Here is a 922,746-nt window from a genome sequence, read left to right on the forward strand (position 1 = left end):
AAAACCGACCTTCCGCATAGTTCAAGAAAAAGCAAGAATACTACAAAAAAAGTGATAAAAAAGATGAAGTGGAATAGAGTAAATTAGTTTTAATAGAGTAATGATAAGTCTAGGAAAATGTATGAATCAATAAACATTGAAATAGAAAATATTGATCATTTAGGTATAATAGCTGGAATAGTAGACGAGGTAGGCATTGTAGAGATTGTAAACCAAAAACTACCATCCTATGCTACAGAAAAAATTAGTAAAGGATTAGTAGTCAAGGCAATGATTCTCAATGCCTTGGGTTTTGTGTCTCAGCCATTGTACCTATTTTCAGAGTTTTTTAACGACAAAGCAATAGAAAAATTACTAGGAAAAGAAGTAAAAAAAGAATACTTAAATGATGACAAATTAGGGAGAAGTTTAGATGAACTATACGAATATGGACTAAGTAATTTGTTCATAGAAATAGTCATAGAAGTAATAAAAAAATATCAAATAAAAAGTAATTATCACCACTTAGACTCCACATCATTTCATGTGGATGGTAAATATGAAAATGAGGAAGAAGAAAATAGAAAAACCATCAAAATATGTCATGGGTATTCAAAAGATAATCGTCCAGATTTAAAACAATGTGTATTAAATTTAATAGTATCAGGGGACGGAGAAATACCATTATGGATGAAATCAGGACAGGGAAATCAAAGTGATAAAAAAGAATTTGTCAAGATAGTAAAAGAGTATAAGAAAAGTATAGAAACAGAGAGTATAACAGTATGTGATAGTGCCTTATATAGTCAAGAGAATATCCAATTACTAGGGGAAATGAAATGGATAACAAGAGTGCCATTAACAGTAAAAAAAGGGAGAGAATTAGTAGAAAACGAAGAAATATTATGGACAGAGATAGAAAATGAGCAAGAACAAGAATTGAAAGAAAGAGGTTATGAATGGAACTGTAGTTTAGACTAAGAAAAAATTGTAAGAGAATAAGTAAGCTAACAAAGATTAGCTCAAAAACGCTATAAATGAATTTAATAATGGCTTAAAAGTTATTTTTTTGGTCTTTTTTTAGTCTTAGATAAACGCTTTTTAACCGTAGGATAAACTTTAGCTTTGTTTCTTTTTCGACCTTTAGGCCAGCCATGGGATTTTCCTCGACTTTTAGGAGAAAGGGTAGGACTTCCAATGTCCATCAATAATGAAGTCATAGACAGAGCCACTCTTCCGGGGGTTAAATTCTGTTGAGGTTTTTGCCATGGCAGATGATATTCTTTGACTAAATCCTTGGATAACCATAACTGCCAAGTAATATTGACAATTAAATTGCTCCACCTTTGACAACTCTCAGGGGTGCGAAAATGGGGTAACGTCCAATGTAATCTTTGCTTGGCGAAACGATACCAGTGGTCCACACCAAATCGTCGGCTGTATTGAATCCAAATATTGGAAGAAGATAAAAATTGCTCTCCCACCCAGATTAACCACAGTGGGCGATGTAAAGCACCAGTTTTTTTCTGCTTCAATCGTTCAATTTTAAACAGGGTTAGCTTTTGTGAAGGGGCATTGTAGAAATGAAGTTCTTTCCATTTACTCATCCGTATTGTTCCTAGGGATGAGTCTTCCATTTCTAATATTTCATGGGCATGGGGAAAATGGTCACATTGATTTAATTTCAACTTTGCCCCATGTTTTTTCGGTCTGCCTCTACCGCTATAGGCTGGAGGATTACCATAAAGACATAGATTAGAACGTACTCTAATCAACTTACTGATTTCAATATCTGCGGTTTGCTTAATAAATTTGCCATTGCCATACTCACAATCCAACACCACCAATTTCGGTTTATTTTCTGGCAATTTTCTACACACTTGCCTTAGTTGCCATGTTGCTTTACCCAGAGGATTTTCAAAGGATGTGATTCTTTCATGTCTTAAAGGTAATGCCCAACTTCCTTTCTCATTCAATGGTGGTAACCAAGCGATGGTGCTATATCCTTGTCCTATGACCGATGAATTGATGGATGACGAAGAATATTGATAACCTCTATCTTTCATGGTGGGACTATCTTCAAACTTCCACTGAGTATGATCTATACCTAGTAATGTATATTCTAAGGTGTCTATTTCTTGAATATATCGTTTCATCAATTTGTTGCTGTTCGGACGACAATCTTTTATGGCTTCATAGGTACTACACCATTGCCGATGGAAAAAAGGTGATAAAGAAAAATCTGCCAAACTACGAGCATTTTCCGTGGTCATAACACTATCCATCAATTGAAAAGTGGCATCTTTACCTTTGACTAACATTTCATAGGTGTCATGACGGAAATTTTCCAGTCTGCTATATTTGTTCATAGAGAGAAGATTTTATTTGTGCTTATTTATATTTTCTCTCTATTTTTCTTTTATGTCTTGTCCTTCCTTGCTCCACTTTCCATTTAGTCTAAACTACAGATGGAAAGTAATCAAGGAAAACTATGGGGGAATAAACCAGAGATGGTTAGTAGTAGAAAATAAAAAAAGAAAAGAAAGCGATCTTAAAAAAATAAGAAAAGCAATTCCCCTAGAAAAAGAGGAAGTAGAAAAAGAGAAAAAGAGAATATCTAGAAAATTGTGGTGCGATAAAAAAGAATGTGAACGAGAAATAAAGAAAAAGAATAAAAGGTTGAAATATTATGAGTTAGAGATAGAAGAAATTAGAAAACAAGAGAAAGGAAAATATGAAGTAAGCATAGTGGTAAAAGAGAAGGAAGAAGAAATAGAAAAAAAGAAAAATCAAGCAGGAAGATTTATCTTAGCAACCAATGTAATGGAGGAAGAAAGATTAAAACCATGGGAAATACTATGGGAATATAAACAACAACAAAAAGTAGAAAGAGGATTTAGATTTTTAAAGAATCCCTTATTTTTTACCGAGAGTTTTTATGTAAAAAAGGTGGAGAGGTTGGAAGGGATATTATGGTTAATGTCCTTGAGCTTATTGATATATAACCTAGCTCAAAGAGAAATGAGAAAAGAATTAAAAAGAAGAAAAGTAGGATTGAGAAACCAATTAGGAAAAAGAACAGAAAAAGTAACAATGAGATGGATATTCCAATGCTTTCAAGGAATCTATCTGGCAAAAATAAATGAAGAAGAAAGAATCGTGAATATGAATAAAGATAGAGAAGAAATATTAGAATATTTACCAGCAAAATGTCGTGAATATTATCAATAAAAAACCTTGATAGTTAGGAAAACATCAACAAAAATAAGAGCCATTACAACATAAAATAAAAAAATTGATGGCATAGGTTTGTGGTGGGAAAATATAGAAATAGTCCAAGAGTAAAATAGCAGAGAAAAAGACATTAAAGATAATTTTTACTCAAACCATTACAAATAGCTCATCTTCTTTATGTCGCTTTATTTGTGACAAAATGAAGTGCGGAAAGTCGGAAAAAGTAAACTATCTTGGCTAAAAACGTTTCTCGAACTCCCCAATGGTATTCCTTCTCATGATACGATTTCTATATTATTTGCTCGTCTATGTCCAAAGCAATTACAATCAGCTTTCTTGGATTGGATTAATCATATTGCTCAAGTGACACAAGGAGAGATAATAGCCATCGATGGTAAAACATTACGACAGTCTTATGATTCGAGTCAAAATCAAAGTGCCATTCACATGGTAAGTGCTTGGGCTAGCAATAATAACTTGGTTTTGGGACAGTTAAAAGTGGAAGATAAATCCAATGAAATTACGGCAATTCCGAAATTATTGGCAGTTTTAGAACTTAATGGTTGTATTGTGACCATTGATGCAATGGGGTGTCAAAAGGATATAGCTAAAAGGATTATAGAAAAAGGGGGAGACTATATTCTGAGCCTCAAAGGCAATCAAGGTAATTTATTTGAGGATGTAAAACAATTATCTGATTGGGCATGGAAAAATAATTATCAAGAAATCCTTGGCGGAAAAATATGAAACCATAGAAAAGAATCATGGTCGAATTGAAAAACGTCGTTACTGGTTGATGAATTCGGTGGCAGATTTCATCGATAGTGAAAAATGGGTGGGGTTAAAAACTATTGGAATAGTGGAATCAGAAAGAAAAATTTTAGGGCAAAAAGCCACATTGGAAAGAAGGTACTACTTAACGAGTTTAGATCATGGAGTAGAAACTTTCGCCCGAGGAATAAGAAGTCATTGGGGAATAGAGAATAAATTACATTGGTGTTTAGATGTGGGGTTTAGGGAGGATGAAAGTAGAATCAGAAAAGGAAACAGTAGTGAAAATATGGCAGTAATCAGACATATCGCCTTAAATTTGTTAAATCAGGAAAAAAGTTGTTCTCGAGGTAAAAAAGCAAAACGACTTAAGGCAGGATGGGACAATGATTATTTACTTAAGATTTTGTCTGGTTGAGTATGCGTTTGCCCTGGATAGTAAGGGAACAAAGTGTGATTTTCGATTAACTGTTCTACTGTTAAACTAGAAGCAAAAGGAAGTTGTTTACTTAAATGACCCAATTTGCTAGGTAAAATGTGGCTATAACTATTTCCATTATTTAGGAATGATAAATCTGATCGTGTCTGTTGTACCGTTATATTTCCGCTCCTAACATGATAACGACATACTACGCTATACAAAAGTTCGTCGGGATACGCGGTGGGAAATAAATGTAACAATGAGATGGATATTCCAATGCTTTCAAGGAATCTATCTGGCAAAAATAAATGAAGAAGAAAGAATCGTAAATATGAATAAAGATAGAGAAGAAATATTAGAATATTTACCAGCAAAATGTCGTGAATATTATCAATAAAAAACCTTGATAGTTAGGAAAACATCAACAAAAATAAGAGCCATTACAACATAAAATAAAAAAATTGATGGCATAGGTTTGTGGTGGGAAAATATAGAAATAGTCCAAGAGTAAAATAGCAGAGAAAAAGACATTAAAGATAATTTTTACTCAAACCATTACAAATAGCTCATCTTCTTTATGTCGCTTTATTTGTGACAAAATGAAGTGCGGAAAGTCGGAACTAGGATAGGCTGTGGATGATTATTTTCATCTATTTGATAATTTTCCGTGTAATATTCCTTAACCATTAATTTATATACTTTTGGTAAGGAGTTTTTCTTGGAATCTCGATAATATTTATTAATTGCGATTCTAAATATCTGTCTATCTTGTTCTGTCACATTTATTCCTTCGCCTATTTCTTGGACGTTTTTGAATTTTCTAGGTCTTCCTCGTTTTTTTATTCCCAATTGTCTTGTTTTCCCTTTACCACCTGAATTGGCATAGTCTGGAAGAAGAGCATCTTTTATTTTTCCCCTCTGCCAAAATCTTCTTAAATATTTATGAACACTTCTTATTGTTAACTTATTTTTATCTCGTCCTTGATTATATTTTTCTATTATTTGTGTAACTAAATTCCCTCGCTTACTCCTATCATATATATCTGGTTCTTGTGTAATTATTGGCTCTATAATATTCCAAGCATGATCCCGAATTTCTTTTTCTTTATCTGACAAATTTTCTTCCACAATAATCTTGAACCAAGGATCTTTTTTTAATTTTTTTGCCTCTGCTCGTTTTAAAGCCTCTCTTAAGCCTGATACGGAAAAAGTACGAGGAAATCCTTTGGTTGACTCGATATTCAACATAAATGCGATCGTATACCCTTCATCAATCCATAAAACTCTTTCTACAACTCCGGCAAAATCATTGTTAGTTGATTCCCATTTAATCAAATCGTTAACGAAAATCTCGTGGTTCATAACTTTGATAAATATTTATTTTATTTGGATGAAACTTGTTGAGAATTTTGTAGAAATTTTCCTCGAACTCATATCACAATAAATTTCCTTTCTGGCTAATAAATGTTTAAAAACAGAAAGCGAAGTTCCTAGCTCCAAATTCATTACATTATCAAGATCCGAGGTAATTTCTTGTATGCTTTTGTTTTTGCAATAGAGTTCTTGTTTAAGAATTGTTTTTAAAGTCTTAATATTTTGTTGTGTATCATCTAAGTTGTAACTAGAGTGAACCCACTCTATATTTTGAGCAAGTATTTTTGATATACCTTTTTCCGTCACTACTCCCCAGTTAATATTAAAATTTTGGTAATACCTTCTTTCTAGCTCCAAAAGCTCAACTTTCCTTTTTTTCATAAGTTCAGATGAACTTACAACAGTTCTTGCGACATCAGTTATTCCCTCATCAGTCTTAATAGAAATCATAAAATCTGTTGTGAGAATATGAGGAGTGCTTGACTGAGAATCAATAGGATACTTTATTCCCATTTGATCTGCAATCTTCATTGCTAGTTCTAAATCTTGGAGAGGATAATGTTCTCTAATGTCGAAAACAATGTCCGACCAATCTAGGAAGAAAAACATTTTCTTCTCTTGATCTGAAAAGAAGTGATGAATTCTATTTGTTTTCCAACCAGATATTCTGGAAGAACGGCCACAAGAAGGAAAATCTTGAATTTTTTTCCAAGGAACATAATTTTTTCCCTCTCCTTTTCCTCTACCTTCTTGTAGGTATCGACTCAGTTTATTTTGTGACCAATCACTTTTTTTTCGAGCCATGGCAATTTGTGAGTAAAATCCTTCTTTTAATAAAGTCGAACAAAGTTATACAACTCTATTTAAAATTATACAACTTTATTTTTTAATATACGACTTTATTAAAAGTTATACAACTTTATTTCCATATTACACTATACAGTAAAGCCCACCCTAAAACTATTCCACCGTAACACTTTTAGCCAAGTTGCGAGGTTGATCCACATCCAAACCACGTAAAGAAGCGATGTAATAGGAAAGCAACTGTAAAGGAATCACCGCCAAAATAGGGGACAATAACTCTTCCACCTCTGGCACATGCAAAACATCGTGGAATACCTCATCATCATAACTTTGGGGTACAACTCCGATAAGACGAGCATCCCTTGCCTTGGCTTCTTGGGCATTGGAAATGACTTTTTCATAAACACTCCCTGCCATGGCGATCGCCACTACGGGTACATGGGCATCTAAAAGAGCAATGGGGCCATGTTTCATCTCCCCAGCAGGATAACCCTCCGCATGGATATAACTAATCTCCTTGAGTTTCAGCGCCCCTTCTAAAGCGATGGGGAAATTGATACCCCTACCGAGAAAAACAAAATCTCTAGTTTCAGGAAAATTATGCGCCAACTCCTCAATCTTGGACTCCTCCGTTTGTAAAATCTTCTCAATTTGGGTAGGAAGTTGTAATAAACCAGCCAAAATTTGGTCAATTCTTTCGGGGTTGATAGTTTTTCTTTGCCAAGCCAAATCTAGCGCCAACACATAAAAAGCCATCACCTGTGCCACAAAAGTTTTGGTTGCTGCCACCCCAATTTCAATCCCTGCATAGGTGTTAATTAATTGATCTACCATACCACCAAGGGTACTTTCAGGACGATTACTAATGCCTACAATACGAGGTTGATAGGGCTTCTCTAACCCTGCCCGTCTTTGTCTTTCCATACCCAGCGCCGCTAAAGTGTCCGCCGTTTCCCCCGATTGAGTAACCCCAATAGTCATAGTATTAGCCATAATCGGACTAGGAGAATAGCGATATTCCGAGGCATATTGCACAAAAGTAGGTATCTCTGCCATTTGTTCTAACAAATATTTACCCACCAAACTAGCGTGCCAAGAAGTACCACAGGCAACGATTTGGATATTTTCTAAATTATCACTTAATTCAGGAGTTAAATTGAGGTTAACAGGCTTTGTTGCCTTTATCTGCCAATCAGGATTAAAATAGACCTCCAAACAAGTGCGCACCACCGAAGGTTGCTCGTGGATTTCCTTGAGCATAAAATGACGGAAACCTTGTTTTTCTACCGTCACAGGATTCCAGTCTAGTACCCTAGGACTACGACGCAATCTTTTACCCCCAAAATCATACAATTCCACTCCTAAGGGTGTTAAACGTCCAATTTCGCCATTTTCAAGGGCTAATACAGCATTAGTATGGTTTACCAAGGCGGTTACATCCGAAGCACAGAAAAATTCTCCCTGCCCGAAACCGATAATCAAAGGGGCGTTTTGACGGGCAACAATTAATTCTTCGGGGTAATCAGCACACAAAAGGGCGATCGCAAAAGCTCCCTCCAAACGATGTACTGTCTTCATCACAGCATCCATAAAAGGATCATCCCCTTGAGGATTATAATATTCTGCTAATAGATGAGGAATTACCTCCGTATCAGTATCCGAAACAAAATTATGTCCTTTCTCCTTCAACTCCTTCCGTAAATCTTGGTAATTTTCTATGATGCCATTTTGCACCACCGCAAACTTTCCCTTATTATCTCCGTGGGGATGAGCGTTATATTCCTCTGGTTTTCCGTGGGTAGCCCAGCGAGTATGCCCAATACCGATTTGAGCATAATCAACATTATTTTCTAACTTAGTGCGGAGATTGTGCAGTTTGCCCTTCGCCTTAATAGCCGTCAACTGCCCATCGTATAAAGTAGCGATACCAGCAGAATCATAACCCCGATATTCTAGTTTTTCCAACCCACCAATGAGAATACCAACTGCTTTTTGAGTTCCAATGTAACCTACAATTCCGCACATAAATTTAATCGTTAATGATTAGTCAATGATTATAGACCATAACAAAAAAATCGGAAATAATCATGCCCTGATGAACAAAATTTATAAAATATTTTTTCTAAAATTTACCAGTGTCATTGGGATTAACCGTACCAGGGCGATTGAAAAATAAATTACCGGCCGAATCATTTTGATAAATACATTCAATCTGGGGTGATGCTTCCAAAGGCCCTGTAAAACCAAAGGTATTCATTCTATTTTTACACTGTTTCACCTGTTCATTACTTACCAAATTTTGCTTCTCAAGAATTGACCAATTATTGCGTCTCAATACGCAACCTGGTTGCATGGTGGGCTGAGTAACATAGACATTAAAAGGGTTGAGGGTGATAAATACCCGTAAATCTGATACCATCGCACTAGCGCCAAATTGTACGCAAACTTCAGGATTAGGCGCTGCCCTATCAATCACCTCCCGAGAGGCAACATTGGGGCTATTACTGGCTTGTCCCGAACTTAGGGCAATACCCAAACCAATACCCAGCATAAATATCCCTGCACATATAGCAGCAATGGTATAGTTTAACCCTTCTATAAAAGAAGATTTTTTGGGAGAATTATTACCATATTTACTTTTGCGAGAAGGGGGTTCAGAATAGGAATAGGGAGGTTTTGATCTGCGTGGCATAGGAGTAATTTTATTGATTATGGAATAATCATCATCAATATTATAGCGTTAGGGGAATTAACACTTATCTAAAGGCAGAATTAGATCCTTGATTGATGACATTTAAATTAACGAAATCTTCAATGTGTTTTAAGCTCATATCCCCCACCAAATAACCAATACCTCGATGGAGATGGAGCAAAAATTGTTCCTTGAGGGTGCCATCATCTAACTCCAAGCCGTCTTGATGACATCTTTGTTTGAGGACGAGTAATAGTATATCTCCCATGTCACCCCCAAATACTTGCCATGTCATTTCGAGGTTACTGTCGTTAGGGATGGGGTAAGGAGTTGGTTTATTTTCTTCGGCAATGGAGCGACAAAAAGCCCAACGACAAAGGACATTCCAGTTTTCGATTTTGGTGATCCTTTTTAGCCGAATTAGTTGATCTTTTCCTTTTTTTGATATTTTTATTCGTTCTATGGGCGATCGCACTTTATTCCTTAATACGGTGAGAATAGGATTCTATTATATCTCCCAAACAACCCAACGGAATATTGATATTTAAGGGCGATCGCACAAACAATGCAACCATAACCTTTAAATTTATTGTATTAAAATAAAAAATTATTACCACTGGCAACCTTCAAACATAAAAGCCATGACTCAAGCCATATCTAAACCCATTACCCTAGAAGAATTTTTACAACAACCAGAAACACAACCCGCCCAAGAATACATAGAGGAAAAAATTTACACGAAACCGATGCCCCAAGGACAACATAGCACAATTCAGGGCGAACTCGTTACCATCATTAACAGTGTTACCAAAAAATCAAAAAGTGCATGGGCTTTTCCTGAATTAAGATGCACCTTTACCGATAAGTCTATTGTGCCAGATGTGGCAGTATTTGAATGGAAAAATTTACCCGTCAATGATGATGCTACAATTTCTAATCAATTTTTGTTACCTCCTGATTGGATAATCGAGATATTAAGCCCCAATCAATCCCAGAGTTTAGTTACAAAAAAAATTGTTCATTGTCTCACTAATGGTACTCAAATGGGATGGTTAATTGATCCTAATCAAAAGTTAATTTTTACCTATACTAGCAATAGTCATCCCCTTTATTTTGAGTTAGAAAGCGAAGTAATCCCCGTGCCAGATTTCGCCACAGATGTAAAACTCACTTTAGGGGATATTTTTGGATGGTTAAAAGTAAAACCATGATTCCTTAAAACCTCAGATATAGGACTATAAACGATTCAAACTAAAAAAATACTCCCCCTTGCCGAGCCTGAGGACATCACTTTTATCCATCGCCTAAGCTATTTATTATCCATTATCAATTCTCCATTCTCCATTAATTTGTACTCCACAATGGATTATCATATATAGAAGTATTACATATAATTAAGACATAAATTAAAGTGAGCCAAACTAATCTAAACTATTTAGCCGATACGGATCCAGCCATAGCGGAAATTATTTCTAACGAGTTACAACGCCAAAGAACTCACCTAGAATTAATCGCCAGTGAAAACTTTACCTCTCCTGCAGTAATGGCTGCGCAAGGTTCTGTTTTAACCAATAAATATGCAGAGGGTTTACCCGGGAAACGCTACTATGGCGGTTGTCATTTTGTTGACCAAGCGGAAGATTTAGCCATCGAAAGAGCTAAAAAATTATTTGGTGCGGAAATGGCGAATGTTCAACCCCACTCTGGCGCACAAGCCAACTTTGCAGTATTTTTAACCCTTCTCAATCCAGGGGACAAAATTATGGGCATGGACTTATCCCACGGTGGACACCTTACCCATGGTTCCCCTGTAAACGTTTCTGGGAAATGGTTTGAAGTTTGTCAGTATGGAGTCAGCAAAGAAACCGAGCGCCTAGACTATGATGAAATCAGAGCGTTAGCGCTCAAAGAGCGTCCTAAGTTAATCATTTGTGGTTATTCCGCTTATCCTCGTATTATTGATTTTGCCAAATTCCGTGAAATTGCTGACGAAGTAGGGGCATATTTACTTGCAGACATCGCCCATATCGCTGGTTTGGTAGCCAGTGGACATCACCCCAACCCCGTGCCTTATTGTGATGTAGTTACCACCACCACCCATAAAACCCTCAGAGGCCCCCGTGGTGGCTTGATTTTAACCCGTGATGCCGAATTAGGTAAAAAACTTAATAAATCTGTATTCCCCGGTACCCAAGGCGGTCCTTTGGAACACGTAATCGCAGGGAAAGCAGTGGCTTTTGGAGAGGCGTTAAAACCTGAGTTCAAAACCTATTGTAGACAAGTCATTGCGAACTCTCAGGCTTTGGGTTCTCAGTTGGTAAACAGAGGCTTTAAACTGGTATCTGGGGGCAGTGACAATCATTTAAACTTGGTTGATTTACGCTCTATTGGTATGACTGGTAAAGTGGCTGATAAGTTGTTGGGAGAAACCAGCATCACAGCGAACAAAAATACTGTACCTTTTGATCCAGAATCTCCTTTTGTTACTAGCGGTTTACGTTTAGGTTCTCCTGCTGAAACCACTAGAGGCTTGAAAGAGGCTGAGTTTACCGAGGTTGCTAACATTATTGCCGATCGCCTCTTAAACCCCGATGATGAGGCTGTTAGAACCGATTGTGTGCGCCGTGTAGAGGCTTTGTGCGATCGTTTCCCCCTCTATCCTCATATTACCATCCCTGTTCCTGCCTTAGCTTAATCTAAAAACTTAAAGGCAACCGAATATTATTCAAGGCAACAGGATATTATTATTCAAGGCACAGGATATTATTCAAGGCAAGGGGCTTAAGCCCCTTGTTTCTTAAAAGAGTGAACTAAGATTGTCAACCAAAAATTCTGATCATGCTATTACAACCCCACCAAAGAGTAAAATTAGACGACACCGAAGATACATTATTTTACGCCTATCCTCGTTTTGTTACCCACGTTGACAATAACTTTATCAGTCAGTTAACCAACCTCTATCGCCAAGAATTAAAACCTAATACAAAAATACTAGATTTAATGAGTAGTTGGGTTTCTCATCTGCCCCCAGAAATGAAATTTAGCCACATAGAAGGCCATGGCATGAATGAGGAGGAGTTAAAAAAGAATGAGAGATTAGACCATTATTTTCTCCAAAATCTCAATAGTAATATGCAATTACCCCTCGAAAATGAAGATTTTGATGCAGTTTTATGCACAGTATCTATTCAATATCTGCAGTATCCCGAAGCCATATTTATGGAAATTGCCCGTATCCTTAAACCCCAAGGAGTGGCTATCTTTACCTTTTCCAATCGAATGTTTTATCAAAAAGCTATCACCGCTTGGCGTGATGCCACCGATAGACAAAGAATATTTTTAACAAAGTCTTATTTCCAGTCTGTGCCAGAGTTTGACACCCCCGAAGTAATTGTGCAACAACCCGAAACGCCAAATTTCTTACAAATGCTTGGTATGGGTGCAAAAGATCCTTTTTATGCAGTTTATGCAAGGAAAAAATCCATAGACTTGTAATAAAATAATTCTGTTTTTTGTGTACCGAAGGTGAGAGATTTTTAATACACTAATTTTATTTTTATCCCAAAATCTTTGATTTTTTCATTACCATATCTATTAAGTCTTTTTCTTCCATTTATCTTTCTGCTTTTTTGTGGCCTTCCCATCGATTAAAGATTAGCCCGTAGAGATACGGGGACTTCTAAACAATTTTCTTCCATCAAAGCCCGATCGCCCATAATTGTGATAGGGTCACCATCAGCAACAATTTTTCCTTGGTTTAATACTATAGTGCGATCGCACACTTCCCTTATCAACTCCAAATCATGGGAAGCAATTATCATCGTCTGTTCAGAAGATTTCAGGAAATTAATTAATCGGCGTCTCGCTCTCAAATCGAGATTGGCACTAGGTTCGTCATATAATATTAGCTTAGGTTCCATAATAAGTACAGAGGCGATCGCCACCATACACTTTTCTCCCCCTGACAACTCATGGGAAAAACGATTTAATAAATGTTCAACTCCAGTGGCACTCAATACATCCTTTAAACGCTCTTCTATTTCTTCCAAAGATAAGCTCAAATTTTCTGCCCCAAAAATAATATCATCCCTTACCTGTAAGCAAAACAATTGATCATCAGGATTTTGAAAAATTAAACCAATCTCAGGATAAAACATGCCCTTTTCTATTCTCTTGTTAAATAAAAAAATATCGCCCTTATTAATAGCTAGTAAACCACAAATCAACAAAAATAGAGTAGTTTTTCCAGAACCATTAGACCCCAATAATCCTATTTTATTACCTTCATAAACATCGAAATATAAATTTTTAAAAAGATTTTTATTATTATATTGAAAATATAAATCTGCTATTGATAAAATTGCCATATAAAAAAAGTTGTAATAAGCTAAAATCAATCGTCAAAGAAACAACATAAAAAAATTAACTAACTAGAAGACTTCTAAATGATTAAAGACAATTTTTAATTAAATTTTGTCCTTGTTAAGAGAAGTAGTACTTCCATAACCCAGATAAGATTGGTATATGCTATGATAACCGCAATTATTATTACTCCATAAAGACTATCCATAAATTATCACAATGAGGAGAATCAACGATTATCAATGGGAGCAAATTAGAGAAGAGATAATTCTCCTATGTATTCAATGGTACTTATTCTACTCATTAACCTATGAAGAAGTGCAAGAAGTCATGGCACAAAGAGGATTTGCCATTGATAATGATACCATCAATCAACTGATAGAAGAATATTCTGTCATGGCGAAAAAAAGATGGGAAAAAATAGAAAGAAAAAGAAAAAGAGGATGGAGAGTAGTTGAAATACCCTTTAAAATTAAGAGTCGTCGTAAATATCTATATAGAGCATTAGATGCCCAAGGAAATACCCTAGATTTCATAATTTCGGCTAACAATAATAAACGAAAAGCTCACCAATTTTTTCAAAAAACTATCTCTCAGAATTTAGAAAGCACCAATAAAATTATCTTACAAACAAAATCAAAACAACCAATAAAAAAGAAAATTGTATCATCTTTTATTTTTATTTCTATACTAATATTAGTAGGATATATTATCCTTGATAATATTCCTTTTAACACAGAAAATATACAAAATAAGACAGAAGAAAATCAAAACAATTAATTAACACTTAACTTATTAATGCTAAAAAAAATAATTTATCCTTTAAGTTTGCTAAATACTGCTTATAAAAAATATCTTTTTGCTATTTTTAACCTAACCTTTATTTATAACTTAGGGGTTATATATATAATCATTTTTTTGATTCAACAGTGGAAAAGTCAATATAAAAATATTATTAAACAATTTGAAACTAAATTACTCTTAGTTATTACTATTTCATTTATTATATCCAGTATATTTGCTCACAATTCTCTGGACTCGTGGTTAGGATTGCCCAATTTTTTACCTTTTTTTGCTCTTTTTTTAGCCGTCAAAACCATCATTACTAAAGCAGAAGATTTAATTGTTTCAGCCTTTTTTGTTAGTTGTACATCAATATTTGTCGTAATTGTTGGACTAGGACAGTTATTTTTCAATTGGCAAATAGCAGGAGTTTTTCGCTCTATCATTGGATGGCGAGTTATCCTCAATGGGTATCCGCCTGACAGGATGTCCGCAATTTTTACCCATGCTAATTCACTAACACTTTTTTTATGTACCAGTTTAACTTTTTGTATGGGCTTATTATTAACTTCTCAACCTAAATTTAAAATTAAAATATCTTCTAAACAAAAATTTTACCCCATAAAACAAAGAGTCGTAAATGTATTTAACAACCCTAAAAATATTCGTTATTTTCTTATTTTAACTATAATTTTTGACCTAATTGGGATTTATTTTACTAACTCTCGTATGGGTTGGATGATCACTGTTTTTATTCTTGTCACTTTTTCTATTTATTGTCATTGGTACAAAATATTACAACTAATAACCATAGCGGGAATAATCGTTGGTTGGGCATCCTTTGGTAACTTGCCTGGACAATCAATTATGCGTCAAATTGTCCCTGCTTCTCTATGGTTAAGACTATCTGATCAAATGTTTCCAAATCGACCTGTAGAAACCCTTCGAATCACTCAATGGCAGTTTGCTTGGGAGATGATGGGCGATCGCCCTTTATTCGGTTGGGGATTGAGAAACTTCGATTATTTATACCGTCAAACCTACGACATATATATAGGACATCCGCACAATTTATTTCTGATGTTGGGGTCAGAAACTGGGTTAATAGGTTTAACATTAATGTGTATTTTCGTAGGAATTACTTTGTATAAATCTATTATATATTTAAGTCTTTTAAAAAATAATAAAAAAGAATCAATTATGATATTTACCTATCTAATAAGTTTTGGAAATTGCATCCTTTATAACTTATCAGATAGTAGTATTTTTGACCTCAGATTAAATCTTATTGGTTGGATAATTTTAGGCAGTATTGCAGGAATAAGTAACCCAATTAACCACGAGAATTATAATCTGCGATCGCAAGGCGAATTTGTTCAAGACGACGACGATTAACCCCCAAATCAGACTCCCCAAGACGAGCAGCCGAACGCACCTCAATCACAGATTTATCAGAAGGAAAATAATACTCTCCATCGTCCACAAAACCCATAAGTTTACTACGAGACTCAGTGCGGATATAATTATCAGTCTCCTCCACCACTACCATATTAGGCACTACCGACAACACCTTCAAAAGAGTATCTTTCGCCGTAGCCACATCAGAATTATAACTAAAAGGCTCGATATAATGGATTTCGTCAGCAGATTCATTACTAACCACACAGTTAGGAGTCTGGGGGCAAGAGGTTAAATGTTCTTGATAAACCCCTAAATTGTCAGGCAATGCACCCTCAAAATGAAAAATTGATGCCAAGGGACTATATATAGAAAAAAGTACGATTAAAGAACTAAAAAAACCAGTTAAGGCAACCATTATTCATCAGTAAGTAGTTTACACCTCAAATTTTAGCAACGAGCATCATAATTCACAATAAAAATTTTAAAAACTCATTGAGTAAAACATTAGTTTTTTGTTTCAAGTATTATTACTCAAAAAAATATTTTATTAATCAAAAATAGAAAATATTGATTAATTTCATCAAGGATTTTAACCCAAAACTTCGCAACTTTTTAATAATTTACCATAGGTCACAATTCTCTCGCAAACTGAAATGATCGCCATTACCGATAATTAAATGGTCTAAGATTGGAATACCGATAATATTTGCCGACTCCAATAACTTTTGTGTTAATGACATATCTTCCGCCGAAGGCTCTAAATTACCAGAAGGGTGGTTGTGGGCAATGATAATATTGGTGGCGGATTGACGAATAGCCTCCCGAAAAACCTCTCGAGGATGGGCAAGGGTTTCGTTAGCGATACCTACAGTAATTACATGGGTACCTATCAGACTATTTTTACTATCTAACAATAAAACTGCAAAACGTTCTTGAGATTGCCACATCAATTCATGGCTAAAAGCCGAAGCAGCTGCCTGGGGACTATCAATAATTGCTCTGGCATTGGGACGAAATTGAAAAGTTCTTTTCCCTAACTCTACCCCTGCTAAAATTGTGGTAGCTTTGGCAGGGCCTATGCCTGGAATAGTCATTAATTCTACAGGGGAAATATCTCTTAAAACATCGAGGGGATCTCTTTGGTTTAAACTAAGTTGATTGAGGATATACTGCCCCAATCCCACCGCCGATAATTTACCTTTACCTTGTCCTGTACCCAATAAAATAGCTATTAATTCTGCGGTAGAGAGGTTTTTTGCTCCACTTTCCATTAATCTTTCCCTGGGGCGCTCGCTCAGGGGTAAGTCAGCTATCCTTAGATGGTAAACCATTGCGATGATCTTATTAACTAAAATATTTATTTTTGCTAATAATCTTATTATTTAGTCAATGATTTTTTTATCGTTTAGTATCAATTTTTAACATATTATCTATTTTCTTCAAGTCATGGATAATAGTTGAGAAAATTTAATTTAGAGTCATCATCTATTATCCATTTTTAATTATCAATTACTATCCCCCTTGTCAAGGGATAACTTATACAGTTAGAATAGATAGTCTGAATATGTAGGTAAGAATCCTAAGTTAAACTATATAAAGTAAATAATCATAAGTATAAGATAGTGGCTAATTCTAAATCAGCAATCAAAAGAATACAAATCAACGAACGTAACCGTATGCGCAATAAGACTTACAAGTCTGCGGTTAGAACTTTGATGAAAAAATATCTCCAAGCAGTAGAAGTTTATTCTTCTAATCCTAGCGACGATCAAAAGAAAGCGGTAGATGCGACTATGTCTGCTGCCTATAGCAAAATTGACAAAGCTGTTAAAAAAGGTGTATTCCATAAAAATAATGGAGCTAGAAAAAAAGCTAGATTAGCTAAAGCTCTTAAAAGTGCAGCATCTCAATCAGCTTAAGTCTATTACAACTATTTCCTAAAGCGAGTGGGGTGGTCTGATGGTGTTTCTTTTGTCTGCTAATGCGATCGCAAAGTGGCAGAGTATACCTGATCGCCCTTATATTATGGTGTAAAATTATAGAGATAAGAAATTAATCCCTGAAGTAAAAAAACAAGGTTATGCAATTAATAGATACCCATGTTCATGTCAATTTTGACAGATTCAAAGGGGATTTAGAAGAAGTTTCCCATCGTTGGCGAGAAAAAGGAGTAAGCAAATTAGTTCATTCCTGCGTCCATCCCGATGAATTTGAAACCATTAAAGAATTATCTTTACAATTTCCCGAAATGTATTGTGCGGTGGGCTTACATCCCCTAGATACCCGACGCTGGGAAGGGGAAACCACAGCCCAAAAAATTCTCGCCTTTGCCCAATCTTTCCCCAAAGTAGTAGCCATCGGTGAAATGGGGTTGGACTTTTATAAGGATGAGGAAAACGAACTACAAAAAGAAGTCTGTTGGCGACAACTAGAAATTGCCCATCAACTTGATAAACCAGTCATTATCCATTGTCGAGATGCCGCCATGGCAATGCGTCAGATACTGACCGAGTTTTTTGAGGCGAAAGGCAGAGTAAACGGGGTAATGCACTGTTGGACAGGAACCCCAGAAGAAACTCAGTGGTTTTTAGACCTAGGAATGTATGTTAGTTTTAGTGGTGTTGTCACCTTTAAAAAAGCCCATACCGTCCATGAGAGTGCCAAAATGGTACCTTCTGATCGCCTTTTAATTGAAACCGACTGTCCTTTCTTAGCCCCGACCCCCTATCGAGGTAAACGCAATGAGCCTTCCTACGTCCTCTATGTAGCCGAAAAACTCGCTGAGATTAGAAAAGAACCCCTAGAGGCGATCGCCTCTTACACCACCGCTAACGCCCATAAACTGTTCAAACTATAAACCTTTTTCCCGCAAAAACAAAGATAAAGGGTAAGGGAAAAGCCCAGATCAGCTAAAAAAAACGGCAAAAGAAGCGTTATGATGAATGAACGCTGTTTTTATTGCCCCATCGAAACACCAGAATCAAAAACCTGAAACCGACTTATGAGAACCCAAGAACTGTTACCCGATTTAATCGAAATTCAACGCTCTAGCTACAAATGGTTTTTAGAGCATGGCATTATTGAAGAACTCAACAGTTTTAGCCCGATTACCGACTATGCAGGAAAATTAGAGCTACAGTTTATCGGTGAGAAATATCGCCTCAAAGAGCCAAAATATAACATAGAAGAAGCAAAGAAAAGAGAAGCTAGTTACGAAGTTCAAATCTATGTTCCCACCCGTTTGATGAACAAAGAAACAGGGGACATCAAAGAACAAGAAGTATTTATTGGACAACTACCCCTCATGACAGACAGGGGTACATTTTTAATTAACGGTGCAGAAAGAGTCATCGTTAACCAAATCGTGCGATCGCCCGGGGTATATTTCAAATCAGAACTAGACAAAAACGGTAAAAGAACCTACTCCGCCTCCGTCATCCCCAACCGAGGAGCATGGTTAAAATTTGAAACCGACAAAAATGGAGTCGTATGGGTAAGAATCGACAAAACCCGTAAAATTACCGCCCAAGTGCTACTAAAAGCCATGGGCTTGAGCGATCGTGAAATTATGGATCGCTTCCGTCATGCCGACTTCTACCAAAGAACCATCGATAAGGAAACAAATCCTAGCACCGATGAAGCCCTCATGGAATTGTATCGTAAACTAAGACCAGGGGAACCTCCCACCGTCAGCGGTGGTCAAGCCCTCTTAGAAACCCGTTTCTTTGACCCCAAACGTTACGACTTGGGCAAAGTAGGCCGCTACAAAATGAATAAAAAACTACGGTTAAGCGTTCCCGAAAATATGCGGGTATTAACCATTGATGATATTCTTTCCACCGTCGATTACCTCATCAACCTAGAATTTGACATCGGCAGCACCGACGACATCGATCACCTCGGCAACCGTAGGGTAAGAAGTGTAGGGGAACTCTTACAAAACCAAATCCGAGTCGGTTTATCTCGCCTAGAGCGCATCATCAAAGAAAGAATGACCGTAGGAGACCCTAACACCCTTAGCCCCACCGCCCTAGTAAACCCCAAACCCCTGGCGGCCGCCATCAAAGAATTTTTTGGCTCATCCCAGTTATCTCAGTTTATGGATCAAACCAACCCCCTAGCGGAATTGACCCACAAACGTCGTATTTCTGCCCTAGGTCCTGGAGGTTTAAGCCGTGATAGAGCAGGGTTTGCTGTCCGTGACATTCACCCTAGCCACTACGGTCGTATTTGTCCTGTAGAAACTCCTGAAGGCCCTAACGCAGGTTTGATTGGCTCTTTGGCTACCTATGCCAAGGTCAATGAATACGGCTTTATTGCCACCCCCTATTACAAAGTAGAAAACGGTAAAGTGCGCTGGGACTTAACCCCCGAATACCTCACCGCTGACGAAGAAGACGATAAAAGAGTTGCTCCTGGAGATCTTTCCACCGATGAAGACGGTAAAATCTTGGGAGAAAGCGTACCTATTCGCTATCGTCAGGAATTTTCTACCACCAGTCCAGACCAAGTGGACTATGTAGCCGTATCCCCCGTGCAGATCGTATCCGTGGCTACCTCCATGATTCCTTTCCTAGAGCATGACGACGCTAACCGCGCCCTGATGGGATCCAACATGCAACGTCAAGCAGTACCTCTTTTACGTCCCGAGCGCCCCTTAGTCGGTACAGGATTAGAAGGACAAGCAGCCCGAGATTCGGGAATGGTAATCGTATCAAGGGATCACGGTATCATTAGCTATGTGGACTCCAAAACTATCAAATTAGTTACTAAAGAAGGGTTGGAAATCGTTTATAACTTACAGAAGTATGAGCGCTCCAACCAAGACACCTGTTTAAACCAACGCCCCTTAGTGGACGAAGGAGAAGAGGTGGTACCTGGTCAAGTATTGGCAGATGGTTCGGCTACCGAAGGGGGAGAACTTGCCCTCGGTCAGAATATCACCGTGGCTTATATGCCTTGGGAGGGTTACAACTACGAGGACGCAATTCTTATTAGTGAAAGATTAGTCCAAGAAGATGTTTACACCACCATTCACGTAGAGAAACACGACATCGAATCCCGTCAAACCAAATTAGGGCCAGAAGAAATTACCAGAGAAATTCCTAACGTGGGGGAAGATGCCCTTTCTAACCTTGACGAAAACGGTATTATTCGTGTGGGTGCATGGGTAGAAGCGGGAGATATTTTGGTAGGTAAAGTTACTCCTAAAGGAGAATCAGATCAACCCCCAGAAGAAAAGCTATTACGAGCGATTTTTGGTGAAAAAGCCAGAGACGTAAGAGATAACTCCCTCCGTTTACCCAACGGTGAAAGGGGAAGGGTCGTATATGTCCGTGTCTTTACCCGTGAACAAGGGGACGAGTTACCCCCCAACACCAACATGATTGTAAGGGTATATATCGCCGAAAAACGTAAAATCCAAGTAGGGGATAAAATGGCAGGGCGCCACGGTAACAAAGGGATTGTATCCCGCATCTTACCCAGAGAGGATATGCCCTATCTTCCTGATGGCAGCCCCGTGGACATTGTCCTTAACCCCCTCGGTGTACCTTCTCGGATGAACGTAGGACAAGTATTTGAGTGTCTTTTAGGTTGGGCTGGGGAACACCTAGGCTACCGCTTCAAGATGACTCCTTTCGATGAAATGTACGGGGAGGAAGCCTCTCGTAATACCGTTAATGGATTACTTCGTGATGCTGCCAAAAAACATAGTAAAGATTGGGTTTTTAACGAAAATCACCCTGGAAAAATCCAAGTTTATGATGGACGTACGGGAGAACCTTTTGATAACCCCGTTACCATTGGTAAAGCCTATATGTTGAAACTGGTTCACTTAGTACAGCATAAAATTCACGCTCGTTCTACTGGTCCTTACTCCCTCGTAACTCAACAACCTTTGGGCGGAAAAGCTCAACATGGTGGGCAAAGATTTGGAGAAATGGAGGTATGGGCATTAGAGGCTTATGGTGCGGCTTATACCCTACAGGAGTTGTTAACGGTTAAATCCGATGATATGCAGGGACGAAATGAGGCACTAAATGCGATCGTTAAGGGTAAATCGATTCCTCACCCCGGTACTCCTGAATCCTTCAAGGTACTACTTCGTGAGTTACAATCCCTCGGTTTAGATGTGTCTGTCCATAAGGTGATTGATGGCAGTGAACACGTGGAAATTGACCTGATGGATACTACCCAAAGGGCGCCAAAACGTCCTACCTATGAAAACCTTGCTAGTCTTGGGCAAGAGGATGATGAATATTAAACGCCATATCAATCGTTAATTTCTTTCGGAAGTAAGTAGAAGTTTTTAGGGGTAAACAGTTATTATCAAAAACAAAAAACCATGATAGTAACTTAATCCCCTCTCCATACTTCCCTTTGTCAAAGGTAAATCATAATACCCAATACCCATTACCAACCAATAAAGATGATGTCTCAAAATAAAGAACAAAGCAAAAAACCCCAAGTTTTCTATAACAGAATTATTGATAAAGGGGCTTTAAAGAAACTCATTGCCAAAACTTTTACTGAATTCGGTTCAGCCCGTTGTGCAGCGGTATGTGACCAGTTAAAAACCATGGGTTTTCATTATGCTACCCAAGCAGCGGTATCTATCAGTGTGGAAGATTTAAAAGTGCCTGATGCCAAGAAAATGATGTTGGCGGAGGCAGAAACCACTATTAAAACTACCATGAACCGTTATGCTAATGGGGAAATTACTGAAGTAGAGCGTTTCCAAAAGGTAATTGATACTTGGAATGATACTTCTGAATCTCTTAAAGATGAGGTGGTTCGTAACTTCCGTCAATCTGACCCCCTCAACTCCGTCTATATGATGGCGTTTTCTGGGGCAAGGGGTAACATTAGCCAAGTACGTCAGTTGGTGGGTATGAGGGGCTTGATGGCTGATCCTCAAGGGGAAATTATTGACTTACCTATTAAAACTAATTTCCGTGAAGGTTTGACCGTCACTGAGTACATTATTTCTTCCTATGGTGCGAGAAAAGGTCTTGTGGATACCGCGTTGCGTACCGCTGACTCTGGTTATCTTACCCGTCGTTTGGTGGATGTATCTCAGGATGTAATTATCCGTGAAACTGATTGTGGTACCCATAAAGGGGTGTGGATTGAACCCATGAAAGATGGCGATCGCACTTTAATCCCATTAGGTGATCGTCTCTTGGGTCGTGTATTAGCCGATGATGTGGTACATCCTATTACAGGGGAAGTTATTGCCCTACGCAACCAGTCTATTGACCAAGACTTGGCGAAACTTATCGGTAAAACCGTTGAGAAAGTAAAAGTAAGATCTCCTCTTACCTGCGAAACTGCTCGTTCTGTGTGTCAAAAATGTTACGGTTGGTCTTTAGCTCACGGACAATGGGTAAATATGGGTGAGGCCATCGGTATTATTGCTGCTCAGTCTATCGGTGAACCTGGTACCCAGCTTACCATGCGTACCTTCCACACTGGGGGTGTATTTACTGGGGAAGTTGCCCAGCGTATCATCAGCCCTGTGGCAGGAAAAGTTAAATTTGATAAAAAATTAAAAGTAAGGGAAAATCGTACCCGTCACGGTGACCAAAAACTCTTGGTAGAGGTTAACGGTAACTTAATCATCGGTGATCAAAAAGTTCTGGTACCTGTGAACAGTTTACTGGCGGTGCGCGAAGGAGATGAAGTTATCCAAGAGCAACTCCTAGCCGAAGTAATGCCCCAGAAAACTCGCTCCACCGAGAGAGTTACTAAAGACGTAGCCTCTGACCTTGCAGGGGAGGTAATTTTCCAAGAAGTAGATCCCCTCACCACCACCGACAGACAGGGCAACAACACCATCACAGCGTCCCGTAACGGCTTGATTTGGGTACTCTCTGGGGAAGTTTATAACCTTCCTCCTAATGCTGAACCTGTCGTTAAAAACGGTGAAAAAATCAAGAAAAACTCCGTGTTAGCCGAAAGTAAGCTAAAAACTAAGAGTGGTGGAGTGTGTCGCCTCGAAGAAGGTAGTCGGGAAATTGAAATTATTACCGCTTCCGTGTCCCTAGATCAAGCTGATATATTCCTAGAACACCATGGCAATCAACAACAGTATGTAATTCATACCCCTAGGGGCGATCGCTTCTCCCTCAAAGTCAGCCCTGGCACCAAAGTTCAAAATAACCAAATCGTAGCCGAATTAATTGACGATACCTTCACCACCGAAACAGGGGGTATCATGCGTTATGCAGGACTAGAAACTGGTCGTGGGAACAAAAAACAGGGGTATGAGGTAACCACCGAAGGAACTCTTATTTGGATTCCTGAAGAAAGTCACGAAATTAACAAAGACATCTCCTTGTTGATGGTGGAAGATGGACAGTATGTAGAAGCAGGTACAGAAGTTGTAAAAGACGTATTCTGTCAATCTAGTGGTATTGTCGAAGTAATTCAAAAGAACGACATTTTAAGGGAAATTATCATCAAACCAGGTAAGCTATACATGGACTTAGATCCTGAACATATGGCAACCCTAGAGGATGGCACCATTCTTGCCCCTGGTACCGAAATCATGGCTGGAATCACCACCGAAGATGAATGTATCAGTGAATTTGTTGATACTAACGAAGGGGTGGGTTTATTACTACGCCCCATGAAACAGTATGAAGTAATTAACACCACCCAATCTCCTTCCCAAGAATCCTTGAACAGTGCAGGGGGCAAAATTAACCTTCGTCCCGTACTACGTACCTTCTTCAAAGATGGGGAAAGGGTGAAAAGTGTTGAAGGGGTACAGTTAGTTACCACTCAATTAGTTCTTGAAACCACCGAAGGCATGAGTGCCGACATTGAATTAATCGAAGACGAAAATAATGAAGATTGTTCTCGCTTACAAATCGTCGTCCTCGAATCTGTTATGCTACGTCGTGAGCTAGAAACAGAGCCTAACATCGTTACCACCGTAACCGTCACCGATGGGCAAGAAATTATGCCGGGGGATGTAGTTGCAACCACTCAAATTCTGTGTCAAGAAAACGGTATTATTCGTGGTATCCGTGAAGGGGTTGAGGCTATTCGTCGTATTCTTGTGGTTAGAGAAAATGACATCGTCGAAATTGAAACCGAAGGTGCATTACTCAAAAAAGAAGGAGACTTTGTCACCCAAGGAGATCTTCTTGCGGAGGGAGTCAAAGCTCCTGATTCTGGCTATGTCATGGAAACCGAAGGTAACAAAATTAGTTTACGCCATGCCCGTCCATACCGTGTTTCTACGGGAGCAATTTTACACATTGAACAGGGTGACTTAGTTCAAAGGGGTGATAACCTTGTACTATTGGTATTTGAAAGGGCAAAAACTGGGGACATCGTCCAAGGTTTACCGAGAATTGAAGAATTGCTAGAAGCCCGTAAACCCAAAGAACCAGCCATTCTTGCCCGTCGTCCTGGGGTGTGTCAGGTAGAGTATAAGGATGACGAGGCGATCGATGTCAAAGTCATTGAAGATGATGGCACTATTTCTGAGTATTCCTTAGGGCCTAACCAAAATATTATCGTAGGTGATGATCAAAGGGTTAATACAGGGGATTCCTTGTCCGATGGTTTAATTAGCCCTCACGAATTGTTAGAAGTCTTTTACGACTACTACAAGGAGCATATGGGAGCCTATGATGCGGCGCTAGGTGCTATGCAAAAAGCTCAGTTGTTCTTGGTTAACCAGATTCAAGGGGTTTATCAATCTCAGGGCATTGATATTTCTGATAAACACATCGAGGTGATTGTACGTCAGATGACTTCTAAGGTTCACATTGATGATGGTGGCGATAGTATTCGTTTACCTGGGGAGTTGGTAGAGTTGCGCGACATTGAAAAAGATAATGAAACTTTATCTCTTACTGGTGGCGCTCCTATTGAATATACTCCTAAGTTGATGGGTATTACTAAGTCTAGTTTGAATACTGATAGTTTCATCTCGGCGGCTAGTTTCCAAGAAACCACAAGGGTATTAACTGAGGCGGCTATCGAAGGTAAGTCTGACTGGTTAAGAGGTTTGAAAGAAAACGTGATTATCGGTCGTTTGATTCCTGCTGGTACAGGGTTTAACGCCTATGATGAAAATCTTGACTGGGAAGATACTGAGGTAGGTGCTGGTAATTCTAATTACCTTGGCATTGATGATGTTAGTGCGGAGTATGAGGAACAAAATTATATTATTCCTGACTCTGAGGATGTCATTATTGATGATAAAACTGCTAGAGTGTTATCTCCTGAGGATGCCATTCTGGATGATGATTTGATTGATGATAATTATCAAAGTTAGTCTTCTACTCTGTTCCCCCATGTCGTAAACTAAAAAATAAATAGTTTTGGGCATGGGATGGGGCTTTTTGAGAGCTTAATTTGTTCTATAGAAGCCCGTTGTCCATCTATATCAAGATTTATGAGCAGGAATTATCACCCATCATCATATTTGATGGTGTGAGTAGTAAAACTATCTATTCATTCAAGTGTCATGAAAAATATAGTCGAAATTAAAAAACTACGAAAAAGCTACGGCAAGATAGAGGCTGTTAAAGATATTTCTTTTTCGGTGCAAAGTGGAGAAATTTTCGGCTTATTAGGACCTAATGGAGCAGGAAAAACCACCACTATCCGTTGTCTGACTACCCTTGCACAACCCGATGGGGGTGAGATAAAAGTAGATGGTATCTGTGCTATAAAGCAACCTAAGCAGGTGCGTCAAAAGTTGGGTTATGTGGCACAGGAAGTGGCTATTGATAAGATGTTGACGGGGAAGGAGTTGTTGCAGTTGCAGTCGGCTTTGTATCATATTCCCCCAAAAATTGCTTCCCAACGCATTGAGCAATTATTAGATTTGTTAGATTTACAGGAATATAGCGATCGCAAAAGTGGCACTTATTCTGGGGGTATTCGTAAAAGGTTAGACTTGGCTTCTGGATTGTTACACCAACCCCAAGTATTGATTTTGGATGAACCTTCGGTGGGCTTGGACATTGAAAGTCGCATGATTGTTTGGGAGTTTTTAAAGGCTCTCAAAAAGGCTGGTACGACTGTATTAATTACCAGTCATTATTTAGAGGAAGTTGATGCTTTAGCCGATCGCCTTGCTATTATTGATAAAGGCGTAGTTATAGCCGAGGGTACTCCTTCTAGTTTAAAGGATAGGATAGGGGGCGATCGTATTACCCTGCGCATCAAAGAGTTTTTACCCACCAAGGAAGCTGAAGAAAGTAAAACAAAATTAGCCCAACTTCCCTTCGTTAAAGAAATTATTATCAACCAAGCCCAAGGCAACTCCCTTAATCTTGTGGTTGCCCCCAACAGTAACCCCATTAGTAAGATTGAAAATACCCTTAAGGAAATGGATTTACCCTTATTTAGTATTAGCCAATCAAGGCCTAGTCTTGATGATGTTTATCTGGCCGCTACAGGGCGCACTCTCCTTGATGCGGAAATGGAAGCCGTCACCAAACGAGATTTAAAAGCAGAAAAAAAACAAGCAATGAAAAATAACTAGGGTTCTTTGTCATTTTATCTTGCATATTGTCATCATAAATCAACACAGAAAAAATAGACTTATCTTATCAGATTAGCTATCTTTACTATTCTACTTTTTCAGCAGTATCCGACTTTCCGCACTTCATTTTGTCACAAATAAAGCGACATAAAGAAGATGAGCTATTTGTAATGGTTTGAGTAAAAATTATCTTTAATGTCTTTTTCTCTGCTATTTTACTCTTGGACTATTTCTATATTTTCCCACCACAAACCTATGCCATCAATTTTTTTATTTTATGTTGTAATGGCTCTTATTTTTGTTGATGTTTTCCTAACTATCAAGGTTTTTTATTGATAATATTCACGACATTTTGCTGGTAAATATTCTAATATTTCTTCTCTATCTTTATTCATATTCACGATTCTTTCTTCTTCATTTATTTTTGCCAGATAGATTCCTTGAAAGCATTGGAATATCCATCTCATTGTTACTTTTTCTGTTCTTTTTCCTAATTGGTTTCTCAATCCTACTTTTCTTCTTTTTAATTCTTTTCTCATTTCTCTTTGAGCTAGGTTATATATCAATAAGCTCAAGGACATTAACCATAATATCCCTTCCAACCTCTCCACCTTTTTTACATAAAAACTCTCGGTAAAAAATAAGGGATTCTTTAAAAATCTAAATCCTCTTTCTACTTTTTGTTGTTGTTTATATTCCCATAGTATTTCCCATGGTTTTAATCTTTCTTCCTCCATTACATTGGTTGCTAAGATAAATCTTCCTGCTTGATTTTTCTTTTTTTCTATTTCTTCTTCCTTCTCTCTTACCACTACACTTACTTCATATTTTCCTTTCTCTTGCTTTCTAATGTCTTCTATCTCTAACTCATAATATTTAAACCTTTTATTCTTTTTCTTTATTTCTCGTTCACATTCTTTGTTATCGCACCACAATTTTCTAGATATTTTCTTTTTCTCTTTTTCTACTTCCTCTTTTTCTAGGGGAATTGCTTTTTTTATTTTTTTTAGATCGCTTTCTTTTCTTTTTTTATTTTCTACTACTAACCATCTCTGGTTTATTCCCCCATAGTTTTCCTTGATTACTTTCCATTCATAACCTCTTTCTTTCAATTCTTGTTCTTGCTCATTTTCTATCTCTGTCCATAATATTTCTTCGTTTTCTACTAATTCTCTCCCTTTTTTTACTGTTAATGGCACTCTTGTTATCCATTTCATTTCCCCTAGTAATTGGATATTCTCTTGACTATATAAGGCACTATCACATACTGTTATACTCTCTGTTTCTATACTTTTCTTATACTCTTTTACTATCTTGACAAATTCTTTTTTATCACTTTGATTTCCCTGTCCTGATTTCATCCATAATGGTATTTCTCCGTCCCCTGATACTATTAAATTTAATACACATTGTTTTAAATCTGGACGATTATCTTTTGAATACCCATGACATATTTTGATGGTTTTTCTATTTTCTTCTTCCTCATTTTCATATTTACCATCCACATGAAATGATGTGGAGTCTAAGTGGTGATAATTACTTTTTATTTGATATTTTTTTATTACTTCTATGACTATTTCTATGAACAAATTACTTAGTCCATATTCGTATAGTTCATCTAAACTTCTCCCTAATTTGTCATCATTTAAGTATTCTTTTTTTACTTCTTTTCCTAGTAATTTTTCTATTGCTTTGTCGTTAAAAAACTCTGAAAATAGGTACAATGGCTGAGACACAAAACCCAAGGCATTGAGAATCATTGCCTTGACTACTAATCCTTTACTAATTTTTTCTGTAGCATAGGATGGTAGTTTTTGGTTTACAATCTCTACAATGCCTACCTCGTCTACTATTCCAGCTATTATACCTAAATGATCAATATTTTCTATTTCAATGTTTATTGATTCATACATTTTCCTAGACTTATCATTACTCTATTAAAACTAATTTACTCTATTCCACTTCATCTTTTTTATCACTTTTTTTGTAGTATTCTTGCTTTTTCTTGAACTATGCGGAAGGTCGGCAGTATTTAAGTAGTTTGAAAGATATTTTGGATCATTTTTCTATCTAAATTAAGGGCAATTTTTTCTAATTCTTGTACTTCTTTATTTGTCAAACGCCATCCCAAGGCTCCAATATTTTCTTGGGCTTGTTGAAAGTTTTTTGCCCCTGGAATAGGTATAGTACCTTGACAAATGCACCAGTTTATGGCGACCTGTGCCATGGTTTTGCCATTTTTAAGGGCGATCGCATTTAGCCGATCCAAAAGAGGTTGAATACTGGGCAACAAACGCTTAAATAAGAACCTTCGAGAGCCTTTGGGCAAGGGAGCATCTAAACTATATTTCCCAGTCAACAAACCCAACGTAAGGGGGCTATAAGCAATAATTTTAATGTCCAACTCCTTACACAAATCCTTTAAGCCTAGATCAGAAATAGCATAGGTAGAAAGCAAAGAATACTGTACTTGTAACGTGCTAATTTTTACCCCTTGCCCTTGGAAAAACTGATGCGCTTTGAGTAAATTATCAGGCCCATAATTGGACAGACCGATCGCCCTTACCTTACCCTGATGATATAACCTCGCCAAACCTTCTAAAAGAGGCTTTTCCTGCCATGGAAAATACTTCGTTGGGGGCCAATGTAACTGTACCAAATCGACGGGTTTTTGGAGTCTTTGAGCCGATTTTTCACAGGCTTTTACCATAGATTGAGGAGTTAAACGCCAAGGATATACCGCTAGTTTAGTGGCGATCGCAATTTCTTCCTGATGCTCCCCCCTATACTGTGTAGCAAACTGCCCCAAAAGAGACTCACTGCGCCCGCTAAACTTCCCCGTGCCATAGGAATCCCCCGTATCAAACCAAGTCACCCCCTGCGACACCATCAAATTAAAAACCCGTTGCAACTCCCCATCCATATCAGGAGTATAACCCCACAAAAATTGATTTCCCCATGCCCAAGTGCCACAACCCATCACCGACAAAGATAAACCTTCAGCCACCTCAATCCTCGACTCTACAAAACCCAAAACAATACCTCCTTCGAAACTAATCAAAAATCGATACACTAGATTGAATGATACTCAAAAAGCCTTCAAAATAAAAAAACTCCATGACAGCATCAGAAAAACCCACCGACAAAGAAATTCAAACCATCTTTAACAATATAGCCCCCATTTACGACCAAATGAACAATTGGCTTAGTTTTGGGGTTCATCATATCTGGAAAAAAATGGCAGTAAAATGGAGTGAAGCAAAACCCCATCATCAGGGCTTAGATCTTTGTTGTGGTACAGGTGATCTTACCTTTCTTTTGGCAAAACAAATCACCCATGGGGAAGTCTATGGGGTTGATTTTTCCCCTCAACTCCTTGCCGTTGCCCAAGAAAAACAACAACAAAAGCCCCTAATCGATAATATAACTTGGTTAGAAAGTGACGTGTTAACTCTTCCCTTTAATGATAATACCTTTGACTGTGCCACCATGGGTTATGGACTGAGAAACGTTGTTAATATACCCTTTGCCCTCCAAGAAATTTACCGAGTTTTAAAACCTAATTCAAAAATAGCTATCCTCGACTTTCATCGCCCCTCCGACTCCCTACTTGCCCAAGCCCAAAAATGGTACCTAGATAATATTGTTGTTAATATGGCTCAATATTTTGGCTCTACCGCTGAATATGCCTATATTAATCCCAGTTTAGATCGATTTCCCTGTGGTGAAGAACAAATAAAATTAGGAAAAAAAGCAGGATTTCACTCCGTCGTCCATTACCCCCTAGCGGGTGGTATAATGGGAGTCTTAGTATTAACAAAGTAATTGATAAAACTTTTATTTAAAAAGTCAAAAAATTAAATTAATTTAGGTAGGGTGCATAAGTCCCTTGTGAGAATTATTTAACTATCAAAACTATAATTAATTTTGCAAATCTATTTATTTAGGTAATAAAAAAAGCAAGAAAAAACAGTTACCAAAAAAAATTAATGTTTTTAGGATTTAATAACTGGTGGCAATATGTAGTCCCCCCCGCTGCAGGGGCAATAATAGGCTATTTTACCAATGATTTAGCCATAAATATGCTATTTCGTCCCTATCGCCCCGTATATATTTTCAAAAAAAGACTTCCTTTTACTCCTGGTTTAATTCCTCGAAATCAAGAGAGATTAGCCAAAAGGGTTTCAGATACCATTATGGGTTCATTATTAACTCCTTCTGAGTTACAAAATTTAGCCAAAAGATTATTGCAAACAGAACGAGTTGAAGGGGCAATCACGTGGTTATTACAACTAGCTTTAAAACAAATTAAAGAGGATAAAGATAACAAAACCTCTCGTATTTTGGCTGATGTTTTAAGAGATTTATTTGGAGAATCTTTTCCTAAATTATTAAGAGCTTTGGCAAGAAAAGAGGATTTTTTTCAGGCTCAAATTGACCAGATTTTTGACCGTATCTTATTAGAGTTTACTTTAACGGATACTCAAGCAAAACAGTTGTCTGATTGGTTATTGAAGGCTGTTTTTTCCCCTGATTTTTTACGAGAAAACTTAATCAATTTTCTTACTGATAGAAATATCACAGTTATTGATGAAGGATTTAGGGAAAAAACTAGCGGTACTTATTGGGTAGTGGCTAATTTATTTGGGATTAAAAATACTTTACAACGTCTGAGGGCTTTTTGTATTGAAGAAAAAGAAACGGCAAATTTAAGAATCAAAGAAATATTATTATCTTTAGAAGTTAGAACTCGTTTAAGGGAGTTTTTCTTGAGTTTGTCTTTGCAAAATTTACCTGTATCAACGGTTAGGCAATTAAGAGAAACTACGGGAAAAATTGTTAGGCAATATATTCAAGAGAAAGGGGTTGATTTTTTACAGAATTTTAGCTCTTCTATTGACTGGGATAAGGTATCTATTTTAATTATTAGTCGTCTTCAATCTTCTACGGTTGTTACTACGTCTTTGGGCGCTGTCAGTAAAGAGTTGGCTCTAATTTTAGAGCGATATTTAGAGGAAGATTTAGAGAAAATTGTAACCCAAGCAATTCCTATTTTAGCTATTGATCAGGTTATTATTGAACGTATTAAGGATACCTCTCCCGAACAATTAGAAGATGCTACCCAGTCTATCGTTAAAAATGAGTTACAGGCGATCGTTAATTTGGGAGGAATTTTAGGATTTTTTATTGGAGCTTTACAGACTGTTATTTTATTTTTAAATTGATTATTACTTAACCTGTTTAAAGATCAAATTAACAAGATAACAATATATTTTATAGGCAAAAAATGGACAAATTATTAAAAGTTGGGGACAAAATTAGGGTAATAAAATTACCTCCATATCTAAAAACAGCGGAACCAATGCCCATGTTAAAATCAGCTTCAGAAATTGCTATGGGGGAAGAAGGAGTTATTTTATCTCCCAAACCGAGGGGATATTGGGCCATTCGTTTTACTCAAAAAGCTTTTTTACTGGAAAGTCAATATTTTGAGAAAGTGGAATAATGAAATTTTATTTCCTTATTAAAAAAGGATTTCCTCAATAAAGGCTAAAAGATAACTTCTAGCTTGGGAATCTTAAACACAAATAAATACATTAACCTCTGTCAATTGTATGATGATTTGATCAATAAGTTGGGTTTTTCGTCTTAAAATCCCTCAGTAAGTAGGTAGATGTGGTGACGGGAGAATATCACTACAACCTGAATTAAAAAAAACAAGTTAAAGTATAGATGTTAAGTTTTATGAAGACTGAGGTCGGTTTATGTTAGAACTATATCAATTTGAATTATCGCAATTTTCTGAAAAAATACGTTTAGTATTAGATTACAAGGGGTTGGAGTACAAAAAAATAGAAGTTACCCCCGGTATCGGGCAGTTAGAGGTTTTCAAAATTTCTGGACAAAGACAAGTGCCTGTTTTAAAAGATGGTGACACGGTAATTAGTGACTCTACAGAAATCGCTTTATATTTGGATCGTAAATATCCTGAAAAACCCCTTATTCCTACTGATGCGGTAGCTAGGGGACAATGTTTATTAATGGAAGAATGGGCGGATGAGTCTTTAGGTTTGAAGGGGCGTAAGACTTTCTTGGGGGCGCTTAATAGGTATCAAAATTTCCGTACTTCTTTTTTACCTACGGATACCCCTGATTTATTGAAAAGTTTTGTGGGTGCTATCCCTGGTGACCTTTTAGGGGCAATTGGTCACGATATGTTTAAGGAAGCCGAAAGAGGTTTGAAACAGGATTTAGAAGCCCTTAGTTTAATTTTACAAAATCAACCTTATCTAGCAGGTGATGAGCCTAGTTTGGCGGATTTAACGGTGGCTGCCCTTAGCACTATTATTAAATTCCCGGAGGTTGCTTATTATGATGTACCTATGGATATTACTGGCAAGGGTATTCCTGGTTTAGCAGATAATAGTGCCTATGAGCCTTTCTTTACCTGGCGCGATCGCCTTTATGCCCAGTATCGTCAACCTTTAGATAACTCTAACCGCAATAATGGCAATGGTAGTGGGGATAATAGCACACCTACTTCCATCGAAATCGAATAATTAATCCATTAAAGGGCGCACTACAACGCCCTTTTTTTAATGAGACTAGATTTTAGTTGCTGTAGTCTTAATCAAATATCTCTTATTCACCATAGATTTTTAGGCATACTAACTATTTTTCTACTATACTCTAAAAGATTTTAAGATAAAAGATTAGTGATAAAAATGGTGGAGGCTAAACATTTTTAATGGTTCAATACCTTGTTTTCTTGACAATTTCCACGGGTTTATATGCCCTTTTCGCCCTCGGATTAAATTTACAATGGGGCTTTACGGGGTTAATTAATTTTGGTCATGTAGCATTTATGACCATTGGTGCTTACACTACTGTTTTATTAAGCCTTCAGGGAGTACCCATTTTTCTCTCCGTCATCATTGGCATTGCAGGCGCTTCAATACTAGGTTTATTAATGGGGGCTTCCACCCTCAGACTACGAGAAGATTATCTTGCCATTGTCACCATTGGGGTGGCTGAATTTCTCCGTTTAGTAGCACAAAATGAAGAATGGTTAACTAAGGGGAATTTTGGTATTCAGAGTTATCCTTTACCCTTTGGCTCTTTTCAACCTAATTTTGCGGGAAGGTTAATGATGATTTTGATTTTAACTATCTTAGCTATTTTCGTGATTTGGCGTTTATTTATTAACTTAAAACAACAGTTGAAAGGGGGAAAAGAAGTACAGGGAAAAAGTTTTCAATATTCCAAGACTAGGGATGTTTATATCAAAGGATTTATTACTTTTTTGTTACTTCTAATTACTTATATAAACGGAGTTATTGCTCTTTATAACTACACTTATAAATCAGGATTAATGTTATTAATATTAATAGCATTAGGAGCGGTTTATTATGGATTAGATTTATTAGTTCATTCCCCTTGGGGTAGAGTTTTAAAGGCAATTAGAGAAGATGAAGAAATACCCAAGGCTCTAGGGAAAAATGTTTTTTGGTACAAATTACAATCCTTCATGTTGGGAGGGGGAATTGCTGGTTTAGCGGGTTCTTTTTATGCTTGGCAATTCACCACCATTTATCCTAGTAGTTTTGAATCTTTGATTACTTTTAATGCTTGGATTATTATTGTGGTAGGGGGCGCTGGAAATAATGCAGGCACTATATTAGGGGCGGTTATTTTTTGGGCTTATGAATCTTTAACTAGATTTATTTCTGATAATTATGATTTTATTACTACCGCTCAATTAAGTTCTTTAAGAATGATGATTATTGGTTTAGTTTTAATGGTATTAATTGTCTCAAGACCCCAAGGAATTTTAGGAAAAAAAGGCGAATTATCTTTAGGAAAATAGCCACAAAAAACCCCCCAGAAAAAAGGGGGGAAAATATTTTTATTTATGTGAAAAAAATCTAGGCGAGGGCGGGAACCGCTTCTTCCCAACGTCCTACGGCTTTACCGAAAACTGCTAATTCTTTAACCAAAGCATCGAAAGCATCGGGGGTTAAAGATTGAGGCCCATCGGATAGGGCTTTGGCAGGGTTGGGGTGTACTTCAATCATTAAGGAATCGGTACCTGCGGCGATCGCACCTTTTGCCATAGCAGGAACATACTCAGACTTACCAGTACCATGACTAGGATCAATCATAATAGGTAAGTGAGTTAGAGTTCTCAACACAGGTAAAACAGATAAATCTAACACATTACGGGCATAAGAGCGATCGAAAGTACGAATACCACGCTCACACAAAATCACATTAGGATTACCCGCCGCCAAAATGTATTCCGCCGCCATCAACCACTCATCAATGGTGGCAGACATACCCCTTTTCAAGAGTACAGGCTTAGGTTGAGCACCTACTTTTTTGAGGAGAGAGAAATTTTGCATATTTCTTGCCCCAATTTGTACCACGTCTGCATACTCAGAAATTACATCTAAATCTGCGGTATCCATAACTTCGGTAATAATACCCAAACCACTAGCATCTCTAGCTGCGGCTAACAATTCGAGCGCACTTTCACCATGACCTTGAAACGCATAAGGAGAAGTTCGAGGCTTGTATGCACCACCCCGTAAAAACTTAGCTCCCGCCGCCTTGACTCTAATCGCCGTTTCCACGATCATCTCTTCATTTTCAACGGAGCAAGGCCCTGCTACGATAGCGATAGGATTATCTCTACCAATAGCTATATCTCCATTAGGAGTGGAAACAACAACCTCACTGGGTTGTCCATGATGATATTCTAAACTAGCGCGTTTGAAAGGTTTTTCAACTCTCAAAACACTCTCAATCCAAGGACTAACTTCTTGAATTTGTTCACGGTTAAGGGATGCGGTTTCGCCTACTAAACCAATAATCACCTTAGTTTGTCCCACGATTTTTTCTGGTGTTAAACCCCATGATCCCAATTCCTCGCTTACACGGGTAATTTCGGGTTCAGGAGTACCCACTTTCATTACAACGATCATAATCAATATACCTATTTATTCAATGGTCAACTGTCAATCAAACATTGATCAGTCTTTTAATTTATTTTTGGCTTCTCTGGCTTCTTGTCTGGCGGTACGCCAAGCGGACAACATTCTACCAACGTTGACAGAAACCTGCTCTGTACCCAACAAACTACCAACTTTCCCCTCATCCCATGAAGTGGAGAAAATGCCATAACTCAAACCTAACACACCTAACCCAAATAAGCCCAAACTGACTAATAAGACAGCGGTGTTAGGTACTTTTAACCACTCTTGAGTGACAACTAAATAGAACACAAAAAAGGAAGATATACCTAATCCAGTGGGAATCCCACTAAAAATCGCCATTCTCCGAACCATTCTTTTACTCACTTCTTCGGGAATTTCTTTCAAAGATGCTTCTTGTTTTTTGTTCCTTTTTACAGTCTCTTTGGTAGGCTTGACACTGCTTTGAGGTTTGTTATCAGTAGGGGGTTTTTTCTCTACTTTTTCTTTTTTGCTCTTTGGCTCGAAGGGTAATGGTTTTCTTTCTGAAGGAGATGGCATAGTTAATATATTTCTCTTTTAATTCCTATTTTTAACCACGAATACCTAATTTTTTGATTAAATCTTGGTATCCTTGGGGATCTTTTCTCTTGATATATCCTAACAAACGTTTCCGTTTACCAATGATTTTTAGAAGACCACGACGGGAGGAATGATCTTTTTTATTAACCTTTAAATGTTCGGTTAATTGGGTAATTCTGGAGCTTAGAAGGGCAACTTGTAAACTAGAAGATCCTGTATCGGTTTCATGGGCTTGAAATTGACCGATGATTTCTTGTTTTTTCTCTTGGGTTAAACTCATTTTTCCTAATATTTTTGAAACTGCAACCTACAATTATATCATAATCAAGGGAACAGGGAACGGGCAATGGGGAATAGTTCAGGTATTAGGTTTTAGGTAAAGTTATCTTGTTTCGGGCAATGTATGGTTTTCTTTATCACCTTACAATTATAAGCTATTCAACTAATGTAAAATCAATGGTGTTTTAGGAATTTTTTTAGGTTATGCGCATATTTATCAGTACGGGGGAAGTGTCGGGGGATTTACAGGGGGGGATTTTGACCGAGTCTTTGTTACGGTTGGGTAAGTCTTTGGGGATGGAGATGGAGATAAGCGGTTTGGGGGGGCAAAAAATGGCTCAGGCGGGGGTAAATTTGATTGGGGATACCACGGCCATTGGCTCGGTGGGTTTGTTAGAATCTCTACCTTTTATTATTCCTACTTGGCGGGTACAACGGTTGGCAAAAAAACATTTGCGGGAAAATTTGCCTGATGTGGTGGTGTTGATTGATTATTTAGGGCCTAATTTAACTATAGGTTCTTTTTTGAAGGAAAATTTTCCTGAGATTCCTGTTATTTGGTACATTGCCCCTCAGTTTTGGGTATGGACTCCCATGGAACAAAATGTTAATCAATTAGTCAGTGTGACTGATAGGCTATTGGCTATTTTTCCTGAAGAGGCAAAGTTTTACGAGGAAAAGGGGGTTTCGAGTATCTATGTGGGTCATCCTTTGGTGGAAAAGTTTACGGATAATCTTTCTCGAGATGAGGCTAGAAGTAGGATAGGGCTTAAATCTGACGAAAGGGCGATCGCCCTTATCCCTGCATCGAGAAAACAGGAGTTAAAATATCTTTTACCTGTGATGCTAGAAACAGCCCAAGAAGTTCAAAACCAAGTAGAGAAAGTTAAATTCTTTTTGCCTGTTTCCCTACCCCAATATCGTCCTCAGATAGAGTCGATGATTAATAAATCGGGGTTAGATATTACCCTCTATGATGGGGATAGTTTGGAGCTATTTCCTGCCCTTGATTTAGCCATTACTAAGTCTGGCACAGTAAATTTAGAATTAGCTTTATTAAAAATTCCGCAGGTGGTGATTTATAAAGTAAATCCTTTTACTATTTGGGTAGGTAGAACATTTTTAAAATTTTCTATTCCTCACATGTCCATGGCAAACTTAGTTTTGATGGAAGATATTGTACCTGAATTGTTACAAGAAGAAGCGACTGTCAGTAATATTGTTCAAGAATCCCTTGATTTATTACTAAATGGCGATCGCCAAAAACTTCTACAAACTAACTATCAAAGAATCATCGACAGCTTAAACCAATACAATCCAAACATATCAGCCACCCAAAGAGTCGCCCAAGAAATTATTAACATTACCAAAAAATAACCAACATACCATGCTAAAAACTATCAAATATCCATTCCTCATCATCCTCAGCACAAGCCTATTACTACCAGGCTGTGACTTAGAAAACAACGTCAATCAAACCACTAACCCCCCAGAAGAAGAAACCATCACCGAAACCCCCAATACCTCCGAAACACCCCTTCTTGTGGATAACTCACAGTTAAACCTACAAACTTCGGGGCAAGGAATTTTTGAATTAGAAAACAGAGAAGCAGTCGAAATTACCGCCGTTTCCTTCACCATGGCAGACGACAATACCAGTGAAATCATCATCACCCTCGCCGACAATCGCACCATGGAATTTGCAGGGGAAACCCAACAAGATAATGATTCTATTATCACCTCCCTCACCAACTCAGGCATGGCAGACGCCGAGGGGTACTTAATAATGCAATATCAAGACAACGCCATAACCATGTTACAAGGGGATGGTGTCCTCGATTCTCAGGCATTTTCTATCAGTTTTGGGGAAAATAAATATGCTAACCCCCAAGAAAATCAACCCTCCGAATACATACCCTTTTATCAACAACAAGGCAGAGGAATATTCACCCTTGAAGGAAGAGAAAATGAGAATATATCTTCCGTGATGGTGCAAATTAATGAAGAGAATCAAGCGACCATCGGAATTTCTCTAAGGAATGATACAATTTTTAACTTTCGTGGCGAAGTCTCTCACCAAGACGCTTACACCATTAACATCCAACTAACCTCATCGGGAATGGCGGATGCAGAAGGCTTATTGAAACTAGAATATGGGGCGAATAATTCTATTAACAATTTAATGGCAAACGGTAAATTAGACGGACAACCATTCTTAATTAACTTTAGTAAATAAGATAAATTTTGAGAATAATAACTGTAGTATGGACAATGACTAACTTATTGTTTTTTGATTAGAAAAAAACCCCAACATCCCCAGCTTTTTTCACTACCTGAAACCAGCAAGAGAAGGAGGTGTATGAAACACAAATTAATCAATTGCAATTACTCTAAACCCCATTGGTGCTTGAGTACATCCTTATACATATTTTCCCTAACAAGCATTTGTTCATAGAGTTTGATTAAAAAATCTCTAGCTTGTTCCCTACTCATTTGAGAGACTTGACTTTCAAATGAACGTAAATTAAACTCTTGTTCTAGGGATAGTTGTGCTTTTTGGTTCATAACTTTCATACACTCCTTTATTTTGTGATAATTATGCCTAAATAAGTAAGCATTTATCAGAACGAATAACTACCCCCATCATAGCAATAGGATTCTGAAAATAAATGCTCATTCTGAACAATAAGTACTTATACTCATGCTGTTTTTGGACATATGAGTTACTCTTAAACATTCACAACCTTTTATGAATAAGGATTTAACCTCAATACACTAGAAGTAGAATCTCGTAAAGAATTTTTATTAAAACTTTACAAAAACAGATGATCTGTTACACAATTTTCAGGAAAATGAGTAATTCTCAAAATTTAATTCTTTAATTTTTAACTACCCTCATGACTTCACTTTTTTGTCAAACCCTAACTAGATGCCGTGGCTTTTGCCCAATACCCAATGACGGCGGAAAAAGCGATATAGGGATGATTCTTCTAAGGATAGATAAATAGGGCGTCCGTGAGGGCAAGTGTGGGGGTTTCTCGTCATTTTCCATGTATCAACGATGTCTTGCATCTGATTAATAGTCAATTTTGTACCGTTACGAATGGCACTGCGACAGGCAACAGCAACCATGGCACTATCGACATCAGCACCCCAACTCAACTCCATAAGAGCGTCTTGGGTGTCATCTCTTTGGGCTAACATCTCAGGAATATTACGCACTGCCCACAAATTCTCCCCAAAACTTTCAATGTCTAATTGTAGGTTAATTAATTGTTCAAGTTGTTTGGGTAAAAGGTTTTCGAGGATAATGGGTTGAGGGAGGGGAATTAGTTGCCAGTTATCTTGTAATTGTTCGTATAGTATTCTTTCATGGGCGATATGTTGTTCTATTAACCACATTCCTTGGCTATGTTCAGTTACTATATAGGTGTTTCTTGATTGGGCAATTACTTGTAAATCGATTAAGCCAAGAGCTTTTTCTTGGGGTTGTTTTATTTCTTGTTTTTCGATTTGATAAAGGGTTTGATTTTCGGCTACTTTAAAAATATTTTCGACTCTTTTATTTTCTATTTGTTGATTAATGTTATTGTCAGTTATTCTAAAAATATTGTTAATGGCTGATTTAATTTGCTCTTGCCAAAAGTCAATATTATGTAGATAAATTTCTGCTTTGGCAGGGTGTCGATTCCAGTCTATTTGTTGCGGAGAAGTTCTGAGATGGATAAAAATAACGGGAAAACGATCGCGCCCTAGGGTACGATGAAAAGCTGAATAGATTGCTGATTCTAGTTCAGGAGATTTTACTACTCTGCCATTTAATCCTATTTTAACCCAATCTGGACGAGGGCGAGAAAGGCGATCGGGTAATCCGAGGACTATATCAAGGGAAGAATTATTATTTTCAGTGGGAGTATTTACTGTTATTTGTTGATAAGTTAGATCGTTATAGTTAATAGTTTTAGAAAGTTGAGAAAATACTTTTTTTATTTGTTCATTTCCATTAATATAGAGCATCAATTTATCATCTACAAATAGTTGCCAAGTTACATGGGGATGACAGAGGGCAAGTTGCCCAATTAAGATTTGAATTTGTTTTATTTGTTGTTTAAAAGGGGGTGTTGCCTGACGACGGAGAAGGATATTTCTAAAAAGATTTTCTACCGTGATGATGGTGCCTGGGGCGATCGCAACGGGAGTAATAGTACTACAATGATTATCATGGCAAAAAACTTGATAACCACAATCATCCGCCACCCGACTAGCAATTTTTACATCCGCTAACTGGGCGATGCTATGTAAAGCCTCCCCCCGAAAACCAAGGGTATTGATGTGGTGTAAATCCTTGGTATCCCTTATCTTGCTAGTGGTGTGGGCTTGGGTACAAAGTAACAAATCATCCCTATCCATACCTTTGCCATTATCCGCCACCTGAATCATCCACAACTCAGGCTTAAGACTGATAACAATACGCCCAGCCCCCGCATCCAAACTATTTTCTGCCAACTCCCTTACCACCGCCGTCAAGGAGTCTATCACCTCCCCCGCTGCAATTAATTTTATGACATCGATAGGAAGTTTTTGGATTAGCATAATTTAGCAATTGTTTCTTGGTATATTGATAGTCAGTAATTATCAAATATAAAAAAGAATATAGTATGGCAGGTAAAATAAAAAAAGGAACCTACGTTAAAGCCGTCAGAGAAAAACTAGAAAACAGTCTCGAAGCCAAAGCCAGTGATAGCCGTTTTCCTAGCTACATATTTGAAAGCAAAGGAGAAATCCTTGACTTAAACGATGAATATGCCCTAGTAAAATTTTACACCCCTACCCCTAACGTTTGGTTTCGTCTCGATCACTTAGAGATAGTAGAATAGAAAATAATACCATGGCAGAATCCATCTATCTCTCATCCTGCAACAAACTAGCCAAGGTTTCCATTATCGGTGCGGGAAATGTGGGGCGTACCCTTGCCCAACGACTCATCGAAAGAAATTTGGCAGACGTTTGTTTACTCGATATTGTCGAAGGTTTGCCCCAAGGCATTGCCCTTGATTTAACTGAAGCCCAAGGTTTACAGTATCACCACTGCGAAATCATGGGGACTAACGACTATGCAGATACCAAAGACTCCGATATTGTAGTTATTACCGCAGGAATTGCCCGAAAACCGGGGATGAATCGAGATGATTTATTAAAGATAAATGCCAAAATAGTCATCGAAGCCACTCAAAAATCTCTCCATTATTCCCCCAATGCAGTTTATGTGGTGGTGACAAATCCTCTGGATGTAATGACTTATCTTGTCTGGAAAACCAGTGATTTACCTTTCCACAAAGTGATGGGTATGGCAGGGGTGTTGGATTCTGCAAGGCTAGAAACCTTTATCGCTTTTGAATTGGGGGTATCTATCCACGATGTGCAAGGAATGGTATTGGGGGGGCATGGAGATTTGATGTTACCCATTCCTCGATATTGCACTGTGAGTGGTATTCCCATTACAGAGTTATTACCACCAGAAACCATTGATAAATTAATTCAACGCACAAGGGATGGGGGTGCCGAAATTGTCCGCCTTCTCAAGACGGGTAGTGCTTATTATGCCCCTGCTTCCTCAGCTTGTTATATGATTGAGTCCATTTTGTTTAATCAGTCTCGGTTATTAACGGCGGCGGCTTATTTACAGGGGGAATATGGTTTAAAAGATTTATTTTTGGGTGTACCTTGTCGGGTGGGTAGTAAGGGTATTGAGCAAATTTTGGAAATTAATTTAACCCCCCAAGAGAAAGAGATTTTGCAAAAGTCTGGTAAATTTGTTCGTGATAGTATTAATATCGCTTTAGAGTTTTTGTAACTAATCCATTCCCTATTTCCCTTTCCCATCAATAGGGATAACTGATTGAACTATTTTTCAAGAAAAAGCGTCAAATATAGTGAATTGTTGTAAAATGACTTGTTAACCTCAAGCACTCATCGATACGAAAAAAAAGAGATACTATGTGGAAAAATTTGACCCTTCAATTAGCATCAAAACTAGGAATCATCGCCTTTTTCTGGATGATACTCTTTTCTAACTCCGCCCAAGCAGCCTTAGAATTAAGGGTAATGGTACGTAAGAGTGCCAACAGTTTACCCATCGGAAGTTCGACAACCGCAGTGGTAAAAGGGGGAAATGGTGCAGTATTAGGGCAGGTAGCCGCCAGAAACTCTTTTAATGTTCGTGCCAATGGAAATAATGTTAATTTAGGGCAATGGAATTCTAATCGCATTTGGTTAGAACCCACAGGAGATGGGGTAGTATGGATTGGGGATAAATGGTATAGAGGTAGAGTTTTATTAGTTAAGGAAGGTAGTGGAGTTACTGCCATTAACTATGTTGACATGGAAGATTATTTATATAGTGTGGTGGGGGCAGAAGCCATTCCCAGTTGGCCCCAAGAAGCCCTCAAAGCCCAAACAGTGGCAGCCCGTAGTTATGCCCTCCATCAAAGAAATAACTCCCGTAACTCTTTATACGACCTTGACACTACAACGAGAACTCAGGTATATAAAGGATTAAGTAGTGAATACACTACTACTCACCAAGCCGTTAAGGCAACAGCCAATCAGGTTATGACTTATAACGGTCAAGTAATTTTAGCAGTATTTCATTCCTCTTCGGGGGGACATACGGAAAATGTGGAAGATATTTGGACTTCCCCCTTACCTTACCTTAGAGGGGTGGTAGATTATGATCAAACTTCTCCTGTATTTGCTTGGAATAAAACCGTTACTCCCAATCAAGTTAGTAGCGCTTTGGGGGGAGTGGGAAATATTCGCTCGATGGTGCCAGAAAAAACTACTCCTCAAGGTAGGGTGGTATCTATGCGAGTAGTGGGAGATTCTAACACCCGCAGTGTTAGGGGTACAGATTTAAGACAGGCTTTAGATTTGCGTAGCACTCTTTTCCGTGTTTCCCTTGGTAATGGTGGGGTACAAGTTTCGGGAAGGGGTTTTGGCCATGGTATCGGTTTAAGTCAATGGGGTACTTATTATTTGGCTCAAAATGGTATTAATTATCAACAAATTTTAGGTCATTATTATCAAAATGCCCGACTTTCTCGATTACAAACTAGATAAATTTTATATTGGAAATGACCACAATATCTCCTCTTCAGGATTGGGAAACGTCTTTTGATTATCTCTGCACTGCTTTAATAGGGCAATTGGCAAATGACCAATATTTGGTTTTTGAGTTGACGGCAGAAAATACTCATTTTGTTCGTTTTAATAATGCTAAGGTGAGGCAGACAGGAATTGTGGTGGATGGGCTGGTGTCCATAAAGATGATTGCGCAGGGGAGAATTGCCTATGTTGATTTTCCTTTGACGGGGGATAAGGAGATTGATTTATCCGTTGCCCAAGAATCTTTTGATTATTTACGGGCAGAAATTTTTGAACTTCCCCCAGATCCTTATATTGTGTTACCTTCTAATCAAGGCTCTTCCTATGAGGTATATGAGGGAAATTTACTTCATCCTGATGAGGCTGTGAATCATATCTTACCTGTGGTGCAGGGATTGGATTTTACGGGGCTTTATGCGTCGGGGAGTTTGATTCGGGCAAATTATAATTCTTTGGGGCAAAAACATTGGTTTGCTACGGAGTCTTTTTTTGTGGACTATTCTTTGATTAATACAAGGGATAAGGCGATTAAGGGTTGTTATTCGGGGCGTAGTTGGGATGATGAGCTTTTTCGGAAGCACATTGAGGAGGAAAGGGTTTTATTGCAACGGTTAGATTTGCCCATTCATGAGGTTTTACCTAATTCTTATGGCACTTATCTCGCCCCTGCGGCGGTGGCTGATTTGTTACATATGTTTTCGTGGGGGGCTATAGGAGAGGCTTCTATTCGTCAGGGGGGTAGTTTTTTGTCTGCCATGAGGGATAAGGGGAAAAGTTTATCTTCGATGTTTAGTTTGCAGGAAAATTTTGCGGGGGGTAGTGTGCCTCGGTTTAATAATTTTGGGGAGATTTCTCCTTTATGTTTGCCTTTATTTCAAGGGGGAAAATTGGTCAATACTCTGATTAATAGTCGTACGGCGAAGGAGTATGGCTTGAGGGAAAATGGAGCGAATGGGGGTGAAACGTTGCGATCGCCCGAAATACTGGCAGGAAACCTTAAATCGGAGAATATTTTATCTGCCATAGGTACAGGATTATATATTTCTAATTTACACTATCTCAATTGGAGCGATCGCCCTAGTGGCAGAGTAACGGGCATGACTCGTTATGGTTGTTTTTGGGTAGAAAATGGCAAAATAGTCGCAACTATCAAAGATTTACGATTTGATGATTTTATGAGCCAAATTTTTGGGGATAATCTCGTTGATTTAACTGATTTTCAAGAGTTTATTCCTAATATTGGCACTTATGGAAATCGCTCTCTTGGTGGTAGTCTTCTACCCGGTATCTTATTAAAAGCCTTTACTTTTACTCTTTAGAGCGAAATAATTTGGTATATCAGGCAGCAGCGAATAGTTCTTTAATTTAACTATTTCTTTTTAATTATCATAACACCGTAGAAAAAGGACAAAAAAATGACTTTCTTCCACGGTGCCAAATAACAGTTTTAAATTAGGCTATCAACTACCATGCCTGTACATAGCAACATCATATAAAGAATAGAGTATTTAAACATAGATTTTGCTCTATCTTTATCCTCTGGTTTTTGTTGTAATTCCCATGCTTTAGTTATGAACAAACTACCCAGTGCGATCGCACTTATGAGATACACTAATCCAGAAGTATGCAGAGGATAAACCAGAACAAAACTAAATACCACCGTAATGATAGTATATACCCAAATTTGTTTAACAGTAGGTTCTGCTCCTTCTACCACAGGCAACATCGGCACATTTACCTCCGCATAATCATCACTAATCATCAAAGCCAAAGCCCAAAAATGAGGAGGAGTCCATAAAAAGATGAGGGTAAAAATTGCCCATGCACTCCAACTCAAATCTCCCGTTACCGCTGCCCAGCCCACTAGGGGAGGAATAGCGCCTGCAGCACCACCAATGACGATATTTTGGGTAGTATGACGTTTTAGCCAATGGGTATAGATGAGCATATAAAAAACGATACCAGATACTGCCAAGAGGGCAGAGAGAAGATTTACCCACACAGCAAGGAGAGTAAAAGATGACACACCTAGTAAAGTACCGAATATAAGAGCATGGGTGGGATGAACTTTTCCTGAAGGAATAGGGCGCTTACGGGTGCGCTTCATTTCATAATCAATGTCTTGATCATATATGCAATTAAAGGTTTGAGCGGATGCCGCTGCCAGAGTACCTCCCAAGAGGGTAATTATCAATAAAAATGGGTCAATATCTCCTTCGGAAGCGATAAACATTGAAGCGGCAGTAGTTATTAACAGTAGAGGAATAATCCTTGGTTTTGTAAGCAGATAATAACTTTTAATTACTTCCCTAAAATTTTCGTTGCGAGGGTTTAAACTTGTTCCAATCATTATAATTTTTGTTGTGAATCGATGGTTAATGTGTGATAAAAATTGCCTTTGTTTGTATCTACTGAAAATGATTTGCTATGGATGCTTTTAACGGTAAAAATTGACCATAGAAAACTTCTAAAATATCAAAATAAGCAAGACAAAATAAGGTTTTATGGTTTATTTATTGATAGCTTACTTCTGAATCTCTACTGGCAAACACACTAAAAGATACTAAGCTGCCAAACAACGCCGCTCCGATGGTATGATGAGCGATAGTTAGTGGCTCTACTTGAAGGTGAAGATAAAAGGTTGCTACCCCCAAAAGAATTTGACTCACCAGCAATAGGGAGATAATTTTGGCAAGGTTTCTCAGTTTTACCGCCAAAGCAGGGGTACGCCAAGAGAAAATGATTACTGAGAGGGTGGCAATGGTGGGGGGAAATATCCCGATGATGTGACTATTCATGACAAAACAGAGTTGCCCTCCTGCCAAACATTGATGGGCTGCCCACTGACTGGCTACTAAACCCCCTAAAATACATTGAACATACACAAGGATACTGGCAATAATACTCATGCCCTTGAGGTTGCCCACGGTGGCTGTGCCTTGGTAGGGGCTGATTTTACTGCCGATAAATACAAGGGTAGCAAAAAATAGTAGGGCTGTGCCTAGATGGGCGGTGACAATGTCAAATCTAAGTAGCTGAGTGACGGTTAATCCCCCTAATATTCCTTGGAAGACGATTAAGCCGAGGGCGAAGGTGGATGCCCATGGTAGCCAACGGGGTAGGGCTGATTTTTTCCACCATGATAATCCTGTAAGGGCGATCGCACTTAGCCCGATAAATGACGCATCTAGGCGATGAAACCACTCTAGGAATACCTGTAAATTCATCTGTTTGGTGGGTACTACCTGCCCATAACAAAGGGGCCAATCTGGACAGGCTAACCCTGCATTCATTACTCTGGTAGCTACCCCAATAGCCATTAAAAGCAAAGTTGCGATCGCCATTTTCCACACTAACCATAACACCCATTTTATCGGTTTGCTAGGTTGTGCAGATCGGGGGATTGATGTATATAAAATAGATTCCGTCATACTAAACAAGGCAATTGATAACTGTACTTTTGATCCTAGCTTAAGATCTATTTCTGGAAACTTGACCTACTTTTTATATTTTTCCCTGATTATCTTTACAAAACTTTACAATAGAACAGGGGGTAAGTATCAAGTTATAGGCTTATCTTTTGCCAAAAGTCACTATTCTCAATTATCGATTAACACCATGACTCCACTTTTTCTGTAACCCCTGATTACGAAGAATTCATGTGTGATTTTCACCTAATATTTATCACCTAATAAATACCTTATTTTGACACTATCTTAATTTTTAATGACTTAATAACTACTCTCTGGATAACCAAAAAGACTTCATTCCCACAGCTTTTGCTCCCCAATAATCTTCTTTTTTACTATCCCCAATATACCAAGCATTTTCAGGGGGACAATTATAATTATTGAGTGCTTTAATAAAAATATCTGGCTGAGGTTTAGCGACTCCTGACAAGGATGAGATGGTAATACTAGAAAAATATTGACTTAAATCAAGACTGTCTAAAACCGAAAAAATACGAGTATCAAAATTAGAAATAATACTGAGTTCAATTCCTTCTTTTTTCCATAAATTTAAATTGGCTATTACATCACCATAAATATACCAAGGTTTCTCCGTAGCAAAATGTTGATATAACTCCACAAAAAAATCATCAAAATTAGTAAAATCATTTAATAAATTTAATGACTCAAAAGTATTTTTAGCGATTTGTTTCCACCAGTCAAACTCAAGGGATTTTACTAGGGCTTCTTCTTGGGTATCAAAAGAAAGAGGGGAAGAATCTTTAAAACATTGATAAAAGGCTTGATTAACTAACTCGCTGTCATAATCAACACCATATTTTTTTGATATTTCTACATAAGCCCAACCAACATTATTTTTCACCCCAAAAAGAGTGCCGACGGCATCTAAAAATATTACTTCTGGTTTCATCATCAATTTTGCTCTAAAAAACGACGGGCTAAAAAATAGGCGGTGACTGATTTGGCATCAACTTCACTCCCACGATAGATAATTTCTTCTAACTCCTCTGGTGACATTAACACAACCTCAATATCTTCGTCCTCATCTTGATTAGGAGGGTGGGGTAATTGCTCTAAATTTTGGGCAAGAAAAGCGTAAATATATTCATCAGAATAACCCGGGGCGAGGGGGAATTTACCAAGGTTTTGCCATTGGTGGGCTTTGTATCCTGTTTCTTCTTCGATTTCTCTTTCAATGGTGGAGAGGGGGCTTTCTCCTTTTTCGATGGTACCCGCAGGAAACTCAAAAAGTCTGCCTTTGACAGCAAAGCGATATTGACGTACTAATACCAGTTTACCTTCTGGGGTGATGGGTACAGCTAATGCACCCCCCGGGTGACGAATACATTCCCATTCTCCTTCTACACCGTTGGGTAATCGTAGTTTATTTACTTCAAATTGAAATTTTCTGCCTTGAAAAAATAGCCGTGAGCCGAGATTTTGGGGTAATTCTGGTATTATTGACATCTATTTTTCTGTGCTTTCTTCAAGGTTTATTGTATTCTCATCGGTGTCGGAGGGCAAATCTTTTTCTGGTTCTATCACCGATTTTCGCTGATTTTTGATGTCAATGAGTTTTTCCATTAGTTTTAACCAATTTTCTTCTTCAGGGGTCAATTCTTGGTTAATAAGGATGTCTGAGATAGATTTCTGTTGGGGGGTGTCGATGGTAAAAATTGGCAAATTACACAGTTGAGGTAAATCCCATTTCCACAGTTTGAGGGTTTTATCATCGCTTCCTGTAATAATTAAAGTGCGTGCTGCATCGCAGATCCCTTCGGGACCGCACCCTATCCTAACATGGCGAATGGGTTTTTGATGACTTTTTAGCACTCCCATGGATGCGCCATCGGGCAAACTCCACAACCTGACGGTATTATCTCGGCTTCCTGTGGCGAGTAAGTTACCATCCTGACTAATATCCATACACCAGATAGCCCCTTGATGCCCCTCTAGGGTAGCTTTTAGGATACCAGTGCCTAGTTGCCAAATCTTGATAGTATTATCTTCGCTGACGGTAACGAGGGTTTGTCCATCGGGGGTAATTCCCAACTGCCAAATGGTGCCTTGATGCCCTTGGAGGGTGGCTTTATTTTCCCCAGTGGATAATGACCATAATTTTACAGTACCATCTTTACTGGCACTGGCAAGGGTTTCATTAGATGGACAAACAGCGAGGGATGTAATGGCGCCTTGATGCCCCGTGAAGGTATATTTATTTTCTCCGTCAGGAAGACTCCACACCCTAACGGTATGGTCATTTTTTCCGCCCCCTGCCATTAATAAACTATTGTTTTTGGTAATCAGAGTGCATTCTACCTCGGTTTTGAAACCTGTGAGGGTTTTGTAGAGTTTACCAGAGGGGTATTGCCACAGACGGATTTCTCGATAACTAGCACTAGCCATTATTTTACAGTCATCGGTCATGGATAGGGACCAAACGGAGGCGTTATTGGCGGATAAATTGGTTAGATTATTACCTTCAGGAATGCGCCAAACTGATACGGTTTTGTCTCGGCTACCACTGGCAAGGGTGATGTCATCTGCCCCCAAGGCAAGGGTTGTAACTCCTTTTAGATGTCTTTTGAGGGTGGTAATTTCTTCGCCTTTTTGGGTATCCCATAATTTTATGGATTCTCCCCCAGCACTAACTAATATTTTATCATCACTGGTAAGGGCGATCGCACTGATACTATCCCCATGATTCCAGTCATAAACACAGCGAATTAACTTCCCTTGAGGAATAGATTTACCTTTAATTTTGAGGGCAAGGTTAAGTATCTCGTTAAAAACACCTTTTTCCTCTGGTGCTTTAGGTAACCAACGATTATTTTTGAGAGTTTTGACAATTTCCAAACTCCAGCGCACAGGCACAACGGTAACCAATTCCCAAAGGGTTTCCCAATTTCTAGCCGAAGCCAATACCTCTAATATTCTTTTCCACCTCTGTGCCGAAATAGTTGCTATCCTTCTCCCTTCTTTCCCTCCGAGTAACATCCATAACCACTCCAAACGTTTTAAACCCATGCCATGGCTATCTATTCTTTCTTTCAAATCATCAGGTGCATGGTAATAAACCTCCTCCAAAAGATGATAGTCGGGGTCAATTTCTTGATAACGTTCCCATTGTTCAGTAAAATAATAAAATAAGGCCGACTGGGAAGGCTCAAGGGGTCTATAATTAACCTCAATGGCAATATCTAAAGCATCCTGATTGTTTTCCTCACTAGCCAAACGACACACATGGGCTTGTAAATCTTCGTCACTCAAAGAAGTTAACCATTCCCTCGCCTTTTGTCTGATTTCCCCTTCCTTATCCTTTAATAAATCCAAAAGAATTTCTACCACCTTGATTTTATCTTCTTCCTCAAGTATTCCTTGCCACCCTAACGACACCGCCGTTAATACCCTTAGTTTTAGAGGGTTATAAGCAACCCATCCTTTCAGTTTAATTAATTTAGTTAACTCTATTTCTCTATTCTCTGCCCACAATTGACAAACAGTATTAATCAAGGATGTATCTTGTAACTTGATTTGTCGTAGGGTATTTAATACCCCGTTTCTCACGTTTTTATCTTCACTAAAAATTAACGCCTTAGTTAGTATTTCAATGGATTGAGGGGTTTTGATTGCCGATAATTCTTTGATGGCTTGTTGTCTAAGGCGATCGCCCAATAGGGGAATTTCGCTGTATAATTTAGACTCTAGCTTAGTTAGTTTTTCTGTGTCCATTGAAACCTATCCACAATCATTTTTCTAATTTATTATACTAACTATTAACAATCCCTAATATAAATTACTAATTCTCCATCCAAAACCTTGACCAAATAACCATACGGAATTTCATTTTAAATCATCATTAGTAACGAGCAAATTTTGCCCCTCATAAACATAAAAAGTTTCCACCACCCCCCCCCCTCTTAACAAGGGAATTTCTGTAACAAAATTAAAACTATCGAAATATTCCCCCCACTCATTGATTAGTACATCATCCTGCCCAAAAACTTTTAGCGTAATAAATAAACCATCATCCCCCTTGAAATCTTCCAGAGGTTGCCAAAACTCGAAACCCCTCACATCATCACCAATGCAAGTAATGGGCATATCTATCATATCTTCATTTTGTGCCAATCCCATGGCAACATAACCTCCCAGATAATAAGCATTAGTAAAAACAAAATCACTATTACTAAACGCCTCCCGAAACTCCGAAGAAGAATTTAGCCTTTCCCCCAACTGCACCACATCAATTAATTCTGTGGAAGGATCATTTTCTGGAGCTAAAATACCCATAGATAAAAGAGGACTGGGTTTTTGTAGCGCTCCCGTCGTAAAGTGTAATAAACCAATGGTAAATAGAGTATAAATAAAAATGCCCGAAAAAACTAACCAGTTTTTTATCCTACGAGGAAATTCTCTATGCCAAGCACACACATAATGCCCAAACATAATAGTCAAACCCCAAAAACCAGGCATTGCCCATGTCGGTAAAATTTGAGTAAACGCCCCCAACAAAGTAAAACCAATCACCATAGGAAAAGATACCCACAAAATTAGGCGACTAGGGTAATGGGGGCGACTAAAAATTTCAATCAGAAATGAGCGTATGGTTATCCACCATAAAGGAATACTAAAACTAGGGAATAAATAAGCGATTCCAGCAAGGAAAAAAAGAATCAGATTAAGAATATTTATTTGTATATCTGTAGAGGATTCAAAACGCCCTGAAAGTTGAAAACCAAAGGATACCCAATCATGTTGCCAATTCCAATACCATAAAGGGAAAAGAGTCAGTAAGAATAAGCCAAAAGATAACCATAACCAAGGAGAGGAAAATACCCGCCGATATGGTTTACTACTGAAACAAAAACCCACTAATCCTAAGCCTAAGACGAAACCATGATACTTACTCAGACAAGTTAAACCCACCAAAATACCAATAATGGCAATACGGTAAGAGGGTTTATACTGCCAATGAGAATTAAAAAATTCTTCACTAACTACATATAATGTTAATGTCCAAAAAAAGATTAATGGTACATCGGGTAAAGTCAGGATTCCAAAAGCAATTTGAAATATAGGGATTAGGGATGCAATGACAAGTGCAAAAAAGCCAGCAGACTGGTTATACATCTTTTTGCCTGTCAGATACAGTAAATATAGGCTACCAGTGTGTAGTATTAAGGTGCCAATCCGAATGGTAAATTGATTAACAATACCCGTTATCCAAACTCCTATTCCCGTGGTTAGTGCTACTAAAGGAGGATGATCAAAATAACTCCAGTCTAAATTTTTGGCGTAGAGATAATAGTACGCCTCATCGTAGCCCGGATTTAGGAAAAAAGCAATTATAGAACGAACAATTAACCCTATTATCAAGATTATATATACTTTTTTCTGGATAGTTTGGGTGTTTTTGCTGATAATCATTAATATTGGAACAGGTTTGATAGTGTTACGATAGCAATATCTTGATAAGATATGTTGATTTGAAAATTAATTTTACTGTGAATGCGTCGGTTTAATCTATCAATAATGGATAGCTACATTTTGAGGGAGTTTATAATTCCCTTTACTTTCTGTGTAGCTATGTTTTCTTGTGTGGGAGTTGCGATCGCCACTATATCTGATTTGTCCCATCGAATTATAGAATCTAACCTACCACTTTTTTCTGCCCTTCAAGTCTTTATTCTCAAATTTCCTGAGTATGTGGGTTATGCCCTACCTTTCTCCGTATTACTAACATCACTTCTTACTTATAGCCGTCTGAGTAAAGATAGCGAATTAATTGCGTTGCAAAGTAGTGGTATCAGCCTTTATAGAATTATTGCCCCCACTATTGTCGCCAGTCTGGTTATTACTCTGGTTACTTTTGCTTTTAATGAGTTGATTATACCGCCATCTAATTATCGAGCTACATCTATCCTTGCGGGAGATTCAGGAATAGTAAATAAATATACCGTACAACAAGATATTTTTTATCCTCAATATGAGGAGGTAATAACCCCTGATGGGAAAGTGAAACGAGAATTAAAGAGTCTTTTTTATGCCCAAGAATTTGATGGCAGGGAAATGCAAAATATTACGGTAATAGAAACTAACAATCATCAATTAGAAAAAATTACTGTATCAGAAAGTGGTAATTGGAATAATAATGAGGATGAATGGGATTTTTCTAATGGGGTTATTTATGACATCAAAATGAATCTATCTCAAATTAGTAGTAATTTTTTCCAACATAAAAAGATACCATTACCCAAAACCCCTTTAGAATTAGCCTCAAAGAGTAGAAGCCCCTATGAAATGAATATTCGTGAATCTTTTGAATATATCGAGATTTTAGAACAAGTGGGCAACCAAAAAAGTATTCTGATGTATCGTGTACGTACGGCACAAAAAATATCTTTTCCTTTTATCTGTATCATTTTTGCCATGATTGGTTCTGCCATTGGAGCAAAATTTAATCAAAATAATAAGGGTACAAGTTTTGGTTTAACGGTGTTAATCGTTTTTGGCTACTATCTAACTAGCTTTTTTATCGGTAGTCTTGGTTTAATTGATGTACTCTCACCCACTATGGCGGCATGGCTTCCGAATTTTATCTGTTTTGGTGTCGGAGTTTATTTATTGACGAAGTCTTAATGAAAAGCAAAAATCATGTTTCTAGTTTTTGCAAGGATGCAAAAATAAGCTAATCAAAATTAATTTTGGTGATATAATTATTGAGAATTAATAAACTATGGTGGATAACTGTTGCCAAATTTACCTTGTTAGTTTGATTAATTTACCTTTCAGAATATTGAGACTAGATAAGATATGAAATTTACCTTTGCTTCTTTTTATCACTTTATCCCATTAGAAGACCTTGAAATATTACAAGAGAAGTTACTACATTTATGTAATGGGTTAGGGATAAAAGGGACTATTTTGATTGCCCCTGAGGGGATTAATAGTAATATCGTGGGTTTGAAAGAAGCTGTTGAAAAAGTTGTCAGGGAAGTAAAAAAACTTCTTGAGAATCAGGAGTTTGATGTTAAATATTCTCAGACTAATAATATGCCTTTTGAAAGAATGAAGGTAAAAATTAAAAAGGAAATTATCACTTTTGGGATTCCTGAAGCGAATCCTAACGAGCAAGTGGGTACTTATTTATCTCCCCGTGAATGGAATAAATTAATTTCTCAATCTGATGTGAAGGTAGTAGATACTCGCAATGAGTATGAGGTGAAAATCGGTACTTTTAAGAAGGCGGAAAATCCCCATATTCATTCTTTTCGGGAATTTAATAACTATATTGATGATAATTTGAAGGAAAATAAAGAGCAAAAGGTAGCTTTATTTTGTACTGGGGGTATTCGTTGCGAAAAGGTGACGGCTTTAATGCTGAAAAAAGGTTTCAAAGAAGTTTATCATCTCAAGGGTGGTATTTTAAAATATTTAGAGGAAGTGCCTGAGGAGGAAAGTTTGTGGGAGGGAGAATGTTTTGTTTTTGATGATAGAGTGGCGGTTAAGCATGGTTTGCAGGAGGGTAGTTATCAACTATCTGAATGCGGTAATCCTGTTAAAAAGGAATATATTGACAATGTGAATAATGGATAACTCAAACAAGGGGCAATAAATAATAAAAGGGCGTTGCAAAGGTTATGGTATAAAACATGGTGGAATTATCGTAATAATTCAGGATTCAGAATATTGTCACCAACTTCAATTAAATTCAGCACTTTTAAATTTAGCAATACCAATTAAAGCTAGTCTCCTAATACTTATCATCTAATACTAATTAATATGCAACCTGTTGACTATACAACCCTTGTGGCAATCTGCCATTCTCTAAATGCCGAATATATTCCATCTCGTTTAGAACAGGTGTATCAGTGCGATCGCACTTCAATCTCTTTATGTTTACGTAGTCTCAAAAAAAAATCATGGTTAACCATTGCATGGCATCCCCAAGCCGCCCGAATATGTATTGGGAATCCTCCCCCCCGCAAAAAAGATACTTTCACTTTTAGTGAACAACTGCGCCACCTCATTAGCGGTTATGCTTTGATTGGAGTAAATATTGTTAGTGAATGGGAGAGGGTTGTTGACTTACAATTTGCCCAACGCCCCAACGAAAAACCCTTATATCATCTCTATGTAGAAGTGATGGGGAAATATAGCAACGTTATCCTTACCAACGCCCAACAACAAATTATCACCGTTGCTAAACAAATTACCTCCGCCAAATCCAGTGTGCGCACCGTGGAAACCAGTCAACCTTATCAACTACCCCCACCCCTGACGGGTAACACTCCCAAAATAGAGGAATCTTTCACCGACTGGCAAGAAACCGTTAACCTAATTCCTGGCAGACTCGATAAACAGTTGATAAAATCCTATCGAGGAGTAAGCCCCACCATTGCCAAAGAATTGATACATGAAGCTAATATAGAATTATCTATACAAAATAACCAACTAACTCCAGATGAATGGAAAAGTCTTTATCAACAATGGCAAAAATGGTTAGCCACTATCCACCAAAAAACTTTTTATCCCCATACCACCCCATTAGGTTATAGCGTATTGCCTCCCCATGACCAAAATATTGTCAAGAAAAATTTACAAGAAATAATTGATGATTATTATACCAAGAAAATTAACCAAGAAAATTTCCAACAATTACAGCAACAACTACAACAAAAAATAAAAAATATTGCCAAAAAATTACAGGTAAAAGCAGATAAATATAAAGATAAAATGAACCAATCTGCTAACTCTGATATTTACCGTACCCAAGCAGATTTATTAATGGCAAATCTTCACCAATGGCAGATAGGCAGTGAATCAATTATCCTTGATGATTTTACCACAGGAGAGCCTATAAAAATTCCACTAGCCCCCGATAAAAATGCCATCCAAAATGCTCAAGCCCTTTATAAAAAACATCAAAAATTAAAAAGAGCAAAAGATGCTGTTAAACCTTTATTGGAAGAAGTAGAAGAGGAAATAAATTACCTTCAACAAACTTTAAATAACGTTTTACAACTAGAAAATAATGACATAGAAGACTTTGAAACTTTAGAAGAAATAAAAGCCGAATTAATTAGTCAAAAATATATAGAAGATAATCAATATAGACAGTCAAGTAATAATCAAGAATCTCAACCCCGTGCCTTTAAAACCCCTTCCAATTTTGAGGTATTAGTAGGAAGAAATAACAGACAAAATGATTTATTAATTTCTCGCATCGCCACAGATTATGATTTATGGTTTCATGCCCAAGAAATTCCAGGTTCTCATATTTTACTAAGATTAAATGCAGGAGATATTCCTGACGCAAAAGACTTGCAATATACTGCTAATATTGCGGCTTATTATAGTCAAGGAAGGGAAAGTGATCAAGTTCCAGTTATTTATACAAAACCCAAATACGTATATAAACCCAAGGGGGCTAAACCAGGTATGGTAATCTATAGTAATCAGACAGTTATTTGGGCAAAATCATCTGATTTTATTGGTAATTAAGATGTTTTAATTAATAGAAAATCCTTTGGCTTTGAGTTGATTATAAAGAGTTTCTATCATTAAACTTTCAAGGGTTGTATTATCTTCTAAAATAGGTCTATTTTGAGTAATATATTGGGTTCTTTTTTCTGATAGTTCATTAATTTCTGTCTTGATTAGTTCTCGTTTTTGGATCATTTCATTAATTATATCTCTTAGTTGGTTAGTGGTTAAAGAACGTAAATTTTCTGGTAATGTATTGGTATCTATATCACTTAAATTAACAGTATTAGAGGCGATCGCCTCTACCAAATCCCAATTACCAGTGTTATAGTTGGATGTAGTCTTGGTAATAGCCCTATTTAAACCAGCACTGGGAGAAGGACTAGAAAAGGCATTCACATCCTGTTGTCTTTGTCTCTCAAAGGAAACGATGCCCTGCTCACCATAGGGAATGTAAGTTTCATTTAATTCTTGATTAAGTTGTCTAATTTCCCCATCATAGGGAGTAGGAATATCGACAATACGTTCATTTTGGTCAATATTGAAATAACTTCCCTTACCTACATCAGCACCCCTAGCCCAAAGATTGCTTTCAGCATTTTCTGCATCTCCACAATAAATAGTATTAATAACAATATCTTTGCTTGACGCTAAATTTATAGCACTTTCCCAAGAAATATTACCTTGATCAAAAGGCTCATTTCCAGCGATAAAAATAGCTCTAAAATCTTCATTATTAGCACTCCATTCCAACTCTTTAATAGCTGAATTAATTACCCATCCTGCATATTCTTGTCCACCATTTGTTTGGATAGAAAACAAATTTTCTGAGACTACATCCAAATCATTTGTTAACTGAGTTAACATTCTATTAAAACCTTCAGTGGATGGTAAACCATTATTTCCATAATGATAAAGAGAGACTTCAAAAAGTGGAGTTTCACCATTTTTAGTTACTTTAGAGACAGCATTAATTACTGACCAAATTTGAGTACGAGTTTGTTCTATCAAACCATCCATACTATTACTAGAATCTAATAAAATAGCTATTTGTATTTTAGGTTTATTATCTGTAATATTTTGACTACTAATAATAGAGTCATTTTTCTCAATAGGTGGTTGTCTCAATATTATTTGTTCTTCTGCATTTATATTTCTAGTTATTGTGAAATAAACAGCAAAACAGCATAGAAAAATAAACGTCATTATATTCATAGTTTTAACTCCTTCGTTACTTTATTTTTCATTTTTAAAAATATATTTTATGACTTATGGTTATTAGAATATAAGTAGGTAGGTGTAATTAAATCGATCTAGCCAAAAGGTTTAAGCCTTTTATTAATAAAGGTTTTGGTAATACTAAACCCATCATTAATAACGCCAACTTACTTACACCCTCAAACATTTATATTATAGATAAAATTGATTAAAAAAGTCTGCACTGTTAATCAAAGTTAAAAGTATTATAAATATATTTGAAATAATAATATTACTTTATTTTCATTAAATCTACTAAATCAGGATACAGTAATTACACTTGTTTTTACAAAATAAATATATTAATACTTACGTGCCATACCTTTTGAAATATAGTTTTATAAAACTTTTTTAAACCTAGAAAAACATAGAAAAATAGACATTATAATGATTGCAATATGAATAAATTTGATGGCATTTTTAAAAAAGTTTATTAATTTAACTATTTAAATTCAAATTTAGTTTTTCATAATCAAACTCAACTCTCATAAATTTGAAAATATAAATCCATTATGATGATCAACATTAATAAAACTGTTCAATATACTTTAATTTCTGTGGGAGGACTTCTGATGACTTCTTCCGCTGTTTATGGTGCTAATCTCAACCTTGATTGGAATAACACGACTTTTGTGGCGGGAGGACTAAATCAAACTTTCTCCGTGGGGCAAGGAGAAGTTAATTTACAATTTTCATTGAAAAATGGTTCCAGTTTTGCTAGTTTTGAAAGAGTATCTACCCCTAGATTAACGCAAACATTAACGGGTACAAATCCAGGAGTTAGCTTACACCTCCAAAGAAAACCTAGTACGGATCAAAATAACAGAGGTAGTATAGAATTAAAGACCAGTTTTCTTCGCTACAATAAAAGTATTGTTAAGGGTCTAACTTTTGATATTTTTGACATAGACCGTTCCGCTAATCTTCCAACATCAGGTACTCCAAACCCAAGTACTTGGCAAGATAGAGTAATTGTCAAAGGGTTTTTGGGTGGAAATGAAGTTACTCCTACTTTTACTATTTTCGATACTAACAATGTAAGAAAAGTTGGTGACTTTACTTTGGACGGAATTAGAAATGTAGGTAACACGGCAAATGGTGGTAATGTCAGAGTATCCTTTGCCGATAGTATTGATAGTTTTATATTGACATTCACTGATAATCCTAGCCTAGTCACTACTACTTCTCCAAGTAGTCATGGAATTGGTATTGGCAGCATGAGTTTTCAGACTGTCCCTGAACCTAGTATGATGAGCGGATTATTGTTATTTGGATTTTTAGGTTTAGCTGGAAGCAAAAAAAAGTCATCTAACTAACTACTTTGATTTTACCTACGCAGTGTAATTCTTGTGAGGAAATAGTTAACTCTGACAATGAAACATCGTTACCTAAGTCTATAACTAAATCATCAATTACACTGTTATTCAAATCTTTGAAGCCATCTATTTGTACATTTGTAAGCACTAATTTTTGTTCGTCTTTTATATCTAGATTGCTAATAATAGTTAAATGATTAATGGAGTTATCTAAACTATTAATTAACTCTCCTGTGATAGTCATTTTTTGAGTTTCTATCATAATACCATTCCACTCAATTTTATATTTTTTGATAATTTCTTCTGCATTTTTAATTCCTTCATTCTCTAATAAAATTTTCAGCATATCGGTTAAGCCTTGAGTCAGCAAAGAAGATTGAAGGGATGTTTTTAATTCTTGGGCGGTAATAACCACATTTCCTGAAACGAAAATAGGGTGTAATAGTTTTAAGGGTTTTCCTCGTAAAATTCCCCCTAAGTTAACAGCGATATTTTCTGTGCTAACAGAAGCATAATTGATAAGAATACCTTGATAATTGGCTTCTTTTGCAGTTAAATTTATTTGGTTAATTTTCCCTGAAAGAATTTGTTTATCTCCCGCATCAATCAGAATATCTAAGTCACGAGTGAATTCTACTTGGGTGCGAATCCATAGTTTAACGGCAGGGGAAAGGAAACGAGATATTATGTCTGACTTTTTGCTGGTATTCATAATAATTTGAAAGTTGACCAATGAAAAGTTTACAATGAAGGAGTTACCAAAAAATAGTTTTTATTGACCAAAAAAATTGTTTAGCATTTCTTTGTGATGATTGAAGTATTTATGGTGTTGTAAAATTTAGATTTGATTTTCCATTTAGGCTAAGAATGAGGAATGGTAATCAGATTTTGAGTATCAAATGCTTGTTGTCGTTTAAAAATTGTTTCTAGCATTATTAAGCAACGCCATATTTATAAATCATTTAACTTTATTATGAAGGGATAAAAAGGATCGTTTTTGGCTGATAAATTGAGCTAATTCGTGTAATGATGATTAGTGGTTAAATATGATTGTTTTTCAATAATCAAATTAATGGTTGATAGAGTTCAAAAAATATTGAGAGAATGGGGAGTTGCTTCCCGTCGAGAGGCTGAAAAGATTATTTTGGCTGGAAAGGTAAAGGTTAATGGTCATGTTATCACTTTGGGGGACAAGGCAAACCCAAATAAGGATAAAATAGAGGTAGATGGCAAAGTTTTGAGTCGTCGAAATCGCCCTGAGTTAGTTTATATTTTATTAAATAAGCCCAAGGGAGTTGTATCTAGTTGTGATGATCCTAAAAAGCGCAAAACTGTTTTAGATTTATTGAATCCTGAGTTACAATTAGGGCAGGGTATCCATCCTGTGGGTAGATTAGATATGGATTCTACGGGGGCTTTGATTCTCAGTAATGATGGTGGTTTTACCCTCAGTTTGACTCATCCCCGTTATCATTTGCCTAAAACTTATCAAGTCTGGCTAAAGGGTGATATGCCTGATAATCTGATCAAAAAATGGTCTGAGGGTTTTTTATGGGAAGGGAAAAAAACTCTTCCTGCGCAAATAGTTGTTAAAAAAAGGACTGTTTCTAAAACCCTTATTGAGATTGTCCTCCATGAGGGGCGAAATCGACAAATTAGACGGATTGCTGAACTTTTTGGGCATCCTGTTATTAGTTTACACCGAAGTGCGATCGCATTTATCCGTTTAGGAAATTTAGGATTAGGAGAATGTCGTTTTTTAACTGCTTCGGAGGTGAACAAATTGAGTATAATTGCCCATAACCCAAAAAATTAAGATTTAGATAGAATGAGCAAGATAAATAACATATATGTTAAAACTTTTTAGCGGTAAAAAACCTATAGAGGTTGATTATAACCAAATTCGTCAAGAGGAATTGGATAGGGTTAGTGTCTTATTAAAGGATAAGAGACAATCTTTGGGGTGGGATATTGAATCTGTTTCTAGTAACATTCATATTACTAAAAATATATTAAGGGCGATCGAAAATGGTGATTTAAACAAATTACCTGAGCCTGTATTTGTTAAAGAATTACTCAAAAAATATTCTGAGTTTTTAAGCGTTAACATTGAGGAAACTATTGATAGTTTTCCCACTGAGAAAAATAATAATAAAGGTTATAAATCCGCTCACCAAAGAAATATTAATCCTTTTAATTTTAGAATTAATTTTAACAGTAAATACTTATATGTTGTTTATATCGCTCTTTTATTTTTCTCCGTAAAAAGTCTCAATGAAATGTTGCAACCAACACCTTTTACTACTCAAGAAACCACGGAGACTCAAACGAGTGAAAATGATACCGAAGAAAATCAAACCGTAACAGATAATCTAACCAATAATACTGATGAAATCACCGATAACCCTACTATCCCTGTGGTTGATAATAACCCAGAACAACTAAAAGTAAATATAAAAGCCCAAGATAATTCATGGGTAAGGGTTGTTATTGATGGTAATACGGAGTTTGAAGGCATCCTAACTCAAGGTAGTGAAAGGGAATGGATTGCTAGTCGAGAGTTTACCATTCGGGCTGGTAATGCGGGAGGGTTGTTAATTAGTGTAAATGAAGAAACCCCTAAACAAATTGGGGAGTTGGGGCAGGTGGAGGAAATTACTTTAAATTTGTAAGAATCTAAATAGGATGTGATGAACAAATCAGAAAGCTATAATAATAAGATTTTTAGGCATATATAGTTTCTTAAAATACGCAGAAATAGCCCTTTTTTATACAAAATACATGATTACAAATAGTACACTAATAAATCAATCAAAATGAAAAAACCATTGCCCATTCCCTATTCCCCATTCCCAACCTCGACTACAAAACCTTTTCTTCATTAACTGTTTTTATACTTCCCACTAACTGATAAGCCTGAGATACGGCTTTCCACAACAGATGGGGATATTCTTCTAGTTGATTTTGGGGGGAAATTACTTCTAATTCATGGAGGGTATCTGCAAGGATTTTTCTGGCTTTACTACCAAAAGCAATGCCATTAATTTTGTGAGGAGAAAGCCCCATCTCCCTCATTTTAACAGCGGTATGTTCATTTGTTCCTCCTGCTAGTTGTAAATAATCATCAAACCCTTCATTAATCATGGTTTGGGCATATTTTATGGTTAGATGGGTGGTGCCTTTGCCAATATCCCCACTCATAGGGCGCCCGTCAGTTTGCCAAATTAAGGGGATGGGCAGAGGTTTGATATAGTTTGCTATTTGGTGTAAATAACTGGTGACGGTGGGGGTATAAGGGCAACTAATGGCGATTAATTGTAGTTGGGGTAGGTGAGGTTTAAGCCATTGCCATAATTTACAGAAATGCTCAAAATGTCCTTCTTGGGTGTGGATTTCGAGGGCGTTAATGGGTAATTCTGTAAGCCAATTTAATACTTCTTGGATGCCAATAACATGGGATTGAGTATCGATTAAACCATAGGGGCAAATAGGCACACAACGCCCACAACCATAGCATAGTTTTTCTTTTACTCCTTGGGTGGGATGCTCAAATTTTATGGCATCGGCGGGGCAAATATGCTCACAGGGCCGATCGCACTCAGGGGGACATTTGCTAGGATTAAAGTAGGCTTTACGAAAATGAGGATCTTCCCCATCATTCACACTTACCATTAAAAGAGGATTACTAGGATTATAGCTAAGGGCGATCGCTTCTTGCCGAAAACTTTTTGCCACCTCTATACCCACCAAAGCAGCATTAATAACAGCCCTATCCGCCGCTACATCAATACAATCAACCCCCGCCAAAGTATAAGCCAAAGCCAAATTACGAATAGAAGGTAAATGTTGATAACTAGCACCGCAAATCAACTTAAACCAACTACCCGACTCCAAAGACAACAACCCCGAATCCTGTAATAACAAACTCTTTGATACCTAAAATTTAACTAAAAAACATCCATGAATAACTATTATCAATTATCCATTCTTAATTCTTAATTGATTTAGCTTTTCGCTTCCACCATTTCAATTACCCGATTGTCCAAATCTTTGACTAAAAAATTAAGAGGATTATCACTACGAATCTTATACTTTAAACGGCGAGACTGTACCCTCAATAATAAATCATCCAAACACTCATGATCAAAACAAACATGACGCTGAGAATTTTTATAACCCAAAGTGGCACCGCCAATAACGTGTAATTGAGTATTTTTGCGCAATTGATACCATAAACCACGATTTTCCTGCAAAACCGTAGCATTACCTCCACTACCAGTATAAATAGGATCAAGCATTGCAGAGCCTAGACTTTGATCATAATTGTAATAGTAATGCAAAGGCACATCCGCCACAGGTAAATTTAACAATCTCTCATAAAACTCCTGGGCTACCGCCAAATCAGATACCATGATAGTATGCACCTTTGGGGCGCTAGTTAAAAACATCCACATGGCACCACCATAAGCCACCAAAAGCATTACCATAATTCCCTGAGTAGAGAATAAACCATCCGTTATACCGGGTAAAAACGCCCCCAAAATATTTACCATAGTTAGACTGCTGTTTATCATATAATTTCAGTGTTGAACCTCGTATTAATATTGTGGGATATTTCGTGGCTATTTAGCAATAATTAACTTATCATCAACCACCGCCGAATTTAGCTATCATTTATTTTGTCATTGAATTTCATATATGAATCCGACTGATTTTCCCGAAGCAAACCACCCTTTAATATATCCCTTACTGCAAATAGACGATGTCACCCTACTAGATTTGTTACAAAACCATTTAGACAAGGGAAAATATTTAGTTTCTCTCTTTTGCCGCTATCATAACAAAATTAATGATGTCATTTCAGGATTTTATGAACCAGAATATTTATCTTCTATTTCTTTTCAATTATGGAGAGAAATTAGTTATTTTTTCTTTAGTTTAGATCTTAATCAAGATGATAAAAGAGATAATATTTATTATGAAAATATAATTATTGAATATGCTATTGATTGTTTACCAAAAGAAGATTTAGAAGAATTAAATGTTAATAAAACTTCCCTTGAATTAAGGTATTTTCCCTTACATTTTTACTTAGAACAATCTATTAATTTATTATCTCCAAAAGAACGACTAATTATCATAACTAAAGATAAATTTGGATGGCAAGAAGAGCAAATTATTAATTATTTAAAGGCTGAAGGAAAAAGTATTTTATCAGAGGACATTGGAGATTTATATAGTTCCGCTCACAAACAACTTTTAAAGTTGATTCCCCTTGATATTCGTCTTATTTATTTAGATAAAAGAAATAGTATTATTGCAGGAATTTAATATACAAATTAAGGTTAAGTAGGTTGGCGAAATTAATTATAGCTCTTATTTTATTAAGACTCTTATGAACAATGGGTTTAAACCCCCTTGCCTAAATCGATTTAATTATGCCTACTTACTTATCTGGCAATTAAAACAAATATAGCTACCACTAAAACAAAGTAACCAAAACCTTTTTGTAAATATTTAGCATCAATTTTTTTACTTACATAAGAACCAAAAACAATACCAATACTAGCAGCTAAAGTAAAACCAATGGTTAAAAACCAATCAATATCTACTAAGGTTAAATAACCCACAAAAGCACTGGCTGATTTAGTGGCAATAATTAATAAAGATGTGCCAACCGCCTCTTTCATCGGGATACCACCAATTAACACAAGGGCTGGAATAATCAAAAATCCACCCCCAACCCCTACAAAACCTGTTAGGATACCGACCACTAACCCTTCCACAATGGTTAAAAGAATCTTTTTAGTTTTATCGTTTCCAACGGCTTGTACCTTTACTGAGGTTACTTCGGTTTCTGATGGTTTACCACTACTTTTTTTGATCATGAAAAGACTAGCTAACAACATGACTATGCCAAAAGCAACCAGTTGAATAGTGTCGGTAATAAAAGGTAATTGGGTAATTTTTGCACCAATAAAAGCACCTACCATAGCAGGGGGAATAAAACTAATGGCTACGGGTAAATTAACATTATCTTGTCGCCAATGGGGAATGATGCCAATGAGGCTCACAAAACCGACGATAAAAAGGCTCATGGCGATCGCACTGCGAGGCTCAACCCCCATCACATAGCGAAGTATCGGCACTGCCAAAATTGAACCACCACCACCGATTAAGCCTAAACTAAGTCCGATGATGATGGCAAGTATTAGTCCAAAGGTTAAACGCATTTATATTTAAGGTGTGATAAAACAGTGTTTTGGTGAAGATGGGCAATAGCAGAGGAAAAGTAGTTTAGGTAACACATCAAGCCACCACAGGGAGATGGGCTTCTTGCCATGCAGATATGCCCCCTTTTAGCTCGGTTATGGTAGTTAGTCCTGCTTCGATCATTTTTTCGGCAGCGGTGTGAGAACGCTTCCCAGAACGGCAATAGAGAACGATATTAGGATAGGATGCCAACTCTTTGGCAGAAAATTCAGAGAGGGGTTTTAGTAAGGCTCCTGGAATGTGTCCTTGGTCATATTCATCTTTTTCCCGTACATCAATTAAAACTACAGATTTATTTTTCATTCTTTGTTCTAACTCTTGGGGGGTGATGAGTTGATACTGGGCTTGAATAATATTAGCAATGATCATAATTTTTTTCGGGTAGGGTTAACAAAAATTGTTCTAAACTTTGCCACACATTTGATTGGCTGGTACTGCTTCCATGATTCTTTGAGGATTGGGTAAATCAAGGTTATCCATTAGCTCGATAAACTCGTCTCTTTTTTTGCCACTAATACGGGGATTGTGGGCTTTTTCTTCGGCGATGGTGGATACCATATGTCCTCGATAGTCATGGGCAGGATACACCAAAACATCATCAGCAAGGGCAAAGAAACGTTTGGTAATGGTGTCGTAGAGCATTCCAGAATCCCCACTTTGGAAGTCGGTACGTCCGCAACCTCTGATAAATAGGGCATCCCCTGTGAGTAAGTGGCTGTTATTTACCAGATAGGCAAAATGGCAGTCTGTGTGGCCGGGAGATGCGATCGCCTTTATTTCTATACTTCCTACCTTAACCACCTCATTATCAACTAAGTGGCGATCGGCACAATTTACCTCGGCTTTTTCAGGCACCAAACCCTTACACCCAGTCAACTCCCGCATTTTGCCAGTACCCGTAATGTGATCCGCATGAACATGGGTTTCTATGCAGTATTTGAGAGTCAAACCCAACTCCTGTATTAGTTTCAAATCCCTTTCCACCTGCTCAATGACAGGATCAACCAATACCGCTTCCTTCGTCTCAAGGTCAGCAATTAGGTAGGTATAAGTCCATGTATCTTGATCAAATAATTGGCGAAATAACATTTTTATATTTTGTATTTACTATTTATTTTATTATATAACTATTTTACTATTTCGTTATATGCTTAACAGTTTTTTAGCAAAAAATGTCATAAAGCTAAAATACAGATAAAACCGACCTTCCGCATAGTTCAAGAAAAAGCAAGAATACTACAAAAAAAGTGATAAAAAAGATGAAGTGGAATAGAGTAAATTAGTTTTAATAGAGTAATGATAAGTCTAGGAAAATGTATGAATCAATAAACATTGAAATAGAAAATATTGATCATTTAGGTATAATAGCTGGAATAGTAGACGAGGTAGGCATTGTAGAGATTGTAAACCAAAAACTACCATCCTATGCTACAGAAAAAATTAGTAAAGGATTAGTAGTCAAGGCAATGATTCTCAATGCCTTGGGTTTTGTGTCTCAGCCATTGTACCTATTTTCAGAGTTTTTTAACGACAAAGCAATAGAAAAATTACTAGGAAAAGAAGTAAAAAAAGAATACTTAAATGATGACAAATTAGGGAGAAGTTTAGATGAACTATACGAATATGGACTAAGTAATTTGTTCATAGAAATAGTCATAGAAGTAATAAAAAAATATCAAATAAAAAGTAATTATCACCACTTAGACTCCACATCATTTCATGTGGATGGTAAATATGAAAATGAGGAAGAAGAAAATAGAAAAACCATCAAAATATGTCATGGGTATTCAAAAGATAATCGTCCAGATTTAAAACAATGTGTATTAAATTTAATAGTATCAGGGGACGGAGAAATACCATTATGGATGAAATCAGGACAGGGAAATCAAAGTGATAAAAAAGAATTTGTCAAGATAGTAAAAGAGTATAAGAAAAGTATAGAAACAGAGAGTATAACAGTATGTGATAGTGCCTTATATAGTCAAGAGAATATCCAATTACTAGGGGAAATGAAATGGATAACAAGAGTGCCATTAACAGTAAAAAAAGGGAGAGAATTAGTAGAAAACGAAGAAATATTATGGACAGAGATAGAAAATGAGCAAGAACAAGAATTGAAAGAAAGAGGTTATGAATGGAAAGTAATCAAGGAAAACTATGGGGGAATAAACCAGAGATGGTTAGTAGTAGAAAATAAAAAAAGAAAAGAAAGCGATCTAAAAAAAATAAAAAAAGCAATTCCCCTAGAAAAAGAGGAAGTAGAAAAAGAGAAAAAGAAAATATCTAGAAAATTGTGGTGCGATAACAAAGAATGTGAACGAGAAATAAAGAAAAAGAATAAAAGGTTTAAATATTATGAGTTAGAGATAGAAGACATTAGAAAGCAAGAGAAAGGAAAATATGAAGTAAGTGTAGTGGTAAGAGAGAAGGAAGAAGAAATAGAAAAAAAGAAAAATCAAGCAGGAAGATTTATCTTAGCAACCAATGTAATGGAGGAAGAAAGATTAAAACCATGGGAAATACTATGGGAATATAAACAACAACAAAAAGTAGAAAGAGGATTTAGATTTTTAAAGAATCCCTTATTTTTTACCGAGAGTTTTTATGTAAAAAAGGTGGAGAGGTTGGAAGGGATATTATGGTTAATGTCCTTGAGCTTATTGATATATAACCTAGCTCAAAGAGAAATGAGAAAAGAATTAAAAAGAAGAAAAGTAGGATTGAGAAACCAAGTAGGAAAAAGAACAGAAAAAGTAACAATGAGATGGATATTCCAATGCTTTCAAGGAATCTATCTGGCAAAAATAAATGAAGAAGAAAGAATCGTAAATATGAATAAAGATAGAGAAGAAATATTAGAATATTTACCAGCAAAATGTCGTGAATATTATCAATAAAAAACCTTGATAGTTAGGAAAACATCAACAAAAATAAGAGCCATTACAACATAAAATAAAAAAATTGATGGCATAGGTTTGTGGTGGGAAAATATAGAAATAGTCCAAGAGTAAAATAGCAGAGAAAAAGACATTAAAGATAATTTTTACTCAAACCATTACAAATAGCTCATCTTCTTTATGTCGCTTTATTTGTGACAAAATGAAGTGCGGAAAGTCGGATAAAAAATTAATGATCCATTACCAATTATTCATTGCCCCTAAGCCAAGATGTAAGATAATGATAGAAAGAAAAATATTATAAAAAAGAAACACTGTGACCACCACACCCATAAGACCTAGCAATAATCCTATTCGAGTACCAGACAACTTCGGACGCTTTGGCAAATACGGCGGAAAATACGTTCCCGAAACTCTCATGCCCGCCCTCAGCGAACTAGAAACCGCCTATAACCAATACAAAAACGATCCCGACTTTAACCAAGAATTAAACCAACTACTAAAAGACTACGTTGGTAGGTCAAGTCCCCTCTATTTTGCCGAAAGACTTACCCAACACTATGCCAAACCTGATGGCACAGGGCCTCAAATTTACCTCAAAAGAGAAGACCTCAACCATACAGGCGCCCACAAAATTAATAACGCCCTGGGGCAAGTATTACTAGCCAAACGCATGGGCAAACAAAGAATTATCGCCGAAACAGGGGCTGGACAACATGGAGTTGCCACCGCCACCGTGTGCGCTCGTTTTGGTTTGGAATGCGTGATTTATATGGGCGTAGAAGACATGGAACGCCAAAAATTAAACGTGTTCAGAATGCGTCTTTTAGGGGCTACCGTCCAGCCCGTTTCCGCAGGTACAGGAACTCTCAAGGATGCTACCTCAGAAGCTATCAGAGACTGGGTAACCAACGTAGAGCATACCCATTATATCCTTGGTTCAGTGGCAGGGCCCCATCCTTACCCCATGATGGTAAGGGATTTTCATGCGGTAATTGGTGTCGAAACCCGTGAGCAGTGTTTGGAAAAATGGGGTAGTTTGCCTGACATTCTCCTCGCCTGTGTGGGAGGAGGTTCCAATGCCATGGGTTTATTTTATGAATTTGTCAAAGATAGTTCTGTGCGTCTCATTGGTATTGAGGCCGCAGGAAGTGGCGTAAACTCTGGAAAACACGCCGCCACCCTCACCGCAGGGCAACCAGGGGTATTACACGGCGCCATGAGTTATTTATTACAAGATCAAGATGGACAGGTTACCGAAGCCCATTCCATCAGTGCAGGGTTAGATTATCCTGGGGTAGGGCCAGAACATAGTTTCCTCAAGGATGAAGGTAGAGCAGAATATTACAGTGTTACCGACCAGGAGGCGCTCGATGCTTTTCAACTTCTTTGCAAGTTAGAGGGGATTATTCCCGCCTTAGAAACTGCCCATGCTTTCGCTTACCTTGACAAGTTATGTCCTACCCTAGAAGGCAGTCCAAAAATCGTGATAAATTCTTCTGGACGTGGTGACAAGGATGTTCAAACCGTGGCTAAACACATTAAAGGGATTGATTTATAGAGAATAATAAATAAACAAAAAAAGTAAGGTGGGCAATACCCACCTTTTTTAATCTTGCTATTTACTTAAAACTATTTGATTACGCTTCTTCACCAAAATCCATAGGGGCTTTGTCAGGATTGTACTTTAATAAAATCCCTTGTTGTCCTAAAACAAAACCTTGGTCTGCATTGGGGAAAACAATACGATACAAATTAGAAGGAACATCCTCTACTTCTCTATCCTTAAACCAAGTTTCGCCACTGTCATTGGTAACTAAAAGATTTCCACTACCTCCTGCTAACCAAATTTCATCCTCATGGGTAGCTAAATCAAGGAATCCCCAACTGGTAGAATATTCAGGGATAATAACATCTTCCCAGTCTTCAAAATCTGCCGAGCTAGTTAACTGAATTCTTCCACCTCTAGCAATTAACCAGAGTCTTTCATCATCAAAGAAGCCCATGTTTTGTAAACGACGGGAAGAGTTGCGTAAATGGGGAGTCCATTCCGTGTCTCCTGGTATCCAAGTAGAATAAAAGTTTCCCCTAGCACTTACGGCTACATATTTTCCACTAGGAGAGCGACTGACGTTACGAGCAACACCCACAGCACCTTCTACCAAAGCTTTCCAGTTTTTACCACCATCGCTAGTTTTATAGATAGCACCCAAGTTAGTAATCATTTCTGCGGTATTGGGGGCAAGGGCGGTTACGCCATAGGGTACTCCTGGAAGTTGATCACTGAGGGGGATTCTTTCCCAGTTTTTACCACCATCAACGGTATGTAAAAGAATAAAGGGTTCTCCTGAAATCCAGCCTTCTTCACCGTAGAAACTAACACCATTAAAGGTTATTTTTTCGTCTCCTAGTTCGATAATTTTTTCTTGCCAAGTGTCTCCACCATCAACGGTTTCAAAGAGACTCGCTTTTGTACCTACTAACCAACCGTGATTGGAGTCATCAGTAAAAGCGACATCAGCAAAGGTTGCGTCGGTATCAAGGGTAATTACATCCCATGGGTTGGCGCTGAGGTTGGATGCCACAGCACAACTGACACAGAATAGTCCGACTGTGATAACTACAATAAATTGTTTTAGCTTATTTAATAATAAGTTCATTTTTAATTCCATAATATATTTTAAATTTGATCTAACCCAATGTGTAAAGACTCAAAAACAATAGAAATCCGACAAATAATGATCCGAAAATTAGGAGGTTTTTTTGTCCTGGGGTTAAGTTATTGACACCAAAGCCATAGTCTAAGTTTTCTGCAAATCCCGAGGGGGCATCGGTGGCTCCGATGTTGACAAAGGCTGTTTTGCGAGCGCCACATATGGGGCATCTCCACGTTTTTGGTAAGTCGGTAAATAATGTACCTGCTGGGGTTTCACTTTTAGCATCTCCTTTGGAGGGAACATACCTATATCCACAGGAACGACATTCATAACTCGGAGGGGCTTGTTCGGCAAGAGTTTTTTCGTTGGCGGCTTCACTCATGGCTTTATATCAGAAATCTTAAAAGTTCTTTAAGAATTATTACATAAAAAGGGGAGAGATAATTGATAATGAATAATTGATGATAGATAATTAGATTGTGATTAATTTAGTGTTAGTTTTTTTAAATTTTTAGAGTGAATCACTCATAATTTATCTAGTCGAGGTGGGTAATATGGGTCTGATTTGCCAATGGTTGCTTAGGTCTGTTAATAGTTGATCTTGGCGATTTCTGAGGTCGTCTAAGCCGTTAGCGTAGTTCATGATGGCAAAATAGACGGTTCCTCGTTCTTGGGTGTCGATCGCCCCTGACAAGGCACTGACAACGGCTAGGGAGCCTGTTTTAACGGGTATTCCAGAGGGAATGTTACGATCTTTGATAGTCCCTTCATCGATGCCTGACACGGGAAATAAGTCGCCGATGGTGAGGTTATCTTTTTTTATTTTTTGCTCGATGGCAATTAATACTCGACAAGCAGCACGGGGCGACATACGATTATTTTCCCCTAATCCTGAGCCGTTTATTAATTGGATTTCTTCGGGGGGTACATTACTCAGCCTAGATGCGATCGCACTTAATTCTATTCCTCCGCCCATCTGTTGAGCAAGGTTATCGGCAATAAAATTATTACTAAAAAGATTCATCGCCCTGAGAATTTCCTGTAAAGGTTTCGATTCATGGGTATATAAAACATTGGCTTGGGGGGGTACACCATCACGGAAAATATTTTGTCCTTCTATGGCTAATTGGGGGCGTGGGGGAGGATTTTCCATCTTTTGATACTGGGTTTCTACGGCATAATTCCAATTTGCACTATTAAAAGCCCGTCGCAAGTCATCCCCAGAGGTGCGGTTATTTTCCTCAAAATTCATCTGCCAATCACCGACGATGACAAGATTTCCTGTAATACTTTCGATGCCTAATTCCCTCATTTTATCAGCAAGGGCGATCGCATCTTCCCACACAAAAAAAGGATCACCTCCTGCCTCCACAATTAAATCTCCCTCCAAAACACCCCCATTAACCCTTCCTGTGGTGTAAATTTTGGTCAGGAAACGATGATTTATCGACCACTTATCCAAAGCTCCCAAGGTAGTCGCCATCTTAGTAATAGAAGCCGCAGGAGCCATAATTTTACCCCGATTATCCGCCAAAGTTGCCCAGTGGGTTTGAATCCAGATACCCTGTTGATTGAGAGGAATATTACGGCTTTCTAATCCTTGTAAATACCGCTCAAAAATTATATCTACTTGCTCATCTCCTTCGGTGGGTAATTGAAAAATAGAAGCCTCATGCCAAGGAATTAAAGGCACCTGATGGGGGGTAGAAGAAAAATTCAACCAACCAGAAAGAATTGTTAAGATACCAAAAAACACAGTTTAATCAGTAAAAAATAAAACTTTATTGTGGCCTGTCCATGGTTGATTGTCAACGAGTTTTTTTTGTCATCATTCAAAGACATCTCCATTTTTCTGGTGTTACAGACTCAAAAATATTTGCTACGATTATTGTCACCAAGGTTAATCAAATTAATTTAAACTGTTTCTTTCTATCCCTATCAGCCAGATTCAAATTGATGATAAGGAACATAGCACTTTAACTTAAAGCATTAACTCATTACCTTTTCGTTTATTTTTTTCAAATCTCCATGGTTAGAGAGGAAATCAAGATGGATTGTAGTCACATCAAATTTTGTACCGATAAAGAAAAAATTGACCTAAATCAATTGTTGATACTGTATCGAAAAAATGCTTTTTGGACACAAAATCGTAATCTTGAAGATGTTTCCATTGCGATCGCCCATAGTAATCCAGTAATATCAGTATGGGATAATAAACGACTTATCGGCAGTGCAAGGGCAACCTCCGACGGCATCTACCGGGCCACCATTTGGGATGTAGTGATTGACTCAGAATATCAAGGACTAGGACTAGGACGCAAATTAGTAGAAACCTTAATCAGTCATCCCCTCCTCAACAGAGTAGAAAGAATATATCTCACCACCACCCATCAACAAAAATTTTATCAAAGAATAGGTTTTGTCGAAAATGAAACCACCACCATGGTTTTATATAATACCTATCCTAATCCAGAAGACCTCATGCAACAGTCTCACAATTGGGAAGAAATATCTCTAAACAGGTAGTTTTTTCCGTCACCTCCCCAATGCGACATTGCCCTCCCATCAAACTAATTAAACTTTGGGCGAGGGTAATTTTCGCACCACTGGACAACATCGGAGGAGACTCCATACCCCCTTGCTCATGAAAAGGTAAATCCTCAAATCGGCTAGACTCATTAAACTCCTGGTTACAAAAAGGAAAATTAATGGTAATTCTTAAATAATCAGCAGGGGCTTCACAATCTGCCCCCATAGTAATAGTACCTAATGGAGTAATATCGATCGCCACTTCTAACCAGTAAAAAAACGCTTGGGCTAACTTTTCACGATCAGCTAAAATAGTTAAACTTTCATCTACCATGGCCACATCCAAAACTACATTACGATTTGCCCCTTGCATCCTCATCTTTTTTGCTACAAAATTAAAAAAATCAACACATTTGAGGGGAGTTAACTCTAGTTCAACCTTGGCTGTCTCTAGCTTAGAAATCTCAATCAATTCATCTAACATATTCATCAACTTCTTACTATACTCATAGGCTTCGGCGATAAATTGTCTTTCCTCCTCCTCACTTTCACACAAATCGTTCAAGATTAACTGATGAATACTCATCAAACTCCCTAAAGGCGATCGAATTTCGTGGGATACCCTACCTAAAAAACCAGCCTGAAAACGAGCGTATAATGAAGCATTATGATAAGCAATTTTAGCCTCTTTTAGCTCTTGAGCTAAGGATGTATTTTCGTTCATAACTAAATTAGTTTAAAAAAGTTTTCTACTATGCAAAAAAAGTCTTACTTTTATAGTAAGTTAATCATAAAAAAAGTAACTAATTCCATTTTATGATTTAATCTTAAGTAAGTTTTTGTTATTAAACAAAAATAGGTATTATCATACAAATGTTGTAACCAAAGTTAAAGCAGTGAGAGAAAAAATTTTTGGCAGTTTAGAAAAACTAAAAAATATTGTCAACGGACCTAATCGAGATTATGATTCCTTTGACGAGGAAAATAATTACAATCCTTATGAAGAGGAAATGGAAGAGATGATGTCCGAAGAAATAGAAGAAGAGGAGCAGGAAAATTCTGAGGTATTACTACAACAAAGGATTAAACCCCGTCGGGAAAGTACAACCATCAGCCCCTCCCCTTCTTTGAGTCGTCGTCGCCGTCATACATCCTCCATGGATACAGATAGTAATCATGATATGGATATGGAGCAAAATAGTAGAATGTCTAGTCGTTTCCCTAGCAATGTAATTGGATTACCCGGAGTTAACACCACCATGAATGAAATCGAAATCTTTGAACCTCATACCTTTGAACAAGCATCGGAAGTGATAAAGTTATTAAAACAACAAAGAACTGTTGTACTAAACTTAAACTTAATGGAATCCTATGAAGCTCAAAGGGCTGTAGATTTCGTGACAGGAGGCACCGCAGCCCTCGATGGTAACTGTGAAAGAGTAGGAGAGTCTATTTTCCTCTTTACCCCCAGAAACGTCCATGTTACCAACTCAAAAGGCGCCTCTAGTGTGGGAAAAAAACCTGAGAATGGCATCTCTGATGATCTTACTTCCAGTAATTTCTCTGATAATCTCTGGAGTAATACCCCTTTGCCTGATTTATCCTCCCCCTTGGCTCAATAGTCAAGTTTTTTAAGCCTTTCGTTAACCTATTAAATATAGTAATTATTTATTCTGTGTCTTATAAATTAGGGGTTATTGGTGGGGGAGTGATGGCAGAGGCTATCATCTCCTGCCTTTTAGACCAAAAAATATATCAATCTAATCAAATACAAGTCAGTGAACCTCAAATCTCTCGCCGAGAATATTGGCAGGATAGCTATGGGGTAGCGACTACCAATAATAACCAAGAACTTTTTGACCATTGCGAGGTTTTATTATTAGCTATCAAACCGCAGATTTTTTCTTTGGTGGCTTCTGAATTGGAGGGGATAAACTTTTCAAATTCTCCTCGTTTAATAATTTCTATTTTGGCTGGTACTTCTTTAGATAAATTAGAGTCAGTTTTTTCTCGCTCTGGAGTTATTCGAGTGATGCCTAATACTCCTGCTTTGGTAGGTAAAGGGATGACTGCGATCGCCCCTAATGGTAAAGTAAGTAAGGAAGATTTAACCGTAGCCCAATCCATTTTTGGTGCCATTGGGGAAGTGATAGAAGTACCAGAATATCAGATGGATGCAGTGACAGGATTATCAGGCTCTGGCCCTGCCTTTGTCGCCATGATGATCGAGGCTCTGAGCGATGGTGGTGTGGCTGTGGGCTTACCCCGTGCCATTGCTTCTCAACTGGCATTACAGACGGTGCTAGGTACCGCAGAATTGATCAAAACTAAACAACTCCATCCTGCTATCTTAAAAGACCAAGTTACTAGCCCGGGAGGCACTACCATTGCAGGGGTTGCTCAACTAGAAAAAAACGGTTTTCGCCATGCTCTCATAGAAGCTGTCAAGGCGGCTAAGGTGCGCTCGGAGGAGTTGAATGGATGATTAGGGATTAGGTGTTAGGTAAAATACTTGTAGTTTCAAGACTGTATTCTCAATTCTCCATCTTGTCCATTGCTTTTTGTAACAATCACCACGTTTAATTAAGCCTTATTGTTATGATGGAAATGTAGTTAAATATACAAAAAAATATTTACTATTTTTACACCATCAGATCCAAAAGAGGTGATTATTTATGACTCCTGAATACATGGACACAATTTATATCATGGTAATTATTACCCTTGCGAGTGTGGTTTTATTACCCATTTTTAGTTGGGTAATTTCCCATCGTAGTCATGCCTAAATCAAAGGTTAATTTTTATTTATTTTTCTTGATTGCGTTTTATTTTTTTGATAGGCAAATTGGCCTTTAAGGATGTAGTGCGATCGCTACTTTGAATAGAAAAATCCATCTCTTCAATATCAATATCAAGATAGCGACTAACTACTTCTAAAATTTCCATACGCATTTTATCGATTAGCTCAGGATTAACCCCTGCCCTATCGTTGGCAAGGACTAATTCAAGGCGATTTTTGGCACTCCTGCCGCTTTTTTCTTTATTACCCCAAGAGGTAATAGAATTAAAAATATCTTTGATCATATCTACATTATTTTAATAATTAATAATTATATAAGAAGAAAAGAATTTGGCTTTATTTAGTTCTTTAAAATAAGACATTAATAAACACTTAAAGCACTAGATAACGATAATAATAGTTAGTAATTTACCATTAATATTTATTGTGCGATCGCCTTTTAGGAAAAAATTTCATTTTTTCCATTAATTAATATATTTCCTCTTTCTAAAACTTAGAAAAAGTAATTTATAAAAATCATGGCGAAATAAAAATAAGTTATTAACCCTTATCAGACATCCCAAAAAAACGCTTAATTTTGGTAAAAAGATTATCTTGAGCGGCCATCAAATCCAAGTAAGGAATATCTGCCCCTTCAAGTCTTTTCGCAATATTTTTAATAGCGATTCCGGGTAAAGAAGGCTCTTTATCTAACACCAAAGGTTCACCACGGTTAGAAGATGTAATAATTCTCTTATCATCAGGAACAATACCAATTAAAGGTACAACCAATAAATCAATAATATCCTCAACACTAATCATTTCATCCATTTTTACCATTTCAGGACGCAGACGATTAATAATCAGGCGAATGCTAGACATCCCCTCACTTTCGAGTAAACCTACCACCCTATCAGCATCCCTTACCGCTGCCACTTCAGGAGTGGTGACAATGAGGGCTTCGGTGGCGGCCGCAATGGCGTTTCTAAAGCCCATTTCAATTCCTGCGGGACAATCCACAAGGATATAATCAAAATTGGGTTTTAGTTGAGCGATGACCTGCTTCATCTCTTCGGGGGTAATGGCATCTTTAGTGCGATTTTGAGCCGCAGGGAGTAGGTGTAAGCCTTGGGTGCGTTTATCCCTAACAATGGCTTTTTCTAGGGTACATTCCCCCGCAAGGGCATCCATAATGGTATAAACAACCCTTTGCTCTAATCCTAACAGTAGATCTAGGTTTCTCAGACCAAAATCCGCATCAATTAAGCAGACTTTTTTTCCTAGTTGGGCGATGGCGGTACCTAAATTAGAGGTAATAGTAGTTTTTCCTACTCCCCCTTTACCCGATGTAATTACAATAACTCTACATTTCATATAAATAAAATTACTAATACTCAGTTATGAATAATAATCAATAGTTTATAGCTATTCTCAGACAATAAACAAATAATTATGAGTCTTAGGGAATTTTGGTTGATTTTTCTATCAGTTTATGACATAATAGTTATTGCTTAAACAAGCAAGGGGCTATAACTCAGTTGGTAGAGTGTCACAATGGCATTGTGAAAGTCAGCGGTTCGAATCCGCTTAGCTCCATATAATAATTAGAGTTGGTAGTTAAGAGTTAACCAATGGTGTTAATTGATAATGGAGAATGGATAATAATCTTTTTTCTTTAATTCTTTGACTGATGGAAATTAAACCTGCCAATAACAAGCCTGACACCTAACCATGTTGATAACTACTATCCCGAACTGAGGTTAATATATTAAGATAACCGATAATTTTAAAAAACTAATTATCAACTATCAATTATCAATTCCCAATTGTTATTAAATGACCTTTTCTTCTGTTATAAGGGCGATCGCACATTCTCCCCTCACCAACGAATTAATCAATAAAATCAACCCCGATAAACCCTTCCATCTCCAAGGGGCATCAAGACTCGTAAAAGGCTTAGTCACCAGCGCCCTTGCCCAAAAACAGAACAAAAATTTATTAATTATCTGTGCCACCCTCGAAGAATCCGCCCGTTGGATGGCAAATATTGAAGCCATGGGCTGGAAACAAGTTTTTTTCTATCCCACTACCACCGCCAGTCCCTACGAAGCCCTCAACCCCGAATCCGAGATGATTTGGGGACAGATGCAGACTCTCAGCGGTTTAATTAGTAATAACGAACCCATTGCCGTCGTCACCACCGAACAAGCCCTACAACCCCATCTCCCCCCCGCCGATGTTTTCAGTAAATACTGCTTAAATTTAGTGCAGGGAATGACCCTAGATAGTAAACAAATTGACCTTACCTTGGCAAATATGGGTTATGAAAGGGTTAATTTAGTCGAAATCGAAGGACAGTGGGCGAAAAGAGGAGATTTGATAGATATATTTCCCGTATCCGCAGAATTACCCATCAGATTAGAGTTTTTTGGGGATGAACTAGAACAAATCAAAGAATTTGACCCCGTTTCTCAACGTAGCTTAGACAAAATCGAGAGTCTGAACTTAACCCCTAGTTCGTGGGATAGCATTATTTTGCAAAACATCTCCACCATAGAGACAATTAGACCATACTTGACCCCCCTAGAGCAAGATAATTTAGAAAATGATATTTATCCCGAAGGTGTTACCCGTTTTCTGGGCTTTGCCTTTGACCCTGTGGCAAGTATCCTCGATTATTTTGATGATAATACCATGGTCGCCATGGACGAACCAGCCCAATGTTTTGCCCATAGTCGCATTTGGACAGAACAAGCGGAGGAAAAATGGCAGTTAGTAAATGAATCCATCGGGCAAAATAAGGATCTTTTACCACCCCTCCATCGTGTCTTTGAAAAATCCTTAACTCAAATAAAATATCCTCAAATTCATTTAACAGAAATTGCCCAAGAAAACCAAGAAAATAGTCTCAACTTATCCTCTCGTCCTCTGCCTATTAGTCCCCATCAATTTGCCAAATTAGGGGAAATAATTAGGGGTAAAAAAGAAGTATATAACACCATCGATTTAAGTAAGTATAATACTTGGTTGATTTCTGCTCAACCCATGCGCTCTGTTGCTCTTTTACAAGACCATGATTGCCCTACCCAATTCATCTCTAATCATCTTGATTTTCCCACCATTGAAAAGTCCCATCGGCAAAATACTGCCGTTGCTTTGAAATACTCAGGACAAGCAGAATTAGAAGGTTTTATTTTACCTACTTTTCGCATAGCAGTTGTCACCGATAAAGAGTTTTTTGGACAACATAATTTAGCTACTCCGAGCTACATCCGAAAAAGGAGAAAAGCCGCCTCAAAACAGATTGATTTAGACAGGTTAAGACCTAATGATTTTGTGGTTCATAAACACCATGGTATCGGTCAATTTATTGAATTAGAAACTTTAGCTAGTCGTGAATATTTAGTAATAAAATATCTTGATGGTATTTTGAGAGTACCAGCAGAAAATTCAGAAGTATTAAGCCGTTATCGTTCTAGTGAAGATAAGCCTCCTAAATTATATAAACTGACAGGAAAAGAGTGGGATAATCTTAAAAACAAAGCCCGTAGATCCATTAAAAAATTAGCGGTTGACCTAGTAAAATTATATGCCACTCGTTCTAATTTAACAGGATTTGTTTACCCCGAAGATTCTCCATGGCAAAGGGAATTAGAAGACTCTTTTCCCTATGAACCAACCCCAGATCAATTAAAGGCAACTCAGGATGTAAAAATAGATTTAGAGAGCGATCGCCCCATGGATCGTTTAGTATGTGGAGATGTGGGATTTGGTAAAACAGAGGTAGCCATTAGAACCATTTTTAAAGTCATTACTGCAGGGAATAAACAAGTTGCTTTTTTAGCTCCCACCACCATTTTATCCCAACAACATTACCATACCTTACTTGAAAGATTCTCCCCTTATCCCATTAATGTGGGCTTATTAAATCGCTTTCGCACCGCCTCCGAAAGAAAAGAAATTATGCAAAAATTAGCCACAGGGGAATTAGATGTGGTAGTGGGTACTCACCAACTTTTAAGCAAGACCATTAAATATAAAGATTTAGGCTTATTAGTAATAGATGAAGAACAAAGATTTGGGGTAAATCAAAAAGAAAAAATCAAAGCCATGAAAACCTCCGTGGATGTTCTCACCCTCAGTGCTACTCCCATCCCCCGTACCCTTTATATGTCTATTTCTGGGGTGCGAGAAATGAGCCTTATTACCACCCCTCCCCCCAGTCGTCGCCCGATTAAAACCCACATCGGAGCCTTTAATGAAGGGATAATCCGCACTGCTATCCGTAATGAGTTGGATAGGGGAGGACAAATATTTTATGTGCTACCTCGCATCGAAGGCATGGATAAGGTAGTGGAAATGTTACAGAAAATGTTCCCTAGTTTGCGTATTGGTGTTGCCCATGGACAGATGCCCGAAGGGGAATTGGAATCGGCTATGTTAGGTTTTAATAATGGGGATGCAGACTTGTTGATTTGTACCACCATCATCGAGTCTGGGTTAGATATTCCGAGGGTAAATACCATCATTGTGGAGGATGCCCAAAAGTTTGGTTTGGCTCAACTATACCAGTTGCGCGGGAGGGTAGGACGTTCTGGGATTCAAGCCCACGCTTGGTTATTATATCCCGATGATATTAACCTCTCAGACAAAGCTAGGAAGCGTTTACGGGCATTGCAGGAGTTTTCCCAATTAGGTTCGGGGTATCATCTGGCAATGCGTGATATGGAGATAAGGGGGGTTGGTAGTCTTTTGGGTGCAGAGCAGTCGGGGCAGGTGGAAGCCATTGGTTTTGAGATGTACACGGAGATGTTAAAGGAAGCCATTGACGAAATTCAAGGGCAGGAAATTCCCACGGTGGAGGATACCCAAATAGATTTAAATCTTACTGCTTTTATTCCTAATCGTTATATTACCGATGTGGAGCAAAAAATGGACGCTTATCGAGCGGTGGCGACGGTTACTTGCGATCGAGATATTAAGCAAATTGAGCGGGATTGGTTGGATAGATATGGGGAAATTCCTGAACCTGCCCGACAGTTGTTACAGGTGGCGGATTTGAAACATAAGGCAAAATCCATTGGTTTTTCTCGCATTAAACCTGAAGGAAAGCAAAATATTATCTTGGAAACTCCTATGTTAGAACCTGGTTGGAATCTATTATTAGAAAAGTTGCCTCCCCATTTACACGGTCGTTTTGTCTATGGCAAGAAGAAGGTGATTGTCAGGGGATTGGGTGCGGTGAAGCCGACTCAGCAGTTGGAGACTTTGATTAATTGGTTTAATTGTCTTTGTGGTTAGGTAAGGGAATAAGATCCCCCTAACCCCCCTTAATAAGGGCAGGGGTGATTCATTCTAAGAGAAAAAAAAGAGACTCAAGTCTGGAGTAGAGCCATCTCTGGGCTTTTGTCACCGAAGGAAAATCAAGTAAGCGTAAAAGATTTAACGCTATAGTTTTGAGAATAGAGATATTAATAACGGCATTAAGGTTTTTGATAGGAGATTGATCCTCTTTTAAAATTACATCCTTAATCCAGTGTAAATTATTTTCAATACTCCAATGTTCTCTAATTTTTTGAGCAAAAACCATAGCATCTTTTTTGAGACTACTCATATAATAGAGTGTTTGTTGATATGGTTTTGAACCTCGAAATCCCTCTCGTTGAACTTCAATAACGGATTTAATACTGATCCAACGAGGGTCAATGTTTTCTGGTGGATTATATACAGATATTTTTCTTGTAATATGACGACCATGACTAAAATCAGTATCATAAAAACTACTACGAGAACATTGATATTTAACGACATCATCAATGGATTGATATAGTTTTTTCTGGTTCTTTTTTACAGTGATTAAATAATCATTATCAGATTCAATAATTTTGCGAGTAGTCTCTTTTTGACAGTGTAAAGCATCGAGAGTAAATACAGCGTTGGTAACAGTGCTATTAGTTATCAAATCTTGACTATAGGGAATTTCAGATCCTTTTTTATTCTGAAATGTTCTTAAACCATAAACCCTTTTATTTTGGTGATTAAATAAAGAGATAAATACAATGAAATCTTGTTGATTTCCATACTTATCTGTGACAGTATTTCTTAAACTTTTACCATCGATAGAAAAATATTCTTGCTCTTGTTGTACTGAAATTAATTCTTGAGACCATTGATTAAAAAGAGATTCTAATAAATGATGGTCAAAACTAGAAATAACCCTTCTAATAGTAGAGTAAGAAGGAAGGTTATTACTTTTTATCTTCAGCATTTTAGATAGTGCTTTTTCATTATATTGACAAAAATCTCCTATGGCTCTGTAGCCGATAAACCCAGAGATTGTTCCTAGTATAAAAACTGTTAAAATTACCCATAATTGATGTCTTTTCCCTTTTGGGTTACGATAATCCTCGATTTGTTGAAGTTTTTCTACTAGACTTTTAAGCATTATTGAATGTAAAACAATTAGGTGAGCATTTTCTAATTTACTAGAAAACATTCACCCTTTCTTTTATTTTACTCCCTACTTTGAATCACCCCTGCCTTAATAAGGGGGGAATGTAATTTTAAAATTAATTTACCCTCACCCCCAACCCCTCTCCCAAAAGGCGAGGGGGGAATGTAATTTCAAGTTTTTACAAATGATTCAGGACTGGTGTCTCAAAGTCAGCGGAAAAATTAGATAAAATTTAATTATCAATTATCAATTATTCCCCCATGACTAATTCTGCAACGGTAGGGCAGTTTGCCCCCTATACTATATTCCAAGAAACCCGACGACAAAGGGTAAGTGATGGCGAGATGATTTCTGTGTTGTCTGGTTGTGAAAATGTCCAGCGCACTTTAATGATAGTATTGCCCCAACTCGGTGATTTTGATACTTTGGAATATGCTTGGTGGTTGCAAAGGAAGTGGGATTTTATTGAAAATAATAACATTGCCGTAAGGGCGATCGCCATTGGAAACATAGAATCAGGGAAAAGGTTTTGTCAATATACGGGGTTTCCTGAAGAATATTTATTTATTGATACTACTGCCGACATTCATCGAGAGTTGGGGTTATATCAGGGTTTAAGTTGGGGTTTACCCTTCTTTTCAGAGGCTCAAAATGCTTGGTTAAATCTCTTGTTAATGTGCGCTGGAATTGGTAGTAAAGGCACGCTGAAAGAGGTTTTTAGGGGTTATAAGGGCGATCGCACTTCACCCTCATTATTTAAAAACGAAGAAGAAATAAAAATAAAACCCCTACCAGCTATCAAAGGAGAATTTTTTAACAAAGCAGGAAAAAATTATCAACGCCCCTTTGAATTAGCCACCCTCAGACTAAAAAACATGGTGGAAGTGTTAAATAATTGGCGAACCTATGTACCAGATGATCGCTACATCACCCAAAGAGGTGCAACATTTTTGTTCGATAATCAAGGTAACTTAATCTATGAACATCGAGATCAAGGAATCTTAGGATTTGCAAAAAATATGAGCAATCCTTTAGATTTTCTAACCTAATTATTATTAAAGTGAGCGATACCTACCATTAAGTATTTTTAAAATCTCTTTTTCTCCCCTTGCAAGGGGAGATGCTGAAAGCAAAGGGGTTGAGAAATTCAGCCAGTAGAACAAAAGTATTAAACAAATAATCACAAAAAAAAAGAGCTGAACAATGTTCAACCCTCAGAATAATTGTCAATTCGATAATCAACCTCCCGCAACCGCAGGCACAATACTTACCTCATCACCATCACTTAAAGCAGTGTCAGTATTATCTAAAAATCTGATGTCCTCACTGTTAACATAGAAATTGAGGAAACGACGGGGAATGCCTTGCTCATCACACAAACGGGCTTTGATACCGGGAAAATTAGCCTCTAGGGAATCAATCAAACCTGCTACGCTAGTAGCTTCACATTCAACGGTAGCCTCTTCTTTGGTGAATTTTTGTAAGGGGGTGGGAATTAATACTTTTACTGCCATTGTTCTATGAATATTTTTTAAATAATAATAATTTTGCAAAAAAAAAGACCCTTAAAAAGTCTTCGGAACACAAGGGGTCATAAACCCCCTGTTTAGAAATCTATTTTACACTAAAACCTGTTGCCATTCTAGGCGACCAAGAGTACGAGAGCGCTCTAAAGCTCTTTCAAAACTGTCTAATTTAGGATCGATTAAAAGAGGTTCACCGATATAACCCTGTACAGCTTCTTGGGTTTTCAAACCATTACCAGTGATGTAAACCACGGTAGTTTCTTCAGGGTCAATTTTTCCTGCTTCCACTAACTTCTTAAGCACGGCGATGGTAGTACCTCCAGCGGTTTCGGTGAAGATACCTTCAGTTTCGGCTAAAAGTTTCATTCCTTCAATGATTTCAGCATCAGTTACTGACTCAATATTACCGTTAGTTTTACGGGCAATATCAAGGGCATAAACACCGTCAGCAGGATTCCCGATCGCAATGGATTTGGCAATGGTGTTAGGTTTCACAGGGGTTACAAAGTCTCTTCCTTCTTTGAAAGCCTGAGCGATGGGAGAACATCCTTCCGCTTGCGCACCGCTGAAACGAACTTCTTTGTCATCTACTAAACCAACTTTGACAAATTCTTGGAATCCTTTATAAATTTTGGTGAATAAAGAACCAGAAGCCAAAGGTGCAACAATGTGATCAGGTAATTTCCAGCCCAGTTGTTCTGCTACTTCGTAACCGAGGGTTTTGGAGCCTTCGGAGTAGTAGGGACGGAGGTTGATGTTCACAAAGCCCCAGCCGTAGGTGTTACCTACTTCTGAACAAAGACGGTTAACTTGATCGTAATTTCCTTTTACCGCCATGACGGTGGGGTTGTAGATTAAAGTACCTAATACCTTACCTGCTTCGAGGTCGGAGGGAATAAATACACAACAGTCTAAACCAGCATGAGCGGCGATCGCAGCGGTGGAGTTAGCGAGGTTTCCTGTACTAGCACAAGATACAGTGGTAAAACCTAATTCTTTGGCACGAGTTAAAGCAACGGAGACTACCCGATCCTTAAAGCTAAGGGTGGGCATATTAACAGCATCATTTTTAATATAGAGATTTTTTAGACCTAAGCGACGGGCCAAACGATTGGACTTCATTAAAGGAGTCATTCCTGTACCAACATCGATGGGGTTGTCGGTTTCTACAGGTAAAAACGGCTTGTAACGCCAAATGGAGTTAGGGCCTGCGGCAATACTTTCACGGCTCACCTGACGACGAATTTCATCGTAATCATAGGCAACTTCGAGGGGAGCGAAGGTTTCTTCGCAAATATTCATCGCCTTGAGGGGATATTCTGTTCCGCCCTCTTTGGATACTAATTTTGTGAAAGTTGGTTTTTTCTTGGTGGTGTCAGTTGCGATCGCAGTTGTCATAATGCTTTTTTCTCCGTGTGCTTTAACTACTTACTGGAAATTTCTAATTAATCGATGATTGCTTGAATATAAGCATAACAACTCATCATGAAACTGTCAACTATACCCGACTTTTTTTGTCGGGATTGACTTAGGTTGCCATGAGTGATTTTGCCTGATTCTTACATTCGGTATATTCCAGAGCATCATAAAACCACCAACAAAAAAAATAAATGTTAGGCTATCTCTCGGAAAAAAATACATAACGCAAATATTCTACGATGTTAAAAAATAAAATTATTTTGACCATTTTCATCACTAGCCTGACAGGTATTATTGGGGCTTGTACAAGTCCAGAAGAAAACGACCCCCTCGGACTTGGGGGAGCCGATTCTGAAATTGGTATCACGGAAAAATCAATGGATCACAGTATGATGGATCACGGTTCCATGGACTATAGTCAGATGAACCATACCATGGACCTAGGAGAAGCCGACGAACAGTATAACCTTAGATTTATTGATGCCATGATTCCCCATCATCAAGGAGCTTTGACTATGGCTCAAGAAGCCCTAGAAAAGTCCTCCCGTCCAGAAATCCAAAATCTAGCGACGGAGATAGCACAAGCTCAACAAATTGAAATCTTAGAAATGCAACAATGGCGCTCTGATTGGTATCCTGACGCACCGGAAACACCTACAGCATGGGATCCTCAGACTAATCAAACTATCCCCATGACCCCTGAACAAATGATGGCGATGACCATGGATATGGATTTAGGGGCAGAAGATGAACAGTTTGACCTAAGATTTATCGATGCTATGATTCCTCATCATGAAGCGGCGGTTATTATGGCTCAAGATGCCCTAGAAAAATCTGATAATCCTGAAATACAAGCCGTAGCTCAAAATATCATCAATAGCCAACAAGCTGAAATAGAGGAATTACAAAAGTGGCGAAGCCAATGGTATTAGTTCTCAACCATGAAGTCTTAGAGCATTAACTGTTCATTAATTATCAATTGTTCTATAACCTTTCTGGACTTATAATTGAGAATGAAATGATCACTAAAAATTGAGGAAAAGCGGTGCTACTATCAAAGGGTTTTGAGGTTGAAGTCTATACAGGAACACCAGAAGGAAAGGTAGTGGGGCTTTCTAGTCAAATCGTCAGAGACTTACATGGTTTTGTGAGAGAGCCAGATAGTCGTAATGTAGAATATACCACCGCCCCTCTGTGTAATTACGATCGCCTCCTATGTGCCTTATTACGCCCCCGTAGAGACTTACGAAACTATCTAAAATCCCTTGGAGACTATACCATCGTACCGGGTAGCACCCTTTCCCTCGGAGATAGTAGTCGTTTTCATCGCTCAGATCCAGATAATCATTATCATGACTACATCGAAAACACTTACCATACCAATATCGTCACCGCCAGTATCCACATCAACATCGGCATCGATGACATTGAAACGCTCATGAGAGCCTATCGTCTCATCAGACTAGAAGCCCCCCTCATCCTCGCTCTTAGTGCCTCTTCTCCCTTCCTCGATAACAAACCCTCTGGGTATCATTCCACCCGTTGGCATTTGTTTCCCCATACCCCCAAAGATGTACCCCTATTCCACAACCACCAACATTTTATTGATTGGACACAAGAACAACTTATTCTCGGTACCATGCAAAATGTAAGACATTTGTGGTGTTCTGTACGTCCTAACGGGGATAACCGCCCCTACAGTCTCAATCGTTTGGAATTGAGAATATCGGATTTAGTATTAAACCCCATACACTTGTTAGCCATTACCGCCATCATCGAGGCGAGAATTTGGCAGGTTTTAGAAAATAAAGATTTAGATCCTTTAACCCAAAGTACCATTAAAGAAACCGAACTATTAAAAATGGTTAAATATAATGAGCAAGCAGTTAGTAAAAATAGTTTAAATGCTCAACTTTTTCACTGGCAAGATGGACGAAAGATTGTTGCTAAAGAATGGATAGAACAACTTTTACCCGAATTATTCCCCATTGCCAAGGCAAAAGGTTTTAGTTGTTTTCTCAGCCCTACCTATAAAATGTTAGAACAGGGTAATCAAGCTCAACAATGGCTCCATCAATATGATCAGGGTATGAGTATTCCTGAAATTATCACCCAAGCTATTAAATCAACTCACCAAGAAGAAGTTGAGTTAGAGGATAAACTTTGTGAGCAAGTTTTGGTAGCTTAACACTTTTTCTCACTTCCCGTGCAACTTAGTTCTTGTTTATATTACTGAAATTCCCATTCAACTCATAATCATAAGTTGACCATATAAATTTCTGATGAGATTTTTCTGTTAATTTCTGCGTTCTTCAGATGTTGGTCACAACAAAATAGTCTCCATGGGAAAATTTCATTCATTACTTATGCAACTTGACAACGATCGCCCTTAGATGATAGCTTGGGAATAGCAAACTAAGAATCATTCTTAAAAACTAAAGAAAGTTTGTTAAGATTTATTTATAAAACTAAACTACGGCAATAAAAAATAATATGACTTACGAATTAGCACCCCTTCCTTACGACTACACTGCCTTAGAGCCTTGTATCTCTAAAAGCACCCTAGAATTTCACCATGACAAACATCATGCCGCTTATGTAAGTAAATACAATGATGCAGTCAAAGGTACCGAATTAGAATCTAAATCCATCGAAGAAGTAATCAAAAGCATTGCAGGTGACGCTAGTAAAGCCGGTGTATTCAACAATGCTGCCCAAGCATGGAATCACAGCTTCTACTGGCAATGTATGAAGCCCAATGGTGGTGGTACTCCCACTGGAGAATTAGCAGCTAAAATTGACGCTGACTTTGGTAGCTTTGATAAATTTGTAGAGGCATTCAAAGCAGCTGGTGCCACTCAATTTGGTAGCGGCTGGGCTTGGTTAGTCCTAGACAACGGTACTTTGAAAGTAACCAAAACTGGAAACGCAGACAACCCTATCACCGCAGGGCAAACTCCCCTCCTTACCATGGACGTATGGGAACACGCTTACTACCTAGATTATCAAAACAAGCGTCCTGCTTATATCGATGATTTCTTAGGTAAATTAGTAAACTGGGATTTTGTCGCTCAAAACTTAGCTAACGCTTAAGATTAGATTTTAAGAACATTTTTACTAATTATTTAAGACATTAGCGAAAATTAAAAGAAAATAAATAATAAGATAGAGGGAAAATCACACCGAAACTATTATATTAGTGGTGTTTGGTTTCCCTTTTTCTTTAATCAAAATCTTCTTATGAATAGTAATATTGTTTTAACCAGTAAACTAATCACCATTGATCACGGTCAGTATATAGTAAAAGTAAAAGCACAACAAGAAAACAAAACCATTGGTAGCGCCCTAGCCTCCGCTTACAGTGTCGAAGAAGCCGAAGATAAAGCCCGTCAAAGAGTCTTAAAATTGATAAACCAAACAATTATTACCTCATCCCCTCCACAATCCCCCAACAATCCATCCCCAACGGTTAATGTTAGCCCTTCAAAACCCCAAATACCTAAAAATATCCCTACTCCTGATAAAGAAATATTAACCCCTCCCCCAGCGGTGACCCCAGAAAAACAAGGAAAAATTAGTCCTCCCCCACAGGCCGAATTAAATCCCATTCCAGCTTTAGACAATAACCCTCCTATCACAGAAACTATAGCTTCTGATAATCAAACAATAGAGCCTGAAGAAACTTTGCCTAATAGCACAGAACTACCTTTATCCTACCAAGAAGAAGAAAAGCCAGAAGAAGTTGAAGTTATTTCACCCCCAAATAATAAATTTGACTTAACTGATGCCGTTGATTTTAGTCAAGTAATAGACCAAACTACCATAGAATTAAAAAGATTGGGTTGGACTCAAGAAGAAGGTAAAAAATATTTACTCGAAACCTATGGAAAAAAATCCCGTCATCTATTATCAGACGAAGAATTGATTGAATTTTTAACCTATTTACAAACCCAATAGGATTAATGGAAAATTATCAAAGTTTTTTGGTAAATTCTCATTAATTTTTATCCTTTGAATTTAATAATTTGGTAAAGTAATATTAAGTTTTTTAGTCATTATTTTCATTTTTTTTCATGAATAGTCGTTTTTCTCGTCGCAGTTTATTAAAATTTTTTGCTTTCAGTAGTATTCTCGGACTTGTGGGGTATTCTAGGGTGGCAAAACCAAAACCAACGATACACAAAGGAGATACCCTCGATTTACCCCGTTATCTAACCAAGAAAAAGAAAGTGGTTGTCATTGGTGGAGGTTTGGCTGGGTTGGCTTCTGCCTATGAATTAAGCCAAAGGGGTTTTGAAGTTACTTTATTAGAAAAGTCGCCCCAATTGGGGGGGAAAATTGCCAGTTGGGATATTCAAGTAGGGGATGAAAAGTTTAGGATGGAACATGGTTTCCATGGATTTTTCCCCCAATACTATAATCTTAAAAGCATTGTTAGTGAAATTAATATTACTGACAATTTTAAGTCCCTTGATTTTTATTCCGTTGTGTTTAAAGATGCTCAATATAAACCTGAGAATTTTCGCCCTAGTCATTCGGCTTTTCCATGGAATATTGTTGATTTGGCTATTTCGAGTGATAATGCCCTTCATTGGGGGATTAATTTAGCAAATCCTGAACATTGGCGGGTTTTTAGGACGATTGCAGGATTCAAAATTCCTAATACCTATCATGAGTTGGATAATATTTCGGTGAAAGATTGGGCAGCCAAGGGAATTCCTCAAGGGTTATTTGATTTATACTTTTTACCTTTTGCTAAGTCTTCTCTCAATGCTCCTGATATGCTTAGTACTGGTGAATTAATGCAGTTTTTCCATTTTTACTTTTTTGGTAATCCTGAAGGATTGGCTTTTAATGGCACGGTGGATGATATGGGTAGAAGTTTAGTTAATCCCATTGCTGATACCATAATAAACAATGGTGGTAGGGTTGTGACTGAGGCGAATATCAGTAAAATAAAATGTGATGGTGACAAAATTACTTCCTTAGAATATTATCAAGGACAAGGGGAGAGTAGTGTTCCTTTTTGGGTTAGTGCCAATCCTCTATTGGAAGATGAGCAATATAATTATTATGGTGCGGGCGATCGCCTCTTTGCCGTTACCAAAGATACTAAACAAGCAATTTCCCTCAGTTGTACCCACCAAGGATGTATCGTCAACAAACAAGAAGATGGTAAATTTTTATGCCCCTGTCATTCCGCCCTCTACGAAAATGATGGAACTTTATTACAAGGGCCTGCGAAACGTAGTTTAAACACCTATACTGTTATAGGACAAAAAGATGACCAAATTCAACTCATCGCCAATAATCCTGACGAAAACGTTAAACCAGAGGTACTAGAAGCCGATTATTTCGTTATCTCAACGGATGTGCCAGGGGTAAAACACCTATTCAACCTCATGGAAGTAGATGGGGAAACTTGCAGCACTACCCAAGCCCAAGTTAAACAACTAGCATTAGCTGATCCCTTTGCGGTGGCTAGGTTTTGGCTAGATAAAGACTTTGAATGGGAACATAGTAATTTTGCTTCCTTGTCGGGATATTCCCTCACCGATAGCATTTGTTTATATCATCGCATCCAAAATGAATACATCGCTTGGGCGCAAAAAACGGGAGGTAGTGTGGTGGAATTGCATTCTTATTGTTACAAAGAAAAAGAATTTCCTACCCAAGAGCTAATTTTAGAAACCTTTGAGAGAGAATTATCAGAAATTGTCCCTGCCTTAAAAGACGCTAAAATACTCCATAAACAATTAGTAAACCAGAAAAACTTCTCAGGGTATCCCCCCAATAGTTTTGAGCAACGCCCCGTCACCGAAACCCAACTTAAAAACCTCATGTTTGCTGGGGATTGGGTAAAAATGCCTTTCCCTTGCGGTTTGATGGAAAGGGCTATTAGTAGCGGTTTGTTATCGGCTAATGGTATTCTCCATAAAGAGGGCTTGAAACGGAGAGATTTATTATCAGTTAATCCTTCTGGTTTATTGACTATTTAGAATGGGATGAAAAAGTATAATTTTGAGACTAAAAAACAAAGATAGAAACTGATCACTATTAGTCGCAAGGGGTTTAAACCCCTTGTTTAAAGGGTTAAGCTAGTCTTGATTGAATCATAACTATACTGTTTTCTCATAATATATTTAAGAATATGATCTATATGATGTCTAATTTTATAAAAAATAATGTCTAATGAAATTTATCTCACATATACAAAAGAGCAACTTTTAAATATTTTAAGAAACTATCAAAATAGTAGTCTTGAGGAGCTAAGAAAAGAAGCAGATAATTTGAGAAAAAAACAAGTAGGAGATAGAGTTACCTATGTGGTAAATCGTAATATTAATTTTACGAATATTTGTGAGCAACACTGTAGTTTTTGTGCTTTTAGAAAAGATGAAGGGCAGATAGGAGCTTTTTGGTTAGATATTGAAACTATTTTAGGTAAATGTCAGGATGCTATGGATGTTGGTGCCACAGAAATTTGTATGCAAGGGGGTTTAAATCCTCAAGCACAAATTCAAGGAAGTAGTTTAAAGTATTATTTAGAATTAATTAAAGGTATAAAAACAGAATTTCCACAATTACATTTACATGGTTTTTCCCCCCAAGAAATAGAGTTTATTGCCCGTCAAGATAATCTTACTTTTAGGGATGTAATTATTACTTTTAGAGATCATGGTTTAGGTTCAATGCCAGGCACTGCGGCGGAAATTTTAGATGATAAAGTAAGAAAAATAATCTGTCCTGAAAAAATTAATACTTTCGTATGGATGGAAATTATTTCGACAGCCCATAGTCTCGGAGTGCCAACCACAAGCACCATGTTGTGCGGACATATCGAAACCCCAGAGCAACAATTAGACCATTTATTTAAAGTGCGATCGCTCCAGGAAACTGCTATAGTTAATGATTATCCAGCCAAAATAACCGAATTTATTTTACTTCCTTTCGTGGGAGAAGAAGCCCCCAAACCCTTACGAAATAGAGTGGGGCGGAATCAACCCGATTTATTAGCCACCCTTGTTTTAACTGCGGTTTCTCGTATAGTCTTGGGGGATGTTATTATCAACCATCAACCCAGCTGGGTTAAATTAGGACTAGAAGGAGCATTACAGGCATTGCAGTGGGGTTGTAACGACATCGGCGGTACACTGATGGAAGAGCATATTACCACCATGGCAGGAGCAAAAGGAGGCACCTGTTTAGACGTAGCAACTATTCAAAAAGCTATTACCTCTATTAATCGCCCTTATGGTCAAAGAAATACTCTTTATGAAAACTAACCACTTCATTTACCAGAAAAAATCTTTATTTTCTTAATAGTTACAAAACAACAAAAATAATTACCCACAAATTAATTATTCCAATAAAAAAATATATTACCCTACAAAGAATATTTTTCTAATTTGTTTTTTATCACAAAGGTATTTATCATCTCAGAAAACAAAAACATTAATACTTAATAAATGGTTATGGTTGTTACGGTGGGGCATTAATAGCTGAAATTAATTTACAAAACTTTACGGAGTAGTCAAAAATATTGTAAACTACCACAAGGAAATAAATTAATAAAGGAAGGAGAAAACATCAGCAATGCAGTCGTCCGCATCTGTATTGAAAACAACAATACCAAAAGAATTTCTAAAAGCACCCGATGGCTTTAACCCTAACGTCATAATGTTTATAAGTGCAATTTTACTAATTACCATATCAACTTGTGGTTATTTTTTATGGGGATGGGCTAGTTGGATTTGTTTTTGTTCTAATGTCTTAGCCCTACATCTTTCAGGCACAGTGATTCATGACGCTTCCCACAATAGTGGACACCGCAATCGTATTATAAATGCCATTTTAGGTCATGGTAGTGCTTTAATGTTGGGTTTTGCGTTCCCTGTGTTTACAAGGGTACATTTACAACATCATGCCCATGTTAACGATCCTGAGAATGATCCGGATCATTTTGTTTCTACGGGAGGCCCTTTGTGGATGATTGCCGCTAGGTTTTTCTATCATGAGATATTTTTCTTTAAGCGTAAATTGTGGCGTAAATATGAGCTTTTGGAATGGTTTTTAAGCCGTTTATTTCTATTTACTATTGTATTTTTGGCAATTCATTATGGTTTTATTGGCTATGTGATGAATTTTTGGTTTGTACCGGCTTTGGTGGTAGGCATTGCGTTAGGGTTGTTTTTTGATTATTTACCCCATCGTCCTTTTAAGGAAACGAACAGATGGAAAAATGCAAGGGTGTATCCAGGGAAAGTTTTAAATGTTCTAATTTTAGGACAGAATTATCATTTAATTCATCATCTTTGGCCTTCTATTCCTTGGTATAAGTATCAATCTGCTTACTATGCCGCCAAACCTATCTTAGACGCTAAAGGTTGTGATCAATCTTTAGACTTAATGAATGGTAGAAATTTTGGCAGTTTTCTTTATGATTTTTTCCTTGGTATTCGTTTTCACGGAAAACACTGAATAATTGATAATTAACAATGGGCAATTAAGCTGATTATTAATTGATATTGTTGATGTTGAATTGTTTGTAGAAATAAATGATTTTTCATAAAAAAGTTAGTTGGGTGGCAAGGGGTTTAAACCCCTTGTTGTTAAAGAAAAATTTGCACTACTATTTTTTTACAGTTTCGTTTTACGGAGTCTGAGGGCGTTTGTTACCACGGAAACGGAACTAAATGCCATGGCAGCCCCTGCGATGATAGGGTTTAATAGAAGTCCAAAGAAGGGATAAAACACCCCTGCCGCTACGGGAATCCCAATTACGTTATAAATATAGGCAAAAAAGAGATTTTGTTTGATGTTTGCCATGGTTGCTTTGCTCAGTTTGATGGCACTGACAATGGTTTTTAAATCCCCTGAAATTAAAGTGATGTCACTAGATGCGATCGCAACGTCTGTTCCTGTACCAATGGCAAAACCCACATCTGCCTGAGCTAGGGCAGGGGCATCATTGATGCCATCCCCCACCATCGCCACTAGATTGCCTGTTTGTTGCTGTATTTCCTTAATTTTGTTTGTTTTGTCCTCGGGGCGTACTTGGGCAAAAAAGCGACGAATACCCACCTCTGAGGCAATCTTTTCCGCAGTCCTTTGATTATCTCCCGTCAACATAATTACTTCTAAACCTTGTTTTTGTAGTTGTTGCACCGCCTCCCAAGAATTTTCCTTGAGGGCATCGGAGAGCGCCATTAAGCCTTCAATTTCTTGGTCAATGGCTATCCATGCGTTAGTCTTAGTAAATACCTCCTCAGGGACGATATTTTCTAACTTAACCGTATCAATACCCAACTCCTCAAACCATTTTTGAGTACCCACTTGGATAAAATGACCATCAACAAAACCCTGCACCCCACAACCCGAAACCGCTTCAAAATTAGTAATTCTGTCATCAAGACTGATTTCTTGTTTTTGGGCATATTCCACAATGGCTTGGGCGAGGGGATGCTCTGAATTTTTTTCGAGGGTTGCTACTTGTTTTAAAATACTTTGTTCAAAAGCACTGCCCTTGAGGGTAATAAAGTTGGTGACGACAGGCTTTCCTTCGGTTAAAGTGCCTGTTTTGTCGAGGACGATGGTTTTGACACGGTGGGCTAACTCCAAACTCCCTGCATCTTTGATTAAAATGCCATGTTTTGCCCCTAACCCTGTACCCACCATAATAGATGTGGGAGTGGCTAAACCAAGGGCGCAAGGACAAGCGATAATTAATACGGTAACGGAGGCGATGAGGGCAAAGGTGAAGTTACCTGCCATTATCCACCAAGCAAGGAAGGTAATTATGGCAATTATAATCACTACAGGGACAAACCAAGAGGTAATTTTATCCGCTAATTTTTGGATGGGGGCTTTACTGCCTTGGGCTTGTTTTACTAATTCCACAATTTGTGCCAAGACGGTGTCTTTGCCTACCCGAGTGGCTTTAAATTTGAAACTACCTGTTTTGTTGATGGTGGCACCGATTACTTCTTCTCCTTGACTACGGCGCACGGCTTCTGATTCCCCTGTCACCATACTTTCATCAATGGATGATTCTCCTTCGGTGATGATGCCATCTACGGGTATTTTTTCCCCGGGGCGTACTAAGATAATGTCGTCTAGTTGTACTGTTTCGATGGGAATATCTTGCTCTTTTCCGTCTTTGATTACCCGAGCGGTTTTTGCCCCCAGTTGTAATAGTTGGGTGATGGCTTCGGAGGTTTGTCTTTTGGCTCGATGTTCGAGTAGTTTTCCTAGTAATAATAGGGTGATGATGACGGCGGCGGTTTCGTAATACACCATGGGATGGATGCCTTCTCTTTCTATTACCTCTGGGAAGAAGGTGACGAATAGGGAATAAAAATAAGCGGCGCCCGTGCCGAGGGATACGAGGGTATCCATCGTGGCGCTACCATGGCGGATAGATGCGATCGCACCTTGCCAAAAGGACTGTCCACAAAGGAATAAAACGGGAGTGGCTAAAACTAACTGTAATAAAGGGCTTTGAAACCACATGGGGATAAATGGCATTTCTAACCCCGTCATCATGGGTAGTGATGAAATCATCAGAAAAATACTGATAACTGCACCAATAATTAACCTATTTAATAATATCTTTTCATGGCGCTTATGGGCGATCGCCTCTTGCTCTGGATTAATACCATCAGGGGGCAAGGCAAAAGCCTGATAACCAGCATTTTGTACCGCTTTGATAATGCTATCAAGGTTCGTTTTTTCGTGGTCATATTTTACCGTCGCCTCGGCAATAGCAAAATTCACCATACATTCCTCTACCCCCACCACCTTATTAATAGAACTTTCAATTTTTCCCGCACAAGCCGCACAGCCCATGCCCTCTAGTTTTAGGGTTTCTCTTTCCTGTATATTCCTAGGCATTATTTATTATTCTCTTCTATCACTAATTCCACCATAAAGCCTCTAGTGGGCTGGATAGTTTATCGTTTTTTACAAAACTTAATTTTTAGCGAATAAACTGAATATCACATATATTAAGAGGTACAACAGGTTCAAACTCTTTTCTGTCCGAAGTAACTAAGAGACCATTTTCTTGATTAGCAAGGGTTAAAGCAAAACAATCAGCCAGAGAAATTCTTTTTATAGTTGCTTTATAAGTTGCTGCCTGTTGCCAAAAATTTATACTAATATCATCACAAAACATAACATTAGAGACCAGTAGCATATCAATTATGTTATCGCTAAATTTTGCTCCATCACTACGCAAAAATCCGTAATACACTTCACAAAGATTGACATTATGAATCAAACATTGATGACTAGAATTTAATAAATATTCCTCAACAATTTCTCCGCCCACTTCGTCTTTAACCAAAGCAATCACCGCACAAGCATCTAAAATAATCTTCATCGATGACGCTCTTCCCAGTCAATTTCTTCCTGTTTTTTTTCGGCAAATTTATCACTAGAAAACGAAGATTTACTTGCCATACCTCTTAAACTTTTTGTAAATGCTTGTCTGGTTTCATAATGAGATTTACTGTTTTTCTGCTGATTTTGAAAAGATAGAGACGCATCTAAACTATCCAAAAAATCCATAACAGCGGTTAATTTTTCCGCCTCCATGGTTTCTAAACGTTGCCAAATATTTTGCTTTAATTCAGTTGGAGTCATTATTCTACCTCCAAAGTAAAATTTTTCTACTCAATTGTATTTTAATCTTTTTATTTCTCTACCTTCTCATTGACCTACATTTAATTATCCATGATCAATTCTCAATTGTTCCTGCTTTTGTTTTTGTTGCTAAGATCAAAAAGACAAACCCGAAATATATACTCACATAATTTTACGAGTAGCAATGTTTGGTCAAAAAAAATCCCATAGGAGGAAAAAATGACTAATTTATTAGAACAATTACGCCAATATACCATCGTAGTAGCCGATACAGGTGATATAGGGGCGATCGAAAAATTTACTCCCAGAGATACCACCACCAACCCCTCCCTAATCACCACCGCTGCCCAAATGGCAGAATATCAAACCATTGTGGATGACACCTTAGTAAAAGCCAGAGAAGAATTAGGGGAAAAAGCCCCCGTGGAAAAAGTTATAAAACTAGCTATCGACTGGTTAGCGGTATCTTTTGGCACAAAAATATTAGAAATTGTACCGGGTAGAGTCTCCACGGAAGTAGATGCCCGTCTCTCCTACGACACCGAGGGGACTATTGCCAAAGCCCGTTACCTCATTTCCCTTTATGAAAAGGCAGGTATTGATAAAGAGCGAGTTTTAATTAAAATTGCCGCCACTTGGGAAGGCATTAAAGCCGCTGAAATACTAGAAAAAGAAGGCATTCACTGTAACTTAACTCTCTTATTCGGCTTCCATCAAGCCGTTGCCTGCGCTGAAGCTGGAGTAACTCTGATTTCTCCTTTTGTGGGTAGAATTCTGGATTGGTACAAAAAAAATACGGGTAAAGAATACACAAAAACCGATGACCCCGGGGTACAATCAGTTACAGAAATATATAACTACTATAAAAAATTTGGTTATAAAACCGAGGTGATGGGTGCTAGTTTCCGTAACATTGGGGAAATTACTGAATTGGCAGGATGTGATTTACTGACTATCTCCCCTCAACTGTTACAAAATCTCAAAAATACTGAAGGGGAATTACCCCGTAAACTATGCCCAGAGGTTGCTTCTTCCCTTGAGATAGAAAAAATTACCGTTGATAAAGCCACTTTCGATGAGATGCATGATAAGGACATCATGGCAAATGATAAGTTAGATGAGGGTATTAAAGGATTTACCAAGGCTCTCGAAACCCTTGAAAATTTACTTACTGCTCGTTTAGCTAGGATTGAGGGTAATGATACATTAAACCATGCGATCGAAGATATATTCCATGTTTATGACTTAGATGGAGATGGTTTTATCAGTAGAGAAGAATGGGCAGGGGCAGACGCTGTATTTGATGCCATGGACATTAACCATGATGGCAGAATCTCTCCTGATGAAATGGCATCTAGTCTTGGGGCAGTAGTCTATCTCGCTAAAGCCAGTTAATTTTGTAGGTTAAATTATCATAGAAAAGGTAGGGCGATGTACTGCCCGCCAAGAAAAAGCCCCTCGTCCATGGGGAGAGGGGTTTGGGAATAGAAAAAAAAGATTCTAAGAAGCTAAAGCCACTTCAATCATTTGTTGTAACTCACCACTTTGATAAAGTTCAATTAAAATATCGCTTCCTCCCACAAGTTCACCATTAACATATACTTGAGGAATGGTAGGCCAGTTTGAATATTCTTTGATGCCCTGACGAATATCATAGTCAGCTAAAACGTCAAAAGTTTCAAAAGGTACACCTAAAGTATTTAAAATCTGTACCACATTGTTAGAAAAACCACATTGAGGCATTAATTTATTACCCTTCATGAAAACGACAACGGGGGAATTTTGGATAATTTCGTCAATACGTTGTTTTAGTTCAGGTGTCATAGTTATGTTATTAAATAATTGGTCGAAGTAATTGATTCAAAAGGTAGTGCTATTTTCTCAAACTAAAAAAGTTAGAACAAGTAATACTTATTTACTAGCTATTGCCCATGTTTCGGGGGTAAAAGTTTTGAGGGCGAGGGCGTGGATTGCTTCGGATTGTAATTGAGAATTTAAGGCACCATAAACTAGCTGATGTTGCTTAACTCTAGTTTTTCCTTCAAATTCTTTAGAAACAACGATCGCTTCTAAATGGTCTCCTCCTCCTGTCAAATCCCTTACGACAACCTCTGCATCAGGTAATTGAGACTGAATCATTTGTTTGACTTGTTCCAAACTGACCATAGATTCTACTGTGATTTAATGAGTATGCAAAAAAAATAAATAGCAAATATTTTCACTACTGAATTTTATTATATCACTCACATCTACCAAGATTTTATCTTTAATGGAGGTTGCGGACGGGAATTTTTTGACCATGGAGATAGTCTTTTATTTCCCCTACAGTTAATTGTCCGTAGTGTAATAAGGATGCAAGAAGGGCTGCTTCTGCTTTACCCTCACTAAATGCTTCATAAATATGGTGGCAATTTCCTGCCCCTCCTGAAGCGATAACGGGGATTTCTACGCTATGGGCGATCGCCCTTGTCAACTCTAAATCATACCCAGCCTGGGTGCCATCAGCATCCATACTGGTAACAAGTAACTCTCCTGCCCCCCTCGAAGCCACTTCCTTTGCCCACCAAAGAGCATCGATACCTGTGTTTTCCCTACCCCCACGCACATAGACATCCCAACCAGGGTTATCAGGATTTTCCCTTTTCCTTGCATCAATGGCCACCACAATACATTGACAACCGAAGCGATCGCTGGCACGATTAATAAAATCAGGATCTTTTACTGCTGTAGAGTTGATACTAATTTTGTCTGCCCCTGCCCGTAATAAATCTTTAACATTATCAAGGGTTTTGATTCCTCCCCCCACAGTTAAAGGGATAAAAACTTGCTCGGCGGTGCGGTAAACTACATCGATGATGGTGTCTCTGCCTTCATGCGTAGCAGTAATATCCAAAAAAACTAACTCGTCTGCCCCTGCGTCATTATATACTTTTGCCAACTCCACAGGATCTCCTGCGTCTTTCAAGTCCACAAAGTTAACTCCTTTTACCACTCTTCCTGCGTTTACATCCAAACAGGGTAATATTCTTTTGGCCAACATAAGATTTTAGTTCAATAACTGACAATTAATATTAATGTACAATTAACGGTGAAAAGTACAAAATTATGGAAGACTGAGATTGTAAAACTTCATAATTATTCATTGCTTATTGCTTCCCCTGTAATAGCATCAAAAAAGAACATGTTATTTTCATCTAATTGAACTAAACTAACATCATTAACATCAATATTATAATTAATAGGTAGTTGAAAACTTAGGGTAATATTACTATTTAAAATCGTTCCTCTCACTAACATTTCTTTGCCTAAAGGCTCAATAATATCGATTCTAATTTTAAGATTATTAATTAAATTTTCTGAGGTATTAATTGTTATAAATTCGGGACGAATACCCAAATCCCAACTTTTTTTTGAGTTCAAAGGAAACCTTTGTAAGATGTGAGGAGATATACTTAAAAATTGTGTTTCACCTATTAATAATTTTTCTTCGGTATAGGTAAAGGGAATAATATTCATGGGGGGACTGCCGAGAAAAGTTGCTACCATGCGATTAGCTGGATTATTGTAAATTTCCTTCGGGGTGCCTATTTGTTGTATTATTCCTTGATCTAATACTACAATGCGATCGCCCAGAGTCATAGCTTCAACTTGATCATGGGTAACATAGATGGTAGTGATACCAACTTGGTGATGGAGTTTTTTTAACTCAGTGCGAGTTTGTTCCCTCAGTTTAGCATCAAGGTTGGATAAAGGTTCATCGAGAAGAAATACTTGGGGTTGCCGAATAATTGCCCTACCCAATGCCACCCTTTGTTGTTGCCCCCCTGATAGCTGTTTCGGTTTACGTTGCAGAAGGTGATTGATATTGAGAATTTGAGAAACAAAATTAACTTTTTCCTCGATTATGGAAGGGCTAACTTTACGCATTTTTAAACCAAAACCCAAATTTTGAGCCACCGTAAGATGGGGATATAGGGCATAATTTTGGAATACCATAGCTACGTCTCTTTCCCTTGCTGGTATCTGATTTACTAAAACATCATCAAAATATAAATTTCCGTCACTAATAGCCTCTAAACCAGAAATACACCGTAGTATGGTGGATTTTCCACAACCAGAAGGCCCTACTAATACCCATAATTCACCATCGGGAATGTCAAAACTGATATTTTCGACTATGGTAGTTTGATTAATTTTACGGCTGATATTATCTAGTTTTACTTTTGCCATTTTGTAATAGAAAAATTAAAGAATTGTAGGTTATAAATGATTAATTATATATGTATGAAAAGTAAACGAGACTCTACGAATAAAACTGTCAATTAAATAATTTATTTACTATAAACTAAAAAAGTGTGAAAATTAATTGACTCTGAAGGTAAAATAAAAAAGTTGTTTAACAAAAGGTAAAAATTCTATGACAATTTTGGTGACGGGGGGGGCTGGTTATATTGGTTCTCATACGGTAAAGTTATTGAAGGATCAAGGTTATGAGTTAATTGTTTTAGATAATCTGGTCTATGGTCATCAAGATATAGCAGAAAAACTCGACGTTAATCTTATTATAGGGGATTTGGGCGATCGCCCCTTACTAGATAAACTATTCCAAGAGTATGCCATCGAAGGGGTAATCCATTTCGCAGCCTATGCCTATGTGGAAGAATCCATGAAAAACCCCGCCAAATATTATCAAAATAACGTAGTTTCTACCCTCAACCTCCTAGAAGCCATGGAATCAGCGGGAGTAAGAAAGATGGTATTTTCTTCTACCTGTGCCAGTTATGGAATGCCCGAAACTATTCCTATTCCTGAAACCCATCCTCAAAATCCTATCAATACCTATGGTTATACCAAATTAGTCATCGAGAAAATGTTGGCAGACTTTCAACGGGCTTATGATTGGGAATATGTAGCCTTTCGTTATTTCAACGCTGCAGGGGCAGACCCTGATGGTATGATAGGAGAAGACCATCATCCAGAAACCCATCTTATTCCCCTAGTCTTATACACAGCCCTAGGCAAAAGAGACAGTATCACCATTTTTGGGGAAGATTATGACACCCTCGATGGTACTTGTATTCGGGATTATATCCATGTTACCGACTTAGCCCAAGCCCACCTTTTAGGGTTAGATTATTTATTACAGGGTGGCAAAAGTGACATCTTTAACCTGGGGAATGGTAGTGGTTTTTCCGTCAAAGAAGTTATTGAGGCTACTAAAAAAGTTACCCAACGAGATTTTAAAGTGGTAAAAGGCGATCGCCGAGTGGGAGATCCACCTATACTGGTAGGAAGTAGTGCTAAAGCCCATAAAATCCTTCATTGGCAACCCCAATACCCCGACATTGAAACCATCATCCACCACGCATGGCAATGGCATCAAAAAAGACACAGTAACTACTGAGAATTAACTAAATGGCGGAAGTCTTCCCCTCGTTCTTCAAAACTGTTATATTGATCGAAACTAGCACAGGCCGGGGAAAGTAACACCACCTTGGCACAGGTTGCTTTCGCTAACTCTTGGGCTTTAACAATGGCGTTACCCATATCACCCACTTTGTAAAAATAGTTATACCCTTCTGCTTCTAAACGAGAGGCAAACAAATCCGAGGCTTCCCCAATGAGTAATACCGCTTTACACTTTTGCTTAATGACATTAATCCAAGCCTTGTCATCCCCTTCCTTGGCTTTTCCTCCAGCGATGAGGATAACGGGGGATGCTACAGACTCTAAACCCACTTGGGCTGCATCATAATTAGTGGCCTTACTATCATTAATGTAATCAACTCCATCAATGGTTTTGATTAACTCTAGGCGATGGACTACCCCAGAAAAAGAAGTGATGGTATGGGCGATCGCACTTTTGCTCACCCCTGCTAATTTAGCGGCAGCCACCGCCAATAACAAATTTTGTTGATTATGACTTCCCACCATTTGAAACAGTGAAATGGGGGCAATTAATTCTCCGAAAGCCACAATCCAGCTATCTTGAAGAAAAACTCCCCGACTCTCATCCCCTAGTAAAAAATCTTTTCCCCTTACACTCGTCCAATAAGCATTTTTCCAATCCCTTTCCAATCCTAAATTACGTATATAAGCATCATCACCATTAAAAATTTTGCTCTGGGAACGTTCCAAAAGTTGAGCTTTAATGGAAGAATAGTTATTCAGGGTTTTATGACGCTCTAAATGATCAGGGGTAAAAGTAGTCCATATTCCTATTTTAGGGGCTAACTCCACACTGGATTCAATTTGATAACTACTAATTTCTGCCACTACCCATTGGGGGGGATTATCTAAGGATTCTAGGGCTAATTCAGAAGCAGCATAACCGATATTACCACAGGCGCAAACGTTAATCTTACCGGCCTTCAACATCGCTTCTATTAAAGCTGTAGTAGTAGTTTTACCATTAGTGCCAGTAATGCCAATCCAAGGAGATGAGTTGAGATAACGCCATGCCAATTCCATCTCACCAATGGTAGGAATTCCTTTTGCCCTTGCTTCTTGCAAAATAGGAATATCCCAAGGCACTCCGGGGCTAACTACAATCAATTCGGGGAGTTTATGGGGATTTAGAGGGAGATTTTGCCCTAACGCAACGGTAATGTTTTCTTCGGCTAAGTTATGCTTAATTTGACGAAAACTATCAGATTCACGGGCATCATATATGGTTACTTCTTTGCCTCCTTTTCTGAGTAACTTTGCAGCGCCGATGCCTGATTTGCCTAAACCGATAATCTCTACTTTTCCCATGCAAGTGATAATGGTACGATGTCAATTTATGATCGTATCATTTTATCTGACTTTTTTTCTATTTTTCTCCCATGCCCGTTGGGCTTCTTTTGTCCATTTTTTGATGCGTAAATCGAGGGAGTATCCTCTTTTTGTTTGCACTATGATAGTGTTAGAAATGCGATCGTGTAGTGCTTGATTATAGTCTTCGTCGGTAAGGGCTGTAAAACCATCAATAATTATAGGGGTGAGAAATAATAATAAGGAAATAAAGTTTTGAAAGTTTATTTTCAGCCCTATCATTGCCAAAAATGAAACTATACTGAGAATTAGTTCTCTTTTGGTGAGGTTAAGAAGAGATGGACGACGACTCAATTTTACATCTATTATTTTCAAGTCAAAAGCCCACTTTCCTAAACTTTGACCTTGATTTTTGTCCACCACAATCACCCTTAAAACCAACCATAGGAGTATAAAAACAAGAAATTTGGCAAAAACATCGGTGACAAGGGAAGAAATTAACCATACCAAGATAAAATCCACTAAAAAAGCATATGCTCGTCTTTCTGGAGGGGCTTTCGGTTTTCTCTCTATTAGAGATTCTTCTTGATACATGGTGGGGTTATTTTCGTTACTTGCCATGTACTTAGTATATGCGATTTTTTCCTTGTGTTGATAATTGGTAATCTTTATATTTTCTGACTGTTTCGATTTAGAGAAAAGGGGGTTAAATCCCTTGTTAAACAATGAAATAAGATTGTGGCGGCGTTACTGAAAACTCGAAACCTTTGGCAAATATAACAGATACGAATACGATAAATAATTGACCACAAAAATTGTAAAATATTCCCGAGCCTAACTAAAAAAAATTTCAGAGCACCCTAGTTATGCTGAGGTTTTTTGTTGGGTTTTGTTACCTCCACCCAACGGACAAGAAATTCTCCTTAAAATTTAAGTCCTTTTATTTCCAGCCTTTTTCGGCTTGGGCTAAAACGTAACTGGCTACATCTTCGATTTGTTGCTCATCTAAACGTCCTAGGAATGCCGGCATAGCTGCTTTTCCTTTATTTACTTGATATATAATTTTTTCGAGGGAATACATATCATATTTTTCTAGGTCTTCTTTTTGTAAGGTTTTGGCTGCATTTACTACATTTCTGCCACCCATGTGACAAGCGGCACAGTTAGCACTAAAAATGGCAGCACCGTTGCCAACATCTCCAGCAAGGGCTGGGCTGGTGAAGGAAAAGCTAAGGAAGGTTGTTAATAATAAGATTAGGCTAATAATTTTCTTCATTGTGTCTTAAGAGATTTTTTGTTTCTTTTCTTATTTTTTCCGAGTGCAACCTTTGCTGTCAAAAGACAATTTGTCAATTTTAAGGGGTTTGTAATTATTCTTTACAATTTAGGAACAATTCTCAGTACCATTAAAATAGTAATTTAGCTAAATTAATCATCATTTTAATAAGTAAATTGTGGCTGTAAGACTTAATAAAGTAACTAAAATATATAATAAAGTACCTGTAGTTAATGATTTGTCCTTTGAAATTAAATCGGGAGAAATCTTTGGTTTATTAGGGCCTAATGGTGCGGGAAAATCAACGACTATCAAAATGTTAATTACCCTTGCCCGGCCTAGTCGGGGTACCATTGAGGTGGCAGGATATGATGTGGCAAAGTCTCCTGAAAGGGTAAAGCGTAATATTGGGGTGGTTTTGCAACAAACTAGCGTTGATGGGGAGTTGACGGTGTGGGAAAATCTCGAATTTCATGGCAGAATGCATCATATCCCCAACCCCGAAAGACAGGAATTGATTGACCGTTGGTTAGATTATGTGGAGTTGGGCGATCGCCGTTTAGACTTGGTTAAAACCCTTTCTGGGGGCATGAAAAGAAGATTACAAATTGCTAGAGCGTTATTACACAATCCCCAAGTCTTATTTTTAGACGAACCTACGGTAGGATTAGATCCGCAAACCCGTCGTCGTTTATGGGAAATTATCAAAGATTTGAACCGTCAGGGTATGACTATTTTACTCACCACCCACTATATGGAGGAAGTAGAATTTTTGTGTGAAAGGGTTGGTATCATTGACGCTGGGCAGTTGATCGAATTGGGTACGGTGGACGAATTTAAACAAAAATATGGACAGGGTATCATGGTAACTCAGAAGGGCGATCGCATTGATTACCAATTTTTCCCCACCACTCAAGAAGCCAACGAATATGTTAATAATATTGAAGACAAAACAGGAATTATGATTCGTCCCTCCAACCTAGAAGATATTTTTGTAAAATTAACGGGACACCAACTTTAAACAGTTGCTCATTGAGAATGAATAATTCTGGGTTCTTCTCATGCCCCATTGCCATAACATCTAGTCTATAGCTATTTATGAAGAAAAGTAAAAAACTAATTCTGCCTCTATCCACCATCCTACTGTTTATCGTGGGTATCATTGGTGCCACGGTATTAACGCCCCAGTTGGGAAATTTGTGGGATAATGTCATAGCCCCTCGCCTAGAAGAGAGACCAGAATATCGCCTTGATGCGCCTTCTGAGGTATTGGAATTGGCGGATGTTAGTCCAGAAGACAGAAAAGCAAGATTAGAGGAAATTGCCAATGGCAGTGAGGCGAGTTTAGATAGGGCGAGGGCAAGATATTTACTGGCTAATGATTTAATTCGGACGGATTTTGATGGGGGACAGGCGTGGAATTATCTCAGGAATTTAGAGAATCAATATCCCATTGTTGCTCCTTACATTGTTCTACGTCAGGGCAGGGCATTGGAGTTAACTAATGATAATTTAAGAGCGAAACAGCATTGGGAAAAATTAATTAATGATTATCCCGACTCCCCGGTAAGTGTGGAGGGTTATTTTCGTCTGGGGCAAGAAGAGCCAGAATATTGGCAAAGGGCGATCGCCCAGTTTCCCCAACATCCACGCACAAAGGAAATTATTTACGAACTATTAGCCCAAAATCCCAACCAAAAAGAACTATTATTAACCATCGCTCAATACGATTTAAGTCCCCGTAGTGATAGCTTTCGAGACAAACTAACCAGTGACTATCAACAAGAATTAGAACCAGCCCAATGGCAGATAATTGGTGATGGTTATTGGGCAAGGGGACAATTTAGAAAAAGTGCCGAAGCCTACGAAAATGCCCCCTCTAGTGCCGAAAATCTTTATCGTATCGCTAGGGGTTATCAGGTAGGAGAAGCCGAAACCCTTGCTATCCCTGCTTATCAAAAACTGATTGAAGAATACCCCAACGAAACTCAAACCGCTCTAGGTTTGCGTCGCTTAGCCACCCTTGTTTCCAGTGATCAAGCCATCGGTTATTTAGATCAAGTGGCTCAAAATTTTCCTGATGAAGCCCCCGAAGCCCTAAACCAGAAATTTGCTCTCCTGAGTAGTGAAAATAAAGGGGATGAGGCAAGTGTAGTGCGAAATCAAGTTATAAGTCGTTATCCCCAATCCGATGAAGCGGCCGATTTTCGTTGGCAAATTGCCCAAGATTTCGTGCAAAATAATGATTTAGTTTCCGCTTGGCAGTGGGCGCAAGAAATTGGTATTAATAACCCCGAAGCTAGTATTACTCCCCGTGCTTCTTTTTGGGTGGGTAAATGGGCGCAAAGTTTGGGGCAGACGGAAGAAGCCCAAAAGGCCTTTGAATTTGTTTTAGAAGAACATCCCCATTCTTACTATGCTTGGCGTTCGGCTGCTAATTTAGGTCGTGGGGTGGGAGATTTTACCACGGTGCGAGATTTAACCTTTGAGGTGGAAGCCTCCGCTGTTCGCTCCATACCCCCTGGAGGTTCAACGATGTTTAAGGAGTTATATTTGCTAGGGGAAGATGAAGATGCGATCGCCCTTTTTGAAGCTGAATTATCAAATCCAGATAATGTAACGGTTACGGAACAATTCACCCAAGGATTGTTAAAACAATTGGATGGGGAATATTTACAAAGTATCAGTCTCATTTGGAGTTTAAGCACCAGAGAAAATCCTGATGACTTGCGCCAATGGCAAATTCTACGCCGTAGTCCTGAATATTGGTATGCTCTTTTTCCCATGCCCTACAAAGATTTGATTGTGGAATGGTCATCCCAAAGAAATCTTAATTCTTTCCTGGTGACGGCTCTTATGCGTCAAGAGTCAAGGTTTCAGCCCCTGATTCAGTCGGCGGTGGGTGCCACAGGATTAATGCAGGTGATGCCCGACACGGGGGAATGGATAGCCCCTCAAATTGAGTTGGAGGAATATTCTTTGACTGACCCCAATGATAATATTAATTTGGGAACGTGGTATTTAGATTATACTCACCGCAAATATGACAATAACTCTCTCTTGGCGATCGCCAGTTACAACGCAGGACCTAGTAATGTAGATAGTTGGATGGAAAGATTTGATCTCAGTGATTTTGATCAATTTGTGGAAAATATCCCCTTTCCCGAAACCAAAGGTTATGTAGAAACGGTTTTTGGCAACTATTGGAACTATGTCAACCTCTATCAACCCGACAGCGAAACCTCTGGTTTAATTAACTTTGGCGATGAAAGTTAAAGCCCATCACCATTGCCCATTGCCTATTCCCCATTCCCTGTTCCATGTTATACCTTAATTCAAGAATTATCCCCATGAATTAACGTTCGCCGTGCTACGATCATTAGGTGATAGAGAAATGAAGAATAAGGAAAAACTTGAATGGAAGAATATGATAAGTCAATATCTTTTTTTGAAGGAAGAGATATAAAAATAAAAGTAGGGTTGTTAGCACCTCAAGCAGGAGGATCAGTATTAATCGAAGCAGGGGAAACATCCGTTTTCGTTACAGCCACTCGTTCTCAGGGCAGAGAAGGCATAGATTTTTTACCTTTAACCGTTGACTATGAGGAGAGATTATATGCAGCGGGACGTATCCCAGGAGGTTTTTTACGCCGTGAAGGAAGACCACCCGAAAAAGCGACTCTTACCAGTCGTTTAATTGATCGCCCCATGCGTCCTCTCTTTCCTTCTTGGTTAAGGGATGATTTACAAATTGTGGCGGCTACCCTATCCATGGATGAGAATGTTCCTCCTGACGTTTTAGCAGTAACGGGGGCATCCATTGCTACTTTGGTGGCTCAAATTCCTTTTGCAGGCCCCATGGCGGCGGTAAGGGTTGGTTTAGTAAAAGATGAATTTATCATTAATCCCACCTTCGAGGAAATTGAAAATGGCGACTTAGATCTTGTGGTGGCAGGTACTCCTGATGGGGTTGTCATGGTAGAAGCAGGGGCAAATCAGCTTCCTGAACAGGACATTATCGAAGCCATCGACTTTGGTTATGAAGCAATTTTAGAACTTATTCAGGCTCAAAAGGATTTAATCCAAGAGTTGGGCATCGAATTGGTGGTGGAATCTAAACCAGATGCGGATTCTAATGTGGATCTGGAAAAGCTCATCGCTGACAAATGTACTAACGAAATTAAGAAGGTTCTTTCTAATTTTGACTTTGACAAAAAAGCCAGAGATGAAGCCCTCGATGTGGTTAAAGCTAATGTGGTAGAAAGTGCGATCGCCCCTTTACCAGAGGAAGATCCCATCAAGGTGGCCATTACCGAAAATCCTAAACTATTAGGCAACCTCTTTAAGCAGTTGACCAAAAAATTAATGCGTCTGCAAATTATTGAGGATGGCGTTAGGGTTGATGGACGTAAACTTGATGAAGTGCGCCCCATTTCCTCTCGGGTACGTTTATTGCCCCCTAGGGTTCATGGTAGTGGTCTTTTCCAAAGGGGTTTAACTCAAGTCTTGTCCATTGCTACCCTCGGTACTCCAGGGGATGCCCAAGATTTAGCCGATGATCTTCATCCTGATGTGGAAAAACGCTATCTTCACCACTACAACTTCCCCCCCTATTCCGTGGGTGAAACCAAACCATTGCGATCGCCCGGTCGTCGGGAAATCGGACATGGTGCCTTAGCCGAAAGGGCGATCGTTCCCGTACTACCCCCCAAAGCAGAATTTCCCTATGTGATTCGAGTTGTATCTGAGGTCTTATCCTCCAATGGATCAACCTCCATGGGGTCTGTGTGTGGCTCTACCCTCGCCTTAATGGATGCCGGAGTACCTATCACCAAACCCGTGAGCGGAGCCGCCATGGGCTTGATAAAAGAAGGGGATGAAGTTCGCATCCTTACCGACATTCAAGGCATAGAAGACTTCCTCGGCGATATGGACTTTAAAGTGGCAGGTACCGATGAAGGTATCACCGCCCTCCAGATGGACATGAAAATCACTGGTTTAGAATTAGAAACCATCGCTAACGCCATCAGACAGGCAAAAACCGCCCGTTTACATATCCTCCAAGAAATGCTCAAACCCATCGGCGAACCTCGCAAGGAATTATCTCCCTTTGCCCCTCGTTTGATGACCATGAAAATTGATCCTGAAATGATTGGTTTAGTCATTGGGCCTGGGGGTAAAACCATCAAGAGTATTACCGAGCAAACTGGCTCAAAAATTGACATAAGCGATGATGGTACTGTCACCATTTGTGCGGTACAAGCCGAAAGAGCTAGTCAAGCCAAGCGTATCATCCAAACCATGACTCGCAAACTCAATGAAGGGGATGTATATTTGGGTAAAGTAACTCGTCTCATTGACATCGGCGCCTTTGTGGAAGTTTTACCTGGTAAAGAAGGAATGATTCATATTTCCCAACTAGCCGAACACAGAGTCGGTAAAGTGGAAGATGAGGTGAACATAGGTGATGAAATTGTGGTTAAAATCCGTGGTTTTGATAACCGTGGACGTTTAAACCTCACCCGTTTAGGCATTCACCCCGAACAAGCTGCGGTAGCTCGTCAAGAAGCGGAAGCTTAATAATGGGATAGGCAATTAGATTTAAAATGTTTTTTTGCCTATTTTTTTCTAACAATTAAAAGTTTAATTTCAAAGGGTTGAAAAGTTTTCAACCCCTGTTTTTTTAGGTGATGATAAATGACCATAGCGGAACAATTACAAAAAGGAATTAATCAATTAAATACAGGAGAATTTTATGCCTGTCATGACACCCTAGAAGAAATTTGGATGGAAGCCCCTGAGACGGAAAAAAAGTTTTATCAAGGTATTCTACAAATTGCGGTGGGTTGTTATCACCTTAGTAATGGTAATTGGCGCGGGGCTGCTATTTTGCTGGGAGAAGGCATTCGCAAGTTAGCGGAGTTTGAACCCACATACTATGATTTAGATATTCTGGCTTTTACTGATGATAGTCATGCTCTTTTGATGGCCTTACAAAAAATTGACCCAGAAGACACAAAAACATTTTATGGGCAATTGTTGGAGAAAAAGGGACGTAATGGTTTAAAGTTACCTCAACTTCATGGTATTTAGGTGAAAAAGCGGAGTAGTTAGGGCAGGGAATAGGGAATAGTTTTTTGTTTTAATTAATCATTATCCCACAATTTATATTTTGGTCTGCGACTATACCATCGAATCAGGGCTTTACTTAGTAAAATAGGGTCATGACGAATGCTAAAGTTATCTGGATTTTCACTCATCACGTTAACCTGTACGATTCTTCTGCCCAATTTTTTTACCTCCTCCCTGTCCAAATATACGGGATGGGAATATTCATTGGCATATACTCTCAAGGCATCGGCAGATGGCGATCGCCCTTGGACTAATACTGCATCAAATAATTCTACTCCACATATAGTATCAATGGCACGAATATGATCTGCCACCGTATAACCATCGGTTTCTCCGGGTTGGGTCATGATATTACATACATATATCTTAGGCACAGAACTACGGGCGATCGCACTTCTAATTTCAGGTATCAATAGATTAGGAATCACACTGGTATATAAACTTCCCGGGCCTAAAATAATATATTCCGCTTGTTCAATAGCCTTTAGCACCGATGGTACAGCTTTCGGAAACTGAGGTTTACAGCCAAAATCAACTATTTTTTGTCGTTTTTCGGGAATTTGTGACTCTCCATGAACCATGGAACCATCGGCATATTTTGCCCATAAAGTAACATTATCTAGGGTAGCAGGTAACACCCGCCCCGTAATAGCCAACACCTTGGCACTAGCATCAATACCCTTTTCCAGATCGTGGGTAATGTCCGCCATAGCCGTCAAAAATAAATTACCAAAACTATGATTTTTTAACCCCTCCCCCTCCCGAAAACGATACTGAAATAACTCCGTTAATAGGGTTTCCTCATTAGCTAAAGCGGCAATGCAATTACGAATATCTCCGGGGGGCAACACCCCCAACTCCCGACGCAAAATCCCCGATGAGCCTCCATCGTCAGCCACCGTTACTACTGCGGTAACATTACCACTATACTTTTTGATTCCTCGCAACAGAGTTGATAAACCTGTACCACCCCCAAGGGCAACAATTTTCATACCCTTATTTCGCTGACGACGATTCCACAACACATCAATCAACTGTTGATCATTTTCAGGTTGTAGGACATCTGTAATAGAACCAAAAGCACCCTTTTGTCCCCAGTATAAAAGAAGAATACCGATAAAAAAAGCCAGTGGCCCAGAGATATAATTGGGAATTACATTGGTGATGCCATTGAGTAAATCAATTAAAAACTCGATCAAACGATTCACAGGGGTTAGCTTTACCCAGATAGCCAATCCTAAGAGAGTGAATAGCACACCTAATAAACTGATAACTAACCAACGTTTTACAGAGATGCCTGGAGATAGCCATCTATACCAGCCCTTATTTTTTTTGCGATCGTTGTTTTTACCCATATCAGTTTATAAGTTCAGTGGTGGAAGGCTTTGAGGATACTAGGGAGAAAAATCAACTTCCTTCCGAAACAGGCTTGGGAGCATCTGAAAAATTATTATCTTCAAAACTCATAGTAGCCGATAAATGAGAATCTCCCAAATATATACCTAATGATAGGGCAGTGCGCACCATAAAACCTTCAGGATCCACAGGAGATGGGCAGGTTTTTTCTTGGTGACACCATTTAATTAAGGGCATAATCTGCTCTAGGGATTTACTTTCTACGGTGCCATTTTGCCAAATAATAAGGCGATTATATCTTTCTTCCTCAATCAAATGTAGGGCTTTGATGCCGAAAAGGGTGGCTAAAATGCGATCGAACGAGCTAGGCACCCCACAACGTTGTAAATGCCCTAATATCGTTGCTCTAGTGTCCACTTGGTCTAAACCACAATAACGCTCATCTCCTGTGGCACAGAGGCGATGACTAGCTTCTTTTAATAAGTGGGCAAGGGTTTCGGCAATATAAGAATCCTTTTCCCCTTCTAATCCCCTTACTCCTTCAGAAATCACTATCAGGGCGAACTTGCGGCGATCGCACCTTAACTTAGCGATATACTGAGTCATACCATCAATAATATTATCCGTTAACTGGGGGGTTAATTCAGGGATTAAAATACAATCAGCCCCCCCCGCAATGCCCGAATGAAGTGCTAAATGTCCAGCATCACGCCCCATCACCTGCACCACCATAATGCGCTCATGACTAGCCGCAGTGAAAGTTAAATCATAGAGGGCTTGGGTGACAGTATTTCGGGCAGTATCAAAACCTACTGAACGTTCGGTAAATGCCACATCATTATCAATAGTTTTAGGAATTACCACCAAATTCCAATCACCCTTTTTCGCCAAATCATAAATAATATCTAAACTGCCATCTCCCCCAATAGCTATGAGGGCATCTAAACCCAACTGACGATAACCCGCCAAAATAGACTCCGTCACATTCTCATTTTTAACATTACCGCGACTAATAGAGCCTAAAACACTACCACTCATAAATTGCAAAACGTCTAACCCCTGCAACACTCCAGGTACATCATAACCATGATCTTTTAATCGTAGATCTTCAATTTCTAAATCTCCTTTGACTATATCAACAAATCCATCCGTACCCCTAGGAATACCAAACACCTCCCAACCTTTTCGGGTAGCATACTTAACCACAGCTCGGATGATAGCATTTAATCCTGGGCAATCTCCACCACTGGTTAAGATACCAATTCTTTTTTTCTGAGTCATTTTTTATTTATTTTTAAGAGATTCACAAATTAAGATCATTCTAAATTGCGTTTAAATATAAAACCCAAAAAAATTGATGGGAGATGGATAAAATCAAGTTTGGATTAGAAAATATATCATCACTCCCCTTGCAATGAATTACAAGGCTAACAATTTATCGTTCAATAAATTGAACTAAGATTATCACCCCCATCCCCTAATCTCGTTATATCCTCATCCCCTCATCTCCCAACACCAGAGATGTTTTAAAATGCTTGTATCCATTCTTTTACTTCATAATCTGTCCAAATACCATTCTGCCAATAGGGGTCAGATTCAATCAAGTTTTTAACATTAGCTTCAGTTTCTGCTTCATAAATCCCAAATACCTTAGTGTTATCCTTCGTAGGGCCTAAGGTGATCAAAATTCCTTCTTCTTTTTGTTTTGCCAAACCGTCTAAGTGTGCCTGACGATAGGGAGTTCTTTTTTCCAGCGCATTTTCACAATAACTACCGAATAAAATGTATTTTGCCATGGTTATTTATTGAAATGATAATCAGACTGTTTATTTTATCAATTAGTGGAGAGTACTTTTCAGAATATAATGTGTTTTCCGTAAGGAAATGCCTTTAGTTACTAATCTATCTCTACCATCAGCTTATTCAGTGCACCCTATTTATAAACCTTTTTCTTATCCTTTCAGTCTAAAGGGTCAAGAGTTTTGATAGCTTTTAAAATCAATGTGTTAAGTTAATGTTAAGTTTTTTAAACTTTATCCCCTCAAACAATGAAATCAAACACAAATAATCCCAGTCAAGGCTTCAGTATCAGCGGTGTTGCCATTCGCCGTCACATAGGTACAATCATGCTGACATTAGCACTAATGGTAATAGGTTTATTTTTCATAAACAACATCGCTGTGGACTTATTGCCTTCCATTACCTATCCTCGCATCGGGGTTAGGGTAAGTACCAACGGTATCGCCCCAGAGGTTGCCATAGAAGAGATTACTCGTCCTCTTGAAGAAGCATTATCAGCTACGGAAGGACTAGAACAAATTTACTCTCGTACAAGGGAAGATAGCGTAAGCCTTGATTTATTTTTTAGGGTAGGAGGCAACATTGATCAAGCCCTTAATGATGCTACGGCTTCTTTTAACCGTGCTAGGGGAAGATTACCCGATAATCTGGATAATATTAGGCTATTCAAATTTGATCCTTCTCAACTACCTGTATATGAATTTGCCATGACATCGGAGAATCTGGATGTTTTGGATTTAAGGATTTTGGCAGAAGAGGAAATCGCTAGAGAATTAACTATTGTGCCGGGGGTTGCTTCGGTGGATGTTTCTGGAGGTGTCAATGAGGAAGTAACAATCGAGATTGATTTAAGCCGTCTTCAGGCTCTTGGGGTGAACTTGAACACAGTTTTAAATGAGCTTGATTCTGCTAACCAAGACATTACAGGGGGAAGGCTTCTAGGGGAAAATAATGAACCTTTAACCAGAGTAGCTGGTAAGTTTTCTTCGGCAGAAGTTTTAGATAATCTTTCTTTTAGTAGCGGGGAAAATGGTCGTAGGGTTTATTTACGGGAGTTTGCCCAAGTGGTTGATGGTAGCCAAGACCAACGGGTTTTTGTTACTCTCAATGGTGTACCTGCGGTAAAAGTAAGTGTGCAAAAGCAACCTGATGCAAATACTATTGAGGTGATTGAGAGTGTCAAGCAACGCCTTGAGGAGTTACAAAGGGGTACCATTTTGCCCGATGGCATTGAGTTTTTACCTACCCTCGATGAGTCGATTTTTATTGAGAATGCCATTGATAATGTGATTATGGCAGGGTTAACGGGCGCTGGACTAGCGGCGATCGCCGTTTTACTTTTTTTAGGCTCTCTGCGTCAAACTTTCATTATCGTAGTATCTATTCCCCTCGCTACCCTTGCCGCCATTATTATGATGCGCCTTTCTGGTTTTTCCCTTAACGTTTTCAGCCTCGGAGGGTTAGCCCTTGGAGTGGGTATTGTGGTAGATAACTCCATTGTGATGCTCGAAACCCTTGTGGGGGGTACAGAAGAGGTAACAAAAGTTCCTGCCAATCGCAGAATTAAAAAGTCTGGTTTTTGGAAAAATCAAGTTATTGAAAAGTCCATCGCCAGTGCTTCTACCGTAGAATCTGCCCTCATTGCCTCCACTAGCACCAACTTGGTAGCGGTGTTACCTTTCCTTTTAATTGGTGGTTTACTTTCTTTACTCTTCAGTGAATTAGTGTTAACCATCAGCTTTGCGATCGCAGCGTCCATTGTGGTCGCCTTAACTATTGTACCCATGCTCACCTCCCGACTTCTTGCCGTGCCATGGAGTAGCAACATTAATAGATTCTTTGTCATTTATTGGTTTAATAAAACCTTTGACAAACTCAACCGACAATATAAATCAACCCTTGGCTTTTTAGTCAACATCCGTTGGATATTCGTCACCATCATCTTTTTAAGTTTAGGGGGAGTTAGCTTCAACCTCGCTCAACAATTACCCCAAGAAATTTTACCATCCATCAACACAGGACAAGTTAACGTTAGAGTTGGTTTTCCTACCGAAACCACCCTCGCCACCAACCGCAGGGTAATGGGTTTAGTTGATGAAATCATCCAAGCCCAACCAGAAACAGAATATGCTTTTACCACCGCAGGGGGGGGGCTATTTGGAGCAAATACCTCAGAAAACGTGTTAAGGGGTTCTAGTGATATTACCCTCAAACCTGGTACAAATGTAGAGGAATTTGCAGGGAGAATAAATCGGGAATTTGCCCAGATGAATTTAGTAGATATAAGGATTCGTGCTTTTCCCGGTAGCGTTAGGGGGCTAAACCTCAACAACTCCCCCGTTAGGGCAGATGTAGATGTTGTTTTACAAGGAAGTGATCAAAACACCCTAGAAGAAGCAGGATCACAAATTATCAATACTTTAGACCAAGAAGCAACCCTATCAGACTTTACTCCCGATAGTGATCCCCGTCAACCAGAAGTAGTTATTCGTCCTAATCTGGCAAGATTAGCCGATTTTAATCTGACAATCCAAGACTTTACCAACTCCCTACGCACCTCCGTGAGTGGGGTGACACCCACCCAACTACAAAGGGGTACTCGGTTGATAGATATAAATGTACAATTGGATTCAGACCAAGTTAGAAATGCTGATGACTTAAGGGATATTCCTATTTTTACCAACGATAATCGCCTTATCCGCCTTGGGGAAGTGGCAACCATCGAAACAGGGGAAGCCCCCTCTGAAATCCGAAGAATTAACCAAAGACAGGTATATATTATTACAGGCAACTTGGCAGAAGGGGCAAACCTAGGTCCTGCCCTAGATGAAATTGATGCCATTATTAATAATATTGATTTACCCCAAGGAATCAGAATTTTACCTAGTTATGCTAGACAGAGTAATGATGAGTTACAATCTTCCCTCCCCATTTTGGGAGGTTTAGCTGGTTTTCTCGTCTTTGTGGTGATGGCAGTACAGTACAATTCTTTGATTGATCCTTTAGTGATTATGTTTACCTTACCCCTCGCCCTATCTGGGGGGATTTATGGATTATATTTCACCGAAACCCCTGTGGGTGCTACGGTAATTGTTGGGGCTATCTTATTGGTAGGAATTGTGGTTAATAACGCTATTGTCATGGTGGAATTAGCAAATCAACTATACGAAGAGCAAAAAGTAAATCCCAATATTTCTCAACCCAGTCGCCATGATTGTGTGATTCAGGCGGCATCCCAGCGTTTACGCCCTATTATGATGACGACCATTACCACGGTATTGGGGATGTATCCTCTGGCTTTAGGAGCAGGGGATGGAGGGGAATTTTTACAGCCTCTTGGCATAGTAGTTTTTTGGGGTTTATCCTTAGCAACTTTGTTAACTTTATTCCTGATACCTTGCTTATATATGCTCTTACATGAGCCTCTTAATTTCTCTTTTGTGGGTTCTAAACAAGAATCTGAAACAGAGGAGGAGTCTGTGCCATCTGAGGAGACGGTTTTAACTTAGGCTTTAACTTCTCTCCCCTGTCATTTTTGTATCAACAAATCATTTTAAGAAGGCGGGGGTTTGTGCAGATTTAATTAAGAAAAAATAAAAAAACTTAAACAAAAGTACATTCTCCAGCCACTTCCAAACGGCGATATTCGTCAATTTTAAGGAATTTATCTCCTAATCTATCAGCCACATCAGGGGAAATCCAGCCCATTTGTTTACATACATGGATAGCGGCGGCATATTTTGCCCGTCTCGCCCCATCTAATACCTTGATGGCTAATCCCATATCTTGGCTAATATTACCAATACACTGTAACCCTTCTGCCCCAGATTTACTAACCAAAGCCCCTTCGGTAAGAGTCATAAATTCCGTATCAAAAGCCCCTTCCCCTGCTATCATTTGGGGATTGTGGGTCATAGCTCGTAAAATCCTTTCTAAATCAATATTACTACCACAGGCAAGTTTGGCATAAAGGGTAGCAATTTGGGACAAGGGTAGGGCATAGGTGGGTACACCGCAATCATCCCTAGCGGCCATCAATTCATCGGGGGGCATGGATAATAATTCAGAAATTTTCTTTAAAACTAAACCCTGTATGGGGTTAGAGCGATGAAAATAGTTTTCTAAACTCCAGTTACGTTGCTGACAGGCGGCTAACATTCCAGCGTGTTTTCCCGAACAATTATGCTGGAGAGGGCTATCTTTTCCCTCTGGTATAGGGCATTTGAGGGCATTGGGATCAATATCTGCTTTCCAAAGAATATTAAATACTTGTCTAGCTTGTTCTATGGTACCTTTGTGGGAAGCACACATAATGGCCAAATCTTGATCGTTGAGGTCAAATCTTTCCAATACTCCCGTACTAGATACCGCTAGGGCTTGGAAGGGTTTGAGGGCAGAGCGAGTGAAAGCAACGGTTTCGGGATCTCCTGCTGCACACAGGGTGCGTCCTTTATCGTCAGCAACGGTAACTTCTACTTGGTGGACAGATTCGACGATACCTTCTCGGAGGAGGTGTACTTCTAGGGGGGGAAATGGACTACGTTTTAATCTACTCATTTATTATTTTGTCTAATTTTGTGTGTCGATTTTTGCTTACATTAACCAAAATAGGATGATACCACTCACCATCAGGGCGATGAGTAATAAACCGCTTTTTTCTAATCTTTTTAAAACTGGTTCTACTTGATAGTTGAATATCAATCTGTCTCTATTATAAATTTCTAGGGGTTTTTCCCATACTTGTCCATCATACCAGCTTGATTCTTCGTAAACTATTTTTGTTTTCTTGAGGCGATCGCCTATATACTTCCATCCAAGATATAACCTTATCAAAACAAAGGCGACGAATAAACTCGAACCTAGAGCGCTAGCAATAAGGAAAGGAAAAGTTTGCTCATCGGGGGGAAAACTAGCACTAGAAATGGGGGCGGTGAGTAATAAACTTAAACTCCAAACCCCTGATAATTTAGAAAAAAATTTAGTTTTGGGTAATGTTACCCACTGAAAAAACCACGATTGAGCTAATTCTTGATACTCGTTAACGGGTTGTTGTTCAACCGGTACAGGACAAAATGACATGATAATGAGTAATGGATAATTGATAATGGATAATTAATAACGGAAAAAATTAGTCATCAATCATCAATTGTAAATTATTATTACGTTACCTGTTTTACACTGTGACAGGGAATTTACTGTTATGGCAAATAAAAACTAGGTTGTGTGATGCTCACTACTTATTGATAAGGGGTTTAGAACCCCTTGCCTTTATTTTTTCAAAAATCATTGATGCTGACTATTTATTCATCCATTCGTGGTTGTCGATGGTTGTGGCTCTGCCCCAAAATGCTTCTAGCCCATAGTATTCACGGGCTTCGGGTAATAAAATGTGGGCAATCACATCACCATAATCATGTAAAATCCAATTACCTTCGCTTTTTCCTTCTATCCTTACGGGTTCGATGGCCATTTTGTCGCTTACTTGTCCTTCAATAGATAGGGAAATCGCCCTTAGTTGGGGAACAGAAAAACCAGTGATAATCACGAAATAATCAGCGAGATATGATAATTCGGATACATCTAAAATTTTGATGTCTGTACCCTTGCGATCGTCCGCGGCATCAGCAATAATAAAAGCTAATTCTTTACTGTCAAAAGGTCTGTTTACATTGTCGGTGGGTGGATTTGATTGATGCTCTATTTGTAGATCAGATTTAGTCATTCAAAAATAATATACACTCTATTTTTTCTTATTATAACCATCCTTTGCAGAAGGTGAACCGTTGCTATAATTAGGGGATAAAATCCATTCATAGTGCCTCCATGAGAGAAAAAATTACCGCCCTCCAAGAAAATTTAGCCCGTGCGATCGTGGGTAAAGAAGAACCGATAAAATTAGTTATGGTAGCCCTCCTCAGTGGTGGTCATGCCCTGCTTGAAGACGTTCCAGGGGTTGGTAAAACCTTATTGGCAAAATCCCTCGCCAAGTCCATTAATGGTAGGTTTCAGAGAGTCCAATGTACCCCTGATTTATTGCCTAGTGATGTGACGGGGACGAATATTTGGAATCCTAGCAGTAGGGAATTTGAATTTTTACCAGGTCCGGCTTTTGCTAATATTTTTCTTGCCGATGAAATTAACCGTGCTACCCCTCGAACTCAATCATCTTTACTAGAGGTCATGGAAGAAAAACAAATTACTGTAGATGGTGAGGCTCGTAATGTGCCTAATCCTTTCTTTGTCATCGCCACCCAAAACCCCGTGGAATATCAAGGGACATTTCCTCTACCAGAAGCACAAATGGATCGTTTTACCATCTCCCTGAGTGTGGGTTATCCTTCCCCCGAAGAGGAGCTTTTGATGTTACAAAAACAATTGGATAAGGGTTGGATAGGGGATGATTTAACCCCTTGCCTTTCATTGGAGGATGTCATCGATTTACAAAAATCCTGCCAAAAAATTAAGGTAGCCCCTGAGTTACAAAGATATATTGTTGATTTGGTAACTACCTCTAGGAATGATGATGAGATTAGTTTGGGGGTAAGTCCTAGGGGTACGTCGGCTATGCAAAAGGCAGTCCAAGCCCTTGCTTTTATTGAGGGTAGGGAATATGGAACCCCTGATGATGTGAAGTTTTTAGCCCCCCATGTGTTGGCTCATCGTTTGATTGCTAGGGGGGGAAGAAATCCCAAGGTAATTATCGATCGCCTTTTACGTACTGTTCCTTTATCTTAGTGCTTTGGTGGGCCTGGCCCACCCTACCCCATGGCTTTTTGTGGCAACCCTATTTGAAGAAACTGCTTTTCTTTTTCTTTTTTTTCTTGCTTTGCTCAAAATCAATTTCTTTCACTTTTTTCATAATACGAGTGAAGTATTCTTGTAAATATTCTTCTAATTTGGTAATATCATCTCTATCAACCTGTAATGTCTCATATACATTGTCCATAGGGGCATTCATGGGTTTACCACCAGCTATTACTTCGGCAAAAGCGAGACGGTCTGAAGCGTTCAATGTCCAGCCAAAACAACGAGTCAAGCCCCTTAAAAATCTGAGTAATCCAATAGGAATACGGGATACTTTGGCTTCTTTTCCTGATAGTCTTTCACATAATGATATTATTTCTTCTCCGCTCCAGGCGCGATCGCCCATAATAGGGTAAGTTTGCTTCTCGGTGCCCGGAATCTCAAGGGCTTTGATTACAAATTTTGCCACATCCTGACTATTCATATAAGCAATGGGAGTATTTTCTCCACTCACCCACACAGGTTGATTATCCAAAATAGGAATACCATACTGAGGAATCAAACCCTGCATAAATCCAGCTAATTGGAAAATAGTATAATCTAACCCAGATTCTTGTAAAAATAACTCAGTACAATATTTAATATTCATCAAAGGAACATTCTCAAATTCCTTGGCATTAATAATACTGAAGAAAATATAACGTTTAATATCAGCCTCTTGGGTAGCCTGAATTAAATTCACCTTACCCTGCCAGTCCACCTGCTTAATACTCAATGAACTTGTTGCCCTTGTGGTAGCCGCATCAATTACCGCATCCACTCCTTCCAAAGCTGGTGGCAAAGTTTCTGCATCGCAAATATCACCGATAATTAAGTCTGCACCCCACTCCTTGAGAAAACTAGCTTTGCTAGTATTTCTCACCAAACAACGTACTTGATAATCATTGTCGAGGGCATGGCGCACAATTTGTCTTCCCAGTGTGCCTGTTGCTCCAACTACTAATATTTTCATTATAATTGTTAATTTATTTTACATATTTTAAACTTTCATTAAGATTTTATCAGAAAAGCTCTTATTTAATTTTTTTAATGAAGTAGGGAACAGGGAATAGGGAACGGGAAATGGTATCGCTAGATATTTACCATTAATCATATTGATTAGGTCTAATGTTGTCCAAATAACCAGCCCGTTGTCCAAGCATTTTGAAAGTTAAAACCTCCCGTAACCCCATCAATGTCTAATACTTCCCCCGCAAAATAAAGCCCTTCACATTTTTTACTCTCCATAGTTTTAAAATCAATCTCTTTGAGGGAAACACCGCCACAGGTTACAAACTCATCTTTAAAAACTCCCTTGCCTTCTATTTTATAAGCTCCCCTTGTTAACTCCATAGCTAACTTTTCTAGTTCTTTTTTAGTAATTTCTGCCCAAATTTTATCGTTATTTAATAAGCTATAATCAACTAAACTTTGCCATAATCTTTTAGATAAATTATAACCATTATAATTAGTAACTTTTTGTTTAGGATGACTTACTTTAAGTTGATTTAATTCAGCTTTTATAACCTCTGGATTCTTCTCAGGTAGCCAGTTAATAATTAACTCCATTTTGTAGTTATTCTCATACAATACCCTTGCTCCCCAAGCCGATAACTTAAGCACAGCAGGGCCACTTACTCCCCAGTGGGTAATTAACAAAGGGCCTTGTTGTTCTAACTTTTGACCTTTTTTTTGTTTTAACTGAATATGGACATTTTCAGAACTAACACCTGGCAAGTTTTTAATTCTTGGATCACTAATTTTGAGGGTAAATAACGATGGAGTAGGAGTTTTAATACTATGTCCTAAAAATTCTGCCCATTGATAACCTAATTTGTTACTGCCTGTAGCAATTAAAACTTTATCTGCTTGAAATTCAGCCCCTGATTTGAGAGTGATAATAAACTGATTTTCGACTTTTTTAATACTTTTAACAAAAGTTTGGGTTTTGATTTTTATACCCAATGATTTGGCGGTATTGACAAGGCAATCAATAATGGTTTGTGAGTCATCGGTGATGGGAAACATCCGCCCATCCGCTTCGGTTTTTAATTTAACTCCTTTATCGGTAAACCATTTAACGGTGTCTTGGGGTTGAAAACGGGAAAATGGACCTCTTAATTCTCTACCTCCACGGGGGTAGTTAGTAATTAGTTGACTGGGGTTAAAGCAGTGGTGAGTAACGTTACATCTACCGCCCCCAGATATTTTTACTTTGCCTAGTAGTTGCTTGCTGGCTTCTAGGATGGTTATTTCTGCTTGGGGTTGATGGGTGGCGACACTAATAGCCCCAAAAAATCCCGCTGCCCCTCCGCCAATGATGATTATTTTTTGATTCATTTTGATCCCCCCTAGCCCCCCTTAATAAGGGGGGAAGATAATTTGGCGTTGTTTGTTAAATCTGACTAAATTACATTAAAAGTTGTCTGGTTAATATATTCTTACCAATGCTCATTGCCCATTCCCTAATCTACTAAATTACATTGTGCATGGTGGCGCATAAGATGATCACATAGTACAAGGGCAACCATGGCTTCTACCATGGGTACTGCTCTGGGTAGTACACAGGGATCATGTCTTCCTTTGGCGGCTAGGGTGGTTTCTTCTCCTTCTTTACTGACGGTTTTTTGCTCTTTGCCGATGGTGGCGGTGGGTTTGAATGCGGCCCTTATGACGATGTTTTCACCGTTGCTGATGCCCCCCTGAATGCCCCCTGAGCGATTGGTGGTGGTGCGGGGGGTGCCGTCATCGTCAAGGTAAAATTCGTCGTTGTGTTGGCTTCCTGTGAGGGTGGTACCTGCAAAACCAGAACCAATTTCAAAGCCTTTGGTGGCTGGTAAGGACATGATGGCTTTAGCCAAGTCTGCTTCTAGTTTGTCAAATACTGGCTCTCCTAGCCCTCTGGGAACGTTTCTGACGACACATTCGAGGGTACCTCCGAGGGAGTCTTTTTCTTTGCGAATTTCGTCGATGAGGTTGATCATTTTTTCAGCAGTGACACCGTCGGGGCAACGAACTATATTACTTTCTACTTGCTCTTGGGTGACGGTATCTTGGTTGATGTTGGTGGCTTCTATGTCTTTGATGCTTTTAACGTAGGCGATGATTTCTACCCCTGCTATTTGTTTGAGTATTTTCTTGGCGATCGCCCCTGCGGCTACTCTACCAATGGTTTCACGGGCAGAAGAGCGCCCCCCGCCCTGCCAGTTACGGATACCATATTTCGCATCGTAGGTGGCATCGGCATGGGAAGGACGATATTTTACCGCCATTTCATCGTAATCTTGAGATCTAGCATCTTTATTTCTGACTAAGATTGCGATGGGAGTGCCTAGGGTTTTACCTTCAAAAACCCCTGATACGATTTCGCACAAATCCGATTCTTTGCGGGGGGTGGTAATCTTACTTTGCCCAGGCTTTCTACGGTTCAAATCCTCTTGAATTTCTTCGGCACTAATCTCGATACGAGGGGGGCAACCATCAATGACAACGCCAACTCCGCCCCCATGGGATTCTCCAAATGTAGAGATTCTAAATAATTCACCAAAGATACTGCTCATTTATAAAAAGGTAATGTAAAGGTTGTGGAATAATAAAGTTTTTATATGCTATATCCATTGTTCATGGTTCATTGTCCGTTGTCAATGGATTTCGATGGGGCTATATAGGGGAGTAGTAGAAACTATTTCTAAGTTTTGATTCACCCACAGAAGGGATATGTCTGTGATCTTATTTTGTTCATAGGTAACGATAGAATAGTTATGGGCTTTGATACCGTCAAATTCTTGGATGCGGGGGGTGGAAGCAGCGTTAAGATAGATGGTATTATGTTGATCTCGGTTAACAATGGTTCTCAGTCTTTCTTTGGTGTGTCTTAGGCGATGGTGCATATGTCCAAAGGTAACAAGGCTGATATGTTTGTCTAATGGACGGCTAAGGGCGATGGCACTTTGAAAATCAGGATCTCCAAAATCACCCCCAATGGGATTCCAATCCTTACCGCAAGTATCCTCTGGATTTGCCCCCAAGCCAAAAGGGCCATTATGCCCGATAAAAATTACATTAGATTCAGTAGTCTTTTGACATTGAGCAAAAATCTTTTGACTAGAATCTTCAAAACTAGATACCCCATACCGTTGAGCATAAAACTCTTTACACTTCCATTTTGAGCCACCCCAGCTAAAAGGACGACTCCCCACCACCGACAACCCCAAATCAGGAAAATCTAACTCCCCATAACCCACATGGACATTCCCCAACAAATCTAACTGTTGCTGTACCCGATCCTCTTTGCTATGATCATAGGGAGACTTTTTTCTGCCCCATTCCGTCGCCGAATACCAAGCATCGTGATTACCCAAAATTACCGCCTTCGGAATTTCCAACTTTGCCACCTGCCCCACAACCTCAAGGGATTCATTACCAAAATCCCCCACAAACAACACTAAATCAATCCCTAAAAAGGCAAGAATTTGATGGTCTATTTCATTCCATTGATCATGAACATCTCCAATAACTGCAACTTTTATTTTTTTATTCACCATTAAATTAATATACTTTTCATTTACCTTTCTTAATATTGTTACTTAAAATTAACAAAAGTTGTACCCTAATTCTCAGGATTATAAAAATGTCTGAATGTGATAATATATCAAAGTAATAAAAATGAATATATTAACAAACTTTTACTATGAATGAGAATCTTCCAGTAGTTTATATTTCTATTTTACTTGGAATTTTGACCATTGTTGCGGTTCTTTTATTAAGGCAAATTATCAAAACAAGAAAAGTAGAAAATAGATTTTCTAGCTTACAAAAAAGACTCACAAAAGAAAGAGGAACTCCCGAAGAATACTATGAATTAGCTGGTATTTATCTGGATAAAAAACTCTATGTTCAAGCAGTACAATTATTACAAAGAGCCTTAAAAGCCTCCGATGATATTGAAGGAGAAAATAAAGCCTTAATCTACAATGCTTTGGGTTTTGCTCATTTTTCCCAAGAACAATATGATATTGCTATTCGTAACTATAAAGAAGCCATTAAATTGTACCCTGAATATGCGATCGCCCTTAATAATTTAGGTAACGTATATGAGAAAAAACAATTAACAGCCCAAGCATTAGAAGTATATAAAGAAGTATTAAAAATTGATGCTAAAAACTCTGTGGCAAAACGTAGGGTAGAATCCCTCGAAAAAAGATTTGTTCCTCAATAACATTGTTTAAAAACTTAAATATAATTAACTGATAAGTTGGGTTTTGTTTCCTAAGCCCAACAAAAATAGAATAAATATTAGGAGTTAAGTATTTGGTTTTTTAGTAACAAAAATAGAAGATAATAAGGTGATTAACTTTAATCTCTTACGGTTAATTGTTAATTATCTTATAACTCTTTTAATATAGCTTGAATTTCCTTCTCAAGAGTAGGAATATCGTCCATAATCACATCCCAAACCAAATTATAATCTACTCCGAAATATTCATGAATTAATATATCCCTCATCCCCGCCATTTCTTTCCATGAAATTTGTGGATATTTTGTCCTAAAATCATTAGATAATCTTTTTGTAGCCTCTCCAATAATTTCCAAACTGCGAATAATCGCTCTTGTTAAAACAGGATTTTGCAAAAAAGTTTCCTTATCTATGTCCTTTGAGGCATCAAGAATAAAAGAAGTTTCAAGCAAAATATGACCTAAATAATCTTCAGGAAAATATGACATACTCTACCTCTGCTAATATTCTATGACCAAAAATAGGACTTAATGATTCTGGAGTTAAAACATCTACTTTACGCCCAAATAAATCTTGCAAGAAAAAGGCTAAATTGATAAAGTTTTTAAATTTTTTTAACTCAGGTTCAAATTCTACTAACAAATCAATATCACTATTTTCCGTAGCCTCTCCCCTACTAAATGAACCAAATAAACCACATCTTTTAACACCATAACTTTTAATGGTTTCTTGATGTAGTTGTAATAGAGTAAAAATATCTTTTTTACTATTTACTACAGTAGTCATATTTTTATATTATATATTTATTTGGTGTGTAACATTTTTGGTTGGGTTTCATTTTCTAAACCCAACCGACATGAAAGAAAAACTAATCCACAGAAAAATTTATTTCCCTCTTATTAAAAGGTAAATCATTATTGATAGCGTCAATTTCTTCCTGTTGAGCAAAATTAATTTCGTCAATATAATGTTTTAAAATACTGCTCATACGCTGGTTATAAAATCGGTGCATACTATAATTTGCCTTGGCAGGAAAACCTCGACGGCGTTTGTGGCTACCCCCAGCGCCGGGGTCATACATTGTTATCCCTTGACTAATAGCCCATTCAATGGGTTTATAATAACAAGTCTCGAAGTGTAAACAATCATATTCATCAAGACTACCCCAATAGCGCCCATAAAGGTTTTCTCCCTTACGGATACAAAAAGACATTCCCACGGGTTGATGTTCGTTGCCTTCTTCAAAAGCAGCTACTACCATGAGACGATGGCTATAGGATGGGTAGAGTTGTTCAAAAAATTGTTTAGTTAGGTATTTACTACCCCAATAAAATTTACTACAAGTGCTATTGTAAAACTGATATATGTAAGGGTAGAGGTAATGGGGTATTTCTTCACCCACAAGGTTTTTAGTGATTAACCCTGCTTTTTGGACTAATTTTCTTTCTCGTTTGATGTTTTTGCGCTGATTGGAGTTAAATATTTTTAGGTAATCATCAAAGGTGTTAAAATCCCGACTTCCCCATACATATCCGTGGTGCATCCATGCAGAGAAGCCGAATTGCTCAACCATGGACTTCCATTCAGGATCAACAAAAAGAAAGTTACACCCTGATAATTTATTTTTAACACAAAAATGATCGATCGCACTTACCATCATTTCTGTAATTTCTTCTTCGTTTTCATCGGGGGCAACCAAAAAACGATAACCTACCGCTGGGGTAAAGGGAGTCATGCCGAGGAGTTTAGGATAATATTGTATTCCTAATCGGTAAGCTAAATCAGCCCATTGATGATCAAAAACAAACTCTCCGTAACTATGCCCTTTGATGTATAGAGGCGCCCCTGCCACCAATTTTTGGTCATGCCATACAGTTAAATGGCAAGGTTGCCAACCTGTTTGAGGCTTAACACTGCCGGAGGTTTCTAAATTGTGTAACCACTCCCATTCTAAAAAGGGGGTTGCCAAGGGCATCGCCATTTCATCCCATGCTGATTGGGGAATTTCTGCTATTTGTTGATGCCAACGGATAGTATAGGGGGAAGTGTTTTTTTTGCGAAAAATTTTATCCATCATAACCTTGACAATAAATTCTAGTTACCTTGTTTTTCTTGGGGTTTACAGAAAAATTCGGATATAAGTCCTAATTTTTTATGATTCCTTTTTATAGTGTAATTCGTTATCTATGGTTGTTGAGGATGAAATCTTGACTTATCATATGAGTAAAAATGATTATCTATTAGTAAATTAAAGAATTTTATTAAGTTTTTTTATTATCTTTTGCTATTGATTATTTACTTTTTTCTTCTTTGTTTATTTTAATCCTTTTTAATCTACATACTAACTAATGTCTATGATATACAAAAAATGGGTCTTAAAATTAAGTTTATCAATAGTTTTTCTGAATTTATTTCCGAGTTTATACCTCCATAAAAATTATACAACAAACAATGCTTTAAGGGCGATCGCCTCGGAGACCGAAAATAATCAAAATTCGGCTGTTTTGTACGATGAAAATATGCAACAAGGCTATGAAGCTACTAATAACCGTCAATATGAAGAGGCTTTAAACTATTTTCAAACAGCCCTTTCCTATCGTTCTGATGATGTCTATGCCCAACGAGCGATCAATAATGTTGAGAGGATGTTGGCTAATAGAAATAATAATAGTTGGAGTATGGATAATCTTATCTTTATATTACTTCTTTCTTTGATTATTTTAGTAATGATTATTAGTTTAACTTTAATTATTGTAGGGTTGAGAATACTCAATAATAACAAAAAAAATCCCAAGATAAATTACGAGAGAAACTTAGAACAAATACCTTTAAATAATGATGATACCTTAGAAGAAAATAAACTCTTAAATAAGGGAGAGTTAGCAAAAAGAATTAACCCAGAAGTTAAAAAACCTGAAGATAAAACCACACAATTAATCCAAGAATTAGTAGAAGGGGAGGCAAAAAATAGGAATAAAGTTATTTGGCACCTAGCTTCCGAAGCTGACTCAAGGGCGATCGCCCCTCTTCTTGATATGATGATGACAGGTAACTCTCAAGAAAAGACTCTAATTTTAGAAGCCATCTCTCAAATAGCCTTCAACAGTATAAAACCCATTAATCAAGCCTTAATATTAGCCCTACAAAACGACCATGGAAGCGTCAGAAAAAACGCCCTCAGAGACATTACCAAAGTCTATGAACTAATTACGCAAATCCAGCCTATCATAACTCAAACAGCTTATCATGACCCTGATCCTGAAGTCAGAGAAATTGCCCTTAACGCCCTAGAAAAAATCACCTCTAACCGTAATTTATTACCCGAAGAAAATAACGATGATTACGCCCAAGAAGTCGATGCGACTCTAATTCAAGACACTCCCAGTTTTGACTCTAATTAAAATACACTCCATAAAGTCTCAGACTTCATACCACACTATCGATTTATCGACTATCAATTTGTTATCATAAAATTATAATTATTTTAATGTGGCGTAAATTATGCCCTACGAAAAACTAGAACTTACCACAAAAAAACCCATCCTATCATGGGCGAGTCATGAGTTGGGAGCAAAAGAAACCCAAATGGCGAAAAATGTCGCCTCCCTACCCTTTGTTTACAAACACGTCGCCCTCATGCCTGACGTACATTTAGGGAAAGGGGCGCTGGTGGGTTCAGTAATTGCCACCAAAGATGCCATTATCCCCGCCGCCGTGGGAGTAGATATTGGTTGTGGTATGTGTGCCATACAAACATCTTTCAAAGCAGAACAATTGGAAGGAAAATTAAAGAAAATTCGTAGAGACATTGAAGCTAGTATTCCCGTTGGTTTTAATCAAAATAAAGAGATAGAGAAACAGGTAAGTAATTGGCAGGGTTGGAAAAACTTTCGTCATCTTCATGATGGAGTACAAAGACTAGAAGACAAAGCCATTAAGCAAGTAGGCTCATTAGGCGGTGGAAATCACTTTATTGAGTTGTGTTTAGACACCGAAGATCAAGTATGGTTGATGTTGCACTCGGGTTCAAGACATATCGGCAATCAGTTGGCAGAATGTCATATTAGGACAGGAAAAGAGTTAGCGAAAATGGCCAATGATAAATTACCAGATCCTGATTTAGCTTATTTTGTCAAGGGTACAAAAGAATTTGAAGACTATTGGCGAGATTTACAATGGGCGCAGGAATATGCTCGTTTTAATCGAGAAGTGATGATGAATCGCTTTAAAAATATCGTTGATAAGCATTTGGCCGGGGGAAAACCAACTAAACCTTTACTAACTGTCAATTGTCATCATAACTATGCGGAAAAAGAAACTCATTTTGACGAGGAGGTATATGTTACCCGTAAGGGCGCTGTGAGGGCAACCCAAAGCGATTATGGTATCATTCCAGGCTCTATGGGGGCTAAGTCTTTTATCGTCAAAGGGAAGGGCAATCATGAGAGTTTTTGTAGTTGCAGTCATGGGGCTGGGCGTTTGATGTCTCGTGCCATGGCGAAAAAAAGTTATTCCCTTGAAGATTTAATTGAGCAAACGGAGGGCATAGAATGTCGTAAGGATAAGGGAATTATTGATGAGATTCCCAGCGCCTATAAACCCATTGAGGAGGTAATGAATCAACAAACTGACTTGGTGGAAATTGTGGCAACTCTGAGACAGTTGATTTGTGTCAAGGGATAGATAATGGGGCAAGGGAAAAACGCCCCATTTTGAACTTTAACCGAAGTAATCGGGTTCGTTACCTTTTATCCATTTTATGTTGCAACCGAGGCTAGGTTTTTGATTTTCGTCAATTTCTTTTCCTGACAAAAGGGCTTCGATGGCGTTGCGCATATCAACTCCATTGACGGGAATATCAAGGCTAGGGCGACTGTCGTCTAGTTGCCCACGGTAAACTAATTTTAAATCACTATCAAAAAGATAATAGTCGGGAGTACAAGCCGCACGATAAGCCTTGGCTACTTCTTGGGTTTCATCGTAACAAACAGGGAAGTTAAAATTTTCTTCCTCTGCCATTTCTTTTAATTTATCGGGGGCATCATCAGGATAATTTTCCACATCATTGGGGCTAATAGCAACGATACTTAAACCTTTAGAAAGATAGTCTTTACTTAATCTTGCATATTCTGCCCTCACGTGTTTTACGAAGGGGCAATGACAGGATAAAAAGATGATAAGTAAGCCTTTAGAGTTTGCGAAGTCTTGTAAAGATATGTTTTTGCCCGATACGGTGTCAAGGAGACTAAAATCAGGGGCTTTTGTGCCTAATTCCAACATTGTGGAGGGTGTACGTGCCATAGGTTATGTTTTTCTGTTAGTTTACACTGGTCATTATCTCATGATTTTTTATTTTTTTTGCTGGGGGTAAACCGAAATGAGGCAATGTTTATGGGTGTTAAAATATAATGGGTATATGTGTTTCTTAACGTTCAATTTTTTCTTGGAAAAAAGAATTTTTTTATAAATAAATTGTCTTATTGGAGTTATAAATATGAAATTATCTAGCAAAAATTACGAGTCTCGCCTTGATACGGTTTACGATGCCATTGTGGTAGGTGGTGGTATGGGAGGTTTATCTGCGGCTATTTATTTGGCTAGATATGGTCTAAAATGTTTGGTAATTGAAAAGGGTAAGGGGCGCTCGGTATGGATGCAGGATTTACGTAATTATCTAGGAATTGACCCTGATGCCCCTGGTAGGGATTTGATTAAACACGGTACCCAACAAGCCCTTGACTGGGGCGCCGACTATCTTCGGGCGTATGTCGAAGATGTGAAGGATGAAGGGGATACTTTTGCGGTAAAGGTAAAAGTTGGGAAAAAGGACAGTGTTTATCCTGTTTTTCGTAGTAAGTATATTATTGCTGCTTCTGGGGTGATGGATGTGTTACCTGAGTTGGAAGATATGCAAAATGTTTATGACTATGCTGGTTATACTCTCCATGTCTGTATGATATGTGATGGGTTTGATATGTGGGATCAAAAAGCGGTTTTAATCGCTGGGAAGGAGTCCCAAATTAATGCAGCTTTTGTGCTTGACTGGTTTACTCCTTACATTACGGTATTAACTCATGGTTTATTTACTGTAAGTGACGAGATGAAGCAAAAATTGGCAGAGCGTGGTTATCCTTTATACGAAAGTGCGATCGCACGTTTTGTGGGCGAAAATCATAAAATGCAAGGAGTAGAGCTAGAAGACGGTACATTTATCGAAGCGACCACAGGATTAATCAACATGGGTTCAATCTACTATAATGACTACCTCAAAGGTATAGAAGCCTTGGAATGGGACGGAGAAAACCTTGTTACCAATGATATGGCACAAACTAGCCACGATCGCATTTTTGCCCTAGGAGACTTGAAAAAAGGTTTAAACCAAGTATCCATTGCCGTCGCCGATGGCACACTTGCCGCTACCCAAATCTGGCGCAACATTCGCCGTAAAAGTGAGCCTAGAAAGTGGGAAGAAAACATTAAAAAATAAAAAACACAAAAGTTTGCCTTCTAAATTTTTATGCTATACAAAATTTAGGGGGTAAAAATCTTTTTAGAAACTTTTAAGTTTTAGTTAAAATATAAATAAAAAGTTATGTTAAAGAGTTATGAAGCTATCTATGAAAACGGACAAGTACGATGGCTCAAAGATAAACCAAAAGTTAGTTCAGCTCGTGTTATTGTCACAATTATCGAAGAATCGTTAACCCCTGTTGCACGTCGTCAACCTTCTCCGTTAATAGCAGGTAAAGGTAAAACATTAGGGAATATTGTTAGTCCTATTGTTGATGAAGATGACTGGGAATGTCTGAAATGATTATTCTTGATACGCATATTTGCTTAGAAAATTATGATTAATATTCAAACTAGAATATTAAAATTAATTCTTTCTGGTTTAAAGTGCTTTTTCTGATTGCACCATTCGATAATAGGAAAACCAACCACTCATAACCATTACCCCAGAAAAGATAAATAAAAACCAAAAATGGTTTTGTACATCTTCAAAATTACTACCCCCTGCCCACACACCAATTAAAGCCTCATTCATGTGAAAAATAGGGTTAAATTGTGCAACTCTTAATAAACCATCGGGGAAAAGAGAAGTTGGTAAAAAAGCACCCCCAATAATTAACAATGGTACTCCAAAAGTCGCCACGATCGCATTTACATCCTCAGTGCGTTTCGCCAACTGAGTACCTAAAATAAATCCTACTCCCACATAACCAGCAATACTAAGAAACAGAATAGCAAGTCCAAGGAAAAAAGAACCCTCGATGGTTTCTCCCCTCAAAAAAATTACCCCATACACCAAAATAGTTTGCCCGACACCTATTAAAGCATGGGCGAGAAAAATGCCGATAAAGTAAGAAAAACCACTCAATGGAGAGATAAACAAGCGCTTTAAGGTTTTTTGCTCCCTTTCTGATACTACCGTGGCGACACTACCCCCCAAACAACTAAAAAATAGAGCCGCCCCCACAAGGCTAGGAGGGGCTGCCATTTTTAGGGCTTCTGATAATTCTAAATTTGCCCTTTCTCCTAAGATGTAACCATTAATAAATAGAATGGAGATAGGAAAAATTGACCAAAAAATCAGACTTCTTCTTCTCTTAATTAATTCCGTTAAAATTCTCTGGCTAACTGCCAAAGTTTCGTCCCAATATTTCATTTTTTAATACTTAAATTAATGTCCTAATATATTTTTTATTGCTAGTATTTACTTATAAACCCATTTAGTATATTTAAATTATCCATTACTCCTCACTGCCTTGGGAATCTTGACGACCCAAAGCATACACCCCACAGGCGATCGCCCCTAAAATACCCATGCTAATTTCCCAATTTTTCCCAAAACCTAATCCTACTAAATAATTAGTTAAAATACCAAAAATAAAGAAAGGAATAATACTCATTAAAGAAGCTAAAAAAGCATTTTGCGACTCCCTTCCCTTGCGAGTACGTTCAAATTCTTCTTGGGAAGTATATAAATATTGTTCCGCAAAATTAAACCATCTTTCTAACCCATTAATGATTTTTTCCCGTAAAGAAGCAAAAGCTAAATATAAAGCTAATGACCATAAACAGCTACCTGCAATTATTGCCATATCAAAAGAAAAATAGAAAGGAAACATATCGTATATTATGAATGACTTTTATAAAGACCTTATTATCTTACCTCAGTTTTATTGAACATTTTTGGTCAACATAGACAACAAAAAATAATTACAGAAGACAAAATGGGGGTGTAACCGAACCTAAATCAGGATATAATTTTGCTACCTTAGAATTAAATACGATAAGCTATAAATTAAGATTTTGAAAAGTTGAATCTCCGATAATTGAAAATTCGCCGTAAAATCTTGATCATAAAAATACCTTCATCACCGTTGAAAGTATCTAAAACTTACCTGTATATTTATAACTTATTGTTTACTAATATTAATTTTATTGTTAATTGTAAAAGCATAAAAAACCTATGGCAAGTACAGATTTTAAAGATTATTATTCAGTTTTAGGAATTAATAAAAGTGCCACAGCAGATGAAATAAAGAAGGCTTTTCGTAAATTAGCAGTAAAATATCATCCAGATCGTAACCCTGACAATAAAGAAGCTGAAGAAAAGTTTAAAGAAATAAGTGAGGCTTACGAAGTATTAGGAGACGCAGACAAAAGAAAAAAATATGATCAATTTGGACGATATTGGCAACAGGCAGGGCAAAGTAATCAATCTCCTTGGGGAAATGCTGGTGCGAGTGCGGGAGTAAATTTTGATGGTTTTGATTTTAGCCAATATAGCGGATTTGATGACTTTATTGATCAATTATTAGGACGTTTTTCCAATACATCCTCTGGAGGTTATGGTGCGGCAGGTAGTCGCCCTAGTGGAGGGGGTTTTGGAGATTTCGGTGGTTTTGGGCAACAAACCCCTAACAATACAGCCAGTGATGTGGAAAAAAATATTAGTCTCACTTTTGCCCAAGCCTTTAAGGGAGTAGAGAGTAAAATTAATTTAGGCACAGAGACTATTTCCGTAAGAATTCCCCCTGGTGCTAAATCTGGTACAAAAATTCGTCTGCGGGGCAAGGGAAATGTTAACCTCATGACTCAGCAAAGGGGAGACTTATATTTAAAAGTAGATTTGAAACCCCATGATTTCTTCTTTTTTGAGGATGATAAGTTGGTGTGTGAAGTGCCTATTTCCCCTGTGGAAGCTGTGTTAGGCGGTGAGATTTTTGTGCCTACTCCTGATGGTGGTGTAAGTGTAAAAATTCCTGCTGGTATTCGTCATGGGCAGTCTCTAAGACTAAAAGGGAAGGGCTGGAGTAGTGCAAAAGGTAGTCGAGGTGATTTGTTTGGGCGCGTTGCGATCGCAATTCCTGCTAATATTAGTAATCAGGAAAAAGAATACTATCAAAAAATAAAAGAAATTAGCACCTATAATCCCAGACAAAAGTTAGAAAACATAAAACTTTAAGTTAGGTTTTGGGTGTTAGGTATTGAATAATTAATTGCCCCCTGTCAGTTTTTTCTTTTGTGCAATTTTTGCATTTTTCAACCCATTCCACAGACAATAACGTGGATTCTAATTGCCGCAAGTTGAGTCAATGAAAGTATGTAAAAATGCTAAGATTCAGAGGGCGATATTTGCTATTAATGTTAGTTTTTGTCGGATTTTTATGACCTAAACCCCCTTTTCAGTTATGACAACAATATTAGTAATAGACGATGATGCAAACATTCGGGATAGTATGCGAGAAATCTTAACTACCCTAGATTTTCAAGTCATAACCGCCAAAAATGGCAAAGAAGGGTTTGATTTAATCAAACAAAATTCATTAGATTTAATCATCTGTGATGTTGCCATGCCCACCATGTCGGGCTATGAGTTATTGGAAATAATCCAAAAACAAGAAAATATTGCCTCCATACCTTTTATTTTTTTAACGGCTAACTCTAACACCCGTGACATGAGACGAGGTATGGAATTGGGTGCCGATGATTATTTATTCAAACCCTTTAGTATCCATAGCCTTCTCAAAGCTATTAATACCCGTCTAGAGAAAACCGCCCGATTAAAAAAACAGTCAGCAAAAAAATTAACGGAATTAAGACAAAATATCAGTTTTGCCCTACCCCACGAAATTAATACTCCTCTTAATGGTATCAATAGTTCAGCCCAACTTCTCAAAGATTATTCTAATAACTTAACTAAAGAAGAGTTACAAGAAATTGCGGATTTAATCTTGGATAGTAGCAAAAGACTGACTCATCTAATGCAAAATTTTCTACTTTATGCCGAGTTAGAATTGATTACCAAGGATAATGATAAAGTGAAAAGTATCAGGGAGTCGGATAAATCAGAATGCAATGTTCAAAATATTATCCTTGCTGTCAGTCAAGAAATATCAACTCAATATCATCGTCAGTCAGATTTATCTCTACAGGTTGACAGTGTGATGGTAAAAATTGCGGAAAATAACTTAGAAAAGATATGCCGTGAGTTGATAGATAATGCTTTTAAGTATTCTCAACCTCAAAATTCTATTAAAATTGCCTGTCACAGGCAAAGTCATCAATGGTTAAAAGTATCAATTTTCAACGAGGGAAAGGGTATGACAAAGGAAGAGGTGGAAAAGGTAGGGGCATATATGCAGTTTCAACGGCGAAAATATGAGCAACAAGGAAGTGGTTTAGGTATTGCTATTGCTCAAAAAATGCTAGAAATCTATGGTGGTAGTTTAGTTATTAGTAGTATTTATCAACGACAAACCCAAGTTGATATGATATTACCTATCGCTTAATTGCTATTCTCCATTATCAATTACATCCAAATAGCCTATAATTTTATCATTACCGAAAATATTCTTTCTTAATTTTGAGATAAGAAATCAGGTAATTTAAATAATTCCTTCTGACACTTATCTTAGGAAAAATAAGTCATTTTACAAGTGATTTATTAAAATAATAATGTCACTTATTTTTATTCTTATATCTTAGTGAAATATAAATGTTAGTAACCGAAAAAAATAGCGCCGAAAAGTTTGTTTCTGAATTTAGCCCTAATTTATCTCCCAATCAACAACTTTTACCTCTCAGTGCAAAAATAAATAACCGAAATCATTTAGAAATCGGTGGTTGTGATGTAATTGATTTAGTTGAAAAATTTGGTACATCTTTATACATCGTTGATGAGCAAACTTTACGCACTAGCGCCCGTCAATATAGAGATGCTTTTAGAAAATATTACCCAGGAGAATCCCAAGTTATTTATGCTTCAAAGGCTTGGTGCTGTATGGCGATCGCATCTATCTTAGCCAGTGAAGAAATAGGCTTTGATGTAGTTTCTGGAGGGGAACTATACACTACCACAAAAGCTCTTGAGATGAGCAACCTAGGTCAAGAATATATCCAAAACAAAATTTATCTCCACGGCAATAACAAATCCATCGCCGAATTAGAACTTGCCATCGATAGCCAATGTAAAATCATGGTAGATAACTGGCTAGAATTAGAAAACCTCGCCAAACTATCCGCTCAAAAACAAACCCCCGTTTCCATTCTCGTGCGCCTTACCCCCGGCATTGAATGCCATACCCACGAATATATCCGCACAGGAAGCATCGACAGTAAATTTGGCTTTGATGCCAATCAACTAGAAGCCGTATTCACCTTTGCCAAAGAGCAAGAATTCATCAACTGTGTCGGCTTACACGCCCATATCGGCTCACAAATTTTTGAACTACAACCCCATCATGACTTAGCTGGAGTCTTAGCCGACTGGTACAAAAAAGCCCTCGACTATGGCTTACCCATGGCAGAATTAAACGTTGGTGGTGGCTTAGGGATTCGTTACACCGAATCAGATGATCCCCCTAGCATTGACCAATGGGTAGAGACTGTGTGTAAATCCGTTCTCAAAGCCTGTCAAGAGCGTGATATTCCCCTACCAAAATTGATTTCCGAACCGGGCCGCTCCATGGTAGGTAGTAGCACCGTAACGGCTTATACCGTAGGGGGAAGAAAAGAAATTCCCAATGTAAGAACTTATATTTCCGTAGATGGTGGAATGTCTGATAATCCTCGCCCTATTACCTATCAATCTCTTTATGAAGTCGTCATCGCCAATAAAATGACCAGTGCCACTACTGAAACCGTAACTGTTGCGGGGAAACATTGCGAATCAGGGGATATTTTAGTAAAAAATGTTGCCCTTCCTGAGACAAAAGAGGGAGATATTCTGGTAGTATTAGCAACAGGAGCTTATAACTATAGTATGGCTTCTAACTACAACCGTCTAGCACGTCCTGCCGCTGTTTTAGTAAATGAAGGAGAGGCAAATTTGATTATTCGTCGTGAAACCTATGACGATTTGGTAAAACAAGATTTATTACCTAGTCGTTTGGCATAGGCTTAAATTGAGTAACTATTACTAAATTTTAATTACTCAGATTTGTTTTTTCTGCCATAGTATCAAAGATAAACTTCTATGAAATAGTATTTATTGTCGGGGTGTAGTGTTTTATGCCCCCCATGGAAAATCTTATCTTTTGAGGTCAATTATATTTCAGTAATACTATTTATCAAATAAATAGTTCAAGGCAAGGGGTTAAAATACCCCTGTTATCATAAAAAAAGTGGGATTAACTATTAAAAACCATAAGGAGTAATCTTTCGAGAAATAATCACTATGTTTTTACTCTCTTTATTTCTTCCCCGGAATGGTGATAAGTAAGTAGGCATAATTAAATCGATTTAGGCAAGGGGTTTAAACCCCTTGTTCATAAGATTCTTAATAAAATAAGAGCTATAATTAATTTCGCCAACCTACTTAATAATTTTATTTCAGTGGTTGTTAGATAATTTAATGACATATCAGATGGTTGTTGATTTAGAATTAAAATGTAGTTATTAGCTTTAGCGTAAACAACATAATAAAACGGGTTAGAATTTAATGTTTTGGTCGGGTTTTTTTCCTGACAATTTAAAAATTTTTTTGCTATTTTTTCTCGATGTCGGTTTAGTTAGTCTTTTTTTCTATCTAATTATAACCCTTCTCCAAGAACGTCGAGCGCAAAGAATGGTAAGGGGTTTACTGTTTTTAATTATACTTTATTTACTGTGTGATCGCCTCTTACAACTAACAATAATTAGCTTTTTTTTAGAACAATTAATATTAATTTGTTCCCTATCCATGGGGGTAGTTTTCCAGTCAGATTTTAGACGTTTTTTAGAGCAACTAGGAAAAGGGGAAATAAAATCACTGTGGAAATCCGATAATATTATCCCCAAAGGAGATACCATCATTGACGAAATAGTTGACGCAGTCAAAGAATTATCCCAAAATCGTACAGGGGCGTTAATTATCATCGAAACCTTTAATACCGTAGAAGAAAGGGTATTCCTAAGCCCGGGGGTACCATTAAACGCCGAAATTACCAAGGAATTATTACAAACCATCTTCCAAACCAAAACCCTCTTGCATGATGGCGCCGTTTTCATTCGAGGCTCAGAAATTGTCGCCGCTAGTGTTATCCTACCCCTATCAGAAAAAACTGCATCCAAAAGATTAGGTACCCGTCATCGGGCAGCCATGGGCATCACGGAGTTAGTGGAAAACTGTGTCTGTGTGGTAGTTTCCGAAGAGACAGGCTCAATTTCCCTCGGAGAAAAAGGAGTTTTAAATCGTCCCCTCACTAGCACAAAATTGAAAGAGTTATTAGAAGAGAAGTTGAATGTCAGTCAAGACACCGAAGTGGTAACAGGAGTAACTCGCATCAGTCGTCAATTGGGCTTTACAGGCTGGAATTTGATTACTGGTTTATTTAAAAAGAAAAAACTATCTCCTAAAGATAATTACTATAGTCAATTACCTAAACCAAAAGATAAATAGGGGTTGATGAAAAACTGGAGTCGTGAGGGTAAGCAAGAAGCAAGAGATAATAATTCTGAATTGGTGTTGTTCAATTATTGTATGAAATACTATCGAATTATGATCAGTATTTCATATTCAAAAGATGATTACTATTCCCCGTTGCCCATTCCCTACCTCAACAAAAAATGGTATCTAAATTCAACAATGCTATTTATAATTGACGGGTAATATCCCTTAAACGACTTCTCAACTCATCATCTTGTCTAACCTGTTGGGTTATTTGGTTAAACTGATTCATACTTAATCCATTACGTCTAACAATCACCTCAGAATTTTGACAAAAATCATTCATCAATGTACGGGCATTGCTCGGTAAATCATTAATAGTATCTTTTTGATGACAGGCTAATTGACTACTTCTTTGTTGTCCGACGATGCTTTCAATATTAGCAAAGGTAGAGCGTCTCAATCTCTCAATATCTACGGCGGCTTGGGCATATCGGCTTAATTCGGCATCGGAGAAGTTTTGAGCTAGGGCTTGATTACTGATTTTAATAGTATTAGACTGGGTATTATATTCGGGGGTTAATCCGGCAAGAATACCGAAGGTGCTTAAACCTACCATTAAAACAATTTTACTGGTTGATAATTTAATTTTTGATAAACTGTTAGCTTTACTGATCATAATTGATAAAAAATAATAGTATTTATTTTATTGGCTTCAAGAGGGTTGATAGTGACACGGTAATTTTACGAGGGATAATTTTAAACAATAATCCCATCTATACAAAGGGGCATGATTTATGAATTTATTACAAGTTGCCCCATGATTTTAACTATGCTAATGCTAAAAAAGGTAATGTCCCAGTTGTTAATTATGATTGATTTGTTTAATTTTTAGTTCCCCGTTTAGGGATTTTGGCTTAGTTATTTTTTGAGGGTGAGAAAAGATGTTAACACCCCTCCTCCCACGGAAGATAATGCTAAGATTATCAAAACTCCTTGCAAACCTAATAATGTCTCGGCAATTCCTGCGAGGGCAAGGGGTAAGGAAAGGGCTATATTGACGGCATTATTTTGTAAGCCAAACACTTTTCCACGCATATCTGGGGGGGTTTCGGCTTGGATAGTGGTTTGCATTGGCACTCCCACTAGGGCAGCAAATCCTCCCACAATAGCTATCATTAGTAAAGCCCAGGCCAGACTACCTGTAGAAAATGATAACCCCATAAGGGCGATCGCCATTCCCATAGAGCCATAAAAACTAAGTCTTCCATGACTGATAGATTTTCCCCGCTGAGTAACAAAAGCTGCCCCTACGGCAATGCCAACCCCTGCAGCGGCTAGTAAATAACCAAACTCCTCGGCTTCAAGGCCAGGAATTTCCTCCGCTACACTTACGGCTAATACTGCTAGGGCAGCAAAAATAGAAAAAAGAATTATCAATTGAAATAAAGCGTTGCGCACCCGATGATTTTTTTGTAGATAAATTAAACCATCTTTTATGTCTTCAAAAATGTGATTTTCTTGGGTTTGTTTATCTTGTTCCCTTTCTTTGGTATTGACTACTATAAGGATTAAACCCGCCATGGTGTATCCTCCCCCTACTAACAACTCCCTTCCGTAGTTAAAGGAAAAATTATTACCCCAGGTAGTTACCAACTCTAACAAAGGATTACCGATGGCAAAACCAATGATTAACATTACCATCATGGTAGTGGTATAAAGAGAATTGGCAGCCAATAAATTACCCTTTCTCACGATTAAAGGTATAGAAGATTGTTCAGCGGGGGCAAAAAACTGAGTTAAAGTAGAAACAAGAAAGGTGATGGATAATAACAACCAAAATTCCCACGGTAAATTAAACCAACCGACTCCTAAAGTTTGTTGATAAACAAAAAAAGGAATTATAAAAACTAATAATCCTCGACCTAAATTAGATATAACTAAAACCAGTTTTTTTGACCAACGATCTACATATACCCCTGCTAATGAACCAAATAAAATTGCAGGAATAGTAAAGGCAATCATAATGCCAGATACCCAACTACTAATAGCTTCACCGTCTCGATGAAAATCATTACTAATAATTGCAATCATTAAAACTAGGTATATTTTATCTGCTAATTGGGAAAAAACTTGACCTAGCCATAAGGTTAAAAAATCGCTGTTTTTTAAAACACTAATAAAGCCATATTTATTGACGATTTGCATAGAGCCTTCCTCGTCTTTTATTGAGCTTGACTCTTCCTCTTTATTATTCTCTTTTTTCTGCTCAAAAAGTTGCATCTATTCTATTAAATATCAATTATTGAAAAGCACTATCCCTTGATCTTACCTTAATTGGAGAAGTAATAGTTAAGAGAAAATAAACAATTTTAGTTTCCTTCACAAGAATTAGATTATTATTTAATATGCTCAGAAAACTTCCGAGAAGAACATAAAGCCAATCTGCTCAAATTTACATCATTTTTTGTCGCCCTTGTCGCTGCGTTGATGATAGTTAAGTCAGAAAAGGCGATCGCACAGTAAGAATTTACTAACGAAAGATCCACCTGCGATGCCCATCTCACCGCTTCTTTTGGAGCATCAAGAATTAATTAGGGGTGATTTTCTTAATCTAAGTTTCTCCCCTAGACTGTAACATAACCTCGTCCTCTCAAATAACCCGTACTAGCCCCCGGGCAGATGTAGGTTAAAGGTTGCATTTTTTCCATAATGGTTTTTGCGTTGAGTTGTTGTCGGCGCCAATGGAAGGTTTTTTTCAACTTCAGGGGAGCGACTTTACCATCTTTTGTGGGTAATAAATGTCTTCCTGTAAATAATACCCCTTCATTACCTTGATAGTATAAACAAGATGAACCGGGAGAATAACCCGATGTCCAAATTAATTTACAATCAGGGCTTAACTCATATTCATCCCCAAAAGAAAGAGCATCTAAGTGGGGTAATAAATAAACTTCTTGCTCTTGGGAAATTAGCTGACAATCAAACTCCTGTTTTATTTTACCAATATGCTTACTAATACCATCTCGATTGGTGATAAATAAATATTTTACTCCTCCTTGTTGATTACAAAAATCAATGGTTTCGGGATGCCAAGGGGGAGAATCGATGAGAATATTTCCAGTGGTGCTAGTTATCAAATAAGATGTACCCCCCAAAATATCTCGATTCGGTGGAAAAGCCCAGATATTTTCTAAAATCAATTTGGGTGCTTTGGGAGTTGAGATTTTCGCCGTTTGCTGGTTTTTTTCTGTAGAATTATGAATAGGGGTCATCTTTATAGGTTAAATAGTCCTCTGGATGTGGTGATTGTCAATCCCATATTGTAGTTATATAGAGGTATCCTAAACAATCAGGATAGACTCGTTACTGTAGGTAAAAAATGGAATCAATCGTTCTTTTTCTATTATTAAGTATTTTTGTTTACTTTGTCATCAATCGCACCGTAACTAAGATAACAAATACTCCTCCTTTGTTGTTGTGGTTTGCCCTGATGATTCCTAGTTTTATCTGGTTGATATGGCAATTATTAAACCCAGGAGAAAGTAACCCCCCTGCTTTATTAATTTATGTACCTCTGATTATTTCCCCCATTATCTACATTTGGTTAATTCAAAAAGGAAAGCCGAAGCACAAAGAAGAAAAAGAAAAGAAGGATTCTCAGCCATCACAACCTCTCAATTTTATGACTAAACAAGATTCCCCAGACTTTAATCCTGATAATTTACCTTTTCTGAGTAAAAAGAATGTTAAACGCCCTATTAATGCGGAGGAGGAAAAAGCCCTCAAAGATTGTTTCCCTTGGGGGGTTTATTATCTACAAAAAATTGACTATCTACCCCAAGCTATCGTCTGTGTGGGCAAGTTGCGCACTGAACCAGAAAAGGCTTATCCTACGGTAAAGAAGAATTTAGAAAGGGTATTTCAGGATCGATTTTTGGTGGTATTTCAAGAAACCATGCAGGGAAAACCTTTTTTTGCCCTCGTGCCGAATCCGTATTCTGAGGAAAACAAGAGTAAACAAGCCCCTGAAAAATTAACGAAACCCCTAACTGCGATCGCCCTTTTACTGTTAACTTTAATTACTACCACCATCATCGGTGCGGAAATAAGTGGCGTTACCGTGGAAGAATTAGAAAACAACTTTAGTTTAGTATTCCAAGGATTACCCTACAGTCTGTGTTTACTAGGTATTTTGGGAGTACATGAATTAAGCCATTATCTTTTTGCCGTTTTTCATCGCATCAAAACTACCCTACCGTACTTTATCCCCCTGCCCTTTTTCCTCGGTACTTTTGGGGCATTTATCTCCATTAAATCTCCCATGCCAAACCGTAAAGCTGTATTTGATGTCGCCTTAGCAGGCCCTGTGGGCGGATTTCTAGTGACTATTCCCGTATTAGTTTGGGGTTTGATTTTTTCTAGGGTAGTACCCATGGCACAAAATGCAAGTATGCTCGACTTTAGCGCCCTAGATCCCCGTTTTTCGATGATTTTTGCCATAATTAGTAAAATAATTTTTGGCTCTGAATTGGGAACAGGAGATGCCGTAGCGTTACATCCAGCGGCGGTGGCTGGTTATATTGGTTTGATCGTGACTGCCCTGAATCTGATGCCTGTGGGGCAACTAGACGGGGGGCATATCGTCCATGCCATGTTTGGGCAAGGAAAAGCCGTGGCGATCGGGCAATTTGCCCGTTTATTGGTCATTCTCCTTGCTTTTATTCGTCCTGAATTTTTGTTGTGGGCAATTATTTTAATTTTTATGCCCATCGCTGATCAACCTGCGCTCAATGATGTGACGGAGTTGGATAATACTAGGGACTTTTTGGGGTTAATGTCTTTACTGCTACTGGTTTTTATTCTTTTACCTGTGCCTCCTGTTATCGCCCAGTGGATGAACCTTTAAAAGAGCAAAAACACCCTAGTTACTAGGAGGTATTCCCTTAATGCGGATCAAAGATTTCATCACATCTTTGACGATGGGAGCGGCCACGGTGGAGCCAAAAAGGCTGTCCCCTTGGGGTTCGTCTATGACGGCAAGGACCACATAACGGGGGTTATCGGTGGGCAAAATACTGACAAAGCTAGTGATACGGGCAGTGGCAGAATATCGTCCTCGACCATCATGTTTTTGAGCGGTTCCTGTTTTTCCGCCAATATTGTAACCTTCTATTTGAGCAGCGGCACCCGTGCCATTTTTTACCACTGATTCCATCATTTTCACCACGGCATCGGCAGAACTTTCTTTAAATACCTGAGTTTCTTCTATTTCTGGGTAAACTTGAATTTGACCGTTAGAATCCACTAAACCTTCTACTACATGGGGAGTGATCAATTTACCACCATTGGCGATCGCCCCTTGTATTTGTGCCAGTTTCATGGGGGTGAGGGATAAACCCTGACCAAAAGAAGATACTGCCATTTCAATATCTCGGGCGGTAAAAACTTCCTCTGATTTGAGAAAACCGACCCCCTCAAAAGGCAAATCTAAGCCCATGCGCTCATTGATACCCAACTCCTCCAACCTCTCAAAATAACGAGCGCGAGGAATGCGACGCATAATGTCAATCATGGCAGTATTACTCGAAACATCCAAGGCTTTGGTAATAGTTACTCTGCCTAGCCCCGTCCGTGAAGCATTGGCAATGGGCCACCCATCCACCATTACTTGGGCGGGATCCGATACATAGGAATCAGGGTTAATAACTCCCTCATCAAGGGCGATCGCCACGTTCACTGGTTTAAACGTTGAACCAGGTTCATAGGTATCCGTAACAGACCAATTTTTAAACAGGGCAAAATCATAAGCAGAATAATTATTCGGATTATAAGTAGGCTCACAGGCAAGGGATAATATTCCCCCCGTTTGAGCATCCAAAACAATCACCGCTCCTTTTTTTGCCTTAAATTGATCCATTTGTACCCGAAGGCGATCGCGCACAGCCCTTTGCAAACGAGAATCCACCGTCAACTTAACACTTAGATCGTCCAACTGAGTAGCCTTATCTGGTAAACTAGCTGGGATAATCGAGCCTAAGGCATTCCTCCTAACCTGAAGCATCCCCCGAACCTCAGGAGAAGATAAATCCCTTTGCAATAAATCTCCTTGGCTATGCTCTATCCCCGCCTGACCATTATGATCCATATCCACATAACCGACCACATCAGCCCATAAATCATCCTGAGGATAAAAACGACTATAACGTTGGTCCAAATCAACTCCGATTATACCCAAACCCCTGACTCGATCAGCCTGATTTTCCGTTAAATTACGAGCAACTATTACCCCTGTTTCTTGGGCATTAATTCTTTGCACTAAACCATTCACATCTAACTCAGGAATAATCTCCGCTAAATCTCGGGCAACACTATTAATATCTTTTTCCAACAATAATCGATGGGCATACACATCATAAACCAGTTGATCCGAGGCGATTACACGACCATCAGAGTCGATAATAGAACGTCTGGGAATATAACGTCTTAAATTGGTCTTTTGTTGACCTTCTGCCCTATCAAAATATTCTTGACCCTTAACTATTTGCAAATGATAAAGCCGATAGCCAATGCCCACCATACCCATGATTAACACAAGCCAAACCAAAATAATTCGGACGACGCTTCCCCATGACTTTCTCAGAGTAAAATTTCCTCTCTTGACCTTGTGAGACTTAACTCGGCGAGAGTTTTTTTTTCTGAAAGGAGGAGAATCAAGGGCATTTAAAAAATTAGGCTTCAAAAACTTCATTACACCATACAAAAAAATTAATAGGCGATGGGAAAAATAGGTTCAATCTTTTTAGGAGAAGAAATCACAGGCTCTTCTTTTGGCAAAGGTTCAACATCAGTTTGAGGTAAAAAAACAGGAGATTGGCTTAAATCTGGAGTGACTAACCCCGAATTTGCTTCATTCGCTTCTTCGGCTAACTGATTTTTCAAAACTTCATTATTAAAAATAAGTTGTCTTTCTCTTTTTTGCAACTCTTGTAAATTGCCATATTTTTTTGTCCATTCACTAGGGGCTGATACTGTTAAACCATAAACCACAAAACAACCGATGACGGTGATAATCGAGAACCCGCTGGATGTATGGGTCACAAAGTTAAAACACTTTAACCAAAAAGGAACTTCAACTTTTTTCGGCGTAATGACAACGGGTTTAATCTCTGACCTTTTCCGACTTTCAATCTTTTTCGTGCTTACTGTATTTTCCCTAGAATAAGTCACCGATTGAGAACTCACATAATTCCTCTGTTTAATAGAACTCAATGGTTTTCGTGGAGAAGGTCTATCAGGAGCTAACATACATCTATTCTCGATTAAAATTGAACTTACTAATACTAGCAAATATATCAAAGATTATTCTTTTTTTTGATGATTTTTTTTACCATGGAGAAGTTTACGGCTTTCACATCAATATTTTAAGGAAATACTCCAAATTGGACGAAATCCCTTACTTTAAAATTAGTTTCTGTTAGGTTACTGATGTAATCACAAAAACTATATTCTCGTGGGAATATCTTTAATTTTTCTGCCATGGCAGTTCATGCTCTGCCATGATAATATTAGCTAATTTAAAAAATACTTACGTAAAATTTTATGAAAATTACTACAACTTTTACCTCTCTGGCACTAAAGTTAGTGGGGGTTATTATCTTAGTCTCTGCTTTGATTGACTATTTATTTCTTGCTATCCCCCTTCAATTGTCAAATAGGAACTGGCAGATCGATTTTACGAATACCATTGTTGATCGGGGGGTTGTACCCCTCTTGGCGGTTAGTTTATTGGTGCTCGGATGGTGGATAACTGATAATACCCCTAATTCTGCTCCCCCTTCAAAGGCGGTTAGATTACCTGTATTTATTATTTCTAGTCTTTTGGGCTTACTTTTCTTGCTTTTAGTACCTATTCATTTGAGCAATATTAGTAATGTTAGCGCCCAGTTTATTCAAGAAATTGATCAAAGAGCTTCTGCCCAAGAAGAAGAAATTCAGGGTTTTATTGAGCAGTTAGATGCGATCGCCCGTAACCCTGAACAAATCCAATCAGAAATTGAACAAAGAAACCAAGTTATCAATAGCGGCGGCAACATTCAAGGAAGACAACTAAACCCAGAAGAATTACAAGCCATCACCTCCCAAAGAGATCAACTCCAAGAATTACTAACACTATCCCAAAGTCCTAGCGACTTAGAAACTAGACTAGAAGAAACCAGAACCCGTTTACAAACCGAACTAAGAGACTTACAAAGACAAGAAAAACAAAGAGCACAAACCCAAGCCCTCAGACAAACCCTACGCACAGGAATAAACAGTTTTATGTTATCAGTGGGTTATATTGTTCTCGGTTGGCTAGGGATTAAAAACTCTATGTATGGAAGTCCTAGAAAGCCCTCTAGTTGACACTAAATAAGCAAAAGTGGATAATGGAAGATCAATAATGGATTCATACCATCATTTATAAATAACCCTCAAAAAATAAGTAGGTAGTTTGTGTTAGAACGCATAAAACAAGACTTAAAAAATGATTTAATCGCTGGTCTATTAGTGGTCATTCCCTTAGCCACCACCATCTGGTTGAGCTATCTAATGGCTAACTGGGCGATTAAATTTCTTACCAGAATACCGAAGCAAATTAACCCTTTTGACGGGTTCAATCCCCTTTTAACCAACTTCCTCAATTTTGCCGTCGGTTTAACCGTCCCCCTAGTGTTTATCATGATTATCGGCTTGATGGCTCGTAATATTGCGGGACGATGGTTACTTGACGTCGGGGAGAGAATTCTTCAAGCTATTCCTTTAGCCGGTTCAGTTTATAAAACTTTGAAGCAAATTCTGGAAACTTTATTTCAAGATTCCCAAACGAAATTTCGCCGAGTCGTATTGATTGAATATCCCCGAAAAGGATTATGGACCATGGGATTTGTCACAGGAAAAGTAAGTACAGTTATTCAGGGCAATTTTCCGAAAACTATGCTTAGTGTATTTGTGCCTACTACTCCTAATCCCACTTCTGGCTGGTATGTCATCGCCCCAGAGGATGAGGTTAAAACAATTCCTATCTCCATCGAAGATGCTTTTAAGGTTCTAATTTCTGGAGGAATAGTCAGCCCTGATGATAAGTCTTTGACCGTTAATAGGTCTAGAAATATTAAAACGAAAGAAAATCTAGTTTCTACTCCCCCTACCCCCGTAACTTTAGACCCAGAAAATAATATGGGTTAACCTTTTAAATGTTTTTGGGCTGATAAAATCTATTTTGTGTGGGTAATAGTTTCACTTTATAAGGGCTTGAGCCCTTTTTTAATGAGTATTTTTTTGTTTATGCTGAACAATTTTGAGGGAACGATGACAACTACATTGGCAAAATATGTACTTTTTGTTACAATTAAATGTAAAGAAATCTAAAGACGACTTGGATAATCGTTACAAAGGTTTCCTCAAGATTATATGACAACAAAGATTTTACCGACAGCGCTGTCGGTTTTTTTTTCCTCAATTTTCGGAACGCTCCTTGATAGCCCATTCGGCTTGGCGTAATATTCCCCTAAGCATAGCTACTTCTTGGGGTTGTAGTTTGGTTCGATTGATCAGGCGGCGAAATTTTTCCATTTTGGTAGGGGCTGTGTGGGGATAGAGATAGTTGATTTTTAATAAAACAGATTCTAGGTGTTGATAATATCCTTCGATCGCCTCCAGGGAAGCCATTGCTGGGGTGTCTTCCACCTCTTGAGGGTTAGATTGTTCATGGTAGTGTTGATACAGTTCATAGGCGCACACACCCACGGCTTGGGCAAGGTTGAGGGAGGGATATGCTGGGTTACTAGGAATACAGATAAAACGCTGGGCATGGCTCAATTCTTGGTTACTTAATCCTCTATCTTCAGGCCCAAAAATTAGCGCGGAGGATATATTTTGCTCTATTAACCATGGTAACACTTCCCTTGGGGTTTCTAACTTGGTAGGGATTCCCCTCGGACGGGCAGTAGTGGCGATCGCCCTTTGACAATCCTTGAGAGCATCGGGCAAAGATTCCACCACTAAAGCCTTCTCTAAAATATCTGTAGCATGAACCGCCATCACCTGAGCATCTTCGGATAAATGATCACCCTGAGGATTTACCAATACCAAATAAGTTAAACCCATATTTTTCATAACCCGTGCAATAGAGCCAATATTACGCTCTCCGGCAGGTTCAACCAATACAATTTTGACCTCATCACCAAAACTCATTAAAGATAACTCCTAATTTGCCCCTTTTATACTCCCTGTTTATTATCAATTACCTCCGATTTATTGTCAATTAGATCCTTCCCCCCATTCCAAATCAACGGTAACTTTTATTAAAATATATGCGTATAATTACTCATACTCCAAAATACCTCAAGTCCAAATAAAGTATAGAACTAATATCATTATTAAATTGTAGAGGGTGACATATTCTGATATATTTTTAGGTATAGGGAAAAACCTCCTTACATAGAGAATAAATCATCAATTTTTAACAAAATATATCCCACGCAATCATGGTATTAAAAAAGATTTTGTCCAAAAAAAAAGGCCAACCTAAATACTTTTTAGAAGTAGAAGTAAAAGATCAAGCTCCCGAAACCCCTGTAGTGGAGTCCTCGGAAAAAACGCCCGAAACTAGCCAAGCTCAAGGGACAAAAACAGCGCCTTCCGCACCCGCACCCAAAGCCCCTGTAAACAGCTACAGCGATCAGCCTGAATGGGTAAAAGCTATTAAAAATTATAGTACCCCTAACCCTGATAATAGTACCCCCGCAGAAAACACCAACTTTGCAGGGCAATATATCAGTAATGATGTTCCCCAAGCTCGTCGTCGCCCTGGCGGTAGCCTTAAACTTTTTAAAGATATTGCTTCTCAAATAAATAAGTAATATTTCTTGTCACCATAAATCAGTTTTTGGTTTTTATTTTATTAAACTAAAAGCTGATTTTTTATTAAACTTTTAAAATGACTAATAACATAAATACACTTGTACTGAGCAACTTACCATATATCTCTTATTTGAATGATAATGGAGATATAAGTGATGAATTAACAGGAAAAATAGGCTTATATGCTATTTTTAATTATGATAAAACACTAGAATATGTTGGCTATTCTCGTAATTTATTGTTGAGTCTCAAACAACATTTAATTAGACAGCCTGATAAATGTTATTGGTTAAAATATCATGTAATTGAGCGTCCTAGTCGTAGTATCCTCGAAGAAATTAAGCAAAAGTGGCTAGAGGAAAATGGCTCTTTACCTTCAGGTAATGGGGAAGAAGAGAGTATGTGGACTCAACCCATTGACACAAAGACAACCATGAATGATGAAGACAAACAGCAGTATAACTCATTGGATGAATTGGGAAAAATTAAACTGCTCAAAAAAGTAGCCCGTAGATATGAGGAAATTATTAAAAATCAATTGGATGAACGGGGGGTAAAATTTGAAGTGCGTTTTAACCCTAAATTAAAAGAAGATGGTTTATTGGATTTGAAAACTTAATATCCATCGCTACTTCCGAACTAGAGTTATCATGAAATGGATCTTAATTTTCACTTAAAAATATTTTATGTTCAAAAAACTTTTTATTATCTTAACTGTTACTATCTTTTGCTTAGGAGTAAGTGCGATCGCCCCTAGACCAGCCCAAGCCCTAATCCAAATAAAAATCACCGACATTGGTTACAAAGACTGTCCCGAAGGAGTAGGAGAAGGAAGCGTCACCAGTGGGGGTAGTGCCTTACCAGCCACCTGTTACCTAGTCACAGGAAAAACCAACAACACATCAGGAAAAATGCTCTATGATGCTGACGTATTCGGTAGAATATACGACGCAAACAACGAACCCGCCTTACAAAATAGAACCCGTTTGGGGGCATTACCAGAAGTACCCCCCGGAGTGAGCGACTTTGAACTTAGAATCAGTGTTCCCTCAAATCAACCCACCCCCCTTAAACTAAAACAGTTTAAAGCCACAGGATTTTCCAGTAGCGTTTATCCTTCCTTCTAAACTAGAAACCACCGCCAGTGCGTACCAAAGAAGTTAAAAGTCCGGGGATTAATTGTAAAACAAAAATCGCCAAAATAGCTGAAAAATCAATACCTCCCAAGGGGGGTATCACTGAACGAAAAATATTAAGATAAGGATCTGTAATTGGTGCTAAAAAAGAAATAACCTTTCCTGCCCATTCAGCAGTTTGAAACCAACTTAATAAAATACGGACGAAAATTAGCACCAAATATAATTGAATAAAATTAACAACCGTATTAACAATTAAATAACTTACACTAGACATAATTTTTTCCTAACTATTAAAATTCCTATAATAATTTTATTTACTTTCTAATCTTACCCGAAATTATTAAGACAAGTAAAAAAAGAGATTTTGTCCAACCATAAAAAACCATTGACCATGCACAAATATATAACTTTATGCTCACAAATACTATTTTATAACCTTCTTGCCCTTCTGCTGTTCGGGAAATCCACCCTAGCACAGTCCCCAGAATATCGTGACATAGAAGAATGCACCGTTACCGACAACACCCATGACAAATCACTCTTTAGTGTTTTTCCTAGCGGTGCGAATGGTTGTCAATTTGAAGAAGAAATTACCCATGATTCTGGCACTTATCAACTAAAATTTGATGTGGGAAATAATAAAAATAACTCCCGTATCGAAGTATTAGACAGCCAAGGTAGAAACCATACTGTTACCATCGACGAATTTATTGGCATCTCCACCAGCATTACCGTTAGTCTTTTACCCTTTTATAATCAAGAAAACCCGTCCTTACTAATTGACTACGTCACCTACGGCAATGGTTTTAACAACTGTACCGTTAACAACATGATAGTTTTTGATGAAAATATCCCCTCTGGTGCCATTAGAATCAACTCCACTAACCTTAATGTTTCCGAGGTAGATAGACAAAACCCCCATAGCTTTAACGCTTGTTTCAACTTTGAAGACATCAATAATGATGGAATCCTCGAAGCCGTTGCCTTTGATAGCAGATTTGGCTATCAATTTAGCTCAGGGGCCGCTTCCGCTGCACCCACAAGGATTATGAGTTTTACTCCTACGGGATTAGAAGATGTTACCCAACAAAATCCTAGTCATCTGAGACAACAAGCCGAGAGTTTATGGAATACGGTAATTCAGCGTAGCGGCGAGGAAAATGTGGAATATTTTGGCTATATGGCGGCCTATGCAGGGGTAAAAAGTTTGTTGGGGGAATATCAAAGTGCAAAATCCTTGATACAAAGACGTATGGAAATTGATAATACCGCCACGGGTTATTTTAGTAATGATTTTATTACTAATTTAGAAACTTTTTTAAGAAATAATGGCTACAGTCTTTAGATAAGATTTGAAAAAAGAGTAGGTTGGTTTGATCCATAAAATTCAACCTACATAACAATATTTCTTTGCATTTTTGCCAGATATAATCCTTATTCATAATCCAAAATAACCTTGAGCCACTGGGGAGGGCGAGGAATGGGGTTTTTCAGTCTATCCAACATTAATAATGCGACGAGATGGACGGTAAAACAATAAATAAGATTGTTAACAAATACCACCAGTAGAATAAGTAACTGAATGATGAGGGGGCTTGGTTGAGAAAGAATGCCTAGTTGTAAGAACATCCAATCGGCTAACCCTGTAATCTGATTAATGACATAAATCCATAAATCTTCCCCTAGTAGGATGGAAAAAAGCCAAAAACGAAAGAAAAAGCCAAAACTACCGATAATTGACCCTGTAAGTAAAGAGAGGTGCCAATTAGAACCATTTCGCCACATTCCCCCTAGCTGAATACCCATTAAACCGTAGGGAATTATGTAAACGATGCTGCGAGGGGGGCCCATTAAAATACTTAGTAATAAACCTGAGACGATGGTTGTCATGATTGATGCCCGTCTGCCCCTTCTCATATAAACGAGGGCTATGGGTAACGGGTATAGCATCCGCAAAAATGGACCTAGGCGAAAATAGTAGTCAATTAACCAAATTAAACTAGCGGTACTAGCTAAAAAGGCACTTTCTACCAAGGCGATGGTTTTGGGGCTGACGTTGTAGCTTTTTTGGGGAGGTTGATAGGGGCTATAGGTAACAGCACTGTCGGTAGAGTCATCTATTTCATCTACCCAGTTTTGCTCGTCAATATCTAGGGGGGAATCTGAGTTTGGATTAGACAAATGAGTATCAAGATTTAAAGATGGGTTTTCTTGTTTTTGAGTATAGCATTATGTTTAGTAATCAAGATTTGCCAAATAATCGATACAATAGGTAAGAAAATCAAAAGTTATTAGGTTTATGGATGAAATCCCTACCGCCCTAAGAGATACCAGTTCTAATTCTAAGGGTAATAAAAAAGTTTTTTCGGGCGATCGCCCTTTAGTCCAGAAATATATAATCTGGTTTATGGGGGGTATATTGTTAGTAACTATAATTTCTTTCTTTATCAATGGTATTACAAATAACCCTAGTTCAGAGCCTGTAGTGGTTCAAGAAACAGAAATTCAACCTCCACAAGAAGAAATAGAAGAATTAGAAGAAGTAACCATTCCCGAAAATATCCTCGGACATATAGCCTATGAAGAAGCCCCCCAATCAGAATTAAGAGCAATTAGTGCCGATGGTGGCATTCAATTGAGACAAGCAGCCGCTGAGAGATTTAATACCATGGTTAGGGATGCTCGAAACCAAGGAATTATTCTCAACCCCATTTCAGGATTTAGATCCATTTCTGACCAAGAATATTTATTTTTTGAAGTAAAAGAGCAAAGAAATCAGGACGCAAGAAAAAGAGCCGAAGTAAGCGCTCCTCCAGGCCATAGTGAGCATCATACGGGCTATGCGGTGGACATTGGCGATGGTAATAACCCTAGTACCAATTTACAAGAAAGTTTTGAAAATACTGCCGCTTATAGATGGTTAGAGGCTAATGCTTCTCGTTATAGTTTTGAGCTTTCTTTTCCCAGAGATAACTTACAGGGCATTAGTTATGAACCTTGGCACTGGCGTTTTGTGGGCGATCGCCATAGCTTAGAAACTTTTTACCGAGTCAGGGAATTAACCACTCCCCTTAATCAAAGATAATGGTAATATTGATGCTCAGTTTAGCCGACAAGATAAATAATAATCAGATTAGATGAACATATTAGTTACCACTGTTCAAGTACCTTTTATCCGAGGAGGGGCGGAAATTCATGCCGAGTCATTAGTTCAAGCCTTACGAAATCATGGACATAGTGCGGAAATAGTTGCCCTTCCTTTTGAAGCTCATCCTCCCCAGCGAATGTTAGATTTAATGTTTACATTTCGTCTTCTTGATTTTTCTACTTTTTCGGGCAGAAATATTGATTTGATTATTCCTCTCAAGTTTCCTGCTTATTTTAACAGTCATCCTAATCAGGTAGCTTGGTTATTGCATCAACATAGGGATGTATATGATCTTTGGGAACAAAAATTTGGTGGTTTGGTACATAATTCCGATGCGGTGCAGTTTCGAGAAACGATTATTAATGGGGATACTAAGGCTTTGGGGGAATGTCGTCAAATTTTTAGTAATTCCCAAAATGTGGCAAACCGATTGAAAAAGTTTAATGGCCTTGATTCTATTCCCCTTTATCATCCTCCTAAAAATGCTGATACTTTTACCTGTGAGGAGGTTCAAGGTTACTTCTTTTTCCCTAGTCGTTTAAATTTGGTAAAAAGACAACATTTAGTCCTACAGGCGATCGCCAAAACCCGTAATCCTGTCAAAGTAGTGTTTGCAGGTTCATCTGATAACGGACTATATGAAAATGAATTAAAACAAATTGCCGAAAAATTACAAATTACCCATAGAGCGATTTTTATGGGTCAAATTTCCGAAGCTGAGAAAATCAAATACTATGCCGAATCTATGGGGGTTATTTATCCTCCCCTCGATGAAGACTATGGTTATGTAACCTTAGAGGGGATGTTATCATCTAAGCCTATTATCACCTGTACCGACTCTGGAGGCCCTTTAGAATTTATCACAGATCAAGAAACAGGGGTCATTACAAAACCCGATTCTTTCGCTCTAGCTAGGGCAATGGATCAATTATGGGAAAATCATCGTTTAGCTTCTCATCTGGGCAAAAATGCACGAAAACATTATCAAGAGTTAGATATTACTTGGACTAATGTTGTTAACAAATTGACAAATATTTAATTTATTCAAGATATTTTTGATTCGTAAATATAGATACTTTATGTTTTATTTTTTTTTAAATACCTTGTTCAAGAGTAAAGATATTTTAACGATTATTTATTAATCATTACCCATTTTAATACGATGAAAATAAACTGGTTTTCTCCCCTGCCTCCTGCTAAAACAGAAATTGGTAAATATACCTGTAAAATAGTTCCTTTATTACAAGAGTTTGCAAAAGTTACTGTCTGGACAAGTCAAGATTCTTGGCATAGTGAGTTAAATGATTATATGTCCATTAGATATTATCAACCCCATAATATTTCTTGGTATGAAATTAATCAGGCAGATTTGAATATTTATCAGTTAGGAAATAATCATCTTTTTCATGGCGATATTTGGCAAATTAGTAAAAAATCTCCTGGTTTAGTAATTCTTCATGATTACAAATTACAAGATTTTTTCTATATGTTATCAGACGATAAAAAAAATTATCTTAATCAAGTTTTTCAGCTTTATGGGGAAGAAGGATTAGAAAATGCCCAAAAATTTTTAGATGGTTTTGTTTCCATGGCAACCATGGCAGATAAATACCCCATGACTCCCCTTGCCCTTGAAAGTGCGATCGCCCTTATGACCCATAATAGAGAATCATATCAACAACTAAGCCAAGAAAATCACTGGATGACGGGATACACTCCCTTACCCTACCTTGCTGATAACCTAGGGCAAATTCATCGTCGAAAAAGTCAAACTCCCTATCAAATAATCATGTTTGGCTTTATGGGACAAAATCGTTGTTTAAACTCCGTATTTAAAGCCCTTGCTATGCTTCCCCGTCGAGAGCAATTTCGCCTTCATATTTACGGTGAAATGTGGGATGAAGACTATATCTTTAGGCAAATTCAAGAATTAGGATTAGAAAATATTATTACTCTTCATGGTTTTGTCAGTGACGATGAATTACACCACGCCTTAAATAATGCCAATCTTGCCATCAATCTGCGTTATCCTTCCATGGGGGAAGCCTCTGCCAGTCAACTACACCTCTGGAGTTATAGCTTGCCTAGTATAGTATCCCAAACAGAATGGTATGGCAGTTTAGACTCCAACGCCGTGGCTTTTGTACGCCCAAACCATGAATTAGAAGATTTAACTCACCATTTAAATGATTTTTTAAATAATCCCGAAAAATTTGCTCTAATGGGCATAGAAGGTAAAAAAATCCTTGAAGAAAATCATCAACCCAAAATGTGTGCCGAGGCAATTATTAATTTTGCCCAACAGGTGATGAAATATCGCCCTACTCATACCATTCACTCCATGGCAACGAGAATCGGTGGTGAATTAAATTATTTTGACTTACCTTCATCCACTGATTTAAATCGTTATAGTGAAATCATTGACTTTATCTGTACATCGATTCCTGAGAAAAAATAACTATCTTATCTCGTGGCACTGATTCAAGGTAAATCAAGTAATCAGGGTGTTTTTCTTGCCCTAAAAGCCCTCCCCTTGAGTTAAGATTAATTAAGTTATGTATCTGTCAAGTAATCAAAAAGTCTTATCATTATGGAATTTTTCTCATTAGAGCAAATGCAGGAATTAGCTCAAGAATATGGTTACTGGGCAGTTTTTGTGGGTATTGCCCTAGAAAATACTGGTATTCCTTTACCTGGAGAAACTATCACCGTAATTGGAGGATTTTTAGCAGGTAGCGGTGAGTTAAATTATTGGTGGGTTTTATTTAGTGCCATTCTCGGTGCCGTTATCGGTGATAACTGTGGTTATTGGTTGGGCAGGATTGGGGGATGGTCACTTTTTGTGAAGTTTGCCAGAATTTTTCGTCTTGAAGAGACACAATTGGCGATCGCCAAGCATAAATTTAATGAGAATGCTGGAAAAGCGATATTTTTCGGACGTTTTGTTACGTTATTAAGAATTTTTGCCGGCCCCATTGCTGGAATTACCGAGATGAATTACGGTAAATTTTTATTTTTCAACTTTACAGGGGCAACCGTTTGGGCTTCAGTGATTGTTACCTTATCCTATTTTGTGGGTAGAGTCATACCCCTACCCGAATTAGTATCATTAATAGCGAAGTTTGGCTTATTTGGTTTCTTGATAGTAGGAATTTGGATTGGTGCTTCTTTCCTCATCAAATATTACCAACAGAAAAAAAGTTTTAATAGTTAATATTCTCGAAGAGATCTGTTAAGCAAAGCATACTGTAAGATATATCTCAAAGGTTTTGACAATAAAATATTAACCCATGTCCCGTTCCAAGTCTTTACAGTATTATATAGTTGCCCGTATTTTACTCGCTCCATTAATGTTGTGGACTATTGTAACAATCGTTTTTTTGTTGCTAAGAGCTACCCCAGGGGACCCTGCCGATGCTATCTTGGGAGGTAGAGCGCCAGAATCAGCCAAACAGGCACTAAGAGAACAAATGGGCTTAAATCAGCCTTTGTGGGTACAATATCTTACCTATTTAGGGCAGTTATTGCGCTTTGATTTAGGCTCCTCCATTACCAGCCGTGGCTTAGAAGTAAAGGAAGTTATTGGTCAATATTTTCCTGCTACTGTTGAACTATCCTTGTTTGCCATGGTAGTGGCGATCGCCCTTGGAGTGGGAATAGGACTAATTTCCGCCTCAAAACCAAACACAATTTTTGATGTCGCAGGGAGACTATTTGGCATCATCACCTACGCCTTGCCCCTATTTTGGATGGGTATGGTAATGCAAATTGTCTTTTCCGTACAACTAAAATGGTTTCCCCTCGGCACCCGCTTCCCCGTAGGCATGGCAACCCCCACAAAAATAACAGGCTTATACGTCTTAGACAGTCTTCTAACCCTTAATTTCAGTCAATTTTTTACAGCCCTTCACTACGTAGCCCTACCCTCCCTTACCCTCGGCATCTTAATCAGTGGCATTTTTGAAAGGATAGTCAGAGTAAACCTCAAAAAAACCCTGCAATCAGACTACGTAGAAGCAGCTAGGGCTAGGGGTATCCCCGAAAGTCGTATCCTTTTCGCCCATGCCTTTAAAAACGCCCTCATCCCCGTTATTACCGTCATGGGGTTAACCTTTGCTGCCCTACTTGGGGGGGCAGTGTTAACAGAAGTCACCTTTTCTTGGCCTGGTTTAGGCAACAGACTATATGAAGCCATATCCCAAAGAGACTATCCTACCGTACAAGGAATTATGGTATTTTTCGGCATTATTGTAGTTATAGCCAGTATAGCCATTGACATCATCAATGCTTACATTGATCCTAGAATTCGCTATTAAAAAAAAATAAGGTGGGCAATAAATACCCACCAACAATACAATTCTCAGATACCTTTAACTCTTAAGAAGCACTAGCAAACTTAATTTTCAGATAATCATCCTCAATTTTTGCCCCCGAAGGTTGTAAAGCAGCCAAGGCTTGAGGTAAGACCAAATTACGACGGTGATTACCAATTCTCACATTCAACTCATCCCCTGTTTTATTGAGCTTAATTTGATCTTTGGGAATACCAGGTAAATATAACTCCAAACTATAATTAGAATCCTCTTGAATCACCCTAATAGTATTTTCTTCATAATACACTTGACTAGGATCCTCATCTTTATATAAAGTATCCTTCAAACGCTCTAACGCCTCTAAACCGCACATCTCCTCAGAGAATAAAGGCACCTCCTTAACCGGTAGAGGATGGAAATTTTCATGGATTTCCTCTTTATAAACCGATTGATTTTCTTTCCATTTTTGGAAAAAAGGATCATCCACTTGATCAGGTATAATTCTATTAGCTATTACTAAATCCACAGAAACACCATAAAGACTAAGATAAGCATGGGCTCTCAAAGACTCCTTAATAACCATTTTTTCAGGATTCGTCACCAAGCGTACAGAGGTTTGGGTATTATCCGTTAACACCTTTTCCAGCGCCTCTATTTGCTGATAAAACTCATAGGGGGCATCCATCACCTCATTCGTGGGTAAAGAAAAACCCGTAATAGGCTTAAAGAAAGGCTCAAATAAAGGTCTTAAAGTAGCTGACATACTCTGTAAAGGCTTATAAAACCTTCTCATGTACCATCCCCCCACTTCAGGAAGACTAAGGAGTCTGAGGGCGGTGCCAGTGGGTGCAGAATCAATGATTAAAACATCAAATTCCCCTTCGTCATAATGGCGTTTCATCCTTACCAAACCAAAAATTTCATCCATGCCTGGTAAGATAGCCAATTCTTCTGCCTGTACACCATCCAACCCTCTTGCTTGTAAAACTTCCGTAATATATTTTTTAACAGCACCCCAGTTACCCTCTAACTCCATGAGAGCATCTAATTCGGCACCCCAAAGATTTTCTTTCACTTTTTTGGGTTCATGACCTAATTCTAGATCAAAACTGTCTGCTAGGGAATGGGCTGGATCTGTACTTAGTACTAAAGTTTTATGTCCTAATTCAGCGCACCTTAAACCAGTGGCGGCTGCGACGGAGGTTTTTCCAACTCCGCCTTTCCCTGTCATCAAAATTACTCGCATTTTTATACCTAACTATACTTTTTATGATTGAAGATATTATTATTTCTATTCTTTTAGAATATAACGTTTTGTAACGAACTTGTGGGGTGTTTCCCGAAATCTGGGCTTTTAAAAATTAACTCTACTCAAATATTTAAAAAAAAACTAGATAAATCTAAGCTCAACTGATTATCATTGACAGTGGGATAATCATATTAACAGGAATGGAAAATCAAGAACTAAAATACCACGAACTACAAGACAAAATAGAATCAATTAACAAACAAATAACAGAATTAGCAGAAAGCTGTGACGGAGACTGCTTAAAAATATTACACGTTTTAAGAGAATTAGAAGCAACCCATCGTGGCGTTAATGACAATTTTTTGTCCCCTGCGTTACCTACTAATCGCCATCGTCTCTATCTTTTGGTACGTCATATGGAAGAAATGGGCGGATGGCCTTATATTCCCCGAATGAGGCTAAAAAGTTTGTGCGAAAAGCTTTTACAAGAGGATGAAGAGGAGTAGTTTTAGCTTTTTTTGCTGCAAAAAATCCATCCTCCTCCTAATGGAGGAGGATGGGAAAAACTAATTAATTTTGTTTTCCCGTGGGATTACTCACTACTGCTAGACTTTTGGAAAGAAGATTCCATGGCTTGTGGTTGTTTTTGAGAAACTTGTTGTTCTCTTTGAGATTGTAACAGTTGGGTGATTCCTTTTTTCTCCACTAACCCTAGTAAGGTACCGTCTTCTTTGACGACAGCTAATTCTGATTCTTTTTGTAGTTCAAGCATTTTGACTACTTCGAGAAGGGTTTCTGTATCGCTGACGGTTTTTACATCTTCATAGGATTTCATTAATTCTTTGATAGTGGTTTCACCCCAAAGATGGGTAGAAATATTTTTTAAGTCTTCTACTTCTAAAACTCCTACTAAAATACTTTCTTCGTCGGTAACAAGGAATTTGCGCCAAGGTTGTTTACCGATAATGTAATTGTTAGCAAATTCTCTGAGGGTTATATCTTGTTTTACTATAGGGCTTTCTTCGGTGACGGCTTCTGCGGCACTAAAGTGATTTAATTTATCTTCTAATTGGGCTGATTGGGCTGCATTTCCTGCGTTTTGTAGTAAAAACCAACCGATTAAAACTGTCCAAAAGTTACCAAAGGGGAGAACATTTAATGTACCTAAGGCACCGATGATAACCGCTGTCCAACCAAAAAACTGTCCAAAACGTCCAGCAAAGATAACTCCTTTCTGGGGATTTCCTGTAATTTTCCAGACAATGGCTTTTAATACGTTACCACCATCGAGGGGTAAGCCTGGAATCATGTTGAATAATGCCAAGATTAGGTTGATGTAAGCTAATAAGGATACTACCAGAGATAGGGCTAGAGGTAGGGGAGTGGTTGTTTGAATGACGGTGAAGATAGCAAATAATATTATACTTACAAGGGGGCCTGCGATCGCAACGGCAAAGGCTTCTCCAGGAGATTTAGATTCTCTTTCTAAGGATGCTAAACCCCCAAAAATAAATAAGGTGATGGATTTGACTTCAATACCCTGAGAAATTGCCACAAAACTATGCCCTAATTCATGGGCTAATACGGAGGCGAAAAGTAACAAAGAAGCCGATAAACCCACTAACCAAGGGACTATTCCAGGAAGTTGGGTAGTAAATGCCAGTTGCCCTCCATAGGTAAGAGTCATCAAACCTAAGATAAAAAACCATGAGGGATTGATATAAAAGGGAATTCCAAATAAGTTTCCCACTCTAATATTATTATTGTTCATATACTGAATATGTCTCCTGCGTTGAGTTTACATTTTAAATCGCTTATTTTAGAAAGACGATTATTAAAAATAATATTTAATATTGCTATTACTATAGTACGACACTTTTCTAAAAATAAAAACATATCAATAGAGCGGTAATCCCTCTAAGTGTGTTCGGTTAATATTCTTCTTAATTAGGTGTTTATTAGAAGAATAAATGAGGAAATAATGATTAAAATTAATAAGTATAAATGACTGTAATAAAAACCCCCTAAACTCTTCTAAACAAGAATTTAAGGGATGTATAATTCGTGAGAAATAAATTCTTTAGACTGATAAATGATTAGTCACGGCTGTTGATAGCAATGAGTAATCTAAGGATAAATATAAATAAGTTAATGTAGGTTAAATACATCGATAAAGCGGCACTAAGGTACTGGTCATCTTTGTAAGTACGGGGTAAAATGTAAAAATCTACCACAGAAACTCCCGCAAAGAGGAATACCCCAAAACCAGAAATTCCTACCTCTAGCCAACTAGGAGTATATACTCCAAAGAGGCTAAAAATTAATTGTCCTACCAATACCACTACCAAACCAATCATTGCCATTGAGACAGTTTTGGTGAGGGCTAAACCATCCTCTTCTGATAGGTTAGAGCCAATATTTCGAGCAGCAATGAACGTTACACCACAGCCCAAAGCTGCGATCGCAACGCCATTTATTCCTACCCCATCAGTACCCAACGCAACGTAAACCAAACCACTAAGGGTATAACCAGACAAAAGACTATACACAGCCAAAAGAGGTAAAGCAGTAGAATTATTTGCCTTCTCCGCAATGCCTCTCACCACGAAAAATAAGACCAATTCAGCCACCAAAGCCACAAAAAAAGTGGTCATAAAAATACCGGGATTAGAGCGAATTACACCCAAACCCCCATAAGTACCCACAGCGGTCAAAACTAAGCCACCACCCAAGTATGGTAACGCATTGGGGATGACATTAGGGCCTACTAAGGCTTTATTTTGGGCGTTTTTAATAGCCCCACGAAAATTACTACTTGTAGCCATATATTTTGTTTTTAGAACCTAAATATTATTACTATAACTACTATTTTAGTTCAGAATATCTCTCTACGACTTACGGAAAACCGATAACAAAAACTCTAAAAAACTTGATAATTAGTCATCTTCAAAGAAAAGAAAAAAAACTTTTTACAAGATTTTACAAAACGTAACAAAACTATGATATAGTTTATCCACTCAAGAAAATATAGAAAAAGTGTATATGATAGCGGATCAATTTCCTTGGCTCACCGCAATTATAGCCCTGCCCCTAATCGCAGCCTTACCCATACCCCTCATTCCCGATAAGAGAAGCAAAGCCCTTCGATGGTATGCGTTAGGAGTAGGCATAGCAGACTTCGTTTTAATGTGTTACGTTTTTTGGCAACACTACGACATCAACAACCCCAACTTACAATTAGTCGAAAGTTATAGCTGGATACCCAATATCGGGTTAAATTGGGCTGTATCCGTAGATGGTTTATCCATGCCCCTAGTCTTATTAGCAGGATTTGTAAGCACCCTAGCTATTTTTTCCGCTTGGCAAGTAGATCGTAAACCAAAACTATTTTATTTTTTATTATTATTACTTTATTCCGCTCAAATCGGCGTATTTGTAGCCCAAGATATATTATTACTCTTTATCATGTGGGAACTAGAATTAGTTCCAGTATATCTCCTCGTCTCCATTTGGGGTGGTAAAAAGCGTCGTTACGCCGCCACCAAATTTTTACTTTATACCGCTTTTGCTTCCATTTTTATCCTCATAGCAGGATTAGCCATGGCGTTGTACGGCGGAGGAGAAATTACCTTTGATATGGTACAACTAGGAGTAAAAGACTATCCCCTAAGTCTCGAGTTACTTCTCTACGGTGGTTTACTCATTGCCTTTGGTGTTAAATTAGCCATATTTCCCCTCCATACATGGCTACCCGATGCCCACGGAGAAGCCTCCTCCCCCGTCTCCATGATATTGGCAGGAGTATTATTAAAAATGGGTGGTTACGGCTTAATTCGTCTAAATTTAGGCTTATTATCCCAAGCCCATATTTATTTTGCCCCCATCCTCGTAATTTTAGGAGTAGTAAATATCATCTACGGTGCCTTTGCCTCTTTTGGGCAAACCAACATGAAACGCCGTTTGGCTTATTCCTCCGTATCTCACATGGGATTTGTGCTGATTGGTATCGCTTCCTTTACCGAATTAGGTATCAGTGGGGCAATGCTACAAATGTTATCCCATGGACTAATTGCCGCCCTCCTATTCTTCCTCGCTGGAGTAACCTATGATCGTACTAAGACCATGTACTTAGACGAAATGGGTAATATAGGTAAAGTGATGCCCAAAGTTTTTGCATTATTTACCGCAGGGGCAATGGCTTCTTTAGCTTTACCCGGGATGAGTGGTTTTGTCAGTGAATTAGCTGTATTTGTAGGTTATAGTAACAGTGATGTTTATGGTTCAACTTTCCGCACCGTAACCATTCTTTTAAGTGCTGTGGGTTTAATTTTAACTCCTATTTACCTACTCTCCATGTTAAGACAGTTATTTTATAGCTCAGATCAAACTTTGATGTGTAATTTAGGAGTACCTACCAATATAATTAACACTGACGAGGATAATGATGAGCCTGTTTGTTTTGGTAATGATTGTATTTTGCCCATGAATGCAAAATATGAAGATGCTAAACCCAGAGAGATTTTTATTGCCGCTTCTTTCCTTATCCTCATCATTGGGGTGGGTTTATATCCTAAGTTAGCAACTCAGTTATATGATGTCAAAACTGTAGCGATAAATGCCCATGTTACTGAATCTTATCAGCAGGTTGCCGTCACTAATCCTCGTTTTGGTAATAAGTTTGTCAATTCTCCTGATGTAGTGGAAAAGGTGGCAATGAATCAGGATTTAAAGATTAACAATTAATAAAAGGTTTCGTTGTTAACTTTTTAAAATTTTCACCATCAACCCTTCTCCTACGGGAGAGGGGATTTTTTTATGGCAAAATTTAGCAATGCCTTATAAAGCTATGTTTTTCACAACTAAAAATCAAATAAGATGGACTATAGTTATAGTAAAATCTTTGCTTTACTGATATAAATGATAGGGAAAAAACTGATCAAAGTCTTAACCATTAGTCTTCTTTCAGGAATTAATTTGTTTGTTAATTCTTCCGTGAGGGCAGATACGGTATTAGAAAGAATAGAATCAAAGGGTTTGTTAAGAATTGGTATTAATCCCAATGAAATTCCCCTTAGTTATAGGGATAATAATGGAGAGTTGCAGGGGATTTGTCTAGATTTAGTTAATCTAATTAAAAAGGAGTTAAAGCAAAGTTTAAATCGTAATATTATTACCACTCATATTTTTAGCTCTAATTTAAGTAATCGTTTTCAAATTGTGCAGGATGGTATAGTTGACTTGGAATGTGGTGCAAATACTATCCGAGAAGTGGAAAATTATCAGGTATCTTTTTCTCAACCTTTTTTTGTGACAGGTACTCAATTTTTGGTAGCAAGGGATAAGGCGAGACAATTGATTGATGATACAGCCATTGAGGATATAAGAATTGGAGTTTTAGGCGATACGACAACGGAGGAATATGTTAGACAAAGATTTCCCCAAGCCCAAATCAGTTTATATCGAGGGGCGAATGGTAGTGCTTTAGGGGTTAGGGCCGTAGAAAATGACAGGATAGATGCTTTTGCTGATGATGGTATTCTTCTTTTGGGGGCGGCTACTTCTTTGAGTATGTCTTTAACAAGAGATTTTATTTTATTACCTGAAACTCCTGTTACTTGCGAAAGGTATGGTTTAATTTTGCCAGAAAATGATCCTGATTGGAAGGAGTTGATTGATAAGGTTATTAATTCGAGTGAGGAAAGGGAGATAGTTGGGGATTGGTTTGGAGTTGCTGATAGATTTATTAATAATCGCCCTAATTGCAGTATTGACGACTAAATTTATTTTCCTCTAAGCTACATAAAAATTTGTTGCCATGCCCTGACTGTACCTCCACCAATCATAACATCTTGGGTACGTTGGTCTTCCCATACTAGGCGTATTCTCATGTTACCTTCTGGGGCATTAGCGAGCGCACTGGCTAACTCATCAGACACCACCTCCCCATCATATCTATATACTACCCCATTAATAGAAAACAAAATTTGTTTGGGAGTATTACTCACCCAGTAACTACGATAAACAGGTTCTGTTTCCCAATATACTTCTTCTATATATCTATCTTTTCGCCATACTTTTCGAGTGCGTCTGACGTTACGATAGGAGGTTATTTCTTGCTCTCGCCTAAAGTAGCTGAGGCGAATAGAATCCTTTGCCCAACTGCTGACAGTGGCATGATTAGAGCCAAAATCTTTGTCATAGACAATGTTACCATCAAAGGGATCTTCCACTACTTCTGACCATGGTACACGGGAATTTTGATTGATGGGGGATGGTAGAATTTGGGCTTGGGCGGAAATACCCACGAGGGTTGTTAGGGTTAGGGCAAGGGGCAAGATTTTCTTGATCATGGTTTCATACCTCGGTATTTTTTAGCTAAAAATTAATTTCATGAAAATTTCTAACTATTTTGTAGGGTTTATTTTCTGGTAATTGTTGCTCATCTCTGATTACCCAAATTGTTTTCATTCCTGCTTTATCTGCTGATATTATTTCGTCTTCTATGTCTGACAAAAATAATATTTCTTCTGGTTTAAACTCCATTTTTTCTGCTATTAAATTATAAGAATCTACTTCTTGTTTATAGCCTACATTGGTATCAAAAAAACCAGAGAATAAGTTTAGTAAGTTACCATAATTTGAGTAGCCAAAAAATAGTTTTTGAGCATACACTGAGCCAGATGAATATATATAGATAGGGATATTTTCTTGATGCCATTGCGTTAATTTTTCGTAAGCATCTTCATAGATATGGGCTTGGTAATCACCATTTTTATAACCCTTTTCCCATATCATTCCTTGTAATTCTTTTAATGGGGTTAATTTGCGATCGCACTTAATCCATTCCCTCAAAATTTCAGCAATTTGACGGGGTTGACAACCATCTTTTAACCCCTCCAATTCACAAACCATTTTAGCCTGTTCATAAACAAAATCATTATTAAAATGTTGAACAAGAAAATTTTCCATTTCTTGATAAGCATAGGGAAACAAGACATCTTTAACAAAAGAAATAGAACTTGTCGTTCCCTCAATATCAGTTAGAATTGCTTTAATCATAAAAAATCAACAGTTAATTTTCAAGACGAGAAAATTTTGAAGCAATATCTGCCCCTGTAAAATTAGCCACCCACCCTTCAGGATTATTAAACAGACGAATAGCTACAAAATTAGGATTTGGGCCCATGTCAAACCAATGGGGAGTATTTGCTGGTACACTAATCAAATCTCCCCTAGTGCATAAAACCTCAAATACCTTATTATCAAGGTGCAAACTAAATAAACCTTCCCCCGCCACAAAAAAGCGCACCTCATCCTCACTGTGGGTATGTTCGTTCAAAAATTTCTCTCTAAAAACATTTTTATTAGGGTTATCACTGGTTAAACTAACCACATCTACCGCTTGATAACCAGCCTTATGTATCAACCTTTGCACATCGCCATCATAGGCTTTCAAAACTTCCTCTTGGGTAGCCCCTAACTGAATCTTATCGTTAGTTTGCCACTGCTCAAAATTTACCCCCACTTGGTTGAGACGGTAAACGATTTTATCTATTTTCTCCTTATGATTAGTAACTTCGTGGCTATCAAAAATTGGCGCTGTAGGGTTATTTTCGTCAAATATTTTTAAGCTAGTCATCTTTTTCCTGTTATCTTAATCATTTCTAATTCACACTCCATTAAACATTCTATCGCTTCTAAGTGTCTAAGGGCGCTGTCAATATTTTTACCCCAAGTATAAACCCCATGTCCCTGAATGAGATAAGCCCAACAGGGATTACCCTTATCTAAATACTCAATAACTTCTTGGGCGAGGGTAGGAATATCTTGGCTGTTGTTAAAAATGGGAATAGTGATGCAACTTTCATGGGTGTTAATTCCTGTAAAAGCTTTTTGCAATTCATAGCCTTCTATTTCCCAGTAGGGTTTATCTATCAATCTACTCAATATCGTACTATTTACAGAATGAGTATGAAGTATAGAAGTAATTTTTTCATCCCATTTATATAAAGTCGTATGTAACAAAGTTTCTGCCGATGGTTTTTTATCATCCACAGGTACACCATCAAAATCCACCACCATAATATCATCAGGGGTTAATCTACCCTTATGCTTTCCCGATACTGTAATGGCACACAAATTATTACTCATCACATGGGAAAAATTACTACTCGTAGCAGGAGTCCATCCCTTACTATCAAGAAAACTAGCCGTTTGAATAATAGCCTCACTAGCCTTTTTAAACTCATCTATAGAATACTTATTCAATGTTGTTTCAATGGCAATCAAAATTACTAATATATTTTATCCAAATTTATCCATCTTATAATCAATTATAAGGTTAAATAATTTGTCAAAATATGTAATCACATTCCCTTCTTCTTAAAACATAAAGGCAAGGGATGTATTAAAAGCCCAAGCCCAGGGGCTTACTGAAAACATAAAGACAAGGGGATTAAGCCCCTTGTTAATAATCATAATATAAAATAAAAACTCTACTAATATTGAATGAAATTAATAAAAATAAAAGATAATAATAAAGCAAAACCTTTTTTAAAATGGGCAGGAGGAAAAACTCAACTCCTAGAAACTTTTAGACAATATTACCCCAAATCTCTATTAAAAGGTGAGCAGTTTAATTATATAGAACCTTTTATTGGTGGTGGTGCAGTTTTTTTTGATTTAGTACAAAATTATAATATTCGCCATAGTCATTTATCAGACATAAATCCAGAAATAGTCATAGTTTATAAAACAATTCAAAAATCAGTTGAGTCATTAATAGAACAATTAACCGAATTATCTGAAGAATATAAATCATTAAATGTAGAACAAAAAAAACATTTTTTCTACCTAAAAAGAGATATTTATAACTTAGAAAGAATAGACTTTAATTATATAGACTTCTCTGAAGCATGGATTAAAAGATCTGCATTATTAATCTTTTTAAACAAAACGTGTTTTAATGGGTTATTTAGGACTAACAAAAAAGGAGGTTTTAATGTTCCCCATGGAAAATATAAAAATCCCAATATTGTTGATAAAAATAACCTTCTGAATGTATCGAATATTCTACAAAATACAGATATTAAAATTGCTGACTATTCGCAAATTATTCAGCATATTAAAAATAATTCTTTTATATATTTTGATCCACCCTATCGTCCTTTAAATCAGACTTCTAACTTTAACTCTTATTCTAAAATGATGTTTGATGATAACGAACAAAAAAGATTAGCTAACTTTTATAAACAGTTAAATAATAACTATTCTGTTGACTTAATGCTCAGTAATTCTGATCCAAAAAATGAAAATCCTAACGATAATTTTTTTGATGAACTTTATCAAGGTTTTAATATTTACCGAATTCCTGCTACCAGAATGATTAATAGTAAAGGAAATAAAAGAGGCATTATTAATGAGCTTTTGATAACTAATTAACCTAAGTTTTTGTTGTTAGAAGCTTCTATGCAATTAGATTACTTGAGATTTAAGGAGCAAAAGTGCATGGGAATATTATTGTTATCATTCATCAGTTAATTTTTGTGCCAACATTCTTTGTGGACTGAACACACACTCTCATGAGTTCAACAAGCCTACTCTTTTTGTAAAATTTTTTTTCTTCACTCAATCAACTTAATCCGAACTCAGGTTAACAGAATATTTCAACATTAGAACGCTGTTTATTCCCTTTGAATCACTTCATAACTTTTGTGGTGAAGTCTTTACATACTTTTTGTTGCTAGTTATTAGCATTAACATTGACAAATAATAACAATATGAGATAGCCTATAAGATACCTAAATAAGAATTTTTATTAATAAAGAAGATAAACAATGAAAAGAAGAAAAATATTAGGTTTAATCGGGGTTGTATTTGCGTCTAGTGCTTTAACCATTGCTTGTAATGCTCCGAATAATACCGATGTTGGAGGAGGAGGCACAACCACTGGAGAAACCACGGGAGAAGCGGTTGATTTAGCAGGACAGGAACTGACTATTTATTCTGGTAGAAATGAAGAGTTAATTGGACCTTTGTTAGAAAGATTTGAAGAAGAAACTGGAGTAACAGTGCAAGTGCGTTATGGGGATACCGCAGAGTTAGCGGCGGCTATTTTAGAAGAAGGCGAAAATACTCCTGCGGATATATACTTTGGTCAGGATGCGGGAGCATTAGGGGCATTGCAACTAGAGGGTAGAACTAAGCCTATTCCTCAAGAGCTTTTGGATAAGGTGGATTCTCGTTTTCGTTCTCCTGAAGGGCAGTGGATTGGTATTTCTGGTCGGGCGCGTACCCTTGCTTACAATGTTGATTTGGTGGAGGAGTCTGAGCTTCCTGATTCTATCTGGGCATTAACGGAGGAACAGTGGAATGGAAAGGTTGCTTGGGCGCCTACTAATGGTTCTTTTCAATCTTTTGTAACGGCGATGCGAGTAACAGAGGGGGATGAGAGAACTAGAGAGTGGTTACAGGGCATTATCGATAATAATCCTCAAGTTTACCCTAACAATACAACTACGGTGGAGGCTGTGGGACGAGGTGAGGCTGAAATAGGTTTGGTTAATCATTATTATTTAAATCGTTTCACCACTGAAGATCCTAATTTTCCTGTGGCTCACCATTACACTAATAATGATGTGGGTGCGATGATCAATGTGGCTGGGGTATCTATTCTTGATGGTACTGACAGTGAGCCTGTGGCGATCGCCCTTATCGACTTTTTGTTAACGGATGAATCTCAAGCCTATTTTGCAGAAAATACCAATGAATATCCTTTAATTGAAGGGGCCGCACCTCCCCAAGATCAAATTTCCATTGAGGAAATTAATCCTCCTTCTATCGATTTAAGTAGTTTAGAAGATTTAGAAGGTACTCTTAATTTATTGAGAGAGATGGGTGCGATCGAATAACATAAGATCGATTCAAAGAAATAATCTTTCCTAGACAAATTTCTTTTGAACTTATAATAATGGGTAATGGCAGTTAAAAGATCTTTTTGATCTGGATTTCCAATCTCCTAAAACCTTGCCCATTTTTTTTGCCCATTAGTACCAGTAACAATAAACTTTAATTAATTCTCATGACCAATAGTCCTGATTTTCAGACAAAATCACTACCACAAAATAACATTAAGCCCCCATTATTCCTGTTGGTAGTGGCAATCATAACGGTTATTGCCATTGTGATTCCTTTGATTTATCTAATTATCAGGGCAGGAAGTGTTTCTTCGGTTGAGGAATTGCAAGAGTTAATTAACTTTATTTTTAATGTACGTATTCTGAGAATTTTACTTAATAGCATTGGTATGGCGGCAGCTTCAACGGCGATCGCCGCTTTAATCGCCATTCCTTACGCTTTTTTGACCGTCAGAACCGATTTACCATGGCGTAAATTTTGGTCTGTGGTGAGTACCTTACCCCTTGCTATTCCTACCTATGTGGGTAGTTTTGCCCTTATCGCCACCTTTGGGCCTCGGGGTAGTCTTTTACAATCATGGCTAGAACCTTTTGGGGTGGAAAGTCTCCCTTCTATCTATGGTTGGACTGGTACCATTGCGGCTATTACTCTTTTTTCCTATCCATATTTATTATTAAGTGTTCGGGCTGGTTTACAAGGACTTGACCCGGCTTTAGAAGAATCGGCCCGTAGTTTGGGTTATGGGGCATGGGGCATATTTTTTCGGGTAACTTTACCTTTGTTACGTCCTTCTATCGTAGCAGGTTCTTTGTTGGTGTCTCTCTATGCCCTACAGGATTTTGGAACTCCTGCTCTCATGCGGTTCAATTCTTTCACTAATGCTATTTTTACTCAATACCGCTCTAGTTTTAATCGTGGATTGGCTGCGGCTTTATCTATAGTGTTAGTGGTTTTAGTATTGGTAATTCTTATCATTGAACAAAAAGTAAGAACCAATGCAAATTATTATTCCCGTGGCTCTGGGGCGATTAATAAGGGGGTTGTGATTCCCCTTGGTAGGTGGAAATTACCTGCGATCGCCTTTTGTTGTATAGTGTCTTTTTTCTCCTTAGTGTTACCCATTGGAGTAATTGTTCTTTGGTTGACCAGGAGTTCAGATGCGATCGCCACTTTACAAAATATGCTCGTATTTGCCCGAAATTCAGCTTGGGCATCCAGTCTGGCCGCCATATTTGCCACCCTGTTGGCACTGCCTGTGGCCATTCTCTCCGTCCGCTTTCCCAATACTCTTACCACTCTCATTGAAAGGGGAACTTATCTCGGCTACGGTTTACCCGGCATTGTGGTTGCTTTATCCCTGGTTTTTTTCGGGGCGAACTATTTACCATGGATTTATCAAACTATGCCCATGTTAGTTTTTGCCTACATAATTTTATTTTTACCCCAATCCGTTGGTACCAACCGCAGTTCATTACTACAGGTGAATCCATCTCTCGAAGAATCCGCCCGTAGCTTAGGGCGTAGCCCATGGCAAACCCTAAAAGAAGTCACCATTCCCCTTGTGCGTCCTGGTATTACTAGCGGCGCTGTATTAGTATTTGTGACCGCTATCAAGGAATTACCCGCTACCATACTATTATCTCCCATCGGTTTCAAAACCCTCGCTGTGGAAATTTGGGAGTCCACCAATGATGCTCGTTTTGCTTCGGCGGCGGCAGCTTCTTTTGGAATGTTGGTTATTTGCACGGGTTTAACGTTTATTATTTTGTCCCAAGAAAGGAAGCTGAGTAATAAATAGAGTGCGATGTTAAGGCTTTGACACTCCCACCACTAAGCTCCTTACGTCGCTATAGTGGGGGATTCTTTGTTCACCGACTCGCCGTTAGACGACAGCGCGGACGCAATCGCCCAAGAGGGCAAATCTCCCAAAGCGTAAGTTCCTGTGTGCCCCACAGTACGCAATGCTTTTATTAGGATGTTTTTGGCCGCATTCCAATCTCTATCTTCAATGTGTCCACAGTGAGGACATACATGAGTTCTTGATAAAATTATTCAAATTAGATTTTGCTTCGACGTTATTGAACAGGCTAGAATCGGATTAGTATAGCGAACTAATGGAAGAATTATTAGAACTTAAAGAGTGGTTAACCCAAGGAATTGATACTCTTGAAGCCACCTTCTGGACATTTTCTGTTTTTTACCTCACTTTTGTCCTTTTTCTACCATACCCTCATTCACCAACGCCGAAAATTTGCTTGATTTAAGTAAAAGATTCTTGAGAGAGGGTAAATTTTTCTAACTTCTCCTCATCAATATCTACCCCTATTCCTGCTTTTTGAGGGATATTGATGGTAGAGTCTTCGGGGTTTAACTTAATATTTTGAGTGATAATATCTTCTTGAAAATAACGATTGGTGGCGGAAATATCAGCAGGTAATTTAAATTGGGGAAGACTGGCAATATGTAAGTTTGTTGCCCTACCAATACCAGATTCTAACATCCCTCCGCACCATAGTTTTATACCTGCTTTTTCACAAAGATTATGGATTTCAATGGTGTTGGTTATACCGCCGATACGGGATTGTTTTAAGTTTATTATTTGACATGATTTAAGGGCGATCGCATTTAGGGTATCATTAATAGAATTGATGCTTTCATCGAGACATAGGGGGGTTTTTATCTGTGACTGTAACCGACTATGTTCTAACAGATCATCATAAGCCAAAGGTTGCTCAATCATCAACAAATTTAAATCATCTAGTTGTTTGAATAAATCCATATCATCTAAAGTAAAAACAGAATTGGCATCCCCCATCAACATCAAATCGGGATAACTTTCACGAATAGCCGTCAAACAAGATAAAGCATTATCAGGGGAGATTTTTAACTTTACTCTTTGATAACCTTCCTCTAAATAACTATTTACCCTGTCCATTAAAGCCTCTATACTAGATTGCAAAGAAACGCTTACCCCTACCTTAACTTTTTCTCTCACTCCACCAATATATTTATATAAAGGTAAGTTTTTTTTCTTGGCAAACAAATCCCATACGGCACAATCAAGGGCTGATTTTGCCATTTGATGCCCTCTGACAAGGGATAGTATTTGAGTTATTTCTTGGGGAAAATTAATATTTTTATGGAGTAATAAAGGAATCAAAAAATCTTTTAAGATATGATGGGCCGTGGTAATAGTTTCATAATTATAAAAAGGTTGATTAAAAGTAGGACATTCTCCATAACCTATTAAACCTTCACTATGGATTTTAACGATTAAGCAATTATGACTATTTACATCAATACCGTTAGTTTTGAAAGGATAAATAAACGGTATTTCCAGATAGTATAAGTCAACTTGTTCGATTTTCATCGTTGATCTTTCGGGTAAGTAGGTTGGTGAAATTAACTATAGTTTTTTTAATGGAGAAAAGGAGCAAGGGGCTTAAGCCCCTTGTTATTATTAAATAGCTGGTAAACAAAAACTTTTGAGAAAAAAAATTATTATCAATTATCAATTATCAATTGATTAACCGCCTTAAGAATATATCGAGATAAAGTAACCCCATCTACCCCTAACACAGATAAATCTTCACTGGCCAAAATTGCGCCCTGTTGATGTAACCAACCAGCCGCTGCAACGGTATCAATTACAGGAGTATCCGTAAAACTATTTTGGGCGAGTAAGCCACCGATAAATCCGCTCAATACATCACCACTTCCTCCCCTCGCAAGGGCGGGAGTGCCATGGGGGATAATCCAAGTATGGCTATTATCGCTAATAACAGTTTTAGCACCTTTCCTTAAAATTGTAGCATTAAGGGCGATCGCCCCTTGTCTTGTTTCCTCGATTCTATCTGCCATACCCACGAAAGAAAAATCAGGAAATAAACGCTCAAATTCTCCATCATGGGGAGTCAAAACCGTTTTACCCTGCCTAGTTTGTAAAACCTCAAGAAGATAATAATTTGCCACAACATTTAAAGCATCAGCATCCAAAAGAATATTACAGTTACTGCTAATTACTTTTTCCACCACCGAAACAGCTTCTTTTGTTAAACCCATGCCACAAGATACCCATTGATATTTATCCCAATCCAACAAAGGCAAAGTTTCGATACTACCGAGGGGAGTTTCTCTACAACCAATCACCAACATTTCTGGTAACTGGGCATTGATAAAGGATGTTAAACTTTCAGGCACTACCATCGTCACCATTCCTACTCCGCTACTCCTTGCCCCATAGGCAGACAATAAAGCCGCCCCAGCGTATTCTTTTGAGCCACAAATTAACAATAAATGCCCCTGTTTATACTTATAAGTTGTCACCTGACGGGGTAAGGGTATGATGTCTTTTACTTTTTGTGCGGTTAATAATTCTGGAGAGGGAGATTCAGATGTAATTTTATCAACATAGGAGGAGGGAATATCAAAATCTATTCTTTCCACCTGCCCCAAATATTCTAAGGCTTTATCCTGCCAAATTCCTTTTTTATATAACCCCAAACAAAGGGTATTTTTTGCCTTAATTGCGACTCCTAAAACTGCCCCAGTATCGCTATTAATTCCTGAAGGAATATCAATACTAATAACAGGTTTATGCCATCCATTAACAGTGTTTATGTTTTCTGCTAAATTATCAATTATTTTTCTAGTTAAACCAAAACCAAATAAACCATCAATTATTATATGACAAGTATTTAAGGCTTCAATATTACTAACAATGGTAATCCCTAAACTAGAAGCATACTTAAAATGATGGGCTGTTAACTCCTTAAACTTTTCTATTAAAGGAGCATAAATAATAACATCATAGCCATGACAATATAACTCCCTAGCAACTACTAAAGCATCTCCTCCATTATGACCACTACCAATGATAAATCCCACTGAAAGTTTCTTTTCTTTTAAAGGGTATAAATCTTTAATTTTTTGAGCCGTTTTCAGGGCTACTTTTTCCATTAAACTAGCTACTGGCATTCCTGCGGAGAAAATTTCTTCCTCAATTAGCCTCATTTCTTGGGCGGTAACTAAAATTGTAGTTTGGTTTGAATACATATTGATGGATAATGGGAATATTGTGGATCAAGACTTGAATAAAATAATTCTTTTTCTTTTTGATTTCCCTAGGGGGAAATATTATCAATTTTTTTGACTAAAAATCATCGTAATGTTATATCGCCTAGTGATTACAGAGAGTCAACGACAGGATAACCAAATTATATTACACCCTGACCAAGAACATTATTTACGTCGTGTGGTGAGACTAAATGACGGACAATCTTTTATTGTTATCAATGGCAAAGGAGATGGTTGGCAAGTGGAATTAACTGCTACTGGGGGAAAGATTATTACTAAACTTGAGGATAATCGAGAATTACCTATTCAAGTTTCTCTCATGGTTGCCTTACCCAAAGGGAGTGGTTTTGATGATATTGTCCGTTGTACCACAGAGTTAGGAGTAAGTAGATTGTACCCCATAATGAGCGATCGCACTTTACTTAAACCCAATGAAAATAAATTAGTAAGATGGCGTAAAATTGCCTCGGAAGCATCGGAACAATGTGAGAGATTGATAGTACCTTATATTGCCCCTCCCTCACCTTTTTTAGAAGCCATTAAACAAATAGAGGATAATTCTCCCCGTTTTATTGCTGTTGCCCGTAACGCCGAAAAACACCTTATCAATAATCTTAATCCCCTCCATTTACCTTCCCAAATTACCATTGCCACAGGATGTGAAGGAGGATGGACTACAAATGAAGTACAAAGTGCGATCGCGCATAATTTTCAACCCATCACCCTAGGAAAAAGAATACTAAGGGCAGTTACCGCCCCCATTGCTATCATGGCATTAGTTGCCTCCCTTGCCGAAAAATAAACTTTTTAAAGTAGCAAATAAAAGTCATTATTCCCTGTCCAATAACCCATGAAAGAGGATTAAATAATGTTTCCAGAAATTATTACCCACATTGATAACCAAGAATATGAAAAAGCCAAAGAATTAATAGATAAATTATTATTAGAAGGGGAAGAATTACTCTGGAAAAATTATTATTATGGACTGATTGCCGAAAAAACCAATCAATTAATAGAAGCCGAAAATAAATATCGTCAAGTTATAAAAGATAGTATTTTTCCTAATCCTGAAATTACTAAAAATATCCGTGATGGACTAGAAAGAATCAAACAGATAAACCTTGCTCAAAAAGATGCCGAAAACAAAAAAAGAGAAGAAAGAAAACAACAAACCTTAGCCGAATTTCAAGAAAATGAAAATAGTAACGAATTAGCCATATTAGTCTTAAAACCCCTCAGCCCAGAAGAAAAAAATATAGTAGGAAAACAATTTGCCGAAATAATAAAAGTTGATCCTTACACCGCCAAATTACAAATTCCCACCAGAAATTTAAGGTTATATCAAACAGGGAATTATGGAGAATTAAGCTACTATCAACAAGAATTTAAAAGTATTAATATTAACTCCATTTGTTCTTCTATAAAAGAAGTAAATCAAACCATAGTTTATCAAGTAAAATATATAACTCAAAATCAAGAACAAATTACAGTAATTTACAACGATAATAAACTATCCCAAGAAATAGAATTTACCTTTAATCCTCAAGAGATAATCAATCAAGTTAATGGTACAGTACCCATATTTGAGATGACATTACATACCAATGTTAAAAGAAAATTGACCAGAAAAAAAGAAACCCTCGACTACATCAATTTTTGTGACTTACACCTGTCAAAAAATAAAACAATACTCAGATTTAGTGATTATATCTATCAATTTGACCAAGGTATTAATACATTTAAGCAAGACAAAACCAGCCGAGATAAATGGTTAACCCTAATTAGATTTTTAAATGATAAAATTGGGGAAGTCAAATCCTATAATAACTTTACTCCCTTTGCCGAAGGCGCCATCCAATTCCCTGAAATGCTAAAACAAGTACAATCAAACATAAACATTTTTAGGAAAGAAGAAACATTATGGGATGAAGCATTTCAACTCTATAGCGCCCTTATTTTGCTCGACAATAAATAATTCACAATTATTGTTTTACCTTTTGTCTCTTGCATTTATTGTCAATTATCCATTCCCCATTATCAAATCTATGAATAGTTCAAAAATTCCTAACTACTCCTCCGATTCCTTTAAACTTCTGCCCTTCCTAACCAAAAGCGGAGTCAGTATTGTTTTTACCATTGGTTTATTTTCCCTTTTCCATACCAGTAACAAGATTTTAGAAGGGTGGAAAAGTTTATTCCCCACCGTTACCAGTGAAATTGATACATCTAGGCTAATCATACAAAAAATTCAGGGAGTGAGTGAATTAACTACCACCGTATTTGTAATGGATGCAGTGGTGCCAACTTCCTCTAGTCGGAAAATAGGAGATTGGGTAGTAGGTGAAACCAACTTACTATATCTTGCCAGAGGGGAAGTAAGGGCTGGATTGGATTTGAGTAAAATTGATGAGGATAACATTATCACAGAAGATAACAACCTTACCATTACTTTACCTGCCCCCGAAATTTTGGACTCTAAAATAGATGTAACTGAATCCCAAGTGTATGATTATGATAGGGGATTTTTGAGCTTGGGGCCTGATGTTGCCCCTGATTTACAAACCCAAGCCCAACGGGAAACCCTCAAAAAAGTGATACAGTCTGCCTGTCAGGCGGATATTCTCAACCAAGCCAATGAAAAGGCGGTATTAACGGTTACTCAGTTAATGGAAAATACTGGCTATGATTCCGTAGATGTAAAAACAACTCCATCGAAACAATGTAAGGGATAAAAATGAAGATTTATTTGTTATAGAGATTAACCACAGCGGCTAAATCTTTTACTCTTAAACCCTCTCCTTTTGCATCCATATCCCAGTCGTTTCCTTTACGGGTTAATTCTGCCATAACCATAGCTGTTTGCCCCGCATATTCATCCCCAGAGAGGGTATAACGGACAATTTCTTTTTGATTGGTTAAATTAACCAAACGGATAAAAGCGTTTCTTACCAGCCCAAAATCCTGTTGACGATTAAAGGGGTCATAAATATTAACAATAATTGCAATTTTATATATATCCTTTGGTAGTAGGGCTAAATTAATCATAATTTGCTCATCATCACCGTGGCCTTCCCCTGTCAAATTGTCTCCTTGGTGCATAATAGCAGAGGAAGAATGTCTTAAATTACCAAAATAAATCACATCTTTTTCGTGCCTCACTTTTTGATTTTCGCTGATACAGATTACCGAAGCATCTAAATCAAAATTACTATTGCTTTCGCTAAATAAGTTAGACAAAAAACCACCTTTTTTTTGCACAACATCCCACCCTAAACCACACATTAATTGTTGCAATTGGGGAGCTTCTTTTGTTAAGGAAATTCTTTGTCCTTTTTGTAAATTAATTGCCATGGTTTTTATTTTTAATCTCTTTTTAGTCTCAATTGTAGCTTACTTATTTTTGAGGTAATTGTTAATTTTCTTTAACCGTGTTTATCTATAATTATTCGATTTATTATTCAAACAAAAACCTAGTCCAACAAAGGTTATAATGGGTATGTGATAAAAAAGATTGTTGCTTGTATAACTGTTCAGGTAACAATCTTTCGTTCATGTTAATAAACAATTTTATTTTAGTTTTTTTAGGAATGCAAGTTAACGACTTTATCTTTAAACAAGAGATTTCAGGCTCTCGCCGTATTGGTAATTATTTAGTGGCGATCGCATCTACCATTGGCGGAGTCGGCTTTTTACTCGCAGGATTATCTAGTTATTTCCACACCGATTTCTTAAAAGTTACCGATGTTTCTGGACTACAATTTGTACCCCAAGGAATAGCCCTAAGTTTTTATGGTGTGGCAGGTACATTACTTGCTTCTTATTTATGGTTAAACATCTTTTTAAATGTGGGTAGTGGTTACAATGAATTTGATAAAAAAGAAGGAAAAGTAACCATTTATAGACAAGGTTTTTTAGGTAAAAATCGTCAACTAAAAATCGTCTATGATATTGATGATATTCAAGCTATTAGGGCAGAAATAAAGGAAGGATTAAACCCCAAAAGAACTCTTTATTTACGAGTAAAACCTAAAAGAGATATTCCCCTAACTCCTGTAGGTGAGCCTATCGCCCTTTCTACCCTAGAAAATCAAGGTGCCCAGTTAGCTCGTTTTCTCACTGTACCTTTAGAAGGTTTATAAATTGTTTAGGCACCATTGCTCATTAGGGAATGGACAATAATTAGACTTTAGCGTTTTGGGTGGGCATTGCTCACCCTTTAGTTTTTCTTATGAAAGATACAAAAAATATATATAGAACTTATATTGTTATTTAGCTTATCCATCGCTACACTAAAAAATAGTTAAGCAAAAGCAATCAATAAATTCTGTCATGATAAATTTTACTTATAGTCAGTTGTTCACGCAAATTCCTTCTGCACCCTTAAATATCATCAAAGAAAAATTGGGTAATTGGGATATTAGGGAAAAAAACATGGCAAAAAAAATTGTTAGTTTGATTCCTAATCAATGCCCTTTTGCTAAAGATATTTATTTCTGTAGTTTAGACTAAGAAAAAATTGTAAGAGAATAAGTAAGCTAACAAAGATTAGCTCAAAAACGCTATAAATGAATTTAATAATGGCTTAAAAGTTATTTTTTTGGTCTTTTTTTAGTCTTAGATAAACGCTTTTTAACCGTAGGATAAACTTTAGCTTTGTTTCTTTTTCGACCTTTAGGCCAGCCATGGGATTTTCCCCGACTTTTAGGAGAAAGGGTAGGACTTCCAATGTCCATCAATAATGAAGTCATAGACAGAGCCACTCTTCCGGGGGTTAAATTCTGTTGAGGTTTTTGCCATGGCAGATGATATTCTTTGACTAAATCCTTGGATAACCATAACTGCCAAGTAATATTGACAATTAAATTGCTCCACCTTTGACAACTCTCAGGGGTGCGAAAATGGGGTAACGTCCAATGTAATCTTTGCTTGGCGAAACGATACCAGTGGTCCACACCAAATCGTCGGCTGTATTGAATCCAAATATTGGAAGAAGATAAAAATTGCTCTCCCACCCAGATTAACCACAGTGGGCGATGTAAAGCACCAGTTTTTTTCTGCTTCAATCGTTCAATTTTAAACAGGGTTAGCTTTTGTGAAGGGGCATTGTAGAAATGAAGTTCTTTCCATTTACTCATCCGTATTGTTCCTAGGGATGAGTCTTCCATTTCTAATATTTCATGGGCATGGGGAAAATGGTCACATTGATTTAATTTCAACTTTGCCCCATGTTTTTTCGGTCTGCCTCTACCGCTATAGGCTGGAGGATTACCATAAAGACATAGATTAGAACGTACTCTAATCAACTTACTGATTTCAATATCTGCGGTTTGCTTAATAAATTTGCCATTGCCATACTCACAATCCAACACCACCAATTTCGGTTTATTTTCTGGCAATTTTCTACACACTTGCCTTAGTTGCCATGTTGCTTTACCCAGAGGATTTTCAAAGGATGTGATTCTTTCATGTCTTAAAGGTAATGCCCAACTTCCTTTCTCATTCAATGGTGGTAACCAAGCGATGGTGCTATATCCTTGTCCTATGACCGATGAATTGATGGATGACGAAGAATATTGATAACCTCTATCTTTCATGGTGGGACTATCTTCAAACTTCCACTGAGTATGATCTATACCTAGTAATGTATATTCTAAGGTGTCTATTTCTTGAATATATCGTTTCATCAATTTGTTGCTGTTCGGACGACAATCTTTTATGGCTTCATAGGTACTACACCATTGCCGATGGAAAAAAGGTGATAAAGAAAAATCTGCCAAACTACGAGCATTTTCCGTGGTCATAACACTATCCATCAATTGAAAAGTGGCATCTTTACCTTTGACTAACATTTCATAGGTGTCATGACGGAAATTTTCCAGTCTGCTATATTTGTTCATAGAGAGAAGATTTTATTTTTGCTTATTTATATTTTCTCTCTATTTTTCTTTTATGTCTTGTCCTTCCTTGCTCCACTTTCCATTTAGTCTAAACTACAGTTATTTATTTAACAAAAAATTATTTACCATTCCTCCCCTATGTAAATTCAATCCTTTGTATGAAGATTTGATGATGTTGCGTTTTCGTGCTTTATCTTTTCTCAGTGAAATAGGGGAAGATATAACCCCTTATTGTCAATAAAATTGGCACACAGATTAATAATATCCTAGTTAATTTTTGCTCATAAAATTGTCAAAAACAATAATTTTGAGGAACTTCTGGGATTAACAAATAAAACATTTTTTTCTTTGAAATTGCATTGTAAAGGAGTAATTAAGATGTTCAAAATGTCTAGTATAAAAGTATGTCGAGTGTGTCAAGGTAAAGGAAAAATTTTAGTAAAGGCAGAAGAATCCGCCTATGTGGGAGTTGATGAATATTATTACAAGATATGTCTTCACTGTCAGGGAAAAGGAGTTATTAATAACTAACTCTTTCCTCCCGTTTTACTAAGCAATTTTATTGATTGAATTGTGATAGTTTTTTCCAGTGCCTTTGCCATATCATATAGAGTCAGTGCCGTAACCGATACAGCTGTTAAGGCTTCCATTTCTACCCCCGTTTTTGCCTCGGTTTTTACTTTTGCTTGAATATGATAACCGCATAAATGCTCATCAGGGGTTATTTCCACCTCAATTTTACTCAGGGGCAGAGGATGACATAGGGGAATAAGGGAGGAGGTTTGTTTGGCGGCCATGATACCTGCAATTTTGGCAGTGCCTAATACATCCCCTTTGGGAGCGTTTCCTGCTTGTATTTGCTCAAAGGTAGATTTGGTCATAATTACCTGCCCAAGGGCGATCGCCTCGCGCACAGTCACTTTCTTGGGGGATATATCAACCATTTGAGCAGAGCCATGTTCATCTAAATGAGATAAACTTTTTTGAGGAAAATCTTGCATTTTAAAAAACTATTCGTTATTATAGATAAGTGCCTAAATTAAGGGTGTGTAGCTTAGTGGATTAGAGCGGCTGACTACGGATCAGCAGGTCGGGGGTTCGAGTCCCTCCACGCCCGTTAAAAAGAATTAAAAAGTGTAAATTATTGTACAAGGTAAGGTCTAACATAATTTATACCTCTGTTTATATAAAATTCTCCAAAATATTGAAGGTAATTATCTTTGATTTTGGTAAATGCTTCGTCCATTCTTGGTTTACCATAAATTAAAAACTGAGCCGTAGAAAGGGCATAAAATTCTTGAGTTTTTCTTACTAAATTCCGTTTAAAGGCTTCAATATATAAATCTCTCCCCGTGTCTATTAACTCCTCAATTTGTGGGGAAAAAGTGATGAACTCTCCGTTAGCAAGGGGGATTTTTTTGTTTTTAATAGATGACATAGAAAGTTGCATACATTCTCTGGTTTGTTCGAGGGAAAGACACTCTTTATCTTGTCTTCTATAGGCCCATTGGGTACATCCATTGGTAATTTCTAAAGCCCTTAAAAAAGCTAATTTGTCAAGATCTTCAGCACTAATTTTTTCCCATTCCTCTACATAGTCTGTTACTTGTTGCTTAAAGTGTTTTTCATCTTTTTCAAAATAAGATTTTAACTCTTCAATTTGTGCTAATTTATCCCAATTTATATTCATTATTTCTATTATTTAAAAGGATTATTTTTTGTCATTATAAAATTTAGTTGGATAAATCCACAAAAACCCTTTCTCCTGAACTCAATCCGCTTAAAATTTGAGTTTGATCATTAACCGATACACCAATGGTTACGGGGCGAAATTCAGGCTCATTATTCTCATCGGGTACCATTACCCCAGTTTCGCCTTCTTCGGTTACGATCGCAACGGTAGGCACTGTTAAACTACTATCTAGTTGCTCCCCTAAAAATGTGACTTCCACATTCATTCTTGATAAAAGTTTTTCTTGTTGTTGGGGGATAGCAATGGTGACTTCAAAGGAGGTTACATTTTGTTCCACGATCGCCTCGGGCGCAATTTTTTGTACAATACCTTCAAACACCTCATCAGGATAAGCATCCGCTACAATTTGCACAGGTTGCCCCATTTCTATTTGGCGCAAATCAATTTCGGGAATTTTGGCAATGATTTCTAAGCCTCTGGCAAGGGCAATAATAGAGCTTGAGGTGGCGGAGGAAGTAGCCGAAGCGGAAGTGGTAGGAGTTACAAAAGCACCCTCTGAGGCAAATTTTTGAGTAACAATACCATCAAAGGGAGCAGTTATAAAAGTATCCTGAAATTGAATTTCAGCTATTTTTAGGTTAGCTTCCGCCGCTTGAATATTGGCTCTGAGACGTTCTAACTCCGCTTCTCCCCTTACCTGTCTTTCCTGAATAGAGGCTTGGATTTCGGCAACGTTGGCTTCTAATCTTCTGATTTCAGGCTCGGCAGTGTTTTCTATTTCCTGAATCCGTTGGACTATTTCTTGGATACGGGCTTGAGCGACCAAAAATTCATTGGCTACACGGTCAAATTCATCTTGGGAGATAACTCCTTCCTCGAGGAGGGCTTGATTTCTCTGGGCTTGAATCTCAGCCAGTCTAAGTCTTGATTCTGCTTCCCTAAGTTGCGATCTCGCTTGCTCAGAGCGTAGGGGGATTCGTCTTCTTGACTCCTCTAAGGTGGCGGCTGCTTGGGCTAGTCTTGTCTCTAATACTTGTAAGTCGGCACGAGTTCTAATATCCGTCTCCTGCGCCCCTGCTTGGGCTTCTGCTAACCTTGCTTGGGCGTTAGCCCCTTGGGCAAAAAGTTCTTCATTTTGCATTACGGCAATGGGTTGCCCTTCTTGAACTATACTACCTTGTTCTACTAATAAACGGGTTAAAATACCGGGGTTTTTGGGGCTAATATTGACACTCTGCACAGGTTGAACTACCCCACTGGCTCTGATTTCGAGGGTTAATGGCCGTTGGGTAACTAATACTGTGTTTTCATCTAATCGACTGGTGGCATTAGGACGATTCAAAATACCATAGGTTGCACCGCCTAGTAATAGTATCCCCCCAATCATCGCTCCGATAATCCAAGGGAGAGGATTTTTTTCTTTCTCAACATTACTGACTGTCATAAATTAGATGCTTTTTTGTATGTAGTTCAATTTTTACACATTATTATAAAACCTTACTCAAGATTGTAAAGTTTATCCCCTCATCTGTTTTTTTTGACAAAAAAGGGGACACTTTGTTCCCCTCTTATCATTGTATTCAAGATTTTTGATCTCGATCGCGCCTACGACGATCCCGCCATTCTAGGGTTGTTAAGTATAATATACCACCACTGACAAGGACCAAAAGGGCGATCGCCACTAAGAATAAAACATTAAGAATAGAGATCGATTCCACAACTTAAAAACCTTTGCGCCCCCATACTACCATTGCAATAGACCATGTAAATAAAGAAAGTACACCAACCCAACCTAGAGTAAGAATATCCATATTTTCTTAATATTAAAGATTATTTTAAATAAACAGCATAGTATATTTTATCATTTATTATCCCTCGAAAACAGTTATTAAGCCAATCATGATCACCCTAGGGGAGTTAGGAGAAAAGATAGTCAGTACATGGCTAGAACCGCAAAACTATCAAATATTGCACCACCGATGGCATTGCCGATGGGGCGAAATTGATTTGATTGCCCTAGATAACAATAACTCTGAGCTAGTTTTTATTGAAGTTAAAACCCGTAAACCACAAAATTGGGATCAAAATGGACTAGAAGCCCTCAATATAAATAAACAGAAAAAAATTTATACTACTGCTCAAATATTTCTTTCTAAAAACCCCCTTTGGCAAAATTATAATTGTCGTTTTGATTTGATTTTATCTACTTATATTATAAGAAAAAATAACTCTAATCAAGGCTCAATAAAAATATTAAACAGCAATCAAATTATATATGAAAACCATATTTTTACTATCAAAAATCATCTAAAAAATGTTTTATAAAATCTATTTATTCTCTTGCAAAGGGAAAAAGTATAAAGAGACAACAGAAAATAATAATAGTGCCTTTTAAAATCTTGTTTAGGTATTTATTAAACTTTTTATATGATATTATAAAAAAATATGAGATGTACAAGTTAATTAACAAAGATTAAAGTTGGATAAACAACAAATCAAAACAGCCATAGATTTATTTGCAGGGATTGGGGGATTTAGACTAGCCCTCGAAAAAAACGGAATACAATGCGTTTACTCCAATGATCATAATAAATATAGTTGCCAAACGTATTCCTGTACTTTAGACTAATTTGAACTGTAAGAAGCTATGATCCTTATATAGCAAGAATTTTGACTATTCTTATCCGTTTAATGTAAAAAATATAAAATATACGTCATATAAGGGTTTCAGCGTTTAAAATTAGATTTAGTCTAAACTCAAGGTATTCAGCAAACTTTGGAGACATCCATTGTGCCGATTTAAATGAGATTCCCGCAGAAACAATACCTAGCTTCGATTTATTATGCGGAGGTTTTCCTTGTCAACCCTTTTCCATTGCAGGGGTGAGCAAAAAACAATCTTTAGGCAGAAAGCATGGTTTTGATGATGAAAAACAAGGTAATTTATTTTTTGAGATTTTAAGAATCATTGACTATCATCAACCAAAAGTAATTTTTTTAGAGAATGTTAAAAATTTAAAAAGTCACGATAAAGGTAATACATGGAAAGTAATTAAAAGTAAATTATCCCAAAGAGGTTATAATATTTTTTCTCAAATAATTGATGGTAAATACTATCTTCCTCAACATAGAGAAAGAATTTTTATTATCTGTTTTAACCAAAGCTATTTTCCTGATCTCGATTTTAGTTTTCCGAATCCACCACAAAAAAGATTGTATGAATTACAGGATATTTTTGAAGAAAATGTAGATAATAAATATACTTTATCAGATAAATTATGGAGTTATTTACAACAACATAAAGAGAATAGCAAAGCGAAAGGAAATGGTTTTGGCTACGGAATTATTGATCACAAATCTGAATACACTAGAACTTTAAGTGCTAGATACTATAAAGATGGCTCAGAAATCTTAGTTGAGCAAAGTAATAAAAATCCTCGACGTTTAACTCCCCGTGAGTGTGCAAAATTACAAGGTTTTCCTGATGATTTTATAATTCCAGTATCTGATAATCAGGCATATAAACAGTTTGGAAATTCTGTCATTGTGCCATTAATTAATGACATTATCACACAAATTAAATTGACGGTAGATCAATACAACACTAAATATTATCTAAAATCAGCAACACCAAATTAACTAATAGGGGCAAAATCTAAGCAAAAACAAGTCCCTTCGTTTTTAAAAGAAGTAACCTCAATTTCTGCGTCCAATTGTTGGGTTAATAACCTTACTAACCTTAAACCCAATGAAGGACTTTCTTCCCAGTTTAAATCATCAGGAAAACCTTTACCGTTATCTTTTACTTCAAGGATAATATGTTGTTCACTTTTGAGAAATAAATTAATGGTTACTTCCCCTTTACCGTGGGGGAAAGCGTGTTTAAAAGCATTGGTAACTAATTCATTGATGAGTAAACCTGCGGGGATAGCTGTTTCAATGTTGAGATAACATTCGGCGAGATTGGTTACGGGTTTGATACCTTCTCGGCTATTGTTATAGGAGAGGAAAAGGTTAGACACAAGGCGGTTGATGTAGTCGGCAAGATTTATTTCGGAAAGGTCATCGGACTGATATAATTGCTCGTGGATGACTGCCATGGTTTGGATACGGTTTTGGCTATCGTGGAAAAGGTTACGCACTTGCTCATCTTCTACATAGCTTGATTGCAGGTTGAGTAATCCTGAGATGACATACAGGTTATTTTTGACTCTATGATGGATTTCCTTAAGTAAGACTTCTTTTTCTTGGAGGGATTTGAATAGTTTTTCTTCGGCTTCGTGACGTTGGGTAACGTCGGTGGAAATTCCGTCAATACTTACAGCCCTACCATATCTATCATAGACTATGTGCGATCGCTCTCTAACCCATCTTTCTTTACCTGTGGACAAAATAATTTTATATTCTAATTCCCAACTCTTATTGGTTTCATTTTGCAAAATTCCCAGTTTATAACCTTCCAAAATCTCCTGCCATGTATTCTCTACATCTTGACGATATTCTGGCGCCACCATATCTAACAACAATCCCCGATTTGCCAAAATAGACGCAGGGGAATGACCATATAATATTTCACAGGCAGGGTTAATGTAACGTAAATTCATATCTGGCAAAGACATTGACCATACTACATCCTGTAAGGAACTAAGAACACTATTTAAACGGGATTCGCTTTTTTGTAAAGATTCTTCCGCCTGTTTGCGATCGCTTATATCATTAATTACAGCGATAAAGTAAGATGGCTCAACGGATACCCACACCACCGACATAGTCAGATATATCCAAAGATAATCATCATGGGGGCGTTTGATGCGAATTTCCCGCTCAAAAGTAGCCCGATTACTAGCCAACAACTCTGATAAATCCGTCAGGGTATCCGAAACATCATCGGGGTGAATGAGGGCATGGAAATCCATTTCCGACAACTCATGACGATTGTAGCCCACCAACTGAGTAAACTTATCATTCACCAAAACTAACTTACCAGGGAGGCTAACCTGCACAATACCAACCGCCGCTTGATTAAAAATACTACGGAATCTTTCCTCACTCAACTTCAGCCTGAGTTGTGCCAGTCTTACCTCCTCAATATCCTGCCCACAGGCAATAATACCAATACCTTCTCCCTTACCATCAGTAAAGCGGTTAACATTCCATAACAAAGTCCTTTCAGTGCCATCAGCCACCATTACCTTACTTTCTAAATTTCTTTGTACCTTACCTTCTACCAAAGTAATATCTAGTTTTTCCCTCAAAATATCCCTATCACTGGGGGCAACAAACAATAAAAAGTAATCTTCTCCTAATACCGACTCCCTCGTCCAACCAAATATTTTTTCCGCCTCCTCATTCCATTCCATGATACGATAATCTTGATTTAGTACCACCAACACTGTCCCTGCGGTTTGCACAAAGGTGCGTAACTGGGTAGTGGTTTGCTCTAATTCCTCCGTACGGTCTTTTACCCTAGTTTCCAACTCTTCATTTAAACTGCGTAACTGTTCCTCGGCTTGTTTTGCCAAAGTAATATCCCGTGCTACAGCGTAAAAGGTTCCCTCCTCGTAGGGTAAACTCTTCCATGCCAACCAACGATATAATCCATCCTTGGTGCGCCAACGATTCTCAAAATTTTGACTAGGAAAACCTCGACTCAGCCTTTCTAATTCTTCGGCGGTGATTTCCACATCATCGGGATGGATAAAGGAGAGCATATTTTTATTAATCATCTCCTCCTCCCCATAACCGAGGGTGGTAGAAAAGCTGGAGTTTACCCGTATAAATGAGCCGTCAACCCCCGCAATACAAAACATATCAAGGGATAAATTGAAAAAGTAGTCTAACTGTCTTTGGGATTTGGTGCGCAGGGTGGCGGTGGCTAAAACGTTGGCGACGGTTTGTAAAAAGTTGATTTCTTCGGGGCTAAATTTCCGTTGATTTTGGCTATATACGCCGATAATACCAAAGTAGTTATCATTACTACCAATATTCACCATCGCCCCACTGATAATGTTGGTGTTGTGCAAAAATGGTGGAGGGCTAAATCTTGTTTCTACGAGCAAATCCTCGGTGATGACAGGCTCTTTGACGGTCATGGTGTACCCCGGCATCCAACGGGGAGAAGAACCGACTCTAGCGACTCCTAGCCACATATCCTGCCATCCTACCCCTGCCTTAAGGACAAAAGCGGCTTGATTGGCTTGTAGTTCGAGGAGGTTACAATATTTGACGTTGAGGGTTTCGGCGATAATTTTGACAGTGGTTTTTTGTAATATTTCTAAGTTGTTGGTGATAAGGGCTGTATTACCTAGGTGGGCGATGGCTGTTTGATATTTCGCCACTTGAAAGGCTTTCTGGGCGGATTGTGATTGTTGAATGGCGATCGCCACTTGAGCCGCTAATTTTTGTAATAAATCCAACTCATCTTTTTGCCAATGACGGGGAGTAAAGGAGTTTTGGGCAGCCAACAAACCCCAAAGATGATCATGAAAAATAATAGGCACAACTAAATTTGCCTGTACCTGAATCCCTAACAATAAATCGAGGTGACAAGGGGATAAATTAGCAGTAAAAACATTGTCTGTGGCTTGGATTCTACCATTTAAATAGGGTTTAATAAAGTCTTTGGCAAAACAATGATCTTGCACTACCCTACCTAAAATGGACATGACGTTTTGTCCTGCCGATTCAGCTATAATCACTCCGTCTCCGTCAGGGTATAATTGATAGATTATCACGCGATCGCAATCTAAAAAAGAACGTACCTCATTGACAGTACTCCCCAAAATATCATCTAACTTCAAAGATTTGCGAATACGAGAACTAAGACTAGATAATAACTTTTCCTGTTCAACTTGTTTTTGCTCTAACCTTACTGCAGTTTTAAGAGAGTCTAATTCTTGCTGTTGTTGTCGTAAATAATTTTGTTGCCAAAGAGGATTCAGCACCTTTATTAAATGGGAAGGGGTGATTAAGCTCAATTTTTCAACAAAACTATGGTGGGAAATATTTCCTATACCCAACTCACAAAAAGACTTCGATAATTCTTGCTCTAAAGTACCATTTTGATGGTGTGCCAAAACAGCCCATTTATGTTGTAAAACATTTACAATAGTAGGGATTTTTTCTTTGGAAGAAAAAGAAGGAATTTCTCCTAAACTTAAACTTTGTAGGTGCGGATTCTCCCAGCTTGTATCAATAAAAGCCTTAATAATATCGTGAGGAGAAACTATTTTTAATTGTTGATCATGATTAATAACAAATCCATGTTGCCCAAGGCTATCAACATATTTTTCAGCTATTTTTAAAATACTATCTCCCTGATCCACTACAATTAAATTAGGCTTGAAAATGCTGTTTAAGGTAACTCTGTGATATAAAGAATCCTTGACAAGATAACGAATTAAACTTTTAGCATTAATATAACCATTAAAATTATCCCTTTCATTTAAACAACCATAAACATCATATTTTCCTTGAAAAATTCCTTGGGCAATGGTAAAAACGTCTGTTAATTCTGTTTCCTTTTGACAGGGAAAACTCTGACAAAAGTTTTTTGCCCGTAGAGAATAAATATTAACCCCAGTAGTAATTATTTTTATTACCCTTTCGATGGTAATAACCCCTAAAGGAATATGACAATCAACAACGATTAAACAATCGCATCCTTGATCAAACTTTCTTAATACTTCTAAAAAGGTAGCTTCGGGGGAAACTGTGACAGGTTGATGATTAATGATTGCCCAATTTTCTATGTGAGGGACATTTTCTACCGTGGGATAATTCATTAGTTTGGAGCTTTATTACCTATCTTCATGGTAGTCTAATTTTCATTGCTTTTATGACATCGTTAAGGTTTTGAGATGTAGAGGTATTATCAATAAATAATTCAGTGATTAATTCTTGATTCTTAATTTTCTTCAAAAGTAATTTGATTAGATTGATAGGATGAAGGCTCAACGTGAATAATAGTGCGGACAGGATGGAATTTTTGTTGTAGTTTTTTCTCTACTTCTTCAGTAACTAAATGGGCGGTTTCTACATCCTTGGGTTTAACGATAAGGTGCATTTCAATAAATACTTGTCTGCCCAATAAACCCCTAGAGGCGATGTCGTGGCAGTTGATAACCCCATCTACTTCCATGACGGTTTGATAAATAGCTTCAGGGGCGATCGCCATTTGATCCACCAGCCATGGTATATTGTTTTGTAACACATCCCAACCACTTTTAAAAACGAGAAAAGCCACAGGAAAAGCCAACCATACGTCAAGGGCTTGAAAAGGAATAAAAAACCCCTGATTAGAAGCCCAAATGCCTACAAGTCCAGCTAAAACGATGATTGTCACCCACACATCACTCATGGTATGACTAGCATCAGCCACGAGAATTTGACTACCTAATCTTTTGCCTACTCTACGCTCATAAAAGGCCACAAAGATATTGATACCCAACACTAAGAACAATAGCCACAACTCTGCCACCTCAATGGTTACAGTGTCACTAGGCACAAAAATACGAGCGATCGCACTTTTAAAAATTTCAAAACAAGCAATCCCCAAAAACACCGCAACTCCCAACGCCCCAAGGGCTTCAAACTTCTGGTGTCCATAGGGATGATCTCGATCTGGAATAGGAGAAGAAAGCTGATTTGTCACCAAACCCAAAATATTATTTACCCCATCGGTGACACTATGAAGAGCATCTGCTTGTAAACTGAGAGAGCCAGTTAAAACACCAATTACCCCCTTAATTATCACCACCGTCATATTTAAAACGAGGGTAATTAACAACACCTTTTTAACTTCTTTTCTGATGTCTTGTGCCATAGTTATCCATTGTCAATGACCCATTGTTCAATGACCAGTTTAGTTATAATTGTTATGGGAAAGCCTATATACTTACTTAATTATATAATTCACGATGCGAAACTATAAGGTAACAATTCATAACCGCCAAACCAACACCACGGAAACTGTCATAGTACCTGAAGATCAATATATTTTAAGAACCGCCGAAAATCAAGATGCCGATGCTCCTTTTTCCTGTCGCAATGGCGCTTGTACCGCCTGCGCGGTAAGAGTAATTGAAGGAGATGTATATCAACCTGAAGCCATGGGATTATCTCCTGATTTACAAAAAGAAGGTTACGCTTTATTATGTGTTAGCTATCCTCGCTCAGATTTAGTGGTAGAAACCCAAGACGAAGATGAGGTGTATGAATTGCAATTTGGACGTTATTTTGGTCGTGGTAAAGTTCGTTTTGGTTTTCCCATTGAGGATGATTAATTTTTGGCTTGATGGTTAAAAATGGATAATTTTAAAGGGTTTGTGCTTTCAATTATTCTTTGTTGTCTATTATCCTCCTGTGGACAAAATGCTTCATCGGATAAGTTCGTTTCTGGGCAACTGATGCGGGTTGTTAGTGGGCAAACCCTTGAGGTAGCTATCAATAATCAAGTCTATGGAGTGCGTTTAACTGGTTTCGATGTGCCTGAACCTCAGCAAGAAATGGCAGAAAAAACCTTAACCAACCTACTCACAAATAATCTTCAAAATCCTCTTAATTCTATCACTATCACCCTTGAAACAGATTTAAGTTCAAAAGATTCATTTGATCGACTTTCTGCCTATGTATGGCTAAATTCTGATTTTATTAACCAAAAAATTATTGAGGATGGAAGTGCGATCGCCAATTTAACCTACACAGACGGGAAATATGATGATATTTTAATCAATGCCCAAAACTATGCCCGAATTATGAATAAAGGAATTTGGGAGACAAGAGATAATTGATGATTGTTATTATCATTTTCCACCTAAACTAAAAATCACAGCCCTATATAGCAACTCCCCATAAATGAAAGATTATCGCAACTTATTATCAGATTTAATCAATCAGTATCAAAAACGAGTAGATTTCCTAAGTATTCGCCTAGAAAACTCTGAAGGTACCAATATTGCCCTGAGAAATGGGGCGGTAGAAACCCTCAGCGAAGGGGTATCCGTAGGGGGGCAGGTAAGGGCTTGTTATAAAGGGGGTTGGGGTTTTGCTACCTTTAATGATTTATCACAGCTTAAAGAAAGGGTCGAAGAGGCGATCGCCTTTGCCCGTATCATAGGAGATGATGAGACACTCCTTGCCCCTGTGGAAACGGTGGAGGCAAATTGTCAGTTGCCCCTCATTGGCACCAATCCCCGTTTAATTCCATTGGGGGATAAAAAAGCATTATGTGACCATTACTATCACATTCTCAAAAATTATCATCCTCACATCAATTCCGCATCCGTCACCTATTACGATGCCCAACAAGAAATCATCCTCGCTACCTCCGAAGGAAGCATGATACAACAGTCTTGGATTGATAGTGAAATGCGCTTCAGTGCGATCGCCAAAAAAGCCCATCAAATACAAACGGGGCGAGAAACCACAGGTACAAGGAAAGGTTATGAAGATTTAACCAACCTTGATAAACAGGTAGAAAGTGCCTCCATTCGTGCCGTAAATGCCCTCAGTTTACCCTCCGTCAAGGGTGGCAAATATCCCGTAGTAATTGACCCTATCTTAACAGGGTTATTTGTCCATGAGGCTTTTGGGCATCTTTCTGAAGCAGACATGGCCTATGAAAACCCCGATTTATTAGAAGTGATGACCATGGGGCGCAAATTTGGCGAGGAATTTTTGCAAATTTTTGACGGGGCAATGCCCGAAGGACATCGGGGCAGTTATTATTATGACGATGAAGGCACCAAAGCAACCACCACCCAGTTAATCAAAGATGGTGTTTTGGTGGGCCGTTTACACTCTCGGGAAACCGCTGGAAAATTGGGAGAAAAACCCACAGGCAATGCCCGTTGTCTCAACTACCATTATCCTCCCATCGTCCGCATGACTAACACTTGGATTGGTAGGGGTGAAACTCCTGTTAAGGATTTATTTAGCAATATTTCCGAGGGGGTATATGCTTCTAATTGGTTAGGAGGCATGACAAACGGAGAGATGTTTACTTTTAGCGCGGGGGAGGCGTGGATGATTCGAGATGGACAAATTGCCGAGCCTGTAAAAAATGTCACCCTTTCAGGAAATGTCTTTAAAACCTTAGCACAAATAAGTGCGATCGGTGATGACTTTTACTGGGATGAGTCAGGGGGTTGTGGTAAAGGAGGGCAATCTGGCTTGGCGGTAGGATGCGCTGGCCCTAGTTTACGCATTGAGGAGATAGTTATTGGGGGAGAAAGTTTGGAGTAATCTATCTTCAGTGATCATAAGCCATCTATCGGACTTGAACCGACAACCTTATCATTACAAGTGATGTGCTCTACCAATTGAGCTAAGATGGCAAGTTTAGTATCGTGAAATACTGTTTAGTAGATATAAAAACTACTTTTTTCATTTGCACAATACATTATAACCAATAGAGTGGGGAGATTGTCAAGAAAAGATTTAGACTAACTGAGATTGAATCGCCCAACGGGATAACTCTGTACGATTATGTAAACCCGTTTTGTTGAGCATATTCGACACATGACTCTCTATGGTGCGCTGACTTACCCCCAACTCAATAGATATTTCCCGATTTGATAAACCTTGAGAAACCAAACTCACTACTCTTGTTTCTGTGGGAGTTAACTCCACCGACTTAGGTACTTGAATCCTTTTGGTATCAGCCCCTACAGCATTACTACTTATCAGACGTTGACTATAATTAAGAGTAGATTTTACTTGAGCAACTAATTCTTCAGGCTCAAAAGGTTTTACTAAATATACATCAGCCCCCTGATTTAAACCTTTAATCCTATCTTGAGTTTGGGTTTTGGCTGATAAAAAGATGATAGGTAATTGATTCCATTGGGTATTTTGACGTATTTCTTCCACAAAGGTATAGCCATCCATTTCGGGCATCATCACATCACAAATAATTAAATCTGGTGTTTCCCTTTCCAAAATACTGAGGGCTTCTCTGCCCTGACTCGCTATCAACACTTGATAACCATTAAATTCGAGATAATCTTTAACCAACAAAATTAGGTTAGGATCATCATCAATGAGAAGTAATTTATTAGGACTAGAGTTTTGTGTGTCTTTCATTATTATGGGATGTTTTTAGGCAACTTCAACGGTACTAGATTGAGATAAGGCAATAAGGGCTAAGTCAATCACATTATCATCAAAACTGAGAATTTTAGCAGTGATACCTGGACCAAAAAATTTAGTAATTTTGTCTAACTTTTCTTCCCATATTTCTCTGGTAATTAAAGGGGTTTGAAACTGTAACACGAGGGTATATTTACCGTCAATTTCTATTTCTTTGAGAGTAGTTAGAATAGGTCTTTCCTCATCTGTGGGGCTTAATCCTATGCGCTCCAAGGCTTCGTCCAGATGGGCTTCTTGCCCGTAGCGATAACGAGTGACATCTTTTCTTAGCTGGTTTTGAGTATCGGTGGCTTGGGCTTCCCTTAGACTAAGGACTTCTTTGGGGGTTTCTTCGGAAAACGGTACGGGTTTCAATTCGGCGGCTTTGAGGGCAAGTCCTCCCAACAAAAGGGGAATTCCGTAGAAAAATCCCGCTAAGTTCAGGGTAGAGTTTCCTTTGGCATAGGCTACAAAGCCCACAGCCGTTAAGATTGAGCCAATGATTAAACCAACTAATGCTAAAGGAATTTTACGAAACATAGATCTATAATTACTATTAAAATAATATTTGATGGAATATTTATTATGTTCATAATATCAAAATAAGAACCATAAAATCTTGGGTATTGGTTTAATAATGGTTAAATTTTAGTGTTCACATCTATTCTAACTTTATCTATTCATTTTTCTAGGGTCTATGTATCCTTTGATTTTAGCTGTGTTAAAGTTTAAGGTTAATGATGGGAGTCCACTTTTGTGTATAATTAGGGATAACAAAAGGCTTCGGTTGGTAATTTGTTTTATGGGTAAAATTTTGTTTAATAATTTTGTTTCTCCCCCATAGTTGTTATGGGATATGCTATCTGACTTGGGGTCGAGTAATATAGTTACGAATACTTGGAATAATAATATTTTGATTTTAGACCGAGAAATATAATTAAGAAATAGTTAGATATTTGAATGATAAAGTTTGCTTCATCGAACTTCCTGACTCTATGGATACTGGGAAGAAAGATTGATTTTTTGTTGTAAATATGAATTAATAAATATATGGCTTTAACGATTGAACAAGAATTATTAAAGGCGGTGGGTAAGCGTCGCAATTTTGCGATTATTTCTCACCCTGACGCTGGTAAAACGACGTTGACTGAAAAACTTTTGCTTTATGGGGGTGCTATCCACGAAGCAGGGGCAGTGAAGGCAAAAAGAGAACAAAGAAAGGTTACTTCTGACTGGATGGAAATGGAGAAGCAGAGGGGAATTTCTATTACCTCTACGGTATTACAGTTTGCTTACCGTGATTATCAAATCAATCTTTTGGATACCCCCGGACACCAAGATTTTAGTGAGGATACCTATCGCACCCTAGCGGCAGCAGATAATGCGGTGATGTTAATTGATGCGGCTAAGGGTTTAGAGCCTCAAACCCGCAAATTATTTGAGGTGTGTAAGTTGCGATCGCTCCCTATCTTTACATTTGTTAATAAAATGGATCGCCCTGGTCGTGAACCCCTAGAATTATTGGATGAGATCGAACAAGAGTTGGGTCTAAAGACTTTTGCGGTTAACTATCCCGTGGGTATGGGTAACTACTTTAAAGGGGTATATAGTCGTCGCCAAAAGGCTTATCATCTGTTTGATAGAGTCGTCCATGGTAAAGATGAAGCCCCCGAAATGATTATTCCTGACGGGGATAAAAGTATCAAGGATTATCTGGAAGCTGATTTATATGAGCAAACCCTTGAGGAATTGGAGTTAGTCAGTGAGGCGGGTTCGGATTTTGACTTAGAAGCTATTCACGCAGGAAAAATGACCCCTGTGTTTTTTGGTAGTGCCATGACTAACTTCGGGGTGCGTTTATTCCTCGATGCCTTTTTGGAATATGCGCTGCCCCCCACCCCCAGAAACTCTACTCTAGGAGAATTAGAGCCTACTTACCCTGATTTTAGTGGTTTTGTCTTTAAATTACAGGCCAATATGGATGCCAGACACCGTGACAGGGTGGCTTTTGTGAGGGTATGTACAGGGAAATTTGAGAAGGATATGTCCGTAAACCATGCGCGCACGGGCAAAAGTATTCGTCTTTCTCGCCCTCAGAAGTTATTCGCCCAGGGGAGAGAGTCTATTGATGAGGCCTATCCTGGGGATGTGATTGGTTTGAATAATCCGGGGATGTTCGCCATTGGGGATACCATCTACCTAGGTAAAAAAATTGAGTATGATAAGATACCTAGTTTTTCTCCTGAGTTATTCGCTTTTCTCAAAAATCCTAATCCTTCTAAGTTCAAGCAATTTCAAAAAGGGGTACAAGAGTTGCAGGAGGAAGGGGCTGTACAAATTATGTACTCCAAGGATGAGTTTATCCGTGATCCTATTTTGGCGGCAGTGGGGCAGTTACAATTTGAAGTGGTGCAACATCGTTTGTTGAATGAGTACAATGTGGACTCAAGGCTTGAACCCATGAGCTACGGAGCGGCACGGTGGGTAATTGATGGTTGGGAAGCTCTTGAAAAGGTGGGTCGTTTATTTAATACCATGGTGGTTAAGGATTCTTTGGATCGTCCTGTACTATTATTTAAGAATGAATGGAATATTAATCAGGTTCAAGGTGATCATCCTGATTTACGGTTAAGTGCGATCGCCTGATAACCCTTTTATGATGAATAAAAATCCCCCAGCAATTTACTGGGGGTCTGAATGTTTGCCACAAACATCTAGCTGTAAATAATACCAAATCCTATTTAGATCTGTAGTTTAGACTAAATGGAAAGTGGAGCAAGGAAGGACAAGACATAAAAGAAAAATAGAGAGAAAATATAAATAAGCAAAAATAAAATCTTCTCTCTATGAACAAATATAGCAGACTGGAAAATTTCCGTCATGACACCTATGAAATGTTAGTCAAAGGTAAAGATGCCACTTTTCAATTGATGGATAGTGTTATGACCACGGAAAATGCTCGTAGTTTGGCAGATTTTTCTTTATCACCTTTTTTCCATCGGCAATGGTGTAGTACCTATGAAGCCATAAAAGATTGTCGTCCGAACAGCAACAAATTGATGAAACGATATATTCAAGAAATAGACACCTTAGAATATACATTACTAGGTATAGATCATACTCAGTGGAAGTTTGAAGATAGTCCCACCATGAAAGATAGAGGTTATCAATATTCTTCGTCATCCATCAATTCATCGGTCATAGGACAAGGATATAGCACCATCGCTTGGTTACCACCATTGAATGAGAAAGGAAGTTGGGCATTACCTTTAAGACATGAAAGAATCACATCCTTTGAAAATCCTCTGGGTAAAGCAACATGGCAACTAAGGCAAGTGTGTAGAAAATTGCCAGAAAATAAACCGAAATTGGTGGTGTTGGATTGTGAGTATGGCAATGGCAAATTTATTAAGCAAACCGCAGATATTGAAATCAGTAAGTTGATTAGAGTACGTTCTAATCTATGTCTTTATGGTAATCCTCCAGCCTATAGCGGTAGAGGCAGACCGAAAAAACATGGGGCAAAGTTGAAATTAAATCAATGTGACCATTTTCCCCATGCCCATGAAATATTAGAAATGGAAGACTCATCCCTAGGAACAATACGGATGAGTAAATGGAAAGAACTTCATTTCTACAATGCCCCTTCACAAAAGCTAACCCTGTTTAAAATTGAACGATTGAAGCAGAAAAAAACTGGTGCTTTACATCGCCCACTGTGGTTAATCTGGGTGGGAGAGCAATTTTTATCTTCTTCCAATATTTGGATTCAATACAGCCGACGATTTGGTGTGGACCACTGGTATCGTTTCGCCAAGCAAAGATTACATTGGACGTTACCCCATTTTCGCACCCCTGAGAGTTGTCAAAGGTGGAGCAATTTAATTGTCAATATTACTTGGCAGTTATGGTTATCCAAGGATTTAGTCAAAGAATATCATCTGCCATGGCAAAAACCTCAACAGAATTTAACCCCCGGAAGAGTGGCTCTGTCTATGACTTCATTATTGATGGACATTGGAAGTCCTACCCTTTCTCCTAAAAGTCGGGGAAAATCCCATGGCTGGCCTAAAGGTCGAAAAAGAAACAAAGCTAAAGTTTATCCTACGGTTAAAAAGCGTTTATCTAAGACTAAAAAAAGACCAAAAAAATAACTTTTAAGCCATTATTAAATTCATTTATAGCGTTTTTGAGCTAATCTTTGTTAGCTTACTTATTCTCTTACAATTTTTTCTTAGTCTAAACTACAGTTAGATAGTATATGTATTTACTCGAAATGATTGAGGTTGATGATAGTTATTAGTCTACTCTTAGTTTAGGATTTGGTATAATTAATTACTTTTTATCTTTTCTGCGATAAATCCCAAAGTCTGATATGATAGAAGAGCTATACTAAAAATATTAAAAACAAAAGTCGTAGGGAAAAAAAGCGCAATCAAATATGGGCAATAAGCCAACCATCGCCGTCTCTCATTTAGGATGTGAAAAAAATCGTATCGATTCTGAGCATATGCTCGGTTTACTAGCACAATCAGGCTATCAAATTGATAATACCGAGGAATTAGCCGATTATGTGATCGTCAACACTTGTAGTTTTATTGAATCTGCCAGACAAGAGTCTGTCAGAACCTTAGTAGAATTAGCCGAAAATAATAAAAAAATTATTATCTCTGGTTGCATGGCTCAACACTTCCAAGAAGAGTTACTAGCCGAACTACCCGAAGCGGTGGCATTGGTAGGTACAGGAGATTATCAAAATATTGTTGATGTCGTTGAAAGGGTTGAAAAAGGAGAAAGAGTAAAAGCTGTTTCTGCTCAACCTACTTATATTGCCGATGAAAATATACCTCGTTATCGCACCACTACCGAAGGAGTTGCCTATTTACGGGTAGCCGAGGGGTGTGATTATAGTTGTGCTTTTTGCATTATCCCCCACCTGAGGGGCAAACAAAGATCCAGAACCATTGAATCTATTGTTAATGAAGCCAAGCAATTGGCAGATCAAGGGGTTCAAGAATTGATTTTGATCTCTCAAATTACTACTAATTATGGCGTTGACATATATGGTGAACCCAGATTAGCAGAATTGTTAAGAGCTTTGGGGAAAGTGGATATTCCTTGGATTAGAATCCATTATGCTTATCCCACAGGTTTGACGGACAAAGTTATTGAGGCTATCCGAGAAACTCCCAATGTATTACCTTATTTGGATTTACCCCTACAACATTCTGATCCAGATATTTTAAAAGCAATGAACCGCCCTTGGCAGGGCCAGGTAAACGATCGCATCATAGAACAAATCAAGATCGCCCTTCCTGACGCAGTAATGCGCACGACATTTATTGTCGGATTTCCGGGAGAAACGCAACAAAACTTCAAACATTTGTTACAATTTGTAAAAAGGCATCAATTTGATCATGTGGGAGTGTTTACATTTTCCCCCGAAGAAGGAACCAAAGCCTACAACTTAGGTGAACAAGTTCCCGAAGAGGTAAAAATCGCTCGAAGAAATGAATTGATGGAAGTACAACAACCCATTGCGGCAGCAAAAAATGAAGCCCAAATCGGTAAAGTAGTTCCCGTTTTAATCGAGCAGGAAAACCCTGCCACTGGAGAATTAATCGGTCGTTCTCCTCGTTTTGCCCCCGAAGTAGATGGCATAGTCTATGTCCGTGGTGAAGCCAACCTAGGTTCAATAACATCAGTCAGAATTACTGATGCCGATGTCTATGATCTCTATGGTGAAATTGAAATAAGTCAGTAAATATTTATAGTCCAGTTTTATTCACTGGGTTGACCAACCGTTTACGGCTTGTATATCAAGGAAGAGTTTACTATGAAGTAAGAACAAAAAAGTAGGGAATAATTACATAACATTATGAAATTATAGATTCCGTAAATCCTTTGATCCCGTACCCTTAACCAGTTTTGCTTCATTTCAGGTTTTCCCCCAATTCATCTGTGGAGACATCTTTACAGTTCACAATTAAAATAAAATACAGATGACAACTTCTTTCGCAAGTTTAGGACTTTCAGAAACTCTCGTTAACCAATTAGAAAATATTGGTTTTGATACTCCTACTAAAATTCAAACTCTCGCAATCCCTGAATTAATTGCAGGTCGTGATGTTGTGGGACAATCGCAAACTGGTACGGGTAAAACCGCTGCTTATTCTCTCCCTATTTTGGACAGAATTGATAAAAGCGATAAAAGTGTACAGGCTCTCATTCTTGCCCCTACCAGAGAATTGGCTCAGCAGGTAGCCGAAGCCTTTAAGGATTTAATTGGCAGAGAGAAAATCTTTGTTACCACTGTCTATGGTGGTCAATCTATGGAGCGTCAAATTCGCTTTTTAGAAAAGGGATCTCACATTGTGGTGGGTACTCCCGGACGTATTATTGATTTACTCAATCGTAAACACCTTAAGCTCGATAATTTACGCTATGTCGTATTAGACGAAGCCGATGAGATGTTGAGTATGGGCTTTATTGATGATGTTAAAACCATTCTCTCCCGTACCCCTGATTCTCGTCAAACCACTTGTTTCTCGGCTACTATGCCCAAAGAGATTCAACTGTTAGTAAAAGAGTTTATGACAGATGCGGTAAATGTCACTGGGGAAAAACCTCAGGATACTCCTTCTCGCATCGAACAAGTAGTTTATATGGTGCCTCGTGGTTGGTCAAAAATCAAGACCATCCAACCTATCTTAGAAATTGAAGATCCCCAATCGGCGATCATCTTTGTACGCACCAAACGTACTGCTTCCGAGTTAACTTCTAAGTTACAAGAAGCGGGGCAAAGTGTGGATGAATACCATGGTGATTTGAGCCAACAACAAAGGGAACGTTTGATCCAGCGTTGGCGCGATGGCAAAATTAAGGTGGTGGTAGCAACGGATATTGCTGCCCGTGGTTTGGATGTGTCGGATTTAACCCACGTTTTCAACTTTGATTTACCCGATAACACTGAGACTTATATTCACCGTATCGGACGTACGGGAAGGGCTGGTAAGGAAGGTAAAGCTATTGCATTGGTGGAACCTAGCGATCGCCGTTTATTACGTCAAATTGAGCGTCGTTTAAAACAGACTATCACAGTGGAAGTTGTGCCTAACCGCTCTACGGTAGAAGCAAAAAGGATGGTTAAGCTCAAAGAGCAAATCAAAGAATCCCTCAGTGGAGAGCGTTTAGCTTCCTTCCTTCCCATGGTTAAGGAACTAAATGGAGAATATGACCCCAGTGCGATCGCCGCAGCAGTCTTACAGATTCTCTATGACCAAAACTGTCCCGCATGGTTACAACAAGATTGGGAAGTTCCCCCCCCAGCTACTCCTAAACCCAACGTTGGCGGTAAAAAATACGGCCGTGGCGGTGGAAAATATAACCGTGGCAAATCCAGTTATGGCGGTGGAAAACCCAGTCGTAAATACGATCGCCCCCAAGTAAGATAATTTTAAATACTTAAAATTGTTCTTTCCCCCCTTTTTTTAAGGGGGGTTTTTTGTTTTACACAAAGCTGAAAAGTTTGATCAGCATACCACTTTTAAATATCTATTTCACTATTTAATTTTCGCCAAAAAATCATAGAATAACTGCCAATTATCCTCATCATTAATTGGTTGCCAAATTTGTTCAATAAGAGGACGCACAGGAATATTGTTGGGATTAAACCGTTCCAACATTGAAATTATTTGTGTTAAATCTTCTCTCTTAAAATAAGATAAAGCCTTATGATATAAAACTTTCCATCCTTGAAAATTATGAGAGCTAATACTTTGATTTTCCAAAATTAAATCAGCATTATCATACCAACCATCATTAAAATCATTGCTCAAACTAGCAAAAAAATCATGATAACTATACTGAGAATCCTTTAATAAACTTACAGTTTCCGTGACTAAATTTTTGCCCAAATCTTCAGGTAAATCCGTAAAACCCAACCTTCTTAACATAAACTGTTGATAGTATTGATCATAATAACCATCAAAATTTTGTAACCCCTCCTCCAACTCAGAAGAAGCCATTACCAACGATAAAGGTATTTGTAACTTCTCCAAATTCAGACGACAAATAATCGGCTGATTCCCATAACTATATCGTCCACCATAATCAAAATAAGCAGCGATAAACTTAGGATCATAACTATTAATAAAAGCATAGGGACCATAGTCAAAACTTTCCCCCGTAATAGACATATTATCCGTATTCAAAACCCCATGACAAAAACCAGCACTCATCCATTGAGCTGCTAATTTTGCTACCCTTTCCACCAATTCAGCATAAAATTTTCGATAGGGGTTTTCCTGCTCACAAAGATGAGGATAATAATAAAAAATCACATGATCTAATAAATTTTTGATTAAATCAGGTCTTTGAAAATAATGTAACCGTTCAAAGCTACCAAAACGAATATGAGAATGGCTAAATCTTACCATCACCGACGAACGAGTAGGGGATGGCTCATCTCCTCGCCATAAAGATTCCCCCGTTTCAATCAGACAAAAACAACGAGATGTATTTACCCCCAGACGATAGAGAGTTTCTCCCGCAATAACTTCTCTTATTCCCCCCTTCAAAGTCAATCGTCCATCAGCCGTGCGAGAATAAGGAGTACGTCCAGAACCCTTGGTACCAAAATCATAGAGCCTACCATCTTTCCCCCTTACCTGTCCATATAGAAATCCTCTACCATCCCCTAGAGAAGGATTATATTGTCCAAATTGATAACCATGGTATTTGAGAGCGAGGGGCGGACATAAACCCTTAAACTGCCCAAATGCTTCAATCCAGTCCTTTTCTTGCACCGAATCAGCATCAATTCCTATTTCGTGAAGGAGGGATTCATTGGCAAATCTCAGTATGTGTTCGGGAAACTCTGCAGGAGTAACAATATCATAATAATCCTCCCCCAAGTTTTCCATTGCTGGTTCATATTCAAGATTAAAAAAAGGATTGGTCATTGATCAATTCATAGTGATTACAATCACAATTATACGAATCAATGGCGGTGCAAATACTGTTTAAGTAGGTTGGCGAAATTAATTATAGCTCTTATTTTATTAAGACTCTTATGAACAAGGGGTTTAAACCCCTTGCCTAAATCGATTTAATTATGCCTACTCACTTCGTGAAAAATCATTATTTAACCCTTTCATTATCAACTTTTTAGTTACCCTAGTATGATTCTAAAAAAAAGTTTTTCATCCTCCACCCACCTATTCAAAAATTCCCTTAATAAATAACCATTCTGCTCCAATTGCTCAACATCCTCGGCTGAAAATTCTGTATAATATACCTTAAACCAAAAAATAGCTCATGTTTGATGCTAAGCTAGATAATTGGGCTTGTCGTTTAGGGGATTAACCCAAATCCCACACAGTAGAAAGTGAAAAACCAACAGTTTAACACTGAGGGAAATCATTTCACCAAAAACTGTGTCAAATTCAATAATAGAAGTATTAAATTTTTAAATTAATCTCTATGTTTATTTTTTCCAAATCACTTATAAATCTCCTTTGTAAGTATATGGGAAATATTTGTAATTATCAAAAAACTAAGTAAATTGAACACCTTTGAAAATATGCCTATGGTCAGTCAAACAGAAACCGCAAAAACCGATATTGGTTTTACCCATGAAGATTTTGCCGCTCTTTTAGATCAATATGACTATCACTTCAGCCCTGGGGATGTAGTACCAGGTACTGTATTTAGTATGGAGCAAAGAGGCGCTTTAATCGACATCGGAGCAAAGACTGCCGCTTACATTCCTGTACAAGAACTTTCTATCAACAGAGTTGATAACCCCGACGAGGTTTTACAACCCAACGAAACCAGAGAATTTTTCATCCTTACCGATGAAAACGAAGATGGACAGCTAACCCTCTCTATCCGCCGTATTGAGTACATGCGCGCATGGGAAAGAGTCCGTCAGTTACAACAAGAAGATGCCACCGTTTATTCCAACGTATTCGCTACGAACAGAGGTGGTGCTTTAGTCAGAGTTGAAGGTTTAAGAGGCTTTATTCCAGGTTCTCACATTAGTGCAAAAGATGCTAAAGAGGACTTACTCGGTCAAGATTTACCTTTAAAATTCTTAGAAGTTGACGAAGAGCGTAATCGTCTTGTACTAAGTCATCGTCGTGCGTTAGTAGAGCGTAAGATGAATGGTTTGGAAGTGGCTCAAGTAGTAGTTGGTTCTGTTCGTGGTATCAAGCCATACGGTGCCTTTATCGACATTGGCGGTGTTAGTGGTTTATTACACATCTCCGAAATCTCTCATGATCACATTGATACTCCTCACAGTGTATTTAATGTTAACGATGAGTTAAAAGTTATGATCATCGATCTTGACGCTGAAAGAGGACGTATTTCCTTATCTACTAAGCAATTAGAGCCTGAACCTGGTGATATGTTAAAAAATCGGGATTTAGTGTTTGAAAAAGCTGAAGAAATGGCTGCTTCATATCGTGAAAAATTATCAGCGGCTAGTGAAGCTCGTGAAGAGGCAGCGGCTGCCGTTGAAGAAGAAACGGTAGAAGTTGAAGTAGTAGAAAATGTTGCGACGGAAGAAACCAATGAAGTAGTGGAAGAAACTACCACTACCGATGAGGAATTAACTTCCACTGTAATCGAATAATTTAGTTTTATTATTTGCAAAATTATTTTATTAATCTTTATTGCAAACTAACTTAAGTATTATAGGAGGGGTCATCCCTCCTTTTTTTATTACTCACTTTTAACTCGCCGATTACGCCATACCTGCCAAGAAATGTAGATTAATAATATGGTAGCACCGATAACATAAACTCCTCCGCTGGGAAAACCAGAAAAAATCAGGGCAAAACTACCTACCCATAAGGTTAGGGAATAGATAAATAAAACAGTGAGTCTTTGAGATATTCCTGCGTCAAGAAGACGATGATGTAAGTGTCGTTTATCCGCTAGAAAAGGTGATTTACCTTGAATAACACGAGAAAGAATGACAATGGACATATCCACAATGGGCACAGCCAAGATGATATAGGGTAAAACTACAGCAGTCACGGCGGCGGTTTTGGCTAGTCCAATAACTCCAACCCCTGCTAAAAGAAACCCCATAAAATATGCTCCCCCATCTCCCATGAAAATTTGAGCGGGATTAAAGTTATATCTTAAAAATCCTAAAGCACCTCCTGCGAGGGCCGCGGCAATGAGGGCCGCGGCGGGTTGATTCATAAAGAGACTGACAATTAACATCACCACGGCGGCAATACCACAGACTCCTGCGGCTAAACCATCTAAACCATCAATCCAATTAATGGCGTTTACCATGCCCACTAACCAAATTATAGTGATAGGCAGACTAAGCCACCATTGATCTATCTGTACTAATCCAAAAAAAGGAATAGTAAGAAAATCAATTCTTACTCCTTGCCACCAAGCAAAACTAGAGACTACGGATTGTACAATTAACCTAAAACCAGCAGAGAGGCTGAATAAGTCATCAGCAAAGCCAATCAAGAAGAATAAACAAGCCCCAATAGTTACACCCCAAATTTCGGCATCTTGGTCGGGGGGTAAAATACCAAATCCTCCCATCCACCACACAATAAGGAGGGAACAGGTAACAGCGGCAAAAATGGCAACTCCTCCTATTCTGACGATAGGTTTACGATGTACTTTTCTGGGATCAGGTTTATCGACATAACCACTTTTAAAACCAATAGTTTTGACAATAGGAGTTGACCATAAGACAAGGTTCATGGATACCAAAAAGGCAACGAGATGATAGGTTTCTTGGGTAGGGGCAAATTCATAATTCATGATTGACGGTTAACGGTTATAGAAGGATGACAATCTTCGTTTTTTTGAGGTTGTGTTACTTCCACTAATTTTAAGTCATTTGCGATCATTATTTTAGAGATAGTTATTTTGTTCTATATCCTCTGTGTTTAAAAAAAGTAGTTAAGGTAAAAAATGTTGGAGGTTATGTTGTAATATTGATTCTTCACAAAATATGAAGTTGCTTAATAATGTCATAAAAGTATGAGGTTTTGAATGCTGGTTTTTGTGCTTCTATCTAATCTACTTTATCTGTGGCATGGTTAATTTATATTTGTCCATATTGTGGGTTTTTAATTTTTTCAAAATTTATGTTGACATTTTTATTGAAGGTTAGTTACAATATATAACTGTGAAAACAAAGGGGTCGATGCCCGAGTGGTTAATGGGGGCGGACTGTAAATCCGCTGGCTATGCCTACGTTGGTTCAAATCCAACTCGGCCCATATGCCTTTGTAGCTCAGTGGTAGAGCACACCCTTGGTAAGGGTGAGGTCACGAGTTCAATCCTCGTCAAAGGCTTTGGAAAAGTAATAATATAGGGTAGTGGTGGACAACGATGTCCACCATAATTTTTATTAAGGGGAATGCTGTAATGGTATGGAGTAATTACCATGCAAGGTTACATCAACTTTTAAAAAATAGACAAATTTTACCGAAGTTTAGCAAAATTTTGGTCGGGTTATCAGGGGGACAAGATTCTCTTTGTTTGACTCGTCTTATGCTAGATTTACAGGATAAATGGGGGTGGAAGGTGGCGATCGCCCATTGTGACCATAATTGGACCTTGGATGAGGGTTTAGCGGAACATATCGAAGCCATAGCCCATGATTGGGGTTTCGATTTATATTTGGAAAGGGCAAAGGAGAAAATACCTGAAAAAGAAGCATCAGCAAGAAAATGGCGTTATCAGGTGTTAAAGGATGTGGCAGTAAGTTATGGTTTTGATTATGTTATTACGGCTCACACTAAGAGCGATCGCACAGAAACATTCTTATATAATTTAATTAGAGGTTCAGGAAGTGACGGTTTAACCTCTCTATATTGGACAAGAAAATTAGCTGATGAGGTGGAGTTGGTGCGCCCCCTGTTGGGTTTTAGTCGTCAAGATACAGGAAACTTTTGCCAAAAATATCACTTACCCATTTGGGAAGATAGCTACAACCAAAATAACAAATTTGCCCGTAACCGCATTCGTCTTGATTTGATTCCCTATCTACAAAAAGAATTTAATCCCCAAGTAGAAAACCACATTGCCCAAACTACCGAAATTTTGAGGGCTGACCGAGAATTTTTAGATTCCCAAGCTCAATTAATTTTAATAGAAGTAGCTACAAATCAAGATACCATTGACCGTAAAAAGTTACAGGATAAGCACCTAAGTTTACAAAGAAGGGTGATAAAACTATTTTTAGGACAAAATTTAGCTAAGATGCCAACTTTTGAGCAAATAGAGGCAGTTGTTAATTTAATTGATGCTCCTAATGGTTCTCAAACCTCTAGTTTTGGGGGAGGAAGGGCGATCGCCGTTAGACAAAATCACATTGTTGTAATTAGGTGTTGATGACAAAGTGGGGTTATGGTGTTAATTGATAATGGTAAATTGTTTCTTGATTCCCCGCGCGACCCCAAAAATTTTACCCTCAACGGAGGTAATCCTTTAATGATATACTCTAGGGCAAACGGTAGTAAAAATATCTCATGTTAGCAGTAGCAATACTTGCCGCAGGCAAAGGAACTAGAATGAAATCCCAACTTCCGAAGGTGTTACATCCTTTAGGAAATAAAACTTTGGTCGAAAGGGCGATCGCCTCTTGTGAACTGATAAAACCCGATCGCACCGCCATCATTATCGGCTATGAAGGAGACAAAATAAAAGAAGCCCTCCATCACCTTCAAGGAGTAGAATTTGTCGAACAAAAAGAGCAACTAGGCACAGGACACGCCATTCAACAGTTACTCGAACCCCTCAAAGACTTTTCAGGGGATTTATTGGTTTTAAACGGTGATGTACCCCTATTACGCCCCGAAACTGTCCAAAAATTGATCGCTACTCATAAGGAAAATAAAAACCAAGCAACCCTCCTCACTGCCAATTTATCCAACCCCACGGGTTATGGAAGGGTATTTTGCGACAGTACCAATATTGTTAAACAAATTGTAGAACATCGAGACTGTAGCTCTGCCCAAAAACAAAATCCCCGAGTCAATGCAGGAGTATATTGTTTTAATTGGGATGCCCTCAAAGAAGTATTACCCAAACTCAGCACCAATAATGACCAAAAAGAATATTATCTCACCGAGGTAGTGGACTATTTAAACCCCGTCATGGCTCTGGATGTAGATGATTCTTTAGAAATTAATGGTATTAATGATCGTCGTCAATTGGCCGTGGCCTATGATATTTTACAAGCAAGGGTAAAAGAAGCGTGGATGATGGCAGGGGTAACCATGATTGACCCTGATAGCATTACCATTGAAGATACTGTCACCCTTGGTAGTGATGTGATTATCGAACCCCAAACCCATTTAAGGGGTAATGCAGTTATTGGTTCAGGGTGTCACATTGGACCAGGTAGTTTTATCGAAAATAGTCACATTGGCGAAAGTGTTAAGGTGTTTTATTCCACCATTACCGATAGTCGGGTGGCTTCGGGTAGTAAAATAGGTCCTTATGCTCATTTACGGGGACAGGCAAATATTGGCGAAAATTGTCGTGTCGGTAATTTTGTGGAGGTAAAAAAATCCACCATTGGTAATAAAACGAACGTGGCTCATTTATCTTACATTGGCGATGCAACCCTCGGAGATCAGGTTAATGTGGGGGCTGGTACTATTACCGCTAACTATGACGGGGTTAATAAACATCCTACGGTTATAGGCGATCGCACGAAAACTGGTTCTAATAGTGTCTTTGTGGCTCCCGTTACCATCGGTGAAGATGTCACCATCGGTGCAGGTTCAGTCATTACCCATGATGTGCCTGATGGGGCATTGGCGATCGCCCGTCAAAAACAAAAAAATATAGACCACTGGAAATCGAGAAGTAAATAAATGACATTTCAAGATAGTTATGGGGTCTGTCTTTTATTTTTAAGTCCCCCGAATTCACGGGGGATTTAGGGGGATTATTCTGTATTGCATTGTGAGCATAACTAATTCCCTCCAAGCTACTTTGAGTTCCTAGTCTTCTAGTAAATTGTCTAACATATCTCGATCAGTAGAGTAAATCATCTCATCTTCACTGAGAATTTTTTGGGTGGCAAATTGACGGGCATAATTAATTTTAGGCTGTAATTCTTGTTTATTTTCTATCAATAAACCAGCCCTCTCTTGTCTATTTTCATTACGCTTTTCAATTTTATTATTGCGAGTTTGAAGCCAAAAATAACGAATTAAAGGTACTGTTAAATAAGCCACGGAATAACTTACAAGAATAGGATAAATAAAACGTACAAAATCCACAAAGGAAACTAAATCGGGAGATAAGGCTGATATATCTTGTTGTGTGAGGGAATAAAATACTAGCACCAAAATAAAGTAAACAGCACCTAGTCCAAATGCCATAATTTTTTGAGAACTAGTAGCAATACTAAACTGCCATTTATTTTCTTCGAGATAAGGAGCAATAGAGCTTTTTCCCTTGACACTTGCCTTAACCTGTAACTCAGGGAAGTAGTAAATAATATCTCCTGTTTCCGACACTTCAGGATAACCATTAAAACGAGTGAGGACAGGTAACATATAATCTTCATCCCTTTCGTTATAGATGTTGATATTATCGAGATAAGGGGCAATTTGTTCGGCTATTACCGCACCTTGATTATTTTGAATTACCGCCCCAATTTCTTGCCATCTTCTTTCCTCTAGATTAGGGTTGGGGTTACCGTCGCCAAATAAGAATGAATAAATACTTTCAAGGAAATTTAACTCACTTTCTTGTTTTTGTTGGGGGGGTACATTGCCCTGATAGGACTGTTGATAATAGTAATTATTGCGATGGTATCGAGGGCTAAAAATAGAGAAAGAATTAGGCATCAGCCAAAAATTTGGCATAAACATCATTCCACCGCCTCCCCGAGAATTACTACTGCGATTATCGTTATCTCCCCTAGATGCAGAAAGACCAATCACGATAAGGGCGATCGCAATGGCTAAAATTACAATAGATGCTATCAACAGAATACCAAAAGAAATACGAATCAGATAAAAAATAACCTCCCATGCCTTAGAAAGCCACTGTTTTGCCCTCAACTTCCAGTAACGATTCCGTAATATAGTCCGAAAATCGTTGGGGAAAGCGTAAACCATATCCCCCGTTTGGGCTACCTGTAAATGCCCTCCTGCCTCCGAGGCAAGGGCTAACAACTCCCGTTGGGCAAGGGCAACATCTAAGCCACTCTCCGAAGCGACATCACCCACCGTGACACGATAATCTAATTTTTCTACAGATTTCATAATGGCGGGATTGGGGTTCATATTTTGTCTCCTAATAACTTTTGCATCCTTTTTTTAGTATAGAAGTTTTAATACAAAGTCGTTGGCTGAGAGTCGAGAGGGATAAATGTCTGTTTCTTGATGCTTTTAAAGATTTGAAAATATCTCATAGAATGATTTGAAGTAGCAATTCAAAACATCATCTTTAACAATTCAATATGCGTAAATTTATTTATTTTGCCCTAGCATCCTTTTTCCTTGTAATATCTTTTGCAATTTTCAACATCAATAAACCTACCCCCGCCACTGCTTCCGACTATGTTAATTATATGGCAGAAGCTCACAAGGGCGATCGCCCCGTACCCACAGGCATCATCTCCGACACGCCCAAAACAGAGGTAGTGGGGGAAATGGTAGAGTATGCCCAAATTGATGGGGAGATGGTATCAGGTTATATTTCTCGTCCTGCGGGGGTTGAGGAGCCATTACCAGCGGTTATTTTGATCCATGAATGGTGGGGATTAAACGATAACATTAAGGCCATGACAGACAAAATGGCAGCCGAAGGTTATGTCGCCCTTGCCGTTGACTTGTACAAAGGAGATGTAGCCGAAACTCCTGACGAAGCCATGGAATTAGTACAAAATGCGATCGCCTCTAGCCCCGAACTAGAAGACAACCTCACCCAAGCCTACGACTACCTCAAAAACGAAACCAACGCTCCCAAAGTAGCTTCCATGGGTTGGTGTTTTGGCGGATTATGGTCATTAAATACAGCCCTCCTGTTACCCACCCAATTAGATGCCACCGTAATTTATTATGGCGGTAATATCACCACCGATCCCGAAAAATTAGCTACCCTAGAAATGCCTATCCTCGGTATTTTCGGCGAACTAGATCAAAATCCCTCCGTGGAATTAGTTAGGGAATTTGAACAGGTTTTACAAAGTCTTGACAAAGAAGTAGAAATCCACATCTACGAAAATGCAGATCATGCCTTTGCCAACTCATCAGGCAATAGATACAACCCTGAAGCTGCCCAAGACGCTTGGGAAAAAACCACCGAATTTTTAACAACCCATCTTCAACAATAAATTTCAAATCCTAGGGTGGGCATTGCCCACCATCACAAAAAAAATAGTCAACTATAATATCACTGTAATTATTTATACTGCCCTATGTCTAAGCAAAAAATATTAGTCGTCTTAACCAGCATCGAAAAATACCCCAGTCTCAACCGTGCCACAGGATTATGGCTAGGGGAAGCCGTCCATTTTGTCAAAAAAGTGGAAGAAGCAGGTTACGAAGTTGACTACGTCAGCCCCCAAGGAGGTTATACTCCCATTGACCCTCACAGCTTAGCCATGGCTGATGATACCGATTGGCAATGGTATCAAAACAAAGATTTTATGAATCGTTTGGGCAATACCCTTAAACCTAGTGAAATTAACTCTGATGATTATGTTGCCATCTATTATGCTGGTGGGCATGGGGTTATGTGGGATTTTCCTGACAACAAGGAATTACAGACTATTGGCCAAAAAATTTATGAAAATGGCGGTTATGTTTCGGCAGTGTGCCACGGTTCAGTGGGTTTATTAAATACTAAGTTATCCGATGGCAATTATTTAGTCAAAGGTAAAAAAGTAACAGGTTTTTCCAATGAAGAAGAAAAACAGGTGGAATTGGATAAAGCAGTGCCATTTTTGACGGAAGATGCTCTAGTAGAGAAGGGGGGAATTTATGAGAAAGCAGCTGAGCCTTGGGGTGTTTTTGTGGTAGAAGATAATAGAGTTATTACTGGTCAAAATCCCGCCTCTAGTGCGAAGGTAGCTGATTTATTATTAGAAAATCTTGCAAAGTAAAATTTTGATGAGGGTAGGTGTTAGGTAAGTTTAACCATTCGTTATCCATCTATTATTAATTCCTTAAGTTGTACATTGCCCATTGAATTGGTAAACTACGTAATGTAAATGTAAAATTGTTGGCTCAGGGTTGGACTAATCCCCAAGAGATATTAAATTAATAGCGATGAGTGATTATATTTTTGGTCGAGTTTTGACGGCAATGGTGACACCTTTTAATGAGGATGGCTCTGTTAATTATGGTGTTGCGGAAAAATTAGCTAGTTATTTGGTGGATAATGGTAGCGATGGCATCGTTGTATGTGGTACTACGGGAGAATCTCCAGCCCTTGAGCATGAAGAAAAAAATGAACTTTTAAAGGTCATTAAGTCCGCTGTTGGTAATCGGGGTAAAATTATCATGGGTACGGGTTCTAATTCTACCACCAGTGCGATCGCCCTTACCCGTGAAGCTGAAAAAATAGGCATTGACGGTTCTTTACAAGTGGTGCCCTATTACAACAAACCCCCCCAAGAAGGCTTATACCGTCACTTCGGTGCGATCGCCTCTGCCTGTCCAGATGTACCTATCATGTTATACAACATCCCTGGCAGAACAGGAAAAAATCTCGAATCTACAACCATCGCCCAACTAGGTGAAAAATTTGATAACATAGTGGCAGTGAAGGAAGCTAGTGGAAATTTGGAACAAGCAGCCCAAATCAACGCCCTTTGTGGTGATGATATGTTAATCTATTCAGGAGAGGACTTTTTAACCCTACCGATGATGACCGTGGGAGGTGTCGGAGTAGTTAGTGTTGCTAGTCATCTAGTGGGTAACGATATTCAAGTCATGATTAGAGCTTACGAATTAGGTAAAAATAAATTAGCTCAAGAAATTCAACAAAAATTACATTCCATATTTAAAGTATTGTTTTGCGACACCAATCCTATTCCCTTAAAATCAGCCCTACAACAATTAGGATGGAACGTTGGTGGTGTTAGATTACCGTTATCTCCTATTTCTGAAGACCACGCATTAGAAGTGAAAAAGGTTCTTCAGGAATTAGATTTATTATCAAGATAATTTAACAATTAATAGACTAAGTATTTTAAAATTTTAAAGTTTTTCTACCTAGGAAAAAGAGTTTTCGGTTCATAAAAAAAGGAGGTCATACCAAAAATCAACATATTCCATACAACATTATCAATAAATAACAGTACACTTTTATGCATTTCAAAAAACTACGGACTTAAGCGTCTGTAAAAAAGTCAAGCTCAAAAGCTATGGTTATGTTAAATAAATCAAAAATAAAATTTTTCTAGATAAAATTAACTCATGAAGAGCTTTAAATATCTAGTAAAAAATCCTCATCTATAATGAGAAAAAAGGATTATTAAACAAAATTAATTCCTTACAAAAACACATTTTTAGCAAACAAATAATTTATGAATAAAGTTTACAAAATTCAAGGCAGAAAGAGAAAAACAAGCGATACTACCCCTAAACCCACAAAAACATTGAAAGATACCCCAAAAATTAAAGTCAAGACTGGCGAAAAAAATAACCAAGAAATCCAAAGCAATAAAAACGCCCTCAGAGTAATTCCCCTAGGTGGACTCCATGAGATTGGAAAAAATACCTGCATTTATGAATACGAAGACGAAATAATTTTGGTAGATGCGGGAATTGGTTTCCCCACCGATGGAATGCACGGTATTAACGTGGTATTACCTGACATGACCTATTTACGGGAAAATAATCATAAAATTAAGGCTTTTGTGGCTACCCATGGTCATGAAGACCATATCGGCGGTATTCCTTATCATTTAAGACAAATTGATACTCCCATTATCTATGGGCCTCGTCTTGCCATGTCTTTACTCAGAGATAAATTAGAAGAAGCAGGACTGAGCGATCGCACTATAATTAAGACTGTAGGACCCAGAGAAGTTGTTAAAATCGGCAAACACTTCCAAGTAGAATTTATCCGCAATACCCACTCCATCGCTGATAGTTTCACCCTTGCTATCCATACCCCCGTAGGTGTTCTAATCCATACAGGGGATTATAAAGTAGATCACACCCCCGTAGATGGCGAATATTTTGACCTCCACCGCCTCGCCCAATTAGGAGAAGAAGGAATACTATGTATATTCGGAGACTCCACCAACTCTGAAGTACCTGGCTTTACCCCTTCTGAGAGATCCGTTTATCCTAACCTAGAGAAAATCTTTTTACAATCCCACGGGCGCTTATTACTTACCACCTTTGCCACCTCCGTCCATCGGGTGAATATGGTCTTAGAATTAGCTCAAAAATATAACCGTAAGGTTGCCATCGTCGGGCGCTCTATGTTGAACGTCATCGCCCATGCCCGTAATCTAGGATATATCAAATGTCCAGAAGACCTCTTTATCCCCTTGGGGGCTATGAATCGGCTTCCCGATGAACAAGTATTAATCCTCTGTACAGGCTCTCAGGGTGAAAAATTTGCTGCCATGACAAGGATTTCTAGGGGTGAACATCGCCAAGTAAAAATCCGTCAGGGAGATACTGTCATTTTCTCCGCCAATCCTATTCCAGGTAATACTATTCCCGTAGTGAACACCATTGATAGGTTAATGATGCAAGGGGCAAATGTACTTTATGGCAAAAATTTAGGGATTCACGTATCTGGCCATGGTTGCCAAGAGGATCAAAAATTAATGTTAGCCCTCACCAAACCTAAGTTTGTTGTCCCTGTCCACGGGGAACATCGTATGCTGGTTAAACACGGACAAACTGCCCAAAGTGTGGGTATTCCCCCTGAAAATATCGTTATCATTAACAATGGTGACACCATAGAATTAACCCCTGATACCATTCGCAAAGGGCCTAAGGTGCCTTCTGGTATTGAATTAGTCGATAACTCTGGTATTGTCCACAGTACCCATGTGATGGAAGAAAGAACTCAAATTGCTCAAGATGGTGTCATTACCGTAGTTGCAGCGGTTAACTATCAGGGCAGACTATTAGAAGAGCCTCAAATTAATCTTCGTGGGGTTGTTAGTAAAATTGAGATGTCCATGTTGAAACGGTTGATTAGCCGTAATGTTGATAAGACTATAGGCGATCGCATCAAGAGTGCTTTATTATTGAATGGTAATGAAGAAATCAACTGGTCGAGTATTCGTCTTGATGTAGAAGCTAGTTTAGACAGATTAATTCAAAGGGAATTAAGAAGTAATCCTTTGGTTGTCTTCATGTTACAAGTACAACCAGACATCAACGACAACAACAGCGATGATGATGATGATAACAGCGATGGGGAAAATAACGGTGATGGTAAATTTACTCGCCGTCGTCGCTCTGTAGTTACCACCTACTAATAATAATTAGGTAGATAATTCCACGATATTAAATGGGGACGTAGTACATAAACTATTGCGTCCTCATTTTATGTAAACAAACAAAAAATAAATAATTGTTTTTACTGAATAATCATAAATATACCCACACAAGTTATGATACAACCTGCGGAAATATTTATTATTTTACCCATTTTTTGATCGATTAAAAACTTTGACTTACCCGCAATAAAAGCATAAATTAATTTCACGCCTCCCACGCTCAAAATTGTTATTAAAATGATAATAAGGGTGTCAAAAAAAGAAATATTACTGACATCTACAAAAGCAGGTAAAAAACCTAGGTAAAAAAGGGTTGCTTTTTGATCTCCAAGGGTAATAAATAATCCTGTTAAAAAACTGGAAGAAAGAGATTTTATATCTGCTTTTTCGAGGACTTGATTATTAGTTTTTGCTTTAAAAATAGTAATCCCAATAAATATCAAATATATTCCGCCGATATACTTTATCAACACAAAAAAGTTTCCCATGGTGTCTTCCAAAAAAGACAATCCCCAGAGGGTAATTATGATAAAAATAATATCTCCTGCAACAATACCAAGGGTAGTAAAAAAACCATGGATAAAACCACCCCTAGCACTCTTGGCAGACACAGTTAACACACTAAGACTAGGGATTGATGCTAGTATTGTCATAGCCCCAAATAAACCCAGAATGTTAGCCCAAGTCATATTAAAAATTGATATTTAAAAATAACGTTTTTTTGACAACAACACAGTTAAAACGAAAAAATTATAAATACAATACTGAGATATTAAAACCTCATTATTCTTAATATCTGGAAAATTGAGCCAAACTCCAATCAGGGCGCAAATTTTGGGCTTTGCGTAAATAAGGGTGATAAATTTCGCTAGGAGGTTTGGTGGTGTTGAAGTAAATTAGAACTCTGATACAACGCTCTAGGCTACCTTCTACCTTCATTTGTTGTAAGTCGAGGAGGGGTACATTGGCCCAGTGGGGACGCTCCCGTGCGATCGCAGCAGGGAAGGCTATATCTAAATCAGGGGTAGCAGTAAAAATAACACTAATGACATCATCATAATCAAGTTGATTGCGAGTCTCAATTTCCATCATCAACTCACTGATAGCATCTCTCATGGCATCAATAGTATTACTCTGAGCTGTAGTTGCCCCTCTAATTGCCCGTACTTTCCACATGGGTGACATTACTCCTTTCCCGACTGAATGCGAATGATCATAAACTAAGGACGATATAACCATAAAGGTTGTCCATTGGTTGCAACTTCAAATTCTAACCAATTAATAGCTGAACCTACACCTGATTTTACCTGACTACGACCATTAAGCAAACGATTAATTAATGGTTTTGGTTCCTCGATAGTGTCGCATTCGGTTTTTTCAGGATCCAGTTTAACCAACTCACAAGCCCAACGACGGGCATCTTCTTCTCCACCGAGTCTATCTACCAATCCTAATTTTAAAGCCTGTTCTCCGCTAAAAATACGACCATCAGCAAAACTCTTCACTGTTTCTACAGATAGATTACGTCCTTCGGCAACGGTTTGCACAAACTGTTCATAACTGCTGTCAATCAGTTGTTGTAAAATTTCCCTTTCTTCTGGGCTTAAATTGCGATCAAAGGACAATATATCTTTATAAGGGCCAGATTTTATCACCTGAAAAGATACCCCTACTTTATCCAACAACTTTTCTAGGTTATTACCCCGAATGATAACCCCGATACTGCCTGTAATGGTGCCAGGGTTGGAAACAATGTGATTTACCCCTACCCCAATATAAACTCCTCCAGATGCAGAGATATTACCAAAACTAGCAACTATCTTGATTTTCTCTCCCAACTTTCTCAGGGCTGAATATATTTCCTGAGAGTCCGCAACAGTACCTCCGGGGGAGTCGATGCGCAATAGTAGGGCTGGATATTTTTTCTCTTCAACAGTTTTTAATGCTTCTAAAACCTGTACACGGGTACTTGAGCCGATAGCTCCATTAATTTCAATTTTGGCAATTTTCTTTTTTGTGTTGGGTTTAAAGGGCCAGATCATTCTTATTTTTTTACGGATTCTTTGATGGTAGTATGAAAACTCCCCTGATTATAGCAAGGTTAAGGATGGGATCAACTTATCTTTGGTTAAAAAGTCCCTTATTTTCAGTTACTTATTAATAAATCCCACTACTTTTCATCGTTACAAAATAGATCCTCTTCTACAATCATCACAGATTTTATTTTATTTTCCGATTTTTATTGATCCACAAAATCGCATTCTGAATATTTCATTCTTTTTTTTTACCCTATTCTTCTTTCCCACAATCCCCTACCCTTATTCAGCAACAGTAAATTTCAATATCAATCATAGAGAAAAGTATGCGTTTTTATCATTTTATTTTAGCATTTAATTCATATAAAACTGCGGATGGTAACAATTGATACCGAGAAATAATTGTAAAGAAAATATAAATTTAACAACGATTTAATTAATATGTCTTAACGTAGCGAAGAAAAATGAGCAGATTATCCCGCAGAAAATTCCTTGTCACCAGTGGTTTAACAGCCGTAGGAGCGGCCATATTACATGGTTGCGGTGCAGACAATGGCACAACAACCGTCGAACAAGTAGAAACCATTGACATGGGAGAAAACGCTCCCGAAACCACTTCTGCCAAGTTTGGTTTTATCGCCCTCACCGATGCTTCTCCCTTGATTATTGCCCTAGAAAAAGGGATTTTTGCCAAATATGGTATGACCGATGTGGAAGTATTAAAACAAGCCTCTTGGCCCGTTACTCGAGATAATATTGAGTTAGGTTCGGCGGGTGGTGGTATTGACGGGGCGCACATTCTAACTCCCATGCCCTACCAGATGACATTGGGAACCACCACTAATCAACCTGTACCGATGTATATTTTGGCTCGTCTCAATACCAATGGTCAAGCAATTTCCGTTAGTAACGCTTTCCCTGATATAACCTTGGATTCTGCCGAAAGATTACAAGAGGCGGTGGCTCAAGCTACTGCGGAAGGTAGGGACTTCACCGCAGCGATGACTTTTCCTGGGGGGACTCACGATTTATGGATGCGTTATTGGTTAGCAGCTAACGGTGTTAATCCTGACGGTGATGCTTCCGTGGTACCTGTACCCCCTCCACAAATGGTGGCAAATATGAGAACGAATACCATGGATACCTTCTGTGTAGGAGAGCCTTGGAATGCTCAGTTGGTAGGACAAGGGGAAGGATATTCTGCCCTTGTGACTGGGGAGTTATGGAACAATCATCCCGAAAAAGCCTTTGCGATGCGTAAAGATTGGGTTGACCAAAATCCAAAAGCGGCTCGTGCTTTGTTGATGGCGGTTTTAGAAGCTCAACAATGGTGCGATCGCCCCGAAAACATCGAAGAAATGTGTCAAATAGTATCCCAAAACAGATGGTTTAGAGTACCTTACGAAGACATCGTCGAAAGATCTAAAGGAAATATTGATTTTGGTACAGGGAGAGTAGAAGAAAACTTTGAATATGCCATGAAATTCTGGCGCGACAACGCTTCCTATCCCTATAAAAGTCATGACCTATGGTTTTTAACCGAAAATATCCGTTGGGGTTATATTCCTGCGGATACCGACACCCAAGCCCTCGTAGATGAGGTTAATAGAGAAGACTTGTGGAGAGAAGCCGCCGAGGCGATCGGCACTCCCGCCGATCAAATCCCCACCGAAACATCAAGGGGAGTGGAAACCTTCTTTGATGGCACTACCTTTGATCCCGAGAATCCTCAAGCCTACTTAGATAGTCTCGAATTCAAAGCAATTTAAAAAAAAGGTTTTAGGTGTTAGGTATTTATGGGAGTAATAAGACATTTATGAAAGTCAAACTCCCCTGTTATCAATTATCAATTATTAATTAAATATCATGGTTGCTCAAACAGGTTCACTCAAAAAAAATAATCCGATCAATTCTGTCTTAAAAGCTGTTTTCAAATCTCCTCAAAAAATTATCGCGCCTATTGTCGCTTTATTTATTCTGTTAGTTATCTGGCAAATCCTAGCATCCCCCGAAGATATGGCATTACCTACTCCCATCGAAGTAATCCAAGACACTTGGGATCCCTACATCATTGATCCTTTCTTTGATAACGGCGGGGTTGACAAAGGATTATTTTGGCAAATTCTTGCCAGTTTAAGAAGAGTCGCCATTGGTTTTTCTCTCGCCACCGTTGTGGGTATTGCCTTGGGAATTTTAATTGGTAGTAACAAATTATTTTACTCCGCCCTTGACCCCATATTTCAGGTACTAAGAACCATCCCCCCCCTTGCATGGTTACCCATTTCCCTCGCCGCCATGCGTCAGGCTGATCCTAGTGCTATTTTTGTAATTTTTATCACTGCAATTTGGCCCATCATTATCAACACCACCGTAGGAGTGCAACAAATTCCCCAAGATTATCGTAATGTTTCTAGGGTATTGCATCTTTCTAAAATTACATTCTTTTTCAATATCCTTATTCCTTCCACCCTTCCCTATATTTTCACTGGCCTAAAAATCGGTATCGGCTTATCTTGGTTAGCAATTATTGCCGCAGAAATGTTGGTAGGTGGTGTGGGTATCGGTTTCTTTATCTGGGATGCCTACAACAGCGGTTTTATGTCAGAAATCATTATTGCCCTCATCTATGTGGGAATTATTGGCTTACTTCTCGATCGCCTCGTAAGTTTTATTGCTTCCTTAGTGGTTGCCGAAGAACAAAAGTAGAGTTTAGGGAATGGGAACAGGGAATGGTTAAACGATATTTAAAATCAACACTTCTCTGTTTTTAGCTCCTCCAGTGCATATAAAAGTTTTTATTATCAATAATCCATTATCCATTATCAATTATTATCATGTCTTCATTTATAGAAATTGATCAACTAGACAAAGTATTCCCCCTCCCCGATGGCGGTCAATATATCGCCCTCAAAAATATTGATTTAAAAATCAAAAAAGGGGAATTTATCTCTCTCATCGGACACTCTGGGTGCGGTAAATCCACCCTTTTAAATATGGTATCAGGGTTAGACTTGCCTAGTAATGGCGGGGTAATCCTTGAGGGAAGACAAATTCAAGGGCCAGGGCCCGATCGCATGGTAGTCTTTCAAAACTACTCCCTCCTGCCATGGTTGAGCGTAAGGCAAAATATCGCCTTGGCAGTCAATGAGGTGATGAAAGATTTATCCCCCGCCGAGAAAAAAGCCGTAGTCAATCAGGCCATTACCATGGTGGGTTTACGCCATGCTGCCAACAAAAAACCTGGTCAACTATCGGGGGGTATGAAACAGCGCGTTGCGATCGCCCGTGCCTTAGCCATTAAACCCAAAGTATTACTACTAGACGAACCCTTTGGAGCATTGGATGCCCTCACCAGAGGTAACCTACAAGAAAAGTTAATGGAAATTGTGGAGCAGAACCATGTAACGACCATTATGGTAACCCATGATGTGGATGAAGCCCTATTATTATCAGATCGGGTAGTGATGCTCACCACAGGACCAGAAGCCCATATTGGGCAAATCCTCGAAGTACCGATCCCCCGTCCACGACACCGCCTAGAGGTAGTAAATCACCCCAGTTACTACGCCCTACGTAACGACATGGTCTACTTCCTCAACCAACAAAAACGATCCAACAAAACCAAAACTGTGGTGGGTCCTCTTACCATCGCCGCCAATGGCTTAGAAAAAATCAACCTCAATTTGGGCTTTATGCCCCTTACCGATTCTGCACCCCTCATCATTGCCAAAGAAAAAGGTTTCTTTGAGGAGGAAGGATTAAGCCAAGTTACCCTTAGCCGTGAGAAAAGTTGGAAAACTATCTGCTCTGGGGTAGTCGAAGATCGCCTTGATGGGGCTTCTATGTTGGCAGGAATGCCCCTGAGTATGACCCTTGGGGCAAGGAATAAAACTCCTGTTTCCGTGGTGACAGCCATGGTACTAAGTCGTAATGGTAACTCTATTACTTTAAGTAAAAAATTCGCTCAACAAGGAGTAAAAACCCTCGAAGACTTACAAAGAGCGATCGCCTCTACCCCCGACGCAGTCCACACTTTTGGCATGGTTCACCCCTCCTCCATGCACAACCTCATGTTACGTTACTGGTTAGCCTCTGGAGGCATCGATCCTGATCAGGATGTGGCTCTTTCCGTCATTCCCCCTGCCCAAATGGTAGCAAACCTCAAGGCAGGAAACATTGATGGTTATTGTGTGGGAGAGCCTTGGAACACCCATTCCGTGTTGGACGATTATGGATATGTCATCGCCACCGACTTAGATATATGGGCAAGTCACCCCGAAAAAGTGTTGGGAGTCAAAGAAGAATGGGCCAATAAATATCCCCTTACCCATATCGCCTTGATTAAAGCCCTCATCAGAGCCTGTGAATATTGCGATGATCGCCGTAACCGTCAAGAAATTTTAGAAATTTTGGCAAAATCAGAATATTTAGGAGTATCCCCAGAATACCTCAAACCAGGTTTTACAGACCCCTATCGCCGTAACTTAGAAGATGAACCAGAAAATCTTTTCCGTTACAATCAATTTTTTGTAGATCAAGCCAATTACCCCTCCCGCTCAGAGGGATTATGGGTACTAACCCAGTTGGCAAGATGGGGTTATATATCCTTCCCTCGCAACTGGATCGAGGTACTAGAAAGGGTGCGCCGTCCCGATCTTTTAGGGGAGGCTTTACGTCAGTTAAATTTACCTGATTCTGCTCCCAGTCGTCAGAATATAACCTTCTTTGATGGTATGGTATTCAATCCTGATGATCCCCTCGGCTACCTTGAAAGACTTAGTATTAAACGAGATTTTCGAGTCTCGGAGGTACTTTTGGATCAACCAGTAGGATAGTTTTTCAACCATGATCTTTCTTAATAAGGCAAAAGAACTAAGAATGGACAATTAATTTTTTTCTTTCCTTATTTTGAATAATAAAATTTCTATCACAAACAAATTAGGTATAAGGACAATGCAAACCGTGGCAAATTCTCAAGTTAAATTATCAAAAGAAGATCAGGCTTTTTTAAATATCAGTGGCGTTTCTAAGGTATATCCCACCGAAAAAGGTGAATATGTAGTTTTAGATGGGGTAGATCTTCAGGTTAAAAAAGGTGAGTTTATCTGTTTAATCGGTCATTCTGGCTGTGGCAAATCAACCCTTTTAAATATGGTGGCAGGTTTTCATGGCCCTTCTAGTGGCACTGTCACTCTCCATGATAAAGCCATCACCGAACCAGGACCAGACCGCATGATGGTGTTTCAAAACTATTCTTTGCTACCCTGGAAGACTGCTTATGAAAATGTTTATCTGGCCGTGAATACGGTATATGGGGATAAGTCAGATTTAGAGAAAAAGGAAATTGTTAATCATCACCTAGAAATGGTGGGTTTAACGGAGGCTGCCCACAAAAAACCAGGACAAATTTCGGGGGGGATGAAACAAAGAGTGGCGATCGCCCGTGCCTTAGCCATCAAACCAGAAGTATTAATTTTAGATGAACCTTTTGGAGCGTTAGATGCTATCACCAAGGAGGAGTTACAGGAAGAATTATTAAAAATTTGGGCTGATAATGGTTTGACGGTGTTAATGATTACCCATGATATTGATGAAGCCTTATTTTTAGCTGATCGCATCGTCATGATGACCAATGGTCCTAGTGCTAAAGTTGGAGAAATTATGGAACTTCCTTTTGATCGCCCTCGCATTCGGGATCGTGTCACCGAAGATCCTCGTTATTATGAATTACGTAACGAAGCCATCGACTTTTTGTATAATCGTTATGCTCATTCTGAAGATCCCAGCGATGCGGAAGAGATTGAGATGGAAGAAGAGTCGAGTAATAAAGGTAAAATATTTGGGGCGATCGCAGGGGTTATTTTAGCTAGTATTGTAGGGATAACCATGTGGCAATCCTTTTCTAATCGTCCTACTGCCACTCCAAACAGTGTAGAGTCCGTTAATTAGGTTTTGATGAATAGGTGATGGGGCAAATTTTTCAGAACCCATTACCAACTATTGGGCTGAAAACTATCCCCATGGAAGATGTCCACAGTTTTTCCATAGAAAGTTTGAGCCATGACGGTCTCACTTAAAATCTACTAACTAATCTTCTGAAGTACAATAAAAATTTGGAAGTAAAAATTAATTTTAGTTAAACATCTATTTAATGCTTAAAATTTTAGTAACTGGGGCAACGGGTAGAACAGGCTCATTAGTAGTCAAAAAATTGCAAACCCAAAGTAATGATTTTCAAGTAATAGGTTTCGGGCGATCGCACGAGAAAGTACAACAAATTTTTGGCACCACAAAAGATTTTTTAATCGGAGATATATTGAGCGAAAACGACCTAGAAAAAGCCATGGAAGGATGTCAAACCTTAATTATTCTTACCAGTGCTACCCCCCAAATGAAAGGCATTCCCCAAGAAGGAAAACGACCAGAATTTGAATTTCCTGACCATGGGACACCCGAAATAGTTGATTGGCAAGGACAAAAAAATCAAATCGACATTGCCAAAGAAGTAGGCATCAAACATATAATTTTAGTCGGTTCAATGGGTGGAACAAATCCGAACCATCCCCTCAATAGCCTAGGAAACGGCAACATCTTATTATGGAAACGTAAAGCAGAAGAATATTTGATTGGCTCAGGCATCGACTACACCATTATTCGAGCAGGAGGCTTATTAGACAAACCCGACGGACGCAGAGAATTATTAGTTGGGAAAGACGATAATTTCTTAAACTCCCCTCCCGATGGTGTACCCACTTCCATTCCTCGGGGTGATGTGGCAAACACTGTTATAGCGGCGCTCACTGCACCTAATGCCCGTAATAAAGCCTTTGATTTGATTTCGAAGCCAGAAGATTTTCCCCATAGTGAAATAACCAAAGATTGGGATAAATTATTTTATCAAACAACTTCCTCGCTTTAGAGTCTATGACCGAGATTTTTTTTTCTTTTTCTTATTAAAACTCCAACTGTGGTGAAAGAAGTAGTTAAAAGGGGTTAATATCGCTGTACAAAAAATATTGGCCAATAAATAGCCGACTTTTGCTATATCTACCAAAAAAAATACCCCTAGTATATTAATAAAGTGACTGGAAGCCATTACGCTGTAAAATTTCCATAACTCTCGCCAAAATAATTTTTTTCTAGTTCTAAAAGTTAACTTTTTATTTAAATAAAAACTAACAAAATTTACTAAAAAAATTGCAATCATAGTTGAAATTAAGTAGTTTATTTTTAATATAGAAGTTAAACTGTATAGTATTCCTAGATGTAATAAACCACATAGTCCCCCAATAGCTAAAAAGTTAGTGATTTTTGTTTGATTTAAACTTTTTTTTATTTTTTGTATCATTGCAAATGAGTTTTAGATAGGGGCCACGGCCATCTTTTCTTTTCTTATTTTATCTCTAACCTAATTTGTAATCTCGGATACCGACTAATCTTTGTTTTCAGAATACTTATGGATGATTGATAAAACAACTGTATTAATATTTATTGATTTTTTAATTAATAATTTATATTTGCCATTTTCTAACTATACAATGGGAAAAAAATACTTTGCAACGTAAGCCCTAAAATGCGATCGCCCCGTAACCCTTCACAAAGGAAAAAAAAAGGTAAACTAATCCGCCTACAGTGGATTATTATTATCCCCTTTGTATGTCAAATTTTTGGAGTAGTAAGCATCATTGGATACGTTTCACACCGTAGCGGACAAAGAAGCATCAATAACCTAAGTAATCAATTGATGACCAAAACCGCTGACAAAGTAACCAATACCCTAGACGAATACTTTCAACAAGCCCAAGAAATAAATCAGCTAAATCAGAGATTAATAACATCAGGCTTTCTTGAGCCGAACAACCTTGAACAACTAGGTACATACTTTTGGCAACAACAACAAACCTACGACTTTAACTACTTTAGTTACGGTAATGGCAACGGAGAATTTGTAGGGGCAGGGCATGGCAAAATAGACAACGAAATTAGTATCATTCGTTCACCAGAAATCAATACCATTTATCGATACCAAGCCGACAATCAAGGCAACCTCACCGACGAATATTTAGAAGAATATATCCCAAATATCAACTCCGAACCATGGTTTACAGAAGCCGAAGTACAAAAAAGAGCAGTGTGGACTCATCCTTATCATTGGACAGAAATCCCCTCTGATTTATACATCAGTGCCAGTACCCCCATATTGGAAGATAATCAAGTTGTGGGAGTAGTATCTGTAGATATTAGCCTATCAAAAATCAGTGACATACTTCAACAAATTAGAGTCGGTAACGCAGGTAAAATAGTTATTCTCAATGAATCAGGTTCTTTGGTAGCTAGTTCCCATGGACAACCACCATTTCGCCTTAATGAACAAGGAGTGGCCCAAAGAATTACCCCCTCAGACATAGGAGATACCACGGTTGATTCTGCCCTAGAATTAATAGATCAATCCCAAGGGGCAGGATATAACCTCACTGAATTAACAGAGGATCTTTTTCTTTATGATTCAGAGGTTTTTGTTAAAGTAACTCCCTATCAAGATAATTATGGTTTAAATTTTGCGATTCTTACCATTGTTCCTACCCAAGACTTTACCGCCGAACTTCAACGCAACCTTGAGAATACCTTCGTCATCTCTTTTTTAACCTTTATCAGTGCTGCTTTTATTAGTATTTTTACCACCAAAAAAATTAGTCAACCCCTATCACGGTTATTAAAAGCTAATGAAAATTTTGCCCAAGGAAATATAGTCAAATATCCCCAAAAAAATCATACCAACATTATTGAAATAGAAAAATTATCTAGGTCTTTTTTTTCTATGGCGAGTCAGATTCAACAAACCATGAATCAAAATGAAAGTCGTTATCGGCAATTAGTAGAGCAACAAACGGATTTTGTAATTAGATCGCACCTTATCAATAAAAATACCAACCCAGACTGTACCATTATCTTTGGTAATAACTCATTTTCCGAAACCCTCAACCTCTCCCCCCAAGAAACCGTTGGCAAAAAATGGTCAGAAGTCGTCTTCCCCGAAGACATGGACAAAATTATGGCATTGGTACTGAAAATGTCCCCTGAAAATCCAGAATTTTATGTTGAAAATAGAAATGTGATTAGTAGCGGCGATATTATTTGGACACAATGGCTTAACCAAGGATTTTTTGATGAGTCAGGAGAATTGATCGAAATTCACTCCTCTGGCAGAAATATTACTCAACTCAAAGAAATAGAAATAGCCCTGCGACAGAGCGAAGAAAAATTTTACCAATTAGCCCTCTCTTGTCCTGGTATTATTTATGTCTATGTACAACCTGCCAATGGTAATCCATACTTTGAATATGCTAGTCAGGCAGTACAAGATATTTTGGAATTATCCCCTGATGACCTTTTGAAGGATGTCGAAAACTTTTCTAAAGTAATTCATCCTGATGACATTCAAAAGTTTGAAGCAATTACATTAGAGTCCATGAGAACCATGAAAGCCATGGTGTTTGAGTTTAGATTTATTACCCCCAGTGGTAAATTGAAATGGTTACAAGCCCACGATCGCCCCGAAAAAAGAAGAAATGGTGATATAGCTTGGACAGGAGTAATGATAGATATTACCAAGCAAGTGGATTCCCAACATCGCCTCGAAAAAATAGCCGACAATATTCCGGGTATGATTTATCAATACACTCTCAAACCTGATGGCACTTCCCATTGCCCTTATATGAGTTCGGGCATCACTAATTTATCTGGTTTGCACCCCCTTGATGTGTACGACAGCGCCGATCCACTCTTTGAACGTATTCACCCTGATGATATTAATAAATTATTTGATTCTATTTTAGAATCCGCCAATACCATGAATCCTTGGATTTGTGAGTATAGACTTTGTCCCCAAGAAGATAAAGTTATTTGGGTATTGGGTAATGCTACTCCCCAAAAAGAGTTAGATGGTAGTACCACATGGTATGGATATGTACATGATATAAGCGATCGCAAAGAAGCGGAAGAAGCCCTCCGAGAAAGTGAGCAACAATATCATCAAATCCTCGATTCCACCTCCGATATAATTTTAGTTAAAAATCCCAGTGGAGAATTGATGTGGGGAAATAAAGCCTTACGAGACTTTTATAATATAGATTTGGAGGAGTTAAAAGGCATCATCGATGTCCCTTACAATAATCCTGCATATACCGCACAATATATAAGAGATAATCAGACTGTTATCACCACAAAAAAATCTTTGATCATTGAAGAAAAATCTATACGTCATGATGGGGTAGAGCGATCTTTTTCTACTATTAAATCTCCCATTTTCGATGACCAAGGTAACGTTATCATGATAGTCGGGGTATCAAGGGATATTACCGAAGCACAACAAATCGCTTTTGCCCTTGCTCAAGCCAAGGAGGATGCAGAAGCGGCCGCCCGTGCCAAAAGTAGTTTTTTGGCTAATATGAGCCATGAAATTAGAACCCCTATGAATGGTGTCATTGGGGTGGCTCAACTTCTCGCTCTTTCTTCCCTTTCCCCTGAACAAAAAGACTTGGTAGATACCATCGAAGAAAGTGGCAAGGTACTATTAACTATTATCAATGATATTCTTGACTTTTCTAAAATCGAATCGGGTAAATTAGAGTTAGAGCAAGAGCCTTTGTCTTTCAGGGAGTTGGTGAAATCTATCACCCTTCTTTTTTCTAAACAGATTACCGAGAAAAACATTGATTTTCAGTATGACATTGATGATGCTGTTGCCTCAGATTTTGTGGGGGATAGTTCTCGTATTCGGCAGGTTTTTCTTAATTTAATCAGTAATGCTTTTAAGTTTACTTCTGAAGGTTTTATTAAAATTAATATTCAGCTTGATAGTGATTTTTTGGGGGATAATTCTCGCCAAGGGTTGATTGTCTCTATCCAAGATACTGGTATTGGTATTAAGGGCGATCGCATTTTACAATTATTTACCCCCTTTACCCAAGCCGACACATCCATCAGCCGTAGATATGGCGGTACAGGGCTAGGATTAGCTATTTCTAAAAGTCTCATTAACCTGATGGGAGGCACAATATGGGTACAGAGTCGGGGCAACATCGGCGGAAATCCCCCAGAAAATTGGTATCCATCCCCAGAGATTAACCAAGGCTCAATCTTTTATTTCACCATTAATCTTCCTATTTATCAGCAACCTGATTCATCGTCTCCACCTAGCTCTAGTCTATTGCCCATAAACCTTACAAAAGATAAATCTGAGCTTAAAATTCTCCTCGCTGAAGATGATCGAGTTAATCAAAAAGTCGCCCTACTCATGCTCAAAAAATTGGGTTATCAAGCAGATGTTGCCCTTAATGGGTTAGAGGTTTTACAAAAGGTTGCTCAAAAGGATTATGACGTTATTTTGATGGATTTACAAATGCCTCATATGGGTGGTATTGAAGCCACCGAAGAAATTAGAAAGGGCGATCGTCATCAGCCTTATATTATTGCCCTTACTGCCAATGCCCTCCCCGAAGACCAAAACCAGTGTATCTCTGTGGGGATGAACGATTTTCTTACTAAGCCCCTTCAACTAGAACAACTTCAAAGGGCGATCGTCACAATATTGATAAATAGGGTTTGATGAAAACAGCCAAAAAATATTGTTACGGTAAATCAAAATAGTTTCACAAACTATTGACTTAAAATATAATCTTCGTTAACATAGTATGTTGGAAAGTCAAAATATTATATTAATTTGGCCAAAGCCGAAGACAGCAGGAGCAAAAATGCTTAAAATCCCTGCCTAGGTTGATGCAGATACTTATAAAAGGTGAAATTCAATACCAAGAATTAAACCAACTATATTAAAAATTATCTCAAAAATCATCAACCAAAAACCCGGCTAGAAATAGTAAGGGTTTTTTATTTTAAGTTGGTGTGTGACAATTCTAGGGTTTAAAAAACTCAACCATTGTCAAAGCCACAAAAAATTAGACACCTCAGGAGGTGAGAACAATATCTAAATCCCTTGAAAGCAAAAAGAAAGAGGTAGCCGATATTAAAGGCTTACTCGCTGAATCCCAACTAGCATTAGTCATCGATTATCAAGGGCTTAGTGTAGCTGACATTAGCGATTTGCGTAATCGCCTAAGAGAACAAGGCGGAAGCTGTAAAGTGACCAAAAACACTTTAATGAGCAAAGCCATCGAAGGAGACGCAACTTGGGAACCCATGAACGAATTTCTCAGTGGTTCTTCCGCTTTTATTTTAGCTGACGCAGAAAACCTCGGCGGTACAGTAAAAGCCTACCAAGCATTCCTCAAAGATCGCAAAAAAAGCGAATGTCGTGGCGGAGTGATGGAAGGCAAAGCCCTTACCAAAGAAGAAGTAAAAGCCCTCGCTGACTTACCCACCAAAGAAGAACTCATCGGTCAAATTGCTGGTTCTATCAATGCTATTACTGCAAAAATCGCTCGTAGCATTAACGAAGTACCTAGTTCCTTGGCTCGTGCGGTGGATGCCGTTAAATCACAACAAGAAGAAGCGGCCTAGGTTTTACCCTTGTGACTGTATTTTTTCTAATTAAACAAAAATAGGAGATCGAATTTAATCATGTCTGATAAAGTAGCAAATATTGTTGAAGAATTAAAAACCCTAAGTCTTTTAGAGGCTTCTGAGTTGGTTAAACAAATCGAAGAAGTATTTGGTGTAAGTGCCGCTGCTCCTGTCGGTGGAATGATGATGGCTGCTCCCGCTGCCGCCGCTGAAGAAGCTGAAGAAAAAACCGAATTTGATGTGGTTCTCGAAAGTTTCGGTGATGCTAAAATGGCTGTTCTTAAAGTCGTTCGCGGTATCACTGGTTTAGGCTTAAAAGAAAGCAAAGAGTTAGTAGAATCTGCTCCTAAAGCTATCAAAGAAGCTACTAGCAAAGAAGACGCTGAAGCTATCAAGAAACAGTTAGAAGAAGCTGGTGCTAAAGCATCTATCAAATAATTTATGTTAACGCCCTTGGGCGTTGGGCAAGGGGTAACAAGCCCCTTGTTTTATCTCAGAAGGAGGCAAACAGTTTGCCTTCTTTTTTTATGCAAAAAATTTATGATTAAAACTAGATACCATAATATTTTCTTACCCAATACCTAATACCTAACTAAGATAATTGATACTTTCCATCGGCTTCGGGAGCATCCACACGGGGTAAACCCATACTATAGTTAAGAACCCTTGCATCGAGGTTATAACTAATCTCCCCTTTGGTCAACAAGTCACGGATTAAATGTTCTAAATCAGAGCCAATACGACGAAGGTTATAGTCCGTCAAATCTTCTCCGCTATAACTTTCTACTAAGTCATCAAACTTACGATATACCTTTTGTAAAGTCACTTCATCCCAGTTAAATTCATTATCGGGATCAACATCTAAGGTTAAAACCTTCTCTGAAGGTACTAGCTCATTATTTTTTACCTCTGCTGAGTAAATTCTAATGTGTCTGGTGGTTGCTTTAATTATCATAGGGTTAAATTATTAACAGTTATTTAGTCTTAATTTTAATGGATTCCTTTCATTATCCATTGTCAATTGTCCATCGTTAATTGTCAATTCCATCAAGATCGCTTTTTTTTTGCCTTCCAAGTACCCCCATAACGATACTGGGGATTATTTTGTGATACTTTTTGCCAACAGTTTAGACAAACTTGATACCACTTACCACTGCTATCCCATTGAATACGATAACGAATTTCTACGATGTGATTACATTTCTCACAGGGTTTTCCTTTTAGAGCCATGGATAAAATTAAGAAAATTTAAAAACAAAAAAAGGGCAGACAATCTGCCCCTTAAAATTATGTCAATTTAATTATTGAGAAAGAGTACGACGTTTGAAGACCATTTCATAAGCCTCAATGATGTCTTTTTCTTTCCAGTTACCAAATTTATTGATACTAATACCGCATTCAAATCCCGATGCTACTTCTTTAACATCATCTTTCACACGGCGTAAGGAGTCGAGATTACCGTTATAAACAATCTCTCCATTACGTAATACTCTGATAAAGCGATTACGAACTACCTTACCAGATAAAACATAACAACCTGCCACAGCGCCTTTACCCACAGGGAAGACAGCACGGACTTCCGCTTTTCCTAGGGCTTCTTCTACCTCTTCAGGATCTAGTAAACCTTCCATGGCACCCTCAATTTCATCTAATAGTTTATAGATGACGTTGTATTCTCGAATGTCCACTCCTTCTTGTTCAGCGGCTTGACGGGCGTTAGGAGCGAGGGTGGTATTAAAACCAACAACTACGGCACCACTGGCAGCTGCTAAATCGACATCTGTTTCAGTAATTTCCCCAGCGCTAGAAAGGAGTACACGGATTTGAACTTCTTTTTGAGGTAGTTGTTTCAGTGAACCGAGAATTGCCTCGATGGAGCCTTGTACGTCGGCTTTGAGGATAATGTTCAATTCTTTGAGTTCCCCTTGTTGTGCTTGAGCAGAAAGGGTGCTGAGGGTTACCCGACGAGAGGATAAAGCCTGTTGTAAACGGCTGGTTCTATCTTCTTCGGCACGACCTTCGGCGATCGCCCTTGCTTCTTTTTCGCTAGGATAAACATCAAACTCATCCCCTGCTTGAGGAACTTCATTTAAACCGAGTACCTCCACCGCAAAAGAAGGACTGGCCGCTTCTACTTTATCTCCACGGTCATCGATCATGGCACGGATTTTACCAGCCACAGAACCAGCTACAAAAACATCTCCAACCCTTAGGGTACCATTTTGAACCAACAGGGTAGCTACAGGGCCTCTGGCTCTGTCTAAATGGGCTTCGATCACTGTACCTTTCGCGGGGCGATCGGGGTTAGCGGATAAATCTTCCACCTCAGACACAAGAACAATCATCTCTAGTAAAGTATCAAGATTTTGACCATTCAAAGCACTTACCGGCACCATTACCGTATCACCACCCCAATCCTCAGGAACTAACTCTAATTCGCTCAACTCCTGCTTAACTCGGTCGGGATTAGCCTCGGGTTTATCAATCTTATTAATGGCTACCACAATGGGAACCTTCGCCGCTTTAGCGTGACTAATAGCTTCTCTGGTTTGAGGACGAACACCATCATCAGCCGCTACCACGAGGATAGCAATATCAGTAACTTTTGCTCCCCTTGCCCTCATGGCGGTGAAGGCTTCGTGACCAGGAGTATCTAAAAATACAATTTGCTGGGTAGTTCCTTCATGTTCCACATCCACATGGTAAGCACCAATGTGCTGGGTAATCCCTCCAGCTTCTCCCTGTACTACCTTGGTATTACGAATTGAATCAAGGAGGGTGGTTTTACCATGGTCAACGTGACCCATAATAGTGACCACAGGGGGACGAGTCGTTAGATTATCTAAATCGGCTTCGGCCAACATTTCTGTCTTGGTGGCACTAGCTTTTTCTTCTTCTGTGATTACCGTTACACCCAATTCCTCGGCCACCATTTTAGCAATTTCGAGGTCAAGGGTTTCGGTGATATTAACAGCAATACCCTTAAAGAAGAGCATTTTAATAATTTCAGTATCTGGGGTATTAAGATTATCAGCTAACTGTCGCAGGGTTAGACTTTCTTTGAGGACGATTTCTTCGGGAACTTGTTTTTCTTGTTTTACTTTTTTATTATTATTGTCGTTAGACTTGCTCGAAGAACTGTTGTCCGAGCGATCTAGCTTCGGTTTCTGACGACGGGGGGACTTGATACGATCGGCTGGTTTAGGAGATTTACTGGCAGGTTTATCAGGACGAGCCAATGCCAAATTGAGAGGATTTTCCCCTTCATTATCATCATCAAGGTAGTCGATTAAGTCTTCATCTTCATCTTCAAGGACAAAAGAACGACGTTTCTTAGCCGCTTTTTTATTTTCTTTTCCACTATCATCTTCATCTTCCCACACCGCAGGAGAGTCTTTAACCAAAGGTTTTTTGACTTTTTGTTTGGTGCGTTTTGGTTTTTCTAGTAATACTGGTTCATTATCAAAATCATCCTCATTATTGGAGGTGTTATCAATATCCTCGTCCAAATCAGGCTCTTGCTCTACCGCCGCAGGACGTTCGGGGGGTTTTTGTAATTTGGGTTTAGGGGGAGATTTTAGACCCGGAGTTTTCCTCTCTCCATCATCTTTGGTTGCAACGGGGGGAGTTACTTTTTTCTCTTGAGTATCTAAATCAGGAGATTGATCTTGTTTTGTTTTTCCTCCCCGTGAAGGTTTACCCTTAATTTTTGGTTTTGGTTTTCTATCCCCTTCGATGGAATCCATTAATTTTGCCACGGAGCGAGGTTTACCCGATGAGGATTTTTCCTCTTGATCCGAGCTGGATTTAGGCGGTGCTGGGGGGCTTTTTAGTTCTGGTCTGGGAGCATTTTTTTCTTCCCCATTATTTTTATTGCCGTTGGGGGAAGATGGTCTTGGGGGAGGATTTCTGAGGGATGTTGATTTCTCTTGTTTTTCCCCTGATTCTGATTTTCCTTGATCTGCTGAAGGGCGCTGAGGACGAGGAGGAGTTAAAAGAGTAGGAGCATCCTGAGTATCATTTTGGCTTTCTTGAGGTTGTCCAGGGTTTTGCTCTTCGCTACGATTTTTTTTGTACAAGGCAACAATTTCTAATTTCGGTTTATGGGATTTGGATTCAGGCACTTGATTTTTATTTTTTTGATGGTCGTGGTTTTTCCCTTTCTTATGGTTTGACGATGTCATACGATAATTTTTTGCTGCTTCTTTGATACTCTGTGCTTGAGATTCAGATATGGTACTACTATGAGTTTTTACATCTATCGATAATTGAGAACATATTTCTAATACGTCTTTATTTTCTAATGCTAGTTCTTTTGATAAGTCGTATATTCTTATTTTTCCGTTTTTCATCCAAAAATTGCCCTAAGTCTAATATATTATAATTTATTTTATGTTGGTTTATTCTTTATTTTAATTGAGATTTGTTTTCTTCGTTGTCTCCATGGTTTTTAGGTGACAAAAATATATGTTACATTTTCTTAATATTTATCTCCTGAGTGAGTGTATTTGTTTGTTTTTTTTACCCTAACATCTACTTTTTAATTGGTCATATATTTCTGGGTCCACGGAAGTACGTAAGGTTCTCCCTAGACGTTTTTTTTTCTGGGCAATGGTAATACACTCTAGGGTGGGACAAACATAAGCGGATCTACCCATGCCCTCGTTAATGGTTATTTGATGGTGGGGAAAATTTCTTACCACTTGATAGAAATAATTTTTTGGGGCTAATAATCCACAGCTTACACAACGACGATAGTTTTTTGGAGGCATTTTTCCTTTTAAAATCACAATACTAGGGTAAAACTAATATTTTCCCCATCAGGGCAGTTACATGGGCTTTTTTATGGGTTATAAAACTGCTGTAGTTTCAGCATTTTTAAGTGTTATTCTTCTTCGGAGGATTTTACTATTTCTGGCTCAGATTCGGGTTCGATTTCTGATTCTGGATCTATTTGTTCTTGTTGCATTTTTTTGTAGTCACTTTTTGATTTGATGTCGATGCGCCATCCTGTTAGTCGGGCGGCAAGGCGAACATTTTGCCCATCTTTACCGATGGCGAGACTAAGTTGATTGTCTGGCACCACTACCATGGCTTGACGTTCTTCTGGATCTAGCAATTCCACTAGGTCAATTTGGGATGGGCTAAGGGCATTGGCAATGTAGATGGCAGGGTCAGGGGACCAGCGGATTACGTCGATTTTTTCTCCTTTTAGTTCGTTGACTACGGCTTGAATACGAGAACCCCTCGCTCCGATACAAGAACCCACGGGATCTACGTCTTTATCAAGGCTGTCCACGGCTATTTTGGTTCTGGCGGTGACATATCGGCTCATGGGATTGGCTTCACGGGCGATCGCCACTATTCTGACAATTTCCTCCTCAATTTCAGGCACTTCATTGGCAAATAAATATACCACCAATCCAGCATCCGCACGAGATACCATCAGTTGAGGCCCTCTTTGGGAACCTTCACGCACCTGCTTAAGATAAACCTTAAAAGTAGCATTCGCCCGATAATTATCACTATTTACCTGCTGAGAGCGAGGCAACTCTGCCTCCACCTCTGGTCTGCCATGGGCGCTTTGAATGGTCATAATAACCGACTGACGCTCAAACCTCTGTACCTTCGCCTGAAGTACCGTCCCCTCCAAATCATTAAACTCTGATTGAATCATCAACCTTTGTTGATCTCGCAATTTTTGTTGTAAAACTTGCTTGGTTTGAATAGCTGCCATCCGTCCAAAATCTTTTTGTTCGGGAGTCACATCCACCACCATTTCATCCCCCACTCTTGCCTCCTGATTAACCTCCATCACCTCAGCGAGGGGAATTTGATGATCTGGGTTTTCCACATTTTCTACCACGGTCTTAAGAGCCAAAACTCTAAATCCCTCATCATCAATATCTAACTCCACTCGGAAATTAGCAAAATAATCGTCCCCAAAACTGTGTTCAGGATTGGTATTCTTGGCACGACGAAAACGCTCATAACCCTTAAAAAGAGCTTCTCTTAGGGCTTCTTGTACTGCACCCTGAGAGAGGTTATGATTCTCACTGATTTCTTCGATTAAAAAACTTAGGCCTGGTAATTGAACAATACTCATAAATATTAATTAATAATTGATCTGAAATTTTTATAGGGAATTTTAAATCTATTCGGTAGCACTCTCCAATGTCACCCGTTGGACCAATTCTCGAGGAATTTTCACAATGCGTCCCTTACAATTAAGAGAAACAAAATCTTCATCCCGACTGCGAAGCGTTCCCTGAAATTGAGTTTTTTTCTTGTGGGGAGTATGGGTTTCTACCATCACAGGAAAACCTTGAAAACTGATAAACTCTCGATCTGTAGTTAACACATCCGCAATGCCAGGACTAGAGATTTCCAGAGCATAGGCTTCGGGAATAATATCTTTTGCTTCTAATACTTCTTCTAACAAACGGCTCATTTGTTCACAGTCGTCAAGACTGGTATCTCCTTGTTTACTACGAATATCTACCCTCAACAAAGAAGGGTTTTTGTTCGTTTGAAAAGCAATATCAGCTATCTCAATATTGAGCTTTTCGGCAATGGGATTGGCTAACTCTGTGATTTGTGGTATCAAAGGATGGGTCATAAAAAAATCAGCGTTAAAATCTAGTTGATAATGGGTGGAAAGCAACAAAAAAAGCGGGTATCACCCACTTTTAAGAGATTATTCTCGTCATTGGCGCTTTAGGCTCTAATTACTTTTTAGCCAATGTAGTCCTTACTTTAACGATGATTCCAAAATTTTTATGGACTCAATCAATTGGCTACTCAATACAAGACACTTGTATTTTTTGTTCTCAAAGGAAGTTTTAGAACCTTACAAAATCGATTATAGTCTATTTCTTTTTATAATTCAATTTTAATCCAGAGGCTTAAGAATAATTAAGCCAACACATGTGCAGGGAATACCATCAACAGATAATTTAAGATGCACACTTTGATTCACATCTTGCCAAGATTCTTTGTTTAACCATCCCTCTCCTACAGCATAGGGAGGAACATCGATGAATCGGTCTAAAACGCCATCACCCACACTAAAATCCAATGGAGCAACATCATAGCCATTTGTTTTCAATTCATTGGCTAATTGTTCAATATGCTTTTGCTGAAAAATAACGGTTACCCAATCATCAATAGTTTCTGGTTCGTTAGTGTAATTAAATTCGGTAGTGTGAACAGCAATTCCTCCCGGTTTAAGTACATTCATCGCATTTTTCACAAAGTCTAATCCTTTTTGAATTGAGCCTAAATGTTCAAAGGCACACACAGACCAACAATAATCATATTGATTATCAAAAGAAATAGGAATTTCATTCATATCGACGTATTGTAAGCTGACATTTTTTTCAAACGTTTCTCTATCAATTAAATCTTGACGATATGCTTTTTCCAAGCTATCTGTGTGTTGTGCTGTTTCATCCCACCCTAGTCCCTTTACTTTTTCTGGGTGTAAATCCGTTACGGTCACATTGTGTCCCCACGAAGCAAAAAGAGAGGCTAAAGGCTCTTCTCCACAGCCAAATCCTAATCCTTTTTTGGGAGGATTATCGCCAATATTTTCATAAATGGCTTGAGTCACATAACATAATTCCCAAACTTTACGATGGTATATGGGGCGCATATGTAAACATTGACACCAATATTTCACCCAGTCGCTCTCTATATCTTCTTGGGTAGTGAGTTTTGATGTTAAGCCAACTTTTCTTTTGTTGGCAGAGATATTACTACTTTCTTGACGTTCATACATTTCGGTGGCTAAAAGATAGCCTAAGTTTTTGATATTTAATTGAATTGCTTTCGCTTCCCGTAGTGTTATGTATAGTTCGTGTACGTTTGGTTTACCTTTAATGACAGGATGTAATAAACTTGATAAAAATTCTTTTAAGTCTTGATTTTGTCTAATTTTTTGAATTAAAGATTTTTTTTGAGAGTCCACTCGATAAATTTTGTCTGAAGTTTGGTCAAGGAATTCTATTAATAGAGGTTCTAAGTGTATGTCACCTACTTTCAAAGTGCGTATATTGTTATGGCTGGTCAATACCACGAAAACTTCGTTGGCAAATACAGCGGATAGTTGTTTCAGGGCCTTATGTACCAAAGTTATATCTAGCTCATTGGTCATACCTTTGTGGATTACAACCCATTGAGCATCATGAATATCAAAAGTATCAGTTTCTGAATAAATAATAGTATTCTTAAATTCTTTTTCAAAGGGATGTGGAGCGATTATTATATCCCCCCTTTGATAGTTTTTTTTAATAAACTGATAAGTTTTATTCCAATATCTATCATCATTAAAAATTGACATCAAATTACCTATTTTTATACTTTTTCAAATCTTATCTTATCATTATTTTATATTTCTGTTTAGAAGATAGTTAATATTTATTTTTTCTTTGATTGATATAGTTTTTATTTTTAAAATTCATTACTTACCCTATGCTTTCTTATCATTATTTTTCAATTACAAATACTACTAATATTAATTTTCAAAGTGCGATCGCCCTTTATAACCAATCTTTTCCTGTCAGTGAAAAACTACCAATTTCAGTAATAAAAAATAAAATTGAAACAGATATTTTCCAATTGTGGATTCAAAAAGATCAAGAAAAAATTATCTTGATGGCAATTTTATGCCCCTTACCTAACAGCGATTTTACCCTACTAGGATATTTAGCTACTGATCCAGAATATCGAGGGCAAGGACTAGGCAAACAATTTATGACATTCATTAAAAATAAACTACAAAAAGAAGATCAATGGTTATTATTAGAAGTAGAAAATCCTCACTATCCACCAGAACAAGAATTAAAAAAAAGAAGAGTTAATTTTTACTTAAGATTAGGAGCAAAAATTCTTAAAGATGTTGCCTACTTATTGCCTGATTTATCTGAAAAAAACTCCCCAGAAATGATTTTAATGATTTATCCTGACTATCCAGAAGATAAATTACATCCTTTATTAATAGAAAAACTAATTAAATCAAGCTATCAATATTTTTATGATCAACCCAACCACAAAAATGCCCATACTTTAATCAATAAACTTCCTAAAAAAATAAAATTAATAGGTAATTAAAATAACTATTATTCCTCTAAAAACCTTATGCTACCATAAAAAAAATAGTAATTATTAACCATGAAAAAAAGAAAATTAGGTAGTACAAACATTGAAATTACTCCCATTCTAATGGGTACATGGCAAGCAGGTAAAAGAATGTGGTCAGGAATCGATGACAATGAGAGTATTAAAGCCATTCGCGCTGCCGTAGAAGGCGGCATTACCACCATTGATACCGCCGAAGTATATGGAGAAGGACACTCAGAAAGGATAGTGGCACAAGCCCTTAAGGATATTAGGGACAAAGTAGTTTACGCCACCAAAGTATTCGCTAATCATCTCAAATATGACGAAGTTATCAGCGCCTGTGAAACGTCCCTCAAAAATTTGAGTACCGATTACATTGACTTGTATCAAATCCATTGGCCCTCTGGTACATGGAATAGTGACATCGTACCTATCGAAGAAACCATGAAAGCCCTCAACAAACTCAAAGATGACGGCAAAATCAGAGCCATTGGGGTATCTAATTTTTCGGTGACACAGTTACAAGAAGCTAAACAGTACGGAGAAATTGTTAGTATTCAGCCTCCTTATTCTTTATTTTGGCGTGGGGTGGAAAAGGAGATTCAGCCCTACTGTGTGAAAAATACTCTTTCTATTCTTTCTTATTCTGCCCTTGCTCAAGGTATTTTAACAGGAAAATTCGGTGCTAATCCTCAATTTGAGGAAGGTGATCATCGGGTAAATAATCGTTTGTTTCAACAACCTCACTGGGACAGGGTACAAAAGGCGTTGGATTTACTACACCCTATGGCGAAAGGGTATGATTGCACCTTGGGACAATTGGCGATCGCATGGTTAATCTCTCAACCCCAAACCCATGCCATTGTAGGAGCTAGAAATGTCGAGCAAGTGGAACAAAACGTAAAAGCGGGGGATATAAAAATTAGTGACGAAGATTTACAGAAAATTAGTGATATTGGTAAAGAAGTTAGCAAACATTTTGACGATAACCCCGTTTTATGGAATTTTGACAATTAAGCTGCGCTCGCTGGATTTGCCGTATCAAGAAAAATGCTCAACATATAATATTTGGTCACTATTGCCCACCCTGAAAAAACGACTTTCTTCCTCAACCGTGGATTTTTGTAAACAATAATTACGACAAGTTGTAAAAATTCTTAATACAAAATGACATTAATTCAGTTTAAGGTAGAAAATTAGGAATTAAAGACTTTTTGTAAATTTTTATAAACAAAATATTAACTTCATAATTAGGAATAGATAAAACATGACTGTAAATTTAGCCACAATGTTAAAAGAAGGTACCAAAAAATCCCACTCCATGGCGGAAAACATGGGATTTATCAAGTGCTTTTTAAAAGGAGTCGTTGAAAAAAATTCCTACCGTAAACTGGCAGCTAACCTGTACTTTGTATATGGTGCCATGGAAGAAGAAATGGAGCGTCTCAAAGATCATCCCCTTATCAAACCCATTTACTTCCCTGAATTGAATCGTCAACCTAGTTTGGCAAAAGACCTTCAATTCTTTTATGGTTCTAACTGGAAAAACGAAATTGAGATCACTCCCCACGGACAAGCCTATGTAGATCGTATTCGTGAAATTGCTCAAAATTCTCCCGAATTATTTGCAGCGCATTCCTACACTCGTTATTTAGGAGATCTTTCTGGGGGTCAAATTCTTAAAAATATTGCTCAAAAAGCCATGAATCTTGATAGTGAAGGTACCGCTTTTTATGAGTTTGAAACCATTGATGATGAAAAGGCTTTTAAAACTGAATATCGTCAGTCTTTGAATGATTTACCTGTGGATCAAGAAACCGCCGATCGCATTGTACAAGAAGCAAATGATGCTTTTGGAATGAATATGAAAATGTTCCAAGAGTTGGAAGGTAATTTAATAATGGCCATTGGTAAAATGCTATTTAATACTCTAACTACCCGTCGTCGTCGCAACCAAAACAACGAAGGAGAGTTTGTTACTGCTGAGTAATAAATCTATTTTCCCTGGATAAAACACTATAATATTTTTCTGCTATATTCCCCTTTTTTGGGGATTGTTTTTGTTAAGAATCTTTACAAAAATCGTTTTTTTATTGCTTTTTGAACCTAAATCGCCGATACTAAGAAGTAGCTTGTTAATAATAGAAATCTTACTGTTTGAAATAAAAAAAGTTTAGCTTTCAATTATCTAATAATAACATATTTGGAGCGGAAAAATCAGCCCCAAAATCCTTTTTTTATCATCTTGGAATGGCAGAAGATTTGATCTAACGCCACCCCAGAGAAAATCTTTAAGGTACTTGAAGTCTAATTAAATGATTTTCAGGTAAAGCCTCTTTAAACTTACCTTGATCGGCAAGAATGGCAATTAAATTAATTTCCATATCAGGGTCTAAATGTAAATCTTGCCAAGGGACAGCGATTTCAATACAGCGATCAAGAGCTATCTTTGTACCTGTATAACGGGATTGCCACGAAAAATTGGCAACCGCTTCTTGTAACCAATAAGTTTTGGTAACGAGGTTAACTCCTAAATGATGACGATAGTTGTAATTGAGGGGATCTTGATTTGGTACATGGGCTAAGGGTATGGGGCTATTATCCCCAAAGCGATTGGGATAGTACCACAAAAGATGAAGTTCGGGAGGGAGGTCTTGCCCCGCGACGGCTCCTGATTTGAGGTCAAAACGGAAATAAAAGTTAAGATGATCCCAACCATAATGAATCATGGGGATGATACTAGCTCGGTGCATAGTTCCCCGTGAACCTCCTATTTTGATTTTTCCTGCTTTTTCCCAATCTTGTTCGTCTCCTCTGCCGTCCACCAGAGGGCTGATATAACTACAAGGGTTTTGTTGTTCCCCTGTGGGGCTTTGATTGGGATTGGTTACGGGACGATAAAGATATTTGGGTACAGGTTCATTGAGGGCTTGATAAAGAGCTATGAGATGTTCTCTAAATAGCTGATCAAACATATCATTATGGGAGGAGTGATGGGGTTCTCCAAACCACCAAAACCAATCTGAACCTTGGGCGGCGTAAAGGGCTTCCCAAGCAGCTGAGTTATTTTCTTCGGTGGCTTCGGGATGTTTGGCGAGGGTTTGTCTGGCGGCAGTAAGATAGTCCCATGCTCTGTTTTTGGTGCGATCGCCTATCCACGTGGAAAAGTTACCGTCAATCCAAGATCCACTATGTAACTGAGTGTTAGAAATAGTTTTGGTGGGGGGGAATTGATTGGTAAATTCGGAAACTGTTACTAATTGAATATCTTGGGCTTGGGAGAGGTTGCTGTAAAGTTCATCAAGGAAGGGTTTACCATCCTGCTCATAAAATTCCCAACAGTTTTCTCCGTCGAGGGCAATGGTCACAAGCCAAGGTTCATCTAAGGTGGTGTTATCACTCGGCTGTCTTTGCGCAAGGGTACGGGCGATCGCCTGTAGGTGAAAAATCAAGTCTCGGGCGGCTTCTTGGGGTTTCATTGCTCCATAGGTAAAGCCAATTAAGTCGGATAAACGGTGATCACGAAATATGATACTTAAATCTCCGTGCTCAGTTTCTAAACGGTAGGGACGATATAATACTTCTGGTTCACAAATATTACCTGTTTCGTCACGGTGGAAAAAGTGGTTAAAACTCCAACCTAACACCGCTTCATCAGAACAAATCCATTTAAAACCCTGTTTGGCAATATAGGGTAATATTTGTGGACTGATGGACTGTTCACTGGGCCAAAGTCCTCGGGGCGATCGCCCAAAACGCTCTTGATACATATTCCATGCCTTGCCGAGGTGACGGGGTACATCTTCTTCCCACTGAAAACGGCTCGTGGGTAAGTCCATATGAGGTAGGGCAACCTTACCCGCATTGGTATCGTGAAGTAAGGGCAAAATGGGGTGGGTATAAGGGGTAGTGGTGACCTCCAACTGTCCCTCATCCTGCATTTTTTTGTGTTCAGGAATAATCCTTGCAATAATTTCCTTTTGTTTAGTATACATTCTTTGGCGATCGCTCAGGGTAAAATTACGACCTTTTTCCAACCAACCAGCAATGTCCGTATCATCCCAAAATAAAGGATCAAACCATGCTAAGTTATGCCACGCTAAAAGATCACTAAAATCTTGACCCGTCCAATTATCCAAACACCACTCTTTACCCTTAATATGTTTATGTTGAAAAAGCTCTTCATAACGGACATGGGGACGAATCATGTGGTGATGATTTGCGTCAAAAAAATTGTCAACAATATAGCCCTTTTGCTCTCGACTTAGCATACTGACAGGAGTTAAAGTCAAAGCCAAATAAGGATCCAGAGCATTCCCTTGGGCGTAATCTTCTAACTGCATTATCAAAGAAGGAACTAAGTTTACCGTTTGATGAATAGCGGGATACTTCTTTAACATCAAAATTAAGTCCAGATAATCCTTAATACCATGAAGCCTTACCCAAGGAAGACGATAATCAGCACCAAAATTATCCTTTGAAAGACGGGATTTGTAGAGAGGTTGGTGTTGATGCCAAATAAAAGCGACATAAAGAGGGTGAGCCATAAACTTTAAATTAATTAATTTTTTCTTTCCGCAATGGTAACAGTGAACGACCGACACTGAGTCAAAATTAAAGTGTTGGCTTCCTACCCAAGGAAATGGTTTTTATTCCAAGAAGTAATGAGTCTTAACTATCTGGCTATAAGCTTTTACTAACGTTTCGTAAGTTCAAATAAGCAGAGCCATAAAATTATATCCATGTATTTGGCTTGATTATTGCCATTCTTCATTCCTGTGTGATTATCCGTATGCTATCACAATCCACACAAATTTAATGATATTAGAGGTTTATGTTACTGAAATTCATCTGAAACTTATTCCATTGCATTTTGAGTAATAATGATGAAATCCCCCATAAAGAACAGCTTAAAAAAGCCCACAAAAAAAGAACACATCTAGCGTTCTTTTTCTTTTTATTAATGGAACTGAGCAGAGTCGAACTGCTGTCCAAATCAGTTATTTACCTATCGCTCATTCACAGGTTTAGCCCTTTTTATCCGCAGGGCGGGAACCACCAATTATCCCTGATGGCAGGATTTTCCAGTATTATCTTTTCTCCTTAACTGACTGAAAACAGTACCAGAGAGCATCCGTTGGGGGTTGCCTATAATGTTTAACGGAGTCACACTATAAGCGCTCGAACCAAGTTTTTTGGTCTTAGGCAGCTACAGGAGCGGCTTTACGAGCAAAAGGAACAATGTTGTTCGCATTTACTATTTTTTTTGAATCTTTTATTTACGAGAGGAGATTCGCTCTCGACCTGTATCACGGGTCAGCTTTCACTAACCTGTCGAAACCGTTACAGTCCCTTGATATACACTTATCTTAACTTTTATTTGCCCCATTGGCAAGGGGTGAAGAATCTTTTTTGTTATTTTCTATGGGTTTTACCCTAGGATCCAGGGGCGATCGCACTTAATCTTTGTGGTGTTATATTGGAATGTATATGTATTAACTATTTAAAAAGGTTTCTTAGAAAAACGTTAAAAATCCGTAACATAAGTTAACATAGAAATAACAAATAAAAAAACAGTAGCAAAAGCTCTCATTAATTATCAAGACCCATTGATAGAATAAGAATATAAATTTAAAGGAGGCTATCCATAAGTGAGCAAAGAAAATAAAAAATGGCGTAACGTAGGACTATACGCAATACTTGCAGTCGTAGTCGTTGCGTTAGCCACAGCGTTTTTAGATCGCCCACAGGAGCAACAGTCAAGCTGGAAATATAGCCAGTTCATCAACGAAGTAGAAACCAACCGAGTAGAAAGGGTACAGCTAAGTGCCGATCGCTCCCAGGCCATGGCCACAGCAAGGGATGGACAAAGATTCTTAGTAAATCTACCCAACGATCCTCAATTAGTAGATATTCTTTCCGAAAACAGAGTAGATATTTCCGTTGTCCCCCAAAGTGATGAAAGTTTCTGGTTTAGAGCCATTAGTAGTCTTTTCTTCCCTGTACTGCTCTTAGTCGGTCTATTCTTCCTCCTCCGCCGTGCATCCAGTGGTCCTGGCTCCCAAGCCATGAACTTTGGTAAATCAAAAGCCAGAGTGCAAATGGAGCCTCAAACCCAAGTTACCTTCGCCGATGTAGCGGGAATTGAACAAGCGAAATTAGAACTTACCGAGGTGGTGGACTTCCTCAAAAACGGTGAAAGATTCACCGCCATCGGCGCAAAAATTCCTAAAGGTGTTCTTTTAGTAGGACCTCCAGGAACAGGTAAAACCCTTCTGGCCAAAGCAGTAGCGGGTGAAGCTGGAGTACCTTTTTTCAGCATCTCAGGTTCCGAGTTTGTAGAAATGTTTGTAGGGGTTGGTGCATCCAGAGTCCGGGACCTATTTGAACAAGCAAAACAGAGCGCCCCTTGTATCGTCTTCATCGATGAGATTGACGCAGTAGGTCGCCAAAGAGGAGCTGGTTTAGGCGGCGGTAATGATGAAAGAGAACAAACCCTGAACCAACTTCTAACAGAAATGGATGGTTTTGAAGGCAACACGGGTATCATCATCGTTGCGGCCACGAACCGCCCTGATGTTCTTGACTCAGCTTTATTACGCCCCGGACGTTTTGATCGTCAAGTGGTAGTAGATCGCCCTGATTTCGCTGGTAGATCTGAGATTTTGGGAGTTCACGCCCAAGGAAAAACCCTAGCCAAAGACGTTGACCTTGACAAAATCGCCCGTCGTACCCCCGGATTCACTGGGGCTGACCTTTCTAACCTACTCAACGAAGCCGCTATTTTAGCCGCTCGTCGTAACCTCACCGAGATTTCTATGGACGAAATCAATGATGCCATTGATCGTGTATTAGCAGGTCCGGAGAAGAAAAATCGTGTCATGAGTGAAAAACGTAAAACCCTCGTGGCATATCATGAAGCTGGACACGCCCTAGTGGGTGCATTAATGCCAGATTATGATCCTGTACAAAAAATTAGCATTATTCCCCGTGGACGTGCTGGGGGACTAACTTGGTTCACCCCTAGTGAAGATCGCATGGAGTCTGGGTTATATTCTCGCTCTTATCTTCAAAACCAAATGGCTGTTGCCCTTGGTGGACGTATTGCCGAGGAGATCATTTTCGGTGAAGAAGAAGTAACCACTGGTGCTTCTAATGACTTACAACAGGTGGCAAGGGTTGCCCGTCAGATGATTACTCGTTTTGGTATGAGCGATCGCCTTGGGCCTGTAGCTCTCGGTCGTCAAAGTGGTAACGTATTTATGGGAAGAGACATCGCTTCTGATCGTGACTTCTCCGATACCACTGCATCTACCATTGACGAAGAAGTAACTCAATTAGTTGAAAGAGCTTATCAAAGAGCCAAAGAGGTTTTAGTTCAAAACCGTCTTATCCTCGACAAAATAGCAGAAATGTTAGTAGAAAAAGAAACCGTTGAAGCTGACGAATTACAGGAAATCCTCAATAGTAGCGATATAAAAATGGCTGCGATCGTCTAATCACGAAATATCTTCTAAGTTAATTAAGTAATATGGGGGCTTAACACACCGTTAAGTCCCTTTTTTTGACCAAAAATTTTTCAGAGATTACATTGGCATGAAATCAAATTGGCAATAACTATAATATTTCAATTACCATGTGCTTATTGTAATTCAATAATATTTCATACTATTATTTAAAACTGTTGTAATCTAATGCCTAACACCTAAAACCTAACACCTCCTCATGAGACTGACAAAAAAAAGAAAAGCCCAAGAAATTCTTTCTATCCTAAAAACCCTTTATCCCGATGCCACCTGTAGCCTTGACTATGAAACCCCCGTTCAACTCCTCGTTGCCACCATCCTCTCTGCCCAGTGTACCGATGAACGAGTAAATAAAGTTACCCCTAACCTGTTTGCTCGATTTCCCGATGCACCCAGCCTTGCCCATGGCCATAGGGAAGAAATAGAAACACTGATCCACTCTACAGGTTTTTTTCGTAACAAAGCCAAAAATATCCAAGGTGCCTGTCTCAAAATTGTCGATGAGTTTAACGGAGAAGTACCTCAAACCATGAAAGAATTACTAACCCTTCCAGGAGTAGCCCGAAAAACAGCTAATGTAGTGCTTGCCCATGCCTTTGGTATTATTGAAGGTGTTACCGTGGATACCCATGTAAAGAGACTTAGTAACCGCTTAGGGTTAACCAAAAATAGCCAACCCGTACAAATCGAAAAAGATTTGATGAAGCTATTACCCCAACCAGAATGGGAAAACTTTTCTATCAGTATTATCTATCACGGTAGGGCCGTATGTAACGCTAGAAAGCCCCAATGTGATATGTGTCAACTAGCCGAACTATGTTCGTCTTACAAAAAAAATTATCAAAAAGTATCCTAAAACAAGGGGCAAACCCCTTGCTTCTTATTACCATTCATTAATCTATACTAAACCAAGCCAGGCGAGTAAGCCTTGTCCTGTGGCGTATTCGATACCTAGGGTAATAATAAAACCAATCATTGCGGCTCTACCGTTTAACTTTTCTGCGTAACCGTTAAAACCGAACTTAGGCTCTTGTACATTAGGGGTGGTAGTAGGTTGAGTCTTTGCCATAATTTAGAATCTCCTTTTATATTTATTTTATTTATTTATTAAGTTTCGTAAACATCTTAACATCATATCTTTTATAACTGCCACTAAAACAATTTATGAAATTGAGAAAAACAAAAATTTCTCTGCAAAGCCTAATTAACAATAACTTTTGCTTAAAAATATATAATAATGAGATAACCAAAGAGAATAATAAGCAACAATGAACAGTAGGGAGTCATCCGCCGAAAATTTGTTAGTGCAACGCTATCAACTACTGGAAATAGTAGGCTCAGGAGCTATGGGCAAGGTTTATCGTGCCAAAGATAAAGCCTCCCGACAAAGCACTGTGGCCGTAAAAATATTGGCGAAAGCTCTCGATGATATGAAAATGATAGATAGGTTTCAGCAGGAGGCTACCATTAGCGCCTTACTGTCAGAAATTTGTCCCAATATCGTTAGAGTAAGTGACTATGGTATTGACCAAAATAAAATTCCTTTCTATGTGATGGAATTATTAGAAGGGGAAAACCTGGCTGATTTTATGGAATTTCATAATATTTCTCTCGAAACTTTTTTTCATTTGACTCGTCAAATTTGCCTTGCCCTAGAAACTGCCCATAATGGCATTATTTTCCATGGTAAAGTATGCCCCGTTATCCATAGAGACTTAAAACCTACTAATATTTTTGTCATTGATGGTGATGACGGTAAAGAAAAAGTAAAAATTCTTGACTTTGGTATTGCCAAGTTGGCCCAAGAAGAGGAACATAATAACCAAGAAGAGTTTGTTGGCACTCCCCGTTATGCTTCCCCTGAACAGTTACAAGGTTATGATGTGGATAATCGAGCCGATATTTATAGTTTGGGTATCATCATGTATGAGATGTTAACCAAAAAATTACCTTGGCAGCTAGAACATAACTCTGTGGGAGAATGGTACGAGGCTCATGTAGAAATTCCTCCCAATGATTTACCCCCAGAGTTGGATATTCCCTCAGAGTTAAGGGAGTTAATTATGCAATGTTTAAAAAAAATTCCCCGATATAGGCCGCAAAATGTGGGAGAAATAAGACAAAAGTTAGATTTAATGGGTCGTAAAATTTTTAATTTTCGTCCTTTTCCTGATTCAACTTCTAGTGGTAGCAGTCAAACTACTTACTTATTAACTAATACAATTGAGGAAAAGAAAGAAGACTTAAATTCTTTTTTATTAAAAAGTAAATGGCCAGCAAATAAACCTCAACAGAAAATTGTCTTTCCTCGTGTCACAAAATACGAAAATGAACAAGTCCTTACCCTGTGTACTATGTTAGATGATGATGATATTGACCATAGAATGACCAATGTTCGTTACAGTCGTTTTATTTTCCAAAGTTATCCTTATCCGATGATTTTGTGGTTGACTGTTTTGTATAGTCATGATTTGGGCGCTCGTTGGCTTCCTTGTTATTTGGATTTAAAAACTAATATGGGTCAGCAAATTGCTAATTTATTGAGTGATTCAAAGAAATATTATCTTCTGTTTTTTCCTCTTAATAAATCTAATAAATGTATTAATGTTTTACCTTTTAAGGTAATGCTTAAACAACGTACTAATATTAAACAATGGGTTTCTGTAAGTAATATGCTTAATATTGAAGATAAACGTCAAGCTCTAGTTAGTAAGAAAAAGTTACAGTCAGATTTAGAGGCGATGAAGGTAGATATTTTAAAGGATTTGGAGGTTAATAATGATGATGAAATTAATGCTTAAAATACTAATAAAATAATAAGAAGATTAACAACGTTTACTTTTTGTATGTAAGATAATTTTTCGAGAAACTTTGGAGGATTGTTATACTAAGATAATTGCGTTAATTAATTTGTAAATTGATGAACTTAGTAAAAATTATTGAAGAGGATTATAAGAGATTTCCAGAAAATCAGACTTACAGCATTTATGCTGAGGATGTTCGTTTTAAGGATCCTGTTTATGATTTTCAGGGCTTAAAAAAATATCAGGAAATGATTGCTTTTTTGAAAAAATGGTTTCTAAATTTACATTTAGAACTTCATGAAATTGAACGGGATGGAGAGCAAATTAATACTCGCTGGACGATGTCATGGAATAGTCCTTTACCTTGGAAGCCTTTTATTTCTGTTTCTGGTCGTAGTGAGCTAAAGTTAAAGGATGATTTGGTTGTTGGTCATTATGACTATTGGGATAAGCCTTTTTGGCATATGATTAAGCAACATTTTCCTTTTCAATAATTATTTTTTAATACAATTTTTTTTATGAGTGATAAAGCGAATCAACGAGATTTTAATGAGAAGAATACTGGTGCTAGTTTAAAACAAAGTAATCCCGAAAAGTATGCTTATTTAAAGGCTGAAGCAGAAGCTCCTTATCGGGGCTTACGTCGATTTGTTTATATTGGTTTTGGGGCTTCGGGGGCTATTGGGGCTTTTATTTTTTTTACTCAGATTTTGGCGGGTAGAAGTGTGGAAGAGAATGTTGGTAATTTGTTGGTACAGATAGGGGTAATTGCTTTGATGGTTTTTTTATTCAAGTTGGATAAGAAGAAAGATGCTTGACATTTTGTAATCGAATAGCCTTAGGATGGGGAGTGTTGAAGAGCTTTTTCGCCGATAAATTCAACGAGGGGCTTAAATTCGTTAATGAGTTTGGGGTGAGCGACACAGAGGGAGGGAAATCCTCTATGGCTGTAATCAACTCCTTGGGGAAGGGGAAAGACGGGGTCAGGTTCTAGGTGTACTAATTGTCCTCCTGCGGCTCTGAGGATGGGGTAGGCTCCTGCGATGTCCCAAATTTTGGGGGTGGCTTCTACGGCTCCTAGGGCGGCTCCACAGGCAACGAGTAGCATATTATAACTGGCTACTCCTGTAAGTCTGATTTTGCAGGGGAAGTAACGGGTTAATACTTCGGTGCTTCTGGCACAGAGGGTAAAGATGTGGTTCATACTAGCGTCGGCGGTGCTGGTGTAGATGCGATCGCCATTTAGATATGCACCTTTTGGCCCTGTTAAGCCCGTGTTGTCGTAATAATAACCGTGGTAGGTTTGTTGGATTTGGGGAAAATGAACAAAACCAAATACAGGGGTACCTTTGAAGAGTAGTCCGATGGAAATACCCCAGATGGGAATTCCTCTGGTAAAGTTGGTAGTACCATCAATGGGATCAATTACCCAACACCAATCATTCATAGGCAGTAGATGCTCGGTTTCTTCGGTAAGAATACCATGGGTAGGGAAACATTGCTTGATGGCGTCTCTAATTTCTTTATCTGCCCACTTATCAGCGGCGGTAACGAGGCTACCATCGGCTTTGCGGGTGGGTTCTAATTTGGCAAAGTCTTCTAATAACTTGTCTCCGATACGGGTGGTAATGTGCTGACAAAAATTATATACTTGTTGCCAAAAGTAGATCATGATTTTTTGCTGGGTTATTTTTGGTGTGGGTTGAATACCCTTTAATTTTTGATTATTAACTATTGATTTTTTAATGGTAAAGTATAATCGGGTTTTTGTAACCTAGTAATAACCCTTAACTGTTAGTTCTTTGGTTTACCTCGGTATATAGCAGTTAAGATTTTTATACCTGCAAAAACTTTTACTGTTGATTATTAATTATCTTGATTGTGTCTGATCATAAGTCGAAACTGTTAATCGCTGCCAGTGGCACTGGGGGACATTTATTTCCTGCCCTTGCTGTTGCCCAAGAATTGTCTAGCTACGAGATTCAATGGTTAGGGGTGCCAAATCGCCTTGAGACTTCCATAGTGCCTGATTTTTATCCTTTACGCACTGTTGATATTGATGGTTTTCAAACTAAGTTTGGGGTTAAAACTGTTTTTCTCTTTGCCAAAATGCTAAGGGCGATCGCCTTTACTTATAAACTAATAAAAAGGGAAAAAATAGACTTAGTATTCACCACGGGGGGTTACATATCCGCCCCAGCTATTTTGGGGGCAAAACTGGCAAAAGTTCCTGTGATTTTGCACGAATCAAACTACATACCAGGGAAAGTAACCAAATTATTAGGAAAGCAATGCAACTTAGTGGGCATCGGCTTTGAAGGCACAAAAAAATATTTACCAAAAACAAAAACCCAATGGGTAAGCACCCCTGTGCGCCAAGAATTTTTATCCCCTGAACCCCTAGATTTTAAAATCCCTGACAATGTACCTGTAATTGTTGCCATGGGAGGCTCTCAGGGAGCCGTAGCCCTTAATAAATTAGTGAGGCAGTGCGCCCCTCATTGGTTAAAAAATGGTTGGTACATAGTCCATTTAACGGGGAATAGAGACGATGATTTTGGTACCTTTGAACACCCTAACTATATCGAAATGACCTTTTATGACAATATGGCAGGGTTGTTAAATCGGGCAGATTTTGCCATTAGTCGCTCTGGGGCTAGTGCTTTGACGGAATTGGCAATCACGAAAACTCCTTCGGTGTTGATTCCTTTTCCCTTTGCTGCTGAAGACCATCAATTTTTTAATGCTCAAGTCTTTGCCCAAGAAAATGCAGCGGTATTATTTCGTCAAAATGATTTAACTCCCGATGTCTTAGAAAAAACCGTTACGAACTTAATTAAGGATAAGGTTAAGTTAAAGCAGATGAGTAATAATTGTAAAAAATTAGCCTTGTTTGATAGTGCGAAAATTTTAGCAAGAATCATCAAATCAATGGATGTTTCTCGGCATTAAAAAAAGAAAAGTATACTAATAAAACGAACAATGGGCTTAAGCCCATTGCCAATCAATAATAAATAAAAGTACAGTTTGCAAATCTGATTTAGTATGATTTATTTAGCTGGAAAATTGCTCCATAAATTTTTTATCAATGTAATCTTTGAGATACCAAAATAAACTAGATTTGTACGTAAAATTTCCCCAAACTGCCACTGCTTTTTTATCCCCTGTACCAATCAAACTTAAATAAAAGGATTGGGGATAATAAGAATTAAGGTTTTTTCCTTCTAATAATAATCGCCAGTTGTTATATAACGGTTTACCTTGTCTAACCGCAAAAACTCCCGCCTTGGGGCTAGGATTATCTTTGATGGTGGCGATGTCTCCTGTGGCAAGAATATTGTCATGGGATAGGGTTTGTAGGGTATTTTTGACTAGAATAAATCCTTTTTTATCAATACTTAAACCTGTATTTTTTAGCCATGATGCGGGGGAAGCATTTGTAACCAAAAAGGTATAATCTCCTTTAATAATTTTTCCTTTTTTTGTAATAACTTTATCTGGGCAAATTTCTACTATTTCTGTCTCTAAGATGATATTAATATCTTTTTTGTCTAAAAGGTTATTAAAAAGTTTACTAGCACGTATGTTATGACTATTTAATAATACTTGACCTCTATTGATAATATTAATATTTACTTGTTTTGCTGTTACAATATCCGTTAATCTTTTGTGCATATTCAGAGCAAGTTCGACTCCTCCTGCACCCCCTCCAATAATATTTAAGGTAATATTTTGATTAGGATTGTTATTTAAATCATTAATAATTGCCTCCCATTTTTCTAGTAAAATTGGCACAGGTTTTGCCCTAATGGCATATTCTTTTGCTCCTTTTATTTGACTATCATCGGGGGTACTGCCAATGTCTATGGATAAAAGGTCATATTTAATGGTGTTTCCTGATAAGCAATAAACTTTTTGTTGTGTCGGATTAATGTCTATTACTTGATCAATAATTAAGTTACTGTTAGTTTTTTGGGCTAATTTTTCTAGGTTAATATGGGTTTGATAAAAGTTATAATACCCTGCTATATGAGCAGGAAGCATTCCTGAATAGGGAGTATTTTTTACTTCATTAATTAAGGTTATTTTAACATTTTTAATAGGGTTATCATAATACATTTTAAGGGCGATCGCATGGCTATGTCCACCGCCAACTAAAACTAATTGTTTCATAATTCACTGTAATAAATTTTGGGAATATTGATACTAAATTTAGTACCTTTATTTTCTTCACTTTCCACAGTAATTTCTCCCCCATGAATTTCTACAGCTTTTTTGACAATGGATAAGCCTAAACCATTCCCTTTAATTCCTGCCACATTATCAGCCCTTTCAAATAACTGAAATAATTTATGTTTATAATTATCAGGAATTCCGATACCATAGTCTTCTATGGTCAGTAAAATATTATCTGGTTCACAACATAAAGTTAGGTCAATATCTCCTCCATCGGGAGAATATTTAATAGCATTAGAAATTAAGTTATTGAGGATATGATGTAACATTTTCCTATCTAGGTAAGCCTCGTAAGCAGACTCTTGACAATGAAAATTAATAGTATGTTTATCGGTTAAATTATTCTGTTCATCTATCAAACTTTGTAGAAATTGTACTAAATCAAATTGGTCTGGATATAGGGTTATTTTTCCTTCTTCTGCTTTACTAATTAGTAATAAATCTTCGAGGGAATCATTCATTTCGACGATCGCACTTTTGATAAAATTAAAGTACCTTTCTTTTTTATCAGCGGATAATTTATCCCCATAGTCTTTTATTAATTCGGTATATCCCAAAATACTGGTAAGAGGCGCTCGTAAATCATGGGAAGCCGTTGCTAAGGCTTGGGTTTTGATTTGATTTAATTTTTGTTGCTTTAGTAAATTAGACTCTGTGCGGGAATCTTCTTCAAATTTAGATAAGGCGATGGTAATAGTAGTAGTAATGTCAGCAATCTTGTAAGGCTTGACTAGGTATCCATAGGCTGGAATTTTTTGCGCCCTTTTTAAGGTTTGAGCATCGGCATAGGCGCTTAAATAAATGATGGGAATTTTGAGGAGGCGATAAATTTCATGGGCCGCCGTAATACCGTCCATAGAGCCTTTAAGCATTATATCCATCAAAACTAAGTCAGGTGAAGAATCTTGCGCTTTTTGAATGGCTTTTGGTCCAGTGCTAACGATACCAATTACTTCGTATCCGAGTTTTTTGAGATCGAGAGAAAGACTTTCGGCCGCAATTAGCTCATCTTCAACTATCAGAATTCTATACATGACCCTTTGAAATGGTAAATAGTTTGAAATTTTCGCTCTTTGAAGAGCTTATTTAATCTATGACTCCTTAGTTTAAATTATATTCCTTTAGGTTAATTTAATTTTAGAAATTCTGTTAAATTTCAACAAAGTTTACTTTTGGATATAAAGTTGTGTGTAACAATGACACCACAATATCTTACTATCTATCAAAAATTTAGTTTTAAATCTATATTAATAGTTACTTTTTTCGCCTTATTTGCTGCAATTTTTTACGGGATTCTAAAACGATGGGATAAAAGTTCAAGTGAAACTATCAATTAACTTAATTATACTAAGAAAGAAGTTCTTTTAATTGAGGTAATAAATTTTCTAAGGCAAGTCCCCGATGACTAATTTGATCTTTTGTTTCGGAAGAAATTTCGGCAAAAGTTTGCCCAATTTTTGGCACATAAAAAATAGGATCATAACCAAAACCTCCTTGTCCTTTTCTTTGGGTTAAAATTTCCCCTCGACAGATTCCTTCACTTTGCAAGATAATTTTACCATCCCCAGAGGCGATCGCCACGGCGCATACAAATTGACCTTGACGATTATTTTTCCCTTCTAATTCCCTTAAAACTCGGTCGATACATTCTTCTGGTGTGGGGGCATACCGTGCCGAAAAAAGCCCGGGTGCTCCGTCTAAAGCATCAATCATTAAACCAGAGTCATCGGCGATCGCCCATTCTCCCATAGCCAAAGCTACCTGACTCGCTTTTAAGATAGCATTTTCCATAAAAGTTGAGCCAGTTTCTTCTACTTCTAAATCTTTTGACTTTAAAACCAATTCAATATCTAACCCCTGCAAATAACCTTCTATTTCCTTTAGTTTTCCCTGATTACTTGTCGCCAATACTAACTTTCTCATAAATAGCAGAATACTTTTGAAATCTATAAATAATTATTTATATTTAAAATAAAACGAAAAAATAGCTATTAGGAATCAGCCATCAGTCCTAAATAAACACTGAGAGCCGATCATTCCTAGCTAATGGCATTGATAAAAATTTCCACTAATCAAAGTAAAACAACGTAACAACCTTTCTTTGCTCCTCCGCTTCTTCGCAAGTTTTCATAAGAGTATGACTGTCATGAAAAGCAAAACAGATTAGCTGTTGACAACGAGAAATAATTTCTCGGTTACAATCCGCACTCGCTTCCCCCAAAGAGAGATGATTATGATCTGGATTTTCTACCAAGTGAATTACCTTCTGTAGTTGTTCTTGAGACTCCTTGGGCTGACGATCTAGGCTCTGAGGTAAAATTACCGTCAAAAGATTAGGGTCAGCCCTCATGGCTCCTCTAATAGCGGCAGAATTGGTTCCTGCCGCCCCAGAGGTTATCAAACGGTTACCACCCAATACAAGGGCGTAACTCATCATCTCAATTAGGTGTAAATGAGTTATTGGAACATGGCGTGAACCTAGCAAAGCGATTTTTTTTGAGCTAGTTTGCTGAATAGCTGCTAGTTCTTGTGCTAGGGTGTCTAAATTTGGAATTTCTAATGCTTGACTCAAAGACTATTAATTTATCCTTAAATTTCCCATGCTATTCTAGCAAATGATTCATCATTCCGATCCAGTAATCTTTAATTTTTCTGTTTTTTTTTGAAAACTTGCCTTTTATGGTGGCTGATGATATAATATAAAGCTGTTGTAACAAGGACGTATAGCTCAGTTGGTTAGAGTACATCGTTGACATCGATGGGGTCACTGGTTCGAATCCAGTTACGTCCATATAAAGGTTTATAAAATTGGTGTACAGTGTTAAATTAATTAATTGTCACCAGCGGTAATTTTTTGTGCCGTGAAGAATGTGTTACGGATTCTTTTTTAATTTATAGTTATGACAAAAAAACGACTTAACTATAAAGATAGTTTACAATAAATCACTTATAAGAAATCATAAAGATTTTATAAAAAAATAAACTTAGTAGTTTTTTAAATTGAGAAATACTGCCTTTATCCTAATTTTTAATAATGAGCAATAACAAGGTAAATTATGAATTATTTAAATATTGACTACTAACTATCCTCCCCCATAATAGATAATAGTTTATTTTTTTTTATTTTTTGAATATCAAAAATGCTTAAAACAGACTTGTTAATGTATCGTTTTGATGGGGAAACGATTATTCCCAAAAAATTACCTCTTAATAAAAATAATCTTTTTCTAGCTTGTGAGCAAATAGATTGTTTTCAAACCTGTATGGGAAAAACTCAAGCTTATCTGGATAATAAACTAAAAGAGTTGGAAGGGGATAGCCCTGATTATCGTCTAAAAAGGGGTTTGGCTCATCTTTTAAAAAATCACTTTAGTACCTTTGAAATCGTTAGTCCTTTGATGCCTTCTAAGTTGCGAGAAAGGGTTTTTTCCTATAGTGCTAATTCTTTGCCTATACCTGATAATAAAGAATCTGTGCTAAGTGCGATCGCCCTTAACCTAACCAAAGAGGTACAAAGGGAAGTATTACCCCAAGAAATCGAACAAGGATTGTACGCCGACTTACAAGAAAATCGTATCCTCACAGAATTTGAAACCCCCCAACCAGAAACCCTCATCCACCGCTACAATCTTTCTCAAGTACAAGGTATTTTTTACAGAGCAAGTGAAATCACCATCCACGCCCACCGTAACCAACCAGGGGAATATAAACAACTATTCCGTTACCTCAAACTATTTGAGTTGATGGTATATGTAGAAGGAGATGCCGACACAGGTTTTACCATCTCCATTGATGGGCCTACCAGTCTTTTCAAAGCCAATACCCGTTACGGTTTAGCCTTAGCAAAAATGATTCCTGCCCTGCTTCATGTGCGTAAATGGAGTTTAGAAGCCACTCTGAGAATGAAAGATAACTACACCAACCGCATCAAAGAAAAACGCTTTCATCTTGATGATAGTTGCGATTTAGTAAGTCATTATGGGATTAATACCACCTATGACAGTTTACTAGAAGAATCCTTTGCCAAACGGTGGGAAAAAATGGATACCCCATGGCGCTTAGAAAGAGAAGTGGACTTGTTGCCTGTGCCTGGTAGTGTGATGATTCCAGATTTTCGTATTGTCCATCCTGACGGGAGAGATTTTTTATTGGAAATAGTTGGTTATTGGAGTCCTCAATATTTGCAAAAGAAATTTTATCAAACTCAGAAAGTAGAAAGGGATAACTTGATTTTAGCTATTTCCGAGCGTTTGAATTTGGCGAAAGCGGGAGTTAATTTTAAAGATTTACCGAATCAAATTGTCTGGTTTAAAAATAAATTGTCACCAAAGGATGTACTAAGTATCATCGATCGCCCATAATAACCTAGACTATATACATTATGGCGAATTCTAGTAATATATAGGTTCAGAGAACGAACTTTTATCCATGACTAATCACGAACCTATTACCCCCAGCGAAAACCAAAATCCTGTCCTCGATACTGAGCCTTGGTTTAATCTGAGTAAATATAACCAAAACCATTTTGATAGGGGAAAACCTCTATGGTTTATCTTGTTGTGGTGGATAGTAGAAGGGATTATCTTTCCCCTGACTCCTCACAATTTTAATGGAGTGAGACGGACATTATTAAAACTTTTTGGGGCAAAAGTTGGTAAACAGGTAGTTATTCGCTCTAGTGCTAGATTTTTATATCCTTGGAAGGTGGAAATCGGTGATTATAGTTGGATAGGCGATCGCACTTACTTTTATAGTTTAGATAAAATTATCATTGGCTCTCACGCTGTCATTTCTCAACATAGCTACCTTTGCACAGGAAGCCATGATTATAACCAAACTACCTTCGACTTAATAACATCTCCTATTATGATCGGTAATGGGGTTTGGGTTGCCAGTGATTGTTTTATTGCTCCAGGAGTCCACATTGGTGCTAATACCGTCATCGGCACCCGTAGTACTGTTTTACATAATATTCCCAGTGCTAAAATCGCTTGGGGTACTCCTTGCAAGGTAAAGTGCGATCGAAAACCTCCCCATAATGTTAATGGGTAAATTTTTTCACTACCACGATCCATTATCAATTATTTAAAAGTGTCTTTCGTAGGCTGCCACAATTTTTTGCACCAAAGGATGACGAATTACATCAGCTTGGGTAAGGTTACAAAAACCAATTCCTTCCACATCTTGCAAAATTTTAGAAGCGACAATTAACCCTGATTGCTGTTGATTAGGTAAATCCGTTTGAGTTATATCCCCTGTTACTACCATTTTAGAACCAAAACCAAGACGAGTTAACACCATTTTTAACTGGGCTGGAGTGGTATTTTGTGCTTCATCAACAATAACGAAAGCATTACTTAAAGTTCTACCCCTCATATAAGCAATGGGGGCTACTTCTATTTTTCCCTTTTCGATTAGTTCAGGAATTTTGATCGGTTCAATGAATTGATATAAAGCATCATACAAAGGACGCAAAAAAGGATCTACTTTTTGTTGTAAATCCCCCGGCAAAAAACCTAGTTTCTCTCCCGCTTCCACCGCTGGGCGAGTTAGAATCAACCTTTCACACTCATCATTCAACAGGGCTTGCACTGCTAAAACCGCCGCTAAAAATGTTTTTCCTGTACCAGCCGGACCAATGCCAAAGGTAATATCATATTTTTGAATAGTCTGGACGTATTGTCTTTGTTTAAAAGTTTTAGCACGGATTGACTCACCGTTACGGGTACGGGCTAAGACTTCTTTTTGTATTCCCTCATACTCTTCCATTTTGTTGGTATCTAGGGCATGAAATACCACTAATATATCGGACTGAGTAATGGGTTTTGTTTCTAGCCACAAGGTTTCCAAGGCTTTGACTATTTCAATACTTCTGGCTACGGGTTTGGCTTTACCATAAATGGCTAAATCTTGCCCCTGCAAAGAGAGATTCGCTCCCGTCATTCTAGCTATATATTTTAGGTTTTCTTCTTGTTTACCCGCAAGGGCGATCGCACTTTCGATACTAGGAAGGGAAATAGTTTGAGAATCTTCTGACATTTAGTAATGAATAATTAGTTAAGAATTTATTACACTTTAACATCTCATTTTACTCTTATTTTTTCTTCTCAACTGCCTCATAACCCAAATAAACTTTAAAATATAAAAAATCTTAGACTTTGCCTCTTTTTTATTTTATGAGATCATTTTCTAATGTGATAGAAACTTATGTATTTTCAGTGCAAACAAAAGCAGTTTTATTATTTCAAGCTACTTTTAACGGGTACGAGTAGGAAGTCCCTAGTTTCAGTGTAACGAACTAGGGATGAAAACGAGTCCTAACGTGTTATAGTATAGTTGGTCATTGACCCACCTAGCTGACTAAGAGGCCCCGCAAGTCGGATAAAGTATGTACTCGGCAGAGACTAGGGACGCAACTACCAGTAATATAAAAGGTCGCAAGACGCTGGGAGGAAGCAAATAGAATTTTAGTTCTATGGGTCTGCGGAAGGTGGACTCCTGCTCGGGTTCTAGTTTAGGCTAGATAAAGGTAGCAATACCAGAAATGCTGAGTAAGACTCGACAACACTTAGATTAGGTTCGGAGTATTGTAAAGCATTGGCAGATGAGACGAGAAGCACACATTTCAGCAAAGCGAATGTGGGTACTTCACTAGTCCCTCATAAGAGAGTAGAAGTCAAGAAAAAAGAAAATTTGCTGATAATTTGTAACATCAGAATCATCAGACAGTAATAAAGAGGTGAAAAAATCAGTATGGACAGTTTAGAATTGATAATGTAATAAAAATGTAAAAATTCACTGTCAACTGTCAGCTAAAATCGGAATATGAGTAAATACGATGTCATAGTAATCGGCTCAGGTATTGGTGGCTTAGTAACCGCTACTCAATTGGCCGCCAAAGGTATAAAAGTATTAGTTTTAGAACGTTACCTTATCCCGGGAGGCAGTGCAGGGTATTTTGAAAGGGAAGGTTATCGCTTTGATGTGGGTGCTTCGATGATTTTTGGTTTTGGTACTGAAGGTACTACCAATCTATTAACCCGTGCCTTGGATGCAGTGGATATGAACATGGAAACCTATGCAGATCCAGTACAAATACACTATCATTTACCTGATAATTTAGACCTAAAAGTTCACCGAGACTATGACAAGTTTTTACAGGAATTATACGCCCGTTTTCCTGATGAGGAGGAGGGCATCAAAAAGTTTTATGATGAATGTTGGAAGGTGTTTAATTGTCTCAACACCATGGAATTACTTTCTTTAGAAGAAGTTCGTTATTTAACGAGGGTATTTTTCCAGCATCCTCTTGCCTGTTTGGGTTTAGTCAAATATTTACCCCTCAATGTGGGAGATATTGCCCGTAAGCATATCAGAAACCCTGAGTTGTTGAAGTTTATCGATATGGAGTGTTATTGTTGGTCGGTGGTACCCGCTGATAAAACTCCCATGATTAATGCTGGGATGGTATTTTCTGATCGTCATTATGGTGGTATTAATTATCCTAAAGGGGGAGTGGGACAAATTGCCCTCAAGTTAGTGGAAGGTTTAGAGAATCATGGGGGCGAAATTCACTATGGGGCAAGGGTTACAGAGATTGTTACTCAGGGCAACTGTGCGATCGCCGTTAGACTAGCCGACGGTACAGAATATCAAGCCGAAAGGATAGTTTCCAATGCCACCCGTTGGGATACCTTCGAGAAATTAATAGAAAAAGAAAAACCAGCCAAAGAAAAAAGATGGGAAAACAACTATAAACAATCCCCCAGTTTCCTCAGTCTTCATTTAGGGGTTGATGGGAAAGTGTTACCCCATGGCACAGAATGCCATCATATCATCCTTGAAAATTGGTCAAACTTAGAAGCCGAACAAGGTACCATATTTGTATCCATTCCCACCCTTCTCGATCCCAGTTTAGCTCCTGAAGGTTATCATATTATTCATACCTTTACCCCCAGTTACATCGACTACTGGAAAGGCTTATCAGGGGAACAATATGAGTACAAAAAAGAAGAAGCAGCAGGAAGATTAATTGAGCGTTTAGAAAAAATATTCCCCGGTTTAGACGCAGGTTTAGACTATATGGAAATAGGTACTCCTCGCACCCATCGACGCTTCTTAAATCGAGATAATGGTACTTATGGCCCCATTCCCCGTCGTAAATTAAAAGGTTTATTATCCATGCCCTTCAACCGCACCGCCATTAAAAATCTTTATTGTGTGGGAGATAGTACATTCCCCGGGCAGGGTTTAAATGCGGTAGCTTTTTCTGGTTTTAGTTGCGCTCACCGCATCGCCGTTGATTTAGGTTATTAAAAAAGACTGTGGTTTTGCCCCAAATCCCGCAATTTTGGGGACTTATCTTATAAGAGTTGTTGGGGTAAAAAGGTGGGCAATGCCACCCAACTCATTATCAATTATCCATTCTCAATTAATAACTACCATCCCCAACTACCAGGCTCCCCTTTAAAAGGACCTACAATATTAGAAGTAATCCAACCACCATAGAAATTACCTGGCTGGGGAGTAACTTTTTCTCCGTCAACATAGCATCCATCCATGGGAAAGGCATAGAAAGCCACATAATTTGTTATTTCCTTAAATGCTTCCGTGGGCTGGGAATAATACCATGCCACTTTTGTTAACATTTTATCTTCTACTTGGACGGTGTAATATTGTGCCATGCCTTTCCATTCACAAAAAGACTGTCCAGGGGCGGGGGTTAAATATTCCATTTTAATGTCTGCGGGGGGAAGGTAATAAACGGGGGGATGACTGGTTTCCAAGACACGGTAAGCGCTTTTGGTATCGGCAATTTTTACGCCATTGCAAATGATGTGGATGGGGGCTTCTACAGCTTCTAGTCTTGGGGGGCGAGGGTAATCCCATACGGATTCTTGCCCGGGCTGAGGGGTTATTTTTTCTATTTTGTTAAACATGATTATTTATTTTTTGAGAAGAATTTATTAATTGAGGCTTAGTTTTTAGATAAAAATGCTATAACTAATATTATAATTATCAACACAATAACTAAGATTATGAAACAAATAACTAAGATTATGAAACAAATAACTATTAATGTTGATGAGCATATTTATAAGGCTTTTCATTTAGCTTCACAGACAAAAAAACAAGAGTTAAGTGATTTAATTTCTGTTTATTTGGATTCGTTTTGGAAGCAAAAAAATTTAATTGAAGTGATGGAAACCATTGCTGATAATGCCGAAAAAAGAGGTTTAACCTCCGAGATTTTAGCTCAACTCTTGGAAGATTAATAGGCTACGCTTAGTTTTAGATACTAATATCTTTATTAGTGCTTTATTATCAAAAAAATCTTTACCTTTTCAGGTTGTTAAAAATGCCTTTTATCATCAGATTTTATTAGCTTCTGATGAAACTTTAGGGGAGTTAAAAAGGGTTTTGATGAGGAAAAAATTTGATAAATATTTATCTAATGAAGAACGGTATATTTTTTTTGGCGCGGTTCTTGACTACGGTGGAAAAAATTACTATTACACAATATTTTGATGCTTGTCGTGACTCCAAGGATAATTGTTTTTTAGATTTAGCCGTATCAGGAAAAGCTGATTTCATTATTTCAGGGGATGATGATTTATTGGTATTAAATCCTTTTGAGGATATACCAATTATCACTGTCCAAGTTTTTGCTAATAATTTTCTGGAAATTTGATGGTTAGTTGCATAGTAGAGTTGTTGCGAAATAGGTTTTTTGAAAGATTCAGTCCTAATTTAACAAGGGTTTCAGATACGCAGATATTTAATTCGCAACAAGTCTAGTATTTAGTTTATTTCTTGCCTAAATCCCACTACTTTACCGATAACTGCGATCGCAGGGGCTTCAAATCCTGATGATTCTATTTTATCAAGAATATTCTCAAGATTACCATACAACTCCTCTTGGTCGGGGCGTGTACCCCAACGAATAAGGGCAATTTGGGTTTGCGGTGTCAACCCTGCTTCGATTAATTGAGGGATGATTTGATGGAGGTTATGGATACCCATATAAATAACTATCGTTTCTGAGCCACGGGCGATCGCACTCCAATCCACATTAGGACGATATTTTCCCACCGATTCATGACCAGTAACAAAAGTAACCGATGAACTATAACCCCTATGGGTAACAGGAATACCAGCGTAGGCAGGAGCCGCAATGCCCGAAGTAATACCAGGCACCACCTCCACAGGTATCCCCGCTTTGATTAAATCTGTCATTTCTTCTCCTCCCCGACCAAAAACAAAGGGATCTCCCCCCTTTAGGCGCACCACGATGGCGTGTTCACGAGCTTTTTCGATCAAAATTTCATTGGTTTCGTTTTGGGGTAAAGAATGACGACCACGGCGTTTTCCTGCGTTAATTTTTTCGGCGTAGGGACTAATTATATTTAAAATTTCTTCGCTAACCAAAGCATCATACACGACCACATCTGCCAATTCTAACAGGGATTTTCCCTTAACCGTAAGCAATCCAGGGTCTCCAGGACCTGCACCCACTAAATAAACTGTTCCAACAAAAGAATTTTGACTCATAAATTAAGGGCGATCGCCAAGGGAGTTAATACACAAAAAAGCACTCTAACTATTAAAACAATAACTAAAGCAAAAATTATTATCCGTTAATTTTAATACATTCTCCACCCCCTTGGATTAAGGTCTGGTTTTTATATACTCTTGATATGAACCTTTTTGCAAAACCATCGTTGCGAGAAGGGGAAGTAAAGGAGGAGAAAAGAAATAACCCTGCCCAAATGAACATCCGTGGCGTTGTAACCAAATTTTTTGCTCCACAGCCTCAACTCCTTCCGCGATTACCGACATACCAATGGATTTTGACAAAACAATAATAGATTCTGTAATTAATTGATTATGACCATTTAACTCTAAATTATGGACAAAACTACGGTCAATTTTGAGAATATCCACGGGTAAACGATGTAAATAACTAAAACAGGAATACCCCGTACCAAAATCATCAATACTAATAGAAATATTTCTTTCTTTTATTTTGTATAGTAAATTAGAAGTTGACTCAAAATTTTCAATTAACATACTTTCAGTAATTTCTAAAGTCAAAGTATTTGGCAATATTTGATGACGAAAAAGAATATTATCTAAAGTCTCAATTAAACAATAATTTAACTGTTTTACCGATAAATTAACACTTAACTTTAAAGGAGAGTTAAATTGCTTTTGCCATATGGATAGTTGTTGACAGGCTGTGTCTAAAATCCATTCTCCAAGGGGAATAATTAACCCCATTTCTTCGGCAATGGAGATAAATTTTAGGGGAGAAATTAACCCCTTTTGTGGATGTTGCCAACGAATTAAGGCCTCAAAACCTTCAATAGAGCCAGATTTTAGGTTAACCACTGGTTGGTAATTTAAAATAAACTGATTATTTTCGAGGGCATTGCGCAAGTCATTTTCCATTTGTAGCCTTTCAACGGCTTGGGAGTGCATAATAGGATCAAAAATAGCATATTTTCCTTTGCCACTTTGTTTTGCCTTATACATGGCTATATCAGCGTCTCTTAGGATACTTTCGGCATTTTCCCTTCTCTCACTACTTGTGGTAATACCAATGCTGGTTTGAATAAAAACTTCTTTATTATCCAGCACCAAAGGGGATTTTAAGGCTTGAATAATTCTTTGGGCAACCACGATGGCTTCTTGAATACCATCAATATCTTCTAACAAAACTACAAATTCATCTCCTCCCAATCTAACGGCAATATCTATTTCCCTGATAAATCCTTGTAGTAATTTTGCCATGGCAACTAACAATTTATCTCCTGTAGAATGCCCTAAACTATCGTTAATTATCTTGAAATTATCTAAGTCTAAAAATAAGACGGCAAATCTTACGTTGTGATCACGTTTTTGTTTTTGTATCGCTAATTCTAGTCTTTGGGTCAATAAATCTCTATTGGCTAAGCCTGTTAATTTGTCATGGAAGGCATTGTGTTTTAATTGTTGCTCGGCTAAGATGCGATCGCTTATATTTGTTACAGTACCAATATAACCCCTCACTTTCTGATGGTCATCATATTCTGGTAAACATTGCCCAAACACCCATATAATCGATTTATCAGGGCGTTGAAAACGATATTCTAAATCAAAAATCACACCTTTTTTAATGGAATTTGTCCAATGGATTGTTTTTTCCTTGTCTTCAGGATGAATACCCATTAACCATCCTTCTGTTTTGATTTGTTGCTCTGATAAACCCATCAATTCACAACAGTATTCATTGACGTATAAACAATTAAAATCTTTATCTGTTTTAAATACTCCCACGGGGATATGATTGGTCAGATGAATATAACTTTCTTCACTTTCTCGTAAATTCTGTTCTACAATTTTTCGGCGATTTACCTCTTTTTTGAGAAAATAATTCCATAAAACTACAAAAACTAATCCAAAAAAAGGTATGTAAATAATAAAATCCATGATAATTTTTCTTATGTCTTGCCAACCAAACACTTTTTGAGGCTCAAGCCATGTATTCATCGCTTGATAGTAGCTAGAGTTGGGATCATCTATTAATTGTTCCATAACCAGATCTAATTCTGGTAATATATTTTTTGAATCATCATTCTGAGTAATAAAGTGTAAACGGGCTGGATTAATTAAAATATTAGTTTTAACAATACTATATTTATTAGCTTCCTTCGTTGCAAAAAAATTATTAACTATTCCTGCATCTATCTCTCCCTTTTCTAAAAGAGCAAAAACTTCATCAAAACTATCGACTTCTACAAGGGTTGGATAGATTCCAAAAGCCTGTATTTCTTTTTCTAAAACATCTTGTTGAATGCTTGATCTTAATATTCCAATTCTTTTGTTATCTAATTCTAATATTGAGTTTAATTCTAATCCTTGTCTGGCGTATATTTGTGACCAACTGGCTAATACTACGTTACTATTAAAGCTAAAGGTGCGATCGCGCTCAGGGGAATAAGCCACATCAACCATCAAATCTAAACCATCTTCTTCTACCAGATTTAAACATTCACTCCAAATACAGGGTACATAAACTATTGACCAATTATTTATTCTCGCAATATCATCAACTATATCAACCCAAAAACCAGCAGGATTACCACTATCATCCACAAATACTTTTGGACTATTTTGATAAATTCCCACTTTTATATCTCTTTCTAAATTATGGGAAATTTGTTCTGATAAAGTTGCTTGTCCTACTAGCATAAGACAACAACAAGTTACTAAAACGATACTATACCTTAAACTTTTTAAATATTTCCAAGGATTTTTTTTCATTTTATAGTATGTATATAACTCGGTTTAATGTAGTGATCCATAGATATGTATTTTGGCTATATTTTAGATATAAATAGTAACTATTTTTATTTATTTACTCATAGGATTTTTCTGGTTAAAAAATGAATATACTTTGAATAATTTAAGCAATAAATCCAAAGAAATAATGCCTTTATAGATACAAAAAAGCAGTGTTATTAGGTAGAAAGTTATTCAATAATTGGGAATATTCTAACCTGTTGGACAGTGCCATAAAGATAATATATCTTTACAAACTGATTAAATTTGATTATTATTCTCTTCTTCTTTTCTTAATTATTATAGTCCTTCAAATATGAAAGCGGTTACTCAAAAAAGAGTAAACAAGGCAAGGACTGAATTCTTGTATATTAGAGATACGCAAAAATTTATTATATGTTTAATTTTTATTGAAAATATGACCAACAATAATCGCCGATATAATATCATTACCTTCGGTTGTCAAATGAATAAGGCAGACTCCGAGCGCATGGCAGGAATATTGGAAACCATGGGTTATGATTTTACCGAAGATCCTAACGAAGCTAATGTGATTGTATATAATACTTGTAGTATCAGGGATAATGCTGAGCAAAAAGTTTATTCCTATTTGGGCAGACAGGCAAAAAGGAAACATAAAGAAGACGATTTAACCCTTGTGGTAGCTGGTTGTGTCGCACAACAGGAAGGAGAGCAACTTTTAAGGCGTGTTCCTGAAATTGACCTTATTATGGGGCCTCAACATGCCAATCGCCTTGATAGTCTGTTGGATCAAGTATTTGCAGGAAATCAAATCGTAGCCACTGAGCCTGTGCATATTTTTGAAGATATTACCAAACCCCGCAGAGAAAGCAGTGTTTCGGCTTGGGTAAATATTATTTATGGTTGCAATGAAAGATGTAGTTATTGTGTAGTGCCAAATACTAGGGGCGTGGAGCAATCTCGCACCCCCGAAGCTATTAAGGCGGAAATTGAAGAACTTGCCCGTCAGGGTTATACGGAAATAACTTTATTAGGTCAAAATATTGATGCCTACGGCCGTGATTTACCTGGTACAACGGAAACAGGCAGAAATAAGCATACTTTGACGGATTTACTCTATTTTATCCATGATGTGGAAGGGATCGAGCGCATTCGTTTTGCTACCTCCCATCCCCGCTATTTTACGGAGCGTTTAATCAAGGCTTGTCATGAGTTGCCCAAGGTGTGTGAACATTTCCATATTCCTTTTCAGTCGGGGGATAATGATGTTTTAAAAGCCATGAAGCGCGGTTATACCCATGAGCGTTATCGAGATATTATCAATAAAATTCGTGGTTATATGCCCGATGCGGCTATTAGTGGCGATGCCATTGTAGGTTTTCCTGGGGAAACGGAGGAACAATTTGAGAATACTTTAAAGTTAGTGGAGGATATTGGTTTTGATCTGTTGAATACGGCGGCTTATTCTCCTCGTCCTCAAACTCCTGCGGCAGAATGGGAAAATCAGCTTAGTGAGGAGGTAAAGGGCGATCGCCTGGCGCGCCTAAATCATTTAGTATCAGTCAAGGCGGCGGAACGTTCTCAACGGTATCTTGGTAAAATTGAGCAGGTATTGGTAGAGGATGTTAATCCCAAGGATGCTACTCAGGTAGTGGGTAGGACAGATGGTAATCGTCTTACTTTCTTTGCAGGGGATATAAATGAGTTAAAAGGGAAAATTGTCCCCGTGAAAATTACTCAGGTAAGGGCTTTTAGCCTCACAGGGGAAGCACTAACTTTGGTGGAGGCTTAATTTAGGTTTTAAGGGTTTAGGAGATAGTTAAACTATTTTCTATTCCCTATTTCCCTACTGTGGTTGAATAGCATCGATGATATTCAAAAGTTCGATGAGTTTTTCCTTAACAGATTCGTGAGAATATTCGTCTTCAGGATGGGCAGGTTGTCCTGGTTTTTGGAAGTAAGGGCGATCGCCACTTATTTGTCCAGACTTAAGATCAACCTGTTTCACAAAGTCATAGTATAGATTATCATTGCCCATAATCTCCTCAATAATAGCTCTCAGAGCCGACAAAGGATCCGTTTCATGACTACCAATGTTACTATCTCCCCCATTCACCAAATCTTGTAAAACAGCTTGCAATGCGCCAGAATTATCCCGTAAATTATTACTAATAAATAACTTAATTTCTGTTTTTAACCTGATAATAAAAGGCACAGGAGACTCCCCCTTCAAAAATCCTCCTCCTTCCTGCCCAATTAAATCCGCTAAAGAAAATTGTCTGCCCTGCAAAGCATCCCGACGCAATTCTAAATCTCTTTCTCTATCTTGGTCTGATTCACTCATAATAATAATCTTAAATTGATCTTACTTGTTTTAATCATCTTGTGTTACTGCTACCAAACTAACTAGCCTGAGTAAGTAAGTGGGCATAATTAAATCGATTTAGGCAAGGGGTTTAAACCCCTTGTTCATAAGAGTCTTAATAGAATAAGAGCTATAATTAATTTCGCCAACCTACTTAACTATTTTTTTAAACCAACTCTCAAACCTATCTCCCCACACATCCAAAGAATACTCCTTTTCCACCACCAAGCGACAAACATAACGGTTAATGGTAGATAACTTATTAATAGCCTCCACCAAACCATCCACACTATCAGGAGTTACCAAAAATCCCGTCTTACCATCCTCCACGATTTCCGAAGGGCCACCCCTAGCATAAGCAATGACAGGAACACCACAAGCCAAAGCCTCAATGGCCACATTCCCAAAAGCCTCTATCCAGCGAGGAGTCATTAATAATCCTTGACATTCCCTTAATTCTTGTTGTAAATCTTGGGTAGATAAAAAACCTCGATAATCAATGGGGGCATCAGGATATTGAGCGAGAATTTTTTGCCAATATTCCTCATCTTGAATTTTACCAAAAATTAATAAAGGAATTTGGGTAATATCACAGGCTTTTACCGCATCTTCCAGGGCTTTTTCTGGGGCAATTCTTCCTAACCATGCCAGTTTTTTATCAAATTTTTCACTATATTGATATAACGACAAATCCAACCCACTGCCCAATATTTCGCACCTCTGACTAAAAGGAAAAGTATCTGCCTGAGACTTGGTATAGACTCCAAAATTGTGGGGATATTGTTGGGCAGTTTTATCCATAATCTCATCAAGGCTATCAGATAAAGAACCCATGCTGATAAATTGAGCGATGGGGGTAGAGAAAAAAGGTGTTAAGTAAAAAGGAAGCCAATCAAAGGCAAAGTTAACAATCAAGTCATAATCTGACTGTACTTTTCTGGCATATTCCCACATATTCGCCAAAACGGAGTTTTCGGGCATGATAGTAGGAATATCTCTAGTTTGGGTTTGGGCTGGTATATGCACACTACCTTCTATTTCGATAATTTTGGCATTGGCAAAGTAAGAGTCTTGGGGGGCTACGGTGGTGATGTCATACCCTCTTTTTTGCATCTCTTGGATGAGGTTGTATAGGGTTAATTCTACACCGCCCCCAATGCCTGAGCTTAAAGCACCCACAGGGGTTGACATAAATAACAGTTTGTGCATTTTAATAAAAAATAATAGCTAGTTTTTTGTTTGCCTATGGTTAATTGTTACATTGAGGGAATTTTTAATCAATTGCCATGGAAACTTCCTCGTAAGGGTCAGTATTTGTAGAAGAAAGAGTGGTGAAAGTTAATTAAATTTGGAAAAGTGGCATTAATGAGACAAAATATTGCAGAATGTTAAATAGGTAAACCAAAAGTTAACAATGATTCCGTGAACAACCAAATATTAGAAACAAAAATTAATAGACCAGAAGTCAGGAACGTGATCATAACCATTTCCAGTGTTATTTTGTTAACAACGGTAATAATTCTCTCATTTTGGTTGTTACCTTCTAAAAATCCCTACATCATCGAAGTATTGTCTTATCAAGGTAATGGGGAAAGGGGAGAGGCAATTTTTAATGTTAACTGTGCTGGGTGCCATGGAATACAAGGGGTAGGAAATGTGGGCCCCACATTAACCAATGTTTCTAAACGCAAATCGGAACAGAGTATTATTAATCAGGTAATTAGTGGTAAAACTCCCCCTATGCCCAAATTTCAACCTTCTGCCGAGGAGATGGCGGATTTATTGGCTTATTTACGAGAGTTGAATTAATCGGAATATTATTCTTTAACAAGGGGCTTAAGTCCCTTGCCTATTTTCTGCCTCCATGGTCGCCACATATTCCCTTGTTTGTAAATCAATACCTGTGATGGCAGTACCCACAACCACCGCAAAAGCTCCCATTTCGAGGGCTTTTTTTGCTTCTTGGGGGGTTTTGATACCTCCTTCACAAATAATAGGTTTATCGATGGTGGTTACTAATTGTTTAAGAAAGTCAAAGTTAGGGGGAGTTTTGTGGGCGGTATCTTCTGTATAACCGTAGAGGGTAGTACCGATAAAGTCTGCTCCTGCTTGGCTAGAGGCGATCGCACTTTCCATGGTATCAATATCAGCCATCACCAAACGACCTAAATTTGATTTAATTTTAGCAATAATATCGATCATTTGTTCCCCACGAGGACGAGGGCGCAAGGTGCCATCCACCGCAATTATATCCGCCCCCGCTTCGCTTACTGCCACGGCATCTTCATATCGGGGGGTAATATATACTGAAGAATTAAGCCCCATTTGCTTCCATAAACCGATAATGGGAATATCAGGCGCTAATGAACGCACTGCCTGGATGTGGCTTGGGCTATCGATTCTGACTCCTTTTGCCCCATTCATAATGGATGCAAGGGCGATCGCACCTATCATCTGGGGTTGATGCAAAGGAGAATCACTAGGCGCCTGACAAGAAACAATTAAACTCGATTTAAGAACATCCATCAATTTTGAAATTATGATTTATCGACTATGGGTTACCACTAAGTTAATTACTCAAACAATCAAAAATGCACAAGATTAGGTGAAGTAGACTCTAATTGTCCATGGTTCATCGCCCATTGTCAATTGCTTAAGTTATCAATTATCAAATTAAGCTACCATGGATAGGACGTTATCATAATTTCAAAAGAAATTATCAACAAAATACAAGGCGTATTATCTAAACCTCTGGTACCATGGAAGACTCTTTCACTCTGACTTTACTGATCATCATAACCGTATTTGCAGGGATTAGTTCTCAAGTATTGGGAGAATTTTTTAAAATACCCAGTATCGTTTTCCTGCTCATATTTGGGGTGCTATTAGGTAGAGACGGTTTAGGCATATTACAGCCAGAACTTTTAGGAGTAGGATTAGAAGTATTAGTAGCCCTTGCGGTGGCCATTATTTTGTTTGAAGGGGGCTTAAACCTAGAACTAAAACAGCTAGACAAAGTATCAGGCAGTTTACGTAACCTTGTCACCATCGGCACCCTAATTACTTTTATTTTGGGTGGTATGGCCGCCCACTGGTTAGCCGAATTTCCTTGGGAAATCGCCTTTTTATACGCATCTTTGGTGGTTGTTACTGGCCCCACGGTAGTCGGTCCATTATTAAAACAAGTGGCCGTAGATAAGCGTGTGGCTACCTTATTGGAGGGGGAAGGGGTATTAATTGATCCTGTGGGTGCTATTCTGGCTGTGGTAGTACTAGATACCATTCTCAATAGTTCTGCTTATTCCTTTGAAATTGTCACAGGATTATTATTCCGTCTGGGCATTGGGGCGGTTATCGGCGGTGTCAGCGGTTGGTTATTAGGCTCATTTCAGAAAAACGCCAATTTTGTGCCAGAAGAATTAAAAAATTTAGTAGTCTTGGCGGGGGTGTGGGGTACTTTTGGACTATCCCAGATGATTATTAGTGAGTCAGGGTTAATGGCAACGGTGACGGCAGGGATTGTGGTAAGGGCTTCTGACATTCCAGAAGAAAGGCTATTGTTGCGCTTCAAGGGGCAGTTAACAGTGTTGTGTGTGTCGGTTTTATTTATCCTCTTGGCGGCGGACTTGTCCATTGACAGTATTTTCGCTTTGGGATGGGGTAGTGTTTTTACAGTATTGGTACTGATGTTCTTGGTTCGTCCTCTCAGTATTTTGATTTGTACTTGGAATAGTGACCTTAATTGGCGACAAAAAACCTTTCTGGCATGGATTGCCCCCAGAGGTATTGTCTCGGCTTCTGTGGCTTCCTTATTCTCGATTCTGTTAACCCAAAATGGCATCAACGGGGGAGATTCTATCAAGGGTTTAGTTTTCCTTACCATCATGATGACGGTTTTTGCCCAAGGTTTGAGTGCGGGGGCGGTGGCAAATTTACTCAAAATCAAGTCCAATTATGCGGGGGGGGCTGTGATTGTTGGTTGTAATCAGTTGGGGCGTTTAATTGGGCGCATTTATCAAAATGAAGGGGAATCGGTGGTTTTGATTGATACGGATAAGGATGCTTGTGAGAAGGCTAAACAGGACAATTTACCTGTGTTTGAGAGTAGTGGTTTGGATCCTGAAGTGATGGAAAAGGCTGATATTACGTCCGTAGGCACTTTAGTTGCCCTTACAAATAATGGGGATGTTAATTTAATGATTGCACAAAGGGCGATCGAGGAGTTTGCACCGCCGAAGGTATTGGCTATTTTCCCGTTGCAAAATGATAATAATGTTAAGGCAAATAAGCAAAAAATTAATCAACCTTTTATCAATGAGTTGCCTGTGAAGGTTTGGAATCAATATCTCCAAGATGGTTTATTTAGGCTTGGTAAAACGGTGATTAGGGGTAAGGGTGATGCTATCGATTTTCAGCAGGTACATATCCAAGCGTTGATTACTTCGGGGGAAATGTTGCCTTTGTTGGTACGTCGAAATGGTAAGTTAGATATTATTCAAGCTAATGAGGAATGGAAGTTAGGGGATGAAATTATTTATCTTCTTCATGATCCTCGTCCGCAATTATTAAAACGTTTATCGGGGGTAAGTGCTTCTTCCCGTCTCAATTTGGAAAAATTACCGAAGGTAGAGGAGATTCCTTTGTCGGTGAACATCAAACAAGCATAGTTAGGTAACAATTGATAGTTGATAATGGGCAAAGCAAGGGGCAAGGAGTCATGGATGGGCGCAAGGGGTAATGGATGAGGCAAGGAGTAATGGATGGGGGCAAAGGGCTTAAGCCCCTTGTTAAAGAAGGGTTGCAGGGTTTGTGTATTTAAAGGGCTAATTTATTATTTTTATTAATTTTTAAATTTTTTTATGGCAATTAGAGCAAAAAAACAGTTTGGACAGCATTGGTTAACTAGCGACATCGCTTTAAATAATATTATTCGTACTGCTCAATTAAGTAAGGGCGATCGCATTTTAGAAATAGGGCCCGGTACAGGGGTTTTAACTAAAAGAATGTTGCCCTATGTAGATAAATTGTTAGCCATTGAAATTGACCGAGATTTATGTAAATTATTGGTCAAAGAGTATGGAGAAAAAGATAATTTTTTATTATTAGAAGGAGACTTTTTAGAGTTAGATATTCCTGATATTTTAGGTAATTTTCCTCATTTTAGTAATTATAATAAAGTAGTTGCTAATATTCCTTATAATATCACTGGTCCTATTATTGAAAAACTCCTCGGGACTATTTCTAGTCCTAACCCCAACCCTTTAGAATCAATCGTTTTACTCATTCAAAAGGAAGTGGGCGATCGCCTCGTAGCCGAACCCAACAACAAAATTTATGGAGCATTATCTGTCAGAGTTCAATATTTAGCAGAGTGTGAAATTGTCTGTGAAGTACCTGCAAAAGATTTTCGTCCTCGCCCCAAAGTTGATTCAGTGGTAGTCAAAATTACCCCCAGAAAGTTAGAAAAAGAAGTTAATAATTCTAAGTTTTTGGAAACTATTATAAAACTAGGCTTTTCTAGTAGAAGAAAGATGTTAAAAAATAACTTAAAATCTATTGTTGATAACGATAAATTAGAAGAAGTTTTAACAAATTTAAACTTAAATACCCTTGCAAGGGCAGAAAATTTAAGCCTTACTGATTGGATTTTATTAAGTGATGAATTAGAAAAAATTTAAGTAGGGTGCGCTGAAAAATCAAGTCATAGGGCAAGGGGTTTAAACCCCTTGTTAAACAATAGTAAAATATAAGCTGTATGTAAGAATTATATTTATTAAAGTTTTTTAAGCCCAATGCGTTTAAGTTTTTGATTAACTTCCAATACCCTTACCCTGACAACCTCTCCCACTTTTATCACCTCATTGGTATCCTCAATAAACCTATCCGCCAATTGAGAAATATGAATTAACCCATCCTGATGGACACCCACATCCACAAAAGCCCCAAAATTAACCACATTAGTCACAACCCCTTCCAACTCCATTCCCTCTTGTAGGTCACTAATTTCGTTGATACCCTCCCTAAAAGTAGCATACTTAAATTCGGCACGGGGATCTCTACCCGGTTTTTCCAATTCTTGGCGAATATCCTCTAGGGTAGGTAAACCAACGGTATCGGTGACATATTTTCGTAAGTCTAACTGGTGAATATGGTTACTGAATTTATTAATTTGGTCTAGGGAGATGTTAATATCTTGGGCAATGGCTTCTACGATGGTATAACTTTCGGGATGTACCGCTGTATTATCTAAAGGATTTTTGCCCCCCTGAATTTTGAGAAAACCTGCCGCCAATTCAAAGGTTTTTGCCCCTAATTTTTTCACCTTGAGCAATTCTTTACGGCTTTTAAATGCGCCATTTTCATTACGATAATTGACGATGTTGTTGGCAATGGTGGGGTTAATGCCAGAGACGAAGGTTAATAATTCTTGGGAAGCGGTGTTTAAATCTACTCCCACATAGTTAACGCAACTTTCCACGGTTTCTTCTAGTTTTTTCTTGAGCAATTTTTGGTCAACGTCATGTTGATATTGTCCGACACCGATGGATTTAGGGTCAATTTTGACTAACTCCGCCAAAGGGTCTTGTAATCTTCTGCCGATGCTAATGGCGCCCCTAACGGTAATGTCCAAATCTGGAAATTCTGATATGGCTATGTCACTGGCGGAATAGATGGAAGCCCCCGATTCATTGACCATCACCTTAATGGGTTTGGGGTTCAAAGGGGCGATCGCCTCGGTAACAAATTGCTCGGTTTCCCGTCCTGCTGTGCCGTTGCCGATGGCAATTAATTCTATACTATACTTTTTTATAAGATTTTGAATTGTAGTCGTGGAAGTCTGTCTTTTTTGAGCCCCTGTGTGGGGAAATATGGCTTGATAGTCGAGAAATTGTCCTGTTTCGGAGAGAATAGCTACTTTACAACCTGTTCTAAATCCGGGATCAATGGCCATGGTGGGTTTCATACCTGCAGGGGCAGATAATAGTAATTCTCGCAAATTCGCTTCAAAGGTTTTGATGGATTCACCGTCAGCCCATGCTTTTTTTTCTGCCCTTACGTCTCTTAATAAAGTTGGTTTCATGAGGCGATTAAAACTATCTTTGATGGTATCTTGATAGAAATTGCGTAGGGTTTTATCTTTGGTTTTGATGATTTTTGATTCTAGGTAATGGAGGCTTTTTTCTTCATCAAAGGTAATATCAACGGTCAATATTTTTTCATGCTCTCCCCTATATAAGGCAAGAATATTATGGGGGGCAATTTTGGTTAGTTTTGCCTGAAATTTACGATACATTTCATATTTTGTGGTGCCTTCTTCATAGTCTTTTTTTACTTGAGAAACAAACCAACCATCATTTAAAATAAAGTCTCTTAAATAAGCTCTTAAATTGGCTTTTTCTCCTATTTCTTCGGCTAATATATCCCCTGCCCCTGTGATGGCTTCTTCGAGGGTTTTTACTTCGTCATTGAGATATTTTTGAGCTTCTTTTTCTAGGTTAAAGGATGTAGTTTGAGGTTTATTATTTTCTTTGATTAATTCGGCTAGGGGGGTTAATCCTTTTTCCCTTGCCATGGTGGCACGGGTTCGCCGTTTGGTCTTGAAGGGTAGATATAGATCTTCTAATTCATTTTTTTGTAAACAAGCGGTAATTTGGGCTTTTAATGAGTCGCTCAGTTGATTTTTAAGGGCGATCGCCTCTAGTATTACTTGTTTCCGATTTTCTAATTCTTGTAAATAGTTAAAACGCTCTTCAATATCTCTCAACTCTATTTCATTAAGAGAATTTGTCACCTCTTTACGGTAACGGGCAATAAAGGGAATTGTTGCTCCTTCTGAAAATAGGTTTAAAGCACTATTTACTTGGCTAATATTTAGGGATAATTCTTGAGCGATAATTTGAGGAATGTTAATCATTTAGCTTGATAATATTTGCAAATAATTTTAGTAATATTTTATGAAGTAAGACACTATTATTAATAGTTGGGTAGTGAATTTTTATTTTATTTGGACAATTTTTTATGTTGTTATAGCAAACCAGTTTAACAACTTAAACATGAAAAATAAGCAATGCTAGTTTTATTAATATAAAGATTAACCATTATTAGCCGTGTAATAATTTACACGGCGGGAAAATAAATATTAATCATTACACTAATGAGACAACAGAAAGACGAATTTCATCATTACTTTCCTCTAATTTAAAATCAGAGATAAAAATATCAAACTCATCAAAATATTCTAGTTTTCTTTCTACAAAACTGCTTATTAATTCCCGAAAAACTTTGTTAGAAGAATCATCTATCTCAATACCTTTAGTGATATTTAAACTCTGAATTTCTTGGTCTCTTTCTTCCTCTGGTAATAAGGCTAAATTCCATCCCATTACTGCAATATTAACTATTACATGAGCCTTTTTCATATCTTGATGAATTAACTCTTTTTCTGGTTCTAAAAAATCCCAAAATACTGCTGAAACTTTAAATTGTCCGTCTTTTTTCTGATGATTTTTCTATCAGGATATGTTTCTTTTAACTCTTTTGCATAATTATCTAAATAGTCATAGTTATTCTTTTTACGATTAATTTTAATTTTTCCTTTTACTTTTGTTGGTGGTAAACTTTGTAAGTCTCGAAATGCTTTAGATATTTTTTTACCCATGATAAACTCTCTATAATAAATTAAATCATTAATTAGTTTATTCCAAGTTTTCTAACTTGATACGAGGATCAACAAATTTTAATAATAAATCTGCCATTAAATTACCGACAATTAACATAGTAGCCCCCATCATCAAACTAGCCATCACTAAATATAAATCCTGTGCTTGTACTGCTTGTAATATTAATCTACCCAATCCTGGCCAATTAAAGAAAAATTCCGCAATGAATGCACCGCCCAATAAACTGGCAAATTCAAATCCTAGTAGAGTAATCAAAGGGTTAATGGCATTACGCAAGGCATGGACATATAATACTTTATTTTCAGGAAGTCCTTTTGCCCTAGCGGTTTGAATATAATCTTGTCGCAGTACATCTAAAAGTTGTCCTCTGGTTAACCGTTGTAACCCCGCAAAGCTGGTAATACTTAGGGCGATAGTGGGTAATATCATGTGCCAACCAATATCAAGAATTTTACCAAAAAAAGATAGTTGATTGTGATTAATACTTGTCATACCTCCCACGGGAAATAAAGGGGATAAATTTTGAGCCACTACTAATAAAATTAGGGCGGTGATGAAACTGGGGAATCCTTGCCCAAAATAGCTGATTACTCTTAAAGTTTTGTCGATGGGTTTATTTTGATTGACAGCGCTGATTATACCGAGGGGAAGGGCGATCGCCCATGTTACAATAATTGATGAAATGGCTAATAGTAAAGTGGCGGGAATTCGCTCAATAATAAGGGAAGAAACCGAGCGAGAATAAACAAAACTTTCTCCAAAATCAAATCTAGTAACTACTTGCCTTAACCATAATAGATACTGTTGTAGGGGTGGCTTATCTAGTCCAAAACGAATTTGTAACTCATCGATGGTTTCAGGGGAGATTGTAGGATTTTGTCGTAGGTTATCAAGATAATCCCCTGGTGCCAGTTGAATAATAATAAAACTAAGCATAGAAGCTAATAAAAGAGTTAGTAACCCTTGGGATAGTCTTTTAACAACATAGATTAGGTTTTCATTGAAGAAAAAACTTTTCACAGGTATATTTTGCGTCATTCATAATGTCAATTAATCCCATTTAGATTAACATTTTTCTACTATAGTAAGCAACTTCCTGAGTTATAGAACACTTTAATTTATTATATTTTTAGCATATTTAAACTTAAAATAAACCTTACAACAATTGCTTAAAATAAATTTACTTAATATAACCATAAAATCATAATTAATAAAGGCAAAATAACTAATTCACAGAAAATTTGCAAATAAACATAGAAAAAAACTTAATAGAATCTTTATTGAAAATAGCATATACTTACGTATGCTTTAGTTAAAATCATAGAAACAAGAAACATTATTAGAATAATCTCTTAAAATGTAAGGGGTTAACAATGATTTATTGACAATGTATAAAAATGGCACTAATTAAGACTAAACAGAATTATCTAAACGAACAAACAATCTCCTATCTAATACTGGGATTTTTATGTTTGATGTATTTTCCTTTAATATGGCACTGGTATGATGGTTGGCTAAATAAAACCATCGGTATCGAACATGAATACTTTAGCCATGGGGTGATTGGTATTCCTTTTGCATTTTATCTTTGTTGGCTTGATAAAAAAAAGTGGCAAAAATTACCGAATCTATTTCGCCCAGAAGGTTTTTTCCCCCTTAGTGTCGGTGGTATTTTTTACCTCTCAGGAGTGCCAGAGTTTGTTAATCTTTCATTTCCCCTGATTTTGTTGGGAGTTTGTTATTTTTTGAAGGGTAAAGCGGGATTAAAGTTATTTTGGTTTCCCTTTGTGTTGATAATTTTGGCAACTCCCAACTCTATCCCTTATTTAATAACTCCTTATACCCTTTGGTTACAAAGATTTATTGCTTCCCTTTCGGGATTTTTACTATTTCACCTGGGTTTTGATGTGGCGGTGAATGGTATATATCTCTCGGTAAATGGTCGATTGGTGGAGGTAGCCCCCTATTGTGCAGGGTTAAAGATGCTTTTTACCAGTTTATATGTTTCTTTGATTTTACTATATTGGCGGGATGTTTTGGGCGATCGCACTCGCTCCCTATGTTTGTTGGTAGGTGCAGTATTTATTAGTGTCATGGGTAATGTATTTCGTAATGCAATTTTAGCGTTTTTCCATGGTGCAAGACAGGATTCCTTGTTTGTTTGGTTTCATGATGATTGGGGCGGAAGTCTTTATTCTACCGTCATGTTAGGGTTTATTTTTGCTTTACTTCTATGGATTGAAAAAATAGATTTTGCTCCCAAATTTGATAATCAATCAGAACAATTAAAATCTGATGATGATGAATTTAATTTTAACTTTTAGCCATCAGTTAATATAAATTAATCATGTATTTTCAGAATAAATAAATGTAAAATAGATTAATAAATAAAATGGCTGATAAAAAAGGAAAAAAATCTTCTTATTTAGGTTTAATAATTATCCTAATATTATTGATTGTTATAGGAGTTTTGCCTGGCTATTTAAGAGGAGGAAACTGGAGTTGGAGTAGTGAAAATGAACCTAGTAATATGAGGTTAATTAATAGCTTGAAAAACGACTCTATCTCATTGGAAGGTTGGAAAACAGTAGAAAGACATAGAGTAAGACTAAGTGGCAAAAATTGGTACTGGGAAGTCATGGAAAAAGACAATCTTACTGCTAGTTTATTAATACAACCTCAGCCTTATTTTAAAGATAAACCTAGCGTTGAATGGACTGATTTACAAAGTTTAAATGTAAATGCGTCTTTCTGTCTGCAAGAAATCTCCGAAAAATTATCTTTGACACCACAGGAATTAAATATTGAATCATCTGTTAAAAATATAGGCACATTAATTGAGCAAAAAGATGTGGATAAAAATACCTTAAATATTATTTTAGGCTCTCTACCATCCATATGTTCTCGTGCCTTTACCATTAGAAATTTAGATAATCAGAATACAATAATTCCTTTAGTAGATCCTCAAGATTGGTCAACAGACTCTCAACAAACCATCACCTTTAATACTGAAGATAATCTTACTATTACAGCCCTATTTCAAAGGGGTTGGAATCAGAATAATACTGTAGCGATGATGAATTGGTACACATGGAAAGATGGAGGACATTATAAACCTTATCGTTGGTTTATGAGTGATTTAAAAAGTCAAATTAAGGGCGATCGCACTGGGTGGGTAGCCATAAGTTTAAGGCTATATATAGACCCTTTAGAAGAAATAAAACCAAGACAAGAAGAAATAACAACCATAGCAAAACAAGTGCAAACAGCAATTACAAACAAAATTAGGTAAAGTTAAACAAACACAAAAATTAATATTAAGTAAAAGAATTGATAACCAACTCTATTACAATTATTAAAATCGTTATAATCTGAAGCATAAAAATTAATTAAGATCACAATGACTAATAAGTTTCACCCCCTAAAAATACTCTTATTTCATTCTTTCCTCGTGATTCTTATACCCCAACAAATAGCGTGGTCACAAAACAATTTAAACCTTCAAACCAACGACCCATCAAACTTTCCTTCAGTACCCAGAGGTTATGAACCAGAACCATTCAACGAAGGAAACGCCCAACATTTAAACGATTACCGTCTTGACTTTGGCGACTCCATTAATGTTTCAGTGGCAAGATTTCCAGAATTTAGCTTTTCGGGGACACTAGATGCTCAAGGAAACGTAGTCGTGCCAATTTTAGGGCGCATATCCCTTCGAGGTTTAACCACCGAAGAAGTAGAAAATAAAATTAGCTTTGAACTGGGAAATCGTTTTTTGCGTGAACCCCCCCAAGTTTTAGCTGTATTAACAGGACAACGCCCGTTTAACCTTACAGTAATCGGAGAAGTCGTTAGACCAGGCTATTATACCGTCAGTGATGGCATACCCATGAGCTCCCTCCTCAACTTAGCTGGAGGTACTACCAATAAAGCAGATATGCGATCTATCATAGTCCGTCGTCGCCTCGCTGATGACAGTTTAATCGAAGAAAAACTAGATCTCTACCGTCCTCTAATCGAAGGAGCAGGAGAGCCTCGTATTCGGCTTCAACCCGGAGATACGATCGTTGTTTCTGCCCTCGAAGTTGGAGAAGATCAAGATTATGATCGAGCACTCATAGCCCGTACTAATATTCCCCAACCTCTTATCAGAGTTAGAGTGGTAGCACCCACGGGTGCGGCAGGAGTAACCCTCAGAAATATTAATATTCCTAACGGTAGTTCCTTCCTCGATGCAGTGGCACTTCTACCTGAGTTTATTCCTCTAATTACCAACAATGAAGTAACCCTAATGCGTTTTGACCCAGAGTTGGGTAAAGTAGTCACTCAATCTCTTAACGTTCGTCAAACCATAGAGACAGGAGATATGGCTCAAAATCTTCCTCTACGGGAGGATGATGTTATTGTGGTGAGTCGTACTCTCTTAGGGCGTATCTTGGGAGGTATCAGAATTATCACTCAACCCATTAGAGATATTTTTGGTTTTACTAATTTCATCCAAGATGCCATTGATGGCAGAATATTTGATAATAATCGGAATAATAATAATATCCGTTTCTAAAATAATTTTATAGATAGCTACAATTTTTTATGGCACCTCCTATTGTTACTCGTTTTTTTATTTCCCTCAATGAACATAAATGGCTAGGTATTGTGGTTTTTGCCGTAATTACGGGGGGATCTTTTCTTTTTACCCTTGTTCCCGAACCAGAAAGACAGGAAGATAAGATTCTTGCTTTTGGGCGTTTATCGGTAAATAGTCCTTTACCCACTTTTACATCAGCGGGAGAAGAATTACGCAACCAGGGCAGATTAACAAACATTCAGGATATTATCTCTCAACAGGTAATACAAAATATTGCTAACCGTATTGATTTTAATTTAAGACAAACAGAAAGAGCCGTAGCGGATCTAGTTTTGGGTTTACCAGAGGAACCAGAAAATCAAACAAGGGAAAACAGTGATACGAGCGCTCGTTTAATTACTTTCCGGTATGACGGGGGTAGAACCCCTGAAGAATCGAGAACCGTTTTACAAGTATTTTTGGAGGAAATTGTTAATGAAAGCTATCGTGTTAACACTGTAAGATTACAAAATAAAATTACCGATTTACAAAGAAGACTTGCGGAAGTTCAAGAAGATGTAGAACAAGCCGAACAAAATTACTATACTTATATTTCCAATGAAGGTGCTTTACTCTTATCGGTTCAAGATGGTAGTTTATTTGGTGGAATTACCAGTTCTGAACAACAAAAAAGACAATTAGATGTGGTATTGTCTGGCATTGATGCAGAAATAGAAACTTTACAACAACAATTGCAATTAACTCCGGAGGAGGCTTATGTATCCTCGGCTCTGAGTGCAGATCCTATCATTGCTAATTTAAGGGCTTTAATTTTACAAAATGACTTGGAGTTACAGCGATTACAAACTGATTTAAGGGAAGATCATCCCACCATGGTAGAGTTGAGGGAACAAAAAGCACTTAATGAGAGGTTAATAGAGGAAAGGGGAAGGGAAGTTATTGGTACGGATAGGGTTTTTCAACCGATAACAGGTAATGTGCGAGACGCTAGTAACTTGGATCAAACTAGGGCGCAGTTGGCTGCTAGATTAATAAATTTAGAAGGACAAAGAAATGCCGTGGCAGGGCAATTAGCAGCAGTAGAACAGGTTCAAAATACTTTACGCCAAGAGTATGAGCAGTTCCCGGAAAGACAGACTCAACAAACTTCTTTAATTCAAGAGGTTCAGTCTCAAAGGGTTCTCTATGAAACGATTTTTGCAGCTTTGACGGATGCCCAGTCGGCGGAGGCAGAGGCGGATAGTAGCTTTACTATCATACAACCTGCTTTTTTAATTCGTGAACCTAGCCCCCCTGTACCTCCTGCCACAAGTCCTATTCTAATTGTGGGTGTGGGGATGGTGATTGGCTTCGCATCTGCTATGGGGGTGATTTTCCTCTTTGCTACCCTTGATGAGAGATTGCATACTCCGAGGGAATTACAAGACTTTTTTGCGGAACGGGATGTTCCTTTGTTGGCAGAGTTGCCCATGGTGGAAAATCCTGAGCCTTTTCGTAAGGCAATGCCCATTATATTTGAGTCTGATTCTCCTTATTCAAAATTTTATGAGCGTCTTCGTAGTAATATTCGCCGTTTGGGGGGTGACAATACTAAGGTAATTCTTGTTTCTAGTGTTATTGCCGATGAAGGGCGTACGGTGACAGGTTATAATTTGGCGATCGCCTCTGCTAATGCTGGAAAACGTACTTTATTAATTGAACTAGATTTACGGGATAAAAACCCCGGTTCTCGCAAATATTTTCAGTTACAAGCCGATCCTGCCCTCAGTAGTAATCCCATTAGTTACTATGATTTTCAAGGGGTAAATAGTGGGGATTTAAATTTATTGATTCAGAGAGTACCTGAGATTCCTAACTTTTCCATTGTTCCTAGCCCTGGTTTTCAAAAACAAGCTCCTGCCATTTTGGAGTCGGCAGAAATTAAGGCTTTTTTACGATATGCGCGATCGCAATATGACCTTGTAGTAATCGACACTCCATCCCTCTCTAGTTGTAATGATGCTTTATTATTAGAGCCTTTTGTGGATGGCATTATTTTAGTAACCCACCCTGGTAAGAGCCTTAGAAATCTTCTTGGCACTACCATTGATGATTTTATCGAGGAAGAGTTACCACTAATCGGGGCTGTCATTAATAATGTGGGCTATGATAATCAAATTATTGAGCCACAGGATGATGATGAATCTAATTTTTTAATTAGAAATGATGATGAAGAAAATTTATCTTTTGGCGACAATGTTGAGAATGATGCTAAAGATTAAAAATTTAGGCATTGCCACTCTTACTAAACTTCATTTTGCCCCATGTTAGTTTTTGTTGTAATGCTTTCACGTCACCTTGTTGGGCTGTTTTTTTTATATCTCTGATATATTCCGCATTGGCGATCGCCTCTTCGGGAGAACGAGAGCTAGTATGAAAACACTTTTCAAGGGCTTGATAAATACCCACCCGACGAACCTTTGTCAAATACTGTCTCTCAGTATCTAATAGACGAGTCATCAACTCTAGGTGCATGGTGTCTCCCTCACACAACTCCTCTAGGGTTTGCCATTCCTCCGAACCTAATAAGGAATTACCTGCCCCAATGCGAGGATCATTAAATTCTTCCCCTGTCACCTCTTCATAGATGCGGGGTAAACTATCATCAAATTCATGTTTTTCCTCCAGCCAAATTCTTCTAATCTCGCTCAACTCGGCAATGGAAATTAAATCTAAATCCCGAAACTCTGGGGGGGCGTTTTCCCTAATACTCATTTGGGCTTCTAGTACCTTTGTTAACCAATATTCTCGCCACTGCTTCAGATATGGGCCTGGAATATTATGCACGGTGGTTTCCCCATCCACATTACGCTCAAAAAGTTCTACCTTACCGTAAATACGCCGAAAATCTCTTTTATCTCGATCATCCCGAATATCTAACTCGTTTCTCAACTCTAGCAAGGGTTGTAACCATTCTTTCTCTTCATCATTTTGAATCATCGCTTCCATGGATTTATCTTTGCTCACCATGGTACATACCCAACAACCAAAGCGAGAATCCCCACAACTGGGGGTTGAGGTATCCACCACCAAAGGACATTCATTATCAGCGGTAGCCCCCCGATACATGGTAAATAAGTCTTGATTATCTCCCCCCCAAGGATTTTGCCATTGTAGTAAATACATCCACACTTCATCGGTGCGCCAATCTTCTATGGGGGTATAAATGTAGGAGTTAGGTAAACGGGAGTTAATGCTTAATCTGGCTCTAAATCTACCTTTCTCGTGTTTTTCCATGGTTCTTTTTCTGGTGGCACTCTCGGCTTTACGAGTACCTAGCACCAAGATTACTTCCCCATTGGCTCGTATGGTTTCACGGATAAATTGATTAGCTGGTTGAATTTTCATCCGTTCAGTACACCAGCGAAAGCCCTGACGGGGGGCGGGGTAGCCTTTCCCCATCAAACATACCCAAAAGGTGTCTTTGGTGGCAGGATGGGTAAGATGAGCCATGAAGGGCATATTTTTCTCTTGGGCAGATCGATTTATTTTATCGATACAACCCCTCACCCAGTGGGAAACGATGGGATTTTCCACAAAGGTATCGTTGGTGATGACATGAACTGTTTTTCTTCTTTTTTCGGGGGGTAAAAGGGCGATCGCCCTCCAGATTAGTTGTAAAATACAGGAACTATCTTTACCTCCACTGTATCCAATAATCCAAGGGACTTGATCTTGACAATATAATTCTTGAATTTCTGCGGTTAGTAGGTCAATATCAGCTACTAATTCATCAATGGTGCGGGGTGGAAAAAGCGGAATTTGGTTGTTAGTAGTCATTTCGATAAAAACAGAAAATCAACAATATTATGGATAGTACAAAATGGAAGAAAGTTTGAGACTAAGAGATCCTACAACTTTGAGATGGAAATAATTTGTTATTATAATCTTATAAATAAACTTTTTATATCTATATTTTGTCTATATATATACGTAGCTTAAATGTCCATTTATATTATAGCTCAATGCTAAAAAATAAATCAAAATCTATAAGTAACGATACTGAAAAAAGATCTATTCCTTTGAAAAACAGAAAAAAAATATCGCCCATTAAACGCTACTATAAATATTTTATTTGGCGTCTTCTTAGTTTAAAAGAAAAGCCAGAGGCGATCGCCCGTGGTTTTGCCATCGGTGTTTTTACAGGTAGTTTTCCGTTTTTTGGATTACAAATGATCGGGGCTTTATTACTAGCTATTATTCTTCGGGCAAATAAAGTTACCGCCATGATGGGAACTTGGATTAGTAATCCTTTTACCTATGTTCCCATCTTTTTATTTAACTATAAAATCGGCTCATTTATCCTCGAAAAAATCTTTAAAATCCAAACCAATTACTTGGATGAATTTAATTCTGAATCTTGGCAAAACTTAGCTGACTCAGGAGCAGAAATAACCATTACTCTGTTGCTAGGTTCGGTTTGTGTGGGTTTAACTTTATCTATAATAGCCTATTATTTTGTATTAACTATTATTAAAAACCAAAATAAAACTTTACATAAAACCTCTTTGAAAAAAAAGGATAAATGTTAAAATCAAACTATAGTAAATTGAGGTTAGTGATATGGGCGAAAAAAAAATCGAAAAACTATATAACCTCGAAAAAAAAGCAAACAAAAATCTTTTTATCACAGGACTACTAACTTTTTTCTTCTCCCCCATTGGCTATCTTTACACTAATCGTTATTGGGGAGCGGCTATCACCTTTTTTATCTTCTTCGCTATGGTAGATGAGCCAGATTTTGAAGAAGTTTGGGGAGTTATTGCGGTGGGTGGCACCATCGAAAATATTATTGCGGTGCGTCATGCTCGGGATAAACTGGCGATCGCCTCTCGTAACGAAAATGGAACTCTACCCTTCCAACCCATAGCAAGCCCCGTACAAAATCAACAACCAGCTTTCCCCCCAAAAGCAAATCAACCCCAAAATTTAGAAATTCTCATCCTCAAGGCTATTAAAGAGCAGGGAGAAATGACCGTTTCCGATGTGGTGATTGCCACCGAATTAAGCCCAGCTATCGTCAAAGAAACATTATTGCAACTAGAAACAGAGCAGTTAATTTGTGGGTACAATAGACACAGTGATGGTGCAGTAGTTTACAAAAACATCTAACTCAAAAATAACTCCATGAATCTTGCCAACTTATCTTCTCCCGAATCTAATACTGTTGTTGTTAACAAAATCAAACTGCTCAGTTTTCCCATCGGTAAACTAAATGCAGCCCTTCACATAGATGTAGTGCAGAAGGTAGTTAATTTCGCCACTGTCTATGGTAGTGGATTGAATCACTATGGCATGGCAACCATAGAGGGAGAAGAAATAACCGTAATTGATTTACACAAAAAGTTTTTTAATACTCCAAGTATCTTTGAAGGAGAGGACAAGAAATATTTACTCCTTGCCGAAAATAGTACAGGGGAAAGATTCGGCATCATTGTTACTAATACCCCTAGTTTATATGATATTGCCATAAAGGATATACGAGCATTACCCCCATCCTATCGTCAGGTTGACACTTTTAAAATAGCTTCCCATGTGACAATGGTGACCGAAGAAGAACAACAAAAGACGATCTTTATTTTAGATCCCGATGAGTTAATTGCTCCTATTAATCCTTAAGGTATAAACTAAATTTTCATAATAATAACAATTATGACGACATTATTAGAAAAAGCCTTTCAACAAGCTCAACGACTGTCTTCTAATATTCAAGATGAAATTGCTCAACAATTGATGTTCGATATTGATAATGAATTAAAGTGGCAAGAGAGTTTGTCAAATTCCCATACGAACTCAGATGCTCTAGTAGAAATGGCTAAAATGGCAATAATCGAAGACAAGGAAGGAAAAACGGAAGATAAAGGATTTGGTGAGGATTAATGAAATCTTCAAGAACACAAAACTTTCGTAAACAGTTTTTGCAATTACCGCCGAGAATTCAACAAACAGCCAAGAGAAATTACCAGATTTGGAAACAAAACCCTTTTCATCCTAGTTTAGAATTTAACTGTAGTTTAGACTAAGAAAAAATTGTAAGAGAATAAGTAAGCTAACAAAGATTAGCTCAAAAACGCTATAAATGAATTTAATAATGGCTTAAAAGTTATTTTTTTGGTCTTTTTTTAGTCTTAGATAAACGCTTTTTAACCGTAGGATAAACTTTAGCTTTGTTTCTTTTTCGACCTTTAGGCCAGCCATGGGATTTTCCTCGACTTTTAGGAGAAAGGGTAGGACTTCCAATGTCCATCAATAATGAAGTCATAGACAGAGCCACTCTTCCGGGGGTTAAATTCTGTTGAGGTTTTTGCCATGGCAGATGATATTCTTTGACTAAATCCTTGGATAACCATAACTGCCAAGTAATATTGACAATTAAATTGCTCCACCTTTGACAACTCTCAGGGGTGCGAAAATGGGGTAACGTCCAATGTAATCTTTGCTTGGCGAAACGATACCAGTGGTCCACACCAAATCGTCGGCTGTATTGAATCCAAATATTGGAAGAAGATAAAAATTGCTCTCCCACCCAGATTAACCACAGTGGGCGATGTAAAGCACCAGTTTTTTTCTGCTTCAATCGTTCAATTTTAAACAGGGTTAGCTTTTGTGAAGGGGCATTGTAGAAATGAAGTTCTTTCCATTTACTCATCCGTATTGTTCCTAGGGATGAGTCTTCCATTTCTAATATTTCATGGGCATGGGGAAAATGGTCACATTGATTTAATTTCAACTTTGCCCCATGTTTTTTCGGTCTGCCTCTACCGCTATAGGCTGGAGGATTACCATAAAGACATAGATTAGAACGTACTCTAATCAACTTACTGATTTCAATATCTGCGGTTTGCTTAATAAATTTGCCATTGCCATACTCACAATCCAACACCACCAATTTCGGTTTATTTTCTGGCAATTTTCTACACACTTGCCTTAGTTGCCATGTTGCTTTACCCAGAGGATTTTCAAAGGATGTGATTCTTTCATGTCTTAAAGGTAATGCCCAACTTCCTTTCTCATTCAATGGTGGTAACCAAGCGATGGTGCTATATCCTTGTCCTATGACCGATGAATTGATGGATGACGAAGAATATTGATAACCTCTATCTTTCATGGTGGGACTATCTTCAAACTTCCACTGAGTATGATCTATACCTAGTAATGTATATTCTAAGGTGTCTATTTCTTGAATATATCGTTTCATCAATTTGTTGCTGTTCGGACGACAATCTTTTATGGCTTCATAGGTACTACACCATTGCCGATGGAAAAAAGGTGATAAAGAAAAATCTGCCAAACTACGAGCATTTTCCGTGGTCATAACACTATCCATCAATTGAAAAGTGGCATCTTTACCTTTGACTAACATTTCATAGGTGTCATGACGGAAATTTTCCAGTCTGCTATATTTGTTCATAGAGAGAAGATTTTATTTTTGCTTATTTATATTTTCTCTCTATTTTTCTTTTATGTCTTGTCCTTCTTTGCTCCACTTTCCATTTAGTCTAAACTACAGATTTAAAATAGTCAAGGCAAAGGAAAATATTTGGTCTGTTAGAATTGGCATTGGATGGAGAGCATTAGGAGTAATCAGAACCGATGAAGATAAAATTGTGTGGTTTTGGGTTGGTTCTCATGCTGAATACGATAAGATGTTGGCTAAAAGATAAAAGTGCGATCGCACTGAACTGTAAACATAAAAATACCCCTTTTCCATATAAGAGAAGGGGGTTTAATCGAAAAAAAAGTCAAAACTATTTAGTTTCTTCGGTTTTAGTCTCTTGAGCTTGGTTGCCAGAGAGCATACCGTATTTACGTAAGAAACGATCTACACGTCCTTCGGCGTCAATAATTTTTTGGGTTCCAGTATAAAAAGGATGATTTCCAGACCAAACCTCAACGTTAATTTCAGGCTTAGTGGAACCGATGTGCATAACCACTTCACCGTTACAAATTACTTTGGCATCGGGGTACCATTCGGGATGAATTCCAGCTTTAGGCATTATTTTCTCCTAACTATTAGGTTGACAAGTGAATAATTAAAATGGATACAAATATTAAAATGGGGCTTAAGTACAATTCGATTAACTAAACTGTTAATACACCAGTACCTAAAACCTCCGTAAATAATATTAACGTTTAGAGAATTGAGGAGCTTTACGAGCTTTACGTAAACCGTATTTTTTACGCTCTTTAGCACGGGGATCTCTGGTTAAATAACCTTCGGCCTTGAGGGGCTGACGATTTTCGGGGTCAAGTTCACACAACGCTCTAGCTACCCCTAGTTTAACGGCGTCAGATTGACCTGTTAAACCACCACCATGGGCATTGACTAAAACATCATATTCATTTTCTAAGCCAAGGGTTTCGAGGGGAGCTTTAACTGCCTGAATATAACCTTGAATTTGTTGGAAATAGTTGGTGGCATCTTGACCATTAACGGTAACGGCTCCAGAGCCTGGAATTAAGCGAACACGGGCAACAGAAGCCTTACGGCGACCAGTTCCTAAGTAAACTACTTTATCAGACATTTTTATTTACCTCCTGCGGGAATGGTTTGGATATTTAATACTTCGGGCTGTTGTGCCTGATGGGGATGATTAGGACCAGTATAAACTTTTAGTTTGGTAAAGAGGCTACGTCCTAAGCTATTTTTAGGGAGCATTCCTTTTACAGCAACTTCGATAATTCTTTCAGGAATACGATTTTGTAGTTTTTCAAAGGTTTCGGTTTTCATACCACCGGGGCGGCCGGAGTGACGACGGTATAATTTCTGAGAGCTTTTGTTACCTGTGACAACGATTTTCTCGGCGTTAACTACGATAACGAAGTCTCCAGTGTCTAGGTGAGGGGTAAAGTTGGGGTTGTTTTTGCCTCTTAAAACGTTAGCGATTTCGGTGGCTAAACGTCCTAGACGTTGGTTTTCGGCATCGACAACGAACCACTTTTGTTCGATGTCTTCTATTTTGGGTACTGTTGTTTTATTCATTTTATTTGATGGTCAATTTTAACTAAAAGTAAAAATAGGTTGACTGTTATACCACACTGCTTTGGGAATGGGAAACTCTGGATAATGAACTCTTAAAAAGCACAGTCCCTTGGCTGGTGCTGAGTATTTGACGAGATCTCGACGTTTATTTGCCCATATATCGTTAAATTCTAAGGGCGATCGCACCTCGGCGCCTACTTCTACCAACAATCCCACTAACAGGCGGACCATACCGTACAAAAAACCACTGGCTTGAACCTCAATATGGATCAAGTCTTCGGCTCTGTGGCAGGATACCTCTTGCATTTCTAAAAAAGAATGGGGACGGGGAGAACCAGCACGGCGAAAAGCACTAAAATCATGAGTCCCTAACAAAGGTTGTAATGCCTCTGCCATGATTTCCGCATTTAAAGGGTGATGATAGTAATGCCAAGTAAAGGGTTTTAAGAATAAATTGGGAACTTTCCCAGTATATATAGTATAACGATAACGACGAGCTAAGGCGGAAAAACAAGCGTGCCAATGGGGGGCAACTTCGGCGGATGCTCTGATAAAAACATCATCCCCAAGGCGAGTGTTTAACACTTTTGCCCAACGTTCGGGAGGAATGCTAGATGCCACATCAAAATGGGCTACCTGAGCTGCTCCGTGAACTCCACTGTCTGTTCTACCTGCCCCATGAATGGTCACATTATGACCAAGGGTAAGGGCGATCGCCGTTTCAATATCTTCTTGTACGCTACGATGATGGGGTTGCCTCTGCCAACCGTGAAAATTAGTACCTACATACTGAATCACCAAAGCAATTCTTTTCACATCAAGGTTAGAGGAAGTCATCAGATTAGTCGCCAAAGAAATAACTACACTAACTGAAGGATAGCCATTTCAGCATTATCCCCACGACGGTTTTTAGTACGAACTAGACGGGTATAACCACCATTACGGTTGCCATAACGTTCCGCCGCTTTAGCAAAAATATCGTTAACTAAATCTTTGTCATAGATATAACCTAAAGCTCTTCTACGGGATGCCACAGAGCCATTTTTAGCCAAAGTGATCATCTTGTCTGCCGTAGAACGTACAGCCTTAGCACGAGCTTTGGTGGTAACAATCTCCCCTTCTTTTAATAACTGAGTAGTCAAAGCCCTTAAAAGAGCCTTTCTTTGATCAGCAGGTAAGCCTAACTGGGCTACCTTACGACGATGTCTCATAAATTTCCTCCTTGATAAATTATAGATAGAGATCCTTCGATCCTTAAATTATTGTCCAACGACAACAGTAATAACACTAGGGAGTGGCAACAGGCTCTTGACTATCAATCAAATCCCCTGCCACATCTTTAGCCTTTCCTTCCGCCAAGGTAATACCAAGACGCTGTTGTAGAGCCTCAATGACTTCCTCCGCAGACTTCTGACCAAAGTTTTTGATTTCTAGTAAATCATCTTGGGAATACTCCAATAAATCCGCCACGGTATTGATCTGAGCCCGTTTGAGACAGTTGTAAGCCCTTACAGATAGATTTAACTCCTCAATAGGAATTTGACTGGTAGGATCTTCCTCAACGGGTTGAACCTCAGTTTTTCCTCTGATATTATCCACATCTTCTAAAGGAGTAAATAAACCTACTAAAATAGAGGCCGCCTCAGAAAGAGCCTCCTCTGGTTTCATACTGCCATTAGTCCAAATTTCTAAAGTCAAGCGATCTGCTAATTTTCCTTCATGGCGTACTTCTTCCACCGTGAAATTAACTTTAGAAACAGGCATGAACACTGAATCTATTTGCAGAAAGTCCAAAGAAGAGTTTTCATCATTACCTTTTTCAATGGCACGATAACCTCTACCTTTTTCCACTTTAAATTCCATTTCCAATTTTGCACCCTTACCCAAGGTACAAATGTAATGGTTAGGTTCAATTATCTCAATCTCTGATGGTAAACTAAACTGAGCGGCAGTCACCGTGTCAGGTCCTGTTGCCACCAAACGACCGATTTGGGGTGTGTCACTGTAGCTTTTAAACACGAGCTCTTTCATGTTTAGCATAATTTCCAACACATCTTCCCTCACCCCGTCAATCACAGCAAACTCGTGGTTAACCCCCGCAATTCTTACGGCAGTCACTGCTGCACCCTCTAAGTTAGATAAAAGAACCCTTCTCAAGGAGTTTCCCACGGTGATGCCCTGACCTCTTTCTAAAGGTTCTAGTACAAACTTACCGTATTGCCCTTGATTTTTTTGAGTTTTATTTTCTAAACAGTCTATTTTAAACACAGCCACAGTGATTATTTCCTCGATGTATGAAGTCAGGTTTTATTTGATTCTTGATCAGCAAAAGTTTTGTCAAGATGTAATGTGCTTGGTTTATGGATGAAAAAGTAACTAACATTAATTTATTTCCCACAAGAAGCACAGATGAGCAAAACTATACTCTTCTTCTTTTTGGAGGACGACAACCATTGTGAGGAATGGGGGTGATGTCACGAATTAAAGTAATTTCTAATCCTGCTCCTTGTAATGCTCTGATGGCGGTTTCTCTTCCTGCCCCAGGACCACTTACCATTACTTCAACTTGTTTCATTCCGTTATCCATAGCGGTACGAGCTGCACTATCGGCTGCGGTTTGAGCAGCGAAGGGAGTACCTTTTTTAGCACCCTTGAAACCGCTAGAACCAGCGGTGGCCCAAGAGATTACGTTACCAGTGGTGTCGGTGATGGTGACAATGGTATTATTAAATGTGGATTTAATATAAGCTGTACCACTGGGGATATTTTTCTTCTGTTTTTTTGGACCTCCCCGTTTTGTGGGTTTTGCCATGGTTTTTTTTACCTCTTTTACTGAATTTGTTTAATTTAGTTTTGGTTGTTAATTAATCTAATTTCTACTTTTAGGCAGTTAATTTTTGTGAGCTAGGAAGTGTTGCTAAGGGAAGAATAACAATATTTGGATGCAACGTTTTTCCGCCTAGTTGTTTTTGCTTCCACCTAACTAAGTTTTTATTTCTTAGGTGCTTTTTTCTTCCCAGCAATGGCAACTTTGCGTCCTCTGCGAGTTCTACCGTTGGTTTTGGTTCTTTGCCCTCTTACGGGTAAGCCTTGACGATGACGGCGACCACGATAGGTGCCAATGTCTCCTAAACGCTTGATATTCATCGCTTCTAAACGACGCAAATCCCCTTCGATTTGGTAGTTCTCTTCGATGTTGGCTCTTAGTTTAGCAATGTCTTCGTCACTTAAATCTTTAACTCTGGTGTCAGGATTTACTCCTGTGGCGGCTAAGATTTTCTGAGAAGTTACTAAACCAATGCCGTATAGATAGGTTAGTCCTATTTCTACTCGTTTATCACGAGGTAAGTCAATACCGGATATCCGTGCCATGTCTAATAGTTTCCTTTTGTTTCTTTATTTTTTCCCAATTTGGTCAACTTTTGCGTTTCTTAGGTTAAACTTATGGTTAAAGTTTATCCTTGACGTTGTTTATGTTTTGGGTTTTCACAAATTACCATAACCCGACCTTTACGACGGATTACACGGCATTTGTCACAGATTTTTTTGACTGATGCTCTAACTTTCATAGTATTAGTTTACACTGCAAGCCTTTAATTATAACAATATTTTATTTTTGTGTCAAATATCCTAATTTGCTTATTTTCAGTACTTTTCAACGGTTTGGAGGTGAATGTTTTTGTTATCAATTCTTGACATTTTTATAGAAAAAGAAATGACAATTTTGGCAATTTTCCTCTTGATGGGTTGAAATGACACTGTAAAATGGTAATTAGTTCTTTTTGCCTTTGAGACGATAAGTAATTCTTCCTTTACTTAGGTCGTAGGGGGTAAGTTCTACTTTGACACGATCGCCTGGTAAAATTTTGATGTAATTACGTCTAATTTTTCCTGCGATGTGGGCAAGGACGTTGAATCCGTTATCTAAGTCCACGCGGAACATGGCGTTAGGTAGGGATTCAGTCACTGTGCCTTCCATTTCAATCAGATCTTTTTTTGACATACAATAGTCCTCTTTATATTTTTAATCCTTGTTGATCATACCAAATGTCTTTGTTTTAAGAAATTACGGTTACGGTTAGGATTTTACTATTGTTTGCAATTCGGTACTGATTTCTTCTAGGGTGCGATCGCCATTAACTGTTTGTAATAACCCCGTGTTTTGATAAAAATCAATGAGAGGAGCAGTTTTTTGACGATAAACTTCCAAACGATTGGCGATGGTTTCCTCGTTGTCGTCTTTTCTGCCACGACCTAAAAGCCTTTTCATCAAGGTAGAATCAGGTACTTCGAGGTTAATAGCTGCGGTACAGTTTTGATCCAATTCTGTTAACAGAGTAGAAAGAAACTCCGCTTGGGCAACATTACGGGGAAAACCGTCTAAAATCCAACCCTTTTGAGCGTCTTCCTGACCTAGTCTATCTTTGATCAAATCAAGGATTAACTCATCGGGTACCAAGTCGCCGTTATCTACAAAAGATTTTGCTTTAATCCCTAAAGGGGTTTGCTGGGCGATCGCACTTCTTAAAATTTCTCCAGTGGAGATGTGGGGGATACTCAAATGAGCTGCCAAGATTTCGGCTTGAGTACCTTTCCCAGCGCCAGGGGCGCCTAAAAAAATTAATCTGGTCATGTTTTCGTGGTTGATAATTGATAATTGATAATTGATAATGAAATATTTACTTATCAGAACCAAATATCAGATGGTGTTAACTCACACCAAGACATGGTAAAAAGTGATGTGGAAATTCCCCCCCACAGGAGGGATAAAAACCTAATCTTTCACCATACCTTCATAACGTTGAGAGATAACATAGGTTTGAACTTGTTTCGCAGTATCGATGGCTACACCCACAAGAATTAAGAGGGAAGTAGCACCAAAACCTTGGAAAGTTGTTACCCCAGTAGCACTTTCAACAAAAGTAGGAACCGTTGCTACGATAGTTAAGAAAACCGCTCCCAATAGGGTTAAGCGATTCAAAACCCCTTCAATATAGGCTACGGTTGCTTTACCAGGACGAATCCCTGGAATACTAGATCCCATTTTCTTCAAGTTTTGGGCAATGTCTTCTGGATTAGAAATCAGAGAAGCATAGAAATAACTAAAGAAAACAATGAGTAAGGAGTAAACTACTACATACCAAATAGAACCAGGGCGCAGTGCCAAAGCAACATTATTTAATAAGGTATTAAAAGGAGTACCATCGGCAAAACCTGCCACAGAAGATGGTAATACTAATACCGCCGAAGCGAAAATGATTGGCATTACCCCACCTTGGTTAAGTCTTAGGGGTAAGTAACTGGTGCGTTCACGATATAAACGGCGCCCTACTTGACGACGGGCAGAAATAATAGGAATACGGCGAGTACCTTCTTGGACAAACACGATACCCACAATCATTACTAAGAATACAAGGACAAGTAAAACGACCTGTGCGATCGCCTCTCTGCCCCCAGACTGAGCATAATCGATGGTATTACCAAGGGTACGGGGTAAAACCGCCACAATGTTGACAAAAATCAACAAAGAAGCACCATTTCCTAAGCCTCTCTCAGTAATCAATTCCGATACCCACATCACGAACATAGATCCCGCCGAAATGGCGATAACCGTTTCAATGATGAAAATAGGGCTATCATTAAGAGCATAGGGACGCAATAAACCGATAGTAATACCAGTAGATTGAATTACCGCCCAACCAAAAGCTACATAACGGGTAATTTGAGCAATTTTACGACGACCTGCTTCCCCTTCATTTTTCTGTAAATCCTCTAGGGCAGGAATAGCAGAAGTTAAAAGTTGGATAATAATAGAAGCATTAATATAAGGCAAAATTCCTAACGCAAAAATTCCCACAGTAGCTAAACCGCCTCCTGTGAAAAGATCTAAGAACCCTAGAAAAGGTAAATTTTGAACCGCCGCCTCAAAAGCATCACGATCAATACCTGGTACAGGAATGTAAATTCCTAATCGAATTAAAATTAATAAACCTATAGTAATAAGCAAACGACCACGAAGCCCTGCAGCCTGTGCCATTTGCATAAAGGTTTCTTGAGCAGTTGGAGTTTTTTCTCTGCTGACAACCATGATCTAAAATATCAATACAATAATGGTGAATAAATTAAAATTAAGGGTCAAAAAACTGATAAATAAAGATAAAGACGTTAAACCCCTAACTTTAAGTAAAAGTAATTAACCGTCAATTGTCAATTACTTCCTATCAATAATTTGACCTCTCCCCTTAGTATCTTGACATTTATTGATCAGTATTACCATGGTCAGGAGCAGAAATTGAACCACCAGCGGCTTCAATTTTTTCCTGAGCCGATTTAGACCATGCAGCCGCTTTTACATTCAAAGCAACTCCTAAATCGCCATTTCCTAAAACTTTTAAAGGACCATCATTGGTGGTGATGATACCAGCATCCATTAAGGATTCGATGGTTACATCAGAATTAGCAGCAATACCAGCTAATTTCTCCACATTGATAATGGTGTATTCTTTACGATTTAGTACAGTAAAGTGTTTTAACTTAGGTACTCTTCTGTAAAGGGGCATTTGTCCCCCTTCAAAACCTGGTTTAGTACCAGTACCAGAACGAGATTTTTGACCTCTCATCCCAAAACCGCCACTAGCACCCTGTCCAGCAGAGATACCTCTACCGATACGGCGACGACGCTTTTTAGATGAAGGTTTGGGTCCAATGTTATGAAGTCTCATAGTTATTACTAATTAGCAATGGGCTTATGAATAAATTTGTTCTAAGGGAATCTCTCTTTCTCTTGCTACTTCAGAGAAGCTGCGGATTTGCTCAAGGGCATTAACAGCTGCACGAGCATTATTAAGAGGATTGTTAGATCCTTGTTGTTTAGCTAAAATATTTTTAATTCCTGCTAATTCTAAGACGGTACGCACGGCACCCCCTGCAATTACCCCAGTACCAGGTGCTGCGGGACGCATAAATACTTTTGCTCCTCCAGCGATACCGTTACTAACGTGGGTAATAGAACTAGCTTTGTTGATTTTAACGGTGACAAGGTGCTTTTTACCGTCGGTTACAGCTTTACGAACCGCATTGATTACGTCTCCGGCTTTACCTACACCTACACCTACTTGACCTTTTTCGTTACCAACGACAACGATGGCACGGAAACTAAGTTTTTTACCACCTTTAACCACTTTGCTAACACGACGGATTTGTACAACCCGCTCTTGCCAAGTGTTGTCTTTTTCTCTACGTTTTCTTTGTTTGCCTTTGCGTTGATCTTTTTGTTCGCGCTCTTTTGCCATGATGATTTCCTCTTAAAAGTTAAGACCTGTTTCACGGGCGGCATCAGCTAAGGCTTTGACACGTCCATGGTATAGATTACCACCACGGTCAAAAACTACTTTTTCAATGCCTTTGGATAATGCTCTTTGAGCGACTAATTTACCAACTTCAGCGGACGCATCACGGTTAGAAGTAGAATCAAGTTTTTCTTGTAGTTCTTTATCTAAGGTAGATGCACTAGCCAAAGTGTGTTGGGATACATCGTCAATTAATTGAGCATAGATATGTTGATTGGAACGGAATACGGCTAAACGAGGGCGCTCAGCAGTACCTGTGACTTTTTTGCGAATCCGAAGATGGCGACGTTGGACTAGATTTTTACGGTTAATAGTCATAATTATTTCTTACCTGCTTTACCTACTTTACGTCTTACATATTCACCAGCGTAGCGAATACCTTTTCCTTTATAAACTTCAGGAGGACGAACCGCACGGATTTTCGCCGCCATGTTGCCTACTAATTCTTTATCAATACCGCTGATGACTACCTCAGTGTTGCTGTTAACGGCAACGGAGATGCCATCGGGCATTTGCATTTCTACGGGTTTACTGTAACCGACGTTAAGGGTTAATTTTGAGCCTTGGGCTTGGGCACGATAACCTACCCCTCGGATTTCGAGTTTTTTCTCGAATCCTTGACTGACTCCGTCAATCATATTTGCTACGAGAGTACGGCATAAACCGTGTCTTTCTCTAGCTTTACGACTGTCGTTATCGCGGTTAACTTGGAGGTTTTCGCCTTCGTGGGCTACGGACACAAGAGAAGGTAATTCTCTGGCGAGGTTGCCTTTGGGGCCGGAAACGTTGACGTGTTGACCGCTAATCTCGACGTTGACTTTGGGAGGTATCGCTATAGGACGTTTTCCAATACGAGACATAATTTGATTTTAAGTTCTAAATTATTAGTTTATGTAGCCAATAAACAATCAATAATTCTCAATTTTTTGTTTACAAAACCATCAAGGTCAAAAACATTTTGTTGGTAATTGTCAATTGTTCATTGTCAATGGTTATTACCAGATGTAGCAGAGAATTTCTCCACCGATACCTTGTTTTCTAGCTTCTCTGTCGGTCATGATGCCGTGAGAAGTAGAAATGACTGCCACCCCAATACCGCCGAGTACTCTGGGAAGGTCTTTTTTCTTGCTATAGACTCTTAAACCAGGGGTACTTACTCTGCGGATGTTATGGATAATGGGTTGGCGATTTCTGCCTTTGTATTTTAAGGAGACAACGATGTCTTTTTTTACTCCTTCGCCGACTTCTTCGTAACTGCCAATAAAGCCTTCGGTTCTTAGTACGTCAGCGATACTGCGAGTCATGCGAGTGCTGGGGATTGCCACGGTCGGGTGGCGGACGGCACAGGCGTTACGAATACGAGTCAGCATATCTGATATAGTGTCGTGTGCTGGCATTCTTTCTTCTTTTCCTCTATTACCTTATATTATTTGTCACGGAAGGGCATTCCCATCTCTTTGAGTAATGCGCGCCCTTCTTCGTCGGTGTTGGCGGTGGTGATGATGGAAATATCAAAACCTCGAATTTGATCGATACTGTCGTATTCGATTTCGGGGAAGATCAATTGTTCACGCACCCCTAGACTGTAGTTTCCTCGACCGTCGAAACTTTTTGGGCTAATGCCACGAAAGTCACGAATACGAGGTAATGCTAGGCTAATCAGACGATCTAAGAAAGCGTACATTTTATCAGATCTTAGTGTCACCATGGCTCCTACAGGCATTCCTTGACGGATTTTGAAACCTGCGATCGCCTTTTTAGCACGGGTAACGACGGGCTTTTGTCCAGTAATAATCGCTAGTTCACTAAGTGAGGACTCTAGTGCTTTAGCGTTCTGAGAAGCCTCTCCTAAACCTCTGTTAACGACGATTTTATCGATCTTAGGAACTTGGTGGATATTAGTATAACCAAATTGCTCCTTAAGTTTAGGAGTGATCGTTTCTTGATAATAAGTTTTAAGTCTTGACATTGCTTTGGTTACTGATGGTTGTGAAATAGTACCGTTATGGTCATCGAATTAATCAATGATTTCGCCAGTTTTTTTCAGTTTTCTCACCTTTTTACCTTCTTCAGTAATGACATAGCTAATGCGACTAGCTACTTTTTCTTTTTCAGAGTAAACCATTACTTTGGAGCTATGAATGGGTGCTTCATAGGTGGTGATTTGACCGGATTCCCCTTGTTGACGGGGTTTTACGTGCTTGGTTCTGATGTTAACGCCTTTTATGATAACTGTGCTATCTTTAGGGATAGCTTTGAGGATTTCTCCTACTTTACCTTTATCTTTGCCAGAGATTACCTGCACGGTATCACCTTTTTTGACGTGCATTTTTTGTCTGACAGGGGCTGTTTTGGTTTGATTTGCTGATCTCATGGTTTAGAGTACCTCCGGAGCTAAAGAAATGATCTTGGTGAAGTTGCGATCGCGCAATTCCCTAGCCACTGGGCCAAATACACGAGTACCTCTGGGGTTGTTGTCCTTGTTGATAATTACAGCAGCATTGTCATCAAAACGAATGCTCATACCGCTTTCACGACGTAAGGAGTGTTTGGTGCGTACGATTACCGCGCGAACAATGTCAGATTTTTTCACTGCCATGTTAGGAATTGCATCTTTGACAACGGCAATAATTACGTCACCGATGCCACCGTAAGTACAGTTACCGGTGGATAACACTCTTAAGCACATAATCTTACGAGCGCCACTGTTATCGGCTACGTTTAGGTAACTTTGTTGTTGAATCATTTTTATTAGTGAATTGATTGCAAAGGGTCGAAAACCAACATTAAATTGCTTTAGTGCTGATAATGTCCGCCAATTCCCAGCGTTTGGTTTTACTGAGGGGACGGGTTTCTCTAATTCTCACGCGATCGCCCTCTTGGCATTTATTTTCGGGATCGTGTGCTTTGTACTTGGTAGTTTTGACGACAATTTTGCCGTACTTGGGATGGGGAGAACGGTTTTCAACGGCAACAACGGCGGTTTTATCCATTTTGTTGCTCACGACTACCCCTACTCTTTCTTTTTGTGCCATGGGTTATTTACTCACTCCTTATGCTTGAGTAGTGTTAGCAGCTCCTCTTTGACGTTCACCTTGAACAGTCATTAATTGAGCAATCCAACGTTTAGTGTGCTTAAATTGATGAGGGGTTTCTAGGCGACCAGTGGTTTGCTCTAATCTAAGTTGAAAGAGCTTTTTCTTGGCATTAACAATCTCTTGCCCTAATTCCTCATCATTGAATTTTCTTGCATCTGCGACTTTAGGAAAAGCCATAATTTTCTAGTATTCCTCCGATCTGGTAATAAACTTAGTTTTGATAGGAAGTTTTGCCGTAGCTAGGCGCATCGCTTCTCTAGCGGTAGCTTCAGGGATACCAGCTATTTCAAACATAATACGACCGGGTTTTACTACTGCTACCCAGTATTCGGGATTACCTTTACCAGAACCCATACGGGTTTCAGCAGGGCGCATAGTAACGGGCTTATCGGGAAAAATGCGGATCCATATTTTACCACCACGGCGTACATAACGGGTAATTGCCCGACGAGCGGCCTCAATTTGGCGGGAGGTGATCCAACAGGGTTCGATAGCTTGTAGAGCGTAATCCCCAAAGTTAATGGAATTACCTCTATAAGCGTTCCCCGTCATTCTGCCCCGATGTTGTTTACGAAATTTCGTTCTTCTTGGACTTAACATAGTTTTCAGTTAATAGTTCAGAATTGCTCTATGAAAGAGCTTGGGCTTAAAATCAAGACATGAAACTTGGACTATTGATGTTTATAAGAAAGACAATTATCCATTCTCAAACCATCAATTACTCAGATCTGTCTTCAAATTTTTGGCGACGAGGTTGTCTGCGTTCACGATTACCTCGGGGTGCAGGGGTTTCTAAGTTTTCTTCACCGGGGATAACTTCACCTTTAAAAATCCAGACTTTTACGCCTAAAATTCCGTAGATGGTAGAAGCAGTACGATAACAGTAATCAATATCCGCACGGAGAGTATGAAGAGGAACACGTCCTTCTCTAATCCACTCACTACGGGCGATTTCTGCACCGTTCAAACGTCCGCTGACCTGAATTTTAATTCCTTTTACTTCTGCTTTTTCAGCTCTTTGAAGAGCTTGTCTGACTACACGGCGGAAAGATACCCTTCTCTCTAGTTGAGATCCGATAAATTCTGCCATAAGAGCGGCATTAGCATCAACGTTAGCTACTTCGATGACATTAACACGAAACTGACGTTGATTTTTAAGTAAATTTTGTAAGTCGGTGCGTAGTTTTTCAATCCCAGCGCCACCTTTACCCACTACCACTCCAGGACGGGCGGTATGAATGGAAAGGTCGATCTGATCGGCTTTACGATCAATTTTGACTTCAGCAATGGAAGCATTACTGAGGTTTTTGTCAATGTACTTACGAATTAGGTGGTCTTCTTGAAGAAGTTGGGGATATTCTTTCGGATCTGCATACCAACAAGATAAATGATCTTTGGTAATACCGAGACGAAAACCCACTGGATGTACTTTTTGTCCCATATTATTTTTTTAGTTCTTTTCTTGTGGTTTACTATGCCTGAGGTGCTACTGCTACGGTAATGTGGCAGGTGCGTTTACGAATTTGATATGCACGACCTTGGGCGCGGGGGCGGTAACGTTTTAAGGTAGGTCCGCCATCGGCGTAAGCAGAGCTTACTACTAAGGTGGTGGGATCTAATCCTTGGTTATGCTCGGCATTGGCAACCGCAGAACGAAGAACTTTAATGATAGGTTCACAAGCTCTGTAGGGCATAAATTCGAGAATAATTAACGCTTCTCGGTAGCTACGCCCACGAATTTGATCTAATACCCTTCTCACCTTGGAGGGTGACATTCTAATGTAACGGGCGATCGCTTTTACTTCTTGGCTGGTATCAACCTCGATTTTTTCCTGTGTTTTCGGCATGATAGTTTGTTCAATAATTAATATTGCTAGTAGGAAAATTGATGATAGCTCATCAAATAAAATCCTGAACCGACTGCTTTATCTTCTTGCCTTTTTGTCACTTTTAGCGTGACCTCTAAAGGTGCGAGTCGGAGCAAATTCTCCCAATTTATGACCAACCATTTGCTCGGATACAAAGACGGGTACGTGGGTACGACCGTTATGTACAGCAATGGTATGACCAATCATTTGAGGGAGAATGGTGGAAGCCCTTGACCAAGTTTTAACTACTTGCTTCTCTCCTTTTTCGTTTAATTTTTCGATTTTGGAGAGCAGACTATCGGCTATAAATGGTCCTTTTTTTAATGAACGACTCATAAACTTGTTTTACTCTAATAGTGAAAATATCTATTTGTATCTTCCTAAACGTCTTATTTTCCTTTATTGGAGTTACGACGACGGACGATGTATTTGTTGCTGAGTTTCTTCTTCTTACGAGTTTTCTTACCTAAAGCAGGTTGACCCCAAGGAGAAACAGGACCGGAACGACCAATGGGGGCGCGTCCTTCACCACCACCGTGGGGGTGATCGACAGGGTTCATCGCACTTCCTCTTACATGGGGTCTAATACCCAAATGTCTTGTTTTACCAGCTTTTCCGAGTTTGAGGTTTCTGGCTTCGATATTTCCTACTCGACCGATAGTAGCGTAGCATTCTTTACGAATCATACGTACTTCCTTAGAAGGTAGCTTGATGGTGACATAATCACCTTCTTTTGCCATTAACTGAGCAAAACCACCAGCGGCACGAACGATTTGACCACCTTTACCAGCACGCATTTCAATGTTATGAATTTCGGTACCGAGGGGAATTTTCCCTAGGGGTAAGGCGTTGCCAATTTCGTAAGGAGCTTCTTCGCTAGCAACAATAGTTGCTCCGATTTGAATTCCCGCAGGGGCTAAGATATATCTTTTTTCGCCATCTTCGTACTGCACAAGGGCAATACGGGCGTTACGGTTTGGATCGTACTCAATGGCTAAGACTTCGGCATTAATGTCACGCTTGTCTCTTTTGAAATCGATAATACGATATAGTTTTTTGTGACCGCCTCCACGGTGGCGACTGGTGATAACCCCACGATTATTACGTCCTTTTTTTCTGTGAACGTATTTCGTTAAGGACTTTTCTGGCGTACTTTTAGTAATTTCGGAAAAGTCAGAGGTTACTGCTTGTCTTCTTCCGGGGGTATATGGTCTGTATGTGCGAACACCCATAGTTCTGTTATATTTATCAGTTTTCGGTGAACAATTCCCTTAGAGATCAGGGAAGAATGTGCTTTGTAATGAATCACCTTCAGCGAGGGTGACTATTGCTTTTTTGTACTGTGGTTTGTAGCCTACATTTTGACCAACTCTACGTTTTTTGCGAGGTTGATTCATGGTGTTGACTTTGACCACTTTGACTTCAAATAAGCTCTCGATGGCTGCTCTGATTTGAGGTTTAGTCGCTTGTTTTACGCACTCAAAAACATACTTATTATCTTCCATCATATAAGTAGCTTTCTCGGTAACGATAGGGCGAATAATCAAATCGGCGAGTTCAGCTTCGCTTTTTCTTACTGCGGTCGTTTTTCCGTATCTTTTATTCGGCATTGTAAACCTCCTGTAGTTTTACTAATGCGTCAGAGGTAACAACTATTGTATCAGCGTTAAGAATGTCATAAATGTTTAAACCATCGTGGTTAATCATTTTGACATTGGGAAGGTTTCTGACGGACAAATAGACATTGTCGGAGGTTGGCTCGGTTACTACTAATAAAATTTTGCAGTTTTGGTCAACTTCCCAACGGGTGAAGGCTTCTAAGATAGTTTTAGTTTTAGGAGCTTCGATTTGTTGGTTGAAGTTTTCTACCACAACTAGAGCCTCTGCTCTGCTGATGAAGGCAGTACGAAGGGCTAACCGTCTTTCTTTACGGTTCATTTTTATGTTGTAGTCTTTGGGTTTAGGTCCAAAGATAACACCACCGCCACGCCATAAGGGTGAACGAATGGATCCGGCTCTTGCTCTACCTGTTCCTTTTTGTCGCCAGGGCTTACGACCACCACCACGCACTTCTGCTCTGGTTTTGGTGGATGCTGTTCCTTGACGCTGATTATGTAGTTGACGGACTAGGGCGCGGTGAACAATATGTTCAGCGTTTTCTTCCTTAGCAATTTTCATTTCCAAGGTGGCTTCGCCGATTTGCTCTCCTTGCCAATTTTTTACTACACAATTAACCATAATTTTTAATTTGATATTTTTTGTAACTGTGTGTTAATTTACTGTTGCCCAACGATGGTGGCGGGAGTAATACTAACTAAATTTCCTGTTTTACCAGGGATTGCTCCTTTTATGAGGAGTAGATTACGTTCTGCGTCAATTTTGACTACAGTCAGCTTACGAATTTTGACGTTGGTGTTACCGTAACGTCCTGCCATTTTCTTACCAGGATATACACGACCGGGGGTTGTACCTGCTCCAGTAGAACCAGGTAAACGGTGGTTCTTAGAACCGTGGGTCATGTTACCTCTTTTGAAGTTATGACGTTTCTGATAACCGGAAAAACCTCTACCGATGGTTTTACCACCAACATCTACTAAGTCTCCTTCATTGAACAAGTCTGCTCCGATGGTTTGTCCTAGTTCGTAGGAAGCAACATCATCAAGACGGTATTCTTTGAGTTGACGTAAAGCAGGAAGTCCTTTACTGGTTAAGTGTCCATCTTCGGCACTGGTCAAGTATTTATTAACTTCTTTTGCTTCTTTAGTATTTAGGCTACGTTTGCGATCTGGCAACTCGTCATAACCGAGTTGAAGTGCTACATAACCATCTTTTTCTTTAGTTTTGATTTGAGTAACTCGACATGGACCTACTTGGACTGCGGTTACAGGAATTGCAACTCCTGTTTCCTTGTCAAAAATGGTGGTCATGCCTAGTTTTGTACCTAGTATGCCTAAGCTCACGGGATGTATCCCTCTAAATTACTAAACAACAGGGTTATTTTCAGTGAAAGATGTTCTTTCTTACTGATGAGTAACTGTCTGCAGGGTAAAAGTTAATTTAATTAGGCTGCAGAGCAACTATCATTAAATTCGTTCTTCTTTCCATGATGAACAGACATTCTTTAAACTTACTAACCTGCTTTAAGGTGTAGTAAAGAGCCTTTGTTTCCCTAACAGACTTAAAAATTTTACAAAAAATTTTCAGTATCTTTAGGAGGCTAGTTTATCTTTTTCGTCACAAACAAACATTATAAACCATTAACGGACAATACCGCAATAGTTTATTTTCCAATCAATTTTACGGCGGCAATGCCACCAAAATAAAGGGCTAGAACGGCTCCCCCTAATAGGGATTGGGTGAGGGGGTCGGTGGATGGGGTGACGATCGCCCCTATAATTACGGCTCCTAATATGACGATGCGCCACCCTGAGAGCATTTGTTTGGATGACACGAGATTTAACTGCCCTAGCAATAACTGAATGACAGGAATTTGAAAGGTTATCCCTGTACAGAACATCAATAATAAGACAAATTTAAAATAATTATCAATGGACCAAGATTGTTCTACTACGTCTCCGCCGTAGCTGATGAAGAAGTTGAGAGCCGCAGGAATAAGGAGATAGTAAGCAAAGGCAAGTCCTGCAAAAAAGAGGATACTAGAGCCAAATACCACTGGGGCAAGGAGTTTGCGCTCTTTTCTGGTCAATCCTGGCACCACAAATTGAATTATCTGATAAATAATAATGGGACTAGCTAGTAAAATGCCCGTATATCCTGCCACTTGGAAAGAAACAAAGAAAAATTCTCCCGGGGCTAGTTGTAAAAATTTGACTCCTTGGGCGGGAATCTCTAGCCAACCTACAATAGGACGAACGAAGGCAAAACAGGCGATCGCACTTACCAACACAGAAATAAGACCAATAAAAAGACGAGTCCTTAATTCTTCGAGATGGTCAAAAAATGACATCTCCGCTGGTTGAGGAATTTGCTCCCAATAGTCTTTATTTTCTTCTACATTGACAGTTGCTGATTCTTTAGTTGCCATGGATGATTATGTAAAGAGCTTTATGTCTAATAAATTATTTTAACCTTTATTTTGTTCAATCGATAAACAATAGAACATTGAAAATTTATAGAAGCATAGCCTAATCAGTCCATCACTTACGGTTATTTGTTAAAAATTAAAAATATTTCATCAAAAAAATTAATAGATTGAAAAGCAATTGTTATCATAATTAATGACATCCCCAGTCCTTTTTTCCCCTTCTGAAAAAAACATATAAAAAGAAGATGAAACCCTGTTATTGCATCAATCCCCGTTGTCGTCAACCTGATCATCCTGATAATAATAATCCCACTAGCCGTTATTGTTATAGTTGTGGCTCGGAATTACTTTTACACGGCAAATATAGAGTTAGTCGTTTACTCAGTGATGATAGTGGTTTTGGTATTGTGTATGAAATATTTGAGGGATTCGAGCCAAAAATCCTCAAAGTTTTACAAAGAAGATGGAATAAGCAACCCAAGGCAGTGGAATTGTTTAAAAGGGAGTATGAAGTTTTACTTACCCTCACCCAAGAAAATATTAAAGGAATACCTCAAGCAAAAGATTTTTTCGAGTATCAACCGAGGGACGAGAACAATTTATATTGTTTGGTGATGGAAAAAGTAGATGGGATGGATTTGGAAAAATGGGTACAAAAAAATGATAAAATTACCCAAAAACAGGCAATAAAGTGGTTAAAAGAAGTTACTTTAATTTTACAAAAAATACATCAACATAATTGGTTTCATCGAGATATAAAACCCGCTAATATTATGATGCGTAATAGCGGTGAATTAGTACTCATTGACTTTGGAACGGCGAGGGAAGAAACCCAAACTTATTATCAAAAAATGCAGGGGCAACAGTTAACGGGTATCGTATCCACTGGCTATACCCCCAATGAGCAACAAAATGGGCAGTCGGTGGTGCAATCGGATTTTTTCGCCCTAGGGCGGACTTTTGTTTATTTGTTGACAGGACAACATCCTTCTTCTATGTATGATCCTTATAAGGATGTTTTAAGTTGGAGGCAGGAAACGGAAAATGTTGATAAGCCCCTTTTAGATTTTATTGACCATTTAATGGCAAAATTTCCCCAAGATAGACCGAATAATACTGATTCTATTATTCAAAATTTAGAAAATCTCCATCAAAGACTACAAACTAATTCCGAGAAGGTCAGTTTGGTACAAAAAATCTTGACTTCTACTCAGGGAATTATAACTAAAAAGGTTGCACCAGCATCAGCAGATCCCACCAGACAGTTAGGTAATGTCAATTTTAGCAAGGGAGTTGCGGGGGGAGGATTAGTTCGTCATCGCAATAAACTAATTATTGGGGGCGGAGTTGTGGTATTGACGGTTGTATGGTGGGTGGGGGATTTTAATTTTCTTCGTTTTGGTTCATTAAATTCTGCTAATACTGAAACCAATGGTGTGGAAAGTGCGGCGACATTGGAAGGGGGGGAAAACTCGGAAAATGCCGTTATCGAAATGAGTGAGAATGAGTCGGTGGATTTGACGGATGCGGAAAATTATTATAATCAGGGTAATTTACTTCGTGAGAGGGAAGAATATGATCAGGCCATAGAAGAATATACTCGGGCTATTGAAATAAATCCTAATTATACCGATGCTTATTATAATCGTGGTTTAACCTATGCTGATTTGGAACGCTATCAAGAGGCGATCGCAGATTATACTAGAACTATCGCCATTGATCCTGAGTATTTAGATGCTTACAATAATCGAGGTATCATTTATGCTAGTTTACAGGATTTTGATCGAGCGATCGCTGATTATATTAAAGTAATTGATTCTGATCCTAGTTATGTTTTGGCTCATAATAATTTAGGGGTGGCTTATAATAATTTGGGACGATTTCAAGATGCGATCGCTAGTTATACCAAAGCCATTGAGCTAAATCCAGACTACGTTTTGGCCTATGCTAATCGGGGTATTTCTTATAATAGTCTCGAAAGTTATGAAAATGCCATCAGTGACTATACCAAAGTCCTTAGTATTCAACCCGATAATGCTGATGCTTATTATGACCGAGGAAATGCACGTAATAGTTTAGGGCAGTATCAAGAAGCCATTGATGACTACACCAAAGCCATTGAAATCAAGGGTGATAATATTCTGGCTTACAATAACAGAGGGATTTCTTATTACAACTTGAACTCCTGCGCCCAAGCGATTGCTGATTATACGAAAGCCATTGAAATCGATAGTGAGTATCCCAACGCCTACTATAATCGGGGTTTATGTTATGGTCAATTGGCAGAAAATCAAAATGCCTTGGTGGATTTTAACCGTGCTGCTTTACTGTATCAACAACAGGGTAATGAAAATAGTTATCAAAATGCGATCGCCGAAATTGAAGCATTATCCTCCAATTAACCATTTTTATAAGGCCATTTCCCAAGCCATTCTCCGCCCCGAAATCTCCAGCTAGTAAACAAAAGACGCATCAATACCCAAGCGGAAATATAATTACTGAGCCAAACTAAGCCATAGTGAGCAATAAACACAGGTACATCGAAACTATAACCATCTATGCCTGGTAAACCCACCACCTTAATCAAGAAAACTAAAAATATTCCTTCCACAACCCCCGCAATTAATTGTAAAGCCCCGGGCCAATCATGATCCCATAAAAACCTTTGTAAGTAGTTATAAAGAATATCCCAAAAAATTCCGAAAATGGCCACATATAGCACCACCAAAAAATAAACTAACGCTCCCCCATGTCCTCCCAAACCAAAGTAAAAAGGAAGACTAAAAAGGATTCCCATGGTAGCTAAAAGGAATAATCTAGTTTGCCAACGTCCGAGTAGTGTAGGTGTCATGTTAAGTACAATAATAATTAAAATATTATGGTGATGGGCGATCGCACTTAAAAAAAGAAAAAATTTTAAGGCTTTTGATTATTAGCCCACCGAAACCATTGAGCCAAAGAATAAATTCCAGAAATATAATTTACATCAGGGGCATTCAACAACGCCAAACTTTCGATGATACGATGGGCAGAATACTGTAAACCCAAAAAAGTATCCACCGCCGCATAAGGGCCACCAAGAGTTATGATGCCATTGGCATAAACCTTTCCATTACCATTGCGCATTTTCTTGATTTCAAAATCATTCTCCACATGAAGCCTACCTTGAATATTCAAAGGAATTTCATAATGGGTAATTAAATCATCCAATAAAGGATTGTGCCGTGGATCAGAAACCAATCCAGTACAATCAATAATAAAATCAGCATGGACAATGTCTTCCCCTTTATTGGTCAATAAAGTACTAATCACCCCCCCATTAGAATCAGATTGCACCTCCTTCACCAAACCATATCTAATTTCATACCATCCCTCTTGCAAACCCTGTTGAACAATTCGGCGCCAAGGTTTACGACTACTGGTAGTCGTGCCACCCCAGCTTTGCAGCAACTCTCGCCGTAGAGGAGGACTAGCCTCTTCTAATTTTTTACGCATATCACCCCCCCAAGTAGCCTTGGGCCAGTTGTAAGGTTGAAATTCCCAATCATTTTCCACCTCTCTTTGGGCTTGTTCAAACTGAAACCCTTTTCGGGGTTCTCGATTCATGTGGATAATTTTTAGTTTAGAACCTGTTTTATGCACTAGATATAATCGATCCATAATTTGTGAAGCAACAATACCAGAACCTCTAATAATGACCGTACCTCCTTTTCTTTCTAATTTTTCATAAACATGATCATGGGACTCATATCCTTGCACAACAGATTTTAAATCTCCTGTCGCATCCCGATAACGTTGCAAATCAGGAAGAAGTTTAAGGGCAGGATAACCCGTACAAATATGTAAAAAATCGGCAATCACAAAACGGTGATCTGTTTGCCCTGGCTTACTAGCAGAATAAGCAATACAATACCGTCCATCTTCCGTCTTACGAATTGCCCTCACACTACCTTGGTAAAACATTTTTTCCCAACCGATACGCTTTGTTTCTCTATCGATAGAATTAAAAACATTATCAGCAATAGGAGTATAAGTATCAGCAAACACAGGCTCAGCAAAAACTTGCCATAGGCAGGTAAAGGCTTCATTAATATGTCCTAAAAATAATTCTTTCCATGCTTCTCTTAGGGCATAACCCGGCCACCCCCACAAATTATCAGGGCAAGAGTCAGAACCTGATCTAATTCTTTTGTAACGGAATATCTGGCAATTACGCAATAGTCTTTCATACCTGCCATAGGGAATAGGGTTTAAACCCACCACGGCTATATTTTCCGTCGGTACTCCTGCTATGCGAAGATGGTCAGTATATACGAAGCTACCTAATCCCCCACCAATAGAAAGATAAGTGGTTTCCTTGATGGGTAAATTGGTTTTTTGAAGGGCAGAAACAGATATTTTTTCCTCAGCAAAAATGTCGGCAGGAGGGAAAGAATTACTAGAAATAACAGGGGTAGGAGTGGGGGTAATATTTCCTTGAGGTTGAACTAAATCAGTTTCAGGGTCAAAGATAATGGTTGAGGCTCGATAATCTTTGTTTGTGGGGGAATAAATTTCGGGGGGAGAGCTTAAAATAGTAGATGGACTAGAAGTTATGACAGTGGGGGGCATTCCCCAAGCAATGGTAATGCTATAGTTACCAATGGTGATAACATCTCCATTATGGACTGTTGTTGATTCCTGATAAACCCTTTGGTTATTAATAAAAGTGCCATTACTGCTTTTATCTTCTAAGATGACTTGATTTTCAGATTCTTTGATGATGGCATGGAAACGAGAAATGAGGTTTTGGGAGTCTAGTAGTACAATAGAACTAGATTCTTGATTGTCGATTGTAGTTGGTAATTGACTACCATCCCTACCGAATACAATAGGAAGGGAAAATGTTTCTTCTTCTTGTTCTTCGGTGACGGCATTTTGAGTAATTAGTTGAATTTCCATGGCTTTTAGGTCTGTTATTTTTTATTTAAGGGTTGTTCCTGTAAAAACGACATAGCCACAATAGGGGCAATTTAAACCTTCATGTTCTTTACTGAGGATATGTTCTTTGGGGCCTGAACATTTTATTATGTATTCTCCGCAATGATCAGGTAGTTTTATATTTCTGACCACCATGGTAATTTTGCCTAATTTTATGACAGTATTTTCATTTATTTCTACAGTGTCACTAATAACTTTTTTCCTGTCAATTATGAGGGGATTAGGTTTTTTTGGTGTTTGACGATTTTGAGTTAAGTTTTTGGCTAGAAATTTATTTTTTCCTTGGTCATAAAAAATTTCTAGGTGAGCTTGGGAAACTGTCCGAATGATCATAGGATCGGAGTGTTTTAAAGTTATATCACATTGTTTTTCATCTCCTCTACCAATAATGATCTTTTGAGGATAGAGGGTGTAATCATCATCAGCGATAGTTCGACTGCGAATTTGCCTATTTTCCTGCCAAGCAAGGGTGATTCTATACATAATATGGTTTTACTTAAATGTTAAACCTAATTTAATGTTATGATTATGCCATTCTATATATTATATGCAACATTATAAGCTCAATTTTAACCGTAGATAAATCATTTTTTTGTAATATTTATTCTTTCCATAAAGTGACAAAAGAAAGTACATTAATGCGGATTACCGTAATTTTATACGATGGCAAAAAAAATATGTTTTATCTATGATGAAAATGAAACATATTTTTGGAGTAATTCACAATTATGGAAAATAGAGAAGTTAAACAAGGACAAATGGAAAACACCCTTAAAGAGTGGGGAGCCAAAATTGATTCTCTGAAGGCAGAAGCCGATAAAGTAGGGGAAGATGCTCAGGCTGATTTACAGAGCAAAATAAAATATTTAGAAGGTAAAAAAGCGGATATGGAGGCTAATTTGCAAAAATTAAAAGCCTCTAGTGATGATGCTTGGGAAAGCGTTGTGAAGGGCTTTCAAGGGGCATGGGAAGAATTAGGCACTGCCTTTGAAGAAGCTACATCTAAATTTAAGTAATTAACTGCTTTTTTGGGAAGTAATTTTTACTTCCTTCGGAGTTTTTTTATATGCAAAATAAATTACTACTGAACTACTAAGTCATAACTTTGAAAGATTTTTATAACTTTCTCCATTAGCTCTTGACTTGGAGGTTCGGTATTTTTTAGTTTATAGTCAAAGCCTAGTTGTTCCCATTTATATTCTCCCATTTTATGGAAGGGCAGTATCTCAACTTTCTCTACATTATCTAGTTGGGATACAAACTTGGCTAATCCTAAAACATTATCTTCTACATCTGTTAATCCTGGAACCAGTACAAATCTAATCCAAGTGGGTTTTTTAATTTCGGCTAAATATCGAGCAAAATTTAGGGTAGGTTCTAGGGATACACTGGTTACGGTGCGATAAATGTCGGGGTTAAAAGATTTTATATCTAATAATACTAGATCGGTGTGTTCAAGAACGGGTTTAGCTGCATTGAGGGTGACATAACCAGAGGTGTCTAGGGTGGTGTGAATGCCGAGTTTATGGCAACTTTCAAAGATTGACTTTACAAATTCTGGTTGCATTAGTGGCTCTCCTCCTGTCACGGTTACGCCTCCGCCAGAGTATTGAAAGTAGGAGCGATATTTTTTGATTTCTTCGATTAATTCTTCGGTGGTTACTTTTTTACCTTCTTCAATATGTCGGCAGTCGGGGTTGTGGCAGTATAAGCAACGCAGGGGGCAACCTTGGGTAAATATAACGAATCGGATACCCGGGCCATCAACGGTGCCACAACTTTCGAGGGAATGGATTAAGCCTTCTGTCATAGGTCGTGGATTGACAATTGATCTTTGTCAACTGACAATTAATAAGGGTTTTCTAGTTCTATTATAGAAATTTTTGGGGATGGAGTTAATAAAAGATTTGGGGGAACATGAGTTATTAAGACGGTTAAAAAACTATTGTCATCCTAGTTTGGTGGGGGATGATGGAGCGGTTTTGGATGTGTCTGAGGGAAAGCAGTTGGTGGTAACTAGCGATATGTTGGTGGAAGATGTGCATTTTAGCGATCGCACTACACCCCCTTATATGGTAGGTTGGCGCAGTGTAGCGGCGAATTTGTCTGATTTAGCTGCCATGGGGGCTTATCCTTTGGGGATTACGGTTGCTCTTTCTCTTTCTCCTAATACTCCTTGGCATTGGGTAGAGTCCCTTTATCAGGGCATGAGGGATTGTTTAACCCAGTTCGACACAACCATTGTGGGGGGTGATTTGACAAGGGGTAAGGTAAGGGCGATCGCCATTACGGCCCTAGGAGAGGTAAAACCAAACCAAAAAATTTTTAGAAATACCGCTAAAACAGGAGATGTCATCGTTATTACAGGCATCCATGGGTTATCACGGGGAGGGCTAGAAATCCTTTTATCCCCTGAAAAATATCGAAATTTGGACGAACAGAGCAAAGAAAAATTAATTCTTGCCCACCAAAAACCACAACCTCGTCTCGATTTATTACCCCAAATCCATCAATATACAGGTATCACGGGGATGGATAGTAGCGATGGATTAGCCGATGCCATCATGCAAATTTGTCAACAAAGTAACAAAGGTGCGAAAATATACTTAGACAAAATTCCCATTGCCCCAGAAATCCTCAAAATTACTGACAGTAAAACAGCTTTCAAATGGACATTATTTGGGGGAGAAGATTTTGAATTGGTCTTATGTTTATGTCCAAAAATGGCTCAGCACTTAGTAAAGGAAGCTCACGGCAAAATAAAGATAATAGGTGAAATTACCGACGAAAAAAGAGTAATTTTGATAGACAATGATAACCCAGATTCCGAAGTCTTATTAGATGTTGACGAAATATTTAACCATTTTTAGGTATAATGAACCGTAAGGCTCAGATTCTTTAATTGATCTACTCTTCTTAACTATTTATCATCGATCAAATCATGATTAAAATCTTAGTAGTTGATGACAGTCATGCTCCCCGAGAGGTGATTTGTGATACACTCAAACAATTTAATATTCAGGTAGCAGAAGCAACTAACGGGGTAGAGGCGATCGAAGTATTAAAAGCCGAAAAATTTAACCTTGTTATCACCGACGTAGTCATGCCCGAAATGAATGGCTATGAACTTTGTAGATGGATCAAAGAAAATCCTAGCACCAAAAAAGTTCCCGTCATCTTTTGCTCCACAAAAAACCAAGACTTTGACATTCACTGGGCCCAAAAACAAGGAGGAGATGCCTACATCGTCAAAGAAGAATTTATCAAAGACAGAATGCAACTCCTCAAAACAATCAAATACTTGCTAAAACAAGTAAAATAGAAACAAACAAACTCTACAGACAAGGTTACAACAAGCATAATGAGCCAAAAAGGTATTATCGTAATTGGTGGTGGTTTAGCAGGAACAGAAGCCACATGGCAAATAGCCCAAGCAGGGATTCCCGTCACACTCTACGAAATGCGCCCTGTCAGACATAGCCCAGCGCACCATAGCGAACACCTAGCCGAATTAGTATGTAGCAACTCCTTTGGAGCCGATGCCACCGATAGAGCCGCAGGATTACTTCACGAAGAATTACGCCGTCTCAACTCCATAATTATTCAAACTGCCGACAAACACAAAGTCCCCGCAGGAGGGGCATTAGCAGTGGATAGAGGGGTATTTAGTCAAGATTTAACCCAAACCCTAGATAATCACCCCCTAATCACCCTTAAAAGGGAAGAAATCAAATCAATTCCCCCCGATACCATCGTCGTTTTAGCCACAGGACCTCTCACCACCGAAAGTTTAGCCACCGAATTGCAAGGCTTAACAGGTATGGAATATATGAGCTTTTTTGATGCCGCTAGCCCTATCATTGTCGGTGAATCCATCAACCAAGATATCGCCTTTTTTGCCTCCCGTTACGACAAAGGAGAAGCTGCCTATCTCAACTGCCCCATGAATAAAGAGCAGTATATTAATTTTTGGCAAGAATTATCAAAAGCCGAACAAGCAGAATTAAAAGACTTTGACAGAGAAACCTCTAACTTTTTTGAAGGTTGTTTACCCATCGAAGAATTAGCTCAAAGGGGAGAAGAAACCATGAGATATGGCCCCCTCAAACCCATTGGCTTATTTGATGCTCGTCTTGGCGACTTTCGGGAAAACAAAGATAAACGTCCCTATGCCGTGGTACAACTCAGACAAGAAGACAAAGCCGGGCAACTTTGGAATATGGTCGGTTTTCAGACTAACCTTCGTTGGGGTGAACAAAAAAGAGTATTTCGTCTTATCCCAGGTTTAGAAAATGCCGAATTTGTGAGAATGGGAGTAATGCACAAAAACACCTTTCTCAATGCCCCTCAACTGCTCCATGCTACCCTACAATTTAAAACAAATCCTAACCTTTTGGCCGCAGGGCAACTAATAGGCACAGAAGGCTATACCGCAGCCTCTGCAGGGGGTTGGTTAGCGGGGACAAACGCCGCTAGGGTATATAAAAATCAAGAGCCATTGGTCTTATCCCCTGTTACTATGATGGGAGCATTATTTGATTTTATTAGCTCGGCTGATGCCAAGCATTTTCAACCCATGCCCCCTAACTTCGGGATTTTGCCCACTTTCGAGACAAAGATCAAAAATAAACGAGAACGTTATCAAGCCTATGGTGAAAGGGCTTTAACGATGGTTGACTCTTTACTAACTCAGGTTTAGTATTATTTCCCATGAAGTTAACCTATGATTTAATTATTCTTGGTGGCAGTTTAGAAGCCATTTGGGGAGCTAAATATGCCGCTAATTTTGGGGCCAGGGTTGCCTTGATTATTGATGTTAATTTTGGAGCGGAAGAAGGTAAAAAATATTTATTTCAACAGTTGCAAACTGAACTTTTATCTCCTAATAGTTTTCATAATCGGGAAGATATTTTGGAGGAAAAAAAGAGATTAATTGAAGATGTATTATTACCTGAATTAGACAGTTTGGAAGTTGATGTTATTTTTTCTGATTTTCAATTTACTTTAGAGGGTAATAAAACAGCTATTAAAACTAAAAACGATATTTTAATGGCTAATGGTTATATCATTACCACTCCTTTATATAATTATCAGCATCCTGATTGGGTTGGTATTGAGGATATTAATTATTTAACTGGTTATGACGTTTTTACATCATGGGATATAGATTCATTACCCAATAATTTGGTGGTGATAGGTGATGATGAGATGGCGATTAACATTAGTAGTTTATTGATTCGTCATCAAAAAAAGGTAACTTTGTTAACCACACAGGGGCATATTTTGCCTTGGGAGGATGCCGATATTGCTTTTTTGATTCAATGTCAATTGGAAAGTATGGGCATTAATGTATTAACTAATTATCAAGTTACTCAGGTGAAATCTATTGATAATAGTAAATGGATTCAGGCAGGAGATAAAGCTATTGAATATGAGCAAATTATTATTAGTGATGGTTTTTTAAAAAGACAAGTTAGTTTTAATTTTGATGGTTTAGAAGAACAAAAACAGTCTATATTTAACTTTAATGAGACTAATCTTCTTGTTAATAAGAAGTTGCAAACATATCATAGTCTTATATATTGTGTGGGAGGTTTGTTAGGGGGATATAATCATTTAAATATCGCAAAAGAAGAGATAAGGGTTGCTATTAATAATATTTTGTTTTTGAATTTTAATAAAATTAACTATGATGAAATTCCCTATGACATTAATATAATTTCTGGAGTCTCTCGGATTGGTTATAGTGAATCTCAAGTTAAAAGTTTGTATGGAGATAGTTGGGACAGTTTTGTTATTAAAGATACTTTTCTATCTCCTTTTGATTTAGAACAAAAACACTTTTATATTAAGCTAATAGTTAGCAAAACAAATGAGATTTTAGGATGTCATTGTTGGGGATATAAGAGAGAATTATTAATGAATATTATCGGAGTGATGATAAAGACAAATAATAATATTAAGTATTTATTCACTATAGCTATTAGTGATGATTTTGTCCGAAGTATTATTAATGAATTAGAGATAATGTTTGCTAAGAAAAAATATTCTCGCAAATTTAGTTTGTTAGAAAGTTGGTTTATCTGGAGGAGAAAATAACTTTATTAAAGTACTTATATTTCACTTTAAAAACTTGACAAAATTAGCATCATGCTACCTCCTTTATCTAAAAAATTCCAGCACTAAACCACTTTTTGATTACTATTGTAAATATTGTTCTAAGTCTTCGATTAAACGGGTTAATTCAGCTTCAGATGTTACCCTTAAACGCTCATCTCTGATGGTAATTAAAACTTTGGCAGCGAAAGGACTAGGATAAATATTAGGGTTGCAAAAAACTTCTAAAAATACCTCTCCTGTGTGTTGATATTCCATGGCTTTTTTAGCACTAGGTTTTGCACCTGCTTGGGGGTTATCTTTTAAACTTTGTATTAATAAATTGATTTCTTGTCTGAGTTTTTGGGCGGCATCTTGGCTAAAGTTAAAGGAGACGGAGCCTTGGTTGAGGTTAATGGTAAACTGGTTCATAAGATTTTTCGTGTTACTTCTAGGATTTTACATTGACAGGCATACTTTATCTAGTGGCAACTCCCATCGGCAATCTTGAGGATATGACTTTTCGGGGGTTAAAGGTTTTGGAATTGGCTGATTTGATTGGGGCGGAGGATACTCGCCATACGGGTAAGTTGTTACATCATTTTCAGGTGAAAACTCCTATGGTTAGTTATCATCTCCATAATTATCAGAGTAGAATTGCTGAGTTTATTCCTCGATTGAGAGAAGGGGAAAATATTGCTTTGGTGACGGATGCGGGGACTCCTGCCATTTCTGATCCAGGATACAATTTAGTTAGGGCTTGTGTTGAAGGAAATATACAGGTGATACCGATTCCAGGGGCTAATGCAGCTATAAATGGTTTGATTGCTTCTGGTTTATCAACGGAAAGATTTGTTTTTGAGGGTTTTTTAGCCACTAAGAAAAAGTTGCGGGATGCTTTGTTGTCTGAATTGAAGGACGAAAGACGTACGATAATTTTTTATGAGTCTCCCCATCGTCTCAGGAAGACTTTAGGGGATTTTTTAAGGGTGTTTGGTGCTTCTCGACAGATTACCCTTGCACGGGAGTTGACTAAGCTACATGAGGATTTTTGGCGGGGTACGGTGGAAGGTGCGATCGCCCTTTACCAAGAAAAAGAACCGAGGGGGGAATATACTATTATTGTGGCGGGAAATAGTGATCAACAATGGGAACAATTATCCCATGAAGAGATTAAAAAAAGATTGAGTGCATTAGTACAAGAGGGCATGAGCAAAAGCGAAGCGAGTCAGCAATTAGCAAAACTAACAAACCTGTCTCGCCGTGAAATTTACCGTCTATCCATTGATATGGACGATTAATCTATATTGCTTTTTTTGATAAGTTACCTACTTACCCCGTGGGGTAATAAAATTAAGGGAACCAATACTTTATTGCTAATAATTATATATTAAGCATCACCTATTTATTTATCAATACCTGTTGCTGTGTAAAGTGTCGGTGATTACTAAATTAAATTATGAATTAACTTCTATGAAGTTTTTTGTCAAAAAAAGTTATCATTATCATAATAATTCCTAAAATTAAGACAAAATAAGTATCATTTCATTCACAAATTAAAAGCAACAATAAGATATTGTTACACTTAGTAAAGAAACTTAAAAAAAATCAATATTAATATTATGGCTCGGACAGGAGTATTATTGTTAAATTTAGGTGGACCAGAAAAATTAGAGGATGTACGCCCTTTCCTCTATAACTTATTTTCTGACCCTGAAATTATCCGCCTACCTTCCCCCTTATTACAAAAACCCCTTGCGTGGTTAATCTCCACCCTTAGAAGTAAAAAATCTGAGGAAAATTACAAGGAAATTGGGGGAGGCTCACCATTGTTGCAAATCACAGAAGCTCAGGCCGAGGCTTTGCAAAGTAGATTAAAAGAGCATGAGGGCGACATTAAAGTGTATGTGGGTATGCGATATTGGCATCCTTTCACCGAAGAGGCGATCGCCCAGATAAAAGCCGATAATGTGCAAAAATTAGTTATCTTGCCCCTCTATCCCCATTTTTCCATCAGTACTAGCGGTTCTAGTTTTCGGGTATTAGAAGAAATGTGGGCAAAAGACCCCGAACTACAAAACATTGAATATACCCTAGTACCCTCATGGTATGATCACCAAAACTATCTAGCCTCCATGACTGACTTAATCAGACAGGAACTAGAACAATTTGAAAATCAGGATCAAGTCCATATCTTCTTCAGCGCCCATGGTGTGCCAAAAAGCTATGTAACCGAAGCAGGAGATCCTTATCAGGAAGAGATTGAGCGGTGTACAGAGTTAATAATGAAAAATCTTAACACCCAAAACCCCTATACCTTAGCTTATCAAAGTAAGGTGGGCCCTGTGGAATGGCTAAAGCCCTACACCGAAGATGCTTTAATCCTGTTAGGCGAACAAAAAATAAAAGATTTATTGGTGGTACCCATTAGCTTTGTCTCTGAGCATATCGAGACATTGCAAGAAATCGATCTCGAATATCGGGAAATCGCCGAAGAGGCAGGAATCAGCAACTTTAAAAGAGTACCAGCGCCCAACACTCACCCTGAATTCATTGATGCTCTTTATAACCTAACCACCGAGGCTTTGGATAAAAATCCCCTTCGGTTTGACCAAGTTACTCATCCCAAGAAAAATATGAAAATGTATCCCCAAGAAAAATGGGAATGGGGTTTAACTACCGCAGCGGAAGTGTGGAATGGACGTTTAGCCATGTTAGGCTTTGTGGCATTATTATTTGAATTAATGAGTGGTCATGGTCCTTTACATTTTGTTGGCTTATTATGATCTAATGAGGGGCGGAAAATTGCTAAAATTTTCCCTCCTTCTATCACAATTATTTTTTCTTTTTATAAGCCTTAGCTGAAGCCCTAATCCAAATAAACATAGCAGTGCCGAGGGGAATTACACCGAAAATAATCCCCGTAGTGACGGGATTATCTTGGGCAACATTAGATGTCATCATCACCCCTAAAATGAGGAAACAATAAATCAGCCCCAAAAAGGGTAAACCGATGACTAAAAAAGCGAAACGGGTATCTTTATCCATGGTTAATAGTCTTTATCACCGCTATCGTCATCATCTGGTTTGTTGCTAATTTCTTCTTTAAATCCGCGCAAACTTTTACCTAAAGCATTGCCCAATTCTGGTAGTTTTTTCGGCCCAAAGATTAAGATTGCCACTACCAAAATGACCACTAATTCGGGAATGCCTAAGCCAAACATAGATTAATTCTCCTATTGTTACATAACGAAAAGGTTGGGAGATCAGTTTTTTTGTACACTGATAACTGCATGATAACGAAAAACTATTATAAAAGTACAAATTTAAGATGACTCAAGTTTTTAAATCTGACCTTAAACAAAGGTTACACCCTCTTATTAATCAACTAGGTGATGGCATTGTGGATACATGGCGATCGCACTTAGAATTATCCCCCTTCCAACTACCAGAAGAATTAGGCTATGTAGAAGGAAAACTAGAAGGAGAAAGACTAACCATTCAAAACTGCTGTTTTCAGAGCCGAGAATTTCGCAAAATGCACCTTGAGTTGGCAAAAGTAGGAGAAAACCTTGACATCCTCCATTGTGTAATGTTTCCCAAATCAGAATACCCCCTCCCCATGTTTGGTTGTGACATCGTGGCTGGTAAAAGAGGCATCAGCGCCGCCATTGTTGATTTATCCCCCACCAGTGCCGATAAAACTCTCTCTCCTTCATACCAAGAAAAACTATCAAATCTGGAAAATCCCAACTTCCAAGATGTTCGAGAATTACCCCCATGGGGAGACATTTTTTCCCCCTACTGTCTTTTCATTCGCCCCTCCGATGCCCAAGAAGAACAAAAATTTTTACATAGAGTTATCAACTTTTTAACTATCCATTGTCAAATTGCGATCGCCTCTAATGCAGTTAGCGACACAGAAAAATCAACCTATTTACAAGGGCAAAAACATTACTGCCAACAGCAACAAAAGAACGATAAAACCCGTAAAATCCTCGAAAAAGCATTTGGAATTGATTGGGCAGAAACCTATATGAACAAAGTATTATTTGATATTCCTGAATAGTATTTCTTGCCAAAATAATAAATTAAATTACTATAACTATCCATCGTTAATTATCAATTATCAAAGTTTTGCCCTAACCGCAAAATGATAATCGCCCCCTACCTCCAACTGATAATCACAGTGTTCAAGAAAACGAGCTAAAGGCTCTTGAATCAAACTACGTCCAAGGGTAGGCTTAACCGATAGCTTACCCTGCAAAAACTGCCATTCAAACTGCCATTGATAGCTACCTGCTTCTATTTCTCCGAATATTTTCCCACTTTGCCATGATTGATTAGTTATTCTAACTTGGACAATGGTTTCTGCTAGTGCCATAAACTGTTTTAGATAGATTGAAAAAATACTAGAACTATGTAAATTATGAGAAAAAAAGTTTAACTTTTTTAACACTGTAATATATAAAGAATTGTTACGCCAAGGACAAAATCCAGATAAAACAAAAGACCATAGAGACTAACAACTGTAGAAACATAATTTTAATGATAAAATCTTTTTCTTAGGATTATGATATAATTTACTTAACAGTACTTAATCATCGAGTCAAAAGAGTTCAAATATAAACTCAGCAGAAAATAAACAAGAAAATCATTGTTTTATTTGCAAGAGTTATTCTGAGCAAAGGTACTTGGATATAGTAAATTAGATAAATACATTTAACTAAAAAATTATTTTAGGAGGAAACAATTTCCTATGGCAGGAGATACTGGAGAACGTCCATTTTCTGATATTGTAACCAGCGTGCGCTACTGGGTAATCCATAGTATTACCATCCCCATGCTATTCATCGCTGGTTGGTTATTTGTCAGCACCGGGTTAGCTTATGACGCATTTGGCACCCCTCGCCCTGATGAATATTTTACTCAAACCCGTGAGGAATTACCCATCGTAGATGATCGTTACGGTGCAAACCAACAGATTGAACAGTTTAACAAGTAGTTAATATTTACAAGATAAAAAATAATTATGACTAGCAGCAACAACCCTAATCAGCCCGTATCTTACCCCATTTTCACTGTTAGATGGTTGGCAGTACATACCCTTGGTGTGCCTTCTGTCTTCTTTGTGGGTGCTATTACCGCTATGCAGTTTATTCAAAGATAGGAGTTATCCATGGAAAGAAATCAAAACCCCAATAAACAAAGAGTCGAATTAAACCGTACTTCTTTATTCTTAGGTTTGTTGATGATTGCCACCCTTGGCGTTCTATTTTCTAGTTACTTTTTCAACTAATATCAATTACTTTATTTTTTAGGAGGCTCGGATTATGGGAGACGCAAGAATTCCTTTATGGATTGTTGGCACCGTCGCTGGAATGGGCGCTTTAGCCGTATTGGCACTATTTTTCTATGGTGCTTATGCTGGTGTTGGCTCTTCTTTATAATTTCGTTTAATAATAAACTAATGTTATTCGGCCTTGAGTCGTTGTAACTCATTAATAGCTTTTTGAACAGCTTTAATGTAGATACTACTTCTCAAGGCCACATTTTTGTAAATATTGATCAATGAGTTTTGCATCATGTATTTTCGATCATTTCAGGGCTTCACGTCGGTTGCTTAATCAAAATACATTAGAAAATTTAGCAATAAATGATACATTTAAGTTATATTGATAACTGTTGAGAAGTATTCTTATCTAAGTCCTCACAGTTTAGTTAAAGTTTTTATTAATAAGATCATGTCCGAGTCAGTCATTCTTCGAGTCAGTGAAGTCAGCAAACAGTTTAATCAAAACCAAGCCCCTGCGGTTAATCAAGTGAGTTTTGAGTTACGCAAGGGCGAATTGTTAGGATTGTTGGGGCCTTCTGGTTGTGGTAAAACCACTTTATTGAGAATGATTGCGGGTTTTGAAAAGCCGAATGATGGTCAGATTGATTTAGCTGGAGAGGTTGTCAGTGGTGATGGTTTTTGGGTAGTTCCAGAAAAACGGCAGACTGGTATGGTCTTCCAAGATTATGCTCTTTTTCCCCATCTCACGGTGGCTGATAATATTGCTTTTGGCTTAAAAAGTAAAAAGCCTCGTTTTAGCCGTGTAGATATTAAACAAAGGGTTGCGGAAATTTTGAATTTAGTCGGTTTGGGAGGGCTAGAAAAACGTTATCCTCATCAACTATCTGGGGGGCAACAACAGCGCATTGCTCTGGCACGGGCGATCGCCCCTGAACCCGAATTAATCCTTTTAGATGAGCCGTTGAGTAATCTTGATGTGCAAGTAAGAGAAAGGTTACGCCATGAAATCAGAACGATTCTCAAGAGTACCAATACTGCTGCTATTTTTGTCACCCATGATCAAGAAGAAGCAATGGCGATCGCTGATACCATCGGTGTAATGCATAACGGTAACTTAGAACAACTAGACACCCCAGAAAACCTTTATGTTAAACCCCAGTCAAGATTTGTCGCCGAATTTGTTACTCAAGCCAATTTTGTAGAGGCTAAAAGAGGAAAAGATAATATCTGGAGTACAGAATTAGGAGAACTAGAGTTAGATATAACAAGCACCTACGACATCGGAGAATTGATGTTTCGCCAAGAAGATGTTATCTTATCGCCCGATGATAAAAGCCCCACCATAGTACAAGAAAGGGAATTTTTGGGTAGAGAATATCGCTACTGCTTACAAACTCCCTCTGGCAAAAGAGTCCATGCCCGAACTAATGCCTCTACCCAGTTGCCCGTGGGTACAAAAGTTAAATTGAATATTTCCCCTGAATGCGCTCGAATTTTTCCAGCAGCATAAAAATAATTACGCTATAATGTAAGGTGCTTATTGTCAGGAAAGGTGGCAGAGTGGTCGATCGCGCTCGACTTGAAATCGAGTGACTGGCAACAGTCCGTGGGTTCAAATCCCACCCTTTCCGTATTTTTCAGCTCTTAAAAGTCATTGGTGCAAAATATTACCGCTAAAAACTTATTAAGTATTGGCAAAAAAATTATTATATAGTCACATAAGCTATAATTGTTTATCTGTAAAGATTTAAAAGCTCTTAAGTTTATAAAATAACAATATAATCACTTCATTTAATAATAATCAATCGCAGCTAGACAACAACTTCAGTTAACAAAACTATTTGTTATGGCACTAATTCAATGGTATCCTGGACACATCAGCAAAGCAGAAAGACAACTCAAAGAACAATTAAAACGAGTTGACGTTGTGCTAGAAGTACGAGATGCCCGTATTCCCCTCGCGTCCCATCACCCCCAAGTAGCAGAATGGATTGGCGAAAAACCTCGTATTTTGATCTTGAATCGAGAAGATATGATTAGTAACGCTCTAAAACAAGAGTGGCAAGATTGGTTCAAAGCCACGGGAGAAACTCCTTTTTTCACTAATGCTAAAGATGGGAAAGGAGTAAAAGCTATTAACAAGGCTTCTCAAAGTTGTAGCTCAACGGTAAATGAAAGGCGTAAAAGTAGGGGAATGCTACCCCGTCCTGTGCGCGCAGTGGTGATTGGTTTTCCTAATGTTGGTAAGTCTGCGCTTATCAATCGTCTTCTTAATCGTAAAATTGTCGCTAGTGCCAGAAAAGCAGGGGTTACGAGACAGTTGCAATGGGTAAGAATTTCTAAGGATATAGAATTGTTAGATGCCCCTGGAATTATTCCGCTTAAACTAGAAAATCAAGAAGATGCTCTAAAATTGGCTATTTGCGAAGATATTGGGGAGGCTGCTTACAATAATCAAGAAGTAGCCCAACAATTTGTCGATTTATTAGTAAATCTTGGTACCGAAAATGTTTTAAAGGAGCGTTATGGTTTAGATGCCTTAGATTTGACGGGTGAGGAATTTATTATTAAGTTAGCAGAAATTAAGTATAAAAATGATCAAGAAAGGGTAGCACGTCAAATTTTACAAGATTTCCGCAAAGGTTATTTAGGTAAAGTTTCCCTTGAATATCCCCCGGTAGAAAAGTTATAGATAAATCAATATCCTAATGAACTTAAAAATAAAGAAAATGGCAATATTTTGTTACAATCTACACAAGTCCAAGCAAATTTAAAATAAACTACTTATGAGTAAAAAAGATATAGTTATTTCCCCTTCCATTTTGTCCGCCGATTTCGGTCGCCTAGGAGAAGAAATCAGAGCCGTGGACGAAGCAGGAGCAGATTGGATTCATGTAGATGTAATGGATGGTCGTTTCGTACCTAATATCACCATTGGTCCTTTAATTGTTGATGCCATTCGCCCCCATACAAAAAAACCCTTAGACGTTCATTTAATGATCGTTGAACCTGAGAAGTATGTGGCTGATTTCGCTAAAGCAGGGGCTGATATTATTTCTGTCCATGCAGAGCATAATGCTTCTCCCCATTTACACCGTACCCTCTGCCAAATCCGTGAATTGGGTAAAAAATCTGGAGTTGTGTTAAACCCCTCCACTCCCCTTGAGTTAATCGAATATGTCATCGATGTATGTGATTTAGTTCTCATCATGAGTGTTAACCCCGGTTTTGGTGGTCAAAGTTTCATTCCTGGTGTTGTTCCCAAAATCAAAGCCCTTCGTCAAATGTGTGATGAAAGAGGTTTAGATCCTTGGATTGAGGTTGATGGTGGTTTAAAACCCAATAACACTTGGCAAGTTTTAGAAGCTGGTGCAAATGCGATCGTTGCTGGATCTGCCGTATTTAAAGCCCCTAACTACGCAGAGGCGATAGAAGGTATCCGTAACAGCAAACGCCCTGAAAAAGAGTTAGTAACTGCTTAGTAGCTATTTTTAAAACAAGGGGTTTAAACCCCTTGCCCAATTTACTCTGTTGATTAAACTTACTTTTGGGACACAAAACGAGAGCCGAAAGTAAGTAGTTTAAACCATAACTTAGGATTACTTTTTTTTAACCACTTACTCTGATTTTCCAACCAAGGATTAAACCAACGACTAAAAAGCAGATTCTTGAGAGCATCAAAGGTAAACTTAGCATAAGAACCCATCCAGCGAAATATATCTCTAGTTCCAGCCATTTCCCATATCCACAACAATAAGGCTGGATTTTTACGAGCCGCCTTAAGCGCTAATCGGTTAAAAGTAAACCAATCTGTGCGATCTTTAATAAAAACTTCTGCGGTATCAGGTTCATCGGCCAATAAACCAAAAAAGGTATTTAACATGGAATTAACTCTTTCTGGGGGTAAAGTTTTGTGGGTAGGCACCATCATCCCTTTAGAGAATAGCCATGTTACGGCAATATTACTTTGATAGGCTTTAATGCGGTTTAATGATTCCCCATCCAAAAGATCATTTTTTAATGCTTTATCTAGGAGATTGGTTAAACGACCCAAATTACGCACCAAAGAGCCAAAACCGGTAAATACCAAAGGAGACTGTAAAGAAGCCGCATCACCGATCGCCATTACCCTATCCGTAGCGATTTCACGGTCATTTTCCCCCACGGTAAAACGTCCAGGAATATAACCAAAAGTAGGCTTTTTCCACACCAGTTTATCCATATCACAACGGCGATATTCAGGAAGAATATTAAAGAAATCCTCATACATTTCTAACAACGAGCCAGGGTTATCAGGATGCACTTGGTGATAATGGAATAGATAAATAGTCAACTCATCTCCCTCGGCAGGAAACAACTCCCAAATTAACTGACGACCTCGGGAAATATCTCCATGGGAAAATAAAACATCCCCGTAAGTTTTATCCCACACTTCGGGATCAAAACCCTCTAAAATAGCTCCCACCGTAGGACAGACACTATCAAATGTTCTTTTACCTGCCATTTGCCAAGCAATGGGGGAAGCAGTACCCATGGCATCTATTAACAGTCTTCCTGTGGCTTCCCTTTCTTCTTCTGTCACTAAATGGGTTCCTTTAACGGTGACGATGTCTTTGCCGACGGTAGCTTTTTCAAAATCTGTTTCATCCCATATATCAGCACCATATTTAATTAATTTTTTCTGACATACTTCTAATAATTTATTAGTATCAAGGGCAATATTTAAAACGGTGGGAGTGTGTAAAACATTAGCCTTTAATTTCTCAGGGTTATTAGCGTCAAAAAACTTACTAAAACCGTCTTTATATTCGGCAGCAATACAGTGTTCAAATTCTTTTTTGGTAAATAATCCTAGGTCGATGAGTACCTGAAATTCATCCCTAGAAATATTCCATTCTCGGTTCATTCTACCAAATTTTAAACGCTCAATTACCAAGACGTTATAGCCTATTTTTGCCATTAAAGCCGCATGAATTGCTCCTAAAGCACCTCCTACGTAGATGAGATCATAATCAGCTTTTCCCTTACTTTGATCTTTAAATAGTACAGGTTTAACTTGATAATTACTAGAATTTTCAGCATTATTTTCTACACTTTCTCGCCATTTTTTTTCCCACCAATAAACTCTATTGAGATCATATTCCCCTTGGGGCATTTTCTGAAAATATTTAACAGTTTCAGGATAATGGGGTTTGAGGGCTTCAAAAATGGATTGATTCGTTAAATCAATGTCTGGTAATTGGGGATAATTTTGAGGGAATTTTTGATAAATCGCTTTTTTTAATTCTTTTTTTATTTTGTTTTCTTTACTTGATAGTTTTTTGCCCCAACGGTATATTTTTAGATAGGTTGTCCGTTGCAATGACCAAAGGAAAATAGATAGTTCGCTATTTTCGCCCAGTTCAATCTTTAGTCCATCTTGGGTAAGAGTTTTTTTACCGATGCTTGGTTGCCAAGATTTTTGTAACCAGTCGAGAACTTCTTGGGTTTTTGGATGGGGAATTTCTATATAAAGTAAAGGCTTTACGTCCATTTCACTAAATTTTTTACAGGATTTTTTTATTTACTATCTATCTATTATTGCCGATTATTGAGTTATTGGACGATGAGGGGTAGAGGTGATGAGAGGGAAACCATTGTTAATTAATAATTATCAATTGTTTTTAGTACGAGTGTTCTTTAATACATTAAAATAAAAAATGTCATCTAGTCTATATAAAATTACAGAGATGGAAAATTTAACTCCCGCACAAAAAGAATTATACGATTGGTTGGTGGAATATATTAATGTTAACAAGTACTCTCCTTCCATTCGAGAGATGATGAAAGCGATGAATTTGCGATCGCCCGCACCCATCCAAAGCCGTTTAGAAAGAATCAAAGCCAAGGGTTATATCGACTGGATAGAGGGACAAGCAAGAACCATGAAAATCCTTAAACCCCATGACGGCTTACCTATTTTAGGCACCATCACAGCGGGAGGATTAGTCGAACCCTTTACCGATGACCACGAAAAATTAGATGTTGTATCCATGTTCAATCAGCCTAATTGCTTCGCTCTGAAGGTGGTCGGAGATAGTATGATTGAAGACTTTATCACCGAGGGAGACTATGTGATTATGAAATCAACCAAGGAAGCCAAGGAAGGAGAAATAGTGGCAGCCCGAGTGGATGGTTATGGTACTACCTTAAAAAGAGTTTATTTTAACCCCGAAGAAATCATTTTGAAAGCATCTAACCCAAAATATGAACCTATCAAAGTCAGTCCAGAAAATGTCGAAATCCAAGGTACTTTATTAGCGGTGTGTCGCCTCGGATATTAGATAAGGTAATGGAGATAATGAGCATCAATTCAAGAATAACTTAATTGTCCATTACCCATGGTTCATTATCAATTTTCCTGTGCTATGGTTGATAAATACAAAAGAAGGATAAGGTAAAAATCATCATGGAAACTGTTGGACATCAGCCCAAAACTTCGATCATTTCTTTTTCGACCACCAATCATTCCCACGAAACAGAAAGTCGCCCTTGGGGTACATTTACCACCCTAGAAGAAGGACCTGGTTATAAGATAAAAAGAATTGAAGTTAATCCAGGTCATCGTTTAAGTTTACAGATGCACCATCATCGTAGTGAGCATTGGATTGTGGTGTCTGGTACTGCGAAGGTGGAATGTGGGGATGAGGTTAAAATTTTGGCTGCCAATCAATCTACCTATGTGCCTCAGTGTACTAGCCATCGTCTGGAAAATCCTGGAGTTATTAAGTTAGTTTTAATTGAGGTTCAAAATGGCGAATATTTAGGAGAAGATGATATTATTCGTTTTCAAGATGATTACGCCAGAAAATAATTTACATGATTAATTTAACTGAAAGTGCCATTGCAGAAATTGCAAGGCTAAAAAATTATAATTCTCAACCCAATTCATATTTACGTATCAAAGTAGAGCAGGGTGGTTGTGCAGAACTTCTGTATCAACTTAGTTTTGATGAGCAGGTATCAAAAAGTCAAGATGAAATGGCATTGCTTGACCGCACTTTTAACCACCATAAAGAAATTGCGATCGTTGTGGATGAACAAAGTTACAATTATGTCCAAGACTTAGTCATCGACTATGCCGAAGATTTGATGGGGGGTTCTTTCCAATATCAAAACCCCCAAGCCAAAAGTCATTGCAATTGTGGTATTTCTTTTTATACGGAAACTAATTAACAGGACTAAGAATCGGGCTTAAGCCAATATTTCGTAAAGGTTGTGCCGCCTGTTCGGCATTTTGGCGGGTACTAAAAAGCCCGACTTGCCAGACGGTATTACCTTGATAATTAGCACGAAAAGCCTCGGGGTAAATATCTTTTACCCTGTTTTCTTCGTTGGGGTTAGTTGCCCTCACAAACACTCGGAATGCTCCGCTGTTGGTATTTACAGGAGTATTATTAGAAGGAATATTAACGGCTGTGGTGGTGCTGGTGCTATTATTTGAGGGGGATATGGGACGATCAAAAACTAAAATTTCCCTCATACTTCTTCTCCTTTGAATAGTAATATTCTCATTACTTGTGGGGGCGGAATTGTTTGTGGTAGTCGTATTATTAGAACCACTGTTGGGCGTGATCGTTATGGTAATAGGGGAATTGTTGGGGTTTGAATCAGTATTACGGGGAGTGTTATCATTAGGGGAAGTTACCCTATTGGTAGATGTGGGTGTTTGATTGTAGGGAGAAATATTTCCTGAATTATCAGGGGCGCGATAAGGCTCAGAAAGACTGGGAGGAGATGGTAGATTTTGACTAGAGCCGATGCCTTTTATATTAGTAGGTACAGGCATTCTAGCAGGGGTTGGATTTCCATTGATAACAATGGTGTCTGTGGGGGGAGTTTTATCAGGCAAGGGAGGAATGGAAGTGATGGCGTTAGAATCGCTCTGATTTGGGGTTTCATCGAACGGAGATACCCCAATTACTTGGATTTGCTGGGCGATCGCCTTTTGGTGGTAAATACTCAAAAACAGGAGCGTACAAAAGGGAAGGAGTAGGGTTATATTTTTCTGCAATAATCGAGATGGAATCATAGTAACAATGGTGATTATTAAAAATAAGGAATAGCTAAAAATAATTTTTATTCTGCCCTATGATAAGGGCTATTTTACAGAATTGACAAACCGATGAAAAGTTTCACTAATTTTAACAATTAAAATAAGGGTATTATATAAACATTAAAATGTCCATTACTTCTGCTTACATTCATATTCCTTTCTGTCGTCGTCGGTGCTTTTATTGTGATTTTCCCATCACGGTTTTGGGTAATAATGCAGGGGGAAAATATTCCCCTTGGCAACGGGAATATGTAGATTTTTTATGTCAGGAAATTCTCACAATAAATAATATAAAATCTGTGCCTTTAGAGACAGTTTTTTTTGGGGGTGGTACTCCATCTCTTTTGGCAGTAGAAGGGTTAGAAAAAATTTTAGTGACTTTGGAAAATCATTTTTCTTTTGCTCAAAATATTGAAATTTCCATGGAAATTGATCCTGCTACTTTTAGTTTAGAACAGCTTAGGGCTTATCAAACATTAGGGGTAAATCGCATTAGTTTGGGGGTACAATCATTTGATGATTATTTATTACAAGAATGTGGGCGATCGCACTCTACAAAAGATACATATCAATCAGTAGAATATATCCACCAAGTAGGTATTGATAATTGGAGTTTAGACTTAATTTCTGGACTACCCCATCAAACCATTACCCACTGGGAAGATTCTCTTTTAAGGGCGATCGATCTCAAGCCCAAACATTTATCTTGCTATGATTTAGTCATAGAGTCAGGTACAGTATTTGGCAAAAAATACCAAGCAGGAGATAAACCTCTCCCCCAAGATTACACCACCGCCCAAATGTATCGTTTAGGCTCTACTATCCTTCAGGAAAATGGCTATAACCACTACGAAATATGTAACTATGCCCAAAAAGATTATCACTGTAAGCACAACCTAGTTTACTGGCGTAACCAACCCTACTACGGCTTTGGTATGGGCGCTGCTAGTTACACTCAAAAACAAAGATTCAGTAGGCCGCGCACCCGTAAAGAATACTTTGAATTTGTCAATCAATTAGTAATCAACGGAGGCAAAATAGATTGCGAAGCCACTACTGCCACCGAAGAATTATTAGATACTTTCATGTTGGGATTAAGATTAAAAGAAGGAGTAAATCTACCACTCATCGAGAAAAAATTTGGTACAGACACTGTTTCTCAGATAATAAAAACCCTTCAAGCATCCATAGAACAAAAATTAGTGATTTTTTCCAACGATAAAAAAAATTTAAAATTATCAGATCCCGAAGGCTTCTTATATTCCAACTCCGTTTTAACAGAACTGTTTATGGAATTTGAATGATGTTAACAAATTGTATCCAATCAATCTTCATGACAACTAAGCCATGAAATAATGTCAAAATATATAAATAGCGATTATTATTGAGTAAATAGAGGGTGAAATCATGGCTACTTTTATCGCTCAAGTAAAAGACAAATCAGGAAACATACTACAAGAAAGAGTTACCGCCGAATCAGCCGATGAAGCAAGAAGAATTTTAAGGAAAAGATTCGCCGCCATTGGTAAAGTCAAAAAAGCGGGGATGGATTTTGATTTGGCGAGTATTGAAGCTGCCTTAAGTAAAGTTACCATCAAAGACAAGGCTATTTTTTCTCGTCAATTCGCTGTATTAGTTAATGCAGGGGTAGCAATTGTTAGAGCCTTATCGGTTTTGGCAGAACAATCTTCCAATCCTAAATTTAAAAAAGCATTAAGTGCTATTAATGAAGACGTACAACAGGGAACAAATTTATCCGAAGCCCTTGCTAAACACCCTGATTGTTTCGATCAACTATACGTCTCCATGGTAGAAGCGGGAGAAATTGGGGGGGTTTTAGACGAAGTAATGAATCGCCTAGCAAAACTATTAGAAGATGTGTCAAGGCTACAAAACCAAGTAAAATCCGCCATGGCTTATCCTGTTACCGTAGGTTTATTTGCGGTAGTAGCTTTTTTGGGGATGACAATTTTCTTAATTCCCGTATTTTCAGGCATTTTTGATCAACTAGGGGCGGAGTTACCTGCCTTAACTCAGTTTATGGTAACCCTTAGTGCGTTTCTACGTAGCCCCGCTGCGGTGATTCCTGTATTGGTAATAATTGGTTTTGTGTTTGGTTTTAGGCAGTATTATAAAACTCCTGCCGGAAGGTTACAGATTGATAGTATTGCTCTTAAACTTCCTATTTTTGGAGATTTGAACCAAAAAAGTGCCGTGGCTCGTTTTTGTCGAGTTTTTGGGACTCTTACTCGCTCTGGAGTACCCATTTTACAGTGTTTGGAAATCGTGGAAGAAACTATTGGTAATAGGGTAATTGGGAATGCCATCGGGGCTGCAAAAAACTCTGTATTGGAAGGGGGTATGTTAAGTCTTGCCATTGAAGAGAAAAACGTATTTCCTGCCATGGCGGTTCAAATGATGAGCATCGGAGAGGAAACGGGAGAATTGGATGCCATGATGATGAAGGTAGCCGACTTTTATGAGGATGAAGTGGAACAAGCCATTAAAGCCCTTACCAGCGTAATTGAACCTTTAATGATGGTGGGAATTGCGGGAATGGTTGGTACAATTTTGTTATCGATGTATTTACCTATGTTCTCTATTTTCGATCAAATTGCTTAAACAAAAAAATAATCTTTGTCCACTGTTGAAAGTGAATTTTAATTAATGTCTATAAATCAATCCGATTATGAAACGGCTTTGGCTGACTATACTGATAAAGAAAGAATTGTGGCTTTATTGAGTCAGTATAGGGAATATTTAGCCATGGTACCGAGTATGAGGCGCCCTAGTGACAGTTTAATTACAATTCCTTTACCTTTGGCCAAGGTACGTCATGTTAATAATATATCTTCCATGGGTTCTCGTTCCTATGCGCCTTCGGGAATGAATCAGATGTCTATGGATGAAATGGTATCGATTCCCTGTGATATTGCGGTGTTAATGTGCGATCCTGAGTGGAAGATTAAGATGGGGGTGGAAATTTTGGTTTTTATTCATCGCCCCCAAGAGGATTTTTCTGATTTACTACTGCGCTGGCGCAATGCTCAAACTGCTTTGGCTAATGAGTATGAGTGGATTATGCCTGAGATGGAGGATCATATGTTTAGTGATAGGGCGGAAAAGATTCACCCTATTTTTGTGGTATTTCCCCATACTAATGCTCGGATTTTGAAGGGGTTAAAGGCTTCTGGTTTACCCTATATTTGTTATAATACCGTAGAGGCGATCGCCGATAACCCTGAATTAAAGTCTCTCAGTGGTAGTGTGGATAATTAATCATCAAACCCCATGGCATCATCAAGACGTTTGAGGGAATGAATATAAGCGGCGGTACGCATGGAAACTTCATACTCTAGGGCAACTTTCCAGATTACCTCAGTTTCTCTCTCCATTCCTTCCTTGAGGTGTTGTTGTACTTTTTCTAAATCCCAATACATCCCATTACGGTTTTGTACCCATTCTAGGTGACTAACGGTAACGCCCCCGGCATTGACCAAAATATCAGGAATTACTCGAATACCCTTTTCTTCTAAAATCAAATCAGCAGAAGAAGTAACAGGGCCATTGGCAACCTCAAAAATAAATGGGGCTTTAATTTGGTGAGCATTTTCCTCGGTAATTTGGTTTTCTAAGGCCGCAGGAATTAAGACGTCTACCTCAAGGGTTAATAACTCCTCATTGGTAATTACATCATTTTCTCGCAAATCACAAACCGTTTCTTGGCAATAAACATCCTTAACAGTGCTATTACTTTCTTTATATTCACGAATACTAGGAATATCTAAACCATCTTCACAATAAATCCCTCCCCTGGAGTCACTGACTGCCACTACTTTATACCCTGCTTGATATAGTAATTGGGCTATTTGCGCCCCCGCATTACCAAATCCTTGGACGGCAACGGTGGTTTGCTCTGGTTTTTTCTCAAATTTGGGTAAGATAGTTTGGATGACATGAAAAGCCCCTGTGGCTGTGGCGGTACTTCTGCCCTCACTTCCCCCCATGGTTAAAGGTTTTCCTGTAACTACTCCCCAGGAAATTTGTCGGGTGATGTTGCTATATTCTTCTACCATCCAGCCCATAACTGTTTCGTTGGTATAAACATCAGGGGCTAAAATATCCCTATCTGGCCCGATATAATCGGCGATCGCACTAATATAATTTTTAGAGAGTCTTTCTAATTCTCCCTTCGACAACTCCCTTGGATTCACCTGAATACCCCCCTTAGCACCCCCAAAAGGAAGATTTAACACCGCACATTTAAACATCATCCAAAAAGCAAGAGACTTCACCTCATCGAGGTTTACAGAAGGATGATAACGGACACCCCCTTTACCTGGGCCTCGGCTATCATTGTAAATTACTCGATAACCCTGATAAACTTTTAACGAGCCATCATCCATTCTCAGGGGAATAGATACAGCCAAACTAGATTTAGGGTATTTTAGTTTTTCTTCTGTGGAGGGAGAAATTTGAATATACTTTAAAGCCCTTTCTAGCCTGATATTGGCATCGGCAAATAAGGAATTAGTCATATGTTGAGATTTTGATTAATAATTCCATTGTAACCATTTTTGAGGTTGAGATATTATGACATTTGCCTATGACAGAAAAATTCACTTTGCTGATACCGACAGCGCAGGAGTGGTTTATTTTGCTAGACTTCTTTCTATTTGCCATGAAGCCTATGAACATTATTTAGAAAATTTGGGGGTAGATTTACGCAGTTTTTTTCAAAATCCCACCATGGCTATTCCCATTGTCCATGGGGAAATTGATTTTTTTAGCCCTCTTTTTTGTGGGGATATTATTCAAGTATATTTAAAGCCCATGTCCCTTAACCCAAAGGCTTTTGAAATTGAATATACCATCGAGAAAGAAGATGAAAAAGTGGCCACTGCCAAAACTCGCCATGTGTGTATCAACCCCCAAACCAGAAAAACTCAACCTCTACCCTTCTATTTAGGGTTTAATAATTCAGAAAAATGAATGATGCTTAAAAACCATTCCTTATTCCCTACCTAAGATTTATAGCTATTTTTCAGCTTAGAAAGAATCACGGGCTTTAACTTATTAAATTCATCCCTCAATCTTTGCTTACTCATTTTTGCATCTCCTTGATTGGGCGTATTTTTACTATTTTCCAGCCACTCTGCCATGATTTTACATTGATTAGAAGCAATGGTGGAACCTGTGACGTGTTGACACCTCCCCGGCTCTTCTACGGCAAAAAAGAGGATTTTATAACTACCAGTTTTGGCAAGGGCAGCTGTTACCTGACGGGAAGTTTGGGATTTTAGATCAAGATAACAAGGCAACCAACGGGGGCCTCGATGGGGATTGTAAATCACCGTAATCCAGAGAATCATGGGATGGGGAGAGTTGAGAAAAAGAAACTGATTGTATCTCATATCCTTGATACGACTAAGAATATCATCTCTTTCGATCATCACCCAAAGACTGGGAAAGGTTTGCCCAGAGCTAATTACCACCTTGGGGAAAACAATTTTTTGAATTGGTTTATTATTGGGCCAAGTGAGATTTTTAGAAATCATTGTGGCACTAAGATCCATTTTGGGAGCGACTTCGGTGCGATCGCCCTGAGAACCTATATCATCGGAATCATAGGTATCCGCCACAATGGTTTTTTGACCACTAAAAGCCGTCATACGATCAGGGCTATGATGATTAGATTTATTATCCTTCTCCAAAACCTCAATTACCCGTAAAATTTCCGCCACCGTTTGAGGACGATTATCCCGAGACTTTTCCATACACTTCATGATCACATCCTTCAATTCTTGGGGAATTTTGAGATGGGCATCAAAAGGACGAGGTTTAAAATCATGGTGGGCTTTGTACCAAGCCCCAAAAGAAGAAGTTTCAGGTAAAATGGGCATTTCAAGGGTAAGCATTTCATACATCATTACCCCCAAACTGTAAATATCAGAGCGATTGTCCAACTCTTTACCTTCCATTTGCTCAGGGGAACAATAAGCCAAAGTACCCATAAAAGAATGGGTTTGAGTAGCGTTTGCCTGTACCAACTTGGCAATCCCAAAATCAAGAATTTTGACTAATTCCCCCAGGGTAGGATCTTGCATTACCAATACATTACTCGGTTTTATATCTCGGTGAACCACCTGACACAATTCCCCTTTGAGCATAATACCACTGTGGGCAGCATCCATTCCCACACATATTTGACGACTGAGGTAGAGAAAACGTTTAAGGGGCAAAGGCTGAAACTTAATTACCTGACTTAAACTCTCCCCCTCCAAAAACTCCATCACATAGTAAGGTACTTCATTTTCATCAACACCATAATCCCTTACCCTGATGATGTGGATACTTTTTTCTCCCAAAAGGGCGCTGATGGTCGCTTCGCGCTCAAAGCGATGACGCATCTTATCATTGAGCAAGGTTTGAGACAAAAACTTCACCGCAACCACCACGCCACCGAGCAGTTTATCTTCTCCTCGATATACCTGACCCATAGCACCACTACCGATTAATTCAATTAACTGATAGCGATCTGCTAATATACGCTGATTTTGTTGATTTTGTTTGCCTTTCCCTAAACTCATGATTTAATTGCCCATCAAATCTTGTTATATTTATATTTTGACTTATACTATCTAGTTTTATCCATGACGTTCTAAAATACCTTCTGTCACATTAACGATATTATTACCTGCTACCATGGTGCTAGAGAAATGATAATGGTCTTCATCTAACTGAAACATTGTTTCGAGTACGCTACGACGACGACTATCACCCAAAATCCAATAACGCTGAATGATGGAGTTTTTTGTAATCCATCCTTCCCCTTCTATTTTATCGAAATCACTTCTTTTTAAGACATAGCTGTAACTATATTTATTATTGGGTAAAAAACCTTTATATTCAAACTCTAAATCTTTGGCTATTTCTGGGGAGGATTGATTGTTATCAAATACTAACTTTGTTTTCATAATGAACCAACTACTTTGATCCCAAGTAATAATAGTTGCTCCTTTAAAAGGAATAGAAATGTGATTTTTTTCAGTTAGATTCCCTTTAATAATCCAGCTACTTGGTTGCAATAAAAAGGTGTGACTCATTAATATTTTTTATTAAAAATAAAGGAAGTTATAGGGAAATTATGGATTATAATTTATTAACTAATTGCCGATTTTATTAACAGACAATAGATAGATAAATATAAAAACAAATTATTTTCTTATCAAAAAAGTGATGACTAAGTGTTGCTACATAGCTTAAGATTTAGAGTCATTATACATGGTTTTTGTCAACTTTCTACGTAGTTTTGAAGACACCTTAAGGTTTTGGGAAGGAATTTTTTAATTTGAATGAGATTCTTGATCTTGCCAATCGGGGCAATTTTCATCATTCCATCCATAGGGATGAATACCACAAACTAAAAGATTACCGTTATATCTTCGTCCGTGATAATTTTTACAGCCGATACAAGCAGGGTGAAATTGTGCGTCGGGGGTGATTTTTTCCTCGTCAAACCAGACAATGTTACTGTCGAAGTCTGAATCTTCTTCTGATGGTGGGTTAGGAGGAAAATCCTCTAGGATATGGGGAAGTATTTCATCGGCAAGAAATACGGCACATTCTTCTAAAAAGTAATCGACTTGTAATAAAAAATCGTCTATTTCTTGGGGGATTTTATTATCTATTTCTTGGGTTAGATTATCAATAAATAACTCGGTGTTGTGGGCAGTTTTTTCTAATTCTTGAGTCACTTCTTCACAGAAGTTATTAAAATTGTTTTCTGCCTGATTTAACCAATTAATTAACTGTTTTTCCCAATTGTCCATGAATTATTTTTGGTAATGGTTAGTTTTTGAGCTATTAATTATCATTGTCGTCATCATCGGTAATAATTTCAATGGTGCGAGGTTGATTTGATGATGAATCGGGAGGATTACCGTTCATTTTTTGTTTATCTTTGGCTTGTTGGATGGTTTCATCCACAAATTTTCTGGCTTCTTCGGCGGTGATTTTACCTTTGCTCACCATTTCATCGGCCATTTTTTGCAACTCTTGGGGAAAGTTGGGATTATTAATTATTTTGTCGGTTTGTTGTTTCAATTCTTGGAGGGTATCTCCTGCTTTTTCGGCGGCATATCCTGCGATACCAATACCTAGATAAAGGGCTTTTTGAAAAATATTTTCTGATTCAGCCATAAATTGTTTTATCTCAAATCTTCAATGGTTCTTTTTTTATTGTAAGGGTAAATCAAAAAAACGATGGCAAAGGGTACCTTGATTGGATAAAATGAGCAAAAATAACTTTTTCGCCACTAACTGATACTATAAAACTTTGAACTTTACTCCTCCTTTGCCTGATCATTTCGATGTTATTATTGTGGGCTCTGGGGCTGCTGGTTTATATGCTGCCCTCAAACTCCCTGCTGAGTTACGTATTTGTTTAATTACTAAGGATAAGCTGAAAAAGGGAGCCAGTGATTGGGCGCAGGGGGGCATTGCAGCGGCGATCGCCCCTAATGATTCACCTGTACTACATTTAGAAGATACTTTAAAAGCAGGGGCTGGACTGTGCGATCGCATAGCGGTACAATATTTAGTAGAAAATGCGGTGACTTCCATTCGCTCATTGTTGGAAATGGGGGTAGAATTTGATCGTCACAATGATGAATTAGCCATGACATTGGAGGCTGCCCATTCTTTTCCGAGGGTACTCCATGCAGCGGATACCACGGGGAGGGCGATTGTTTCTATTTTAAGACAAAGGGTAATGGAAAGTGAACATATTTCCATTTATGAACAAGCCTACGCCCTTGACTTGTGGCTAGATGAAAAAAGGGAAAAATGTCAGGGGCTTTGTTTATTGCATGATAATAAAATTACTTGGTTGGGAGCAAAAGCCGTTATTCTTGCTACAGGGGGAGGAGGGCAGGTATTCGCCCAAACCACTAACCCCAAGGTAAGCACAGGGGATGGGGTTGCTCTGGCATGGCGTAGCGGTGTGCTGTTGCGTAACCTCGAATTTGTGCAGTTTCATCCTACGGCTTTGAAAAAGGAAAATGCCCCTCGTTTTTTGATAAGTGAAGCGGTGAGGGGGGAAGGCGCCCACCTAATTGATAGGGAGGGTTACAGATTCGCTTTTGATTATCACCCCAAGGGGGAATTGGCACCCCGTGATGTGGTTAGCCGTGCTATTTACAACCATTTACACAAAATTAGCTCTAATCCAGCTTTAGATAACGTATTTCTCGATTTACGTCCGATTCCTCATCCTCGCTTGGAGTATCGTTTTCCTAATATCATCAGACGTTGTCAGGAGTGGGGCATTGATTTATTTTCCCAGCCGATTCCTGTTTCCCCTGCTGCCCATTATTGGATGGGGGGTATTGCGGTGGATTTGCACAATAAAACTTCCATTGATGGGTTATACGCCATCGGAGAAACGGCAAATACAGGGGTACATGGGGCGAATCGTTTGGCTAGTAATTCTCTTTTGGAGTGTTTGGTGTTTGGAGAAACTCTCAAGGATTTGGATTTTGATTCCCTGGTTTATCCTCCTTTGAATACTGATAATATTATTCCTTTGGAGGATAATCTCTGGCAGGATGATATGGCGGTAGTTAATAAGATTCGCACAGAGTTACCTCTTTTGATTTGGGAGGTGGCGGGAATTTGTCGTCGTGATGATATGTTGCTAAGGGCGATCGCTCTTGTGGAACAATGGCATAATGACATAGACAATCTAAAAATCGGTCAATTTCTCAAAAACTTAAATCCTCAGCACTCATACAGCCTACAATCTCCTATTTTAGAACAACAGCTAAAACTAACCGCAGAAACCCTCAACCTTTTAGAAGTCGGATACTTAATTGTCAAATCTGCACAATTCCGCACCGAAAGCAGAGGAGGGCATTATCGTCTTGACTACCCAGAAACCAAAGAAAATTGGCAATGTCATACCCTAATTAAACATCATAACTGGTGGTCAGAAGGAGTTAACAATGGATAATTAGGAATTGATGAAAAAGTGCTTTAGTTGAGCCGAAAAATGGGAAATAGGGAATGATTTTCTAATTAAATTCAATTACAGTATCGCTAAATTAGTTTTTACTAATAAAGAAAAATAGCTCCCGTAGGTTGTAAATTAAAAGTACGATTTCCCCTACTAATTTCCTCGATAACACTGACAGTTAAATTAATCACATTATCCTCACTAACCTCCACCGAATATTTAAGATTCATACGAGAAGCATTAGGGGTATTCAAATCAGGATATATAACTAAGTAAATTGAGCTTTCAGGATTTAAACTTCTAATAGTAGCATTATCATCAGGCCTTAAAACCGTAGGGGTAAGATTTTCATTGGTGAAAGAATAGTCAAGAAAAATACCTGTTTGATTGATAATATTTAAACTAATAGGTTTTTCTGTATCTACCCTTGCCACTGGTTGCCAGAAACCAGGTTGATAAGTTTGTGCAGGAGGATTGTTATTGGTTTCAGTTTGGGCATCTACCTCAGAAAGAAATAAAGTTACGTTAGCGGTTGTTATCAACAACGAGGAAGCAATCAAAGATTTCCACATAGATTTAAAATTTTTGAAAAAAATTATTTTAAGTAAGTGGGCATAATTAAATCGATTTAGGCAAGGGGTTTAAACCCCTTGTTCATAAGAGTCTTAATAAAATAAGAGCTATAATTAATTTCGCCAACCTACTTATTTATTAATCATACGTCAACTTTTTAAAAGTTTTATTTTCCATTGCTACCTAATCATTGTCTCTTGTTTTAACCATCAATTTATAAATATCGACAATCTCTTAGCCATAACCTTACTGCCTCACCCACGACTCCTGAAGTAGTATCAACTACAGGAGAAACCAAACCATTATCCCTCGCCTCTCCGAATCTCGTTAATAACATCACCATATCCCAACCCCTATCCGTGGAGGTTAATAACAACCAATGATAATTATTTGTTTCCTCCAATCTTGTATCACTCAGATACTGTCTTTCACGGGTAGTAAAAAAAATTTGCTCGATGTGAGATGAATTATTTGCCCCATAACTTTTTTCTGATAAAGGTAACTCCTCAAACTCTACCTGCCCCGCCGTGACAATATATATGGGCATAATTGTAGAATTTGCCCCTCCCCTACGAGTTTTTTGGATTATTCTATTGCCGTAATCACCAATTTCATTTACTAATTTATCTCCTAACTGAGTAATATCTCCTCTACATTGATTTTCTGAAGAAATATGATTTCTCCCATAACTTTCTTGACTTAACAAAGTACTTATTATCAAAGTAAAAATAAAAATAAGTTTATTCATAGCAATATATTTTGTTATTTTTTAATTGATTAAATGTAATAAATAAAAATGGTGATTAGTAACTCATAAAATAAACTATAAAGAAATAATATTGTTAATTTCTCCAATGAAGTGAAATGACAAGTTATAAACAAAAAAGTATTAATTTATCGTTATTATTCATGGTCAATTGTTAGACTGCGTTTAATGAAACGTACCGACTGTTATAATAAAGTAGTGTCCATTTTACAACTTAACTGCTCGATGACTTCTAACTCTGACTTTCTCGACCATCTAAACTCCGCTCAACGTAACGCTGTAGAACACTTTAATGGACCTTTATTGGTAGTTGCGGGGGCAGGTTCAGGAAAAACTAGAGCTTTGACATATCGTATCGCAAATTTAATCAAAACCCATCAGGTATCCCCAGAAAATATCTTTGCTGTAACCTTTACCAACAAAGCAGCGAAAGAAATGAAGGAAAGAATTGAGTTGATTTTTGCCCAAGAGATGGCAGACAGAAAGCATCAACAAAAGTTAGAATCTCTACCAGAATTGGAGCAGAAAAATATTAGGTCAAAAGTATATCGTGGCACCATAAAACCCCTTTGGATTGGGACTTTTCATAGTCTTTGTGCCAGAATTTTACGATTTGATTTGAATAAATATCAGGATGAGAAAGGGAGAAAGTGGGAAAGGAATTTTACTATTTTAGATGAGTCTGATGTTCAAAGTATTGTCAAACAAATTGTTGTTAAAAAGCTCAATTTAGATGATAAAAAGTTTGACCCTAAAAAGATGCGTTATGGCATTAGCAATGCCAAAAACTTGGGTTTTTCTCCTTCTCAATATGCTATCGAAAAACCTGATTATCGAGGTAGAGTTTTAGCAGAAATTTATGAAGAATATCAAAATGAATTAGCAAAAAATAATGCCTTAGATTTCGATGATTTATTGTTAATTCCTGTACGAATTTTTCAGCAAAATGAATCTGTTTTAGGTTATTGGCATCAACAATTTAGACATATATTAGTAGATGAATATCAAGATACAAATCAAATTCAGTATCAATTAATTCAACTTTTAGCTACTAATAATGAGCCTGATAAAAAACACTGGAATTGGAAGAATAGGTCTATTTTTGTGGTGGGAGATGCTGACCAATCTATCTATTCTTTTCGGATGGCAGATTTCACAATTTTGCTTAATTTTCAGCAGGATTTTGGGGATGGTTTGGCGGATGATGATACTCGTACTATGGTCAAGTTGGAGGAAAATTATCGCTCTCGAGAAAACATTTTACAAGCGGCTAATTATTTAATTGAAAATAATAGTCAAAGGATTGATAAGGTATTACGGGCAACCCGTGCGGAGGGAGAGGCTATTTATTGTTATCGGGGTAACAATGAAAGGGAGGAGGCTTCTTTTGTTATACGAAAAATTGAAAGTATGGTAAAACAAAACCCCAGTTTGGATTGGGGTAAGTTTGCTATTTTATATCGTATTAACTCTCAATCAAGGGCTTTTGAAGATGAGTTAATTAGACGTAGTATTCCTTATAATATTGTGGGGGGTTTCAAGTTTTATGAAAGAAAAGAAATTAAAGATGCTCTTGCATATCTAAAGTTGATTGTCAATCCGGCGGATACGGTGAGTTTATTGAGGGTAATTAATACTCCAAAAAGGGGTATTGGAAAAACTACCACAGAAAATTTAATTACGGCTTCTCAAGAGTTAAATATACCTCTTTGGGAAATAATAAGCGACCAAACTTCAGTAAATACCATTGCGGGAAGGGCGGCTAAAAGAATTAGTCAATTTGCGAGTCTTATTAGTAATTGTCAAGAAAAAGTAAAAGATATTCCGGGGACACAAATTTTGGAGGAGGTGCTAGAAATATCTGGTTATTTGGATGATTTGAAGCAACAAGGCACCGATGAGGCGGAAAATAGGCAGGAAAATTTGAATGAGTTGTTAAATGCCATGATGCAGTTTCAGGAGGATAATGAGGATGCTAGTTTGGAAGGATTTTTGAGCAATGCTTCTTTAGCTTCTGATTTGGATAATTTGGATGAGGGAGATTCGGCGGTTTCTTTGATGACTCTTCATTCTGCCAAGGGTTTGGAGTTTCCTGTGGTGTTTTTGGTAGGTTTTGAGCAAGGTTTATTACCCCATAACCGTAGTTTAAATGATCCTTTGGATTTGGAGGAAGAAAGACGTTTGTGTTATGTAGGGATTACACGAGCGAAGGAACAATTATTCCTTACCCATGCACGGGAGCGTTATTCTTGGGGTAATGTGGATTTTTGTGCTCCTTCACAGTTTTTGGCTGAGTTGCCCCAAGATTTGATTTCTACTAATTTAACCCCCAGTTATGCCACGGGAAATATTATTACCGAGGAGAAGGAGGAAAAGCCTAAATGCTCTGAAAATTGGCAAGAGGGCGATCGCCTGTACCACCCAACTTTCGGTAATGGTGTAGTCACCCATATTTTAGGATTAGGCAAAAAAAATACCATTGTGGTTAACTTTGAAGTGGGCAGAAAGATTATTAATCCTAGTCATACCAAGTTATCTAAATTGACTTAAAACAGGGTTAATTGTTGATGGGGAAATTAGGCAAAGTTTATCTGTGGAAAAATTCATTTGTGTTTGTTGGGGTTTCATATTTCAACTTCTTCAGCGCATCTTACTTTCCTTCCCCTTACAAGAAAAAATTTACCTCTCAAATAAATTCATAACCTGCCTAAACAAATCAGGGGCATCAGCATCAAACCAATTAATCTCAGGATAGGCATTAAACCATGTCCTCTGTCTTTTCGCAAACTGACAAGTATGGGTAACAATCAAATCTTGTGCCTCATCCAAAGATATATCTCCCAATAAATATTGCTTAATTTCCCCATAACCAAGGGTATTTAGTAACGGTAAATCAGCCCCATATTTTGCCATCAAAGTTTCTACCTCCTGCACCAATCCTTCCTCCAACATCATAGAGGTGCGTTTACTAATTCGGGTGCGACTCATTTCCCCATCACAATGTAAACCTATTTGTAAAATGGGATAGGAAGGGGGGCATTCTCCCTGTTGCTCAGAAATGGGCTGTCCTATGACATAATAAACCTCTAAGGCTCTAATGGTTCTAGTTTCATCGTTAGGGTGAATTTTTTTAGTAGCTTCGTCATCAACTTGTTTTAACATAGCATACCGCTGTTTTTGGTCATAAGTCATCAATTGTTGTCTGAGTTGCGGTTGAGGGGCTACACGGGGGATTTTTAGCCCTTTGGTAATGGATTTGATATACAATCCTGTGCCACCAACTAAAAGAGGAGGAAGATGATGATTTTGTTGGATAAGGGCTTGGGCTTTTTCTTGGTAGTCCGCAAGGGTAAGGGTTTCGGTGGGGTGACAAATATCAATGAGGTGATGGGGGACGGTTTTTTGCTCTTGGATACTGGGTTTGGCGGTGCCGATGTCAAATTCTTGGTATATTTGGCGGGAGTCGGCACTGATGATGATACTGTTTAATTTTTGGGCTAGTTTGAGGGCAAGGGATGATTTTCCACTGGCGGTGGCACCGCACACAACAATAAGGGAATATTTTTTCATTTAATAATAAAGTTAATTTATAGCAATTATCATGGTTACGGGGTAAAAAATGATCCCCCTAAATCCCCCTTAATAAGGGTGATTTGAAAATCATAAATGTATCTCATAATTACAAAAAACGCTATAGTTTGTTCCGTTTTATATTTTTACAATAAAATATCGTATTTTACAAGGTAGTTAATTACCTATAAGTATAAGTTTTGTTGTGTAATAAATTTTATAGCTAATAGTTGACATTTAATATAGCAATTATTATGATTACGGGGTACAAAACGATCCCCCTAAATCCCCCTTAATAAGGGGAACTTGAGAATAATAAATGTACCTCATACTTATAAAAATGCTATAAATTAGACTAATAAATAATATATAACTTCATTTTACTTTTGTCTGTAGTTTAGACTAAATGGAAAGTGGAGCAAGGAAGGACAAGACATAAAAGAAAAATAGAGAGAAAATATAAATAAGCAAAAATAAAATCTTCTCTCTATGAACAAATATAGCAGACTGGAAAATTTCCGTCATGACACCTATGAAATGTTAGTCAAAGGTAAAGATGCCACTTTTCAATTGATGGATAGTGTTATGACCACGGAAAATGCTCGTAGTTTGGCAGATTTTTCTTTATCACCTTTTTTCCATCGGCAATGGTGTAGTACCTATGAAGCCATAAAAGATTGTCGTCCGAACAGCAACAAATTGATGAAACGATATATTCAAGAAATAGACACCTTAGAATATACATTACTAGGTATAGATCATACTCAGTGGAAGTTTGAAGATAGTCCCACCATGAAAGATAGAGGTTATCAATATTCTTCGTCATCCATCAATTCATCGGTCATAGGACAAGGATATAGCACCATCGCTTGGTTACCACCATTGAATGAGAAAGGAAGTTGGGCATTACCTTTAAGACATGAAAGAATCACATCCTTTGAAAATCCTCTGGGTAAAGCAACATGGCAACTAAGGCAAGTGTGTAGAAAATTGCCAGAAAATAAACCGAAATTGGTGGTGTTGGATTGTGAGTATGGCAATGGCAAATTTATTAAGCAAACCGCAGATATTGAAATCAGTAAGTTGATTAGAGTACGTTCTAATCTATGTCTTTATGGTAATCCTCCAGCCTATAGCGGTAGAGGCAGACCGAAAAAACATGGGGCAAAGTTGAAATTAAATCAATGTGACCATTTTCCCCATGCCCATGAAATATTAGAAATGGAAGACTCATCCCTAGGAACAATACGGATGAGTAAATGGAAAGAACTTCATTTCTACAATGCCCCTTCACAAAAGCTAACCCTGTTTAAAATTGAACGATTGAAGCAGAAAAAAACTGGTGCTTTACATCGCCCACTGTGGTTAATCTGGGTGGGAGAGCAATTTTTATCTTCTTCCAATATTTGGATTCAATACAGCCGACGATTTGGTGTGGACCACTGGTATCGTTTCGCCAAGCAAAGATTACATTGGACGTTACCCCATTTTCGCACCCCTGAGAGTTGTCAAAGGTGGAGCAATTTAATTGTCAATATTACTTGGCAGTTATGGTTATCCAAGGATTTAGTCAAAGAATATCATCTGCCATGGCAAAAACCTCAACAGAATTTAACCCCCGGAAGAGTGGCTCTGTCTATGACTTCATTATTGATGGACATTGGAAGTCCTACCCTTTCTCCTAAAAGTCGGGGAAAATCCCATGGCTGGCCTAAAGGTCGAAAAAGAAACAAAGCTAAAGTTTATCCTACGGTTAAAAAGCGTTTATCTAAGACTAAAAAAAGACCAAAAAAATAACTTTTAAGCCATTATTAAATTCATTTATAGCGTTTTTGAGCTAATCTTTGTTAGCTTACTTATTCTCTTACAATTTTTTCTTAGTCTAAACTACAGTTTTGTTTGATCATGGGAAAATATGATCACTTTTAACTCCTCTTAATAAGTGAGGAACTCAATTTAAAATGTCACAAATAATTTAGAATTGCTATAGTTTTAATTAAATGTATTTAATTAAATTTCCGAGGTTTGAAATCTCATATTTTTTAACTCTTGTAATTGTTGTTCTGTGATAATTATTTCTTGGTAAAAGTGTTGCATTTTGTCTAAATTATTTTCCTTTTCTAGTTCAGGAATTTGTTGCTGACAATATTGCTTATATTTTTCTAGTTTAATGGATTGGAGAGAGGCGATCGCACTTAAAAAATTAGCTTCTGGTGCAAATAGTCGCTGACTTACGTTTTCGGTAGGATACAAAACTGGGTTTAATATCGGGGACATTTCTGGGGGAATATTCATATTTTCTTGCAACATTAACAATAAATTATTATTACTGTTGTCTAATTGTTCGATATTTAAACTATGAATTTGTTGCCACAAAAAACGATAGGGTTTGAAAGTAAAAACTAAATCTTTTTGGTCTAATTGCTCAATTATATCATCTCTCCACTTAGGACAATGAAGGTAAATTAATAAAATTAAAAACTCTGCTTCCTCTATTTTTATATTCTCTGAACTTTTGCCCAAAAAAGTACTTGTCTTACGGTAATTTTTTTTCTGATTATAGGTTTTTGTTGCCGTTTGTAAACTCTGATAAATTCTTTTAAACTCTTGGGAATTAAGACTCTTAGCTTCACTTCTGCCACGACATAGTAACTCTGCACAACTGGATAAATAATAGTCTTTTGTCGAATCTTTACTAATTTTTTTTATTAATCTGACAATTCCTTGAAAAGCTAACTCAAAATCACCACTTTCCCGTAAATTCCTACTAACTAAGATTTGCTGTATTTGCCAATCTAACCATAACGGAGCATTTTCCATCAAAGTAAGATACTTTTCCTTGGCTTCCATATCCATAGCCAAAAATTCATCAGCATCTTTACCATCAGGAATATTAACAACTTTTAACTTCATTTGCCCTGAATAAATCAGAGTTTCTACTTCTTTTATGGCTCTTTCTGTTGCTTTTAAACCAGCTTTATCCGCATCAAAATTGATAATAATTTCCTTAGATTCAGTGTAACGAGAAAGGAGTTTTACATGGCTTTGAGTTAAAGCAGTGCCTAACACAGCCACAGCATTTTTTATATTATAACGGTGAAGGGCGATCGCATCAAAATATCCCTCAACAACTATGGCTTTATCCTCTTTAACAATGGTTTTTTTTGCCTTATCAAGGGCGAATAAAGTTTTACTTTTAGAAAATAATTCCGTCTCAGGGGAGTTTAAATATTTTGGCTCATTACCATCGAGACTTCTTGCCCCAAAAGCAATTACCCTTCCCTCTTTATCTGTAATAGGAATCATTAAACGATTGCGAAAATAATCAATATATCCATCTCCTTTTTGTCTTTCCTTGATTAACCCGGCTTGGGCTACCAACATGGCAGGAAAATTTTTGATTTCTACCAAATAATTATAAAGAGTTTCCCAATTATTAGGGGCATATCCTAGTTGAAAACCTTGGATAGTTTCTTCATCTAAGGCTCTTTTTTCGGTTAAATATTTAAGAGCTTCTTCTCCTTCCTTTTGTCGTAAACTATGTTGATAAAAACTAGAAGCCACTGCCAAAATTTCGTATAATTGTTCCCTCAAAGAAATCTGTTTTTGGATCTCCTTTTGCTGTTCAGGAGCTAAACTTTTAACAGGTATTTGATAACGGTGGGCAAGATTTAATACAACTTCTTTAAAAGACTGTTTATTAATATCCATCAAAAATTTGATGGCGCCTCCTCCAGCCCCACAACCGAAGCAGTAGTAAAGTTGTTTGGTGGGGCTAATGGTAAAACTAGGGCTTTTTTCGTCATGGAAAGGACATAAACCGCTAAATTCTCGCCCTTTTTTCTGTAAAACTACATAGTCAGAAACTATCTCCACAAGGTCAATTTTTTCCTTGACTTCGTTGATGGTGTCGGGATGAAGACTTATTTTTTCCATGGTTAAATTATAGAAAATTTCGGAACGAAAAGAATGAATTACGGGGATTGGATCGGATATAGTGGGTATAAATCCGCAATTTCAATTTAATATGTTTAAGTCAATTATTGTCACTATCCTTGTCTTGTGTTTTCTCTGGATTTCTCCTCCTCCAGCCTTTGCCCAAGAGCAAATTACTATCACCGAAGAGCAGTTGGCAGAAGGTGAAGCCATTGCCCAAAAAGCCATAGAAGCCACTCAGAAAGGCGATTTTGTCACAGCTCAAGAATACTGGACGCAGTTAATTGAGGCTTTTCCTACCAATCCTGCGGTATGGAGTAATCGTGGCAATGCCCTTGTTAGTCAAAATAAGTTGCCAGAGGCGATCGCAGATTATGACCAGTCTATAATTTTAGCACCTGATGCACCTGATCCCTACCTCAATAGAGGTGCTGCCTATGAAGGTTTAGGAGAATATCAAAGGGCGATCGCAGATTACAATAAAGTATTAGAATTAGATCCTAACGATGCCATGGCATACAATAACCTAGGTAATGCCAACGCAGGATTAAAAAATTGGGAAACGGCCGTGGAGTTGTACCACAAAGCCACCGAAATTGCACCAAATTTTGCCTTTGCAGGGGCAAATGAATCCCTTGCCCTCTACGAATTAGGTAGAAAAGACGATGCCCTTAGAAAGATGCGCAACATCGTTCGTAAATATCCTATGTTTCCTGATATGCGTGCCGCCCTCACCGCCGCCCTCTGGGAAAATGGTAAACAAGGAGAAGCTGAAAGTAACTGGGTTGCCACCGTGGGTATGGATAGTCGTTACAAAGACTTAGACTGGTTAAAGGAAGTCAGAAGATGGCCCCCTAGCATGATAAAAGCCCTCGAAAGTTTTATTAATCTTGACGGGCAAACTTAAATTTATATTCGGGTGGGCGATACACAGCCCACCATCAAGAAATCTTCAGAAAATCAAGACTAATTTTATCAATTCCTATCCCATCAAGGAGTTTTTGTTGCTCTGCCAACATTTCCCTTAGAGAATCATTGTTAGGATGATCCCAACCTAAAAGATGTAAAAAACCGTGAGAAGCTAACCATGCTAGTTCGTTCTTGAGAGAGTGATTTTGTTCTTTTGCCTGTTTTTGGGCTGTTTCTATGGAAATAATCACATCACCGAGGGGAATCGTATCCACCATGTCGGGGGGTGAAAATTCATCATCCAGACTTGCGAAGGCTAAAACGTCCGTGGCTTGATCTTTTTGTCTAAATTGACTATTTAATTCTTTAATATCTTCATCATTGGTTAACACCAAACTAACTTCATAGTTTTTATCTTCTTCAAGGTCATTATCTGTCATGGCTAACCAAGTAGAAAACCACGATCGCCATTGTTCCTCCATAATAGGCAAAGATTCATTTTGAGGAGCAAAAAAATTATCTTCAAGATAAAGATCAATATTATATTTATTCATAAAGTGTTTTATTTGGCATTGGGAATGGACAATTAATTATTTTTATTATCCATTCTCAACTGTCAATTAAGTTATCGCCTGATCATTTTTACTTGCAAGATATGCCAAACCGAAACAGATAAGGGCATTGAAAATTAAAAAGCCTTGCGCAGTGATACCCATACCCAAACCCCAGACATTAGGGTTATAAAAAGCAGAAATACCGAGGCAGGAAGCAACCCCCAAACAAGAGCCAATGGCAACCCATTTCAAAGTATCATGTCCCAAAAATAGAACAATTAAGATAAAGGGAATTAAGGCACTGGCAAAGATAGGATTAAGACTACTGGTACCCACTACCACATTACCCAATTCGGGGAGAGAACTTCCTATTAAACGCAAAGGCCATTGGGGTAAATCAAAGATATATAATCCCTGTAAAACAAATAATCCTGAACTACCAAACACCATGCCACCCGCAAGACTCATGTTAAATACAAGGTAATTACGGATAAACCAAGCAAGGAGATATGAACCGATTACCATGCCTAATTTAGGTAGTAGTAAAATGGTGCCACCATCAATCCAGAAACCGGGGTTTAAATAACCGCTATCCCGTAACCAGCGCAAAAAGTCTTTGACGGTAATTTTACCTTTGAGGGCGAGTTGTACCGCACCACCTGCATCTAAACGTCCTGCACCGTAATGGTTAAAGGGATCTTCGGCTACCTCACGGGCAGACTCGATCAAAATTTGTCGTACTTCTTCAGGATCTTTTATTCCTGTGGCTTTGATGAGGGCTGCTACCCCTGCCACGTGGGGGGATGCCATACTGGTACCTTGATACCCTTCAAAGGAGGGCTGTTGATTGCTTCCTGTGATGGTTTCTTGGATGATTAAACCTTTTTCGCTCCCCCCTGGGGCGCTGATGTCAATACCTGCTCCAAAGTTGGAATAGGGGGCTTTTTCGCCGATCGCATCTATGGCTGATACACTAATTACTTTGGGATAACGGGCAGGATAACTAGCGGAGTTTTCGTTTTCGTTACCAGCGGCAGCAATGATGACCACACCTTTGTTATGGGCATAATCGATGGCTTCTCTCATGAGGTGACTATCTCCCCCACCACCCAAACTCATATTGATAACATCGGCGCCATTATCGGCGGCAAAGCGAATGGCTTCGGCAATGTCTGCCACCGTACCACCGCCATAACCCAACACCTTGAGGGGCATTATTTTGGCTTTGTAGGCGATACCTGCTACCCCATAGTTATTGTTGGTAGATTGGGCGATAGTACCGGCCACATGGGTGCCATGTCCTACATCGTCAGGGGCTTCGGTGCGATCGTTTATAAAGTCATATCCTTCTACAAATTCCGTTTGCTCCAAATCAGGAACAAGGCTTACCCCTGTATCAATAACAGCAACGGTAACACCTTCCCCTTTACTGTCAGCCCATGCTCTTTCAACATTAATCGCTCTTAAATTCCACTGCTTACTATAATCTGGATCATTAGGAATTTCGAGGGTGTGATAGATATAGTTAGGCTCTATATATTCTATTTTTTCCCGAAGTTCAGATCTTCTCAATGTTTTTAGGGTTTCTTTGTTTCCTTCCAAAATATAGACGTTTCTATCAGTAGAAAATGGACTATTGAGGGTAGGAGTCTGATTAACTTTGAGGGAAATATTGTTTAAACCTTCTTCTAATTGGGTAACGGCAATATCATCTTTGAAGTTGACAATAATTGATTGATATTCCCCCCCCATATTAAATATTTTAAAGGTGAAAACTGCTAACCACAGTCCTACCAAAAATGCTGAGAACAGAAATAGTTTTTTCATGGGCTTAATGTGGGTCAGTAAAGGAGTATGAAAATTATTATAACAACAGGTATCTAGTAATCAATCATTGAAACTTAGGGCAAAAGGCAGAAGATTGTAGATACTATGAAAAAACTTTTAAGTTTAAAATATCTTAACCTAATGCCTGAAGCCTAAACGGTAGCTAACATTTGTAATTTATATAAACTGGCGTATAAACCATCCTCTCTCAACAACTCATCGTGATTACCCGACTCAATCAATTCCCCTTGTTTGAGAACCAAAATTTTATCCACATTCCGAATGGTAGAAAGTCTGTGGGCGATGATAATGGCAGTTTTATTAATCAACAATTCGTCTAACGCCCTTTGGGTATCTGCTTCGGTGGAAACATCAAGGCTGGAAGTGGCTTCATCCAATACCAAAATATTAGGATTACGAATAGCTACCCTTGCAAAGGCGAGTAATTGTTTTTGCCCTGCGGATAGATTTGCTCCCCTTTCTCGTAATTGGGTGTTGTAACCTTGGGGTAATTCTTCGATGAGGGGCTTAATGTTGGTGAGTTTGACGGCGTTTTCTATTTCATCAAAATCATAGGTTTCCCCTAGGGTGATATTTCTTTTCACATCCCCCGCAAAAATAAAGCTCTCTTGTAATATGACTCCGATATGGCTTCTTAATTCTGCCTGATCGATGTCTCTGATGTCGATACCGTCCACTAAAATTCGTCCTTGGGTGGGTTCATATAAACGACATAGAAGGCGGATTATGGAGCTTTTACCTGCTCCTGTGGGGCCGACTAGGGCAACCTTTTCTCCGGGGCGAATGGTAAAGTTAAGATTTTTGAGGACGTATTCATCCGGTTTATAACCAAACCAGACATTTTCAAAGCGAATTTCACCCACTGCATCTTGATTTGCTTCGTTATTATGAAGACTAATATCATTATCTCTGTCTTCGATTTCGAGGGGAATATTCATCAATTCGGAGATACGCTCGATCGCCGTAAATCCTGCTTGGAACATGGTAAACTTATCAGCAAATTGTCTGAGAGGATCGAATAATCTTTGGGAATAAAGAATAAAGGCGGATAATGTACCATAGTTGAGGTTATCTCCTAATATTAGTACCCCTCCTATCCAAAGTACAATTGCGATCGCCACTAAGGACACCCATTCGAGGGTAGCTGACACCGCAGAATCATGGAAAATAGTCTTATCTACTGCCACCCGATAACGCTCATTGACGGTGCGAAATAACTCGCTATTATGTCTTTCACGGCGAAATAACTGGACTATATTAATACCTACTACGTTTTCTTGTAGCATGGCGTTTAATACTGACAATTCTTCCCTCGCCACATAGTTAGCTTTACGATACTGCTTTTGAAAATAAATAATTAATGCAGATACAGGAATCAACATGAATACCAACAGTAGTGCCAACTGCCACTGAAGAGAAAACATAGTAATAATAATGGCGAGAATATAAATTACATCACTAACAATACCGATGGCACCCGTGGCAAAAACATCCCCCAACGCTTCCACATCGTTGATTAATCTAGTAACTAATTTCCCTACAGGGGTTTTGTGGAAAAAGTTAGAGGATAAAGAAGTAACATGATTAAATAAATCTTGACGGATAAAAGCAGTGATTTCTTGCCCAACTTTTTGGACTAAAAAGCCTTGCCAAGCCAGAAAAATTGTCCGAAAAATAATTGTTCCGAGTAAAATAAAAGATAGTAAATTTAAACCCTCAGCAATGGAATAAGACTCTAAAAAGCTCCAAGTGTCTTCTCCTTGTAATAAGGAAATACCTTGTCCTACAATTAAGGGTTGAATCGCCCCCGCCACGGACAGGGGTATCAATAAAATAAAAGATAATATTAAAACAGGTGATTTTCGTTTTGCATAGGGTAGTATTTTTAGAACTAATCCCCAATCGTTATTTTTAGTGCGTAAATTCATTCTCTATATTGTCAAAGAAGATTTAACTATTATAACAAAGGTGTATGCTCAAATTATTTTCCAAAAGCCATAAACATCAAGTTGTGTGAATTATTTCTCAGCTCAAAATGTTAGCAAAAGATGCCCAAATATAAAGATTATAATGTTATGAATTAATTATTTGTATTGGATTTATTATAATTATTTATCCAATCAATATGTATGGAATTTTAATAAAAAAACATATAAAAAAGGGGATAAAACCCCTTTCGTAAAACTATAAAAAAATTGTAACTATTTAGTATAGAATTTCTTAAAAGTATTAACGATTTTGTCACTGTAGGGAGCATAACGCCATTTTAAATCACCCCAAAAATAACGAGATAAGACAGCTTTTTTGTGAGAAAAGGTATCAAAGCTAGTTTTGCCATGGTATGCCCCGATGCCGCTATCTCCTACCCCCCCAAAGGGTAAGTCTTTTACGCCCACTTGCATGATGGTTTCGTTGAAGCATAATCCCCCTGATGAGGTTTCATGGAGGATGCGTTTTTTGTTTTCGGAGTTGTTAGAGAAAAAGTAAAGGGCGAGGGGTTTGGGTTTACTGTTGATGATGTTGATGGCTTCGTCAAGATGATTGTATTCAAGAATGGGCATGATAGGCCCAAAAATTTCCTCTGCCATGATGGGGGAGTTGAGGGGCACGTTATCGATAATTGTGGGGGCAATATATTTATTTTCTCGGTTGGTTTCTCCGCCCACGATAATATTACCACTACCTAATAATTGCTCTAGTCTATCAAACTGCTTTTGATTAATAATACGGGCAAAATCCTGGCTTTGAGCAGGGTTATCTCCAAAAAAATCATGGACACATTGTTTGATTTCTTGGATAAATTCTTGTTTGATGGCTTTATCTACGAGGATGTAATCGGGGGCGATGCAGGTTTGCCCGGCGTTGATAAATTTACCCCAAGTGATTCTTTGGGCGGTAATTTTTAGGTTGGTTTCTTTGTCAACTACACAAGGGCTTTTTCCTCCTAATTCGAGGGTGACGGGGGTTAATTGTTTGGCGGCGGATTCCATGACAATTTGACCAATTTTTGTGCCTCCTGTAAAGAAAATATGATCAAATTTGGTAGCAAGTAATTCTTGGGCTACTTCTACTCCTCCTTCTTGAATGCAGATATATTCGGGGGGGAAAATATCTTTGATTAATTCGGTGATGAGGGCGGAGGTATGGGGTGCTAATTCTGATGGTTTGAGCATAGCACAGTTTCCTGAGGCGATCGCCCCTAGGAGGGGAGAAATCATCAGGGTAAAGGGATAATTCCATGGTCCTATGATTAATACTACCCCCAATGGCTCGGAATGAATCTTGGCACAGGCGGGGAAGTTTTCAATTCCTGCACTCACCCGTTTAGGTTTCATCCATTTTTTGAGGTTTTTGATGGCGTAGCTGATTTCGGAGATGACGGCTAATTCAAAACAGCCTTCTAGGCTTGGTTTACCTAAGTCTTGATGTAGTGCTTCTAATATCTTATCTTGTCTAAGGGCGATCGCCTCTTTTAATTTTTTCAACTGTTGTAAACGAAAATCATAGGATTTAGTTTGCCCACTAGCAAAAAATTTCCTCTGCTCATCCACAAAGGATTGCATAGAATAGTTAGTAATAGTCATAAAATTAAAAAAAAATTAAAATAGCAATATTGTTTCTAGCATAACAACAAAAAAATTAGACACGGGGATATGTAGAGATTTTTTCTGACAAAAGGCAAAAGCTAATAGCTATTTATCCCTAACCATACTTTCTGATTTCTTCGGCACACCCTATTTACTTAAATTTTTATTCTTCATAGTATAAAAAAATGTAGGAATGGGGAAAACTTAGTTAAAGTATAAGTGAATTTACTTTAGTCAAAAAAAGGAAAATAAAAAACAATGCAGCTAGAAGGGGCAACCGAAAAAACTGTACACTCCCTCAAAGATGCCCTGAATCGTTGCCAAGAATTGGGCATGAGAGTATCTCGGCAAAGAAGATTTATCCTAGAATTATTGTGGTCACAAAAAGAACATTTAACCGCCAAACAAGTTTATGATTTTTTGAGCCAACAAGGTAAACATATTGCTCTAGCCTCCGTATATCAAAACCTAGAAGCCCTTTCTCTCCATGGCATCATTGAATGTGTAGATAGACACGATGGCAGGTTATACGGTAATGTTACAGATGGACACAGTCATGTCAACATCATTGATACAAATAAAATTATTAATGTCAATGTAGAATTACCCCCAGAATTGATTGAACAAATAGAACAGCAAACAGGGGTAAAAGTAGTAAATTATCGTGTAGACTTTTTTGGCTATCGCAATCAAAATTAATCATGAAAAATGATGTTAATGTTAATATCCTATTGATAGATGATGATCCTGTTTTTCGTCTTGGTTTAATTGCCCTAATACAAGAACAAAGTAATTCTAAAATCAGAATTTTGGCACAGGGCATAATGACGGAAACTTTGCCTTTATTAAAGGAAAATTCAGTAGATTTATTATTAATATCTTTAGATTTAGCAGTAGAGCCGAATAAGTTAACAAATTTGGTAAAACTAAGCCGCAAACTTACTACTAAATATCCAGATTTACCTATACTTTTAATTACCCCTTGGGGTAGTGATGAAAACATCAAAACTATCGAGAATGTTAAGGGCTGTTGTCCTCGAAATATTAAAATTTCAGACTTAATTAAGGGAATCAAACTATGTGCTAATGGTAAAACTTATTATGTCAACATTAAAAATAAAAACCGTAGGTTAATTGGTGGTTGGCTCTATCGTCAATGTGAGCTAGGATTAAGAGAAATAGAAAGAAGCATTAGACAGGTTAATTTTCATTTAAAAAATAGTAATTTATCTGCCCTCGATATTCTTTTTTGGCAGGGTAGAAGAAGGGAGTTAAAGGTTGTAAGGTGGTTAGTCAATCAATTTGTGGCAAACCCTAACGGGATGTTAAACAGTTCCATGGATGAGGAAGACAACTCTCAAGAAGATCCTGATTCTATGGTTAAACTGCCCCCCTCTGAGGTGAATCCTAATATTATTCTAGCTTCTGATAGTGGTTTAGATTATGAAGATATTATTCCTAAAAAAATCCAAGGTTCTTTAAAAAATACGACGGATATAATTTTGGAATTAGATATTCTCAAAGAAGATAAAAAAAGAGACTTATTATTATTAGTATTAAAAGAACTTAAGCAGTTAGTTTCAGAGTTAAAATTCCTTAAATTAAATGAAGACCAGCTCATAGAAAGAAAGACATCTATCGTCAGAGAATTGTGGCAAAATGTCGCAACTAAGTTTTTAGGGCGTTATGTTTCTTTGGATAGTGGGGATAGGTTGATTAATTTTAAAGACAATATTTTTAAACAAGGACAATTTTTAGTCGAAAATAATTTTATTAATCTTCCTTTATTTCAAGATTTATTATGTTATTTAGTGCTAGAAAAAGAGTTTTTTATTGACGATCAAATTTATCCTTATCAAAGTAAATCAGCCTCAGAAATAGAACAGATATTAACAGAAAATGTTTTAATTACGATCGCCTGTAGCACTATCCAATTTACCCTAAATAACCTCTCAGAATCCCAACCCGTCAAACATAACCTCTTCAAAAACGAATGGAAATCATCCCGAAAAATCGCCATGTTTCGTAATAACCTAGCATGGAGATATAAAAGGGAAAAATATTGGCAAATTCCCCGCAACATCTTTGAAGACGAATACCAAATTTTAAAATTAGGCTATCAAGGCATTATTATCGGCAAAATTAGCCATTCACGACACCAAGAATTAAACTCCCTCACAGGCATCCCTTGGTTTATCACTATTATGATCGAATTTGTAGATAGTGTTACAAGAGGGTTACAGGCGATCGCCGATATACTCGGAAAAGCAGTAGTCTTTATTCTCACGGAAATTATCGGTAGAGGAATAGGCCTAATCGGCAAAGGAATATTACAAGGAATCGGCAAAAAAATCAAAAACTAAAACAACTTCCACCAACGGCGCCCCCCATCAGGAAACACCGTCGCCCAATTTACCTTAGCCTCCTTCAACTGATTTTGAGTAATTTTGCTATTTTTCAAATTAGCCCCACAAAAATTAGTATCCGCCAAATTAGCATTAGTAAAATCAGCCCCCTGTAAATTAGCCCCCCGAAAATCAGCATCCCTCAACTCACTTTTAGCAAAATAAGCCTGAGCCAAATTAGCATTGGAAAAATTAGCTCCCTGCACATTAGAACTATAAAAATTACTTTGAGCTAAATTACTCTCAATAAAAATCGCCCCCTCCAACTGAGCATAACGAAAAATAAACTTACTTAACTTAACCCCCGTCAAATTAATATTATTCAACTCCTGCTCACTAAAATCCTTTTTTCCCCCATTATAAGCAGCCCGAAAACTCTCATCATCCCACTTAATCGTAATCGTATTAGTTTTTTTCTTTCTCTTTTGAATCGCCTGTCTTAACTGTTGGGTGGGAGACATCGTCACATCCCCCGTCTGAGTCACAGATAAATCCGTCGTAGAAATATCATCCGAACTCTTATCCGTAGACTGAATAACCGTCACAAAACTTTGGTTTAAACTCTGCTCAAAAGGTGCAACATCCAAAGCCTTTAATAGCTCATCCGCCGTCTTATAACGCTCTTTCACATTAGGCATTAACATTTTACTCAACACCTTTTTGAAACTAGGGCTAATATTAACCTCACTTTCCCAAATAATATCCCCCGTATCAGAATCCCGTTCAAACTTTTTCGGTGATTTACCCGTTAACAGATAAAGACAAGTAGCCCCAAGGGCATATATATCACTGGCATATATAGGACGCATAGCCATTTGTTCAGGGGGGGCATAACCCATAGTACCCACCGCAAACTGAGTCAGGGCAGTTTGTCCATAGGTTTGGGCTAACTGAGTATTAACTTGATCTTTTACCGCCCCAAAATCAATGAGAATTAATTTACCATCTTTTTTGCGTCGCAGAATATTAGCAGGTTTTATATCTCTATGAATTACCTTTTGAGAGTGTAAATATTGCAAAATAGGGGTAATTTCTGCCAAAAATCTTTTTACCCCCAACTCCCCATATACCCCTTTTTCCTTCACTTCCTTTTGCAGATTATCCCCATTAATCAACTCTTGAATGACATAAAACTTCTCATCATCCACAAAATGATTAAGTAACTTAGGTATTTGAGGATGATTAATTTTAGCTAGGGTTTTCGCTTCCCTCTTAAACAAACTAAGAGCCATTTTGAAGGCTTGAGGATCATCTACAATGGGGCGTAACTGTTTCACCACACAAAGGGGATCATCCTTATTTATTAAATCTACCCCAACGAAAGTAGCACCAAATCCCCCTTTACCCAATCTTTTTATAACTCGATAACGTCTATTCAGAATTAAATTAGAACCACAGGCATTGCAGTTTTTGAGCTTAGGATGGTTTTTGGGGCTAGGACATTCTGGGTTAACGCAATAACTAATAATCATCTGCTTTGGTTCATTTAGGGAAAATTTTTACGAGTAAAATAAAAAAATCAAGAACATATATACTACCACCATTTCCTTTTACCATTGGGCAAAATTGTTCTCCAATTGGTTTTGGCAAGGCGTAACTGTTCATCGTCAACTTTAGCTTCCGTAAGATTTGCACCGCAGAGGTTCGCATCCTTGAGGGTAGCTTCTGTAAGATTGGCTTTTTGTAAATCGGCCCCTTGTAAGTCAGCATTTTTTAAGTTAGCTTTATATAACTCCGCTCTTTTTAAAATAGCTTCTCGTAGGTTGGCTTGGGCAAAGTTTGCCCCCATCAAATTACTACGATACAGATTTGCTTTTTGTAAGTTTACCCCAATTAATTTACTTTGAGAAAAACTACAACCAGGTAATTTTAAGCCTTCTAAATCGAAACCACTCAAGGTTTGTTGACTAAAGTTACGATTACCCCGTTGATATTCTTGGACAATCATTTCTGGGGAGTTTATTTGTAGTTTTTGAACTTGCACACGGGGAGTGGCTACCTTGGGGGTATTTTGAGGTTGATTTTGTTTTTCTCTTCGACGACGGATGGCATCGGCTAGGTTTTGGGTGGTTAAATTTGAACTAGAATCGCTATCTTGTTCATCGGATTTACTTTCTTCTTTAGGGGCGGTGGTGGTAAAAAACATACTTTCTGCCAACTCCTGCTCATAGGGGACTAAATCTAGGGCTTGAATGACATCTTTGGCGGAGTTAAATCTTTTTTTCACGTCTATTTCTAGCATTTTATTCAACACTTTGGCAAAGGTTGCACTAACAGTGGTGTGATTTTCCCATGCTAGTTCCCCTGTTTCTGGATCGCATAAGTCTTTGGGTGCTTTCCCTGTGAGTAAAAAGATACAAGTTGCCCCAAGGGCATATATATCACTAGAATAAACAGGACGCATGGCGAGTTGTTCAGGGGGGGCAAAGCCCATGGTGCCCACAGATATTTTGGTAAAGGCGCTCTGGGGATTGGCGTTCATGAGCTTGGTGTTGACTTCTTCTTTTACGGCACCAAAGTCAATGAGAAATAGTTTTTTGCTTTCTTTTTCCCTTAATATGTTGCCTGGTTTGATGTCTCGGTGAATTACTTTGCGAGAGTGTATATATTGCAGCACGGGAAGCATACTACGCAGGAAGTTTTTGGCGGATGATTCTTGATAGATTCTGCCTTTTTTTACTTCTCTTTCTAAATCCCGTCCGAGGATAAAATCTTGAATTAGATAAAATTGTTCTTTTTCTTCAAAATAATCAATTAACTTGGGAATTTGGGCGTGTTCTAGCTTTGCCATGGTTTTCGCTTCCCGATTGAACAAGTCGAGGGCGGTGCTGTAGGAGTCGGGATTGGCGGAGGCGGGATCTAGTTGTTTGATGACACAGTATTGATTTTTATTGCCCATATCCACGGCAAGATAAGTGGTGCCGAATCCTCCTTTGCCAATTTTTTTGATGGCGACGTACCTTTTATGGAGAATTAGATTAGAGCCACAACTCCTGCATTTTCTCGTTTTGGTATCATTTTGGGGATTTTCACAATGGGGATTAAGGCAATAAATAACACTCATTCACTCTGGTTCTCTTTTGAGCTAATTTTGATTATTCATCAGGAAGTTCAATTTCAGTGTATCTTAATTTTTGATAATCGAGACTTTGTGGTTAATAAAAAGTTTTATTATGGCGCGTTTAATCGGGAATCCTTAGTTAAAAGTGATAACATTTGATTTTAAGGCTATATTTTCCTTATGATCTCTTTATTTATTAGTTTTTAATTAATATTCTCCTATGAAAGCAATGATTTTGGCGGCGGGAAAGGGAACTCGTATTCGTCCTATTACTCACACTATCCCTAAACCTTTGATTCCTATTTTACAAAAGCCTGTGATGGAGTTTTTGTTGGAGTTGTTGAGGCAACATGGTTTTGATGAGGTGATGGTAAATGTGAGCCATTTGGCGGAGCAAATTGAGAGTTATTTCCGTGATGGACAACGGTTTGGGGTTCAAATCGGTTATTCTTTTGAGGGAAGCATTGTGGATGGAGAGTTGGTGGGTAATGCTTTGGGTTCGGCGGGAGGAATTAAGCGTATTCAAGAGTTTAATCCTTTTTTTGATGATACTTTTGTGGTTTTGTGTGGAGATGCTTTAATTGACCTTGATTTGACTGAGGTGGTGCGAAGACATAAGGAGAAAGGGGCGATCGCCACGGTGGTCACAAAATCAGTCCCTAGGGAAGCGGTACCAAGTTATGGGGTGGTGGTAACGGATGATGATGGCAAAATTTTAACTTTCCAAGAAAAGCCATCGGTAGAGGAAGCCCTCAGCACAGAGATTAACACTGGGATTTATATTTTTGAACCGGAGGTAATTGATTATATTCCTCCGAATCAGGAATATGACATTGGTGGTGATTTATTTCCCCATTTGGTGGAGTTGGGTTTGCCTTTTTATGCAGTGAATATGGAGTTTGAGTGGGTGGACATTGGTAAAGTACCAGACTATTGGCAAGCGATTCGCTCGGTATTATCAGGAGAAATCAAAAATGTTGAAATCCCGGGCAAAGAGGTTAAACCGGGGGTTTATACGGGGGTTAATGTCTCTATTAATTGGGATAAGGTAGATATTACTGGGCCTGTGTATATCGGTGGCATGACTCACATTGAGGATGGGGCAAAAATTGTTGGCCCTGCCATGATTGGGCCTAATTGTTGGATTTGTGAGGGGGCGACGGTGGATAATAGTGTTATCTTTGAATATTCCCGTTTAGGTAGGGGAGTTCGTCTGGTGGATAAACTGGTATTTGGTCGCTATTGTGTTGATAAAACAGGAAGTTCTATTGATGTCAAGGAGGCGGCTTTGGATTGGTTGATTACGGATTCTCGTCAAAATTGCCCTAGTCATTTGGAAAGAGTGAAGGCTATTTCTGAGTTGATTAATTTTAGGTATTAAATTAATTGATAATGGATCATTGAGAGTTGATAATGAAAAAACCAATTCTTCTCGTTGGGTTTTATTTCAAAACCCAACCCACTGTAATGAGGTAATATTTTAGTGACTAATGAGTTAGAGATAAGCCAAGCATTTCGAGATTTTGTAGTAGATACTGGCAAAGTGAGGATTGATGTTTGGTTGGCAGAGAATTTAGTAGATTTATCGCGCTCACGGGTGCAAAAGTTGATTGAGGATGGGCAAGTGTATTTAAACGATCGCATTTGTACCCAAAAAAAGGAGGTACTAAAACAGGGGGATTCAATCCATGTCCATATTCCTGCCGTTGTGCCTTCTTCCATTGAAGCCCAAGATATTCCCCTCGATATTCTCTATGAGGATGAGTTTTTAGTAATTATCAATAAACCTGCGAATTTTGTAGTACATCCTGCCCCCGGCCATGGTGATGGTACCCTCGTTAATGCGCTGTTGGCTCACTGCCCCGATTTACAAGGCATTGGAGGGGTGGAACGCCCAGGGATTGTCCATCGTCTTGATAAGGATACCACAGGGGCGATCGTGGTGGCAAAAACGGAACTGGTGTTAAATGATTTACAGGCTCAAATTAAGGCAAAAACTGCCCGTAGGGAATATCTAGCGGTGGTATATGGTTCTACCCATGAGGATAGTGGTACAATTGATCTGCCCATCGGTCGTCATCCTACCCAAAGAAAAAAAATGGCGGTGGTACCCGTGGAAAAAGGGGGTAAAAATGCTGTCACCCATTGGCAGGTAAAGGAAAGATTGGGTAATTATTCTTGGTTACATTTTCAGCTAGAAACGGGGCGTACCCACCAAATTCGGGTACACACAACCCAAATGGGGCATCCTATCATCGGTGATCAATTATATGGCTCCGGGCATTCGGTGGGTGTAAACCTTACTGGACAAGCATTACACGCCTTTCGTCTTACCCTGACTCACCCCATCTCAGGAGAAGAAATAAGTGCGATCGCACCCATCCCCCCAGAAATGGAAAAATTAGTTAAAGTCCTAAAAAACCGAAGAAATAATGGCTAAACATTGACAGCAAAACTTACCGCCTCATAGGGCTTTGGCTCAATGACTTGAGTCGATAAATTTGCTTCCTTCAACATCGAGCGAAAACTATCTAAACTACCCTCTTCTTTAAGTAAATTAATTAAAAATCCCTTAAACTCAATATCTCCCCCTGCCGCCGTGGGTAAAATGTACTCAGGTTTGAGCCACTGACACACTTCTAAGGCACTTTTTTGCCCTTTAATCACAGGACCAACCAAAGGTATCTTGACATTGGTTAAAGGGGTGATAATGGCTTTGATACGCTCCTCTGTTTGCAGATTTTGACTGTGGAAACCATGCGGCTCATAATAAAGGGAATCACCGTTAGTTAAATCCTTGATAATATAGCCATTTTCCACCAAAGTAGGGCCCACAGGAGAGCCTTTTACCGCCTTGATTTCGATTTTGTCATCAATAACATAACTCTCCCCATGGCTGAGGGTAGTAATTTTTTCATAGCCAAATTCTTTACAAACCTTACCCGCATTTTCCGAACCAATCACAGGAATACTGTGGTCTAATTCCTTTAAAGTAGGAGGATGGGCATGATCTTCTAACCCTTGGGAGAGTAAAATAAAATCAATATTTTCAGGGATGGGCTGAGGGTTAAGTTTTTTACCTTCAAATAACCAGTCCAAATTACCAAAAGTCAAAGATCCCACGAACCAAGGATCTAGTAAAATTCTTTTATCCGCAATCTCGATTAACCATGAATTACTATCGAACCAAGTTAATTGCATAATATATTTTTAAAATAAATAATAGCTTCTGTAATAAATTGTAACAATAATTAATTAGGGGTTGCTGAAAAAGCCGAATGATTTTATTGCTTTAATTAAACAGTAATATCGAGATGGTGCTGAACAATCATGATATGGGAAGCACATTGTTTGGCATCTTTTTTGCTTCTTCCGTAGCCTACGGACTGAATAACTTTATCCTTATAGTAAAGACTTATAAAACACTGGAAAAAACTATCTATTTTTAGATATTTATGTTCGGGAAAATCTATCTGATTAATTTGACAAAAATCATGGATTAAGGAAACATAATTTTTTTCTACTATTGGTTTAGTATCAGAAGATGGTTGAGTTACTTGAGAATCAGTTGGACTATTTTCTTCTGAAGTAATTAATGTAGGATTATTCGTTAATTCATCGTTCAAAAAAGCCTTAATATATGCTAGGGCTGATTGTTGTTTAGCCTTACTTTTTTTTGGATTAACGGCAGGTTGTGGGGTGGTAAAACCATCTACATAGCAAAAGCTAAAATAACCACTTTCACGAGGATGACTTTCTATGACATATTTTACCTTTACATGGTCTAATTGCGATCGCACTAACAACACAGAAACAGCGTCAATGGATGGCTCAAAAAAACGATTTACCCTAGCCACAAACCATAACTTATAAAAGTCCTTTGGTTGTAAAGAATCAATCCTCTTTTCCACTTCCTTCAAAAAATCATTAGTTAAGGAATTTTCCTCTATGGCTTGATGTAACAAAGCAGAAAAATTTTCCTCTTTGACAGTGTTTTTATTAATATCTTGAGAAGAAGAATCATCGGAAGCATCAGAGTTACCTTTTTTCACCAACCCATGAGTAACATAACCCCAAATAGCCATAACTGCCGAGGTTTGTTTTGCTACCATTTTTTTGACATTTTCCGCAAAATCAGGGGTAGTTAAACCATTTAAAGAACATTTTGCCTGATAAGTTTTATTTTTACGGTTATATTTAATGTCATAGTCAACGGTTATATTTTCAATTTGAGAAGCTATTAACAGTATCGATATTCCGTCAATATTTTCTAAGTAAAATAAATCATTTATTTTGGCGACAAACCAAATAAAATAAAAATCTTTTAAAGATAAATCATTAACTCTCTCTTTGACATGAGCTAAAATTTTTGGTAAGCGATTTCTATAAGCAAAATATTCTAATAATTCTGAAAAATCTTCAGTAGATAATTCTTTAATTTCATTATCACTAATCTGATTATACTTTTTAGCAATATCTTCTTTTCTCCTCATTCTTAGATGATGGGATTTATCTTCTTTATACTGACAATGAAAATCATTAATATAGTCAGCAATACTTTGTAATTCATTTCGATGATAAGGAGAAGAAACACCCCTAATAAGTGCTTTAATAATACGGTGATTTACTAAATCTACAAAACGTCTAAGAGGGCTAGTAAAATGGCAATAGGTGTCTAGGGCTAAACCAACGTGTTGTAAAGGGCAAGGGCTATAAATAGCAGGTACTAAACAATGCCCCATTTCCTTGATAGCTTTGTTTAAATCCTTAATACCCACATCCTGAGTACGAAAGAGAGCAGGGATTTTTTGTTGCGCCAACAAATTAGCAATGGTAGTGTTAGTTAAAATCATTACCTCGGCAATTAATTGATGGGTATTAACATTATCTGCGATGAGATTACCATCTTCATCAATGTAACCATCTTTAGTTAAGATACCTGATTTTCCTTTTCTTTTACTAGCTAATATTTGAGCAATAGTTTGGATTTTTACTAATAGTTGATCGTGATTTTCTGGAGTAGGATTGTTTAAAATATTTTCTACTTCTTCATAACTAAAAGCTCGTAAATTTTTGAAAATAGTTTCTTTTATTTCAAAGCTAACTATATTTCCTTTATTATCGATAGTAAAAAAAAATGTAATAGCTAATCTTTCTTCGTCTTCTTCTAATGAACCTAAATTGGTACTAATATTAATGGGTAACATGGGGGTAGGGGGCTTGGTATGATATAGCGTCACCACCCTTTTTAAGGCTTCTTTGTCAATGGGAGAATCTTTGGTAATTAAAGCACCAACATCTGTAATACTTACTTGTAACTCAAACTGTCCATTATCCAACTCAATCATCCAAATAGCATCGTCTCTGTCAACGGTGGTAGCGTCATCTATGGTAATTCCAAATACACAGGGGCGCTGTTGAGATACGATGGTCATTATCTCTTCTAAATTGACATTAGAAGCCTGATTGATATGTTCAGAGCGAAATTTTCTGGGTGTAATGGATGGTTTCATGGGTGACTAATTAAACTAACAAAGGGAAGGGATATGAATAAAATATGTAAGGTTGGCAACAAAAAATATCAGAAGCCTATAAAATAAAGAGTTTAGATTAATTGCCTTTTACATCTTCTTAATTCCCTTAGTTTTTATTATCAATTATCCATTAGTAATTATCAATTTTTTTCTTATAGTATGATTAATAAAAATCCATATGATGAGCAGCGATTATGAAGCGTAAACCTTGGCAAAAAATACTCTCAATCCCTCTAGTCCTCTTTGTTACCAGTCCTGCGATCGCAATGAATAACTTCCCTCGAAACCCTGAACAAATAGAAGAATGTGACATCCTCGTTATCGGCGGAGGATTGGCGGGGGCAGGGGCAGCCTATGAAGCATTGTTGATGGGTAAAACTGTGTGTTTAACAGAGATTACCGACTGGGTAGGGGGTCAAATTTCTTCCCAAGGTACATCGGCTTTAGATGAGCGTAACACCCAAAGACAGGAGTTATTTTTTCCCAAGGGTTATTTAGAATTTCGAGATCGTATTGCTGATTTTTATGGCAAGTTAAACTTAGGAGAGTGTTGGGTGAGCGCTTCTTGTTTTTTGCCCAAGGATGCGGATTATATTCTTGAGCGTCAGTTGCAAGATGCAGCCAGAAAGGGAAATGGTACTCTTAAATGGTTTCCCAATACTGTTATTAAAGATGTGCAGATAGAAAGGGTGGAAAATGGTGGCACAGGGGAACAGATAGTAAGTGCGATCGCCATTAGCCACCAACCCCAACCCAACACCCCTCCCCTCAATAGCGAACCCCTTTCCCAAATTATCGAGGATGCCTATACCTACGAAGATTCCTCCAGACTCAAGAAAACGGTCATCAAATTTGTTCCTCCCCAAAACGACAATTTAGAAGCAAAAGCCCGTTGGATGGTCATAGAAGCCACAGAAACAGGGGAAATCATCGGTTTAACCGACATCCCCTATCGTCTTGGCATCGATCCTCTTTCTGCCTATGAACCATCCTCATCCAGTAGAACACCTGATCCCTACTGTACCCAAGGTTTTACTTACACCTTCGCCATGGAAAAAACCGAAACCCCCCAACCGCAACCAGAGCCAGAATTTTATCAACAATATGCTCCCTATTACAGCTACGAGTTAGAAAGACTAGCCGATTTTGACCTCGTCTTTACCTACCGTCGCATCTACAAAGCCCAACCCAGCGAGAGAGTAACCTTTGGGGGCATCGGCTTCACCACCCCCACCCCGGGGGATATTGCCATGCAAAACTGGACTTGGGGTAATGACTACCGCCCCGGCACATCCGTAGATAACTTGATTTATAGCAGAGAGCAACTTCAGGCTAGTGGACAGTTACAGCCCCATGGTTGGATGGGCGGTTTACGCACTGAAACCCTCTTTAAAGGGGAACAAAATGCGATCGGTTTTTACCATTGGTTGGTGGCCGGTACAACGGATTCTCAACTGGGAGATGGAGTAAAAAAACCTCACCCTGATCACATTTTTCTCACAGGATTTGACTCCCCCATGGGTACAACCCACGGACTTTCCAAGTATCCCTACATCAGAGAAGGAAGAAGAATTATTGGTCGCCCTAACTATGCCCACCCCGATGGTTTTACCGTCAATGAAGTGGATATTTCCCGGGTAAACTATGACGATGATTATTACAAAGAAACCCTCACCCCCCAAGAATATCGTCAATTAAGGGCAATTTTGGCAGGATTAGAAGGTTTTGGAGTTATTAGCGGTGAAATTTCCCCTGATCAAGCCCCCAAAAGGAGCCGTTCCACTGTTTACGCCGATTCAGTGGGTATTGGACATTATGCCATTGATTTTCACCCCTGTATGACAGAAAGCCCCCACGAAAAACCAGGTAACACCGAGAGAGAAGGAGAAAGAAGAGGTCAAGGACAGGCTTATCCCTTCCAAATTCCCCTTTCTGCCATGATTCCCCAAAAAATTGATAATATGATTGTAGCTGGAAAAAGTATCGCCACCAGTCACATTGCGGCGGCAGCCTATCGGGTACATTCTTTTGAATGGTCATCGGGAGCAGCGGCAGGTACAACAGCAGCTATGGCTTTAGATAAAAATATTTTGCCCTATGAGTTTACCGAAGGTTTTGCTTTCCGTAACCCCCATTTACAAACACTGAAAACGATATTGGATAGTAATGGTAATCCCACGGCTTTTCCTAATACTTCCATTTTTAATGAAGACTGGGATAGATGGAGGTAATTAGGAATAGGTGAAAAAATAAAACAAGTAAGATAAATTGAATTTTTCTTGTGAGTTTGCTGTTATTTAATGATGATAGGAAAAATTGTTCAATAATAAAAAGTATTCAATGTTTAAAATATGGTTACTCTTGCCTATTTCTTAAAAAGAACATAGCAATTATCATGGTTACGGGGTAAAAAATGCTCCCCCTAAATCCCTCTTAATAAGGGGGACTTGAGAATAATAAATGTATCTCATAATTATACAAAACGCTATATCTAAATTTAGTAATGTTATTAGTCTTTTAAGGGTATTATTCAGTAAAGGCTTAATTTTTTTGAAGTTAACGAAAGTTTTCTCTTATTTTCCATTGCTACAGTGAGTTTAACCTCTTTGAAATATCCTTTTCACTAACAAAATAATCAAGTAACAGTGATGATTAAAAAACTATTATCCATAGGATCTTTAACTGCAATTTTATCGGTTTCATTGTCACCACAGATGGCACAAGCTAAAGAGGCTACCTGTGTTATTAGAGGAGAAAATAATCAAGTGGTTTTTCGTGATAAGTGCAACTTTAATCAGTATGGCGGTAATGGCAGTTTTTGGATCGAGGCTAAGTCTGGATTAATTTACGGAAGAGAGTCGATTAGTGTTTATATCACCAGTCCAGGGGTAGCAGAAGTTTCTGGTTTAACCACTGGTGGCATTAGCTCCCGTTGGGGTACTGCAAGGCGATCGCAATCTGACCGTGCTTGTTGGGTTGGTGTTGGTTTTACTATTTGCGCTTATTAGTAGAATAAAGATTAAGACAGGAGGCAACTGTTACGGTACTGTTTTCGTGTCAATCCTCCCCTTTAGTTTTTTATCAAACCTTGTTCCATTGATAAATGGTTTGTGGTTGTAGTGTGGGGGCTAGTTTGGTGATGGATGTTTCGGGAGATATTTGTTCTCTCTCTAAACGCACCTGTAAGCCTAACATGGGGTCTTCTCCTTCTGCTATCAAAAATTGCATTTTTACCAGATCTTTCCCTTTGCTGAGGGTTTCAATGATGCTGAGGATACTTTTTAGGTAGGGATGATTATGATTTTTGTACCATCCATGTTCTACCATGGCAGGTTTATCAAAACCAAGGTGTAATATCATGGTTGGTTGGCTAAAAAGGGCGATCGCCACGGGTCTTGTTTCCTCCTGTGTTACGAAATTATTACTACGAATTAGATGACGGAGTTTTTCTAACTTCTCATAACGAGCAGTGGGAGACTGGCTATTTTCCCAAGTAATGGCGATGCTACACAAAAAAGTTTGTAATAGTAAATGACCTAACTTTTCCGCCTTGGTGTTGAGATAATTAAAGTTATAATCATTGGCTTCAATAAACAAAGGCAGACGCTCCACAATATCGATGCCATAGCCTTTCAACCCTGCAATTTTTCGAGGATTATTAGTAATCAGACGAATATTTTTAATGCCCAAATCATTAAGAATCTGAGCCCCCATACCGTAATCCCTTAAATCTGGGGGAAAACCTAATTTTTCGTTGGCCTCCACCGTATCAAAACCCATATCCTGAAGGGTATAGGCTTTTAACTTATTCACTAAACCGATACCCCTGCCCTCCTGACGCAGATATACCACCACCCCTAAACCTGCATTTTCGATCATCTTCAAGGCCGCTTGTAGTTGCATCCGACAATCACAACGCAAAGAGCCTAAAGCATCCCCAGTCAAGCATTCCGAGTGCATCCGCACCATAACGGGTTGATCCTTAAACTCCTCAATATTTCCCTTCACAATGGCGATATGCTCTGTTTTATCAAGGGCATTACCATAGGCGTAAATTTGAAAATCCCCAAACTGACTAGGGAAATTACAAACGGTTTCCCGATATACAAAACGATCATGTTTGAGGCGATAACTAATTAAGTCTGCAATGCTAATCAGTTTTAAATCATGTTTTTGGGCATATTTATATAATTCTGGTAAACGAGACATACTACCATCAGGGTTTTGAATTTCACAAATTACCCCCGCAGGGTACAAACCCCCTAAACGGGATAAATCCACCGCCGCTTCCGTATGCCCTGCCCTTTTGAGAACACCACCCTGGCGCGATCGCAACGGGAAAATATGCCCCGGCCGTCCCAAATCTTCGGGGCTAGTGGTAGGATTAATGGCAATTTGAATGGTTTTAGCTCGATCTTCTGCCGAGATGCCCGTAGTAACCCCTAAATGTTTTGCCCCATCAATACTCACCGTAAAAGCCGTTTGATTGCTGTCGGTGTTTTTTGTCACCATCAGGGGTAAATCCAACTCGTCTAAACGTTCTCCCGTCATGGCTAAACAGATTAATCCCCTAGCCTCTACAGCCATAAAATTAATCATATCTGGGGTAGCAAACTGAGCCGCACAGATTAAATCCCCTTCATTTTCCCTATTCTCATCATCCACAACAACTATACAACGCCCTGCTTTAATGTCGGCGATCGCCTCTTCTACGGTATTAAAGGTAATATTTTCTGTGGTCACAACAGCTTTTTTTTCCTGATTATTCTTAATCCTATTCTAATGAGATTTTGTATCAACTTGCACAAATCAAGGGAAAATAATCAACCACCAATAATAACAACCATGTCCCATTCTTTTCCCTCCAAACCACCGTAATCCGCAAACAAATGGATTAGATCAAGCAAGAAAGACAAAAATGATATATGATGCTGTTAAATATAAAAAACAAAAGTTACCCTTACAATCCCCAAACAGGAATCTAGGGTAAACATGATATAATTTTGAAGATTTTAACCCAATAAACTGAGCAATGGCATCAACACGAGCAAAAATAGCGGTGGACGCAATGGGCGGAGATAGAGGCCCGGGAGTAATTGTTGCTGGGGCTATCAGAGCGGCCGCAGAATTGGACATAGACGTTCTCTTGGTAGGAGATCCGCAAATCATCGAAACCGAACTGGCAAACCATGATGGAGCTAATATTTCCAATATTGAAATAGTACCCTCAGAAGGGCTTGTTTCTATGGATGAAGGTGCCTTAACGGGGGTTCGTCGTAAGCCGAAAGCGTCTATTAATGTCGCCATGAAACTGGTAAAAGAAAAACGCGCTCAGGGGGTTGTTTCCGCAGGACATTCAGGGGCAGCTATGGCGGCAGCTTCTCTTTCTTTGGGAAGAATCAAAGGTATTGATCGTCCAGCCATTGGAGCCGTATTCCCCACTATGTATGCCAATAAGTCGGTAATTGTTTTGGATGTGGGTGCCAATGTGGATTGTAAACCCAAATATTTGGAACAGTTTGCCGTGATGGGTACTATTTATAGTAAGTATGTATTAGAAGTAGAAGAACCCAAGGTGGGATTAGTCAACATCGGAGAAGAAGCCAAAAAGGGCAATGAGTTGGCAAAGGAAACCTATAAACTCTTGAGCAATAATCCTGCCGTTCCTTTTGCGGGTAATGCCGAAGGCAGAGATGTTTTATCGGGGGATTTTGACGTAATTGTTTGTGATGGATTTGTGGGTAATGTTCTGCTCAAGTTTGCGGAGGCAGTGGGCGAGATTATGCTACAAATTATCAAAGAGGAATTACCCTCGGGGGTTAGGGGTAAGGTTGGTTCCGCTGTTCTCAAGCCTAATTTAAAACGAATTAAACAAAGAATTGATCATGCCGAGCATGGGGGAGCGTTATTGTTAGGAGTTCCTGCGGTGTGTATCATCAGCCATGGTAGTTCGCAAGCTCCTTCTATTTTTAACGCCATTCGGGTAGCCAAAGAAGCCATTGATCATGAAATTGTCGATCGCATTCAGCACTATCAAACGGGTGGCTCGTTGGGTAAAAGTGATAGTTTGGTATCAGAAGTTAAAGAGTAGTAAAGTAAGTTATAAGGAGATAAGTCATTGCAATCGGTTAAGGAGTCGGCTATTAACGCCAAAAATGGCATCACAATTATTGGTAGTGGTTCAGCCATTGCTAATCAGGTGATTAGTAATGAAGATTTGAGTCAGATAGTCGATACTTCCGATGATTGGATTAGTTCTCGTACGGGTATTAAACAGCGTCATATTGCCACTTCAACTACCCTGAGTGAGTTGGCAGCCCAAGCAGGACAAAAGGCGATCGCCAATGCCCATCTAACACCCCTCGATATTGATTTAATTATTCTGGCTACCTCCACCCCCGATGATTTATTTGGTAGTGCGGGGCAGGTACAAAACCTTATCGGTGCAACCCGTGCGGTGGCTTTTGATTTAACGGCAGCCTGTTCAGGCTTTGTCTTCTCCTTAGTTACAGCTTCTCAGTTTATCCGTAATGGGGTATATCAAAATGTCCTCGTTATCGGCGCCGATTGTCTTTCCCGTTGGGTGGACTGGGGCGATCGTACTACCTGTGTACTATTTGGAGATGGTGCAGGGGCGGTAGTGTGTCAGGGAAGCGGAGAAAAAGACAACCTTCTTGGCTTTGAAATGTGCAGTAATGGGGCATTGAATAATACCCTCAATCTTTCCTATCAGGGCAACTTACAAGACATTGGCGAAGACAAAAAAATTAACCACGGTAGTTTTAGTAACATCACCATGAATGGTAGAGAAGTATATCGCTTTGCCGTGAATAAAGTACCTGAAGTGATTGAAAAAGCTCTCTTCAGAGCAAATTTAACCACCGATGATGTTGATTGGCTAATTCTTCACCAAGCCAACAAAAGAATCATTGATGCGGTAGCTAGTCGTTTAAAAATTCCCGAAAATAGAGTTATTAGTAACCTCCAAAATTACGGCAACACCTCAGCTGCCTCCATTCCCCTTGCCCTTGATGAAGCCTTGAAAGAAGGTAAAATTAAATCAGGAGATGTGGTTGCAGTGTCAGGTTTTGGGGCCGGATTGAGTTGGGGGGCTTCTATCTTCCGTTGGGGAAATTAATGATACGAAGATTAATTTTTTTGTATAATTAAGAAGTCCTAAAGCACTGGACCAGTGGCTAATGAAAAATGAACTTACCTTAGTCATATCCTATAGACAAAGACAATTAGCATTTTATTCCTTTTATAGTTGGTTTACTTCTCTTGATTGTGAATTAGAAGACTTACCAGAAGTAATCTTTATTGAGAGTGATAAAAAACCTAATTTAGCTATCCAAGAAAAGCTAGAAAAAATAGGAATAAAGTATTTTTATGTCCAAAATAATAGTGTATTTCACAAAACTTCACTGTTAAATCATGGACTTAATTTAGTTGATACTAAATTTTTGATGGCTTTTGATATTGATTTAATTCCTTATAGAAATAGTCTTTTACGCCATTTAGAAATAGCCAAAAAATCTTCTTCATTTTTAGTGACGGGTTATCGTTTGATGGCACCACAGCCATTTATCGATAATAAAAGTGATTTAGATTCTATTATAGTGCGAAGTGCGATCGCCCCTGAAGATGAATCTAGCGCCCTAAAAAAACACCTTACTAGCCATGAAAAATTTGGAGTGCTTCCCCTCTTCCGTACCGAAGAATTAAAAAAAATTGGTGGTTGGGACGAAAACTTTATTGGTTGGGGAGGAGAAGATCAAGATATTATCCAAAGATACTGTAGTTTAGGTTATACCCTTTGTCGAGTGCCAGACTTATTATATCTACATCTTCATCACAACCATAATCAAGATTGGTATTCTCCAGAAATTATTAACAAAAATAGGGAATATTACTACCGTAAATATAAGGATAATGAATAATAGTCTTGAAGTATTAATACCCCTTAAACAACGAGTAAGTATTAATAAAACTATTCTTAGTTTACTAGAAATCAAAGAAATAAGTCTAATAACTATTTTATCAGGGGATATAAAATCAAATATTGATGACAAGATAAAAAACAATTCAAAACTAAGAATTATTAATTGTTCCCAGTATCCCTTTAGTAAAACAACCTATTTAAATTATGGTATCAAAAATAGTGTCGGTGACATCTTGCTTATGTCCGATGCCGATATAATTTGGAACCAAAATACGATTACAAGTATTTATACAACTATAAATAATAACCTTCACAAATCCCTTATTGTTTATATTCAAGAAGTAAAAGAAACCGACATAGATAACAACGCCCTCAAGCGTCCTCGTCTTAAGCCTACGGTGACAAAAGTGGGTAATAAGATTCACATAAACATAGTAAAAGAATTATCGCCATTAAAACGCCCTGGGTGTGGATTGATTTGTGCGACCAAAAATAATTTACTGTCTCTTGGGGGTTATAATGAGCAACTCAAAGAATGGGGATGGGAAGATCAAGATTTATTGATTAGGGCTAATATTTTGGGATATGCCATAAAATCTATGGGGGCAGTGTCACATCAAAGTCACGGAGATGATGTGAGAAACTTGTCTCAAAAATCTCTTCTCATAACTCGTAATCGTAATATAGCCATTTCTAACCAAATGATTTTAGCCCGAAAGTTTTACGGTAGTTTAAGAGAAGAAATTGCCCTTATCTCTAATGATATTTTGATTACCGTTGAGGAGATATAAGTAAGTAGGCATAATTAAATCGATTTAAGCAAGGGGTTTAAACCCCTTGTTTATAAGAGTCTTAATAAAATAAGAGCTATAATTAATTGCGCCAACCTACTTATTGACATTTGCAAATGAATAAAATAAAAATAATTCAAACAGGTTTTAATGTAAGGTATTTGCCAAAAATATTGCTAACATATACACAAAAACAACGGCTATGATAAATTCACAAAAAACAGAGCAAATAACGACTCTATCCAAATTGATACAGGATGCTAAATTTTCCCATTATCTGGATTTTAGCCGTAAGACGGGGATTTCTGAGTTAACTTTACATCGTATTGATTGTGGATTGATAGATCAAATTCCTCTCAAATATATAAAAACTATAGCGAGGGAGTTAAATTTATCGTTGGAAGATTTTTTAAACCACATAGACGGGAAATTCTCAGATTCATCTACTACGCAGACTTCCACAAATGGAGATGATAATTTACGGGTTCAGATAACCCAAGAGGTGCAACAGGGGGTTATGGACACCTTAGAGTCGTTATTATTGCAGTTGCCGACTTTAGTTAAGGTGGTAGAAAAAAAACCTGATTTACCTGCTTCTCGTTTGATTCCTTTACTTAAACCTTTGAATAATTTGCTATCTGGTTGGGATATAAAGGCGATCGCCCCAGTGGGTGCTATAGTAAAGTATGATCCTCAACAACACGAATTAATGGCAACAACCCAAGAAAAGGTTGAAAAAGTAGAAATTCGTTATGTAGGCTATCGTCAAAAAGACAAATTGCTATATCGTGCCAAAGTAAGCCCCGTAGAAACAAAAATTGAAGAAGGTAATTAAATCAAAAAGTGTAAATTTCCGTAATGTAGTATTCGGAATGTACTCCTATAGCTTTGTTAAAGGAAAATGGTATGCTCAGAAACGAAGACACATGAGGAATTCTTATGGAACTTTTATTACAAATTACCGCAGAAACTAGCCACTTTCCCGTCACAGCGGTGTCAGTGCTAATTGTGGGATTTATTGCTGTTATCGGTGTAGCCTCTTTTACTTGGTCTAAATCTAAGGAGTCCACAGACAACACAAGCTCGACAAATACTCAATCTGTTGACGATTCTCCCCAAGAAAAGAAAGACAAGTCTGCTAACTATGATCGTAACATCATCTCTGCAGAAACCGCAGCCCGAATGGAGAGAGAAGGAGGAGACTTTAAAAATGTTCCTGAATCTGATGACGATAATACAGGAGGTTATACTGTCAGCCGAGAAGGATTAGTCAATAATTATGCCGTTGAGCCTGAAATGTATGTGGAAGAGCGCGGAGACTTAAGGGAAAAACAAGAGGCTGAAAAACAAGAAAGAGCGGAAGAATTAAAGGAAATAAATAGTGAAGACGGAGATAAAGGAGTCGGGATTATCTAGTTTTAAAGTTACTTAGAAAACGTAAAAAATTCAACCTTTTTCACTCTGCCCTTTGGGCAAGAATGGGGGAGGTTTTTTTCATGGGACAAAAACAAAATGTTACTTAATTATGGTGTGAAATATTATGTAAATTACAATTAATATCTAAGTAGGTTGGCGAAATTAATTATAGCTATTATTTTATTAAGACTCTTATGAACAAGGGGTTTAAACCCCTTGCCTAAATCGATTTAATTATGCCTACTTACTTAACATTTTAACTATTATTCCATTGCCCATCTGAATTAAAAATGATCTTACCAAGAAATTAATTGGGATGCTCCTTATTACACTTTGTTTCAAAGTTAATCAAATGAATCAAATCATTCAGGAAATAAAACATACCAGTGTAAGAATCCCGTATAGAGAATACTATCTCTTAACTATAAAGGAGCAATCGCCAATGTCGATAACACTAGAAGATAATAAACGCAAGGCCATAGCAGTCAAATTAGCAGACATGAAAGCGACTCAGAATCTGCTCATTGCTAATGACCAAGCCCTAGTTGAAATGTGTCGAGATCAAGAAATTTCTAATCGTTTAGAAGGTTTTCTTAAAGATGATCAAAAGAATTTAGGCATCATTGATACCGTGATCATTCAATATGGCATTAAGGCTGAACCCAAACCCTCGATGGTGAAAGAAATAAAAGAGATCGAGATGATGATGAAAGATGCTGAAATTTCTTTATTTGAAAAGATGGCAAAGCATGAACTACTCAAGCATACCCAATCTATCGCAGGAATTCTGGTTCATAAAGCAGGTCAAGTGGTTGGGGCTGATATTGCCGTGGCGATCGCCCCTTTAAATGCAGTAAATTTTGAGAATCGGGGTCACGAAGAGCAATTAAAAGGAATGATGGAATGTCTAAGCACCCTAGAACTGACGGGTAAGCCTTCGGACAAGGGATTATGGTCAAGGGTACAAGATAGCCTCGCGGCCCTGAGTGGTATTGCTGGGGGCATCATAAGCCATACTGATGATGAAATAAGTATCTGTGACTTGATTCGGTTAGATCATACTAAAGTAAATACCCTCTTTGGTCAGATAAAAGCAACGAATAATCCTCAAAAACTAGAAGAATATTTTGGGCAGGTTTACCAAGACTTGTCTGCCCATTCCCAAGCGGAAGAAAAAGTAGTTTATCCTATGGTGCATCCCTATTCTGAAGATGTTCAACAACTATACGATGAACAAACCCAAATGAAACAAATGCTTGAACAGATTAAAGCCATGAATTGTGAAGATACAGCGGCATTTAAAGCAGCCATTGAAAATTTAATGGATGTAGTAAAAGCCCATGTGTCAGAGGAAGAAAAAGATATGTTTCCTCTTATTCAAAATAATTTGGGTGACGAACAACAAAAACAACTAGCCACGGACTTTAAAACCGCCAAAAGCCAAATTCAGGATCAGCGACTAGTCGCTGCTTCTCATTAAATTTTCCAAGAACTTATGCCCTCGTAAGTTCTGTTAGTCAACTTATTCTTAAATTACAGGAGCAAATATCATGGTTTATACTAATCGACCTTTAGAAACTGATTCAGACCGACGAGTTAATAATACAAGACAATTTGGCGATCGCATTAATTGGGGTGCAATCATCGCCGGATTAGTAATAGCAATCAGCGCCCAGTTATTACTCAGTGGCATAGGTGCTGCCATGGGATTAACTAGCATTGCTGGTTCCGATGCCCCTCGCTCCAATGCCGGTGGAGTGGCTCAAGCTGTAGGCATCTGGGCTATTATTAGTCTGTTTATTTCTTTATTTTTAGGGGGCTGGATAACTGCACGAGCTTATGGCTCTGTCAATAACAACACTGCCATGCTTAATGGTGCGGTACTTTGGGCAACAACCCTTGTGATAAGTTCTTGGCTTCTAGCCAGTGGAGTATCTGGTACTTTTGGTTTACTTGCAAATAATGCGGATATTATCGCTGACCAAGCACCACAAAGTGGGATTATTATGCCTGGTGAGAGTGGATATCCGAACGATTCTTCTGGAACGACCATAGATCCTAATTCTCCATCTGGAACACAGGATTCTATGCCAAATTTAAGTGCAGACCAAACACGAGATATTGCTGGTAATGCGGCAAAAGCTGGTTGGACTTTTACTTTTGGAGCTTTTTTGGGATTAGCTGCTGCCTTAATTGGTGCCAATGTGGGCGCTCGTAATGTCCATACCAACAGACGGGAGTCTAATGAAGAATATCAAGCCCAATCCTAAATCATTTATTTATGAAATTAAGATTGGCCGGGGCGAACAATTTTCGCCCTAGCTTTTGTCACCAATCATTTATCCCACAACTACCAAAATACCCATGAGTACTTTAACTGACAAACAGACTTCTTTTTGGATTGATTCTACTCCTAAAACATCCTACCCTTCTCTGGAAAATAATATTTCTGTTGATGTTGCCATTGTGGGAGCGGGGATTGTGGGTTTAACTGCCGCAATACTGTTAAAACGTGCTGGAAAGACAGTGGCAGTGATTGAGTCAAGAGAAATTGTCACAGGTGTAACTGGTTATACCACTGCCAAAATAACATCATTACATCAATTGATCTATGCTGATTTAATTAAAGAAATCGGTGAACAAAAGGCACGACTCTATGCGGAATCAAATCAAATGGCTATTGAGTGGATTGCTCAATTGGTAGAACAAGAACAAATTTATTGTGATTTTAGCCGCCAAAGTGCCTATACTTTTGCAGAACCAGACGGGGAGCTAGATAAAATTAAAGACGAAGTGAATGCGGCTCTTAAGCTAGGACTTCCTGCTACCCTTGTTCAAGAAACATCACTACCATTTACGATCGCAGGAGCCATCAAACTCGAGAATCAGGCTCAGTTTCATGTTCGTAAATATCTACTCCATCTTGCTAGAAATATTCTTGGCAACGGAAGTCATATATTTGAAAAGACAAGGGTTGAAAAGGTTGACGAAAAAGATAATCTTTGTCAAATTGTTACTAATCAGGGAATAATAGAGGCTCAAGATGTCATTGTTGCCACAAATCTACCGATCCTCGATCAAGGACTGTTTTTCGCCAAAACCTATCCCAAACGCTCCTATATCATTGGTGCGATAATTGATCCTGCAAAAGCACCCCAAGGAATGTATATCGGCAGTGGCAAAAATTCCCATTCCATTCGCACGACACCCTATGAGGATGGATTACTTCTGTTAGTGGGCGGTGAAGGACATAAAGTCGGTACTGTGAATGACACCAAAAAACTTTACCAAAACTTAGAAACTTACGCCCGAAATCACTTTGGCATTGATTCGTTTGCCTATCGTTGGTCAAATCAAGATATGACGTCCTTTGATAAGCTACCCTTTATTGGCAAACTTACTCCCTTCAATAATCATATTTATGTCGCCACAGGATTTAGCCTTTGGGGAATGTCGAAGGGTACAATGGCTGGAATACTACTTTCAGACTTAGTTCTAGGGAAAGAGAATCCCTACACAGAGTTATATGATGCCACTCGTGCCACCCCATTTTTAGACCCAGAATTGATTAAAAGTAATATTGATGTTGCTTCTCGGTGGGTGGGCGATCGCCTTAAAGGTATTCAGCATTCCTCTTTTGCGGAGGTTAGCAAGGGTGAAGGGAAACTAATAACCATTGACGATGAAAAGGTGGCCGCTTATCGAGATGAGGAGGGAAAAGTTCATGCTGTTTCTGCTGTGTGTCCGCACCTCGCCTGTATTGTGAGTTGGAACAATGGCGAAAAGAGTTGGGATTGTGCTTGTCACGGTTCTCGGTTTGGCTGCGACGGCAAGCTAATCCAAGGCCCTGCGGTAAAAGACTTGGAAAAAATACTTGACGAAGGGTAAACTTTCTGTTTTTCTCAATCCTATAAACTTTATTAAAGGAAAGGATAAATTCATGGGAAATACCTTACTCAATCAAATTTTTCACGATGACCAAGGCAACATTGTCATCGCCCAACCACCAAATTTACCCCTTATTGTGGGGATGGTCGCCAGTTTATTAAGGCTAATTCTGACCACGGGTAGAGTTAATATCGCACTAGATTTAATCGCTTTCGGTTCTTTATTTACTTGGGCTTGGCAAGAATTATTTCAAGGAGTAAATTACTTTCGTCGGGCATTAGGTTTGGTGGTACTAACTGCTTTGATGGCTGGGAAACTTTTATAATTTTGCTCACCCTATTCCCCATTCCCTCAAATGCAAATTAAGACAAAAGTCGATACCCCATTACCTATGGTGAAAATATCTAGTTATCAGGAGGCCGAGCAACAATTTTGTTGGCTTTTGACACTGGATGGTTTAAGCCAACGGGTAAAACAACAACCTTCTCTGAGTAAAGACTTTGAAGAATTTGTTTCTTTAGCTTTAATAGAAGCATATACCGTAAACCCAAACACAGAACAAGCAAACTGTTTTTTACAGCGGTTGCTCTATCGAATTAATCGGCTCAAGTTCTTTTGGTATGATGCTTTAGAGTCTTATAACAATGAGCATTCTAACTATATCAAAAATCTGTGCGATCGCATCGAGTCTGTGTGGCAAACATGGGAATATACCCAAATTGATCTAAACATTATCAAGCAATTAAACGTTCAAAAAGCTCTCCAAGAACGAGCAAATCTTGACCTAAATCCACCCTTATCAGTAGCAAAACGTTATCTACGAGAAGACATGGACTTAGAGGGCTATCGAGTATTATTGGCGATCGCCTCTTTGGATGGATTAGTAGAAGCAAGTCGTCTTTCTCGTATTTTGGGCGGTGCCAGTAACGAAATTCAAGCAACCTTGATTCGGGTACTCCTAGAAGAATATGGTAACGGTCGCCTGGCGAAAAAACACTCTACTTTCTTTGCCCAAATGATGGGCGAATTAGGTCTAAAGACTGAACCAGAAGCCTATTTTGATCTTGTCCCTTGGGAAGTTTTAGCCAGTATTAATCACAATTTTTTATTAACAGAGCGAAAACGAAATTTTCTTCGCTATAACGGTGGACTAACCTATTTTGAAATAGCAGGACCAGCAATTTATACAGATTATATGCAAGCGGCGCAACGATTGGGGCTTTCCGATGGGGCTATGGGTTATTGGGAGTTGCACATTCGTGAAGATGAACGCCACGGACAATGGATGCTGACTGATGTTGCTCTGCCCCTAGCCGATAAATATCCCGATGATGCTTGGGAATTAGTCCTCGGTTATGACCAAGAAAAATTACTTGGCGATCGCGCTGCTGCTGCGGTTATGGTTTTAATTCAAAATGCCAAATCATTCCAAATTTAAAGGAAATCTATGATTATTAACCCAACTAAAGAAGCAATTAAGGTCTATCCATCAGATAGCGTATCTCAGGAGATATTTTTCTGTCCCGAAGAATCACTGTTTTATGCTCAATGTCTGGAAAAAATGGTTTTAAATGTCGAGCAGGACTTTACTTCTGTTATTGAGTTTGGGGCAGGAGATGGTACACCCGTGATCAATTGTTTACTAAAGAAAGAGTTTAATGGCTTTATTAATGGTTATGAGTTAAATTCTGAGGCTTGTGAGGTGGCAAGGTTTCGCATTGAACGCCACAACCTTAACCGTAAGTACGTTGTTCACAACACTTGCTTTTTTAAAAATAGAAAATTTAAAGATAACTGTTTAATCTCTAATCCCCCTTACCTTCCAGCGGTGGATAATAATATTTATCTCCCTTCTTTACATGGTGGAATCGATGGCTCATCTATCACTAAGCGACTTCTTTCCCTAGATTGTCATAGTGCCATGTTAATGATTTCTGCTTATTCTGATCCCGTTGGCATTATTGAATATGCGATCGCCCAAGGTTATCAAGTTGATGATTTTATCGCTTCACCCATGAGCTTTGGTTATTATAGTTCTGAACCTAAAGTGAGCCAAAGAATAACCGAACTTCATAGGCACTACAAAGCCTTTTATTCCCCAAATATTTATATTCTTGCTGGTGTTCTCTTCAAAAAGTGCCATAATTTAAAAGCGGATTTATCTACAGAATTAATTAAGATAATGACTGCCTTGTAAATTGGGGTTAATATTTAAAATTTATTGAGACAAGTTCTACTTTTTTATGACAGATGAAACACGATTTAATTCATCTTTACACAACTCCAATCCTTTGATTTCTTCAGGAATTGCCATAAAGGGAGTGGCGATCGCCCTTTTGATTATTTCCCTATGGGGGTTCAGTTTTGGGTTTCTTTTGAGTGCCGTAACTGTAAAGCAAACCTTAATCTGGTGGACATTGATAGCAATATTGTGGCAAACATTCCTCTGCACGGGGCTTTTCATCACTGCTCATGATGCCATCCATGGATCAATTTTTCCCAAGCATCCTCAAATTAATTACTTTTTCGGCTCCCTAACCCTGTTACTCTATGGTTTTTTCTCTTATGATTGGTTGCGAGAAAGTCATTTGCAGCACCATGATTCCCCCGCTAGCGAATCTGACCCTGATTTCCATGACAGCAACGGTCAAGCTGAAAATCCGTTTGCGTGGTATCTCTGCTTTATGCAAGGGTATTGGAGTTGGTGGCGATTTGTGGGTTTAATTGTCACTGCTGTGAGTGTGCATGTTTTTTTGAAGATCAACTATACTAATTTGATCTTATTTTGGGCAGTTCCTACCCTTTTAAGTTCGTTTCAGCTTTTCTATTTTGGAACTTTTCTGCCCCATCGCAAACCCATAGACGGTTATCAAGATTCTTATCGCACCCAAAGTATTTATCGCCCTTTTCTTTGGTCATTTCTTACCTGCTATCATTTTGGCTACCATAAAGAACATCATATATATCCTGATATACCTTGGTGGAAACTCCCCGCAATAGTTTTGAAATAGACCAATATACCTACGTGCTGCACTTAAGTGTTATGTATTGAAGACAGCAAAAAAACCTTGATTACAGACTGAATAAAAACTAAAAAGATCTTATATTTATCCATGTTTATATCCTTAAATCTTTGTTAAGCAATGGTTTTAACTCAATACTTGCCACTAATATCTATGTTTACGTTTGTTACAAAAATTTAGACTTGGCGTTGATATACTTAAGTAAAAGTGTTAACATCGAGCGGTCAGACAAATTTTTGATTTTATAAAATATAAAACTTTGTATTCTGAGTCTAAATATGAAAGTTATATCTTTATTATGGTCAAACGATCGCTCCAGGCATCCTCTTCAGGAATTCAAAAAGCTAAACGAGCATTTGCTCTAAAGGGTTGGACACAGGAAAATTTGGCAGCGGAGGTGAACTTAAAGACTCGTCAACCAATTTGGCGATTTTTTTCTGGACGACCCGTTGATCGCTGTACTTTTACAGAAATTTGTGGAATACTCGATTTAGAGTGGCGAGAAATTGCAGATAATCCCCCAGCAAAGTTTCTGGAACCAGGAGAAACCGCCCCTATAAATATTGATAATCTGGTAATACAGGTGCGATCGCAACGTAAAGAAACCATACAAAACCAGTGTGGCATCTTGCAGTTATTAGATATTAATCATCCCGTCAGCATTGACGAAATCTATGTCGATGTTAATATTTTGGAAGAAATTGCCAGTCAACAATGGTTTGAGATTTCTGATTTACAAAAATTAGAACCCACCGAATTTAATCGCTTTGGTTTGGGAGAGGTAGAGCAAAAACAAATATCGGGAATGGAGGCAGTGCAAACCTACTCCAAAGTTAGGTTACTAGGTAAATCAGGGGTGGGCAAAACCACCTTTTTGAAACATCTGGCTATTCAGTGCGATCGGGGAGAATTCGCCCCCCATCAAGTGCCGATTTTTATTACTCTCAAAGACTTTGCCGAAGAATCTAGTCGGGAAGATGCGAAATTTAGCCTCTTAAATTACATTCATCAAGAATTTATCATTTCAGGAATTTCAAGCCCATCTGTACCTGAAACTTTAGTCAAAGAGGGACGAGTTTTACTATTATTAGATGGCATGGACGAGGTTCTAAAAAAGAACATGACACAGGTTACTCGGGAGATTCGGAGGTTCTCGAAAAAATATCATAAAAATCAATTTGTAGCCACCTGTCGCACCGCCGCCCAAAAACTGCAACTACAAGGCTTTACCGATGTAGAAATTGCCCCCTTTACCCAAGCTCAAATCATCATCTTTGCCCAAAAGTGGTTTGCAGCCTTCACTCCCAAGACTCTTACCTCTGGACAAGAAGATCCCTCTGCTCAGTTTATGGAGAAGTTGAACTTGCCCGAAAACTGGCAGTTTCGTCAATTGGTGACTACGCCTCTGTTTCTTCATCTCGCCTGTTGGGTATTTCATGGACAGGAAAAATTTCCTGCTAAACGCTCTGATTTTTATAAGCAAGGGCTAGACTTATTACTGAGTAAATGGGATGAAACCAGAGGAGTTGAAAGGGATGAGGTTTATAGAGGATTTTTGTTGCCACAAAAACTTAAACTGTTGAGTCAACTTGCAGCGGTAACTTTTGAGCAAGGGCAGTATTTTTTCGAGCAACGGGTGATTGAACAATATATTGAGGATTATCTACGAAATTTGCCTAGTGCAACCTTAGAGCCAGAAGAGTTTCAACTTGAGAGCGAGGCGATCTTAAAATCCATTGAGGCTCAACATGGGTTACTCACAGAACGAGCCAGGGGAATCTTTTCCTTCTCCTATCTTGTGTTTCAAGAATATCTCACGGCTCGAAAAATTGTTGCTAGTTATAATTTGCGGGCATTAGAACAAGCCTTAGGAGGACTGGTGAGCCATATTAGTGATCCTCACTGGCGGGAAGTCTTTTTATTAACGGCAGCTATGTTACGGAGTGCCGATTCTATGGTGCAGTTGATGAAGCAAGAAATTGATGCTTTGGTGGCTCAAGACCCATATTTACAAGAATTTTTGATGTGGGCCAGTGAAAAGTCCCAGACTATTCCCACTCAACCTAAATTTGCCACCTCACGGGCGTTTTATCTTGCCCTTGCCAACTCACCTCATACTGCGGCTAACTTTGCCCTTGCCACTACCCTAGACCAAGGAATGTTTTTGGATGCAGCCTTAGATAACTTGTTGTTAGAAGTTGCGATCGATCATAGTCAAGATTTTGCTTATGTTAATGCTTGTAGTGAGGCACTCAACAATATTTTGACAATGGTTTTGGATGCTGGATTTTATAAGTCCGTGCAACAATTAAAAGAACAATTACCACCTTCGAGCCAAAACCAAGAAATGCTCGAGAAGTGGTGGGAAAGGCACTACTCGGCTTGGGTAGAACAGTTGAGAAAAATGATCATCAAATATCGAAATATTAACCACCCTTGGCAGTTTAGCCCTGAGCAACAGCAAGTATTGCAACGCTATTATGATGCAAATCAACTGCTGATCGATTGCTTGAATAGTAACTGCGAAATTACCACGGTAATTCGACAAGAAATTGAAGCTACCTTGTTGTTACCTCAAAAGGAATTAGAGGATCGAGAATGGCAATAGTTGCTACTCTAATTAATATTATATAACTGTGTTTGTAACTCACGAACTGCTTGAGAATAACCTTTTGTACTGCCAAATAACTGGGCTATTTCCATAGGTGTACCCATTTGGGAAAAAGGATCAATTTTTAAGATTTGTGGCTCAATTACCGCTTCTATGCCCTCATCGGCATATTTATCTAATAACCCATCTAATACTTGTCGTGCTTGTGCGCCATATTTGCTAAAGTAATCCCGTTTTTTAACTTCTCTTGCTCTTTCTTGACGAGTTAAGGGGGGTACATCCCAGACGATATGACAGATTAGGTCAAAGGGATCATAATTTTTGCCCACTTCTTGGGTTAAGGCAGGGAAAAATACTCCTGCTTGGGCTAATTCTTGGATGATGATTTCTTTCTTTTCTGCTTTACTCCATTGACGCAAAAATTCAGTGAGAGATTGATATTTTTGATTAACGGTTTTGCGGGTATAGTCTTTTAAGGATTCGGTGATTAATTTTCCTTCTGCATCGTAATATTGCACTCTTTCGGAAGCAACTCTTACTTCTACATCATTGACTACATATCGCTTAATTTCATCTTCGTTTGTCCATGTTCCCCAGTGGGCTGATGGTTCGGAGGCTTTATTGTTACCCTTATTTTTATGGTTTTCTGGATACTTGTAAGGCTCATCGGGGTTATCAAAATCGTCGGGAGGTACGGGGGAATCTTCGAGGTTTTTCGGCTCATATATCTGCACTGGATCGCCGTCAAAGTCTGGATCTGCAAAGAGTTCGGTAGCTTTTTTAAAGTCGATGATGGTAAAGTAAAATTTATCGTATTCTTCGTTTATCCTTGTACCTCTACCGATGATTTGTTTAAATTCGGTCATGGATTGGATGCGTTGATCGAGTACGATTAGTTTACAGGTTTGGGCATCTACTCCTGTGGTCATTAGTTTGGAGGTGGTGGCGATGACGGGGTAAATGCTTTCGGGAAAGATGAAGTTATCTAATTCTGCTTTACCTTCTGGGTTGTCTCCTGTGATGCGCGTGATGTATTTGAAGTTTTGGGCAACCAAATCGCTATTGGCGTTGGCTAGGGCTTGGCGCATTCTTTCTGCATGGTCTATATTTTCACAAAAAACGATCGCCTTTTGATACCTATCAGTGCTTTTAAGAAATTCAGTAATTTTTTGGGCTACTAATTCGGTACGTTTTTCGAGGATTAAGGTTTTATCAAAGTCTTTTTGGTTATAAACTCTATCTTCGATGGGGTTGCCATATTTATCGATTTGTCCTTTTTGGGGGCGCCATCCTGACAAATCTTTATCTATATCAATTCTCACGACTTTGTAGGGGGCAAGGAAGCCATCATCGATGCCTTGGCGTAGGGAATAGGTGTAAATGGGTTCGCCAAAATAGTCGATATTGGATACATTTTTGGTTTCTTTGGGGGTGGCAGTCAAGCCGATTTGGGTGGCTTCGGAGAAATATTCTAAAATTTCTCGCCATGCAGAATCTTCGGCGGCGCTACCTCGATGACATTCATCGATGACGATTAAATCAAAAAAGTTGGGGCTAAATTGTTTGTAGATATTTTGGCTTTCTTCTTTTCCTGTGATGGCTTGGTATAGACAGAGGTAAATTTCGTAAGATTTGTTGGCTTGGCGTTTTTGAATTTTGGTCATGGCTGACCCAAAGGGTTTAAAATCATTACTCATGGTTTGATCTACAAGGATATTGCGATCTGCTAAAAAGAGGATTCTTTTTTTATGTTTTGACTTCCATAGGCGCCAAATAATCTGAAAGGCGGTGAAGGTTTTACCTGTGCCTGTGGCCATTACTAATAATATTCTTTGTTGCCCTTGGGAGATGGCTTCGATGGTTTTGTTGATGGCTAAAAGTTGGTAATAACGGGGGGTTTTTCCGCTTCCATCGTTGTAATAGTCTTGGGTGATGAGTTTTTGTTGTTGTTCGTTTAACCCCTGAGATTTTGACCACCAGCCCCACAATATATCAGGGCTAGGCATTTGCTCAAATTCGATTTCCTGTTCTATGTTGCCGTCTGTATTAAGTTTGTTGTGAAATAAGAGGCGATCGCCATTACTACTAAAAACAAAAGGTACTTGCAATAAATCAGCATACTCCAAAGCCTGTTGCATTCCATCCCCCACACTATGCTTATTATCTTTGGCTTCGATGACCGCAAGGGGAATATTCGGTTGATAAAATAATACATAATCAGCACGTTTTTGTTGCCCACGGGTGTGAAGTTTGCCCCGCACAATGACACGTCCTTTGGTAAGACTAAATTCTTCTCTGACTTGGGTTTGCAGATTCCATCCTGCTTTGATGAGCGCTGGGGTGATAAATTTTGTACAAATATCTCTTTCTGACAACTCTTTTTTATTCAAATCTCAGCCACTCCATAATCAGTATAAAAACATTGAAAAAGAGGTTGTAATTCTAAAACAATATCTTCTTTTATATTAATAGTATAACGACAAATTATATTTGAATCATTGCACCTAAACCCCATACAAACATTAAATGATTAACTTTTAATATCGCCGTGCAATAAATTTCACGGCTACCGCAATTTCGTTTAATAAATTAAACTTTTTTGTTGTTGATTATTAGTGAAACAATAAATTTTCCTTGTTAAAATTATTGTTATTGAAAAAGCTAACAGTCAAATGGCATACTGGCACTTATACTATCATATTGTTTGGGCAACAAAAGAAAGAATACCATTAATTTCAACATCCATAGAAGAAAAACTATATAAATACATTATTGACAAATCCAAAGCACTAAAATGTAAAATACATATAATTAATGGTATGCCAGACCATGTCCATTTAATAGTATCAATTCCACCCACCATTACTATCTCTGAATATGTTAGAAAAATTAAAGCTAGTAGTTCTAATTTTATTGGTAAAAATTACAATAATAGCTTTTATTGGCAAGATGGTTATGGGATATTTAGCGTCGGAGTTCAAAATTTCCCCATTGCTATTAACTATGTAAAAAACCAAAAACAGCATCATCAAAATAAAACTACCATTACTGAATTAGAAAAATTTAGCCCTTAAGAATAATATCTTAGTTCAATTCATTGAACGTAATTCTATTAGCCGTGTAATTTATTACACGGTGGTATAAAATCACCCTTAACCCTTCTTAATAAAACAAAAATTAACCTTAAATTTGGGCAATAAGGGCATTTAAAAGGCTAGTTTGTTTTTCTGTTTGGTTGGTTATTTTTTCCTCTAATTCGTCACATAGTTTCATCAATATCTCTATTTTCTCTACTATTCTCTTTTGTTCTTCTAATGGTGGTAAGGGTACAATAGTATTAATAATTTTAACTCTTGAAATATTTGGTTGTGCTGCACCTGCACCTTGTAAAATAAAATTTTGCTTAAGTGAAATTAATAATTTACTCAAAAAAATATTATCTATTTGTGAAAAAGTTTGACAAGCACAAACAGCTTGATTTGTTGTAGCTTCAATTTCTAAAATTCCTACATCTCCTATATTTGCCCCATACATAGCGATTAAAATAGAGCCAATAGGATTTAAATCTAATGAACATTTTTGTAAAGCCTTTAATGTTATTGTTTCATCTGTTTTTGAAATTAATCCTTGTTTAACCTCACCTGATTTTATCCAAGGAATATTGCCGTTATAAAAAGAAGGATTTGTGCGACTAGGAGTTGAACCAGATTTCCAAAATCCAAAATCATTAAGTCTCGCCCATTCCCAACTGTCGGGAATATTATAGGGAATTTCATCGGCAGTAATTTCTGGGAGGGGTTTTGATTTTTTGAGCTTTTTCTCATCAATTAACCGTTGCTTTTCCGTTTCAATGTCCTTTAATAAATCCCGTGCTGGTGTATCGTCAGGGTTTTGGGGTACAAGTTGCCCTTGCATTGCCAAAGAAAGAATCAACTCTCGTAACTTGGGTATGCCTTCGGGCGCGGAAAAAGCGGTGGTGAAATATTGATCTAAAAGTTTGATCGTGGCAGTTTCACTTTTAGAGATTGTCATAGAAATTTTTGTACCCCATAACGATTGATTCTGTAACTATACCAGACCCTCACCCATTGTCTTTTCCCCCCTTTAGTAAACAGGGTTTTTGAAAGTCGGGGTAAAATTGTATTTCGTAAGTTCAATTCATTGAACGAAAACTGTTAGCTTTGTCAATTTATTGCAAAGCGAGATGAGGATTCATAACGATTATCTCAACGTGTAATGAATTACACGTCTAATAGATACCGTTCAATAAATTGAACTGAATTTGCCTGAAAAATATCATGGTTTTTCATGAAAATTGATTTGTTAATCAGTAAAAATGGCTAGATTTTTTATCAATTATAGTTTTCAATTAAACCAAATTTTGAGAATGAAAAAAACCTGTTTAATAAGGGTGTTAGGGGGGGTCAAATATAACAAATTTTATTTTTTTAAAGATTCTGTTAATTCTGTTTTTAGTTCATCCTGAATTTCTTTAACCTGTTGTGATAACTGGGTAAATTCTTCCATCAAATCTTCGGGTTTACCATGATTAATAGATTCTTGGTAAGGATTTTTAGAATCAATATTATAATTTTTGGCGATAATTTCCTCCACAGATACCGCCCAAGCAAATTCGTTTTCTTCCCGTTTCTGCCACCATGCTTTTTCCCTGTCAAACTCTTTAATGGTTAGGGGTTTTGAGCGAGAATAAGATTTATAACCTTGAGGATAGGGATGTTCAAAAAACCAAATTTTTTCGGTGGGTTGGGTGCGGTCAAAAAATAAAATGTTGGTAGAAATGCTGGTATAAGGACTAAATACCCCCTTGGGTAAACGGATGATGGTATGGAGATTAAAATTGGTTAAAAGTTCTTGTTTGATGGCTGTTTTCACCCCTTCCCCAAATAAAAACCCGTCTGGCAAAACGATCGCACCTCGCCCCGTATCTTTTTTTAATAGGTGCATAATCAACGCCATAAATAAATCGGCGGTTTCTCTGGTTTGGTATTTCTTAGGAAAATTGTTCTCGATGCCGTCTTCTTCTACCCCTCCAAAGGGCGGATTGGTGAGGATGACATCCACCTTATCTTTGGTTGTATAATCTCTGAGAGGACGAGAGAGGGTGTTATCGTGGCGAATTTTGGTAGGTATATCAATACCATGCAACATGATATTGGTCATGGCCAACATGTGGGGTAAGGGTTTTTTCTCTACCCCTTGGATAGTATTTTCGATGGTTTTTTGATCATCGGGGTTTTTGACTTGTTTTTGTAAATAGTCGATGGCACAAGTGAGGAAACCACCAGTACCACAGGCAGGATCGAGGATTGTTTCCCCCAACTGGGGTTTTAGTATATCCACCATAAATTGAGTAACGGCACGGGGGGTGTAATATTCCCCTGCATTCCCCGCTGATTGTAAGTCCGCAAGGATTTTTTCGTAGATGTCATTGAATAAGTGGCGATCGTCTGAAGAGTTAAAATCTAAGTCTTCTTGGATGGTGTTGATGACTTGACGTAATAAAGTACCCGATTTCATGTAGTTATAGGCATCTTCAAATACCGAACCGATTACCCTGCCCTGCTCAGAAACGCCCGAAGCGGTGGCCAATGCTTTGAGGGTAGGAAATAACTCGTTATTGACAAAATCGATTAAGTAGGTAGGTGTAATTAAATCGATCTAGCCAAAAGGTTTAAGCCTTTTATTAATAAAGGTTTTGGTAATACTAAACCCACTATTAATAACGCCAACTTACTTAACTCATCCCCTGTGATGCCTTCGTCATTTTTGGCCCAAGATGACCAACGAAAACGCTCTGGTAATGGGGATTGGTAATGGTCTATGGTAAATTCCCATTCTTGTTCTTTATCATCAAATATTTTTAAAAATAGCATCCATACTAATTGACTAATGCGCTGCGCGTCGCCGTCAACCCCCACATCTTTGCGCATAATGTCTTGGATACTTTTGATCAAAGTTGCGATCGCCATATTTTTTTTGATAAATTGATAAGATAACTGTACTTTAGACTAATTTGAACTGTAAGAAGCTATGATCCTTATACAGCAAGAATTTTGACTATTCTTATCCGTTTAATGTAAAAAATATAAAACATACGTCATATAAGGGTTTCAGCGTTTAAAATTAGATTTAGTCTAAACTCAAGAAGATAAAGAAACAATCTTTTACCAAAAATTTGGGTTTAAAGCCATTGATGAGGGCATCGCAATAAATATTTTCATTATGGGATATACCCTCAAAACTTTGGTAAAGCTAAGATTATACATATACTACTTTAGGAAAGGACTTTCCTTTTGTAAAGGCTCTTAACTCAACCATCGGAAATCAGGAAAATTTAATGGGGGGAGTTTTCAATGGTGGGTGAAGAAGAGAATTGACCAATATTCTTTTCGGCAAAATAAGTATTTAAGAAGGTACTAGCAAATGATAGGATAACTGGCCCTAGGATGAATGCCAATAAACCACTTACCATAAAACCAGGGGCGAACAAAGAGGCTAACCAAAAACAAAAGCCGTTGACAACTAAGGAAAATAGCCCTAATGTCACAAAATTAATGGGTAGTGATAGGGTAGAAAGCACTGGTCGAATGACGGAGTTGACGAATCCGATGACAACCCCTGCAACTAATGCGCTGGGAAAGTTGGCAATGTTTACCCCTGGTACAACCAAATCAACGATCAGTAAACCTAATGCTGTTGCTAAAGTAGTAACTAGATATCCGATGATATTATTCATATTTTTAATCCAATAAACGACGTGATAACAATGAGTTTTGCTTGAGCAGTTTTGATGTTAAGCGCTCACCCATTAGAGCTTTTAGATAGATTAACTGCTTATTTTTAAACAGTTCCGTTCAGTTCTTGGTCTTCTTTTGCGATCGCCCATACTGCATGAATACTGCCAGGAATCCAACCGAGTATGGTTAATCCAATGTTGATAAATAGTGTTGAGCCAACCCCAAACTTTAGGAAAACAGCCACAGGGGGAAGCAGGATGCCGAGAACGATATATAGTAATTTCATGGTTTTTAATGTAAATTTTATTAAATGAATAAGAAAAGGAATAGATAAATTGTTATTTAGCCTTGATTTGATTTTTCAAAAAGTTTTTTAACTTTTGTTTAATAACGTCTTCTTGACGAGCCGTCTTTGATCCAGCTTTGGCAAATTGATCCGTTGTTTCCTCCTGCTTTTGCTCGAGAGGGATGGTGTTACTGCTTTGGGCTTCAGATTTTGTGGTTTGATACCACTTTTTTGCCTCGTCCAATTGATGCTTGATTTTGTCGTAGCGATCGCCATGGCGCAACGCCAATTTTTGATCTAGTTCAGCAATTCTTGTTCTGATAAGTCCCAATAAATCGACAGTTAGTATCATGGGTTATGTTCCTCCATAGTTGGGTGGTTCAATGTCTTTTGAGAGTCAAAAGGAGTAGTTTCCTAAACCCCCACGGCTTTTTTGTCCACCTTAGGCTTTTTACCATTTGTTTTGAGCGTTTCTCCCTCAATGAAAGAACGCAACATCCAAGCTATTTGTTCATGTTGTTCCATCAAGCCTGTGAGAAAGTCAGCAGTCCCTTCATCCTTAAACTCCTTGCTACATTGCTTAACCTGTTCACGCAAATTTCGCACGACCTTTTGATGATCTTCTAGCAGTTGCGATACCATCTCCGTCGCACTAGGAACATCACCAGGATGCTCTTTGAGAGAACAAATTTTGAGAAATCCTTTCATGGTTCCTACGGGATAACCACCCAAGGTTCTGATACGTTCGGCAATAACATCTACATTGATAGTGAGAGCTTCGTAATGAGCGTGCCATAGCTTATGCAGAGTCATAAACTGCGGCCCCACAATATCCCAATGATATTTCTTCGTTTTGACCAGTAGTACATAGGTGTCTGCCAAACTTTGATTGAGCAAATTGATCACCCCTTGACGTTGTTTATCTGTCAGTCCGATATTGATTGTTTCCATGGATAAATCTCCTTAATTTCATGATGGGCGAAGTGCTGAGCCATACTGATTGCAAAATAAAAATGATAATGCAGTCAGTGGGAAAGTCTTTAAATGGGGCGGTTTTCAGCGCGATTAGAACGGTTGTCAATAGCAGGATTTCCCTGAGTATCCACATCTAGTTCTTCCCGACGTAGATTTTCTTCGGCGTTAATGGTTTCTTGGTTCACCTCTTTTCCGATGGTGACTTCCTCATGAACAAAAACTTCTTTACGAATATCTGGGGTATCTTCATAAATTTCCATGCGAACAGTATCATCATCATGAAAGGCATCAACATTATCCGTAGCAACCGTCTCGCCATTCATAGGAACCCTTTCAATCACAATATGCTCCTTTTCAATGGGCATGGAAACACGGGCGGTTTCTGATTCAGTGTGCTTATCAATGACCACCTCCCCTGTTTTGATGCGTTCTTTATCGGCAATCATGCGCTCTTCGTACAACTTCACTGTTTCAGCATCAGCTAGTGAAACGGGTTGGGTCCTAACTTCGTTAGGATCAAGGGGTTTTTTAATCTTTGGTGCGTTATTTTTCATCATTGTTACTTCAAAATATATTATTCTGTTTAGTCTTCTGACTTTCTACACCATTACATTGGGGCGGGTTAAATCGTGTTTGATATGTTATGAGAATGTATATCTTGTATCAATAAGTTTCAACTCTTAACTTTTTAGGGGGTTACAGTCATAAAAATAGGAAGTCCAGCAATTATGCACTGAACTCCCTTTTAATTTGAGTTTTTCTTTAATTTAGGGGGTTAACGGCGAGGGTTATCACTGCCATTAGAACTATTATCCATAAAAGGATTGCCCTGAGTATCCACATCTAGTTCTTCTCTACGTAAATTTTCTTCTGCGCTAACCGTTTCTTGAGTTACTTCTTTTTCGATGGTGACCTCCTCACGAACAAAAGTCTCTTTATAAATGGTAGGAGTATCTTCGTAAACCTCCACCCGAACGGTATCACTGTTATGAAACGCATCAATATTATCGGTGGAAACCTTCTCACTGCTTGGGGGAACTGTGACAATCACAAGACGCTCTTTTGTGAGTGGTACCGCAACGTTAGCCGTTTCTACTTCCACGCGCTTACCAATTTCTACCTCACCTATTTTTTGGCGGTCTTTATTCATAACCATACGTTCTTCGTGCAATTTCACTTTTTTTACATCATTTGATGAAGTGGGCTGATTGCTTTCTGGTGAATGAGTAACTGGTTCGGAGGGTCTTGGAGTGACTTGATCATTCATTTCAAGGGAAGGGGCCGTATCATCAGTATGGTTTGCGGTAGCCGATTCCTTTGTAGGAACGTCATATACCCCCCATTCTTCAATGCCTCGATGATTTAAGATGGCTTTTGCCTTGGCAATTTCCCCATCTGTGCCATCAATCATCACTAAATATTCCCCTGCAGATACTCGATCATTATAAACTTTGGCTCGTTCTTCAGGAATACCTAGCCCAATTAATGCCCCTACCAAACTTCCTGCAGCGGCTCCGATCGCCCCTCCTGTAACTGTGGTCGCCAAACTGGTGGCAACGGCTCCAGCCATCAAAATAGGGCCAATACCAGGAACAGCCAAGACACCAAGACCCACCAGTAATCCTGTCAGAGTACCTAAAGCTCCACCAGACAAGGCACCCATTTTTGCTCCATCATCGGCTTTGTTCCCTGTGCGATCGTTGCCATCGGTTTTGCCCCGTGCCATGGTTTCATTTTGCTCTAAGTCTTGAGCCACCACAGACACCTGATCCATGGGAAAACCAGAATCTTTTAATTCATGAAGGGTCTTTTCAGCGGCCTTACGAGTAGGAAAAGTACCAATCGCCCGTTTATTTCTGTTGTTATTTGTATTCATTTTTATGTCCTTGTAATGTTTTTGGTTTATAAAATGGCGAACCGAGTAACCGCTAGATAACCAGCGATCGCCGAGGCTGCCAAGGATGATAAAGCCGAGCTAAATACCCACCAAGCAGCACCAGCCGCCATTTTTCTGGTTTCTCGTACTTGTTTTTGTGCTTCCTGTTTGACAGAATCAAGGCGTTTTTGTGTTTCCTGTTGAATTTTTTCAATTTTGTGTAAAACGTTATCCCTTGAGCTTTCTACTTGATCGATAACTCGGTGAACATCTGCTTCAGAGATGTCATCACGGGAACTTAAAACTGCCACGAGGGTTTCTCTGTCGAACTGAGTCAAGCGATCGCGCAGAGCCTCCAAACCCATCTGAGGGTCATTAAATAGTTTGCCAAAGTCTTGCTTGATGCCTTCATAGTTGAGTTCAGGGAGTTCTAAACCATTGAGATAGCTGCGAACACTATCAAATCCTTTATCAATCTTTGACTGGATGGCCTGTTGTACTTGCTGGACTTGTTCAATGATGGCCTTAAAGTTAGATTCCACCTGATCAGCAATTTGATTGGCTTCTTCCTCGCTCAAATCTTCCCGTTGAGCCAAAAGGGCGACAAAGGTTTCACGATCAAACTCGGAAGTGCGATCGCCCAGACTACTTAACCCCGCACGAGGATGTTGCAACAGAAGTTGTAAATCACGCTTAATGCCATCAGGATTTAATTCTTCTTTATCAGTGTTTTGCAGATACTCTTCTAAATTCGTTTTAAAATCAACCGCCTCTTTTTGGACACGGTTTGCCAAACGACGGGGAGCTTTGACTACATTACGAATGGCAGATTGTATCTGGTCGATGGCTTGATTGACTTGTTCTTCGCTCAAATCTTCTCGCTGACTCAGTAGTTTGACTAAAGTTTCTCTGTCAACGTGAGACAATCTTTCTTGCAGAGCAGAGGCTCCAGCTTTAGGATCACTGAGCAAGGTTGAGAGATCCTGTTGAATCCCTTCGGGGTTCAGTTTCTCTAAGTTGGCATTGCGGAGATATTGAGAGAGAATTTGCGTTGTTTTTTCATGCTTTTCTTTAGGTCTATTTGCCAGTTTATTCGCTACTTTAACCCGTGCCGACTCCATTTGATCTAACACCTGATTAACCTGTTGTTCGTTCAGATCTTGACGCTGACTTAGTATCTCCATAAGGGTACCTCGATCAAATGGAGAAAGCCTTACTCGAAAAGCATTTAACGTCACATCGGCATCATGAAATAATATTTTTAAATTATCATGAATATCTTTTGGTCTAAATTCTTCCTTGTCTGTATTGCGCAAGTAATCTGATACTTTGTGATGTAATTCCTCTGCTCGAGCTTGAATGTGGTTTTGCAACTCTTTGGCTTCTGACAGAACCTGATCGCGGGTGCTTTCGAGTTGATTCAATATTTGAGCAACTTCTTCAGAGTTAATTTCCTCCCGTTGGCTTAGAATTTGCTTTAGGGTGCTACGGTCAAACTGACCAAGATGCTCTTCCACGTGATCTAAATCTGTGTCGGGGTCTTCTAGCAAGGTTTTAAAGTCTTGGGCGATCGCCTCGGGATTTAGTTCTGCTTTATCCGTAGAGCATAGATAGTTATCCACACGACTGCGGAAATTTTGCAATTTTTCTTGATTTTCAGCGGTTTGGACGGTACTAAAAACCTCGTTACGAATGTCTTCTAAATAACTAGCTAAATCTTGGCTTCCTTTGGAGTTAAAGTCATCTCGTAGGCTCAATTCATGCACAAAATAATCATGATCAATCAGTTCCAACTCTTTGCGAATAATACCAGGATCTGCCTGTTTATCATAAATCACATCCCTAAATTCTTGCTTAACTGTTTCCCTGTTGAGTTTCCAGCGTGGGGAAAACAGCAAATAGTTTTCGAGATCTCCCTGAATTACACTAAAGTTTTTTGGTTCTTGAGCGGATTTACCATTTTGATGACCGTTGGACTCATGGTTTATGTCCAATGAGTTATTTACAAATGTCTTTAGTTGCCCACCGATTTTCTCTACATCCACATCGGAAAGATCAACATTTTGCAAAGCTCGACTCAAAAGTGCTGTGGAGCCAAACTGAAGCGCACGACTGGTCAAATCTTCTCCAGGAGTTAGCTGAGTTGAAGTTTTTTTAATCAGTTTATTTAACTGCTCACGGAGTTTACCTGATTGGAGGTCTTCTGGTGCTGCAGACTTCAACTGTTTAATTAATTCTTGAGGATCGCTTTTTCCGTGGGAATCAATAACCTTTTTCCATGCCGATTCAAGCTGGTCGGTAATACGATTGATGTCTTTTTTTGAAAGATCTGTACGGGTGCTAACTAATTTAACAAAACTTTCTCTATCAAAGTTTTTCAGCAAATCACTATCGGCGATCGCCTCTAGGTCTGCATCTTTAAATAATTTCTCAAACTGATTCCCCAATTCCTCAAGATTCAAGCCTGATGACTGTATCTTGTCTAAGGAATCTTTTACAGTTTCAATACTATCAGGGTCAAAACCTACACTCAACTCACGACGAACCGCCGCCGTAATATCCTCTGCGGTAGAAACCATTTGATTTTTAGCACTGTTGGCTCCTAACATGGCTGTGCCAGTGCCTACCAAACTTTGAACCCCCGTGGTGGCAGTATTGATCATCGATCCTAGTAATGAACCCATGGCGGTAGAACCCAACCAAGTCAGTAAGGTAAAGAACACTGACCAGATAGTTATACCAATAATTGCCCCCAGTATAGGGCTAACCACTAGACTCAGTTTTACAGCTAGAAAAGAGGCGACAAATAGGGCAATACTTACACTAATTAATAGTCCAAATCCGACTTTTGTTTCAATGGCGCGAACGTTGTCACCAAAACTTTCTGAGCCGCTATCACGAGAAGGACTATCAGGCCCTGTCACCACTGCGATGGCTAGGTTAGTAAAGAGCAGTTGAAAAGCAAATGCCATGACAACCCCTACCACCAATGCTAGTAAAAATTTAGGACTCGAAAACAAAGTAACTGCTGGGGCGATCGGCAATTGTCCTACAATTTGGTTAGGCTCGAGTGCGTTAGCCCAACTATTTGAAGAGCCAATAGCCAAGGTTCCTGTAACTGCCACTGTTACAGCTAAACTCATAATCATAAAAAATCTACGAATGTGTCGAAATGAAATCATTTTCTTTACCTCAAAAAAATTATGATTTTGTGTAGTTGACATCTAACCAACAGATGGGCAAGTCTTCCCCAGAAGGAAAATTCAAATTCTTCTTTTTCATGGGTTCGGGATCTTGCTCTTCTTCCCCCGCTTGTATTTGGATTAAAATCCTACTGTCATTGGGGTCAGTCAATGATTGAAGATCTATGACTTCTACTAAGTTTCTTGTTCTTTTGTTCTGTAACAACATAAGTATCCTTCTATAAATTTATTTAGTTTTGGCATTTGTCTTACTCTCACATCTCCATGGTGGAAATCATGTTTCTTTTGTGGTCAGGGTGTATGATTTGTTTGAATACGTTTCAATTCTTAAAGGGTGGCATCAATGGAGTAGGCAATAAGGAATATTATTTTGTTTTTCTTGAAAGGATTAAGAGGTAAGTTGTCTTGACAGCTTGTCATGTAATATGGGGATTAGAGCATAAAGAAGAAAAAAGACAATATTTTGCTGATTTTGTCAATGTTTATTCTCTTTATATATATAGTTTGGTTTTGCCCCCTACCCCCTAAAGACATTATTTTGATTGTAAATATAATAAATTTTTAAATTATGGTGTGGAAATATAAAACTTCAGGCATCCCCGATGAACTTTTTGAGCGTTTACCGGGAATTCCCCTGACGAAAAGAGAGGTCAGATTATTGATTTTGTCGGCTTTACGGTTGGAGGATAAATCAGTAATTTGGGATATAGGTGCCGGTACTGGTACAGTGTCCATTGAAATGGGTTTGTTATGCCCCCAGAGCGAAATTCTTGCCATTGAAAGGGATCCCGAAATTGTTTCTTTAATTAAGAAAAATAGTAAAAAGTTTAAAGTAACTAATGTTACAGTAATGGAGGGTTGCGCCCCTGATTGTCTTGGGGAGATCAAATCTAAACCTGATCGAGTTTTTATTGGGGGTGGTAAGTCGGTGAAGGCTGTTTTGACAGAAGTTTGGGATAATTTACAAGGGGGTGGTCGGGTAGTGGCGATCGCATCTAACCTTGAAAATCTTTACCAACTCTCCGAAGGTCTAGCCCAATTACATGCTCGAAATATAGAGGTAGTACAATCATCTATTAATCGCCTAGAAACAAGGGGTATCAGTCAAGTTTTTGCGGCGATCGCCCCTGTATTTATCCTCAGTGGGGAAAAGATTTAAAATAATATTAATAAATAATATTTATCACTATCATCTAAAGTTTAATCAATAATTAATATGATTAAATGTTACCCTAAAATAAATAAAATAAAATATTACTAAAGAAAAATATATGCTCCAGCGTTGCCTGATTTGTACAGACTTAAAAGATGGATTACAAAAACTAGCCCGTTTTGTAAATAGTTTTGAACATAGTGGTCTAAAGGAAATTACCTTTTTACATAGTGTTCCTCTCTGGACAGAAGGGGAAATTCCTCGCATCGATCAAGACAGAATTGATGAGGTTAAAAGTTTTCTATCTTCTCAATTAGAGAATGTTCCAGACTCCATTAAAGTCAATTTAGAAGTGGTATCAGGAGAACCTACCACCAATATAATTGAAACTGTAGAAAAATATAATATAGATTTTGTAATTCTTGGTACCACGGTAAAAACTGCTATTCAAGAAGGTATATTTGGCTCAACCGCTACCAAATTAACCAAAAAATTAAAAGTCCCTTTTATGATTTTACGCCCTCAATTAATCTCTGTTTATCGAGATGAGGAATTAGCCCTAAGATGTAAGCATCTCAATCGTTTTTGGCTAGTACCTTACAAAGGTGGTAAGTCTTCTCGTTATCTTATTAATAAAGTCAAAGAATATTGTCAAAAAGAGTCTCTGAAAACTCAACATCAAATATTATTATTAACTGTAGTAGAAGAGGTTTCTCGTTCTTCTTTATTATTAGAAAATAGGCTTGAAAATGCCCAAAAAGATTTAGCAAAAGTGGAACAAGAATTAAAAGATTTGGGTTTAGAGGTTCAATCTATAGTGAAAAAAGGCGATCCCATTATGGAAATCCTTGATATTGCCCTTAATTATGATGTAAGTGCGATCGCCATTGCTGATGATCGTGATAATATTTTGCTAAACTGGACAGTGAAAAGTTTTGCCCAAGAAATCCTCCATCGTAGTTGGTTTCCCCTCGTTTATTTCCCCCTAGAAAAATAATATTTATTATTAATTTTATAGCGTTTTTTATAATTATGAGATACATTTATGATTTTCAAGTCCCCCGAATTTCCGGGGGATTTAGGGGAATCATTTTGTACCCCGTAACCATGATAATTGCTATATCTCCGAAAAAACACAAATAATTAACGGTGGGCATCGCCCACCATATAAAAATTAATTAACACATAGTTTTTGTGAATTTTTAACAAGGGGTTTAAACCCCTTACCCCCCCTCATACCCAATACCTGACACCTTTACAAGACTATAAATTTTATCCCGAACTCAAGTTATATGTAATACCCTTGAATATGCCATAAACCATTAAAGATTACTACCACTAAAAATACCAACCATATCCCTGTCACATTTACCTGACCATGAACTTCAAAAGTTTAATATTAATTATCTTTTTCCTAGTTTTAATTTTATTATTAATACAAAATTCTCAAGCTATTCCCATTATCATATTAGGAAGCTCACCTATTAATATTCCCCTATCAATTATTATTTTTAGTGGCTTTTTTGGAGGAATAATTTCTACCCTAATTATCAACTTTTTTATCAAATTATCTACACCTAAAACTCCTAAATATTCCAACTATAATCCTAATAACCCCAACAATCCACAACCCTCTGGGGAAAGCCAATATTCAAAAAAGATAGAAGAAAAATATCACCCATACTATCAACCAAAATACAAAGAAGATCCCATTTATCCCGATGATTTAGATAGAGAGCCAGTACCCTATCCAGAAACTACTAAATCAGAAAAAATTGAAAATAAAGAAATAGAAGATATTAATAATAATACTCCTCAAGAACCAATTATATTAGAAAAAAATCAAGATAAAGAAGAAGATAAAACCATAGATATAACTCCCGAACCAGAAATTATAGAAAAACCAGAACCAGAAATAAAAATAGATCCTGCCGATAAACCAGAACCAGAATTAGAAACCAATCAAAAACCCCGTCAAGCAGCCCCTTACTCATACCAATCCAGAGAGAGGACAGAAATAGTACCTAAAAGTGCCAAAATACCTCCCCGTCAGCCTTCTCGCACCATGGAAGGGGGAATTTATGACGCCACCTATCGAGTTATTACCCCAGCCTATGAACAAGATCAAGAATTTGATGATTTTGAAGAAGACTGGGATATTTAATTTTTCTAAACATTTATGAATAATTGTTAAATAATCATCACTAGATTTTGAGAAAAATAGCTAAAATAAACTTACTTCAATTATGAAAAAAAGTCAGTTTACATTGATTAAAAATAAAAAATAGCTACCTCAAAATCCCCCTCTTTTCATTAAAGAAACTGTCATGATTAATCTAACGACTAGCGAACAACAATACCACGAACAATATGAAATTAGGTATCCTGGTTCGATTCAAGCCCACGGAATCTTGATAGTTATTGACCTTGAAAGCCTGAAAATTATTCAAATCAGTAATAATGTCCAAAATTTCCTAGATGTAGCGCCTTTAGATCTATTAGAAAAGCCCTTAAAAGAGTTGCTTTATCCTAAGCAAATAGAAAATATTTTAGCATCCTTAAAAGACAACAATCATGATTTTTTTGAGATTATTAAAACCAAAAAATCTAAGGATAAAATTAAATTTCAAGGTACTATTCACACGATCCAAGATAGTATTATCTTAGAACTTGAACCTCTACACTTTGCTGAACAGAAATATTTACCAGATTTATATAGTCTTTTAAATAATGCCATTCTTAATACTAGCTATAGTTATAGCTTAGAAGAAACCTATCAAGTTATTACCAAAGAAATCAGAAAAATCACTCAGTTTGATCGGGTTTTAATTTATCGTTTCAACTTTGACAATAGCGGAGTGGTAATTGCCGAGGATAAAAAAGAAGGTATTGAAAGCTATCTAGGTTTACATTATCCCTCCTATGACATTCCCTCCCCTGCCCGTGAATTTTATGAACGAAGTTGGTTAAGGATTATTTGTGATGTGTCTGCCCCCCCTGTTGATATTATCCCTCATCAACATCCCCTCAAAAACCAAGAGTTAGATTTAAGTCACTCTATCCTAAGAAGTGTTTTTCCCTGTCATATTGAATATCTAAAAAATATGGGAGTAAAGGCTTCTATGTCCATATCTCTCCTCAATCAAAATAAACTTTGGGGGTTAATCGCCTGTCATCACTATTCTCCGAAGCATATTAATTACGAAACCAGAAAGGCGGGGGAATTTTTAGGGCAATTTTTGTCAGCGCACCTATTCTGTAAACAAGAACAAAAATTTAAAAATTATCGTTTGCAAATACAGGGAATTCAAAATCGACTCAGGCAGGGTTTATTAAGGAGTCCAGACTTGATAAAAGAAGTTTTTATGCGAAATAAAAATAGTTTAATCAACCTTACTAAGTCCCAAGGTTTAGCGGTTTGTTTAGATAATGATGTTCACCTGATGGGAAATACCCCTAGCCAATGTCAGGTAAATAATTTAATCAAAGAATTTCTTAATCAAAGTCAACAAGAGATATTTTTTACAGACTCTTTGTCTATGATTTATCCACTAGGGAGAGAGTTTAAAGATACAGGGTGCGGAATTTTAAGCATATCTTTGTTTTTAACTAATCATACCTATCATTTAATTTGGTTTCGACCTGAGCAATCTTACGAAGTGCCTTGGGGTGGTAATCCTTATGATGTGAGTATTGAAAAGATTGATAATATTTCCCAGTTTACCCCCCGTAATTCCTTTGCGATGTGGAAAGAGACGGTAAGAAATAAATCTTTTCCTTGGGAGTCTGTGGCAATTGAAGCGGCGCAGGAGTTAAGGAAAGTATTACTACTAACAGCCCTAGAGTTTTCCCAATATTCTCAACATATTTTGGAGGAGACAACAAAACAAGCCAATGCGGCTAACTTGGCAAAAAGTCAGTTTCTGGCAAAAATGAGCCATGAATTGCGCACTCCCCTTAATGCAATTTTGGGCTTTACTCAAATGATGAATCGAGATTGCTCTCTTTCGGAAACACAACAGGAATATTTAGGGATTATAAATCGTAGCGGGGAGCATTTGTTGTCTTTGATTAATGATGTTTTGGAAATGTCTCGCATTGAGGCGGGGCAGATTACTCTCCACCAAACTTGTTTTAATCTTCATGATTTGATTAAATCGGTGCAGGAGTTGTTAACTATAAAATCTAACTCTAAGGGTTTATCTTTTCGTGTATATCAGGATGATGATTTACCACAATTTTTGGAGGGAGATGAGAGTAAGTTACGCCAGGTTATTGTTAATTTGGTGGGTAATGCCATTAAGTTTACAGATGAAGGTCATGTGGATTTATTTTTATCTTTATTATCGTCGGATAATTTGGTGGGCAGACAGGTGCAATTGTTGATTGAGGTTAAGGATACGGGAATAGGCATTGAGGAAGATAATTTAGAGAGCATTTTTGAGCCTTTTAAACAAACTGATAATAATGTTCATTCTCGAGAGGGTACGGGGTTAGGATTGTCTATTAGTCGTCAATTTGCCCGGTTGATGGATGGTGATATAACGGTTAGAAGTAGGTGGGGAGAAGGTTCTATTTTTACTTGTCGTATTGCCATGACTCTTCCCGAAAAGATTGAGCAAAAATCCCAAAGTAATTCTCGTCAGATAATTGGTTTACAACAGTCACAACCTGTTTATCGTATTTTGGTAGTAGAAGATGTGGAGGATAATCGCCTGTTGATGGAAAAAATGTTGCAGTCCATGGGTTTTGATGTGCAAACTGCTTGTAATGGAAAAGAGGCGATCGCACTTTGGCAAACATGGCAACCCAACCTAATTTGGATGGACATGAGAATGCCAATCATGGACGGCTATCAAGCCAGTCGTCATATCCGTAACCTAGAAACCATGGAAGACAAACCACCAGTACCCATTCTCGCCCTCACCGCCACCGTCTTCGACGAAGAAAGAGAAGCCATTCTTCAAGTAGGATGTAATGATTTTGTGAGCAAACCCTTCCAAGAAAAAGTCATCTTTGAAATGATGGAAAAATATCTGGGCGTTAAATACATCTATCAAGAAAAGCGAGACAAAAACCAAAATAAAATCCAACATCCCACCCCAGACACACAACAAACACAAACACAGTTACAAAAAATGCCCTCCCCATGGATAAATCAACTCCATCAAGCGGCATTGAGTGCCAGAGAAGCAAAAATTAAAACATTAATAGCCGAGATTCCCCCAGAATATAATTCCCTTGCCCATCATCTTAATCATATGCTCAACAACTTATTTTTTGATCAAATAATCAACCTAACCCAAGGTGATACTAATGAATAATTTAACCTCTAAAAAAGGAGACATTCTCATCGTCGATGATGTCCCCGAAAACTTGCAATTATTATTTACCATGCTCACAGATCATGATTATGATGTACGAAGGGTTTTAAGTGGGCGACAGGCTTTGCAGGTAGTTGACATCGAAGCCCCTGATTTAATTTTGCTAGACATCAAAATGCCCAAATTAGATGGTTATGAAGTATGTAAAATTCTCAAATCCCAAGAAAAGAGCAAACATATCCCCGTCATCTTTCTGAGCGCCCTTAACGATACCTTTGACAAAGTACACGCTTTTAATGTGGGCGGTGTTGATTACATCACGAAGCCGTTTCAAATTGAAGAAGTAGTTATCCGAGTCGAAAATCAATTGCGTTTACTCAATATGCAAAGGGAAATTGAACGCAAAAACAAGGAACTAATGCTATTAAACCAAGATTTAGAAGCATTCAGTCATCGAGTATCCCATGATTTAAAGAACAAAATTCATGTCATCAATGGTTTTAGTCAACTAATAGCTCAAGAGTTTGCCCATAAATTTGATCCCGATGTTAAAGAATATTTTCAATATATCCAAGATGAAGGAAAAAGAATGGCGGAGGTAATTCGAGATTTATTGCGTTTATCTCAAGTACAAAATATCGATATAGAATACTCTAACTTCAACATCAGTGAAGTAGTTTCCGAAATTAGCGATAAGTTTAAAGTCAAAAATTGCGATCGCACCGTTGATTTTATCATTACTCCAAACCTTTACTGTCGAGGAGATCTTAATCTTATGAGAATTGTTTTAGAAAATCTCTTGGAAAATGCTTATAAGTACACTGCCAAAGTAAAAAAATCCCGCATCGAATTTGGAGTTATAAAAAAAGCTACTAAAAACATCTACTTTATCAAAGATAATGGAGCCGGATTTGATCCCCAAACAGCTGAAAAACTTTTTACTCCCTTTCATCGCCTACATACCGACAAAGAATTTCGAGGTACTGGGGTTGGTTTATCCACCGTGAAGCGAATCATTCAACGACATAACGGCGAAATTTGGTATGATGCCCAAGTTAATCAGGGAGCAACTTTCTATTTTTATTTATCGTGAAAAATATAAAATTATTGGCATTTTTTGTTCCCTATTCTCTGCTTCAATGAGAAACTATATCTAAAATCAGCAACGCCCAATTATTTTTTACGAGCCAATGTTACACCATCTCCGATGGGAATTAAACTAAGATCAATACGATCATCTTCCTTTAAAAATTGATTAAATTCCCTAATTTTGTTTGTCCTTTTATCATCAATATTTTGGTCTGCAACCCTACCATACCAAAGCACATTATCGATCGCCATTAGCCCCCCTCTACGCACCAACCACAGACACTTTTCATAATAATTAAGATAATTACTCTTATCTGCATCAATAAAACAAAAATCAAAAGTTTCCTTTTCCCCTTGCTCTATTAAATCATTCAGAGTATCAAGGGCAGGAGCCAAAAAAAGCTCAATTTTATCCTCCACTCCTGCCTTACGCCAATACTTCTTGGCAATGTCCGTATCCGCCTTACAAGTATCACAACCAATCAACTTACCATCGTCAGGCAAAGCCAAAGCCATAATGGTTGAGCTATAACCCGTAAATACCCCTATTTCTAATACCTTCCTTGCACCCATCAACTTTAATAATAAAGCCATAAACTGCCCTTGTTCGGGGCAAATTTGCATCCTACCCACAGGATGACTTTTCATTTCCTTTCGCAACTCCCCTAAAACGGGATTTTCCCTCAAAGATACAGACAACAAATAACTATATAGCTCAGGACTTAGGTTAATGGTTTGGTCAGTCATTCTAAAAGAAAAATGGTATTGCTGAATTTAGATCTTATTTTTAGTTTAGGTGGATAAGGGGCGATCGTAACAATATCATAAGATATTAAATGTTTATGATAGTTTAATAATATTTGAGTATTAAGCAACCCCCGAAAAATTATCTCTAAACTCAACAATGTAAAAAATAATTATCTAATCAATGTCAAAATTTCCCACTACCATGGCACAAAAAGCAAAAGCAAAAACTAAAGGCATCGGAGAATTTAACCCATAGCTAAATATAACCCCCAAAAAAGTAACTATTAAAGTAGCAGATACCCAAATTTTTTCTTGATCAGAAAATCCTTTTTCTGCCTTAATATCTAATAATATCTCCCTCGGAATAGGTAAAGGCATTACCCCATTAGGAGGAAAAGCCCAGTAATCTCGGCGATTTAAAAATAAGTCCGTCCAACCATTTTCGTTACACCATTCTTTAATCCAATCTTCTGAAAAATGTTTGATCATTTTTAATCGTCTTTGTTCATTCACTCTTTATCTAAATTATCAAAACTTTTTTAGTAAAAACACCTTTGTTTATTAAATGTAATATTTCTCCTTTATTATTAAGTAAAAATACTCACTGTATTGGCTCATATTTTAGAAATAATTAGCAATTATTAAAACATTAAAATAATATAAAATAATTACACATACTACAAATAATAGATAAGTAGGTTGGCGAAATTAATTATAGCTCTTATTTTATTAAGACTCTTATGAACAAGGGGTTTAAACCCCTTGCCTAAATCGATTTAATTATGCCTACTTACTTAGAATACCAAAGAGATTTTTCCTGAGTAAAAAAACAGTTAAACACGTAAAATTACCGATATTTGACGAAAGTTCATTACTAAATTTAGATATTATTTTTAGTTTAAGTGGGTAATAGGGAATGGTGACAATATTTTCAATCCCTGATTATCACCAACACTTCCAAAAAAAGCATTTTTTCAACTCATCTTAAATAGTCAAGGTTTTGATTGTTATAATTATTGTCATCACTATGAAGTATCAATCAAATAAAATCAGATAATGATTAAAAGAAAGAAAAAAATAAAAAGAATATTAAACTTTTCCTTGTTATTTATTGTTAGTTTTTATTTTTCCCTACAGAAACATAACCCCGCTACGGCACAAAATAACACTAATACAGAAATCATCGAACTTATTACCAGAATTGATGTTGCTAGTAATAATCAAGACATAGAAACTTTACAGCAGTATATTTCTCCTCAATTCAGTAACGAAGATGGCTTAGATAATGAGACTTTTTTAAGTTCCCTTGCACAGCTTTGGAATACTTATCCTAATCTGAAATACACTACCACCATCAACTCCAGCGAACAAAATCAAACACAGTTAATTCTCAACACTACCACCACTGTAGAAGGTAGCAAACAAGAAAATGGGGAGACTGTCAATATGGTTTCCGAAATTACAGCCCTTCAAACTTTTGAAAATCAACAACTAATTTCCCAAGAAATTCTAACGGAAAAAACCCGTGTTACTACAGGAGAAAATCCCCCCGAAATTACTTTCAGATTACCTCAAACAGTTAGATCAGGTCAAGCATTCGATTTAGATGCGATCGTGGAAGATCCCATCGGTAATGGTTTAATATTAGGAGGGGTAAAAGAAGAACGAGTAAATCCCGCTTTATTTACGAATCCACAACCCATGGAATTAGATGCCCTATCCGCCGGGGGAATCTTCAAACGAGTTACCATCAGGGAAGGAGATCATTGGTATTCTGCTATTTTTATCCGTGAAGATGGCACAACTATGATTACCCAAAGGGTAAGGGTTGAATAGTAAAGAAAAATATACGAATAAAAGAAACAATGGGCTTAAGCCCATTGCCAATAAATGATAAATAAGACTTTACTTTCAAATTTGAAAGTTTTATTCTTAACTATTCATTCTCAATTATTTTGTAGGGTGGGCATTGCCCACCATTATGATTTGTGGAAAGATTAACCCACTGTGCCTTCTAATTTGAGGCTTAATAATTTATCAGCTTCAGCGGCAAATTCCATGGGTAATTCATTGAGTACATCTTTACAAAAACCACTCACCAACATCGAGATAGCATCTTCTTCGGAAATACCCCTTTGAGCAAAATAGAACAGTTGATCTTCTCCAATTTTGGAGGTAGAGGCTTCATGCTCCAGTCTTGCGGTATTATTATCTACCTGAATGTAAGGGAAAGTATTGGCTTCGGCATTGTCACCAATAAGCATGGAATCACATTGAGAGTAGTTTCTTGCGCCTTTGGCTTTGTTACCCATTTTCACTAAGCCACGGTAACTATTTTTGGAGTTTCCTGCGGAGATACCTTTGGAGATGATGGTGCTACGGGTATTTTTGCCGATATGAACCATTTTTGTACCTGTATCTGCCTGTTGCATATTGTTGGTAAGGGCTATGGAGTAAAATTCGCCGACGGAGTTATCGCCTACTAATACACAACTGGGATATTTCCAAGTAATCGCCGAGCCTGTTTCTACTTGAGTCCAAGAGATTTTGGAGTTAACTCCTTTACATAATCCCCGTTTGGTTACAAAGTTGTAAATACCCCCTTTGCCTTTTTCATCCCCGGCAAACCAGTTTTGGACGGTGGAATATTTGATGTCTGCATTGTCAAGGGCGACTAATTCTACCACAGCGGCATGGAGTTGGTTACTGTCGTACATGGGGGCGGTACACCCTTCTAAATAACTTACTGATGCCCCCTCTTCTGCTACGATTAAGGTGCGCTCGAATTGTCCTGTATCTCCGTTATTGATCCGGAAATAGGTAGATAATTCCATGGGACATTTTACCCCTTTAGGAATAAAAACAAAAGAACCATCACTAAATACGGCGGAATTAAGAGCCGCGAAAAAGTTATCAGCGGTAGGTACAACAGTACCCAAGTATTTTTGAACTAAATCAGGATGGTCTTGTAGTGCTTCAGATATAGAACAAAAAATAACCCCATCTTCTGCTAATTTTTCTTTGAAGGTAGTACCAATAGAAACGCTATCAAAAATAGCATCAACGGCAACATTGCTCAATCTTTTTTGCTCTGATAGGGGAATACCTAATTTTTCAAAGGTATCAAGTAAAGTAGGATCGACATCATCTAAACTTTTGAGTTTTTCTTTACCCTGTTTTGGAGCAGAATAGTAAATAATATTTTGATAGTCAATTTTAGGATAGCCCACATGAGCCCACTGTGGTTCAGTCATTTTCAACCATTGACGATAGGCTTTGAGGCGAAATTCCAACATGAATTCAGGTTCGTTTTTCTTGGCAGAAATTAACCTAACGACTTCTTCACTTAATCCTTTGGGAATACTATCAGATTCAATATCAGTGATAAATCCGTATTTATAAGGTTGATTGACTAAAGTTTTTACAGTGGCACTCATGTTAATTAGTTTTTATAGACTGACTACTTATATAGTTTAACAACATTTTTGTTGTTAAAGTCTATTTTAGGACATTTAAACAACATTTTTGTTGTTTTAGTTAATTTTTTATTGACAATGGGCTTAAGCTCATTGTTCGTTTTATTAATATACTCTTTAGAAATCCAGTATCAGTTGTAAGCCACCAAAAAAGCAAGAGGAAATGTATCCCCTTGCCTGATGAATTTTAATTTCTTCCTGATAATTAAGAGAAACTTAAAAATTACCAAACATTTTTAGCCGCTTCAATTAAAGGCTGTAAGTAAGAGGTTTGGCAAAGGAAGAAAGCAAAGAAAGCACCACCAGAAGCACCAAGAAGGAATCCAGAAGCAAACTCGCTCCAACCTTCCTTAGTAGCCAATTCGGCGGGAACTTGAGGAGTGGTCAAGGTTTCAGTAGGTTTACCAACACCCACTGCACTATAAATAGATAAACAAATTGTTAAGATGGCAACTAAGCCAATGGTTGCGAGTAAACCTGCCTGAGCGCCAAAATCTGTGTCTCTTAAGGGTCCTAGTAATGCAAAAGGTCCATAAAGAAAATAACCATGGGCCATGCCAATTTCTAAACCACGACGATTGGGGGATAAACCTTTGCGATAAGCAGGTAAACCGTTAATAAATGCTTTTGTAAAACCAGATCCGTTGATCGGAGTGCTAAGATTTCCTACTTGAGGATCGCCACCAGAATGAACTACGTTAGTACTCATGGACTTTTATTCAAGCTCCTTATATTTTTTTTACAAAAATTGTTGTTTGTAGCTTACTCTAACTTGAGATTTGATTCTCAAAGTTTTTTTGTTAAGAATCTTTATATTTCGCCCCTTTTTGCTTAGGTTCGCTGTAATATCCATGGTAGTTAATTTTATTGTTTAGCATAAGGATAATAACAATCATGCTTGGAGAATACGCAGCTTCTTTCTTACCATCTATTTTAGTTCCTGCTGTTGGTTTAGTTATGCCTGCAGTGGTTATGGCACTATTATTTTTACAAATTGAAGCAGAGGCCTAATCAACTCTTTCAATAGTTGAAAAATCCTATTACAAAATACCGTAGGGATGTGGTATATGTATTGTTTTTATACAAAATATATTGCTTCCCTACCCCACACAATAAGGCAAACAGAAAATTAAGATATTATTTATTTTAAATAAATATTATCCTAAAACCTAACTAGGGTCCTGAAAAAATAGCGTCTTCTATATCTTGTCGGGAAAGGGAGTAACGAAAGGCTCTTTTTATGTCTGTGCCATCGGCTCCTGCTTGGAGGTAGTTGATGTTAATGTCTTCGGTTTCGAGGGTTATTTCTGCTTCCCAGTGTTCTTTGCTTAGATACCAGCAATTTAGTTGTTGAGTATTTTGTTGACATCCCATGGATTTTAACCAGTCTTCGATCGCAGGTAGGGGGTAACTATAAAGGGGGCTAGTGGGTGATAATGAAGCCATGTTTATCAATATAATTGGAATTTATTGCATCACAATTTTACCAAAAAAAAGTCAGCCTCTCAGCCAAGCGAGGGATAATGCAAGGATAAGACAAGCAAAAAGAGTGATACCCATAAGTAAGAGGGCAAATAATTCCCCCGATGATAAAGGTCTATCGGTGGGATCCAGATAGGCAGAACTTTTATAATCTTCCTCTTGATCATCTTGGTAAAAATTGAGGGGGGATTGAATTACATTCCAACGGGAGTAACCTATTTGTAGGTCATAGAGCGATCGCCTCTCAGGACTAGCTAATACCCCATAGGCTTCATTTAAACATTGAAATTTCGTTTTAGCCTCCTCAAGGGGTAAAGAAGTGGTATCAGGATGATAAAACTTACTCAACTCCCGATAAGCACGACGAATTTCCACCACCGAAGCAGAAGGATGTAAACCCAATAAACCATAATAGGTCTGAGCAAAAAAACCTCCTTGAGAATAAGCTGATCTTTGCTTTTTATCCATGCTCCCTTACTACTCAACCTTAAACATATCCACAGAGGCAATTAAATCCCTAGCAATGGTAACTAAATTCTGTAAAGAACCCGCCACCCGTTGAGACTCTTGGGAGGTTTCCTGCGCCGTTAACTCCACATTCTGCATAACCTTCGCCACCCCCTTAGAATTTTCCCTTTGCTCATCGGTATCCGCCGTAATCGATCGCACCAAAGCATCAATACGGTTAGCAACCTGAATAATATCCTCAAGGGAACGTTTTGCATCTTCCGAACGGCGAGTAACATCCATTACCTGTTGTATCCCCTCCTCCATAGCCGTCATTACCGAGCCAGTTTCCGTTTGAATTTGTAGTACAATCTGCTCAATTTCTTGCAAAGACTTAGCCGATCTATCTGCCAACTGTCGTACCTCCGCCGCCACGATAGAGAAACCTCTACCCGCCTCCCCTGCCCGTGCCGCCTGTACCGAGGCATTAAGCGCCAAAAGGTTAGTACGAGAAGCGATGTTAGAAATCACAGCCACAATGGTAGAGATCTTTTGGGATGCCTCAGCCAACCTTTTTACCTTCCGAGTAGTTTCCGATACCGTCTCCCTAATCTGTAAAATACCAGCTACAGTGCGCTCTACCGCATCCCCCCCCTTGAGGGCGGTAACACTAGAAGAACGGGCCACCTCTTCGGCTTCTCGAGCATTTTCTGCCACCCTCTGAATAGAGTCGGTCATCATCTGCACCGAGTTAAGAGTTACCGCCAACTCCTCCGCCATTCTCAAAGCATCACTAGACTGACTACGGGCAAACACTTCACTATCGGTACTACCTTTGTTTACCTGAATTGCCGCCTGTTTCACCTGAGTTACGATGGTACGAACATTTTTGATGATTAAGTTAAAAGCATCTGCCACCGCCCCGAGTACATCGGAAGTAACCTCCGCTTGAACCGTCAAATCACCCCGTGCCGCTCCTTCCACGTCATCAAGGAACTTAACCACTTGTTTTTGGAAATCTTCCCTAGCCTTTTCCGTATCCTCTGCCCGTTTTTTCGCTTCCGTGGTGGTCATCTTAATCATTTTTGCCATGTGATTAAAACTAGAAGCAAGGGTACCAAATTCATCTTGGGAATAGACGCTAGTTTTTACATCATAATTACCCTGATAAATAGAATCAAACTGGTTTTGAAGATCGTTGGTATAACGTTCCACGTGTTTTGCCATCACCAAACCGGCCCCCGCCGTAGTACCCCCAGCGGCGATGCCCGTCAACAAACCAAGGATAAATTTATTTCCCCATCCTAAGCCTTGTCTTTCTCCTTCCACAGCCCCCCCCTGAAAAGAGGTAATCAATATTACTGCGACAAAAGAAACAGCTCCTGTGAGTAACCCATGAAATAGTTGTTTGTTAAAAGTCGAGAGATTGTAGTATTTACCAAATTTGCTGGAATGAACCTCTAACTCCGAAGGCATGGCTTGGTAAGCAGGGGTAGTGTAAGGGGAGAAAGAAGCACTGGTGCCGATGCCGTCTTCGCCGCCTAAATCGATGCTATTGAGATCGGAGGTGTTAAAGGTAAAACTACTGCTTTCGTCTTCCTCATCAAAACCATCATTGGCTTGGGCTTGTTGAGGTTGGGGAAAGATGGAGGAAGGAATACTATCGGATGAAATGTCAGGAATATCGTCAAGATCATCGGGAGCAAGGAAAAATTTCTCGTCATCTCCAAATGCTAAGGGTTGATCCTCATCATCCTCATCCATGGAGTTGGTTTGATTTTTGGTGGCAAAGGAACCTGACGGGGTGGTTAAAGGTTCTAGGGCAGAACTATAGTCTCCATAGTCATCATCACTCAAATCATCGAGAAAATCTCCTCCCGTGCTGGTGAGCATTTCTTCTAAATCTACTAGGTCAGATTCTTGGGATTTTGCTTGATTTTCGGAAGATACCACAAAGGTAGGGCTACCTGTTATATCATCTGATTCGTCATCCTCATCGAGATTAAGAGGGGGTAAGTCGTCATAATCAATGTCCGAACTGCTTAGATTAACGTCTAAATCTTTGAGATTGGTTACTCCAAATTCAAAGTCATCGTCATCGGTACTGTTGGTGGGGTCAAAATCAAAGGGTTGAGAAAGGGAGTCAAAGTTGGTGGCGGTTAACTCCTCTTCATCAAAATCATCATCTTCACTGATTTCAAAGGGATTATTTTCGTGACTAGATAGTTTGTCTTGATTGTTGGTAAAGGAGGGGTTTTGTTGTAGGGTTGGATCTTCTATTTCTTCGTCTTCTAAGTCGGAGGGATCCCAGTCTAAGTTATCTAAGGAAAGACTATTGGTCCAGTTTTCGCTTTCATCTTCTTCAAACTCTTCTACCTCATCTCCAAAGTTGGGATCTTCTAGTTCCATGGGATAAATGTTATTTTCTTGCTCGTTGATTTGTTCTAAACCTTGATGGGCTAAATTGATGATGTCGGGGCGATCGCTCAGTTTCAACACTTTCTCATAACTGGCTTTAGCACTATCATGCTCATCTTGTTGTAAGCAAATATGACCTTGGAGTAATAAGACAGCAGGATCTTCAGGGTAATCATTAACAAGAATATCGGTAATATCACGAGCCTCTGGCAAATTTCCCTCTAAATATGCGTTTTGTGCTTGAGCGTATCTTTTTTGATAATCAGTTTCTGATGCCATCTTTACTTCTCCGTCAGTTGCATTCTAAGTTTAAACTCAATGTGTCTATCATATAACGACTCTCAGATTAAGCTACCCAACGAGCCGAGCGTAAAATCGCAATGTGATCTAATACCCTAATATGATGATTTCTTCCTTCTACCCATTCCCCTTGAACATAAGGCGCAATGTGGTCCGGAATATTTTGGGGTATTTGCAATTTATCCACCTCAAGCCAATGAATTGCTCCTAGGGATTTTACTGCCAATCCTAAGATTATGTCCTGCTCTTCCACCGCAATCACGGGCACCTCTCCCCGATCAGTGTTTAACATATTGGGATAGCCCAGGAATTGTCCGAGATCTGCTACCCAGATAATTTCACCTCGAAGGTTGATTGTCCCGAGCAGTAAAGGAGAGGCATTCGGTACAGGGGTAATATTCCCTGGTTCCTGTTGCATAATTTCTCTAATTCCCATGGCAGAGAGGGCAAATTCATTTCCAGATGGAAGAAAAAAACGAAGATGGGATTCTCCCTCTAAGGCCTCCACATCTTCGGTAAATTCTGTATCAAGGGCGAGGGAATAAGGCGATTCGTCAATAGATGGGGATTTGTTTTGATTATCTACCATTTTCGATGCTGTTGAGATGAAATTAGAGTATAACTTCTGTAAATATTATGGGAATTAAACAATAAAAATTAGGAGAAGTATAACTAACCATTAATTATAGTGTATTATTCCCATTAGAAAATAAATTATAAACAATTATTTTCTGAGTAGTTGCTTAATCATTTTCATTAGTTCACTAGCTTGAAATGGTTTACTAATGTAAGCGTCGGCACCTTGTTTCATACCCCAGTAACGATCAAATTCTTCTTTTTTTGAGGAACAAAGAATTACGGGAACATTTTGAGTTTTTTGTTCAGATTTAATATGACGACAAACTTCATAACCATTCATTTTAGGCAAGATTATATCTAAAATTACTAAATCGGGAATAGTGCTTTTCATGATCGTTAGAGCATCCTCACCGTTAGTGACGCTTTGTACTAACAATCCTTGTTTGGTGAGTAAATTACTAATTATTTCTCTGGTGGTTTTACTGTCTTCTACGAGTAAAATTTTTTTCATAGGAACGTGATAATTGATAATTAATTTTTTATATTTTTTTTAATTACTCACTATCCATTATTCATCACTTTGTCGAGTTTATTGGATCGTTGTCATTGAATCAAAAAAAATTAAAGCGTTTTGCTTTCAGTATCACTCTGTAGGCTCAACGCTCCAAAAACAATTGTAATGTGTAGGAAAAAAAAATCTAGCTAAGATACTGAATGCGCTTAATTTGGGCGCCTAGACTTTGTAGTTTTTGTTCAATATTTTCGTAACCCCGATCAAGGTGTTGTAATCCTTGAATTAAGCTGGTACCGTCGGCCGCAAGAGCCGCAATAACAAGAGCTGCGGATGCTCTCAAATCCGTTGCCATAACAGGGGCTCCAGATAAACGATAAATACCTTTTACCATGGCACAGTTACCTTTTACTTTGATGTCTGCCCCCATGCGTTTTAGTTCGGCTACATGACGTAAACGATTTTCAAATACTGTTTCGGTAATCAAACTATTACCTTGGCTAACGGTAAGCAGTGCCATAAATTGGGCTTGCATATCCGTAGGAAAACCAGGGTGGGGGGAGGTTTCTATATCAGTGGCACGAAGTTCTCCTGGTACTACCGTAAGGCTAGTAGGAGATTCCTGTTTAACTTTTACACCAATTTCTTCTAGTTTGGCGATAACAGGAATTAAATGCTCATGGTTGACGGCGGTTAGGGTAATGGGAGAGTGAGTAATGGCCCCGGCTACTAAAAATGTACCTGCTTCGATGCGATCGGGAATCACGGCATAATTGGTACTATGAAGACTTTTTACTCCTTCGATGATAATGGTATTTGTTCCTGCACCTTTTATTTTTGCTCCCATGCTGTTGCAGAAGTTGGCAAGGTCAACGATTTCGGGTTCTTGGGCAGCATTTTTGATGATGGTTTCTCCTTCGGCGAGGGTAGCTGCCATCATGATGGTTTCGGTGGCACCGACGCTAGGATAATCAAGAAATATATTTGCCCCTTGGAGTCTTTTTTTATTACCTTTTACGGAGGCGTTAACAATGCCGTGATCGATAATTACATCAGCGCCCATGGCTTGAAGTCCTCTGACGTGAAGATCTACGGGACGAGAACCGATCGCACATCCCCCTGGTAAAGGCACATGGGCAACCCCTAAACGGGTGAGAATAGGTCCGATGACAAAGAAACTAGCTCGTAGTTGAGACACTAATTCGTAAGGGGCTTGAGCGTCTTTTAGTTGACGGGCATCAATATCCCACATATCTTGATTTTGTTCGATTTTTACCCCAAGAGCATTTAATACCTGACCCATAAATTGCACATCTTTGAGGGTGGGAACGTTGGTTAAACGACATTCTTCACTGCATAAAAGAGTACCTGCCAAGATGGCTAGGGCCGAATTTTTTGCTCCACTGATTCTTACTTCCCCTTTGAGGGGTTTTCTACCGATGATTTCTAGGGCAACATGATTGTAGTCTTGGGTAAATGTCGCTGATGAATTTGTCTGAATAGAAGTAGTGATAGCCTTGACCTCCCGATTTTATTTAAAAATAAAGTTTAATCATAATATTTCGTTATGATTCTACCTGATAATTTATGTTTTGTTCGTTTTTTCTTTAAATTTAGATTTTTTTAGGTATTTTCACACACAGTTAGGGCAAAATCACGGCTAAGGTGGCAACCTCGTAAAAAGAAGCCTATGAAGGTCAATTTTTGAATGTTTATTATCCATTGTCCATGGGTTTTTAGGGTATAATTTAGGGGATTATTTCATCATTTTCAACCATTGGGTTGGGTGAGATTGTCAAAGAATATACATATTTATGAGGGGACGGTATTTGTGGTAAACACCATCAGTAAGCCAGAACAAAACATTAAGAATATTTCCACCGATAATAATAATTCTCTTGCTGTATGGTTAAGGGAATTGGGCGATCGCATCATAGGGGGAGATAAAATTACCAAAGAGGAAGCCCTACAAATTACCACCATTGAGGGGGAGGAAAATATTCTCCTTCTATGTGAAAATGCGGATCGTATTCGCCAAGCCTGTTGTGGTAATGTGGTCGATCTATGTAGCATTGTCAACATAAAATCGGGTAATTGTTCAGAAAACTGTAGTTTTTGTTCACAGTCGGTACACCATCAGGGTAAAGATTCCCCCGTTTATGGTCTCAAAAGTGAAGATGAAATTTTAGAATATGCTAAAGCAGCGGAAGCGGCGGGGGCAAAAAGATTTTGTTTAGTGTCCCAAGGACGGGGTGTAAAATATAATAGTCCAAAAAGTAATGAGTTTGCCGAAATTATCTCTACAGTTCGTCGCATCATCACCGAAACAAACGTTAAGCCCTGTTGCGCCCTAGGGGAAATTACCCAAGAACAAGCTCAGGAACTAAAGGAGGCTGGAGTAACCCGTTATAATCATAACCTTGAGGCATCAGCCAATTTTTACGAAAAAATCGTCACTACCCACACTTGGCAAGATCGAGTGGATACGGTGAAAAACCTTAAGGCTGTAGGGATCCAAGCCTGTACAGGAGGTATCATGGGTATGGGCGAAAGTTGGGAAGATAGGGTCGATTTAGCCCTTTCTTTGCGAGAATTAGAAGTAGAATCGGTGCCTATTAATCTCCTCAACCCCAGAGAAGGTACTCCCCTGGGAGAGCAGAACAAACTTACTCCTTTACAAGCCCTGAAGGCGATCGCCCTTTTCCGTTTTATCCTACCCCAACAAATCCTCCGCTACGCAGGGGGCAGAGAAACTGTCATGGGAGAATGGCAAAAACAAGGTTTAATTTCGGGAATTAATGCTATGTTAATCGGTAACTATTTAACTACCCTAGGACAATCTCCCCAAGAAGACCAAGCCATGTTAAAATCTCTAGGCTTGGAAGGGGGAGAGGCTCCTGTTCCCTACCAAGATGAATCCATTGGCTAAAGACGACCAAGAAGAACTCAAAATTAATCCTATATATGAGTTTGTGTGGGCATTGACAGGTTTAATGCTCACAATCTTTGGTACGTTCGTAGAAGTTTTTTTCGTTATTCCCCAAGGCACTGCCCTAGAAGATTTTAACCCCACTTCCCTTGGTGTTACCTATCAATTAGTGGGGGTTTTTTTAACTGGTTGCTTGGCTGGAAAAAATGCAGGAGCTTATGCCCAAATTGCTTACTTGGTTTTAGGTTTATTTAAGTTGCCTGTTTTTTATCAAGGGGGTACTTTTGAGTATTTAGATCAACCTAGTTTTGGGTATATCCTTGGGTTCATTCCAGGGGCTTGGCTATGTGGTTATCTAGCTATTCCAGGTAAAAGAAAATTAGAAATATTTGTCTATGCCATCTTTTTTGGTTTGTTGGTAGTTCATCTTTGTGGGATTCTTTATCTGGTGGGCTATACTTTCATTACCCCTATATTTGGCAATGATTTAGACCCAAATTACCTTACTGATGCCATTAATCTTTATACCATCACTCCTTTTCTACCTCAAATACTCCTTATTCCCCTTATTGCAATAATTGCTTTTATTATTAGAGTTATTTTGTTTTATTAATTTATTACAAAACATTTATTATTAATTTGTAGCAGGTTAAAAACATACTTAAAAGCATAACAAAAAGAGTTTAAAGATATTATAAACAATTTAAAGCATTTTTTAAAATAAGTTATAAAAACAAATATTTTATCCATCAATGGTTTCTAAAAAACCGTCTGAACTATGAAGAAAAACTTTTATTTTTGGTCAGTGGCGATCGTTGGTTTAATAATTGATCAACTCACTAAAGTTTGGACTATTTTAACCTTTGAAAATGTCAATGATACTATCCCTATTTGGGAGGGAGTATTTCATTTTACCTATGTACAAAATACTGGAGCCGCCTTCAGTTTTTTTAGTGGTGGAGCGTTTTGGTTAAGGTGGTTGTCATTGTTTGTTAGTTTGGTATTGATTGTTTATGGATTATGGGAAAAGTTGCCCAATCCCGAACAGTGGGGCTATGGCTTGATTTTGGCAGGAGCTTTTGGGAATGGTATAGACCGTTTTATTTTTGGTTATGTGGTAGATTTTTTCGATTTTCGTTTAATTAATTTTCCTGTGTTTAATATTGCGGATGTTTGTATCAATATCGGCATTGTGTTTCTGATTTATGGGATGTTTCAAGAAAATTGACAATGAACAATGAACAATGGACAATTTAATTAGTCAATAATTAATCATTTATAAATAAATATCGAATATTCTAAGATCGAAGGATAGAAAATTTAAGATACTGATATGGTAAAAACCGAAAAAAAACGTACTTTCCTGTTAGAGTTTGAAAAGCCCTTGGTGGAATTACAGGCGAGAATTGACCAAATTAGGGAGTTAGCAGAGGAAACCAATGTTGATGTTTCTGGACAGGTAAATGAGTTGGAGTCCAAGGCAGAGCAACTGAGGTTAGAAATTTTTAGTAGTTTAACCCCTTCTCAAAAGTTACAGATAGCTCGTCACCCTCGCCGTCCTTCTACCCTTGATTATGTTCAAGCCATGACCGATGATTGGTTTGAACTCCATGGCGATCGCCGCGGGAATGATGATCCAGCCCTTATCGGAGGCATTGCCCGTCTTGATGGACGGGGGGTAATGATCATTGGGCATCAAAAAGGAAGGGATACCAAGGATAATGTAGCTCGTAATTTTGGTATGGCTTCTCCGGGGGGATACCGTAAGGCGATGCGGTTGATGGAACACGCCAACCGTTTTTCTTTGCCCATTATTACCTTTATTGATACCCCAGGGGCTTATGCTGGACTGGATGCAGAAAAATTAGGGCAAGGAGAGGCGATCGCCTATAACCTGCGAGAAATGTTTAGTCTCGATGTACCTATTATTACCACCGTCATCGGTGAAGGAGGCTCTGGGGGTGCTTTGGGCATTGGGGTAGCCGAAAAGTTAATGATCTTTGAACACTCTGTTTATACCGTCGCCAGTCCCGAAGCCTGTGCCGCTATTTTGTGGAAAGATGCCAAAAAATCGGAACAAGCAGCCCTCGCCCTCAAGATTACCGCCAAGGATTTATTGGAATTGGGCATTGTAGATCAAATTTTACCAGAACCCCCCAACTGCGCCCATTCAGATCCCCTTGGGGCAGCGGATATTCTTAAAAAAGCCATTTTAGATAACCTAGAATATCTTTCTAGCCTTAGTGCAGAGCAACGGAAAAACCTCCGTTATGATAAATTCCGCCAAATCGGCGTATTCCTAGAACATTAAATTTAAGAAATAGTGTTCTTAATTCCATTATTAATTTGCACAACTACCCATGAGAGGATCATAAAAATAAACTAATTCTTCATTATCCATTCTCAATTATCAATTACCTCCGTGTTTTCTGGGATCAGAAACTGTTATAATTTTAATTGTGAATTTTGTTACAAAACTTCATAAAAGCAGTTTCGGTGTAACCGTTGCTGTGGATAGGGTTAAAAGAAGATGAAGCAATCAGGGAAAGTAATATCAGCCCACCTGAAGGATCATCATTCAACCCAAATGTTGTACAAAGATTAAATAATATCATGGAAAATTCCCCCAATCAAAAACGAGCTATCATTACGGGTGCTAGTAGCGGGATCGGAAAAGCAGTAGCCATCAAATTTGCCCAGGCAGGCATTGATGTATGTTTAATAGCTCGTTCTACCGAAAAACTAGACGAAGTAGCCAAAATAGTTGCCGATTATGGGGTACAAGTAAAAACTCATCCCTTTGACCTGGAGGAGGTATCACAGGTTCAAGGGGCGATCGCCAATATTGTAACCCAATGGGGTGGGATCGATATTTTAGTCAACAATGCTGGTATTGCCTACACCAATTTATTAAGGGAAACCCCCCTAGAAGATTGGCAAAGAGTAATCAATCTAAACCTAACCAGCGTCTTTCAATGTATCATGGGAGTATTACCAACCATGAGAAAACAACAACAAGGAACAATTATTAATGTGGCATCCATCGCCGCCAATAGTCCTTTTCCCGAATGGGGAACCTATGCCGTCAGCAAAGCAGCCATGGTAACCCTAGGGCAATCTTTAGCCATGGAAGAAAGAAGTAACGGTCTTAGAGTAACCACAGTTTCCCCCGGAGCCGTAAATACTCCCATTTGGGATACTGACACCGTTAACGCAGATCTTAACCGCTCTGCCATGTTAACCCCCGAAATCGTTGCCGAAACCATCCTTCACGCCGCCTTACTACCTCAGTCAGCAGTAATCGAAAACCTGACTGTTACCCCCAGTTTAGGCGCGTTGTAAACCCCTGTAGATTTAAAGAATTATTTATAAAAATCAAAACCTATCTTTAAATCAAAATCTAACTTTGTTTAACTATTTTGTCGATAGTTAACCCAAATAAAACCATACAGTAATCTTATAACTTTAATCATGACAGTATTTTCCAACGGTTCTGACTCTCTTAAAGAAAATTCTCTAAACTCTCAATCCATCGTCACTGAAGTATTTAACAATGTTGGCAGTCGTCCAGATCGCAACACCCACGACGGCAAAGAAGCTCAAGTTCAAGCCATCAAAGAAGAAAACAAGCAGAAAATGATGGATTCGGTACACCAAATGTTAGAGTGTCTGGGAGAAGATCCAGAACGGGAAGGATTGCTCAAAACTCCTAAAAGGGTAGCTGAAGCTATGCAGTTTCTCACCCAAGGTTATAGTCAATCCTTAGAACAGCTTGTTAATGGAGCTATTTTTGACGAAGGACACAATGAAATGGTCTTAGTCAGAGACATTGACTTTTTTAGCCTTTGTGAGCATCATATGTTACCTTTTATGGGACGAGCTCATGTTGCTTATATTCCTAACCAAAAAGTAGTGGGATTGAGTAAACTTGCTCGTATTGTGGAAATGTATTCTCGTCGTTTACAGGTACAAGAAAGACTTACCCGTCAGATTGCCGAAGCGGTACAAACTATCCTTGATCCCCGTGGAGTGGCTGTAGTCATGGAAGCTAGTCATATGTGTATGTCTATGCGTGGGGTACAAAAACCAGGCTCTTGGACTGTTACCAGTGCTATGATTGGGGTTTTCCAAGATGAGGATAAAACCCGTGAAGAATTCTTGAACTTGATTCAACATCAACCTCGATTCAGATAATTTTTGTAGGGCGAGGCGATCGCCCTTTTTTCTATTTAGTTCACCCTAAAAAGCCAATTATTGTTTGAGTTAAAACGGACAAATCTTCTATGGGTGCTGGTATCATTGCGCCCCGTGAGTCCAACAACTGCACTAAAACTAGGTAAACAACCCCTAGTAATACCGACATAATTCCTGTGATTACGGCTACTAATTTTTTTCTTTCCATTTTTGATTTAATTATTTTTTTAGCTTTAAATTAACTAGATATATTATTGATGGTTTATGGCTTGATGATCAGAGCTACAGATTTAAATCTTCAGGCATTTCGGCATAAGTTCTTAAAAATGAGCTATGAAGATTAATATTTTCCCACTGATTAGAATTTCCCATCAGAATAATTTGGGGTACATTTTCCGCTCCGTAGGCTGTGATAGATTCTATTTCTAAGGCAAAATTACCAGCCTCAAAGGTAGGGTTATAACTTCCGTCATATTCAAATTTACTAAGCATTAATTGCATAGAGTACATTTGGCTAGAGTCAAATTTATCAGCTTCTGGCACAGTTTTGGCTCTGAATACGGGAATTAAATCATTAAATTTAATCTCAATTATATTGTCATTACCATCAGTATCAAAAGAGTAACAATAACTCAAACCATCCCATTTTCCTTCGCAACGGCTAATAAATTTATAGCGTTTGCCATCTCCTCGCACTTTTAGGCGAATACCTTGATAGTTTGACAAATCCCAAGGTTGGGAGAAGTTTTTGGTACGTACCGAGGCAAAGCCGCCATTATTGGCGGTGGATACCATGCCAGTAAAGATTATGTTGCGATCGCCCATTTTTACGCTACTTTGACTCACTCCCCCCATAACCACATCATCCACTGCCCCCCATAGGTTTTTTATTTCTTGGCTAGGGTTATGAAAGTCAAAAAGGAGTGTTTCTTCTGGCTTTAAGTTATTATTAATTAGGTCAAATAATGATTGATTATTATTTTCTGAAAAACAGATTATATTAGTAACTCTTTCTAGGTCTGATATTTCTATTTTCTCTATATTATTTATAGTCGTAAAGTTTAAGTTTATTTCTCTGAGATAGTTAATGGTTTGTTGTGCTAAATTGCTTTGTGAAGGAATAATTAAAATTAAATTCATGGGTACATTAGGTTTAGTATTGCTTTTTTCTGAAAGATTAAAAATATTTGTTAAACAGTTTAACCACGGAAATATCTCGAAATAATTTATTGTTTCCCACAGTCTTTTTATTTCCATTTTAATTTAATTTAATCCTCTGTGATTTTTGCATGAAAAAATTAGCTAGAAAACGCAAAAACATCAACCATAATTGAGTGTTGAGGCGATGGATTATTATTAAGCATTAAACGAATATTTTCTGCGGTTTCTGCACTAAAAATAATTTCCCCACAACAAGAGCATATTTGAGCTGGAATATTTTCCACCACAACTAATTTACCATCAAGATCAAAGGTCTGATTAATTAATTTATTTTCCCAACTATTGGCATTACAAACATGACATTGATCCATTATTTCCTCCTTTGTTGAAAGTTAATCCATTCTTGGGGTGATGGCTCATATAAGGTAATAATTATTAAAACTTCTGCTTCTTTTCTGGATACTTGTAAATGTAAAACTCGATTATTGAGAGTTAGTCCTAATATTAAACAACTGGGAGAATATTTATCATCAGGGTAATCTTCGATGATAATAGCATTTTTTCCTGTTTCTTGAATTTTTTTTAAGCTAATAAATAAGTAGGTATAATTAAATTGATTTAGGCAAGGGGTTTAAACCCCTTGTTCATAAGAGTCTTAATAAAATAAGAGCTATAATTAATTTCGCTAACCTACTTATTTCCTGTAGTTTAGACTAAATGGAAAGTGGAGCAAGGAAGGACAAGACATAAAAGAAAAATAGAGAGAAAATATAAATAAGCAAAAATAAAATCTTCTCTCTATGAACAAATATAGCAGACTGGAAAATTTCCGTCATGACACCTATGAAATGTTAGTCAAAGGTAAAGATGCCACTTTTCAATTGATGGATAGTGTTATGACCACGGAAAATGCTCGTAGTTTGGCAGATTTTTCTTTATCACCTTTTTTCCATCGGCAATGGTGTAGTACCTATGAAGCCATAAAAGATTGTCGTCCGAACAGCAACAAATTGATGAAACGATATATTCAAGAAATAGACACCTTAGAATATACATTACTAGGTATAGATCATACTCAGTGGAAGTTTGAAGATAGTCCCACCATGAAAGATAGAGGTTATCAATATTCTTCGTCATCCATCAATTCATCGGTCATAGGACAAGGATATAGCACCATCGCTTGGTTACCACCATTGAATGAGAAAGGAAGTTGGGCATTACCTTTAAGACATGAAAGAATCACATCCTTTGAAAATCCTCTGGGTAAAGCAACATGGCAACTAAGGCAAGTGTGTAGAAAATTGCCAGAAAATAAACCGAAATTGGTGGTGTTGGATTGTGAGTATGGCAATGGCAAATTTATTAAGCAAACCGCAGATATTGAAATCAGTAAGTTGATTAGAGTACGTTCTAATCTATGTCTTTATGGTAATCCTCCAGCCTATAGCGGTAGAGGCAGACCGAAAAAACATGGGGCAAAGTTGAAATTAAATCAATGTGACCATTTTCCCCATGCCCATGAAATATTAGAAATGGAAGACTCATCCCTAGGAACAATACGGATGAGTAAATGGAAAGAACTTCATTTCTACAATGCCCCTTCACAAAAGCTAACCCTGTTTAAAATTGAACGATTGAAGCAGAAAAAAACTGGTGCTTTACATCGCCCACTGTGGTTAATCTGGGTGGGAGAGCAATTTTTATCTTCTTCCAATATTTGGATTCAATACAGCCGACGATTTGGTGTGGACCACTGGTATCGTTTCGCCAAGCAAAGATTACATTGGACGTTACCCCATTTTCGCACCCCTGAGAGTTGTCAAAGGTGGAGCAATTTAATTGTCAATATTACTTGGCAGTTATGGTTATCCAAGGATTTAGTCAAAGAATATCATCTGCCATGGCAAAAACCTCAACAGAATTTAACCCCCGGAAGAGTGGCTCTGTCTATGACTTCATTATTGATGGACATTGGAAGTCCTACCCTTTCTCCTAAAAGTCGGGGAAAATCCCATGGCTGGCCTAAAGGTCGAAAAAGAAACAAAGCTAAAGTTTATCCTACGGTTAAAAAGCGTTTATCTAAGACTAAAAAAAGACCAAAAAAATAACTTTTAAGCCATTATTAAATTCATTTATAGCGTTTTTGAGCTAATCTTTGTTAGCTTACTTATTCTCTTACAATTTTTTCTTAGTCTAAACTACAGTATTTCTTTTTACCAAGCATTGTAAAGGGTGACTGGTAAATTGAATTTTTCCTGTGGATAGTTGTATCCTAATTGTTTTTAGGGATTTCATCCAAATTTCTTTATTTTTGGTTTAATTTATCCCAATCTAAATTTATTAACAAGCTTTTCGTTAAACCTTTCTCCCCTTGTTTATTATGGGGAGAAAAGACAATTTATTTAAACTATTATGATGTAATTAATTAAGCGAAAATGTAGTCATATAATTCGCTGGGATCTGGTTCTGGACTTTCTTCAGCGAATTTAACAGCATCATCGATGGTTTCCATCACTTTTTTGTCGATCGCATCTAGTTCCGCCTGAGTAACTATGTTATTATCAGTCAAATACTGAGCAAACTTTTTGATAGGATCCCTAGCATTCCAAAACTCTTTTTCCTTCGCATCCCTTAATTCATCAGGATCAGCGAGGGAGTGTCCACGGAAACGGTAGGTTAACGCTTCGATGAGGGTGGGGCCTTCTCCTGCTCTAGCACGGGCGATCGCCTTTTGAGCCACATCACGCACCGCCAAAACATCCATGCCATCTACCTCATAACCTTCCATATTAAACACACTGGCTTTTTTGTAGATTTCAGGTTGAGAAGTAGCACGCTCGTGAGCCATACCAATCGCCCATTTATTGTTTTCCACCACATAAATCACAGGCAACTTCCATAAAGCAGCCATATTGAGACATTCAAAAAACTGTCCATTATTACTAGCCCCATCACCAAAGAAACATACCGTTACTTGATCAGAACTTTCATCACCCAAGGCTTTACGGCGATACATACTTTGATAAGCCGCGCCCGTTGCCACAGGAATTCCTTCCGCCACAAACGCATATCCACCCAACAATTTATGCTCCGCAGAAAACATGTGCATAGAGCCACCACGTCCTTTACTACAGCCTGTGGATTTACCAAATAACTCCGCCATCACTTCTCTAGCAGGGACATTGCTACTGAGGGCGTGAACATGATCTCTGTAGGTACTACAGACATAATCCTCATTGGCTCTCAAAGACTTAACAATACCGCTCGAAACCGCCTCTTGTCCATTGTAGAGGTGAACAAAACCGAACATTTTGCCCCTGTAATACATCTCAGCACACTTATCCTCAAATAAGCGTCCCAAAACCATATCTTCGTAATAAACTAAACTTTCTTCTTTAGATATTTCTACCGTAGAATGATCAAATTTTGGTAAGATTCTTTCTTCTGCCATATCACATTACTATATTTATTTATCTTAATTATCAAATATCCTTGTTCAATTAGCAATGAACAATAGCTTTCCTCAATAGTTATATTGTCAGCAAAAGTTGATTGAGAATTTTCACAAGATAATTCTACTCCTCTTTTACCTTGCCAAAACGGCGATCGCGCTTTTGATAATCCAGAAGAGCTTGATAAAACTCTTGACGGTTAAAATCAGGCCAAAGAGTAGGCGTAACATACATTTCCCCATAGGCCATTTGCCACAACAAAAAATTGCTTAGACGCATTTCTCCGCTCGTGCGAATCAGCAAATCAGGATTAATAATTCCCTTCGTATAAAGATGACTCTCAAAAATTTCCTCATCAATATCCTCCACCTCCAACTTACCTTCTTGCACCTGACGGGCAATATGACGACAAGCGTGGATAATTTCTTGACGACCACCATAATTAGTGGCTACATTAAACTGAATACCCGTATTATTGGCCGTGGTATCCATAGCGTGAGCAATTTCCCGTTGTAAAGAAGTTGGTAAAACGCTCAAATCTCCTACAAATCGAATTTTTATTTTCTCTGTCATCATTTCCGCCAACTCTCGGCGCAAAACCCCCTCAAACAAAGTCATTAAAAAATCTACCTCTAAACGAGGCCTTCCCCAATTTTCCGTAGAAAAAGCATAGGCTGTTAAAACATCCACACCCCAATCATCACAACACCTAAGCAAATTTTTGAGAGCATCAACACCCTTTTGATGTCCCACTACACGGGGTAAGGCACGTTTTTTTGCCCATCGCCCGTTACCATCCATAATTACTGCCACATGACGGGGCATTTTTTCGGGAACTAAATCAGAAGGTAATTCGATCAAACTTTGCTCCACATTCATTCAAAGTTAACTCTCAAGCAATTATATAACGTTCATTACTAATAAGTAAAAGTACCAGAAATATACGTAAGTTGAACATATATTTGAATTTAATGAGGAGATTAAAAATTTTGTAAAAAAATTATTGGTATCCCTTTGACTACGATAAAAGGATTCTGTGTAGGGTGGGCAAAGCCCATCCCCGTTAATCTACATTCTGGATAGAGAAGATATTTGTGCTAATTTGCCTTTATCCAATCCAGCTAATTCTTCTAGTTTTATCCAACCCTCTTTAAGAAGTTCGGCAAAAGTAAATACTAACATGGGTTCTCTGTTATCGTATTTCCCATCAAGATCATAGCGTTTTGAGCTAAGAAGATCATGGACTTGCCAAAGTTCTTCCATATCTTCGAGATTGTTTATTTTATCTTTAACTTGTTGAACTAGAGTTTTTGTTTCTCGCTCGTAGGCTTTTTTTAAAACTTGTTCAGTTATTTGTATTTCTGCTTTTGTCCATCCTGTTGTAATAGTGGTTGACATGAGTATTTATAACTAAAATATATGATGTTTATTAGTGCTTTTAATATCATATCAATATCTCGGAACGAATGGGCATCGATAATTTGAACAATTGACCATTAATGATGGACTTTTTTAATGAACTATACAAAATTGCAAAGGGATAATAAAAATTAAATTGATATTGTCTTGTTTATTTATCATCTTATTTTCTATTATCTTAATTTTTTGAAGGTTTGATCTAATTGGAAAATGGGTTTAATGCTGGTAAAATCGGATAGTGTAAATAATAAAACAATATTAGATAATTTTATGATTATAAAATCTTATTTTTCTAAGCTACTAGCTCTTATCCTCGTTGTAGTTGTAGGTTTAGTTGGTTGTGGTAGTACCACTGGTTTGACTGGTAATTATACCCAAGATACTATGACTGTACTAGAAAAAGTCCAAGTTGCGATCGCCCTTCCCACTGAAATCAGCATCGAAGAAAAGAAGGAAATCCAAAATGAAACCAGAGCGCAAATTAACGATTACATTTCCCGCTACCGCAAAAATAGTAATTATGGTGGCTTAAAATCTTTTACTACCATGCAAACTGCCCTCAATTCCCTTGCTGGTTATTACACCTCCTACGGAAATCGCCCCATTCCTGATAAATTACAAAAACGCTTAACTCAAGAGTTTAAACAAGTGGAATTTGCTCTAAACAAAGGATACTAAATCAATTGAGAATTGATAATGAATAGTAATGAGGCAGGAGATGTATTTTTCCTGTCTATTTTTTTGCCGATGTTTCATAGCTAATCAACCTTAAAATTATCATTCAACCATAGGTATCAATTGTGTATTGTCCAGTGTCATTGTAAAATTTGCAAAGAGTAAGATTTTTTACTTTAAATATATTAAATTTCTGATAAACAAAAGGACATATATCCATGGCAAAAAAAACTATTGCGAATTTAACCGCATCAGATTTAGAAGGAAAAAGAGTATTAGTTAGGGTTGATTTTAATGTACCCATGGACGGTGGAAAAATCACCGATGACACCCGTATTAGAGCCGCTTTGCCCACCATTAACGAGTTAACCTCCAAAGGTGCAAAAGTTGTATTATGTAGTCACATGGGGCGCCCCAAGGGTGAAGTTAAAGACAGTTTACGTTTAACCGCTGTCGGTGTACGTTTATCTGAATTGTTGGGTAAAAATGTTGTTAAATGTGATGATTGTATCGGTGATGCTGTAACCACTGCTGTTAATGGTTTAAATAATGGTGATGTGGCATTACTCGAAAATCTCCGTTTCTACAAAGAAGAAGAAGCCAATGACGCTGAATTTGCCAAAAAATTAGCTAGTAACGCTGATTTATATGTAAATGATGCTTTTGGGACTGCTCACCGCGCCCATGCTTCCACTGAAGGGGTTACTCATCATCTCTCTACCTCTGTAGCTGGTTTATTAATCGAGAAAGAATTAGAATTTTTACAAAAAGCTATTGAAGCCCCCAAACGCCCTCTAGTAGCCATCATTGGTGGTTCTAAGGTTTCTAGTAAAATTGGGGTAATTGACACTTTATTAGAAAAATGTGACAAACTCATCATCGGTGGTGGAATGATTTTCACTTTCTATAAAGCCCGTGGTTTGGCTGTGGGTAAGTCTTTGGTTGAGGAAGATAAGTTGGATTTGGCTAAGGCTTTGGAAGCTAAGGCAAAGGAAAAAGGTGTGGAATTTTTATTACCTACCGATGTGGTAGTAGCTGATAATTTTGCCCCTGATGCTAATGCGAAAACCGTTGCCATTGATAGCATTCCTGATGGTTGGATGGGCTTAGATATTGGGCCTGATTCTATCAAAACTTTCCAAGATGCGCTGGCTGATTGTGGTAGTGTTATATGGAATGGGCCTATGGGTGTATTTGAGTTTGATAAATTTGCTCAAGGTACAGAGGCGATCGCCCATACCCTTGCAGGATTAACCGAAGGTGGTACAATTACTATCATCGGCGGTGGAGACTCCGTAGCGGCGGTAGAAAAAGTCGGTGTAGCTGAAAAAATGAGCCACATTTCCACAGGTGGTGGTGCAAGTTTAGAGTTGTTAGAAGGTAAAGTATTACCTGGTATTGCTGCTTTAAATGAAGCCTAATTAATTAAATAAACAGTAATTAGTTTTCGATATTCACCATTATTTAACAAGGGGTTTAAACCCCTTGCCTTTGATTAATAATTATTCCCCATTCCCTTAATCATCAATTATATTTATGGAATCTACATTAGATTTTGCCACTTATACATTATGGTCTGCCTATGGCACCATCGCATTTTTTGTTTTAGCCATCGTTGGATTTATCTTTAAATGGGGTTTTCGCTTTCGCTTTATCGGCGCAACGGGTTTTATGATAGTCTTAACTATTGGTTTATTTGGTCTAAGTTTGGGCTTATTTGGGCGCCCTAGCATCCCCAATGCCGTCAGATTTAACGTTGTTTATGATAATGGCGCAAATCAAGCGGTGATTGCAGTATCTACTGATATTACTAAAGAGCAATTGGAAGCTACCCTCCAACAAGCCGCTGTAGATTTATTTTCCTATGGTAGAAGTGCCACCGATGGAGATGCAAACTTAACGGTTAGGGCTAGGGCGCAATATCATGGAGATGGCTTTACTTATCCTATTTATTTGGGGCAGTTAAGGCGATCGCTCTTTGAGCAAGAAGATGATAATATTGACTTACAAATATTTGATCAAGAATTTGCCCGTTTGCAGTCCTTACAGAGTTAAGGTACTGAGAGTTAGATGGTAGAGGATTTAGCATGGCTAAGTCCTCATATTTTTTTAGGTTAGAATGCTTTTTACCCTCACCTATATTTTTCGCCTTCATAACTCTACTTTTTCATCACACTCTAGTTTATTGATTCCATTTTTCAATAAAAGTATCCGCCAGAGAAGCTCCCATTGGCTTAGAATAATAGTATCCTTGACCATAATCACAACCAATTTCCTTCAAAATTTCTTCTTGAATAGGTAACTCAATACCCTCAGCAACCACATCAAGGGAAAGATTATGAGCAAGAGATACGATGGCTTCTACAATGGCGTTTTTGGGTTTTTTACCGTTTATTGGCTCAATAAATGCTCGATCAATTTTGAGAGTATTAAAAGGCAGAGTATGTAAATAACTTAAAGAAGAATAACCCGTGCCAAAATCATCCAAAGAAATTTTAAGATTTCGTGCTTGAATATTATCAAGAATATATTTAGCAGTGTGGAAATTATCCATTAAAACACTTTCTGTAATTTCTAACTTAAGCCTATTTGGATTTACTTCTATCTCCGTCAAAAAACGGTCTATTTTAGCAAGAAAATCAGACTCTAATAACTGCTTACTAGAAACATTAATAGCAATGGATAGATTAAGATTAGGATACTTATCTTGCCACACTTTTGCCTGACGAGCAGCGGTACAAAATATCCAATCCCCAAGGGATACAATCAAACCATTTTCTTCGGCGATAGGAATAAATGTGACGGGAGAAATAAATCCTAATTCGGGATTAAACCAACGAATTAAGGCCTCAAAACCAGCTATCTTATCTGTTTTTAAGTCAATAATTGGTTGATAAAATAATTCTAATTCATCATTTTCTAATGCCTGTCTAAGATAGGATTCTAACTTTAATTTTTGCACCAATTCTGTGTGCATAATAGGCTTAAATAATTGATAGCAATTTTTGCCCATGGTTTTGGCTTCGTGCATGGTTAAATCAGCATCCCTTATCATTTCTTCGGCGTGTTTATAACCAATAGAACTTAGGGTAATACCTATACTTACAGATGAAGCTATGTAGTTATTTTCTAAATGATAATTGGTATTACAAATATTGATGATATTTTCTGCTATTTTCTGTGCTTGATTAGGTGAGTCTAAGTCTTCTAAAAGAATGGCAAACTCATCACCACTAATTCGGGCAACGGTATCTTTTTCGGTGACGGAGGATGCGATTTTACTGCCGATAGTTGCTAAAAGTTGATCCCCAATATGATGTCCTATGGTATCATTTACTTTTTTAAAATTATCAATATCCACCAATAGTATGGCACATAATTCGCTCGGATTACGATGGCACCTTTTGAGAGTTTGAGCTAATCTATCCATCAATAGAAAACGATTTGCCAATCCTGTTAGGTCATCATACATACTATTATGCAAGATTTGTTCCTGCATATTTTTAATTTCGGAAATATCAACAATTTGTTGAATTAATTGTAAAATCTCTCCATGACTGTTGCGTAAAATAGTAGTGTCAACAATACTATGAATTACAGTACCGTTTTTACTGATATATCTTCTTTCTTGGGTGTATTGTTTTTGATTATTTTTGAGAATATTTTGTAGAAAAAAATAATTTGTAGAAACGTCATCGGGATGATGAAGGATTTTTTCGTCTTTATCAATTAATTCTAAGGCGGAATAATTCAGTAGTTTACATAGAGAATTATTAGTTTTTTGAATGATACCTTTTTTATTGGTAATCATCATACCAATGGGAGCCAATTCAAAGATTAGTTGTAATTCTTGCTGACTTTTTTTGAGGGCTTTTTGAGTTAAATATTTTTTGGTTATATCAGTTATTATGCCGTCAATTCTAATAAGATTATTTTGATTATCAAAAACTAAATAGGCTCTATCTCTTACATATTTTTCTTCTCCATTATAAGAAATAATGCGATATTCTATGTCATGGCTATTAGCATCATTATCTAGGATGGCAATATTCAAAATTTTACTATAATAATCCTTGACTCTTTCTTTATCTTCGGGGTGTACTAAGTCTAACCAAAAACATCTTTTTTGAAAAAATAATGACAATTCACACTCATATAAAATAGTGGCGGCGGTGTTAATATAAATTAGCTGTAATGTCTTAGGATGTATAGACCAAATTACGTCTTCTAGGGAAAATAAAACTCCTTTTAATCTTTCTTGACTTTCTTCTAGGGCTATTCTAATGTGTTCTTTTTCTAGCTCTTTTTCTTCGGCAATAATTACTTTTCCAAGGTTATGCGCGATCGCCTCTAATAGATACTTTTGTTCTCTCAAATAATGTATATTATTTTCTGTATCAAAAAGATGAATAGTGCCATATATTGCACCATTAATCCAGATAGGAGTAGCTAAATAATTAGTAACGGTAAAATTGTTAATAAAATTATTTTCTGTAAGGGAATTAAAATGAATTGATAAACCATTATAAATAGTATCTTTGGCATAACATATTTCTTGGGAAAGAATATTAATCAAGGAATTATCTTGGTCAAAAAATAAAGTATCTGAAAAAGAAAAATATTGACTAGCAATAAAAGATCTATATTCTGATACTTCCATTACTACGCCTATTTGCATTCCCAATATATCACAAGCATTGATTAAACATTCCCTTAAATTGTAACTAAGATCTTGGTTTAAATCATAACTAATAGTATTAATTTTTTGTAGTTTTTCTTCAAATAAATTAGACTGTCCTGTTTCAATGTTAAAAGATATTTGATCATGATATTGGTCAGTAACATCTTTTTCAATGATAATAAAATTAGTTAAAATTCCTTGATTATAAATAGGATGTAAATTAATTTCACCCCAATAATTTCCGTCATTTTTACGGTTTTTTTCAACAATAATTCTTGTTTTTTGTCCAAGGGCGATCGCATTTTGTAAATTTTGTAAACCGTATTGTTGAAATTTTTGATTAAAAAAAGAAAGATAATTTTTACCTAAAATAGCATTGTGACTATAGCCCGTTAACTCCAAAAAATAATCATTAACATAAACAATAGGATAATCTATTTTTTGAGCATCCATAATAACGATACCATGGGAATTAAAATTAATTCCTTGCTCTAATAAATATAAAGTTTTATTTTCACTAAGAAAGCTAATATTTAGCTGTAGAAGAATGATTAAATTTTGAATTAAATCTATTTCATCTTCATTAAACGTATCTTGTCTTGGACTATAAAATCCTAATATACCAATTCTTTCTTGGTTATCGGGATGAGCTACAGAAAAGATAATTCCCGATACTAAATGATCTTGTTCTAAAGGGAAACTTAATTTAAATTTATTGTCTTTTTTTAGATTATCAATAAACAAATAATTACAATCAGATTGCCATAGATAAGCCAACTCATTATCATTATTATTTACCGTCAAATTTTTATATTTTTTTTGACTCCAACCCGTGAGATGCTTTAATTTGAATACATTATCTTTCGGATTATATTTGAAATAATAACTATGGGAAATATTCAGGACATCATTAATAACTTTGATGAGATGACCATAATAATAAGGACTTTTGATGAGGGCAAGATTTTTTGACTCTTTGACAACTATTTGTTGATATTGATATTTTTTACCTAGTAAATCATTTTTCTCCTGAAAAGATAAAACTTCATAGGATTTTAAATCTAGTTTATGTTTTAGGGTTGTACCTTCTCTTTTTTGTTTTACTAAAAAGTAAGTTAAAAATAAATTAATAACAACTAACGATAAAATTAATGACCAAAAGAAATACATAAAACTAAAAAAAGATTTTGATAGCTAAAGGAATAAAATAATAATCTATCGGATAAGGTATATTTTTCATTAATTTTAGATTTTTAGAACTATATTACTTGAGTTTAGACTAAATCTAATTTTAAACGCTGAAACCCTTATATGACCTATGTTTTATATTTTTTACATTAAACGGATAACAATAGTCAAAATTTTTGCTGTATAAGGATCATAGCTTCTTACAGTTCAAATTAGTCTAAAGTACAGATATTAAGTAAGTAGGCATAATTAAATCGATTTAGGCAAGGGTTTAAACCCCTTGTTCATAAGAGTCTTAATAAAATAAGAGCTATGATTAATTTCGCCAATCTAATTACCCAGTTTTATTGTTCAAGAATGAAGTCGATATAGATGATAATTTTAGAACCCTTTACCAGTAAAAACTATACCTTTTTTGTGGGTAAATAAATTATAAGTATTTCTTGTAAAAAGAATACTCAAAATAAGTAATAAATTATTTATTTATACAGGGTTATAAAATACTAAATAAATTCAATAATAATATCTAACAGAATATTGAAATCTCTTATCCTAAAACTATTGATGGTAATTTATTGATACATAATTTATCATTAATATATTATTGAGCAAGGGGATTAAACTGCTTGTCTGCGAATAGTTAGGGGTTTTATTTTGTCATAAATGATTTAAGACTACTATATTGAACAATTATAGTTAATAATTATTAGGCACATATTAATAATTTACTACATTCAATGAACTATAATCGACTTACAGAAGTTGCGATCGCATCTATCCAACAATCAGCGACATTATGCGAGGAAGTCAGAAAAAATATTCCCAAAGCCATAGAAAAGGAAGATAAAAGCCCCGTAACCGTTGCTGATTTTGGCTCTCAAGCTCTAATTTGTAAAGCATTGAAAGAGGCTTTTCCCGATATTCCCATCGTCGGCGAAGAAGATGCCACGGAATTACGAAAATCCGAATCCAAAGATACCATTAACAAAATTACAGGATATGTAAAAAATATTATTCCCTCTGGTACCACCGAGGAAGTTTTGAACTGGATAGACTATGGTAATGGTACTGTAGGAGATTGTTTCTGGACACTAGATCCCATTGATGGCACAAAAGGGTTTTTACGTCAAGATCAATATGCGATCGCCCTTGCCCTCATTGTGGAAGGAGAGGTGAAATTAGGCTTCTTGGGTTGCCCTGCCCTTCAATTAAGCCAAGGGGATATGGGATGGTTATTTATCGCCCAGAGAGGCAAAGGGGCTTATAGAATGCCCATAGCAGGGGGTGAAATGACCAAACAACAGGTAGTCACCAAAGAAGACGTTAGTCGTTTTCGTTTCGTTGAAAGTGTCGAAGCCAGTCATGGAAACCAATCCCGGCAAAATACCATCGCCAAATCCGTAGGCATTACCACCGAATCAGTGCGGGTGGACTCCCAAGCCAAATATGGCATCGTCTCCTCTGGGGAAGCTGCCCTTTATTTACGCCTACCTTCTCCAAAATATCCTAATTATAGAGAAAATATTTGGGATCATGCCGCCGGGGCGATCGTGGTGGAAGAAGCAGGGGGCAAAGTAACCGATATGTATGGTGAACCCCTAGACTTTGCCACCGCCTCCAAAATGAATGATAACCGTGGGGTTGTAGTAACCAATGGAGAAATCCATGACACCGTTATCCAAGCCATTAGCCAAGAAAACAATTAAATCCCGTTACGGGGCAAAGGATTTATATTAGTAGCAGTGCGATGGGATTGACGGGGAAATAGCGCACGGAAATGGGATTTTCTCTCGGCTTTTAGTTCAGGAGTTCTATTCCACATACTACCGTAGAAAAAGAAAGCAATTCCTAACCTTTCCCGTCTAGCTGCCAAGGCTTTTTCTCTGATAAATTCAATGGGTTTAATACGATTGCCTAACCCCGTTAAAATACCAATTCCCACAGGAATTTTTTGTCTTGCTTCACGAATTTCGGGGGTGGTAATTTCTCGAAGAAAAGCGGAAGAATCTGCCCGATAGACTTGCACCACCAACTCATTGATTAAGTCTTTTCTTACCCAGTCTAACCAATCTTGCAAAAACGAATTGTACGCCGTAGTGTAAGGATTGGGAGACACAGAAAAAATGGCATTGGGTTTTCGTGCCTTAATTTGCCGATTCAGTTGTTCTACAAAATTGGTTATTTTATCCGCCCGCCAGCGCACCCAGGCCGCATCCCGAAAATTAGTAGGGGGATTTTCGTTGGTTTCTTGGCGATAAAGATTACGAGTATAAGCGTCATAACCCAAAGCAACAGGTAAAGCTAAATGGTCATCAAATTGAATGCCATCAATATCATAACGATTGACTACCTCCATCACCAAATCAGTGATCAATTTTTGTACTTCTGGATGGAATGGATTGAGCCACACAACCTCCCCCGCAGCACTAGAAGTGGTTTGACTACCATCTTGGGCTTGAGTTAGCCAATGGGGGTGATTTAGGGCTAATTCCGAGGTAGGAGGCGCCATAAAACCAAACTCAAACCATGGTAACACCAGTAATCGATGACGATGGGCTTCTTGTACCAATTCTGCTAAAGGCTCTTGTCCTTGAAATCCCCTATGGACAAAAGGCTGTATTCCTGCTCTTTGTGCCACGGGGCTAGGATAGAGGGCGTAGCCTGAATTCCACACCACAGGATAAATAGTATTAAAATTCATGGAGGCTAAATTGGCGATCGCCTCTTTCATTTTTGGACGATCAAATATTGTATCCGTATCGCTCGTGGTTAACCATACCGCCCTAATTTCCGATGTATTTTGAGAAAACACAGGAATACTCCAACCACCGATCATAAGAATTGTGAAATAAGAGGCAAAAAACAAAGATAATAGTTTTAATGGACGAAAAGAGAACCATTTATGGGTAAAAAAAACTTGATTCATTGATAGATTATTGGCTATAGATCATGTAAATATAATTTGCTTTATTCTATCAGGATGGTTGTGATTTGTATGGCACCAGAGAGAGAAATATTTGGCTAAGTTACCACGCACCATTAAAATAAGAACTTGCTAAGAATATAAATTAATCTGACTCTACTTCGGCTCAGAAGGACAGACTATATATTAAATTTTTATGATAACTGAACAAATATTTGGCAAAAAAAATCCCATCATCGGAGTAGTACATCTATTACCTTTGCCTACTTCTGCCCGATGGGGGGGAGACTTAGAAGCCGTCATGGAAAGGGCAGAGCAAGAGGCGACGGCGTTGGCTGCTGGGGGTGTTGATGGTATTATTATTGAAAATTTTTTTGATGCTCCTTTTACTAAAGATAAAGTAGATCCTGCGGTGGTAAGTGCCATGACGCTTATAGTTGACCGCATTATGAATTTGGTTATGTTGCCCATCGGGTTGAATGTTTTGCGTAATGATGCTATGACCGCATTGGCGATCGCCTCTTGTGTGGGAGCAAAGTTTATCCGAGTCAATGTCTATACAGGAGTAATGGCCACAGACCAAGGTTTGATAGAGGGTAAAGCCCACGACATCCAACGCTACCGCCGAGAATTGGGGCAGGATATAGCCATTTTTGCTGATGTGTTGGTAAAACACGCCCGTCCTTTGGGTAGTCCTAATTTAACCAACGCTGTTAAGGATACCATTGAAAGAGGTCTTGCTGATGCGGTAATTCTTTCAGGTTGGGCTACGGGTTTACCCCCTAATCTCGAAGATTTGGAACTAGCACAACAGGCGGCTAATGGTACTCCTGTATTAATAGGTAGTGGTGCAGACATAGATAATATTAGTGAATTGATGGGGTGTGCCGATGGAGTGATTGTGGCAAGTTCAATCAAAAGAAAAGGTGATATAAATGAAACCATTGACCCTACGAGGGTATCTCAATTTGTGGAAGCGGCCGGGGAAGTTGTAGAAAAAAAGCCCGAAAAAGTTAAGGAGATGAGGAGTTAATAATGGACAATGGCTTTATTGTCTTTTGCCCCTTGACACCTCAAATTAAAAATAATTGCTAAAATTCAGATCTAAATAAATATAGAGAAAATATTATGATTCGTCGTCGTCGCAATGTACCGTGGATACAAAAAAATTCACGTTTAATTATAGGTGCGATCGCCCTTGTAGGTCTTATATTAACTTCATACTTAACCATCACCTCCCTTGGTGGCGGTGAAGTGGTTTGCACAGGAGAAGAAGCTGGGGCTTGTGGTAGCGTCCTAGACAGTGCCTATGCTTATCCCCTCGATCCTGCGGGGAAAACAGGACCTCCCCTCAGTGTATTTGGTATGCTAGGGTATCTTACCATGAGTATTTTATCCCTTGCTCCCCTCGGTATTTCTTCAGAAAATCAGAAAAAATTAAGACAAAAGCTAGAAGCCAATAGCTGGTTACTAATTCTTGCCCTAAGTTTCGCCATGGCTACCTTTAGCGGTTATTTAATGTATGTTCTCGCCTTTGAGTTACAAACTGCTTGTTATTATTGTATTGGCTCGGCAATATTCTCCCTCAGTTTCCTTGTCATGACTTTTGTGGGACATGATTGGGATGATTTAGGGCAAATTTTATTTGTCGGTGCTATTGTCGTTCTTGTAACCATTGTAGGGGCGATCGGAGTATATTCCAACGTTAATGCCCCCATTGCCAATCAAGAAACCCCTGTTGCCCCAGGAGAAAAAATTCCCATTTCTCGACCCAACAGCGCCCCTCAACCCCCCACAGGATGGGATATTACCACCACTTCAGGACCAGCGGAAATTGAACTGGCCGAACATTTGGCCTCCGTAGGCGCTACTAAATATACTGCCTACTGGTGTCCTCACTGTTATGACCAAAAACAACTTTTTGGGGAAGAAGCCTATAATATCGTACCCCACGTGGAATGTACCCCCGATGGTTTAAATGGTGAACCTCAAAAATGCGAAGGAGTTGTGAGAGCATTTCCTACTTGGTTAATTGATGGGGAAGTTTATGAGGGTACTCAAACCCTTGAGCGTTTAGCCCAGTTAACGGGATACACAGGCAACACCGATTTTAAATACACTTTACCTGGCCGTTAAATCTAATTTATTTTATTTTCCACCTAACCCCTCCCCCACAGGCGAGGGGCTTTTTCTTTGTTATTTATATTGTGTCTACCTATTACTTGATCTTTTGTTAACAACTCCTGATTACCGGAGCATTCCTTATGCCCTATTTCCTCACTTACTAACATACCAATAACCAATTAACTTATAAATCAACTTAGCCGCGGTAAATTCTGATACCACTGAATCTTTAGTAGGGGCTAATTCCATCACATCGCAACCAATTACCTCAAAACCATTAAAAATCGCCTTCATAAATGCCAAAATTTGATACCAATCAAGCCCCCCTGGTTCAGGGGTACCAACTCCAGGCATAAAATTAGGATCTAAACCATCCAAGTCAATGGTTATAAATACTTTTTTGGTGGTGATTTTTTCTAAGGCTTGGTTAATCCAGTGGGGGTTGTAATAAATATCCCTTGCCCACATCACAGGAACATTTTTCTCTTTAATTAAATCTGCTTCTTCTTGACAAATAGCCCGAATGCCCACAGGTAAAGTAGGTAAACCTAGTTCTAATACTCTCCTCATCACACAGGCGTGATTGTGAATAGAGCCTTCAAATTCATGGCGCATATCTCCATGGGCATCTATTTGTACTACTGTAAAAGGTTCATTAATACTTTCTAAATAACCTTGTACTAATCCTGTGGTAATGGCGTGTTCTCCCCCAATACCAATAATAAATTTACCGTCTGCCACCATTTTTTTTACCGCTTCTTTGGTGGCTTCTAACATTTGCTCTGCGGTTAGTTCAGGATTTTTTCTGGTGTCCGCAATGCGATCGCCCGTAAAAATTTTAGTACAAAAACAAGTTTCAATACCTAACTCCTCATCGTAGCATTCCAATTGATCAGAGGCATCTAACACCGCATCTGGACCATATTCACAACCTTTACGATAGGTGGTAGTTACTTCATAGGGAATCGGTAAAATAACTACTTCTGATTCTTGGTAATTAGATATAACCTCTGATTCTAAAAACTGCTTCATTCTATTTTGTTTCGGGGAAATTAATCAAATGATTTAGGCAATTATCTAGTTTTGCCCGAATTTGATTTTATCCTAAAATGTTCGTCCCCTTTTTTCTGTTTTTTTGTGTATCGAATTATTAAATTTTTCAGGAAAAATTGATTATTTATTATTTAGGGGCGCTTTTATGTTATGCTGTAAGATAATGGGAGTCTATACTTTTTTAAGTATAAACGCAAAGACTTCCATTATATAAAACATACTTCTATAGTAACTCAAAAAAAGCCCCAAAGCAAGAAGGAAAGATAACTTTGTTACAAATCGATACACAAAAAATCCCCTCCAGTGAAGTAGAGGGGTAAAAGACTTGCCTAATCAGCGCACTCATGACCAGCTTGAGCGATCGCACCTTTAATAACATCCACACTAGCTTGGGTTTCCACATTAACTATTTTATTAGGTACATCCACCGTAACTTGAGCTTTTGGTTCACTATGGAGAATCGCCTTGGTGATGGTTTCGGCACATACTTCACAGGCAATGGAGGGAACTTTTACAGAAATCATAATACTAATGAATAATGGATAATTAAGAATGGATAATTAAATTTTACTTTCATTCTTGCATTTTCCCAAAACCTAACACCTAATTTCTAATACCTAAGCATCAAAAGAAAGGGCTTTACCTCTTACCTCAGTATTAATAATACCTTTTTCCATGGCGACTTGACCGCCAACGATGGTATAAACTGGGAAGCCTGTTAAACTCCAACCTTCAAAAGGACTCCAACCGCATTTAGTTTGGAGATTTTCTCGTAACACAGGACGATGATTTTTTAAATCTACCAAGATTATATCGGCATCATAATCAAGGGCGATCGCACCTTTATTGGGGATATTATATAATTTAGCAGGGGCACTACACATCCATTTCACCACATGGGCAAGGGTACACCGTCCTTTTTTATGCTCCGTCAACATCAAAGGCAAAGAAGTTTCTACCCCCGGCATTCCTGAAGGGCTGTTGGGATATTCCTTCGCTTTTTCCTCTAAAGTGTGGGGTGCATGATCCGTGGCAATGCAATCGATTACCCCATCCATCAAGGCCTTCCATAATATATCATTGTTTTCGGGCGATCGCAATGGGGGATTCATCTGGGCAAAAGTGCCAATGGTTTCATAGGCATCGGTATTTAACAATAAATGTTGGGGGGTTACTTCCGTAGAAACCCAACTGGGTTTATGTTCCCGTAAATATTCGGCCTCAATGCCCGTACTCAAATGGAGAATATGTAACCGACGCTGATACTTCTTGGACAACTTCAAAGCCAACTTAGTGGCATTTAACGCCGCCGTCTCATCCTGAATGGTGGAATGGATAGCAGGATTAGTAATACCATGAAACTCTTTTTTTCTTTCTACAATTCTACCCTGATCCTCCGCATGAACCGCAATTAAACGGCTTCCTTTGGCAAAAATCGGCTCAATTTGTTCTTCCGTACTCACCAACAAAGCCCCATGGGATGAACCCATAAAGATTTTAATACCACAACTGGGGTTAGCATCCCGTAAATCATCCAAATTATCCGCCGTGGCGCCCATAAAAAAGCCGTAATTCACCAAAGACTTTTGAGAAGCCCTGTATAACTTATCATCCAAAGCCTCTTGGGTAGTGGTTAGGGGGCGAGTATTGGGCATTTCCAGAAAAGAGGTAACTCCCCCCATCACACAGGCACAAGAAGCCGTAAATAAATCCTCCTTATACTCCAAACCAGGCTCTCTGAAATGTACTTGAGGATCAATTACTCCAGGTAAAAGAGTTAACCCCTGAGCATCGATTATTCTCTCGTCTCCCACCTCTAAATTTGTGCCAATTTCTGCAATTTTACCTTGTTTTACCCGTACGTCTCCTAGTAAAATATCCCCATCAGGTAAAAATATTTCAGCTTGTCTAATCAATAAATCTGATGTCATAAGTATATTGCTCAATTTTTTTTCTTTATTCCTTGCTATGGCTAGTATTTAGATTGTTATTTCTCAGCCCTAACAGGAGACAACTATTGATTAAAGCATATTATTTTATTATCTACTATAGAGTATTTTCTTTAAAAACTTTATAAAGTGTAATAAAACATTGCTATGTCAGTAGTGAAATCTTTAAAGGTATCAAATGGGATTTGGTGAAAAAGTGCTTTAATGGGGCAAGTGGTGGATGAGCCAGAATGCTAAATCCGTGCAGGTATTAGGTTGAAATACTTGTTTATTAAGGGTTATAGGATAATATTTATTTTGAATAAATTATTATTTATCAACAACAATTATCAAAACCAATGAAAAGTCCCATTGTTAAAAATATCAAAAAAACCACCAAACCAGTATCTTGGATTTATAATTTCTGGTTTGATAATATCTATGTGGCTAAACTAATGGCGCTCGTTTCCCTTGCTAACTTGGGAGTAGTTGCCTTTGATTTAACCTACATTCCCTTCCGTGATATATGGCTAAATGGAGTGATTACGGTAGGCAATTTCAAAGTTGGCCCCTACGAGTACGACGGTTACAGACTTACCATTGTGCCAAAATCAGTGCGAGAAACGGTAATTGAGTATGATGCTGTCAAAGGAATTGAGCCTTATCGAGATACCCAACAATATTTAGATACCGTTGTTGAATTGCAAAATACCATTGATGCCTCTGGTTTAGATTCTCCTCAAACAAGGGAAGTATTGGCAATGTTACGGGAAATGAGTGCCGAAATGATTTCTCAAGACCCTTTTCAGTTAGCCAATAAAAGTGGTAACTTAGAAAAGATTAAAAATATAATGCGCGATCGCATGGCAGATCCCATTTTAAATCCTCGTGACTCTGCCACCGTAGCCTTTGAAAACTTTTGGAACTTGGATCACCTAGAAGGACAAATAGACGAAGAATTAACCTTTTTTGAAAGAGAAATTGCCCCCTTAATTAACACTAATTATTATCGTCCCATTGGTGAAAATGGTCAATTTGTAGATTATTTCGGCTTAATAGATTTTCCCTTTATTGTCATAATATTTGCTGACTTCTTGCTAAGGTCATTTGTCATTAGCCTACGCTATCACGGAATCAAAATCCAAGACGCAATTTTTTGGCGTTGGTATGACCTAATATTCTTTTTACCAACCCTACGATGGTTAAGAATAATCCCCGTAGCAGTCAGACTTGATGAAAGTAAATTAATTTCCTTAAAATCTATTAAAAGACAAGCCAGTCAAGGATTTGTTGCCAGTATTGCAGGGGATATTACCGAAGTAATTATTTTAAGAATTCTCAATCAATTACAAAACGTTATCAAAGATGGTTACATAGAAAACTCTTTATCTCCTGAAAATACCCAAAAAGAATATATCGACATAAACGATACTAACGAAATTGGAGAAATTTTCAAATTAGTTATTGAATTAGTAGCCAATCAAGTATTACCAGAAATCCGCCCCGAAGTAGAAGACTTACTAAACTACCTTATCGAAAAAAGTATTACCGAATCTCCCGCTTATCAAAGTGTTGCCCATCTTCCTGGTTTAGCAAAATTTCCTCAAAATATTAGTCAAAGAACATCTACCCAAGTATATTCAATACTATTAAAAACTATTCAACAAATGTTAAAAGAAGATCCCGTATTTGATGACCATGTGGAAAAAATTATTACAAAATCAGGCTCAACTCTAACCCTTTCCGTAGGTGCAAAACATAACCTTGAAGTTGTAGAATCTCTATTATACGATCTACTCGAAGAAATAAAAATTAACTACGTCAGACAACCCTCCGACGAAGAAATTGAAGCTCTCCTTGACGAAACTAGAGCATTAAGGCAAATGGACAACTAAAAAATTGAATAATTTTTGTTACGCAAAACACCACAAAATAAAATTGAATCTGTTAATATTTCTTGTAGAGAAAGTCAGCCTAGTCCTTAGATAAAGTAATTATTAATTTTCTCAAATCAAGAGGAGCGGGGGAACCAATTTTGGGGCTTATTTTTAAGGATAACTTAAGGAAGGACATCTCTCAGTCCTAGCCCGTCAGCTAACCTCGTAGGCATTGGGAGGAGACCAAAAAAGTAGTTTTTAGACAAAAAACTAAAATTAATTTAGGTATCCGAATAAGACGTATCTCTTCATTAAACTATCCTTATTCAATCTAAAAGTAAATAAAATAATGCCCAACTTGTCTAGTTTGGTGGCAGGAGGCGTTTTTGTCGCCGTTATTGCCCTTATTATGTCCGAAAAAGTACATTTAACTGTAGCTGCCTTATTAGGTTCTCTAGTTCTTGTATTTGCTCATATTATGACATTAGGAGAAGCAGTAGGATACATCGGTGAAAGTCATGTCACATTGGGTTTATTTTTTGGTGTAATGGTATTAGTAAGAGCTTTCGAGCCTACTAATATTTTTCAATACATTGCCACAAAAATCGTTTTATGGTCAAAAGGTAGGGGTAACTATTTACTTTTGGGTATCATTGCTATTACAGCACCCATTTGTGCCATACTGCCCAACGCCACCACAGTAACTCTCCTTGCCCCTTTAATTCCTCCCTTGGCAGAGGAAATCGGCATTAACTTTGTCCCCTTAATTATTTTAATGGTTATTGTTTCTAACAGTGCGGGACTATTAACCATAGTAGGAGATCCTGCTACTTTTATTGTCGGAGATTCTATCAATATGAGTTTTTTTGAATATCTCACCTCCATGAGTTTTGCCGGGGTTTTAGCGGTGCTGACAGTGGTTATCATGACTCCTTTTTTGTTTAAAGACATATGGCATAGTAAATTTACTAACTTTGAACAATTACCTATCCCAAAAATTAATCATCCCCGTGTTTTACTAGCAGGTGCCTTTATCATGGTTTTTGTTCTGCTATTCTTTGTTTTTGGTGATTTATTACCCATTCCTCTTTCTCCTGCTGCCGTTGCCTTGATGGGGGCTGCCCTTGCTTTACTACTGGCCCATGAAAGTAAAATCGACACGGTACAAAATATTTTAAAGGATGTGGATTGGAGTACTTTAATCTTTTTTATGTCCGTCTTTGTCTTGATTGGTGGACTAGAAAAAACGGGTATTATTAGTCAGATTTCCCTAGTTTTTGCTTTTTTATTAGGTCAAAATATTTTTGTGGCTTCTATTGTTTTAATTTTTGTGGTAGGTGCTTTATCAGCGGTAATACCTAATATTCCCTTGGTGGTGGCAATGATTCCCCTATTGAAAGAATACTTATTTAACACGGGATTAATAGGGGCGGAGGTTTTACAAACAAACTTTAGCGGTAATTATCCTGCTGTGGTATTGCCTTTATTTTTTGCCATGATGCTTGGGGCTACTTTGGGGGGAAATGCGACTCTGGTAGGGGCTTCCGCTAATATTGTAGGGGCAGGGGTTGCCGAGTTGCACGGCAAAACTATTTCCTATGGTACTTTCCTCCGTTATGGTTTACCCATTACCATGGCTCAATTAATGGTTTCAGCTATTTATATTAGTATTTATTATTTAGTGAATCGTTAGATAAAGCTCAAAAATCATCCCTGTGAAAACCGATAAATGATTTTACCTTATCTTTTTCAACCAACTCTCTTTAATTTCTGAATTACTCCCAAAAATTCTTCCACACTGTCAATTTGACTATAACACCCCCGTTATGAAGGGAAAGAGTTACTCAAAACCTTTATGGCTACTTCTGCCCCGATGATACAACCCTAACTGATAATACTTCATGGCGTGTTCGATTAATTCTTTTTGCTGAGTGGGGGTGACATCTTTCGCTTTTTTGGCAGGAATACCCACCATCAATGAATGGGGCGGCACGTCTTTGGTGACAATACAACCAGCACCGATGATGCTACCTTCTCCCACGGTGACACCGTCTAAAACCACTGCCCCAATACCGATTAGACACCCTTTACCAATGTGGGCGGAATGGATAACTGCACGATGTCCCACGGTGACATATTCTTCTAAGATAGTAACTTTGCCAGGATCTCCATGCAATACTGCCCCATCTTGAATGTTGGAATAAGCCCCTATGATAATTTTTTCTACATCTGCCCTAACTACGGCAGAATACCAAATGCTTACTCCTTCTGCTAGGGTTACATCTCCCATTACTGAAGCATTATCGGCAATAAAGGCAATGTTGGGGAAGTTATTTTGAGTTAATGTTTGCATAGAGTTAATGGTTGGAAGATTTACGCAGATTGATTTCTAAATCAGTAAATGTTTCGGGTGGTTTTCCTTGATTTCTCACCCTAATTAAATAGTAGCCTTTGTTTGTTACTGGTTTGGTTTTTTCTGTCAAATCTTTTAATTGAAACCATTGTATGGGAAGGCTAGTGCGATCGTAGATGGTAATATAAATACCATATTTATTAAGGGTATTTTGATTAACCTCAATGGTAAGAATTTCCCCTTTATCTAAAGCATCATAATAAAATTTGGTATCGATCGCCCCTACGGGTAAAAATTCATACTTAACAAAAGATTCAGGCAAATATTTTCTTAAACTTAAAACCGTGTAGATATAATAATGTATCGCTAAAAAATACCAGTTTTTTTTGCTAATTATACTATGGTAAAATTCATTGCTATCATTGGGAATTTCCTTGCTAGAAGTAAACTCTTTCCTATCTATTTTTACCGCAGGTAAAGTTAATTTATCACCATAATTATAATATCTTAAACCAATGGTATATTTTCCCTTTTTTAGTTTAATTGATTGCCATTTTTTTCCTTGATTATCAACCTTTGAGGCAATGGTATCGATGGTATTATAATTTGGAAAATCATAAAAAATCGCAAACCAAGACTTAGCCGAAGCATTAGCCGAAGCCACCTCCAAACTTAGCTCATCTTCCACAAAAAAAGGGCCTAAAGTTCCGATAATAGCGTGGGTATTCCAACGGGGAGCCTTAGTCATTAACACTCCCATATTAATAGGAGAAGACACTAACTGATTATCAATTACCCGCCATTGATTAGCTTTTTTTTGATTAACCTTTAAATAAATAGTGTAAAGATTGCCGATTAAAAATTTATTAACCTTAGCAAAAATAAAAGAAGAAATAGCCAAAGGAATTTCAATAATTAAACCGACATTTTTAATGGACATAACACAAAGAATAATATAAAAAAATAATCAATAATTGCTACCGATACAAAAAACAAGCAAACAATATGCATTAGAAATTAATTGTCCATTGTCCATTGTCTATTGTCCATTGTCAATTATTCATCATCGTAACTGGAAAATTTGAGAATGAATCAGTCCTGCTGATATATTATGATCTTGTAATCACGCAATTTATAACTTTTGATAAGGCAACCGAATATGTTTGAAAAATTGACCCCCCCTCAAGAAGGTACTAAAATTAAGTTTGAGAATGGTAAACCCATTGTTCCTGATGATCCCATTATTCCCTTTATCCGTGGAGATGGTACAGGGGTAGATATTTGGCCTGCCTCAGAGAAAGTTATTGATGCGGCGGTGGCTAAGGCTTACGGCGGTAAACGTAAAATCAACTGGTTTAAAATCTATGCAGGGGATGAAGCCTGTGAAAAGTACGGTACTTTTCAATATTTACCAGAGGACACTTTAACGGCTATTCGGGAGTATGGTATCGCCATCAAAGGACCCCTTACAACCCCCGTAGGAGGTGGTATTCGCTCTTTAAACGTTGCTCTACGACAAATTTTTGATTTATACGCCTGTGTACGCCCCTGTCGTTATTATCAAGGTACTCCTTCCCCTCACAAAAGCCCTGAAAAATTAGATGTAATTGTATATCGGGAAAACACTGAGGATATTTATTTAGGGATTGAATGGAAAGAAGGTTCGGAAATTGGTCTAAAGTTGATTGGCATACTCAATGATGACTTGATTCCTGCGACTCCTGAGCATAAAAATAAAAAAATTCCCCTCGATGCAGGGATTGGGATTAAACCCATTAGTAAAACTGGCTCTCAGCGTTTGGTACGTCGTGCCATGGAAAATGCGCTCCGTTTACCCAAGGAGAAACAAATGGTTACTTTGGTGCATAAGGGTAATATTATGAAATACACTGAAGGGGCTTTCCGTGATTGGGGTTATGAACTTGCGATGACGGAATTTCGTGATGTGTGTGTAACGGAGAGAGAGTCTTGGATTTTGGGTAATAAGGAGGCTAATCCTGATATTTCCACTGAAGATAATGCCCGTAAAATTGACCCAGGTTATGATGGTTTAACCCCTGAGAAAAAGGAAGCTGTTTGTGCTGAGGTTGAGGAAGTTTTGGCTTCTATTTGGGATAGCCATGGTGATGGAAAATGGCAGGATAAGGTAATGGTAAACGATCGCATTGCGGACAGTATTTTTCAACAAATTCAAACTCGCCCTGACGAATATTCTATCTTAGCTACTATGAACCTTAATGGGGACTATCTTTCTGATGCGGCAGCCGCCATTGTGGGTGGTTTAGGTATGGGGCCTGGTGCTAATATTGGGGATAATTGTGCTATCTTTGAAGCTACCCATGGTACTGCTCCCAAACACGCTGGATTGGATAGAATTAACCCTGGTTCGGTAATTCTTTCTGGGGTGATGATGCTGGAGTTTATGGGGTGGCAAGAAGCTGCTGATTTGATTCGTGATGGCATTAGCCGTGCGATCGCCTCCAGGCAAGTAACCTATGATTTAGCCAGGATGATGACTCCCCCCGTCGAACCTCCTTTAAAATGTTCTGAATTTGCCGATGCCATTATCAGCAACTTTGAACGCTAATTAACCTGTAGGGGTTGAACAACCTTCAACCCTGTTATAACTCAAAGCTAATGAGTAACAATCCATTGCCCATTGCCTTTTGCCCATTGCCCATTGCCCATTCCCAAGAATGGTATATTTACTTATAGGGGAATGATTTAACATTTCAAAACTATAAGAAAATATTTATTGAACCATGGTTGATACCCAATCTGTTTTAGAAGTTTTAAAACCAGTTCAAGATCCTGAACTACAAAAGAGTTTAGTGGACTTGAACATGATTCGTAACGTAAAAGTAGAGGGGGGAGAAGTAAGTTTCACCCTCGTATTAACTACCCCTTCTTGCCCTCTAAGAGAGTTTATTGTAGAAGATTGTGAGAAAGCCGTTAAAACCTTGTCAGGGGTGGAAAAAGTCTCCGTAGAAGTAACCGCCGAAACCCCTGCCCAAAAGCCTTTACCCGATCGCACTTCAGTGGATAAAGTAAAAAATATTATTGCTATTTCCAGCGGTAAAGGAGGAGTAGGAAAAAGTACTGTGGCAGTCAACGTGGCGATCGCCCTTGCCCAAGCAGGATCAAAAGTAGGACTCCTAGATGCTGATATATATGGGCCCAACGCCCCCACCATGTTAGGGTTAGTCAATGCCCCCATCAACGTCACCAAATCCCCCGCAGGAGACATTTTAGAACCCCTCTTTAACCATGGCATTAAAATGGTATCCATGGGCTTTTTAATCGATCCTGATCAGCCTGTGATGTGGCGTGGCCCTATGTTAAACGGCATTATTCGTCAATTTCTTTATCAAGTCAACTGGGGTGAATTGGATTATTTAATTGTGGATATGCCCCCCGGCACAGGAGATGCCCAACTAACCCTCGCCCAAGCTGTACCCCTTGCAGGGGCTGTCATTGTTACCACCCCTCAAACCGTATCTCTTCAAGATGCCCGTCGTGGTTTAAAAATGTTTGAGCAGTTAGGCACTAATATTCTGGGTATCGTTGAGAATATGAGTTATTTTATACCACCCGATATGAGCGATCGCACTTACGACATTTTTGGCTCTGGGGGAGGAGAAAAAGCATCAAAAGAATTACAAGTACCTTTACTTGGTTGTATTCCCATCGAAATGTCCGTCAGGGAAGGAGGAGACAATGGCATTCCCATCACCGTTGCCCATCCTAACTCGGAATCCGCCAAAGCCCTCGTCAAAATTTCTCAACAAATAGCCGCCAAAGTATCCATGATGGCACTAAGGTAAACCCTAACAAGGGGTTTAAACCCCTTGCCTTCCAATGAATAACCCTTGTCTTCCAATGAATAACCCTTGCTTTCCAATGAATATCATGACAATGAGTAAAAAACCCACAATAACTCTAATTATTCGTTACTATTTATCTATTAATTTTTAACTGTAAAATATTCAGTTGTAAGGGAAAACTATTCATTCCCATTCCCCAAAGATAAAATGATAACTTCTCAAAGATCAAAAGATTGGTTTTTAATCATCCTGACAGTAATTTTAACCGCCATTAGCTGTGTCACTATCTACACCACTCAAGTTTATGAACAAGGGGATAACTGGCAACAACAGTTAATCATGGGCATCATTGGCTTAGGCTGTCTCATTGGTTTAAGTCGGTGGCGATATGACTCCCTCTTGAAATTTCACTGGCTACTATACGGATTGACCAATATATCATTGCTAGTGGTTATTTTTGCGGGGATAACCGTCAATGGTGCCCCTCGTTGGATTAACATTGCTGGTTTTAATGTGCAACCTTCCGAATTTGCTAAATTAGGTCTTATTATCACCCTTGCCGCTATCCTCCATCATCAAGATGCCTCGAAGTTATCTAGTATTTTTAAGGCATTGGCAGTGGTAATAGTGCCTTGGGCATTAATTTTTATTCAACCAGATTTAGGTACATCCTTAGTTTTTGGGGTGGTAACTCTGGCGATGCTTTATTGGGCTAATGCCAATTTTGGTTGGATTCTTTTGATGATTTCACCTTTATTTTCTGCTTTTTTGTTTAACTTGTTTTTGCCTGGTTGGGTAATTTTTACGGCTCTAATGGTTTTAATTGCTTGGTTTACTTTACCTGATCGCGCCTTATGGAGTATTTTAGTATTATTTATTAACTACAGTGCTGGAAAATTGGGCGGTTTTTTGTGGAATCTGCTCAAAGATTATCAGAAAGCCCGAATTACGCTCTTTCTTGACCCCGAACAAGACCCTTTAGGGGGGGGATACCATCTGATTCAATCCCGCATTGCCATAGGTTCTGGGGGCCTATGGGGCAATGGTTTTATGAATGGCAGTCAAACTCAACTTGATTTTGTTCCCGAACAACATACGGATTTCATTTTCAGTGCGATCGCCGATCAGTTCGGTTTTGTCGGTTCTGCGGTAGTATTAGTGTTAATCTGGCTGGTATGTTGGCGTTTGGTGTACATTGCCACCAGAGCAAAAGATAATTTTGGCTCTTTAATTGCCATTGGGGTTTTAGCGATGATTGCTTTTCAGGCTATTATCAACATTGCCATGACGGTGGGACTTGCCCCCATTACGGGGATTCCTCTACCCTTTCTTAGCTATGGGCGCTCGTCTTTACTTACCAACTTTCTCGCCTTTGGCATCGTAGAATCCATTGCCAGTTTTAAGGTATCGAAGAAAACTAAGAAGACGGCTAAAAATAGTTTTCCATCATTGATGATCAGAGATTAATTCCTTACATTGTAATTGTTCAAAATTCATTATTGTTTTATCGTCCATCTAAATAGTGAGTAACCAAGATTTTAACCCTCAAACCCGAAGAGCTTGGGTAAAAATTGACCATCAAGCCCTAGCTCATAACGTACGCACCCTTAAAGGTATCCTTGCCCCTGAAACTAAGTTAATGACTGTCATTAAAGCTGATGCCTATGGTCATGGAGCGATTACTGTGGCTAAAACAGTTTTGGAGTCTGGGGCAGACTACTTGGCGATCGCAACTTTATCCGAGGGCATAGAACTTAGAAAAGCAGGAATTAATGCACCCATCATGATTTTAGGTGCAATTAACACGCTTGATGAGATTAAAGATATTATTCAATGGCACTTAGAGCCTACCATTTGTAACCTTGAGCAGGGGGCTATTTTTGCTCAGGCGCTTTCTGATTTGGGCAAAAATCTATCTGTCCATCTAAAAATTGACACGGGGATGTCCAGATTAGGGACACTATGGCACGAAACTGTTACTTTTGTCAAGGAAATTAAAAAATCTGCCCATTTAGAAATCAAAAGCCTTTATTCTCACCTTGCCACGGCGGATGATGTGGATTCTACGGTGATGAATTTGCAACATGAGCGCTTCAAAGAAGCTATTAAAGCCCTAAAAGCCCATGAGATTAAAATTCCCATGGTTCATTTAGCTAATTCGGCGGGAACAATGGTGGGTAAAGAGTTGCACTATGATATGGTTAGGGTTGGTTTGGCGTTGTATGGGTTATATCCTGCACCCCATCTTCGAGATAAAGTTTCTCTCAAGCCCGTGATGGAGGTAAAAACCCGTATTACCCACATTAAACAAGTTGCCAAAGGTACAGGGGTTAGTTATGGTCATAGTTTTAAGTGCGATCGCCCTTCCACCATTGCCGTCATTGGTATTGGTTACGCTGATGGAGTTCCCAGACTTTTATCTAACAAAATAAAAGTAATAATTAATGGTCAATATGTACAACAAATCGGCAATATTACCATGGATCAAATTATATTAGATATTACTGATTTTCCTGACTTTAAAGTAGGAAATATAGTTACTTTAATTGGTGAAGATAGAAATTTAGCAATAAATGCAGATGATTGGGCGAACATACTTGGAACAATTTCATGGGAAATATTATGTGGTTTTAAACATAGATTACCTCGAATTTAAAATAAAGAAAATTATTTGCTAGTATTAAATATTCACTCCTATTCGTCATCACCCACCGCCAAAATTCCCTCATCCCCATCAATGTGTGCTATTTGCCCAAGGGGTAAACAAGCATTATCACCATCATGGCCAAAAGGTAAATCACTGACAATGGGAATATTTAACCCACCTAACCTCTCTTTTAAAACTTCTGGTGCTGTCCAACTAGGAATGTTATCAGATACATCACAACCACTAAAACGCCCTAGGGCAATACCTTTTACTTTTTCCAAAACTCCCATCAAACGCCACTGGGTTAACATTCTGTCAAGGCGGTAGGGTGCTTCCCCCACATCCTCCAAGGCAAGAATCACCCCGTCAAAATCTGGGCATAAAGAAGTACCCAAAATATTAGTGGCAACGGTTAAATTACCCACTAACAATTTTCCTTTTTGTTTTCCTCCACCCCATCCATTACCCTTCAAAGGTGCTATTTTTTTCCCTTCTAAATAGTCAAATAATCTTTTTAATGATGATGGAGATTCTTGGCTAATGGTAGTTATAACTGGGCCGTGAAGGGCGGTAATATTTTCTTGGTAAAGACTCCATAATAGGGTGGTGACATCGGAAAAACCGATTAACCATTTGGGGGTATCTATGGGCATCCATTGCCAATTTTCCAACAGTCTTGCCCCTCCGTAACCTCCTCTGACGCAAATTATGGCTTTATATTCTGGATTTGTCCATGCTTTGTAAAGGGCTTGTCTGCGTATTTCATCACTCCCTGCTAGGTAACCATCCTGGGCTTGATAATTGTCTTCTAAGTCGATATGGTAGCCTCTATCTTCCCAGATTTTTAGCCCTGCCAAAAACTTTTCTTTTTCTCTTTTTCTTAATGTACCACAAGGGGCGATCGCCATTAATCGATCATTTACTTTCAAAGGAGGAGGCAACAACATATTGACAAAAATAAAAACAAAATAATTAATAATTGTCAACAATTAATAGAGTAATTGTCAATTGTAAAGAAATATAGCAAAATATAAACCTTCTTGACAAAAAAAAGTATTAATTAAGAGACAATGTTATCTTAGATACTTAATGATTAAAAACTTTTTTTAAAAGCTATGCAAAGACCTCAAGAAAAAGATCTATTAAGTGCTGGACTAACCGCTGCCGTGGGTGCAGGAATCATTACCTCTTATGCTGTAAGTCATGGTCAAAATCCATTGATAGCCACCGCCATTACCATATTTTCAGCTGTATGTGCGGTTATTTGTCATCAGGCTGATTTGATTTAATAGTAGTAATTAATACTCATTATAAAAAATATAATTACTCACTTTAATAAAAATAAAAGATTGTCATATAAAGTCTTCTTAAAAAATAAAAAAAAATAATATTAAACAAGTTTTGATATATAGCAATTATCATGATTACGGGGTACAAAACGATCCCCCTAAATCCCCCTTAATAAGGGGGACTTGAGAATAATAAATGTAGCTCATACTTATAAAAAACGCTATGAGTAGGTTGGGCGAAGTTAATTATAGCTCTTATTTTATTAACTGTACTTTAGACTAATTTGAACTGTAAGAAGCTATGATCCTTATACAGCAAGAATTTTGACTATTCTTATCCGTTTAATGTAAAAAATATAAAACATACGTCATATAAGGGTTTCAGCGTTTAAAATTAGATTTAGTCTAAACTCAAGTTATTAAGACTCTTATGAACAAGGGGTTTAAACCCCTTGCCTAAATCGATTTAATTATGCCTACTTACTTTCCATTTATACATAAGAGACTTTTTTATTTAATATGTGGAAAAGATGTTTCTATGATGAACCTAAATATCAAAGATTCATAGCCAATTACTAATTATTTCTCCTTCTTCCAAAAATAATCGTACCCAAACGAATCATTGTAGCCCCCGCCTCAATAGCTAAAGGATAATCCCCTGACATTCCCATGGACAATTGATTAAAATCAGAACCAAAATTAGTCCTCAATTTATCACCCAAAACCTTAACATTCTTAAAAGCCCCCAGAGTTTCATGTTTCGATAAGCCCAAGGGTAAAATAGCCATTAAACCCCGTAAGTTTAATGAATTAAGCTCTTTAATCTCCGGCACATCTTGCCACAAAGCATCGATATCCCAACCATACTTCGATTCATCTGGTAATATTTTTACTTGTAAACATACCTGCGGTAACTGTGTAATCACCCCTGCCGATAGTGCCTCTTCGGCTAAACGATTGACTCTTTTGGCAATTTTTAAGCTATCAATGGAATGAATCCAAGGAAAATTTTCTACCGCCCTTTTTGCTTTATTACTCTGTAAATGCCCGATAAAATGCCAACAAATATCTGATAAATCTTGCAACTGCTCTTTTTTGTCCAAAGCCTCCTGTAACCGATTCTCTGCAAAGTCACGAATTCCCACACTATAAGCTGTGCGAATACTCTCCACTGGCATAGTTTTACTCACCGCAATGAGACGAATATCTGAAGGTATTGTTTTCTTAATCTCCTCTATTTGAGTCACCATTGAACTATCCATTGAAAAATCTATTTTAATACCACTACTAATGATTAATCTTAGGACATTACGACTCATTTATTATTGCTGTCATTAAGAAAGGGGCTTGGAACCCCTTTTATGTATTAATTTTCGTCTAATCAAACCAAAACCATTAAGTAGTATATTCAGCATTAATTTTGACATAGTCATAACTGAGATCACATCCCCAAGCGATGCCACTGCCTGAGCCACCGCCCACGGATACAGAGATTAAAACCGTATCTCCTTTTAAATATTCCCCTTGGGAGGCTTGTTTGAGGTAGTTACTGGCTGCCTGACGCTCAAAAGTTTGGGGTTGCCCTCCTTCCATGAGTAGGAAATCTCCCAATTTAATGATCAAATCTTCTTGGTTAAACTGTACCCCTGCCCTACCTGCTGCTGCGGCAATTCTGCCCCAGTTGGGATCTCGGCCGAAAATGGCGGACTTGACGAGGGATGAGCCCACAATGGTTTTAGCAATTTTATTGGCGGAGGAATCATCGATCGCCCCTTGTACCTGGACTTCGATCAAACAGGTAGCCCCTTCCCCGTCACGGGCGATGGCTTTGGCGAGGTGCTGACAAACAGCGGTTAACATGGCCTCGAGTTTCTGCCCATTTTTGTCCATGGTGGTAATGGCAGGGGTGCGAGACTGCCCATTGGCAAGGGCGATTAAACTGTCATTGGTGCTGGTATCACCATCCACAGTAATTTGATTAAAACTTTTATCAGCGGCTCTTTTGAGCATTTGTTGCCATAACTGAGTGGATACCGCAGCATCACAGGTAACAAAACTGAGCATGGTTGCCATGTTAGGGTGAATCATTCCCGAACCCTTGGCAATGCCCCCGATGCGCACAGGACGACCATCGATGGTGGTTTCGAGGGCGATGGACTTGGTCACTAAATCGGTGGTGATAATGGCTTGGGCGGCTGATGCACCCCCATCTTCGGAGAGTTGATCTACTAATTGAGGGATTGCCCCCATCATCACATCCATTTTAATTCTTTGTCCGATTACCCCCGTAGAGGCGAGAAGAATAGAGTCAGGAGAAATATTCAATTTTTCCCCAAGGACTTGGGCGGAGGTGACAGCATCTTGCCACCCTTGTTCTCCTGTGGCGGCGTTTGCCTGTCCTGCGTTACATAAAATTGCCCTCGCACTGGCTTTTTTTTGCAAGTTTTGACGACAATAATCCACACAGGCAGCCCTTACCTGAGAAGTGGTAAACACCCCTGATGCGATCGCATCGGTTTCCGACCATATAAGGGCTAAATCAGGGGCTTTAGAAGGTTTTAGACCTGCGGTAATCCCTGACGCTTTAAAGCCTTTGGGAGCGGTGATGCCCCCCTCTATTTCTTGCCAATCAGTCATAGGTAATTGATGATAGATGATGGATAATTAAAAAAAATGGACAGTTGACTTTATATTAATTTGTCAATCCGTCCTGTGTTGATATTATTTAAACGTTATTTCTTAGGAGAAAGAAGCATAATCATATTACGTCCTTCTTTTTTTGGTCTTTGCTGAATTTCAGCCATTTCCCCTAAATCTAGGGCCATGCGCTCTAACAATTCCTGTCCAAGATGAACGTGTTGAGCTTCCCTACCTCTAAAGTTGATGGTGGCCTTAACCTTATCTCCCGAATTAAGAAAGCGTTTCGCCTGACTGACTCGCACCTGATAATCATGCTCATCAATTTTGTAGCGCATTTTTACTTCCTTCACATCGGCAGTATGTTGCTTTTTCTTGATTGCCCTTGCCTTTTTCTCTTGCTCAAACTTGTATTTACCATAATCCATAATTCGGCAGACAGGGGGATCAGAGGTTTCACTAACCAATACTAAATCCAACTCTTTCTCATCCGCAATCCGATTGGCATCTCTAGTGTCGAGGATGCCCAATTGTTCTCCATCGGTATCGATGACACGAACTTGAGGAAAGCGAATATTATCGTTAATTTTTGGTAAATCTCTTTGATTTCTTTTATTGTTGCTATAGGTCACAGGCTTTGATTAATTTCTCCAATATGCGAATACAACTTTTATACTTACTAAGGGTTTACTTGTGAATGATTACATTTTAGCGGACATATTGATCATTATAATGTGTCCTTGTCAAAGTAGGTCATTTTTTGTCTATTCTACTGCTAAGATTTAAACCTGATACAAAATGCAATATTTTTTTAATAAAGATTTAAGATTTAATTAACAAATGGATACAATTCAAAATCTTTTTAACGGCTTGACGGTGGGAAGCATCATCGCATTGGCGGCGGTGGGTTTAACCCTAACCATGGGAATTTTAAAGTTATCTAATTTTGCCCATGGAGATTTTTTAACGGCGGGGGCTTACGTTACTTGGCTAGTTAATACTAATGGGGTAAATGTTTGGCTGTCTATGGGGGTGGCGGTGGTAGTAATCACGGGGTTAATGTTACTCAGTGAACAACTGTTGTGGAAACCGATGCGCCATCAACGGGCGAGTAGTACCAGTTTGATTATCATATCCATTGGTTTAGCATTATTTTTGCGTAATGGCATTTTGTTTATTTGGGGTGGTAGTAACCAAAACTATGCTTTGCCGTTGGTGGAGGCTCTTAATGTGGGGGGAGTAAGGGTTGCTTATTATCGTGTCATTGTGATTATTTTAACGGTACTAGCCATTGTGGCGTTACATTTTATTTTACAAAATACCAAAATTGGTAAGGGCATGAGAGCGGTGGCAGATAACATTGATTTAGCGAGGGTTTCAGGAATTAATGTGGAGCAGGTAATTTTATTTACGTGGGTGTTAACGGCGGTATTAACGGCTTTTGGGGGCGGTTTATATGGCTTGGTGACGGTGGTACGTCCGATGATGGGGTGGTTTTTGATTTTGCCCATGTTTGCGGCGGTAATTTTGGGGGGGATTGGTAATCCTTATGGTGCGATCGCCGGGGGTTTAATTATTGGTGTCGCTCAGGAAATGAGTGTTCCTCTAGTGGGCTCAGAGTATAAGTTAGGGGTTGCTTTGGTGGTGATGATTGTGGTGTTATTATTTCGTCCCCAAGGAATTTTTAAGTAGGGTGGAACAGGCTTTAAAAGCTACCACCCAAATACCTAACTAACTGAGAGTATTTTTATAAATTTTGCCATCTTTAACGATAACCTTAAATTTGTTGGCATAGTCTCCCATAATAGAAAGATCTTCTAAGGGATTACCATCTACTAAAATTAGGTCAGCATAGGCATCTTTTTCGATTACCCCTAAAGCACCTCCCTTATAAGGATTACGCTCCCCTGATAGTTTCAATAGTTGAGCATTATCATGGGTAATAAGTTTTAGGGCTTCAAAAGGAGTAAACCACTCTGTTAGGTTGACAATATCTTGATTTTGTCTTTGATTACGTTCTGGTACAAATAAATAATCCGTACCCCACGCCAACTTGATATTATATTTTTTTGCCCAATTAAAAGCATTGGTTACCCCTTGTACCACCAAAGTCCTTTTAGCTTTTTGTTCTTCGGTAAAACCGGGGGTTTCTCTTTCCTCAAATACCTGAGCGCTGAGCCAAATATCTTTTTCGGCTAAAATTTTCATGGTGTCTTCGTCCAACAGTTGACCATGTTCGATACATTTTACTCCCGCCTCAATGGCTCGTCGGACGGCTCTGGGGGTGTAGGCATGGACAGTTACGTATGTTCCCCAATCAGCGGCGGCCTCAACGGCGGCTTTCATCTCATCGAGGGTATATTGGGTTACGTCAATGGGATCATAAATGGAAGAAACTCCCCCCCCTGCCATCACTTTGATTTGGGATGCTCCTTGGCGTAGGTTTTCTCTGGTGGCGGTCAGTACGTCATCTCGTCCATCAGCAATAAAGGTGGCTCCCATCTCTTCTCCACGGGATATGGTGCCTCCAAAGCGGCGAGAGCGTTCGTTGAGGGTACGAAAATCACCATGGCCTGATGTCTGGGAAATCATGGCACCACTGGGATAAATGCGAGGGCCTGGGACTTGTCCTTGGTCAATCTTTCTTTTCAATGGAAAAACCGGGCCACCTAAGTCTCGGATGGTGGTAAAACCTCTTAATAACATCTCCTCGGCTTGTACTTCTGCTCTCGCGAAAATGGTTTCTTCGGTGACGTTGGGGGATAAAAGTTCGGGGAGGGTGCTAGATGTAAAGATTAGGTGAACGTGGTTGTCAATCAATCCTGGCATCAAAATCCGACCGTTACCATTAATTCTGGTGAGGTTTGCCCCTGATGGTGGGTTGATTCGGTTGGTGTTAATTTCTTGAATTTTGTTGTCAATCACTAAAACATTGGAGGGGGCAGAAAGTTGTTCTGATTGACCGTTAAAAATACGTACATTTTCAAAGAGAATGCTACTGTTTTGCCCTGAATTTTGAGCCATGATAGTTGATTGGCTCTGGGCTAGGGTTTGTTGGGCTGTAAATGCTAATACAACGGTTAACAATAATCCTATGATTATTTTATAAGGCGATCGCATGGGATCTGGTTCTCCTTTTTTGGTTACATTTTAAGCCTACATTTTTTTTGACTATGAGTATGAATTTTGTTACATGAATTTTATACTTGAGAAACAATTGTTCTCATTTTTGTAATAAACTTTGACTTTTTTCTTTTTTGTCTTTTACACTTACGATTATCTATTTAAAATTTGGTGTTGAGGTCAGTTTCAATGTGCAAAAAAAGTTTGTTGCTATGTCCTTGGGTTATGGTTGGTGGGTTAATGGCGATCGCCCCTTATGCCCAAGCCTCTGAAGTACCGATAAATCCCATCATAGTTGACGGTAATGAGGAAATCATCACTGATTCTGAGAGGGAAATGGAAGACATTACAGTGACTCAAAAAGGAATTGACGCTGGATTTGAATTTACACAAATCAATGCAGACATAAACTTTTTTTGGGATGCAACCATGAAAGAAAATGGACTCGTTAGTCAGAGTGCATCGGATTTGGAAACCGAAGAAACTAGCTCTGCAAATTCTTGGCATTTTCTCGTGCAACCTTCTATTTATGTTCCTTTTACCATTTACGGTGATGCCGCCGCCGGTAGTGTGAATGGTGATTTTTCCCTAGATGCTAGTCAGATCAGAAAAAGCATCAAAGATGACCTCAATTTTGCCTTTTTTGGCAGAGTAAAGGCTTGGAATCCTGATTATCGCTTGGGATTTTTTGCCGATTTTGATTACTTGTCTTCCGATAACAGTGCTTCGGTAACTCGTACTTTGCCCCCTTCCTTTGGCGGTATTCCCATCACCTTAAATGGTGAGGTTGACAGCACATTATGGTCTTTATCTTTGGGGGGGGCTTACCGTTTTTATGATCCATCGAAGGTTAATCCAGAAGGGGTAGAAACGGAATTTGACCTGGGGCGATCGGTTTTTGATGTATTTGGGGGACTGAATATCACTGGGGTTGACCTAGGATTAAACTTTAGTAGCCCTGGTTTGGGTAGGGCCAGTTTTAATGGTGATACAACGGTGGTATCGCCTATTATCGGCGGACGGGCAAGGGTTAATCTTTCTCCTCAGTGGGCATGGGTTACGGGAGGCTCTGTATCTGGTTTTGGCATTAGTGGCTTAACCCAATGGAATCTTGGTACGGGGGTTGATTGGAAATTTTCTGAAGGCAAGACTTCTTTAGGTTTGGGTTATCGCTTTGGCTATACCAGTTATACTTCTAATTTAACTAGATCAACGGATTTTGATGTGAATGTTAACCAAAATGGGCCCTATGTAAATGTTTCTTTTAGGTTTTAACTGACGTTACGCACTCATTTATAAGTTAAGTTTTAACAAGGGGCTTAAGCCCCTTGCCTAACTCCTAGCCCCTTGCCCAACTCCTAGCCCCCTAACCAGCACGTGTACAAACACAATATGAACATCCAACGTTTTTACCATCTTAAACTAATTATATTTTTGCGTAACATCAGTTTCTAACTAAAGACAATTTTGTAGAATACAAGGGGTCATTCGTCTTATAATCAACAACTACCCCCATTGCATCTCCATAATGAATAAACTTTTTCAGCGTATTTCCTCTGCAATTTTTTTAACGGGACAGATTGTAATTCATCTTATCCAATTGAAAGTATATCGTCTCAATACCATCGAGCAAATGTCCTTCGTCGGGCCTGCTTCTTTACCCATTGCCCTGATAACGGCGGCCTTTGTGGGGATGGTATTTACTATTCAAGTGGCACGGGAGTTTATTTATTTTGGAGCCACTAGCGCCGTGGGGGGAGTATTGGCGATCGCCCTTACCCGTGAACTAGCCCCTGTACTAACCGCTGTAGTCTTAGCGGGAAGGGTTGGCAGTGCCTTCGCTGCCGAAATTGGCACGATGAAAGTTTCTGAACAAATTGACGCGCTCCAGATCTTAAAAACAGATCCCGTTGACTATTTAGTGACTCCCAGAGTTTTATCCTGCTTTTTTATGCTCCCTATATTAACGATGTGTTCTTTGGTGGTGGGTATTACGGGAGGATTGATTATTGCGGAGTCTTTGTACGATATTCCTAGTAGGGTTTTTCTTGATTCCATTCGCAACTTTTTAGGTACTTGGGATGTAATTGCTTGTATGATAAAGTCCGCTATTTTTGGGGCTTCCGTAGCCATTATCGGCTGTAACTGGGGTTTAACCACCAGTGGAGGTGCCAAAGGAGTGGGGCAATCTACCACCGCCGCCGTGGTTATTTCTTTGATTACCATTTTTATGTTAAATTTTATTCTCTCTTGGCTTATGTTTCAGGGTACGGGAAGCGCTGTAATAAGTTAGGGGGAACCATTCTCTTCTTTTCTAAAAACATATTAATAGAATAGAATTATTAGAGAGGAAATTATTTTTCTTTAGCTTATTGCACGATAAAACTAAGGGAAGATACTTTCAAGCCTATCAAGAACCTAATAATATTTTTCTGTTTTAACCAAATGTTATCCCTGCATTTTCTAACCCCAAATTGTTAAATGATGCTTTAAGATTGTTAATTAATTTGGCTCAATTTTAAACCAAAACTTAATCAATCTGTAAATGTATGAAAAAAACTATTTTAATCTTGTCTACCCTTAGCTTTTTCCTTATAGGGTGCGATCGCGCTGCCCTCGATGGTTTAAACTTAAAAATCAATGCGGATATTAGGTCAGATTATGATGAACAAACCCAAACCATAGAAAACTCTTCTGACAACAATAATTCTGCCAACTCCCCATCCAATACCAACACTAGCACCAATTCCAATCCTCCTACTTCTTCTAATAATACTAATGCGGTGGATGATTCCGATAGTCCTAGAAGTTTATCTCCCATCGCCCAGTGTAGTAACTCAGATATTACCATGAGAGCGAACCAAGAGTTTTATAGTAGTAGAGGACAAGTTAAATCCATTGACTCTAAAAATGAGGAGGAAATGAAAGCATGGAAGGAAATTCGTGCCAATATTGAAGCAGAATGCCAGAGCAATTGACAATCAAGAATTAACCATGGACAATTAGGATCAATCAATATTTTCTTGTCCACGAAACAAAACCACCTTTTATAATTCATAATTTCTCCTCATTTTTTACCCCTTATGACAGAAAAAGAACCTATTATTAAACTGCGAGGAATCAAAAAATCCTTTGGTAAAAATACAATTTTAGATGGAATCGATCTAGATATTTATCAGGGAGATGCTCTGGTGATTATAGGACCTAGTGGTACGGGAAAATCAACGGTTTTACGAATAATTGCCGGGTTAATGCTTCCTGATGAGGGAGAGATATATATCCATGGGGAAAAGCGAGAGGGGTTAATTGATGATCATGATGATTCTATGGCCATTAGTATGGTGTTTCAACAGGCGGCGTTGTTCGACTCTTTGACGGTGAGGGAGAATGTCGGTTTTTTCCTTTATCAACATTCTCATTTATCAGAGGATAAAATTAGCAGTATTGTGGATCAAAGTCTGGACATGGTGGGTTTACCGGGTAGGGGAGATTTATATCCGGCGGAACTTTCGGGGGGAATGCGAAAAAGGGTCAGTTTTGCTCGGGCGGTTACTTTTAACCCAGATAATCCGTTGCAATGTCCCGAGGTTATTTTATATGATGAACCTACAGCGGGGCTAGATCCCATCGCTTCCACGGTAATTGAAGATTTGGTGACAGATTTAAGAGTATCTAGTGAGGCTTGTAAAACCTATGTTATGGTAAGTCATCAGGAGAGTACAATTCGGAGAACGGGCGATCGCCTCGTATTCTTATATAATGGTAAAGTTCAATGGCAAGGTAAAGTTGGGGAAATTGATACTACTGAGAATGAATTAGTCAGACAATTTTTTAGTGCAAAAAGAGAAGGTCCAATTCAAGTAGTTTAATGAGGTTAGATTAAAATGGCAAGTTCAAGGTTAGTAAGGGAAGGTTCTCTAGGTTTATTTATAATTTTAGGATTTGTGGTATTTGGTGGTGCTATTTTTTTCTTGAGGGGAACCCAGTTTCGTCAACAGAAATATGAGGTTAAACTACAGTTTGACAATGCGGGTGGCTTAAGGGAGGGCGGTAGAGTTTTATATAGAGGGGTAGAAGTAGGTACCATTGAGTCTATCACCCCCAGTACCCAAGGGGTAGAAGTTATTACTCAAGTGGATCAGGATTTAAGAATACCGAAAAATGTTGTGGCTCAAACTACCCAATCTGGTTTGTTAGGGGAAGTTATTGTCACCATCGTACCCGAAGAGCAATTGAGCGCCACGGCTTTAGAAATTGATCCCACCAGCCCTGAATGCCAACAACAGCAAGAACTTTTATGCAGTGGTGATTCTATTCCGGGAGAGTATAGCGGTGATTTGATTGCTAATATGACAAGGCTTAGTACCGTGTTTGCCGAACCTGTTTTTATTAATCAACTTAATGATGCTATAGTTAACATTGCGATCGCCTCTGAAAACGTAGCCGAATTAAGTAGTGAGTTGTCAGAATTTACCAGAAATGCAGGGGATGACATCAACAAACTCTCCTCCGTTGCTGATAGCATCATGACTACCTCAGAATCTTTTAACACCGCCGCCAACAGTGCCACCTCTCAAATCAATAGACTAGCCAACGATTTTAGTCAAACCAACAGAGAAATAAACCAACTCGTCCGCAACACAAACCAACTTATCGAAAGTAACGAATCAAATCTCAATAGCACCATTGCTACCCTCACCGACACAACCCAAGAAGTTGCTACCCTCGTCAGAAACGCCAATGCCGTAGTCACCAAAGTAGATCAAACCGTTGATAGTATTGACGTTGTTAAATTTGGACAAGATATAGAAACAACTATCGCCAACCTCGAACAAGTTACCACCAATTTAACCGCCCTTTCTCAAGAATTAAATAACCCCACAAACCTTGTAGCCCTCCAACAAACCCTCGACTCTGCCAGAGTTACCTTTGCCAATACTGCCAAAATTACCTCAGATATTGACGAATTAACAGGAGATCCCCAATTTAGGCTTAATATGCGTCTCCTTATCGATGGTTTGAGTAATCTTGTATCCTATACCGATGTGTTAGAAAAACAAATCGAACTCGCACAGCTGCTTAATCAAATAGAAGAATTAAATCAAAATCAGTCTCAAAATTCTCCTACAAGAACTTTTAATGTTACCAATGGTCAATTACCTAAAATAATGTCTTCTAATACCAACGAATCCTTAAATAACGTCAACCTAAAAAACATTGATAAAAAATAACTAAGTAGGTTGGCGAAATTAATTATAGCTCTTATTTTATTAAGACTCTTATGAACAAGGGGTTTAAACCCCTTGCCTAAATCGATTTAATTATGCCTACTTACTTATACCAAATCCTAAACTAAGAGTAGACTAATAACTATCATCAACCTCAATGATTTCAAGTAAATACATATACTATCTAAATAGGATTTGGTATTAACCCCCTATTTGAGACATAGTACGACTATAAATATTATTAGTCCCAGATTCTCTTTCCTTAAAATTAATCTCAGGTTTTAATAATAATAAATCCTGTACTTTTTTTTGAATAAAATTAATATTTTTTCCCGTTCTTAAAGCCTTTTTTAAGTTTACCTGTCCAGTCTCATTCAATAAACAAGGACGTAGCCAACCATCAGCGGATAATCTTACCCGATTACAGCGATCGCAAAAACACTCTGACATCTGCGAAATAAAGCCTAAAGTTCCCTTTGCATTGGGTATTTTGAACACATCCGCAGGCCCATTTCCCCTGATATTACTTTCCTCCAAACCCCATTTTGCCCTAATTTGTTGTCTAATTTCCTCCGAGGGAATCCATGCTTTTTTAGTAAATAATTGACTATTTCCAATGGGCATAAATTCAATAAATCTAATGTGCCAATTTTTATTAATAGTCAACTGGGCTAAATCCAAAACTTCGCTATCATTTACCCCCGGAATTACTACCACATTTAACTTAAGAGGATTAAAACCCACGTCATAAGCCCTTTGTATTCCTAACCATGTTTGATGCCATCTACTTTTGCCATGATTACCAATAATTTCATCAAATGTATCTTGATTAAGAGAATCTAAACTAATATTTATTCTCTTTAAACCAGCATCATATAAAGATTGGGCTTGATTAGCTAATAAATATCCATTGGTAGTCAAAGATATATCCCGAGTAGCAGACAAATTATTGATTTCGGCAATAATATCTACTAAATCAGGACGCAATAAAGGCTCTCCCCCCGTAAGTCTAAATTTAGTAAATCCCAAGGGAATAAATACCTGTTTTACTAAGGTTAATAACTCTTGTTTTGTAAGAATATCCTCCGACAAAAGATAGTTTAATTCTTGTTCTTCTGGCATACAATATTGACAGCGAAAATTACACTTATCAATTAAACTAATTCTCAGATAGTCAATGGTATTCATAAAATAGTTTTTTGGGAGGAGAAAATAAACTTTCTCTTATTATTAAATAGAGTGTTCTTGTAACACTTCTAAAGGTACAAATTTTAAGGCTTTTTCGTGGGTAGAAGCTAAAACAATGGGGGGGGCAACTCCTGCTTCTAAGGCTTCTTGCCAACGGGATACACACAAACACCACTTATCCCCTGGTTTTAGCCCCGGAAAGTTGTACATGGGCATGGGGGTAATTAAATCATTGCCTTTATTTTTGCTATATTCCAAAAATTCCGCTGTCACCTGCGCACAGACGACGTGTAAACCAAAGTCTTCTGCCCCTGTATCACAGCAACCGTTACGATAAAATCCTGTCACGGGAGATTGACAACAAATTTCTAGGGATTTTCCTAGTACGTTTTTTGAGTTACTCATTATTAGCTTTTTTTCTGTAGATTTTCTACGGTAATAATGCCATGATAGTTGTTATTATACATTCTTCGCCCTCAGAGCTAATATTCTTCCCTTCCTTTTTTTGCAAGACTTACATTTCTTATATTCTATTTTAGAATTATGTCATCAAATATGGTTCAAGTAGCGTGCTGCGCAGCAGATCCCTTTGGGATCGCAATTATTTACCAAAACAATAAATATTTACTGCAATTGAGAGACAATATTCCTACCATAGTTTATCCCGGATGTTGGGGGTTATTTGGGGGACATATCGAAAAAGGAGAAACCCCAGAAAAGGCTTTAGTAAGAGAGATAAAGGAAGAAATTGATTATGATGTGGTCAACTTTTCTAAATTTGGCAACTATGAAGATAATAAAGTAATTCGTCATGTTTTCCAATTTCCCCTCACTGTTGATATTAGTCGATTAACCCTCCAAGAAGGGTGGGATTTTGCCTTAGTTTCTGCTGATGCCATAAGAAAAGGAAAAATTTATTCCCATAAAGCCAATCAGATTCAACCTTTAGGAGACATTCACCACAAAATATTACTAGATTATGTAAAACTTTTTGAATAATTCTATGTTGTAAGTTAAATTAAACCATAAAACCTCAAGTGTGCTTTACTAAAAGTTACATTCTAAGTATATTTTCAATATTTTCAGGTAAATTAACTAAATCTTCTGGTCTATCTATATCAGCTAAGATGGGTAAATTAAATATAGATAAGTTATAGTGTTTAGCAATATTTAGAGTATCTTGATAAATGGTATTAGTTCCCCATTTCATATTTTTAAATAAATATTTTACAGGCTCTTTTAAACCTATTAAATAATAACCTCCGTCTTTAGCTTCTCCGATTACTAAATCATGATTGTCCATAGCTAAAAATGCTTTTTCTAAAATATCTACTGTTAATGATTGACAGTCAATACCGATAATAACAACGGGCATTTTAGTAATGTTAAAATTAGACTCTATGGCGGAGAACATCTTTTCTCCCAAATCTCCTTCTCCTTGGGGAATAAACTCCCATTTATCGCCTAACCATTCTTCCATTAAAGTTTGATTTCCCCCTGCATAATATATTTTTACTTTAATATTAAGATCAAGTTTTTCGGCTTTTTTAAGGGTATTTTCTGTCATCAATTTTTGGATTTTAGCAGCTTTTTCAGCACCAATAGCAGGGATTAATCTAGTTTTTGTTTTCCCTTTTTCTGGATAGCGAGTAAAAATAATTAATGTTTTTTCTGACATTTTAAGTTATGCTTTCTGCCACCCTAGTTTTTGGGTAGTTTGCTTAATAAAGTTGTTTAAAAATGCTTGTTTTTGATTTTCCTTGAATACTTTTTCTATCTTATTTTTAATAATATTTAAGTTAAATTTAGAACTGTTTTCTTCTATGGTAATATCCTGTTGTTCTAAATATTCAATTAGGCTAAGACTACAAATTCGGGTCAAATAAGCGGCGCTGATGCCTTGAATCACTCCCCCTGCAATGTAGGTAATAGTATTAGTTTTTAGGATAGTGGCGATCGCCTGGGAGGACAATTCCACAATACCTAATTTCATCATTAATTTAGCTAATTCTAAAGATATTTGTTTGCCTTGATTGAGGGTTATTTTTTGTTGATAAATACTGCCTAAATCGATAATCATTTGAGTGTTAATGGCACCCACCGCAAGAAGATCTAAACTAGCAACGGGATTGGCAAAGGTGGCTGATGCGGCTATCCACTGATACTTTTCAACTATGGGTAAAGCCTTTTGTTTTCTGATGATGTTGAGTTGTTGATGTATTTCTTTTTTTAGTCCTAATAATTGTCTATAGGTAGTGGCTAAAAATAAATCTTTTTGATGATTTTCTAGGGTTTGTGAGAGAGAATTAATAAGATTATCGCATTGAGGTTTGATGCTTTCTTGCCATTCTTGATAATTGTCTTTATCTTGATATTTTTTAACTTTAATTACTTCGCTTTTTGTAGAGATAATAAGAATTTCTGTGGGGTCAATTATTCCTTTTATTCTTGTTTCTAGTTGCTTTTGGATGATTTCTTTTTCTTCGGGTAAATTATAGTCAGATTGATTAAATACTAGGATAGTTTTTTGTTGCTTTATGATTAATTTTTGGATTATTTCTTTTTCTGATTCCGTCAAATCCCCTTGAACTACAAATAAAATGAGGTCATGATTAAAAAGTAGATGATCAAATTTTTGAGCATTGAGGGAGGATGGAGTAAAGGTTGCAAATTGACAGTTATTATTTTTTATCTCCTTTTCGAGAATATTTTTCAGGCATTCGCTATTTAATTTATGGTTACTAACGATCGCAACTTGGGCTATGGTACGATTAGTTTCGATAATCTCATTAAGCCTTTGAGCAAAAGGAGTTTCAGAAGATTCCGATTCCTGAGCAAAAATAGTAATTAATTTTTTTACCTGAGCTAAACTCCGAGCGAAAATTTCTGGGGTAACAGGATTAAAAACCACTGGAAGATTATCTTCTTTGCCCTGAGGATTGAATAACCAAAAAAAACCACTAACTAAAATTAAGCCCCAAAAACTGTACTCCCCTAGATGGGGAAAAGAGAGAGAAATTTTTTGCCAGAAAAAAATAAGGAAAGAAAGCCCAACACCAGAAATTAAAATTGGTTTTTTAATGGAAATACTCATAACAAAAAAGAAATAAGAGACAAAATTATCATAAAATTTTTCTCCCCCCTTGTCATCTTAAAAACTGGTTTGCTCTAAAGTTGGCTCTGGAGAAATTTCTGTATCTGGGGTAATGGGCGTTGATTCTTGGTCAGAATCATTATTAGGGGGAGTTATATTACGGGGGTCAACATTATTAGGGGGATTGGTGGGAGTTCTACGGGGGGCAGGAGGAGGGGCTAAACGGGCGCGCCACTGCTGAATATCTCGACGGGCGGCATTGTAAGCTGAGGTGCCAGAAGGAATCATGTCGGCGATATTTATAGCTTCTTGTAAAGAGTTGGTGCGTCTAGCGATGGCTAAAAGTTGCTCAGACCAACTGTTAACCGCATTTCGTCCTTGGGCAGAAACATCGGTGGAGGAAGGTATGCGACGGGCGATGGTAATGGCACGGGAGAGGGATTGAGCATCTCTATTTTGGGCAATTTGAGAGGCTTCGTTAAAGTTTTGTCGGGCCGTAATTTCTCGGCGCCATGTGCGAATCCTTGACTGAGCTTCGGAGTGTAGGGAGCGATTGCTACCGATGGCACTGGCTACGTTAATGGCTTCTTGGTATCTATTTTGGCTACCGAGGGAAATGGCTCGATCTAGGGTGGGTTGATCTTCTACCCTTTGAATATTACCTCTCCACTGGGCGATGAGGTTTCGGGCTTCACTGTGCAAGGCTCGGTTGGCTTCAATCATCTGGGCTTGGGCGATCGCCTCTTGCCACCCACTGACGGTATTACGAGAAGCCAATTCCCTTGCTCGATTGAGGTAGGGTTGATCTTCTTTAACTTGAATTTCCCTTCTCCATTTTCTAATTTCCTGTTGGGCTTCGGAGTGTAAGGGATTTTCATTACTGATAAATTCGGCTCGGGCGATGGCCTGTTGTAAACTATCAACATTACCAGGTTTTGCCAAATCTTTGGCTTCGGTAAGGTAAATCAGATCCTCTTTTTGTAAGGTCCAACGATTTTTTAATTTTCTGGTTTCGGCATAAACCCCACTGCTAGAGGAGATTTTATCTAGTTGAGAGATGGCTAGATTTAGACCTGATACAGTGTTTAGGTTGGCGTTTCTTCCCGCACTAGCTAAATTTGACCAATCATCGGCTTTGTCTCGTATGGGGCTACTCCGAGGTATTTGACGGGCGATAGTGCTAACTTCTGCCCAGTTACGATCATCAATTAAATCTTTAACAATATCGATAATTTGTCCTTCTGCATCCCTTGCTAATTCTGTGGCACGATCATAGGAAAAACTAGATTTAGAAATTCGAGAGGCAATTTCAATGGTTTTGATTAAGTTATCTATTCCCCCCCTATTGATAGAAGCAAAGGCTTCGTCTAACTCGCTACTTTCTTCTTGGGCAAGGGTAATGGTTTGTACCATTTCATCATATTGGGTGCTACTCCAATAAGCGTTGTCTAATTCTAATAATTGTACAGTGGCTAAAAAGGCTTGATTCCACTGCCCACGGCGCAATTTTTCTTCGATGTCCGCCACGATACTTTCTCCTTCTTCCCAAACACTTTGCCATTCTTCTATTTTTTGGGAGATTAAGTCTTCGTTGGCTTCACGGGTGGGGATTTTTTCAGCAATGGCGATCGCCTCTTCCAACTCCCCTTGGTGATATTTTTCCTGTGCAATGGCTAAAATGCGATCGGACCAGGTGGTAATGTAGCGATCTACCTCACTAATGAGAGGATGATCTTCTGGTAAGTTAGAAATTAAATCAATGGCTCCCAAAAAACCTTCCACCGTATCTTCTTCTGCTCGTAGCTGAGCGCAATACAAGCGATTAGTTGCTGAACTAAATAACAAAGACAAATTATTACAACTGTTATTAGTTGGTAATCTTAGTAACATGGCGGTAGCCGCAAAACCTACCCCTCCAAAAAAAAGTACCAAGAAGACAGATATTATTTGCCAGGAAAACAAATTGTTTTTGTTATCAGTTTTTGTCGTCATAGTTTGACTAGATTAATAATTGAAATAGTGTATTAAAATTTATCCTTATCAGGTCAAGATTAACTTTTTTTCTATATGTAAAATATATTGGGGATCATTCGCCTTGAGAGCATCGTCCTTAAAATTCAATTGATATAAAAAATACTTTTATGAAGATATTTTAACATGGGAATTAAAATAAATAGTGACAAGGTCTAAATCTTTACTAGGGGCATTGTTAAGTTTAGAGATCTGCTCTTTAGTTTGGGTGAGGAGTGATAACAATATTAGAGTTGTTGCGAAATAGGTTTTTTACAGAATTCAGTCTTTATTTGATAAGGGTTTGACATACGCAGATATTTAATTCGCAACAAGTCTATTTTAAATATTTATTGAATGTTTAGAATTTCATGCTTAAATCTAGCCATGGTGCTTTGGTAATGGTGGCACTGGTGGAGATAAAATCAATTCTTGTCTCGGCCACTTGGGCGATATTATCAAGAGTAATGTTACCCGATGCTTCTATTTTTATTCTCTCATTAGCCTGTCTGATAATGTTTACCGCCTCAATCATTTTGGGAATGGCCATATTATCTAACATGATAATGTCTGCTTGATGATCGATCGCCTCTTGGACTTGCTCTAGGGTATTCGTTTCCACTTCAATGGTAAGAGGGTAAGGTATATTACCACGAATAAGGGCGATCGCCCTTGCAATACTCCCCGCCGCTTCGATATGATTATCTTTGATCATCACCGCATCATCTAAACCCATACGATGATTTAAAGCACCCCCCACCTGAGTGGCATATTTTTCCAAAATTCTGAGGCCTGGAGTAGTTTTACGGGTATCCACCAACTGAGTCGGAAAATCGGCAATGGCTTCCACATACTTCCTCGTCATTGTCGCAACACCGCTAAGGTGCATCACCAAATTTAATGCAACCCTTTCTCCTGTCAATAAACCATCCATTTCTCCATCCATTTCTACCAAAATAGTACCAGAAGAATAATATTCGCCTTCTTTCACTTTCTCAGAAAAAATAACCTTTTCATCTAATAGTTGAAATACTTGTTTGGCTATGGGTAAACCTGCAATTACTCCATTTTCTTTCAATAACCAGTGGGCTTTTTGATACTTATTTTCATCCGTAAAAATAGCGTTTGTAGTGCGATCGCCCCTACCAATATCCTCTAATAACCAACCTCGTAACAAAGGTTCTAAAATTAACTTTGAAGGTAAAATTGCCATAAAATAATATTTTGTATAAATAAAAAAAGTAGTCTCCCCTTTGTGAACAAGGGGGCATTTAATCTAAAAAGATGAAAACGCCATAAACTTTGTTAAATAAAGAATATAGCGTTTCATTAGGTTCGAGTTAAAGAAAGAGTAAAAAACATTCAGATTCTTAATCTACAATCATAAAAACCATACCCTATTCCTCACCCCAACACATAATCATTAGTAAATTGATGCAACGAACAACTATCTCATCGCCGCCACAGGTAAAGACAACTGGTCTTTTTTACTAGGACTCTTACCATTACCATTATTATTAGAATTATTATCCAATAATAAATTACGAATCAATCTTGCCGTAGCCTTTTGAGCCAAACCCCCAGCAATTTGTTGACCCAATTTTTGAGTCTCAGAATTTTGTAAAATCTTCGTAATAATCGGTACCAACTTCATAGGATCATAACCATCAGTTTCCTGTAAAATTTCGATAATATTCTGTAAATGTTCCATAGATTGACTATCCACCGAACCATTATTCATTACCGCAGGACGTTGAGGAGAATCCCAACCCACAACCCGACTCACCGAACTAGAAATATTAAACCATGTTTTTTGTCCCATCTTATCAAGATAATTAACAATTTCAGTGGCTAATCTTTCCCTGATAAATTTACCTCTTTCAGAAAGTAAATATTCCATACCCTGATTCATCACCCTATCAAAGTCATAATCAGGAGAATCTTTGGCATTACGCAACAAATTTTCTAAACGATTCCAACGGAAACTACCATCTTTAAACAGTAAATCCCTTAAACTAGCCTGTAATTGCTCAGATTGATCCGTTAACAACCTTTTGGCCACATAGGGATAAGCCTTACTCAATACCTTAAACTCAGGGTCAATATTAATAGCAATCCCTTCCAATGTCACCATAGAACGAATAATCAAAGCATAATAGGCAGGAACACGAAAAGGAAACTCATACATCATCGCCGACATTTCATCGGTAATCTTTTTGAAATTTAACTCCGCTACACTAGCCCCCAAAGCATTATTAAAAACTTCCGCTAAGGCAGGTATAATGGGCGTTAAGTCCGTTTCTGGGGTCAAAAAGTCTAAATTAACATAATCTTGAGCTAATCCATCAAAATCACGATTGACAAGGTGAACCACCGCCTCAATTAACCCATATCTTTGGTAAGGCTTAATATTACTCATCATCCCAAAATCGAGATATGCCAATCTACCATCCCCCATGGCCAAAAGGTTACCAGGGTGAGGATCTGCATGGAAGAACCCATGTTCTAGTAATTGTCTCAAAGAGCATTGCACTCCCACCTCTACCAAATGGGTAGCATCGATACCTTGAGCTTGGATTTTCTCAATATCCGTTAACTTAGTACCCTCAATCCATTCCATGGTCAATACCCTTCTGCCAGTATATTCCCAATAGATTTTTGGCACATAAATCTCCTCTAAATGACCATATAAATCTTTAAATTTCGAGGCATTTTCCCCCTCCTTCATATAGTTCATTTCTTCAAAAATTCTGGCGGCTAATTCATCGGTAATAGCGACTAAATCCGAGCGAATGCGCTTCACATTTTCTTTTACCCATGTAGCAATGCTACGCATGATGTATATATCAAGGGTAATTCTTCTCACCAAATCAGGACGCTGTACCTTAATAGCAACTTCTTCCCCTGTCTTTAATCTGCCACGATATACCTGCCCCAAGGAAGCTGCCGCAATAGGATTTGGAGTTATTTCTTGATATACTTCCTCTGGTTTGGAGCCTAATTCTTCTTCAATAAACTGATAGGCGATTTCATTAGGAAAAGGGGGAAGTTGATCTTGTAAACTGGTTAATTCTTCTAAATAAGCAGGAGACACCAAATCGGGGCGAGTGGAGAGGGCTTGACCAATTTTGATATAGGCAGGACCTAGTCTGGTTAAGATTTTTCTTAGTTTTTCTGCCTGTTTTTTCTGGTTTTTTTTCGATGTACCCAAAAGGGAATGCCACCAGTTAGTCAGCATGAATGATGCAAAGGGAAAAGAAATATTGATTAATCGACCTAATACTTGTAAAGGTTTGCCCCGATAATACTTGATAATAGTATCCGGATTATATTCCCAATCTTCGGGGGAGATGTCTGGAATTGGGCCTAAATTTTCCTGATGTGTCTTGGGAGTGGCAACAATTTCTGACGGGACATCAATTATCTTTTCTTCTTGATTAGATAATGGTTGGGAGGAAGTAGTTTGAGTCATGAGATCCGTACTATATTATTTAGTATCTGGGGTTGTTAGTCATTGTAACAATATCTTAACATTTTTCTCACTATTCGCCCGAATGCTTAATGGAGGGAAATTTGTAATTGACACGAGTGGATAACTTAAGACGTTGTTTTGGGCATCATATATTTAGAGAGTTTTTGATGATGTCCCTATAGTAGTAAAAGCAATGAAAAAATTTATTAGTAATATAACCAGTTTTTGTTTTCAAAATATGCTTTTTTTGCTCAGGACTAGCCCTTTATTATTGATCGTTTTTATCGCTTTTGGAGATCAATTTTTACCTGAGCCGTTGAGTAAGACAAGTTATAATCTCCGTAAATCTATCACCAGCGCGTTATCTATCGAAGAAAAATCCGATGTTTTGGATAATAGCAAATATAATAACAGACGTGGCGATAAGATTGTCGAAGAACTTTCTCGATAATTTTAATTGGTAGATAATATTTGAGGGCTAAGTTCTTGTTTTAAGTTACCAATAAGATATAGTAAAGCCATCCTCACGGCTACTCCGCTAGTAACTTGGTCAGAAATCAAGCTGAGTCTTTCATCGTCCATTAAGTCTGAACTTATTTCTACTCCTCGGTTTACAGGGCCTGGGTGTAATACTTTAACTTCTGGATTACACCATAAGAGGCGATCGCGCGTAATCCCAAATAATTGATGATATTCCCTTAAACTAGGTAATAAATAATCTGCCATACGCTCTTTTTGTAGCCTTAAAGTCATCACAAAATCAGCATTTTCAAGGGCTGGTTTAATGTGCCAATGAATAAATAAACGATCCCTATATTCAGGTTTAACCGTGTCAGCAAATAGGTGGGGTAAAAGGGTTGGAGGGGCGCAAAGATGCAATTGTACCCCTGAAGCCAACAGACTGTTAATATTAGAACGAGCTACCCGAGAATGGATTATATCCCCCACAATGGCAATTTTTTTTCCTTCTAACAGGGCGGTGCGAGGATTTTTTGGATCTAATAAATTACAGATAGTAAATAAGTCTAATAACCCTTGGGAGGGATGTTGGTGTAAGCCATCCCCCGCATTAAAAATACTTACCCCCGTTTTTAGTCGATCCATTTCTTGGGCAATGTTTAAAGGTACTCCCGATTGACTGTGACGAATTACCATGATATTCGCCCCCATGGCCAAATAGGTTTTGGCAGTATCAAGGATGGTTTCCCCTTTGGTGAGGGATGACGAGCTTGGGGCGAAGTTAAGAATATCCGCCGATAATCTCTTAGCTGCCAACTCAAAACTGCTACGGGTACGGGTGGAAGGCTCAAAAAACATATTCGCTACCACTTGCCCCTGTAGGGCTGGAACTTTTTTAGTTCTGCTTTTTAGCACATCTCGAAAACTAGCAGCGGTGGTTAAAACGGTGTCATATTCTTCCTGGGTAAAGTCTTCGAGGGAAATAATATGTTTTTTTGTCCAGTGGGTTGTGGTAGTCATAATTTTGAGTTTTTGTTGATGTTGTGGGTGTAGGTAGGGAATAGAGAATCGGCAATGGTTGTGTATTTCTCCAAATTTATGGGCAGAGGTGATTCATTCTAAATTGTCCAGTTAAGGCAGAAAGGAAGCAAGGGGCTTAAGCCCCTTGTTAAAAAAGTAGGCTTTTTTGTATCTCTACTTTGAATCATCCGTGCTGGGGGGAGACAGGGGGGCTTATACCGTTGGATTTTGCCCCTAAATCCCTCAATTCTGGGGGGCTTTCTATTATCCATTCTCAATTATCAATGGTTTTAACTATTAATTTGTTGCTCAACAACAATTTGATTACCATAAAGAATTACCGAGGCTTCGGTTTTACACCATCTCAGCATCCAATCTGGTTGTAAGCCAAAGATGATAATAAGTATGGCAAGGGCGATCGCAGGTATTCGCTCAGACCACATCACACGGGGCAAACTAGCCAACTCAACAGTTAAACGACCAAAAAAGACTCGATTAACCATTAATAGGAAGTAAACAGCCGTTAAACCCGTTCCCACTAAACATAATAGGGTAGGTATGGGAAAAATGGGAAAACTGCCCCGAAATACCAAAAATTCGGCGATAAAACCAATCATTCCTGGAATTCCGGAACTAGCCATCACCGCCAAAATCATCAAACTACCCGTTACAGGCAATCCCCTTTCAGGATTCAATAAACCACTGAGATAGTTTACATCACGGCTACCCGTTTTCTTGTACACGATACCCACCAAGATAAACAACAGGGCGGAAATTAAACCATGGCTTACCATCTGTAAAATGGAGGCTTCTAAACTTAAACGAGTGGTGGCAGCCGCCCCCAATAAAACATAAGCCATGTGGGCGATAGAAGAATAAGCAACTACCTTTTTCATGTCCTTCTGGGCGATCGCACAGGATGCTCCATAAAGGGCGCTAATGGCGGCCAAAAAGGCTAGATATGGAGCTAGTACCAGCCAACCATCACGAAATAAACCAACCCCAAATCTGAGTAAACCATAGGTTCCTAATTTCAACAACACCCCTGCCAACAACACCGATACGGGGGTACTGGCTTCCACGTGGGCATCGGGCAACCAAGTATGAAAAGGGAAAATAGGAATTTTAATAAATAAACCAATCAACAAAGGAATTAACAGTAATACCTGACTAGCCACGGGAATAGAATGGGATTTTAAAGGCTCAAACGCAAAAGTTGATTCTCCACTCAACCACACTAAACCAAGGAAAGAAACTAATACTAAAAATCCAGATAATACGGTGTAAAGTAAAAACTTCATCGCCGCATAACCCTTTCTTTGTCCTCCCCAAATAGCAATTAAGAAATATAGAGGAGCAACTTCCACCTCATAGAAAAGGAAAAATAGTAATAAATTTTGTGCGAGAAATGCACCCATTACCCCAGCACTAAGTAACAAAACTAAAGAATAATAAAGTCTCGGACGGGGTAAATCTTTGGGGGTGATATAAATTGCTGTTAAAGTTAAAAAACTATTCAGACAAATAAGAGGAAAAGATAGACCATCTAAACCCAAATCATAGCTAAGTCCTAGCCAATCCAACCACTGATAATGCTCTGTAAACTGTAAACTGAAAGTATCAGTTCTAAAATTAAAAGCAATATATAAATTAACCACAAGGGTAATTATCGCAAACACTAAAGCGATATTACGATAGATATTAGGGTTTTTATTTTTGGGTAAAAAGCCCACCACTAAGCCCCCTAATACTGAAATCCAAATTAACAAACTCAGCATTTTTTTAAAAGTAAATAATCATAAATTTTTTCTTACAAGGAGCTTAAGCCCCTTGCCCAAAACCAACGCCAGATCAACAAGTACGGTGGGCATTGCTCACCAACTAAAAATTCCAATAACTAAGAATATTACCCCATTGACCACTCACAATTGACCACATCAAAAGACTTACCCCCACTAAGATGGTAAGGACATAAAACTGAGATTGTCCAGAAGTGTTGTACTTTAATGCGTTACCGCTAAAAATAGCGAATAAACTAACCAAGTTTACCGCCCCATCAACTACATAACGATCAAACCATGTCGTTAGACGAGATAAGGCAGTGACAAAAGCCACCACGGTATATTGATAAATTTTGTCTAAATAGAAGTCGTAGGCCAGTAAATCTTGGGTAAAACGGACAAACTTGTTTAAAGGACGATCCCATAATCGATGTAGTGGTAAAGTAAAACCAACAATGACTCCCACCGCCCCAGAAATAATTAATGCGGGAATGGCAAAAGTCAATACCTGACTATTATTATTCGTTAGGGGAGATATGGGGCTTAACCATAGAGAGTATTTAATAGGAATTAAAGGACTTAGTAAGGTGAAAATTGTTAATGTCACCATGGGTAAAGCCATGGACCAAATAACCTCTGGCGCTCTTTTTGTTTTCGGTTGGGTTTGTCCTAGGAAAACAAGACGAAATACACGGGTGAAGTTAAGGGCATTAATTAGATTTACCGTTAACAAAATTCCCAATAACCACCAAGGGACATCTAATCTGCCGTCAAACCAACGGGAAAGGGTGAAAAACATTCCTAGGGGTAATAAGCCCACAATTCCTGCACTACCAGTCATAAAGGCGATCGTTGTTGCGGGCATTTTTGACCATAATCCCCCCAACTCAGTAATATTTTGAGCCGTGGTAGTAAGAATCACCGAAGCCGCACTCATGAACAATAAAGCCTTGGCAATGCCATGGGTTAAGACAATCAGAAAAGCAATATCTACATGACCCAAACCCACTGCAATAAATGCTAAACCTAAATAGGCACTGGTAGAATGGGATAAAGTTCGCTTTAAATCGACCTGTGCCAAGGCAATTAACGAACCACCAATGGCAGTAATAGCACCGATAATAATTAAAGCATCCGCCGATACAGGAGAGAGAGTAAAAACAGGCTCTAACTTAATCAATACATAAGCCCCCGCCGAAACTACCACGGAATTTCGGAGAATACTAGCAGGGCTAGGCCCTTCCATTCCTTCATCTAACCATAGGTTAAGGGGAAATTGAGCGCACTTACCCGTAGGCCCAGCAATAAGAGATAAACCCAACAAAGCGGCGGTAAAATCAGATAAAGGATGATCAGCCGCCCAAGTGGTTAACTCAGAAAAAGTCAACCCTGCCCCATAGCTAGAGAGGGCAACTAATCCCATTAAAAGAATAATATCTCCCACTCTTTTAGTAAGAAAAGCATCTCTGGCCGCTGTAACGACGAGGGGTTGAGCATACCAAAAACCCACTAATAAATAGGTAGAAAGGGTTAATAGTTCTAATAAGCCATAGCTAAGGAGTAAAGAATCACTTAGGGCTATACCGCCGATAGCTGCCTCAAAGAAACTCATGATACCGAAAAATCTAGCCAAAGACCAATCTTTCTCCATATAACCGATCGCAAATACCTGTGCCAATAAGCTGATTAATGTAACCAAACTCAGGGCAGTCATGCTAATCTGAGAGACTTCCACCGCAAAAGATAAATCTAAATCAGCGATGGTAAACCAAGGAAAATTTAAATTAAAAGAATCATGGTTTAAAACATAATTAAAAGCCACACTACCATGAATAAATGATAGTAAAGTCATCAAAATATTTATATAAGCCGCCGGTCGTGGCCCTGTGCGACGCACAAACCCTAAAGCCCAAGGAAGGGTAAATAATGCCCCAAGTAAACTATAAAAAGGTACTAACCATACATATCTAACCAGAAATTCTGTCATCACCTTGAATTTTTCTTATCTGCAACTTTAGCTCAATCAAAAATTACCTAATTCCATGACAATAATCGAAATTATTGATAAACAAAAAGGCAAATTAATATAAAAACGTTTTCTTAAATTTGTATTGACTGTACCATATTTTAGACTTCTCCCCAGAATCACCTCATCAATTAGAAGTTACCGAAAAAATGGTCTAGGGAAGGTGAAAAACCGAGAATATTATCCTTGCTTCACAACTTGATTTTTATGGAAAAACCATGGTTTTCCCTTGATTTCTTAATTTTCATTCTCAAAAACCGCATACTTGTAACAATTTGTAACAAAATACTACGGATTACCGTAAAGATTCCCAAAAATATAGGTAAAAGAGCTTATTTTCGTGGTACAAACAATAAAGAGCGTATATTAAGCTCTGTAATAATTCTTAACATATCCCGTTTAAATTCACCTAAATAGGAGAAAAAACATTAATGTTTACAAACGTAAAATCCGCCATCAGACACATAGCACCAGAAAACCTAGGAGATCGTGCTTTAATGAAGGTGGTTTATGTTGTTTTAGAACCTCAGTATCAAAGTTCTATTTCTGCGGCCATCAAATCGATTAATGCCCATAACCCCAATCTTGCCATTGAAATTAGTGGTTATCTCATCGAAGAATTGAGAAGCCCTGAAAACTATGAAGAGTTCAAAAAAGATGTCTCAGAAGCAAATATTTTCATTGCATCTTTAATTTTTATCGAAGAATTGGCTCAAAAAGTGGTGGAAGCTGTGACTCCCCACCGTGACACCCTAGATGCGGCAGTAGTCTTTCCCTCCATGCCCGAAGTAATGCGCCTAAATAAAATGGGTAGCTTCAGCATGGCGCAACTAGGACAAAGTAAGAGCGTCATCGGCGACTTTATGAAGAAGCGTAAGCAAAAGTCGGGGGCTGGTTTTGAAGATGCTATGCTCAAACTTTTACGCACCCTTCCCACGGTATTAAAATATTTGCCCGTGGAAAAAGCTCAAGATGCTCGTAACTTTATGTTAAGTTTCCAGTATTGGTTGGGTGGTTCTGCTGACAACCTCGAAAACTTCTTCTTGATGTTGGCTGACAAATATGTCTTCACTGGGGAAAAATCTTTACTCAACCGTAACGCTGAGTATGCCGAGCCTATCGTTTATCCTGATATGGGTATATGGCATCCCCTTGCTCCGAAGATGTTTGAGGACATCAAAGGGTATCTAAACTGGTATAACAGTCGTGATGATATTAGTGATGATTTAAAAGATCCTCTCGCCCCTACCGTTGGGTTAGTATTACAACGGACTCACTTAGTAACTGGAGATGATGCCCACTATGTGGCGATGTTACAGGAGTTTGAATATCGTGGTGCAAGGGTAATTCCCGTTTTTGCTGGTGGTTTAGATTTTTCTAAGCCTGTAAATGAGTATTTTTGGGATAAGCCAGTCCAAGGGGTTGAGCCTTTACCCATCGTTGATGCGGTGGTTTCCTTAACTGGTTTTGCCCTTGTGGGAGGCCCTGCTAGACAGGATCATCCCAAGGCGGTAGATTCGCTCAAGCGTCTCAATCGTCCTTACATGGTGGCTTTACCCCTCGTATTCCAAACCACCGAAGAATGGGAAGAAAGTGATCTCGGTTTACACCCCATCCAAGTGGCTCTGCAAATTGCTATTCCTGAGTTGGATGGTGCTATTGAGCCTATTATTCTTTCTGGTAGAGATGGTAATACTGGACGCTCTATTACTTTACAGGATAGGGTAGAGGCGATCGCCTCCAGGGCTTTAAAATGGACTAACCTCCGTAAAAAGCCCAAATTAGACAAAAAACTTGCCATTACCGTCTTCAGTTTCCCCCCCGATAAAGGAAATGTGGGTACCGCCGCTTATTTAGACGTATTCGGCTCCATCCATGAAGTCTTGAAGGGGATGCAACACAACGGCTACGACATCCAAGACGTACCTGAAACTGCCAAAGAGTTGATGGAAATGGTGATCCATGATGCTCAGGCACAATATTCCAGCCCTGAGTTGAATGTTGCCTACCGTATGAGCGTAGAAGAATACGAGCGTTTGACTCCCTACTCTCAAAAACTAGAAGAAAACTGGGGCCCACCTCCAGGAAACCTCAACAGTGATGGACAAAATCTCTTGATTTACGGTAAGCACTTCGGTAACGTGTTTATTGGGGTACAGCCTACCTTCGGTTATGAAGGAGATCCCATGAGACTCTTATTCTCTCGCTCTGCTTCCCCCCACCATGGTTTTGCGGCTTACTATACCTACCTCGAAAAAGTGTGGGGTGTCGATGCGGTACTCCATTTCGGAACCCATGGCTCATTGGAATTCATGCCTGGTAAACAGATGGGGATGTCTGGGGATTGTTACCCCGATAGCCTCATCGGTAATATTCCTAACATCTATTACTACGCAGCCAATAACCCCAGTGAGGCAACCATCGCCAAACGTCGTAGTTATGCTAATACCATTTCCTACCTAACCCCTCCCGCCGAAAATGCTGGATTATATAAAGGTTTGGAAGAATTAAGTGAGTTAATTGGTTCTTACCAAGGCTTAAAAGAAGGTGGTCGTGCGGTGCAAATCGTTAATACCATTGTAGATCAAGCCCGTATCTGTAACCTTGATAAAGATATTCCCGAAATTGCTACCCCGGAAGGACAAGAGCCTCAATTATTCGACTCTAGCACCCTCACCGAAGAGCAAAGAGACACCATCGTTGGGGCGGTATATCGCAAGTTGATGGAAATAGAATCTCGTCTTTTACCCTGTGGGTTACACGTCATTGGTAAACCTCCTACCGCTGAAGAGGCGATCGCCACTTTGGTAAATATCGGTAGCTTAGATCGTGAAGACGACGGTATCTGGAGTTTACCCACCATCATCGCCAGAAGCATCGGGCGTAACATGGAAGAAATTTATCGTAACGCCGATAGGGGTGTACTTGCCGACGTAGAACTATTACAACACATCACCGAAGCCACCAGAGCAGCCGTGAGAGCCTTAGTAGAAGAGCAAATCAACGCCGAAGGCAGAGTTTCCCTTGTGTCCAAACTCAACTTCTTCAACATGGGCAAAAAAGAGCCTTGGGTTGCCAAACTCCATGAATTTGGTTACACCAACGTGGACGAAAAAGCCATCAAACCCCTATTTGAATTCCTCGAATTCTGCCTTGAGCAAGTTTGTGCCGACAACGAATTAGGCGGTTTACTCAAAGCCCTTGAGGGGGAATATGTATTACCCGGGCCTGGGGGAGATCCCATCCGTAATCCCAATGTATTACCCACAGGGAAAAACATTCACGCCCTCGATCCTCAAAAAATCCCCACCCTAGCCGCTGTACAATCAGCTAAAATCGTGGTGGACAGACTCCTAGAGCGTCAAAAGATCGATAACGGCGGTAAATATCCTGAAACCATCGCCTGTGTATTATGGGGAACGGACAACATCAAAACCTATGGAGAATCCCTCGCTCAAATCATGTGGATGATTGGGGTGAAACCTGTACCTGATGCTTTAGGACGGGTAAACAAACTCGAATTAATTCCTTTAGAAGAATTAGGCAGACCCCGCATTGACGTAGTGGTAAACTGTTCTGGGGTATTCCGTGATCTATTCATCAACCAAATGAATTTATTAGATCAAGCGGTGAAAAAAGCCGCGGAAGCCGACGAACCTGTTGAGATGAACTTTGTGCGCAAACACGCCTTAGATCAAGCAGAGGAAATGGGTATTAACCTCCGTCAGGCGGCAACCCGTGTATTTTCCAACGCTTCTGGTTCATACTCCTCTAACGTTAACTTAGCGGTAGAAAACAGCAGCTGGGAAGAAGAGCAAGAATTGCGAGATATGTACTTAAACCGTAAATCCTTCGCTTTCAACTCTGACAATCCTGGGGTAATGGATGAAGGCAGAGACATTTTTGAGAAATCCTTGAAAACTGCTGATGCCACTTTCCAAAACCTAGACTCCTCCGAGATTAGCTTAACGGATGTATCCCACTACTTCGATTCTGATCCTACCAAGGTAGTTGCATCCTTGCGTGATGATGGTAAAAAACCCTCTGCTTACATTGCAGATACCACCACCGCTAACGCCCAAGTGCGTACTCTCTCGGAAACTGTGCGTCTAGATGCCCGTACCAAATTATTAAATCCCAAATGGTACGAAGGGATGTTATCCCACGGTTATGAAGGGGTAAGGGAATTGTCCAAACGTCTTGTAAATACCATGGGCTGGAGTGCCACCGCTGATGCTGTGGATAACTGGGTATATGAAGACACTAACACTACCTTTATCCAAGATGAGGAGATGTGTAAACGTTTGATGGATTTAAACCCCAACTCTTTCCGTCGTATGGTTAGTACCTTATTGGAAGTTAACGGACGTGGCTACTGGGAAACCTCGGACGAGAACATCGAGAAGTTGCAACAGTTATACCAAGAAGCGGAAGATCGCATTGAAGGTATTGATTAATCACATCTGATATTCTATTTTTTGTGAATATTACATAATATTGCTGGGGACGTTCCATGGAACGTCCCTACGTTATTTTTGAACGTTCCCACGTTGTCTTAATCACATTAAAATCAATGGTTATGAATAATAATCGAAAATCTATCCGTTTAAAAAATTATGATTATCGATCAAATGGTTATTATTTTGTGACAATTTGTACCCATGAAAAAATATGTTATTTTGGCAATATTGAAAATCAAAAAGTAAATCTTTCTAAGCTGGGCAAAATAGCGAAACAATTTTGGTTAGAAATTCCTGACCATTGTGATTCTGTAGAAATTGATAGTTTTGTTGTTATGCCTAATCATGTTCATGGCATCATTATTATTAATAAATCAATGACCGAAAATGTAGGGATGTTTCATGAAACGTCCCTATCTGTGGCAAATAATGAAGATGATTTATCCAAAATAATGTCTGATTTATCACCAAAAAAAGGTTCTTTAAGTTCAATTATTAGAAGTTATAAATCAGCAGTAACAAGATGGAGTAAGTAGGTTGGCGAAATTAATTATAGCTCTTATTTTATTAAGACTCTTATGAACAAGGGGTTTAAACCCCTTGCCTAAATCGATTTAATTATGCCTACTCACTTAAATTAAATAATTATGATGGTTTTAAGTGGCAATCTCGATTTTATGAACATATTATTCGTGATGAACATTCATTAAATAGCATTCGGGAATACATTGTTAATAATCCTAGAAAATGGAAGCAAGATAGTAATTATAAAAAAGAATGATCGTACCGAAAATATTTAATAATAATTATAAATTCAGTAAATATAGCGTTTTTTATAATTATGAGATACATTTATGATTTTCCAAGTCCCCCTTATTAAGGGGGATTTAGGGGGATCATTTTGTACCCCGTAACCAGGATAATTGCTATATACTGATTAAGTTATAAAACTTAATAAAAAAATAAGCTCAAAAGAACAATTTAATCTACAATTAATTTATTGATTTGATTTAATAAGAATCCTAAAAAAGTGACTAAAAAAGAAGTGCGTATTTCTTCCCCCCCCCCTACAAATATAAGGCTTTAGCAGTCGGTACTGGGTTATTGGCGACCCTTTCTGTTTTCGGTGTCATGGATAGTGCGAATGGTGCTAGTTTGACCACTTTATTTAATAGAAACAACAACGGAGATCCTGGTGGTGCTGTTTACTTTAATCTATCTGTAGGAGCAAATCCCATTACTATCACGGGTTTTGATACTAATACGGAGGAAACTTCTACTGCAACTTCAGGGTTTGAGGTTTACACCCGTTCAGGTACAGCACAAGGCTTTGAAACCAGTTCTACTGGTTGGACTTTGGCTAGCAATGGAACTATTACTCCTCTGGGAGTAAATAATTCTAGTCCTGTGACATTAAATAATAACATTACTTTGGAGGCTAATACCCTTTATGGTATTGCTTTAAAAATGCCTTCTACCGTAATACATTCCTATACTGATGGCACTTGTTCAACTTCATATACTTTTGTGGGTAATTGTGGCTATCAAAATGGTGACTTAACACTCCTTCTCGGTAGTGCTAACAATACTCCTTTTAGCAGTTCTGCTTTTTCTCCTCGTATATGGAATGGCACGATATTTTACGATGTATCATCGAATTCTACCACCACCCCCGAACCATCATTATTGTTCGGTTTAATCGGCTTTGGGACTTTGGGTTTAGTGGGTAAAGTGAAGAAGAATAAATAAGGTTTTTTGGGTGGACAATGTTCACCCTATTACACAGAATAGGGGCGATCAAGAAGTGATAGTATGCGATCGCACTTTGATTTTTAAGCAAAAATCCTTAGTTTAAATCTTGTGTAATTAAATCTAAAGCATCGGCTATAAGCTGATCATAATCAATCATCTTAGCTAATTTCGCACTAGAATAACGCCCTTCAAATGCCTCGAGAGAAGCCCCATCTAATGCAGAATCATAAGCCTCTAAGAGAGTATTTTTTAATTCAGAGCTAGTCAAATAATAGCCATTTGCCTTGCGTCGTTTATTGGTGCGATTTATCTGACGAACCGCATTACGAATCGAAATATTCCACGAGCGAGTTGTCCGCTTTTCTGCTTGTTGTTTAATTAAATGCAGTAGAAGAATAACTCCATAGCTATAAATTTTGTTAATCTTGTCATCCTTACTCATCTCTGTCATTTCCTCCACCAACAACAAAGCATCAGAGATATTTCCTTGGGTTAACAACGTCTTGAGTTCTAGTAATTCTTCCATTGCTTTTTCTCCCATCAGTTGGCTATATTATTCCGATTCTAACCTGTTCAATAACGCCGAAGCAAAACTTAATCTGAATAATCTGTGGTCACGAAATGACAGGTTATGCCTGATAGCATTTCTACATCATTGTACATAATAAGGGCGATCGAACATTTATAAGGATACTTGTAAGATAAAAAAGATGAAATGTCCAGAATGTGGTTGTGAGCGTATCAATAAAAACGAAAACAAAATCATATTTGTGTTCATTTATCAGCTAACAGTCTCTCGTTGATCACAACCCCTTCAAGAGCCTTACTAGCATTTTCTCCAAGACTATTTTTGAGTAACTCATACAAACCTAAATCCATCGTCGCCCCTTCAAACTGACACTTTCCCACAAATTGGGGCATAATTTCTTCATCGGGCAATTGTTGAAGTCCAAACTCCTCAGCCAAAAACCTGTCTCGTTTGCTCGGGGTGATAATAGCCCCCGAAAGGTTTGCTCCTCTAAAGTCCACATCAATAAAAGTACTACGTATCAAAAAGACTTCTACTAAGCTTGTATTACGCATAGAAAACTTATTTATAATAGCTCCCCAAAAATCGAATCCATCAAGCATCAGTCCATCCAGAATAGAACCTTCCAACTTCTGAACAATTTTCTTATCTCCCAAATCCACAACCTGAACAATACTTGAACTAAGAGGATCTGCACAACGACAACAAACAGGATTACCTTTTTGATCAGTGTTGATGGAATTAGACTGGGAAATCAACAAAATGGGAGATGTAAGATTATTTTCCAATAGTTGTACAAACACCGTATGTAAATCATTACTACTTCCCATGCGAATCCCATTTATGGTGGAAAAAAGAAGCCCTCGAATAGCATTTATTTTACCTTTACGGGGATCCATTACTCCATCAGCCGTAATAATCGTTTCAATTAACTTAACACTAAAACTTTGAGTATTTGCCGCCGCTGCCGCCGCACTTTGATTTATCGATTGTCTTGTCTGTTCCTGAGTGAGAATATATAAACTATAGGTAAGAAAGCTCTGAATAATCAATCCTGCCCCCTGTAACACTGTGTTGATGGCCTCGAACCATGAACCAGCTTCATTTTCATCACGAACAGTAGCCGCCGCCAAAGCATGAAAAAAACCTGTTCCAGCTAATGTGGTAAAAACAAAGCTGATAATCAGCGAAATCTTCAAAGCCCTAGGGGAAGATAAGGTATTGACAATCTTTTGGGTAGTTTTTGGAAAAGCGGTTCGAGTGACAAACAACGAACCGATGATACTAGATAGGGTAAGGAGTGGATTTGATGGGAAAAACCCTCTGATAAAGTTGAACTGTCCTGGCGCTATTTGTACAGGTCTTTCTATGGAAAGATTAATGGCCACAAAAGGGATGAGCAATGTAAGTAGGGCAAGTATCAAAGAGCTTCGTCTTTTGCTAAAGTCTTTGTAGTTCATTTTTGTGTAACCTTAACCTTATACTGGTTTTTTTTGGGTATTTTATCATTATTTTGAAGAGTAAAGATCTAAATCTCGTTACCACATTATTAAAAATATGATTATGACAGCAATAATTTATTAACTGAACAACACTATTGTTTGGAAGAAAAGCTGTGTCAACATTTTACATACATTTTCTCTCTTCCCATGATCAATTAATTTGGTCCTACCATAGAAGTACAAAGAAATTCATCCCGTAAATACTTATTGGCGACGTCCCGAATTTGTGCCACTGTAATGTCATTGATATTGTCTTGGAAAGTGCGATCATAGTCAATACCCACCCCAAGGGTTTCATACCAACCAAAAATTTGGGCAAACTCCGAATTAGTCTGTTTCCCAAGGGCATATTGACCCAATAACTTATTCTTTGCAGTTTGTAACTCCTCAGCGCTTAGGGTTACTTCCCTTAAACGTCTTATCTCCGCTTGTAAACCTTCCGCCCCAATTTCTGCATTAGCAGGTGCTGTACCCATATAGACAACAAACTGCGATTTGTCTAAACGAGTAGGATAAAAAGCCGAAACATCATAAGCCAATCCTCTTTTTTCCCTCAACTCCACAAATAGACGACTAGACAAACCATTGCCCAAATAGGTGCTAATCAACTTTAAAACAGGGTAATCTTTGCTATCCATACTAGGGGTAATATAACCCATCATGATAATGGACTGTTGGGTTTGTTGGTCAATTTTTTTATAAGCAGATTTAGCTTCTATTTGAGTAGATATTAAAGACTCCATGGCATCATCAGGATTTTCCCAATCACCAAATATCTTGTTTACCATCAAAGTAGCCTGTTCAAGATCAATTTTTCCAGCTAGACTAATAACAACGTTATCGGGACGAAAGTGTTTTTGATGGCACCGCTTCAAATCTTCCACCGTTAAACTACTCACACTCTCTTCTGTGCCAAGGATAGAAAAACCATAGGGATGTTGTGCATACATCATCTCTCTTAATTGACTAAAAGCTAGGTTAAAAGGTTGTTCTTTTTGAGAGAGAATATTCTGTAGGGTGATACTCTTTTCTAGTTCTAACTCTTGCTCTGGGAAAGAAGGATAACGTAACATCTCCGCTGCAATCTCTAAAATTGGCTCAAAATCATCGGTAACAGTTTTGATGCTGGTTAAAAAATAATCGCTAGAAGTATCTGTGCCAAGGGCTGCACCTATGGTTTCTACTTTTTCGGCAATTTCCAGGGATGATAAATTTCTGGTACCTTTTGCCATGACACTGGCTAGGAGATGGAAAATACCTGCGGTTTGAGGAGATTCCCAACGGCTTCCTGCGTTACGGCAAAATATTCTCCCTGCAATGATTTCGGTGGTAGGATTTTCAATTACTACTAGGGTAATACCGTTGGAGAGTTTGGTTTGTTGAATGTGTTTCTGTTTAGATTTCACCGTTAATTTTTGATGGGGTTAATAAATAGAGGTTGATGAAAAAGTGAAGTTGCGAAAGCTAGGAATGGAGAATAGGTGATGACAGTTTAATTATTAAATTCTTATTGTAATTCCATTATATTTTGTCTTATTAAGCAACATGGAATGATGTATTTTAGCTAAAAATAAATTTAATTATCAATTATCCATTCTCCGTTATCAATTATCTAATATATGGTTGATGACAGGCAACGGTATCTAATTCAAAACTATTAATCACGTTAATCATTTGATAAATGCGACTAAATTTTCTTTCATTGAAATAAAAGCCAATGCTTGGTAAGTCGTCAACGGTGCCACTACTTTGGGAATCAGTAGATTCTATTTTTGTAATGTTTCCTTGGGTTAAAATATCGCTAAATTTATCATTTAAAATTTCGATTTGCTCATCTTTTAATTCAGTATTTAACCTCATCACAAAAAAGTCTTTGCGATACAAACTAGAGTGATAAATTCGATAAAATTGACTGATAACTTCGTAGGCGGTTTCAACGTTATCGGTAATGGTATATATTTCTTTGTCTTCGGGGTTAATATATCCTTCTAGTAGCAGATTTTCGAGGATATATTTTTGCCAATTTTGCCAATAGTTTCCTCCTGGTTTATCGATCAAAATTAGGGGAATGGGGGGTTGTCTACCCGTCTGACAAAGGGTTAGGGTTTCAAATGCTTCATCTTGAGTACCAAACCCCCCAGGGAAAAGTGCGATCGCATCTGTTTCTTTTAAAAAGAATAACTTACGAGTAAAAAAGTATTTAAAATTAATTAATTTATGGTCATTTTCTATATAATCATTGGCACTTTGTTCAAAGGGTAACTTAACATTTAAACCAAAAGAATTATCCGTTCCAGCACCTTTATTACCTGCTTCCATAATGCCACCACCAGCCCCCGTAAGCACCATGAAACCTTCTTCAGAGACTTTCTTGGCAAAATCTGAGGCAAGATCATATTCAGGGGTATTGGGGGAAGTTCTAGCAGAACCAAAAATAGTAATTTTTCTGGTATCTCTATAGTTAGAAAAAAGACGAAAACCTTTTTCCAAATCCTTTAAAGTAGCACTTAAAATTTTCCATTCCAAACGATCAATTTTTTCTCTTTTTACCAGTTTAGCTAAAGATTTTAAAGATTTTTTTAGCCATTTATTATGGTCATAGGGAGGTAATTCTTTGAGTAACTTTTCAATGTGTCGAGAACGATAAAATAAATCTAAATCTGACTTATTAGACAAAATATAAACCTCTTGAAAACAAAAAAAATATCCCACTATTATAATACAGTGGGACGAGCATTAGGTGAACATAACAAGTTAGATATGTTGCTCGAGAGTCTTTGCCAAACTGGTTTTAGGTACAGCACCAACTAACATATCTTGTTTTTGACCACCTTTAAAAACCATTAAAGTAGGAATACTACGAATACCATATTGACTGGCAATTTGTGGATTTTCATCAGTATTTAATTTAACTACTTTAACTTTACCTTCGTATTGTTGAGCAATTTCTTCTACCACGGGGGCAACCATACGACATGGGCCACACCATGGAGCCCAAAAATCTACTAAAACAGGTAGTTCACTATCTAAAACTTCTGCTTTAAAATCTGCTTCTTTTACTTCTGTCACTTCTGACATCTTATTTTATTCCTTACTTAAACAATGTGCTTTTTGATTACTATCAGATTTTACCATAACAAATAATTAGTCCTTAACCCTTAATTATTTCTATAATTTTACAATTCTTCTAGCTTTTACCTTATCAATCTGTACAACTATCTTTAAGGATAAGTTACAATGAAGTTGGGTGAAAAGCAATTTTCGCTCACTCCTCACACCATAACCCGCTCTTACAGCGTAGGGGCGGATTCTTTTTGACTTTATTTAACTCACTTAATAGCCATAACCTCTCTGCCTAAAGACATCTCCCCCTTAAAAAAGAAGAACAGGAGACTTTGATCTAATTTTCAATTCTCAATTTGAATGGTGGTATTGTTATCAATAAACTGGGGTTTGCCGTCTATCATATCTACCCCAAAGCGTTGAAAGTGTTGATTGATTTCTGGGGGTAATTGAGGATAGTTTAACTCACTATCTCCTTTGGCGATGTCTGCCCAAAAATATCTCATGGGGGGGGCATATTCACTGGCTTGTTTTTCTTCGAGGTTAAGGGGGGGGGAGGTTAATAGTTTCATTATAAAGGGGAAAGAGCGATCGCCCATCCACTCCCGACAAAATTGGTCATATTTTTCTTTTTCTGGTAAATCGGTTACTTGATGACTATTGATTTTAACGGTATTTATTCCCCCATGATGGCGGTTTAATTCGATGATGCGGTACGGACTCGGATAGGTAATTAAAGACCCCGTAGTGACTTCGTAAATGCCCTTATATTGACTAATATCTTGGATGTGTAGATGTCCTGTAAAAATCAACTTGACACTATACCTATCTAAAATTTCTAACAACTCCAAGGGATTATCTAACATATATCTACGCCCAAGGGGATGTCTCCATTGTTGGGGTAAATGTTCGATGACGTTATGATGTACCATCAATAGGACTAATTTATTCCCTAACTTCTCAAGGGTTTCTTCTAACCACTTCAATTGAGAAGGTTTTAACAACCCCTGTTGTTGTCCATTTTCATCAAAATGGTTGGAATTGAGGGCGACTAACTGAAGATTTGGGGCAATTTCACAAGTATAATCAAGGGTTTCGGTATAATTTTGATAACCACAATCTTGATAAAAGTAGGGAAATTTATCACAGGGAATTTGTTTCTCATTACCCTTTAAGCTGGGAATGTCATGATTACCAGGAATTACATAAACAGGATAAGGCAAAGAAGCGAGTTTTTCCTGTAACCAGCGGTGATTTTCAGGTTCACCATCTTGGGTTAAATCCCCTGGTAAAAGCAAAAAATCGAGATCAAGATTGTTTAAATGTGCTAAGACAGTGTCAAAGGCTGGTATGCTAAATTGGGTCAAATGAAAACGATTCGGTTTGTTTTCGATGGTTTCTGGTAGGGCTATATGTAAATCAGAGGCAACGGCAAAACGAATATTCATGGCATGAGAAATCATAGGAGGATTATATCACGGTGGCTAGAGTAAGAGTTCGTCAACACGTTAACCCATTAAGTAGTAAGTATCAACAATCTCTTTCTTTGCCCGATTGGAGTCAAATATATTCTAATCTATCTCTTCCCCTTCATCTTGACATTGGTTGTGCTAGGGGGCGTTTTTTGTTGGAAATGGCTCCCCAAAATCCTGATATAAATTTTTTAGGCTTTGAAATTCGAGAGCCTTTGGTAATAGAAGCGAATCAATTACGTGATGAAGAAAATTTAACTAATTTACATTATCTTTTTGGCAATATTAATACTTCTTTGGAAGATATTTTAAACTCTTTACCCGCTGATAAAATTGAGTTGGTAATGGTACAATTTCCAGATCCTTGGTTCAAGAAAAAACACCACAAAAGAAGGGTTATTCAACCTGAAACGGTGGCTACTTTAGCAAAGTTTTTAAAATCTGGTAGTCAAATTTTCTTGCAATCTGATATAAAAGAAGTAGCCGAGGAAATGTGCGATCGCTTCTTAGCCCATCCTAGTTTTAATCCACTACAATCAGAAATCTGGCTTACAGAAAACCCCATTGGTGTGATGACAGAAAGGGAAATTGCCACCCTCAATAAAGGAGAACCTGTATATCGTACTATGTTAGTGAGAGAGTAATGAAATTATTACAATTTTGAGCCAAATTTTAATTTCCAAAAGTAACAGTCACTTTGGCTAGCAAACACTCTTGCCTAATTAATTGGCGTTGTTTTGCTGATACTATTCCAAAAAGATGAATACATCTTTCATGATTGGGATAAGGTTGTTTTCGGGGAGAAGAAGAGTTGTTTTTTTGTAACTCTTTTAATACTGGAGTTAATAAGGGAATATTCTCCCTAGATGTATCAATAATAAATTCTCCTATTCTTTTAATTATATCCCTCTTTTGTCACTTTCCATTTTTTCTTACTATTAATTAATTTCATAACTCCTTATAAGCAAAAGATTACATATACTACAATTTACTTTTCTTAATTTTGAGTCATCTTTTATTTTAAAGTAACAAATAATCGGGCGATCGCATATAGAGAAAGACTTTTAGAGTTTAGCAATTTCAAAGATTATCGGAGACTGACAAAAGAGGGGTAAAATGTAGTCGCAGTTGGAATTTAACAACAATAGAATATGTCTGAAAATAATAAATTATCAAGAGATTCAGTCCGATGGGGCTACAGACTTTTTTTGAACAGAGAAGCAGAAAGCGAAGAAGCGATCGCCTATAAATGTCAAAATTTACTAAATTATCAAGAATTGAGACAAGAGTTTTTATAGTCTCCTGAATTTAAAGAAAAGAATCCCAACATTTACATTGGTTAGAAGTTAAGGTTAAAAGCAAGGTGTCAAGGGGTTTTCAAAGAAAAAGTTTGTTCGATTTTTTATCTCATCTGGAAATGGTGCAATAATTAATTTTTGCCTCGGTTTTCTTTGTCTTTTGACAATTCCTAAATCTCTATTTTCTGGTACTGAAAAATATTTAATTAGGTCTTTTGCCTCTCCTTTGTTATAGGCAACTATAAAATGATATAATCCTCTATATATCATCTCTAATGATATTGAATCAAATGGTAATGATAACTCTTCTGCTACCCCATCTCCTAAGTCTATTAATACTCCGTAAAATAGCCAAGTTCCCCATATTTGTAACTTAATTCCATTCAGGGAACCTGTCCATAAATAACTCAATCCTAATAATCTTTTTACTGTATTAAATGCTTCCTCTATTCGCCAACGTTTACCATATAAATTCGCTACCACATGGGGCGGTAATATATCAGGATTTGTTACTGATGTTAAGTAAGAATGCCATTTATTTTTTGACCTAATTTCAATCAAGCGTAATCTAACAATTGCCGTTCCGTTTTTGCCACAACCTATATTTATTAGACTATCTCTTAAATCGTGACTATTTGTAAATCTTTTCAATATTTTTATCGATGCTCCTTTCTTCATTCTGGTTATAAAATCAATCTTTCTCTCTATTAATTCTTGCCAAAATAGAAAATGATAAAATCCTCTATCCAACAATAAAAGAGTTTTACTTTTAACTAAATTAATGATATTTTCCTCAAATTTAACATCAGAAATACTTGGATTTTCTTCTACCCAAATTTCTACAGGTAGTCTCGTTGCTAAATCCATCACTACTGCCATTTTCCCCGCTAATTTTCCTGTAGGAATATCTTTTAAACTCTCTAATTTTCTAAACAATGCTTCTAATGTTGAGCCATCAATAATCCAAATATGATTAAATTTTCTCAGAGAAAAACAGACACTATCAGGAAGTGGACGATTTGTTCTCATGACCCATCTTTCCTTTAATTTTGGTAATAATTCTTTGAATACTTGTTCAAATAAAATGGATGGAAAAGTTAAAAATCTCTCTGAAAGTGCTTTTTGACTGACTTTTGTGGCCTGTACTTTAGACTAATTTAAACTATAAGAAGCTATGATCCTTGTACAGCAGGATTTTTACTATTCTTATCCGTTTAATATAAAAAATATAAAACATAGGTCATATAAGGGTTTCAGCGTTTAAAATTAGATTTAGTCTAAACTCAAGTGTGGCATTTACCCACAAAAAACCTTCCCGATTCAAAATCCTCGTTAACTCATTGACACTGGGAACATTTCGCCATAACAGAGTCAAGATTGCTGCCGTCATTAACGATAAATTAAGAATGCGATTTCTCATTGCCAAATTACGAAATAAACCTTCTTGAGCAAAAATAGAGGGGGTTAAAAGTTCAGATAAATGTGAGACAATAGCATCATTTTCCATCAAAGGATGATGTTGCTTCTTGGCATGATCTCGATTAATTTTTTTAGTCATTAAAAGTCAGAGAAAGTAAAGACTATTAAATACTAGCCTTAATAAGGTTTCCAGCTATTTATTAAGTTTTATTGCTTTTATATTGACTTTTTACTCATTTGTCTAACTTCTTACCAATGCAACATTTATAGTTTATCAAGGCTTTGTTGCATGAATGAGTAGGAAAAAAGGTTGGTTGTATATAAAGAATGTCTTAAATCCCGATAATACTATGAAACAAAAATATCGTCTGAAAAATTGGTCAGAGTATAACCAAGGTTAAAAAAATAGGGGAAGTTTAACATTCTGGATTAGTGAAGCAGCAATATCAAACTGGATACTCAGAGAAAAATCAGGAAAAAAAGGTGCTAGTAATTATTTCTCATCCCAAGCCATATTAACTTTTTTGATGGTTAAATCACTGTTTAATCTACCAGGAAGACAAACACAGGGATTTATAGAATCCTTATTTTCCCTGATGAATATAGATTTACCAGTACCAGACCATAGTACCGTTTCTCGTCGAGCCAGAAAACTAGAGGTAGTATTACCAGTCAACAAAACATCAAAAGGTCGTCATGTGGTAGTAGATTCCACAGGAGTAAAAGTCTATGGAGAGGGAGAATGGAAAACCAGACAACATGGCATTAGCAAAAGAAGAACATGGCAAAAACTACACTTAGCCATAGACGAGGAAACAGGAGAAATTTTAGTAGCCGAAGTAAGTACCAATGATTGTCATGATGGCGATATACTCGAAAGTTTATTAGAAATCATTGATGGTGATATTGAACAAGTATCTGCCGATGGGGCTTATGACAAAAGAAAGTGTTACCAAACCATTGAAGCCAAAGGTGCACTTGCCATTATTCCACCTCAGAAAAATGCTCGAAAGTGGGAGGATGAATGCCAAAGAAATGAAAATATAGATAGAATCCAAGAAATCGGTAGACAAGAATGGAAGCAAGAAAGTGGTTATCACAGACGCTCCATATGTGAGACTACCATGTTTCGATTAAAAACCATATTTACAGGTAAACTAAGTAGCAGAGATTTTGATAATCAAGCGGTAGAATTGTTCGTCAAATGTTTGTTACTTAATATTATGATACAAACTTCAAAACCAGATAGCTATATCGTTAATGAAGAATAAGTTACATTCTTTTTCATTAACGATATAGCTATCTATTTTTTTATTCATACAACAAAGCCGATTGTTATTATCAAAATTATAGGGTAATTGACCCGTGAGCATTTCCACTAACATAATACCCAATGACCACATATCCCAAGCAGAAGAAATTTCACCATCGAAGGCTTCGGGAGGCATGTAAATTATAGTACCTGAGGTGTTGATAGTTTGAGTATAACTGTTATTATTTAACTGACGAATTAGCCCAAAATCCGACAACTTCCATTGTTGATTCACTGAGAGAATATTGGCTGGTTTTAAGTCACGATGCACTCGACTATTTTCATGGAGAAATGTTAAACCACTGGCTACTTGTATCGTAATGTCTTTGACGGTATTCGTTGTCAATTTGCCTATGGCAATTTTCTCATCTAAACTACCATTCGCCAATTCCATAGCTAAATACAGCATTTCAGTATTGAAAAATTCACATTCACCGACACTATAAGAACGAATTAAGTATGGATGTTCTAATGCTCTGGCTGTTAGTAATTCTTGTAATTGCTCATCACTACTTTCGGGAATAATTTTGATAGCAACTTCTTTAACGGGGGTATTGCGCACTATTTCACTAGCTTGAAAAACTCCCCCAAAGCCACCGACACCAATGAATTTATCGAGACGATAAGAACCTATTTTTTCTCCCACTATTCCCCATAACATCTTCTCTAAAATAGGATTCATCTTATTTAATCTGACTGTTGCAATTACATTTTATTTTTAGTTTACCTAACTTTTTCTTATAGTTTACGTTAAATTTAGTTGCCACCACTTCTCATCACTGATTTGGCTGTGCTTCTTTAGTAGTTAAAGTTGGCATTAATAATTAATATAGCAATTTCAAAGATCTTTTTTATTGAAACCTATATTTTACCGTACATTCGCCATGGATCACGGAAACATGAAAGGAACAATAACTTTTTGATCTTTTCTCCTAAAAACAAACTATCATTTCATAGACGTAAATTGAATAACTTGAGTTTAGACTAAATCTAATTTTAAACGCTGAAACCCTTATATGACGTATGTTTTATATTTTTTACATTAAACGGATAAGAATAGTCAAAATTCTTGCTGTATAAGGATCATAGCTTCTTACAGTTCAAATTAGTCTAAAGTACAGTGAATAAAGCCATGAATAAAAAAAATATGATATTCGGTACTCTCCTAATTTTTATACCCATGTCCATTGCTGGTCATTTCCTCCATTGGGGAGAAACCTTCATTTTTATCACCGCAGCCTTAGCGATTATTCCCTTAGCGGCTTTTATGGGGGAAGCCACCGAAGAAATTGCGGTAGTTGTAGGCCCTAATTTAGGGGGATTACTAAATGCTACCTTTGGTAATGCGACGGAATTAATTTTGGCTTTTATTGCCCTCAAAAGTGGATTGGTAGCGGTGGTTAAAGCAACTTTAACAGGTTCTATTATTGGTAACTTACTATTGGTAATGGGTTTTTCTATGCTGTTGGGCGGACTACGCTTCAAGGAACAAAATTTTCAACCCACCACTGCGCGTTTAAATGCTTCGGTGATGAATTTAGCTGTCATTGCAATTTTACTACCTACAGCGGTGCAATATACTTCTACGGGAATAGAATCTATTACCTTACAAAAATTATCGGTAGCAGTGGCAATAGTATTAATTCTCGTTTATTTGCTCACATTACTTTTTTCTATGAAAACCCATTCCTATCTTTATGATGTGGGCATAGCTGAAAATGAGGAGGAAGGAGAAGAAGCCTATCAACCTAATCTATGGTTATGGATAGGAGTTTTATTAATTGTAACAGTGGGCGTGGCGATCGAGTCAGAGTTGTTGGTAGAATCTTTGGAAGTTGCTACGGCAGATTTAGGATTACCCACTCTGTTTACAGGGGTGATCTTTTTGCCTATTATTGGTAATGCAGCAGAACACGCCACGGCAGTAACGGTTGCCATGAAGGATAAAATGGATTTATCTGTATCCGTTGCCCTCGGTTCTAGTTTACAGATTGCTTTATTTGTTGCTCCTGTATTGGTCATTGCTGGATGGTTTATGGGGCAACCTATGGATTTAAATTTTAATCCCTTTGAATTAGTTGCGGTTATGGTATCAGTATTAATTGCTAATTCTATTAGCTCTGATGGTAATTCTAATTGGTTAGAAGGGGCTTTACTTTTGGCTACCTATGCGGTGGTTTCTCTTGCTTTCTTTTATCATCCTGCCATTGAAGGATTATAAATTTTTTTTATCGAGGAGTTGGGAAAGTTGGCAATTTTGACCTTAAATAAGATATTCATTAGTCGTAAATATCTTAGATGAAGAGGTTAGTTTTGTGGTAATTTTTGATTTAATTCAGTTAATACAAGTACCGTAAGGATTTCCCACCTTCGATACTTCTCTCATCATATTTTTGTCAATAAATGATTTAGGATTACTATATATTTATTTCTTTATTCTTAATCATTTACATGATCCAGTTTCTGTTTGGTTTAGTTATCGGATTAAGTTTTTTTTTCTGGAAACAACGTCAAGTTGATAAGCAGTTAAATAATGTTCTCCACTCCTTATCTCACTTTGAACAAATTCCGTCTTTATCAAAAGTTAGTCAAGTGAGAAGAACTGTTAATTTATTGAATGAAGATTATACGTTATTACTCAATGAACGAGATTTATTTAAACAAATTCTTGATAAAGCTCCATTTGGCTATCTTAGAATAGATGCAGACAATCATTTGATTGAATGTAATAAACAAGCTAAAAAATTACTTTTTATTCAACGATGGAATCCAGAAAAGTCAAGACTTTTTTTAGAATTAGTTCGATCTTATGAACTAGATCAATTAATTCAACAGGCGAGGAAAACAGGTCATAAATTAAGTATTAAATGGAGTTTTTTCCCTACTTCTAATTACATTTTAGATGATGCAAATATTAATAATAATATTGAAAGTTATGAACCTATTTTTTTAAAGGCGATCGCCCTCCCTGTAGAAGATGATCAAGTAATTATAATTATTGAAAATAGACAAATAATTAAGGAATTATCCCAAAAAAGAGAACAGGCTTACACTGATTTGAGTCATGAATTAAGAACTCCCCTTACATCTATGTCTTTGTTAGCCGAAACACTAATTAAGCATAATGAAAACAATAATAAAATTTGGGCAGAGCAAATTTATCAAGAAATTAACCGCCTCATTAACCTTGTAGAAAATTGGTTGAAAATTGCTCAATTAGATGGAAATCCTTATGATAATTTACAATGGCAAAAATTAGATTTACAGCAATTAATTATTTCTTCTTGGCAATCTTTAGCAATTTTAGCAGAAAAAGAACAAATTTCTTTAGAATATAAAGGACTAGAAAATTTAATTATTGGCGCTGATTTAAACTGCTTAACTCAGGTTTTTGTAAACTTATTTGACAATAGCATTAAACATACGAGTACCAATGGCAAGATTACTGTTAATGTCACAGAATCAAACCTAGATCAGCCAATAATAACTATTGATGTCATAGATAATGGTAATGGTTTTAACCCTAAAGATTTACCTCATATTTTTGAAAGACTTTACCGTGGCGATAAATCTAGGGCAAGAACATCGAGAGAGGGCAGTGGACTAGGTTTGAGCATTGTGAAACAGATTATTAATGCCCACGGCGGTTCTATTTCCGCTCAAAATCACCCCACAACTAAAGGGGCTTGGTTTCAGATATGTTTCCCTAAAAATCTTTCGAAGACGGAAGAATCATTTCTATAATCTGATTTCAAGATAACAAAAAAACAAATACTAACCTACTAAAAATGCTAAATGGCGAAGTTACAGGAATTGAGATTTAGAAGATAAAATCGAATGGTGGGCAATGCCCACCCTACAGGTTAACTTTTAACAAGTTTATCCCAGCCTAAGTCCTTCAGATTATTATTACGACGTAAAGGACGAGTTACCAACTCTAAAATATCACGGGCGTTAGTAAAACCATGGATTTGAGCAAAAGTGAATTCTACTGACCATTTTGTACTAATTCCTCTCGCTTCCAAAGGATTAGCGTGTGCCATACCTGTGATTACTAAATCAGGTTGTAATTCATTAATTCGTTGTAACTGATTATAGTTATCAGGTTTTTCTACGATGGTAGGTACATCAACCCCCATCTCCCGACAGGTTTGAGCGAGGAAATCTAGTTCGGCTTTTTGGTAACGTTTATCCATGTAGGGGATACCAATTTCATGGACTTTCATTCCGCATCGGGTGAGGAAACGGGCAAGGGATACTTCTAACAGATTATCACCCATAAAAAAGACTGATTTACCTTTTACTAAATCCACATAATCTTGTAAATTTTCCCAGATTTGGGCTTCTCTCTCGTCCAAGCCCTGAGTCTCAACCCCAAGCACAGAACAAATTTTCTCAATCCATGCCCTAGTGCCATCGGGCCCAATGGGGAAAGGGGCGCCAATGAGTTTACATTTACGGCGACGCATCAGGGTGGTGGCGGTGCGACTGAGGAAGGGATTAACCCCTGCCACATAATAACCCTCCTCGATAACGGGTAATTCGGTATAGCGTTTGGCAGGTAGCCATCCATCAATTTTGACCCCTTGTTTTTTCAATTCTAAGGTTAAATTGGTGACAACGGGATCTGGTAATGAGCCAAATAATACTAAAGGATGATGTTGTTTATATTCGCTTTCGGTGGCGGTGTCTTCTTTTTTCTTACCAAAGTTTAATAGTTTTTGGATGCCGTTGCGTTCTTCTTTTTCTTCTGTGTTAACTTCTGCTTCTTTGGGGCAACGATTCGCCATAGATGCTAAAACGGTGTCTTCTCCTTGGGTGAAGGCATAGTCTAAGCCATTGGCACGGGCAACCACGATGGGGATGCCGATTTCGGCTTCTAGTTTGGGGGCGATACCTTCTAAGTCCATTTTGATGATTTCTGTGGTACAAGTACCAATCCACACTATAACGGATGGGTTGCGATCGCGCTTAATTTGTTCACAAAGTCTTCTCAACTCGTTATAATCATTAAGCTGCGCTGAAATATCCCCTTCTTCTAACTCTGCCATAGCATAGCGAGGTTCAGCAAAAATCATCACTCCCATGGCATTTTGCAAGAAATAACCACAGGTTTTTGTACCGATGACGAGGAAAAAACTATCCTCAATTTTTTGATATAACCACGCTACACAACTAATGGGGCAGAAGGTGTGATAATTACCAGTTTCACATTCAAAGTTTAATTCTGGGGTAACGGGTGCTTGGGCTAATGTCATTTTTATTTACTCCTATGTATAGATTTTGGGGTTAGTGAATTTAACTATAATTTTTGGTTTGGGTGGGGAATAGGGAATAGGCAATGGTTTTCGCATTTTCATCCCTTCAATTCCCCAATTCTGAATACTTATATTCTTATATCTCTTAATATTTCATCAAAGAAGAGAATTTAATTATCCATTCTCAATTATCAATTAACCTAAACCATCATCAAATCAAGCTCATCAACTTCTTGCTTAGGTGCATCGGCAGGGGGATTGAGATAATAATCAGAAAGTAAAGTAAATAAATCCCTGTCTTGAGCTTCACTGGGTATGACTCCTTCAGGCATTGCCAAAATTTGATCGGCAATATTGAGATAATAATCGCATACATAACTTAAACTAGGGTCTTTTTCGGTCATTTCAAACAAGGTTTTACCCTTAACCCTTGATACCCGTATATCTTCAATGAGGGGTAATACTTCTAATACAGGCATGGCTACATGGGAAATGTACTTATCAATTAAATCGCGCTTGGATGTACGATTTCCAATTAAACCAGCTAAGCGTAAATTGTGGGTACGCGCTTTTTCTCTGACGGAGGCGGCGATACGATTGGCTGCAAAAAGAGCATCAAAACCATTGTCGGTGACAATGAGGCAATAATCAGCATAGTTAAGGGGCGCTGCAAAACCACCGCAAACAACGTCTCCCAATACATCAAACAAAATTACATCATACTCATCAAAAGCGTTCAATTCTTTGAGCAGTTTAACAGTTTCACCCACTACATAACCACCACAACCAGCCCCTGCAGGAGGGCCTCCTGCTTCGACGCAATCTACTCCTGCATAACCTTTATAAATTACATCTTCAGGCCAAATATCTTCGTAATGAAAATCTTTTTCTTGGAGGGTGTCAATAATAGTGGGAATTAAAAAGCCAGTAAGGGTAAAGGTGCTATCGTGTTTCGGATCGCAGCCTATTTGTAGTACTTTTTTCCCTCTTTTGGCGAGGGCTGTGGAAATATTACAGCTGGTGGTGGATTTACCGATACCGCCTTTTCCGTAAACTGCTAATGTCAATGTCATTTTGTCAAACTCCAGAATTTTGCTCTGTTTGCATTATTGACTAATTTTTTATTTTTAACAGGATAGTTTGTATCGTAATTGCCTTTAAAAGAGATTAAAAGTTTTTTTGAGCTTAATAAAGACGTTTAATGTTGTTAAAAATCTCTTTAATCTTAAGTAAATGATTTAATTAAGTTTTTTATTTATAAAATATTATAATTACTACCAAAAGCAAAAAAATATAATCAAAAATATGTAAAAGAACTTATTATGTTGAAAAGGTATATGGATAAAGGTTTTTGGCTTTTTTAAAATTTAGTATCATCATAACGGTTTGGTTTTGTTTATAATTAATTAAGATTGACCTTGTAACCTTTTGATTAATAGGCTTTTTGAGTGTTTACTGGGTTAATATGTGGGAATTATGATTGGTTTTCTCAAACGGAATGTTAACATTTGCTACGATTTGATTTTTAGATGGGAAAAATGCGTATAAATACTCAGACTGTTACCAAAGTATTAAGAATTCTAACGATTACCACTGTCCCTTTATCGATGATTGTTTATTTGTTGAGAGGTTTGGGGTTACTTGGTTTTTTGTATGGATGGGTGGTAATTTTGTTGATTATGACAGCTATATTTAGTTCTATTTTCTTTTTCATCGAAAAAACTTATTACTAAATCAAATAACTGATGTTACGCAAAAATATAATTAGTTTGAGATGGTAAAAACGTTAAATGTTCATATTGTGTTTGTACACGTGCTGGGTAAGGGGCTAGGAGTTGGGCAAGGGGCTAGGAGGGCTAGGAGTTGGGTAAGGTGCTTAAGCCCCTTGTTAAAATTTACAGATAAAACTTAACTTATAAATGAGTGCGTAACGTCAGTCAAATAATAGAGTTATTGAATTTCATTACTTTAAGTGGGGTTACAATTTTATTGTTGTTTTTTCTACCTTTGCTAAGTTGATGGTCTTTTAAAGAGGGTTTAATGTATCGGCGACGACTCTGTTACGACCATTTTTTTTTGCTTTGTATAATGCTTTGTCTGCACTGTTAAGCAAATCTTCGGGAGAATAGTTGCAGGAAGGGGTGACGGTGGCAACTCCTAAACTGAGGGTGATATACTGACTAATTTTTGATTTGTGGTGGATAAGATGAGCGTTTTCTACTTCTGTTTTAATGGTATTGGCAATGATGAGGGCGCCTTGGGATGGTGTGTTGGGCAAAATGATGGCAAATTCTTCTCCTCCGTATCTTGCTAAAAAATCCGATGACCTTTTTGCAATGGTATCCATGATACTGGCGACGGTTTTAAGACATTTATCCCCTGCTTGATGTCCATAGAAGTCGTTATATAGTTTAAAGTAATCTACGTCACACAATATTAATGATAAAGGTTTTTGGGCGCGATCGCACCTAAACCATTCATTTTTGAGACGAAAATCAAAGCTCTGTCGGTTATAGACATTTGTTAAACTATCGATAGTTGCTAGTCTATTTAATTTTAATTCCAAATTTTTTCGAGCGGTAATATCCCGAATAGTAATGGAAAAACCATCTCCTAATTTAACAGCGGTAACGTGAAACCAGTTTTTCTTTCTATTATGAACGAGCTTAATATCTTTTTTGATGATACTATCATGTTCTACCACTTTCACAAGATATTTTAATAAATCATATTTTTTTTTATTGATAAGTTCTTTAAAAAGTAATTTATCGATTAAATTTTCTGTTTTTAAATTAAAAAAGTTAGCTGTAATAGGATTAACTAAAACACAACGAAAATCCTCAATTTCCCCTGTTTTATCATTTCTTACTGCCTCAAGGGCTGCAATACCATCAAGGGAAGAATTAAGAATACTAAAAATAAAAGCCCGTGATTGAGACAAAATTAATTCAGCTTCTTTTCTTTGTTTAATTTCTTCTTCTAATTTCTGCTGCTTAATTTGTAATAATTTTTTGTCTTTTTCTAATAGTCTTTTTTGAGCTTGAATGGTTAATTGACTATTTATTCTGGCTAAAACTTCTTCCTCTTGAAATGGTTTTGTTATATAGTCAACTGCTCCTATTTCAAAGGCTTTTATTTTATCAAAAACATCGTTTAAAGCACTAATAAATATTACAGGAATGTGCTGAGTAAGAGGATTCGATTTTAGTTTTTGACACACTTCATAACCATGCATAATGGGCATCAAAATATCAAGTAAAATTAAATCAGGCGGATTTGATAGAGCCGCCATAAGGGCGGTTTCTCCATCTTGGGCTTTTTTTACCTTATACTTTTTACCCTTCAACATAGTAGCTAACACCCTTAAGTTAGCAGGTTGATCATCAACGATCAAAATACTTCCAATTAAATCATTTTCTGTTGATAGTTCATCGAAAGTCATTTTTTTTAAGGGTATCTATAATAGTATATTTTAATGGATTTTTTCAATTAATTTTCTGATTTGTGATAGTTGAAAATTATTTACTAGGTAGATCAATTTTTTAGCTAAATTTTCAAAATTTTGAGGAATTTCTGAAATTAATTCTAAAACTAAATCATCGTCTAAGTCAATTACGGCTTTATATAGTTTGTCTAACCAACTAGAAGGCATTTTTTCTAATTCTTCAATGGTTAGGGGTTCATGAAATTTTGATGATGGGGCGATGGTTTCTTGTTCATAAATATATTTAATACCGAGATGTTTTGCCATGACATCAAAGATAACAGACTCTCTAAATGGCTTTCTGACAAAATCGTCACATCCCGCGGACATGACGATCGCCTTTTCTTCTTCTAGTACACTGGCAGTAAGGGCGATAATAGCGGTGGGATTTCCCCCTACACTTTTAATATACTTGGTGGCTTCATAGCCGTCCATGACAGGCATTCGCATATCCATCCAAATCAGATGAGGTTTCCACTGCTGCCAAATTGCGATCGCCTCTTGACCATTAACAGCTTCTTGTAATTCAAATCCTAAAGGTTGTAATAATTTTAGTAGTAAAAGTCGGTTTAGAGGGCGATCGTCAACTACTAAAATACGATATGAAGGTTGTTCCTTTTTTAAACCAATGACCCTTTTTGTATGATAAGTTTCTGATACTTCTACCTCATTAATATTAATAATTTTAGCGACAGTATCAAAATTAAAAATAGTACCTTTTCCGAGGATACTTCTAAGATTAATATCTCCTCCCATCAGCTGAACAAATTTGCGACTGATAGAAAGTCCTAACCCTGTACCTTCTTGACTATTTCTGCCCACCTCTGTTTGAATAAAAGCATCAAAAACCTTGCTAATATCCTTTTCTCCAATACCGATGCCCGAATCTTCAATGGCAAAATCTATTCTAATATTAGGATAATCTTGATAATCTATATCATCATAAAACATAGACTGATTAACATGATTAGTATTAACTACTTTTACAGTGATTTTTACTCCTCCTTTCTCTGTAAACTTAATGGCATTATTAATAATATTAATCAAAACTTGACGTAATTTAGTTTCATCCGTACGAATATATCGAGGTACATTATCATCAATATTAAAAGTTAATTGTAGATTTTTTTCTTCTGCTTTTAAATGTAATAAATCGTCAACTTCATCAAGTAAATGATATAAGTCAATATTTTTAAGATTGAGCATCATTTTTCCAGCCTCAATCTTCGACAAATCCAAAACATTATTAATTAAATTTAAAAGATAATTACCACTACGATTAATAATACTAATATTTTCTAATTGCTCAGAATCAAGACTTTTAGAGCGCATCATAATTTGAGAAAATCCCAAAATAGCATTCATGGGAGTACGCAATTCATGGCTCATATTTGCCAGAAAAATACTTTTAGTTTTATTTGCCACCTCAGCCCTTTTCTTGGCTTGGGCTAACTCCAAATTATTGGTTTGTAATGTTTCCGTAGATTTTTCTAAACTATCAATTAATTGATTGTAACGAAAAGCAATATGTCCTACCTCCGTAAAAGGTTCGATAGGTACTCTTAAACTCAGGTCTTGGGTTTGGGTTTGTTGATCTATGATATTCATAAGATCATAAACCTCTGTTTTTGCCTGATGCTCAGAAACATTTAACCCTGTAATTTCCTCCTCCACCGATACTCGCAGGGGAAAAAAACGATTAACCCCCGAAAGAATTAACCAACTGATTCCAAAAGCCCAGATAAAACATACCAGCGCCCCTAGTAGTTGTACTAAAAATTGATGAAAAGGAGATAACCCCGTATTTAATAATTCTGGTTTAGCAAAAAGTGCCACGGCTAAAGTGCCCCAAACCCCAGCAGCACCATGAACAGCCACTGCATCCACTGCATCGTCTATGTAATGATATTCTATGCAATTTTTGACTATGACCATCAAAATACCTCCCACCCCACCAATGATTACCGCCTCAGAGGTGGATATGATATGACAAGAGGCGGTGATGGACACCAAACCTGCGATCGCACCATTCATCAAAGATTCTACTTGAGGGATTTTTTCTCGATACCATGTAAAGATGCAACTACTAATCATTCCAGCTACTCCCCCCATGAGGGTATTAACTAAAATTAGAGCGACTTGGTTATTAAACACCAAGACACTGCCCCCATTAAAACCAAACCAAGCAATCCATAACAACATTACTCCCAACACCGAAAGAGGTAAATTGGCCCCATGGATTTTATTTTTCTTTCCATCAGAGTTAAAACGTCCTGTACGAGGCCCTATAATCAATAAAGTTGCCAATCCTACCCATGCACCAACACCATGGACTACACTACAACCAGCAAAGTCGACATAACCTAATTTTCCTAACCATCCCATCATTGTGTCTAATTCAAGTCCATTCCAAACCCAATGACCAAAAAGGGGATAAATTAACCCTGAAACGAGGATGGCAATGATAATATAAGAGTCAAACCTGAGCCTCTCTGCCACGGCGCCAGAAACGATGGTGGTAGCAGTACTACAAAACATGGCTTGAAAAAGGAAAAAAGCCCCTAATTCCATGTCTATATCCACATTGAGAAAAAAGTCCTCTGTGCCTATCAATCCTAGGGAGGATGCCCCAAACATGATGGCATAACCAAAACACCAAAAAAGGGCAACGGAAATGCCAAAATCAGCGAGGTTTTTAACGGCTACATTGATATTATTTTTTGAGCGAGTTAAACCCGATTCTAGGCACATAAATCCGGGTTGCATCAAAAAGACTAACCCAGCACATATCAACAGCCATTGTAAGTCCGTCATGGGGCGATTAAGTTAAAAGATAAAACCATTATAAGATGCCCTGAATAAAACGAAAATTACAGATGTGGTAATAAATTAATTGACATCCAATGAATCCCAATAATCCCTAACACCTAGTCCTTGAGAAAAGGGCAAAAAATGATAAGATTAGATGTGCTATAGCTAGAATTAATAAAGGAAAATAAATGGCAGAAACTTTGATGTTTAACGCTTTGCGTGAAGCTATTGACGAAGAAATGGCAAGAGACGAAAGCGTATTTGTCCTCGGAGAAGACGTAGGAATTTATGGTGGATCGTACAAAGTTACTAAAGGATTATACGAAAAATACGGTGAATTTAGAGTATTAGACACCCCCATCGCCGAGAACAGTTTTACTGGGATGGCCGTAGGTGCTGCCATGACAGGGTTACGCCCCGTTATTGAGGGGATGAACATGGGCTTTTTGCTCCTTGCTTTTAACCAAATTTCTAACAATGCAGGGATGATGCGCTACACCTCTGGAGGAAATTTCAAAATTCCTACGGTCATCAGAGGGCCCGGGGGTGTGGGTAGACAACTAGGGGCTGAACACTCCCAAAGACTAGAAGCCTATTTCCAAGCGGTACCTGGTTTAAAAATCGTTGCTTGTTCTACTGCTCATAATGCCAAAGGATTATTAAAATCAGCTATTAGAGACGATAACCCCGTTCTATTTTTTGAACACGTTTTATTATATAACCATAAAGAAAATCTCCCTGAACACGAATATACTTTACCTTTAGATAAAGCAGAAGTTGTCCGTAAAGGAAAAGATGTTACTATTTTGACCTATTCGAGAATGAGACACCATTGCACCCAAGCTCTCAAACAGTTGGAAAAAGAAGGTTATGATCCAGAAATTATCGATTTAATCTCTCTCAAACCCCTGGATATGGAAACCATTGGGGAATCTATTCGTAAAACCCATAAGGTTATTATTGTGGAGGAATGTATGAAAAGTGGTGGCATTGGGGCAGAATTGACCGCATCTATTAATGATCAACTGTTTGATGAGTTGGATGCGCCTGTGGTGCGTTTGGCTTCCCAAGATATTCCTACCCCCTATAATGGAACTTTAGAAAGATTAACCATTGTTCAACCTAATCAAATTGTAGAAGCGGTTCAAAAAATCATGAATGGTCAAATTTAAAACTCTTATTTTCTATTCATGACTTGAGTTTAGACTAAATCTAATTTTAAACGCTGAAACCCTTATATGACGTATATTTTATATTTTTTACATTAAACGGATAAGAATAGTCAAAATTCTTGCTATATAAGGATCATAGCTTCTTACAGTTCAAATTAGTCTAAAGTACAGATTCATGAAGATTAGGTTTAATAATTAGGAATTAGGGGCGAGGTATTAGTTAATTTATGGGATTTATTCCCGTTGCCTATTCCCCATTCCCCATTTTCAAGGATTAGCATTTAAAAAAAACTTTTATTTTAATTTTATTGTGGAAAGACAAAGAGCTTTTATCATATTAATTATAGTCATGGTGGTAACGGCGATCGTCACCCTTGTAAATTTACCCCTACAGTTGGGATTAGATTTAAGGGGAGGGTCTCAGCTAACCATTCAACTACAGACCACTGATGAAGTACCAGAAATTACAGAAGATCGTCTCGAAGCCGTTAGACAAGTAATTGATAGACGGGTTAACGGATTAGGTGTTTCTGAAGCCGTGGTACAGAGTGTGGGAGAAGACCGTATTTTGGTACAACTGCCGGGGGTTGATAACCCTGAACAGGCAGAAAGAGTCCTCGGAGGTACTGCCCAGCTTGACTTTAGAACCCAAACTGATGATCCTCAAATACAGGCTCAAATTAACGTTCGTCAACAGGAATTACAACAACTTCTCGTTACTTTTCAGGAAATAGAAGATCCCGAGGAAAGGGAAAATCAGTTGAGTGTGATTGAGGAAAAACAAGAAGAACTTCGCACCCTTTCTGAAAATTTGTATGTTAGAAGTGAATTAAATGGAGAAAAATTACGCCGTGCTAGTTATCAGCCCACCCAACAACCGAACGTGTGGGAGGTGGTTTTAGAGTTTGATAATGAAGGGGGACAGTTGTTTGCAGAGTTAACCAAAGATATTGCTGGTACGGGTAGAACATTGGGAATTTTCCTTGATGGAGAGTTAATCAGCGCCCCTAGTGTCAGTGCGGAGTATGCTAGTACGGGTATTATGGGCGGTAGAGCGAGTATTTCTGGGGGTAGTCCTGGATTTACCCTTGATGGGGCTAAGGAGTTGGCTTTGCAACTGGAGGGAGGAGCTTTACCTGTGCCTGTGGAAATTGTGGAGAATCGCATTGTGGGTGCGACTTTGGGCCAAGATAGTATTCGCCGTAGTGTAATCGCTGCTTTGGCTGGGTTGGGGTTAGTTTTGGTTTATATGGCGGTTTATTATCGTCTGCCGGGGATATTAGCGGATTTTGCGCTGATGATTTACGGTTTATTAACCCTTGCTTGTTTTTCCCTTGCGGGAGTAACTCTTACTTTACCTGGAATTGCGGGTTTTATCCTTAGCATTGGGATGGCGGTAGATGCTAATGTACTGATTTTTGAACGTACCCGAGAGGAGTTGAGGGCTGGTAAAACTTTATATCGCGCTGTAGAGTCGGGATTTTCTAGGGCTTTTTCTAGTATTTTGGATAGTAATGTAACTACCCTCATCGCCTGTGCTGCTCTTTTTTGGCTCGGTGCTGGTTTAGTGCGAGGTTTTGCTCTTACCCTCGCCATTGGGGTGGTGGTAAGTATGTTTACGGCGCTTACTTGTAGTCGTACTTTCTTGTTAATTGCTGTGTTGGGATTTCCTTCTGTGCGTCAAAAACCTCAACTATTCTGTCCTGATTTGAAAACTAAAAATCCTTAAGAAAAAAGCTTTCCAAGCCGCCCTTAAAAGGGAGAGGTAATAGTTAAAACATTATCAATTATCAACTATCAATTATTAATTATTTATCAAATGATTCAGTTTAATGTTGTCAAATGGGAGAAGATATGGTGGAGTATCTCTGCTGTGTTGTGTATCCTCAGTGTGGTGGCGATGGTGGTTTCCTATACGACTATTGGTACTCCTTTACGTCCTAGTATCGACTTTGTGGGGGGTACTAGATTACAGTTGGAGTTGGATTGTAGTGTGGAAGGTAATTGCGATCGCCCTTTAACCACTAACCAAGTCAGAGAAGTATTAGAAGGTCAAAATTTAGCCAATAGTAGTGTCCAAATAGTAGGAGATGAGCAAAGAAGTTTATCCATTCGTACCCAAACCCTGGATGTAGAGGCAAGAACCAGATTGGCAGAAGCCCTAACCCAAGAAATAGGGGCTTTTAATCCAGAAAGTCAACAAATCGACACCGTAGGGCCTAGTATCGGACAGGAGTTGTTTACCTCTGGGATTTTGGCTCTTTTGGTGTCCTTTTTTGGTATTGTGGTATATCTGAGTATTAGGTTTAAAACTGACTATGCTGTTTTTGCGGTTATTGCCCTTCTCCATGATGCTTTAATCGCCCTTGGTTTCTTTGCAGTCCTAGGTTTAACCATAGGTGTGGAAGTTGATACCCTCTTTTTGGTGGCAATATTAACCATTATCGGTTTTTCTGTTAATGACACTGTGGTAATCTACGATCGCATCAGAGAAATCAGCAAAGATGAACACATCGACGCAGAAACCATGAACGAAACCATCGTCATTGCTGTTAATCAAACCCTTACTCGTTCTATCAATACCAGTTTAACTACGGTTTTACCCTTAGTTGCCATTTTCCTTTTTGGCGGAGAAACTCTCAAATATTTCGCCCTAGCTTTAATTGTCGGTTTCTTAGCAGGTTCTTATTCTAGTATTTTTGTGGCTAGTACCCTTTTGGGATGGTGGCGTAAAACCATTAACAAAAACAAATCCGTCGCTGTGAGTTAAAAAAAGTCCAGGGTGAGCAATGCCCACCCTCAATCATTTCTCTAGCAAGGGACAAACTAAAATGTGTCCCACAAAAATTTAACTATCTACGGCTACTTGTTCGGTAGAAGGATCAAGACTTTGTTTTGCTCTGACAATGTTTAACCCTTCTTGTAAGGCCGTCAGGCGATCGCCCATCCAATGGTGTCCAGGAATTAATCCTGCAATACCAAGTTTTTCGAGACGACGTTTCACCTTCCCTGTAGCCCCCACCACAATAACTTCACGACCTAGATCAATGGCTTCATGGATAGCATTTTCAATGGCAAGGGAAGAAGTTACCCCCAACACAGGCACTTCACTTAAATCCACCAAAAATACATCATAATTATCAATGGCACTGTGTTCCCGTGCGATCGCCTTTGCCACCCCAAAAATCATTGGGCCACTGAGATGGAAAAGTAACAAACGATTATCCGCCAAATCAAGAATTTGTTTCTCCTCATCACTCAACAGAATTTGATCATCATCATCCGTAATAGTCTTAACCGCCGTAGATTGTAGCTCCGATAACTTCTCAATGGTTAAGATATTAGCAATAAATACCCCCACAGCCACCGCAATCATCAAATCTACAAATACCGTTAACAAAACCACCACATAGACAATTCCTGCCGCTTTCCAAGAAATTTTGTGAACCCGTTTGAGAAAACCAGAATCAATAACGCTAATACCTACCTTCAACACAATACCCGCCAACACAGCTAAAGGAATATCAGCGGTTAAGGGCGCTGCCCAGATAGCAATAATGAATAAAACCCCTGCCCTCACCACACTCGCTAAAGTCGAACGTGCACCTGCCTGAATTGCTACCACACTAGGGGTTGTAGCCCCAGAACCAGCAATACCCCCACAAACACCAGTGATGATATTCGCCACCCCTTGACCAATTAACTCTTTATTCGATTTATGCTCACCACGGGTTAAACTATCACACACCAAACAGGTTAATAAACAGTCAATACAACCTACCGTTGCCAACACTATGGCATTGACAAACATAAGTCGTAAATTTTCCATATTCCAAGTAGGCATTTGTAACTTGGGTAAACCAGGGGTAATTTCACCGATGGTGCTGATGGTGCGTATATCATAGTCTCTCAAAAGGAAAACAGTGATTAATGTACCAATCAATAAAGCCGTTAACTGAGGAGGTACAATAGCTTTCCATTTGCGAGGATAGAAAAATAAAATGGCAAGGGTAATTAAACCCAGTGCCAACTCTTGAGGATTAATATTTGTGATTAATTCAGGAAGATTCCTAATAACTCCAATAACCCCTCCTGCTGGGGTTTCTTGACCCAAGAATGGGGCAATTTGTAAGAAAATGAGGATTACCCCGATACCCGTCATGAAACCTGAGATGACGTTGTAGGGAAGCATGGTGATATATTTTCCCAGTTTCAATACTCCAAAAAGAATCTGGAAAACTCCTGCCATCATAATGACAGTAAAGCCCATGGCTAGACCTGTTTCTGGATTTCGGGCGATCAATTCAGCCATCACCGCTGTGACGATAACTGTCATTGGGCCAGTAGGTTCAGAAATTAGGCTTGGTGTACCCCCAAACAAGGAAGCAAAAAACCCCACAAGGATAGCTCCCCAAATTCCAGCTGAAGCCCCAGCACCAGAAGCAATCCCGAAGGCTAATGCCATGGGTAATGCCACCACTGCTGCGGTTAAACCTCCAAAAATATCCCCTTTGAGGTTATCAAATTTGATTGGATTGATTACTTGCATAGTAGTTATTTTTTTTGGCGAAAATGATTATTTAGTTTGTTGTGTTTTTTGTTTTCATAGAATTGTTAAGTAGGTTGGCGAAATTAATTTTAAACTCTTATGAACAAGGGGTTTAAACCCCTTGCCTAAATCGATTTAATCATGCCTACTTACTTATGATTATTTGTGAGAAAATTATCACCAATAATTTAGAGGTAATAAATTTTTACCTTTTGCTAAGTAATTGATTTTTAAATAGTTCACAAATTGATTGAGAATTCTATAGAACTTTTTAAGTTGAATAAGTATAAAAAAGTTTTTTTAAGCAACAACTAATATATTTTATTAATGGCAAAAAACAAGAGAATAAAGACTATAAACACTATTATAAATAGCGAACTATTGTTTTAGTCATTAACTAATTATTTAATTGTTACGGTATCAAATCTTTTGTAATAAAAGAATTAACAATAACTCTCTTAAAATATTAGAGATGATATAAGTTAAATTTTTGTTAAGAAAATATTTCTTTTTATCGCTATGATGCGATAGTTTGGATTGTGCAATGATGCCAAACCCGTGACTATTTAACCTAATTTACAGTAAGAAGTGATCAAATTATACCGAATCACGAGGGAATATGGTTCATGGTGCGAGTTTTAATCTATTTTGTGTAACCTAGTTATTATTTATCATATAATCTGCACAAAAATGATTTTGATCAATTTTTATTACCAGTGATTTGCTTACAGATAAGGTATTGATGAATAATTCTGGGTGCAGGGCTTTCCAAAAATACTCGACAAATTCTTTGATTTCTTGATTACTCATGCCTGTTTTTCCTTGGGCTTTCATTTTTTGTTCGGCTTCTTGGCGCCAAGGCAAACTGTAGTGATAATCAATGGGGTTTAGGATTATTTGATAGTCTATTAATTCCCAAAGAGGTAAATATTCTTTTAGTCTTTGGTTACAGTCTTTGGCAAATTGTTTGTCGGCTTCGGTGATGATAGGATGGGGAGGGTTATTAAATTTGTCTTCTGGAATGGGCTTTACTCCTACAAACCATCCTTCAAACAAAATTATATCCACTTTATTGGTTGTTTTATCAGATTTTAAATCACGAAGTGGTATCTGATCGCCCTTACCCCCATGTAAGGATTTATCAAAACGAGGAATAACCACGGGGCGACATTGCAATAGAGATTGTAGGACTTTTAAAGCTAAGGATACATCATGGGTGAGGGGAGGGCCACGCCAAATTAAACGAGGATCAAATTTTGCCAACTCTTTTCTTTCTTCATAGGTTTTATAAAAGTCATCTAAAGAAATAGTTTCACTGTTAATATTTAACTGGGTTAATAAATACTTTAAAATTTTAGTTAGAGTCGTTTTTCCTGTACCTTGTCCTCCTAAAATTCCCACTAATAATGGTTGAGATTTTTCTTTAAATTGATTTGCCAAGTGGATAGTAAGAGGCATCCATAAATTATTATATAACTTGCTTACTTGTTGGTCATTTTTCAAGTCTAAATCATTACATATTAGTTTAATATTTTCTTTTATAATTAGATCATTATTCATGATTAGTTATTCATTATTTTTAAAACTAGATGCGATCGCAATTACCCCTAAAACATCAATTTTTAGAGCCTTTAAAACTTTAACTGCTTCCTGTACCGTTGCTCCTGTAGTATAAATATCGTCTAAAACTATAACAGAGTGTTGATGATTAAACCGAGAATAATCTTTCCCAATGGTAAAGGCTTGAGTAATATTAGAGTTGTTGCGAAATAGTAGGAGATAGCTTTAATGTTGAATATTAAATAAAGTTAATGGGATTTTTCTTATTCCTGATTTTATTTTATGCTACTTCCAAATATAAATTCCATAATCCACAAGCTGTTACCATTAGTTTGTCATCAAATTCTGGCGTTCTATTTCTATAAACTGATGATACAGCATAGTATCTTTTTACCCCTGCAAAAGCGTTCTCACATCCTACTCTTTCCCTTGATAATTCTCTATTTTCCTCTTTTTGTTCCACCGTCAACTCTCCCCCTCTCGGTTTTTTTTGAGGTAAAAAGACATTATCATACATTTTTTGCACTCCTTGAAATCCCGAATCTGCTTGTACTTTCACCATATCTGGTATTCCCCCAATCAAGTCAAATTGATCATGGATTTTTTTATCATGAATTTTGCCATTACAGGTGGGTGTTAACTGTAATATCTTTTTTTCTGGGCTTACTACCGCTAGATTTTTACGGGTGTGTCTTTTCTTTTTTCCTGAGTAATTTTCTTTTTGTTTTTTCTTGTCTTGTGGTCGATTAATCGGTCTTTCCACCCCGTCAATCATCACTCTTTCCACATCGGGAAAATATTCCCTGAACTCTTGAATTGTGCTAATTTTCCTTTTTGGCAATACCTGTTTTTCATTTAATGTTTTTTCTAAAACCTCTTGTAGTTTATGACTCCATCGATAAGCTTGACTTCGGTCACAATCAAAGAGAATAGCAGCTAAATCAAATGTTGGATAACATTTTAAATAAAATAGAATATAGAAAAGTTTCTGCTCAATGGTTTTGAGATGAGATTTTCGACCTCCGCCAAAGCGTCTCTGACGAGAAGAGTCACTTTTTTGTGATAATGAAAGATAAACCGACTCAAAACTGACTAATAAATCATCAAATGCCTTGCGATTCAATCCTGTGGTGGCTCTGAGGAGTCGATCTTGATTAAGTATTTTGTCAATATTTAACATTCTACTTCTTTTTACTTAGTCAGTTTTCTCTATTATCTCCTATTTCGCAACAACTCTATTATTTTGTCTTTCCAGAGGATTTAAGCCAAACATAGCATCAGTATTTTTTATCCTTGCTAATAAATGGGGAAGATGATTATAACTTGTTATTTCACAGAAAGATTTAGCCACTAATTCTGCCTGATTAAAACCTCTTTCTTTTAACTTTTTTTGATGCAGAGGTATAGGTGTGATCGTGATTTTTTGACCTTTTTTTAACAAATTTTGAGCAATCCATTCCTTCGCCAGTAACTGCCCAAAAACTTCTCCCAATTTTGTTTGATTTTCATATTTAAAAGTAAAAATAGCTCTTTTTATATAGTTTTCATATCTAGCCCAAATAAACAAAGGATATTTTTTATTCTTCTGAATTACTGGATTAGCTACTCTACAAGTAATTAACTGATTATGGCAATATTCACAAATGATACTATTACTTTTTCGCTCACACAATGCACAACTAGGTTTAAATAAAAACGAAGAAAGAATATCTATCATAATAATTAATACAAAATATTTAACATTTGTTATTTTTTTTATAATGCGTTACCACAAAAATAATAAAACTTATTTAATATCTTTCAAACTATAAGAAATTGTTGTTTCTACTTTTGTCTCCAAATCATCTAAACTATTACCTAAACTTTTTTGAATATTCTTAGTTAAATTAATACTAAAATCTATACTATTACCTTTCTCATTAATTAGCCTTACTAAATTTTTTATAGTAGTTTTGATTGTATTCATCTTTCTTTCAGACAACTTAAAATAATCATTTTCCTTAAGATTATTATCAAGCATTTTTGCTTTAATATTATCCTTTAAAAATTTGATTTCAGAATCTAACAATAACCATTGTTCTCGGATTTCTATATATCTTTTACAAAGATCTTCCAAACTAATATTATCTTGATTTTCTTTCATAATTTTATCTAACTTTAATAAATGTTGATAAACTTGAGCTAAATAGACACAATCCATTTGAGCATAATATAACTGATTTTTCTTTAAAGGACGAACTCCCCAATCTCCGCTCTGCTCATTTTTGTCAATGTCTTTGAAATCGGTAAAATACTCAGTTAGTGTTTTTAAAGACTTACTTTTAACAGGTAAAATATGATAAGGAATTGTTTTAGCGAGCTCATAAGTACAAAAAACATTTTTAGTTTGTTTTCCTCCCAAAAATCTTAGATCATATTTAGCATTATGAAAAACCTTTGTGATGCTTTCATTCATCATAATATGGTCAACAAAATAACCTACCAATTCTTCCTGATTTAAAACATCAAATAAATAAGTACGACTACCATCAATATTATCAGGATAAGCCAACACTTGAATAAGGGAAATTCGAGGAGTTTTGGTTTTATAGTCAGCGGTTTCTGTATCAACCCATAATATATCTATATCTCTCAAATCAAGAATTACACTTTTAATCTCATCTTTGTTTGTTAAATACATAAACTTAATATTAATTTTTTTAGACAAGGCTTTTTTAACCTTTTTTCTATAAAACTACCACTTAAGTAAGTGGGCATAATTAAATCGATTTAGGCAAGGGGTTTAAACCCCTTGTTCATAAGAGTCTTAATAAAATTTCGCCAACCTATTTATCAGTAAAAAGAGTAAGTAATAGAGTTGTTGCGAAATAGGTTTTTTGAAAGATTCAGTCCTAATTTAACAAGGGTTTCAGATACGCAGATATTTAATTCGCAACAAGTCTAATAAACAATTCGTTATCCATAACTTATTTGAATTAATTTACATTACCTAACACCTTATCCCCTAAAGCAAGCAATTCCCTGTAGATGTTGTTACTTAATAGAGTTGTTGCGAAATAGGAGATAATAGAGAAAACTGACTAAGTAAAAAGAAGTAGAATGTTAAATATTGACAAAATACTTAATCAAGATCGACTCCTCAGAGCCACCACAGGATTGAATCGCAAGGCATTTGATGATTTATTAGTCAGTTTTGAGTCGGTTTATCTTTCATTATCACAAAAAAGTGACTCTTCTCGTCAGAGACGCTTTGGCGGAGGTCGAAAATCTCATCTCAAAACCATTGAGCAGAAACTTTTCTATATTCTATTTTATTTAAAATGTTATCCAACATTTGATTTAGCTGCTATTCTCTTTGATTGTGACCGAAGTCAAGCTTATCGATGGAGTCATAAACTACAAGAGGTTTTAGAAAAAACATTAAATGAAAAACAGGTATTGCCAAAAAGGAAAATTAGCACAATTCAAGAGTTCAGGGAATATTTTCCCGATGTGGAAAGAGTGATGATTGACGGGGTGGAAAGACCGATTAATCGACCACAAGACAAGAAAAAACAAAAAGAAAATTACTCAGGAAAAAAGAAAAGACACACCCGTAAAAATCTAGCGGTAGTAAGCCCAGAAAAAAAGATATTACAGTTAACACCCACCTGTAATGGCAAAATTCATGATAAAAAAATCCATGATCAATTTGACTTGATTGGGGGAATACCAGATATGGTGAAAGTACAAGCAGATTCGGGATTTCAAGGAGTGCAAAAAATGTATGATAATGTCTTTTTACCTCAAAAAAAACCGAGAGGGGGAGAGTTGACGGTGGAACAAAAAGAGGAAAATAGAGAATTATCAAGGGAAAGAGTAGGATGTGAGAACGCTTTTGCAGGGGTAAAAAGATACTATGCTGTATCATCAGTTTATAGAAATAGAACGCCAGAATTTGATGACAAACTAATGGTAACAGCTTGTGGATTATGGAATTTATATTTGGAAGTAGCATAAAATAAAATCAGGAATAAGAAAAATCCCATTAACTTTATTTAATATTCAACATTAAAGCTATCTCCTACTATTTCGCAACAACTCTAATAATTAACTTGTTTTAAAACAAAATCACGCATCACATTAATCTCTAAGGGGATAATTTCATGAGCCATTTGATACTCCTTATATTGTACATTTATACCCACATTTTCTAACTTTGTTTTGGCATCTCTCGCCGCTTGAATTGGTACAATAGGATCATTTGTACCATGGCAAATCAGAGTAGGAGGAAAAGGATTTCTCTCGGTGCTAGGCTCAAAATGCAGATAGCCACTGAGACTGCATACCCCAGCTATGGGTAATTGTAATCCCACATCTAAACTCATGGCACCACCTTGAGAAAAACCGCCCACGATGGTTTTACTGAGGGGAATATTAGTCTTATCTTCAAGGGTTAGTAACCAACGATAAAAAGTATCGACACTTTCTCTGATACCCTGATTATTATTTTCTAGGGCATACCATGCTTTACCTTCTGGCACATGGGGATGAGCATAGGGGGCATTGGGGAAGATATATTGACAGTGGGGTAAGTCTAATAGTGGCGGAAGGGAAGATAAATCATGATAGTTTGCCCCCCAGCCATGGAGTAACACAAAAACATACTTGATTTCTTGCCCAGATGGAGGATTATGGATAATGGTATCTAAATTCATTTTGTATCTATGCTGTGATAAATTAGATGCTGTTTAAACAGTATTTTATCTTTTTGTTGGTGAAAATATTATTAATTAAAATTACTATTGCTTGTCTTTTTTTTGTCCCTGCTTTAGATTTATTGACCAAAGTGTTTGTTAATTCAGATTTATCTTATCGTTTCCTTTGCGGAGGACTTTTACTTTTTTGCTTAGAACAATGTAAGATGGCAATCATTGATTTAAGGGATTATTTTGTGGTAAAAACAAATATAAAACATCATAATATTTCTTTCTATCTTACCATTTTGTGTTCCACGATCGCCCTTGAATTGATAGGATTTTACTATATGTACTTCTATATAAATATTGGAGCAATCATAACTTTAATAAGTCAACTATGGTTTAATAGTTTAGCAAAAATAAAAATAAACATATTTAGAGAGCAAATAACTATCATCCCTTGGGGAATAGAAAAAAGAATAGGGGAATTAATTGGGGCTATATTAGGAATAACCTTAATCATTTTATGGTCACTAAATATTTATCCTTTAACCATGGGTTTCTTAATGCTAACCATGATGATAGCCTTTCTCACTATAAAATATGGATTACCAATTGTGATGAAAAATTCCTAATACAAAAAATGGTGTTTTATGATGAATTAATATCTATTCTATTATGAAAAGAATAGTTCAAAAAACAAAAAAAGACAATCAAAAAACTGTCACCGCCATAGCCAAAGAAATTAATAATAGTTTTAAGCTAGAGAGAATAATAAAATAATAAATTAATAAAAAACCATGATTAATGAGCAAAAATCAACAAATTTACTTGCTAATAGCCACTCTCCAACTATTATCTCAGAAGTAGCCCCTTGGCTTAGTAAAATAGTTTATCCCCTCGGAAAACAATTACTCCTTCCCTTTTTCTTCAAAAAAGTAACTATTACAGGGCAAGAAAATATTCCCACCGATGGGGCAGTCATCGTGGCACCCACCCACCGCTCTCGCTGGGATGCTATCATAGTGCCCTATGCGGTAGGTAGATTGTCCAGTAGTGGTAGAGATCCACATTTTATGGTGTCTGCCAATGAAATGAAAGGAATACAAGGTTGGTTTATTCGCCGTCTAGGGGGGTTTCCCGTTAATACCGAGCGCCCTGGAATGGATAGTTTAAAATACAGTTTTGAGTTGTTATGTCAAGGGGAAATGGTAGTTATTTTTCCTGAAGGGGGCATTTTTCGCACCAAGGAGGTACAACCCTTAAAAAGGGGAGTTGCTAAAATAGCCCTCGACACTGAGGAGGTAAAACCAGAAGTAGCCACAAAAATTTTACCAGTTAAAATCACTTATGATCAAGAGATACCCAAAAGGGGAGCAAGTGTTGAAGTTAACATCGGTAAGCCTTTAATGGTCAAAAAATATTGTTCTTCTTCTCAAAGTGCAAAACGAAATAGTCTTGATTTAACCCAAGATTTACAACATTCATTAGTAGCTTTGTGATTATTATTTGAAAAGTAATTATTTTGGTAATTATATAGATAATGAAAAAAGTCTTATTTCCCGTTACAGGTGCGATCGCAGGTAGTTGTATTCCTTCCACAATGGGAGGCATCGGTATAGTGGGAAGTTTTGGAGGTATAGGCTTAGGATTAGGCTCAACCGCAGGGCTAGGTTTTATCACAGGTGCGGCTTTATATGGTGGCATTCATGGCATCAACACAAAAGATTTCTCTGCAACTGTTAGCACTTGTGTAGGGATTTTAAGCGGAATTACAACCCATCAAACCATAGGAAACATAGGTATAGCGATGGGTGGCAACGCGTTAGGAGTGGGAATTGGTGCCATGGCTTTTTCTGGCGGAATTTTAGGTTTAGGAATATATGGTTTAGCCAGAATGTTTGATAACGGTAAGACATGCCCAGAGTCTTTTACTCAAACTTATTCTAGGATAGAAGACAAAGTTTTATGTTTAGAAGCCTATAACGAAGTGATGATGGAAGTTGACCCTACCCTAGCACAATTATCATGGGAGCATCGATGGGCAGAAATAGAAGTAGATTATGAATTAAATGACCTCAAGAAAAAATTAGGTTCTAAAATTGATTATGTAAGGTTAAATAAGCTGAAAATATTAAAAGCAAAAAGAGATAATCTAATGAATAAATTAAAACAAACTTTTTCAAGCTATCAAAAATTTAATCTGTTACAAGAAATCGATAACATTGAGAAACAAATAAAAGAAAATAGTCTTTTCAAATAGCCTGACGAAATAATTCTAAAGTTTATTTTATCTATTTTATTAGATGTTAGTATTAATCAAACTTGCGACTATAAAAAATTTTGTCAGCGCAATGTATCATGGTTTCTAAAACAATATTTTTCATCTATATTACCTCTCTAGGATATTATTCTATGGAAGTATCGCATCAACAAAATAAATAAACTTGGCTAATCGTAGCAATTCTGAGAAAATAATCAGAGAACAAAATTTTAATGAACGTTATAAAAACAAGATGATGAAAAAAATACGTCCCATTCTATCCCTTCTTTTGGTACTGGTTACTACCTTATTAGTCAGTTGTAGTAGCCCTACTAAAGCCAAAATTCCTACAGTTTATACCCCAGAAAAAATTGAACAACTACAGTTATACCGAGCCCCCATCGCCGAAGCACGGGAGAAAATGGCTACCCTCGAAGAGTTTATCAAAACTGAAAATTGGGTAGATACCAGAACCTTTATTCATGGTCCTTTAGGGGGCTTACGTCAGTCTATGGCTAATGCTTCTAGTCGTTTACTTCAAAAAGATCAAAAACCTGCTCAAAACCTTGCTAGAGAGTTATTTGGTCATTTTGAAAGAATAGACGCTGCCGCCAAGGAAAGAAACTATAATGCAGCAGAGGCTCAATATTTTGAAGCCCTCAAAGATTTCGATGCTTATCTTGATATTATTCCCAGTAACAGCTAATTAGTTTTAGGGAATAATTAGGGTGATGGTTATTGGTGTTAGGTATTTAACAAATTAATTTTTCTGATTTTGGAGAGTGGGGCAATATTGATGGTTAAGTTTCCTTTGGCTTTGGCGGTAGCAACGGCAAAAATTGTCACTGGCACAGTGCGTATGTTGGGTTTGGGGGCAGCGAGTGTCTTACCCGGAGCGATTGCTAGACGTTTCCATCCCCGTTTATTGGCGGTTTTGTCAAAGCAAATTACGGAAGGGGTGATTTTGGTAGTTGGTACTAATGGTAAGACTACTACTTCTCTTTTGTTGAAGGAAATTTTACAAAATGATGGTTATAGGGTAATTCACAATTCCACGGGGGCCAATTTAATCAATGGTTTGGTTACTTGTTTGATTGATAATAGTAATCTATGGGGCAACATAGAGGCGGATTATGCCATTCTTGAAGTAGATGAAAATGTTTTACCTTTGGTGTTAAAGGAGTGCAACCCTAGTCATATTTTAGCTCTAAATTTATTCCGAGATCAATTAGATCGTTATGGGGAAGTTGATACCATTAGTTATCGGTGGAAAGAGGCGATCGCCCCTTTATCCCAAGCGACTACCATTGTTATTAATGGGGATGATCCTACCCTTTGTTATTTAGGACAAAATATTGATAAAAAAGTACTCTTTTTCGGCTTAAATGAAAGAGATTTATACTTAGAGGAAATTCCCCATGCAGTAGATTCTATTTATTGTCCAAATTGTGGTCATTCCCTTGACTATGAAGGGGTTTATCTTTCTCATCTGGGAGACTATGACTGCCCAAAATGTGAATTTACTAAGAGTAAACTAGACGTAAATAGCCAAGAGTGGGGACAAATTTTAATCGGGGTTTACAATAAATATAATACTTTAGCCGCTGGATTACTAGCCCAATCTGTGGGAGTAGAAAAAGAAGTAATTAATCAAACTATTATTAACTTTAAAGCAGCCTTTGGTAGAGCAGAAGAATTAACCATTAACAATAAGCATATTCGCATTCTTCTATCTAAAAATCCTGTGGGCATGAATGAAACTATCAGGGCAGTAAATGACTTAAAGAAAATTAACCCCCATTGTACTACCATGATGATTTTAAACGATCGCACTCCAGATGGTACCGATGTATCATGGATATGGGATGTAGATACTGAAAAATTAGTGGAGTCGGGAGGCAATATAGTGGTTAGCGGAGACAGGGTTTATGATATGTCCTTAAGATTGAAATATAGCCTAGATAATATAGACAGTGACTTGAATTTAATTGTCAAAGAAAATCTACCTGAAGCCATAGAAGAAGCTTTAAAAATTACTCCCGAAAATCAGACACTATACATAATTCCCACCTATTCCGCCATGCTAGAAGTGAGAAAAATTTTAGTTGGTAGAAGTATTTTATAGCAAAAATTAATATACCTGACCTCTATAAGTTTTCGGTTTTTTCTTTATTTTTGTGGTGCTTTGTTCCTTACTTTTTTCTTTTTCTTCATGAATAAAGGCGGCCCCTCGATAGGTTTCATAACTTTGAACTTTTCTTTGAGGAGGAGAACTTGGGGTTGTGGTAGTAGGGGAATTTTTGTCACGAACACTAATATTCCATTGGACATTATTCTCTAGCTCTGTAATACTAGCACTCATGATATGTTCTTCCCTGTTAGTATTATTAACTATTTTTTTATTTGAAGCTCGGAAATTTTGACTAGAAAATTTTTGACTATTATTGTTGTCATTAATTACTCTATTATTTCCACTATTTACCTGCTTAGAAGGCACAAACTTTTTGCCCATCACTTCCACTTTTTCTTCCATCCATACGGTATAGGAAAATTTAGTTTCAGTGACAAAACTTTCTTCTCCCTTACTTAACAATTCAGCAGAAAGAAAGAGAGCTTTTTCTCTAAATCTTTTAGGGACATCAGATTTTCTGAGGAAACTTTTGCCAAAACATTTTATTTTAAGACCTTTTTGTATTTCTTCTGCTTTAACTCCGTGGGTTTGTAAATGTTCTAAAGACAATATCTCCATAACTCTATTTTTTCCTTGAACTGAAGTTTTTATTTAAACTATTCACCTATTACTGATTCCATGGTAGGGGATAGATTCAGGTCGTGATGTAAAATAGCTTACATTTTAGTTTATTTGATAAGCAAAATATTTGTCTTCTCCATCTTCTTTATATTCTTTTAATAATCTCCAAGTTTCTCCTTGTTTTCTTCTTTCTATATCTAACTGAAATTCGTTTTTAATGGTTTTTGTTTTATTGTTATTTAGTTTAAGTTTAATGTTATAGATCCCTTCTAAATGATAAACTGACAAATTATAAATTATTCTTGGTTCTATGCGTTTAACATCTATCTTACTAAGCTCAAATGTAGCTGGTTTTGTCTTTAATTGATCACCTAAATTATTATAGCTTGATTGTAGGGTAAGGGCGATCGCCTTTTCAACGATAGAAGGAGGCGGGGCAAATTCTAGGGGAGTAGAAATAGAGGAACAACCCACACAGATAAAAAATAATGATAAATTAATAATGATAAGTTGAATAATATTTTTCATGTCCTAGCTACAATACGACCAAAATTGAATTTTTATCTAATTTAAAACAACAACTATCTTAAAATATAATTTATATTTATAAAATTAATGGATAATCAAAAACCAGAGAATAAACCTGCTGATATAGAGATAAAAGAGGCTATTATTAGTTTAAAAAAGACTATAAAGAAACTACAATTAACCCTAGAAAAAATTAATCAATCAGAAATACAAAAGTTTCCCACCATAGAAGTTACCAACACTTTTATCGAGTCTAGTAACAACTTAATTAATAATATTAAACTAGCCCCTCGTTTTAAAGTTCAAGATAATTCTGAAACTATACCAAAGAATGTTCCCGAAAACCTACCCCCTCGCAAAAAAAGGCTTAGCTTTGATTTTCGTTTAGGAGCGATCACAAAGTGGCAGACCTTGGGTCTGATCGCCCTTGCTTCAATTATAATTGTCTTGGGAATATGCTGGACTCTCATCAACCCCAACCTAGAAACTGATAATATTAAAGACAAAACAACGATTATAGCCATCGAAACACCCCCAAATAAACAAAACCCCCCCGACATAGACAACCCAGACAATCAACCAAAAACAGAAAATATCATCAACTCAGAAACAAATATCAAAGAAAATGCCGTTAACGATAAAGCTGAAATAGAAACATCACCAGAAAATAATTCCACCCAAAAAGAAATAGTAGAAACTCCCCCCGCTATTATTGCTGATGATACTCCCCCTCAACCAGAAAAAATTGAACAACCAATTCCCGATAAAGAAGTAGAAATAATTATCGAACAAAAAACCGTTAGCGCCCTTACTATCGAACAAACATTATACGATAACATTCAAGAGCAAATTGACCAAATTACTGATAAATACGGCAAAAATTTAATTATTAATCTAAAAGCTAATTTTAGTGAAAACAATCTTCTTATCACCCTTACTCAAAATTGGTATCAAATGAATAGTAATGAGCAAGATAATTTCGTCAATGATGTTTATGACATTGGCAGACTGCTTTATTTTAATAAAATTAATTTCCAAGATAGCCAAGGAAATTTAGTGGCAAGAAATGCAGTTATCGGAGATAAAATAATTATCACTCAAAGATAAATATATTATTAAAAATAACTTTAAATATTAATATTAAATCCATGAAATAATTTAATACTTTAGTTTTTTAAATCTCCCAATTATGGGAGATTAATAGAGCTAAACTGATAAGCATAATATGGAACTAATGTTTCTGATCAATCAATTCAAATTAGGATTAAATTCAGGCTTTACCTTACTAGGAATAACTCTAATAATTTCTGTAACAATATCATCCGTAGATTGTTCTCTAGTAACCGAAATAGTTATATCAGCTTGTTGATAGAGACTTTTTCTTTGCTCTAAAATATTACTTAATTTTTCTTTTAAATCAGTTTCTTTTAATAAAGGTCTAGTATTGTCATGTTGTAATCTATCCACTAAAGTATCCACAGGCACATCTAACCAAATAACCATGCCATCTCTTAAATGAGCCCAATTATCGCTTTTCAAAACGATACCTCCCCCTGTACTAATTACAGTATGTAGATAACTAGAAACTTCCCCTAAAACTCGATTTTCTAAAGTGCGAAAAACGTCTTCTCCATCCTCCTCAAAAATTTTATTAATACTTTTTTGAGCCACCACTTCAATAGTATTATCAGTATCTAAAAAACGGTATTCTAATTTATGAGCTAAAAACTTTCCTACAGTAGTTTTTCCTGAACCCATCATCCCAATTAAATAGATATTTAAGCCTCGTAATAATTTATCCATAAATATTTTGTTTGATAGTTAATAATTAGTAAATGTATCAATTTTTAATAAAAGTTAAGTAGGTTGGCGAAATTAATTATAGCTCTTATTTTATTAAGACTCTTATGAACAAGGGGTTTAAACCCCTTGCCTAAATCGATTTAATTATGCCTACTTACTTAGCAATCTTATTTATATGTAAGTAATTAGATTTTAAAGTTAGCATATTGATCCATATCTAAAAATTTAATCATTAGATAGTTTAATAATCTCATCATGAGCATAATGAAGATTATTTTTTAATATTTCTACTGTTAATTTTGTCACAGGATCAATCCATTGGGAAGCAATTTCAGCCAAAGGAATTAAGACAAAAGCTCTTTCTCTCATCAAAATATGGGGAACTTTTAAATTAGGTAAATCAATGAGTAAATCATCATATAAAATAAGATCTAAGTCAAGGGTTCGCGCACCCCATTTTTCCTTTCTTTCCCTACCAAATTTTTGTTCAATTTTTAGTAGAAAAGACAATAACTCAGAGGGATTAAAAGAAGTATTAATAGTAATACAACCATTAATATAATCGGGTTGAGCAGGGCCAACGGGCTTGGTTTGATACCAACTAGAACATCGGATTAAATCGATTTGGGGGGCTGATTGGATAATTTCCACCGCTTTTTGTAAAGTATCTTTACTTTTTCCCAAATTACTGCCCAAAGCAATGGCAGATTTATACTTTCTGGTACAATGATTAACTTCAGTAGCAATAGACACTTAAAACTGTTTACCTGTGCATTAAGATAATGTATCATTATTTCATATGAATGACTCTAGCTTAAGTAACACTGCCATAGATTTTGACAACCTCGACCCTTTAGATTTAATCGAGGATAACGAACCCGAAAAGCCAGATCCTGATGTGATGCTGGGTTTGTTATCTAGCGACAATTTACAAGAACAGATTGAGGGAGTAAGAGCTTTTTGTGAAATTTCTGATTCTAGGGCTGTTCCGTTGTTAATTGAACGTTTGAGTCACAATTGTCCTTTGATACGGGTTAGTGCTGCTTATGCGTTGGGTAGAAACACAGATCCATCAGCGGTACAGCCCCTTATTTTCGCCCTTCAGAATGATTGGAATGGTTATGTACGTAAAGGAGTGGTGTGGGCTTTGGGGAATAGTGGCGATCGCACTTCATTCCAACCATTACTCCATGCCCTCAAACATGATATAGCTGCCGTGCGTCTTTGGTCAGCTAGTAGTATCGCTAATATTGCCAAATTGAATTACGAAGATATTATTACCTCCGTACCTTCCCTAATTACCACTTTACGGCAAGATGCGATCGCCGCAGTGCGCAGTAATTGTGCTTGGACAGTGGGCAAACTATGCCAAGAATTACCCTTTAACGTAGTTTATAACACCGCCATAGATGCCCTCATCGAGGCCCTAGTGGAAGATGAAGACTTAGGAGTGAAAGAAGATGCTAAAAGCTCTTTGCTCAAATTAGGAGATCCTAGAGGCTTACAAATGATCGAAGAGTTAGAATTTGAAGGACTGATTTAACTATCTTGTTTAACCTCAGCAATAGAAAAAAAATTCTTTATTGATTGCTCTTTTCGCCATCCATTGCCCATTGTCTATTCCCCGTTTCCCTTACTAATTGTTAAAAAGTATTAAGAAAATGAATAAAAATGATACTTGATACTGCACAATAACATTCGGAAGGGAACATAACGATCTCAACCAAATAAACAAAGCTAATCAATATAACAACATTAAGTTATACTGGTTCTCAGATTGACCATAAAAAGTCAAACAAAATTTAAATACCAGAAACATCAAAAAACTGGTTTAATAAAAAAAACTATCTAAATTAATTTACTTGGAGGAATCCATAAATGAGTATCGTCACGAAATCCATCGTGAATGCTGACGCAGAAGCACGTTATTTAAGCCCCGGCGAACTAGACAGAATCAAGTCCTTCGTCTCTTCTGGTGAAAGCCGTCTAAGAATCGCTCAAACCTTAACTGATTCTCGTGAGCGCATCATCAAAGAAGCTGGCGATCGCCTCTTCCAAAAACGCCCCGACATCGTTTCCCCTGGTGGAAACTCCTACGGCGAAGAAATGACCGCTACTTGTTTACGTGACATGGACTACTATCTACGTCTAATCACCTATGGAGTAGTAGCTGGTGACGTTACCCCCATCGAAGAAATTGGCTTAGTTGGCGTAAAAGAAATGTACAAATCTTTAGGTACTGACATCGGTGCAGTAGCTCAAAGTGTACGTGAAATGAAAGAAGTTGCAACTTCCTTAATGTCTGCAGAAGACACCTCAGAAGCGGCTTCGTACTTCGACTATGTAGTCGGAGCATTACAATAGGTTTTACTCATAAATCCATAAACCTATCAAGTCTAAAATTCTCTTAGTCCTGCAAAACTAACACAAAGTCAATTAATTAGAAAGGAAAATAACCATGCAAGACGCAATTACTGCAGTAATCAACTCCTCCGACGTACAAGGTAAATACCTTGACGCATCCGCTTTAACCAAATTAAAAGGCTACTTCCAAAGTGGTCAACTCCGTGTTCGTGCCGCTAGCGTAATCAGCGCTAACGCCGCTACCATCGTAAAAGAAGCTGTAGCTAAATCCTTATTATACTCCGACGTAACCCGTCCAGGTGGAAACATGTACACCACCCGTCGTTACGCTGCTTGTATTCGTGACTTAGACTACTATCTTCGTTACTCCACCTATGCTATGTTAGCTGGTGACGCTTCCATCTTAGATGAGCGCGTATTAAACGGTTTAAAAGAAACCTACAACTCCCTAGGAGTACCCATCAGTTCCACCGTTCAAGCTATTCAAGCTATGAAAGAAGTAACCGCTAGTTTAGTAGGTGCTGACGCTGGTAAAGAAATGGGTGTTTACTTCGACTATATCTGCTCTGGCTTAAGCTAAGACTTAAGGCTTGTAGATAAATAAGGTAAAACCTTAACCCACAGGTTAGGAAAGTCAGGAGTAAGTGCCAGTTTGACTTCATCGTTTAGTTAATTTAGTATTGACTCTTGGCTCCTAACCGTAGCTTTTCATTGCATAAGAAAGAATTATATATATCTCTCTCAATATAAAAAAATCCGCTTAATAAATTTTTCCAAACCAAGGAGACTACCTCACATGAGAATGTTTAAAGTAACGGCTTGTGTACCAAGTCAAACCAGAATCAGAACCCAAAGAGAATTACAAAACACCTACTTCACCAAATTAGTTCCCTACGATAACTGGTTCAAAGAGCAACAAAGAATTCAAAAAATGGGCGGTTCCATTGTTAAAGTACAATTAGTAACTGGCAGACAAGGTACTAACACTGGTTTACTTTAATTTATAGTTAGTAAAAAAGAAAAACAAATTTAGGGGAAAATAAAACCATGGAATTCTCCCCAAAAGAATAAGAAGGGGTGTTAAATATAACATCCTTTTTTTTATGCTTCCTTTACCTCATAATTGAAAGGGAAAGAAGTTTGTAAATTAATCAACTCATCCCGATGGGCTTGAATCGTAAAAACAGTTTCCTTTTTCTCCTCCTCATCAACAACATTATCAATGCGAAAAGCTACCTCCTCCACTCGTTTAGAACCTTTCCAGTAAAAGAAACCAGCTATGGGGGATAAAATAATTAAGCCGAGAAACCAGTTAATTTCAGGGTGAAATAACATTTGTAAGACAAGGGAAAAAGAAAATAAACCACATCCCGCCAAAAAACTGAGAAGGACAGCCAAAAAGATACTCGGAGAAACTAAACCCTCCAAAGTAACCTTATTTCTTTCCCCATCGATCGCCTTTACTTGGTAAGATCTTTGTTGAAAGTAATCCCGAAGATATGCCAAAATACTATCCTCACTTTCAGGACAACGAAGAGTTACAACTTCAATTCTATCCTTAGTACTAGCACGAATAAAGAAAAATAAACCGATCATTAATAAAATAGTCAACAAAAAAGTAGAAACCATAAAATTTAAAATATAAGATAGCTAAAATTTATTGTATAGCACCAATGACTTAAACAATGGAGAATGGGGAATAGACATTAGTAAGTCCATAACAAAAGTGTAGAAATTGGCAAGAGATTATCTTTTCATAGAGGATTACTCGAATATCAGTTATCCCGAATTTAAGTTAATTAACTTTTTTTATTATCAACTATCAACTATCAATTAATTTCCTGTGGCACAGAAACAAAAATTTCCTCATCTTTTAGGCTCAAAATGGACATCAACCCAACAAACTTGGGGCTGGAGACACTTTCAAGTAATTAACCGTAAAAGTAAAGATAAATGGGTGTTTGCCGAAATGACAGCATCCTGCGATGATAATGTGCGTTTTTGGATAAATGCTAAACAATTAAAAGATAGAGATTTATGGCTACCAGGCTGGAAAACCTTAGAAGACATCAAAGAAATGGGTTAGCTCTTAATCATGGTAAGAAGTATGACTGAATTATGTAAATAATATTGAATCCGTAGAGAAAAGTATGCTAGTACAACGAACAATGGGCTTAAGCCCATTGCCAAAGACAATAAATAAAATTACAGTTTATAAATCGGACTTAGTATAAATTGGTATTTGAGATATTATAACTATTGCCTATTACGAGAAGTCATCTCTAAAATCAGCAACCCACGATATTAAACAAGTTGCCCCAAAATTAAATCAATAATTTGATGACTAAGGGAAAACTTTGAAGATGGTTGTAAGGTTGTTTTTTGCCCATCCGCAGTAATAAATATCGCCTCATTGGTATCAGTGCCAAATCCTACATTTATTTTATCAATAGGATTAGCAACGATCGCACTTAACCGTTTACGAGTTAATTTATCCAGTGCAGGGGTAACAATATCCCCCGTTTGAGCAGCAAAACCAATCAAAAGTTGTTCAGGTTGCTTCATTTTGCCCAACTTCGCCACAATGTCTGTAACGGTATCCAATTCTATGTAGGGAGGTAGATTCGCTTTACCCAGCTTCGTTTTATAACACTCCCTTGGTTTCACATCCGCCACCGCTGCCGCCATAATCGTCCAATTCGAGGTAGAAAAATTATTCACCATGGCTTTTTCCATTTCCTCTGCCGTGGTGACATCAATAAGTTGTAGAGGAGGAAGATTTTTTAACAACTCAGGGGCAACATTTGCACCCACCAAAGTAACCTTTGCCCCCCGATGATGACAAGCCATCGCCAAGGCAATGCCCATTTTACCCGTGGAAGGGTTGCCGATAAAGCGCACGGGATCAAAAAATTCCCTTGTGCCTCCTGTACTAATTAAAACATTTTTATCCTTTAAATCTTTTTTACCCCCAGTATGTATCACTGATTCGAGGGCGGCAATGATTTCTTCAGGCTCTGCCATTCTTCCCTGCCCAGTGCGATCGCACGCTAACAACCCCGTATTGGTGTGGAGAGGAATAAAACGATTATTTTGACCTAATTTTGTCCAGTTTGCCTTCACAGACTCTTGTAACCACATCTCCGTATTCATAGCAGGGGCTACCACCACAGGACAATTAGAAGCAAGGATAGTATTAGTTAAGAGATTATCCGCCATGCCATATACCAACTTGGCGAGGGTGTTGGCGGTGAGGGGGGCTATCAAAATTAAATCTGCCCATTCTCCTAAGCTAATGTGTAGGGGGCGAGGGTGAATAGGTTGCCAAAAATCGGCATCGGTGTAAGCCTGTTTTCGGGCGAGGGTGGAAACTGTGAGGGGAGTAATAAACTGTTGAGCGGAGTCGGTGAGGATGACTTCAACTTGCGCTCCCTGTTGAAACAATTGGGAGATAACAGTGCATACCTTATATGCGGCAATGCCTCCCCCAACACAGATTAAAATTTTTTTGTCTTTAAAAGATTCTAAAAATCCTTTATGATTCGTCATAGGCTTCGATGTCGAGGAGATAAAAGTAAGGTTCAATTAAATCTTCACGGTGAAATGCGATCGCCCTTAGTTTATGCCAATCCTGTAAACCTTCAAAGGGAGTCTTATAATCATCATTTTCTAACCTTGACGCAATTTGCGCAACATCTTCCATGGTCATAGCTGCGAAATCTTTGTCGGTATATGTTAATGTTGTCATAACGAAACCTCCGTACATGGTTTGTTTGTTTACCCCAACTACATTTTAACCTGATTTGGTTTTCTTCCCAAAATGTACAAGAATGTTAACAATTTGAGCATAGGGAATGGGGAACAGGGAATGGGCAATGGTTTCTAATTGTAGATGGACAAAATTTGGATGATATATGCAGATAATAGAAAATCAACATGGCACCATAACCCATATAGGGGAAGTGATTGAGACTTCTACTACAGAATTTTTAGCTCAATGTTTAGAGCCAGAGGAGTTGAGTTTTCCTGTGATGCCTCCCTTTGGTAGTTGGGTAAAATCCATTGATGATGAGTCGGGAAACAAAATCTATGCCATCATTACCAATGCTACCACTGCCCCCATCGATTCTATCCATAGGGCAAGGGCTTTGGGCTTATCTTTAGCTGAACTAAAAGAGCAACAACCGCAAATTTTTGCCATGTTAAAAACCGAATTTCGGGCGGTAATAATCGGTTTTGAAACCCCTGCACAGGGAAATAATGGCGTTAATCCTCCCCATGGGCGAGTTTTTCAGTATTTACCCCCTCGTCCTCCCCAAATCCATCAGGGAGTATTTAGCTGTACCACGGACGAAATAACTAGATTTACCGAAAATCCTGATTTTTTGCGAGTTTTACTGCAAGTTAGTAATACTCCCATTGAATCCCTTACGGCGGCTACCCTGAGAGAAGTATATAACATTCGAGGGTGCGATCGCCCTTGGTTAGTCAAAGCAGGAAGGGTATTGAGTGTTTTATTAAAAAATGACTACGATAGTCTTAAATTTATCCTAGGACAAGTCAACGTTAGGGATAATTGATAATTGAGAATTGATAATTGATAATTAACAACTATCACTTGTTAACCATTATCTCTTGTCTTTTGCCCATTGCCCATTGCCTATTCTCTAAATATTAATTTATTTAACAAGAGAGGGAGAAAAGCCGAGACTCTCTTATAATAATATGTTGCCAATGTTTTGATGAAAAACTTTTATAAAAAATGCCCTTATATAATTTAACAAACCGTCCTCGCCGTTTGCGTCGCACTTCAGCACTACGGGCGATGGTACAAGAAACCCAGTTAACTGTTAATGATTTGATTTATCCCGTGTTTGTCATGGAAGGGGAAAACCTCAAACAAGAGATTGTTTCCATGCCCGACTGTTATCGTTATAGCCTTGATTTATTGATCAAAGAAGTAAAAGAATGCTATGAATTAGGTATAAAGGCGATCGCCCTTTTCCCCCTAGTCACGGATGATAAAAAAGATAACGAAGGTACCGAAAGCTATAACCCCGATGGCTTAGTACAACGCACCATCAAAGCCATCAAAGCAGAAGTACCCGAAATTACCATTATTACAGATGTTGCCCTTGATCCTTATTCCCCCTTCGGTCATGATGGTATCGTAGTAGATGGGCAAATCCTCAACGATGAAACCGTGGCAGTATTAGCCAAAATGTCCGTATCCCAAGCGAGGGCAGGTGCCGATATGGTTGCTCCCTCCGACATGATGGACGGTAGAATTGGGGTAATTCGTGAAGCCCTTGACGAAGCAGGATTTACCCATGTGGGTATCATCGCTTATTCTGCCAAATACGCATCAGCCTATTATGGTCCTTTCCGTGATGCCTTGGAATCCGCCCCTAAATTCGGTGACAAAAAAACCTATCAAATGGACATTGCCAACTCCCGTGAAGCCATTACCGAAGTTGAGTTAGACATTGCTGAAGGTGCAGATATGGTGATGGTTAAACCAGCCCTTGCTTACCTTGATATTATCCGTCAAGTAAGAGATTATACCAATATTCCCGTAGTTGCTTATAACGTCAGTGGTGAATATGCCATGATTAAAGCGGCAGCTGAGAAAGGATGGATTGATGAGAAGAAAATTGTCCTTGAAACCCTTACCAGCATGAAAAGAGCAGGTTCTGACCTGATTTTAACTTACTTTGCTAAACAAGTGGCTTTGATGTTGAAATAGTTTAGCTTATGGGGAATGGACAATAATTAGGTTATGGGCAATGGGCTTAAGCCCATTGTTAGTATTCAATTTTTGCCTTTTATTGAACACTCTACTTTTTCATCAAGCTCTAATTAATTGCAATATCTCTTGGGCAACGGTATTATTTACAGGCATTACAGATAACCGATTACCTTTTTTTACCACCAAGAAATCATCAGAATTAAAGGTTTGTTTAAGGGTTTCGAGGGATAATGATTGAGCAAACTTTTCTTTAAATTTTACTTTCACCGTATGCCAACGGGGTTTTTCAGGGGTTGATTTGACATCAAAATAGGCTGAGGTGCGATCAAACTGAGTCGGATCAACTATATTGGTTTCTATTACCTCCATTAATCCCACAATGGCAGGGGGTTTACAGTTGGAATGATAAAAAAAAGCTAAATCCCCTTTTTTCATTTCCCCAAGGATATTACGGGCTTGATAATTCCTCACCCCATCCCAGATAGTAGTTTTTTCCCTTTGCAAATCATCAATACTATAAGCGCTAGGCTCAGATTTCATTAACCAGTAATTCACGATAACTATTGATAATTGAGAATGGATAACTGATTATAACCCAATGAATCACACCATTCCTCTATAAAATCCGATTAATCATCCCTTGGGCTTGACTGGCATATCCACCCCCAAAAAGGTTGTAATGGTTAAGAATATGATAAAGATTGTAGATAGTTTTTCTTTGTGCATAACCAGAGTCTAACTGCCATTGTTGGTTATAACCTTCATAAAAAGCCGAGGGAAAACCGCCAAAAAGTTCTGTCATAGCTATATCTACTTCCCTATCTCCATAATAAGCCGCAGGGTCAAAAATTATGGGCATTCCTCCCGCCAAAAAACTAGCATTCCCGCCCCACAAGTCTCCATGGACGAGGGATGGTTGGGGGTGATGGTGAGATAATTTTGCTCTAATGGCTTCTATGATATTATTTTGATTACCGAAGGTTGCCCCTTTTCTACTGGCTAGTTTTAGTTGATAACCGATTCTTTTTTCGGCGAAAAAGTCCGCCCAGTTTTCTACCCAGTCATTGATTTGAGGGGTTGAACCTATGGTATTATTATCATCCCAGCCAAATTTATCGTCTTTACCTTGTTGATGGAGTTGGGCGAGGTGTTTACCCATGGTTTGCCATGATTGATTGTTTGCCCTACCAAATTCGAGCCATTCTAAGACGATGTAGCTATGGTTATCGGTGTAACCTGTGCAGATGGGTTTGGGTACTCTAATAGTATTTGTATCATACATTTGTCTAAGGGCGATCGCCTCTACCCGAAACATTTCCCATTGGTGAGGAGAATTTAATTTCACAAAGTAGCTATTATTTTCCCCTATCAGTTGATAGGCTTGGTTTATACAACCTCCCCCCACACTACGAGAGTTTTTTAGTATAAATTCTTTTTTAGTATGGTTACTAATGGCGATCGCAATTTCTTTCCACATAATATAACATTCCATAAAAAAGCCTTGTTGTTAAGGTAGGCAATGGGGAATAGTGTAATGATTTCTCCTTGCCGTTTATCTCCTGTTCTCAACAGTATAACTAAATGTTCATTATCAATTATCCATTTTCAACTATCAATTATTCATTAATCATCTTCGGTTTGAGGCTCAATAATTTCCATGGGTAAAGGCTTTTTCTGATGCTTTCTATTTTCCAACTCTGCCTTTAATTCCACCTTAGAAGAATTATTAAAATTAACAGGTACTTTTTCCAACTCAGGTAAAGCAACTAACTTGCGACGGGATAGAGGGCGTTTCTTCTTAGCAAAATTAGGTAGGGGCTGTTGTTTATCCTCTTCATCTAACCAATAATTCGCCACAGGTAAAGTATGCTCTAAATCTTCCAATAGACGAGGAATAATCATCACCGAATTTAACTCCCCAATCCTTTCCGCTTCTGCCATTCCCGCCTCGATGGCTACCGCCACATTAGCCACAGTACCCCGTATAATGGCAGTACACAAACCACTACCAATAGTTTCGTAGGAAGCCAATTGTACATCCGCAGATTTTAACATCATATCCGCAGCCCCTACCATGGCAGGGAAACCCCTAGTTTCAATTAAACCAATAGAGCGATTACTCAGACGACTGTAACCCCTTTCCTGTTGGGCTAATTCTATCAAACGACTACCAATGGGAAAAACAGCCTCTAAATTGGGCATAGGACGGGCTATCACTAGCTTAGTGTGTAATTGTCCTATTTGTGCCGCCATTCTTGCTCCTTCTTCCACCGCAAGGCGTACATCCGCAATATTACCCCTAACAATAGCAGTACAATGTCCACTACCGATTTTTTCATAACCCACCAAAGTTACTTCCGCAGACTTTAACATCATGTCTGCCGTGCCAACGATGGCAGGGAAGCTGAGGGTTGAAACTAAACCGAGGGCGCTATCTGGGCTAATATGCTTTTTTCTCATTTAAAATATTTGAGAAACTGTTAAATTTCTGTAACTATATGAAGATTAAGATTTGCAGTAATCTTGTGTTAATCATACCATTAATTTCACGTAAGTTTCCCTAATCGTCCATAGAAAAGAAAAATACCACTAATACAAAATTTTTATGAATTTATTCGCTTTCCGTTTCCAATCTCCTGGTTCGATTTTATTTGAATTAGGGCCTGTGGCTGTGCGTTGGTATGGTTTTTTGATTGCCATGGCGGTGATAATTGGCTTATTTATAGCCCAAAATTTGGCTAAGAGAAAAAATGTTGATCCTGAAATGATCGGTGATTTAATATTATGGTTGGTGATAGGGGCGCTACCTTTTGCCAGAATTTATTATGTGTTGTTTGAGTGGGAAAGGTATGCGGGGCGGCCAGGGGATATGATTGCCATTTGGCAGGGGGGCATCGCTATCCATGGGGCAATTATCGGTGGTACCATCGCCACGATACTATTTGCTAAGGTTAAAAAGCAGTCTTTTTGGGCGTTGATAGATGTGATAATGCCTTCTGTTATTTTAGGTCAGGCTATTGGTAGATGGGGTAATTTTTTTAATTCCGAAGCCTTTGGGGTGCCAACGAATTTGCCTTGGGGTTTATATATTCCTCCTAATCGTCGTCCCTCTGAATTTTTACAATTTGAATATTTCCATCCTACTTTTTTATACGAGTCTGTGTGGAATGTGATGGTTTTTGTGTTGTTAATGGCTCTTTTTTTCTGGGGTTTACGTCGCAAAAATAATCTAAAAACAGGTACTTTGGCTTTTGTTTACCTAATTAGTTACAGTTTGGGTAGGGTATGGATTGAGGGTTTTCGCACCGATAGCCTTATGTTGGGGGATTGGCGGGTGGCTCAAATTATTAGTATAAGTGCGATCGCCCTTGGACTTTTTGGTTTATTTTGGTTATATATTGCCAAGCGCCCTTTACCTTTTCAATTTGATAAATAAATCAAACCATGGACAACTGATTTTTAGTATCCACCCTAACCGATTAACTAAACCCTAATTTTGTTAAAAAACCACCAAGAATTCTGCTCTAAAGTTGGAATTAGATTAAAAATAGAGCTTTAAACTTTAGTGAATAAGAGGAAAATCAAACATCAAAAAATGTGAAACAAAATAATTTTGGGTTCTTTATTTTGATGTTTTTGAACTATCAACAGGAGGGTAAATAGCTTTTGTTTATAATGCTTTGGGTGCTATAATTCCGATCATCATAGTTATTTTTATAAATTGATTCCGATGAAAAAATAGTCAATTTCCATTACTAATTTATTTTGAAATGTCAGAGCAAACACATCTTAATAAGCTAAGTCTTATCATTCCTGTTTTTAATGAGGAGGTTTTTTTGAAAGAAAATATATCTTCTTTTACGTCTTTACAAAATATAGAAATTATTTTTGTCGATGGTGGTAGTGGTGATAGTACCAGACAAATTCTTGAAAATCATGGGCTAAAAGTTATTTTATCTCCTGTTGCTAGTCGTAGTTATCAGATGAATTTGGGAGCAAGATTAGCCACAGGAAACATTTTATTATTTCTCCATGGGGATAGTCTTTTACCTAATAATTATTTTGAAGATATTAATTTTATTTTAAGTCAAAATAGAGTGATAGCCGGAGCTTTTAATCTTAAAATTAATCATGATTCTTTATCTTTATATTTGATTTCTGTTTTGGTTAAATTGCGATCGCATTTATTTTCTTTACCCTATGGAGATCAGGGATTTTTTTTAAAAAAAGAAACTTTTGAAACCGTCGGAGGTTTTCCTGAAATTGCCATTATGGAAGACTTTGCCTTCATTAAGAAGTTACAAAAAATGGGCAAAATAAAAATTGCTCATTCCTCCGTCACAACCTCTGCCCGTAGATGGCAAAAACTAGGAATATTTAAAACTACTATGATTAATCAAATTATGATTCTTGGTTACTATCTAAAAATAAATCCTGATAAATTAGCTCAATTTTATAGAGACTGGAAAAAGAGTTAACGTTTATAAATTATTGTTAATATTAACCATAAAAAGCAATAAAGCATTTAACAAAAAAAAAAGCCTAGTTTATAATTGATGATATACAGAGCTTGAGAGGTAATCAATTATGTCCATTGCCTTTTGGAGAGAAGAATATATAACGGGAGAAAATGTAATTGATCAACAGCATCAATACCTGTTTAAATTGATTAATCAATTACATCATGCGATGATGGAAGGTCACGGGAAAGAAGTCATTAACAATACACTAGCAAGATTAGTAGAATATACTATCAAACATTTTGATGCGGAAGAAAAATTTATGATTGATTATAATTATCCTGATTATGCTATTCATAAAGAAAAACATGAAATGCTAAAAAATGATGTAATTACTTTACAAAAAGAACTTTTAGAACATCAGCAATTTATTACAGCAAAAGTATCAAGATTTTTAACTGACTGGCTTATTCATCATATTAAAGGAGAAGATCTAAAGATGATACATTACATTAAGGAGAAAAAAATAGAAATTAAACAACACTAATTTGAGGATAGAAAAAGTTAATGATTCAAAATGCTCAAAATAGACAATTATTTATATTATATAACTAATTAATTGATTAATTAATTAGAGTATAATAAAGATTATATTAGGTAGCTTATGTTAAGATAAATAAGTAATAAATAATTGAAAAATTTTCTTTTCATACCAAGATGAGTAACCGTATAATTAATATTTTACGCCAAGGACAACCCCAAGAAAAAGTAAAAATTCAAGGGTGGGTACGCACCAAAAGAGAATTAAAAGAATTTACTTTTATAGAAGTCAGTGATGGCTCATCTCTTGCTAATTTGCAAGTAGTTTTAAACCAAGACTTAAGTGACTATAATAATATCGTTAAAAGACTAAGCACGGGGGCATCTTTGGCAGTGGAAGGAGTCTTGGTAGAATCCCCCGCCAAGGGGCAAAGAATAGAGTTACACGCTGACATAGTAACCGTTTATGGAGAGTGTGACGGAAAAGACTATCCTCTACAAAAAAAACGTCACTCCCTTGAATTTTTGCGTACCATTGCCCATCTTCGGGGGCGTACTAATACCCTTGGGGCGGTGATGCGGGTGCGTAATGCTTGTGCTAATGCCATCCATCAATTTTTTCAAGAGAAGAGTTTTCTATGGATACATACACCTATTATTACCGCCAGTGACTGCGAAGGGGCAGGGGAATTATTTACGGTGACTAATTTTAACCTTGATAATATTCCCCGTAACGATAATGGTAAAACTGACTATAAGGAAGACTTTTTTGGTAAGAAAGCCTATTTAACGGTTAGTGGGCAACTTGAGGCGGAAATTATGGCCATGTCTTTTGAAAATGTCTATACCTTTGGCCCAACTTTTCGGGCAGAAAATTCTAATACTTCCCGTCATCTAGCTGAATTTTGGATGGTTGAGCCTGAAATGGCGTTTTGTGATTTGGAAGGGGATCAAAATTTGGCCGAGGAGTTTTTAAAATATATCTTTAAATATGTGTTGGATAATTGTCCTGAAGATATGGAGTTTTTTAATCTGCGCATTAATGATACAGTTTTAGCTAATGCCGATAATATTATTAATAATGAATTTGCACGGGTTACTTATACCGAAGCTGTTAGTTTGTTATTAAAGTGCGATCGCACTTTTCAATTTCCTGTAGAATGGGGTATCGATCTACAATCGGAACATGAAAGATATTTAGCCGAAGAATATTTTAAAAAACCCGTCATCGTCACCGACTATCCCAAAGACATCAAAGCGTTTTATATGCGCATGAATGAGGATCAAAAAACCGTCGCTGCTATGGACATTTTAGCACCCAATATTGGCGAAATTATCGGAGGTTCTCAAAGAGAGGAAAGATATGATCTCTTGGAAGCTAGAATTAAGGAAATGGACATCAACCCCCAAGATTTATGGTGGTATTTAGACTTAAGGAGATATGGCACCGTACCCCATGCGGGATTTGGCTTAGGATTTGAAAGATTAGTACAATTCATGACAGGCATCGACAATATCCGAGATGTAATTCCTTTCCCCCGTACCCCCATGAGTGCTGAATTTTAAGACAAAAAATATCCCCTCTCCTTTCTTAAAGGAGTTAGGGGCAAAATAATCAAGAATTAGAGTTTAACTTTCTCTGTTTTGCTGTAGATTAATTATGAAAAAAAATGCTTAATTATTAATATTGATTCTAAAAGACGAGTTGGCTAATTGTAGCCGATACAATTGAGACAATTACGGAACCAAATAAGGCATTTAGAAATCCTCCTACTCTGAAGCCTGGGGTAAAGTAGCCCACCAAAGAAAAACAAATGGCATTTACTACTAACAGAAATAAACCCAGAGTAACGATGGTTATGGGGAAAGTAAAAAAGACTAAAATAGGTTTAATGATCCCATTTACCAAGCCTAGTACAAAAGCTCCAATAAATGCCGCCCCTGCACTTTCCATGATGATGCCTGGTATAATCACGGATGCTATGTACATAGACACCGCTGTGATGGATAGGGTAATAATGAATTCTACCATAGTTAATTTGTAGTTAGATTTATCGTGTTTTGATTATAATCAATTTGATTTTTTCTTAACATTTTTTTCAGTATCATTTCTTAAAAAACTTGATCTTCTATTCCTTGCCACCATTCTCCGAGTTTCATTAAATCATCATAAATTTCTGCTAATTTTTGGTCATAATCTTCAGCCGATATATTCTGTCTATTTTCTTGCAACTTTTTCAGTCGTAGTTGCACCAATAACCAAGGCTTAGAAATACTTTCTGTTTGCTCAATATACTTTGCTAACTCTTCGCTATCCATAGTTACCCTTTTTGCTCAGATAATAACACATCAATTTAATCAAGAAATATTCCTTTGCCTTCCTTGGGTCTTTGCGAGATATAATCAAAGATTAGTTAACCAACCCATAAAATTGATAGCTAAAAGAATTATGAGCGAAACCATTTTTAGTAAGATAATTCGCCGTGAAATACCAGCTGATATAGTGTATGAAGATGACTTATGTTTAGCTTTTCGGGATGTGGCCCCCCAGGCCCCCACTCACATTCTTGTTATACCCAAAAAACCCATTATCAGGATAGATGATGCTCAATCTGAGGATGAATCTTTATTAGGACATTTACTTCTTACTGTCAAAAAAGTAGCCGCCCAAGAAAATTTAATCAACGGTTATCGGGTAGTAATTAACAATGGTAATGATGGAGGGCAAACTGTCGATCATCTACATTTACATATACTAGGCGATCGCCCCTTAAAATGGCCCCCTGGTTAAATAATATTTACCTTTTCATTATCCAATTTTTGTTTATTAGCAAAATTGCCATACCCCATTTAATTTTCTGTTTTTTCTGAGGCTTTTTTAAATCTTTCTTTTGCTTCTTGAAAAGCATTTTGCATTACTTTTTTAATCTTATCGGGATCGGGTTTTTTGCCCCCCACAACATCTCCAAAATAAGCACAAGCCCCCTCCCCCAATCCCCAAGTATAGGCGGCAGCCCATGAAGCGGCGATAACACTACCGAAACCAGGTATAAACTTGATTAATTCTCTACCGATAGCTTGGGCTAAAAATCCCCCTGCGATCGCACTTACTATGCCCCCCGCCTGAGAAACGCTAATATTTTGACCATATAATTTACCTAGAAGCCCCACCATAGAAACCTCTAGGGCAGTCAATACAGGCATTGTCGCAAAAGGTAAAGGCACCGCTGCCACAGTACCAGCAATGATAGAAAAAGAGAGAATATAACGCCTTGCCACTTCTTTATAGATGTTCCCTAACTGTGAACCTGCTTTTTCATCCAACAGTTGATAAATAGTCTTGGATTCCGCCTCTGGTAATAGTTGAGCAAGGTTATCTACCATGGCATCTAAACCATAAAAAACAGGATTATAACCATCCTCCTCTAGGGTAAAATCAATTAAAACCCCTCGATCATATAAACCTAAAAAACTATTTTTAATCTCATTAAAAGCCCTTGCAATATCAGGTAAATTCGGAGGATAAGGGGGATGATTTTCCATGGCCATGGGGTATAACTCATGGGTGGAAGTTACCGCTAATAAGCAGGGAATTTGAGGGTATTTTTTTCGTAAATTTACCGCCACTTCTTTAAGGCTATCGGTGGCAAAATCATTAATTTTTACCGTTAAAATAATAATCCTTGCCTTGCCTGTTTCCTTATCTAATTCTTGGCTTAATTCCTCAATAATTGCCTCAGTATTTTTTTCCACATCCCCCAAACCTACAGTATCAGTAAAAATTAGGAGGGGTAAATCTTCCGAAGGATAAGCATATCTTTCCGTATATTGGGTATGGGGGCGAAAACCTTGCCCCACAATTTCTGCCCCTACCCCAGTTAATCCCCTGACAATGGAGCTTTTTCCTGCTTGGGGTTTACCAATCAAAAGGGCTTCGGTGGTGGGAAGTTGCGATCGCACTGACTCTAAAATTTCCGCCACCTGAGTTTCATCTACACGGAATAGGTTAACGGTTTTATGGGCGATACGTTTTATTGGTCGAAATTTCATCAATTATTTATTATGTATTATTATTTATGAATTTATTATCAATTATCCAGACTCTAAACTGTGATATAATAATTGTGTAAGTTTAAGTAAAATTACATAAAAAGCGAAACAATAGACAAAAAAAGCTATACAATACCATTAAGGAAAAAGCGAAAGTTAACTTTTTCTATATAAGCAATTGCTTTGAGCATCCTAAAAGATTATCATGTTACCAAAAACATCTCACCCTCTTCATCCTTTAAAACCCATTCTAAGAAGTGATAGCCTCGAGTGTCCCTGAGACAACCAAAAACTTCTACCTTCCACTGCTCAATCAATTATCGGGAGATATAAAGACATGATTTCCATGACAATACCCCTTCACACTGGGAAATGGCAAACCGTAAGTTTTCCTTCAACCCTCTATCTTTGTCCTGTGTTAGATTTATTATTAACCAAAATACCTAAAGAATTACACCCAGAAATTAGATTAGGTTTACAAGAAGCCCTAGTTAATGCGGCAAAACATGGCAATGGTTTGGATCCTAGTAAGCCTGTGGTGGTAAAATTTGCTTATAAAAAGGGCGAGTATTCATGGTTAATTTGTAATCAAGGTACGGGTTTTTTCGAGTGTGAATGTTACAGCAAAAGTGATAAATTTCCCCCCGAAGAATCAGAAAATGGTCGAGGGTTGTGTATGTTGCACCACATTTTTGATCGAGTTTTATGGAATAAACAAGGTACTCAGGTAAAACTGTGTAAACAAGTGCATCACCACTTTTTTCCCCGTAAAGCCGTTACAGCTTTTTAGGGGATTTTTTTTGAGCCTTAAGATTGCTTATGATTGCCATGGGTTGGGCAAGGTAGGGGGTTGATGGTTTTATTTAACCATCCTTGGGCTTGATTAACTCTTGCGAGGGCTTCTTCTGGTTGATTATTTAAAAGAAATACTAAGCTAGAGGCTAGTTGTTGCCCTGCTTGGGCTTTACGATTATTTTTTTGTTTATGCCAATCATAAGAGCTAATGGTCATTTTTTCGGCTAATAGTTGGGCTAATTCGAGGGTAGTTAATTCCGAAATAGTTTTTGTTTCTGATGAGATAGTCATGTTGTACAATTTAATGGATCGTTTACTTTTTATTTTAGAATGTCTGAGCGTGAAAACTCTTCCCCTGATAATGATGATTTTGATTTAGGTGGTGCTATTTTTGAGCTTGAAAGTGCGATCGCCCAGCTGAAACAGCGTTATAATCAGGTAGAAAAAGATCAAATCCGTCAAAAAGTATTAAAAGAAGAAAAAAAAGAACTGGAAAAACAACTCAAAAGAAATTCCCAAAATTCCATCAAAACCGAAATAAACCTAATCAACCAACAACTAGAAGAAATAGAAGTAAGACTAGAAACTCAGTTGTTTAAATGGAGTAGTCTAAACGAACCCTTTTGGCAAATAGTCAGATTTGGGGGTTTCGGAATCATTATCGGCTGGATTCTCAAAAGCCTCAGCACCTAACCCATGGATAAAACACTCGGTTAAATATCTTGTTAATAAAAATATGTAACCACCAAATAATAAAAATGATATAATAATTGCCAAAGACAACATCATACTTGAAAGGGCGAACGATGGGACTCGAACCCACGAATGGCGGAACCACAATCCACTGCCTTAACCACTTGGCTACGCTCGCCATGTCATTACGATTATTAATTATAACATAAAAGTATTAAAATAGTCTAGGTAATCTGCGGATTTTTTTTATGAACCCTCTTGCACCATCAAAAAGTCTCTCGTTGTCCACCATTGCCATTGTCAGCGGCACAACGTTGGCGATATTTGGGGGTATCTTAATGTTTACAAATCCCAATCAGAAACAATACGAAGAGTTTGCGGAAGAAAAACTATCTCTTTATGCCAAGGAAAATCTTTGTCAGGCTGGGGCTTCTGGATTAGACCAAGTGGTCAAAAGCCAAGTATGCCATATGATGGTAGAAGCGGGTAAAGGTCAAATTCCGAGGGTGGTAAGAGAAACTACCCAGAAAAAAGATTATATGGTGTTAAGCATTTACGAAACAAATCTTTATCTTTATAAATTCAGAACCATTGGAGTTTTCAACAATTTTTATGTCCTAGACGTGAATCAGTTGTATGATCAAAATTAATAATTGATCTGCTTAATTTTTGATAATCAGCCATGACAGAAACCACTAATCGAGATCAAGAAGCCCAAGAATCAGAATATACCCGTAACCCTCCTTGGGGTACTGTTACTCTCTTGGAAGAAGGCCCTTATTACCGTATCAATCGTATTATAGTCAAACCAGGTCATCATATCAGTACCCAAATGCACTATCATCGCAGTGAGCATTGGGTGGTGGTGGCGGGTACTGCCAAGGTTATTTTTAATGGGGAGCAAAGATTATTGTTACCGAAGCAGTCAACCTATGTACCCATGAATATCCGTCACCGAGTGGAAAATCCGGGGGTGATTCCTCTGGTGATGATTGAGATTCAAAATGGAGAATATTTAGGAGATGATGATATTATTCGTTTTGATGATGCTGAAAGAAATTGATAATATTAGGTGAAAAAGTGGAGTAATTAGGGCAAAGAAAAGAGAATAGTTAAATATTTCTAGTTAGAGCGTTTCCACCAATCATTTTAGGCAAGGGGTTTAAACCCCTTGTCTTTTGGCGAATAATGAATAATTAGTCCTCAGTGGTCAAAATTATGATGTAAGGGCTAATCTTTCATCCTCTACTGTGACATTAATAGTGTTTCCATCCTTAAATTCTCCTTTGAGAATGGCCTTGGCGATCGCAGTTTCGAGGTATCTTTGTACTGCCCGTTTAAGAGGACGAGCGCCATATACAGGATCATAACCAATGTCAGCAAGGAAATCGAGAGCCTCATCAGTGATATTTAAAGACAACTTTTGCTCCGCCAATCGCTCCTCAAGGCGGTTAACCTGTAACTTGACGATATGGCGTAACTGGGATTTTTGGAGACTGTGGAAAATAATAATCTCATCAATACGGTTAAGAAATTCAGGGCGGAAACTATCTCGCATGGCATCCATAACCCTTGTGCGCATGGTTTCGTATTGGGCATCATCCCCCGCCAAATCAAGGATATACTGAGAACCGATATTACTGGTCATGATGATGATAGTATTTTTAAAATCTACCGTGCGCCCTTGGGAATCCGTCAAGCGTCCATCATCCAAAATTTGTAACATGACATTAAACACATCAGGATGGGCTTTTTCAATCTCATCAAATAATACTACCGAATAAGGACGACGGCGAATAGCTTCCGTGAGTTGTCCCCCTTCCTCATAACCCACATACCCTGGAGGCGCTCCCATGAGACGGGATACCGTGTGTTTTTCCATATATTCTGACATATCAATACGTACGATCGCATCTTCCGTGTCAAACAAAATCTGGGCAAGGGCTTTTGCTAACTCCGTTTTACCCACCCCTGTAGGGCCGAGAAAGATGAAACTAGCAGTAGGACGATTGGGATCTGCTAACCCTGCTCGAGAACGCTGTATGGCATCAGAAACAGCGGTTACAGCCTCTTCTTGACCCACTACCCTTTCATGGAGTTGATCTTCAAGGTGCAATAATTTTGCCTTCTCCGATTCCACCAACTTACTAATAGGAATACCCGACCATTTCGAGATAATTTCAGCAATGTCCGACTCCTGCACCTCCTCCCGCAACAGAGATTTTCCGCTAGTTTGCTTTTCCGCCAAGAGGGCTTCTTTTTCTTTTACCTCTTTTTGTACATCCGCTAACTTGCCATACCGTAATTCAGCAGCTTTATTATAATCATAATTTCTTTCTGCCTGTTGAATTTCCACGTTAATTTGCTCAAGAGATTCGCGCAAAGTACGAATTTTATCGATGATTTCTTTTTCGCTTTGCCACTGAGCATTAAAAGTGCTTTGTTTTTCCTTCAAATTTCCCAATTCTTGCTCTAATTTTTCTCTTCTTTCCACAGATGCTAAATCTTCCTCTTTTTTGAGGGATAAACGCTCCATTTCTAGTTGTAAAATTTTGCGATCAATTTCGTCTAATTCCTCTGGTTTTGAGGTGATTTCCATCTTCAATTTAGCGGCAGATTCATCTACTAAATCAATAGCTTTATCGGGTAAAAAGCGATCGCTAATATACCTATCCGAAAGCATGGCAGCGGCTACCAAAGCACCATCGGCAATTTTGACCCCGTGATGGACTTCATAACGTTCTTTTAAACCCCTTAAAATAGATACCGTATCGATTACATTGGGTTCCCCCACAAATACCGATTGAAAACGTCTTTCCAACGCCGCATCCTTTTCGATATATTTACGGTATTCATCAAGGGTAGTCGCCCCGATACAACGCAATTCTCCCCTCGCTAACATGGGTTTGAGAAGGTTTCCTGCATCCATGGCGCCTTGGGTTGCCCCTGCACCGACAACGGTATGGATTTCGTCGATAAAGAGGATAATATTACCCTCGGACTCAGTGACTTCTTTTAAGACGGCTTTGAGTCTTTCTTCAAATTCCCCCCGATATTTTGCCCCCGCAATCAGCGCCCCCATATCCAAGCCGATGAGGGTACGATCTAATAATGATTCTGGTACATCACGGTTAATGATACGTTGGGCAAGTCCTTCCACAATGGCGGTTTTACCTACTCCTGGTTCGCCTATGAGGACGGGATTATTTTTGGTACGACGGGAGAGTATTTGAATAGTACGGCGTACTTCATCATCACGACCAATAACGGGATCGAGTTTTCCTTTTCTAGCTAATTCGGTTAAATCTCTGCCATATTTTTGCAAAGATTCGTATTTTCCTTCGGGGTTTTGATCGGTCACTGTTTGAGTTCCTCTAATATCTTTAATAATAGTTTTTAGTTTGTTTTCATCTAGGTTGAATTCTTTTAATAAATTCTTCCCAAAACGATCATCTTTTGCATAGGAAAGAATGATATGTTCTATGGAGATAAAATCATCTTTAAATTCTTTGCGATAGTTTTCTGCTTGGTCTAAAAGACGATCTAATCCTTTCCCTAAATAGACTGATTCTCCAATGTTTTTTACTTTAGGTTGACTAGCAATAAATTGCTCTGTTTTTTCTAACAAACGATTAACATTAGCATCAGTTTTGTTAAAGATGCTTACGGCTAGTCCTTTTTGTTCTAATAATGCTTTTAATAAATGTTCGGTTTCAATCTGTTGATGGTTGTTTTCCTTGGCTATATCTGGGGTACGGGCGATCGCACTCCAAGCCTTCTCCGTAAATTGTTGTGGGTTATTAGGTTGCATTTTCTTTATAAAAAATTAAATATAAATAAATCCTTAATTTAATTTTAATGGCACAGATGAACTAATAGAGGACGGAATACCCTACATAAATAATAGGGAATGGAGAATTGATAATGAATAATTGCAGTACATTACAATGGGATTGGGATTCAGTTTAAAGGGAACATGAAAGACATAAAAACCATCTTCACAGGTTTAGGAAAAAAAGTTTTATGGATTGTAAATCCTATTGAATATATGCGTCAGGCAGTGATAAAATGCCCCGACATTTTTATGAGTAAACCAGCAGGATTTGATGAACCATTAGTTTTTATCAATCATCCCCAAGGCATTCAACAGCTATTGACTAACGATAGAAAGACATTTTTTGCAGGGGGAGAATTAAATTCCCTTTTAAGTCCCATTGTGGGCAATTCTTCTCTTCTTTCCCTTGAATGATCTATAAAAAGGGAAAAATAGATAATTAATAATTTTATTGATTTATGCAAAATCTACGATATAGTAATGAGTTAAATTAACGATCTATGAATTAATCCTTTTTTTTATGCGTATAGCCTTATTCACCGAAACATTTTTGCCCAAGGTTGACGGTATCGTAACTCGTTTAAAACATACCGTTGAGCATTTACAAAAACAAGGAAATCAAGTTTTAATCTTCTCCCCAGAAGGTGGTTTAAAAGAGTATAAAGGGGCGAAAATTAACGGTATAAAAGGGATTCCTTTACCTTTATATCCTGAGTTAAAGTTGGCGATTCCTAATCCCTCCATTCGTTTTGCATTACAAAGATTTAAACCTGATTTAGTCCATGTGGTAAATCCTGCAGTGTTGGGAGTAGGGGGTATATATTACGCAAAAAAATTAAATATTCCTTTGGTTGCTTCATATCATACCCATTTACCGCAATATTTGCACCACTACAATGTAGGTGCTTTGGAAGGTTTATTGTGGGAATTATTAAAATTAGCCCATAACCAAGCAAAATTGAATTTATGTACCTCTACAGCCATGGTGGATGAGTTGGTAAATCACGGCATCGAAAGGGTAGATTTATGGCAGAGGGGGGTGGATACAGAATCGTTTAACCCTAGTTTAGTGTCTAAAGATATGCGCGATCGCCTCTCGCAGGGTAATCCTGACGCACCGTTACTTTTATATGTGGGCAGAGTATCAGCCGAAAAACAAATTGATAAAATTAAACCAGTGTTAGAAAGCATCCCCAATGCAAGATTGGCGATTGTGGGTAATGGGCCAGCGAGGGCCGAGTTAGAACAGTTTTTTGCGGGTACAAATACCAATTTTGTGGGTTATCTCCATGGTAAAGAGTTAGGGGAAGCCTATGCCTCGGCAGATGCTTTTATTTTTCCTTCTTCCACGGAAACCCTCGGTTTGGTATTACTCGAAGCCATGGCGGCAGGTTGTCCTGTGGTGGCGGCCAGAAGGGGTGGTATTCCTGACATTGTCACCGATGGGGTAAATGGTTATATGTTTGAACCTGATGATCCTCAAGGGGCGATCGCCGCTACCCAAAGATTATTAGCCCAAAAAGACGAAAGAGAAGCATTGAGACAAAATGCTCGTTTAGAAGCAGAAAAATGGGGCTGGGCGGCTGCTACTCGTCAATTAGAAAACTATTATCAAGGGGTGCTATCTTCTTCTGATAAAGGACTTTTGGCAGCTTAACTATAGATATTTCTGGTTCTGTCATTGGATAAGTTACTTTTATTTATGGGAGGATTTGCATGATTTGTTTGTCAATTTCTATCAAACCTCCTACTTTTTAATACTGTAACCCTTATTGTTTAATATTAACCAGAAGGGGATGGATAATTATTCACATCATCAAGAGCCGTAGTTACGGGTTGTTTCGTAGCACGAAGAATACTAAGACTACCATCTGTTTCTAGGATTACAGCTTCAACTTCACTCATCTGACTGATACCTTGGCTACGAATGGCTGCCCGTACTTCTTCATTGGTTACTCGTTGCGATCGCAATGTACTCTGTAACATTTGTCCTTGATGAAATAAAAGCGTTGGCTCTGACTTGACTAGCTCTTTTATGGTAGGAAAACGCACAGATAGCCATGTTACGGAAAATTGAAGTGCAATCAATAAAAATAAAGCAAGTAAACCCTCAGCAAGAGCGACATCTTTTGATAAGAGAATTGTTGCCAGTGTTGAACCAAGAGCAACTGTTACCACTAAGTCAAAAGCATTCATCTTTGAGAGTGTACGTTTCCCCGAAAATTGAAGAAAAATTACTAGGGTTGTATAAGCCAAAACTCCAACGATAATGACTCGCCCTAATCCCTGCCACGTATTAAAGAACATTAAATCTCCTGATGCAAAGTGATTATTTTACCTTGTAGCAGAGTATGTTAGGTTGCACATTCCCCTCTATGGTCGTTATGCTAACACAGTCAAATAAATCTAATAGCCTAGAAGGATTTTGCTGGTAGTATTCGTAAATCTTGTTTAGGTGATGGTAAATGGCAACTACAAAATAAAAGGTTTCTCTTGCCAATCAACAGTCCATCCTTGCTCATTGAGATATTTTAATAACTTCGTAGTCGTAGGTAAATCCCGGCAAAACCAGTAATCAGTTCTAATGTTTGGGCTAGTATAAATAATTTGATAATCATAGGCATGACCCAAAGTTTTTAACAGCCCAGGGTATTTATACAACTCTCTTTTAATCTCCTTGTCAGAATAAGTAATAATATCGTTTTTCTGAAAATGATACGGTATTTTAACTAATCTTTTAGGTCGTTCTTTTATGGTGGGAGTAGGAGGAGGACTCTTTTTTTTAGAAAATTTGGGACGAAAAGAAAACATTTTATTAACTATTCTTTCACTAACGAGGCAAGAGGAAAAAGTCTAAACTTCCCCCCCTTAATATTAACATGAGTAAATAATATGAGTGGGGGAGAATAGCCATCATCAGATTTTAAAATTCTCGAACGTTGGGTTTCCCGTCAATAATTTCACCGACTAAAATGATATTTGCAACACCGACAAATAATCCATTCTCTAATACTCCAGGAATATTATTAATAGTAGCCTCAAGGGTTGCAGGATCTGATATATCATCAAACTTAACATCAATAACTAAGTTACCTTGATCTGTCACCACAGGACCTGCTTTTCTAACTCCCATTCTTAGGTCAGGTTTACCTCCCAACTCTTCTAATTTGCGCATGACAGGGGTAACGGCCATGGGAATAACCTCTACGGGTAAAAGGAAGGTAGAGCCTAGTTTATCAACTAATTTACCGCTATCTACCACCACAATAAACTCTTTGGCAAGACTATCAACTACTTTCTCACGGGTATGGGCAGCACCACCACCTTTGATCAGGTTTTTTTGAGGATCAACTTCGTCAGCACCATCAATGGCGACATCGATATGGGCGATCGCATCTAGAGTAGTCAAAGGAATACCATATTTTTTCGCCAATACTTCTGCCTGAAAAGAAGTAGGGACTCCCACAATATTTTTTAAATCTCCACTGGCTAACCTTTCACCAATATATTGAATAGCAAAAGCAGTGGTAGAACCGGTACCCAAACCTACAATAGAATCAGATTTTACCCGAGCAGCGGCGGCTTTACCCACTTCTTGTTTCATTAAAGTAGCTGGATCTGTTGTCATAATTATTTCTTAATTTCTGTTTTATTTTAATAGTCAATGCTCAATTATCAGGGATCAACCATTCATTAGGCAAATATTTTCTTTATGGATAAAATCTGGCAGCAATATCACACATTTATCTAAAAGACTTGGTGCAAAATCCACACCTTAACTTTAAATTTATCTTAATGACCCTGTGTTAAATTGAGACTATATAGTTAGTGAAATGGAGCAATTTATGCCTTTTACCATTGATTCAGCCAGAAACATTTTTCCCAGTACTCTCTCCGCCGATGCAGTTCCTGCAACTGTGGCCAGATTTACCCAATTAAATGCAGAAGATCAACTTGCTTTGATTTGGTTTGCATATTTAGAAATGGGGAAAACCATTACCATTGCAGCCCCTGGAGCCGCTAGTATGGTGTTGGCAGAGTCCACCCTTGAAGAAATCAAAAAAATGAGTTTTCAAGAACAATCTCAGGCAATGTGTGACTTAGCCAACCGTGCGGATACTCCTTTATGTCGCACTTATGGGGGATGGTCTCCTAATATTAAATTAGGTTTTTGGTATCAGTTAGGTAAGTTTATGGAGGAAGGTATCGTTGCACCCATTCCTGAAGGTTATAAGCTATCTGCTAACGCTAATTCAGTTTTAAATACTATTAAAGGTTTAGAATCTGGTCAACAAATTACTGTTCTACGTAATGCCGTGGTTGACATGGGTTATGATGTCAGTAAGCTCGAAAACTATACTCCTGTATCTGAGCCTGTTGCCCCTCCCAAGGATATGAACCAAAGAACAAACGTATCCATTGAGGGTGTTACTAACAAAACTGTCCTTGATTACATGGACAATCTTAATGCCAATGATTTTGAGACTTTAATTACATTATTTACTGCTGACGGAGCGCTTCAACCTCCTTTTAAACGTCCTATCGTAGGTAAAGACAATATTTTCCGTTTCTTCAAAGAAGAGTGTCAAAACCTCAAGCTAATTCCTGAAAGAGGTATTACTGAACCTGCGGACGATGGATATACTCAAATCAAGGTTACTGGTAAGGTACAAACTCCTTGGTTTGGTGGTAACGTGGGAATGAACATCGCTTGGCGTTTTCTACTTAATCCTGATGGCAAAATATTCTTCGTTGCGATCGATTTACTCGCTTCTCCTAAAGAGTTATTAAATTTAATTCGTTAATTTTTTCTAAGGTTTAATTAGTTGATAAAAGAGTTTTCTATTAGGTGGGAAACTCTTTTTTTCGTTTGACTTAATTTCTCAAATATAATCCATTTTGTAGTAACAAAAATTTAAACAATACCATCATAAATATCTTTCAAAATAAGCTCTACAGGCACTGAGTTTAAGTTTAATTTATCATCAATATTTTCAAGGATTGTTAGTGACCATTGTTGATTATTATTTTTGCTATAACTCATTACCAAGGGTTTTTCTGGATCAATTAAAATATATTCTTGGAGAGAATTTAAACTACGATAATATTCAAATTTACGACCTAAATCATAGTCTCTGGTGGATTTAGATAAAACCTCGATGATAATAATGGGATTGGTTACAGTGGTTTTGTTTTCTCCATGGTATTCGGGATTTTCGGCTATTACCATCACATCAGGATAGGTAAACATTTCCGCCGAAGCAATCCATAAACGTACATTTTCTGTATATATTTTTCCTTTCAGTTTCCGTAACGATGGTTTGAGTATGACACACAGATTTGTGATAATTTCATTATGATTTGTCGTGCCTCCTGCCATTTCTAGTATTTCTCCATCTATATATTCATGTCTAATTTCCGCTTGGCTTTCTAATTCTAAATATTCCTCTATGGTATATTGCTGTTTGGTGAGTTGGGCAACCATACTTATATTCTCCCTTGTGCCTTTTATCGATTATAAAATAACTAGGGTGAGCCATGCCCACCCCATAACTAATTAACTAGCGGTGGCAAGTAATCCACTATGTCTTAATAATGCCTCCGTTTGTGGTTCACGTCCTCGGAATTGTTTAAATACTTCCATGGGTGATAAACTACCCCCCAAGCCTAAGACGGTGTCACGGAAACGTTTACCGATAAGGGCGATCGCACTTTCATCCTCTAAATTTGCCTCCTCAAAAGCCGAGAAAGCATCAGCACTAAGCACCTCAGCCCATTTATAACTGTAATAACCAGCGGCATACCCCCCCGCAAAAATATGCCCAAAAGCACATAAAAATCTATCCTCAGGTAAAGGAGACATCACCATGGTTTTTTGTGCCAACTTCCGTGCCACATCATGGGGGGAAACCTCATCGCTAGGAGTATAACGGGCGTGTAACTCCAAATCCAATAAACTAAAATGTAACTGACGTAACATCGCAGTAGCACTCATATAATTCTTGGAATCCACTAACTTCTCATAATAATGAGTCGGTAAAGTCTCCCCAGTCTCATAATGTTTCGCCATACCAAACAAGGTACTTTTTTCCAAACACCAATTTTCCATAAACTGACTAGGCAACTCCACCGCATCCCATTCCACATTATTGATACCAGAAGCCCCAATATAGTCAATTTTAGTTAACATGTGCTGTAAACCATGCCCAAACTCATGGAAAAGAGTTTCCACCTCCCCAAAAGTCATCAAACTAGGTTTACCATCCACAGGGGGAGACTGATTACAAGTAAGATAAGCCACAGGTAAACGGGTAGTTACCACCCCATTTTCCTCAATTCTTGCCCTACCTACGCAATCATCCATCCAGGCACCCCCTCTTTTTTCCGCAGGGCGCGAATAGGCATCAAGATAAAAATAAGCCATGGTTTCGTGATTCTCATCCGCCACTTCAAAATATTTGACATCCTCATGCCATATAGGTGCCATACCATCAGCAGGGGTAATTGTCACCCCAAAAATCTTTTTCGCCAAACCAAACAAGCCATCCAATACCCTCTCAAGGGAAAAATAAGGGCGTAACTCTTCCTCGGTAAAATTAAATTTAAACTCTCTTTGTTTTTCCGCCCAAAAACTCAAATCCCAAGGCTTCAAATCCTCAGTTTTGGCAAAAGCCTTTAACTCCTCTAACTCCTCTTTTGCCACATCATAACTAACCACCCTCAACTCTTCCAAGAGTTTCTCCACTGCTTCCACACTGTCAGCCATTTTACGAGTAAGGCTCACTTGCGCATAGTTATCATACCCTAGAATTTCAGACTGTTCCTGTTTTAGGGTTAAAATCTTCGTAATTAAAGGATTATTGTCAGTGTCTCCCTCACTAGCACGGGTAACAAAAGCACGGTAAACCTTTTCTCTCAAGTCTCTTTGGGTACTAAATTTAAGGAAAGGGCCAAAACTAGGATAATCTAAAGTTATAATCCAAGGACCTTTTTCCGCAGTAGCTTCTTCCTCTCCTTCCATCCTTGCGGTTTGGGCAGCTAAACTCAATAAACTAGCTGGTAAACCATCCACTTCTTCTGGTTTAGTTAATTTTAATTGAAAGGCTTTGGTAGAATCTAAGACATTATTAGAAAATTTAGTAGATAACTCCGCTAGTTGTAACTGAATTTCATTGAAACGCTCTTTTTTTTCACCATCAAGGGCAACCCCTGACAATTCCGCTTCTTTGATGGCAGACTCAATAATTCTCTGTTGGGCGGATTCTAATTTATCCCAGTCTGCACTAGCTTGGATTTTGGCAAAACCTTCATAAATGGGTTTACTCTGACTCAATCTACTGGCAAATTGTACTAATTTTGGTTGTACCGTTTCGTAAGCGGTGCGCAACTCAGGGCTATTTTTTACTCCCATCAAATGCCCGATAATGCCCCAACTCCAGCGCAGTCTTTCTTCTATGTCGTTAAGGGGGTTTACTAAGCCTTCCCATGTGGGGTTTATATTTTCTTCTAGCTTAGTTAATTCAGTCTCTAACTCTGTTAATAATTCTTCTATGCCTGGCACGATATGCTCAGGTTTTATGTCTGCAAAGGGGGGTAATCCTTTACCAATTAGCAGGGGATTTTTTACCGTTGTTGTGGTCATATTTTAATTTTCTCTTAATATCTCTTTACATTCAATATTAAGGGATTTGGGCGGTTGTTTGGGTGTAGATTGTACTACACAATTGGGAATTGACGGTTAATATATATAAAGTATAACCATAATAAGATATATTGATATGTAAGAAAATTCTAAAGATTCAGAAATTAAGCATTTTATTAAACTGAAAAAGAAGTATAAGGCACAAACCTATAAAAGTGAGTCACTATCTAGCCCTCTGTATCCCATTCTTATAAAAATCGATTCAGACGATGAACTCATGAGAAAAAATCATCATCAAAATACTACCGATGTTGACGCCATTGATGAGATTAAATGGCTAGAGGATCATAGGTTATATGAAACTTTAGTGATTTATTACGAAAAGCTATATGAAAAGACCAAAAAGACTTGGATTATCACACAAATATGTGGATGTTTGCGAAAGCTCGGAAATCCTGAAGAAGTTCTTAAATTAACTGATGAGTTCTTAAAGAAAAAAGTCTATGCTGATGCACGGGTAAAAAGTGCTATTTTAACGACAAGAGGGGGAGCATTTCTTGATTTAGGCAATTTATCAATGGCTGAACAGTGTGGATTAGAGGCTATGAAGCTATATGAAAGTTATCAAGCGCATTTTTTCTTAAGCAATCTATATGCCAAAAAAAAAAGTGAACAGGATAAAAGTGAGGAAAATTTTATTAAAAGTGAAGAACATTTTAAACGTGGAACGGAGATAAAAGATCGGATTGATCGGAGAAGAAAGAAATAGCCCAAAAATCAAGATGAGGAATCTTAATAAAGTATTTTGAGATATTGGTGGGCAATGCCCACCCTACATTTATTTGACAAACAAAGGCATTACTTCGGCGGCGGTTAATAAACCATTAATGCCTTTCTCCCTTAATTTTACACCTGCCTTGAGATAACCGAAGGCGGGGCCACATACATTGGCTGCCATGCTGGTTTCATCTCCAAGGGTGAAAGTATGGGCGGAGATTTTGCCCTCGAAGGTGCGTCCAGTGATTTTTATATTGGTGCTGATGGGTTTTTTGGGGTTACGGGTATCGACAACACCCCCCACGGATACCTGAGTGCGATCGCATATACCCGCCAGTTCTAACATAATATCATCGGCGTGTTCCATGTTTTCGAGGGTTAGGATACCGTTGGTTTTATCCAAAAAGGCTTCTACCTCCGCATCAGTCATGGCGTTGGCTTTATCCACATCAAACCCCGGCATATGGGCAATATCTTCCCGAATGGTGGCGCGATAGGATTCCCAATGGGCAATACCTACCCCAAAGGTAATTTTAACATTATGAATTTCGGCAAAACTTTGGGCAGCAACGGCAGCCGCAGCGGTGAGTAATCCGGGAGTAGCACCACAACCAGTGAGGTAAGTAATACCAGACTTTTGCAAATCTTCTTTTAGGGTTAATAATTGTTCCACGGCGCTGGTACGTTTGAGTGCATCTACTAATACCCCTTGCCAACCACTCTTAATAAATTGACGGGTAACATCTGCCATAAATGTATTGGGCAAGTTGGGCAAAGCGAGGAAATAACCATCTACATCAGCTTGATTAATTAATTCTTCGATGCTGTTATCACTAATTACCCCACCCTCTGCGTATCCTGTAGAGCCTTTTTCGTGGTAGGTGTGAATTAATTGATCAATGTCTAACCCTGAGTTATTATAAGCGTATCCGTGGCGATCGGCAACCGCTACTAATTGCATCTCGGATTTAGGCTGTAAAATTCTTCCCGCAGCTTGTCCTAAACCACCAAAACCTAATAAACCTACTCTAATCTTTTTATTACTCATAAAATCTTTACTTTACACAGTCAACCTCTAATCATAATATTTTCTGGGTCATTTTTATGTCCTTAGGGTATCTTGCCCGAAAAAACAGACTTAAACTGCAAAATTGTTGTGAAAAGTTCAACCCCTAACCTTAAAATGATAAAACTATAAACTATCAATCACTAACTATGTTCAAAATCGAACTACCAAAAATCCCTCCCCAATCTTGGCAATGTGAAATCGGCAAAAAATGGGACAATCCTTATACTGTACGCTACGAGAGTAATTTGGATGATGGACCAAACCATGGGATGCCTTTGGGGGGTTTTGGGGCTGGTTGTATTGGTAGGGCGCCTAGTGGTGATTTTAATTTGTGGCACATTGACGGGGGAAATCACACTTTTCAAAGTATTCCAGCCTGTCAGTTTGCAGTATTTGAGCATCCCGAGGGGGAAGATGCCCAAGTTTATGCCCTGAGTACCAATGCCCCTGAAGATGGTAGTTTATCGAGTTGGTCATGGTATCCTCAAGGGAAAGGTACTTATTCGGCATTATATCCCCGTAGTTGGTTTAGTTATGAAGGGGTGTTTAAATCCCAGTTGGTATGTGAAGAGTTTTCCCCTGTGTGGGCGGGAAATTATCAAGAATCGAGTTATCCCATGGGGGTATTTGAATGGAGTATTCACAATCCTACGGATAAGCCCATCACCATGAGTATTATGGTATCTTGGCAAAATACGGTGGGTTGGTTTACCAATGCCATTAAATCTCCTACGGTGAAGGTGAGGGATGATGGTAGCCCTGAGTATGATTATCAACCTTGTTTGGGTAATAGTACGGGCAATCTTAATCAGTGGATACAAGACGGCTTTAGGGTAGGTTGTTTATTCGATCGCATTAGGTTAAATGATGAGCCTATGGAGGGAGAAGGACAATGGGCGATCGCAACTACAACAAATCCCACTTTAGAAGTATTTTATCATACCCGTTGGAATCCTAAGGGAGATGGGAGCGAAATTTGGGATAAATTTGCCATGAATGGCTCTCTACCTGACTTTCAAGACGAAACCCCTGCTGAACCGGGAGAACAAATTGCGGGGGCAATGGCGATCAGATTTACGATTCGCCCGGGTAAAACCAAGAAGATTCCTTTTATTTTAGGGTGGGATTTTCCTGTAACCGAATTTGCCCAAGGAGTTAACTATTTTCGTCGTTATACAGACTTTTTTGGCAGAAATGGGCGTAATGTGTGGTCAATGATTCGCACGGGGTTAAAACACCATGATATGTGGCAAAATAAGATAAAAATGTGGCAAGAGCCGATTTTGAGTCGTTCTAATCTACCTGATTGGCTAAAAATGGCTTTGTTTAATGAATTATACCTGCTCACCCAAGGGGGTACATTGTGGACGGCAGCCACGGAAGATGATCCTGTAGGACAATTTGGGGTGTTAGAATGTATTGATTATCGCTGGTATGAGAGTTTAGACGTCCGTTTATACGGCTCTTTTGGACTTTTACAACTTTTCCCCCGTCTCGAAAAATCGATTATGGAAGCCTTTGCCCGTGCTATTCCCACGGCGGATGATACCCCCCGTATTATCGGCTATAACGGTGCTTCTGCCATTAGGAAGGCAAAGGGGGCAACTCCCCACGATTTGGGTGCGCCCAATGAGCATCCTTGGATCAAAAGCAACTATACCAGTTACCAAGATTGCAATTTGTGGAAGGATTTAGGTTCGGATTTTGTGTTGTTGGTATATCGAGATTATCTTTACACGGGCAAAAATGATCAGGATTTCCTCTGGGAATGTTGGGATAGTGTGGTGGAAACTTTACATTATGTGAAGGAGTTTGATTTGGATAATGATGGTATGCCCGAAAATTCGGGAGCTCCTGACCAAACTTTTGATGATTGGCGCCTACAGGGTATCAGTGCCTATTGTGGTGGTTTATGGATATGTGCATTAGAAAGTGCGATCGCCATTGGCAATATTTTATTAGATAATCCCCCTGTAAATCCTGCTTTGGAAAAGGAAAACGCTAGGGAAAATATCGAAGGTGCGATCGCCCTTTTCCATCAATGGTTACATCAATCAAGGGCAATTTATCACGATACTCTCTGGAATGGTGAATACTATAACCTAGACAGCAAGAGCGGTTCAGATGTAGTCATGGCAGATCAACTCTGCGGACAATATTACGCCCAACTGTTAAATTTACCTGATGTGGTGGAAAAGGAATATGTCACCGCCACCCTCAACAAAATTTATGATGCTTGTTACCTCAAATTCCATAACGGCACCCTCGGCATCGCTAACGGTGTAAAACCTGACGGAAGCCCAGAAAAGGAAAATGATACTCACCCCCTCGAAATTTGGACAGGAATTAACTATGGTATTGTTGCTTTTATGATTCTCAATGGCATGAAAGAGGAAGGTTTACAGGTAGCGGAAACGGTGGTTAACCAAGTTTACAGCAATGGCTTACAATTCCGTACCCCCGAAGCTATTACGGCGGTTAATACTTTCCGAGCTAGTCACTATTTACGGGCGATGGCGATTTGGGCTATTTATCAGGCTTTGAGTTAAGGGATAAGGGGCGATTAAATTATTGATGAGTTTCTATCTAATCTAATTTAACTTGTAACCAGAACATTAGACTTGTTGCGAATTAAATATCTGCGTATCTGAAACCCTTGTTAAATTAGGACTGAATCTTTCAAAAAACCTATTTCGCAACAACCCTATTAAATATGGGTACCCACTGATTTAGGAAATATGCTGAGAAATTTTGCAATCATTGTCTATAGTGTCATTATTCTGAAAATTTTCGCTTTTTCTGACCCTGCCACTAACAAGACAGAAAACTTCGGTACCATGAATGGTAATATGATTCGTGTACCCCTAGGATAAAGTTCCTAAACGAAGATTTCTGAAAATTCAAAGATTTACTAAATTCAGGGTTTATTAACTTGTTACTATAATTAATCAAACTAGATTGCTATTTTATGTGATATGAGTGATTTAGATAAAGCATTACGTAAATTTGAAGCTGTTGAAGCTAATTTATCTAAGCTTGAAAAATGTTGGAATACTTTGGAGAAGCAAATTGCCAGAGGAATTATATTTGAGATTAATCCAGTTTATGAAGATGCTTGCCGCTCTTATAAAAATCTACTCGGTGGTTTACCACTAATTAATGGCTGGCAACCCACAACCCTGCCTTTAGAATTGGATGATATTGCTCAATCCCACTCACATGCTTTGAAAGTTGGGGAAGTTTCAATTGAAATAGAAGTAAGCAGTAGAGTAGAAAAGCTTGGTAAAGAATTACGAAAATATAGATTTCTTTTTGATCAAAAACGACGGCAACTCGTTCAAAACATCATTATCCAGACTTTTAATGAAATTGATCATTTACTTGACCAACTTCAAGTGATTTTTCCTATTGACGAAGCCAGCCTTGAGTGCCGTAGGAAAATTGATCATCCAAGCTGGCGGAAAATACGAGAGAAAGTTCGACAGATTGATGTCTTACTGGGTAGTAGTATTTCACGTCCTCCACGTTGGAGTGATATGGAACGGCATTTATATTATGCAGAAAGTCATGATTTGAGAGACATTGTTTATACAGATTGGCCATCGGTAAAAGCAGGACTTACTCAGTCTCTATACGCTTCAAACGAGCCAATTCCCTTACAAGTTGAAGAGGATCTAGATGATTTAGTAGCGTCCAAACCGTCTGGTTCTGTTTTAACAAAGTTGAAATGGGAAAAATTATCTCCTGAAGATTTTGAGCGCTTAGTTTTCAATCTAGTCTCTTCGGAACAAATTTATGAAAATCCTCAATGGTTGATGTGTACTAATGCACCTGATCGAGGTCGTGATCTTTCTGTCTACAAGGTTTATCAAGATAGATTAAGTGGAATATCTCGTAAGCGAGTCATTATCCAGTGTAAGCATTGGCTTAGCCGCAGTGTATCAAAAAATGATTTCAGTATGCTAAAAGAGGAAGTAAAGCTTTGGGAACCACCAAGAATTGATATTTTAGTAATTGCTACTACAGGTCGCTTTACAGCCGATGCTATAAGTCTCATAGAAAAGCATAATCAATCAGACTCTGCTATGGTAATAGAAATGTGGGCAGAAAGTAATCTTGAAAGAGTGTTAGCGTCAAATCCTGCGGTTGTTGCTGAGTTTGGTTTGCGCTGAGGCTGCAGACTTACTATGCTAGGTATTAAAAGAAAGTACCTCTATGCAAAATCGAAAAGGGCATGGGAAGGAAAATATAGAAGGTACAATCAGACGACACCTACCACTTTGCGATCGCCTTTATTTCTCAACAAAGATAGTTGGAAAAATATTTTTTTCTGTCTACGACGGAAGACAACAATTAATATTAATCTAAGATAAAATGATTTTTAGAATCAAAATACTTATTTATTATTGTATTTAAAATTTATGTCCAATAAACTTTTAGAAATACAAAAATCAATTAATTCTTTATCTTTAGATGAGAAAAAATCTTTATTAAACCATTTGACACAAGAAATAAACCAAAATATTACTGAACAACAAATGCAAATAATGGCAAACCATCCAGAAATACAAGCAGAAATCGCTTTAATTAATAAGGAATTTATGACAACAGAAATGGATGGAATAGATAATTAATGAGTGTTAAAAGAGGAGAAATTTACTTTGTTAATCTTAATCCTGTACAAGGAAAAGAACAATCAGGTTATCGTCCTGTTTTAATTTTATCCATAGACACTATCAATAAATTACCTTTAGTTGTAACTGTAATTGTTGGAACGAAAGGAGAAAATATTACACAAAATTTTCTCACTAATGTAAGAGTTTCTACAGAAGAAAGCGGCTTACCATTAGAAACAGTTTTTCTTTGTTTTCAAATTCGTTCGTTAGATTCTAGCCGTTTTACCCAAAAACCAGCGGGAAAACTATCTGTTGCCAAAATGCAAGAAGTCGAAATCGCAATAAAATATTGTCTTGGACTGTAGTTATTGATTTAATCAACACAATTTATATTCTCAATGTCAAGTTTTTTTATTTTCTAGTTACTAACTCAAAACTTTTTTCTAAAATAGGAATAGTTTGCCCAGAAACGCTATAAACTAAAGCCTCTTTATACAATCTTTGGGCAGTGTTATTTTGTAAATTTGCAGAGCCTTTACTGGTGATTATAGCCCCTTGAGCACAACGAAAAGCTAAATCGATCGCCTTTACCCTTAAATTGAGTTGTTGCTGAGGAGTTTTTGATGGGGTGACAATTTCTGTCAAGATATTTTCTTTCAAATTATCTAATTCTATGCTTAATTTTTCATAGTTAAAAAATACTGAATCTAACTGTAATTTTTGAGCGTTTTCTTTTATTAAATCAAGGCTTCCCTCTGCACAACCAAGGGCAAAAGCACTATTATTTAATACTTGTTTTTCACTATCTTTAATAATAGTTTGAGGAGGATTTATTTTGATAATATTATCAGGGTGAATATACCATTTTTCCATGGTTGCACTTACCGTATTAGTTGATGCCATTGCCCCTAATTTCATGGGTTTATTAATAGTTATTTTGCCCCCATCTTTGTTTATATTAGCAAAAGGTGCGATCGCATATAATTCCCTACCATCCTCTAAAACAGCCCCCACAATAAAATCTTTAAAAATATTAAACCCTGTAATCCAGAAGATATTCCCCGTCAATCGATAACCTTCCCCATCAACCATTGCCCGTAAAGGAGGATTTTCTACCCGACGTAAATGGGAAAAAGCTACCCCACAAAAACTTAATCCCTTCGCAATATCTTGTAAGTACTTTTGTTTAATGATTTCGTTATCACACCCTCCTAACATTCCCACCGCTGTTTGATGCTGTGCCTGCAAAAAAGCCAAAGCACCCGAATATTTTGCCATCATCATTTTGGCCATAAAACAACCTGTTTTATTAATCTCTAAACCGCCCCATTCCCTAGGTAATTTTAAACTAAGCCATAAAGGATTGTCTTTTGCCAAAGCAAAAAACACTTGTTTTAATAAATCACTATCTTCATCTAAATGACTCGCTTTTTCTCTAACATTTTTTTGTAAATAGTCTTCTAAATTATGAATAAAATCAATATGTTTATTAGATTCTTTCTCAACAATAGAATTATTAGTAACTGAAACTAACTGTATTCTTTTGTCAAATTTTCCTTTTTCTTCTGCTTTTTCTTTCTGTACTTTTTTGATTTCTTCTTCGTCTAAATCATAAGCCTTAATTATTGCAGATAAGACTTCATTAACATCAGCTATTTCATTGACTAAGTCTTCCTTCTTTTTTGCTTCTAAAACTTCATAAACTTCTTCTAATAATTTATCTTTTAGAGAGTTTTTATATTCAGTAAATGACTGCTGTTTAATCTCATATTGTTTATTATCGCTCTTAATAATGTCGGGAATATTGTCTCTAATAAGTTTATTATAAATAGTCATTGATTGTTATATTTGTGGTTATCATATATTAATTTTAAATTATTTATCCTAATATTAGGATGATATATTAAACTTATTTTTTTTTGATAAAATTGTAAATAAGCTAAGACAATTTATAAACTAGCCTATCTAGTGAACAGATACTTTTCAACAGTGAAAAACCGTAAATATAATGAATAGCTACACCAATACTATTCTAACCGTCATTGCCATTTGTCTTGTCATTATCATCATTGAATTAGCACAACCAATAAACGCACAACGTTCTATCCTTGATGTTAATATTAAAGGAGTAGGGGGTTCTAATGTATTTCGTAAAGTACCTATGAAAATCAAATAGTTATTGTGGTTGTGCCAAATAATCAGTTTTCAAAAAGAGCATATAATAAAATAAGACCAAAATTAATCAAGCTAACTCAATCATGACTCATAGAGCAGAAAATGATCCCATTGATTCTGTCTTAGCAAATTTAACTAATCAATATCAAAAAAAATCTCCATCAATTCCGAAAAAAGACGAGCTATCGGAAGATTTATTGGCAGATATAGAGGCTAAATTCCAACAAAAAAAATCTGTTAATAATGTCTCTAATAAACCTTTGGCAGTAGATGATGCTTTAGCATCCCTAACTCAAAACTTGCAAAGGAAAGTCACGCCCCGTGAACAAATTTCGAGCAATGATTTTGAGGAAATTAAACGTCAAGAGTTAGAAGCCCACAGAAAGGCTAAAGCTGAGGCAAAAAGAAAAGAAGAGTTAGCAAAGGCAGAAGCTAAAAAAAGGGAAGAATTAACTAAAAAAGCTCAAATATGGCTCAAAAATCTTAATCCCAATTCCGATGAGGGCTTCTGGTTTTCTCAATTTGCCATGTCTTATGACTCAAAGTTACAAGCTGCCATTGACTATCTCAACGCATTGGAAAATTGATATATAAAAAAGTAGGGACATACCATGACACATCCCTACAGTTATGGGGTTTTATTTCCCTATCTATTTCCAGCTAACGGCGGGAATATCCGCTTTTACTTCTCCTCCGAGGTTAAAGGCTTTATGGACGGCTTTGAGGGCTTGTACCCCTTGCTCTTGGGATACCACACAACTGATTTTAATTTCTGAGGTGGTAATCATGGAGATGTTAATTTTTTCTTGGGCAAGGGCGGTAAAAAATTGGGCAGCAATACCAGGATGTCCTACCATTCCTGAGCCTACGATGCTCACTTTGGCGATGTTATCATCGATCGCAATTGCTCGGTACTTGAGAGTATCTTTTAATTTATCAATAGCTTGAACAGCTTGGGAGGCATCGGATTGGGCTACGGTAAAGGCGATGTCGCGCATGGGGACACCATCGACTAGGCGACAGCGTTGGGATTGGATAATCATATCAACGCTAATGTTTTCCTCGGCAAGGGTAGTAAAGATTTTGGCAGCCATACCGGGTATATCTGGCACATAGAGAATGGCTACTTGGGCTTGATTTTTGTCGAGAGCAACTCCTCTCACGGGGACGAGATTGCTATGATTTTCGTTTTCTTGGTTGTGGGTAATATTGGAACTATCGATGTTAAAAGTATTACACAAAGAGGTGATCGCCCGATCGCACTCATCCTGATTAACAATACAACTCACCTTCACCTCGGAGGTAGAAATCATTTGAATATTTACCCCCGCATCCGCCAAAGCCCTAAACATCTGGGCTGCAATACCAGGACGACCAATCATTCCCGCCCCTGCGATGGCGATTTTAGCAATTTTTTGTTCTACTAAAATATCTGTAGTGCCGTTTTCATCTAGGATAGGGGCGATCGCATTTGCCACCGCTTCGGCATGGGGTAACATCCCCTTTACCACCGTAAAAGCAATATCATTACTATTACCCTCATGGATAGACTGAATAATTAAGTCCACATCCACATCCTGACGGGCTATTTCCCCGAACAACTTGGCAGCAACTCCGGGGCGATCGGCAACCCTCAGAAGGGCTATTTTAGCTTGATCTGAGTCGAATTGTACCGCATCCACCGCCTTAGTAATTTCCAAACCCACCAACGAGCGCCCCCGATTTGGGGGAGAGATCACCATAGTACCCACATCATCCGTCCAGCTAGACTTGACCACCAAAGGCATCCCAAAATTACGGGCAATTTCCACCGCCCGAGGGTGTAACACCTTCGCCCCCAAACTAGCTAACTCCAACATCTCATCGCTGGTAATTTCTGACAATAACTGAGCTTCAGGGACAATTCTAGGGTCAGTGGTTAAAATACCAGGTACATCCGTATAAATCTCGCAACAATCCGCCCCAATGGCCACCGCCAAAGCCACCGCAGAGGTATCAGAGCCACCCCTCCCGAGGGTAGTAATCTCCCATTGCTCAATGTTACTAATGCCTTGGAAACCAGCAACAACAATTACTTTACCTTCCCCAAGGTGCTTATTTACCCTTTCGGTTTTAATTTCTAAAATCCGAGCCTTGCTGTGATGGGCTTCTGTAACAATACCCACCTGCGCCCCCGTCAAAGAAATAGCGGGTTGCCCCATTTCCTGTAGTGCCATACTAAGTAAAGAAATTGACACCTGCTCCCCCGTAGAGAGCAACATATCCATTTCCCGACGACAAGGGTTACTGGAAATATCTTGCGCTAACTTGACCAAACTATCCGTAGTCTTACCCATGGCGGAAACTACCACAACAACCTGATTTCCTTGTTTGACGGTTGCACAAATCCGCTTACTAACTTCTTTTATTCTCTCCGTAGAGCCTACAGAACTACCACCATATTTTTGGACAATTAGCGCCATATCTGAACCTAGGTTTTTATTTCATCACAACAGCAATAACTAATCAATATTAACCTAGATCCTGTTTCTATGCTATTTGGATAATTGAGAAATAAATAATTAATTATTTTCTATTCCTTCTCTAAATCCACAATTTTTCATCCAACTAGGGTAAAATTTTGTTGTCACTTAGTTACCTTTATGGTTATTTATTATGGTAAGTGAGCAAACCATCATCATCTTAAGTTAGGTAAACCGTGCAAATACCCCTAGACTATTACCGCATCCTTGGTGTGCCTCTACAGGCAGAGGATGATTTGATCAATCAGGCGTACGAAGATCGTATGCTACAATTACCCCGTAGTGAATATAGTCAATATGCGATCGCCTCTCGCCAAAACTTAATCAAATTGGCTCATTCAGTGTTAAAGGATGAGGAAATTCGTCAACAGTATGACGATGAAATTTTCCCTTCCCATGGCTCTGCCATCATTAACGGTGACGGTAATATGGATATGAGCATTGATGATGCCCTCAGTCTTTCAGAAACATCCATTGCCAACCCCACCATTGAAGTAGATGGAGATTTACTCCTTGGGGCTTTGATGATGTTGCAGGAGTTGGGAGAGTATGAATTATTACTCAATATTGCTCAGTCTTTTTTGGAAGGAAAAGAGCCTCTCGAAGAAATTAGCACCGACACCAATCAACTACAGTCATGGTGGCAAGATTTAATTTTAACGGTAATCAGTGCCTATTTAGATCTTGCTAAAGAAAAATGGCATCAACGGGAATATGAAAACGCTAGTCTTTATCTGTTAGCCGCGGATGCTATCCTAGAGCAACAAAATGTATTTATGGCCATTCGCCAAGAAATTGATAGCGACTTACAAAAAGTTCGTCCTTACGAGGTTATCGAGTTATTATCCAAATCAGATTCTCAACTGGTGGATAGACAAAAGGCGATCGCCCTGCTCCAGAAAATGCTAGACTCAAGGGAAGGTATAGAAGGAAAAAAACAAGATCAATCAGGGTTAAACACCGACGACTTTCTAAGATTTTTACAAGAAGTTAGAACCTACCTAACCCCCCTCGAACAAGAAGAATTATTTAAACAAGAATCATCGCGCCCCTCCATAGCTGCTACTTATCTTACCGTTAACGCCCTCATCGTCAGGGGTTTTGTGGAAAGAAAACCAGAGCTAATTATTCAAGCCCAAAATATCCTTGATCATCTTAACCAATATCAAGACGTATACCTTGAACAATCCATCTGCTCATTATTACTAGGAAATATCAACCAAGCCGAAAAACTACTTAACCATAGTTATGAAACTGAAAAAGTTAAGTCTATCAAAAAACTTTCCCAAGGCGCTCCTGATTTAGTACCAGGGTTAATTGTCTATGCCGAAAATTGGTTTAGGGAAGAGCTTTTTCCCCAATTTAAAAACCTTGACAAAGAATCTTCATCCATTCAAGAATACTTTGACGATAACAGACTACAACGCGCCCTCGAAAATATAGCCCCCCCCGAAATTAGTCCCATGGATGAGGAAGATCCCTTATCCTTATTAAAAGACTATCCCTCGGAATTTGACCAACAAGAAACACCCTTTCAGGCTTCAGAAAATAACCCTCCCAACATTTCTACCCCAGAGATAGAAAAAACGGAAGAAGATTCCTCCCTCGTGGGTTTCTCATCCTTCCTTGAGGCAGAGATTGATGATAATGATGAGCCAGAAGAGCCTAAAAACGATAATTTAATATCAGATACCCCAGAAGATGAAAAGGAAACGTCATCATCCCAGAATTTTTCATCATCACCGATGATAATATTGTTCGTATTGCTGATTTTATTAGGTATTTTTTCCGCCCTGTTTTATCGGGTTTTTAATCAATCGGGAGATGGTAATCTCGAAATATCGTTAAGTCAATCTCTGATTGAGTTGCCCGAAGAATTAGCCGCTGCAGACTCATCTTCCCAGCCTTTATCCCCAGAAATGGCTTCAGAAATTATCAATGGGTGGTTGGAGGCAAAAGCCTTGGCAACAGGGCCAGATTATAACCTAGGGGCTTTAGACAACGTTTTGGCAGATCCTTTTTTGTCCATTTGGCGTGGTAATATCAACACTCTACGCAATCAAAGTGCTTATCGTCGCTATGAGCATGATGTCACCATTGAGGAAGTAAACGTTAACCCCCAAAATAATATGGAGGCAAATATCACCGCACGGGTGAGGGAAAATTCTCAGTATTTCAACAATGGACAATTAAACAATCAACAATCCTATGATTCTAATTTATTGGTTAGATATGACCTTGTGAGGGTTAATAATCGTTGGTTAATCGCCAATAGTCAAATTATCAATTAATGGCAATTTATGAGTAAAATATATTCCTTAGAGCAGTTAAAATCTATTATTGACCAAAATCCCCAGCAATGGCGCCCCCTTGTATTTACCAATGGTTGTTTTGATTTACTCCATGTTGGACATATTCGTTATCTCCAAGAGGCTAAAAATCAGGGTAAAACTTTGATTGTGGGAGTAAATGGCGATCGCAGCGTACAACAAATTAAACCCCCCACCCAAGGCAAACCAGAGCGCCCCATCATTCCCGAAGCCCAAAGGGCAGAGCTTTTAACCGCTCTGAGTAGTGTGGACGGAGCAGTTATTTTTTATGAAACCACCGCCACCAAAATCATCGAAACCCTACAACCAGATATATATGTCAAAGGGGGAGACTATCAAGTTGAAACTTTGCCCGAATCCCCTGCGGTATTCGCCTATGGTGGTAAAATTAAACTGGTTGACATTGAAATACCAACTTCAACCACTAAAATTATCAATAAAATTTTAGATATTAATAAATAAAATATAGCATTAGTGCAGATAGGTAATTAAACTTTAGTGAACATGAATGAATTAGGGACTCTCACCGAAAAATTTAATCAGGCATCTAACAAAAATCAACTAAAACTTATTGATGACATTATTGCAAAAGGGGAAGAAGGATACCAGTTTTTAAGAGAGTTTTTATCTTCATCTCAAGAACAAGTTCCCAATCCAGTTTTAGGTAAAATATATCAAGCCTTAAAGAATAGTGATAATCAAGAAAATAATAGTTTTATCGCTGATAAAATACCCCAAGGAATAGTCCAACCAGAATCATCATCCAATATAGATTACTCAGAATTACAAGAACTTTTAATAGTCAAAGAATATCAAAAAGCCGACGTACTAACTAGAGTTAAACTTTGCGAAATAGCAGGACAAAAAGCAGTCCAGAGAAAATGGCTTTATTTTACTGAAATTGCTAAATTTCCTATCAAAGATTTACTTACCATTGATTTATTATGGAATGTTTATTCTGAAGGAAAATTTGGTTATAGTATCCAAAGAAAAATTTGGCTTTCTCAAGGAAAAGACTATATCGAATTATGGGCAAAATTGAAATGGAAAGATGGTAATCGGTGGACAAAATACCCCCAAGAATTTGTTTGGGATTTGAGCGCGCCCCTCGGACATCTACCCCTATCTAATCAGTTGAGAGGAGTTAGGGAAATAGATGCTTTGTTTGCCCATCCTGCGTGGACTGCAGAAAATGCTCTTACTACTAACCGTAAATAACCTAAGTTCGGGATAACATTTTCTCGTTAAGGTCGGCAATAGGGAATAGGCAATGGGCAATAGTGAGGTGAATATTTTTCACCATTTTTGGGTGTTATTTAGCAATTTGAAAACCGCCGTAAACTTTTCACCGTCAAGCTTGACACTAAATGATACCCACAATTATTATCCCGAATTGAGGTTAAATAGTTTTTTCATTATTTATTCTTTTTAAACTGTTTTTCTACAGCTTTTAAAAGTAATTCTCTGGGCAAAAAGCGGGGTAAATTAACAATGATTTGATTGACTAATCCCCCCGTGACACTGTTAGATTTTTTCTGACTAAGGGCATCAAGGGCATCTTTGACAACATCTTCAGCTTTGGCTAAGGACATATCATCACTGTTTTGGTTAAGTTCAAACTCTGCTACCTCGCCAAAATTAGATTCTGTGGGGCCTGGGCAAAGGGCTAATATAGTTATACCAAATTCTTTGTTTTCTGCCCATAGTGCCTCGGAAAAGGACAATACAAAGGCTTTGGTGGCGGCATATACAGACAAGTAGGGTAAGGGTTGATAACCTGCAATAGAGCCTACATTAATAATGTCTCCTTCTTTTCTCTCTCTCATATCCTGTAAAAATAAGTGAGTAAGGGTAACCAAGGCGCTAATATTTAACTGGATCATTTTCAATTGTTTATCTAAGGGGCGATCGCAAAATAACCCATAATCACCAAAACCTGCATTATTTATCAACAAGTCAACGATTATATTTTCTTGTTTTAATTGCCCATAAATATCTTCACAAGCATTAGGTAAAGTTAAATCTTGAGTAATAACTTTTACGCTTATTCCATGTTTAGTTTCTAGGTCATTTTTTATATTATTTAATGCTTCTGTAGTTCTAGCAATAATAATTAAATCATAACTTTTTTGGGCTAATTCTTCAGCGAATGCCTTACCGATTCCTGATGATGCCCCTGTAATTAGGGCTGTTTTGTGACTCATAGTGATAAAGTGATTAAAATAATATAGCTATGTTTTACCATAACAAATAAATCATCATACTTTCTATTTTTGTTGTTATTAATTTTAACTTTTACCTAACTATGGTATTAAACATTATTAAACTTATAATAAACACTTAATATTTAAAATATTATTACTGCCCATTACCCATCTAAACTAAAAATCATATTTAAATTTAGCAATGCCTTAATTTTAAATAGCTATTAAAAAAATAATTAAAAATCACCATCAGCACCACCCCCTCCGCTTTCTCCACAGCCAAAGTTTCCACCATCGTAGGAATCTGCACCGCCAAAATCATTACTATTTTTGTCATCAAAATCATTGTAAATTACATCCCCAGAATGATAGCTATTATTATTTTGTTGATGCCTTTTTCCTTTCCTTTTCGTCTTAGGCATTTTCACTTGAAAGATAACTAATAAAATGAAGACTATAAATAATATATAAATGAAAACCATATTTTTGTTTCTCAATAATTTATTTTTTTCATTGTAACTAAATCTTAGGGTGAAAGTAGCTAAAAAGTGAGGGGTAAAATATTTTGTCAGTGAATCCTAAATACTTTATCAATATTTTAGGGTTGTAAAATAAGTCACTTTCAATATTTAATATTCTAATGCTACCTGACAATCCATCGTAATTTGTTCTTTCAATTCATCAAGGGAATTAAATTTTTTTTCTGGTCGCAAAAACTTCAATAATTCTACTTCTAAAACTTTATTATATAAATCCCCTTCCCAATTCAAAATATGAACTTCTACGGTGGTTTTTGTACCGTCAACTGTAGGGCGATCGCCTATATTCATTACCCCCAATAATTGGTTATCATAGATATTATTTTGGTGTACTATAACCTTATATACTCCTTTTTTCGGGAGAAACTTTTGTTTATCTATATCTAAATTTGCGGTGGGAAAACCGATTGTCCTACCTAATTGTTTCCCTTTTATCACCTTTCCTTTGAGGGTATATTTTCGCCCCAACATTCCCTCTGCTAAAGAGAGATTTCCTTCCCCTAAAGCCCTTCTAATATCTGAACTACTAATCCTCGTAAAACTATCATTAACATCAATTTTTTCTTCAGCGGTAATATTGACATAAATATTATTTTCTGCCGTTAATTCCTGTAACTTATGGGCATCCCCTTGCCGTTGATAGCCGAAACGAAAATCTGAACCAATACTGATATATTTTGCGTTTATTTTTTCTACTAAAATATCTTTAACAAATGCCCTCGCTGAAAGAGTAGCTAATTCTCGATCAAAAGGTAATAATATTAATTGTTTTACCCCCATTTTTTCTAATAATTTCGCCTTCTCAGGAATAGGAGTTAAAAGTTGTTTTTTCTTCCCTGTAAAATACTCTTGGGGATGGGGAGTAAAGGTAACAAGGGTAGGATAGATGTCTGGATTATTAATTTTAAATATTGAATTTATCACCCTCTGATGTCCTCGATGAAGTCCATCAAAATTGCCAAGGGCGATCGCATTTGGTGTGATAATATTTTCTAGGGAAGAAGTTACAAGAATTGTCACTGAAAACAGGTGTGAATAATTGATAATTGACAATGGATAATTGATAACTAACGGTAAGAGTTAATCATCAACGGAAAAATCTTAATATGTCTTAATTTTCTATGGTTAATGGTGTATTGTCAATTTGTCACCGATACCCCATCAATCACCATAGAAGGAGTATAACAAGAACCACTCCACATATTATCGTTACCTAAATCTTTCACTCGCTCTAAAAGCTGATAAATATTACCAGAAATCATCGTATCTTTTACCCTACCAATTACTTCTCCCTTTTCTACTACATAACCTAAATCCACATTCAAGGAAAAATCCCCTGAAATATCTGCATCGTTACCCAAAAATTGATCCACAATCAAACCATAGTCCATACTTTCCACCAACTTATCAAAGAGCGTATTGCCACCATCCACCACGAAATTAACGAGGCTAGGGGTGGGATAACTACCCAAACTGGGGCGGAAGCCGTTACCCGTGTTTTTGATGCCCAATTTTTCAGCGTTTTTTTTGTCGCAGTAGAAGTTGGCTATCTCTCCGGCATCAATTAGTTTATAACTTTGAGTCACACTGCCTTCATCGTCAAAGGGGCAATAGTAAGGTTGTAAATGGGAATTTTGAGCAATGGAAACGGCGGAGGAAATAACTTTTTTGCCGTGGCAATCATACCAAGGGGAAGATTTATCAACGATGCGCTTACCATCTAGGGCATCACTGACGGTTTCCCAAAGACTGGTAACGGCATTGGGGGTAAACAACACGGGCAAAGGGCGAGATTCAATGGTTCCCTGATTTTTTGCCCATTCTAGCCGTTGGAGAATACTTTTGATTATTTTGCTCAAATCTAGCTTTTTATTGTCATAAACGCTGTCATAGATAGCGAGGAAGTCATCTTCTCTTACCCATTCCACCCCCACCGAGGCACTTAAACTGGTGTCGGTATATTGGCAATGCAAACCACGGGAGTTGATGATAGTGGTGGTTTCGGTTTCCCATTCCAAATCAAGGCTACAGAGGATTTCGGGTTGTGCTTCCCGTAAAAGGGCGATCGCCCTGCGTCCTTCTTCCATTAAAATATTTATATCCGCTCTAACTTCAGAAGCAGGATAAATTAAACGATTTTGACCATTAAGTAAAGGGGTTTCAGGCTCATTGAGAGCAGAGATAGCCAAAGCCTTATCAATCAAATCATCTCCATCAAAATCCCCATAGGCAACCGCCAATCCAGGGCAACCATTTCGCCATAGTCGTAAAGCCATACCCCCACCCTGAGAGCTTTCTATTTGCTTAAGTTTGTTAGCCTCAAAAGAAATGGGCTTAGAGTGCGATCGCACCTGATAAACCTCCAAATCACCAACCCCACGCCTTTGCGCTAAATCCAATAGTGCTTCTGCTTCCACCTTTTTTCTTACCCTTATCAACCCCTAACATTATCCACCATCCACCCACCATTATCAATCCAAACATCAACTAAGGTGCGCTGAATAAAAAGTTACACATACAACATTGCCATAATAAAACCTCATTATCCTTAACTCTCAAATCCTAATTACCCTCACAACTCCATTTTTTCATCACAGCCCAGTTAATCAAAAACAAAAAATAAATAAGCCATAAAAAGTTAAAAACAATAAATTAGTGTAAAATAATATGTTTGGGTCAAAACTCGTAAAAATAAAGAAAACTTAACTAGAATTATGTCTCGATATACAGGACCTCGCTTGAGGGTAACACGTCGCCTAGGAGACTTACCCGGGCTAACACGTAAAAACGCACGTCGTCAATATCCCCCCGGACAACACGGACAAAGCCGCCGTAAACGCTCCGAATACGCCATTCGTTTAGAAGAAAAACAAAAACTTCGTTACAACTACGGTGTAAACGAAAAACAATTAGTTCGTTATGTTAAAAAAGCTCGTCGTGTAGGTGGTTCCACCGGACAAGTATTATTACAATTATTAGAAATGCGCCTTGACAACACCGTATTCCGTCTCGGTATGGCGCCCACCATTCCCGCTGCCCGTCAATTAGTAAACCACGGACACATTAACGTTAACGGTAGAGTTGTGGACATTTCCAGTTATCAGTGTCGCCCCGGAGATGTAATCGCCGTAAGAGATCGTGATAAATCCCGTAAAATTGTAGAAGGCAACCTTGCCAACCCCGGACTTGCTAACCTTCCTAGTCACCTCGAATTCGATAAAAACACCTATGTTGGTAAAGTCAACGGTGTCATCGAACGTGAATGGGTAGCATTAAACATCAACGAACTACTCGTAATTGAGTACTACTCTCGTAAAGCATAGAATATACTTGGAGTGGTGTTGTATGGTTCATCAAACTTGTCGGCATACCGACATCAACGACACCACTTGCTATGTTAAAATAATCAATAATCACGTAAACATTTAGTAAATAAAAAGGAGGACATTACATGACCCAAGTGGTTGTGGGACAAAACGAAAACATCGAATCCGCATTACGTCGTTTTAAAAGACAAGTTTCCAAAGCAGGAATTTTTGCCGACATCAAACGTCTGCGTCACTTTGAAACCCCCATCGAAAAGAAAAAACGTAAAGCAGTTGCTCGTCGCAAAAAACGTTTCCGTTAAATACAGCCAAAAAAGGCACTAGACGACAACAACAAAAATTGTATATATAAAAAATTTAGGTAGGTTAAAAGGGGGTGAGTATCTAAAACCAGCCTATCCTAAACATTCTCATTAACTTTTCTGCAGAATATATTTTTACAAGATTTACACTAGCTAAAAACTGCCATGGCTTCTCCCAAAAACAAAAAAGTCGGACTCATGGTAGTGTATTCTCAGAAAACAAAGCGGAAGGTTAAGAAAAAGATATATTTTTCTCAGCCTAGTAGCAATAAGGCTTAAAGCTATGTTACATTTTATAAAGAGTTGTTAATAAACAATAGCTCTAATTATCCATAATATTATTACATTATTGACGGCTTATTAATGTTTACAAAACAAGTAACCGATTCTTCCGTTTATAAATGGTTTAACGATCGCCTCGAAGTAGAAGCGATTTCCGATGACATTAGTAGTAAGTACGTTCCTCCCCATGTCAATATCTTTTATTGCTTAGGCGGAATCACCCTTACCTGCTTTCTAATCCAATTTGCTACCGGGTTTGCCATGACATTCTATTACAAACCCACCGTAGCCGAAGCCTTTAGTTCCGTTCAATTTATCATGAACGAAGTAAACTTTGGTTGGTTAATCCGTTCTATCCATCGTTGGTCCGCCAGTATGATGGTATTAATGTTAATCCTCCACGTATTCCGTGTTTACCTAACTGGTGGTTTTAAAAGACCCCGTGAGTTAACCTGGATCGTAGGCGTTACCATGGCTGTAATCACCGTATCCTTCGGTGTAACTGGCTACTCCTTACCTTGGGACCAAGTAGGTTACTGGGCGGTTAAAATCGTATCTGGTGTACCCGCAGCAATTCCCGTTGTAGGAGATCAAATGGTAGAACTTCTCAGAGGTGGAGCAAGTGTAGGTCAAGCAACCTTGACTCGTTTTTACACCATCCATACCTTTGTATTACCTTGGTTAATGGCAGTGTTCATGTTATTACACTTCCTCCTAATCCGTAAACAAGGTATCTCTGGACCTTTGTAAATCATGAGTAACGGAAAACGGCGATTAGCTCACAGTTAATCGTCTTTTTAGTATTCAATAACTTTTACAAAACTCTCAGATATAATCAAGATACAATGGGAATTATCCCGTATCAATTTCCACTATTCCCTACCATAGAGGAGACAAACTTTAATCATGTCTAACCCAAATTCTCAATTAATCAAAAAACCTGATCTTAATGATCCCAAACTCAGAGCCAAACTAGCTCAAAATATGGGTCATAACTATTACGGTGAGGTCGCATGGCCCAACGACATTCTCTATATGTTCCCTGTCTGTATCTTAGGAGCATTAGGTTTAATCGTTGGTTTATCTATCTTAGATCCCGCTATGATTGGCGAACCAGCAGATCCTTTCGCAACTCCTTTGGAAATCTTACCCGAGTGGTACTTATACCCCGTATTCCAAATCTTGCGTGTACTACCTAACAAACTTTTAGGCATTGCCTGTCAAGCAGCAATTCCTTTAGGACTAATGTTAGTACCTTTCATCGAAAGCGTAAACAAATTCCAAAACCCCTTCCGTCGTCCCATTGCGATGACTGTATTCCTATTTGGTACTTTAGTTACCCTTTGGTTAGGTGCTGGATCTGTATTCCCCATTGATGAGTCTTTAACCCTAGGCTTATTCTAAATCATGGCTTCTGGTCATATTTTTGAACTAAAATTCAAAATTTAATAAAACACAAAGTATCTCCGATCGCCCTTAGACTTGTTTTTTGATAGGTTTATAGATGGTCGGAGATATTTATTTAGTATTTAAAACACTATATAATCAAGTAGTAAAGTAATATTTTTAGATATGGTCGAATTTAACTGGATTACAGGCTTAGGAGGAGGAATCCTCATTGGTATCAGTGCCACTATTTTACTCGCCTTTGATGGACGCATTGCGGGGATTAGCGGAATGTTAAACGGAGCAGTAGATTGGAAGTCAAAAGAATATTGGCGCTGGTACTTTTTAGGAGGAATGTTATTAGGAGGGCTAATTTACGAATATTTTTTACCCTTTCTTCCCTCTACCCCCATACCCGATGCTAAACCATTAATTATGATTGTTGGTGGCTTATTAGTGGGCTTTGGCACAAGAATGGGTAACGGATGCACCAGTGGTCATGGAGTCTGTGGATTAGGAAGACTCTCGGCTCGTTCATTGGTGGCAGTCATCACATTTTTAATCACTGCCATGGTCACAGTTTTTATTACTAATTTAATTACTTAACTTTTTACAAGACAAAATATATTATCCCTTTTTTTAAAAAGTAATTTATTTCAAGTTATTGTAGACTAATTTAGTAAATAAATAAAAATCAAAAATATTAATAAACAAAATAAAAAATGAACAATAAATTTAACTTAATAGCCTTAATTAGTGGCTTATTATTCGGTTTAGGACTAGGTATATCTCAGATGGTCGATCGCACTCGGGTTATCGGATTCTTGGATATAACAGGAAGTTGGGATCCTACCCTAATATTTGTGTTGGGTGGTGCTGTAGGAGTCACAGCCATTACCTTCCGATTTGTTTTACCCATGAGAAAACCTATTTTTGCCGAGAAATTTTATCTACCTACTCGCAATGATATAGACTTATTTCTAGTTTTAGGAGCTGCAATTTTTGGCATTGGTTGGGGAATTTCTGGTTACTGTCCAGGACCTGCCGTTACATCTTTAGTTCAACAAAATGTTAATCCTTTTATATTTATAATTGCCTTTTTTATTGGCTCTTTTAGTTTTAAATATTGGCAAAAAAACAATTAATCATCTTAATTTATAAACTCAGTGGGGTGATAATCACCCTATAGAACCCATATAATATACTAAGAAGCAGTGAGTCTTTTTAAGAGTAATGACGACGAAAACGATGATCTAATTTATCTCGTTTTTTTTGATTACAATTAGCACAAAGGGTTTGTAAATTACTCATATCATTACTTCCTCCTTTGGCAAGGGGTATTATATGATCAATATTTAAGGTCGTTTCTTGGCTTTGTTTACCGCAACTTTGACAGCGATAATTATCCCTTTGATAAATATATTTTCTCACTTCTGAAGGAATGGGAATCCTTGGGGTTTTCTTCTTTTTCATGGTTATTTAGGCAGGAACAGGGAATAGTGATAATATTTTTATGTCTTAATTTGTAGCATCATTCAATTATGTTTGATACCATGATTAGGCGATGCCTTTAAAATTATCTCGTGACAGATGATGATGGAGGAAAAGCACCTCCTAATCTGGTGGGTTGTTGATATACTTTGATGAGGGTGTTTAAATCTCTGGGGGATATGGTGGGGATATTACGAGTTTGGGCATGATACATTATATCGCCTTGGTGGGGGCTATGTCCCCAAATTCCGAGGGCGTGTCCTAATTCATGGGTGATATTATTAACCCAGTAGTCAAAGGTTTGATGGGGGCTAACTTCGATTATCATTTGATGTTTTAATTTTGCTGGTTGGGTTTCGGTGGCATAAAATTGGACGGTGGCAGTGGCAGAGGTAATTCTGGGCAAGTCAAAAAGCCCTGTTTCGGGGTTAAATTTTCCTCTAATTCGGGGCGGTTGACGACGAATGAGAATATCTGCACCAACTTCTGTTTCGACTATTTGTAAAGGTATATAAGGATGCCAAGATGCGATCGCACTTTGGGCAGCTTTTTCCCATTGTTGGTATCTTTGATAAGCGGATTCAGAAAGATTATTTTCAGGGGGGGCAATATACACCTTAACGGGAAATTCTGACCAAATCAAATGTCCTACTAAATGAGGTTCAAGGTTATCAAAATAGTCTTCTTTTATGTCTATATTAAGGGAAGCTAGGGAAGGGGGCAAAGGAAAAGTTTGGGGAGTTGGCAATCTATTAGTAATATCTGAAGCTGTTACTAATTCTGAAAAAATAATAAGAATAAATATGGTTAATAAAAATCTGCTAAAAAAGTGTTTAATATTAGTTATGAATTTCATCAAATGTTTCTAAAAAATAATTGCATAAAATGACGTAAAATCTGGAACAAAGTTCATTTTTCCATCATCATATTATCAGTTTGCTTCATTATTTTCTCGAATGTTTCACAGGGTTTACTCACAAGGGGAATGGTGGAGGGGATTTTACCCTGTTTCACCATGCCATAGTTATTATAGGCGATCGCCTTTAGGGTGTGTAATAATTTTTCTCGGTGAGGAGTGCCTAATCCTGTGATGGGAGAAGTGGTTAAGGAGTTGTTTCTTTTCCTTCTAAAATAGCCAAATTCAGGGCTATTATATATCTTAAGGTGAAAGTGAGATCTCAGCAAAAACTCTGTGTCAGCACCATATAAAAGGGCATTGGCAAAGCCATTTACCCGTAAAAAAGCTGAACGTTTAATCAAAGAGGTGGGATGCAATAAGGGATGTCCTGGTTTTTCTTGTAGTGCGCCATTCACATTCAAAGGATAAGCCACAGGATTAACAATATGGTTAATATCATCCACACGATATTCTTGAGTGCCTACCATATCCGCCCCCATTTTATCCATTAATTCTATACTAATCCTGAGGCGATCGACCATAGACCAATCATCAGCATCTTGAAACAGATAATAATCATAATTACTGTCGTTAATTACCGATTGAATTATTTGATAAGGACCTACTTTTTTATTACTTTTGAGTAAGGTTACTTCAGGATAATTTGAACAAATATTTATAGGTACGTCTGTTGATTTGTCATCTATTACTACTATGTCTGTTAACTTATAACTTTGATTTATTAAGCTAAATAAACAATAATCTAACCACTGATTACAATTGTGATGGGGAATAATTGCCATTATTTTTTTAGGCAAAATATTGTCCTGATAATTTCCTATTAAATCGAGTTTTTGACTTTTTATTAATTTAGTGTGACATAATATCTTATTGTTAATAAAGTAGTTTAACAGTTGATAATTATTACCTAAAATACTGTTATCTTCTTGTGATATTTTTTGAATAAAGTCAACTTTTCCTATCCAACTTATACTATCACTTGATAATTCGTGTGCCGTAAGCTCGGGGAAGCTAAAGTTTTGCCAAATTAACCAACAAAAATCTCTCTGATGAAAAATATTATAGTTATCAATAACTTTTTTTTGAATAAAGTCAATTAAGTTATCTTCTAAGGTAAAATTTGAGGATAGATTATCGCTACAACTTATAATCCAATTATTATTATCTATATTTTCTAGTACCTTGATTAAATTTAGATTACTGTCATTAATCTTATTAATAGAAACATGATTATATTTACAAAATTGAATAAGATAAAACAACATACATTAAAATACTTTTTGCTTAAAATTATATAAACGACTCACTGCATCAAAATTATTATTGATAGAAGAAATATTTTCAGCCATTAATAAACATTGATAGGCTTTTTCTCTTTTCCCTTGTTGAAAAAATAACTGAACAAAATAATTCATAAAAGGAATAAAAGCAATACTTTTTGTTATCTCTTTCTTTGTGTTTTGATTTTGTCTAGTTTTAATGGTATCTAAAAATAAATCAGCATCAATGGGAATGTCAAAACATATAATCTGGATTAATAGTTCTTTTAATTCTAAAATAGTTACATCAGATAACCAATTAAAAGTGATATTAACATTTTGTTTACCTAGTAAATAATTTTCTCTTTGTTTTAATTCTGGGGGGAAATTATCTTGATGCTCACTACCAGAGTAACAGTTTAATATCTTTGCCCAATGGCTAAGAATAGAAGGTAAACAATCAATCCCATACTTCGGACAAAAATCTAAATCGGAAATAAATAAGGGTAATAAAGGATTTAGTTTATTAATTAAACAAGAGTCTTTTTGTTTTCTTATTTTTTGAATTCCTAGAGAAACTAATTTTAACAGTAATTGATAATCAAAACTATCTATTTTTATTTTAAAAGAAAGATTTCTCTTTGTTAATAAACTCAGTAATTCTTGATTATTAGTAAAAAGTGCGATCGCCCATAAATCGATATATATTAAAGATAGTTGATTAATATTATTATATTTATGAAAAAGATTATTTAACTGAGTATGAATTACACTTGCTTTATTACCTAAAGCCATTACAAGTAAATAAAGTTTATCTAGTTTAACTTGTTCATCTAGGCAATAGTTATGATTATTTAATAATCGCTCAGACTGTTCCAAAATAATGTCAGGAATATTATAATATATCCATCGATCGCCCTTAACCACATCAAGAAATAGTTGAGAATAATTAACGATGATTAGAGGAATAAACTCCGCTAAATATTTATCCTGCATAGGGGGATTTGTAGCCTTATACATATTCAAAGGAGATGTAAACTTTTGGATAAATAATGGAGGATTATCGGGAAATATGTGCTTCACCTCCTGAGCAAAAAATTGATCAACTTTCCCTGAATTAGCCTTCTGAAGATAACCCACTAATTTTTTATCATCCCTTGTGGAAATAGAGCGATAATAATCAACACCTTCCATAGGGTACATGGATTTACTATGCCCAAAATTATCACTATCTCGCCCCAAAATAGTTAAATTCATTTTGCCATGGGGACAAAAATTATTATTTTCTAAAGTTACCAAATCGCCGTTATAATACCTAATCATCGGCATCGTATAACTATACAAATCAGTCACTAACAATCGATTGTCTTTTTCTTCTATCAAACACCGCCCTTCATCAATGTGAAGATTTCCACACACAGGGCAAGTAAAACCATATACCCCACATTCTTGACTCCCATATTCTATGATGATAGGACACTCAAATATATCCCGTAAAAGTTGTTTTTGATGGTCAAATAAAGGCTCTCCTGTGCATATTATGGCCTTAACCTCATCAAAATTTATCCGATGTCGGGCTATTAACCCTACTTCACACAACCGACTAGGATAACCCCGCAACACAATGGGTTTTTGCGTAATAAAATTTAGCCACCGTAAAAAATGGTTATCAATACCCCCGATAATGGCATAATCTTGATGACGAAGAGGAAATAGACGGCTGTTAACATTTGCGATCGCCCCTTGTTTGTCAATACCCCACCATGCTAAAAATTTATTTAGACTGGCTAATCTTTTCTGATTCCATAAATCATCCCGAAAAAAAACAAAAGCTTCCCCAGTGGTGCCACTGGTAGCACCACGATAGACAATATTTTGGGTAGTTGCCAATAATTGAGAGGGGGCTTTTCTGATGTCTTGTTTTGAGATTGGGGGAATATTATAAAAAGCCGAGAATAATTCAGCATCGCTACAATTATCCAAAAAATGATCAGTAATAGCCACAGAATTTAATCTTTGAGTGTAAAAAGGAACATTTTTAGCTATCCTTAAAAGCTCCTTTATTTTTTGAGATAAACTAGACACTTTAAATTTATTTTTGATTTAATTTATCTAAAATTTCTGTTTCTAAACTTAAAGCAATACCATTAGAAAAAGAATCTTTTGTCATCTCCAAAGCATTGTTGTTTGGCACCAATGATAACATCAAAGGTTTATTACAAAATTGCCCTAAATATTGCAAATAATCAACACTTACCCAACCATCAGAGCGAAAATTAGGGGCGCTCGCCCAACCATATTGAGTATCATAATATGGGGAATACCTGTCTCTGACATAAGCCCATCGCCCAGAGGAATCAAACTTAGCCACATAAACTTGCCAACCGCTAGGAATTGAGCCGACAATTCTTCCCCCCGGATTTGCCCTCAATCTTAAGTCTCCTGCGGAGGTAGTCACTTGATAATATCTTTGAGGATAATCATGGACAGAAAAAGCGGTATCACCGCTTCTTGTGGGTATTCTTTCGGGACATCTCGAAGCAAATAAATTATGAGGAATAGAGTCATGTGAGTTATTTTTAACTTCAGGCTTTTGTGCCGCTTGGCTATTTTCTGCCACCATTAAAGACGCCATTAATGCAAGGCTATATGGCAATTTATTATTGTTCATCTTTTTTCCGTGGTTATTATCAACTATATAATTATAGATAACAAAAGTTATGTAAGATCTTTTTTTTATTAATTCTTAATCTCAATAAACGACTGATTTTTGTGCCAAAAAGTTCCAATATACAGCAAAAAGTAAATATTGATAACGTTGTTTTCATCAAAATAGTATTAGACTTAGCTAATAATGCCACATCTTATTCCATCTTTTCTTTACTAGCCATAGCTTGAAAATTATCATCACCATAAAAAGTTGCAATCCCTTCTTGAGATAAACCACCTTTTCTTTCTACATTTTTTCTGGATGGTTGTAGCCTTTAAATGGTTACGGAATGAGATATTTTGCGGCTTTGATACGAAGCCATGGGGAGATTTGCACTCATGATGGATGATTGATTAAAAATATCTCAAATATCTTGGTAGAATATTAATAGAGTTAATCATCAATCTGTTAAAAATAGAAATACAATTTTTATTATTACTGCAAAGCGTCTAATAACTTAAACAAAACCACGTAAATATTTTTACTAATCTTTTATTCCAATAACAATGTCGGATATTAATGAGTCTTTTAAAGTCGCAATTCCTCAATTTGTCGGCACCCGACAAGCACACTTATTTAAAACCTTAAAAGTTCCTCAGTTTACGGGGAAACTTATTTTTACTGCCAAAAACGGTACTCAATGGGTATTTTTCATGTATTTGGGTAGAATTTCTTATGCTACAGGGGGAATACATCCATGTCGTCGTTGGCGTAGAAACGTCCTAAAATACGCTCCTGAAGTTCTACACGTATTAGATACTTTTGATCCTAAAATCTTTAACAATAAACAATTTGTTCATAATTGGGAATATAATTTATTTTCTTTATTAATAGATGAAAAGATTTTAAATCCCTCTGTTACCAATAAAATTATTCGTGGTATTATCCAAGAAATTTTGTTTGATTTAACAAGGGCAATGGAGGTAAATTTTGATATTGTTGAAGATAAAAATCCTTCTTCACCCTTAGTTTTTATCGATACTGAACCTATTATCGTAGAAGTTTGGCAAGATTGGCAAAGATGGCTAGGGGCAAAATTAGCAGATAGATCTCCTAATAAAGCTCCGATAATTCGTCATCATGGAGAGTTAAATCGGCGTACTTCTCCCCAAACTTATCAAATTATGAAGAAGTTATTTAATGGCAAAAATACTTTACGAGATTTACATATTCAGCTAAATCAAGACATTGTTTCGATGACGAGAATGATGATTCCTTATTTTCAGTTAGGATTAATTGAATTAACTCTTACTGAGGATATTCCTTTGCCTTGGTTAGTTAAGTTTAAGCCTTCTTCTATTCATGGGAATAATATTAAAGCTCTATGTATCACGGAGCAAGAGCAAGTGGTAAAAGATGTTAAAACTACGGTAACAGGTCTTGATTATCAGTTTAATTCTTTTAGTCGAGGTGATTTGGCGATCGCATTTGCCCAACAAAACAATCCTCAAGTAATTTTTGTGGATAAGGAAATATCTTCTGTAAATGCCTATGATTTGATTAGTAAATTCAAAAAAACCACTGCTTTTCAACAAATACCCATCATTTTAATTACCGATGATTTGAGTAAAATAGAGCCTGAAGACTATAAATCCGTAGGTTTTTGTGATGTCTTGATTAAACCATTACATGACCAACATATTATTAAGATTCTTAATAAAAACGTTGCCTCCACCCCTTAAACCCATAATGTGAAGAGAGGAATCAATGTTAGACTAGATATGGTAATTCGGATGTGATAGAGGTTTTTGGGTAAAGGTAAAAGGCACAAGAAACAAAAGCCAAACGCCTTTATTAATTAAATATAGTAAATTAGATATAGTATTTAGTGCCTAAAATAAATTAAATAAAATATTAAATAAGTCAGAGATAATTAAATTATGGATGGTTTTTGGGAAAATGTATTGCGTTATCCTCGCTATATGGTGAGCTTAATTTTAGGAATATTTATTTTTTTATGGGAACAAATAAAGCCTTTATTTAAAAATCCAGTGACAGGAATTGCTATTTTTGGGGTATTGATCGGTATTTTTTCTTTCCTTTATTTTACCCTAGAAGCAATGTTAGGACTTAGTGTCACCTAACACAAAAACTTGTATATTAAAAAAATTTAAACAATAAAAAAATGGCTAATAGTCGTCGTATCGAAAAAGTTTCATCTCTGATTAAAAGAGAAGTAAGTCAAATGCTCATCAATGAGATAAAAGATGATCGTGTGGGTGCTGGAATGGTGAGTATTACCCATGTAGAGGTGTCAGGAGACTTACAACACGCTAAAGTTTTTGTGAGTATATATGGTACTTCGGAGGCAAAGAAAGAAACCATGGAAGGTTTAAAAGCCTGTACTTCTTTTGTTAGGCGTAGTTTGGGGCAAAAAATAAATTTACGTCATACCCCTGAAATACGATTTATGGAAGATTCTTCTTTGGAAAAAGGAGATCAACTAATTCAGCTAATCAACCGTATAACTCCCCTAGAGGAAGAGGAAGTGGGTGCGGAGGAATGATGTTTTTTTTGGGTTAGGGTTAATGCCCTATACCCTTGATTTGATAATGATTAAAGTAGATCATCATCTACGTCGGAATCTTGCTCTTCATAATCATCATCGTCATCATCATCGTCTTCGATGAGCTCGGAGATTTCTTCGTCTTCAGATACTGGTAGGATATTGACTTTTTCTTCTTTTTCCTCCCGGTACATAATTTTATTATTGCTTTCTAACCACTCTAAGATTGAGCCTTCCTGTTTTAAAGGAATTACAGGCGCTGGTTCGTAGCGCTTTTCTTTACGCAGTGCAGGATTTTTCATAAACTAATATTACGAGCCATATAAATTTCGTCGAGAACATACATTTTACCAGATTATCCATGAATGCGAAAACTAATTTGTTAGGGGCGATCGCCCGTTATAACAGTAAAAAAAATAGGTCTGATAGTGATAAAGTAGAGATTCTCAGTGCCATAGAGGAATTAGAAGACACCAACCCTAATCCCTGCCCCATGGAAAAAAAAGAACTTCTCGACGGAGATTGGCAACTACTGTACACCTCTAGCAAAAGTCTCTTGGGATTAAATAATATTCCGTTGGTAGAAATAGAAAATATTTATCAATCAATTCATACTTCCACCAAAAAAATTTATAACATTGTGGAAATCAAAGGGTTACCCCTTCTCGATAGTGTCATGGTGGTAATTGCTAGTTTAAAAGTAGAATCAGAAAAAAAAGCTGGTGTAAAGTTCGAGCGCACCATAGTCACTCTCAAAAATTGGCTCAAATATTTATCACCCCAAGACATCATCACCCAAGTTAGTAACAAAAAAAATATCTTTCCCCTTGACATTAAAATTAACCGAGCCTTAGAAAATATGACCAATGCCAACGGCTGGTTAGAAATCACCTACCTTGACCATGATTTACGCATCAGTAGGGGTAATCAGGGGAACATATTTGTTCTTTCCAAAATCTAATCAATGGTATTATCTTTTATTAAATAGCTAAAGTGCGATCGCCATGAAAAACATTATCCCCCGCCCCAAAAAATACTATCCACTGCTGATTACTACTGCCATCATTAGCACCTTAATAGCTACCATTAGCCCCAACCTCGAAAAAAATTATCCCCAAGCCCAAGCCCAAAACAGCAGACAACCCATCACCGTAAGGTCTGATGTACAAGAAGCCAACTCAGAAACAGGCATCATTACCGCCAGAGGGAACGTCTATATAGAATTTCCATCCCGTAATATTCAGGCGACATCAGCCCAAGCCCAATTTTTTAGCCAAGAAAGAAGGCTAGTATTAAACGGTAACGTTCAAGTAATCCAAGACGGCAACACCATGAGAGCCGAAACCATGACTTATTTGATTGATGAAGGAAGGTTTATTGCTACTCCCCAAAATCAAAGACAAGTAGAATCAGTTTATCTCATCGAAGAAAATACCCCCTAAAATAGACCCATAGACTGGTTTTTGTCAAAACAAATTCAATGCAGTTAACATTAAAAAACATCCATAAATCCTACGGCAAAAGAGTGATCGTCAATCGAGTTAACCTCAAAGTAAAACAAGGGGAAATAGTCGGCCTGCTAGGGCCCAACGGAGCAGGGAAAACCACCACATTTTATATCACCACAGGGCTAATCATGCCCAACCAAGGGCAAGTAAACCTAGATGAGCAAGACATTACCCCCCTTCAACTCAACCAACGAGCTAAACTAGGTATCGGTTATCTTACCCAACAACCCAGTATTTTCCGTAACCTTACCGTCCGAGAAAACATTGAATTAGTCCTCGAACAAACCAACCTATCCTCCCGTAACCGTCAGATTAGACTAAAACAGCTCATCGAAGATTTTCGCCTAGAAAAAGTAGTTAATACCAAAGGTTCTCAGGTATCAGGGGGAGAAAGAAGACGCACAGAGTTGGCCAGAGCCTTGGCAGTGGGTAGAGATGGTCCTAAATTTTTGTTGTTAGATGAACCTTTTGCGGGGGTTGACCCCATCGCTGTGTCAGAAATTCAAACAATGATCGAAGGTCTGAAAAATAGAGGTATGGGCATTTTAATTACGGATCACAATGTTAGAGAAACCCTTGCCATTACGGGGCGATCGTATATCATGCGAGAAGGGCAAATTTTGGCTTCAGGCACCGCCGAAGAACTTTATAAAAATTCCCTTGTGCGACAATATTACCTAGGAGATAACTTTAAAATCTAACTCTGATGGAAGAAAAAAAAACAACTCAACCGCTAAAATTCCATATATCTCTGATGGATAAATATGTTTTAGGAGAAATAATCATACCATTCCTGTTTGGTATTGGTTTATTTACCGCCCTAGGACTATCTATCGGTACATTATTTGAATTGATTCGTCGAGTTACCGAATCAGGATTATTTGTGGGAGTAGCGGCTCAGATTTTTTTGCTCAGAGTACCAGAGTTTATCGTTCTTGCTTTTCCCATGTCATTGCTTCTGGCTACCCTGGTGGCCTACAGTCGCCTTTCTAGCGACAGTGAAATTATCGCCCTTAGAAGTGTGGGCATTAATCTGTTTAGGTTAGTCATCCCTGCCTTGATATTTAGTCTTTCTATTACGGGAATTACATTTTTTATTAATGATGTGGTAACCCCTTCCACCAACAGACAAGCAGCTGTTACTTTGCAACAAGCCCTCAATCAAGTGCAACCCAACTTGAGCCAAAGAAATATTTTGTATCCTGAATATGCAGACATTGTCAGCAATGATGGCTCAGTGAATTATGGTTTGGCTCGACTTTTCTATGCCGAAGAATTTAACGGTAATCAAATGAAATACCTTACCATTCTCGACTTTTCGAGGGAGGGAGTAAATCAAGTTTTAACCGCTGAAACAGCCGAATGGAATATTCGTGAAAATATTTGGGACTTTTTTAATGGCACCATATATGCGATCGCAACGGACGGTAGTTCCAGAAATGTAGTGCGCTTCCAACATCAACAACTAGCCCTCCCCCGAGCGCCCCTAGACTTTGCCAATCGTCCTCTAAGTTATAACGAAATGAGCATCAGTCAAGCCCAAAGTTACCTAGAAACAGCCAAACTAGAGGGAAATCAAAATGAAGCCCGTAAACTAGCCGTAAAAATTCAGAGTAAAATCGCCTTACCCTTTGTCTGCATCGTTTTCGCCATGATGGGTTCTGCCCTAGGCATTCGCCCCCAAAATACAGGAAAGGCCAAAAGTTTTGGGATCTGTATCGCCATAATTTTAGCCTACTACATTATTTCATTCATGGGAGAATCCTTAGCGATATCAGGGATTCTTAACCCCTTTATGGGAGCATGGTTGGGTAATATTATCGGTTTGACCCTAGGAAGTTGGCTTCTTTACATGAATATCAAATAAAGCACCACCGCTTAACTTTTTTACGTTGCAGGGGTGGAAATTTTGTATTGATATTTCGTTAAACTCCATGTCCAAAAGATGATGATATAATAGAGGTGCCGACAATCATTTGGTATTTTCATTATGGCATCTCCCTCTCGAAAAAACTCCCCTGACTATCTAAAATCAAGAATGGGTACTTTTCTAAACCCATTATTCTTGTCTGCGGTCGTAGGATTAGGGGTCATCGGAATTGTAGCTTGGCAATTAATCGTAATCAACGATCAATTTAGACAAAGTAGCCGAGAAGCCTCCCCCCCATCGAGTACAGGAGCAACCGTTGAACTAGAAGAAAATAATAACGGGGTTGAAAATTCTGCTAACGGTAATGGTACTTCAGAAACCACATCACAAAATACTAATGAGAATCCATCAACATCCCCTCAAAACTCTCCCAATAATGGGGATACATCGGAACTAGACATTAAAGAATTTGATATATTAGGCTCTAGGAATACCATTGAAGGTGGCGATCGCAACACAAATAACCAAACTCGTTTATACGATCAAGTTTTGTCCTTACCTCGTATTTCTCCCCAAGTAAGACCATCAGGGGGCGACGGTAGTGGAGCGGTTAACCAAGGACTACTAAGCCCCGAATTCAATCAACAAAGACAGTCTTCCCAGATTCCTGTTACCCCTAGTCCTCTAAATCAGGCCGTAGGCAATGTCATGAGCAACTACAACCCCAGTAGCAATATTTATCGCTCCCAAAATCCCCAAAGTAACATCCCCAGTTCAGGGGGGCAAATGTATCAATCCCCTTCCCTTCAGAATAATTATAATGTAGGTAATAACATTAATGGAAATGCTAATACTTGGGTTCCTACTCCTCAAGGGGTCAATGTGAATCCCAATCAGGGGGGGGTAAATATTCCATCCAATAGACCCGCTCAAACAAATCAATCTCCCTTTTAAGTTTCGGTAAACCGTTCCATCCGATGAGTTCAACCTAAGAGATAATAAACCTAGTAGAAATTTTTACCCCATAAATATAAAGTGCTATCATCAATCATTTCTGATTTCAAAATTATCTTTGAGCGAGATCCCGCCGCCCGTAATTGGTTAGAGGTCTTATTATGCTACCCTGGCTTACAAGCAGTTATTTTACATCGTCTTTCCCATCGGTTACATCGTCTTGGTATTCCTTTTATCCCTCGTTTTTTGTCTCATTTGGGTAGATTTTTTACAGGTATTGAAATCCATCCAGGCGCACAATTAGGCAATGGTGTATTCATCGACCATGGTATGGGGGTTGTCATCGGGGAAACAGCTATCTTAGGGGATTACTGTCTAATTTATCAGGGCGTAACTCTTGGGGGTACAGGGAAGGATACGGGTAAACGTCACCCTACCCTCGGGGAAAATGTGGTGGTGGGTGCCGGGGCAAAGGTGTTGGGTAATTTGTCCATCGGTAATAATGTTCGTATCGGTGCTGGTTCGGTAGTATTGCGTGATGTGCCTTCGGAGTGTACGGTGGTGGGTATTCCTGGGAGAATTGTTTATCGTTCTGGGGCGAAGGTAAATCCTTTGGAGCATGGAAATTTACCTGATTCTGAGGCAACGGTAATCAGAAGTTTGATTGATAGAATTGAATCTTTGGAGCAAGAAATTACGAAATTAAAACAAAGAGAGGGGGTTATGGTTGATCGTTAATTTTTTTAATTTGATAGTGTAAAAAAAGTTCTTCTCCTATTTGTTTAATCTCTTTTAATTCTAAGGGAACTGGTGATTTTAGATGAACTCCTGCCACTGGAGTAGGGGCTTTTTTCCCTCCTAAGATGACGGGGCAAAGGGTTAACCAAAGGTCATCGAGGAGATTTTCGGCAAGGATGGAGGCTATTAGTTCTCCTCCCCCCAAAATTCCTATACGATTAATATTAATGTTTTGTAGGTAGTTGAAGGTATCTTGCCAGTCTATTTTCCGCTGATTATTTTTTGTTATTATGTACTCATTAAAGAGTATTTTTTTATCAGTATGATTAATACTATTTAGCCAGTTTATTTTACCTTCTTTTGTGGTTAATAAAATTCGTTTAATGGGTTGTTCAAAAAAACGATAATGATCTTCTAATTTTCCTGATGAAGAACATACAATGTTGATGGGTTGGGGGGTTTGTTTTCTAGCTTCTCGCTGGGCGAGGAGATGGGCTTGTTTGATGGTTAGGGTGGTTCCATAGGCTCTGAGGGTATTTGCCCCGAAAATAATGGCATCACAGAGGGATATTTGTTCTTCTAGGTGTTCTAAGTCTTGGGGGCTACTGAATCGGGCTGGTTTTTCGCTGTCGGTACTGATTTTGCCATCGGCACTCATGGCGAGGATGGCGGTGATGTGGAGGGGATTAGCCATTGATTTCTCTCAGGTTTTGGAGGTGCGGTTTTACTTCTTCAAAGTCAGGGGCGATCGCACTTACCTGTTGATAACATTCTAGGGCTTCAGCGTAGCGATCGAGAATTTCCAAAACACGGCCCTTGTTGTACCATGCCATAAAATAATTGGGTTGAATACCGATCGCCCTTTCCCAACTCATGAGGGCTTCGGGATACTGTTGCAAATTATAAAGAGCATTGCCCCGACTATTCCACGATTCCAAATCATTGACATTTATATCAAGGGCATGGTCAAAAGATTCGATAGCCTCGGCATACCTTTCCAGATAAGCAAGGGCGCAACCTCGATTGTGCCATACCTGTCCCAAATTAGGCTCTAATTCTATTATTTTATCCCAAGAGGCGATCGCCCCTTCCAAATCTGCATTTTGTGCCTTTTCCAAACCCACATTAAACCAATGCTCAACCCACTGCACATCAACTAATTCTTCCTCCTCCTCTTCCATGGCAATGGATTCCACCTCCAAAAGAATTTCCTTACTAGAACTACTAGCCTTAACTAGCTTTTCAATAATTGCGCCTGGCTCATGATTTTTTAAGCCCAACTTACGGGCAGTTTTCCTTGCAAAATTTTCATCATCCTGAAGGAGTTTTAATAAATCTGCCAAACTACTGGCTTCCGAAGACTCATCCTCATCACCATCCCCGTTGATAGGCTCTAGTTGAATGCCATCTTTTCTGGCCAAAATTTCATTGCCAAACTCATGGGCTAAATCTCCCACGGGACGATAAAATGGTAGAGAAGAAGTTTTTTCTCCCAAAATTACCATCCTTGATGCGATCGTGTAATGGGGGGCAAAAGAGTTTACTAAACTTTCGCCATATTTTTGTAACCATATCAACCAATTATCAACGGTGATTTTTTTTGGTTCTAAATTTTGAAAAAATTTCTCGATGCGGTTTTCCGTCCATCCCTTGGCAACCCCTTCTAATAATTGATTAAAAAGGTACTCCAAAGTTTTATCATCGGTAAACCCTTTTTCTTGGGAGGAATCTTGCCCTTCTTCTTGGTCATAATCCTGTGCTAATTCTTCCTTTTTTGCACCCCAACGCCATATTTTGTTAATCATTACCTTTGAGAACGAAAACCCTTATTCTATTGATATTTAATAATAACTGATAACAATTGACAATGGACGACACAATGGATAAAACCATAGACATAAAAATAATAGACCATTAAACTTGATTGAGTAGCCCCTAAATATAATCCCTATTCTCCATTTCACCATTTTCCCCATAGATAATAATTGCCGTGACTTACGAGCCTTTACACCACAAATATCGTCCCCAAACCTTTGCCCAATTAGCAGGACAAGATGCGATCGCCCAGACTCTGAGTAATGCCCTCACATCGGAGAAGATAGCCCCTGCCTATCTATTTTGTGGTCCTAGGGGTACAGGAAAAACCTCCAGCGCTCGTATTTTAGCCAAATCATTAAACTGTATGGCTACCGATAAACCTACCCCTACTCCCTGCGGAAAGTGTGAAGCCTGTGTAAGTATCACCAACGGTTCGGCCCTTGATGTCATTGAAATCGATGCGGCCAGTAATACGGGGGTTGACAACATCAGGGAAATTATTGAGCGGGTACAGTTTGCCCCCGTGCAGTGTCGTTATAAGGTGTATGTGATAGATGAATGTTTAACGGGCGATAGCCAAATAATCACCGATGAAGGATTGATGAGGTTAGATAATCCCAAAATAAAAGGTAAAAAAGTCCTTAGCTATAATGAGAAATTAGGCAACTGGGAATATAAAAAAGTTGTCAGATGGTTAGATCAAGGAATAAAAGAAACTTTAGCCATTAAAACCCATAATAGGGAAATTCGCTGTACAGATAATCACCTAGTTAGAACTCAGCAAGGATGGATAAAAGCAAAGGAACTTCGAGAAGGAATGAAGATACTATCCCCTGTGAGTGTGGATGCGGAAATCTCATCTACAAATACAGTATGGAATACAAGTTTAGAAGTCATCGAGAAAATTAGTGCTGTAGGGAAAGAAAATGTTTATGACATAGAAGTTGAAGATAATCATAACTTTGTTGCTAATGGTTTATTGGTTCATAATTGCCATATGCTTAGTACCGCGGCATTTAATGCCCTCTTAAAAACCTTGGAAGAGCCACCAAGTAGGGTAATTTTTGTCTTAGCAACCACAGATCCTCAAAGGGTTTTACCCACCATTATCAGCCGTTGTCAGCGGTTTGATTATCGTCGTATCCCCCTTGATGCCATGGTCAAACATTTGGGGTATATCGCCACGGAGGAGTCCATAGACATCGATTCTGGGGCGCTGAGTTTGGTGGCACAACTTTCCAATGGAGGGATGAGGGATGCGGAGAGTTTGTTGGATCAACTAAGTTTGTTATCAGGTACTATTACCACCCAAAAGGTATGGGATTTGGTGGGTTCGGTATCTGAGCAAGATTTACTGGAGTTGTTAAATGCGATCGCCTCGGACAATTCAGAAACAGTAATCGTACAATGTCGCAAACTCTTGGATAGGGGTAGAGAACCTTTAATACTGCTACAAAACCTCGCTAACTTTTATCTTAGCCTATTGATAGCAAAAACAGCCCCGGGGCGATCGGATTTAGTCACCGTCACCGAAGAAACATGGCAAAAACTATGTCAAACTGCCCAACATTGGCATATTGAAACCATCCTTCAAGGGCAAAAAAAATTAAAAGACAGTGAAATTCAAATCAAAAACACAACCCAACCTCGCCTCTGGCTAGAAATTACCCTCCTTAACCTCCTTCCCTCCGCCAATAGAGTAGTTACCACAACTAATGCCGTAGTTACTCCAACCCCCATTGTACCCTCATCCCCAGCCCCCACCGCTCAAAAAACTGTTTCTCCTCCTCCCCCACCAGCCAAAGAATCTCAAGCCCCAACCATTGAACCCCAACAATCATCACCCCCAGAAACGCAAACTGCCCCTATTACCTCTAACGTTGAATTTACTTCCCTAGAGGAATTAAAAGAAAAAGTAGCAGCTACCATTGACAGCGTGATGACAAAAAGTTTTCTCCTACAACAATGTAGTATCATCGACTATCAAAGCACTGTAATTACCATCGGTGTGATTAAAGAAATTTTCCTCAAACTGAGTAAACAACATCAACCCGCCATGGAAAAAGCCTTCAGTCAAGTTTTAGGCAAATCCATTAATTTGGTATTTCAGGTGGACGAAAAAGAAACTAAAAAAAAATCCTCTGATAACTCTCCACCCCCTGCGGTAGAAAAAATCGTAGAATATAGTCCTCCTCCTCCCATTAAAACGCCATCGGTAGAAGAAAAAGAAGAAGTTATAAACCTAACACCTCAGCCAGTGGTTGCTGATAATGACATGGTTAGGGTGGTATCTCCTGCCCAACTAAAACAAGTTGCCGAAAAATTTGCTAAAAGTGTCAACGGTGAAATTATTGATGATGTTGAATCACCACTTTTTATTATTCCAGCCCCAGAAATAAAAGTAATTAATCGCCCTGAATTAGATATAGAAGATGATGACGATTTACCTTTTTAGTCCTAGTTTTTTTGTTATAGCCTTTTTAACTGTCAATTTCATAAACGAAGTTAAAACTTGCCCAGTTACTCAAATCTAAGGCATAAACATCCGATAAATTAGGTACTAAATCGGGAGTAATGCCACTGCCTTCGTGTAAATCTAAAAGAATGGATTGGGCAACAGCCACAGGATTTTCAAGGACAATTACTGATTCTTCTTCTAAACTATTTTTACTGTTTTTATATAGTTCATTAAAAGTATTATTAAAAGGAGATTGAGAGCAAATGATAATTAATTCTCCGATACCTTGATTGCCATTATCTATTAATTTTATTGAACTTTTTTCATTAGGAATTACAAAAGTTTCTTGGGCATTTACCATGACATTTTCCGTGGAAAAATAGGCGATCGCCCTTCCCGAAGAATTAAAACCAATTATTATATAGTAAAGATCATAGTCATTTTCATTATGAATAGAAATAGAAAAAGAAGAACCAGCAGAAATATTAATTAATTGTTTTTGTTGGATAATATTAGGAGTAGTTTTTATATTAGATTTTTGATTCTCTAACGGTAAACTATAAGAAGTTTTTTGATAACTAATATAATTCTGTTTATTCTGAGAATATTCCACCGCTACCCGAACAGGTAAACGAGAAGCATTACCATTGAGAGTCAAATTAACTAACTTTTGAGCCAACTTATTCCTCAAAGGATTACTTAACCTTTTAACCGCCGTTGAAACCGCCTCATTAGGAATTTTTGCCATGGTATTAGGTAACAATACCCCCGCCTGAGAAAATAAACCATAACTACCATTAGAAGTTAACTTCCCTAAAATACAATCCCCGTAAGCATCTCCCAAATTAATCGCCTTAATATCCCCCACAGAAGTCAAAGCGCTAGTAGCATCCACCCTCTCAATTCTTTGTAAACTACTATCCAAACTTACCATCAAATCAATTTCTCGAGGAATTACCCTCACCGCTTCCCGTAAAACTAAACCAGTTTCTACCTTATTAATTCCTTTTAGAATGACTCCTTTAGCCTTATTTCCTATCAAAGAATTAACTTGAATTACCACATTTTGAGAAAGATCAATTTCTGTCGAAAAACAAGAATTTATCCCATAATTAAATAATACTAATAAGGGTAAACCCACTAAATCAAACTCAACATTATTATTTTTATTTACACTTTTTATAACAGTATCCCCATGATGTTCTTCATCCGCTGGAATATAATAAGGAGTAAGATCATTCTTGATAGCTAAAGTAACATTAGTATATTTTAATTCGCCATTAATAAGAGCAATATTAGCCGCTACTTTTTTTGTCAAAATTAGATTATTAATAGGAGCAACATTTTGCCATAAAGAATGAGTTAAACTGTAAGTAAATAAACCCGCATTAAAACTATTACTAGTAATTTCTGTGGCTAATCCCTCTGTCGCCGAAGTAAAAATTGTCCCCCCAGACTTATTTCCTTTTAACAAAGAATTAGAACTTTTATTTTTTTGTTTAATCTCCTTATTAAAAGCTAACTCCTCACTACTAATAACAGGTATATTATCACCGCGATAAGACCTTAACCATAACTTAGTTGACGTAGATACCTCAAAAGGTTGATAACTAGTATCCAAAATGAGCGTATAACGACTGGTTTTCAGAGATTGAAATAAACTAATTAAACTATCTAATAAAATATCTTCATTATCACCATCGCCCTTGAAACTACTACCAGAGGTAATCAAACTTTCTGTTAAACTTTTGTCACCATTATTCAATCTTACCTGTCGTCCATAACCACTAAAATGGAAAACAACCACATCATTCTCCCTTACCTGTTTTGCCAAATGCTCCTCAAAAGCCGTCAAAATAGATTTTCTCGACGCTTCCTTATTCGTTAAAGTTACAATATCTTGCGGATTAAAACCAAAACGAGAAACTAACAACTCCCTTTGTAAATCAACATCCGTCACACAACCCCGTAGATTATTGTTGGTGGATGAATATTGGTTGATACCAACCAAAAGGGCTAACTTTCGGGAATCAGATGCCCCCAAGGCTTGGGCATAACGGCTTAACTCGTGTCGAGGTAAAATTGTCTCACCAAAAAAACCTCCCAAAGAGGCAATACTTAAACCAGCCCCCTGTAAAAAAGTACGTCGATTAAGTTTCATAATTAGGTGTTAGGCAATTGATATTTGATTGATTTCCAAAAATTAAATCTTTTCATTTATGAGGAGTGATTACACTTACCAGAAATTAACTATTTTCTGTCCATGCCTTCATTTTACCTTGATTCATTAAACCATAAGGATCAACCATTTTTTTAAATTTTAGTTGCTCAGGTTCAATGTGTTTTCTTCCTCCATCTTCTAATATATAGGTATGGGGATTGGCAATAAAAGCCCCATTTTGTTCGTGATACTGGATAATTTCGTTCAATCGCTCTTCATTGGTATATCTTACCAACTGCAATCCTGCAGGGATAGCTTTACCTCCTACCCTCATAAATTCGAGGTGTATCATTACCTCATCCTCAAAGTGTTTGTACATTTGCTCTACTTTTTCGAGGCTAAAAAAGAAGGTTTGTAGATAGGTAATATTAGGGTCAATATTACGGGCATGAAAGGTGGTATGATTCCAAGTAAATTCTATTAAATTAAGGCTATTTTTTTTCTCTAAATCTTCTTGATAAGTGATTTTACCTTGATATTCTTTTACTAATTCTAATAAAGAATTTATAGAGTTTTCACTAACTGTTAATAAAGCACAACTTTCTCCCTTTGGTAAGTAGTTTTTGAGAGCTGTAAAATATTCGGGAATAGGACTAGCATGGACACTAATTAACCTCTTTATAATACCATCACTATCCCCTAACTCTTGTCCAAATTTTGCGGCGTCCATAAAGTTAGGAAAAGTAATAATTACATCTAACCAATTATAAGCTGGAGCGAGGGGAATTTCTAGTTCCGTAATAATGCCATTAGTACCATAGGCATGATTAATTTGATTGGTTTCATCTCCTTTTAGTTCCAAAATTCTCGGCTCATCTTCAAGGGTGACAACCTTTACTCGGTGAAGATTTCCCCTATCTCTCAATTGTCCATAATTTATGGAACCAATGCCCCCACTACCACCTCCAAAAAAGCCCCCGATGGTAGCGATTTTATAGGTTGATGGTATCATCCGTAATTCCCATCCTTCCTTGCGGGTTGCCCTTTCTACGGTTGCCATTTTTACTCCCGCTTGTACACAGGCAGAGCCATTTTTTATCCAATGAATTTGCCTCATTTCAGTCATATCTAGGACAATTCCACCATGGAGAGGGATACATTGCCCATAATTTCCTGTACCAGCGCCCCTTACTGTTAGAGGAATTTTGTGTTTTACACAGATTTGAGCAACTTTTAAAACTTCTTCTTCATTGCTAGGTTGAACTACTAAATCAGCTGTTTTATCTGCTAATTTATCTAATAAAATAGGGCTAAAATAATAGTAATCCTGAGATAATTTCTTAACCTGTTCAGAGTCAATTATTGTTTTAATACTGCCTAGTTTATTGATAATATTTTGGTAGTTAATAGAGGACATATTTATAAAAAACAAAAAATAATAACTTAAAGATTGATAGCAAATATATACTTATATAATAACCTTAACAACTCTCCTTTTCACACATCTTTTTCATCAAATAAGCTAAAAGTTTCTCCCCTAAGCAAAATCTAAAAATCTTTTCTTGCCTTCGTGACTTTGCGAGACAACACAAAAAACCATAAATAATCGCTACCACAGATATGCTAACATTAACTATATCGCAACAACTTTGTAGTTTTTTGGAAATTTATGACTTCAAGGGTTTCATCTCCTGCACCTTTGCCTAGCTGGTTAAAAACCCCCATTGGTAAAGCCTCGGAAATTTCTCGGGTGCAAAAAATTGTTAAACAAAGGGAAATTCATACTATCTGTGAAGAAGGACGTTGCCCCAATCGTGGGGAATGTTATGCTAACGGTACCGCTACTTTTTTGTTGATGGGGCATATATGCACCCGCAGTTGTGCTTTTTGTCAGGTGGATAAGGGAGAAGTGCCTATGAATCTTGATCCTGATGAGCCAAGAAAGGTGGCGGAAGCGGTAAAATTATTAGGGTTGCGTTATGTGGTGTTGACTTCGGTGGCGAGGGATGATTTGCCTGATGGAGGGGCAAGTTGGTTTGTGAAGGTGATGGATGAGGTTAGGAAGGTTAACCCCACGACACAAATTGAGGTGTTGACTCCTGATTTTGGTACGGGGAAGGATGCGGAAAATCAACAGGCGCTCAGGGTGGCTACGGTGGTGGGGGCAAAACCTGCTTGTTATAATCACAATGTGGAAACAGTGCCACGGTTACAAAATCCTGTGCGTCGGGGGGGCAAGTATGAGCGCTCGTTGCGGGTTTTGGATTTGGTGAAGGAGTTTGATGATAGTATTCCCACGAAATCGGGTTTAATGTTGGGTTTGGGAGAAACGAAAGAGGAGATTATCTCTACTTTGGAGGATTTGCGCGGTATAAAGTGCGATCGCATTACCATCGGTCAATATATGCGTCCATCTTTGGCTCATTTACCTGTGGAAAAATACTGGACTCCCGAAGAATTTGACGAGTTAGGGGCGATCGCCCTTAAAATGGGATTTAGTCATGTTCGTAGTGGTCCTTTGGTGCGTAGTTCATACCATGCGGGGGAATAAAGAAATAAAGGACACTGGAGATTTTTTAACATGACCATTCCCAATCATCTAAAATTGGGTATTCGTACAGAAATCAGGGCATTCCTAAAACTAGCCATACCCCTAGCCAGCGCGCAGGTGGCACAGTTAACCACAGGATTCGCTGATACTGTGATGATGGGACATTTGGGCAACGAAATTTTGGCGGCTGGGGCATTAGCCTCCATTACCTTTTTTTCTATCATGATAGCCACCAGTGGCATCGTTATGGGTGTAGTTTCTGCCCTATCCCACGCCCGTCCTATTTTTTGGATTGTTACCATCGCCACGGGTTTTAATATTATGGGTAGCTATGTTTTGGGCTTTGGCGTCTGGGGATTTCCTCGTTTAGAATTGGCAGGATTGGCTTTAGCTTCTACTTTCAGATGGTGGGGGATGTTTGGGGCTTTAATTATCTATCTTTCTGTCAATGAGCATTTCAAAGACTATCAATTCTTTTCCCATCTCCACCGATTAAACTTTAGCCCAGCTAATTATGGGAAAATATGACAAACTTTTAGAAACAATACTCAGAGCTACTTCTGATAATAATATCGAATTTGATAGTTTTTGTAGTCTACTCAAAAAATTAGGATTTAGTGAGAGAATTAAAGGTAGTCATCATATTTTTTTACACGGAAAATATTATTGAAATTTTAAACTTATAACCTAATGGCACGAAGGCAAAAGCCTACCAAGTAAAACAAGTTAGAAATTTAATTGTTAAGTATAAACTAGGAGAAAATAATGTCAATTAAATATAAATTAGTTATTTATTGGAGTGAAATAGATAATTGTTTTGTGGTAGAGGTGCCAGAATTATCAGTCAGGATGTATGGCAGACGGAAACACATATCAAGAAGCAGTAAGTAATGCCGAAATTATTATAAAAGAATGGATTAAAACGGCACAACAATTGGGAAGGGAAATTCCTCAGCCAAAAGGACGTTTAATATATACTTAATTTCTATATTTTATAACTGTAGTTTAGACTAAGAAAAAATTGTAAGAGAATAAGTAAGCTAACAAAGATTAGCTCAAAAACGCTATAAATGAATTTAATAATGGCTTAAAAGTTATTTTTTTGGTCTTTTTTTAGTCTTAGATAAACGCTTTTTAACCGTAGGATAAACTTTAGCTTTGTTTCTTTTTCGACCTTTAGGCCAGCCATGGGATTTTCCCCGACTTTTAGGAGAAAGGGTAGGACTTCCAATGTCCATCAATAATGAAGTCATAGACAGAGCCACTCTTCCGGGGGTTAAATTCTGTTGAGGTTTTTGCCATGGCAGATGATATTCTTTGACTAAATCCTTGGATAACCATAACTGCCAAGTAATATTGACAATTAAATTGCTCCACCTTTGACAACTCTCAGGGGTGCGAAAATGGGGTAACGTCCAATGTAATCTTTGCTTGGCGAAACGATACCAGTGGTCCACACCAAATCGTCGGCTGTATTGAATCCAAATATTGGAAGAAGATAAAAATTGCTCTCCCACCCAGATTAACCACAGTGGGCGATGTAAAGCACCAGTTTTTTTCTGCTTCAATCGTTCAATTTTAAACAGGGTTAGCTTTTGTGAAGGGGCATTGTAGAAATGAAGTTCTTTCCATTTACTCATCCGTATTGTTCCTAGGGATGAGTCTTCCATTTCTAATATTTCATGGGCATGGGGAAAATGGTCACATTGATTTAATTTCAACTTTGCCCCATGTTTTTTCGGTCTGCCTCTACCGCTATAGGCTGGAGGATTACCATAAAGACATAGATTAGAACGTACTCTAATCAACTTACTGATTTCAATATCTGCGGTTTGCTTAATAAATTTGCCATTGCCATACTCACAATCCAACACCACCAATTTCGGTTTATTTTCTGGCAATTTTCTACACACTTGCCTTAGTTGCCATGTTGCTTTACCCAGAGGATTTTCAAAGGATGTGATTCTTTCATGTCTTAAAGGTAATGCCCAACTTCCTTTCTCATTCAATGGTGGTAACCAAGCGATGGTGCTATATCCTTGTCCTATGACCGATGAATTGATGGATGACGAAGAATATTGATAACCTCTATCTTTCATGGTGGGACTATCTTCAAACTTCCACTGAGTATGATCTATACCTAGTAATGTATATTCTAAGGTGTCTATTTCTTGAATATATCGTTTCATCAATTTGTTGCTGTTCGGACGACAATCTTTTATGGCTTCATAGGTACTACACCATTGCCGATGGAAAAAAGGTGATAAAGAAAAATCTGCCAAACTACGAGCATTTTCCGTGGTCATAACACTATCCATCAATTGAAAAGTGGCATCTTTACCTTTGACTAACATTTCATAGGTGTCATGACGGAAATTTTCCAGTCTGCTATATTTGTTCATAGAGAGAAGATTTTATTTTTGCTTATTTATATTTTCTCTCTATTTTTCTTTTATGTCTTGTCCTTCCTTGCTCCACTTTCCATTTAGTCTAAACTACAGTTATAAGTTTTAAATTAATTTTTTGTTATTATTAAAATTAAATCTAAGAGTTAGTGACTCATTTTTCACCTAACAAGGGCTTTACACTCCTTGTGTAAAAAAAATATTGATTAATTTAATTATGAACTTAAATATTCTCGAAAATAATCAAAAAAATCTTAAATTTGCTGATCAATTTTGGCATAATTTTCGTAATAGTAATCAGACTATAAAAAAGGTAGTTTATGAGCAAAAAGAATCTATTAATGAAACCGATTTTGATGTGGTAATTTGTGGAGGTACTTTAGGCATATTTTTAGCTACAACCCTTAGAAAAAAAGGCTATAAAGTAGCAGTCATTGAAAAGGGAATATTACAAGGTAGAGAACAAGAATGGAATATTTCGCGAGATGAATTAAATTGTTTAGTAGAGTTAGATTTGCTTAATGAAAAAGAGTTAGAGGAAATAATATTTACGGAATATAATCCTGCGAGGGTTAGTTTCTATCAGGGTTATGAATTATGGATAAATGATGTTTTAAATATTGGTGTTAGTCCTAAATTATTACTAGCAAAAGTAAAGAATAAATTTTTACAATTAGGCGGTTTTTTATTAGAAAAAACGTCTTTTATTTCTGCAAATATTTTTGATAATGGCGTAAAAATAGAGTTAGATAATCAAGTCATAATTAGCCGATTATTAATCGATGCCATGGGGCATTTTTCACCCATTGCCAAACAGGCAAGGGAAGGGCAACAAGCGGAGGGGGTTTGTTTGGTGGTGGGTAGTTGTGGTGATGGATTTGAAAAAAATGATACGGGAGATTTAATTGCAACGATTTCCCCTATCCAAAATCGTTGTCAATATTTTTGGGAGGCTTTTCCTGCAAAAGATGGACGCACTACCTATTTATTTACCTATGTGGATGCCCACCCCGATAGAATTAGTTTGACGGATTTAACCCAAGAATATCTTAGATTATTACCAGAATATCAGAATGTGGACTTAGGGGCGATCGCCTTTAAACGATTTCTATTCGGGTTTTTCCCTTCCTACAATAATAGCCCCCTGAAAATGCCATGGTCAAGAATATTAGCCATCGGAGACAGTAGCGGTAGTCAATCCCCCGTGAGTTTTGGCGGTTTTGGAAGCATGATGCGTCATCTTCCCCGCCTGAATGAAGCCATCAACGAAGCCCTAAAAACCGAAAGTTTAAGCCCAAAAGACTTACATCTAATTCAACCCTATCAACCCAACATATCCGTTACTTGGTTATTCCAAAAAACCATGAGCGTGGGTATTGATAAAACCTATTCCCCCAATCAAATCAACGATTTAATGAGTGGAGTATTCAAAGTGATGGATAAAATGGGTGATGATGTTTTAAAACCATTTTTACAAGACGTAGTAAAATTTTCAGGATTAGCCAAAACCTTACCCCTCGTTAATCCCCTTCTGGTTTTACCCCTTTTACCCCAAGTGGGTTTACCCGTTTTCGCCGATTGGTTTAAACATTTTACTAACCTAGGGCTTTTTACAGGTTTATATCCCCTTGGTAATTCCCTAAAATTCATGGAATTAAAAATGGATGAGCAACAAAAATACTATTACCATCGTTACCTAGATATGTGGAAATATGGGGCAGGAAAGGATAACTAAAGTGGGGTAAATAACTCTTAACCCCTCTAAAACATACTTACTATTTATATGAAAGTGCGATCAGTTAAGATTTCATAACCAGTGTCGGTAACCAACACAGTATGTTCAAATTGGGCCGATAACTGATTATCCTTTGTCACCACCGTCCAGCGATCGCCCATTAATCTGGTATACTTAGATCCAGCGTTAATGATAGGTTCAATAGCCAGAGTCATCCCTGCTTTTAACTGCACATTCGGTAAATCATCAGTGCGCACATTAAACACCGAAGGCTCTTCATGAAGTTTTCGCCCTACCCCATGGCCTACAAAATTCTCCACCACCGTATAACCGTGGGCTTCTACATAATCTTGCACCGCCTCAGCAATGTCCATTAAATAATTACCAGCTTTTACCTGCTCAATGCCCTTATACATAGCAGTTTCCGCCACTTCCAACAGTTTACGGGTACTACGCTTTACCTTACCCACCGGAAAAGTAACACAAGAATCCCCGTGAAAACCATCATAAAAAGCCCCCGTATCAACCTTCACAATATCTCCCATCTTGATTACCTTCTTCGGGTTAGGGATACCATGGACAACCTCTTCATTGATACAAGCACAAATGGAAGCAGGAAAACCATGATAACCCTTAAAACTCGGAATCGCCCCCATTTCCCTAATGCGTTTTTCTGCATACTCATCTAAATCCGCCGTCGTCATTCCTGCCTGAGTAATTTCTTCAACTTCCTTTAATACCATTGCCACAATTTTGGCAGATTGTCGCATAATTGCAATTTCCGCTTCATTTTTAATTTGAATACCCTTACCTGTTTTTTCCATGGGGGGTAATCCTTTGGTTTTGGGCTTGGCAAAAAGTAAATTTTTTAAAATTCTCATCATGGTATTGCTGAATTTAAATATGATTTTTGGTTTAGGTGAGCAATAATTTTAATCAAAAATACAAAAGATTAAGTTGTAAAAAGACTTCATTCTCAATGCTCAATTATCCATTACCTAAAGATATTTTTTGAGTATAGGTAATAACTTTTGTTTCGTTGCCTCTGGGGCTTTATCTAGGGGAGTAAAAATAGAAGTTTTGAGGGCAGAATGGGCTTCGGATTCAAAGGGATTCGCTGTGACTAACTTCACCGTTTCCCTAATGATTTTTTGGGCATTAGCGGCATTTTGATGTAAGTTATTAATCACTGTTTCCACAGTAACATGGTCATGGTCTGGATTCCAACAGTCATAGTCAGTGACAAGGGCAAGGGTAGCGTAAGCAATTTCTGCTTCTCTGGCCAGTTTTGCTTCGGTTAAATTGGTCATACCAATAATACTCGCCCCCCAACTACGATACAAATTTGATTCGGCAATGGTAGAAAAAGCAGGTCCTTCCATACATACATAAGTACCACCTTGATGGAGGTCAACATCAGGAAAATTGAGTTTTTTAATGGCTTGGGCGAGGGTATCTCCTAATTTTTTACAGACGGGATTCCCAAAACCAATGTGGGCGACAATGCCTTCTCCGAAAAAAGTGGCAGTACGTTGGGAAGTGCGATCGATAAATTGGTCAGGTATTACAAAATCAAGGGGTTTTATTTCTGCTTGTAATGAGCCAACAGCGGAAGCGGAGATAATATAATCAACTCCTAATTGTTTCATGGCATGAATATTTGCCCGAAAAGGTAACTCGGTAGGTAGTAGATGATGATTTCTACCATGACGAGCTAAAAAGGCTACTCTAGTACCGTCTAATGTACCGATGATGATATTGTCAGACGGTTTACCAAAAGGAGTGTCTAAACTAACTTCTGTAACGTCTTCGAGGGCTTCCATTTTATATAAACCACTACCGCCAATAATACCAATTTTGACTATTTCCATTTACTATTAAATTTTGAGGATCTAAGGTTATATTCTACAAGAATTTTTGCTTAATCCTAATAGTCACTGACAAAAGTATTAAAACAACGACTCAATTCCTCCAAAATTAGCAGCAAAAGTAAACTACAATCTATTTCACTAAGTGAAAAGTTCTTAAGCTAGACGACGTACTGCTAACATAGTAAGGTCATCAAATTGATCTGCTTCTCCTATATGTTTAATGACTGTGTCTTTAATGGTATTGACTAATATTTCCACGGATTCATAGGGTTTATCTAGCAAATCCTCTAGTCTCTTAGTGCGAAAGAATTCTTTATCAATGGTACGGGCATCGGTTACACCATCAGTATTACCGAAAAGAGTATCTCCAACCTCTAAATAAAATTGTTTAAAATTAAATTTCATTCCTGGCATCATCCCTACTGCCGGGCCAGTAGATTTTAGTAGTAGTTTAGTTTTACCCTCACTATTTTTAACATAGAGGGACTCATGACCACCATTAATATAGGTTATTAAGCCATTTTCAGGATTCAAAATACCTACAAACATGGTAGCAAACATTCCCAAGTCTCCGTGGTTGTTAGCAATATAGTTATTAGTAATACTCACGGCTTGAAGAGCGTTAAGATGAATGAGGTTAATATCATCGTCTTCTCCTATCCATGATGTTTCTAAGGGTTGATGAGTAGCTAAAATATTTCTTGCTTCTCCTTCGAGGCGATGTTGATGGGTAAAAATGCGAATTAAGCTACGGAAAAGTCCCATAAATAGAGCTGCCCCAACTCCTTTATCGCAGACATCAGCTAAAACTAAAACGGTATTACCGTTGGGTAAGGTAAAAGTATCATAAAAATCTCCTGCTACTTGCCGGGCTGGTTTAAAGAAGGTGGCTATCTCCCAGTTGGTTATTTTTAGAGGTTGGGAGGGTAAAAAGTTAAGTTGCACTTCCCTACCTTTCTCCAATTCTTTGTTTAATTTCTCTAAGTATTGAATTTCTCTATCGCGCAGGTTCTTTTTTTCCAAGGATGCTTCTATCCTAGCACGTAATAAAACTTTGTTGAAGGGTTTGGGTAGATAGTCTTCGGCACCTATTTCAATGCAGCGAATGACGTTATCCATTTCATCAAGGGCAGAAATCATGATGACGGGGATATATTTTTTTTGAGGATCTTGTTTGAGGGTTTCTAAGACTTGATAACCGTCTATTTCGGGCATTAATAAATCAAGTAGAATGAGGTCATACTCTTTTTGGGCAATCATTTCTAGGGCTTGTTTACCGTTTATGGCGGTACTAACAGCATAACCTTCTCTGGTCAATTGACTGTATAGTAATTCTCGGTTGTTTTCGTTGTCGTCAACGGCGAGAATATGCCCTGTAATAGGTTGTTTTTTTGCTATCTTTACTATTTTTGGGTGTCGGGTATCTACAAATTCTTGAATCGGAATATTACTGATGTCGTCAGGATTTTCCACTGGAATAATAAACTCAAACCTTTCCAAGTCAATTAAAAAGTTTTTTAGACGGATGGATGATTTATAGATCCTTTCTAAGTCTTTGGCAAAGTCTTCTTTATTGTTGTTTTCGTCAGCTTTTATCAGTTCACAGCTGTTTTCAATAATAGCAATTAAGGGATCTGTATTTGCTCTAAGTAGAGACATTTTTTGAGAAAAATCTTCTTTTGTAAAGGATTGATTTTCCTGTTTTAATAGTTGGTTGATAATGGATAAAATTTCCTTTCCATTTCTTTGAATTATGCTTAGTTGCTTTATTATTGGTTGATTAAGAGTAATCTCTTGTTCTTCTTCTAACTCGCTCAAATCTTCGAGCAACATTTCGCTATATCCTAAAATGGCATTAATAGGGGTTCTTAAATCATGACGAAGATTAGCAATAATGGAAGGATTAAGTTCAGTAATTTCTTTAATATGTTTAGATATTTTACTCATTTTTTTGTCACAATTTTAAGCTGTTATTCTAATCTAAAAAAGCCTTGATTTTACTCAATAAACGGGGTAGTTCAATGGGTTTTGTATCATAATCATCACACCCTGCTTTCATCGCTCTTTCATAGTCTCCTGCCATGGCATGGGCAGTCAGAGCAATGATGGGAGTCATTTTCGTTTCCTCTTTTTGCTTGAGATGCTCTGTGGCTGTCCAGCCGTCCATCACAGGCAAACTCATATCCATGAGGATTAGGTCTGGTTTTTCTGAAATAGCTTTTGCGATCCCCTCTCCTCCATCTACAGCAATAATAATCTCATAGCCTTTGCGTTTAAGACGACGGGAAAGCATATCTCTATTCATTTCATTATCTTCAACTAATAGAATTTTGTGCATAAATTTTATTAAATAGGTTGTAAAAAAAAATTAATGTTATGTAATATTTGAGATGTTAATTGGTAGTGACATGACTGATTAAACGACGCATTTCCTTAAGTAAAACTTGGCGGTCATAATCACCTTTTTGAATAATATCTTGTACGTGAGAATTAAGCTTTTGGCGATCTTCATCATCAAGATCTTTTGCCGTAACAATTATAACAGGTATATCATTCCACGCTGGATTTTCACGTAAAATATTAATAAATTGAAATCCATCGATTTTTGGCATCATCAAGTCTAATAAGATTAACTTTGGAATTTGTGATTTTATTTTTTTTATACCATCTTCACCATCTTCAGCTTCTATGACTTGCCAATCTTCTTTCTCTAGTAAACGACGCATCATTCTTCTTGTGCCTTCATCGTCGTCCACAACCATAACTATATTTTCGGAGGAAGACTGATATTTATTGAGAATATTTTTAAGTTTGACCTGATTCAAAGGTTTAGTAATATAGTCTGTCGCTCCCAAGGTATAACCTATGCTGCGATCGCTAACAATTGTAGCCATAATCACGGGTATATGAGTCAACTCAGGATCAGCTTTTAATTCTGTTAAAACAGACCAGCCATCCATTTTGGGCATAATCACATCTAAAATAATCACATCAGGCATCAATTCTCTAGCTAACTCTAAGCCCCGTTCAGGATCTATAGTTGCAGTAATGGTAAAGTTTTCATTCTTGAGATAACCCTGAATCACATCGTGGGTAGTAACATCATCATCAATAATTAAGATATGTTTATAATGTTCGTTCCCCTCTACAGATTGATTAATAATTTCCTCCACATTTACCTCAGACTTTTTAATATCTTGAACCACTGCAGGTAAGTGAATAGTAAAAGTCGTTCCTACTCCTTCTTCACTGTCCAAATCAATATATCCTCCCATCATTTCACAGAATTTTTTAGTAATAGTTAATCCTAAACCCGTGCCACCATATTTTCTCGTCGTAGAAGCATCAGCCTGAGAAAAGGCGTCAAATAACTTAGCTTGTTGCTTAGGGGTCATACCAATACCAGTATCCTTAACTTCAAAGAAAATCCAATCTTGCCCCTCTATTTGATATTTATTAATGGTCATGGTTATTACTCCATGGTCAGTAAACTTACTGGCATTACTCAATAAATTGAACATATTTTGACGAATTTTAGTCACATCACCCACCATAGAACCCAAATCATCAGGATAATTGACTTCAAGGGTATTATTATTTTTTTCAATCAAAGGCTGAATCGTCAACATAATATCCGCAATAACAGAAGATACTTTAAACTCTTCAAGGTAAAGCTCCATCTTTCCTGCCTCAATCTTGGAAATATCTAAAATATCATTGATTAAGCCCAACAGATGTTTTCCTGCTCCCTGAATCTTCTTTAAATCCTCCACAAAATCATCTTCTTCCATCTCTTCTGCTTCCTCTTGCAAAAGTTCTCCATAACCAATAATGGCATTGAGAGGGGTACGTAACTCATGGCTCATATTGGCCAGAAAAGAGCTTTTTGCCTGATTGGCTTCCTCTGCTAACTCCTTCGCCTCTTCTAGTTCTTGGGTACGCTCTTTGACCCTAATTTCTAACTCTTCGTTGGTTTTTGCTAAAGAATCAAAAGAGTCTCTTAATTTTTCAGCCATCTGATTGAATAAATAACCCAAATGACCTAATTCATCACGACGGTTAATACTCATTTGATACTTTAAATTTCCTTGGGCGACAGTTTCTGTCGCGTACATTAAATCATTAATCGGTTTTTCAATATCATTCCGAATTAAAGAAGAAATGATCAAAATGATTACTGTCAGAGATAATATACCAACCAAAATTAAAGTTCTAGTGACAATAAAGACTTGATTACCAACCCAAGATTCTGGTACGACCGTTACCCAGTACCAATCAGGACCTTCTATTTGGCTAACAATATAATATTCCTTGTTAGTTTGATTATGGATTTTAACAGTGCCATTAATTTTTTGATCAGGATCAATTTCATCCATTAATTTCAGGAAAAAATCTAAATCATAGGTATTACCAATACTATCTAATTCCGCTTCAGTAACATTATCTCGACTTTCCGCTTCTTGAATCCTTTCTAGTAGTTGAGGATGAACAATTAATCTTGCTTTTTGGTCAAAAATAACATTATAAGTACCTTCTATAGCATCATTAATGGTTCTTTCTTGTAATTCCCCAATTAAAATATCATGACCGATATTACCAACTTGTTCACCTTGAGCGTTATCGATAGGAGTAACACTGGAAACCATCCAGTCAGCTTGAGTTGCATCATAATAAATTCTTGTCCAAGCAGTTTCTCTTTCGGGGTTATTTTCTGGAGTACTAATTTGAAAAGATTCGTCTGTGGTGATAATTTTTTCAGCTTCTGCTTCCTCAGTCCAAGGATAATTAGGCATATAAATAACAATGCCATTTTCGGGAATGTGAATATAAGTATTTACAAAAGTTTTTTGCCATGCTAAACCATACGATCGCACATTATCAAAAAATTTAACAACTCTATCTCTCATCTCCTCATCAATATCAACATTGGTACCCAAAAACACTCCAGGGGTATCTAATGTATTTAGAGGAAGAACATTTCTGATGGTACCGTCTTCTCTTCTTTCGACTATTTCATCGAAAAGTTGGAGATTATCAGGGTTAATTGTGTTGATCTCTTGAATCAGTCTATCTTTTAATATTTGATTATTTTTTTCTGCTTCAATAAAAATTTGACTTTCTCTTTGAACTACAATGTCCGTATTTCTGGTCACATAGCCAAGGATACTATCCCTAATCAGATGACGAAGATAAAAATATCCTATCCCATTAAAAATAAGTGTGATAGCTCCCACGCCAATGATTGTTTTAGTCATGGTAATTTGACCAAGGGAGCGATTAAACCTTTTCATAGCCGTACATTTTTTAGGAGTTTCTTCTTTTTTGAATTTCATCGATTTGAGTTAAAGAATGGGATATACAGTGATTGAAATAAATATCTAAAAGTTTTTCATCTACTGGGGGACAAGGTACTTGTAAGTATATTTCTTGTAAAGTTTGATTATCTTCAAATTCAAAAGAACCGAGGGATCTTTGTAAAAAATTCTCAAAATGAAGCAAACTAACAAAGGGAGTCAAAGAGTTATTTATTCCCGTTTTAACCATCTTTTCCAAAGTATCAACCCATTCTTGATGATCAACAATGGAAAATTGGTAGTTTTTCTTTTTTAACCACTGCAAAATATCGGAGAAATAGGCTGGTTTCGGATTAACAATATTAAATGTTTGATTAAAAAATGATGATTCTTTAGATAGGTGTACTATCATTCGACTCACATAATCAACAGGAACTAAATTAACGATCGCATTTACTCGGGGGAATAAATTTAATTGTAAACAACCTTGGAACATTCGGGGTATAAATTCTGTAACAATGTTAGGATCCGACTCACGATGATTAATGATATTACTAGGACGAAAGACTGTTACTGGCAATCCTCTTTTTTGGGCTTGTTGCAATAATTCTTCAGCTACATATTTCGTTTGAGCATATCCCCCACACAGATCATCCCCGTCTGGCTGTTGATTGAAGGATATTTTCCTGATGTCGTGGGAAGAAAAAACATCGGTGGTAGAGATATAAAAAATAGGTTTTGGGTGATATTGACAAGCTAACTTAATAATTTCTTTGGTACTCTCGATGTTTGCACCTCTCATGGAAGAATATGGATAAACAATATTTACCCAAGCACCGCAATGATAAATTAGGTCAATATTTTGACCAAGAAACTTTACTTGTTGGTCAGTTAAACCCAAAGATGTTTTGGCCAAGTCACCCACTAGGGGGATAATTCTGGATTGCCAAGAAAGTTGCCAAAGATCATTTTTTTCTAGTTTGGCTTGAATTCTTTGTAAGGCTTGTTCTTGGTCTTTTGCCCTAACCAGACAATAGATTTGATAGTTGGTATTGTTCAGTAAGTCTGCTAATAAGTAAGAACCTAGTAAGCCTGTGGCTCCAGTGAGAAGGGCGTTATGGTAGGTTTTGGAATAGTTAAAGGGAGTTTGGGGATAAATATCGTCTGGAAGGATTGTATCTATTTCTAGGGTTTGATTTCTTTGTTCTGTTAAGGATAAGTCGTTTTTCTGTTCGATGTTTTTGCTCAAGCAGGAAATGGTTGAGCTTTCTAGGAATACTCCTAAAGAGATATTAGTATTAAATTCAGTGTTTATATCGTGGATAAGGGCGATCGCACTGAGAGAACTACCTCCTAAATCAAAAAAATCATCCTCAATGCCGATAGAGTCAATTTTTAAAACAGATTGCCACATCTGTACTAATTTCTCTTCGATACCATTGCGAGGAGCCGCATAGGTAGAATGTTGAGAATTATCCCAAAGTAAGTGACGCTCTGGGGTGGGTAATGCACGACGATTTATTTTACCGTTGAGAGTTTCGGGTAGTTTTTCTAGAACCATAAATCCTCCTGGCACCTCATGGGGAGGAAGTTTTTGAGTTAAATATTCACGAATATCTGTCAAAGTTTCTTTGCGATCGCTGGTTTCTTTTAAAGTCAGGTAAGCAATTAATCTTTGGTCATCATCGGTAAAATGATGTAGTGTTACCGCTGATCTTTCTACAAGGGGATACTTGGTCAATACAGCTTCAATTTCTCCCAATTCAACCCTAAAACCCCTAAATTTAACTAGCTGATCCTGTCGTCCGACAAATTTCAACTGTCCATCATGTAAATAAACTGCTAAGTCCCCTGTTTTATACATTTTTGATGTACTATCTTCCTCAAAGGGATTGCTTAAATATCTCTCGGCCGTCAAATCGGGGCGATGACGGTATCCGCGAGTAATTCCTGCCCCTGCTAAATAAATCTCACCAATAATGCCTTTTTCGACGGGTTGTAAGTTGCTATCAAGTAAGTGGGCTTGGGTTTGACTAATAGGTTTTCCAATGGGAGGAACATCATCAAAACCTTTCGGAATGAGGGAGACGGTAGAATATGTCGTATCCTCAGAAGGTCCATAGAGATTATAAACTTTTTCTACATGATCAAATTTATAAACTTCCTGAACAATATTATTAGTAAGGGCTTCCCCTGCTAAGTTAACGGTTTTTACGGAGTCAGGAATACCTTTAATTTTAGTTAAAGAGGCGATCGCACTAGGTACGGTATCAATGAGGGTAACTTTATTTCTATGGGGAGAATCAGGCAGATGAAGAATATTATCCACCAAAATAACGGTACCCCCCACGCTCAAAGGTACAAAGATTTCAAATACTGATAAATCAAAACAAACAGAAGTAGAGGCCAATACCCCTGCTAATTCTTCAGAGCTAAAAAAGGCGATCGCCCATTGGATAAATGCGATCGTATTGCGGTGTTCAATTTCTACTCCTTTGGGGATACCCGTAGAACCTGAAGTATAAATAACATAGGCTAAATTATGCTCCAAGGACCTAGGAGAAGGATTCTCTACAGAAAAAGAGGAAAAATTATCTTCATCCCCATTCACTAAATGAACCCCATCCCCTGAGAATAAATGGGTAAAGGCATTTTCTGTAATAATGGCCGACAACCCAGAATCCTCCACCATAAACCTTAAACGATCTTGAGGATAATAGGGGTCAAGGGGAACATACCCCGCCCCTGCTTTAAAAATAGCCCATAGGGAGATAATTAAACTGGCTTTCCTCTCCAAACATACCCCCACCAACATATCCTCTTGAGAACCAATACCCAAAGTTCTCAAATAATGGGCTAACTGATTAGACTTTATATTTAACTGCTCATAGGTTAACTGCTCATCATGGGTCAAAAGTGCTATTTTCTGGGGGTATTGGCACACAATTTCTTGAAAAAAATCTTGAATCCTTTGATTAACAGCCATTATGAAAAAAGTATTGTTTTTAATAGGTTACACTTAATCCCTGTGATGATACACAGTTAAAGTGTTAATATTTTGTTGAGCAACCCTCTGATAAGAAAAATCATCCACCCCATCAAAGGCGAGAAAAATTCCTAAACCACCTATTTTGCGTTCTTCTATGGGTTTTTGCACTACCTCCATTTCCGCATCTATTTTATTGGTGGGATTAAAAGGAATACCATTATCTTTAATGGTAATTATCAAAGAATCTTGAGAAATATTTGATTCTAATGATATATCTTTTTTGTCGTCATGATCATCGGCATAAGCATAATTAGCAATATTGGTCGCTAACTCATCTACCGCTAATCGTAACTTATACATAGATTTTTTGTCTAACCCTGCCATTTTTGCAACTTTCATGACATATTCTGCAATGGGTTTGAGGGAATCTAAGTGAGCGGGAACGGTTAATGTTTCGATCATGACTTTTATAGAAGTAGAGATGGTTTTTTTACTGCAAACTCCGTTACTTTACAAATCTCATTAAATAGGGATAAACAAGAACCTAAAGCCGAAAACCTATTTATATTAAGAGTTGTTCTGTCCAACCCGCATTAACTATTGTCAGTAACTGTTAAAACCATAGAGAAAGTAGGATTAAAAATCTTTCTTTCCCCATGGATAATAATAGCAAATCCGGTGGATAAAGTTGATCATCTTCCACTGTCTAATGAATAAGGGCTGATGGTTCAATAAATTGAACTTTTACTTTAATTTACGGATTTCGTATAAATTAATTATGCAAAGGTTTCCTGAATAATTAAACTGTGATGTAAACCCGTTTTTTCGATGGTTTCGGTGATCATTTCATCGGCACCAACTACATAAACATCAACTCCGGCTCCCATTTTTTGCTTAGAAAAAACTAAGACTCGTAAACCTGCACTGGCCATGAATTCTAAATCATTCATCACAAGCACTAATTTTTTGGGTTCGGAGGCGGCAGCTTCTTCAATTTTGGTTTTAAAATCACTAGCATTGCTACCATCTAATTCTCCCACGAGGGTAATTTTTGCTACATCATTATCAATAGTTAAAGTCAAATCTAAAGCCATGGGTTAAAACTCCTGTAGTTATTATTAAAATTTGGTTGATTTTGGGTCACAGAGGGTGGTTTGTCAATTATTTGCCCACAAGAATCACCGTGGAACGATCGCCCACAAGCATACCGTATTGATCCTGTAATACAGGTTCAGAACCGGGAGTCCAACTATCTTCGGGGGAAGGCATCGCCGTATTAGCAAATACGTGCCATTGAAGTCCTGGAGGAAGTTGGGGAATCTCGAACCAGAGGGCATCCCAATAAACGTTCATGGCAACATAGATGTAATTATCCTCTACGGTGCCACCTTTAGCGTGTTTACCACACAACATAAAGGCGAGGGCTTTGGCATCCTCCGACCAATCGGCGTTCCATGCCTGGGTACCATGCCAAGAAATATCGGCATAGCCACTACCCATATAGTCACGGTTTTGGAAATGCCAAGTATTTCTCAAGACGGGATGGGCTTTACGGAAATTGATACAGTTTTTGGCAAACTGAAAAATATCGTCATTTTTCTTTAGTAAATCCCAATTAACCCAGTTTAACTCGTTGTCGTGACAATAGGTATTATTGTTACCGTATTTGGTGCGTCCCATTTCATCCCCCATCAATATCATGGGTACTCCTTGGGATACCATCAACAGGGCGATCGCATTTTTGATTTGGCGATGACGAAGGGCGTTAATATATTCGTTGTCAGTTTCCCCTTCCCAACCACAGTTCCAACTATCATTATCATTACTACCATCATTATTATTTTCCCCGTTAGCTTCGTTGTGCTTCCCGTTATAGGAAACCATGTCCATAAGGGTAAAACCATCATGGGCAGTGATAAAGTTGATAGAAGTAGCAGGCGCCCGACCAGCCCCCGCATAGAGGTCTGGAGAACCCTGTAACCGTTGAGCCATTTCCCCTACAGTAGTATCACCTTTGATAAACTTACGAATGGTATCTCGATATTTCCCGTTCCACTCTCCCCATCTTCCATAGGCAGGGAATGAGCCCACTTGATATAAACCTCCTGCGTCCCAAGCCTCGGCAATCAATTTGCATTTTGCCAGAATGGGGTCAAAGGCAAGGGTTTCAAGGAGGGGAGGATTTGCCAAAGGGGCGCCCCAAGGATCTCTACCTAAAATAGAGGCAAGGTCAAATCTAAACCCGTCAATATGATACTCTGAAGCCCAATAACGGAGACAGTCGAGGACGATACCACGGACGATGGGGTTATTACAGTTAAGGGTATTACCGCAACCGCTAAAGTTATAATAGTAGCCTTCAGGGGTGAGCATGTAATAGGTTTTGTTATCAATGCCTCGGAAGGAGATAGTCGGGCCCCTTTCGTTGCCTTCAGCAGTGTGGTTAAAGACCACGTCAAGGATTACTTCCATGTCATTTTTATGAAATTCTTTGACTAGGGCTTTGAGTTCGTCCACTTGCATGCCGAATTTACCCGTAGCGGCATACCCCGCCTTGGGAGCAAAAAAGCCTACGGTACTATAACCCCAGTAGTTATAGAGGGTTTCCCCTGTGGTGGGGCTAGGACGACTATTTTCAAATTCATCAAATTCATACACAGGCATCAGTTCGATGGCATTTACTCCCAATTCTTTGAGGTAGGGAATTTTATCCCGAATTCCAGCAAAAGTGCCTCTATGGCTTTCTTTCAACCCTGAAGATTCATGTTTGGTAAAGCTACGGACGTGCATTTCATAGATAATTTGATCCTCTGGGGCAATTTCTAAGGGGCGATCGTCTTCCCAGTCAAAATCATCAAAGGCTATGCGCGCTCGGTGATGGTATATATCATCCCAGTCAGGGGGAGTACCCCACACATCCCGTCCGCCAATAATTTTGGCATAGGGATCTAGTAATATTTTACTTTCATCAAACCATTGACCTTCTTGGAAACTATTCGGTCCATCCATACGGTAGCCATACTCAATGTCTTCATAGTCGAGATCAAAGACAATCATCGAGTAAACATTGCCTATTCTAAACTCATCGGGAAAGGGTATCTCTCCAAAGGGTTTTGGGGCGTGTTTTTCAAATAAAACCAAAGTGCAGGAGGTGGCATGACTAGAGAAAATAGAAAAATTTACTCCCCCCGGTACAAAGGTTGCTCCAAAAGGAGCGGGATTTCCTCTTCTTAGTTTAAATTGCCCATGGGTATGGGTTGGGTGGACATCAATTCTTTGCATTTTTGTTTTTGTTATTAATTTTTGCTATGGGGATAATTTTGAGTAAATCATCAACCTTCTAGTTGTTTTTTGGCATCATCAATGGAATCACTGACAGTGAAAAAGTCGAGGAATCCCGTGACAGACATAGTGTCTTTGATGTCTTCTGATAGTCCTACCAAAACTAATTTTGCTTCTTTGGCGGTAGCCTGTCGGTGGGTAGAAAGTAAAATCCTCAATCCTGCACTGGACATATACTCCACCTCTGTCATGTCAAGGATGATTTTGGCATTTTCGGTAACCAAAGGAACTATGGTTTCTGTGACTTCGGAGGCGACGGAGGAATCAATATCTCCCTTTATAGTGGCTATTTGTAGATTATCTTTTTGGGTAATATTTATTTCCATTATGCTGGGTCTAATAGTTTGTTGGACAAGAAAGATTTTTGATAATAAGAAAAAATGACAGGCAAAATACCTGTCATCAAAATCATTTATGCGGGGGCTATGGTTACTTTTACTTTGACTCGGCTATCAGTTTTGGGTAATTTTACCGTCAAGGCATCGGCATCAAAGTTGTTATAGGGTTCACCATCAATTTCTACTTTGGCAATTTTGATACTACCCGGGGGAAGAATGTCAGGGGATACTCTGAGAATATCGTCTTCAAATCCCCCAGGGATAGGTTTAAAGTAGAAGTCCATAGGTTGTTTAACTACCAAAAGATTGGTATAAACGGCGGCGAGGTAGCACAATTCAAAGGAGTGATAACCACTCATGGAGTGACTTCCTTTGCCTCTTTCGTTACCCCCTGCGAGGAAGGGGATACCGTTGGCAAGAACGTTGAAATATACCCCACCGTCTTCTAAATCTAGGAACCACGCATTATAAAAGGCGGAAGATTCACGAGCAAGGCGGTGATAGTCTTGATCATCTAGTACCCCTGCAAGGATGAAGTAGGCGAGGATCATTTGTTCTTGTTGCCACCAAGGTTTGCGATCATGCCATACGTAACGATGGTATTTTTCTCCTTCGGGTACTATTCTTTCTACTACATCATAGCATCCACCCCGCTGGCGATCGCTCCCATGCTCATTCATCAAGTCGGCAATTTTCTTAGCAAGTTCTACATATTCATCTTTTGACTTGAGACTTTGCATCCGCATCAAGTTCCATGCAATTTTGTAGTTATGCCCTACAACTCCTCTGTCCTGTTGCCATCCCCAAGTTTTGTCGGGAGTCCAATCTTGATAAAATTTCTCCTGTACAAAGGGGCTATTTTCAAAATCAGGGAAGTATTTTGTGATGGTATCGAAGGTGTCTTCGAGCATATCTGCATACTCTTGTTTGCCCGTTGCGAGCCAGAGATTGATAAGATAGGCAGGAGCGTGATCCCCCACGGAGTTCCAGTTTTTCCGTCCCTTATTGCGTCCTAGGGTGTCACTGAGGGGATCTAACATGATGGGGTCTAGGTGGGAAAAGTAACTGCCATGTTCCCCTTTATCAAGGAAAAATTCGTTAAACAGTTTGATGGTTTTTTCCGTGTCATCCATGATGCGGGGATCCCCCGTACAACGGTAGGTTTGGATGGGTCCTGCTAGGGCATAGATTTGCTCATAGGCAGGGATTGCGTCGTAATCATCACCAAATTCTGAGGCGAAAATTTTCTCTTCGCGATCGCCATTAACATCAATACCATGATACCAATAAACAATCCCTTCATCGAGATCCTCAAATTTCATATGTTCCCGCAAATATTCAGTACCCCTTTCGGCTGCTTTGAGAAAGCTATCATTCCCCGTCATCATAAAAGCGGTAGCAAAACCATATACCAAGCGGGAGATAGTATCAGTTTCTTGACGGAAACTGGTTTCTGACTGAATCCCACTAATGGAAAGAGAAGTTCTATAATTACGATAATTAAATTCTCCTTCCCCAAATTGAGCCTTAAGATAAAACTTACCCAAAGCATTGATTTGGTTTACCCACCAATTTTGTTTCTCAAAGACAAAATCATTTTTCTTGCGTCCAGCAAAAACGATTTGTTTAGCATCAAAATACTCACTATCAGGATAAAAAACACCGTAAACAAACAAAAAGCGCCCAACCTCTAACATTGAACGCATATTACCAGTGGCATCAGGATAGGCCTCATCAAAATTTTGAATTAATTTTGCATAAGCCATGGCACTGATTTTCACTTTAAATTCTCTTTCATCAGAAGTTTTAAGGGTGAAAGAGTCATCGGAGGAATCATGGCTAGTAACATAGCCAGCGATTAAATCAGAGAAGGGAAAATTAATGGAAAGGGTCATTTTTTCGTTTTAGTTTCAGGTTGATAATTCTATGTTTAACTTAAAGTAAGGCTATCTCAAAATTAAGTTCATGGGATATTTTTTTGCAAATTTATTACTTGTCCATTTCTGCTAAAAAAGCGTCTAAAAATTGATCAACAACTCCCGGATGTTTTCCTGTAATTAAGTTGCCATCAATAACTAAATCAGCAGTAACATCTCCTTCATAGACCACATCACCCCCTGCATTTTCCACATCACAAATAATATTATGGGCGCAGGTGACTTTTTTACCTTTTAGTAAATCAGGATCTGCACAAAATAACCAAAGGCTATGGCAAATTGTTCCTAATTTAACCTGATTTTCATTTACAGCTTTTCTTAAAAATTCTACCGCTGGAGCTGTATTTTTTTGACCCTTTTTTACGCTTACTTGATAGCGTAATCGATCCATGGCATAAGCTCCGATGCAAATAACACCTTTATAGTCCGAAGGCTTAACATCATTAATTTCTGTGGTGACAGTGGCGTGAAATTCGATAACATCATTTTCAGGGTTAGAGCCAAATTTGAGAGACTCATTACCCCATAAATGAGAAATATATTCTACTTCATAACCATGCTCGGGGAAGAATTCATTAAAACGCTTATATTCAGTTGCGTCGAAATGTTCTTCTATAATTACACCAATTTTTCCTTTAGACATTTTTAGAAAATAGCTCTCTATGTTTACGGTTGAAAAGTATTATTGTTGGAATTCTAGTGAACTCCCATATTTTGAAGGGTAGAATTTAACAATTCTTAATCCTTTCTGAAAATCGTGGGAGTTTATTTATGCTAAAAATCTCCTTCTAGTAGCTCGATAAAAGTACCGTCAGGATCTTTAAAGCAAACAATTTTTACAGTAGTACCGGGCAGTAATTTAGGTTCCGAAATAAATTCAATACCCTGATTTTTTAAGTTTTGATAGTCAGCCTCAATATCAGTGGTTTTTAGACACATCCGAGCTATCCCTGTGTGATATAGATGGGGATATGGTTGTCCTGTGGGAGTAGGATTTTTAAATTCCAAAAGATCTATACGGGTTGCGCTAGGATTATTGCCTAGTCGGAGATGAACTCCTCTGATGTCTGCTACTTCCATACCAAAAGCTTGAGCCATCTCTTTACTTTCCATCCCTTCTCCAAAATCGAGAATTACTTGAAACCCTAATTTTTTATAGAAGTCCAAAGCACGCTCAAGGTTGCTACAGTTGATATTAAAGTGAAAAATTCTTTCTATCATATTGAGGGAGGGTGGTTGAGGTGAGATTGGTTCATTTTGTGGTGGATTCTCCTGTTGCTCTCAGGGGTTTTCCTCTGATGACAACATTTGGACTAAGTCACTTATATTTAATCCTTTAAGGTAATTTCTCAGTTGTTGCCAATTAAAATTGTTATTACCGTTATCATGACCGTTATTGTTAGAAATGGGAATATATTGGTTTTCGGGAGTGACAGACCAACGGGGACCGGCGATCGCCCATTTTGGTACAAACCCTTGTCTGACTCTTTCTTGTCCTTGGGGATGTTCGGTAAAAAACTTCTTCATCACATCAGTTGATTTATATCGAGAACCTTCTTTGAGAGTCATGATAGAAGAAGTATCGCTAACGGGAATACTGGCATTACCCACAGGGTTAGCGTCCATAAATATCCTTAGTTCAGCAACTTTTTCCCCTTCAAAGCGGAAAATATCAGCACAGGGTAGAGTCACTAAACTCCCGTCTTTACGCCAATACATAACATCCATTTCCACAATAACTGTGTTTCCCGTTTCCCACATCATTTTAATATCATGATATAGGGCGGAAACTTGGCTAAAGAAATACTTAACGGATTCAAAAATAGCACCCTTATCTAGGCAAGGTTCAAAATTACCAAATTGATACACAGGATTATCCACAAAAAACTCGGTAAATCCTTGGGAGTCAAAAGCCTCTCCTCGGGCAAATAAGGCGGTGACGATTTCTGTTTTACGTCCTGGCATAGTTTCTAATAATCCTGATGGAGGGTTATTGGTGCCACTGTTGAAGGGGGTACGGGTGTCAGTTGCCGACCAACGGGGTCCTGCGATCGCCCACTTAGGCGTATGACCTTGTAAAACTCTTTTTTTGCCGAGAGGATTTTCAATGAAGAATCGCTTCATTATATCTGCTGGTTGATAACGTTGTTGGTTAGCCAAAGTCATCACGGAAGAAGTATCAGAAATAGGAATACTCGCATCTCCCACAGGATTGGCATCCATAAATATCCTCAACTCTGCTAACTTTTCTCCCTCAAAGCGACAAATATCAAAACAAGGTAAAGTAACTTCACTACCATCTTTACGCCAATAAGTCACATCCATTTCTACAAAAACCGTACTGCCCACTTCCCACATCATTTTGATTTCATGATACAGAGCAGAAACTTGGCTAAAGAAATACTTAACGGATTCAAAAATAGCACCCTTATCCAGGCAAGGCTCAAAATTACCAAACTGATATACTGGTGTATCCGTAAAAAATTCGATAAATCCTTGAGAATCAAAAGCCTCTCCCCGAGAAAATAAAGCCTGAACTAACTCAGTTCTTTTTCCGGGGATAATTTCGCTAGTACTGCCCCCATCCCCATACGCCGATTTTCCATCCCCCATCATCAAACTAATAATATTTTGTTTAACCTGATTAGAAGCACCGATACGGGTAATTAAATCAGCAACAAAAGAACTTCTTTGTCCTGCCAAAGTTATCTTGTCATCATGAACAAAAGTATACGCAGTTCTTTGGGGAAAAGGTTTAAAATCCTTAATATATGGACGAGATTCTTGAGCTAAATTTTGATAGGAGTTCGATTCTAAAAATAAAGCGGCATCTAGCTGATTGGCAAAAGCAATCTCTAAAGCAGCATGATATTGTTGACCGGGTATTTCGCTATGAATTACTTGTCCTGCAGAAGGACGAGAACTATCAATTTCCTCAAATAGATGCAGGCGACATTTAGTAATTTGAGGGCTACTAGAGAAAACTGGAACCAAACGTTCCTTCATAAACCTTCTAAATTCAGCAACCCCTACCCCGTCAGCCTTGCGTATCATCACATGATACTTAAGTATATCTTGCTCTCCATTCGGACAACCATCAGGAATTTTATCCACATAAGTAATGGAATTACCTGGGTTTGTATTATACCCGATCGCCTTACTAAATATATTATGCTCATCATCCATCAAGATACCAGCGGCCTTAAACCAAGTTTCTCTTTGGGTAGGGGAAGTAAAGGTCAATTCTGCAATTCCATCAAACTGTTCTTCGGGAGCGGATGTATTGATGGGATCATCGGGCATATACCAAAAGCCCCCTTCATTATGAGCCACATGAAACTGCCAATACTGATGCTGCCCTGGTAAACGAGCGCACACAGGACCATGAACATCTTTCCAATAATTATCAAATAATTCTACCGATATACCCTTTCTTTTCCAAAGCAGTACATAAAAAGAAACTTTACCTTGTTGATCTCGACTTGAATAATCCATTGATACCATTAACTTTATCCTCAAAATTTACTAGAAACTATTTCTTCTTTATTTTTTAGATTGACCTGAAATTAAGCCGTAGTGATTAACTCAATTAATGACTCAGGGGCAAACACATCTCGATAAAAAGTTAACTGCTCAGTTTTGAGATAACACGCCCCCCGATGACCCCGACGAACCCAAGTTACATTGCCCTTGGCAAGGGTTTCATTAGTTTCTAAATCAATACATTTCCATTCAAAGAAAGTATGTTCTCCCGAGAACATCACAATGGGCCAACACATGGTGACACCTGGCTGAGCAATTAATGCCCACCAGTGTTTCTCCCTCTCTTTTTGCTCATCTAAACCATAATAAGGACCATCTTGACAAAAATAAATTAAATCTTCTCTGTACTCTTCCGTCAGAATGTCTCCCCTTCCTTGTCTAAGAGCCTCACAGTGGGTTGGCCACCAATCTTTATTCTCTTGCTCAATTTGCTCTAAGGTATAATCAGCATTAATTTCAGGTAAGGTACTTTCTTTAAGGCTGACTATTCTTTCAGCTTCAGCGACTAATTTAGCTCCCAATTCAGGGGAAATTAAACCAGGACGAGAGTAATTAGCGGATAGATCCTTATAGTAATTGGTTCTTTTCTTTTGCGGCATCGTTTAATTTTTTACTCCATTTTCAAATCATGATGATTGACAATCAAAACTACTCAGCAAACATTTCTTCTAGTACCCCAAAACAACCTGCTGCTTTATTAAAACCAGCATAAACACACATAAAAAGTAGTAGTTCTTCTATCTCTTCTTTTGTTGCTCCTTGCTTCATGGCCATGTTTACGTGGGCTCCAAAGGGATTACCTGGTCCTGTCTGATCTTGATTGACGACGTCAATGGCAATGGTTATTAAAGCTTTGGTTTTTTGGTCTATCAGCGGTAAACCCCAAGCCTCTCCTGCTACTCTAGTACAAAAATCACCAAATTTAGGATTAATACTTTTTAATCCTGCTTGTAGCTCTTGATCATCTAATACTGCATTGTTGTATGTCATAAACTCTAACTTTATCTCAAAATATTACTTGGACTTTCGCTCAGATTTCTTTTCAGTGGGGAGGAAAGAATCTGAGCATATTCATACTTACTTACCTTTTATGCTTGTTTATCATAGTAAGGTTTCATATCAACATAAACACGCCATTCATTCACTTTGTTGTCTTTCATTCTGAGAACGTCTGTACAGGCAAAGTTCAAAATTGAATTATCTGCTAAGTATTTATAGTGTGCTTCAAATTCAAAAATAACTTGGTCAGAATCTGGTAAATCAAGAACCTGTCTGACGTCTGGAGCTTGCATTTCTACTTGAGAGTACAGTCCTTGAAGAGTTTTGGCGACATTTTCTTTGCCTTTTATTTCCTCTCCTGAACCAATACGGTAAAATACGTCATCTGTTAAACAGTCTTGAAAAGAATTCCAATCTTGAGCCAACATAGATGAAAACATTTTTTCACAGGTTTCTCTATTTGCTGATTTTTGTTCGGACATATTAACCTCGTTTTTGATAAATGTTGAATGCTAAAAGTTATCTACAACTCTGGCTATAATGATAGAACAGTTTTTTTGTTTTTTCGCATTAAAAAAATGTTAAGACAATGTTATTTAAACGTTAAGAAAAAATAAGTTTTGTATCACTTTATTGCAAGTGATTTACCTGCAAGATCTGCATAAATCCTATGTACTTATTGAAAGAAACATGGTCAAGTTTACTCTTCAAAAAAAAAGACTTTATTTCATAGGTTTGATAGTTATGTCTTCTCTCTCAAGGATTATGTATAGGGTTGTAATCTGTAAAACATTGTAAGGAAAAACTTCCTTTGAAATTAATCTTTACCTATAAATATTCTATTCTATACACTCAATATTCTACTATGGTTTCAATTTTATAAAAGTTTACTGGTTACTTTGAAAGTAAGAACCCAATTATTTATTTTTTACAAAATTTATGGTGAAAACAAGCTATATTTTTTGTGTTATCTTTTAGAAAGATCTGAAGTATTACTGATTCAAAAGTTTATTTATTATGACTAATTCAAATAAAATAGAAAATAAAAATGATAACCTGAAAGTTGTTCAAGACTTTTATGGAGCTTTAGGTAAAGGAGATATCCCAACGGTTCTTAGTATGATTACGGATGATGCGGAGTGGGATATGCCCCATCCTCGAAATGTTGTTCCTTTTGGTGGCAAATGGAAAGGAAAGGAAGAAGTAACGAAATTTTTTCAAGTAATGCATGATACTGTGCAGGTTAAAGGCTTTGAATTACAGGAGTTTCTCGCCGATAAGAATAAGGTCATAGTTATCGGCAAGATGAAAGGGGTTGCAATTTCGACAGGAAAGGAATATGAGAATGATTTGGTTGCAGTGTGGACGGTAGAAAATGGAAAGATTAAAGGAATGCGAGATTTTATGGACACTGTCCAAGGTATTGATGCTTTCAGTTCTTAAAAAACTTGGGGCAATGGGAAAGCATTTCCTAGGAGTTGTGGTTCTTCTATGTACGAAAAATGATAGATTCGCTCTAAAAATAACCATTGATTATCTCGCCAAATAAGTTGGTCTTGGTAGATTCCATAGTTTTGAAATCCTTTTCCTTGATGACTTCTCCCTATTTCGCTCATACACCAACGGGCGATCGCCTTTTCACCTTGAATTTCCACAACTCCTGTGTGTACCATCTGTACAAAAAATTCCCAGTTATCGAGCAAATCAGCAAAAAGATTACCAATATTATCCTTACCTGTCACCGTCATATTCATCGGAGGATTCAATTTCCAGATTCCTTCAGGTAGCCATAAAGAAGTAAATAACTTTTTATTTCTGAGGTTAACAGCATCCGCAAATTTTGCTACCTGTTGCTTTATTAACCATTCTTGGTGATTTAAGTTAACTGACATAATTTTCTACCCTAAATCTTTATTAATCCGTAAAAAAGGACTCATTGATTGCCATTTATCCTTCCATTGATTAGGAATTAATTCCTGGGTAATCACTGGAGGAAAAACCTCTGCCATAACTTCTCTTTCCTGGGTAGGTAAATTAAATAAAATAAAAGGAATTACTAAATAATCAGGATTAATATGTTTTCCTGCATATTGACCAAACTCAAGACATAATTTTCCTTGTTCTTCTAAACTAATTAACTGAGCAATATTTTCATCATTTAAATACTCCTCTTCTAATTTGTAATGTTCATCCCAAGCACTCTGAATATGTTGCAAACATATCTTAACAAATCCAATATTCTCTACATTACTGAAATCACTATTTAATTGCTCAATGGAACTTTCTAAACTGTCTAATAAAGGTATTAAATCCTCATGTTGCTTTGCTAAATTTTCGTAGGGCATCGAAAAATTAGAACTTTTAAAAAAGGGAAAAATCTTATCATCTTCTACTGTGTGATGAGAATGAAACAAATTAACTAAACTTTTCAAATAATTAATAAATCCTTCTTTTTTTTGCTCATCAATATCACAATCATTCTCTTCTAATTCTAAGCATTCATCTATACTATTTCCTATAGCGTAGGTCAAGACAAAATGAATTCTCTGTATATCTTGAGCAACAGTACTTTTAGTATTAAGTGTCATAACGTACTTATTTCAATTTATTTAAAACTTAAAACATTTTCAATGCCAATATATTACCACAATAATCTTAATAATTTCTTTAAAATTTATTCTTAATAATTTCTTTAAAATTTAGTAGTAACAAATAGTGATTAGCTATAAGATAATTAAAGAAAGCTATAGAATAAATAGAAAAAAAATGGCAAACCTAGATAACAAAATCATACTAATTGCAGGTGGTTCAGGAAATGTCGGTGAGGGGGTTGTACCTGTATTTTTAGAAAAAGGAGCGACAGTTATTGTTCCTTCGAGAAGAAAAGAATCTTTGGATAAATTAGCCCAATCATTAGGAGATTTAGCAACAGACAAATTTGTTCCAATGGTGGGCAATATCGGAACATTGGAAGGAGCAGAAAAGCTCAAAGATGAATTATTAGAGAAATTTGGACATTTAGACGGTGTACTAGTGTCTCTTGGGGGTTGGTGGACAGGAAATAAACCATTAACAGAGCTTGATTTAGCTACTTGGGAACAATACTTGAATAGTAATCTAACTTCTCATTTTCTCTGTGCTAAAACTTTTCTACCTGTTTTAGCAAAAACTGAAGGAAGTTCCTATACTCTTTTAGGGGGTACAGCGGCAGAAGTTCCCTTACCTAATGTAAGTCCAGTGGGTATAACGGCCGCAGGACAACTAATGATGGCAAAAATTGTCATGGCAGAGATGAAGGGAAGCGGAGTTAGAATTAATGAAGTTATTATTCAAGGTATGGTTAAAACTAAGGTAATGGAAGCCTATAGTGAACCTAATTGGATTACGCCAAAGCAAATCGGACAATTTACTTCGTGGTTGGCTTCTGATGAAGCGGAAATGATAAGAGATAGCGTTTTACATATTAATCAAAAGTAATTTAATAAAACCAAACACTATTAGTAAAAATAAAGGGCAAACTTTAAAAAGTTGCCCTTTATTTTGAGTAGTTATGATTTAGCCAAGAAAACTACTACTAGCCACTAGAGGAGTAGTTTCTGCTCCAAAAGAGCTGTCAAATCCAGCGGGTACTAATGATGGTGATGAACTAGCACCAGAACTTGAGGTTCTACTAAAGAGGGTCTCAAGCAAAGAAACTTCATTGTCGGGGACTAAGGCTACAGAAGGCTCGGAGAAAGCAATACCTCCTGGATTATTCAAACCTCCGCTACCAGAAGGAACAAATATTCCTCCATCCACAGGATTTCCATTGGAGTCAAATTTAACTATCTGACTACCATTAAAGTCACTAACATACAAATTTCCTTCCCCATCAAAAACCATTCTTGAAGCAGAAGTTAACCCTCCATTATTAGTAGGGGGTACAAAAAAACCTTCTGCTTGTCCAGTGAGTGCATCAAACTGTTGAACGGTTACAGGACTACCATCAAGACTAACAAAAGTACCATTGAGGAATAGTCTGTCATCAGGGGTAAAGGTAGACCCAGAAGGAATTTGAGGGGCAAATTCAGGAGAAATGAACTGGTCAACTTCTTTTGTTTCTAAATTGTAACGTATGATGCTGTTATCGTTTAGAACGCTACTAATGTATAAATTACCATCAGGTCCAAAATTTAAACCAGCAGCAATTAAGTCTCTGTCAGTAAAAGGATTTGTTTCAAGAATAGTCTCTTTATAAGCACCTGTTTCACCATCAAATCTTTGAACTCCACCGCCACCGAGTCCGCTAATGTATAAGTCTCCATCAGATCCAAATAATAAGTCCTCTGGGAAGTTCAAACCATTCGCAGTTAGGTCAAAACCAGAAATAAATTCCCCTAAAAATTCTCCTGTGGTGGCGTCATATTTTACAATTCTGCCATATCGGGTATTTTCGGGGTCGTTGGCGTTCACTTGATAGCCTTGATCGTTGGCGTAGAGAATGCCATCTTTGAACGTGATACCAGAGGAAAAGAAAATCGATTCTTGATTTTGAAATCTTTGGGCAAAGGCTCGGGCAAATACCCCAAAGTCTGACTCTACTTCTGTGCCTTGGGGTACAAAGTCTCTGATAAATTCTCCCGTGGTGGCATCGTATTCTAAGATACTTGAATAAAATGTACCTGCTTCAAAGTTTGGGGCTGCGGAGGCGATGTTTAAGTCTCCATCAAGACTAATTAAAACTACTGGTCCAACCCCGAAGGTGTTGTTGACGTTACTGACATACAAGGACAATTCTAGATTCATATGGTTGAATTCCTTTTTATTTATGCTGATACTAAATTTTAATGTGTTTTTTCTAATACAAAATATTTTTTTATTTTTTCTTTAAAAAACGAAATATTCTAATAGGTTATTAGGGGGGTTTTGCCAAAGTGGGTGGGGTTTGTTAGTTGTTTAAGGATAAAGTCAGCTACGTCTGAACGGGAGATGTTTCCTGCTTTGATTCCTGTTAAATCCTCAATTACTTTATATTTTTGGGTTCTTTGACCGTCTGTGAGGAAGCCAGGGCGAACAATTAACCAATCTACGTTACTTTTTTTTATCATTTCTTCTTGTCGATCTTTATCTTGGTAGATTGTTTTGAGTAGTAGGGGGTTTAAGATGCGATCGTATAAAAAGCCTCCATGTCCTTTTGTTTCTCCTGCTCCTATACCACTGACGGAGATTAATTTCTGATGGGATGATTCTAATGCCATAGCTTGTAAGACATTTTTTGCACCGATAGAAAAGACATCTACGGGTTTTTGGGTGGGAGGAATACCAATACAAATACAGATTGCATCTTGATTTTTGACGATGGATTGAACCGCTTCAGGGTCACGAATGTTTCCTTTAATAATATTGAGATTATGGTTTTCAATGGTAATCTTGCTTGGATTTCTGAGAAGGGCTGACACTTGGTGATTTTCTTCTAGGGCAAGGGTTAGAAGACTGTAACCAACTCCTTTGGATGCTCCGATAATTCCTATTTTCATAATTATTTATTAGGTATTCATTGATTATTCAAGTGAGTGTTAGACATGAACAACACCGTCTAGGGTAATTTTTTTTATTTGTGTAGCTTCGTAGGCAACGGTGACTAAGTCTGTTTCGATTATTTGGTGGGGATTCATTTTTAAGGAACTACCGTTTTTAATAGCGGTATCAATACCTGCGGGGGGATAACTGGTGAATGGTTCTATTCCTAGGTTATAGGTTCTACCATACCAAGGATAGTCGTCATGACCTTCATAGACTTGCCACATCCAAATGTATTTGAATAAGTTGTGATCCCATGCCATTCCTAGGCCGAGGTTAAGGTTATGGTTATTGATACCATACCAGCCTTCTTCAAGCTCTTTTAAAAATAAGACATCCACAGATTTTGAGTCTTTTCCTAAAATATTGGTGACATCTTGCATTTTTCCTGTGCGGCGATTTTTAGCTTGGGGAAAATCAAATTCTTGATCTGTTTCCCATAAACCATTGGGATGATATGCCATGGCTTCTACTTTTTTGGCGGGGGCCTGAACGACACAACTGGAGTCGAGAAATGGCTCTCCGACAACGGGGTGATGTCCCCACATAATTTCAAAGTCATGGGGTGAGGTATTGGTTAGTTTTTCTTTAATGAATAGGGCAGGGATGCCTTTTTTTAAGGATAGGTGCTTTTCTAATTTTAGGGGTGATCTATAGAGAGTAACTTCGGTTTTTAATGTGATTAACTCTGGGGTATCAGTAACTATTTGAGCGGATACGGGTAATAGGGATACTTCTCCGTGTAATCCTTGATAGGTTCCTTTGTAGGGTTCTGATGACCATCCTGCGGAGGGTAAAATTTCTTGCCACCCACCATAGTAGTAGTCATGATATGCTCCTTCGGCTAGGGCACTTGTGGAAACGAAGGGGCTACGCATGGGGATGGGGGATTGCCAAAGGAAGTCTATATCTTTTGGTTTGTAGGTAAATTCAAAAATATCACCACCTTTATCTATTAAAACACCAACTCTAATGAAATCATTTTCTAGAAATGCGACACGCATTCCTTTGTAAGTGTAGTCGAGGGATATTCTACAGTCTTGTTTTCTGCCGTGGGTGTACATGATAGTTTTTTAAGGGTTAGAAAATATAAATAGGTTTTCTTTTGGTAGCTTGAGTGGAACTGGAGACAGTGAGATTATTATTAATCTCACTCAATATTTGATGGAGAGAGAAGAGTGATATAGTGTAGATTCTAAGTGTTAGTTATTACCAATCTTCTAGGATGGCGGTTAGTCCTCCATCAACGAAAAGTTGGGTTCCTGTGATGAAAGAGGCTTGATCGCTCGCAAGGAAGGTACAGGCATGACCAATGTCTTCTGGGGTGCCGATTCGTTTCATTACTTGGCGCTCTTCTATTTCTTTTTTTACTGCGATGGGATCATCATAGCTGTTGAATAAATCTTCAATAAGGGGGGTTAGCACCCATCCAGGGGCGATCGCATTTACCCTGATAATAGGACCATAATCCAGAGCCATATTACGAGTTAGGGCAGTAATTGCTCCTTTAGAGGCACAATAAGGGGCTGTACCTTTAGCAGATGCGTGGGCATGAACAGAAGACATGTTAATGATAGAACCTTTCCCAATAGCTTGCATATGGGGAATACAATATTTTGAGAAGAGAAAATATCCTTTGAGGTTAACGGCTAAACATCTGTCCCACTCTTCACTGGTACAGTCTAAGACGGATTTATAAGTACCAATGCCAGCGTTATTTACTAATATATCAATGTGAGTGTATAGTTCAATGGTTTCATTGACAACTGCTTGAACATTTTCTTCATTGGAAACATCACATTTCATAAAAGTAGCATCTCCACCCTTGGCTTTTATTTGAGCTACAGTTTCTTCTCCGTCTTTAGCTCCATTGGCAACAATTACCACTTTCGCACCTTCATCACAAAATACCTCCGCGACTCCTTTACCAATTCCTTTAGAGCCTCCAGTGACTATTGCTACTCTGTCTTTTAACTTCATATTAATTTTATAGCCTAATTAAAATCCTTTTCACCTTAACTTTTAACTCAAATTCATTACTTTGGGTCAAAATTTACTTAATTTTTAATATTTGTTTTATCTTTACCTCTATTGTGAGGAGGAAATATCTTTATGCTAAGAATATTTAAATTACTTGAATTGATCAAATTGATTTGAGGAAGTAACCTTATTTCAGTAATAATTTTCTAAGGATTAATAATTAATGATTTTGCTTACAATAAATAAAAAAGATGCTTAAATTTCTATTTACTAAGTAGGTTGGTGCAATTAATTATAGCTCTTATTTTATTAAGACTCTTATAAACAAGGGGTTTAAACCCCTTGCCTAAATCGATTTAATTATGCCTACTTACTTATATATGTAAGGCTATTTCTTGCCCTTATGTATAGTAGCTAGGCTGAGTATTTTAGGCAACACATAACAAATTTTACTATCAGCTAAGAAACCTTATCTATTAAAAAGAATGAAGAAAACAATTAAAATTATTATTTATTATTTGATTTTAAGTCTCATTGCGATCGCCATGCTTTTCCCCTTGTTATGGTTGTTAGGAACTTCTTTCAAATCAGCAGGGGAAGACATTTTCAGTTTTCCCCCCAACTTTATTCCCGAGCAATTCACCCTCGAAAACTTTATTTCAGTCTGGCAAAACTATCCCTTTGAAACATATCTTTTAAACAGTATAGTAGTTGCTGTTTTAACAGTCACCTTTAACCTTTTATTCTGTTCCCTCGCCGCCTATCCCCTTGCAAGATTAGACTTTAAAGGAAAAAAAATTATTTTTATCCTCATCGTTGCCACCATCATGATTCCCTTTCAAATTGTGATGATTCCCCTTTATATTTTGACCGTTAACTTTGGTTTAAGAAATAGTTATTTAGGCGTAATTTTACCCAACCTTGCCTCAGCTTTCGGTATTTTTCTGTTAAAACAAGCCTTTGAAGGAGTACCCAAAGAATTGGAAGAAGCTTCAAGGATTGATGGCTGCACCGAGTTAGGTATTTGGTGGCACATTATGTTACCCGCCATTCGTCCTGCCACCGTTACCCTTGCTATCTTTGTTTTTATTGGGGCATGGAGTGATTTTTTATGGCCCCTAATTGTCTTAGATCGACCTTCCCACTACACTTTACCTCTAGGGGTGGCAACCCTTGCTAGTTCTCTTGATCTCAACTGGCGTTTAATTGCCGCAGGTTCCATTATTTCCATCGCCCCTGTGATGCTTTTGTTTATCCTTTTACAAAAATATATTATCCCTAGCGATGCCAGTAGTGGAGTCAAAGGGTAGGTATTGGGTAATTAGTGATGGGGGTAGGCTAAATAAAACGAAAATTATAAATACGGAGATAATAAAACCTTATTATTCTTAATTCTCAATTACCCTCACGACTCCACTTTTTCAGCAAGCCCTAAATACCATCCGAGCCATATTCTCCCACTGCCCTTTGTAGGCTGTTTAGGGATTGATTGTAACCAATAATGGCTTGTAAAAAATTTCCCCTAGCCTCTGTTAAAGCCCTTTGGGCATTGATCACATCGGTTTGGGTGCCTACTCCTGCTTGAAAACGTAGTCTAGCCAATCTAAGGCTTTCTGTGGCCGTGATAGCGGCTTGTTCGGTGGTGGAGATATTTTCTTGGTTTGCCATTAAATCATTAAAGGCGGTTTCTACTTCTAATCTAATGGCACTTTTGCGATCGTCAAAATTATTTTCTTCAATAATGGTCGAAATTTCTTCTTGTTGTGCATTGGCTTTACTTTCTCCTCCATCTACAAAACGCCATTGTAGTCTGGCGCCAATACTATAACCATCATTGTAGCCAGTGGTGCTGACGGGGCGACTGTCGGCAAAGGTTGTATTAAAATTATAGTTAGCAAATAGATTTACTTGAGGTCTTTTTTCCGAGAGGGCAATTTCTCTATCTTGTTGATTAATTTCCCTTAAGGCTAAAATTTGGTCTAATTCTTCCCTATTTGTATAGGCTAAAACGATACTTTCTTCTAAAGATAAATCCCACTCTCCCCTTTCTTCTACTTCGTCGGCGGATGAATATTCTACGGTTTCAGGTACTCCAATAACTCTGGCTAATTCCCTACGGGCATTTCTTTGATCCGCCCTAGCTCTAGTGAGGGCTTGATTGGCATTGGCAAGATCCACTTCTGCTTGTAATACATCAAAACGAGTTCCTAAACCAGCCCTTTCCAAAAGTTGAGCGTCTCTGAGGGTTTGAGTAAAATCTTCTACGGCGGCTTGGGCAATATTTACCTGAGCGTCACTGTTTTGTAATTGATAATAAGAAGTGGAGACTGTAAATACGGTATCTTGGCTAATTTTATCGACTTCTAATTCACTAACTCTAATTTCTTCTTGGGCTCTGTTGATGGTGGCGGTAATACGTCCCCCGGTGGAGAGTCTGTAGCCAACTTCAACCCCTGCCCCTGCTCCAAAAGTATTGGTATTTCCTAAAAATCCTTGGCTTTGATTGCCATTTTCTGTAACGTTAGCAGTACCATCAACAAATACTCTTTTTCTGGCTTGGGCAGCTCTTAAGGATTCATTAGATCTTTGTAGTTCTAGTTTTGCTCTTTGTAAGTCTCTATTGTTTTCTAGGGCTATATCAATGGCTTGTTCTAGGGTGATGGAAGTTAAGCCTTCTATGCGTACTTCTTGGGGTTGGCTGGGGCGTAATAATAAGTCACGACTGGAGTTTGATATGTTAGTGTCGGAGGTGCTATCTGATTCTTGAGCGGATGTACTATTAGCCCATCCAAAACCTATAATTAAAAAACTTAGAACAAAGTTTAAACCCTTTTTATAAAACATTACTATCTAAAAATGACTGTCCACAGTGATTATATTTCATTTTAGCTGGTTTGGTGTTGATTAATTAGGGGTTATTGGTAAGAGCAAGGGACATTAATATTTTAAAACAGAAGGTTTGTTTAATTTTTTTGGTAGTAGTGATTTTTTTTTGAGATGATTAATTTTTTGGTGAATCGTTTTTCTAAAATTATTAGTTTTGTTATTTTATCGGTGGGGGCGATAGTTATTTTATCTCCTCTTTTTGTGGTTTTATATACTTCTTTTTCGGCGACGGGAAATCAAGATTTTCGTTTTACTTTTGAGTATTATCGTCAGGCGTGGGAGATGGGAGATTTTGTTTTGGCTTTTTTTAATTCGGCTCTAGTGGCGATCGCCGTTACCTTTTCCCAAATAGTTACTTCTGCCTTGGCTGGGTATGCTTTAGCTAGAATGGAATTTCGAGGCAAAAACTTTATTCTTCTGCTGATAATTGCCACTCTGGTTATCCCCATTCAACTATTAGTAATTCCTATCTTTTTAATTCTCAGAAATGCCCATTTAATCAACACCTATGGGGCTTTGATTTTACCTAGTGCCGCCAACGGATTTGGCATTTTTTTGATGAGACAATATTTTCGTACCATACCCATTGAACTCGAACAAGCCGCGGAATTAGACGGTGCCAATCGACTACAAGTTATTTGGCATATTCTTTTACCCCTTGCCAAACCGGCGGTGATTACCCTGTTTTTATTCACCTTTATCGGTGAGTGGAATGATTTATTTAAGCCCCTAGTATTTACCAGCAATCCTCAATTAAAAACTGTGCAGTTAGCCCTTGCATCTTTCCAAGAACAATTTACCAGTAATTGGTCACTATTAATGGCGGCGGTGGTTATCAGCACCATCCCTGTGATTTTCCTATTTATTTTGGGGCAGAAACAGTTTATAGAAGGTATTGGCACCACAGGACTGAAAAATTAAGGATTTTTGCGGTTAATTTTGGTTAGAATACTCATAGAGAGTGTCTATAAATTAAAAATGCTACCTAAAATCAAAGTTTTAAAGCCTGAAGGAATTTTTGATGGTGTAAAAGCGAATGAATTTCGTCAAAATATTAATCAATTCGTTAATGAAGGAATAATCTATATTCTGGTGGATTTTAAGAAAGTAACCTTTATGGATAGTTCGGGTTTGGGAGGTTTGGTACAGGCACTAAAAAGCATACGAAGTGCTAATGGACGCTTGTTTCTCATGTCTCTTAGTGAACAAATTACTATGTTGTTTGAGTTAACAAACATGAAACAGGTTTTTGAAATTATTAATGATAAGTCTGAGTTAGAGTCTAAATTTTCCAATCAATAAAACTTTTCATCCTCGAATATCTTTATCATTTTTAGGGGTGGATATTTCCCTAGTGTGATGGTTGCGTCTTCGCAAAACTCTATCCTAGAATGAAAGTAGATACAAATCTTTACAATTTATAATGATTGATAACCAAGAAAATCAAGAAATTCATTCTACAGATAACAATGAGCAGGAGGAGGAAATTCTTTGTCCTCATTGCAAGAGAACAGCTACCAATGCTATTCAGTGTAAGGGAATATGTGTGGCGGATAGTGATTATTAAATAGGGTTTCGTTGGTGTGCAAATTCTTCACAAGCCCCAATGCTTACCCAACTGGTGGCACCGTCGGCGAAATGTTCTTTTTTCCAAATGGGGGTGTTATGCTTGAGGGTGTCGATGGCGTAGCGACAGGCTTCAAAGGCTTCTGTGCGATGGGGGCATCCCACGGCGACTAATACGCTTATATCTCCGATGGCTAGTTTTCCTGTGCGATGGTGGATGACGATGGTTTTTGTGTCTTTCCATTGGTCATAAATGCGATCGCAAATTAGACGAAAAATATTAATTGCCATCGGTTCATAGGCTTGATATTCTAAATATTTAACGTTTTTTCCCTCAGTTTGATTGCGCACAGTGCCACTCATTAAAACTACGGCTCCATTTTCGGGAGAATCAGCCAATTTATAAACATCCTCGACACATAGGGGAGCAAAAGTAATTTTTAGAGATTCAGAATGACTAGAAATAGTCTGTGATAATTGCGCCATAAACAGAGATAGTAACTTCAGAATATATTTGCTTATTATATATGGTGATGAAGGGGAGCCAAAATTGATTTCTAGCAAAGCTGGTTTAACAACGGCTCGTTTCTTTTAGTTAAGATAAAATAAAAACAACCCACCGCCAAAGATGACTATGAAAACTCAATTAATAGGTTTAAAAGCAGATGATTTTAGACACCCCCTCGACTTACAAGCTACTACAAATCTGAAGCAGTTACCCGGACTAGACATCGCCATGAGGGGAATTTTAGGCTCGGTGGCAGAGGATTTTTTTTATATGAATAATATCGCCTCTAGTATTTTGATTGGTGAAAAGCAACTCCCCCATCTTCATCAACTTTTGCTCAATGCCTCTTCTATCCTTGATATAGAAGCCCCTCAACTTTATTTAAAACAAAATCCTGTCCCCAATGCTTATACCCTTGCTATCCGAGGTAAAAAGCCTTTTATGGTTATTCATACATCTTTGTTAGAAATTTTGACCGATGAGGAAGTAGAAGCGGTAATTGCCCATGAATTGGGACATTTGAAATGTGAGCATGGGGTATATCTTACCCTTGCAAATTTAATCGTTTTGGCCACGGGGTTATTACCTACTTGGGGTAGTATTTTGGCTCAGTCGATGCAAAGTCAGTTGTTGCAATGGTTACGTTGTGCAGAGTTTACGTGCGATCGCGCAGCGTTGTTGGTGGCTCAAGATCCTAAAATTGTCATGTCAGTATTAATGAAATTAACGGGGGGCTCACCTTCTTTGGCTTCTAAGCTCAATTTAGATGCTTTTATGGAACAAGTAAAGGACTATCAACAGATGAGCAATACGGACATCGGCGAAATGCTTCAGGATATGCAAACCGCCCAACTCACTCACCCTTTACCTATACTAAGAGCCAAGGCAATCCAAAATTGGTCTAGCACTCCTGAATATTACAACTTGCTAGAAGAACAAAAAGTTGGTTATAATAGTGAAGGTCACACCAAGGGCGGATGGCGAAATTGGTAGACGCACCACACTCAAAATGTGGCGGCTTCGGTCGTGCGAGTTCGAGTCTCGCTCTGCCCATCATATATGTTAAAGGTCACCCTTTATTAGTTTACGGGGTGTGTACATTAACAAATTGTTTGTCATCGGTAACAAATTAGTGTCGCTTTAACAAAATAAGTGACGTGATAACAAATTACTGTCGTTGAAATTAGCTAAAATCAGTAACATTAGGAGAGGAGTAGCATTTAAAATTCTACTGTATGTGAAATAAGGACAGAGCGAGACTCGCTTTCAATTCTCTTTGAGAATTCTTCTTTGGTCAGAAGTGATTCACTAACCACTATGGCAGGATACCTGCACCCTTATTGCTGGGAGTGCGCCTAGTTTCTCTATCTGAAGATAGACAGCATCAGGGCAAGTAGTTAGCAGGAGCAGAAAGCAGACTTTTTGTAAAAAGTAAACTACTCCTCATTTTCACAGAACAGGGGTCGTGAAGACTTACTCCGTGGCACTATTAATATTATAAACCCTAGAGAAGGTATTTTTTTCAACAGCAACATTGCTTATTTCTCAGTACACGATGGAACCTTTCAATCCCTAAAGAAGGTATTTTCTTATTTCAACCTACCCGTAATATGGAGTCTAGGTCAAGATAATGAGGCTCTTTCAATCCCTAAAGAAGGTATTTTCTTATTTCAACTGCCCCTAGTCAGAACCCTTATATAATAAGGCTTGTAAAAGCAGTTTGCGTAAGCCTCCCTTAAAAACACAAAAATTCCGATTTTTACTCGAATTTTGTATTTCATTAAAACGCTATCTTTCTCTATTCGTAAGAGCTTCAGCGATTGCGTAAGGCTAAAATCAGAGTTTGTGTAACTCGTACATTTTAACTAACGCTCAAACGGGGATTCCTCCTTGATCGGAGGTGATTCGATAACCACTACATTGGTAAACCCAAACTCTTGTTGCTGGGAGTGCCCCTTCTTTCCACACTTTTTTCAGTGCGCAGCATCAGAGTGAGTAGTTATCAGGGACAGAAAGCAAACCTTGTTATAGGCAAACTACCCCTTACTTTACACAGAACAGAGGTTAACAATAACTTGATCTGCGGCACGATTTTTTTCATTGTAGCTCAGGAATTTATCTTTGTGGGATTGGCTTTATGATTAGTTTTTGAGGTACTTAAGGCTAACTGTAATGCTTTATCCGTAAATGTTCCTTGTTTGGGTTGTGTGCCTTCTTCTACTACGATGCCCAATTTAGAAGAATTCCCCTTGATATTATCAATTAATCGACCATAGCTCCATTGATGTACTTGGACACGATAATCCTTGGCATATTTTCTTTGTCCCTCCTTATACTCAGGTATTCTTTCCTCGGCCCTCAGTTGTATTTCTGCCTCAGTAATTGATCGCATCTGGCTTAACCGAGGAACAATAATAGTTGAAACTTCATACTCCTGAGCTATTTTGAGAATAGATTTAGCAATGAGACGATCAACGTATTCCCCTAAATTAGACTCTCCTTTCTGTTGAAAATTAGCTCTTTTCCTTGCTTTATGGTTCTGGTGATTCAATTTCTGCTTTTCATTTCTTCTTCTTCTTAGTAGATGGTAATCATCTCCCAACAATTGTTTAATGTTACGGTGTAAGATGGCTTTCCCTTCACCAACATCAACAACAGCAATGGTAACAGGTTCTTGTAAACCCATTGCCACTCCCATATAGAGGTCTGGATTACCTTGATAAATAGATTTGCTAGGACGAGGAAAAATATTATTAAGTCGGGCAAGAGTCGTTTGTTTGCGTTGGATAAATTTTTTTTGAGTATCCCTTAAATCATCTTTTTCTTTCATCCCATCAATAATATTTAAAACTTCCTTTTGCTTTCTTTGAGCAACTACTTGTGTACCTTCAACAGTCCAATAATCAGTATCCAACGTACAGTGTAGATAGAGTTTATGTTTATCCCATAACTCCCCTTTTCCGTCATCTTCTTTCCAAATAATCATCGCTGAACGCAGAGTGAATAAAGCACTAGAAAACTTATTTTTGTTCGCCTTTTTCAATTCTTGATCTTTGTCTGTACTTTAGACTAATTTGAACTGTAAGAAGCTATGATCCTTATATAGCAAGAATTTTGACTATTCTTATCCGTTTAATGTAAAAAATATAAAATATACGTCATATAAGGGTTTCAGCGTTTAAAATTAGATTTAGTCTAAACTCAAGCTTTGTAGAAGCGCCGAAAATAAGGAAGTTGACGAGAATCACAATAGATTTTAAAAGTATGGTCACTTAAACCATTAAATCGAACATGGAGACGGTTTTGATCACTTAGACTCCATTTCAAATCTTCATTGGTTTCGTAAATGACAGGATAAGGAATAGAAGGGGAATTTTTTTTCAGGGCAGAAAACCAACTATTACTTTCACTTTCATTGATGGGCATGGTGGTAGAAGCAAGGATCAAGGTTTCTAACCATTTTTTTCCTTCTAAGTCTCTCCCCGAAGGAATAGACATTTCTATTTGTCTTTTCAGCCTGTGAATTTTGATCTCTAATTTTCGTTTTATCTTTTGATACTTCTTCCTTGTCTCAACTTTATTTTCAGGAATGCGACAACCATGTTTGATGAGATAAACGATCACCTACGGTGGCGCTACGCGATCGCACTTTGAGTCTGAGGATCTTTCGTCTTGTTATACTCTTGAAACAAAAAATCAGCAGTACGGTTTTGAGTAGAGGTAATGTCAACACCGCTCAGAATCTGTTGGGCTTGATTTTGCAGTGCTTCTATTGAACCATCAAAGGATTCTATCAGCTCAGCATCTGATTTCAACATTTTTAACCAACGGGTATTGCCTTCTAGTTTGAATTGATTGATTCGTTGAATTTGGAACCAGGATTTATAGATGTAATCAATAATCTTGCCCACAGAGGCATAAAACCGAGATGGTTGCCCCTGAAAACAAGAATCATTTTTAAGTTCGGCAATTTGTTGAGAAATAAAGTTCTTGGGTAGCTTCCCTTTCTCTTCCCATTGAGAAAAATCAGGATTCTCCCTAATTCTAGTCAGGATTTCATTGATTAAAGGGGTGTTTTTCTGACTCATCAACATCCAAAGAAATTGACGGGTATCAGCAGAAGCGATTAAACGACATTGAATAGTTATCTGAGTCATGCTATACATTACTGTTTAATAAAACATAATTGTATAATAACAAATCATTTTATAATTGTTGCTATGGAACAGGAAATATTTTTTAGTAGCAAAGATATATCAAGGATTACGGGCTGCTCTCTCCGACAATTGCAGTATTGGAGGGATAAGGAGGTTGTTGTGCCTTTTATTGGTGCTTCGGGTACAGGAAAGACAATCTACTATTCTTTTGTGGGGTTGGTGGAGGTATCGGTAATGGTGTATCTCCTCTCTGTGGGTTTAAATCTGGAGATGGTACAAACGATCCTCGGTGATTTGAGAACAAAAGAGCCTGACTTTACCAATATCGGCTTTAAAAAACGTTTTATGGTTGTTGCTAGTGATGGTACTGTTAATTTATTGCCTTATGAGCGGGAAGGGGCGATCTCACTTCTGGAAGAGGGGAAGGCGATCGTTCCTTTGTGGATTGATCAAATCCATAAAAATCTAATATGAAAAATAGCAAAGTAGATATTGATAAATTCTTAGGGAAATACTTAATTAGGAAGAGTTATTATGAAAAATGTACTCGTTTTAGTTAAATATGCCCAAATTTAGAAAAGACGCTCTTTCCAAATATATTCGTACAGAATGTCAGCGACAACTTAAGTTGAATTTATCTCCTGACAATAATCAATATAAACTCGAACGTACTGTTCAAAATATGCCTGATCCTCAACCACCACGACCTGGATTAGATACATTAAGAAAAGAAGGGGAAGAATGGGAAGCACAAGTTATTGATTATTTAACTCAAACTTTTAATCAAGTTACAGGTCAAGCTGTAATTATTGGAGATTCTTCTCAACATAATTCTGGTCAAACAAGATACAGAAAAATTCAATTAATAAAATATTTGTCTAATGTCCAACCAAATAGTTTTCTGATTGAGGCAGAATATAATGTTAGTCAATCTTTTAAAGATGCTCTAAATATTGCAGGATATGATAGTACGTTTAACTTAGATTATGCAGAAGTCCGTCCCGATATTATTGAAATTTTACCGTCAAATACTTATGAAGAATATGTAACTCCTAACGGTGAGATTCAAAGTTTACCAGAAAATGACAAAAGATTACAAGTAAGAATTATAGACATCAAACTAACAGCAGAACCATCTCCAAGCTATTTTGCTGAAGTGACTTATTATACTATGGTTTTAGCTGGATGGTTGATAGATAATAATTTAGATGATCAATTTGTTGTTGTGTCTAATGGTGCTATTTGGTCTGGTTCTTATGATGGTTCAAATCTCGTTGCTGTTCATAATGAACTTAATTCAAAACGAATTACGCCCACATATAAACAGTTAAGAGAAGCAATGCAAGAAGATTTGGAAGAAGTTCCTTTTGGTGTGTTTGTTCCTCGTATTAAAAGATTTTTTCAAAATACATTATCAGATATACTTGCAGAAGCTAATTGGCAAGCTCTAGATTGGCATGTTGATAATCGTTGTAAAGGTTGTGATAACCTAGGATATGAATGGGTTAATAAAAAAGGCAATCCCACTTGGCATCCAGATCATTGTATGCCTACTGCTCAAAAGTTGGACCATTTAAGTCGTGTCGCCTTTGTTTCTAAGGGTTCACGTTCAGCTTTGGAAAGTCAAGGAATTACAACTGTTCAATCATTAGCACAATTACCCAGCTCTCATTCTTCATTTGATGGTCATCAAAATTTAAGAGCCACACGCACAGTTATTGGGGGACGAGCTAGCTCTTTACAGAATCAACAATCTTTTATTCCTGCTAATAGTGGTACTTCCGCAATTATACCCAAATGGACAGATTTACATATTTATCTAACTGTTGATTTTGATATTGGAAGTGCCATCACTTTTGCTTTTGGCTTACAAGCATTTTGGTTAGAACCTCGTCCATTTGGTTCAACTAACCAAAATCCTCGTACTCAGAAAACATGGAATACTCCTAAAAATTTTATTATTGATCGTAAAAATTTACAAGATGAACAAAGAGAACTATTAAACTTTTTAGAAAGAATTAATACTATTTTGATGGATGCTCAAAATCTTGATTCTAATACAACAATACAGTTTTATATCTGGGATTCAATACAGTATGAGCATTTAACACGCATATTCAGTCGCCATCTTCAAGCAATACTAGCCAATCAAAACATTTGTAATTTAGCGTGGTTATTTCCACCTGAACAATTACTTCCTAATTCTAATCTTGTTACGAAACGTTCTCCCATAACAATTGTTAAAGAAGTAGTGAAATCGGTCGTGGCAACACCTGTTCCCCATTATTACAGCTTGCTTCAAGTTGCTCGATATTACAACTGGAATAATAAGGTTATTAATTTAAGTGTTCCTTCTTTATTTGAGGATATTTTGAGCGATTTAATTCCGTCAGAACGAGCGCATGATATTTGGTCAAGATCAAGAAAACCCTACTGGCGAGACCAAATGGATACTCTTGGAGAAACCGTTGAAAAACGTTTAAATGCTTTAAAAATCATTGTAGATAAATTAGAAAATGATTTGCAAACACAACTGGATCAAACAGCACCAAAAGTTAATATAATTCCACCGCCACGCCAAAATCGCTTAAGTTGGGATAGCCAGTTATGGTATATGTTTGCCAAACTTGATGCAGCACTTTCTGAACTTGAAGTGCATCAAATTCGAGCCATGCCACCCCATGAGCGTGAAGCAAGATTTTACAGCGCACGTTTAACTCGTAAATTAACAGGACAACAAGAGCAGCAGGTATTGCAAGAACTAAGACTTCAACCTAGAGCTAATCGCCGTGTTTATGAAATTCAACCAGACTCTAGGCATATCAAAGTACGTGATGGGGATTTTAATTTTGCTCTCGCTCCTGAAAATAATCAAGGCTTTTTAGATACTAAAGTTTGGAATGGTTTACAAAACACTCCTCTTGCTCAAATTCTTCAAAATTTCGATAGGCAAGCATTAATGGAAGACATTACAGGAGTTACAGTTGTCAAGTTAGATCGAGATAATTGCTGGATTGTCGTTGATCAAAATAATCGCTGGTCTAATAGAATAAGCCTCAATGACTTAGAAATACATGGGATTGCTAATTTAAGTAGCGATGTTATCCTTGACCGTACATACTCCGATTTCTTCACCAAAAAGCTTTACAGTAAAAGCCCTCCTGTAGGTGGTGTGCTTCATGCGATCGGGAATCCTCAAATAGCTAGAGACAATGCATTAGTGAGACAAGCAACTGGGATGACTTGTGGTAGAAATGCAAGAACAACCAGGCATACTCCTGCTGCTGATTTACTGTGGGATGCTGTCAATATGCACAAACAGACGGTAACTCGTAATCTTGCACCTGTCAGAACTACTTTAGAAAAAAATGGTTTGAACTTAAATCAAACTCAATGGTTAGCGTGGGAACAAGCTTTATCTCGTCGTTTGCAGCTTATTTGGGGACCACCAGGAACGGGAAAGAGTCGTACTGCTAGAGCAATTGTTGTTGGTGCAGCATTAGAAGCATCTCAACGCCAACAAAATCAAAAAATTCGTATTTTAGTTTCAGCTTCTACATACACTGCCATTGATAACATCCTACTTGATATTTATGATGATATTTGCCGTCTTTTGCTATCAAATATAGTGGAAGTCTATCGTTTGCGCTCATATCTTCAACCTGACCCAACAGATACTAGAGCCTTACACATAGATGCTCCTCTTAACAAAAGGAATCCTTCACAACAAATTCAAGGTATTCGACAAAGGCTAGAACAAAAGACTGGTATTACCATTGTTGGAGCAACATCAGAACAAGTCTACAACTTATTAACTGTTAATGATAGTCCAGCACAAGCTGAATTTTTCGACTTAATTCTAATCGATGAAGCGTCACAGATGGATGTAGCCCATGCAATTCTTGCCTTTTGTTCTCTTGCTGACGGTGGAAGCGTAGTTTTAGCAGGAGATCCTTTACAGCTTGCTCCTATCCATCAAGCTGAACCGCCGAAAGATTTAGAGGATATGGTTGGGTCGATCTACGCTTTTTGCCGAGATTTTCAGCTAGTACCAGATGTAATGCTTGATGAAAACTATCGTTCTAATGAGACTTTAGTTGGCTTTGCTCGCAATTATGCTGGTTATCGTCAAAGTTTATCCAGCTATTCACCCGATTTGAGACTAAATCTACTTAATCCTACTCCTACACAACAACCGTCGAACTGGTCTCACAACCTCTATTGGACATCTGAGTGGGCAGAATTTTTAAATCCAGAGTATCCAGCAACTTGCTTTGTTTATCCAGATGGAAGTAGTAGCCAATGGAATCCATTTGAAGCTGATACCGTAGTTGCTTTAGTCAGCTTGTTACATGATCAAATGGCAAATCAACTTTTAGATGAAAATGATCCAGCTACGGGTCAAATAAAGTTATTAACTCAAAAACCTTATACCCTTACTGAGTTCTGGCAGAAAGCAGTTGGTGTTGTAACTCCACACCGAGCTCAACAAGGATTAATTGTCAGTCAATTACAGCAAATATTCGCAAATCCGAATGTTTCTCCCAATGATATTCGTGATGCTGTAGATACTGTTGAGCGTTTTCAGGGTCAACAACGAGATGTGATAATAGCTTCTTTTGCGATGGGAGACCCCGATGCCATTGCAGATGAAGATGAATTTCTAATGAGTCTAAATCGCTTCAATGTAATGGCTTCAAGGGCAAGAGCTAAACTGATCTTACTTTTATCGCAGGAAGTTGTAGATCACTTATCATCGGATTTAGCTACCTTACGTGAATCTCGTTTACTGAAACTTTATGTGGATTCATTTTGTGATCAGTCTCGGAGTATGACACTAGGTTATTTGGATGGTAATGCTGTTAAGCAAGTTAAGGGAAGTTTTAGATGGAGATAAAGTATTATCAAATTTCTAGAGTAGCCCCAAATTACTACAAGCTAAATCGTAATAATCTTTATTAAGTTCAATACCAATAAAATGACGGTTTAACTCTTGACAAGCTAATGCAGTTGTTCCACCACCAATGAAAGGATCTAAGACAACATCTCCTTCTTGAGTAAAGAGTTTAATAAACCATATCGGTAAATCAATGGGAAAGGCTGCAGAATGTCCACGGTTTCGACATTCTGTCGCCAAATGTAGTACATTACTAGGATAAACCATATCTCGTTCCTTCCAGTTAGAAACGTTTCTGCTAAAATCGTTTCCTAATGAAGACTTGTTTCGTTCTCTATCTGCTTGGCTTAGATTTTTAAATCGTTTTTTTTTCCAATCTCCGACAGGTATCATTACCGCATCTTGATACATGGCAAATTTTTTTTCTTTTGTGAAATGTAGACAACGTTCCCAAGAATCACGAAAACGATTATTCCATTTACCTGGATGAGAATTTTTTTTATGCCAGCAATATTCGTCTACCCAACGCCAACCATCTTGCTTTAATGCTAAAGTTAGTTGAATTACAAATGTATGACGTTCTCCATTGATAGCAGGTTCTTTTATATTTAAAATAAAAGACCCTGTCGGTTTAAGTACGCGCTTTAATTCTTGTGAAATTGGAAAAAACCAATCGACGTATTCATCAGGATTAATACCCCCATAGGTTTTACTTCTTCTTTTTGCATAAGGAGGAGATGTCATTATCAAATCGATGGAATTAGACGGCAATTTTTTTAATAGAGTAGAACAATCACCGTATAGTATCTGATTTTTTATTGGTATTATCGTCATTGTTAAAAATAGGTTTTTGTATATTTGATATTACTTAAAAGTATCAAATTATTATTTTATGGTCCAGTATTTTCTGTGATTATAAAAAATAATCATGTAATCATCTCAACAAAAGGGGTAAAACATCGATGACACCAACCATCAACCCAAAGAGCAGGAATCTTAAACCTAGCACCACAATTGGGGCATTCCGATAAAAGTTTTAAGGAGTGCCGATCACGCAGTGGCAGGGCTTTGCCCTGATCGCACTTGTAAACCTCTTTATACTGCCATTCCATCCGATGATAAGGGTTTTCACCATAACAAGCTGAACAAAGGCGAATAGGAGTCATTTTCATTGGTGCAGAAGGACACATAGTTTGTAAGGTTGCCATGTCCACTTGTACGATCTCACTTAACTTGTCCAATTGTTCAAGGGAAGGAGGAGGATTAAAACGGAACTTTTCCCAACGGGCGATCGCACCGTACAGTTTAGTTATTTCACCCAAACCAGAAACAGTAAGCACATTCTCCCGTCGAAAACGACCTAAAAAATGACTGATACTTTCACCCTCATAGGGTGCGATCGTAAACCACCAAGGCTGAATTTCCATCACTTATACTCCTGAACAACTTCTTTTAAGGTGTCATGATCAATTTTGCTGAATCCTTTCTTGAGGGAACGAACAGCAGCTTCACGCAAAACCATGTCCATAATCCCGATATAACCTTGAGTCGCCTCCCCAATCAATTTCAACATTCTTTTATTGGTCAAATTAGAAGCCACAGGTAACTTCAATACTTGCTTTTCCCAAATGTTGACAGTACGAACAAACTCCTCTCCTGTTAACTTCCCGAAACGGTAACAAGCACGAAAACGATTATAAACCTGCTCATCCTTCTTAATGACAGCGTCCAAACGATCCGTTCCCACAAGGACAATAGCAATATTACTTGAGTTTAGACTAAATCTAATTTTAAACGCTGAAACCCTTATATGACGTATATTTTATATTTTTTACATTAAACGGATAAGAATAGTCAAAATTCTTGCTATATAAGGATCATAGCTTCTTACAGTTCAAATTAGTCTAAAGTACAGATATTAAGATGATCAAAAATATCCCGAATTTCCGCAAAAGTTTTTGGCTTACAACGATCCGCCTCGTCCAAAATAATCATCTCCACACCACATCCTTGCAATATGGTCATCGTTCTTTTTCTGATTTCAGCCACCGTCCCCTTAGTCATTCGGTACTTCAAATGTTCAATAATTGCTTGAAACAAATCCTTTGCACCACATTCTTGAGGTACTTGTACGTAAATCACTGGTACTTGAGGAGGTTTTCCACTTTCTTGCTTTGGTTTATGTCTCAAGCGAGAAGAGTTACAGGCGATCGTTTTTCCCGTACGAGATTCTCCTACCACTCGACAAGACTGCTTCGATTGACGCTTACTTTCCAGCCACTCATGAAGAATTCCAACTTGTTCTAAACTTACTACTGTTTTACGTTCTAGTCTGTTAATTTCTTGCTGTAAATTTGCTTCGGGCGCATCAATACGACCTAATTGCTCTGCTACATTTTCTGCTTTCATGGCTAACTCCTAAAAATCAAAATCTTCTTGTAATTCTTCATAGTCAATAATCTCCACCAAATCATCATCTGAAAAGGAGGAAGACAAAATCGACTCATCTTCTAACTCTGTTTCCCGTTTTGAGATTGGCGACGGTGTAAAAGGTTTAACTCTTTCTTGTTCTTCTTTCTGCCGTTGTTTTTTGCTTTTCTTCCGAGTAAAACGAGAACGATCTTCTACTTCCCTTAAAATTGAACGGTTACTCAAATTTTTCCCAGCATCCCTAACTCTTCTGGCACTGGCCTTTGCATCTATCAAAGATAAAGATTCTCCTTCCAAGTCCATAGCATGGGCACGAGTCAGAAAAACCTCTTTATTATTTTCACGACGATATATTAAAATACCCGTAATATCCCTGGGGTCATAACGGATAATGACAGTTTCTCCTTCATAACCCCCCAAATATTCACCTTTGTAGATTAGATTTTCAAATTGAAGATGACCGCCCTTCTGAACCCTTCTTTTTGACTGCTTCGCCAAGCAAATATCTAATTCTCGTTCAGAGATAGTATCTGGAATAGAAAGTAATCCAGATTCCCAACGTTGAAAGCGAGTTTGTTCTCCCATACGGGCATCAAGGCGTTGGTTATAGTTATCCACAATGTAGCGAACAATCAGTTTCTCCAAATCTTTCAATGTCAAACAGGCTTCTTTTTCCGCCTCTTCTGGACGTTCTTGGACATTTGACCCTGTATATCCAGGCAGTGTAGAAAATACCTCTGTATTCAACGTTTTAAAAGGACGTTCCACCACACCTCCCTCACTGGGACGACTGCGCAAATGACAAGTAAAGCCCAGTTGTAAACCGATTTGCTGGACATGATTAGAACGAAAATCCTTACCACCATCAGTATAAAAATATTCTGGTTTACCATAAGTTCCCCACTCCTCATGTAATCCATAATCGGAACTATAACTTTTGGGTAAAATAGCATGACGTAAAGCCAAAGCAACCACTTGGGAACTAGAAGCATCAAAACCAAGATGGATACCCATAATACAGCGAGAATAAGTATCTATCACTGTAGTTAGCCAAGGTCTGCCCAACAATTCACCAAATTGATCGACTAGAAGAATATCAGCACGGGTATGGTCACATTGCCAAACATGATTACTATACTCCACATTAATGTCCGTTCCTGACCTAGTTGATACTGCTAACCTTGTACCCCTCCAACCAGGACTTCTAACCCTTTTTTTATTTTCTTTCTCTTCAACAATCGGATTGAGAATACGATAAACCGTCATGTGAGAAGGAGGTTTGATACCCCAATTCTCGGCTTGAGCGAATGCCCGTAAATAAACTTGCTTGGGAGTAATTCTTTGACTACCTTTATTACCTTCCCGATAAGTCTTAACAATAAAATCCTGCAATCGTCTATCAATCCTATAAGATCCCTTGTCTGCTCGATTATTCTGAGCAATACCAAGTAAACCATTATTTTCCCATTGCTTTACATATCGTTGAATTGTACGAACAGACTTATTCAATTGGATTGATGCTCGTTTTAACTTTTCCCCATAAGTTTTGCGATCGCACGGTTGAAGTAAGTCTTCAATGACATCAGCGATTTTCTGTTCTTCAGGAGAAAGTTGAGATATTAAATCTGGAAGATCGGAAAAATGATTATCTATATCCATTGTTTATACATAAATGTTTTATTACTACATAGTAGATTAATACTTATTGTATGACATATAATTTGTTAATGACCACTTTTCAAACAAAAAAAATCGCCTAATTGGAAGGCGACATATAATTTGTTATATTTCAGGAAAGCGACACTTAATTTGTTAACTTAATTTGAAAGACTGTTAAACCTGATTTAGGGAAAATATGAGTTATAATAATTGATATACAAGGATTTGAAGAGTCTTAAGTTTTAGATGACACTAATCTGTTATCACGTCATTTAATCTGTTACTGTACAGGTGATTTTTGTTTTATACATTAAATACCACGACTTGATAAAATTTATTTATTAACTTTGTCGAGTGTTCATGTTATGCAATCTTATTCATTATTTGCCCCTGCGAAAATAAATCTTCATTTAGAAATTATAGGCGATCGCCCTGATGGCTACCATGAATTAGTAATGGTAATGCAAAGTGTTGCCCTAGGGGACGTTATCGACATCAGAGCCAATGGAAAAGAAGAAATCCGAGTTTTTTGTCAAAATCCCCAAGTTCCCCTCGATAACACCAATTTAGCTTATAAAGCAGTGCAGTTGATGCAAAAAAATTATCCTACCCAAGCCAGTAACTTTGGGGGGGTTGATATTCATATCGAGAAAAACATTCCTGTGTGTGCAGGATTGGCAGGGGGTTCAACTAATGCGGCGGCGGTTTTGGTGGGGATAAATTTATTATGGGGTTTAGGCTTAACCCAACCTGAATTAAGAGATTTAGCAACCTATCTCGGCTCTGATGTGCCTTTTTGTATTGCGGGGGGAAGTGCGATCGCCACAGGGAGAGGAGAACAAATTGAGCCGTTGCCCCACCTCGATAATATTTGGGTGATTTTAGCAAAGTATAGTAATATCAGCGTTTCTACCCCTTGGGCTTACAAAACCTACCGAGAAGAATTTCATGATCTCTATATCCAAGATAGCCATGGAGTCAGTCAGCGCACCCATGCCGTCCACTCAGGGGAATTGGTACGGGCGATCGCCCATAAAGACTCAAAACAAATCGGCAAACTGCTATACAACGACTTGCAAAAAAGCGTCTTGCCCGAATATCCCGAAGTCAAAAACCTGATCGACCAATTTAAAAGCCAAAATGTCCTTGGTGCCATGATGTCAGGCTCAGGCCCCACCGTATTTGCCCTCTGCAAAAATCAAGAACAGGCTAACCAGATCAAAAATACTATTAGCAAAGAAATAAACGATCCAAACCTTGAAATGTGGGTAACAAAAATGTGTTCCCATGGCATCATCACCACCCAACACAAATAACCATGGAAATCAAAAATCTAGTAGAAAAACATCTTCAGAAAAATCAACCATCAGGATGGTTTGAGGAATTGTACGCCCAAGCCCATCACAATCCAGAGCAAATTCCTTGGGCAACCCAAAAACCTAGTCATCAGTTAATAGAATGGTTAGAAAATAACCCCCTCAGTGGTAAAGAAAAACCCCAAGCAATAGTCATCGGTTGTGGGTTAGGAGACGATGCCCAAGCCCTTGCAGAAGCAGGATATGATGTAACAGCCTTTGATGTTTCCTCCACCGCTATCAACTGGTGTAAGCAAAGATTTCCTGATAGCCCCGTTGATTATGTTACCGCTGATATTTTTGAGCTTCCTCCCCACTGGCAACAAAAGTTTGATCTTGTCTGGGAATGTCGTACCATTCAAGCCCTTCCCCTTGATGTGCGTCATCAGGTTATGGAAGCCGTTTCATCCCTTGCAAAACCCTCCGCTACTCTCCTGATTTTGACCCATCTTCGAGACACAGAAGAAGCCCCTAGCGGCCCTCCTTGGGCTTTATCCGAAGGAGAATTAAATCAGTTTAATCGACTAGGATGGCAAGAAAATCATCGCTTTATCAACACATTGAAGGATAAACGAGTATCTGTTACCATGATTGAATATCAACATAATTAGATTTTGATAAAAAAGTGGAGTAATGAAAATGCAGAATAGGCAATGATTTTTGATTACTTGTCATTTTAAATTCTTCATTCTAAATTCTCCATTCCTTTCCCTATCCTCCTAAATATGCTTCTAAAACTTGTTCATTAGACTGGATAAATTCAGGGGTGCCATCAGCTAAGTTTGCACCTTCTGCCAACACCCAAACATGGCTACACAAAGACATAATCACATCCATATTATGCTCAATGATTAAAAAAGAAATGCCTTGTTTATTCCACGTGACAATATGTTCACAAATTTGATTAATCAGAGTTGGATTAACCCCCGCCGCTGGTTCATCTAATAAAATCAATTTAGGGTTAGTCATCAAAGTTCGAGCCATTTCTAATAACTTTCTTTGCCCCCCAGATAAAGCCCCCGCATAATCATGGGCTTTTTCTAACAAGCCTACAGACTCCAAAATTGCGATCGCCTTTTCCTTGCTTTCCCTTTCTTGTTGTCTAATTTTATGAGGTTGCACAAAAACCCGCAGTAAATTTTCCCCTTTCTGAGTTTGACTTGCCAATAACATATTCTCCAGCACCGTCAACCGAGATAAAACCCTTGCTACCTGAAAAGTGCGAATAAAGCCTTTTCTTGCAATGCGATGGGGAGTCACATTATTAATAACCTGTCCATCAAAAATAATTTGTCCCTCATCAGCCACCAAAAAATTAGAAAGAAGATTAAATAAAGTACTTTTTCCAGCGCCATTAGGCCCAATCAACCCTGTAATAGTACCCCTATTAACTTGGATACTAGCCTTATCAACTGCCTTTAAACCACCAAAACTTTTAGATAGATTAGTAGCCTCCAAAATATAATCAGACTCATTGACTATCCGCCCTTGACTCATCAAAAAATCCCCTTTGCAAATCAGTAGGTAATCATTATATAGCAAAGCATCTATTGATATAGGTATTTTTCAAACTTTGTGGTTTATTTCTAAAAATCATTGGCTAATATGTAATGGATGAAATATGAGGAAACAAATTACACTAAAACAACATGAACGTTTTTGTTTACGGTACTCTCAAACCCCAAGAAGTAAACTACTATCTATACTGTGCACTGAAAACCATTAAAGAACAAAAATGCTGGACTCATGGAGATATATATTCTTTATCTTTAGGTTATCCAGCTATGATTAAAAGTGAAAATAAAGTAAAGGGATATTTGCTAACCTTCCCCGACTCATCACCATTAGAAAAAATAGACCAACTAGAAGGTTACCAAGAAAATAGAGAGCCTCATTTGAATGATTATCAAAGGGAAAAAGTAACCGTATATGATCATAATAACAATCCGATAGATCAAGCATGGACTTATTTTATGAGCCAAGATAAGATCAACTTTTATAAAGGAATCTTAATCCCATCAGGGGAATGGAAAAGCCATTAAACTAACACCATAACAAACAAACCATAACATTATGTTTTTTATTCAACCCATAAACAAAACTCTTTTGTCCTTAGGTATTTCAACCCTAATGCTAACATCTCCAGTTATTGCTCAAGAACAAATAGTCAAAACTATCACAGTGACAGGGCAAGGAATCGAATCTATCCCCGCCACCATCGCTACAGTGCAGATGGGAGTAGAAATAGAAGGGCAAAATCCAGCCCAAATTCAGCAAGAAGTGGCCCAACGTACTACCGCTTTACTGGAAATATTAGGTTCTAACAATGTAGAAAAGCTACAGACTACAGGTATTCAACTACGTCCTAATTATAGATATGACGATAATCGCCGTCAGTTAGTTAACTATACTGCCACAAACTTAGTTAGCTTTGAAACAAGTATTGACCAAGTGGGTACTATTTTAGATGAAACCGTGAATGTTGGTGCTACACGTATCGATAGTGTTAGTTTTACCGCCACAGAAAACGCTATCAATCAAGCCCAAAGTCGAGCATTGCAAAAAGCCACCGATGATGCTCAAAGACAATCTCAGGCTGTCCTGGGTGCCTTAAACTTAACCCCTCAAGAAGTTATTACAATCAATATCAATGGGGCAAATACCCCTCGTCCTTTGATGATGGAAAGTATGAGCGACAGAGCGGCACTATCTAGCGCCCCTTCAACTCCTGTGGTAGCTGGGGAACAGGAAGTGAGGGCATCTGTTACTCTACAGATTAGATATTGAGAATAAAAAATGAAACTAGTTATTTCCCAAAGGCATTAAAGAGGGATCGTCTTTTTGTGAATGAAAAATAATCAGGGTGGACATTGCCCACCCCATTTAAATTACACAGATGTTAACTCTTTTTGAGCCTTTACTTCAGGATTTTCCGCTTCCGAAGGAGGTACAACCTGCCAGAATTTGGGTAAATATTCTGACCAATTATCAAGGATTAATTGACCTTTTTTACTACCTGTTTTCTCGACATGATTAGTAACTAACTCTTTTAATTGAGCTTCCCCTTCTGGGGTAGAAATGCGCTGAATAGAAACAATTTCAGGATTAACTTTAGCTTCAAAATTGCCTTCTTCATCGAGGAAGTAACCTAAACCGCCAGTCATACCAGCGCCCACATTACGCCCAACGCTTCCGAGGACAACGATTAAGCCCCCTGTCATGTATTCACAACAGTGATCTCCTGCACCTTCAATTACTGCAGTAGCGTTGGAGTTACGTACCCCAAAACGCTCTCCTGCCCGTCCATGGGCGTACAACTCTCCTCCCGTGGCACCATATAAACAGGTATTACCGAGGATAACGTTTTCTGAAGCCTCAAAGGTGACATTACTAGGAGGTACGATGACAATTTCTCCACCATTGATACCTTTACCGACATAGTCGTTGGCTTCCCCTTCTAGGTGAATATTCATTCCTTGAACGTTGAAAGCACCAAAACTCTGTCCACAACTACCAGTGAAGTTGAGGTTTAGTTGTCCTTTGAAGCCGTAATCGCCATGTTGTTTGGCTATTACCCCCGCAATTCTGGCACCTACGGAGCGATCGGTATTTATGATCTTAATCTCTTTGGTGACACTACCATGGTTGTTAATAGCTTCCGTAAGGTTACTATCAGCGAGGATTTCATCATCCAAAACGTTACCGTTGGTGTGAGTATCGCCATGGTTTAACCAGTCACGGTTGGTTTTCACATCAGGGAGATTGGTTAGACAGTCTAATACCAAAGCCTTGGTTTTGGTGAGTTGGGCAGATTGACGATAGGTTAATAAGTCACCCCGTCCAATGATTTCGTTTAAACTGCGATAGCCTAATTTAGCAAGAATAGAGCGCACTTCTTCTGCTACAAAGTAAAAGAAGTTAACCACGTCTCCAGGTACTCCAGAAAAACGTTTACGCAGTCTTTCTTGTTGGGTGGCAACCCCCACAGGGCATTGGTTGGTATGGCAAACCCGCGCCATGATACAACCCTCGGCAATCATCGCAATGCTACCAAAACCGTATTCTTCAGCGCCCATTAAGGCAGCCATGATAATGTCCCACCCTGTTTTTAAACCACCGTCGGCACGGAGTAAGACGCGATCGCGCAGTTGATTCTCTACTAGGGTGCGGTGTACTTCTGTAACCCCCAATTCCCAAGGACATCCAGCGTGTTTGATGGAACTTAAGGGAGATGCACCCGTACCGCCATCATGGCCAGAAATTTGGATAACATCAGCGTTGGCTTTGGCTACCCCAGCGGCGATGGTACCGATACCGATTTCAGCCACCAATTTAACGGATACATTGGCAGTGGGGTTGATTTGGTGTAAATCGTGGATTAGCTGGGCTAAATCCTCAATGGAGTAGATGTCGTGGTGAGGAGGGGGAGAAATGAGGGTGACACCTGGTTTAGAACGGCGTAACATGGCGATATATTCGCTCACTTTTTTCCCTGGTAACTGTCCTCCTTCCCCTGGTTTTGCACCTTGTGCCATCTTGATTTCTAGCTGTTTACCACTCATTAGATATTCAGGGGTAACGCCAAAACGTCCAGAGGCAATTTGTTTGATAGCGGATGCGGCGCGATCGCCCTTTTTCAACCCATGAAGGTGGGGAAATAAAGCACTTTTACCGTCTTTATCTACTTCATCAATGATATTGTAACGGTTAGGATCTTCTCCTCCTTCTCCAGAGTTAGATTTTCCACCGATACGGTTCATGGCGATCGCAAGGGTTTCGTGGGCTTCTTGGCTCAATGCACCCAAGGACATACCCCCCGTACAAAAACGCTTTACAATGTCCTCCACGGACTCCACATCATCAATAGAGATAGAATCTCGGTCAGAGTTAAACTCTAATAAATCACGCAACGCAGTTACGGGGCGCTGTTGTAAATAGTTACTGTACCAGTCATAGTGATCATATCCCTCCTGAGTACCATAGGTAGATACCGCCTTATGCAAAGACTTCGCCATTTCAGGGGAGTTCATGTGATACTCACCGCCTTTTTTGTAGTTGATATAACCGTAGTTTTCCAACTTCTTGGCTTGTAACTCAGGGAAGGCTTTCTGATGGAAACAAATTACCTCATTAGCCACCTCAGCCAAGTTTAAACCACCCACACGGCTAGTGGTACCCTTAAACGCCAATTCGATGACATCTGGGCCTAAACCGATACACTCAAAAATCTGAGCGCCATGGTAGGAAGCCAAGAGAGAAATTCCCATTTTAGAAAGGATTTTGAACAATCCAGCTTCCACGGATTTACGATAACGATTAAGGGCTTCTACCTCAGAAATTTTTTCAATTTTCTCATTGTTCATCAACTTCTGAGTTTTGCTGTCGTGCCACCAACTAGAAATGGTTTGTAAAGTGAGATAAGGACATACCGCCGAAGCCCCAAAGCCCACTAGACAAGCGTAATGATGGGTACTCCAACACTGAGCCGTATCTACCACCAAAGAAGTGTTAAGGCGTAATCCTTCTTTAATTAGATGTTGATGCACTGCACCCACCGCCAACAGAGGGGGAATATAGGAAGTTTCTGCACCAATTCCCCCCTTATTAACTGGAGTGCGATCGCTCAGTACAATTACCTGATGACCTTCATTAACCGCCTGAGTAGCTTGATCACATAATCTTTCCAAAGCAGATTTTAAACCGTCAGGGCCATCAGTGATAGGGAGAAGAGTAGATAATTCAACCGTAGCCAAATCAGACTTTTTGATAAACTCTAAATCCGATTCCGACAACACAGGAGAATCAATCACCAAAGTATGGGCATTTTCTGGCTCGATGTGGAGTAAATTACCCCTTTTCCCTAGGTGCATCTCCAAAGACATGACCAAATTTTCCCGTAAAGGATCAATAGGGGGGTTAGTTACCTGAGCAAAACGCTGTTTAAAGTAGTCATACAACAAACGAGACTTATCAGATAACACTGCCAAAGGAATATCGTCACCCATACAGAAAGTAGGCTCTTTTCCATCCCTTGCCATGGCAGTAATGATCATTTCTACGTCCTCTTGGGTATAACCAAAAGCCGTCTGCAACTGTACCAAATCTGTTCCCCCATTATTAAGGGAGGTTAGGGGCGCTCCTTCCCCTGTGGTTTCAAATGCTTTTCTATCAAGATGTAAACGATACTCTTTTAACCATTGTCCATAGGGTTTTTGAGAAGCAATTTCCTGTTTGATTTCCCAGTTTTTGAGCAGTTTATTATTTTCTAAATCTACCACGATCATCTGACCAGGACCGAGCTTACCTTTTTCGATAATTTCTGATTCATCTAAATCAACCACCCCAGCCTCTGAACCTACCACCACATATCCATCCTTAGTGATAGCATAACGGGCAGGACGCAAACCATTACGATCTAAACAAGCCCCTACGGTTTTTCCTTCACTAAACGCCAATAAAGCAGGACCATCCCAAGGCTCTTTTAACCCTGCATAGTAATGGTAAAAGTCAAGAATTTCGGGATATTTTTCCAAGTCAGGTTGATTTTCGTAGGCTTCGGGTACCAAAATCATGAGGGCTTCGGGAATACTACGCCCTGTACGCACCAATAATTCGAGAGAACTATCAAGGTTATAGGAGTCACTGTTATTCATATTTACGATAGGGGTGACACCTTCAAACTCTTCTTTTGTCCACCCTGGAAGTTCTAAATTTGCTTCCCGTACGCTCATCCAGTTAATGTTACCAATGAGGGTGTTAATTTCCCCGTTATGTCCTAATACTCGCATGGGTTGAGCAAAGGGCCATTTGGGTACAGTGTTGGTACTAAAACGACGGTGATATACGGCAAAACGACTTTCGTAGGCGGGGTTACTTAAATCTCCATAGAATGTTTCTAATACATCCCCTTGTACCAAACCTTTATAAACGATGGTACGACAAGAGAAAGAACAAATATAAAAATTATCGCTTAATTTCTTACCAACACGGGAACGCGCAACGTATAAACGACGGTCTAATTCATCTCCTTTATAATGTTTTGTGCCAGAAGTAACGATGATTTGCTCAATGCGGGGTTGATTTTCCTTTGCCTGTGGCCCCAACACATCAGGATTTACGGGTACTTCTCTCCATCCAAGGGTTTTGAGGCTTTCTACCTCTACCATTTCCTCTACAAATTTACGTCCTTCTTGGGCTTCCTTCTCATCTTGGGGTAAAAAGACCATTCCCACCCCCCACTCTTCGGCAGGAGGCATTTCAATATTATTTTCATCAAACCATGTCTTCAAAATTGCTACGGGAATCCCTGTTAAAATCCCTGAACCATCCCCTGTTTGTCTATCAGCGCCACATCCTCCCCTGTGTTCCATACAGGCTAAACCTTTTAACGCATCTTTTACTAATTTATGGGATTTACGATTATCTTGGTAGGCAATAAAACCTACACCACAAGCATCTCTTTCTTCTACGAGCCAAGGTTGTCCTTGAAATGGTGTTAAATTGCTATTATTGTAGTCGTTCATTATATATTGACCTTATACGCTTAGATTCGTTATATTACTTCATGATGGTTATCATAATTTAGCACTTTTGTAAGACAGGGCTTTACCTTACTCAATAACCATGGTGATATATTTCTACTATTATAAAGAATTGTTAAGGCTTTTTCGGCTTTTGTTATCAATATTTTACTTATTGCTTGGTAAGTTAATTCTCACCTCCGTCCCACTATATTGAATATCGTTCATGTATCCGTGACTTGATCTCAAATTTCAAGAAACCACCAGTTTTTCTTTTAATGAATTAATGTTTTTTTCTCCTTACTGAATAAATGAGAAGAATGCAATTCTCAAAAACGGATGTTAGTATTTGAAGTAGTTATATTTGGAAATAGTTATAGGATTTTGAGCCTATGGAAATTTGCCTTAATCAACTCTCCAATGAAGTACAAAAGCTAATTACGAATGTTAAACTTAGTAATCAAACTTTAACTATCACTGAAGATGGAATACCGTTAGTAATAATTTCTCCCATGATTGAGAAGAAACGACCATCATTTGGGTGTATGGGAGACAGTTTAAATATTCTTGAAGATATAGTTTCTCCTGTGGTATCGGAGTCGGACTGGGAAGCTAATCAATAATGAAAATTCTCTTAGATACTCATATTTGGCTTTGGTATTTACAAGGTAACGAGAAATTATCTGAAAAGTTACAGTATGCTATTGGTGATGAAAATAATGATTTATGGCTAAGTCCTATTAGTATATGGGAAACAATAATGTTGGTTGAAAAAAATAGAATTAATATTGATGGAGATGTTGAAAAATGGATAAATTCTGCACTACAAACATTACAAGTAATAGAAGCGAAACTTAATCATAACATCGCTATTCTTAGCAGAAAAATTCAACTTCCTCATCACGACCCAGCGGATAGATTTATCGGTGCAACAGCGATTTATTACGGTCTTATTTTAGCTACAGTAGATCGTAATCTTATTAGTTGTCCTGAAATTAAAACTATTAGTTAAATACCAAGATAGTCATCAAGATTTAACTTTTTGGTAAAATAGGACTCTGCTTAATGATCATGTTAATATATTTTTACTATCATGAAGAGTTGTTAAGATTTTTTTGTTTTTGCTATGGATACTTTCGATATTCGAGGAATCATCGGAAAAAAATAGAGTTTGAGTCCGAAATAATTGATCAAAAAAACTTCTATTCTTGTTATTATTGAATTTTTCCTCTTAAATCAATTGAGCAATTGAGACTATAATGGGGAATAATTAAGAGAAACAACATAAAAACTCGACCGATAGTATATAGTTAATTAGGTTAGGAGGACAAAGCAAAAATGAGTGATTTGAGTCCCTATGACACCCTTGGAGTGGAAGAATCAGCGTCTTTTGAAGAAATCCAGAGGGCAAAAGAGATTTTGTTGACAGAAAATGAGGGCAATGCTCAAATCAAGGAAGATGTGGAAATAGCCTATGATGCCATAATCATGGATCGGTTAAAGTTAAGGCAAGAAGGAAAAATTAAGGTGCCTGAGCAAATTCGGTTTCCTGAGAAGGTGGTAGAAGCAAAAAAATCTCCTATTTCTTTTAATTATTCTGGCGCGAGTAAAAGATCTCCTAATTGGTTAACGGATTTGATAGATCAACCTTCGATGCAGGAGTTGAGTATTAGTGGTTTAATTTTTTTGGCTTTAATTTTACTTAGTGTGTTTAGCCAAGATTCTCAAATTTTACCTTTGCTATTAACTTTTGGATTGGGAACAAGTTTCTTTTTTGTATTTAGAAAGAGTAAGGCTTTTTGGCGTTCGGTGGGTGTTAGCTTTTTTGGTTTTGTGATTGCTATTTCTCTTAGTAGTTTATTGGCGACAGTGATTGCTAATTCTGGATTGAGTTTAGGTTTTTCTAATGAGCAATTTGTGAGTTTATTAACTTTTTCTTTGTTGTGGTTATCTGCTAATTTTACTCGTTAATTTTAGTGTTTTAATTTAGTTTATTTTTTTATTTCAAAAAACTAATAAAAAATCAATTTTCTTTTTAGAATTTAAAATGTTTGATGGTGGGCAATGCCCACCTTACGAAATTGGTTATTTATTCTTCTTCTAGGGGTGAAAAGTGAGGAGGATAAAATTTATTGACTAATAAAGCCACAGGAATCATTGGTAATAAGGGAATTAGGCAGATTAACCATTGATTTATGCTTAAGGGTGCAGTGCGAAATAGAGTATTCATGAAGGGAACTTGACTGAATACGATTTGTAATGCCACAGCCCCTATAATGCCGTAGGAAATGGCGGACACGTTACCAAGGGAAATATCTTGTCCTTTCAATTTGGCAATGAGGGAATTTCCTAGTTCACTGACGCTGATAAGGTAGATAATTCGGGCTAAAACAAGGGCTTGAATGGACATAGTACGGGCGATCGCCAAGGTGTTGTCAGCATCACTATAAAAATCTAGCGCCCATTCAAACATCCCAAAAATGAGAATCCAGTTAAAGGCGGAGATTGCCAAAACCCGTTTAAGTAAATTACCCGAAAGTAACCCTTCATTGGGATCTCTGGGAGGACGTTTCATGGTGTCAGGGGATTTCGGCTCAAAGGCGAGGGGTACTGTCATGGTGACGGAGTTGATCATATTTAGCCATAATACTTGTAAGGAAAGAATGGGCAAATCTCTGGCGAGTAATGCACTAATAAGGATAGTCATGGATTCTCCCCCGTTGACGGGAAGGAGGAAAGCAATGGCTTTTTTGAGGTTTTGATATACCGTGCGCCCTTCTTCCACGGCGGCCTCGATGGAAGCGAAGTTATCATCTGTCAATAACATATCCGATGATTCCCTTGCCACATCGGTTCCTGCTTTGCCCATGGCGATGCCTATTTGGGCTTGTTTGAGGGCGGGGGCATCATTGACCCCATCTCCTGTCATGGCGACCACATCCCCCTGAGATTGGAGGATTTCAACCAGTTGTAATTTTTGTTCGGGGGCAACTCTTGCAAATACGGAACCGTCAATGACCGCTTGTTCTTGTTCATGGGGTTCCATTTTGGAAATTTGTTTCCCTTCAAAACTGAGTAGATTACCGTTTTTGTTGATGCCAAGACGATGGGCGATCGCAGTGGCGGTGGCAATGTGATCCCCTGTAATCATTTTTACCTGTATTCCTGCATCCTGACAGGCATGGACAGCGGCGATCGCCTCGGCACGGGGAGGATCAATCATACCCTGTAAACCGATGAAAATAAGGTCTTTCTCAAGGTCATCATGGTCGATGGAATGTTGATGGTCAGGGGCTACCTTACGGGCAAAAGCCAATACCCTTAAACCTTTTGATGCCATGACTTCCACCTGTTCGAGGATCGCAGTGCGATCGAGATCAACAATTCGCCCTTCGAGATCATAGGCTTGGGTACACCGTTCTAGCATTTTTTCCACCGAACCCTTAACATAAATAACTCTGGGGGTATCGGGATGATGTTCGCTAGTATCATGGAGAGTCGCCATATATTGATAATCCGACTCAAAGGGAATGGAATCAAGACGAGAAAAAGTATTATTAAAATGGGATTGACTATAACCAGCCTTAGAAGCAACGGTGATTAAAGCTCCCTCCGTGGGATCTCCCATCACTATTTTATACTTATCCTTACGCTTAAGTTGAGAATCATTACACAGTAAACCACACATCAAACATTCTTGGAGTGCAAAGGGTAAATCTTTAATAATTTCCTCCCCTCGTTGAATTTCACCCTTAGAGCTATACCCACCCCCAGTAACCTCATAATTTTCTTGCCCTACATAAATTTCCTGTACCGTCATCTGATTTTCCGTCAAAGTACCCGTTTTATCTGAGCAAATAACGGTAGCCCCTCCCAAAGTCTCCACCGCAGGTAATTTTCTGACGATCGCATTTCTCGCCGCCATACGATTTACCCCAATAGCCAAAGTAATGGTTACCACCGCAGGTAAACCTTCAGGAATAGCACTCACTGCTAAAGCCACCGCAGCCTCAAACATCTCCTCGGGAGGCTCTCCTCGCCCAATACCGACGAAAAAGGTAAAACTGGCTAGTGCAAGGATGATGTATAACAAGACACGGCTAAACTCAGCAAATTTTCGGGTTAAAGGAGTCATCAAATTAACGCTTTTGTCCATGGATTGTGAGATTTTACCCACTTCCGTATCCTTCGCCGTTGCCACCACTAAGCCTGTACCCTGCCCAAAGGTGACAAAAGTTCCTGCATAGGCCATGTTGATTCTATCGGCTAGGGGAGTATCTGAGGGCAAAATTTGGAGGTTTTTTTGGACGGGTACCGATTCCCCTGTCAAGGCAGATTCATCTACCTGTAAGTTACGAATATCCAACAATCTCACATCAGCGGGTACTTTATCCCCCGACATTAACTGTACTAAATCCCCCGGCACTAAATCCTTTGAGGGTAAACGAATTTTTTGTCCTTCTCTAAATACCGTGGCTTCGGTGGTGATAGATTTAGATAAAGAGTTGATGGCGCCTTCTGCCTTGGCTTCTTGCACATAGCCGATAATAGCGTTAATTAAAGTGACACCCCAAATCACCCAAGCATTCGTCCAAGAGCCTAAAAAAGCCTTAATAGTTCCTGCAATGATGAGGATATATAGTAAGGGTTGATTAAACTGTAAGATAAATTTCAGCCATTGGGGCTTCCCAGCTTTTGCCTCTAGCTCATTATATCCATATGTTCCATAACGGTTTGCCACTTCTTCTGGGGTTAAGCCTTGCTCTAAATCCGTAGCAAAAATAGTACCCAATTCATGGTCAGGTACATCATGATAGGTATTCTTGGTAATAGAACTCATATTGTCACCAAATATAGATATTATTGAACCTATTCTATATGAGTCATGAAGTGATGAGCGGATGAGGATATAAAAGTAAAAGTTAACTATTAATTATCCATTTTTAATTATCAATTATTGAATATATCCAAGGGCGATCGCCACTACAGCCCCCACAAAAGTATTAATAATATTAACCACCTCATTAGTTAACCAATCAAAATTTTCCTGAAAAGTAGCCCCCACAAAGCTCTCAAAATTTGTCGCCACAAAAGCCGAAATGACACATATCAAAATTCCCATAACACTAATCAAACCCAACACATAAGCCAAAAAAGCAATAACTACACTAGCCAAAACCCCCGCCAAAGTACCCTCAAGACTAACAGCCCCCTCCGTACCCCTAGGCACAGGTTTAAAAGTAGTAATCAAAAAAGTCCGCTTACCATAAGCCTTTCCCACCTCCGAAGCACAAGTATCCGATAACTTAGTCGCAAAACTCGCCACATAACCCAAAACCATTAATGGTTGCCACACAGGAGAAATAAAAAAATAACCAAGGGCGCAAAAAGTCGCAATCGAAGCACTACCCCACACATTTTCAGGGCCCCTTACCCCATCCCTTTTTTCCGCAATACCTTGCTCTTGTTTTTCCTTCATGCCAATGCGAGTTACACTCGAACCCACAAAAAAGTAAAATAAAACGACCACATAACCCTGCCAATTTAGACAACCCCAAACAATAACCCCCAACAACCAAGCATTCAGATAACCAGCCACCGTTAAGAGTTTTTTCGGCAAGATAAAAGCCAAGCTGATTAACACTGTATTAATAGCAATACCCACTAACCAAGGATTTGACCAATCAAAATTGATACTCATCTTAAACTCTCCCATTCAGGTTGTTTATTTGAACAAAAAAAGGTGGGCATTACCCACCTAAAAGGAATTATTAATCAGCTAAATAACCTAAATCCTTTAGCCCTTGTAAAACTTTATTAACACTCTCATCCAATTCCTCTAAATCTGTTCTACACTCAATTTCAGGATTTAAAGGAGCCTCATAAGGATCACTAACACCCGTAAACATTTTAATTTCCCCAGATCTTGCTTTTTTATATAAACCCTTAACATCTCTTTCCTCACAGGTAGCAAGGGGGGCATTTACAAATACTTCCGCAAAATTACCTATTTTGCCTCTCACTTCATCTCTAACTTCACGATAAGGAGAAATGGCCGAGACAATAACAATTACACCATTACGAGTCAACAGGTTAGACACAAACCCAATACGACGAATATTCTCGTCTCTATCTTCTTTACTAAAACCTAGTCCCTTAGTTAAATTAGTCCGTACAATATCACCATCAAGAACTTCTAATTTATAGCCTGCATCCTTAAGTTTTTGTGCTACTACTTGGCTAATGGTGGTTTTTCCTGCACCACTAAGCCCTGTAAACCAAACTGTTACGCCTTTATGCTCCATTACTTTGCTAATTTATTAATTTTTATAGTCAATTTTTGCTTAATGTATTCTACAGGGTGTGTTAACAATTGACAATGAATAATTGATAATTGATAATTAAAATACGTTGAATTATTCTTATTATTTTATATTTAATTTTTATTTTGTAATAAATATTTTATGATTAATGTAAAGCTATATTTTAGCTTATATATTTATTTTATTGCTATCCTAAATATAATAAAAGTATGTATAATAAATTAATATATTTTAATTGCAATCATACTTTTTGACTCATGAGTAATATTTTAATTTGGTTTCGTAATGACTTAAGATTACATGACCAAGAATGTATATATAGATCAGTGTCAGCCGAGCCTAAACACATAATTCCTTTTTACTGTTTTGACGATCGCACTTATACCAAAACATCATTTAGCTTTCCAAAAACAGGACAATTTAGAGCAAAATTCATCATAGAAAGCGTAACAGATTTACAAAAATCTCTAAAAAAAATAGGTAGTAACTTAATAGTAAAAAAAGGAAAAACTGAAGATAAAATATTAAAAATTGTTGAACAATATCAAATCTCAGAAGTTTATTTTTCCGAAGAAGCCACCGCCGAAGAAATCGCCATTGAGAAAAAATTGACCACAATTTTAGAAAAAAATCAAGTAAAAGTAAAAACCTTCTGGCAAAGCACCCTCTATTTTCCCGATGACTTACCCTTTAGCATAAAAGAATTACCGGATTTATTCACCCACTTTAGAAAACAAGTAGAAAAAAAAGCCGAAGTATATACCACCTTCAAAACCCCCTCATCCTTACCCCCTCTACCAGCAAATATTGATGTAGGTAAAATTCCCACTCTTTCCGACTTAGGCTTGAAAGAATTTGAAAAAGATAACAGAGGGGTATTAACCTTTGTGGGCGGAGAAACTGAAGCCCTCCATAGACTGAAATATTATCTTTGGGAAACAGACAATATTAGTAGTTACAAAAAAACCCGTAACGGTATGTTAGGGGGTGACTACTCCTCCAAATTTTCCCCATGGTTAGCCCAAGGTTGCCTTTCCCCCCGTCTAATTTATACCGAAATCGAAAAATATGAACAAGAAAGAGTCAAAAACGACTCCACCTATTGGCTAATTTTTGAACTATTGTGGCGAGACTTTTTCCGCTTTACCTGCCTAAAATACGGTAATAGTATCTTTCACAAATCAGGATTGCAAAATATTGATATACCTTGGCAAGAAAACCAAGACTTATTCGAGTTATGGTGTGAAGGTAAAACAGGTTATCCCCTCGTAGATGCCAACATGAGAGAATTAAAAACCACAGGGTTTATGTCCAATCGAGGTAGGCAAAATGTTGCCAGTTTCCTGACAAAAAACCTCGGTATCAATTGGCAAATGGGCGCTGAATGGTTTGAATCTCTGCTGATTGATTACGATGTGTGTAGTAACTGGGGTAACTGGAATTACACTGCCGGGGTAGGTAACGATGCCCGTGGATTTCGTTATTTCAACATTCCGAAACAATCCAAAGACTATGACTATCAAGGAGACTATCTACGCCATTGGTTACCAGAAATTGAGACTATCAAAGGAGAAAAAATTCACGAACCGTGGAAATTATCAAAGGAAGAACAAAAACAATTTAAGGTACAATTAGGAGTAAATTATCCTCGTCCCATGGTGGATTTTTTTAAATCTGTCAAACACAACGAAAAAGTTTATTTGGCTAATACTCCATGACCACAGTCCTAATTGTAGAAGATGATCCCATTAATTTAAAAGTTTTCTCCAAAATTCTCACCAAAAGAGGAGGATTAAATGTTATTGGCACAGAAAATGTTGATGAGGTTTTGAAGGTAGCAAATTCTGGGGTAACAAAAGTTGTTTTAATGGACGTATCTTTATCCAACAGTTACTATGATGGTGAGCCAGTGGATGGTATTAAGATAACTCAATTACTAAAAGCCAATCCCCTCACCCAAGATATTCCTGTTGTTTTAATTACCGCCCATGCTATGGAAGGAGATAGAGAAAATTTTTTAAATCTCAGTGGCGCGGATGGTTACATTACAAAACCTATTATTAATCAAGATGAATTTGTTAGAGAGGTAAAAACTTTTATTACTGGGGAGTGGAAACTTCAAGAAAAAGATTATTAATTGAGAGTTATTTAAGGTATTGAAAGGGTAGTTTTTTGGTGGACAGTTGTATTTATGTCCTATGAATTTACCTTTTCTTTTTTTTGATTAATATTTATCTGATGAGTATTTCTCAAAAATAGAGTTTTTTGTTTTCATAGTATATTTTATGACTGTAGTTTAGACTAAATGGAAAGTGGAGCAAGGAAGGACAAGACATAAAAGAAAAATAGAGAGAAAATATAAATAAGCACAAATAAAATCTTCTCTCTATGAACAAATATAGCAGACTGGAAAATTTCCGTCATGACACCTATGAAATGTTAGTCAAAGGTAAAGATGCCACTTTTCAATTGATGGATAGTGTTATGACCACGGAAAATGCTCGTAGTTTGGCAGATTTTTCTTTATCACCTTTTTTCCATCGGCAATGGTGTAGTACCTATGAAGCCATAAAAGATTGTCGTCCGAACAGCAACAAATTGATGAAACGATATATTCAAGAAATAGACACCTTAGAATATACATTACTAGGTATAGATCATACTCAGTGGAAGTTTGAAGATAGTCCCACCATGAAAGATAGAGGTTATCAATATTCTTCGTCATCCATCAATTCATCGGTCATAGGACAAGGATATAGCACCATCGCTTGGTTACCACCATTGAATGAGAAAGGAAGTTGGGCATTACCTTTAAGACATGAAAGAATCACATCCTTTGAAAATCCTCTGGGTAAAGCAACATGGCAACTAAGGCAAGTGTGTAGAAAATTGCCAGAAAATAAACCGAAATTGGTGGTGTTGGATTGTGAGTATGGCAATGGCAAATTTATTAAGCAAACCGCAGATATTGAAATCAGTAAGTTGATTAGAGTACGTTCTAATCTATGTCTTTATGGTAATCCTCCAGCCTATAGCGGTAGAGGCAGACCGAAAAAACATGGGGCAAAGTTGAAATTAAATCAATGTGACCATTTTCCCCATGCCCATGAAATATTAGAAATGGAAGACTCATCCCTAGGAACAATACGGATGAGTAAATGGAAAGAACTTCATTTCTACAATGCCCCTTCACAAAAGCTAACCCTGTTTAAAATTGAACGATTGAAGCAGAAAAAAACTGGTGCTTTACATCGCCCACTGTGGTTAATCTGGGTGGGAGAGCAATTTTTATCTTCTTCCAATATTTGGATTCAATACAGCCGACGATTTGGTGTGGACCACTGGTATCGTTTCGCCAAGCAAAGATTACATTGGACGTTACCCCATTTTCGCACCCCTGAGAGTTGTCAAAGGTGGAGCAATTTAATTGTCAATATTACTTGGCAGTTATGGTTATCCAAGGATTTAGTCAAAGAATATCATCTGCCATGGCAAAAACCTCAACAGAATTTAACCCCCGGAAGAGTGGCTCTGTCTATGACTTCATTATTGATGGACATTGGAAGTCCTACCCTTTCTCCTAAAAGTCGGGGAAAATCCCATGGCTGGCCTAAAGGTCGAAAAAGAAACAAAGCTAAAGTTTATCCTACGGTTAAAAAGCGTTTATCTAAGACTAAAAAAAGACCAAAAAAATAACTTTTAAGCCATTATTAAATTCATTTATAGCGTTTTTGAGCTAATCTTTGTTAGCTCACTTATTCTCTTACAATTTTTTCTTAGTCTAAACTACAGTTATGACTTTATTTTAGTTTTTGCTCAATATCTATCCATTAAGTATGTTGGCGAAATTAATTATAGCTCTTATTTTATTAAAACTCTTATGAACAAGGGGTTTAAACCCCTTGCCTAAATCGATTTAATTATGCCTACTTACTTAGACTAAATTGTAATGTTCTAAGAATAATATATTGTACTATTATTCTTAGATTATATTGAATAATTTAAAACTGTTTCAAGTTACTATTATAAATACTTTAATCTATAGCTGAATATTTTGCTGCGACGAAGAAAAAGAAACTATCTCTTTGCTTTTGCTTATTCTTTATCAACTATTTATCGGTACTTTTTATGTTTACCTTAAATTTCCTATTCTTTTTGCTTACATAAGTAAGTAGGCATAATTAAATCGATTTAGGCAAGGGGTTTAAACGTTTTGTTTATAAGAGTCTTAATAAAATAAGAGCTATGATTAATTTCGCCAACCTACTTACACTAGCCTTAAATAAATAATAAAAAGATAAATCTCAATAATTTGAAAGAAAAGTTTTTCAACTACTTTTTTATTAGTAAATATATTTTTAAAATATGTCTAAATATTTTTTATATGAAATATAATAAAGACATTTTTTCTTTTATAAAGTGTTTTAATATGTATGTTTTACATATATTATTTTTTTCTATTTTGTTCATATTTACTTGCCATAAAATTAGAAAGACTTTCTCTTCATAAAAATTGCGATTATTAAGTGACAAGATATTTATTTTTGCGAAGAACTAATAGAAGAAGATTTTTGTATATTTCGATACACTATTGTTTTAATACGGTTTTATATCAATTTTAGATTATTTATCCTCGTTTAGAGTGGTGACCACTAAAAACATATAGATTATTATTTATATATGATTAATAAAATATGTGGTTAATAAAATTAAACTTATCTTTATAAAATCTTTATTAGATCTTCATAAAAAAGGTCGATAATGTTTATTATATTAATATGTGAATAAAAAATAAATTATTCTCAATATTTAACTACATTTTATATAACTTAAGAATGTCATCAATGCCAACCTCAGATTTGAGTGGTATGTTAAGCTGTTTTCGTGCTTTGTCAGACCCCATAAGACTTAATGTGATAAATTTATTACAGGAAAAAGAGATGTGTGTGGGAGATATTTGTCTTGCTTTGAAAATTGCCCAGCCAAAATTATCTTTTCATCTTCGAGTGTTGAGGGAGTCTGGATTATTACAAACGAGACAGGAAGGCCGCTGGATATATTACCGTCTTAATCCGCTTCAATTTCAGGTTTTAATGAAGTCTTTAGCTGATTTTGCCATGGACTGATAAAATCAAAATGAAAAAAAGGGAGTTGAACAATGGTTGCGATAGTGAAGAATGAGATTGCTTTCCTAGGTTTAGGCGTTATGGGGGCACCTATGACTGTAAATTTTGCCCATCATAACCTATCTATCAAAGCATGGAATCGTACTATCGATCGCCCCGGGCTAGAAAGTGTTAGGGAATCGGGGGCAACCATAGTCAACTCAATTCAGGAGGCCGTAGAATCTGCCTCAATTATTTTTACCTGCTTAGGAGATATTCCTGACGTGGAGGAAGTTATCTTCGGGGATAATGGTATTGTCAATCATGCTTCTCCCCACAGTATAATCGTTGATTTTAGCACCATCGGTTCTCAGGGGGCAAGGGCGATCGCCCTTAAACTACAATCCCATAACATTCGTTTTATGGATGCACCCGTATCAGGGGGAGACATAGGCGCAAAAAATGGCACCCTTACCATCATGGTGGGAGGAGACAAACAAGACTTTGAAGAGATTAAACCCTACCTCGAAATAGTCGGCAAAAATATCACCTACTGCGGAGAAGTCGGCAGTGGACAGGCCGTAAAATTGTGTAATCAAGTATTAGCATCCCTCCATATGGTTGCCCTCTGTGAAGCCCTACAACTAGCCAAAACACAAAATATTGACCCTACCCTTATTGTAGATGTTTGTAGCACAGGCGCTGCGGGTTCATGGGCATTAAGCAATCTTGCCCCCAAAATCATTAACCAAGACTATCAACCTGGTTTTATGATAAAACATATCCTCAAGGACTTACGGCTAGTCAAAGAAGTGATGGAAGACATAGACAATTATCCAGGCATAAACCTAGCCCAACAACTATTTAACCAAGTCGCCCACCTAGACGATGATAATGGTTATTTAGAAGGCACTCAAGCCATGATAAAAGCCTATAACAACTATGATTAAGGTAACAAAACCTGACAAAAACTTTTAAAAAGGATTAATCTCCTCTACTTCTGTTAAATTATTAGGCAACCTTTTCAACTCACTCATAGAATTATTTGATGAACTATCTTCCATCAATGACTGATAATAAGGGCATTTTTTCTCACAGTTTTTTATATGCCCAAAATCTAAACTAAAATCAAAGTAGCTATCCATAGATTCGTCTATTTTATCAAGGATATTATTAATATCTTGACGATTTTTTTCGTGCATAGCCTCATTATATTGAATCGTCATACTCTGGAGTTTGTGCGGTAACTTCACAAACCAATAAGTCATACTCAATTGAGATGGACTATAATTCATCTTCTCCGCTAAAACATATAAATATAATCTTGTCTGCCAATTATTGATTAACTTATCTTTCTTTTCACGTTGCAAAAATGTCTTCCAATCGTAAATAACAGCTCGATCTGGATATAAAATTAAAAGGTCATAAATAACCGTAAAAATATAACTTTTAAACTTTAGTTGTAACTTATATTCAGCCTCCCGTGCCAAAACCTCCGAAGAAGTCCAAATATTTTGAGTCTCATTAACAAGGGCTTGCAAAGACTTTTGAAAAGAAATATCCTCATAAACAAAATCATCCAAGGATAACCCTAGATGATACTGTTGCATTAAAAGGTGAAATTTTTTCCCCCACTCACTTCTTTCCTCCTGGGCAAGGTTAGGAATAGTGCTGATTTGTTCTACATATCTTTTTTGAAAAATAGGGGGACAAGTTTCAAAAAGATTAAGATGAGTTTGCGATAAGGATTGATACATTTTCACTGTGATATAGAAAAATGGACAATTAACTTTTTCATTATCAATTATCCATTGTCAATTATCAATTAACCCACTACGCTTTTTCTAAAATTAACTTAGAACGCTTTATCTCATCAGGAATAGTAATGGGATAATTACCATTAAAACAAGCAGTACAGAAATGTAAGGGATTTTCCTTAGTAACCTTTAACATCCCTTCCTCTGATAAATAAGCAAGGGAATCTACCTCAATTTGTCTTTCAATCTCCTTAACAGACATATTAGCGGCGATAAGATGATCTTGACTGTCGGTATCAATGCCATAAAAACAAGGGTGGGTAACAGGAGGAGAAGAAATTTTCATATGTACCTCTTTCGCCCCTGCATCTCTCAATGCTCGAACAATTTTACGGCTAGTGGTACCCCTAACGATAGAATCATCGATGATGAGAATTTTTTTGTCTTCCAAGACATCTTTGAGGGGATTTAGTTTCATTTTTATTCCATGTTCCCTCATGTGTTGGGTAGGTTGAATAAAAGTTCTACCTACGTAGCGATTTTTGATCAATCCTTCTTGATAAGTAATGCCACTTTGACGAGAATAACCGATGGCCGCGGGAATCCCTGAATCGGGTACACCCATTACCAAATCTACCTCCACGGCAGATTCCTTCGCCAGTTGTTCCCCTAATCGGAGACGATAGGCGTAAAGACTTTCATTGCCCATGATGCTATCAGGACGGGCAAAATAAATCATCTCAAAAACGCACAATTTCTGTTCAGGGGTTGCCCAATGATGGGAGGATAAACCCTCTTCGGTAATCCAAACTAGCTCTCCCGGTTCGACATCTCTAACATATTCTGCACCAATGATGTCGAGCGCACAGGTTTCGGAAGCTAAAACGTAACGAGTAAGATTATCCTCTTTTAATGCCCCAATCACGAGGGGGCGAATACCATTGGAATCTCTGGCACCAATTATCCCTTGGGGAGTACCAATAACGAGGCTATAGGCTCCTTTGCACCAAGCAAAAGCACTGATGGCGGCCTCAACCCAGTCTTTTCCTCTATCAACTTCATTACCCACCATAATAGCAATCATTTCGGAGTCGGTGGTGGTGATAAATTGACAATCTCTCTTGATTAATTCGGTGCGTAAATCTACGGCATTAACTAGGTTACCGTTGTGGGCAAGGGCTAGTTTTCCTAAACGGGTGTCAACAACCGCAGGTTGAGCGTTGGCTTGTAAACTTGATCCTGTGGTGGAGTAACGGGTATGTCCTACGGCTATTTGGCCGGTAAGGTTGGAGAGAATTGACTCGTTAAATACTTGGGAGACTAAGCCCATGTCTTTGTAACAGTAACAGTTTTCCCCTTCAAAGGTGGCTATTCCAGCAGATTCCTGTCCTCGGTGTTGTAGGGCATAGAGTCCAAAATAGGTTAGTTTGGCAACATTTTCTTCGGGGGCATAAATACCAAATACGCCACAGGCTTCTTCGGGTTTATCTGGGCGGTAGTCTAGTTGATGGTTAGAGTTCATGTTTAACTTTTCTCTTCCTACTTACTCGGCTGGGGTGATAGTTATTCTCCATCTAATCTTATCATTCTTTACTCTGTTTCCCACTATTTTCTTTAACCTATTCTTAATCGAAATTCTGAACGGTGTGGGGGCAGTGGGCAAGGAATCAGGAATCAGGAGTCACGAGTCAGGAATTAGGCAAGGGGCCCCGTGCCCCTTGTTAAAGGAAGTCATTTTTTCTAATGCTTTTGAGCTATTACAAATCTTTGGATTTGGGCTAAATCGGCATGGCTTTTGATGGAGTGATATTGGTTGGTTGATTCTAATATTTTACACACTTCGGGGGCTTGTCCTGCCATGATTTCTATGATCAGAAGTCCGTTTTTTTGTAAATATTCTGGTGCTTGATTGATAATAATTTTGATGTTTTGTAGGCCGTCTTTTCCTCCATCGAGGGCACTTTTTGGTTCATGGTTGGCTACTTCTGGTTGTAGGGTGGGAACTATATCAGAGGGGATGTAGGGGGGGTTGGAAAGTATGCCAGAAAAGCTCTTCTTGAGCCTAGAGAGAGGCTGAAACCAACTTCCGTTGTAAAATGTTATTTTTTCGGTTAAGCCTAAGTTTTGGGCATTTTCTTGGGCTACGCTTAGGGCGTTAGGGCTTTTGTCGATGGCGTGGATATGGGCTTGGGGAAATGTTTTGGCTAGGCTAAGGGCGATCGCACCGCTTCCCGTACCCAAATCCGCCCAGTGTCCAGTTTTGAGCATAGGAAAATCTTGGGTAACTTGTAGGGCTATATCAATTATTAACTCCGTTTCGGGACGAGGAATGAGAACATCAGGGGTTACTTTTAACTCTAAATCTCGCCAATAACATTTACCAATTAAATATTGAATAGGATGTTTTTTTTCTGTTCTTAGTTTCCATATTTCTGTTAGTTCTAATAAAGTTTTTTTGCTTAAAATCTTCTCTTTATGTTGATAATTTTGTAACCTAATAGAAAGACTATCTAAAGCAGTAAATTCCTCTAAAATATAATGCAACTCTCCTATAGATATATCTTTATCAAGGGCGATCGCCCTTGCTTCTTTGTACCATGAAAATAAATCACATCCAGAAATTTCTTGTTCAAACATGAAAAGTATTTTTTTAGTTAAAAATAAAGTATCAAAAATCAAAAGTAATTTAATAAGTAAATTTTAGAAAAAATAAATAAGAAAAAATTAACCTGTTTTCCCCTCCTCAATTTATCGTTTTATATCCTCTCCTCTCTCCAATGCCGTTAATAAATTCAACATTCTCCCATTCATTGCCCAACACCTCCGTCCATGGCAAAAACAAATAACCTATTGTAAGATACAATGATTGCCAGACATTTTAACCCTTAACCTTTTTCTAAATTATTTCATGGTTGTAGCTCTCAAAAAGCATTGGATAGTATTACAAAAAACATCTTTTTGGTCCACCGCCCAACGATACCTAGAGTTATTAGCCGTGTTAATACCTCAAAACCTTCATACCCGTTACAGAGGTTCTTTTTTAGGGGTATATTGGTCATTGTTAAATCCTTTAACCATGACGGGGTTATATACAGCTATTTTCGGGGCTACTTTTGCCTCCTATTATGGAGATTCTATTGTTAACTATACCTTGGCGGCCTTTACAGGATTATTAATTACTAACTTTTTTAGTGGCTCTACTAGCCAAGCCCTAGGAAGTATTGTAGCCAATGGAAGTTTACTTAACAAAATTCGTTTACCCTTACCAGTATTCCCTTTGACGATGATTGGGGTTAATGTATTTCAATTTTTGGTAGGCTCTTTTCCTCTCCTTGCTATCGTAACCTTGGTTAACTCCCAGAATATTTTTTATGTACCTTTGTTGTTATTACCGTTTTTTGCCCTTGTGTTAGTGTGTACGGGGGTAGGTTTGTTGATGTCTGCCCTTTATGTATTTTTTCGGGATTTAGGCTACTTTTACGAAATTGCTACTTTTATTGTCTGGATTACTAGCCCTGTGTTTTATCCTGCGGAAATTGTACCAGAAAATATACAGCCTTTTTTACATCTCAATCCTTTAGTACCGATTATTGAAAATTTGAGAGAAATTAGCCTACAGTCAACCATACCTAGCATAGAATCTTTTGTGAGAAGTTTTCTGGGTGGTATAATTATTCTTGCTTTTGGTTGGTTCTTTTTTCAACGGTGTAAATCGGCTTTTATTGATTTACTTTAAATTTTATGTTTTTATTTTTGATCATAAATGGAAATTATTAGATTGGATAATGTGGGGTTGTGGAGAAGAACCCAAGAGGAGTTTAATTATGATTTAAAAAAGACGGTTTTTTCTTTTCTACAGGGTAAATACACTAAACCAAGCAAAAAAAAAGTTTTAGATAATATTGATTTAACCATTCAATCAGGACAAAAAATCGGTATTATTGGCTCTAATGGTGCAGGAAAATCAACTTTACTGAAGGTTATCTGCGGAATTTTACCACCCACAGAAGGCACGGTTAGGGTTAGGGGTAATATTGCTCCTTTGATTGAGTTGGGGGCTGGTTTTAACCCTGATATGACGGTACAGGATAATATCATTCTTTATGGGGTGTTGTTGGGTTATTCTCGTCAAGAGATGAAGGTGAGAATTCGGGCAATTCTTGAGTTTGCGGAATTGATGGATTATGCTCATATTCCTGTGAAGGGTTTGTCTTCGGGGATGATGGCGAGGTTGGGTTTTGCGATCGCAACGGATGTACAACCTGATATATTAATTTTGGATGAGGTATTATCAGTGGGGGATGCCAAGTTTTCCCAAAAATCCCATCAAAGAATTGAATCGTTATGGGAACAAAGTAGCACCATTTTATTTGTATCCCACAGTTTGGAATCTGTAAAGGATCTGTGCGATCGCACTATATGGTTAAAAAACGGTAATATTGCCTTTGATGGAGACACGAAAACCGCCATTGATATGTACCTTGACTCGGTGGGTATTGCCCATTAATGTTACCTAACACCTAACTTGTAATACTTAATGTATTAAAATCATAAAAGATATTATTGCCCTACCTCGAAAATTTGTTCAGCGGTTAAATTAAGTTCAGGAAACAACGGAGATTTGATAACATCTTGAGTTTTAAATGACTCCATAGTGTATTCATATTCCACCAAGTGACAAATAGAAATAGTTGGTTGCTTTGGATTGCCAATGTAACGTCTTCCCCCCAAACCCAAATAATCAATAATCCAATATTCCTCAATTCCTAATTTTTCATACTCCCCTAACTTCGTTAAATAATCATCTTGCCAATTGGTGCTAACAACTTCTATGGCTAATTTAACAGTTTTTCCCTGAGTAATGGTCGAGCGCTTTTTCCACATGGGTTGATCATTTTTGACAGAATCATTGTCTAATACCATCACGTCGGGAATATAAGCAGATTTATCGGTGTCTATGGCTTTAATTAATCCTTGTCGGGGAATAAACAAGGGCAAATTCAAACGCTTAATCTCAACACCAATTTCCATAGCTAGAAAACCAGCTACTTGCTCATGGGTGCCTGTGGGTTGCATTTTGACAATAACTCCATTACGTAACTCAAATCGACCATAAAAGCCATCAGGATACCAGTCAAGAAACTCCTCTAAACTTATTAACTTCTCTTCTGGTTTCAAATTATCATCGACTTTTTCTTGGAGAAACATATTAACCACTCCTTTCAACCTTTTTTTTATTGTATCTTCAATAATTTCTGTTTAATCTCAAAAATAAGATGCGATCGCACTATATGGCTAAAAAAATGGGGCATTTAACAAGTCGTATCTATTTAAAGCATCCTTCGGAATCTGTCAAGGGCATTACAAGCCGATAAATAACGTACTAAATATCTGCCACGATTAGTGCCATAAGTATCACCGTAGCTAAACACATCACCTTTGGCCGAAGCAATGCCGATATACACTAAACCCACGGGCTTTGTATCTGTGCCGCCCCCAGGTCCGGCAATGCCTGTAATACCAATACCCCAATCGGTGCCAAGGCGTTTGATAACTCCCGTTGCCATTTGTTCAGCAACGATCGCACTTACTGCCCCCTCCTTCTCTAAATCGTCCTCAGATACCCCTAGGAGCTTTATTTTTACCTCATTACTATAGGCAATGACCCCCCCCATAAAATATGCCGAACTCCCCTCAATATCCGTGAGCATTGCCCCTAAACTGCCCCCTGTGCAAGACTCGGCAACGGCAATGGTTTCTCCTTTTTGTTTTAAGATATTACCCACCACAGATGCGAGGGTATCACTATCACTACCAAAATAATCTTGCCCTGCAATGGCTTTTATTTCTTCGGCAATGGGTTTAATTATTTTTTTTGCTTCCTCGGCAGTTTTTGCCTTAGCCGATACCCTCAATTTTACTTCCCCATGGGAAGCGTAGGGGGCAACGGTAGGGTTAGTTAAATCAAATAGGTGGTTAACTTTTTGAGCAAGGGAAGATTCCCCAATACCCCGAAAACGCATCATCTTACTATAAATAATTTCCTGTCCCCATCCTTTATTTTTGAGAAAAGGCACGGCGGTATCCTGCCACATTTGCTTCATTTCTGAGGGAACACCTGGAAAGGTTAAAATAATTTTGCCTTCTTTTTCCCATATCATCCCCGGTGCTGTGCCTGTTTTGTTGGGTAATACTAATGCCCCTTGGGGAATAAGGGCTTGTTTATGATTGTTAGGTGTCATTTCCTTGCCCCGACTAGCAAATTTGATTTTTATATCGTCAATAATTTCTGTATCTTCGATCATTTTAGTCTTAAAATAAGATGCGATCGCCTCTGTGGTCAAATCATCAGGAGTAGGTCCTAAACCACCAGTAAAAATTAAAATTGAGGATCTTTCTAGGGCGGTTTTAATCACATTATGAATTCTACTTAAATTATCTCCTACCACGGTTTGATAATAGTGAGGAATCCCTAGATTTGCTAATTCTTGGGCTAAATATTGGGCATTACTATTAAGAATATCACCCAATAAAATTTCTGTTCCGATACAAATAATTTCTGCACTCATGAGTTTAATAATTGATAATGGATAATTATGGTAAATTAATTGTTCCTTTCAGTATTTTGCAATACTTTAAATAATAAAAATTCGGTTTTTTCTGTAGAATACTTGAAGTTGTTATCGCTAACTAAAATTAAACTTTGGCTACCATCAGGGAGTCTAGGCCCGAAAGTTAACCCCTCTAAGTTATCAAAATTTATCTTTAAATCTTTTAAATTTAAAACTAATTGTTTCTTAATTAAATTAATATTATCAATATTTCCTGCCAAACTTTTTTCTGCATAAATATCCGTGGCATTTCCCATAACTATTTGGGATATTTTTGCTCCAAAACCCCTTAAGCCAAAAGTTCTTTCTAAAGATAATAAATAACCTTCTTCTGGCAGGGCATATAATTCATTTAAACCGTTATAAATTACCCCAAAATCTGGTTGATCAACAGGGTATAAATTTTCAGATATTAACACAGGTTGCCCAAAAGGATTTACCACATAGTGCATCAAGCGACTACGTAATACAGTTTCGGGAATATCTTCATCAAAATCTTGAGTTAGGGCTAATTCAGTCCCTGTAAATAGTCGAAAAGGATCTTGAGCCATGGTACCATTGGCTTTGATGGTCAAGGATTCAAAACCCAAGTTATCTTGGATGCCTTTATTTTCCTCCTCATCATAGATATATCTTTTGGGGATGGGTACTTCCGAAAGCAAGTTGCCCTGTAAGTCGTATTCATTGATAAAAGGGGCAACCCCTAGATGGCTAATGCCTTCGCTGGAAATAAAAACGCTGTTTCGGGGGCTAAGGGCGATCGCCTCAGGGTCTATGGTATCATTAGCATATAATTCCCCTTGACTATTTTTTAATAATGTCACATCTTCTATACTGATATTATTAATTTTGTCATTTTTCAAGTCCATCTTAAGGGTATAAAAACGAGCGGGAGAGAGACGAGAACGATCATCAGAAATAACATAAAAAATATTGTTTTGTTGATCATAAGTAATACCTGATAAACCGCCAACCTTAGTATTTTTAAAATCTTGGGTTGTTAATTCATAACTATCTAAATATTCTAAAGATAGATCTAAAAATACCCTTTCTTGGGCAAAAACTACTTTACTATCAATAAATAAAAAACTACATATTAGAATAAATAAAAAACTACATATTAGAATAAATAAAGTAATAACTTTTGAGATTTTATTAAACATACTTTAAACCATATTGGTTGATTAATTTTCAAAAACAAATCACATACTTAAATTATTTTTATCCTCCTATTATCAATTATCCATTCTCAATTAATTACCTTATATTAACGATCATCAGAGAAATTTTTTCATTGCTACGGGCGATCGCCTGTGGTACAGTACCTAAAGCAGACCTACCAATGAGATGATTATCGATAGGATTAACTAAAACCAATAAATCCCCAGTTTTCAACTCCTCCAACACCCTTTTCGTAAAATTACCGCGCATCTGTTGCACAGGTAACTCCGCTAAATCTTTATTCACCATAGGGCTAGGCTTCCCCGACAGCACATGAATAATAAAAAACTCACTTTGCAATTGAGAAGATAAAGCCTCAGTAATATCTAACACTTCAGGAAAACCAGCCATATTATGCTGATTATCGGCAATAGCCAAAATAACCCTCTGAGTATTTTTTATAGGCTTAGTAAAACGAGTAATCAACACCGTCACAGGAGAATAATTAACTAGATTATCAATAATATTGCCGAACAAATTTTCTCGATAAGTAGAAAAACCCTTCCAACCACAAATAACCAAATTTGCATTACGCTCTTGTGCCACATGAATGATACCCTCATCAATAGAACTATCAATACGGGCTATGGTTTCCACAGGAGTAGCCGTAGCATGGGCAATCATCTCCGCTGTTGCCAACAAATTTCCTTGATTTTCTTTGGTATTAGCCGAAATAGGTTCTCCCTGATCCACTAAAATATTCAAGGGTAATAAAGTCCCTTTAGTAGCATTAACTAATAACAAAGCCAAATTAAGTAAATTATCCTCCGTATTGGGATTCGCCACAGGTACTAAAACTCGATAAGACTTTGTTTTTTCTTCCTTTTCCAACGAAGTCGTAGAAGCATTATCACCATCCAAAGCCTTTTGTTGAACTTGTTTCAACTGTCCTCCATAACGTTCCGTTACCCAAGGAGAAACTATACTGGTAACTAAAATCATTGCAATGGTGCCATTTACCGTAAACTCATCCACCAAATCTATGTCATAGGCGACAGTGATGGCCGCCAGAGTAGAAGCGGCTTGGGCTACCGATAAGCCAAACATCACCATAATACTGGGTAAAGCAAATTTAAAATACTTCCCAATTACCCATGCAGGGATAAACTTACCCACAATAGCTGCCACTACCATTACGACAGAAACTAAAATTGACCTAGGCTCTTCTATCAAAGTAGCAGGATTAACCAACATTCCCACAGAGATTAGGAATAGCGGCACAAACAAAGTATTACCTATAAACTGAATTCTATTCATTAGGGGGCTAAGGGGAGGAATAAGAGGGCGAATACCAATCCCTGCCAAGAATGCCCCGATAATAGGCTCAATTTCGATTAATCTTGCCACATAGGAAACCACAAACAGGGCAGCAATAACAAAGGTAAATTCAGCCCCTTCATCTCTACCAAATTTTTTAAAAAACCATCGGCCCACAATGGGTAAACCAAAAAGAGTGGCGAAGGTATAAACTGTTAGGGTGGGAATAAGAAATAACCAAAACCCTAAGGTTAATTCCCCTTGATCTGCTTTTACCACTACTGCTAAAACTAAAAGAGCAATGATATTAACAATTAGTGTACCCCCCAAGATAATCGTTACCACGGGGGTGCGCATGATGCCCTGTTTGATAGCAATGGGCAAGGCTAGGAGGGTATGGGAAGCAAAACAAGAAGCGACTAAAACAGAGGCAAGAAGGCTATAGTCGAGTAATAAAAAGGCCAATGTACCTATTACCATGGGTACCAAAAAAGTTCCTAGCCCAAAAATAGCGGCTTTTTTCCCGTTTAGTTTTAAGTCATCAAGGCTGGTTTCTAACCCCGCCATAAACATCAGGAATAATAAACCTACGGTGCTAAACAGTACAATAGTATTATCTCTTTCTAAAATACCTAATCCATGTTCACCGATAAATACTCCCGCTATGATTAAGCCTACAATGCCGGGGAGTTTTATTTTTTCAAAGACGAGGGGGGCGATTAATAATACCGCCATCATAACTAAAAAAATAGCTACGGGGTCTGTAATGGGGCCTGGCAAAAAGGCAAAGAGTGGGTTTTGAATCATATAAATTTTGTTTAGTAATTAGAAATAGATGAGAAATAATGGGGCTTTGATAAAAAAAATGAAGGCGTTAGGGTGAGATGGTAGGGTAATAAAATTTTATTATTAATTACTTATTTTCTCCTACCTTTTATCTCTTTTTTCTATTCAGTAGAGCCTCATTAATCTAAGTAATTAGGCATAATTAAATCGATTTAGACAAGGGATTAAATCCCTTCTTTGTAAGAGTCTCAGCAAAACAGGAGATGTAATTAGTTTCACTAAAATACTTAGGTGTTGAAAAATATTAATAAAAGGCTAATTCGTTATATTAGTTGTTATTATTTTGCCTTTTTTCTATAAAAGTTTCTGTATTTGTTGTATCTATCAAATTATCAGGACTTATGAAGTTATTGCTAATAGGATAGGCAATTTTTATGTCTTCTTGTTGATAGTTTTTATAAAGGTTTTTAATAAATTCATGGGTGATAATTAGTTTATCAAAGTATTCATTGATTTTTAAATAAACGACAAACTTGATGGCGAAGGGGTCAAATTTTTCATACCTCATAAAGGGTTCATATTCTTTTTTACCTCCTTTCACATTTTCCATGACATATTTTGCTGTTTCTAGGGTGATTTTTTCTACTTTTTCCAAGTCACTATCATAACTAATACCAATCTCTATGGGTAATAGCATGGATGAATCTTCGAGGGTATAGTTTTTAAAACTACCGTTTACGACTTGACTATTGGGTATTACAGTAATATTTTGATAAATGTCTTTGACCACGGTATAACGCAATTCAACATCTACTACATAGCCTTCTTCCCCTTGTCTTATTCTGATGTAGTCTCCTACTCTAATTTTTCGGGCAAGGATGATATTTACCCCAGAGATAAGGTTGCTAAGGGTATTTTGAAAGGCTAAACCGATGGATAAACTACCTACCCCAAAGGCGGTGATAAGGGCAGTAATTTCAACCCCGATGGATTGAATAATGATCAAAAACCCTGTACTATAAATGATTACTTTGGTTAGGTATTCAAATAGGGAGCTAAGGGATACGGTACTTTCGTTTTTGAGGCTATAGGCTTGTATTATGCTGACGGCTAAACGGGAGGCGAGGATAGTGGCAGCACCGAGGACTACGACGATTAAAACGGTTTCTACTAGGGTATTAATAGACCTTGGCAGATCGATCATTGGTAATATAAGAGCGATCGCCCCTGCCACTGACCATATAAATATGATACCATTGAAGGACTTTAGGACAAAACTATACTGCCCTAAATTGGGTCTAGTTTCTATGTTTTGTACAATACTTTTGAGTCTGTTTTCTATTATTAAACCGATAGCAATAATTACTATAAAAATTGATATTGGGGTTAAAAATCTGAGTAGTAAAGCTATATTTAATGATTCCACGATATTGTTTTAGAATAAAGAATTGATGACTATATTTTTTTATAAATTAGCAAAAAATAATAATTTACTAACTATATTTTGGCTGTTATAAAAATCCTATTTTATTAATGAAATATTAAGAGTAGTAATTACGCATTTATTAGGTAATAAAAAGTTTGAAAAACTACTCATAAATCATTAAAGATGGCTATACCATGCCATTTTAAAGGATGAATCGTCAATTTTTACCTATGAATTTTCATGGAATTATTCACTGACTAAATTTAGAAAAACAGTTGCTTGTCTCACTCCATTTTGTGAACCTTCACTGGTAATAGTGAGGGATTGAAGATTATCAAATAAAGGTTTAAAGCCTAATTCCATTACTCTAACAATGGGAAATTGACGGTTTAGATAAGGTTCTAAATCTTGCCACTGGACATATAAATAACCATTATTTTCTGATGGTAATGCCTTAATAGTAGATTGAAATTCTGAATTTTGTAATAAATTTTGAGAAGGGTTGGCTAATATATCACTCAAAACATCTACTGAGTTGGTAACAACCTCATAGGGAGCAATATCAGCATGGACTCCTTTTAATTGCGCTTCTAATTTAGCAAAGCTGTTTTCGGAGGTGGTAACTAATTTTGTCCAAGCGGTAATGGTGTTATCGGCAAGGGGTAAATCACCGACGCTTAATCCTCTGCTTTTGGCTATTTCATCGAGGTTATCGCTCAGGGAGTCGGTTTGAGTATCATTGACAAATAACCAGTTGAGTTGTTTTGTCATCTCATCAATGGAAAGGGAAAGGGCATATTCTCCTTTTACATGGGGGAATATATCTTCTCCGAAGTTTAAACCGCTGGATTGTTGGAGAGGGTTTAGGCTTTGATTAATTATTTGTTGGAGGGGGCTATTGGTTTTTAAGCCGTCGCTAATTTGTTGCCAAAATTGATCTAAATTGATGCCACTGGCGGCAAAAATACTATTTTGAGGAATGTAGTTAAGGGCGCTGGGGGGAGTTTCAAGACTGGGGGCTTGGTTTTCTTCTCCTTCTACCCCAGAAAGGGCGGTGGAGGCGATTAAACCTTGTTCATTTACTGCGAGGGAAAGGGTAAGGGTTTGTTCGATAAAATCTTCTTCAAAAAGGGGTTGATTGGTAATCCAAGCGGAAGCGGAGGGAATGTTGATATAGGCTAGGCTTACTCTGGGTTTGGTGATAGTGGCGATCGCCCTTTGATATGGTTCATAATGTTCTAGGTTTAAATTAATAGCCTGAGCATTATTGATGGCTTCGGTTAATACGCTTAAATCATTGGCAAATAATACATAGTCAGCCACGACAGCGGCAGCCACTTGTTTAATGTTGGGGTTATCTTGGGTTGGTTTTTGGTAAACGATATTTACCCCTTGATAGTCGTCAAAAATTAATTTGGCTTCGGTGGAAACAGCTTGTTTGGCGTAATAATTTTGTAAAAATTCCCTTGCTAGTTGGGAGTCTTTGTTTTTTACTACTAATAAATAACCTGGTTGGGCGCCATTTTCTCGATTATGATCTAAATCTAGGGATGTGACAGCGAGGGTGATTTCATCCCCTAACCAGTTTTTTAATTCCTGTACATCATCTACCTGTACTTTGTTTAGTAACTTTGTTCTTAGTTGTTCAACGGCTTGAAATACTTTTTTCTGCTCAGTTTTGAGGGGTAATACACCGCTGATGGTGCTTAGTTTTTCTGGATTAACCAACAATGACACCATTAAGGGTGATTGACGGGAGACAAAAATTGTCCCCTCTGGGTTATTGGTTACTCCCCCTTTGGCTAGGTAGTTATTAAATTTCTGGTTAACGGTGATGATACTGATGGTGGCAATAAGTGCGATCGCACCTAGCACAAGAATTAATTTTTTCATAGTTAAAGACAAACCCCTTCTCACTTTTCTAATCTATTTTTCCATACTTTCGGAGAATCGATCAGTTTTAATGGGGAATGGGAAATGGGGAATAGTAAAAAATCCTGCCATACTGAATCCGTAACGAATAGTGTACTAATAAAACCAACAATGGGCTTAAGCCCATTGCCAAAAACAATAAACAAATAAATCGAACTTAGTATCAATTATTAATAGTAAAGTTTTTCAATCGTAGCACCTAAAACCTATCTCCCCACATTACCTTTTAATAGCTCTAGCTTCCCCATAATTAAGAAGGTTTTCGATAGCCACAAGGCGATTTTGCCAAGATTCAACCTGTAATGGTCGTGTATTGCCATGCTCTCTGGTATAACTAGCAAATCCAGCCTTAAAACGTCGGAAATTATTTTTAGCCGTTCTTAAGTTGCCCTCCGTGGGATTATCAGCCAATTGTTGCAGGACTTTGTTAAGTTCATCGGCATTGAGAGCCCAGTTTTCTAAATACCCAGAGGCGATCGCCATTTGCTCATTGAGTAAAACAAAATTCCATTCTTGCACTAAAGCCTGATAACGTTGAGCAGCTACCTTAAAAGGTTCACGGTGAGGTAAAAACTGGGGTATGGATGTATCTGCTCCCTGAGTACGTTGGAAAATAGTTTCTAAATCAGAATCTAAATTCTCCGCTGCAAATAGAGCAAAACCAGAAGTAGGTAAATTACGCAATAGTTGCACCTGATCTAAGGCTTCGGTATCAGGAATATTGAGTAAACGAATGCCAGGAATAATTAAACTAGAGCTAGTATTTAAATTTTGATTATTCAAGGATTGTAAACGACTCTCAAAACTACCCGTATCAAGGGCATAGGTCATCAAAACCATCATATCCACAGACTGATTCCGAATCCAATCTTCCCAATTTTGTTGCAAAACATTTAAACGCTCATTTCTATCCATGGGAAACACTGCCGCCGAAATGGTTACATCAGGATCGATAGCTTTGAGGCGATCAGATGATTCTTGTACAAAAGTGTCCACCTGACGAATACGGAAACTGAGCCATTGAGACCATAACGGAGAATTAGGGGTTAAGGTTTGGGGATCAACTCCATGGATGTTCTGAAAAGCACGACGACTCCCATCGGTATAACCAAAGTTTTGGCGAGTGGTACGATCTTGGAAGGGATAGCGAATATAGTCATATTGAATCCCATCAACATCATAATTAGTGACTATTTCTTCTAGGAGTCGATGTAAATATTCTCTGGCTTGAGGATTGGCAGGATCGATAAATGCTTTCTGAAATCCGGGGGTGCGGTTAAAGGCTTGACCATCTTGATCTTTTAAAACCCAGCTTGGGTTACGACTCAACACAGGCCCTAGATAATTATCAGGTTGATTAAGTAGGCGGTTATGACCTTGGTTTGCTCCTGCAAAAATCCATGCCCAAGCGTGTAATTCCATGTCTCGCTCGTGGGCGAGTTCGATGGATGCCTGGAGGGGGTCCCATCCTCTAGTCATCGGGTTTTGTTCGGGTGCTACTCGACTAGGATAAACGGGATAACTGGCGTTGACGGTTTCAAAAAAGATGGTGTTAATTCCTGCTTGGGCGAAACGGTCAAATAATGGCTCTAAATCTGCTTTTGATTTTGCTTTGACGATAGTTCCCCTATCTAGCCAGATAGCTCTTACCTCTGATTGGGCAAAGTGACGATCCACGGGGTAGTTATCCCAAAGACGGCGACGGGCATCTAACCAATTTTGTCGGGCGTTGTTAAAGTCTCGACTGGCCAGTTCAGGAAAGTTCTGAACGATTCTTTGGGCTTCGGTGATGGCATTGTAAGCAAAAATGTTGCTATGGATTAAACTCCTTTCTCTCCCTTTTCCCTGACTTAGTTGTTCGACCACTTGAGCCATGGTAGTTTTATATGTTTCGTTTTGGGAGTCAGCTTTGATGAGAGTGTTTTCTACTCGGTGCAATAACTGATTGAGTTCTGTGACCATTTGATCTACCTGTTGCCTAGGCATATTGGCAGAAAATAGGCTATTTTGGGCGACGGGGGTAGGTTGGGGCAAATTTGAACTATTTTGGTTGGTAGAAGGGCGATCGCTCCCTATAGGTTGCATGGCAGGAACATCACAAGGGGATACCACCCCTGTCCTAGACAGTGAAGTAACATTAACTCCATAGCCTCGGAGAGAATTATTTAACCAAGCCACATCAAAATCGCTGTTGCTGATATTATCTACCCCCCAACGCCACCCAAAGAAAGTGGCGTTATTGCTACTGATTACCGCAGGGGGATTACCATTCATTGACCAGGAAGCCTCTGTTTTGACTCCTGTGTCAGTGGGTACGATAACCCCCCCCCGCAGACTACTAGACGCTAAAATATTAGGATTATTTTCAGAGTTGTTTAAAACCAGAGAAGAGGGTTGGGAAATGGGAAAACCCCAATAACCGCCAAAAATATCTCGTAGGGTATTTTTTACCTCCCCTGATGATGATTCTCCCGTAGGGCCTGAGGCAATGACTTTTCCACCACTATCTACCCAAGTTTTGAGAGCGTTAGCCTGAGCGCTATTAATACTATTAACATTGGGCAAAAATAATACCTTTACTGATGCTAAATCTTGAGAGCTTTCCCAGTCTCTGGTGTCCAACACACAGTAATTGATGGAGGCGTTATCTAATCTTGAGGTGATTTGCTCCCACTGCCCTATATTTTCTCTACTGACTACGACCCCTAACTTTGTCTCCGAGGATTGAGCCATCCTTGCGGGGGAATATACTGTTCCTCCCACGAGTAAAGTTAATCCTATTTTTGAAGCGCAAAATATTTTGTTCAGTTTCAACATTTTCTTTAAATAATCTAATTAACAATATAAGTTTTAAGAAATATTAAGCATAACCGCTCAAATATCATAGCAACTGATAATCCTACATTGCACTGGAACGTTAAGGGCGATCGCCATGGGAACAAGATAAAAAATAATCAAGAGTAATTAAACTTCCCTTAATCTTGATCATTTACACTTTATATCGTAAGCTGTTAATGCTTTTGAATATAACCATTTAATCCAACTTTTACCGTAGGTAAAAGACAATTATGGGGAGTTCAAGTTATGATAACAGATTGTTAAACCAAAAAGGTGTGAGGATTTTTTTAGCATTATGTTAAGAGAAATAAAAAATTACAAAATGGCAACTCCCGCAGTAATCGCCATGGCATTACTAGCAGGAACCAGCATCGAGTCCGTTCAAGCAAACGAATTAAATAATACCGAGTTAACCCTAGAACAAATCAGTAACTATTCTTCTGATACCAACGTTCAAGGTCAAGTTACCTCCGTAAACCAACTTAGTGACGTATCCCCCACCGACTGGGCCTACGAAGCTCTTAGAAGTCTGGTAGAGCGTTATGGTTGTATCGTGGGTTATCCCGATCGCACCTTCCGTGGCAACAGAGCCTTAAGCCGTTATGAATTTGCCGCTGGTTTAAACGCCTGTATGCAATCTATTGAGCGTTTAATCGGTACTGGTGGAGTAGGTGATGAAGATATTGCTGCCCTCAGAAGATTAATTGCTGAATTTGAAACCGAACTTGCAACCCTAGGAGCAAGGGTTGACAACCTAGAAGGAAGAGTGGCTTTCCTCGAAGATCATCAATTTTCTACCACGACCAAACTAAGCGGAGAAGTGCTTTTTGGTTTAGTAGCTCAAAACGACGAAGTTGGTGGTGAAGTCACCTTCAGTAACCGTGTTCGTTTATCCCTTGACACTAGCTTCACTGGTAGAGATAGATTAAGAACTCGTATCGCCGCAGGTAATGTTCCTGGTCTTCAAAGCCTCAGCGGTTCTGATATGACTCGTCTTAACTTCGCCCAAAACACTGGAAATAACGTAGTTTTAGATAAACTTTTCTATCGTACCCCCGTTGGTGACAGAGGAACTTTTGCGATCGGTACAAGTTTTGAATCCGATGATATTCACGAAACTTACAGCCCCTTTACCTCCAGCAGTGGTAGTGGTTCCCTTGCCCGTGGTACCCGTTATAACCCCTTAATTTTCCGTCAAAACTCTGGAGGCGGTATAGGTTTCAAATATGAATTTAGTGACCGTTTCGACATCGCTGCAACTTACCTCGCTGGTGATGCTGAAAATCCTAACGATGGTAACGGTATCTTTGACGGTAGCTATAGTGCGGTGGTTCAACTTGGCTTTAATCCTTCCGATAGTTTCGGTTTAGGTTTAGCTTATGCCCGTAGTTACTTCGCTGATGGTCCTAACCTTACTGGTAGTACGGGTAGTCCTTTCACTAACAGACCTTTTGGTAATGTTGCCACTACCTCTGATAATTTTGGTCTTCAAACTAGTTGGAGAGTTAGCCCCAATATCAATGTAGCTGGTTGGGTTGGTTTTGGTAGTGCTGATGCCCAAGATGGAAGTGGTGCTGATGCTGACCTATTTACTTGGAATGCTAACGTATCATTCGTGGATGCTTTAAAAGAAGGTGCTGTGTTTACTGTGGCCGGTGGTCAACCTCCTAAAGTAACTGGCGGAACTTTTGGTTCTGAAAGAGATAGTTCCTTTATCTTAGAAGGTCAATACAAGTATCCCATCAGTCGTAATGTTTCTATTACCCCTGGTGTATATGCAATCTTCAACCCTAATCATGACGATCGCAACGATACCGAGGTTGTAGGTGTTCTTCGTACTCGATTCACTTTCTAGTCACATCTAATTTTTTGATGACATCTCCCCTAGTCTTTTATAGCTGGGGGGTTTTTTTTGGATAGGGAACGGGGAACAGGCAACGGTGATAATATTTTAATGTCTCAATTATTGATTACTCATTATCATGGGTTTGGCTTTATGATTTTGATAGTAAAAATATTTAAATCCTATAGTAACTGTGACTAAAAAAACCACCTGGAGCGATCGCTTTGAAACCTCTTTACATCCTATCATTGCTGAATTTAACGCTAGTATCAGCTTTGATATAGAATTGATTGAATATGATTTAACAGGTTCTGTTGCCCATGGCAAAATGTTGGCAAAAACAGGTATTATCACCCCAGAAGAAGGAGAAACTCTTGTCAAAGGATTAGAGCAAATTCGCCAGGAATATCGGGCTGGAAATTTTAATCCTGGGATAGAACAAGAAGATGTCCATTTTGCCGTAGAAAGAAGGTTAACGGAAATTGTGGGTGCGGTAGGTAAAAAGTTGCACACGGGGCGATCGCGCAATGACCAAGTAGGAACAGATATTCGTTTATATTTACGGGATCAAATCAAGCAAATTCAAGAACTATTAAGAAATTGGCAACTAGCCCTTTTAAACCACGCTGAAAACCACGTAGAAACCCTTATCCCTGGTTATACTCACCTCCAACGGGCGCAACCTATCAGCTTGGCTCATCATCTCATGGCCTATGCCCAGATGGCCCAGAGGGATTGGCAAAGATTAGAACAAATTTACGATCGCACCAATATTTCTCCCCTCGGTTGTGGTGCTTTGGCAGGTACTACCTTCCCCATTGATCGCCATTATAGTGCCGAGTTATTGGGTTTTGGCTCTGTGTATGAAAATAGCCTTGATGGTGTCAGCGACAGGGATTTTGCCATCGAATTTTTGAGTGCCTCTAGCTTAATTATGGTACACCTCAGCCGTATTAGTGAGGAGATGATTTTGTGGGCTTCCCAAGAATTTAGCTTTATCACCCTCAAAGATAGTTGCTCTACGGGTTCTAGTATTATGCCCCAAAAGAAAAATCCTGATATTCCCGAATTGGTGCGGGGCAAAACAGGGCGAGTATTTGGACATCTACAGGCTTTGTTAACCATCATGAAAGGTTTACCCCTTGCCTACAACAAAGACTTGCAGGAAGATAAAGAAGGTCTTTTTGATACGGTCAAAACCGTTAAGGGTAGCTTAGAGGCCATGACAATTTTACTCTCTGAAGGGCTAGAGTTTCGCACCACTCGGCTAGAGGAAGCGGTTAATGAGGACTTTTCCAATGCTACGGATGTGGCGGATTATTTAGCTTCCAAGGGTGTACCTTTCCGAGAGGCTTATAATTTGGTGGGTAAGGTGGTTAAAACTTCCCTCAGTGCTGGAAAATTGTTAAAGGATTTAACTTTATCAGAATGGCAAGAGTTACACCCTGCCTTTGAAAATGACATTTATGAGGCGATCGCCCCTAAACAGGTGGTAAAAGCCCGTAATAGCTACGGAGGAACAGGCTTTGATCAGGTACACCAAGCCATAACAAATCTTAAAAACTTGATTAACAAGAGCCTTGATTAACAACTGTAGTTTAGACTAAATGGAAAGTGGAGCAAAGAAGGACAAGACATAAAAGAAAAATAGAGAGAAAATATAAATAAGCAAAAATAAAATCTTCTCTCTATGAACAAATATAGCAGACTGGAAAATTTCCGTCATGACACCTATGAAATGTTAGTCAAAGGTAAAGATGCCACTTTTCAATTGATGGATAGTGTTATGACCACGGAAAATGCTCGTAGTTTGGCAGATTTTTCTTTATCACCTTTTTTCCATCGGCAATGGTGTAGTACCTATGAAGCCATAAAAGATTGTCGTCCGAACAGCAACAAATTGATGAAACGATATATTCAAGAAATAGACACCTTAGAATATACATTACTAGGTATAGATCATACTCAGTGGAAGTTTGAAGATAGTCCCACCATGAAAGATAGAGGTTATCAATATTCTTCGTCATCCATCAATTCATCGGTCATAGGACAAGGATATAGCACCATCGCTTGGTTACCACCATTGAATGAGAAAGGAAGTTGGGCATTACCTTTAAGACATGAAAGAATCACATCCTTTGAAAATCCTCTGGGTAAAGCAACATGGCAACTAAGGCAAGTGTGTAGAAAATTGCCAGAAAATAAACCGAAATTGGTGGTGTTGGATTGTGAGTATGGCAATGGCAAATTTATTAAGCAAACCGCAGATATTGAAATCAGTAAGTTGATTAGAGTACGTTCTAATCTATGTCTTTATGGTAATCCTCCAGCCTATAGCGGTAGAGGCAGACCGAAAAAACATGGGGCAAAGTTGAAATTAAATCAATGTGACCATTTTCCCCATGCCCATGAAATATTAGAAATGGAAGACTCATCCCTAGGAACAATACGGATGAGTAAATGGAAAGAACTTCATTTCTACAATGCCCCTTCACAAAAGCTAACCCTGTTTAAAATTGAACGATTGAAGCAGAAAAAAACTGGTGCTTTACATCGCCCACTGTGGTTAATCTGGGTGGGAGAGCAATTTTTATCTTCTTCCAATATTTGGATTCAATACAGCCGACGATTTGGTGTGGACCACTGGTATCGTTTCGCCAAGCAAAGATTACATTGGACGTTACCCCATTTTCGCACCCCTGAGAGTTGTCAAAGGTGGAGCAATTTAATTGTCAATATTACTTGGCAGTTATGGTTATCCAAGGATTTAGTCAAAGAATATCATCTGCCATGGCAAAAACCTCAACAGAATTTAACCCCCGGAAGAGTGGCTCTGTCTATGACTTCATTATTGATGGACATTGGAAGTCCTACCCTTTCTCCTAAAAGTCGGGGAAAATCCCATGGCTGGCCTAAAGGTCGAAAAAGAAACAAAGCTAAAGTTTATCCTACGGTTAAAAAGCGTTTATCTAAGACTAAAAAAAGACCAAAAAAATAACTTTTAAGCCATTATTAAATTCATTTATAGCGTTTTTGAGCTAATCTTTGTTAGCTTACTTATTCTCTTACAATTTTTTCTTAGTCTAAACTACAGTTAACAAGAGTAATGGGGAATAGTAATTGGTTTTAATGGTTGATAGGCGATCGACAAATTAATCTATTTTGCCAAGTATCTTTTGTTAAAGCGGATTGAATAATCATCAATTATCAATTATCAATTATCAATTATCAATTATTTTTCCCCTGCTTTCACAACTAAATCCCCTTTGTTGCCAAGAATCAAGATCAATATCTGCAAGTTTGATCACCTTATCACAAGGGGGGTTAATAAATTGTCCAGCCCATGCCCATAAAAAACTGCGAGTGACATCCAATGATGTTTTTAAATCACTTTCGTGGTTAGCAGGAATGCCATCAACTTCAGGAATGCCATTGACATCCACCGCAATTCCTTGAGCCATTAAACTCATTTTTCCCATAATTCCTGCACGGGGAAGATGGGTATCAGAGGTAATCATTTCTACTTTCTTGACGCCCCACCTTTTGAGAATGGGTACAGAAAAAAAGAAATTATCAAAGGTAGAATCAGCACAGGTTTCTAACCAAGTATTATCAAGTCTTGCCCCCGCCCTCTCAAAAATCAAAAATATACAGGGATCATCAGAGCCTGTGGAAATGATAATAGGAATATCAGGATTCATGGTGGCAACTTTCGCCACATATATTTCCCTTGTGATGCTTCCTCCTAATACGAAGTAAGCGCCGATAGGTTGGGTGGCATTTTTTTGGGCTTGAAAAAGATTATCAACCAAACTGAGGGTAATTATGGTAATTATCCCCAAGGCAAAAAGTAAAATTGCTTTGAGTATTTTTTTCAGATTAAGATTACTTTTTTTAACTCCAATCTTCTTCGTCATTGGTTACTTGTTTTTTACCATATATTTTCCCTTGGGTGTGTAGTTTTCGGACGTGGGAAAAAAGTTCATCTTCCGTCATATCCCACTGTTGCAAAATTACATCTAAATCCCGCTGAATATCCCTTGCCCCTGGAAAGTTGTGGTAACGAATCCTTAACCTAGCAACTTCTGTCATGTGATGATCGGTTTTATCTTCTACGAAAATTTTTTGTACTATTACCCTATCAATGTGGGCTTGGGGATGTTGTTGATCTCTGATCATGGATTTTCGCTTAATAAACCTCTACTTCTTTGCCAAAGGTCAATTCTGGTGTTAAAAGAACCTGTGGCCAAAATATTACCGTCGGGGCTAAAGGTTAGGGTTTGAACCCAATCTCTATTGTAGGGGATAAAGGCAAGTTCTCTGGTAGAGTCAAAATCCCAAATTCTTACTCCGTCATTGCCTCCACTGGCTAGGGTAGAGCCATCAGGGGATAGGGCGATGGTACGAATGCGATCGCCATGGAGTCCATATTCTGCCACTTGTAAACGGCTTTCTAAATCCCACATTTTCACGCTTCTTTCCTCGGCACTGGTGAGAATTCTGTTGCCATCGGGGGTAAAAATTAGCCCTGTAATTCTACTGCGGTGAGGGGTAAATTCTCTAATTTTTCGGGCGGTGGTTATATCCCATAAAGTTACTTTTCCTGAGCCATCGCCACTGGCTAAAATTCTGCCTTCGGGATGAATGGCTAAGGCATAAGTAGGATTGCCGACACTATTTAAAATATAAGATAGTCTTCTAAATTCTAAGTTCCAAACCCTGATACCGTCCAATGCTCCACTCACCAAGGTTTTACTATCAGGACTAATGGCGATCGCCATTACATTATTAGCATGGCTTAATAAGGTGGTTTCATGTTCCCCTGTTTCTCCGTCCCAGATACGTATATCCGAGGCTTGACCTGTGGTAACGATGGTTTTACCATCAGGACTGTACAGAAGGCTACTGACAGCGGAACCATGGGCCCTTTGATGTTTAAATTGTCTCCCTGTTTCTACTTCCCAAAACCTCATACGAGGATCGTTGAAACTGCCGACACTAACTAAGTTTTTTCCATGAGGATCAAAGGCTAAACCATTAACAGGGGATGTATGCTCTTCTAAACTGCGTAATAATTCTAAATCTTGCCAACTGTTTGTTACATTGCCAAGGTTGGGATTACGGAAATATTTGATTTCAGTGTCATCTTGAGAAATTTCAGATTCTGCTTTATTTTCTTGGGTAAAAAAAACATTCCACGACAGGAAAACGAGAAGAAATAGGGGTAACTTTGTCAATTTCATTGCATTTTCAATGATTGGTAATGGTTAGGATAACATTTTATCTTTATATTACTTATTAACAAACAATTGCTTTTGAGATTAGCTATCATTATTTTGATTGACAGATCATTAGTTACGTTTATACTTAGGTAGTAATATATACTCTAAAACTCCCAAGGGAGAATACATATAAAATGACTAATTTAATTGACAAACCCGCCGTTTTTACTCATATTGAATCTGTGGAAAAACCTGATTATAGGATTTCTAAGGCTTGGAAGGTTGCCCCTGATGTATTTTCTAGCTTTCGCTTTGCTTGGACAGGGGTGATTTATACCTTTAAAACCCAACGTAATTTTAGAATTCATACGGCGATCGCCCTTTTAGCCATATCTTTGGGATTAATCCTTCATGTAACCATGACTCAAATGGCCATTCTTGCCCTTACCTGTGCTTTGGTGATGGTCTTAGAATTATTGAATACCGCCATCGAGTCCGTGGTAGATTTGACCGTAGGGAAACAATATCATCAGGGTGCCAAAATAGCCAAGGACTGCGCCGCAGGGGCGGTTTTAGTCAGTGCGATCGCCTCAGTATTTGTTGCCTGTTTTATTTTGTTACCCTATGGGTTACACTTAATATTTTCACTGCTATAAGGAGATCCATAGTTTGATTCTAGTTATCGATAACTACGATAGTTTTACTTATAATCTGGTTCAATATTTAGGGGAATTAAGCACTGAGTTTGCCATTGCCAAAGATCTTGTGGTTTATCGTAACGATCAAATTACCCTCGAACAATTACAAGAATTGAAACCAGATGCGATCGTTATTTCTCCCGGTCCTGGAAATCCTCAGAGTGCGGGGATTTGTCTCGAGCTTGTCAAAAAAATGGGTCAAGATTACCCCATCTTGGGAGTTTGCCTAGGCCATCAAACCATCGGCGAAGCCTATGGCGGAAAAATTGTCTCTGCCCCCAGTCTGATGCACGGTAAAACTTCCCCCATCCTTCACAACAATGCGGGGGTATTTAAAGATATTTCTTCCCCTTTTCAAGCTACCCGCTACCATAGTTTGATAGTGGACAAAAACACCATCCCCTCAGTATTAGAAATTACCGCCTGGACAGAAGATAACATTATTATGGGTATTCGACACAAACAATATCCTTGGATAGAAGGTGTACAGTTTCACCCCGAGAGCATCTTAACGGATTCTGGGTTACAATTGTTACGAAATTTCCTCAAGTCTATTGCTAAATATGATTAATCGTCGTGACTGGATGCGCCTGACAGGGGTAGGGGCTTTAACTTCCCTCCTTACCGCTAAATATTCCCCCCAAAGGGCGATCGCCCAAACCTCCTCCACAGGAGTAAATATTCAATGGCTAGGACACAGTTGTTTCCTTTTTACAGGCAATAACCTACGAGTATTATCCAACCCCTTCGAGCCTATCGGTTGTACCGCCAACTACCCCGCCCCTCGAGTCAGCGCCGATGCCGTCATGATTAGTAGTCGTATGCTCGATGAAGGAGCTGCGGGGGGACTGCCTAACAACCCTCAAATCATGGTGGAATCAGGGGTATATGAAGTAGGCGGAATACAATTTCAGGGCATCAGAACATTTCATGACCGCCAAAGGGGCAGAAGATTTGGTGACAATATCGTCTGGCGTTGGAATCAAGGAGGAGTAAACATCTTACATCTAGGAGGTATCGCTTCCCCCATCGATGTCGAACAAAGAATCTTGATGGGTAGTCCAGATGTTGCCCTCATTCCCATCGGCGGAGGCCCAAAAAACTATAACCCCCAAGAAGCCATGGATGCCATCAGGGTATTGCGCCCTAAAGTCGTGTTTCCCACCCAGTACCTCACCTCCAACGCCGATGCCAGTAGTTGTGATTTAGTACCCCTAGAAGAATTTTTGACCCTCGCCCGAGCTGAAGAATTAAACATCAGCACCATAACAGGAAATCAAACCACTATTCGCCCCCAAGACTTGCCCCAACGAGGTACTCTGATTAGAGTTTTTAGTTAAACATGACCAGTTGACAATAGGTCTGAAATAAAGATACAATGATTGATTGTGTCTCAACTCCTGTTCGGATCAGGTAAAGGCATCATAAAAAAGCAGAAAAATAACTCTGCTACCTGTACGGCAGTATATATTAGGAAAAAATTATGACTTACGCAATAATCGAAATCTGCGGGAAACAATTAAAGGTTGAACCCGGTAGATTCTTTGAATTAGATAGATTTGACCTTGAAGTAAACGAAGAATTAAACATCGATAAAGTATTACTCGTTAGCCATGAGGGAGAAATCCATGTAGGACAACCCTACGTAGAAGGTGCTTCTATCAACGGAACTATTTTAAAACATAGCCGAGGCAGAAAGGTAATTGTTTATAAAATGCAACCCAAGAAGAAAACCCGTAAGAAAAGAGGACATAGACAGGAATTAAGTCGTTTAATGATTAATTCCATCAGTCTAGGGGGCAATGTCATCGCTCAAAAAGAAGCTGAAGCAACTACTGAAGCAGTAGAAGCATAAAATAACATACACTTAAATAAACAGTACACTCTATTAAAGGAAATAGCATAATACCATGGCACATAAGAAAGGTACAGGTAGTACTCGTAACGGAAGAGATTCTAATTCTAAACGCTTAGGCGTTAAATGTTTTGGTGGAGAAACCGTAAAAGCTGGAAATATCATTATTCGTCAACGTGGTACCAAAGTTTACCCCGGAGAAAATGTTGGACGTGGCAATGATGACACTCTTTTTGCTTTAATCCCCGGGATTGTTACATTTGAATTCAAAACCCGTAGCCAAAAGAAAGTAAGCGTTTATCCTTTAGAGGCTAATTAGGTTTTTTCATCAAAATTACTGAAGTTTTATTTCAGTCATCATTAACTAAATTGGGGTAAGTTTTACTACTTGTCCCCTTTTTTTTGTAAAAATAATCGGTACTTGTAAGGATGTAGCATACCATTTGTACGAACGCAGTATGCTACCGTCCTTTACCTTTGATTAAATCTATGGTTTGGTGTTAACGCTTACTTCACCATTGACGATAGTTTGACAAGCTAGACGATAGTTATCAGGTTTTTTCTTTAGTTTTCTATTTTCAAATTCGGTTCTCGGAGATAGATTTTCCATACCTTCGACAATCTCAACAACACAAGTACCACATTGCCCATAACCACCGCAGTTGATTAATTTTCCTCTGAAGCGGTAAATATCGACTCCATTTTGTTTTGCTTTTTCTCTTAAGTTTGCACCGTCAGCGGCGACAACGTCTTTGTTTTCTTTGAGAAACCTAATCGTGGGCATTTTTCTATTTTCTCCTTATTTTTTTTGTTTGTTAAGTTTCTTATATCAATATTAAGAAATCATAAATAACTTTGACCATAAAACCAGAATTATACCAAATAAAGGTTTATTCTCCTAGGGGATTGGCTCAAAAACTGTCACAAATTTAGGTGTAAATGTTTAATTTAAAAAAGAAGCTAAGTCTGGGCTAATTTCCTCAAGAGTTTTAAGTTTGGTAAATCTAAGGGTTTAAGATGGGTAATTGTAAATGATATTTACGGTCAATTTGAATTGATTCAAAATATTAATATAATTTTTACTACTTATGTAGAATCACTATACAAGATGGAAACTAACACTATTAAACCAGAAAATAATCTTACTACCCGTTTTATTAATACTTTGTTGGATATTAAACCCCTTGCTAATTTTGCTAAGAGTCGGGCGAGAAAGATGATTATTAGTCGGGCTGAAAGTATTGGGGTTGATTGGCATGAAAATATTAATACTTTCGAGAATCGGGACTGGAGTGAGGATATGGGGGCGGTGGAAAATAAGGGTATCAGTTATCCTAATTATTATTTAAGGTGCTTTCATGCTTATGATAAGGGCAATCTGGAATGGAAGGCGGCATGGGAGTTGGAGTCGGCGGCTTATAGTGTTCATTCTACCATTTTTTCTAAGGAACCAAGGATAGAGGGCGATCGCACTTTAAGGAATAACTATCATAAGGTATTAAAGAAGGAAATTAGTGGCAATCCTGAGCATATTTTGGACATAGGTTGTGGAGTGGGTTTAAGCACCTTTGCCCTGCGGGAAAATTATCCTAATGCGAAAATTGCCGGGTTAGATTTATCCCCCTACTTTTTGGCAGTGGCAAAACATCAAGCTCAACAAAAAAATTATGATATTCAATGGCATCATAATCAGGCAGAAAAAACTGATTTACCATCAGAATCTTTTGATCTAGTTTCTTCTTTTTTAATGTTCCATGAATTGCCCCAATTAGCAGCTAGAAATATTTTAACTGAAGCCCATCGTCTAATCAAAAAAGGTGGCTATCTTGGTATTATGGACATGAATCCCCAGTCAGAAGCCTATCAAAAAATGCCCCGTTATGTGCTAACTTTACTCAAAAGCACTGAGCCATATTTAGATCAATATTTTGGTTTAGATATAGAACAAGAATTGCTTAGTATCGGTTTTGAGCAACCTAAAATTGTTACTATTAGTAAAAGGCACCGTGCGATCGTAGCCAAGAAAAAATAACAAAAAAGCAGGTCTTTTGACCTGCCTAGTTTGATTAAAATTCGGATTATATTTTCCTTTTAAACAAGAGAACTGATGTTATTAAAATTAAACAAAAACAACCAAAACAATACCTTGTTTTTAATAATTAAATAATAGTATTATCAGCGATGGAAGCATTTTTAATAACAACTACAATTCCGTTACGGATTAAAAATCCTTCATCTTCTCTGTTTGCTTCCTCAACTCGATCTTTATTGATAATTTGCACATTTTGACCAATACGAGCATTTTTATCAACGATCGCACGGCGTACAATAGAATTAGCACCGATACCAATAGGCACACCGCCATCCTTTAACTTTGCTTGTCTGACGGTGTAGGGTTCGTATAAATCAGCCCCCATAATCAAAGTATCTTCCACCACACAATTAGTTTCAATGCGAGTTCTTACCCCTAAAACACAGTGGTTAATGCGACATTCTTTGATGATACAACCCTCACCAATAATAGATTGAGTTACCTGAGAATCAAGCAACTTGGTAGGAGGTAAATAACGAGAGCGAGTATAGATAGGCGCTTTCTCATCATAGAAACTAAAAGAAGGTTGAGGCTGATTCGTCAAAGATAAATTAGCATCATAGAAAGCCTCGATAGTTCCAATATCTTCCCAATAACCCTTAAATAAATAGGCTTGGATATTGTGATCCTTCGCCGCATAGGGAATAATTTCCTTACCAAAATCAGTTTGATCAGGATTTTCGGTTAATAACTTGCGTAGTACCTCTTTCTTAAATACATAGATACCCATAGAAGCAATATAAGGTTGTTCTTGGGCTTGTTCAGGGTTTAACCCCAAAATACTGGTATCTACCGCCATTTGCTTGAGGGCATCACCCTTGGGCTTCTCGCTAAAGTCAGTGATTCTACCAGAATCATCAATTTTCATTAAACCGAAAGCCTCGGCTCTTTTTTCATCGATAGGCACTACAGAAATGGTAATATCAGCATTAGTTTTGCGGTGATGTTCCACAAATTTGCTGTAATCCATACGATAGAGATGATCCCCAGAAAGGATGATATATTCATCAATATCCCACTCATCAAAAAGCCAGATATATTGACGTACCGCATCCGCTGTACCTTGGAACCAGTCGGGATTCTCCTTGGTTTGCTGGGCTGCTAATACCTCCACAAAACCATCACTAAACCCAGAAAAATTGTAAGCTCTACTAATGTGACGATTCAAAGAAGCAGAGTTAAATTGAGTTAATACATAAATTTTTAAAATTTCTGAGTTAATACAGTTACTGATAGGAATATCAATTAGGCGATATTTTCCCGCCAAAGGTACTGCTGGTTTGGCTCTTAATTTAGTCAGGGGATACAGTCTGGTACCTGCACCGCCTCCTAAGATAATACCAAGTACTTTATTCACGCTTTTTGACCTCTAAATAATCACTTTTATAAGAAAGTTTAGGCTTTATTGGCAAAATTAACAATCTTTTCTTCTTCAATGGGCTAAGGGTGAGGGGATGGGAAAATAAACATTTATCATTAATTATCCATTCCCCCTACCTTTCTGATTTATGGGAGCGCACCCTAATTATTTTCTATTTTTTTTAAAATATCTGCTACTAATTCATGATCCCTTAGCTGGGAATCGTCTAAAGTGGGTGAGATGTAATAATCGCAAAAGTCAAAGACGTGAGTTTGGGTATTCGCCCCCCCATAACCAATTACTTTTACTCCTGCTCTAGTAGCCGCTAAGATTGACTGAAAAGAGTCTTCCAGTGCGATCGCCTCATGGGCTTTTATACTAAGATTACTTAGAGCCTTTTGATAACCTTGGGGCGAAGGTTTGCTTTCGGTGAGATTTTCTTGGGTAATAATAGTTTTAAAACTTGATTCTAAACCAGTAATTTGCAAGAGAGTATCCACATTAGTTTTAGAAGTACTGGTCACTAGACCTAAGAATAAATCGTGAGTTTGGGCGTAGTCAATTATATTTTTGGTAAAAGGTCTTATGGAAGGTTTTTTCTCTTGAATTAATTTACAAGCAATGGTTGTTTTTAATTGATGGATTTGCTCAATTTTTTCGGGAGTCAACTTTCTATCAGTGGCATCAGAAAGCATTTCCAATCTCTTTTTTCCGCCATTAATCTCCAACAATGCACGATAAGTTGACAAATCCCAGTGCCAGTCAATCCCTAATTGAGACATGGCCTGATTATAGGCTTCCCGTTGTAATTCTGAAGTCTCTACCAAAGTACCAATGGAGCCAATAAAAATTGCTTTGTACATTTTTTAAATGCAGATTGTTAAGATTAAAATAAGGATATTAGCACAATTTCTAGTAAAGAATTCAAAAACAAGAAAATGGGCAAAAGAACACCACAGGATGGATTACCACATTGGGAAGAAGCTCAACATCTCGATGATATTGTCATGGATAAGCGCGAAGGCAAACGCGCCAACAAGGCGAAGGCAAAAAGACGCAATCGTCGTTATGAGAATCGCCTCTTGAGGGGTACCATAGACATTTTAGATTTGCATGATGAAGATGAGCAATAAAAAATAAATTTTACTCGTTGAAATAGTCTTCTTCTTCGAGGGTTTGATGATTATATAATTCCTCTAATTTTTGATGGCTAAGGCGACGGGATACCCGACGATATTTTTTTGTGTTTAATTTTGGTTCGTTGCAAACTTCCCCAGAGTCTTTGACCATTTTTTTGACGCTAGATTCTGCATCACGGGTATGAGCGATTTTTTCTTCTTGGGCAAGGATTTCTTCTAAAAAGCGCAGATAATATTCATATCTTTCCCATTCTCCTGTTACCACACATTCTGGCTCTTCTTGGTGCAAACAGTCGTTAAATTTACATTGTCCTTGGCTTAGTTTTTGTCGGGCTTCAGGAAAGTAGTTAATCAGATTTTGGGAGGTGCAGTCGAAGTCAGGTTGGTTAAATCCGGGGCTGTCGGCAATGTATCCTCCTTGGGGCATTTCAAATAATTCTACATGGCGGGTGGTATGTTTTCCTTTTTGTAGCTTGCCTGATACTTCGCCAATGCGGATGGTGAGTTGGGGAATGAGTAGGGAGGTAAGGCTGGATTTTCCGACTCCGCTAGGTCCTGAGAAGATGGTTATTTTATCTTTTAATGCTGTTTTTATGGTTTCGATTCCTTGTTGTTTTTCTACACTAAAAAAGAAGGGATCATATCCCCATAATTTTAATTTTTCTTGCCATTGTTCTCTTTGCTTTTGACTAATTAAATCAGCTTTATTTAGTCCTAATAATAGTTTTAAATTAGTGGATTCTGCTTTGACTAAAAAACGGCTTAGTTGGAGAGGATCTAAGGTTGGCTCTTCGAGGGCAAATACTAACAATATTTGGTCTGCATTGGCGATGGGAGGTCTTTCTAGTTCTGTTTTGCGAGGAGTTACAGAGGCGATCGCCCCTCGTTCAAATTCTGTAGATTTTACATAAATGCGATCGCCCACTAGTACCCTTTGACCCATTTTTTTGAGGCGAGTAGGACGAGTACAAAGGAGGGTTTCTCCCTCATCCAGACGCACCTGATAAAAGTTCGCCTGTACCGCCATCACCGTACCTATTTTAGCATCAGATTTAGCCATAATCATTAACTAAGACTTGACCAGTAAAGTAAAATAATCATCCGATGGAGTAATCGATTCAATGTGATACCCCTCCATCTTAAGACTATTCGGCACTTGTTCAATGGGTTCACCACCATCTAACCAAATTTCTAACAATTCTCCAGAGGGCATTTTTTCTAACTGTAACTTACTACGGATAAAATTTAGGGGACAAGGTGTTCCTCTCAAATCCAATTTATTATTAGTCATTAATGTATATTTGATATGTTTGAAAATTAGTTTTTTTTAATTAAAAGTAATTAAAATTGTTTACAATCTATTTTAGTTTTTGATAAATTTTACTATTAATAAAAATTATTTTATAGTAATTAATTATTACAAACTACTTATGCAGGAGTATCACTCCAATCATCCTCACTCCAGTCAATCTCTTGGGGATTACAAGATATTTCACCGCCATCCTGACTTTCTATCCATTCATTCCAATCGTCAATGTCATCCTCCTCAGGGGCTGGAGTAGCCTCCTCCGCACTGGCATTAGTTTGACTATCTTCCAATAAATCACCCCAATCAGCTTCCTCCTCATCACCACCTTCCGCAGAATCAGTTTCTCCCAAAGCATCAAAATCAGTGCCATCAAAAAGTGCCTCAGATTCATCCTCCTCCGTTGTCACATAGTGATGATTAAGGACTTCGTCACCTACTGTTTCCGTTTCTTCATAGTCTTGAATGACAACATCATCAACCCAACTTTCTTCGCTGGTATCCTCCCCAAAACTGCCATCAAAATCATCGTAACTAGACTCGGCAACTTCATCAGGGGATATAATCTGGGTAAACTCATCCTCTTCTATGTCATCTGGTGCATCAAAGGCATCAAATTCTTTTTCCGAAATAGACTGGTTATCCGCTGCAAAATCATCAAATTTTGCTTCCGAAATTGATTGGTTATCTTGCTCATTATCCGTAGTAAAATTCTCAAATTCTGCCTCCGAGATAATAGAACTATCTTCTTCATTAGATGTAGTAAAATCCTCAAAATTTTCAGGAATATCACTAATATACTCTTGACTTAAATCTTCTTCCTCAAGGGAACTATTGGTGCTAAATTGTAATGGTTCAAGATTAAGATTTCCCCCTGCCATAATATCAAAAGCCTTAAGCAGAGTTTCTCTATTTTGTTCCCAAGTTTGATAAATTTCGGCAGTTTTTTGTTGGTGAAAATTAACTATATTTTCATGGCTATAGTCCAAAAGTTCTGAATCTATATTTGTTGCTGAGCCTTTAACTAAGTCAATCTCTTTGGCGATCGCATAGGTATTATCTTTAGTTTTTAAAGATGTTTTTAATGTAATTTTTAAACTATTACTAAGGGCTATTAAGAGAGCTTGTTTGTAGTCTTTTTGATTTAGGGCTTCATTGATTTGTTGAGAGCTATCCATATTTACAACTATTATTAAATATTATGAGTTTTCTTGAATTAGGGTAAACATATTTTGCAAACTTTGAATATTTTGTAATATTCTTTGGTGGGCATTTTCTACCTCTTGAAAATGTATTTTCTGGATTTTATCGCTATTATTTTGATTTTCAAAAGAGTCTCCTAATTCATTCTCAATTTCGTTTTCGAGGAGATTAACGGTACTACGAAAATGTATATCTTGAGTCGGTTGTTGTTGAGGGGATGAACTGGTAACAATTTCAATTTTTAATGCTTCTGACATGGCGATCGCCATTGCTTGATCAATGTTACCGTCTCTAATTTGTGCTTTAATTTCTTGTATTTTACTCATATCAAAAAGAGACTCTCTTTTAAAATTTCTTCAAATAGCTTAACCCATAAACTGACAAAATTTTACCAAAAATCTGTCACCCGATAATTTAACTCGGTCAACATTTGCCGCAACAAAGGTAAACTCAAACCAATCACATTACTATGACAACCAACAATTTTATCAATCAAAAATCCACCCTTCCCCTCAAGGGCAAAACTACCAGCGCACTTTAATGGCTCTCCTGTTGCCACATAAGCCCGAATGGTATCATCATCCACATTGGCAAAATAAACCTCCGTCATGCCGCATCTAACCACATTTTTACCATGATTAAGATCTAGTAAAGCATGACCAGTGTACAACTTCCCCACATTACCCCGCATACTACGCCAACGATTAATGGCTTCTTGCTCATTTTCAGGTTTACCATAAATTTCTCCATTTACCGCCAACACAGAATCACAACCCAAAATTAACCCATTATTATGATTTTGAGCCACCGTAGAAGCCTTATTTTCTGCCAAGGTATTGACAAGATTGTGGGGGTTGAGTAAATCTATCAGCGATTCATCATAATTACTTACCTCCACTTGGGGATTAATGCCAATCATCTTAAGTAGTTTGAAACGGGCGGGGGAAGCCGAAGCAAGAATAAATTTAGTCATTAATTATTTTCAAAAATATAAAATATATATTACTTGATACCTGTATGGACGTAGTACACTACCTACGTCCTCTACTATCTACTTACCTAACACCTAAATTAATAAGAAGCGAGGGAAAAAGAATTAGCTACTATTCTGAACAACTCCGAGACACTATCCCAACGAGATTCTGTGGTAGAAATATTAAAAGTGAACAATTTACCATTATTTGTCACCACACTAGCAAGGTTATGACGATATTGATCTTCTCCTAATTTTACTTGGTACTCTAGGATGTAATAATCTTTGCCATCGACCTCTCTTTTTTCCGCAGAAATTAGCTCGGCATTTCTTCCCGAATCAGGGCTTTGGTTAACCATCTTCATAAAGCGATAACCAACATCGGTGGGAGTACCTAAATCTGATAATTCTTTGCTTTCTCCTACTTTGCTGATAATTACGCTGAGGTTTTCGGTGCGCTCGATGAAGTCTCGATAAACCACATCAACCCCTTCGGAAGCATTTTGAACCTCCACAGGCATCCAACCGTTAGGATATAAAAATTGATAGCCGTCAATGGCATCCGTATAACGTTGTAACCCCCCCAAAGTGGGAGAACAGGATGCAAGGGAAAAGGTTACGATAATCAATAGAAAGGAAAGTAAGCGTTTTATCATAATTTTTATGTTAAAAATATTTTGTTTTATTTTCCCATGAAAACCCATGATTATGTATTACTAAATAATAAAAGAATAAAAAGTTTGCTAATTCGTTGGGTAAAAATAGAGTTTTATTAAATCTAATTGCTCTAATCTTGATGAGCTGATTACAATTGAGATAACCATAGATGAGGGGAAAAACATGACCAATTCAGCCGATAGACCTAAAAAACCATTACCCTTACCCCCCCTAGTACCTCCTGGCGCTAATGGGAGCAAAAAAAATGTTGAAGATGAAGATGATCAAACCAGAGTCAGTTTAGGGAAAATGCCCCCTCTCTCATCCCGCTCGGCTTTGGGAAATGGGCAAAGGGAGATGATCGATATTGGCAGTAGAAAGCCTCTTTCCTTAGATGATGATTTAGAGGATTTTGATGATGATGGTGTCACCCAAATTAATCCAGGTACAAAAGTTCCTCCTCTGGGTAGTACGACCGCCCGTAGCCCCTCTCCTCTCGGTACGGGGGGCTTACCTGGTAGAACTTCTCCTCCCCCCAGTGCAGGGGGTGCAAACACCCGTAGAATGCCCCCAGAACCTACGGGGGTAAAAAGAGGATCTCCCATTGCCCGATCGCCCTTACACACTCCTGCTACCCCTCAAAAAGAGTATGTTCCCCTCACCCCTCCGGCCCAACGTTCTCCAGGACAACCATCTTTAGAAGAATTAATTAAGATTGCCTATGATGAGGGTTATTCTGATGTCCATTTGGGGGTGGGTGAATTGGTGCGAATGCGCGATCGTGGTGAGATTCTTACCCTTGAGCAGTATCCCGAAATAGATAGTAACACTTTCATGAGTTGGTTACAGGAGATTTTACAACCATCCGACATCCAAAAATTTAAAAAAGAATTAGAGTTTGACGGAGCCACCCAATACGATTTTGCCAGGGTGAGGATCAATGTTTTTGATACTTTGCGAGGTCATGCTTTGGTATTACGTCTGATTCCTCTCAAAATTTTGAGTATGGAGCAGTTAAAATTGCCCCCCATTTTTAAAGATGTTTGTGAGGCTCACAAGGGGTTAGTTTTGATCACAGGACCCACTGGTTCGGGTAAATCTACCACCCTAGCCGCCATGATTGATTATATTAATGCGGAGCAAAATAAACATATCATTACCATTGAAGATCCTGTGGAATTTGTCCACAAAAGTCGTAAATCTTTGATTAAACAAAGAGAAGTGGGGGTTCATACTCTCAAATTTGATAATGCCCTCAAAGCCTCTTTGCGTGAAGATCCTGATATTATTCTAGTGGGGGAAATGAGGGATAAAGAAACCGTTAATACTGCCCTAAAAGCCGCTCAAACGGGTCACTTGGTCATGGGTACTTTGCACACCAACAGTGCTGTTAAAACCCTAGAACGTATTTTTACCTTATATACCGCCGAGGAACAAACCGCCATCCGCAGTGCGCTCGCCGAGTCGTTGGTAAGTATTATCGCCCAAGGATTATGTCGTACCACCGATGGCAGAAGGGCGGCTTACCATGACATTCTCATTAACACGGAAACTGTCAAGGACTATATTTTAAGTAATAAATATGATGAAATTACTACCCTAATGGATGAGGGAGAATTTGACGGCATGATGACCATGAATAAATCTTTGTTTAATCTTTATCAAGAAGGTCGTATCACCGAGGAAACTGCCCTAGAAAAATCCCCTGTACGCAACGAAATGGCGATGATGTTACGGGGAAGAATTTAGCAATGGTGTTAGGGAAATTTATTTCGCAAAAGGTTGTTCTTTAGTAGTCCAAAGATAAGGGATTAAAACCCCTTGTTAGGCAATGGTATTAAAGGTTTGATAATATTTAGGTTTAATTTTTTTGATGAAAATATTACATTTGAGTGATATTCACTTAGGGAGCAGTTTTAACCACGGTAAAATTAGCTCTGAAACGGGCTTAAATACTCGTTTTCATGATTTTGTCAATAATTTATCCATCTGTATGGATAGGGCTTTGGAGGAGTCGGTGGATTTGGTCTTGTTTGGGGGAGATGCTTTTCCTGATAGTACCCCTGTTCCCTATTTGCAGTCGGCTTTTGCTTCTCAGTTTCGCCGTTTGGGGGAGGCTGGTATTCCGACAATTTTGTTAGTAGGAAATCATGATCAACATAGTCAGGATAATCAGAGGGTGGGAAATGCTAGTTTGTCTATCTATCACAGTTTGGGGGTGCCTAATATCACGGTGGGAGAAAAGTTAGAAACCCATGTGATTGATACTAAGTCAGGAGCCATACAAGTTATTACTTTGCCTTGGTTGACTCGGTCTATATTTTTGACAAAGGAGGAAACCAACGGTTTATCCATGGAGAAAATTAACCAGTTGTTAATTCAAAAGGTTGAGGTGGCTTTGGAGGGGGAAATTAGGGCTTTGGATAGTTCTATGCCTACTATTTTGTTGGCTCACCTGATGGCGGAAAGGGCGCAGATTGGGGCAGAGCGTTATTTGGCGGTGGGCAAAGGGTTTCAGATTCCTTTATCGATGTTGATTCGTCCTGAGTTTGATTTTGTGGCTTTGGGCCATGTCCATCGCCATCAAAATTTGAATCTTCGCAATAATCCCCCTGTGGTTTATCCTGGTAGCATTGAGCGGGTGGATTTTTCGGAGGAGAAGGAGGAAAAGGGTTATGTTTTGATTGATATTGATGAGCAAAAAACGGTTAATTGGCAGTTTTGTGGGCTTCCTGCTCGTCCTTTTTGCACCATTGAGGTGGATGTGAGTGATAGTAAGGATCCTTTGGGGGCTATCTTAGAGGCGATCGCCTCTAACACCATTGAGGATGCTGTGGTAAGGTTGATTTATAAGGTGCGATCGGAGCAACTAGAAACCATAAAAAATAAAGTTATTGCGGAGGCTTTAGCTTCTGCCCATACCCACACCATTCGTACTCACCTTGTTAGTATGGAAAGCCGTCGTCGTCTGCCAGAGTTGGGGGTAGGTAAAAATTTAGATCCCTATTCTGCTTTATCTACCTACCTCGACAATCGGGAAGATATTCAAGATATTGCGGATGATATGTTGTTAGCGGCCGAGAGTTTATTGGCGGAAATTGTTTAAAATTGTCAATAAATTATTAATATTTGATGTTACGTAAAAATATAATTAGTTTGCACTGGTAAAGATGTTGGATGTTCATGCTATGTCAGTATATCGGTTGAGCTAGGAGACTAGAATCAGGCAAGGGGCTTAAGCCCCTTGTTAAAATAATGATGAATGAGTGCGTAACGTCAGTTAATATTTAGAGTTTTACCATGAAAAATTTATTCTTTTTTGCCATAGCTGGAGATTTTCCCATTTATTTTGTGGCGGTTTATGCAGTGGGTTTAGTGGCAGCCGTTTCTATCGGTTTGATTGCTTGGTACAATTCCAAACGCCCCGTAGGTTGGGAGGATACGGAAAAACCAGACTTCATTCCCGATCTTAAAACCAATGCTCAATCCCCCCAAGAAGATCAAGATTAGCTTCTATTTTAGCTGATAAGGAGATAGGAAAATTGATAATTACAATTTAGCTCTCAGGTTAAAATATTTATCAATTGTTAATCATTCCCCGTTCCCTATTTCTTATTCCCCATCTAAATCAAGACACTTTTTTATCAAACCCTACTTAGGTTAATGATATATTGGCAGAGGAATATATAAGCAAAATACTATGGATTCAACAACAATAAAAGATAAGGTAATGGCGATCGCATCTAAGCGTGAAATGTTAGTAAAATTATCAGAAAAACCTGATATTGGCAATTTAAAATTAGATGTAACCCAAGCCCTCGATGAATTAGATGAACTCATCGAAGAATTACATATCACCTTTCCCGAAACTGCTAAAAATTAGCAATATGACATAACTAAACACTTTTTGTGGGAAAATAGGAGGGGTACATTAAAAAACCTGTCAATGAGTAAAATCGAAATTGGTGGTGTCGAACATTTTTACGAATTAACCACCCCACCGGATCAAGATTCGTCCCCTCCTACCCTTGTTTTTATCCATGGATGGCTTCTCAGTTATAAATATTGGCAACCTCTCATTGAAAAACTACGGGAAACATATCCCTGTCTGGCTTATGATTTAAAAGGTTTTGGAGATTCTCAATCCAATCTTGGTGATTGTGATGACTCTGCTTTTAGTCTCAAAAGCTACGCCTATGACTTAAAAGAATTATTAACAGCGCTCAACATCAAAAAGGCTTGGTTAATTGGTCACTCCCTTGGGGGTAGTGTCGCCATTTGGGGGGCTGATATGTGTAGTGATGTCATAGAAGGGGTTATCTGTGTCAATGCAGGGGGAGGGATTTACCTCAAAGAAGAATTTGAGCAGTTTCGGGGGGCAGGAGAAAAAATGGTGAAATTTCGTGCGCCATGGCTGGGTTATGTGCCTTTCCTTGATGTGGTTTTTGCGAGAATGATGGTAAAACAGCCTTTGTCTAGGTATTGGGGCAAACAAAGATTAAAAGACTTTTTACGGGCAAAAGAACAAGCTGCGATCGCCTCTTTGCTCGAATCCACCACCGAAGAACAAGTCCACTTACTACCCCAAATCGTGGCTCGTCTAGCTCAACCCTTACACTTTATCGCAGGAAAACAAGACAAAATCATGGAAACCAAGTATGTAAAACACTTAGCCAGTTTTCATGAACTGTTCAAAAACCATCATGACAACATTTTTGAAATCGATAATTGCGGACATTTTGCCATGCTAGAGCAAACCGATTCAGTCCATGAACAAATTTTAACAATTGTTCAAAAATGCGAACAGAATCAAAATAAAGTGCTACCATAATGGGAGTCTTAATAATAATTAGATCTTAAGCCAGACTAAATAAATTTAGAATGATACAAGTAATATTCTCTCCACTGCTAGGGCTTAAACAAATAAGCCTCATCAATGATTTTAAGTCCCAAGCTGTATTGAAAAGTTATTTTTTTCTGAATAAAACAAGTATTAAAAAGAAAGTCAATTTATTGATATTCGGGGCTTAAACCGATGGACTGTTGTCCCATGGGTACGGAAATTAGTTACAATACGATGTTGGACTATTATTTTGTTTCCCCAACATTTCCCCCCGGAAATTCTCATTTACTTTTATCGTAAAAACAAATTTGATCTTTAGGAATATTAAGGGAAAGTCTATGCTAGACCGCAAGATTTATCAAATGTACAAAGAAGGTTGTGATGTCTCTGTGTTCTTGCGGGATCAACAACGGTGGATTGAAGATGCACAAATCATCGGAATTGAAGGAGATGTCGTAACCATTCGCTATGAAATGGACGAAGATTATGAAAATAGCTCTTGGGAAGAGTTTGTTCGTTTAGAAAGTATTGGTGCTGTCAGCCGTAAACTCGCCTGTGTACCCCGTGGCAATACGGAAATAAATGTTTCGGAAGATTGTCCCGAAGCTGAGCAAATTTATCCTCGTCGTCAAGATCAAGATAAATAATTGACAATTGATAATTAACCATTGAAAATTGAGGGGGTTGAGTTTTTCAGCTCCCTTTATCATCATAGTAATTTTTAATCAATGTCATTAGATAATTTTTTAGTTTGTGAAGGGGATTTGCCCCTTGATGTTTTTGAGCAATATAATCAAAGCGATGTATTGGCCATTGATACCGAAACCATGGGTTTAGTTCCTCAGCGCGATCGCCTTTGTCTAGTACAACTGTGCGATCGCAAAGGTTTTGTAACCGCCATTCGCATCAAAAGAAATCAAACCGAAGCCCCCAATTTAGTTAAACTTTTAGAAGCTCAACACATTACCAAAATTTTCCACTTTGCCCGTTTTGACGTGGCCCAATTTTTGTACACCTTTGGAGCAAAAACAGAACCCATATTTTGTACCAAAGTAGCTAGTAAAATGGCTCGTACCTATTCAGGTAGCCACGGTTTAAAAACCATTGTCCAAGAATTGGAAGGGGTGGAATTGGATAAAAAAGCCCAAAGTTCGGACTGGGGTAACGTTGAAAGCCTTTCCTCTGAGCAGTTGAGCTATGCTGCCAATGATGTGCGTTATTTGATACCCATGAGGGAAAAATTGATCACCATGCTACAAAGAGAAGAGCGTTGGGATTTAGCAGAAAAATGTATTAATACTATTTCTTTATTTGTAGAATTAGACCTAAATTATTACAAAGATATTTTTGAACATTAAAAAAAATCCCCTCATTTACGGGGGGACTCTTTTTGTTTAAACGATGATTCATGATTTTTTTGCTAGGTGTAACAATTCAAACACACCTTGTAAAACTTAACTTTTGACAGGGCAAGTATTGTTATAACACCACCGTAGAAGATTACCGACTAATAAATATTTAATGGCTTCTAATACCCAATAACCCTCATGCCAAGAAACCATTTGATGGGGCATTTCGGTGGTGGCACTAAATTGATTGATGGATAAACCCCAAGCGCTCATGTGAGGAATGAAAATGTAGGTATAGGCTAGGGCGATGAGGAGTAAAAGGTTAGCAAATACGAGGAAAATAGTTTGTTTTTCTTCGGGAAATTGATGGTTAAAATAAAACACCAATGACACGGTTAAAATCAGTGCGGCACAAATTACTTCAATGCGATTAAAAACACCAAAAATTAGGAAGCCGACATTGGCAAATCCGCCGTCATTCATCATGCCACTAACGGATAAACTGGGAATCAAAATAAAGTCTAAAAATAGACTACTACAAAACCAAAAGCCCAAGGTGGAGAGAATGATGGCATTCCAATTTAAATCTTTATTGACAAGCCTAGAAATTATGTTCATAATAATAATACCTATTTTTTTCTATATTTCTAGGATAACTTACCCTCTAGGCTATTTATATTAAGTATTTTAACTTTTTTTCTTAAGTTTAATTAAGACAGTCTCTAGTTATTTTTACCTATTCTTTCTTGGGTGATTTTAAAAATAATATTTTAATTTTTCTCATATATTTCTATGAGTTGACGGGCGATCGCACTCCAGCTATAATTTTGTTTGACTAAGTTAAGTCCATTAAGCCCCCTTTGTTGTCTTTCTTCGTCACTTTCTAGGGCAATCATTAATTGTTTAACTAAATCATCTTCATTAAGATTACATATCCATCCTGCCTTAGCTTTTTCTATTTCCTGATAGATATAAACTTGGTCAGAAATTAAAACAGGTGTACTAAATGCGATCGCCTCTACCACGGCAATGCCAAAATTTTCATAGAAAGAAGGAAGTAAAAATAAATCGGCTTTTTGTAGCAAAGCCACCTTCTCATCCCCCGTCACAAAGCCCGTAATGGTAGTGCAATCAGACAAATTAGAAGAAGTAATTTGAGCCTTTATCTGTGCCTCATAACTCCTATCTTGAGGATTTGCCCCCGCCAAAACAAAATGAAAATCATATCCTTGGTTTAACAACCGTTGCAAAGCTGGAATTAAAAACTGTAAACCCTTTTTTGGCTCAATGCGAGACATAAACAACAATAAAGGTTTACCACGGGGGATATTATACCTATCATATATAAAATGATCATCTATGGTGCGATCGGGAATTTCCACCCCCAACGGCACAATTAAACGGTTAACTCCTGCCCCAAAATCCTCAGAAACATCCGCCTCCTGCTGACTGGTAAAATGCACCCCAAAGCTGCCCCTTAAATTGGGCTTCTCCAGTAAATGACCATATATTTTTTTTAAACCCCTCTTTTTTTGCAAATCCTTGGGGTCTAAAGTTCCTAAAGGACGTAAGATATAAGGTAAGCCCCGATAACGACATATAGAAGCCGCCATAGTAGTCACAGGGGAAAACAAAGCATGGATATGCGCCACATCATAATCATTCCCATGCACCCATAACCAGCGCAACAAATCCACGGAAAACTTATAACGGCGAAAAGGAGAGCAATTAAAATAAATTACCTGATAACCGTCTTTGTCAACAATACATTGCAAAGGCACATCCAAAGGAGCTTGTCCTTGATCACCATTAGCATTAGTCGTAATAATAGTAACATCCTGCCCCTCCCTTGCCAAAGCCCTACACAACCCCAAAATCATCTGAGAAGGGCCACCATAAACCAAAGAAATAGAAGGTATAATCTGTAAAATTTTCATAATTAAGCATTATTTTAGTTGTTGGGTTATATCATCCCTTCCATTAGAAAAAGTCTCATAGTAATATTATCCATAATCGATTCTAAGTCTTGAGAATTGGGAGATTTAGGGGCAAATTTTTTTGTAACTAGTTACTTAAAATCTGTTCATAAAACCCTAATAAATTCCTTGCCAAAGCCTTATTAGTATATTTTTCCATAGTCTTTTGATAACCCTTTTCTCCCAACTCCTTAGCTAAATCAGGATTATTCATCAATTGCTCAAGACAATCCTTTAAACCCTTATCATCTTTCTCTTTAAATACTAAACCATCATCCCCTATCACATACGGAATCTCCCCCGAATCAGAGCCAATTACAGGCACTTTACAAGCCATGGCTTCTATTAAAACATGACCAAACTGTTCTTTCCATCCCTTCGCTGACATTGTCTTAAAACTTTCATCGGTTTCTGAAGGTAATACTAAAGTATCCATCAAATTAATATAACGAGGTACTTGATCATGAGCAACACTAGGGATAATAATTAAGTTATCTTGTAGTCTTAATTTACTAATTTCTGTAATAATTTTTTCCTCTAATTCTCCCCTACCTAAAAGTAATAATTTCCAGTGAACATTATCTAATTTTCCCACTGCTTTTATAAGAGTTAAAATACCCTTTTCAGAAACAAACCTACCGACAAATCCTATAATAAAATCTTCTTCTTTTATTCCTAATTCTTCCTTTAAGTAAGGTTCTTTCTTCGGAGAAAATAATATATCATCCACACCTAAATTAGGCATAACAATAGACTTACCATGATAAGCATGATCATTGATAATGTCTAAAGCATCTTGGTTTCCCGCAATAAATCCATGGGTATTATCGAGGTTAAATTTCTCTAGCCAACTAAAGGGGAATTTAAGATCGTAGGGAATATTCCACCAAGTAAAAAAGAAATTTTTAGCTTTTAATCCTAGTATTTTGTTTAGGATAATTAACTGAGCGTAGGCAAAAGATTTTATACCTTGTTCCACATGAATAATGTTGGGTTTAAACTCTTTTAAAAAGCCAATAATTTCTGGACTAAAGGTTAATAAACCTTGATGATTTTGGCTATAATTAGTAATGGGAATAATTTTAAAATTACCTTCATCCTTAAATTTAGATCTAATAATTTTATTTTGCACTCCCCCAGGATTCCAGATTTTAGGTACAACAACCCTAACTTGAATCTTTGGGCTTATTTTAGCTAATTCCCTTAGTTTTTCGCAGTTTAAATCGACTATGTAGGAATGTCCCACTACTAATATATTCATGATAATGGCAAATAGTGACTATGCTTAATCAAATAATAGTGGAAAATAGAAAATGTTTACGGATTTTGTGTGCTTACTCAGATTTTGAACTAGCATTATTTGTAGGGCTAGGAATTTTTTTATCTTCCTTTTCTTTGCTAGATTCTATTTGAGCATTCATCGAAATAGTTTCTTCTATTTGTTGAGCTTCTTTTTTTAACTCATCTTGAAACTCTTTAGAGGCATCTTGAAAACCTTTGAGGGTTTTTCCTAAAGTTTTACCAATTTCGGGTAATTTTTTGGGGCCAAACACCAAAAGGGCAACCACAAAAATTACGATTAATTCAGGAAGTCCGATGCCAAAAACATTCATAATAATATTGTCTTAACTAAAGAGTTTTGTGTAAATCAACAATCAACCTTGTACAAACAGAGTAACAATTATCTTCCTAAACTTGACCAATCAACAGTGATGCCATCAAGAATGAGGGAGGAGTTATAAATTTGGAGGATGATTAAAAGAAATACCAAAAATAAGATCATGAAAACACCCATTAAAGGGGTGGTACTCCAACCGGGGGCTACTTTCCCGTATTCGGAGTTAAGGGGTTTGAGTAAATCGCCTAAACGGGTACGTTGTGACATATTGAATCTTATATATATTTAAATTTTTTCTATGGTCTTTTTTGACAAGACGATTATAGCAAAATATGGGGGTATTTTTTGCAACTGACCTCGACATTTGAAGGAGAGTATTGGTTTGGTGACTCTGTTTGTTACTCAAAACAAATATTAAACTCGAAATCAGGTTAGTGAAAGAGTAAGTTTTTCAATAACCTATTTTGCAACAACTGTATTTTAAAATTAATTTTTTTTGGATCTTAAGATTACTATAGTGGTTGATCATCAAGCCAAACACCATCAATTACAGCACCATCACTGAAAGTGTATATTCCTTGTCCGTTTTTCTTGCCATTGGCAAACTCCCCTTCATAGGTATCACCATTTTCATAGTCACACAGTACTTGTCCATGGAGTTGATTGTTTTGAAATTTTCCCCGACAAACATCACCATTGGCAAAAATAAGGGCTCCCTGTCCTTGAAATTTACCGTCAACAAATTGACCCTCATAACGATTACCATTGGTAAATTGATAAGAACCTCTGCCAGACTGTTTACCATGCTCAAAGTTTCCTTCATATACTCCACCATTGGCAAAGGTAAATTTTCCCTGTCCATGGGGAATTCCATCTCGAATATCTCCTTGATAGGTATCATCACTGCTATATTTTCTTTCTCCTACTCCTGTTAAATTTCCTTCGGTGAAAATTCCCTGATAACTACCACCATCAGCAAAGGTGTAAAGTCCTTGTCCATCAGGTTGATTATTTACTAATTGTCCTTCGTAGCGATCGCCATTTTCATATTCACAGATACCCTCTCCTTGAATTTCGCCATTTTCTACAGTACCTTCACAAATATCTCCATTGGCATAGATAAACTTGCCTTCCCCTTGGGGATTACCATTGACAAATTTCCCCTCATATCTACTCCCATCAGTTGAAATATAAACCCCTTCACCGTGGGGTTGCCCTTGTGTGAATTCTCCTTCGTAGGTATCTCCTTCTTTATAAGTTCTTTTACCGACTCCCTCAATTTGATCGTTTTTAAATTCCCCCTCATAAACATCACCATTGGCAAAAGTATACTTACCTTCGCCGTGTTTTTCCCCATGGACAAAGTCTCCTTCATAAATGTCACCATTACTGAAGCTACATTTTCCTTCGCTGTCAAGATTACCATTCCTTATTTGCCCTTCACATTTACTCCCATCGGGAAGATTAATGGTGTTTGCCAATACAGGGGAAAGAAAAAATAAGCTATTGGCAATGGTCAAACCAAAAAGACTAATGAATAAATGTTTTTTGTTCATGATTGTCTGTAATGTAATTCAGATTCTAATTGTATATTTATTCAGACTTTTATTGACATTTAAAAGTTTCTTAATTAACAAAAAAAATAAATGTTTACACCTGTTAAATATTAAATAAAAGCTATTAAAAAATAAGAAAAATTATGATTTTATACTTTGCTTTATAAGCAATTTATTCTAAAAAAAATAAACATTTTTTCCTTTAACTTAATGTTACTATTACTTGCTAATAAAATATAGATATTACCCTCAAAAAAGTATATTAATTCATCAAATAAACAAGTTTACTCAGTAGCATCACTTTCGGTCGACTCTTGCTGTTGCAATTGTTGTTGACGTTCCTTTTCAGCCTGAGCTTCGGCTTCCCGTTGTTGACGTTCCTTTTCAGCCTGAGCTTCGGCTTCCCGTTGCTGACGTTCCTTTTCAGAATTGTTCTGTTGTAAAGGTTCTTGCTGTTGATTTTCTTGCTCTGCCTGACGTTGGGCTTCTCTTTCTTGCCGTTCCCTTTCTAGTTGTTGCTGTCTTTCCAATCTTTCTTGTTCAAGTTGGGCTTGACGTTCTTCCCTTTCTCTTTGTTCTTCCAGTCGTGCTTGTCTTTCCTGTTCCTCTTTTTTCTGACGGGCGAGGCGATCAAAGTCTGAACCTGCCACGGTAAAATTGATACGAACCTGTACTGATGTGTTATCACTACCAGGAGATGAAAATCTCATTTTTTGAGCTGCCAATAATGCTTGTCTGTTCACCTGACCATTACTATTTCCACTGACAATACTAGCTCCGACAACATCACCGTCACCATTGATATTTACCCTAACGGTGGCTTGACCTTCTACTCCGTCTAGGGTCGAGGGATAGGAGGGTTGACAATTACTAATACATCTGATACTGGCAGGGGGTGTATTACGGTTGGATTGAGGACGTTCTGGTCGAGATTGGTTACTAGCGGTCAAATTTTCAGGAACTGAGTTGGTGGGCGGATTGTTGTTGTTATTGCTACTGCGGTTATTGTTACGACTGAGGTTATTTCTGAGGTTGGAACGATTTTCCTCAGATTGATTGTTGTTTACAGAACTAGGAGTACGGCTGTTATTTCGAGCAATTCTACCGCTAGATATTTCTTGCTCGTTGTCAAAGGAAGTTGGTCTTTGATTGGAATTGGCATCCTCACTTTGAACTCTGGAGGGTTGACGTGATTGGTTACGAAATGTGTTGTTGAAATTGTCATTTTCTAAAGGTTGTACTGCATTGGGAGAGTTGTTCCGTGCCAAGGTGTTGTTATTGTTGTTCGATTCTGATTCGAAAGCCTGGGGAATAGTGTTGTTATTTTCTGGATTTCTGGTGGGACGATTGGGGGTATTAATTTGTGGTCTGGTGGGTTCGGGAGTAATGGCACTAGGATTGCTCTGAGGTTGGCTAACTTCTGGTTGTTCGTTAACGGGGGTTTCAGGCTGAACAGGATCAACTACTGTGGGGGTAGGTTGAACAGGGCGAATGGGGGTAAGATTAGCGGAAACAGTGGGATTACTAGGAGGGGGTGGAGAGTTGGTAGGGATATTTTGAACCTGATTTTGTTGAGGAGTTGGAAGGGTGACAGGTTCTGGGGGAGATTCGGGTTGTTCTTGGGGAGTGGTTTCTGGAGGTTTTTCCTGAACTAAAATTAGCTCGATGGGTTTTTGTTCTTCTTTGGTTATGGAATTGGGTCTAGTGGTAATGACATATAACAAGGCTCCATGAACGGCGATGGAGCTTATGATTCCGAAGGTAAGTAATTTTTTTGTTTTTTCTGCTTCTTTTTGTCTTTGCTCTAAACACGCAGAGGAATAGGTCATGATGAATGATTGAGTTTTATTTGCAAAAGAGTTGCATCTGAAAGATTATTTCGCTATGTTGATATGTTAGTGTAATTAATAAATATTCGCAACTATTTACCAGAAGTAGTAAGTCAATGTCACTAGACAATTTTTTTGACGGTGGGGGGTGTTGTCACAATACCACTGTTGACTTTTTCGTTGATTACGGTGCGGTTAATTATAGAACGTTTTTGGTTCTGGACAAAAGTCAAGTCTAGGGAAAAGACGTTGATCAAGGAGGTTCTTAAAATTTATTCTTCTGACAGTGTAAAGGCGATCGCCCGTTTACGCAAAAACCTTGATCTACCTATGGCAAGAATCTTTTTAGAGTCGTTGGAATTACAGGAGGTAAATGCAATAGAATTTCGTTTAGTATTAGAAATGGCAACTCAAGCAGAACTGCCCTTATTGAAAACTTGTTAAATTTTTCAATAATCATCAAAATTAGTAAACAGAATACTTAATTGACTATAAAACTTATTTTATCAGCATCAGATTTTCAGGCAATAGTCATAATGTATTAATATTATTGTAAGGCTTAATACATCAGAGTTTTAGTCTAGTAGTTATTTTGGTTTGCGTAAATCCTGATGTAGTTAAATTACATTTTGTTCAGTGTTAATAACTTGCTCGGTGGTTGAGTTGTTATTTAAAGATTGAGTGTAAGCATTAAATCCCGCATTTTTGAGGGCATTGACTGTGTTTTCTGCATTTTGAACCCAATAGTTATTACCCAAGCGGATAAAAATTCGTTCTTGTAAATCATGAAGTAGTGCAAAAACGGGTATTTTTGCTTTATTTTTTTCTCCTGATTGTTCTTGTAAAATACTTTTTAATTTTCCTTGCAGTTTAGGTTCATCAGCTTGATTAAAATTCAGGCTAATTAATACCATTTTGACCTGTTCAATTACTTCTATATAATCTACTATCATTTGTGGTTTATCATCTTTTTTATTCTTATCTGCTTTACCCCAAATAATTACAGGAGTATCTTCCCTGAGTTGATTTTTTACTTCATTATAGGTACTAGCAAAAACGATCGCATCTACCTGTCCTGAAATATCTTCAGCGGTTAAAAATGCCATAGTATTACCATTTTTGTCGATGTGAGGCTTAATCATGGTGAGCATTGCCACCACACAGATTTTTGTCCTTGATTTTTGTTGACCCAAATCACTAATATTAATAGGGGCAAGTATTTTCGCTGAATCCACAAAGGGTTTTAGAGGATGTTCAGATACATAAAAACCTAGATATTCTTTCTCTGATTTTAACTTTTCTTGGGGAGTAAAATCTTCAATTTTAGGTAGTTGGGGAGCATTGGCATAAACAACTTGATTCGAGTTATCTTCTGGGGTAGCTGATAGTAAATCAAGCATATTTAACTGTCCGCTTTCTTTTTCTTGATGTCTTTTTTGGGACCAACTGATTAATAGTTCTAAACCTTCTAATAATTGCTTACGATTGTCATGAATAGTATCAAAAGCCCCTGCATATACTAAGGTTTCTAAGGCTCTTTTGTTGACTGTTTTAAGATTAATCCGAGCCATAAAGTCACCAATATCTTCAAATATTCCCCCTGCTTCTTCCCTTGCTTCGAGGATGTTATCGATCGCATTTTCGCCCAAGTTTTTAATGGCAGATAGTCCAAAAATTATTTTTTCCCCTTGGGGAGTAAACTCTTTTTGTGAGAAATTAATATTAGGAGATAAAACATCTATCCCCATTTTTAAACAATTTTCCCTATATTTTTCTACTTTTTCCTGATTATCACTACTAGCACTCATCAGAGCAGACATATATTCGACAGGATAATTTGCCTTTAAATATGCTGTTTGATAAGTCACATAAGCGTAGGCAGTGGAGTGAGACTTATTAAAACAATTAGAAGCTACCAAGCCATTTTGGAGTAAAAAATTATGATCTTTTCCTACTCCTATATCATATACTTTCTGGATACCGTGCGATCGCCTTTTAACTATTTTTACCATCGTTCATATTTAATAATTAATTTAATTTATTTTGCTTCTTTATTTTGCCTCACTCCATTACCTCATCTTCCCACAACCTAATTACTCAAAGCATTAACAATAGTTTCAGTATTAGCTCTCATCATACCAATATAAGTACTAGCGGGGCTATTCTCCGCTCCAAGGGAATCAGAATAAAGCTCAGTAGGTGCCACCTCAATACCAGCCTCTTGGGCAACGGTTTCAATAAGTGTAGGATTGATAGTCGTCTCTGCAAAAATAGCCCGTACCCCTTTTATTCTAATGGTTTCCACCAAATCACGCACCGTTTGGGCGCTCGGTTGTTCCTCAGTACTAATGCCTATGAGAGTGCCAGGTATCTCCAAACCGTAAGTTACTCCATAATATTGAAAAGCATCATGGGTAGTAATCAATTGCCTTTGGGAAGGAGGAATTGTGTCAATTTGCTCTTGTATCCAGATATGTAACTCTTGTAATTCTTGGATTAAAGTTTCCGCATTCTCACTAAAAATTTCCTGCCCATCGGGTTTTAACTCAACTAATTTATCTCGGATACCTTCCACCATGATAATTACATTTTCTACATTACCCCACACATGGGGATCTGGCACCATTTGACCTTCTTCTTCAAAATCGAGGGGGGGTACTAATTCTCCCACGGCTAGGGTTTTAGCATTTAGCCCTGATGAATTAATTAGTCTAATAAGATTTGGTTCTAAATCATAGCCATTATAAATTACTAAGTCAGCATTTTCGAGGGTGATATTATCTTGGGGTACAGGTTCGTACACATGGGGGTCAGATCCTCGTGGTAATATACCTGTATGGTTAATTTTTTCTCCACCAATTTCTTCTGTGAGGTTGGCAATAATGGTGGTAGTGGTAACTACATTTAATCTATCATCGGAGGAGTTTTGATTATTGGTTACTTCCGTTGCACCGCAGGCGGTAATGGTAAAAATGGTTAGAGCAATTATTTTTATCTTGGCTATTTTTTTAAACATTTTTTATCATAATCTTTTCATAATCATATTTTAAAAGTTTATCATAATCTTTTCATAATTGCTATGTGATAAAAAAAAGAGGCATCATATTAATGACCTCTGGGGTTGATATTTTACGATTTTGAAGTACTTAGATTATGTGAGTTGATTTTCTTTGGTGATTTTGATTAAAAACCTTAATGCTTCATTCACAGACTCGGAAGTAGAAAAAACTTTTGCCACATCAGAGTCTAACTTAACTATATTTTCACCAACTTTTCTTTTTTCTCCAACTTTTCTGATTTGTAATGATCTCAAGTTATATTCTTGTCTTAGTTCATCATTCATAGTCTCAGCCCTCTTGATAAGCTAGTTTTTCATTTTTAGTTGCTTTTCGACAACTGATAATTCTTATTTTATTCTTTCTTTCAGTATAAGAAACTAAGAGTATTTTTCCCGTTAAAGATTCCCCTATTATGATGTAACGGTTTTCTTGTGTGGAATGATCAGGATCAAAAAAATCAATGTATAGTGGATCATCGAAAACTGTTTTTGCTTCATCAAATGATATTCCATGTTTGGATAAATTCGATCTCGCCTTGTCCTCATTCCATTCAAAAATCATCATTAATTAAATCAACTAACCGTATCTATTAACTGTCAATTATCAATTATTCTTAAATCTTGCCGATATTAGAAAAAGGGTAAAAGCGGAAAATGGCTTTGCCGATAACGTAGTCTTGGGGTAAAAATCCCCAGAGGTGAGAGTCGTTGCTGTTGTTGCGGTTGTCACCCATGACAAACAAACTTCTCTCTGGTACTGTGATTGGCTTTAGGGTATAGTTAAGGGCTTCTAAGATGTAGTCTTCTTTTTGAGGAATATTATTGACATATACTTGTCCATTTCTGACTTCTACTATGTCTCCTGCGGTGGCGATGATACGTTTGATAAAGGCTTGACTAGAATCGTATCCAAGGATTTGTAGCTGGGGTGGGGGGGTAAATACGACGATGTCTTGAGCATGGGGAGGGGTAAATTTGTAGGATACTTTTTCGACTACGATACGATCGCCCGTCTCCAAAGTTGGTATCATTGATTCTGAGGGAATATAACGGGGTTCTGCTATAAATATTCTAATGGCGATCGCCAAGATTAACCCTACTAAAATAATAAGAGAGTTTTCCTTAATTTGTTGTTTTTTGATGGATACCGTTTCAGAGGATGATTTAGTCATAAAAATGTGATTTGTAAACAGTTATTAAGATTGACTTCAAAGAAACTAAAAAAAGTAAAATAATCCGCCAAATCTAGTAAAGTGTTAAAAATTGGGAATAAATAATTGACCTAATAAATAAAAAATGAACTAATAGTTTATTATTAATAAAGTTTTGACAAAAAAACAAACACTCAACACCCAACAAACTAATTATCCCTTATTGATTGTGAGTTTTGACCCATTTACAAGGTAAAATCATTAATCATTCATAAGAAATTCAGCAAAAATTGGCAAAAGTGTTTGATAATATGAGCAAAAGTCAGTAAATTTAATAATTGGGTTATTCTGACTGTAACATTTTTCATTTAAATAAAAATCAGGGAGAATTATTATTATGGAATCTCAATATAAAGATACCGAATCAAAAGCAGCAGAGACGATAGATAACGTAGATAACGAAATGGGTGGTATCATTAGTGCGAGTCAACCAGCTTCCGGGGCAGAGCAACCTTGGCAAGAATGGGTTGATGTAGCCGTTGACTTTCTATCTCAAGTGCCTGAACAATTAGGCAACTTCTTTGGAGAGTATAAACAACCTTTAACCACCGTAGGCTTAATTCTTACCGCAGCTATCACAGTTTATATCACTCTTTCTGTGTTGGATGCCATTGGAAATATTCCTTTACTAGCATCCATTCTCGAGTTGGTAGGTTTGGGTTATACCGCATGGTTTACTACCCGCTATTTACTCAAGGCTTCTACTCGTGAAGAATTATTTGCCGAATTTAATGGTTTGAAAAAACAAATCTTGGGTGGCAAATAGATTTCCAGATTGGGTTAGAGCGATTATAATGATGGTTAAATATTAATCAATTATTTTTTTGCCTAACCCGTTTTTTATGGCAATTTTTGGGTATTCATCACCAAAACTAAGAACCAATTATGGTTTATTTTCAAATTCACTCCGATAGTGAAATTCCCCCCTCCCAACAACTATTTGACCAAATCCAATTTGCGATCGCATCTAGGCAATATCCCCCCGGGCATCGACTTCCTAGCACCCGTCAACTAGGGCAAATCACAGGATTACATCGCAACACCATCAGCAAAGTTTATCAAAAACTAGAAAAAGTAGGTTTAGTGGAATCCCTCACCGGCTCAGGTATTTACGTAAAAGCCCAAGGAAATGAAGGTATCATCGAGAAAAACAATACCCTTCCCACCAAATACTCAGAAATTCAAAAGATTATTAGCCAGAATATAGATCAATTAATTCTTTCTGGATTAAACCTCAATCAAATAAAAGAACTATTTTCCACAGAAATTGACTGGCGACTTAGTTGTAATGCCCTTGTATTAGTTACCGTGCCTTCCGCCGACATTGGGGCAGGAAAACTCATCGTCTTAGAATTGCAACAAGCGCTGATGATGCCCATTCAACTAATTCCCCTCGAAGAATTAAGCAAAGTTATTCTCAAACAAACCTCCGCCACCGTTGTCACCAGTAGATATTTTGTCTCTCAAGTATTAGACATTATTTCCCAAAAATCCATCCGAGTTATTCCCATCGATATATGTGACTATGCCAAAGAATTACAAATTATTAAACAACTACCCCCAGACTCCTGTTTAGGAATAGTTAGTTTAAGTACGGGTATTTTGCGAGTAGCAGAAATGATGGTACAAAGTTTACGAGGTAATGAAGTTGAGGCTATTATCGCCCAAGCTAGTGATAGTCGTCGTCTCAAAAATTTAGTCAGTCGCGCCCATACTATTATTTCCGATAACCATAGTTATGTTGCTGTCAAAAAAATGATTTTAGCTCTACGGGAGGACTTAATTCGCCCTCCCAAACTAATTTGTAGTGACAACTACATCGGTGAAAAGTCAATCCAACTATTAAAACAAGAATTAGGCATTGCTTGATAATATCTAACTACTAGGTTGAGGAATAGTAATATCAACGGTTTGAATTTCTTGATTTAACGGGGTTAAAGTTTGTCTAACTTCATTGCCATTACCCACCACTAAAGTGACAAATTTATCAGGTTGTAGGTAGTTTTGGGCAGATTTAAATACCTGTTGGGCGGTAGTATTAGTAACCGCTTTTTGGTAGTTAAAAATAAAATCTTGGGGATAGCCGTAATACTCATAGGTCATAATACGGGAAAGAATTTGATTAGGGTTTTGGAATTGGAAGACAAAGGAATTGAGAATAGAGTTTTTGGCATACTCTAAGTCTTCTGGGCTAATAACGTCGGTGCGCAACTTTTCTATTTCTCCTCTTAGGGCTTGAATAAATTGCCCACTGCTTTCGGTGTTGGTTTGCCCTCCCGCTAAAAACAGTCCCGGATGATCATAATTTGCTCTCCATACCCCATACACTGAATAAGCTAGTCCTTGGCGCGATCGCACCTCATTATGTAATCTACCCCCAAAACCATTTAAAACGCCGTTAATAACCGTTAAAGTGGGGTAATTGGGGTCATCTAATCTACCGCCGATATGTCCTAATAAAATATTACTTTGGGTTAACTGGGGTTGATCAACTAAATATAATCCCGCAGAAGCTAACTGGGTAGGGGTAGCAATCTCTTGATTAGGTGCAGGAGTAGTAACTTGCCAATCTCCGAGGGTTTGGTTGAGGAGGTTTTTTATATTTTCGGGTTCAAAATCTCCTACAATACCAAGGATAATATTTTCAGGGCGGATATGCTGTCGATAAAAACTAACGATGTCTTCCCGTGAGATGTTTTCCAATGTACTATATTCAATAGTACGGGCGAAAGGACTATCATCACCATAAATTAGTTTTCTAAATTCCCTTTGTACTACATTTCCGGGGTTGTCGTTACGGCGAGAAATAGCACCTCTAAAATTATTTTTTTCAAAGTCTAAAAAGTTTTGTTCAAAAGCAGGATTACGTAATATATCTGCAAATAAAGGGAAAACTTCTTCTAAGTCGTAGCTAAGGGTGTTAAAACTGGCGCTACCCGAATTTGTGCCGATGGATGTCTCGATGGAGGCGGCTTTTTGTTCGAGGATAGTATCGATTTCGCTTCTACTATGGTTGGTGGTGCCCCCTGTGCGTAGTAAATCCCCTGTGAGGGTGGCTAATCCTATTTTGTCATTAGGCTCAAATTTATCCCCTGTCCTCAAGATGGCACTACCTGTAATAAGGGGAAGGCGATGATCTTCCATTAAATATACTACCATGCCGTTATCCAAGGAAAGGCGATCGTATTCTGGTAGTTCAACTTCGGCAAGGGTGGGGTATTCTAAATCGGTATAATGGCTGACGGATTGAGCGATGGCTGCATTACGACTAATAACCGTCAGAGTAACCGCTACAAGTCCTATGGCTAACCATTGAAAGAATTTTTTTAGTTTATTCATATTAGTATTTTTATGTTTTGTTTGCTTACAAGCAATGGCTAATAGTGTCTATTTTAGGTGGGGAATGGGGAATAGGGAATGAGGAATGGTCTAATTTTTTTTATATACTAATAGTTTTTTCTAGTTGTTTAGCACACCTTAACTAATATCAATAGTCAGAAGTTTTTTATCTTTTAAGGGATAATTATTTTCTTTTATTAATCTTTCTAAGTTTTTAACTCTTTTTCTAGGGAGAGGATGACTAGACAAAAATTGAGTAAATTTTGGTGTTTTTTCTTCTTTCTCTAAACGCTCAAAAAAATCTGTTGCTCCATTGACATGGCCATAATATTTGTATAGTAAATTTATCCCAAATATATCAGCTTTTTTTTCTTGAGTTTGACTATATTGGGCATTGACTACTAAGTTAGTTAAATCTGCCCCTGATTGCAAAATTTCAAAGCCTCCTAAAAAATAGTTAATTACCATTTTCATCAAAATAATATTACCAATACTTCTTAAATGATCTCGGTTAGCAAAGTGTCCGATTTCATGGCTCAGAATCATTACTAATTCATTTTCTGATTCTATTTCTTTTAGTAGTCCTTCATAAATTACTATTTTATCTCCCGGAAGAGCGATCGCATTTACTGTATCTTCTGCAATATAAATAGTTTGATAATCTCTTTTTTCAAGACTATCATTAGACAATTTTTGTTCGATATTATCTAATAATTGATTTAGTTGTTTTTCGGTGTTATTTGACTTACTTTTTTTCTCAAAACTAGGAACTACTAAAGACCCTATTTTGGATTCTACAGAGATAGGAATAAAATTAACTAGATTATTAGCAAGAGAAAATAAACCATACAAAAAGAAAGTAATAATACTCCCAAAAATGATTAATAAAATAATGATTTGTCTTGCTTTAGGTTCCGAAGTGCGATCGCTTATAGGAGAAGAATAAGGCATATTTTTTTATTAATTAATCGCTTTTTGTAGGACGGAAAGGATTAAGAAAATTCATCAAAGGATAAAGACAACGAGACTGAATCCACAATTTACCATTGCCGCTAAAACGACATACCAAACCCTCACCCCCTAATATACCCGTGCGTAAATTACGAAAAGATAAACCCCCCATAACCTCCACATTATAGTTAAGGGTATCTTCAAAAGCCACAATGTAACCTGTATCTACCACATAACTACCTTTTACATCCACCTCCAAAATAGCACCATAGGAACTAAACCAGACATCACCCTGCCCTGTTGCCTTTAACAAAAACAAAGATTCCCCACTAAAAAAACCCTTAAAGCCTTGAAACTGAGAATCAATTTCCACCGTAGAAGCACAGGCCACAAAATCCGATGATTGTATCACTAAGCTATTATTTCCTGTTAATAAATAATGACCAATATCCCCCGGCACCCCAGGAGATAAATACAATTCTCCTGATTGATTTTGAGCAGTAAATTCACTTAAAAATAAAGATTCTCCCCCCAACATTCGACTAAAACTTTTACCGAGTCCTCCTTTCATTTTTGACTTCATTTTAATGGAAGAATCCATGGCCGCCATAGCCCCTGCTTCTACCATTACCATCTGATTTGCTTGTAATTTGAGGATTAAAAAAGCGTAAGCTGGATTATGCTCAATACGATAATTTATTGCTGATTTATTTAACATCGTTTTATTCTATTTTTTTAGTTTTTTGGTGATCTATTTATTCTTAAGGAATAACAAGGGGCTTAAGCCCCTTGCCCCTCCTAGCCCTTATCTCCCCTTGCCTTCTTTCTGGTTTATAAGAAGACTCTTCGTACAATAAAACCATCATAAATTTCGCCAACCTATCCATAAATCATTACTTCGTTGTTTATCGTGGTGGCAACTGAGTGCCAATAATTTTCCCTAAAGTCAGGGGGCTATGGGTTTGACAATACAATTTTCCTTTGCCATAAAAGCGACAAACTAAACCTTCCCCTCCCAAAAATGAACCTAGTAAACTAGAACTAGCTTTGGTAATTTTGAAATCCAAACTTTTCTCAAAGGCGACAATATGCCCCGTATCTACGACATATTCACCATCCACATCTATTTCATACACTCCGCCAAAGGAGGTGAGGATAACAGGCCCATATCCGCTAACACTGAGCCAAAACAGTGCTTCTCCTGAGAAAAATGACTTTAGCCCCTGAAAACCCAAATCAATGTCAACCCCTGAGCCACAGGCTAAATATGAGCCAGACTGCACCACTAACTCATTACCTGTCATTTCATAAACGACTATGTCACCCATGAGATGGGGTGCAAGATAAAGTTCTCCGTTGGGTTGGTAGCAACGAAAGACGCTCAGAAATAGGGATTCCCCTGCCATCATTCTCTTTAAACCCCCCAAAATACCTCCCCCTTTACCCTGTCGGAGGGTGGTGCTGACGTTGATAAAATCACTCATGGCAATCATGCTTCCTGCTTCGGCGAGTAATTCTTCTTGGGCATCTAGGGTTATCTTGGCGATCGCACTGTCGGGCTGTTGTAATACTTCAATATTCATAAAAAAATGGATTATCAGAAAAAAATTAACGAACTTTAGGACGTAAAAAGCCCACAAAACCAGAAATACTACGAGACTGAAGATAAATGGTCCCCCTACCCGTAATTTTATTAACAAAACCCTCCCCAGAAGTCATAGAAGAAATTAAATTACCGGATAAAGCAATATTCATTTTTACATCCCCCTCATAGGCAACCAGATGACTGTTATCTACTACAAAATCACCGTTCACCTCCCTTTGAGTCAAACCGCCATAACAACCAAATAAAACCTGCCCCTTGCCAGTAAACTGCAACTTGAATAAACCTTCCCCCGCAAACCAACTGGAAAAACCAGCCCAGCGCACCCCCATTTTTGCCCCTGGGGTATGGGCAATGTAAGCACCTGGTTGTAAACAAAAAGGTTTTGAGCTTAATTTTTTATGTTCAATATCCCCAATCATCGACTGGGAAAGAATTACCGTTTGAGGCATACTGGTGTTATTCTGAAAAACATTGACAAATAAAGATTCTCCCCCAAAAAACTTACGCATCAACGCAGGAAAAAATCCCCCTGAAAATTCAGTTTTCATAGTTATTCCTGCATCCATACTAATCATTGCCCCTGCTTCGGCGGTAATTTTTTCCCTCGGTTGCAACGTCACAAAAATAGTTGCAAAGGCAGGACGATAACGAATACTACACTCCACAAAATTATCTCTCTTTTCTAACTTTAGTAATAAAGCTAATTTATTTTTGAAAAGGAAAACATACTACATTACAAAACTTTTTATAATACAAAAGAACATGTTAAATTTGAGGGATAGTAAAACTAAATTGTGAGCCTTGATTTAGCTCAGAGGTGACTTTCAAAGAACCACCATTTCTATGGACAAACTCTTTACACAATAATAATCCTAATCCTGTTCCCCTCTCCCCATCGGTGCCTAATTTACTAGCACTATATTCCATGTCGAATAAGCGGTTGATTTGCTCTTGAGTCATGCCTACCCCTGTGTCCGTTACTGTAACGCGCACTAGGTGATTGTCTTCTTGGGTACAGGAAATAGTAATTTTATCTCCCGTATGACTAAATTTGATGGCGTTATTAACAATATTTTGAAGTACCGACTCCAACATGATTAAATCACCATAAACATTCATCTCTGAGTTGATGTCATTGACTAAGGTAATTTTTTTTAGAGAAGCTGGCCCATATAGTAAATTTAAGACATCTTCTACCACCCCGTAAAGATATAGCCTTTTTGGGCGCCAAGATAGATTTCCTGTTTCTAACATGGACCATTGTAAGAGATTGTCTAATAATTTCAGGGTGGCTTTTCCTGTATTGTAAATATCAGAACTAATTTCTTTAATTTGCTCTGGAGGTAAATCATCTACATCATTAGTTAAAATATCAGCAAATCCCAACATGGCATTAAAAGGGGATTTTAAGTCATGGGCGATAATGGAAAAGAAGCGATCTTTTCCAGCATTAATTTTTCTTAATTCTGTGGCGTAATTTTGTAATTTGTTGAAGGATAATCGAAGTTCTAATTGGCTAATGACTTGTTTTGCCAAAATTTGCAATGCTTTTTCCTGTGCGGGAGTTAAGGTTTTGGGTTTGGTATCAATGGCGCATAAGGTACCTAAAGCAAACCCATTGGGGGTAATAAGGGGCGCTCCTGCATAGAAGCGAATGGAGGGATCTTTTAATACTAAAGGATTATCCGCAAACCTTTCATCTTTGGTGGCATCCTCCACCACTAAAACATGGTCTTTTTGTAAAATGGCATGACTGCAAAAGGCGATGTCTCGATTGGTTTCTCTGGCATCTAATCCAACTCTTGATTTAAACCATTGTCTTTTTTCGTCGATAAGACTGATGAGGGCGATGGGAGTTTCGCAGATAGAGGATGCTAATTGGGTTAATTCATCATAGACTGTTTCAAATTCTGTATCCAAGATGTCGTAAGCGAGGAGGGCATTGAGGCGCTCTTTTTCGTTGTCGGGCTTGGGGGGGATTTTCATGATGTCACCATATTTCCATGATTGTCTTCTGTTAATCTTAATTTTATTTTTCCCAGATTCCCATTAATTTTGCATAACGCAACAATCTTTAATTTGATTATGATGGTTAATGAGGGAACTTGTAGTTTGTAGTTGTAGCAGAGTTTCTGAGAATTTTTTGAATATAGCGAGGATAGATGTCTATGGCCATGGAAACTTTAGAATTTATTATTTATCCTGATGGTAGGGTAAAGGAGAAGGTTACTGGAATCGTCGGAAAGTCTTGTGAGGAAGTTACTAGGGCGATTGAGGAACAGTTGGGAGTGGTGGTTTCTAATCAAAAAACATCGGACTATTACAATCAAAACTTAGAGACTGAGAATCAAATTCAGAATCAAAATTGGTAAACTTTTATATATAAATCTCATTTTTCCAAATCTTTAATTTACTGTATCAGGATAAATTTATGTCACACTTTAGTAGTATCAAAACGCAAATCCGCAATCTAACTTCCCTTAAATCTGCTCTCAAAGATCTCAACATTGACTGGAAAGAAGGCCCTTCACCCGTTCGTGGTTATCAGGGGCAAACTAGCCAAGCTGATCTCGTCATTGAACAGGAAAACAATTATGATATTGGTTTTAGCTGGAATGGTCAACATTATGAGTTGGTAGCTGATTTACAATACTGGCAACAGCCTTGGACTGTTGATGGTTTTTTACAGCGTGTGACTCAAAATTATGCTTTACAGACTGTTTTAAGTGAGTCTGCACAACAAGGTTTTGCAGTGACTGAGCAACAAAAAAATGAGGATGGCTCTATTCGTCTGGTGGTACAGCGTTGGAGTTAATTTTTAATTGATGATGGTGGGTGATAATATGTTACCCACTTTCTTTGTTCAGTGTTATCAGCCATAGGCTGGCGCCGTGCGATCGCACATTATATTTTTTGTAGAGGTTTTTTATGTTTGATGAACAAAATATTTCAGAAAACAATGGTTTTGAGCCTGAATTAGGGGGCATTTGGCGTGATAACCCTGAAAGAAGTGGTTTTGAGCCGGAGTTGGGGGGCAGTGTTCGTCAAAAGGGTGTTTATGTGGATGAGGTGACTTGTATCGGTTGTAAAAATTGTGTTCATGTGGCCCCTAATACTTTTTATATAGAGGACAATTTTGGACGCTCTCGGGTTTATAACCAAAATGGTGATGAGGAAGACATCGTGCAAGAAGCCATGGATACTTGCCCCGTAGATTGCATTCATTGGTTGGATTATACAGAAGTGAGGGAAAAGGAGGCGGAAAGAAAAAATCAAGAAGTGCGGCCTCTGGGTTATCCTCAAGTTTTTTATCCTAAAAAGAATAGGAAAAAGATGAGGAAGTCGTTAAGATTTGATAAATAAGGCTCAATTCTCTCTAAATAATTTGATGCAGAGCAAAATAGATTTGGTCATGATTTGAGGAAAATTCCCGTTCAAAAGTGGTGTTTTCGTACTAAAATTCTGCAAAAGTGGGAATTATATATTAAATCATTAAGATTATGACTGAGTCGCAAAAAGTTGCTGTGGGAATTGTCGGTGCTTCTGGTTATGGTGGAGTGCAGTTGGTTAAGCTACTATCCGAACATCCTGAGATAGACATTGTTTATTTGGGGGGAGATAGTAGTGCAGGAAAAGATTATGCTGATTTGTATCCCCATTTAGGTCATTTAATCAAAAATAAAGTCGAGGCTATTGATTTGGATGAGATAGCTTCCCGTTGTGAGGTGGTGTTTCTCGGTTTACCCAATGGCTTGGCTTGTAAGTTTGCCCCTAAGCTGGTGGAGAAGGGTTGTAAGGTTTTAGATTTATCGGCGGATTATCGTTTTACCGATCTCGATACCTATACCGCATGGTATAAAACAGAAAGGGATGACAGTGCGATCGCATCTACTGCTGTTTATGGCTTACCAGAATTATACCGTGACCAAATCAAAAATAGCTCCCTCATCGGTTGCCCAGGATGTTACCCCACCGCCAGTTTACTTGCCCTCTCTCCCCTTATTAAGCAAGGATTAATACTTCCTGAAACCATCATCATTGATGCCAAATCAGGCACATCAGGGGGCGGCAGACAAGGCAAAATTGGTCTTCTCTTAGCCGAAGTCGATAACTCCCTAGGGGCTTATGGAGTCGCCAAACATAGGCACACCCCCGAAATAGAACAAATTTGCTCAGATTTAGCCCGTAGCGATGTCAAAGTTCAATTTACACCCCATCTAATTCCCATGGTTAGGGGTATTCTTTCCACAGTTTATGCCACTTTACGAGATCCAGGATTAGTTACAGAAGACTTAATCACCATTTATAATGCCTTTTATCGTTCATCTCCCTTCGTCAAAATTTTACCTAATGGCACTTATCCCCAAACCAAATGGGCTTGTGGCACTAATTTAGGTTACATTGGTATAGAAGTTGACCCTCGTACGGGTAGAGTTATCGTTATGTCTGCCATCGATAATCTTATCAAAGGACAAGCGGGACAAGCCGTACAATGTCTGAATCTCATGATGGGATGGGCAGAAGATTTAGGCTTACCTAAACTCGGATTTTATCCTTAACACAAGCTGTAAAACAATCCTATCGTTAAGTGCTAATGGGGACAAATGTTAGGTAGAGGACGTAGCATGCTACGTCCGTAAAGGTTTTCGGCTATTGACTTATTAAAGAATGGACGCTAAATCTTTATTGTTTGTTATTTTTTCTGGATAAACAGATTCAATAAAAGAAGCATTATAAACCCTAAAAATCTCCTCAACAATTGCCTTAATTACATTCACTACCACACTATTTCCAAACTGTTTATAAGCAATATTTTTTCTTTCATGGACAATAAAATTATCAGGAAAACCCATTATTCTAGCACACTCTCTCGGTGCTAATTTCCTCACTTTATTGTTAATTAAATATAAACCTGTTTTTGCTCCGACTCCTCCCCCATAAGCAGATAAGGTAATGGCATGACCATTTTGGTGATAAATTCTTTCTCCTTGTCCTCCTTTATTTACCGTACCTATTCTGATCGGTTTTTGAGGATAATTACCCATAATATCTGGAAGTATATTAATATTTTCTTTAAACTTTACATCTTTTCTATTAATTACAAATTCTTTTATTTCACTGTCATCTAAACAATAATCAATCAATTTAATTGGTGTATTAAGACCATTTGGAAAGTAAAAATTATTGATTTGTAAATCTTTTCTAAAAGCAACTATATAAATTCTTTCTCTTTTTTGAGGTACTCCAAAATAAGAAGAGTTTAACACTTGAGAATAAACTTTATAACCTATTTCATCTAAAGTGTTAACTACTATTTGTAAAGTATTACCATCATCATGTCGGGCAAAATTTTTAACATTTTCTAAGATGATAAATTTCGGTTGATGAAATTTTATTATCCTAGCCACATCAAAAAATAAAGTTCCCCTCGTATCGTTAAAACCTAACTGCTTCCCAGAAATACTGAAGGCTTGACAAGGAAAACCTGCACACAACAAATCATGGCTAGGTATGGCAGATTCAGGTATTTTAGTAATATCTCCTTGGGGTAAAATACCATAATTCTTTAAATATATTTCCTGAGAATATTTATCCCATTCTGAAGCAAAAACACAATGGGTTTGATAATTTTTTAGGGCTTGATGAAAACCACCGATTCCTGCAAATAAATCGATAAATCTTAATTCTTTAATGGAAATCATTGAATAATTGTAAAGGATTAATTTTGAATTGTAAGCTAGTGGGGTCAGGTGTTCCACCTTTTCTTTGCATGGTTATTTGTCCTATATATAAACTACCTTTTGGAGATATTTTTACTTCTCCTTGAGCAAAAAAAATACAAGCCTTATTAATGTCTTGTAAAAGCCAATCAAGTTGATTCTGATTTTCCGTGTCTTTTCTCGTTACAAGTAACCATTTAGCACTAAATCCGCCTCTACCTTTTATTATGTCACTGATTACTACAAACTTATGTTGCTCAAAAAAATTAACAATTTTGTTCACTATACTATCTGGCATTTCTGTAAAAAATAATCTTCGTTGATCTTTTATCGATGTCAATTGATTAGAGTTAACAAAGTTTTTTGGCAAATTTTCTCCCGTAAACAATTTTAGCCACATTTCTATTTCATTATCAAAGTTCCACATTCTTTTATAAGTAGAAACTGGACGTTTATCAATTTGATTAAACCCCGCTGATTTATTAGATTTTTTAAGGGAAATATTTTCTATATACAAACTGTCATCTATTTGTCTTTTTAACTGAACCTGTATATCAGCTTTTTTGTGTTTAGTACTATCCTCATATTTTTCACATAATAACCCTAGCTCTTGTATTTTTTGCTGGGAAACTTGAACGGGAATTCTTACAGCATTTATGTGGCTTATTTCATGTGGACTATAGCCCATTATAGATAGCCACTGTTTGGCATCTTCGTCGGTAGACCATGAATTAAATTTATCACAAATATTTTCTTCATTTAGAAAACCGTCTTTCGCTGTTAATGAACCTAATTGAGCTTTATCCATCAAAATCAATATTTTTTATACTTATGAAAATCAACAGAAAGGACGTTTTGTTAAACGTCCCGACTTAATCTTAGTTTCTCAAAGCCAAAATTTGAGCGGTGACATCCATACTTTCTTGATAAAGAGTATCCTTGCCCCCTCCTTGTAACTGTTGACTTAAAAGGTGTTCGGTATCTTGATCTGCCAAAGATGTTACCTGTTGAATACGGCAGGCTTGGGCGCCCCCTCCTGCTTCCATGCGCATACAGCCCGTGGTATTGGAGCATAATACCGTACAGCAATCGGCTTGTAGGTTGGTAGAACTTAATTTTAAACTGATTAAATCCCCTAAAATATCACCCCAATCTGCTAGAGGTATTCCTGCTAATTCTGTATTAATTTCCTTGCCTTCAGAACTAAGAAACTTAATTTTGGTGATGTCATAGTCCCCTGTTTCGTTACTATAGGCTACGGGTTGCCAATTGAGACGACTGGCTAACCATCCGAGATACATCAGTGCTTGGGTTTTATTCCCTTTTTCGTAGTCCACTGTCACCTCATCTACTTCCCAAATGGCGCTACGACGCTCTGGGGGATCGAAGGCTTCGGCGGTTAACTCTTGCCATGGGGCGATTCTAGCCCAATTTAGGTCGATGATAGGAGTATCTTGGGTAATAAATTGAGCGATACGTTCTAATTCTGCGGTTGGCTCTACAAAGGTGCTAGAGTCGATGATAAGCCGATCGCACTCTGAGCGTAACCGTTGAAATAAACTATAATCAGTATCAATTCCTGCCTTCCACCAAACGTATTTAGGCAAATCAGGAATCATCAACTCCGAAATCACCCCGCCGATGCGCTCGAGGGCGGAAGAAACCCCCGTCACGCTGATATATTCACAACAAATCAAACTCGTAGAAGAGCGTTTATTAACAGGACAATAAGCAGATACTTGAGCCTTAACCCCCCTATCTTCCCCAGTGGTGGGGCATAAAGTAATAATTCTACAGGGGTTTACAGAGGCGATCGCATCGGCCATCCCAGCACCCTCCCCATCAGGAGAATACTGCTTGAGAATAGATTGATCTCGTAAATTAACCTTACCCTCCGCCTCAATAGTCTCGTATTCCTGCTGTAACCGTGCTAATAAATCAGAGTTAGAAACCCCCGTCACCTCAAAACCATATTCCTTTTGCGCTCCCCTAATAGCCGAAGTCGTGCGAGGGCCAGCAATGCCATCCACAGGCCCAGTATAAAAGCCCAAAGCCGCCAAAAGGGGCTGAGTTTGCTCAGGCTCATAAACCAAAAAACTGAACGTAGAAGCCCTAGTGGCCGCCAACCCTTCACTATTCCCCGTATAGGTTTGCCAAATTTGCCTCAGCTCACTGTCAATATAATCGAGATCAACATCTTTCGGAGCTTGTAAAGAAACTAAAGGAGTAGTCATAATCAATAATTGCTAATAATAATTGGTCATCAAAAAAAAGAAAAAAAATTTCTCTACAAACGGCGCCATCTTCTACCATCACGGTTAAGTAAAAATTCCGCTTCGGGGGGTTGCCATGTACCAGCTTCATAGAGAGGCACAGAATCAGGAGCCGAAGGCGCATCCCAAGCCGTCAGGGCAGGGGTAACAATACGCCAAGCCTCCTCCACTTCATCAGCCCTTGTAAACAAAGTTTGATCTCCCAACATACAATCCAACAACAGACGATGATAAGCATCAGTGGTGGCTACCCCAAAAGATGAACCATAACTAAAGTCCATATCCACCGTACGAGTGCGCAATTCTGCCCCCGGTACTTTCGCTTCAAACCTGAGAGAAATTCCCTCATTAGGTTGAATCCTCATGGCCAAAATATTGGGGTTAGTTTGGTGGGCTGCCGAAGGAAAAATTGTTAAAGGTACGTTTTTAAATTGAATAGCAATTTCTGAAACCTTTTTGGGTAATCGTTTTCCAGTCCGTAAATAAAAAGGGACACCCTGCCAACGCCAATTATCAATCATTAACTTAAGTGCCACAAAAGTAGGAGTAGTAGATTCGGGATTAACTCCATTTTCTTCTCGATAACCCGGCACAGGTTTGCCCTTCATCCATCCTGGGGTGTATTGTCCCCTAATGGCACTTTTTTCTAAATTTTTAACATCCGCTAATCGAGTGGATTGTAAAACCTTCACCTTTTCTCCCCTAATGCTATCGGCATTAATACCATTGGGGGCTTCCATGGCGGTAAGGCAAAATAACTGTAAGAGGTGGTTTTGTACCATATCTCGCAACGCCCCTGCAGATTCATAATAACCTGCCCTTTCTTCTACCCCAACGGTTTCGGCTACGGTAATCTGGATATTATCGACAAAATTACGATTCCATAATGGCTCAAAAATGGCATTAGCAAACCTAAATACCATCAAATTTTGTACTGTTTCTTTCCCAAGATAATGATCGATACGATATACTTGCTCCTCTCGACAAACTTTTTGCACAATGCGGTTTAGTATTTGCGCACTGCTCAAGTCTTTGCCAAAGGGCTTTTCAATAACCAAACGATGCTTGATGGGATCATCTAACATCCCTGCGGCGCCTAGCTGTTTGATAGCTGGGGGAAAAAATTGGGGTGATACGGCGAGATAAAAAACTCGGTTTCCCCTAGTTCCTCTTTTTGTGTCTAATTCTTCGAGAAAATCTTTTAACTTGGAATAGCTTTCAGGTTCGTCCATATTGCCAGGACAATAGTACAAACCCTCCGCAAAATCGTTCCATAACTCTTCATTGGCGATGCCATCGGAAAATTCTTCGATACCTTGTTTCATTTGCTCACGGAAATAATCATGACTCCATTCCCGTCTAGCAACCCCCACAATGGTCATTTCTCCGGGCAACCTACCCTCTTTTTTTAACTGATACAGAGCCGGTACTAACTTTCTTTGGGTCAAATCTCCTGAAGCCCCAAAAATCGTCAGAATAAGAGGCTCTGGAGTTTTAGCTTGTTTTAAACCCGCTCTTAAAGGGTTTTCTTGTAATGTAACCATTGTACTTTTGTCCTTGAACAACCACCTACATTCTAGTTTCTCTCTTTGAATGTGGGTCAATTTGTTTGGCTATGTAAAGTTTTGTTACGTTGTTATTTGATTTGATTTTCTAGTCCACAATAGGCAGCATAACCAATGGCGATCGCATCTACACTATCATCAATGGGCAAAGAATCCAACTCAAAAATACTTTGTAAAGCCTCCGCGACTTCTTCCTTTGTGGCTCTACCATGGACTAAATGAGCTTTCCAGCTTGATTGATGTAAAAAACTGGGGATGATATTTCCCTCTCGATAACACACAAGATGAATTACCCCCAACGCCTGTAATACTCCCCCCGCTGCCTTGATTTGGCGACTAAAAAAAGGCATTTCAATGGCCACATGATTCGGCTTAAACTCGTGAAATAAATCATTAAAATCACTTTCTATCTCTTGCAACCTTTCCCCAGTGGGTTGTTTTTTGCTCGTTTCGATAATGCCATAATCGACTAAAGAGGGACTAACCATATCATCGCCCTCCAATATAGCCCAACCGATAATCGCCAACCCTGGATCAATTCCTAGCCAAATCATGATTAATTATAACCCTCTTTTGCCACTTTTTCTCTCGGAAAGTGACAAAAGAGGGTTATAGTCACTCCAGATAAAAATGAGACACTACCAAATTTTAAAAGATTTATATAATAGGGGTTTTAGCTAGCCAAACTGTCTGAAAACTTACTTAAATAACTATATTTTTTAGGGGTAGCTGTTAATTGTTTATTTCCCCTTTAACAACTTAGAGTGATGCATTCCCCACTAATTTTCATTTATTAAACATAAATAATTACTCCACAAAATTATTATGAATGTAGCTAAAATACGGATAACTAGATAGCAATTCAATTAACTTAAAATTAAAAAATGTAATAGAACAATGGCTACTCAAGAAAAGATACTCAATCAACTTCAAATTTTAACTTTTATCTCTAAAGAAGGTTCTTATAGTAATAGCTTTATTTTTGCACTGAGAAACGTTTTTTGACAGAAATTGACAACATTGAGCAACAATACAAAATGTCATCGGAGCAATTTTATGAACAATTTAAAAAAGGAGTTTTGGGTGACGATATGGATTTTGTCGAATGGAAAGTATACTATCAAATGTGGCATTCATTAGACAAGTGACTAAATCTCCTCAAATCTCAGTATTGAACTAGAAATTTTATAGAAGCCATTTGGTATCTAGTAGAATATTGAGAGGAACAAATTGATAAATGGAATAATGGCTTACTCTAGCAGTCTAAGTGATCAAGAATGGGAAATAATTAAACCTCTATTACCAAAGAAAAAAAGAACTTGTCCACCAAAGTGGTCTAAAAGACAAATTTGGGATGGTATCTTTTATCAACTCAAAAATGGCTGTAATTGGTCTGATTTACCAAAGGATTTACCTCCTTATTCTACCGTTTATTGGCATTATAAAAACTGGAAAAAAGAAGGTGTCTTTGAAACAGTGATGTGTGAACTTCACAAGCAATTAAGAGAAAAAGTAAAAAAAAATCCACTTGGACTCGATTAATTATCATCGATTCTCAAGCAGTGAAAAATACTTGTAATGCGGGGGTAGAGAGTAGAGGATTCTGTGGTTATAAACTCACCAATGGTATAAAAAGACATTTAGCAGTAGACAGTCTTGGCTTTCCCTTTTTCACTTATTAGAGTTGTTGCGAAATAGGAGATAATAGAGAAAACTGACTAAGTAAAAAGAAGTAGAATGTTAAATATTGACAAAATACTTAATCAAGATCGACTCCTCAGAGCCACCACAGGATTGAATCGCAAGGCATTTGATGATTTATTAGTCAGTTTTGAGTCGGTTTATCTTTCATTATCACAAAAAAGTGACTCTTCTCGTCAGAGACGCTTTGGCGGAGGTCGAAAATCTCATCTCAAAACCATTGAGCAGAAACTTTTCTATATTCTATTTTATTTAAAATGTTATCCAACATTTGATTTAGCTGCTATTCTCTTTGATTGTGACCGAAGTCAAGCTTATCGATGGAGTCATAAACTACAAGAGGTTTTAGAAAAAACATTAAATGAAAAACAGGTATTGCCAAAAAGGAAAATTAGCACAATTCAAGAGTTCAGGGAATATTTTCCCGATGTGGAAAGAGTGATGATTGACGGGGTGGAAAGACCGATTAATCGACCACAAGACAAGAAAAAACAAAAAGAAAATTACTCAGGAAAAAAGAAAAGACACACCCGTAAAAATCTAGCGGTAGTAAGCCCAGAAAAAAAGATATTACAGTTAACACCCACCTGTAATGGCAAAATTCATGATAAAAAAATCCATGATCAATTTGACTTGATTGGGGGAATACCAGATATGGTGAAAGTACAAGCAGATTCGGGATTTCAAGGAGTGCAAAAAATGTATGATAATGTCTTTTTACCTCAAAAAAAACCGAGAGGGGGAGAGTTGACGGTGGAACAAAAAGAGGAAAATAGAGAATTATCAAGGGAAAGAGTAGGATGTGAGAACGCTTTTGCAGGGGTAAAAAGATACTATGCTGTATCATCAGTTTATAGAAATAGAACGCCAGAATTTGATGACAAACTAATGGTAACAGCTTGTGGATTATGGAATTTATATTTGGAAGTAGCATAAAATAAAATCAGGAATAAGAAAAATCCCATTAACTTTATTTAATATTCAACATTAAAGCTATCTCCTACTATTTCGCAACAACTCTATTGTACAAAGGCAAGTATTTCCGATGATCGAGGATTAATCATGATGTTGAGTGAGAACATAGATTATTTTCGTGCCAAACCCATGAATGTTCATAAAATTACAATCCTCGTGGATTCGGGTTATCATCCTGATTTTATCATCAGGGAATTAGAAAAAGTTTATCCACAAATGGGAAAGAAAATTCATATCGAAAAATCAAGCAAAATCTCTTCTGAACAAAAAAAATCAGAAGGAAAAAAAGGATTTGTGGTAGTCAAAGCAAGATGGATCATTGAAAGATAATGGTGCTTGGATGGAAAGATGTAAAAATTTGGTCAAAAACTTTGAAAGAACCTTATTCAACTCCACCCAAAAAGTCAACCTATGTTTTATTCGATTACTTTTAAAAAGACTCACTGCTTCCTGAGATACCAAATGGGTTCTATAAAAAGATAATTAACAGAGTTTAGATGCTCGATAGTCAACAAATCGAGTCAATCAACAATGTACGGTAGAATATAGGTTTGATACATTAAAAGTGACCATTTCAAAAAGCTATATTAATTATTAATGCCAACATTAACCACTAAAGATATAAATTTTCCTTTAACGGCAGTTATCGGACAACAAGCCATCAAAACGGCTTTGCTTTTGGCCGCCGTTGATCCTGGTTTGGGGGGAGTGGCGATCGCAGGTAAGCGAGGTACAGCCAAATCGGTTATGGCGAGAGGAGTTCATGCCCTTTTACCCCCCATTGAAGTGATCAAAGGCAGTCGCTTTAACTGTAATCCTGATAATCGAGAGGAATGGGATAACGAAACCCTCGAAAAATATGGAGACACTCCTAGGGAAGAAATTCCTACGGAAGTAATAGCGGCACCCTTTGTGCAAATTCCCCTCAATGCCACCGAAGATCGACTTTTGGGTTCGGTGGATGTGGAAGAATCGGTAAAACAGGGTGAACCAGTATTTCAACCAGGATTACTTGCCAAAGCCCATCGAGGGGTTTTATATATCGATGAATTAAACCTTCTTGATGATCAAATTGCTAACCAACTTTTAACGGTGTTAACCGATGGCAGAAACCAAATTGAGAGGGAGGGCATTAGTTTTTCTCATCCTTGTAAACCTTTGCTCATTGCCACCTACAACCCCGAAGAAGGTACCCTGAGAGAACATTTACTAGACCGCATTGCGATCGCCCTTAGTGCCGATGGAGTCTTAGCCCTAGATGAAAGAGTCCAAGCGGTAGATCAAGTTATCGACTATGCTTCTTCCCCTATCAAATTCCTCCAACAGTATGACGAAGATATGGATGCCCTACGCACCGAGATAATCTTGGCAAGGGAATGGATAAAAGAAGTACAGATCAGTGCCGAACAAGTAAAATATTTAGTGCAGGAAGCTCTTAGAGGAGTAGTAGAAGGACATAGAGCCGAAATTTTTGCCGTCCGAGTAGCCATGGCTGCCGCCGCCCTTGAGGGTAGAAATAACGTTAGTGCTGATGATCTACGTAAAGCCGTCGAGTTGGTCATTGTACCCCGTTCCACCGTGATGCAGGAGCAACCCCCCGAAGACCAGATGCAACCCCCCCCACCGCCACCACCACCATCTCAGGATCAAGGGGATGAAGGAGAAGACGAGCAAGAGGATAATCAGGATGAGCAGGAAGAAGATAAACAAAATGAAGATGATAATCAAGACGAACAGGAAGCTCCCCAAGTCCCTGAAGAATTCGTCTTTGATGTGGAAGGGGTAATTTTAGATCCCAGTGTGCTTTATTTTGCCCAACAGATGCAACGACAAGGGAAGTCGGGCGCTCGTAACATGATTTTTTCTGATGACAGAGGACGCTATATCAAGCCCATGTTGCCCAAGGGTAAAGTAAGACGCATCGCTGTAGATGCGACCCTCCGAGCTTCTGCACCCTACCAAAAAAGTCGCCGTGAACGCTATCCAGATCGCCGTGTCATCGTCGAACAGAGCGATTTGAGGTCAAAACGTCTGGCGAGAAAAGCAGGGGCTTTAATCGTCTTTGTGGTGGATGCGTCGGGTTCTATGGCTCTTAATCGGATGCAATCGGCAAAGGGTGCTGTAATGCGTCTGTTGACCGAAGCCTACGAAAACCGAGATCAGGTGGCTTTGATTCCCTTCCGAGGAGAACAGGCAGACGTATTGTTACCCCCCACCCGTTCGATTACCCTCGCTCGTTTACGTCTTGAAACCCTGCCCTGTGGCGGTGGTTCACCCCTATCCCATGCCCTTACCCAAGCGGTTCATGTGGGGGTGAATGCTCAAATGTCTGGGGATATTGGACAAGTAGTTATTGTCGCCATTACCGATGGACGGGGGAATATTCCCTTGGCTCGTTCTTTGGGTGATGAAATTCCTGAAGGGGAAAAGCCTGATATTAAGGCAGAATTGCTGGAAATTGCGGCTAAAATCCGAGGTGTGGGCATGAAGTTGTTGGTCATTGACACAGAGAAAAAATTTGTCTCCACTGGCTTCGGTAAGGAGTTGGCAAAAACCGCAGGGGGTACTTATTATCAGTTACCTAAAGCAACGGATCAGGCTATTGCGAATATGGCTAAAGGTGCTATTTCTGATATGAAGTAGTTTATTTATGCGGTGGATAATATTCGTGTTATCCACCACAAAAAGCGAACAGTAAATTAGATGAAATGACGGATATAATTGACCAGAAAGCTATTATAAGTAGAAAAACTTAGGTCCATAAAATTAAAAACAGTGGGGTTTAAAAGTAAGGAATCTATCTCGTAGTCCTCCTCTTTAAACAAAGAATCAAATACGATATAATCGTGTAAGGATAGATTGAAAGGCGCACTTCGTTCGGGACAATGTTAAACATTGCAACTAATGATATTCATAGAATGAATATTGATTTCCAGAAGAAAAACGACAATAATTTGTCACTGGCAGTTCAACGACAAGAATTTGTCGTCACGTCACTTAATGTAGCATCACGACAAGAATCTGTCACCGATGACAAATAATTTGGCACTGTACAACTGTACATCGGGATGACAGGATTTGAACCTGCGGCCCCTTCGTCCCGAACGAAGTGCGCTACCAAGCTGCGCCACATCCCGCTAACTAACAATAAGATATGATAGCATTTTTCGTTATTCTTGGCTAGAGTCTTGGTCTTGGGGTAAAGATGAATAATTTTTCCATGTGTTAAATCCGACTTTTAACCCTGTCCAAAAACTTCGGCTTTTGAGTTGCACATTTTTAGCTTGTTTTTTGGCTTGAGTAAGATTATTGTCTATTTGTTGAGTGACGGAGGAAACGCTTTTTACTCCTTGTTTTACTTCCCCTGTTAATTCTGTAATTTCGTGGTTGGTGGCTTTTAGGGATTCAAGGGTATCGGGAAATTCTTGGTTGAGGGTATCGATTAGTTTTTCAGCACTACGGGCTGTATTGCTTAATTGTTGAGCGAGGGGAATGAGGGCAACTAAAACGGCACAGAGGCTAATGGCTACTAGGGCAAAGGATAATCCTAACCAGATGATGGGATTATTCATAGATGTTTATTTTTCTTCTTCTTTTTCTGTTTCGTTGGGATTAGTTTCTTCCTCACTGGCTTCTAGTCCTGCGGCGATCGCAACTTTTAACCGAGTGAGAGTATTTTCCCAACCATCGAGAGCAGAGGCAGACAGACGACTACTATTAATTTTGAGGGTAGAGGATAAATCTTCCGCCATTTCGGGTAGGGCTTGGGCAGTTTTTTTTAAGATTTGACGATTTTCTTTACCACTTCTAGGAGCTAAAAAAATAGATGCGATCGCACCTATACTTCCCCCCAATAACAAACCACCAATAAAAGCCGTCTTATTCTTCTCTTCACTCATTACGCAATTAATAAATAACAATAAACCTCTATCTTTTAGTTTAACTGAGATCGTCAAGTGTCAAACAGTGAAACACAAAAAAAAGGAGCGAAATGAATCGCTCCCCATAGACTATACTACAGAGTTAAAACTATACAGCTACGGTTTTCTTGGTAGTAGCACTTAATTCACCCTTAGCATACTTAGCCGCAAACTCATCTAAGCCAATTTGCTTGATTTTACTTGCATTACCAGCAGTCCAGAATTGCTCATAACGATCCAAACATACTTGTTTCATGTACTTCATAGAAGGTTTCAAGAAGTGACGAGGATCGAAGTTAGAAGGATCTTTAGCTGCCGCTTCACGGATTGCCGCAGTAATAGCTAAACGGTTGTCAGTGTCAATATTTACCTTACGAACACCACTCTTAATACCTTTTTGGATTTCCTCTACAGGTACACCATAGGTTTCAGGAATTTTACCACCGTATTCGTTAATCATATCTAACCACTCTTGGGGTACAGAAGAAGAACCGTGCATTACTAAGTGGGTGTTAGGTAACTTAGCGTGAATTTCTTCGATACGGCTGATAGCTAGGATTTCCCCAGTAGGCTTACGGGTAAATTTGTAAGCACCGTGGCTGGTACCAATGGCAACTGCTAAAGCGTCAACTTGAGTGCGCTCTACGAATTCCACGGCCTCTTCAGGATCGGTTAGTAATTGAGAATGATCTAATTTTCCTTCAAAACCATGACCATCTTCTGCTTCACCCATACCAGTTTCGAGAGAACCTAAACAACCTAATTCTCCTTCTACACTAGCACCTACAGAGTGAGCAACTTTGACAACTTCTGCAGTTACATTAACGTTATACTCAAAAGTCGCAGGGCTTTTAGCATCTTCTTGTAAAGAACCGTCCATCATAACGCTGGTAAACCCATTACGGATAGCAGAATAACAGGTTGCAGGGCTGTTACCATGGTCTTGGTGCATAGCAACAGGAATATGAGGGTAGGTTTCTACCGCTGCTAAAATTAGGTGACGAAGGAAGTTTTCTCCAGCGTATTTACGAGCGCCACGGGAAGCCTGTAAAATTACAGGACTATCAGCTTCGTGAGCTGCTTCCATGATAGAAAGAATTTGCTCTAGGTTGTTAACGTTGAATGCGGGGATGCCGTAGCCATTTTCTGCTGCATGGTCGAGCAGAAGTCTCATAGGAACTAAAGCCATAAATTGCCTCCGTTAAAATTTTTTTATAGTAATTTAAGATTTTCTATGTTAAGGATCTTAACTCATTATGGTTGGATCTTCAGATATTTTTCAGATTTTTCTGTGATCTCTGTTATTATTTTGTCTAAGTTATCGATTGCTCTTTCGAGGCTATTTTTTTACAGGAAATCTCAAAATAGAAAATGTAATGGTCTGATTTGTTTTAAGGGGCGCTGGGGTTAACAAATTTCTGCACAGATTGTCTATTATTCCTCGGTAGTACGGGCGAAACTCCAAATTTTCCAAGCACCTAAGCAAAGGGTACAGTTGCCGATAACGGTGGTTAAGGCTTGAATAGTAACCAACCACTCTAAACTAGGAAGATTGTCGTAAAAATGCCAAGTACACGCACACATGGCACTAATTAATGCAGGTAACATACCCCATGCCAACCAACGCCAACTATCTTCCCCTGTCACTTCGGCATAACGCCAGATAAACCAAATAGCGACAATCCATTCAATGACACTGGAAACATGAACTATCCAAGTGGGAATTGATAATGCGTGCATAATTTCTGTTTCAAAATAGTTACTCATGGCTGATTATTTTTATACTAACTCTTGTCTTACTTTTTCCCCATCTTTTTTGATAATATAAGCTGGTATTCCTACCACTACACAGTTAGGGGGAACGTTTTTAGTCACTACGGCATTGGCACCGATTACTACGTTATCACCGATGTCGATATTACCGAATACTTTTGCCCCAGCGGTAATTCTGACATTATTACCAATTTTTGGTCGGCCTGTTTTATCTTTGTAGCCGATGGTTACTTGTTGGTTTATCCAGCAGTTTTCTCCTATGTCTGCCATGATAATCGTACTAAATCCATGTTGAATGAATAATCCCCCACCAATATTACAGGATTGGTCTAGGAAAAAATAACCACAGGGACGATAAATTATCTTCAAAATATACATGGCTATTTTGGCGGATAAATTTCCTTTGGATAAACGAAAGTAATATAAGTTACGATATTCTGGAGCGTTTTGAAGTAGGTGAATTAGTTGAACATTTGAGCTATTTGCTTCTATGGATAAGCATTCAACCCACTTTGTTATATCCTGTTTTATTAATTCTTTTTCTGTGGTCAAATAATAAGAAATTAATAGGGGAGAAAAAATGATAAATTTAATATAAAACCATATTGTTTTGATGATATTTTTCATCTATTTTTTTACATAAATAATTTATTTCTAGTTTATTTATTTTTCGATATTAGATCCCATTACAGAAAACTTGAACAACAAAATTATCTCGTCAAGTTCCCATAATAGGGAACTTTAATGGTTATATTTACTGATGATAATTGACTGTTAATTGGCTAGGTATAGTGAGTCCTGCGGAGCCGCTCCCTTTGCGATCGCCCTTAAGAATTATTCCTCTATTATTAGCTTCTAAATGGCGTAAAATTTTATAAATAGCTTCTACTTCTTGAGGATCAACTTTATTAGCAATATCAGCAATTGTCAAAGAATTATTAGAGCTTTTAACTACTTCTAAAACTCTCCTTTGTAAATCTAAAATAGAAGCAGCTGCCTTTTTACCAGCCTCAACCCCAGGTTGATGATAGGCATTCACATTAATTAGATAAGCGTAAATACTTACAGCCCTTTCATAGAGTGCAATTAAAGCACCTACCATTTTTGGTGTAACTTCATTAATGGTTACTGTAATGGAGTCCCTACCATTGTCATAGAGAGCTTTTCTAGTACCCTGTAACAAGCCCGAGAGATAATCACCACTGGTGATGTTAGGCTCTAATTCCAAGGAATTTTCAGCCCTATCTTTTAATACCTCAATAAAAGTAACAAAGAAATTAGCAACCCCTTCCCTCAACTGTTGTACGTAAGCGTGTTGATCCGTTGAACCTTTGTTACCATATACAGCAATACCCTGATAAACCTTATTACCGTCCAAGTCTTCTTCTTTACCCAAAGACTCCATCACCAACTGTTGTAAATAACGGCTAAACAACAATAAACTATCCTTGTAGGGTAAGATTACCATGTCTTTCTCCCCTTTACCATTCCCTGCATAATACCAACCAAGGGCAAGGAGGGCTGCAGGATTCTTTTTCACATCAGGGATACGGGTAGCCATATCCATTTCTCTTGCCCCGTCTAACATGGCTTGGATGTCGATGCCTTCGAGGGCAGCAGGTAACAATCCCACGGCGGATAATTCTGAGGTGCGCCCCCCTACCCAATCAAACATGGCGAAACAATTAAGCCATTTTTCTTCTTGAACAACTTTATATAATTTACTGGTATCATCCATCATGGTAATAGCTACAGCATAATCAGCAAAGTTTAATCCTTTAGTTTCGTAGGCTTTTTTGGCTTCTAGCATCCCGTTGCGGGTTTCGGGGGTGCCACCAGATTTACTAATTACTAACACTAGGGTAGTTTTTAGTTTGTCTCCAATTTCGGCTAAAGTGCGATCGATTCCTGCAGGATCTGTGTTATCAATGAAATGAATCTTTAAAGGAGGATGGGTGTCTGTCAGGGCAGAAGATACAAATTGAGGACCTAAAGCTGAACCTCCAATACCAATAGATAGTAAATCAGTAAATTTTTCTCCGTTGGGGGTGGTAATCTTGCCTGAGTGAATATCTGTGGTAAATGCTTTTATTTTTGCTAAACTATCGTTAATTTCTTTTTTGATTTCTTGATTAGGTGCTATGTCTGCATTGCGTAACCAATAATGCCCTACCATTCTTTTTTCGTCGGGATTGGCGATCGCCCCTTGTTCTAATTTCTGTACCGCATCAAAAGCATCAACAAATTTGGGTTGCAGACTATTATAAAAATCATCATCAAAACCCATGCGACTTATATCAATATAAAGCCCCAAACCTTCGTGATAATAAAGCCAATCTTGATAACGTTGCCACAATTGTAAATTATCCATACATCTTTTATTTAATCTGATTCTGTCCTTATTATGATCGACAATCCATAAAAAACAACCCTGTTTTAGATTCTTATACATTAAGAATTGATTGTTAATTATTAATTTACGGCTATACCTACTCTTAATCTCAGCCTAATTAAACTTGGCTTTTGCCCGTTGATAAACTTCTACGGTAATAGTTGTTTCTCCATTTTCTTGGGCAAACTTTTCAATCTTTTTCCTTGCTGCGGGGCGTACAAAAAAGGGTATCTCTTTCAATTTTGCTTCTGCTTCTGATGTCCATTCCATAATTTTTCTTTTTATTACTGATTATTTTTGTAAGGCAATTGTACCTTGAAAAACATACAACATAAAAGTTATAGTTGTCACTTTTTTCTTATTCACAGCTAAAACTATTATTTATAGTAAGTAGGTTGGCGAAATTAATTATAGCTCTTGTTTTATTAAGACTCTTATGAACAAGGGATTTAAACCCCTTGCCTAAATCGATTTAATTATGCCCACTTACTTATAGTAATACTAAATAATTTATTAAAAAATAATCTTCCTTAATGAGAAAGCATTCTATTTAATGTATTTATTAGAAAATAAATTTATTTTTTGATTACTTTTACACTTTTTTGAAGTAAATACAAATACTTTAATAATACATATTATTTGTCTATTGACACTGATAATATATTTTTAGAACATCGCATAAAGTCTAATTTATGATTTTTGAAAAAATGTATTGACTATTACAACAAAACCAATAAATATCTTTTAATATGTAGCTAAATCTTAAGAAAATATTAAAACCATGAATACTCCAACAAGTCTAATCCTTTCTAACAGTATTTTTGAGTGGAATCAATGGAGAAAAGAAAATCCCGATGTTATCCCAAATTTAAGCGGAGTTGATCTAACAAAACAAGATTTAAGGAATATTAATTTGAGTTGGGCAATTTTATCAAGAGCAAATTTAGCTGGTGTTAATTTGAGTAATGCTAATTGTCGTAATGCAAATTTTGAGGAAGCAAATTTAACCGAAGCGATTATTGATAATAGTAATTTTAGTAAAGCTAATATGGCAAATATCAATTTAGAAAAAAGCCATATTAGTAACACAGATTTTAGCGGAGTTGATTTAAGTCATAGTAATCTTACTAAGGCTAAGTTGATGGAATGTTATTTGATTAAAACGAATTTAACTGTAGTTTAGACTAAGAAAAAATTGTAAGAGAATAAGTAAGCTAACAAAGATTAGCTCAAAAAGAAGATAAACGAATTTAATAATGGCTTAAAAGTTATTTTTTTCGTCTTTTTTTAGTCTTGGATAAACGCTTTTTAACCATGGGATAGACTTTAGCCTTATTTCTTTTTCGACCTTTAGGCCAACCATGGGATTTTCCTCGACTTTTAGGAGAAAGGGTAGGACTTCCAATGTCCATCAATAATGAAGTCATAGACAGAGCCACTCTTCCGGGGGTTAAATTCTGTTGAGGTTTTTGCCATGGCAGATGATATTCTTTGACTAAATCCTTGGATAACCATAACTGCCAAGTAATATTGACAATTAAATTGCTCCACCTTTGACAACTCTCAGGGGTGCGAAAATGGGGTAACGTCCAATGTAATCTTTGCTTGGCGAAACGATACCAGTGGTCCACACCAAATCGTCGGCTGTATTGAATCCAAATATTGGAAGAAGATAAAAATTGCTCTCCCACCCAGATTAACCACAGTGGGCGATGTAAAGCACCAGTTTTTTTCTGCTTCAATCGTTCAATTTTAAACAGGGTTAGCTTTTGTGAAGGGGCATTGTAGAAATGAAGTTCTTTCCATTTACTCATCCGTATTGTTCCTAGGGATGAGTCTTCCATTTCTAATATTTCATGGGCATGGGGAAAATGGTCACATTGATTTAATTTCAACTTTGCCCCATGTTTTTTCGGTCTGCCTCTACCGCTATAGGCTGGAGGATTACCATAAAGACATAGATTAGAACGTACTCTAATCAACTTACTGATTTCAATATCTGCGGTTTGCTTAATAAATTTGCCATTGCCATACTCACAATCCAACACCACCAATTTCGGTTTATTTTCTGGCAATTTTCTACACACTTGCCTTAGTTGCCATGTTGCTTTACCCAGAGGATTTTCAAAGGATGTGATTCTTTCATGTCTTAAAGGTAATGCCCAACTTCCTTTCTCATTCAATGGTGGTAACCAAGCGATGGTGCTATATCCTTGTCCTATGACCGATGAATTGATGGATGACGAAGAATATTGATAACCTCTATCTTTCATGGTGGGACTATCTTCAAACTTCCACTGAGTATGATCTATACCTAGTAATGTATATTCTAAGGTGTCTATTTCTTGAATATATCGTTTCATCAATTTGTTGCTGTTCGGACGACAATCTTTTATGGCTTCATAGGTACTACACCATTGCCGATGGAAAAAAGGTGATAAAGAAAAATCTGCCAAACTACGAGCATTTTCCGTGGTCATAACACTATCCATCAATTGAAAAGTGGCATCTTTACCTTTGACTAACATTTCATAGGTGTCATGACGGAAATTTTCCAGTCTGCTATATTTGTTCATAGAGAGAAGATTTTATTTTTGCTTATTTATATTTTCTCTCTATTTTCCTTTTATCTCTTTTCTTTTCTCATTCCTCTCTACATTTAGTCTAAACTACAGATTTAAAATTAGCAATTTTGCAGAATACTAACTTAAGTAACTCTTATCTCACTCAGGCTAATTTAATGGATGCAAAGTTAGTCCAGAGTAATTTAACTAATGTAGATTTAAGTAATGCTAATGTTGTGGGTGCAGATTTTGCAAAAGCAGATTTAACGGGAGTAACTATTGAGGATTGGGTGATTGATAGAACAACAAAACTTGATCAAGTTTATTGTAATTATTTTTATTGTCAATCAAGACAGAAAATAATTAACGATAACGGTAACTTGGTTAATTTTGAAGTCTTAATCAGTAAGATAAATCAAGAGAATGTAATAGAAGTAGAAAATAATGTACTTGATTATAGCTCTACCCCTGCCCTACTTAATAAAAACATTCCTTATAACCAGAAAAATAATAAGCAATTTAATCCTAAAAAACAATATCTTGACTCATCTATTAAAAGACTACAAAGTAGGTGGAAAAATCCTCAAAATCAGTCTTTTGCTTAAACAATGAATAATATTACACAAGGGGTTTTTACCCCTTATTTTTTCTTGTATTTTTGTCACAAAAGACGAATATTAAGCACACATTGAGATAAAGTCAATTACTTTTCTGACTAAGTCTGGTTTTGTTACCGCAAGGATAGTTGATCCTTTTTCAAGGATAGTATTACCATTCGGTATCATTAAATCTTCGTGGGGGTGAGCTTGATAACCAATAATAAGGGTTCCAGCTGGGAAACGAGGGTCTTGTGCTAGTTCGGCAAGACTACGACCTACAATATAACATTGATCTGGAATAGAAAGTTTTACAACCTCTACTTGTCCTTGTTCAAAGTGCATCATAGCATCGACTTGGGGATATTCGATCGCATTTATCATCCGATTAATAGCTAGTTGAGTGGTACTAATGATATGGGTAGCACCGGCTAAAAGGTAAGGCTCATAAAAATCACTATCATTCATCCTCACTACAATTTGGGGTACTCCATAATGTTTAGAGAGAGTTACCATGGCTAAATTTAAGGCGTCTTCTCGCAGGGCAGCAATGACGGAGGTTGCTTTACGGATACCTGCTTCCATTAGTAAGGTGGTATTTACTGCACTACCTTCAAAAGCCATTACCCCGATTTTTTCTCTGGCATATTGACAAGCAAGAGGATCAGCGTCTATAACTGCTACAGTATGATTTATGGCTAGTAGGGCTTTTGCCAATTCTAAGCCCGTCATTCCTGCACCACCAATTAAAATGTACATTATTTCCTCTTTTTCTCGACACTGTCAGTTATGATAGCTTATGTTTTTACCGTACATGAGAGAATGTTATTGGTGAATTTAAAAATTGTTGAGTTAAGTTAAACGTAATATGCCTGTACCAGCAGAATATCAACGAGCTTCTGACCAATTTTACGACTATCTTGTGGATGCACGGGATACGGCAGGTTTTTGGAGTACCCATGTAACATATACTATGACTCAGGGGGTTTTTCAAGTATTTCGTCGTCGGCTTTCCACGAAAGATGCGATCGCATTTGCCCATGTTTTACCCATTTGTCTAAGGGCTTTATTTGTGAGTGATTGGGATGTGGATGAGGAAAAGAAGCCATTTGCAAGTCTTGAGGAAATGACAGAGGAAGTAAAGTTGCTGCGAAATGATCATAATTTTTCTACAAAAACAGCAATTAGAGATGTTGCCAAAGCATTGAGAAGACACGTAGATGAAGAAGCCTTTGATAATTTACTAGCACAATTACCAGAAGGGGCGATGGAATTTTGGCAATCATGATTGAGACAGGGGGCACTGAATAAGAAACTGGAAGTATCGAAGGTGAGGGTTATGGATGATTGAAAATAGATAACCTACCTTCTACCTCTTGCCCCCCTCACTAAAAAACTTTTTTATTAATCCCTATGTAGAGACTAAAACTTTTCCTTTTTTAGCAGTTTTTTCCCGTAGGGCAACCAACAAAGAATCAACGTTAATTTTGGCATCACCAAAAAGCATTTTGGTATTTTCTTTATAAAATAAAGGATTATCTACCCCTGCATAACCTGTGGCTAAACTACGCTTCATGACTACGCAATTTTGAGCTTTCCAGACTTCTAATACGGGCATACCTGCGATCGCACTTTGAGGGTCTTCTAATGCGCTAGGATTAACAGTATCATTAGCCCCAATCACTAACACTAAATCGGTTTCGGGGAAATCTTCGTTAATCTCATCCATTTCCAAAACGATGTCATAGGAAACATTGGCTTCGGCTAATAGTACATTCATATGCCCTGGTAAACGCCCCGCCACGGGATGAATACCAAAACGCACATTTACCTTACGACTTTTAAGAATTTTGGTAATTTCTGATACCCCATGTTGGGCTTGGGCTACTGCCATACCATAACCGGGGGTAATAATAACGCTTCTGGCTTCTACTAACATATCCGCCACCTCATCGATGTTAGTTGCCACCGCTTCTCCTACCTCTTGTTTTTCTCCAGAGGCAGTTTTATTACTATTACCTTCCCCAAAACCACCGAGAATCACACTGATAAACGAGCGATTCATGGCTTTACACATAATGTAACTGAGGATGGCACCACTACTGCCCACCAAAGCCCCTGTAATAATTAACAAGTCATTATTTAACATAAAACCAGCGGCGGCGGCTGCCCATCCAGAATAACTGTTAAGCATGGAAATCACCACGGGCATATCAGCGCCGCCAATTCCTGCCACAAGGTGGATACCTAGTAAACAAGCAATCCCTGTCATGATGAGGAGGGGTTGCAATCCTGTTTCGGTGTTAAGAAAGTTATAGCCTAAGTAAAAAGTCGCCCCCAACATACCAAGATTGAGAAAGTGTCGGGCTGGTAACATGAGAGGTTTGGAACTAATGATAGCGCGTAATTTCCCAAAGGCGATAATTGAGCCTGTGAAGGTGACGGCGCCGATGAATACCCCTACATAGATTTCGATTTGATGGATAAATTCTTCGGCAGGGAGTAGCCCTGTTTCGGGTTGTAGATAGTTGCCGATGCCCACCAATACGGCGGCTAAACCCACAAAACTATGGAGCATTGCCACTAATTCGGGCATAGATGTCATGGCTACCCGTGAAGCTAATACTGCACCGATGATGACGGCGGGAATGATGGCGCCGATTAAAAGGCTATAGTTGCTTACTTGTTGGCTGAATGCGGTGGCGATAAATGCGATCGCCATTCCAGCGATGCCATATATATTACCTTTTCTAGCGGTTTCTTGTTGAGATAATCCTGCCAGACTGAGGATAAATAAGGAGCTAGCGCCGATATAAGCGACGGTAATCAAATTGGAATTCATATTTTTACAATGTATTTTGTATGTTTAATTAAGTTAATTGTTTGATGTAAGGGATTATGGATTTATCAAGGGGCTTAAGCCTCTTGTTAATAGGTAGTTAAATCTTCGAGCATATCTTCTATGATTGGTTTTAAAGAAGGTAAATCATTGTTGATGGTGTTCCAAATAACCAGCAAATTAACCCCAAAATATTCGTGAACGATTAAATTACGCATTCCTCTGACATCTTTCCAAGGAATTTGAGGATACTTATTTTGTAAATCTATAGATATTTTGTTACTAGCTTCGCCAATAATTTGGATAGCATATATTACAGCAAATTTAGTTTTGTCATCCTCACAAAAAGAATCAAAATCATATTCCTTGGTAAACATTTCAACACTATTGATGGCATTGAGAATATCAAGAATATAGTCTTTTAATTCTCTTTTCATAGATAAATAACCTCATCTAAAATATATTTACCTATGTGAGTTTTGATAGAATCTTTCATTACCAAATCTACTTTTTTTCCTAATTTTTCACTCAACAAATTTTGTAATTCACAATATTTAAACAAGCCAAGATTATGATGGGAATGGAATTTAATTAGAATATCAATATCACTGTCTTCGGTTTCTTCTCCCCTAACATAAGAGCCAAATAAACCTAGTTCTTCAATTTGATATTTGTCTTCTATTTCCTTTTTTATTTCCCTAATTTTTGCTTGTAAATTAGTTAATTTTTCTGTTGAGTTAACCATTTATTCTCCTATCAATTATCAATTCGTCTAAACATTTTGAGCATTCTTTGAGTTACTAAAAATCCCCCACAAATATTGATAGTACCCACCAAAATTGCGATCGCCCCTAAAATAGTAGTAGGAGAAAAAATATCTCCAGAAATTTGTAACATACCACCGATGATAATAATGCCACTGATGGCATTGGTGACACTCATCAAAGGAGTATGTAAAGCAGGGGCAACATTCCAAATCACCTGCCAACCCACAAAACAAGCCAAAATAAACACAGTGAAATGGGATAGGAAAGACGTTGGCGCCCCGATACCAATACCTATTAAACAGGCAATTCCTAGTATCAGCCACACTAAACCACTAGCACCCTTTTTCTGTTGCTTTTCAGAAGAAGAAACAATTTTCGCCTCAGATTTTACGGCAGTGGCAGGGGAAGGTTGAGCAATTTTTGGTGGGGGAAAAGTCACATCCCCTTGATAAGTAACTAATGCGCCCCGAATTACTTCATCCTCAAGGTTAACTGTAAACTTATCATTACCCCCCATATCCTTAAGCAAATGCCATAAATTAGTACCATACAACTGGCTAGATTGACTCGCCATGCGACTGGGTAAATCTGTCAAACCAATAATTGTCACCCCATGATATTGATAGATTTCATTGGGTTTTGTCACCTCACAATTTCCCCCCTGTTGGGCAGCCAAATCCACAATTACCGAACCTTGGCGCATGGTTTTCACCATTTCCTCGGTAATCAATTTGGGGGCAGGTTTCCCGGGAATAAGGGCAGTGGTGATTATTATATCTACTTCCTCCGCTTGTTCGGCAAATAAAGCCATTTCTGCGTCAATAAATTCCTTGCTCATGGTTTTGGCGTAACCCCCTTCCCCAGAGCCATCTTCAGCAAATTCTATCTCCAAAAATTCTCCCCCAAGGCTCTCGATTTGCTCTTTTACCACCAAGCGGGTATCAAACACCCTAACTATTGCCCCAAGGCTTTTGGCAGCCCCAATAGCGGCTAATCCTGCCACCCCAGCCCCAATTACCAAGACTTTGGCGGGGGGTACTTTTCCTGCGGCGGTAATTTGCCCTGTGAAAAATCTACCAAAATTATTGGCGGCTTCGATGACGGCACGATAACCAGCGATGTTTGCCATACTAGAAAGAGCGTCTAATTTTTGAGCCCTACTAATACGAGGCACTGCATCCATGGCGAATACGGTGGCTTTTTTTTCGGCTAGTTGTGCCAACAAATCGGGGTTTTGGGCCGGATATATAAAGCTGATGAGGGTTTTATCTTCTGTTAATAATTCTATTTCTTCTGGTTCGGGAGGACGTACTTTGAGAATTATGTTTCCTTCTTGCCACAATTTTTCTCTATTTTCAACTATTTTACATCCTGCAGAGGTATAAAGGCGATCGTCAAAACTGGCTTTTTCCCCTGCCCCTGTTTCTACTAACACTTCAAAACCGAGTTTTTGCAATTTTTGGACGGTGTCGGGGGTGGCAGAAACTCGACATTCATTGGGGTAAATTTCTCTGGGAATTGCTATTTTTAAAGATGTTTTTTTGGCATCAACTTCTTGATCATCTACTAATGTTGCTGTCATATTTGCTCCCAAATAAGTCGTTAATTTGCATCTTATGGCAGTTTTTCTATTTTGGGGGCGAATTTAAACTTATCTTAGGAATCTCAAGGAATTAGGTTAAGTTTTTTGAAGTGTTTAAAAATATTAAGATAGACGGATTGCTATGTTTATTAACATAGTTAGTATTAATTCAATAATAAATAATGATCAAACAACTCGAAGACGTAATTGATAAAGTATCTAAGTTGTCAGAATCAGAGCAAAAAGCGATCGCACAGATGATTTTGACAACCATAGAAGTTAGAAAAAAATCAAATACTTGGGATACCTTGGAAGAAATGGCTGGAATTATTGAAGAGCCTGAAGATTGGTCAGAAGAACACGCTCACTATCTTTATGGTACACCGAAAAATAAGATTGATGATGAATAAAATATTTCTCGATACTGCATTTATTCAAGCCATTTTAAAGTTGTTTGAATCCCGTCAAGATAAACAATGGGGATTAATTGATTGTATTTCTTTTTCGGTTATGGATGAACACAATTTGAAAGATGCTTTAACTTCTGATCGTCATTTTATCCAAGCTGGTTTTAATGCTTTACTATTGAATTAATCGATAATAAAGCGATCTACAACACTACTAAGATTTGACTGAACCTGCTAACAAACCTCTGACGAAGTATTTTTGTAGGGCAAAGAACACCAATAGAGGAATAATCATACTAATAAATGCGCCAGCGGTGAGAATGTGCCAGTCTTGACCACGAGAGCCTATCATATTACTTAATTGGATGGTAACGGGGGCAACATCAGGAGTACCTCCTAGATAGACAAGGGCGACTAATAAATCATTCCATACCCAGAGAAATTGGAATACGGCAAAAGAGGCGATCGCAGGGGTTGAAAGAGGTACAATTATCTTGGTAAAAATTTTAAGATGGGATGCACCATCTACTGCCGCCGCTTCGATTAAGTCTTTGGGCAATGCACCGATATAGTTTCTAAGTAGATATATACCCAAGGGCATTCCATAGGCTGTGTGGGCTAACCATACCCCCAGAAATGAGCCTGAGATGCCAAAGATACGGTAGGCGTTGAGAATGGGAATTAGGGTCATTTGTAAGGGTACTACTAATAGGGCAACCACAATGATAAATAGTAGTTGTCGCCCAGGAAATTTCATCCAAGCGAAGGCATAGGCGGCAAAACAGGCGATCGCAATGGGGATGATAGTAGCAGGGATAGAGATAGTTAAACTATTTAAAAAAGCGTCTCCCATACCCTCGGCGGTTAATACAGTGATATAGTTACCCAAATGATATTGAGTAAAATCGAAGGGATGTTGAAATACTGTCCACCAACCAGTCCTCAATAGGTCATCTTGATAGCGAAAAGAGCTAATTAATAAACCAATACTAGGCAATGTCCAAATGAGGGAAATTATTACTAGGGTAATATGAATGGGAGTTTTTTCCCAAAATTTTTGCATTTTACTTTTTTTCTTTCTTCTTTTCATAATAGCTAATATTTGTTACTACAAAAGTGTTTTTGTTAGGAAAGGCAATAGGGAATGGTGCTTTATTATTCATTCTCAATTATCAATTATTCATTCATTACCTGAGCCTTTCTTGTTCTTTGAATCGTTGAATATTTGTTACCATCACGGGAATAATGGCGAGTAAAAGGATAACGGCGATCGCACTGCCAACCCCCACATTACGATAGTTATACGTTTCTTTGATCATGCGACTAGCAATTACCTCCGTGCCTTGATTTCCCCCCGTCATTACAAAAACGATGTCAAATACCTTCAGCACCAAAATCACCACCGTAGTAGCCACCACCGTAATGGTAGAACTAATCATGGGTACAATAATTTTCCAAAAAATTTGCCATTCATTGGCTCCATCCATTTTCGCCGCCTCGATGACATCCTTAGGAATACCTTTCACCGCCGCTGATAAAATGACCAAACAAAACCCCGTTTGCAACCAAATCATGATGGCAATAAGGGCAAAATTATTAACACTTTGTTCCACTAGCCATCCCACAGGCTCAAATCCTAGGAAAGTGATGATGGCATTCAATAAACCAATTTGAGCCTCATCAGCAGGGCGATAGGCATAGATAAAACGCCAAATCACACTCGCACCCACAAAGGAGATGGCCATGGGTAAAAAGATTAAAGCCTTAGTCCATTTTTCGTACTTGACTTTATCCATCAATACCGCCAACACCAAACCCAAGGCAACACTAACCCCTGTTACCAATACCAACCAAAGAATATTATTGCGGAAGGCAATTAACATTGTTCTATCGGTAAAGGAAAAGATGTAGTTGTCCAAGAAAACAAAATTTTCTGACCGACGATCAAAAAAACTCAGATAAAAAGTATTAATGGTGGGTAATACCAAAAAGCCTCCCAATACTAAAATAGCAGGGGCTAAATATACCCATGGCAGTACTGGCGATCGCCACTTTTGTGGTAAAAAATTGACTGCGTAATTGAGCGCATAAAATATGGCAATAACCCCCCCACAACCGAGGAGGATTGCGACAATAACAGTGAATAATCGTTGTAGCATAAGTAATTAAGATGAATAACGGTATTTTATTTATGAATCAAGCTAGTGAACCCTTAAACCCTGATGATGTTGTTAAATTGAAAAATGATGACGATAAATGGGTCATGTCCCATACGACATTTACAATTAGCGATTTTAGTAAAACTTTGCTGGAAGATTACAATGATGATTATGGACAATGGGCTAAAGGAGTTGAAGACGAGGTTTTAGTTCCGGGAAAATCTTGGAGAAAAGGAAAAGTAAGAGTTACATTAGAGTTTATTCCTGATGTACCCAAATCCCCGTTAGATGATTTTCGTAATAAACCAGTTGACTAATATATACGGGTTACTAGGTTTTTATTTAAAGAACATACTCTAATTTAAGGCAAGTTTTCTAATTGAGGCAAGGGGCTTAAGCCCCTTGTTAACGAATTTCATTCTCCCCCTTTATTAAGGCAGGGGGGGATCTAAAGCTCTGGAAAACTATTCTCGATATAATCCAAAACCCCATCCAAATCAGCGCCCCCTAGATAGTCCACCATACCAGTCCAAAAAGTACCCGTACCCACGGCACCGGGCATCATATCCGAACCATCAAAACGTACCACATCGGCAGATTGCAAAATCTCCGCTACTTGACGGGTAAGTTCATCAGGATAGACATCTAGGCTAACCTGTCTCTGAGGACTAATAAAACCTCCTAACCCTGCCCATATCTCGTGGGGAACTTTAGAGGCTAAATACTCCATCAACTGCCTTGCTTCGGGGGTATCATTAAACATGGCAAAGGCATCCCCCGCCACTAGGATAGGTTGCCCCTGTTCAGGATTGATGGGGGGTAAGGGAAAGATTGCCACATCCTCCCCTAACGTGACATCATCGGGGAAAAAAGAGGCGATAAAGTTCGCCTGACGATGGAGATAACAACGGGGTGGCTCTTCAAACATAGGGTTAATAGAATCTCCAAAGGGGGTACTAAGTACGCCAATTCGTCCTCCCCTGACATATTCTTCATGGAGAGCAATTTCCCCGAATTTTTCAAAGGCTTCTTGTACCCTCGGATCATTAAATGGTATTTTGTTATCCACCCATTGATCATACTCTTCGGCACCGATACTACGTAATAAAATATCTTCTACCCAATCAGTACCAACCCACCCCGTAGCGTCACCGCTTTCGATGCCTAAACACCATGGTCTTTTGCCTTCGGCAACTATTTGATCGGAGAGGGCAATCATTTCTTCCCATGTTTGGGGGATAGTGTAACCATTTTCAGCAAAACTGGTGGGAGGATACCACACTAAACTTTTAACTGAAGCTCGATACCATAAACCATATACATTTCCATCCACTTCTCCTAGGCCTACCCAATCTTCTCCGTAGGCATCAATCAAATTTTCTAAGGACATGAAAGTTTCGAGGGAGATTAATTCTCCTTCTCTGGCAAAGTCTCTCATTAACCCGGGTTGGGGAAACATGGCGATGTCGGGGGGATTACCTCCATCTACTCTGATGGGGAGAAGGGTGGCGAAAGCGTCTGTACCTTCGTAAACTACGTTAATACCTGTTTCCTGCTCAAAGGGTTCTAGGGCTTGTTCTAGTTTTTCTTGTTGTTCGCCGATGATTACTCCCATTAGTCTTACTTCTGGGGGTTCATCATCCCCATTTACGGTACAGGCCACGGTTAGGCAAATTAAACTGAGAAAAATAATTATTTTCTGAGTTATTTTCGAGATTTTCATAACATTTTTTGGATAGTGTTTGGATCCCCCCTACCTTAATAAGGGGGGGAGTGAATTAAAAGTTTTTCACTTGAGTTTAGACTAAATCTAATTTTAAACGCTGAAACCCTTATATGACGTATGTTTTATATTTTTTACATTAAACGGATAAGAATAGTCAAAATTCTTGCTGTATAAGGATCATAGCTTCTTACAGTTCAAATTAGTCTAAAGTACAGTTTTCAACTAAATTGATAAAATAATTTTTGAAAAAATATATTAGGGATTGTTTAATATCGGTAGAAAATATTTGGAACTTAAAGAAGCAATAAACCTTAAAATTAATAAAACTGTTCCCCGTTTCCTGTTCCCTTACAAAGTGATATTAACCTCAGTTTCGGTGTCAAATAAGTGAATATGACTCATATCAAAAGTGAGATTAATTTTGTCTCCTGCTTTTAGGGGCGATCGCGGATCAACCCTTGCCACAAATTCTTCACCACCCATGGTATTGACATAGAGAATAATTTCATTACCCATCATTTCCCTTACTGTAACCTCAGCCTGGACAGGAATGGGCATAATGTCGGCTACCTCATATTGAGGATCATGGATACTTTCGGGACGGATTCCAAAAATATATTCTTTTTGGGGAAACTGCTCATATTTTGTTGTTAAAGACTCAGGAATAGGCAGGGAAAAATCTTCATTTTCTAAAAATAATTGAGCCTCTTTTCTAATCAAATTTACCCTAAAAAAATTCATCGCTGGACTACCAATAAATCCAGCGACAAATACATTTTGAGGATGATTATAAAGATTTTCTGGGCTATCAATTTGTTGAAGAATACCATGATTCATCACCGCAATTCTCGTTCCCATGGTCATGGCTTCCACCTGATCGTGGGTTACATAAACAAAGGTTGTTTGCAGTTTTGCATGGAGTTTACAAATTTCTGTCCTTGCTTGAACTCTCAATTTTGCGTCAAGGTTCGATAGGGGTTCATCCATTAAAAATACCGATGGCTCACGGACGATCGCCCTTCCCACTGCTACCCTCTGCCTTTGTCCGCCAGAAAGCTCTTTGGGCTTACGTTCTAGCAAATGGGCAATCCCTAATTGATCGGCGGCCGTTTCTACCCTTCTTTGAATGGCGCTTTTACTTTTTCCCTGCAGTTGCAGACTAAAAGCCATGTTTTCATATACACTCAGGTGAGGATAGAGGGCGTAGGATTGAAACACCATGGCGATGTTACGCTCTTTGGGTGGTAATTTGTTTACCATGCGATCATCTAAATATAGATGACCTGATGTAATGGTTTCTAACCCTGCCAAAAGACGGAGGGATGTTGTTTTTCCACACCCAGAAGGGCCCACAAAGACCAAAAATTCACCGTCATCGATGCTTAAATTTAAGTTTTTAACCGCAGTAAAATCATCAAATTGTTTACTGACATTTTCAAAAGTTATACTGGCCATTTTGATTGTAGATTACTACTTGCTATTTCTACCATAGCTTGATTTTCTATTCTATGCAAATGTTTAACTAATCCGTAATATCTTTTTTTTCTCGTTTTAGTTAATGGTTAAACTACTAAAAAGCCGTTGAATAAATAACCCACTAAAATGATTCCGAGGGTAGTTATACCAATAAAAATACCTAATAATTTTGGGCGTAAAACTTTCCTTAAAATAATCATTTGAGGTAAGGAAAGCGCTGTTACTGCCATGGTAAAAGCCAACACTGTACCAATGGGCATCCCTTTATCCACTAACACGGAAGCGATGGGTAACACCCCTGCCACGTTGGTATAAAGAGGTACACCGAATATCACCGCCAAAAGTACCGCAAAAGGATTATTTTCCCCAATCCATTGGCTAATAAATTCTGTGGGTAAATAACCGTGAATGGCTGCTCCAATGCCAATACCCACCACTACATACAGCCACACTGATTTAATGATTTCACTAGCTTGAAACCAACCTATTTTGGTGCGATCACGTAGTGGCGCTGCGCGATCGCCCCAGGTCATGTTACTATCATTATCATAGCCCACATCATCCATAGAATCATCATTTTCATGGGACTTTTGTAAATCCCAAATGAAAGATTCTACCCATTTTTCCAACTTCAAAGCACCGATAATATAACCAGCAATAATAGCTAAAGTAATTCCAAAAATTACATAAACTAAAGTTACCCTTAAACCAAATAACGCCAACAACAAGAATACCGCCACCGCATCCACCATGGGAGCAGAAATTAGATAAGAAAAAGTAATGCCCAAAGGAATTCCAGCCTTTAAAAAACCGATAAACAAAGGCACCGCAGAACAAGAACAAAAAGGGGTAACAGCCCCCAACATCGCCGCCAAAATGTTACCACTTAACTTTCTTTTTCCTTCTAAATATTCCCTAACTTTTTCTGCTTCTAAAAAACTTTGTAAAGTACCAACTACAAAGCTAATTACTAATAATAAAGTTAATACTTTAGGAACATCATAAAAGAAAAAATGAAGGCTAGAACCAAGGGGAGAATCAACAGACAAACCAAATAATTTAGTAACTATTTGAGTTGATAACCAATCAAAAGGATAAAATAAATCAAACATTTAAAATTCTCTTTTTATATTTTAATAGTTATTAAATACTTTGTTTGTTATAAAAGATTTAACAAAATAAAAGCTATACAGTTAACTGTAGCAATTTGCTTTAAAAAAAAATTAGATAGGGGATTTTAAGCCCCTATTATTCATTAGATAAGATCAATTAGTTAAGACTAAATAAGCAAAAATAATTTATAAAAATTTCTCCACCTCCTGCGCACTCAATACCTTACCTTTACTAACAATTTTTCCATTAACAGCCAAAGCAGGAGTCGTCATCACTCCGCGGGTAGCAATCTCAACACTATCTGTGATGTGGCAAATTTCTGCCTCAAAGTTTAATTTATTAATGGCTGTTTTAACATTGGCTTCTAATTGGTGACATTTTTTGCAACCAGTACCAAGTATTTCTAATTTTAAAGACATAGTTTTTTCTCCTTATTTTTGAAAGTAATTATGGGCAAAATCCATAATGATTTGTTTTTTGGGTAAGTCTAATTTTTCAAACTCTTCCAAATATTTTTCCTCTGTCCAATTCTCTTTATTTGCTAAAGTTAAAAGAGTAAAAACTCCTGCTCTTAATCCTGATGCACAACGAATATAACTAGGTTGAGGTAAATTATCTAATTTTTCCATAAAAAGATTAAGGGTATCTTGATTTAAGGTTTGAGGGGTAACGGGGATATTTGCATGATGAAAGCCAATATCGGTGATTGTTTGACTATCTAATTGATTTCCTTCCCCCGATGAGCATAAATCAATGACGGTGTTATACCCCTGCTGTTTTACTTTTTGTAGTTGTTCAGTTTCTGTAATCGAACCAATGGCAAGGTTTTCAGTAATTTTATTGAACATATTTTCCTAAGTTTGACTTATATTTTGCTTTAACTATCTTTAGCTTAAAGTCTATACCTAGGTATAATGTCAAGGGGTAATTAATTGATAATTGATAACTTGAGTTTAGACTAAATCTAATTTTAAACGCTGAAACCCTTATATGACGTATGTTTTATATTTTTTACATTAAACGGATAAGAATAGTCAAAATTCTTGCTGTATAAGGATCATAGCTTCTTACAGTTCAAATTAGTCTAAAGTACAGTGATAATTGATAATTGATAATTGTTTACAGGACTTCACACTGATGATTAGGGTTAGTGGTATCAATTTTGGTTTGGCATTCCTGTAATAAGGGGATTAATTCTTGTTTGATGGACTCTAATTGATTAATCTTTTTGTTAATTGTGTCTATTTTCTGTTTTAAATGATTATATACTGCTTGGCAGGTGAGCGATCGCCCTTGTTTTAGTTCTAATAATTGCTTAATTTCTTCTAAGGTTAAACCAAGAGATTTTACTTTAAGAATAAACTTTAATATTTTTATATCTTCGGAGTCGAAAATACGATAACCTGATTGATTTCTTTGTAAACTAGGTATTAAACCAATACGCTCATAATAGTAAATAGTTTGACTATTAATATTTAATTGTTTACAAACTTCTCCTACTAGAAGCATATTTTTTATCTTATAGTAAAATAATATATTTATTTTTTATATAATTAAAATTCTTTTTTATGACTGTAGTTTAGACTAAATGGAAAGTGGAGCAAGGAAGGACAAGACATAAAAGAAAAATAGAGAGAAAATATAAATAAGCAAAAATAAAATCTTCTCTCTATGAACAAATATAGCAGACTGGAAAATTTCCGTCATGACACCTATGAAATGTTAGTCAAAGGTAAAGATGCCACTTTTCAATTGATGGATAGTGTTATGACCACGGAAAATGCTCGTAGTTTGGCAGATTTTTCTTTATCACCTTTTTTCCATCGGCAATGGTGTAGTACCTATGAAGCCATAAAAGATTGTCGTCCGAACAGCAACAAATTGATGAAACGATATATTCAAGAAATAGACACCTTAGAATATACATTACTAGGTATAGATCATACTCAGTGGAAGTTTGAAGATAGTCCCACCATGAAAGATAGAGGTTATCAATATTCTTCGTCATCCATCAATTCATCGGTCATAGGACAAGGATATAGCACCATCGCTTGGTTACCACCATTGAATGAGAAAGGAAGTTGGGCATTACCTTTAAGACATGAAAGAATCACATCCTTTGAAAATCCTCTGGGTAAAGCAACATGGCAACTAAGGCAAGTGTGTAGAAAATTGCCAGAAAATAAACCGAAATTGGTGGTGTTGGATTGTGAGTATGGCAATGGCAAATTTATTAAGCAAACCGCAGATATTGAAATCAGTAAGTTGATTAGAGTACGTTCTAATCTATGTCTTTATGGTAATCCTCAGCCTATAGCGGTAGAGGCAGACCGAAAAAACATGGGGCAAAGTTGAAATTAAATCAATGTGACCATTTTCCCCATGCCCATGAAATATTAGAAATGGAAGACTCATCCCTAGGAACAATACGGATGAGTAAATGGAAAGAACTTCATTTCTACAATGCCCCTTCACAAAAGCTAACCCTGTTTAAAATTGAACGATTGAAGCAGAAAAAAACTGGTGCTTTACATCGCCCACTGTGGTTAATCTGGGTGGGAGAGCAATTTTTATCTTCTTCCAATATTTGGATTCAATACAGCCGACGATTTGGTGTGGACCACTGGTATCGTTTCGCCAAGCAAAGATTACATTGGACGTTACCCCATTTTCGCACCCCTGAGAGTTGTCAAAGGTGGAGCAATTTAATTGTCAATATTACTTGGCAGTTATGGTTATCCAAGGATTTAGTCAAAGAATATCATCTGCCATGGCAAAAACCTCAACAGAATTTAACCCCGGAAGAGTGGCTCTGTCTATGACTTCATTATTGATGGACATTGGAAGTCCTACCCTTTCTCCTAAAAGTCGGGGAAAATCCCATGGCTGGCCTAAAGGTCGAAAAAGAAACAAAGCTAAAGTTTATCCTACGGTTAAAAAGCGTTTATCTAAGACTAAAAAAAGACCAAAAAAATAACTTTTAAGCCATTATTAAATTCATTTATAGCGTTTTTGAGCTAATCTTTGTTAGCTTACTTATTCTCTTACAATTTTTTCTTAGTCTAAACTACAGTTATGAAATAAAAAACAAAATTTGTACAATTTATTCTCCACAAAAAGCCACATTACCAACTACCTTGATATATTATCAATCAAATCAATAGTTAAACATTTTTTATCTAATTGAGGAATTAAAGACGATATTTCATCTTGATATTGAATAACATTACAAGGATTTTTTTCATCTCCTAAACTATTCAAAACTACCATGGCAGAGTCAAAATTTTCATCTTTGGTATAGTCATTAATAGTAATAATTGCTTTTATATTTGCTCTGGTGGCCGCTACCAAGCCTTGGTTAGTATCTTCGATGGTTACACATTCATGGGGGGAAAGGTTTAATTTTTTGAGGGCTAATTCATATATATCGGGGGCGGGTTTTTTGTTTTCTACCATATCCCCTGCGGCTATCACTTCAATCCATGAAATTATTTCCGAACTACAAGTTCCATCCAGTAAAGCTTTTACGTTTTTAACTGCCGAAGTAGATGCGATCGCAAGGCGCACATTTTTTTCATGGGCTTCCGTCATCAATCTTGCTACTCCAGTACGCAATTTAATGGTTTTATCTTGCACTAATTGGGCGTAATATTGATTCTTTATTTTATGAACATTTAAGATAAATTCATCGAGAGAAGCAGGTAATTTAAAATCCTGTTGATAGTTATTTATATAGTAGGTAAAACGTTCTTTTCCTCCTCCAATTTTGAGTAATTTGCCATAAAAATCTACATCCCATTGCCAAGGCAAATTAAGTTCATCAAAGGCAAGATTAAATGCTACTCTATGACCATCTCTTTCGGTTTCGGCAACGGTGCCATCGACATCGAATATAAGTGCTTTAAGGTTCATTTTTTCTTGCATTGGTAAATTTAACTATGATTTTTAGTTTAGTTAGGAAATAGGAAATGGACAATAGTGAAAATATTCTTAGGAGGTTCAATGATTGAAAATTAAGTTAAACTTCCCCCTTATTAAGGGGAGTTAGGGGGGATCATATAATTATTTAACGATCGCACCGAAATCGGCTAAAATACGACTATGGTTGCGTAATAAACCTAAAAGATTAAGACGATTTTCTTTAACACTCTCATCTTCTGCCATTACCAAAACACTGTCATCCCCATCAAAAAAGTTACTGATAGTAGGGGCAATGTCCACTAAAGCATTGGTTAACAAATGATAATCACTATTAGCTTTTGCTTTTTGAGAAATAGGTAATAATTTTTCAAGAGCTTTATATAATTCTTCCTCGGAATTAGACTCAAATAATATGGAATTAACTACATTTTCGGGAACTAATTCTGTAGTATTTAAACCTCCTTTTTTAGCCAACTTTGTAGAACGATTTACAGTTTCGTAAATATTGCCCAAAGTACCATTATTCCTAATTTCTTGTAAAAATAAAGCACGATTACGTACATCTAAAACACTGCTTAAAGCCCTTTGTTTATATTCTTCGTCCCCTTCTCCCAAGACAGCATTAACCAAATCATAGTCAATATTTAACTCATCTTGGAGTAAAGTTTCAATCCGTTGTAAGAAAAAATCGGTGACAGTTTGTAGAGGAGATTCTTGATTATGTCCTGCTAAGAAATCGTTACAGGCTTGTTCTATTAATTGAGTTAAATTAATGGATAAATTGCCGTGCCATGCAATATTAATAATACCATTTGCTGATCTTCTGAGGGCAAAAGGATCACTAGAACCCGATGGTATCATACCCAATCCAATTATACTAACAATGGTGTCGAGGCGATCGCTAATACCCACTACTTGACCATTGAGGGTATGGGGCATAATATCATCAGCATTACGGGGTAAATAATGTTCAAAAATTCCCTTTGCTACCGCCGCCGACTCTCCACTGACGAGGGCATATTTTTCCCCCATCACCCCTTGTAATTCGGGAAACTCATATACCATCTGGGTAACTAAATCGGCTTTACAAAGAGAAGCAGTGCTTTCAATTTCCGCTTTTTGAATCTCATCGAGGTTTAATTGTTCGCTAATTTGTTGGCTAATGGCAAGGATGCGGTTAACCTTGTCATACATTGTGCCTAAATCTTCTTGGAAGGTGACGTTTTCTAGTTGGGGTAAATAAGTTTCTAAATGCTCATCACAATCGGCTTGGTAGAAGAATTGAGCATCGGCAAGTCTTGCCCTAATTACCTTGGCGTTACCTGTGGCGATGATGTCGGACTTTTGGGGATCTCCATTACCGATGGTGATAAAGTAGGGTAATAATGCTCCTTTTTCATCTTTGATGGGGAAGTAACGTTGGTGTGTCACCATGACGGTGGTAATTACTTCGGGGGGAAGTTGCAAAAATTCCGCCTCAAAACTACCTAGAATGGCGGTAGGATATTCCACAAGGTTAGTTACCTCGGCGAGTAAGTCGGGATAGATTTCTGCTTTACCCCCTACTTTCTGGGCAATTTCTTGGATTTGTTTTTTGATAGATTCATGTCTTTCATTGACATCTACTTGTACAAAGGCTTTTTCTAAAGATGTTTTATAGTCTTTGGCATTCTCTATGGTTATTTCTTCGGGATGTAAAATTCTGTGTCCAGTAGAAAAGCGATCGCCCTTAATTGTTGTGTTACCGTTAGGTAATTGGAGGGGTAATATATCCTTATCCCAAAGTGCCACTAAATGACGAATGGGGCGAGGAAAACGCAAATCTCCATCAGCCCAACGCATAAATCTTCTTCCCTCTAATCCCGTTATCCACTGAGGGATTAATTGTTGTAATATTTCTGGAGTATTTTGACCAACAAACTTTTTATTGACAAAGATAAAGTCTCCTTTGGGGGTAGTTTTTACCTCCACCTCATCCATACTTACTCCTTGCTTACGGGTAAAGCCTTCTAGGGCTTTGGTGGGTTGCCCATCCTTGTAGGCGGCGCTAACGGGGGGGCCTTTTATTTCTTCTTCTCTGTCGAGTTGTTTATCAGCAATGCCTTCTATTAGTACGGCTAAACGTCTAGGAGTGCCATATATATTGATTTTTTTAGGTTGCAGATATTCTGATTCTAAATGATTTTTTATTTTTTCTTGCCACTGTGCGATCGCACTATCCACAAAACTAGCGGGTAATTCTTCTGTTCCAATTTCTAATAGAAAATCAGGCATTTTATACTAACTTACTCATAATATTATCGATTATCTAATTATATAGGGAATGGGGAATGAGCCATAGGGAATGAAGAATGAGTGATAAATAATGGGTAATAGGTAATTAATTATTAATTAAATATATTATTTGATGAGGGTTTTAAATTTCTACAATAAATGATATAGCGTTTTTTATAATTATGAGATACATTTATGATTTTCAAGTCCCCCTTATCAAGGGGGATTTAGGGGGATCATTTTGTACCCCGTAACCATGATAATTGCTATATATAGATTAACCAACACCATATTTTCAGTTTATAAATATTTACTTTTAATATCCTGTAACCTATTAGATAACATCTCCAATCTTTCCACCCCCTCATGCAAAAAATCATCACCTTTTTTTTGGTTATTTTCTCGGTTCATGGGCTTCCAATTGGTACAATCAAAAGTTAATTGAGGAAACCATTTTTTTGGTAATTGATGATCAATTGTCATGTCTGCATGATTATATTTCCAGTGTTTATAGGTGGGGTATTCTATATCACTAATCTCCAGATAACCACAGGCATATAAAGAATACAATACCGAAGCCCTGCCATAGTCAGTGCCACTATTATTATCATCATCAATAAAATTATCTAAATCTTGCTTTCTAGCAAAACTTATCTGATGAATTTTATAACGTTTTTGCTTTTGCCCTTTAAAGTTTAAGCCATATTCCACGAATTCAAAGTCAAAACAAAATAATTCCGATAATTCCTGCAATATTACTTCGTAACTTTCATACAAATCAATAAGCATAGGTTTTCAGATAAATATTATTTATTGATACTTCATTTTTAAAGCACTAATTACTTTTTTCCCTGATTTTAAGACTTCTATCAAATCATCACCTTCCTTTGCTTTTTCATAATTTTCTTCAGCTTTTTGAATAGCAAAATCAACAAAGTCAATGGGTTTATTTACCATGTTGACTTGTAATAATTTCCAAGATTTAATAACATTTTCCCAACCCACATTACGATAACCTTTTTCTCTTACTATTTTTTGTTCAGATTTTTGAAGGTTATTAAAATGCTCGGAGTTTCTCTTTTGAGCTTGTCTATAGTTTAAATTATCGAAGCTATTTTGTTTTTTCATGCAATATCTTTGTTTCTTGAATCTCCGTATTTTTTTCTATATGCTTCAGCAATTTTGAGAGCATCATCAACAACTTTTTCAGCTTTTTCTAAATCTCCTTTTACTGTTTCTGTGGATACTGCACCAATTTCTTTGAGAAGGGTGTCATCTTCCTTTTTAACCTTTCCAAAAATATTTTTAAATTGTAAGACAATCTCACTTTTTGACCAATCAGTCATATTTTTAGTAATAGATTTAACCTTTGCCCTTAGCCCAAAGTTATCATTGTTGAGTTTTTTATTTATATCTGCTCTCTCATTTCTTTCTGCTAAAATTCTTAGTAAACTTTCCCTGGAAATAATAAATTGATCATTTTCTAAAAAGTTGTTAAGCTCTTGTTTTTTGAGATTTGTTAAATTAATTAATCGAAGTTCACTATGTCTTTCAAGAATCTGAGCCTCTAATTCTTCTCTTTTAATCATTTTTCTCGTGAATCAACTTGATTTAATATTTTACTAAATTTTCACTAAATTAATAAACTATGCTGATATTTTGACAGCAAACTTTACTAATCAATATAGTTTTATATATATTTATTCTTCCCAAAAAATAAAAAATCCCCTCACTTTTAAGTAAAGAGAGAGGGGAAATGATATATTATTCAGAAAGCCAAGGTTTCATGGTGTTTTGCCAAGAGCAAAGTTCTTCTTCTTTAAACCAAAGGCTGATTTCTCTTTGGGCAGTTTCAATGGCATCTGAGCCATGGATGAGGTTTCTACCGATATTAACGCCATAGTCTCCTCTAATGGTACCTGGTTCAGCACTTAAAGGATCAGTGGCACCGATAATTTTACGGGCAGAAGCCACTACTCCTTCTCCTTCCCATACCATGGCAACCACGGGGGAAGAAATGATGAATTCGACTAAACTACCAAAGAAGGGGCGCTCTTTATGGACATCGTAATGTTTTTCGGCTAATTCTTGGGATACGGCCATTAGTTTTAAGCCAACGAGGGTAAATCCTTTATTTTCTAAACGTTTGATTACTTCTCCTACGAGGTTGCGTTGTACTCCGTCGGGTTTAATCATTAAAAAAGTGCGTTCCATGGTATTCTCCTAGCAATAATTTATTTTTATTTCCCTAAAAAAGATTACCTTAGATGTTGCACCTTTTCACAAGTTTTATGGATTATTTTGCTCGGGGTGTGTAGTCCATTGACCGTTGTTGTAAGGATTTTTGACAAGGTTAGAATTATAGTAGCGTAAATCCTCGGTTACTTCCTTATCTATCCATGGGGGTAAGGAGATGGTTTGATTTTCTGAGGTTAGTTCTACTTCTGCTAATAGTAAGCCTTGATTATCGCCAAAAAATTCGTCTATTTCCCAAATTAGTTCTCTGATTTTGATTTTATAACGTTTTTTTTCGATTAAAGGGCGATCGCACATAATTTGTAACATTTCCTGGGCATCAACCAAGGGAATAGGGTATTCAAACTCAGGGCGAGTGATTCCTTTTGTTTGACCCTTGAGGGTAAGAAAACCAAGATTACCAGCAATGCGAACCCTCACGGTGCTACCATTTTGGGTATAAATATAACCCTGTTGATAAACCACCCCATCATCAGGGGGTTGCCAAAGCTCTTTATTAACTAAAAACTTGCGTTCAATTTCCATAGACATAATTTTTCCTTGCACATTATACTTATTTTAAGTTAATATAATGAATGGCTAAAAAATGGCGGCATAGCCAAGTGGTAAGGCAAGGGTCTGCAAAACCTTCATCCCCCAGTTCGAATCTGGGTGCCGCCTTAATAAGTTCTTAAAATTAGTTAAAAATTAAACTCTATCATGGGGGATATTCCTACCTCCGTTGATGGGGTTTTTTATTAATAATCAATTATGATTAAATATATTCATTTCAAAAGCAAATTCAAGCATAAATCCTTTTCGATAAGATAGGAAAAATAATTCACTAAAATAGAGAAAGAAAAAAAACTAAAGAATCAAAGGATAATTGCCTTCATCTTCTTAGCCTTTCACAAACTTTTATATATGAAAACTTTACAGTCTATTAGCCAGACTTTGAAAAGATGGCAACAAACTTATAATAATCAAAGCCATCAGGAGTACCCCCAACAATCATACTCTGATACAGATCAAAATATGGGTACTAAGCCAAAATGGTTCAAATTTATCTGTAAAGTTCACCCCCCCGTCATGATTCTCCTTTCCGTCACTACCATTACAGGAGTAATCAGTTATCGTTATTATAATCAACCAGAATTAGCCGCAGGTACCATTGCCCCTAATACCATCATCGCACCCGAAGATGGCTCTTTTATAGACTATCAAACCACAGAAGAACTTCGCCGCAATACAAGAAATGGTTTATTACCCACCCTCAAACAAGATTCAAGCAGTACAGATGCCATTAAAGGTGTCATTAGGGAGAGACTAGAAAAAATCCAACAGGCAAGGGAGATTTTATTAGCAAATCCTGAGATTGATAGTGGTATTCTTTCCTTAGAAATTCAACAGTATTTAAGGGCAACCAATGAAACACAGTGGCGCAATATTGTTGAAAACACAGATAATTTGGCTACTTTATCAGAGGCAAATTCTTTGTTTGGACAAGCCATAGAGCAGTTAATCGCTTATCAACAAAGGGTTGATGAAGGACAGTTTGATAATTTAATTAACCAAATAGCTATCCACAGAAGTAATTATCAGGTTGCCCAAAGTTTACTGACGGATTTTCCTGAGATAACGGATGCTGATAAACGTGAATTTCTAGATTTGAGTGAGCAACAATGGAGAGAAGTTCGAGATTTAGTCAATAGAGTTACTAATCGTATTCTTACCCAAGGAATTCCCATCGGTTTGCCCGAGGCTATCCGCATTGAAGCGGTACAAACTCATTTATCTAATCGTAGTCTTTCCCCATCCCTAGAAGGGGCATTGGTAAGTTTGATTAGCTCTAATTTGCGTACTAATTTAATTACCGATGAGGAAGCTACAAGGGTTAGGGCGGAAAGGGCGGCAGAAGAAATTGAGCCCATTGTTGTAACTATTCAAGCCAATGAAACGATTGTTAATGAGGGACAACAAATTACCCAAGCTGATTTTGTTTTATTAGACAATTTTGGGCTGAGTCGCCGTAGTGTTAATTGGGGGGGAGTACTAACTTCTGGGGCTTTGACAGGGGGGGCTTTGGTGGTATTTATGGCGATCGCCACTAAACGCACCCAAAGAAGATTAAGAAGAAGGGACCAATTTTTATGGTGGTTACTTAGCATATCTGTTCCCGTAATCAGTTTATTTGATGTGGGGTACAACTCCTTACCCGCCGTAGGCTTTTTAATGAGCAGTTTTTATGGCCCCGTGGTGGCCGTAGCCCATGTCAGTCTCACCGCTGGGTTAACCCTATTTCAAACAGGCACTTTGGGATGGCAATATCTAGCTTCCTCCTACGCCTCATCCATATTAGCCGCCATCATCGCCTCCCGTCTACGCTCTCGGGAAGAATTAGCCTTTTTGGGGGGTGGGGTAGGTTTCACCCAAGGGGCTGTCTATTTTGTCGTCACCGTCGCCTCCACTGCCACCATCGGCAGTCTTTGGTATGCCGTCATACCTGGAACGCTTTGGCATGGTGCTGTGGGCTTAACCTATGGAGTAATCGCCCTTGGTATTTCCCCTTACCTAGAAAGATTTTTTGACCTTATCACCCCCATTCGTCTCGCGGAATTATCTAACCCCAATCGCCCCCTTTTAAAACGATTGGCTACCGAAGCCCCCGGCACTTTCCAACATACGATGTTTGTATCTTCCCTTGCGGAGGCTGCTGCTCGAAAGTTAAATTGTAATGTGGAGTTAGTCAGGGCTGGTACACTTTATCATGACATTGGCAAAATGCACGATCCCCTCGGGTTTATTGAAAATCAAATGGGTGGTAACAATAAACATGATCAAATAAATGACCCTTGGGAAAGTGCTGACATTATCAAAAAACACGTTAGCGAAGGGATTTTGATGGCAAAAAGACATGGTTTGCCCCAAGCCATTCGTAATTTTATTCCCGAACATCAAGGCACTTTATTAATCTCCTATTTCTATTACCAAGCCAAAACCCAAGCCGAAGACAATCCAGACATCGCCATTGACGAGACTAATTTCCGTTACGATGGCCCTATTCCTCAATCCCGTGAGACGGGTATTGTAATGTTAGCAGATGGTTGTGAAGCGGCATTGCGATCACTCAATGATGCTACTCCTGAACAAGCCATGGCAATGGTTAACAAGATTTTTAAGGCTCGTTGGCGAGATCATCAATTGGATGATTGTGGTTTGCGTTATGATGAGTTACCCATCATCGCCGAGGTGTTTATTAATGTCTGGCAACAGTTTAACCATAAACGTATTGTTTATCCCAAGGGTGCTTTGGAAATGAAAACTTCAAAGTAATTGATAATTGAGAATGGATAATTGATAATAAAAACTCCTACATTACTGCTTATTGATTTTGATTACTTTCACTAAAACGCTTTTTTATTACTAATGATGATTATTGGTTTGACGGGGGGCATTGCCACGGGCAAAAGTACGGTATCGGATTATTTACAAAATAAGTACGCAATTCCCGTCATTGATGCGGATATTTTGGCTAGGGAGGCGGTGAAGGTTTATTCTCCTATCTATAAAAGGATTGTGAAGCGATATGGTAGTGAAATATTGTTGGCTGATGTGAGTATCAATCGGGCTAGGTTAGGGGAGATTATTTTTAATGATGAGTCGGAAAAGTTGTGGCTAGAAGGGCAAATTCATCCTTACGTTAGACAAGAAATGGAAAGGGAGGTTAGGGAGTCTCAAGCACCGATAATGGTGTTGTCTATTCCTCTTTTGTTTGAGGCAAAAATGACTGATTTGGTAGAGCAGATTTGGGTAGTGTATGCCGATTTTGAAACTCAGGTGGCTCGGTTACAAAGGCGTAATGGTTTATCCAAAGAAAGTGCGATCGCCCGTATTACCAGTCAAATGCCCCTAAGAGAAAAACTCAAAAGGGCAGATGTAGTTATTGATAACTCTGGAGATATAAAAGACCTATATCAGATCATAGACCAAGAAATCCTAACAAGGACCTAAGCCAATTTTAGGAGCATATACTGCCCTATCTCCTAACTGATGCTCAATGCGTAATAAACGATTATATTTCGCAACCCTTTCACTACGACAAAGAGAACCAGTTTTTATTTGCCCTGCACGGGTAGCTACCGCCAAATCAGCGATGGTAGTATCTTCGGTTTCCCCAGAGCGGTGACTGATTACAGAGCGATAACCCTTACGAGTAGCCAAATGAATGGTTTCTAAGGTTTCGCTGAGGGTACCAATTTGATTTAACTTGATCAAAATTGCATTGGCAATGCCCAAATCAATACCCTTTTGTAAACGGGTGGCATTGGTTACAAATAAATCATCCCCTACCAACTGAATTTTAGAACCCAGTCTATCAGTCAAAACTTTCCAAGTATCCCAATCATCTTCCTGTAGGGCATCCTCGATGGAAATAATTGGATATTTACCCACCAAATCCGCTAAATAATCGATAAACTCTTCGGAGGAATGGGCAGAGCCATCATAAACATATTGACCGTCTTTGTAAAACTCACTGGCCGCCACATCCATCGCCAAAGCAACCTGTTCCCCTGGCTTATAACCAGCTACCTCGATCGCCTGTAGAAGCAAGTCCAGAGCCTCTTGGTTGGAGCCTAAATTGGGAGCGTATCCCCCCTCATCACCTACCCCAGAGAGTAAGCCTTTTTCCTTTAAAACCTTGCTCAAGGAAGCAAAAATTTCTGCACCCCAACGCAGAGCCTCGGAGAAAGTTTCCGCACCCACGGGCATAATCATAAACTCTTGGAAGTCCACATTATTATCAGCATGGGAACCACCATTTAAAACATTCATCATGGGTACAGGCAAAACATTGGCCAAGGGGCCACCCAAGTAACGGTATAGAGGTATTTGTAACTCAAGGGCGGCAGCTTTCGCATTGGCAAGAGATACAGCGAGGATGGCATTAGCACCCAAATTTTTCTTGTTGGGGGAACCATCACGGTTAATCATAGCCGTATCGATGCCCACTTGATCAAAAGCATCAATATCAAGTAATTCGGGGGCAATTTTTTCTCTGATGTTGCGTACGGCTTTTAAAACCCCGTTACCACCGTAACGATTAGGATCTCCATCTCTCAATTCGTGGGCTTCAAAGCTACCAGTAGAGGCTCCACTAGGCACTTGTGCCATACCGACTACACCACTTTCTAAACGTACTTCCGCTTCAACGGTGGGGCGCCCACGGGAGTCTAATATCTCCCTAGCTTCGATTTCTTCAATCAACATGGAATCTTGTTCTAGCATTTATTTATATACCTTCTCGATGACCTTGTCTATTATTAAATAAAACTAACTTTTACGATAGTCAGTTAGGTAAAAATTATCTAACTTAGTCTTAATGTAGTTCATATATTTGACCGTGATGAACAAAATTTATTTTGTTGTTAACTCCAATAAGGTATCTACAAAGGTAGGGTAAGAGATAGAGGCTGCTTCGGCTCGATGGATGGTGGTTTGTCCTTTGGCCATCAAAGCGGCGATCGCCAAGCTCATAGCAATACGATGATCGGTAAAACTATCTACATCAGCACCATTGAGGGGATTTCCCCCTGTGATCTCTAAACCGTCGGGAAATTCGCTAATTTTTGCACCCATTTTACCCAATTCTAAGGCCATTACCGCAAGGCGATCGCTCTCTTTTACCCTCAATTCTTCTGCATCTTTAATTTTTGTCGTTCCTTCGGCAAAACAGGCGGCTACTGCCAAAATAGGTACTTCGTCAATGAGACGGGGAATGATGGAGCCTTCGATGGTACATCCTTTTAATTTACTCGATTTTACCCGTAAATCCGCCACAGGTTCCCCCGCTGCTTCCCTTTGGTTTTCGAGGGTAATATCAGCCCCCATCATCTGCAAAGCCTCCAAGATACCCACACGGGTAGGGTTTATCCCCACATTCTCAATTAATAAATCCGAATCAGGTGCGATCGCCCCTGCCACCAACCAAAAGGCCGCCGAGCTTATATCCCCCGGTACAATTACCTTTTGCCCCATAAGGGGGGTTTTACCCTCAATGGTAACGCTGTTAGTATTTGGATCGATGTCCAATTTTGCCCCAAAAGCCCGTAACATCCTTTCGCTATGATCCCGTGATAGAGCAGGTTCGGTAACGGTGGTTTTGCCTTCACTCATCAACCCTGCCAACAAAATACAAGATTTTACCTGCGCACTGGCAATGGGGGAATGGTAATGGATTGGTTTTAAATTTTGTCCGATGACTGCCAAAGGAGCGTTTTTGTTGTCTTGTCTGCCATAGATTAAAGCTCCCATTTCTTGCAGAGGTTTTACCACCCGAGACATAGGGCGAGAGCGTAAAGAGTTATCCCCTGTGACGGTGAAAAATTTGTTAGGTTGAGATGCCAATAAACCCAACATCAGGCGCATGGTAGTGCCTGAATTACCTGCATCCAAGATGTCTATGGGTTCTTGTAATCCTTTATCGCCAATACCTTCAACAATTACCTTTTCTGTGTTTAACTCTGATATGGTTGCCCCCATGGCCTGAAAACATTTCGCCGTACTACGGGGATCTTCTCCTAATAATAATCCCTCGATGGTAGTTTGTCCAGAGGCGATCGCCCCTAACATCAAAGCACGATGGGAAATGGACTTATCCCCCGGGATAGAAATAGTACCCCTCAAACCATCACCATTATGCTCAATTACCAGTTGGTCTTCTTGGGGAGTTTTAATCAGTTTAATCACAGTAAAATCGACATCTCCGAACATTAACTAAGATTCAAATTTTACCAGAATCGGTGAGCTATGGCTTAGGAATTATCCATTATTAACTATCCACTCTTAATTCCGTGAAAACTAATTTTAACAATATCTTCGGAAACAAAACCAAAATATCAAGCTAACCTAAAAGTGTAATAAGTACAAAACATAAACATTTTTATGACTAAAAGAACCTTTGGAGTCATTGGACTAGCTGTAATGGGCGAAAACCTAGCTCTTAACGTAGAAAGTAGGGGCTTTCCTGTCGCCGTTTATAACCGTAGCCCTGACAAAACAGAAAACTTTATGGCCACTAGGGCAAAAGATAAAGACGTAAAAGCGGCCTATTCCTTAGAAGAATTCGTAAAAACCCTCGAACGTCCTCGCAAAATCTTGGTGATGGTAAAAGCGGGAGGCCCTGTAGATGCCGTCATTCAACAACTAAAACCCCTCCTCGAAGAAGGGGATATGATTATTGATGGTGGTAACTCCCTCTACGAAGACACCGAAAGACGTACCAAAGAATTAGAAGCCACTGGGTTAGGCTTTATGGGTATGGGTGTAAGTGGTGGTGAAGAAGGCGCCCTTAATGGTCCTTCCCTCATGCCTGGGGGTACCGAATCCGCCTACCAAGATTTAGAGCCTATCTTAACTAAGATTGCTGCCCAAGTGGATGATGGCCCTTGCGTCACCTATATCGGACCTGGGGGCGCTGGGCATTATGTGAAAATGGTACATAATGGCATTGAATATGGCGATATGCAACTGATTGCTGAAGCCTATGATTTACTTAAAAATGGCTTAGGTTTGAGTAACGAAAGACTCCACGAAGTCTTTACCGAGTGGAATAAAACTGAAGAATTAGACTCTTTCCTCATCGACATTACCGCCGATATTTTTCCCAAAAAAGATCCCGAAACAGGGAAACACCTCATCGACTTAATCATGGATGCGGCTGGGCAAAAAGGTACGGGGCGCTGGACTGTGGTAAGTTCATTAGAATTGGCTGTACCCATTCCTACCATCTATGCGGCGGTAAATGCTAGGGTAATTTCAGGGTTTAAAGATGAAAGAGTCAAGGCTTCTCAAGAATTGAAAGGAGTTACTTCTAAATTTACAGGGGATGTAGAGAGTTTTATTCCCAAGGTTAGGGATGCTCTGTATTGTTCCAAAATGTGTTCCTATGCCCAAGGTATGGCTTTGATTGCTAAGGCTTCCGAGGAATTTGGTTTTAATATTAATTTGCCCGAAGTTGCCCGAATTTGGAAGGGTGGTTGTATCATCAAGGCTGGATTTTTAGGTAAAATTAATAAGGCTTTTTCTGATAATCCTGATTTACCTAATTTACTCCTTGCCCCTGAGTTTAAACAAAGTATGTTAGACCGTCAACAGGCATGGCGAGATGTGTTGATGATGGCTACTTCCATGGGTATTCCAGCCCCTGCGTTTAATGCTTCCCTCGATTATTTTGATAGTTATCGCAGTGAAAGATTACCTCAGAATTTGACCCAAGCCCAAAGGGATTATTTTGGAGCCCATACCTACGAGCGCACCGATAAACCCCGTGGAGAATTTTTCCACACAGAATGGATGGATGGTTAATATATAGGGTGTTGGGTATTAGGTGTTAGGTTGAGGTTTTTTTGATTTAAAAGTTTAACTATGTTATTAATTCAGTAGTATTTTTATTCAAGATTTACCTTCAATGGGAAGAATATTTTTTATTTTTCCTTGAATTATCTATGACAGTTCGTTATAATAGTTAACCGTTATAAGATAAGGCTCGGTAGCTCAGTAGGTTAGAGCAGGGGACTCATAAGCCCAAGGTCGGCAGTTCAAATCTGCCTCGAGCCATCCTCAAGGGGTCATTTAATCCCATTCTCAGGGTTTACTAAATTCCCCCAAAATACTATAAATCAATAGATTGACTGTTATTTGTTATCAAATTGTTATCAGTCAATCTTTAACGACTTTATAGGTGTTTCAAGATAGCCTTACTTATTTTTGTTAGCAGTTTGTTAACCAATTGACCCTTGCTCACTTTATTCGCTAGATAAAGTTTGTACCCATTCTTCCCATTGGTCTTTGGAATTAGGCGGTTCTTCTGAACAAGAAGCAAAATCATCGTCTTCATAATATGATTTTGAGCAAACAATTTCATTATCTATTTTTATCACTTGCTCATGTCGTAAATGCCTTTTAAGAATTGGGCTAGGATCGTAAATTCGATCTACTGTTACACGCTCTGAACTGTAATGGGGAATATTAGATTTTGTCCACTGCATAGCTTTGTTTTTTTATAGTTCGGGTACTTGAATGTTAGATAATCCTGCATAATGCTTAAGGATAATTTCAGGGGAATTTCCTACCCATTTGGATAATTGTTTGATGGGTACACTAGCATCAAGGCACAACGTAATAAAAGTATGACGGCAATGATAACAACCACGATAACGAATAGGTAAAGATTTAATCAACGGCTTCCATTTTCGGGCAGTAAAATTATGCAAGTCAATATTACATTTTTTTTCACTCAAGAAAACATTTTCCCCAACATGGGGTTGAGATTCTAAAATATCCCTTAATTGATTGTTGATAGGGAATGATCGGCTTGACTCGGTTTTTGTACCCTCTTGATGCTTACCCATGACAATGGCTTCACAAAAAATAATTTTCCCATTTACTAAGTCCACATTTTCCCATCGTAATCCACAGGCTTCGGACGGACGGCAACCAGTGAAAAATAGAAATTTAACAAAGTTGGCAAAATAAGGATCTTTTTCTTCAAAGGTTTGAAGGATTAAATCTCTTTCATTCGCCGTAAAGGGATCTGGTGATGGATCACTAACCTTCTTAATCTTTTTGAACTTTTTAAAAGGGTTTGGCTCTTCCGAAATGCCTTGCTCAATGGCCCAATCATAAGCAGTCGTTAATCGTTGAAGTACCCGCCGTGCCTGTTCTTGGGTGTTATGTTCGACTAACCATGATCTGATGTTAGACGGATTTTTAATCACGTTATCAGGCATTTCCTTAAGTTTGTTGAGGGTGGTGGTGAAATTATGTACCGATGAAGACTTAACCAAATGCTTTTTAAAGTCCACATACTGGGAGTAAATATCAAACATTGATATTTGTTCCTTTTGGGGGGCGGTATCAAGGCGGTATTTTTCAAGAGTAAAATCGAACTTCTCATAAATATAATCAGCTGTCATTAACCCTATTTTTGCCTGAGCAATCAATCTATTTTCTGGAGTATCAGGGAACCCTAAGTTAAGCCATTTTAATTTGCCATTGAACCATGGACGGGGTAGCCGTAATCGTAAAATGCCATTACGGGAGTCTAGCCCGATCGTACCTTTTTTCGCCCTAGGCATTAGCACCACCCCCATTAATTTCTTCCTTCCATTGCTCAAGGTCACGTTCGTATTGTTGCCAAGTCGGATCATGTTCCTTGAGAATTTCTACAAACCCTTTAAAAATTTCCTTAGTATCGCAATTGGTTTCCTTATTCCAACATTTATATCCCTTGCCCGGATTAACCGATAAATAATCCTTTTCACAACAGGGGCAAACATAATTACGTTTATGCTTACCAGTGCCGGGTTCTAAATGGGGTAATACGTCGCTTAAATTTACTTCGGGGGTTTCTGGTTTAGGGATGAATTTTTTAGTCTTTTTAACTTCGGGCTTTTTGGGGGATGGTTTGGGAGTATTTTTTAACTCTCTGAGATAACTAATAAAGTCTAACCACTGAACATAATCAGCATCCATGGGGTTGTCTAATCCCGTTTTCTTCTTAAACTCAGATTTTGACCATTGCTTATTTTTTCCGAGGCGATCTACTTCTTTTTTCCATGCAGAAATTAGACCATCAAAAATATCGCGCTCAGATTTTGCATTGTTGAAGATTTGTAACAAGTCTTTGTCAATAATGTCTAATTTTTGCAATAAGGCTTCAGATAAAACTAACTCAAAAGGCTGTAACCCTTGTTGTGACTGAACCATGACGGGTTTTTTGTTCATGTCAGGTTTCATGACAGGGCTTAAGCCTTGCTGTGTCTGGATCATGACAGGTATGACAGGTTGATCCAAGAGAGTTTTTTTGGTAGGTTGATTTTTTTCTTTATCTTCCGAAAACTTCTGGTTTGTACCTGTCATACCCGTCATAACCTTTATATCATCAGGGTTTGAACCTGTCATGGGGGGGGTGTCATACCTGTCATGCCCGTCATGGTCTATATTCTGCAAGGGTTTCACCGATTTGAAACTATCATCATGGTAATTTTCCATGGAGGGAATAGTGTAAAATCTTCCTTCCATATTTCTGTCTTTTACTACGCCTTCAATTTTCTTGAGAGATAAATAAAAGTTTTGAGAATTGCTGACTTGGTAGCCATTGTTTTTACACCACTCAGCAAATTGTTGATAAAGGTCACTGGGGGTGATGTGTCCACAACCATCGGGGAATGATTCACGCAAGAATAATAATTCTGTGAGTTGAGATTCGTAAATTTCTGCGGTGGCTTGAGTATCGCGCCATTTTAGCTTTTGTTTAGTGTCAGTCAATGACAATCCCCAAACCCACGAAAAAATACCTGACAACTCAGACTCTAATTTTTCTGAGAGGTCATAATCAGGATTTTCGGGGGGGCGGTCAAAGGTCAAAACGTGCAGCCGCCTTTTTAAGCCCTCGCTACCATTACCCGAAAAAGATAAGGGTTTATTCATTGCCAAAACGGTCACGGTATTAAGACGGGTAGCAAATTGGTTATGATATTTATTCCAAACATTTACCAACTCGTTAGAGCAGATACGGTTATAAACGCCGATGTTAGAAATAAATCCTGTAACGTCTTGGTTGATGGCAAGTTTCTTGTCAACCAACCCGAATAACATATTAGTATCGGTGATCGCTTCGGGGGTAAATACGCCGTAATTTTCCTCACCGACTAAGTTACTGAGGATATTAAGAAAGGTACCTTTGCCCGTACCCTGTTGACCAACAATCCAAAGGGTAGCCTCAATGGGAAATTTATTGTTATTTTTGGGGGTGAGAATCCATCGCATCCATGCCCTTGCATATTCAATTTTTTGGGTATCGTTACCCAAGGATTGATTTAGGAAATTTAACCAACTTTCACAGGTTGCCTTGGGGTTATAGTCAAAGGGCAAAATTGAGGTTACGTAATAGGTTTTCTCATGGGGGAAAAATTCGTTAGTGTCAGTGTCAAGGTAGCCATTATTAAAACCGAGAATGTTACTACGGTTAAACTCGACTTCGCTTTTACTAAGACCTCCTTTAAAATCTTCAAATACGGTTTTGTCATTAAGATTTAACCATTCATTGGAGTAACGGAAATTTTGCAGTAATCCCATTACCTTTGATTCACTTACCAGCTTCCATTTTTTGTTATCCCATTCGTACCACCCATACCCTTCACGATGAACGAGGGAATCTTTTAAACATGACCAAGCCATTAATCCTTTGATAGATGCGATGGGTTCTAAGTTTTGTAAGGAGTATTGTTTTTCTTCATTATCCCAAGCCAAGATGGGAGATTTTGACTTTTGAAGAATCTTGAATTGTTGAATCAATCTCTCAAGGGCTTCGCCACCATGTCTCACCAAAAAATCATCAAGCCCATTTTTTTCGCCGTTGGCTTCGGTGGGTAATAAAATCATGAAGGGATGACCACCACGGTTTTTAATTTCCTTAGCTAAAACACATAATGCCCTTTGCACTTGCCATTTACTGACAATGTCTGAGTCAAAAATTAACCCAACATTACGCCCCTGCCAATAGCTCGATCTGAATTCCTCATCACAATCCCACTCCAATTCGGGTAAAAATTCCCTAGTCTTACCAAGGCTGTTATAAATATTGTTTACCCCAGAAATGCCAATGGTGGGAATGTTGTTTAAAGAACAGGCAAGGGCTTTAATTTCACCCTCGGTAATAAGAATATCAATACTTGATTTTTGCTGTATTTTCTTCCAATCAAGGGTAGGGGGAAAATAGGCTTTATTAATTCTTTGTTCTTCGATGGTTTCCCCTTTGGATTTACTTAAAAATTTGGGTAATTCTCCCTTAGATTCTAAGTAATAATCCTTTAATTCTTGATTAGATAACCAGTCATTTTTTAGAGGGCGTAATCGGTGAGCAATGATTTTTTTGTTAATATCATAATAAGGGATTGCTAAACCCTTTAATTGTTGACCTATAAGCAGTTTAGCTTCCATCGGTGAAGCTGTATAAAAGCCATATTTAAAAGCTACTTTTTCATTAATTCCACGGCTTAAAAGATATGATTTATGGTCATCATTAAGTATATTTTGTGCTACAATATTACTATTGGATTGCCTTGAGGGGTACATTCTATTATTCTCCAAAAAAACGTCTATTTGTCTGAATCATTAACCCTCTTTTGTTAGGAAAAGAGGGTTTTTCTTTGCCTAAAATGGCTTGTACTTTTCTTTCAATTCTTTGATTTTTGGTGCTTTATCAAAGAGGCTTGAATCGAAATAATCTAAAAATTCCCCTGCCTGTTCAGGTTCAAAAGTGATAGATGATCCATCCCCAAGAATTACCAGTAGATCACCTGTTTCCTCGTCAACGCTCATCTCGACAATTTGGCACACGTTAACTACTTCGTCATCGGCGACGGGTATCAGGAAAGGGGTATTTAAACTTTGAATCTTTCCTTTTTCGTAGCTAACAATTTGGCATTGTTGCTCTGTTATTTTTCCGTACTTGCCGGGGTTGAGAAAAAGATCGGCGTGTTGGGGTGGTAGTCCTCTTGGATCTGCAAAGTCTAATTCGTCGCCATAGACTTCGCATTTATAGTAAATTTCCTTACGGATAATTAGGGTGTATTTATCCATGGAATACACCTCTGATAATGGTATTTTTCATACTGATATAATGGGAGTACATCACTTTGTGATTGTTCGTTTTTGAGTGCAGGTGATTTAGCGCATCACCTGCTTACTTAACAGTTAAGAGTAAAACTGATATTCTAAGAGTAAATCATATGAAGATAAATGTCAACGGAAAAATAATGATTGGATTAAGTAATATTGAAAGTTTAATTTTAGATGACGTAGCTAGAGATAATATTAAATTTCTTATTCAAGAAAGGAAATTGTCTCAAAGAAAAATTGCTGAGTTAAGCAATGGTACTATATCTTACGCCTTCGTCGCTCATTTGTTAAGTGGTAGAAAGAATGTCATTTCAAAGGATAAGTTTTTCAAAATTTGTCAAATCCTAGATGTAGAACCAGAGCAGATTTTTAGAAATTCTGTGAAACTTTACTCAAATTCTCATTGACAATTGATGTACTAATAGTACACAATAGAGCTTAATTATATTTTTAAGTTCTATGAAAGACTCTGAAAAAATAAAAGCCCTTAAGGGATATTTGCAAAAGACGGCGGGGGTGAGTTTATCACCCAAGTGCCTAAAAGCTGAGTTAGATAATTATGTTTTCCTCGACAATGGCGAAATTATCCCCAAGGCTCAATATGTAGAGCCTGAACCCGAACAACCTGAACCACAACCCGAACAACCCGAACAGCCTAAATGTTGGTATTGTTGGGTAGGCACACAGTGGAAAGGGGATATTGTCAAGAAAGGAGATAGAAATTTCCATCCTGACTGCTGGGAAGCTCACCAAAGGATGGAGGCATTTTTGAGGGGTGATTTAATTCTCAAAGCACCGCCCCCCAGTGATAATTTTAAACAGCAAACCAAAAGAATATTTGACTACCTGAGTCGTCACCCCCCAGATAAACGAGTCACTTACGACGGCATCAGGCGAAATTGTAAAGTAAGTTGGGAAGTCGTCCGAAAAGTAATAAGCTACTTTGAAGTTAAAAGCATTGTGACGGTAGATCGTAGCGTTTATAACCGCCATCGCATCAAAGTAATTGGAAGTTATCAAGCCCCCGAAAGGGCTTAACCATATACGCCGTAAACCATTTCATTATAGATAAATTATGAAAGAATCAGAGCACGAATTACTATATCTACACTGCTTATCGCTTAAGTGTCCTTTAGAGACTAAACTTGCGCGTAGCCTTGGGGGATTATCCCAAAAAGGAGTAACGCAACCATTAGAAAAGTTTGCAGACATCAAGAAAGTAAGTAAATCTTTTCTGCAATATTGCAATGACAAGGGCAAAGCCTATTTTCTCGATGATATTGAGACTTATTTGGCTTGGAAGATTTGGCAACATAAAATCCAAAATCCTAATGGCATCAAAAATCCTTTTGCCCGTACCAAGGCTCAATTAATCAATGATAAAGCCTTTCATGAGTTGCACAAATCAGCATCACGGATTAAAAGGGGGCTTGAGGAAGCGAAAGAAATAATAGCTAACGCGCCCACTTTACCTTATCTGACAAGGCTTAATAATTTACTCACTTACTGGGAAGCCGAAGCAAGTGAAGCGGCGAAAACTTACAACGCAATTATCGAAAATCATAACCTAGCCTTACAAGGGCTTGACCGTATCGTTATCAATCAATTAGAAGGCAATGAATAACAACGAAAAATTAACAGAAAATCATCAAAGAATAGTGTCTATTTTAGACAAGACAGTAAAAGCCCTTCAAGAACAGGATAAGGAATTAGCTTATCTGAGGTCTGAGTTATTCAAGTTGAGGTTACAAGTTTCCGAGTTAACTGAGTTTAGAAACAAAATGTTGAGGTAATTATGAAAAAAACAATGACAATTCAAGACTATGAAAAATTAGGAATTGCTGTTAAATTCCTTCGCCGTGCTAGTTTGGTAGTTTTAAGTTTTATGGATAAAAAATACTCTAAAACTGAAGAGCAATTAAAACACATAAAAATAATTGAACACAATTTAAATCAACTTAAAAACATTCTTGATGACGAAGTTTGTAATTCTAGTTTGCCTCTTGAATATAAAGAAGGTAAATTATTAAGCGATATTTTTTATGGTGAGCATAATGTTTGCGAGAACTGGGAAAACTTAGACGATTTAATTGAAACGTTAAATCGGATTTTAGGAGAAAAAGATGACTAATTTAAGCATGGAAAAATTTGATTATTCTGCACTAGATACCAGCACGGCATCCTTAGCCAAAGAATCTGCCATTGAGATTAAGGCAAGGGAAAAGGCAATCTGGGAGAATATTATCGAGATTGGTAATAGCTTGATTGAGGTAAAAAATGCTTTACCTTATGGAACTTTTGAAAGCTGGATAAAATCAGAGTTCAAATGGTCAAAAATGACAGCATCAAAATATATTAAAGTTGCTAAAGAAATAGAACCAAAAGTAAAGGATTCTTTACTTTTACCAAACAGCTTAGAAAGTCTTTATAGATTAGCTTCTGGATTATCTAATTCTGATGAAGAAACCAAAGAGCAAATTTTAAGCAAAGTAGAATCAAAAACTCAAGAAAAAGGAAAGGCACTTACTGAAAAGGAAATCAAGGAAATTACAGCCAAAATTAAATCGGAGTACGAAGCCCGTATCAGTATTCTTGAGGGGCAATTAGAACAGACTGAAATAGAATCTGATTCAAGGTTAACTCAACTGGTTAAAGTAGAATCTACTCTTAGATTTAAGGAGGAAAGATACGAAGCCCAAAACCAAACTATCAAAGAGATGGAAGATAAAAAGCAATTATTCTTTGATAAGGAGTTGGAACTTGCTCAACAAAAAAAGGAACTGGGCGATCGGCAAGTGGAAATAGATACTCTCATCGACAAGAAAGCCAAACTTTTAGCCCAAGAGGAAATAGATCGAGAAAAAGCAAGGCTACTCGGAAAAGAGCAAGAGCTAGAGGAGCAAATCAGGAAAACTAAGAATGAATTGAAAGAAGCTAAAAAGTTGAGGGGGGAAGCTGAAACCGATGCTTATCGCCTTAAGAAGTTTGTTAATTGGATGGGGGCTTTAGAAACCTTTACTGAAAATATTAATGAAAATTCCCTTGAGCTATTCAGGGCTATTAATAGCCTTCAATCATTGCCTGACTTGTCTATTTTGACTCAGGAAGATCAGAAAATTGTTAGCCCTCAAATTAGGATTTTGATAGAGCAATACGATGAGGCAAGAATTAATTATGGTAAGGCTACTCAGAAGATTACTCAATTACTAAATCAACTTAACCTTAATACTTTTAATGATGTCATTGAAGCGGAGGTTATTATGCCCAAGAAAAGATAAAATTTAGGGGGGAATAGGATACCCCCTTTTTTCATAACCAGTAGAAAATCAATCTATCTAAATTATATGATGTCCTATCAATTTTTTGAAACGTTTTTAGTGGTATTAGTAGCTTGTTTATTAGCCAATTATTTAAGCAATGCTGGGCAACAAACAAGCAAAAAAAATAATCAATCAAGTGATACTATTCCTAATACTTTACCTAGAAAGGTTTTCAATTTAGATGAAGAATGTCATTTAATTTTATTAGATGACAATATCAGTACCATTGAGTCAGTCATTGATTCTCTGATGAAAATTTTTAAATTTAGTCAAGAAGAAGCCGTTATTATTACTCTTAGAGTTCATTATGAAGGTCAAGCATTAATATGGTCCGGAGATCAAAGAGTAGCTGAATATTTTGCTACTAAATTAAAAGAGAAGGGAATGAGTGCTAAAATTGCTTTTTTTAAAGAAACCGAACAGGTTGATCAAGAGTAATTATTTCTTGTTTGAATTTTGGGATAATGCCGTTTTTACAGCATGGGTCAAATAGCCCAAGTAGCCTATTACCAGATCTCTTGTTAGCTCTTGAGCTAATTGCTGAGACTCAAGAGACACCTCGAAGGCTACCACCAAATAAAAAGAAGAAACAGCAATAAGAACGATCCAAGAAATATTCAAAATTTTACCGCCCTAAGTCTGCAATATTTTCCACGGCATTATCTAACACCTCTAAATCTTTATCGATTGTTTGCTTAGTGGCGGTTTCTTCTTGACTTCTAGTATTTTCTCTTTCTTCCAGAGCTTCTTTAAATTCCCTTTTCCCTTCTTCAAATTCCGTTATTCCATCTTGAATGCTGATCACATCCCCAAAAATACTATCAAGGCTTGAAACTGCGTCCTCTGCCTGATCCAAGGATTTATATATTTTTTGGAATCGTTTACGGGTTGATTGTATTTTGTCATATTCTTCCTCCATTCTTTCGTATGAATCTTCAAAAATATTCCCCGAATCTCTTAGAGCATTACCAATTTTCCCCACATATTCCCCCGTGGTTTCTAAAATGTTATAAGTATCATCGATCATGTTCCGAACCGTATCAACGACGTTAGATCCTGCTTGATAAATTCTATTTAATGAAGCTAAATTGCGTTGTAAAGCACTATATTTTTCTGCTCCAACAATCGAAGTTATTAAGCCTTGAATCGAATTGCCTATGACTTCATTAACGTTGATTGGGCTTCCCTCAGCATCTTTTAAACCGAGGACACTTAATCCAGAGCTAACCATATCCCCAATACTTTCCGCTAAATTCCGAGAAAGCATAAAAGCGTTATGGACATTCAGAATAAAATTAGCAGTATTTAGGGCTTTATCAAAAGCATTAGTACGGATAAGAGCATTAAATTTTCCAAAAAGGGTATTAGTTGCCGTGCTGGTAGCGTTCCCTATGGTGTTAATAATATTCCCTACATTAGTATTAATATTTATAGCCGTAGTTTGAATTGAGGTATTTAACCCCGTATTAACGGCAATCCCCCGCCCGTTATTGGTAGCTTGTACCCCGTTCGATTGTGTTTGTTGTAAAATCTGATTGAGAATAGGATCTCTGGGAGGTGCTGGACAACATTCCCTGTTATTAACAACGTTGGTTGTATGGTTATTAATATTGGTTGTTTGGTTAGTAATATTTTGGTTAGTATTTTGATTTATTTGATCTCTAAAATTAACAAATAAAGGTAATAATTGTTTGTTTGGCTCTTTGTCTGGATCATTTTGCCTATTATAAATTTGCTCTAGTTTCTCTCTATTTTTATCGATGGTTTCCTTATTTGTAGTAACTACTGAATTAGTAGCGAAAATAGATTTTATAATCTGATCTAATTTTGAATTATCCATAGTGCTTTGTTTTTGGCGGCGGTTAATTTCTTCCCTTAATTGTTCTTCTAAAGATTTCGCTCTTTGATTAGCTTGATCAGCTTTTTGATTAGCTTGGTTTGCAGTGCTACGAGCTTGATTTGCTATGTTTATCGCTCGTTGAGAATCGTTACTATTTTGGTTTGTTTGTTCCCTGAGAGTAAAAAAATTATTGGTAATGTTGGTTATTTGTTGGGTAATATTTTGGGTAATGTTCTGGACTGAATTATTAAAGTTTTGAGTTAAATTTGTTATTTGTTGACTAATATTTTGGGTGAAACTATCAAACTGAGATTTTAAATTATTAACTGTTTGCTCTACCCCATTAACTCTTTTTTCGAGATTATTAAGCCTAGATCCTAAACCTTCAAACTGAATTTTTAAAGCGTTAATTGCTCCGTTAAAAGCCGCGCTAAAAAGTGCCAATTGCTCTAAAGCTCTTTGTGCTAACCCTCGCGCCTCGGATGCCGTTTGATTAGCTTGATTTGCTTTGCTTAAGGCATTATTTGCGGTGGTCTGTGCTGAGGTTGCAGAACTTAAAGCACGGTCTGCTGTCCTTTGTGCAGATTGTGCAACTCCGAAGGCTTGATCCGCTCGGCTCTGCGCTCTGTTTCCCGTGTTTTGAGCGTTTCTTGCTTCCCTTCTTACTGTGCCTATTTGATTAGCTAAACTAAAATAATCTTTGTTTTGACTATCAATCGCTCTTGAATTAGCATTGACCTGAGAACGTAAAGCACCCAAATTAATCGAGTTACCCACTCCTAAACCAATTCCCAAAGCACCAAGAGCAGCAGTAACTAAGCCTAAAGTCGCGCCTAATCCTGCCGTTTGCGTTCCTAACCGCGCAATGGCGGCACTATTTGCCGATTGAGTAGCCACAAAACCGCCTAATGCTAATTGAATACTTTTATCTAATTCCGCTTTAGATATTCCTTTATTATTTTCTAGGGCTTTTAATCGTTGCTCAAGGCTTTTGGCGTAATCTTCCGAAGCAAAATTAGAACACTGACTCATTTTTTCACCACCTTTATTAAGTTAAAAGATTTTTTATCCGCTGACTGTTTAAAACAGCAAATGTGATCGCCGTGATCGCATTGGCAATCAGTTCCGGGTGGGCATTCGTCCGAACAAAATTTTATTGCTGAAAGGGGAGTAGTTATGGGGCGTGAAAAAGTATTACTTCCGTCAATAACCACAAGTTGAGGATCTCCCCCTGTTGCTTGATCTACTCCGTTAAAAAAAACTCTCTTTATAAAAACTCTAGCGGTAGAGTTACCTTGAATTTCAAAAGGATCTAAATTTAAAGGGGCGTTTTTTTCAGCTGTTCTTAATCGAGTAGCTACTTGCTGATCACTAGAATTAAGTACAGTTAACGGGGGCCAAAAAACTGTTCTCGTAGGGAGCGCCCAAATGGGAGGAGATCCGCCATAAGGGCTATTGACAGAAATTGTTGTCCTGGCTTGATTAAGAGATATTTCTTGTGCAATTGATTCTAAATTTATTTGTTTTCCTAGAGGAGTTAAAAATAATAAATAACCAAAAGTTACTACTTTCTCCGAGGATTGCCAATCAGAAGTCCCCACCTCTCGCCATTGTGTATAAGTATGTTCTCCCTCCACTAAAATACTCCACTCGCCGACAACAGGATAAATTAAATTGGGATCATAAATATTCGTTGAATCATTTACTGAAAAGGTACAATTTGCGTCGGAACATTTGTAAGACTCCCCATTGTCCCACTTTACAAAACACTCTCTAGCCATTAATCACTCGCATTAACTGCGTCCGAATCAGTGACCCCAAAAGATTTAAGCCAAAGCACTAATTGGGGTTGATACTCAACTTGAGTTTCGGTGGTTTCCCCCTCGGTACGAACCGCAAAACTAAATTGTGGCGCGTCGGGAAATGATTTCTCACTGATAGGACTGTTAATATTTTCCCGTTTGCCTTGGGCGCTCTCCTCAAACCCTAAAATTAATTCCTTGATCACGTTTTCCCCTAGGGTTTCACCCGTGGCGATCTGTAAAGTTACATCTCCCGTTACGTCGTCGTATTCTGCGACCGTAAACTTAGCAGAACTCAAAACCCCTTTTAAATCTATTACAGCCATATTTTTTAAGTATTTAAGAGACTATAATCATTATATTACTATAAGGTGATTAAATAACATGAGTGAATGGGAAAAGCTACAGGGAGTATTAAGAAAGATTCACAATGAGAGCGTCAAGAATGATTTTAAAGATGATAATGAGTTATTTAATAGTAATGAAGATAAGGCGGCACGACTTTTAAAAAGTCAAGTTTCTATTGGGGATAATGACTCAGCTTTAACAGCAATTATTAAAATTTTAATAATGCAATTATACCGCCAAAATTTAGCCCAAAATATAGGGCAACAAATAGGGCGTAATTTCTTTGGCATTCCTCGGGAGGAAAATAATCATTATTATCAAACTTCCATAGTATTAAAATTTAAAGAGTTTAAAAAGAATAAAAAATACGAAGATAATAAAAAAGATCCTAAAACTTTTCAAGTTTCCTTCAGGTATCCAAAGCAACCTGATCAGATTGTAATAACTGATGTTAAAGGAATCGAAAATTTAGTTAATAGATTATTCCCCGAGAGTTTTAGGCATTATTGCGGTTATGATACTTATACTTATAAAGATTCTTATAATAATATTTATTATCGAGTACCTGCACGATCAGAAAATGAAGCAATTACTCTTTGTAGAAAATTAGTCGAACTAGAAAAGAAGCAATTTAACCTAATATATTTCAAACAAACTGAAGACGGAAACCGCACCAAAGAAGAAGCCAAAGGGAGAGAAATTATTAGAGTTTTAGGAGAAAGAAAAACTAAATACCGCAAAAAAAGAGTGGGAGAAGTAAAGCTGGAGCAAGTAATTATGGTATTAGGAGATTATCATCAAGAGTATATAATTTCAAGAAATGTTGACGCTGATTAATTCTTAATCTTATACGCTCAAGAGGATAAAATGATGTATTAATCGCTATATTGTTATTAAGTGATTAAGAGGATTATTTTTTATGGCTGATGGTTTATTTACTCCCGGGACTGGTACGTTAAAAAGTACTGATTTGCCTAGCGCTTTTGTTGAATTAGCTTTATTAACTCAAACTCAAGAACGAATTGCAGTAACTCAGCAGCAGGCAGTTGAATCCGCAGGGTTAGAAGTTCCTGACGAAATTTTAATAACTGCTAACTTTAATACTGATACAATGACAGTATCCATCGGGGCTTTACCTATTGAGTCTAGCGTTTCAGGTGGTGACATTTTAATTGAAGCTGTCGATTATTTAGCGCCCTTGGAAGCGGCTGCCATTCCAGGTATTGACGCTACTTTAGATGTTACTGGGGCGGATCTTACTTCAACAAGTAAAGTTAAAGCCTTATTGGAACTTGCTCAGTTAATCCAAGAAGATGAAGAAATCGCAGAGCTTAACCAGTTAACAATTAACTATAATATTGATGCTGGTACAGCTTCCATTAACGCTACTTTTGGAGGTATTCCCCAAGTTAACGCCGCTGGGCGCCAAGAATTTGTAGTTAATAATTACTTGGCATAAAAAGGAGGGATATAAAAATATAGGAGGGCTGTTATGGCTGAATTAGAATTTAAAGACATTAATTTTGCACTGGGTGGGCAATTGTACCTTCCAGCAAGAATGACAAAACGGGCAGCGGACTTTATTGATTTTGATGGATTAAACGATGTTGGGCGCCGTGAGTCAGTTTTGGGGACTCGTGAAAGTGCGTTTATTCAAGTAAACGCGCAGGGAGATGATCAGTTAGCACAAAGAAGTAAAGCAGTAGGGCGAAATGTAGCAGGGTTAAGGGTTTTTATTCCTTTAAAAGATAAAATCCCTAATACTAAAAATGCTAAACGGGCTTACATTGCTTTTCCTAAAAAAAATATAAATTTGATTTATGTTGCCACGGCTTTACATAATGAGATCGGAACGGCTAAAACAAAGATTAAACCTTTTAAGGGTTTATTGTGTTTTAAAGTTGTCGGTGGCGGGTGGCATCAAATAGCCGCAGCTGATTTGACAGTTATTAACCGTATTTTGGATGAAGATAAAGAAGCTCAGAAAAAAGGTCGAGAAAGTACGACAACTGACTTAGATTCTGAAGCACTTGTATAATTTTCAATTCCCCCCATTTGGGGGATTTTTATTCATGGAAAAATGGCAAATTTTAGTTGGTTTCTTAGGGGTAGTAGTACCCTTTTTTACTTGGTGGTTATCTCAACAACAGGCAAATCTTTTAAGGAAACAAAAGGAAATTCAAAGATTAAAGGATTTGATAGATAAGCTCGAAACTGATTTGATTTACACAAAAAACCAGATAGATGCGATTTATAAACAACTTGCTCATCGAAGCGAATTTGCTAAATTAAAATATCAAGTTTTAGTGGATCAGATAGCAGATCTTAATAATTATCTCAACAATCACACTTCCTTTGTTCCGAGAAAAAATAGAGTGTCACGGGATTTTGAGACAATGAGCAGTTACGACGAAAAAGAAGATCCACCGACGGGCATTTTTTAACAAAGCATTAAACGAGGTGCGAAAATGAGTTTAAATAATTTGGTCAGCACTCACATTAATAATTTATCCACGGCACAGGCGAAGGAATTACAAGCCTTGTTAAATAAATGTGGGTATCAATTGGATGTTGATGGAATAGTAGGGCCACTAACTAGAAAAGCGTTTAATAATTTTAAACAAAAACATAAACTTACTCATCCAGACTTAATAGGGGAAACGACTTTAACTTGGCTTAATCGGTATGCAAATCAAGCGAAGCAATTTAGGCAAGTTAATCAAAGGGGATTAAATTTAATTAAAGAGTTTGAGGGATTAAGGTTAAATGCCTATTTATGCCCTGCTGGGGTATGGACAATCGGTTACGGCTCAACTTTTTACCCGGACGGACGAAGAGTAAGACAAGGCGATCGCATTACGCAACAAGAAGCTGATCAATTATTTTTAGCCACAGTAAAACCCTTCGCGACAGCGGTTGACCAATCAGTAAAAGTAACAATAAACAATAATCAGTTTTCCGCCCTTGTCAGCTTTGCTTTCAACGTTGGTATTAGTGCTTTCAAAAACTCAACTTTGCTTAGGTTATTGGATCGTGGTGACTACCAAGGCGCCGCCGATCAGTTACTAAGATGGAATCGTGCAGGTAATCAAATTTTGGTAGGATTAACGAGAAGGCGACGGGCTGAAAGAGCCTTGTTTTTAAGCTAGAAAACCATGACTCATAAGCCCAAGGTCGGCAGTTCAAATCTGCCTCGAGCCATCCTCAAGGGGTCATTTAATCCCATTCTCAGGGTTAGTTAATAACCTCACAATTTTTATAAATCAATACATTGACTGTTATTTGTTATCAAATTGTTTTTTCTAAAACCTCTTGTAGTTTATGACTCCATCGATAGGCTTGACTTCGGTCACAATCAAAGAGAATAGCGGCTAAATCAAATGTTGGATAACATTTTAAATAAAATAGAATATAGAAAAGTTTCTGCTCAATGGTTTTGAGATGAGATTTTCGACCCCCGCCAAAGCGTTTTTGACGGGGAAAGTCACTTTTTTGTGATAGTGAAAGATAAACCGACTCAAAACTGACTAATAAATCATCAAATGCCTTGCGATTCAATCCTGTGGTAGCTCTGAGGAGTCTATCTTGATTAAGTATTTTGTCAATATTTAACATTTTACTTCTTTCTACTTAGTCAGTTTTCTCTATTATCTCCTATTTCACAACAACTCTATTAACAATCCCAAAGAGGCAATACCAACACTGGTTAATAAACTAAAAGGCTTACAAACCTTATTTTTGTAGGGGGATAGAAATATCGGCGTTGTTTTGATTTACTTTCATTGCGTGTAATATATTGGAGTACAAGTTGATAAACTGATCATACCCGTAAAGTAGCAAAGTACAACTACAATTTGTCAACACTTCAGTATAAAGAAACACTACTCCACCTTCACAACAATTTGACCGCTCGTATAATGATTTTGCTGAGAAACCTGTGACATTTTGTAAATTTTTTGTTAACAATGGTAAATAGCAGTTCAAAAAAAAAGGGATTTATTTGTAAAAACCATTAAGATATATCCTTGAATCATGCTATATTAAGAAAAGTTAATGGTGTACTGGTTATATTGCTCAGTACAAAATCAGTTTTCTCTCATAAAACAGAGAAAGCATAAAAGTAAAACTTAAAAAGTTAAGAAAAGAAACATTATGACTATCGCAGTCGGACGCGCGCCAGCGCAAAGAGGCTGGTTCGAGGCCCTCGATGACTGGCTCAAAAGAGACAGATTCGTATTCGTAGGCTGGTCTGGAATCCTTCTTTTTCCTTGTGCCTATATGGCATTGGGTGGTTGGTTAACAGGCACTACTTTTGTAACCTCTTGGTACACTCACGGTTTAGCTAGTTCCTACTTAGAAGGTGCTAACTTCCTAACCGTTGCTGTATCTAGTCCTGCTGATGCTTTTGGTCATTCCATATTATTTTTGTGGGGGCCTGAAGCTCAGGGCGATTTTACCCGCTGGTGTCAAATCGGTGGTTTATGGTCTTTCGTAGCACTACACGGAGCCTTTGGTTTAATTGGCTTCATGTTACGTCAGTTTGAAATTGCTCGTCTTGTGGGTATTCGTCCTTACAATGCGATCGCCTTTTCTGGCCCTATTGCCGTATTTGTCAGCGTATTTTTAATGTATCCTCTAGGACAGTCTAGCTGGTTCTTTGCCCCTTCCTTTGGAGTAGCAGGAATCTTTCGCTTTATCTTGTTCCTACAAGGATTCCATAACTGGACTCTTAACCCATTCCACATGATGGGTGTAGCTGGTATTCTTGGGGGTGCGCTACTATGTGCCATTCACGGTGCAACCGTAGAAAATACCCTATTCCAAGACGGTGAACAAGCAAACACCTTCCGTGCATTTGAACCTACCCAAGCAGAAGAAACCTATTCCATGGTTACTGCTAACCGTTACTGGTCTCAAATCTTCGGTATTGCTTTCTCCAACAAACGTTGGTTACACTTCTTCATGTTGTTTGTACCCGTAACAGGCTTGTGGATGAGTTCTATTGGTATCGTTGGTTTAGCATTTAACCTTCGTGCTTATGACTTCGTCTCTCAAGAGTTAAGAGCAGCAGAAGATCCAGAATTTGAAACATTTTATACCAAAAACATCCTATTAAACGAAGGGTTGCGCGCATGGATGGCGCCCCAAGATCAACCCCATCAAAAATTTGAATTTCCTGAGGAGGTACTTCCCCGTGGTAACGCTCTCTAATAGCTCCATAGGCGGTCGTGACCTACAATCTACTGGATTTGCTTGGTGGTCTGGTAATGCTAGACTTATCAACTTATCTGGAAAATTGTTAGGTGCTCACGTAGCCCACGCTGGTCTCATTGTATTTTGGGCCGGTGCTATGACTTTATTTGAAACCGCACACTTCATTCCTGAAAAACCAATGTATGAACAAGGTTTAATCCTTCTTCCTCACATTGCGACTTTAGGCTGGGGTGTCGGTGCTGGTGGTGAAATCACCGATACATTTCCTTTCTTCGTCGCTGGTGTATTACACATCATTTCTTCCGCCGTATTAGGTTTAGGTGGACTTTACCACGCTTTACGTGGTCCTGAAACCTTAGAAGAATACTCTAGCTTCTTTGGCTACGACTGGAAAGATAAAAACCAAATGACCAACATCATTGGTTATCACTTAATCCTCTTAGGTTTAGGTGCGTTCCTACTCGTATTCAAAGCCATGTTCTTTGGCGGTGTATATGACACTTGGGCCCCTGGTGGTGGAGATGTTCGTATTATCACCAACCCAACCTTGGATCCTGGAACCATTTTTGGTTACTTACTCAAAGCCCCCTTCGGTGGTGAAGGTTGGATCATGAGTGTGAACAACATGGAAGACATCATCGGTGGTCACATCTGGGTAGGTTTCATCTGTATCGGCGGTGGTATTTGGCATATCCTAACCAAGCCTTTTGGTTGGGCTCGTCGCGCCCTTGTCTGGTCTGGTGAAGCCTATTTGGCTTACAGCTTAGGTGCTTTATCCTTAATGGGATTCATCGCATCCGTTATGGTATGGTACAACAACACCGCTTATCCTAGCGAATTCTATGGTCCTACTGGTGCAGAAGCATCTCAGGCTCAAGCATTAACTTATTTAATCCGTGACCAACGCTTAGGTGCAAACGTAGGTTCTGCTCAAGGTCCTACTGGTCTAGGTAAATACTTGATGCGCTCTCCTACTGGTGAAATCATCTTCGGTGGTGAAACCATGCGTTTCTGGGACTTCCGTGGTCCTTGGTTAGAGCCCCTTCGTGGTCCTAACGGTTTAGATTTAGACAAAATCAGAAATGATATTCAACCTTGGCAGGTACGTCGTGCGGCAGAATACATGACCCACGCGCCTTTAGGTTCTCTAAACTCCGTTGGTGGTGTAATCACTGACGTTAACTCTTTCAACTATGTATCTCCCCGTGCATGGTTAGCAACTTCTCACTTTGTATTAGCTTTCTTCTTCTTAATCGGTCACTTGTGGCACGCAGGACGTTCTCGTGCGGCTGCTGGTGGTTTTGAGAAAGGTATTGATCGTAAGAATGAGCCTACCCTATCCATGCCTGATCTTGACTAATATCTTTAGTCTGATATAGGACATAGTTAACAAGGGTGCTGTAATACAGCACCCTTTTTTTGTGTTTTATTATGATACGGGACTGGGCGGAATCGAACCACCGGCCCAGTGCTTAGGAGGCACTTGCTCTATCCTACTGAGCTACAGCCCCAGTTAGTTATTAACATATTTTAACATAATATAAACCTGAAATCTATCCCGCTATCCATTTCACACTCATTTATTGTGTTTTTTCCTGCAACCAAAGCTCTTTTTCATTACGCCTTGTATATCATGTCAAGTCTGAACTTTAGAGTAAGCTAACAATTATCACTAGCCTTGATTATTCCGAATAAATAAAAACACTCTGTGAATCGGTAGCCCTAGAGCTTTAAATAAATGAAAAAATAACGTATTGACAATATCAATACAAACTTGACTATAATTAAGTAGAATGGATCTCACATTTATCCGGAATGGTATAACCTTTATTTGGAATGAAGAAAAAGCCAAGCAAAACCCCATCAAACATAAAGGCATCACTTTTCAAAGAGCCGCCGAAGCATTTTTTGACCCTTTTTTAGTGGTAGTGGATGCTAGTCGCAACTATCAAGCCAGAGATGCTGTTATCGGTATGGACAAAAATAATTACCTCTTATTTGTGGTTCATATCCAACAAGAAAATGACATGATTCGTATTATTTCTGCCCGTCAAGCAACCCGTCAAGAACGTAACTACTATGAAAATTGAGACTTTAAAACAAAGACTACAAAAAGATCGCCCCATGAAAAGCGTTACTCTCCGTATGCCTGAAGACGTAGTGGAAGAATTAAAGGAAATCGCCCCTTTATTAGGATTTTCAGGTTATCAGCCTCTAATTAGGGCTTACATAGGGCAAGGATTACGCCAAGATTTAGAAAAATTTGAAAAAATTAACTTTCTGGAGTTGATTGATAGTTTGAAACGTCAGGGAGTAGAAGAAACAGTTATCAATAATGCCCTAGCCGAAATTACTCAGTTTATAATAGGAGGGGTGAAAAAATAAAGGGAAACCATAGAAATATAAATGATTAGAATTGGTAATGGCTATGATTTACATCGTCTGGTAGAGGGAAGAAAGTTAATTCTTGGGGGTGTAAAAATTGAGCATACTGTAGGACTTTTGGGCCATAGTGATGCGGACGTTTTAACCCATTCTATTATGGATGCTTTGTTGGGGGCTTTGAGTTTGGGTGATATTGGTCATTATTTTCCTCCTACGGATCCTCAGTGGGCTGGGGCGGATAGTATTAAGTTGTTGAAGGAAGTTTATAAGTTAGTGGGCGATCGGGGATGGTGTGTGGTTAATATGGATAATGTTATTGTGGCGGAACGTCCTAAATTAAAGCCCCATTTACCTGCTATGATTGACAGTTTAGCACGGGCTATGGATATTAACCCTGATCAAATTAGTATTAAGGCAACCACTAATGAAAAGTTGGATGCTATTGGTAGGGAGGAGGCTATATGTGCTTATACGGTTGTTTTACTAGAGTCTATTAATGATTAATTATCTTCGGGGGGATGTAGTTTATATCCTCAGAACCCATAATAAGCGCATTATGCTGGTATTGGAGCTTAATAATATTGGTTATGAAATTCAAATTTTTTCTCGATTTGCTCGGGAGATTGAGGAGAATGAGAATAAGAGTTTACAGGTTTTTACTCATTTGCAGATTCGGGATGATCAACAAATTTTGTATGGTTTTATGTCGGCGGCGCAACGGGATTTATTTCGCCAGTTGATTGGAGTTTCTGGCATTGGGGTTCAAAGCGCGATCGCCCTTATTGATACTTTAGGTTTGGAAGATTTGGTTCAAGCCATCGTTACGGGTAATGTCCGTATGTTATCCAAAACCCCTGGGGTAGGACAAAAAACAGCGGAAAGAATTGCCCTCGAGTTGAAAACAAAACTTTCTCAGTGGCGCATTGAAGCGGGAATTAATATCAATCAAGAAAGGGTTTCTCCTCCTTCTGACATTTTGGCAGATTTGGAAATGACTCTCCTTGCCCTTGGTTATACCAAGGATGAAATCCAACAGGCAATCTCGGTTATTAGTCAGGATAATATTTTGCTCAAAAATACGATGGTAGAGGAATGGATTAGAAGTGCGATCGCCTATTTATCCGCAGATATTAGTAATTAGGGGGTACTAACAAAGTGGAATTAATTGAGAGGGTAGGACATCGGAAAACTATTCTCCCACAGTGTGCCAAGCGAGGGCATAATCTTGGCTTGGTTGGTTAACCTGATTTTTGAAATGTACTTTAATTTGATATTGATCAGTTTTGGGAATGGGGCAGAAGATATGTTCTACACTGTCAACTTGGCTAACAGAGGAACAAATTACCTGATCATTTTCTGATACCAAATATAAATTTAAATCATTTAACCCCTTATCTATAAACACTTCTCCCATATCGTATATTTGATTATTGTTATAATCTCTCAATTCTACAAGGCGATTCCATGTGAGGGTTATAGCGACAAAACTCCCTGCCTTCAAAGGTTTTTCGAGGTTATAATGATGATGATGGTTTACCTTTATGGAACTATAGTTCCAACCCATGGCGGGTACTGATTCTTCAGGCTTCCATTGCCCCGCTATTAATTGTTGATAAGCCCGATAAACGTTTAAATGCCCCGTACCCATTTCCATACTCATGGGAATAGCTGGATTTTGGTAGGCACTGGTTTGTAACCATGTTTGATTCTTTTGAGTTAAAACGGTGCGAGACATTCCCAAAAAATCACCGTTGCCATAGTCCTCTATCTTATCGGCGGAGTTGAGCAAAATTGCTTTCATCACTTCTTGGCGACGATAATCTAAGCTCCAATTATCAGGATTTCGGCCATAAATGCGATCGCCTCCTTCCTGTAAAAGTGCGATCGCCCCTGTGATATGAGGAGCGGCAAAACTCGTCCCCTGAATGTTTTGTAATTGACCTTCAATGTTGTAGGCTTGAATATTATTCCCTGGCGCCAGTAAAGAAACCCCTCTTCTACCTCCCACATTAACTTCTCTCTTTATCAATTCGCTCCCCATCTTATCACTACTAGATACACTGAGATTAGCAAAATCAACCTTACGAAAAACCCCATCTAGTTTCATGGTGTAAGCTGTAGTAATACCATTGTAATGATCTGTGGGAATAGGGATGCCCCCTTTGCCCTGATTTCCTGCCACCACATATAAAACATTATGAACCCTTGCAGACCAATCCAAACATTGGGTAAATAATGCGTTACCATCTAATTGGGGTAATGGGCGATCGTCTCTCAATAACGACTCTCCAAAGCTTAGATTAATAGCTCTAACATCATTATTATTTTGCAAAGCAATATGTTGAGTGGTTAAACATTCCTCTGGTTGTGCATTTCTGCGCACAAAACCAATAGCCCCAGAATAAAGATGGGCAGACGGTGCCACCCCAGAAAAAGCCTTTTCGTTACCCACCATAATAGATGCCACCATGGCCGCATGATCATCAATGTATTGATTAGGCATCGCAACCATATTACGATAAAACAAACGAACAAGGGGTAAATTACGGTGAAAAGGGGGTAATTTATCAAGTCCAAATTGCATGGGGCGTCCAATTTCTACCTGCCCGATAGCGATTTTTCTTCCCCTCAAGTCGTAGGGTGGTTGATGAAGTCTTGTAGCGTTAATGCCTACCTCTGATAAGGATTGATGTAATGCCCTAACAGGAAAACAAAACAAAGGGGGAACAATTCCCCATATCAAGGCCATCAGAATTCGCTTCATTAAGTTTTTAAAGGGTTAATAAGAAAAATTTGACAAAATACATTCCATCAAAGATTGATTGTAATGGTTATTTTTAAGAATGTCTATACTATCAGAGCGACTAAGAAAATAAAGAATAAATATTATTACAGGGACGCGTATTACGTCCCTGACTTTATACTAAAAAAAGCAATTTTATAAATTAGGCTTGTTTGGGTACACGGGTAACAACTCTATCAATGAGTCCATAATTTACTGCTTCCTCGGCGGACATAAAGAAGTCTCTTTCGGTATCTTCTTCCATTTTTTCGAGGGGCTGTCCTGTATGGTTAGCCATATAATGGTTAAGTTGTTTTTTGAGATATAAAATCTCTTTGGCTTGAATTTCAATGTCCGTAGCCTGTCCTTGAGCGCCCCCTAAGGGTTGGTGAATCATGATACGAGAATTGGGCAAACTCATTCTTTTTCCTTTTGCCCCTGCACTGAGAAGAAAAGCACCCATACTGGCGGCTAAACCCACACAGATGGTACATACATCGGGCTTAACTTGGTTCATGGTATCAAAAATACCTAATCCTGCGGATACTGAGCCACCAGGGGAATTAATATACAGATAGATGTCTTTTTCTGGATCTTCTGCTTCTAATAATAGTAGTTGTGCAACGAGGGAGTTTGCTAGTTCATCGGTTACTTGTTGTCCTAAAAATACGATTCTTTCTCTCAATAGACGAGAATAAATATCAAAGGCGCGTTCTCCTCTACCGGAGGTTTCTATTACGGTTGGTACCATGGAGTTTTCTTTTTTGTTTTTGTGTATTCTTGTTATTTCTGATTGTGACACAGATGTTCGCAATTGATAATTGGCAATGGATAATTGATAATGAAAATTAGGGAGAAATGAGTTGTTTTATTTGTTCGGTTACTTCGGGAATAGTAAGATTATCGGTATTAATGACGATCGCATCAGAGGCTTGTTTGAGGGGGGCTAGTTCACGGGTACTATCTAATAAATCCCTTTGGGCGATGTCTTTTTCTAGTTGTGGAAGATCGATATTTTTTTCCCCCTGTTGTTGGAGATCGTGCGATCGCCTTTTCGCCCTTGCACTCACGGATGCAGTAAGAAATATTTTTAAATCGGCATGGGGAAATACATTTGTTCCTATGTCCCTTCCCTCCGCAACGATGCCCCCCTGTTGTCCATAGGCTTGTTGCAGTTTCACTAATTTATCTCTCACGGCTTTTTGGGAGGCAATCTGGGAGACATTTTTCGTCACGGCGGGGGTACGGATGGCGGTGGTAACATCCTGTTGATTAACTTTTACCATGACAGGTAGTTTTAAATCATCATGGGGAAATAACTCTATGTTTGCTTTTGCCACCTCAAGGGCGATCGCCTTAGTGTCCTCCAAGGCTATTTTCTTGTCCATTATCAGCCATGTAATGGCACGATACATCGCCCCCGTGTCGAGGTACAACAACCCCAACTCTTGGGCTATTTTTCGGCTAATAGTGGACTTTCCAGCCCCCGCAGGACCATCAATGGCAATAATAGGTTTTTTCACTTTTAACATTAAATTATCAATTAAACGGGTAGTACCACAATAAGCGGCGATCGCCATTAATCCTTTCTCCTCAATAGTTTCCAAAGGCTCAAGATTAACAGGATCAACAATTTCCAAATATTGTACCTTGATTGTCGGAACTTGTTGCAATTTCCTCATCGCCTTACTAATTAATCCCTCAACTTGTCTTTCCCCCGCCAAAAAAGCCACATTAGCAGTCTTTAAACTGCCATATAACACCTTCGCTTTATCCTTTTCTTCAGGAGTTAAATATTGATTTCTTGAACTCATGGCCAACCCCGAATCCTCCCTAATGATAGGGCAAGATTCTATTTTTACAGGGATAAATAAATCATTAACCATACGCCGAATTATCGCCACTTGTTGCGCATCCTTTTGCCCAAAAAATGCCACATCAGGCTGCACCAAATTAATTAACTTAGTGACAATGGTAGCTACTCCCTGAAAATGCCCATCTCTATATCTCCCACACAATCTCGCCATCATGGACACAGGAGGATTAACAAAAGTGGTATTTTTTTCTAAGGTTTTCATATCCACTTCAGAAGGAATAAATAAAACATCAACCCCCAAATTGCTACATATTTGCTCATCTTTTGCTAATTGTCGAGGATATTTCTCTAAATCTTCATTTACCCCAAACTGCAAAGGATTGACAAAAATACTTACCACCACAAAATCAGTAGATAGTCTTGCCCGTTTAATCAAACTTTCATGACCATTATGTAATGCTCCCATGGTTGGCACAAAGCCGACTTTTTTTTGATTAACCGCCGCTAATATTTTTCTTAATTCTGGTATATCACGAACTATATACATGAAATATATTTTTTATTATTAAAACTGTAGCTTAAGTAAGTAGGCATAATTAAATCTATTTAGGCAAAGGGTTTAAACCCCTTGTTCATAAGAGTCTTAATAAATGTTTTTCTTTATAAGAAACTCCATTAATTCACAAAATTTAGCTAATATTTTAATCACTCTTATGATATAGTTAAGGGCGATCGCCCTTAAGGATACTTTTTGCTTTATTTTTTAATCCCTGCCAATAATCTTTTTTCCGAGTTTCCACAGAAACAGGTGTTTCTTCCCCTAAATAACGATAGTGTTTCCATAACTCATAATATGGGCCTCCAGACTTTAAAGGAACCCCCACCCAATGCAAATAACGTAAAGGTTGACCCTTATCATAAAGTTTATGATCTTGTTCCGTAAAATGTTTAGAGCTGGCCCAGCTACCAGGCTCATTATCACTAATTTTAGTCAAGTTCAATCTTCTGGGAATTTGTTTTAATACTAAATAATTAATAATTGGTTGATCTGATGTTTTCTGGGAAAAGTCAAAATATTCTGGGTTTTTAGAACATTCTTTGAAAGTTTCATACAATAGATCTTCTGAAATAAGATCTTTTTTAGAACCCCAAAAACCACAATTAAAAACATCTTTTAATTCATCAGAGGTGAAAATACTTCTGTTAATAACCTCTTCACTGAAAATATTTCTAATCCCCTTACTTCCTTGATAATCACAAGTAATAAAATCATTGTCTTTTAAATAATCTAAACAACTAATAATTTTTTCAAAAACTACTATATCAGTATCAATATAAAGAAACTCATCATATTCCCCAAACCAACAAGCTTGTTTTCTAAATTGATTAGGACGGGCAAAAAAATTCTGACCAAAAATATTGTGTAAATTATTCGATAAAGTGTCTATGAAACCTAAATCAGCATATAAATTTACTTGATATGTTGTAGATAATATTTTCAAGATTTCATGATAATTATCATCATAAGGAATCAAAGTTATTGGCACTTCTGAATCATATAGTCTAATACTATTTAGTAAAGCTATACTATTATTAATTACCTTGTCGTTAGCTACAATATAAATTCCTTTCATATAAACCTACACAAATTATTAGAATACTTAATAATGGATTAATTATATTATTAATTTTTCCATGAAAAAAGACCCCAGTAATTAGCTGAGGTAGATTTTTACTTATTTTTATTCTTCAATAGAAAATATAAAACTAAGCATATTTGGACGGGTAAAAGCACAATATAAGACTTAATAAAAGGATAGGAAATATCTAAACTAGAAAAAAATATTAGATAACTACCGCCACTAATAAAAAGAAAAAGTTTTGTGCTAATATTATTAATTTTTAAAGTTTTCATGAATTAAAACCAAGGTTGTTTACCGTTGAGGTACATGTTATAAAATTCTTCATCAGTCTTCATTAAATAAATTACCCCCTCCACAATGCCGATAATTCCTGTTATGGCAGCACCAAAACCACAGGTAAGAACACTGACTAAGAGTAGGATTATTCCCTCTTGATTATAGCCAAGGATAAATTTGTGTATTCCAAAAGAACCAAGCAGAATACCACAAATACCTGCTGCCATTTTTTTACTTTGAGCTTCTGAAGCATTAAATTCAGTCATTTTTTTGATTCCTAATACTGATGAGATTCTACTATGATTTGTAAAGAAGATTTGCTAGAGGAGATGAAAAAAAACTTTCTGTTAATTCTCCTGTACTGTAAAGAAAGATAAGTTTACTCAAATAATAAACCAAAATTAAAGACAAAATCAAGTATTGTAACTTTTTATTTTGTACTAATTTTATATACTGTGCTTTAATTTGTTTTTTTCTTAAAATTTCTAATAGTAAGTGAACTGAAGAAATAATAAAAATAATAAATAATAAAGGTCCAAATAAATGATAATAGAATGATTCCCCAATCCTACCGTGAGCCATGGCTACAAAAGATCTTGTCAATCCACATCCGGGGCAAGGAATACCTGTAAAGGCTAAAATAATACAAGAAAACGGAGATTGTTGTTCTGTAACTTTGAGGAAATATGAGGCAATGATCAGAGAACTTAATATTAAGATTAAGAGCGATCGCCCATAAAGACCATACTTAGAAATTGGAATTGTAGTAAAACGAAACATTAAAATTAATTGAAAATTATTTACGGCATTTATATTTTAAGTTCTAGGCAACATTTTAACGACTCAATGATTAGGTAATGATTAAAAATTAATAAAGAATTTTACCCCATCAAAGTAATAATAATTTATTGTTTAAAACCTAATAATCATAAAGCTTTTTGATGTAGCCTACCTATCTAGTATTTTAATCTGGTTTTTCTTTTTATCTTCATCCTTTTATATTCATAGTAAGGACATAACCATCTAAGTAATAATTGATATTTCCTAATCATTGTTAATTATTAACATTTCTTCCTCTTGACAAATCAGGTGATTATTAAATAACATGGGCGAAAAATACTTTTTATAAAAATTAAAATTTTCTGTGATGAATGCTAATCAAATTTTCAAAACATTAGTTCTCTCAACTCCCCTTGTTATTGCATCTATTTTCGTAAGTTTTGGGGAGTCTAGCTCCTCTGTTAAAGCTCAAGAAATCAGATTTAGGAGTAGTGTCGAAAGAAGTGTATTCACCACGCAGGAAAATGCTCCAGTAGAATATCCCAATTTAGAGAAAAACGAATTTGGAGACTACATCATGAATTTTACTGATGAAGAAAGCGATGAAGCAGTAAGATTATTTGGTTGTGATTGTGTTTCTTCTATCAATGCCGTTAGGAAAATGAGAGGTATGACGACCACCGCCGAAGGCACTCCCCTAAATCCTGATACTAGAATTGCCGCTTGTCCTCATCGACAATTTTTTGGAGTGTAATGGTTTTAAAGGGAAATTTTATTTAGGCTTGGTAAAATGGTATCCAGTGCCTTTTTTTATTGTAATCAAGGGTTAACAGATGGGGGAGAAGTCCCAGCATTGTGATACCCTAGAAGGTGTGACGAAATAATAAAACCATTATCAAATTCACCTAGAAAGCAACGACTGCCCCAGAGAATATGTCTAATCCAATACCTTTTCGAGAGTTTACGGCTTTAAAACAAGCGGGATTTTTTGAAAATTTAAAACAGCCTCGTTTCAGCGGCCAACTACTATTAACCGGAACTCGTAATAAATGGGTATTTTATCTCTATTTAGGTCGTATTGTCTATGCCACGGGGGGACATCATCCCGTCAGAAGATGGCGCCGTAATTTGGTGGCAAATCTACCCCATATTCCTTCTCACATGGGAGCCATTCAAAATGACATTAATCAGTTACAGTTGGATGAGCAGAATAATTGTTGGGAATATGAGCTTTTATGCTTTTGGGTAGATCAACAAAGGATTACCTTAGAACAGGCGGCGAAAATGATTCGCCAAAATATCATTGAGGTTTTATTTGATGTCACCCAAGCGATGCAGGTTACTTGTGAGCTAAAACCCGATCGCACTTTACCCTTTTCATCCCGTTTGGTGTTAATAGATGCTGAACAGGTCATTACAGAGGCTCAGAAGGCATGGCATGCATGGCAGTCCGCCAAAATTGCCGATCGCTCCCCAGACATGGCTCCCGTGATTACCCAACCCCAAGAGTTGGAACAACAAACCAATCCGCAGGTATATCAAACCCTCACTCAATTATTAGATGGACAACAAACTTTGCGGGATTTGTCCGTCAGAATGAAACGGGATGTTTTGACGGTAACTCGTTCCCTCTTACCCTATGTACAAAGGGGTTTGGTAAGACTAATCGAAATTGGTGATATTCCAGCCCCTTCTTTACCTATCCATCATGATGGAGATGATGATTTATCCGCCAACAGCAACATTACCATTGCCTGTGTGGATGACAGTCCTTTGATTTGTCAAACCATGGAAAAAATTATCACGGGGGCTGGTTATTCCTTTATCGGTATCAATGATGCCCTAAGGGCGATCGCCATTTTACTAGCCAAAAAACCAGACCTCATATTTTTAGACTTGATAATGCCCAACGCTAACGGCTACGAAATCTGTAGTCAACTAAGAAAATTAACCTTCTTCAAACATACCCCCATCGTAATTTTGACAGGAAATGATGGCTTAGTGGATAGAGTGAGGGCAAAAATGGTCGGCTCATCAGATTTTATCGGTAAACCCGTAGATAGAGCCTTAGTATTAGAAACTATTAAAAAACATCTAAAAATCGGGGTATCCTAAGAGAGAGATAGTAATTAGACTATGGAAAAGGAAAAGATTGCTATATCATTGTTATGGTTTGAAGATAAATATTATGATTAATTTATAGAGGTTAATAAGCAATATGGCAAATGTATTAATAGTTGATGACTCGTCCACCGAGAGAAAGATATTAGTAAGTTATTTACAAGAAATTGGCGTTTCTATTACCACCGCAGAAAGTGGAGAAGAAGCCCTCACTAAAATCTCTCAGATTAACCCCGACTTGATCATACTTGACGTGGTTTTACCCGGTAAGAGTGGCTTTGAAATTTGTAGGGAAATAAAATCTAACGATAATACCAACAAAATCCCCATTATTATTTGTTCCACTAAAGGTAGTGAAATGGATAAATTTTGGGGTATGAAACAGGGGGCAGATGCCTATTTACCCAAACCTGTAAATAAAGACGAATTGTTTAGCACTGTAAAAAAATTGACGGCATAAAATATTTTTTTGAGGGAATATGGTGAGAAATTAATTCTCAGCTACCCTCTATATAATTATGGAATCAACCATGGACAATCAATCAAACCTATCCTTTTCCATTAATAAAGACACTACCTCCTCTCAGGCGTCTCAATTTTTAAGATTTGTATTATTACCCGACACTAACTTGATGGTTAGTTTGTCACAAATTGCTGCCGTACTCAAAATTCCCTTTGGAAAAATTGTTCCCGTGCCTGATATGCCTAGTTGGGTGATGGGGGTATATAACTGGCGGGGAGAAATCGTCTGGATGATTGACTTAGGGCAGTTGTTGGGGTTTACTCCTTGGTATGAGCAATCGGTGACGGCCTCTAATCATAAAGCGGTGGTAATTCACCCTAGTAACCAAAACCTGAAAACCTTAAGCACAGGGGAGTTAGTGGGTTTGGTAGTGAGTGATGTTCAAGACATAGAAATATGCCATACTGATAACTTACATTCTCCCCCAGCTTCTGCTATTACCCCAGAATTAGCTCCTTTTTTACGGGGATATTGGATTAAAGATAACGGTGAAATTATCGTCACGGTGGATGGAGATTCTATTTTTGCGGCCATGCCTAGGGAGTAAATGAGGGTAGGAATCATCGGTTTAGGTTTGATTGGTGGCTCTTTGGGGCTAGATTTGACGGCGAAAGGGTACGAGGTGATAGGAGTCTCAAGAAACCCTGAAACCTGCTCCAAGGCTCTGACAAAAGGGGTAGCCAGTACATCGGGAGTAGATTTTAGTTTGCTCAAAGGTTGTGATATGGTAGTCATTGCCACCCCCATAGAGTATATTCTTCCCACCCTTAAAAATTTAGTTCCTTATTTGTCCCCCTATACGGTGGTAACGGATGTAGGCTCGGTAAAGGAGTCTATTGTGGCTTCTGCTCAAGAAATATTGTCAAATTTTGTCGGTAGTCATCCCATGGCGGGTACTGCTAATAGTGGCATTGATGCGGTGGAAAAGGATTTGTTTAAAGATGCGCCCTGTGTTATTACTCCTAATGATAATACCAGTGTAAGGGCGATCGCCCTTGTGGAAAAAATGTGGCTCTCGGTGGGATGCAAGATATTAACCACAACTCCCACCATTCACGATCAAGCGGTGGCTTGGATTTCCCATCTACCTGTGATAATTAGTGCCAATTTGATTTATAGTTGCCTAGGAGAAAAAGACGAAAAAGTAAGAATATTTGCTGAAAAAATAGCTAGTTCAGGTTTTAAGGATACCAGTCGGGTAGGAGGAGGAAACCCAGAATTAGGCTTAATGATGGCAAAAAATAATCAAAAAAATGTCCTTAATAGTCTTAAAGAATATCAAAATAAATTAGATACTATTATTAATAATATAGAATCTAATAATTGGTCAGAAATTGAACAATTATTAAAAACTACTCAGACGAAAAGAAATGATTTTTTGATTGATAACTAATACTTAACCTCATTTCGAGATAATAGTTGTAAGTATTATTAGGTTTAAAGTGACTGGTTGTAGGTTTAAAATACAACAAGCCTTTATTAGGCTATCAAGGAACTAATACTAAATCCGAGAAATAGAATATACTATTAATAATAAAAATAATGTTAGATAGAATCAATGGCAAGAAAAGTATATTTAGCAGATTATTTGAGTAGAGAAGAATTAAAAGAAAAATATTTTTCCAATAAAGATAATGTGGAATCAAGACGATGGCACTTATTGTGGAAAATATCTTGTGGATGGAGCGTAAAAAATAGTGCCTTAGCAGTAGGAATAAGTTATATTTACGCCAAACAAATAATTAAAAAGTATAACAATCAGGGAGAACAAGGAATATTAAATGGTCGTAAAACAAGAAAAAAATATAATGTTGGAAAAAAAAGCCTATTAACAGACCAGCAATTGCAAAAATTAAAGTCAGAATTAGAATCGAAACCAGAAGATGGGGGACTTTGGACAGGGCCAAAAGTGGCTCGTTGGATAGAAAAAGAAACAGGAAGAGAAAAAGTGTGGAATCAAAGGGGGTGGGACTATCTAAAAAAGTGCAGGTACTCTTGGCAGAGTCCGAGACCAAAACATAGAAAAGGAGATATCCAGGAACAACAAGAATTTAAGCACAATTTTAGAGAGAAAGTAAAAGCTTTTGAAGCCAAGCATAGTGGAGAAGAAGTAGATGTGTGGTTTTTTGATGAACATAGAATCGGATTAAAGCCGATTGTAAAGAAAGTATGGGGAAAAATAGGAGAAAGACCAACTGCAATAGTCAATCATCGTTATGAGTGGTTATATATTTACGGTTTTGTCAAGCCAAAAACGGGAGAAACATTATGGTATTTGATACCGAGAGTAAGTACACAATGGTTAAATTTAGTCTATGAAGCATTTGCCAAGGATGCTCTGGTGGACAATAAAAAAGTCTTGTTGGTAGAAGATAATGCTGGTTGGCATCGGAGTAAATCATCAAAAGTGCCCCAAGGAATTGAAATAGAATATTTACCACCATATTCTCCAGAACTACAACCAGCCGAAAGATTATGGAGTTTAGTAGATGAACCTTTAGTTAACCAATATTTTGAAAGTATAGAAGAAATCGAAGAAATTCTTGTTCAACGCTGTAATTTTCTCAGAAAAGAAATGCAAGAAGAAATTAGAAAGTTAACTAACTATCACTGGCTCAATGTTTCCTTCTAAATAAGTATACTATCTAAGCAGGATTTGGTATAAATACCAGAAAATTAGTTTTTGTGAATTCTTAACAAGGGGTTTAAACCCCTTGCCCTCAATACCAGATACCTGTCACCTTTACAAGACTATAAATTTTATCCTGAACTAGAGTTACTCACATTCATTATGATTTATTAATACTACGAGGATCAAGGGCATCCCGTAACCCATCCCCAAGGAGATTAAAAGATAAAACCGTCAAAATAATTAACACCGCTGGGGGAATAATTAACCACGGTTGTAAGACGATGATAGAGGCATTAGACGCAAGGGAAAGTAAATTACCCCAGCTGGGGTCTGGTTGTTGAATTCCTAAGCCAATGAGGCTTAATACCGACTCCGCAACGATAAAGCTAGGAATGGATAGGGTGGCAGAGATGACGATATAGGTGGCAGTTTGGGGTAGTATATGACGAATGATAATATAAAATGGGCCCGCCCCGATCGCCTTTGCTGATTGTACAAATTCTTGCTCTTTAATAGATAATACCTGCCCTCTGATTACCCTTGCTAAACCAGACCATCCGATAAAGGAAGTAATCAAAACAATTAATAAAAACCGTTGCGCACTACTCAGGCTTGGGGGTAATACCGCAGCTAGGGCAACTAATAAGTAGATACCAGGTATGGTCATCAAAACCTCTACCAATCGCATCAAAACACTATCTATCCAGCCACCAAAATAACCCGCAATGCCCCCAACAAACATCCCCAAGGGAAAAGAAATAGCAATACCAATTAAGCCAATAAAAAGGCTAATTCTGCCCCCAAAAAGGATACGACTGAATTGATCTCTTCCTTGTTCATCGGTGCCTAAAATATTAATTTTACCTTCTCCAATAGTGCCAAATAAACGACGGGTAAAGGTAAATCCTCCAAAAATTTCTCTTTCTTCAAACGTAGGAGGAAGGGGCAATTTTATTTGTAAAAATTGATAAGGTGTTCCCTTAATAAAAAAGCGAATGGGTGATGGTTTTTCCCAATCTACTTCTAAGAGGCGATCGCCCGTATTCAAATCTGTAGGGCCTTGGGTAGTAGGATAAACGTGAGGGGCAACAAATTCCCCTTGCTGATTGCGTAAATAAATTTTGGTGGGAGGTAATAAAGAGCCATCATTTTGGGATGTATAGGGACTATAGGGAGCAATAAAATCTGCAAAAATAACTGCTACATAGAAAAATATTAAGATAATTGCCCCAATTTTTGCCAAAGGATTTTTTTTAAGTTTACGCCACCAATTCATATTTTTTTTATTATTAAATATTTGTAATTATATTTTTTTGTACTGTTATACTGATTTTTTTTTATTTTTCAGAACTTTTTTAATAAAGCAAGAAAAATATTTTTATATATCCTAAAAATTAATCATTTTAAACAAAAGCAAAGATAAAGATTTTTAGAGCTATGGGTATATTTAATCATAAAAATAAAAATCTTAACAATAATTTTTGCTAAATTGACTCAAAAGTGTTTTATCCTATGGACATAAAAAACATGATAACAAATAGAAAAAATACCCATGACAACAAATAATAACAAAGGCGCCCTAGGAAAGTTTGTGGCAGATTTTCGTACATTTATCATACGAGGAAATGTCATTGATTTAGCAGTAGCCGTGGTTATCGGTGCAGCCTTTGGACGTATTGTTAATTCTTTGGTGGAAGATGTCATTACCCCCCTAATTCTCAATCCTGCCATTCAAGCGGCAGGGGTAGATAGACTCGAAGAATTAAGTTATGGTGCGGTGAGATATGGACTATTTATTTCTGCGGTGATTAACTTCTTAGTCATTGCTTTTTGTTTATTTCTATTAATTCGCTCTTTTGAATCTCTAAAAAGAAAATTGGAACGGAAACAACAAATTGCAGAAGCGGAAGCAGAGGCAGTCGCAGAAGAAGAAGTTAACGCTGAAATTGTAGCTCAAGAAAATCTCATTAAAGCCATCGAGAAATTAACAGACACCATGAATCAAAAAATAAATAATGGATAATATTTTTTTTTATGGAAATGAGCAAAGTAAATTAATATTTGTCTAATTTACTTAAGTTTAAATGTTGTGGTGGGCATTATCACCCACCATCTAAAACTAACTATTTATTAACAGCCATTTCGGGTTTATCACTGAAAAAACCATCTAAAACTCGTTCAGCAATTTGAGGACTGGTTAAACCTAAATCCGCAAAAGACTGTGCTGGGGTGGCATGATCTACTAAAATATCAGGTACACCGATACGCTTAACAGGTACACTGACATTATGCTCCATTAGGGCTTCGAGTACCGCAGAGCCAAAACCGCCCATAATACAACCTTCTTCGAGGGTAACTACTTTACCGATTTTTTTGGCTAAAGGTATGATTAATTCTGTGTCAAGGGGTTTAACAAAACGGGCATTAATTACCGTTGCTTCTACTCCATGCTCACTCAAAATTTCGGCGGTTTGCATGGCGTTATTAACCATTGAACCATAACCGAGCAATAAAACATCATCCCCATTACGTAAAATTTCTCCTTTCCCGATGGGAATTTCTTCCCAACCTTCTTCGGCTAGAGGTACACCTAAACCATTACCACGGGGGTAACGCATGGCGATCGCACTTTCCTTATAGTTAATACCAGTGACTGTCATTCGTTGTAACTCAGCCTCATCCTTGGGTGCCATAATCACCAAATTAGGAATACAACGGAGATAAGCAATATCATACATCCCTTGGTGAGTAGGACCATCAGCCCCCACAATTCCAGCCCTGTCTAAACAGAAAAACACAGGAATTTTTTGGATACAAACATCATGGATAATCTGATCATAAGCCCTTTGGAGGAAAGTAGAATAAATTACCGCCACAGGAGTCATGTTTTCACAGGCTAAACCAGCGGCCAAAGTGACGGCGTGTTGTTCCGCAATACCCACATCGATATACTGTTTAGGTAACTTCTGCTGTAACTTATCCAAACCTGTACCCGTAGCCATAGCTGCGGTGATACCAATAATTTTAGGGTCATTTTCCGCCAAAGTAGTGAGGGTGTGGGCAAAAACCTTGGAATAACTAGGAGGCTTGGGTTTATTGGAAGGAATAGGCTTACCAGTGGTGAGGTTAAAAGGACTTTGGGCATGATAACCCACTTGGTCTTTTTCTGCCATAGAATAACCTTTACCCTTGACAGTGACAACATGGACGAATACAGGGCCTTTCACCTTATGGGCTTTATGGAAAGTATTGAGCAACTCTGTAATATTATGACCATCCACAGGGCCAAAATAAGTAAATCCTAATTCTTCAATTACCGCCCCAACCTTGGGCATCGCCAAACGTTTCATGGCTTCCTTGAGGTTTTTCATTTCGGGAGAAAGATTTTCACCATCGCCAAAGAATGGGAAATGTTTAAATTGCTCTTCAATATTACCTGTCAGGAATTGAATAGGATCTGATAAACGCACCTTGTTAAGATAACGAGAAATAGCCCCCACATTGGGAGAAATAGACATCTCATTATCATTCAACACCACCATTAAATTAGTATTGGGTAGATGTCCAGCGTGGTTAATGGCTTCTAATGCCATTCCTCCTGTCAAAGCACCATCACCGATAATGGATACTACCTTAAAATTTTCTCCTTTGGCATCCCTTGCCAAAGCCATCCCTAATCCTGCAGAAATACTTGTGGAAGCGTGTCCAGCACCAAAATGATCAAATTTATTCTCTGAGCGTTTTAGATACCCTGCAATGCCATTTTTTTGGCGGAGGGTATGAAAATCATGGTAGCGTCCTGTTAACATTTTGTGGGGATAGGCTTGGTGTCCTACATCCCAAATTACTTTATCTTGTTCTAAATCTAGGGTATTGTAAAGGGCAATGGTAAGTTCTACAACTCCTAATCCAGGGCCTAAATGTCCTCCTGTAGCGGCAATGGTTTCTAAATGCTTCTCTCGTATTTGTTGGGCAATATCTTCTAATTGACGTATGGATAAACCATGTAATTGATTTGGGTGAGTAAGTTCGCTTATGTGCATTATATTTTGATTCCCCTATTTTTTCTATCTGCCTTTACTATCTCAGATTAATAGTCCTTTTCTTTATTTTGTCTTAATTTTTGTAATTCTGCTTAAAAATAGACGATTATCGATGGACTAGCACTTACCCATTTACAAAAAAAGGGTAGTATGTATTCTTGATTGACAACCATATTAGTTTTTGAACATGGTTAAAAATTTTTAGATGAGCAACCATGTATTTATCAGTGAAGCTCATCTTTTTTGTACTATTAATTTTCCGTCATCATCAAACGCTTGGTTTCGGACATCCCCGCAAGAGCCAAGGTTTTCGTCATTTTCAAGTTAAAACCAATAATGGTGACTATTTGAAGGCTTAGGGAAATGGCGATCGCACTTAAACTTTGAGCAGTATTAAGGGTAATAGGTAAAGGACTAAGGTTAGCCAAAATCCCTTGCAAAAGTAAAGAATGGTCAAGATTTTGATTCAATTCATTAAAAAACAAATGTCCAAATAATGGAGATACATTGAGGATAACCACCGTAATAGTTGTTATCAATCCTCTTTTTTCTGTTTTCAATGTCATTAGTAATTGGGCAACGGAGGCATAGATAAGAATAGAAAATGCCCCCAACACTAGCCCCAATATCAACTCCATTACATTAATATTAGGCAAGAAAAACAAGGAGGGTATCATATACAGATTCACTAATAATAGGTTAAGGGCGATCGCCAATACAGCAGGACTTTTTTCACTAAAAGCCAAATCTCTCCATAAAACCCTATTTTCACGGGAATTTTCATGACGAAATCTTGCCCAATCTGTCAAACTCTGACGAGAAGGAGTCAACCCAGCAATCAACAACAAAAATAAAATCAAGTTCAAAACCTGTATAACCTGAATAGTTACCGGAAAATCCCTGTATCCATCCAAACTCTGTAAAGCAAAACCCAAATTAGTAACAATAAAACAAAAAGAAAGAGCATAACTCTGAGACTTCGTAATCACCGTTGCCAAAGGATTAGCAAAACGACGTTTCAAACCCTGATATAACCAAAAAGTCCATATTCCATAGTTCAATAAAATTAAAAATCCCCCAGAAAAACCATTTTCCCACCAACCTTGTCCATACCAACTTACATTAGTAAGAGCATCCGCCGATAAATATCCCAAAGTAGTTTGAGATAGAAAAGTAGAATCCACAAGGTAAGCCAAAAATGTACCAGGATAAAACAACAAAAACCAATCAAGAGAAGTTTCCGTATAAGCTGGAGCATTAGACTCCAAAGTAACTCCCATTACAGAAAATAAGAAAAAGAAAATGAAAATAGAACCTAAAGGCGCTTGAAAATTTCCCCATCCTTCCGTCACCAAACTAAAAACTAAACTAGCACCATAAAAAAATAAACAACTAGCTCCCAAAATCAGATAAAACATTATCATCAAAGGAAAACTAACATTAGCAGATAACCCCGACCAAATATGTAAAGGAACAGCTAAAATACCAAATAAATATAAAAGGATAGGTACACCCAAAATTTTCCCGAGAAAAATATCACTTGCTGACTGAGGACTAAGACGAATAAAATTAAAAGTACCCTTTCTCTCCTCCTTGGTTAAATCAGCAATTAACATATAGCTGCCACCCAACAAAAGAATAAAAATACCCATAATACTCATGGTGACAAACATATCTAGCCACCATACTTCCTTAATAGTCTGGATATTGCCCAACATATCTGCAATGCACAGTTGAGATCCCCTAGAATAAGTATCATAACCTTCCCCTGTACAATAGCGGTTATAAACCCCTTCATGGGCAGGTAAAAGCCCTTCAAAATAAATAAATAATAATATCTGTCCCACAATAGATAAAGCAGACACAACCATTACATTACGTAACTGTGATCTACCTTTTATTTCCCTAAATAACTGGGGATTAAACTCCCCAACACGGTTGATTAAGCGGGGGTACACTTGAGCAAACATATCAACTCATCTCCTCATTGATTATCAACAAAATTGATTATTTTATCTGATGTTAGTCTAGCAGTCTCAGTGGCTAGTTTGTTGTTTGTTGTTAACTATTTGTTATCCGAAAACACGAAGAGATAACGATAACTTAAGTTTTGAAAAGAATATGAAAAATTTTAACCCAAACCAAAAGTGTAAAAGAAAACGTCTATATAATTTCTTCTTTAGCTTAAAGTCACTGGTTGACTTAGATAAGTAATGCAGTTATTAGCAAGGAAATAAACCACTAACATAGCAGCAGCCGATAGTGCCACGAGACTACCCGCCAACATAAGAGAAAATTCCCGTTCGTTGAATGCTTGTTGCATCAAATGTAGTGACCATGCCACCAATGCAACGTCAAAAATGAGAATAGGTATTAACATTCCTTAACAATGTAATGTTTTATATATTCTAATACATTTTTTTGAGAAATATTAATTTTCGTTAAGTTTCTTAAGTATATTTTAACATTAGCCCAGAAGTTCATCCGAGCCGTTAATAACCGCAAAAGCGTTTATTCTATTGATTTATAAGGGGATCAAATATTCCTCCCCGAAAGTGTGTCCTAGCTGCTGCTAGATAAAAAAAGAGGAAATAAATTCTGTTTTATAAACTCCATCTATTTGCCATAAAGAAGGGTTGAATTTGATTCAACCCATTACACTCATTTCATTAAACAAAAAAAATTAACGTCGACGACCTTCAAAAGGAGTTTGTACAAAGCCGATTTCGTATAACTGTTGATAAGATTTTTGTCCTAACTCACTGGTAGGATTTTGAGAGCGGATAATCTGAATTAATAAAGGTACAGATAATTCAGGTTTATTTTGAGCTCGATGAACTAAAGCTAACTGATAAGTAGCTTCATCTCTCAAACTTGCAGTACGTAAAGCCCCAGATCTTTGGGAACTGGTAATATCATTATCAATACCAGAAAAGCTATCAGCTAATTGTACATAAAAATTAGATAACTGATTAAAAACTCTACGGGCTTGTTGTAAATTGGTTTCGGCAAGATCATAATTACCTTGATTAATAGCTTGTTCAGCTTCTCTCATCAACCTTTCTCCCCCCTCAAGACTCAAAAGAGTATTTGTCTGACTGATAGGAGCGATAATGTTATCTCCGCCCTCGGTTTCTGCCTCTAAATTATTCTGAGCAAAAACGGCATTAGAAGATGTCAACCAAAAGGCAGAACAAGCTAAGATAAAGAATTTACAAGCCTTTGTAGTTAAGGATTTTTTAGACATAAAGGTAACTATAAACTGAGTTTTAGATAATTTTACAAATAGAACTTAAATTTTAAAGTATCTTAGCACTTTCTTCTCCTTATGGTGCCTTCCCATCAGAATATCAAAGTGTTGAATTACCTAGCACAATTTATTCACCTAGGCTTTTAATTGCAATATTCCAAAATTAAGACACATTTAAGCGAATCATTTCGTCAAATTTCAGTATTGCGTTTAAAATCTAATTCTGGAATCATTTAATATTTTTTATCCACTTTTTTTTATGTTAGAACTACTCCCCCTCATACTTCCTTTCAATATGCCTTTCGTGGCAAACGAAGCAACGCCCATATATATTGCCCAAGTATCGCAAACAGAAGACAATGAACAACAAAATAGCCCTAATACTATTCGCCCTTTAAATGGAGAATTAAATCAAGTTCCCGTATTTAATAGTAATAGCCCTGAGTTGGTTTTGGGAGAGGGTATATTACTTTCAACTTTCCCTAAAGAAAACAAAACTAACCCTAATGCCCATTTAGATTTTGCTTTTAATGGAGAATTTGACGTATTTGCCCACCATGTTTCTCGCCCCCCCAAAGAAGGGGATATGAGAACTTTATATATTGGGATTTTGGTGCATAATCCTACGGATACTGATGTAAATATAGATGTTTTACAGGGCGCTAGTTATCTCAGTCAACCTGATGCTCCCTTTATTTCCCTTCCTTCTCAAGTCTCAGGACGTAATGTTTACGCTGGGCCTGGAAGTCGGGTTATGGGAGATATTTTGCGAAACAGAAGACAAGATATTTTCCCAGAAAGTATTACTATTCCGGCGGGGGAGAGTCGTATGTTATTAAATGTTCCTATTCCTATCCATAGTCTAACTCCTCCCCTTAATGGACGCTCTACTTACGCTAGGTTAAGGAGTGATGGGGAAGTTTATATGGCTAGTTTAGCGATGTATCGAGATGGTGAAGATAACCCTCCAGAGTTATCCCAGTGGCAAGAAATGTTAACTAATGCAGATTTATCTACCCCTAGGGATTTAGCCCCCACTGCTCTTGATGCGGAGGGTGCTTTCCGATATGGAAGAGTGGCTGGGGTTGCTATGGGAAATATGTGGAAGGCTGATTTGGTGGATGATGATAGCCAAGTATTAAATATTCCTGAGTCTGGGGAGGCTTTTTCCTATGGATTGAGTACCCTTGTGAGGGGAAGATTAGGCTCTGAACAGAACCAGACTGCTCCTTTGGCGGTAAGATATTCGGATACTGCCCTTGAGGCTCATGGTAACTATGGGGTGCAGTATAGTTTAACTTTACCTTTGTATAATCCTAGTGATGAAGACCAAACTGTGAGGGTAAAAATTTCTACTCCCATTAAAAAAGATGTGGGGGAATTAGAGTTTTTAGATGAGCCAGGGCCGCAGGTGTTCTTTAGGGGGTTGGTACAGGTTAAATATACTGATGATAATGGTTTACCTCGATGGCGTTATTTTCATTTGGTGCAAAGAAGGGGAGAAGAAGGACAAGATTTGTTAAGAGTTACTTTACCGCCTAACAGTAATCGTTTGGTGTCGGTGGATTTCCTCTATCCTCCTGATGCTACACCTCCTCAGATTTTGACGGTGATTACTGATTAAGTCCCATTTATTTATTGTTTTTGGCAATGGGCTTAAGCCCATTGTTCGTTTCATTAGTGTACTTTTTAAGGATCCAGCATAAGTAAGTTTATCGTCTAAATCCGCCAATTGTGGGGAACTTTAACGAATAGTTATCTTTTGCTGAGGAGTGCATCGCCTTATCATATTTATGGGCAACCTAATGATTGTCTGGTACTGGCATTGGTTACAGGATTGATCCCTGATGCGTTTTCGCATAGTAGGTTAACTTGTTGGGAGTCTAGGACGGTAAAGGTAAAGTCGGCACCTTCTACGTTGGCGTTTTTGAAGGTGGTGCGGAGCATGATGGCATCTCTAAAAATGCCGTTGCTTAAGTCTGCGTTGTTAAAACTGGTGACGTAAACTAAACCATCACTCATATCTACTCCTACAAAACTAGCATTTTCAGCGTTAACTCCGTTGAAAACTGCTCCCCGAAGGTCGCTATCATTAAATTTTGCTTCTTGTAAATTTACTTTGGTAAATTCTGCTTGTTGTAGGTTTTGCCCTGTGAAGTCTTCTCCTTTTAGGCTTTTACTTTCAAAGGTGGAGGTGACGAAACTAGAACTAGCTGCGATCGCGCTTTGGGGTAACACAATCAACGATAATAATAAAATGATTGCACAAAAAAAACCAGAAAACTTACGCATAATTAATCTTTAGTTAGGTATTAGGAATTAGCTGAAAAAACTTTTAATGTAATATTTATTTTTAGTAAACTGCAATGATGATTGCTCTTTTTTTATGAAAAAATAAAAATATTGGAAATGATTTAACAAGGGGTTTAAACCCCTTGCCGAGAATTAAAAATTAGGTTCCCACAGTCCAAGAGTTCATGTACTCAACCTGTTCGGGGGTTAAAGAATCGATGGTGATACCCATGGCTTGAAGTTTGAGACGGGCGATTTCTTTATCCACTTCCGCAGGAATAGAGTGTAATCCTGGTTCTAAAGAACCTTTATTTTTCACTAAATGCTCACAGGCGAGAGCTTGGTTAGCAAAACTCATGTCCATAACGGCGCTAGGATGTCCTTCTGCGGCAGCTAAGTTAACTAAACGTCCTTCTCCTAATACCACCACGGATTTACCGTTTTCAAGGATATATTGTTGGGTAAAGTTACGAACTTCTTTTACTTCTTTTGCCATGTCACCGAGGGATTTGAGGTCAATTTCGATGTCGAAATGTCCTGCATTACATACCATGGCTCCATCTTTCATGGAAGCGAAATGCTCTTTACGGATGATGTGCTTGTTACCAGTTACGGTTACAAATATATCACCTACTTTGGCAGCTTCATCCATGGTCATTACTCTGAAACCATCCATAGCCGCTTCGATAGCTTTGATAGGATCGATTTCGGTAACAATTACGTTAGCACCTAAACCACGGGCGCGCATGGCGACTCCTTTTCCACACCAGCCATAACCAGCAACCACAAGATTTTTACCTGCGAGTAATACGTTGGTGGCACGGAAAATACCGTCTAGGGTAGATTGCCCTGTACCATAGCGGTTATCGAAGAAGTGCTTGGTATCAGCATCATTTACATTCATAGCGGGGAAGGTTAAAACCCCATCTTTGAACATGGCTTCTAAACGCACGATACCTGTGGTGGTTTCTTCGGTGGTACCTAATAAGTCGCTAAGTTGTTCTTGTCTTTCTTTTACCATGGTGGCGACTACGTCGGAGCCGTCATCGATGATAATATTAGGACGATGATCAAGGGCGGTTTGGACATGACGGTGGTAGGTGTCGTTATCTTCCCCTTTGAGGGCGAACACAGGAATTTCGTAATCTCTTACTAAACAAGCGGCTACGTCGTCTTGGGTAGAAAGGGGGTTACTAGCGATAAGGAGAGCGTCTGCACCTCCTGCTTTAAGGGCGATCGCCAAGTGTGCTGTCTCGGTGGTAACATGACAACAAGCAACGATGCGAATACCTGCGAAGGGTTTCTCCTTGGCAAAACGATCTCTAATTTGTTTTAGTACGGGCATTTCTCTTCCTGCCCACTCGATTCTTTGATGACCTAAGTCTGCTAGATTAATATCTTTAATATCGTAATTTAGTTTTGGTGCAGCTACAACCATTAATTTTACTCAATAAAACTTTACATTATCCATCATATAGCCAACTACGAATAATTAACAAATCAATGGAATATTTTAGGGTGAATCTTGACTATCCAAAATATGTGCCCAAAAAATTTTTTATTAGTAGGATTTATTGATTAACCATATACATTTTTGAGAGGATTTTTTAAGGATGTTTAGACATTTTTTCAAAATAATGTAATTCACTATACACTGATTTTAACTTTTGATAAAAAATAACATGAAACAGATAATAAAAAAATTCCAGTACTTTATTCTTGGGATTCTTTGTTGTGGTTTAATCGTTGCTTGTAATAATACTGCGACAGTAGATAATACTACCAACACCACAGAAAGTAATGGACGTATTAGTTTTGGTACTACCCTCAGAGCGAGAACTTTAGACCCTGCAGACAGCTATGATTTAGCAGGAATGAATCTCATTTATAACATTGGGGAAAGTCTTTATACTTACGATGTAGGTACCACCGAATTAGTACCACTTTTAGCCACAGATATGCCTACCATTAGTGATGACGGACTAATTTATACTATACCTTTGCGCGAAGGGGTTAAGTTCCATGATGGAACAGATTTTAATGCCGAAGCGATGAAATTTTCCCTAGATAGATTTATGGAAAATGGGGGTAAACCTTCTTTTTTGTTAACAGATATTATTGAGGAGGTGACACCCACGGCAGAGAATGAGTTACAAATTAGTTTAAAACAACCTTTTTCGGCTTTTCCTGCTTTGTTGGCTTTTCCTGGGGCTTGTGCGGTATCTCCTAACAACTACATCATCGGAGAGGGGGAGTTTAAACCGAATGAGTTGGTGGCCACTGGCCCTTATAAGTTAGTTTCTTTTGACAGTGATTCGGCAAAATTAGACGTTTTTGAAGACTATTGGGGAGAGATACCGAGTAATGAGGGTTTAGATATACAAATTTTTGCTGATAATTCGGCGAATCTTTACAATAGCTTTATCACAGGGGCGTTGGATGTAGGTTATCAGTCTTTTGCTCCAGAGCAAACGGTAAGTTTATTGGAAGATGCCGAAGGTGGAAGTTTTCAAGCCTTAGAAGGACAAGGTACGGTAATTTCCTATATGTCTTTGAATCGTAATCAGCCTCCTTTGGATCAATTGGAGGTGCGTCAGGCGATCGCCCTTATAATGAATAGAGAGTTAATGGTGGAAAGAGTGACTCAGGGGTTATCAGAGCCTCTTTACTCCATGATTCCCAGTGCGTTTGATGTTTATCAACCTGTATTTGAGCAAGTGTATCCCGACGATAATAACGAGTTAGCCAAGGAATTGTTATCATCGGCTGGTTTTTCGGCGGAGAATCCTGCTCAAATTGAAATATGGTATCCCTCCACCTCTCGCCCCCGTACCGCTGTAGCCAATACCTTAAGGGCGATCGCCGAGCAGCAGCTGGATGGTATGATTGAGTTTCAACCCCAAGGAGTAGAAAGTGCCACAGCTTTTAGTAATCTAAGCCAAGGGACTTATCAAACTTTTTTGGGAGATTGGTACCCCGACTTTTTAGATCCTGATAACTATGTTCATCCTTTCTTGAGTTGTCCCAATGGTAATGACGAAGAAGGTTGTATTGAAGGAGGCGCTCAGAATCAAGGGTCATTTTTCTACAATGAGTGCGTTAATGAGTTGATTAATGATGCGAGAAGAACAAATGATCCTAATCAACGGGAGCAAGATTTTCGAGAAATTCAAGAAATATTAGGGCAAGAAGTTCCCTATATCCCCATCTGGCAAACCAAAGAGTATGCCTTTGCCCAAAATGGTGTTGAAGGAGTGGCGATAAATCCTAGTCAAACTTTTCCTTTTTGGACTATTAGTAAATAGGTATTATTTATATGGCTTCAGTGTTGGGTTTAATTTTTTAACCCAACCTACAACTATCCCATCAAGATACACATTACACTAAATCTTGTTTCAATAATATACTAATTAGGGCGGGGAACAGGCAACAGATAGTAATTGTTTACTGTCAATTGTTACACGGGGAACAATAGTAAACTTTACTAATCGGATTTAGTATTACTAGATGGAAATAGATAAATGAACTACTTTGATTTAAGTTATTAAGGCGAAAAAACTAGAGGTTAGAATTGTAAGTAAATATGAAAATTTTTACATTAAATTGATGAAAACGATCCTCAAAAGCTCCCAAATTCGTCCAGAAATCCTTGATTTACAACCTCAATTGGTGGAGTGGCGCAGGAGAATGCACCAATATCCCGAGTTAGGTTTTAGGGAAAATTTGACCGCTGATTTTATTGGTTATAAACTCCAGGAATGGGGCATTGAGCATCAAAGGGGTGTTGCGAAAACTGGCATTGTCGCCACCATTAAGAGCAACTTTGAGGGTAAGGTGTTAGCTATTCGGGCGGATATGGATGCTTTACCTGTATTTGAGTTAAACGAAGTTCCTTACAAGTCTCGTCATGAGGGGGTTATGCACGCTTGTGGTCATGATGGGCATAGTGCGATCGCCCTTGGCATAGCCCATTATTTAGCCCATAACAAAGATAAATTTAGGGGTACTGTCAAAATTATCTTTCAACCTGCCGAAGAAGGACCCGGGGGCGCTAAACCCATGATAGAAGAAGGAGTTTTAAAAAATCCTGATGTAGATGCCATCATCGGCTTACATTTGTGGAATAACCTTCCTCTGGGTACGGTGGGAGTGAGGGAAGGAGCATTAATGGCGGCGGTGGAGTGTTTTAAATGTCAGATTTTTGGCAAAGGTGGTCATGGGGCGATGCCTGATCAAACCGTTGATTCTATTATGGTAGGTGCTCAAATTGTTAATAGTTTACAAACCATCGTTAGTCGAAATATTAAACCCACAGATTCAGCGGTGGTAACTGTGGGAACTTTTGAAGGAGGTACTGCTTTAAATGTCATTGCCGACACGGTAAAAATGAGTGGTACGGTACGCTACTTTAACCCAAAATATGAAAACTTTATCGGTGAAAGAATCGAAGCCATCATAAAAGGTATCTGTGAGAGCCACGGGGCAAAATACGACCTTGATTATTGGCAACTATATCCTCCCGTTATTAACAATGCTCGTATTACTGAATTAGTAAGAAGTGTTGCCCTTGATGTGGTAGAAACTCCTTTAGGAGTAGTGCCAGAGTGTCAAACCATGGGGGGAGAAGATATGTCCTTTTTCTTACAACAAATACCAGGATGTTACTTCTTTTTGGGTTCGGCTAATGCAGACAAGGGTTTAAATTTTCCCCACCATCATCCCCGTTTTGATTTTGATGAAACTGCCCTAAGTCTTGGGGTAGAAGTCTTTGCCCGTTGTGTGCAAAAAATCAATGATTGAATCATTTTTTCAGCGCACCCTAATCATAACTGTTCGCCCACAAAAAAATTATTATTAATTAACTCTTGTTTGAGCTTTTTATAATATGGGGGGGCAATGGATAAAGCTCCATTTTCTCTTATGAGAATAGATTCTCTTAAAAGTCTTTGTATTCGGGCTTCTATTTGACTTTCTGGCTCCCCTAAACTAAGGGCTAAATGGGTGCGATTAATATGATTGTGTATTAAAACAGAATGAACTAAATAACGATCATCAATGGTCAGGGATGCTAAATCTGGTAGCCTAGGGGTAATTTGTTGTAAAGTGTACTGGGATTTTTGGTCTAAAATGTCCTCGAAGGTAATTTGAGCTAGTTTATCTTCTTCTACATTGTCTTTGTCTAGTCTGAGGCTATTTATCCAGAGGTTTAGGGCAATACTGGGGATTCCTGATGATTCTTCGGCTAAATAAGTCCAATAACTTTCGTCACGATTATCTTCTGAGGTATCATTGATTAGTTGTTGATTTTGCGTGAATTTATTACTCACAACGGTTTTTACTACAGGATCTAACCAATTTTTTAACATCTCTCCGTCCAAGGTTGGTAAGGCATGAATGCTATTAAAGTAGGCTTTAATTTGACATACATAATTAAGAAAATCCCATGCTAGATGGTTACAGCCAATAATCCAAAAACAATTAGGGTTATGAATGATTATCTCTCTTAGGAAGATGACACTGTTCCACCCTTCTATATCACGCAAGAAGAGTTGTTCGAGGTTAGGTATGACGATGATAGTTGTTCTTTCTTCGAGGGATTCTTCGTCGGGTATGGTGTCTATATCGTTGAGGTTTTCTATTTCAACTTGGGGGTGAAGTTCAAAACTTTGTTTGATTTGTTCGGTAATGGTTAAGAAGTTGCGGGGGCGATGGGAAAAGGGTAGGGGGGTAATAATTTCGAGGGTGGGTCGATCGCCCTTCCAATTTTCAATACTATTGTCTATTATTTTAGAAAGATTTTCGACGGGATTTCCCAAAATTACAATACTATTTTCAGCTTCCGGATTTTCTAACCATTTTTTTAGTATAGGGGCGATCGCATTTTGGACGCTATCTTGATAGGTTGTAGGGCAATCAAGGGATTCAACATATTCTTTGATGTCTGTTTTTAAAAATCGAGGAAGTTCTAATAAATGATCTTTATCTTGATTAATGGTTTGAGTTTTGATAAATAAAGATTTTATTTTATTATTGATATTCGTGAACCAAGATTTCGCCATCAACCCTTCTCGCAATTTCATTTACAGTCAATCAAAATAACTTTAGCAAAGAATAAGCTAAAAAAAACATTATTATTTCAAACAAAGTTATGGGAACTTATCCATGGGTTTGTTGAATATTCGGGCAGATATTACCTTCTAATTTTTCGGCAAATTGCCACCCTGATAAAATCGCTTTTAATTCACTTTGCAAAATCTGTAATTGCTCAATTTGTTGCTCAATATTATCTAATTTCTCCAATAAAACTTCTTTGGCGACACCGCAAGGAATTTCACCCTTATCATAAATCTTTAAAATATTATCAATTTCTTTTAAACTTAAACCGAGAGATTGCGATCGCCTAATAAAACTAAGACGATTAAAAATAGATTGATAAAATAAGCGATAACCTGCTTTATTACGACTAATATCAGGAGTCAATAAACCGAGATCATCATAATAGCGGATAGTTTTGATGGGAATACCGCTCACAGAAGCAACTTCACCAATTTTTAAAAGATTTGGTTGATTTTTACTATCAGTATTCACGATAATCTTTTTTTCTACGTAATACAGGTAAAGGTTCGGCAAAAGTGCGATCGCTCTCAGGCAAATAACGGCGAGGAGTATTGCGAGGAATTTTTTTCTGGGGTTTTTGAGTTTGCAACCAACGCATCATCAACCCCGTTATCACAAATAAAAGTCCAAAAGACATCAGACTCCAATGTTCACTAAATCCTCCCATGGCTAACTCTATCGCTCCGAAGGTGAAAATAAAAGCCGAAATAGGCTCTTGACGATAAACAGATTTTAATGATTTGGGAAATTTAGATTTCATAAAGATACATTAAAGCATATATATCCATTATATGATAATCATTTTCCCCCTGAAGTTATCAAAGAAAAAAGGTAGTATGCCTCCACAAAATCAGTTTTTAAATTCAGTTAATTAAGAAAGGCGAGGTTAAGAGTATCTCGGAGAATTAGGAAGATACCTAAACCTAAGAGTAAGACTAGCCCTGTTTGCATGATGCCCTCTTGTAGTTTGTTGGGGAGTGGTTTACCAGAAATGCCTTCTACGAGCAAAAATGCTAGTTGTCCACCGTCTAGGGCGGGAAGGGGTAAAATGTTGATAACGGCAAGGTTTATGCTGATTAACGCTCCAAACTGGAATAGGTTGCCTAAGTCGCTTTTGGCTAATTGGGCCCCTACTGCAACGATCGCCACAGGGCCGGCTACTTGGTTGGCATTTTCTTGGAAGTTGGTAATCAGTTGACCAAATCCTTGGACGGTTAGTGTGGTGTACCGTTGAAATTGTTTAGCACCGAAGGTGAAGGCCTCAATAATATTGTCTGGTTTACGGCGGCTAAATTCTCCGTTGGGGGATAACATAACCCCGATTTTTCCTTTCCCGTTATCCCCTGCTTCGGGGGTGATGGGGATGTTAAAAGTTTCTTCGTTTCTTTGGATGGTAAATTCTAAACTTTGATTGGGGGAGTCTTGTATTCTATCTCTCAGGATTGAAATGGCTTCTTCGGAGGTGGGAAGGGTAAGATTTTCGATTTTTAAAATTACATCTCCGCTTTGTAGTCCTGCTCTTTGGGCTGGGGATTCTACTTCTTCAAGGATTTCGGGAATCAATACCCCTGGTTGAAAATTAACGTCTTGAATACCGACACTAAGGGATTGACCCACCAAAAGAAAGTATGCGAAGATAAGATTGGCTATGACACCTGCACTAATAACGATCGCACGGTCTAACACAGGACGATTACGCAACAAATCGGGATCATCTAGGGGTATATCGCTTTCGGGATCATCATCAGGAAAACCCACGTAACCACCGAGGGGAAAAGCTCTGATGGCGTATTCGGTTTCTTTGCCGTCATATTTTGCTAATACGGGGCCAAAACCGATGGAAAATTTACTAACTCGAATTCCCTGTAATCTTGCCGCCCCAAAGTGTCCCAGTTCATGGACTACGATTAAAAGTGCTAAAACTGCGATCGCCGCTAGTACTGACATATTAATTATACGATTATCTATATTGACATTCTTTTCTAGTTTAGCTGTTCAGTTGCTTTTTTGCTTTTTGCCATAGCGCTTCTAGCTCATCAATGGGGTATTCTGATAAGGATTTATCGGCATATTTTTCCATCAATTGTAATCGTTTAATAAATCTCTTATTTGTACCCTGCAATGCCCTAGAAACATCTAATCCATACCACCGAGCGATATTAACAATGGTAAAAAGTAAATCCCCTAACTCCTCTTGGGCATGATTCATATCTTCCTCTTCTATGGCTTCTTGAAACTCTGCCAACTCCTCATCAAACTTATCCCATACCCCCTCCACATTTTCCCACTCAAATCCTGCCTTGGCGGCTTTCTTGGATATTTTTTCACTGGCCATGAGGGGAGGTAAGCTACGGTGATAATTGGTCAATTTTTGGCTCAAAAGAGCGGATTCTGGCTTTTCTTGTTCTTTTATTTTTTCCCAATTTTCGTGAACTTCTGCGGTGCTGTTTACTTGCACATCAGCGAATACATGGGGATGACGACGGATTAATTTTTCGGTAATATTTTGGGCTACTTTTTCGAGGTTAAAATCACCGTTATCTTGGGCTACTTGGGCTTGTAATACTACCTGTAATAACAAGTCTCCTAACTCGTCAGCAATGGCTTCTTGGTTGCCTGATTCGATGGCATCTACCGCTTCATAAGCCTCCTCAATGATGTAGGGAATGAGAGATTGTTGGGTTTGGGCTAAATCCCACGGACAACCCCCCTGGGGCGATCGCAATTTAGCCACCACTTGAATTAATTTATCAAGGGCGACGAGGATTTTTTGATTAGTCTGAAAAGCATCCATAGTTTTTGATTGGGAGTAAAAAAATTATTAATATTTATGGGATTGATTCCCTCGTTACCTAAAATCTCGATTATATTAGTAGTTGGGTCATTGCAAGTCAGCATCAATGGATTTATTAGAATATCAAGCCAAAAAATTATTTCAAAGAGTAGGTATCCCTGTATTACCTTCCCAACCATTATCAAGCGCCAGTGAATTAAAAAGTCTCCAAATTCCTTATCCTGTGGTACTAAAGTCTCAGGTGATGGCCAGTGGTAGGGCGAAACTAGGAGGAGTCAAGTTTGTTAGTAATACTATAGATGCGATCGCCGCTTGTCAATCTATCTTTAGTCTTGCCATCGAAAAAGAATATCCCAAAGTAGTGTTAGCTGAGAGTCGCTACAACACTCAAAAGGAAGTATTTTTAGCAATTATGCTCGATTATAAACTCAAAAAACCCGTCATTTTTGGCTCCGCCCAAGGGGGAATCAACATCGAAGAATTGTTAACTAGCCTTGTGTGTTGCCCCGTAGAAGACGAATATTCCCCTTTTTATGGTCGTCGTTTAGCCAAAACCATGGGACTCAAAGGCAAAACCATCAATGCGGTGAGTAATATTATCGATAAAATGTATCAGCTATTTATCGAACAAGATTTGGACATGATTGAGATAAACCCCCTCGGTATTAACCAAGATGGGGCAGTTATGGCTCTTGATGGTAAAATCAGGGTTAATGATTATGGTTTACCCCGTCACCCAGAATTATTAGATTTAATTAAACCTATTCAAAGTTCTGAAACTTATCAGGATATTTATTCTTCCCTAGATAAGTCATTTTATTCTCAAATTAATGTTAATAATGATGGTAATACAGCTCTTATTTCTGCAAGTATAGACAAAGCTATTTTTACTATTAACAATACTTCAAAAATTATAAAAAAAGATGACGTAAATTCTTGCTTTATAATCGAAGATGCTTATAATAAAATAACTTCAGAGCAAATTAACAAAATATTTTATCAAATAATTAAGCGTAATAACATCACAAAAGTATTAGTTGATTTACCCCTCGAACATCAATTTAATTATCGTTTAATACAAGTTATTTCAAAACATTATCCCTCAGATTTTTCTCACTGGTCAAACAAAAATGAGGAAAGGGGCGATCGCCCCACAGGAACAAGATTTCAAAATATACAGTCTAACCAAAATAAATCCTCCTTTGCCCTCCGAAAAATAGACTGGATGATAAAAACAAAAGGAGACAAACTAAATAATCAATTTAGTAACTTACCCATAACAATAATTAACATAATAGGAGACAAAATTTCTTAAAATAAAAATACCCAAACCAATTGTATTTCCCCATTCTTCTTAATTCTAAGGCAATAGTTCATGACACCCATTATTTGTCCAAAATGTGGATATAGTAATCAAGATGATAGTAAATTTTGTACTTTTTGTGGTCATCACATGGAATTCCCTGTACAAAATTTTAAAGTCAATTTTGACTCAATAGTTAGTGAAGCGCAAATAGTTCAATCTTTAGAAGATGAAAGTATCACAGAAATTAACACGGGCGATAATTTTCTCATACAGGTAAAAAATAATTTATCCCAAACACCTGATGATAGTGAAGATGATATACCCACTATTGCTAACTGGAACATTCCTACAGAATTAGACACTACCATTGATGAAGATAACTCTAGTCCTCGAACAGTTATTGATGTTCGGGTTGCTAACTCAGTTAATAAAAAAAGTCTTGCTTTAATTAATCCTGATACTAATAAACAATTTATTTTTTCTGAAGACAAAAAAATATTTTATTGTGGAAGATATAACGAAGATTTTTCTGTAGATATGGACTTTTCTGGACTTCCCCATAGTGATATTGTCTCTAGGGTTCATTTCATCTTTCACATTGACTCAGACAATTATTACATAGAGGATGCAGGAAGTTCTAACGGTACTTTTTTAAACGGAAAACAGGTAAAAAGTGGTCATATTCATCGTCAAAAAATTAATATTGGAGATGAAATTCGGTTAGGTAAAACCTCTCAATTAAAACTTCTCTTTCAAGAAATTGAAAATGTCGTTTATTCTCCTTCTGAATAAATAGCTGAGGTATGATGAAAAAAAGATAATTATGTTTAATTTTTAAAATACAAAAAGAGAATAAAAAAATGAAAAACAAATTAGTAGCTTTGACCATATTATCAGGGTTAAGTTTCGGCACTTTAACACAAAATTCCCCTGCGATCGCCCAAAATCGTAATCTTTATCGTTGTGTCATGAAAAACGATGCACCCACCACTGTGGTAGATACCCCCAGAGGACGCATTGATTTGATTGTCTGGAAAACAGAAATTCCTCGTGGATGGTCTCCCGTGAGAAGATGTCAAGAGATTACTAAAAGATTTCAAGCATTTTCTGACCGTGGCGCATTACGTTATGTCACCAGCGGACGCTTGAATAATCAACAGGTTATCTGTGTGGCAGAAAACCGTCCCGGAAGAGGCATTAGTTGCCGTAATGATGGATTATTGCTAACTTTACAACCTAATGATAATCCTCAACAGGTTATGGAACAACTATTTGATATTTCTGCGAGGGTAAGAGGCTCTAATCCTATCACCAGAAGTATTGAGGGGGGAAATATCTTAGCGGTTAATCGTTTTTTAGCGGAGGTTGAGATTACTGAGGATGACGAAGATATAGAAGTTATTGATATTACCGATAAAGATATTGACGAGATTTCTGATTTAATAGATGAGGAAGAATTGGAAGAAGATAACCAGCCTGTGGTAACTCCCGCACCTTGTTCCCCTGAACAATCAGATTTACAACCTATGGAAAAACATGAAGACCTTGATTAGGTAATGAGATAAAGTAGTTCGGGTGCGCTGAATAAATCAAAATGAAGGCACAAAACAGGAGTGTAAAAAATTAATTTTGATTACTCCATCTTCTCGCCCTCACGACTTCTCTTTTTCCGCAACGCTTACTCCGTTTACTGATACCATGGAGTCAAAGTTAATTGCTCATAGTCTAATTTGTCATGTCTTTTTTACCAAAATATCGACCCCAAAAACTCTCTCTAGGATTTTTGGAAGAGGAAATTTTAGAGATTTTGTGGGATTTAGGAACAGCGACAGTGAAAGAAATTCACGATCGCATTTTAGCAGATCCGGATCGTGAATTGGCCTATGCTTCTGTCACCACGGTTTTACATCGTTTAACGAAAAAAGGCTGGTTAAAATATCATAAACAAGGACGGGCTTTTTGTTGGACTCCTTTAATTTCTCGCTCTCAAGCCCAAGCTATTCAGTCCTATGAGCAGTTACAGAGCTTTTTGGCCGTTAGTAATCCTGACTTGGTAGCTTCCTTTGCAGATAGTCTTGATACAGCCAGTGTAGAGCAAATAAGTGCGATCGCCTCTCGCCTAGAACAAATTCGCAAACAAAGGAAACAGGAGGATTAAATGCACTTTCTTGTAATTTTTCTTGCCATTATATGTGCTTATATAATCCGTTATATTAGCCAGATTTCCTTTTTTAAAAACAAGAGAAATTGGAGTTATTCATTATTCTTTTTTATTGCCCCTGTATTACTAATTTTAATGAGTAGTATCGCCATTGTCACCATGGGTTATAAAGGACAAATGTGGGGATTTCAGGCAACCATTATTAGTTATATATTAGCGTGGCTATGTTTAGGATTTGCCATTATTAACTTACTAATTTATGCCATAGAAATCAAGTTTATTTCTCAAAAAATAGATAAATTTAAAGAAAAAGAAGTATTAGGGCAACAGGTTAAAATTCTAGAAACATCTTTTCCCTATGCTGGATTAATGGGTTTTTCAACCCAGGAAAAAGGCTTTTTAAAATCTTTGAATAAATCCTATCTAGTCTTAAGTAAAGGGTTGATCCAATTATTATCAAAAGAGCACCTACAAGCAGTAATAGCCCACGAAAATGCCCATCAACTACACAATGACCCTTTAATATTTTTCTGTTTATCCTATTGTAAAAGAATTACTTTTTGGTTGCCAAATAACGATATTCTTTGGCAAGACTTAGTACTATTGAGAGAGTTGAGAGCAGATAATACCGCTTCAAAATCCGTCGATTTCTTATTATTGGCAGAGTCTTTATTAATAGTTACTCAAATAGCCATGAAAGAAAAAAGTCCCCTTGATAATAGTATGGTATGCCCATTTATTAATTTCCGACTCAATGAGAGAATAGATGCATTAATAAATGATGATGATAGCTTTCGTAATTTCCGCTGGTATCAACTAAGTTGGATGCTACTCGTATTTGCTCCCTTTTTTACTATTCCTTTTCATCATTAAAAATTTGGATTAACCATCAAAAAAATTACTCTACATCTTCAGAAAAACAACTTTTAAAAGTGTGCGTTAGAATACAAACGCAACTTAATATTTTTTTTGGAGGATAATTAATTCTATGGTTAGAGCAAAAACTATCGTAAAATCATTACTAGCAGTTGTCGCTCTTACTGGTTTAGCAGCTTGTCAGACTGAATTAGAAGTTCCCAATGATGCTGTCTCAGGAGATGGCACTGTGGATGAAAATGTGATGCTGAATACTCAGCCTACTATTTCCGTTGCCATGAATGCTGAGGGTAGAGAGTTTTCTCTTGATGGAGATGAAGAAGCAAACCCTACTTTATCTGTACCTCAAGGCTCTATGGTAGAGGTTACTTTCTGTAGCACTGGGGGAACCCATGACTGGGTTGTGGACGAGTTAAATGTTGCCACAGAACAAGTTAGTGACGGTGATGAGTGTAGTACAGTGCAATTTACCGCCGATCAAGTGGGAGAATTTGAGTATTATTGTAGTGTGGGCAACCACAGAGAAGAAGGAATGGTGGGAGTTTTGATCGTAGAATAATTCACTTAACACCTATCGCTCAATCTTTAGTCTGTTATGGGTAAGTTTTTATTAGGTTTGTTCAGCCCCAACCTAGTTAACTTCAATTCGGGTTAAAGCTATATTTATTTTTCTGGAAATTTATAGGATTTTCAGACTACGAGAAAATAATACTTTCAGCTTATCCCGAACTCAGGTTAATTAATCTAAATCTCCTTCCATAACTAATTCTGTGGCTTTGCGGGTAGATTCTTTAAATTCCTTAATATTTACTTTATTGAGGAGTAAGATCGCCCCAAGCGCCACCAAGGCTTCACAGAAAAAGACGCTACTGTATGCCAGCCAAAGGTTTGAGCCAAATATAAATTTACCAATATCTAAAACCCATCCCCCAAGGGCGATCGCAATGCCCCGTGCCATAGCCTGAGATAAACCCCAAGCCCCCACAAAAGTTCCAGCAGTTTCAGCTACGGTCAAATCCAACATAAGACTTAGAGAGCCAATGGTGGTAATCCCCGCGGCGATACCAAATAATACCATCGTACCTTTAAGGATAGATTCATTCTGAGTTAATCCAGCAAAAATGATTAAGACAAAACAGATAGCCACCAATAAACAACCAATTCTAGTGGCATTTTTCTTACCAATACGAGGTATTACCAAAAATCCAGTGGCACTATAACCCAATAAAATTCCAACCCCCCAAAAAGAGTTGAGCAAAGTAGTTTCCCCGATGCCCATACCAAACACATCTCCCCCATAGGGTTCCAACACAGACTCCTGCATAAATAGGCTAGTGGTCACCATCATCAAGAAAAAGAAAAAGATAGCTGTTTGACGGGAAGAAGTTAGTACCCTCAAAGCTTGACGTAAACCTATATTTTGTTCTCTAGCTTCATTACTGGCGCGTAGATGAAAGCGAGAATACTTTTTCTCAATATTCCAAGTACCAACAAAGGCGAGAATCACTACCACCCCAGCAACTAAAAGGAAAAGCATATTAATGGGAGTTTGTAAATCTGCCACAGAAATTAAGGGATTTTCTTCCATTTCCCCCACCGCTAGGCTTCCCAAAAATACATTACCTGTAATACCTCCAATGACAATACCCACCATTAACATTGACCAAATGGTCGCAACAATTTTAGAGCGACTTTCTTCTTCGGAAATATCCACTAATAGGGCAGTAAAAGGGGTTGAACTAGCACCAAGGGCAATGCCATGTAAAATAAACATGATACCCAAACCCACAGAAGTGCCAATGGTAACAGGATTCCATTGCCAACCATTATTAACTTCAATGTTTGTGCCGAGTATCCAAACCAATTGCACCGCTATCAGGATTGTCACCCCAGCCATGACGATTCCTGTGCGAATATATCCCGTGCGGTGAAATCCAAACAGTTTTTTGCCGTCGGATAGTTGTCCTAGCCACACTCGAATGGGAGCAACAAGTTGAGATAGGGCAAGAGTTCCAGCGGCTATACTTGCCGGGATAGCGAGTTCTGTAATCATCACCCGATTTAATACTGCTAGGGTTAAGACAGCCATTAAGCCTACCCCCAAATTAAATAAACCTAGTCGTAGGATAGTAAATATGCTTAAATCTGGTGGCACTGATATGGCATCATCGATGTCGGTGTGTTGATAATTATTTGTGGTCATTTTCGAAAAATATATATAAGTATTATTCTTATCTATTATTACTTAGGGTTTGATTAATAAGTGTCAAGCTAATAAACAGCAATGGAGTATGGTTATTTAGCGCACCCTAGCTATTTATGGCCTAACCTATCAATGCCTAAATTATTTGTAATACTTTTGTAGATAATTTTGATAACCTATTTTGTCCAACTCCTCTTGTTTACCGTCAACCATTTCCTTTAACTGCTCACTATATGCTTGGACTTTTTCCAATAATGCGGGTTGTTGTGAGGCTAAAATTCTGATGGCTAGTAAACCAGCATTTTGGGCGTTGCCAATGGCAACGGTGGCCACAGGAATCCCTCTGGGCATTTGCACAATGGAGTAAAGGGAGTCTAAACCATTGAGTTGTCTAGTTTGTACGGGTACTCCAATGACGGGTAAAGGAGTTAGGGAGGCTACCATACCTGGTAAATGGGCGGCACCTCCTGCCCCTGCAATAATTACTTTGATGCCTCTTTTGTGGGCGTTTTGGGCGTACTCTACCATTTTTGTGGGGGTACGATGGGCCGATACTATTTCCACTTCACAGGGTACTTCAAATTGTTCACAAATGGCGATCGCACTTACCATGGTAGGCAAATCAGAATCACTACCCATAATGATTCCTACTTGGGCTGTTTTTTGTTCCATATTTAAATTAAATTGAGAAAATTCACGGGTTAAAATTTATTGCACAGAATAAGGGGAAACCTTCAGAAAATCAAGACCAGTTTCTTTCATCCCATCCAAGGTTTATCCATATTAGAGTTTTAAAACATCGGTATTAACATTAACGAGACAGGAAGAAACAAAACGATTCATCCAACCCTCCAAAAATTTGCGATTAGCCAACATTTCTTGCTCATCCTTAGTACCTAAAGGATGGGGTGCTAAACCTTGTAAGGCCGCGGTGGTTACACAATACATAGACTTTTGGAAACTAATACATATTTTAACTAACAAGTCATCTTCCCCTCGCAAGGAATTTTTATATAAACTATGGAGATAATCAGGGATATAGTGACGCATATCCTGCATTAACAAAGTGGGTGGAACCCCTGCACTGCCTACGGGTAAGGGATCAGCATATAAAGCCCCATAGGTAAAATCCTCTTGCCCATGGGGTACTTGATTGGCTTGGGCATTGTAAGAAACTGTACCTAAGAAAGGAAATCCACGAAAGAAAACCGCCTCTACGTAAGGCACAGCTGTTTCCATCAAAAAAGTTAATCCTGCTTCTTCGGGAATGATGGTATATATTTCCCCTTTTATGTCCACCTCAAAGGTAATGGGGCGAGAGGCATCGGCAACCAAGCCATCTAAAATGTGTTGTACCACATCGGGAATAGAATTTATTTCCCCTGCGTCATAACGATCAGACAAACTGAGGAACATATCGCTCATTACTCGCCAAAATTGTCCTAGGGCGGCGTAATATGCCGACATCTTAGCTTGTTCTAGTAAAAAATTGGGAAAAATCTTGTTTAATCCGAGGATGAAGGGATTACTTTTTAATTTTGCTTCTATGGCGCGATCGCAATTAACCTTAAACTCTTTACTATCCACATACTCATCTAATTTTCCTCCTCCATGCCAGAGCATTCCTCGCATACAATATTCTGCATATTCGTAATTAATGCGATCGTGCCACCAATGTTTTAGTAACTTGGAGAAAGAAACATCCCCGTTAAAATATTTAAAAAATGGGAATAGCACCAAAAACTGATATTTAGCAATATAGTTGAGATTATCAGAATATTTATCTAATACTACACCATAGGATTTAAGAATCCCCACCACTTCCAGAAGATTATTAGGATTATCTTTTAAAAGGGCATCTCCTTGCTCAAATTTGTGGATATATTCAGCTAAAGGATGTTGTGATGGTTGAATAGGAGTAGTGACCATAGGCTATTATGCGCAACTATAAACGATTTTTATTTTACCACCATCAGGAGTTATCCGTTCGGATTCTCTTTTGTCGTAAGAGCAATCCCAAAGGGATCTACTTTGCCCCATGCATTTACAATAATAGTTAAAGTCAGTATCACATTCTATATCAACTCGTGGCAAGGGGTTGTAACCCCTTGTTTTGATAAAAAAGAGGATTAATTAGAACCCGTTTGAACTAAATCAAGGGAAAAGTTTTTGACCGCATTTACAGCGACATCAAACAACTTACGGGGCTGCAAATCCCCTTGTACCAGTTGCCACAACCTTCTTACCTCTTCGGTGTGTAACCTATCATCTTCTACCAAAGCAGAGATAATTTGACGGCGTAAATAGTCTCCTTCATCCGATACTAGATACTGAAACCCTAAACCTGCGGTGGGCAAAAGGTCAAATTTATGGTCAGATTTAGCAATTTGAATCATATTCTCTAATCTTTCCCATTGGAATTTATCATCCTTAAATAATACCTCCAAGAGTCGGCGACGCATGGCGGGGGATTCTTCGGTTAATAAACGACGGGAAATATAAGGGAAAGACACCTCAACAATTTTAAAATCAGGATTGAGGCTGAGGGCTAACCCCTCTTGGGTAACAAGAGAGCGAATAATCAGAGCAAATTTCGCTGGTACACGGAAAGGATACTCATACATCAACTCAGAAAAATCATCGGTGATGGTTTTAAAGTTGAAGTCAGCCACACTTTGTCCCACGGCATTACCCAATACTTTTTCCAAGGCGGGAATAATGGGGGTAATATCAGTATCAGCGGTTAAAAAGCCTAAATCCACAAAGTCCCTGGCAAGGGCTTCATAGTCACCGTTAATCAACTGTACAATAGATGAAGCGATGGTTTCTTTGGTATGTTCATCTAGTTGATCCATCATGCCAAAGTCTATGTACGCCATTCTACCATCTGCCATGGCAAAAAGATTACCTGGATGGGGGTCAGCATGGAAAAATCCATGTTCTAATAATTGCCTTAAGCCTGAAGTAACGCCTACTTTGATAATATCACTAGGGTCTAATCCTGCGGCTCGAATGCTATCAAAGTCGTTTAGTTTACAACCGTTTATCCATTCGAGGGTTAATACTTTGTGGCTAGTATAACGCCAGTAGATATGAGGAACTTTTACATCATCGTCATCTCTGAAGTTAGCGGCAAATTTTTCAGCGTTTCTGCCTTCGTTGATGTAGTCGATTTCTTCAAATAGTTTGATTCCAAATTCATCGACAATGAGGGTTAAATCGTGACCTAAATTTAGGGGCAAAAAGGGGGCTATCCATTTTGAACCCAATCTGAGTAAATATAAATCGAGGGTGATAACGGGTAGCAGTTTTGGTCGTTGTACTTTGACTGCCACTGCTTCCCCTGTGTGCAGGGTGGCTCGATATACTTGCCCTAAACTAGCGGCGGCCACTGGATTGGGGGAAATTTCTTTGTAGGCTTGATTCACGGGCATATCAAGCTCTCTTTCAATTATATCAAAGGCGGTTTCGTTATCGAATGGGGGAAGTTGGTCTTGTAGTTTGATTAATTCTTCGAGAAAGTCTGGTTTTATTAAGTCTGGCCGAGTGGACAGGGCTTGACCAACTTTTATGAAGGCAGCTCCCAAGGAGGTAAGAATTTTTCGGAGTCTTTCGGCTCTTTTTAGTTTATTTTTTTCTTCTTGATTAAAAATTTTGTCTAAATATAATTGAATGACAAAAACGCTAAACAGGGTAACTATTTTTAGGCTACGGAATAACCCTAACCAAGGACGATTATTGTAATAACGTGCGATCGCCCTTGGATCATATTTTAGGATAGAATCAGATTCCTGCCCCCGTTGTGAGGCTATAAATGATGAATATGTCACAGGTGCTGATGTTTTTATTAATTTTTTTATACTTGTTATCTATTATACAGACTAATCAGGCGGTGCTGAAAAAGTGTTGCATTTAGGGTAATGGGAAATATTTATAACTTATTCCCTAAATTATTTTGATTCAGGGGAAAACATAACAATATTAATTGTTTTTTAAATACTATTAATTGAAGCCTAATATAATTTATTAGAACAGTTATAAAAATATTTTTTTAGTCGTCTTTTTTGAAAAACTGATCTAAAAATCCACTAACAAAAGATACAATAATTGAACCAAATAAAGCATCAAAAAAACCATCTACGGCAAACCCGGGGGTAAAATAACCGACGAGGGAAAAGCAAATGGCATTAATAATCAATAAAAATAGCCCTAGGGTAAGAATGGTGAAGGGTAGGGTAAAAAGCACAAGGATTGGACGAATAATGGCATTGATAATACCAAAAACAAAAGCACCGATTAAAGCGGCGAGGGTTGTATCAATGGATATTCCTGGTAAAAGTATCTCGGCAACTAGCATGGATACTGCCGTGACGACGAGGGTGATTATAAACTGTGGCATAATATTTAATGTTTATTATGATTTTTCTTTATTCTAATATGAGAATGGAAAAATAATAGAGAATAAATTAAGTATTGTTAAAATTTTGTTCATTTTCTATGGCATATTTCACATTGTATTAATTGGTTAATCATTAAGAATCCATCCGTTATAATTCTTTTTTTCCCTTAGATGTTGAGCTTTTAAATTCAGATATAATCACCCCTATTAAGAGGATAATTGCCCCTAAAAAAACAGCCATAGGGGGAATCTCTTTGAATAGTAAAAAGGCTAAAAAAGTAGAACCTACAGGCTCTAATAAAATAACTAATGATACGGTGGTAGGGCTAAGATGACGCAATGACCAATTAAAACTGGTATGTCCTATGACTTGAGAAACGATCGCCATTAGCACCAGATAAACATATACTTGGGGTGAATAACCTACATATCCCGTGCCAAAAATGATGGGTAAGGGTAGTAAACATAAAGCGGATGTCAGATATGCGATCGCCACATATTCTCCTATTTTTAAACCTCGTTGTTGTGCCTGATTGCCCAAAAGTATATAACCACTAGCAAACCAGCTACCCAAAAGCGCAAGGAATGCCCCCAATAAAGGATTACTACCCACTGTATCCCCACCATTACCACCCAAGGCTATTATGATACTACCCCCAAGGGCGATCGCAATTCCTAACCAATTACGAAACTTTAGCTTAACCCCCCACAACCACCAAGACAATAACCCCACCCAAAGAGGATTTGTCGTCACAATGGTTACAGAAGCAGCCACCGAAGTAAAACTAAGGGAAGTTATCCAAGTGGCAAAATGAAAAGCCAGACATACTCCCGCCCCCATGGCCATAAAAATAGAGCGAAAATCGGTTTTGATGTGTCTTAAATTGCCGTAGGTAGGAGTAAAAATAATGGCAGTGATGAGTAAACGAGAAGAAGCCATAAACAAACTAAAACCAACATTATTAACTCCTGCTTCCTGCTGACAAAGTCGCACAAAAATCGCCGCCATGGAAACTGCAAAAACGCCGATAGTTAAAATAATTCGGACTTGCCAAACATTGGGCAACTGTTTGATTTTTGATAACATTACGCCTCATATCCTCCCTTACCTGTAGGTATTTTTTTTCCACAAAAGTAAAAGGAGGACTTTCTATGGATAATTAAACCTTTAATGTATTTCAACCTAAACCTTTGCCGACATAGGTTTCTACGTCCTCTAGCACCACCCCATTAAAGATTATTTATACAGGCTTGTACAAACCCAGAAAATAGCGGATGGGGTTGATTGGGGCGAGACTTAAACTCAGGATGAAATTGGGTAGCAATGAAGAAAGGATGATTAGGTAACTCAACAATTTCTACCAAACGGCCATCGGGGGATGTACCACTAATTTTGTAACCAGTTTCGAGGAATTTAGTGCGATAACCATTGTTAAACTCATAACGATGACGATGACGCTCATAAATTACCTCCTCTTTGTATAAAGAATAAGCAAGGGTATCAGGGGCAAGGCGACAAGGATACAACCCTAATCGCATGGTACCACCTAAGTCGATTACGTCCTGTTGTTCGGGTAAAAGATTAATAACAGGATTGGGGCTTTTTTCGTCAAATTCGGCACTGTTTGCCCCCTCTAGGTGGGCGATATTTCTACCCCATTCAATGACGCTACACTGCATCCCCAGACACAAACCGAGGAAGGGAATACGATTTTCCCTCGCATATTCAATGGCTTTTACCTTACCATCTACCCCCCGATTACCAAATCCCCCGGGGACTAAAATTCCTTGAACATGGCTAAGATATTTCTCCGCACCATTAGTTTCGATGTCTTCCGCATCTACCCAACATAACTCAATTTCGCTTTCTTCATGGATTCCTGCATGGATAAGGGCTTCGACTACGGATAAATAAGCATCACTGAGTTGAATATATTTACCAACGATCGCAACTTTTAACTTATGATTAGGAGACTGCATTTTTTGCACCAAATTTTCCCATTTTTCGAGATCAGGGGTACGATTTTCCAGACGCAATCTTTGTAATACTTGTTCTGCTAATCCTTCTTTTTCAAGGATTAAAGGCACTTCATAAATGCTACTAGCATCGGAGGAGGTGATCACAGCTTCAGGAAAAACATCACAAAATTCGGCTATTTTATCCTTTATATTACTAGGTATAGTGCGATCGCACCGACAAACCAACACATCAGGCTGAATCCCCAACGAGCGCAACTCCTTCACAGAATGTTGAGTCGGTTTAGTTTTCAACTCCCCTGCCGCCGTAATCCAAGGAATAAGAGTAACGTGCATATATAAAACATTATCGCGCCCCACATCCTTCCTAAACTGACGAATAGCCTCAAGGAAAGGTAAAGATTCAATATCCCCTACCGTGCCACCAATTTCCGTAATTACCACATCAGGACTATTATTTTTAGCTACTCGATGGATGCGATGCTTAATTTCATTAGTAATATGAGGAATTACCTGCACCGTTGCCCCTTGATAATCACCCCTTCTTTCCTTATTGATTACCGATTGGTAAATAGAACCCGTGGTAACACTATTTAACCTCGAACTAGAAGTATCTGTAAAGCGTTCATAATGTCCCAAATCTAAATCCGTTTCTGCCCCATCATCGGTAACAAAAACCTCCCCATGTTGATAGGGACTCATGGTACCAGGATCTACGTTAATATAGGGATCTAACTTAAGGATAGATACAGAATAGTTACGGGATTTGAGCAAACGCCCCAAACTCGCCCCCACAATACCTTTTCCAATACTAGACACAACCCCACCCGTGACAAATACAAATTTAGTCATTTCTAATAGAAATTTGTTGAGAATTTAAAATAATAGTTAGCGATAAAAATAAAGTTACCGAAAATTAAATCAAGCCCATGGTAGAATTCATCAAAAAAAACCCTTCTCCCCTCAGAATTTTAAACCCTTTCGAGGGCAAGGATATTATATAGCTTGTTATCTTCCTTTCCCATGGCTCAAGTCAAAAGAAGAATTATATTAAGACACTTGTTTTTCAGTAACATCATAAAAGTCATCCATCCATTGTTAACCCTTGATCGTTTCTTGTCAATCGCTAATAGGGAGATAGGGGGCAATAGGCAATGGGCAATGGTTTAAGTCTTTTGCTTTTCTGGGGGGAATCACCCCATGGGAGAGGATATTTATTTACGGGGATTTCATGGCACAATAATCCTAGTGAGTTATTCAGGAGTTATATTTATGCGTCTTTTACATACCATGCTCAGGGTAGGCAATTTGGAAGAGTCTATCAAGTTTTATTGCGATGTGTTGGGTATGAAGTTGTTAAGACAAAAAGACTATCCGGGGGGAGAGTTTACCCTTGCTTTTGTGGGTTATGGGGATGAGTCTGATCATTCTGTCATTGAGTTAACTTACAACTGGGGTAAGGATAGTTATGACATTGGGGATGGTTATGGACATATTGCCCTTGGGGTGGATGATATTTATACTACCTGCGATAAAATTAAATCCCTAGGCGGTAAAGTAATCAGAGAACCAGGACCTATGAAACATGGTACTACAGTAATTGCTTTTGTGGAAGATCCTACGGGATACAAGGTTGAGTTGATTCAAACTAAGGATAAGTGATGAATTTAAAAGATTTGGAATAAGTTAAGACACAATAACCTTAACTGTTTGTTTTTACCTCCCACTATTTCTCACTTTAAGTGTCGATTTTCTTCTCTGCTATTCTCAGTTTAGCAGAGCGCGATCGCCCATTAACCTTTTGCTCTTCTTCTGTGGGAGTAAGGGGTTTTTTGGTAATTATTTTTAAGATGTCACTATCCCGAAATTGATACTTAACGATTCTATCTTCGAGACTGTGAAAACTAATAATGGCAATTCTGCCTTCTGGTTTGAGCCATAGCGGGGCCTTGCCCAGAAAAGAGGTAAGGGAGTCCAACTCTTGATTTACGGCAATGCGTAGGGCTTGGAAAGTCCTTGTGGCGGGGTGTATTCTACCATAACGGGCTTTGGGGGGGTAACAAAGGGCGATCGCACTGGCTAACTCCGTGGTGGTGGTAAAAGGGCGTTTTTCCAGAATTTTTCGAGCAATGCGACGGGATAATCTTTCCTCCCCATACTGGTAAATTAAATCAGCAATTTCTTTTTCTTGCCAATGGTTCACAATTTTTTGAGCCGTCAAAGACTGATTTTGATCCATTCGCATATCCAACTCCCCTTCATGACGGAAGCTAAAACCCCGCGAACCATGGTCAAATTGAGGAGAACTAACTCCCAAATCAGCCATAACACCATCAAATTGATTTTCCTTCCCTTGAAAATCGGCAAAATTGCCATGCCAAAAAGTAATTTTTTCTAAATAAGAAGAAGGTAATCTATCACGGACAGAGGCGATCGCATTTTCATCCCGATCAATCACCGTCATTGTTATGCTATCATCACGACTCAACAAAATTTCTGTATGTCCTCCCCCTCCCAAAGTAGCATCAAGATAGTGTCCATGGGGCTTAGGATTAAGGCTATCTACCAATTCTTGGGCAAAAACGGAAATATGGAAAAAATCGGCAGAAGATGAGGTCATACAATATGATGGTAAATATTAATTACATTGTTGGATTTTTGTTATTATTTGTCAACAGTTAATTGTTAACATGAAAGAGCAGGAAACCTTATAAAGTTATGACTAAAGCTGTTGTTTACTCTATCGTCGCCACAATATTTGTTAGCGGTTGTTTCCCCTTGGAGAATGTTGACCAAAACTCCCTAGCTAGTCAACAACAAACTTTTTATGCTCCACAAGATTCCTCGGGAGATGAAATACCTACCGATATTTTTAGTGTCATTGAAAATGAAAGAAAAAACAAGATAAAACGTCCCACAAATACCGAAGAAAGACGGCAAATGTTTTATGATGAGTTACCCCCTAATTTTCATCAATTGCCAAGGAGTGAACAAATCAAAATTCGAGATCAGCTAATGTATTCTACCATGGTTGAATTTCGAGAACAATCTGACATAAATGGTGTTAATCAAGATATTTATGAATATGATTTACCATCTTCGAACAATGGTAATACAGGTAATTCTTCCTCCCATGTAAATGTTTTTGATTATGGTATTCCTTACAGTGGTAAAGAGGAATAGTGAGTTTCTAAGATTACTTAAATATTTCAAAAAAAACAAAATACTTAGTATAAAAAAATAGTAATTATTAGACTTGTCAAGCTAAATTTAAGCTCTATTCCTCAAGATTTATTTTTTAAGCTAAACTGTTGATAACTATGTAATAAAAAATAATTTTAAGTCGTGGATAATAATAAAGCTGATAAAGAAAATATGCTCTATCCCCGTAGTCCTTATCGTGGAGATTTTACCCCAGAAAATTTAGTATTCAATGCTAATTTACAAGAGTTCGCCCAAAAAGTAAGCTATATTTGTAATTTAGAAACCAACGGAAAAGTAAGCTCAAATCAGGCTTATCAACAGATAAGAGGATTATGGAAAGAGCTTAAAAGCAGTATGAAAAATTTAAATTTAGAAGAATAAATAGTTTTTGGTTATGGCTACTATCAAAAATTATCATCAATGGGAATTTAAAACTCTTCTAAACTTCCTTCCTTTACTCCCACCAGCATTAGGAGAGGGTAGGAAGTATGGTAATAGGTGACAATTGGTTAAAAAAAGTTAATAATTAATACAAGTCACCCATAACTGATAGATAATGCAGCCAACTGATCCGAATAAATTTACTGAGAGTGCTTGGGATGCCATTGTGCGATCGCAAGAAGTATGTCGTAATTTCAAAAATCAAAATTTAGAAGTAGAACATATCATTTTGGCACTGTTGGAAGAAAACACCATCGCAGGGCAAATATTCACCCAAGCCAAGATAGATTTACCTACCCTCGAAAAACAATTACGCACCTTTGCCACTCGTCAGCCAAAAATGTTCAGTGTCAATCAACTGTATTTAGGGCGGGGTTTAGACTTACTGCTGGATAGGGCAGAGGCTTGTCGAGAAAGTTGGCAGGATGACATTATTGGGGTATCCCACATTTTGACTGCTTTTTCTGAGGATGAGCGCATTGGTAAGCGCACCCTACGCACTTTTAACCTCGATGCCCAAGATTTTCAGTTACAGATAAAATCTTTTAAAACAAGTATCGAACAAGCAGAGGAAACTACTCAAGAGCAAGAAAACCAGGAAGGAGAAGAAAAAGAAGGAGCTCCCCTGGACAAGTATGGTCGAGATTTGACAGAACAGGCAAAAGCTGGAAAACTAGACCCTGTAATCGGTAGGGATGATGAAATTAGGCGCGTAATTCAGGTGTTATCCCGTCGTACCAAAAATAATCCCGTGCTGATTGGGGAGCCTGGGGTGGGTAAAACTGCGATCGCCGAGGGTTTAGCTCAAAGAATTGTCAATGGAGACGTACCAGAGTCTCTCAAAGATAGACAATTAATCTCCCTCGACATGGGTAGCCTCATTGCAGGGGCAAAATACAGAGGACAATTTGAAGAAAGATTGCGCTCAGTCTTAAAAGAAGTAATCGAATCCGATGGACAAATAATTCTCTTTATCGATGAACTCCATACCGTCGTCGGTGCAGGTTCTAGGGAAGGGGGTGCCATGGATGCAGGAAACCTCCTCAAGCCCATGTTAGCAAGGGGAGAACTGCGTTGTATCGGGGCTACCACCCTTGATGAATACCGTAAGCATATCGAAAAAGATCCTGCCCTAGAGCGCCGTTTTCAGCAGGTGTATATCAAACAGCCCACCGTGGAAGATACCATTTCCATTCTACGGGGTTTAAAAGAGCGTTACGAAGTCCATCACGGGGTCAAAATTACCGATTCTGCCCTTATCGCCGCTGCTACTCTGTCTCACAGATATATCACAGATCGTTTTCTCCCTGACAAAGCCATTGATTTGGTGGATGAAGCCGCCGCAAGGTTAAAAATGGAAATCACCTCCAAACCTTTAGAATTAGAGGCTTTAGACCGTCGTTTGTTACAGTTGCAGATGGAGGAGTTATCTCTACAAGGGGAAGGAAAAAATGATAAATCTGCCCAAGAAAACCTCGAGCGCATCACCGCAGAAATTGATGAGTTGCAGGAGAAACAAAAGGGATTATCCTCTCAATGGCAGATAGAAAAGGAATTTTTGGATGAAATTAAGACCCTAAAAACCGAAGAAGAGCAAGTGCGCCTAGAGTTGGACAAGGCGGAAAGAGCCTATGATCATGAAAAAGCGGCTCAAATTAAGTATGGTAAATTAGAAACCCTCCAACATGACATCGAAACTAAGGAGACAGAATTACTCAAAATTCAGTCCCAAGAAAACGCTATGTTACGGGAAAATGTTACCGATGCAGACATTGCGGAGATTGTAGCGGGTTGGACAGGGATTCCTATGAATCGCCTATTAGAAACTGAGCGCCAAAAATTACTCGAACTAGAATCCCATCTTCAAGAAAGAGTGGTGGGGCAAGGGGAAGCCGTGGCGATTGTTTCTGCGGCCATCAGACGGGCTAGGGCGGGGATGAAAGATCCTAGTCGTCCCATAGGTTCATTCCTGTTTATGGGGCCCACAGGGGTAGGAAAAACCGAATTAGCGAGGGCATTGGCGGCTTTCCTCTTTGATTCGGAAGATGCCATGGTGAGAATTGATATGTCGGAATATATGGAAAAACATTCTGTATCTAGGCTTTTGGGAGCGCCCCCAGGGTATGTAGGATATGAGGAAGGAGGACAACTTTCCGAGGCGATTCGTCGTCGTCCCTATTCTGTGGTGTTATTGGATGAGGTGGAGAAGGCTCACCGAGATGTTTTTAATATTCTTTTACAGGTATTGGATGATGGTAGAATTACCGACAGTCAAGGGCGATTGGTGGATTTTCGTAACACTATTATTGTCATGACTTCTAATATCGGCAGTGAGTATATTTTGAATTTAGGGGAAAATGATACTGATTATGAGCAAATGCGATCGAAAGTTTTAACTTCCTTGCGTAAACATTTTCGCCCCGAATTTTTGAACCGTATCGATGATTTAACGATTTTCCACAGTCTCAAGAAAGAGGAGTTACGCCACATTGTGACTCTACAATTAGCCCGTTTACAAAGTCTTTTGGGTGAGCAACAAATTAAAATTGAGCTAACCCCAGAGGCTCAGGATTATATTGTTAATGTGGGTTATGACCCTAATTATGGTGCTCGTCCTCTCAAACGGGCAATCCAAAAGGAATTGGAAAACCCCCTTGCTACCAAAATTCTTGATCTTACTTTCTCCGAAGGGGATACGGTGTTGGTGAAATATGAGGATGAGAAGTTAGTTTTTGCTAAGGCAGAGTAACGAATAACTAATCATGGCGATGTTAATCTTAACCATTCCCCATTGCCTATTCTCCATCTCAAGCACTTTTTCATAAATTCCTAAATAGGGCGAGAGTGATAAGATAATTGTTTGTTGAGAAAAATATAGTTATTAATTTTTTGATTATTCTGATGTTAAAAAGAGTTATTTTAGTTTTCTTGTCTTGTCTTTGTTTGTGGGCTAGTTATCCCCTCAGTAGTATGGCAGAGATAGATAGCGATCGCTACGACGGTAATATTTTTGTGGTATATGCTGGAAATGGATCCTTAGTACCCCCTCGTCTTACTCTCAAACAATCTTTTGAACGGGAATTACCTGCCATCTTGGTTTATTATTTGGATGATAATAGCGATTCTAAGGAGTTTGCTTTTATTGTTTCTCGTTTTCAGGAATTTTATGGACGGGCTGCTAGTATTATCCCTGTCAATGTCGATACTATTCCTATGAAAAAAAATTATACCCCCGATGAGGTGGGATACTACTATGAAGGAATTATCCCTCAGACAGTAATTTTAGACCAGAATAAAAAAGAAATTTATAACGGCAAAGGTATCATCGAGTTTGAAGAAGTGGACGATGTTTTAAGAGATTTATTTAATCTTTTACCTCGCTCGGAATCTGTGCAATTAAAAAGAAAAACTTTCAATGAGTTTAATAGTGAGTTAGTGCCTGAAGATAAGTAATTTTATGAGGGGTTTAACCCCTTACTTACTAAAAAATAAGTTGTTATCACATTAAGGTTAATTTTGTTAAACCAATCTAATATTTTGTGAGAGGTTCTTTATGCTAACTATTAACTTCTACTATCTAGCCAGAGTTGTAGAATTATAGCTGCGGCCCGTTTATCAATTAAACCTTTATTTTGCCGAGAATATTTTTTACTACTCCTGAGTTGCTCTTCTGCTTCTACGGAAGTAAATCTTTCATCTACAAATTCTAAGGCTAATTGGAGGCTATGGGCTAACCTTTGGGCATATTTCATAACTTGTTTAGCCTGAAAGCCAATTTCCCCTTCTTTGTTGTACGGTAAACCGACGACTAAAATAGTTGCTTCTCTTTCTTTGATGATTTCTTGAAACTTGAGAATGTCATCATCAAAAGAACCACGTTCAACTGTAGTTAATTCTGTGGCTATTATACCTAAACCATCACATCCTGCCACACCAATTCTTCTTAGCCCTATATCTAAACCGAGGGCAGATAATTTTTTCATGTTGTCACTTTGTTTAATCACACCATCAAATGGAAGTCACTGTTTTATCAGTAATTTTCAAGGTTAAGTTTATCAAATAACCGAACAGTTACAAATATTGACTGATAATTTGGTTAAATTGTTCTAGTACAATGGGTTTACTTAAATAATCATCCATTCCTGCCTGTAGGCAACGCTCCTTTTCTCCTTTGATTGTTCCTGCGGTGAGGGCAATAATAGGGGTATGGTGGGTTTCTATTTCTCTAATGGCTTCGGCTGCTTCATAGCCGCTCATGATGGGCATTTGAATATCCATTAGTATTAAATTGGGGTTATGTTTTCTAAATTTTTCTACGGCTTCTTGTCCATTTTTAGCGGTGATAACGATGCTATGGGCGATCGCCTTTTTGACCAAAATTTTAGTTAAAGTTAAATTAACTCGATTATCTTCAGCGATCAAAATCGTAACATTATCAACAGTCAACTCTTTTTCATCGGTAACACCATCATTTATATCGTTCAGGGAAGAATCAGGCTTTGTGACTCTTAGATGAGCTAGAGTAGAATACAATTGATCAAGGCTAATGGGTTTATTGTGCTGACTTTGAATACTTAACTCCTCACAAGCCAAGTTAATATCTCGATCATTGGCTACACTATGTAATAAAACAATAGGTAAATGATTAGAGTCAAAGGATTGACGGATAATTCTAATTAAATCTAAACCATTACTATCAGGCAAACTATAATCAATTATCGCCCCCTCATAAATATCTGGATTCTTATTTAAAATATTTTGAGCTGAAGCACAATCATATACAACATCACAAACAATATTTTTACGTAATAGCATCTGCCTGAGAATATCGCAGTTATTAACATTATCATCCACAATCAATAAACGTTTAATACTACCCAAACCCTCATACTCAATCTCCTCTCCCATATTAGTTTTTAGTTGTAAAGTAAAATAGAAACAACTACCTTTATTAAGCTCACTTTCTAAGTGCAATTCACTACCCATCAACGCCAATAACTTATTAGAGATAGTTAAACCTAACCCTGTGCCTCCGTATTTACGAGTTATGGAATTATCCTCTTGCGCAAAGGCTTGAAAGATATTCTTTTGCTTTTGTGGGGTAATTCCTGTGCCAGTATCTCTCACAGAAAACTGTAGATTGAAAACTAAATTATCATTTTCTAAAGGGTGTAATACTTCTGAAAAAGGTATTTTAATACTCTGGGCAATGGTTATTTTTAGTTCTATTTCTCCTTTTTCTGTAAATTTAACCGCATTTCCCAGGAGATTAATCAAAATTTGTTTTACTCTAATTTCATCTAACCAAGCAAAACGGGGTAAATCTGGAGAAATATTTAATAGAATTTCAATATCCTTATCGGCTACTTTAAGGCGAATTATATCAATTACCTCGGAAGCAAGATTCCAAAGATCTGTTTTATAATAGGAAAGTTCTAGTCTTCCTGCTTCTATTTTGGAAAAGTCGAGAATGTCATTAATTAAATCCAGCAGAATATTACCCGATTGATTTACTAGGTTGAGATATTTTTTCTGAGTATTATCGAGATTGGTTTCTAACAGCAATTCCGAAAAACCAATGACACCGTTTAGGGGAGTACGAATTTCATGGCTCATATTCGCTAAAAATTCTGACTTTGCCCGATTTGCTAATTCCGCTTGTTGTTTTGCCAAGTTCAAATTTTCTTCAAGACTTTTTCTTTCCATCGCACTGGCAATACTATCGGCAAAACTCTGTAACAAAGCCGTTTCCCCTTCTGTCCATTTTCTTTTTTTCTGACAATCATCAAACCCAATAATGCCGACGAGTTGTCCTTGATAAAATATAGGGATATAGATAAAAGATTTTATATTCTGTTCTTCTATTAACGATTTAAAAACTAAATCATCTTCTATGTCATCGGTGAATGTTTGAAAGGGTTTCCCAGCTAATAGTACTTCTCCTGCTAGGGGATACATGGAGATGGGAATATTAATTAATTGGGGATTTTTTATGACCATGGGTCTTCCGTCGGCATAATATTCATATTGATGATTACAGATAGGTTCATGTTCTCCCTTTTCTACGGTAAAGTAATACGCTTGATCTGTGCCAAGGGCATCGCATAGAATTTTAAGGGTAAGGGCGATCGCACTTTGTACATCATCATTAACCAACAACTCCTTTGTCGCCAAAGAAATAGCAGAGAGCATCTTTTCCTTTTGCTGTAATTTATGATTAGCTTTTTGAATTTTATTTTTAGTTAATTTTTGACGAGTAATATCAAATATAACCCCCTCTAAATAAAGGAGTTCTTCCCGTTGATTATAAACCCCCCTACCCTTATCAGAAACCCATACTACGCTATTATCAGTAGTCACCACAGCATATTCTATCTCGTAACTAGTTTTGCTTAAGACAGCTTTATTGACCTTCTCGCAAACTTTTTTCCTATATTTAGGATGAATTATGTCATACAAATTAATGCGGTTATCTATAAAATCTTGAGGTTGATAACCCGTTAATCGTTTAATTTCATCACTAATGAATAAAGTCGTGTAACTATTATCATTTAGGCACTGATAAGCAACCCCCGAAAGATTAGCAATGAGGTTTTTAATTTTATTCTCACTTTCTGCCAAAGCAATTTTTGTTAACTGATTCTCAGTAATATCCGCAGTAATACCATCTATTCTAACAATTTCCCCTTCATCATCCCGAATATACTTAATCTTGTTAGAAACCCATTTAACTTGTCCTGTGGCGGTAACAACACGAAATTCCGTATTATGGTATCCGTAGGCTTCCAAATTTTCCAGAATAATGGGAATTTGATATTGATCATCTGGATGAATTACCCTTTGCCAAAGGGAACTATCTTCAATCCATTCCTCCATAGAAATGCCATATAATTCCTCTACAGAGGGAGTAACATATAGTGTGTTTTGTTCAGGATAAGTAACTGACCATACCACCTCATTAAGAGAACCCAAAATACTTTGTAGCTGTTGTTTTGTGGTTAATAACTCTTGTTGAGCGATTTGATTTTCAGTAACATCCGTTTGGGTACCAAACCAAAACCAGTTACCATTCTCATCCTGTTGAGGTTGAGATTTTATCTGCATCCAGCGCACCTTACCATCACCAATAAATCGGACTATTTGGTCAAAAGGAGAGCGACAAATCCCCGCTTCATAGTTCTTAGTCATGAATAAATCTCGATCATCAGGATGAATTTTATCAATGGCTAATTGAGGATTTTTCAACACATCCTCCGCTTTCAAACCATTTAAATTACTCCATACAGAACTAACATAACTAAATCTAAAATCTTGTGTCAATTTGAAAATACCCATAGGTATAAAAGACACTAACTGATCAAATTCCTTTGTTTTTTTTGCCAAAGCAATTTGATTTTTTTTATCTTCATCAATATCCTGAAAAGAACCATAAAGACGACGACATTTTCCATCTTGAAAATCCGATTCAATGATCGCCTTTACCCAAATGTCTTTCCCCGTTGCCGTTACTAGCTGCACCTCAAAGGAAGAAGACGTACCATTCATAATAGCTCCCTCCACCGCCTTTGTGACAGTATTTCGACTTTCCCCTTCTCGATAAAAATTAATAGCATCATCCAAAGTTGGTTGAAAATCTAAAGGCAATTCATGGATAATCTTCGTCATATCAGTCCATTGCACAGTATCTTCTTCTAAATTAACTTCCCAACCACCAACCCTTGCCAAACGGCTAGTTTGTTCTAAAAATTCCTTAGTTAAATTAAGATCAAATTCAGTCTTTTTAAGAAGACTTATATTCTTGATAGTAGCGCACAAAAATATAACATTACCTTCATTATCATTAATAGTATAGTTACTAGCTAAAACAGGAAAATAATGACCATTTTTATGTTTAAAATCTATTTCAATATTTTTATTATTTATGCTAGAAATAGTATTACAAAAAATACTTTCATAAAAATTAACATCTTCATCCTTCCAATAAACAAAAGGAGGATATTTACCCATCAACTCATCCCGACTAAATCCCGTCATCTCACAAAAAGCAGGGTTTACTTCCAAAGTTTTCCCTTCAGGAGATAACACCATAAAACCATCAGGAAGATTGGTAATAACCGAGTTAGAAAATTGTTTTTCCCTTTGTACCTTTTCTTCTCTCTGTTTTCTTTCTGTAACATCCCTTGCCAAACCATAAATTAAGCCCCCATGGATTTGAGCTTTCCATTCCAGATAAATATATGTGCCATTTTTATGACGACATCTATTTTCAAAATAGTTAATAGACTCTTGGCTTTGAAGTTTTCTAAAAACAGCGAGACTACCTTCTAAATCATCGGGGTGAACAAAATCAGCAAAATTACATCCCTGTAACTCTTCTATAGAGTAGCCGAAGATTTCTTCCCAAGAAGGATTTAGTTGTAAAAAATAACCCTCTAAATCCGTTACACATAATAAATCTAACGCCAAGGAAAAAAACTGATCTAAATTGTGTTGCCCTATATTTTGCAAATTCTTATTGCGGCCTGATTCCTCGACATTCATTAGTTTTTCGATTTTATCTTAATCCTGCTTAAACTATTTTACTTGTACTTTCATTCTATTCGCGTGTTTTTGGGAAGAATGTACCTTGAAATTTTTTTTGACTATTCATTTTATCTTTGGCATTTTGTAATATTTTTCAGATACTTAGCTAAATGAGACTTTTTTGATTTGGCAATATCTTCAGGAGTGCCAATGGCAACCAATTCTCCGCCCTTGTTTCCCCCTTCCAAACCTAAATCAATAATCCAATCAGCGCACCTTATCACATCCAAATTATGCTCAATGACAATGATAGAGTTGCCTTTATCTGCCAATTTTTGAAGTACATTTAAAAGATGGTGAACATCATAAAAAGATAATCCCGTGGTAGGTTCATCAATTAAATATACCGTTTTTCCCGTGGCACGGCGAGATAATTCTGTGGCTAGTTTTACCCGTTGGGCTTCTCCCCCCGATAGGGTAGGGGCTGATTGTCCTAGTTTGACATAGGTTAAGCCTACATCCACGAGGGTTTGTAAACGATTTACGGCACGGGGGATATTTTCAAATACCTTGAGGGCTTCTTCTACCGTCATATCCAACACATCGGCGATGGAATAACCTTTATATTTCACTTGCAAAGTTTCCCTGTTATACCTTGCCCCTTTGCATATATCACACTGTACATATACATCAGGTAAAAAATTCATGGAGATGACGTTTACCCCCTGCCCTCCACAGGCTTCGCACCTTCCCCCTTTGACGTTGAAGGAAAAACGCCCTGCTTTGTAACCCCTCGCCTTGGCTTCGGTGGTTTGGGCAAACATTTCCCGAATTACGTCAAATACCCCTGTATAGGTTGCGGGATTGGAGCGGGGAGTGCGTCCGATGGGAGATTGATCGATTACAATGACTTTATCAACGGCTTCTATGCCTTCTAGGCTGTCTAGTTGTTTGGGGAAAGGGGTGTTACGTTGGAGGTGATGTTTGAGGGCTGGATAGAGTAATTCATTGATGAGGGTGGATTTTCCTGAGCCTGAAACTCCTGTGATACTGACAAATTTTCCGAGGGGAATTTGGACATCTATATTTTTGAGATTGTTACGGTGACAGTTTTTTAGGGTTAAAAAGTTGCCGTTTCCTTCCCTTCTGGTTTCGGGGATGTCAATTTTTTTTCTGCCTGATAAATAGGCACTGGTGAGGGATTCTTTTGATTTGAGGAAGTTTTTGTAGTTCCCTTGATAGACAATTTCCCCGCCGTGGACTCCTGCCTTAGGGCCAATGTCAACTATATAGTCAGCGCTCTTGATTGTGTCTTCGTCATGTTCTACAATAATTAAAGTATTGTCGAGATCTCGTAATTTTTTGAGGGTTTCTAAGAGGCGATCGTTATCTCGTTGATGTAAACCGATACTTGGCTCGTCTAATACGTATAATACCCCTGTTAATCCTGAGCCTATTTGGGTGGCAAGGCGAATGCGTTGGGCTTCTCCCCCTGAAAGGGTCATGGCGGTACGGTCTAGGGTAAGATAGTCTAAGCCGACATTTAATAAAAATTCTAGTCTTGCTTTGATTTCTTTGAGGGCCAATTCTCCTATCTGGGCTTGTTTGGGGGTGAGGTTGATGTTATTTACTCGATTTAGGCATTCTCCGATGGAGACGCTGGTTAAGTCGTGGATGTTGTATTGTCCTAGTTTGACAGCGAGCGCCTCGGGCTTCAGTCTTTTACCGTGGCACACTTCACAGGTTTGATGTTCGATGTACTGTTCTAGTTTTTGTTTGATTACTTCGGAGTTACTTTCTTGATAAGTTTTTTCGAGCATGGGAATTACGCCCCGATAGTAACCGTACTGGATTTGTTGAATTTCTTTGTCTCCGTGGAGGATGATATGTTGTTGTTTTTCGGTGAGGGTATGCCATTTATCGCTTAGTTTGAAGCCGTATTCTGTGGCTACATATTCGAGGAGAGATGTGTAGTAGGGGTTTTCTTTGTCTGCCCAAGGGGCGATCGCCCTTAGAACCATGGCATCAGGATCTGGTACAATCAAATCAGGAGAAAACTGCTTTAGACTACCCAAACCGTGACAATGTCCACAAGCACCATAGGGAGAGTTGAAGGAAAAAAGACGAGGTGATAATTCTTCCATTACTGCCCCATGGGTTGGACAAGCAAAGTTTTCAGAGAATATGATGGTTTCTTCCTCTTTACCGACAATTTCCACCATGGCAACCCCCTCAGCAATTTTTAAACAGGTGCCTAGGGAATCGGCTAATCTTTCTTGAATATTACTCTTGACTACGAGGCGATCAACCAGTACGCTTATATCATGTTTTTTAGAAGATTTTAGCTCAATATTATCCCCTAACTCCCGAATCTCCCCATTTATTTTTACCCTCACAAATCCCTGAGAGCTTAAACTAGATAGTAGTTGATGATGGTTACCCTTTTTCCCTCGTACCACAGGGGCAAGTAAATGTAGCTTAGTTTTTTCAGGTAAAGCTAAAATGCGATCGCACATTTCATCGATGGTTTGCGGAGCGATGGATTGACCACAGATAGGACAATGGGGTTCTCCTGCCCTACCATAGAGTAATCGCAAGTAGTCGTAAATTTCTGTAACCGTGCCTACCGTTGAGCGAGGATTATGGGAGGTGGATTTTTGATCGATAGAAATGGCAGGGGATAGCCCTTCAATGCTATCTACATCGGGTTTATCCAGTTGCCCTAAAAACTGTCGGGCATAGGCACTTAATGACTCTACATAACGCCTTTGCCCTTCGGCAAAAATAGTATCAAAAGCAAGGGAGGATTTTCCGCTACCCGATACCCCCGTAAAGACGATTAACTGATTGCGGGGTAATTCTAAATCAATATTTTTGAGGTTATGTTGTCTAGCGCCACGAATACGAATCATTAGTTAATAGATGATTGATAATAAAATTTGGATTTGCCTTGTCTTCTGTACAGCTAATTTTTTGAATGGGAAACCAATTACGACTCATTACCTAATTACCTTGAGGAAAATATAGGGTGGGTTTCAGGTAAAATAGTTTTACTGTGGAATAACCATGAGTATAGGGACTTAGGAAAATCCAAGCCCCTAACGGTTGATTGTTGATTTGTATCTATGATACCGTATCTCAAAGCTAACTTGTATCCCACATCAAGAGGCACTCCAAGAAAAAAAACTTTGAGTTGACACCAAAAATAACACTAATAAAATTAATTACTATTCATTACTAAATGAGTTTGCCCGACATAGGATTTAGACTACTCGCCATATTTTCCCTGATTACCATTAACGCTTTTTTTGTTACGGGGGAATTTGCCATAGTTTCCGTGAGGCGATCGCGCATTAACCATCTAGTATTAGAAGGAGATATACCTTCCCAAACTGTCCAATCCCTCCAAAAAAGTTTAGACAGACTCCTTTCTACCACCCAATTAGGCATCACCCTTTCTAGTCTTGCCCTCGGTTGGATTGGGGAAAGCACTATGGCGCAAATACTGCAATCATTCATCATTACCTTACCCTTATCCCCCAATGTTAGTGAAATATTAATTCATTCCGTATCCATTCCCCTTTCCTTCGTGCTGTTAGTATATCTACAAATAGTATTAGGAGAATTATGCCCTAAATCTTTTTCCCTGCTTTATGCCGAACATTTAGCCCGACTCCTTGCCCCCCCTATTCGAGTAATCGGTACCATTTTTAAACCCTTTATTGATATTCTCAACCAATCAACCAAATTTATATTACGTTTATTTGGGGCAGAATATACAGGGCAAGGCTGGTACAAACAAGTTACCCCCGAAGAATTACAACTCATCATCCGCACAGAAAGAGAATCATCAGGGTTAGAAGCCGACGAAAGGGAATTACTCAGTAATGTGTTTGAATTTGGGGATGTGGAAGCCTTAGAAATCATGACACCCCGAGTAAATATTGATTATTTATCCTTTGATTCTACCTATCAAGATTTAATCGAAGAAGTAGCCAAAACAGGACATTCTCGTTATCCTGTCATTGGCGAATCTTTGGACGATATTCGGGGTATTATCAACCTAAAAGACTGTGTTTCTTTCTTGGGAAAAAATGGAGAAGAGTCAGCAGAAAATCCACATCCCAAGCTATCAGAAAGTAAATTAGGACAATCCATAAAAGACTTAATTCGCCCCGTCAAATTTTTATCAGAATTTACTCCCCTGAGTGAATTACTCAACGTGATGCAAAAATCACGGTTAAAAATGGTCATTATCGTAGATGAATATGGAGGCACCGCTGGATTAGTGTCTATGCAAAATTTAATCAACGAAATTTTGGGCCATGAGGAAAAAAGTACCGCCAATCAAGAGTCGGAGGTTACTGTCATCGATGAGCAAAACTTCCTCGTATCTGCCCAAATCAACCTTGAAGAATTGAATGATTTACTCGATTTTAGTTTACCTCTCACCGAAGAATATACAACTTTAGGGGGATTTTTAATTTATCAGTGGCAAAAAATTCCCTCCATCGAAGAAATATATGGTTTTGATAATCTTATTTTTACCATTGCTGATATGGATGGCCCTAGGATTAATAAAATTAAAATTACCATCAAGGAATCATGACAAACAACCATCAGGAAAATCTAGAAAACTTCATCCAATTTTGTCAACAATACATTACAGGGCAAGAGAGGAAAGAAGCCCAGATATTTCTTGATCGGTTTTTCCAAGCCTTTGGGTATGATGGGGCGTTGGAAGCAGGGGCAAAATACGAGGAAGCCATCAAAAAAGGTAGTAAGAAAAAAAATACAGGGTTTGCCGACTTAGTTTGGAAACCGAAGCTACTTATCGAGATGAAGAAAAAAGGGGAGGATTTAAGCAAACATTACTCCCAAGCCTTTGAATATTGGTCAAGACTCGTACCAAATCGCCCTCGATATGTCATTCTTTGTAACTTCGATGAGTTTTGGATATTTGACTTTGATTTACAACTAGATGAGCCTGTAGATATAATTCCTTTACAAGAATTACCTCACCGATATTCTGCCCTTAACTTCATGTTGAAGGGTGATGTGGAGTCAATTTTTAAAAATAATCAGGTTGATGTCACTGAAAAGGCAGGAAGAAGATTAGGGGAGTTATTCCAAATATTGCAAAATCGCCTAAATTCTACTCCTAATTCTGGAGAAACTCAAAACTCTACTCCCCCCTTATTAAGGGGGGTTGGGGGGGATCAAACCCAGTGCCCCTTAACCCCCAATTCTGGGGAAAATAAAACCCTCAAAATTCAGCGGTTTATCTTGCAGTGTGTGTTGGCAATGTTTGCTGAGGATAGAGGTTTGTTGCCTAATAATCTGTTTATCCGTTGTGTGGAGGAATGTATTCATGGCGCCAATAGTTATGACGTGTTGGGGGGTTTATTCCGTGAGATGAATAATCGGGGGGTGACTCCTGCAGGAAAATATCAGGGGGTGGAATATTTTAATGGCGGTTTGTTTGCTACGGTGGAAGCCCTTGATTTAACTCCCTCTGAGTTGGAAATATTAGCCACTGTGGCGCGTCAAGATTGGAGTAAGGTGCGCCCTGCCATTTTTGGGAATATCTTTGAAGGCACGGTGAATGCCAAGGAAAGGCATAGTTATGGAATGCACTACACCTCGGAGGCGGATATTATGAAAATTGTACGCCCTACCATTAGCAAATATTGGGAGGATTTGATTGATAGTGCTAATTCTGTTAAGGATTTGACCAATTTACAGTTAAGGTTACAATCGTACAAGGTTTTGGATCCTGCCTGTGGTAGTGGTAATTTTCTTTATGTGGCTTATCAGGAGTTAAAGAGAATTGAGCAGTTATTGTTAGACAAAATTAGGGCAAGGAGTAAAAGGCAGAATGTTCAACAAAATCTTAGTTTTGTTACTCCGAATCAGTTTTATGGCATGGATGTAAATCCTTTTGCGGTGGAGTTGGCTAAGGTTACTTTGATGATTGCGCGAAAGGTGGCTATTGATAAGTTAAGTTTGACTGAACCTGCGTTACCTTTAGATCTGTACTTTAGACTAATTTGAACTGTAAGAAGCTATGATCCTTATATAGCAAGAATTTTGACTATTCTTATCCGTTTAATGTAAAAAATATAAAATATACGTCATATAAGGGTTTCAGCGTTTAAAATTAGATTTAGTCTAAACTCAAGTTAGATAGTTTGGATCAAAATATTCTCTGTACTGATGCTTTATTTTCTCCTTGGGTAAGGGCTGATGCTATTATCCGTAATCCTCCTTTTTTGGGTGGGAAAAAACTACGACAAGAATTAGGGGATGAGTATGTAGAAAAAGTTTATCAGCAATTTAAAGATATAAAAGGACAACCTGATTTTTGTGTTTATTGGTTTAGAAAAAGTCATGATTATTTAGCAGAAAATTCTCGGGCTGGTTTGGTAGGAAGTAATTCTATTTCTCAGAATGTTAGTCGTAATGCAAGTTTAGATTATATTGTAGAAAATGAGGGCTTTATTTATGAGGCGGTTTCGACTCAACCTTGGTCAGGAGAAGCGGCGGTTCATGTTAGTATTGTTAATTGGTGTAAACAAAAGCCCGATCAATTATTTTTAGATGATAAGTTAGTTAAAATTATTAATTCATCTTTAAAAAATGAAATTTCTGTTGCTTTTGCTAAAAAAATAAAATGTAATAAGAACCTCTCTTTTCAGGCGTGTGAATTATCTGGCAAAGGTTTTATTATCAGTGAAGAAGAAGCTAAGGAATGGATAAAAAAAGATTCTAATAATCAGAAAGTATTAAAACCGATGATTGATGGTAGGGGGTTGATTCATCCTTTTGAGAAGTTGGACTGGGTAATTGATTTTAACGATATGCCCATTGAAGAAGCATCGAATTACAAATTACCTTTTGAAAGAGTTAAGGAAAAAGTAAAGCCAGAAAGGGATAAAAGTCGAGAAAAAATAAGGCGCGAAAGATGGTGGCAGTTTGGAAGAAGTCGCTCTCTTATGCGAAAACAATTAAAAGGTTTAAGTTGTTATTTTGCTATTCCTAAAGTGGTTAAATATGTGGTTTTTTCCCCTGTAGATATATCTATATTACCCTGCGAAGCAAATATGGTTGTTGCTTCTGATGATTTTTATATCTTAGGAGTTTTAACCTCAAAAATCCATCGTTTATGGGTAAAGGCTCAAAGTTCAACTTTAAAAGGAGATACAAGATATACGAATACTACTTGTTTTGAAACATTCCCTTTTCCCTCACCCCTAGCCCCTCTCCCCAAGGGCGAGGAGAGTAAGATAAAAGAAACAAAAGTCTCTGTTATTAAGGGAGATTTAGAAGGATCAAAAATTGTGCAACAAATCAGAGATAAAATGACAGAATTACACGAATATAGAACAGAGCAAATGGAGAAAAAACAATGGGGAATTACTCAGTTATATAATGCCTTTTTTGATGAGCCTAGCAGTAAGTTGTACAAGTTACATCAACAGTTAGATGATTTGGTAATGAAGGCGTATGGTTTTGATGAGAATGGGGATATTTTAGAGCAATTGTTGGAGTTAAATGAGGCTATGGCGGAAAATTGATTGCCCCTACTGCCCTTAATAAGGGGGGAATTTAAGGGCTATGATTGTTGTTAGATAACCACCATCACAAGGGAAGTTCAAACTGAGTTATCATAAAAGATTAGATTAAGCACCTCAGTTTTGCAGATAGATAAAGGATAAAATGACCATTAAAACCCCCGTAGAATTTCAAGACGAATTTGATGTAATCATTATTGGTGGTGGACATTCTGGCTGTGAGTCAGCCCTTGCCAGTGCGAGGTTAGGATGTCGCACCCTGATGCTAACCCTTAACCTTGATAAAATTGGGTGGCAACCTTGTAATCCTGCGGTGGGTGGCCCTGCAAAATCTCAACTTACCCATGAAATCGACGCATTGGGGGGCGAGATTGGCAAAATGGCGGATAGGACATATTTACAAAAAAGGGTATTGAATAATTCCCGTGGCCCTGCGGTATGGGCATTGAGGGCGCAGACTGACAAGCGTGAATATGCGACGGTGATGAAAAATATTGTGGAAAATGAGCCAAATTTGTCTATTCGTGAAGGGATGGTAACGGATTTGGTGTTGGGGAAAAATGATGAAGTGATAGGGGTACAAACCTATTTCGGTACTTGTTTTAAGACTAAGGCGGTGGTATTAACTACAGGTACTTTTTTGGATGGTAAAATCTGGATTGGTGGTAAATCCATGGCGGCTGGAAGGGCTGGAGAGTTTGCTGCGGTAGGTTTGACGGAAACTCTTAATAATTTGGGGTTTGAGACGGGGAGGTTAAAAACGGGTACTCCTGCACGGGTAGATAAGCGCACCGTTGACTATACAAAAATGGAGGTGCAACCCCCTGATGAGGAGATTCGCTGGTTTAGTTTTGATCCTGAAGTGTGGGTAGAAAGAGAACAAATGAACTGTTATCTTACTCGTACTACCACCAAAACCCATCAATTGATTAAGGATAATCTCCATTTGTCGCCTATTTATGGCGGTTTTATTGACTCAAAGGGGCCTCGTTATTGTCCTAGTATTGAGGATAAGATTGTTCGTTTTGCGGATAAAGACAGCCATCAAATTTTTATTGAGCCTGAAGGTAGAGATATTCCTGAGTTATATATTCAGGGGTTTTCTACGGGTTTACCTGAAAATATACAGTTGCAAATGTTGCGCACTTTGCCAGGGTTGGAAAATTGTGTGATGTTACGCCCTGCCTATGCGGTGGAGTATGATTTTTTACCTGCTACCCAGTGTTATCCTACTTTGATGACGAAGAAGATTGAGGGGTTATTTTCGGCAGGGCAGATTAACGGTACTACGGGTTATGAGGAAGCGGCAGCGCAGGGCATCGTGGCGGGAATTAATGCGGCTCGTTTTTCTCGGGGTGAGGAGATGATTGTTTTTCCCCGTGAGGAGAGTTATCTTGGTACTTTGATTGATGATTTGTGTACGAAGGATTTGCGTGAGCCTTATCGGATGTTGACTTCTCGCTCGGAATATCGTTTAATTTTAAGGTCTGATAATGCTGATCAGCGTATGACTCCTTTAGGTCGTGAAATAGGGCTAATTTGCGATCGCCGTTGGAATTTATATCAAGAAAAACAAAAAAATATTATTGCTGAACAAGAAAGACTATACGAAACTAGAATCAAGGAAAGAGATGAGGTTGCCCTCAAGATTGTTGAGGATACAGAGCAAAAAATAAAAGGCTCAATTACCCTTGCGGATTTGTTGCGCCGTCCGAAGTTTCATTATGAAGATTTAGAGAGATATAATTTACATAATGCTGAGTTAAATAAGGCGGAAAAAGAAGGGGCAGAAATTGAAATAAAATATTCGGGATATATTCAAAGACAACAAAAGCAAATTGATCAAGTAGCCCGTCATAGTAATCGTAAATTACACGAAGATTTAGATTATATGAACATTGAAACTTTGTCCATGGAAGCAAGGGAAAAACTAACTAAAGTAAAACCTTTAACCATTGGACAGGCTACCCGCATCGGTGGGGTAAATCCTGCGGATGTTAATGCTTTATTGATTTATTTGGAGCTGCAAAATAATTTGTTAAAAAAGTAGTTAATTAGTGTAGAAATATGATCCCCCCTAGCCCCCCTTAATAAGGGGGGAATTCAATTTAATAATGTTATAAATACTTTAGTTAGTTAGGGTGTGTTAAGTAGGTTGGCGAAATTAATTATAGCTCTTATTTTATTAAGACTCTTATGAACAAGGGGTTTAAACCCCTTGCCTAAATCGATTTAATTATGCCTACTTACTTATCAGAAATGATCAAGGTTAATTTACAAAGATTTAAGCATACGAAAAAATCAAAAAATACAATTATTAATTATTTATTCTCCATTATCAATTAAAAAAGGGTATGTCTCAATCTTTGACTAACTTTGCTCAACAATTGGATGATTCGCCCATAACTCGCCCGATGTGGTTGTTATGGTTTTTATCTGCCTCTTTGATTGCCCTTGATGGGTTTGATTTTTTTGTCATTGGCATTGCTTTGCCTTTCCTAAAGCTAGATTTTGCATTGACTGCCACTGATACCGCTATGATAGCAGTAAGTGCGATCGCAGGGGCTTTGGTAGGTTCTCTAACTTTGGGGGCAATTACAGACAAAATCGGGCGCCAAAAGATGCTCTTAATCGACGTATTTTTGTTGATAAGTGCTAGTGTTGCCTGTGCTTTATCTCCGAATACCACATTTTTGATTATTTCTCGTTTCTTGGTGGGAGTTGGCATTGGGGCAGATTATCCCATCAGCGTAGCCTACATCACCGAAAATGTACCCTCTCGCCATCGAGGTAGGATGGTAATAGGTGCTTTTGCTTTTCAGGCCATAGGGACGGTTGTGGGGGCGCTAATCGGTATCATTGTGATTAATTATTTTCAATCTGTTTATCCTGAAACGCCTATTTTTGCTGTTCATTATGCTTGGCGGATAATGTTGGGCATGGGGGCATTATTTGGCATTTTAGTAGGGATTTTAAGACTTAAATTTTTACTGGAAAGTCCTTTTTATCATATCAATAGAGGGGAGTATGAAAAGGCATCTCAATCAGCTTCTATTTTGTTAGAAAAAGAGATTATTATCACGGCGGAAACTGAACCCATAAAGGATCAAGAGGTTTTAAATTACGGTGCTTTATTTTCTTCTAAGTATCGCATTAATACTTTATTCGCTTCTTTGCCTTGGTTTTTACAAGATATTGCTACCTATGGCATAGGAATTTTTACCCCTGCTATTATTACTTTTTTAGCACTTAATAATGAGTCAGATTTTTTTGTACAACAAATCAAGTCTGCACAGGGGGCTATGGTGGTGGATTCTTTTTTGATATTGGGATTTATTTTGGCTATTTTGTTAATTAATAAACTAGGTAGAATTTTCTTGCAAGTTATAGGTTTTGTCGGCATGGCGGTTGGTTTATTTTTATTGGGAATATCATCTTTTTTTCCTGCTCAAAGTTTTAGTAATATTGGATTAATTTTAGGGGGTTTTTTCCTGTTTAATTTATTCATGAATGGCGGACCAAATTCAACTACTTTTTTGTTATCAGGGGAGGTGTTTCCTTCTTCTATTCGGGCTAGTGGAGCGGGGTTTGCAGGGGCGATCGCCAAGGCTGGAGCCATTTTAGGAGCTTATTTATTACCTTCTATTCAAGAAGAAATAGGAGTAAGTAATGTTTTATTTATTTTGAGTATATGCTGTATTTTGGGAGCTATAACTACTTATGTTTTATCCCACAAATTAATATTTTTTAACCCTAGTGATAAGTAATTGACCAATAGAAAATATTAATAAAAAAATAACCCCCAACAAAAAAGCTAGGGGTTTGAAACTAAATTTGATTAAAAACTAAAGAAATATACCTTAGAATCTATCACGACGGTTTCCGCCTTCTTCACGAGGCTTAGCTTTATTAACCTTCATTTGTCTGCCCATCCACTGAGCACCATCCAAGGTTTCAATTGCAGTTTCTTCTTCATTATCACTAGACATTTCTACAAAACCGAAACCGCGCATTCTTTTAGTTTCACGATCAACAGGTAAATAAACACGTTTTACCTGACCATAATCAGAGAAGACAGTTTGTAAATCTTCTTCTGTAACATCATAGGATAAATTCCCAACATATATGGACATAGACTTGCTCCAATAATCTTAATTTACACTAGGGCAACTGAGACGACGGACGTGAGTCTTTCCATGCTGTGGAAGGAATAACCTTACTATTATACTGGAATCAAACACTGTTACCGAAACGAACCTCAAATTAACACTAATTATAATTTATCATATTACTTGTGTCATTGTCAGGGCAAAATAAGGGGCAAAATAATTGATAATGGGCGATTAATCATTGATAATTGATAACAGGTAATTAATTTCTCAATGGTACAGATTCTTCATTACTAATAAATTTTAGGGGTTGTTTCTAAGGATGGCTAATAAACTTATTCCCATGGTCAAAAAGCTACATTTAAATTCTATTAATCGTCATATTTTCTTATGTTGCGATCAAGCAAAACCTAAATGTTGTAATAAAGAAGATAGTCTAAAATCATGGCAATATCTTAAAACCAGACTAAAGGAGTTGGGCTTAGATAGTCCCAATTCTGAGAGGGAAACCTGTGTTTTTCGTACCAAAGCTGATTGTCTTCGGGTATGTTGTGATGGCCCAATTATGTTAGTTTATCCTGAAGGGGTATGGTATCGTAACGCTACCCCAGAGGTTATCGAAGAAATTATCCAAAAACACCTTATCAATGACGAAATTGTTGAGGAATACGCATTTCACCAAAAAGTTTTATCTCCACCCTCGGAATTATCCATCAGAGATGAAAAAGAAGTGCTTCAGTAAAGGCAGAAATTTGGGCGGTAAGTAGGCATAATCAAATCAGCCTACTTGATAATTAATTCTCTACGGCGATGGATTTATCGTCTTTAAATTTAATCATTGATTGATGATAATTGTTTAAACTTTCACGATGTCCTACACTAATATAAGTAATTTTTTGTAAAGTTAAATGATGATATAAACGAGCTTCATTGTCAATATCTAAAGCACTGGTAGCTTCGTCTAAGATGACATATTTGGGCTTGTTAATAAAGATACGAGCAAAGGCAACCCTTTGTTGTTCCCCTAATGATAACAATTCCCCCCAGTCTTTTTCCACATCAAAACCGCCAAATCTGGTGGCTAAATCACCTAAGTTTACTATGTCTAAAATATTCTGTAATTCTTGATCATCAATGGATTTGTCTAGGCTAGGATAAGTTAGTTGTTGTCTTAGGGTACCAATTATCATATAAGGGCGCTGGGGCAAGAAAAGCATTTCTTCTAATTCTGGGCGATAAATTACCCCTGTGCCAGAATTCCATAATCCCGCAATAGCCCTTAAAAATGAGCTTTTACCGCATCCGCTACTACCCATGATTAATAATCCTTGTTGGGGTGGTAACTCGAGAGAGAGATTATTGAATAGGGTATTTTGATAGTTGGGTGTCTGTAGGGTTAATTCTGTGGTGGCTAGTTTGCCGTTGGTAACAGTGTCAATGGTGGGTTTATTTTTACTATTAATATTAATCTCATTTTCAGCTTGTAAGAATTCTGAAAAAGTTGATAAACGATTAACTCCCGCGGCAAAACTGGTTAAGGATTGGAAGCGACTAACAATAATATTGAGAGAGAAAAATACTCTAGCAAATGCCCCTGTGGCTTCGCTTACTTTTCCTACTTCTAACTCCCCTGATAAAACGCTAGGGGCGACTACTATAGCTGGAATGACGTAGGGTAAAAATTCAAAGGTATTAACGAATAGTCCTAAATATAATTCTTGCCAAACAATTAATGAGTTAAAGTTTTGATAAACATCATTAAATAAATTTTTAAGGTGATTTTCTTCTTGTTTTTCCCCTTGATAAAAGGCAATGGATTCACTATTTTCCCTTACTCTTACTAATCCAAAACGGAAATTTGCTTCTTTTTTGAGTTGGGCAAAGTTGAGGTTAATTAATTTTTGTCCGAATACCCCCGTTGTGATAATGGTACCTGCGATCGCATATACTAGCAAAAAGATAACTAACTGCTGAGAAATAGACCACAAAACGGCACTAAAGGCAATTACCTGTAAAACCGATTGCACAACCACAAGCAAAAATAAGAGAGAATCTTGGGTAAAACCCCTTATATCTTCGGAAATACGTTGATCTGGGTTATCAATTTCTTTATATTTTGCCGTCAACTGATAAAATGAACGATTAGCAAAATATCGTCCCAAAAAATTTTCAGTTAACCATTTTCGCCAATATAAACCTAGTTTACTTTGTACATAGGAGAAACTGGCAAAAAGAGGAACATAAATTAGTAATACTGTTAAAAATGACCTAACGGCACTCCAAAAAATTGCTTCATCTTTAGCGGCTAAAGTAGAGATTAATTCCCCTTGATTTCGATTTAATAATACGCTTAACTGGGTATAACCAATTAATAATAATCCTAGTAATATTAAGAGAGTAAAAGCACCTTTTTTTTCTTTTCCTAACCAATATAATCGGGCGATATTCCAGAATTTTTTAAAGATATTTAGATTGACTTTTTCGTTCATTTAATTTAAAGATATTCGTTGAAATGGTTGTTTTCGATAACGACGATAAATATCAAAATCACTATCCAAAGTTAAAACAACAGAAATATTTAATTTTTCAGAAATAGTAATTAAAGATAAATCAGCAAAATCACCAGGCAAATCTACATATTGTTTATTAAGTTCTTTTATTCGGCTAAAATTTTTAGGTAAAAGGGGAATACATTCATAAAGATTTTCAGCTAAATCATTTAAAAACTCATTCTGTGTACGATAATCAGCACTAAGAAGATACATTACTTCAGTAATACAAGGAAGCGAAGTAATCAGTTTACTGGTGCATTGTTCAAAAAAGCGACAAGCAGCATTATGGTAGTTATCTCTTGCACTGTAATAAGCAATTAAAATACTGCCATCAGTGATAATGATAGGGGGATAATTATTCATTAATCAGGTGTATCATAATTGCTTTTAATATGACTTTTCACCATTACTTTACGATTTTCTCTGAGGGATAAATCAGGAGATGCATTTTGGAGTAAATATTTAGGGTGTCCTCCTCGTCTTTGTGCTAAAGTTTGAGGGGGTTGTAATGTTTGCCAATGTTGATAAATTAATTCCCTGAGTAATTCTTCTGAAGTCTTATTTTCTTTGATTGTTATTTCGGCTAAATAGCTTTGAGTTTGTTCATCTAGGTTAATTGATAGCATTTTCTTACTCCCAAATTGAAAAATGTTTGTTGATAATATTACCTACAAAATTTACGATTGCGTCACGATATACACTCCCCATTAAAAATAATCGTAACCAGAGGTTGGTTTTTCGGGGGCAAATGCTAACCAAAGAGGGAATTGTAATAAGGAAAGGTTTACCTTATCTTCATTTTGATCCATGATAATAAAAGGTAAGTCTTTATCATCCATAATTCTGTCTGCTTTTTGACATAGGGCTTCTGATGTTTCAAACAAAACTACCCCTCGATTTGGTCCAAAATCTGCCCTAGATATTCCTAGACAATCTTGTAAACCCCTACGCCATTCCCCTAGTTTTTCTGGAGTGTCGGATAAAATTAACACCCTAGTGCGATCGCCATATAGCTGTGATAATATCGAAATGATAGCCGAGGTAACCAGAATATTTTGTAACCTAGATGTCATACTCTTTAATGCACCCCTACCCCCTTGGGTAAAAAACCAATTAGATACCCTTTCAGCATGGATTGGCTCGAAAGTGCGCCGCAGTTGCCAAGAAGGACCATAATAATCTGGACGAGTACGATATTGATCGATTAAACTACGAATAATCCGAGTTTCATCCTTAAAACTCTTTTCAACAAATTGAGGACTACTTGGTTCGACATTAACACTACTAACCATGGGTTGGGGATTGTTATTAGTTTCCCATGAATCCATATTACTATTAGTATTGAGATCAAGTTGTTCAGCCGCCATGGATAAATCCTGTAAACTTCCCACTAGATAGTCTTTGAATCCCTGCACCTTAATAGCTAAATCTTGGGAAACTCCAGAAAAAGTAGTCTTCATTTCTTTTTCAATTCTTTCCTTTCTACGCTCTAACTTTTGTACAGAAATTTCTAAACTTTCTTTTCTTTGTTCAAGGGCTTTCAAACTTTCTTGAACTAGGATACTTACATTTTTAGTAACTTCTTTTTGTTCATTAATAAGCTCATCTTTTTGTTGCAAAAGATTTTGAATTTCGTGAATAAGAGCCTCTTTTTGACTGTGTAAATCACCTGTTTCTTTATCAGGAAGGGTATCATCTTGACTATCGGATGATTTTGTTAAACTTGATAAGTCTTCCTCTAACTCGTCAGTTTCTAAATTGTTATTTTTACTCTCTTCTATACTTACCGTAGCAGTATTTTCTTCCAATGTTTCTGGATATATATTTTCCGCTAAGATTTCCTCTACAGTTTCTTGGTTATCTTCTTCTGATAATGGGTTTATTTCCTGAGTTTCGATAACCTGTGGAGAAGATTCTTTTTCCACGGTAGAGGAGTTAATAATTTCTTTCTCTACCTCTTCGGTAGTATCATTATTCGCCAAAGATTCTTCCTCTTCAAAGTCATAGTTGGGCAAATTTCCTGCTTCTGTGGATTGACTATCCCATAAATCATCATCACTACCAAAGGTATCTTCTATATTTTTTTTTAGGTTATTTTTATCTATTTCTGACATAGTAAATTGATTATTTATATAATGTACTGAAATCTATTGTTGTTAATTTTATTAATTCGTTTTAGGAAAACATTTTTCGAGACAATCCTTTAGGGTTTTCGCATCAAAGATAATCGGTAAAAAGTGAATGCTTTTAATTTCTTTAAAGTAAAACAAAATAGGTACTGGTTGCCAATAAATTTCCCAGTTTTCCCATTCTACATAGGGAAATGTCCTCAATATTTTTTCTCCCCTATATACTTCTAAAGTGTCTGGAGTAAATTTTAGTTTAATTTGGGTGGTTTGAATAGTTAAAAAGATACCAAATAAGCCAACAATTCCACCTAAAATTGGTTGAATCAGAATCAGGGGAAAGGCGCTGATAATTATAATGATAGGGATTCTAAAGTTAGGGGCTAATTCTATGGTTTCAGATATTTTCGATGGAGTCTCGTTAACATTCATATTTATTAATTTAAAAATTTCTTTCCTCAATTCTAGCCAAAATCAGTTAATCAAAATATAACCCCTTTGGTAGTCATGGGAATTTTATCCCCTTAACCCCCTTTGAGAAGGGGGAAAGTTAAGTTTAAATTTTATAAATACTATACCTATAAATCTTTGTGGGTAAAAGGTTTGGCATCATTTCCGCTGTAGGTGGTGGCAATGTCTCCATTTCCTGTGAGTTTATATTTGTAGGTGACTAAGCCTTCTAAACCTACTGGCCCTCGGGGGGGCATTTTTTGGGTGCTGATGCCTACTTCTGCCCCGAAGCCGTAGCGGAAGCCGTCAGCAAAACGGGTTGAGCAATTATGATATACCCCTGCGGCATCTACTTGGTTAAGGAAGGTTTCGGCGTTGTGTGGGTTTTCGGTGATGATGCCATCGGTATGTTTTGAGCCATAGTGGTTGATATGGGCGATCGCCCCAGGTAAATCATCTACAATTTTGATAGATAGAATCAAGTCGCTGTATTCGGTACGCCAGTCTTCTTCGGTGGCACTTTCACAGTTAATAATAATTTGGGTGGCTTTATCCCCCTTCAGGGTAACTCCTTTATCTGTAAGAGCTTCGGCTACTAAAGGTAAAACTTTAGGGGCGATCGCACTGTGTACGAGTAAAGTTTCAATAGCATTACAAGCCGCAGGATATTGGGTTTTAGCATCCACCGTCACAGGAATAGCTTTATCTAAATCAGCGGATTCATCAATAAATAGATGACAGATGCCATCTGCATGACCTAAAACAGGAATTTTGGTATTTTCTTGTACATAACGGACAAATTCGTTAGAACCACGGGGAATAATTAAATCTACATATTCATCGAGGGAGAGAAGGGTTTTAATTTCTTCTCGGGTGGTTAAAAGTTGCACGGCATCGGGGTTAACTTCCGTATGGCTGAGGGCTTCATGAATTATTTTTACTAAAGTGGTGCAAGTATTAATCGCCTCCTTACCCCCCTTTAAAATTACCCCATTGCCCGATTTTATCGCCAAACTGGTGATTTGAATAAGCGCATCGGGGCGCGCCTCAAAAATAACTCCCAACACCCCTAAAGGGCAACTAACACGGCGTAAAATTAATCCTTGATCTAATTCTCGATAGAGGGTGAGAGTGCCGAGGGGGTCAACTAATTTTGCCACATCACGCACCCCTGCGATGGCACCTTTTAACTTATTTTCTCCTAATAGTAAACGGGCAGATAATGCCTTAGAAATTACCCCCTCAGAGGCACGACAATCGGCATTGTTGGCTTCAATAATCTCTTTTTGATATTTTTCGAGGGTTCTTGCGATCGCCTCTAGGGCCTGATTACGAGCCGAGGTGGAGAGTATCGCTAATTGTTGCGCCGCCGTGCGAGTTTTTTGGGCAATTTCCTTCATAAAATCAATAGTAACAGTTTAAGATGTACAGGGAACAGTGTACAATTACAACTAAAAATAAACATTATATTAATTTTTAACTGTCAATTGTCAATTGTCAATTGCCTAAGAGTATGAGTGAAAGAAAAATCGTAACTGGTAAAGGAATCCCCCTTGTGGGAAATGATATTGATACCGATAGAATTATCCCCGCTCGTTTTTTGCGGTGTGTCACCTTCGACGGTTTAGGAAAAGAAGCCTTTGCCGATGATAGGGCATCAAATCCAGGTCATCCTTTTAATCAACCTCAATACCAAAATGCTAAAATTTTAGTAGTTAACGCCAATTTCGGATGTGGTTCGAGTCGTGAACATGCACCCCAAGCCATCGCCCGTTGGGGTATTGATGCTATTGTGGGAGAAAGTTTTGCAGAGATCTTTTTCGGTAACTGTCTTACCATGGGAGTACCTTGTGTTACTACTTCCTCAGCTAATATCAAAAGCATCCAAAACCTACTCAAAGAAAACCCCGATGCTAATATGATTCTTGATTTGGAAGATATGCACGTCAAATGTGGACGTTATAGCAGTGCGGTAAAAATGGATTCAGGAGCAAGAAGTATGTTAGTTTCTGGCAAATGGGATACCTGTGGTTTACTTACCAAAAATATTCCTCAAATCCAAGAAACTGCCACCAAAATTCCCTACGTTGCTTGGTAAACCTTAATTCACCCTCCGATAATTATTTTTCTGAGGGTTTAAAGTGGGTGGTATGGTCAAATATGATATTTAGTTACTAATTTTTATTGTTTTTATGAGTCAAGATAATTTAATTCCTGTTGTCGTTAACGGTGCGGCGGGAAAAATGGGAAAAGAAGTGATCAAGGCGATCGCCTCTAGTGATGATATGATGCTTGTAGGTGCAGTGGATCAAAATCCTGCGGTATTAGGGCAAGATGTGGGCGAAGTAGCGGGATGTGGTGCTTTAGAAGTACCTATCATGAATGATTTAGAAGGGGTATTAGTCCTCGCCACCCAACACAAAATTCAAGGGGTAATGGTAGATTTTACCCACCCTGATAGTGTATATGAAAACGTGCGCAGTGCGATCGCCTATGGAGTGCGCCCCGTGGTTGGCACAACGGGATTAAGCCCTAAACAAATTAATGACCTAGCCGACTTTGCTGAAAAAGCCAGTACAGGAGTATTAGTTATTCCTAATTTTTCCATTGGTATCGTCTTAATGCAACAAGCAGCCATCCAAGCCGCCCAATATTTTGACCATGTGGAAATCATCGAACTTCACCACAACCAAAAAGCAGATGCCCCCAGTGGTACTGCCATCAAAACCGCCGAAATGCTCTCAGGAATGGGCAAAACCTATAACCCCCAACAAGTAGAAGAAACTGAGCATATAGAAGGTGCTAGGGGTAGTGTATGCGGTGATAATATTCGCCTCCATAGTGTGCGTCTCCCCGGATTAATCGCGCACCAAGAAATTATCTTTGGTGCTGCTGGACAGATTTACACCCTTAGACATGATACCAGCGATCGCTCTTGTTATATGCCAGGAGTTTTGTTATCTATTCGTAAAATTACCGAGTTAAAATCCTTAGTTTATGGACTAGAAAAAATTATTTAATCGGGTGTTACGTTTTAAGTGTTGGGTGTTAAATTAGACGATTATTGTGGAAAAAAAATATTTAACTTTGGAATTAGGGTAGTGAAGAAGTATATAGATAGGGTAAGACACCTTAAAAGAAAAATTTCCAGCGAAATCAAATATACGTTAAACCCCTCCCTCAAATATGGTGGCCCATCAGGACTTGCAAAAAAATGGATTGACTATCAGACTTATCAGCAAAAAGGCGGTACTTGGATAGAAGTTTATTCAGAGCAAAAATATCCCCACAAAAGAGCAAAAACCCATAATTGGGGAAAAGATAAATTTAATTTTTCTCGAAATCTAAAGTCCACAATTCCCCCCACAGGAGTATTTAAAATACCCCACGGACAAGTATTACACAATCAAGGATATGTTCTCACCCAAGATGATTATTTTATGGTTGATACCTCCTACCATCGTCAAAGATTAGTTCATGCTAATTTACCCAAAGAAAAATATCCCGTTGAGTTTTTAGACGGAACTTGTTTATCATTAATGAGTAACGCTTCAAATAATTATTACCATTTTTTGCTAGATGCCATACCTCGATTACATCTATTCGAGAAAGCAGGATTTAGTTTAAATGATGTAGATTATATTCTCATGAATCAACCTATGTCCCCCAATGCTTGGGATATTTTTGAGCAAATGGGTATTGATGAGTCTAAATGTGTTTGGGCTCAAAAAGGAAAAGGTATTCAGGCAAAAATGTTAATAGCTACTACCCATCCTAGTTTAGATCGCCATCACCCCCATTGGATGGTCAATTTTATGCAAACAAGGATTAATTTATCTCCTTGTAAACCTCATCGTTTATTGTATATTCCCCGCAAAACAGGAACTCGTAAAATTATTAATGATGACCAAATTTATGGAATTTTAGAGAAATTTGGCTTTGAATACTATTTGCCTGAAAATGATACTAACCAACCGCAAACATTCCATGAAGCATCAATTATCGTAACTCCCCATGGGGCAGCTTTGGGTAATCTTGTTTTTTGTCAACCCCACACAAAAGTATTAGAGTTTATTTCTACAGGGCATTTAAGGGAATATTTTTTCAGTCTTGCCCATGTGGCTAACCTTGAACATCATTACATTATCGGTGAAACTATACCACCAAGTAAACCTAGGGGCAAAAGTTCTAAAAACGATTATTTTATTGAACCTCGTTACTTACAAAAAGCCTTATGTTTTTTGATGAAATAAATCCTAAAAATGAACTAACCTAGGACTTGAAGTTAAAAATATTGTTATGAGTGAAGTAAAAGTTTTCCCGAGCAAAAGTGCCTTAATTGCTAGTGCCCAAGAATTTATCATCAACAGAATAGAAGATACTATCACCGAAAAAGGAATTTGCACCATTGCCCTTGCAGGGGGTAGCACTCCAAAACCTATCTATGAGGCGATCGCCCTTAGTGAACTATCATGGGATAAAATCCATGTATTCTGGGGAGATGAGCGTTATGTAGCCCCCACCCATCCCGACAGTAACCAAAAAATGGCAAAAGAAGCATGGTTAAATAAAGTAGAAATCCCCTCTGACAATATCCATCCTATGCCTACTATGGGTAACAATCCCCAAGACGATGCCCTGAAACACGATCAAGAAATTAGAGACTTTTTCCCATGCCCCCAAGGATTCCCCTCCTTTGATATTATCCTCCTAGGCATGGGAGATGATGGGCATACCGCCTCTCTTTTTCCCCATACCAAAGCCCTTGAAAATGAAGAAAATCTTGTCACCGTAGGCAACAAAGAAGATAGTATCAGGCTCACTTTTACAGCCCCCCTCATCAACTCCGCCCACTGTGTCGTATTTCTAGTGTCAGGAAGCAATAAGCAAAATGCCTTACAACAAGTATTTAGTGAAAATTGTAATTCTAGGGAATATCCTAGTAAAATGATTCAACCCCAAGGAGAATTAATCTGGTTTTTTGATAGTGATGCCGTAGGAGAATTAGAAATTATATAGATAATTGTTGGAAACTTTAAAATAACAAGCAACAATATCAGTTATCTCTTAATTTTGATTATCTTTTGTTCATAAAAAACATAGTGCTTTTTTTTTAAATCATCGCTAAAATAACACATAAAAATAAGTCTCAAAAGTCGTTAAAGTGCGATCGCCTATTAAAGTAAATAAGTATTGCAAGTGACTTTTCAACCCCCATCTCTTAGCCAAAGAAATATGACATATTCTCCCCAAAAATCGAACCCACCAGAAAAAAATCGCCTAAATACGATTATTAACTCTATTTTTCGCCTAAGTATAGTAGGCATTGGCTTAGGAACTATTTTTGGTAGTATATTAGCAAATATCGATTTAACACAGCCTCTATTTCCTGACTTAAATTTACCCTTTCTCAATACATCAGGGGCGGAAGATGAATCATCTATAACTACTTCAGAAAGTGCAGAAGTAGAAACTGATAACCTCGAAACTATCTCCTCTACAACCACCGAAAATATAGCTAGTAATTCTTTTACATTTACCCAAGAATTAATGCCCTTGAGGGAAAAAATGACTGTGTTATTTGAGAAATATGCCAATCTTCAACCTAGTTTATTTTTTGTAGATTTGGATAATGGGGCTTTTGTCAATATGAATGGTATGGAGGCTTTTCCCGCCGCTAGTACCATTAAAACGCCGATTTTGGTTGCTTTTTTTCAGGATGTAGATGAAGGGAAAATTTTGCTTGATGAAAAATTAACCATGACGGAGGAAACCAAAGCCACCGAAGCTGGTACGATGCAATATCAACCCATCGGCACTCAATACACGGCTTTGAAGGTGGCAGAGGAAATGATTATTCGTAGTGATAACACTGCCACTAATATGTTAATTGAAAGGTTAGGGGGTGTAGAGGCACTTAATCAGCGTTTTAAAGAATGGGGTTTAGAATCCACAGTAATTAATAATTATCTTCCTGATTTAGAAGGTACAAACACCATTAGTGCAAGGGATTTGGCTATGACTTTGGTAAAGGTTAGTAATGGTAATTTAGTAGGAACTAGATCAAGGGATCGTCTTTTAGGTATCATGCAGAGAACTATTACTAGGACTTTGTTACCCCAGGGCATTGAACCTGATGCCATGATTTATCATAAAACTGGAGATATTGGCAAAGTATTAGGAGATGGGGGGATTATTGATATACCGACTGGAAAACGTTATGTAGGGGCCGTTTTGGTACAACGTCCTCACAATGATTATACTGCCCGTACTATGATTCAGGAAATATCGAGGGAGGCTTACCAACATTTTAAGTGGTATCAACCTCGCCCGACAGTTGAAGGTAATTGATACTCATAGGGATGTATCATGGTACATCCCCACCTAAATAATTAAGAGTCGCTTCCTCCGTTGGTAAAGGAATCTAACCACCGCTGTAGGGCGTTTCCTGCGGCTTCTCTGCCTCCTAAACCAAAGGCAAGGGCGATCGCCACGGCAATACCCCCAGTGAGCAAACCAAAGGCTAAATTGACGATGTTAGGTGCAATACCAATTCTTTCTAAAGCCATGGCAGCCACTAATACAATGATAGAAATACGGGCAACTTGAGCTAAAAACTGTGCTTGTTGGGTACCAGAATTCACTACTAATCGATACACCAAATTAGCAAAATATAAACCCACAGCAAAGATAATTACGCCGATTAATACTTGCCCTGCCAACAGGGAAATAAAAGCAACTACTTCTTTTAGGGCTTCAATTTGCAAAATATCTACCGCTGTAATGGTTGCCACCAACATAATGGCAATCACAAGGATAATACCCACAATTTGGGCAGGAGTTTTGATACTAGAATTATTTTCTATTTCAGAACTTTCTGGCGTTGACATAGGGGAGGTTTCTGTGATACCTAACCAGACAAAGACATTATTAAAGCCCACATTGGTTAGGAGATTTACTAATAATTCCGCTAAATATTGGGCTCCAAAATAACCAAACCCCAAGACAATGATAGCTGCAAATAGTTTCGGTAGTATGTCCAAAACTTGATCCAACATTGCGATCGCAGGTACAGAAATAGCCTGAATCTCTAAAGCATCTAGGGCAGTAATCGCAATAGGAATTAAGATTAATACATACACCACAGAGCCAATCACATAAGATAAAGATTGCTTTTTATTCGTAGCTGACATACCAAATTTTGCACCAATGGCATCAGCCCCACTAGCCCTTAATAAATTGGTAACAACCTTCTTAACAACTTGGGCAATAATCCAACCGATAAAAGCAATAATAGCTGCGGCGAAAACATTAGGTACAACCCCTAAAATATCATTAACTAACTCCTCTAAAGGACGTAAAGTTCCATCTAGCCCCAAAATTCCTAAAATAGAAGGAAGAAATAATAGAATGATAAACCAAAAAAGAGCATTCCCGATGGTATCACCGATAGCAATTTCGCCACCCGCTGAGTCTGCAACCATTTCCTGATCATCATCTTGCACTTGCTGATTTAATCTTTCATCAAAATGAAATTGTGAGAGCGTCTTAATAACGATGAATTTAACCACCGTTGCTAATAACCATGCCACCAAAAGAATAATTCCAGCACCCCCTAAACTAGGCAAAAAGCTCATTACCTCATTCAAGAGAGCATTTAAAGGCTCAGATACCAAATCTAACTCAAGGGCATTGAGAAAGGCAACTACCACAAAGAGAATGATAAGCCAACCAACTATTTCTGAGATCCATTTTTCCGTCTCAATTTTTTTGGCATCCTCGGCATTTTCACCCATGATAAAAGCCGCCAAGCGATTATCCAGATCAGTTTTGTGCAAGGATTTTCTAACGAATCCCTTAAAAATATTGGCAAAAATCAAACCAATAATTAAAATTAATATCGCTTTTCCTAAACTTAAAAGCGCACTTACTAAATCATCTGTTATGGGCAGAGCCTCTTCTACTTCAGATAATTGAGCAAATAAACTAAGAGCATTTAAGCCTGGTGGAGAATCCATCATTAGTTTCATGTTCTTATTGTTTGTTATTTATACATATACTTTCTCAATATATCTATATATCCTAAATAAATCAAATAACTTCTAAAATGCAGCTATTCTCATAACTATAAAAAAAAGTTGTATTAATATTTTTGTGTTGTTATTATTACTATCAAACCTTTTACTGTCAAAGGTTATATAAACCCATTATCAATAATTACTCTTTTATTGCATAACTAATATTATCATTTTGCCCAAATAACATCTAAGAATTTAATAATTAGTTTTCCCGAATAATATAACCTAATGATTAGAAAACTTTTAGACACCAAATATGATTAGAAAAAAAATCACCTAAAAAAACAAAAACCTATCTAGTCTCAGATAGGTTCAAACATTTATAGGTAAAGAAAAATAGTGATTTCAAATTATATAAGATGTAAATAAGCCGCTTCTTGTTCTAATTGTTGAATTAATTTTTGATTTCCTTGACTTCTAGCAACTTCTAAACGGTGTTCTAAATTTTTTCTTAAGCTATCTCTATAAGCTTTTCCAGCTTCTGCTCTCATTTTATTTTTGCGAGTTATATTCATCATAGTTCTACTTCTTTTCTTTTCAATACTTTATTACTTCTGTCATTCCATTCTAACTTTATTAAAGTTAAACAGTATAAATTATTACAAAAAATTAATAGATAATAGTCTAAAGAAAGTATTTATCAGGAATAAACCTTTGCGGTTTTGCACCCTGGTTAGGACATTGTTCAATCCTTACCGTAACCATTTAATATTTTCCATGTAGTTAATTTGGTAGCAAAAATTACCCAGAGGCTTTCTTCAGTTGCATTTACAAAAAGTAAACGTTATGATGGTTTTAATGACAAAAAGCATTATGGGAGTCTTCTTTATTAATGGATCAAATAGAGAAAATCATCGAAAAAATCAAAGAGTGGACTCAAAAGTTAGTTGAGGCATTAGCAGGGCCACAGGCTGAGCCTGAACCTGAATTGATTCCTATTCCTGTGAGAGATCGTCGCAATGGTGGTTATCGTTAATCATAGTGATATAAAGGTGTGTCTGATTTAAAACTTTTAGTATTACATGGTCCTAATCTTAATCTTTTGGGACAACGAGAGCCTGAAATCTATGGGAATTTAACCCTTGTTGATCTAGATAACCTTCTTGTGGAGAAAGGAAAAATGATGGGGGTGGGAGTAGTTTGTTTTCAGTCTAATCATGAAGGCAACCTTGTAGATAAAATTCATCAGGCTTTAGGAAATTATCAAGGGATTGTGATTAATGCTGGTGCTTACACTCACACTAGCGTAGCCATTAGAGATGCTTTGGCGGGGGTGAATCTTCCCACTGTGGAGGTTCACCTTAGTAATATATATCGTCGTGAGGAATTTCGCCACCATTCTTATATTGCTCCTATCTCTGTGGGGCAAATTAGTGGTTTTGGGGTAGATAGTTATTTGTTGGGTTTACAGGCTTTAGTTAATCATCTACAAAAATAATTAAAGCGTTTATGTTATTCCGCTAAATCCCCGCAAATTGGGGGATTTGGGTCACGGAAATTATCAACTCTCTCGATATGTCTAAGGGGTATTAGAGGTGCTATTATCGGTGTAAATATTTTCGATGGGGGCAGGTTGTGCCAAGTCTGTTTTCATGAAGCCACGGGCGCTAGTAGCAACTAGGGCAAAAATAGCAATGAGAATGGTAACGATGGGTACTACTTGTTGACGAATAAATTGCATGGGTTTGTTTTCTTAAGGTTATCGTTTAAAATAATTCTAACTCAGTTCCATTAGATTATTGATTAACTGTGTATTCTTGGCTCTGGATGCAGGTTTCGGAGAATATCGCTTTCTAGTTGGGCTAGTTCTTGTAATCTGGGTTCGATTTGGTCTTTGTCACAATATTTATGGGCAAGTACCCAGTAAATGCCGTAGTGTCTGGCTTCTGATGCCATTAAACCTCGATAAAATTTGGCTAGTTCGACATCGGGGCAGTTTTCGGCGAGTAATCCGAGGCGCTCGTGCGATCGCGCTTCAATCAAGGCAGAGACTAATAAGGAGTCTAAAAGGCGATCGGGTTCACGTCTGCGAATGGCACCTTTGAGGGTAGCCCCGTAGGGGGATGGTTGGAGAGGGGCGAGGGCAACTCCTCTTTTTTGTAGCCACTGATTTACCTGTTCAAAGTGTTCTAATTCTTCTTTGGCAATGGCTGTAAGCTCATGGATAAGCTCAGTATGGGAAGGATAACGAAAGAGTAAATTTACTGCCACTCCTGCGGCTTTACGCTCACAATGAGAATGATCTAAAAGGATAGTGTCTAGGTTGTTGAGGGCTTGTTCTAACCACTCTGGGGATGTAGGCTCACACAGGAGTTTGATTTTGGTTAACGTTTTCACAAATATTTACCTAAGTTTTATGGGTATGGGATTATTTAAAGGGGAGAATTAAGGACAGATTAGAATTTACAAATAATGAAATTTTAAACTAAACATTTTCGATAAATTTCATTATCCATTATTAATTCTCAATTCTCAATTATTTATGAATATCCTTGTTAATTCTTCGCTGATAAATAATAATATTAGAGAAACTTTGATATAGAGAAATAGGCGATGACCTTAGAATATCCCGAAGATTTAAAATATCTTGATTCCCATGAGTATGTACGCATAGAAGATGATGAAGACATTGCCACTATCGGCTTGAGTGCTTTTGCCCTTGAGGAATTGGGGGATGTGGTCTTTTTGGAGTTGCCAGAATTAGGAGATGCGATCGCCTCTGGGGACAATATTGGTACGGTAGAATCGGTTAAGGCAGTGTCGGAAATTTATGCTCCCGTATCAGGCACAGTGGTTGACCGTAATGAAATGTTAATCGAACAACCAGAGGCGATCGCCGATGATCCCTATGGAGAGGGTTGGCTCGTAAAAGTGCGCCTTGATAATTCTAGCGAAGAATTAGAAGACGCTCTGAGTGCCGAAGAATACAGAGCCATGGTAGAGCCTGAAGCCTAGGAAGTTTTGAGGGGAAAATCACCCTCATCTGTAGCCAAGAAATGGGCAAATTTTTGAGCTAGGGTAGGCACAAACACAAAGGGGCTAGTGAATCCAGAAAATACGGATAAGCCCTCTATTTGCTCAACTCTACCCACCTGAAAAGGTACATTCTTACTAAAAGCCACTTGGCAATTATGCCATTGCCCCTCTAAGGTTCCCAAAGCAGGAAGGTAATGGGCGATCGCCCCTCGAATCTTATCCTCACTAGCCCTAGCATCCACAGGAGCAGAAGTATTTGTCCGAATTTGACTAATTTGACCTAAACATAGACTCCCATCCAAAAATTGAATAGCCCCTGGCTCCAGCACTTCCCCCTGTAGCTCATCATTAGGATTTTCCCAGAGAGTATCTTTTGCCAACGCCGTCACATCTTCCTCCATCAAAAATCTTGCTGTGGTACTAGGCATTATCAAACAACGTAGTTTAATATCCGTGGGTTTAGTTTTTATCAGTTGGGCATGGGTAAAATATATAGGTAAACTAACCCCCACATCCCTTAATAAACTTCGACAAAAAGCCCCTGCACACAATATAATCTCTGGGGCAAAATAACTATTTTTACTTGTTTTTATCCCTACAGTTCGACTTCCCTTTTTCTCCAAATCAACCACCAACTCCTCTCGAATTTCACCCCCCAACCTCTTAAAAGCAATTTGATAACCTATGATCAATTTATGAGGGTTAACATGACCATGGGGGAAGCGTAAACAACCCGAAATCGCCTCCCGATTCAGCAAAGGCTCTAAACCACAACTATCCTCAACACTTAACAATTCAGGCTGAATCCAAAAATTCTGATAATTAGTCCTTACCTGCTCAGGGTTTTTGTCGTGGGGAATGGTAAAAAGTAGATCTAAATCTCGATATTGGGTATCATAGTCAAGCTCATCGCTCAACCCTCGCTGAATTTTTATCCCCTCCTGACATAGGGATATGGTGCGATCGTCCGTACCACACCAATAAGCGATTCCTCCATAACTATAAACAGTACCATTAGAAAAATTGAGATTTTTTTCTACCAACAAAACCTTCTGACCTTTTTTCGCCAACTCATAGGCTAAAGCCGAACCAGTTAGCCCCGCACCCACCACAATCACATCATAATTCATGCACAACCCCTTAAAAAAACTTCTATTATCTATGGTTTATTGTTAATTGCTATGCTTTCCCCAATTCAACAAACCTTGTACTAATATAATAACTGTCCTTTACAAAAAGACACAATTAACCCATGCGTAAACTAATTACCAAATATCTGAGTATCTTTGTTCTCAGTCTGATTTTTATTGTTAACTTTACTCCCCAAGCCTTAGCTCAGTTTCCTTTTTTTAATTTGCCCACCAGTAGCGTGGTAGATTTTCCCGAAACTCCCGAATGGGATTTAAATAAAGCTCGTCCTTGCGGAAAATATTGGTGTAGTGATGTTTATCTCTTTGGTAATTCCGAAATCATGGAAGAACAATTAACCCTTGCTTTGCCCAGAGAATCGGAAAAAACATCCGCCGAAATTGCGATCGATGTTGAACAAAGAGCCAAATTTGTACAAAATATTTTTGAAGGAATTTTTCGGAATATTATTCAATCTAACTCCTTTGAATTTTCAGACGAAAGACAATCCCTCAGTTTTTGGTTTTTAAATAGAGAAAAACCTCGACATCCATTTACTCCCATAGTAGAAGTAGGAACAGAAAATAATCAAACCGTTGTATTTGTACCCAGACAACCTGATTTAGGTTTATCATCCCAAGCTCTTGTCACTGTAACGGGCATAGATGCTAGTGCCAACGCTTCTACCATCGAAGAGTTGGGGGAAGAATGGAGATTAAAAGTATCTAACTCTATTAGTGACGCACTCTGGGGAGCAGAAATGAATCATCAACAACCCCTAATAAGATTGCAAATATCGGTAATAGTTGGAATAATTGCTCTTATTTTTATAATTTTAGTTAATAAGTTCAAAAGATTTATCAAAAAAATAGCCAAGATACTAAGACAAGAGTTACAGGATATAAAGGATACTTTAACAGTTGATCCTGAAGCTCATAAAAAAGATGACGAACAAACTCAAACTGATACAGAAACAAAAACTCGGAACTATACTCAGCCTTTGTCAGGAAGAATATCAACTAAAACTCAACCCATATCAAAAAAAATACAAACCTTTAGAAGGTTATTAGGACGAGTCTTTAATCAAAGTATTAGTAATGGTATTCAAGTTATCTCCGATGGTTTACAAATACCTACTCAAATTTTACCCACGGTTTACCAGCAAACCCAAAATGTAATTAAACAACAGTTAAATTTAATTCAATTACTTCTTCGGGTTTTCCTCTTAGGGCAAATTACGGCAATCTTAATAAGTATAGGAACTATCGTTATCACTTATAGAGAAACCCGTTATTTATTCAATCTGTTTTTCTCTCAAGCAATTTTGGTTCCGATAATCTGGATTTGTATTGTGTTGGTTGACAAAATCGGAGACTTTTGGATTGATTCAATACTCAATAGATGGGCTAGGGAAAAACAAGAATTATTCCCTAATTCTAATCGCCCTACCCTTAGGGTTAATACTTATTCTCCTGCTTTGCAAGGGGCAACAACTTTTATTTTCACAGTTATCGGTATTTCACTAACTTTTGCTTTTACGGGGTTAAATCCGACGGTAATAGCGGGGGCAGGGGCCGCAGCGGTGGTGTTTGCTTTCCTTTCTCGTAATCTTTTGGAAGATATGCTTAATGGTATTTTAATTTTATATACTGACCGTTTTGCTGTGGGAGATGTGGTAGAAATTAATGGTTTTGCTGGTTGTGTAGAGAGTATGAATCTTTATGCTACTTCTTTGCGTAATTTGGATGGACAGTTAATCGTAATCCCGAATGGTCATATCTCCACGGTGGTTAATATGACTAAAAATTGGTCTAGGGTTAATTTTACCATTGAAATTGCTTGGGATCAGGACATAAAAACCGCTACCAATTTAATTCAAGAGGTAGCTGAACAACTCTACGAGGAGATAGAATGGCAGGAAAAAATCCTTGAACCTGCTGATATTTTGGGTATTGAAAAGGTTTCCCATGATGGTATTATGATTCGACTTTTAATTAAAACTTTACCAGCGGAACAATGGGCTGTGGGTAGGGAGTTACGATTAAGAGTTAAGGAGGCTTTTGATAGGAGTGGAATTTCTTTGGGTATTCCTCAAAGGGAAATTTGGCATCGAGACTCTAATCAATCTAATGGGTTTAAGGTGGAAAAATATTAGATTGGGGTGAGAGGTTTGAGGTTAGGTACTTTTTGGTGGTGTATCCTCCTTAAGTAAGTCTATGTTTTGCTTCTTAGTTTCTGATAATTAATACTTATTCTTGGATTATGATTTCTAAATTCTAATTAACCATAGAGATCTATCTATTAAGGGAAATTTGTGGGATAATTGTGAGGTTTAATTAAAAAAAGTATAGTTATCCATGCCTGAAGCAGTAGGAGTTATTCAAACTTTGGGTTTTCCCTCTATCTTGGCAGCGGCTGATGCGATGGTTAAAAGCGCCCGAGTTACCCTTGTTTATTTTGATAAGGCGGAAAGTGGTCAATTTGCGATCGCCATTAGGGGTGCTGTATCAGAGGTTAATCGAGCCATGGAGGAGGGATTAATGAAGGCGGAGGAAGTTTTTGGCGGTGAAGTGATGACCCATTACATTGTCCCTAATCCTCCCCCTAATGTGGTGGATGTGTTACCCATTGCCCATAATGAGGTTTCTAATCCTTATCGGATGTAAGCCTTTTGACCATTATTAAACCATTAAAATTAAGTTTTTATATCTAAATAAAATTATAGGAGTATATATAGATTATGCCTTCACAATCAGCCATTGGTTCTATTGAAACCAAAGGATTTCCCGGTATTTTAGCGGCAGCTGATGCCATGGTAAAAGCTGGTAGAGTTACCCTTGTGGGTTATATCAGGGTGGGTAGCGCTCGTTTTACCGTGAATATTCGTGGGGATGTTTCCGAAGTTAAAACCGCCATGGCAGCAGGAATCGAAGCGGTGAAAAAAGCCGAAGGTGCTACCCTCGAATCTTGGGTAATTATTCCCCGTCCTCACCAAAACGTATGTGCGGTATTACCCATTGATTACACTGATGAGGTAGAAACCTATCGTCAAGCCGTAGAAGGCAATACGGCTCCTTATCTCCCTTCTCGGTCATAAATTTTAAAGGGTTGAACAATGTTCAACCCCGGTGGATGTTGGAGATAATTTAATTTTTGGCTTTGGTGTAATTGGCGATCGCACTTATATAGATAAAATGTGCAAGGAGAATAACAGCCCAAATACCTGTTAGCCAAGTAATCCAAGACCATTGGGCGTGTTGCAGGTTATGGAAAAACCACGCTCCCGAATTGACAGCAGTAAACAAAGCAACATGAACTGCAAAATTCATGCGATCGTCTAATTTTCTATATTTGAGGTCATTTTCTCGATCTGGTTCCCGGGGCCAACGTGGAGGCATAATTTCTTTTCAATACTAACTTCAATTTCTTGTCTATTTTATCTCAACCTTAGAGTGATGGCTATGGGCGCGAAGAATCAACCTTTAAACCTTTGGATGCTAACCATTCAGGGTTATAAAGCCGAGACTGATAGCGTCCGCCCCCGTCACACAACACCGTTACAATCCGATGACCAGGACCTAGTTTTTTGGCTACAGCCACCGCCGCCGCTACATTAATACCCACAGAGCCACCCATAAATAAACCTTCCTTGTACAGTAACTGATAGATAACCCTAATGGCCTCTTGATCATCTATTCTCACCGCATCATCCATGGGTACTCCCTCCATATTGGCTGTAATGCGACTGTTACCAATACCCTCGGTGATGGAGTTGCCCTCAGCTTTCATTTCTCCTGTTTTCACGTAACTATATAAACCACTGCCCATGGGATCAGCTAAAATACATTTTACATAGGGATTTTGATCCTTCAAAAATAAAGATACCCCAGCAAAAGTTCCCCCTGTACCAGTAGCGGCTACCCAAGCATCAATTTTATGGTCAGTTTGTTCCCAAATTTCCTTTCCTGTGGTTTCATAGTGCGCTCGGCGATTAGCAAGGTTATCAAATTGATTAGCCCAGATGGCGTTGTCCATTTCCTCTGCAATGCGCCCCGATAGTTTAACGTAATTGTTAGGATCTCTGTAAGGCACCGCAGGAACTGCTCTCACCTCTGCCCCAAGGGTTCTAAGGGTATCCATCTTTTCTTGGGATTGAGTTTCAGGAATAACAATAATACATTTATAACCTTTTGCATTACAAATATGAGCAAGTCCGATGCCCGTATTCCCTGCCGTACCTTCTACCACGGTGCCTCCCGGTTTTAGTAAGCCTTTTTCCTCCGCTTCTTTGATGATATACAAGGCAGCTCTATCTTTTACCGAACCACCCGGATTAAGAAATTCGGCTTTTCCTAATATTTCGCATCCTGTTTCTTCACTGAAGCTATTTAAACGAATTAGGGGAGTATTACCAATGGTGCCGACGAAGCCTTCTTTAATATCCATTATGATGTACGTTGCTTTTTTTATCTTTATCTTTTCTAATTTTTCTATCTTACCGAAAAATGAATAGTCTAAATTATTGGGCATTGCTGAATTTAGATATGATTTTTGGTTTGGGTGGGGAATAGGGAATGGGCAATGAGCAACGGTGGCAATATTTTGAATACCTGACTATGACCATCATTACACTATGATTGTGGGTATTTATATATATCTTCGATTAATTCTATCCAGCCCTTGGTAAGGGATTCTAAAATGCGATCGCCTTTATCCTTTGTCGCCACCGTCGCATCACCAATTACTCCACTTTTGCTCAACTCTTTTGTTACCCAGGGGAAAGGTAAACGCCCCTCAAGGGATAACAAACTATCCCCCGCTAAATCCTTCGCATATTCTTTTACCGCCAAATCCATTTTCACCTGATGGGGCAAAAGAGACAGCATCAAACTCGTCTCCGCATCCCCTGCATGAATCCCTTCCTTTCCTTCCCTCTCCGTCATCAAATCTTTAGTAATATGAGGTACACGCCAAGTAAAAAAAGGAAACACCAAAAAATCATGATGCTCTTGGTGCAAATCACGGCTAATAATATCTAATATCTGGGGTTGTCCTCCATGGGAATTCATCAAAACTAACTTACGAAATCCCGCTCTATAAATACTCTCGGCTGTTTCCCTTAATACCCTTAACAGAGTTTCTGCGGATAAACTAATAGTACCGGGAAAGTCTAAATGTTCGTTAGATTTTCCATAATAGAGAGTCGGTAAAGCATAGGCTGGGATTTTAGGAGATAAACCCTCTAAAGCCTTCCCTAACACCCCCTGACTAATAGCCGAATCCACCACCAAAGGAAGATGATGTCCATGTTGCTCGATCGCCCCTATGGGTTGAATTATCACCACATTTTCTTTATCTGACATCTGCTCAATTTCTTGCCATGTGAGATAGGCAAAAAAACGCTCTGGGGGAATAAAACCGTGAATCATAATATTATTTCGGAATAGGTAATAGTAAAAATGTTTTAAATATTGAATGCTTATTATAATTCAATAAGTAAGTAGGCATAATTAAATCGATTTAGGCAAGGGGTTTAAACCCCTTGTTCATAAGAGTCTTAATAAAATAAGAGCTATAATTAATTTCGCCAACCTACTGAATATTTTGTACTATGGTTAATCAAATTTTATAGTTGTCGTAAACTTTTGTTTAAATTGGATAAGTCTTTACTTCCTGTACAAAAAAGAGTGGTTTTTATCTCTGCATTTAATAAATTTACCAGAAAATCAAGGGCTTCAGTAGATTCCGTAGCCGCCTTGAGGAAAGGATAAGCCAAACCTACTAAATCTGCCCCAAGGGCAATTAATTTGGCTACCTCCAACCCGTTGCGAATCCCCCCCGAAGCAATGAGGGGAATATCAGGATATTTACGTCCTATATTTGCCACACAGTCGGCGGTAGGTATGCCCCAATTTGCAAAAGTTTTGCCTAGTTGTCTTTGTAAAGCATTGTCAGCCCTTTCGCTTTCTACCATCGCCCAAGATGTGCCTCCTGCCCCTGCTACGTCGATGGATTTTACCCCCACATCAATTAACTTTTTTGCCATATCAACGGAAATACCATTACCCACTTCCTTGGCGATGACAGGTACAGGTAAATTTTCACACAGGTTCGCAATTTTGTTTAATAAGTCTTTGAAGTTGGTATCCCCTTGGGGTTGGATACATTCTTGGAGGGGATTAATGTGCAAGATGAGAGCATCGGCTTCAAGGATTTTTACTAATTCGAGACATTCTTTATAACCATAGCCATAGTTTAGTTGCACTGCACCTATATTTGCAAATAATAATATATCGGGTGCGTGCGATCGCACTTTAAATGTGGAGGCAACTTCAGGTTTTTCGATAATAACACGACCTGAGCCAATACCCATGGCGAGGTTATATTTTTGGGCAATTTTAGCTAATCTTTGATTAATTAATTGAGCATTGGTGGTGCCTCCTGTCATGGAGGAGATAAGGAGGGGAGAATTTATTTTTTTACCTAAAAATTGACTACTAATATCAATTTCTTGATAGTCTAATTCAGGCAAACAGACATGGTTAAAATGATATTTTTCCAAACCATTAGTAACGGCATCGCATTGTACTTTTTCATCTAAACAAATACGAATATGATCATCTTTTCTTGTTTGCGTCTGTGTTTGAATTTCTCCCATTTTTTATGCTTAAACCTTTACTAAACTAACAGCAATTTTACCAGAAAAACATACATCAATATCGCTATCTTTTTCTTTTTTCCTTTGACTATAGTTCCCTTGATAAAAGTAAACGTTATTTTCTTGCTTAAAGGTTAGGGGCAAAGGGTATTTACTGGGTTGACAAAATACTATTTCTGTGTCTGTTTGGTAAGGGAATAAATGGGGCAAATTAACATTCCAAAAATGCCCTTTTGGCAATTCTTTTGATAACAATAAATCTAATACTTTTTTAGTTAATTTACTTGTTAAAATCCAGTCATTTTTTTGAGGACTTTTGATATAATGAGACAGGGCGATCGCCTTTAAACCCCCAATAGTTGCCTCTCGCACCGCTGCCACCGTACCAGATAAATATATATCTACCCCCAAATTTCCCCCTGCATTAATGCCCGACAACAGCCAATCTGCATCAGGGGCGAGGGCTTGAATGGCTAAACGGGCGCAATCAGCGGGGGTACCATCCACACTATAAGATTGATTTCCCCTGTCTTCTACTGCAATACCCCGACGGGTAGTAATTTGATGTCCACAGCCCGAATACTCCTTGTTAGGGGCAATAATATATTTATCCCCCTCCACAACATTAGCGAGGGCTTTTATACCCTCGGCTTCAATCCCATCATCATTAGTTATGACAAATTTCATTAGTACTGCTGAATTTAGATATGATTTTTAGTTTAGGTGGGGAATAGGGAATGGGCAATAGTGATCATATTTTGAATATTATTAAATACTTATCATAATGCGATAGTATTTCATCTTATGATTAAGCAATACCTGACAGCTTAATAATTAATTTCCCCTTAACCCCAATCTTTTTTTCATGATTAAAGTCCCCCAGAATTGGGGGATTCAGGGAGCAAAATGATAATTTGTTTCGTACAACTTGGTATTACTTATCAATTCGATAACATTAATCTACCGTAATTATCCATTATCAATTATCAATTGTTTACGCCCCTACCGATTCCTTGGCAGCATACATCACCTCAAGAGAAATTTGATCAAAATTTCTTTCACGGGCAAACTTTTCAGTGTTGCGTTTTACCTTACCACGGACAAAACCAGGTACTTTGTTTAATTCCGCTTGGGCTTCTTTTGTCCAATTTAAATCAGAATCTGCAGAGATACCCTTAGTAATAACTTCTTTAGTATCATGACCACCAAATATTTCTAAAAGATGATCTTCCATACCGAGGGTAAAAGAATTATAAACCAAATCAGTAATTTGATTTGTACCTTCATAACCCAAGAAAGGCTTGTAACCGATGGGGAAGTTTTGGATATGGATAGGGGCAGCGATTACACCGCAAGGAATGCCCAAACGTTTACCCACATGGCGTTCCATTTGTGTACCAAAGATGGCGGAGGGTTCTAATTTGGCGATCGCATCTGCTATTTCTCCATTATCTTCGCTGATCAGGATATTATCACAAAATGGCTCTACTTCCTTCCTAAACCATGCTTCATCATACTTACAATAAGTACCAGCCAACACCACATCAATACCCATTTCCCGTACCAAAATTTTTGTCATGGCGGCGGCGTGGGTATTATCTCCAAAAACAACGGCCTTTTTGCCTGTCAAATTTTGGCAATCGATAGAGCGAGAAAACCAAGCTGCTTCGGATACTTCAATGGTTTGATACTCAATTAATTCTTCATAGTCAACATTACCCCCCTGCTGGTTTATTACCTTCGCCATGGCACGGATACAACGGGCTGTTTCTACCACTCCCATGGGGGTTATATCCACATAGGGCATTTCATATTCTCTTTGTAAATGTTCGGCTGCCATCAAGCCTAATTCTCGATAAGGGATGAAATTAAACCATGCACGGGGTAGGTTTTGTAAGTCTTCCACACTGGCTTTGTCGGGGATAATCATGTTGATTTCGATACCCAAGTCAGTCATTAATTTTTTCAACTCTCGACAATCGTGGTTGTTATGAAAACCGAGGGTGGAAATACCGATAATATTCACGGAAGGATTAGCCGTTTTTTCTCGATTTATAGTACCTTTTTTTTCTGCTTTTTCAAGGTAAAATTTAACGATTTGGGCTAAAGTGCGATCGGCTGCTTGTAATTCGTTATAACGGTAATGGTTTACATCCGCTAATATGACATCTCCTTTTGAGTTAAGTTGCGCTCGGCTGACAAAGTTTTCCAAATCTTCTTGTAAAATGCTGGAAGTACAAGTGGGAGTTAAAACGATTAAATCTGGGCTTTCTTCTTGATCTTTACGTACAATATTATCAATTACCTTTTCCTGTGAGCCCCTAGCAAGTACGTTGCGATCGACTACACTGGTAGTAACAGGGGTAAAATTCCTTTCCCTTTCCAACATAGAGCGCATTACATTAAAATAGTCGTCTCCAAGGGGTGCGTGCATTATAGCATGAACATTTTTAAAAGAACTGGCAATTCGTAGAGTGCCGATGTGCGCGGGGCCAGCATACATCCAGTAAGCTAGTTTCATAGAAAATTATCTCCGTGTGGGTGTCCATTCGCTTCTTTTTCTAGTGTGCTATCTATATCCCTTGTCTGCGCTTTTCATTTACAAATATTCACGGGACGAAAATCTAGGGGCAATATTTTGTAAAATATGACTATATATTGAGTTAAGGCAGTTCTTTTGACATGGTTGATTGTTGTCGCCCGAATCCCCCTTGTATTAATTTTTGTCGTCTGGATGGTCATTTACTTAAGGGAAAGGGAGTTATTATAAATCCTGAGAGTGGAAATCGTTACGAAGTATTAAGGGTTTTGGCGCAAGGGGGTATGAGTACCACCTATTTGGTTTATAACTATGCCATGGAAAAGTTGTGTGTGTTGAAGGAGATTGATTCGGATTTGTCTTCTATGGCTAAGGCGAGGGAACTTTTTCAGCGAGAAGCTAGAATTTTAAAAAGTTTAAGCCACCGGGGCATTCCTTTGTTTTACGATTTTTTTGCTTCTAAAAACTACTATTCTTTGATTATGGAGATGATTTATGGGGATAGTTTGCAAATGGTTAATCCCCGTAGTGAAAAGGAGGCGGTGGGTTGGATGCTTCAACTAGCCAAAATTCTTGATTATTTACATAATCTTCCTAAGCCTGTGATTCATCGGGATATTAAGCCTAGTAATTTGATTTTGCGCCACAACCCAGAGGAGATTGTTTTAATTGATTTTGGGGCGGTAAAGGAGGTTACTCAAAAACCAGGTACACGCATTGCTACGGCGGGTTATGGTTCTCCTGAGCAAAAAAAAGGATTATCCTATATACAGTCGGATTTTTATGGGGTGGGTACTACTTTAATTTATCTTTTGACTCGCAAGTCTCCTACTAAGTTTTTTAATCCTGTGTTAAATCGTTTTGTGGGCTTGGAAAAGGCTGGTATTTCTTCCCCATTGGTGGAAATCATTAATTTTTTAACTCAGTTTGATTATACCAAACGCCCCCAAAGTGCGATCGCCCTTGTTGATTTATTTACTCAATTTCGCAAATAAAAAATGTCTGAAAAACCTAGCCAAAAAACTACCATTGAGCAAGATAAATAAGACAAAAATCGAGATTACAACAAAGATTGAAAATCAATCATTTACCACCAAAATAGAAGCCTTAGAAGATTCTTTTCCTTTTGATGATATTACTGAAACATATCAAAGAAAAAAGCCTGTTGACCCTTTTATTGGTCAAAAATGTGGAGAAAATCAAGAGTATTTGATTGTTAAATTTATTGCTAAAGGAGGAATGGGAAATATCTATCTTTGTATCAATCAATCCGAAACTATTGATGCAGATTTTGTAGTTGTAAAATTTTTAGATAAAGAATGTTTAGAAGCTGATAATAAAGAAGAAATTATCCAGAGATTTAGAAGAGAAATAAAACTTCTTTCTAGTCTTAATCATCCAAATATTGTTAATATTTTAGACCAAGGAATTTACCCGTTACAAGAAGAAGAAAAAATCTATAATATCCCTTTTTTTATTATGGAATATTTACAAGGAGAAACCCTTAGTGATTACTTAATTAAAAAACGGCAAATAACCATCGAAGAATCTCTTTTTATTATTACCCAAATTTTAGCAGGGTTAAGAATTGCTCATAATCAAGGCATTATTCACCGAGATTTGAAACCAGATAATATTTTTTTAATTCCTACTCTTAATAATAAGCATATTGTTAAAATTCTTGATTTTGGCATCGCCAGAAAAATAGATAGTATGAGTGTCGTAAGACTCACAAAAATGAATGATTATTTTGCTACTCCTTATTATGTTTCTCCAGAGCATATTAATGGTGTGACTCAATTAGATGCTAGAAGTGATATTTATAATTTGGGTCTGATATTCTATGAAATTTTAACAGGTAATAAACCTTTTACTGATTATGATGATTTGTTAGTTACTAAGGGCTGGTTAGGGGTTCATAATCAAAAGAATCCTATCCCTCCAAATCAACAGTTTGGCTGTGATAATATACCACTCATTCTTAATAATATAATTCTTAAATGTTTAGCTAAAAAACCCGATGATAGATACCCTAATGCTGAAGATATTTTAACTGAAATCGTCAATTTTCACCCTAATATTAAAAACATTCACACCACAAAAAAGTACAATAATATCTCAAAAAAAATATTTTTGAATGGGCTAATATTTAGTTTTTTGTTAGGAATTGTTATAAGTTTATCAACCTTTTTTATTATTAATGCTATTAATAATAATGAACAAAGTTTGATGAACAATCAATATATCCAAAATCATTGAATGGCAATATATCACAAAAGTCTTGTAACGGAGAGGAGCGTAAGGTTGACTTTTATAAGAGCAACCTAACACCAATAAAATAAATTACTTCATCTGTGCGATCGCATGCTACAATCACATCAATATTACTTGGTAAATGCGATCTCGTTAAAAAATAATGGTAACTATCATCAGAAAAATGATATTTTAATAAAAGTCTCAATTTTACGATTACAAGGTTAGGGAATATTACAAAATGGTCGAAGTTGCTCCTTCTACGGTAGAAATTGCCGAGGCATTAACTATGCCCGTGGATTTAGAGTTTGAATTACCAGATCCCGAGGACGAAGAAATTGCTGAACATGACTTTCAGCAACAGGTTGACGATGTCTGGAAAGTGTGCGATCGCTTCGATTTACAAACAGATATATGGCGTGGTAGAATCCTAAGAGCAGTAAGAGATAGAGAAAAATTTGGCGGAGAAAATCGGGGCGCAGGTTTTCTTAACTGGCTCAAAAATAGAGAAATTAGCAAAAGCCAAGCCTACGCACTGATTCAGTTAGCTAATAGTGCAGATACCCTTTTAGCAGAGGGAAATTTAGAACCTGAAGCTATCCAAAACTTTAGTAAAAGAGCCTTTATCGAAACCGCCAAAGCAGAACCAGAAGTACAAAAATTAGTTAGTGAAGCGGCTCAGAATGGCGATCGCATTACCCGCCGAGAAGTAAAGCAACTAACCGATGAATATACCGCCATGAATTCGGACTTTTTGCCCGATAACGTCAAGGAAAAAGCCGTGGATGGCTCTTTACCTCCCCGTCACCTTGCCCCCCTCGTCAAAGAGATGGAAAAGCTATCGGATGAACAAATTGAAGATATTAAGAAGGAAGTAGAAGCATTTCCAGACATTGACACCGTCAAAAAAATGACCTCCACCGCCAAAAGTTTGGCAAAATATATCGATTCTGCTTCCCAAGTAGAAACCCTCAGAGATTCCCCCGTAGATTTAGAAATGGCCCTAGATGAAGCCATGCGTCTCGACTGCCTCAGCATTACCGCCGACTTGGTTAAACAAGCCACTAACCTAGAGCAAAATGTGGCGAAACTTTATACTTTGTGGAAAAAAGTTGGTAGTATTTCCGATCGCCTTTACGTGGAAACAGGCTCCAGTAGTCCTAATTTGCGATCGCTCCTTACCTGTTTAGAAAGACTAACCAGCGAAGTAATAGAAGTAAAACTCGATGAAGGAGGAGAAAAATTAGTTCGCCTCAGAGTCATGACAGAAGAGTAATTAAACTGTAATCACATCCTCATCGATTACCATCAATAAATCACGGGGATGATTAATCAAAAAATTGGGCTGGTACTCCTGCAAAATTTCCGCTGAGTTAAAGCCCCAACTAACCGCAATCACCTTGATTTTACTTTTTTTCGCCGATTCAATATCCCTCGTTTCGTCCCCCACATAAAAAGTATTTTCCAAAGATAACCCATGGTTACGAATTACCCTATTAATAGTGCGATGCTTGCCAAACAAACTGTTACTAGAATAAACAAATTCAAAATAATCCTTCAATCCATTGCGACGAAAAAATTCTTGCGCACTTTCTTCCCAATTAGAAGTAATAACCCCCAACGTATATCCCCTCTTGTGCAACTCAGTGAGAGTTTCCTTCATCCCCTCAAAAGCTGATAAATAAGCAACCTGTCCATTTAACTCCTTCTTAATTTTTTTCATCAAAAAAGGAATTTTATGAAGAGCCACAGGAGATTGTTTAATAATATCCTTCGAGCTAAGATTACTTAACCTCGCCACCTCTGATTCATCCACCAATGGGTAATCAAACTGTAAAGCCAACTCATTGACAATCTCCACCAAAGTCGAGAAAGTGTCAGCAATTGTACCATCAAAATCAAAGATAATTGTTTTTTCTACCATTAGATATACAAAGAAAAAGAGAAATATTGCGAAAAGTTAAGAAGGAATGTCAAAATAAGGGATAGTATTAAAAAAAATAACAGTAAAAATATATGGATACCGCAACAGTCGTTGCCTCTACAATTGCTATTACCCTTTTAGCAATCACAGGCTTTTCAGTCTATACAGCTTTTGGGCCTCCCTCAGCACAATTAGACGATCCTTTTGAAGATCACGAAGACTAAAATCTAACTAGAGACGTTATCAGAAACGTCTCTAAACTTTGTTTGGGGATAGATGAAGAGAAATTACTGAACCCCTTGTAAATCTTCCCAAGAAATTTCTTGCTTTTCCCCCGCAAACTCATTATCAGGGGTAATAAATAACATACAGTGACACTCTTTTCTTTCTCGCATGGGTACACAAGGACAATTCCAAAAAGTATTTTTTACCTCTGCTTCTTTATCTTCATAATGACGACAAGGACAAAGGGGCGCACCTAATTCTTCTTTGTGCTGTGCTAAACCTTGAATAACTACGGCAGTGACAGAAGGCTCAGAGCAAAAATATGTATCTGTACGTTTTGCATACTGTTCGGCAAAATTTTTCATCGCCTCTAGCTTTTTATTTTGATTATCTGAGGTCATAGTTTAATGTATTTTGATCCTTTTTTATTTTCTCTGTCACTATTTTACCTTAATCGATGACTTCAATTTTTGTCTTAGTCTTTTTCCCTCACAAAAACAATGTTGCGGAATTTAGATATAGATATGATTTTTAATGTGGAGAGTAATGGCAAACAGATGGGAAAGATGTCATTTTGTCAAACAATAACTACTCTAATTTTTTTCTTCCCCATCAAGCAAAACTTCAAAGTTTTTTCTCTATATTTAAGAATTTGACTTTTTAATTATCAATGATTATCAAAAATTGTTACCAAAGAAGCTAATAGTAACAAGTATATTATAAACTATATCTTGGTTGTGAATAAGACAAATTAGGAATTTATGGGTGACAACAATCTTGATTTATGGAGCAAAATAAGTGCGACAACCATTCAAGCTCTTGAAGAAAAAGCATTAAAACCAATTGAAACTCAATATGAGTTTTTAAAGGAAAATAATATTAATTTTTTGATTAGGATTTTAGATAATATTACGAGAAAAGAGAAGGCTAAAAAAATACAAAAAAAACAGCAAAAAGAAAGCAATTATAATCCTTTTTTACCCTATGAAGAAGAACTTTATGTTGATGATTTAGGGGATAATCATGTTTGTATTTTAAATAAATATAATGTTGTTAATAATCATGTTTTAATTATTACCCGTGATTTTGAACCTCAAGAAAATTTATTAAATTTAGCTGATTTAGAATCTTTTTGGACGGTATTACAGCAGGTGAGCGGTTTAGGTTTTTATAACGCTGGGCCTTTAGCTGGTGCATCTCAACCCCATAAACATTTGCAGGTGATTCCTTTTCCCCTTGCTCCTAATTTTCAAGGTTTTCCCATGGAAAAGTTAGTGTTGAATCATCGCTCTAAATTACAAGATTTTGACATTGTCACCCTTGACGAATTGCCCTATGTACAAGCGATCGCCTTTCATAACCTCTTAGGAAAATCTAGTTTAGAATGTGCCAAAATAACAGAAGAAATATATTATAAAATGTTAGATTATTTAACCATAGAAAATAATGGAAAAACTTCCCTAGGTAATTATAATTTATTGATAACAAAACAGTGGATGATGATGATTCCGAGAACGAAACCAAAAGCTCAATCAATTTCTATTAATTCTCTTGGATTTGCTGGGGCTTTACTGGTCAAAAATCAAGAACAGTTAGAGATTATTAAAGAGTATAAACCTTTGCATATCCTCAAGCAAGTAGGTGTTGAGAAATAGCTTTTAGGGGTTAACAAGTTATAATAATTGAGGTTATTTTTCAAAAATATTTATGTCTTCACAGTGGGAACGTTTATTAAAAAATAGGGGAGTTTGGTTAGGTTCTTTTACTCAGTTTTCCTCTCGGGGTGAGTTTATCAAAGATACCCCCACGGAAATAAAGTTAGAAGGGTTAAATGAAGATAAAACCATTCGCCTGACGGTAACAAGATTGGGGCAAGATACACCGCCCCATGTCAATGAATTTACTTATCTTAACCGCAGTATTTTCTTATTTGAGGAAGGACATTTTGCCAAAGGTAATATGCAATTTAGTCCTTTTGCTAATTTTGGGGCGGAATTTGGCTTTTTTAAGGGCGATCGCCGCCTACGCATGGTACAGTTATTTGATAAAGAGAGTAACTTTGAACAAGCTACCCTGATTAGGGAATTTCGAGAAAATACCCCCAAAAAAGAAAACCCGGCTCTTTCATTAGAGCAACTGGTGGGAGAATGGCAAGGGGAAGCTGTCACCCTTTATCCAGATTGGCGAGAACCTGAAAGGTATTCTACTCACCTGATATTAGAAGAAACAGACACTCAAATAAAACAAACCCTAAAAACCCCTTACCTAGAGTTTACCTCCACCGCCTCTGTGGAAAATAATGCTCTTACTTTTTCTGAAAGGGGACAAGACATTAGAAGTCTATTATTACCCCATGGTGCTTCCCTCACCGTACCCCTAAAAATTAACCATCGTCAACCTTTTTTCCTTGAATGTGGTTGGTTAGTGGAACCCCATCAGAGGTTAAGGATTATCCGCCGTTATGACGAAACGGGGGCATGGCAGAATGTTACCTTGGTAACTGAATTTAAACAATAACAAACACCAAAAAACCACCCCTAGTTAAATAGTGGTGGCTTATCAGTCACAAAAAATTACTCTGGCTAGATTAATTTTGGTCTTTGTTTTCTGTATTGTTAGACTGCTCATTAGAACCACTGGAACTGTTATAATCCCTTCTTTTAAACTTAGAATTAAAACGGGTAGTTTTTTTTCTAAACTGACGAGCGTAAGCCTTATTACGTTCTGCCTTTTCCTTTTTAGGATTGCTTTTAGCCATTCTTTCCTCTTAAATAATATTTTTTTCTTTGATTTCCCATCTAATTAATTGAGAAATCAAACATCGGATTATAGGGTTTTAAACTATAAAATAAAGCCTAGAAGCGATCGCCATTTCTACGACCACCACCACCTCTGAAAGAATCTTTGTTATCTTCACGAGGTCTAGCTTTATTAACCTTTAGCTCTCGACTCATCCACTCAGCACCATCTAGGGCTTCTATTGCCGCATCCTCTTGGGTTTCGTTTTCCATTTCTACGAATGCAAAACCACGCATACGACCAGTTTCTCTATCAGTGGGAATATGAACCCTTGTTACTGTACCATATTCTGCAAAGACCTCATTGAGATCATCTTTGCTTACACTATAGGAAAGATTTCCTACATATATCGACATCGATTGACGAACTCCTTAAATTGTTTAAATTGTAGAGAGCAAAGATGTTATTAATGAAGCCTATCAATAAATACGAAACTATGTAACTGTAAATACTGAGTAAAATCTTATCACTAAATCTTGATTCCCTAGGTTTAGTATAACACCAAAAACAAAATTAACCATCCCCAATTTTCTTAAGATGGCAAGAATCGATCTAGGGCAGCTTTGAGGGCTTCTATTTCTATATCAATGGTACCATCTTCTGCCGCACGGGTGATACATTCGCTCAAATGTTCATCTAAAACGATTCTGGCTACCCTATCAAGGGCTCCTCTGATAGCAGCGATTTGGATAAGGACTTCTGGGCAGTCCCGATGTTCATTAATCATAGTCTTTATCCCCCTGACGTGACCTTCGATGCGTGATAGACGATTAATGACTTTGCGTCGAGATTCTTCGCTGTGAATATGTCCATGACTAGAATTTTCGACCTGGTGATTATGATGATGTTCTATGCCATGATTTACTATACCCATTCTCTTATTTTTCGTCCTAGTTATTCTAAATATTTCCTGATTGCAATTATAGTTAATTTCATCATGGACTTACTGAAATGGTTTAGCGGTATAGGGATTGAAACATTGTATTTTCTTCTGAGGGTATTAACTATATGTTATAATTCATAGTATAATCGTAACAATTTTTAATAGTATTTTAAGGAGAAATAATTTAATGGCTGGTTTATTTGGTTGGTTGAAAAGAGGAAACAACAATAACAACACTTCTCAGGGAGCTTATTTTTTAGATCCCGATGATGCGAAAACCTATGGTGATATTGAATATATGCGTAAGACTAAAACTGTACGCAGAACATTTCCTAAAACTTTAGGTAGTGAAAAAGGTGCGGAATTAATTCAAGAAGTTTCTTCTGAAAAAATGGTTAAGAAAACCGCTTTTCAAAACTCTAATAATTTTAAGAATACTCAAGGTAGTTTCAATTCTGTAGAGCAAACTTCCACCGAAAGCTCTAATACTGAGTCATCTTTTGCACCCAGTGAGCCTCAAAAACGTCGCCCTACTGATACTAATATGGATATGTTCCGTAATATGGCTAAGGGCATCAGAAAATAAATATGTGGTAGGCAATGGGAAATTAATTTTCCATGGTGATGCCTTAACTTCAATTTTCTGTTATCTATTTTTGTGGGCGTTATTGCCCACTTTTTTTATGCTCTCGTGAGTCTAATCTGGGCTAAGGTAAATATTACAGGAATAATACGGGTGTAGTTAGTGGCGATCGCCCTCCACCCCAAATCGGCAAAAAAGTAACCCCACAAAGCAGGCCCTAAAAAGGCAAAAGCACCCCTCACGGCGGTATAACGAGCAGTATTAACTATCATTCCCCGTTTAGCTACTTGTAAAGCTAACTGAGATTGAAAACCAGAAGCAAGGGCAACACCCCCTTTGATTAGACCAGTTTTCGCTACCTGATAAGTGGCAAAATGGAGCGCAAATTGTTGAGCAATTTTTTTGAGTAACCAAGACTTTAAAATTGAGCTTACCGCCACAACCCCACTACCCTTGAGGATAATTTTTAGAGGATCATGTTGTAACCTTAAAGGTAAAGGCTCAGGAGTGGTAGAATTTGCCAAAGATTTAATCACCTGATTACGGATAGAATTCTGCTCATCAGTCGGTAACTTTGCCCACGCCTTTTGTAGTAAATGCAAAAAAATCTCCGCTTCAATGTCAACGGTTGCCATGGATAAATCGTAGGGAATTTTGAGGTAACGGCAAACTTGAACTAATATTTCTCGGTAAGATACTTGATGGGTGCGACGCTGTAAAACTGTCATGCCATCTGCCGCTAAAAAACGAAATCTTTGCTCAATGGTATCTAACCAACTTGGTAAATCCTGACTTTGTACATCGATGGGGGCAGGGGTTTGTAAATAGTCGATAGGATTGAGACGACGACAAAATAAAATGTTAGTTAGTTGTTGTAATTCTTCTTCGGTAGCAACTTCTAAAGCGCTTCTAAATTCATCCACCATAGTAATTAATAATTGATAGTTGATAATGGATAATAGTGATTTTTAGGTGTTTTTTGATGTTGGTAAGATATTCAAACCTTTTATAATTATAGTTTCTGATTCATTCAGCACACCTTAATACTGACTTTGAATTTTTTATGTTACCCATCCAAGAAGCCTTTGATATTATTATCGACTATGTTAAACCATTAGAAGAAATTGAAACGGTTAATTTAAGTCAAGCCTATAATCGCATATTAGGGAAAGCAGTAAATTCTCCCCATGATTTTCCTTATTGGGATAATTCTGCCATGGATGGTTATGGGGTGCGCTGGGAAGATTTAGAAAAAATTAGGAATGGTAAGGATGTTTATTTAGAAATAATTGAAGAAATTCCTGCGGGTTATATTCCCCAGAAAAAGGTTAAATCTAATCAGTGCGCTCGTATTTTTACAGGGGCGATGATGCCTGATGGGGCGGATACGGTGGTAATGCAGGAGAAAAGCCAAAGAGATGGTAAGTTTGTCAAAATTCTTGAATGTTGCCCCAAGGGGAATTTTGTTAGGAAAAAAGGTTCTTTTTATGGGGCGAATGATGGTTTATTACCTGTGGGGGTGAAGATAAATCCCCCTGAAATGGCTATTTTGGCAACGGCTCAATGTACGGAAGTGAATGTAGTGCGATCGCCCTTAGTTGCTATACTATCCACAGGAGATGAATTAATTTATCCCCATGAAACCTTGAGTAAGGGTAAAATTATCGATTCTAACCAATACCTACTCCATAGTTTTATTAGCCAGAATGGGGCTATTTCCGTCCCTATGGGTATTATACCTGACGAAAAGGAAAAATTAGAAGGGGCGATCGCCTCTGCCCTCGAAAAAGCCGATGTTGTTTTATCCACAGGGGGAGTTTCTGTGGGGGAATACGACTATGTCAAAGAAATATTAGTTAAATTAGGGGGCAAAATATTGATGGAAAAAGTAGCTATTAAACCAGGTAAACCCCTTACCGTCGCCATTTTCCCTGACAATAAATTATACTTTGGCATCCCAGGTAATCCTGTTTCTACCATGGTGATATGTTGGCGTTTCCTAAAAAGTGTCATCTCCAAATTATCAGGGGAAACAAACTATTATGTACCCCAAATTGTTGAGGGTGTCTGTCAAGAAAACCTGAAGGCAGAGGAAAAAAGAGAATGTTATCTATGGGGCAGGGCGAATATTGTTGATGGTAAATATAATTTTAGTCTTTCTCGGGGACTTCATAATTCGGGAAATTTAGTAAATTTACAACAAACCAATGGTTTAGCTATTCTTCCCGTGGGTGTTTCCCATGTTAATCAGGGAGAGAAAATTAAGATAATGTTAGTGTAAGAGGCAAAAGATAATAATTATTTATTGTCCATTGTCAATTGTCCTCGACTGCCATTCCTCACCCAAAGTGCGAAAGTCGAAATCTGATGCCCTAGAATGACATTCCAGACAACTGGTATGACTCACGGGAGAAGGTAAATCTACCCCTGGATGAAGGGCAAAAAAGTAACGGGATTGGGCTATGAATTTTGGTTCAGTTTCGTTAACGGAAATGGGGCGAGAATAGGTGCTTAAATATTGCCACATTAATACTTGGTTAAAACGGATAACTCCTTGTAGTCTTGTGCCGTAGTGGTTAAGGGGATTTTCAAGGATGGTTTTCCATGTGTCGGTGGGTAATACTTCTGGAGGTATGGCTAGATGACAACTTGAGCAATTTTCGAGGTAGATTTCTTTTCCTACTTTATAGTTATCGGCAACTTTATCCACGGATTTGGGTGCCATGGGGTTTGCCATTGCTTTGGTGGTAATACTGCCCATGATTGTACTCCAGCCAATGGCTACAATGGAAATTAAGATTAGTAAATATCTTTTTTTATCTTTTTTTTGTTTCATGGGGCGATCGCACTTTACTTTAGTAAAATAATAAACGTTTACTTATCATATCATCAGTTTTCTCAGTGTGTAATGAATGGTTTTTCTTTTTTTATGGTTAAATATTTATTAATTATGTCATTCAAATTACCCTAATTATTCAAATAATTAACTATTTCTTGGGCAATCACTTCAGTGCCATTTTTTCTTAATTTTTCTTTAGTCAAAGGAGGATTTAATTCTTGTTTCAAAAAAATCCAATCAGACTCAAAAAATTGTTCATTAGTTAATATTTGGTGATAACTATATTTTTTTAAACCGTCCATTAATAAAGGAGTCTCAGCAAATCCTTGTCTATCTAAAACTATCAAAGGAAGATCCAATCGCATTGCCTCTGCAAAAGTACTATAACCTGGTTTAGTCATAATTTTTCCACATAAAGGCATAAAATCTACAGGGCGAAGGTAACTATCCGTAACCTTTAACAAATTGGGTAAATCAGGGGCATTTTTATCAAAAGAAATAAATTGCCAATCAGGAAAAAGATTTAAATTATGATAGGGGATTGACTGCAAACCAAGCCCTCCAAAACTTAATAAAATTGTTTTTTCTTTGGATTTTTTTAGGTTAAATTTATTTCTTAATTCTTCTTCTGGATAACGAGGATTTCCCCCTGTCAAGCCCATATCTTCTTTGTGGTTAAAACTGCTCATTTCTTCGTGCATAGGTAGGCGAAAAAGGCGATCGCACTTGCCATAACAAGACTCTAACCACGATACTATCGGTTTAAAATTTTCCCCCCAAGGACGATAAATAAAATCCCAAGCAAAATTACTCATCATCCAACAAGGAATCCCCGCCTTCTGGGCAACTTCCGCTACCATGGCAGGAATATCAGCAAAGATTAAAGAAACTCGATTAACCCTGATAAACTCCACCTCCCCCGCCACGATTTGCCCTTGACGTTGCCGAAAATCATTCATCTTGGCAAGGGTAGCCCTCAAATCCATTTGAATACTATCCCGTTGAATTACTCCAATATCAAACGCCCTAGGACGATATATAAAATCACCATCAATATAAGACTCCAACAACCAACGGGGGGCAGTGGTAACCATTACCAATAAAATTTCAGGGTTCATCTTTTGCACCGCAGCAGCCACCGAAGCCATACGGACACAATGACCAAAACCATGGTTAGTTATCGCACAATACAATACAGGACGTGACATCAAAAAATCAATAAATATCAATACCGAATTTTAACCCATGGGAAATAGTTATTTCTTCGTTTTTACTCCCAACTTTCTAAAAACTTTATCCATAAAAGTTGGGGGGGGGATTATAAGGTTTAGGTTTGCCCACAAATTTTGGCATCTTTTCAGGCTCATGTAAATAACGATAATATAAGAAAATATCACGATAAGGAAACTCAAGATTTTCCCCTGCACATACCCTAGTAAAAACACTAGAAGGCACTCCAATATAGTGCAGATAAGTTAGTCTAACTCCCTTGTCATACAGAACATTGTTTTTATTTTCAAAATGAGGTGATGTTACTGTATTTCCTGTTTTTTGCTCTGGAGGCAATTCAAGGGCTAAGTTACATTTATTAATATTACTCATCATGGTCATATATCCCTCTTTTGTCACTTTCCGAGAGAAAAAGTGGCAAAATAAAAAGATAGTAAAAATGAAACGCAATTATGGCAATGGATATAGCTGAACAAATCAGGCAACACTTACCTCGAAATCCCACAGAAACAGTTCCTCTGATTGATAACTATTGTTCGTTTTATCGTTCTTTATTTTCTGATGTGCGTATTTAAATATTTACACTTAGGATTAATTTCAACACTCAAAAGAAAATCTTTGCCAGAAATAAGTAAAATTGTTAATGTTTCCTCTCAAGGTTTACATCATTTTTTGACAAAATCTAATTGGAATTCATCAGACTTGGAAAAAGTACGTTTAAAATATATTTTAAGTATACTGATTGATACACCGATTACAGTAATCATTGATGAAACAGGAGATCATAAAAAGGGAAATAACACAGATTATACTTCTCGACAATATTTGGGAAGCTTAGGGAAAATAGATCAAGGTATAGTATCAGTAAATGTTTATGGTCTTTATAGAAATATTACTTTCCCTTTAGTGACAAGAATATTCAAACCAAAAAAGACTCTCAAAGAGGGTGATGTTTACAAAACAAAAATAGAATTAGCAAGAGAAATTATCGAGTATTTAGTAGAGTTAGGTTTTTCTATTAATTTAGTATTAGCTGATAGTTTATATGGGGAAGCATCGACTTTAATTAATGCACTGAGACAAAATAATCTTGATTTGATTGTCTCTATTAGAAAAGACCATAGTGTTTGGATGCCAAGTTCACAGACGATAAGAGCGAATAAATGGTACAAATTTAAACGAATTTTTAGTGATGGTAAAAAAGAAGATAGATACATTAGAGAAATTATTTATGGTTTCAGAAGAGAAATAACTTATTGGCAAATTACTACTAACACAGAAACTATGCCAGAAAACAGCACTAGTTTTGTAATGACTAACATCCAAAAAACGAGAACTGAACAGAAAAAAACCATGGGAAATTTATATGGTCAACGTACATGGATAGAGTATGGATTTCGGCAGTGTAAACAAGAATTAGGCTGGACAGATTATCGTTTAACCAAGGGAGAAGATATAGAAAAATGGTGGGAAATTATCAATAGTGTTTACTGGATGATTAGCTTAAAAACTAAACCTATTACAGACTTAATTAATCAAGAAAAAATAGTAGAGACTCAAGATAAGAAAATCTTCATCACAGAAGATTGGCGTGATTTTAGTAGTTGGAAAAATACATTGATTAACTATCGAATTATGGTTAAACCAATGCTTATTTTTTGCACAATATTACCTTGGTTAAGAATAATGGAAAGCGATGTATTATGGATAGGGTTTAGTAATTTGCTCAAATACAGCAATAATTGTATGATTCATTTTCTCAGTGGATAAATTTATTTTTTCCGATTAGTTATTTCGGAAAGTGACAAAAGAGGGATAATTGAGAATAGTTTGGTCAGGAGCCCAAGGATAAATAAT

At 37.9% G+C, this 922,746-nt stretch carries 891 protein-coding genes, 13 tRNA genes, 1 other RNA gene, 6 pseudogenes, 1 riboswitch and 1 other annotated feature (2 of these 913 only partly in view); of the genes and pseudogenes, 432 read left to right on the forward strand and 479 right to left on the reverse strand.

Annotation, left to right across the window (positions count from 1 at the left end; all coding sequences use genetic code 11):
- Both A5482_RS08420 and A5482_RS08425 read left to right on the forward strand, forming a co-directional pair.
- A protein-coding gene (locus tag A5482_RS08420; protein ID WP_069791039.1) for a transposase family protein crosses the window boundary here: on the forward strand, nucleotides 1-87 show its end. The gene continues 168 nt to the left of window position 1, outside the view; 87 of the gene's 255 nt are visible here — the last part of the coding sequence; its start codon lies off the left edge, out of view; it ends in the stop codon at nucleotides 85-87.
- A 30-nt stretch (nucleotides 88-117) separates the two neighbouring features.
- Complete coding sequence (locus A5482_RS08425) at nucleotides 118-960, forward strand: IS1634 family transposase (RefSeq protein WP_446684747.1); 843 nt, start codon at nucleotides 118-120, stop codon at nucleotides 958-960.
- Between the two features lie 80 nt (nucleotides 961-1,040).
- On the opposite strand, the gene A5482_RS08430 is transcribed toward A5482_RS08425, so the two are convergent.
- Entirely contained in the window at nucleotides 1,041-2,348 is a 1,308-nt protein-coding gene (locus A5482_RS08430; protein ID WP_446684748.1) for an NF041680 family putative transposase, read from the reverse strand.
- Between the two features lie 52 nt (nucleotides 2,349-2,400).
- Between A5482_RS08430 and A5482_RS08435 the strand changes: the two genes are divergently transcribed.
- From A5482_RS08435 to A5482_RS08445, 3 genes are all read left to right on the forward strand, one after another.
- Complete coding sequence (locus A5482_RS08435) at nucleotides 2,401-3,210, forward strand: IS1634 family transposase (RefSeq protein WP_446684749.1); 810 nt, start codon at nucleotides 2,401-2,403, stop codon at nucleotides 3,208-3,210.
- A 207-nt stretch (nucleotides 3,211-3,417) separates the two neighbouring features.
- Nucleotides 3,418-3,960 carry an ISAs1 family transposase gene (locus tag A5482_RS08440; RefSeq protein ID WP_446684750.1) on the forward strand — a complete coding sequence of 181 codons (543 nt, stop codon included), beginning with the start codon at nucleotides 3,418-3,420 and terminating at the stop codon, nucleotides 3,958-3,960.
- On the forward strand, nucleotides 3,944-4,402 hold the full coding sequence (locus A5482_RS08445; protein WP_446684751.1) for an ISAs1 family transposase: 459 nt from the start codon (nucleotides 3,944-3,946) through the stop codon (nucleotides 4,400-4,402). The genes A5482_RS08440 and A5482_RS08445 overlap by 17 nt, the downstream gene beginning before the upstream one ends.
- Here the strand turns inward: A5482_RS08445 and A5482_RS08450 are convergent.
- Nucleotides 4,375-4,707, reverse strand: a complete 333-nt coding sequence (locus A5482_RS08450; protein WP_446684752.1) for a TniQ family protein — start codon at nucleotides 4,705-4,707, stop codon at nucleotides 4,375-4,377. The two genes, A5482_RS08445 and A5482_RS08450, sit on opposite strands and share 28 nt — an antisense overlap.
- On the opposite strand from A5482_RS08450, the gene A5482_RS08455 reads away from it, so the two are divergent.
- Nucleotides 4,665-4,802 (forward strand): hypothetical protein, encoded by a 138-nt coding sequence (locus A5482_RS08455; RefSeq protein ID WP_161486845.1) that lies wholly within the window; start codon nucleotides 4,665-4,667, stop codon nucleotides 4,800-4,802. The two genes, A5482_RS08450 and A5482_RS08455, sit on opposite strands and share 43 nt — an antisense overlap.
- A 188-nt stretch (nucleotides 4,803-4,990) precedes the next feature.
- On the opposite strand, the gene A5482_RS08460 is transcribed toward A5482_RS08455, so the two are convergent.
- From A5482_RS08460 to dndE, 5 genes are all read right to left on the reverse strand, one after another.
- Complete coding sequence (locus A5482_RS08460; protein WP_069791236.1) at nucleotides 4,991-5,767, reverse strand: hypothetical protein; 777 nt, start codon at nucleotides 5,765-5,767, stop codon at nucleotides 4,991-4,993.
- A gap of 15 nt (nucleotides 5,768-5,782) precedes the next feature.
- Nucleotides 5,783-6,583, reverse strand: a complete 801-nt coding sequence (locus A5482_RS08465; protein ID WP_069791235.1) for a heteromeric transposase endonuclease subunit TnsA — start codon at nucleotides 6,581-6,583, stop codon at nucleotides 5,783-5,785.
- A 156-nt stretch (nucleotides 6,584-6,739) separates the two neighbouring features.
- The gene (glmS, locus tag A5482_RS08470; RefSeq protein WP_069791234.1) at nucleotides 6,740-8,608 is read right to left on the reverse strand and encodes a glutamine--fructose-6-phosphate transaminase (isomerizing); all 1,869 of its coding nucleotides are present in this window, start codon (nucleotides 8,606-8,608) and stop codon (nucleotides 6,740-6,742) included.
- A 97-nt stretch (nucleotides 8,609-8,705) separates the two neighbouring features.
- Nucleotides 8,706-9,275, reverse strand: a complete 570-nt coding sequence (locus A5482_RS08475) for a DUF3172 domain-containing protein (protein ID WP_069791233.1) — start codon at nucleotides 9,273-9,275, stop codon at nucleotides 8,706-8,708.
- Between the two features lie 64 nt (nucleotides 9,276-9,339).
- Complete coding sequence (dndE, locus tag A5482_RS08480) at nucleotides 9,340-9,750, reverse strand: DNA sulfur modification protein DndE (RefSeq protein ID WP_069791232.1); 411 nt, start codon at nucleotides 9,748-9,750, stop codon at nucleotides 9,340-9,342.
- A 166-nt stretch (nucleotides 9,751-9,916) separates the two neighbouring features.
- Between dndE and A5482_RS08485 the strand changes: the two genes are divergently transcribed.
- From A5482_RS08485 to A5482_RS08495, 3 genes are all read left to right on the forward strand, one after another.
- Nucleotides 9,917-10,486, forward strand: coding sequence for a Uma2 family endonuclease (locus A5482_RS08485; protein WP_069791231.1), 570 nt, complete (start codon nucleotides 9,917-9,919; stop codon nucleotides 10,484-10,486).
- A gap of 200 nt (nucleotides 10,487-10,686) precedes the next feature.
- Nucleotides 10,687-11,970, forward strand: a complete 1,284-nt coding sequence (gene glyA / locus A5482_RS08490) for a serine hydroxymethyltransferase (RefSeq protein ID WP_069791230.1) — start codon at nucleotides 10,687-10,689, stop codon at nucleotides 11,968-11,970.
- Nucleotides 11,971-12,113: 143 nt separating this feature from the next.
- Complete coding sequence (locus A5482_RS08495) at nucleotides 12,114-12,770, forward strand: class I SAM-dependent methyltransferase (RefSeq protein WP_069791229.1); 657 nt, start codon at nucleotides 12,114-12,116, stop codon at nucleotides 12,768-12,770.
- A gap of 152 nt (nucleotides 12,771-12,922) precedes the next feature.
- Here A5482_RS08495 and A5482_RS08500 read toward each other — a convergent pair whose 3' ends face one another.
- The gene (locus tag A5482_RS08500) at nucleotides 12,923-13,642 is read right to left on the reverse strand and encodes an energy-coupling factor ABC transporter ATP-binding protein (RefSeq protein ID WP_069791228.1); all 720 of its coding nucleotides are present in this window, start codon (nucleotides 13,640-13,642) and stop codon (nucleotides 12,923-12,925) included.
- A gap of 214 nt (nucleotides 13,643-13,856) precedes the next feature.
- On the opposite strand from A5482_RS08500, the gene A5482_RS08505 reads away from it, so the two are divergent.
- Both A5482_RS08505 and A5482_RS08510 read left to right on the forward strand, forming a co-directional pair.
- Complete coding sequence (locus tag A5482_RS08505; RefSeq protein WP_069791227.1) at nucleotides 13,857-14,417, forward strand: DDE-type integrase/transposase/recombinase; 561 nt, start codon at nucleotides 13,857-13,859, stop codon at nucleotides 14,415-14,417.
- Nucleotides 14,418-14,687: 270 nt separating this feature from the next.
- Nucleotides 14,688-15,815, forward strand: coding sequence for an O-antigen ligase family protein (locus tag A5482_RS08510; RefSeq protein ID WP_161486835.1), 1,128 nt, complete (start codon nucleotides 14,688-14,690; stop codon nucleotides 15,813-15,815).
- Here A5482_RS08510 and A5482_RS08515 read toward each other — a convergent pair.
- Together A5482_RS08515 and radC are read right to left on the reverse strand one after the other, a co-directional pair.
- Entirely contained in the window at nucleotides 15,754-16,176 is a 423-nt protein-coding gene (locus A5482_RS08515; protein ID WP_242411994.1) for a DUF1499 domain-containing protein, read from the reverse strand. The two genes, A5482_RS08510 and A5482_RS08515, sit on opposite strands and share 62 nt — an antisense overlap.
- Before the next feature lie 265 nt (nucleotides 16,177-16,441).
- Nucleotides 16,442-17,152, reverse strand: a complete 711-nt coding sequence (radC, locus tag A5482_RS08520; RefSeq protein WP_069791224.1) for a RadC family protein — start codon at nucleotides 17,150-17,152, stop codon at nucleotides 16,442-16,444.
- A gap of 291 nt (nucleotides 17,153-17,443) precedes the next feature.
- On the opposite strand from radC, the gene rpsT reads away from it, so the two are divergent.
- From rpsT to A5482_RS08545, 5 genes are all read left to right on the forward strand, one after another.
- Nucleotides 17,444-17,740: a 30S ribosomal protein S20 gene (gene rpsT, locus A5482_RS08525; protein WP_069791223.1), complete on the forward strand. Its 297-nt coding sequence runs from the start codon at nucleotides 17,444-17,446 to the stop codon at nucleotides 17,738-17,740.
- A 161-nt stretch (nucleotides 17,741-17,901) separates the two neighbouring features.
- On the forward strand, nucleotides 17,902-18,678 hold the full coding sequence (locus A5482_RS08530) for a TatD family hydrolase (protein ID WP_069791222.1): 777 nt from the start codon (nucleotides 17,902-17,904) through the stop codon (nucleotides 18,676-18,678).
- Between the two features lie 144 nt (nucleotides 18,679-18,822).
- Entirely contained in the window at nucleotides 18,823-22,086 is a 3,264-nt protein-coding gene (rpoB, locus tag A5482_RS08535; protein ID WP_069791221.1) for a DNA-directed RNA polymerase subunit beta, read from the forward strand.
- 168 nt (nucleotides 22,087-22,254) lie between these two features.
- Complete coding sequence (locus A5482_RS08540; RefSeq protein WP_069791220.1) at nucleotides 22,255-26,118, forward strand: DNA-directed RNA polymerase subunit beta'; 3,864 nt, start codon at nucleotides 22,255-22,257, stop codon at nucleotides 26,116-26,118.
- Nucleotides 26,119-26,310: 192 nt separating this feature from the next.
- Nucleotides 26,311-27,336, forward strand: coding sequence for an ABC transporter ATP-binding protein (locus tag A5482_RS08545; protein ID WP_069791219.1), 1,026 nt, complete (start codon nucleotides 26,311-26,313; stop codon nucleotides 27,334-27,336).
- A 329-nt stretch (nucleotides 27,337-27,665) separates the two neighbouring features.
- Here the strand turns inward: A5482_RS08545 and A5482_RS08550 are convergent, their stop codons facing one another.
- Nucleotides 27,666-29,249, reverse strand: a complete 1,584-nt coding sequence (locus A5482_RS08550; protein WP_446684753.1) for an IS1634 family transposase — start codon at nucleotides 29,247-29,249, stop codon at nucleotides 27,666-27,668.
- Nucleotides 29,250-29,368: 119 nt separating this feature from the next.
- Nucleotides 29,369-30,316, reverse strand: coding sequence for an aldo/keto reductase (locus tag A5482_RS08555; RefSeq protein WP_201150053.1), 948 nt, complete (start codon nucleotides 30,314-30,316; stop codon nucleotides 29,369-29,371).
- A 137-nt stretch (nucleotides 30,317-30,453) separates the two neighbouring features.
- Between A5482_RS08555 and ubiE the strand changes: the two genes are divergently transcribed.
- The 5 genes from ubiE to A5482_RS08580 all read left to right on the forward strand — a co-directional run bounded on the left by ubiE (nucleotide 30,454) and on the right by A5482_RS08580 (nucleotide 35,203).
- Entirely contained in the window at nucleotides 30,454-31,161 is a 708-nt protein-coding gene (gene ubiE, locus A5482_RS08560; RefSeq protein WP_069790549.1) for a bifunctional demethylmenaquinone methyltransferase/2-methoxy-6-polyprenyl-1,4-benzoquinol methylase UbiE, read from the forward strand.
- Nucleotides 31,162-31,325: 164 nt separating this feature from the next.
- The gene (locus tag A5482_RS08565; protein WP_069790548.1) at nucleotides 31,326-32,561 is read left to right on the forward strand and encodes a DUF445 domain-containing protein; all 1,236 of its coding nucleotides are present in this window, start codon (nucleotides 31,326-31,328) and stop codon (nucleotides 32,559-32,561) included.
- A gap of 62 nt (nucleotides 32,562-32,623) precedes the next feature.
- Nucleotides 32,624-32,842, forward strand: a complete 219-nt coding sequence (gene sipA, locus A5482_RS08570) for a regulatory protein SipA (protein ID WP_069790547.1) — start codon at nucleotides 32,624-32,626, stop codon at nucleotides 32,840-32,842.
- Nucleotides 32,843-33,101: 259 nt separating this feature from the next.
- On the forward strand, nucleotides 33,102-33,896 hold the full coding sequence (locus A5482_RS08575; RefSeq protein ID WP_069790546.1) for a glutathione S-transferase: 795 nt from the start codon (nucleotides 33,102-33,104) through the stop codon (nucleotides 33,894-33,896).
- A gap of 188 nt (nucleotides 33,897-34,084) precedes the next feature.
- Complete coding sequence (locus A5482_RS08580) at nucleotides 34,085-35,203, forward strand: branched-chain amino acid ABC transporter permease (protein WP_069790545.1); 1,119 nt, start codon at nucleotides 34,085-34,087, stop codon at nucleotides 35,201-35,203.
- A 58-nt stretch (nucleotides 35,204-35,261) separates the two neighbouring features.
- On the opposite strand, the gene aroF is transcribed toward A5482_RS08580, so the two are convergent.
- The 3 genes from aroF to rpsO are packed head-to-tail and all read right to left on the reverse strand — an operon-like array spanning nucleotide 35,262 to nucleotide 37,170.
- Entirely contained in the window at nucleotides 35,262-36,320 is a 1,059-nt protein-coding gene (gene aroF, locus A5482_RS08585) for a 3-deoxy-7-phosphoheptulonate synthase (RefSeq protein WP_069790544.1), read from the reverse strand.
- Between the two features lie 48 nt (nucleotides 36,321-36,368).
- Nucleotides 36,369-36,869, reverse strand: coding sequence for a PAM68 family protein (locus A5482_RS08590; RefSeq protein WP_069790543.1), 501 nt, complete (start codon nucleotides 36,867-36,869; stop codon nucleotides 36,369-36,371).
- A 31-nt stretch (nucleotides 36,870-36,900) separates the two neighbouring features.
- A complete protein-coding gene (gene rpsO, locus A5482_RS08595; RefSeq protein ID WP_069790542.1) occupies nucleotides 36,901-37,170 on the reverse strand; it encodes a 30S ribosomal protein S15 in 270 nt (89 codons plus the stop codon).
- Nucleotides 37,171-37,373: 203 nt separating this feature from the next.
- Here rpsO and lpxB point away from each other — a divergent pair, with 203 nt between their 5' ends.
- Nucleotides 37,374-38,546, forward strand: coding sequence for a lipid-A-disaccharide synthase (gene lpxB / locus A5482_RS08600; RefSeq protein ID WP_069790541.1), 1,173 nt, complete (start codon nucleotides 37,374-37,376; stop codon nucleotides 38,544-38,546).
- A gap of 10 nt (nucleotides 38,547-38,556) precedes the next feature.
- On the forward strand, nucleotides 38,557-39,405 hold the full coding sequence (locus A5482_RS08605; RefSeq protein WP_069790540.1) for a hypothetical protein: 849 nt from the start codon (nucleotides 38,557-38,559) through the stop codon (nucleotides 39,403-39,405).
- A gap of 149 nt (nucleotides 39,406-39,554) precedes the next feature.
- Here A5482_RS08605 and A5482_RS08610 read toward each other — a convergent pair whose 3' ends face one another.
- Together A5482_RS08610 and mutL are read right to left on the reverse strand one after the other, a co-directional pair.
- The gene (locus A5482_RS08610) at nucleotides 39,555-39,734 is read right to left on the reverse strand and encodes an NblA/ycf18 family protein (protein WP_069790550.1); all 180 of its coding nucleotides are present in this window, start codon (nucleotides 39,732-39,734) and stop codon (nucleotides 39,555-39,557) included.
- Nucleotides 39,735-40,094: 360 nt separating this feature from the next.
- A complete protein-coding gene (gene mutL / locus A5482_RS08615; protein WP_069790539.1) occupies nucleotides 40,095-41,762 on the reverse strand; it encodes a DNA mismatch repair endonuclease MutL in 1,668 nt (555 codons plus the stop codon).
- 65 nt (nucleotides 41,763-41,827) lie between these two features.
- Here mutL and ndhO point away from each other — a divergent pair, with 65 nt between their 5' ends.
- From ndhO to A5482_RS08635, 4 genes are all read left to right on the forward strand, one after another.
- On the forward strand, nucleotides 41,828-42,046 hold the full coding sequence (gene ndhO / locus A5482_RS08620) for an NAD(P)H-quinone oxidoreductase subunit O (protein WP_069790538.1): 219 nt from the start codon (nucleotides 41,828-41,830) through the stop codon (nucleotides 42,044-42,046).
- Nucleotides 42,047-42,057: 11 nt separating this feature from the next.
- Nucleotides 42,058-43,023, forward strand: a complete 966-nt coding sequence (mdh, locus tag A5482_RS08625; RefSeq protein WP_069790537.1) for a malate dehydrogenase — start codon at nucleotides 42,058-42,060, stop codon at nucleotides 43,021-43,023.
- A gap of 143 nt (nucleotides 43,024-43,166) precedes the next feature.
- Nucleotides 43,167-44,288: a SpoIID/LytB domain-containing protein gene (locus tag A5482_RS08630; protein ID WP_069790536.1), complete on the forward strand. Its 1,122-nt coding sequence runs from the start codon at nucleotides 43,167-43,169 to the stop codon at nucleotides 44,286-44,288.
- Between the two features lie 14 nt (nucleotides 44,289-44,302).
- Complete coding sequence (locus A5482_RS08635; RefSeq protein WP_069790535.1) at nucleotides 44,303-45,652, forward strand: metallopeptidase TldD-related protein; 1,350 nt, start codon at nucleotides 44,303-44,305, stop codon at nucleotides 45,650-45,652.
- 128 nt (nucleotides 45,653-45,780) lie between these two features.
- Here A5482_RS08635 and A5482_RS08640 read toward each other — a convergent pair whose 3' ends face one another.
- The 6 genes from A5482_RS08640 to A5482_RS08665 form a co-directional block, all read right to left on the reverse strand.
- Entirely contained in the window at nucleotides 45,781-46,683 is a 903-nt protein-coding gene (locus A5482_RS08640; protein ID WP_069790534.1) for a heme o synthase, read from the reverse strand.
- A 163-nt stretch (nucleotides 46,684-46,846) separates the two neighbouring features.
- On the reverse strand, nucleotides 46,847-47,764 hold the full coding sequence (locus A5482_RS08645) for a COX15/CtaA family protein (protein ID WP_069790533.1): 918 nt from the start codon (nucleotides 47,762-47,764) through the stop codon (nucleotides 46,847-46,849).
- A 307-nt stretch (nucleotides 47,765-48,071) separates the two neighbouring features.
- Entirely contained in the window at nucleotides 48,072-48,716 is a 645-nt protein-coding gene (locus tag A5482_RS08650; RefSeq protein WP_069790532.1) for an HAD-IA family hydrolase, read from the reverse strand.
- Nucleotides 48,716-49,270: an NUDIX hydrolase gene (locus tag A5482_RS08655; RefSeq protein ID WP_069790531.1), complete on the reverse strand. Its 555-nt coding sequence runs from the start codon at nucleotides 49,268-49,270 to the stop codon at nucleotides 48,716-48,718. Before A5482_RS08655 ends, A5482_RS08650 begins: the two co-directional genes overlap by 1 nt.
- The gene (locus tag A5482_RS08660; protein ID WP_069790530.1) at nucleotides 49,271-51,535 is read right to left on the reverse strand and encodes a hypothetical protein; all 2,265 of its coding nucleotides are present in this window, start codon (nucleotides 51,533-51,535) and stop codon (nucleotides 49,271-49,273) included. It lies immediately after the preceding gene.
- A 111-nt stretch (nucleotides 51,536-51,646) separates the two neighbouring features.
- A complete protein-coding gene (locus A5482_RS08665) occupies nucleotides 51,647-53,233 on the reverse strand; it encodes an ArnT family glycosyltransferase (RefSeq protein ID WP_446684754.1) in 1,587 nt (528 codons plus the stop codon).
- Nucleotides 53,234-53,338: 105 nt separating this feature from the next.
- Between A5482_RS08665 and A5482_RS08670 the strand changes: the two genes are divergently transcribed.
- The 3 genes from A5482_RS08670 (at nucleotide 53,339) to A5482_RS08680 (ending at nucleotide 57,310) form a co-directional block, all read left to right on the forward strand.
- Nucleotides 53,339-54,445: an LptF/LptG family permease gene (locus A5482_RS08670; protein WP_242411931.1), complete on the forward strand. Its 1,107-nt coding sequence runs from the start codon at nucleotides 53,339-53,341 to the stop codon at nucleotides 54,443-54,445.
- A 174-nt stretch (nucleotides 54,446-54,619) separates the two neighbouring features.
- Complete coding sequence (gene trhO / locus A5482_RS08675) at nucleotides 54,620-55,402, forward strand: oxygen-dependent tRNA uridine(34) hydroxylase TrhO (protein WP_069790528.1); 783 nt, start codon at nucleotides 54,620-54,622, stop codon at nucleotides 55,400-55,402.
- A 186-nt stretch (nucleotides 55,403-55,588) separates the two neighbouring features.
- Nucleotides 55,589-57,310 (forward strand): Rqc2 family fibronectin-binding protein, encoded by a 1,722-nt coding sequence (locus A5482_RS08680; protein ID WP_069790527.1) that lies wholly within the window; start codon nucleotides 55,589-55,591, stop codon nucleotides 57,308-57,310.
- A 6-nt stretch (nucleotides 57,311-57,316) separates the two neighbouring features.
- Here the strand turns inward: A5482_RS08680 and A5482_RS08685 are convergent, their stop codons facing one another.
- A complete protein-coding gene (locus tag A5482_RS08685; RefSeq protein ID WP_242411930.1) occupies nucleotides 57,317-58,420 on the reverse strand; it encodes a vWA domain-containing protein in 1,104 nt (367 codons plus the stop codon).
- Nucleotides 58,421-59,061: 641 nt separating this feature from the next.
- On the opposite strand from A5482_RS08685, the gene A5482_RS08690 reads away from it, so the two are divergent.
- A complete protein-coding gene (locus tag A5482_RS08690; protein WP_141712671.1) occupies nucleotides 59,062-59,865 on the forward strand; it encodes a hypothetical protein in 804 nt (267 codons plus the stop codon).
- On the opposite strand, the gene A5482_RS08695 is transcribed toward A5482_RS08690, so the two are convergent.
- Nucleotides 59,858-60,577 carry an LmeA family phospholipid-binding protein gene (locus A5482_RS08695; protein ID WP_069790524.1) on the reverse strand — a complete coding sequence of 240 codons (720 nt, stop codon included), beginning with the start codon at nucleotides 60,575-60,577 and terminating at the stop codon, nucleotides 59,858-59,860. The two genes, A5482_RS08690 and A5482_RS08695, sit on opposite strands and share 8 nt — an antisense overlap.
- 360 nt (nucleotides 60,578-60,937) lie before the next feature.
- Here A5482_RS08695 and A5482_RS08700 point away from each other — a divergent pair, with 360 nt between their 5' ends.
- Together A5482_RS08700 and A5482_RS08705 are read left to right on the forward strand one after the other, a co-directional pair.
- Nucleotides 60,938-61,681 (forward strand): pseudouridine synthase, encoded by a 744-nt coding sequence (locus A5482_RS08700; RefSeq protein ID WP_069790523.1) that lies wholly within the window; start codon nucleotides 60,938-60,940, stop codon nucleotides 61,679-61,681.
- A gap of 34 nt (nucleotides 61,682-61,715) precedes the next feature.
- A complete protein-coding gene (locus A5482_RS08705; RefSeq protein ID WP_069790522.1) occupies nucleotides 61,716-62,537 on the forward strand; it encodes a helix-turn-helix domain-containing protein in 822 nt (273 codons plus the stop codon).
- Nucleotides 62,538-62,727: 190 nt separating this feature from the next.
- Here A5482_RS08705 and ldpA read toward each other — a convergent pair whose 3' ends face one another.
- The gene (gene ldpA / locus A5482_RS08710; RefSeq protein WP_069790521.1) at nucleotides 62,728-63,789 is read right to left on the reverse strand and encodes a circadian clock protein LdpA; all 1,062 of its coding nucleotides are present in this window, start codon (nucleotides 63,787-63,789) and stop codon (nucleotides 62,728-62,730) included.
- An 80-nt stretch (nucleotides 63,790-63,869) separates the two neighbouring features.
- Nucleotides 63,870-64,418 carry a VOC family protein gene (locus A5482_RS08715; protein WP_201150052.1) on the reverse strand — a complete coding sequence of 183 codons (549 nt, stop codon included), beginning with the start codon at nucleotides 64,416-64,418 and terminating at the stop codon, nucleotides 63,870-63,872.
- Nucleotides 64,419-64,563: 145 nt separating this feature from the next.
- On the opposite strand from A5482_RS08715, the gene A5482_RS08720 reads away from it, so the two are divergent.
- Complete coding sequence (locus A5482_RS08720) at nucleotides 64,564-65,196, forward strand: hypothetical protein (protein ID WP_069790519.1); 633 nt, start codon at nucleotides 64,564-64,566, stop codon at nucleotides 65,194-65,196.
- 119 nt (nucleotides 65,197-65,315) lie between these two features.
- On the opposite strand, the gene A5482_RS08725 is transcribed toward A5482_RS08720, so the two are convergent.
- From A5482_RS08725 to A5482_RS08735, 3 genes are all read right to left on the reverse strand, one after another.
- Nucleotides 65,316-66,098: a sulfite exporter TauE/SafE family protein gene (locus A5482_RS08725; RefSeq protein ID WP_069790518.1), complete on the reverse strand. Its 783-nt coding sequence runs from the start codon at nucleotides 66,096-66,098 to the stop codon at nucleotides 65,316-65,318.
- Nucleotides 66,099-66,174: 76 nt separating this feature from the next.
- Nucleotides 66,175-66,507, reverse strand: a complete 333-nt coding sequence (locus A5482_RS08730; RefSeq protein ID WP_069790517.1) for a rhodanese-like domain-containing protein — start codon at nucleotides 66,505-66,507, stop codon at nucleotides 66,175-66,177.
- A 33-nt stretch (nucleotides 66,508-66,540) separates the two neighbouring features.
- Nucleotides 66,541-67,227 (reverse strand): MBL fold metallo-hydrolase, encoded by a 687-nt coding sequence (locus tag A5482_RS08735; protein ID WP_069790516.1) that lies wholly within the window; start codon nucleotides 67,225-67,227, stop codon nucleotides 66,541-66,543.
- A 224-nt stretch (nucleotides 67,228-67,451) separates the two neighbouring features.
- On the opposite strand from A5482_RS08735, the gene A5482_RS08740 reads away from it, so the two are divergent.
- Both A5482_RS08740 and trpB read left to right on the forward strand, forming a co-directional pair.
- Nucleotides 67,452-69,035 carry an IS1634 family transposase gene (locus A5482_RS08740; protein ID WP_069791669.1) on the forward strand — a complete coding sequence of 528 codons (1,584 nt, stop codon included), beginning with the start codon at nucleotides 67,452-67,454 and terminating at the stop codon, nucleotides 69,033-69,035.
- A 316-nt stretch (nucleotides 69,036-69,351) separates the two neighbouring features.
- Nucleotides 69,352-70,596 (forward strand): tryptophan synthase subunit beta, encoded by a 1,245-nt coding sequence (trpB, locus tag A5482_RS08745; RefSeq protein ID WP_069791536.1) that lies wholly within the window; start codon nucleotides 69,352-69,354, stop codon nucleotides 70,594-70,596.
- 79 nt (nucleotides 70,597-70,675) lie between these two features.
- Here trpB and A5482_RS08750 read toward each other — a convergent pair whose 3' ends face one another.
- From A5482_RS08750 to A5482_RS08760, 3 genes are all read right to left on the reverse strand, one after another.
- The gene (locus tag A5482_RS08750) at nucleotides 70,676-71,695 is read right to left on the reverse strand and encodes a photosynthesis system II assembly factor Ycf48 (RefSeq protein ID WP_201150092.1); all 1,020 of its coding nucleotides are present in this window, start codon (nucleotides 71,693-71,695) and stop codon (nucleotides 70,676-70,678) included.
- 31 nt (nucleotides 71,696-71,726) lie between these two features.
- The gene (locus tag A5482_RS08755) at nucleotides 71,727-72,074 is read right to left on the reverse strand and encodes a rubredoxin (RefSeq protein WP_069791534.1); all 348 of its coding nucleotides are present in this window, start codon (nucleotides 72,072-72,074) and stop codon (nucleotides 71,727-71,729) included.
- A gap of 150 nt (nucleotides 72,075-72,224) precedes the next feature.
- Nucleotides 72,225-73,448, reverse strand: a complete 1,224-nt coding sequence (locus tag A5482_RS08760) for a D-alanyl-D-alanine carboxypeptidase (RefSeq protein WP_083260479.1) — start codon at nucleotides 73,446-73,448, stop codon at nucleotides 72,225-72,227.
- A gap of 293 nt (nucleotides 73,449-73,741) precedes the next feature.
- Between A5482_RS08760 and A5482_RS08765 the strand changes: the two genes are divergently transcribed.
- Nucleotides 73,742-74,218 (forward strand): GNAT family N-acetyltransferase, encoded by a 477-nt coding sequence (locus A5482_RS08765; protein ID WP_069791533.1) that lies wholly within the window; start codon nucleotides 73,742-73,744, stop codon nucleotides 74,216-74,218.
- On the opposite strand, the gene A5482_RS08770 is transcribed toward A5482_RS08765, so the two are convergent.
- Entirely contained in the window at nucleotides 74,172-74,945 is a 774-nt protein-coding gene (locus A5482_RS08770) for a sensor histidine kinase (protein ID WP_069791532.1), read from the reverse strand. The genes A5482_RS08765 and A5482_RS08770 overlap by 47 nt on opposite strands.
- Before the next feature lie 172 nt (nucleotides 74,946-75,117).
- On the opposite strand from A5482_RS08770, the gene A5482_RS08775 reads away from it, so the two are divergent.
- Together A5482_RS08775 and proC are read left to right on the forward strand one after the other, a co-directional pair.
- A complete protein-coding gene (locus tag A5482_RS08775) occupies nucleotides 75,118-75,843 on the forward strand; it encodes a cell division protein SepF (protein WP_201150091.1) in 726 nt (241 codons plus the stop codon).
- A 53-nt stretch (nucleotides 75,844-75,896) separates the two neighbouring features.
- The gene (gene proC / locus A5482_RS08780; RefSeq protein ID WP_069791531.1) at nucleotides 75,897-76,706 is read left to right on the forward strand and encodes a pyrroline-5-carboxylate reductase; all 810 of its coding nucleotides are present in this window, start codon (nucleotides 75,897-75,899) and stop codon (nucleotides 76,704-76,706) included.
- Nucleotides 76,707-77,026: 320 nt separating this feature from the next.
- On the opposite strand, the gene minE is transcribed toward proC, so the two are convergent.
- Both minE and minD read right to left on the reverse strand, forming a co-directional pair.
- On the reverse strand, nucleotides 77,027-77,305 hold the full coding sequence (gene minE / locus A5482_RS08785; protein ID WP_069791530.1) for a cell division topological specificity factor MinE: 279 nt from the start codon (nucleotides 77,303-77,305) through the stop codon (nucleotides 77,027-77,029).
- Nucleotides 77,306-77,561: 256 nt separating this feature from the next.
- A complete protein-coding gene (minD, locus tag A5482_RS08790; protein ID WP_069791529.1) occupies nucleotides 77,562-78,374 on the reverse strand; it encodes a septum site-determining protein MinD in 813 nt (270 codons plus the stop codon).
- A 149-nt stretch (nucleotides 78,375-78,523) separates the two neighbouring features.
- On the opposite strand from minD, the gene A5482_RS08795 reads away from it, so the two are divergent.
- Nucleotides 78,524-78,596, forward strand: a tRNA-Ala gene (locus A5482_RS08795).
- A gap of 240 nt (nucleotides 78,597-78,836) precedes the next feature.
- On the forward strand, nucleotides 78,837-82,301 hold the full coding sequence (mfd, locus tag A5482_RS08800; protein WP_069791528.1) for a transcription-repair coupling factor: 3,465 nt from the start codon (nucleotides 78,837-78,839) through the stop codon (nucleotides 82,299-82,301).
- 49 nt (nucleotides 82,302-82,350) lie between these two features.
- On the opposite strand, the gene A5482_RS08805 is transcribed toward mfd, so the two are convergent.
- Nucleotides 82,351-83,445: an ISAs1 family transposase gene (locus A5482_RS08805; RefSeq protein ID WP_069791932.1), complete on the reverse strand. Its 1,095-nt coding sequence runs from the start codon at nucleotides 83,443-83,445 to the stop codon at nucleotides 82,351-82,353.
- Between the two features lie 269 nt (nucleotides 83,446-83,714).
- Here A5482_RS08805 and A5482_RS08810 point away from each other — a divergent pair, with 269 nt between their 5' ends.
- Nucleotides 83,715-84,503, forward strand: coding sequence for a peroxiredoxin-like family protein (locus tag A5482_RS08810; RefSeq protein WP_069791935.1), 789 nt, complete (start codon nucleotides 83,715-83,717; stop codon nucleotides 84,501-84,503).
- 189 nt (nucleotides 84,504-84,692) lie between these two features.
- Here A5482_RS08810 and A5482_RS08815 read toward each other — a convergent pair whose 3' ends face one another.
- Nucleotides 84,693-84,968, reverse strand: coding sequence for a MoaD/ThiS family protein (locus tag A5482_RS08815; protein WP_069791936.1), 276 nt, complete (start codon nucleotides 84,966-84,968; stop codon nucleotides 84,693-84,695).
- 105 nt (nucleotides 84,969-85,073) lie between these two features.
- Nucleotides 85,074-86,378: a threonine synthase gene (gene thrC / locus A5482_RS08820; protein WP_069791937.1), complete on the reverse strand. Its 1,305-nt coding sequence runs from the start codon at nucleotides 86,376-86,378 to the stop codon at nucleotides 85,074-85,076.
- A gap of 260 nt (nucleotides 86,379-86,638) precedes the next feature.
- Between thrC and A5482_RS08825 the strand changes: the two genes are divergently transcribed.
- From A5482_RS08825 to crtR, 7 genes are all read left to right on the forward strand, one after another.
- Nucleotides 86,639-87,331 (forward strand): DUF305 domain-containing protein, encoded by a 693-nt coding sequence (locus A5482_RS08825; protein WP_083260504.1) that lies wholly within the window; start codon nucleotides 86,639-86,641, stop codon nucleotides 87,329-87,331.
- Nucleotides 87,332-87,444: 113 nt separating this feature from the next.
- Nucleotides 87,445-88,587 carry a glutamate--cysteine ligase gene (gshA, locus tag A5482_RS08830; RefSeq protein ID WP_069791938.1) on the forward strand — a complete coding sequence of 381 codons (1,143 nt, stop codon included), beginning with the start codon at nucleotides 87,445-87,447 and terminating at the stop codon, nucleotides 88,585-88,587.
- 305 nt (nucleotides 88,588-88,892) lie between these two features.
- Entirely contained in the window at nucleotides 88,893-89,492 is a 600-nt protein-coding gene (locus A5482_RS08835; RefSeq protein ID WP_069791939.1) for a superoxide dismutase, read from the forward strand.
- Between the two features lie 147 nt (nucleotides 89,493-89,639).
- Nucleotides 89,640-90,356, forward strand: coding sequence for a hypothetical protein (locus A5482_RS08840; RefSeq protein WP_069791940.1), 717 nt, complete (start codon nucleotides 89,640-89,642; stop codon nucleotides 90,354-90,356).
- A 116-nt stretch (nucleotides 90,357-90,472) separates the two neighbouring features.
- Nucleotides 90,473-92,398 carry an FAD-dependent oxidoreductase gene (locus tag A5482_RS08845; RefSeq protein ID WP_069791941.1) on the forward strand — a complete coding sequence of 642 codons (1,926 nt, stop codon included), beginning with the start codon at nucleotides 90,473-90,475 and terminating at the stop codon, nucleotides 92,396-92,398.
- A 186-nt stretch (nucleotides 92,399-92,584) separates the two neighbouring features.
- A complete protein-coding gene (gene cofH / locus A5482_RS08850; RefSeq protein ID WP_069791942.1) occupies nucleotides 92,585-93,685 on the forward strand; it encodes a 7,8-didemethyl-8-hydroxy-5-deazariboflavin synthase subunit CofH in 1,101 nt (366 codons plus the stop codon).
- 310 nt (nucleotides 93,686-93,995) lie between these two features.
- The gene (gene crtR, locus A5482_RS08855) at nucleotides 93,996-94,880 is read left to right on the forward strand and encodes a beta-carotene hydroxylase (RefSeq protein WP_069791943.1); all 885 of its coding nucleotides are present in this window, start codon (nucleotides 93,996-93,998) and stop codon (nucleotides 94,878-94,880) included.
- Between the two features lie 159 nt (nucleotides 94,881-95,039).
- Here crtR and A5482_RS08860 read toward each other — a convergent pair whose 3' ends face one another.
- From A5482_RS08860 to A5482_RS08870, 3 genes are all read right to left on the reverse strand, one after another.
- Nucleotides 95,040-97,292 carry a heavy metal translocating P-type ATPase gene (locus tag A5482_RS08860; protein ID WP_069791944.1) on the reverse strand — a complete coding sequence of 751 codons (2,253 nt, stop codon included), beginning with the start codon at nucleotides 97,290-97,292 and terminating at the stop codon, nucleotides 95,040-95,042.
- Nucleotides 97,293-97,377: 85 nt separating this feature from the next.
- Entirely contained in the window at nucleotides 97,378-97,782 is a 405-nt protein-coding gene (locus tag A5482_RS08865) for a PIN domain-containing protein (RefSeq protein WP_069791945.1), read from the reverse strand.
- Entirely contained in the window at nucleotides 97,779-98,045 is a 267-nt protein-coding gene (locus A5482_RS08870; protein WP_069791946.1) for a hypothetical protein, read from the reverse strand. Before A5482_RS08870 ends, A5482_RS08865 begins: the two co-directional genes overlap by 4 nt.
- 219 nt (nucleotides 98,046-98,264) lie before the next feature.
- On the opposite strand from A5482_RS08870, the gene A5482_RS08875 reads away from it, so the two are divergent.
- On the forward strand, nucleotides 98,265-99,440 hold the full coding sequence (locus tag A5482_RS08875; RefSeq protein ID WP_069791947.1) for a transaldolase: 1,176 nt from the start codon (nucleotides 98,265-98,267) through the stop codon (nucleotides 99,438-99,440).
- Between the two features lie 105 nt (nucleotides 99,441-99,545).
- On the opposite strand, the gene grxD is transcribed toward A5482_RS08875, so the two are convergent.
- The 4 genes from grxD to A5482_RS08895 form a co-directional block, all read right to left on the reverse strand.
- Nucleotides 99,546-99,869, reverse strand: coding sequence for a Grx4 family monothiol glutaredoxin (gene grxD, locus A5482_RS08880; protein ID WP_069791948.1), 324 nt, complete (start codon nucleotides 99,867-99,869; stop codon nucleotides 99,546-99,548).
- Between the two features lie 87 nt (nucleotides 99,870-99,956).
- On the reverse strand, nucleotides 99,957-100,211 hold the full coding sequence (locus A5482_RS08885) for a BolA family protein (RefSeq protein ID WP_069791949.1): 255 nt from the start codon (nucleotides 100,209-100,211) through the stop codon (nucleotides 99,957-99,959).
- 100 nt (nucleotides 100,212-100,311) lie between these two features.
- Nucleotides 100,312-101,085: an imidazole glycerol phosphate synthase subunit HisF gene (gene hisF / locus A5482_RS08890; protein WP_069791950.1), complete on the reverse strand. Its 774-nt coding sequence runs from the start codon at nucleotides 101,083-101,085 to the stop codon at nucleotides 100,312-100,314.
- A 95-nt stretch (nucleotides 101,086-101,180) separates the two neighbouring features.
- On the reverse strand, nucleotides 101,181-102,275 hold the full coding sequence (locus tag A5482_RS08895; RefSeq protein WP_069791951.1) for an ABC transporter ATP-binding protein: 1,095 nt from the start codon (nucleotides 102,273-102,275) through the stop codon (nucleotides 101,181-101,183).
- A gap of 187 nt (nucleotides 102,276-102,462) precedes the next feature.
- Here A5482_RS08895 and galE point away from each other — a divergent pair, with 187 nt between their 5' ends.
- Complete coding sequence (gene galE, locus A5482_RS08900) at nucleotides 102,463-103,449, forward strand: UDP-glucose 4-epimerase GalE (RefSeq protein ID WP_069791952.1); 987 nt, start codon at nucleotides 102,463-102,465, stop codon at nucleotides 103,447-103,449.
- Here galE and murD read toward each other — a convergent pair.
- From murD to petJ, 3 genes are all read right to left on the reverse strand, one after another.
- Complete coding sequence (gene murD, locus A5482_RS08905) at nucleotides 103,443-104,801, reverse strand: UDP-N-acetylmuramoyl-L-alanine--D-glutamate ligase (protein WP_069791953.1); 1,359 nt, start codon at nucleotides 104,799-104,801, stop codon at nucleotides 103,443-103,445. The genes galE and murD overlap by 7 nt on opposite strands.
- Before the next feature lie 42 nt (nucleotides 104,802-104,843).
- Nucleotides 104,844-105,422 (reverse strand): RDD family protein, encoded by a 579-nt coding sequence (locus A5482_RS08910; protein ID WP_069791954.1) that lies wholly within the window; start codon nucleotides 105,420-105,422, stop codon nucleotides 104,844-104,846.
- A 319-nt stretch (nucleotides 105,423-105,741) separates the two neighbouring features.
- Complete coding sequence (petJ, locus tag A5482_RS08915; protein WP_069791955.1) at nucleotides 105,742-106,077, reverse strand: cytochrome c6 PetJ; 336 nt, start codon at nucleotides 106,075-106,077, stop codon at nucleotides 105,742-105,744.
- A gap of 178 nt (nucleotides 106,078-106,255) precedes the next feature.
- Here petJ and A5482_RS08920 point away from each other — a divergent pair, with 178 nt between their 5' ends.
- The 4 genes from A5482_RS08920 to A5482_RS08935 all read left to right on the forward strand — a co-directional run bounded on the left by A5482_RS08920 (nucleotide 106,256) and on the right by A5482_RS08935 (nucleotide 112,170).
- The gene (locus A5482_RS08920) at nucleotides 106,256-107,098 is read left to right on the forward strand and encodes an ABC transporter ATP-binding protein (protein ID WP_083260505.1); all 843 of its coding nucleotides are present in this window, start codon (nucleotides 106,256-106,258) and stop codon (nucleotides 107,096-107,098) included.
- A gap of 77 nt (nucleotides 107,099-107,175) precedes the next feature.
- Nucleotides 107,176-109,353, forward strand: a complete 2,178-nt coding sequence (locus A5482_RS08925) for a lytic transglycosylase domain-containing protein (RefSeq protein WP_069791957.1) — start codon at nucleotides 107,176-107,178, stop codon at nucleotides 109,351-109,353.
- Between the two features lie 141 nt (nucleotides 109,354-109,494).
- On the forward strand, nucleotides 109,495-111,657 hold the full coding sequence (locus A5482_RS08930) for a polyribonucleotide nucleotidyltransferase (protein WP_069791958.1): 2,163 nt from the start codon (nucleotides 109,495-109,497) through the stop codon (nucleotides 111,655-111,657).
- A 117-nt stretch (nucleotides 111,658-111,774) separates the two neighbouring features.
- Complete coding sequence (locus A5482_RS08935) at nucleotides 111,775-112,170, forward strand: DUF309 domain-containing protein (RefSeq protein WP_069791959.1); 396 nt, start codon at nucleotides 111,775-111,777, stop codon at nucleotides 112,168-112,170.
- A 53-nt stretch (nucleotides 112,171-112,223) separates the two neighbouring features.
- Here A5482_RS08935 and A5482_RS08940 read toward each other — a convergent pair whose 3' ends face one another.
- From A5482_RS08940 to A5482_RS08950, 3 genes are all read right to left on the reverse strand, one after another.
- Nucleotides 112,224-113,564 (reverse strand): gluconeogenesis factor YvcK family protein, encoded by a 1,341-nt coding sequence (locus tag A5482_RS08940; protein ID WP_069791960.1) that lies wholly within the window; start codon nucleotides 113,562-113,564, stop codon nucleotides 112,224-112,226.
- Between the two features lie 52 nt (nucleotides 113,565-113,616).
- A complete protein-coding gene (locus tag A5482_RS08945) occupies nucleotides 113,617-114,846 on the reverse strand; it encodes an ATP-dependent 6-phosphofructokinase (protein ID WP_446684755.1) in 1,230 nt (409 codons plus the stop codon).
- A gap of 245 nt (nucleotides 114,847-115,091) precedes the next feature.
- The gene (locus A5482_RS08950) at nucleotides 115,092-115,361 is read right to left on the reverse strand and encodes a YciI family protein (protein WP_069791961.1); all 270 of its coding nucleotides are present in this window, start codon (nucleotides 115,359-115,361) and stop codon (nucleotides 115,092-115,094) included.
- A 252-nt stretch (nucleotides 115,362-115,613) separates the two neighbouring features.
- On the opposite strand from A5482_RS08950, the gene A5482_RS08955 reads away from it, so the two are divergent.
- A complete protein-coding gene (locus A5482_RS08955; RefSeq protein WP_069791962.1) occupies nucleotides 115,614-118,874 on the forward strand; it encodes an efflux RND transporter permease subunit in 3,261 nt (1,086 codons plus the stop codon).
- Nucleotides 118,875-118,968: 94 nt separating this feature from the next.
- On the opposite strand, the gene A5482_RS08960 is transcribed toward A5482_RS08955, so the two are convergent.
- The 3 genes from A5482_RS08960 to rsfS form a co-directional block, all read right to left on the reverse strand.
- The gene (locus A5482_RS08960) at nucleotides 118,969-119,922 is read right to left on the reverse strand and encodes an asparaginase (protein ID WP_069791963.1); all 954 of its coding nucleotides are present in this window, start codon (nucleotides 119,920-119,922) and stop codon (nucleotides 118,969-118,971) included.
- A 36-nt stretch (nucleotides 119,923-119,958) separates the two neighbouring features.
- Nucleotides 119,959-120,444, reverse strand: a complete 486-nt coding sequence (locus A5482_RS08965) for a CGLD27 family protein (protein WP_069791964.1) — start codon at nucleotides 120,442-120,444, stop codon at nucleotides 119,959-119,961.
- A 217-nt stretch (nucleotides 120,445-120,661) separates the two neighbouring features.
- Nucleotides 120,662-121,087: a ribosome silencing factor gene (gene rsfS, locus A5482_RS08970; RefSeq protein WP_069791965.1), complete on the reverse strand. Its 426-nt coding sequence runs from the start codon at nucleotides 121,085-121,087 to the stop codon at nucleotides 120,662-120,664.
- A 101-nt stretch (nucleotides 121,088-121,188) separates the two neighbouring features.
- On the opposite strand from rsfS, the gene A5482_RS08975 reads away from it, so the two are divergent.
- Nucleotides 121,189-122,100 carry an AAA family ATPase gene (locus A5482_RS08975; protein WP_069791966.1) on the forward strand — a complete coding sequence of 304 codons (912 nt, stop codon included), beginning with the start codon at nucleotides 121,189-121,191 and terminating at the stop codon, nucleotides 122,098-122,100.
- Nucleotides 122,101-122,149: 49 nt separating this feature from the next.
- Here the strand turns inward: A5482_RS08975 and A5482_RS08980 are convergent, their stop codons facing one another.
- The 4 genes from A5482_RS08980 to A5482_RS08995 form a co-directional block, all read right to left on the reverse strand.
- Complete coding sequence (locus A5482_RS08980) at nucleotides 122,150-123,121, reverse strand: SDR family oxidoreductase (protein ID WP_069791967.1); 972 nt, start codon at nucleotides 123,119-123,121, stop codon at nucleotides 122,150-122,152.
- Nucleotides 123,122-123,273: 152 nt separating this feature from the next.
- Nucleotides 123,274-124,488: an NAD(P)/FAD-dependent oxidoreductase gene (locus tag A5482_RS08985; protein WP_069791968.1), complete on the reverse strand. Its 1,215-nt coding sequence runs from the start codon at nucleotides 124,486-124,488 to the stop codon at nucleotides 123,274-123,276.
- A 125-nt stretch (nucleotides 124,489-124,613) separates the two neighbouring features.
- Complete coding sequence (aroC, locus tag A5482_RS08990) at nucleotides 124,614-125,708, reverse strand: chorismate synthase (RefSeq protein WP_069791969.1); 1,095 nt, start codon at nucleotides 125,706-125,708, stop codon at nucleotides 124,614-124,616.
- Nucleotides 125,709-125,789: 81 nt separating this feature from the next.
- Nucleotides 125,790-126,692, reverse strand: a complete 903-nt coding sequence (locus A5482_RS08995; protein ID WP_069791970.1) for a TIGR04168 family protein — start codon at nucleotides 126,690-126,692, stop codon at nucleotides 125,790-125,792.
- Nucleotides 126,693-126,838: 146 nt separating this feature from the next.
- Here A5482_RS08995 and A5482_RS09000 point away from each other — a divergent pair, with 146 nt between their 5' ends.
- Nucleotides 126,839-127,366 carry a tetratricopeptide repeat protein gene (locus A5482_RS09000; RefSeq protein WP_069791971.1) on the forward strand — a complete coding sequence of 176 codons (528 nt, stop codon included), beginning with the start codon at nucleotides 126,839-126,841 and terminating at the stop codon, nucleotides 127,364-127,366.
- A 167-nt stretch (nucleotides 127,367-127,533) separates the two neighbouring features.
- On the opposite strand, the gene A5482_RS09005 is transcribed toward A5482_RS09000, so the two are convergent.
- From A5482_RS09005 to A5482_RS09015, 3 genes are all read right to left on the reverse strand, one after another.
- Entirely contained in the window at nucleotides 127,534-127,872 is a 339-nt protein-coding gene (locus A5482_RS09005; protein ID WP_069791972.1) for a HepT-like ribonuclease domain-containing protein, read from the reverse strand.
- Nucleotides 127,856-128,170, reverse strand: coding sequence for a nucleotidyltransferase family protein (locus A5482_RS09010; protein WP_069791973.1), 315 nt, complete (start codon nucleotides 128,168-128,170; stop codon nucleotides 127,856-127,858). Before A5482_RS09010 ends, A5482_RS09005 begins: the two co-directional genes overlap by 17 nt.
- Nucleotides 128,171-128,252: 82 nt before the next feature.
- Nucleotides 128,253-129,461 (reverse strand): GNAT family N-acetyltransferase, encoded by a 1,209-nt coding sequence (locus A5482_RS09015; RefSeq protein ID WP_069791974.1) that lies wholly within the window; start codon nucleotides 129,459-129,461, stop codon nucleotides 128,253-128,255.
- 277 nt (nucleotides 129,462-129,738) lie between these two features.
- Between A5482_RS09015 and A5482_RS09020 the strand changes: the two genes are divergently transcribed.
- On the forward strand, nucleotides 129,739-130,785 hold the full coding sequence (locus A5482_RS09020) for a HEAT repeat domain-containing protein (protein ID WP_069791975.1): 1,047 nt from the start codon (nucleotides 129,739-129,741) through the stop codon (nucleotides 130,783-130,785).
- A 100-nt stretch (nucleotides 130,786-130,885) separates the two neighbouring features.
- Nucleotides 130,886-132,067, forward strand: a complete 1,182-nt coding sequence (locus tag A5482_RS09025; protein ID WP_069791976.1) for an RtcB family protein — start codon at nucleotides 130,886-130,888, stop codon at nucleotides 132,065-132,067.
- A 36-nt stretch (nucleotides 132,068-132,103) separates the two neighbouring features.
- Here A5482_RS09025 and A5482_RS09030 read toward each other — a convergent pair whose 3' ends face one another.
- Nucleotides 132,104-132,685, reverse strand: a complete 582-nt coding sequence (locus tag A5482_RS09030) for a thioredoxin family protein (protein ID WP_069791977.1) — start codon at nucleotides 132,683-132,685, stop codon at nucleotides 132,104-132,106.
- A 193-nt stretch (nucleotides 132,686-132,878) separates the two neighbouring features.
- Between A5482_RS09030 and A5482_RS09035 the strand changes: the two genes are divergently transcribed.
- Nucleotides 132,879-133,871 (forward strand): NAD(P)/FAD-dependent oxidoreductase, encoded by a 993-nt coding sequence (locus A5482_RS09035; RefSeq protein WP_069791978.1) that lies wholly within the window; start codon nucleotides 132,879-132,881, stop codon nucleotides 133,869-133,871.
- Between the two features lie 105 nt (nucleotides 133,872-133,976).
- Nucleotides 133,977-134,198, forward strand: a complete 222-nt coding sequence (locus tag A5482_RS09040) for a hypothetical protein (RefSeq protein ID WP_069791979.1) — start codon at nucleotides 133,977-133,979, stop codon at nucleotides 134,196-134,198.
- A gap of 78 nt (nucleotides 134,199-134,276) precedes the next feature.
- Here A5482_RS09040 and A5482_RS09045 read toward each other — a convergent pair whose 3' ends face one another.
- Both A5482_RS09045 and A5482_RS09050 read right to left on the reverse strand, forming a co-directional pair.
- Nucleotides 134,277-135,050: an ABC transporter permease gene (locus A5482_RS09045; RefSeq protein ID WP_069791980.1), complete on the reverse strand. Its 774-nt coding sequence runs from the start codon at nucleotides 135,048-135,050 to the stop codon at nucleotides 134,277-134,279.
- Between the two features lie 85 nt (nucleotides 135,051-135,135).
- The gene (locus tag A5482_RS09050) at nucleotides 135,136-135,513 is read right to left on the reverse strand and encodes a hypothetical protein (protein ID WP_201150112.1); all 378 of its coding nucleotides are present in this window, start codon (nucleotides 135,511-135,513) and stop codon (nucleotides 135,136-135,138) included.
- 344 nt (nucleotides 135,514-135,857) lie between these two features.
- On the opposite strand from A5482_RS09050, the gene A5482_RS09055 reads away from it, so the two are divergent.
- The 4 genes from A5482_RS09055 to cdaA all read left to right on the forward strand — a co-directional run bounded on the left by A5482_RS09055 (nucleotide 135,858) and on the right by cdaA (nucleotide 141,272).
- Nucleotides 135,858-136,856, forward strand: coding sequence for a DnaJ C-terminal domain-containing protein (locus A5482_RS09055; protein WP_069791982.1), 999 nt, complete (start codon nucleotides 135,858-135,860; stop codon nucleotides 136,854-136,856).
- Nucleotides 136,857-137,082: 226 nt separating this feature from the next.
- Entirely contained in the window at nucleotides 137,083-138,183 is a 1,101-nt protein-coding gene (locus tag A5482_RS09060; protein WP_069791983.1) for an ATP-binding response regulator, read from the forward strand.
- A gap of 206 nt (nucleotides 138,184-138,389) precedes the next feature.
- Nucleotides 138,390-139,790 (forward strand): diaminopimelate decarboxylase, encoded by a 1,401-nt coding sequence (gene lysA, locus A5482_RS09065; protein WP_069791984.1) that lies wholly within the window; start codon nucleotides 138,390-138,392, stop codon nucleotides 139,788-139,790.
- A 543-nt stretch (nucleotides 139,791-140,333) separates the two neighbouring features.
- On the forward strand, nucleotides 140,334-141,272 hold the full coding sequence (cdaA, locus tag A5482_RS09070; RefSeq protein WP_069791985.1) for a diadenylate cyclase CdaA: 939 nt from the start codon (nucleotides 140,334-140,336) through the stop codon (nucleotides 141,270-141,272).
- Nucleotides 141,273-141,465: 193 nt separating this feature from the next.
- On the opposite strand, the gene A5482_RS09075 is transcribed toward cdaA, so the two are convergent.
- The 4 genes from A5482_RS09075 to A5482_RS09090 form a co-directional block, all read right to left on the reverse strand.
- The gene (locus A5482_RS09075; protein WP_069791986.1) at nucleotides 141,466-141,939 is read right to left on the reverse strand and encodes a DUF4168 domain-containing protein; all 474 of its coding nucleotides are present in this window, start codon (nucleotides 141,937-141,939) and stop codon (nucleotides 141,466-141,468) included.
- A gap of 242 nt (nucleotides 141,940-142,181) precedes the next feature.
- Entirely contained in the window at nucleotides 142,182-143,543 is a 1,362-nt protein-coding gene (locus A5482_RS09080) for an MFS transporter (protein WP_069791987.1), read from the reverse strand.
- 116 nt (nucleotides 143,544-143,659) lie between these two features.
- Entirely contained in the window at nucleotides 143,660-143,809 is a 150-nt protein-coding gene (locus tag A5482_RS09085; protein ID WP_446684756.1) for a hypothetical protein, read from the reverse strand.
- 78 nt (nucleotides 143,810-143,887) lie between these two features.
- A complete protein-coding gene (locus A5482_RS09090; RefSeq protein WP_069791988.1) occupies nucleotides 143,888-144,535 on the reverse strand; it encodes an MBL fold metallo-hydrolase in 648 nt (215 codons plus the stop codon).
- Nucleotides 144,536-144,642: 107 nt separating this feature from the next.
- Here A5482_RS09090 and A5482_RS09095 point away from each other — a divergent pair, with 107 nt between their 5' ends.
- Complete coding sequence (locus A5482_RS09095; protein WP_069791989.1) at nucleotides 144,643-146,169, forward strand: site-2 protease family protein; 1,527 nt, start codon at nucleotides 144,643-144,645, stop codon at nucleotides 146,167-146,169.
- Nucleotides 146,170-146,184: 15 nt separating this feature from the next.
- Here the strand turns inward: A5482_RS09095 and A5482_RS09100 are convergent, their stop codons facing one another.
- On the reverse strand, nucleotides 146,185-148,011 hold the full coding sequence (locus A5482_RS09100; protein WP_069791990.1) for a peptidoglycan D,D-transpeptidase FtsI family protein: 1,827 nt from the start codon (nucleotides 148,009-148,011) through the stop codon (nucleotides 146,185-146,187).
- A gap of 17 nt (nucleotides 148,012-148,028) precedes the next feature.
- Complete coding sequence (locus A5482_RS09105) at nucleotides 148,029-148,505, reverse strand: hypothetical protein (RefSeq protein WP_141712727.1); 477 nt, start codon at nucleotides 148,503-148,505, stop codon at nucleotides 148,029-148,031.
- A gap of 357 nt (nucleotides 148,506-148,862) precedes the next feature.
- Here A5482_RS09105 and A5482_RS09110 point away from each other — a divergent pair, with 357 nt between their 5' ends.
- Both A5482_RS09110 and A5482_RS09115 read left to right on the forward strand, forming a co-directional pair.
- A complete protein-coding gene (locus tag A5482_RS09110; RefSeq protein ID WP_069791992.1) occupies nucleotides 148,863-149,666 on the forward strand; it encodes an HpsJ family protein in 804 nt (267 codons plus the stop codon).
- 90 nt (nucleotides 149,667-149,756) lie between these two features.
- The gene (locus A5482_RS09115) at nucleotides 149,757-150,488 is read left to right on the forward strand and encodes a DUF502 domain-containing protein (RefSeq protein ID WP_069791993.1); all 732 of its coding nucleotides are present in this window, start codon (nucleotides 149,757-149,759) and stop codon (nucleotides 150,486-150,488) included.
- Nucleotides 150,489-150,758: 270 nt separating this feature from the next.
- Here the strand turns inward: A5482_RS09115 and A5482_RS09120 are convergent, their stop codons facing one another.
- Nucleotides 150,759-151,496: an RNA methyltransferase gene (locus A5482_RS09120; RefSeq protein ID WP_069791994.1), complete on the reverse strand. Its 738-nt coding sequence runs from the start codon at nucleotides 151,494-151,496 to the stop codon at nucleotides 150,759-150,761.
- Nucleotides 151,497-151,789: 293 nt separating this feature from the next.
- Here A5482_RS09120 and A5482_RS09125 point away from each other — a divergent pair, with 293 nt between their 5' ends.
- From A5482_RS09125 to A5482_RS09135, 3 genes are all read left to right on the forward strand, one after another.
- Nucleotides 151,790-152,164, forward strand: coding sequence for a hypothetical protein (locus tag A5482_RS09125; protein WP_069791995.1), 375 nt, complete (start codon nucleotides 151,790-151,792; stop codon nucleotides 152,162-152,164).
- Between the two features lie 77 nt (nucleotides 152,165-152,241).
- Nucleotides 152,242-152,784: a GIY-YIG nuclease family protein gene (locus tag A5482_RS09130; RefSeq protein WP_069791996.1), complete on the forward strand. Its 543-nt coding sequence runs from the start codon at nucleotides 152,242-152,244 to the stop codon at nucleotides 152,782-152,784.
- A 67-nt stretch (nucleotides 152,785-152,851) separates the two neighbouring features.
- Nucleotides 152,852-153,292, forward strand: a complete 441-nt coding sequence (locus tag A5482_RS09135; RefSeq protein ID WP_069791997.1) for a hypothetical protein — start codon at nucleotides 152,852-152,854, stop codon at nucleotides 153,290-153,292.
- A 1-nt stretch (nucleotide 153,293) separates the two neighbouring features.
- Here A5482_RS09135 and A5482_RS09140 read toward each other — a convergent pair whose 3' ends face one another.
- A complete protein-coding gene (locus A5482_RS09140) occupies nucleotides 153,294-153,578 on the reverse strand; it encodes a YggT family protein (RefSeq protein ID WP_083260506.1) in 285 nt (94 codons plus the stop codon).
- A 117-nt stretch (nucleotides 153,579-153,695) separates the two neighbouring features.
- Between A5482_RS09140 and A5482_RS09145 the strand changes: the two genes are divergently transcribed.
- Nucleotides 153,696-154,649, forward strand: a complete 954-nt coding sequence (locus A5482_RS09145) for a hypothetical protein (RefSeq protein ID WP_069791999.1) — start codon at nucleotides 153,696-153,698, stop codon at nucleotides 154,647-154,649.
- An 89-nt stretch (nucleotides 154,650-154,738) separates the two neighbouring features.
- Here A5482_RS09145 and A5482_RS09150 read toward each other — a convergent pair whose 3' ends face one another.
- Nucleotides 154,739-155,485 (reverse strand): DUF2232 domain-containing protein, encoded by a 747-nt coding sequence (locus A5482_RS09150; protein ID WP_242412030.1) that lies wholly within the window; start codon nucleotides 155,483-155,485, stop codon nucleotides 154,739-154,741.
- 118 nt (nucleotides 155,486-155,603) lie between these two features.
- Between A5482_RS09150 and A5482_RS09155 the strand changes: the two genes are divergently transcribed.
- From A5482_RS09155 to A5482_RS09175, 5 genes are all read left to right on the forward strand, one after another.
- Nucleotides 155,604-156,389 carry a M15 family metallopeptidase gene (locus A5482_RS09155; RefSeq protein WP_069792000.1) on the forward strand — a complete coding sequence of 262 codons (786 nt, stop codon included), beginning with the start codon at nucleotides 155,604-155,606 and terminating at the stop codon, nucleotides 156,387-156,389.
- Between the two features lie 52 nt (nucleotides 156,390-156,441).
- Complete coding sequence (locus A5482_RS09160) at nucleotides 156,442-157,491, forward strand: glycosyltransferase family 4 protein (protein ID WP_069792001.1); 1,050 nt, start codon at nucleotides 156,442-156,444, stop codon at nucleotides 157,489-157,491.
- 123 nt (nucleotides 157,492-157,614) lie between these two features.
- The gene (locus A5482_RS09165) at nucleotides 157,615-158,910 is read left to right on the forward strand and encodes a glycosyltransferase (RefSeq protein ID WP_069792002.1); all 1,296 of its coding nucleotides are present in this window, start codon (nucleotides 157,615-157,617) and stop codon (nucleotides 158,908-158,910) included.
- A gap of 126 nt (nucleotides 158,911-159,036) precedes the next feature.
- Nucleotides 159,037-159,666 carry a DedA family protein gene (locus tag A5482_RS09170; RefSeq protein ID WP_069792003.1) on the forward strand — a complete coding sequence of 210 codons (630 nt, stop codon included), beginning with the start codon at nucleotides 159,037-159,039 and terminating at the stop codon, nucleotides 159,664-159,666.
- A 76-nt stretch (nucleotides 159,667-159,742) separates the two neighbouring features.
- Nucleotides 159,743-160,768: an ABC transporter permease gene (locus tag A5482_RS09175; RefSeq protein WP_069792004.1), complete on the forward strand. Its 1,026-nt coding sequence runs from the start codon at nucleotides 159,743-159,745 to the stop codon at nucleotides 160,766-160,768.
- A gap of 61 nt (nucleotides 160,769-160,829) precedes the next feature.
- Here A5482_RS09175 and A5482_RS09180 read toward each other — a convergent pair whose 3' ends face one another.
- Nucleotides 160,830-162,011, reverse strand: coding sequence for a TRC40/GET3/ArsA family transport-energizing ATPase (locus A5482_RS09180; protein WP_069792005.1), 1,182 nt, complete (start codon nucleotides 162,009-162,011; stop codon nucleotides 160,830-160,832).
- A gap of 203 nt (nucleotides 162,012-162,214) precedes the next feature.
- On the opposite strand from A5482_RS09180, the gene A5482_RS09185 reads away from it, so the two are divergent.
- Nucleotides 162,215-162,520, forward strand: a complete 306-nt coding sequence (locus A5482_RS09185) for a hypothetical protein (protein WP_069792006.1) — start codon at nucleotides 162,215-162,217, stop codon at nucleotides 162,518-162,520.
- A gap of 86 nt (nucleotides 162,521-162,606) precedes the next feature.
- Here the strand turns inward: A5482_RS09185 and A5482_RS09190 are convergent, their stop codons facing one another.
- Together A5482_RS09190 and A5482_RS09195 are read right to left on the reverse strand one after the other, a co-directional pair.
- A complete protein-coding gene (locus A5482_RS09190; RefSeq protein ID WP_069792007.1) occupies nucleotides 162,607-163,785 on the reverse strand; it encodes a site-2 protease family protein in 1,179 nt (392 codons plus the stop codon).
- Nucleotides 163,786-164,110: 325 nt separating this feature from the next.
- Complete coding sequence (locus A5482_RS09195; protein WP_069792008.1) at nucleotides 164,111-164,839, reverse strand: Bax inhibitor-1/YccA family protein; 729 nt, start codon at nucleotides 164,837-164,839, stop codon at nucleotides 164,111-164,113.
- Nucleotides 164,840-165,056: 217 nt separating this feature from the next.
- On the opposite strand from A5482_RS09195, the gene A5482_RS09200 reads away from it, so the two are divergent.
- Complete coding sequence (locus A5482_RS09200) at nucleotides 165,057-166,757, forward strand: NAD(P)H-quinone oxidoreductase subunit 4 (protein WP_069792009.1); 1,701 nt, start codon at nucleotides 165,057-165,059, stop codon at nucleotides 166,755-166,757.
- A gap of 174 nt (nucleotides 166,758-166,931) precedes the next feature.
- Nucleotides 166,932-167,792, forward strand: a complete 861-nt coding sequence (locus A5482_RS09205) for an amino acid ABC transporter substrate-binding protein (RefSeq protein ID WP_069792010.1) — start codon at nucleotides 166,932-166,934, stop codon at nucleotides 167,790-167,792.
- Nucleotides 167,793-167,809: 17 nt separating this feature from the next.
- On the opposite strand, the gene A5482_RS09210 is transcribed toward A5482_RS09205, so the two are convergent.
- Genes A5482_RS09210 through A5482_RS09225 form a run of 4 tightly spaced genes read right to left on the reverse strand, consistent with a single transcriptional unit; the run spans nucleotide 167,810 to nucleotide 170,282 of the window.
- Nucleotides 167,810-168,364: a hypothetical protein gene (locus tag A5482_RS09210; protein ID WP_069792011.1), complete on the reverse strand. Its 555-nt coding sequence runs from the start codon at nucleotides 168,362-168,364 to the stop codon at nucleotides 167,810-167,812.
- A gap of 25 nt (nucleotides 168,365-168,389) precedes the next feature.
- The gene (gene mtnC, locus A5482_RS09215; RefSeq protein ID WP_069792012.1) at nucleotides 168,390-169,073 is read right to left on the reverse strand and encodes an acireductone synthase; all 684 of its coding nucleotides are present in this window, start codon (nucleotides 169,071-169,073) and stop codon (nucleotides 168,390-168,392) included.
- Between the two features lie 13 nt (nucleotides 169,074-169,086).
- Nucleotides 169,087-169,653 (reverse strand): 1,2-dihydroxy-3-keto-5-methylthiopentene dioxygenase, encoded by a 567-nt coding sequence (locus A5482_RS09220; RefSeq protein ID WP_069792013.1) that lies wholly within the window; start codon nucleotides 169,651-169,653, stop codon nucleotides 169,087-169,089.
- Nucleotides 169,650-170,282 (reverse strand): methylthioribulose 1-phosphate dehydratase, encoded by a 633-nt coding sequence (locus tag A5482_RS09225; protein WP_242412031.1) that lies wholly within the window; start codon nucleotides 170,280-170,282, stop codon nucleotides 169,650-169,652. The genes A5482_RS09220 and A5482_RS09225 overlap by 4 nt, the downstream gene beginning before the upstream one ends.
- 240 nt (nucleotides 170,283-170,522) lie before the next feature.
- On the opposite strand from A5482_RS09225, the gene A5482_RS09230 reads away from it, so the two are divergent.
- The 3 genes from A5482_RS09230 (at nucleotide 170,523) to A5482_RS09240 (ending at nucleotide 174,729) form a co-directional block, all read left to right on the forward strand.
- Entirely contained in the window at nucleotides 170,523-171,455 is a 933-nt protein-coding gene (locus A5482_RS09230; RefSeq protein ID WP_069792014.1) for a DNA adenine methylase, read from the forward strand.
- A gap of 395 nt (nucleotides 171,456-171,850) precedes the next feature.
- Nucleotides 171,851-172,924 carry an iron ABC transporter substrate-binding protein gene (locus A5482_RS09235; RefSeq protein WP_069792015.1) on the forward strand — a complete coding sequence of 358 codons (1,074 nt, stop codon included), beginning with the start codon at nucleotides 171,851-171,853 and terminating at the stop codon, nucleotides 172,922-172,924.
- 170 nt (nucleotides 172,925-173,094) lie between these two features.
- On the forward strand, nucleotides 173,095-174,729 hold the full coding sequence (locus tag A5482_RS09240; RefSeq protein WP_069792016.1) for an ABC transporter permease: 1,635 nt from the start codon (nucleotides 173,095-173,097) through the stop codon (nucleotides 174,727-174,729).
- Between the two features lie 41 nt (nucleotides 174,730-174,770).
- Here A5482_RS09240 and A5482_RS09245 read toward each other — a convergent pair whose 3' ends face one another.
- Nucleotides 174,771-174,983 (reverse strand): zinc ribbon domain-containing protein, encoded by a 213-nt coding sequence (locus A5482_RS09245; RefSeq protein WP_369816765.1) that lies wholly within the window; start codon nucleotides 174,981-174,983, stop codon nucleotides 174,771-174,773.
- Between the two features lie 62 nt (nucleotides 174,984-175,045).
- On the opposite strand from A5482_RS09245, the gene A5482_RS09250 reads away from it, so the two are divergent.
- Complete coding sequence (locus A5482_RS09250; protein WP_161486855.1) at nucleotides 175,046-175,195, forward strand: hypothetical protein; 150 nt, start codon at nucleotides 175,046-175,048, stop codon at nucleotides 175,193-175,195.
- On the opposite strand, the gene menC is transcribed toward A5482_RS09250, so the two are convergent.
- A complete protein-coding gene (menC, locus tag A5482_RS09255) occupies nucleotides 175,192-176,301 on the reverse strand; it encodes an o-succinylbenzoate synthase (protein WP_069792017.1) in 1,110 nt (369 codons plus the stop codon). The two genes, A5482_RS09250 and menC, sit on opposite strands and share 4 nt — an antisense overlap.
- 134 nt (nucleotides 176,302-176,435) lie before the next feature.
- Nucleotides 176,436-177,986 carry a bifunctional ADP-dependent NAD(P)H-hydrate dehydratase/NAD(P)H-hydrate epimerase gene (locus A5482_RS09260; RefSeq protein WP_069792018.1) on the reverse strand — a complete coding sequence of 517 codons (1,551 nt, stop codon included), beginning with the start codon at nucleotides 177,984-177,986 and terminating at the stop codon, nucleotides 176,436-176,438.
- Nucleotides 177,987-178,098: 112 nt separating this feature from the next.
- On the opposite strand from A5482_RS09260, the gene A5482_RS09265 reads away from it, so the two are divergent.
- The 3 genes from A5482_RS09265 to A5482_RS09275 all read left to right on the forward strand — a co-directional run bounded on the left by A5482_RS09265 (nucleotide 178,099) and on the right by A5482_RS09275 (nucleotide 180,739).
- Nucleotides 178,099-178,809, forward strand: coding sequence for a 16S rRNA (uracil(1498)-N(3))-methyltransferase (locus tag A5482_RS09265; RefSeq protein ID WP_069792019.1), 711 nt, complete (start codon nucleotides 178,099-178,101; stop codon nucleotides 178,807-178,809).
- Nucleotides 178,810-178,875: 66 nt separating this feature from the next.
- Nucleotides 178,876-179,982, forward strand: coding sequence for a hypothetical protein (locus A5482_RS09270; protein ID WP_069792020.1), 1,107 nt, complete (start codon nucleotides 178,876-178,878; stop codon nucleotides 179,980-179,982).
- Between the two features lie 70 nt (nucleotides 179,983-180,052).
- On the forward strand, nucleotides 180,053-180,739 hold the full coding sequence (locus A5482_RS09275) for a DUF4230 domain-containing protein (RefSeq protein ID WP_069792021.1): 687 nt from the start codon (nucleotides 180,053-180,055) through the stop codon (nucleotides 180,737-180,739).
- A gap of 10 nt (nucleotides 180,740-180,749) precedes the next feature.
- Here the strand turns inward: A5482_RS09275 and A5482_RS09280 are convergent, their stop codons facing one another.
- The gene (locus A5482_RS09280) at nucleotides 180,750-181,358 is read right to left on the reverse strand and encodes a TerD family protein (protein ID WP_069792022.1); all 609 of its coding nucleotides are present in this window, start codon (nucleotides 181,356-181,358) and stop codon (nucleotides 180,750-180,752) included.
- 236 nt (nucleotides 181,359-181,594) lie between these two features.
- Here A5482_RS09280 and A5482_RS09285 point away from each other — a divergent pair, with 236 nt between their 5' ends.
- Both A5482_RS09285 and A5482_RS09290 read left to right on the forward strand, forming a co-directional pair.
- Nucleotides 181,595-182,146, forward strand: coding sequence for a photosystem I assembly protein Ycf4 (locus A5482_RS09285; protein WP_069792027.1), 552 nt, complete (start codon nucleotides 181,595-181,597; stop codon nucleotides 182,144-182,146).
- A gap of 190 nt (nucleotides 182,147-182,336) precedes the next feature.
- Nucleotides 182,337-182,516: a Mo-dependent nitrogenase C-terminal domain-containing protein gene (locus tag A5482_RS09290; protein WP_069792023.1), complete on the forward strand. Its 180-nt coding sequence runs from the start codon at nucleotides 182,337-182,339 to the stop codon at nucleotides 182,514-182,516.
- 80 nt (nucleotides 182,517-182,596) lie between these two features.
- On the opposite strand, the gene A5482_RS09295 is transcribed toward A5482_RS09290, so the two are convergent.
- Complete coding sequence (locus tag A5482_RS09295; RefSeq protein ID WP_446684748.1) at nucleotides 182,597-183,904, reverse strand: NF041680 family putative transposase; 1,308 nt, start codon at nucleotides 183,902-183,904, stop codon at nucleotides 182,597-182,599.
- 52 nt (nucleotides 183,905-183,956) lie between these two features.
- Here A5482_RS09295 and A5482_RS09300 point away from each other — a divergent pair, with 52 nt between their 5' ends.
- The gene (locus A5482_RS09300) at nucleotides 183,957-184,145 is read left to right on the forward strand and encodes a Mo-dependent nitrogenase C-terminal domain-containing protein (protein WP_069791510.1); all 189 of its coding nucleotides are present in this window, start codon (nucleotides 183,957-183,959) and stop codon (nucleotides 184,143-184,145) included.
- Between the two features lie 137 nt (nucleotides 184,146-184,282).
- Nucleotides 184,283-184,435 carry a hypothetical protein gene (locus A5482_RS09305; protein WP_161486842.1) on the forward strand — a complete coding sequence of 51 codons (153 nt, stop codon included), beginning with the start codon at nucleotides 184,283-184,285 and terminating at the stop codon, nucleotides 184,433-184,435.
- Here A5482_RS09305 and moaC read toward each other — a convergent pair.
- The gene (gene moaC / locus A5482_RS09310) at nucleotides 184,432-184,905 is read right to left on the reverse strand and encodes a cyclic pyranopterin monophosphate synthase MoaC (protein ID WP_069791509.1); all 474 of its coding nucleotides are present in this window, start codon (nucleotides 184,903-184,905) and stop codon (nucleotides 184,432-184,434) included. The two genes, A5482_RS09305 and moaC, sit on opposite strands and share 4 nt — an antisense overlap.
- Nucleotides 184,906-184,947: 42 nt before the next feature.
- Here moaC and A5482_RS09315 point away from each other — a divergent pair.
- Nucleotides 184,948-185,021 (forward strand) — tRNA-Arg (locus A5482_RS09315).
- A gap of 24 nt (nucleotides 185,022-185,045) precedes the next feature.
- On the opposite strand, the gene A5482_RS09320 is transcribed toward A5482_RS09315, so the two are convergent.
- From A5482_RS09320 to petN, 4 genes are all read right to left on the reverse strand, one after another.
- Nucleotides 185,046-185,594, reverse strand: coding sequence for a hypothetical protein (locus tag A5482_RS09320; protein WP_069791508.1), 549 nt, complete (start codon nucleotides 185,592-185,594; stop codon nucleotides 185,046-185,048).
- Between the two features lie 43 nt (nucleotides 185,595-185,637).
- The gene (locus tag A5482_RS09325) at nucleotides 185,638-187,041 is read right to left on the reverse strand and encodes an efflux RND transporter periplasmic adaptor subunit (protein ID WP_069791507.1); all 1,404 of its coding nucleotides are present in this window, start codon (nucleotides 187,039-187,041) and stop codon (nucleotides 185,638-185,640) included.
- Between the two features lie 136 nt (nucleotides 187,042-187,177).
- Nucleotides 187,178-187,315: a hypothetical protein gene (locus A5482_RS09330; protein WP_201150088.1), complete on the reverse strand. Its 138-nt coding sequence runs from the start codon at nucleotides 187,313-187,315 to the stop codon at nucleotides 187,178-187,180.
- A 3-nt stretch (nucleotides 187,316-187,318) separates the two neighbouring features.
- Nucleotides 187,319-187,408 (reverse strand): cytochrome b6-f complex subunit PetN, encoded by a 90-nt coding sequence (gene petN / locus A5482_RS09335; RefSeq protein WP_015222656.1) that lies wholly within the window; start codon nucleotides 187,406-187,408, stop codon nucleotides 187,319-187,321.
- Between the two features lie 88 nt (nucleotides 187,409-187,496).
- Between petN and A5482_RS09340 the strand changes: the two genes are divergently transcribed.
- From A5482_RS09340 to dcm (A5482_RS09350), 3 genes are all read left to right on the forward strand, one after another.
- Nucleotides 187,497-187,922, forward strand: a complete 426-nt coding sequence (locus A5482_RS09340) for a YraN family protein (protein ID WP_069791506.1) — start codon at nucleotides 187,497-187,499, stop codon at nucleotides 187,920-187,922.
- A 154-nt stretch (nucleotides 187,923-188,076) separates the two neighbouring features.
- The gene (locus tag A5482_RS09345) at nucleotides 188,077-188,226 is read left to right on the forward strand and encodes a DNA cytosine methyltransferase (RefSeq protein WP_083260475.1); all 150 of its coding nucleotides are present in this window, start codon (nucleotides 188,077-188,079) and stop codon (nucleotides 188,224-188,226) included.
- Between the two features lie 110 nt (nucleotides 188,227-188,336).
- A complete protein-coding gene (dcm, locus tag A5482_RS09350; protein WP_255365558.1) occupies nucleotides 188,337-189,236 on the forward strand; it encodes a DNA (cytosine-5-)-methyltransferase in 900 nt (299 codons plus the stop codon).
- Here the strand turns inward: dcm (A5482_RS09350) and A5482_RS09355 are convergent.
- Both A5482_RS09355 and A5482_RS09360 read right to left on the reverse strand, forming a co-directional pair.
- Nucleotides 189,233-193,381 carry a PAS domain S-box protein gene (locus A5482_RS09355; RefSeq protein ID WP_069791505.1) on the reverse strand — a complete coding sequence of 1,383 codons (4,149 nt, stop codon included), beginning with the start codon at nucleotides 193,379-193,381 and terminating at the stop codon, nucleotides 189,233-189,235. The two genes, dcm (A5482_RS09350) and A5482_RS09355, sit on opposite strands and share 4 nt — an antisense overlap.
- Before the next feature lie 122 nt (nucleotides 193,382-193,503).
- Nucleotides 193,504-194,421, reverse strand: coding sequence for a cation diffusion facilitator family transporter (locus tag A5482_RS09360; RefSeq protein WP_069791504.1), 918 nt, complete (start codon nucleotides 194,419-194,421; stop codon nucleotides 193,504-193,506).
- Between the two features lie 94 nt (nucleotides 194,422-194,515).
- Between A5482_RS09360 and A5482_RS09365 the strand changes: the two genes are divergently transcribed.
- The 3 genes from A5482_RS09365 (at nucleotide 194,516) to A5482_RS09375 (ending at nucleotide 196,841) form a co-directional block, all read left to right on the forward strand.
- Nucleotides 194,516-194,881, forward strand: a complete 366-nt coding sequence (locus tag A5482_RS09365; protein ID WP_069791503.1) for a 2Fe-2S iron-sulfur cluster-binding protein — start codon at nucleotides 194,516-194,518, stop codon at nucleotides 194,879-194,881.
- A gap of 21 nt (nucleotides 194,882-194,902) precedes the next feature.
- Nucleotides 194,903-195,388 carry a thermonuclease family protein gene (locus A5482_RS09370; RefSeq protein ID WP_083260473.1) on the forward strand — a complete coding sequence of 162 codons (486 nt, stop codon included), beginning with the start codon at nucleotides 194,903-194,905 and terminating at the stop codon, nucleotides 195,386-195,388.
- Between the two features lie 64 nt (nucleotides 195,389-195,452).
- Nucleotides 195,453-196,841, forward strand: coding sequence for a TldD/PmbA family protein (locus A5482_RS09375; protein ID WP_069791501.1), 1,389 nt, complete (start codon nucleotides 195,453-195,455; stop codon nucleotides 196,839-196,841).
- A gap of 19 nt (nucleotides 196,842-196,860) precedes the next feature.
- Here A5482_RS09375 and A5482_RS09380 read toward each other — a convergent pair.
- From A5482_RS09380 to A5482_RS09390, 3 genes are all read right to left on the reverse strand, one after another.
- Nucleotides 196,861-196,933: transfer RNA gene (locus tag A5482_RS09380), tRNA-Thr, on the reverse strand.
- A 103-nt stretch (nucleotides 196,934-197,036) separates the two neighbouring features.
- Nucleotides 197,037-197,681, reverse strand: coding sequence for a response regulator transcription factor (locus tag A5482_RS09385; protein ID WP_069791500.1), 645 nt, complete (start codon nucleotides 197,679-197,681; stop codon nucleotides 197,037-197,039).
- Between the two features lie 15 nt (nucleotides 197,682-197,696).
- On the reverse strand, nucleotides 197,697-198,266 hold the full coding sequence (locus A5482_RS09390) for a DUF2854 domain-containing protein (RefSeq protein WP_069791499.1): 570 nt from the start codon (nucleotides 198,264-198,266) through the stop codon (nucleotides 197,697-197,699).
- 510 nt (nucleotides 198,267-198,776) lie between these two features.
- Between A5482_RS09390 and A5482_RS09395 the strand changes: the two genes are divergently transcribed.
- The 4 genes from A5482_RS09395 (at nucleotide 198,777) to A5482_RS09410 (ending at nucleotide 205,180) form a co-directional block, all read left to right on the forward strand.
- Nucleotides 198,777-200,372 carry a peptide chain release factor 3 gene (locus A5482_RS09395; RefSeq protein WP_069791498.1) on the forward strand — a complete coding sequence of 532 codons (1,596 nt, stop codon included), beginning with the start codon at nucleotides 198,777-198,779 and terminating at the stop codon, nucleotides 200,370-200,372.
- A gap of 200 nt (nucleotides 200,373-200,572) precedes the next feature.
- A complete protein-coding gene (locus A5482_RS09400) occupies nucleotides 200,573-201,880 on the forward strand; it encodes an NF041680 family putative transposase (RefSeq protein WP_446684748.1) in 1,308 nt (435 codons plus the stop codon).
- A gap of 287 nt (nucleotides 201,881-202,167) precedes the next feature.
- Complete coding sequence (rimO, locus tag A5482_RS09405) at nucleotides 202,168-203,490, forward strand: 30S ribosomal protein S12 methylthiotransferase RimO (protein WP_069789286.1); 1,323 nt, start codon at nucleotides 202,168-202,170, stop codon at nucleotides 203,488-203,490.
- Nucleotides 203,491-203,728: 238 nt separating this feature from the next.
- Nucleotides 203,729-205,180: a DEAD/DEAH box helicase gene (locus tag A5482_RS09410; protein ID WP_069789285.1), complete on the forward strand. Its 1,452-nt coding sequence runs from the start codon at nucleotides 203,729-203,731 to the stop codon at nucleotides 205,178-205,180.
- Nucleotides 205,181-205,288: 108 nt separating this feature from the next.
- On the opposite strand, the gene A5482_RS09415 is transcribed toward A5482_RS09410, so the two are convergent.
- A complete protein-coding gene (locus tag A5482_RS09415) occupies nucleotides 205,289-206,689 on the reverse strand; it encodes a protein adenylyltransferase SelO (RefSeq protein ID WP_069789284.1) in 1,401 nt (466 codons plus the stop codon).
- Nucleotides 206,690-207,315: 626 nt separating this feature from the next.
- Here A5482_RS09415 and A5482_RS09420 point away from each other — a divergent pair.
- Complete coding sequence (locus A5482_RS09420; protein ID WP_069789295.1) at nucleotides 207,316-208,365, forward strand: 30S ribosomal protein S1; 1,050 nt, start codon at nucleotides 207,316-207,318, stop codon at nucleotides 208,363-208,365.
- A gap of 89 nt (nucleotides 208,366-208,454) precedes the next feature.
- Here the strand turns inward: A5482_RS09420 and A5482_RS09425 are convergent, their stop codons facing one another.
- On the reverse strand, nucleotides 208,455-209,531 hold the full coding sequence (locus A5482_RS09425) for a glycosyltransferase family 4 protein (protein WP_069789283.1): 1,077 nt from the start codon (nucleotides 209,529-209,531) through the stop codon (nucleotides 208,455-208,457).
- 382 nt (nucleotides 209,532-209,913) lie between these two features.
- Between A5482_RS09425 and A5482_RS09430 the strand changes: the two genes are divergently transcribed.
- From A5482_RS09430 to glmU, 4 genes are all read left to right on the forward strand, one after another.
- A tRNA-Tyr gene (locus A5482_RS09430) sits at nucleotides 209,914-209,995 on the forward strand.
- A 3-nt stretch (nucleotides 209,996-209,998) separates the two neighbouring features.
- Nucleotides 209,999-210,070, forward strand: a tRNA-Thr gene (locus tag A5482_RS09435).
- A 37-nt stretch (nucleotides 210,071-210,107) separates the two neighbouring features.
- Nucleotides 210,108-211,112 carry a tRNA lysidine(34) synthetase TilS gene (gene tilS, locus A5482_RS09440; RefSeq protein ID WP_242411861.1) on the forward strand — a complete coding sequence of 335 codons (1,005 nt, stop codon included), beginning with the start codon at nucleotides 210,108-210,110 and terminating at the stop codon, nucleotides 211,110-211,112.
- 137 nt (nucleotides 211,113-211,249) lie between these two features.
- Nucleotides 211,250-212,602: a bifunctional UDP-N-acetylglucosamine diphosphorylase/glucosamine-1-phosphate N-acetyltransferase GlmU gene (gene glmU, locus A5482_RS09445; RefSeq protein ID WP_069789282.1), complete on the forward strand. Its 1,353-nt coding sequence runs from the start codon at nucleotides 211,250-211,252 to the stop codon at nucleotides 212,600-212,602.
- Between the two features lie 129 nt (nucleotides 212,603-212,731).
- Here glmU and A5482_RS09450 read toward each other — a convergent pair whose 3' ends face one another.
- Nucleotides 212,732-214,027, reverse strand: a complete 1,296-nt coding sequence (locus A5482_RS09450) for a hypothetical protein (protein WP_069789281.1) — start codon at nucleotides 214,025-214,027, stop codon at nucleotides 212,732-212,734.
- A gap of 176 nt (nucleotides 214,028-214,203) precedes the next feature.
- On the opposite strand from A5482_RS09450, the gene A5482_RS09455 reads away from it, so the two are divergent.
- The 4 genes from A5482_RS09455 to A5482_RS09470 all read left to right on the forward strand — a co-directional run bounded on the left by A5482_RS09455 (nucleotide 214,204) and on the right by A5482_RS09470 (nucleotide 219,201).
- A complete protein-coding gene (locus A5482_RS09455; protein ID WP_069789280.1) occupies nucleotides 214,204-215,079 on the forward strand; it encodes a dienelactone hydrolase family protein in 876 nt (291 codons plus the stop codon).
- Nucleotides 215,080-215,163: 84 nt separating this feature from the next.
- Entirely contained in the window at nucleotides 215,164-215,850 is a 687-nt protein-coding gene (locus A5482_RS09460; RefSeq protein ID WP_069789279.1) for a type 1 glutamine amidotransferase domain-containing protein, read from the forward strand.
- 166 nt (nucleotides 215,851-216,016) lie between these two features.
- Nucleotides 216,017-216,916, forward strand: coding sequence for a 4-hydroxy-tetrahydrodipicolinate synthase (gene dapA, locus A5482_RS09465; protein ID WP_069789278.1), 900 nt, complete (start codon nucleotides 216,017-216,019; stop codon nucleotides 216,914-216,916).
- A 362-nt stretch (nucleotides 216,917-217,278) separates the two neighbouring features.
- Complete coding sequence (locus A5482_RS09470) at nucleotides 217,279-219,201, forward strand: ribonuclease J (protein ID WP_069789277.1); 1,923 nt, start codon at nucleotides 217,279-217,281, stop codon at nucleotides 219,199-219,201.
- Between the two features lie 101 nt (nucleotides 219,202-219,302).
- Here A5482_RS09470 and A5482_RS09475 read toward each other — a convergent pair whose 3' ends face one another.
- From A5482_RS09475 to sppA, 3 genes are all read right to left on the reverse strand, one after another.
- Nucleotides 219,303-219,911: a LysE family translocator gene (locus A5482_RS09475; protein WP_069789276.1), complete on the reverse strand. Its 609-nt coding sequence runs from the start codon at nucleotides 219,909-219,911 to the stop codon at nucleotides 219,303-219,305.
- A 100-nt stretch (nucleotides 219,912-220,011) separates the two neighbouring features.
- On the reverse strand, nucleotides 220,012-220,407 hold the full coding sequence (aroH, locus tag A5482_RS09480) for a chorismate mutase (protein ID WP_069789275.1): 396 nt from the start codon (nucleotides 220,405-220,407) through the stop codon (nucleotides 220,012-220,014).
- 35 nt (nucleotides 220,408-220,442) lie between these two features.
- Entirely contained in the window at nucleotides 220,443-221,264 is an 822-nt protein-coding gene (gene sppA / locus A5482_RS09485) for a signal peptide peptidase SppA (RefSeq protein ID WP_069789274.1), read from the reverse strand.
- Nucleotides 221,265-221,722: 458 nt separating this feature from the next.
- Between sppA and A5482_RS09490 the strand changes: the two genes are divergently transcribed.
- The 5 genes from A5482_RS09490 (at nucleotide 221,723) to A5482_RS09510 (ending at nucleotide 228,177) form a co-directional block, all read left to right on the forward strand.
- Nucleotides 221,723-223,027 carry a CmpA/NrtA family ABC transporter substrate-binding protein gene (locus tag A5482_RS09490; RefSeq protein ID WP_069789273.1) on the forward strand — a complete coding sequence of 435 codons (1,305 nt, stop codon included), beginning with the start codon at nucleotides 221,723-221,725 and terminating at the stop codon, nucleotides 223,025-223,027.
- A gap of 97 nt (nucleotides 223,028-223,124) precedes the next feature.
- On the forward strand, nucleotides 223,125-223,964 hold the full coding sequence (ntrB, locus tag A5482_RS09495) for a nitrate ABC transporter permease (protein ID WP_069789272.1): 840 nt from the start codon (nucleotides 223,125-223,127) through the stop codon (nucleotides 223,962-223,964).
- Nucleotides 223,965-224,092: 128 nt separating this feature from the next.
- On the forward strand, nucleotides 224,093-226,093 hold the full coding sequence (locus tag A5482_RS09500; protein ID WP_069789271.1) for an ABC transporter ATP-binding/substrate-binding protein: 2,001 nt from the start codon (nucleotides 224,093-224,095) through the stop codon (nucleotides 226,091-226,093).
- Between the two features lie 118 nt (nucleotides 226,094-226,211).
- Nucleotides 226,212-227,207: a nitrate ABC transporter ATP-binding protein gene (locus A5482_RS09505; RefSeq protein WP_069789270.1), complete on the forward strand. Its 996-nt coding sequence runs from the start codon at nucleotides 226,212-226,214 to the stop codon at nucleotides 227,205-227,207.
- Nucleotides 227,208-227,409: 202 nt separating this feature from the next.
- Nucleotides 227,410-228,177 carry an SDR family oxidoreductase gene (locus tag A5482_RS09510; protein ID WP_069789269.1) on the forward strand — a complete coding sequence of 256 codons (768 nt, stop codon included), beginning with the start codon at nucleotides 227,410-227,412 and terminating at the stop codon, nucleotides 228,175-228,177.
- Nucleotides 228,178-228,180: 3 nt separating this feature from the next.
- Here A5482_RS09510 and A5482_RS09515 read toward each other — a convergent pair whose 3' ends face one another.
- Nucleotides 228,181-228,606 (reverse strand): GtrA family protein, encoded by a 426-nt coding sequence (locus A5482_RS09515; RefSeq protein ID WP_069789268.1) that lies wholly within the window; start codon nucleotides 228,604-228,606, stop codon nucleotides 228,181-228,183.
- Between the two features lie 225 nt (nucleotides 228,607-228,831).
- Here A5482_RS09515 and A5482_RS09520 point away from each other — a divergent pair, with 225 nt between their 5' ends.
- From A5482_RS09520 to rplL, 3 genes are all read left to right on the forward strand, one after another.
- Complete coding sequence (locus tag A5482_RS09520; RefSeq protein ID WP_069789267.1) at nucleotides 228,832-232,866, forward strand: PAS domain-containing protein; 4,035 nt, start codon at nucleotides 228,832-228,834, stop codon at nucleotides 232,864-232,866.
- Between the two features lie 106 nt (nucleotides 232,867-232,972).
- Nucleotides 232,973-233,159 (forward strand) — a sequence feature (ribosomal protein L10 leader region).
- Between the two features lie 81 nt (nucleotides 233,160-233,240).
- Nucleotides 233,241-233,777 carry a 50S ribosomal protein L10 gene (rplJ, locus tag A5482_RS09525; RefSeq protein WP_069789293.1) on the forward strand — a complete coding sequence of 179 codons (537 nt, stop codon included), beginning with the start codon at nucleotides 233,241-233,243 and terminating at the stop codon, nucleotides 233,775-233,777.
- 60 nt (nucleotides 233,778-233,837) lie between these two features.
- Nucleotides 233,838-234,218 (forward strand): 50S ribosomal protein L7/L12, encoded by a 381-nt coding sequence (gene rplL / locus A5482_RS09530; RefSeq protein WP_069789266.1) that lies wholly within the window; start codon nucleotides 233,838-233,840, stop codon nucleotides 234,216-234,218.
- A 154-nt stretch (nucleotides 234,219-234,372) separates the two neighbouring features.
- Here the strand turns inward: rplL and ndhM are convergent, their stop codons facing one another.
- From ndhM to A5482_RS09565, 7 genes are all read right to left on the reverse strand, one after another.
- Nucleotides 234,373-234,735, reverse strand: coding sequence for an NAD(P)H-quinone oxidoreductase subunit M (gene ndhM, locus A5482_RS09535; protein WP_069789265.1), 363 nt, complete (start codon nucleotides 234,733-234,735; stop codon nucleotides 234,373-234,375).
- 92 nt (nucleotides 234,736-234,827) lie between these two features.
- Nucleotides 234,828-235,010 carry a hypothetical protein gene (locus A5482_RS09540; RefSeq protein ID WP_069789264.1) on the reverse strand — a complete coding sequence of 61 codons (183 nt, stop codon included), beginning with the start codon at nucleotides 235,008-235,010 and terminating at the stop codon, nucleotides 234,828-234,830.
- Between the two features lie 71 nt (nucleotides 235,011-235,081).
- A complete protein-coding gene (gene infB / locus A5482_RS09545) occupies nucleotides 235,082-238,132 on the reverse strand; it encodes a translation initiation factor IF-2 (RefSeq protein WP_069789263.1) in 3,051 nt (1,016 codons plus the stop codon).
- A gap of 174 nt (nucleotides 238,133-238,306) precedes the next feature.
- Nucleotides 238,307-238,552, reverse strand: a complete 246-nt coding sequence (locus A5482_RS09550; RefSeq protein ID WP_069789292.1) for a YlxR family protein — start codon at nucleotides 238,550-238,552, stop codon at nucleotides 238,307-238,309.
- 113 nt (nucleotides 238,553-238,665) lie between these two features.
- On the reverse strand, nucleotides 238,666-239,886 hold the full coding sequence (gene nusA / locus A5482_RS09555; RefSeq protein ID WP_069789262.1) for a transcription termination factor NusA: 1,221 nt from the start codon (nucleotides 239,884-239,886) through the stop codon (nucleotides 238,666-238,668).
- A 48-nt stretch (nucleotides 239,887-239,934) separates the two neighbouring features.
- On the reverse strand, nucleotides 239,935-240,399 hold the full coding sequence (gene rimP, locus A5482_RS09560) for a ribosome maturation factor RimP (protein WP_069789291.1): 465 nt from the start codon (nucleotides 240,397-240,399) through the stop codon (nucleotides 239,935-239,937).
- A gap of 273 nt (nucleotides 240,400-240,672) precedes the next feature.
- Complete coding sequence (locus A5482_RS09565) at nucleotides 240,673-242,121, reverse strand: class I SAM-dependent methyltransferase (protein WP_083260347.1); 1,449 nt, start codon at nucleotides 242,119-242,121, stop codon at nucleotides 240,673-240,675.
- A 131-nt stretch (nucleotides 242,122-242,252) separates the two neighbouring features.
- On the opposite strand from A5482_RS09565, the gene A5482_RS09570 reads away from it, so the two are divergent.
- From A5482_RS09570 to A5482_RS09580, 3 genes are all read left to right on the forward strand, one after another.
- A complete protein-coding gene (locus A5482_RS09570; RefSeq protein WP_069789261.1) occupies nucleotides 242,253-242,891 on the forward strand; it encodes a GNAT family N-acetyltransferase in 639 nt (212 codons plus the stop codon).
- A 60-nt stretch (nucleotides 242,892-242,951) separates the two neighbouring features.
- Nucleotides 242,952-243,917, forward strand: coding sequence for an aldo/keto reductase (locus A5482_RS09575; RefSeq protein ID WP_069789260.1), 966 nt, complete (start codon nucleotides 242,952-242,954; stop codon nucleotides 243,915-243,917).
- A gap of 250 nt (nucleotides 243,918-244,167) precedes the next feature.
- Entirely contained in the window at nucleotides 244,168-244,890 is a 723-nt protein-coding gene (locus A5482_RS09580; protein WP_069789259.1) for a biliverdin-producing heme oxygenase, read from the forward strand.
- A 301-nt stretch (nucleotides 244,891-245,191) separates the two neighbouring features.
- Here the strand turns inward: A5482_RS09580 and A5482_RS09585 are convergent, their stop codons facing one another.
- Together A5482_RS09585 and ssrA are read right to left on the reverse strand one after the other, a co-directional pair.
- Complete coding sequence (locus tag A5482_RS09585; protein WP_069789258.1) at nucleotides 245,192-247,447, reverse strand: glycoside hydrolase; 2,256 nt, start codon at nucleotides 247,445-247,447, stop codon at nucleotides 245,192-245,194.
- 414 nt (nucleotides 247,448-247,861) lie between these two features.
- Nucleotides 247,862-248,253, reverse strand: a transfer-messenger RNA (tmRNA) gene (gene ssrA / locus A5482_RS09590).
- 298 nt (nucleotides 248,254-248,551) lie between these two features.
- Between ssrA and ftsH3 the strand changes: the two genes are divergently transcribed.
- Both ftsH3 and nth read left to right on the forward strand, forming a co-directional pair.
- Complete coding sequence (gene ftsH3 / locus A5482_RS09595; protein ID WP_069789257.1) at nucleotides 248,552-250,399, forward strand: ATP-dependent zinc metalloprotease FtsH3; 1,848 nt, start codon at nucleotides 248,552-248,554, stop codon at nucleotides 250,397-250,399.
- Nucleotides 250,400-250,625: 226 nt separating this feature from the next.
- The gene (gene nth, locus A5482_RS09600) at nucleotides 250,626-251,282 is read left to right on the forward strand and encodes an endonuclease III (RefSeq protein WP_069789256.1); all 657 of its coding nucleotides are present in this window, start codon (nucleotides 250,626-250,628) and stop codon (nucleotides 251,280-251,282) included.
- Nucleotides 251,283-251,324: 42 nt separating this feature from the next.
- On the opposite strand, the gene A5482_RS09605 is transcribed toward nth, so the two are convergent.
- Complete coding sequence (locus A5482_RS09605) at nucleotides 251,325-251,495, reverse strand: hypothetical protein (protein WP_201150014.1); 171 nt, start codon at nucleotides 251,493-251,495, stop codon at nucleotides 251,325-251,327.
- A 199-nt stretch (nucleotides 251,496-251,694) separates the two neighbouring features.
- Here A5482_RS09605 and A5482_RS09610 point away from each other — a divergent pair, with 199 nt between their 5' ends.
- The 3 genes from A5482_RS09610 (at nucleotide 251,695) to A5482_RS09620 (ending at nucleotide 254,048) form a co-directional block, all read left to right on the forward strand.
- Nucleotides 251,695-253,227 carry a serine/threonine protein kinase gene (locus tag A5482_RS09610; RefSeq protein WP_069789255.1) on the forward strand — a complete coding sequence of 511 codons (1,533 nt, stop codon included), beginning with the start codon at nucleotides 251,695-251,697 and terminating at the stop codon, nucleotides 253,225-253,227.
- Between the two features lie 119 nt (nucleotides 253,228-253,346).
- Complete coding sequence (locus A5482_RS09615; protein WP_069789254.1) at nucleotides 253,347-253,724, forward strand: DUF2358 domain-containing protein; 378 nt, start codon at nucleotides 253,347-253,349, stop codon at nucleotides 253,722-253,724.
- 24 nt (nucleotides 253,725-253,748) lie between these two features.
- The gene (locus A5482_RS09620) at nucleotides 253,749-254,048 is read left to right on the forward strand and encodes a DUF3493 domain-containing protein (protein WP_069789253.1); all 300 of its coding nucleotides are present in this window, start codon (nucleotides 253,749-253,751) and stop codon (nucleotides 254,046-254,048) included.
- A 20-nt stretch (nucleotides 254,049-254,068) separates the two neighbouring features.
- Here the strand turns inward: A5482_RS09620 and A5482_RS09625 are convergent, their stop codons facing one another.
- A complete protein-coding gene (locus A5482_RS09625) occupies nucleotides 254,069-254,902 on the reverse strand; it encodes an inositol monophosphatase family protein (protein ID WP_069789252.1) in 834 nt (277 codons plus the stop codon).
- A 209-nt stretch (nucleotides 254,903-255,111) separates the two neighbouring features.
- Between A5482_RS09625 and murG the strand changes: the two genes are divergently transcribed.
- Complete coding sequence (gene murG / locus A5482_RS09630) at nucleotides 255,112-256,182, forward strand: undecaprenyldiphospho-muramoylpentapeptide beta-N-acetylglucosaminyltransferase (RefSeq protein WP_069789251.1); 1,071 nt, start codon at nucleotides 255,112-255,114, stop codon at nucleotides 256,180-256,182.
- Between the two features lie 102 nt (nucleotides 256,183-256,284).
- Here the strand turns inward: murG and A5482_RS09635 are convergent, their stop codons facing one another.
- From A5482_RS09635 to A5482_RS09650, 4 genes are all read right to left on the reverse strand, one after another.
- Entirely contained in the window at nucleotides 256,285-257,403 is a 1,119-nt protein-coding gene (locus A5482_RS09635; RefSeq protein WP_069789250.1) for an FAD-dependent oxidoreductase, read from the reverse strand.
- Nucleotides 257,400-258,500, reverse strand: coding sequence for a hybrid sensor histidine kinase/response regulator (locus A5482_RS09640; RefSeq protein WP_069789249.1), 1,101 nt, complete (start codon nucleotides 258,498-258,500; stop codon nucleotides 257,400-257,402). Before A5482_RS09640 ends, A5482_RS09635 begins: the two co-directional genes overlap by 4 nt.
- 313 nt (nucleotides 258,501-258,813) lie before the next feature.
- Entirely contained in the window at nucleotides 258,814-259,389 is a 576-nt protein-coding gene (gene rdgB, locus A5482_RS09645) for an RdgB/HAM1 family non-canonical purine NTP pyrophosphatase (RefSeq protein WP_069789248.1), read from the reverse strand.
- A gap of 145 nt (nucleotides 259,390-259,534) precedes the next feature.
- The gene (locus A5482_RS09650; protein ID WP_069789247.1) at nucleotides 259,535-260,038 is read right to left on the reverse strand and encodes a DNA recombination-mediator protein A; all 504 of its coding nucleotides are present in this window, start codon (nucleotides 260,036-260,038) and stop codon (nucleotides 259,535-259,537) included.
- A 145-nt stretch (nucleotides 260,039-260,183) separates the two neighbouring features.
- Here A5482_RS09650 and A5482_RS09655 point away from each other — a divergent pair.
- The 3 genes from A5482_RS09655 to A5482_RS09665 all read left to right on the forward strand — a co-directional run bounded on the left by A5482_RS09655 (nucleotide 260,184) and on the right by A5482_RS09665 (nucleotide 262,518).
- Nucleotides 260,184-260,257 (forward strand) — tRNA-Val (locus tag A5482_RS09655).
- A gap of 349 nt (nucleotides 260,258-260,606) precedes the next feature.
- Entirely contained in the window at nucleotides 260,607-261,827 is a 1,221-nt protein-coding gene (locus A5482_RS09660; protein ID WP_069789246.1) for a DUF790 family protein, read from the forward strand.
- 67 nt (nucleotides 261,828-261,894) lie between these two features.
- Complete coding sequence (locus tag A5482_RS09665; protein WP_069789245.1) at nucleotides 261,895-262,518, forward strand: WcaF family extracellular polysaccharide biosynthesis acetyltransferase; 624 nt, start codon at nucleotides 261,895-261,897, stop codon at nucleotides 262,516-262,518.
- A gap of 33 nt (nucleotides 262,519-262,551) precedes the next feature.
- Here A5482_RS09665 and A5482_RS09670 read toward each other — a convergent pair whose 3' ends face one another.
- On the reverse strand, nucleotides 262,552-263,505 hold the full coding sequence (locus tag A5482_RS09670) for a PhoH family protein (protein ID WP_069789244.1): 954 nt from the start codon (nucleotides 263,503-263,505) through the stop codon (nucleotides 262,552-262,554).
- A gap of 786 nt (nucleotides 263,506-264,291) precedes the next feature.
- Between A5482_RS09670 and crtH the strand changes: the two genes are divergently transcribed.
- The gene (gene crtH / locus A5482_RS09675; protein ID WP_069789243.1) at nucleotides 264,292-265,782 is read left to right on the forward strand and encodes a carotenoid isomerase; all 1,491 of its coding nucleotides are present in this window, start codon (nucleotides 264,292-264,294) and stop codon (nucleotides 265,780-265,782) included.
- A gap of 122 nt (nucleotides 265,783-265,904) precedes the next feature.
- Here the strand turns inward: crtH and A5482_RS09680 are convergent, their stop codons facing one another.
- The gene (locus A5482_RS09680) at nucleotides 265,905-266,405 is read right to left on the reverse strand and encodes a DUF427 domain-containing protein (protein ID WP_069789242.1); all 501 of its coding nucleotides are present in this window, start codon (nucleotides 266,403-266,405) and stop codon (nucleotides 265,905-265,907) included.
- Between the two features lie 99 nt (nucleotides 266,406-266,504).
- Here A5482_RS09680 and A5482_RS09685 point away from each other — a divergent pair, with 99 nt between their 5' ends.
- The 3 genes from A5482_RS09685 to A5482_RS09695 are packed head-to-tail and all read left to right on the forward strand — an operon-like array spanning nucleotide 266,505 to nucleotide 267,157.
- The gene (locus A5482_RS09685) at nucleotides 266,505-266,741 is read left to right on the forward strand and encodes a hypothetical protein (RefSeq protein WP_083260346.1); all 237 of its coding nucleotides are present in this window, start codon (nucleotides 266,505-266,507) and stop codon (nucleotides 266,739-266,741) included.
- Between the two features lie 34 nt (nucleotides 266,742-266,775).
- Entirely contained in the window at nucleotides 266,776-266,994 is a 219-nt protein-coding gene (locus A5482_RS09690; protein ID WP_446684841.1) for a hypothetical protein, read from the forward strand.
- Nucleotides 266,921-267,157 carry a putative toxin-antitoxin system toxin component, PIN family gene (locus A5482_RS09695; RefSeq protein WP_369816668.1) on the forward strand — a complete coding sequence of 79 codons (237 nt, stop codon included), beginning with the start codon at nucleotides 266,921-266,923 and terminating at the stop codon, nucleotides 267,155-267,157. Before A5482_RS09690 ends, A5482_RS09695 begins: the two co-directional genes overlap by 74 nt.
- 110 nt (nucleotides 267,158-267,267) lie before the next feature.
- On the opposite strand, the gene cobA is transcribed toward A5482_RS09695, so the two are convergent.
- Nucleotides 267,268-268,017 carry a uroporphyrinogen-III C-methyltransferase gene (gene cobA, locus A5482_RS09700; RefSeq protein ID WP_069789241.1) on the reverse strand — a complete coding sequence of 250 codons (750 nt, stop codon included), beginning with the start codon at nucleotides 268,015-268,017 and terminating at the stop codon, nucleotides 267,268-267,270.
- Nucleotides 268,018-268,134: 117 nt separating this feature from the next.
- Nucleotides 268,135-270,771, reverse strand: a complete 2,637-nt coding sequence (locus tag A5482_RS09705) for an EAL domain-containing protein (protein WP_083260345.1) — start codon at nucleotides 270,769-270,771, stop codon at nucleotides 268,135-268,137.
- A gap of 436 nt (nucleotides 270,772-271,207) precedes the next feature.
- Here A5482_RS09705 and miaB point away from each other — a divergent pair, with 436 nt between their 5' ends.
- Nucleotides 271,208-272,563 (forward strand): tRNA (N6-isopentenyl adenosine(37)-C2)-methylthiotransferase MiaB, encoded by a 1,356-nt coding sequence (miaB, locus tag A5482_RS09710; RefSeq protein ID WP_069789287.1) that lies wholly within the window; start codon nucleotides 271,208-271,210, stop codon nucleotides 272,561-272,563.
- A gap of 54 nt (nucleotides 272,564-272,617) precedes the next feature.
- Here miaB and A5482_RS09715 read toward each other — a convergent pair whose 3' ends face one another.
- Both A5482_RS09715 and A5482_RS09720 read right to left on the reverse strand, forming a co-directional pair.
- The gene (locus A5482_RS09715; RefSeq protein WP_069789240.1) at nucleotides 272,618-273,115 is read right to left on the reverse strand and encodes a hypothetical protein; all 498 of its coding nucleotides are present in this window, start codon (nucleotides 273,113-273,115) and stop codon (nucleotides 272,618-272,620) included.
- Between the two features lie 171 nt (nucleotides 273,116-273,286).
- Nucleotides 273,287-274,345, reverse strand: coding sequence for a glycosyltransferase family 4 protein (locus tag A5482_RS09720; RefSeq protein WP_069789239.1), 1,059 nt, complete (start codon nucleotides 274,343-274,345; stop codon nucleotides 273,287-273,289).
- 213 nt (nucleotides 274,346-274,558) lie between these two features.
- Between A5482_RS09720 and A5482_RS09725 the strand changes: the two genes are divergently transcribed.
- Nucleotides 274,559-274,945 carry a c-type cytochrome gene (locus tag A5482_RS09725; protein ID WP_069789238.1) on the forward strand — a complete coding sequence of 129 codons (387 nt, stop codon included), beginning with the start codon at nucleotides 274,559-274,561 and terminating at the stop codon, nucleotides 274,943-274,945.
- A gap of 27 nt (nucleotides 274,946-274,972) precedes the next feature.
- Here the strand turns inward: A5482_RS09725 and A5482_RS09730 are convergent, their stop codons facing one another.
- Nucleotides 274,973-275,662: an N-acetylmannosamine-6-phosphate 2-epimerase gene (locus tag A5482_RS09730; RefSeq protein WP_069789237.1), complete on the reverse strand. Its 690-nt coding sequence runs from the start codon at nucleotides 275,660-275,662 to the stop codon at nucleotides 274,973-274,975.
- A gap of 233 nt (nucleotides 275,663-275,895) precedes the next feature.
- Between A5482_RS09730 and A5482_RS09735 the strand changes: the two genes are divergently transcribed.
- Complete coding sequence (locus tag A5482_RS09735) at nucleotides 275,896-277,803, forward strand: cation:proton antiporter (RefSeq protein WP_446684757.1); 1,908 nt, start codon at nucleotides 275,896-275,898, stop codon at nucleotides 277,801-277,803.
- Nucleotides 277,804-277,995: 192 nt separating this feature from the next.
- On the forward strand, nucleotides 277,996-278,814 hold the full coding sequence (gene rsmA, locus A5482_RS09740) for a 16S rRNA (adenine(1518)-N(6)/adenine(1519)-N(6))-dimethyltransferase RsmA (RefSeq protein ID WP_069789236.1): 819 nt from the start codon (nucleotides 277,996-277,998) through the stop codon (nucleotides 278,812-278,814).
- 95 nt (nucleotides 278,815-278,909) lie between these two features.
- On the opposite strand, the gene A5482_RS09745 is transcribed toward rsmA, so the two are convergent.
- The 4 genes from A5482_RS09745 to A5482_RS09760 all read right to left on the reverse strand — a co-directional run bounded on the left by A5482_RS09745 (nucleotide 278,910) and on the right by A5482_RS09760 (nucleotide 282,855).
- Complete coding sequence (locus tag A5482_RS09745; protein WP_069789235.1) at nucleotides 278,910-281,051, reverse strand: Tex family protein; 2,142 nt, start codon at nucleotides 281,049-281,051, stop codon at nucleotides 278,910-278,912.
- Between the two features lie 232 nt (nucleotides 281,052-281,283).
- Nucleotides 281,284-281,556, reverse strand: a complete 273-nt coding sequence (locus A5482_RS09750; protein ID WP_069789234.1) for a hypothetical protein — start codon at nucleotides 281,554-281,556, stop codon at nucleotides 281,284-281,286.
- A 29-nt stretch (nucleotides 281,557-281,585) separates the two neighbouring features.
- Nucleotides 281,586-281,795 carry a hypothetical protein gene (locus A5482_RS09755; protein WP_069789233.1) on the reverse strand — a complete coding sequence of 70 codons (210 nt, stop codon included), beginning with the start codon at nucleotides 281,793-281,795 and terminating at the stop codon, nucleotides 281,586-281,588.
- Between the two features lie 37 nt (nucleotides 281,796-281,832).
- A complete protein-coding gene (locus A5482_RS09760; RefSeq protein WP_069789232.1) occupies nucleotides 281,833-282,855 on the reverse strand; it encodes an ABC transporter permease in 1,023 nt (340 codons plus the stop codon).
- Between the two features lie 359 nt (nucleotides 282,856-283,214).
- Between A5482_RS09760 and crtB the strand changes: the two genes are divergently transcribed.
- The 4 genes from crtB (at nucleotide 283,215) to A5482_RS09780 (ending at nucleotide 288,663) form a co-directional block, all read left to right on the forward strand.
- Nucleotides 283,215-284,141 (forward strand): cyanoexosortase B, encoded by a 927-nt coding sequence (crtB, locus tag A5482_RS09765; RefSeq protein WP_069789231.1) that lies wholly within the window; start codon nucleotides 283,215-283,217, stop codon nucleotides 284,139-284,141.
- 68 nt (nucleotides 284,142-284,209) lie between these two features.
- Nucleotides 284,210-285,109 carry a cyanoexosortase B system-associated protein gene (locus tag A5482_RS09770; RefSeq protein ID WP_069789230.1) on the forward strand — a complete coding sequence of 300 codons (900 nt, stop codon included), beginning with the start codon at nucleotides 284,210-284,212 and terminating at the stop codon, nucleotides 285,107-285,109.
- A gap of 108 nt (nucleotides 285,110-285,217) precedes the next feature.
- A complete protein-coding gene (locus A5482_RS09775) occupies nucleotides 285,218-286,378 on the forward strand; it encodes a polysaccharide biosynthesis/export family protein (RefSeq protein WP_069789229.1) in 1,161 nt (386 codons plus the stop codon).
- Between the two features lie 29 nt (nucleotides 286,379-286,407).
- On the forward strand, nucleotides 286,408-288,663 hold the full coding sequence (locus A5482_RS09780; RefSeq protein WP_069789228.1) for a GumC family protein: 2,256 nt from the start codon (nucleotides 286,408-286,410) through the stop codon (nucleotides 288,661-288,663).
- 4 nt (nucleotides 288,664-288,667) lie between these two features.
- On the opposite strand, the gene dndC is transcribed toward A5482_RS09780, so the two are convergent.
- Nucleotides 288,668-290,221, reverse strand: a complete 1,554-nt coding sequence (gene dndC / locus A5482_RS09785; protein ID WP_069789227.1) for a DNA phosphorothioation system sulfurtransferase DndC — start codon at nucleotides 290,219-290,221, stop codon at nucleotides 288,668-288,670.
- A 185-nt stretch (nucleotides 290,222-290,406) separates the two neighbouring features.
- Here dndC and A5482_RS09790 point away from each other — a divergent pair, with 185 nt between their 5' ends.
- From A5482_RS09790 to A5482_RS09805, 4 genes are read left to right on the forward strand one after another with little or no spacing between them, the layout of a single operon-like run.
- Nucleotides 290,407-290,973, forward strand: a complete 567-nt coding sequence (locus tag A5482_RS09790) for a DUF2062 domain-containing protein (protein WP_069789226.1) — start codon at nucleotides 290,407-290,409, stop codon at nucleotides 290,971-290,973.
- A 31-nt stretch (nucleotides 290,974-291,004) separates the two neighbouring features.
- Nucleotides 291,005-291,553, forward strand: coding sequence for a hypothetical protein (locus A5482_RS09795; protein ID WP_069789225.1), 549 nt, complete (start codon nucleotides 291,005-291,007; stop codon nucleotides 291,551-291,553).
- 15 nt (nucleotides 291,554-291,568) lie between these two features.
- Entirely contained in the window at nucleotides 291,569-292,060 is a 492-nt protein-coding gene (locus A5482_RS09800) for a chemotaxis protein CheW (protein WP_069789224.1), read from the forward strand.
- Between the two features lie 33 nt (nucleotides 292,061-292,093).
- Nucleotides 292,094-292,321, forward strand: coding sequence for a hypothetical protein (locus tag A5482_RS09805; protein WP_069789223.1), 228 nt, complete (start codon nucleotides 292,094-292,096; stop codon nucleotides 292,319-292,321).
- A 223-nt stretch (nucleotides 292,322-292,544) separates the two neighbouring features.
- Here the strand turns inward: A5482_RS09805 and A5482_RS09810 are convergent, their stop codons facing one another.
- On the reverse strand, nucleotides 292,545-293,852 hold the full coding sequence (locus A5482_RS09810) for an NF041680 family putative transposase (protein ID WP_446684748.1): 1,308 nt from the start codon (nucleotides 293,850-293,852) through the stop codon (nucleotides 292,545-292,547).
- 52 nt (nucleotides 293,853-293,904) lie between these two features.
- Between A5482_RS09810 and A5482_RS09815 the strand changes: the two genes are divergently transcribed.
- Nucleotides 293,905-294,105 (forward strand): ParE family toxin-like protein, encoded by a 201-nt coding sequence (locus A5482_RS09815; protein WP_069790210.1) that lies wholly within the window; start codon nucleotides 293,905-293,907, stop codon nucleotides 294,103-294,105.
- A gap of 84 nt (nucleotides 294,106-294,189) precedes the next feature.
- Here the strand turns inward: A5482_RS09815 and rpmE are convergent, their stop codons facing one another.
- The 31 genes from rpmE to tatC all read right to left on the reverse strand — a co-directional run bounded on the left by rpmE (nucleotide 294,190) and on the right by tatC (nucleotide 311,784).
- On the reverse strand, nucleotides 294,190-294,438 hold the full coding sequence (gene rpmE / locus A5482_RS09820) for a 50S ribosomal protein L31 (protein ID WP_069790211.1): 249 nt from the start codon (nucleotides 294,436-294,438) through the stop codon (nucleotides 294,190-294,192).
- 129 nt (nucleotides 294,439-294,567) lie between these two features.
- Nucleotides 294,568-294,966 carry a 30S ribosomal protein S9 gene (gene rpsI, locus A5482_RS09825; RefSeq protein WP_069790212.1) on the reverse strand — a complete coding sequence of 133 codons (399 nt, stop codon included), beginning with the start codon at nucleotides 294,964-294,966 and terminating at the stop codon, nucleotides 294,568-294,570.
- A 2-nt stretch (nucleotides 294,967-294,968) separates the two neighbouring features.
- Nucleotides 294,969-295,424, reverse strand: a complete 456-nt coding sequence (gene rplM, locus A5482_RS09830; RefSeq protein WP_069790213.1) for a 50S ribosomal protein L13 — start codon at nucleotides 295,422-295,424, stop codon at nucleotides 294,969-294,971.
- Nucleotides 295,425-295,442: 18 nt separating this feature from the next.
- Complete coding sequence (truA, locus tag A5482_RS09835; RefSeq protein WP_069790214.1) at nucleotides 295,443-296,261, reverse strand: tRNA pseudouridine(38-40) synthase TruA; 819 nt, start codon at nucleotides 296,259-296,261, stop codon at nucleotides 295,443-295,445.
- A 23-nt stretch (nucleotides 296,262-296,284) separates the two neighbouring features.
- A complete protein-coding gene (rplQ, locus tag A5482_RS09840) occupies nucleotides 296,285-296,635 on the reverse strand; it encodes a 50S ribosomal protein L17 (protein WP_069790215.1) in 351 nt (116 codons plus the stop codon).
- Between the two features lie 76 nt (nucleotides 296,636-296,711).
- On the reverse strand, nucleotides 296,712-297,698 hold the full coding sequence (locus A5482_RS09845; RefSeq protein ID WP_069790216.1) for a DNA-directed RNA polymerase subunit alpha: 987 nt from the start codon (nucleotides 297,696-297,698) through the stop codon (nucleotides 296,712-296,714).
- Between the two features lie 145 nt (nucleotides 297,699-297,843).
- Nucleotides 297,844-298,236, reverse strand: coding sequence for a 30S ribosomal protein S11 (gene rpsK, locus A5482_RS09850; protein WP_015223438.1), 393 nt, complete (start codon nucleotides 298,234-298,236; stop codon nucleotides 297,844-297,846).
- A 179-nt stretch (nucleotides 298,237-298,415) separates the two neighbouring features.
- Nucleotides 298,416-298,796 carry a 30S ribosomal protein S13 gene (gene rpsM / locus A5482_RS09855; protein ID WP_069790217.1) on the reverse strand — a complete coding sequence of 127 codons (381 nt, stop codon included), beginning with the start codon at nucleotides 298,794-298,796 and terminating at the stop codon, nucleotides 298,416-298,418.
- Between the two features lie 83 nt (nucleotides 298,797-298,879).
- The gene (rpmJ, locus tag A5482_RS09860) at nucleotides 298,880-298,993 is read right to left on the reverse strand and encodes a 50S ribosomal protein L36 (RefSeq protein ID WP_015223440.1); all 114 of its coding nucleotides are present in this window, start codon (nucleotides 298,991-298,993) and stop codon (nucleotides 298,880-298,882) included.
- A gap of 203 nt (nucleotides 298,994-299,196) precedes the next feature.
- Complete coding sequence (infA, locus tag A5482_RS09865) at nucleotides 299,197-299,427, reverse strand: translation initiation factor IF-1 (protein WP_069790218.1); 231 nt, start codon at nucleotides 299,425-299,427, stop codon at nucleotides 299,197-299,199.
- Between the two features lie 75 nt (nucleotides 299,428-299,502).
- A complete protein-coding gene (locus A5482_RS09870; RefSeq protein WP_069790219.1) occupies nucleotides 299,503-300,057 on the reverse strand; it encodes an adenylate kinase in 555 nt (184 codons plus the stop codon).
- A 141-nt stretch (nucleotides 300,058-300,198) separates the two neighbouring features.
- Nucleotides 300,199-301,512 carry a preprotein translocase subunit SecY gene (secY, locus tag A5482_RS09875; protein WP_069790220.1) on the reverse strand — a complete coding sequence of 438 codons (1,314 nt, stop codon included), beginning with the start codon at nucleotides 301,510-301,512 and terminating at the stop codon, nucleotides 300,199-300,201.
- A 169-nt stretch (nucleotides 301,513-301,681) separates the two neighbouring features.
- Nucleotides 301,682-302,146 carry a 50S ribosomal protein L15 gene (rplO, locus tag A5482_RS09880; RefSeq protein WP_069790221.1) on the reverse strand — a complete coding sequence of 155 codons (465 nt, stop codon included), beginning with the start codon at nucleotides 302,144-302,146 and terminating at the stop codon, nucleotides 301,682-301,684.
- Between the two features lie 24 nt (nucleotides 302,147-302,170).
- A complete protein-coding gene (gene rpsE / locus A5482_RS09885) occupies nucleotides 302,171-302,716 on the reverse strand; it encodes a 30S ribosomal protein S5 (protein WP_069790222.1) in 546 nt (181 codons plus the stop codon).
- Nucleotides 302,717-302,728: 12 nt separating this feature from the next.
- A complete protein-coding gene (rplR, locus tag A5482_RS09890; RefSeq protein WP_069790223.1) occupies nucleotides 302,729-303,091 on the reverse strand; it encodes a 50S ribosomal protein L18 in 363 nt (120 codons plus the stop codon).
- Nucleotides 303,092-303,093: 2 nt separating this feature from the next.
- Nucleotides 303,094-303,633 carry a 50S ribosomal protein L6 gene (gene rplF, locus A5482_RS09895; RefSeq protein WP_069790224.1) on the reverse strand — a complete coding sequence of 180 codons (540 nt, stop codon included), beginning with the start codon at nucleotides 303,631-303,633 and terminating at the stop codon, nucleotides 303,094-303,096.
- A 135-nt stretch (nucleotides 303,634-303,768) separates the two neighbouring features.
- Nucleotides 303,769-304,170 (reverse strand): 30S ribosomal protein S8, encoded by a 402-nt coding sequence (gene rpsH / locus A5482_RS09900; protein WP_069790225.1) that lies wholly within the window; start codon nucleotides 304,168-304,170, stop codon nucleotides 303,769-303,771.
- 29 nt (nucleotides 304,171-304,199) lie between these two features.
- Nucleotides 304,200-304,742, reverse strand: coding sequence for a 50S ribosomal protein L5 (rplE, locus tag A5482_RS09905; RefSeq protein WP_069790226.1), 543 nt, complete (start codon nucleotides 304,740-304,742; stop codon nucleotides 304,200-304,202).
- A gap of 48 nt (nucleotides 304,743-304,790) precedes the next feature.
- The gene (gene rplX / locus A5482_RS09910; protein WP_069790227.1) at nucleotides 304,791-305,147 is read right to left on the reverse strand and encodes a 50S ribosomal protein L24; all 357 of its coding nucleotides are present in this window, start codon (nucleotides 305,145-305,147) and stop codon (nucleotides 304,791-304,793) included.
- Nucleotides 305,148-305,150: 3 nt separating this feature from the next.
- A complete protein-coding gene (rplN, locus tag A5482_RS09915) occupies nucleotides 305,151-305,519 on the reverse strand; it encodes a 50S ribosomal protein L14 (protein WP_015223451.1) in 369 nt (122 codons plus the stop codon).
- Nucleotides 305,520-305,559: 40 nt separating this feature from the next.
- The gene (gene rpsQ / locus A5482_RS09920) at nucleotides 305,560-305,808 is read right to left on the reverse strand and encodes a 30S ribosomal protein S17 (RefSeq protein WP_069790228.1); all 249 of its coding nucleotides are present in this window, start codon (nucleotides 305,806-305,808) and stop codon (nucleotides 305,560-305,562) included.
- Nucleotides 305,809-305,826: 18 nt separating this feature from the next.
- Nucleotides 305,827-306,048, reverse strand: a complete 222-nt coding sequence (gene rpmC, locus A5482_RS09925) for a 50S ribosomal protein L29 (RefSeq protein WP_069790229.1) — start codon at nucleotides 306,046-306,048, stop codon at nucleotides 305,827-305,829.
- Nucleotides 306,049-306,054: 6 nt separating this feature from the next.
- Nucleotides 306,055-306,471, reverse strand: coding sequence for a 50S ribosomal protein L16 (rplP, locus tag A5482_RS09930; protein WP_069790230.1), 417 nt, complete (start codon nucleotides 306,469-306,471; stop codon nucleotides 306,055-306,057).
- 118 nt (nucleotides 306,472-306,589) lie between these two features.
- Nucleotides 306,590-307,312, reverse strand: a complete 723-nt coding sequence (rpsC, locus tag A5482_RS09935) for a 30S ribosomal protein S3 (protein WP_069790231.1) — start codon at nucleotides 307,310-307,312, stop codon at nucleotides 306,590-306,592.
- 31 nt (nucleotides 307,313-307,343) lie between these two features.
- Nucleotides 307,344-307,697, reverse strand: a complete 354-nt coding sequence (gene rplV / locus A5482_RS09940; RefSeq protein WP_083260397.1) for a 50S ribosomal protein L22 — start codon at nucleotides 307,695-307,697, stop codon at nucleotides 307,344-307,346.
- A gap of 99 nt (nucleotides 307,698-307,796) precedes the next feature.
- Nucleotides 307,797-308,075: a 30S ribosomal protein S19 gene (gene rpsS, locus A5482_RS09945; RefSeq protein ID WP_015223457.1), complete on the reverse strand. Its 279-nt coding sequence runs from the start codon at nucleotides 308,073-308,075 to the stop codon at nucleotides 307,797-307,799.
- Nucleotides 308,076-308,128: 53 nt separating this feature from the next.
- Nucleotides 308,129-308,971, reverse strand: a complete 843-nt coding sequence (rplB, locus tag A5482_RS09950; protein WP_069790233.1) for a 50S ribosomal protein L2 — start codon at nucleotides 308,969-308,971, stop codon at nucleotides 308,129-308,131.
- 39 nt (nucleotides 308,972-309,010) lie between these two features.
- Complete coding sequence (locus tag A5482_RS09955) at nucleotides 309,011-309,349, reverse strand: 50S ribosomal protein L23 (RefSeq protein ID WP_015223459.1); 339 nt, start codon at nucleotides 309,347-309,349, stop codon at nucleotides 309,011-309,013.
- Nucleotides 309,339-309,977, reverse strand: a complete 639-nt coding sequence (rplD, locus tag A5482_RS09960; RefSeq protein WP_069790234.1) for a 50S ribosomal protein L4 — start codon at nucleotides 309,975-309,977, stop codon at nucleotides 309,339-309,341. The genes A5482_RS09955 and rplD overlap by 11 nt, the downstream gene beginning before the upstream one ends.
- Before the next feature lie 38 nt (nucleotides 309,978-310,015).
- Nucleotides 310,016-310,699 (reverse strand): 50S ribosomal protein L3, encoded by a 684-nt coding sequence (rplC, locus tag A5482_RS09965; protein ID WP_069790235.1) that lies wholly within the window; start codon nucleotides 310,697-310,699, stop codon nucleotides 310,016-310,018.
- A 320-nt stretch (nucleotides 310,700-311,019) separates the two neighbouring features.
- Nucleotides 311,020-311,784, reverse strand: a complete 765-nt coding sequence (tatC, locus tag A5482_RS09970) for a twin-arginine translocase subunit TatC (RefSeq protein ID WP_069790236.1) — start codon at nucleotides 311,782-311,784, stop codon at nucleotides 311,020-311,022.
- 245 nt (nucleotides 311,785-312,029) lie between these two features.
- Here tatC and A5482_RS09975 point away from each other — a divergent pair, with 245 nt between their 5' ends.
- Nucleotides 312,030-314,186 (forward strand): tetratricopeptide repeat protein, encoded by a 2,157-nt coding sequence (locus tag A5482_RS09975; RefSeq protein WP_069790237.1) that lies wholly within the window; start codon nucleotides 312,030-312,032, stop codon nucleotides 314,184-314,186.
- On the opposite strand, the gene A5482_RS09980 is transcribed toward A5482_RS09975, so the two are convergent.
- From A5482_RS09980 to A5482_RS09990, 3 genes are all read right to left on the reverse strand, one after another.
- Complete coding sequence (locus tag A5482_RS09980; protein ID WP_069790238.1) at nucleotides 314,183-314,635, reverse strand: hypothetical protein; 453 nt, start codon at nucleotides 314,633-314,635, stop codon at nucleotides 314,183-314,185. The genes A5482_RS09975 and A5482_RS09980 overlap by 4 nt on opposite strands.
- Nucleotides 314,636-314,700: 65 nt before the next feature.
- On the reverse strand, nucleotides 314,701-316,725 hold the full coding sequence (locus A5482_RS09985; protein ID WP_446684758.1) for an FHA domain-containing protein: 2,025 nt from the start codon (nucleotides 316,723-316,725) through the stop codon (nucleotides 314,701-314,703).
- A gap of 21 nt (nucleotides 316,726-316,746) precedes the next feature.
- Entirely contained in the window at nucleotides 316,747-317,247 is a 501-nt protein-coding gene (locus tag A5482_RS09990; protein WP_069790239.1) for an FHA domain-containing protein, read from the reverse strand.
- 245 nt (nucleotides 317,248-317,492) lie between these two features.
- Between A5482_RS09990 and A5482_RS09995 the strand changes: the two genes are divergently transcribed.
- Nucleotides 317,493-317,780 (forward strand): hypothetical protein, encoded by a 288-nt coding sequence (locus tag A5482_RS09995; protein ID WP_069790240.1) that lies wholly within the window; start codon nucleotides 317,493-317,495, stop codon nucleotides 317,778-317,780.
- A 65-nt stretch (nucleotides 317,781-317,845) separates the two neighbouring features.
- On the opposite strand, the gene pflA is transcribed toward A5482_RS09995, so the two are convergent.
- Nucleotides 317,846-318,574: a pyruvate formate-lyase-activating protein gene (pflA, locus tag A5482_RS10000; protein WP_069790241.1), complete on the reverse strand. Its 729-nt coding sequence runs from the start codon at nucleotides 318,572-318,574 to the stop codon at nucleotides 317,846-317,848.
- Between the two features lie 79 nt (nucleotides 318,575-318,653).
- Here pflA and thiL point away from each other — a divergent pair, with 79 nt between their 5' ends.
- From thiL to A5482_RS10020, 4 genes are all read left to right on the forward strand, one after another.
- Nucleotides 318,654-319,634 carry a thiamine-phosphate kinase gene (thiL, locus tag A5482_RS10005; protein ID WP_069790242.1) on the forward strand — a complete coding sequence of 327 codons (981 nt, stop codon included), beginning with the start codon at nucleotides 318,654-318,656 and terminating at the stop codon, nucleotides 319,632-319,634.
- A gap of 71 nt (nucleotides 319,635-319,705) precedes the next feature.
- On the forward strand, nucleotides 319,706-320,086 hold the full coding sequence (locus A5482_RS10010) for a response regulator (RefSeq protein WP_069790243.1): 381 nt from the start codon (nucleotides 319,706-319,708) through the stop codon (nucleotides 320,084-320,086).
- Between the two features lie 39 nt (nucleotides 320,087-320,125).
- Nucleotides 320,126-321,463 (forward strand): FADH(2)-oxidizing methylenetetrahydrofolate--tRNA-(uracil(54)-C(5))-methyltransferase TrmFO, encoded by a 1,338-nt coding sequence (trmFO, locus tag A5482_RS10015; protein ID WP_069790244.1) that lies wholly within the window; start codon nucleotides 320,126-320,128, stop codon nucleotides 321,461-321,463.
- Nucleotides 321,464-321,474: 11 nt separating this feature from the next.
- On the forward strand, nucleotides 321,475-322,863 hold the full coding sequence (locus A5482_RS10020) for an FAD-dependent oxidoreductase (protein ID WP_069790245.1): 1,389 nt from the start codon (nucleotides 321,475-321,477) through the stop codon (nucleotides 322,861-322,863).
- 102 nt (nucleotides 322,864-322,965) lie between these two features.
- Here A5482_RS10020 and A5482_RS10025 read toward each other — a convergent pair whose 3' ends face one another.
- Nucleotides 322,966-323,292 (reverse strand): hypothetical protein, encoded by a 327-nt coding sequence (locus tag A5482_RS10025; protein WP_069790246.1) that lies wholly within the window; start codon nucleotides 323,290-323,292, stop codon nucleotides 322,966-322,968.
- A gap of 32 nt (nucleotides 323,293-323,324) precedes the next feature.
- Between A5482_RS10025 and rsmI the strand changes: the two genes are divergently transcribed.
- Both rsmI and hemH read left to right on the forward strand, forming a co-directional pair.
- On the forward strand, nucleotides 323,325-324,161 hold the full coding sequence (rsmI, locus tag A5482_RS10030) for a 16S rRNA (cytidine(1402)-2'-O)-methyltransferase (RefSeq protein WP_069790247.1): 837 nt from the start codon (nucleotides 323,325-323,327) through the stop codon (nucleotides 324,159-324,161).
- A gap of 321 nt (nucleotides 324,162-324,482) precedes the next feature.
- On the forward strand, nucleotides 324,483-325,646 hold the full coding sequence (hemH, locus tag A5482_RS10035; protein WP_069790248.1) for a ferrochelatase: 1,164 nt from the start codon (nucleotides 324,483-324,485) through the stop codon (nucleotides 325,644-325,646).
- Nucleotides 325,647-325,695: 49 nt separating this feature from the next.
- On the opposite strand, the gene A5482_RS10040 is transcribed toward hemH, so the two are convergent.
- Together A5482_RS10040 and tatA are read right to left on the reverse strand one after the other, a co-directional pair.
- On the reverse strand, nucleotides 325,696-325,908 hold the full coding sequence (locus A5482_RS10040) for a hypothetical protein (protein WP_069790249.1): 213 nt from the start codon (nucleotides 325,906-325,908) through the stop codon (nucleotides 325,696-325,698).
- Nucleotides 325,909-325,910: 2 nt separating this feature from the next.
- A complete protein-coding gene (gene tatA / locus A5482_RS10045; RefSeq protein ID WP_069790250.1) occupies nucleotides 325,911-326,084 on the reverse strand; it encodes a twin-arginine translocase TatA/TatE family subunit in 174 nt (57 codons plus the stop codon).
- Nucleotides 326,085-326,191: 107 nt separating this feature from the next.
- On the opposite strand from tatA, the gene A5482_RS10050 reads away from it, so the two are divergent.
- On the forward strand, nucleotides 326,192-326,929 hold the full coding sequence (locus A5482_RS10050) for a phycocyanobilin:ferredoxin oxidoreductase (RefSeq protein WP_069790251.1): 738 nt from the start codon (nucleotides 326,192-326,194) through the stop codon (nucleotides 326,927-326,929).
- Nucleotides 326,930-326,989: 60 nt separating this feature from the next.
- Here the strand turns inward: A5482_RS10050 and A5482_RS10055 are convergent, their stop codons facing one another.
- Entirely contained in the window at nucleotides 326,990-327,244 is a 255-nt protein-coding gene (locus A5482_RS10055) for a DUF3146 family protein (protein ID WP_069790276.1), read from the reverse strand.
- A gap of 375 nt (nucleotides 327,245-327,619) precedes the next feature.
- Between A5482_RS10055 and psbE the strand changes: the two genes are divergently transcribed.
- The 8 genes from psbE to rpe all read left to right on the forward strand — a co-directional run bounded on the left by psbE (nucleotide 327,620) and on the right by rpe (nucleotide 331,638).
- A complete protein-coding gene (gene psbE / locus A5482_RS10060; protein ID WP_069790252.1) occupies nucleotides 327,620-327,865 on the forward strand; it encodes a cytochrome b559 subunit alpha in 246 nt (81 codons plus the stop codon).
- A 27-nt stretch (nucleotides 327,866-327,892) separates the two neighbouring features.
- Entirely contained in the window at nucleotides 327,893-328,030 is a 138-nt protein-coding gene (gene psbF / locus A5482_RS10065) for a cytochrome b559 subunit beta (protein WP_071891685.1), read from the forward strand.
- A 9-nt stretch (nucleotides 328,031-328,039) separates the two neighbouring features.
- On the forward strand, nucleotides 328,040-328,159 hold the full coding sequence (locus A5482_RS10070; protein WP_069790253.1) for a photosystem II reaction center protein L: 120 nt from the start codon (nucleotides 328,040-328,042) through the stop codon (nucleotides 328,157-328,159).
- A 34-nt stretch (nucleotides 328,160-328,193) separates the two neighbouring features.
- Nucleotides 328,194-328,310 (forward strand): photosystem II reaction center protein J, encoded by a 117-nt coding sequence (locus A5482_RS10075; protein WP_069790254.1) that lies wholly within the window; start codon nucleotides 328,194-328,196, stop codon nucleotides 328,308-328,310.
- Between the two features lie 294 nt (nucleotides 328,311-328,604).
- Nucleotides 328,605-329,666, forward strand: a complete 1,062-nt coding sequence (locus A5482_RS10080; RefSeq protein WP_069790255.1) for an ABC transporter ATP-binding protein — start codon at nucleotides 328,605-328,607, stop codon at nucleotides 329,664-329,666.
- Between the two features lie 36 nt (nucleotides 329,667-329,702).
- Nucleotides 329,703-329,787: transfer RNA gene (locus tag A5482_RS10085), tRNA-Ser, on the forward strand.
- Between the two features lie 215 nt (nucleotides 329,788-330,002).
- Nucleotides 330,003-330,848, forward strand: a complete 846-nt coding sequence (ylqF, locus tag A5482_RS10090; protein ID WP_069790256.1) for a ribosome biogenesis GTPase YlqF — start codon at nucleotides 330,003-330,005, stop codon at nucleotides 330,846-330,848.
- Nucleotides 330,849-330,942: 94 nt separating this feature from the next.
- Nucleotides 330,943-331,638: a ribulose-phosphate 3-epimerase gene (gene rpe / locus A5482_RS10095; protein WP_069790257.1), complete on the forward strand. Its 696-nt coding sequence runs from the start codon at nucleotides 330,943-330,945 to the stop codon at nucleotides 331,636-331,638.
- Between the two features lie 59 nt (nucleotides 331,639-331,697).
- Here the strand turns inward: rpe and A5482_RS10100 are convergent, their stop codons facing one another.
- Nucleotides 331,698-333,689, reverse strand: a complete 1,992-nt coding sequence (locus A5482_RS10100) for a flavin-dependent dehydrogenase (protein ID WP_069790258.1) — start codon at nucleotides 333,687-333,689, stop codon at nucleotides 331,698-331,700.
- A gap of 196 nt (nucleotides 333,690-333,885) precedes the next feature.
- Here A5482_RS10100 and lexA point away from each other — a divergent pair, with 196 nt between their 5' ends.
- From lexA to A5482_RS10115, 3 genes are all read left to right on the forward strand, one after another.
- Complete coding sequence (lexA, locus tag A5482_RS10105) at nucleotides 333,886-334,479, forward strand: transcriptional repressor LexA (protein WP_069790259.1); 594 nt, start codon at nucleotides 333,886-333,888, stop codon at nucleotides 334,477-334,479.
- Nucleotides 334,480-334,604: 125 nt separating this feature from the next.
- The gene (locus A5482_RS10110; protein WP_141712661.1) at nucleotides 334,605-335,009 is read left to right on the forward strand and encodes a cupin domain-containing protein; all 405 of its coding nucleotides are present in this window, start codon (nucleotides 334,605-334,607) and stop codon (nucleotides 335,007-335,009) included.
- A 5-nt stretch (nucleotides 335,010-335,014) separates the two neighbouring features.
- Nucleotides 335,015-335,371, forward strand: a complete 357-nt coding sequence (locus A5482_RS10115) for a HesB/IscA family protein (protein WP_069790260.1) — start codon at nucleotides 335,015-335,017, stop codon at nucleotides 335,369-335,371.
- On the opposite strand, the gene A5482_RS10120 is transcribed toward A5482_RS10115, so the two are convergent.
- A complete protein-coding gene (locus A5482_RS10120) occupies nucleotides 335,364-336,227 on the reverse strand; it encodes an SPOR domain-containing protein (protein WP_069790261.1) in 864 nt (287 codons plus the stop codon). The genes A5482_RS10115 and A5482_RS10120 overlap by 8 nt on opposite strands.
- A 149-nt stretch (nucleotides 336,228-336,376) precedes the next feature.
- Between A5482_RS10120 and hemW the strand changes: the two genes are divergently transcribed.
- The 3 genes from hemW (at nucleotide 336,377) to A5482_RS10135 (ending at nucleotide 339,530) form a co-directional block, all read left to right on the forward strand.
- Nucleotides 336,377-337,555 carry a radical SAM family heme chaperone HemW gene (hemW, locus tag A5482_RS10125; RefSeq protein ID WP_069790262.1) on the forward strand — a complete coding sequence of 393 codons (1,179 nt, stop codon included), beginning with the start codon at nucleotides 336,377-336,379 and terminating at the stop codon, nucleotides 337,553-337,555.
- 103 nt (nucleotides 337,556-337,658) lie between these two features.
- On the forward strand, nucleotides 337,659-338,873 hold the full coding sequence (locus tag A5482_RS10130) for a type II secretion system F family protein (protein WP_069790263.1): 1,215 nt from the start codon (nucleotides 337,659-337,661) through the stop codon (nucleotides 338,871-338,873).
- 45 nt (nucleotides 338,874-338,918) lie between these two features.
- Nucleotides 338,919-339,530 carry a hypothetical protein gene (locus A5482_RS10135; RefSeq protein WP_069790264.1) on the forward strand — a complete coding sequence of 204 codons (612 nt, stop codon included), beginning with the start codon at nucleotides 338,919-338,921 and terminating at the stop codon, nucleotides 339,528-339,530.
- Here A5482_RS10135 and A5482_RS10140 read toward each other — a convergent pair.
- Nucleotides 339,527-340,789 carry a Glu/Leu/Phe/Val family dehydrogenase gene (locus tag A5482_RS10140; protein ID WP_069790265.1) on the reverse strand — a complete coding sequence of 421 codons (1,263 nt, stop codon included), beginning with the start codon at nucleotides 340,787-340,789 and terminating at the stop codon, nucleotides 339,527-339,529. The two genes, A5482_RS10135 and A5482_RS10140, sit on opposite strands and share 4 nt — an antisense overlap.
- Nucleotides 340,790-340,844: 55 nt before the next feature.
- Here A5482_RS10140 and A5482_RS10145 point away from each other — a divergent pair, with 55 nt between their 5' ends.
- Complete coding sequence (locus tag A5482_RS10145; protein ID WP_069790266.1) at nucleotides 340,845-341,243, forward strand: acyl-CoA thioesterase; 399 nt, start codon at nucleotides 340,845-340,847, stop codon at nucleotides 341,241-341,243.
- Between the two features lie 32 nt (nucleotides 341,244-341,275).
- Here A5482_RS10145 and A5482_RS10150 read toward each other — a convergent pair whose 3' ends face one another.
- The 4 genes from A5482_RS10150 to A5482_RS10165 form a co-directional block, all read right to left on the reverse strand.
- Nucleotides 341,276-342,841 (reverse strand): serine/threonine protein kinase, encoded by a 1,566-nt coding sequence (locus A5482_RS10150; RefSeq protein WP_069790267.1) that lies wholly within the window; start codon nucleotides 342,839-342,841, stop codon nucleotides 341,276-341,278.
- Nucleotides 342,842-342,898: 57 nt separating this feature from the next.
- Nucleotides 342,899-343,357, reverse strand: a complete 459-nt coding sequence (locus tag A5482_RS10155) for a hypothetical protein (protein WP_069790268.1) — start codon at nucleotides 343,355-343,357, stop codon at nucleotides 342,899-342,901.
- A 240-nt stretch (nucleotides 343,358-343,597) separates the two neighbouring features.
- The gene (locus A5482_RS10160; RefSeq protein WP_069790269.1) at nucleotides 343,598-344,083 is read right to left on the reverse strand and encodes a hypothetical protein; all 486 of its coding nucleotides are present in this window, start codon (nucleotides 344,081-344,083) and stop codon (nucleotides 343,598-343,600) included.
- A gap of 34 nt (nucleotides 344,084-344,117) precedes the next feature.
- Entirely contained in the window at nucleotides 344,118-344,453 is a 336-nt protein-coding gene (locus tag A5482_RS10165; protein WP_069790270.1) for a phasin family protein, read from the reverse strand.
- Between the two features lie 136 nt (nucleotides 344,454-344,589).
- On the opposite strand from A5482_RS10165, the gene nadB reads away from it, so the two are divergent.
- Complete coding sequence (nadB, locus tag A5482_RS10170) at nucleotides 344,590-346,263, forward strand: L-aspartate oxidase (RefSeq protein ID WP_069790271.1); 1,674 nt, start codon at nucleotides 344,590-344,592, stop codon at nucleotides 346,261-346,263.
- A 101-nt stretch (nucleotides 346,264-346,364) separates the two neighbouring features.
- On the opposite strand, the gene A5482_RS10175 is transcribed toward nadB, so the two are convergent.
- Nucleotides 346,365-346,838 carry a hypothetical protein gene (locus A5482_RS10175; RefSeq protein ID WP_069790272.1) on the reverse strand — a complete coding sequence of 158 codons (474 nt, stop codon included), beginning with the start codon at nucleotides 346,836-346,838 and terminating at the stop codon, nucleotides 346,365-346,367.
- Nucleotides 346,839-347,053: 215 nt separating this feature from the next.
- Entirely contained in the window at nucleotides 347,054-347,587 is a 534-nt protein-coding gene (locus tag A5482_RS10180; RefSeq protein WP_069790273.1) for a hypothetical protein, read from the reverse strand.
- A gap of 243 nt (nucleotides 347,588-347,830) precedes the next feature.
- Between A5482_RS10180 and pcrA the strand changes: the two genes are divergently transcribed.
- Nucleotides 347,831-350,155: a DNA helicase PcrA gene (gene pcrA / locus A5482_RS10185; RefSeq protein WP_069790274.1), complete on the forward strand. Its 2,325-nt coding sequence runs from the start codon at nucleotides 347,831-347,833 to the stop codon at nucleotides 350,153-350,155.
- 129 nt (nucleotides 350,156-350,284) lie between these two features.
- Here pcrA and miaA read toward each other — a convergent pair whose 3' ends face one another.
- The gene (gene miaA / locus A5482_RS10190) at nucleotides 350,285-351,175 is read right to left on the reverse strand and encodes a tRNA (adenosine(37)-N6)-dimethylallyltransferase MiaA (protein WP_069790275.1); all 891 of its coding nucleotides are present in this window, start codon (nucleotides 351,173-351,175) and stop codon (nucleotides 350,285-350,287) included.
- A 489-nt stretch (nucleotides 351,176-351,664) separates the two neighbouring features.
- Between miaA and A5482_RS10195 the strand changes: the two genes are divergently transcribed.
- On the forward strand, nucleotides 351,665-352,972 hold the full coding sequence (locus A5482_RS10195) for an NF041680 family putative transposase (protein ID WP_446684748.1): 1,308 nt from the start codon (nucleotides 351,665-351,667) through the stop codon (nucleotides 352,970-352,972).
- A 213-nt stretch (nucleotides 352,973-353,185) separates the two neighbouring features.
- Here A5482_RS10195 and dnaG read toward each other — a convergent pair whose 3' ends face one another.
- The gene (dnaG, locus tag A5482_RS10200; RefSeq protein WP_069789461.1) at nucleotides 353,186-355,111 is read right to left on the reverse strand and encodes a DNA primase; all 1,926 of its coding nucleotides are present in this window, start codon (nucleotides 355,109-355,111) and stop codon (nucleotides 353,186-353,188) included.
- A 91-nt stretch (nucleotides 355,112-355,202) separates the two neighbouring features.
- Here dnaG and A5482_RS10205 point away from each other — a divergent pair, with 91 nt between their 5' ends.
- Nucleotides 355,203-356,018: a tetratricopeptide repeat protein gene (locus A5482_RS10205; protein WP_069789462.1), complete on the forward strand. Its 816-nt coding sequence runs from the start codon at nucleotides 355,203-355,205 to the stop codon at nucleotides 356,016-356,018.
- A 34-nt stretch (nucleotides 356,019-356,052) separates the two neighbouring features.
- Here A5482_RS10205 and ybeY read toward each other — a convergent pair whose 3' ends face one another.
- The 4 genes from ybeY to A5482_RS10225 form a co-directional block, all read right to left on the reverse strand.
- Nucleotides 356,053-356,574: an rRNA maturation RNase YbeY gene (gene ybeY, locus A5482_RS10210; RefSeq protein WP_069789463.1), complete on the reverse strand. Its 522-nt coding sequence runs from the start codon at nucleotides 356,572-356,574 to the stop codon at nucleotides 356,053-356,055.
- A gap of 66 nt (nucleotides 356,575-356,640) precedes the next feature.
- Nucleotides 356,641-358,401 carry a S8 family peptidase gene (locus A5482_RS10215; protein WP_069789464.1) on the reverse strand — a complete coding sequence of 587 codons (1,761 nt, stop codon included), beginning with the start codon at nucleotides 358,399-358,401 and terminating at the stop codon, nucleotides 356,641-356,643.
- 152 nt (nucleotides 358,402-358,553) lie between these two features.
- Nucleotides 358,554-360,350, reverse strand: coding sequence for an ABC transporter ATP-binding protein (locus A5482_RS10220; RefSeq protein ID WP_069789465.1), 1,797 nt, complete (start codon nucleotides 360,348-360,350; stop codon nucleotides 358,554-358,556).
- Between the two features lie 273 nt (nucleotides 360,351-360,623).
- The gene (locus tag A5482_RS10225) at nucleotides 360,624-362,006 is read right to left on the reverse strand and encodes an aldehyde dehydrogenase (RefSeq protein ID WP_069789466.1); all 1,383 of its coding nucleotides are present in this window, start codon (nucleotides 362,004-362,006) and stop codon (nucleotides 360,624-360,626) included.
- 261 nt (nucleotides 362,007-362,267) lie between these two features.
- On the opposite strand from A5482_RS10225, the gene A5482_RS10230 reads away from it, so the two are divergent.
- Both A5482_RS10230 and A5482_RS10235 read left to right on the forward strand, forming a co-directional pair.
- Nucleotides 362,268-362,708 carry a Fur family transcriptional regulator gene (locus A5482_RS10230; protein WP_069789467.1) on the forward strand — a complete coding sequence of 147 codons (441 nt, stop codon included), beginning with the start codon at nucleotides 362,268-362,270 and terminating at the stop codon, nucleotides 362,706-362,708.
- 2 nt (nucleotides 362,709-362,710) lie between these two features.
- The gene (locus A5482_RS10235; RefSeq protein ID WP_069789468.1) at nucleotides 362,711-364,372 is read left to right on the forward strand and encodes a DUF3685 domain-containing protein; all 1,662 of its coding nucleotides are present in this window, start codon (nucleotides 362,711-362,713) and stop codon (nucleotides 364,370-364,372) included.
- On the opposite strand, the gene A5482_RS10240 is transcribed toward A5482_RS10235, so the two are convergent.
- Both A5482_RS10240 and A5482_RS10245 read right to left on the reverse strand, forming a co-directional pair.
- The gene (locus A5482_RS10240) at nucleotides 364,369-365,886 is read right to left on the reverse strand and encodes a serine/threonine-protein kinase (RefSeq protein WP_069789469.1); all 1,518 of its coding nucleotides are present in this window, start codon (nucleotides 365,884-365,886) and stop codon (nucleotides 364,369-364,371) included. The two genes, A5482_RS10235 and A5482_RS10240, sit on opposite strands and share 4 nt — an antisense overlap.
- Nucleotides 365,887-365,948: 62 nt before the next feature.
- Nucleotides 365,949-367,478 carry a serine/threonine-protein kinase gene (locus A5482_RS10245; protein ID WP_069789470.1) on the reverse strand — a complete coding sequence of 510 codons (1,530 nt, stop codon included), beginning with the start codon at nucleotides 367,476-367,478 and terminating at the stop codon, nucleotides 365,949-365,951.
- A 217-nt stretch (nucleotides 367,479-367,695) separates the two neighbouring features.
- Here A5482_RS10245 and A5482_RS10250 point away from each other — a divergent pair, with 217 nt between their 5' ends.
- Entirely contained in the window at nucleotides 367,696-368,856 is a 1,161-nt protein-coding gene (locus A5482_RS10250; protein WP_069789471.1) for a sugar phosphate nucleotidyltransferase, read from the forward strand.
- A 102-nt stretch (nucleotides 368,857-368,958) separates the two neighbouring features.
- Nucleotides 368,959-369,915, forward strand: a complete 957-nt coding sequence (locus A5482_RS10255) for an RluA family pseudouridine synthase (RefSeq protein ID WP_083260355.1) — start codon at nucleotides 368,959-368,961, stop codon at nucleotides 369,913-369,915.
- On the opposite strand, the gene A5482_RS10260 is transcribed toward A5482_RS10255, so the two are convergent.
- Together A5482_RS10260 and A5482_RS10265 are read right to left on the reverse strand one after the other, a co-directional pair.
- Nucleotides 369,912-370,676 carry an MBL fold metallo-hydrolase gene (locus tag A5482_RS10260; protein ID WP_069789472.1) on the reverse strand — a complete coding sequence of 255 codons (765 nt, stop codon included), beginning with the start codon at nucleotides 370,674-370,676 and terminating at the stop codon, nucleotides 369,912-369,914. The two genes, A5482_RS10255 and A5482_RS10260, sit on opposite strands and share 4 nt — an antisense overlap.
- A 95-nt stretch (nucleotides 370,677-370,771) precedes the next feature.
- Nucleotides 370,772-372,988 carry an RNB domain-containing ribonuclease gene (locus A5482_RS10265; protein ID WP_069789473.1) on the reverse strand — a complete coding sequence of 739 codons (2,217 nt, stop codon included), beginning with the start codon at nucleotides 372,986-372,988 and terminating at the stop codon, nucleotides 370,772-370,774.
- A 215-nt stretch (nucleotides 372,989-373,203) separates the two neighbouring features.
- On the opposite strand from A5482_RS10265, the gene A5482_RS10270 reads away from it, so the two are divergent.
- Nucleotides 373,204-375,240 carry an FAD-dependent oxidoreductase gene (locus A5482_RS10270; protein WP_069789474.1) on the forward strand — a complete coding sequence of 679 codons (2,037 nt, stop codon included), beginning with the start codon at nucleotides 373,204-373,206 and terminating at the stop codon, nucleotides 375,238-375,240.
- 483 nt (nucleotides 375,241-375,723) lie between these two features.
- On the forward strand, nucleotides 375,724-376,017 hold the full coding sequence (locus tag A5482_RS10275) for a hypothetical protein (RefSeq protein WP_242411868.1): 294 nt from the start codon (nucleotides 375,724-375,726) through the stop codon (nucleotides 376,015-376,017).
- Between the two features lie 73 nt (nucleotides 376,018-376,090).
- Here A5482_RS10275 and ribBA read toward each other — a convergent pair whose 3' ends face one another.
- Nucleotides 376,091-377,752, reverse strand: a complete 1,662-nt coding sequence (ribBA, locus tag A5482_RS10280; RefSeq protein ID WP_069789476.1) for a bifunctional 3,4-dihydroxy-2-butanone-4-phosphate synthase/GTP cyclohydrolase II — start codon at nucleotides 377,750-377,752, stop codon at nucleotides 376,091-376,093.
- Between the two features lie 289 nt (nucleotides 377,753-378,041).
- On the opposite strand from ribBA, the gene plsX reads away from it, so the two are divergent.
- From plsX to A5482_RS10350, 14 genes are all read left to right on the forward strand, one after another.
- Nucleotides 378,042-379,100, forward strand: a complete 1,059-nt coding sequence (plsX, locus tag A5482_RS10285) for a phosphate acyltransferase PlsX (RefSeq protein WP_069789477.1) — start codon at nucleotides 378,042-378,044, stop codon at nucleotides 379,098-379,100.
- A 27-nt stretch (nucleotides 379,101-379,127) separates the two neighbouring features.
- Nucleotides 379,128-380,147 carry a beta-ketoacyl-ACP synthase III gene (locus tag A5482_RS10290; RefSeq protein WP_242411869.1) on the forward strand — a complete coding sequence of 340 codons (1,020 nt, stop codon included), beginning with the start codon at nucleotides 379,128-379,130 and terminating at the stop codon, nucleotides 380,145-380,147.
- A gap of 61 nt (nucleotides 380,148-380,208) precedes the next feature.
- Nucleotides 380,209-380,949, forward strand: coding sequence for a glycosyltransferase family 2 protein (locus A5482_RS10295; RefSeq protein ID WP_069789478.1), 741 nt, complete (start codon nucleotides 380,209-380,211; stop codon nucleotides 380,947-380,949).
- Entirely contained in the window at nucleotides 380,942-381,742 is an 801-nt protein-coding gene (locus tag A5482_RS10300; RefSeq protein ID WP_069789479.1) for a galactosyltransferase-related protein, read from the forward strand. The genes A5482_RS10295 and A5482_RS10300 overlap by 8 nt, the downstream gene beginning before the upstream one ends.
- A 202-nt stretch (nucleotides 381,743-381,944) precedes the next feature.
- The gene (locus A5482_RS10305; protein WP_069789480.1) at nucleotides 381,945-382,577 is read left to right on the forward strand and encodes a helix-turn-helix domain-containing protein; all 633 of its coding nucleotides are present in this window, start codon (nucleotides 381,945-381,947) and stop codon (nucleotides 382,575-382,577) included.
- A gap of 104 nt (nucleotides 382,578-382,681) precedes the next feature.
- On the forward strand, nucleotides 382,682-383,158 hold the full coding sequence (locus A5482_RS10310; protein ID WP_141712640.1) for a hypothetical protein: 477 nt from the start codon (nucleotides 382,682-382,684) through the stop codon (nucleotides 383,156-383,158).
- Nucleotides 383,159-383,600: 442 nt separating this feature from the next.
- Nucleotides 383,601-384,638: a hemerythrin domain-containing protein gene (locus A5482_RS10315; RefSeq protein ID WP_069789481.1), complete on the forward strand. Its 1,038-nt coding sequence runs from the start codon at nucleotides 383,601-383,603 to the stop codon at nucleotides 384,636-384,638.
- A 70-nt stretch (nucleotides 384,639-384,708) separates the two neighbouring features.
- Entirely contained in the window at nucleotides 384,709-385,428 is a 720-nt protein-coding gene (locus tag A5482_RS10320) for a hypothetical protein (protein ID WP_069789482.1), read from the forward strand.
- A gap of 94 nt (nucleotides 385,429-385,522) precedes the next feature.
- Nucleotides 385,523-387,046, forward strand: a complete 1,524-nt coding sequence (locus tag A5482_RS10325; protein WP_069789483.1) for an FAD-dependent oxidoreductase — start codon at nucleotides 385,523-385,525, stop codon at nucleotides 387,044-387,046.
- A gap of 52 nt (nucleotides 387,047-387,098) precedes the next feature.
- Nucleotides 387,099-387,371, forward strand: coding sequence for a hypothetical protein (locus A5482_RS10330; protein ID WP_069789484.1), 273 nt, complete (start codon nucleotides 387,099-387,101; stop codon nucleotides 387,369-387,371).
- A 66-nt stretch (nucleotides 387,372-387,437) separates the two neighbouring features.
- Nucleotides 387,438-388,484 carry an iron-containing redox enzyme family protein gene (locus A5482_RS10335; protein ID WP_242411870.1) on the forward strand — a complete coding sequence of 349 codons (1,047 nt, stop codon included), beginning with the start codon at nucleotides 387,438-387,440 and terminating at the stop codon, nucleotides 388,482-388,484.
- Between the two features lie 9 nt (nucleotides 388,485-388,493).
- The gene (locus A5482_RS10340; protein ID WP_069789486.1) at nucleotides 388,494-389,243 is read left to right on the forward strand and encodes a methyltransferase; all 750 of its coding nucleotides are present in this window, start codon (nucleotides 388,494-388,496) and stop codon (nucleotides 389,241-389,243) included.
- Between the two features lie 46 nt (nucleotides 389,244-389,289).
- Nucleotides 389,290-390,057, forward strand: a complete 768-nt coding sequence (locus A5482_RS10345; RefSeq protein WP_069789487.1) for a fatty acid desaturase — start codon at nucleotides 389,290-389,292, stop codon at nucleotides 390,055-390,057.
- A 271-nt stretch (nucleotides 390,058-390,328) separates the two neighbouring features.
- Complete coding sequence (locus A5482_RS10350) at nucleotides 390,329-392,677, forward strand: NACHT domain-containing protein (RefSeq protein ID WP_242411871.1); 2,349 nt, start codon at nucleotides 390,329-390,331, stop codon at nucleotides 392,675-392,677.
- An 8-nt stretch (nucleotides 392,678-392,685) separates the two neighbouring features.
- Here the strand turns inward: A5482_RS10350 and hsdR are convergent, their stop codons facing one another.
- Entirely contained in the window at nucleotides 392,686-395,070 is a 2,385-nt protein-coding gene (gene hsdR, locus A5482_RS10355; RefSeq protein WP_069789489.1) for an EcoAI/FtnUII family type I restriction enzme subunit R, read from the reverse strand.
- A gap of 282 nt (nucleotides 395,071-395,352) precedes the next feature.
- Between hsdR and tnpA the strand changes: the two genes are divergently transcribed.
- A complete protein-coding gene (gene tnpA, locus A5482_RS10360; RefSeq protein ID WP_069789490.1) occupies nucleotides 395,353-395,754 on the forward strand; it encodes an IS200/IS605 family transposase in 402 nt (133 codons plus the stop codon).
- A gap of 109 nt (nucleotides 395,755-395,863) precedes the next feature.
- On the opposite strand, the gene A5482_RS10365 is transcribed toward tnpA, so the two are convergent.
- The 11 genes from A5482_RS10365 to A5482_RS10415 form a co-directional block, all read right to left on the reverse strand.
- On the reverse strand, nucleotides 395,864-396,712 hold the full coding sequence (locus tag A5482_RS10365; RefSeq protein ID WP_069789491.1) for a restriction endonuclease subunit S: 849 nt from the start codon (nucleotides 396,710-396,712) through the stop codon (nucleotides 395,864-395,866).
- 408 nt (nucleotides 396,713-397,120) lie between these two features.
- On the reverse strand, nucleotides 397,121-398,290 hold the full coding sequence (locus tag A5482_RS10370; RefSeq protein WP_242411872.1) for an N-6 DNA methylase: 1,170 nt from the start codon (nucleotides 398,288-398,290) through the stop codon (nucleotides 397,121-397,123).
- A gap of 59 nt (nucleotides 398,291-398,349) precedes the next feature.
- Nucleotides 398,350-398,670: a type I restriction-modification system subunit M N-terminal domain-containing protein gene (locus A5482_RS10375; RefSeq protein WP_069789492.1), complete on the reverse strand. Its 321-nt coding sequence runs from the start codon at nucleotides 398,668-398,670 to the stop codon at nucleotides 398,350-398,352.
- A 365-nt stretch (nucleotides 398,671-399,035) separates the two neighbouring features.
- Nucleotides 399,036-399,437 carry a phage holin family protein gene (locus A5482_RS10380; protein ID WP_069789493.1) on the reverse strand — a complete coding sequence of 134 codons (402 nt, stop codon included), beginning with the start codon at nucleotides 399,435-399,437 and terminating at the stop codon, nucleotides 399,036-399,038.
- Nucleotides 399,438-399,541: 104 nt separating this feature from the next.
- On the reverse strand, nucleotides 399,542-399,724 hold the full coding sequence (locus A5482_RS10385; protein ID WP_069789494.1) for a YqaE/Pmp3 family membrane protein: 183 nt from the start codon (nucleotides 399,722-399,724) through the stop codon (nucleotides 399,542-399,544).
- Nucleotides 399,725-399,776: 52 nt separating this feature from the next.
- Nucleotides 399,777-400,076, reverse strand: a complete 300-nt coding sequence (locus A5482_RS10390; RefSeq protein ID WP_069789495.1) for a hypothetical protein — start codon at nucleotides 400,074-400,076, stop codon at nucleotides 399,777-399,779.
- A 62-nt stretch (nucleotides 400,077-400,138) separates the two neighbouring features.
- On the reverse strand, nucleotides 400,139-400,675 hold the full coding sequence (locus tag A5482_RS10395; protein WP_069789496.1) for a Dps family protein: 537 nt from the start codon (nucleotides 400,673-400,675) through the stop codon (nucleotides 400,139-400,141).
- A gap of 89 nt (nucleotides 400,676-400,764) precedes the next feature.
- Complete coding sequence (locus A5482_RS10400) at nucleotides 400,765-401,256, reverse strand: YsnF/AvaK domain-containing protein (protein WP_083260356.1); 492 nt, start codon at nucleotides 401,254-401,256, stop codon at nucleotides 400,765-400,767.
- A 218-nt stretch (nucleotides 401,257-401,474) separates the two neighbouring features.
- Nucleotides 401,475-402,575 carry a YsnF/AvaK domain-containing protein gene (locus tag A5482_RS10405; protein WP_069789498.1) on the reverse strand — a complete coding sequence of 367 codons (1,101 nt, stop codon included), beginning with the start codon at nucleotides 402,573-402,575 and terminating at the stop codon, nucleotides 401,475-401,477.
- 26 nt (nucleotides 402,576-402,601) lie between these two features.
- Nucleotides 402,602-405,757 carry a hypothetical protein gene (locus tag A5482_RS10410; protein ID WP_083260358.1) on the reverse strand — a complete coding sequence of 1,052 codons (3,156 nt, stop codon included), beginning with the start codon at nucleotides 405,755-405,757 and terminating at the stop codon, nucleotides 402,602-402,604.
- A gap of 19 nt (nucleotides 405,758-405,776) precedes the next feature.
- Complete coding sequence (locus tag A5482_RS10415; protein ID WP_069789499.1) at nucleotides 405,777-405,986, reverse strand: acetyltransferase; 210 nt, start codon at nucleotides 405,984-405,986, stop codon at nucleotides 405,777-405,779.
- Nucleotides 405,987-406,183: 197 nt separating this feature from the next.
- Between A5482_RS10415 and A5482_RS10420 the strand changes: the two genes are divergently transcribed.
- From A5482_RS10420 to A5482_RS10445, 6 genes are all read left to right on the forward strand, one after another.
- A complete protein-coding gene (locus A5482_RS10420) occupies nucleotides 406,184-406,306 on the forward strand; it encodes a hypothetical protein (RefSeq protein WP_255365524.1) in 123 nt (40 codons plus the stop codon).
- Nucleotides 406,307-406,346: 40 nt separating this feature from the next.
- Nucleotides 406,347-406,937, forward strand: coding sequence for a precorrin-6Y C5,15-methyltransferase subunit CbiT (cbiT, locus tag A5482_RS10425; protein ID WP_069789500.1), 591 nt, complete (start codon nucleotides 406,347-406,349; stop codon nucleotides 406,935-406,937).
- Between the two features lie 112 nt (nucleotides 406,938-407,049).
- Nucleotides 407,050-407,928, forward strand: a complete 879-nt coding sequence (locus tag A5482_RS10430; protein ID WP_069789501.1) for a universal stress protein — start codon at nucleotides 407,050-407,052, stop codon at nucleotides 407,926-407,928.
- A gap of 381 nt (nucleotides 407,929-408,309) precedes the next feature.
- Complete coding sequence (locus tag A5482_RS10435; protein WP_069789502.1) at nucleotides 408,310-409,095, forward strand: hypothetical protein; 786 nt, start codon at nucleotides 408,310-408,312, stop codon at nucleotides 409,093-409,095.
- Between the two features lie 163 nt (nucleotides 409,096-409,258).
- On the forward strand, nucleotides 409,259-412,255 hold the full coding sequence (locus tag A5482_RS10440) for an ATP-binding protein (protein WP_446684759.1): 2,997 nt from the start codon (nucleotides 409,259-409,261) through the stop codon (nucleotides 412,253-412,255).
- A complete protein-coding gene (locus A5482_RS10445) occupies nucleotides 412,248-413,348 on the forward strand; it encodes a response regulator (RefSeq protein WP_069789503.1) in 1,101 nt (366 codons plus the stop codon). The genes A5482_RS10440 and A5482_RS10445 overlap by 8 nt, the downstream gene beginning before the upstream one ends.
- Before the next feature lie 80 nt (nucleotides 413,349-413,428).
- Here the strand turns inward: A5482_RS10445 and A5482_RS10450 are convergent, their stop codons facing one another.
- Nucleotides 413,429-414,091: a class I SAM-dependent methyltransferase gene (locus A5482_RS10450; RefSeq protein ID WP_069789504.1), complete on the reverse strand. Its 663-nt coding sequence runs from the start codon at nucleotides 414,089-414,091 to the stop codon at nucleotides 413,429-413,431.
- Between the two features lie 174 nt (nucleotides 414,092-414,265).
- Complete coding sequence (locus tag A5482_RS10455) at nucleotides 414,266-414,580, reverse strand: slr1957 family protein (RefSeq protein ID WP_369816691.1); 315 nt, start codon at nucleotides 414,578-414,580, stop codon at nucleotides 414,266-414,268.
- A 567-nt stretch (nucleotides 414,581-415,147) separates the two neighbouring features.
- On the opposite strand from A5482_RS10455, the gene A5482_RS10460 reads away from it, so the two are divergent.
- A complete protein-coding gene (locus A5482_RS10460; protein WP_069789505.1) occupies nucleotides 415,148-415,927 on the forward strand; it encodes a hypothetical protein in 780 nt (259 codons plus the stop codon).
- Nucleotides 415,928-416,088: 161 nt separating this feature from the next.
- On the opposite strand, the gene sufB is transcribed toward A5482_RS10460, so the two are convergent.
- Nucleotides 416,089-417,528, reverse strand: a complete 1,440-nt coding sequence (sufB, locus tag A5482_RS10465) for a Fe-S cluster assembly protein SufB (RefSeq protein ID WP_069789506.1) — start codon at nucleotides 417,526-417,528, stop codon at nucleotides 416,089-416,091.
- 262 nt (nucleotides 417,529-417,790) lie between these two features.
- Entirely contained in the window at nucleotides 417,791-418,276 is a 486-nt protein-coding gene (locus A5482_RS10470) for a photosystem I reaction center subunit XI (RefSeq protein ID WP_069789507.1), read from the reverse strand.
- A 185-nt stretch (nucleotides 418,277-418,461) separates the two neighbouring features.
- On the opposite strand from A5482_RS10470, the gene A5482_RS10475 reads away from it, so the two are divergent.
- The gene (locus tag A5482_RS10475; RefSeq protein ID WP_069789508.1) at nucleotides 418,462-418,578 is read left to right on the forward strand and encodes a photosystem I reaction center subunit VIII; all 117 of its coding nucleotides are present in this window, start codon (nucleotides 418,462-418,464) and stop codon (nucleotides 418,576-418,578) included.
- Between the two features lie 162 nt (nucleotides 418,579-418,740).
- On the opposite strand, the gene A5482_RS10480 is transcribed toward A5482_RS10475, so the two are convergent.
- From A5482_RS10480 to murA, 6 genes are all read right to left on the reverse strand, one after another.
- On the reverse strand, nucleotides 418,741-419,013 hold the full coding sequence (locus tag A5482_RS10480; RefSeq protein ID WP_069789509.1) for a DUF3143 domain-containing protein: 273 nt from the start codon (nucleotides 419,011-419,013) through the stop codon (nucleotides 418,741-418,743).
- Between the two features lie 51 nt (nucleotides 419,014-419,064).
- Nucleotides 419,065-419,517 carry a J domain-containing protein gene (locus A5482_RS10485; protein ID WP_069789510.1) on the reverse strand — a complete coding sequence of 151 codons (453 nt, stop codon included), beginning with the start codon at nucleotides 419,515-419,517 and terminating at the stop codon, nucleotides 419,065-419,067.
- Nucleotides 419,518-419,526: 9 nt separating this feature from the next.
- Nucleotides 419,527-422,193, reverse strand: a complete 2,667-nt coding sequence (locus A5482_RS10490; protein ID WP_069789511.1) for a methyl-accepting chemotaxis protein — start codon at nucleotides 422,191-422,193, stop codon at nucleotides 419,527-419,529.
- Nucleotides 422,194-422,260: 67 nt separating this feature from the next.
- Complete coding sequence (locus A5482_RS10495) at nucleotides 422,261-422,803, reverse strand: chemotaxis protein CheW (protein WP_242411874.1); 543 nt, start codon at nucleotides 422,801-422,803, stop codon at nucleotides 422,261-422,263.
- A gap of 135 nt (nucleotides 422,804-422,938) precedes the next feature.
- Nucleotides 422,939-423,304 carry a response regulator transcription factor gene (locus A5482_RS10500; RefSeq protein WP_069789512.1) on the reverse strand — a complete coding sequence of 122 codons (366 nt, stop codon included), beginning with the start codon at nucleotides 423,302-423,304 and terminating at the stop codon, nucleotides 422,939-422,941.
- 187 nt (nucleotides 423,305-423,491) lie between these two features.
- On the reverse strand, nucleotides 423,492-424,805 hold the full coding sequence (gene murA, locus A5482_RS10505; RefSeq protein WP_069789513.1) for a UDP-N-acetylglucosamine 1-carboxyvinyltransferase: 1,314 nt from the start codon (nucleotides 424,803-424,805) through the stop codon (nucleotides 423,492-423,494).
- A gap of 303 nt (nucleotides 424,806-425,108) precedes the next feature.
- On the opposite strand from murA, the gene bioB reads away from it, so the two are divergent.
- The 6 genes from bioB (at nucleotide 425,109) to folE (ending at nucleotide 430,427) form a co-directional block, all read left to right on the forward strand.
- Nucleotides 425,109-426,233 carry a biotin synthase BioB gene (gene bioB, locus A5482_RS10510; protein WP_369816693.1) on the forward strand — a complete coding sequence of 375 codons (1,125 nt, stop codon included), beginning with the start codon at nucleotides 425,109-425,111 and terminating at the stop codon, nucleotides 426,231-426,233.
- The gene (locus A5482_RS10515; RefSeq protein ID WP_069789514.1) at nucleotides 426,217-426,846 is read left to right on the forward strand and encodes a biotin transporter BioY; all 630 of its coding nucleotides are present in this window, start codon (nucleotides 426,217-426,219) and stop codon (nucleotides 426,844-426,846) included. Before bioB ends, A5482_RS10515 begins: the two co-directional genes overlap by 17 nt.
- A gap of 165 nt (nucleotides 426,847-427,011) precedes the next feature.
- The gene (gene lspA / locus A5482_RS10520; protein WP_069789515.1) at nucleotides 427,012-427,461 is read left to right on the forward strand and encodes a signal peptidase II; all 450 of its coding nucleotides are present in this window, start codon (nucleotides 427,012-427,014) and stop codon (nucleotides 427,459-427,461) included.
- A gap of 105 nt (nucleotides 427,462-427,566) precedes the next feature.
- Nucleotides 427,567-428,544, forward strand: coding sequence for an acetyl-CoA carboxylase carboxyl transferase subunit alpha (accA, locus tag A5482_RS10525; RefSeq protein WP_069789516.1), 978 nt, complete (start codon nucleotides 427,567-427,569; stop codon nucleotides 428,542-428,544).
- Between the two features lie 302 nt (nucleotides 428,545-428,846).
- Nucleotides 428,847-429,575, forward strand: a complete 729-nt coding sequence (locus tag A5482_RS10530; protein WP_069789517.1) for an SDR family oxidoreductase — start codon at nucleotides 428,847-428,849, stop codon at nucleotides 429,573-429,575.
- 129 nt (nucleotides 429,576-429,704) lie between these two features.
- On the forward strand, nucleotides 429,705-430,427 hold the full coding sequence (folE, locus tag A5482_RS10535; protein WP_069789518.1) for a GTP cyclohydrolase I FolE: 723 nt from the start codon (nucleotides 429,705-429,707) through the stop codon (nucleotides 430,425-430,427).
- A 40-nt stretch (nucleotides 430,428-430,467) separates the two neighbouring features.
- On the opposite strand, the gene A5482_RS10540 is transcribed toward folE, so the two are convergent.
- The 4 genes from A5482_RS10540 to A5482_RS10555 form a co-directional block, all read right to left on the reverse strand.
- The gene (locus A5482_RS10540) at nucleotides 430,468-430,635 is read right to left on the reverse strand and encodes a hypothetical protein (RefSeq protein WP_201150021.1); all 168 of its coding nucleotides are present in this window, start codon (nucleotides 430,633-430,635) and stop codon (nucleotides 430,468-430,470) included.
- Between the two features lie 74 nt (nucleotides 430,636-430,709).
- Nucleotides 430,710-431,684 (reverse strand): CIA30 family protein, encoded by a 975-nt coding sequence (locus A5482_RS10545; RefSeq protein WP_069789519.1) that lies wholly within the window; start codon nucleotides 431,682-431,684, stop codon nucleotides 430,710-430,712.
- Between the two features lie 41 nt (nucleotides 431,685-431,725).
- Entirely contained in the window at nucleotides 431,726-431,959 is a 234-nt protein-coding gene (locus tag A5482_RS10550; RefSeq protein ID WP_069789520.1) for a YgiT-type zinc finger protein, read from the reverse strand.
- Complete coding sequence (locus A5482_RS10555; protein WP_083260359.1) at nucleotides 431,959-432,180, reverse strand: DUF4258 domain-containing protein; 222 nt, start codon at nucleotides 432,178-432,180, stop codon at nucleotides 431,959-431,961. The genes A5482_RS10550 and A5482_RS10555 overlap by 1 nt, the downstream gene beginning before the upstream one ends.
- A gap of 208 nt (nucleotides 432,181-432,388) precedes the next feature.
- On the opposite strand from A5482_RS10555, the gene A5482_RS10560 reads away from it, so the two are divergent.
- Entirely contained in the window at nucleotides 432,389-433,696 is a 1,308-nt protein-coding gene (locus A5482_RS10560) for an NF041680 family putative transposase (protein WP_446684748.1), read from the forward strand.
- A 317-nt stretch (nucleotides 433,697-434,013) separates the two neighbouring features.
- Here the strand turns inward: A5482_RS10560 and pdhA are convergent, their stop codons facing one another.
- The 3 genes from pdhA to A5482_RS10575 form a co-directional block, all read right to left on the reverse strand.
- On the reverse strand, nucleotides 434,014-435,039 hold the full coding sequence (gene pdhA, locus A5482_RS10565) for a pyruvate dehydrogenase (acetyl-transferring) E1 component subunit alpha (RefSeq protein ID WP_069789698.1): 1,026 nt from the start codon (nucleotides 435,037-435,039) through the stop codon (nucleotides 434,014-434,016).
- A gap of 124 nt (nucleotides 435,040-435,163) precedes the next feature.
- Nucleotides 435,164-435,919 (reverse strand): isoprenyl transferase, encoded by a 756-nt coding sequence (locus A5482_RS10570; protein ID WP_069789697.1) that lies wholly within the window; start codon nucleotides 435,917-435,919, stop codon nucleotides 435,164-435,166.
- 189 nt (nucleotides 435,920-436,108) lie between these two features.
- Nucleotides 436,109-436,438 carry a hypothetical protein gene (locus A5482_RS10575; RefSeq protein ID WP_083260369.1) on the reverse strand — a complete coding sequence of 110 codons (330 nt, stop codon included), beginning with the start codon at nucleotides 436,436-436,438 and terminating at the stop codon, nucleotides 436,109-436,111.
- A 291-nt stretch (nucleotides 436,439-436,729) separates the two neighbouring features.
- Here A5482_RS10575 and psb27 point away from each other — a divergent pair, with 291 nt between their 5' ends.
- The 3 genes from psb27 to A5482_RS10590 all read left to right on the forward strand — a co-directional run bounded on the left by psb27 (nucleotide 436,730) and on the right by A5482_RS10590 (nucleotide 439,189).
- A complete protein-coding gene (psb27, locus tag A5482_RS10580) occupies nucleotides 436,730-437,137 on the forward strand; it encodes a photosystem II protein Psb27 (protein ID WP_069789703.1) in 408 nt (135 codons plus the stop codon).
- Between the two features lie 215 nt (nucleotides 437,138-437,352).
- Nucleotides 437,353-438,555 carry a phosphoglycerate kinase gene (locus A5482_RS10585; RefSeq protein WP_069789695.1) on the forward strand — a complete coding sequence of 401 codons (1,203 nt, stop codon included), beginning with the start codon at nucleotides 437,353-437,355 and terminating at the stop codon, nucleotides 438,553-438,555.
- Nucleotides 438,556-438,670: 115 nt separating this feature from the next.
- Complete coding sequence (locus A5482_RS10590; RefSeq protein ID WP_069789694.1) at nucleotides 438,671-439,189, forward strand: Ycf51 family protein; 519 nt, start codon at nucleotides 438,671-438,673, stop codon at nucleotides 439,187-439,189.
- Between the two features lie 127 nt (nucleotides 439,190-439,316).
- Here A5482_RS10590 and A5482_RS10595 read toward each other — a convergent pair whose 3' ends face one another.
- Entirely contained in the window at nucleotides 439,317-442,985 is a 3,669-nt protein-coding gene (locus tag A5482_RS10595) for a bifunctional diguanylate cyclase/phosphodiesterase (protein WP_069789693.1), read from the reverse strand.
- A 755-nt stretch (nucleotides 442,986-443,740) separates the two neighbouring features.
- On the opposite strand from A5482_RS10595, the gene A5482_RS10600 reads away from it, so the two are divergent.
- The gene (locus tag A5482_RS10600) at nucleotides 443,741-444,709 is read left to right on the forward strand and encodes a 3'(2'),5'-bisphosphate nucleotidase (protein WP_069789692.1); all 969 of its coding nucleotides are present in this window, start codon (nucleotides 443,741-443,743) and stop codon (nucleotides 444,707-444,709) included.
- On the opposite strand, the gene A5482_RS10605 is transcribed toward A5482_RS10600, so the two are convergent.
- Nucleotides 444,706-445,929 carry a family 10 glycosylhydrolase gene (locus tag A5482_RS10605; protein WP_069789691.1) on the reverse strand — a complete coding sequence of 408 codons (1,224 nt, stop codon included), beginning with the start codon at nucleotides 445,927-445,929 and terminating at the stop codon, nucleotides 444,706-444,708. The two genes, A5482_RS10600 and A5482_RS10605, sit on opposite strands and share 4 nt — an antisense overlap.
- A 193-nt stretch (nucleotides 445,930-446,122) precedes the next feature.
- Between A5482_RS10605 and btpA the strand changes: the two genes are divergently transcribed.
- Both btpA and A5482_RS10615 read left to right on the forward strand, forming a co-directional pair.
- Nucleotides 446,123-446,959 (forward strand): photosystem I biogenesis protein BtpA, encoded by an 837-nt coding sequence (gene btpA / locus A5482_RS10610; protein WP_069789690.1) that lies wholly within the window; start codon nucleotides 446,123-446,125, stop codon nucleotides 446,957-446,959.
- A 95-nt stretch (nucleotides 446,960-447,054) separates the two neighbouring features.
- Complete coding sequence (locus tag A5482_RS10615; protein ID WP_083260368.1) at nucleotides 447,055-448,062, forward strand: vitamin K epoxide reductase family protein; 1,008 nt, start codon at nucleotides 447,055-447,057, stop codon at nucleotides 448,060-448,062.
- Nucleotides 448,063-448,203: 141 nt separating this feature from the next.
- On the opposite strand, the gene speB is transcribed toward A5482_RS10615, so the two are convergent.
- The 3 genes from speB to A5482_RS10630 form a co-directional block, all read right to left on the reverse strand.
- Complete coding sequence (speB, locus tag A5482_RS10620; protein ID WP_069789689.1) at nucleotides 448,204-449,082, reverse strand: agmatinase; 879 nt, start codon at nucleotides 449,080-449,082, stop codon at nucleotides 448,204-448,206.
- A 350-nt stretch (nucleotides 449,083-449,432) separates the two neighbouring features.
- The gene (locus A5482_RS10625) at nucleotides 449,433-449,627 is read right to left on the reverse strand and encodes a heavy-metal-associated domain-containing protein (RefSeq protein ID WP_141712644.1); all 195 of its coding nucleotides are present in this window, start codon (nucleotides 449,625-449,627) and stop codon (nucleotides 449,433-449,435) included.
- A 93-nt stretch (nucleotides 449,628-449,720) separates the two neighbouring features.
- The gene (locus tag A5482_RS10630; RefSeq protein ID WP_069789687.1) at nucleotides 449,721-451,034 is read right to left on the reverse strand and encodes a dihydroorotase; all 1,314 of its coding nucleotides are present in this window, start codon (nucleotides 451,032-451,034) and stop codon (nucleotides 449,721-449,723) included.
- A gap of 356 nt (nucleotides 451,035-451,390) precedes the next feature.
- On the opposite strand from A5482_RS10630, the gene A5482_RS10635 reads away from it, so the two are divergent.
- Both A5482_RS10635 and A5482_RS10640 read left to right on the forward strand, forming a co-directional pair.
- Nucleotides 451,391-452,926 (forward strand): hypothetical protein, encoded by a 1,536-nt coding sequence (locus A5482_RS10635; RefSeq protein WP_069789686.1) that lies wholly within the window; start codon nucleotides 451,391-451,393, stop codon nucleotides 452,924-452,926.
- A 98-nt stretch (nucleotides 452,927-453,024) separates the two neighbouring features.
- A riboswitch (cyclic di-AMP (ydaO/yuaA leader) is annotated at nucleotides 453,025-453,155 on the forward strand.
- Between the two features lie 102 nt (nucleotides 453,156-453,257).
- On the forward strand, nucleotides 453,258-454,601 hold the full coding sequence (locus A5482_RS10640; RefSeq protein WP_069789685.1) for an SLC13 family permease: 1,344 nt from the start codon (nucleotides 453,258-453,260) through the stop codon (nucleotides 454,599-454,601).
- A gap of 147 nt (nucleotides 454,602-454,748) precedes the next feature.
- Here the strand turns inward: A5482_RS10640 and A5482_RS10645 are convergent, their stop codons facing one another.
- Nucleotides 454,749-455,261: a gamma carbonic anhydrase family protein gene (locus A5482_RS10645; RefSeq protein WP_069789684.1), complete on the reverse strand. Its 513-nt coding sequence runs from the start codon at nucleotides 455,259-455,261 to the stop codon at nucleotides 454,749-454,751.
- A 4-nt stretch (nucleotides 455,262-455,265) separates the two neighbouring features.
- Nucleotides 455,266-456,201, reverse strand: coding sequence for a DUF6208 family protein (locus tag A5482_RS10650; RefSeq protein WP_069789683.1), 936 nt, complete (start codon nucleotides 456,199-456,201; stop codon nucleotides 455,266-455,268).
- Nucleotides 456,202-456,420: 219 nt separating this feature from the next.
- Here A5482_RS10650 and A5482_RS10655 point away from each other — a divergent pair, with 219 nt between their 5' ends.
- From A5482_RS10655 to alr, 4 genes are all read left to right on the forward strand, one after another.
- Nucleotides 456,421-457,848, forward strand: a complete 1,428-nt coding sequence (locus A5482_RS10655) for an NADP-dependent isocitrate dehydrogenase (protein WP_446684760.1) — start codon at nucleotides 456,421-456,423, stop codon at nucleotides 457,846-457,848.
- A 175-nt stretch (nucleotides 457,849-458,023) separates the two neighbouring features.
- Nucleotides 458,024-459,085, forward strand: coding sequence for an Mrp/NBP35 family ATP-binding protein (locus tag A5482_RS10660; protein WP_069789681.1), 1,062 nt, complete (start codon nucleotides 458,024-458,026; stop codon nucleotides 459,083-459,085).
- A gap of 207 nt (nucleotides 459,086-459,292) precedes the next feature.
- Complete coding sequence (gene rodA / locus A5482_RS10665; protein ID WP_069789680.1) at nucleotides 459,293-460,552, forward strand: rod shape-determining protein RodA; 1,260 nt, start codon at nucleotides 459,293-459,295, stop codon at nucleotides 460,550-460,552.
- Between the two features lie 55 nt (nucleotides 460,553-460,607).
- Nucleotides 460,608-461,741, forward strand: a complete 1,134-nt coding sequence (gene alr, locus A5482_RS10670; RefSeq protein ID WP_242411886.1) for an alanine racemase — start codon at nucleotides 460,608-460,610, stop codon at nucleotides 461,739-461,741.
- 38 nt (nucleotides 461,742-461,779) lie between these two features.
- Here the strand turns inward: alr and A5482_RS10675 are convergent, their stop codons facing one another.
- Nucleotides 461,780-462,679 (reverse strand): S66 peptidase family protein, encoded by a 900-nt coding sequence (locus A5482_RS10675; RefSeq protein WP_069789678.1) that lies wholly within the window; start codon nucleotides 462,677-462,679, stop codon nucleotides 461,780-461,782.
- Between the two features lie 168 nt (nucleotides 462,680-462,847).
- On the opposite strand from A5482_RS10675, the gene A5482_RS10680 reads away from it, so the two are divergent.
- Nucleotides 462,848-463,021, forward strand: a complete 174-nt coding sequence (locus tag A5482_RS10680; RefSeq protein WP_201150030.1) for a hypothetical protein — start codon at nucleotides 462,848-462,850, stop codon at nucleotides 463,019-463,021.
- A 575-nt stretch (nucleotides 463,022-463,596) separates the two neighbouring features.
- Here the strand turns inward: A5482_RS10680 and A5482_RS10685 are convergent.
- The 3 genes from A5482_RS10685 to infC all read right to left on the reverse strand — a co-directional run bounded on the left by A5482_RS10685 (nucleotide 463,597) and on the right by infC (nucleotide 466,290).
- The gene (locus tag A5482_RS10685; protein ID WP_069789701.1) at nucleotides 463,597-464,283 is read right to left on the reverse strand and encodes a YggS family pyridoxal phosphate-dependent enzyme; all 687 of its coding nucleotides are present in this window, start codon (nucleotides 464,281-464,283) and stop codon (nucleotides 463,597-463,599) included.
- A 133-nt stretch (nucleotides 464,284-464,416) separates the two neighbouring features.
- On the reverse strand, nucleotides 464,417-465,658 hold the full coding sequence (gene argJ / locus A5482_RS10690; RefSeq protein WP_446684761.1) for a bifunctional ornithine acetyltransferase/N-acetylglutamate synthase: 1,242 nt from the start codon (nucleotides 465,656-465,658) through the stop codon (nucleotides 464,417-464,419).
- A 95-nt stretch (nucleotides 465,659-465,753) separates the two neighbouring features.
- The gene (gene infC / locus A5482_RS10695) at nucleotides 465,754-466,290 is read right to left on the reverse strand and encodes a translation initiation factor IF-3 (RefSeq protein WP_069789677.1); all 537 of its coding nucleotides are present in this window, start codon (nucleotides 466,288-466,290) and stop codon (nucleotides 465,754-465,756) included.
- A 208-nt stretch (nucleotides 466,291-466,498) separates the two neighbouring features.
- On the opposite strand from infC, the gene A5482_RS10700 reads away from it, so the two are divergent.
- Nucleotides 466,499-467,350 (forward strand): branched-chain amino acid ABC transporter permease, encoded by an 852-nt coding sequence (locus A5482_RS10700; protein WP_069789676.1) that lies wholly within the window; start codon nucleotides 466,499-466,501, stop codon nucleotides 467,348-467,350.
- A 39-nt stretch (nucleotides 467,351-467,389) separates the two neighbouring features.
- Here A5482_RS10700 and A5482_RS10705 read toward each other — a convergent pair whose 3' ends face one another.
- On the reverse strand, nucleotides 467,390-468,778 hold the full coding sequence (locus tag A5482_RS10705) for an amidohydrolase family protein (RefSeq protein ID WP_446684762.1): 1,389 nt from the start codon (nucleotides 468,776-468,778) through the stop codon (nucleotides 467,390-467,392).
- Between the two features lie 192 nt (nucleotides 468,779-468,970).
- Here A5482_RS10705 and A5482_RS10710 point away from each other — a divergent pair, with 192 nt between their 5' ends.
- The 5 genes from A5482_RS10710 (at nucleotide 468,971) to A5482_RS10730 (ending at nucleotide 474,012) form a co-directional block, all read left to right on the forward strand.
- Entirely contained in the window at nucleotides 468,971-470,056 is a 1,086-nt protein-coding gene (locus A5482_RS10710; RefSeq protein WP_069789675.1) for a hypothetical protein, read from the forward strand.
- 253 nt (nucleotides 470,057-470,309) lie between these two features.
- The gene (locus A5482_RS10715) at nucleotides 470,310-471,074 is read left to right on the forward strand and encodes an MlaE family lipid ABC transporter permease subunit (protein ID WP_069789674.1); all 765 of its coding nucleotides are present in this window, start codon (nucleotides 470,310-470,312) and stop codon (nucleotides 471,072-471,074) included.
- Between the two features lie 256 nt (nucleotides 471,075-471,330).
- The gene (locus tag A5482_RS10720; RefSeq protein WP_069789673.1) at nucleotides 471,331-471,759 is read left to right on the forward strand and encodes a hypothetical protein; all 429 of its coding nucleotides are present in this window, start codon (nucleotides 471,331-471,333) and stop codon (nucleotides 471,757-471,759) included.
- Nucleotides 471,760-471,864: 105 nt separating this feature from the next.
- Nucleotides 471,865-472,650: an ABC transporter ATP-binding protein gene (locus A5482_RS10725; RefSeq protein ID WP_069789672.1), complete on the forward strand. Its 786-nt coding sequence runs from the start codon at nucleotides 471,865-471,867 to the stop codon at nucleotides 472,648-472,650.
- A 15-nt stretch (nucleotides 472,651-472,665) separates the two neighbouring features.
- On the forward strand, nucleotides 472,666-474,012 hold the full coding sequence (locus tag A5482_RS10730) for an MlaD family protein (RefSeq protein WP_069789671.1): 1,347 nt from the start codon (nucleotides 472,666-472,668) through the stop codon (nucleotides 474,010-474,012).
- A gap of 198 nt (nucleotides 474,013-474,210) precedes the next feature.
- Here A5482_RS10730 and moaA read toward each other — a convergent pair whose 3' ends face one another.
- Both moaA and A5482_RS10740 read right to left on the reverse strand, forming a co-directional pair.
- Entirely contained in the window at nucleotides 474,211-475,197 is a 987-nt protein-coding gene (moaA, locus tag A5482_RS10735; RefSeq protein WP_069789670.1) for a GTP 3',8-cyclase MoaA, read from the reverse strand.
- A 42-nt stretch (nucleotides 475,198-475,239) separates the two neighbouring features.
- Entirely contained in the window at nucleotides 475,240-475,602 is a 363-nt protein-coding gene (locus tag A5482_RS10740) for a DUF2237 family protein (RefSeq protein ID WP_069789669.1), read from the reverse strand.
- A 138-nt stretch (nucleotides 475,603-475,740) separates the two neighbouring features.
- Between A5482_RS10740 and A5482_RS10745 the strand changes: the two genes are divergently transcribed.
- Nucleotides 475,741-476,196 (forward strand): NUDIX hydrolase, encoded by a 456-nt coding sequence (locus A5482_RS10745; RefSeq protein ID WP_069789668.1) that lies wholly within the window; start codon nucleotides 475,741-475,743, stop codon nucleotides 476,194-476,196.
- Between the two features lie 55 nt (nucleotides 476,197-476,251).
- On the opposite strand, the gene A5482_RS10750 is transcribed toward A5482_RS10745, so the two are convergent.
- The 5 genes from A5482_RS10750 to A5482_RS10770 all read right to left on the reverse strand — a co-directional run bounded on the left by A5482_RS10750 (nucleotide 476,252) and on the right by A5482_RS10770 (nucleotide 483,773).
- Nucleotides 476,252-476,875, reverse strand: coding sequence for a TIGR04282 family arsenosugar biosynthesis glycosyltransferase (locus A5482_RS10750; RefSeq protein WP_069789667.1), 624 nt, complete (start codon nucleotides 476,873-476,875; stop codon nucleotides 476,252-476,254).
- A 6-nt stretch (nucleotides 476,876-476,881) separates the two neighbouring features.
- Entirely contained in the window at nucleotides 476,882-478,291 is a 1,410-nt protein-coding gene (locus A5482_RS10755; RefSeq protein WP_069789666.1) for a DUF697 domain-containing protein, read from the reverse strand.
- 57 nt (nucleotides 478,292-478,348) lie between these two features.
- Nucleotides 478,349-480,283 (reverse strand): hypothetical protein, encoded by a 1,935-nt coding sequence (locus A5482_RS10760; protein WP_069789665.1) that lies wholly within the window; start codon nucleotides 480,281-480,283, stop codon nucleotides 478,349-478,351.
- A 379-nt stretch (nucleotides 480,284-480,662) separates the two neighbouring features.
- Nucleotides 480,663-481,508 (reverse strand): carboxylating nicotinate-nucleotide diphosphorylase, encoded by an 846-nt coding sequence (nadC, locus tag A5482_RS10765; RefSeq protein ID WP_201150032.1) that lies wholly within the window; start codon nucleotides 481,506-481,508, stop codon nucleotides 480,663-480,665.
- 240 nt (nucleotides 481,509-481,748) lie between these two features.
- Complete coding sequence (locus A5482_RS10770; protein WP_069789663.1) at nucleotides 481,749-483,773, reverse strand: ABC1 kinase family protein; 2,025 nt, start codon at nucleotides 483,771-483,773, stop codon at nucleotides 481,749-481,751.
- 271 nt (nucleotides 483,774-484,044) lie between these two features.
- Here A5482_RS10770 and A5482_RS10775 point away from each other — a divergent pair, with 271 nt between their 5' ends.
- Nucleotides 484,045-484,224 carry a hypothetical protein gene (locus tag A5482_RS10775; RefSeq protein WP_141712643.1) on the forward strand — a complete coding sequence of 60 codons (180 nt, stop codon included), beginning with the start codon at nucleotides 484,045-484,047 and terminating at the stop codon, nucleotides 484,222-484,224.
- A gap of 2 nt (nucleotides 484,225-484,226) precedes the next feature.
- On the opposite strand, the gene A5482_RS10780 is transcribed toward A5482_RS10775, so the two are convergent.
- The 3 genes from A5482_RS10780 to A5482_RS10790 all read right to left on the reverse strand — a co-directional run bounded on the left by A5482_RS10780 (nucleotide 484,227) and on the right by A5482_RS10790 (nucleotide 489,020).
- A complete protein-coding gene (locus A5482_RS10780; RefSeq protein ID WP_069789661.1) occupies nucleotides 484,227-485,252 on the reverse strand; it encodes an aspartate carbamoyltransferase catalytic subunit in 1,026 nt (341 codons plus the stop codon).
- 290 nt (nucleotides 485,253-485,542) lie between these two features.
- The gene (locus A5482_RS10785; RefSeq protein ID WP_069789660.1) at nucleotides 485,543-487,030 is read right to left on the reverse strand and encodes an NADH-quinone oxidoreductase subunit M; all 1,488 of its coding nucleotides are present in this window, start codon (nucleotides 487,028-487,030) and stop codon (nucleotides 485,543-485,545) included.
- Between the two features lie 103 nt (nucleotides 487,031-487,133).
- The gene (locus tag A5482_RS10790) at nucleotides 487,134-489,020 is read right to left on the reverse strand and encodes an NAD(P)H-quinone oxidoreductase subunit F (protein WP_069789659.1); all 1,887 of its coding nucleotides are present in this window, start codon (nucleotides 489,018-489,020) and stop codon (nucleotides 487,134-487,136) included.
- Between the two features lie 470 nt (nucleotides 489,021-489,490).
- On the opposite strand from A5482_RS10790, the gene A5482_RS10795 reads away from it, so the two are divergent.
- From A5482_RS10795 to A5482_RS10805, 3 genes are all read left to right on the forward strand, one after another.
- Nucleotides 489,491-493,516, forward strand: a complete 4,026-nt coding sequence (locus A5482_RS10795; RefSeq protein ID WP_069789658.1) for a magnesium chelatase subunit H — start codon at nucleotides 489,491-489,493, stop codon at nucleotides 493,514-493,516.
- Nucleotides 493,517-493,572: 56 nt separating this feature from the next.
- Nucleotides 493,573-494,055, forward strand: coding sequence for a transposase (locus A5482_RS10800; RefSeq protein WP_141712642.1), 483 nt, complete (start codon nucleotides 493,573-493,575; stop codon nucleotides 494,053-494,055).
- A gap of 568 nt (nucleotides 494,056-494,623) precedes the next feature.
- Nucleotides 494,624-495,268 (forward strand): hypothetical protein, encoded by a 645-nt coding sequence (locus tag A5482_RS10805; protein WP_141712641.1) that lies wholly within the window; start codon nucleotides 494,624-494,626, stop codon nucleotides 495,266-495,268.
- 97 nt (nucleotides 495,269-495,365) lie between these two features.
- Here the strand turns inward: A5482_RS10805 and A5482_RS10810 are convergent, their stop codons facing one another.
- From A5482_RS10810 to A5482_RS10835, 6 genes are all read right to left on the reverse strand, one after another.
- The gene (locus tag A5482_RS10810; protein ID WP_069789700.1) at nucleotides 495,366-495,797 is read right to left on the reverse strand and encodes a DUF29 family protein; all 432 of its coding nucleotides are present in this window, start codon (nucleotides 495,795-495,797) and stop codon (nucleotides 495,366-495,368) included.
- Between the two features lie 248 nt (nucleotides 495,798-496,045).
- The gene (locus A5482_RS10815) at nucleotides 496,046-497,260 is read right to left on the reverse strand and encodes a pentapeptide repeat-containing protein (protein ID WP_069789655.1); all 1,215 of its coding nucleotides are present in this window, start codon (nucleotides 497,258-497,260) and stop codon (nucleotides 496,046-496,048) included.
- Between the two features lie 197 nt (nucleotides 497,261-497,457).
- Nucleotides 497,458-498,708, reverse strand: a complete 1,251-nt coding sequence (locus tag A5482_RS10820; protein WP_069789654.1) for a M16 family metallopeptidase — start codon at nucleotides 498,706-498,708, stop codon at nucleotides 497,458-497,460.
- Between the two features lie 202 nt (nucleotides 498,709-498,910).
- Nucleotides 498,911-499,978: an LOG family protein gene (locus A5482_RS10825; RefSeq protein ID WP_069789699.1), complete on the reverse strand. Its 1,068-nt coding sequence runs from the start codon at nucleotides 499,976-499,978 to the stop codon at nucleotides 498,911-498,913.
- 78 nt (nucleotides 499,979-500,056) lie between these two features.
- A complete protein-coding gene (gene trxA, locus A5482_RS10830; RefSeq protein WP_015222351.1) occupies nucleotides 500,057-500,380 on the reverse strand; it encodes a thioredoxin in 324 nt (107 codons plus the stop codon).
- 329 nt (nucleotides 500,381-500,709) lie between these two features.
- Nucleotides 500,710-501,813, reverse strand: a complete 1,104-nt coding sequence (locus A5482_RS10835) for a metallophosphoesterase family protein (protein WP_446684842.1) — start codon at nucleotides 501,811-501,813, stop codon at nucleotides 500,710-500,712.
- A gap of 32 nt (nucleotides 501,814-501,845) precedes the next feature.
- On the opposite strand from A5482_RS10835, the gene trmB reads away from it, so the two are divergent.
- Both trmB and A5482_RS10845 read left to right on the forward strand, forming a co-directional pair.
- Entirely contained in the window at nucleotides 501,846-502,481 is a 636-nt protein-coding gene (gene trmB, locus A5482_RS10840) for a tRNA (guanosine(46)-N7)-methyltransferase TrmB (RefSeq protein WP_069789653.1), read from the forward strand.
- Between the two features lie 507 nt (nucleotides 502,482-502,988).
- Nucleotides 502,989-503,135, forward strand: coding sequence for a hypothetical protein (locus A5482_RS10845; protein WP_161486820.1), 147 nt, complete (start codon nucleotides 502,989-502,991; stop codon nucleotides 503,133-503,135).
- A 54-nt stretch (nucleotides 503,136-503,189) separates the two neighbouring features.
- Here the strand turns inward: A5482_RS10845 and A5482_RS10850 are convergent.
- Nucleotides 503,190-504,269 (reverse strand): annotated as a pseudogene (locus tag A5482_RS10850) (IS4 family transposase); the annotation flags it as partial.
- 106 nt (nucleotides 504,270-504,375) lie between these two features.
- A complete protein-coding gene (locus A5482_RS10855; RefSeq protein ID WP_069789652.1) occupies nucleotides 504,376-504,693 on the reverse strand; it encodes a hypothetical protein in 318 nt (105 codons plus the stop codon).
- Nucleotides 504,694-504,904: 211 nt separating this feature from the next.
- On the opposite strand from A5482_RS10855, the pseudogene A5482_RS10860 reads away from it, so the two are divergent.
- A pseudogene (locus A5482_RS10860) lies at nucleotides 504,905-505,825 on the forward strand (IS5 family transposase).
- Here A5482_RS10860 and A5482_RS10865 read toward each other — a convergent pair.
- Nucleotides 505,790-506,548: a serine/threonine-protein kinase gene (locus A5482_RS10865; protein ID WP_069791346.1), complete on the reverse strand. Its 759-nt coding sequence runs from the start codon at nucleotides 506,546-506,548 to the stop codon at nucleotides 505,790-505,792. The pseudogene A5482_RS10860 and the gene A5482_RS10865 sit on opposite strands and share 36 nt — an antisense overlap.
- Before the next feature lie 450 nt (nucleotides 506,549-506,998).
- On the opposite strand from A5482_RS10865, the gene cax reads away from it, so the two are divergent.
- Together cax and A5482_RS10875 are read left to right on the forward strand one after the other, a co-directional pair.
- On the forward strand, nucleotides 506,999-508,087 hold the full coding sequence (gene cax, locus A5482_RS10870) for a calcium/proton exchanger (protein WP_069791345.1): 1,089 nt from the start codon (nucleotides 506,999-507,001) through the stop codon (nucleotides 508,085-508,087).
- A gap of 230 nt (nucleotides 508,088-508,317) precedes the next feature.
- Nucleotides 508,318-509,610, forward strand: a complete 1,293-nt coding sequence (locus A5482_RS10875; RefSeq protein ID WP_069791344.1) for a PAS domain-containing sensor histidine kinase — start codon at nucleotides 508,318-508,320, stop codon at nucleotides 509,608-509,610.
- Between the two features lie 119 nt (nucleotides 509,611-509,729).
- Here the strand turns inward: A5482_RS10875 and A5482_RS10880 are convergent, their stop codons facing one another.
- The 4 genes from A5482_RS10880 to amt all read right to left on the reverse strand — a co-directional run bounded on the left by A5482_RS10880 (nucleotide 509,730) and on the right by amt (nucleotide 517,422).
- Complete coding sequence (locus tag A5482_RS10880; protein WP_069791343.1) at nucleotides 509,730-511,124, reverse strand: ferredoxin:protochlorophyllide reductase (ATP-dependent) subunit N; 1,395 nt, start codon at nucleotides 511,122-511,124, stop codon at nucleotides 509,730-509,732.
- 200 nt (nucleotides 511,125-511,324) lie between these two features.
- Entirely contained in the window at nucleotides 511,325-512,197 is an 873-nt protein-coding gene (gene bchL / locus A5482_RS10885) for a ferredoxin:protochlorophyllide reductase (ATP-dependent) iron-sulfur ATP-binding protein (protein WP_069791342.1), read from the reverse strand.
- Nucleotides 512,198-513,150: 953 nt separating this feature from the next.
- Complete coding sequence (locus A5482_RS10890) at nucleotides 513,151-514,566, reverse strand: diguanylate cyclase (RefSeq protein WP_069791340.1); 1,416 nt, start codon at nucleotides 514,564-514,566, stop codon at nucleotides 513,151-513,153.
- A gap of 30 nt (nucleotides 514,567-514,596) precedes the next feature.
- Nucleotides 514,597-517,422, reverse strand: coding sequence for an ammonium transporter (gene amt / locus A5482_RS10895; RefSeq protein ID WP_069791339.1), 2,826 nt, complete (start codon nucleotides 517,420-517,422; stop codon nucleotides 514,597-514,599).
- A 185-nt stretch (nucleotides 517,423-517,607) separates the two neighbouring features.
- Between amt and A5482_RS10900 the strand changes: the two genes are divergently transcribed.
- The 3 genes from A5482_RS10900 (at nucleotide 517,608) to secF (ending at nucleotide 521,361) form a co-directional block, all read left to right on the forward strand.
- Nucleotides 517,608-518,591 carry an alpha-ketoacid dehydrogenase subunit beta gene (locus A5482_RS10900; RefSeq protein ID WP_069791338.1) on the forward strand — a complete coding sequence of 328 codons (984 nt, stop codon included), beginning with the start codon at nucleotides 517,608-517,610 and terminating at the stop codon, nucleotides 518,589-518,591.
- Between the two features lie 310 nt (nucleotides 518,592-518,901).
- Nucleotides 518,902-520,320: a protein translocase subunit SecD gene (gene secD, locus A5482_RS10905; RefSeq protein ID WP_069791337.1), complete on the forward strand. Its 1,419-nt coding sequence runs from the start codon at nucleotides 518,902-518,904 to the stop codon at nucleotides 520,318-520,320.
- A gap of 93 nt (nucleotides 520,321-520,413) precedes the next feature.
- The gene (gene secF / locus A5482_RS10910; RefSeq protein WP_069791347.1) at nucleotides 520,414-521,361 is read left to right on the forward strand and encodes a protein translocase subunit SecF; all 948 of its coding nucleotides are present in this window, start codon (nucleotides 520,414-520,416) and stop codon (nucleotides 521,359-521,361) included.
- 78 nt (nucleotides 521,362-521,439) lie between these two features.
- Here the strand turns inward: secF and bicA are convergent, their stop codons facing one another.
- The 5 genes from bicA to A5482_RS10935 all read right to left on the reverse strand — a co-directional run bounded on the left by bicA (nucleotide 521,440) and on the right by A5482_RS10935 (nucleotide 527,407).
- Entirely contained in the window at nucleotides 521,440-523,140 is a 1,701-nt protein-coding gene (gene bicA / locus A5482_RS10915) for a bicarbonate transporter BicA (RefSeq protein ID WP_069791336.1), read from the reverse strand.
- Nucleotides 523,141-523,797: 657 nt separating this feature from the next.
- Nucleotides 523,798-524,700 (reverse strand): glycerate kinase, encoded by a 903-nt coding sequence (locus tag A5482_RS10920; protein ID WP_069791335.1) that lies wholly within the window; start codon nucleotides 524,698-524,700, stop codon nucleotides 523,798-523,800.
- Between the two features lie 280 nt (nucleotides 524,701-524,980).
- A complete protein-coding gene (locus A5482_RS10925; protein ID WP_069790049.1) occupies nucleotides 524,981-525,880 on the reverse strand; it encodes an IS5/IS1182 family transposase in 900 nt (299 codons plus the stop codon).
- A 39-nt stretch (nucleotides 525,881-525,919) separates the two neighbouring features.
- A complete protein-coding gene (locus tag A5482_RS10930; protein ID WP_069791841.1) occupies nucleotides 525,920-526,417 on the reverse strand; it encodes a ComF family protein in 498 nt (165 codons plus the stop codon).
- Nucleotides 526,418-526,486: 69 nt separating this feature from the next.
- The gene (locus A5482_RS10935; RefSeq protein WP_242412025.1) at nucleotides 526,487-527,407 is read right to left on the reverse strand and encodes a 3'-5' exonuclease; all 921 of its coding nucleotides are present in this window, start codon (nucleotides 527,405-527,407) and stop codon (nucleotides 526,487-526,489) included.
- Nucleotides 527,408-527,799: 392 nt separating this feature from the next.
- On the opposite strand from A5482_RS10935, the gene A5482_RS10940 reads away from it, so the two are divergent.
- Nucleotides 527,800-528,699, forward strand: a complete 900-nt coding sequence (locus A5482_RS10940; RefSeq protein WP_069790049.1) for an IS5/IS1182 family transposase — start codon at nucleotides 527,800-527,802, stop codon at nucleotides 528,697-528,699.
- A gap of 83 nt (nucleotides 528,700-528,782) precedes the next feature.
- Here A5482_RS10940 and A5482_RS10945 read toward each other — a convergent pair whose 3' ends face one another.
- On the reverse strand, nucleotides 528,783-529,397 hold the full coding sequence (locus A5482_RS10945; RefSeq protein ID WP_069789298.1) for an alpha/beta hydrolase: 615 nt from the start codon (nucleotides 529,395-529,397) through the stop codon (nucleotides 528,783-528,785).
- Between the two features lie 59 nt (nucleotides 529,398-529,456).
- Here A5482_RS10945 and A5482_RS10950 point away from each other — a divergent pair, with 59 nt between their 5' ends.
- From A5482_RS10950 to A5482_RS10970, 5 genes are all read left to right on the forward strand, one after another.
- Nucleotides 529,457-530,014: a hypothetical protein gene (locus tag A5482_RS10950; RefSeq protein ID WP_141712631.1), complete on the forward strand. Its 558-nt coding sequence runs from the start codon at nucleotides 529,457-529,459 to the stop codon at nucleotides 530,012-530,014.
- A 165-nt stretch (nucleotides 530,015-530,179) separates the two neighbouring features.
- The gene (locus A5482_RS10955; protein ID WP_069789300.1) at nucleotides 530,180-530,881 is read left to right on the forward strand and encodes a lysophospholipid acyltransferase family protein; all 702 of its coding nucleotides are present in this window, start codon (nucleotides 530,180-530,182) and stop codon (nucleotides 530,879-530,881) included.
- Between the two features lie 41 nt (nucleotides 530,882-530,922).
- Entirely contained in the window at nucleotides 530,923-531,642 is a 720-nt protein-coding gene (locus A5482_RS10960) for a hypothetical protein (RefSeq protein ID WP_069789301.1), read from the forward strand.
- Between the two features lie 256 nt (nucleotides 531,643-531,898).
- A complete protein-coding gene (psbQ, locus tag A5482_RS10965; protein WP_069789381.1) occupies nucleotides 531,899-532,348 on the forward strand; it encodes a photosystem II protein PsbQ in 450 nt (149 codons plus the stop codon).
- Nucleotides 532,349-532,438: 90 nt separating this feature from the next.
- Nucleotides 532,439-533,767 carry a Mur ligase family protein gene (locus tag A5482_RS10970; protein WP_069789302.1) on the forward strand — a complete coding sequence of 443 codons (1,329 nt, stop codon included), beginning with the start codon at nucleotides 532,439-532,441 and terminating at the stop codon, nucleotides 533,765-533,767.
- A 6-nt stretch (nucleotides 533,768-533,773) separates the two neighbouring features.
- On the opposite strand, the gene A5482_RS10975 is transcribed toward A5482_RS10970, so the two are convergent.
- Nucleotides 533,774-534,391, reverse strand: a complete 618-nt coding sequence (locus A5482_RS10975) for a hypothetical protein (protein ID WP_069789303.1) — start codon at nucleotides 534,389-534,391, stop codon at nucleotides 533,774-533,776.
- 105 nt (nucleotides 534,392-534,496) lie between these two features.
- Nucleotides 534,497-534,922 (reverse strand): hypothetical protein, encoded by a 426-nt coding sequence (locus A5482_RS10980; RefSeq protein ID WP_069789304.1) that lies wholly within the window; start codon nucleotides 534,920-534,922, stop codon nucleotides 534,497-534,499.
- A gap of 87 nt (nucleotides 534,923-535,009) precedes the next feature.
- On the opposite strand from A5482_RS10980, the gene A5482_RS10985 reads away from it, so the two are divergent.
- Nucleotides 535,010-536,029, forward strand: a complete 1,020-nt coding sequence (locus tag A5482_RS10985) for a hypothetical protein (RefSeq protein ID WP_069789305.1) — start codon at nucleotides 535,010-535,012, stop codon at nucleotides 536,027-536,029.
- A gap of 141 nt (nucleotides 536,030-536,170) precedes the next feature.
- Here the strand turns inward: A5482_RS10985 and A5482_RS10990 are convergent, their stop codons facing one another.
- Nucleotides 536,171-536,725, reverse strand: a complete 555-nt coding sequence (locus A5482_RS10990) for a shikimate kinase (RefSeq protein ID WP_069789306.1) — start codon at nucleotides 536,723-536,725, stop codon at nucleotides 536,171-536,173.
- A gap of 225 nt (nucleotides 536,726-536,950) precedes the next feature.
- On the reverse strand, nucleotides 536,951-537,478 hold the full coding sequence (folK, locus tag A5482_RS10995; protein WP_069789307.1) for a 2-amino-4-hydroxy-6-hydroxymethyldihydropteridine diphosphokinase: 528 nt from the start codon (nucleotides 537,476-537,478) through the stop codon (nucleotides 536,951-536,953).
- Between the two features lie 46 nt (nucleotides 537,479-537,524).
- On the opposite strand from folK, the gene A5482_RS11000 reads away from it, so the two are divergent.
- The 4 genes from A5482_RS11000 to A5482_RS11015 all read left to right on the forward strand — a co-directional run bounded on the left by A5482_RS11000 (nucleotide 537,525) and on the right by A5482_RS11015 (nucleotide 540,089).
- Nucleotides 537,525-538,268, forward strand: a complete 744-nt coding sequence (locus A5482_RS11000; protein WP_069789308.1) for a HEAT repeat domain-containing protein — start codon at nucleotides 537,525-537,527, stop codon at nucleotides 538,266-538,268.
- 335 nt (nucleotides 538,269-538,603) lie between these two features.
- The gene (locus tag A5482_RS11005; RefSeq protein ID WP_069789309.1) at nucleotides 538,604-539,089 is read left to right on the forward strand and encodes an allophycocyanin; all 486 of its coding nucleotides are present in this window, start codon (nucleotides 538,604-538,606) and stop codon (nucleotides 539,087-539,089) included.
- A 94-nt stretch (nucleotides 539,090-539,183) separates the two neighbouring features.
- Nucleotides 539,184-539,669 (forward strand): allophycocyanin subunit beta, encoded by a 486-nt coding sequence (gene apcB / locus A5482_RS11010; RefSeq protein ID WP_069789310.1) that lies wholly within the window; start codon nucleotides 539,184-539,186, stop codon nucleotides 539,667-539,669.
- Nucleotides 539,670-539,885: 216 nt separating this feature from the next.
- The gene (locus tag A5482_RS11015; RefSeq protein WP_069789311.1) at nucleotides 539,886-540,089 is read left to right on the forward strand and encodes a phycobilisome linker polypeptide; all 204 of its coding nucleotides are present in this window, start codon (nucleotides 539,886-539,888) and stop codon (nucleotides 540,087-540,089) included.
- Between the two features lie 101 nt (nucleotides 540,090-540,190).
- On the opposite strand, the gene A5482_RS11020 is transcribed toward A5482_RS11015, so the two are convergent.
- Nucleotides 540,191-540,718, reverse strand: a complete 528-nt coding sequence (locus tag A5482_RS11020) for a cofactor assembly of complex C subunit B (protein ID WP_069789312.1) — start codon at nucleotides 540,716-540,718, stop codon at nucleotides 540,191-540,193.
- A gap of 214 nt (nucleotides 540,719-540,932) precedes the next feature.
- Here A5482_RS11020 and A5482_RS11025 point away from each other — a divergent pair, with 214 nt between their 5' ends.
- Complete coding sequence (locus tag A5482_RS11025) at nucleotides 540,933-541,175, forward strand: TIGR02450 family Trp-rich protein (protein WP_069789313.1); 243 nt, start codon at nucleotides 540,933-540,935, stop codon at nucleotides 541,173-541,175.
- Between the two features lie 218 nt (nucleotides 541,176-541,393).
- Here the strand turns inward: A5482_RS11025 and coaBC are convergent, their stop codons facing one another.
- The gene (coaBC, locus tag A5482_RS11030) at nucleotides 541,394-542,638 is read right to left on the reverse strand and encodes a bifunctional phosphopantothenoylcysteine decarboxylase/phosphopantothenate--cysteine ligase CoaBC (RefSeq protein WP_069789314.1); all 1,245 of its coding nucleotides are present in this window, start codon (nucleotides 542,636-542,638) and stop codon (nucleotides 541,394-541,396) included.
- Entirely contained in the window at nucleotides 542,625-542,837 is a 213-nt protein-coding gene (isiD, locus tag A5482_RS11035; RefSeq protein ID WP_069789382.1) for a protein IsiD, read from the reverse strand. The genes coaBC and isiD overlap by 14 nt, the downstream gene beginning before the upstream one ends.
- A gap of 166 nt (nucleotides 542,838-543,003) precedes the next feature.
- Here isiD and A5482_RS11040 point away from each other — a divergent pair, with 166 nt between their 5' ends.
- Together A5482_RS11040 and hemB are read left to right on the forward strand one after the other, a co-directional pair.
- The gene (locus A5482_RS11040) at nucleotides 543,004-543,669 is read left to right on the forward strand and encodes an HAS-barrel domain-containing protein (RefSeq protein WP_069789315.1); all 666 of its coding nucleotides are present in this window, start codon (nucleotides 543,004-543,006) and stop codon (nucleotides 543,667-543,669) included.
- Nucleotides 543,670-543,851: 182 nt separating this feature from the next.
- Nucleotides 543,852-544,835, forward strand: a complete 984-nt coding sequence (gene hemB / locus A5482_RS11045) for a porphobilinogen synthase (RefSeq protein WP_069789316.1) — start codon at nucleotides 543,852-543,854, stop codon at nucleotides 544,833-544,835.
- 102 nt (nucleotides 544,836-544,937) lie between these two features.
- Here the strand turns inward: hemB and A5482_RS11050 are convergent, their stop codons facing one another.
- The 3 genes from A5482_RS11050 to A5482_RS11060 all read right to left on the reverse strand — a co-directional run bounded on the left by A5482_RS11050 (nucleotide 544,938) and on the right by A5482_RS11060 (nucleotide 547,298).
- The gene (locus A5482_RS11050) at nucleotides 544,938-545,378 is read right to left on the reverse strand and encodes an EVE domain-containing protein (RefSeq protein WP_069789317.1); all 441 of its coding nucleotides are present in this window, start codon (nucleotides 545,376-545,378) and stop codon (nucleotides 544,938-544,940) included.
- A 76-nt stretch (nucleotides 545,379-545,454) separates the two neighbouring features.
- A complete protein-coding gene (locus A5482_RS11055) occupies nucleotides 545,455-546,315 on the reverse strand; it encodes a fructosamine kinase family protein (RefSeq protein WP_069789318.1) in 861 nt (286 codons plus the stop codon).
- Between the two features lie 146 nt (nucleotides 546,316-546,461).
- Nucleotides 546,462-547,298: a carbon dioxide-concentrating mechanism protein CcmK gene (locus A5482_RS11060; protein WP_069789319.1), complete on the reverse strand. Its 837-nt coding sequence runs from the start codon at nucleotides 547,296-547,298 to the stop codon at nucleotides 546,462-546,464.
- Between the two features lie 145 nt (nucleotides 547,299-547,443).
- On the opposite strand from A5482_RS11060, the gene lgt reads away from it, so the two are divergent.
- From lgt to asnS, 4 genes are all read left to right on the forward strand, one after another.
- Nucleotides 547,444-548,274, forward strand: coding sequence for a prolipoprotein diacylglyceryl transferase (gene lgt / locus A5482_RS11065; RefSeq protein ID WP_083260349.1), 831 nt, complete (start codon nucleotides 547,444-547,446; stop codon nucleotides 548,272-548,274).
- Nucleotides 548,275-548,608: 334 nt separating this feature from the next.
- Nucleotides 548,609-549,316: a TIGR04283 family arsenosugar biosynthesis glycosyltransferase gene (locus A5482_RS11070; RefSeq protein WP_069789321.1), complete on the forward strand. Its 708-nt coding sequence runs from the start codon at nucleotides 548,609-548,611 to the stop codon at nucleotides 549,314-549,316.
- Nucleotides 549,317-549,425: 109 nt separating this feature from the next.
- Complete coding sequence (locus A5482_RS11075; protein ID WP_069789322.1) at nucleotides 549,426-549,845, forward strand: bacteriohemerythrin; 420 nt, start codon at nucleotides 549,426-549,428, stop codon at nucleotides 549,843-549,845.
- A gap of 170 nt (nucleotides 549,846-550,015) precedes the next feature.
- Complete coding sequence (gene asnS / locus A5482_RS11080; RefSeq protein WP_069789323.1) at nucleotides 550,016-551,404, forward strand: asparagine--tRNA ligase; 1,389 nt, start codon at nucleotides 550,016-550,018, stop codon at nucleotides 551,402-551,404.
- A gap of 127 nt (nucleotides 551,405-551,531) precedes the next feature.
- Here asnS and A5482_RS11085 read toward each other — a convergent pair whose 3' ends face one another.
- Together A5482_RS11085 and A5482_RS11090 are read right to left on the reverse strand one after the other, a co-directional pair.
- Nucleotides 551,532-551,870 (reverse strand): phage holin family protein, encoded by a 339-nt coding sequence (locus tag A5482_RS11085; RefSeq protein ID WP_069789324.1) that lies wholly within the window; start codon nucleotides 551,868-551,870, stop codon nucleotides 551,532-551,534.
- Between the two features lie 80 nt (nucleotides 551,871-551,950).
- Nucleotides 551,951-552,157 carry a hypothetical protein gene (locus A5482_RS11090; protein ID WP_069789325.1) on the reverse strand — a complete coding sequence of 69 codons (207 nt, stop codon included), beginning with the start codon at nucleotides 552,155-552,157 and terminating at the stop codon, nucleotides 551,951-551,953.
- A gap of 130 nt (nucleotides 552,158-552,287) precedes the next feature.
- Between A5482_RS11090 and A5482_RS11095 the strand changes: the two genes are divergently transcribed.
- Nucleotides 552,288-552,629: a histidine triad nucleotide-binding protein gene (locus A5482_RS11095; protein WP_069789326.1), complete on the forward strand. Its 342-nt coding sequence runs from the start codon at nucleotides 552,288-552,290 to the stop codon at nucleotides 552,627-552,629.
- A gap of 59 nt (nucleotides 552,630-552,688) precedes the next feature.
- On the opposite strand, the gene A5482_RS11100 is transcribed toward A5482_RS11095, so the two are convergent.
- Complete coding sequence (locus A5482_RS11100) at nucleotides 552,689-553,888, reverse strand: GTPase family protein (RefSeq protein WP_069789327.1); 1,200 nt, start codon at nucleotides 553,886-553,888, stop codon at nucleotides 552,689-552,691.
- Between the two features lie 337 nt (nucleotides 553,889-554,225).
- Between A5482_RS11100 and A5482_RS11105 the strand changes: the two genes are divergently transcribed.
- The gene (locus A5482_RS11105) at nucleotides 554,226-554,678 is read left to right on the forward strand and encodes an ATP-binding protein (RefSeq protein ID WP_069789328.1); all 453 of its coding nucleotides are present in this window, start codon (nucleotides 554,226-554,228) and stop codon (nucleotides 554,676-554,678) included.
- A gap of 17 nt (nucleotides 554,679-554,695) precedes the next feature.
- Here the strand turns inward: A5482_RS11105 and A5482_RS11110 are convergent, their stop codons facing one another.
- Nucleotides 554,696-554,974 carry a DUF6439 family protein gene (locus tag A5482_RS11110; RefSeq protein WP_069789329.1) on the reverse strand — a complete coding sequence of 93 codons (279 nt, stop codon included), beginning with the start codon at nucleotides 554,972-554,974 and terminating at the stop codon, nucleotides 554,696-554,698.
- Between the two features lie 39 nt (nucleotides 554,975-555,013).
- Between A5482_RS11110 and A5482_RS11115 the strand changes: the two genes are divergently transcribed.
- Nucleotides 555,014-555,376 (forward strand): hypothetical protein, encoded by a 363-nt coding sequence (locus A5482_RS11115; RefSeq protein ID WP_069789330.1) that lies wholly within the window; start codon nucleotides 555,014-555,016, stop codon nucleotides 555,374-555,376.
- Nucleotides 555,377-555,481: 105 nt separating this feature from the next.
- Here the strand turns inward: A5482_RS11115 and A5482_RS11120 are convergent.
- Nucleotides 555,482-555,554, reverse strand: a tRNA-His gene (locus A5482_RS11120).
- A 70-nt stretch (nucleotides 555,555-555,624) separates the two neighbouring features.
- Here A5482_RS11120 and A5482_RS11125 point away from each other — a divergent pair.
- Together A5482_RS11125 and A5482_RS11130 are read left to right on the forward strand one after the other, a co-directional pair.
- Nucleotides 555,625-556,026: a DUF4359 domain-containing protein gene (locus A5482_RS11125; protein WP_069789331.1), complete on the forward strand. Its 402-nt coding sequence runs from the start codon at nucleotides 555,625-555,627 to the stop codon at nucleotides 556,024-556,026.
- Nucleotides 556,027-556,058: 32 nt separating this feature from the next.
- The gene (locus A5482_RS11130; RefSeq protein WP_069789332.1) at nucleotides 556,059-556,439 is read left to right on the forward strand and encodes a phosphomannose isomerase type II C-terminal cupin domain; all 381 of its coding nucleotides are present in this window, start codon (nucleotides 556,059-556,061) and stop codon (nucleotides 556,437-556,439) included.
- Nucleotides 556,440-556,592: 153 nt separating this feature from the next.
- Here the strand turns inward: A5482_RS11130 and clpB (A5482_RS11135) are convergent, their stop codons facing one another.
- Nucleotides 556,593-559,187, reverse strand: coding sequence for an ATP-dependent chaperone ClpB (gene clpB, locus A5482_RS11135; protein WP_069789333.1), 2,595 nt, complete (start codon nucleotides 559,185-559,187; stop codon nucleotides 556,593-556,595).
- 165 nt (nucleotides 559,188-559,352) lie between these two features.
- Between clpB (A5482_RS11135) and A5482_RS11140 the strand changes: the two genes are divergently transcribed.
- Together A5482_RS11140 and A5482_RS11145 are read left to right on the forward strand one after the other, a co-directional pair.
- The gene (locus A5482_RS11140; protein ID WP_069789334.1) at nucleotides 559,353-559,625 is read left to right on the forward strand and encodes a hypothetical protein; all 273 of its coding nucleotides are present in this window, start codon (nucleotides 559,353-559,355) and stop codon (nucleotides 559,623-559,625) included.
- Between the two features lie 106 nt (nucleotides 559,626-559,731).
- Nucleotides 559,732-560,868 carry a glycosyltransferase gene (locus A5482_RS11145; RefSeq protein WP_069789335.1) on the forward strand — a complete coding sequence of 379 codons (1,137 nt, stop codon included), beginning with the start codon at nucleotides 559,732-559,734 and terminating at the stop codon, nucleotides 560,866-560,868.
- A 125-nt stretch (nucleotides 560,869-560,993) separates the two neighbouring features.
- Here A5482_RS11145 and A5482_RS11150 read toward each other — a convergent pair whose 3' ends face one another.
- From A5482_RS11150 to rpiA, 3 genes are all read right to left on the reverse strand, one after another.
- Nucleotides 560,994-561,518: a DUF421 domain-containing protein gene (locus A5482_RS11150; protein WP_069789336.1), complete on the reverse strand. Its 525-nt coding sequence runs from the start codon at nucleotides 561,516-561,518 to the stop codon at nucleotides 560,994-560,996.
- A 165-nt stretch (nucleotides 561,519-561,683) separates the two neighbouring features.
- On the reverse strand, nucleotides 561,684-562,022 hold the full coding sequence (locus A5482_RS11155) for a hypothetical protein (RefSeq protein WP_069789337.1): 339 nt from the start codon (nucleotides 562,020-562,022) through the stop codon (nucleotides 561,684-561,686).
- Nucleotides 562,023-562,134: 112 nt separating this feature from the next.
- Nucleotides 562,135-562,845 carry a ribose-5-phosphate isomerase RpiA gene (rpiA, locus tag A5482_RS11160; protein ID WP_069789338.1) on the reverse strand — a complete coding sequence of 237 codons (711 nt, stop codon included), beginning with the start codon at nucleotides 562,843-562,845 and terminating at the stop codon, nucleotides 562,135-562,137.
- Between the two features lie 211 nt (nucleotides 562,846-563,056).
- Here rpiA and A5482_RS11165 point away from each other — a divergent pair, with 211 nt between their 5' ends.
- Nucleotides 563,057-564,016, forward strand: coding sequence for an orange carotenoid-binding protein (locus A5482_RS11165; RefSeq protein ID WP_446684843.1), 960 nt, complete (start codon nucleotides 563,057-563,059; stop codon nucleotides 564,014-564,016).
- 110 nt (nucleotides 564,017-564,126) lie between these two features.
- Here the strand turns inward: A5482_RS11165 and A5482_RS11170 are convergent, their stop codons facing one another.
- Nucleotides 564,127-564,696 carry a Uma2 family endonuclease gene (locus tag A5482_RS11170; protein WP_069789339.1) on the reverse strand — a complete coding sequence of 190 codons (570 nt, stop codon included), beginning with the start codon at nucleotides 564,694-564,696 and terminating at the stop codon, nucleotides 564,127-564,129.
- 72 nt (nucleotides 564,697-564,768) lie between these two features.
- Nucleotides 564,769-566,853, reverse strand: coding sequence for a M3 family metallopeptidase (locus A5482_RS11175; protein WP_069789340.1), 2,085 nt, complete (start codon nucleotides 566,851-566,853; stop codon nucleotides 564,769-564,771).
- Nucleotides 566,854-567,130: 277 nt separating this feature from the next.
- On the opposite strand from A5482_RS11175, the gene A5482_RS11180 reads away from it, so the two are divergent.
- Nucleotides 567,131-567,622 (forward strand): hypothetical protein, encoded by a 492-nt coding sequence (locus A5482_RS11180; protein WP_069789341.1) that lies wholly within the window; start codon nucleotides 567,131-567,133, stop codon nucleotides 567,620-567,622.
- 69 nt (nucleotides 567,623-567,691) lie between these two features.
- Here A5482_RS11180 and bioU read toward each other — a convergent pair whose 3' ends face one another.
- Nucleotides 567,692-568,678: a (S)-8-amino-7-oxononanoate synthase BioU gene (bioU, locus tag A5482_RS11185; protein WP_069789342.1), complete on the reverse strand. Its 987-nt coding sequence runs from the start codon at nucleotides 568,676-568,678 to the stop codon at nucleotides 567,692-567,694.
- Between the two features lie 167 nt (nucleotides 568,679-568,845).
- Here bioU and A5482_RS11190 point away from each other — a divergent pair, with 167 nt between their 5' ends.
- The 5 genes from A5482_RS11190 (at nucleotide 568,846) to A5482_RS11210 (ending at nucleotide 573,680) form a co-directional block, all read left to right on the forward strand.
- The gene (locus A5482_RS11190; protein WP_069789343.1) at nucleotides 568,846-571,248 is read left to right on the forward strand and encodes a GH116 family glycosyl hydrolase; all 2,403 of its coding nucleotides are present in this window, start codon (nucleotides 568,846-568,848) and stop codon (nucleotides 571,246-571,248) included.
- 189 nt (nucleotides 571,249-571,437) lie between these two features.
- Nucleotides 571,438-571,572: a hypothetical protein gene (locus A5482_RS11195; RefSeq protein WP_255365523.1), complete on the forward strand. Its 135-nt coding sequence runs from the start codon at nucleotides 571,438-571,440 to the stop codon at nucleotides 571,570-571,572.
- A 102-nt stretch (nucleotides 571,573-571,674) separates the two neighbouring features.
- Nucleotides 571,675-572,871, forward strand: a complete 1,197-nt coding sequence (locus A5482_RS11200) for a restriction endonuclease (protein ID WP_069789344.1) — start codon at nucleotides 571,675-571,677, stop codon at nucleotides 572,869-572,871.
- A gap of 249 nt (nucleotides 572,872-573,120) precedes the next feature.
- Nucleotides 573,121-573,333 carry a hypothetical protein gene (locus tag A5482_RS11205; protein ID WP_069789345.1) on the forward strand — a complete coding sequence of 71 codons (213 nt, stop codon included), beginning with the start codon at nucleotides 573,121-573,123 and terminating at the stop codon, nucleotides 573,331-573,333.
- A complete protein-coding gene (locus A5482_RS11210; RefSeq protein WP_069789346.1) occupies nucleotides 573,333-573,680 on the forward strand; it encodes a type II toxin-antitoxin system PemK/MazF family toxin in 348 nt (115 codons plus the stop codon). The genes A5482_RS11205 and A5482_RS11210 overlap by 1 nt, the downstream gene beginning before the upstream one ends.
- A gap of 46 nt (nucleotides 573,681-573,726) precedes the next feature.
- Here A5482_RS11210 and A5482_RS11215 read toward each other — a convergent pair whose 3' ends face one another.
- Entirely contained in the window at nucleotides 573,727-575,151 is a 1,425-nt protein-coding gene (locus A5482_RS11215) for an acyl-CoA dehydrogenase family protein (RefSeq protein WP_083260350.1), read from the reverse strand.
- Nucleotides 575,152-575,323: 172 nt separating this feature from the next.
- On the opposite strand from A5482_RS11215, the gene A5482_RS11220 reads away from it, so the two are divergent.
- Together A5482_RS11220 and A5482_RS11225 are read left to right on the forward strand one after the other, a co-directional pair.
- Entirely contained in the window at nucleotides 575,324-575,491 is a 168-nt protein-coding gene (locus tag A5482_RS11220; protein WP_201150016.1) for a hypothetical protein, read from the forward strand.
- Nucleotides 575,492-575,573: 82 nt separating this feature from the next.
- Nucleotides 575,574-576,077, forward strand: coding sequence for a salt stress protein, Slr1339 family (locus A5482_RS11225; RefSeq protein WP_083260351.1), 504 nt, complete (start codon nucleotides 575,574-575,576; stop codon nucleotides 576,075-576,077).
- A 63-nt stretch (nucleotides 576,078-576,140) separates the two neighbouring features.
- On the opposite strand, the gene A5482_RS11230 is transcribed toward A5482_RS11225, so the two are convergent.
- Nucleotides 576,141-577,952, reverse strand: coding sequence for an aspartate kinase (locus tag A5482_RS11230; RefSeq protein ID WP_069789347.1), 1,812 nt, complete (start codon nucleotides 577,950-577,952; stop codon nucleotides 576,141-576,143).
- 236 nt (nucleotides 577,953-578,188) lie between these two features.
- Here A5482_RS11230 and A5482_RS11235 point away from each other — a divergent pair, with 236 nt between their 5' ends.
- The 3 genes from A5482_RS11235 to A5482_RS11245 are packed head-to-tail and all read left to right on the forward strand — an operon-like array spanning nucleotide 578,189 to nucleotide 581,560.
- Nucleotides 578,189-580,303, forward strand: coding sequence for an IMS domain-containing protein (locus A5482_RS11235; protein WP_446684763.1), 2,115 nt, complete (start codon nucleotides 578,189-578,191; stop codon nucleotides 580,301-580,303).
- Between the two features lie 9 nt (nucleotides 580,304-580,312).
- On the forward strand, nucleotides 580,313-580,804 hold the full coding sequence (locus tag A5482_RS11240) for an adenylyltransferase/cytidyltransferase family protein (protein ID WP_069789350.1): 492 nt from the start codon (nucleotides 580,313-580,315) through the stop codon (nucleotides 580,802-580,804).
- 42 nt (nucleotides 580,805-580,846) lie between these two features.
- A complete protein-coding gene (locus A5482_RS11245) occupies nucleotides 580,847-581,560 on the forward strand; it encodes a GUN4 domain-containing protein (RefSeq protein ID WP_069789351.1) in 714 nt (237 codons plus the stop codon).
- 197 nt (nucleotides 581,561-581,757) lie between these two features.
- On the opposite strand, the gene A5482_RS11250 is transcribed toward A5482_RS11245, so the two are convergent.
- The 4 genes from A5482_RS11250 to A5482_RS11265 all read right to left on the reverse strand — a co-directional run bounded on the left by A5482_RS11250 (nucleotide 581,758) and on the right by A5482_RS11265 (nucleotide 585,502).
- Complete coding sequence (locus A5482_RS11250) at nucleotides 581,758-582,546, reverse strand: SDR family NAD(P)-dependent oxidoreductase (protein WP_069789352.1); 789 nt, start codon at nucleotides 582,544-582,546, stop codon at nucleotides 581,758-581,760.
- 236 nt (nucleotides 582,547-582,782) lie between these two features.
- Complete coding sequence (locus A5482_RS11255; protein ID WP_069789353.1) at nucleotides 582,783-583,028, reverse strand: hypothetical protein; 246 nt, start codon at nucleotides 583,026-583,028, stop codon at nucleotides 582,783-582,785.
- Nucleotides 583,029-583,175: 147 nt separating this feature from the next.
- Nucleotides 583,176-584,099, reverse strand: coding sequence for a bifunctional riboflavin kinase/FAD synthetase (locus A5482_RS11260; RefSeq protein ID WP_069789385.1), 924 nt, complete (start codon nucleotides 584,097-584,099; stop codon nucleotides 583,176-583,178).
- A 125-nt stretch (nucleotides 584,100-584,224) separates the two neighbouring features.
- Nucleotides 584,225-585,502, reverse strand: a complete 1,278-nt coding sequence (locus tag A5482_RS11265) for a TldD/PmbA family protein (protein WP_069789354.1) — start codon at nucleotides 585,500-585,502, stop codon at nucleotides 584,225-584,227.
- A gap of 297 nt (nucleotides 585,503-585,799) precedes the next feature.
- On the opposite strand from A5482_RS11265, the gene rpsD reads away from it, so the two are divergent.
- From rpsD to A5482_RS11295, 6 genes are all read left to right on the forward strand, one after another.
- Complete coding sequence (gene rpsD / locus A5482_RS11270; protein ID WP_069789355.1) at nucleotides 585,800-586,408, forward strand: 30S ribosomal protein S4; 609 nt, start codon at nucleotides 585,800-585,802, stop codon at nucleotides 586,406-586,408.
- 128 nt (nucleotides 586,409-586,536) lie between these two features.
- Nucleotides 586,537-586,713 carry a 30S ribosomal protein S21 gene (gene rpsU, locus A5482_RS11275; protein WP_015222259.1) on the forward strand — a complete coding sequence of 59 codons (177 nt, stop codon included), beginning with the start codon at nucleotides 586,537-586,539 and terminating at the stop codon, nucleotides 586,711-586,713.
- A 363-nt stretch (nucleotides 586,714-587,076) separates the two neighbouring features.
- Complete coding sequence (gene petB, locus A5482_RS11280) at nucleotides 587,077-587,745, forward strand: cytochrome b6 (RefSeq protein ID WP_069789356.1); 669 nt, start codon at nucleotides 587,077-587,079, stop codon at nucleotides 587,743-587,745.
- A 156-nt stretch (nucleotides 587,746-587,901) separates the two neighbouring features.
- On the forward strand, nucleotides 587,902-588,399 hold the full coding sequence (gene petD, locus A5482_RS11285) for a cytochrome b6-f complex subunit IV (RefSeq protein ID WP_069789357.1): 498 nt from the start codon (nucleotides 587,902-587,904) through the stop codon (nucleotides 588,397-588,399).
- 168 nt (nucleotides 588,400-588,567) lie between these two features.
- The gene (locus tag A5482_RS11290) at nucleotides 588,568-588,987 is read left to right on the forward strand and encodes a YeeE/YedE family protein (RefSeq protein WP_069789358.1); all 420 of its coding nucleotides are present in this window, start codon (nucleotides 588,568-588,570) and stop codon (nucleotides 588,985-588,987) included.
- Between the two features lie 116 nt (nucleotides 588,988-589,103).
- Nucleotides 589,104-589,526 carry a DUF6691 family protein gene (locus tag A5482_RS11295; RefSeq protein WP_069789359.1) on the forward strand — a complete coding sequence of 141 codons (423 nt, stop codon included), beginning with the start codon at nucleotides 589,104-589,106 and terminating at the stop codon, nucleotides 589,524-589,526.
- Between the two features lie 79 nt (nucleotides 589,527-589,605).
- Here the strand turns inward: A5482_RS11295 and A5482_RS11300 are convergent, their stop codons facing one another.
- The 5 genes from A5482_RS11300 to A5482_RS11320 all read right to left on the reverse strand — a co-directional run bounded on the left by A5482_RS11300 (nucleotide 589,606) and on the right by A5482_RS11320 (nucleotide 594,721).
- The gene (locus A5482_RS11300; protein WP_069789360.1) at nucleotides 589,606-589,854 is read right to left on the reverse strand and encodes an HNH endonuclease; all 249 of its coding nucleotides are present in this window, start codon (nucleotides 589,852-589,854) and stop codon (nucleotides 589,606-589,608) included.
- 103 nt (nucleotides 589,855-589,957) lie between these two features.
- Complete coding sequence (locus A5482_RS11305; RefSeq protein WP_446684764.1) at nucleotides 589,958-590,620, reverse strand: matrixin family metalloprotease; 663 nt, start codon at nucleotides 590,618-590,620, stop codon at nucleotides 589,958-589,960.
- 161 nt (nucleotides 590,621-590,781) lie between these two features.
- Nucleotides 590,782-592,056, reverse strand: coding sequence for a glycosyltransferase family 2 protein (locus A5482_RS11310; protein WP_069789361.1), 1,275 nt, complete (start codon nucleotides 592,054-592,056; stop codon nucleotides 590,782-590,784).
- A gap of 3 nt (nucleotides 592,057-592,059) precedes the next feature.
- Nucleotides 592,060-594,135: a hypothetical protein gene (locus A5482_RS11315; protein ID WP_069789362.1), complete on the reverse strand. Its 2,076-nt coding sequence runs from the start codon at nucleotides 594,133-594,135 to the stop codon at nucleotides 592,060-592,062.
- A 7-nt stretch (nucleotides 594,136-594,142) separates the two neighbouring features.
- Nucleotides 594,143-594,721: an SH3 domain-containing protein gene (locus A5482_RS11320; protein WP_141712634.1), complete on the reverse strand. Its 579-nt coding sequence runs from the start codon at nucleotides 594,719-594,721 to the stop codon at nucleotides 594,143-594,145.
- A gap of 545 nt (nucleotides 594,722-595,266) precedes the next feature.
- Here A5482_RS11320 and A5482_RS11325 point away from each other — a divergent pair.
- The 3 genes from A5482_RS11325 (at nucleotide 595,267) to rbfA (ending at nucleotide 597,266) form a co-directional block, all read left to right on the forward strand.
- Nucleotides 595,267-596,442, forward strand: a complete 1,176-nt coding sequence (locus A5482_RS11325) for a response regulator (protein ID WP_069789364.1) — start codon at nucleotides 595,267-595,269, stop codon at nucleotides 596,440-596,442.
- Between the two features lie 198 nt (nucleotides 596,443-596,640).
- Nucleotides 596,641-596,844: a DUF751 family protein gene (locus tag A5482_RS11330; protein ID WP_069789365.1), complete on the forward strand. Its 204-nt coding sequence runs from the start codon at nucleotides 596,641-596,643 to the stop codon at nucleotides 596,842-596,844.
- 41 nt (nucleotides 596,845-596,885) lie between these two features.
- A complete protein-coding gene (gene rbfA / locus A5482_RS11335) occupies nucleotides 596,886-597,266 on the forward strand; it encodes a 30S ribosome-binding factor RbfA (protein WP_069789366.1) in 381 nt (126 codons plus the stop codon).
- Between the two features lie 50 nt (nucleotides 597,267-597,316).
- On the opposite strand, the gene A5482_RS11340 is transcribed toward rbfA, so the two are convergent.
- On the reverse strand, nucleotides 597,317-597,568 hold the full coding sequence (locus tag A5482_RS11340; RefSeq protein WP_069789367.1) for a DUF3134 domain-containing protein: 252 nt from the start codon (nucleotides 597,566-597,568) through the stop codon (nucleotides 597,317-597,319).
- A 59-nt stretch (nucleotides 597,569-597,627) separates the two neighbouring features.
- Between A5482_RS11340 and A5482_RS11345 the strand changes: the two genes are divergently transcribed.
- The 6 genes from A5482_RS11345 to cysE all read left to right on the forward strand — a co-directional run bounded on the left by A5482_RS11345 (nucleotide 597,628) and on the right by cysE (nucleotide 602,336).
- Nucleotides 597,628-598,227: a PAP/fibrillin family protein gene (locus tag A5482_RS11345; protein ID WP_069789368.1), complete on the forward strand. Its 600-nt coding sequence runs from the start codon at nucleotides 597,628-597,630 to the stop codon at nucleotides 598,225-598,227.
- A 43-nt stretch (nucleotides 598,228-598,270) separates the two neighbouring features.
- Entirely contained in the window at nucleotides 598,271-598,708 is a 438-nt protein-coding gene (locus A5482_RS11350) for an LptA/OstA family protein (RefSeq protein ID WP_069789369.1), read from the forward strand.
- Nucleotides 598,709-598,746: 38 nt separating this feature from the next.
- Complete coding sequence (gene lptB / locus A5482_RS11355) at nucleotides 598,747-599,475, forward strand: LPS export ABC transporter ATP-binding protein (RefSeq protein WP_069789370.1); 729 nt, start codon at nucleotides 598,747-598,749, stop codon at nucleotides 599,473-599,475.
- Between the two features lie 5 nt (nucleotides 599,476-599,480).
- Nucleotides 599,481-600,641, forward strand: a complete 1,161-nt coding sequence (locus tag A5482_RS11360) for an LptF/LptG family permease (RefSeq protein ID WP_069789371.1) — start codon at nucleotides 599,481-599,483, stop codon at nucleotides 600,639-600,641.
- A gap of 123 nt (nucleotides 600,642-600,764) precedes the next feature.
- Nucleotides 600,765-601,598, forward strand: a complete 834-nt coding sequence (locus tag A5482_RS11365) for a hypothetical protein (protein ID WP_446684765.1) — start codon at nucleotides 600,765-600,767, stop codon at nucleotides 601,596-601,598.
- Nucleotides 601,599-601,679: 81 nt separating this feature from the next.
- Nucleotides 601,680-602,336, forward strand: a complete 657-nt coding sequence (gene cysE, locus A5482_RS11370; protein ID WP_069789373.1) for a serine O-acetyltransferase — start codon at nucleotides 601,680-601,682, stop codon at nucleotides 602,334-602,336.
- Here cysE and A5482_RS11375 read toward each other — a convergent pair.
- Nucleotides 602,320-603,030 (reverse strand): RibD family protein, encoded by a 711-nt coding sequence (locus A5482_RS11375; protein WP_069789374.1) that lies wholly within the window; start codon nucleotides 603,028-603,030, stop codon nucleotides 602,320-602,322. The genes cysE and A5482_RS11375 overlap by 17 nt on opposite strands.
- Complete coding sequence (locus A5482_RS11380) at nucleotides 603,023-604,141, reverse strand: tetratricopeptide repeat protein (RefSeq protein ID WP_069789375.1); 1,119 nt, start codon at nucleotides 604,139-604,141, stop codon at nucleotides 603,023-603,025. The genes A5482_RS11375 and A5482_RS11380 overlap by 8 nt, the downstream gene beginning before the upstream one ends.
- Before the next feature lie 185 nt (nucleotides 604,142-604,326).
- On the opposite strand from A5482_RS11380, the gene dnaX reads away from it, so the two are divergent.
- On the forward strand, nucleotides 604,327-606,609 hold the full coding sequence (dnaX, locus tag A5482_RS11385; protein WP_069789376.1) for a DNA polymerase III subunit gamma/tau: 2,283 nt from the start codon (nucleotides 604,327-604,329) through the stop codon (nucleotides 606,607-606,609).
- 25 nt (nucleotides 606,610-606,634) lie between these two features.
- Here the strand turns inward: dnaX and A5482_RS11390 are convergent, their stop codons facing one another.
- Nucleotides 606,635-608,773 carry a caspase family protein gene (locus tag A5482_RS11390; RefSeq protein WP_069789377.1) on the reverse strand — a complete coding sequence of 713 codons (2,139 nt, stop codon included), beginning with the start codon at nucleotides 608,771-608,773 and terminating at the stop codon, nucleotides 606,635-606,637.
- An 85-nt stretch (nucleotides 608,774-608,858) separates the two neighbouring features.
- Entirely contained in the window at nucleotides 608,859-610,190 is a 1,332-nt protein-coding gene (locus A5482_RS11395; RefSeq protein WP_069789378.1) for an FAD-binding oxidoreductase, read from the reverse strand.
- Between the two features lie 252 nt (nucleotides 610,191-610,442).
- On the opposite strand from A5482_RS11395, the gene lipA reads away from it, so the two are divergent.
- The 3 genes and pseudogenes from lipA to A5482_RS11410 all read left to right on the forward strand — a co-directional run bounded on the left by lipA (nucleotide 610,443) and on the right by A5482_RS11410 (nucleotide 612,306).
- Nucleotides 610,443-611,324 (forward strand): lipoyl synthase, encoded by an 882-nt coding sequence (lipA, locus tag A5482_RS11400; protein WP_069789379.1) that lies wholly within the window; start codon nucleotides 610,443-610,445, stop codon nucleotides 611,322-611,324.
- A 30-nt stretch (nucleotides 611,325-611,354) separates the two neighbouring features.
- Complete coding sequence (locus A5482_RS11405) at nucleotides 611,355-611,852, forward strand: hypothetical protein (protein WP_069789380.1); 498 nt, start codon at nucleotides 611,355-611,357, stop codon at nucleotides 611,850-611,852.
- A 237-nt stretch (nucleotides 611,853-612,089) separates the two neighbouring features.
- Nucleotides 612,090-612,306 (forward strand): annotated as a pseudogene (locus tag A5482_RS11410) (type II toxin-antitoxin system HicB family antitoxin).
- Between the two features lie 112 nt (nucleotides 612,307-612,418).
- Here the strand turns inward: A5482_RS11410 and A5482_RS11415 are convergent.
- Nucleotides 612,419-613,726, reverse strand: a complete 1,308-nt coding sequence (locus A5482_RS11415) for an NF041680 family putative transposase (protein ID WP_446684748.1) — start codon at nucleotides 613,724-613,726, stop codon at nucleotides 612,419-612,421.
- A gap of 208 nt (nucleotides 613,727-613,934) precedes the next feature.
- On the opposite strand from A5482_RS11415, the gene A5482_RS11420 reads away from it, so the two are divergent.
- On the forward strand, nucleotides 613,935-615,464 hold the full coding sequence (locus A5482_RS11420; protein ID WP_069789871.1) for an NAD(P)/FAD-dependent oxidoreductase: 1,530 nt from the start codon (nucleotides 613,935-613,937) through the stop codon (nucleotides 615,462-615,464).
- 44 nt (nucleotides 615,465-615,508) lie between these two features.
- Here A5482_RS11420 and map read toward each other — a convergent pair whose 3' ends face one another.
- The 17 genes from map to A5482_RS11505 form a co-directional block, all read right to left on the reverse strand.
- Nucleotides 615,509-616,345 carry a type I methionyl aminopeptidase gene (gene map, locus A5482_RS11425; protein ID WP_069789867.1) on the reverse strand — a complete coding sequence of 279 codons (837 nt, stop codon included), beginning with the start codon at nucleotides 616,343-616,345 and terminating at the stop codon, nucleotides 615,509-615,511.
- Between the two features lie 117 nt (nucleotides 616,346-616,462).
- Nucleotides 616,463-617,335 (reverse strand): S-methyl-5'-thioadenosine phosphorylase, encoded by an 873-nt coding sequence (locus tag A5482_RS11430; protein ID WP_069789866.1) that lies wholly within the window; start codon nucleotides 617,333-617,335, stop codon nucleotides 616,463-616,465.
- A 153-nt stretch (nucleotides 617,336-617,488) separates the two neighbouring features.
- Nucleotides 617,489-619,282 carry a SpoIIE family protein phosphatase gene (locus A5482_RS11435; protein WP_069789865.1) on the reverse strand — a complete coding sequence of 598 codons (1,794 nt, stop codon included), beginning with the start codon at nucleotides 619,280-619,282 and terminating at the stop codon, nucleotides 617,489-617,491.
- A 28-nt stretch (nucleotides 619,283-619,310) separates the two neighbouring features.
- Nucleotides 619,311-619,673 carry a response regulator gene (locus A5482_RS11440; RefSeq protein WP_069789864.1) on the reverse strand — a complete coding sequence of 121 codons (363 nt, stop codon included), beginning with the start codon at nucleotides 619,671-619,673 and terminating at the stop codon, nucleotides 619,311-619,313.
- 55 nt (nucleotides 619,674-619,728) lie between these two features.
- The gene (locus tag A5482_RS11445) at nucleotides 619,729-622,668 is read right to left on the reverse strand and encodes a response regulator (RefSeq protein WP_242411899.1); all 2,940 of its coding nucleotides are present in this window, start codon (nucleotides 622,666-622,668) and stop codon (nucleotides 619,729-619,731) included.
- The gene (locus A5482_RS11450; RefSeq protein WP_069789863.1) at nucleotides 622,640-625,615 is read right to left on the reverse strand and encodes an amino acid adenylation domain-containing protein; all 2,976 of its coding nucleotides are present in this window, start codon (nucleotides 625,613-625,615) and stop codon (nucleotides 622,640-622,642) included. Before A5482_RS11450 ends, A5482_RS11445 begins: the two co-directional genes overlap by 29 nt.
- Nucleotides 625,616-625,648: 33 nt before the next feature.
- Nucleotides 625,649-626,080, reverse strand: a complete 432-nt coding sequence (locus A5482_RS11455) for an ATP-binding protein (protein ID WP_069789862.1) — start codon at nucleotides 626,078-626,080, stop codon at nucleotides 625,649-625,651.
- A 314-nt stretch (nucleotides 626,081-626,394) separates the two neighbouring features.
- Nucleotides 626,395-626,712: an anti-sigma factor antagonist gene (locus A5482_RS11460; RefSeq protein ID WP_069789861.1), complete on the reverse strand. Its 318-nt coding sequence runs from the start codon at nucleotides 626,710-626,712 to the stop codon at nucleotides 626,395-626,397.
- A 67-nt stretch (nucleotides 626,713-626,779) separates the two neighbouring features.
- Complete coding sequence (gene glgX / locus A5482_RS11465) at nucleotides 626,780-628,900, reverse strand: glycogen debranching protein GlgX (RefSeq protein ID WP_069789860.1); 2,121 nt, start codon at nucleotides 628,898-628,900, stop codon at nucleotides 626,780-626,782.
- Nucleotides 628,901-628,950: 50 nt separating this feature from the next.
- Entirely contained in the window at nucleotides 628,951-629,286 is a 336-nt protein-coding gene (locus tag A5482_RS11470; protein ID WP_069789859.1) for an STAS domain-containing protein, read from the reverse strand.
- Nucleotides 629,287-629,372: 86 nt separating this feature from the next.
- The gene (locus A5482_RS11475) at nucleotides 629,373-631,193 is read right to left on the reverse strand and encodes an AGE family epimerase/isomerase (RefSeq protein ID WP_069789858.1); all 1,821 of its coding nucleotides are present in this window, start codon (nucleotides 631,191-631,193) and stop codon (nucleotides 629,373-629,375) included.
- 94 nt (nucleotides 631,194-631,287) lie between these two features.
- The gene (locus tag A5482_RS11480; protein WP_069789857.1) at nucleotides 631,288-631,878 is read right to left on the reverse strand and encodes a DJ-1/PfpI family protein; all 591 of its coding nucleotides are present in this window, start codon (nucleotides 631,876-631,878) and stop codon (nucleotides 631,288-631,290) included.
- 131 nt (nucleotides 631,879-632,009) lie between these two features.
- Entirely contained in the window at nucleotides 632,010-632,456 is a 447-nt protein-coding gene (locus tag A5482_RS11485) for a VOC family protein (RefSeq protein WP_069789856.1), read from the reverse strand.
- 60 nt (nucleotides 632,457-632,516) lie between these two features.
- Nucleotides 632,517-634,730 carry a nuclear transport factor 2 family protein gene (locus A5482_RS11490; protein WP_069789855.1) on the reverse strand — a complete coding sequence of 738 codons (2,214 nt, stop codon included), beginning with the start codon at nucleotides 634,728-634,730 and terminating at the stop codon, nucleotides 632,517-632,519.
- A gap of 71 nt (nucleotides 634,731-634,801) precedes the next feature.
- On the reverse strand, nucleotides 634,802-635,377 hold the full coding sequence (locus tag A5482_RS11495; protein ID WP_069789854.1) for a hypothetical protein: 576 nt from the start codon (nucleotides 635,375-635,377) through the stop codon (nucleotides 634,802-634,804).
- A gap of 49 nt (nucleotides 635,378-635,426) precedes the next feature.
- Nucleotides 635,427-635,768, reverse strand: a complete 342-nt coding sequence (locus tag A5482_RS11500) for a carboxymuconolactone decarboxylase family protein (RefSeq protein ID WP_069789853.1) — start codon at nucleotides 635,766-635,768, stop codon at nucleotides 635,427-635,429.
- Nucleotides 635,769-635,866: 98 nt separating this feature from the next.
- Nucleotides 635,867-636,259, reverse strand: a complete 393-nt coding sequence (locus tag A5482_RS11505; RefSeq protein ID WP_069789852.1) for a nuclear transport factor 2 family protein — start codon at nucleotides 636,257-636,259, stop codon at nucleotides 635,867-635,869.
- A gap of 535 nt (nucleotides 636,260-636,794) precedes the next feature.
- Here A5482_RS11505 and A5482_RS11510 point away from each other — a divergent pair.
- Nucleotides 636,795-637,220 (forward strand): nuclear transport factor 2 family protein, encoded by a 426-nt coding sequence (locus A5482_RS11510; RefSeq protein ID WP_069789851.1) that lies wholly within the window; start codon nucleotides 636,795-636,797, stop codon nucleotides 637,218-637,220.
- Here the strand turns inward: A5482_RS11510 and A5482_RS11515 are convergent.
- Both A5482_RS11515 and A5482_RS11520 read right to left on the reverse strand, forming a co-directional pair.
- Nucleotides 637,217-637,669 carry a nuclear transport factor 2 family protein gene (locus A5482_RS11515; RefSeq protein WP_069789850.1) on the reverse strand — a complete coding sequence of 151 codons (453 nt, stop codon included), beginning with the start codon at nucleotides 637,667-637,669 and terminating at the stop codon, nucleotides 637,217-637,219. The two genes, A5482_RS11510 and A5482_RS11515, sit on opposite strands and share 4 nt — an antisense overlap.
- 6 nt (nucleotides 637,670-637,675) lie before the next feature.
- Nucleotides 637,676-638,365 (reverse strand): hemerythrin domain-containing protein, encoded by a 690-nt coding sequence (locus A5482_RS11520; protein ID WP_069789849.1) that lies wholly within the window; start codon nucleotides 638,363-638,365, stop codon nucleotides 637,676-637,678.
- Between the two features lie 178 nt (nucleotides 638,366-638,543).
- On the opposite strand from A5482_RS11520, the gene A5482_RS11525 reads away from it, so the two are divergent.
- Nucleotides 638,544-639,254: an SDR family NAD(P)-dependent oxidoreductase gene (locus A5482_RS11525; protein WP_446684766.1), complete on the forward strand. Its 711-nt coding sequence runs from the start codon at nucleotides 638,544-638,546 to the stop codon at nucleotides 639,252-639,254.
- Nucleotides 639,255-639,332: 78 nt separating this feature from the next.
- Here the strand turns inward: A5482_RS11525 and A5482_RS11530 are convergent, their stop codons facing one another.
- From A5482_RS11530 to A5482_RS11545, 4 genes are all read right to left on the reverse strand, one after another.
- Nucleotides 639,333-640,562, reverse strand: coding sequence for a Vgb family protein (locus tag A5482_RS11530; RefSeq protein WP_069789848.1), 1,230 nt, complete (start codon nucleotides 640,560-640,562; stop codon nucleotides 639,333-639,335).
- 98 nt (nucleotides 640,563-640,660) lie between these two features.
- Nucleotides 640,661-641,293, reverse strand: a complete 633-nt coding sequence (locus A5482_RS11535; protein WP_069789847.1) for an NAD(P)-dependent oxidoreductase — start codon at nucleotides 641,291-641,293, stop codon at nucleotides 640,661-640,663.
- A gap of 39 nt (nucleotides 641,294-641,332) precedes the next feature.
- Nucleotides 641,333-642,340, reverse strand: coding sequence for a DUF4432 family protein (locus A5482_RS11540; RefSeq protein ID WP_069789846.1), 1,008 nt, complete (start codon nucleotides 642,338-642,340; stop codon nucleotides 641,333-641,335).
- Between the two features lie 205 nt (nucleotides 642,341-642,545).
- Nucleotides 642,546-643,316 (reverse strand): SDR family NAD(P)-dependent oxidoreductase, encoded by a 771-nt coding sequence (locus A5482_RS11545; protein ID WP_069789845.1) that lies wholly within the window; start codon nucleotides 643,314-643,316, stop codon nucleotides 642,546-642,548.
- A gap of 485 nt (nucleotides 643,317-643,801) precedes the next feature.
- On the opposite strand from A5482_RS11545, the gene A5482_RS11550 reads away from it, so the two are divergent.
- A complete protein-coding gene (locus A5482_RS11550) occupies nucleotides 643,802-644,626 on the forward strand; it encodes a carbohydrate ABC transporter permease (RefSeq protein ID WP_069789844.1) in 825 nt (274 codons plus the stop codon).
- Nucleotides 644,627-644,747: 121 nt separating this feature from the next.
- Here A5482_RS11550 and A5482_RS11555 read toward each other — a convergent pair whose 3' ends face one another.
- Entirely contained in the window at nucleotides 644,748-646,160 is a 1,413-nt protein-coding gene (locus A5482_RS11555; RefSeq protein WP_069789843.1) for a TolC family protein, read from the reverse strand.
- Between the two features lie 153 nt (nucleotides 646,161-646,313).
- Here A5482_RS11555 and A5482_RS11560 point away from each other — a divergent pair, with 153 nt between their 5' ends.
- The 3 genes from A5482_RS11560 to A5482_RS11570 all read left to right on the forward strand — a co-directional run bounded on the left by A5482_RS11560 (nucleotide 646,314) and on the right by A5482_RS11570 (nucleotide 647,769).
- Nucleotides 646,314-647,123, forward strand: a complete 810-nt coding sequence (locus A5482_RS11560; RefSeq protein ID WP_069789842.1) for a carbohydrate ABC transporter permease — start codon at nucleotides 646,314-646,316, stop codon at nucleotides 647,121-647,123.
- 57 nt (nucleotides 647,124-647,180) lie between these two features.
- On the forward strand, nucleotides 647,181-647,504 hold the full coding sequence (locus A5482_RS11565) for an STAS domain-containing protein (RefSeq protein ID WP_069789841.1): 324 nt from the start codon (nucleotides 647,181-647,183) through the stop codon (nucleotides 647,502-647,504).
- Nucleotides 647,505-647,625: 121 nt separating this feature from the next.
- Complete coding sequence (locus A5482_RS11570; protein ID WP_201150038.1) at nucleotides 647,626-647,769, forward strand: hypothetical protein; 144 nt, start codon at nucleotides 647,626-647,628, stop codon at nucleotides 647,767-647,769.
- Here A5482_RS11570 and A5482_RS11575 read toward each other — a convergent pair.
- On the reverse strand, nucleotides 647,766-648,254 hold the full coding sequence (locus A5482_RS11575; RefSeq protein WP_069789840.1) for a molybdenum cofactor biosynthesis protein MoaE: 489 nt from the start codon (nucleotides 648,252-648,254) through the stop codon (nucleotides 647,766-647,768). The two genes, A5482_RS11570 and A5482_RS11575, sit on opposite strands and share 4 nt — an antisense overlap.
- Nucleotides 648,255-648,402: 148 nt before the next feature.
- On the opposite strand from A5482_RS11575, the gene A5482_RS11580 reads away from it, so the two are divergent.
- Complete coding sequence (locus A5482_RS11580) at nucleotides 648,403-649,269, forward strand: M48 family metallopeptidase (protein ID WP_446684844.1); 867 nt, start codon at nucleotides 648,403-648,405, stop codon at nucleotides 649,267-649,269.
- Nucleotides 649,248-649,329, forward strand: a tRNA-Leu gene (locus A5482_RS11585). Before A5482_RS11580 ends, A5482_RS11585 begins: the two co-directional genes overlap by 22 nt.
- Before the next feature lie 1,054 nt (nucleotides 649,330-650,383).
- On the opposite strand, the gene cas12k (A5482_RS11590) is transcribed toward A5482_RS11585, so the two are convergent.
- The 3 genes from cas12k (A5482_RS11590) to cas12k (A5482_RS11600) form a co-directional block, all read right to left on the reverse strand.
- Nucleotides 650,384-651,319 (reverse strand): type V CRISPR-associated protein Cas12k, encoded by a 936-nt coding sequence (cas12k, locus tag A5482_RS11590; RefSeq protein ID WP_069789839.1) that lies wholly within the window; start codon nucleotides 651,317-651,319, stop codon nucleotides 650,384-650,386.
- A 158-nt stretch (nucleotides 651,320-651,477) separates the two neighbouring features.
- Nucleotides 651,478-651,900: a type V CRISPR-associated protein Cas12k gene (gene cas12k / locus A5482_RS11595; protein WP_141712649.1), complete on the reverse strand. Its 423-nt coding sequence runs from the start codon at nucleotides 651,898-651,900 to the stop codon at nucleotides 651,478-651,480.
- Between the two features lie 11 nt (nucleotides 651,901-651,911).
- Nucleotides 651,912-652,433: a type V CRISPR-associated protein Cas12k gene (gene cas12k, locus A5482_RS11600; RefSeq protein ID WP_069789837.1), complete on the reverse strand. Its 522-nt coding sequence runs from the start codon at nucleotides 652,431-652,433 to the stop codon at nucleotides 651,912-651,914.
- Between the two features lie 63 nt (nucleotides 652,434-652,496).
- Between cas12k (A5482_RS11600) and A5482_RS11605 the strand changes: the two genes are divergently transcribed.
- On the forward strand, nucleotides 652,497-652,907 hold the full coding sequence (locus A5482_RS11605) for a MerR family transcriptional regulator (RefSeq protein WP_069789836.1): 411 nt from the start codon (nucleotides 652,497-652,499) through the stop codon (nucleotides 652,905-652,907).
- An 88-nt stretch (nucleotides 652,908-652,995) separates the two neighbouring features.
- Nucleotides 652,996-657,330: a bifunctional RecB family nuclease/DEAD/DEAH box helicase gene (locus A5482_RS11610; protein WP_069789835.1), complete on the forward strand. Its 4,335-nt coding sequence runs from the start codon at nucleotides 652,996-652,998 to the stop codon at nucleotides 657,328-657,330.
- Nucleotides 657,331-657,345: 15 nt separating this feature from the next.
- Here the strand turns inward: A5482_RS11610 and A5482_RS11615 are convergent, their stop codons facing one another.
- From A5482_RS11615 to A5482_RS11635, 5 genes are all read right to left on the reverse strand, one after another.
- Nucleotides 657,346-658,074, reverse strand: coding sequence for a DNA-methyltransferase (locus A5482_RS11615; protein WP_446684767.1), 729 nt, complete (start codon nucleotides 658,072-658,074; stop codon nucleotides 657,346-657,348).
- Between the two features lie 182 nt (nucleotides 658,075-658,256).
- Nucleotides 658,257-658,757: a hypothetical protein gene (locus A5482_RS11620; protein WP_069789834.1), complete on the reverse strand. Its 501-nt coding sequence runs from the start codon at nucleotides 658,755-658,757 to the stop codon at nucleotides 658,257-658,259.
- On the reverse strand, nucleotides 658,757-659,149 hold the full coding sequence (locus A5482_RS11625; protein ID WP_255365528.1) for a TniB family NTP-binding protein: 393 nt from the start codon (nucleotides 659,147-659,149) through the stop codon (nucleotides 658,757-658,759). Before A5482_RS11625 ends, A5482_RS11620 begins: the two co-directional genes overlap by 1 nt.
- A gap of 80 nt (nucleotides 659,150-659,229) precedes the next feature.
- The gene (locus tag A5482_RS11630) at nucleotides 659,230-659,739 is read right to left on the reverse strand and encodes a TniB family NTP-binding protein (RefSeq protein ID WP_242411896.1); all 510 of its coding nucleotides are present in this window, start codon (nucleotides 659,737-659,739) and stop codon (nucleotides 659,230-659,232) included.
- 9 nt (nucleotides 659,740-659,748) lie between these two features.
- Entirely contained in the window at nucleotides 659,749-661,419 is a 1,671-nt protein-coding gene (locus A5482_RS11635; RefSeq protein ID WP_069789833.1) for a Mu transposase C-terminal domain-containing protein, read from the reverse strand.
- A gap of 365 nt (nucleotides 661,420-661,784) precedes the next feature.
- On the opposite strand from A5482_RS11635, the gene ispE reads away from it, so the two are divergent.
- Both ispE and A5482_RS11645 read left to right on the forward strand, forming a co-directional pair.
- Nucleotides 661,785-662,735, forward strand: a complete 951-nt coding sequence (ispE, locus tag A5482_RS11640; protein WP_069789832.1) for a 4-(cytidine 5'-diphospho)-2-C-methyl-D-erythritol kinase — start codon at nucleotides 661,785-661,787, stop codon at nucleotides 662,733-662,735.
- Between the two features lie 2 nt (nucleotides 662,736-662,737).
- A complete protein-coding gene (locus tag A5482_RS11645) occupies nucleotides 662,738-663,385 on the forward strand; it encodes a class I SAM-dependent methyltransferase (RefSeq protein ID WP_069789831.1) in 648 nt (215 codons plus the stop codon).
- 100 nt (nucleotides 663,386-663,485) lie between these two features.
- Here the strand turns inward: A5482_RS11645 and A5482_RS11650 are convergent, their stop codons facing one another.
- The gene (locus A5482_RS11650; protein WP_141712648.1) at nucleotides 663,486-664,271 is read right to left on the reverse strand and encodes an ABC transporter ATP-binding protein; all 786 of its coding nucleotides are present in this window, start codon (nucleotides 664,269-664,271) and stop codon (nucleotides 663,486-663,488) included.
- 152 nt (nucleotides 664,272-664,423) lie between these two features.
- On the opposite strand from A5482_RS11650, the gene A5482_RS11655 reads away from it, so the two are divergent.
- Together A5482_RS11655 and A5482_RS11660 are read left to right on the forward strand one after the other, a co-directional pair.
- Entirely contained in the window at nucleotides 664,424-664,816 is a 393-nt protein-coding gene (locus tag A5482_RS11655) for a gamma-glutamylcyclotransferase family protein (RefSeq protein WP_069789830.1), read from the forward strand.
- A gap of 88 nt (nucleotides 664,817-664,904) precedes the next feature.
- On the forward strand, nucleotides 664,905-665,561 hold the full coding sequence (locus A5482_RS11660) for an SIMPL domain-containing protein (protein ID WP_242411895.1): 657 nt from the start codon (nucleotides 664,905-664,907) through the stop codon (nucleotides 665,559-665,561).
- 101 nt (nucleotides 665,562-665,662) lie between these two features.
- On the opposite strand, the gene gltB is transcribed toward A5482_RS11660, so the two are convergent.
- The gene (gene gltB, locus A5482_RS11665) at nucleotides 665,663-670,297 is read right to left on the reverse strand and encodes a glutamate synthase large subunit (protein ID WP_069789828.1); all 4,635 of its coding nucleotides are present in this window, start codon (nucleotides 670,295-670,297) and stop codon (nucleotides 665,663-665,665) included.
- A 389-nt stretch (nucleotides 670,298-670,686) separates the two neighbouring features.
- Here gltB and A5482_RS11670 point away from each other — a divergent pair, with 389 nt between their 5' ends.
- The 3 genes from A5482_RS11670 to A5482_RS11680 all read left to right on the forward strand — a co-directional run bounded on the left by A5482_RS11670 (nucleotide 670,687) and on the right by A5482_RS11680 (nucleotide 672,265).
- Complete coding sequence (locus A5482_RS11670) at nucleotides 670,687-670,917, forward strand: hypothetical protein (RefSeq protein ID WP_069789827.1); 231 nt, start codon at nucleotides 670,687-670,689, stop codon at nucleotides 670,915-670,917.
- Nucleotides 670,917-671,306: a type II toxin-antitoxin system VapC family toxin gene (locus A5482_RS11675; protein WP_069789826.1), complete on the forward strand. Its 390-nt coding sequence runs from the start codon at nucleotides 670,917-670,919 to the stop codon at nucleotides 671,304-671,306. Before A5482_RS11670 ends, A5482_RS11675 begins: the two co-directional genes overlap by 1 nt.
- A 326-nt stretch (nucleotides 671,307-671,632) precedes the next feature.
- The gene (locus A5482_RS11680) at nucleotides 671,633-672,265 is read left to right on the forward strand and encodes a CPP1-like family protein (RefSeq protein WP_069789825.1); all 633 of its coding nucleotides are present in this window, start codon (nucleotides 671,633-671,635) and stop codon (nucleotides 672,263-672,265) included.
- A gap of 118 nt (nucleotides 672,266-672,383) precedes the next feature.
- On the opposite strand, the gene A5482_RS11685 is transcribed toward A5482_RS11680, so the two are convergent.
- From A5482_RS11685 to cysC, 3 genes are all read right to left on the reverse strand, one after another.
- Nucleotides 672,384-675,134, reverse strand: coding sequence for a cation-transporting P-type ATPase (locus A5482_RS11685; RefSeq protein ID WP_069789824.1), 2,751 nt, complete (start codon nucleotides 675,132-675,134; stop codon nucleotides 672,384-672,386).
- Nucleotides 675,135-675,248: 114 nt separating this feature from the next.
- Entirely contained in the window at nucleotides 675,249-675,995 is a 747-nt protein-coding gene (locus A5482_RS11690) for a TIGR00297 family protein (protein WP_069789868.1), read from the reverse strand.
- Between the two features lie 70 nt (nucleotides 675,996-676,065).
- Complete coding sequence (gene cysC, locus A5482_RS11695; protein WP_069789823.1) at nucleotides 676,066-676,599, reverse strand: adenylyl-sulfate kinase; 534 nt, start codon at nucleotides 676,597-676,599, stop codon at nucleotides 676,066-676,068.
- Nucleotides 676,600-676,874: 275 nt separating this feature from the next.
- Between cysC and A5482_RS11700 the strand changes: the two genes are divergently transcribed.
- The 5 genes from A5482_RS11700 to A5482_RS11720 all read left to right on the forward strand — a co-directional run bounded on the left by A5482_RS11700 (nucleotide 676,875) and on the right by A5482_RS11720 (nucleotide 682,672).
- Nucleotides 676,875-678,335, forward strand: coding sequence for a DASH family cryptochrome (locus A5482_RS11700; protein WP_069789822.1), 1,461 nt, complete (start codon nucleotides 676,875-676,877; stop codon nucleotides 678,333-678,335).
- Nucleotides 678,332-678,754 carry a response regulator gene (locus A5482_RS11705; protein ID WP_069789821.1) on the forward strand — a complete coding sequence of 141 codons (423 nt, stop codon included), beginning with the start codon at nucleotides 678,332-678,334 and terminating at the stop codon, nucleotides 678,752-678,754. The genes A5482_RS11700 and A5482_RS11705 overlap by 4 nt, the downstream gene beginning before the upstream one ends.
- A 251-nt stretch (nucleotides 678,755-679,005) precedes the next feature.
- A complete protein-coding gene (locus A5482_RS11710) occupies nucleotides 679,006-680,313 on the forward strand; it encodes an NF041680 family putative transposase (protein WP_446684748.1) in 1,308 nt (435 codons plus the stop codon).
- 1,148 nt (nucleotides 680,314-681,461) lie between these two features.
- Nucleotides 681,462-681,743, forward strand: a complete 282-nt coding sequence (locus A5482_RS11715) for an ArsR/SmtB family transcription factor (RefSeq protein WP_083260443.1) — start codon at nucleotides 681,462-681,464, stop codon at nucleotides 681,741-681,743.
- A 32-nt stretch (nucleotides 681,744-681,775) separates the two neighbouring features.
- On the forward strand, nucleotides 681,776-682,672 hold the full coding sequence (locus A5482_RS11720) for an NAD(P)-dependent oxidoreductase (protein ID WP_069791075.1): 897 nt from the start codon (nucleotides 681,776-681,778) through the stop codon (nucleotides 682,670-682,672).
- Between the two features lie 24 nt (nucleotides 682,673-682,696).
- On the opposite strand, the gene A5482_RS11725 is transcribed toward A5482_RS11720, so the two are convergent.
- From A5482_RS11725 to prmC, 3 genes are all read right to left on the reverse strand, one after another.
- Entirely contained in the window at nucleotides 682,697-683,479 is a 783-nt protein-coding gene (locus tag A5482_RS11725) for a PD-(D/E)XK nuclease family protein (protein WP_069791074.1), read from the reverse strand.
- Between the two features lie 76 nt (nucleotides 683,480-683,555).
- Nucleotides 683,556-685,001, reverse strand: a complete 1,446-nt coding sequence (gene purF / locus A5482_RS11730) for an amidophosphoribosyltransferase (protein ID WP_069791073.1) — start codon at nucleotides 684,999-685,001, stop codon at nucleotides 683,556-683,558.
- A gap of 218 nt (nucleotides 685,002-685,219) precedes the next feature.
- Entirely contained in the window at nucleotides 685,220-686,116 is an 897-nt protein-coding gene (prmC, locus tag A5482_RS11735) for a peptide chain release factor N(5)-glutamine methyltransferase (protein WP_069791078.1), read from the reverse strand.
- 271 nt (nucleotides 686,117-686,387) lie between these two features.
- On the opposite strand from prmC, the gene A5482_RS11740 reads away from it, so the two are divergent.
- Together A5482_RS11740 and A5482_RS11745 are read left to right on the forward strand one after the other, a co-directional pair.
- Nucleotides 686,388-687,215, forward strand: a complete 828-nt coding sequence (locus tag A5482_RS11740; protein ID WP_069791077.1) for an ABC transporter permease — start codon at nucleotides 686,388-686,390, stop codon at nucleotides 687,213-687,215.
- 27 nt (nucleotides 687,216-687,242) lie between these two features.
- On the forward strand, nucleotides 687,243-687,986 hold the full coding sequence (locus A5482_RS11745; protein WP_069791072.1) for an ABC transporter ATP-binding protein: 744 nt from the start codon (nucleotides 687,243-687,245) through the stop codon (nucleotides 687,984-687,986).
- A 53-nt stretch (nucleotides 687,987-688,039) separates the two neighbouring features.
- Here the strand turns inward: A5482_RS11745 and A5482_RS11750 are convergent, their stop codons facing one another.
- The 7 genes from A5482_RS11750 to A5482_RS11780 all read right to left on the reverse strand — a co-directional run bounded on the left by A5482_RS11750 (nucleotide 688,040) and on the right by A5482_RS11780 (nucleotide 699,529).
- Complete coding sequence (locus A5482_RS11750; protein WP_069791071.1) at nucleotides 688,040-688,687, reverse strand: Uma2 family endonuclease; 648 nt, start codon at nucleotides 688,685-688,687, stop codon at nucleotides 688,040-688,042.
- A gap of 122 nt (nucleotides 688,688-688,809) precedes the next feature.
- Nucleotides 688,810-690,048, reverse strand: a complete 1,239-nt coding sequence (locus tag A5482_RS11755; RefSeq protein WP_069791070.1) for a competence/damage-inducible protein A — start codon at nucleotides 690,046-690,048, stop codon at nucleotides 688,810-688,812.
- A gap of 35 nt (nucleotides 690,049-690,083) precedes the next feature.
- A complete protein-coding gene (locus tag A5482_RS11760; RefSeq protein ID WP_069791069.1) occupies nucleotides 690,084-691,253 on the reverse strand; it encodes an esterase-like activity of phytase family protein in 1,170 nt (389 codons plus the stop codon).
- 94 nt (nucleotides 691,254-691,347) lie between these two features.
- Nucleotides 691,348-693,375, reverse strand: coding sequence for a cation:proton antiporter (locus A5482_RS11765; protein WP_069791068.1), 2,028 nt, complete (start codon nucleotides 693,373-693,375; stop codon nucleotides 691,348-691,350).
- Between the two features lie 307 nt (nucleotides 693,376-693,682).
- Nucleotides 693,683-694,780: a mechanosensitive ion channel family protein gene (locus tag A5482_RS11770; protein ID WP_069791067.1), complete on the reverse strand. Its 1,098-nt coding sequence runs from the start codon at nucleotides 694,778-694,780 to the stop codon at nucleotides 693,683-693,685.
- Nucleotides 694,781-695,026: 246 nt separating this feature from the next.
- Nucleotides 695,027-696,673: a DUF3352 domain-containing protein gene (locus tag A5482_RS11775; RefSeq protein WP_069791066.1), complete on the reverse strand. Its 1,647-nt coding sequence runs from the start codon at nucleotides 696,671-696,673 to the stop codon at nucleotides 695,027-695,029.
- A gap of 258 nt (nucleotides 696,674-696,931) precedes the next feature.
- A complete protein-coding gene (locus A5482_RS11780; protein ID WP_446684768.1) occupies nucleotides 696,932-699,529 on the reverse strand; it encodes a family 10 glycosylhydrolase in 2,598 nt (865 codons plus the stop codon).
- A 343-nt stretch (nucleotides 699,530-699,872) separates the two neighbouring features.
- Between A5482_RS11780 and A5482_RS11785 the strand changes: the two genes are divergently transcribed.
- The 3 genes from A5482_RS11785 to A5482_RS11795 all read left to right on the forward strand — a co-directional run bounded on the left by A5482_RS11785 (nucleotide 699,873) and on the right by A5482_RS11795 (nucleotide 704,391).
- On the forward strand, nucleotides 699,873-701,405 hold the full coding sequence (locus A5482_RS11785) for an iron uptake porin (protein WP_242411981.1): 1,533 nt from the start codon (nucleotides 699,873-699,875) through the stop codon (nucleotides 701,403-701,405).
- 181 nt (nucleotides 701,406-701,586) lie between these two features.
- The gene (gene argH / locus A5482_RS11790; protein ID WP_069791064.1) at nucleotides 701,587-702,981 is read left to right on the forward strand and encodes an argininosuccinate lyase; all 1,395 of its coding nucleotides are present in this window, start codon (nucleotides 701,587-701,589) and stop codon (nucleotides 702,979-702,981) included.
- 102 nt (nucleotides 702,982-703,083) lie between these two features.
- On the forward strand, nucleotides 703,084-704,391 hold the full coding sequence (locus A5482_RS11795) for an NF041680 family putative transposase (protein ID WP_446684748.1): 1,308 nt from the start codon (nucleotides 703,084-703,086) through the stop codon (nucleotides 704,389-704,391).
- Nucleotides 704,392-704,614: 223 nt separating this feature from the next.
- On the opposite strand, the gene A5482_RS11800 is transcribed toward A5482_RS11795, so the two are convergent.
- Genes A5482_RS11800 through A5482_RS11810 form a run of 3 tightly spaced genes read right to left on the reverse strand, consistent with a single transcriptional unit; the run spans nucleotide 704,615 to nucleotide 706,636 of the window.
- On the reverse strand, nucleotides 704,615-705,310 hold the full coding sequence (locus A5482_RS11800; protein WP_069792124.1) for a YdcF family protein: 696 nt from the start codon (nucleotides 705,308-705,310) through the stop codon (nucleotides 704,615-704,617).
- Nucleotides 705,288-705,572 carry a DUF3288 family protein gene (locus A5482_RS11805; protein ID WP_069792123.1) on the reverse strand — a complete coding sequence of 95 codons (285 nt, stop codon included), beginning with the start codon at nucleotides 705,570-705,572 and terminating at the stop codon, nucleotides 705,288-705,290. Before A5482_RS11805 ends, A5482_RS11800 begins: the two co-directional genes overlap by 23 nt.
- Nucleotides 705,569-706,636, reverse strand: a complete 1,068-nt coding sequence (locus tag A5482_RS11810; protein WP_069792122.1) for a WD40 repeat domain-containing protein — start codon at nucleotides 706,634-706,636, stop codon at nucleotides 705,569-705,571. The genes A5482_RS11805 and A5482_RS11810 overlap by 4 nt, the downstream gene beginning before the upstream one ends.
- A 173-nt stretch (nucleotides 706,637-706,809) precedes the next feature.
- Here A5482_RS11810 and A5482_RS11815 point away from each other — a divergent pair, with 173 nt between their 5' ends.
- From A5482_RS11815 to rpmA, 5 genes are all read left to right on the forward strand, one after another.
- A complete protein-coding gene (locus tag A5482_RS11815; RefSeq protein ID WP_069792121.1) occupies nucleotides 706,810-707,271 on the forward strand; it encodes a diacylglycerol kinase family protein in 462 nt (153 codons plus the stop codon).
- Nucleotides 707,272-707,284: 13 nt separating this feature from the next.
- Nucleotides 707,285-707,884 carry an anthranilate synthase component II gene (locus tag A5482_RS11820; protein WP_069792120.1) on the forward strand — a complete coding sequence of 200 codons (600 nt, stop codon included), beginning with the start codon at nucleotides 707,285-707,287 and terminating at the stop codon, nucleotides 707,882-707,884.
- Nucleotides 707,880-708,653 carry an MBL fold metallo-hydrolase gene (locus A5482_RS11825; protein ID WP_069792131.1) on the forward strand — a complete coding sequence of 258 codons (774 nt, stop codon included), beginning with the start codon at nucleotides 707,880-707,882 and terminating at the stop codon, nucleotides 708,651-708,653. The genes A5482_RS11820 and A5482_RS11825 overlap by 5 nt, the downstream gene beginning before the upstream one ends.
- Before the next feature lie 143 nt (nucleotides 708,654-708,796).
- Nucleotides 708,797-709,168: a 50S ribosomal protein L21 gene (gene rplU, locus A5482_RS11830; protein ID WP_069792119.1), complete on the forward strand. Its 372-nt coding sequence runs from the start codon at nucleotides 708,797-708,799 to the stop codon at nucleotides 709,166-709,168.
- 55 nt (nucleotides 709,169-709,223) lie between these two features.
- Complete coding sequence (gene rpmA, locus A5482_RS11835; RefSeq protein ID WP_069792118.1) at nucleotides 709,224-709,487, forward strand: 50S ribosomal protein L27; 264 nt, start codon at nucleotides 709,224-709,226, stop codon at nucleotides 709,485-709,487.
- A 168-nt stretch (nucleotides 709,488-709,655) separates the two neighbouring features.
- Here rpmA and A5482_RS11840 read toward each other — a convergent pair whose 3' ends face one another.
- On the reverse strand, nucleotides 709,656-709,952 hold the full coding sequence (locus A5482_RS11840; protein ID WP_069792117.1) for a 2Fe-2S iron-sulfur cluster-binding protein: 297 nt from the start codon (nucleotides 709,950-709,952) through the stop codon (nucleotides 709,656-709,658).
- A 324-nt stretch (nucleotides 709,953-710,276) separates the two neighbouring features.
- Here A5482_RS11840 and A5482_RS11845 point away from each other — a divergent pair, with 324 nt between their 5' ends.
- Nucleotides 710,277-711,200: a class I SAM-dependent methyltransferase gene (locus tag A5482_RS11845; RefSeq protein WP_069792116.1), complete on the forward strand. Its 924-nt coding sequence runs from the start codon at nucleotides 710,277-710,279 to the stop codon at nucleotides 711,198-711,200.
- Between the two features lie 127 nt (nucleotides 711,201-711,327).
- Here the strand turns inward: A5482_RS11845 and A5482_RS11850 are convergent, their stop codons facing one another.
- Nucleotides 711,328-712,617, reverse strand: a complete 1,290-nt coding sequence (locus A5482_RS11850; protein ID WP_069792115.1) for a glucose-1-phosphate adenylyltransferase — start codon at nucleotides 712,615-712,617, stop codon at nucleotides 711,328-711,330.
- Nucleotides 712,618-712,781: 164 nt separating this feature from the next.
- Complete coding sequence (locus tag A5482_RS11855; protein ID WP_069792114.1) at nucleotides 712,782-713,483, reverse strand: HAD family hydrolase; 702 nt, start codon at nucleotides 713,481-713,483, stop codon at nucleotides 712,782-712,784.
- Nucleotides 713,484-713,558: 75 nt separating this feature from the next.
- On the opposite strand from A5482_RS11855, the gene A5482_RS11860 reads away from it, so the two are divergent.
- Complete coding sequence (locus tag A5482_RS11860) at nucleotides 713,559-713,753, forward strand: hypothetical protein (protein ID WP_069792113.1); 195 nt, start codon at nucleotides 713,559-713,561, stop codon at nucleotides 713,751-713,753.
- A gap of 10 nt (nucleotides 713,754-713,763) precedes the next feature.
- Here the strand turns inward: A5482_RS11860 and rsgA are convergent, their stop codons facing one another.
- The 6 genes from rsgA to psbP all read right to left on the reverse strand — a co-directional run bounded on the left by rsgA (nucleotide 713,764) and on the right by psbP (nucleotide 717,897).
- The gene (gene rsgA / locus A5482_RS11865) at nucleotides 713,764-714,819 is read right to left on the reverse strand and encodes a small ribosomal subunit biogenesis GTPase RsgA (RefSeq protein WP_083260511.1); all 1,056 of its coding nucleotides are present in this window, start codon (nucleotides 714,817-714,819) and stop codon (nucleotides 713,764-713,766) included.
- A 9-nt stretch (nucleotides 714,820-714,828) separates the two neighbouring features.
- Nucleotides 714,829-715,050, reverse strand: a complete 222-nt coding sequence (locus A5482_RS11870; protein ID WP_069792111.1) for a sulfurtransferase TusA family protein — start codon at nucleotides 715,048-715,050, stop codon at nucleotides 714,829-714,831.
- Between the two features lie 137 nt (nucleotides 715,051-715,187).
- On the reverse strand, nucleotides 715,188-716,243 hold the full coding sequence (locus tag A5482_RS11875) for a hypothetical protein (RefSeq protein WP_069792110.1): 1,056 nt from the start codon (nucleotides 716,241-716,243) through the stop codon (nucleotides 715,188-715,190).
- A 21-nt stretch (nucleotides 716,244-716,264) separates the two neighbouring features.
- A complete protein-coding gene (locus A5482_RS11880; RefSeq protein WP_069792109.1) occupies nucleotides 716,265-716,594 on the reverse strand; it encodes a hypothetical protein in 330 nt (109 codons plus the stop codon).
- A 62-nt stretch (nucleotides 716,595-716,656) separates the two neighbouring features.
- Complete coding sequence (locus tag A5482_RS11885; protein ID WP_069792108.1) at nucleotides 716,657-717,241, reverse strand: Maf family protein; 585 nt, start codon at nucleotides 717,239-717,241, stop codon at nucleotides 716,657-716,659.
- Nucleotides 717,242-717,339: 98 nt separating this feature from the next.
- Nucleotides 717,340-717,897 (reverse strand): photosystem II reaction center PsbP, encoded by a 558-nt coding sequence (psbP, locus tag A5482_RS11890; protein ID WP_069792130.1) that lies wholly within the window; start codon nucleotides 717,895-717,897, stop codon nucleotides 717,340-717,342.
- A gap of 184 nt (nucleotides 717,898-718,081) precedes the next feature.
- Here psbP and A5482_RS11895 point away from each other — a divergent pair, with 184 nt between their 5' ends.
- From A5482_RS11895 to A5482_RS11925, 7 genes are all read left to right on the forward strand, one after another.
- Nucleotides 718,082-719,647 (forward strand): type IV pilus twitching motility protein PilT, encoded by a 1,566-nt coding sequence (locus tag A5482_RS11895; protein WP_069792107.1) that lies wholly within the window; start codon nucleotides 718,082-718,084, stop codon nucleotides 719,645-719,647.
- Nucleotides 719,648-719,768: 121 nt separating this feature from the next.
- Complete coding sequence (gene sbcD, locus A5482_RS11900) at nucleotides 719,769-721,004, forward strand: exonuclease subunit SbcD (RefSeq protein WP_069792106.1); 1,236 nt, start codon at nucleotides 719,769-719,771, stop codon at nucleotides 721,002-721,004.
- A gap of 194 nt (nucleotides 721,005-721,198) precedes the next feature.
- Nucleotides 721,199-721,408: a photosystem II assembly protein Psb35 gene (gene psb35, locus A5482_RS11905; protein WP_069792105.1), complete on the forward strand. Its 210-nt coding sequence runs from the start codon at nucleotides 721,199-721,201 to the stop codon at nucleotides 721,406-721,408.
- A 190-nt stretch (nucleotides 721,409-721,598) separates the two neighbouring features.
- Nucleotides 721,599-721,781, forward strand: a complete 183-nt coding sequence (locus tag A5482_RS11910; RefSeq protein WP_069792104.1) for a hypothetical protein — start codon at nucleotides 721,599-721,601, stop codon at nucleotides 721,779-721,781.
- 63 nt (nucleotides 721,782-721,844) lie between these two features.
- Nucleotides 721,845-722,729 carry an alpha/beta fold hydrolase gene (locus A5482_RS11915; protein ID WP_069792103.1) on the forward strand — a complete coding sequence of 295 codons (885 nt, stop codon included), beginning with the start codon at nucleotides 721,845-721,847 and terminating at the stop codon, nucleotides 722,727-722,729.
- Between the two features lie 350 nt (nucleotides 722,730-723,079).
- A complete protein-coding gene (locus tag A5482_RS11920) occupies nucleotides 723,080-723,388 on the forward strand; it encodes a DUF6679 family protein (protein ID WP_069792102.1) in 309 nt (102 codons plus the stop codon).
- 81 nt (nucleotides 723,389-723,469) lie between these two features.
- Complete coding sequence (locus A5482_RS11925) at nucleotides 723,470-724,099, forward strand: ribonuclease H-like domain-containing protein (protein ID WP_069792101.1); 630 nt, start codon at nucleotides 723,470-723,472, stop codon at nucleotides 724,097-724,099.
- A gap of 96 nt (nucleotides 724,100-724,195) precedes the next feature.
- Here A5482_RS11925 and A5482_RS11930 read toward each other — a convergent pair whose 3' ends face one another.
- From A5482_RS11930 to A5482_RS11960, 7 genes are all read right to left on the reverse strand, one after another.
- The gene (locus A5482_RS11930; protein WP_069792100.1) at nucleotides 724,196-724,708 is read right to left on the reverse strand and encodes a hypothetical protein; all 513 of its coding nucleotides are present in this window, start codon (nucleotides 724,706-724,708) and stop codon (nucleotides 724,196-724,198) included.
- Nucleotides 724,709-724,860: 152 nt separating this feature from the next.
- The gene (gene hpsP / locus A5482_RS11935; protein WP_069792099.1) at nucleotides 724,861-726,027 is read right to left on the reverse strand and encodes a hormogonium polysaccharide biosynthesis glycosyltransferase HpsP; all 1,167 of its coding nucleotides are present in this window, start codon (nucleotides 726,025-726,027) and stop codon (nucleotides 724,861-724,863) included.
- 127 nt (nucleotides 726,028-726,154) lie between these two features.
- Nucleotides 726,155-727,327: a hormogonium polysaccharide biosynthesis glycosyltransferase HpsO gene (gene hpsO / locus A5482_RS11940; protein WP_069792098.1), complete on the reverse strand. Its 1,173-nt coding sequence runs from the start codon at nucleotides 727,325-727,327 to the stop codon at nucleotides 726,155-726,157.
- Nucleotides 727,328-727,400: 73 nt separating this feature from the next.
- Nucleotides 727,401-727,679, reverse strand: coding sequence for a TatA/E family twin arginine-targeting protein translocase (locus A5482_RS11945; protein ID WP_069792097.1), 279 nt, complete (start codon nucleotides 727,677-727,679; stop codon nucleotides 727,401-727,403).
- Between the two features lie 68 nt (nucleotides 727,680-727,747).
- Entirely contained in the window at nucleotides 727,748-727,951 is a 204-nt protein-coding gene (gene psbH, locus A5482_RS11950; protein WP_069792096.1) for a photosystem II reaction center phosphoprotein PsbH, read from the reverse strand.
- A gap of 245 nt (nucleotides 727,952-728,196) precedes the next feature.
- A complete protein-coding gene (locus tag A5482_RS11955; protein ID WP_069792095.1) occupies nucleotides 728,197-729,240 on the reverse strand; it encodes an MORN repeat-containing protein in 1,044 nt (347 codons plus the stop codon).
- 284 nt (nucleotides 729,241-729,524) lie between these two features.
- Complete coding sequence (locus A5482_RS11960) at nucleotides 729,525-731,069, reverse strand: TonB family protein (protein ID WP_069792094.1); 1,545 nt, start codon at nucleotides 731,067-731,069, stop codon at nucleotides 729,525-729,527.
- Nucleotides 731,070-731,237: 168 nt separating this feature from the next.
- Between A5482_RS11960 and A5482_RS11965 the strand changes: the two genes are divergently transcribed.
- Nucleotides 731,238-731,513: a hypothetical protein gene (locus A5482_RS11965; RefSeq protein ID WP_242412034.1), complete on the forward strand. Its 276-nt coding sequence runs from the start codon at nucleotides 731,238-731,240 to the stop codon at nucleotides 731,511-731,513.
- A gap of 173 nt (nucleotides 731,514-731,686) precedes the next feature.
- Here the strand turns inward: A5482_RS11965 and A5482_RS11970 are convergent, their stop codons facing one another.
- The 5 genes from A5482_RS11970 to lepB all read right to left on the reverse strand — a co-directional run bounded on the left by A5482_RS11970 (nucleotide 731,687) and on the right by lepB (nucleotide 735,299).
- Complete coding sequence (locus A5482_RS11970) at nucleotides 731,687-733,081, reverse strand: helix-hairpin-helix domain-containing protein (protein WP_069792093.1); 1,395 nt, start codon at nucleotides 733,079-733,081, stop codon at nucleotides 731,687-731,689.
- A 77-nt stretch (nucleotides 733,082-733,158) separates the two neighbouring features.
- Complete coding sequence (locus A5482_RS11975; RefSeq protein ID WP_069792092.1) at nucleotides 733,159-734,085, reverse strand: metal ABC transporter solute-binding protein, Zn/Mn family; 927 nt, start codon at nucleotides 734,083-734,085, stop codon at nucleotides 733,159-733,161.
- Nucleotides 734,086-734,220: 135 nt separating this feature from the next.
- Entirely contained in the window at nucleotides 734,221-734,412 is a 192-nt protein-coding gene (locus A5482_RS11980; RefSeq protein ID WP_069792091.1) for a hypothetical protein, read from the reverse strand.
- Between the two features lie 4 nt (nucleotides 734,413-734,416).
- The gene (locus tag A5482_RS11985; RefSeq protein ID WP_069792129.1) at nucleotides 734,417-734,689 is read right to left on the reverse strand and encodes a BrnT family toxin; all 273 of its coding nucleotides are present in this window, start codon (nucleotides 734,687-734,689) and stop codon (nucleotides 734,417-734,419) included.
- A 52-nt stretch (nucleotides 734,690-734,741) separates the two neighbouring features.
- Nucleotides 734,742-735,299 carry a signal peptidase I gene (gene lepB, locus A5482_RS11990; RefSeq protein ID WP_069792090.1) on the reverse strand — a complete coding sequence of 186 codons (558 nt, stop codon included), beginning with the start codon at nucleotides 735,297-735,299 and terminating at the stop codon, nucleotides 734,742-734,744.
- Between the two features lie 376 nt (nucleotides 735,300-735,675).
- Here lepB and A5482_RS11995 point away from each other — a divergent pair, with 376 nt between their 5' ends.
- Both A5482_RS11995 and A5482_RS12000 read left to right on the forward strand, forming a co-directional pair.
- Nucleotides 735,676-736,104, forward strand: coding sequence for a CAAD domain-containing protein (locus A5482_RS11995; RefSeq protein ID WP_069792089.1), 429 nt, complete (start codon nucleotides 735,676-735,678; stop codon nucleotides 736,102-736,104).
- A gap of 119 nt (nucleotides 736,105-736,223) precedes the next feature.
- Nucleotides 736,224-737,207, forward strand: coding sequence for a GntR family transcriptional regulator (locus A5482_RS12000; RefSeq protein ID WP_069792088.1), 984 nt, complete (start codon nucleotides 736,224-736,226; stop codon nucleotides 737,205-737,207).
- A 6-nt stretch (nucleotides 737,208-737,213) separates the two neighbouring features.
- Here the strand turns inward: A5482_RS12000 and A5482_RS12005 are convergent, their stop codons facing one another.
- The 6 genes from A5482_RS12005 to A5482_RS12030 form a co-directional block, all read right to left on the reverse strand.
- A complete protein-coding gene (locus A5482_RS12005) occupies nucleotides 737,214-738,677 on the reverse strand; it encodes a M16 family metallopeptidase (protein WP_069792087.1) in 1,464 nt (487 codons plus the stop codon).
- Between the two features lie 138 nt (nucleotides 738,678-738,815).
- Entirely contained in the window at nucleotides 738,816-739,628 is an 813-nt protein-coding gene (locus A5482_RS12010) for a M48 family metallopeptidase (RefSeq protein ID WP_083260509.1), read from the reverse strand.
- Nucleotides 739,629-739,641: 13 nt separating this feature from the next.
- Nucleotides 739,642-740,346: a TIGR00266 family protein gene (locus A5482_RS12015; RefSeq protein ID WP_069792086.1), complete on the reverse strand. Its 705-nt coding sequence runs from the start codon at nucleotides 740,344-740,346 to the stop codon at nucleotides 739,642-739,644.
- 187 nt (nucleotides 740,347-740,533) lie between these two features.
- Nucleotides 740,534-741,211, reverse strand: a complete 678-nt coding sequence (locus A5482_RS12020; RefSeq protein ID WP_069792085.1) for a TIGR00266 family protein — start codon at nucleotides 741,209-741,211, stop codon at nucleotides 740,534-740,536.
- A 25-nt stretch (nucleotides 741,212-741,236) separates the two neighbouring features.
- The gene (locus tag A5482_RS12025) at nucleotides 741,237-741,899 is read right to left on the reverse strand and encodes a TIGR00266 family protein (RefSeq protein WP_069792084.1); all 663 of its coding nucleotides are present in this window, start codon (nucleotides 741,897-741,899) and stop codon (nucleotides 741,237-741,239) included.
- A gap of 100 nt (nucleotides 741,900-741,999) precedes the next feature.
- A complete protein-coding gene (locus A5482_RS12030) occupies nucleotides 742,000-743,220 on the reverse strand; it encodes a GAF domain-containing sensor histidine kinase (RefSeq protein ID WP_069792083.1) in 1,221 nt (406 codons plus the stop codon).
- 182 nt (nucleotides 743,221-743,402) lie between these two features.
- Between A5482_RS12030 and A5482_RS12035 the strand changes: the two genes are divergently transcribed.
- From A5482_RS12035 to argC, 4 genes are all read left to right on the forward strand, one after another.
- Nucleotides 743,403-743,606 (forward strand): DUF2997 domain-containing protein, encoded by a 204-nt coding sequence (locus tag A5482_RS12035; protein WP_069792127.1) that lies wholly within the window; start codon nucleotides 743,403-743,405, stop codon nucleotides 743,604-743,606.
- 59 nt (nucleotides 743,607-743,665) lie between these two features.
- Nucleotides 743,666-744,049, forward strand: a complete 384-nt coding sequence (locus A5482_RS12040; protein ID WP_069792082.1) for a DUF1257 domain-containing protein — start codon at nucleotides 743,666-743,668, stop codon at nucleotides 744,047-744,049.
- A 113-nt stretch (nucleotides 744,050-744,162) separates the two neighbouring features.
- Entirely contained in the window at nucleotides 744,163-744,597 is a 435-nt protein-coding gene (locus tag A5482_RS12045; RefSeq protein WP_069792081.1) for a ferredoxin, read from the forward strand.
- Nucleotides 744,598-744,734: 137 nt separating this feature from the next.
- Nucleotides 744,735-745,793 (forward strand): N-acetyl-gamma-glutamyl-phosphate reductase, encoded by a 1,059-nt coding sequence (gene argC / locus A5482_RS12050; protein ID WP_069792080.1) that lies wholly within the window; start codon nucleotides 744,735-744,737, stop codon nucleotides 745,791-745,793.
- Nucleotides 745,794-745,895: 102 nt separating this feature from the next.
- Here argC and dcm (A5482_RS12055) read toward each other — a convergent pair whose 3' ends face one another.
- The 5 genes from dcm (A5482_RS12055) to A5482_RS12075 form a co-directional block, all read right to left on the reverse strand.
- On the reverse strand, nucleotides 745,896-746,936 hold the full coding sequence (dcm, locus tag A5482_RS12055) for a DNA (cytosine-5-)-methyltransferase (protein ID WP_069792079.1): 1,041 nt from the start codon (nucleotides 746,934-746,936) through the stop codon (nucleotides 745,896-745,898).
- Nucleotides 746,923-747,762 (reverse strand): hypothetical protein, encoded by an 840-nt coding sequence (locus A5482_RS12060; RefSeq protein ID WP_069792078.1) that lies wholly within the window; start codon nucleotides 747,760-747,762, stop codon nucleotides 746,923-746,925. The genes dcm (A5482_RS12055) and A5482_RS12060 overlap by 14 nt, the downstream gene beginning before the upstream one ends.
- Before the next feature lie 70 nt (nucleotides 747,763-747,832).
- Nucleotides 747,833-749,188 carry a glucose-6-phosphate dehydrogenase assembly protein OpcA gene (gene opcA / locus A5482_RS12065; RefSeq protein ID WP_069792077.1) on the reverse strand — a complete coding sequence of 452 codons (1,356 nt, stop codon included), beginning with the start codon at nucleotides 749,186-749,188 and terminating at the stop codon, nucleotides 747,833-747,835.
- Nucleotides 749,189-749,241: 53 nt separating this feature from the next.
- The gene (zwf, locus tag A5482_RS12070) at nucleotides 749,242-750,771 is read right to left on the reverse strand and encodes a glucose-6-phosphate dehydrogenase (RefSeq protein WP_069792076.1); all 1,530 of its coding nucleotides are present in this window, start codon (nucleotides 750,769-750,771) and stop codon (nucleotides 749,242-749,244) included.
- 92 nt (nucleotides 750,772-750,863) lie between these two features.
- A complete protein-coding gene (locus A5482_RS12075; protein WP_069792075.1) occupies nucleotides 750,864-751,346 on the reverse strand; it encodes a crossover junction endodeoxyribonuclease RuvC in 483 nt (160 codons plus the stop codon).
- Between the two features lie 691 nt (nucleotides 751,347-752,037).
- On the opposite strand from A5482_RS12075, the gene A5482_RS12080 reads away from it, so the two are divergent.
- The 4 genes from A5482_RS12080 (at nucleotide 752,038) to bchD (ending at nucleotide 756,111) form a co-directional block, all read left to right on the forward strand.
- A complete protein-coding gene (locus A5482_RS12080) occupies nucleotides 752,038-752,334 on the forward strand; it encodes a transposase (protein WP_446684769.1) in 297 nt (98 codons plus the stop codon).
- A 195-nt stretch (nucleotides 752,335-752,529) separates the two neighbouring features.
- Complete coding sequence (locus A5482_RS12085; protein ID WP_069790049.1) at nucleotides 752,530-753,429, forward strand: IS5/IS1182 family transposase; 900 nt, start codon at nucleotides 752,530-752,532, stop codon at nucleotides 753,427-753,429.
- A gap of 126 nt (nucleotides 753,430-753,555) precedes the next feature.
- Complete coding sequence (locus A5482_RS12090) at nucleotides 753,556-753,798, forward strand: hypothetical protein (RefSeq protein ID WP_446684770.1); 243 nt, start codon at nucleotides 753,556-753,558, stop codon at nucleotides 753,796-753,798.
- A 267-nt stretch (nucleotides 753,799-754,065) separates the two neighbouring features.
- Entirely contained in the window at nucleotides 754,066-756,111 is a 2,046-nt protein-coding gene (gene bchD / locus A5482_RS12095) for a magnesium chelatase ATPase subunit D (RefSeq protein WP_069791581.1), read from the forward strand.
- A 420-nt stretch (nucleotides 756,112-756,531) separates the two neighbouring features.
- On the opposite strand, the gene A5482_RS12100 is transcribed toward bchD, so the two are convergent.
- The 8 genes from A5482_RS12100 to A5482_RS12135 form a co-directional block, all read right to left on the reverse strand.
- Nucleotides 756,532-756,605 (reverse strand) — tRNA-Pro (locus A5482_RS12100).
- Between the two features lie 33 nt (nucleotides 756,606-756,638).
- Nucleotides 756,639-757,040, reverse strand: coding sequence for a DUF948 domain-containing protein (locus A5482_RS12105; RefSeq protein ID WP_069791580.1), 402 nt, complete (start codon nucleotides 757,038-757,040; stop codon nucleotides 756,639-756,641).
- Between the two features lie 6 nt (nucleotides 757,041-757,046).
- Nucleotides 757,047-757,367, reverse strand: a complete 321-nt coding sequence (locus A5482_RS12110) for a YtxH domain-containing protein (protein ID WP_069791579.1) — start codon at nucleotides 757,365-757,367, stop codon at nucleotides 757,047-757,049.
- A 130-nt stretch (nucleotides 757,368-757,497) separates the two neighbouring features.
- Nucleotides 757,498-758,577: a class II fructose-bisphosphate aldolase gene (gene fba, locus A5482_RS12115; protein ID WP_069791578.1), complete on the reverse strand. Its 1,080-nt coding sequence runs from the start codon at nucleotides 758,575-758,577 to the stop codon at nucleotides 757,498-757,500.
- A gap of 245 nt (nucleotides 758,578-758,822) precedes the next feature.
- On the reverse strand, nucleotides 758,823-759,128 hold the full coding sequence (locus tag A5482_RS12120; RefSeq protein WP_069791583.1) for a DUF2499 domain-containing protein: 306 nt from the start codon (nucleotides 759,126-759,128) through the stop codon (nucleotides 758,823-758,825).
- 39 nt (nucleotides 759,129-759,167) lie between these two features.
- A complete protein-coding gene (locus A5482_RS12125; RefSeq protein ID WP_069791577.1) occupies nucleotides 759,168-759,788 on the reverse strand; it encodes a serine O-acetyltransferase in 621 nt (206 codons plus the stop codon).
- A gap of 127 nt (nucleotides 759,789-759,915) precedes the next feature.
- Nucleotides 759,916-761,532: a glucose-6-phosphate isomerase gene (locus A5482_RS12130; RefSeq protein WP_069791576.1), complete on the reverse strand. Its 1,617-nt coding sequence runs from the start codon at nucleotides 761,530-761,532 to the stop codon at nucleotides 759,916-759,918.
- Between the two features lie 135 nt (nucleotides 761,533-761,667).
- The gene (locus A5482_RS12135; RefSeq protein ID WP_069791575.1) at nucleotides 761,668-761,823 is read right to left on the reverse strand and encodes a protochlorophyllide oxidoreductase; all 156 of its coding nucleotides are present in this window, start codon (nucleotides 761,821-761,823) and stop codon (nucleotides 761,668-761,670) included.
- Between the two features lie 511 nt (nucleotides 761,824-762,334).
- Here A5482_RS12135 and A5482_RS12140 point away from each other — a divergent pair.
- A complete protein-coding gene (locus tag A5482_RS12140; protein WP_069791574.1) occupies nucleotides 762,335-762,736 on the forward strand; it encodes a pentapeptide repeat-containing protein in 402 nt (133 codons plus the stop codon).
- 85 nt (nucleotides 762,737-762,821) lie between these two features.
- On the opposite strand, the gene A5482_RS12145 is transcribed toward A5482_RS12140, so the two are convergent.
- Nucleotides 762,822-764,129 (reverse strand): NF041680 family putative transposase, encoded by a 1,308-nt coding sequence (locus tag A5482_RS12145; RefSeq protein ID WP_446684771.1) that lies wholly within the window; start codon nucleotides 764,127-764,129, stop codon nucleotides 762,822-762,824.
- Nucleotides 764,130-764,245: 116 nt separating this feature from the next.
- Here A5482_RS12145 and A5482_RS12150 point away from each other — a divergent pair, with 116 nt between their 5' ends.
- Nucleotides 764,246-764,722, forward strand: coding sequence for a pentapeptide repeat-containing protein (locus A5482_RS12150; RefSeq protein WP_071891725.1), 477 nt, complete (start codon nucleotides 764,246-764,248; stop codon nucleotides 764,720-764,722).
- Nucleotides 764,723-764,794: 72 nt separating this feature from the next.
- On the opposite strand, the gene A5482_RS12155 is transcribed toward A5482_RS12150, so the two are convergent.
- On the reverse strand, nucleotides 764,795-765,472 hold the full coding sequence (locus tag A5482_RS12155) for a potassium channel family protein (RefSeq protein ID WP_069791526.1): 678 nt from the start codon (nucleotides 765,470-765,472) through the stop codon (nucleotides 764,795-764,797).
- A 109-nt stretch (nucleotides 765,473-765,581) separates the two neighbouring features.
- Here A5482_RS12155 and A5482_RS12160 point away from each other — a divergent pair, with 109 nt between their 5' ends.
- Complete coding sequence (locus A5482_RS12160; RefSeq protein WP_069791525.1) at nucleotides 765,582-766,001, forward strand: DUF2267 domain-containing protein; 420 nt, start codon at nucleotides 765,582-765,584, stop codon at nucleotides 765,999-766,001.
- 123 nt (nucleotides 766,002-766,124) lie between these two features.
- On the opposite strand, the gene pntB is transcribed toward A5482_RS12160, so the two are convergent.
- The 4 genes from pntB to pntA all read right to left on the reverse strand — a co-directional run bounded on the left by pntB (nucleotide 766,125) and on the right by pntA (nucleotide 769,901).
- Nucleotides 766,125-767,555 (reverse strand): Re/Si-specific NAD(P)(+) transhydrogenase subunit beta, encoded by a 1,431-nt coding sequence (pntB, locus tag A5482_RS12165; protein ID WP_069791524.1) that lies wholly within the window; start codon nucleotides 767,553-767,555, stop codon nucleotides 766,125-766,127.
- An 86-nt stretch (nucleotides 767,556-767,641) separates the two neighbouring features.
- Nucleotides 767,642-767,989 (reverse strand): HepT-like ribonuclease domain-containing protein, encoded by a 348-nt coding sequence (locus A5482_RS12170; RefSeq protein WP_069791523.1) that lies wholly within the window; start codon nucleotides 767,987-767,989, stop codon nucleotides 767,642-767,644.
- Complete coding sequence (locus tag A5482_RS12175; protein WP_069791522.1) at nucleotides 767,986-768,297, reverse strand: nucleotidyltransferase family protein; 312 nt, start codon at nucleotides 768,295-768,297, stop codon at nucleotides 767,986-767,988. Before A5482_RS12175 ends, A5482_RS12170 begins: the two co-directional genes overlap by 4 nt.
- A gap of 11 nt (nucleotides 768,298-768,308) precedes the next feature.
- Entirely contained in the window at nucleotides 768,309-769,901 is a 1,593-nt protein-coding gene (pntA, locus tag A5482_RS12180) for a Re/Si-specific NAD(P)(+) transhydrogenase subunit alpha (protein WP_069791521.1), read from the reverse strand.
- Nucleotides 769,902-770,083: 182 nt separating this feature from the next.
- On the opposite strand from pntA, the gene A5482_RS12185 reads away from it, so the two are divergent.
- Together A5482_RS12185 and A5482_RS12190 are read left to right on the forward strand one after the other, a co-directional pair.
- Nucleotides 770,084-770,311: a hypothetical protein gene (locus A5482_RS12185; RefSeq protein WP_069791520.1), complete on the forward strand. Its 228-nt coding sequence runs from the start codon at nucleotides 770,084-770,086 to the stop codon at nucleotides 770,309-770,311.
- Nucleotides 770,301-770,495, forward strand: a complete 195-nt coding sequence (locus A5482_RS12190) for a hypothetical protein (protein WP_201150090.1) — start codon at nucleotides 770,301-770,303, stop codon at nucleotides 770,493-770,495. The genes A5482_RS12185 and A5482_RS12190 overlap by 11 nt, the downstream gene beginning before the upstream one ends.
- Nucleotides 770,496-770,522: 27 nt before the next feature.
- On the opposite strand, the gene A5482_RS12195 is transcribed toward A5482_RS12190, so the two are convergent.
- Both A5482_RS12195 and A5482_RS12200 read right to left on the reverse strand, forming a co-directional pair.
- Nucleotides 770,523-771,371 carry a carbohydrate ABC transporter permease gene (locus A5482_RS12195; RefSeq protein ID WP_201150089.1) on the reverse strand — a complete coding sequence of 283 codons (849 nt, stop codon included), beginning with the start codon at nucleotides 771,369-771,371 and terminating at the stop codon, nucleotides 770,523-770,525.
- 124 nt (nucleotides 771,372-771,495) lie between these two features.
- Complete coding sequence (locus A5482_RS12200) at nucleotides 771,496-772,467, reverse strand: carbohydrate ABC transporter permease (RefSeq protein WP_069791518.1); 972 nt, start codon at nucleotides 772,465-772,467, stop codon at nucleotides 771,496-771,498.
- An 11-nt stretch (nucleotides 772,468-772,478) separates the two neighbouring features.
- Between A5482_RS12200 and A5482_RS12205 the strand changes: the two genes are divergently transcribed.
- Nucleotides 772,479-772,784: a KGK domain-containing protein gene (locus A5482_RS12205; RefSeq protein WP_069791517.1), complete on the forward strand. Its 306-nt coding sequence runs from the start codon at nucleotides 772,479-772,481 to the stop codon at nucleotides 772,782-772,784.
- Between the two features lie 131 nt (nucleotides 772,785-772,915).
- Here A5482_RS12205 and A5482_RS12210 read toward each other — a convergent pair whose 3' ends face one another.
- The 6 genes from A5482_RS12210 to A5482_RS12235 form a co-directional block, all read right to left on the reverse strand.
- Nucleotides 772,916-774,190 (reverse strand): ABC transporter substrate-binding protein, encoded by a 1,275-nt coding sequence (locus tag A5482_RS12210; protein ID WP_069791516.1) that lies wholly within the window; start codon nucleotides 774,188-774,190, stop codon nucleotides 772,916-772,918.
- 351 nt (nucleotides 774,191-774,541) lie between these two features.
- Nucleotides 774,542-775,648, reverse strand: coding sequence for an ABC transporter ATP-binding protein (locus A5482_RS12215; protein WP_069791515.1), 1,107 nt, complete (start codon nucleotides 775,646-775,648; stop codon nucleotides 774,542-774,544).
- 107 nt (nucleotides 775,649-775,755) lie between these two features.
- A complete protein-coding gene (locus A5482_RS12220; RefSeq protein ID WP_069791514.1) occupies nucleotides 775,756-776,781 on the reverse strand; it encodes a permease in 1,026 nt (341 codons plus the stop codon).
- Between the two features lie 186 nt (nucleotides 776,782-776,967).
- The gene (locus A5482_RS12225; RefSeq protein ID WP_069791513.1) at nucleotides 776,968-777,201 is read right to left on the reverse strand and encodes a thioredoxin family protein; all 234 of its coding nucleotides are present in this window, start codon (nucleotides 777,199-777,201) and stop codon (nucleotides 776,968-776,970) included.
- A 12-nt stretch (nucleotides 777,202-777,213) separates the two neighbouring features.
- Nucleotides 777,214-777,630 (reverse strand): beta-lactamase hydrolase domain-containing protein, encoded by a 417-nt coding sequence (locus tag A5482_RS12230; RefSeq protein ID WP_069791512.1) that lies wholly within the window; start codon nucleotides 777,628-777,630, stop codon nucleotides 777,214-777,216.
- 271 nt (nucleotides 777,631-777,901) lie between these two features.
- On the reverse strand, nucleotides 777,902-778,291 hold the full coding sequence (locus A5482_RS12235) for a MerR family DNA-binding protein (RefSeq protein ID WP_069791511.1): 390 nt from the start codon (nucleotides 778,289-778,291) through the stop codon (nucleotides 777,902-777,904).
- Between the two features lie 162 nt (nucleotides 778,292-778,453).
- Here A5482_RS12235 and A5482_RS12240 point away from each other — a divergent pair.
- Nucleotides 778,454-779,759: pseudogene (locus A5482_RS12240) on the forward strand (NF041680 family putative transposase).
- Between the two features lie 155 nt (nucleotides 779,760-779,914).
- On the opposite strand, the gene A5482_RS12245 reads toward A5482_RS12240, so the two are convergent.
- From A5482_RS12245 to A5482_RS12275, 7 genes are all read right to left on the reverse strand, one after another.
- Nucleotides 779,915-780,694 (reverse strand): HAD-IA family hydrolase, encoded by a 780-nt coding sequence (locus tag A5482_RS12245; protein ID WP_069791490.1) that lies wholly within the window; start codon nucleotides 780,692-780,694, stop codon nucleotides 779,915-779,917.
- A gap of 150 nt (nucleotides 780,695-780,844) precedes the next feature.
- Nucleotides 780,845-782,977 carry a glycine--tRNA ligase subunit beta gene (glyS, locus tag A5482_RS12250; RefSeq protein ID WP_069791377.1) on the reverse strand — a complete coding sequence of 711 codons (2,133 nt, stop codon included), beginning with the start codon at nucleotides 782,975-782,977 and terminating at the stop codon, nucleotides 780,845-780,847.
- Nucleotides 782,978-783,277: 300 nt separating this feature from the next.
- A complete protein-coding gene (locus tag A5482_RS12255) occupies nucleotides 783,278-783,766 on the reverse strand; it encodes a hypothetical protein (RefSeq protein ID WP_069791378.1) in 489 nt (162 codons plus the stop codon).
- A gap of 21 nt (nucleotides 783,767-783,787) precedes the next feature.
- Nucleotides 783,788-784,105, reverse strand: coding sequence for a hypothetical protein (locus A5482_RS12260; protein ID WP_069791379.1), 318 nt, complete (start codon nucleotides 784,103-784,105; stop codon nucleotides 783,788-783,790).
- Entirely contained in the window at nucleotides 784,102-784,566 is a 465-nt protein-coding gene (locus A5482_RS12265; protein WP_069791380.1) for a hypothetical protein, read from the reverse strand. Before A5482_RS12265 ends, A5482_RS12260 begins: the two co-directional genes overlap by 4 nt.
- A gap of 175 nt (nucleotides 784,567-784,741) precedes the next feature.
- Entirely contained in the window at nucleotides 784,742-785,191 is a 450-nt protein-coding gene (gene ndk / locus A5482_RS12270) for a nucleoside-diphosphate kinase (protein ID WP_069791381.1), read from the reverse strand.
- 75 nt (nucleotides 785,192-785,266) lie between these two features.
- On the reverse strand, nucleotides 785,267-785,764 hold the full coding sequence (locus A5482_RS12275; protein ID WP_069791382.1) for a CYTH domain-containing protein: 498 nt from the start codon (nucleotides 785,762-785,764) through the stop codon (nucleotides 785,267-785,269).
- A 57-nt stretch (nucleotides 785,765-785,821) separates the two neighbouring features.
- Between A5482_RS12275 and A5482_RS12280 the strand changes: the two genes are divergently transcribed.
- The 3 genes from A5482_RS12280 to coaE all read left to right on the forward strand — a co-directional run bounded on the left by A5482_RS12280 (nucleotide 785,822) and on the right by coaE (nucleotide 789,223).
- A tRNA-Cys gene (locus A5482_RS12280) sits at nucleotides 785,822-785,893 on the forward strand.
- A gap of 243 nt (nucleotides 785,894-786,136) precedes the next feature.
- Complete coding sequence (locus A5482_RS12285; RefSeq protein WP_069791383.1) at nucleotides 786,137-788,545, forward strand: HD family phosphohydrolase; 2,409 nt, start codon at nucleotides 786,137-786,139, stop codon at nucleotides 788,543-788,545.
- Nucleotides 788,546-788,641: 96 nt separating this feature from the next.
- Nucleotides 788,642-789,223 (forward strand): dephospho-CoA kinase, encoded by a 582-nt coding sequence (gene coaE, locus A5482_RS12290; protein WP_069791384.1) that lies wholly within the window; start codon nucleotides 788,642-788,644, stop codon nucleotides 789,221-789,223.
- On the opposite strand, the gene eno is transcribed toward coaE, so the two are convergent.
- Both eno and aroA read right to left on the reverse strand, forming a co-directional pair.
- Nucleotides 789,209-790,498, reverse strand: a complete 1,290-nt coding sequence (gene eno / locus A5482_RS12295) for a phosphopyruvate hydratase (RefSeq protein WP_069791385.1) — start codon at nucleotides 790,496-790,498, stop codon at nucleotides 789,209-789,211. The two genes, coaE and eno, sit on opposite strands and share 15 nt — an antisense overlap.
- 129 nt (nucleotides 790,499-790,627) lie before the next feature.
- Complete coding sequence (gene aroA, locus A5482_RS12300; RefSeq protein ID WP_069791386.1) at nucleotides 790,628-791,983, reverse strand: 3-phosphoshikimate 1-carboxyvinyltransferase; 1,356 nt, start codon at nucleotides 791,981-791,983, stop codon at nucleotides 790,628-790,630.
- A gap of 171 nt (nucleotides 791,984-792,154) precedes the next feature.
- On the opposite strand from aroA, the gene gnd reads away from it, so the two are divergent.
- Both gnd and A5482_RS12310 read left to right on the forward strand, forming a co-directional pair.
- The gene (gene gnd, locus A5482_RS12305) at nucleotides 792,155-793,576 is read left to right on the forward strand and encodes a decarboxylating NADP(+)-dependent phosphogluconate dehydrogenase (RefSeq protein ID WP_069791387.1); all 1,422 of its coding nucleotides are present in this window, start codon (nucleotides 792,155-792,157) and stop codon (nucleotides 793,574-793,576) included.
- Between the two features lie 178 nt (nucleotides 793,577-793,754).
- Nucleotides 793,755-793,828: transfer RNA gene (locus A5482_RS12310), tRNA-Met, on the forward strand.
- Nucleotides 793,829-794,016: 188 nt separating this feature from the next.
- On the opposite strand, the gene A5482_RS12315 is transcribed toward A5482_RS12310, so the two are convergent.
- From A5482_RS12315 to A5482_RS12330, 4 genes are all read right to left on the reverse strand, one after another.
- Nucleotides 794,017-794,259 (reverse strand): hypothetical protein, encoded by a 243-nt coding sequence (locus tag A5482_RS12315; protein WP_141712697.1) that lies wholly within the window; start codon nucleotides 794,257-794,259, stop codon nucleotides 794,017-794,019.
- A gap of 12 nt (nucleotides 794,260-794,271) precedes the next feature.
- Nucleotides 794,272-795,348, reverse strand: a complete 1,077-nt coding sequence (locus A5482_RS12320) for a site-specific integrase (protein ID WP_161486840.1) — start codon at nucleotides 795,346-795,348, stop codon at nucleotides 794,272-794,274.
- Nucleotides 795,341-798,349 (reverse strand): phage/plasmid primase, P4 family, encoded by a 3,009-nt coding sequence (locus A5482_RS12325; protein ID WP_069791389.1) that lies wholly within the window; start codon nucleotides 798,347-798,349, stop codon nucleotides 795,341-795,343. Before A5482_RS12325 ends, A5482_RS12320 begins: the two co-directional genes overlap by 8 nt.
- Before the next feature lie 78 nt (nucleotides 798,350-798,427).
- A complete protein-coding gene (locus A5482_RS12330) occupies nucleotides 798,428-798,856 on the reverse strand; it encodes a hypothetical protein (RefSeq protein WP_069791390.1) in 429 nt (142 codons plus the stop codon).
- A gap of 176 nt (nucleotides 798,857-799,032) precedes the next feature.
- On the opposite strand from A5482_RS12330, the gene A5482_RS12335 reads away from it, so the two are divergent.
- The 7 genes from A5482_RS12335 (at nucleotide 799,033) to A5482_RS12365 (ending at nucleotide 802,653) form a co-directional block, all read left to right on the forward strand.
- Nucleotides 799,033-799,302, forward strand: a complete 270-nt coding sequence (locus A5482_RS12335) for a helix-turn-helix domain-containing protein (protein ID WP_069791391.1) — start codon at nucleotides 799,033-799,035, stop codon at nucleotides 799,300-799,302.
- A 52-nt stretch (nucleotides 799,303-799,354) separates the two neighbouring features.
- Nucleotides 799,355-799,933, forward strand: coding sequence for a hypothetical protein (locus A5482_RS12340; RefSeq protein ID WP_069791392.1), 579 nt, complete (start codon nucleotides 799,355-799,357; stop codon nucleotides 799,931-799,933).
- Between the two features lie 37 nt (nucleotides 799,934-799,970).
- The gene (locus A5482_RS12345; protein WP_069791393.1) at nucleotides 799,971-800,519 is read left to right on the forward strand and encodes a hypothetical protein; all 549 of its coding nucleotides are present in this window, start codon (nucleotides 799,971-799,973) and stop codon (nucleotides 800,517-800,519) included.
- Entirely contained in the window at nucleotides 800,512-800,688 is a 177-nt protein-coding gene (locus A5482_RS12350; protein ID WP_161486841.1) for a hypothetical protein, read from the forward strand. Before A5482_RS12345 ends, A5482_RS12350 begins: the two co-directional genes overlap by 8 nt.
- 14 nt (nucleotides 800,689-800,702) lie before the next feature.
- Nucleotides 800,703-801,026: a hypothetical protein gene (locus tag A5482_RS12355; RefSeq protein ID WP_141712698.1), complete on the forward strand. Its 324-nt coding sequence runs from the start codon at nucleotides 800,703-800,705 to the stop codon at nucleotides 801,024-801,026.
- A complete protein-coding gene (locus A5482_RS12360; protein WP_069791395.1) occupies nucleotides 801,019-802,173 on the forward strand; it encodes a DUF3102 domain-containing protein in 1,155 nt (384 codons plus the stop codon). The genes A5482_RS12355 and A5482_RS12360 overlap by 8 nt, the downstream gene beginning before the upstream one ends.
- 66 nt (nucleotides 802,174-802,239) lie before the next feature.
- Nucleotides 802,240-802,653 (forward strand): ATP-dependent Clp protease adaptor ClpS, encoded by a 414-nt coding sequence (locus A5482_RS12365; RefSeq protein ID WP_083260466.1) that lies wholly within the window; start codon nucleotides 802,240-802,242, stop codon nucleotides 802,651-802,653.
- A 187-nt stretch (nucleotides 802,654-802,840) separates the two neighbouring features.
- Here A5482_RS12365 and A5482_RS12370 read toward each other — a convergent pair whose 3' ends face one another.
- The 3 genes from A5482_RS12370 to A5482_RS12380 are packed head-to-tail and all read right to left on the reverse strand — an operon-like array spanning nucleotide 802,841 to nucleotide 806,183.
- The gene (locus A5482_RS12370) at nucleotides 802,841-805,087 is read right to left on the reverse strand and encodes an alanine-zipper protein (RefSeq protein ID WP_069791398.1); all 2,247 of its coding nucleotides are present in this window, start codon (nucleotides 805,085-805,087) and stop codon (nucleotides 802,841-802,843) included.
- Nucleotides 805,084-805,836 carry a hypothetical protein gene (locus tag A5482_RS12375; RefSeq protein ID WP_069791399.1) on the reverse strand — a complete coding sequence of 251 codons (753 nt, stop codon included), beginning with the start codon at nucleotides 805,834-805,836 and terminating at the stop codon, nucleotides 805,084-805,086. Before A5482_RS12375 ends, A5482_RS12370 begins: the two co-directional genes overlap by 4 nt.
- The gene (locus A5482_RS12380; RefSeq protein ID WP_069791400.1) at nucleotides 805,836-806,183 is read right to left on the reverse strand and encodes a hypothetical protein; all 348 of its coding nucleotides are present in this window, start codon (nucleotides 806,181-806,183) and stop codon (nucleotides 805,836-805,838) included. The genes A5482_RS12375 and A5482_RS12380 overlap by 1 nt, the downstream gene beginning before the upstream one ends.
- Nucleotides 806,184-806,241: 58 nt before the next feature.
- On the opposite strand from A5482_RS12380, the gene A5482_RS12385 reads away from it, so the two are divergent.
- The 5 genes from A5482_RS12385 to A5482_RS12405 all read left to right on the forward strand — a co-directional run bounded on the left by A5482_RS12385 (nucleotide 806,242) and on the right by A5482_RS12405 (nucleotide 809,354).
- Nucleotides 806,242-807,042 carry a hypothetical protein gene (locus A5482_RS12385; protein ID WP_069791401.1) on the forward strand — a complete coding sequence of 267 codons (801 nt, stop codon included), beginning with the start codon at nucleotides 806,242-806,244 and terminating at the stop codon, nucleotides 807,040-807,042.
- 133 nt (nucleotides 807,043-807,175) lie between these two features.
- The gene (locus A5482_RS12390) at nucleotides 807,176-807,664 is read left to right on the forward strand and encodes a hypothetical protein (RefSeq protein WP_141712699.1); all 489 of its coding nucleotides are present in this window, start codon (nucleotides 807,176-807,178) and stop codon (nucleotides 807,662-807,664) included.
- Nucleotides 807,665-807,697: 33 nt separating this feature from the next.
- The gene (locus A5482_RS12395; RefSeq protein WP_069791403.1) at nucleotides 807,698-808,243 is read left to right on the forward strand and encodes a hypothetical protein; all 546 of its coding nucleotides are present in this window, start codon (nucleotides 807,698-807,700) and stop codon (nucleotides 808,241-808,243) included.
- 34 nt (nucleotides 808,244-808,277) lie between these two features.
- A complete protein-coding gene (locus A5482_RS12400) occupies nucleotides 808,278-808,649 on the forward strand; it encodes a hypothetical protein (protein ID WP_141712700.1) in 372 nt (123 codons plus the stop codon).
- A 24-nt stretch (nucleotides 808,650-808,673) separates the two neighbouring features.
- The gene (locus A5482_RS12405) at nucleotides 808,674-809,354 is read left to right on the forward strand and encodes a glycoside hydrolase family protein (protein WP_083260467.1); all 681 of its coding nucleotides are present in this window, start codon (nucleotides 808,674-808,676) and stop codon (nucleotides 809,352-809,354) included.
- 139 nt (nucleotides 809,355-809,493) lie between these two features.
- On the opposite strand, the gene A5482_RS12410 is transcribed toward A5482_RS12405, so the two are convergent.
- Nucleotides 809,494-809,820, reverse strand: a complete 327-nt coding sequence (locus A5482_RS12410) for a helix-turn-helix domain-containing protein (RefSeq protein ID WP_069791405.1) — start codon at nucleotides 809,818-809,820, stop codon at nucleotides 809,494-809,496.
- 537 nt (nucleotides 809,821-810,357) lie between these two features.
- Between A5482_RS12410 and psbD the strand changes: the two genes are divergently transcribed.
- Together psbD and psbC are read left to right on the forward strand one after the other, a co-directional pair.
- Nucleotides 810,358-811,416: a photosystem II D2 protein (photosystem q(a) protein) gene (psbD, locus tag A5482_RS12415; protein WP_069791406.1), complete on the forward strand. Its 1,059-nt coding sequence runs from the start codon at nucleotides 810,358-810,360 to the stop codon at nucleotides 811,414-811,416.
- Entirely contained in the window at nucleotides 811,400-812,779 is a 1,380-nt protein-coding gene (psbC, locus tag A5482_RS12420; RefSeq protein WP_069791407.1) for a photosystem II reaction center protein CP43, read from the forward strand. Before psbD ends, psbC begins: the two co-directional genes overlap by 17 nt.
- 77 nt (nucleotides 812,780-812,856) lie before the next feature.
- On the opposite strand, the gene A5482_RS12425 is transcribed toward psbC, so the two are convergent.
- A tRNA-Arg gene (locus A5482_RS12425) sits at nucleotides 812,857-812,930 on the reverse strand.
- A 282-nt stretch (nucleotides 812,931-813,212) separates the two neighbouring features.
- Here A5482_RS12425 and A5482_RS12430 point away from each other — a divergent pair.
- Genes A5482_RS12430 through ruvA form a run of 4 tightly spaced genes read left to right on the forward strand, consistent with a single transcriptional unit; the run spans nucleotide 813,213 to nucleotide 814,945 of the window.
- Nucleotides 813,213-813,509, forward strand: coding sequence for a BrnT family toxin (locus A5482_RS12430; protein WP_069791408.1), 297 nt, complete (start codon nucleotides 813,213-813,215; stop codon nucleotides 813,507-813,509).
- Nucleotides 813,499-813,804, forward strand: coding sequence for a hypothetical protein (locus A5482_RS12435; RefSeq protein WP_069791409.1), 306 nt, complete (start codon nucleotides 813,499-813,501; stop codon nucleotides 813,802-813,804). The genes A5482_RS12430 and A5482_RS12435 overlap by 11 nt, the downstream gene beginning before the upstream one ends.
- Before the next feature lie 21 nt (nucleotides 813,805-813,825).
- Entirely contained in the window at nucleotides 813,826-814,308 is a 483-nt protein-coding gene (gene ispF, locus A5482_RS12440; protein WP_069791410.1) for a 2-C-methyl-D-erythritol 2,4-cyclodiphosphate synthase, read from the forward strand.
- Nucleotides 814,301-814,945, forward strand: a complete 645-nt coding sequence (gene ruvA / locus A5482_RS12445; RefSeq protein ID WP_069791411.1) for a Holliday junction branch migration protein RuvA — start codon at nucleotides 814,301-814,303, stop codon at nucleotides 814,943-814,945. Before ispF ends, ruvA begins: the two co-directional genes overlap by 8 nt.
- 48 nt (nucleotides 814,946-814,993) lie before the next feature.
- On the opposite strand, the gene A5482_RS12450 is transcribed toward ruvA, so the two are convergent.
- From A5482_RS12450 to A5482_RS12475, 6 genes are all read right to left on the reverse strand, one after another.
- The gene (locus A5482_RS12450; RefSeq protein WP_069791412.1) at nucleotides 814,994-816,568 is read right to left on the reverse strand and encodes a S8 family serine peptidase; all 1,575 of its coding nucleotides are present in this window, start codon (nucleotides 816,566-816,568) and stop codon (nucleotides 814,994-814,996) included.
- A 181-nt stretch (nucleotides 816,569-816,749) separates the two neighbouring features.
- The gene (gene clpP, locus A5482_RS12455; RefSeq protein ID WP_369816748.1) at nucleotides 816,750-817,388 is read right to left on the reverse strand and encodes an ATP-dependent Clp endopeptidase proteolytic subunit ClpP; all 639 of its coding nucleotides are present in this window, start codon (nucleotides 817,386-817,388) and stop codon (nucleotides 816,750-816,752) included.
- 46 nt (nucleotides 817,389-817,434) lie between these two features.
- Nucleotides 817,435-818,949: a bifunctional pantoate--beta-alanine ligase/(d)CMP kinase gene (locus A5482_RS12460; protein ID WP_069791414.1), complete on the reverse strand. Its 1,515-nt coding sequence runs from the start codon at nucleotides 818,947-818,949 to the stop codon at nucleotides 817,435-817,437.
- A 175-nt stretch (nucleotides 818,950-819,124) separates the two neighbouring features.
- Nucleotides 819,125-820,036 carry an Npun_R2821/Npun_R2822 family protein gene (locus A5482_RS12465; RefSeq protein ID WP_069791415.1) on the reverse strand — a complete coding sequence of 304 codons (912 nt, stop codon included), beginning with the start codon at nucleotides 820,034-820,036 and terminating at the stop codon, nucleotides 819,125-819,127.
- A 284-nt stretch (nucleotides 820,037-820,320) separates the two neighbouring features.
- Entirely contained in the window at nucleotides 820,321-820,587 is a 267-nt protein-coding gene (locus tag A5482_RS12470; protein ID WP_069791416.1) for a TM2 domain-containing protein, read from the reverse strand.
- 31 nt (nucleotides 820,588-820,618) lie between these two features.
- Complete coding sequence (locus A5482_RS12475) at nucleotides 820,619-820,924, reverse strand: DUF2752 domain-containing protein (RefSeq protein WP_369816750.1); 306 nt, start codon at nucleotides 820,922-820,924, stop codon at nucleotides 820,619-820,621.
- On the opposite strand from A5482_RS12475, the gene A5482_RS12480 reads away from it, so the two are divergent.
- The 7 genes from A5482_RS12480 (at nucleotide 820,902) to A5482_RS12510 (ending at nucleotide 826,377) form a co-directional block, all read left to right on the forward strand.
- Nucleotides 820,902-821,060: a hypothetical protein gene (locus A5482_RS12480; RefSeq protein ID WP_242412001.1), complete on the forward strand. Its 159-nt coding sequence runs from the start codon at nucleotides 820,902-820,904 to the stop codon at nucleotides 821,058-821,060. The genes A5482_RS12475 and A5482_RS12480 overlap by 23 nt on opposite strands.
- Nucleotides 821,061-821,468: 408 nt before the next feature.
- Complete coding sequence (locus tag A5482_RS12485; RefSeq protein ID WP_069791417.1) at nucleotides 821,469-821,855, forward strand: hypothetical protein; 387 nt, start codon at nucleotides 821,469-821,471, stop codon at nucleotides 821,853-821,855.
- Nucleotides 821,856-822,034: 179 nt separating this feature from the next.
- Nucleotides 822,035-823,216, forward strand: coding sequence for a response regulator (locus tag A5482_RS12490; protein ID WP_069791418.1), 1,182 nt, complete (start codon nucleotides 822,035-822,037; stop codon nucleotides 823,214-823,216).
- 103 nt (nucleotides 823,217-823,319) lie between these two features.
- Nucleotides 823,320-823,682, forward strand: a complete 363-nt coding sequence (locus tag A5482_RS12495) for a response regulator transcription factor (protein WP_069791419.1) — start codon at nucleotides 823,320-823,322, stop codon at nucleotides 823,680-823,682.
- A 70-nt stretch (nucleotides 823,683-823,752) separates the two neighbouring features.
- Nucleotides 823,753-824,292, forward strand: a complete 540-nt coding sequence (locus A5482_RS12500; protein WP_069791494.1) for a chemotaxis protein CheW — start codon at nucleotides 823,753-823,755, stop codon at nucleotides 824,290-824,292.
- Nucleotides 824,293-825,138 (forward strand): prephenate/arogenate dehydrogenase, encoded by an 846-nt coding sequence (locus A5482_RS12505; RefSeq protein ID WP_069791420.1) that lies wholly within the window; start codon nucleotides 824,293-824,295, stop codon nucleotides 825,136-825,138. It abuts the gene before it with no gap.
- Nucleotides 825,139-825,303: 165 nt separating this feature from the next.
- On the forward strand, nucleotides 825,304-826,377 hold the full coding sequence (locus tag A5482_RS12510) for an IS630 family transposase (protein ID WP_069791421.1): 1,074 nt from the start codon (nucleotides 825,304-825,306) through the stop codon (nucleotides 826,375-826,377).
- Between the two features lie 157 nt (nucleotides 826,378-826,534).
- Here A5482_RS12510 and A5482_RS12515 read toward each other — a convergent pair whose 3' ends face one another.
- Nucleotides 826,535-827,653, reverse strand: a complete 1,119-nt coding sequence (locus A5482_RS12515) for an ABC transporter permease (protein WP_069791815.1) — start codon at nucleotides 827,651-827,653, stop codon at nucleotides 826,535-826,537.
- 276 nt (nucleotides 827,654-827,929) lie between these two features.
- Between A5482_RS12515 and mscL the strand changes: the two genes are divergently transcribed.
- Nucleotides 827,930-828,400, forward strand: a complete 471-nt coding sequence (gene mscL / locus A5482_RS12520) for a large conductance mechanosensitive channel protein MscL (protein ID WP_069791814.1) — start codon at nucleotides 827,930-827,932, stop codon at nucleotides 828,398-828,400.
- Between the two features lie 100 nt (nucleotides 828,401-828,500).
- Here mscL and dxs read toward each other — a convergent pair whose 3' ends face one another.
- The 4 genes from dxs to A5482_RS12540 form a co-directional block, all read right to left on the reverse strand.
- Complete coding sequence (gene dxs, locus A5482_RS12525) at nucleotides 828,501-830,420, reverse strand: 1-deoxy-D-xylulose-5-phosphate synthase (RefSeq protein WP_069791813.1); 1,920 nt, start codon at nucleotides 830,418-830,420, stop codon at nucleotides 828,501-828,503.
- Nucleotides 830,421-830,671: 251 nt separating this feature from the next.
- The gene (locus A5482_RS12530) at nucleotides 830,672-832,390 is read right to left on the reverse strand and encodes a hypothetical protein (RefSeq protein WP_069791812.1); all 1,719 of its coding nucleotides are present in this window, start codon (nucleotides 832,388-832,390) and stop codon (nucleotides 830,672-830,674) included.
- A gap of 209 nt (nucleotides 832,391-832,599) precedes the next feature.
- A complete protein-coding gene (locus A5482_RS12535; protein WP_069791811.1) occupies nucleotides 832,600-832,800 on the reverse strand; it encodes a hypothetical protein in 201 nt (66 codons plus the stop codon).
- A 303-nt stretch (nucleotides 832,801-833,103) separates the two neighbouring features.
- Nucleotides 833,104-833,667 carry a hypothetical protein gene (locus A5482_RS12540; RefSeq protein WP_069791810.1) on the reverse strand — a complete coding sequence of 188 codons (564 nt, stop codon included), beginning with the start codon at nucleotides 833,665-833,667 and terminating at the stop codon, nucleotides 833,104-833,106.
- Between the two features lie 298 nt (nucleotides 833,668-833,965).
- On the opposite strand from A5482_RS12540, the gene A5482_RS12545 reads away from it, so the two are divergent.
- A complete protein-coding gene (locus tag A5482_RS12545; protein WP_069791826.1) occupies nucleotides 833,966-835,294 on the forward strand; it encodes a DUF3370 domain-containing protein in 1,329 nt (442 codons plus the stop codon).
- 167 nt (nucleotides 835,295-835,461) lie between these two features.
- On the opposite strand, the gene A5482_RS12550 is transcribed toward A5482_RS12545, so the two are convergent.
- Together A5482_RS12550 and ahcY are read right to left on the reverse strand one after the other, a co-directional pair.
- On the reverse strand, nucleotides 835,462-835,962 hold the full coding sequence (locus A5482_RS12550) for a pentapeptide repeat-containing protein (RefSeq protein ID WP_446684772.1): 501 nt from the start codon (nucleotides 835,960-835,962) through the stop codon (nucleotides 835,462-835,464).
- Nucleotides 835,963-836,122: 160 nt separating this feature from the next.
- Nucleotides 836,123-837,400, reverse strand: coding sequence for an adenosylhomocysteinase (gene ahcY, locus A5482_RS12555; protein ID WP_069791809.1), 1,278 nt, complete (start codon nucleotides 837,398-837,400; stop codon nucleotides 836,123-836,125).
- A 244-nt stretch (nucleotides 837,401-837,644) separates the two neighbouring features.
- Here ahcY and A5482_RS12560 point away from each other — a divergent pair, with 244 nt between their 5' ends.
- Together A5482_RS12560 and A5482_RS12565 are read left to right on the forward strand one after the other, a co-directional pair.
- Nucleotides 837,645-839,267 (forward strand): ABC transporter substrate-binding protein, encoded by a 1,623-nt coding sequence (locus A5482_RS12560; protein ID WP_069791808.1) that lies wholly within the window; start codon nucleotides 837,645-837,647, stop codon nucleotides 839,265-839,267.
- A gap of 301 nt (nucleotides 839,268-839,568) precedes the next feature.
- The gene (locus A5482_RS12565; RefSeq protein WP_069791807.1) at nucleotides 839,569-840,762 is read left to right on the forward strand and encodes a M20 metallopeptidase family protein; all 1,194 of its coding nucleotides are present in this window, start codon (nucleotides 839,569-839,571) and stop codon (nucleotides 840,760-840,762) included.
- 23 nt (nucleotides 840,763-840,785) lie between these two features.
- On the opposite strand, the gene A5482_RS12570 is transcribed toward A5482_RS12565, so the two are convergent.
- From A5482_RS12570 to mazG, 5 genes are all read right to left on the reverse strand, one after another.
- Nucleotides 840,786-842,021 carry a MarR family transcriptional regulator gene (locus A5482_RS12570; protein WP_141712714.1) on the reverse strand — a complete coding sequence of 412 codons (1,236 nt, stop codon included), beginning with the start codon at nucleotides 842,019-842,021 and terminating at the stop codon, nucleotides 840,786-840,788.
- Between the two features lie 97 nt (nucleotides 842,022-842,118).
- The gene (locus A5482_RS12575) at nucleotides 842,119-842,550 is read right to left on the reverse strand and encodes a MerR family DNA-binding protein (RefSeq protein WP_069791805.1); all 432 of its coding nucleotides are present in this window, start codon (nucleotides 842,548-842,550) and stop codon (nucleotides 842,119-842,121) included.
- Complete coding sequence (locus A5482_RS12580; protein WP_069791804.1) at nucleotides 842,540-842,839, reverse strand: hypothetical protein; 300 nt, start codon at nucleotides 842,837-842,839, stop codon at nucleotides 842,540-842,542. Before A5482_RS12580 ends, A5482_RS12575 begins: the two co-directional genes overlap by 11 nt.
- Nucleotides 842,840-842,946: 107 nt before the next feature.
- The gene (gene rseP, locus A5482_RS12585; protein WP_069791803.1) at nucleotides 842,947-844,026 is read right to left on the reverse strand and encodes an RIP metalloprotease RseP; all 1,080 of its coding nucleotides are present in this window, start codon (nucleotides 844,024-844,026) and stop codon (nucleotides 842,947-842,949) included.
- Between the two features lie 40 nt (nucleotides 844,027-844,066).
- Nucleotides 844,067-844,873, reverse strand: a complete 807-nt coding sequence (gene mazG / locus A5482_RS12590; RefSeq protein ID WP_069791802.1) for a nucleoside triphosphate pyrophosphohydrolase — start codon at nucleotides 844,871-844,873, stop codon at nucleotides 844,067-844,069.
- A 106-nt stretch (nucleotides 844,874-844,979) separates the two neighbouring features.
- Between mazG and A5482_RS12595 the strand changes: the two genes are divergently transcribed.
- The 6 genes from A5482_RS12595 to A5482_RS12620 all read left to right on the forward strand — a co-directional run bounded on the left by A5482_RS12595 (nucleotide 844,980) and on the right by A5482_RS12620 (nucleotide 849,775).
- Nucleotides 844,980-846,188 carry an ATP-grasp domain-containing protein gene (locus tag A5482_RS12595; protein WP_083260493.1) on the forward strand — a complete coding sequence of 403 codons (1,209 nt, stop codon included), beginning with the start codon at nucleotides 844,980-844,982 and terminating at the stop codon, nucleotides 846,186-846,188.
- A 60-nt stretch (nucleotides 846,189-846,248) separates the two neighbouring features.
- Nucleotides 846,249-846,971, forward strand: a complete 723-nt coding sequence (locus tag A5482_RS12600) for an FHA domain-containing protein (protein ID WP_069791800.1) — start codon at nucleotides 846,249-846,251, stop codon at nucleotides 846,969-846,971.
- 68 nt (nucleotides 846,972-847,039) lie between these two features.
- Nucleotides 847,040-847,732 (forward strand): COP23 domain-containing protein, encoded by a 693-nt coding sequence (locus tag A5482_RS12605; RefSeq protein ID WP_069791799.1) that lies wholly within the window; start codon nucleotides 847,040-847,042, stop codon nucleotides 847,730-847,732.
- Between the two features lie 182 nt (nucleotides 847,733-847,914).
- Nucleotides 847,915-848,337 carry a BlaI/MecI/CopY family transcriptional regulator gene (locus A5482_RS12610; protein WP_069791798.1) on the forward strand — a complete coding sequence of 141 codons (423 nt, stop codon included), beginning with the start codon at nucleotides 847,915-847,917 and terminating at the stop codon, nucleotides 848,335-848,337.
- A gap of 138 nt (nucleotides 848,338-848,475) precedes the next feature.
- The gene (locus A5482_RS12615) at nucleotides 848,476-849,213 is read left to right on the forward strand and encodes a M56 family metallopeptidase (RefSeq protein WP_242412022.1); all 738 of its coding nucleotides are present in this window, start codon (nucleotides 848,476-848,478) and stop codon (nucleotides 849,211-849,213) included.
- 115 nt (nucleotides 849,214-849,328) lie between these two features.
- Nucleotides 849,329-849,775: a cupredoxin domain-containing protein gene (locus A5482_RS12620; RefSeq protein ID WP_069791796.1), complete on the forward strand. Its 447-nt coding sequence runs from the start codon at nucleotides 849,329-849,331 to the stop codon at nucleotides 849,773-849,775.
- A gap of 180 nt (nucleotides 849,776-849,955) precedes the next feature.
- On the opposite strand, the gene A5482_RS12625 is transcribed toward A5482_RS12620, so the two are convergent.
- The 7 genes from A5482_RS12625 to A5482_RS12655 form a co-directional block, all read right to left on the reverse strand.
- Nucleotides 849,956-851,419 carry a BCD family MFS transporter gene (locus A5482_RS12625; protein WP_069791795.1) on the reverse strand — a complete coding sequence of 488 codons (1,464 nt, stop codon included), beginning with the start codon at nucleotides 851,417-851,419 and terminating at the stop codon, nucleotides 849,956-849,958.
- Between the two features lie 141 nt (nucleotides 851,420-851,560).
- Nucleotides 851,561-852,091 carry a 5-(carboxyamino)imidazole ribonucleotide mutase gene (gene purE / locus A5482_RS12630; RefSeq protein WP_069791794.1) on the reverse strand — a complete coding sequence of 177 codons (531 nt, stop codon included), beginning with the start codon at nucleotides 852,089-852,091 and terminating at the stop codon, nucleotides 851,561-851,563.
- Nucleotides 852,092-852,202: 111 nt separating this feature from the next.
- Nucleotides 852,203-853,348, reverse strand: a complete 1,146-nt coding sequence (locus tag A5482_RS12635) for a CO2 hydration protein (RefSeq protein ID WP_069791793.1) — start codon at nucleotides 853,346-853,348, stop codon at nucleotides 852,203-852,205.
- 200 nt (nucleotides 853,349-853,548) lie between these two features.
- Complete coding sequence (locus A5482_RS12640; protein WP_069791792.1) at nucleotides 853,549-855,249, reverse strand: ABC1 kinase family protein; 1,701 nt, start codon at nucleotides 855,247-855,249, stop codon at nucleotides 853,549-853,551.
- Between the two features lie 221 nt (nucleotides 855,250-855,470).
- Nucleotides 855,471-855,818 (reverse strand): phage holin family protein, encoded by a 348-nt coding sequence (locus tag A5482_RS12645; RefSeq protein ID WP_069791791.1) that lies wholly within the window; start codon nucleotides 855,816-855,818, stop codon nucleotides 855,471-855,473.
- A 148-nt stretch (nucleotides 855,819-855,966) separates the two neighbouring features.
- Nucleotides 855,967-856,905 (reverse strand): DMT family transporter, encoded by a 939-nt coding sequence (locus A5482_RS12650; RefSeq protein ID WP_069791790.1) that lies wholly within the window; start codon nucleotides 856,903-856,905, stop codon nucleotides 855,967-855,969.
- 143 nt (nucleotides 856,906-857,048) lie between these two features.
- A complete protein-coding gene (locus tag A5482_RS12655) occupies nucleotides 857,049-858,647 on the reverse strand; it encodes a CTP synthase (protein WP_069791789.1) in 1,599 nt (532 codons plus the stop codon).
- Nucleotides 858,648-859,067: 420 nt separating this feature from the next.
- Between A5482_RS12655 and gloA the strand changes: the two genes are divergently transcribed.
- Nucleotides 859,068-859,457, forward strand: a complete 390-nt coding sequence (gene gloA / locus A5482_RS12660) for a lactoylglutathione lyase (RefSeq protein ID WP_069791825.1) — start codon at nucleotides 859,068-859,070, stop codon at nucleotides 859,455-859,457.
- A gap of 76 nt (nucleotides 859,458-859,533) precedes the next feature.
- Here gloA and rsmH read toward each other — a convergent pair whose 3' ends face one another.
- Nucleotides 859,534-860,415 carry a 16S rRNA (cytosine(1402)-N(4))-methyltransferase RsmH gene (rsmH, locus tag A5482_RS12665; RefSeq protein ID WP_069791788.1) on the reverse strand — a complete coding sequence of 294 codons (882 nt, stop codon included), beginning with the start codon at nucleotides 860,413-860,415 and terminating at the stop codon, nucleotides 859,534-859,536.
- Nucleotides 860,416-860,513: 98 nt separating this feature from the next.
- On the opposite strand from rsmH, the gene A5482_RS12670 reads away from it, so the two are divergent.
- The 4 genes from A5482_RS12670 (at nucleotide 860,514) to A5482_RS12685 (ending at nucleotide 864,893) form a co-directional block, all read left to right on the forward strand.
- The gene (locus A5482_RS12670) at nucleotides 860,514-860,978 is read left to right on the forward strand and encodes a hypothetical protein (protein WP_069791787.1); all 465 of its coding nucleotides are present in this window, start codon (nucleotides 860,514-860,516) and stop codon (nucleotides 860,976-860,978) included.
- 192 nt (nucleotides 860,979-861,170) lie between these two features.
- Nucleotides 861,171-861,380 carry a DUF7219 family protein gene (locus tag A5482_RS12675; protein WP_069791824.1) on the forward strand — a complete coding sequence of 70 codons (210 nt, stop codon included), beginning with the start codon at nucleotides 861,171-861,173 and terminating at the stop codon, nucleotides 861,378-861,380.
- Between the two features lie 175 nt (nucleotides 861,381-861,555).
- The gene (gene clpB / locus A5482_RS12680) at nucleotides 861,556-864,189 is read left to right on the forward strand and encodes an ATP-dependent chaperone ClpB (protein ID WP_069791786.1); all 2,634 of its coding nucleotides are present in this window, start codon (nucleotides 861,556-861,558) and stop codon (nucleotides 864,187-864,189) included.
- 152 nt (nucleotides 864,190-864,341) lie between these two features.
- Nucleotides 864,342-864,893: a thylakoid membrane photosystem I accumulation factor gene (locus A5482_RS12685; protein ID WP_083260492.1), complete on the forward strand. Its 552-nt coding sequence runs from the start codon at nucleotides 864,342-864,344 to the stop codon at nucleotides 864,891-864,893.
- A gap of 110 nt (nucleotides 864,894-865,003) precedes the next feature.
- On the opposite strand, the gene ruvX is transcribed toward A5482_RS12685, so the two are convergent.
- The 3 genes from ruvX to uvrA form a co-directional block, all read right to left on the reverse strand.
- Nucleotides 865,004-865,423, reverse strand: a complete 420-nt coding sequence (ruvX, locus tag A5482_RS12690) for a Holliday junction resolvase RuvX (protein ID WP_069791785.1) — start codon at nucleotides 865,421-865,423, stop codon at nucleotides 865,004-865,006.
- Nucleotides 865,424-865,511: 88 nt separating this feature from the next.
- The gene (locus A5482_RS12695) at nucleotides 865,512-869,981 is read right to left on the reverse strand and encodes a PAS domain S-box protein (RefSeq protein WP_446684773.1); all 4,470 of its coding nucleotides are present in this window, start codon (nucleotides 869,979-869,981) and stop codon (nucleotides 865,512-865,514) included.
- Between the two features lie 110 nt (nucleotides 869,982-870,091).
- A complete protein-coding gene (gene uvrA, locus A5482_RS12700; RefSeq protein WP_069791782.1) occupies nucleotides 870,092-872,875 on the reverse strand; it encodes an excinuclease ABC subunit UvrA in 2,784 nt (927 codons plus the stop codon).
- A 329-nt stretch (nucleotides 872,876-873,204) separates the two neighbouring features.
- Between uvrA and A5482_RS12705 the strand changes: the two genes are divergently transcribed.
- The 5 genes and pseudogenes from A5482_RS12705 (at nucleotide 873,205) to A5482_RS12725 (ending at nucleotide 881,304) form a co-directional block, all read left to right on the forward strand.
- On the forward strand, nucleotides 873,205-874,572 hold the full coding sequence (locus tag A5482_RS12705; protein WP_069791781.1) for a hemolysin family protein: 1,368 nt from the start codon (nucleotides 873,205-873,207) through the stop codon (nucleotides 874,570-874,572).
- A pseudogene (locus A5482_RS12710) lies at nucleotides 874,569-875,990 on the forward strand (type IIL restriction-modification enzyme MmeI); the annotation flags it as partial. The gene A5482_RS12705 and the pseudogene A5482_RS12710, both read left to right, overlap by 4 nt.
- Nucleotides 875,991-876,154: 164 nt before the next feature.
- Nucleotides 876,155-877,540 (forward strand): type IIL restriction-modification enzyme MmeI, encoded by a 1,386-nt coding sequence (locus A5482_RS12715; protein WP_069791780.1) that lies wholly within the window; start codon nucleotides 876,155-876,157, stop codon nucleotides 877,538-877,540.
- Between the two features lie 142 nt (nucleotides 877,541-877,682).
- Nucleotides 877,683-879,587, forward strand: coding sequence for a tRNA uridine-5-carboxymethylaminomethyl(34) synthesis enzyme MnmG (gene mnmG / locus A5482_RS12720; protein WP_069791779.1), 1,905 nt, complete (start codon nucleotides 877,683-877,685; stop codon nucleotides 879,585-879,587).
- A 304-nt stretch (nucleotides 879,588-879,891) separates the two neighbouring features.
- The gene (locus A5482_RS12725; RefSeq protein ID WP_201150103.1) at nucleotides 879,892-881,304 is read left to right on the forward strand and encodes an MFS transporter; all 1,413 of its coding nucleotides are present in this window, start codon (nucleotides 879,892-879,894) and stop codon (nucleotides 881,302-881,304) included.
- A 93-nt stretch (nucleotides 881,305-881,397) separates the two neighbouring features.
- On the opposite strand, the gene A5482_RS12730 is transcribed toward A5482_RS12725, so the two are convergent.
- Nucleotides 881,398-881,670, reverse strand: a complete 273-nt coding sequence (locus A5482_RS12730; protein WP_069791778.1) for an RNA recognition motif domain-containing protein — start codon at nucleotides 881,668-881,670, stop codon at nucleotides 881,398-881,400.
- 298 nt (nucleotides 881,671-881,968) lie between these two features.
- Between A5482_RS12730 and A5482_RS12735 the strand changes: the two genes are divergently transcribed.
- On the forward strand, nucleotides 881,969-882,388 hold the full coding sequence (locus tag A5482_RS12735; RefSeq protein ID WP_069791777.1) for a (2Fe-2S) ferredoxin domain-containing protein: 420 nt from the start codon (nucleotides 881,969-881,971) through the stop codon (nucleotides 882,386-882,388).
- Between the two features lie 52 nt (nucleotides 882,389-882,440).
- Here A5482_RS12735 and A5482_RS12740 read toward each other — a convergent pair whose 3' ends face one another.
- The 6 genes from A5482_RS12740 to proA all read right to left on the reverse strand — a co-directional run bounded on the left by A5482_RS12740 (nucleotide 882,441) and on the right by proA (nucleotide 888,174).
- On the reverse strand, nucleotides 882,441-884,135 hold the full coding sequence (locus A5482_RS12740) for an ABC transporter ATP-binding protein/permease (RefSeq protein WP_069791776.1): 1,695 nt from the start codon (nucleotides 884,133-884,135) through the stop codon (nucleotides 882,441-882,443).
- Entirely contained in the window at nucleotides 884,136-884,561 is a 426-nt protein-coding gene (locus tag A5482_RS12745; protein ID WP_069791775.1) for a type II toxin-antitoxin system VapC family toxin, read from the reverse strand.
- On the reverse strand, nucleotides 884,561-884,824 hold the full coding sequence (locus A5482_RS12750) for a hypothetical protein (RefSeq protein WP_069791774.1): 264 nt from the start codon (nucleotides 884,822-884,824) through the stop codon (nucleotides 884,561-884,563). The genes A5482_RS12745 and A5482_RS12750 overlap by 1 nt, the downstream gene beginning before the upstream one ends.
- A gap of 81 nt (nucleotides 884,825-884,905) precedes the next feature.
- On the reverse strand, nucleotides 884,906-886,312 hold the full coding sequence (locus A5482_RS12755) for a DUF3086 domain-containing protein (protein WP_069791773.1): 1,407 nt from the start codon (nucleotides 886,310-886,312) through the stop codon (nucleotides 884,906-884,908).
- Nucleotides 886,313-886,363: 51 nt separating this feature from the next.
- A complete protein-coding gene (locus A5482_RS12760; protein ID WP_069791772.1) occupies nucleotides 886,364-886,756 on the reverse strand; it encodes a DUF3119 family protein in 393 nt (130 codons plus the stop codon).
- Nucleotides 886,757-886,902: 146 nt separating this feature from the next.
- Nucleotides 886,903-888,174, reverse strand: a complete 1,272-nt coding sequence (proA, locus tag A5482_RS12765) for a glutamate-5-semialdehyde dehydrogenase (protein ID WP_069791771.1) — start codon at nucleotides 888,172-888,174, stop codon at nucleotides 886,903-886,905.
- A gap of 113 nt (nucleotides 888,175-888,287) precedes the next feature.
- Here proA and leuD point away from each other — a divergent pair, with 113 nt between their 5' ends.
- The 5 genes from leuD (at nucleotide 888,288) to A5482_RS12790 (ending at nucleotide 893,125) form a co-directional block, all read left to right on the forward strand.
- Entirely contained in the window at nucleotides 888,288-888,872 is a 585-nt protein-coding gene (gene leuD, locus A5482_RS12770) for a 3-isopropylmalate dehydratase small subunit (protein ID WP_069791770.1), read from the forward strand.
- Between the two features lie 94 nt (nucleotides 888,873-888,966).
- On the forward strand, nucleotides 888,967-889,794 hold the full coding sequence (dapB, locus tag A5482_RS12775; RefSeq protein WP_069791769.1) for a 4-hydroxy-tetrahydrodipicolinate reductase: 828 nt from the start codon (nucleotides 888,967-888,969) through the stop codon (nucleotides 889,792-889,794).
- Nucleotides 889,795-889,875: 81 nt separating this feature from the next.
- Nucleotides 889,876-891,027, forward strand: a complete 1,152-nt coding sequence (locus A5482_RS12780; protein ID WP_446684774.1) for a glycosyltransferase family 61 protein — start codon at nucleotides 889,876-889,878, stop codon at nucleotides 891,025-891,027.
- Nucleotides 891,028-891,073: 46 nt separating this feature from the next.
- Nucleotides 891,074-891,793 (forward strand): 6-phosphogluconolactonase, encoded by a 720-nt coding sequence (gene pgl / locus A5482_RS12785; protein WP_069791766.1) that lies wholly within the window; start codon nucleotides 891,074-891,076, stop codon nucleotides 891,791-891,793.
- A gap of 216 nt (nucleotides 891,794-892,009) precedes the next feature.
- Entirely contained in the window at nucleotides 892,010-893,125 is a 1,116-nt protein-coding gene (locus A5482_RS12790; protein ID WP_069791765.1) for a serine hydrolase, read from the forward strand.
- Between the two features lie 41 nt (nucleotides 893,126-893,166).
- Here the strand turns inward: A5482_RS12790 and A5482_RS12795 are convergent, their stop codons facing one another.
- A complete protein-coding gene (locus A5482_RS12795) occupies nucleotides 893,167-894,804 on the reverse strand; it encodes a mechanosensitive ion channel (protein WP_083260491.1) in 1,638 nt (545 codons plus the stop codon).
- A gap of 398 nt (nucleotides 894,805-895,202) precedes the next feature.
- On the reverse strand, nucleotides 895,203-895,367 hold the full coding sequence (gene pirA, locus A5482_RS12800) for an arginine synthesis PII-interacting regulator PirA (protein WP_446684536.1): 165 nt from the start codon (nucleotides 895,365-895,367) through the stop codon (nucleotides 895,203-895,205).
- A 317-nt stretch (nucleotides 895,368-895,684) separates the two neighbouring features.
- Here pirA and A5482_RS12805 point away from each other — a divergent pair, with 317 nt between their 5' ends.
- A complete protein-coding gene (locus tag A5482_RS12805; protein ID WP_201150102.1) occupies nucleotides 895,685-895,828 on the forward strand; it encodes a hypothetical protein in 144 nt (47 codons plus the stop codon).
- A gap of 18 nt (nucleotides 895,829-895,846) precedes the next feature.
- Nucleotides 895,847-896,290 (forward strand): type II 3-dehydroquinate dehydratase, encoded by a 444-nt coding sequence (gene aroQ / locus A5482_RS12810; protein WP_069791764.1) that lies wholly within the window; start codon nucleotides 895,847-895,849, stop codon nucleotides 896,288-896,290.
- An 81-nt stretch (nucleotides 896,291-896,371) separates the two neighbouring features.
- On the opposite strand, the gene A5482_RS12815 is transcribed toward aroQ, so the two are convergent.
- Entirely contained in the window at nucleotides 896,372-896,533 is a 162-nt protein-coding gene (locus A5482_RS12815; protein ID WP_201150101.1) for a hypothetical protein, read from the reverse strand.
- A 62-nt stretch (nucleotides 896,534-896,595) separates the two neighbouring features.
- On the reverse strand, nucleotides 896,596-897,189 hold the full coding sequence (gene miaE, locus A5482_RS12820) for a tRNA-(ms[2]io[6]A)-hydroxylase (RefSeq protein WP_069791763.1): 594 nt from the start codon (nucleotides 897,187-897,189) through the stop codon (nucleotides 896,596-896,598).
- A gap of 216 nt (nucleotides 897,190-897,405) precedes the next feature.
- On the opposite strand from miaE, the gene gcvH reads away from it, so the two are divergent.
- Nucleotides 897,406-897,807, forward strand: coding sequence for a glycine cleavage system protein GcvH (gene gcvH / locus A5482_RS12825; protein ID WP_069791762.1), 402 nt, complete (start codon nucleotides 897,406-897,408; stop codon nucleotides 897,805-897,807).
- On the opposite strand, the gene A5482_RS12830 is transcribed toward gcvH, so the two are convergent.
- Complete coding sequence (locus A5482_RS12830) at nucleotides 897,804-898,958, reverse strand: NAD(P)/FAD-dependent oxidoreductase (protein WP_069791761.1); 1,155 nt, start codon at nucleotides 898,956-898,958, stop codon at nucleotides 897,804-897,806. The two genes, gcvH and A5482_RS12830, sit on opposite strands and share 4 nt — an antisense overlap.
- A 122-nt stretch (nucleotides 898,959-899,080) precedes the next feature.
- Here A5482_RS12830 and A5482_RS12835 point away from each other — a divergent pair, with 122 nt between their 5' ends.
- The 3 genes from A5482_RS12835 (at nucleotide 899,081) to A5482_RS12845 (ending at nucleotide 902,053) form a co-directional block, all read left to right on the forward strand.
- Nucleotides 899,081-901,111, forward strand: a complete 2,031-nt coding sequence (locus A5482_RS12835) for a mechanosensitive ion channel family protein (RefSeq protein ID WP_069791760.1) — start codon at nucleotides 899,081-899,083, stop codon at nucleotides 901,109-901,111.
- A 202-nt stretch (nucleotides 901,112-901,313) separates the two neighbouring features.
- On the forward strand, nucleotides 901,314-901,622 hold the full coding sequence (locus A5482_RS12840; RefSeq protein WP_069791759.1) for a carbon dioxide-concentrating mechanism protein CcmK: 309 nt from the start codon (nucleotides 901,314-901,316) through the stop codon (nucleotides 901,620-901,622).
- Between the two features lie 74 nt (nucleotides 901,623-901,696).
- On the forward strand, nucleotides 901,697-902,053 hold the full coding sequence (locus A5482_RS12845) for a carbon dioxide-concentrating mechanism protein CcmK (RefSeq protein ID WP_069791758.1): 357 nt from the start codon (nucleotides 901,697-901,699) through the stop codon (nucleotides 902,051-902,053).
- 49 nt (nucleotides 902,054-902,102) lie between these two features.
- Here the strand turns inward: A5482_RS12845 and A5482_RS12850 are convergent, their stop codons facing one another.
- The 6 genes from A5482_RS12850 to bchB form a co-directional block, all read right to left on the reverse strand.
- Complete coding sequence (locus A5482_RS12850; RefSeq protein WP_069791757.1) at nucleotides 902,103-902,354, reverse strand: 2TM domain-containing protein; 252 nt, start codon at nucleotides 902,352-902,354, stop codon at nucleotides 902,103-902,105.
- 61 nt (nucleotides 902,355-902,415) lie between these two features.
- Complete coding sequence (locus A5482_RS12855; protein ID WP_069791756.1) at nucleotides 902,416-903,402, reverse strand: cysteine synthase A; 987 nt, start codon at nucleotides 903,400-903,402, stop codon at nucleotides 902,416-902,418.
- Nucleotides 903,403-903,587: 185 nt separating this feature from the next.
- Entirely contained in the window at nucleotides 903,588-904,385 is a 798-nt protein-coding gene (locus tag A5482_RS12860; protein ID WP_069791755.1) for a creatininase family protein, read from the reverse strand.
- A 197-nt stretch (nucleotides 904,386-904,582) separates the two neighbouring features.
- Nucleotides 904,583-905,614 carry a type 2 isopentenyl-diphosphate Delta-isomerase gene (gene fni / locus A5482_RS12865; RefSeq protein WP_069791754.1) on the reverse strand — a complete coding sequence of 344 codons (1,032 nt, stop codon included), beginning with the start codon at nucleotides 905,612-905,614 and terminating at the stop codon, nucleotides 904,583-904,585.
- Nucleotides 905,615-905,623: 9 nt separating this feature from the next.
- Nucleotides 905,624-906,301: a 5'/3'-nucleotidase SurE gene (surE, locus tag A5482_RS12870; protein WP_069791753.1), complete on the reverse strand. Its 678-nt coding sequence runs from the start codon at nucleotides 906,299-906,301 to the stop codon at nucleotides 905,624-905,626.
- Between the two features lie 307 nt (nucleotides 906,302-906,608).
- Complete coding sequence (gene bchB, locus A5482_RS12875; protein ID WP_069791752.1) at nucleotides 906,609-908,135, reverse strand: ferredoxin:protochlorophyllide reductase (ATP-dependent) subunit B; 1,527 nt, start codon at nucleotides 908,133-908,135, stop codon at nucleotides 906,609-906,611.
- A gap of 161 nt (nucleotides 908,136-908,296) precedes the next feature.
- Between bchB and A5482_RS12880 the strand changes: the two genes are divergently transcribed.
- From A5482_RS12880 to A5482_RS12890, 3 genes are all read left to right on the forward strand, one after another.
- The gene (locus tag A5482_RS12880; RefSeq protein ID WP_069791751.1) at nucleotides 908,297-909,148 is read left to right on the forward strand and encodes a serine/threonine protein kinase; all 852 of its coding nucleotides are present in this window, start codon (nucleotides 908,297-908,299) and stop codon (nucleotides 909,146-909,148) included.
- Nucleotides 909,117-910,412 (forward strand): serine/threonine-protein kinase, encoded by a 1,296-nt coding sequence (locus A5482_RS12885; protein ID WP_141712712.1) that lies wholly within the window; start codon nucleotides 909,117-909,119, stop codon nucleotides 910,410-910,412. The genes A5482_RS12880 and A5482_RS12885 overlap by 32 nt, the downstream gene beginning before the upstream one ends.
- A 235-nt stretch (nucleotides 910,413-910,647) precedes the next feature.
- Nucleotides 910,648-911,682 carry a hypothetical protein gene (locus tag A5482_RS12890; RefSeq protein ID WP_069791749.1) on the forward strand — a complete coding sequence of 345 codons (1,035 nt, stop codon included), beginning with the start codon at nucleotides 910,648-910,650 and terminating at the stop codon, nucleotides 911,680-911,682.
- Here A5482_RS12890 and A5482_RS12895 read toward each other — a convergent pair whose 3' ends face one another.
- On the reverse strand, nucleotides 911,683-912,330 hold the full coding sequence (locus A5482_RS12895; RefSeq protein WP_069791748.1) for an HAD-IA family hydrolase: 648 nt from the start codon (nucleotides 912,328-912,330) through the stop codon (nucleotides 911,683-911,685).
- A gap of 92 nt (nucleotides 912,331-912,422) precedes the next feature.
- Here A5482_RS12895 and psbN point away from each other — a divergent pair, with 92 nt between their 5' ends.
- Nucleotides 912,423-912,554 carry a photosystem II reaction center protein PsbN gene (psbN, locus tag A5482_RS12900; protein ID WP_069791747.1) on the forward strand — a complete coding sequence of 44 codons (132 nt, stop codon included), beginning with the start codon at nucleotides 912,423-912,425 and terminating at the stop codon, nucleotides 912,552-912,554.
- A gap of 63 nt (nucleotides 912,555-912,617) precedes the next feature.
- Here the strand turns inward: psbN and A5482_RS12905 are convergent, their stop codons facing one another.
- Nucleotides 912,618-912,956: a ferredoxin-thioredoxin reductase catalytic domain-containing protein gene (locus A5482_RS12905; RefSeq protein WP_069791746.1), complete on the reverse strand. Its 339-nt coding sequence runs from the start codon at nucleotides 912,954-912,956 to the stop codon at nucleotides 912,618-912,620.
- Nucleotides 912,957-913,316: 360 nt separating this feature from the next.
- Here A5482_RS12905 and A5482_RS12910 point away from each other — a divergent pair, with 360 nt between their 5' ends.
- Entirely contained in the window at nucleotides 913,317-914,210 is an 894-nt protein-coding gene (locus A5482_RS12910; RefSeq protein ID WP_069791745.1) for an ATP adenylyltransferase family protein, read from the forward strand.
- Between the two features lie 52 nt (nucleotides 914,211-914,262).
- Nucleotides 914,263-915,072 carry a DUF3598 family protein gene (locus A5482_RS12915; protein WP_069791744.1) on the forward strand — a complete coding sequence of 270 codons (810 nt, stop codon included), beginning with the start codon at nucleotides 914,263-914,265 and terminating at the stop codon, nucleotides 915,070-915,072.
- A gap of 70 nt (nucleotides 915,073-915,142) precedes the next feature.
- Here the strand turns inward: A5482_RS12915 and A5482_RS12920 are convergent, their stop codons facing one another.
- The 3 genes from A5482_RS12920 to A5482_RS12930 form a co-directional block, all read right to left on the reverse strand.
- The gene (locus tag A5482_RS12920) at nucleotides 915,143-915,313 is read right to left on the reverse strand and encodes a hypothetical protein (protein ID WP_201150100.1); all 171 of its coding nucleotides are present in this window, start codon (nucleotides 915,311-915,313) and stop codon (nucleotides 915,143-915,145) included.
- A 97-nt stretch (nucleotides 915,314-915,410) separates the two neighbouring features.
- Nucleotides 915,411-915,710 carry an RNA recognition motif domain-containing protein gene (locus tag A5482_RS12925; protein ID WP_069791743.1) on the reverse strand — a complete coding sequence of 100 codons (300 nt, stop codon included), beginning with the start codon at nucleotides 915,708-915,710 and terminating at the stop codon, nucleotides 915,411-915,413.
- Nucleotides 915,711-915,886: 176 nt separating this feature from the next.
- Complete coding sequence (locus A5482_RS12930) at nucleotides 915,887-916,228, reverse strand: metal-sensing transcriptional repressor (protein ID WP_069791742.1); 342 nt, start codon at nucleotides 916,226-916,228, stop codon at nucleotides 915,887-915,889.
- A 196-nt stretch (nucleotides 916,229-916,424) separates the two neighbouring features.
- On the opposite strand from A5482_RS12930, the gene A5482_RS12935 reads away from it, so the two are divergent.
- Complete coding sequence (locus A5482_RS12935; RefSeq protein WP_069791741.1) at nucleotides 916,425-916,823, forward strand: hypothetical protein; 399 nt, start codon at nucleotides 916,425-916,427, stop codon at nucleotides 916,821-916,823.
- Between the two features lie 95 nt (nucleotides 916,824-916,918).
- Here A5482_RS12935 and A5482_RS12940 read toward each other — a convergent pair whose 3' ends face one another.
- Nucleotides 916,919-917,743, reverse strand: a complete 825-nt coding sequence (locus tag A5482_RS12940; protein ID WP_069791820.1) for a YaaW family protein — start codon at nucleotides 917,741-917,743, stop codon at nucleotides 916,919-916,921.
- A 140-nt stretch (nucleotides 917,744-917,883) separates the two neighbouring features.
- On the opposite strand from A5482_RS12940, the gene A5482_RS12945 reads away from it, so the two are divergent.
- Nucleotides 917,884-919,101 (forward strand): molybdopterin molybdotransferase MoeA, encoded by a 1,218-nt coding sequence (locus A5482_RS12945; protein WP_069791740.1) that lies wholly within the window; start codon nucleotides 917,884-917,886, stop codon nucleotides 919,099-919,101.
- Between the two features lie 21 nt (nucleotides 919,102-919,122).
- On the opposite strand, the gene A5482_RS12950 is transcribed toward A5482_RS12945, so the two are convergent.
- The 3 genes from A5482_RS12950 to A5482_RS12960 form a co-directional block, all read right to left on the reverse strand.
- Nucleotides 919,123-919,656: a dihem cytochrome c family protein gene (locus A5482_RS12950; protein WP_069791739.1), complete on the reverse strand. Its 534-nt coding sequence runs from the start codon at nucleotides 919,654-919,656 to the stop codon at nucleotides 919,123-919,125.
- 131 nt (nucleotides 919,657-919,787) lie between these two features.
- Complete coding sequence (locus A5482_RS12955; protein ID WP_069791738.1) at nucleotides 919,788-920,867, reverse strand: glycosyl transferase; 1,080 nt, start codon at nucleotides 920,865-920,867, stop codon at nucleotides 919,788-919,790.
- 85 nt (nucleotides 920,868-920,952) lie between these two features.
- Nucleotides 920,953-921,264: a hypothetical protein gene (locus A5482_RS12960; protein WP_369816753.1), complete on the reverse strand. Its 312-nt coding sequence runs from the start codon at nucleotides 921,262-921,264 to the stop codon at nucleotides 920,953-920,955.
- Between the two features lie 83 nt (nucleotides 921,265-921,347).
- Between A5482_RS12960 and A5482_RS12965 the strand changes: the two are divergent.
- Nucleotides 921,348-922,659 (forward strand): annotated as a pseudogene (locus tag A5482_RS12965) (IS701 family transposase).
- 15 nt (nucleotides 922,660-922,674) lie between these two features.
- Here A5482_RS12965 and A5482_RS12970 read toward each other — a convergent pair.
- A protein-coding gene (locus tag A5482_RS12970; protein ID WP_069791736.1) for an Npun_R2821/Npun_R2822 family protein crosses the window boundary here: on the reverse strand, nucleotides 922,675-922,746 show its end. It continues 615 nt past the right edge of the window; only the last 72 of its 687 coding nucleotides appear in the window; its start codon lies beyond the right edge, outside the window; its stop codon occupies nucleotides 922,675-922,677.

The organism is Cyanobacterium sp. IPPAS B-1200 (genome assembly GCF_001747005.2).
Taxonomy (GTDB): Bacteria; Cyanobacteriota; Cyanobacteriia; order Cyanobacteriales; family Cyanobacteriaceae; genus Cyanobacterium.

What these genes read in the sequence shown, in the direction of transcription:
- A5482_RS08425 (WP_446684747.1), top strand. Translation starts at nt 118, where the DNA reads ATGTATGAATCAATAAACATTGAAATAGAAAATATTGATCATTTAGGT.
- A5482_RS08430 (WP_446684748.1), bottom strand. Translation starts at nt 2,348, where the DNA reads ATGAACAAATATAGCAGACTGGAAAATTTCCGTCATGACACCTATGAA.
- A5482_RS08435 (WP_446684749.1), top strand. Translation starts at nt 2,401, where the DNA reads ATGTCTTGTCCTTCCTTGCTCCACTTTCCATTTAGTCTAAACTACAGA.
- A5482_RS08455 (WP_161486845.1), top strand. Translation starts at nt 4,665, where the DNA reads ATGAGATGGATATTCCAATGCTTTCAAGGAATCTATCTGGCAAAAATA.
- A5482_RS08460 (WP_069791236.1), bottom strand. Translation starts at nt 5,767, where the DNA reads ATGAACCACGAGATTTTCGTTAACGATTTGATTAAATGGGAATCAACT.
- A5482_RS08465 (WP_069791235.1), bottom strand. Translation starts at nt 6,583, where the DNA reads ATGGCTCGAAAAAAAAGTGATTGGTCACAAAATAAACTGAGTCGATAC.
- glmS (WP_069791234.1), bottom strand. Translation starts at nt 8,608, where the DNA reads ATGTGCGGAATTGTAGGTTACATTGGAACTCAAAAAGCAGTTGGTATT.
- A5482_RS08475 (WP_069791233.1), bottom strand. Translation starts at nt 9,275, where the DNA reads ATGCCACGCAGATCAAAACCTCCCTATTCCTATTCTGAACCCCCTTCT.
- A5482_RS08485 (WP_069791231.1), top strand. Translation starts at nt 9,917, where the DNA reads ATGACTCAAGCCATATCTAAACCCATTACCCTAGAAGAATTTTTACAA.
- A5482_RS08495 (WP_069791229.1), top strand. Translation starts at nt 12,114, where the DNA reads ATGCTATTACAACCCCACCAAAGAGTAAAATTAGACGACACCGAAGAT.
- A5482_RS08500 (WP_069791228.1), bottom strand. Translation starts at nt 13,642, where the DNA reads ATGGCAATTTTATCAATAGCAGATTTATATTTTCAATATAATAATAAA.
- A5482_RS08505 (WP_069791227.1), top strand. Translation starts at nt 13,857, where the DNA reads ATGAGGAGAATCAACGATTATCAATGGGAGCAAATTAGAGAAGAGATA.
- radC (WP_069791224.1), bottom strand. Translation starts at nt 17,152, where the DNA reads ATGGTTTACCATCTAAGGATAGCTGACTTACCCCTGAGCGAGCGCCCC.
- A5482_RS08530 (WP_069791222.1), top strand. Translation starts at nt 17,902, where the DNA reads ATGCAATTAATAGATACCCATGTTCATGTCAATTTTGACAGATTCAAA.
- rpoB (WP_069791221.1), top strand. Translation starts at nt 18,823, where the DNA reads ATGAGAACCCAAGAACTGTTACCCGATTTAATCGAAATTCAACGCTCT.
- A5482_RS08540 (WP_069791220.1), top strand. Translation starts at nt 22,255, where the DNA reads ATGTCTCAAAATAAAGAACAAAGCAAAAAACCCCAAGTTTTCTATAAC.
- A5482_RS08545 (WP_069791219.1), top strand. Translation starts at nt 26,311, where the DNA reads ATGAAAAATATAGTCGAAATTAAAAAACTACGAAAAAGCTACGGCAAG.
- A5482_RS08550 (WP_446684753.1), bottom strand. Translation starts at nt 29,249, where the DNA reads ATGTATGAATCAATAAACATTGAAATAGAAAATATTGATCATTTAGGT.
- A5482_RS08555 (WP_201150053.1), bottom strand. Translation starts at nt 30,316, where the DNA reads ATGGGTTGTGGCACTTGGGCATGGGGAAATCAATTTTTGTGGGGTTAT.
- ubiE (WP_069790549.1), top strand. Translation starts at nt 30,454, where the DNA reads ATGACAGCATCAGAAAAACCCACCGACAAAGAAATTCAAACCATCTTT.
- A5482_RS08565 (WP_069790548.1), top strand. Translation starts at nt 31,326, where the DNA reads ATGTTTTTAGGATTTAATAACTGGTGGCAATATGTAGTCCCCCCCGCT.
- sipA (WP_069790547.1), top strand. Translation starts at nt 32,624, where the DNA reads ATGGACAAATTATTAAAAGTTGGGGACAAAATTAGGGTAATAAAATTA.
- A5482_RS08575 (WP_069790546.1), top strand. Translation starts at nt 33,102, where the DNA reads ATGTTAGAACTATATCAATTTGAATTATCGCAATTTTCTGAAAAAATA.
- A5482_RS08580 (WP_069790545.1), top strand. Translation starts at nt 34,085, where the DNA reads ATGGTTCAATACCTTGTTTTCTTGACAATTTCCACGGGTTTATATGCC.
- aroF (WP_069790544.1), bottom strand. Translation starts at nt 36,320, where the DNA reads ATGATCGTTGTAATGAAAGTGGGTACTCCTGAACCCGAAATTACCCGT.
- A5482_RS08590 (WP_069790543.1), bottom strand. Translation starts at nt 36,869, where the DNA reads ATGCCATCTCCTTCAGAAAGAAAACCATTACCCTTCGAGCCAAAGAGC.
- rpsO (WP_069790542.1), bottom strand. Translation starts at nt 37,170, where the DNA reads ATGAGTTTAACCCAAGAGAAAAAACAAGAAATCATCGGTCAATTTCAA.
- lpxB (WP_069790541.1), top strand. Translation starts at nt 37,374, where the DNA reads ATGCGCATATTTATCAGTACGGGGGAAGTGTCGGGGGATTTACAGGGG.
- A5482_RS08605 (WP_069790540.1), top strand. Translation starts at nt 38,557, where the DNA reads ATGCTAAAAACTATCAAATATCCATTCCTCATCATCCTCAGCACAAGC.
- A5482_RS08610 (WP_069790550.1), bottom strand. Translation starts at nt 39,734, where the DNA reads ATGAACCAAAAAGCACAACTATCCCTAGAACAAGAGTTTAATTTACGT.
- mutL (WP_069790539.1), bottom strand. Translation starts at nt 41,762, where the DNA reads ATGCTAATCCAAAAACTTCCTATCGATGTCATAAAATTAATTGCAGCG.
- ndhO (WP_069790538.1), top strand. Translation starts at nt 41,828, where the DNA reads ATGGCAGGTAAAATAAAAAAAGGAACCTACGTTAAAGCCGTCAGAGAA.
- mdh (WP_069790537.1), top strand. Translation starts at nt 42,058, where the DNA reads ATGGCAGAATCCATCTATCTCTCATCCTGCAACAAACTAGCCAAGGTT.
- A5482_RS08630 (WP_069790536.1), top strand. Translation starts at nt 43,167, where the DNA reads ATGTGGAAAAATTTGACCCTTCAATTAGCATCAAAACTAGGAATCATC.
- A5482_RS08635 (WP_069790535.1), top strand. Translation starts at nt 44,303, where the DNA reads ATGACCACAATATCTCCTCTTCAGGATTGGGAAACGTCTTTTGATTAT.
- A5482_RS08640 (WP_069790534.1), bottom strand. Translation starts at nt 46,683, where the DNA reads ATGATTGGAACAAGTTTAAACCCTCGCAACGAAAATTTTAGGGAAGTA.
- A5482_RS08645 (WP_069790533.1), bottom strand. Translation starts at nt 47,764, where the DNA reads ATGACGGAATCTATTTTATATACATCAATCCCCCGATCTGCACAACCT.
- A5482_RS08650 (WP_069790532.1), bottom strand. Translation starts at nt 48,716, where the DNA reads ATGATGAAACCAGAAGTAATATTTTTAGATGCCGTCGGCACTCTTTTT.
- A5482_RS08655 (WP_069790531.1), bottom strand. Translation starts at nt 49,270, where the DNA reads ATGTCAATAATACCAGAATTACCCCAAAATCTCGGCTCACGGCTATTT.
- A5482_RS08660 (WP_069790530.1), bottom strand. Translation starts at nt 51,535, where the DNA reads ATGGACACAGAAAAACTAACTAAGCTAGAGTCTAAATTATACAGCGAA.
- A5482_RS08665 (WP_446684754.1), bottom strand. Translation starts at nt 53,233, where the DNA reads ATGATTATCAGCAAAAACACCCAAACTATCCAGAAAAAAGTATATATA.
- A5482_RS08670 (WP_242411931.1), top strand. Translation starts at nt 53,339, where the DNA reads ATGGATAGCTACATTTTGAGGGAGTTTATAATTCCCTTTACTTTCTGT.
- trhO (WP_069790528.1), top strand. Translation starts at nt 54,620, where the DNA reads ATGAAATTTACCTTTGCTTCTTTTTATCACTTTATCCCATTAGAAGAC.
- A5482_RS08680 (WP_069790527.1), top strand. Translation starts at nt 55,589, where the DNA reads ATGCAACCTGTTGACTATACAACCCTTGTGGCAATCTGCCATTCTCTA.
- A5482_RS08690 (WP_141712671.1), top strand. Translation starts at nt 59,062, where the DNA reads ATGATGATCAACATTAATAAAACTGTTCAATATACTTTAATTTCTGTG.
- A5482_RS08695 (WP_069790524.1), bottom strand. Translation starts at nt 60,577, where the DNA reads ATGAATACCAGCAAAAAGTCAGACATAATATCTCGTTTCCTTTCCCCT.
- A5482_RS08700 (WP_069790523.1), top strand. Translation starts at nt 60,938, where the DNA reads ATGGTTGATAGAGTTCAAAAAATATTGAGAGAATGGGGAGTTGCTTCC.
- A5482_RS08705 (WP_069790522.1), top strand. Translation starts at nt 61,716, where the DNA reads ATGTTAAAACTTTTTAGCGGTAAAAAACCTATAGAGGTTGATTATAAC.
- A5482_RS08715 (WP_201150052.1), bottom strand. Translation starts at nt 64,418, where the DNA reads ATGGTAAATATTTTGGGGGCGTTTTTACCCGGTATAACGGATGGTTTA.
- A5482_RS08720 (WP_069790519.1), top strand. Translation starts at nt 64,564, where the DNA reads ATGAATCCGACTGATTTTCCCGAAGCAAACCACCCTTTAATATATCCC.
- A5482_RS08725 (WP_069790518.1), bottom strand. Translation starts at nt 66,098, where the DNA reads ATGCGTTTAACCTTTGGACTAATACTTGCCATCATCATCGGACTTAGT.
- A5482_RS08730 (WP_069790517.1), bottom strand. Translation starts at nt 66,507, where the DNA reads ATGATCATTGCTAATATTATTCAAGCCCAGTATCAACTCATCACCCCC.
- A5482_RS08735 (WP_069790516.1), bottom strand. Translation starts at nt 67,227, where the DNA reads ATGTTATTTCGCCAATTATTTGATCAAGATACATGGACTTATACCTAC.
- A5482_RS08740 (WP_069791669.1), top strand. Translation starts at nt 67,452, where the DNA reads ATGTATGAATCAATAAACATTGAAATAGAAAATATTGATCATTTAGGT.
- A5482_RS08750 (WP_201150092.1), bottom strand. Translation starts at nt 71,695, where the DNA reads ATGAACTTATTATTAAATAAGCTAAAACAATTTATTGTAGTTATCACA.
- A5482_RS08755 (WP_069791534.1), bottom strand. Translation starts at nt 72,074, where the DNA reads ATGAGTGAAGCCGCCAACGAAAAAACTCTTGCCGAACAAGCCCCTCCG.
- A5482_RS08765 (WP_069791533.1), top strand. Translation starts at nt 73,742, where the DNA reads ATGGATTGTAGTCACATCAAATTTTGTACCGATAAAGAAAAAATTGAC.
- A5482_RS08770 (WP_069791532.1), bottom strand. Translation starts at nt 74,945, where the DNA reads ATGAACGAAAATACATCCTTAGCTCAAGAGCTAAAAGAGGCTAAAATT.
- minE (WP_069791530.1), bottom strand. Translation starts at nt 77,305, where the DNA reads ATGATCAAAGATATTTTTAATTCTATTACCTCTTGGGGTAATAAAGAA.
- minD (WP_069791529.1), bottom strand. Translation starts at nt 78,374, where the DNA reads ATGAAATGTAGAGTTATTGTAATTACATCGGGTAAAGGGGGAGTAGGA.
- mfd (WP_069791528.1), top strand. Translation starts at nt 78,837, where the DNA reads ATGACCTTTTCTTCTGTTATAAGGGCGATCGCACATTCTCCCCTCACC.
- A5482_RS08805 (WP_069791932.1), bottom strand. Translation starts at nt 83,445, where the DNA reads ATGCTTAAAAGTCTAGTAGAAAAACTTCAACAAATCGAGGATTATCGT.
- A5482_RS08810 (WP_069791935.1), top strand. Translation starts at nt 83,715, where the DNA reads ATGACTAATTCTGCAACGGTAGGGCAGTTTGCCCCCTATACTATATTC.
- A5482_RS08815 (WP_069791936.1), bottom strand. Translation starts at nt 84,968, where the DNA reads ATGGCAGTAAAAGTATTAATTCCCACCCCCTTACAAAAATTCACCAAA.
- thrC (WP_069791937.1), bottom strand. Translation starts at nt 86,378, where the DNA reads ATGACAACTGCGATCGCAACTGACACCACCAAGAAAAAACCAACTTTC.
- A5482_RS08825 (WP_083260504.1), top strand. Translation starts at nt 86,639, where the DNA reads ATGTTAAAAAATAAAATTATTTTGACCATTTTCATCACTAGCCTGACA.
- A5482_RS08835 (WP_069791939.1), top strand. Translation starts at nt 88,893, where the DNA reads ATGACTTACGAATTAGCACCCCTTCCTTACGACTACACTGCCTTAGAG.
- A5482_RS08840 (WP_069791940.1), top strand. Translation starts at nt 89,640, where the DNA reads ATGAATAGTAATATTGTTTTAACCAGTAAACTAATCACCATTGATCAC.
- A5482_RS08845 (WP_069791941.1), top strand. Translation starts at nt 90,473, where the DNA reads ATGAATAGTCGTTTTTCTCGTCGCAGTTTATTAAAATTTTTTGCTTTC.
- cofH (WP_069791942.1), top strand. Translation starts at nt 92,585, where the DNA reads ATGTCTAATGAAATTTATCTCACATATACAAAAGAGCAACTTTTAAAT.
- crtR (WP_069791943.1), top strand. Translation starts at nt 93,996, where the DNA reads ATGCAGTCGTCCGCATCTGTATTGAAAACAACAATACCAAAAGAATTT.
- A5482_RS08860 (WP_069791944.1), bottom strand. Translation starts at nt 97,292, where the DNA reads ATGCCTAGGAATATACAGGAAAGAGAAACCCTAAAACTAGAGGGCATG.
- A5482_RS08865 (WP_069791945.1), bottom strand. Translation starts at nt 97,782, where the DNA reads ATGAAGATTATTTTAGATGCTTGTGCGGTGATTGCTTTGGTTAAAGAC.
- A5482_RS08870 (WP_069791946.1), bottom strand. Translation starts at nt 98,045, where the DNA reads ATGACTCCAACTGAATTAAAGCAAAATATTTGGCAACGTTTAGAAACC.
- A5482_RS08875 (WP_069791947.1), top strand. Translation starts at nt 98,265, where the DNA reads ATGACTAATTTATTAGAACAATTACGCCAATATACCATCGTAGTAGCC.
- grxD (WP_069791948.1), bottom strand. Translation starts at nt 99,869, where the DNA reads ATGACACCTGAACTAAAACAACGTATTGACGAAATTATCCAAAATTCC.
- A5482_RS08885 (WP_069791949.1), bottom strand. Translation starts at nt 100,211, where the DNA reads ATGGTCAGTTTGGAACAAGTCAAACAAATGATTCAGTCTCAATTACCT.
- hisF (WP_069791950.1), bottom strand. Translation starts at nt 101,085, where the DNA reads ATGTTGGCCAAAAGAATATTACCCTGTTTGGATGTAAACGCAGGAAGA.
- A5482_RS08895 (WP_069791951.1), bottom strand. Translation starts at nt 102,275, where the DNA reads ATGGCAAAAGTAAAACTAGATAATATCAGCCGTAAAATTAATCAAACT.
- galE (WP_069791952.1), top strand. Translation starts at nt 102,463, where the DNA reads ATGACAATTTTGGTGACGGGGGGGGCTGGTTATATTGGTTCTCATACG.
- murD (WP_069791953.1), bottom strand. Translation starts at nt 104,801, where the DNA reads ATGGGAAAAGTAGAGATTATCGGTTTAGGCAAATCAGGCATCGGCGCT.
- A5482_RS08910 (WP_069791954.1), bottom strand. Translation starts at nt 105,422, where the DNA reads ATGGCAAGTAACGAAAATAACCCCACCATGTATCAAGAAGAATCTCTA.
- petJ (WP_069791955.1), bottom strand. Translation starts at nt 106,077, where the DNA reads ATGAAGAAAATTATTAGCCTAATCTTATTATTAACAACCTTCCTTAGC.
- A5482_RS08925 (WP_069791957.1), top strand. Translation starts at nt 107,176, where the DNA reads ATGAAGAAAAGTAAAAAACTAATTCTGCCTCTATCCACCATCCTACTG.
- A5482_RS08930 (WP_069791958.1), top strand. Translation starts at nt 109,495, where the DNA reads ATGGAAGAATATGATAAGTCAATATCTTTTTTTGAAGGAAGAGATATA.
- A5482_RS08935 (WP_069791959.1), top strand. Translation starts at nt 111,775, where the DNA reads ATGACCATAGCGGAACAATTACAAAAAGGAATTAATCAATTAAATACA.
- A5482_RS08940 (WP_069791960.1), bottom strand. Translation starts at nt 113,564, where the DNA reads ATGGGTAAAAACAACGATCGCAAAAAAAATAAGGGCTGGTATAGATGG.
- A5482_RS08945 (WP_446684755.1), bottom strand. Translation starts at nt 114,846, where the DNA reads ATGACTCAGAAAAAAAGAATTGGTATCTTAACCAGTGGTGGAGATTGC.
- A5482_RS08950 (WP_069791961.1), bottom strand. Translation starts at nt 115,361, where the DNA reads ATGGCAAAATACATTTTATTCGGTAGTTATTGTGAAAATGCGCTGGAA.
- A5482_RS08955 (WP_069791962.1), top strand. Translation starts at nt 115,614, where the DNA reads ATGAAATCAAACACAAATAATCCCAGTCAAGGCTTCAGTATCAGCGGT.
- A5482_RS08960 (WP_069791963.1), bottom strand. Translation starts at nt 119,922, where the DNA reads ATGAGTAGATTAAAACGTAGTCCATTTCCCCCCCTAGAAGTACACCTC.
- A5482_RS08965 (WP_069791964.1), bottom strand. Translation starts at nt 120,444, where the DNA reads ATGTCATTTTGTCCTGTACCGGTTGAACAACAACCCGTTAACGAGTAT.
- rsfS (WP_069791965.1), bottom strand. Translation starts at nt 121,087, where the DNA reads ATGACTAAATCTGATCTACAAATAGAGCATCAATCAAATCCACCCACC.
- A5482_RS08975 (WP_069791966.1), top strand. Translation starts at nt 121,189, where the DNA reads ATGAGAGAAAAAATTACCGCCCTCCAAGAAAATTTAGCCCGTGCGATC.
- A5482_RS08980 (WP_069791967.1), bottom strand. Translation starts at nt 123,121, where the DNA reads ATGAAAATATTAGTAGTTGGAGCAACAGGCACACTGGGAAGACAAATT.
- A5482_RS08985 (WP_069791968.1), bottom strand. Translation starts at nt 124,488, where the DNA reads ATGAATCAAAAAATAATCATCATTGGCGGAGGGGCAGCGGGATTTTTT.
- aroC (WP_069791969.1), bottom strand. Translation starts at nt 125,708, where the DNA reads ATGAGCAGTATCTTTGGTGAATTATTTAGAATCTCTACATTTGGAGAA.
- A5482_RS08995 (WP_069791970.1), bottom strand. Translation starts at nt 126,692, where the DNA reads ATGGTGAATAAAAAAATAAAAGTTGCAGTTATTGGAGATGTTCATGAT.
- A5482_RS09000 (WP_069791971.1), top strand. Translation starts at nt 126,839, where the DNA reads ATGAATGAGAATCTTCCAGTAGTTTATATTTCTATTTTACTTGGAATT.
- A5482_RS09005 (WP_069791972.1), bottom strand. Translation starts at nt 127,872, where the DNA reads ATGTCATATTTTCCTGAAGATTATTTAGGTCATATTTTGCTTGAAACT.
- A5482_RS09010 (WP_069791973.1), bottom strand. Translation starts at nt 128,170, where the DNA reads ATGACTACTGTAGTAAATAGTAAAAAAGATATTTTTACTCTATTACAA.
- A5482_RS09015 (WP_069791974.1), bottom strand. Translation starts at nt 129,461, where the DNA reads ATGATGGATAAAATTTTTCGCAAAAAAAACACTTCCCCCTATACTATC.
- A5482_RS09020 (WP_069791975.1), top strand. Translation starts at nt 129,739, where the DNA reads ATGATATACAAAAAATGGGTCTTAAAATTAAGTTTATCAATAGTTTTT.
- A5482_RS09025 (WP_069791976.1), top strand. Translation starts at nt 130,886, where the DNA reads ATGCCCTACGAAAAACTAGAACTTACCACAAAAAAACCCATCCTATCA.
- A5482_RS09030 (WP_069791977.1), bottom strand. Translation starts at nt 132,685, where the DNA reads ATGGCACGTACACCCTCCACAATGTTGGAATTAGGCACAAAAGCCCCT.
- A5482_RS09035 (WP_069791978.1), top strand. Translation starts at nt 132,879, where the DNA reads ATGAAATTATCTAGCAAAAATTACGAGTCTCGCCTTGATACGGTTTAC.
- A5482_RS09040 (WP_069791979.1), top strand. Translation starts at nt 133,977, where the DNA reads ATGTTAAAGAGTTATGAAGCTATCTATGAAAACGGACAAGTACGATGG.
- A5482_RS09045 (WP_069791980.1), bottom strand. Translation starts at nt 135,050, where the DNA reads ATGAAATATTGGGACGAAACTTTGGCAGTTAGCCAGAGAATTTTAACG.
- A5482_RS09050 (WP_201150112.1), bottom strand. Translation starts at nt 135,513, where the DNA reads ATGTTTCCTTTCTATTTTTCTTTTGATATGGCAATAATTGCAGGTAGC.
- A5482_RS09055 (WP_069791982.1), top strand. Translation starts at nt 135,858, where the DNA reads ATGGCAAGTACAGATTTTAAAGATTATTATTCAGTTTTAGGAATTAAT.
- A5482_RS09060 (WP_069791983.1), top strand. Translation starts at nt 137,083, where the DNA reads ATGACAACAATATTAGTAATAGACGATGATGCAAACATTCGGGATAGT.
- lysA (WP_069791984.1), top strand. Translation starts at nt 138,390, where the DNA reads ATGTTAGTAACCGAAAAAAATAGCGCCGAAAAGTTTGTTTCTGAATTT.
- cdaA (WP_069791985.1), top strand. Translation starts at nt 140,334, where the DNA reads ATGTTTTGGTCGGGTTTTTTTCCTGACAATTTAAAAATTTTTTTGCTA.
- A5482_RS09075 (WP_069791986.1), bottom strand. Translation starts at nt 141,939, where the DNA reads ATGATCAGTAAAGCTAACAGTTTATCAAAAATTAAATTATCAACCAGT.
- A5482_RS09080 (WP_069791987.1), bottom strand. Translation starts at nt 143,543, where the DNA reads ATGCAACTTTTTGAGCAGAAAAAAGAGAATAATAAAGAGGAAGAGTCA.
- A5482_RS09090 (WP_069791988.1), bottom strand. Translation starts at nt 144,535, where the DNA reads ATGACCCCTATTCATAATTCTACAGAAAAAAACCAGCAAACGGCGAAA.
- A5482_RS09095 (WP_069791989.1), top strand. Translation starts at nt 144,643, where the DNA reads ATGGAATCAATCGTTCTTTTTCTATTATTAAGTATTTTTGTTTACTTT.
- A5482_RS09100 (WP_069791990.1), bottom strand. Translation starts at nt 148,011, where the DNA reads ATGAAGTTTTTGAAGCCTAATTTTTTAAATGCCCTTGATTCTCCTCCT.
- A5482_RS09110 (WP_069791992.1), top strand. Translation starts at nt 148,863, where the DNA reads ATGAAAATTACTACAACTTTTACCTCTCTGGCACTAAAGTTAGTGGGG.
- A5482_RS09120 (WP_069791994.1), bottom strand. Translation starts at nt 151,496, where the DNA reads ATGAGTTTTGGTGATGAGGTCAAAATTGTATTGGTTGAACCTGCCGGA.
- A5482_RS09125 (WP_069791995.1), top strand. Translation starts at nt 151,790, where the DNA reads ATGGTATTAAAAAAGATTTTGTCCAAAAAAAAAGGCCAACCTAAATAC.
- A5482_RS09130 (WP_069791996.1), top strand. Translation starts at nt 152,242, where the DNA reads ATGACTAATAACATAAATACACTTGTACTGAGCAACTTACCATATATC.
- A5482_RS09135 (WP_069791997.1), top strand. Translation starts at nt 152,852, where the DNA reads ATGTTCAAAAAACTTTTTATTATCTTAACTGTTACTATCTTTTGCTTA.
- A5482_RS09140 (WP_083260506.1), bottom strand. Translation starts at nt 153,578, where the DNA reads ATGTCTAGTGTAAGTTATTTAATTGTTAATACGGTTGTTAATTTTATT.
- A5482_RS09145 (WP_069791999.1), top strand. Translation starts at nt 153,696, where the DNA reads ATGCACAAATATATAACTTTATGCTCACAAATACTATTTTATAACCTT.
- A5482_RS09155 (WP_069792000.1), top strand. Translation starts at nt 155,604, where the DNA reads ATGGATGAAATCCCTACCGCCCTAAGAGATACCAGTTCTAATTCTAAG.
- A5482_RS09160 (WP_069792001.1), top strand. Translation starts at nt 156,442, where the DNA reads ATGAACATATTAGTTACCACTGTTCAAGTACCTTTTATCCGAGGAGGG.
- A5482_RS09165 (WP_069792002.1), top strand. Translation starts at nt 157,615, where the DNA reads ATGAAAATAAACTGGTTTTCTCCCCTGCCTCCTGCTAAAACAGAAATT.
- A5482_RS09175 (WP_069792004.1), top strand. Translation starts at nt 159,743, where the DNA reads ATGTCCCGTTCCAAGTCTTTACAGTATTATATAGTTGCCCGTATTTTA.
- A5482_RS09180 (WP_069792005.1), bottom strand. Translation starts at nt 162,011, where the DNA reads ATGCGAGTAATTTTGATGACAGGGAAAGGCGGAGTTGGAAAAACCTCC.
- A5482_RS09185 (WP_069792006.1), top strand. Translation starts at nt 162,215, where the DNA reads ATGGAAAATCAAGAACTAAAATACCACGAACTACAAGACAAAATAGAA.
- A5482_RS09190 (WP_069792007.1), bottom strand. Translation starts at nt 163,785, where the DNA reads ATGAACAATAATAATATTAGAGTGGGAAACTTATTTGGAATTCCCTTT.
- A5482_RS09195 (WP_069792008.1), bottom strand. Translation starts at nt 164,839, where the DNA reads ATGGCTACAAGTAGTAATTTTCGTGGGGCTATTAAAAACGCCCAAAAT.
- A5482_RS09200 (WP_069792009.1), top strand. Translation starts at nt 165,057, where the DNA reads ATGATAGCGGATCAATTTCCTTGGCTCACCGCAATTATAGCCCTGCCC.
- A5482_RS09205 (WP_069792010.1), top strand. Translation starts at nt 166,932, where the DNA reads ATGATAGGGAAAAAACTGATCAAAGTCTTAACCATTAGTCTTCTTTCA.
- A5482_RS09210 (WP_069792011.1), bottom strand. Translation starts at nt 168,364, where the DNA reads ATGATCAAGAAAATCTTGCCCCTTGCCCTAACCCTAACAACCCTCGTG.
- mtnC (WP_069792012.1), bottom strand. Translation starts at nt 169,073, where the DNA reads ATGATTAAAGCAATTCTAACTGATATTGAGGGAACGACAAGTTCTATT.
- A5482_RS09220 (WP_069792013.1), bottom strand. Translation starts at nt 169,653, where the DNA reads ATGACTAGCTTAAAAATATTTGACGAAAATAACCCTACAGCGCCAATT.
- A5482_RS09230 (WP_069792014.1), top strand. Translation starts at nt 170,523, where the DNA reads ATGAAATTAATAAAAATAAAAGATAATAATAAAGCAAAACCTTTTTTA.
- A5482_RS09235 (WP_069792015.1), top strand. Translation starts at nt 171,851, where the DNA reads ATGAAAAGAAGAAAAATATTAGGTTTAATCGGGGTTGTATTTGCGTCT.
- A5482_RS09240 (WP_069792016.1), top strand. Translation starts at nt 173,095, where the DNA reads ATGACCAATAGTCCTGATTTTCAGACAAAATCACTACCACAAAATAAC.
- A5482_RS09250 (WP_161486855.1), top strand. Translation starts at nt 175,046, where the DNA reads ATGGAAGAATTATTAGAACTTAAAGAGTGGTTAACCCAAGGAATTGAT.
- menC (WP_069792017.1), bottom strand. Translation starts at nt 176,301, where the DNA reads ATGAAAATCGAACAAGTTGACTTATACTATCTGGAAATACCGTTTATT.
- A5482_RS09260 (WP_069792018.1), bottom strand. Translation starts at nt 177,986, where the DNA reads ATGTATTCAAACCAAACTACAATTTTAGTTACCGCCCAAGAAATGAGG.
- A5482_RS09265 (WP_069792019.1), top strand. Translation starts at nt 178,099, where the DNA reads ATGTTATATCGCCTAGTGATTACAGAGAGTCAACGACAGGATAACCAA.
- A5482_RS09270 (WP_069792020.1), top strand. Translation starts at nt 178,876, where the DNA reads ATGTTTCCAGAAATTATTACCCACATTGATAACCAAGAATATGAAAAA.
- A5482_RS09275 (WP_069792021.1), top strand. Translation starts at nt 180,053, where the DNA reads ATGAATAGTTCAAAAATTCCTAACTACTCCTCCGATTCCTTTAAACTT.
- A5482_RS09280 (WP_069792022.1), bottom strand. Translation starts at nt 181,358, where the DNA reads ATGGCAATTAATTTACAAAAAGGACAAAGAATTTCCTTAACAAAAGAA.
- A5482_RS09285 (WP_069792027.1), top strand. Translation starts at nt 181,595, where the DNA reads ATGCAAGTTAACGACTTTATCTTTAAACAAGAGATTTCAGGCTCTCGC.
- A5482_RS09290 (WP_069792023.1), top strand. Translation starts at nt 182,337, where the DNA reads ATGATAAATTTTACTTATAGTCAGTTGTTCACGCAAATTCCTTCTGCA.
- A5482_RS09295 (WP_446684748.1), bottom strand. Translation starts at nt 183,904, where the DNA reads ATGAACAAATATAGCAGACTGGAAAATTTCCGTCATGACACCTATGAA.
- A5482_RS09300 (WP_069791510.1), top strand. Translation starts at nt 183,957, where the DNA reads ATGTCTTGTCCTTCCTTGCTCCACTTTCCATTTAGTCTAAACTACAGT.
- A5482_RS09305 (WP_161486842.1), top strand. Translation starts at nt 184,283, where the DNA reads ATGTTCAAAATGTCTAGTATAAAAGTATGTCGAGTGTGTCAAGGTAAA.
- moaC (WP_069791509.1), bottom strand. Translation starts at nt 184,905, where the DNA reads ATGCAAGATTTTCCTCAAAAAAGTTTATCTCATTTAGATGAACATGGC.
- A5482_RS09320 (WP_069791508.1), bottom strand. Translation starts at nt 185,594, where the DNA reads ATGAATATAAATTGGGATAAATTAGCACAAATTGAAGAGTTAAAATCT.
- A5482_RS09325 (WP_069791507.1), bottom strand. Translation starts at nt 187,041, where the DNA reads ATGACAGTCAGTAATGTTGAGAAAGAAAAAAATCCTCTCCCTTGGATT.
- petN (WP_015222656.1), bottom strand. Translation starts at nt 187,408, where the DNA reads ATGGATATTCTTACTCTAGGTTGGGTTGGTGTACTTTCTTTATTTACA.
- A5482_RS09340 (WP_069791506.1), top strand. Translation starts at nt 187,497, where the DNA reads ATGATCACCCTAGGGGAGTTAGGAGAAAAGATAGTCAGTACATGGCTA.
- A5482_RS09355 (WP_069791505.1), bottom strand. Translation starts at nt 193,381, where the DNA reads ATGAATTATCCCACGGTAGAAAATGTCCCTCACATAGAAAATTGGGCA.
- A5482_RS09360 (WP_069791504.1), bottom strand. Translation starts at nt 194,421, where the DNA reads ATGGCACAAGACATCAGAAAAGAAGTTAAAAAGGTGTTGTTAATTACC.
- A5482_RS09365 (WP_069791503.1), top strand. Translation starts at nt 194,516, where the DNA reads ATGCGAAACTATAAGGTAACAATTCATAACCGCCAAACCAACACCACG.
- A5482_RS09370 (WP_083260473.1), top strand. Translation starts at nt 194,903, where the DNA reads ATGGATAATTTTAAAGGGTTTGTGCTTTCAATTATTCTTTGTTGTCTA.
- A5482_RS09375 (WP_069791501.1), top strand. Translation starts at nt 195,453, where the DNA reads ATGAAAGATTATCGCAACTTATTATCAGATTTAATCAATCAGTATCAA.
- A5482_RS09385 (WP_069791500.1), bottom strand. Translation starts at nt 197,681, where the DNA reads ATGAAAGACACACAAAACTCTAGTCCTAATAAATTACTTCTCATTGAT.
- A5482_RS09390 (WP_069791499.1), bottom strand. Translation starts at nt 198,266, where the DNA reads ATGTTTCGTAAAATTCCTTTAGCATTAGTTGGTTTAATCATTGGCTCA.
- A5482_RS09395 (WP_069791498.1), top strand. Translation starts at nt 198,777, where the DNA reads ATGGCTTTAACGATTGAACAAGAATTATTAAAGGCGGTGGGTAAGCGT.
- A5482_RS09400 (WP_446684748.1), top strand. Translation starts at nt 200,573, where the DNA reads ATGAACAAATATAGCAGACTGGAAAATTTCCGTCATGACACCTATGAA.
- rimO (WP_069789286.1), top strand. Translation starts at nt 202,168, where the DNA reads ATGGGCAATAAGCCAACCATCGCCGTCTCTCATTTAGGATGTGAAAAA.
- A5482_RS09410 (WP_069789285.1), top strand. Translation starts at nt 203,729, where the DNA reads ATGACAACTTCTTTCGCAAGTTTAGGACTTTCAGAAACTCTCGTTAAC.
- A5482_RS09415 (WP_069789284.1), bottom strand. Translation starts at nt 206,689, where the DNA reads ATGACCAATCCTTTTTTTAATCTTGAATATGAACCAGCAATGGAAAAC.
- A5482_RS09420 (WP_069789295.1), top strand. Translation starts at nt 207,316, where the DNA reads ATGGTCAGTCAAACAGAAACCGCAAAAACCGATATTGGTTTTACCCAT.
- A5482_RS09425 (WP_069789283.1), bottom strand. Translation starts at nt 209,531, where the DNA reads ATGAATTATGAATTTGCCCCTACCCAAGAAACCTATCATCTCGTTGCC.
- tilS (WP_242411861.1), top strand. Translation starts at nt 210,108, where the DNA reads ATGTCCACCATAATTTTTATTAAGGGGAATGCTGTAATGGTATGGAGT.
- glmU (WP_069789282.1), top strand. Translation starts at nt 211,250, where the DNA reads ATGTTAGCAGTAGCAATACTTGCCGCAGGCAAAGGAACTAGAATGAAA.
- A5482_RS09450 (WP_069789281.1), bottom strand. Translation starts at nt 214,027, where the DNA reads ATGAACCCCAATCCCGCCATTATGAAATCTGTAGAAAAATTAGATTAT.
- A5482_RS09455 (WP_069789280.1), top strand. Translation starts at nt 214,204, where the DNA reads ATGCGTAAATTTATTTATTTTGCCCTAGCATCCTTTTTCCTTGTAATA.
- A5482_RS09460 (WP_069789279.1), top strand. Translation starts at nt 215,164, where the DNA reads ATGTCTAAGCAAAAAATATTAGTCGTCTTAACCAGCATCGAAAAATAC.
- dapA (WP_069789278.1), top strand. Translation starts at nt 216,017, where the DNA reads ATGAGTGATTATATTTTTGGTCGAGTTTTGACGGCAATGGTGACACCT.
- A5482_RS09470 (WP_069789277.1), top strand. Translation starts at nt 217,279, where the DNA reads ATGAATAAAGTTTACAAAATTCAAGGCAGAAAGAGAAAAACAAGCGAT.
- A5482_RS09475 (WP_069789276.1), bottom strand. Translation starts at nt 219,911, where the DNA reads ATGACTTGGGCTAACATTCTGGGTTTATTTGGGGCTATGACAATACTA.
- aroH (WP_069789275.1), bottom strand. Translation starts at nt 220,407, where the DNA reads ATGTCACCCATGTGGAAAGTACGGGCAATTAGAGGGGCAACTACAGCT.
- sppA (WP_069789274.1), bottom strand. Translation starts at nt 221,264, where the DNA reads ATGATCTGGCCCTTTAAACCCAACACAAAAAAGAAAATTGCCAAAATT.
- A5482_RS09490 (WP_069789273.1), top strand. Translation starts at nt 221,723, where the DNA reads ATGAGCAGATTATCCCGCAGAAAATTCCTTGTCACCAGTGGTTTAACA.
- ntrB (WP_069789272.1), top strand. Translation starts at nt 223,125, where the DNA reads ATGGTTGCTCAAACAGGTTCACTCAAAAAAAATAATCCGATCAATTCT.
- A5482_RS09500 (WP_069789271.1), top strand. Translation starts at nt 224,093, where the DNA reads ATGTCTTCATTTATAGAAATTGATCAACTAGACAAAGTATTCCCCCTC.
- A5482_RS09505 (WP_069789270.1), top strand. Translation starts at nt 226,212, where the DNA reads ATGCAAACCGTGGCAAATTCTCAAGTTAAATTATCAAAAGAAGATCAG.
- A5482_RS09510 (WP_069789269.1), top strand. Translation starts at nt 227,410, where the DNA reads ATGCTTAAAATTTTAGTAACTGGGGCAACGGGTAGAACAGGCTCATTA.
- A5482_RS09515 (WP_069789268.1), bottom strand. Translation starts at nt 228,606, where the DNA reads ATGATACAAAAAATAAAAAAAAGTTTAAATCAAACAAAAATCACTAAC.
- A5482_RS09520 (WP_069789267.1), top strand. Translation starts at nt 228,832, where the DNA reads ATGCGATCGCCCCGTAACCCTTCACAAAGGAAAAAAAAAGGTAAACTA.
- rplL (WP_069789266.1), top strand. Translation starts at nt 233,838, where the DNA reads ATGTCTGATAAAGTAGCAAATATTGTTGAAGAATTAAAAACCCTAAGT.
- ndhM (WP_069789265.1), bottom strand. Translation starts at nt 234,735, where the DNA reads ATGATAATTAAAGCAACCACCAGACACATTAGAATTTACTCAGCAGAG.
- A5482_RS09540 (WP_069789264.1), bottom strand. Translation starts at nt 235,010, where the DNA reads ATGGCTCTAAAAGGAAAACCCTGTGAGAAATGTAATCACATCGTAGAA.
- infB (WP_069789263.1), bottom strand. Translation starts at nt 238,132, where the DNA reads ATGAAAAACGGAAAAATAAGAATATACGACTTATCAAAAGAACTAGCA.
- A5482_RS09550 (WP_069789292.1), bottom strand. Translation starts at nt 238,552, where the DNA reads ATGCCTCCAAAAAACTATCGTCGTTGTGTAAGCTGTGGATTATTAGCC.
- nusA (WP_069789262.1), bottom strand. Translation starts at nt 239,886, where the DNA reads ATGAGTATTGTTCAATTACCAGGCCTAAGTTTTTTAATCGAAGAAATC.
- rimP (WP_069789291.1), bottom strand. Translation starts at nt 240,399, where the DNA reads ATGACCCATCCTTTGATACCACAAATCACAGAGTTAGCCAATCCCATT.
- A5482_RS09565 (WP_083260347.1), bottom strand. Translation starts at nt 242,121, where the DNA reads ATGTCAATTTTTAATGATGATAGATATTGGAATAAAACTTATCAGTTT.
- A5482_RS09570 (WP_069789261.1), top strand. Translation starts at nt 242,253, where the DNA reads ATGCTTTCTTATCATTATTTTTCAATTACAAATACTACTAATATTAAT.
- A5482_RS09575 (WP_069789260.1), top strand. Translation starts at nt 242,952, where the DNA reads ATGAAAAAAAGAAAATTAGGTAGTACAAACATTGAAATTACTCCCATT.
- A5482_RS09580 (WP_069789259.1), top strand. Translation starts at nt 244,168, where the DNA reads ATGACTGTAAATTTAGCCACAATGTTAAAAGAAGGTACCAAAAAATCC.
- A5482_RS09585 (WP_069789258.1), bottom strand. Translation starts at nt 247,447, where the DNA reads ATGGCTCACCCTCTTTATGTCGCTTTTATTTGGCATCAACACCAACCT.
- nth (WP_069789256.1), top strand. Translation starts at nt 250,626, where the DNA reads ATGAGACTGACAAAAAAAAGAAAAGCCCAAGAAATTCTTTCTATCCTA.
- A5482_RS09605 (WP_201150014.1), bottom strand. Translation starts at nt 251,495, where the DNA reads ATGGCAAAGACTCAACCTACTACCACCCCTAATGTACAAGAGCCTAAG.
- A5482_RS09610 (WP_069789255.1), top strand. Translation starts at nt 251,695, where the DNA reads ATGAACAGTAGGGAGTCATCCGCCGAAAATTTGTTAGTGCAACGCTAT.
- A5482_RS09615 (WP_069789254.1), top strand. Translation starts at nt 253,347, where the DNA reads ATGAACTTAGTAAAAATTATTGAAGAGGATTATAAGAGATTTCCAGAA.
- A5482_RS09620 (WP_069789253.1), top strand. Translation starts at nt 253,749, where the DNA reads ATGAGTGATAAAGCGAATCAACGAGATTTTAATGAGAAGAATACTGGT.
- A5482_RS09625 (WP_069789252.1), bottom strand. Translation starts at nt 254,902, where the DNA reads ATGATCTACTTTTGGCAACAAGTATATAATTTTTGTCAGCACATTACC.
- A5482_RS09635 (WP_069789250.1), bottom strand. Translation starts at nt 257,403, where the DNA reads ATGAAACAATTAGTTTTAGTTGGCGGTGGACATAGCCATGCGATCGCC.
- A5482_RS09640 (WP_069789249.1), bottom strand. Translation starts at nt 258,500, where the DNA reads ATGTATAGAATTCTGATAGTTGAAGATGAGCTAATTGCGGCCGAAAGT.
- rdgB (WP_069789248.1), bottom strand. Translation starts at nt 259,389, where the DNA reads ATGAGAAAGTTAGTATTGGCGACAAGTAATCAGGGAAAACTAAAGGAA.
- A5482_RS09660 (WP_069789246.1), top strand. Translation starts at nt 260,607, where the DNA reads ATGCTTAAAACAGACTTGTTAATGTATCGTTTTGATGGGGAAACGATT.
- A5482_RS09665 (WP_069789245.1), top strand. Translation starts at nt 261,895, where the DNA reads ATGACTAATCACGAACCTATTACCCCCAGCGAAAACCAAAATCCTGTC.
- A5482_RS09670 (WP_069789244.1), bottom strand. Translation starts at nt 263,505, where the DNA reads ATGTCAGAAGATTCTCAAACTATTTCCCTTCCTAGTATCGAAAGTGCG.
- crtH (WP_069789243.1), top strand. Translation starts at nt 264,292, where the DNA reads ATGAGTAAATACGATGTCATAGTAATCGGCTCAGGTATTGGTGGCTTA.
- A5482_RS09680 (WP_069789242.1), bottom strand. Translation starts at nt 266,405, where the DNA reads ATGTTTAACAAAATAGAAAAAATAACCCCTCAGCCCGGGCAAGAATCC.
- A5482_RS09685 (WP_083260346.1), top strand. Translation starts at nt 266,505, where the DNA reads ATGAAACAAATAACTAAGATTATGAAACAAATAACTATTAATGTTGAT.
- A5482_RS09695 (WP_369816668.1), top strand. Translation starts at nt 266,921, where the DNA reads ATGAAGAACGGTATATTTTTTTTGGCGCGGTTCTTGACTACGGTGGAA.
- cobA (WP_069789241.1), bottom strand. Translation starts at nt 268,017, where the DNA reads ATGAGTCAAAATTCTTTTGTTGGAACAGTTTATTTAGTGGGTGCAGGT.
- A5482_RS09705 (WP_083260345.1), bottom strand. Translation starts at nt 270,771, where the DNA reads ATGAAAAAAAATCCTTGGAAATATTTAAAAAGTTTAAGGTATAGTATC.
- miaB (WP_069789287.1), top strand. Translation starts at nt 271,208, where the DNA reads ATGACCAACAATAATCGCCGATATAATATCATTACCTTCGGTTGTCAA.
- A5482_RS09715 (WP_069789240.1), bottom strand. Translation starts at nt 273,115, where the DNA reads ATGAGTGAATCAGACCAAGATAGAGAAAGAGATTTAGAATTGCGTCGG.
- A5482_RS09720 (WP_069789239.1), bottom strand. Translation starts at nt 274,345, where the DNA reads ATGCACAAACTGTTATTTATGTCAACCCCTGTGGGTGCTTTAAGCTCA.
- A5482_RS09730 (WP_069789237.1), bottom strand. Translation starts at nt 275,662, where the DNA reads ATGGATGTTCTTAAATCGAGTTTAATTGTTTCTTGTCAGGCGCCTAGT.
- A5482_RS09735 (WP_446684757.1), top strand. Translation starts at nt 275,896, where the DNA reads ATGGAAGACTCTTTCACTCTGACTTTACTGATCATCATAACCGTATTT.
- rsmA (WP_069789236.1), top strand. Translation starts at nt 277,996, where the DNA reads ATGGCAATTAGAGCAAAAAAACAGTTTGGACAGCATTGGTTAACTAGC.
- A5482_RS09745 (WP_069789235.1), bottom strand. Translation starts at nt 281,051, where the DNA reads ATGATTAACATTCCTCAAATTATCGCTCAAGAATTATCCCTAAATATT.
- A5482_RS09750 (WP_069789234.1), bottom strand. Translation starts at nt 281,556, where the DNA reads ATGAAAAAGGCTCATGTAATAGTTAATATTGCAGTAATGGGATGGAAT.
- A5482_RS09755 (WP_069789233.1), bottom strand. Translation starts at nt 281,795, where the DNA reads ATGGGTAAAAAAATATCTAAAGCATTTCGAGACTTACAAAGTTTACCA.
- A5482_RS09760 (WP_069789232.1), bottom strand. Translation starts at nt 282,855, where the DNA reads ATGACGCAAAATATACCTGTGAAAAGTTTTTTCTTCAATGAAAACCTA.
- crtB (WP_069789231.1), top strand. Translation starts at nt 283,215, where the DNA reads ATGGCACTAATTAAGACTAAACAGAATTATCTAAACGAACAAACAATC.
- A5482_RS09770 (WP_069789230.1), top strand. Translation starts at nt 284,210, where the DNA reads ATGGCTGATAAAAAAGGAAAAAAATCTTCTTATTTAGGTTTAATAATT.
- A5482_RS09775 (WP_069789229.1), top strand. Translation starts at nt 285,218, where the DNA reads ATGACTAATAAGTTTCACCCCCTAAAAATACTCTTATTTCATTCTTTC.
- A5482_RS09780 (WP_069789228.1), top strand. Translation starts at nt 286,408, where the DNA reads ATGGCACCTCCTATTGTTACTCGTTTTTTTATTTCCCTCAATGAACAT.
- dndC (WP_069789227.1), bottom strand. Translation starts at nt 290,221, where the DNA reads ATGACTACTAACAACCAAATTCCGCTTTTTCCACCCCGCACCATTGAT.
- A5482_RS09790 (WP_069789226.1), top strand. Translation starts at nt 290,407, where the DNA reads ATGCTAAAAAATAAATCAAAATCTATAAGTAACGATACTGAAAAAAGA.
- A5482_RS09795 (WP_069789225.1), top strand. Translation starts at nt 291,005, where the DNA reads ATGGGCGAAAAAAAAATCGAAAAACTATATAACCTCGAAAAAAAAGCA.
- A5482_RS09800 (WP_069789224.1), top strand. Translation starts at nt 291,569, where the DNA reads ATGAATCTTGCCAACTTATCTTCTCCCGAATCTAATACTGTTGTTGTT.
- A5482_RS09805 (WP_069789223.1), top strand. Translation starts at nt 292,094, where the DNA reads ATGACGACATTATTAGAAAAAGCCTTTCAACAAGCTCAACGACTGTCT.
- A5482_RS09810 (WP_446684748.1), bottom strand. Translation starts at nt 293,852, where the DNA reads ATGAACAAATATAGCAGACTGGAAAATTTCCGTCATGACACCTATGAA.
- A5482_RS09815 (WP_069790210.1), top strand. Translation starts at nt 293,905, where the DNA reads ATGTCTTGTCCTTCTTTGCTCCACTTTCCATTTAGTCTAAACTACAGA.
- rpmE (WP_069790211.1), bottom strand. Translation starts at nt 294,438, where the DNA reads ATGCCTAAAGCTGGAATTCATCCCGAATGGTACCCCGATGCCAAAGTA.
- rpsI (WP_069790212.1), bottom strand. Translation starts at nt 294,966, where the DNA reads ATGTCTGATAAAGTAGTTTACTTAGGAACTGGTCGCCGTAAGGCTTCT.
- rplM (WP_069790213.1), bottom strand. Translation starts at nt 295,424, where the DNA reads ATGAATAAAACAACAGTACCCAAAATAGAAGACATCGAACAAAAGTGG.
- truA (WP_069790214.1), bottom strand. Translation starts at nt 296,261, where the DNA reads ATGACTTCCTCTAACCTTGATGTGAAAAGAATTGCTTTGGTGATTCAG.
- rplQ (WP_069790215.1), bottom strand. Translation starts at nt 296,635, where the DNA reads ATGAGACATCGTCGTAAGGTAGCCCAGTTAGGCTTACCTGCTGATCAA.
- rpsK (WP_015223438.1), bottom strand. Translation starts at nt 298,236, where the DNA reads ATGGCAAAACCCACAAAACGGGGAGGTCCAAAAAAACAGAAGAAAAAT.
- rpsM (WP_069790217.1), bottom strand. Translation starts at nt 298,796, where the DNA reads ATGGCACGGATATCCGGTATTGACTTACCTCGTGATAAACGAGTAGAA.
- rpmJ (WP_015223440.1), bottom strand. Translation starts at nt 298,993, where the DNA reads ATGAAAGTTAGAGCATCAGTCAAAAAAATCTGTGACAAATGCCGTGTA.
- infA (WP_069790218.1), bottom strand. Translation starts at nt 299,427, where the DNA reads ATGTCAAAAAAAGATCTGATTGAAATGGAAGGCACAGTGACTGAATCC.
- A5482_RS09870 (WP_069790219.1), bottom strand. Translation starts at nt 300,057, where the DNA reads ATGACCAGATTAATTTTTTTAGGCGCCCCTGGCGCTGGGAAAGGTACT.
- secY (WP_069790220.1), bottom strand. Translation starts at nt 301,512, where the DNA reads ATGGTTGTCAGCAGAGAAAAAACTCCAACTGCTCAAGAAACCTTTATG.
- rplO (WP_069790221.1), bottom strand. Translation starts at nt 302,146, where the DNA reads ATGAGACTTCATAACATTGGACCCAAACCTTCATCTAAAAAGCGTCGT.
- rpsE (WP_069790222.1), bottom strand. Translation starts at nt 302,716, where the DNA reads ATGGCAAAAGAGCGCGAACAAAAAGATCAACGCAAAGGCAAACAAAGA.
- rplR (WP_069790223.1), bottom strand. Translation starts at nt 303,091, where the DNA reads ATGACTATTAACCGTAAAAATCTAGTCCAACGTCGCCATCTTCGGATT.
- rplF (WP_069790224.1), bottom strand. Translation starts at nt 303,633, where the DNA reads ATGTCTCGTATTGGAAAACGTCCTATAGCGATACCTCCCAAAGTCAAC.
- rpsH (WP_069790225.1), bottom strand. Translation starts at nt 304,170, where the DNA reads ATGCCAGCACACGACACTATATCAGATATGCTGACTCGTATTCGTAAC.
- rplE (WP_069790226.1), bottom strand. Translation starts at nt 304,742, where the DNA reads ATGTCAAGACTTAAAACTTATTATCAAGAAACGATCACTCCTAAACTT.
- rplX (WP_069790227.1), bottom strand. Translation starts at nt 305,147, where the DNA reads ATGAGATCAGCAAATCAAACCAAAACAGCCCCTGTCAGACAAAAAATG.
- rplN (WP_015223451.1), bottom strand. Translation starts at nt 305,519, where the DNA reads ATGATTCAACAACAAAGTTACCTAAACGTAGCCGATAACAGTGGCGCT.
- rpsQ (WP_069790228.1), bottom strand. Translation starts at nt 305,808, where the DNA reads ATGGCACAAAAAGAAAGAGTAGGGGTAGTCGTGAGCAACAAAATGGAT.
- rpmC (WP_069790229.1), bottom strand. Translation starts at nt 306,048, where the DNA reads ATGGCTTTTCCTAAAGTCGCAGATGCAAGAAAATTCAATGATGAGGAA.
- rplP (WP_069790230.1), bottom strand. Translation starts at nt 306,471, where the DNA reads ATGTTAAGTCCAAGAAGAACGAAATTTCGTAAACAACATCGGGGCAGA.
- rpsC (WP_069790231.1), bottom strand. Translation starts at nt 307,312, where the DNA reads ATGGGACAAAAAGTACATCCAGTGGGTTTTCGTCTCGGTATTACCAAA.
- rpsS (WP_015223457.1), bottom strand. Translation starts at nt 308,075, where the DNA reads ATGAGTCGTTCATTAAAAAAAGGACCATTTATAGCCGATAGTCTGCTC.
- rplB (WP_069790233.1), bottom strand. Translation starts at nt 308,971, where the DNA reads ATGGGTGTTCGCACATACAGACCATATACCCCCGGAAGAAGACAAGCA.
- A5482_RS09955 (WP_015223459.1), bottom strand. Translation starts at nt 309,349, where the DNA reads ATGCCGAATAAAAGATACGGAAAAACGACCGCAGTAAGAAAAAGCGAA.
- rplD (WP_069790234.1), bottom strand. Translation starts at nt 309,977, where the DNA reads ATGGTTAATTGTGTAGTAAAAAATTGGCAAGGAGAGCAAATCGGCGAA.
- tatC (WP_069790236.1), bottom strand. Translation starts at nt 311,784, where the DNA reads ATGGCAACTAAAGAATCAGCAACTGTCAATGTAGAAGAAAATAAAGAC.
- A5482_RS09975 (WP_069790237.1), top strand. Translation starts at nt 312,030, where the DNA reads ATGAAACCCTGTTATTGCATCAATCCCCGTTGTCGTCAACCTGATCAT.
- A5482_RS09980 (WP_069790238.1), bottom strand. Translation starts at nt 314,635, where the DNA reads ATGACACCTACACTACTCGGACGTTGGCAAACTAGATTATTCCTTTTA.
- A5482_RS09985 (WP_446684758.1), bottom strand. Translation starts at nt 316,725, where the DNA reads ATGGAAATTCAACTAATTACTCAAAATGCCGTCACCGAAGAACAAGAA.
- A5482_RS09990 (WP_069790239.1), bottom strand. Translation starts at nt 317,247, where the DNA reads ATGTATAGAATCACCCTTGCTTGGCAGGAAAATAGGCAAATTCGCAGT.
- A5482_RS09995 (WP_069790240.1), top strand. Translation starts at nt 317,493, where the DNA reads ATGGAAAATAGAGAAGTTAAACAAGGACAAATGGAAAACACCCTTAAA.
- pflA (WP_069790241.1), bottom strand. Translation starts at nt 318,574, where the DNA reads ATGACAGAAGGCTTAATCCATTCCCTCGAAAGTTGTGGCACCGTTGAT.
- thiL (WP_069790242.1), top strand. Translation starts at nt 318,654, where the DNA reads ATGGAGTTAATAAAAGATTTGGGGGAACATGAGTTATTAAGACGGTTA.
- A5482_RS10010 (WP_069790243.1), top strand. Translation starts at nt 319,706, where the DNA reads ATGATTAAAATCTTAGTAGTTGATGACAGTCATGCTCCCCGAGAGGTG.
- trmFO (WP_069790244.1), top strand. Translation starts at nt 320,126, where the DNA reads ATGAGCCAAAAAGGTATTATCGTAATTGGTGGTGGTTTAGCAGGAACA.
- A5482_RS10020 (WP_069790245.1), top strand. Translation starts at nt 321,475, where the DNA reads ATGAAGTTAACCTATGATTTAATTATTCTTGGTGGCAGTTTAGAAGCC.
- A5482_RS10025 (WP_069790246.1), bottom strand. Translation starts at nt 323,292, where the DNA reads ATGAACCAGTTTACCATTAACCTCAACCAAGGCTCCGTCTCCTTTAAC.
- hemH (WP_069790248.1), top strand. Translation starts at nt 324,483, where the DNA reads ATGGCTCGGACAGGAGTATTATTGTTAAATTTAGGTGGACCAGAAAAA.
- A5482_RS10040 (WP_069790249.1), bottom strand. Translation starts at nt 325,908, where the DNA reads ATGGATAAAGATACCCGTTTCGCTTTTTTAGTCATCGGTTTACCCTTT.
- tatA (WP_069790250.1), bottom strand. Translation starts at nt 326,084, where the DNA reads ATGTTTGGCTTAGGCATTCCCGAATTAGTGGTCATTTTGGTAGTGGCA.
- A5482_RS10050 (WP_069790251.1), top strand. Translation starts at nt 326,192, where the DNA reads ATGACTCAAGTTTTTAAATCTGACCTTAAACAAAGGTTACACCCTCTT.
- A5482_RS10055 (WP_069790276.1), bottom strand. Translation starts at nt 327,244, where the DNA reads ATGGCACTAGCAGAAACCATTGTCCAAGTTAGAATAACTAATCAATCA.
- psbE (WP_069790252.1), top strand. Translation starts at nt 327,620, where the DNA reads ATGGCAGGAGATACTGGAGAACGTCCATTTTCTGATATTGTAACCAGC.
- psbF (WP_071891685.1), top strand. Translation starts at nt 327,893, where the DNA reads ATGACTAGCAGCAACAACCCTAATCAGCCCGTATCTTACCCCATTTTC.
- A5482_RS10070 (WP_069790253.1), top strand. Translation starts at nt 328,040, where the DNA reads ATGGAAAGAAATCAAAACCCCAATAAACAAAGAGTCGAATTAAACCGT.
- A5482_RS10075 (WP_069790254.1), top strand. Translation starts at nt 328,194, where the DNA reads ATGGGAGACGCAAGAATTCCTTTATGGATTGTTGGCACCGTCGCTGGA.
- A5482_RS10080 (WP_069790255.1), top strand. Translation starts at nt 328,605, where the DNA reads ATGTCCGAGTCAGTCATTCTTCGAGTCAGTGAAGTCAGCAAACAGTTT.
- ylqF (WP_069790256.1), top strand. Translation starts at nt 330,003, where the DNA reads ATGGCACTAATTCAATGGTATCCTGGACACATCAGCAAAGCAGAAAGA.
- rpe (WP_069790257.1), top strand. Translation starts at nt 330,943, where the DNA reads ATGAGTAAAAAAGATATAGTTATTTCCCCTTCCATTTTGTCCGCCGAT.
- A5482_RS10100 (WP_069790258.1), bottom strand. Translation starts at nt 333,689, where the DNA reads ATGGACGTAAAGCCTTTACTTTATATAGAAATTCCCCATCCAAAAACC.
- lexA (WP_069790259.1), top strand. Translation starts at nt 333,886, where the DNA reads ATGGAAAATTTAACTCCCGCACAAAAAGAATTATACGATTGGTTGGTG.
- A5482_RS10110 (WP_141712661.1), top strand. Translation starts at nt 334,605, where the DNA reads ATGGAAACTGTTGGACATCAGCCCAAAACTTCGATCATTTCTTTTTCG.
- A5482_RS10115 (WP_069790260.1), top strand. Translation starts at nt 335,015, where the DNA reads ATGATTAATTTAACTGAAAGTGCCATTGCAGAAATTGCAAGGCTAAAA.
- A5482_RS10120 (WP_069790261.1), bottom strand. Translation starts at nt 336,227, where the DNA reads ATGATTCCATCTCGATTATTGCAGAAAAATATAACCCTACTCCTTCCC.
- hemW (WP_069790262.1), top strand. Translation starts at nt 336,377, where the DNA reads ATGTCCATTACTTCTGCTTACATTCATATTCCTTTCTGTCGTCGTCGG.
- A5482_RS10130 (WP_069790263.1), top strand. Translation starts at nt 337,659, where the DNA reads ATGGCTACTTTTATCGCTCAAGTAAAAGACAAATCAGGAAACATACTA.
- A5482_RS10135 (WP_069790264.1), top strand. Translation starts at nt 338,919, where the DNA reads ATGTCTATAAATCAATCCGATTATGAAACGGCTTTGGCTGACTATACT.
- A5482_RS10140 (WP_069790265.1), bottom strand. Translation starts at nt 340,789, where the DNA reads ATGACTAATTCCTTATTTGCCGATGCCAATATCAGGCTAGAAAGGGCT.
- A5482_RS10145 (WP_069790266.1), top strand. Translation starts at nt 340,845, where the DNA reads ATGACATTTGCCTATGACAGAAAAATTCACTTTGCTGATACCGACAGC.
- A5482_RS10150 (WP_069790267.1), bottom strand. Translation starts at nt 342,841, where the DNA reads ATGAGTTTAGGGAAAGGCAAACAAAATCAACAAAATCAGCGTATATTA.
- A5482_RS10155 (WP_069790268.1), bottom strand. Translation starts at nt 343,357, where the DNA reads ATGAGTCACACCTTTTTATTGCAACCAAGTAGCTGGATTATTAAAGGG.
- A5482_RS10160 (WP_069790269.1), bottom strand. Translation starts at nt 344,083, where the DNA reads ATGGACAATTGGGAAAAACAGTTAATTAATTGGTTAAATCAGGCAGAA.
- A5482_RS10165 (WP_069790270.1), bottom strand. Translation starts at nt 344,453, where the DNA reads ATGGCTGAATCAGAAAATATTTTTCAAAAAGCCCTTTATCTAGGTATT.
- A5482_RS10175 (WP_069790272.1), bottom strand. Translation starts at nt 346,838, where the DNA reads ATGTGGAAATCTTTGATTGCTTCCTCGTTGTTGATAACAACCGCTAAC.
- A5482_RS10180 (WP_069790273.1), bottom strand. Translation starts at nt 347,587, where the DNA reads ATGAATAAACTTATTTTTATTTTTACTTTGATAATAAGTACTTTGTTA.
- pcrA (WP_069790274.1), top strand. Translation starts at nt 347,831, where the DNA reads ATGACTTCTAACTCTGACTTTCTCGACCATCTAAACTCCGCTCAACGT.
- miaA (WP_069790275.1), bottom strand. Translation starts at nt 351,175, where the DNA reads ATGAAAAAATATTCCCTTATTGTTGTGTGCGGTGCCACCGCCAGTGGA.
- A5482_RS10195 (WP_446684748.1), top strand. Translation starts at nt 351,665, where the DNA reads ATGAACAAATATAGCAGACTGGAAAATTTCCGTCATGACACCTATGAA.
- dnaG (WP_069789461.1), bottom strand. Translation starts at nt 355,111, where the DNA reads ATGGAAAAAATAAGTCTTCATCCCGACACCATCAACGAAGTCAAGGAA.
- A5482_RS10205 (WP_069789462.1), top strand. Translation starts at nt 355,203, where the DNA reads ATGTTTAAGTCAATTATTGTCACTATCCTTGTCTTGTGTTTTCTCTGG.
- ybeY (WP_069789463.1), bottom strand. Translation starts at nt 356,574, where the DNA reads ATGAATAAATATAATATTGATCTTTATCTTGAAGATAATTTTTTTGCT.
- A5482_RS10215 (WP_069789464.1), bottom strand. Translation starts at nt 358,401, where the DNA reads ATGAAAAAACTATTTCTGTTCTCAGCATTTTTGGTAGGACTGTGGTTA.
- A5482_RS10220 (WP_069789465.1), bottom strand. Translation starts at nt 360,350, where the DNA reads ATGAATTTACGCACTAAAAATAACGATTGGGGATTAGTTCTAAAAATA.
- A5482_RS10225 (WP_069789466.1), bottom strand. Translation starts at nt 362,006, where the DNA reads ATGACTATTACTAACTATTCTATGCAATCCTTTGTGGATGAGCAGAGG.
- A5482_RS10230 (WP_069789467.1), top strand. Translation starts at nt 362,268, where the DNA reads ATGCAGCTAGAAGGGGCAACCGAAAAAACTGTACACTCCCTCAAAGAT.
- A5482_RS10235 (WP_069789468.1), top strand. Translation starts at nt 362,711, where the DNA reads ATGAAAAATGATGTTAATGTTAATATCCTATTGATAGATGATGATCCT.
- A5482_RS10240 (WP_069789469.1), bottom strand. Translation starts at nt 365,886, where the DNA reads ATGATTATTAGTTATTGCGTTAACCCAGAATGTCCTAGCCCCAAAAAC.
- A5482_RS10245 (WP_069789470.1), bottom strand. Translation starts at nt 367,478, where the DNA reads ATGAGTGTTATTTATTGCCTTAATCCCCATTGTGAAAATCCCCAAAAT.
- A5482_RS10250 (WP_069789471.1), top strand. Translation starts at nt 367,696, where the DNA reads ATGAAAGCAATGATTTTGGCGGCGGGAAAGGGAACTCGTATTCGTCCT.
- A5482_RS10260 (WP_069789472.1), bottom strand. Translation starts at nt 370,676, where the DNA reads ATGCAATTAACTTGGTTCGATAGTAATTCATGGTTAATCGAGATTGCG.
- A5482_RS10265 (WP_069789473.1), bottom strand. Translation starts at nt 372,988, where the DNA reads ATGAAACCATCCATTACACCCAGAAAATTTCGCTCTGAACATATCAAT.
- A5482_RS10270 (WP_069789474.1), top strand. Translation starts at nt 373,204, where the DNA reads ATGAAGCGTAAACCTTGGCAAAAAATACTCTCAATCCCTCTAGTCCTC.
- A5482_RS10275 (WP_242411868.1), top strand. Translation starts at nt 375,724, where the DNA reads ATGGCACAAGCTAAAGAGGCTACCTGTGTTATTAGAGGAGAAAATAAT.
- plsX (WP_069789477.1), top strand. Translation starts at nt 378,042, where the DNA reads ATGGCATCAACACGAGCAAAAATAGCGGTGGACGCAATGGGCGGAGAT.
- A5482_RS10295 (WP_069789478.1), top strand. Translation starts at nt 380,209, where the DNA reads ATGAAAAATGAACTTACCTTAGTCATATCCTATAGACAAAGACAATTA.
- A5482_RS10300 (WP_069789479.1), top strand. Translation starts at nt 380,942, where the DNA reads ATGAATAATAGTCTTGAAGTATTAATACCCCTTAAACAACGAGTAAGT.
- A5482_RS10305 (WP_069789480.1), top strand. Translation starts at nt 381,945, where the DNA reads ATGATAAATTCACAAAAAACAGAGCAAATAACGACTCTATCCAAATTG.
- A5482_RS10310 (WP_141712640.1), top strand. Translation starts at nt 382,682, where the DNA reads ATGGAACTTTTATTACAAATTACCGCAGAAACTAGCCACTTTCCCGTC.
- A5482_RS10315 (WP_069789481.1), top strand. Translation starts at nt 383,601, where the DNA reads ATGTCGATAACACTAGAAGATAATAAACGCAAGGCCATAGCAGTCAAA.
- A5482_RS10320 (WP_069789482.1), top strand. Translation starts at nt 384,709, where the DNA reads ATGGTTTATACTAATCGACCTTTAGAAACTGATTCAGACCGACGAGTT.
- A5482_RS10325 (WP_069789483.1), top strand. Translation starts at nt 385,523, where the DNA reads ATGAGTACTTTAACTGACAAACAGACTTCTTTTTGGATTGATTCTACT.
- A5482_RS10330 (WP_069789484.1), top strand. Translation starts at nt 387,099, where the DNA reads ATGGGAAATACCTTACTCAATCAAATTTTTCACGATGACCAAGGCAAC.
- A5482_RS10335 (WP_242411870.1), top strand. Translation starts at nt 387,438, where the DNA reads ATGGTGAAAATATCTAGTTATCAGGAGGCCGAGCAACAATTTTGTTGG.
- A5482_RS10340 (WP_069789486.1), top strand. Translation starts at nt 388,494, where the DNA reads ATGATTATTAACCCAACTAAAGAAGCAATTAAGGTCTATCCATCAGAT.
- A5482_RS10345 (WP_069789487.1), top strand. Translation starts at nt 389,290, where the DNA reads ATGACAGATGAAACACGATTTAATTCATCTTTACACAACTCCAATCCT.
- tnpA (WP_069789490.1), top strand. Translation starts at nt 395,353, where the DNA reads ATGGCATACTGGCACTTATACTATCATATTGTTTGGGCAACAAAAGAA.
- A5482_RS10365 (WP_069789491.1), bottom strand. Translation starts at nt 396,712, where the DNA reads ATGACAATCTCTAAAAGTGAAACTGCCACGATCAAACTTTTAGATCAA.
- A5482_RS10375 (WP_069789492.1), bottom strand. Translation starts at nt 398,670, where the DNA reads ATGGCGATCGCAACTTTGATCAAAAGTATCCAAGACATTATGCGCAAA.
- A5482_RS10380 (WP_069789493.1), bottom strand. Translation starts at nt 399,437, where the DNA reads ATGAATAATATCATCGGATATCTAGTTACTACTTTAGCAACAGCATTA.
- A5482_RS10385 (WP_069789494.1), bottom strand. Translation starts at nt 399,724, where the DNA reads ATGAAATTACTATATATCGTTCTCGGCATCCTGCTTCCCCCTGTGGCT.
- A5482_RS10390 (WP_069789495.1), bottom strand. Translation starts at nt 400,076, where the DNA reads ATGATACTAACTGTCGATTTATTGGGACTTATCAGAACAAGAATTGCT.
- A5482_RS10395 (WP_069789496.1), bottom strand. Translation starts at nt 400,675, where the DNA reads ATGGAAACAATCAATATCGGACTGACAGATAAACAACGTCAAGGGGTG.
- A5482_RS10400 (WP_083260356.1), bottom strand. Translation starts at nt 401,256, where the DNA reads ATGATGAAAAATAACGCACCAAAGATTAAAAAACCCCTTGATCCTAAC.
- A5482_RS10405 (WP_069789498.1), bottom strand. Translation starts at nt 402,575, where the DNA reads ATGAATACAAATAACAACAGAAATAAACGGGCGATTGGTACTTTTCCT.
- A5482_RS10410 (WP_083260358.1), bottom strand. Translation starts at nt 405,757, where the DNA reads ATGATTTCATTTCGACACATTCGTAGATTTTTTATGATTATGAGTTTA.
- A5482_RS10415 (WP_069789499.1), bottom strand. Translation starts at nt 405,986, where the DNA reads ATGTTGTTACAGAACAAAAGAACAAGAAACTTAGTAGAAGTCATAGAT.
- cbiT (WP_069789500.1), top strand. Translation starts at nt 406,347, where the DNA reads ATGGTGTGGAAATATAAAACTTCAGGCATCCCCGATGAACTTTTTGAG.
- A5482_RS10430 (WP_069789501.1), top strand. Translation starts at nt 407,050, where the DNA reads ATGCTCCAGCGTTGCCTGATTTGTACAGACTTAAAAGATGGATTACAA.
- A5482_RS10435 (WP_069789502.1), top strand. Translation starts at nt 408,310, where the DNA reads ATGAACTTCAAAAGTTTAATATTAATTATCTTTTTCCTAGTTTTAATT.
- A5482_RS10440 (WP_446684759.1), top strand. Translation starts at nt 409,259, where the DNA reads ATGATTAATCTAACGACTAGCGAACAACAATACCACGAACAATATGAA.
- A5482_RS10445 (WP_069789503.1), top strand. Translation starts at nt 412,248, where the DNA reads ATGAATAATTTAACCTCTAAAAAAGGAGACATTCTCATCGTCGATGAT.
- A5482_RS10450 (WP_069789504.1), bottom strand. Translation starts at nt 414,091, where the DNA reads ATGACTGACCAAACCATTAACCTAAGTCCTGAGCTATATAGTTATTTG.
- A5482_RS10455 (WP_369816691.1), bottom strand. Translation starts at nt 414,580, where the DNA reads ATGATCAAACATTTTTCAGAAGATTGGATTAAAGAATGGTGTAACGAA.
- A5482_RS10460 (WP_069789505.1), top strand. Translation starts at nt 415,148, where the DNA reads ATGATTAAAAGAAAGAAAAAAATAAAAAGAATATTAAACTTTTCCTTG.
- sufB (WP_069789506.1), bottom strand. Translation starts at nt 417,528, where the DNA reads ATGAGTGCCACTGTAAAAACTTTAGTCAATCAACCTTATAAATACGGA.
- A5482_RS10470 (WP_069789507.1), bottom strand. Translation starts at nt 418,276, where the DNA reads ATGAGTACTAACGTAGTTCATTCTGGTGGCGATCCTCAAGTAGGAAAT.
- A5482_RS10475 (WP_069789508.1), top strand. Translation starts at nt 418,462, where the DNA reads ATGCTTGGAGAATACGCAGCTTCTTTCTTACCATCTATTTTAGTTCCT.
- A5482_RS10480 (WP_069789509.1), bottom strand. Translation starts at nt 419,013, where the DNA reads ATGGCTTCATTATCACCCACTAGCCCCCTTTATAGTTACCCCCTACCT.
- A5482_RS10485 (WP_069789510.1), bottom strand. Translation starts at nt 419,517, where the DNA reads ATGGATAAAAAGCAAAGATCAGCTTATTCTCAAGGAGGTTTTTTTGCT.
- A5482_RS10490 (WP_069789511.1), bottom strand. Translation starts at nt 422,193, where the DNA reads ATGGCATCAGAAACTGATTATCAAAAAAGATACGCTCAAGCACAAAAC.
- A5482_RS10495 (WP_242411874.1), bottom strand. Translation starts at nt 422,803, where the DNA reads ATGGTAGATAATCAAAACAAATCCCCATCTATTGACGAATCGCCTTAT.
- A5482_RS10500 (WP_069789512.1), bottom strand. Translation starts at nt 423,304, where the DNA reads ATGAAAAAAATTTTACTCGTAGAAGACAGTAAAACCACCAGAGAAATA.
- A5482_RS10515 (WP_069789514.1), top strand. Translation starts at nt 426,217, where the DNA reads ATGAATCCATTGGCTAAAGACGACCAAGAAGAACTCAAAATTAATCCT.
- lspA (WP_069789515.1), top strand. Translation starts at nt 427,012, where the DNA reads ATGAAGAAAAACTTTTATTTTTGGTCAGTGGCGATCGTTGGTTTAATA.
- accA (WP_069789516.1), top strand. Translation starts at nt 427,567, where the DNA reads ATGGTAAAAACCGAAAAAAAACGTACTTTCCTGTTAGAGTTTGAAAAG.
- A5482_RS10530 (WP_069789517.1), top strand. Translation starts at nt 428,847, where the DNA reads ATGGAAAATTCCCCCAATCAAAAACGAGCTATCATTACGGGTGCTAGT.
- folE (WP_069789518.1), top strand. Translation starts at nt 429,705, where the DNA reads ATGACAGTATTTTCCAACGGTTCTGACTCTCTTAAAGAAAATTCTCTA.
- A5482_RS10540 (WP_201150021.1), bottom strand. Translation starts at nt 430,635, where the DNA reads ATGGAAAGAAAAAAATTAGTAGCCGTAATCACAGGAATTATGTCGGTA.
- A5482_RS10545 (WP_069789519.1), bottom strand. Translation starts at nt 431,684, where the DNA reads ATGGAAATAAAAAGACTGTGGGAAACAATAAATTATTTCGAGATATTT.
- A5482_RS10550 (WP_069789520.1), bottom strand. Translation starts at nt 431,959, where the DNA reads ATGGATCAATGTCATGTTTGTAATGCCAATAGTTGGGAAAATAAATTA.
- A5482_RS10560 (WP_446684748.1), top strand. Translation starts at nt 432,389, where the DNA reads ATGAACAAATATAGCAGACTGGAAAATTTCCGTCATGACACCTATGAA.
- pdhA (WP_069789698.1), bottom strand. Translation starts at nt 435,039, where the DNA reads ATGGCAGAAGAAAGAATCTTACCAAAATTTGATCATTCTACGGTAGAA.
- A5482_RS10570 (WP_069789697.1), bottom strand. Translation starts at nt 435,919, where the DNA reads ATGAATGTGGAGCAAAGTTTGATCGAATTACCTTCTGATTTAGTTCCC.
- A5482_RS10575 (WP_083260369.1), bottom strand. Translation starts at nt 436,438, where the DNA reads ATGTCAACCACTATTACAACAGGATGGACAAAAGCAGAAATACAAATA.
- psb27 (WP_069789703.1), top strand. Translation starts at nt 436,730, where the DNA reads ATGATTATAAAATCTTATTTTTCTAAGCTACTAGCTCTTATCCTCGTT.
- A5482_RS10585 (WP_069789695.1), top strand. Translation starts at nt 437,353, where the DNA reads ATGGCAAAAAAAACTATTGCGAATTTAACCGCATCAGATTTAGAAGGA.
- A5482_RS10590 (WP_069789694.1), top strand. Translation starts at nt 438,671, where the DNA reads ATGGAATCTACATTAGATTTTGCCACTTATACATTATGGTCTGCCTAT.
- A5482_RS10595 (WP_069789693.1), bottom strand. Translation starts at nt 442,985, where the DNA reads ATGTATTTCTTTTGGTCATTAATTTTATCGTTAGTTGTTATTAATTTA.
- A5482_RS10600 (WP_069789692.1), top strand. Translation starts at nt 443,741, where the DNA reads ATGAACTATAATCGACTTACAGAAGTTGCGATCGCATCTATCCAACAA.
- A5482_RS10605 (WP_069789691.1), bottom strand. Translation starts at nt 445,929, where the DNA reads ATGAATCAAGTTTTTTTTACCCATAAATGGTTCTCTTTTCGTCCATTA.
- btpA (WP_069789690.1), top strand. Translation starts at nt 446,123, where the DNA reads ATGATAACTGAACAAATATTTGGCAAAAAAAATCCCATCATCGGAGTA.
- A5482_RS10615 (WP_083260368.1), top strand. Translation starts at nt 447,055, where the DNA reads ATGATTCGTCGTCGTCGCAATGTACCGTGGATACAAAAAAATTCACGT.
- speB (WP_069789689.1), bottom strand. Translation starts at nt 449,082, where the DNA reads ATGAAGCAGTTTTTAGAATCAGAGGTTATATCTAATTACCAAGAATCA.
- A5482_RS10625 (WP_141712644.1), bottom strand. Translation starts at nt 449,627, where the DNA reads ATGATTTCTGTAAAAGTTCCCTCCATTGCCTGTGAAGTATGTGCCGAA.
- A5482_RS10630 (WP_069789687.1), bottom strand. Translation starts at nt 451,034, where the DNA reads ATGACATCAGATTTATTGATTAGACAAGCTGAAATATTTTTACCTGAT.
- A5482_RS10635 (WP_069789686.1), top strand. Translation starts at nt 451,391, where the DNA reads ATGAAAAGTCCCATTGTTAAAAATATCAAAAAAACCACCAAACCAGTA.
- A5482_RS10640 (WP_069789685.1), top strand. Translation starts at nt 453,258, where the DNA reads ATGCCCAACTTGTCTAGTTTGGTGGCAGGAGGCGTTTTTGTCGCCGTT.
- A5482_RS10645 (WP_069789684.1), bottom strand. Translation starts at nt 455,261, where the DNA reads ATGCAAACATTAACTCAAAATAACTTCCCCAACATTGCCTTTATTGCC.
- A5482_RS10650 (WP_069789683.1), bottom strand. Translation starts at nt 456,201, where the DNA reads ATGTCCATTAAAAATGTCGGTTTAATTATTGAAATTCCTTTGGCTATT.
- A5482_RS10655 (WP_446684760.1), top strand. Translation starts at nt 456,421, where the DNA reads ATGTTTGAAAAATTGACCCCCCCTCAAGAAGGTACTAAAATTAAGTTT.
- A5482_RS10660 (WP_069789681.1), top strand. Translation starts at nt 458,024, where the DNA reads ATGGTTGATACCCAATCTGTTTTAGAAGTTTTAAAACCAGTTCAAGAT.
- rodA (WP_069789680.1), top strand. Translation starts at nt 459,293, where the DNA reads ATGATAACTTCTCAAAGATCAAAAGATTGGTTTTTAATCATCCTGACA.
- A5482_RS10675 (WP_069789678.1), bottom strand. Translation starts at nt 462,679, where the DNA reads ATGTTGTTGCCTCCTCCTTTGAAAGTAAATGATCGATTAATGGCGATC.
- A5482_RS10680 (WP_201150030.1), top strand. Translation starts at nt 462,848, where the DNA reads ATGCAAAGACCTCAAGAAAAAGATCTATTAAGTGCTGGACTAACCGCT.
- A5482_RS10685 (WP_069789701.1), bottom strand. Translation starts at nt 464,283, where the DNA reads ATGGATAGTTCAATGGTGACTCAAATAGAGGAGATTAAGAAAACAATA.
- argJ (WP_446684761.1), bottom strand. Translation starts at nt 465,658, where the DNA reads ATGACTGATTGGCAAGAAATAGAGGGGGGCATCACCGCTCCCAAAGGC.
- A5482_RS10700 (WP_069789676.1), top strand. Translation starts at nt 466,499, where the DNA reads ATGGATACAATTCAAAATCTTTTTAACGGCTTGACGGTGGGAAGCATC.
- A5482_RS10705 (WP_446684762.1), bottom strand. Translation starts at nt 468,778, where the DNA reads ATGCGATCGCCTTATAAAATAATCATAGGATTATTGTTAACCGTTGTA.
- A5482_RS10710 (WP_069789675.1), top strand. Translation starts at nt 468,971, where the DNA reads ATGTGCAAAAAAAGTTTGTTGCTATGTCCTTGGGTTATGGTTGGTGGG.
- A5482_RS10715 (WP_069789674.1), top strand. Translation starts at nt 470,310, where the DNA reads ATGAATAAACTTTTTCAGCGTATTTCCTCTGCAATTTTTTTAACGGGA.
- A5482_RS10720 (WP_069789673.1), top strand. Translation starts at nt 471,331, where the DNA reads ATGAAAAAAACTATTTTAATCTTGTCTACCCTTAGCTTTTTCCTTATA.
- A5482_RS10725 (WP_069789672.1), top strand. Translation starts at nt 471,865, where the DNA reads ATGACAGAAAAAGAACCTATTATTAAACTGCGAGGAATCAAAAAATCC.
- A5482_RS10730 (WP_069789671.1), top strand. Translation starts at nt 472,666, where the DNA reads ATGGCAAGTTCAAGGTTAGTAAGGGAAGGTTCTCTAGGTTTATTTATA.
- moaA (WP_069789670.1), bottom strand. Translation starts at nt 475,197, where the DNA reads ATGAATACCATTGACTATCTGAGAATTAGTTTAATTGATAAGTGTAAT.
- A5482_RS10740 (WP_069789669.1), bottom strand. Translation starts at nt 475,602, where the DNA reads ATGAGTAACTCAAAAAACGTACTAGGAAAATCCCTAGAAATTTGTTGT.
- A5482_RS10745 (WP_069789668.1), top strand. Translation starts at nt 475,741, where the DNA reads ATGTCATCAAATATGGTTCAAGTAGCGTGCTGCGCAGCAGATCCCTTT.
- A5482_RS10750 (WP_069789667.1), bottom strand. Translation starts at nt 476,875, where the DNA reads ATGTCAGAAAAAACATTAATTATTTTTACTCGCTATCCAGAAAAAGGG.
- A5482_RS10755 (WP_069789666.1), bottom strand. Translation starts at nt 478,291, where the DNA reads ATGAGTATTTCCATTAAAAAACCAATTTTAATTTCTGGTGTTGGGCTT.
- A5482_RS10760 (WP_069789665.1), bottom strand. Translation starts at nt 480,283, where the DNA reads ATGACGACAAAAACTGATAACAAAAACAATTTGTTTTCCTGGCAAATA.
- A5482_RS10770 (WP_069789663.1), bottom strand. Translation starts at nt 483,773, where the DNA reads ATGACTCAAACTACTTCCTCCCAACCATTATCTAATCAAGAAGAAAAG.
- A5482_RS10780 (WP_069789661.1), bottom strand. Translation starts at nt 485,252, where the DNA reads ATGACTACCACAACCCACTGGACAAAAAAACATATTATTTCCCTCGAA.
- A5482_RS10785 (WP_069789660.1), bottom strand. Translation starts at nt 487,030, where the DNA reads ATGCTGAGTTTGTTAATTTGGATTTCAGTATTAGGGGGCTTAGTGGTG.
- A5482_RS10790 (WP_069789659.1), bottom strand. Translation starts at nt 489,020, where the DNA reads ATGACAGAATTTCTGGTTAGATATGTATGGTTAGTACCTTTTTATAGT.
- A5482_RS10795 (WP_069789658.1), top strand. Translation starts at nt 489,491, where the DNA reads ATGTTTACAAACGTAAAATCCGCCATCAGACACATAGCACCAGAAAAC.
- A5482_RS10800 (WP_141712642.1), top strand. Translation starts at nt 493,573, where the DNA reads ATGGAACGTCCCTACGTTATTTTTGAACGTTCCCACGTTGTCTTAATC.
- A5482_RS10810 (WP_069789700.1), bottom strand. Translation starts at nt 495,797, where the DNA reads ATGGAAGAATTACTAGAACTCAAGACGTTGTTAACCCAAGGAAATATC.
- A5482_RS10815 (WP_069789655.1), bottom strand. Translation starts at nt 497,260, where the DNA reads ATGAACTACAAAGACTTTAGCAAAAGACGAAGCTCTTTGATACTTGCC.
- trxA (WP_015222351.1), bottom strand. Translation starts at nt 500,380, where the DNA reads ATGTCAGAAGTGACAGAAGTAAAAGAAGCAGATTTTAAAGCAGAAGTT.
- A5482_RS10835 (WP_446684842.1), bottom strand. Translation starts at nt 501,813, where the DNA reads ATGAATATTCGTTTTGCCGTTGCCTCTGATTTACATATAGCCCTACCA.
- A5482_RS10845 (WP_161486820.1), top strand. Translation starts at nt 502,989, where the DNA reads ATGTCTGAAAATAATAAATTATCAAGAGATTCAGTCCGATGGGGCTAC.
- A5482_RS10855 (WP_069789652.1), bottom strand. Translation starts at nt 504,693, where the DNA reads ATGACTAAAAAAATTAATCGAGATCATGCCAAGAAGCAACATCATCCT.
- A5482_RS10865 (WP_069791346.1), bottom strand. Translation starts at nt 506,548, where the DNA reads ATGAATCCTATTTTAGAGAAGATGTTATGGGGAATAGTGGGAGAAAAA.
- cax (WP_069791345.1), top strand. Translation starts at nt 506,999, where the DNA reads ATGAATAAAAAAAATATGATATTCGGTACTCTCCTAATTTTTATACCC.
- A5482_RS10875 (WP_069791344.1), top strand. Translation starts at nt 508,318, where the DNA reads ATGATCCAGTTTCTGTTTGGTTTAGTTATCGGATTAAGTTTTTTTTTC.
- A5482_RS10880 (WP_069791343.1), bottom strand. Translation starts at nt 511,124, where the DNA reads ATGACATTAGCCCAAGCACCCGTTACCCCAGAATTAAACTTTGAATGT.
- bchL (WP_069791342.1), bottom strand. Translation starts at nt 512,197, where the DNA reads ATGACATTGACATTAGCAGTTTACGGAAAAGGCGGTATCGGTAAATCC.
- A5482_RS10890 (WP_069791340.1), bottom strand. Translation starts at nt 514,566, where the DNA reads ATGACTTTCGATGAACTATCAACAGAAAATGATTTAATTGGAAGTATT.
- amt (WP_069791339.1), bottom strand. Translation starts at nt 517,422, where the DNA reads ATGACGGACTTACAATGGCTGTTGATATGTGCTGGGTTAGTCTTTTTG.
- A5482_RS10900 (WP_069791338.1), top strand. Translation starts at nt 517,608, where the DNA reads ATGGCAGAAACTTTGATGTTTAACGCTTTGCGTGAAGCTATTGACGAA.
- bicA (WP_069791336.1), bottom strand. Translation starts at nt 523,140, where the DNA reads ATGCAAGTAATCAATCCAATCAAATTTGATAACCTCAAAGGGGATATT.
- A5482_RS10920 (WP_069791335.1), bottom strand. Translation starts at nt 524,700, where the DNA reads ATGAATAATGATCTAATTATAAAAGAAAATATTAAACTAATATGTAAT.
- A5482_RS10925 (WP_069790049.1), bottom strand. Translation starts at nt 525,880, where the DNA reads ATGTTAAATATTGACAAAATACTTAATCAAGATCGACTCCTCAGAGCC.
- A5482_RS10930 (WP_069791841.1), bottom strand. Translation starts at nt 526,417, where the DNA reads ATGATAGATATTCTTTCTTCGTTTTTATTTAAACCTAGTTGTGCATTG.
- A5482_RS10940 (WP_069790049.1), top strand. Translation starts at nt 527,800, where the DNA reads ATGTTAAATATTGACAAAATACTTAATCAAGATCGACTCCTCAGAGCC.
- A5482_RS10945 (WP_069789298.1), bottom strand. Translation starts at nt 529,397, where the DNA reads ATGAATTTAGATACCATTATCCATAATCCTCCATCTGGGCAAGAAATC.
- A5482_RS10955 (WP_069789300.1), top strand. Translation starts at nt 530,180, where the DNA reads ATGATTAATGAGCAAAAATCAACAAATTTACTTGCTAATAGCCACTCT.
- A5482_RS10960 (WP_069789301.1), top strand. Translation starts at nt 530,923, where the DNA reads ATGAAAAAAGTCTTATTTCCCGTTACAGGTGCGATCGCAGGTAGTTGT.
- psbQ (WP_069789381.1), top strand. Translation starts at nt 531,899, where the DNA reads ATGAAAAAAATACGTCCCATTCTATCCCTTCTTTTGGTACTGGTTACT.
- A5482_RS10970 (WP_069789302.1), top strand. Translation starts at nt 532,439, where the DNA reads ATGGTTAAGTTTCCTTTGGCTTTGGCGGTAGCAACGGCAAAAATTGTC.
- A5482_RS10975 (WP_069789303.1), bottom strand. Translation starts at nt 534,391, where the DNA reads ATGGAGATATTGTCTTTAGAACATTTACAAACCCACGGAGTTAAAGCA.
- A5482_RS10980 (WP_069789304.1), bottom strand. Translation starts at nt 534,922, where the DNA reads ATGAAAAATATTATTCAACTTATCATTATTAATTTATCATTATTTTTT.
- A5482_RS10985 (WP_069789305.1), top strand. Translation starts at nt 535,010, where the DNA reads ATGGATAATCAAAAACCAGAGAATAAACCTGCTGATATAGAGATAAAA.
- A5482_RS10990 (WP_069789306.1), bottom strand. Translation starts at nt 536,725, where the DNA reads ATGGATAAATTATTACGAGGCTTAAATATCTATTTAATTGGGATGATG.
- A5482_RS11000 (WP_069789308.1), top strand. Translation starts at nt 537,525, where the DNA reads ATGAATGACTCTAGCTTAAGTAACACTGCCATAGATTTTGACAACCTC.
- A5482_RS11005 (WP_069789309.1), top strand. Translation starts at nt 538,604, where the DNA reads ATGAGTATCGTCACGAAATCCATCGTGAATGCTGACGCAGAAGCACGT.
- apcB (WP_069789310.1), top strand. Translation starts at nt 539,184, where the DNA reads ATGCAAGACGCAATTACTGCAGTAATCAACTCCTCCGACGTACAAGGT.
- A5482_RS11015 (WP_069789311.1), top strand. Translation starts at nt 539,886, where the DNA reads ATGAGAATGTTTAAAGTAACGGCTTGTGTACCAAGTCAAACCAGAATC.
- A5482_RS11020 (WP_069789312.1), bottom strand. Translation starts at nt 540,718, where the DNA reads ATGGTTTCTACTTTTTTGTTGACTATTTTATTAATGATCGGTTTATTT.
- coaBC (WP_069789314.1), bottom strand. Translation starts at nt 542,638, where the DNA reads ATGACGAATCATAAAGGATTTTTAGAATCTTTTAAAGACAAAAAAATT.
- isiD (WP_069789382.1), bottom strand. Translation starts at nt 542,837, where the DNA reads ATGACAACATTAACATATACCGACAAAGATTTCGCAGCTATGACCATG.
- A5482_RS11040 (WP_069789315.1), top strand. Translation starts at nt 543,004, where the DNA reads ATGCAGATAATAGAAAATCAACATGGCACCATAACCCATATAGGGGAA.
- hemB (WP_069789316.1), top strand. Translation starts at nt 543,852, where the DNA reads ATGCCCTTATATAATTTAACAAACCGTCCTCGCCGTTTGCGTCGCACT.
- A5482_RS11050 (WP_069789317.1), bottom strand. Translation starts at nt 545,378, where the DNA reads ATGAAATCTGAGCCTAGCGCTTATAGTATTGATGATTTGCAAAGGGAA.
- A5482_RS11055 (WP_069789318.1), bottom strand. Translation starts at nt 546,315, where the DNA reads ATGTGGAAAGAAATTGCGATCGCCATTAGTAACCATACTAAAAAAGAA.
- A5482_RS11060 (WP_069789319.1), bottom strand. Translation starts at nt 547,298, where the DNA reads ATGAGAAAAAAGCATATTAGCCCAGATAGCGCCCTCGGTTTAGTTTCA.
- lgt (WP_083260349.1), top strand. Translation starts at nt 547,444, where the DNA reads ATGAATTTATTCGCTTTCCGTTTCCAATCTCCTGGTTCGATTTTATTT.
- A5482_RS11070 (WP_069789321.1), top strand. Translation starts at nt 548,609, where the DNA reads ATGTCAGAGCAAACACATCTTAATAAGCTAAGTCTTATCATTCCTGTT.
- A5482_RS11075 (WP_069789322.1), top strand. Translation starts at nt 549,426, where the DNA reads ATGTCCATTGCCTTTTGGAGAGAAGAATATATAACGGGAGAAAATGTA.
- asnS (WP_069789323.1), top strand. Translation starts at nt 550,016, where the DNA reads ATGAGTAACCGTATAATTAATATTTTACGCCAAGGACAACCCCAAGAA.
- A5482_RS11085 (WP_069789324.1), bottom strand. Translation starts at nt 551,870, where the DNA reads ATGGTAGAATTCATTATTACCCTATCCATCACAGCGGTGTCTATGTAC.
- A5482_RS11090 (WP_069789325.1), bottom strand. Translation starts at nt 552,157, where the DNA reads ATGGATAGCGAAGAGTTAGCAAAGTATATTGAGCAAACAGAAAGTATT.
- A5482_RS11095 (WP_069789326.1), top strand. Translation starts at nt 552,288, where the DNA reads ATGAGCGAAACCATTTTTAGTAAGATAATTCGCCGTGAAATACCAGCT.
- A5482_RS11100 (WP_069789327.1), bottom strand. Translation starts at nt 553,888, where the DNA reads ATGAAATTTCGACCAATAAAACGTATCGCCCATAAAACCGTTAACCTA.
- A5482_RS11105 (WP_069789328.1), top strand. Translation starts at nt 554,226, where the DNA reads ATGATTTCCATGACAATACCCCTTCACACTGGGAAATGGCAAACCGTA.
- A5482_RS11110 (WP_069789329.1), bottom strand. Translation starts at nt 554,974, where the DNA reads ATGACTATCTCATCAGAAACAAAAACTATTTCGGAATTAACTACCCTC.
- A5482_RS11115 (WP_069789330.1), top strand. Translation starts at nt 555,014, where the DNA reads ATGTCTGAGCGTGAAAACTCTTCCCCTGATAATGATGATTTTGATTTA.
- A5482_RS11125 (WP_069789331.1), top strand. Translation starts at nt 555,625, where the DNA reads ATGAACCCTCTTGCACCATCAAAAAGTCTCTCGTTGTCCACCATTGCC.
- A5482_RS11130 (WP_069789332.1), top strand. Translation starts at nt 556,059, where the DNA reads ATGACAGAAACCACTAATCGAGATCAAGAAGCCCAAGAATCAGAATAT.
- clpB (WP_069789333.1), bottom strand. Translation starts at nt 559,187, where the DNA reads ATGCAACCTAATAACCCACAACAATTTACGGAGAAGGCTTGGAGTGCG.
- A5482_RS11140 (WP_069789334.1), top strand. Translation starts at nt 559,353, where the DNA reads ATGAAAGACATAAAAACCATCTTCACAGGTTTAGGAAAAAAAGTTTTA.
- A5482_RS11145 (WP_069789335.1), top strand. Translation starts at nt 559,732, where the DNA reads ATGCGTATAGCCTTATTCACCGAAACATTTTTGCCCAAGGTTGACGGT.
- A5482_RS11150 (WP_069789336.1), bottom strand. Translation starts at nt 561,518, where the DNA reads ATGTTCTTTAATACGTGGCAGGGATTAGGGCGAGTCATTATCGTTGGA.
- A5482_RS11155 (WP_069789337.1), bottom strand. Translation starts at nt 562,022, where the DNA reads ATGTTTTCTTTTCGTCCCAAATTTTCTAAAAAAAAGAGTCCTCCTCCT.
- A5482_RS11165 (WP_446684843.1), top strand. Translation starts at nt 563,057, where the DNA reads ATGCCTTTTACCATTGATTCAGCCAGAAACATTTTTCCCAGTACTCTC.
- A5482_RS11170 (WP_069789339.1), bottom strand. Translation starts at nt 564,696, where the DNA reads ATGGTTGCCCAACTCACCAAACAGCAATATACCATAGAGGAATATTTA.
- A5482_RS11175 (WP_069789340.1), bottom strand. Translation starts at nt 566,853, where the DNA reads ATGACCACAACAACGGTAAAAAATCCCCTGCTAATTGGTAAAGGATTA.
- A5482_RS11180 (WP_069789341.1), top strand. Translation starts at nt 567,131, where the DNA reads ATGAGAAAAAATCATCATCAAAATACTACCGATGTTGACGCCATTGAT.
- bioU (WP_069789342.1), bottom strand. Translation starts at nt 568,678, where the DNA reads ATGAGTAATAAAAAGATTAGAGTAGGTTTATTAGGTTTTGGTGGTTTA.
- A5482_RS11190 (WP_069789343.1), top strand. Translation starts at nt 568,846, where the DNA reads ATGTTCAAAATCGAACTACCAAAAATCCCTCCCCAATCTTGGCAATGT.
- A5482_RS11195 (WP_255365523.1), top strand. Translation starts at nt 571,438, where the DNA reads ATGCTGAGAAATTTTGCAATCATTGTCTATAGTGTCATTATTCTGAAA.
- A5482_RS11200 (WP_069789344.1), top strand. Translation starts at nt 571,675, where the DNA reads ATGAGTGATTTAGATAAAGCATTACGTAAATTTGAAGCTGTTGAAGCT.
- A5482_RS11205 (WP_069789345.1), top strand. Translation starts at nt 573,121, where the DNA reads ATGTCCAATAAACTTTTAGAAATACAAAAATCAATTAATTCTTTATCT.
- A5482_RS11210 (WP_069789346.1), top strand. Translation starts at nt 573,333, where the DNA reads ATGAGTGTTAAAAGAGGAGAAATTTACTTTGTTAATCTTAATCCTGTA.
- A5482_RS11215 (WP_083260350.1), bottom strand. Translation starts at nt 575,151, where the DNA reads ATGACTATTTATAATAAACTTATTAGAGACAATATTCCCGACATTATT.
- A5482_RS11220 (WP_201150016.1), top strand. Translation starts at nt 575,324, where the DNA reads ATGAATAGCTACACCAATACTATTCTAACCGTCATTGCCATTTGTCTT.
- A5482_RS11225 (WP_083260351.1), top strand. Translation starts at nt 575,574, where the DNA reads ATGACTCATAGAGCAGAAAATGATCCCATTGATTCTGTCTTAGCAAAT.
- A5482_RS11230 (WP_069789347.1), bottom strand. Translation starts at nt 577,952, where the DNA reads ATGGCGCTAATTGTCCAAAAATATGGTGGTAGTTCTGTAGGCTCTACG.
- A5482_RS11240 (WP_069789350.1), top strand. Translation starts at nt 580,313, where the DNA reads ATGAGTAAAATATATTCCTTAGAGCAGTTAAAATCTATTATTGACCAA.
- A5482_RS11245 (WP_069789351.1), top strand. Translation starts at nt 580,847, where the DNA reads ATGAATGAATTAGGGACTCTCACCGAAAAATTTAATCAGGCATCTAAC.
- A5482_RS11250 (WP_069789352.1), bottom strand. Translation starts at nt 582,546, where the DNA reads ATGAGTCACAAAACAGCCCTAATTACAGGGGCATCATCAGGAATCGGT.
- A5482_RS11255 (WP_069789353.1), bottom strand. Translation starts at nt 583,028, where the DNA reads ATGGTTTTCATTTATATATTATTTATAGTCTTCATTTTATTAGTTATC.
- rpsD (WP_069789355.1), top strand. Translation starts at nt 585,800, where the DNA reads ATGTCTCGATATACAGGACCTCGCTTGAGGGTAACACGTCGCCTAGGA.
- rpsU (WP_015222259.1), top strand. Translation starts at nt 586,537, where the DNA reads ATGACCCAAGTGGTTGTGGGACAAAACGAAAACATCGAATCCGCATTA.
- petB (WP_069789356.1), top strand. Translation starts at nt 587,077, where the DNA reads ATGTTTACAAAACAAGTAACCGATTCTTCCGTTTATAAATGGTTTAAC.
- petD (WP_069789357.1), top strand. Translation starts at nt 587,902, where the DNA reads ATGTCTAACCCAAATTCTCAATTAATCAAAAAACCTGATCTTAATGAT.
- A5482_RS11290 (WP_069789358.1), top strand. Translation starts at nt 588,568, where the DNA reads ATGGTCGAATTTAACTGGATTACAGGCTTAGGAGGAGGAATCCTCATT.
- A5482_RS11295 (WP_069789359.1), top strand. Translation starts at nt 589,104, where the DNA reads ATGAACAATAAATTTAACTTAATAGCCTTAATTAGTGGCTTATTATTC.
- A5482_RS11300 (WP_069789360.1), bottom strand. Translation starts at nt 589,854, where the DNA reads ATGAAAAAGAAGAAAACCCCAAGGATTCCCATTCCTTCAGAAGTGAGA.
- A5482_RS11310 (WP_069789361.1), bottom strand. Translation starts at nt 592,056, where the DNA reads ATGTTGTTTTATCTTATTCAATTTTGTAAATATAATCATGTTTCTATT.
- A5482_RS11320 (WP_141712634.1), bottom strand. Translation starts at nt 594,721, where the DNA reads ATGAACAATAATAAATTGCCATATAGCCTTGCATTAATGGCGTCTTTA.
- A5482_RS11325 (WP_069789364.1), top strand. Translation starts at nt 595,267, where the DNA reads ATGTCGGATATTAATGAGTCTTTTAAAGTCGCAATTCCTCAATTTGTC.
- A5482_RS11330 (WP_069789365.1), top strand. Translation starts at nt 596,641, where the DNA reads ATGGATGGTTTTTGGGAAAATGTATTGCGTTATCCTCGCTATATGGTG.
- rbfA (WP_069789366.1), top strand. Translation starts at nt 596,886, where the DNA reads ATGGCTAATAGTCGTCGTATCGAAAAAGTTTCATCTCTGATTAAAAGA.
- A5482_RS11340 (WP_069789367.1), bottom strand. Translation starts at nt 597,568, where the DNA reads ATGAAAAATCCTGCACTGCGTAAAGAAAAGCGCTACGAACCAGCGCCT.
- A5482_RS11345 (WP_069789368.1), top strand. Translation starts at nt 597,628, where the DNA reads ATGAATGCGAAAACTAATTTGTTAGGGGCGATCGCCCGTTATAACAGT.
- A5482_RS11350 (WP_069789369.1), top strand. Translation starts at nt 598,271, where the DNA reads ATGAAAAACATTATCCCCCGCCCCAAAAAATACTATCCACTGCTGATT.
- lptB (WP_069789370.1), top strand. Translation starts at nt 598,747, where the DNA reads ATGCAGTTAACATTAAAAAACATCCATAAATCCTACGGCAAAAGAGTG.
- A5482_RS11360 (WP_069789371.1), top strand. Translation starts at nt 599,481, where the DNA reads ATGGAAGAAAAAAAAACAACTCAACCGCTAAAATTCCATATATCTCTG.
- A5482_RS11365 (WP_446684765.1), top strand. Translation starts at nt 600,765, where the DNA reads ATGGCATCTCCCTCTCGAAAAAACTCCCCTGACTATCTAAAATCAAGA.
- A5482_RS11375 (WP_069789374.1), bottom strand. Translation starts at nt 603,030, where the DNA reads ATGGCTAATCCCCTCCACATCACCGCCATCCTCGCCATGAGTGCCGAT.
- A5482_RS11380 (WP_069789375.1), bottom strand. Translation starts at nt 604,141, where the DNA reads ATGATTAACAAAATATGGCGTTGGGGTGCAAAAAAGGAAGAATTAGCA.
- A5482_RS11390 (WP_069789377.1), bottom strand. Translation starts at nt 608,773, where the DNA reads ATGAAACTTAATCGACGTACTTTTTTACAGGGGGCTGGTTTAAGTATT.
- A5482_RS11395 (WP_069789378.1), bottom strand. Translation starts at nt 610,190, where the DNA reads ATGTCCTCTATTAACTACCAAAATATTATCAATAAACTAGGCAGTATT.
- lipA (WP_069789379.1), top strand. Translation starts at nt 610,443, where the DNA reads ATGACTTCAAGGGTTTCATCTCCTGCACCTTTGCCTAGCTGGTTAAAA.
- A5482_RS11405 (WP_069789380.1), top strand. Translation starts at nt 611,355, where the DNA reads ATGACCATTCCCAATCATCTAAAATTGGGTATTCGTACAGAAATCAGG.
- A5482_RS11415 (WP_446684748.1), bottom strand. Translation starts at nt 613,726, where the DNA reads ATGAACAAATATAGCAGACTGGAAAATTTCCGTCATGACACCTATGAA.
- map (WP_069789867.1), bottom strand. Translation starts at nt 616,345, where the DNA reads ATGAGAATTTTAAAAAATTTACTTTTTGCCAAGCCCAAAACCAAAGGA.
- A5482_RS11430 (WP_069789866.1), bottom strand. Translation starts at nt 617,335, where the DNA reads ATGGAAATAGTCAAAATTGGTATTATTGGCGGTAGTGGTTTATATAAA.
- A5482_RS11435 (WP_069789865.1), bottom strand. Translation starts at nt 619,282, where the DNA reads ATGAGTAAAATATCTAAACATATTAAAGAAATTACTGAACTTAATCCT.
- A5482_RS11440 (WP_069789864.1), bottom strand. Translation starts at nt 619,673, where the DNA reads ATGCACAAAATTCTATTAGTTGAAGATAATGAAATGAATAGAGATATG.
- A5482_RS11445 (WP_242411899.1), bottom strand. Translation starts at nt 622,668, where the DNA reads ATGAAATTCAAAAAAGAAGAAACTCCTAAAAAATGTACGGCTATGAAA.
- A5482_RS11450 (WP_069789863.1), bottom strand. Translation starts at nt 625,615, where the DNA reads ATGGCTGTTAATCAAAGGATTCAAGATTTTTTTCAAGAAATTGTGTGC.
- A5482_RS11455 (WP_069789862.1), bottom strand. Translation starts at nt 626,080, where the DNA reads ATGATCGAAACATTAACCGTTCCCGCTCACTTAGATTCCCTCAAACCC.
- A5482_RS11460 (WP_069789861.1), bottom strand. Translation starts at nt 626,712, where the DNA reads ATGGCTTTAGATTTGACTTTAACTATTGATAATGATGTAGCAAAAATT.
- glgX (WP_069789860.1), bottom strand. Translation starts at nt 628,900, where the DNA reads ATGCAAAGAATTGATGTCCACCCAACCCATACCCATGGGCAATTTAAA.
- A5482_RS11470 (WP_069789859.1), bottom strand. Translation starts at nt 629,286, where the DNA reads ATGGAAATAAATATTACCCAAAAAGATAATCTACAAATAGCCACTATA.
- A5482_RS11475 (WP_069789858.1), bottom strand. Translation starts at nt 631,193, where the DNA reads ATGACCCTTTCCATTAATTTTCCCTTCTCTGATTTAATCGCTGGCTAT.
- A5482_RS11480 (WP_069789857.1), bottom strand. Translation starts at nt 631,878, where the DNA reads ATGTCTAAAGGAAAAATTGGTGTAATTATAGAAGAACATTTCGACGCA.
- A5482_RS11485 (WP_069789856.1), bottom strand. Translation starts at nt 632,456, where the DNA reads ATGATAGAAAGAATTTTTCACTTTAATATCAACTGTAGCAACCTTGAG.
- A5482_RS11490 (WP_069789855.1), bottom strand. Translation starts at nt 634,730, where the DNA reads ATGGATTATTCAAGTCGAGATCAACAAGGTAAAGTTTCTTTTTATGTA.
- A5482_RS11495 (WP_069789854.1), bottom strand. Translation starts at nt 635,377, where the DNA reads ATGCCGCAAAAGAAAAGAACCAATTACTATAAGGATCTATCCGCTAAT.
- A5482_RS11500 (WP_069789853.1), bottom strand. Translation starts at nt 635,768, where the DNA reads ATGACATACAACAATGCAGTATTAGATGATCAAGAGCTACAAGCAGGA.
- A5482_RS11505 (WP_069789852.1), bottom strand. Translation starts at nt 636,259, where the DNA reads ATGTCCGAACAAAAATCAGCAAATAGAGAAACCTGTGAAAAAATGTTT.
- A5482_RS11510 (WP_069789851.1), top strand. Translation starts at nt 636,795, where the DNA reads ATGACTAATTCAAATAAAATAGAAAATAAAAATGATAACCTGAAAGTT.
- A5482_RS11515 (WP_069789850.1), bottom strand. Translation starts at nt 637,669, where the DNA reads ATGTCAGTTAACTTAAATCACCAAGAATGGTTAATAAAGCAACAGGTA.
- A5482_RS11520 (WP_069789849.1), bottom strand. Translation starts at nt 638,365, where the DNA reads ATGACACTTAATACTAAAAGTACTGTTGCTCAAGATATACAGAGAATT.
- A5482_RS11525 (WP_446684766.1), top strand. Translation starts at nt 638,544, where the DNA reads ATGGCAAACCTAGATAACAAAATCATACTAATTGCAGGTGGTTCAGGA.
- A5482_RS11530 (WP_069789848.1), bottom strand. Translation starts at nt 640,562, where the DNA reads ATGAATCTAGAATTGTCCTTGTATGTCAGTAACGTCAACAACACCTTC.
- A5482_RS11535 (WP_069789847.1), bottom strand. Translation starts at nt 641,293, where the DNA reads ATGAAAATAGGAATTATCGGAGCATCCAAAGGAGTTGGTTACAGTCTT.
- A5482_RS11540 (WP_069789846.1), bottom strand. Translation starts at nt 642,340, where the DNA reads ATGCGTGTCGCATTTCTAGAAAATGATTTCATTAGAGTTGGTGTTTTA.
- A5482_RS11545 (WP_069789845.1), bottom strand. Translation starts at nt 643,316, where the DNA reads ATGAAGTTAAAAGACAGAGTAGCAATAGTCACTGGAGGCTCTAAAGGA.
- A5482_RS11550 (WP_069789844.1), top strand. Translation starts at nt 643,802, where the DNA reads ATGAAGAAAACAATTAAAATTATTATTTATTATTTGATTTTAAGTCTC.
- A5482_RS11555 (WP_069789843.1), bottom strand. Translation starts at nt 646,160, where the DNA reads ATGTTTTATAAAAAGGGTTTAAACTTTGTTCTAAGTTTTTTAATTATA.
- A5482_RS11560 (WP_069789842.1), top strand. Translation starts at nt 646,314, where the DNA reads ATGATTAATTTTTTGGTGAATCGTTTTTCTAAAATTATTAGTTTTGTT.
- A5482_RS11565 (WP_069789841.1), top strand. Translation starts at nt 647,181, where the DNA reads ATGCTACCTAAAATCAAAGTTTTAAAGCCTGAAGGAATTTTTGATGGT.
- A5482_RS11570 (WP_201150038.1), top strand. Translation starts at nt 647,626, where the DNA reads ATGATTGATAACCAAGAAAATCAAGAAATTCATTCTACAGATAACAAT.
- A5482_RS11575 (WP_069789840.1), bottom strand. Translation starts at nt 648,254, where the DNA reads ATGGCGCAATTATCACAGACTATTTCTAGTCATTCTGAATCTCTAAAA.
- A5482_RS11580 (WP_446684844.1), top strand. Translation starts at nt 648,403, where the DNA reads ATGAAAACTCAATTAATAGGTTTAAAAGCAGATGATTTTAGACACCCC.
- cas12k (WP_069789837.1), bottom strand. Translation starts at nt 652,433, where the DNA reads ATGACTCAGATAACTATTCAATGTCGTTTAATCGCTTCTGCTGATACC.
- A5482_RS11605 (WP_069789836.1), top strand. Translation starts at nt 652,497, where the DNA reads ATGGAACAGGAAATATTTTTTAGTAGCAAAGATATATCAAGGATTACG.
- A5482_RS11610 (WP_069789835.1), top strand. Translation starts at nt 652,996, where the DNA reads ATGCCCAAATTTAGAAAAGACGCTCTTTCCAAATATATTCGTACAGAA.
- A5482_RS11615 (WP_446684767.1), bottom strand. Translation starts at nt 658,074, where the DNA reads ATGACATCTCCTCCTTATGCAAAAAGAAGAAGTAAAACCTATGGGGGT.
- A5482_RS11620 (WP_069789834.1), bottom strand. Translation starts at nt 658,757, where the DNA reads ATGGAAATTCAGCCTTGGTGGTTTACGATCGCACCCTATGAGGGTGAA.
- A5482_RS11630 (WP_242411896.1), bottom strand. Translation starts at nt 659,739, where the DNA reads ATGAAAGCAGAAAATGTAGCAGAGCAATTAGGTCGTATTGATGCGCCC.
- A5482_RS11635 (WP_069789833.1), bottom strand. Translation starts at nt 661,419, where the DNA reads ATGGATATAGATAATCATTTTTCCGATCTTCCAGATTTAATATCTCAA.
- ispE (WP_069789832.1), top strand. Translation starts at nt 661,785, where the DNA reads ATGCAATCTTATTCATTATTTGCCCCTGCGAAAATAAATCTTCATTTA.
- A5482_RS11645 (WP_069789831.1), top strand. Translation starts at nt 662,738, where the DNA reads ATGGAAATCAAAAATCTAGTAGAAAAACATCTTCAGAAAAATCAACCA.
- A5482_RS11650 (WP_141712648.1), bottom strand. Translation starts at nt 664,271, where the DNA reads ATGAGTCAAGGGCGGATAGTCAATGAGTCTGATTATATTTTGGAGGCT.
- A5482_RS11655 (WP_069789830.1), top strand. Translation starts at nt 664,424, where the DNA reads ATGAACGTTTTTGTTTACGGTACTCTCAAACCCCAAGAAGTAAACTAC.
- A5482_RS11660 (WP_242411895.1), top strand. Translation starts at nt 664,905, where the DNA reads ATGCTAACATCTCCAGTTATTGCTCAAGAACAAATAGTCAAAACTATC.
- gltB (WP_069789828.1), bottom strand. Translation starts at nt 670,297, where the DNA reads ATGAACGACTACAATAATAGCAATTTAACACCATTTCAAGGACAACCT.
- A5482_RS11670 (WP_069789827.1), top strand. Translation starts at nt 670,687, where the DNA reads ATGGAAATTTGCCTTAATCAACTCTCCAATGAAGTACAAAAGCTAATT.
- A5482_RS11675 (WP_069789826.1), top strand. Translation starts at nt 670,917, where the DNA reads ATGAAAATTCTCTTAGATACTCATATTTGGCTTTGGTATTTACAAGGT.
- A5482_RS11680 (WP_069789825.1), top strand. Translation starts at nt 671,633, where the DNA reads ATGAGTGATTTGAGTCCCTATGACACCCTTGGAGTGGAAGAATCAGCG.
- A5482_RS11685 (WP_069789824.1), bottom strand. Translation starts at nt 675,134, where the DNA reads ATGAGTTCTATTACCAAGAATACCTATCATGATGTACCTGACCATGAA.
- A5482_RS11690 (WP_069789868.1), bottom strand. Translation starts at nt 675,995, where the DNA reads ATGAGTATCAATTTTGATTGGTCAAATCCTTGGTTAGTGGGTATTGCT.
- cysC (WP_069789823.1), bottom strand. Translation starts at nt 676,599, where the DNA reads ATGGAGCATAAAGGCGTAACAGTTTGGTTTACAGGGCTTAGTGGTGCA.
- A5482_RS11700 (WP_069789822.1), top strand. Translation starts at nt 676,875, where the DNA reads ATGAGTAATATTTTAATTTGGTTTCGTAATGACTTAAGATTACATGAC.
- A5482_RS11705 (WP_069789821.1), top strand. Translation starts at nt 678,332, where the DNA reads ATGACCACAGTCCTAATTGTAGAAGATGATCCCATTAATTTAAAAGTT.
- A5482_RS11710 (WP_446684748.1), top strand. Translation starts at nt 679,006, where the DNA reads ATGAACAAATATAGCAGACTGGAAAATTTCCGTCATGACACCTATGAA.
- A5482_RS11715 (WP_083260443.1), top strand. Translation starts at nt 681,462, where the DNA reads ATGCCAACCTCAGATTTGAGTGGTATGTTAAGCTGTTTTCGTGCTTTG.
- A5482_RS11720 (WP_069791075.1), top strand. Translation starts at nt 681,776, where the DNA reads ATGGTTGCGATAGTGAAGAATGAGATTGCTTTCCTAGGTTTAGGCGTT.
- A5482_RS11725 (WP_069791074.1), bottom strand. Translation starts at nt 683,479, where the DNA reads ATGTATCAATCCTTATCGCAAACTCATCTTAATCTTTTTGAAACTTGT.
- purF (WP_069791073.1), bottom strand. Translation starts at nt 685,001, where the DNA reads ATGAACTCTAACCATCAACTAGACTACCGCCCAGATAAACCCGAAGAA.
- prmC (WP_069791078.1), bottom strand. Translation starts at nt 686,116, where the DNA reads ATGTTTGAACAAGAAATTTCTGGATGTGATTTATTTTCATGGTACAAA.
- A5482_RS11740 (WP_069791077.1), top strand. Translation starts at nt 686,388, where the DNA reads ATGGTTGTAGCTCTCAAAAAGCATTGGATAGTATTACAAAAAACATCT.
- A5482_RS11745 (WP_069791072.1), top strand. Translation starts at nt 687,243, where the DNA reads ATGGAAATTATTAGATTGGATAATGTGGGGTTGTGGAGAAGAACCCAA.
- A5482_RS11750 (WP_069791071.1), bottom strand. Translation starts at nt 688,687, where the DNA reads ATGTTTCTCCAAGAAAAAGTCGATGATAATTTGAAACCAGAAGAGAAG.
- A5482_RS11755 (WP_069791070.1), bottom strand. Translation starts at nt 690,048, where the DNA reads ATGAGTGCAGAAATTATTTGTATCGGAACAGAAATTTTATTGGGTGAT.
- A5482_RS11760 (WP_069791069.1), bottom strand. Translation starts at nt 691,253, where the DNA reads ATGTTTAATAAAATCTCAAAAGTTATTACTTTATTTATTCTAATATGT.
- A5482_RS11765 (WP_069791068.1), bottom strand. Translation starts at nt 693,375, where the DNA reads ATGATTCAAAACCCACTCTTTGCCTTTTTGCCAGGCCCCATTACAGAC.
- A5482_RS11775 (WP_069791066.1), bottom strand. Translation starts at nt 696,673, where the DNA reads ATGAAAAAATTAATTCTTGTGCTAGGTGCGATCGCACTTATTGCCACC.
- A5482_RS11780 (WP_446684768.1), bottom strand. Translation starts at nt 699,529, where the DNA reads ATGTTGAAACTGAACAAAATATTTTGCGCTTCAAAAATAGGATTAACT.
- A5482_RS11785 (WP_242411981.1), top strand. Translation starts at nt 699,873, where the DNA reads ATGGCAACTCCCGCAGTAATCGCCATGGCATTACTAGCAGGAACCAGC.
- A5482_RS11795 (WP_446684748.1), top strand. Translation starts at nt 703,084, where the DNA reads ATGAACAAATATAGCAGACTGGAAAATTTCCGTCATGACACCTATGAA.
- A5482_RS11800 (WP_069792124.1), bottom strand. Translation starts at nt 705,310, where the DNA reads ATGACGAAGAAGATTGGAGTTAAAAAAAGTAATCTTAATCTGAAAAAA.
- A5482_RS11805 (WP_069792123.1), bottom strand. Translation starts at nt 705,572, where the DNA reads ATGATCAGAGATCAACAACATCCCCAAGCCCACATTGATAGGGTAATA.
- A5482_RS11810 (WP_069792122.1), bottom strand. Translation starts at nt 706,636, where the DNA reads ATGAAATTGACAAAGTTACCCCTATTTCTTCTCGTTTTCCTGTCGTGG.
- A5482_RS11815 (WP_069792121.1), top strand. Translation starts at nt 706,810, where the DNA reads ATGACTAATTTAATTGACAAACCCGCCGTTTTTACTCATATTGAATCT.
- rplU (WP_069792119.1), top strand. Translation starts at nt 708,797, where the DNA reads ATGACTTACGCAATAATCGAAATCTGCGGGAAACAATTAAAGGTTGAA.
- rpmA (WP_069792118.1), top strand. Translation starts at nt 709,224, where the DNA reads ATGGCACATAAGAAAGGTACAGGTAGTACTCGTAACGGAAGAGATTCT.
- A5482_RS11840 (WP_069792117.1), bottom strand. Translation starts at nt 709,952, where the DNA reads ATGCCCACGATTAGGTTTCTCAAAGAAAACAAAGACGTTGTCGCCGCT.
- A5482_RS11845 (WP_069792116.1), top strand. Translation starts at nt 710,277, where the DNA reads ATGGAAACTAACACTATTAAACCAGAAAATAATCTTACTACCCGTTTT.
- A5482_RS11855 (WP_069792114.1), bottom strand. Translation starts at nt 713,483, where the DNA reads ATGTACAAAGCAATTTTTATTGGCTCCATTGGTACTTTGGTAGAGACT.
- A5482_RS11860 (WP_069792113.1), top strand. Translation starts at nt 713,559, where the DNA reads ATGGGCAAAAGAACACCACAGGATGGATTACCACATTGGGAAGAAGCT.
- rsgA (WP_083260511.1), bottom strand. Translation starts at nt 714,819, where the DNA reads ATGGCTAAATCTGATGCTAAAATAGGTACGGTGATGGCGGTACAGGCG.
- A5482_RS11870 (WP_069792111.1), bottom strand. Translation starts at nt 715,050, where the DNA reads ATGACTAATAATAAATTGGATTTGAGAGGAACACCTTGTCCCCTAAAT.
- A5482_RS11875 (WP_069792110.1), bottom strand. Translation starts at nt 716,243, where the DNA reads ATGGATAGCTCTCAACAAATCAATGAAGCCCTAAATCAAAAAGACTAC.
- A5482_RS11880 (WP_069792109.1), bottom strand. Translation starts at nt 716,594, where the DNA reads ATGAGTAAAATACAAGAAATTAAAGCACAAATTAGAGACGGTAACATT.
- A5482_RS11885 (WP_069792108.1), bottom strand. Translation starts at nt 717,241, where the DNA reads ATGACTAAATTTATTCTTGCTTCGGCTTCCCCCGCCCGTTTCAAACTA.
- psbP (WP_069792130.1), bottom strand. Translation starts at nt 717,897, where the DNA reads ATGATAAAACGCTTACTTTCCTTTCTATTGATTATCGTAACCTTTTCC.
- A5482_RS11895 (WP_069792107.1), top strand. Translation starts at nt 718,082, where the DNA reads ATGACCAATTCAGCCGATAGACCTAAAAAACCATTACCCTTACCCCCC.
- psb35 (WP_069792105.1), top strand. Translation starts at nt 721,199, where the DNA reads ATGAAAAATTTATTCTTTTTTGCCATAGCTGGAGATTTTCCCATTTAT.
- A5482_RS11910 (WP_069792104.1), top strand. Translation starts at nt 721,599, where the DNA reads ATGGATTCAACAACAATAAAAGATAAGGTAATGGCGATCGCATCTAAG.
- A5482_RS11915 (WP_069792103.1), top strand. Translation starts at nt 721,845, where the DNA reads ATGAGTAAAATCGAAATTGGTGGTGTCGAACATTTTTACGAATTAACC.
- A5482_RS11920 (WP_069792102.1), top strand. Translation starts at nt 723,080, where the DNA reads ATGCTAGACCGCAAGATTTATCAAATGTACAAAGAAGGTTGTGATGTC.
- A5482_RS11925 (WP_069792101.1), top strand. Translation starts at nt 723,470, where the DNA reads ATGTCATTAGATAATTTTTTAGTTTGTGAAGGGGATTTGCCCCTTGAT.
- A5482_RS11930 (WP_069792100.1), bottom strand. Translation starts at nt 724,708, where the DNA reads ATGAACATAATTTCTAGGCTTGTCAATAAAGATTTAAATTGGAATGCC.
- hpsP (WP_069792099.1), bottom strand. Translation starts at nt 726,027, where the DNA reads ATGAAAATTTTACAGATTATACCTTCTATTTCTTTGGTTTATGGTGGC.
- hpsO (WP_069792098.1), bottom strand. Translation starts at nt 727,327, where the DNA reads ATGAATATATTAGTAGTGGGACATTCCTACATAGTCGATTTAAACTGC.
- A5482_RS11945 (WP_069792097.1), bottom strand. Translation starts at nt 727,679, where the DNA reads ATGAATGTTTTTGGCATCGGACTTCCTGAATTAATCGTAATTTTTGTG.
- psbH (WP_069792096.1), bottom strand. Translation starts at nt 727,951, where the DNA reads ATGTCACAACGTACCCGTTTAGGCGATTTACTCAAACCCCTTAACTCC.
- A5482_RS11955 (WP_069792095.1), bottom strand. Translation starts at nt 729,240, where the DNA reads ATGAACAAAAAACATTTATTCATTAGTCTTTTTGGTTTGACCATTGCC.
- A5482_RS11960 (WP_069792094.1), bottom strand. Translation starts at nt 731,069, where the DNA reads ATGACCTATTCCTCTGCGTGTTTAGAGCAAAGACAAAAAGAAGCAGAA.
- A5482_RS11970 (WP_069792093.1), bottom strand. Translation starts at nt 733,081, where the DNA reads ATGGTAAAAATAGTTAAAAGGCGATCGCACGGTATCCAGAAAGTATAT.
- A5482_RS11975 (WP_069792092.1), bottom strand. Translation starts at nt 734,085, where the DNA reads ATGTTTAAAAAAATAGCCAAGATAAAAATAATTGCTCTAACCATTTTT.
- A5482_RS11980 (WP_069792091.1), bottom strand. Translation starts at nt 734,412, where the DNA reads ATGAATGATGAACTAAGACAAGAATATAACTTGAGATCATTACAAATC.
- A5482_RS11985 (WP_069792129.1), bottom strand. Translation starts at nt 734,689, where the DNA reads ATGATTTTTGAATGGAATGAGGACAAGGCGAGATCGAATTTATCCAAA.
- lepB (WP_069792090.1), bottom strand. Translation starts at nt 735,299, where the DNA reads ATGACTAAATCATCCTCTGAAACGGTATCCATCAAAAAACAACAAATT.
- A5482_RS11995 (WP_069792089.1), top strand. Translation starts at nt 735,676, where the DNA reads ATGGAATCTCAATATAAAGATACCGAATCAAAAGCAGCAGAGACGATA.
- A5482_RS12000 (WP_069792088.1), top strand. Translation starts at nt 736,224, where the DNA reads ATGGTTTATTTTCAAATTCACTCCGATAGTGAAATTCCCCCCTCCCAA.
- A5482_RS12005 (WP_069792087.1), bottom strand. Translation starts at nt 738,677, where the DNA reads ATGAATAAACTAAAAAAATTCTTTCAATGGTTAGCCATAGGACTTGTA.
- A5482_RS12010 (WP_083260509.1), bottom strand. Translation starts at nt 739,628, where the DNA reads ATGCCTTATTCTTCTCCTATAAGCGATCGCACTTCGGAACCTAAAGCA.
- A5482_RS12015 (WP_069792086.1), bottom strand. Translation starts at nt 740,346, where the DNA reads ATGTTAAATAAATCAGCAATAAATTATCGTATTGAGCATAATCCAGCT.
- A5482_RS12020 (WP_069792085.1), bottom strand. Translation starts at nt 741,211, where the DNA reads ATGAATATTGAAGTATTACAACAGCCCGACAGTGCGATCGCCAAGATA.
- A5482_RS12030 (WP_069792083.1), bottom strand. Translation starts at nt 743,220, where the DNA reads ATGAAAATCCCCCCCAAGCCCGACAACGAAAAAGAGCGCCTCAATGCC.
- A5482_RS12035 (WP_069792127.1), top strand. Translation starts at nt 743,403, where the DNA reads ATGGCCATGGAAACTTTAGAATTTATTATTTATCCTGATGGTAGGGTA.
- A5482_RS12040 (WP_069792082.1), top strand. Translation starts at nt 743,666, where the DNA reads ATGTCACACTTTAGTAGTATCAAAACGCAAATCCGCAATCTAACTTCC.
- A5482_RS12045 (WP_069792081.1), top strand. Translation starts at nt 744,163, where the DNA reads ATGTTTGATGAACAAAATATTTCAGAAAACAATGGTTTTGAGCCTGAA.
- argC (WP_069792080.1), top strand. Translation starts at nt 744,735, where the DNA reads ATGACTGAGTCGCAAAAAGTTGCTGTGGGAATTGTCGGTGCTTCTGGT.
- dcm (WP_069792079.1), bottom strand. Translation starts at nt 746,936, where the DNA reads ATGATTTCCATTAAAGAATTAAGATTTATCGATTTATTTGCAGGAATC.
- A5482_RS12060 (WP_069792078.1), bottom strand. Translation starts at nt 747,762, where the DNA reads ATGGATAAAGCTCAATTAGGTTCATTAACAGCGAAAGACGGTTTTCTA.
- opcA (WP_069792077.1), bottom strand. Translation starts at nt 749,188, where the DNA reads ATGACTACTCCTTTAGTTTCTTTACAAGCTCCGAAAGATGTTGATCTC.
- zwf (WP_069792076.1), bottom strand. Translation starts at nt 750,771, where the DNA reads ATGGTTACATTACAAGAAAACCCTTTAAGAGCGGGTTTAAAACAAGCT.
- A5482_RS12075 (WP_069792075.1), bottom strand. Translation starts at nt 751,346, where the DNA reads ATGATTTGGCTAGGAATTGATCCAGGGTTGGCGATTATCGGTTGGGCT.
- A5482_RS12080 (WP_446684769.1), top strand. Translation starts at nt 752,038, where the DNA reads ATGGCTTACTCTAGCAGTCTAAGTGATCAAGAATGGGAAATAATTAAA.
- A5482_RS12085 (WP_069790049.1), top strand. Translation starts at nt 752,530, where the DNA reads ATGTTAAATATTGACAAAATACTTAATCAAGATCGACTCCTCAGAGCC.
- A5482_RS12090 (WP_446684770.1), top strand. Translation starts at nt 753,556, where the DNA reads ATGATGTTGAGTGAGAACATAGATTATTTTCGTGCCAAACCCATGAAT.
- bchD (WP_069791581.1), top strand. Translation starts at nt 754,066, where the DNA reads ATGCCAACATTAACCACTAAAGATATAAATTTTCCTTTAACGGCAGTT.
- A5482_RS12105 (WP_069791580.1), bottom strand. Translation starts at nt 757,040, where the DNA reads ATGAATAATCCCATCATCTGGTTAGGATTATCCTTTGCCCTAGTAGCC.
- A5482_RS12110 (WP_069791579.1), bottom strand. Translation starts at nt 757,367, where the DNA reads ATGAGTGAAGAGAAGAATAAGACGGCTTTTATTGGTGGTTTGTTATTG.
- fba (WP_069791578.1), bottom strand. Translation starts at nt 758,577, where the DNA reads ATGGCTTTAGTTCCTATGAGACTTCTGCTCGACCATGCAGCAGAAAAT.
- A5482_RS12120 (WP_069791583.1), bottom strand. Translation starts at nt 759,128, where the DNA reads ATGCACGCATTATCAATTCCCACTTGGATAGTTCATGTTTCCAGTGTC.
- A5482_RS12125 (WP_069791577.1), bottom strand. Translation starts at nt 759,788, where the DNA reads ATGAAAAATATCATCAAAACAATATGGTTTTATATTAAATTTATCATT.
- A5482_RS12130 (WP_069791576.1), bottom strand. Translation starts at nt 761,532, where the DNA reads ATGGATAATTTACAATTGTGGCAACGTTATCAAGATTGGCTTTATTAT.
- A5482_RS12135 (WP_069791575.1), bottom strand. Translation starts at nt 761,823, where the DNA reads ATGGAATGGACATCAGAAGCAGAAGCAAAATTGAAAGAGATACCCTTT.
- A5482_RS12140 (WP_069791574.1), top strand. Translation starts at nt 762,335, where the DNA reads ATGAATACTCCAACAAGTCTAATCCTTTCTAACAGTATTTTTGAGTGG.
- A5482_RS12145 (WP_446684771.1), bottom strand. Translation starts at nt 764,129, where the DNA reads ATGAACAAATATAGCAGACTGGAAAATTTCCGTCATGACACCTATGAA.
- A5482_RS12155 (WP_069791526.1), bottom strand. Translation starts at nt 765,472, where the DNA reads ATGTACATTTTAATTGGTGGTGCAGGAATGACGGGCTTAGAATTGGCA.
- A5482_RS12160 (WP_069791525.1), top strand. Translation starts at nt 765,582, where the DNA reads ATGCCTGTACCAGCAGAATATCAACGAGCTTCTGACCAATTTTACGAC.
- pntB (WP_069791524.1), bottom strand. Translation starts at nt 767,555, where the DNA reads ATGAATTCCAATTTGATTACCGTCGCTTATATCGGCGCTAGCTCCTTA.
- A5482_RS12170 (WP_069791523.1), bottom strand. Translation starts at nt 767,989, where the DNA reads ATGAAAAGAGAATTAAAAGACTATATTCTTGATATTCTCAATGCCATC.
- A5482_RS12175 (WP_069791522.1), bottom strand. Translation starts at nt 768,297, where the DNA reads ATGGTTAACTCAACAGAAAAATTAACTAATTTACAAGCAAAAATTAGG.
- pntA (WP_069791521.1), bottom strand. Translation starts at nt 769,901, where the DNA reads ATGACAGCAACATTAGTAGATGATCAAGAAGTTGATGCCAAAAAAACA.
- A5482_RS12185 (WP_069791520.1), top strand. Translation starts at nt 770,084, where the DNA reads ATGATCAAACAACTCGAAGACGTAATTGATAAAGTATCTAAGTTGTCA.
- A5482_RS12190 (WP_201150090.1), top strand. Translation starts at nt 770,301, where the DNA reads ATGATGAATAAAATATTTCTCGATACTGCATTTATTCAAGCCATTTTA.
- A5482_RS12195 (WP_201150089.1), bottom strand. Translation starts at nt 771,371, where the DNA reads ATGCAAAAATTTTGGGAAAAAACTCCCATTCATATTACCCTAGTAATA.
- A5482_RS12200 (WP_069791518.1), bottom strand. Translation starts at nt 772,467, where the DNA reads ATGCTACAACGATTATTCACTGTTATTGTCGCAATCCTCCTCGGTTGT.
- A5482_RS12205 (WP_069791517.1), top strand. Translation starts at nt 772,479, where the DNA reads ATGAATAACGGTATTTTATTTATGAATCAAGCTAGTGAACCCTTAAAC.
- A5482_RS12210 (WP_069791516.1), bottom strand. Translation starts at nt 774,190, where the DNA reads ATGAAAATCTCGAAAATAACTCAGAAAATAATTATTTTTCTCAGTTTA.
- A5482_RS12215 (WP_069791515.1), bottom strand. Translation starts at nt 775,648, where the DNA reads ATGGCCAGTATAACTTTTGAAAATGTCAGTAAACAATTTGATGATTTT.
- A5482_RS12220 (WP_069791514.1), bottom strand. Translation starts at nt 776,781, where the DNA reads ATGTTTGATTTATTTTATCCTTTTGATTGGTTATCAACTCAAATAGTT.
- A5482_RS12225 (WP_069791513.1), bottom strand. Translation starts at nt 777,201, where the DNA reads ATGTCTTTAAAATTAGAAATACTTGGTACTGGTTGCAAAAAATGTCAC.
- A5482_RS12230 (WP_069791512.1), bottom strand. Translation starts at nt 777,630, where the DNA reads ATGTTCAATAAAATTACTGAAAACCTTGCCATTGGTTCGATTACAGAA.
- A5482_RS12235 (WP_069791511.1), bottom strand. Translation starts at nt 778,291, where the DNA reads ATGCTTCTAGTAGGAGAAGTTTGTAAACAATTAAATATTAATAGTCAA.
- A5482_RS12245 (WP_069791490.1), bottom strand. Translation starts at nt 780,694, where the DNA reads ATGAACCTTAAAGCACTTATATTCGATGTCGATGGCACCGTTGCCGAA.
- glyS (WP_069791377.1), bottom strand. Translation starts at nt 782,977, where the DNA reads ATGCCTGATTTTCTATTAGAAATTGGAACAGAAGAATTACCCGCTAGT.
- A5482_RS12255 (WP_069791378.1), bottom strand. Translation starts at nt 783,766, where the DNA reads ATGCTTATTGATTTGTATGAAAGTTACGAAGTAATATTGCAGGAATTA.
- A5482_RS12260 (WP_069791379.1), bottom strand. Translation starts at nt 784,105, where the DNA reads ATGAAAAAACAAAATAGCTTCGATAATTTAAACTATAGACAAGCTCAA.
- A5482_RS12265 (WP_069791380.1), bottom strand. Translation starts at nt 784,566, where the DNA reads ATGATTAAAAGAGAAGAATTAGAGGCTCAGATTCTTGAAAGACATAGT.
- ndk (WP_069791381.1), bottom strand. Translation starts at nt 785,191, where the DNA reads ATGGAACGCACTTTTTTAATGATTAAACCCGACGGAGTACAACGCAAC.
- A5482_RS12275 (WP_069791382.1), bottom strand. Translation starts at nt 785,764, where the DNA reads ATGTCTATGGAAATTGAACGCAAGTTTTTAGTTAATAAAGAGCTTTGG.
- A5482_RS12285 (WP_069791383.1), top strand. Translation starts at nt 786,137, where the DNA reads ATGAAAACTTTACAGTCTATTAGCCAGACTTTGAAAAGATGGCAACAA.
- coaE (WP_069791384.1), top strand. Translation starts at nt 788,642, where the DNA reads ATGATTATTGGTTTGACGGGGGGCATTGCCACGGGCAAAAGTACGGTA.
- eno (WP_069791385.1), bottom strand. Translation starts at nt 790,498, where the DNA reads ATGCTAGAACAAGATTCCATGTTGATTGAAGAAATCGAAGCTAGGGAG.
- aroA (WP_069791386.1), bottom strand. Translation starts at nt 791,983, where the DNA reads ATGTTCGGAGATGTCGATTTTACTGTGATTAAACTGATTAAAACTCCC.
- gnd (WP_069791387.1), top strand. Translation starts at nt 792,155, where the DNA reads ATGACTAAAAGAACCTTTGGAGTCATTGGACTAGCTGTAATGGGCGAA.
- A5482_RS12315 (WP_141712697.1), bottom strand. Translation starts at nt 794,259, where the DNA reads ATGCAGTGGACAAAATCTAATATTCCCCATTACAGTTCAGAGCGTGTA.
- A5482_RS12320 (WP_161486840.1), bottom strand. Translation starts at nt 795,348, where the DNA reads ATGCCTAGGGCGAAAAAAGGTACGATCGGGCTAGACTCCCGTAATGGC.
- A5482_RS12325 (WP_069791389.1), bottom strand. Translation starts at nt 798,349, where the DNA reads ATGTACCCCTCAAGGCAATCCAATAGTAATATTGTAGCACAAAATATA.
- A5482_RS12330 (WP_069791390.1), bottom strand. Translation starts at nt 798,856, where the DNA reads ATGGATAAATACACCCTAATTATCCGTAAGGAAATTTACTATAAATGC.
- A5482_RS12335 (WP_069791391.1), top strand. Translation starts at nt 799,033, where the DNA reads ATGATTGGATTAAGTAATATTGAAAGTTTAATTTTAGATGACGTAGCT.
- A5482_RS12340 (WP_069791392.1), top strand. Translation starts at nt 799,355, where the DNA reads ATGAAAGACTCTGAAAAAATAAAAGCCCTTAAGGGATATTTGCAAAAG.
- A5482_RS12345 (WP_069791393.1), top strand. Translation starts at nt 799,971, where the DNA reads ATGAAAGAATCAGAGCACGAATTACTATATCTACACTGCTTATCGCTT.
- A5482_RS12350 (WP_161486841.1), top strand. Translation starts at nt 800,512, where the DNA reads ATGAATAACAACGAAAAATTAACAGAAAATCATCAAAGAATAGTGTCT.
- A5482_RS12355 (WP_141712698.1), top strand. Translation starts at nt 800,703, where the DNA reads ATGACAATTCAAGACTATGAAAAATTAGGAATTGCTGTTAAATTCCTT.
- A5482_RS12360 (WP_069791395.1), top strand. Translation starts at nt 801,019, where the DNA reads ATGACTAATTTAAGCATGGAAAAATTTGATTATTCTGCACTAGATACC.
- A5482_RS12365 (WP_083260466.1), top strand. Translation starts at nt 802,240, where the DNA reads ATGATGTCCTATCAATTTTTTGAAACGTTTTTAGTGGTATTAGTAGCT.
- A5482_RS12370 (WP_069791398.1), bottom strand. Translation starts at nt 805,087, where the DNA reads ATGAGTCAGTGTTCTAATTTTGCTTCGGAAGATTACGCCAAAAGCCTT.
- A5482_RS12375 (WP_069791399.1), bottom strand. Translation starts at nt 805,836, where the DNA reads ATGGCTAGAGAGTGTTTTGTAAAGTGGGACAATGGGGAGTCTTACAAA.
- A5482_RS12380 (WP_069791400.1), bottom strand. Translation starts at nt 806,183, where the DNA reads ATGGCTGTAATAGATTTAAAAGGGGTTTTGAGTTCTGCTAAGTTTACG.
- A5482_RS12385 (WP_069791401.1), top strand. Translation starts at nt 806,242, where the DNA reads ATGAGTGAATGGGAAAAGCTACAGGGAGTATTAAGAAAGATTCACAAT.
- A5482_RS12395 (WP_069791403.1), top strand. Translation starts at nt 807,698, where the DNA reads ATGGCTGAATTAGAATTTAAAGACATTAATTTTGCACTGGGTGGGCAA.
- A5482_RS12400 (WP_141712700.1), top strand. Translation starts at nt 808,278, where the DNA reads ATGGAAAAATGGCAAATTTTAGTTGGTTTCTTAGGGGTAGTAGTACCC.
- A5482_RS12405 (WP_083260467.1), top strand. Translation starts at nt 808,674, where the DNA reads ATGAGTTTAAATAATTTGGTCAGCACTCACATTAATAATTTATCCACG.
- A5482_RS12410 (WP_069791405.1), bottom strand. Translation starts at nt 809,820, where the DNA reads ATGTTAAATATTGACAAAATACTTAATCAAGATAGACTCCTCAGAGCT.
- psbD (WP_069791406.1), top strand. Translation starts at nt 810,358, where the DNA reads ATGACTATCGCAGTCGGACGCGCGCCAGCGCAAAGAGGCTGGTTCGAG.
- A5482_RS12430 (WP_069791408.1), top strand. Translation starts at nt 813,213, where the DNA reads ATGGATCTCACATTTATCCGGAATGGTATAACCTTTATTTGGAATGAA.
- A5482_RS12435 (WP_069791409.1), top strand. Translation starts at nt 813,499, where the DNA reads ATGAAAATTGAGACTTTAAAACAAAGACTACAAAAAGATCGCCCCATG.
- ispF (WP_069791410.1), top strand. Translation starts at nt 813,826, where the DNA reads ATGATTAGAATTGGTAATGGCTATGATTTACATCGTCTGGTAGAGGGA.
- ruvA (WP_069791411.1), top strand. Translation starts at nt 814,301, where the DNA reads ATGATTAATTATCTTCGGGGGGATGTAGTTTATATCCTCAGAACCCAT.
- A5482_RS12450 (WP_069791412.1), bottom strand. Translation starts at nt 816,568, where the DNA reads ATGAAGCGAATTCTGATGGCCTTGATATGGGGAATTGTTCCCCCTTTG.
- A5482_RS12460 (WP_069791414.1), bottom strand. Translation starts at nt 818,949, where the DNA reads ATGTATATAGTTCGTGATATACCAGAATTAAGAAAAATATTAGCGGCG.
- A5482_RS12465 (WP_069791415.1), bottom strand. Translation starts at nt 820,036, where the DNA reads ATGAAAGGAATTTATATTGTAGCTAACGACAAGGTAATTAATAATAGT.
- A5482_RS12470 (WP_069791416.1), bottom strand. Translation starts at nt 820,587, where the DNA reads ATGACTGAATTTAATGCTTCAGAAGCTCAAAGTAAAAAAATGGCAGCA.
- A5482_RS12480 (WP_242412001.1), top strand. Translation starts at nt 820,902, where the DNA reads ATGGCTACAAAAGATCTTGTCAATCCACATCCGGGGCAAGGAATACCT.
- A5482_RS12485 (WP_069791417.1), top strand. Translation starts at nt 821,469, where the DNA reads ATGAATGCTAATCAAATTTTCAAAACATTAGTTCTCTCAACTCCCCTT.
- A5482_RS12490 (WP_069791418.1), top strand. Translation starts at nt 822,035, where the DNA reads ATGTCTAATCCAATACCTTTTCGAGAGTTTACGGCTTTAAAACAAGCG.
- A5482_RS12495 (WP_069791419.1), top strand. Translation starts at nt 823,320, where the DNA reads ATGGCAAATGTATTAATAGTTGATGACTCGTCCACCGAGAGAAAGATA.
- A5482_RS12500 (WP_069791494.1), top strand. Translation starts at nt 823,753, where the DNA reads ATGGACAATCAATCAAACCTATCCTTTTCCATTAATAAAGACACTACC.
- A5482_RS12505 (WP_069791420.1), top strand. Translation starts at nt 824,293, where the DNA reads ATGAGGGTAGGAATCATCGGTTTAGGTTTGATTGGTGGCTCTTTGGGG.
- A5482_RS12510 (WP_069791421.1), top strand. Translation starts at nt 825,304, where the DNA reads ATGGCAAGAAAAGTATATTTAGCAGATTATTTGAGTAGAGAAGAATTA.
- A5482_RS12515 (WP_069791815.1), bottom strand. Translation starts at nt 827,653, where the DNA reads ATGAATTGGTGGCGTAAACTTAAAAAAAATCCTTTGGCAAAAATTGGG.
- mscL (WP_069791814.1), top strand. Translation starts at nt 827,930, where the DNA reads ATGACAACAAATAATAACAAAGGCGCCCTAGGAAAGTTTGTGGCAGAT.
- dxs (WP_069791813.1), bottom strand. Translation starts at nt 830,420, where the DNA reads ATGCACATAAGCGAACTTACTCACCCAAATCAATTACATGGTTTATCC.
- A5482_RS12530 (WP_069791812.1), bottom strand. Translation starts at nt 832,390, where the DNA reads ATGTTTGCTCAAGTGTACCCCCGCTTAATCAACCGTGTTGGGGAGTTT.
- A5482_RS12535 (WP_069791811.1), bottom strand. Translation starts at nt 832,800, where the DNA reads ATGTTAATACCTATTCTCATTTTTGACGTTGCATTGGTGGCATGGTCA.
- A5482_RS12540 (WP_069791810.1), bottom strand. Translation starts at nt 833,667, where the DNA reads ATGTCTAAAAAATCCTTAACTACAAAGGCTTGTAAATTCTTTATCTTA.
- A5482_RS12545 (WP_069791826.1), top strand. Translation starts at nt 833,966, where the DNA reads ATGCCTTTCGTGGCAAACGAAGCAACGCCCATATATATTGCCCAAGTA.
- A5482_RS12550 (WP_446684772.1), bottom strand. Translation starts at nt 835,962, where the DNA reads ATGCGTAAGTTTTCTGGTTTTTTTTGTGCAATCATTTTATTATTATCG.
- ahcY (WP_069791809.1), bottom strand. Translation starts at nt 837,400, where the DNA reads ATGGTTGTAGCTGCACCAAAACTAAATTACGATATTAAAGATATTAAT.
- A5482_RS12560 (WP_069791808.1), top strand. Translation starts at nt 837,645, where the DNA reads ATGAAACAGATAATAAAAAAATTCCAGTACTTTATTCTTGGGATTCTT.
- A5482_RS12565 (WP_069791807.1), top strand. Translation starts at nt 839,569, where the DNA reads ATGAAAACGATCCTCAAAAGCTCCCAAATTCGTCCAGAAATCCTTGAT.
- A5482_RS12570 (WP_141712714.1), bottom strand. Translation starts at nt 842,021, where the DNA reads ATGGCGAAATCTTGGTTCACGAATATCAATAATAAAATAAAATCTTTA.
- A5482_RS12580 (WP_069791804.1), bottom strand. Translation starts at nt 842,839, where the DNA reads ATGAAATCTAAATTTCCCAAATCATTAAAATCTGTTTATCGTCAAGAG.
- rseP (WP_069791803.1), bottom strand. Translation starts at nt 844,026, where the DNA reads ATGTCAGTACTAGCGGCGATCGCAGTTTTAGCACTTTTAATCGTAGTC.
- mazG (WP_069791802.1), bottom strand. Translation starts at nt 844,873, where the DNA reads ATGGATGCTTTTCAGACTAATCAAAAAATCCTCGTCGCCCTTGATAAA.
- A5482_RS12595 (WP_083260493.1), top strand. Translation starts at nt 844,980, where the DNA reads ATGGATTTATTAGAATATCAAGCCAAAAAATTATTTCAAAGAGTAGGT.
- A5482_RS12600 (WP_069791800.1), top strand. Translation starts at nt 846,249, where the DNA reads ATGACACCCATTATTTGTCCAAAATGTGGATATAGTAATCAAGATGAT.
- A5482_RS12605 (WP_069791799.1), top strand. Translation starts at nt 847,040, where the DNA reads ATGAAAAACAAATTAGTAGCTTTGACCATATTATCAGGGTTAAGTTTC.
- A5482_RS12610 (WP_069791798.1), top strand. Translation starts at nt 847,915, where the DNA reads ATGTCTTTTTTACCAAAATATCGACCCCAAAAACTCTCTCTAGGATTT.
- A5482_RS12615 (WP_242412022.1), top strand. Translation starts at nt 848,476, where the DNA reads ATGAGTAGTATCGCCATTGTCACCATGGGTTATAAAGGACAAATGTGG.
- A5482_RS12620 (WP_069791796.1), top strand. Translation starts at nt 849,329, where the DNA reads ATGGTTAGAGCAAAAACTATCGTAAAATCATTACTAGCAGTTGTCGCT.
- A5482_RS12625 (WP_069791795.1), bottom strand. Translation starts at nt 851,419, where the DNA reads ATGACCACAAATAATTATCAACACACCGACATCGATGATGCCATATCA.
- purE (WP_069791794.1), bottom strand. Translation starts at nt 852,091, where the DNA reads ATGGAACAAAAAACAGCCCAAGTAGGAATCATTATGGGTAGTGATTCT.
- A5482_RS12635 (WP_069791793.1), bottom strand. Translation starts at nt 853,348, where the DNA reads ATGGTCACTACTCCTATTCAACCATCACAACATCCTTTAGCTGAATAT.
- A5482_RS12645 (WP_069791791.1), bottom strand. Translation starts at nt 855,818, where the DNA reads ATGCCACAGTTTATAATCACCCTCGTCGTCACGGCAGTATCCATGCTA.
- A5482_RS12650 (WP_069791790.1), bottom strand. Translation starts at nt 856,905, where the DNA reads ATGTTATCAAAAATCAAACAGTTGCCCAATGTTTGGCAAGTCCGAATT.
- A5482_RS12655 (WP_069791789.1), bottom strand. Translation starts at nt 858,647, where the DNA reads ATGACTAAATTTGTATTTGTCACGGGTGGGGTTGTGTCTAGTATTGGA.
- gloA (WP_069791825.1), top strand. Translation starts at nt 859,068, where the DNA reads ATGCGTCTTTTACATACCATGCTCAGGGTAGGCAATTTGGAAGAGTCT.
- rsmH (WP_069791788.1), bottom strand. Translation starts at nt 860,415, where the DNA reads ATGACCTCATCTTCTGCCGATTTTTTCCATATTTCCGTTTTTGCCCAA.
- A5482_RS12670 (WP_069791787.1), top strand. Translation starts at nt 860,514, where the DNA reads ATGACTAAAGCTGTTGTTTACTCTATCGTCGCCACAATATTTGTTAGC.
- A5482_RS12675 (WP_069791824.1), top strand. Translation starts at nt 861,171, where the DNA reads ATGCTCTATCCCCGTAGTCCTTATCGTGGAGATTTTACCCCAGAAAAT.
- clpB (WP_069791786.1), top strand. Translation starts at nt 861,556, where the DNA reads ATGCAGCCAACTGATCCGAATAAATTTACTGAGAGTGCTTGGGATGCC.
- A5482_RS12685 (WP_083260492.1), top strand. Translation starts at nt 864,342, where the DNA reads ATGTTAAAAAGAGTTATTTTAGTTTTCTTGTCTTGTCTTTGTTTGTGG.
- ruvX (WP_069791785.1), bottom strand. Translation starts at nt 865,423, where the DNA reads ATGAAAAAATTATCTGCCCTCGGTTTAGATATAGGGCTAAGAAGAATT.
- A5482_RS12695 (WP_446684773.1), bottom strand. Translation starts at nt 869,981, where the DNA reads ATGAATGTCGAGGAATCAGGCCGCAATAAGAATTTGCAAAATATAGGG.
- uvrA (WP_069791782.1), bottom strand. Translation starts at nt 872,875, where the DNA reads ATGATTCGTATTCGTGGCGCTAGACAACATAACCTCAAAAATATTGAT.
- A5482_RS12705 (WP_069791781.1), top strand. Translation starts at nt 873,205, where the DNA reads ATGAGTTTGCCCGACATAGGATTTAGACTACTCGCCATATTTTCCCTG.
- mnmG (WP_069791779.1), top strand. Translation starts at nt 877,683, where the DNA reads ATGACCATTAAAACCCCCGTAGAATTTCAAGACGAATTTGATGTAATC.
- A5482_RS12725 (WP_201150103.1), top strand. Translation starts at nt 879,892, where the DNA reads ATGTCTCAATCTTTGACTAACTTTGCTCAACAATTGGATGATTCGCCC.
- A5482_RS12730 (WP_069791778.1), bottom strand. Translation starts at nt 881,670, where the DNA reads ATGTCCATATATGTTGGGAATTTATCCTATGATGTTACAGAAGAAGAT.
- A5482_RS12735 (WP_069791777.1), top strand. Translation starts at nt 881,969, where the DNA reads ATGGCTAATAAACTTATTCCCATGGTCAAAAAGCTACATTTAAATTCT.
- A5482_RS12740 (WP_069791776.1), bottom strand. Translation starts at nt 884,135, where the DNA reads ATGAACGAAAAAGTCAATCTAAATATCTTTAAAAAATTCTGGAATATC.
- A5482_RS12745 (WP_069791775.1), bottom strand. Translation starts at nt 884,561, where the DNA reads ATGAATAATTATCCCCCTATCATTATCACTGATGGCAGTATTTTAATT.
- A5482_RS12750 (WP_069791774.1), bottom strand. Translation starts at nt 884,824, where the DNA reads ATGCTATCAATTAACCTAGATGAACAAACTCAAAGCTATTTAGCCGAA.
- A5482_RS12755 (WP_069791773.1), bottom strand. Translation starts at nt 886,312, where the DNA reads ATGTCAGAAATAGATAAAAATAACCTAAAAAAAAATATAGAAGATACC.
- A5482_RS12760 (WP_069791772.1), bottom strand. Translation starts at nt 886,756, where the DNA reads ATGAATGTTAACGAGACTCCATCGAAAATATCTGAAACCATAGAATTA.
- proA (WP_069791771.1), bottom strand. Translation starts at nt 888,174, where the DNA reads ATGAAGGAAATTGCCCAAAAAACTCGCACGGCGGCGCAACAATTAGCG.
- leuD (WP_069791770.1), top strand. Translation starts at nt 888,288, where the DNA reads ATGAGTGAAAGAAAAATCGTAACTGGTAAAGGAATCCCCCTTGTGGGA.
- dapB (WP_069791769.1), top strand. Translation starts at nt 888,967, where the DNA reads ATGAGTCAAGATAATTTAATTCCTGTTGTCGTTAACGGTGCGGCGGGA.
- pgl (WP_069791766.1), top strand. Translation starts at nt 891,074, where the DNA reads ATGAGTGAAGTAAAAGTTTTCCCGAGCAAAAGTGCCTTAATTGCTAGT.
- A5482_RS12790 (WP_069791765.1), top strand. Translation starts at nt 892,010, where the DNA reads ATGACATATTCTCCCCAAAAATCGAACCCACCAGAAAAAAATCGCCTA.
- A5482_RS12795 (WP_083260491.1), bottom strand. Translation starts at nt 894,804, where the DNA reads ATGAAACTAATGATGGATTCTCCACCAGGCTTAAATGCTCTTAGTTTA.
- pirA (WP_446684536.1), bottom strand. Translation starts at nt 895,367, where the DNA reads ATGAATATAACTCGCAAAAATAAAATGAGAGCAGAAGCTGGAAAAGCT.
- A5482_RS12805 (WP_201150102.1), top strand. Translation starts at nt 895,685, where the DNA reads ATGGATCAAATAGAGAAAATCATCGAAAAAATCAAAGAGTGGACTCAA.
- A5482_RS12815 (WP_201150101.1), bottom strand. Translation starts at nt 896,533, where the DNA reads ATGCAATTTATTCGTCAACAAGTAGTACCCATCGTTACCATTCTCATT.
- gcvH (WP_069791762.1), top strand. Translation starts at nt 897,406, where the DNA reads ATGACCTTAGAATATCCCGAAGATTTAAAATATCTTGATTCCCATGAG.
- A5482_RS12830 (WP_069791761.1), bottom strand. Translation starts at nt 898,958, where the DNA reads ATGAATTATGATGTGATTGTGGTGGGTGCGGGGCTAACTGGTTCGGCT.
- A5482_RS12835 (WP_069791760.1), top strand. Translation starts at nt 899,081, where the DNA reads ATGCGTAAACTAATTACCAAATATCTGAGTATCTTTGTTCTCAGTCTG.
- A5482_RS12840 (WP_069791759.1), top strand. Translation starts at nt 901,314, where the DNA reads ATGCCTGAAGCAGTAGGAGTTATTCAAACTTTGGGTTTTCCCTCTATC.
- A5482_RS12845 (WP_069791758.1), top strand. Translation starts at nt 901,697, where the DNA reads ATGCCTTCACAATCAGCCATTGGTTCTATTGAAACCAAAGGATTTCCC.
- A5482_RS12850 (WP_069791757.1), bottom strand. Translation starts at nt 902,354, where the DNA reads ATGCCTCCACGTTGGCCCCGGGAACCAGATCGAGAAAATGACCTCAAA.
- A5482_RS12855 (WP_069791756.1), bottom strand. Translation starts at nt 903,402, where the DNA reads ATGGATATTAAAGAAGGCTTCGTCGGCACCATTGGTAATACTCCCCTA.
- A5482_RS12860 (WP_069791755.1), bottom strand. Translation starts at nt 904,385, where the DNA reads ATGATTCACGGTTTTATTCCCCCAGAGCGTTTTTTTGCCTATCTCACA.
- fni (WP_069791754.1), bottom strand. Translation starts at nt 905,614, where the DNA reads ATGGGAGAAATTCAAACACAGACGCAAACAAGAAAAGATGATCATATT.
- surE (WP_069791753.1), bottom strand. Translation starts at nt 906,301, where the DNA reads ATGAAATTTGTCATAACTAATGATGATGGGATTGAAGCCGAGGGTATA.
- bchB (WP_069791752.1), bottom strand. Translation starts at nt 908,135, where the DNA reads ATGAAACTAGCTTACTGGATGTATGCTGGCCCCGCGCACATCGGCACT.
- A5482_RS12880 (WP_069791751.1), top strand. Translation starts at nt 908,297, where the DNA reads ATGGTTGATTGTTGTCGCCCGAATCCCCCTTGTATTAATTTTTGTCGT.
- A5482_RS12890 (WP_069791749.1), top strand. Translation starts at nt 910,648, where the DNA reads ATGGTCGAAGTTGCTCCTTCTACGGTAGAAATTGCCGAGGCATTAACT.
- A5482_RS12895 (WP_069791748.1), bottom strand. Translation starts at nt 912,330, where the DNA reads ATGGTAGAAAAAACAATTATCTTTGATTTTGATGGTACAATTGCTGAC.
- psbN (WP_069791747.1), top strand. Translation starts at nt 912,423, where the DNA reads ATGGATACCGCAACAGTCGTTGCCTCTACAATTGCTATTACCCTTTTA.
- A5482_RS12905 (WP_069791746.1), bottom strand. Translation starts at nt 912,956, where the DNA reads ATGACCTCAGATAATCAAAATAAAAAGCTAGAGGCGATGAAAAATTTT.
- A5482_RS12910 (WP_069791745.1), top strand. Translation starts at nt 913,317, where the DNA reads ATGGGTGACAACAATCTTGATTTATGGAGCAAAATAAGTGCGACAACC.
- A5482_RS12915 (WP_069791744.1), top strand. Translation starts at nt 914,263, where the DNA reads ATGTCTTCACAGTGGGAACGTTTATTAAAAAATAGGGGAGTTTGGTTA.
- A5482_RS12920 (WP_201150100.1), bottom strand. Translation starts at nt 915,313, where the DNA reads ATGGCTAAAAGCAATCCTAAAAAGGAAAAGGCAGAACGTAATAAGGCT.
- A5482_RS12925 (WP_069791743.1), bottom strand. Translation starts at nt 915,710, where the DNA reads ATGTCGATATATGTAGGAAATCTTTCCTATAGTGTAAGCAAAGATGAT.
- A5482_RS12930 (WP_069791742.1), bottom strand. Translation starts at nt 916,228, where the DNA reads ATGGGTATAGTAAATCATGGCATAGAACATCATCATAATCACCAGGTC.
- A5482_RS12935 (WP_069791741.1), top strand. Translation starts at nt 916,425, where the DNA reads ATGGCTGGTTTATTTGGTTGGTTGAAAAGAGGAAACAACAATAACAAC.
- A5482_RS12945 (WP_069791740.1), top strand. Translation starts at nt 917,884, where the DNA reads ATGTTACCCATCCAAGAAGCCTTTGATATTATTATCGACTATGTTAAA.
- A5482_RS12950 (WP_069791739.1), bottom strand. Translation starts at nt 919,656, where the DNA reads ATGAAACAAAAAAAAGATAAAAAAAGATATTTACTAATCTTAATTTCC.
- A5482_RS12955 (WP_069791738.1), bottom strand. Translation starts at nt 920,867, where the DNA reads ATGTCACGTCCTGTATTGTATTGTGCGATAACTAACCATGGTTTTGGT.
- A5482_RS12960 (WP_369816753.1), bottom strand. Translation starts at nt 921,264, where the DNA reads ATGATGAGTAATATTAATAAATGTAACTTAGCCCTTGAATTGCCTCCA.